At 68.4% G+C, this 901175-nt stretch carries 843 protein-coding genes, 14 tRNA genes, 2 other RNA genes and 9 pseudogenes (2 of these 868 only partly in view); 456 read left to right on the top strand and 412 right to left on the bottom strand.

The features are described from left to right. From BSY19_RS21295 to BSY19_RS21285, 3 genes are all read right to left on the bottom strand, one after another. A protein-coding gene (locus tag BSY19_RS21295; protein ID WP_069055891.1) for a Bug family tripartite tricarboxylate transporter substrate binding protein crosses the window boundary here: on the bottom strand, nt 1-665 show its 5' portion. It extends 298 nt beyond the left edge of the window; the window shows 665 of its 963 coding nt (coding positions 1-665); the start codon lies at nt 663-665; its stop codon lies off the left edge, out of view. Between the two features lie 144 nt (nt 666-809). Further along, nucleotides 810-1364, bottom strand: coding sequence for a hypothetical protein (locus BSY19_RS21290; protein WP_069055890.1), 555 nt, complete (start codon nt 1362-1364; stop codon nt 810-812). 106 nt (nt 1365-1470) lie between these two features. Continuing rightward, a complete protein-coding gene (locus BSY19_RS21285) occupies nt 1471-4743 on the bottom strand; it encodes a P-loop NTPase fold protein (protein ID WP_083247751.1) in 3273 nt (1090 codons plus the stop codon). 206 nt (nt 4744-4949) lie between these two features. On the opposite strand from BSY19_RS21285, the gene ettA reads away from it, so the two are divergent. The 3 genes from ettA (at nt 4950) to BSY19_RS21270 (ending at nt 7328) form a co-directional block, all read left to right on the top strand. Then, nucleotides 4950-6602: an energy-dependent translational throttle protein EttA gene (gene ettA, locus BSY19_RS21280; protein WP_069055888.1), complete on the top strand. Its 1653-nt coding sequence runs from the start codon at nt 4950-4952 to the stop codon at nt 6600-6602. Between the two features lie 61 nt (nt 6603-6663). After that, entirely contained in the window at nt 6664-6954 is a 291-nt protein-coding gene (locus tag BSY19_RS21275) for a type II toxin-antitoxin system Phd/YefM family antitoxin (RefSeq protein ID WP_069055887.1), read from the top strand. Then, the gene (locus BSY19_RS21270) at nt 6951-7328 is read left to right on the top strand and encodes a type II toxin-antitoxin system VapC family toxin (protein WP_069055886.1); all 378 of its coding nucleotides are present in this window, start codon (nt 6951-6953) and stop codon (nt 7326-7328) included. Before BSY19_RS21275 ends, BSY19_RS21270 begins: the two co-directional genes overlap by 4 nt. Before the next feature lie 83 nt (nt 7329-7411). On the opposite strand, the gene BSY19_RS21265 is transcribed toward BSY19_RS21270, so the two are convergent. Then, the gene (locus BSY19_RS21265) at nt 7412-7864 is read right to left on the bottom strand and encodes a MarR family winged helix-turn-helix transcriptional regulator (protein WP_069055885.1); all 453 of its coding nucleotides are present in this window, start codon (nt 7862-7864) and stop codon (nt 7412-7414) included. 166 nt (nt 7865-8030) lie between these two features. On the opposite strand from BSY19_RS21265, the gene BSY19_RS21260 reads away from it, so the two are divergent. Continuing rightward, nucleotides 8031-9038, top strand: coding sequence for an alpha/beta fold hydrolase (locus tag BSY19_RS21260; protein WP_442856701.1), 1008 nt, complete (start codon nt 8031-8033; stop codon nt 9036-9038). 60 nt (nt 9039-9098) lie between these two features. On the opposite strand, the gene BSY19_RS21255 is transcribed toward BSY19_RS21260, so the two are convergent. Further along, nucleotides 9099-10274 (bottom strand): alpha-hydroxy acid oxidase, encoded by a 1176-nt coding sequence (locus BSY19_RS21255; RefSeq protein ID WP_069055883.1) that lies wholly within the window; start codon nt 10272-10274, stop codon nt 9099-9101. Between the two features lie 85 nt (nt 10275-10359). Continuing rightward, nucleotides 10360-10989, bottom strand: a complete 630-nt coding sequence (locus BSY19_RS21250) for a YitT family protein (RefSeq protein WP_069055882.1) — start codon at nt 10987-10989, stop codon at nt 10360-10362. 177 nt (nt 10990-11166) lie between these two features. On the opposite strand from BSY19_RS21250, the gene BSY19_RS21245 reads away from it, so the two are divergent. The 3 genes from BSY19_RS21245 to BSY19_RS21235 all read left to right on the top strand — a co-directional run bounded on the left by BSY19_RS21245 (nt 11167) and on the right by BSY19_RS21235 (nt 14399). Then, nucleotides 11167-13401 (top strand): glycoside hydrolase family 3 N-terminal domain-containing protein, encoded by a 2235-nt coding sequence (locus BSY19_RS21245; RefSeq protein ID WP_171905185.1) that lies wholly within the window; start codon nt 11167-11169, stop codon nt 13399-13401. Nucleotides 13402-13532: 131 nt separating this feature from the next. Beyond that, nucleotides 13533-13736: a cold-shock protein gene (locus tag BSY19_RS21240; RefSeq protein ID WP_069055881.1), complete on the top strand. Its 204-nt coding sequence runs from the start codon at nt 13533-13535 to the stop codon at nt 13734-13736. A 48-nt stretch (nt 13737-13784) separates the two neighbouring features. Continuing rightward, a complete protein-coding gene (locus BSY19_RS21235; protein ID WP_210184390.1) occupies nt 13785-14399 on the top strand; it encodes an MOSC domain-containing protein in 615 nt (204 codons plus the stop codon). Here the strand turns inward: BSY19_RS21235 and BSY19_RS21230 are convergent. After that, on the bottom strand, nt 14396-15262 hold the full coding sequence (locus tag BSY19_RS21230; protein ID WP_069055880.1) for a DMT family transporter: 867 nt from the start codon (nt 15260-15262) through the stop codon (nt 14396-14398). The genes BSY19_RS21235 and BSY19_RS21230 overlap by 4 nt on opposite strands. 164 nt (nt 15263-15426) lie before the next feature. On the opposite strand from BSY19_RS21230, the gene BSY19_RS21225 reads away from it, so the two are divergent. The 7 genes from BSY19_RS21225 (at nt 15427) to BSY19_RS21195 (ending at nt 24213) form a co-directional block, all read left to right on the top strand. Next, nucleotides 15427-16791 carry an aminotransferase-like domain-containing protein gene (locus BSY19_RS21225; RefSeq protein ID WP_150129686.1) on the top strand — a complete coding sequence of 455 codons (1365 nt, stop codon included), beginning with the start codon at nt 15427-15429 and terminating at the stop codon, nt 16789-16791. Nucleotides 16792-16841: 50 nt separating this feature from the next. After that, nucleotides 16842-17876, top strand: coding sequence for an ArsR/SmtB family transcription factor (locus BSY19_RS21220; protein WP_069055878.1), 1035 nt, complete (start codon nt 16842-16844; stop codon nt 17874-17876). Then, nucleotides 17876-18787, top strand: a complete 912-nt coding sequence (gene metF, locus BSY19_RS21215; protein WP_150129685.1) for a methylenetetrahydrofolate reductase [NAD(P)H] — start codon at nt 17876-17878, stop codon at nt 18785-18787. The genes BSY19_RS21220 and metF overlap by 1 nt, the downstream gene beginning before the upstream one ends. Nucleotides 18788-18917: 130 nt before the next feature. After that, nucleotides 18918-22673: a methionine synthase gene (gene metH, locus BSY19_RS21210; protein WP_069055876.1), complete on the top strand. Its 3756-nt coding sequence runs from the start codon at nt 18918-18920 to the stop codon at nt 22671-22673. A gap of 110 nt (nt 22674-22783) precedes the next feature. Next, nucleotides 22784-23086 carry an alkylphosphonate utilization protein gene (locus BSY19_RS21205; protein ID WP_069055875.1) on the top strand — a complete coding sequence of 101 codons (303 nt, stop codon included), beginning with the start codon at nt 22784-22786 and terminating at the stop codon, nt 23084-23086. Beyond that, nucleotides 23083-23517: a GNAT family N-acetyltransferase gene (locus BSY19_RS21200; RefSeq protein WP_069055874.1), complete on the top strand. Its 435-nt coding sequence runs from the start codon at nt 23083-23085 to the stop codon at nt 23515-23517. The genes BSY19_RS21205 and BSY19_RS21200 overlap by 4 nt, the downstream gene beginning before the upstream one ends. Nucleotides 23518-23643: 126 nt before the next feature. After that, nucleotides 23644-24213 carry a flavodoxin family protein gene (locus BSY19_RS21195; protein WP_069055873.1) on the top strand — a complete coding sequence of 190 codons (570 nt, stop codon included), beginning with the start codon at nt 23644-23646 and terminating at the stop codon, nt 24211-24213. On the opposite strand, the gene BSY19_RS21190 is transcribed toward BSY19_RS21195, so the two are convergent. From BSY19_RS21190 to BSY19_RS21155, 8 genes are all read right to left on the bottom strand, one after another. Beyond that, nucleotides 24194-25159 (bottom strand): GGDEF domain-containing protein, encoded by a 966-nt coding sequence (locus BSY19_RS21190; protein WP_069055872.1) that lies wholly within the window; start codon nt 25157-25159, stop codon nt 24194-24196. The genes BSY19_RS21195 and BSY19_RS21190 overlap by 20 nt on opposite strands. Nucleotides 25160-25255: 96 nt before the next feature. Next, a complete protein-coding gene (locus BSY19_RS21185) occupies nt 25256-26488 on the bottom strand; it encodes an ABC transporter permease (RefSeq protein ID WP_069055871.1) in 1233 nt (410 codons plus the stop codon). Continuing rightward, nucleotides 26485-27246 carry an ABC transporter ATP-binding protein gene (locus BSY19_RS21180; protein WP_069055870.1) on the bottom strand — a complete coding sequence of 254 codons (762 nt, stop codon included), beginning with the start codon at nt 27244-27246 and terminating at the stop codon, nt 26485-26487. The genes BSY19_RS21185 and BSY19_RS21180 overlap by 4 nt, the downstream gene beginning before the upstream one ends. 31 nt (nt 27247-27277) lie before the next feature. Next, nucleotides 27278-29014: an efflux RND transporter periplasmic adaptor subunit gene (locus BSY19_RS21175; protein ID WP_069055869.1), complete on the bottom strand. Its 1737-nt coding sequence runs from the start codon at nt 29012-29014 to the stop codon at nt 27278-27280. A gap of 141 nt (nt 29015-29155) precedes the next feature. Then, complete coding sequence (locus BSY19_RS21170; RefSeq protein WP_069055868.1) at nt 29156-29638, bottom strand: type II toxin-antitoxin system YhaV family toxin; 483 nt, start codon at nt 29636-29638, stop codon at nt 29156-29158. Between the two features lie 3 nt (nt 29639-29641). Then, the gene (locus BSY19_RS21165) at nt 29642-29968 is read right to left on the bottom strand and encodes a type II toxin-antitoxin system PrlF family antitoxin (RefSeq protein ID WP_069055867.1); all 327 of its coding nucleotides are present in this window, start codon (nt 29966-29968) and stop codon (nt 29642-29644) included. A gap of 838 nt (nt 29969-30806) precedes the next feature. After that, nucleotides 30807-31619, bottom strand: coding sequence for an N-acetylmuramoyl-L-alanine amidase (locus tag BSY19_RS21160; protein WP_069055866.1), 813 nt, complete (start codon nt 31617-31619; stop codon nt 30807-30809). After that, the gene (locus BSY19_RS21155) at nt 31616-32365 is read right to left on the bottom strand and encodes a J domain-containing protein (RefSeq protein WP_069055865.1); all 750 of its coding nucleotides are present in this window, start codon (nt 32363-32365) and stop codon (nt 31616-31618) included. The genes BSY19_RS21160 and BSY19_RS21155 overlap by 4 nt, the downstream gene beginning before the upstream one ends. A gap of 352 nt (nt 32366-32717) precedes the next feature. Between BSY19_RS21155 and BSY19_RS21150 the strand changes: the two genes are divergently transcribed. Next, nucleotides 32718-33353 (top strand): lytic transglycosylase domain-containing protein, encoded by a 636-nt coding sequence (locus BSY19_RS21150; RefSeq protein ID WP_083247748.1) that lies wholly within the window; start codon nt 32718-32720, stop codon nt 33351-33353. 189 nt (nt 33354-33542) lie between these two features. After that, nucleotides 33543-33948, top strand: an RNA gene (gene rnpB, locus BSY19_RS21145) — RNase P RNA component class A. A gap of 142 nt (nt 33949-34090) precedes the next feature. On the opposite strand, the gene BSY19_RS21140 is transcribed toward rnpB, so the two are convergent. Further along, nucleotides 34091-34513, bottom strand: coding sequence for an organic hydroperoxide resistance protein (locus tag BSY19_RS21140; protein WP_069055864.1), 423 nt, complete (start codon nt 34511-34513; stop codon nt 34091-34093). A gap of 716 nt (nt 34514-35229) precedes the next feature. On the opposite strand from BSY19_RS21140, the gene BSY19_RS28060 reads away from it, so the two are divergent. The 13 genes from BSY19_RS28060 (at nt 35230) to murB (ending at nt 50386) form a co-directional block, all read left to right on the top strand. Next, a complete protein-coding gene (locus BSY19_RS28060; protein WP_069055863.1) occupies nt 35230-35703 on the top strand; it encodes a division/cell wall cluster transcriptional repressor MraZ in 474 nt (157 codons plus the stop codon). Further along, nucleotides 35703-36761: a 16S rRNA (cytosine(1402)-N(4))-methyltransferase RsmH gene (rsmH, locus tag BSY19_RS28055; protein ID WP_069055862.1), complete on the top strand. Its 1059-nt coding sequence runs from the start codon at nt 35703-35705 to the stop codon at nt 36759-36761. Before BSY19_RS28060 ends, rsmH begins: the two co-directional genes overlap by 1 nt. Further along, on the top strand, nt 36758-37144 hold the full coding sequence (gene ftsL / locus BSY19_RS21125) for a cell division protein FtsL (RefSeq protein WP_069055861.1): 387 nt from the start codon (nt 36758-36760) through the stop codon (nt 37142-37144). Before rsmH ends, ftsL begins: the two co-directional genes overlap by 4 nt. Next, nucleotides 37141-38913, top strand: coding sequence for a peptidoglycan D,D-transpeptidase FtsI family protein (locus BSY19_RS21120; RefSeq protein ID WP_069055860.1), 1773 nt, complete (start codon nt 37141-37143; stop codon nt 38911-38913). Before ftsL ends, BSY19_RS21120 begins: the two co-directional genes overlap by 4 nt. Before the next feature lie 38 nt (nt 38914-38951). Beyond that, a complete protein-coding gene (locus tag BSY19_RS21115) occupies nt 38952-40406 on the top strand; it encodes a UDP-N-acetylmuramoyl-L-alanyl-D-glutamate--2,6-diaminopimelate ligase (protein WP_069055859.1) in 1455 nt (484 codons plus the stop codon). Further along, nucleotides 40403-41827 carry a UDP-N-acetylmuramoylalanyl-D-glutamyl-2,6-diaminopimelate--D-alanyl-D-alanine ligase gene (locus BSY19_RS21110; RefSeq protein ID WP_069055858.1) on the top strand — a complete coding sequence of 475 codons (1425 nt, stop codon included), beginning with the start codon at nt 40403-40405 and terminating at the stop codon, nt 41825-41827. The genes BSY19_RS21115 and BSY19_RS21110 overlap by 4 nt, the downstream gene beginning before the upstream one ends. A 20-nt stretch (nt 41828-41847) precedes the next feature. Further along, nucleotides 41848-42930 carry a phospho-N-acetylmuramoyl-pentapeptide-transferase gene (mraY, locus tag BSY19_RS21105; RefSeq protein ID WP_069055857.1) on the top strand — a complete coding sequence of 361 codons (1083 nt, stop codon included), beginning with the start codon at nt 41848-41850 and terminating at the stop codon, nt 42928-42930. Between the two features lies 1 nt (nt 42931). Continuing rightward, on the top strand, nt 42932-44362 hold the full coding sequence (murD, locus tag BSY19_RS21100; RefSeq protein WP_069055856.1) for a UDP-N-acetylmuramoyl-L-alanine--D-glutamate ligase: 1431 nt from the start codon (nt 42932-42934) through the stop codon (nt 44360-44362). Between the two features lie 130 nt (nt 44363-44492). After that, the gene (locus tag BSY19_RS21095) at nt 44493-45680 is read left to right on the top strand and encodes a MalY/PatB family protein (protein ID WP_236840420.1); all 1188 of its coding nucleotides are present in this window, start codon (nt 44493-44495) and stop codon (nt 45678-45680) included. Between the two features lie 106 nt (nt 45681-45786). Then, complete coding sequence (locus tag BSY19_RS21090) at nt 45787-46920, top strand: FtsW/RodA/SpoVE family cell cycle protein (protein ID WP_069055855.1); 1134 nt, start codon at nt 45787-45789, stop codon at nt 46918-46920. 4 nt (nt 46921-46924) lie between these two features. After that, the gene (gene murG, locus BSY19_RS21085; protein WP_069055854.1) at nt 46925-48019 is read left to right on the top strand and encodes an undecaprenyldiphospho-muramoylpentapeptide beta-N-acetylglucosaminyltransferase; all 1095 of its coding nucleotides are present in this window, start codon (nt 46925-46927) and stop codon (nt 48017-48019) included. 22 nt (nt 48020-48041) lie between these two features. After that, the gene (murC, locus tag BSY19_RS21080; protein ID WP_069055853.1) at nt 48042-49463 is read left to right on the top strand and encodes a UDP-N-acetylmuramate--L-alanine ligase; all 1422 of its coding nucleotides are present in this window, start codon (nt 48042-48044) and stop codon (nt 49461-49463) included. After that, entirely contained in the window at nt 49460-50386 is a 927-nt protein-coding gene (murB, locus tag BSY19_RS21075; RefSeq protein ID WP_069055852.1) for a UDP-N-acetylmuramate dehydrogenase, read from the top strand. Before murC ends, murB begins: the two co-directional genes overlap by 4 nt. A 3-nt stretch (nt 50387-50389) precedes the next feature. On the opposite strand, the gene BSY19_RS21070 is transcribed toward murB, so the two are convergent. Next, nucleotides 50390-50686 (bottom strand): BrnA antitoxin family protein, encoded by a 297-nt coding sequence (locus tag BSY19_RS21070; RefSeq protein ID WP_069055851.1) that lies wholly within the window; start codon nt 50684-50686, stop codon nt 50390-50392. Then, entirely contained in the window at nt 50683-50925 is a 243-nt protein-coding gene (locus BSY19_RS21065; protein WP_069055850.1) for a BrnT family toxin, read from the bottom strand. The genes BSY19_RS21070 and BSY19_RS21065 overlap by 4 nt, the downstream gene beginning before the upstream one ends. Before the next feature lie 393 nt (nt 50926-51318). On the opposite strand from BSY19_RS21065, the gene BSY19_RS21060 reads away from it, so the two are divergent. From BSY19_RS21060 to recN, 6 genes are all read left to right on the top strand, one after another. After that, entirely contained in the window at nt 51319-52254 is a 936-nt protein-coding gene (locus BSY19_RS21060; RefSeq protein ID WP_236840419.1) for a cell division protein FtsQ/DivIB, read from the top strand. Then, nucleotides 52251-53579, top strand: coding sequence for a cell division protein FtsA (gene ftsA / locus BSY19_RS21055; RefSeq protein WP_069055848.1), 1329 nt, complete (start codon nt 52251-52253; stop codon nt 53577-53579). The genes BSY19_RS21060 and ftsA overlap by 4 nt, the downstream gene beginning before the upstream one ends. 137 nt (nt 53580-53716) lie before the next feature. Further along, complete coding sequence (gene ftsZ / locus BSY19_RS21050; RefSeq protein ID WP_069055847.1) at nt 53717-55405, top strand: cell division protein FtsZ; 1689 nt, start codon at nt 53717-53719, stop codon at nt 55403-55405. A 311-nt stretch (nt 55406-55716) separates the two neighbouring features. Further along, entirely contained in the window at nt 55717-56664 is a 948-nt protein-coding gene (gene lpxC, locus BSY19_RS21045) for a UDP-3-O-acyl-N-acetylglucosamine deacetylase (protein WP_069055846.1), read from the top strand. A gap of 166 nt (nt 56665-56830) precedes the next feature. Further along, entirely contained in the window at nt 56831-57748 is a 918-nt protein-coding gene (locus tag BSY19_RS21040; protein WP_069055845.1) for an outer membrane protein assembly factor BamD, read from the top strand. A 60-nt stretch (nt 57749-57808) separates the two neighbouring features. Next, complete coding sequence (recN, locus tag BSY19_RS21035) at nt 57809-59494, top strand: DNA repair protein RecN (RefSeq protein WP_069055844.1); 1686 nt, start codon at nt 57809-57811, stop codon at nt 59492-59494. 7 nt (nt 59495-59501) lie between these two features. Here recN and aidB read toward each other — a convergent pair whose 3' ends face one another. Together aidB and BSY19_RS21025 are read right to left on the bottom strand one after the other, a co-directional pair. After that, nucleotides 59502-60329, bottom strand: a complete 828-nt coding sequence (gene aidB, locus BSY19_RS21030) for an AidB family quorum-quenching N-acyl homoserine lactonase (protein ID WP_069055843.1) — start codon at nt 60327-60329, stop codon at nt 59502-59504. 88 nt (nt 60330-60417) lie between these two features. Continuing rightward, nucleotides 60418-60771 carry a hypothetical protein gene (locus tag BSY19_RS21025; protein WP_150129683.1) on the bottom strand — a complete coding sequence of 118 codons (354 nt, stop codon included), beginning with the start codon at nt 60769-60771 and terminating at the stop codon, nt 60418-60420. A 386-nt stretch (nt 60772-61157) separates the two neighbouring features. Between BSY19_RS21025 and BSY19_RS21020 the strand changes: the two genes are divergently transcribed. Next, on the top strand, nt 61158-63368 hold the full coding sequence (locus tag BSY19_RS21020) for a DEAD/DEAH box helicase (RefSeq protein WP_069055841.1): 2211 nt from the start codon (nt 61158-61160) through the stop codon (nt 63366-63368). 261 nt (nt 63369-63629) lie between these two features. Here the strand turns inward: BSY19_RS21020 and BSY19_RS21015 are convergent, their stop codons facing one another. Further along, entirely contained in the window at nt 63630-64433 is an 804-nt protein-coding gene (locus BSY19_RS21015) for a DUF2189 domain-containing protein (protein WP_069055840.1), read from the bottom strand. 211 nt (nt 64434-64644) lie between these two features. Between BSY19_RS21015 and ligA the strand changes: the two genes are divergently transcribed. The 4 genes from ligA to BSY19_RS20995 all read left to right on the top strand — a co-directional run bounded on the left by ligA (nt 64645) and on the right by BSY19_RS20995 (nt 68799). Beyond that, on the top strand, nt 64645-66801 hold the full coding sequence (gene ligA, locus BSY19_RS21010; RefSeq protein WP_069055839.1) for an NAD-dependent DNA ligase LigA: 2157 nt from the start codon (nt 64645-64647) through the stop codon (nt 66799-66801). A 99-nt stretch (nt 66802-66900) separates the two neighbouring features. Beyond that, entirely contained in the window at nt 66901-67764 is an 864-nt protein-coding gene (locus tag BSY19_RS21005) for an AraC family transcriptional regulator (RefSeq protein WP_069055838.1), read from the top strand. Between the two features lie 13 nt (nt 67765-67777). After that, nucleotides 67778-68503, top strand: coding sequence for an AzlC family ABC transporter permease (locus BSY19_RS21000; RefSeq protein WP_069055837.1), 726 nt, complete (start codon nt 67778-67780; stop codon nt 68501-68503). Further along, nucleotides 68500-68799, top strand: a complete 300-nt coding sequence (locus BSY19_RS20995; RefSeq protein ID WP_069055836.1) for an AzlD family protein — start codon at nt 68500-68502, stop codon at nt 68797-68799. The genes BSY19_RS21000 and BSY19_RS20995 overlap by 4 nt, the downstream gene beginning before the upstream one ends. A 321-nt stretch (nt 68800-69120) precedes the next feature. Here the strand turns inward: BSY19_RS20995 and BSY19_RS20990 are convergent, their stop codons facing one another. Together BSY19_RS20990 and BSY19_RS20985 are read right to left on the bottom strand one after the other, a co-directional pair. Then, the gene (locus tag BSY19_RS20990; protein WP_069055835.1) at nt 69121-69684 is read right to left on the bottom strand and encodes a hypothetical protein; all 564 of its coding nucleotides are present in this window, start codon (nt 69682-69684) and stop codon (nt 69121-69123) included. A 182-nt stretch (nt 69685-69866) separates the two neighbouring features. Then, nucleotides 69867-71708: an aminopeptidase P family protein gene (locus BSY19_RS20985; protein WP_069055834.1), complete on the bottom strand. Its 1842-nt coding sequence runs from the start codon at nt 71706-71708 to the stop codon at nt 69867-69869. A gap of 303 nt (nt 71709-72011) precedes the next feature. Between BSY19_RS20985 and BSY19_RS20980 the strand changes: the two genes are divergently transcribed. Beyond that, nucleotides 72012-72254, top strand: coding sequence for a hypothetical protein (locus BSY19_RS20980; RefSeq protein ID WP_069055833.1), 243 nt, complete (start codon nt 72012-72014; stop codon nt 72252-72254). Between the two features lie 83 nt (nt 72255-72337). After that, nucleotides 72338-72466 carry a hypothetical protein gene (locus tag BSY19_RS28525; RefSeq protein WP_257785728.1) on the top strand — a complete coding sequence of 43 codons (129 nt, stop codon included), beginning with the start codon at nt 72338-72340 and terminating at the stop codon, nt 72464-72466. Between the two features lie 172 nt (nt 72467-72638). Here the strand turns inward: BSY19_RS28525 and BSY19_RS20975 are convergent, their stop codons facing one another. The 4 genes from BSY19_RS20975 to BSY19_RS20960 all read right to left on the bottom strand — a co-directional run bounded on the left by BSY19_RS20975 (nt 72639) and on the right by BSY19_RS20960 (nt 76712). Then, nucleotides 72639-73586: a 50S ribosomal protein L11 methyltransferase gene (locus tag BSY19_RS20975; RefSeq protein WP_069057288.1), complete on the bottom strand. Its 948-nt coding sequence runs from the start codon at nt 73584-73586 to the stop codon at nt 72639-72641. 31 nt (nt 73587-73617) lie between these two features. Next, nucleotides 73618-73914, bottom strand: a complete 297-nt coding sequence (locus BSY19_RS20970) for a type II toxin-antitoxin system HicB family antitoxin (RefSeq protein WP_069055832.1) — start codon at nt 73912-73914, stop codon at nt 73618-73620. Between the two features lies 1 nt (nt 73915). Continuing rightward, nucleotides 73916-74110, bottom strand: coding sequence for a type II toxin-antitoxin system HicA family toxin (locus BSY19_RS20965; protein ID WP_069055831.1), 195 nt, complete (start codon nt 74108-74110; stop codon nt 73916-73918). Between the two features lie 235 nt (nt 74111-74345). Further along, nucleotides 74346-76712 carry an ATP-dependent helicase gene (locus tag BSY19_RS20960; RefSeq protein WP_236840418.1) on the bottom strand — a complete coding sequence of 789 codons (2367 nt, stop codon included), beginning with the start codon at nt 76710-76712 and terminating at the stop codon, nt 74346-74348. A gap of 153 nt (nt 76713-76865) precedes the next feature. Here BSY19_RS20960 and BSY19_RS20955 point away from each other — a divergent pair, with 153 nt between their 5' ends. Beyond that, a complete protein-coding gene (locus BSY19_RS20955) occupies nt 76866-77222 on the top strand; it encodes a hypothetical protein (RefSeq protein WP_150129682.1) in 357 nt (118 codons plus the stop codon). A 31-nt stretch (nt 77223-77253) separates the two neighbouring features. Here BSY19_RS20955 and msrB read toward each other — a convergent pair whose 3' ends face one another. Both msrB and BSY19_RS20945 read right to left on the bottom strand, forming a co-directional pair. Further along, complete coding sequence (gene msrB, locus BSY19_RS20950) at nt 77254-77682, bottom strand: peptide-methionine (R)-S-oxide reductase MsrB (protein WP_236840594.1); 429 nt, start codon at nt 77680-77682, stop codon at nt 77254-77256. 123 nt (nt 77683-77805) lie between these two features. Beyond that, nucleotides 77806-78882: a tartrate dehydrogenase gene (locus tag BSY19_RS20945; protein ID WP_069055829.1), complete on the bottom strand. Its 1077-nt coding sequence runs from the start codon at nt 78880-78882 to the stop codon at nt 77806-77808. A 117-nt stretch (nt 78883-78999) separates the two neighbouring features. On the opposite strand from BSY19_RS20945, the gene BSY19_RS20940 reads away from it, so the two are divergent. From BSY19_RS20940 to BSY19_RS20925, 4 genes are all read left to right on the top strand, one after another. Continuing rightward, nucleotides 79000-79704, top strand: coding sequence for a GntR family transcriptional regulator (locus BSY19_RS20940; RefSeq protein ID WP_069055828.1), 705 nt, complete (start codon nt 79000-79002; stop codon nt 79702-79704). Between the two features lie 64 nt (nt 79705-79768). Further along, on the top strand, nt 79769-80737 hold the full coding sequence (locus BSY19_RS20935; protein WP_069055827.1) for a tripartite tricarboxylate transporter substrate-binding protein: 969 nt from the start codon (nt 79769-79771) through the stop codon (nt 80735-80737). Nucleotides 80738-80869: 132 nt separating this feature from the next. Then, nucleotides 80870-82084 carry a BtaA family protein gene (locus BSY19_RS20930; RefSeq protein ID WP_069057285.1) on the top strand — a complete coding sequence of 405 codons (1215 nt, stop codon included), beginning with the start codon at nt 80870-80872 and terminating at the stop codon, nt 82082-82084. A gap of 35 nt (nt 82085-82119) precedes the next feature. Then, entirely contained in the window at nt 82120-82746 is a 627-nt protein-coding gene (locus BSY19_RS20925) for a class I SAM-dependent methyltransferase (RefSeq protein ID WP_069057284.1), read from the top strand. 7 nt (nt 82747-82753) lie between these two features. Here BSY19_RS20925 and BSY19_RS20920 read toward each other — a convergent pair whose 3' ends face one another. Continuing rightward, the gene (locus BSY19_RS20920; RefSeq protein WP_069055826.1) at nt 82754-83035 is read right to left on the bottom strand and encodes a DUF427 domain-containing protein; all 282 of its coding nucleotides are present in this window, start codon (nt 83033-83035) and stop codon (nt 82754-82756) included. Between the two features lie 112 nt (nt 83036-83147). Between BSY19_RS20920 and BSY19_RS20915 the strand changes: the two genes are divergently transcribed. Next, nucleotides 83148-83942 (top strand): ion channel, encoded by a 795-nt coding sequence (locus BSY19_RS20915; RefSeq protein WP_069055825.1) that lies wholly within the window; start codon nt 83148-83150, stop codon nt 83940-83942. Nucleotides 83943-83979: 37 nt separating this feature from the next. Here BSY19_RS20915 and BSY19_RS20910 read toward each other — a convergent pair whose 3' ends face one another. Continuing rightward, nucleotides 83980-84540, bottom strand: coding sequence for a thioesterase family protein (locus BSY19_RS20910; RefSeq protein ID WP_069055824.1), 561 nt, complete (start codon nt 84538-84540; stop codon nt 83980-83982). A gap of 262 nt (nt 84541-84802) precedes the next feature. Between BSY19_RS20910 and BSY19_RS20905 the strand changes: the two genes are divergently transcribed. Both BSY19_RS20905 and BSY19_RS20900 read left to right on the top strand, forming a co-directional pair. Next, entirely contained in the window at nt 84803-86248 is a 1446-nt protein-coding gene (locus BSY19_RS20905) for an FAD-binding oxidoreductase (protein WP_083247746.1), read from the top strand. 135 nt (nt 86249-86383) lie between these two features. After that, entirely contained in the window at nt 86384-89983 is a 3600-nt protein-coding gene (locus tag BSY19_RS20900) for an AsmA family protein (protein ID WP_069055823.1), read from the top strand. A 120-nt stretch (nt 89984-90103) separates the two neighbouring features. On the opposite strand, the gene BSY19_RS20895 is transcribed toward BSY19_RS20900, so the two are convergent. The 6 genes from BSY19_RS20895 to BSY19_RS28050 all read right to left on the bottom strand — a co-directional run bounded on the left by BSY19_RS20895 (nt 90104) and on the right by BSY19_RS28050 (nt 93492). Next, nucleotides 90104-90334, bottom strand: a complete 231-nt coding sequence (locus tag BSY19_RS20895; RefSeq protein WP_069055822.1) for a ribbon-helix-helix domain-containing protein — start codon at nt 90332-90334, stop codon at nt 90104-90106. Then, nucleotides 90331-90528, bottom strand: a complete 198-nt coding sequence (locus tag BSY19_RS20890; RefSeq protein WP_069055821.1) for a DUF4169 family protein — start codon at nt 90526-90528, stop codon at nt 90331-90333. Before BSY19_RS20890 ends, BSY19_RS20895 begins: the two co-directional genes overlap by 4 nt. A 14-nt stretch (nt 90529-90542) precedes the next feature. Beyond that, a complete protein-coding gene (fumC, locus tag BSY19_RS20885) occupies nt 90543-91937 on the bottom strand; it encodes a class II fumarate hydratase (RefSeq protein WP_069055820.1) in 1395 nt (464 codons plus the stop codon). Between the two features lie 88 nt (nt 91938-92025). Then, nucleotides 92026-92664, bottom strand: coding sequence for an SspB family protein (locus BSY19_RS20880; protein ID WP_069055819.1), 639 nt, complete (start codon nt 92662-92664; stop codon nt 92026-92028). A gap of 58 nt (nt 92665-92722) precedes the next feature. Next, nucleotides 92723-93134: a transfer-messenger RNA gene (gene ssrA, locus BSY19_RS20875) on the bottom strand. Nucleotides 93135-93153: 19 nt separating this feature from the next. Then, nucleotides 93154-93492, bottom strand: a complete 339-nt coding sequence (locus BSY19_RS28050; RefSeq protein WP_171905184.1) for a PepSY domain-containing protein — start codon at nt 93490-93492, stop codon at nt 93154-93156. Between the two features lie 244 nt (nt 93493-93736). Between BSY19_RS28050 and BSY19_RS20865 the strand changes: the two genes are divergently transcribed. The 8 genes from BSY19_RS20865 to BSY19_RS20830 all read left to right on the top strand — a co-directional run bounded on the left by BSY19_RS20865 (nt 93737) and on the right by BSY19_RS20830 (nt 100187). Then, nucleotides 93737-94531 carry a thymidylate synthase gene (locus BSY19_RS20865; protein WP_069055817.1) on the top strand — a complete coding sequence of 265 codons (795 nt, stop codon included), beginning with the start codon at nt 93737-93739 and terminating at the stop codon, nt 94529-94531. Continuing rightward, the gene (locus BSY19_RS20860) at nt 94528-95010 is read left to right on the top strand and encodes a GNAT family N-acetyltransferase (protein WP_069055816.1); all 483 of its coding nucleotides are present in this window, start codon (nt 94528-94530) and stop codon (nt 95008-95010) included. Before BSY19_RS20865 ends, BSY19_RS20860 begins: the two co-directional genes overlap by 4 nt. 3 nt (nt 95011-95013) lie before the next feature. After that, nucleotides 95014-95529, top strand: coding sequence for a dihydrofolate reductase (locus BSY19_RS20855; RefSeq protein ID WP_069055815.1), 516 nt, complete (start codon nt 95014-95016; stop codon nt 95527-95529). Between the two features lie 153 nt (nt 95530-95682). Continuing rightward, nucleotides 95683-96855, top strand: a complete 1173-nt coding sequence (hflK, locus tag BSY19_RS20850) for an FtsH protease activity modulator HflK (protein WP_069055814.1) — start codon at nt 95683-95685, stop codon at nt 96853-96855. After that, on the top strand, nt 96852-97781 hold the full coding sequence (gene hflC, locus BSY19_RS20845) for a protease modulator HflC (protein ID WP_069055813.1): 930 nt from the start codon (nt 96852-96854) through the stop codon (nt 97779-97781). The genes hflK and hflC overlap by 4 nt, the downstream gene beginning before the upstream one ends. 18 nt (nt 97782-97799) lie before the next feature. Then, entirely contained in the window at nt 97800-97985 is a 186-nt protein-coding gene (locus tag BSY19_RS20840; protein ID WP_069055812.1) for a DUF2065 domain-containing protein, read from the top strand. A 144-nt stretch (nt 97986-98129) separates the two neighbouring features. Then, entirely contained in the window at nt 98130-99668 is a 1539-nt protein-coding gene (locus BSY19_RS20835) for a Do family serine endopeptidase (protein WP_069055811.1), read from the top strand. 177 nt (nt 99669-99845) lie between these two features. Then, a complete protein-coding gene (locus tag BSY19_RS20830; protein ID WP_069055810.1) occupies nt 99846-100187 on the top strand; it encodes a DHCW motif cupin fold protein in 342 nt (113 codons plus the stop codon). Here BSY19_RS20830 and serB read toward each other — a convergent pair. After that, entirely contained in the window at nt 100184-101068 is an 885-nt protein-coding gene (gene serB / locus BSY19_RS20825) for a phosphoserine phosphatase SerB (protein WP_069055809.1), read from the bottom strand. The two genes, BSY19_RS20830 and serB, sit on opposite strands and share 4 nt — an antisense overlap. Before the next feature lie 17 nt (nt 101069-101085). Between serB and miaA the strand changes: the two genes are divergently transcribed. Then, the gene (gene miaA, locus BSY19_RS20820; RefSeq protein ID WP_069055808.1) at nt 101086-102021 is read left to right on the top strand and encodes a tRNA (adenosine(37)-N6)-dimethylallyltransferase MiaA; all 936 of its coding nucleotides are present in this window, start codon (nt 101086-101088) and stop codon (nt 102019-102021) included. Nucleotides 102022-102025: 4 nt separating this feature from the next. On the opposite strand, the gene BSY19_RS20815 is transcribed toward miaA, so the two are convergent. Further along, nucleotides 102026-103486, bottom strand: a complete 1461-nt coding sequence (locus tag BSY19_RS20815; RefSeq protein WP_069055807.1) for a GGDEF domain-containing protein — start codon at nt 103484-103486, stop codon at nt 102026-102028. 331 nt (nt 103487-103817) lie between these two features. Here BSY19_RS20815 and BSY19_RS20810 point away from each other — a divergent pair, with 331 nt between their 5' ends. The 11 genes from BSY19_RS20810 (at nt 103818) to BSY19_RS20765 (ending at nt 111107) form a co-directional block, all read left to right on the top strand. Beyond that, nucleotides 103818-105581, top strand: a complete 1764-nt coding sequence (locus tag BSY19_RS20810) for an acetolactate synthase 3 large subunit (RefSeq protein WP_069055806.1) — start codon at nt 103818-103820, stop codon at nt 105579-105581. 148 nt (nt 105582-105729) lie between these two features. Next, on the top strand, nt 105730-106437 hold the full coding sequence (locus BSY19_RS20805; protein ID WP_069057282.1) for an aspartate/glutamate racemase family protein: 708 nt from the start codon (nt 105730-105732) through the stop codon (nt 106435-106437). Then, nucleotides 106434-107147: a glutathione S-transferase family protein gene (locus BSY19_RS20800; protein ID WP_069055805.1), complete on the top strand. Its 714-nt coding sequence runs from the start codon at nt 106434-106436 to the stop codon at nt 107145-107147. Before BSY19_RS20805 ends, BSY19_RS20800 begins: the two co-directional genes overlap by 4 nt. Further along, complete coding sequence (gene ilvN, locus BSY19_RS20795) at nt 107144-107683, top strand: acetolactate synthase small subunit (protein ID WP_069055804.1); 540 nt, start codon at nt 107144-107146, stop codon at nt 107681-107683. The genes BSY19_RS20800 and ilvN overlap by 4 nt, the downstream gene beginning before the upstream one ends. Before the next feature lie 54 nt (nt 107684-107737). Next, nucleotides 107738-108067 (top strand): AbrB/MazE/SpoVT family DNA-binding domain-containing protein, encoded by a 330-nt coding sequence (locus tag BSY19_RS20790; RefSeq protein WP_069055803.1) that lies wholly within the window; start codon nt 107738-107740, stop codon nt 108065-108067. Beyond that, nucleotides 108033-108413 carry a type II toxin-antitoxin system PemK/MazF family toxin gene (locus BSY19_RS20785; protein WP_069055802.1) on the top strand — a complete coding sequence of 127 codons (381 nt, stop codon included), beginning with the start codon at nt 108033-108035 and terminating at the stop codon, nt 108411-108413. Before BSY19_RS20790 ends, BSY19_RS20785 begins: the two co-directional genes overlap by 35 nt. Beyond that, nucleotides 108410-108622: a hypothetical protein gene (locus BSY19_RS20780; protein WP_069055801.1), complete on the top strand. Its 213-nt coding sequence runs from the start codon at nt 108410-108412 to the stop codon at nt 108620-108622. Before BSY19_RS20785 ends, BSY19_RS20780 begins: the two co-directional genes overlap by 4 nt. A 100-nt stretch (nt 108623-108722) precedes the next feature. After that, nucleotides 108723-109373, top strand: a complete 651-nt coding sequence (locus BSY19_RS20775) for a TetR/AcrR family transcriptional regulator C-terminal domain-containing protein (RefSeq protein ID WP_069055800.1) — start codon at nt 108723-108725, stop codon at nt 109371-109373. 47 nt (nt 109374-109420) lie between these two features. Continuing rightward, nucleotides 109421-110440, top strand: a complete 1020-nt coding sequence (ilvC, locus tag BSY19_RS20770; protein WP_069055799.1) for a ketol-acid reductoisomerase — start codon at nt 109421-109423, stop codon at nt 110438-110440. A gap of 241 nt (nt 110441-110681) precedes the next feature. After that, nucleotides 110682-110858, top strand: coding sequence for a hypothetical protein (locus BSY19_RS28045; protein ID WP_171905183.1), 177 nt, complete (start codon nt 110682-110684; stop codon nt 110856-110858). A 24-nt stretch (nt 110859-110882) separates the two neighbouring features. After that, entirely contained in the window at nt 110883-111107 is a 225-nt protein-coding gene (locus BSY19_RS20765; protein ID WP_069055798.1) for a hypothetical protein, read from the top strand. A 210-nt stretch (nt 111108-111317) separates the two neighbouring features. On the opposite strand, the gene BSY19_RS20760 is transcribed toward BSY19_RS20765, so the two are convergent. Further along, a complete protein-coding gene (locus BSY19_RS20760) occupies nt 111318-111860 on the bottom strand; it encodes a DedA family protein (RefSeq protein ID WP_069055797.1) in 543 nt (180 codons plus the stop codon). Nucleotides 111861-112072: 212 nt separating this feature from the next. Between BSY19_RS20760 and BSY19_RS20755 the strand changes: the two genes are divergently transcribed. Together BSY19_RS20755 and BSY19_RS20750 are read left to right on the top strand one after the other, a co-directional pair. Then, nucleotides 112073-112957 carry an ABC transporter ATP-binding protein gene (locus BSY19_RS20755; RefSeq protein WP_083247744.1) on the top strand — a complete coding sequence of 295 codons (885 nt, stop codon included), beginning with the start codon at nt 112073-112075 and terminating at the stop codon, nt 112955-112957. After that, nucleotides 112954-113742 (top strand): ABC transporter permease, encoded by a 789-nt coding sequence (locus tag BSY19_RS20750; RefSeq protein WP_069055795.1) that lies wholly within the window; start codon nt 112954-112956, stop codon nt 113740-113742. Before BSY19_RS20755 ends, BSY19_RS20750 begins: the two co-directional genes overlap by 4 nt. A 54-nt stretch (nt 113743-113796) precedes the next feature. Here BSY19_RS20750 and BSY19_RS27670 read toward each other — a convergent pair whose 3' ends face one another. Continuing rightward, nucleotides 113797-114378, bottom strand: a complete 582-nt coding sequence (locus tag BSY19_RS27670; protein WP_150129681.1) for a hypothetical protein — start codon at nt 114376-114378, stop codon at nt 113797-113799. 209 nt (nt 114379-114587) lie between these two features. Here BSY19_RS27670 and BSY19_RS20740 point away from each other — a divergent pair, with 209 nt between their 5' ends. The 7 genes from BSY19_RS20740 to BSY19_RS20710 all read left to right on the top strand — a co-directional run bounded on the left by BSY19_RS20740 (nt 114588) and on the right by BSY19_RS20710 (nt 122017). After that, complete coding sequence (locus BSY19_RS20740) at nt 114588-115613, top strand: ABC transporter substrate-binding protein (protein ID WP_069057281.1); 1026 nt, start codon at nt 114588-114590, stop codon at nt 115611-115613. 128 nt (nt 115614-115741) lie between these two features. After that, nucleotides 115742-116149, top strand: a complete 408-nt coding sequence (locus BSY19_RS20735; protein WP_069055793.1) for a nuclear transport factor 2 family protein — start codon at nt 115742-115744, stop codon at nt 116147-116149. Between the two features lie 92 nt (nt 116150-116241). Then, complete coding sequence (pdxY, locus tag BSY19_RS20730) at nt 116242-117090, top strand: pyridoxal kinase PdxY (RefSeq protein ID WP_069055792.1); 849 nt, start codon at nt 116242-116244, stop codon at nt 117088-117090. A gap of 5 nt (nt 117091-117095) precedes the next feature. Continuing rightward, nucleotides 117096-118217 (top strand): endonuclease/exonuclease/phosphatase family protein, encoded by a 1122-nt coding sequence (locus BSY19_RS20725; RefSeq protein ID WP_069055791.1) that lies wholly within the window; start codon nt 117096-117098, stop codon nt 118215-118217. 16 nt (nt 118218-118233) lie between these two features. After that, nucleotides 118234-119136 (top strand): PhzF family phenazine biosynthesis protein, encoded by a 903-nt coding sequence (locus BSY19_RS20720; protein WP_069055790.1) that lies wholly within the window; start codon nt 118234-118236, stop codon nt 119134-119136. Next, nucleotides 119133-119885, top strand: coding sequence for a hypothetical protein (locus tag BSY19_RS20715; protein ID WP_083247743.1), 753 nt, complete (start codon nt 119133-119135; stop codon nt 119883-119885). The genes BSY19_RS20720 and BSY19_RS20715 overlap by 4 nt, the downstream gene beginning before the upstream one ends. A gap of 44 nt (nt 119886-119929) precedes the next feature. Then, complete coding sequence (locus tag BSY19_RS20710; RefSeq protein WP_083247962.1) at nt 119930-122017, top strand: M3 family metallopeptidase; 2088 nt, start codon at nt 119930-119932, stop codon at nt 122015-122017. 91 nt (nt 122018-122108) lie between these two features. On the opposite strand, the gene BSY19_RS27145 is transcribed toward BSY19_RS20710, so the two are convergent. Both BSY19_RS27145 and BSY19_RS20700 read right to left on the bottom strand, forming a co-directional pair. After that, nucleotides 122109-122318 (bottom strand): hypothetical protein, encoded by a 210-nt coding sequence (locus BSY19_RS27145; RefSeq protein WP_083247742.1) that lies wholly within the window; start codon nt 122316-122318, stop codon nt 122109-122111. 205 nt (nt 122319-122523) lie between these two features. Then, nucleotides 122524-123165, bottom strand: coding sequence for a YoaK family protein (locus BSY19_RS20700; RefSeq protein WP_069055789.1), 642 nt, complete (start codon nt 123163-123165; stop codon nt 122524-122526). Between the two features lie 390 nt (nt 123166-123555). Here BSY19_RS20700 and BSY19_RS20695 point away from each other — a divergent pair, with 390 nt between their 5' ends. The 7 genes from BSY19_RS20695 (at nt 123556) to BSY19_RS28040 (ending at nt 131265) form a co-directional block, all read left to right on the top strand. Beyond that, nucleotides 123556-125139 (top strand): 2-isopropylmalate synthase, encoded by a 1584-nt coding sequence (locus tag BSY19_RS20695; RefSeq protein WP_069055788.1) that lies wholly within the window; start codon nt 123556-123558, stop codon nt 125137-125139. A gap of 73 nt (nt 125140-125212) precedes the next feature. Next, nucleotides 125213-126595 carry a methyl-accepting chemotaxis protein gene (locus BSY19_RS20690; protein WP_069055787.1) on the top strand — a complete coding sequence of 461 codons (1383 nt, stop codon included), beginning with the start codon at nt 125213-125215 and terminating at the stop codon, nt 126593-126595. Nucleotides 126596-126709: 114 nt separating this feature from the next. Then, the gene (locus BSY19_RS20685) at nt 126710-127981 is read left to right on the top strand and encodes a solute carrier family 23 protein (protein ID WP_069055786.1); all 1272 of its coding nucleotides are present in this window, start codon (nt 126710-126712) and stop codon (nt 127979-127981) included. 159 nt (nt 127982-128140) lie between these two features. Continuing rightward, nucleotides 128141-128216 (top strand) — tRNA-Lys (locus tag BSY19_RS20680). A 254-nt stretch (nt 128217-128470) separates the two neighbouring features. Then, nucleotides 128471-129070, top strand: a complete 600-nt coding sequence (locus tag BSY19_RS20675; protein WP_069055785.1) for a TRAP transporter small permease subunit — start codon at nt 128471-128473, stop codon at nt 129068-129070. A 152-nt stretch (nt 129071-129222) separates the two neighbouring features. Further along, a complete protein-coding gene (locus BSY19_RS20670) occupies nt 129223-130881 on the top strand; it encodes a TRAP transporter large permease (RefSeq protein WP_069057278.1) in 1659 nt (552 codons plus the stop codon). A gap of 129 nt (nt 130882-131010) precedes the next feature. Further along, nucleotides 131011-131265, top strand: coding sequence for a hypothetical protein (locus BSY19_RS28040; RefSeq protein WP_069055784.1), 255 nt, complete (start codon nt 131011-131013; stop codon nt 131263-131265). Between the two features lie 3 nt (nt 131266-131268). Here the strand turns inward: BSY19_RS28040 and BSY19_RS20660 are convergent, their stop codons facing one another. Continuing rightward, nucleotides 131269-132657 (bottom strand): M20 family metallopeptidase, encoded by a 1389-nt coding sequence (locus BSY19_RS20660; protein WP_069055783.1) that lies wholly within the window; start codon nt 132655-132657, stop codon nt 131269-131271. 126 nt (nt 132658-132783) lie between these two features. Between BSY19_RS20660 and BSY19_RS20655 the strand changes: the two genes are divergently transcribed. After that, nucleotides 132784-134196: an SNF2-related protein gene (locus BSY19_RS20655; RefSeq protein WP_069055782.1), complete on the top strand. Its 1413-nt coding sequence runs from the start codon at nt 132784-132786 to the stop codon at nt 134194-134196. Nucleotides 134197-134304: 108 nt separating this feature from the next. Here BSY19_RS20655 and malQ read toward each other — a convergent pair whose 3' ends face one another. Together malQ and glgB are read right to left on the bottom strand one after the other, a co-directional pair. Continuing rightward, the gene (gene malQ, locus BSY19_RS20650) at nt 134305-136368 is read right to left on the bottom strand and encodes a 4-alpha-glucanotransferase (RefSeq protein WP_069055781.1); all 2064 of its coding nucleotides are present in this window, start codon (nt 136366-136368) and stop codon (nt 134305-134307) included. Between the two features lie 55 nt (nt 136369-136423). Beyond that, nucleotides 136424-138634 (bottom strand): 1,4-alpha-glucan branching protein GlgB, encoded by a 2211-nt coding sequence (gene glgB / locus BSY19_RS20645; protein ID WP_069055780.1) that lies wholly within the window; start codon nt 138632-138634, stop codon nt 136424-136426. A 212-nt stretch (nt 138635-138846) separates the two neighbouring features. On the opposite strand from glgB, the gene BSY19_RS20640 reads away from it, so the two are divergent. Further along, the gene (locus BSY19_RS20640; RefSeq protein WP_069055779.1) at nt 138847-139146 is read left to right on the top strand and encodes a DUF2934 domain-containing protein; all 300 of its coding nucleotides are present in this window, start codon (nt 138847-138849) and stop codon (nt 139144-139146) included. A 122-nt stretch (nt 139147-139268) separates the two neighbouring features. Here the strand turns inward: BSY19_RS20640 and glgA are convergent, their stop codons facing one another. Beyond that, a complete protein-coding gene (gene glgA / locus BSY19_RS20635; protein ID WP_069055778.1) occupies nt 139269-140792 on the bottom strand; it encodes a glycogen synthase GlgA in 1524 nt (507 codons plus the stop codon). A 220-nt stretch (nt 140793-141012) separates the two neighbouring features. On the opposite strand from glgA, the gene glgX (BSY19_RS20630) reads away from it, so the two are divergent. Continuing rightward, on the top strand, nt 141013-143100 hold the full coding sequence (gene glgX, locus BSY19_RS20630) for a glycogen debranching protein GlgX (RefSeq protein ID WP_069055777.1): 2088 nt from the start codon (nt 141013-141015) through the stop codon (nt 143098-143100). Between the two features lie 9 nt (nt 143101-143109). Here glgX (BSY19_RS20630) and BSY19_RS20625 read toward each other — a convergent pair whose 3' ends face one another. The 4 genes from BSY19_RS20625 to BSY19_RS20610 form a co-directional block, all read right to left on the bottom strand. Further along, a complete protein-coding gene (locus BSY19_RS20625; protein ID WP_069055776.1) occupies nt 143110-143583 on the bottom strand; it encodes a hypothetical protein in 474 nt (157 codons plus the stop codon). Nucleotides 143584-143602: 19 nt separating this feature from the next. Further along, nucleotides 143603-145693 (bottom strand): glycogen debranching protein GlgX, encoded by a 2091-nt coding sequence (gene glgX / locus BSY19_RS20620; RefSeq protein ID WP_335622309.1) that lies wholly within the window; start codon nt 145691-145693, stop codon nt 143603-143605. Then, the gene (locus tag BSY19_RS20615) at nt 145600-148077 is read right to left on the bottom strand and encodes a glycogen/starch/alpha-glucan phosphorylase (protein ID WP_069055775.1); all 2478 of its coding nucleotides are present in this window, start codon (nt 148075-148077) and stop codon (nt 145600-145602) included. The genes glgX (BSY19_RS20620) and BSY19_RS20615 overlap by 94 nt, the downstream gene beginning before the upstream one ends. A 97-nt stretch (nt 148078-148174) precedes the next feature. Beyond that, entirely contained in the window at nt 148175-148354 is a 180-nt protein-coding gene (locus BSY19_RS20610) for a hypothetical protein (protein WP_069055774.1), read from the bottom strand. 164 nt (nt 148355-148518) lie between these two features. Here BSY19_RS20610 and BSY19_RS20605 point away from each other — a divergent pair, with 164 nt between their 5' ends. The 3 genes from BSY19_RS20605 (at nt 148519) to BSY19_RS20595 (ending at nt 152162) form a co-directional block, all read left to right on the top strand. Next, on the top strand, nt 148519-149733 hold the full coding sequence (locus BSY19_RS20605; RefSeq protein WP_069055773.1) for a putative DNA modification/repair radical SAM protein: 1215 nt from the start codon (nt 148519-148521) through the stop codon (nt 149731-149733). 8 nt (nt 149734-149741) lie between these two features. Continuing rightward, nucleotides 149742-151211: a UdgX family uracil-DNA binding protein gene (locus BSY19_RS20600; RefSeq protein WP_069055772.1), complete on the top strand. Its 1470-nt coding sequence runs from the start codon at nt 149742-149744 to the stop codon at nt 151209-151211. Between the two features lie 189 nt (nt 151212-151400). Next, nucleotides 151401-152162 (top strand): SDR family NAD(P)-dependent oxidoreductase, encoded by a 762-nt coding sequence (locus tag BSY19_RS20595; protein ID WP_069055771.1) that lies wholly within the window; start codon nt 151401-151403, stop codon nt 152160-152162. 43 nt (nt 152163-152205) lie between these two features. Here BSY19_RS20595 and puuE read toward each other — a convergent pair whose 3' ends face one another. Both puuE and uraH read right to left on the bottom strand, forming a co-directional pair. Continuing rightward, nucleotides 152206-153624: an allantoinase PuuE gene (puuE, locus tag BSY19_RS20590; RefSeq protein WP_069055770.1), complete on the bottom strand. Its 1419-nt coding sequence runs from the start codon at nt 153622-153624 to the stop codon at nt 152206-152208. A 156-nt stretch (nt 153625-153780) separates the two neighbouring features. Beyond that, nucleotides 153781-154134, bottom strand: a complete 354-nt coding sequence (gene uraH, locus BSY19_RS20585) for a hydroxyisourate hydrolase (protein ID WP_069055769.1) — start codon at nt 154132-154134, stop codon at nt 153781-153783. A gap of 129 nt (nt 154135-154263) precedes the next feature. Here uraH and BSY19_RS20580 point away from each other — a divergent pair, with 129 nt between their 5' ends. Beyond that, nucleotides 154264-155499, top strand: a complete 1236-nt coding sequence (locus tag BSY19_RS20580) for a urate hydroxylase PuuD (RefSeq protein ID WP_069055768.1) — start codon at nt 154264-154266, stop codon at nt 155497-155499. Nucleotides 155500-155735: 236 nt separating this feature from the next. After that, on the top strand, nt 155736-158189 hold the full coding sequence (locus tag BSY19_RS20575; RefSeq protein ID WP_069055767.1) for a YfhO family protein: 2454 nt from the start codon (nt 155736-155738) through the stop codon (nt 158187-158189). Between the two features lie 22 nt (nt 158190-158211). Here the strand turns inward: BSY19_RS20575 and BSY19_RS20570 are convergent, their stop codons facing one another. Next, nucleotides 158212-158640 (bottom strand): GlcG/HbpS family heme-binding protein, encoded by a 429-nt coding sequence (locus BSY19_RS20570; protein WP_069055766.1) that lies wholly within the window; start codon nt 158638-158640, stop codon nt 158212-158214. A 200-nt stretch (nt 158641-158840) separates the two neighbouring features. Here BSY19_RS20570 and lysM point away from each other — a divergent pair, with 200 nt between their 5' ends. From lysM to BSY19_RS20530, 8 genes are all read left to right on the top strand, one after another. Next, the gene (gene lysM, locus BSY19_RS20565; protein WP_069055765.1) at nt 158841-159278 is read left to right on the top strand and encodes a peptidoglycan-binding protein LysM; all 438 of its coding nucleotides are present in this window, start codon (nt 158841-158843) and stop codon (nt 159276-159278) included. 250 nt (nt 159279-159528) lie between these two features. After that, nucleotides 159529-160581, top strand: coding sequence for a TRAP transporter substrate-binding protein (locus tag BSY19_RS20560; protein WP_069055764.1), 1053 nt, complete (start codon nt 159529-159531; stop codon nt 160579-160581). Between the two features lie 56 nt (nt 160582-160637). Beyond that, nucleotides 160638-161093 (top strand): TRAP transporter small permease, encoded by a 456-nt coding sequence (locus BSY19_RS20555; RefSeq protein ID WP_171905182.1) that lies wholly within the window; start codon nt 160638-160640, stop codon nt 161091-161093. Further along, complete coding sequence (locus BSY19_RS20550; protein ID WP_069055763.1) at nt 161090-162409, top strand: TRAP transporter large permease; 1320 nt, start codon at nt 161090-161092, stop codon at nt 162407-162409. Before BSY19_RS20555 ends, BSY19_RS20550 begins: the two co-directional genes overlap by 4 nt. An 18-nt stretch (nt 162410-162427) precedes the next feature. After that, complete coding sequence (locus tag BSY19_RS20545; RefSeq protein ID WP_069055762.1) at nt 162428-162742, top strand: rhodanese-like domain-containing protein; 315 nt, start codon at nt 162428-162430, stop codon at nt 162740-162742. Nucleotides 162743-162861: 119 nt separating this feature from the next. Continuing rightward, complete coding sequence (locus BSY19_RS20540; RefSeq protein ID WP_069055761.1) at nt 162862-165171, top strand: xanthine dehydrogenase family protein molybdopterin-binding subunit; 2310 nt, start codon at nt 162862-162864, stop codon at nt 165169-165171. A gap of 130 nt (nt 165172-165301) precedes the next feature. After that, nucleotides 165302-165733: a c-type cytochrome gene (locus BSY19_RS20535; protein WP_069055760.1), complete on the top strand. Its 432-nt coding sequence runs from the start codon at nt 165302-165304 to the stop codon at nt 165731-165733. Between the two features lie 140 nt (nt 165734-165873). Further along, complete coding sequence (locus BSY19_RS20530) at nt 165874-166815, top strand: c-type cytochrome (RefSeq protein ID WP_069055759.1); 942 nt, start codon at nt 165874-165876, stop codon at nt 166813-166815. Nucleotides 166816-166830: 15 nt separating this feature from the next. Here BSY19_RS20530 and BSY19_RS20525 read toward each other — a convergent pair whose 3' ends face one another. From BSY19_RS20525 to BSY19_RS20505, 5 genes are all read right to left on the bottom strand, one after another. Beyond that, a complete protein-coding gene (locus BSY19_RS20525) occupies nt 166831-167358 on the bottom strand; it encodes an RES family NAD+ phosphorylase (RefSeq protein ID WP_069057275.1) in 528 nt (175 codons plus the stop codon). Beyond that, nucleotides 167351-167719 (bottom strand): MbcA/ParS/Xre antitoxin family protein, encoded by a 369-nt coding sequence (locus BSY19_RS20520; protein ID WP_069055758.1) that lies wholly within the window; start codon nt 167717-167719, stop codon nt 167351-167353. The genes BSY19_RS20525 and BSY19_RS20520 overlap by 8 nt, the downstream gene beginning before the upstream one ends. Nucleotides 167720-167839: 120 nt before the next feature. Next, nucleotides 167840-168460: a helix-turn-helix domain-containing protein gene (locus BSY19_RS20515; protein WP_069055757.1), complete on the bottom strand. Its 621-nt coding sequence runs from the start codon at nt 168458-168460 to the stop codon at nt 167840-167842. Nucleotides 168461-168595: 135 nt separating this feature from the next. Continuing rightward, nucleotides 168596-169525 (bottom strand): DMT family transporter, encoded by a 930-nt coding sequence (locus BSY19_RS20510; protein WP_069055756.1) that lies wholly within the window; start codon nt 169523-169525, stop codon nt 168596-168598. Between the two features lie 292 nt (nt 169526-169817). Beyond that, a complete protein-coding gene (locus BSY19_RS20505) occupies nt 169818-170597 on the bottom strand; it encodes an SDR family oxidoreductase (protein WP_069055755.1) in 780 nt (259 codons plus the stop codon). Between the two features lie 124 nt (nt 170598-170721). Between BSY19_RS20505 and BSY19_RS20500 the strand changes: the two genes are divergently transcribed. After that, on the top strand, nt 170722-171552 hold the full coding sequence (locus tag BSY19_RS20500; RefSeq protein ID WP_069055754.1) for a UDP-2,3-diacylglucosamine diphosphatase: 831 nt from the start codon (nt 170722-170724) through the stop codon (nt 171550-171552). Between the two features lie 2 nt (nt 171553-171554). Next, nucleotides 171555-172634 carry a glycosyltransferase family 4 protein gene (locus BSY19_RS20495; protein WP_083247961.1) on the top strand — a complete coding sequence of 360 codons (1080 nt, stop codon included), beginning with the start codon at nt 171555-171557 and terminating at the stop codon, nt 172632-172634. Here the strand turns inward: BSY19_RS20495 and BSY19_RS20490 are convergent. Then, nucleotides 172573-174363 (bottom strand): cation:proton antiporter domain-containing protein, encoded by a 1791-nt coding sequence (locus BSY19_RS20490; RefSeq protein WP_069055752.1) that lies wholly within the window; start codon nt 174361-174363, stop codon nt 172573-172575. The genes BSY19_RS20495 and BSY19_RS20490 overlap by 62 nt on opposite strands. 213 nt (nt 174364-174576) lie before the next feature. Between BSY19_RS20490 and BSY19_RS20485 the strand changes: the two genes are divergently transcribed. Further along, a complete protein-coding gene (locus tag BSY19_RS20485; RefSeq protein ID WP_069055751.1) occupies nt 174577-175422 on the top strand; it encodes an AAA family ATPase in 846 nt (281 codons plus the stop codon). On the opposite strand, the gene BSY19_RS20480 is transcribed toward BSY19_RS20485, so the two are convergent. Beyond that, the gene (locus BSY19_RS20480) at nt 175403-176029 is read right to left on the bottom strand and encodes a hypothetical protein (protein WP_069055750.1); all 627 of its coding nucleotides are present in this window, start codon (nt 176027-176029) and stop codon (nt 175403-175405) included. The two genes, BSY19_RS20485 and BSY19_RS20480, sit on opposite strands and share 20 nt — an antisense overlap. 126 nt (nt 176030-176155) lie before the next feature. Between BSY19_RS20480 and BSY19_RS20475 the strand changes: the two genes are divergently transcribed. The 3 genes from BSY19_RS20475 (at nt 176156) to BSY19_RS20465 (ending at nt 177963) form a co-directional block, all read left to right on the top strand. Further along, nucleotides 176156-176680, top strand: a complete 525-nt coding sequence (locus BSY19_RS20475; RefSeq protein WP_171905181.1) for a DUF2975 domain-containing protein — start codon at nt 176156-176158, stop codon at nt 176678-176680. Nucleotides 176681-176689: 9 nt separating this feature from the next. Further along, a complete protein-coding gene (locus BSY19_RS20470) occupies nt 176690-176926 on the top strand; it encodes a helix-turn-helix domain-containing protein (protein ID WP_069055748.1) in 237 nt (78 codons plus the stop codon). 149 nt (nt 176927-177075) lie between these two features. Next, complete coding sequence (locus BSY19_RS20465) at nt 177076-177963, top strand: cell wall hydrolase (protein ID WP_069055747.1); 888 nt, start codon at nt 177076-177078, stop codon at nt 177961-177963. Nucleotides 177964-178002: 39 nt separating this feature from the next. Here BSY19_RS20465 and BSY19_RS20460 read toward each other — a convergent pair whose 3' ends face one another. Next, nucleotides 178003-179295, bottom strand: a complete 1293-nt coding sequence (locus tag BSY19_RS20460; protein ID WP_150129679.1) for an ABA4-like family protein — start codon at nt 179293-179295, stop codon at nt 178003-178005. Nucleotides 179296-179368: 73 nt separating this feature from the next. Between BSY19_RS20460 and BSY19_RS20455 the strand changes: the two genes are divergently transcribed. The 7 genes from BSY19_RS20455 to BSY19_RS20425 all read left to right on the top strand — a co-directional run bounded on the left by BSY19_RS20455 (nt 179369) and on the right by BSY19_RS20425 (nt 188127). Further along, nucleotides 179369-180064, top strand: coding sequence for a TetR/AcrR family transcriptional regulator (locus BSY19_RS20455; RefSeq protein WP_069055745.1), 696 nt, complete (start codon nt 179369-179371; stop codon nt 180062-180064). A 9-nt stretch (nt 180065-180073) separates the two neighbouring features. Continuing rightward, complete coding sequence (locus BSY19_RS20450; protein WP_069057274.1) at nt 180074-180601, top strand: SixA phosphatase family protein; 528 nt, start codon at nt 180074-180076, stop codon at nt 180599-180601. Nucleotides 180602-180614: 13 nt separating this feature from the next. Next, nucleotides 180615-182060: a YcjX family GTP-binding protein gene (locus BSY19_RS20445; RefSeq protein ID WP_069055744.1), complete on the top strand. Its 1446-nt coding sequence runs from the start codon at nt 180615-180617 to the stop codon at nt 182058-182060. Further along, on the top strand, nt 182057-183070 hold the full coding sequence (locus tag BSY19_RS20440; RefSeq protein WP_069055743.1) for a YcjF family protein: 1014 nt from the start codon (nt 182057-182059) through the stop codon (nt 183068-183070). Before BSY19_RS20445 ends, BSY19_RS20440 begins: the two co-directional genes overlap by 4 nt. Before the next feature lie 198 nt (nt 183071-183268). Continuing rightward, complete coding sequence (locus BSY19_RS20435; protein ID WP_069055742.1) at nt 183269-184672, top strand: flagellar hook protein FlgE; 1404 nt, start codon at nt 183269-183271, stop codon at nt 184670-184672. A 61-nt stretch (nt 184673-184733) separates the two neighbouring features. Continuing rightward, on the top strand, nt 184734-186602 hold the full coding sequence (flgK, locus tag BSY19_RS20430; RefSeq protein WP_069055741.1) for a flagellar hook-associated protein FlgK: 1869 nt from the start codon (nt 184734-184736) through the stop codon (nt 186600-186602). A gap of 7 nt (nt 186603-186609) precedes the next feature. Next, nucleotides 186610-188127, top strand: coding sequence for a hypothetical protein (locus BSY19_RS20425; protein WP_069055740.1), 1518 nt, complete (start codon nt 186610-186612; stop codon nt 188125-188127). Between the two features lie 79 nt (nt 188128-188206). Here BSY19_RS20425 and flaF read toward each other — a convergent pair whose 3' ends face one another. The 8 genes from flaF to BSY19_RS20385 all read right to left on the bottom strand — a co-directional run bounded on the left by flaF (nt 188207) and on the right by BSY19_RS20385 (nt 194780). Further along, entirely contained in the window at nt 188207-188578 is a 372-nt protein-coding gene (gene flaF / locus BSY19_RS20420; RefSeq protein ID WP_069055739.1) for a flagellar biosynthesis regulator FlaF, read from the bottom strand. After that, the gene (flbT, locus tag BSY19_RS20415; RefSeq protein WP_069055738.1) at nt 188562-188954 is read right to left on the bottom strand and encodes a flagellar biosynthesis repressor FlbT; all 393 of its coding nucleotides are present in this window, start codon (nt 188952-188954) and stop codon (nt 188562-188564) included. Before flbT ends, flaF begins: the two co-directional genes overlap by 17 nt. Before the next feature lie 50 nt (nt 188955-189004). Next, nucleotides 189005-190351: a flagellin N-terminal helical domain-containing protein gene (locus BSY19_RS20410; protein ID WP_069055737.1), complete on the bottom strand. Its 1347-nt coding sequence runs from the start codon at nt 190349-190351 to the stop codon at nt 189005-189007. Nucleotides 190352-190540: 189 nt separating this feature from the next. Beyond that, a complete protein-coding gene (locus BSY19_RS20405) occupies nt 190541-191878 on the bottom strand; it encodes a flagellin N-terminal helical domain-containing protein (protein ID WP_069055736.1) in 1338 nt (445 codons plus the stop codon). 251 nt (nt 191879-192129) lie between these two features. Then, nucleotides 192130-192618 carry a hypothetical protein gene (locus BSY19_RS20400; RefSeq protein ID WP_069055735.1) on the bottom strand — a complete coding sequence of 163 codons (489 nt, stop codon included), beginning with the start codon at nt 192616-192618 and terminating at the stop codon, nt 192130-192132. 180 nt (nt 192619-192798) lie between these two features. Beyond that, a complete protein-coding gene (locus BSY19_RS20395; RefSeq protein WP_069055734.1) occupies nt 192799-193287 on the bottom strand; it encodes a hypothetical protein in 489 nt (162 codons plus the stop codon). Between the two features lie 3 nt (nt 193288-193290). Next, nucleotides 193291-193647, bottom strand: a complete 357-nt coding sequence (locus BSY19_RS20390) for a rod-binding protein (RefSeq protein WP_069055733.1) — start codon at nt 193645-193647, stop codon at nt 193291-193293. Beyond that, nucleotides 193647-194780, bottom strand: a complete 1134-nt coding sequence (locus BSY19_RS20385) for a flagellar basal body P-ring protein FlgI (protein WP_069055732.1) — start codon at nt 194778-194780, stop codon at nt 193647-193649. The genes BSY19_RS20390 and BSY19_RS20385 overlap by 1 nt, the downstream gene beginning before the upstream one ends. A 230-nt stretch (nt 194781-195010) precedes the next feature. Between BSY19_RS20385 and BSY19_RS20380 the strand changes: the two genes are divergently transcribed. Beyond that, nucleotides 195011-195418 carry a flagellar assembly protein FliX gene (locus BSY19_RS20380; RefSeq protein WP_083247733.1) on the top strand — a complete coding sequence of 136 codons (408 nt, stop codon included), beginning with the start codon at nt 195011-195013 and terminating at the stop codon, nt 195416-195418. A 113-nt stretch (nt 195419-195531) separates the two neighbouring features. Here the strand turns inward: BSY19_RS20380 and BSY19_RS20375 are convergent, their stop codons facing one another. The 3 genes from BSY19_RS20375 to BSY19_RS20365 form a co-directional block, all read right to left on the bottom strand. Then, entirely contained in the window at nt 195532-196077 is a 546-nt protein-coding gene (locus BSY19_RS20375) for a 2,4'-dihydroxyacetophenone dioxygenase family protein (protein ID WP_069055731.1), read from the bottom strand. Between the two features lie 98 nt (nt 196078-196175). Continuing rightward, nucleotides 196176-196907: an SDR family NAD(P)-dependent oxidoreductase gene (locus BSY19_RS20370; RefSeq protein ID WP_069055730.1), complete on the bottom strand. Its 732-nt coding sequence runs from the start codon at nt 196905-196907 to the stop codon at nt 196176-196178. Between the two features lie 54 nt (nt 196908-196961). Then, nucleotides 196962-197786 (bottom strand): hypothetical protein, encoded by an 825-nt coding sequence (locus tag BSY19_RS20365; protein WP_069055729.1) that lies wholly within the window; start codon nt 197784-197786, stop codon nt 196962-196964. A gap of 289 nt (nt 197787-198075) precedes the next feature. On the opposite strand from BSY19_RS20365, the gene BSY19_RS20360 reads away from it, so the two are divergent. Then, the gene (locus BSY19_RS20360; protein WP_069055728.1) at nt 198076-199290 is read left to right on the top strand and encodes an NADP-dependent isocitrate dehydrogenase; all 1215 of its coding nucleotides are present in this window, start codon (nt 198076-198078) and stop codon (nt 199288-199290) included. 608 nt (nt 199291-199898) lie between these two features. On the opposite strand, the gene BSY19_RS20355 is transcribed toward BSY19_RS20360, so the two are convergent. The 8 genes from BSY19_RS20355 to recA all read right to left on the bottom strand — a co-directional run bounded on the left by BSY19_RS20355 (nt 199899) and on the right by recA (nt 207506). Continuing rightward, nucleotides 199899-200378 (bottom strand): Imm50 family immunity protein, encoded by a 480-nt coding sequence (locus BSY19_RS20355; protein ID WP_069055727.1) that lies wholly within the window; start codon nt 200376-200378, stop codon nt 199899-199901. A 64-nt stretch (nt 200379-200442) separates the two neighbouring features. After that, on the bottom strand, nt 200443-200799 hold the full coding sequence (locus BSY19_RS20350) for a contact-dependent growth inhibition system immunity protein (protein ID WP_150129678.1): 357 nt from the start codon (nt 200797-200799) through the stop codon (nt 200443-200445). 143 nt (nt 200800-200942) lie between these two features. Continuing rightward, entirely contained in the window at nt 200943-201239 is a 297-nt protein-coding gene (locus BSY19_RS20345; protein ID WP_069055725.1) for a helix-turn-helix domain-containing protein, read from the bottom strand. Then, nucleotides 201236-201559 carry a type II toxin-antitoxin system RelE/ParE family toxin gene (locus tag BSY19_RS20340; RefSeq protein WP_335622308.1) on the bottom strand — a complete coding sequence of 108 codons (324 nt, stop codon included), beginning with the start codon at nt 201557-201559 and terminating at the stop codon, nt 201236-201238. Before BSY19_RS20340 ends, BSY19_RS20345 begins: the two co-directional genes overlap by 4 nt. Before the next feature lie 74 nt (nt 201560-201633). Continuing rightward, nucleotides 201634-202299, bottom strand: coding sequence for a hypothetical protein (locus BSY19_RS20335; RefSeq protein WP_069055724.1), 666 nt, complete (start codon nt 202297-202299; stop codon nt 201634-201636). Further along, complete coding sequence (locus BSY19_RS20330) at nt 202296-203465, bottom strand: cyclic nucleotide-gated ion channel (protein ID WP_069055723.1); 1170 nt, start codon at nt 203463-203465, stop codon at nt 202296-202298. Before BSY19_RS20330 ends, BSY19_RS20335 begins: the two co-directional genes overlap by 4 nt. A gap of 2 nt (nt 203466-203467) precedes the next feature. Continuing rightward, nucleotides 203468-206110 (bottom strand): alanine--tRNA ligase, encoded by a 2643-nt coding sequence (alaS, locus tag BSY19_RS20325; RefSeq protein WP_069055722.1) that lies wholly within the window; start codon nt 206108-206110, stop codon nt 203468-203470. 310 nt (nt 206111-206420) lie between these two features. Beyond that, complete coding sequence (gene recA / locus BSY19_RS20320) at nt 206421-207506, bottom strand: recombinase RecA (RefSeq protein WP_069055721.1); 1086 nt, start codon at nt 207504-207506, stop codon at nt 206421-206423. Nucleotides 207507-207704: 198 nt separating this feature from the next. On the opposite strand from recA, the gene BSY19_RS20315 reads away from it, so the two are divergent. Continuing rightward, nucleotides 207705-208733, top strand: a complete 1029-nt coding sequence (locus BSY19_RS20315) for a DmpA family aminopeptidase (RefSeq protein ID WP_069055720.1) — start codon at nt 207705-207707, stop codon at nt 208731-208733. Between the two features lie 4 nt (nt 208734-208737). Here BSY19_RS20315 and cckA read toward each other — a convergent pair whose 3' ends face one another. The 7 genes from cckA to flgB all read right to left on the bottom strand — a co-directional run bounded on the left by cckA (nt 208738) and on the right by flgB (nt 214725). Continuing rightward, nucleotides 208738-211236 (bottom strand): cell cycle histidine kinase CckA, encoded by a 2499-nt coding sequence (cckA, locus tag BSY19_RS20310; RefSeq protein ID WP_069055719.1) that lies wholly within the window; start codon nt 211234-211236, stop codon nt 208738-208740. Nucleotides 211237-211303: 67 nt separating this feature from the next. After that, entirely contained in the window at nt 211304-212371 is a 1068-nt protein-coding gene (flhB, locus tag BSY19_RS20305) for a flagellar biosynthesis protein FlhB (RefSeq protein ID WP_069055718.1), read from the bottom strand. A 6-nt stretch (nt 212372-212377) separates the two neighbouring features. Then, nucleotides 212378-213136 carry a flagellar biosynthetic protein FliR gene (gene fliR, locus BSY19_RS20300; RefSeq protein WP_069055717.1) on the bottom strand — a complete coding sequence of 253 codons (759 nt, stop codon included), beginning with the start codon at nt 213134-213136 and terminating at the stop codon, nt 212378-212380. A gap of 80 nt (nt 213137-213216) precedes the next feature. Then, on the bottom strand, nt 213217-213483 hold the full coding sequence (fliQ, locus tag BSY19_RS20295) for a flagellar biosynthesis protein FliQ (protein ID WP_066718687.1): 267 nt from the start codon (nt 213481-213483) through the stop codon (nt 213217-213219). 25 nt (nt 213484-213508) lie between these two features. After that, nucleotides 213509-213832 (bottom strand): flagellar hook-basal body complex protein FliE, encoded by a 324-nt coding sequence (fliE, locus tag BSY19_RS20290; protein WP_069055716.1) that lies wholly within the window; start codon nt 213830-213832, stop codon nt 213509-213511. Between the two features lie 14 nt (nt 213833-213846). Beyond that, the gene (gene flgC, locus BSY19_RS20285) at nt 213847-214257 is read right to left on the bottom strand and encodes a flagellar basal body rod protein FlgC (RefSeq protein ID WP_069055715.1); all 411 of its coding nucleotides are present in this window, start codon (nt 214255-214257) and stop codon (nt 213847-213849) included. A 54-nt stretch (nt 214258-214311) separates the two neighbouring features. Then, complete coding sequence (flgB, locus tag BSY19_RS20280; protein WP_069055714.1) at nt 214312-214725, bottom strand: flagellar basal body rod protein FlgB; 414 nt, start codon at nt 214723-214725, stop codon at nt 214312-214314. Nucleotides 214726-214948: 223 nt separating this feature from the next. Between flgB and BSY19_RS28035 the strand changes: the two genes are divergently transcribed. Next, nucleotides 214949-216355 (top strand): flagellar biosynthetic protein FliO, encoded by a 1407-nt coding sequence (locus BSY19_RS28035; RefSeq protein ID WP_171905180.1) that lies wholly within the window; start codon nt 214949-214951, stop codon nt 216353-216355. 136 nt (nt 216356-216491) lie between these two features. Further along, nucleotides 216492-217271: a flagellar type III secretion system pore protein FliP gene (gene fliP / locus BSY19_RS20270; protein ID WP_069055712.1), complete on the top strand. Its 780-nt coding sequence runs from the start codon at nt 216492-216494 to the stop codon at nt 217269-217271. A gap of 15 nt (nt 217272-217286) precedes the next feature. On the opposite strand, the gene BSY19_RS20265 is transcribed toward fliP, so the two are convergent. The 5 genes from BSY19_RS20265 to fliL form a co-directional block, all read right to left on the bottom strand. Next, nucleotides 217287-219785, bottom strand: coding sequence for a tetratricopeptide repeat protein (locus BSY19_RS20265; protein WP_069055711.1), 2499 nt, complete (start codon nt 219783-219785; stop codon nt 217287-217289). Nucleotides 219786-220871: 1086 nt separating this feature from the next. Further along, on the bottom strand, nt 220872-221735 hold the full coding sequence (locus tag BSY19_RS20260; RefSeq protein WP_069055710.1) for a MotE family protein: 864 nt from the start codon (nt 221733-221735) through the stop codon (nt 220872-220874). After that, on the bottom strand, nt 221732-222187 hold the full coding sequence (locus tag BSY19_RS20255; RefSeq protein ID WP_069055709.1) for a DUF6468 domain-containing protein: 456 nt from the start codon (nt 222185-222187) through the stop codon (nt 221732-221734). The genes BSY19_RS20260 and BSY19_RS20255 overlap by 4 nt, the downstream gene beginning before the upstream one ends. 13 nt (nt 222188-222200) lie before the next feature. Continuing rightward, complete coding sequence (fliM, locus tag BSY19_RS20250; RefSeq protein WP_069055708.1) at nt 222201-223331, bottom strand: flagellar motor switch protein FliM; 1131 nt, start codon at nt 223329-223331, stop codon at nt 222201-222203. A 48-nt stretch (nt 223332-223379) separates the two neighbouring features. Further along, the gene (gene fliL / locus BSY19_RS20245) at nt 223380-223898 is read right to left on the bottom strand and encodes a flagellar basal body-associated protein FliL (protein WP_069055707.1); all 519 of its coding nucleotides are present in this window, start codon (nt 223896-223898) and stop codon (nt 223380-223382) included. 289 nt (nt 223899-224187) lie between these two features. On the opposite strand from fliL, the gene flgF reads away from it, so the two are divergent. From flgF to flgH, 4 genes are read left to right on the top strand one after another with little or no spacing between them, the layout of a single operon-like run. Beyond that, nucleotides 224188-224931, top strand: a complete 744-nt coding sequence (gene flgF / locus BSY19_RS20240; protein ID WP_069055706.1) for a flagellar basal-body rod protein FlgF — start codon at nt 224188-224190, stop codon at nt 224929-224931. 22 nt (nt 224932-224953) lie between these two features. After that, nucleotides 224954-225745: a flagellar basal-body rod protein FlgG gene (gene flgG, locus BSY19_RS20235; RefSeq protein ID WP_069055705.1), complete on the top strand. Its 792-nt coding sequence runs from the start codon at nt 224954-224956 to the stop codon at nt 225743-225745. Between the two features lie 17 nt (nt 225746-225762). Next, on the top strand, nt 225763-226833 hold the full coding sequence (gene flgA, locus BSY19_RS20230) for a flagellar basal body P-ring formation chaperone FlgA (RefSeq protein ID WP_083247732.1): 1071 nt from the start codon (nt 225763-225765) through the stop codon (nt 226831-226833). Nucleotides 226834-226859: 26 nt separating this feature from the next. Next, nucleotides 226860-227642 carry a flagellar basal body L-ring protein FlgH gene (gene flgH, locus BSY19_RS20225; protein ID WP_069055704.1) on the top strand — a complete coding sequence of 261 codons (783 nt, stop codon included), beginning with the start codon at nt 226860-226862 and terminating at the stop codon, nt 227640-227642. A gap of 528 nt (nt 227643-228170) precedes the next feature. Here flgH and BSY19_RS20220 read toward each other — a convergent pair. From BSY19_RS20220 to BSY19_RS20205, 4 genes and pseudogenes are all read right to left on the bottom strand, one after another. Next, nucleotides 228171-230516, bottom strand: a complete 2346-nt coding sequence (locus tag BSY19_RS20220; RefSeq protein WP_069055703.1) for a DGQHR domain-containing protein — start codon at nt 230514-230516, stop codon at nt 228171-228173. A 30-nt stretch (nt 230517-230546) separates the two neighbouring features. Continuing rightward, complete coding sequence (locus tag BSY19_RS20215; RefSeq protein WP_069055702.1) at nt 230547-231338, bottom strand: DNA adenine methylase; 792 nt, start codon at nt 231336-231338, stop codon at nt 230547-230549. 969 nt (nt 231339-232307) lie between these two features. Continuing rightward, entirely contained in the window at nt 232308-233555 is a 1248-nt protein-coding gene (locus tag BSY19_RS20210; RefSeq protein ID WP_083247729.1) for an alpha/beta hydrolase, read from the bottom strand. Nucleotides 233556-233660: 105 nt separating this feature from the next. Beyond that, nucleotides 233661-234059: pseudogene (locus tag BSY19_RS20205) on the bottom strand (pyridoxamine 5'-phosphate oxidase family protein); the annotation flags it as partial. Here BSY19_RS20205 and BSY19_RS28600 point away from each other — a divergent pair. Then, nucleotides 234054-234328 (top strand): annotated as a pseudogene (locus tag BSY19_RS28600) (LysR substrate-binding domain-containing protein); the annotation flags it as partial. The pseudogenes BSY19_RS20205 and BSY19_RS28600 sit on opposite strands and share 6 nt — an antisense overlap. 37 nt (nt 234329-234365) lie before the next feature. Here the strand turns inward: BSY19_RS28600 and dksA are convergent. From dksA to BSY19_RS20170, 7 genes are all read right to left on the bottom strand, one after another. Beyond that, a complete protein-coding gene (gene dksA / locus BSY19_RS20200; RefSeq protein WP_069055700.1) occupies nt 234366-234788 on the bottom strand; it encodes an RNA polymerase-binding protein DksA in 423 nt (140 codons plus the stop codon). A gap of 209 nt (nt 234789-234997) precedes the next feature. Next, entirely contained in the window at nt 234998-236035 is a 1038-nt protein-coding gene (locus BSY19_RS20195) for a hypothetical protein (protein ID WP_069055699.1), read from the bottom strand. Further along, a complete protein-coding gene (locus tag BSY19_RS20190; protein WP_069055698.1) occupies nt 236010-237383 on the bottom strand; it encodes an MBOAT family O-acyltransferase in 1374 nt (457 codons plus the stop codon). The genes BSY19_RS20195 and BSY19_RS20190 overlap by 26 nt, the downstream gene beginning before the upstream one ends. 121 nt (nt 237384-237504) lie before the next feature. Next, entirely contained in the window at nt 237505-239034 is a 1530-nt protein-coding gene (locus tag BSY19_RS20185; RefSeq protein ID WP_069055697.1) for an acyl-CoA carboxylase subunit beta, read from the bottom strand. Nucleotides 239035-239148: 114 nt separating this feature from the next. Further along, nucleotides 239149-239523 carry a RidA family protein gene (locus BSY19_RS20180; protein ID WP_069057269.1) on the bottom strand — a complete coding sequence of 125 codons (375 nt, stop codon included), beginning with the start codon at nt 239521-239523 and terminating at the stop codon, nt 239149-239151. A gap of 101 nt (nt 239524-239624) precedes the next feature. Then, a complete protein-coding gene (locus BSY19_RS20175) occupies nt 239625-240413 on the bottom strand; it encodes an ATP12 family chaperone protein (RefSeq protein ID WP_069055696.1) in 789 nt (262 codons plus the stop codon). 32 nt (nt 240414-240445) lie between these two features. Next, nucleotides 240446-241444: a P1 family peptidase gene (locus BSY19_RS20170; RefSeq protein ID WP_069055695.1), complete on the bottom strand. Its 999-nt coding sequence runs from the start codon at nt 241442-241444 to the stop codon at nt 240446-240448. Nucleotides 241445-241628: 184 nt separating this feature from the next. Here BSY19_RS20170 and BSY19_RS20165 point away from each other — a divergent pair, with 184 nt between their 5' ends. Continuing rightward, the gene (locus tag BSY19_RS20165; RefSeq protein ID WP_069055694.1) at nt 241629-242288 is read left to right on the top strand and encodes a Spy/CpxP family protein refolding chaperone; all 660 of its coding nucleotides are present in this window, start codon (nt 241629-241631) and stop codon (nt 242286-242288) included. Between the two features lie 87 nt (nt 242289-242375). Here the strand turns inward: BSY19_RS20165 and BSY19_RS20160 are convergent, their stop codons facing one another. Beyond that, nucleotides 242376-242618: a hypothetical protein gene (locus BSY19_RS20160; RefSeq protein ID WP_069055693.1), complete on the bottom strand. Its 243-nt coding sequence runs from the start codon at nt 242616-242618 to the stop codon at nt 242376-242378. A gap of 209 nt (nt 242619-242827) precedes the next feature. Between BSY19_RS20160 and BSY19_RS28030 the strand changes: the two genes are divergently transcribed. Together BSY19_RS28030 and BSY19_RS20155 are read left to right on the top strand one after the other, a co-directional pair. Further along, a complete protein-coding gene (locus BSY19_RS28030) occupies nt 242828-242980 on the top strand; it encodes a hypothetical protein (protein ID WP_171905179.1) in 153 nt (50 codons plus the stop codon). A gap of 76 nt (nt 242981-243056) precedes the next feature. Then, complete coding sequence (locus BSY19_RS20155; protein WP_069055692.1) at nt 243057-243656, top strand: hypothetical protein; 600 nt, start codon at nt 243057-243059, stop codon at nt 243654-243656. 28 nt (nt 243657-243684) lie between these two features. Here the strand turns inward: BSY19_RS20155 and BSY19_RS20150 are convergent, their stop codons facing one another. The 3 genes from BSY19_RS20150 to rpsD all read right to left on the bottom strand — a co-directional run bounded on the left by BSY19_RS20150 (nt 243685) and on the right by rpsD (nt 246672). Continuing rightward, nucleotides 243685-244272 carry an NnrU family protein gene (locus BSY19_RS20150; RefSeq protein ID WP_069055691.1) on the bottom strand — a complete coding sequence of 196 codons (588 nt, stop codon included), beginning with the start codon at nt 244270-244272 and terminating at the stop codon, nt 243685-243687. A gap of 158 nt (nt 244273-244430) precedes the next feature. Next, nucleotides 244431-245798: an FRG domain-containing protein gene (locus BSY19_RS27130; protein ID WP_083247726.1), complete on the bottom strand. Its 1368-nt coding sequence runs from the start codon at nt 245796-245798 to the stop codon at nt 244431-244433. Between the two features lie 256 nt (nt 245799-246054). After that, nucleotides 246055-246672, bottom strand: a complete 618-nt coding sequence (gene rpsD, locus BSY19_RS20145) for a 30S ribosomal protein S4 (protein WP_069055690.1) — start codon at nt 246670-246672, stop codon at nt 246055-246057. 449 nt (nt 246673-247121) lie between these two features. On the opposite strand from rpsD, the gene BSY19_RS20140 reads away from it, so the two are divergent. The 4 genes from BSY19_RS20140 to BSY19_RS20130 all read left to right on the top strand — a co-directional run bounded on the left by BSY19_RS20140 (nt 247122) and on the right by BSY19_RS20130 (nt 251830). Continuing rightward, the gene (locus tag BSY19_RS20140; protein WP_069055689.1) at nt 247122-248261 is read left to right on the top strand and encodes a dipeptidase; all 1140 of its coding nucleotides are present in this window, start codon (nt 247122-247124) and stop codon (nt 248259-248261) included. A 188-nt stretch (nt 248262-248449) separates the two neighbouring features. Continuing rightward, nucleotides 248450-249259: an RNA methyltransferase gene (locus BSY19_RS20135; RefSeq protein WP_069055688.1), complete on the top strand. Its 810-nt coding sequence runs from the start codon at nt 248450-248452 to the stop codon at nt 249257-249259. 56 nt (nt 249260-249315) lie between these two features. Further along, nucleotides 249316-250506 (top strand): hypothetical protein, encoded by a 1191-nt coding sequence (locus BSY19_RS28205; protein ID WP_210184389.1) that lies wholly within the window; start codon nt 249316-249318, stop codon nt 250504-250506. A 331-nt stretch (nt 250507-250837) separates the two neighbouring features. After that, a complete protein-coding gene (locus BSY19_RS20130; protein ID WP_069055687.1) occupies nt 250838-251830 on the top strand; it encodes a hypothetical protein in 993 nt (330 codons plus the stop codon). Between the two features lie 121 nt (nt 251831-251951). On the opposite strand, the gene BSY19_RS20125 is transcribed toward BSY19_RS20130, so the two are convergent. After that, entirely contained in the window at nt 251952-254246 is a 2295-nt protein-coding gene (locus tag BSY19_RS20125) for a TonB-dependent hemoglobin/transferrin/lactoferrin family receptor (protein ID WP_083247725.1), read from the bottom strand. A gap of 400 nt (nt 254247-254646) precedes the next feature. Here BSY19_RS20125 and BSY19_RS20120 point away from each other — a divergent pair, with 400 nt between their 5' ends. Next, entirely contained in the window at nt 254647-255924 is a 1278-nt protein-coding gene (locus tag BSY19_RS20120; protein ID WP_236840416.1) for a flavin monoamine oxidase family protein, read from the top strand. Between the two features lie 7 nt (nt 255925-255931). Here the strand turns inward: BSY19_RS20120 and BSY19_RS20115 are convergent, their stop codons facing one another. Further along, nucleotides 255932-256858, bottom strand: coding sequence for a bifunctional helix-turn-helix transcriptional regulator/GNAT family N-acetyltransferase (locus tag BSY19_RS20115; protein WP_069055685.1), 927 nt, complete (start codon nt 256856-256858; stop codon nt 255932-255934). 145 nt (nt 256859-257003) lie between these two features. On the opposite strand from BSY19_RS20115, the gene murI reads away from it, so the two are divergent. Continuing rightward, entirely contained in the window at nt 257004-257873 is an 870-nt protein-coding gene (murI, locus tag BSY19_RS20110; RefSeq protein WP_069055684.1) for a glutamate racemase, read from the top strand. A 9-nt stretch (nt 257874-257882) separates the two neighbouring features. Here murI and BSY19_RS20105 read toward each other — a convergent pair whose 3' ends face one another. Further along, on the bottom strand, nt 257883-259133 hold the full coding sequence (locus BSY19_RS20105) for an NAD(P)/FAD-dependent oxidoreductase (protein WP_069055683.1): 1251 nt from the start codon (nt 259131-259133) through the stop codon (nt 257883-257885). Nucleotides 259134-259400: 267 nt separating this feature from the next. Between BSY19_RS20105 and BSY19_RS20100 the strand changes: the two genes are divergently transcribed. From BSY19_RS20100 to BSY19_RS20075, 6 genes are all read left to right on the top strand, one after another. Next, the gene (locus BSY19_RS20100; RefSeq protein ID WP_069055682.1) at nt 259401-260381 is read left to right on the top strand and encodes a hypothetical protein; all 981 of its coding nucleotides are present in this window, start codon (nt 259401-259403) and stop codon (nt 260379-260381) included. A gap of 44 nt (nt 260382-260425) precedes the next feature. Continuing rightward, on the top strand, nt 260426-261103 hold the full coding sequence (locus BSY19_RS20095) for a glutathione S-transferase family protein (RefSeq protein ID WP_069055681.1): 678 nt from the start codon (nt 260426-260428) through the stop codon (nt 261101-261103). A 75-nt stretch (nt 261104-261178) separates the two neighbouring features. Then, nucleotides 261179-261862 (top strand): ribulose-phosphate 3-epimerase, encoded by a 684-nt coding sequence (gene rpe / locus BSY19_RS20090; protein ID WP_069055680.1) that lies wholly within the window; start codon nt 261179-261181, stop codon nt 261860-261862. 146 nt (nt 261863-262008) lie between these two features. After that, the gene (gene purB / locus BSY19_RS20085; protein ID WP_069055679.1) at nt 262009-263316 is read left to right on the top strand and encodes an adenylosuccinate lyase; all 1308 of its coding nucleotides are present in this window, start codon (nt 262009-262011) and stop codon (nt 263314-263316) included. 6 nt (nt 263317-263322) lie between these two features. After that, nucleotides 263323-264069 carry a metallophosphoesterase family protein gene (locus BSY19_RS20080; protein WP_069055678.1) on the top strand — a complete coding sequence of 249 codons (747 nt, stop codon included), beginning with the start codon at nt 263323-263325 and terminating at the stop codon, nt 264067-264069. 7 nt (nt 264070-264076) lie between these two features. Further along, complete coding sequence (locus BSY19_RS20075) at nt 264077-264655, top strand: RBBP9/YdeN family alpha/beta hydrolase (protein WP_069055677.1); 579 nt, start codon at nt 264077-264079, stop codon at nt 264653-264655. A 206-nt stretch (nt 264656-264861) separates the two neighbouring features. Here the strand turns inward: BSY19_RS20075 and BSY19_RS20070 are convergent, their stop codons facing one another. The 9 genes and pseudogenes from BSY19_RS20070 to BSY19_RS20030 form a co-directional block, all read right to left on the bottom strand. After that, a complete protein-coding gene (locus tag BSY19_RS20070; RefSeq protein ID WP_069055676.1) occupies nt 264862-265977 on the bottom strand; it encodes a branched-chain amino acid ABC transporter substrate-binding protein in 1116 nt (371 codons plus the stop codon). A gap of 131 nt (nt 265978-266108) precedes the next feature. Continuing rightward, nucleotides 266109-266483: a DUF6867 family protein gene (locus tag BSY19_RS20065; RefSeq protein ID WP_069055675.1), complete on the bottom strand. Its 375-nt coding sequence runs from the start codon at nt 266481-266483 to the stop codon at nt 266109-266111. 1 nt (nt 266484) lies between these two features. Further along, complete coding sequence (locus BSY19_RS20060) at nt 266485-267252, bottom strand: ABC transporter ATP-binding protein (protein ID WP_069057267.1); 768 nt, start codon at nt 267250-267252, stop codon at nt 266485-266487. A 41-nt stretch (nt 267253-267293) separates the two neighbouring features. Continuing rightward, nucleotides 267294-268118 (bottom strand): annotated as a pseudogene (locus BSY19_RS20055) (ABC transporter ATP-binding protein); the annotation flags it as partial. After that, nucleotides 268118-269512, bottom strand: coding sequence for a high-affinity branched-chain amino acid ABC transporter permease LivM (gene livM / locus BSY19_RS20050; protein WP_069055673.1), 1395 nt, complete (start codon nt 269510-269512; stop codon nt 268118-268120). The pseudogene BSY19_RS20055 and the gene livM, both read right to left, overlap by 1 nt. Nucleotides 269513-269517: 5 nt before the next feature. Continuing rightward, nucleotides 269518-270435, bottom strand: a complete 918-nt coding sequence (locus BSY19_RS20045; RefSeq protein ID WP_069057266.1) for a branched-chain amino acid ABC transporter permease — start codon at nt 270433-270435, stop codon at nt 269518-269520. A 281-nt stretch (nt 270436-270716) separates the two neighbouring features. Further along, nucleotides 270717-271727, bottom strand: a complete 1011-nt coding sequence (locus BSY19_RS20040) for a 4-hydroxyproline epimerase (RefSeq protein ID WP_069055672.1) — start codon at nt 271725-271727, stop codon at nt 270717-270719. A gap of 30 nt (nt 271728-271757) precedes the next feature. Continuing rightward, nucleotides 271758-272990 carry an NAD(P)/FAD-dependent oxidoreductase gene (locus BSY19_RS20035; RefSeq protein ID WP_069055671.1) on the bottom strand — a complete coding sequence of 411 codons (1233 nt, stop codon included), beginning with the start codon at nt 272988-272990 and terminating at the stop codon, nt 271758-271760. A gap of 10 nt (nt 272991-273000) precedes the next feature. After that, nucleotides 273001-273327, bottom strand: coding sequence for a cupin domain-containing protein (locus BSY19_RS20030; RefSeq protein WP_069057265.1), 327 nt, complete (start codon nt 273325-273327; stop codon nt 273001-273003). A gap of 255 nt (nt 273328-273582) precedes the next feature. Here BSY19_RS20030 and BSY19_RS27120 point away from each other — a divergent pair. Next, a pseudogene (locus BSY19_RS27120) lies at nt 273583-274281 on the top strand (GntR family transcriptional regulator). 157 nt (nt 274282-274438) lie between these two features. Then, nucleotides 274439-274957, top strand: coding sequence for a flavin reductase family protein (locus BSY19_RS20020; protein WP_069055670.1), 519 nt, complete (start codon nt 274439-274441; stop codon nt 274955-274957). A 148-nt stretch (nt 274958-275105) separates the two neighbouring features. Here BSY19_RS20020 and pcaC read toward each other — a convergent pair whose 3' ends face one another. The 5 genes from pcaC to pcaB are packed head-to-tail and all read right to left on the bottom strand — an operon-like array spanning nt 275106 to nt 279420. Then, nucleotides 275106-275501 carry a 4-carboxymuconolactone decarboxylase gene (pcaC, locus tag BSY19_RS20015; RefSeq protein ID WP_069055669.1) on the bottom strand — a complete coding sequence of 132 codons (396 nt, stop codon included), beginning with the start codon at nt 275499-275501 and terminating at the stop codon, nt 275106-275108. 36 nt (nt 275502-275537) lie between these two features. After that, complete coding sequence (gene pcaD, locus BSY19_RS20010) at nt 275538-276317, bottom strand: 3-oxoadipate enol-lactonase (RefSeq protein ID WP_069055668.1); 780 nt, start codon at nt 276315-276317, stop codon at nt 275538-275540. A gap of 31 nt (nt 276318-276348) precedes the next feature. Beyond that, nucleotides 276349-276759 (bottom strand): aconitase X swivel domain-containing protein, encoded by a 411-nt coding sequence (locus BSY19_RS20005; protein WP_069055667.1) that lies wholly within the window; start codon nt 276757-276759, stop codon nt 276349-276351. After that, nucleotides 276750-278003: an aconitase X gene (locus tag BSY19_RS20000; protein WP_083247722.1), complete on the bottom strand. Its 1254-nt coding sequence runs from the start codon at nt 278001-278003 to the stop codon at nt 276750-276752. Before BSY19_RS20000 ends, BSY19_RS20005 begins: the two co-directional genes overlap by 10 nt. Next, nucleotides 277996-279420: a 3-carboxy-cis,cis-muconate cycloisomerase gene (gene pcaB, locus BSY19_RS19995; protein ID WP_236840415.1), complete on the bottom strand. Its 1425-nt coding sequence runs from the start codon at nt 279418-279420 to the stop codon at nt 277996-277998. Before pcaB ends, BSY19_RS20000 begins: the two co-directional genes overlap by 8 nt. Nucleotides 279421-279557: 137 nt before the next feature. Between pcaB and BSY19_RS19990 the strand changes: the two genes are divergently transcribed. Further along, the gene (locus tag BSY19_RS19990) at nt 279558-280010 is read left to right on the top strand and encodes a CoxG family protein (RefSeq protein ID WP_069055666.1); all 453 of its coding nucleotides are present in this window, start codon (nt 279558-279560) and stop codon (nt 280008-280010) included. A 27-nt stretch (nt 280011-280037) separates the two neighbouring features. Here BSY19_RS19990 and BSY19_RS28200 read toward each other — a convergent pair whose 3' ends face one another. Next, nucleotides 280038-281396 (bottom strand): methyl-accepting chemotaxis protein, encoded by a 1359-nt coding sequence (locus tag BSY19_RS28200; RefSeq protein WP_069055665.1) that lies wholly within the window; start codon nt 281394-281396, stop codon nt 280038-280040. A gap of 314 nt (nt 281397-281710) precedes the next feature. On the opposite strand from BSY19_RS28200, the gene BSY19_RS19980 reads away from it, so the two are divergent. The 3 genes from BSY19_RS19980 (at nt 281711) to BSY19_RS19970 (ending at nt 285568) form a co-directional block, all read left to right on the top strand. Further along, on the top strand, nt 281711-282223 hold the full coding sequence (locus BSY19_RS19980; RefSeq protein ID WP_069055664.1) for a (2Fe-2S)-binding protein: 513 nt from the start codon (nt 281711-281713) through the stop codon (nt 282221-282223). A 100-nt stretch (nt 282224-282323) separates the two neighbouring features. Then, nucleotides 282324-284687: a xanthine dehydrogenase family protein molybdopterin-binding subunit gene (locus tag BSY19_RS19975; protein ID WP_069055663.1), complete on the top strand. Its 2364-nt coding sequence runs from the start codon at nt 282324-282326 to the stop codon at nt 284685-284687. 77 nt (nt 284688-284764) lie between these two features. Then, nucleotides 284765-285568: an FAD binding domain-containing protein gene (locus BSY19_RS19970; protein WP_069055662.1), complete on the top strand. Its 804-nt coding sequence runs from the start codon at nt 284765-284767 to the stop codon at nt 285566-285568. 7 nt (nt 285569-285575) lie between these two features. On the opposite strand, the gene BSY19_RS19965 is transcribed toward BSY19_RS19970, so the two are convergent. Next, nucleotides 285576-285929 carry a nuclear transport factor 2 family protein gene (locus tag BSY19_RS19965; protein WP_069055661.1) on the bottom strand — a complete coding sequence of 118 codons (354 nt, stop codon included), beginning with the start codon at nt 285927-285929 and terminating at the stop codon, nt 285576-285578. A 96-nt stretch (nt 285930-286025) separates the two neighbouring features. Between BSY19_RS19965 and BSY19_RS19960 the strand changes: the two genes are divergently transcribed. From BSY19_RS19960 to BSY19_RS19950, 3 genes are all read left to right on the top strand, one after another. After that, on the top strand, nt 286026-286952 hold the full coding sequence (locus BSY19_RS19960) for an AAA family ATPase (protein WP_069055660.1): 927 nt from the start codon (nt 286026-286028) through the stop codon (nt 286950-286952). 90 nt (nt 286953-287042) lie between these two features. Continuing rightward, entirely contained in the window at nt 287043-287420 is a 378-nt protein-coding gene (locus BSY19_RS19955; protein WP_069055659.1) for a nuclear transport factor 2 family protein, read from the top strand. 19 nt (nt 287421-287439) lie between these two features. Then, the gene (locus BSY19_RS19950) at nt 287440-288642 is read left to right on the top strand and encodes a vWA domain-containing protein (protein WP_069055658.1); all 1203 of its coding nucleotides are present in this window, start codon (nt 287440-287442) and stop codon (nt 288640-288642) included. Here BSY19_RS19950 and BSY19_RS19945 read toward each other — a convergent pair. Next, nucleotides 288639-289295, bottom strand: coding sequence for an alpha/beta fold hydrolase (locus tag BSY19_RS19945; protein ID WP_236840414.1), 657 nt, complete (start codon nt 289293-289295; stop codon nt 288639-288641). The two genes, BSY19_RS19950 and BSY19_RS19945, sit on opposite strands and share 4 nt — an antisense overlap. Before the next feature lie 197 nt (nt 289296-289492). Between BSY19_RS19945 and BSY19_RS19940 the strand changes: the two genes are divergently transcribed. The 4 genes from BSY19_RS19940 to BSY19_RS19925 are packed head-to-tail and all read left to right on the top strand — an operon-like array spanning nt 289493 to nt 292761. After that, nucleotides 289493-289831, top strand: coding sequence for an XdhC family protein (locus tag BSY19_RS19940; RefSeq protein WP_069055657.1), 339 nt, complete (start codon nt 289493-289495; stop codon nt 289829-289831). Continuing rightward, the gene (locus tag BSY19_RS19935; protein ID WP_069055656.1) at nt 289831-290460 is read left to right on the top strand and encodes a LysE family translocator; all 630 of its coding nucleotides are present in this window, start codon (nt 289831-289833) and stop codon (nt 290458-290460) included. Before BSY19_RS19940 ends, BSY19_RS19935 begins: the two co-directional genes overlap by 1 nt. A 4-nt stretch (nt 290461-290464) precedes the next feature. Next, nucleotides 290465-291157 (top strand): XdhC family protein, encoded by a 693-nt coding sequence (locus BSY19_RS19930; RefSeq protein ID WP_069055655.1) that lies wholly within the window; start codon nt 290465-290467, stop codon nt 291155-291157. Then, nucleotides 291154-292761, top strand: a complete 1608-nt coding sequence (locus tag BSY19_RS19925) for an NTP transferase domain-containing protein (RefSeq protein ID WP_069055654.1) — start codon at nt 291154-291156, stop codon at nt 292759-292761. The genes BSY19_RS19930 and BSY19_RS19925 overlap by 4 nt, the downstream gene beginning before the upstream one ends. Nucleotides 292762-292856: 95 nt before the next feature. Here the strand turns inward: BSY19_RS19925 and BSY19_RS19920 are convergent, their stop codons facing one another. Beyond that, nucleotides 292857-293042 carry a DUF2256 domain-containing protein gene (locus BSY19_RS19920; protein ID WP_069055653.1) on the bottom strand — a complete coding sequence of 62 codons (186 nt, stop codon included), beginning with the start codon at nt 293040-293042 and terminating at the stop codon, nt 292857-292859. Nucleotides 293043-293121: 79 nt separating this feature from the next. On the opposite strand from BSY19_RS19920, the gene BSY19_RS19915 reads away from it, so the two are divergent. After that, nucleotides 293122-293856, top strand: coding sequence for an SDR family NAD(P)-dependent oxidoreductase (locus tag BSY19_RS19915; protein WP_069055652.1), 735 nt, complete (start codon nt 293122-293124; stop codon nt 293854-293856). Between the two features lie 22 nt (nt 293857-293878). On the opposite strand, the gene bcsS is transcribed toward BSY19_RS19915, so the two are convergent. Further along, nucleotides 293879-294604, bottom strand: a complete 726-nt coding sequence (gene bcsS, locus BSY19_RS19910; protein ID WP_069055651.1) for a cellulose biosynthesis protein BcsS — start codon at nt 294602-294604, stop codon at nt 293879-293881. Between the two features lie 189 nt (nt 294605-294793). Between bcsS and BSY19_RS19905 the strand changes: the two genes are divergently transcribed. Continuing rightward, complete coding sequence (locus BSY19_RS19905) at nt 294794-295063, top strand: usg protein (RefSeq protein WP_069055650.1); 270 nt, start codon at nt 294794-294796, stop codon at nt 295061-295063. Between the two features lie 79 nt (nt 295064-295142). Then, nucleotides 295143-295742, top strand: coding sequence for an exopolysaccharide biosynthesis protein (locus tag BSY19_RS19900; protein WP_069055649.1), 600 nt, complete (start codon nt 295143-295145; stop codon nt 295740-295742). A 33-nt stretch (nt 295743-295775) separates the two neighbouring features. On the opposite strand, the gene BSY19_RS19895 is transcribed toward BSY19_RS19900, so the two are convergent. From BSY19_RS19895 to radC, 6 genes are all read right to left on the bottom strand, one after another. Next, nucleotides 295776-298001 carry a putative bifunctional diguanylate cyclase/phosphodiesterase gene (locus BSY19_RS19895; protein ID WP_083247721.1) on the bottom strand — a complete coding sequence of 742 codons (2226 nt, stop codon included), beginning with the start codon at nt 297999-298001 and terminating at the stop codon, nt 295776-295778. Nucleotides 298002-298103: 102 nt separating this feature from the next. Next, complete coding sequence (locus BSY19_RS19890) at nt 298104-298853, bottom strand: proteasome-type protease (RefSeq protein WP_069057261.1); 750 nt, start codon at nt 298851-298853, stop codon at nt 298104-298106. A 110-nt stretch (nt 298854-298963) separates the two neighbouring features. Continuing rightward, nucleotides 298964-299791, bottom strand: a complete 828-nt coding sequence (locus BSY19_RS19885; RefSeq protein WP_069055647.1) for a transglutaminase family protein — start codon at nt 299789-299791, stop codon at nt 298964-298966. Between the two features lie 319 nt (nt 299792-300110). Next, on the bottom strand, nt 300111-301052 hold the full coding sequence (locus BSY19_RS19880) for an alpha-E domain-containing protein (protein WP_069057260.1): 942 nt from the start codon (nt 301050-301052) through the stop codon (nt 300111-300113). 73 nt (nt 301053-301125) lie between these two features. Beyond that, the gene (locus BSY19_RS19875; RefSeq protein WP_069055646.1) at nt 301126-302541 is read right to left on the bottom strand and encodes a circularly permuted type 2 ATP-grasp protein; all 1416 of its coding nucleotides are present in this window, start codon (nt 302539-302541) and stop codon (nt 301126-301128) included. Between the two features lie 121 nt (nt 302542-302662). Continuing rightward, the gene (gene radC, locus BSY19_RS19870; protein ID WP_236840413.1) at nt 302663-303373 is read right to left on the bottom strand and encodes a RadC family protein; all 711 of its coding nucleotides are present in this window, start codon (nt 303371-303373) and stop codon (nt 302663-302665) included. A gap of 52 nt (nt 303374-303425) precedes the next feature. Here radC and BSY19_RS19865 point away from each other — a divergent pair, with 52 nt between their 5' ends. Next, nucleotides 303426-304418 carry a hypothetical protein gene (locus BSY19_RS19865; protein WP_150129676.1) on the top strand — a complete coding sequence of 331 codons (993 nt, stop codon included), beginning with the start codon at nt 303426-303428 and terminating at the stop codon, nt 304416-304418. Between the two features lie 12 nt (nt 304419-304430). On the opposite strand, the gene map is transcribed toward BSY19_RS19865, so the two are convergent. Next, a complete protein-coding gene (gene map, locus BSY19_RS19860) occupies nt 304431-305255 on the bottom strand; it encodes a type I methionyl aminopeptidase (RefSeq protein WP_069055643.1) in 825 nt (274 codons plus the stop codon). A gap of 155 nt (nt 305256-305410) precedes the next feature. Between map and BSY19_RS19855 the strand changes: the two genes are divergently transcribed. The 4 genes and pseudogenes from BSY19_RS19855 to BSY19_RS19840 all read left to right on the top strand — a co-directional run bounded on the left by BSY19_RS19855 (nt 305411) and on the right by BSY19_RS19840 (nt 308325). Beyond that, complete coding sequence (locus BSY19_RS19855) at nt 305411-306289, top strand: FkbM family methyltransferase (RefSeq protein WP_069055642.1); 879 nt, start codon at nt 305411-305413, stop codon at nt 306287-306289. 105 nt (nt 306290-306394) lie between these two features. Continuing rightward, on the top strand, nt 306395-307153 hold the full coding sequence (locus tag BSY19_RS19850; protein WP_069055641.1) for a competence/damage-inducible protein A: 759 nt from the start codon (nt 306395-306397) through the stop codon (nt 307151-307153). Nucleotides 307154-307269: 116 nt separating this feature from the next. Further along, nucleotides 307270-307778 (top strand): annotated as a pseudogene (gene gpt, locus BSY19_RS19845) (xanthine phosphoribosyltransferase). Nucleotides 307779-307830: 52 nt separating this feature from the next. Then, a complete protein-coding gene (locus tag BSY19_RS19840) occupies nt 307831-308325 on the top strand; it encodes a methyltransferase family protein (RefSeq protein ID WP_069055640.1) in 495 nt (164 codons plus the stop codon). A 10-nt stretch (nt 308326-308335) separates the two neighbouring features. Here the strand turns inward: BSY19_RS19840 and BSY19_RS19835 are convergent, their stop codons facing one another. The 3 genes from BSY19_RS19835 to rutB all read right to left on the bottom strand — a co-directional run bounded on the left by BSY19_RS19835 (nt 308336) and on the right by rutB (nt 311358). Then, nucleotides 308336-309253 carry a DMT family transporter gene (locus BSY19_RS19835; protein ID WP_069055639.1) on the bottom strand — a complete coding sequence of 306 codons (918 nt, stop codon included), beginning with the start codon at nt 309251-309253 and terminating at the stop codon, nt 308336-308338. Nucleotides 309254-309373: 120 nt separating this feature from the next. Then, nucleotides 309374-310576 (bottom strand): Zn-dependent hydrolase, encoded by a 1203-nt coding sequence (locus BSY19_RS19830; RefSeq protein ID WP_069055638.1) that lies wholly within the window; start codon nt 310574-310576, stop codon nt 309374-309376. A gap of 47 nt (nt 310577-310623) precedes the next feature. Continuing rightward, nucleotides 310624-311358, bottom strand: a complete 735-nt coding sequence (gene rutB, locus BSY19_RS19825) for a pyrimidine utilization protein B (protein ID WP_069055637.1) — start codon at nt 311356-311358, stop codon at nt 310624-310626. A 179-nt stretch (nt 311359-311537) separates the two neighbouring features. On the opposite strand from rutB, the gene BSY19_RS19820 reads away from it, so the two are divergent. The 4 genes from BSY19_RS19820 to BSY19_RS19805 all read left to right on the top strand — a co-directional run bounded on the left by BSY19_RS19820 (nt 311538) and on the right by BSY19_RS19805 (nt 317002). Then, nucleotides 311538-314363: a phosphoenolpyruvate carboxylase gene (locus BSY19_RS19820; protein WP_069055636.1), complete on the top strand. Its 2826-nt coding sequence runs from the start codon at nt 311538-311540 to the stop codon at nt 314361-314363. 199 nt (nt 314364-314562) lie between these two features. Then, nucleotides 314563-316143 carry an AMP-binding protein gene (locus BSY19_RS19815; RefSeq protein WP_069055635.1) on the top strand — a complete coding sequence of 527 codons (1581 nt, stop codon included), beginning with the start codon at nt 314563-314565 and terminating at the stop codon, nt 316141-316143. Between the two features lie 28 nt (nt 316144-316171). Beyond that, complete coding sequence (locus BSY19_RS19810; RefSeq protein WP_069055634.1) at nt 316172-316834, top strand: DUF1190 domain-containing protein; 663 nt, start codon at nt 316172-316174, stop codon at nt 316832-316834. 81 nt (nt 316835-316915) lie between these two features. After that, nucleotides 316916-317002 (top strand) — tRNA-Leu (locus tag BSY19_RS19805). 17 nt (nt 317003-317019) lie between these two features. Here BSY19_RS19805 and BSY19_RS19800 read toward each other — a convergent pair. Beyond that, on the bottom strand, nt 317020-317694 hold the full coding sequence (locus BSY19_RS19800) for a DUF938 domain-containing protein (RefSeq protein WP_069055633.1): 675 nt from the start codon (nt 317692-317694) through the stop codon (nt 317020-317022). A gap of 129 nt (nt 317695-317823) precedes the next feature. Here BSY19_RS19800 and BSY19_RS19795 point away from each other — a divergent pair, with 129 nt between their 5' ends. After that, nucleotides 317824-319086, top strand: a complete 1263-nt coding sequence (locus BSY19_RS19795; protein WP_069057259.1) for a hemolysin family protein — start codon at nt 317824-317826, stop codon at nt 319084-319086. Continuing rightward, the gene (chrA, locus tag BSY19_RS19790) at nt 319086-320492 is read left to right on the top strand and encodes a chromate efflux transporter (RefSeq protein WP_069055632.1); all 1407 of its coding nucleotides are present in this window, start codon (nt 319086-319088) and stop codon (nt 320490-320492) included. Before BSY19_RS19795 ends, chrA begins: the two co-directional genes overlap by 1 nt. A 10-nt stretch (nt 320493-320502) precedes the next feature. Here the strand turns inward: chrA and BSY19_RS19785 are convergent, their stop codons facing one another. The 4 genes from BSY19_RS19785 to BSY19_RS19770 form a co-directional block, all read right to left on the bottom strand. Beyond that, the gene (locus BSY19_RS19785; RefSeq protein WP_069055631.1) at nt 320503-320820 is read right to left on the bottom strand and encodes a hypothetical protein; all 318 of its coding nucleotides are present in this window, start codon (nt 320818-320820) and stop codon (nt 320503-320505) included. Between the two features lie 75 nt (nt 320821-320895). Continuing rightward, a complete protein-coding gene (locus tag BSY19_RS19780) occupies nt 320896-322089 on the bottom strand; it encodes an FAD-dependent monooxygenase (RefSeq protein WP_069055630.1) in 1194 nt (397 codons plus the stop codon). 96 nt (nt 322090-322185) lie between these two features. Beyond that, nucleotides 322186-322437 carry a zinc-finger domain-containing protein gene (locus BSY19_RS19775; RefSeq protein ID WP_069055629.1) on the bottom strand — a complete coding sequence of 84 codons (252 nt, stop codon included), beginning with the start codon at nt 322435-322437 and terminating at the stop codon, nt 322186-322188. Between the two features lie 73 nt (nt 322438-322510). Beyond that, nucleotides 322511-323494 (bottom strand): acetyltransferase domain-containing protein, encoded by a 984-nt coding sequence (locus tag BSY19_RS19770; RefSeq protein WP_069055628.1) that lies wholly within the window; start codon nt 323492-323494, stop codon nt 322511-322513. A 96-nt stretch (nt 323495-323590) separates the two neighbouring features. Here BSY19_RS19770 and BSY19_RS19765 point away from each other — a divergent pair, with 96 nt between their 5' ends. Beyond that, complete coding sequence (locus tag BSY19_RS19765; protein ID WP_069055627.1) at nt 323591-324358, top strand: alpha/beta fold hydrolase; 768 nt, start codon at nt 323591-323593, stop codon at nt 324356-324358. 177 nt (nt 324359-324535) lie between these two features. Next, nucleotides 324536-325384 carry a serine O-acetyltransferase gene (gene cysE, locus BSY19_RS19760; RefSeq protein ID WP_069055626.1) on the top strand — a complete coding sequence of 283 codons (849 nt, stop codon included), beginning with the start codon at nt 324536-324538 and terminating at the stop codon, nt 325382-325384. An 18-nt stretch (nt 325385-325402) separates the two neighbouring features. Here the strand turns inward: cysE and BSY19_RS19755 are convergent, their stop codons facing one another. Then, on the bottom strand, nt 325403-326293 hold the full coding sequence (locus BSY19_RS19755; protein WP_069055625.1) for a LysR family transcriptional regulator: 891 nt from the start codon (nt 326291-326293) through the stop codon (nt 325403-325405). A 128-nt stretch (nt 326294-326421) separates the two neighbouring features. Here BSY19_RS19755 and BSY19_RS19750 point away from each other — a divergent pair, with 128 nt between their 5' ends. Together BSY19_RS19750 and BSY19_RS27110 are read left to right on the top strand one after the other, a co-directional pair. After that, nucleotides 326422-327744: a serine hydroxymethyltransferase gene (locus BSY19_RS19750; protein WP_069055624.1), complete on the top strand. Its 1323-nt coding sequence runs from the start codon at nt 326422-326424 to the stop codon at nt 327742-327744. A gap of 366 nt (nt 327745-328110) precedes the next feature. Next, nucleotides 328111-330486 (top strand): SIR2 family protein, encoded by a 2376-nt coding sequence (locus tag BSY19_RS27110; RefSeq protein WP_150129674.1) that lies wholly within the window; start codon nt 328111-328113, stop codon nt 330484-330486. A 1012-nt stretch (nt 330487-331498) separates the two neighbouring features. On the opposite strand, the gene BSY19_RS19745 is transcribed toward BSY19_RS27110, so the two are convergent. Together BSY19_RS19745 and BSY19_RS19740 are read right to left on the bottom strand one after the other, a co-directional pair. Continuing rightward, the gene (locus tag BSY19_RS19745; protein ID WP_150129673.1) at nt 331499-331834 is read right to left on the bottom strand and encodes a hypothetical protein; all 336 of its coding nucleotides are present in this window, start codon (nt 331832-331834) and stop codon (nt 331499-331501) included. A gap of 143 nt (nt 331835-331977) precedes the next feature. Further along, complete coding sequence (locus BSY19_RS19740; RefSeq protein WP_069055622.1) at nt 331978-333774, bottom strand: methyl-accepting chemotaxis protein; 1797 nt, start codon at nt 333772-333774, stop codon at nt 331978-331980. A 514-nt stretch (nt 333775-334288) separates the two neighbouring features. Here BSY19_RS19740 and BSY19_RS19735 point away from each other — a divergent pair. Continuing rightward, nucleotides 334289-335068, top strand: a complete 780-nt coding sequence (locus tag BSY19_RS19735) for a helix-turn-helix domain-containing protein (RefSeq protein ID WP_069055621.1) — start codon at nt 334289-334291, stop codon at nt 335066-335068. A gap of 221 nt (nt 335069-335289) precedes the next feature. Then, nucleotides 335290-335502, top strand: a complete 213-nt coding sequence (locus BSY19_RS19730; RefSeq protein WP_054141925.1) for a DUF3126 family protein — start codon at nt 335290-335292, stop codon at nt 335500-335502. A gap of 76 nt (nt 335503-335578) precedes the next feature. Here BSY19_RS19730 and BSY19_RS19725 read toward each other — a convergent pair whose 3' ends face one another. Then, on the bottom strand, nt 335579-336355 hold the full coding sequence (locus BSY19_RS19725) for a hypothetical protein (protein ID WP_069055620.1): 777 nt from the start codon (nt 336353-336355) through the stop codon (nt 335579-335581). 170 nt (nt 336356-336525) lie between these two features. Here BSY19_RS19725 and BSY19_RS19720 point away from each other — a divergent pair, with 170 nt between their 5' ends. Further along, nucleotides 336526-336852, top strand: a complete 327-nt coding sequence (locus BSY19_RS19720) for a DUF6949 family protein (RefSeq protein WP_069055619.1) — start codon at nt 336526-336528, stop codon at nt 336850-336852. 59 nt (nt 336853-336911) lie between these two features. Continuing rightward, nucleotides 336912-337442: a gamma carbonic anhydrase family protein gene (locus tag BSY19_RS19715; protein ID WP_069055618.1), complete on the top strand. Its 531-nt coding sequence runs from the start codon at nt 336912-336914 to the stop codon at nt 337440-337442. Nucleotides 337443-337617: 175 nt separating this feature from the next. Here BSY19_RS19715 and BSY19_RS19710 read toward each other — a convergent pair whose 3' ends face one another. The 4 genes from BSY19_RS19710 to BSY19_RS19695 all read right to left on the bottom strand — a co-directional run bounded on the left by BSY19_RS19710 (nt 337618) and on the right by BSY19_RS19695 (nt 340509). Beyond that, nucleotides 337618-338247, bottom strand: a complete 630-nt coding sequence (locus BSY19_RS19710; protein WP_069055617.1) for a transglutaminase-like cysteine peptidase — start codon at nt 338245-338247, stop codon at nt 337618-337620. A gap of 175 nt (nt 338248-338422) precedes the next feature. After that, nucleotides 338423-339145 (bottom strand): HAD hydrolase-like protein, encoded by a 723-nt coding sequence (locus BSY19_RS19705; protein ID WP_069055616.1) that lies wholly within the window; start codon nt 339143-339145, stop codon nt 338423-338425. A 113-nt stretch (nt 339146-339258) separates the two neighbouring features. Next, complete coding sequence (locus tag BSY19_RS19700; RefSeq protein WP_069055615.1) at nt 339259-339873, bottom strand: PilZ domain-containing protein; 615 nt, start codon at nt 339871-339873, stop codon at nt 339259-339261. Between the two features lie 63 nt (nt 339874-339936). Further along, nucleotides 339937-340509, bottom strand: a complete 573-nt coding sequence (locus BSY19_RS19695) for a PAS domain-containing protein (protein ID WP_069055614.1) — start codon at nt 340507-340509, stop codon at nt 339937-339939. Nucleotides 340510-340916: 407 nt separating this feature from the next. Between BSY19_RS19695 and BSY19_RS19690 the strand changes: the two genes are divergently transcribed. Next, the gene (locus tag BSY19_RS19690) at nt 340917-341738 is read left to right on the top strand and encodes a rhomboid family intramembrane serine protease (protein WP_069055613.1); all 822 of its coding nucleotides are present in this window, start codon (nt 340917-340919) and stop codon (nt 341736-341738) included. 162 nt (nt 341739-341900) lie between these two features. Continuing rightward, the gene (locus BSY19_RS19685; protein ID WP_069055612.1) at nt 341901-342332 is read left to right on the top strand and encodes a CBS domain-containing protein; all 432 of its coding nucleotides are present in this window, start codon (nt 341901-341903) and stop codon (nt 342330-342332) included. A gap of 13 nt (nt 342333-342345) precedes the next feature. Here BSY19_RS19685 and BSY19_RS19680 read toward each other — a convergent pair whose 3' ends face one another. From BSY19_RS19680 to folE, 3 genes are all read right to left on the bottom strand, one after another. Further along, complete coding sequence (locus BSY19_RS19680; RefSeq protein ID WP_083247714.1) at nt 342346-343317, bottom strand: patatin-like phospholipase family protein; 972 nt, start codon at nt 343315-343317, stop codon at nt 342346-342348. Nucleotides 343318-343467: 150 nt separating this feature from the next. Next, nucleotides 343468-343872, bottom strand: coding sequence for a phosphoribosyl-AMP cyclohydrolase (gene hisI, locus BSY19_RS19675; protein ID WP_069055611.1), 405 nt, complete (start codon nt 343870-343872; stop codon nt 343468-343470). A 90-nt stretch (nt 343873-343962) separates the two neighbouring features. Then, entirely contained in the window at nt 343963-344604 is a 642-nt protein-coding gene (gene folE, locus BSY19_RS19670) for a GTP cyclohydrolase I FolE (RefSeq protein WP_069055610.1), read from the bottom strand. A gap of 185 nt (nt 344605-344789) precedes the next feature. Here folE and BSY19_RS19665 point away from each other — a divergent pair, with 185 nt between their 5' ends. Next, nucleotides 344790-345239, top strand: a complete 450-nt coding sequence (locus tag BSY19_RS19665) for an iron-sulfur cluster assembly scaffold protein (RefSeq protein WP_069055609.1) — start codon at nt 344790-344792, stop codon at nt 345237-345239. Between the two features lie 16 nt (nt 345240-345255). On the opposite strand, the gene BSY19_RS19660 is transcribed toward BSY19_RS19665, so the two are convergent. Further along, entirely contained in the window at nt 345256-345951 is a 696-nt protein-coding gene (locus BSY19_RS19660; RefSeq protein ID WP_069055608.1) for a phosphatase PAP2 family protein, read from the bottom strand. A gap of 85 nt (nt 345952-346036) precedes the next feature. Here BSY19_RS19660 and yidD point away from each other — a divergent pair, with 85 nt between their 5' ends. Continuing rightward, nucleotides 346037-346489: a membrane protein insertion efficiency factor YidD gene (gene yidD / locus BSY19_RS27105; protein ID WP_083247957.1), complete on the top strand. Its 453-nt coding sequence runs from the start codon at nt 346037-346039 to the stop codon at nt 346487-346489. On the opposite strand, the gene BSY19_RS19650 is transcribed toward yidD, so the two are convergent. Further along, nucleotides 346419-346661, bottom strand: a complete 243-nt coding sequence (locus tag BSY19_RS19650) for a cysteine rich repeat-containing protein (RefSeq protein ID WP_069055607.1) — start codon at nt 346659-346661, stop codon at nt 346419-346421. The two genes, yidD and BSY19_RS19650, sit on opposite strands and share 71 nt — an antisense overlap. 297 nt (nt 346662-346958) lie before the next feature. On the opposite strand from BSY19_RS19650, the gene thrS reads away from it, so the two are divergent. The 5 genes from thrS (at nt 346959) to BSY19_RS19625 (ending at nt 353208) form a co-directional block, all read left to right on the top strand. Beyond that, nucleotides 346959-348968, top strand: a complete 2010-nt coding sequence (gene thrS / locus BSY19_RS19645; protein ID WP_083247712.1) for a threonine--tRNA ligase — start codon at nt 346959-346961, stop codon at nt 348966-348968. Nucleotides 348969-349104: 136 nt separating this feature from the next. After that, nucleotides 349105-350394: a DUF2157 domain-containing protein gene (locus tag BSY19_RS19640; protein WP_069055606.1), complete on the top strand. Its 1290-nt coding sequence runs from the start codon at nt 349105-349107 to the stop codon at nt 350392-350394. Next, nucleotides 350391-351023 (top strand): GDYXXLXY domain-containing protein, encoded by a 633-nt coding sequence (locus tag BSY19_RS19635; protein WP_083247711.1) that lies wholly within the window; start codon nt 350391-350393, stop codon nt 351021-351023. The genes BSY19_RS19640 and BSY19_RS19635 overlap by 4 nt, the downstream gene beginning before the upstream one ends. A gap of 197 nt (nt 351024-351220) precedes the next feature. Beyond that, entirely contained in the window at nt 351221-352441 is a 1221-nt protein-coding gene (locus tag BSY19_RS19630; protein WP_171905178.1) for an OpgC family protein, read from the top strand. A gap of 38 nt (nt 352442-352479) precedes the next feature. After that, nucleotides 352480-353208: an SGNH/GDSL hydrolase family protein gene (locus tag BSY19_RS19625; RefSeq protein ID WP_069055604.1), complete on the top strand. Its 729-nt coding sequence runs from the start codon at nt 352480-352482 to the stop codon at nt 353206-353208. Between the two features lie 34 nt (nt 353209-353242). On the opposite strand, the gene BSY19_RS19620 is transcribed toward BSY19_RS19625, so the two are convergent. Next, on the bottom strand, nt 353243-354193 hold the full coding sequence (locus tag BSY19_RS19620) for a hypothetical protein (RefSeq protein WP_069055603.1): 951 nt from the start codon (nt 354191-354193) through the stop codon (nt 353243-353245). A 104-nt stretch (nt 354194-354297) separates the two neighbouring features. Between BSY19_RS19620 and BSY19_RS19615 the strand changes: the two genes are divergently transcribed. Both BSY19_RS19615 and BSY19_RS19610 read left to right on the top strand, forming a co-directional pair. Continuing rightward, nucleotides 354298-354867 carry a nitroreductase family protein gene (locus tag BSY19_RS19615; RefSeq protein ID WP_069055602.1) on the top strand — a complete coding sequence of 190 codons (570 nt, stop codon included), beginning with the start codon at nt 354298-354300 and terminating at the stop codon, nt 354865-354867. 4 nt (nt 354868-354871) lie between these two features. Then, nucleotides 354872-355477 carry a flavin reductase family protein gene (locus tag BSY19_RS19610; protein ID WP_069055601.1) on the top strand — a complete coding sequence of 202 codons (606 nt, stop codon included), beginning with the start codon at nt 354872-354874 and terminating at the stop codon, nt 355475-355477. A gap of 43 nt (nt 355478-355520) precedes the next feature. Here BSY19_RS19610 and BSY19_RS19605 read toward each other — a convergent pair whose 3' ends face one another. The 3 genes from BSY19_RS19605 to BSY19_RS19595 are packed head-to-tail and all read right to left on the bottom strand — an operon-like array spanning nt 355521 to nt 357128. Then, nucleotides 355521-355727: a hypothetical protein gene (locus tag BSY19_RS19605; protein WP_069055600.1), complete on the bottom strand. Its 207-nt coding sequence runs from the start codon at nt 355725-355727 to the stop codon at nt 355521-355523. 19 nt (nt 355728-355746) lie between these two features. Then, nucleotides 355747-356625: an HpcH/HpaI aldolase/citrate lyase family protein gene (locus BSY19_RS19600; RefSeq protein ID WP_069055599.1), complete on the bottom strand. Its 879-nt coding sequence runs from the start codon at nt 356623-356625 to the stop codon at nt 355747-355749. A 5-nt stretch (nt 356626-356630) separates the two neighbouring features. Then, nucleotides 356631-357128, bottom strand: coding sequence for a MaoC family dehydratase (locus tag BSY19_RS19595; RefSeq protein ID WP_066725808.1), 498 nt, complete (start codon nt 357126-357128; stop codon nt 356631-356633). A gap of 196 nt (nt 357129-357324) precedes the next feature. On the opposite strand from BSY19_RS19595, the gene BSY19_RS19590 reads away from it, so the two are divergent. Both BSY19_RS19590 and BSY19_RS19585 read left to right on the top strand, forming a co-directional pair. After that, on the top strand, nt 357325-358407 hold the full coding sequence (locus tag BSY19_RS19590; protein ID WP_069055598.1) for a hypothetical protein: 1083 nt from the start codon (nt 357325-357327) through the stop codon (nt 358405-358407). Continuing rightward, nucleotides 358404-359618 (top strand): DUF2336 domain-containing protein, encoded by a 1215-nt coding sequence (locus tag BSY19_RS19585; RefSeq protein WP_069055597.1) that lies wholly within the window; start codon nt 358404-358406, stop codon nt 359616-359618. Before BSY19_RS19590 ends, BSY19_RS19585 begins: the two co-directional genes overlap by 4 nt. 48 nt (nt 359619-359666) lie before the next feature. Here the strand turns inward: BSY19_RS19585 and BSY19_RS19580 are convergent, their stop codons facing one another. The 8 genes from BSY19_RS19580 to BSY19_RS19545 all read right to left on the bottom strand — a co-directional run bounded on the left by BSY19_RS19580 (nt 359667) and on the right by BSY19_RS19545 (nt 365406). Beyond that, nucleotides 359667-359993, bottom strand: a complete 327-nt coding sequence (locus BSY19_RS19580) for a type II toxin-antitoxin system PemK/MazF family toxin (protein WP_069055596.1) — start codon at nt 359991-359993, stop codon at nt 359667-359669. Beyond that, on the bottom strand, nt 359990-360247 hold the full coding sequence (locus tag BSY19_RS19575) for an AbrB/MazE/SpoVT family DNA-binding domain-containing protein (protein ID WP_069055595.1): 258 nt from the start codon (nt 360245-360247) through the stop codon (nt 359990-359992). The genes BSY19_RS19580 and BSY19_RS19575 overlap by 4 nt, the downstream gene beginning before the upstream one ends. A gap of 90 nt (nt 360248-360337) precedes the next feature. After that, on the bottom strand, nt 360338-360760 hold the full coding sequence (locus BSY19_RS19570; RefSeq protein WP_069055594.1) for a carboxymuconolactone decarboxylase family protein: 423 nt from the start codon (nt 360758-360760) through the stop codon (nt 360338-360340). An 86-nt stretch (nt 360761-360846) separates the two neighbouring features. After that, nucleotides 360847-361620, bottom strand: a complete 774-nt coding sequence (locus tag BSY19_RS19565) for an NAD kinase (protein ID WP_069055593.1) — start codon at nt 361618-361620, stop codon at nt 360847-360849. 150 nt (nt 361621-361770) lie between these two features. Then, nucleotides 361771-362754: an MBL fold metallo-hydrolase gene (locus tag BSY19_RS19560; protein ID WP_069055592.1), complete on the bottom strand. Its 984-nt coding sequence runs from the start codon at nt 362752-362754 to the stop codon at nt 361771-361773. A gap of 130 nt (nt 362755-362884) precedes the next feature. Continuing rightward, a complete protein-coding gene (locus BSY19_RS19555; protein ID WP_069055591.1) occupies nt 362885-363325 on the bottom strand; it encodes a hypothetical protein in 441 nt (146 codons plus the stop codon). Between the two features lie 165 nt (nt 363326-363490). Continuing rightward, nucleotides 363491-363565, bottom strand: a tRNA-Thr gene (locus BSY19_RS19550). Between the two features lie 167 nt (nt 363566-363732). Next, nucleotides 363733-365406 carry an MFS transporter gene (locus tag BSY19_RS19545; RefSeq protein ID WP_069055590.1) on the bottom strand — a complete coding sequence of 558 codons (1674 nt, stop codon included), beginning with the start codon at nt 365404-365406 and terminating at the stop codon, nt 363733-363735. 292 nt (nt 365407-365698) lie between these two features. Between BSY19_RS19545 and BSY19_RS19540 the strand changes: the two genes are divergently transcribed. Continuing rightward, on the top strand, nt 365699-366223 hold the full coding sequence (locus tag BSY19_RS19540) for a hypothetical protein (RefSeq protein ID WP_069055589.1): 525 nt from the start codon (nt 365699-365701) through the stop codon (nt 366221-366223). A gap of 12 nt (nt 366224-366235) precedes the next feature. On the opposite strand, the gene rlmB is transcribed toward BSY19_RS19540, so the two are convergent. After that, the gene (rlmB, locus tag BSY19_RS19535) at nt 366236-367081 is read right to left on the bottom strand and encodes a 23S rRNA (guanosine(2251)-2'-O)-methyltransferase RlmB (RefSeq protein ID WP_083247709.1); all 846 of its coding nucleotides are present in this window, start codon (nt 367079-367081) and stop codon (nt 366236-366238) included. Nucleotides 367082-367295: 214 nt separating this feature from the next. Here rlmB and BSY19_RS19530 point away from each other — a divergent pair. The 4 genes from BSY19_RS19530 to BSY19_RS19515 all read left to right on the top strand — a co-directional run bounded on the left by BSY19_RS19530 (nt 367296) and on the right by BSY19_RS19515 (nt 369855). Then, nucleotides 367296-367380: transfer RNA gene (locus BSY19_RS19530), tRNA-Tyr, on the top strand. Between the two features lie 238 nt (nt 367381-367618). Beyond that, entirely contained in the window at nt 367619-368125 is a 507-nt protein-coding gene (locus tag BSY19_RS19525; protein ID WP_069055588.1) for a hypothetical protein, read from the top strand. Nucleotides 368126-368141: 16 nt separating this feature from the next. After that, on the top strand, nt 368142-368777 hold the full coding sequence (locus tag BSY19_RS19520) for a L,D-transpeptidase (protein WP_069055587.1): 636 nt from the start codon (nt 368142-368144) through the stop codon (nt 368775-368777). 40 nt (nt 368778-368817) lie between these two features. After that, nucleotides 368818-369855 (top strand): amino acid ABC transporter substrate-binding protein, encoded by a 1038-nt coding sequence (locus BSY19_RS19515; protein ID WP_069055586.1) that lies wholly within the window; start codon nt 368818-368820, stop codon nt 369853-369855. Nucleotides 369856-369898: 43 nt separating this feature from the next. On the opposite strand, the gene nanR is transcribed toward BSY19_RS19515, so the two are convergent. Next, nucleotides 369899-370654 carry a transcriptional regulator NanR gene (gene nanR / locus BSY19_RS19510; RefSeq protein ID WP_236840411.1) on the bottom strand — a complete coding sequence of 252 codons (756 nt, stop codon included), beginning with the start codon at nt 370652-370654 and terminating at the stop codon, nt 369899-369901. A gap of 77 nt (nt 370655-370731) precedes the next feature. On the opposite strand from nanR, the gene BSY19_RS19505 reads away from it, so the two are divergent. From BSY19_RS19505 to BSY19_RS19485, 5 genes are all read left to right on the top strand, one after another. After that, nucleotides 370732-371559, top strand: a complete 828-nt coding sequence (locus tag BSY19_RS19505; protein ID WP_069055585.1) for a phosphogluconate dehydrogenase C-terminal domain-containing protein — start codon at nt 370732-370734, stop codon at nt 371557-371559. A gap of 84 nt (nt 371560-371643) precedes the next feature. Next, the gene (locus BSY19_RS19500) at nt 371644-374157 is read left to right on the top strand and encodes a heavy metal translocating P-type ATPase (RefSeq protein ID WP_069055584.1); all 2514 of its coding nucleotides are present in this window, start codon (nt 371644-371646) and stop codon (nt 374155-374157) included. A gap of 85 nt (nt 374158-374242) precedes the next feature. Continuing rightward, the gene (locus BSY19_RS19495) at nt 374243-376642 is read left to right on the top strand and encodes a heavy metal translocating P-type ATPase (RefSeq protein ID WP_236840410.1); all 2400 of its coding nucleotides are present in this window, start codon (nt 374243-374245) and stop codon (nt 376640-376642) included. 34 nt (nt 376643-376676) lie between these two features. After that, nucleotides 376677-376750 (top strand) — tRNA-Gly (locus BSY19_RS19490). Between the two features lie 99 nt (nt 376751-376849). Further along, the gene (locus BSY19_RS19485; RefSeq protein WP_069055583.1) at nt 376850-377254 is read left to right on the top strand and encodes a hypothetical protein; all 405 of its coding nucleotides are present in this window, start codon (nt 376850-376852) and stop codon (nt 377252-377254) included. Here BSY19_RS19485 and BSY19_RS19480 read toward each other — a convergent pair. The 4 genes from BSY19_RS19480 to BSY19_RS28195 are packed head-to-tail and all read right to left on the bottom strand — an operon-like array spanning nt 377241 to nt 380796. After that, complete coding sequence (locus BSY19_RS19480) at nt 377241-377888, bottom strand: formylglycine-generating enzyme family protein (RefSeq protein WP_083247955.1); 648 nt, start codon at nt 377886-377888, stop codon at nt 377241-377243. The genes BSY19_RS19485 and BSY19_RS19480 overlap by 14 nt on opposite strands. Beyond that, entirely contained in the window at nt 377840-379015 is a 1176-nt protein-coding gene (locus tag BSY19_RS19475; RefSeq protein ID WP_069055581.1) for a caspase family protein, read from the bottom strand. Before BSY19_RS19475 ends, BSY19_RS19480 begins: the two co-directional genes overlap by 49 nt. A 48-nt stretch (nt 379016-379063) precedes the next feature. Next, the gene (locus BSY19_RS19470) at nt 379064-379531 is read right to left on the bottom strand and encodes a DUF4399 domain-containing protein (protein WP_069055580.1); all 468 of its coding nucleotides are present in this window, start codon (nt 379529-379531) and stop codon (nt 379064-379066) included. Continuing rightward, nucleotides 379528-380796: a DUF4399 domain-containing protein gene (locus BSY19_RS28195; protein ID WP_210184388.1), complete on the bottom strand. Its 1269-nt coding sequence runs from the start codon at nt 380794-380796 to the stop codon at nt 379528-379530. Before BSY19_RS28195 ends, BSY19_RS19470 begins: the two co-directional genes overlap by 4 nt. A gap of 177 nt (nt 380797-380973) precedes the next feature. Between BSY19_RS28195 and BSY19_RS19460 the strand changes: the two genes are divergently transcribed. From BSY19_RS19460 to BSY19_RS19440, 5 genes are all read left to right on the top strand, one after another. Then, complete coding sequence (locus BSY19_RS19460; RefSeq protein ID WP_069055578.1) at nt 380974-382500, top strand: caspase family protein; 1527 nt, start codon at nt 380974-380976, stop codon at nt 382498-382500. After that, complete coding sequence (locus BSY19_RS19455; RefSeq protein WP_236840409.1) at nt 382491-383705, top strand: OmpA family protein; 1215 nt, start codon at nt 382491-382493, stop codon at nt 383703-383705. Before BSY19_RS19460 ends, BSY19_RS19455 begins: the two co-directional genes overlap by 10 nt. 157 nt (nt 383706-383862) lie before the next feature. Beyond that, nucleotides 383863-385419, top strand: coding sequence for a class I SAM-dependent methyltransferase (locus BSY19_RS19450; protein WP_069055577.1), 1557 nt, complete (start codon nt 383863-383865; stop codon nt 385417-385419). 120 nt (nt 385420-385539) lie between these two features. Next, entirely contained in the window at nt 385540-387159 is a 1620-nt protein-coding gene (locus BSY19_RS19445) for a transglycosylase SLT domain-containing protein (RefSeq protein ID WP_069055576.1), read from the top strand. Nucleotides 387160-387206: 47 nt separating this feature from the next. Beyond that, on the top strand, nt 387207-387488 hold the full coding sequence (locus BSY19_RS19440; RefSeq protein ID WP_069055575.1) for a hypothetical protein: 282 nt from the start codon (nt 387207-387209) through the stop codon (nt 387486-387488). Nucleotides 387489-387508: 20 nt separating this feature from the next. Here the strand turns inward: BSY19_RS19440 and BSY19_RS28190 are convergent, their stop codons facing one another. From BSY19_RS28190 to tssK, 6 genes are read right to left on the bottom strand one after another with little or no spacing between them, the layout of a single operon-like run. After that, the gene (locus BSY19_RS28190) at nt 387509-389596 is read right to left on the bottom strand and encodes a serine/threonine-protein kinase (protein WP_069055574.1); all 2088 of its coding nucleotides are present in this window, start codon (nt 389594-389596) and stop codon (nt 387509-387511) included. Further along, entirely contained in the window at nt 389593-390402 is an 810-nt protein-coding gene (locus tag BSY19_RS19430; protein ID WP_069055573.1) for a PP2C family protein-serine/threonine phosphatase, read from the bottom strand. Before BSY19_RS19430 ends, BSY19_RS28190 begins: the two co-directional genes overlap by 4 nt. Next, nucleotides 390399-391106 (bottom strand): type VI secretion system-associated protein TagF, encoded by a 708-nt coding sequence (gene tagF / locus BSY19_RS19425; RefSeq protein WP_069055572.1) that lies wholly within the window; start codon nt 391104-391106, stop codon nt 390399-390401. The genes BSY19_RS19430 and tagF overlap by 4 nt, the downstream gene beginning before the upstream one ends. A gap of 4 nt (nt 391107-391110) precedes the next feature. Further along, nucleotides 391111-394722, bottom strand: coding sequence for a type VI secretion system membrane subunit TssM (gene tssM / locus BSY19_RS19420; RefSeq protein ID WP_069055571.1), 3612 nt, complete (start codon nt 394720-394722; stop codon nt 391111-391113). A gap of 15 nt (nt 394723-394737) precedes the next feature. Then, a complete protein-coding gene (gene tssL / locus BSY19_RS19415) occupies nt 394738-396171 on the bottom strand; it encodes a type VI secretion system protein TssL, long form (protein WP_069055570.1) in 1434 nt (477 codons plus the stop codon). After that, nucleotides 396168-397505: a type VI secretion system baseplate subunit TssK gene (tssK, locus tag BSY19_RS19410; RefSeq protein ID WP_069055569.1), complete on the bottom strand. Its 1338-nt coding sequence runs from the start codon at nt 397503-397505 to the stop codon at nt 396168-396170. The genes tssL and tssK overlap by 4 nt, the downstream gene beginning before the upstream one ends. Nucleotides 397506-397683: 178 nt before the next feature. On the opposite strand from tssK, the gene BSY19_RS27090 reads away from it, so the two are divergent. Both BSY19_RS27090 and BSY19_RS19400 read left to right on the top strand, forming a co-directional pair. Beyond that, nucleotides 397684-398184 carry a PAAR domain-containing protein gene (locus tag BSY19_RS27090; protein ID WP_083247707.1) on the top strand — a complete coding sequence of 167 codons (501 nt, stop codon included), beginning with the start codon at nt 397684-397686 and terminating at the stop codon, nt 398182-398184. Between the two features lie 74 nt (nt 398185-398258). Continuing rightward, nucleotides 398259-398618: a RidA family protein gene (locus BSY19_RS19400; RefSeq protein WP_069055568.1), complete on the top strand. Its 360-nt coding sequence runs from the start codon at nt 398259-398261 to the stop codon at nt 398616-398618. A gap of 115 nt (nt 398619-398733) precedes the next feature. Here BSY19_RS19400 and tagH read toward each other — a convergent pair whose 3' ends face one another. From tagH to BSY19_RS19385, 3 genes are read right to left on the bottom strand one after another with little or no spacing between them, the layout of a single operon-like run. Further along, on the bottom strand, nt 398734-400116 hold the full coding sequence (tagH, locus tag BSY19_RS19395; RefSeq protein ID WP_069055567.1) for a type VI secretion system-associated FHA domain protein TagH: 1383 nt from the start codon (nt 400114-400116) through the stop codon (nt 398734-398736). Between the two features lie 54 nt (nt 400117-400170). After that, complete coding sequence (locus BSY19_RS19390) at nt 400171-400725, bottom strand: DUF6931 family protein (protein ID WP_069055566.1); 555 nt, start codon at nt 400723-400725, stop codon at nt 400171-400173. Between the two features lie 6 nt (nt 400726-400731). Beyond that, the gene (locus BSY19_RS19385) at nt 400732-402585 is read right to left on the bottom strand and encodes a type VI secretion system Vgr family protein (protein ID WP_069055565.1); all 1854 of its coding nucleotides are present in this window, start codon (nt 402583-402585) and stop codon (nt 400732-400734) included. A gap of 116 nt (nt 402586-402701) precedes the next feature. Between BSY19_RS19385 and BSY19_RS19380 the strand changes: the two genes are divergently transcribed. The 11 genes from BSY19_RS19380 to BSY19_RS19330 all read left to right on the top strand — a co-directional run bounded on the left by BSY19_RS19380 (nt 402702) and on the right by BSY19_RS19330 (nt 416296). Beyond that, on the top strand, nt 402702-403253 hold the full coding sequence (locus BSY19_RS19380) for an OmpA family protein (RefSeq protein ID WP_069055564.1): 552 nt from the start codon (nt 402702-402704) through the stop codon (nt 403251-403253). A gap of 70 nt (nt 403254-403323) precedes the next feature. Then, nucleotides 403324-404727, top strand: coding sequence for a type VI secretion system protein TssA (locus tag BSY19_RS19375; RefSeq protein ID WP_083247706.1), 1404 nt, complete (start codon nt 403324-403326; stop codon nt 404725-404727). A 121-nt stretch (nt 404728-404848) separates the two neighbouring features. Next, nucleotides 404849-405382: a type VI secretion system contractile sheath small subunit gene (gene tssB / locus BSY19_RS19370; protein WP_069055562.1), complete on the top strand. Its 534-nt coding sequence runs from the start codon at nt 404849-404851 to the stop codon at nt 405380-405382. Nucleotides 405383-405393: 11 nt separating this feature from the next. Then, a complete protein-coding gene (gene tssC / locus BSY19_RS19365) occupies nt 405394-406896 on the top strand; it encodes a type VI secretion system contractile sheath large subunit (protein ID WP_069055561.1) in 1503 nt (500 codons plus the stop codon). A gap of 142 nt (nt 406897-407038) precedes the next feature. Further along, nucleotides 407039-407521 carry an Hcp family type VI secretion system effector gene (locus BSY19_RS19360; protein WP_069055560.1) on the top strand — a complete coding sequence of 161 codons (483 nt, stop codon included), beginning with the start codon at nt 407039-407041 and terminating at the stop codon, nt 407519-407521. A gap of 127 nt (nt 407522-407648) precedes the next feature. Continuing rightward, nucleotides 407649-408197, top strand: a complete 549-nt coding sequence (locus BSY19_RS19355; protein WP_236840408.1) for a GPW/gp25 family protein — start codon at nt 407649-407651, stop codon at nt 408195-408197. Nucleotides 408198-408201: 4 nt separating this feature from the next. Beyond that, the gene (gene tssF / locus BSY19_RS19350; RefSeq protein WP_069055559.1) at nt 408202-410163 is read left to right on the top strand and encodes a type VI secretion system baseplate subunit TssF; all 1962 of its coding nucleotides are present in this window, start codon (nt 408202-408204) and stop codon (nt 410161-410163) included. After that, on the top strand, nt 410160-411230 hold the full coding sequence (gene tssG, locus BSY19_RS19345; protein ID WP_069055558.1) for a type VI secretion system baseplate subunit TssG: 1071 nt from the start codon (nt 410160-410162) through the stop codon (nt 411228-411230). Before tssF ends, tssG begins: the two co-directional genes overlap by 4 nt. 17 nt (nt 411231-411247) lie before the next feature. Then, nucleotides 411248-413971, top strand: coding sequence for a type VI secretion system ATPase TssH (tssH, locus tag BSY19_RS19340; RefSeq protein WP_069055557.1), 2724 nt, complete (start codon nt 411248-411250; stop codon nt 413969-413971). 80 nt (nt 413972-414051) lie between these two features. Further along, nucleotides 414052-414939: a peptidoglycan-binding domain-containing protein gene (locus BSY19_RS19335; protein WP_069055556.1), complete on the top strand. Its 888-nt coding sequence runs from the start codon at nt 414052-414054 to the stop codon at nt 414937-414939. A 139-nt stretch (nt 414940-415078) separates the two neighbouring features. Next, nucleotides 415079-416296 (top strand): M23 family metallopeptidase, encoded by a 1218-nt coding sequence (locus tag BSY19_RS19330; protein WP_069055555.1) that lies wholly within the window; start codon nt 415079-415081, stop codon nt 416294-416296. Between the two features lie 97 nt (nt 416297-416393). On the opposite strand, the gene glpD is transcribed toward BSY19_RS19330, so the two are convergent. Further along, nucleotides 416394-417920 carry a glycerol-3-phosphate dehydrogenase gene (glpD, locus tag BSY19_RS19325; RefSeq protein ID WP_236840407.1) on the bottom strand — a complete coding sequence of 509 codons (1527 nt, stop codon included), beginning with the start codon at nt 417918-417920 and terminating at the stop codon, nt 416394-416396. Between the two features lie 7 nt (nt 417921-417927). Further along, entirely contained in the window at nt 417928-419274 is a 1347-nt protein-coding gene (locus BSY19_RS19320) for a nucleotide sugar dehydrogenase (protein WP_150129671.1), read from the bottom strand. A gap of 213 nt (nt 419275-419487) precedes the next feature. On the opposite strand from BSY19_RS19320, the gene pncB reads away from it, so the two are divergent. From pncB to tuf (BSY19_RS19295), 5 genes are all read left to right on the top strand, one after another. Then, nucleotides 419488-420765 carry a nicotinate phosphoribosyltransferase gene (pncB, locus tag BSY19_RS19315; protein WP_069055553.1) on the top strand — a complete coding sequence of 426 codons (1278 nt, stop codon included), beginning with the start codon at nt 419488-419490 and terminating at the stop codon, nt 420763-420765. A gap of 187 nt (nt 420766-420952) precedes the next feature. Further along, on the top strand, nt 420953-422089 hold the full coding sequence (locus BSY19_RS19310; protein WP_069055552.1) for a TRAP transporter substrate-binding protein: 1137 nt from the start codon (nt 420953-420955) through the stop codon (nt 422087-422089). Between the two features lie 69 nt (nt 422090-422158). Further along, a complete protein-coding gene (locus BSY19_RS19305; protein ID WP_069055551.1) occupies nt 422159-422827 on the top strand; it encodes a TRAP transporter small permease subunit in 669 nt (222 codons plus the stop codon). Beyond that, nucleotides 422824-424572, top strand: coding sequence for a TRAP transporter large permease (locus tag BSY19_RS19300; protein ID WP_069055550.1), 1749 nt, complete (start codon nt 422824-422826; stop codon nt 424570-424572). Before BSY19_RS19305 ends, BSY19_RS19300 begins: the two co-directional genes overlap by 4 nt. Before the next feature lie 105 nt (nt 424573-424677). Next, on the top strand, nt 424678-425868 hold the full coding sequence (tuf, locus tag BSY19_RS19295; protein WP_069055549.1) for an elongation factor Tu: 1191 nt from the start codon (nt 424678-424680) through the stop codon (nt 425866-425868). 93 nt (nt 425869-425961) lie between these two features. Here the strand turns inward: tuf (BSY19_RS19295) and BSY19_RS19290 are convergent, their stop codons facing one another. Then, complete coding sequence (locus BSY19_RS19290; protein ID WP_069055548.1) at nt 425962-426486, bottom strand: hypothetical protein; 525 nt, start codon at nt 426484-426486, stop codon at nt 425962-425964. 204 nt (nt 426487-426690) lie between these two features. On the opposite strand from BSY19_RS19290, the gene BSY19_RS19285 reads away from it, so the two are divergent. The 46 genes from BSY19_RS19285 to BSY19_RS19060 all read left to right on the top strand — a co-directional run bounded on the left by BSY19_RS19285 (nt 426691) and on the right by BSY19_RS19060 (nt 465893). Then, nucleotides 426691-426766, top strand: a tRNA-Trp gene (locus tag BSY19_RS19285). Nucleotides 426767-427064: 298 nt separating this feature from the next. Beyond that, the gene (gene secE / locus BSY19_RS19280; protein WP_069055547.1) at nt 427065-427259 is read left to right on the top strand and encodes a preprotein translocase subunit SecE; all 195 of its coding nucleotides are present in this window, start codon (nt 427065-427067) and stop codon (nt 427257-427259) included. Nucleotides 427260-427273: 14 nt separating this feature from the next. Continuing rightward, entirely contained in the window at nt 427274-427807 is a 534-nt protein-coding gene (gene nusG, locus BSY19_RS19275; RefSeq protein WP_069055546.1) for a transcription termination/antitermination protein NusG, read from the top strand. Between the two features lie 101 nt (nt 427808-427908). Beyond that, nucleotides 427909-429513: a methyl-accepting chemotaxis protein gene (locus BSY19_RS19270; protein WP_083247704.1), complete on the top strand. Its 1605-nt coding sequence runs from the start codon at nt 427909-427911 to the stop codon at nt 429511-429513. A 217-nt stretch (nt 429514-429730) separates the two neighbouring features. Beyond that, complete coding sequence (gene rplK, locus BSY19_RS19265) at nt 429731-430162, top strand: 50S ribosomal protein L11 (protein WP_067987269.1); 432 nt, start codon at nt 429731-429733, stop codon at nt 430160-430162. Nucleotides 430163-430172: 10 nt separating this feature from the next. Continuing rightward, the gene (gene rplA / locus BSY19_RS19260) at nt 430173-430871 is read left to right on the top strand and encodes a 50S ribosomal protein L1 (RefSeq protein WP_067987273.1); all 699 of its coding nucleotides are present in this window, start codon (nt 430173-430175) and stop codon (nt 430869-430871) included. 542 nt (nt 430872-431413) lie between these two features. Continuing rightward, nucleotides 431414-431929 carry a 50S ribosomal protein L10 gene (rplJ, locus tag BSY19_RS19255; RefSeq protein ID WP_069055544.1) on the top strand — a complete coding sequence of 172 codons (516 nt, stop codon included), beginning with the start codon at nt 431414-431416 and terminating at the stop codon, nt 431927-431929. 56 nt (nt 431930-431985) lie between these two features. Further along, nucleotides 431986-432363, top strand: a complete 378-nt coding sequence (gene rplL / locus BSY19_RS19250) for a 50S ribosomal protein L7/L12 (RefSeq protein WP_069055543.1) — start codon at nt 431986-431988, stop codon at nt 432361-432363. Nucleotides 432364-432619: 256 nt separating this feature from the next. After that, the gene (gene rpoB, locus BSY19_RS19245) at nt 432620-436771 is read left to right on the top strand and encodes a DNA-directed RNA polymerase subunit beta (protein WP_069055542.1); all 4152 of its coding nucleotides are present in this window, start codon (nt 432620-432622) and stop codon (nt 436769-436771) included. Nucleotides 436772-436899: 128 nt separating this feature from the next. Beyond that, a complete protein-coding gene (gene rpoC, locus BSY19_RS19240; RefSeq protein WP_069055541.1) occupies nt 436900-441096 on the top strand; it encodes a DNA-directed RNA polymerase subunit beta' in 4197 nt (1398 codons plus the stop codon). Between the two features lie 528 nt (nt 441097-441624). Next, entirely contained in the window at nt 441625-441996 is a 372-nt protein-coding gene (gene rpsL / locus BSY19_RS19235) for a 30S ribosomal protein S12 (RefSeq protein WP_038358286.1), read from the top strand. 70 nt (nt 441997-442066) lie between these two features. Further along, nucleotides 442067-442537: a 30S ribosomal protein S7 gene (gene rpsG, locus BSY19_RS19230; protein ID WP_069055540.1), complete on the top strand. Its 471-nt coding sequence runs from the start codon at nt 442067-442069 to the stop codon at nt 442535-442537. 36 nt (nt 442538-442573) lie between these two features. Next, the gene (gene fusA, locus BSY19_RS19225) at nt 442574-444649 is read left to right on the top strand and encodes an elongation factor G (protein WP_069055539.1); all 2076 of its coding nucleotides are present in this window, start codon (nt 442574-442576) and stop codon (nt 444647-444649) included. Between the two features lie 53 nt (nt 444650-444702). Beyond that, the gene (gene tuf, locus BSY19_RS19220) at nt 444703-445893 is read left to right on the top strand and encodes an elongation factor Tu (RefSeq protein ID WP_069055538.1); all 1191 of its coding nucleotides are present in this window, start codon (nt 444703-444705) and stop codon (nt 445891-445893) included. 67 nt (nt 445894-445960) lie between these two features. Continuing rightward, nucleotides 445961-446269, top strand: a complete 309-nt coding sequence (gene rpsJ / locus BSY19_RS19215; protein WP_043237115.1) for a 30S ribosomal protein S10 — start codon at nt 445961-445963, stop codon at nt 446267-446269. 74 nt (nt 446270-446343) lie between these two features. Then, complete coding sequence (gene rplC / locus BSY19_RS19210) at nt 446344-447069, top strand: 50S ribosomal protein L3 (RefSeq protein WP_069055537.1); 726 nt, start codon at nt 446344-446346, stop codon at nt 447067-447069. Further along, the gene (rplD, locus tag BSY19_RS19205) at nt 447069-447689 is read left to right on the top strand and encodes a 50S ribosomal protein L4 (protein ID WP_069055536.1); all 621 of its coding nucleotides are present in this window, start codon (nt 447069-447071) and stop codon (nt 447687-447689) included. Before rplC ends, rplD begins: the two co-directional genes overlap by 1 nt. After that, nucleotides 447686-447997 carry a 50S ribosomal protein L23 gene (locus BSY19_RS19200; protein ID WP_066722409.1) on the top strand — a complete coding sequence of 104 codons (312 nt, stop codon included), beginning with the start codon at nt 447686-447688 and terminating at the stop codon, nt 447995-447997. The genes rplD and BSY19_RS19200 overlap by 4 nt, the downstream gene beginning before the upstream one ends. Before the next feature lie 16 nt (nt 447998-448013). Continuing rightward, complete coding sequence (rplB, locus tag BSY19_RS19195) at nt 448014-448856, top strand: 50S ribosomal protein L2 (protein WP_069055535.1); 843 nt, start codon at nt 448014-448016, stop codon at nt 448854-448856. Between the two features lie 8 nt (nt 448857-448864). After that, the gene (gene rpsS, locus BSY19_RS19190) at nt 448865-449143 is read left to right on the top strand and encodes a 30S ribosomal protein S19 (RefSeq protein WP_054144265.1); all 279 of its coding nucleotides are present in this window, start codon (nt 448865-448867) and stop codon (nt 449141-449143) included. 3 nt (nt 449144-449146) lie between these two features. After that, nucleotides 449147-449530, top strand: a complete 384-nt coding sequence (rplV, locus tag BSY19_RS19185) for a 50S ribosomal protein L22 (RefSeq protein WP_069055534.1) — start codon at nt 449147-449149, stop codon at nt 449528-449530. Nucleotides 449531-449540: 10 nt separating this feature from the next. Next, nucleotides 449541-450248 (top strand): 30S ribosomal protein S3, encoded by a 708-nt coding sequence (gene rpsC, locus BSY19_RS19180; RefSeq protein WP_067987309.1) that lies wholly within the window; start codon nt 449541-449543, stop codon nt 450246-450248. Between the two features lie 18 nt (nt 450249-450266). Further along, entirely contained in the window at nt 450267-450680 is a 414-nt protein-coding gene (gene rplP, locus BSY19_RS19175) for a 50S ribosomal protein L16 (protein ID WP_069055533.1), read from the top strand. A 14-nt stretch (nt 450681-450694) separates the two neighbouring features. Further along, nucleotides 450695-450907 (top strand): 50S ribosomal protein L29, encoded by a 213-nt coding sequence (gene rpmC, locus BSY19_RS19170; protein ID WP_069055532.1) that lies wholly within the window; start codon nt 450695-450697, stop codon nt 450905-450907. An 11-nt stretch (nt 450908-450918) separates the two neighbouring features. Continuing rightward, nucleotides 450919-451161, top strand: a complete 243-nt coding sequence (gene rpsQ / locus BSY19_RS19165; protein ID WP_066722393.1) for a 30S ribosomal protein S17 — start codon at nt 450919-450921, stop codon at nt 451159-451161. Nucleotides 451162-451370: 209 nt separating this feature from the next. Then, entirely contained in the window at nt 451371-451739 is a 369-nt protein-coding gene (gene rplN, locus BSY19_RS19160; RefSeq protein ID WP_066480057.1) for a 50S ribosomal protein L14, read from the top strand. Further along, nucleotides 451739-452056, top strand: coding sequence for a 50S ribosomal protein L24 (gene rplX, locus BSY19_RS19155; protein ID WP_069055531.1), 318 nt, complete (start codon nt 451739-451741; stop codon nt 452054-452056). Before rplN ends, rplX begins: the two co-directional genes overlap by 1 nt. Continuing rightward, entirely contained in the window at nt 452049-452615 is a 567-nt protein-coding gene (gene rplE / locus BSY19_RS19150) for a 50S ribosomal protein L5 (protein WP_056799015.1), read from the top strand. Before rplX ends, rplE begins: the two co-directional genes overlap by 8 nt. A 36-nt stretch (nt 452616-452651) precedes the next feature. Next, nucleotides 452652-452957 carry a 30S ribosomal protein S14 gene (gene rpsN, locus BSY19_RS19145; RefSeq protein ID WP_069055530.1) on the top strand — a complete coding sequence of 102 codons (306 nt, stop codon included), beginning with the start codon at nt 452652-452654 and terminating at the stop codon, nt 452955-452957. A 12-nt stretch (nt 452958-452969) separates the two neighbouring features. Continuing rightward, nucleotides 452970-453368 (top strand): 30S ribosomal protein S8, encoded by a 399-nt coding sequence (rpsH, locus tag BSY19_RS19140; protein WP_066480047.1) that lies wholly within the window; start codon nt 452970-452972, stop codon nt 453366-453368. A gap of 33 nt (nt 453369-453401) precedes the next feature. After that, the gene (gene rplF, locus BSY19_RS19135) at nt 453402-453935 is read left to right on the top strand and encodes a 50S ribosomal protein L6 (RefSeq protein ID WP_069055529.1); all 534 of its coding nucleotides are present in this window, start codon (nt 453402-453404) and stop codon (nt 453933-453935) included. Between the two features lie 5 nt (nt 453936-453940). Continuing rightward, complete coding sequence (rplR, locus tag BSY19_RS19130; protein WP_069055528.1) at nt 453941-454303, top strand: 50S ribosomal protein L18; 363 nt, start codon at nt 453941-453943, stop codon at nt 454301-454303. Nucleotides 454304-454451: 148 nt separating this feature from the next. Beyond that, nucleotides 454452-455012, top strand: coding sequence for a 30S ribosomal protein S5 (gene rpsE, locus BSY19_RS19125; protein WP_066722386.1), 561 nt, complete (start codon nt 454452-454454; stop codon nt 455010-455012). Between the two features lie 10 nt (nt 455013-455022). After that, nucleotides 455023-455220, top strand: a complete 198-nt coding sequence (gene rpmD, locus BSY19_RS19120) for a 50S ribosomal protein L30 (RefSeq protein ID WP_066722419.1) — start codon at nt 455023-455025, stop codon at nt 455218-455220. A gap of 13 nt (nt 455221-455233) precedes the next feature. Then, a complete protein-coding gene (gene rplO / locus BSY19_RS19115; protein WP_069055527.1) occupies nt 455234-455710 on the top strand; it encodes a 50S ribosomal protein L15 in 477 nt (158 codons plus the stop codon). A 121-nt stretch (nt 455711-455831) separates the two neighbouring features. Beyond that, nucleotides 455832-457169 carry a preprotein translocase subunit SecY gene (gene secY, locus BSY19_RS19110; RefSeq protein ID WP_069055526.1) on the top strand — a complete coding sequence of 446 codons (1338 nt, stop codon included), beginning with the start codon at nt 455832-455834 and terminating at the stop codon, nt 457167-457169. Then, nucleotides 457169-457750 carry an adenylate kinase gene (locus BSY19_RS19105; RefSeq protein WP_069055525.1) on the top strand — a complete coding sequence of 194 codons (582 nt, stop codon included), beginning with the start codon at nt 457169-457171 and terminating at the stop codon, nt 457748-457750. Before secY ends, BSY19_RS19105 begins: the two co-directional genes overlap by 1 nt. A gap of 270 nt (nt 457751-458020) precedes the next feature. Next, the gene (locus BSY19_RS19100; RefSeq protein ID WP_236840406.1) at nt 458021-458905 is read left to right on the top strand and encodes a bile acid:sodium symporter family protein; all 885 of its coding nucleotides are present in this window, start codon (nt 458021-458023) and stop codon (nt 458903-458905) included. Nucleotides 458906-459138: 233 nt separating this feature from the next. After that, nucleotides 459139-459507 (top strand): 30S ribosomal protein S13, encoded by a 369-nt coding sequence (gene rpsM / locus BSY19_RS19095; protein WP_066722374.1) that lies wholly within the window; start codon nt 459139-459141, stop codon nt 459505-459507. Between the two features lie 114 nt (nt 459508-459621). Continuing rightward, the gene (gene rpsK, locus BSY19_RS19090; protein WP_043237079.1) at nt 459622-460011 is read left to right on the top strand and encodes a 30S ribosomal protein S11; all 390 of its coding nucleotides are present in this window, start codon (nt 459622-459624) and stop codon (nt 460009-460011) included. An 88-nt stretch (nt 460012-460099) separates the two neighbouring features. Then, nucleotides 460100-461116 carry a DNA-directed RNA polymerase subunit alpha gene (locus BSY19_RS19085; protein ID WP_066722372.1) on the top strand — a complete coding sequence of 339 codons (1017 nt, stop codon included), beginning with the start codon at nt 460100-460102 and terminating at the stop codon, nt 461114-461116. A 114-nt stretch (nt 461117-461230) separates the two neighbouring features. Further along, nucleotides 461231-461647, top strand: a complete 417-nt coding sequence (rplQ, locus tag BSY19_RS19080; RefSeq protein WP_069055524.1) for a 50S ribosomal protein L17 — start codon at nt 461231-461233, stop codon at nt 461645-461647. Between the two features lie 167 nt (nt 461648-461814). After that, nucleotides 461815-462780 carry a tripartite tricarboxylate transporter substrate-binding protein gene (locus BSY19_RS19075; protein ID WP_069055523.1) on the top strand — a complete coding sequence of 322 codons (966 nt, stop codon included), beginning with the start codon at nt 461815-461817 and terminating at the stop codon, nt 462778-462780. A gap of 93 nt (nt 462781-462873) precedes the next feature. Then, complete coding sequence (locus BSY19_RS19070; RefSeq protein WP_083247703.1) at nt 462874-464304, top strand: Do family serine endopeptidase; 1431 nt, start codon at nt 462874-462876, stop codon at nt 464302-464304. Beyond that, nucleotides 464301-465611: a replication-associated recombination protein A gene (locus tag BSY19_RS19065; RefSeq protein ID WP_069055522.1), complete on the top strand. Its 1311-nt coding sequence runs from the start codon at nt 464301-464303 to the stop codon at nt 465609-465611. Before BSY19_RS19070 ends, BSY19_RS19065 begins: the two co-directional genes overlap by 4 nt. Nucleotides 465612-465710: 99 nt before the next feature. Further along, nucleotides 465711-465893, top strand: coding sequence for a hypothetical protein (locus tag BSY19_RS19060; protein WP_069055521.1), 183 nt, complete (start codon nt 465711-465713; stop codon nt 465891-465893). Nucleotides 465894-466067: 174 nt separating this feature from the next. Here BSY19_RS19060 and BSY19_RS28185 read toward each other — a convergent pair whose 3' ends face one another. Then, nucleotides 466068-467354 (bottom strand): hypothetical protein, encoded by a 1287-nt coding sequence (locus BSY19_RS28185; protein WP_069055520.1) that lies wholly within the window; start codon nt 467352-467354, stop codon nt 466068-466070. Nucleotides 467355-467534: 180 nt separating this feature from the next. Here BSY19_RS28185 and crcB point away from each other — a divergent pair, with 180 nt between their 5' ends. The 9 genes from crcB to BSY19_RS19010 all read left to right on the top strand — a co-directional run bounded on the left by crcB (nt 467535) and on the right by BSY19_RS19010 (nt 475889). Then, a complete protein-coding gene (gene crcB, locus BSY19_RS19050) occupies nt 467535-467918 on the top strand; it encodes a fluoride efflux transporter CrcB (protein ID WP_069055519.1) in 384 nt (127 codons plus the stop codon). After that, nucleotides 467915-469279 (top strand): RluA family pseudouridine synthase, encoded by a 1365-nt coding sequence (locus BSY19_RS19045; protein WP_069055518.1) that lies wholly within the window; start codon nt 467915-467917, stop codon nt 469277-469279. The genes crcB and BSY19_RS19045 overlap by 4 nt, the downstream gene beginning before the upstream one ends. Nucleotides 469280-469465: 186 nt before the next feature. Continuing rightward, nucleotides 469466-469966, top strand: coding sequence for a hypothetical protein (locus BSY19_RS19040; protein WP_069055517.1), 501 nt, complete (start codon nt 469466-469468; stop codon nt 469964-469966). 34 nt (nt 469967-470000) lie between these two features. Next, nucleotides 470001-470726, top strand: a complete 726-nt coding sequence (locus BSY19_RS19035) for an HAD-IA family hydrolase (RefSeq protein WP_236840405.1) — start codon at nt 470001-470003, stop codon at nt 470724-470726. Nucleotides 470727-471017: 291 nt separating this feature from the next. Further along, the gene (locus BSY19_RS19030; RefSeq protein WP_069055516.1) at nt 471018-471455 is read left to right on the top strand and encodes a hypothetical protein; all 438 of its coding nucleotides are present in this window, start codon (nt 471018-471020) and stop codon (nt 471453-471455) included. Nucleotides 471456-471702: 247 nt separating this feature from the next. Next, complete coding sequence (locus tag BSY19_RS19025; RefSeq protein ID WP_069055515.1) at nt 471703-473703, top strand: acetyl-CoA carboxylase biotin carboxylase subunit; 2001 nt, start codon at nt 471703-471705, stop codon at nt 473701-473703. A 145-nt stretch (nt 473704-473848) separates the two neighbouring features. After that, nucleotides 473849-474469, top strand: coding sequence for a glutathione S-transferase family protein (locus BSY19_RS19020; protein WP_069055514.1), 621 nt, complete (start codon nt 473849-473851; stop codon nt 474467-474469). Between the two features lie 53 nt (nt 474470-474522). Continuing rightward, a complete protein-coding gene (locus tag BSY19_RS19015; RefSeq protein ID WP_171905177.1) occupies nt 474523-475032 on the top strand; it encodes a lysozyme inhibitor LprI family protein in 510 nt (169 codons plus the stop codon). A gap of 68 nt (nt 475033-475100) precedes the next feature. After that, nucleotides 475101-475889: a YdcF family protein gene (locus tag BSY19_RS19010; RefSeq protein ID WP_069055512.1), complete on the top strand. Its 789-nt coding sequence runs from the start codon at nt 475101-475103 to the stop codon at nt 475887-475889. Nucleotides 475890-475893: 4 nt separating this feature from the next. Here BSY19_RS19010 and BSY19_RS19005 read toward each other — a convergent pair whose 3' ends face one another. Both BSY19_RS19005 and BSY19_RS19000 read right to left on the bottom strand, forming a co-directional pair. Continuing rightward, nucleotides 475894-476163 carry a DUF3253 domain-containing protein gene (locus tag BSY19_RS19005; protein ID WP_069055511.1) on the bottom strand — a complete coding sequence of 90 codons (270 nt, stop codon included), beginning with the start codon at nt 476161-476163 and terminating at the stop codon, nt 475894-475896. A 13-nt stretch (nt 476164-476176) separates the two neighbouring features. Beyond that, the gene (locus tag BSY19_RS19000; RefSeq protein ID WP_069055510.1) at nt 476177-476887 is read right to left on the bottom strand and encodes a DUF599 domain-containing protein; all 711 of its coding nucleotides are present in this window, start codon (nt 476885-476887) and stop codon (nt 476177-476179) included. 111 nt (nt 476888-476998) lie between these two features. Between BSY19_RS19000 and BSY19_RS18995 the strand changes: the two genes are divergently transcribed. Then, nucleotides 476999-477427, top strand: coding sequence for a rhodanese-like domain-containing protein (locus BSY19_RS18995; RefSeq protein ID WP_069055509.1), 429 nt, complete (start codon nt 476999-477001; stop codon nt 477425-477427). After that, entirely contained in the window at nt 477424-477606 is a 183-nt protein-coding gene (locus tag BSY19_RS18990; RefSeq protein WP_069055508.1) for a hypothetical protein, read from the top strand. Before BSY19_RS18995 ends, BSY19_RS18990 begins: the two co-directional genes overlap by 4 nt. 9 nt (nt 477607-477615) lie before the next feature. Here the strand turns inward: BSY19_RS18990 and BSY19_RS18985 are convergent, their stop codons facing one another. The 9 genes and pseudogenes from BSY19_RS18985 to BSY19_RS18945 all read right to left on the bottom strand — a co-directional run bounded on the left by BSY19_RS18985 (nt 477616) and on the right by BSY19_RS18945 (nt 484840). Then, nucleotides 477616-478131 (bottom strand): gamma-glutamylcyclotransferase family protein, encoded by a 516-nt coding sequence (locus BSY19_RS18985; RefSeq protein WP_069055507.1) that lies wholly within the window; start codon nt 478129-478131, stop codon nt 477616-477618. Between the two features lie 206 nt (nt 478132-478337). Next, nucleotides 478338-479510: an isovaleryl-CoA dehydrogenase gene (locus BSY19_RS18980; RefSeq protein ID WP_069055506.1), complete on the bottom strand. Its 1173-nt coding sequence runs from the start codon at nt 479508-479510 to the stop codon at nt 478338-478340. Between the two features lie 137 nt (nt 479511-479647). After that, the gene (locus tag BSY19_RS28480) at nt 479648-480064 is read right to left on the bottom strand and encodes a CorA family divalent cation transporter (RefSeq protein ID WP_083247702.1); all 417 of its coding nucleotides are present in this window, start codon (nt 480062-480064) and stop codon (nt 479648-479650) included. A 44-nt stretch (nt 480065-480108) separates the two neighbouring features. Then, nucleotides 480109-480657, bottom strand: a pseudogene (locus tag BSY19_RS28475) (CorA family divalent cation transporter); the annotation flags it as partial. Between the two features lie 91 nt (nt 480658-480748). Beyond that, nucleotides 480749-481675 (bottom strand): glycoside hydrolase family 25 protein, encoded by a 927-nt coding sequence (locus tag BSY19_RS18965; RefSeq protein WP_069055503.1) that lies wholly within the window; start codon nt 481673-481675, stop codon nt 480749-480751. A 117-nt stretch (nt 481676-481792) separates the two neighbouring features. Then, entirely contained in the window at nt 481793-482722 is a 930-nt protein-coding gene (locus BSY19_RS18960; RefSeq protein WP_069055502.1) for a glycoside hydrolase family 25 protein, read from the bottom strand. Nucleotides 482723-482797: 75 nt separating this feature from the next. Next, a complete protein-coding gene (gene mgtE, locus BSY19_RS18955) occupies nt 482798-484204 on the bottom strand; it encodes a magnesium transporter (RefSeq protein WP_069055501.1) in 1407 nt (468 codons plus the stop codon). A 187-nt stretch (nt 484205-484391) separates the two neighbouring features. Beyond that, nucleotides 484392-484476, bottom strand: a tRNA-Leu gene (locus BSY19_RS18950). Nucleotides 484477-484573: 97 nt separating this feature from the next. After that, nucleotides 484574-484840, bottom strand: a complete 267-nt coding sequence (locus BSY19_RS18945) for a FliM/FliN family flagellar motor switch protein (protein WP_069055500.1) — start codon at nt 484838-484840, stop codon at nt 484574-484576. A 148-nt stretch (nt 484841-484988) separates the two neighbouring features. Between BSY19_RS18945 and lipB the strand changes: the two genes are divergently transcribed. From lipB to BSY19_RS18925, 4 genes are all read left to right on the top strand, one after another. Continuing rightward, nucleotides 484989-485663: a lipoyl(octanoyl) transferase LipB gene (lipB, locus tag BSY19_RS18940; RefSeq protein ID WP_069057245.1), complete on the top strand. Its 675-nt coding sequence runs from the start codon at nt 484989-484991 to the stop codon at nt 485661-485663. A gap of 92 nt (nt 485664-485755) precedes the next feature. Continuing rightward, nucleotides 485756-485956: a hypothetical protein gene (locus BSY19_RS18935; RefSeq protein WP_069055499.1), complete on the top strand. Its 201-nt coding sequence runs from the start codon at nt 485756-485758 to the stop codon at nt 485954-485956. 115 nt (nt 485957-486071) lie between these two features. Continuing rightward, a complete protein-coding gene (locus tag BSY19_RS18930; protein WP_069055498.1) occupies nt 486072-487679 on the top strand; it encodes a carboxyl transferase domain-containing protein in 1608 nt (535 codons plus the stop codon). A 77-nt stretch (nt 487680-487756) separates the two neighbouring features. After that, nucleotides 487757-488374 (top strand): hypothetical protein, encoded by a 618-nt coding sequence (locus BSY19_RS18925; RefSeq protein WP_069055497.1) that lies wholly within the window; start codon nt 487757-487759, stop codon nt 488372-488374. Here the strand turns inward: BSY19_RS18925 and BSY19_RS18920 are convergent. Next, nucleotides 488336-488737, bottom strand: a complete 402-nt coding sequence (locus tag BSY19_RS18920; RefSeq protein ID WP_069055496.1) for a DUF2177 family protein — start codon at nt 488735-488737, stop codon at nt 488336-488338. The genes BSY19_RS18925 and BSY19_RS18920 overlap by 39 nt on opposite strands. Nucleotides 488738-488865: 128 nt before the next feature. Here BSY19_RS18920 and BSY19_RS18915 point away from each other — a divergent pair, with 128 nt between their 5' ends. The 5 genes from BSY19_RS18915 to BSY19_RS18895 all read left to right on the top strand — a co-directional run bounded on the left by BSY19_RS18915 (nt 488866) and on the right by BSY19_RS18895 (nt 494976). Next, nucleotides 488866-489243, top strand: a complete 378-nt coding sequence (locus BSY19_RS18915) for a DUF2147 domain-containing protein (protein WP_069055495.1) — start codon at nt 488866-488868, stop codon at nt 489241-489243. Between the two features lie 104 nt (nt 489244-489347). Continuing rightward, nucleotides 489348-491306: a putative bifunctional diguanylate cyclase/phosphodiesterase gene (locus tag BSY19_RS18910; protein WP_069055494.1), complete on the top strand. Its 1959-nt coding sequence runs from the start codon at nt 489348-489350 to the stop codon at nt 491304-491306. Nucleotides 491307-491438: 132 nt separating this feature from the next. Continuing rightward, nucleotides 491439-492215 carry an SDR family oxidoreductase gene (locus tag BSY19_RS18905; RefSeq protein ID WP_069055493.1) on the top strand — a complete coding sequence of 259 codons (777 nt, stop codon included), beginning with the start codon at nt 491439-491441 and terminating at the stop codon, nt 492213-492215. A gap of 98 nt (nt 492216-492313) precedes the next feature. Then, nucleotides 492314-492961: a cation efflux transmembrane domain-containing protein gene (locus BSY19_RS18900; protein ID WP_069055492.1), complete on the top strand. Its 648-nt coding sequence runs from the start codon at nt 492314-492316 to the stop codon at nt 492959-492961. Between the two features lie 29 nt (nt 492962-492990). Further along, on the top strand, nt 492991-494976 hold the full coding sequence (locus tag BSY19_RS18895; protein ID WP_069055491.1) for an acetyl-CoA carboxylase biotin carboxylase subunit: 1986 nt from the start codon (nt 492991-492993) through the stop codon (nt 494974-494976). Between the two features lie 147 nt (nt 494977-495123). Here the strand turns inward: BSY19_RS18895 and BSY19_RS18890 are convergent, their stop codons facing one another. Continuing rightward, entirely contained in the window at nt 495124-495894 is a 771-nt protein-coding gene (locus BSY19_RS18890; protein ID WP_069055490.1) for an SDR family NAD(P)-dependent oxidoreductase, read from the bottom strand. A 128-nt stretch (nt 495895-496022) separates the two neighbouring features. Between BSY19_RS18890 and BSY19_RS18885 the strand changes: the two genes are divergently transcribed. Then, nucleotides 496023-496460, top strand: a complete 438-nt coding sequence (locus BSY19_RS18885; RefSeq protein WP_069055489.1) for a DUF1489 family protein — start codon at nt 496023-496025, stop codon at nt 496458-496460. Between the two features lie 56 nt (nt 496461-496516). Here BSY19_RS18885 and BSY19_RS27655 read toward each other — a convergent pair whose 3' ends face one another. Further along, the gene (locus BSY19_RS27655) at nt 496517-498262 is read right to left on the bottom strand and encodes a VWA domain-containing protein (RefSeq protein ID WP_069055488.1); all 1746 of its coding nucleotides are present in this window, start codon (nt 498260-498262) and stop codon (nt 496517-496519) included. Nucleotides 498263-498404: 142 nt separating this feature from the next. Beyond that, the gene (panC, locus tag BSY19_RS18875) at nt 498405-499253 is read right to left on the bottom strand and encodes a pantoate--beta-alanine ligase (RefSeq protein ID WP_069055487.1); all 849 of its coding nucleotides are present in this window, start codon (nt 499251-499253) and stop codon (nt 498405-498407) included. 90 nt (nt 499254-499343) lie between these two features. Here panC and BSY19_RS18870 point away from each other — a divergent pair, with 90 nt between their 5' ends. Both BSY19_RS18870 and BSY19_RS18865 read left to right on the top strand, forming a co-directional pair. Continuing rightward, the gene (locus BSY19_RS18870) at nt 499344-500087 is read left to right on the top strand and encodes a VWA domain-containing protein (protein ID WP_236840404.1); all 744 of its coding nucleotides are present in this window, start codon (nt 499344-499346) and stop codon (nt 500085-500087) included. Continuing rightward, nucleotides 500084-500797 (top strand): DnaJ domain-containing protein, encoded by a 714-nt coding sequence (locus BSY19_RS18865; protein ID WP_069055486.1) that lies wholly within the window; start codon nt 500084-500086, stop codon nt 500795-500797. Before BSY19_RS18870 ends, BSY19_RS18865 begins: the two co-directional genes overlap by 4 nt. Nucleotides 500798-500866: 69 nt before the next feature. Here the strand turns inward: BSY19_RS18865 and BSY19_RS18860 are convergent, their stop codons facing one another. Beyond that, a complete protein-coding gene (locus BSY19_RS18860; protein ID WP_442856659.1) occupies nt 500867-502528 on the bottom strand; it encodes an SPOR domain-containing protein in 1662 nt (553 codons plus the stop codon). Between the two features lie 337 nt (nt 502529-502865). On the opposite strand from BSY19_RS18860, the gene BSY19_RS18855 reads away from it, so the two are divergent. The 4 genes from BSY19_RS18855 (at nt 502866) to BSY19_RS18840 (ending at nt 505677) form a co-directional block, all read left to right on the top strand. Further along, the gene (locus BSY19_RS18855; protein ID WP_069055484.1) at nt 502866-503207 is read left to right on the top strand and encodes a phasin family protein; all 342 of its coding nucleotides are present in this window, start codon (nt 502866-502868) and stop codon (nt 503205-503207) included. A gap of 189 nt (nt 503208-503396) precedes the next feature. Next, on the top strand, nt 503397-503609 hold the full coding sequence (locus tag BSY19_RS18850) for an AbrB/MazE/SpoVT family DNA-binding domain-containing protein (RefSeq protein ID WP_069055483.1): 213 nt from the start codon (nt 503397-503399) through the stop codon (nt 503607-503609). Then, on the top strand, nt 503609-503992 hold the full coding sequence (locus BSY19_RS18845; protein ID WP_069055482.1) for a type II toxin-antitoxin system VapC family toxin: 384 nt from the start codon (nt 503609-503611) through the stop codon (nt 503990-503992). Before BSY19_RS18850 ends, BSY19_RS18845 begins: the two co-directional genes overlap by 1 nt. Before the next feature lie 155 nt (nt 503993-504147). Further along, nucleotides 504148-505677, top strand: coding sequence for a UxaA family hydrolase (locus tag BSY19_RS18840; RefSeq protein WP_069057243.1), 1530 nt, complete (start codon nt 504148-504150; stop codon nt 505675-505677). A gap of 14 nt (nt 505678-505691) precedes the next feature. Here BSY19_RS18840 and BSY19_RS18835 read toward each other — a convergent pair whose 3' ends face one another. Further along, entirely contained in the window at nt 505692-506666 is a 975-nt protein-coding gene (locus BSY19_RS18835; RefSeq protein ID WP_069055481.1) for a VOC family protein, read from the bottom strand. A gap of 171 nt (nt 506667-506837) precedes the next feature. Between BSY19_RS18835 and BSY19_RS18830 the strand changes: the two genes are divergently transcribed. Beyond that, nucleotides 506838-507230 carry a hypothetical protein gene (locus BSY19_RS18830; RefSeq protein WP_069055480.1) on the top strand — a complete coding sequence of 131 codons (393 nt, stop codon included), beginning with the start codon at nt 506838-506840 and terminating at the stop codon, nt 507228-507230. Between the two features lie 114 nt (nt 507231-507344). Here the strand turns inward: BSY19_RS18830 and BSY19_RS18825 are convergent, their stop codons facing one another. After that, a complete protein-coding gene (locus tag BSY19_RS18825) occupies nt 507345-508529 on the bottom strand; it encodes an aminotransferase (protein ID WP_069057242.1) in 1185 nt (394 codons plus the stop codon). Nucleotides 508530-508645: 116 nt separating this feature from the next. Between BSY19_RS18825 and BSY19_RS18820 the strand changes: the two genes are divergently transcribed. Both BSY19_RS18820 and BSY19_RS18815 read left to right on the top strand, forming a co-directional pair. Further along, complete coding sequence (locus BSY19_RS18820) at nt 508646-509401, top strand: SIR2 family NAD-dependent protein deacylase (protein WP_069055479.1); 756 nt, start codon at nt 508646-508648, stop codon at nt 509399-509401. A 103-nt stretch (nt 509402-509504) separates the two neighbouring features. Then, entirely contained in the window at nt 509505-509960 is a 456-nt protein-coding gene (locus BSY19_RS18815) for a DUF3429 domain-containing protein (RefSeq protein WP_069055478.1), read from the top strand. Nucleotides 509961-509963: 3 nt separating this feature from the next. Here BSY19_RS18815 and BSY19_RS18810 read toward each other — a convergent pair whose 3' ends face one another. Further along, nucleotides 509964-510596 carry a LysE family translocator gene (locus BSY19_RS18810; RefSeq protein ID WP_069055477.1) on the bottom strand — a complete coding sequence of 211 codons (633 nt, stop codon included), beginning with the start codon at nt 510594-510596 and terminating at the stop codon, nt 509964-509966. Nucleotides 510597-510777: 181 nt separating this feature from the next. Between BSY19_RS18810 and BSY19_RS18805 the strand changes: the two genes are divergently transcribed. Next, on the top strand, nt 510778-511392 hold the full coding sequence (locus tag BSY19_RS18805) for a cold-shock protein (RefSeq protein ID WP_069055476.1): 615 nt from the start codon (nt 510778-510780) through the stop codon (nt 511390-511392). A gap of 119 nt (nt 511393-511511) precedes the next feature. On the opposite strand, the gene BSY19_RS18800 is transcribed toward BSY19_RS18805, so the two are convergent. Next, nucleotides 511512-511862: a HesB/IscA family protein gene (locus tag BSY19_RS18800; RefSeq protein WP_442856658.1), complete on the bottom strand. Its 351-nt coding sequence runs from the start codon at nt 511860-511862 to the stop codon at nt 511512-511514. Between the two features lie 98 nt (nt 511863-511960). On the opposite strand from BSY19_RS18800, the gene BSY19_RS18795 reads away from it, so the two are divergent. The 15 genes from BSY19_RS18795 to BSY19_RS18725 all read left to right on the top strand — a co-directional run bounded on the left by BSY19_RS18795 (nt 511961) and on the right by BSY19_RS18725 (nt 528622). After that, a complete protein-coding gene (locus BSY19_RS18795) occupies nt 511961-513208 on the top strand; it encodes a deoxyguanosinetriphosphate triphosphohydrolase (protein ID WP_069055475.1) in 1248 nt (415 codons plus the stop codon). A gap of 35 nt (nt 513209-513243) precedes the next feature. Further along, nucleotides 513244-515004, top strand: coding sequence for an arginine--tRNA ligase (gene argS / locus BSY19_RS18790; protein ID WP_069055474.1), 1761 nt, complete (start codon nt 513244-513246; stop codon nt 515002-515004). Between the two features lie 99 nt (nt 515005-515103). Next, nucleotides 515104-516801 carry an SPOR domain-containing protein gene (locus tag BSY19_RS18785; RefSeq protein ID WP_069055473.1) on the top strand — a complete coding sequence of 566 codons (1698 nt, stop codon included), beginning with the start codon at nt 515104-515106 and terminating at the stop codon, nt 516799-516801. A 226-nt stretch (nt 516802-517027) separates the two neighbouring features. Beyond that, nucleotides 517028-518122, top strand: a complete 1095-nt coding sequence (locus tag BSY19_RS18780) for a TRAP transporter substrate-binding protein (protein WP_069055472.1) — start codon at nt 517028-517030, stop codon at nt 518120-518122. Between the two features lie 168 nt (nt 518123-518290). Next, nucleotides 518291-519301 (top strand): beta-N-acetylhexosaminidase, encoded by a 1011-nt coding sequence (nagZ, locus tag BSY19_RS18775; protein WP_069055471.1) that lies wholly within the window; start codon nt 518291-518293, stop codon nt 519299-519301. Nucleotides 519302-519360: 59 nt separating this feature from the next. After that, a complete protein-coding gene (locus tag BSY19_RS18770; RefSeq protein WP_069055470.1) occupies nt 519361-520191 on the top strand; it encodes a segregation and condensation protein A in 831 nt (276 codons plus the stop codon). Between the two features lie 65 nt (nt 520192-520256). Continuing rightward, complete coding sequence (gene scpB / locus BSY19_RS18765) at nt 520257-520868, top strand: SMC-Scp complex subunit ScpB (protein ID WP_083247950.1); 612 nt, start codon at nt 520257-520259, stop codon at nt 520866-520868. A gap of 232 nt (nt 520869-521100) precedes the next feature. After that, nucleotides 521101-522144, top strand: coding sequence for an ABC transporter ATP-binding protein (locus BSY19_RS18760; protein ID WP_069057240.1), 1044 nt, complete (start codon nt 521101-521103; stop codon nt 522142-522144). 67 nt (nt 522145-522211) lie between these two features. Beyond that, on the top strand, nt 522212-522454 hold the full coding sequence (locus BSY19_RS18755) for a twin-arginine translocase TatA/TatE family subunit (RefSeq protein ID WP_069055468.1): 243 nt from the start codon (nt 522212-522214) through the stop codon (nt 522452-522454). 44 nt (nt 522455-522498) lie between these two features. Beyond that, nucleotides 522499-523020 carry a Sec-independent protein translocase protein TatB gene (tatB, locus tag BSY19_RS18750; RefSeq protein WP_069055467.1) on the top strand — a complete coding sequence of 174 codons (522 nt, stop codon included), beginning with the start codon at nt 522499-522501 and terminating at the stop codon, nt 523018-523020. Further along, complete coding sequence (gene tatC / locus BSY19_RS18745) at nt 523017-523841, top strand: twin-arginine translocase subunit TatC (RefSeq protein ID WP_069055466.1); 825 nt, start codon at nt 523017-523019, stop codon at nt 523839-523841. Before tatB ends, tatC begins: the two co-directional genes overlap by 4 nt. 224 nt (nt 523842-524065) lie before the next feature. Further along, the gene (gene serS, locus BSY19_RS18740) at nt 524066-525370 is read left to right on the top strand and encodes a serine--tRNA ligase (protein ID WP_069055465.1); all 1305 of its coding nucleotides are present in this window, start codon (nt 524066-524068) and stop codon (nt 525368-525370) included. A 214-nt stretch (nt 525371-525584) separates the two neighbouring features. Continuing rightward, entirely contained in the window at nt 525585-526346 is a 762-nt protein-coding gene (gene surE / locus BSY19_RS18735) for a 5'/3'-nucleotidase SurE (RefSeq protein ID WP_069057239.1), read from the top strand. Between the two features lie 60 nt (nt 526347-526406). Continuing rightward, nucleotides 526407-527069 (top strand): protein-L-isoaspartate O-methyltransferase family protein, encoded by a 663-nt coding sequence (locus BSY19_RS18730; protein WP_069057238.1) that lies wholly within the window; start codon nt 526407-526409, stop codon nt 527067-527069. A 116-nt stretch (nt 527070-527185) separates the two neighbouring features. Beyond that, on the top strand, nt 527186-528622 hold the full coding sequence (locus BSY19_RS18725; RefSeq protein WP_083247698.1) for a LysM peptidoglycan-binding domain-containing M23 family metallopeptidase: 1437 nt from the start codon (nt 527186-527188) through the stop codon (nt 528620-528622). A gap of 114 nt (nt 528623-528736) precedes the next feature. Here the strand turns inward: BSY19_RS18725 and BSY19_RS18720 are convergent, their stop codons facing one another. Next, nucleotides 528737-529624 carry an ATP-binding protein gene (locus BSY19_RS18720; protein ID WP_069055463.1) on the bottom strand — a complete coding sequence of 296 codons (888 nt, stop codon included), beginning with the start codon at nt 529622-529624 and terminating at the stop codon, nt 528737-528739. A gap of 317 nt (nt 529625-529941) precedes the next feature. Here BSY19_RS18720 and yajC point away from each other — a divergent pair, with 317 nt between their 5' ends. From yajC to BSY19_RS18695, 5 genes are all read left to right on the top strand, one after another. After that, nucleotides 529942-530217: a preprotein translocase subunit YajC gene (gene yajC / locus BSY19_RS18715; RefSeq protein ID WP_069055462.1), complete on the top strand. Its 276-nt coding sequence runs from the start codon at nt 529942-529944 to the stop codon at nt 530215-530217. Nucleotides 530218-530290: 73 nt separating this feature from the next. Continuing rightward, complete coding sequence (gene secD / locus BSY19_RS18710) at nt 530291-531901, top strand: protein translocase subunit SecD (protein WP_069055461.1); 1611 nt, start codon at nt 530291-530293, stop codon at nt 531899-531901. A gap of 30 nt (nt 531902-531931) precedes the next feature. Next, nucleotides 531932-532879, top strand: coding sequence for a protein translocase subunit SecF (secF, locus tag BSY19_RS18705; protein WP_069055460.1), 948 nt, complete (start codon nt 531932-531934; stop codon nt 532877-532879). 19 nt (nt 532880-532898) lie between these two features. Continuing rightward, nucleotides 532899-533276 carry an Mth938-like domain-containing protein gene (locus BSY19_RS18700; protein ID WP_069055459.1) on the top strand — a complete coding sequence of 126 codons (378 nt, stop codon included), beginning with the start codon at nt 532899-532901 and terminating at the stop codon, nt 533274-533276. Between the two features lie 145 nt (nt 533277-533421). Further along, nucleotides 533422-534315 carry a phytoene/squalene synthase family protein gene (locus tag BSY19_RS18695; RefSeq protein WP_171905233.1) on the top strand — a complete coding sequence of 298 codons (894 nt, stop codon included), beginning with the start codon at nt 533422-533424 and terminating at the stop codon, nt 534313-534315. Between the two features lie 7 nt (nt 534316-534322). Here BSY19_RS18695 and trmFO read toward each other — a convergent pair whose 3' ends face one another. From trmFO to BSY19_RS18685, 3 genes are all read right to left on the bottom strand, one after another. Beyond that, the gene (gene trmFO, locus BSY19_RS18690; protein ID WP_069055457.1) at nt 534323-535729 is read right to left on the bottom strand and encodes a methylenetetrahydrofolate--tRNA-(uracil(54)-C(5))-methyltransferase (FADH(2)-oxidizing) TrmFO; all 1407 of its coding nucleotides are present in this window, start codon (nt 535727-535729) and stop codon (nt 534323-534325) included. Nucleotides 535730-535898: 169 nt separating this feature from the next. Beyond that, nucleotides 535899-536054 carry a DUF1127 domain-containing protein gene (locus BSY19_RS27075; RefSeq protein ID WP_082358930.1) on the bottom strand — a complete coding sequence of 52 codons (156 nt, stop codon included), beginning with the start codon at nt 536052-536054 and terminating at the stop codon, nt 535899-535901. Nucleotides 536055-536590: 536 nt separating this feature from the next. After that, nucleotides 536591-536917: a hypothetical protein gene (locus tag BSY19_RS18685; protein ID WP_069055456.1), complete on the bottom strand. Its 327-nt coding sequence runs from the start codon at nt 536915-536917 to the stop codon at nt 536591-536593. Nucleotides 536918-537612: 695 nt separating this feature from the next. On the opposite strand from BSY19_RS18685, the gene BSY19_RS18680 reads away from it, so the two are divergent. Next, nucleotides 537613-537906 (top strand): GIY-YIG nuclease family protein, encoded by a 294-nt coding sequence (locus tag BSY19_RS18680; protein ID WP_069055455.1) that lies wholly within the window; start codon nt 537613-537615, stop codon nt 537904-537906. 177 nt (nt 537907-538083) lie between these two features. Here the strand turns inward: BSY19_RS18680 and BSY19_RS28180 are convergent, their stop codons facing one another. The 4 genes from BSY19_RS28180 to BSY19_RS18665 all read right to left on the bottom strand — a co-directional run bounded on the left by BSY19_RS28180 (nt 538084) and on the right by BSY19_RS18665 (nt 544596). Then, on the bottom strand, nt 538084-538230 hold the full coding sequence (locus tag BSY19_RS28180) for an SEC-C metal-binding domain-containing protein (protein ID WP_236840402.1): 147 nt from the start codon (nt 538228-538230) through the stop codon (nt 538084-538086). 278 nt (nt 538231-538508) lie between these two features. After that, complete coding sequence (locus tag BSY19_RS27650) at nt 538509-540038, bottom strand: hypothetical protein (RefSeq protein ID WP_150129669.1); 1530 nt, start codon at nt 540036-540038, stop codon at nt 538509-538511. Between the two features lie 42 nt (nt 540039-540080). Further along, nucleotides 540081-542996: an excinuclease ABC subunit UvrA gene (gene uvrA, locus BSY19_RS18670; protein WP_069057237.1), complete on the bottom strand. Its 2916-nt coding sequence runs from the start codon at nt 542994-542996 to the stop codon at nt 540081-540083. Between the two features lie 418 nt (nt 542997-543414). Then, nucleotides 543415-544596, bottom strand: a complete 1182-nt coding sequence (locus BSY19_RS18665; RefSeq protein WP_069055454.1) for a pyridoxal-phosphate-dependent aminotransferase family protein — start codon at nt 544594-544596, stop codon at nt 543415-543417. A gap of 221 nt (nt 544597-544817) precedes the next feature. Here BSY19_RS18665 and BSY19_RS18660 point away from each other — a divergent pair, with 221 nt between their 5' ends. From BSY19_RS18660 to ssb, 4 genes are all read left to right on the top strand, one after another. Beyond that, nucleotides 544818-546050, top strand: a complete 1233-nt coding sequence (locus BSY19_RS18660) for an MFS transporter (protein WP_069055453.1) — start codon at nt 544818-544820, stop codon at nt 546048-546050. A gap of 109 nt (nt 546051-546159) precedes the next feature. Continuing rightward, nucleotides 546160-546963, top strand: coding sequence for a DUF2189 domain-containing protein (locus tag BSY19_RS18655; RefSeq protein ID WP_069055452.1), 804 nt, complete (start codon nt 546160-546162; stop codon nt 546961-546963). Nucleotides 546964-547030: 67 nt separating this feature from the next. Then, nucleotides 547031-547609, top strand: a complete 579-nt coding sequence (locus BSY19_RS18650; protein ID WP_069055451.1) for a DinB family protein — start codon at nt 547031-547033, stop codon at nt 547607-547609. 181 nt (nt 547610-547790) lie between these two features. Beyond that, a complete protein-coding gene (ssb, locus tag BSY19_RS18645) occupies nt 547791-548333 on the top strand; it encodes a single-stranded DNA-binding protein (protein ID WP_069055450.1) in 543 nt (180 codons plus the stop codon). A gap of 88 nt (nt 548334-548421) precedes the next feature. Here ssb and BSY19_RS18640 read toward each other — a convergent pair whose 3' ends face one another. From BSY19_RS18640 to BSY19_RS18600, 9 genes are all read right to left on the bottom strand, one after another. Further along, nucleotides 548422-548943, bottom strand: coding sequence for a hypothetical protein (locus BSY19_RS18640; protein WP_069055449.1), 522 nt, complete (start codon nt 548941-548943; stop codon nt 548422-548424). Nucleotides 548944-548962: 19 nt separating this feature from the next. After that, on the bottom strand, nt 548963-549898 hold the full coding sequence (locus BSY19_RS18635) for a nucleoside hydrolase (RefSeq protein WP_069055448.1): 936 nt from the start codon (nt 549896-549898) through the stop codon (nt 548963-548965). A gap of 4 nt (nt 549899-549902) precedes the next feature. Continuing rightward, complete coding sequence (locus tag BSY19_RS18630) at nt 549903-550667, bottom strand: ATP-binding cassette domain-containing protein (protein ID WP_069055447.1); 765 nt, start codon at nt 550665-550667, stop codon at nt 549903-549905. A 135-nt stretch (nt 550668-550802) separates the two neighbouring features. Beyond that, the gene (locus BSY19_RS18625; protein ID WP_069055446.1) at nt 550803-551744 is read right to left on the bottom strand and encodes a sugar ABC transporter substrate-binding protein; all 942 of its coding nucleotides are present in this window, start codon (nt 551742-551744) and stop codon (nt 550803-550805) included. A 31-nt stretch (nt 551745-551775) separates the two neighbouring features. Then, nucleotides 551776-552732, bottom strand: coding sequence for an ABC transporter permease (locus BSY19_RS18620; RefSeq protein WP_069055445.1), 957 nt, complete (start codon nt 552730-552732; stop codon nt 551776-551778). 4 nt (nt 552733-552736) lie between these two features. Beyond that, nucleotides 552737-553516: an SDR family NAD(P)-dependent oxidoreductase gene (locus tag BSY19_RS18615; RefSeq protein ID WP_171905175.1), complete on the bottom strand. Its 780-nt coding sequence runs from the start codon at nt 553514-553516 to the stop codon at nt 552737-552739. Nucleotides 553517-553520: 4 nt separating this feature from the next. Further along, complete coding sequence (locus BSY19_RS18610) at nt 553521-554333, bottom strand: BtpA/SgcQ family protein (protein WP_069055443.1); 813 nt, start codon at nt 554331-554333, stop codon at nt 553521-553523. A gap of 6 nt (nt 554334-554339) precedes the next feature. Beyond that, a complete protein-coding gene (locus tag BSY19_RS18605; RefSeq protein ID WP_069055442.1) occupies nt 554340-555878 on the bottom strand; it encodes a xylulokinase in 1539 nt (512 codons plus the stop codon). Next, nucleotides 555875-556603 carry a GntR family transcriptional regulator gene (locus BSY19_RS18600; RefSeq protein WP_069055441.1) on the bottom strand — a complete coding sequence of 243 codons (729 nt, stop codon included), beginning with the start codon at nt 556601-556603 and terminating at the stop codon, nt 555875-555877. The genes BSY19_RS18605 and BSY19_RS18600 overlap by 4 nt, the downstream gene beginning before the upstream one ends. Before the next feature lie 152 nt (nt 556604-556755). Here BSY19_RS18600 and BSY19_RS18595 point away from each other — a divergent pair, with 152 nt between their 5' ends. Then, nucleotides 556756-557868 carry a M20 family metallopeptidase gene (locus BSY19_RS18595; RefSeq protein ID WP_069057236.1) on the top strand — a complete coding sequence of 371 codons (1113 nt, stop codon included), beginning with the start codon at nt 556756-556758 and terminating at the stop codon, nt 557866-557868. 252 nt (nt 557869-558120) lie between these two features. Here the strand turns inward: BSY19_RS18595 and gyrA are convergent, their stop codons facing one another. Further along, on the bottom strand, nt 558121-560913 hold the full coding sequence (gene gyrA, locus BSY19_RS18590; RefSeq protein WP_069055440.1) for a DNA gyrase subunit A: 2793 nt from the start codon (nt 560911-560913) through the stop codon (nt 558121-558123). Between the two features lie 417 nt (nt 560914-561330). On the opposite strand from gyrA, the gene BSY19_RS18585 reads away from it, so the two are divergent. Continuing rightward, entirely contained in the window at nt 561331-561963 is a 633-nt protein-coding gene (locus tag BSY19_RS18585) for a MarC family protein (protein ID WP_069055439.1), read from the top strand. Nucleotides 561964-561984: 21 nt separating this feature from the next. On the opposite strand, the gene BSY19_RS18580 is transcribed toward BSY19_RS18585, so the two are convergent. The 10 genes from BSY19_RS18580 to BSY19_RS18535 all read right to left on the bottom strand — a co-directional run bounded on the left by BSY19_RS18580 (nt 561985) and on the right by BSY19_RS18535 (nt 572696). Continuing rightward, the gene (locus BSY19_RS18580) at nt 561985-562272 is read right to left on the bottom strand and encodes a type II toxin-antitoxin system RelE/ParE family toxin (protein ID WP_083247697.1); all 288 of its coding nucleotides are present in this window, start codon (nt 562270-562272) and stop codon (nt 561985-561987) included. Further along, nucleotides 562259-562558 carry a type II toxin-antitoxin system RelB family antitoxin gene (relB, locus tag BSY19_RS18575; RefSeq protein WP_069057235.1) on the bottom strand — a complete coding sequence of 100 codons (300 nt, stop codon included), beginning with the start codon at nt 562556-562558 and terminating at the stop codon, nt 562259-562261. The genes BSY19_RS18580 and relB overlap by 14 nt, the downstream gene beginning before the upstream one ends. 91 nt (nt 562559-562649) lie before the next feature. Further along, nucleotides 562650-563798: an E22 family MetX-like putative esterase gene (locus BSY19_RS18570; protein ID WP_069055437.1), complete on the bottom strand. Its 1149-nt coding sequence runs from the start codon at nt 563796-563798 to the stop codon at nt 562650-562652. A gap of 143 nt (nt 563799-563941) precedes the next feature. Continuing rightward, nucleotides 563942-565699 carry an AsmA family protein gene (locus tag BSY19_RS18565; RefSeq protein WP_069055436.1) on the bottom strand — a complete coding sequence of 586 codons (1758 nt, stop codon included), beginning with the start codon at nt 565697-565699 and terminating at the stop codon, nt 563942-563944. 286 nt (nt 565700-565985) lie between these two features. Then, complete coding sequence (locus tag BSY19_RS18560; protein WP_069055435.1) at nt 565986-567665, bottom strand: ABC transporter permease; 1680 nt, start codon at nt 567663-567665, stop codon at nt 565986-565988. Then, complete coding sequence (locus tag BSY19_RS18555) at nt 567662-568675, bottom strand: extracellular solute-binding protein (protein WP_069055434.1); 1014 nt, start codon at nt 568673-568675, stop codon at nt 567662-567664. Before BSY19_RS18555 ends, BSY19_RS18560 begins: the two co-directional genes overlap by 4 nt. A 195-nt stretch (nt 568676-568870) precedes the next feature. Continuing rightward, on the bottom strand, nt 568871-569905 hold the full coding sequence (locus BSY19_RS18550; RefSeq protein WP_069055433.1) for a DUF2865 domain-containing protein: 1035 nt from the start codon (nt 569903-569905) through the stop codon (nt 568871-568873). 225 nt (nt 569906-570130) lie between these two features. After that, a complete protein-coding gene (locus BSY19_RS18545; protein ID WP_171905174.1) occupies nt 570131-570541 on the bottom strand; it encodes an MAPEG family protein in 411 nt (136 codons plus the stop codon). Nucleotides 570542-570689: 148 nt separating this feature from the next. Next, nucleotides 570690-572183: an IMP dehydrogenase gene (gene guaB / locus BSY19_RS18540; RefSeq protein ID WP_069055432.1), complete on the bottom strand. Its 1494-nt coding sequence runs from the start codon at nt 572181-572183 to the stop codon at nt 570690-570692. A 168-nt stretch (nt 572184-572351) separates the two neighbouring features. Next, nucleotides 572352-572696: a hypothetical protein gene (locus BSY19_RS18535; RefSeq protein WP_069055431.1), complete on the bottom strand. Its 345-nt coding sequence runs from the start codon at nt 572694-572696 to the stop codon at nt 572352-572354. Nucleotides 572697-572934: 238 nt separating this feature from the next. On the opposite strand from BSY19_RS18535, the gene BSY19_RS18530 reads away from it, so the two are divergent. Together BSY19_RS18530 and BSY19_RS18525 are read left to right on the top strand one after the other, a co-directional pair. Next, nucleotides 572935-574386, top strand: coding sequence for an MFS transporter (locus BSY19_RS18530; protein WP_069055430.1), 1452 nt, complete (start codon nt 572935-572937; stop codon nt 574384-574386). A gap of 52 nt (nt 574387-574438) precedes the next feature. Further along, nucleotides 574439-575062, top strand: coding sequence for a hypothetical protein (locus tag BSY19_RS18525; RefSeq protein ID WP_069055429.1), 624 nt, complete (start codon nt 574439-574441; stop codon nt 575060-575062). Between the two features lie 28 nt (nt 575063-575090). On the opposite strand, the gene BSY19_RS18520 is transcribed toward BSY19_RS18525, so the two are convergent. Both BSY19_RS18520 and BSY19_RS18515 read right to left on the bottom strand, forming a co-directional pair. Next, nucleotides 575091-575927, bottom strand: a complete 837-nt coding sequence (locus tag BSY19_RS18520; RefSeq protein ID WP_083247694.1) for an RlmE family RNA methyltransferase — start codon at nt 575925-575927, stop codon at nt 575091-575093. Between the two features lie 45 nt (nt 575928-575972). Next, nucleotides 575973-577130, bottom strand: a complete 1158-nt coding sequence (locus BSY19_RS18515) for a Ppx/GppA phosphatase family protein (protein ID WP_236840400.1) — start codon at nt 577128-577130, stop codon at nt 575973-575975. A 251-nt stretch (nt 577131-577381) separates the two neighbouring features. Between BSY19_RS18515 and glpK the strand changes: the two genes are divergently transcribed. Beyond that, nucleotides 577382-578899: a glycerol kinase GlpK gene (gene glpK / locus BSY19_RS18510; RefSeq protein ID WP_069055428.1), complete on the top strand. Its 1518-nt coding sequence runs from the start codon at nt 577382-577384 to the stop codon at nt 578897-578899. A gap of 55 nt (nt 578900-578954) precedes the next feature. Here the strand turns inward: glpK and BSY19_RS18505 are convergent, their stop codons facing one another. From BSY19_RS18505 to BSY19_RS18485, 5 genes are all read right to left on the bottom strand, one after another. Next, nucleotides 578955-580577 carry an ABC transporter ATP-binding protein gene (locus tag BSY19_RS18505; RefSeq protein WP_069055427.1) on the bottom strand — a complete coding sequence of 541 codons (1623 nt, stop codon included), beginning with the start codon at nt 580575-580577 and terminating at the stop codon, nt 578955-578957. Beyond that, nucleotides 580574-581404, bottom strand: a complete 831-nt coding sequence (locus BSY19_RS18500; RefSeq protein ID WP_069055426.1) for an ABC transporter permease — start codon at nt 581402-581404, stop codon at nt 580574-580576. Before BSY19_RS18500 ends, BSY19_RS18505 begins: the two co-directional genes overlap by 4 nt. 4 nt (nt 581405-581408) lie before the next feature. Continuing rightward, nucleotides 581409-582386: an ABC transporter permease gene (locus tag BSY19_RS18495; RefSeq protein WP_069055425.1), complete on the bottom strand. Its 978-nt coding sequence runs from the start codon at nt 582384-582386 to the stop codon at nt 581409-581411. Nucleotides 582387-582417: 31 nt separating this feature from the next. Beyond that, nucleotides 582418-584025: an ABC transporter substrate-binding protein gene (locus tag BSY19_RS18490; RefSeq protein WP_069055424.1), complete on the bottom strand. Its 1608-nt coding sequence runs from the start codon at nt 584023-584025 to the stop codon at nt 582418-582420. 89 nt (nt 584026-584114) lie between these two features. After that, on the bottom strand, nt 584115-584966 hold the full coding sequence (locus tag BSY19_RS18485) for a VOC family protein (RefSeq protein ID WP_069055423.1): 852 nt from the start codon (nt 584964-584966) through the stop codon (nt 584115-584117). Between the two features lie 316 nt (nt 584967-585282). On the opposite strand from BSY19_RS18485, the gene BSY19_RS18480 reads away from it, so the two are divergent. The 3 genes from BSY19_RS18480 to BSY19_RS27645 all read left to right on the top strand — a co-directional run bounded on the left by BSY19_RS18480 (nt 585283) and on the right by BSY19_RS27645 (nt 589350). Further along, nucleotides 585283-586611, top strand: coding sequence for an NAD(P)/FAD-dependent oxidoreductase (locus tag BSY19_RS18480; RefSeq protein ID WP_069057231.1), 1329 nt, complete (start codon nt 585283-585285; stop codon nt 586609-586611). A 339-nt stretch (nt 586612-586950) separates the two neighbouring features. Further along, nucleotides 586951-588354 (top strand): tyrosine-type recombinase/integrase, encoded by a 1404-nt coding sequence (locus BSY19_RS18475; protein WP_069055422.1) that lies wholly within the window; start codon nt 586951-586953, stop codon nt 588352-588354. Between the two features lie 321 nt (nt 588355-588675). Next, nucleotides 588676-589350, top strand: a complete 675-nt coding sequence (locus BSY19_RS27645) for a hypothetical protein (protein ID WP_150129666.1) — start codon at nt 588676-588678, stop codon at nt 589348-589350. Nucleotides 589351-589617: 267 nt separating this feature from the next. On the opposite strand, the gene BSY19_RS27070 is transcribed toward BSY19_RS27645, so the two are convergent. Then, the gene (locus BSY19_RS27070) at nt 589618-590700 is read right to left on the bottom strand and encodes a HEPN-associated N-terminal domain-containing protein (protein WP_171905173.1); all 1083 of its coding nucleotides are present in this window, start codon (nt 590698-590700) and stop codon (nt 589618-589620) included. A gap of 547 nt (nt 590701-591247) precedes the next feature. Between BSY19_RS27070 and BSY19_RS18470 the strand changes: the two genes are divergently transcribed. From BSY19_RS18470 to BSY19_RS18410, 13 genes are all read left to right on the top strand, one after another. Continuing rightward, nucleotides 591248-591817 carry a recombinase family protein gene (locus BSY19_RS18470; protein ID WP_069055421.1) on the top strand — a complete coding sequence of 190 codons (570 nt, stop codon included), beginning with the start codon at nt 591248-591250 and terminating at the stop codon, nt 591815-591817. 141 nt (nt 591818-591958) lie between these two features. Then, entirely contained in the window at nt 591959-592282 is a 324-nt protein-coding gene (locus tag BSY19_RS18465; protein WP_069055420.1) for a hypothetical protein, read from the top strand. Between the two features lie 65 nt (nt 592283-592347). Then, nucleotides 592348-592659 carry a helix-turn-helix domain-containing protein gene (locus tag BSY19_RS18460; RefSeq protein ID WP_069055419.1) on the top strand — a complete coding sequence of 104 codons (312 nt, stop codon included), beginning with the start codon at nt 592348-592350 and terminating at the stop codon, nt 592657-592659. 258 nt (nt 592660-592917) lie between these two features. Continuing rightward, entirely contained in the window at nt 592918-593238 is a 321-nt protein-coding gene (locus BSY19_RS18455) for a hypothetical protein (protein WP_150129665.1), read from the top strand. Between the two features lie 106 nt (nt 593239-593344). Further along, nucleotides 593345-594697 (top strand): hypothetical protein, encoded by a 1353-nt coding sequence (locus BSY19_RS18450; protein WP_069055417.1) that lies wholly within the window; start codon nt 593345-593347, stop codon nt 594695-594697. An 84-nt stretch (nt 594698-594781) separates the two neighbouring features. Beyond that, the gene (locus BSY19_RS18445) at nt 594782-595273 is read left to right on the top strand and encodes a hypothetical protein (RefSeq protein WP_069055416.1); all 492 of its coding nucleotides are present in this window, start codon (nt 594782-594784) and stop codon (nt 595271-595273) included. 484 nt (nt 595274-595757) lie between these two features. Next, nucleotides 595758-596063 (top strand): hypothetical protein, encoded by a 306-nt coding sequence (locus tag BSY19_RS18440; RefSeq protein WP_069055415.1) that lies wholly within the window; start codon nt 595758-595760, stop codon nt 596061-596063. A gap of 330 nt (nt 596064-596393) precedes the next feature. Further along, nucleotides 596394-598859, top strand: a complete 2466-nt coding sequence (locus tag BSY19_RS18435; protein WP_069055414.1) for a type I restriction-modification system subunit M — start codon at nt 596394-596396, stop codon at nt 598857-598859. Further along, complete coding sequence (locus tag BSY19_RS28175; protein ID WP_083247692.1) at nt 598856-600022, top strand: restriction endonuclease subunit S; 1167 nt, start codon at nt 598856-598858, stop codon at nt 600020-600022. The genes BSY19_RS18435 and BSY19_RS28175 overlap by 4 nt, the downstream gene beginning before the upstream one ends. Then, on the top strand, nt 600019-600948 hold the full coding sequence (locus BSY19_RS18425; protein ID WP_069055413.1) for an endonuclease NucS domain-containing protein: 930 nt from the start codon (nt 600019-600021) through the stop codon (nt 600946-600948). Before BSY19_RS28175 ends, BSY19_RS18425 begins: the two co-directional genes overlap by 4 nt. Then, entirely contained in the window at nt 600945-601682 is a 738-nt protein-coding gene (locus BSY19_RS18420; RefSeq protein WP_069055412.1) for a DUF429 domain-containing protein, read from the top strand. The genes BSY19_RS18425 and BSY19_RS18420 overlap by 4 nt, the downstream gene beginning before the upstream one ends. Further along, nucleotides 601679-604723: a type I restriction endonuclease subunit R gene (locus BSY19_RS18415; protein WP_069055411.1), complete on the top strand. Its 3045-nt coding sequence runs from the start codon at nt 601679-601681 to the stop codon at nt 604721-604723. The genes BSY19_RS18420 and BSY19_RS18415 overlap by 4 nt, the downstream gene beginning before the upstream one ends. Nucleotides 604724-604725: 2 nt before the next feature. Further along, a complete protein-coding gene (locus tag BSY19_RS18410; protein WP_210184387.1) occupies nt 604726-605427 on the top strand; it encodes a M48 family metallopeptidase in 702 nt (233 codons plus the stop codon). Nucleotides 605428-605789: 362 nt separating this feature from the next. Here BSY19_RS18410 and BSY19_RS18405 read toward each other — a convergent pair. Continuing rightward, nucleotides 605790-605863 (bottom strand) — tRNA-Gln (locus BSY19_RS18405). Between the two features lie 529 nt (nt 605864-606392). Between BSY19_RS18405 and BSY19_RS28010 the strand changes: the two genes are divergently transcribed. The 4 genes from BSY19_RS28010 to BSY19_RS18385 are packed head-to-tail and all read left to right on the top strand — an operon-like array spanning nt 606393 to nt 609940. After that, a complete protein-coding gene (locus tag BSY19_RS28010) occupies nt 606393-606938 on the top strand; it encodes a TRAP transporter small permease (protein WP_069055410.1) in 546 nt (181 codons plus the stop codon). Next, complete coding sequence (locus tag BSY19_RS18395) at nt 606935-608218, top strand: TRAP transporter large permease subunit (RefSeq protein ID WP_069055409.1); 1284 nt, start codon at nt 606935-606937, stop codon at nt 608216-608218. The genes BSY19_RS28010 and BSY19_RS18395 overlap by 4 nt, the downstream gene beginning before the upstream one ends. Before the next feature lie 58 nt (nt 608219-608276). After that, entirely contained in the window at nt 608277-609272 is a 996-nt protein-coding gene (locus BSY19_RS18390; RefSeq protein WP_069055408.1) for a TRAP transporter substrate-binding protein, read from the top strand. Further along, nucleotides 609272-609940, top strand: coding sequence for a cyclase family protein (locus tag BSY19_RS18385; RefSeq protein WP_069055407.1), 669 nt, complete (start codon nt 609272-609274; stop codon nt 609938-609940). Before BSY19_RS18390 ends, BSY19_RS18385 begins: the two co-directional genes overlap by 1 nt. Before the next feature lie 13 nt (nt 609941-609953). On the opposite strand, the gene BSY19_RS18380 is transcribed toward BSY19_RS18385, so the two are convergent. From BSY19_RS18380 to BSY19_RS18350, 7 genes are all read right to left on the bottom strand, one after another. Beyond that, nucleotides 609954-610745 (bottom strand): sulfite exporter TauE/SafE family protein, encoded by a 792-nt coding sequence (locus BSY19_RS18380; protein ID WP_069055406.1) that lies wholly within the window; start codon nt 610743-610745, stop codon nt 609954-609956. A 188-nt stretch (nt 610746-610933) separates the two neighbouring features. After that, nucleotides 610934-611371, bottom strand: coding sequence for a DsrE family protein (locus BSY19_RS18375; RefSeq protein ID WP_069057228.1), 438 nt, complete (start codon nt 611369-611371; stop codon nt 610934-610936). A gap of 66 nt (nt 611372-611437) precedes the next feature. Next, complete coding sequence (locus BSY19_RS18370; RefSeq protein WP_210184386.1) at nt 611438-612100, bottom strand: rhodanese-like domain-containing protein; 663 nt, start codon at nt 612098-612100, stop codon at nt 611438-611440. A gap of 99 nt (nt 612101-612199) precedes the next feature. After that, nucleotides 612200-613093: an MBL fold metallo-hydrolase gene (locus BSY19_RS18365; RefSeq protein ID WP_069055404.1), complete on the bottom strand. Its 894-nt coding sequence runs from the start codon at nt 613091-613093 to the stop codon at nt 612200-612202. Nucleotides 613094-613112: 19 nt separating this feature from the next. Beyond that, on the bottom strand, nt 613113-613562 hold the full coding sequence (locus BSY19_RS18360; RefSeq protein WP_069055403.1) for a DUF6691 family protein: 450 nt from the start codon (nt 613560-613562) through the stop codon (nt 613113-613115). Nucleotides 613563-613570: 8 nt separating this feature from the next. Beyond that, complete coding sequence (locus tag BSY19_RS18355; protein ID WP_069055402.1) at nt 613571-614002, bottom strand: YeeE/YedE family protein; 432 nt, start codon at nt 614000-614002, stop codon at nt 613571-613573. Further along, nucleotides 613999-614223 carry a YgaP family membrane protein gene (locus tag BSY19_RS18350; protein WP_069055401.1) on the bottom strand — a complete coding sequence of 75 codons (225 nt, stop codon included), beginning with the start codon at nt 614221-614223 and terminating at the stop codon, nt 613999-614001. The genes BSY19_RS18355 and BSY19_RS18350 overlap by 4 nt, the downstream gene beginning before the upstream one ends. Before the next feature lie 54 nt (nt 614224-614277). Here BSY19_RS18350 and BSY19_RS18345 point away from each other — a divergent pair, with 54 nt between their 5' ends. Continuing rightward, on the top strand, nt 614278-614628 hold the full coding sequence (locus BSY19_RS18345; protein WP_069055400.1) for an ArsR/SmtB family transcription factor: 351 nt from the start codon (nt 614278-614280) through the stop codon (nt 614626-614628). A 38-nt stretch (nt 614629-614666) separates the two neighbouring features. Here BSY19_RS18345 and BSY19_RS18340 read toward each other — a convergent pair whose 3' ends face one another. Further along, nucleotides 614667-615416, bottom strand: a complete 750-nt coding sequence (locus BSY19_RS18340; RefSeq protein WP_069055399.1) for an SDR family NAD(P)-dependent oxidoreductase — start codon at nt 615414-615416, stop codon at nt 614667-614669. 184 nt (nt 615417-615600) lie between these two features. Between BSY19_RS18340 and BSY19_RS18335 the strand changes: the two genes are divergently transcribed. From BSY19_RS18335 to BSY19_RS18325, 3 genes are all read left to right on the top strand, one after another. Then, nucleotides 615601-617136 (top strand): bifunctional aminoglycoside phosphotransferase/ATP-binding protein, encoded by a 1536-nt coding sequence (locus BSY19_RS18335; RefSeq protein WP_069057227.1) that lies wholly within the window; start codon nt 615601-615603, stop codon nt 617134-617136. A gap of 62 nt (nt 617137-617198) precedes the next feature. Further along, on the top strand, nt 617199-618272 hold the full coding sequence (gene adhP, locus BSY19_RS18330; RefSeq protein ID WP_069057226.1) for an alcohol dehydrogenase AdhP: 1074 nt from the start codon (nt 617199-617201) through the stop codon (nt 618270-618272). A 38-nt stretch (nt 618273-618310) separates the two neighbouring features. Beyond that, the gene (locus tag BSY19_RS18325; protein ID WP_069055398.1) at nt 618311-618799 is read left to right on the top strand and encodes a hypothetical protein; all 489 of its coding nucleotides are present in this window, start codon (nt 618311-618313) and stop codon (nt 618797-618799) included. On the opposite strand, the gene BSY19_RS18320 is transcribed toward BSY19_RS18325, so the two are convergent. Beyond that, complete coding sequence (locus BSY19_RS18320) at nt 618777-619505, bottom strand: response regulator (RefSeq protein WP_069055397.1); 729 nt, start codon at nt 619503-619505, stop codon at nt 618777-618779. The genes BSY19_RS18325 and BSY19_RS18320 overlap by 23 nt on opposite strands. Nucleotides 619506-619643: 138 nt before the next feature. Here BSY19_RS18320 and BSY19_RS18315 point away from each other — a divergent pair, with 138 nt between their 5' ends. Further along, entirely contained in the window at nt 619644-620399 is a 756-nt protein-coding gene (locus BSY19_RS18315) for a helix-turn-helix domain-containing protein (protein ID WP_069055396.1), read from the top strand. 22 nt (nt 620400-620421) lie between these two features. Then, on the top strand, nt 620422-622335 hold the full coding sequence (locus tag BSY19_RS18310) for a hybrid sensor histidine kinase/response regulator (RefSeq protein WP_069055395.1): 1914 nt from the start codon (nt 620422-620424) through the stop codon (nt 622333-622335). Here BSY19_RS18310 and BSY19_RS18305 read toward each other — a convergent pair. Then, entirely contained in the window at nt 622332-622940 is a 609-nt protein-coding gene (locus BSY19_RS18305) for a phosphoribosyltransferase family protein (RefSeq protein ID WP_069055394.1), read from the bottom strand. The genes BSY19_RS18310 and BSY19_RS18305 overlap by 4 nt on opposite strands. A 284-nt stretch (nt 622941-623224) precedes the next feature. Here BSY19_RS18305 and exbB point away from each other — a divergent pair, with 284 nt between their 5' ends. From exbB to BSY19_RS18270, 7 genes are all read left to right on the top strand, one after another. Beyond that, a complete protein-coding gene (gene exbB, locus BSY19_RS18300; protein ID WP_069057225.1) occupies nt 623225-624223 on the top strand; it encodes a tonB-system energizer ExbB in 999 nt (332 codons plus the stop codon). A gap of 4 nt (nt 624224-624227) precedes the next feature. Next, nucleotides 624228-624686, top strand: coding sequence for a TonB system transport protein ExbD (exbD, locus tag BSY19_RS18295; protein ID WP_069055393.1), 459 nt, complete (start codon nt 624228-624230; stop codon nt 624684-624686). Continuing rightward, nucleotides 624683-625603: an energy transducer TonB family protein gene (locus tag BSY19_RS18290; protein WP_069055392.1), complete on the top strand. Its 921-nt coding sequence runs from the start codon at nt 624683-624685 to the stop codon at nt 625601-625603. The genes exbD and BSY19_RS18290 overlap by 4 nt, the downstream gene beginning before the upstream one ends. A gap of 481 nt (nt 625604-626084) precedes the next feature. Next, a complete protein-coding gene (locus BSY19_RS18285; protein ID WP_069055391.1) occupies nt 626085-627302 on the top strand; it encodes an ABC transporter substrate-binding protein in 1218 nt (405 codons plus the stop codon). Nucleotides 627303-627489: 187 nt separating this feature from the next. Next, on the top strand, nt 627490-629379 hold the full coding sequence (locus tag BSY19_RS18280; RefSeq protein WP_069055390.1) for an ABC transporter permease: 1890 nt from the start codon (nt 627490-627492) through the stop codon (nt 629377-629379). Then, nucleotides 629376-630182: an ABC transporter ATP-binding protein gene (locus BSY19_RS18275; protein WP_069055389.1), complete on the top strand. Its 807-nt coding sequence runs from the start codon at nt 629376-629378 to the stop codon at nt 630180-630182. Before BSY19_RS18280 ends, BSY19_RS18275 begins: the two co-directional genes overlap by 4 nt. Before the next feature lies 1 nt (nt 630183). Continuing rightward, nucleotides 630184-630894 (top strand): ABC transporter ATP-binding protein, encoded by a 711-nt coding sequence (locus BSY19_RS18270; RefSeq protein WP_067988912.1) that lies wholly within the window; start codon nt 630184-630186, stop codon nt 630892-630894. A gap of 71 nt (nt 630895-630965) precedes the next feature. On the opposite strand, the gene BSY19_RS18265 is transcribed toward BSY19_RS18270, so the two are convergent. The 5 genes from BSY19_RS18265 to BSY19_RS18245 form a co-directional block, all read right to left on the bottom strand. Further along, nucleotides 630966-631838 carry a UPF0280 family protein gene (locus BSY19_RS18265; RefSeq protein ID WP_069055388.1) on the bottom strand — a complete coding sequence of 291 codons (873 nt, stop codon included), beginning with the start codon at nt 631836-631838 and terminating at the stop codon, nt 630966-630968. A 103-nt stretch (nt 631839-631941) separates the two neighbouring features. Then, nucleotides 631942-633450, bottom strand: a complete 1509-nt coding sequence (locus BSY19_RS18260) for a 6-hydroxynicotinate reductase (protein ID WP_069057224.1) — start codon at nt 633448-633450, stop codon at nt 631942-631944. 14 nt (nt 633451-633464) lie between these two features. After that, entirely contained in the window at nt 633465-636254 is a 2790-nt protein-coding gene (locus BSY19_RS18255) for a molybdopterin-dependent oxidoreductase (protein WP_236840397.1), read from the bottom strand. Next, entirely contained in the window at nt 636251-637132 is an 882-nt protein-coding gene (locus BSY19_RS18250; protein WP_069055387.1) for an FAD binding domain-containing protein, read from the bottom strand. The genes BSY19_RS18255 and BSY19_RS18250 overlap by 4 nt, the downstream gene beginning before the upstream one ends. A 97-nt stretch (nt 637133-637229) precedes the next feature. Next, nucleotides 637230-637724 (bottom strand): MarR family winged helix-turn-helix transcriptional regulator, encoded by a 495-nt coding sequence (locus BSY19_RS18245; protein ID WP_069055386.1) that lies wholly within the window; start codon nt 637722-637724, stop codon nt 637230-637232. A gap of 192 nt (nt 637725-637916) precedes the next feature. Here BSY19_RS18245 and BSY19_RS18240 point away from each other — a divergent pair, with 192 nt between their 5' ends. Genes BSY19_RS18240 through BSY19_RS18230 form a run of 3 tightly spaced genes read left to right on the top strand, consistent with a single transcriptional unit; the run spans nt 637917 to nt 640335 of the window. Continuing rightward, complete coding sequence (locus BSY19_RS18240; RefSeq protein WP_069055385.1) at nt 637917-639107, top strand: amidohydrolase family protein; 1191 nt, start codon at nt 637917-637919, stop codon at nt 639105-639107. A gap of 11 nt (nt 639108-639118) precedes the next feature. Then, nucleotides 639119-639706, top strand: a complete 588-nt coding sequence (locus tag BSY19_RS18235) for an amino acid synthesis family protein (protein ID WP_069055384.1) — start codon at nt 639119-639121, stop codon at nt 639704-639706. A gap of 44 nt (nt 639707-639750) precedes the next feature. Beyond that, on the top strand, nt 639751-640335 hold the full coding sequence (locus BSY19_RS18230; protein ID WP_069055383.1) for an amino acid synthesis family protein: 585 nt from the start codon (nt 639751-639753) through the stop codon (nt 640333-640335). 155 nt (nt 640336-640490) lie between these two features. Here BSY19_RS18230 and BSY19_RS18225 read toward each other — a convergent pair whose 3' ends face one another. The 3 genes from BSY19_RS18225 to BSY19_RS18215 all read right to left on the bottom strand — a co-directional run bounded on the left by BSY19_RS18225 (nt 640491) and on the right by BSY19_RS18215 (nt 642851). Continuing rightward, nucleotides 640491-641912, bottom strand: coding sequence for a M20 family metallopeptidase (locus BSY19_RS18225; protein WP_069055382.1), 1422 nt, complete (start codon nt 641910-641912; stop codon nt 640491-640493). A 119-nt stretch (nt 641913-642031) separates the two neighbouring features. After that, nucleotides 642032-642439: a Cu(I)-responsive transcriptional regulator gene (gene cueR / locus BSY19_RS18220; RefSeq protein ID WP_069055381.1), complete on the bottom strand. Its 408-nt coding sequence runs from the start codon at nt 642437-642439 to the stop codon at nt 642032-642034. Between the two features lie 4 nt (nt 642440-642443). Continuing rightward, on the bottom strand, nt 642444-642851 hold the full coding sequence (locus tag BSY19_RS18215) for a winged helix-turn-helix domain-containing protein (RefSeq protein WP_069057222.1): 408 nt from the start codon (nt 642849-642851) through the stop codon (nt 642444-642446). Nucleotides 642852-643021: 170 nt separating this feature from the next. On the opposite strand from BSY19_RS18215, the gene modA reads away from it, so the two are divergent. Genes modA through BSY19_RS18200 form a run of 3 tightly spaced genes read left to right on the top strand, consistent with a single transcriptional unit; the run spans nt 643022 to nt 645637 of the window. Next, nucleotides 643022-643843: a molybdate ABC transporter substrate-binding protein gene (modA, locus tag BSY19_RS18210; RefSeq protein WP_236840396.1), complete on the top strand. Its 822-nt coding sequence runs from the start codon at nt 643022-643024 to the stop codon at nt 643841-643843. Nucleotides 643844-643851: 8 nt separating this feature from the next. Continuing rightward, on the top strand, nt 643852-644520 hold the full coding sequence (gene modB / locus BSY19_RS18205; protein WP_069055380.1) for a molybdate ABC transporter permease subunit: 669 nt from the start codon (nt 643852-643854) through the stop codon (nt 644518-644520). Beyond that, nucleotides 644513-645637 (top strand): ABC transporter ATP-binding protein, encoded by a 1125-nt coding sequence (locus BSY19_RS18200; RefSeq protein ID WP_069055379.1) that lies wholly within the window; start codon nt 644513-644515, stop codon nt 645635-645637. Before modB ends, BSY19_RS18200 begins: the two co-directional genes overlap by 8 nt. On the opposite strand, the gene BSY19_RS18195 is transcribed toward BSY19_RS18200, so the two are convergent. The 4 genes from BSY19_RS18195 to BSY19_RS18180 form a co-directional block, all read right to left on the bottom strand. After that, complete coding sequence (locus BSY19_RS18195) at nt 645597-646169, bottom strand: cupin domain-containing protein (RefSeq protein ID WP_069055378.1); 573 nt, start codon at nt 646167-646169, stop codon at nt 645597-645599. The two genes, BSY19_RS18200 and BSY19_RS18195, sit on opposite strands and share 41 nt — an antisense overlap. A 60-nt stretch (nt 646170-646229) precedes the next feature. Continuing rightward, nucleotides 646230-647777, bottom strand: a complete 1548-nt coding sequence (locus BSY19_RS18190; RefSeq protein ID WP_069055377.1) for an MFS transporter — start codon at nt 647775-647777, stop codon at nt 646230-646232. A gap of 184 nt (nt 647778-647961) precedes the next feature. Further along, nucleotides 647962-648819, bottom strand: a complete 858-nt coding sequence (gene sseA, locus BSY19_RS18185) for a 3-mercaptopyruvate sulfurtransferase (RefSeq protein WP_069055376.1) — start codon at nt 648817-648819, stop codon at nt 647962-647964. A gap of 58 nt (nt 648820-648877) precedes the next feature. After that, nucleotides 648878-649594, bottom strand: a complete 717-nt coding sequence (locus BSY19_RS18180; protein WP_069055375.1) for an alanyl-tRNA editing protein — start codon at nt 649592-649594, stop codon at nt 648878-648880. Between the two features lie 194 nt (nt 649595-649788). On the opposite strand from BSY19_RS18180, the gene BSY19_RS18175 reads away from it, so the two are divergent. Next, nucleotides 649789-650583, top strand: a complete 795-nt coding sequence (locus tag BSY19_RS18175; RefSeq protein WP_069055374.1) for an SDR family NAD(P)-dependent oxidoreductase — start codon at nt 649789-649791, stop codon at nt 650581-650583. Nucleotides 650584-650593: 10 nt separating this feature from the next. On the opposite strand, the gene BSY19_RS18170 is transcribed toward BSY19_RS18175, so the two are convergent. The 3 genes from BSY19_RS18170 to BSY19_RS18160 all read right to left on the bottom strand — a co-directional run bounded on the left by BSY19_RS18170 (nt 650594) and on the right by BSY19_RS18160 (nt 652786). Then, a complete protein-coding gene (locus tag BSY19_RS18170) occupies nt 650594-652045 on the bottom strand; it encodes a cryptochrome/photolyase family protein (protein ID WP_069055373.1) in 1452 nt (483 codons plus the stop codon). A gap of 107 nt (nt 652046-652152) precedes the next feature. Continuing rightward, nucleotides 652153-652473: a hypothetical protein gene (locus BSY19_RS18165; protein ID WP_069055372.1), complete on the bottom strand. Its 321-nt coding sequence runs from the start codon at nt 652471-652473 to the stop codon at nt 652153-652155. A 238-nt stretch (nt 652474-652711) separates the two neighbouring features. After that, nucleotides 652712-652786, bottom strand: a tRNA-Asn gene (locus tag BSY19_RS18160). A gap of 170 nt (nt 652787-652956) precedes the next feature. Here BSY19_RS18160 and BSY19_RS18155 point away from each other — a divergent pair. After that, nucleotides 652957-653030, top strand: a tRNA-Cys gene (locus BSY19_RS18155). Between the two features lie 69 nt (nt 653031-653099). Here the strand turns inward: BSY19_RS18155 and BSY19_RS18150 are convergent. Then, nucleotides 653100-653900 (bottom strand): hypothetical protein, encoded by an 801-nt coding sequence (locus tag BSY19_RS18150; protein ID WP_069055371.1) that lies wholly within the window; start codon nt 653898-653900, stop codon nt 653100-653102. Between the two features lie 283 nt (nt 653901-654183). Here BSY19_RS18150 and BSY19_RS18145 point away from each other — a divergent pair, with 283 nt between their 5' ends. The 3 genes from BSY19_RS18145 to BSY19_RS18135 all read left to right on the top strand — a co-directional run bounded on the left by BSY19_RS18145 (nt 654184) and on the right by BSY19_RS18135 (nt 657167). After that, nucleotides 654184-654822: a protein-L-isoaspartate O-methyltransferase family protein gene (locus BSY19_RS18145; protein WP_069055370.1), complete on the top strand. Its 639-nt coding sequence runs from the start codon at nt 654184-654186 to the stop codon at nt 654820-654822. A gap of 150 nt (nt 654823-654972) precedes the next feature. After that, nucleotides 654973-656382 carry a TolC family outer membrane protein gene (locus BSY19_RS18140; protein WP_069055369.1) on the top strand — a complete coding sequence of 470 codons (1410 nt, stop codon included), beginning with the start codon at nt 654973-654975 and terminating at the stop codon, nt 656380-656382. Nucleotides 656383-656573: 191 nt separating this feature from the next. Further along, nucleotides 656574-657167 carry a PopZ family protein gene (locus BSY19_RS18135; RefSeq protein WP_150129663.1) on the top strand — a complete coding sequence of 198 codons (594 nt, stop codon included), beginning with the start codon at nt 656574-656576 and terminating at the stop codon, nt 657165-657167. Between the two features lie 18 nt (nt 657168-657185). Here the strand turns inward: BSY19_RS18135 and BSY19_RS18130 are convergent, their stop codons facing one another. After that, entirely contained in the window at nt 657186-657416 is a 231-nt protein-coding gene (locus tag BSY19_RS18130; RefSeq protein ID WP_069055367.1) for a hypothetical protein, read from the bottom strand. Next, on the bottom strand, nt 657416-657901 hold the full coding sequence (locus BSY19_RS18125; protein WP_069055366.1) for a pyridoxamine 5'-phosphate oxidase family protein: 486 nt from the start codon (nt 657899-657901) through the stop codon (nt 657416-657418). The genes BSY19_RS18130 and BSY19_RS18125 overlap by 1 nt, the downstream gene beginning before the upstream one ends. A gap of 217 nt (nt 657902-658118) precedes the next feature. On the opposite strand from BSY19_RS18125, the gene BSY19_RS18120 reads away from it, so the two are divergent. The 5 genes from BSY19_RS18120 to BSY19_RS18100 all read left to right on the top strand — a co-directional run bounded on the left by BSY19_RS18120 (nt 658119) and on the right by BSY19_RS18100 (nt 665076). After that, a complete protein-coding gene (locus BSY19_RS18120) occupies nt 658119-660938 on the top strand; it encodes a valine--tRNA ligase (RefSeq protein ID WP_069055365.1) in 2820 nt (939 codons plus the stop codon). A 155-nt stretch (nt 660939-661093) separates the two neighbouring features. Continuing rightward, complete coding sequence (locus BSY19_RS18115) at nt 661094-661675, top strand: YqaA family protein (RefSeq protein ID WP_069055364.1); 582 nt, start codon at nt 661094-661096, stop codon at nt 661673-661675. Between the two features lie 293 nt (nt 661676-661968). Beyond that, nucleotides 661969-663699, top strand: a complete 1731-nt coding sequence (gene ilvD / locus BSY19_RS18110; protein ID WP_069055363.1) for a dihydroxy-acid dehydratase — start codon at nt 661969-661971, stop codon at nt 663697-663699. A 16-nt stretch (nt 663700-663715) separates the two neighbouring features. Next, nucleotides 663716-664633, top strand: a complete 918-nt coding sequence (locus BSY19_RS18105; protein ID WP_236840395.1) for a tetratricopeptide repeat protein — start codon at nt 663716-663718, stop codon at nt 664631-664633. 80 nt (nt 664634-664713) lie between these two features. Continuing rightward, nucleotides 664714-665076, top strand: coding sequence for a hypothetical protein (locus BSY19_RS18100; RefSeq protein WP_069055362.1), 363 nt, complete (start codon nt 664714-664716; stop codon nt 665074-665076). Nucleotides 665077-665175: 99 nt separating this feature from the next. On the opposite strand, the gene xth is transcribed toward BSY19_RS18100, so the two are convergent. The 4 genes from xth to BSY19_RS18080 form a co-directional block, all read right to left on the bottom strand. Further along, nucleotides 665176-665967: an exodeoxyribonuclease III gene (xth, locus tag BSY19_RS18095; protein WP_083247686.1), complete on the bottom strand. Its 792-nt coding sequence runs from the start codon at nt 665965-665967 to the stop codon at nt 665176-665178. Between the two features lie 8 nt (nt 665968-665975). After that, nucleotides 665976-666689: an LrgB family protein gene (locus tag BSY19_RS18090; RefSeq protein WP_069057219.1), complete on the bottom strand. Its 714-nt coding sequence runs from the start codon at nt 666687-666689 to the stop codon at nt 665976-665978. 11 nt (nt 666690-666700) lie between these two features. Continuing rightward, entirely contained in the window at nt 666701-667072 is a 372-nt protein-coding gene (locus tag BSY19_RS18085) for a CidA/LrgA family protein (RefSeq protein ID WP_069055360.1), read from the bottom strand. 107 nt (nt 667073-667179) lie between these two features. Then, nucleotides 667180-667680, bottom strand: coding sequence for a BA14K family protein (locus tag BSY19_RS18080; RefSeq protein WP_069055359.1), 501 nt, complete (start codon nt 667678-667680; stop codon nt 667180-667182). Nucleotides 667681-667923: 243 nt separating this feature from the next. Between BSY19_RS18080 and BSY19_RS18075 the strand changes: the two genes are divergently transcribed. Beyond that, nucleotides 667924-668508 carry a TIGR00645 family protein gene (locus BSY19_RS18075; RefSeq protein ID WP_069055358.1) on the top strand — a complete coding sequence of 195 codons (585 nt, stop codon included), beginning with the start codon at nt 667924-667926 and terminating at the stop codon, nt 668506-668508. A 48-nt stretch (nt 668509-668556) separates the two neighbouring features. Here the strand turns inward: BSY19_RS18075 and trpE are convergent, their stop codons facing one another. Then, entirely contained in the window at nt 668557-670086 is a 1530-nt protein-coding gene (trpE, locus tag BSY19_RS18070; RefSeq protein WP_069055357.1) for an anthranilate synthase component I, read from the bottom strand. A gap of 2 nt (nt 670087-670088) precedes the next feature. After that, the gene (locus tag BSY19_RS18065) at nt 670089-672002 is read right to left on the bottom strand and encodes a peptidylprolyl isomerase (protein ID WP_171905171.1); all 1914 of its coding nucleotides are present in this window, start codon (nt 672000-672002) and stop codon (nt 670089-670091) included. A gap of 201 nt (nt 672003-672203) precedes the next feature. Between BSY19_RS18065 and tpiA the strand changes: the two genes are divergently transcribed. From tpiA to BSY19_RS18020, 9 genes are all read left to right on the top strand, one after another. Continuing rightward, nucleotides 672204-672965: a triose-phosphate isomerase gene (tpiA, locus tag BSY19_RS18060; protein WP_069055356.1), complete on the top strand. Its 762-nt coding sequence runs from the start codon at nt 672204-672206 to the stop codon at nt 672963-672965. A gap of 165 nt (nt 672966-673130) precedes the next feature. After that, nucleotides 673131-673532: a preprotein translocase subunit SecG gene (gene secG / locus BSY19_RS18055; RefSeq protein WP_069055355.1), complete on the top strand. Its 402-nt coding sequence runs from the start codon at nt 673131-673133 to the stop codon at nt 673530-673532. Between the two features lie 211 nt (nt 673533-673743). After that, nucleotides 673744-675372 carry a CTP synthase gene (locus BSY19_RS18050; RefSeq protein WP_069055354.1) on the top strand — a complete coding sequence of 543 codons (1629 nt, stop codon included), beginning with the start codon at nt 673744-673746 and terminating at the stop codon, nt 675370-675372. A 325-nt stretch (nt 675373-675697) separates the two neighbouring features. Further along, the gene (argC, locus tag BSY19_RS18045; RefSeq protein WP_069055353.1) at nt 675698-676672 is read left to right on the top strand and encodes an N-acetyl-gamma-glutamyl-phosphate reductase; all 975 of its coding nucleotides are present in this window, start codon (nt 675698-675700) and stop codon (nt 676670-676672) included. Between the two features lie 144 nt (nt 676673-676816). Continuing rightward, nucleotides 676817-677218 carry a DUF350 domain-containing protein gene (locus BSY19_RS18040; protein WP_069055352.1) on the top strand — a complete coding sequence of 134 codons (402 nt, stop codon included), beginning with the start codon at nt 676817-676819 and terminating at the stop codon, nt 677216-677218. Nucleotides 677219-677228: 10 nt separating this feature from the next. Further along, the gene (locus BSY19_RS18035) at nt 677229-677852 is read left to right on the top strand and encodes a DUF1190 domain-containing protein (RefSeq protein ID WP_069055351.1); all 624 of its coding nucleotides are present in this window, start codon (nt 677229-677231) and stop codon (nt 677850-677852) included. Nucleotide 677853: 1 nt separating this feature from the next. After that, nucleotides 677854-679023, top strand: coding sequence for a glutathionylspermidine synthase family protein (locus BSY19_RS18030; protein WP_069055350.1), 1170 nt, complete (start codon nt 677854-677856; stop codon nt 679021-679023). 99 nt (nt 679024-679122) lie between these two features. Then, nucleotides 679123-680007, top strand: coding sequence for a VOC family protein (locus tag BSY19_RS18025; protein ID WP_069055349.1), 885 nt, complete (start codon nt 679123-679125; stop codon nt 680005-680007). A 42-nt stretch (nt 680008-680049) separates the two neighbouring features. Next, entirely contained in the window at nt 680050-680454 is a 405-nt protein-coding gene (locus BSY19_RS18020; RefSeq protein WP_069055348.1) for a DUF350 domain-containing protein, read from the top strand. A gap of 19 nt (nt 680455-680473) precedes the next feature. Here BSY19_RS18020 and mdoH read toward each other — a convergent pair whose 3' ends face one another. Further along, complete coding sequence (gene mdoH, locus BSY19_RS18015) at nt 680474-682606, bottom strand: glucans biosynthesis glucosyltransferase MdoH (protein WP_083247945.1); 2133 nt, start codon at nt 682604-682606, stop codon at nt 680474-680476. A gap of 38 nt (nt 682607-682644) precedes the next feature. Next, entirely contained in the window at nt 682645-684195 is a 1551-nt protein-coding gene (locus BSY19_RS18010) for an OpgD/OpgG family glucan biosynthesis protein (protein ID WP_236840394.1), read from the bottom strand. A gap of 350 nt (nt 684196-684545) precedes the next feature. Here BSY19_RS18010 and glmU point away from each other — a divergent pair, with 350 nt between their 5' ends. Further along, nucleotides 684546-685853, top strand: a complete 1308-nt coding sequence (gene glmU, locus BSY19_RS18005) for a bifunctional UDP-N-acetylglucosamine diphosphorylase/glucosamine-1-phosphate N-acetyltransferase GlmU (RefSeq protein ID WP_442856655.1) — start codon at nt 684546-684548, stop codon at nt 685851-685853. Nucleotides 685854-685967: 114 nt separating this feature from the next. Continuing rightward, nucleotides 685968-687794: a glutamine--fructose-6-phosphate transaminase (isomerizing) gene (glmS, locus tag BSY19_RS18000; RefSeq protein ID WP_069055345.1), complete on the top strand. Its 1827-nt coding sequence runs from the start codon at nt 685968-685970 to the stop codon at nt 687792-687794. Nucleotides 687795-687813: 19 nt separating this feature from the next. Here the strand turns inward: glmS and BSY19_RS17995 are convergent, their stop codons facing one another. After that, nucleotides 687814-688191, bottom strand: a complete 378-nt coding sequence (locus BSY19_RS17995; RefSeq protein WP_069055344.1) for a YbaN family protein — start codon at nt 688189-688191, stop codon at nt 687814-687816. 166 nt (nt 688192-688357) lie between these two features. Between BSY19_RS17995 and BSY19_RS17990 the strand changes: the two genes are divergently transcribed. Beyond that, the gene (locus BSY19_RS17990; RefSeq protein ID WP_069055343.1) at nt 688358-689080 is read left to right on the top strand and encodes a DUF502 domain-containing protein; all 723 of its coding nucleotides are present in this window, start codon (nt 688358-688360) and stop codon (nt 689078-689080) included. On the opposite strand, the gene recG is transcribed toward BSY19_RS17990, so the two are convergent. After that, nucleotides 689058-691160 carry an ATP-dependent DNA helicase RecG gene (recG, locus tag BSY19_RS17985; protein WP_069055342.1) on the bottom strand — a complete coding sequence of 701 codons (2103 nt, stop codon included), beginning with the start codon at nt 691158-691160 and terminating at the stop codon, nt 689058-689060. The two genes, BSY19_RS17990 and recG, sit on opposite strands and share 23 nt — an antisense overlap. Nucleotides 691161-691322: 162 nt before the next feature. Between recG and BSY19_RS17980 the strand changes: the two genes are divergently transcribed. After that, on the top strand, nt 691323-691619 hold the full coding sequence (locus BSY19_RS17980) for an FAD assembly factor SdhE (RefSeq protein WP_069055341.1): 297 nt from the start codon (nt 691323-691325) through the stop codon (nt 691617-691619). Between the two features lie 117 nt (nt 691620-691736). Then, nucleotides 691737-695285, top strand: coding sequence for a transcription-repair coupling factor (gene mfd / locus BSY19_RS17975; RefSeq protein ID WP_069055340.1), 3549 nt, complete (start codon nt 691737-691739; stop codon nt 695283-695285). Between the two features lie 109 nt (nt 695286-695394). Here the strand turns inward: mfd and BSY19_RS17970 are convergent, their stop codons facing one another. Both BSY19_RS17970 and BSY19_RS17965 read right to left on the bottom strand, forming a co-directional pair. Next, nucleotides 695395-696414: an AMP-binding protein gene (locus tag BSY19_RS17970; protein ID WP_069055339.1), complete on the bottom strand. Its 1020-nt coding sequence runs from the start codon at nt 696412-696414 to the stop codon at nt 695395-695397. A 12-nt stretch (nt 696415-696426) separates the two neighbouring features. Next, nucleotides 696427-698238, bottom strand: coding sequence for an extracellular solute-binding protein (locus BSY19_RS17965; protein ID WP_150129661.1), 1812 nt, complete (start codon nt 698236-698238; stop codon nt 696427-696429). 281 nt (nt 698239-698519) lie between these two features. Here BSY19_RS17965 and BSY19_RS17960 point away from each other — a divergent pair, with 281 nt between their 5' ends. After that, nucleotides 698520-699263 carry an invasion associated locus B family protein gene (locus BSY19_RS17960; protein WP_069055337.1) on the top strand — a complete coding sequence of 248 codons (744 nt, stop codon included), beginning with the start codon at nt 698520-698522 and terminating at the stop codon, nt 699261-699263. A gap of 85 nt (nt 699264-699348) precedes the next feature. Here BSY19_RS17960 and hspQ read toward each other — a convergent pair whose 3' ends face one another. The 3 genes from hspQ to BSY19_RS17945 form a co-directional block, all read right to left on the bottom strand. Then, nucleotides 699349-699678, bottom strand: a complete 330-nt coding sequence (hspQ, locus tag BSY19_RS17955) for a heat shock protein HspQ (protein ID WP_069055336.1) — start codon at nt 699676-699678, stop codon at nt 699349-699351. Nucleotides 699679-699815: 137 nt separating this feature from the next. Beyond that, nucleotides 699816-700865, bottom strand: a complete 1050-nt coding sequence (locus tag BSY19_RS17950; protein ID WP_069055335.1) for an HpcH/HpaI aldolase/citrate lyase family protein — start codon at nt 700863-700865, stop codon at nt 699816-699818. A gap of 235 nt (nt 700866-701100) precedes the next feature. Beyond that, nucleotides 701101-701664 (bottom strand): hypothetical protein, encoded by a 564-nt coding sequence (locus BSY19_RS17945; protein ID WP_069055334.1) that lies wholly within the window; start codon nt 701662-701664, stop codon nt 701101-701103. On the opposite strand from BSY19_RS17945, the gene BSY19_RS28005 reads away from it, so the two are divergent. Next, entirely contained in the window at nt 701664-701813 is a 150-nt protein-coding gene (locus BSY19_RS28005) for a hypothetical protein (RefSeq protein WP_171905170.1), read from the top strand. The genes BSY19_RS17945 and BSY19_RS28005 overlap by 1 nt on opposite strands. 31 nt (nt 701814-701844) lie before the next feature. On the opposite strand, the gene BSY19_RS17940 is transcribed toward BSY19_RS28005, so the two are convergent. Then, nucleotides 701845-701932, bottom strand: a tRNA-Thr gene (locus BSY19_RS17940). A gap of 178 nt (nt 701933-702110) precedes the next feature. Then, complete coding sequence (locus BSY19_RS17935) at nt 702111-703055, bottom strand: IS1595 family transposase (RefSeq protein ID WP_069055333.1); 945 nt, start codon at nt 703053-703055, stop codon at nt 702111-702113. Between the two features lie 237 nt (nt 703056-703292). On the opposite strand from BSY19_RS17935, the gene BSY19_RS17930 reads away from it, so the two are divergent. Together BSY19_RS17930 and BSY19_RS17925 are read left to right on the top strand one after the other, a co-directional pair. Further along, nucleotides 703293-704264, top strand: coding sequence for an AEC family transporter (locus BSY19_RS17930; protein ID WP_069055332.1), 972 nt, complete (start codon nt 703293-703295; stop codon nt 704262-704264). 206 nt (nt 704265-704470) lie between these two features. Continuing rightward, nucleotides 704471-705586, top strand: coding sequence for a CaiB/BaiF CoA transferase family protein (locus tag BSY19_RS17925; RefSeq protein ID WP_069057216.1), 1116 nt, complete (start codon nt 704471-704473; stop codon nt 705584-705586). Nucleotides 705587-705592: 6 nt separating this feature from the next. Here the strand turns inward: BSY19_RS17925 and BSY19_RS17920 are convergent, their stop codons facing one another. Continuing rightward, nucleotides 705593-706765, bottom strand: coding sequence for a UbiH/UbiF family hydroxylase (locus BSY19_RS17920; protein WP_069055331.1), 1173 nt, complete (start codon nt 706763-706765; stop codon nt 705593-705595). A 151-nt stretch (nt 706766-706916) separates the two neighbouring features. On the opposite strand from BSY19_RS17920, the gene BSY19_RS17915 reads away from it, so the two are divergent. The 4 genes from BSY19_RS17915 (at nt 706917) to BSY19_RS17900 (ending at nt 711120) form a co-directional block, all read left to right on the top strand. Beyond that, on the top strand, nt 706917-707891 hold the full coding sequence (locus BSY19_RS17915; RefSeq protein WP_069055330.1) for a quinone oxidoreductase family protein: 975 nt from the start codon (nt 706917-706919) through the stop codon (nt 707889-707891). A 9-nt stretch (nt 707892-707900) separates the two neighbouring features. Next, nucleotides 707901-709400: a pentapeptide repeat-containing protein gene (locus BSY19_RS27635; protein ID WP_335622343.1), complete on the top strand. Its 1500-nt coding sequence runs from the start codon at nt 707901-707903 to the stop codon at nt 709398-709400. Between the two features lie 246 nt (nt 709401-709646). Continuing rightward, nucleotides 709647-710717 carry a hypothetical protein gene (locus BSY19_RS17905; RefSeq protein ID WP_150129659.1) on the top strand — a complete coding sequence of 357 codons (1071 nt, stop codon included), beginning with the start codon at nt 709647-709649 and terminating at the stop codon, nt 710715-710717. 67 nt (nt 710718-710784) lie between these two features. After that, entirely contained in the window at nt 710785-711120 is a 336-nt protein-coding gene (locus BSY19_RS17900) for a hypothetical protein (RefSeq protein ID WP_150129658.1), read from the top strand. Between the two features lie 3 nt (nt 711121-711123). Here BSY19_RS17900 and rimO read toward each other — a convergent pair whose 3' ends face one another. The 5 genes from rimO to mazG all read right to left on the bottom strand — a co-directional run bounded on the left by rimO (nt 711124) and on the right by mazG (nt 716346). Next, nucleotides 711124-712443 carry a 30S ribosomal protein S12 methylthiotransferase RimO gene (gene rimO / locus BSY19_RS17895; protein ID WP_069055327.1) on the bottom strand — a complete coding sequence of 440 codons (1320 nt, stop codon included), beginning with the start codon at nt 712441-712443 and terminating at the stop codon, nt 711124-711126. A 109-nt stretch (nt 712444-712552) separates the two neighbouring features. Continuing rightward, the gene (locus BSY19_RS17890) at nt 712553-713419 is read right to left on the bottom strand and encodes a sulfurtransferase (protein WP_069055326.1); all 867 of its coding nucleotides are present in this window, start codon (nt 713417-713419) and stop codon (nt 712553-712555) included. Continuing rightward, the gene (locus BSY19_RS17885) at nt 713416-713850 is read right to left on the bottom strand and encodes an OsmC family protein (protein WP_069055325.1); all 435 of its coding nucleotides are present in this window, start codon (nt 713848-713850) and stop codon (nt 713416-713418) included. Before BSY19_RS17885 ends, BSY19_RS17890 begins: the two co-directional genes overlap by 4 nt. An 87-nt stretch (nt 713851-713937) precedes the next feature. After that, nucleotides 713938-715395, bottom strand: a complete 1458-nt coding sequence (cysG, locus tag BSY19_RS17880) for a siroheme synthase CysG (protein ID WP_069055324.1) — start codon at nt 715393-715395, stop codon at nt 713938-713940. Between the two features lie 114 nt (nt 715396-715509). Then, a complete protein-coding gene (gene mazG, locus BSY19_RS17875; RefSeq protein WP_069055323.1) occupies nt 715510-716346 on the bottom strand; it encodes a nucleoside triphosphate pyrophosphohydrolase in 837 nt (278 codons plus the stop codon). 39 nt (nt 716347-716385) lie between these two features. Between mazG and arfB the strand changes: the two genes are divergently transcribed. Next, complete coding sequence (gene arfB, locus BSY19_RS17870) at nt 716386-716805, top strand: alternative ribosome rescue aminoacyl-tRNA hydrolase ArfB (RefSeq protein WP_069055322.1); 420 nt, start codon at nt 716386-716388, stop codon at nt 716803-716805. Further along, complete coding sequence (locus BSY19_RS17865) at nt 716805-717368, top strand: regulatory protein RecX (protein WP_069055321.1); 564 nt, start codon at nt 716805-716807, stop codon at nt 717366-717368. The genes arfB and BSY19_RS17865 overlap by 1 nt, the downstream gene beginning before the upstream one ends. 48 nt (nt 717369-717416) lie before the next feature. Here the strand turns inward: BSY19_RS17865 and BSY19_RS17860 are convergent, their stop codons facing one another. Further along, nucleotides 717417-718394: a Bug family tripartite tricarboxylate transporter substrate binding protein gene (locus BSY19_RS17860; RefSeq protein WP_069055320.1), complete on the bottom strand. Its 978-nt coding sequence runs from the start codon at nt 718392-718394 to the stop codon at nt 717417-717419. 211 nt (nt 718395-718605) lie between these two features. Here BSY19_RS17860 and BSY19_RS17855 point away from each other — a divergent pair, with 211 nt between their 5' ends. From BSY19_RS17855 to BSY19_RS17800, 11 genes and pseudogenes are all read left to right on the top strand, one after another. Beyond that, entirely contained in the window at nt 718606-719097 is a 492-nt protein-coding gene (locus BSY19_RS17855) for a class I SAM-dependent methyltransferase (protein WP_069055319.1), read from the top strand. Between the two features lie 35 nt (nt 719098-719132). Further along, nucleotides 719133-719947, top strand: a pseudogene (locus tag BSY19_RS27630) (IS5 family transposase). A 307-nt stretch (nt 719948-720254) separates the two neighbouring features. Next, on the top strand, nt 720255-722555 hold the full coding sequence (mbhE, locus tag BSY19_RS17840) for a hydrogen gas-evolving membrane-bound hydrogenase subunit E (RefSeq protein ID WP_069055316.1): 2301 nt from the start codon (nt 720255-720257) through the stop codon (nt 722553-722555). Continuing rightward, nucleotides 722552-722950: an MnhB domain-containing protein gene (locus tag BSY19_RS17835; RefSeq protein ID WP_069055315.1), complete on the top strand. Its 399-nt coding sequence runs from the start codon at nt 722552-722554 to the stop codon at nt 722948-722950. The genes mbhE and BSY19_RS17835 overlap by 4 nt, the downstream gene beginning before the upstream one ends. 2 nt (nt 722951-722952) lie before the next feature. After that, nucleotides 722953-723372, top strand: coding sequence for an NADH-quinone oxidoreductase subunit K (locus BSY19_RS17830; RefSeq protein ID WP_069055314.1), 420 nt, complete (start codon nt 722953-722955; stop codon nt 723370-723372). After that, nucleotides 723369-724907 (top strand): Na+/H+ antiporter subunit D, encoded by a 1539-nt coding sequence (locus BSY19_RS17825; RefSeq protein WP_069055313.1) that lies wholly within the window; start codon nt 723369-723371, stop codon nt 724905-724907. Before BSY19_RS17830 ends, BSY19_RS17825 begins: the two co-directional genes overlap by 4 nt. Further along, complete coding sequence (locus BSY19_RS17820; RefSeq protein ID WP_069055312.1) at nt 724904-725236, top strand: Na+/H+ antiporter subunit E; 333 nt, start codon at nt 724904-724906, stop codon at nt 725234-725236. The genes BSY19_RS17825 and BSY19_RS17820 overlap by 4 nt, the downstream gene beginning before the upstream one ends. Continuing rightward, nucleotides 725233-725526, top strand: coding sequence for an MrpF/PhaF family protein (locus tag BSY19_RS17815; RefSeq protein ID WP_069055311.1), 294 nt, complete (start codon nt 725233-725235; stop codon nt 725524-725526). The genes BSY19_RS17820 and BSY19_RS17815 overlap by 4 nt, the downstream gene beginning before the upstream one ends. Before the next feature lie 2 nt (nt 725527-725528). After that, nucleotides 725529-726695: a monovalent cation/H(+) antiporter subunit G gene (mnhG, locus tag BSY19_RS17810; RefSeq protein ID WP_069055310.1), complete on the top strand. Its 1167-nt coding sequence runs from the start codon at nt 725529-725531 to the stop codon at nt 726693-726695. Beyond that, complete coding sequence (locus tag BSY19_RS17805; protein WP_171905169.1) at nt 726661-728154, top strand: sensor histidine kinase; 1494 nt, start codon at nt 726661-726663, stop codon at nt 728152-728154. The genes mnhG and BSY19_RS17805 overlap by 35 nt, the downstream gene beginning before the upstream one ends. Further along, nucleotides 728151-729455, top strand: a complete 1305-nt coding sequence (locus BSY19_RS17800) for a sigma-54-dependent transcriptional regulator (RefSeq protein ID WP_069055308.1) — start codon at nt 728151-728153, stop codon at nt 729453-729455. The genes BSY19_RS17805 and BSY19_RS17800 overlap by 4 nt, the downstream gene beginning before the upstream one ends. Before the next feature lie 478 nt (nt 729456-729933). Here the strand turns inward: BSY19_RS17800 and BSY19_RS17795 are convergent, their stop codons facing one another. From BSY19_RS17795 to BSY19_RS17750, 10 genes are all read right to left on the bottom strand, one after another. Continuing rightward, nucleotides 729934-730833 (bottom strand): ribokinase, encoded by a 900-nt coding sequence (locus BSY19_RS17795; protein WP_069055307.1) that lies wholly within the window; start codon nt 730831-730833, stop codon nt 729934-729936. Beyond that, nucleotides 730830-731672 (bottom strand): BtpA/SgcQ family protein, encoded by an 843-nt coding sequence (locus BSY19_RS17790; RefSeq protein WP_069055306.1) that lies wholly within the window; start codon nt 731670-731672, stop codon nt 730830-730832. Before BSY19_RS17790 ends, BSY19_RS17795 begins: the two co-directional genes overlap by 4 nt. Continuing rightward, complete coding sequence (locus BSY19_RS17785; RefSeq protein WP_083247682.1) at nt 731669-732967, bottom strand: PfkB family carbohydrate kinase; 1299 nt, start codon at nt 732965-732967, stop codon at nt 731669-731671. Before BSY19_RS17785 ends, BSY19_RS17790 begins: the two co-directional genes overlap by 4 nt. After that, entirely contained in the window at nt 732936-733340 is a 405-nt protein-coding gene (gene hpxZ, locus BSY19_RS28410; protein ID WP_069055304.1) for an oxalurate catabolism protein HpxZ, read from the bottom strand. Before hpxZ ends, BSY19_RS17785 begins: the two co-directional genes overlap by 32 nt. A 7-nt stretch (nt 733341-733347) precedes the next feature. Further along, nucleotides 733348-734118 (bottom strand): glutamine amidotransferase, encoded by a 771-nt coding sequence (locus BSY19_RS17775; RefSeq protein WP_069055303.1) that lies wholly within the window; start codon nt 734116-734118, stop codon nt 733348-733350. A gap of 67 nt (nt 734119-734185) precedes the next feature. Continuing rightward, on the bottom strand, nt 734186-735694 hold the full coding sequence (locus tag BSY19_RS17770; protein WP_069055302.1) for an ABC transporter substrate-binding protein: 1509 nt from the start codon (nt 735692-735694) through the stop codon (nt 734186-734188). Nucleotides 735695-735721: 27 nt separating this feature from the next. Next, entirely contained in the window at nt 735722-736552 is an 831-nt protein-coding gene (locus tag BSY19_RS17765; RefSeq protein ID WP_150129656.1) for an ABC transporter permease, read from the bottom strand. A 35-nt stretch (nt 736553-736587) separates the two neighbouring features. Continuing rightward, on the bottom strand, nt 736588-737556 hold the full coding sequence (locus tag BSY19_RS17760; protein ID WP_210184385.1) for an ABC transporter permease: 969 nt from the start codon (nt 737554-737556) through the stop codon (nt 736588-736590). 103 nt (nt 737557-737659) lie between these two features. Then, the gene (gene ggt, locus BSY19_RS17755; protein WP_069055299.1) at nt 737660-739264 is read right to left on the bottom strand and encodes a gamma-glutamyltransferase; all 1605 of its coding nucleotides are present in this window, start codon (nt 739262-739264) and stop codon (nt 737660-737662) included. A gap of 250 nt (nt 739265-739514) precedes the next feature. Further along, a complete protein-coding gene (locus BSY19_RS17750; protein WP_069055298.1) occupies nt 739515-740291 on the bottom strand; it encodes a DeoR/GlpR family DNA-binding transcription regulator in 777 nt (258 codons plus the stop codon). A 118-nt stretch (nt 740292-740409) separates the two neighbouring features. Here BSY19_RS17750 and BSY19_RS17745 point away from each other — a divergent pair, with 118 nt between their 5' ends. The 4 genes from BSY19_RS17745 (at nt 740410) to BSY19_RS17730 (ending at nt 745043) form a co-directional block, all read left to right on the top strand. Next, nucleotides 740410-741216, top strand: a complete 807-nt coding sequence (locus BSY19_RS17745; RefSeq protein WP_069055297.1) for an inositol monophosphatase family protein — start codon at nt 740410-740412, stop codon at nt 741214-741216. Nucleotides 741217-741257: 41 nt separating this feature from the next. Beyond that, nucleotides 741258-742316 carry an ABC transporter ATP-binding protein gene (locus tag BSY19_RS17740; protein WP_069055296.1) on the top strand — a complete coding sequence of 353 codons (1059 nt, stop codon included), beginning with the start codon at nt 741258-741260 and terminating at the stop codon, nt 742314-742316. Beyond that, on the top strand, nt 742313-743956 hold the full coding sequence (locus BSY19_RS17735) for an ABC transporter permease (protein ID WP_171905168.1): 1644 nt from the start codon (nt 742313-742315) through the stop codon (nt 743954-743956). Before BSY19_RS17740 ends, BSY19_RS17735 begins: the two co-directional genes overlap by 4 nt. Before the next feature lie 64 nt (nt 743957-744020). After that, nucleotides 744021-745043, top strand: a complete 1023-nt coding sequence (locus tag BSY19_RS17730; protein ID WP_210184384.1) for an extracellular solute-binding protein — start codon at nt 744021-744023, stop codon at nt 745041-745043. 39 nt (nt 745044-745082) lie between these two features. Here BSY19_RS17730 and phnE read toward each other — a convergent pair whose 3' ends face one another. From phnE to phnD, 3 genes are read right to left on the bottom strand one after another with little or no spacing between them, the layout of a single operon-like run. After that, nucleotides 745083-746711, bottom strand: coding sequence for a phosphonate ABC transporter, permease protein PhnE (gene phnE / locus BSY19_RS28595; RefSeq protein WP_083247680.1), 1629 nt, complete (start codon nt 746709-746711; stop codon nt 745083-745085). Continuing rightward, entirely contained in the window at nt 746708-747493 is a 786-nt protein-coding gene (gene phnC / locus BSY19_RS17720; RefSeq protein WP_069055295.1) for a phosphonate ABC transporter ATP-binding protein, read from the bottom strand. The genes phnE and phnC overlap by 4 nt, the downstream gene beginning before the upstream one ends. A gap of 36 nt (nt 747494-747529) precedes the next feature. Further along, nucleotides 747530-748567, bottom strand: coding sequence for a phosphate/phosphite/phosphonate ABC transporter substrate-binding protein (gene phnD / locus BSY19_RS17715; RefSeq protein ID WP_069057212.1), 1038 nt, complete (start codon nt 748565-748567; stop codon nt 747530-747532). Between the two features lie 309 nt (nt 748568-748876). Between phnD and BSY19_RS17710 the strand changes: the two genes are divergently transcribed. The 3 genes from BSY19_RS17710 (at nt 748877) to BSY19_RS17700 (ending at nt 753162) form a co-directional block, all read left to right on the top strand. Next, nucleotides 748877-750193, top strand: a complete 1317-nt coding sequence (locus BSY19_RS17710; protein ID WP_069055294.1) for an ABC transporter substrate-binding protein — start codon at nt 748877-748879, stop codon at nt 750191-750193. Between the two features lie 151 nt (nt 750194-750344). Next, nucleotides 750345-752063, top strand: coding sequence for an ABC transporter permease (locus tag BSY19_RS17705; RefSeq protein ID WP_069055293.1), 1719 nt, complete (start codon nt 750345-750347; stop codon nt 752061-752063). 1 nt (nt 752064) lies between these two features. Then, nucleotides 752065-753162: an ABC transporter ATP-binding protein gene (locus BSY19_RS17700; protein WP_069055292.1), complete on the top strand. Its 1098-nt coding sequence runs from the start codon at nt 752065-752067 to the stop codon at nt 753160-753162. A 595-nt stretch (nt 753163-753757) separates the two neighbouring features. On the opposite strand, the gene BSY19_RS17695 is transcribed toward BSY19_RS17700, so the two are convergent. From BSY19_RS17695 to BSY19_RS28160, 7 genes are all read right to left on the bottom strand, one after another. After that, a complete protein-coding gene (locus BSY19_RS17695) occupies nt 753758-754564 on the bottom strand; it encodes an MBL fold metallo-hydrolase (protein ID WP_069055291.1) in 807 nt (268 codons plus the stop codon). A 10-nt stretch (nt 754565-754574) separates the two neighbouring features. Next, on the bottom strand, nt 754575-755375 hold the full coding sequence (locus BSY19_RS17690) for a TatD family hydrolase (RefSeq protein WP_069055290.1): 801 nt from the start codon (nt 755373-755375) through the stop codon (nt 754575-754577). Next, nucleotides 755375-756934: a methionine--tRNA ligase gene (metG, locus tag BSY19_RS17685; protein ID WP_069055289.1), complete on the bottom strand. Its 1560-nt coding sequence runs from the start codon at nt 756932-756934 to the stop codon at nt 755375-755377. Before metG ends, BSY19_RS17690 begins: the two co-directional genes overlap by 1 nt. Nucleotides 756935-756954: 20 nt before the next feature. Then, nucleotides 756955-758025, bottom strand: coding sequence for a DNA polymerase III subunit delta' (locus BSY19_RS17680; RefSeq protein ID WP_069055288.1), 1071 nt, complete (start codon nt 758023-758025; stop codon nt 756955-756957). A 66-nt stretch (nt 758026-758091) separates the two neighbouring features. Beyond that, nucleotides 758092-758742 carry a dTMP kinase gene (gene tmk, locus BSY19_RS28405; RefSeq protein ID WP_236840392.1) on the bottom strand — a complete coding sequence of 217 codons (651 nt, stop codon included), beginning with the start codon at nt 758740-758742 and terminating at the stop codon, nt 758092-758094. Between the two features lie 8 nt (nt 758743-758750). Next, complete coding sequence (locus BSY19_RS28400) at nt 758751-759914, bottom strand: D-alanyl-D-alanine carboxypeptidase family protein (protein WP_069057211.1); 1164 nt, start codon at nt 759912-759914, stop codon at nt 758751-758753. A gap of 98 nt (nt 759915-760012) precedes the next feature. Further along, nucleotides 760013-761209, bottom strand: coding sequence for a septal ring lytic transglycosylase RlpA family protein (locus BSY19_RS28160; RefSeq protein ID WP_236840391.1), 1197 nt, complete (start codon nt 761207-761209; stop codon nt 760013-760015). Nucleotides 761210-761581: 372 nt separating this feature from the next. Between BSY19_RS28160 and BSY19_RS17655 the strand changes: the two genes are divergently transcribed. After that, nucleotides 761582-761671, top strand: a tRNA-Ser gene (locus BSY19_RS17655). Between the two features lie 104 nt (nt 761672-761775). Here the strand turns inward: BSY19_RS17655 and BSY19_RS17650 are convergent. Genes BSY19_RS17650 through gstA form a run of 3 tightly spaced genes read right to left on the bottom strand, consistent with a single transcriptional unit; the run spans nt 761776 to nt 762995 of the window. Beyond that, complete coding sequence (locus BSY19_RS17650) at nt 761776-761994, bottom strand: tautomerase family protein (RefSeq protein WP_069055284.1); 219 nt, start codon at nt 761992-761994, stop codon at nt 761776-761778. Nucleotides 761995-761997: 3 nt separating this feature from the next. Beyond that, nucleotides 761998-762387 carry a nuclear transport factor 2 family protein gene (locus tag BSY19_RS17645; protein ID WP_069055283.1) on the bottom strand — a complete coding sequence of 130 codons (390 nt, stop codon included), beginning with the start codon at nt 762385-762387 and terminating at the stop codon, nt 761998-762000. Continuing rightward, nucleotides 762384-762995, bottom strand: a complete 612-nt coding sequence (gene gstA / locus BSY19_RS17640) for a glutathione transferase GstA (protein WP_069055282.1) — start codon at nt 762993-762995, stop codon at nt 762384-762386. Before gstA ends, BSY19_RS17645 begins: the two co-directional genes overlap by 4 nt. A gap of 100 nt (nt 762996-763095) precedes the next feature. Between gstA and BSY19_RS17635 the strand changes: the two genes are divergently transcribed. Further along, entirely contained in the window at nt 763096-763980 is an 885-nt protein-coding gene (locus BSY19_RS17635) for a LysR family transcriptional regulator (protein WP_069055281.1), read from the top strand. A gap of 11 nt (nt 763981-763991) precedes the next feature. Here BSY19_RS17635 and BSY19_RS17630 read toward each other — a convergent pair whose 3' ends face one another. The 4 genes and pseudogenes from BSY19_RS17630 to BSY19_RS17620 all read right to left on the bottom strand — a co-directional run bounded on the left by BSY19_RS17630 (nt 763992) and on the right by BSY19_RS17620 (nt 767688). Next, on the bottom strand, nt 763992-764558 hold the full coding sequence (locus BSY19_RS17630; protein WP_069055280.1) for a disulfide bond formation protein B: 567 nt from the start codon (nt 764556-764558) through the stop codon (nt 763992-763994). A gap of 10 nt (nt 764559-764568) precedes the next feature. Then, nucleotides 764569-764724, bottom strand: a complete 156-nt coding sequence (locus BSY19_RS28000) for a DUF5993 family protein (RefSeq protein WP_171905167.1) — start codon at nt 764722-764724, stop codon at nt 764569-764571. Nucleotides 764725-764770: 46 nt separating this feature from the next. Continuing rightward, a complete protein-coding gene (gene guaA, locus BSY19_RS17625) occupies nt 764771-766339 on the bottom strand; it encodes a glutamine-hydrolyzing GMP synthase (RefSeq protein WP_069055279.1) in 1569 nt (522 codons plus the stop codon). A 51-nt stretch (nt 766340-766390) separates the two neighbouring features. Further along, nucleotides 766391-767688, bottom strand: a pseudogene (locus BSY19_RS17620) (RsmB/NOP family class I SAM-dependent RNA methyltransferase). Between the two features lie 169 nt (nt 767689-767857). On the opposite strand from BSY19_RS17620, the gene BSY19_RS27995 reads away from it, so the two are divergent. Further along, a complete protein-coding gene (locus BSY19_RS27995) occupies nt 767858-767998 on the top strand; it encodes a hypothetical protein (RefSeq protein ID WP_171905166.1) in 141 nt (46 codons plus the stop codon). Between the two features lie 130 nt (nt 767999-768128). Beyond that, the gene (locus BSY19_RS17615) at nt 768129-769295 is read left to right on the top strand and encodes a glycerophosphodiester phosphodiesterase (RefSeq protein WP_083247677.1); all 1167 of its coding nucleotides are present in this window, start codon (nt 768129-768131) and stop codon (nt 769293-769295) included. Nucleotides 769296-769385: 90 nt separating this feature from the next. Here the strand turns inward: BSY19_RS17615 and BSY19_RS17610 are convergent, their stop codons facing one another. The 6 genes from BSY19_RS17610 to BSY19_RS17585 all read right to left on the bottom strand — a co-directional run bounded on the left by BSY19_RS17610 (nt 769386) and on the right by BSY19_RS17585 (nt 775471). Beyond that, complete coding sequence (locus BSY19_RS17610) at nt 769386-769655, bottom strand: hypothetical protein (protein ID WP_069055278.1); 270 nt, start codon at nt 769653-769655, stop codon at nt 769386-769388. Between the two features lie 100 nt (nt 769656-769755). Next, complete coding sequence (locus tag BSY19_RS17605) at nt 769756-770544, bottom strand: amino acid ABC transporter ATP-binding protein (RefSeq protein ID WP_069057209.1); 789 nt, start codon at nt 770542-770544, stop codon at nt 769756-769758. Between the two features lie 20 nt (nt 770545-770564). Then, the gene (locus BSY19_RS17600) at nt 770565-771944 is read right to left on the bottom strand and encodes an amino acid ABC transporter permease (RefSeq protein WP_069055277.1); all 1380 of its coding nucleotides are present in this window, start codon (nt 771942-771944) and stop codon (nt 770565-770567) included. A gap of 10 nt (nt 771945-771954) precedes the next feature. Further along, complete coding sequence (locus BSY19_RS17595) at nt 771955-773139, bottom strand: amino acid ABC transporter permease (protein WP_069057208.1); 1185 nt, start codon at nt 773137-773139, stop codon at nt 771955-771957. 107 nt (nt 773140-773246) lie between these two features. Continuing rightward, nucleotides 773247-774269 carry an amino acid ABC transporter substrate-binding protein gene (locus BSY19_RS17590; protein ID WP_069055276.1) on the bottom strand — a complete coding sequence of 341 codons (1023 nt, stop codon included), beginning with the start codon at nt 774267-774269 and terminating at the stop codon, nt 773247-773249. 176 nt (nt 774270-774445) lie between these two features. Then, entirely contained in the window at nt 774446-775471 is a 1026-nt protein-coding gene (locus tag BSY19_RS17585; RefSeq protein ID WP_069055275.1) for an amino acid ABC transporter substrate-binding protein, read from the bottom strand. 260 nt (nt 775472-775731) lie between these two features. Between BSY19_RS17585 and metC the strand changes: the two genes are divergently transcribed. Further along, nucleotides 775732-776922 (top strand): cystathionine beta-lyase, encoded by a 1191-nt coding sequence (metC, locus tag BSY19_RS17580; protein ID WP_069055274.1) that lies wholly within the window; start codon nt 775732-775734, stop codon nt 776920-776922. Between the two features lie 19 nt (nt 776923-776941). Here the strand turns inward: metC and BSY19_RS17575 are convergent, their stop codons facing one another. From BSY19_RS17575 to BSY19_RS17565, 3 genes are all read right to left on the bottom strand, one after another. Beyond that, nucleotides 776942-777277: a lipid-A-disaccharide synthase N-terminal domain-containing protein gene (locus BSY19_RS17575; protein ID WP_069055273.1), complete on the bottom strand. Its 336-nt coding sequence runs from the start codon at nt 777275-777277 to the stop codon at nt 776942-776944. Beyond that, entirely contained in the window at nt 777274-778041 is a 768-nt protein-coding gene (locus tag BSY19_RS17570) for a glycosyltransferase family 2 protein (RefSeq protein ID WP_069055272.1), read from the bottom strand. Before BSY19_RS17570 ends, BSY19_RS17575 begins: the two co-directional genes overlap by 4 nt. A gap of 90 nt (nt 778042-778131) precedes the next feature. Further along, nucleotides 778132-779820 (bottom strand): ArnT family glycosyltransferase, encoded by a 1689-nt coding sequence (locus BSY19_RS17565; protein WP_236840389.1) that lies wholly within the window; start codon nt 779818-779820, stop codon nt 778132-778134. A 238-nt stretch (nt 779821-780058) separates the two neighbouring features. Here BSY19_RS17565 and BSY19_RS17560 point away from each other — a divergent pair, with 238 nt between their 5' ends. Then, complete coding sequence (locus tag BSY19_RS17560) at nt 780059-780346, top strand: hypothetical protein (protein ID WP_069055270.1); 288 nt, start codon at nt 780059-780061, stop codon at nt 780344-780346. Nucleotides 780347-780407: 61 nt separating this feature from the next. On the opposite strand, the gene BSY19_RS17555 is transcribed toward BSY19_RS17560, so the two are convergent. The 4 genes from BSY19_RS17555 to BSY19_RS17540 all read right to left on the bottom strand — a co-directional run bounded on the left by BSY19_RS17555 (nt 780408) and on the right by BSY19_RS17540 (nt 781615). Beyond that, nucleotides 780408-780484 (bottom strand) — tRNA-Arg (locus tag BSY19_RS17555). Nucleotides 780485-780554: 70 nt separating this feature from the next. Next, nucleotides 780555-780860, bottom strand: a complete 306-nt coding sequence (locus BSY19_RS17550; protein WP_066735117.1) for an ETC complex I subunit — start codon at nt 780858-780860, stop codon at nt 780555-780557. Nucleotides 780861-780944: 84 nt separating this feature from the next. Next, nucleotides 780945-781021, bottom strand: a tRNA-Pro gene (locus BSY19_RS17545). A 69-nt stretch (nt 781022-781090) separates the two neighbouring features. After that, the gene (locus BSY19_RS17540) at nt 781091-781615 is read right to left on the bottom strand and encodes a DUF192 domain-containing protein (RefSeq protein ID WP_069055269.1); all 525 of its coding nucleotides are present in this window, start codon (nt 781613-781615) and stop codon (nt 781091-781093) included. 199 nt (nt 781616-781814) lie between these two features. Between BSY19_RS17540 and BSY19_RS17535 the strand changes: the two genes are divergently transcribed. The 3 genes from BSY19_RS17535 to BSY19_RS17525 all read left to right on the top strand — a co-directional run bounded on the left by BSY19_RS17535 (nt 781815) and on the right by BSY19_RS17525 (nt 785307). Next, nucleotides 781815-783653: a hypothetical protein gene (locus BSY19_RS17535; RefSeq protein WP_069055268.1), complete on the top strand. Its 1839-nt coding sequence runs from the start codon at nt 781815-781817 to the stop codon at nt 783651-783653. Between the two features lie 104 nt (nt 783654-783757). After that, nucleotides 783758-784357 carry a CatB-related O-acetyltransferase gene (locus BSY19_RS17530; RefSeq protein WP_069057207.1) on the top strand — a complete coding sequence of 200 codons (600 nt, stop codon included), beginning with the start codon at nt 783758-783760 and terminating at the stop codon, nt 784355-784357. 197 nt (nt 784358-784554) lie between these two features. Next, nucleotides 784555-785307, top strand: coding sequence for a class I SAM-dependent methyltransferase (locus BSY19_RS17525; RefSeq protein WP_236840584.1), 753 nt, complete (start codon nt 784555-784557; stop codon nt 785305-785307). Between the two features lie 28 nt (nt 785308-785335). On the opposite strand, the gene BSY19_RS17520 is transcribed toward BSY19_RS17525, so the two are convergent. From BSY19_RS17520 to aspS, 5 genes are read right to left on the bottom strand one after another with little or no spacing between them, the layout of a single operon-like run. Beyond that, nucleotides 785336-786391 (bottom strand): acyltransferase family protein, encoded by a 1056-nt coding sequence (locus BSY19_RS17520; RefSeq protein WP_069055266.1) that lies wholly within the window; start codon nt 786389-786391, stop codon nt 785336-785338. Further along, nucleotides 786388-787272 (bottom strand): glycosyltransferase family 2 protein, encoded by an 885-nt coding sequence (locus tag BSY19_RS17515; RefSeq protein ID WP_069057206.1) that lies wholly within the window; start codon nt 787270-787272, stop codon nt 786388-786390. Before BSY19_RS17515 ends, BSY19_RS17520 begins: the two co-directional genes overlap by 4 nt. 42 nt (nt 787273-787314) lie before the next feature. Continuing rightward, nucleotides 787315-787614 (bottom strand): hypothetical protein, encoded by a 300-nt coding sequence (locus BSY19_RS17510; protein ID WP_150129654.1) that lies wholly within the window; start codon nt 787612-787614, stop codon nt 787315-787317. A gap of 17 nt (nt 787615-787631) precedes the next feature. After that, the gene (locus BSY19_RS17505) at nt 787632-788003 is read right to left on the bottom strand and encodes a hypothetical protein (RefSeq protein WP_069055264.1); all 372 of its coding nucleotides are present in this window, start codon (nt 788001-788003) and stop codon (nt 787632-787634) included. Nucleotides 788004-788008: 5 nt separating this feature from the next. Beyond that, the gene (aspS, locus tag BSY19_RS17500; RefSeq protein ID WP_069057205.1) at nt 788009-789787 is read right to left on the bottom strand and encodes an aspartate--tRNA ligase; all 1779 of its coding nucleotides are present in this window, start codon (nt 789785-789787) and stop codon (nt 788009-788011) included. Between the two features lie 161 nt (nt 789788-789948). On the opposite strand from aspS, the gene rnd reads away from it, so the two are divergent. Next, nucleotides 789949-791088 (top strand): ribonuclease D, encoded by a 1140-nt coding sequence (gene rnd, locus BSY19_RS17495; RefSeq protein WP_069055263.1) that lies wholly within the window; start codon nt 789949-789951, stop codon nt 791086-791088. 10 nt (nt 791089-791098) lie between these two features. Here rnd and ppx read toward each other — a convergent pair whose 3' ends face one another. Further along, on the bottom strand, nt 791099-792676 hold the full coding sequence (ppx, locus tag BSY19_RS17490) for an exopolyphosphatase (protein ID WP_083247675.1): 1578 nt from the start codon (nt 792674-792676) through the stop codon (nt 791099-791101). Next, entirely contained in the window at nt 792612-794807 is a 2196-nt protein-coding gene (locus BSY19_RS17485; protein ID WP_069055262.1) for an RNA degradosome polyphosphate kinase, read from the bottom strand. The genes ppx and BSY19_RS17485 overlap by 65 nt, the downstream gene beginning before the upstream one ends. A gap of 237 nt (nt 794808-795044) precedes the next feature. On the opposite strand from BSY19_RS17485, the gene BSY19_RS17480 reads away from it, so the two are divergent. Next, nucleotides 795045-796298, top strand: coding sequence for an acyl-CoA desaturase (locus tag BSY19_RS17480; protein ID WP_069055261.1), 1254 nt, complete (start codon nt 795045-795047; stop codon nt 796296-796298). A 7-nt stretch (nt 796299-796305) separates the two neighbouring features. Here the strand turns inward: BSY19_RS17480 and BSY19_RS17475 are convergent, their stop codons facing one another. From BSY19_RS17475 to BSY19_RS17450, 6 genes are all read right to left on the bottom strand, one after another. Further along, nucleotides 796306-796998, bottom strand: a complete 693-nt coding sequence (locus BSY19_RS17475) for a P-loop NTPase family protein (RefSeq protein ID WP_069055260.1) — start codon at nt 796996-796998, stop codon at nt 796306-796308. Next, on the bottom strand, nt 796991-798100 hold the full coding sequence (locus tag BSY19_RS17470) for an AI-2E family transporter (protein WP_069055259.1): 1110 nt from the start codon (nt 798098-798100) through the stop codon (nt 796991-796993). The genes BSY19_RS17475 and BSY19_RS17470 overlap by 8 nt, the downstream gene beginning before the upstream one ends. 109 nt (nt 798101-798209) lie before the next feature. After that, a complete protein-coding gene (locus BSY19_RS17465) occupies nt 798210-798740 on the bottom strand; it encodes a CDP-alcohol phosphatidyltransferase family protein (protein WP_069055258.1) in 531 nt (176 codons plus the stop codon). A 115-nt stretch (nt 798741-798855) separates the two neighbouring features. Further along, nucleotides 798856-799984, bottom strand: a protein-coding gene (prfB, locus tag BSY19_RS17460; RefSeq protein ID WP_150129653.1) for a peptide chain release factor 2 whose coding sequence is annotated in 2 segments (ribosomal slippage) — nt 798856-799914 and nt 799916-799984 — 1128 coding nt in all. Because the reading frame shifts where the segments join, the coding sequence is not laid out codon by codon here. Nucleotides 799985-800101: 117 nt separating this feature from the next. Continuing rightward, on the bottom strand, nt 800102-802549 hold the full coding sequence (locus BSY19_RS17455; RefSeq protein ID WP_069055256.1) for a penicillin-binding protein 1A: 2448 nt from the start codon (nt 802547-802549) through the stop codon (nt 800102-800104). Nucleotides 802550-802697: 148 nt separating this feature from the next. Further along, nucleotides 802698-803978 (bottom strand): N-acetylmuramoyl-L-alanine amidase, encoded by a 1281-nt coding sequence (locus tag BSY19_RS17450; protein ID WP_236840388.1) that lies wholly within the window; start codon nt 803976-803978, stop codon nt 802698-802700. A 638-nt stretch (nt 803979-804616) separates the two neighbouring features. Between BSY19_RS17450 and BSY19_RS17445 the strand changes: the two genes are divergently transcribed. Beyond that, nucleotides 804617-807376 (top strand): Rne/Rng family ribonuclease, encoded by a 2760-nt coding sequence (locus BSY19_RS17445; protein WP_069055255.1) that lies wholly within the window; start codon nt 804617-804619, stop codon nt 807374-807376. Nucleotides 807377-807433: 57 nt separating this feature from the next. Here the strand turns inward: BSY19_RS17445 and BSY19_RS17440 are convergent, their stop codons facing one another. Together BSY19_RS17440 and BSY19_RS17435 are read right to left on the bottom strand one after the other, a co-directional pair. Further along, the gene (locus BSY19_RS17440; protein WP_083247673.1) at nt 807434-809680 is read right to left on the bottom strand and encodes a mechanosensitive ion channel family protein; all 2247 of its coding nucleotides are present in this window, start codon (nt 809678-809680) and stop codon (nt 807434-807436) included. 63 nt (nt 809681-809743) lie between these two features. Beyond that, the gene (locus BSY19_RS17435) at nt 809744-810949 is read right to left on the bottom strand and encodes a pyridoxal phosphate-dependent aminotransferase (RefSeq protein WP_069055253.1); all 1206 of its coding nucleotides are present in this window, start codon (nt 810947-810949) and stop codon (nt 809744-809746) included. Nucleotides 810950-811108: 159 nt separating this feature from the next. Between BSY19_RS17435 and BSY19_RS17430 the strand changes: the two genes are divergently transcribed. The 5 genes from BSY19_RS17430 to aat all read left to right on the top strand — a co-directional run bounded on the left by BSY19_RS17430 (nt 811109) and on the right by aat (nt 815273). Next, on the top strand, nt 811109-811921 hold the full coding sequence (locus BSY19_RS17430) for a DsbA family protein (RefSeq protein ID WP_069055252.1): 813 nt from the start codon (nt 811109-811111) through the stop codon (nt 811919-811921). Between the two features lie 102 nt (nt 811922-812023). Then, nucleotides 812024-812482 (top strand): type II 3-dehydroquinate dehydratase, encoded by a 459-nt coding sequence (aroQ, locus tag BSY19_RS17425; RefSeq protein ID WP_069055251.1) that lies wholly within the window; start codon nt 812024-812026, stop codon nt 812480-812482. A gap of 68 nt (nt 812483-812550) precedes the next feature. After that, on the top strand, nt 812551-813012 hold the full coding sequence (accB, locus tag BSY19_RS17420; RefSeq protein ID WP_069055250.1) for an acetyl-CoA carboxylase biotin carboxyl carrier protein: 462 nt from the start codon (nt 812551-812553) through the stop codon (nt 813010-813012). A 26-nt stretch (nt 813013-813038) separates the two neighbouring features. Next, the gene (accC, locus tag BSY19_RS17415; RefSeq protein ID WP_069057202.1) at nt 813039-814403 is read left to right on the top strand and encodes an acetyl-CoA carboxylase biotin carboxylase subunit; all 1365 of its coding nucleotides are present in this window, start codon (nt 813039-813041) and stop codon (nt 814401-814403) included. Between the two features lie 189 nt (nt 814404-814592). Then, a complete protein-coding gene (aat, locus tag BSY19_RS17410; protein ID WP_069055249.1) occupies nt 814593-815273 on the top strand; it encodes a leucyl/phenylalanyl-tRNA--protein transferase in 681 nt (226 codons plus the stop codon). A gap of 7 nt (nt 815274-815280) precedes the next feature. On the opposite strand, the gene BSY19_RS17405 is transcribed toward aat, so the two are convergent. Together BSY19_RS17405 and BSY19_RS17400 are read right to left on the bottom strand one after the other, a co-directional pair. After that, on the bottom strand, nt 815281-815928 hold the full coding sequence (locus BSY19_RS17405; protein ID WP_069055248.1) for a DUF2155 domain-containing protein: 648 nt from the start codon (nt 815926-815928) through the stop codon (nt 815281-815283). A 104-nt stretch (nt 815929-816032) separates the two neighbouring features. Next, nucleotides 816033-816443, bottom strand: a complete 411-nt coding sequence (locus BSY19_RS17400; protein ID WP_069055247.1) for an NADH:ubiquinone oxidoreductase subunit NDUFA12 — start codon at nt 816441-816443, stop codon at nt 816033-816035. A 775-nt stretch (nt 816444-817218) separates the two neighbouring features. On the opposite strand from BSY19_RS17400, the gene BSY19_RS17395 reads away from it, so the two are divergent. Further along, nucleotides 817219-820941, top strand: coding sequence for a vitamin B12-dependent ribonucleotide reductase (locus BSY19_RS17395; protein ID WP_069055246.1), 3723 nt, complete (start codon nt 817219-817221; stop codon nt 820939-820941). Nucleotides 820942-821341: 400 nt separating this feature from the next. On the opposite strand, the gene BSY19_RS17390 is transcribed toward BSY19_RS17395, so the two are convergent. After that, a complete protein-coding gene (locus BSY19_RS17390) occupies nt 821342-821794 on the bottom strand; it encodes a DUF302 domain-containing protein (protein WP_069055245.1) in 453 nt (150 codons plus the stop codon). Between the two features lie 31 nt (nt 821795-821825). Further along, nucleotides 821826-822773, bottom strand: a complete 948-nt coding sequence (locus BSY19_RS17385) for a radical SAM protein (protein WP_236840387.1) — start codon at nt 822771-822773, stop codon at nt 821826-821828. Between the two features lie 217 nt (nt 822774-822990). Here BSY19_RS17385 and BSY19_RS17380 point away from each other — a divergent pair, with 217 nt between their 5' ends. Both BSY19_RS17380 and BSY19_RS17375 read left to right on the top strand, forming a co-directional pair. Beyond that, a complete protein-coding gene (locus tag BSY19_RS17380) occupies nt 822991-823575 on the top strand; it encodes a sigma-70 family RNA polymerase sigma factor (RefSeq protein WP_069055243.1) in 585 nt (194 codons plus the stop codon). Further along, on the top strand, nt 823562-824197 hold the full coding sequence (locus tag BSY19_RS17375; RefSeq protein WP_069055242.1) for an NrsF family protein: 636 nt from the start codon (nt 823562-823564) through the stop codon (nt 824195-824197). The genes BSY19_RS17380 and BSY19_RS17375 overlap by 14 nt, the downstream gene beginning before the upstream one ends. A 76-nt stretch (nt 824198-824273) precedes the next feature. Here BSY19_RS17375 and BSY19_RS17370 read toward each other — a convergent pair whose 3' ends face one another. From BSY19_RS17370 to BSY19_RS17335, 8 genes are read right to left on the bottom strand one after another with little or no spacing between them, the layout of a single operon-like run. Then, nucleotides 824274-825407 (bottom strand): FAD-dependent oxidoreductase, encoded by a 1134-nt coding sequence (locus tag BSY19_RS17370; protein ID WP_069055241.1) that lies wholly within the window; start codon nt 825405-825407, stop codon nt 824274-824276. Continuing rightward, nucleotides 825404-826108, bottom strand: a complete 705-nt coding sequence (locus tag BSY19_RS17365; RefSeq protein WP_069055240.1) for a TIGR04282 family arsenosugar biosynthesis glycosyltransferase — start codon at nt 826106-826108, stop codon at nt 825404-825406. Before BSY19_RS17365 ends, BSY19_RS17370 begins: the two co-directional genes overlap by 4 nt. Continuing rightward, nucleotides 826108-826818, bottom strand: a complete 711-nt coding sequence (locus tag BSY19_RS17360; protein ID WP_069055239.1) for a glycosyltransferase family 2 protein — start codon at nt 826816-826818, stop codon at nt 826108-826110. Before BSY19_RS17360 ends, BSY19_RS17365 begins: the two co-directional genes overlap by 1 nt. After that, nucleotides 826815-828206 (bottom strand): glycosyltransferase 87 family protein, encoded by a 1392-nt coding sequence (locus BSY19_RS17355; protein WP_171905164.1) that lies wholly within the window; start codon nt 828204-828206, stop codon nt 826815-826817. The genes BSY19_RS17360 and BSY19_RS17355 overlap by 4 nt, the downstream gene beginning before the upstream one ends. 26 nt (nt 828207-828232) lie before the next feature. Further along, complete coding sequence (locus BSY19_RS17350) at nt 828233-828820, bottom strand: rhodanese-like domain-containing protein (protein WP_171905163.1); 588 nt, start codon at nt 828818-828820, stop codon at nt 828233-828235. A 23-nt stretch (nt 828821-828843) separates the two neighbouring features. Continuing rightward, complete coding sequence (locus BSY19_RS17345) at nt 828844-829680, bottom strand: DUF547 domain-containing protein (protein WP_069055236.1); 837 nt, start codon at nt 829678-829680, stop codon at nt 828844-828846. A gap of 31 nt (nt 829681-829711) precedes the next feature. Then, nucleotides 829712-830437 carry a TVP38/TMEM64 family protein gene (locus BSY19_RS17340; protein WP_069055235.1) on the bottom strand — a complete coding sequence of 242 codons (726 nt, stop codon included), beginning with the start codon at nt 830435-830437 and terminating at the stop codon, nt 829712-829714. Between the two features lie 16 nt (nt 830438-830453). Beyond that, complete coding sequence (locus BSY19_RS17335; protein WP_069055234.1) at nt 830454-831932, bottom strand: dihydrolipoyl dehydrogenase family protein; 1479 nt, start codon at nt 831930-831932, stop codon at nt 830454-830456. Between the two features lie 210 nt (nt 831933-832142). On the opposite strand from BSY19_RS17335, the gene BSY19_RS17330 reads away from it, so the two are divergent. After that, the gene (locus tag BSY19_RS17330; protein ID WP_150129652.1) at nt 832143-833084 is read left to right on the top strand and encodes a hypothetical protein; all 942 of its coding nucleotides are present in this window, start codon (nt 832143-832145) and stop codon (nt 833082-833084) included. Between the two features lie 178 nt (nt 833085-833262). Further along, the gene (locus BSY19_RS17325; protein WP_150129651.1) at nt 833263-833895 is read left to right on the top strand and encodes a glycosyl transferase family 2; all 633 of its coding nucleotides are present in this window, start codon (nt 833263-833265) and stop codon (nt 833893-833895) included. Nucleotides 833896-833901: 6 nt separating this feature from the next. Here the strand turns inward: BSY19_RS17325 and BSY19_RS17320 are convergent, their stop codons facing one another. Then, nucleotides 833902-834756: a metallophosphoesterase family protein gene (locus BSY19_RS17320; RefSeq protein WP_069055232.1), complete on the bottom strand. Its 855-nt coding sequence runs from the start codon at nt 834754-834756 to the stop codon at nt 833902-833904. A 149-nt stretch (nt 834757-834905) separates the two neighbouring features. Here BSY19_RS17320 and BSY19_RS17315 point away from each other — a divergent pair, with 149 nt between their 5' ends. Together BSY19_RS17315 and BSY19_RS17310 are read left to right on the top strand one after the other, a co-directional pair. Continuing rightward, complete coding sequence (locus tag BSY19_RS17315) at nt 834906-835292, top strand: PhnD/SsuA/transferrin family substrate-binding protein (protein ID WP_069055231.1); 387 nt, start codon at nt 834906-834908, stop codon at nt 835290-835292. Between the two features lies 1 nt (nt 835293). After that, nucleotides 835294-836124: a hypothetical protein gene (locus BSY19_RS17310; protein WP_069055230.1), complete on the top strand. Its 831-nt coding sequence runs from the start codon at nt 835294-835296 to the stop codon at nt 836122-836124. Between the two features lie 114 nt (nt 836125-836238). Here the strand turns inward: BSY19_RS17310 and BSY19_RS17305 are convergent, their stop codons facing one another. The 13 genes from BSY19_RS17305 to BSY19_RS17245 all read right to left on the bottom strand — a co-directional run bounded on the left by BSY19_RS17305 (nt 836239) and on the right by BSY19_RS17245 (nt 848905). Next, on the bottom strand, nt 836239-836820 hold the full coding sequence (locus BSY19_RS17305; protein ID WP_083247670.1) for a TlpA disulfide reductase family protein: 582 nt from the start codon (nt 836818-836820) through the stop codon (nt 836239-836241). Further along, nucleotides 836820-837392: a peroxiredoxin-like family protein gene (locus BSY19_RS17300; protein WP_069055228.1), complete on the bottom strand. Its 573-nt coding sequence runs from the start codon at nt 837390-837392 to the stop codon at nt 836820-836822. Before BSY19_RS17300 ends, BSY19_RS17305 begins: the two co-directional genes overlap by 1 nt. A 265-nt stretch (nt 837393-837657) precedes the next feature. Next, entirely contained in the window at nt 837658-838650 is a 993-nt protein-coding gene (locus BSY19_RS17295; RefSeq protein WP_171905162.1) for a catalase, read from the bottom strand. A gap of 465 nt (nt 838651-839115) precedes the next feature. Next, nucleotides 839116-840222, bottom strand: coding sequence for a 5-methyltetrahydropteroyltriglutamate--homocysteine S-methyltransferase (locus BSY19_RS17290; RefSeq protein WP_069055227.1), 1107 nt, complete (start codon nt 840220-840222; stop codon nt 839116-839118). Between the two features lie 32 nt (nt 840223-840254). Further along, a complete protein-coding gene (locus BSY19_RS17285) occupies nt 840255-841004 on the bottom strand; it encodes an ABC transporter ATP-binding protein (protein ID WP_069055226.1) in 750 nt (249 codons plus the stop codon). Then, nucleotides 840997-841749, bottom strand: coding sequence for an ABC transporter ATP-binding protein (locus BSY19_RS17280; protein WP_069055225.1), 753 nt, complete (start codon nt 841747-841749; stop codon nt 840997-840999). Before BSY19_RS17280 ends, BSY19_RS17285 begins: the two co-directional genes overlap by 8 nt. Continuing rightward, nucleotides 841746-842669 (bottom strand): branched-chain amino acid ABC transporter permease, encoded by a 924-nt coding sequence (locus tag BSY19_RS17275; protein WP_236840582.1) that lies wholly within the window; start codon nt 842667-842669, stop codon nt 841746-841748. The genes BSY19_RS17280 and BSY19_RS17275 overlap by 4 nt, the downstream gene beginning before the upstream one ends. A 127-nt stretch (nt 842670-842796) precedes the next feature. Then, nucleotides 842797-843651, bottom strand: coding sequence for a branched-chain amino acid ABC transporter permease (locus BSY19_RS17270; protein ID WP_069055224.1), 855 nt, complete (start codon nt 843649-843651; stop codon nt 842797-842799). A gap of 156 nt (nt 843652-843807) precedes the next feature. After that, a complete protein-coding gene (locus tag BSY19_RS17265; protein WP_083247667.1) occupies nt 843808-845013 on the bottom strand; it encodes an ABC transporter substrate-binding protein in 1206 nt (401 codons plus the stop codon). A 77-nt stretch (nt 845014-845090) separates the two neighbouring features. Further along, the gene (locus BSY19_RS17260) at nt 845091-846065 is read right to left on the bottom strand and encodes a PDR/VanB family oxidoreductase (RefSeq protein ID WP_069055223.1); all 975 of its coding nucleotides are present in this window, start codon (nt 846063-846065) and stop codon (nt 845091-845093) included. Between the two features lie 11 nt (nt 846066-846076). Continuing rightward, nucleotides 846077-846841, bottom strand: coding sequence for a GntR family transcriptional regulator (locus BSY19_RS17255; RefSeq protein WP_069055222.1), 765 nt, complete (start codon nt 846839-846841; stop codon nt 846077-846079). Between the two features lie 4 nt (nt 846842-846845). Continuing rightward, nucleotides 846846-847901, bottom strand: a complete 1056-nt coding sequence (locus tag BSY19_RS17250) for an aromatic ring-hydroxylating dioxygenase subunit alpha (RefSeq protein WP_069055221.1) — start codon at nt 847899-847901, stop codon at nt 846846-846848. A 368-nt stretch (nt 847902-848269) separates the two neighbouring features. Further along, nucleotides 848270-848905, bottom strand: coding sequence for a hypothetical protein (locus BSY19_RS17245; protein WP_069055220.1), 636 nt, complete (start codon nt 848903-848905; stop codon nt 848270-848272). 254 nt (nt 848906-849159) lie between these two features. Between BSY19_RS17245 and BSY19_RS17240 the strand changes: the two genes are divergently transcribed. Further along, nucleotides 849160-850650 (top strand): alpha/beta hydrolase, encoded by a 1491-nt coding sequence (locus tag BSY19_RS17240; RefSeq protein ID WP_069055219.1) that lies wholly within the window; start codon nt 849160-849162, stop codon nt 850648-850650. Nucleotides 850651-850801: 151 nt separating this feature from the next. On the opposite strand, the gene BSY19_RS17235 is transcribed toward BSY19_RS17240, so the two are convergent. The 8 genes from BSY19_RS17235 to BSY19_RS17200 form a co-directional block, all read right to left on the bottom strand. Further along, nucleotides 850802-852616, bottom strand: a complete 1815-nt coding sequence (locus BSY19_RS17235; RefSeq protein ID WP_069055218.1) for an SLC13 family permease — start codon at nt 852614-852616, stop codon at nt 850802-850804. Nucleotides 852617-852678: 62 nt separating this feature from the next. Continuing rightward, nucleotides 852679-854310: a complex I subunit 5 family protein gene (locus tag BSY19_RS17230; protein WP_069055217.1), complete on the bottom strand. Its 1632-nt coding sequence runs from the start codon at nt 854308-854310 to the stop codon at nt 852679-852681. Beyond that, a complete protein-coding gene (locus BSY19_RS17225; RefSeq protein WP_069055216.1) occupies nt 854307-855827 on the bottom strand; it encodes a complex I subunit 5 family protein in 1521 nt (506 codons plus the stop codon). The genes BSY19_RS17230 and BSY19_RS17225 overlap by 4 nt, the downstream gene beginning before the upstream one ends. Then, nucleotides 855824-856174, bottom strand: coding sequence for an NADH-quinone oxidoreductase subunit K (locus BSY19_RS17220; RefSeq protein WP_069055215.1), 351 nt, complete (start codon nt 856172-856174; stop codon nt 855824-855826). The genes BSY19_RS17225 and BSY19_RS17220 overlap by 4 nt, the downstream gene beginning before the upstream one ends. Next, the gene (locus BSY19_RS17215) at nt 856171-857109 is read right to left on the bottom strand and encodes a hydrogenase subunit MbhD domain-containing protein (RefSeq protein WP_069055214.1); all 939 of its coding nucleotides are present in this window, start codon (nt 857107-857109) and stop codon (nt 856171-856173) included. The genes BSY19_RS17220 and BSY19_RS17215 overlap by 4 nt, the downstream gene beginning before the upstream one ends. Beyond that, nucleotides 857106-857396 carry a cation:proton antiporter gene (locus tag BSY19_RS17210; protein WP_069055213.1) on the bottom strand — a complete coding sequence of 97 codons (291 nt, stop codon included), beginning with the start codon at nt 857394-857396 and terminating at the stop codon, nt 857106-857108. Before BSY19_RS17210 ends, BSY19_RS17215 begins: the two co-directional genes overlap by 4 nt. Beyond that, nucleotides 857396-857683, bottom strand: a complete 288-nt coding sequence (locus tag BSY19_RS17205) for a monovalent cation/H+ antiporter complex subunit F (RefSeq protein WP_069055212.1) — start codon at nt 857681-857683, stop codon at nt 857396-857398. The genes BSY19_RS17210 and BSY19_RS17205 overlap by 1 nt, the downstream gene beginning before the upstream one ends. Then, nucleotides 857676-858128, bottom strand: a complete 453-nt coding sequence (locus BSY19_RS17200; RefSeq protein ID WP_210184383.1) for a Na+/H+ antiporter subunit E — start codon at nt 858126-858128, stop codon at nt 857676-857678. Before BSY19_RS17200 ends, BSY19_RS17205 begins: the two co-directional genes overlap by 8 nt. Nucleotides 858129-858561: 433 nt before the next feature. Between BSY19_RS17200 and BSY19_RS17195 the strand changes: the two genes are divergently transcribed. Further along, a complete protein-coding gene (locus BSY19_RS17195; RefSeq protein WP_069057197.1) occupies nt 858562-860295 on the top strand; it encodes a metallophosphoesterase family protein in 1734 nt (577 codons plus the stop codon). Between the two features lie 113 nt (nt 860296-860408). On the opposite strand, the gene BSY19_RS17190 is transcribed toward BSY19_RS17195, so the two are convergent. From BSY19_RS17190 to BSY19_RS17150, 9 genes and pseudogenes are all read right to left on the bottom strand, one after another. Then, nucleotides 860409-861464, bottom strand: coding sequence for an AI-2E family transporter (locus tag BSY19_RS17190; protein ID WP_069055210.1), 1056 nt, complete (start codon nt 861462-861464; stop codon nt 860409-860411). A gap of 5 nt (nt 861465-861469) precedes the next feature. After that, nucleotides 861470-862507: a patatin-like phospholipase family protein gene (locus BSY19_RS17185; RefSeq protein WP_069057196.1), complete on the bottom strand. Its 1038-nt coding sequence runs from the start codon at nt 862505-862507 to the stop codon at nt 861470-861472. Nucleotides 862508-862580: 73 nt separating this feature from the next. Beyond that, complete coding sequence (locus tag BSY19_RS17180) at nt 862581-864305, bottom strand: hypothetical protein (RefSeq protein WP_236840385.1); 1725 nt, start codon at nt 864303-864305, stop codon at nt 862581-862583. 52 nt (nt 864306-864357) lie between these two features. Then, nucleotides 864358-864834: pseudogene (locus BSY19_RS28395) on the bottom strand (DUF1269 domain-containing protein); the annotation flags it as partial. 63 nt (nt 864835-864897) lie between these two features. Beyond that, nucleotides 864898-866019, bottom strand: coding sequence for an efflux RND transporter periplasmic adaptor subunit (locus BSY19_RS17170; RefSeq protein ID WP_236840384.1), 1122 nt, complete (start codon nt 866017-866019; stop codon nt 864898-864900). A gap of 26 nt (nt 866020-866045) precedes the next feature. Then, a complete protein-coding gene (locus BSY19_RS17165; protein ID WP_069055208.1) occupies nt 866046-869135 on the bottom strand; it encodes an efflux RND transporter permease subunit in 3090 nt (1029 codons plus the stop codon). Then, nucleotides 869132-870265: an efflux RND transporter periplasmic adaptor subunit gene (locus tag BSY19_RS17160; protein WP_069055207.1), complete on the bottom strand. Its 1134-nt coding sequence runs from the start codon at nt 870263-870265 to the stop codon at nt 869132-869134. The genes BSY19_RS17165 and BSY19_RS17160 overlap by 4 nt, the downstream gene beginning before the upstream one ends. A gap of 139 nt (nt 870266-870404) precedes the next feature. Continuing rightward, a complete protein-coding gene (locus BSY19_RS17155) occupies nt 870405-871493 on the bottom strand; it encodes a helix-turn-helix transcriptional regulator (protein WP_069055206.1) in 1089 nt (362 codons plus the stop codon). A 139-nt stretch (nt 871494-871632) separates the two neighbouring features. Next, a complete protein-coding gene (locus BSY19_RS17150) occupies nt 871633-872778 on the bottom strand; it encodes an alpha/beta hydrolase (RefSeq protein WP_069055205.1) in 1146 nt (381 codons plus the stop codon). 430 nt (nt 872779-873208) lie between these two features. Here BSY19_RS17150 and BSY19_RS17145 point away from each other — a divergent pair, with 430 nt between their 5' ends. The 5 genes from BSY19_RS17145 (at nt 873209) to BSY19_RS17125 (ending at nt 879385) form a co-directional block, all read left to right on the top strand. Beyond that, entirely contained in the window at nt 873209-874759 is a 1551-nt protein-coding gene (locus BSY19_RS17145) for an AbgT family transporter (RefSeq protein ID WP_069055204.1), read from the top strand. A 62-nt stretch (nt 874760-874821) separates the two neighbouring features. Next, a complete protein-coding gene (locus BSY19_RS17140; protein ID WP_069055203.1) occupies nt 874822-876033 on the top strand; it encodes a M20/M25/M40 family metallo-hydrolase in 1212 nt (403 codons plus the stop codon). Between the two features lie 53 nt (nt 876034-876086). Then, on the top strand, nt 876087-877925 hold the full coding sequence (locus BSY19_RS17135) for an SLC13 family permease (RefSeq protein WP_069055202.1): 1839 nt from the start codon (nt 876087-876089) through the stop codon (nt 877923-877925). Nucleotides 877926-877969: 44 nt separating this feature from the next. Next, nucleotides 877970-878194, top strand: a complete 225-nt coding sequence (locus BSY19_RS17130; protein ID WP_069055201.1) for a hypothetical protein — start codon at nt 877970-877972, stop codon at nt 878192-878194. Nucleotides 878195-878371: 177 nt separating this feature from the next. Next, entirely contained in the window at nt 878372-879385 is a 1014-nt protein-coding gene (locus BSY19_RS17125; RefSeq protein WP_171905161.1) for a helix-turn-helix domain-containing protein, read from the top strand. Between the two features lie 42 nt (nt 879386-879427). On the opposite strand, the gene BSY19_RS17120 is transcribed toward BSY19_RS17125, so the two are convergent. After that, the gene (locus BSY19_RS17120; RefSeq protein WP_069055199.1) at nt 879428-880396 is read right to left on the bottom strand and encodes a tripartite tricarboxylate transporter substrate-binding protein; all 969 of its coding nucleotides are present in this window, start codon (nt 880394-880396) and stop codon (nt 879428-879430) included. A 111-nt stretch (nt 880397-880507) separates the two neighbouring features. Between BSY19_RS17120 and BSY19_RS17115 the strand changes: the two genes are divergently transcribed. The 3 genes from BSY19_RS17115 (at nt 880508) to BSY19_RS17105 (ending at nt 883397) form a co-directional block, all read left to right on the top strand. Beyond that, a complete protein-coding gene (locus tag BSY19_RS17115) occupies nt 880508-881191 on the top strand; it encodes a GntR family transcriptional regulator (protein ID WP_069057194.1) in 684 nt (227 codons plus the stop codon). Between the two features lie 86 nt (nt 881192-881277). Continuing rightward, a complete protein-coding gene (locus BSY19_RS17110; protein WP_069055198.1) occupies nt 881278-882183 on the top strand; it encodes an NAD(P)-dependent oxidoreductase in 906 nt (301 codons plus the stop codon). Further along, nucleotides 882183-883397, top strand: a complete 1215-nt coding sequence (locus BSY19_RS17105; protein WP_069055197.1) for an alpha/beta fold hydrolase — start codon at nt 882183-882185, stop codon at nt 883395-883397. Before BSY19_RS17110 ends, BSY19_RS17105 begins: the two co-directional genes overlap by 1 nt. Here BSY19_RS17105 and BSY19_RS17100 read toward each other — a convergent pair whose 3' ends face one another. The 13 genes from BSY19_RS17100 to BSY19_RS17040 all read right to left on the bottom strand — a co-directional run bounded on the left by BSY19_RS17100 (nt 883398) and on the right by BSY19_RS17040 (nt 895380). Beyond that, entirely contained in the window at nt 883398-884189 is a 792-nt protein-coding gene (locus BSY19_RS17100; protein WP_069055196.1) for an N-acyl homoserine lactonase family protein, read from the bottom strand. It abuts the gene before it with no gap. 8 nt (nt 884190-884197) lie between these two features. Next, the gene (locus BSY19_RS17095) at nt 884198-884593 is read right to left on the bottom strand and encodes a carboxymuconolactone decarboxylase family protein (RefSeq protein ID WP_069055195.1); all 396 of its coding nucleotides are present in this window, start codon (nt 884591-884593) and stop codon (nt 884198-884200) included. Nucleotides 884594-884629: 36 nt separating this feature from the next. Then, nucleotides 884630-885349, bottom strand: a complete 720-nt coding sequence (locus BSY19_RS17090) for an ABC transporter ATP-binding protein (protein ID WP_069055194.1) — start codon at nt 885347-885349, stop codon at nt 884630-884632. A 10-nt stretch (nt 885350-885359) separates the two neighbouring features. Next, nucleotides 885360-886082 carry an ABC transporter ATP-binding protein gene (locus tag BSY19_RS17085; RefSeq protein WP_069055193.1) on the bottom strand — a complete coding sequence of 241 codons (723 nt, stop codon included), beginning with the start codon at nt 886080-886082 and terminating at the stop codon, nt 885360-885362. Continuing rightward, nucleotides 886082-887065 carry a branched-chain amino acid ABC transporter permease gene (locus tag BSY19_RS17080; protein WP_069055192.1) on the bottom strand — a complete coding sequence of 328 codons (984 nt, stop codon included), beginning with the start codon at nt 887063-887065 and terminating at the stop codon, nt 886082-886084. The genes BSY19_RS17085 and BSY19_RS17080 overlap by 1 nt, the downstream gene beginning before the upstream one ends. After that, the gene (locus BSY19_RS17075; protein WP_069055191.1) at nt 887062-887922 is read right to left on the bottom strand and encodes a branched-chain amino acid ABC transporter permease; all 861 of its coding nucleotides are present in this window, start codon (nt 887920-887922) and stop codon (nt 887062-887064) included. Before BSY19_RS17075 ends, BSY19_RS17080 begins: the two co-directional genes overlap by 4 nt. 41 nt (nt 887923-887963) lie before the next feature. Next, the gene (locus BSY19_RS17070) at nt 887964-889184 is read right to left on the bottom strand and encodes an ABC transporter substrate-binding protein (RefSeq protein ID WP_069057193.1); all 1221 of its coding nucleotides are present in this window, start codon (nt 889182-889184) and stop codon (nt 887964-887966) included. A 175-nt stretch (nt 889185-889359) separates the two neighbouring features. Next, complete coding sequence (locus BSY19_RS17065) at nt 889360-890148, bottom strand: ABC transporter permease (protein ID WP_069055190.1); 789 nt, start codon at nt 890146-890148, stop codon at nt 889360-889362. Then, nucleotides 890148-891011 carry an ABC transporter permease gene (locus BSY19_RS17060; protein ID WP_236840383.1) on the bottom strand — a complete coding sequence of 288 codons (864 nt, stop codon included), beginning with the start codon at nt 891009-891011 and terminating at the stop codon, nt 890148-890150. The genes BSY19_RS17065 and BSY19_RS17060 overlap by 1 nt, the downstream gene beginning before the upstream one ends. A gap of 102 nt (nt 891012-891113) precedes the next feature. Continuing rightward, nucleotides 891114-892181 carry an ABC transporter substrate-binding protein gene (locus BSY19_RS17055; RefSeq protein WP_069055189.1) on the bottom strand — a complete coding sequence of 356 codons (1068 nt, stop codon included), beginning with the start codon at nt 892179-892181 and terminating at the stop codon, nt 891114-891116. Between the two features lie 38 nt (nt 892182-892219). Continuing rightward, complete coding sequence (locus BSY19_RS17050; RefSeq protein ID WP_069055188.1) at nt 892220-893533, bottom strand: NAD(P)/FAD-dependent oxidoreductase; 1314 nt, start codon at nt 893531-893533, stop codon at nt 892220-892222. A gap of 5 nt (nt 893534-893538) precedes the next feature. Next, a complete protein-coding gene (locus BSY19_RS17045; RefSeq protein ID WP_069055187.1) occupies nt 893539-894240 on the bottom strand; it encodes an HAD-IA family hydrolase in 702 nt (233 codons plus the stop codon). Between the two features lie 54 nt (nt 894241-894294). Then, nucleotides 894295-895380, bottom strand: coding sequence for an ABC transporter ATP-binding protein (locus tag BSY19_RS17040; protein WP_069055186.1), 1086 nt, complete (start codon nt 895378-895380; stop codon nt 894295-894297). A gap of 235 nt (nt 895381-895615) precedes the next feature. Between BSY19_RS17040 and BSY19_RS17035 the strand changes: the two genes are divergently transcribed. Then, nucleotides 895616-896566 (top strand): LysR family transcriptional regulator, encoded by a 951-nt coding sequence (locus BSY19_RS17035; protein ID WP_069055185.1) that lies wholly within the window; start codon nt 895616-895618, stop codon nt 896564-896566. A 4-nt stretch (nt 896567-896570) separates the two neighbouring features. Here BSY19_RS17035 and rsgA read toward each other — a convergent pair whose 3' ends face one another. Further along, on the bottom strand, nt 896571-897578 hold the full coding sequence (gene rsgA, locus BSY19_RS17030; RefSeq protein WP_069055184.1) for a ribosome small subunit-dependent GTPase A: 1008 nt from the start codon (nt 897576-897578) through the stop codon (nt 896571-896573). Nucleotides 897579-897799: 221 nt separating this feature from the next. On the opposite strand from rsgA, the gene hydA reads away from it, so the two are divergent. Continuing rightward, nucleotides 897800-899278 carry a dihydropyrimidinase gene (hydA, locus tag BSY19_RS17025; protein ID WP_069055183.1) on the top strand — a complete coding sequence of 493 codons (1479 nt, stop codon included), beginning with the start codon at nt 897800-897802 and terminating at the stop codon, nt 899276-899278. Between the two features lie 167 nt (nt 899279-899445). Here hydA and BSY19_RS17020 read toward each other — a convergent pair whose 3' ends face one another. Beyond that, nucleotides 899446-901175, bottom strand: partial view of an AAA family ATPase gene (locus tag BSY19_RS17020; protein WP_069055182.1) — the 3' portion only. It continues 901 nt past the right edge of the window; 1730 of the gene's 2631 nt are visible here — the last part of the coding sequence; the start codon falls outside the window, past its right edge; its stop codon occupies nt 899446-899448.

Genomic DNA, 901175 nt, shown 5'->3' with positions numbered 1-901175 from the left:
AGCAGGATGGTGCGCACGCGGCCGGCGTCGAGCATCGCCTTGGCTTCGATCGGCGAGCCGGTGAAGACGCTGATGCCGCCGGAAGCGAGGTCCTGCAGGGCCGGCGCGCCGCCGTTGCTCGGCACCCAGCGCACGGCGTCGGGGGCGATGCCGGCCGCCTTGAGCAGGCCGCCGGAGGCGATGTGCCAGGAGCCGCCGACGCCCGTGCCCGAGGCCATGAAGGTGCCCTTGGGGTTGTCCTTGACCGCCTTGATATAGTCGGCCGCCGTCTTGATCGGGCTGTCGGCCTTGACCGTCACGCCGGCCGGAATGAGCGAGACGCGCGAGAAGGAATCGACGCTGTCGATGGTGATGTCGCCGAGCCCAAGCGTCTTGAAGAAGGAGATCTCGGGGCTGATGCCGCCGATGGTGTAGCCGTCGGGCGTGGCGGTGGCGATCGCGGTGTGGCCGGTTAGGCCGCCGCCGCCGGTGCGGTTGACGACATTGACCGGCTGCTTCAGCTCGGCCTCGTAGCCGGCGGCGAAGATGCGCATGACGGCGTCCATGCCGCCACCGGCGGCCCAGGGCACGATGAGCTGCACCGGACGATCCGGGAAGGCCCAGCTCGGGCCGGCGGACAGAAGCAAGGCGGCCGCGCCGAGCGCAGCCTTGAGAACAGTCTTCATGGTCCCTCCCCAGGGATGGCCGCCGGCTTTGTCCGGCTGGTCCTCGGGCGAGCTTAGACCGGTTTCCTTCGGCCCATCAAGATATGCTGCATACAGTGTTCGGTGTTCAGGCGGCGATCGACGTCCGGCCGCTCCCGGGGAACGTCAGGGGCTTCCCGGCGTCACCGTCTTCACCGTGACGCGCGCCTCCGCCAGGCGCCGGTAGAGCCGCTGGCGGCGCAGCAGCGGCAGCCAGTCGTAGAGGAACATCTCGGCCGGGCGCCAGATCACCACCCAGCCGATGATGACGAGGCTCTCCTGCACGATGCGGGCGAAGGGCCCGTCGAAGGCCTTGGTCAGCGCAAAGCTGATGGCGAGGCAGAAAGCGAGCCCGGCGAAGCCGATCAGGAAGGCGCGCCGCCCATCGCGGAAATGCTCGCGCAGGGCGTGGCCCTCGGACCGGGTCTTGGCGGCAAACCAGCCGGTCAGCGCGGTGGCGAGGTCAGGGCCGGGCGGGCCCGCGGTCTCCGGCGCCGCCAGGTGGATGGTGATGGCGATGGGGGCGTCCTTCGGCAGATCCTGCGCCCATTCGACGATGTAGCGCTCGGCATCGGCCGAGATGTCGCCTTCGCTGAAGGGGAAGGGGTCGAGCGTGTTGAAGAGCTGGGCGCCGTTGGCGAGGCGCAGCTCGATGGTGGCGTCGCCTGGGTTTCGCGTCATGTCCGATCAGCCTCGCCCGCATGTCCGAGGGAGCATTATCCAGCGGAGGCGCGAGGGCGCAATCGCGGCTGCCCTGGACACGGTGCGATCCGCTCCCGATCGAGACTCAGTGATAGCGATTGAAGGAGTAGCGGCGGACGATGCGGGCTATGGCGAGAACGAGGGACACTTTGGCCCAGCCGGAGCCGTGCTCGGGATATCCTCTGGCCGAATTGGCTGCGTGGATCGCGATGCCCAAGACACCGCCAGTCAAGTCATCCGCTGACATCAGCATGACCTCCGCCAGTTCATCGGCGCCCGGCTTGCCCTTCTCGGCGATGGCCTTTTTGGACGCGGTATCGAACAGGTCCTCTCCATCCATCTGCTTGAGGGCCCCGTAGACAGCGTCCGCCACCTCGACGGGCTGCCCACATTCCACTGCCGCCAGCAGGGCCGCGATCGGCCAGTTCGGCGGCTGATCGCCGGCGCCGAGGAATGCGGCCAACTCGACCTCATCCAGCCGCGCGCGCACGATCCGGTAGACATTGACCATCCGCTTGACGGCTCGCGGGCTCTTAGCGGCGAGCGCGCCGATCTCCGGGCTGGCGAGGAAGTCGATTTCGGCCTGGGTCAGCTTCACGGTCGCGAGCGCCAGGTCGAGCGTGTCCGTGTCGCTGTCGGCATCGAAGCCCTGCATGTCCGCGTGCGGATCGGCTGCCGGTTCCGCTCCCTTTTCGCCTTTCGGCTCGGCCCCGCGCTCCTGCCGCCTGTTTTCGCCGCCGGCTGCGTCGGGCGGGACGTCGGACTCCTCGCGGTTGGCCGCCAGCAGGCCGCGCACATAGGTTGCGTAGCTCGCATTCTCGCCCTCTGTCGCGAGGGGACGGAGCCAGAACGGCAACTGGAAGATCTTCTCGAGGTAGTCGATCGCCCGCTTGCGGCGGGCCATCTCGGCGCGCTGCCGCGCCTTGTCCCGCTCGTCGGGTGTGGCGCTGTCTGGAAGATCCTCAACCGGTATGACGAACTGGCGGGCGACCGCCTCCTCGACCCAGCGGACATCGACACCGACGATCACGACGAAGAGCTGGAAGGCGAGCAGCAGGTGGATCGCCTGCAGCACGTCGTAGACCTGCGCATGGGTGCAGCGGTCTAGATCGTCGATATAGAGCACGATGCGATCGGGAACGGCGCCATCGTTCGCCTCTCCAGCGAGGCGTTTTCGGCGTTCTTCCTTGACCACCTCCTCGACCGACTGGAACAGACGTCTCGCCCGGCTGATCAGGCCGATCTGCGCGCCCACCGCCTTGGTCTCGGGGTCGTCCTCGATGATGTAGTGCAAGAGGCGTGGCGGGCTGGTGGCCCCATCGGCATCGACGTAGCGGGTCAGGGCCTGCTGCGCGCGCTCCATGGCGTCGCGCCGGGCCCTGGCCTCCGCCGCGGCCTGCTTCAGTTCCGTTTCCCGCGCGAGCACCTCCTTCAATCTGTCCTTCGTCAGGGTGTCGAGTTTTCCGGCGAAGTCCGCGGTGCTCTTCGCGATCCCCGCGACGATGCGGATCGCCGGCAGGATCGCGCCCGATGCCGACGCGACGGCGCCGACCCAGCCCCAGAAACCCAACTGGGACAGCCAACGCGTCGCTTCGGTCTTGTCCGTTAGCGCCAGGCCTGTGATCGCGGACAGGACAAATGCCAGCGCCATCAGCACAAGTGCCGAACGCCAGCCTCGCGCCATGACGATCGCGCCGATCGACTTCAACTGGCCGCCGATGGTCTGCACGTCCCGGGCGACGGCGACAAAATCGTCGATGCCCTTCGAGGGATCGTCCTGATAGGCGCGCCGGCCAAGCTCGACCAGATCGGATTTGTGCTTGTCGTAGGCGGTTCCGACCGCGTCGATCAGCGTCTGCGAGAGAGCGTCGCGCTGTCCGGCCGGCACGGCCGCGACAGCCTTGTCGCGGGCCTTTTGCGCATCGATGAGCGTGCGCTCGCTTTCGTTCAGCGCTTCGCGCGTGGCGGTCAGGGTGCTCGCCAGATTGTGGACGTGCGCGTTGACGCGCTCGACCAGCCGCGCGTGGAGATGGCGCCCCTGACGCTCCGAGCCCCCTGCGCGCAGTTGGTCGAAGAACTCCGCCGTCAGGCTGGCCCAGAGATTGGCGTCGGCATAGTGCCAGGCGTTGAAGCGGATCTGGACGACGTTCTCGACGAAGCGCGTCCCTGCTTCCGACTCCGCATCCGAATGGGCCGGGTTGGCCGCCCGTCTGAGCCGTGCCGCGCGCTCGTTGGCGGTCAGATGGCCGATCTCGCGCTGCAGCCGCTCCATGAAGCTCGATTTGCCCGAGCCCCACTCGCCGAAAAGGCCGATCGAGAGGGGCGTTGTCGCCTCCTCGACACAAATCAGGCGGGCGAAGGCGGACACGTCGGAGGCGATGCCGAGGGGGTCTGCGTCGCTGGCCGATGCGCGATCCGCATCGAAGCCGGGAAAGGCGCCAGATCGTGGCTGTTCGGGGACAGGAGCGCCGAGCGCCGCCCAGGCGCTGCCGGGCGTTTCCAGGAAACGCAACCAGATCTCACCATTCTCCCCGGCTTCGGGCGTTTCGAGAATGCGCTCGATCAGGCTCTTGCGCAGGGCCGACAGATCGAGGCCGATGGCCAGAGCGTCCCTGCGCATCTGTCGGGCAGCGGCCCGATCCGGAGAGTCGAGGACGGCCACGATCAGGTGGCGCGCATCGAACCGCGACCGGCCGACCGTGGCTTTCGCCAGTTCCACCGCCATTCTGATCGCGAGTGAGGCCGCCTCGCGGAGCATGATCCCGCGACGGGGCGAGGCCAGCCTCGTGGTGGCGCCATAGGACGCGATCGTGTCGGCAGGAACACCTTGCGCCTCCGCGAAATCGACCAGCCAGCGCGGTGTCGACGACGTGCCTCGCGGCTGCGTCACGCCGACCGCCACGGCCGCCTGCAGGATCAGCATCACGCCGATGGTGGCCGCCTCGTCGCCATCCCGGCGGATGGCCCGATCGCCCGCCGCACGTAGAATCTCGCGGGCGGCGTCGGAACGGGCGAGGCGCATCGCTTCGGTGAGAGAGATAGCGGCGGCGACGTCCGGGTCCGGCGTCGGGGCTAAAGTCTCGCGAGCCGGCCGGTCTCTCGACACGCGGGGGGGGGCAGGTTGGCCACCGTCGCTCGAAGCAGGTGAGGATGATGCCTTCGGAGATGGTGTCGAAGATGACTCGTCCCGAGATGGCCGGCGGCCGGCTCCGGCATCGGGTGGAGGAGTTTCGTTGAACAAGGCCGAGGCCGTGCTCGACGCGGGAGAGTGCGGGGCGGAGGCCGGAGGCGTCGGCCGGGAAGCGCTTTTGCGGGACGGTTTGCGCCTCGATGCCTTGGGCCGACCCGTGGAATCCATCGCCTGCTCCTGCGGCAACCGGCGGCCATCCCTTGGTGATCACATTCTCCGCCAAGCACATCCTGATAGGCGATTCCGGATTATGCAAGCAAAGGTTGTAGGCGCCCGCCTTTCGCCGCCCGTTGCCATCGCAGGCCCTGTCGCCTATCTAGCGGCCAGATTCCCGAAAGCCTGAAGCCCACGCCCGCAGCGGAGCCCGCACGCCCATGTCCCGCCAGTTCATCTACCATATGCGCGGCCTGTCGAAGACCTATCCGGGCGGCAAGCAGGTTCTCAAGGACATCCACCTGTCCTTCTATCCGGACGCCAAGATCGGCGTGCTCGGCGTCAACGGCGCGGGCAAGTCGACGCTGCTCAAGATCATGGCCGGCTTCGACAAGGAGTGGACCGGCGAGGCCTGGGTCGCCGAGGGCGCGCGCGTCGGCTACCTGCCGCAGGAGCCCAAGCTCGACGAGACGCTGAACGTCCGCGACAACGTCATGCTCGGCGTCGCACCGCAGAAGGCCGTGCTCGACCGCTACAACGAGCTCGCCATGAACTACTCGGACGAGACCGCCGACGAGATGACGGCGCTGCAGGACGAGATCGAGGCCAAGGGGCTGTGGGATCTCGATTCCAAGGTCGACCAGGCGATGGACGCGCTGCGCTGCCCGCCCGACGACTGGGAGGTCGCCAAGCTCTCGGGCGGCGAGCGCCGCCGCGTCGCGCTCTGCAAGCTCCTGCTGGAGCAGCCGGAACTGCTGCTGCTCGACGAGCCGACCAACCATCTGGACGCCGAGACGACCGCCTGGCTTGAAGGCCATCTGCGGACCTATCCGGGCGCGATCCTGATCGTGACCCACGATCGCTACTTCCTCGACAACGTCACCAGCTGGATCCTCGAGCTCGATCGCGGCCAGGGCATCCCCTATGAGGGCAACTACTCGGCCTGGTCGGTGCAGAAGCAGAAGCGCCTCGCCCAGGAGAACCGCGAGGACGTCTCCCGCCAGAAGACGCTGGAGCGCGAGCAGGAGTGGATCTCGGCCTCGCCCAAGGCCCGCCAGGCCAAGAGCAAGGCGCGCATCCAGCGCTATGACGAACTCGTCCAGAAGGCCAACAACAAGGGCCCCGACACCGCACAGATCATCATCCCGATCGCCGAGCGGCTGGGCAACAACGTCGTCGATTTCGAGAACATCTCGAAGGGCTTCCAGGACAAGCTGCTGATCGACGGGCTGACCTTCAAGCTGCCGCCGGGCGGCATCGTCGGTGTGATCGGCCCCAACGGCGCCGGCAAGACGACGCTGTTCCGGATGATCACGGGCCAGGACAAGCCCGATGCCGGCACGATCAAGATCGGCGAGAGCGTGACACTCGGCTATGTCGACCAGAGCCGCGACTCGCTCGATGACAAGAAGAACGTCTGGGAGGAGATCTCGGGCGGCAACGACATCCTCTATCTCGGCAAGCGCGAGATCAATTCGCGTGCCTATTGCTCGACCTTCAACTTCAAGGGCGGCGACCAGCAGAAGAAGGTAGGCTCGCTCTCGGGCGGCGAGCGCAACCGCGTCCATCTCGCGAAGATGCTGAAGGCCGGCTCCAACGTCCTGCTGCTCGACGAGCCGACCAACGACCTCGACGTCGACACGCTGCGGGCGCTGGAGGAGGCGCTGGAGGATTACGCCGGCTGCGCCGTGATCATCAGCCACGATCGCTGGTTCCTCGACCGCATCGCGACCCATATCCTCGCCTTCGAGGGCGACAGCCATGTCGAGTGGTTCGAGGGCAACTTCGCCGATTACGAGGAAGACAAGAAGCGTCGCCTCGGCATCGACTCCACGATCCCCAAGCGCATCCAGTACAAGAAGTTCTCGCGCTGAGACGAGCTGTTCGATCGTGTCCATCCGTGTTAGCTAGGCATGGCTAACCCGGAGGGTCGCGATGACCGTCGTCAACGTCCATGAGGCCAAGACGCAGCTGTCTCGCCTGATCGAACAGGCGTTGCGGGGCGAAGAGGTCGTGATCGCGCGCAACGGCGTGCCTGCGGTCAAGCTGGTGCAGATCGATCAGGCCGCAGCACGCAAGCCCTGGCGTGAGCCTGGCCAACTGGCGGGATTGTTCGTCGAGGTCGACCCCGACTGGTGGAAGCCGGACGATGACCTGGCGGATCTGTTCGAGGGAAGCGACAGCTTCGAGAACCGCGTGCTGGCCAAGCGCGACGGCTCGCCATGAAGCTGCTTCTGGACAGTCATGTTCTGCTCTGGTGGTCGGGGCTTCACAGCGGTCGTCTGCCGGAGGCTATCGTGCGGGCGATCGGCGAAGCTGAGCAACTCTTCGTCAGCGTCGCGACGATCTGGGAACTCGAGATCAAGCGCAACACGGGAAAGATCGCCTTTCCTGCCGAGGCCTGGACGAGGGTCGAGTCGATCGGCCTTTCCTGGCTTCCGATCGAGCGCGACGATGCGGTGGCAGCAGGTCGCCTGCCGCTGCTTCATCGTGATCCGTTCGATCGAATGCTGATTGCGCAGGCCATGCAGAGAGGCCTGACACTGGCGACAGCCGACCGTACCCTGGCGGACTACGGGGTCGCGATCCTCGCCGTTTAGCCCGGACCATCGCACCAGCCGTTAGGGTGCAAAGCGCCATCGTCTCGAAGCGGGCAGGCTCTCGGGCCGGAGCCGCGGCTTCCTCACCGCGACAGCGTCGTCCGCAGGGCGCCGATCTGGTCCGTGAGTTCACGGGCCTGTTGGGCGGTCAGCCCCGTCGCCTCGAGCACGCAGGGCGGGACGCTGCGGGCCTTGTCGAGCAGGGCGCGCCCTTCGCCGGTCAGTCGCAGCCGGACCTGGCGCTCGTCGGCCGGGTCGCGGCTGCGTGAGACCAGCCCCGCCGCCTCCATCCGCTTCAGCAGCGGCGTCAGCGTGTTCGACTCGAGGAAGAGCTGCTCGCCGATCTCGCCGACGGTGCGGTCGTCGCGCTCCCAGAGCGTCACCATCACCAGATATTGCGGGTAGGTCAGGCCGAGTTCGTCGAGAAGCGGCTTGTAGAGCCGGTTGAAGGCGTGGCTGGCGGAATAAAGCGCGAAGCAGAGGAATTCGCTGAGCTTCGGCCCGGAGGGCGGGAGAGGGGGCTGGGCGGCGGGCATCGGATCTCCTGGGTTTCGCCGGTCAAAATAATCGCACGCGATGCAATCGCAAGGGATTGACAGCGTGCGGGATCGACCTTATTAAATCGCTCACGATCTAATCGTAAACGATTCAAAGATCGGCCGACGGTTCTCCGCCGGGCCCCCCGAACCAGAAGGAGACGAGATCATGTCGAACCGCACCGAAGCCGCCGCCAACGGACCCGCCCGCCGCGACCTGCTGACCGGGATCGCGCTCGCCGCCGCAACCGCGACCGCCGCGTCCCTGCCCGCGGGCGAAGCCGCTGCCCAATCGACGGCGGCGAAGGAGGCGCCTGGGCGCCGGGCCAGGCCGATCGTCGATGGCGACCACATCCTCACCCGCGAAGGTGTCCGGCTCTACTTCAAGGACTGGGGTCCGAAGGACGGCCCGGTCGTGACGCTGAGCCATGGCTGGCCGCTCTCCTCCGACAGCTGGGAGAACCAGGCGTTCTTTCTCGCCAGCAACGGCTTCCGGGTCATCAGCCATGACCGGCGCGGCCATGGCCGGTCCAGCCAGGTCTGGGACGGCAACGATATGGACCATTACGCCGACGATCTGGCGGAGGTGATCGAGGCGCTCGATCTGAAGAACGTTTCAGCCTTCGGCTTCTCGACCGGCGGCGGCGAGGTGGCGCGCTATGTCGGCCGCCACGGCACCAAGCGGCTCGCCAGGGTCGGCTTCATCGCCGCGGTGACGCCGATCATGCTGCGCAAGCCCAGCAATCCCGACGGTGTGCCGCTGGAGGTCTTCGACGGCATCCGCAAGGGCTTCCTCGCCGATCGTGGCCAGCTCTTCCGCGATATCGCGGCAGGCCCCTTCTTCGGCTACAACCGCCCCGGCGCCAAGGCGAGCGCGGGTGCGATCGAGGCCTGGTATGCGCAGGGCATGCAGGCGGGCTTCAAGAACACCTATGACTCGATCAAGGCGTTCTCGGAGACCGACTTCGTCGCGGATCTGAAGAAGGTCGACCGGCCGACGCTGATCGTCCATGGTGACGACGACCAGATCGTCCCGATCGAGACGACCGCGCGCGCCGTGAAGCGGCTGCTGCCGAGCGCGATCCTGAAGGTCTATGAGGGCGCCCCGCACGGCCTCTCCGAGACCCACAAGGACCGCCTTAACCAGGACATGCTCGCCTTCCTCAAGGCCTGAGCAGCCGGAAGGCAAACGGCGGAGGCGGGGGCGCTCTGCGCCCCCGCAGTCGTCTCCGGGTCAGTTCGGCGCCGCCAGCCGCTGCATCGCGCCCTCGCGGCCGCCGACGAGGATCTTCTCGTCGACCGCCTTGATGTCGCGCAGGCCGCAGAGCGCCATGGTGACGTCGAGTTCCTTGCGGATGATCTCGAGGCAGCGCGTGACGCCGGCCTCGCCCATCGCGCCGAGCCCATAGAGGAAGGCACGGCCGATATAGGTGCTGTGCGCGCCGAGCGCGATCGCCTTGATGATGTCCTGGCCCGAGCGGATGCCGCCGTCGAAATGCACCTCGATGCGGTTGCCGACCTGGTCGACGATGGCCGGGAGCGACTCGATCGAGGAGAGCGCACCGTCGAGCTGGCGACCACCATGGTTGGAGACGATCAGCGCGTCGGCGCCGCTCTGGGCGGCCATCTCAGCGTCTTCGGGATCGAGGATGCCCTTGATGATGAGCTTGCCGCCCCACTGGTCCTTGATCCGCTTGACGTCGTCCCAGTCGAGGCGGGGATCGAATTGGTCGGCCGTCCATGAGGACAGCGAGGACATGTCGGCGACGCCCGAGACATGGCCTACGATGTTGCCGAAGCTGCGCCGCGGCGTGTCGAGCATCTTTAGGCACCAGCGCGGCTTGGTCGCGAGGTTGATCAGATTGGCGAGCGTCGGCTTGGGCGGGGCGGAGAGGCCGTTGCGGATATCCTTGTGGCGCTGGCCGAGGATCTGCAGGTCGAGCGTCAGGACGAGCGCCGAGACGCCGGCGCGCTTGGCCCGCTCGATCAGCCGCGCGCTGAAGTCGCGGTCCTTCATGACGTAGAGCTGGAACCAGAACGGGTTTCCGGTGTGGTTGGCGATGTCCTCGATCGAGCAGATGCTCATGGTCGAGAGGGTGAAGGGCACGCCGGCCTTGGCCGCGGCCTTCGCGGCGAGGATCTCGCCATCGGCATGCTGCATCCCGGTCATGCCAGTGGGGGCGAGCGCGACGGGCATCGCGACCTTTTCGCCGATCATGGTCGATTCCAGCGTGCGGTTGGTCATGTCGACCGCGACGCGCTGGCGCAGCTTGATCTTGGCGAAGTCGGTCTCGTTGGCGCGGTAGGTGCCCTCCGTCCAGGCGCCGGAATCGGCGTAGTCGTAGAACATGCGCGGCACCCGGCGCTTCGCCAGCAGGCGCAGATCTTCGATGGTCAGGGGCTGGGCCATGGTGTCGAGCCTCGTCGCGTTTTGGGCACCGCCGGCGTGACTCGCATGAGCCGCGACGGCGCGCAAGACCGGCGCTCTGCCGCGGTCAGGAGACGCCCATATAGCGGCCCGGCTTGTGGTTCATGCCGAGCACCGCGTTGAGGACGAGCGTGCCGACCAGCGAGATCGCCAGCCGGTCTGGCGGCAGCACGAAGGCCGCCCCGAGGAAGATGCCGGCGTCGATGGCCAACTGCACCCAGCCGGCGCGCCAGCCGCGCTTCTCCTGCAGGTAGAGCGCGAGGATGTTGACGCCGCCGATGGCGGTGCGGTGGCGGGCGAGTGCCAGCAGACCCAGCCCCATGATGCTGCCGCCGGCCAGCGCGGCGTAGAGCGGCTGGACGCTGGCGATGTCGATCCAGAGCGGCGTTGCCTGGACCAGCAGCGAGACCAGCCCGACCGCGACGAAGGTACGCAGGGTGAAGGGCAGCCCCATGCGCCGGAAGGCGAGCCAGTAGAAGGGCAGGTTGACCGCCGAGAAGAGCAGGCCGAAATCGAGCCCGGTCGCATATTGCAGCAGCAGGGCAAGCCCCGCGGCACCGCCGGTCATGATCGTCGCCTTGGCGAAGAGGGCGATGCCGATCGAGACCATCAGCGTGCCCAGCAGGATCGCCAGCGCGTCCTCATAGAGCCGGTGCCGCTCCGTCGACGAGGCCAGGGGTGCGGTGGTCTGCGACATGGCGGCGTGTCCGATTCAGGCGGCGTTCAGGCGGTTCTGGCGATGCAATGGGCGAGCCAGCGCGGGCAGGGGTTCGCGCAGTTGAGCCGCCACGGCCATTCCTGTAGGGCGGCGCTCTGGATCCGTCACCTGCCGTTCGTCCCGCCCGCTCCCGTCTCCAGTCGAAAGATGCCCTGCATGATCTCGCGGCTCGCCGCTCCGCTTCTCGCCCTCGGCCTCGTCCTGCCCGTCGCCACGACCACCGCACAGGCCCAGGCCGCGCCGTCGGCCGCGGCCACGCCGGTGGCCTGGAAGACCGGGCGCGAGGCCGCCGCGATCGAGCGGCGCATCGACGCGCTGCTGGCGAAGATGACGCTAGAGGAAAAGGTCGGCCAACTGCACCTGTCGGGGCGCGGTGACGGCTTCGACATCGCTCAGGTCAAGGCCGGGCGCATGGGCGCGGTCATGAACTTCGTCGTGCCGGCCGAGGTGCTGGCGGTCCAGAAGGCGGTGCGCGAGAGCCGGCTGAAGATTCCGCTGATCATCGGGCTCGATGCCGTCCACGGCTTCTCGACCTATTTTCCCCTGCCGCTCGGCCAGGCCGCGAGCTGGAACCCGGCGCTGATCGAGCAGGCCGCCTACTGGACCGGGCGCGAGGCCGCGGCCGCCGGCATCAACTGGACCTTCGCGCCGATGGTCGACATGTCGCGCGACCCGCGCTGGGGCCGCGTGCTGGAAGGCGCGGGCGAAGACGTCCATCTGGCGTCCGTCGTGGCGGCGGCGCGCACGCGCGGCTACCAGCGCGGCGGCGTCGCGACCTCGGTCAAGCACTTCGTCGGCTATGGCGCGGGCGAGGCCGGGCGCGACTACAACTCGACCTGGATCCCGACCAGCCAGCTCTTCGACCTGCATCTGCCGCCCTTCAAGGCCTCCTTCGACGCGGGCTCGATGACCGCGATGGCGGCCTTCAACGCCCTGAACGGCATGCCGGCGACCGCCCACAGGGGCATGCTGACGGACCTGCTGCGCGGGCAATGGGGCTTCCGCGGCTTCGTCACATCGGATTTCGGCTCGATCACGGAGCTGCGCCTGCATGGCATCGCCATGGATGACGCGGAGGCCGCGCGCAAGGCGCTGCTCGCGGGCATCGACATGGACATGATGGGCGACGTCTACCACAAGCACCTCGCCGCCGAGGTGCGGGCCGGGCGCGTGCCGGTGAAGGCGCTGGACGAGGCGGCGCGGCGGGTGCTGCGGGTCAAGTTCCATCTCGGCCTGTTCGACAAGCCCGATGTCGACCCCGCTGCGGCGCCGGCGATGATGCAGACGCAGGGCGCGCGCGACGTGGCGCTGCGGGCGGCGCAGGAAGGCGCGATGCTGCTCAAGAATGCCGGCGACATCCTGCCGATCCGCCCTTCGGTGAAATCCGTCGCGGTGATCGGGGCGATGGCGCGGCCCGAGGACGAGCGCGTCTGGACCGACCCGGCCGGCCTCGGCCGGCGCGTCGTGCAACCCTTGCCCGAGGCGCTGAAGGAGCGCCTGCCGGCGGATGTCGCGGTGACCTATGAGCCGGCATTCACCAAGGCCTGCGGCACCGAGTTCGCCGACAGGGAGGCCGCGATCCGGGCCGCGGCGGCCAGCGACCTGATCATCGCCATGCTCGGCGAGGATTGCGAGTTCATGGGGGAGGGCGCCTCGCGCACCAGGCTCGATCTCCCGGGCGTGCAGCAGCCGCTGCTGGAAGCGCTGGTGGCCACCGGCAAACCGGTCGTGCTGGTTCTGGCCACCGGGCGTCCGCTCGTCCTGACCTGGGCCGATGCCCATGTCGCAGCCATCCTGCAGACCTTCCATGGCGGCACGGAAGGGCGCACGGCCATCGCCGACATCCTGACCGGCAAGGTCAATCCGTCGGGCCGGGTGCCGATGAGCTTTCCGCGCTCCGTCGGGCAGATCCCGGTCTATTACGATCATCTGCCGACGGGGCGGCCGCAGAAGATCCGCCAGCGCTATGAATCGATCTTTATCGACGAGGCCAACGAGCCGCTCTACCCCTTCGGCCACGGCCTGTCCTACACCCGCTTCACCTACGCCAATGCGCGGGTCTCGAAGCCGAGCATGAGGCTGGGCGGGTCCGTCGAGGTCTCGGTCGACGTCACCAATGCCGGCCCGCGCGACGGGCAGGAGGTGGTGCAGCTTTATGTCCGCCAGCCGGTCGCGAGCCGCTCCCGGCCGGTCCGCCAACTCAAGGCCTTCGACAAGCCGATGCTGCGTGCCGGCGAGACGCGCACCGTGACGTTCCGGCTCGAGGGCAGCCGCCTCGGGGCCCATGATGACGCGGGCCGCTACGTCGTCGAGCCCGGTCTGGTCGAGATATATCTAGGCGGCTCCTCGCAAACCTCGGTGATGACGCAGGTGATGTTGACCAAGTCTTGATGCGAGAGGCTTTAGCGCCTCGCGCTTTGCTCTCGACAAGCTAGGTTTTTCGGTCAATTCTCGTGCCTGCGGCTATCGGGGGACGTGCATCTGCTGGCCGCAGCGACGCTTTGGCTTCAAAGGATGCGGCGATGGCGACCGGGACCGTCAAGTGGTTCAATACTGAGAAAGGCTTTGGCTTCATTCAGCCTTCGGACGGCGGCAAGGATGTGTTCGTGCACATCACTGCCGTTAAGGAAGCGGGGCTGATGACGCTGACCGAGGGGCAGAAAGTCTCGTTCGAACTCAAGACCGAACGCGGCAAGACGGCGGCGGGCTCGCTGCAGCTGATGTGACCGGCCGGGCCGGTTGACAGCGCTGGTGGCGGACAGCATGCCGCCGGCGTGAAACAAGCGCGCCCCATCGGCCGCGTCGCTGGCGTCTTCGCCGCGACGGGCTCTCCATCGTCGCCTCATGCGTTCGTGACGCAGGCCGTCGAAGCTCTGGCGTTCGACGCGGCCGGTATTCGCGGTGACCTTCATGCCGGCCTGACCCGTCGTTCCGGGCCGCGCGAGCCCTGGCTGCCGCGTGGCCTGACCCTTCGCAACGACCGACAGGTGTCGGCGCTCTGCCCGGCCGAGCTCGCCGCCATTGCCCGCGGGCTCGATCTGCCCGCGCTTCCGCCCGAATGGCTGGGCGGCAATCTTCTCGTCGAGGGTCTGGTGGCCTTGTCCGCGATCGCGCCGGGCAGCCGGCTCGCTATCGGCGGCGGCTGGGGCGGAACCGGCCGTTTCGACGGCAGCGCGGTGCTGCGGGTCGAGGCCTACAACCTGCCCTGCCGCAGGGCCGGGGGCGCAGTCGCCGCGGCGGCGGGGCGCAGCGACCTCGCAGCCCGCTTCGTGAAGGCGGCGGCCGGGCTGCGCGGGCTCATGCTGAGCGTCGACCTGCCCGGCACCATCGCGGTGGGCGATGCCGTCGTCGTGATCCCGCCCGTGACGGTGAAGGGCGCCACGCGCTAGCGGGCGAAGCGCCGGGCTGCGGCGACGCAGGCCGCCACGGCGGCCGAGGCCGCGAGCATCGGCCAGGTCACCGTCTCGCCGAGCAGCATCCCGGCCAGCGCGAGGCCGAAGAAGGGCTGCAGCAGCTGCAGCTGTCCGACCGCCGCGATCCCGCCCTGGGCGAGCCCGCGATACCAGAAGACGAAGCCGATCAGCATGCTGAAGAGCGAGACATAGGCGAGGCCGAGCCAGGCGGGCGCGCCCGTCGCCGCGAGATCGTCCGGGCGCAGCAGCAATGCGGCGCCCGCTGTCACGGGGAGCGCCAGCAGCAGCGCCCAGGAAATCACCTGCCAGCCGCCGAGGCGGCGCGAGAGCCTCGCACCCTCGGCGTAGCCGAGCCCGCAGACGACGATCGCCGTGAGCATCAGCAGGTCGCCGGCCGGCGCGGCGGCGAAGCCCTGCGTCAGGGCGAAGCCGACGACCAGCGCGCTGCCGAGGCCCGACAGCAGCCAGAAGGCCGGGCGGGGCCGCTCGCCTCCGCGCAGCACGCCGAAAAGCGCGGTGGCCAGCGGCAGCAGCCCGATGAAGACGATCGAATGCGCCGCCGTGACATGCCGGAGCGCCAGCGCGGTCAGGAGCGGGAAGCCGATGACGACGCAGAGCGAGACGACCAGCAGCGGCAGCAGGTCGGCCCGCAGCGGCCGCTTCTCGCGAAACAGGAGCAGCAAGGCGAGGCCGAGCAGGCCTGCGATGGCGGCGCGGGCCAGCGTCAGGAAGACCGGATCGAAATCGGCGACTGCGACCCGCGTCGCCGGCAGCGAGCCGGCGAAGATCACCACCCCGATCAGGCCGTTGATCCAGCCGCTGGTCCTGTCGTCGAGCATGGGCGAACTCCGATCGCGAAGCCGGCAGCAGAGCGCCGGCCCAGAGCCGTTTCGCCAGAGACAGAACAGTACAATTGGGGCAAACTGTCCTGATGACAGGATCAGGACAGGCCGCGAGGGTGCGTGCGCTCGCCGGAGCGGACGGGACCCGGGTGGGGGCGGTAATGGCCGCCATCCGGCAGCGCATCGCCGGCCGGATGCTGGCGCCGGGCGCGCGGCTGCCGTCGATCCGGGCCCTGGCGGGGACGATGGCGGTGTCGAAATCCACGGTCGTGGAGGCCTATGACAGGCTCGCGGCCGAGGGGGTGATCGAGGCCCGCCGCGGCTCGGGGTTCTATGTCGCCGGCCATGCGCCGCCGTTTTCGCCGGCCGATCTCGGGCCGCGGCTGGAGCGTGAGGTCGATCCGTTCTGGGTCTCGCGGCAGTCGCTCGATGCGGGCGAGGCGGTGCTGAAGCCGGGCTGCGGCTGGCTGCCGGCTGACTGGCTGCCGCAGGAGAGCCTGCGCCGGGCGCTGCGCGTGCTCTCCCGCGCTCCTGCCGAGACACTCGCGGATTACGGCACGCCGCTGGGGCTCGCGCCGCTGCGGCAGTTGCTGTCGCGCCGGCTGGCGGCCCATGGCGTCGAGGCGGCGCCCGACCAGATCCTGCTAACCGAATCCGGCACACAGGCGCTCGATCTCGTCTGCGGCCTGCTCGTCGAGCCCGGCGATACCGTGCTGGTCGATGATCCCTGCTATTTCAACTTCCATGCCCTTCTGCGGGCGCATCGCGTGCGCATCGTCGGCGTGCCCTATGGTCCCAACGGCCCTGATCTCGCGGCCTTCGAGCAGGTTCTGGCCGAGCACCAGCCGCGGCTCTACGTCACCAATTCCGGTCTGCACAACCCGACCGGCGCGAGCCTCTCGCCGGTTGTCGCGCACCGCATCCTCAAGCTGTCCGAGGCGTTCGGACTGACCATCGTCGAGGACGACATCTTCGCCGATTTCGAGCCGGAGCCGGCGCCCCGTCTGGCCGCCTTCGACGGGCTGGAGCGCGTCGTCCAGATCGGCAGCTTTTCGAAGTCGCTCTCGGCCTCGGTGCGCTGCGGCTACATCGCCGCCCGGCGGGACTGGATCGAAGGGCTGATCGACCTGAAGATCGCCGCCTCCTTCGGGACGGGGCGGCTGGCCGCGGAGCTCGTGCTGGGCGTGCTGATCGATGGCAGCTATCGCCGGCACATGGACGGGCTGCGGGTGCGTCTGGCGCGGGCGATGGGCGAGACCGCGGCGCGCCTGCGGGCGATCGGCATCGAGCCCTGGCTCGAGCCGCGCGGTGGCATGTTCCTGTGGTGCTTGCTGCCGGAGGGGCTGGATTCGGCGGTCATCGCGCAGCGGCTGCTGGCGCAGGACATCGTTCTGGCGCCCGGCAATGTCTACAGCCTGTCGCAGAGTGCGGCCCGCTTCATGCGCTTCAATGTCGCTCAGTCGGGTGACCCGCGGCTGTTCGAGGCTTTGCGGAGGATGACGATGGCAGCCCCGCGAGCAGAATGATCTTGCGTCCATGCCGAGAGTGACATAAACATATCTTTATATCTTTTTGGATGCCGTTGCGGAGTTCCTGTTTGCGCCTGCCGACCACGCTCGCCTCCGACGTCCTGCTCGCTGCGCTGCGCGCCGCGGGGGAGGAGACGCGGCTGCGCATCCTGGCGCTGCTGTCGGAAGGCGAGTTGTCGGTGTCGGACCTGACCGACATCCTCGGGCAGTCGCAGCCGCGGATTTCGCGCCATCTCAAGCTGCTGGCCGAGGCGGGGCTGGTCAGGCGCTCGCGCGAAGGCGCCTGGGCCTTCTTCCGGCTCGACGAAACCGGCACCGGCGGGGCCTTCGCCGCCTCGCTCGCCGCCTGGCTCGACCGGTCGGACCCGGTGCTGGCCGCCGATCGCGAGCGGCTCGCGGCGGTTCGCGGCACACGAGCTGAGGCTGCGCAATCCTATTTCGCCAGCGTGGCGCGCGACTGGGACCGGCTGCGCTCGCTGCATGTTCCCGACGAGGCGGTCGAGGCCGCCGTCGAGGCCGCGGTGGGGAAGGGCACGCCCGGAAGCATGCTCGACCTCGGCACCGGCACCGGCCGGATGCTCGAGCGCATCGCGCCGAAATTCGGGCGCGCGGTCGGTGTCGACGCCAACCATGCCATGCTCGCCGTGGCGCGAGCCAATCTCGAGAAGGTGGGGCTGGCGCGCGTCGAACTGCGGCAGGGCGACATCTATGCGCTGCCGTTCCCGCGCGGCAGTTTCGATCTCGTGGTGATCCACCAGGTGCTGCACTTCCTCGACGATCCCGGGCGCGCGGTGCGCGAGGCGGCCGCGATGCTGGCTCCCGGCGGACGGCTCATCGTCGTCGATTTCGCGCCGCACGAGATGGAGTTCCTGCGGGCCGAGCATGCCCATCGCCGGCTCGGCTTCTCGCGGGCCCAGATTGCCGGCTGGTTCGCCGAGAGCGGGCTGGCCTGCGATCTCTCCGAGGAAATCAAGCTCGCCGGCGGCGGCTCGGGCCAGTTGCCCGTGATGCTCTGGCGGGGCTGCGACCGGCGCGTGCAGTCCGACCCGATGCCGCGACAGACCAATCTAGAGGTAGCCTGATGAACGCGTTCCGCCCGAGCCGGCATGGCTCCCGCCGCCCGAAGGTCTCCTTCGAGTTCTTCCCGCCCAAGACCGCCGAGATGGAGGTCTCGCTCTGGGAGAGCGTGCGCCGGCTGGAGCCGCTCGCTCCGTCCTTCGTCTCGGTGACCTATGGTGCCGGCGGCTCGACGCGCGAGCGCACCCACGCCACCGTCAAGCGCATGGTCGAGGAGACCGGCCTGAAGCCGGCGGCCCATCTCACCTGCGTCTCCGCGTCCCGCGACGAGGTCGACGAGGTCATCCGCGGCTATTGGGAGGCCGGCGTGCGTCATGTCGTGGCGCTGCGCGGCGATCCCGCCGGCGGGCTCGGCACGGTCTACGAGCCGCATCCGGACGGATACCACCAGACGTCGGATCTGGTGGCGGGCCTGAAGCGCATCGGCGATTTCGAGGTCACGGTCTCGGCCTATCCGGAAAAGCATCCCGAGGCGGCCTCGCTGGAGGCCGACATCGACGCGCTGAAGAAGAAGGTCGACGCCGGGGCGACGCGCGCGATCACCCAGTTCTTCTTCGATAACGACGTCTATTTCCGCTATCTCGACAAGGTCCGTGCGGCCGGGATCGACATCCCGATCCTGCCCGGCATCGTGCCCGTTCAGAACTTCAAGCAGACCGCGAATTTCGCCCGCAAGACGGGAGCGAGCGTGCCGCAATGGCTGGCCGACCGCTTCGAGGGTCTGGAGGAGGACGCTGCGACGCGCCGGCTCGTGGCGGCCGCCGTCTGCGCCGAGCAGGTGCTGGACCTGATCGACCGCGGCGTCGGCGACCTGCATTTCTACACGATGAATAAAGCCGATCTGGTCTATGCCATCTGCCATCTCGCCGGGGTCAAGCCGGAGCGTGGCGAGGCACAGGCTGCCGCGGCGGAGTGAATTCGTCATCGCGAGCGTAGCGGCGCAATCCAGGGCTCACTGGCCATCTGGATCTGCGTCGTCGCTTTGACCCTCGCAATGACGGCAAGGGCGCCACCCGCGCCAGCAAGAACTGAGACGAAAGCGCACCATGTCCGAGTTCACGCCCACCCCCGTCGACGGCGCCGAGATCGAACGCGCGCTGCGCCAATCCGCATCCGAGCGCATCCTGGTGCTCGACGGTGCCATGGGGACGCAGATCCAGAACCAGAAGTTCTCCGAAGCGGATTTCCGCGGCGAGCGCTTCAAGGGCTGGAACCACGATCTCAAGGGCAACAACGACCTGCTGGTGCTGACCCAGCCGGACGCGATCCGCGACATCCACCTCGCCTATTTCACGGCGGGTGCCGACATCGTCGAGACCAACACCTTCTCCTCGACCCAGATCGCCCAGGCCGACTACGGCATGGAGGCGCTGGCCTATGAGCTGAACGTGGTGTCGGCGCGGCTGGCGCGCGAGGCGGCGGCCATCGCCCAGAAGGCGGACGGGCGGCGCCGCTATGTCGCCGGCGCGATCGGCCCGACCAACCGCACGCTGTCGATCTCACCGGACGTCAACAACCCCGGCTTCCGGGCTGTGACCTTCGACCAGGTGCGCGAGTCCTATGCCGAGCAGATCCGCGGGCTGATCGACGGCGGGTCCGAGATCATCCTGGTCGAGACGATCTTCGACACCCTCAACGCCAAGGCGGCGATCGTCGCGATCGAGAACGTCTATCGCGAGCGTGGCATCCGCCTGCCGGTGATGATCTCCGGCACGATCACCGACCTGTCGGGGCGCACCCTCTCGGGCCAGACGACGGAGGCCTTCTGGAACGCGGTGCGCCATGCCGCGCCGCTGACGATCGGCCTCAACTGCGCGCTCGGCGCGCGCGAGATGCGCGCCCACATCAAGGATCTGTCGCGCGTCGCCGACACGCTGATCTGCGCCTATCCGAATGCCGGCCTGCCCAACGAATTCGGGATGTATGACGAGAGCCCCGAGGCGACGGCGGCCATGCTGGCCGAGTTCGCCGATTCGGGCCTCGTCAACGTCGTCGGCGGCTGCTGCGGCACGACGCCGGGGCATATCGCGGCGATCGCGCAGGCGGTGGCCGGCAAGGCGCCGCGCCAGGTGCCGGAGATCAAGCGCTATCTGCGGCTGGCGGGTCTGGAGCCCTTCACGCTCGACGAGACGATCCCCTTCGTCAATGTCGGCGAGCGCACCAACGTCACCGGCTCGGCCAAGTTCCGCAAGCTGATCACCACTGGCGACTATGCCGCCGCGCTCGACGTGGCGCGCGACCAGGTCGCCAATGGCGCGCAGGTGATCGACGTCAACATGGACGAGGGCCTGCTCGATTCCGAGAAGGCGATGACCGAGTTCCTCAACCTGATCGCCTCGGAGCCGGACATCAGCCGCGTGCCGATCATGGTCGATTCCTCCAAGTTCCCGATCATCGAGGCCGGCCTGAAGACGATCCAGGGCAAGCCCATCGTCAATTCGATTTCGATGAAGGAGGGCGAGGAGGCCTTCCTCGAGCAGGCCCGCATCTGCCGCAACTACGGCGCGGCCGTGGTGGTGATGGCCTTCGACGAGACCGGCCAGGCCGACACCTACGCCCGCAAGATCGAGATCTGCACGCGCGCCTACAAGCTCCTGACCGAGCAGATCGGCTTCCCGCCCGAGGACATCATCTTCGACCCCAACGTCTTCGCGGTGGCGACGGGCATCGAGGAGCACGACAACTACGGCAACGACTTCATCGAGGCGACCAAGACGATCCGCGAGACCCTGCCGCACGCCCATATCTCGGGCGGCGTCTCGAACCTGTCCTTCTCGTTCCGCGGCAACGAGAAGGTCCGCGAGGCGATGCACTCGGTCTTCCTATACCACGCCATCAAGGTCGGCATGGATATGGGCATCGTCAATGCGGGCCAGCTCGGCTCCTATGACGATCTCGACCCCGAGCTGCGCGAGCTCTGCGAGGATGTCGTCCTCAACCGCCGCAAGGACTCGACCGAGCGGCTGCTCGACGCGGCGCCGCGCTTCAAGGGCGACGGCTCGGTGTCCTTCTCCGGCAAGGACATGGCCTGGCGCGAGAACCCGGTCGAAAAGCGTCTGGAATACGCGCTGGTCAACGGCATCACCGCCTTCATCGACGTCGATGTCGAGGAGGCGCGCCAGCAGGCGGACAAGCCGCTGCACGTCATCGAGGGGCCGCTGATGGCCGGCATGAACGTCGTCGGCGACCTGTTCGGCGCAGGCAAGATGTTCCTGCCGCAGGTGGTGAAGTCGGCCCGCGTGATGAAGCAGGCGGTCGCCTATCTGATGCCCTTCATGGAGGAGGAGAAGCGCCTCAACGGCGGTTCGCAGCGCTCGGCCGCCGGCAAGGTGCTGATGGCGACGGTGAAGGGCGATGTCCACGACATCGGCAAGAACATCGTCGGCGTCGTGCTCCAGTGCAACAATTACGAGGTCATCGACCTCGGCGTGATGGTGCCGACGCAGAAGATCCTCGACGTCGCCCGCAAGGAGAAGGTCGACATCATCGGGCTGTCCGGCCTGATCACGCCCTCGCTCGACGAGATGGTGACGGTGGCCTCCGAGATGGAGCGCGAGGGCTTCGACATTCCCCTGCTGATCGGCGGGGCGACGACGAGCCGCGTCCATACGGCGGTGAAGATCCACCCGGCCTATGAGAAGGGCCAGACGGTCTATGTCACCGATGCCTCGCGCGCCGTCGGCGTGGTCTCGAGCCTGCTCTCGCAGGACCAGAAGCCGGCCTATGTCGAGGGCATCCGGGCCGAGTACGCCAAGGTCTCGGCGGCGCATCGCCGCTCGGAGGCCGACAAGCAGCGCCTGCCGCTGGCGAAGGCCCGCGCCAACGCCTTCAAGGCCGACTGGAGCGCCTATCAGCCGCCCAAGCCCAGCTTCCTGGGGACGCGCACCTTCCGCACCTATGATCTCGCCGACCTCGTGCCGCTGATCGACTGGACCCCCTTCTTCCAGACCTGGGAGATGAAAGGGCGCTTCCCGGCGATCCTCGAGGACGAGACGCAGGGGCCGGCGGCGCGCGCGCTGTGGGACGATGCGCAGGCGATGCTGAAGCGCATCGTCGACGAGCGCTGGTTCAACCCGAAGGCGGTGATCGGCTTCTGGCCGGCCAATGCGGTCGGCGACGACATCGCGCTCTACACCGGCGAAAGCCGCGCGGAGCGGCTGGCGACGCTGCATGGGCTGCGCCAGCAGCTCTCCAAGCGCGATGGCAAGCCCAACATGTGCATCGCGGATTTCGTCGCGCCGGAAGGCGTCGATCGGCCCGACTATATCGGCGCCTTCGTGGTGACGGCCGGCGCCGAGGAAGAGCGCATCTCCGAACGGTTCGCGCGCGACAACGACGATTATCGCTCGATCATGGTCAAGGCGCTGGCCGACCGCTTCGCCGAGGCCTTCGCCGAGCGCATGCACCAGCTCGTGCGCAGGGAGTACTGGGGCTACGCCGCCGACGAGAGCCTCGCCAACGAGGACCTGATCCGCGAGGAGTATCGCGGCATCCGCCCGGCGCCGGGCTATCCCGCCCAGCCCGACCACACCGAGAAGGCGACCCTGTTCGAGCTGCTGAAGGCGGAAGAGCGCGTCGGCGTGAAGCTGACCGAGAGCTTCGCGATGTGGCCCGGCTCCTCCGTGTCGGGGCTCTATCTCGCTCATCCCGACGCCTATTACTTCGGCGTCGCCAAGGTCGAGCGCGACCAGGTCGAGGATTATGCCGCCCGTAAGGGCATGCCGATCCACGAGGTCGAGCGCTGGCTGGCGCCGATCCTCAACTACGAGCCCGCGAGCTACCGGCTCGAGGCGGCGGAGTAGCGCCTCCGTCCGTGGCGGGTTTCACAGTCTGCCCTTGTTGAATGGGGGTGGGGCGGCGTATAGCCCCGCAGGGCCTGCCGGCCCGACCTCGGACACGGAACGGACCGGACATGGCTGACGACGACTACGTCTATGACGAGGTGACGGGCGAGTGGCGCCCCGCCTCCGAGATGGCCGCGGCGGCCGCGCCGGACGGCATCGTCGTGCGCGATGCCGCCGGCAACACGCTGGCCGACGGCGATTCCGTCGTCCTGATCAAGGACCTCAAGGTCAAGGGCGCCGGCCAGACCCTGAAGCAGGGCACCGTGATCCGCTCGATCCGCCTCACCGATGATCCCGAGGAGATCGACTGCCGGCACGAGACGATCCGCGGCCTCGTGCTGCGCACCGAGTTCGTGCGCAAGCGCGGATGAGCGGAGCCTCGCCCGTGATCCGCAAGGCGACGCCGGCCGACCAGCCGCGCATCCATGCGATCCGCATGGGCGTGCGCGAGAACGTGCTGTCGGATCCCTCGCGGGTGACCGATGCCGAGGTCGCCTGGTATCGCGACCAGGCGATCTTCCTGGTGTCGGAAGCGGGCGGCGACATCGCCGGCTTCACCTGCGCCAATCACCAGACCGGGCTGATCTGGGCGCTGTTCGTCGATCCGGATTGTGAGGGGCAGGGCCACGGCCGGGCGCTGCTGGACGCGGCACTCGCGGGTCTGATGGCGGCCGGCATCGCCCAGGCCCATCTCACCACCGGTGCTGGCACCAGGGCGGAGCGCTTCTATCGCCGGCATGGCTGGCGCGAGACCGGTCGCTCGCTCGACGAGAACGTCGTCTTCGTCCGACCGCTTGGCTGAACCGCAGCCGGCATTGCGCCGGCGCCATCCCGAGCCTGCGCGGCGGCAATCGTTTGGCCGTTGCGGACGTCGTCGCACCGCAACATCTTGAGGCCACCCTACGCACCGATCCTCAGGAGGCTCCCCATGACCCAGATCGCCATCGTCTTCCATTCCGGCTACGGCCACACCGCCAGGGTCGCCGAGCATGTCGCCAGGGGTGCGCGCGGCACGGGCGCCAGCGTCGACCTGCTCGCCATCGATGCCGACGGCAACCTGCCCGAGGCCGCCTGGGCCACGCTGAAGGCGGCGGACGGGATCGTCTTCGGCTCGCCGACCTATATGGGCAGCGTCTCCTGGCAGTTCAAAAAGTTCGCCGACGCCTCCAGCAAGCCTTGGTATACGATGGACTGGAAGGGCAAGATCGCGGCCGGCTTCACCAATTCCGCGACGCTGAACGGCGACAAGGGCTCGACCATCGCCTATCTCGCCGTGCTCGCCGCCCAGCACAAGATGCTCTGGACCGGCACGGGGATGCACCCCTCCAACGCCAAGTCCAGCACCCGCGACGACCTCAACAATCTCGGCGGCTATCAGGGCCTGCTCGTGACCTCGCCTTCCGATGCCGGCGTCGACGAGATGATCCCGGGCGATCTGAAGACCGCCGAGGCGTTCGGCGCCAATGTCGCCGAGGTCGTCAGGAGCGTGAAGGGCTGAGACTGGCCGTGCCGGTCCGCGCGGCCACTGTTGGCCGCGCGATCATGCCGTCGAAAACCCGCACGCAGTTGCTCCCGGCCGCCCGCGCCACGTAAAGCGCGGAATCGGCTTCGGCGAAAAGCCGCTTCGGGTCGTCGCGATGCGAGGGCTTGAGCAGCGCCGCGCCGACCGACAGGCCAATCTCGATCGCCCCGCTGCCATGCGGGACGGGGCGGGTCAGCAGGCGATGGGCACTGCCGAGCGTGGCTCCGAGCGCGCTGGCGCCGCCGATGCGCAGCAGCAGGGCGAATTCGCCGCCGCCGATCCGGGAGACGAGGATCGCATCCGGAAACTGCCGCGCCAGCCGCTCGCCCAGGCAGCGCAGGCAGGCGAGCGCGCCGGCATGGTCGTGGCGCTCGCGCAGCGTCTCGACATCGTCGATCGACAACACGGCGAGCGCAAAGCCCTGCGGCCCGCTCGCTTGGCGGCTGAGTTCGCGCGCGGCCTCCTCGAAGGCGCGTCGGTTTGTCAGCCCGGTCAGCGGGTCCTGGCCTGCGGCCGTGACCAGCCCGTCCCACATCTTCTTTTCGGCCGTGATGTCCTGCTTCGAGCCGAAGATCCGGACCGGGCGGCCCTGATCATAGCCGACGCCGACGCGCAGGCGCATCCAGCGGCTGCGGCCGCCGGAGCGAAGCTGGCAATCGAGCACGAAGCCCGTGCCGCTGCGGATGGCTGCGGCCCGGTGCCGTTCCATCTCGCTGCGACTCTGGCTCTGGTAGACGTCGAGCGACATCGCGCGATGCAGCTTCAGACCGCGCTGGATGCCGAACAGGTCGTACACGCCATCGGTCCAGGTCAGCACTTCGGTCGCGAGATCGCAGGACCACGCGCCGCCCGGTCCCGACAGGGCCTCCTGATAGAGGCTGGCGGGATGGCTGGAGGGCTTGGGCAGGGTCGTGTCGAGCATGGCGAGGAGATCCCCGAAGGGGGCAGGCATCAGTCGCGTTACGTTAGCGGCGACGGGTTAAACGCCCCTTTCGCCAACCTGCGAAAGACAGGCCCTTCACTCCCGGCGCAGCGCCTCGATCGGATCGAGCCGTGCCGCCTGGCGGGCCGGGTAGAAGCCGAAGAACACGCCGATCATGCCGGAGACGCCGACGGCGATCAGGATCGTCTCGATCGAGACGACCGAGGGCCAGCCCGCGATCCGCGCAATCGTGAGCGCCGAGCCGATGCCGAGCGCGATGCCCACCGCCCCGCCGATCGTGGCGAGCGTCGTTGCTTCGATCAGGAATTGGGCCAGCACGTCGCGCTGGCGGGCCCCGACCGCGAGCCGCAGGCCGATCTCGCGCGTCCGCTCGGTGACCGAGACCAGCATGATGTTCATGATGCCGATGCCGCCGACGAGCAGCGAGACGCCGGCCACCGCGGCCAGCAGCCAGGACAGCGTGTTGGCGGCCTGGGTGGCGGTGTTGGCGATCTCGGTGAGGTTGCGGACGATGAAGTCGTCCTCCTGGTCCGCCATCAGCCGGTGGCGCTGGCGCAGCAGCGCGCTGGTCTGCTCGATGCCGGGCGCGATCGCATCCTCGCTGGCGAACTTCACCATGATGGTCTGGACCGAGCGGTCGCGGGCATAGTTGCGGCCGACGATCCGGCGCCGGCCGGTGTCGAGCGGCACGAAAATGACGTCGTCCTGGTCCTGACCCAGCGCCGACTGGCCCTTGGGCGCCATCACGCCGATGACCTTGAAGGGCACGTTGCGGATGCGGAACTGCTGTTCGAGCGGGTTCTGCTCGCCGAAGAGATTGCGCGCCACCGTCTGCCCGATGATGGCGACGATCTCGCCGCGGCGCAGCTCCTCGGGCTCGAACAGGCGCCCTTCGCCGACATCCCATTCGCGGGCGGTGAAGAAATCGAGATCGGTGGCGGTGATCTGCGTCGACCAGTTGGCGCCGCCGAAGACGGCCTGGGCCCGGGTGACGATGACGGGGGCGGCGGCCAGAACGCCGTCGACCTCCCTGGCGATGGCGGTCGCATCCTCGTCGGTCAGCGTCGAGGAGGCGCCGGCGCCGAGCCTGGCGCCGCCCTGCGTGACGTTGCCGGACTGAACGATGGCGAGGTTGGCGCCGAGCGACTTGATCTGCGAGGTCACGCGCTCGCGCGCGCCCGAGCCGATCGCGACCATGGCGATCACGGCGGCGACGCCGATGATGATGCCCAGCATCGTCAGGGCCGAGCGGAGCGCGTTGGCCCCGATGGCCGACAGGGCGGATCGGATCGCTTCGAGAAGGCTCACGGGACGGCCTCCGGCACCGGTTCCGGAGTCGCCGTTTGGGAGTCGAGAGCCATCAGCGCGGCGCGGGCGTCGGCCGCCTCCTGTCGCGTGTCGCTGAGGAGCCGCCCGTCGCGGAAGCGGATGACGCGGCGGGCGTGGCGCGCGACCTCGGCGTCATGGGTGACGAGGACGACGGTGACGCCCTCGCGGTTGAGATCCTGGAACAGCGCGAGGATTTCCAGCGCGGTGCGGCTGTCGAGCGCGCCCGTGGGCTCGTCGGCCAGCAGCAGGCGCGGCTCGTTGACGAGCGCGCGGGCGATCGCCACGCGCTGCTGCTGCCCGCCCGAGAGCTGCATCGGGCGGTGATGGGCACGCTCACCCAGGCCGACGCGGCCGAGTGCGGCGAGCGCGCGCTGGCGCCGCGTCTTGCGGTCGGCCCCGGCATAGACCATCGGCAGTTCGACATTGGCGCAGGCGTCGACGCGCGGCAGCAGGTTGAACTGTTGGAAGACGAAGCCGAGCTTGCGGTTGCGCAGGGTCGCCAGGCCATCGCTGCCGAGCGTCTCGACCGCGACGCCGTCGAGCCGGTAATGCCCGCCGGTCGGCCGGTCGAGGCAGCCGATCAGGTTCATGAAGGTGGATTTGCCCGAGCCGGAGGGGCCCATCACCGCCACGAGTTCGCCGGCCTGGATGTCGAGCGAGACGCGGTCGAGCGCGGTGACGCGGCCGGAATCCAGGTCGTAGACGCGCGAGAGGTCGCGGGCTTCGATCAGCGGCATGGCCACGCCGCGCAGATGGAGGGGGTGGCCATCAGAACATCCGCGGCGGGCCGCCGCGCATGGGCGGGCCGGCGGGGGTGGCGGGCGTGGTGGCCGCAGGCCGCGGCCCGCCGCCGACGATGACCGGCTGGCCCTGCGTCAGCTCGCCGGAGAGGAGTTCGGTATAGGCGCCGTCGGTCGGGCCGAGCATGACCGGCACCGCGCGCGGGCGGCCGTCCTCGCCGAGCACATAGACGCGACCGGGCGTGCCCTGCTGCGGCGCACCGCGGCCCTCCTGCATCATCGCCTCGAACTTGGCCCTGCGCTCGGGGTCGAGCGCGGCGGCGACCTTGGCGATCATGTCGGCGCGCGCCTTGCGGAAGACGGCGCGGCGCTCGTCCTCGCTCATGCCGGCCATGGCCTCGCGAAAGCCGGTGCGGCGCTCCTGCATGATGGCGGCGATGGCCTGCTTCTGCTCGGGCGTCGGCTGCAGCTCGGTCTCGATGCGCTCGCGGAAGGCATTGGCCTGGGCGGCGCCGCGGCCGGCGGGGGTGGCCTCCGCGACGGCGGCGGAGCCTGTGGCGGCGGGCACAGGGGTGAGCGCGGCAGCCCCTGCGGGGCGGAACCGCAAGGCGGCGTTGGCGACGCGCAGCACGTCGCGCCGGTCCTCCGTCACGACCTGGAGATTGGCGGTCATCCCCGGCAGCAGCGCCATGTCCCGGTTCTCGACCCGGATCACGCCGGTATAGGTGACGACGTTCTGGATGGTCTGCGCGCCGAGCCTGACCATCTCGACGCGGCCCTCGAAGGTGCGGTTGGGATAGGCGTTGACGGTGAAGGTGGTCGGCTGGCCTGCCTTGAGGCGGCCGACATCGGCCTCGTCGACATTGGCGTAGATGTCGATGGTGCGCAGGTCCTGCGCGATCTGGAACAGGGTCGGCGTCGAGAGCGAGGCGGCGACGGTCTGGCCGAGATCGACCTGGCGCTGCACGACGACGCCGTCCACGGGCGAGCGGATGTCGGTGCGCTCGAGGTCGATCAGGATGTCCTTCAGCTTGGCGTCGCGCTGCGCGATCAGCGCCTCGCCGGACTTCACCTGTCCCTCGGCGAGGAGGATGTCGGCATCGAGCCCGTTGAGTTCGGCCTTGGCCGAGGCGACCTGTGCCTCGCTGGAGGCGAGAGTCGCGGTTTGCACCTCGAGCTGGGTGCGGGCGGTGTCGAGCGTCTGCTGCGAGCCGGCGCCGCGGCTGAACAGCTCGGTCTGGCGCTCGAAGGTGCGCTTCGCATCGGCGAGCTGCGCGGCGACGCGGTCGCGCTGGGCTTCGAGGTCCTTGACGGTCGAGTTGGCCTTGAGCCGTGTCGAGCGGGCGCGGTCGAGCTGGGCGCGCTTGACCAGAAGGTCGGCGCGCGCCTGCATCACATCCGCCTGGGCGGCGTCGCGGCGGGTCCTGATCTGGTCGCTGTTGAGCCGCGCGACGACCTGTCCGGCCTTCACCTGGGAATTATAGTCGGCGAGGATCTCGACGATCTGGCCGGAGAGCTGCGAGCCGACCAGCACGGTCGTCATCGGTGTCAGCGTGCCGGTGGCGCGCACGGCGGCGGTGATCTGGCCGCGGTCGATCGGGGCCGTCCGGTAGGCCGCCTCGCTGGAGGGACCGCCGGCCGGACGCCACGCCCAGTAGCCGCCGGCCGCGAGCACGGCCACGACACCCGTTCCGATCAACCACTTGCGCAAATTGGTCCCCATCGTCGCGCCGGCGAAGCCGACGTCCTTCAGCCGCCGCAACATGCCAGAATCCCGGTTCGACGGCGAGTTAACTTACCGCAATGTTGGGGAGAGGCAGGTTTCCGGTTGTTTCGGGTCATGCGCGGGCGAGCATTCAGGCCCTGCGAGAGCCTTGGATCGCCGCCCCCAAATCCCGGGCAGGCGCTATCGCGGCTTGGCCCCTTCCAGTCGCGCGACGACCGGCTCCGTGGAGGCCGCCGCGAGCAAATCCTTCCAATCGTCGGGCGGGTTGCCCTTGTCGAGCATGCCCTTGAAGACGCGATAGGCGTCCGTCTTCGCGCCGTAGGTCCGCAAGGTGGTTTCGTCGTTCACCCAGGCGAAGATGATGATTTTCGTCCTGCTGTCGAAGCGGAAGAACAGCCGGAAGCGGCCATTGCCGAACTTGGCCCGGAACCAGTGCTTCCGGGCGGCGCCGAGCGTGTCGCCCTGGCGATACTCAGGTCGGGTCGGATCGGCGGGGATCATCTCGAAGAGGAGCCTGGCGAGCATGGCGAGGAGCTTCGCCTCTGCCGTCCGCTGGAAGCCCGCCGGGTCGGCCGCCTTGGCGGCTTCGACGGCGGACGTCGCCCGCTCGAGCTGATCGAGCAGGAGAGGATGGGCGAAGATCGTCCAGCCGTTGACGATCATGGCTCAGAGCGCGACGTCCCCGTCGATCTCCTCGGCGAGATCGACGCTCATTCCGGCCGTGAGCGCAGTCATCCGTTCCGCGAGAGCGGGAGGGAAGGCGGCAAGATTCGCAGGGTTCCCGGCCATGTCCCGCGCGAGGAACGCCAGGAAGCCGTCGATCACGGGGTCCGTCTCCTCCTGCGCCGCCACCAGGCTGACCCGGCCGCCCTCATCGACGACATAGGCGATCTCGCCGCCATAGCTCACGCCCAGCGCCTGACGCACGGCCTTGGGAACCGTGGTCTGCCCCTTCGCGGTGATCTTGCTGCGCTCGTAAACGAGGGTCGCCATGAGATACTCCGTCGCTGGAAATGTAAGGAATAATCCTTACTTTGTGACGAGGGCGTTGGCAAATGCGCGAGGCTGTTATGGGTCGATAGCAGAAGTGCGACCACGCACCCGCAGCAGGGGTGCTGGCCGCCGCGAGGCGCGTCGGCTATGGTCGGGATCTGACGGCTGAAACTGGTCCAATGCGCAACATCGCTGGTTCGGGCTACCAGCCCAATTTGTTGATGTAATCTTCACGGCTAAAATTTGTCTCGGACAAAGCTTCAGGCCCTGGAAACCGTATCGAACTTAAATGAAGTAAATTGTAACGGTACGAAAAATCGAATCGACAATTAAAATCAAGTAGAACTGAAAACAGTATATCACTGACATCTAGTGTTTGATTTTCATGCACGAATGACTTATCGACTATTTTTAAATTGCGATTGTGCGGGGCAGCTATATTCACAAATCTGTCGAATAGGACGCATTTTTCCCCGAGATTGTTTATCATTTTGGTTCCGCATATATTCTTTGATACGAAGCGAGGACCGATACTAAACGATATAAAACTCACGCCATTCTCGTCGATGTGATAAAAGTTGCTGTTGAAGCGATCTGTGCCTACGCTGTCGAGGGCGCTCACAACAATACTACGGCCCACATCGGGGCGGACGAAATCGGTCAGGTTACACTTCTTTAAAGCCATGATATTGACCGGTCCGATAAAATGATCTTCAGCGCGCCGTATACAGCGCCGAATAGGATCAGCAAATAGCGCAATAATCCCGCAGGTAGATCAAACGTCCGCTATGGGTCGATAGCTGACCCAAACCCAGATATTACAAGACCCACGCCTTTATCACCCCGTCCTTCCCCCCTGCGTCGCCGCCAGCAGATCCCGCAGGGTCGTGATGGTCGAGGCGTCGGCGACGCCGTCGACCTTGTCTTGGCGCCAGTGGCGCTGAAAGGCGGCGACCACCGCTTCCAGCTTCTCGTCATAGACCCCGTCGACCGCGACGCCGTAGCCGAACATCGCGAACATCGCCTGCAGCGCCTCGACCGGCTGGCCTGAGTCGCCGCGGGCGAAGAAGCGGCCGCTGCGGATCGGCGCGGGTTCGCTCCAGAGGCCGACGCCGGCTTCCGCAAAATGGCGCCAGGGGAATTTCTCGCCGGGGTCGATCTTGCGGCCGGGCGCCACGTCGGAATGGGCGAGCACGCGTTCAGGGGGAATGGCCCAGCGCTCGCAGATGTCGCGGCAGAGGTTCAGCGTGGCGGCGATCTGCTCTTCCGGGAAATCGGGCAGGCCGCCGGGATGACCCGGATTGGCGATCTCGATGCCGATCGAGCAGGAGTTGATGTCGGTCTCGCCGGCCCAATGCGAGGCGCCGGCATGCCAGGCGCGGCGGGCTTCCGGCACGAGCTGCAGCGTGTGGCCGTTCTCGAAGACGAAGTAATGCGAGGAGACCTGCGAGACCGGGTTGCAGAGCCATTGCAGGGCTTCGCCGGCGTCGCGCATGCCGGTGTAGTGCAGGATCAGCATGTCCGGCCGGCGCGGCGCGCCCTCGGTCGGGCCGCCTTCCTGTCCGGCGGCGCCGGCCTTGCGTTCGCCATGGTTGGGGGAGGGGAAGACCTTGGCGGCGAAGTGGCTGTCGGGTGTGGCGTCGCGGCTCATGCCGGGGTGCTCGTCAGCCGCGCTCGCAGGCCACGCTCGCGCTCGATCCGGTCCCAGGCGGCATTGATCGCGGCCAGGCGCCGGGTGGCGATGGCGACGGCCTCCTCGGGCAGGCCGCGGGCGATCTCGCGATCGGGGTGGTTCTGGACGACGAGCTGGCGGTAGTGCCGCTTGAGCTCGTCGTCGGTCATCTCGCGCGAGGCTCCGAGCACGAGATAGGGATCGTCGGCGCGGCGGACATGGCGGGCCTCGATGCGCGCGAAGTTGGTATCGTCGATGCCGAAGATCATCGCGACGTCGCGCAGATAGGCGTGCTCGTCCTGGTGGATCGCGCCATCGGCGGCGGCGATCAGGAAGAGCCCGTCGAGCACGTCCTCGAGCAGGGCCGGCTCGTCGCGGAAGCTCTCAGCGATCTGCCCGGCATAGGCTTCGAAACCGGCGCTGGTCTGCTTGGCGAGATCGAACAGCATCTCGATGCGCGCCTGCTGCTCGGGCGGGACAGTGACGATGCGGTGGAAGGCGGCGACCTCGTCGCGCGTCACCACGCCGTCCGAGCGCGCCATCTTGGCGGCGAGCGCGACGAGACCGGTGGTGAAGACGAGTTCGCGCGGCGCCGCGCCGAAAGGCGCGCCTTCGCGATCGACCAGCATATGGCCCGCAAGCGCGCCGAGAAGGGCGCCGAGGGGGCCGCCGAGCACGAGGCCGAGGCCGCCGCCGCCCAGCAGCCCCCAGAAAGACGATACCATGGTGCAGGCGACTCCGGGCCTCGGGATAAGGCGGCGATGATAGCGGGAAGAGGCGGGAGCCGACAGCCCGGCCGCGCGCCGATCGGCGGCCTTATCGACTCGCTAACGGCAATTGTGGCAAAAAAGTGGCAGAAAGTGCTGAGCCGGCTGGAATACACAGGCGAGCCGCGAGGCGGAAGGTCGCCGGCGGGCTGAATACAGCGCCAATACTTGATAGTAAAATAACGAATAGAAGATCGAGTACTGTCGCGTTCGAGCCAATTTCCGAATCGGCGAACAGATTCTCGTCACATTTACTGGTCACTGGACTGCCCCTCCCAGCCAATTGGCGGTAGCAAGGGTTCAGTCAAAGATGCGGTATACCTCCAGCGGCGCCAGTGCCGCGCTCGCCATTTGCCTCGCCTCCCTTCAGCCGGCCCATGCCCAGGTCAATGACGAGACGGACGCCCGTGCGTTCATCGTCCGGGACGCCGAGATCCAGCGCGCCAAAGCCGACGACGGAGCCGGCGAGGACAAGGCGCAGGCCACGGCGGCGGTCCCGGCCGCGGCTGCGGATGCGAAGGACAAGCGGTCTCCCGTCGCCGTCGCCGCGGCCGCTCTGGCTGCTCCCGTCGGTTCGGAGGGGCTGAAGGCGCTGGTCGCGCGCCATGCGGCGGCCAATGGCGTGCCGTTCTCGCTGGCCGACGCGGTGGTTCGGATCGAGAGCCGCTACAATCCCCGCGCCGCGAATGCCGGCAATTACGGCCTCATGCAGATCCGCCACCAGACGGCGCGCGGCATGGGCTATGCGGGCCCGGCCGGCGGCCTGCTCGATCCCGAGACCAACGCCCGCTACGCCATGAAATATCTGGCGCTAGCCTACCGCGCCGCCGGCGGCGACACCTGCCGCACCATCATGAAGTATCAGAGCGGCCACATGGCGACGCGCATGAGCGGGGCCAACCGGACCTATTGCGCCAAGGTCCGCACCATCACCGCCCGCAACTGAACGCTACTCCGACGGCCGTCTGACGCGGCCTTCTGCGCTTCCGGTGCTCACGGACGAAAGTCCGCTCCGCTCCGGTTCTCGAAGGCCACGCCAGCCGACTGGCCGCAGCGCGTTCCGTCATGGTCTAGCCTGCTGCACCTCATCTGCGATGCTTGACGCGGCCGCTCGCAGCGCGCACTAGCCCTCCCGCCAGTCGGCCGGACGGCCGCTCTCGCAAGAACCCAGGTTTGGCGCGAGGGAGGAAAGTCCGGGCTCCACGGAAAAACGGTGCCGGATAACGTCCGGCGGGGGCGACCCCAGGGACAGCGCCACAGAGATCGAACCGCCTCGCGCTTCGGCGCGGGGTAAGGGTGAAAAGGTGCGGTAAGAGCGCACCGCGGACCCGGCAACGGGGACGGCATGGCAAGCCCCACCGGGAGCAAAACCGAATAGGGACGATGCTTCTCGCGCAAGCGGGGAGGGGCCTTTTCCGGGCCTTGTCGTCCGGGTTGGTTGCTCGAGGCGCGCAGCAATGCGCGTCCCAGAGGAATGGCCGTCACGTCGGGGGAGCGATCTCCCGGCCATCCAAAACCCGGCTTACAGGCCGGCTGGCAATTCTACTCCGGCGGCCGGCTGAAGCGATGTCCTGCGCTTCCGGTGCTCGCGGACGAGACGTCCGCTCCGCTCCGGTTCTCGAACATCGCTCCATCCGACTCACCGGAGCGAATTGCGTCAACCCCCTGCGAGCCCCGTCGGCGTCACGCCACCTTGAGGTCGACGTCGATGTTGCCCTTCGTCGCGTGCGAGTAGGGGCAGACGATATGGGCCTTCTGGACGAGGTCCTCGACGACCGCCCTGTCGACGCCGGGCACCGAGACCGTCAGCGCGACGGCGATGCCGAAGCCTGTGCCATCGTCGCGCGCGCCGATGCCGACGGCGGCGCTGACCTTCGCGTCCTCCGGGATCTTCACCTTCTCCTTGCCGGCGACGAACTTGAGCGCGCCGAGGAAGCAGGCGGAATAGCCCATGGCGAAGAGCTGCTCGGGATTGGTGCCCTCGCCGCCGCCGCCGCCGAGCTCCTTCGGGGTATTGAGAACGACGCTGACATTGCCTGAGTCCGTCGCGGCCTTGCCTTCGCGGCCGCCGGTGGCGGAGCCATGTGCGGTGTAGAGGGTCTTCATGGTGAGCTCCTTCGCTGTGGGGCCGCGGGCGGAAGGCGCCCGTGGCCGTGATCTCGTTGTCGCCAATTAGATCGTGCGCAATTAAATTGTCAACGATTAAATCGCCCTCTTTCACGGTGACGTGATCGCGGACGCGGGTTGCCGCCAGGGGCGTGTTCCGGCGGGCCGCGGCGTGGCGTGTGATCTGGGAAGCGATGGGTCGGACAAAGGTTCCGATCCGGCCCGAGCGCGCGCTGGGCCGGGGGGAGCTTCGCCGCCCATCGGGTGGCTGCCGGGATGCACGTCGTCGGTGTCGCGCTCAACCATGGCGGGAGGTTTCCTGTCCGACATCCGCAGGGCGCGAAACGTCTCCTGCGGCCGCCGCGCGGGATCAAGCACAGGACAATTTTTTTGGGTGGCCTCGGCGAGGCGGCGCAAGGCGTCCGACGCCCGGCCGAAACGGAATCGCGCGTGGTTACGGATACTTAACCTTAACGGGCTGTGATGCCGCGACGACTGCGCGGATCACGCTGCGCGGACCCGATTCCGTTGACGCCCATAAAGGCCCATGCTATCCCAAATCATCCCGTCGAAGCCGGCAGGCAGCCGCCAGATCAGGGTCCGTGTGCCGCGCGGAAACTGGTCGAAGGTCGCGCCATGCCTGCTTCGACGGGGGGCTACCGCCCCGCCAAGCGCGTGGGTCGGCGTCCGGTTGAAGAGCAGGCCGGGAGGCGGCGTTGACGGACCGCTTCGTCTCGAATTTCACCAATCGGCTCGATGCGAAGGGCCGCGTCTCGATTCCCTCCAGCTTCCGGGCCGTCCTGGCGAAGGACGGCTACGAGGGGCTTTACGTTCACCCGGCACTCGATCTCGCCGCCTTCGATGCCGGCGGGCATGCCCTGCGCCGGACGATCGACGACATCCTGGCGCGCTTCTCGCCCTTCTCGGAGGAGTGGGAATCGCTGTCGACGGCGCTGAACGGCACCTCGGAGGTGCTGAAGGTCGATCCGGAGGGACGCATCATGCTGAGCGAGGCGCTGCGGGCCCACACCGGGATCTCCGAGACGGTGACCTTCGTCGGGCACGGCCACAAATTCCAGATCTGGGAACCGGAGCGGTTCCGGGCGCATCTCGACGCAGCCAGGGCGAAACTGCGGGACGTCAAGCGGGCGCTGGGGGCCTCGCCGCCTACGCCTGGGGGCGCGGGCTGATGCCGGGTCGCTCGAAAACGCGCGGACATCTGGCCGAAGGGCCTGCCGAGAGCGGCGCGGCGCATGTGCCGGTGCTGCTCGCGGAGGTGCTGAGCGCGCTGACGCCGCGGCCGGGCGGGCGCTATCTCGACGGAACCTTCGGGGCCGGGGGCTATGCCCGCGCAATTCTCGAGGCTGCGCCGGATCTCAGCCTGCTCGCGCTCGACCGGGACCCGACGGCGATCACCGGAGGCGCAGGCCTCGTCGCGGAGATGGACGGCCGGCTGACGCTGGCGCAGGCCTGCTTCGGCGAACTGGCGGAGGAGGCGGAGCGCTTCGGGCGCGTGCCGCTCGACGGCATCGTGCTCGACATCGGTGTCTCCTCGATGCAGATCGACCAGGCCGAGCGCGGCTTCTCGTTTCGCTTCGACGGGCCGCTCGACATGCGCATGGGCCGCGAGGGGCGCAGCGCCGCCGATCTCGTCAACGAGGCGGAGGAGGGCGTCCTCGCCGACATCTTCTACCATTACGGCGAAGAGCGGCGTTCCCGCGCCGTGGCGCGCGCGATCATCGAGGCGCGGCGCAAGGCCCCGCTGACGACGACGAAGCAACTCGCCGATCTCGTCGCCGGCATCGTCTGGACGGAGCCCGGCGGGGCGCATCCGGCGACGCGGGTGTTCCAGTCGCTGCGGATCGCCGTCAACGACGAGCTGGGCGAGCTGGTGCGTGCGCTGCACGCGGCCGAAAGCGTGCTGGCGCCGGGCGGACGGCTCGTGGTCGTGACCTTCCATTCGCTCGAGGACCGCATCGTCAAGCAGTTCCTGGCCGAGCGTTCCGGGCGCGCTCCGGCGGGCTCGCGCCATGCGCCGGTGGTGGCTGCGTCGCAGCCGACCTTCAGCCTCGTCAACCGCGGACCGGTCGGGCCGTCGGAAGCCGAAATGCGGCTCAATCCGCGGGCGCGCTCGGCCAAGCTGCGGGCGGCGGCGCGCAACGAGGCGCCGGCTCGCCCCGCCGATCCCGATCTCGTCGCGCTCGCCGGCCTGCCCGAGCCGCAGCCCCGCCGGAGGCCCCGCGCATGATCAAGCTGCTGCATGTGGTCGCGATCGGTGCGCTCGTCTCCTCGGCCTTCTACGCCTACACGATCAAATACGAGACCACGCTCGAGGCCGAGCAGGTCCAGAAGATCCGCATGAAGATTCACCGCGAGCGTGACGCGATCGCGGTGCTGAAGGCCGAGTGGCAGTTCCTCAACCGCCCCGACCGGCTGCAGGCGCTGGCCGAGCGCCATCTCGATCTGCAGCCCTTCTCGGTGACGCAGGTGGTGCGCATGGCCGACGTGCCCAATCGCGGGCCGAAGGTCGACGCCATCGGCCGCAAGCTCGAGGATCTCGGCCTCGGGCTCCCGACCGAGACCCCGAGGGATCGCAAGCCGAGCGCCACGACGCCGGGAGGCCGCCCATGAGCGAGACCGCGACGAAGGCCGCCGAGGCCGTGGCCGAGAGCGCAACGGACGCCGCGCCCCGGCGCCGCTTCGGTGCGTTGCGCGATGTCTTCCGGATGAGCGGCGAGAAGAGCCAGCCGCGCGTCGGCCTGGTCATCCTCGGCTTCTCGGTGCTGTTCCTGGCGATCACGGGGCGCCTCGTCATGCTCGCGACGCTGCCCAACGAGCAGGTCGGCCTGCGCCGCGCCACCTCGACCGCAATCTCGGCCGCGCGGCCCGATATCGTCGATCGCAACGGCGAGGTGATGGCGACCGACATCCGCACCGTCTCCGTCTTCGCCGAACCGCGGAAGATCCTCGACAAGGACGAGGCCACGGAACTGCTGACCGCCGTCCTGCCCGATCTCGACGCCAAGGATCTGCGCGACAAGCTCGGCACCAAGAAGGGCTTCGTCTGGATCAAGCGCGAGATCACCCCGCGCCAGCAGGCCGAGGTCCATCGGCTGGGCATTCCCGGCGTCGGCTTCGTGCCCGAGAACAAGCGCGTCTATCCCAACGGGACGGCGGCCGCCCATGTGCTCGGCTTCGCCAATGTCGACAATGTCGGCATCGCGGGAATCGAGAAGTACATCGACTCGCAGGGGTTGCAGGATCTCAACGGCGCCGGCCTCGCGACGGAGGCCTCTGATCTGAAGCCGATGACGCTGTCGATCGACCTGCGTGCCCAGCACGCGCTGCGCGACGAACTCACGAAGGGCATCGAGAAGTACCGGGCGATCGCGGCCGCAGGCGCGATCATGGACGTCAACACCGGCGAGATGATCGCGCTGGTGTCGCTGCCGGATTTCGACCCCGGCAACCCGGTCGATGCGCTGGAGAAGGACCGGATCAACCGCATGAATGTCGGCGTCTACGAGATGGGCTCGACCTTCAAGGCGCTGACCATCGCGATGGCGCTGGATTCCGGCAAGGCCAACATCAATTCGAGCTACTCGACCGCCGGCGGCATGATGCGGTTCGGCCGCCAGGTCATCAAGGAGTACCACGGCACGGGCCGGACCCTGACCGTGCCGGAGGTCTTCCTGCACTCGTCGAACATGGGCTCGATCAAGATGGCGCTGGCCGTCGGCGTCGAGGGCCACAAGGCGTTCCTGCGCAAGATGATGCAGCTAGACCGGATGACGACCGAACTGCCCGAAAGCGCTGCGCCGATCGTTCCGCAGCGCTGGGGCGAGATCAACACCGCCACGATCGCCTTCGGGCATGGTCTCGCGGTCGCGCCGCTGCAGGCGATGGCGGCCGTGGCCGCGCTGGTCAATGGCGGCACGCTGATCACGCCGACCTTCCTGAAGCGGACAGAAGCCGAGGCGAAGAAGACCGGCATTCGGGTGATCAAGCCCGAGACCTCGGAAGCGATGCGCTTCATCATGCGGCTCAACGGCGAGAAGGGCTCGGCGCGGAAGGCGGATGTGGCGGGCTACTTCGTCGGCGGCAAGACCGGAACGGCCGAAAAGGTCATCAACGGCCGCTATGCGAAGAACAAGAATTTCACGACCTTCACGGCGATCGCGCCGTCGGACAAGCCGAAATACCTGTTCCTGGCCATCTATGACGAGCCCAAGGGCTATGCCGAGAGCGGCGGCTATTCGACCGCCGCCTGGAACGCGGGCATCACCACCGGCAAGGTGATCGAGCGCACCGCGCCGATCCTCGGTCTGCCGCCGCGCTTCGAGCCGCCGACCGCGCCCTTCCCGCTGATGGCGCGGCTGGGAGCCTGGGGCACGCGCTGACGCTTGCCGCGGGTCGGGCGCCACGCTAGCGAGCGATCATGACAGAAGCTTTCAGCCTCGGCCGCCTGTTTCCGGGCGCCTTCGCCTCCGACGCCGGGCGCACCGTCGCTGGCGTCGCCTTCGACAGCCGCAAGGTCTCGCCGGGCGACGTCTTCGTCGCGCTCGCCGGTGCCAAGGCGGACGGCGCGCGCTTCATTCAGGATGCCGTCGGCAAGGGGGCCATCGCTGTGGTCTCGGGCGGGCCGCGCCCGGACGGGCTCGACCCGGCCGTCGCCTTCGCCGAGGTCGCCGAGCCGCGTCTCGCGCTGTCGCTGGCCGCCGCGCAGATCCATCCGCGCCAGCCCGGGACCATCGTCGCGGTCACCGGCACCAGCGGCAAATCCTCGGTTGCCGATTTCACCCGCCAGATCTTCCAGACGCTCGGCCATGAGGCGGCGAGCCTCGGCACCATCGGCATCGTCACCGCAAGGGGCGCCGATTACGGCTCGCTCACGACGCCGGACCCGCTGTCGCTGCACGCCTCGCTCGACCGCCTGGCCGGGGAGGGCGTGACCCATCTCGCCATGGAGGCCTCCTCGCACGGGCTCGACCAGCACCGGCTCGACGGCGTCCGGCTGGCGGCGGGCGCTTTCCTCAATCTCGGGCGCGACCATCTCGACTATCATCCGACGGTGGCCGACTACCTCGCCGCCAAGCTGCGGCTCTGGACGCTGCTGCCCAGGGGGGCGCCGGTCGTGATCAACCGCGACGAGCCCTATGCGGAGGAGGCGGCGCAGGCGGCCCTTGCCGCCGGACACCGGTTGATCGGCATCGGCCGCAAGGGCGAGACGATCCGGCTCGTCGCGAGCGTCCGCGACGGCTTTTCGCAACAGCTGGCCGTGGCGGTCGACGGCCGCGAACACCGCGTGACGCTGCCGCTCGTTGGCGACTTCATGGCCGGCAACGCGCTGGTCGCCGCCGCGCTGGCGATCGCGACCGGTGATGCCCCGGACCGCGCGCTGCAGGCGATCGCGGGGCTGACCGGCGTGGCGGGGCGGCTCGAGCGCGTCGGCGAGGCGAAGGGCGGCCTCGTCGTGGTCGACTACGCGCACAAGCCCGATGCGCTGGCCGCCGTGCTCTCGACGCTGCGGGGCTATGCGACCGGCCGGCTGATCTGCGTCTTCGGCTGCGGCGGCGATCGCGACACCGGCAAGCGCCCGGTGATGGGGGCGATCGCGGCGGAGAAGGCCGACATCGCGATCGTCACCGACGACAATCCGCGCAGCGAGGACCCCGCCGCGATCCGGGCGCAGGTGATGGCGGCGTCGCCGAAGCTGCGCGAGATCGGCGACCGGGCGGAGGCGATCCGGGCCGCCGTCGCCATGCTGATGCCGGGCGATGTTCTGGTCGTGGCCGGAAAAGGCCATGAAACCGGCCAGATCATCGGCGACCGGACCTATCCCTTCTCCGACCAGGACGTGGTGCGGACGGCTATCGCGGAGATCGCAGGATGAGCGCCCCTCTCTGGAGCGGAGACGAACTGGTCGCGGCGCTGGGTGCGCGGGCCGATGGCGCGGTCCCGACCGCCGTCACGGGCATCTCGATCGATACCCGCACGCTGGAGCCGGGCGACGCCTTCTTCGCCATAACCGGCGAGGCCCGCAACGGGCATGACTTCGTCGCGGCGGCCCTGGAGAAGGGTGCTGCGCTCGCCGTGGTCGACGAGGCTCATGCGGCCCAGTTCGCCGGCCGGGGCGCGCTCGCCATCGTGCCCGACGTGCTCAAGGCGATGGAGCGCGCCGGCACGGTCCGCCGGGCGGAGCTGAAGGCCGGCGTGATCGCGGTCACGGGCTCCGTCGGCAAGACCGGCACCAAGGAGGCGCTCCGGCTGGTGCTCTCGCGCCAGGGCAAGACCCATGCGCCGGTCGCCTCCTACAACAACCATTGGGGCGTGCCGCTGACGCTGTGTCGGACGCCCCGCGACGTGGACTACGCCGTCTACGAGATCGGCATGAACCACCCCGGCGAGATCCTGCCGCTGGCGAAGCTGGTGCGGCCGCAGGTCTCGATCATCACGACGATCCAGCCTGTCCATCTCGCGGCCTTTTCCTCGCTGGAGGGGATCGCCGAGGAGAAGGCCGGCGTCTTCTGGGAACTGGAGCCCGGCGGCACCGCCATTCTCAATGCCGACATCCCCCAGGCCGACCTGCTGGAGCGCATCGCCAGGTCCGGCCCGGCCGGGCGCGTGATCCGCTTCGGCGAGAGCCTCGAAGCCGATGTCAGGCTGATCTCCTGCGCGCTGCGCTCCGACGTTTCGACCGTCGATGCGGTGGTGATGGGGCAGCCGATCACCTACCGGCTCGGCAGCCCGGGCAAGCACATCGTGATCAATTCGCTCGCCGTGCTGGCGGCCGCGAAGGCGATCGGTGCCGATCTGGCGCTGGCGGCGCTGGCGCTGGGTGATCTGCGTCCGCCTGCCGGGCGCGGGGCGCAGCAGCGGCTCGAGGCGGCCGGCGGCCCGTTCACGCTGATCGACGAGAGCTACAACGGCAATCCGGCCTCGGTGAAGGCGGCGATCGAGAATCTCGGCCGCATCCCGGTGGGTGGCCGCGGGCGGCGCATCGCCGTGCTCGGCGACATGCTGGAACTCGGGCCGACGGGCCCCGAACTGCACAAGGGGCTCGGGCCGGCGATCACCGCCAACGGCATCGACAGCGTCTTCGCCTGCGGCCCGCTGATGCGCGGCCTCTATGACAGCTTGCCTTCGACCCTGCGGGGGGCTTATGCCGCGCAGGCGAGCGGGCTCGAGCCGCTCGTGCTGGACACCGTGCGGGCCGGCGACGTCATCATGATCAAGGGGTCGCTCGGTTCGCGCATGGGGCCGATCGTCAAGGCGCTGACGGCCCGCTTTCCCGCCTCGTCGGCAGAAGACTAGAACAAGAGACCCGAACACCAATGCTCGTCTGGCTCGCCGACTTCTCGGGCACGTTCCCCATCCTGAACGTCTTCCGGTACATCACCTTCCGGGCCGGCGGCGCGACCGCGACGGCGCTGCTCGTGGTCTTCTTCTTCGGACCGGCGGCGATCTCCTGGCTGCGGATCAAGCAGGGCAAGGGCCAGCCGATCCGAACCGACGGGCCGGAATCCCACCTCGCCAAGCGCGGAACGCCGACCATGGGCGGCCTGATGATCCTCGGCGGGTTGCTGGTGGCGACCTTGCTCTGGGGCAATCTGCGCAACCCTTATGTCTGGGTCGTGCTCGGCGTGACGATCGGCTACGGCGCGATCGGCTTCTATGACGACTATCTCAAGGTCACCAAGCAGTCCCACAAGGGCTTCTCCGGCAAGGCGCGGCTCGGCCTCGAAATGGCGATCGCGCTCGTCGCCTGCTGGGCGGTGATGGAACTCGGCCCGCCCGCGATCGCATCGGGTTTCGCCATGCCCTTCCTGAAGGAGTTGATCATCCCGCTCGGGATCTTCTTCCCGCTCGTCACAGCCTTCGTGGTGGTCGGTGCCGGCAACGCGGTGAACCTCACCGACGGCCTCGACGGCCTCGCCATCGTCCCGGTGATGATCGCGGCGGCGACCTTCGGCTTCATCTCCTACCTGACCGGCAACGCGATCTTCGCCAATTACCTGCAGATCCATCACGTGCCCGGCGCGGGCGAACTCGCCGTTGTCTGCGGCGCGGTGATCGGCGCCGGCATCGGCTTTCTCTGGTTCAACGCGCCGCCGGCCCAGATCTTCATGGGCGATACCGGCTCGCTCGGCCTGGGCGGCCTGCTCGGCGTCATCGCAGTCGCGACCAAGCACGAGATCGTGCTGGCGATCGTCGGCGGGCTCTTCGTCATCGAGGCGCTCTCGGTGATCATCCAGGTCTTCGTCTACAAGCGCACGGGCAAGCGCGTCTTCCTGATGGCGCCGATCCACCACCATTTCGAGAAGCTGGGCTGGACCGAGCCGCAGGTCGTGATCCGCTTCTGGATCATCTCCGTGGTGCTGGCGCTGATCGGCCTGTCGACGCTGAAGCTGCGCTGAGATGACGCCGGTCACCTGTTTTGCCGGCAAGCGCGTCGCGCTGTTCGGGCTCGGCGGCTCGGGCCTCGCCACCGCGCTGGCGCTGATCGCCGGCGGGGCGCAGGTTGAGGCCTTCGACGACAATCCCGCGAGCCGCGAGAAGGCGGCGGGCCGGGGCATCCCGGTCGTCGATCTCGCAACGGCCGACTGGGCGGGCTTCGACAGCCTGATCCTGGCGCCGGGCGTGCCGCTGACCCATCCGGTTCCGCACTGGACGGTGGAGAAGGCGAAGGCCGCCGGCGTCGAGGTCATCGGCGACATCGATCTGTTCTTCCGGCAGCGGGCTGCGATCGCGCCGGCCGCGCCGGTCGTCTGCATCACCGGCACGAACGGCAAGTCGACGACGACGGCCCTGATCGCCCATGTGCTGCGGGCCGCCGGACGCGACGTCCAGATGGGCGGCAATATCGGCACCGCCGTGCTGGCGCTGGAGCCACCGGATGCCGGCCGCATCCATGTCGTCGAATGCTCGAGCTACCAGATCGATCTCGCACCCTCGATGGCGCCGAGCGTCGGCATCCAGATGAACCTGACGCCGGATCATCTCGACCGGCACGGGACCTTCGAGCAGTACGGGGCGATCAAGGAGCGGCTGGTCACTGCGGCCGACATCGCGGTGATCGGCGTCGACGACGAGCTGTCCAAGCAGATGGCCCGGCGGCGCGCGGCGTCCGGCCGCAAGCTGGTCAAGATCAGCGGCGAGCAGCCGCTCGACGACGGCGTCTTTGCCGGCGTGACCGCCAATGCCGGCACGCTGGAGACACGGATCGTCCAGGTGCTCGACGGCAAGCCGCGCATCGTCGCCAATCTCGCCGGGATCGGATCTCTGCGGGGCTCTCACAACGCGCAGAACGCGGCGGCCGCCTTCGCCGCCTGCTTCGCGCTGGGGCTCACGGCCGAGCAGATCGCGGCGGGCTTCGCCAGCTATCCCGGGCTGGCGCATCGCATGGAGGAGATCGGCCGCATCGGCCGGGTCGTCTTCATCAACGATTCCAAGGCGACCAATGCGGATTCGACCGAGAAGGCGCTGACCTCCTTCCGCGACATCTTCTGGATCCTCGGCGGCAAGGCCAAGGAGGGCGGCATCGAGTCCCTGCGCCGCTATTTCCCCAACATCGCCCGGGCCTATCTGATCGGCGCGGCGAGCGACCTCTTCGCGGCGACCTTCGACGCGGATGGCCGCGTGGCCTATCTGCGCAGCGGCACGCTCGACGCTGCCGTCGCGCAGGCCACGCAGGACGCGCTGGCGCATGGCGGGCAGGGTGAGATCGCGGTGCTGCTGTCGCCGGCCTGCGCCTCCTTCGACCAGTTCCCCAATTTCGAGGTGCGCGGCGATGCCTTCCGGGCCCTCGTGAAGGCGTTGCCGGGCTTCGAGCCGTTCGGCGCGCGCTAGGCTTCCGGAGGCGGCGGCGCGCCGCTGGGGCATGGCGGCCATCTGCTGCGCAACTGGCCCGCAGGCGACGAACGCGACATGTCTGACGGGCAGGGCCGGCCGGCCGGTCCCGCCGAGCGATTGAGGACCGATGATGAGCAGCGCCCCGAATTTCGACGAGCGGATCGACCGCCGCGGCACCCATTCCTCGAAATGGGACATGATGCAGCCGCTCTATGGCGTCCCGGCGTCGGACGGCATCGCCATGTGGGTCGCCGACATGGATTTCCGGCCCCCGGCCTGCGTCCAGGCGGCGCTCGAGGGCATGGCGGCCCATGGGCTCTACGGCTATTTCGGCGACAGCAAGGCCAATCACGACGCGATCTGCTGGTGGATGCAGAGCCGCCATGGCTGGGCGGTCGAGCCGGCCTCGATCTTCACGGTGAACGGGCTCGTCAACGGCACGGCGCTCTGCGTCGCCGCCTATACGAAGCCGGGTGACGGCGTCGTGCTGATGACGCCGGTCTATCACGCCTTCGCCCGCGTGATCGCCGCGGCGGGCCGACAGGTGGTCGAGTGCCAGCTCGCGATCGAGGATGACCGCTATGTCCTCGACATCGCCGCCTGGGACGCGATGATGACCGGCACGGAGCGCATGTTCGTGCTCTGCTCGCCCCATAATCCCGGTGGTCGCGTCTGGACCCGCGACGAGTTGCGCGCGATCGCGGATTTCTGCGTCCGCCACGACCTGATCCTGGTCTCGGACGAGATCCACCACGATCTCGTCATGCCCGGCCACACGCATCAGGTGATGGCGCTGGCGGCGCCGGAGATCATGGACCGGCTGGTGATGATGACCGCCACCACCAAGACCTTCAACATCGCCGGCTGCCATGTCGGGAACATCATCGTCCCGGACAAGGCGCTGCGGGCGGCTCTGGCGGCGGCGATCAACGCCGCGGGCGTCTCGCCGAACTCCTTCGGCATGATGATGGCGACCGCCGCCTACAGCCCGGACGGGGCGGAATGGGTCGATGCGCTGGTGGCGTATCTCGACGGCAATCGCCGGCTGTTCGAGGAGGGGGTGAGCGCCATTCCCGGCGTGCGGGCGATGCCGCTGGAGGCGACCTATCTCGCCTGGATCGACTTCGCGGGCACCGGCATGTCGACCTCCGAATTCACTGCCCGCGTCGAGAAGCAGGCGCTGATCGCCGCCAATCACGGCCCGAGCTTCGGCAAGGGCGGGGCGTCTTTCCTGCGCTTCAACCTGGCGACGCCGCGCGCCGTCGTGGCCGAGTCGGTGGAGCGCCTGAAGCAGGCTTTCGTCGATCTGCAATGACAGCGGCGAGGGCTTCGGAATCATTCCGTTAACCCTTTGTTGACAGAGTGATTCGGATTGGGAGCGGGCCTTTGCGTCCGCTCCGCGCCTGCTCTGGAGCCCCGTCATGGTCTCGCGCGCCGAACCTTCTCTCAGCGGCCGCTGGTGGTGGTCGATCGACCGCGTCATCCTGAGCGCGCTCGTCGCACTGATGGTGTCCGGCGTCGTGCTGCTGATGGCCGGCGGCCCGCCCGTGGCGGAACGTCTCGGCCTGTCGACCTTCCACTTCGTCAACCGCCAGGCGGTCTATCTCGTCGCCGCGATGACCGTCTTCGTCGGCGTCTCCTTCCTGACGCCGCGCCAGGTCCGGCGTCTGGCCCTGCTGATCTTCACCGTCTCGCTCGCCATGGTGGTGGCGACGCTCTATCTCGGCGTCGAGGTCAAGGGGGCGCGGCGCTGGCTCACGCTGGGGCCGATCGGCTCGGTCCAGCCCTCCGAGTTCCTCAAGCCGGCCTTCGTCGTGCTCGCCGCCTGGGCCTTCTCCGAAGGCAGCCGCCGGCCGGACCTGCCGGGGACCTGGATCGCCTTCCTGCTGCTGCCGGCGACGATCGCGCCGCTGGTGCTGCAGCCGGATTTCGGCCAGACCATGCTCGTCACCCTCGTCTGGGCGGGGCTGTTCTTCGTCGCCGGCCTGCACTGGTTCTGGGTTCTGGGGCTCGGCGGAGCCGGGGCCGTCGGCATCCTGATCGCCTACCAGCTCGTGCCGCATGTGCGCGCCCGCATCGAGCGCTTCATGGACAAGGGCTCCGGCGACACCTTCCAGATCGACACCGCACTCGAAAGCTTCGCGCAGGGCGGCTGGCTCGGGAAAGGCCCGGGCGAGGGGACGGTGAAGCGCATCCTGCCCGACGCGCACACCGACTTCATCTTCGCCGTGACGGCCGAGGAATTCGGCATCGCGGTCTGCATCCTGCTGGTGATGCTGTTCGCGCTGATCGTGCTGCGGGCCCTGTTCGTCGCGCAGAAGGCCGAGGACCCGTTCATCCGGCTGGCGGTCACCGGCCTCGCCTTGCTCTTCGGCATCCAGGCCGCGATCAACATGATGGTGAACCTGCACATGATGCCGGCCAAGGGCATGACGCTGCCCTTCATCTCCTATGGCGGCTCGTCGCTGATCTCGCTGGCGATCGGGACGGGATTCCTGCTGGCCTTGACTCGCAAGCGGCCGCGGGCCGTCGATTTCGGCCGTTTCAGGAGCTGACGCGATGGGAAAGGCCAAGCTCGTCATTCTCGCCGCCGGCGGCACGGGCGGCCATCTCTTCCCGGCCGAGGCCCTGAGCCACGCCCTGCGGGCCAGGGGCATCCGGATCGTGCTGATGACCGATCCGCGCGGTGCCGAGTTCGCCGGCGACTTTCCGGCCGATGCGGTCATCCCCGTGCCGTCGGCGACACCGTCCGGCCTGCCGCTGTCGGGCAAGATCCGTGTCGCCATGGAGGTCGCCAAGGGCGTGTTCGCGGCGCGCCGGATCGTCAGGGACCTCAAGCCGGGGCTGGTCGTCGGCTTCGGCGGTTACCCCACCGTGCCGCCCGTTCTGGGCGCGGCGCTGGGCGGGGTGAAGACGCTCGTCCATGAGCAGAACGCCGTGATCGGGCGGGCCAACCGCTTCCTCTCGGGCTGGGTCGACGCGATCGCGACGGGATTCGCGGAGGTGGGCGGCCTCAGCGCCAAGGCCAGCGCGAAATGCCGCCATGTCGGCAATCCGGTGCGCCCGGCCGTGGTGGCGGCGGCCTCGCCCTATTCCGGGCCGGGCGTAGGAGCGTTCAACCTCCTGGTCTTCGGCGGCAGCCAGGGCGCGCGCGTCATGGCCGATATCCTGCCGCCCGCGATCCAGCTGCTGGCTCCCGCCGAGCGGGCGCGGCTGGTCATCACCCAGCAGGCCCGTGCCGAGGACGATGGCCGCGTCAGCGGGATCTATGAGAGCCTCGGTGTCAGGGCCGAGATCGCGCCCTTCTTCAAGGACCTTCCGGCCCGGATGGCGAAGGCCCATCTGGTGATCGGCCGCTCCGGCGCCTCGACGGTCGCAGAACTCACCGTGATCGGTCGTCCCGCCATCCTCGTGCCGCTGCCGGGCTCGCTCGACCAGGACCAGGCGGCCAATGCCGCCTTCCTGGAGAAGCGCGGTGCCGCCATCCGTGTGCTGCAGCCTGATTTCACGCCGCGCTGGCTGGCGGGCGAGCTCTCCAGGCTGATGCAGCAGCCGTCGGACTTGACGGTCATGGCCGAGAGCGCGAAGAGCGCCGGAATCGCCGACGCCGCGGATCGACTCGCCGCTGTCGTCACGGACGTCGCCGGCTTCTAACCTCACCAAGGATCGCCGCATCATGAAGCTGCCGCCGAAGCTCGGCTCCATTCACTTCGTCGGGATCGGCGGCATCGGCATGTCCGGCATCGCCGAGGTGCTGCACAATCTCGGCTACAAGGTGCAGGGCTCCGACGCCTCGGACGGCGCCAACGTCAGGCGTCTCGCCGAGAAGGGCATCACCACCTTCGTCGGGCACAAGGCGGAGAATCTGGGCGAGGCCGAGGTCGTCGTGGTCTCGACCGCGATCAAGCGCGACAATCCCGAGCTCGTCGCCGCGCGCGAGAAGCGGCTGCCGGTGGTGCGCCGGGCCGAGATGCTGGCCGAGCTGATGCGGCTGAAGAGCTGCATCGCGATCGCCGGCACCCATGGCAAGACGACGACGACCTCGCTCGTCGCGACGCTCCTGGAAAAGGGCGGGCTCGACCCGACCGTGATCAATGGCGGCATCATCAATGCCTACGGCACCAATGCCCGCATGGGCGAGAGCGACTGGATGGTGGTCGAGGCCGACGAATCGGACGGCACCTTCCTGAAGCTGCCCGTGGACGTCGCCATCGTCACCAATATCGACCCCGAGCATCTCGACCATTTCGGCACCTTCGACGCGATCAAGGCGGCGTTCCGCTCCTTCGTCGAGAACCTGCCCTTCTACGGCTTTGCGGTGATGTGCATCGACCATCCCACCGTGCAGGGCCTCGTCGGGCAGATCGAGGACCGCCGCGTCGTCACCTATGGCGAAAATCCCCAGGCCGATTTCCGGCTGATCGACATCGATCTCTCGGGCGGGCAGGCGAAGTTCACGCTCCTGATCCGCGACCGCAAGCGCGGCCGCGACGAGGTCGTCCGAGACCTGATCATGCCGATGCCCGGCCATCACAACGCGCTCAACGCCACCGCGGCGATCGCGGTCGCCTATGATCTCGGCATCCCCGTCGAGCGCATCCGCGCCGCGCTTGCCGGCTTCGGTGGCGTGAAGCGCCGCTTCACCAAGACCGGGGAGTGGAACGGGGCGCTGATCTTCGACGATTACGGCCATCACCCGGTCGAAATCGCAGCCGTGCTCAAGGCGGCGCGCGCCTCGACCAAGGGCAAGGTCGTCGCGATCGTGCAGCCGCATCGCTATACGCGGCTGGCCAGCCTGTTCGACGATTTCGCCGCCTGCTTCAACGACGCCGACACGGTGATCGTCGCCGACACCTATGCGGCGGGCGAGGCCCCGATCGCGGGAGCGGACCGCGATTCGCTGGTTTCGGGCATCAAGGCGCGCGGCCACCGCCATGCGCTGCCGCTGGAAGGGCCGGAGCAGCTCCCCGGCATGATCGCGGAACTGGCCGGCCCGGGCGACTATGTCGTCTTCCTCGGCGCCGGCAACATCACGCAATGGGCCTATGCCCTGCCGGGAGAGCTGGCGGCGTTGCCGCCGCCGAAGCCCGCGGCATGAGCTTTCCGGACATCACCCCGGCCCTCCGCGCCGCCGCGCCCGAACTCCGTGGCCGTCTGCTGTCCAACGCCGAGATGGCGCCGCTGACCTGGTTTCGGGTCGGCGGGCCGGCCCAGGCGCTGTTCACGCCCGCCGACGAGGCCGATCTCGCGCATCTCCTGTCGGGCCTGCCGCAGGAGATCCCGCTCACGGTCGTCGGGCTGGGCTCGAACCTGATCGTCCGCGACGGCGGCATTCCGGGGCTGGTGATCCGGCTCGGCGGCAAGGCCTTCGGCGAGATCGCGCTCGAACCCGGCGACCGGCTGCGGGCCGGGGCTGCGGTGCCCGACGTCAAGCTGGCGCGGGCGGCGGCCGATGCGGCGCTCGACGGGCTCGCCTTCTACCGCGGCATCCCCGGCTGTATCGGCGGGGCGCTGCGGATGAATGCCGGCGCCCATGGCGGCGAGACGACCGACGTGCTGGTCGAGGCCCGCGGCGTGACGCGTGCCGGCGCGCTCGTGACGCTCTCCCATGCCGAGATGGGCTTCTCCTATCGCAGCAGCGGTGCCGACACGCAGGACATCGTCTTCACCTCGGCGCTGTTCCAGGGCCGGCCGGGCGACCGGGACGCGATCCAGGCGGAGATGGACCGCGTCACCGCGGCGCGCGAGGCGGCGCAGCCGATCCGGGAGCGCACCGGCGGCTCGACCTTCAAGAACCCGCCAGGCGGCAAGGCCTGGCAGCTGATCGACGCCGCCGGCTGCCGGGGCCTGCGGCTCGGCGGTGCGCAGGTGTCGGAGATGCACTGCAACTTCCTGATCAATACGGGCGGTGCCACGGCGGCCGATGTCGAGGGCCTGGGCGAAGAGGTCCGGCGCCGGGTGAAGGACCATTCCGGCTTCGAGCTGCACTGGGAGATCAAGCGGATCGGGGTGGCCGCCTGAACGTCAGGCGGCCGTTCGCTGCAGCCACTCGCGCAGCGCGTCGTTGACCCGCGACTGCCAGCCCGGGCCGGACGCCCGCAGTCGTTCCACGAGGTCGATATCGAGCCGGATCGAAACGGCCTCCTTGGTCCTGGCGGGGCCGCGCTTGCGCAGGCCTTCCTGAAGTGCCGCGTGGATGGCAGGCATGGCCTCCTGCATCGGTCGCAGACCCGCGAGTTCCGCATCCGTCAGCTCGGGACTGTCGACGGCATCCCAATCCGCCTTCTCGTAACCCCGCCCGGGAACGAATGGCTTTGTCATAGGCTGCTCCTCTCGCGGCTTGAGGCTGGTCGCATGCTGATGACGGACAAGGCCTCGGTCCCCAGCGTCACAAAGACCACCGTCACGACGCCGTCCAACTGTCCCACCGCCATCAACCGGCCATCCCGGGCGGGCCCGACGCGGGCCTCTGCGAAGAAGCGCTCATCGAGCGCAGCGAAATCCATCCCGTGTTTGTCGAGATTCGCCAGTCTCTTAGGCTCATCCCACAGGATCTTCATAATCCCGTATATACAAGATTGCGGGGCTGGCGGCAATGACTGGCATGTCGCTCGGTCGCCGGGCGTGCCCTCGATCCTGCAGCCCGAGGCCAAATCCGACCTTGGAAGAAACGCGGGAATCCGCTCCCGATCCCCATCTCCCGAGCGCATCCTTTACCAAAAATTTACCAGCAGATCGAAGAGTGGGCGTTAACGGCGCATCAAGCAATCGGGTGCCGGGACGTCTGCAGAACCGATCTCCGTCAGGGCTTCGAAACAGCGTGTTTCGCCCCTGCGGAAAGGCTCCCGATGGCCCGGCGTGACCGAATCGGCTCAGCGCCGCCCTGGCTGCCCATGCGGGCTCAACTTCGGTGAACGCGTCACATGGATGGTGGAGGACGCCTCCCTCGATCGGTGAAGACAACGGCGGCGGTTTCCGCTGCGCGTCTGCCGGTCCCGGCTCCCGGGCCGCAGCTGCTCGTCGGCGAGCGGCAGGGGCGCTGGCTGCGCCGATCGCGCCGCAGTGCGGTCTCCGTGCCCCTGGCCCAGCGCATGCCGCGCCGGTTGGGCACCTGGATGGCGCTCGGTTTCCTCGGCCTGAGCATCGGGACCGGGACGCTGCTGGGCGGCCATTTCGAGACACTGCGGGCCAATTACGGCGAGCCGCATCACATGCTGGCCCGCTTCGTCGGCTTCGGCATCGATCGCGTCACGATCTCGGGCATCGCCGAGCTCTCCGAGGTCGAGGTTCTCGTCGCGGCCGGGATCGATCCCAAGACCTCGCTGGCCTTCTTCGATGCCGACCAGGCGCGCAAGCGCCTCGAATCCGCACCGCTGATCCGCGAGGCCACGGTCCGTAAGCTCTATCCGGGCGAGGTCGCGATCACGCTGGTCGAGCGCGAGCCCTTCGCGCTGTGGCAGGTGAAGGGCGAGCTGTTCGTGATCGCCGCCGACGGGACGGTGATCGACAAGATGGATGACGGGCGCTTCGCCCATCTGCCGCTGGTCGTCGGTGTCGACGCCAACAACCGCGCCCGCGAATACATCGCCCTGCGCCGCGAAGCCGGCCCGATCGCCGCGCAGATCCGCGCGGCGACGCTGGTGGCCGGCCGGCGCTGGAACCTGAAGCTCGACAACGGCATGGATGTGCGCCTCCCCGAGGCGGAGCCGGCCGCGGCGGTGAAGCGGCTGGCGGCCCTCCAGGCCGACTTCCGGATCTTCGACAAGGATTTGCTGGCAATCGACCTGCGCCAGCCAGACCGGGTCGTCATGCGGCTCACGGAGGAGGGCGCCGCCGCCCGCGCCGAGCAGCTCAAGAGCAAGACCAAGAAGAAGGGAGGCGAAGCATGAACCACGTCACCTCCCAGGGCCTGACGCCGCGGATGCGTCCGCTCTCGTCGCGCAAGCGCGCGACCTTGTCGATTCTCGACATCGGCACGAGCAAGGTCGTCTGCCTGATCGCCGAGCTGAACCCGGCCGAGGCCAATGAGCGGCTGCGCGGCCGCACCCATGTCGCGCGCATCATCGGCATCGGCCACCAGCGCTCGCTCGGCCTCAAGGGCGGCGCGATCATCGATCTCGAAAGCGCCGAGAAGGCGATCCGCGCCGCGGTCGACGCCGCCGAGCGCATGGCCAAGGTCGAGGTCCAGTCGGTCATCGTCAACCTGACCGGCGGGCGCCTCGCCTCGCAGCACTACGCGGCCAGCGTCGATCTGCGCGCCGGCTCGGTCGGCGACGGCGACGTCAAGCGCGTGCTCGCCCATGCCGCCACCCATGCGCTGCGGCCCGGCAAGGCCGTGCTTCATGCCCTGCCGACCGGCTATGCGCTGGACGGCGTGCCGGGCGTGCTCGATCCGCGCGGGCTGATCGGCAGCAAGCTCTCGGTCGACATGCATGTCGTCGCCAGCGAGGCCTCGGCCGCGCGCAACGTCATGCTGGCGGTCGAACGCTGCCATCTCGAGGTCGAGGCGGTGGTCGCGACCCCCTATGCCTCTGGTCTGTCCGTGCTCGTCGACGACGAGGCCGAGATGGGCGTCGTCGTGGTCGACATGGGCGGCGGCACCACCAGCCTCGGCGTGTTTTCCGGCGGCCACCTGATGCATGCCGACGCGATCGCGGTCGGCGGCAACCACATCACCATGGACGTGGCGCGCGGGCTCTCGACCCGTGTCGCGGCCGCGGAGCGGCTGAAGACGCTGCACGGCTCCTGCATTTCCAGCGCCTCCGACGAGCGCGACATGATCTCCGTGCCGCAGGTCGATGACGACGAGCGCGACACGCCCAACCACCTGCCGAAGTCGCAGCTGGTGCGGATCATCAAGCCGCGCGTCGAGGAAATCCTCGAACTGGTGCGCGACCGCCTGACCCAGGCCGGCTTCTCCGCCCAGGCCGGCCGTCGCGTCGTGCTGACGGGCGGGGCCTGCCAGCTCACCGGCCTGCCCGAGGTGGCGCGGCGGATTCTCGGCGGCCAGGTCCGCACGGGCCGGCCGCTCGGCATCAAGGGCCTGCCCGAAGCCGGCAAGGGGCCGGCCTTCGCGGCGGCCGTCGGCCTGCTGGTCTACCCGCAGGTGGCCTATGTCGAGCATTTCGAGCCCCGCGCGGGCGCGGCCTATTTCGCCACCGGAACCGACGGGTATTTCTCCCGCGTCGGGCGGTGGCTGAAAGAGAGTTTCTGAGCGGACGGCCGTCAGGCCCTCCGTTCGAAAGCAGAGTGAGTACCGGCGAGCCCGCGCGGCGGGGAAGCCACGGCGTCGAATGTAGCAATCGGGACGGCTCCCGCCAGGCGCCGGACAAGGGATCAAAAGAGGCAACCATGGCGATGAATCTGCAAGCCCCGGACATCCGGGAACTCAAGCCCCGGATCACGGTGTTCGGCGTCGGTGGCGCCGGGGGCAATGCGGTCAACAACATGATCGAGGCCGGTCTCGACGGCGTCGATTTCGTGGTTGCCAACACGGATGCCCAGGCGCTCGCGCTGTCACGGGCCTCGCGCATCATCCAGATGGGCCTGCAGGTGACCGAGGGTCTCGGCGCCGGCTCCCAGCCCGAGGTTGGCCGCGCGGCTGCCGAGGAGGTGATCGACGAGATCCGCGACCATCTCGCCGGCGCCCACATGGTCTTCATCACCGCCGGCATGGGCGGTGGCACCGGCACGGGCGCGGCCCCGGCGATCGCCCGCGTCGCCCGCGACATGGGTATCCTGACGGTCGGCGTCGTCACCAAGCCGTTCCAGTTCGAGGGCCATCGCCGCATGCGCATGGCCGAGGCCGGCATCAGCGAGCTGAATGAGGCGGTCGACACGCTGATCGTCATCCCCAACCAGAACCTGTTCCGTGTCGCCAACGAGACCACCGGCTTCGCCGACGCCTTCGGCATGGCCGACCAGGTGCTCTACTCCGGCGTCGCCTGCATCACCGACCTGATGGTCCGCCCCGGCCTGATCAATCTCGACTTTGCCGACGTGCGCGCCGTGATGCGCGGCATGGGCAAGGCGATGATGGGCACCGGCGAGGCGCAGGGCGACAAGCGCGCGCTGAACGCGGCCCAGGCCGCGATCAACAACCCGCTGCTCGACGACGTCTCGATGAAGGGCGCGCGCGGCCTGCTGATCTCGATCACCGGCGGGCGCGACATGAAGCTCTACGAGGTCGACGAGGCCGCCACCCGTATCCGCGAGGAGGTCGACTCCGAGGCCAACATCATCGTCGGCGCCACCTTCGACGAGGCGCTGGAAGGCATCGTGCGTGTCTCGGTCGTTGCGACGGGCATCGACAAGCCGGTCACGACGCAGGCCGAGATGGACGAGACCGAGGCGCGCATCGCCCAGGTCGCCGAGCGCCTGAAGGCCGAGGCCCGCCTGCGCACCGCCACCCCGGCCCGCCAGGCCGCTCCGGCGCCGGCGCCGGTCGCTCCCGAGGCGCCGCTCGAGCTGCGGATGCCGCACGCAATCGACAGCGCCCCGCGCGGCCTGCCGGAGGACATCCGCATCGCTCCGGCGCAGCCGCGCCCGGTGATGGCCGCCGCGGCTCCCGAGCCCGTGCATCAGCCCGAGCCCGCCCCGATGCTCGAAGAGAGCTTCATCCCGCCGATGCCGGAGCGTTCGGTGGTGCGTCCGACCCGCATGCCCCGCGTCGAGGATCTGCCGATTCCGGCGCAGGCCCAGATCGCCGCCCATCGCGGCGCCCAGGCTGCGCCGCCGCCGCCCAGCGTCGCCGACCAGAAGCGCATGTCGCTGATGCAGCGCCTCGCTTCGGTCGGGTTCGGCCGCAAGGAAGAGGAGGCGGTCGAGGCCCAGCCGGCTGCGGTGCGCCAGGCTCCCCAGCCTCCGGCCATGCCGCAGGCTCCGAGCGCGGCCCATGCCGAGTACATGCGCCGCCCGGCGGCGCCGGTCGCCCGCCCGGCCCAGGGTCAGCTCGACCCGCATGGCCGCGCCGCACCGAATCGGACCAGCGAGGAGGATCATCTCGAGATCCCGGCCTTCCTGCGTCGGCAGGCCAACTGAGCGCCCGCCCGGCTCTCACGGGCTGTTACACCGTCCCGGCGCGCCTCCTGCGCGCCGGGATTTGCCTTGTCGAAAACGATAACGATTCCAATCTGATAGAGTCCCTCTGCGCGTTGCGGTGTCCTGTAACAGAGCGAAAGAAAGCGTGATTTTGTGACCATGCTCGGAAAGCTTATGTTGCGGCTGCACCACGACAGACGGGAGCCGGGCCGCGCCCTCTCCTGGACTCAGGACGCATCGCAGACGAACTGCCCCGTCGGGGAAATGCCCCGATGAAACGGCGTCGTTCGCGATCAGGATTGGATACCGGAATGAGCTTCGATCGGCAGACGACCCTGCGGGCCCCCGTTACCCTGACCGGGATCGGTGTCCATTCCGGAGCTCCCGCAACGATCTGCCTCAAGCCCTCCAGCGCCAATTCCGGGATCGTGTTCCTGCGGCAGGGCCTCGAGAATGCGCCCGCCCAGCTGATCCACGCCAAGCACACCAAGGTCAGCGCGACCGAGCTGTGCACCGTCATCGGGGATCGCGCCTCCGCCTCCGTCGCCACGATCGAGCATCTGATGTCGGCCTGCGCCGGTCTCGGCCTCGACAACGTGCTGGTCGAGATCGACGGGCCGGAAATGCCGATCATGGACGGCAGCGCCGCCGAATTCGTCGCCGCGATCGAGACGACCGGCCTGGTCGGGCTTGCGGCGCCGCGCCGCTATCTGCGCATCCTGCAGCCGGTGCGTGTCGAGCATGGCCGCGCCTTCGCCGAGCTGCTGCCGGCCAAGAGCGGGTTCCGCCTCGATGTCGAGATCGATTTCGACACCACGGTGATCGGCCGTCAGCGCAAGGTCTTCGACCTCGAGGCCTCGGCCTATGCGCAGGAGATCGCCCGCGCCCGCACGTTCGGCTTCATGCGCGATGTCGAGCAGCTCTGGAAGGCGGGCTTCGCGCTCGGCGCCTCGCTCGACAACACCGTCGCCGTCGGCGACGACAAGGTCATCAATCCCGAGGGGCTGCGCTACGGCGACGAGTTCGTTCGCCACAAGGTCCTGGATGCGATCGGCGACCTCGCGCTGGCGGGCTATCCGATCGTCGGCGAGTTCCGCTCCTATTGCGGCGGGCATCGCATGAATGTGCGGATTCTGGAGGCGCTCTTCGCCGACCGCGCCAATTACGCCATCGTCGAGGCCGAGCCGGTCTATGCCGCGCCGCGGGCCGTGCAGATGGCTGCCGCCGCGCCTGCGGCCTTCGCGCCGGACGTGCACTGAGCGCTTCGCGCTCGCGCGCCTTCCTGTTGCCGGTTTTCTGTCGAATAGACGTCCCTGCCGCCGTGGGCTCCTGCTTTCGGCAGTGGCGCGCCATCGGCGTCTGAGGTAAGGCATGCATCCCCACCGATGCGGGGACGATGACAAGAGGACGGACGACGTGAGCGTCATGCGGCTGAAGAACCCGACATCCAAGCGCGCCGGATCGATGGCGAAGGGCCCGGCCCTCGCGCTCGGCGCCGCCCTGCTGCTCGGCGGCTGCGACACCGTCTCGTCGCTCAATCCCTTTGATCGGCCCGAGGTCTACAAGCCCGAGGTCAAGGAGATCGTCCCGGCCGACCGGCTCTACAATGAAGGGCTCGCGCGCCTGCAGAACGGCGACAGCGAGGGCGCCTCGAAGAAGTTCGACGAGATCGACAAGAGCGCGCCGTTCTCACCCTTTGCGCGCAAGGGGCTGATTCTCGCCGCCTACACCAATTACCAGGCGGCGAAGTGGGAGGAGACGATCACCGCCTCCAAGCGCTTCATCGCGCAGAACCCGGCGAGCCCGGATGCGGCCTATGCGCAGTATCTGATGGCGATGTCCTATTTCAACCAGATCCCCGATGCGACGCGCGACCAGGAGCGGACCCAGCTCGCCATCGCCGCCTTCGAGCAGCTGATCGAGCGATATCCGAAGTCCGAATATGTGCTCGACGCGAAGGAGAAGCTCCTCGTCGCGCGCGACCAGCTCGCGGGCAAGGAGATGAATGTCGGGCGCTTCTATCTCGAGAAGCGCAACTATACGGGTGCGGTGAACCGCTTCCGCGACGTCATCATCAAGTACCAGACCACGCGTCACGTCGAAGAGGCGCTGATGCGCCTGACGGAAGCCTATATGGCGCTCGGCATCACCAACGAGGCGCAGACCGCCGCAGCGGTGCTGGGCCACAACTTCCCGGACAGCCCGTGGTACAAGGACGCCTATGTCCTGCTCGAGAGCGGCGGCCTGCAGCCGCGTGAGGACCGTGGTTCCTATATCAGCCGCGCCTTCCAGGGCTTCTCGCGCGCGGTCACCGGCATCGTCGGGTTCGGCGGGCGGAGCTAGTTTCGCCGGCCATGAGGGTCGTCTGCGCATGCCCCGCTTCCTGAGCCTGCGCTGAGTGCCATGCTGGTCCAACTGTCGATACGCGACATCGTCCTGATCGACCGTCTCGACCTGACGTTTCGTGACGGCCTGAGTGTGCTCACCGGCGAGACCGGCGCCGGCAAGTCGATCCTGCTCGACGGGTTCGCGCTGGCGCTGGGTGGGCGCGGCGATGGCGGCCTCGTGCGCCATGGCGAGACGCAGGGCCAGGTCAGCGCCGTATTCGACCTGCCGCATGAGCATGGCGCCCGCAAGCTGGCTCAGGCCCAGGAAATCGACACCGACGGCGATTTGATCCTGCGCCGCGTGCAATATGCCGACGGGCGCACGCGCGCCTTTGTCAACGACCAGCCCGTCAGCGTGCAGATTCTCAGGATGATCGGCGCCGCGATCGTCGAGATCCATGGTCAGCATGACGACCGCGCGCTGACTGACCCGGCGCAGCATCGCCTGATTCTGGATGGTTTCGCCGGGCTGGAGGCGCAGGCGGAGTCCGTCATCGCCGCCAGCGAGACGCTGAAGCGCGCGCGCCAGGCCCTGCAGGCGCAGCGCATGCGCGTCGAGGCGGCGCGCAAGGAGGCGGATTTCCTGCGCCATGCCGTCGCCGAGCTCGGCAAGCTCGCGCCCAAGCCGGGCGAGGAGGAGGCGCTCGCCGCGCAGCGCCAGGGCATGATGCAGGCCGAGAAGGTCGCCCGTGACCTGATAGATGCGCATGAGGCGGTGGCCGGGCAGGGCTCGCCGATTTCCGCGCTCTCGGCCGTTCTGCGTCGCCTCGAGCGCCGGGCCGGACAGGCGCCGGCGCTGATCGATCCCTCGCTGGCTGCGCTCAACACCGCGATCGTCGCGCTGGAGGAGGCGGGCGAGACCCTGTCGGCCGGGATGCGTGCCGCCGAATACGATCCGCGCGAGCAGGAGCGCGTCGAGGAGCGGCTCTTCGCGCTGCGTGGCGCGGCGCGCAAATACGACGTGCCGGTCGAGGGGCTGGTGCCGCTGGCGCAGAGCATGGCGGCCGATCTCAGTGCACTCGACGACAGCGAGATTTCGCTCCGACGGCTGGAAGAGGACCTCGTCCGGGCCGAGGCCGCCTATGTCGGGCTGGCGGGCAAGCTGTCCGCCGCCCGCCAGAAGGCGGCGGCGAAGCTCGACGCGGCCGTCAAGGCCGAATTGCCGCCGCTCAAGCTGGAACGGGCCCGCTTCATCACCCGGATCGACAGCGACGAGACGGCTCGGGGGCCGGAGGGCTTCGACCGAGTCGAGTTCTGGGTCGAGACCAATCCGGGGACACGGCCCGGCCCGATGATGAAGGTGGCATCGGGCGGCGAACTCTCGCGCTTCATGCTGGCGCTGAAGGTCGTTCTGGCCGAGCGCGGCTCGGCCCCGACATTGGTCTTTGACGAGATCGACACCGGGGTCGGCGGCGCGGTCGCGGACGCCATCGGCGAGCGGCTGGCGCGGCTCGCCGGCAAGGTCCAGGTGATCTCGGTGACGCATGCGCCGCAGGTCGCCGCCAAGGCCGCCCAGCATTTCCTGATCGCCAAATCGGCGCTGCCGGGCGACGCCGCCTCGCGCACGGTGACGCGCGTGACCGGACTGGAAGACGAGGCGCGGCGCGAGGAGATCGCCCGCATGCTGGCCGGCGCGAGCATCACCGAAGAGGCGAGGGCGGCCGCCGGGCGGCTTCTGGAGGCGGCCGGGGTGCGGGGGTAGTTCTCGCTCAGGCGGCGGGCACCAGTTCGAAGGCGTTCCCGACGCGCCTGACGGTCTTGAAGCCCTCGACATGACCGCCGGACACGATCCAGCCCTGATCGCTCGCCCGCCCGAGGATGTCGCGACGCGTCGCGACCGCGACCGCGCCGTCGAAATCGAAGACGAGCCCGACATCGGGATCGGCCGCCTGCAGCGTTTCGAGATGGACCGCATCGCCCCAGAGCAGCAGGTCGCGCCCGCCATTCTCGATCAGATAGCCGCCCTGGCCATGGGTATGGCCGGGCAGCGGGATCAGCGTCACGCCCGGGAGGATGTCACCGGAGGGGGCGATGGTGTCGACGCGCTCGGGGTAGAGGCGCAGCAGCGTCTCGGTGATGGCGAAGCCGCCGCGACGGTTTTCGGGCGTGCTCAGGCGCTTGTCCGCGTCGGTGAAGAAGCTGAGCTCGGTGGCCGGCACGAGGACGCGCGCATTGGGGAAGTAGGGCGTCTCGCCAGCGAACAGGCCGAGTGCATGGTCGCCGTGGAGATGGGTGATCAGAATGCGGTCGATGCTCTCGCGTGTCACGCCGAGCGTATCGAGGGCGGTGCGGGCATGGCCATAGGCCTCGCCCCAGGACGTGCCTGTCCCCGCATCGACGAGGGTGATGCCGCCGGGCCCGCGCAGGACGAAGCAGTTGACGACGATGCGCAGTGTCGGCCGGCCCCATGTCGCGATGGCGCCGTCGCGCGCGGCCGGGCCGGAGGCATGCGTCAGCACGTCGATGGGCGCCTCGTAGAAGCCGTCATGCAGGATCGAGACGTCGTAACGGCCGAAGCGGCGTGTCTGATGATCCATGAAAACCGTCCCTGCTCCGCAGAAACCCGATCACAGCGCAGGGCGTCGCGCCTTGGCAAGGCGGTGCGCCGGGCGGTCGCCATGTGCCTCAGTTCTGCGGAATGAACTGCGCGTCGCTGATGGTGAAGGCGCCCTGCGCCGAGGCGACCGTGAACTCCAGCGCGCCGCGGCAGCCGGCCGGGGCGGCTGCGCCGGGCTTCGCGCCGCCACTGGCGCAATGGCGTTCGAGATAGGTGATGGTGTCCTGTGGCATGCCGGCATCGTCGAGGCGCACCGTGCCGCTGGCGTCGTGGGCGAGGCCGCCGCGGGCCATGGTGAAGCCGGAGACGGTGACGTTCTCGACGCGGACGAAGAGCCCGGCGAGTTCGGCCCGGCGCTGCTTGACCTCCGCCAGCGTCATCATCTGCGCGCCGTCCTGGGCGTGAGCCTGCGCGCTTGCCATCAAGATCCCCGCCACAATCGCCCACCGCATCCGCATCGCTCTCCCTGCAAGCGGCGGCGGGATCGCGCGACGGGCCTGAGTCGTCAAGGGCAAGCCGATCAACCCCGCTCCGTCATTCCGGGCGAGCGAAGCGAAGGCCCGGAATCCATCGTCGGGCACTGCGCTCTATGATGGATTCCGGAGCGGCGCCGCTGGCGCGGCTTGTCCGGAATGACGGCGCATTTGGATCGTGGAGCGTATCCTTTAAGGGTGCGATTGCCATCCCGGTTTCTTTCTGTCGCCATTTGCGCTATGAGCCCCACAATCGATGGCTGCGCCCTGCGCCCGTCGCCGACATCCTGCGCCGTCATTCCGATTCCGCGCCGTAACCCTAGGCCCTCTGTCCCATGTCCTTCCTGACCTCGAGTGCGCCGCTCGCGCGCGCGCTCGCCGAACGCAATTATTCCGAACCGACGCCGGTGCAGAGCGCCGTGCTGGAGCCGTCCGCCGCCGGGCGCGACCTACTCGTCTCGTCGCAGACCGGCTCGGGCAAGACCGTCGCCTATGGGCTCGCCATCGGCGCGACGCTGCTCGGCGAGGCCGAGGCCTTCGGCCGTGCGGCCAAGCCGCTCGCCCTGATCATCGCGCCGACGCGCGAACTGGCGCTGCAGGTCCAGCGCGAGCTCGCCTGGCTCTACAAGCACGCCAATGCCCGCATCATCGCCTGCGTCGGCGGCATGGACCCGCGCCGCGAGGCCGCCCTGCTCGACGAGGGCGCCCATGTCGTCGTCGGCACCCCCGGCCGCCTGCGCGACCATATCGAGCGCCATCGCCTCGATGTCTCGGCGCTGAAGGCCGTCGTGCTCGACGAGGCCGACGAGATGCTCGACCTCGGCTTCCGCGACGATCTCGAATTCATCCTGAAGACCACGCCGGCCGAGCGCCAGAGCCTGCTGTTCTCGGCGACGCTGCCCAAGGCGATCATCCAGCTCGCCAAGAGCTACCAGAACGATGCGCTGCGCATCGAGGTCGCCGCCACGCCCGGCGGCCATGCCGACATCGAGTATCGCGCGATCCGGGTCTATCCGAAGGAAGCCGAGCTCGCGGTCGTCAACCTGCTGCGCTTCCATGATTCGCCGTGCTCGCTGGTGTTCTGCAACACCCGCAACGCGGTGCGCCATCTCGAGGCGATCCTGCTGGAGCGCGGCTTCTCGGCCGTGGCGCTCTCGGGCGAACTCTCGCAGAGCGAGCGCAATTCGGCGCTGCAGGCGCTGCGCGACGGCCGGGCGCGCGTCTGCGTCGCCACCGACGTCGCCGCCCGTGGCATCGACCTGCCGGGGCTGACGCTGGTGATCCATGCCGAACTGCCCAACGATCCCGAGGTGATGCAGCATCGCTCCGGCCGCACCGGCCGTGCCGGCAACAAGGGCACGAGCGTGCTGCTGGTGCCGCCGTCGCGCCGCCGCAAGGCCGAGATGCTGCTGGCCGAGGCCAAGGTCGAGGCCGTCTGGGCCGGCCCGCCGACGCAGGACGAGATCCGCGCGCTCGACAAGGAGCGGCTGCTGAACGACCCGATCCTGACTGGCGAGCCCGGTGAGGTCGACGCCGCGATGGTCGAGGCGCTGATCGCCGGCCGCTCGGTCAACGAGATTGCGGCCGCGCTGGTGCGGATCTACCGCGCCCGCCTGCCGGCCTCCGAGGAGGTCGGCGACCCGAACTTCGCCCGCGACGAGCGCCGCCCGGCCCGGGCGCGTGAGGATTATGCGCCGCGCGAGGGCGCGCGGTTCGGCGAGAACCGCGACGACAGCCCGCGTTCCGACGCGCCGCGCCACAAATCGGGCCCGCGTGGCGACACCGTCTGGTTCCGCCTCAGCGTCGGCCGCAAGGACGGCGCCGATCCGCGCCAGCTGCTGCCGATGATCTGCCGCCGCGGCAAGATCACCCGCGACGAGGTCGGCGCGATCCGCATCTTCGACAAGGAGACCAAGGTCGAGATCGACGCCGATGTCGCTGAGCGCTTCTACGAGCTGGCCAAGGCCGTCGACCGCGACAAGATCGTGATCGAGCCGGTGACCGGCGAGGACGAGCGCCGCCCGGCCAAGCCCTTCGCCGAGAAGGCGAGCCATGCGCCCGCGCCCTATGCCAAGCCCGAGCGCGACGGCGATGCGCGCCCCGCCCGGGCCTACGAGAAGAAGCCCTACGAAAAGAAGCCGTACGAGAAGAAGCCCTATGAGGGCGGGGACCGGAAGCCCTACGCCAAGAAGGCCTATGAGCCCAAACCCTACGAGGCCAGGCCCGAGGCCAAGCCTTACGAGGGCGGCGAGAAGAAGCCCTATGAGGGCAAGAAGAAGGCCTATGAGGGCAAGTCCAAGCCCTTCGGCGCGGCCAAGGCCTATGACCCGGTGCGCAGTGACCGCGAGGCGCTGTCGGACCCCAATGTCTCGTTCCGCTCAGGGCCAAAGCCTCGCTTCGACAAGCCTGGCTTCGACAAGCCGGCCGGCGACAAGCCCTATGGCGAGAAGAAGCCCTATGCGCCGAAGCCCTTCGGCGCCGGCAAGTCGGGCGCCGGCAAGTCCTTTGCGGGCAAGGCGCCCTTCAAGGGCAAGAAGCCGCGCTGAAGCGCGGCTCGCCCGATCGTCGGCCCGATCGCCGGGCGGTGTCCGCCTTCCTCAGCGCAGGCCGAGGAAGGACAGGATGGCCAGGACGACGACGATCAGGCCGATGATGTAGATGATGCTGTTCACGGAACTGCCCCCGGTTCGGCGGCAGGGCCTTGCGCCCTCCGCCAGGTCGATGATGGGGAGTGAACCGCGTCTTCGTGCGAATGTTCCCGCTTTCGCGTGAAGCCTCGCGATCGCAGCGTCAGGCGAGGCCGGCTGTCAGCCGTCCACGACCTTGCGGTAGAGATGCCAGCTCGCATGGCCGAGCACGGGCATGACCACGATCAGGCCGACGAGCAGCGGCAGACAGCCGAGCACGAGCAGCCCGCTCACCATCAGCCCCCAAATCATCATCACGCGCGGGTTGCGCTCGACCGCGGCGATCGAGGTGCGCACTGCGGTCGCGACGTCGATCCGCCGGTCGATGATGTGCGGGAAGGACACCACCGAGATCGAGAAGGCGACGATCGCGAAGAGCAGCCCGACCGCGTTGCCGACGACGATCATCGTCCAACCGTCGCCGGTGGTGAAGACGGCGCGCAGGAAGTCCAGCGTCGAGACATCCGCAGGCAGGCCGAGCAGGCCCTGGTAGATGAACCAGGCACAGGCCAGCCAGGCGAGAAAGAGCCCGGTCAGCATCGCGCCCAGAAGCAGGATCTGGCCGATCGCCGGTGAGCGCAGCAGCGCGAAGGCGTGTTCCCAGCCCGAATCGAGCTGGCGCTCGCGCCGCCGGCTGATCTCGTAGAGTGCGATCGCCGCGAAGGGCCCGAGCAGGGCGAAGCCGCCGAGCAGCGGGAAGAGCAGCGGAAAGACGTTGAAGCTCACCGTCGCCTGCGCCAGCAGCACGCCGATGATGGGATACATCAGGGCGACGAAGGCGAGGTGGCTCGGTTGCGCCTTGAAATCCTCCCAGCCCAGCCTCAGCGCGTCGCGCAGGTCGGCGGTGGTGATGGTGTTGACGCGCGGCAGGGCGGGCGCATCCTCGCGCGGAACGCTGTGCAGATGGACGTCGAGATTGGCCATGGCGTGTCTCCCGGTTGCGGCCCGGTTCGCCTTGCAGCCCTTTGACGCGATCCTTGGGTCAACGGCCTGAAGGCGTCGAGCTTCCAATTCCCAGCGATGGCAGGATAGCCGAAATGGTCAGCCCTGTCGCAGGCGGTGCGAACACGAATGCGGGATGAAGGACAGCCCTCCTGACTTCCCACGACGCCGGATTCTCGCCTAATGAGGGCGCATGAGTGAGCCCGAAGACATCCCCGTCGAGCAACTGACCTCCCGCCAGGCCCGGGCCGAGCATAAACGGCTGGCCGAGGCGGTGGAGGCGGCCGACATCGCCTATCACCAGAACGACGCGCCGGAGATGGACGACGCGGCCTATGACGCGCTGCGGCGCCGGCTGGTGGCGATCGAGGCGGCGTTTCCGGCGCTGAAGGCGGCCTCGTCGGCCAGCACCACAGTCGGCGCCAAGGCGTCGGGCAAATTCGCCAAGATCCGCCACCGCGTGCCGATGCTCTCGCTCGACAACGCCTTCACCGACGAGGCGGTGGCCGAGTTTGTCCAGCGGGTGCACCGCTTCCTCGGCCGCAAGGACGAGGACCCCATCGCCTTCACCGCCGAGCCCAAGATCGACGGGCTGTCGCTCTCGCTGCGCTATGAGAAGGGCGCGCTCGTCCATGCCGCGACGCGCGGCGATGGCGAGGAGGGCGAGGACGTCACGGTCAACGCCCGTACCATCGCCGAGATCCCGCAGACGCTCGCCGGTCCCGGTGTGCCGGATATCGCCGAGGTGCGCGGCGAGGTCTATCTGGGCCATGCCGATTTCGCGGGGATCAACGAGCGCCAGCGCGAGAAGGGGCTTCCCGAATTCGCCAATCCGCGCAATGCGGCGGCGGGCTCGCTGCGCCAGCTCGACGCCACGATCACCGCCTCGCGGCCGCTGCGCTTCTTCGCTTATGCCTGGGGCGAGATGCCGGAGCTGCCGGCGCCCACCCAATCGGGCGTCGTCGAGGCGTTCGGCCGCTGGGGCTTCCGCACCAATCCGCTGATGGCGCGCTGCGAGACCGTCGAGGCGCTGATCGCGCATTACCGGCTGATCGAGAGCCAGCGCGCCACGCTCGGCTACGACATCGACGGCGTCGTCTACAAGGTCGACGAACTCGCGCTTCAGGCGCGGCTCGGCTTCGTCTCGCGGGCGCCGCGCTGGGCGATCGCGCATAAATTCCCGGCGGAACTCGCGACCACGGTGCTGGAGGCGATCGAGATTCAGGTCGGGCGCACCGGTGCGCTCTCGCCCGTGGCGCGCCTGCGCCCGGTGACGGTCGGCGGCGTCGTCGTCACCAATGCGACGCTGCACAATGAGGATTACATCCGCGGCTACGATTCCAAGGGCGAGCGCATCCGCGATGGCGAGCCGCCCGACATCCGCGTCGGCGACACTGTCACGGTCAAGCGCGCCGGCGACGTCATCCCGCGGGTGGCGGCGGTCGATCTGTCGAAGCGGCCGGCGGATGCAGCTCCTTACGCCTTTCCGACGCTCTGCCCCGCCTGCGGCAGCCATGCGACGCGGGAGATCAATCCGCGATCTGGCAAGGAGGATGCGGTGCGCCGCTGCACCGGCGGGCTGATCTGCCCGGCCCAGGCGGTCGAGCGGCTGAAGCATTTCGTCGCGCGCGATGCACTCGACATCGACGGGCTCGGCGACAAGCAGATCGAGTTCTTCCATGGCGATCCCGACCTGCCGGTGAAGGAGCCGGCCGACATCTTCACGCTCGCCGCGCGCGACGCCGCCAATCTCAAGAAGCTGAAGGACAAGGAAGGTTTCGGCGCGCAGAGCGTCGCCAAGCTCTTCGCCGCGATCGAGGAGCGCCGGACGCCCCCGCTCAACCGCTTCATCTTCGGGCTCGGCATCCGCCATATCGGCGAAACCAATGCCCGCCTGCTGGCGCGCCATTACGGCTCCTTCGAGGCCCTGCGGGCGGCGGGGCTGGCGGCGGCCGACCCGGCCTCGCCCGAGCGGCAGGAACTCGACGCGATCGATGGCGTCGGGCCGACCGTGGTCGAGGCGCTGACCGACTTCTTCGGCGAGCCGCACAACGAGGAACTGCTCGACCGGCTGCTCGCGCAGGTGACGCCGCAGCCGCTGGAGGCGGTGGCGTCGGCCAGCCCCGTCGCCGGCAAGATCGTGGTCTTCACCGGCGCGCTCGAGCGCATGACCCGCGACGAGGCCAAGGCGATGGCGGAACGCCTCGGGGCCAAGGTGGCGGGCTCGGTGTCCTCCAAGACCGACCTGCTGGTGGCGGGACCCGGCGCGGGCTCGAAGCTGAAGGATGCGCAGAAGCACGGCGTCGAGGTGATCGACGAGGCCGGCTGGTTCGATCTCGTCGGGGGCTGAGGCCTTCGCCATCGGCCCGTCCGGCCAATCGCCCAGGCTGATGCGCCCGATCACTTTTCTTCAAGACGCTCCCGGCGCGATCGGGTTTAACCTCGCGCCATGGATCTGATCACGCAGGAACAGGCGCTGGCCGAGACGCCGCTGAGGGCGGGAGAGCGCGCGCATCTCTTCGCCGCCCGCCGCTTCGACGGGCTGGAGTTCCTGGCGGCGACCTTCCGTACCCATGCCTATGCGCCCCATGCCCATGACACCTATGCGATCGGGACGATCCTGAGCGGCTGCGAAATCTGGCATGCGCGCGGCCGGAGGCTCTATGCCGGGCCCGGCGATCTCGTGATGAACCAGCCGCTCGATGTCCATGACGGGGCGCCGAGCGAGGGCGGCTATCGCTACCGGATGAGCTATCCCGGCCTAGACCTGATGCGCGAATTGGCCCTGTCGCTGACCGGGCGCGAGAGCCCCGGGACGCCCTTCTTCCGCGAGCCGGTCGTGCATGATCCCGACGGCGCGGCGCTGTTTGCCGCCGCCCATCGCCTGCTGGAGGAGGGCCCGGATGCGCTTGCGGGCGAGGAGGCGTTGCTGCGGGCCTTTGCCGCGATGCTGGTGCGCCATGCCGATCTCGGCCCGCGCTCCGTCGGGCGCGAGCCCGGCCCGGTCGACCGGGCGCGAGCGCTGATAGAGGCCCGGCATGACGAGGACCTCTCGCTCGCCGAGATCGGCGCCGCGGTCGGCCTGCCGCGTCACCATCTGATCCGCGCCTTCCGGGCTGAGACCGGGCTGACGCCGCATGCCTTCCTGGTCGATGTGCGGGTGCGACGCGCGCGGGACCGCCTGCGTCGCGGGGAGGCACCGGTTGCGGTGGCCGCCGCCACGGGGTTCAGCGACCAGGCGCATCTCACCCGCGCCTTCAAGGCACGGCTCGGCGTGACGCCGGGCGCCTTCCGCGCCGCCCATCTCTCCTGAAGGCACCATCACGATGTCCACCTTGCGCGACGATGCCCGGCGGGGCCTCAGTGACATCTGGCCGGCCATGCTGGCGGCCGTGCCGATCGGCCTTCTGCTCGGCGCGCTGGCCGCCGGGAAGGGCCTGTCTCCGCTGGAGACGCTGGTGATGGGCGCATTGGTCTTCGCCGGCGGGGCGCAGTTCGCGGCGGTCGAACTCTGGGCGACGCCGGCGCCCATCGGCGCGATCGTGTTCTCGACGCTGCTGATCAATGCCCGCCATGTGCTGATGAGCGCCTCGCTGGTGCCGAAGCTCGCGGGCTTCTCGCGCGGGCAGACGGCGCTCGGGCTCTATTTCATGGCCGACGAGAACTGGGCGCTGGCCGAGAAGCGGGCGCGCACCCACGCTCTGACGCCGGCCTACTGGTTCGGGATGGTGGTGCCTTTCGTGACCTGCTGGGTCGCGACCTCGACGCTCGGCGCGGTGATCGGCGCCGCGCTGGGCGATCCGCGCCGCTTCGGGGCCGATTTCGCCTTCACCGCGCTGTTCATCGCGCTGGTCGCCGCCTTCTGGAAGGGGCGGGTGACGTTCTGGACGGTTGCCGCCGCGGGGCTCGCCTCGGCGCTGACCTACCGGCTGTTCGGGCCGCCCTGGCATGTGCTGGCGGGTTCGCTCTGCGGGCTCGCCGCCGCCTGGTTCGCGGCGGGTTCGGCCGGCTCGGCCGGGGAGGCCGAGCCCGCACCCGAGGCTCGCCCATGACCCTCGACCCGCACAATCTGCTCGCCATCCTGGGCATGGCGATCGCGACCTATGCGACGCGCCTCGCCGGGCTCGCGCTCGCCGGACGGCTCCAGCTCTCGCCGCGCGCCCAGGCGGCTTTCGATGCAATCCCGCCGGCCGTGCTCGTCGCCGTCATCGCGCCGAGCGCGCTTGCCACCGGCTGGCCGGAGACGGTCGCCGCGCTGCTGGCCGCGCTCGCCGCCACGCGCCTGCCGCTGCTCGGCGTCGTGGCGGTCGGCGTCTCGGCGGTGGTGGCGTTGCGGGCGCTGGCCTGACGCGGCCTGCGTCAGATCATGCCGCCGAGCCAGCACCACAGGGATGTCGCCCCAACGGCGAATGCGACGAGAAAGATGCGAGCGTCGTGTGGCAGGTCTTGCATCCGGCACCTCCTGTTGGGCGCCGATGCATAGTCTTTGCCATGTGACAGGAGCGCGACCATCGCCTGATGCGGGATCGTCCATTCATTTTTTGCATGGCGCCATCGAGCCGACGCGGCTGCCCTCATCGCCAGCGCCCAACCCATCCTGAGCGATCGAACGCATCAGGGATCGCGACGGACGGGAAGCAATGGCCAGACCCCATCCTGTTCGGCTGACCTACTCGCGGATGATCGGGTTGACCGCGATCACCATGCCCTGGCCACTCACCGCCAGGTTGTAGCTGCGCGAGAGGGCGGCCTTGAGCTGAGGCTCCGCGACGGCGATCTTGGCCTTGATGTCGGCGGAGACGCCGGTTTCCGTCTTCTGCCGCAGCACGATGTCGCCGGTCTTGATCGACAGGATCTGGTAGCGGGCCCAGTTCTCGCGCGAGATATTTTTGCGCCAATGGCTGCAATCGCGTTTGAAGGCCCGGTCGTCGAAGAGAGTCTGGGCCTCCTGATAGCTGATGCTGCGGTCGACGACATTGGTCAGCTTGTATTCGAAATGATCGCTGAAATCGCCGCTGAGGCCGAGATTGACGAAGATGTTCTTGATGCCGCTGACAGCGCCGCTGGCCTCGAGCTTGAAACTCAGATCGACGTCCGACTGTCTGGCATCGACCGGCAGCACCGCATAGCGCTCCAGACTGACCTCGCAGAGACGCTCCAGGTTGACCGGGCGGGACCGGTCCTCGGTCGCCCTCTCGCGGGCGAAATAGAGCGAGCCGACATTGATGCCCACGCGGGCGGGTCGAAGTTCGCGCCCGCCTGTTCCTCCTGGGAGATCCGGTTGCGGCGAAGTCGCGCAGCCGGCCGCCAGAAGTCCGCATGCGATCGATAGGAAATGCCTGGTCATGGTCGCCCCCGCTCGAGAATGGCAGGGACGATAATGCTACCTAAGGTTGTGTCAATATCGACATTCTCTCATAACGGAAGGCAGGCCTTCTCCAGCCATGCCTTCGCCTCGCCCTCGACCAGCCCCGCCAGCTGGCTCCAGACCTGCGCGTGATAGGCGTCGAGCCAGGCGATCTCGCCGGCGTCCAGCAAGGCGCGGTCGATCAGCGCGCGCTCATAGGGGCACCAGGTGATGGTCTCGAAGCCGTAGATGGTGCGCTCGCCGCCCGGGATGACGCGCTCCTCGACCACGATCAGGTTCTCGATACGGATGCCGTAATGGCCCTCCTTGTAGTAGCCGGGCTCGTTGGAGAGGATCATGCCGGGCTCCAGCGGCGTGGTGCCGAGCTTGGAAATCCGCTGCGGCCCCTCATGCACCGAGAGATAGCTGCCGACGCCATGGCCGGTGCCATGGTCGAAATCGAACCCTGCCTGCCAGAGCGGCAGCCGCGCCAGCGCATCGAGCTGGGCGCCCGAGGTGCCCTTGACGAAAAGCGCGCGCGAGATCGCGATATGGCCCTTGAGCACGCGGGTGTAGCGGTCGCGCATCTCGGCGCTGGGCTCGCCGATCGCCATGGTGCGGGTAATGTCGGTGGTGCCGTCCTCGTACTGGCCGCCGGAATCGACCAGCAGGATGCCGGGCTCGATGAGCCGGTTGCTCGCCTCCGTGACGCGGTAATGCGGTAGCGCCGCATTGGGGCCGGCGCCGGCGATGGTGGTGAAGGAGACGTCCCTGAGCAGGCCGGTCTTCAGCCGCTCGGCCTCGAGCGCCGCGACCGCGTCGATCTCGGTCAGCCCGCCCTTGGGCGCCTCGCGCGCCAGCCAGGAGAGGAAGCGCACCATGGCCGCGCCATCGCGCAGATGGGCGGCGCGGGCACCGGCGAGCTCCGCCTCGTTCTTGCGGGCCTTCATCAGCGCGATCGGGTCCGTGCCCGCATCCGGCGTGCCGCCGGATTCGCGGATCAGGCTGGCGAGAGCCGAGGCGGCCGTCGTCGCGTCGAGCCTGACTTTTGCTCTGGCTGCGCCCAGCGCCTTGAGTTGCGTCGTCAGGGCGGCCGGCGGCGCGATCTCGCCGACCGCGCCGATCGCGTCTCCGGCCTCGTTTGTGATCTTCTCCGGCGCCAGGAAGACGGTGGGACGGCCCTCGCGCGGCACGATGGCATAGCCCAGCGGCAGCGGCGTGTGCTCGACATCGCCGCCACGGATGTTGAAGGTCCAGGCGAGCGCGTGCGGGTCCGAGACGACGAGCGCATCGACCTTCGCCTTGGTCAGCGCCTCCTGGATGCGGGCGAGCTTGCTGGCTGCGTCCTCTCCGGCGAAGTCGCCGCGATGGGCCTTCACGGGCGCGGCGGGGGGCGCCGGCCTGTCGCGCCAGATCGCATCGACCGGGTTCTGCGCCACCGCGACAAGCGTACCGCCGGCTGAGGCCGCCGCCTTTTCCAGTTTGGCGACGCCGTCGACCGTGTGCAGCCAGGGATCGTAGCCGAGCCGCCCACCGGCCGGCAGGTTCTGCTCGATCCAGCGGTCGAGCGGCGTTTCCTCCATCCGCGTCGGCGTGACGATGGCGGCGTCGGTCTGCTCCTGGGACTGAATGGTGTAGCGGCCGTCGACGATCAGCGCCGCCCGGTCGGCGAGGATGACGGCGTTGCCGGCAGAGCCGGTGAAACCGGTCAGCCAGGCGAGGCGGGCCATATGGGCGGGGACGTATTCGCCCTGGTGCTCGTCGGCACGCGGCACGATGAAGCCGGCGAGCCCCTGCCTGGCGAGTTCCTGCCGCAGCGCCGCGATGCGCGGCGCGACCTGGGCGGGATCGGTCGGCTCGGAGAAGCTCTGGAAACGGCAGGCGGGGAGGGCGGCAGGCGATTCGGGCATCGGGCGGGTCCGGTTGGGCTGTGCGCCATCGTCGCGGCTGCCGGTCGCGATGGCGAGTCGAAATGCCGGGTTGCGGCCCGCGTCTGTGCTTGAACGAAGGCGCCGCAAAAGCAGGCGTCTGCCACTTCGTTATGCGAATTCGTCAATCGTTAATGAAAACCTGCGGCGCGCATGCGCTGCGTGCATATCTCGCATCTGCGAAATCCCCTTTTCGCAAGTGCGAAGACGTACCACTTTGGTCGCATAAGAGAACGAGGAAGCGACCGGGACTGTCCTTCGTTTCGATTGAGGAGATGGATCCCTATGACCTATGTGCTGAACAACACCGCCGTCCTGCCCGCCACCGAGGTCAAGAAGACCGCGGCGGCCTCGGAAGGTCCCGGCTTCTGGCAGCGTTTCTACGCCGCGATGATCGAGAGCCGCCGCCGCTCCGCCCTGCGCGAACTGCGTGCCCACAGCTTCCGCATCAACGAGGCCGGCCTGATGCTCGGCGGCGTGTCCGCCACCTCGCTGGCGACCGACGAGGCCCTGCCGTTCAACCGGTGAGCCGCGCCCCGTCCGGCGCCTGACGCGCCGGAGCCTTCCCGATTTCTGCGCCGGTCACCCGGCGCCTTTCAAGGACGCAAACCATGATCGCCATCATCAAGCATGTCTACGAGAGCATCGTCGACGCCGTGAAGTTCGCCTCCGCCGTCTGGCACGACGCCCGCTCCATGCAGGCGGAGGCGGAAGCCAAGTACGGCCATATCGGCTTCTGAGCGGGACGGACGCTCCTTCTACTAGGCCGGGCGCCTGACGCACCGCGCTGCGCTTCCGGTGCTCACGGACTTCATGTCCGCTCCGCTCCGGTTCTCGCGCGGCGCGCCATTCGCCTCGGCCTAGCGAAGGATCACGCCGTCCCTTGCGGCGGCGCCTGAATAGCTTTCCGGATTATCGAAGGTGGCGTGGCCTCGGGGCTGCGCCACCTTTTTTCATGACCAGCGTCGCCCAGCCTTCGCGCAGCGACTGGCGGGCGAGATAGAGCCCCTGGTGGCGGTAGGTCGAGACGACGCCGGCGACGTCCATCGCGAGCAGGCCCGAGAGGATGACCGTGCCGTCATCCGACAGCACCCGCGCGATCGAGGGCGCGAGGCGCTTCAGCGGGCCGGCCAGGATATTGGCGAAGACGAGGTCGAAATGGCGCGGCCGGTTCGCCTTGGCGTGGCGCAGGCCCGGCGCGACATAGAGATCGAGCGCGTGCGGGGCGTGGTTGACGCGGGCGTTATGGGCGGCGACCTCGACCGCGATGGCGTCGATATCGCCGGCGACGACCTTGCGCTTGATCTGCTTGGCGAGCGCCAGCGCCAGAATGCCGGTGCCGGTGCCGACATCGATGGCGTGTCGCGGGCGGCGGCGCTTCAGTTCGGCGTCGAGCGCGAGCAGGCAGCCGGCCGTGGTGCCGTGATGGCCCGTGCCGAAGGCGAGCGCTGCGGGGATCTCGATGCCGACATCGTTGATCCGCACGGCGTCGCGGTCATGCGCGCCATGGACGAGGATGCGACCGGCGCGGACGGGTTTCAGCCCGTCGAGGCTCGCGGCGACCCAGTCCTGCTGGTTCACGGTTTCAAAGGCCGTGGTGTCGATGACGTCGCCGACGATCGGTCGCAGCATGTCGCGCACGGCCTCCTCGTCGGGATGAACCGCGAAATAGATCTCGACCTTCCAGGGCGCGTTGAGCGACAGCGTGGTGACGCCGGTCTCGATCTCGAAGGCCGAGATCGCGGTTTCGGTGGGGTCGAAAACCTCGCCGAGCAGCTCGGTCAGCGCGCGCGCCTTCTCGCCGCTGGTCGAGAGTTCGAGGACGGTCGCGACCGTCGATGGCAGAAGACCTTCACGCATGGGCGCGGGATAGCAGGCGCGGGCTGGCTTGTCATTCCGCGGCGGGTTGCAGCGCCACATCCGGAGCCGGGATCAGGGCGATCACGTATTTCGCCATCTCAGCCGCGATCTCGGGATCGGCCTTGAGTTCGCTCGGGGTGCGGGCGCGCGGAACGCTACGGCCTTCTTCCTCGATATCATCAAACCAGAGCGCGACGGCTTCGGGCGCGTTGGCCAGGGCCTCGTCGAGCGTGTCTCCAGCCGAGAAGCAGCCGGGAAGATCAGGAAACCAGACGCCGACGGCGAAATCGGGGCCCGCGTCCTCGATGATGGCGACGTAGTGGGTCATGTCAGTCGCGGGGCCAGCCTGCCTGCTTGTAGATCGTCAACACGAGGCCGGGACCGAAATTCTTCTTCGGATGCGGCACAGTGATGATGTCACGGACGCCCGGCTTTTTAAAGACGTGGTGCGAGCCCGTAGTGCGCACGCACCGCCAGCCTTCGCGTTCGAGGCGGCGAATGATGTCGCTGCTATTGTTGAGCATGGGTGCCTCGGGTTAACGGAGAAGCACCCAACTATTTATATGCATTTGTATTGCTTCGCTCAAAACGAGCGGGCGTGTCCACGGAATTCTTCTAACGTGCTGTAAATACATGCTTTTTTAAATCGTTGATATTGGTCGTTCTTGAATTGATTCGCTGTTTCGCGTTCCTTTGGACGCTAACCGACTGAAAATTATAGACATTCGCTGCGCGGTATAAAAAACTGATCCAGAAGCTTCAGGATGTTGATTGTACGAACGAGTCAAGCACCATCTTCCGCCCGGCCTTGTCGAAATCGACCGTCAGTTTGTTGCCGTCGACCGATGCCACCGAGCCGGGGCCGAATTTGACGTGGAAGACGCGGGCGCCTTCGCCATAGGCCGAGGAGCCTGAGGATTTGGCGGTGAGTTCGCCCTCGATCAGGAGGGGGCCGCGCTGGCGGGTGTTGCCGAAGCCGCTCTGGCCGAAATTGGCGCCGTTTTCGGAGAAGCCGCTTCCCCTGGTCTTGTTCTCCTGGGCGCGCTGCCAGCCGGGCGTGTTGTAGGAGGAGCCGAAGCTTTCCATCCGGTCGAAGCGCGAGGCGCCATAGCCGCCCTGCGAGTAGTTCGACGCCGCCTGGACGACCTCGACATGCTCCTCGGGCAGTTCGTCGATGAAGCGCGAGGGCAGGCTCGACTGCCAGAGCCCGTGGATGCGGCGGTTCGAGGCGAAGTAGAGCTTAAGCCGCTTGCGGGCGCGGGTCAGGCCGACATGGGCGAGGCGGCGCTCCTCCTCCAGCCCGGCGCGGCCGCTCTCGTCGAGCGCGCGCTGGTTGGGGAACAGCCCTTCCTCCCAGCCGGGTAGGAAGACGGTGTCGAATTCCAGCCCCTTGGCGCCGTGCAGCGTCATGATCGAGACGCGCTCGGTGACGTCGCCATTGTCGGCGTCCATCACCAGGGAGACGTGTTCGAGGAAGGCCGGCAGGTCGGGGAACTCGTCGAGCGAGCGCACCAGCTCCTTCAGGTTTTCGAGCCGGCCGGCGGCGTCGGCCGAGCGGTCCTTCTGCCACATCTCGGTGTAGCCGCTCTCCTCCAGCACGAGCTCGGCGAGTTCGCCCTGGGGCATGTGCTCGGCGCGCTTCGACCAGCGGCCGAAGGCCTCGACCAACTCGCGCAGGCTCGTGCGCGCCTTGGGCTTCAGCTCGTCGCTCTCGACGATGGCGCGGGCCGATTGCAGCAGCGAGAAGCCGGTGGCGCGGGCGTGGTTGTGCAGGATCTGGATCGTGGCGTCGCCCAGGCCGCGCTTGGGCTGGTTGACGATGCGCTCGAAGGCGAGGTCGTCGGTGGGCGAGACGACGCAGCGTAGATAGGCCATGGCGTCCCGGATCTCGGCGCGCTCGTAGAAGCGCGGGCCGCCGATGACGCGATAGGGCACGCCGGTCTGGACGAAGCGCTCCTCCAGCTCGCGCATCTGCGCGGAGATGCGCACCAGCACGGCGATCTCGGCGAGATTGTCGCCCTTGAGCTGCATCGCCTCGATCTCGTCGGTGATCAGCCGCGCCTCTTCCTGGCTGTCCCAGGCGCCTGTGATGGTGACCTTCTCGCCGAGTTCGTCCTCGGTGCGCAGGGTCTTGCCCAGCCGCGTCTCGTTGCGGGCGATCAGCTTCGAGGCGGTGGCGAGGATATGCCCGGTCGAGCGGTAGTTGCGCTCCAGCCGGATCACGGTGGCGCCCGGAAAATCGTGCTCGAAGCGCAGGATGTTGTCGACCTCGGCGCCGCGCCAGCCATAGATCGACTGGTCGTCGTCACCGACGCAGGCGATGTTGCGGCGGCCCTGGGCCAGCAGGCGCAGCCAGAGATACTGCGCCGTGTTGGTGTCCTGATACTCGTCGACGAGGATGTAGCGGAAGCGCTCGTGGTAAGTGGCGAGCACGTCGGCATGCTCACGAAACAGCGTCAGGCAGTGCAGCAGCAGATCGCCAAAATCGACCGCGTTCAGGCTCTTCAAGCGGTCCTGATAGGCGGCATAGAGCTTGCCGCCCTTGCCGTTGGCGAAGACGGCAGCCTCGCCCGGCGCGACGTCCTTGGGCGCGAGCCCCCGGTTCTTCCAGGAATCGATGAAGCCGGAAAGCATGCGCGCCGGCCAGCGCTTCTCGTCGATGCCCTCGGCCTGGATCACCTGCTTCATCAGCCGGATCTGGTCGTCGGTGTCGAGGATGGTGAAGTCGCTGCGCAGATCGAGCAGTTCGGCATGGCGGCGCAGGATCTTGGCGGAGATCGAGTGGAAGGTGCCCAGCCACGGCATGCCCTCGGCGACCGCGCCGACGAGATGGCCGATGCGCTCCTTCATCTCGCGCGCGGCCTTGTTGGTGAAGGTCACCGAGAGGATCTGCGAGGGAAAGGCGCGGTTGGTTGCGATCAGATGGGCGATGCGGGTGGTGAGCACGCGGGTCTTGCCGGTGCCGGCGCCGGCCAGCACCAACACGGGGCCGTCGGTGGCCTCGACCGCCTGGCGCTGCTCCGGGTTCAGCCCGGCGAGATAGCCGGCCGCGGGCGCGGCCTGGGCGCGCGCGGCGAGGCCGCCGGGGCGGGGCAGGGGGGCGGAGGTGATGCTGTGGTCTGACAAGATCGGCGCTGCTCGTGCGTGATTCGTTCACGGTCAATATAGGGGCAGGTGGTCGTGATTGCGCCCTCGGAACGCGACTTTCAGCCGTTGCGACGTGGCTTGGCGATGGGGCCCCTCTGGGGCATCGTCGGCATGAGCCCAGACGAGGATTCCATGAGCCGTCCCAAGACCCCCCTGCTGCGCCTCGCCGCCCTTGTCCTGCTCGCCGCGCCGCTGGCAGCCGGTGCCCAGACGCGCACGGCCCCCGACCCGCTGGCCGATTGCGAGCGCTTCGCGCTGGCCGAGTCGAAGCGCGACGGCGGCACGCTGAAATCGGTGCGGATCGAGCGGGGCGACAGCCTGATCGAGAACCGCTTCGACAAGAAGATCGGCGGGCAGCAGGTCGCGACCGAATACATCGCCTTCGCCGCCGTCGAGGATGCCGGGGGCAAGCGCCGCGCGCGGGTGGTCTGCCTGCATGCGGGCACGCCCGCCAACCGGGCGGTCTACTTCGTCGAAATCCCGAAATAGGGCGCGGTTTAGGCCGCGCCCCGTTGGGCCGTCACGCCGCGGGCTCGAAGTTCATCGCGACGCCGTTGATGCAGTAGCGCAGGCCCGTCGGGGGCGGGCCGTCCGGGAAGACATGGCCGAGATGGCCGCCGCAGTTGGCGCAATGGACCTCGGTGCGGACCATGCCGAACTTGCGATCCTCCGTGGTCCCGACGGCGCCCTCCAGCGGCTCGTTGAAGCTCGGCCAGCCGGTCCCGCTCTCGAACTTGGTGAGGTTGCGGAAGAGCGGCTGGTCGCAGCCGGCGCAGGAGAAGGTGCCGGGGCGCTTCTCGTAATTCAGGGCGCAGGAGCCGGGCCGCTCCGTGCCATGGCCGCGCAGCACGTGGTACTGCTCCGGCGTCAGCTTGGCGCGCCATTCGGCGTCGCTGAGTTCGTAGGGGAAGGGCTCCCGGGGCGCCTGGCTGCCGCCGAACATGCTCATCAGTCCCATTCCCGCTCTCCCTTTCGCGCGTTCCGGGTTCATCCGTTCGCGCAGGATATGGGGAGCGGGAGCCCGGTTGTCAGCAGCGCCGGGCGCCCGGCAGGGTCACGATGCCGTTGGCGCTCAGGCGTTGTCGCCGGCGATCGCGGCGATGACCGCGTCCGTCACCGCCCGCGTCGTCGCCTTGCCGCCGAGATCGGGCGTGTGGAAGGCCGGGTCGGCCGTCACCCGCTCGATCGCCCGCATCAGCCGGGCCGAAGCTCCGGCCTCGCCGAGATGGTCGAGCATCATCGTCGCCGTCCAGAAGGTGCCGATCGGGTTGGCGATGCCCTTGCCCGCGATGTCGAAGGCTGAGCCATGGATCGGCTCGAACATCGAGGGGAAGGCGCGTTCGGGGTTGAGATTGGCGGTCGGCGCGATGCCGAGCGAGCCGGCGAGCGCGGCGGCGAGATCCGACAGGATGTCGGCATGAAGATTGGTCGCGACGATGGTGTCGAGGCTACCGGGCTTGATCACCATGCGCATGGTCATGGCGTCGACCAGCATCTTGTCCCAGGTCACGTTCGGGAACTCTGTGGCGACCTCCGCGGCGATCTCGTCCCACATCACCATGGCGTGGCGCTGGGCGTTCGACTTGGTGACGACGGTGAGCAGCTTGCGCGGCCGCCCCTGCGCCAGTTTGAAGGCGTAGCGGATGATGCGGGCGACGCCGGTGCGCGTCATCATCGAGACGTCGGTCGCGACCTCCTCGGGGAAGCCTTTGTGGACGCGGCCGCCGACGCCGGCATATTCGCCTTCCGAGTTCTCGCGCACGATCACCCAGTCGAGTTCTGGCCCGGAGACGTGGCGCAGCGGCGAGGTGATGCCGGGCAGGACCCGCGTCGGGCGGACATTGGCGTATTGGTCGAAGGGCTGGCAGATCGCCAGGCGCAGGCCCCAGAGCGTGACATGGTCGGGCACGTCGGGCGCTCCGACCGCGCCGAAGAAGATCGCGTCATGGTCCTTGATCTGCTCGCGCCCGTCGGTCGGCATCATCAGCCCGGTGCGCTTGTAGTAGTCCGAGCCCCAGTCGAAATGATCGAAGGCGAAGCCGAACGAGCCGTCGCGGCGCGCCAGGGCTTCCAGCACCTCGATGCCGGCGGCGATGACCTCGACGCCGATGCCGTCCCCCGGGATAGCGGCGATGCGATGGGTCTTCATGACGCGTCTCTCCTCGGAACCTGTCGTCCGCACCGTCTTTGCGAGCGAAGTCGCTGCGAGTCAACATTGCATTGCAGCTTCCATGGAAGCTGCTAGTGTAACCCTCGGAGGTACAGGATGGTGCTGCGCGGCAAACCGGTCGAGCCAGCGGGGGAACGGGGCGCGAGCCTCGTCGATGCCGCCTATGGCGCGCTGAAGCATGCGATCCGCGAGAGCGTGTTTCCGCCCGGCTACCAGGCCTCGGCCGGCGAGCTGGCGCTGCGGCTCGGCATGAGCCGCACGCCCGTGCACGAGGCTTCGCTGCGCCTGCAGGAGGAGGGGCTGGTCCGCATCCTGCCCAAGCGCGGCATCCTGATCTGCGCGCTCGCTCCCCATGACATTGCCGAGATCTACGAGGTGCTGATCGCGATCGAGGCCGGCGCGGCCGAGCTTTCGGCGCGGCTGCCGGACGCGGCGCGCCTCGCGCTGGCCGATGATCTCGACCGGGCCACCAGCGAGATGGGGCAGGCTCTCGCTGCCGGCGACCTGGCCGCCTGGGGGCATGCCGACGAGGCGTTCCACAGGCTGCTCGTCGAGGGCTGCGGCAATGGCCGCTTCGCGCGGATCATCCAGACGGTCAACGACCAGTCGCACCGCGCCCGCATGCTGACGCTCCGGCTGCGGCCGCGTCTGCCGGCCTCCGAGGCCGAGCATCGCGACACCAGCGACGCGATCCGGCGCGGCCTTCCGGGTCTCGCTCGCGAGGCTGCGCGGCGGCACCGCATCCGCGCGCGCGACGAACTGCTGCCGCTGATCGAGAGCGTGGGCCTGCGGCACATGTGAGCCGTCGGCCCGTCCCAACCATCCCAGACCGCGGCCAACGCGGCATCAACCCACGGAGGAAACAATGCGTCGCCTGATCCTGGCCCTCGGGGCCGCTTTCGCCATGGCCGCGGCACCCGCAGCCGCCCAAACCTATCCCGCACGGTCGATCACGCTGATCGTGCCCTTCGCCGCGGGCGGGCCGACCGACGTGATCGCGCGGATCGTCTCCGACCATATGAGCCGCACGCTCGGCCAGTCGATCGTGGTCGAGAACGTCGCCGGCGCGGGCGGCACCACCGGCTCGCTGCGCGTCGCCCGCGCCACGCCGGACGGCTACACGATCATGATGGGCAATCTCGGCACCCACTCGGCCTCGGTCGGGCTCTATCCGAACCTCGCCTATGATCCGCGCACCGATTTCGCCCCCGTCATCAACACCGCGGGCACGCCGATGCTGATCTCGGCGCACAAGGACTTCCCGGCCAACACGCTGCAGGAGTTCGTCGCGCTGCTGAAGGCCAATCCGTCCAAATACAATTACGGCCATGGCGGCATCGGCTCGACCTCGCACCTGACCTGCGTGTTCTTCCACCATTTGATCAAGGCGCCGGTGCAGCAGGTGCCGTTCCGCGGCTCCGGCCCCGCGATGAACGCGCTGCTGGCCAAGCAACTCGACTATGTCTGCGACCAGACGGTGGGCATCGTGCCCCAGCTCACCCAGCTGAAGACCTATGTCGTGGCGACGCCGAACCGCCTCGATGTCGCCAAGGATGTGCCGACCAGCACCGAGGGCGGGCTGCCCGAGTTCCAGGCCGTCGGCTGGAACGCGATCTTCGCGCCCAAGGACACGCCGAAGGAGATCGTCGACCGCCTCAACGCGGCCGGCCGCGCCGCGCTTGCGGATGCCGGCGTGCGGACGCGGCTGCTGGAACTCGGCTGCATCATCCCCGACGATGCCGGCCAGAGCTCGGCGGCGCTCGGCGCCCATGTCCGCGCCGAGGTCGACAAATGGACGCCGGTGATCAAGGCGGCCGGCGTCACGGCGCAATAACGCCGCGTCTGGCGGCGTCACCCAAGCGTCATGCGACTCCACTAGTCGGCTCGCCATCGAGGGATGGCGAGCGAGGGGCCGGTGACGGATCAGGCGACACAGACGGCCCGTGCGGTGCGGCGCACGACCAGCATGGGGCTGACGACGGCGGTCCACCGCAACAAGCCCCTCTCCAAGGCGGGCCTGCTGGAGCGGATGTTCACGCTCGCCTTCTCGGGTCTGGTCTATCCCCAGATCTGGGAAGATCCGGTCGTCGACATGGAGGCGCTGGCGCTGAAGCCCGACGACCACGTCGTCGCGATCGCGTCGGGTTCCTGCAACGTGCTGTCCTATCTGACGGCGGACCCGGCGAAGATCAGCGCGATCGACCTCAACGGGGCCCATATCGCGCTCGGCCGGCTCAAGATCGCGGCGCTGGCGCGGATGACGCGTCATGACGAATTCCTGCGCTTCTTCGGGCAGGCGCAGTCCTCCGCCAACATCGCCTTCTACGAGCGCGAGATCGCGCCGCATCTCGATGCGACCTCGCGCAGCTACTGGGAGGGCCGGGGGCTCGACGGGCGCCGCCGCATCGGCATGTTCGCCCGCAACGTCTATCGCTTCGGGCTGCTCGGCCGCTTCATCGGGGCCGGCCATCTGCTCGGGCGGGCGCTCGGCTGCGATCCGCGCAAGATGCTGGAGGCGCGCGATCTCGCCGAGCAGCGCGTCCTGTTCGAGCGCCATCTGGCGCCGGTCTTCGACAAGTCCTTCGTGCGCTGGCTGATCCGCCAGCCGGCTTCGCTCTACGGGCTCGGCATTCCGCCGGCCCAGTACAAGGCGCTCGCCGCCGACGGTGCCGACGGCATCCGCGGGGCGCTGCGCGACCGGCTCGAGCGGCTGGCCTGCGGCTTCGACCTGAAGACCAATTATTTCGCCCGCCAGGCCTTTGGGCGCGGCTACGAGCCCGCGGAGGACGCGGCGCTGCCGCCCTATCTGCAGCGTATGCATTTCGAGCGCGTCAGGGCGCGGGCGAGCCGCGTCTCCTACCACCAGAGCGCGATCACGGCCTTCCTCGAAGCGCAGCCCGCCAAAAGCTGCGACGCCTATGTGCTGCTCGACGCGCAGGACTGGATGAGCGACGCCGATCTGACGGCGCTGTGGACGCAGATCACCCGGACCGCCAAGCCCGGCGCGCGGGTGATCTTCCGCACCGCCGCCGACGAACGGCTGCTGCCGGGACGCGTGCCCGCCGAGATCCTCGAGCAATGGCGCTACGAGGAGGACAAGAGCCGGGCGCTGTGTGCCCGCGACCGCTCGGCGATCTATGGCGGCTTCCACCTCTATGTGCGGCCGGAGGCGGTGGCGTGAGCACGCTCGCGCCCGCCGGCGATGCAGCCGGGCTGATGGACGCGATCTATCGCCATCAGCGGCACATCTACGACGCCAGCCGCAAGTTCTACCTGCTCGGGCGCGACCGGCTGATCGACGACCTCGCGCCGCCGGAGGGCGGCAGCGTGCTGGAGATCGGCTGCGGCACCGGCCGCAACCTTGTGCGGATCGCGCGGTCTTATCCCGGGCGGGCCTGCTTTGGCCTCGATGTCTCCTCGGCGATGCTGGAGACGGCGCGGCGCTCGGTCGCCCGGGCCGGCCTCACGGACCGGATCGGGCTCGCCCAGGCTGACGCCACGGATTTCGATCCTCAGGCGCTGTTCGGCCGGGCCGGCTTCGACCGCATCGTGATTTCCTACGCGCTGTCGATGATCCCGCCCTGGCAGGGCGTGATCGAGGAGGCGCTGCGGCGTCTCGCGCCGGGCGGCGAACTGCACATCGTCGATTTCGGTGACCAGCGCGAGCTGCCGCGCCCGTTCAGCGCGGTGCTGAACCGCTGGCTGGCGCTGTTCCACGTCACGCCGCGGCGGGAGCTGGCGCAGATGCTCGCGACCGCCGCGTCCGATGCCGGTGCGACGTTGCGCGCGACCTCGCTCCATGGCGGCTACGCCGCGCTGGCGGTGCTCAGGCGAGCCGCCTGAGGTGAGCTCAGGCGACCTGAACGCCCTTCCAGAAGGCGACGCGGCCGCGGATTTCCGCGGCGGCGGGCTTGGGATCGGCGTAGTACCAGGCGGCGTCGCGGTTCTCCTTCCCGTCCACCACGAGCGAGTGGTAGTTCGCCGTCCCCTTCCAGCCGCAGACGCTGGTCGTGTCGCTCGGCTTGATGAAGTCCTCGCGCAGCGAGAAATCCGGGAAGTAGTGGTTGCCCTCGATGATGATGGTGTCGTCCGACTCGGCGATGACCGTGTCGTTCCAGATCGCTTTGACCATGGCGCTTGCTCCCATATTTTCTTGTCCTTGCCGGCAAACTAGACCGGACGGCGCGCTTTCGCCAATCACGCCTGCGCTGGACGCCCTGATGGGCGCGTGATAGCGCCGGCCGATGACCGGAATGCCTCCCTGCGATGCGCCCGACGCCCCCGGCAGCCTGCGCGACCGTCTCCGGCAGCTCTATCACGGGCGCTCGCCGGCCGCCTTGCGGTTCCAGCTCGCGACGACGGTCATCGACATCGTCATCATCGCCTTCTTCATCGCGACACCGCTGATCCGCGATCGGCCGGCCTTTCTCTGGATCGACTATTCCGTCGCGGCGATCCTCGCTGCGGAAATCGTGACGCGGATGCTGGCGGCCTCGAACATCCCGCGGCTGCTGCGTCAGCCGACCATGCTGCTCGATCTCGTCATTCTGGCGACGCTGCTGGCGCCGGGCTGGCTCGACAATTTCGGCTTTCTGCGGATCCTGCGGCTCTGGACGCTGTCGAAGCGCGGCGTGATCTGGCAGCAATGGCGGCGCACCCGCTTTCGGGACCGGGAGGACGCGGCGCGGGCGGTGATCAATCTGACGACGTTCCTGTTCGTCGTCACGGGCTTCATCTACAGCTTCTTCTTCACCGGGCGGCCGGGGATCGAGGGCTATGTCGACGCCTTCTATTTCACCGTGACCACGATGACGACGACCGGCTTCGGCGACATCACCCTGCCGGGGACCGCCGGCAAGCTCACCTCGGTGGCGGTGATGATCATCGGCATCTCGCTGTTCGTGCGTCTGGCACAGGCGATCTTCCGGCCCGCGAAGGTGACCTATCCCTGCCCGCGCTGCGGCCTGCAACGCCATGAGCCGGATGCGGTGCATTGCAAGGCCTGCGGGCAGATCCTGTGCATTCCCGATCCGGATTGAGGGCTGGCGCGCCAACGCTCGCGGCGGCTGTCGCGCTTCAGTGCCGCGTCTCGGTCTCGCGTTCGCCGGTCATGCCCTCGACCGTGATGGCGGTCTTTTCGGGCATGCCGATGATGCGGCCGATCGTGGCCGGCAGGGGCATCATGCTGTGGGCTGCCTTCATCAAGGCGATGTTGGCGAGGATGTCGGGCGGGAAGGGACAGACCTTGCGGCTCGTCAGGTCGACATGGAGCGAGAGGTTCTCGCTGGTGGCGGCGAGCCAGCCTTCGGTCGCGTGCCGCATCTCGAGATAGTAATGCAGCCGCTTGTCGTCGAAGGCGATGAGCTGGGCGGTGACGCGGACCTGGTCGCTCTCGGTCAGCTCGCGCTTGTAGAGGATGTGGCACTCGGCGGTGAAGGTCGAGGCCTGGCGGCTGTCGACATAATCGCGGGTGAGGCCGACGAGCGAGAAGACCTCGTCCACCGCGCGGTCGAAGAGGACGTGATAATAGGCCATGTTGAGATGGCCGTTATAGTCGATCCATTGCGGCTCGACCCGCATCGCCGAGGAGACGAAGGGCGCGAAGAACAGCGCCGGAGCGCGGATGTCGTGCTTCATGGCCGCCTCCCTTCCTTCAAATCCGCCTCTCCCGCGCGCATGGCTGGCCGTCGTGATCCCGCGGCGGGCGCATGGTGGCCGCACCGGCAGCGCAGGATCGGGGCAGCCCGTTGCCTGCGGCGATCGTCTATCCTACTGCATCAGGACCTGTCCGCCGTCCCGGTTCGGGAGTGCGGATGATCGGCCCGGATGCCTGACGGCATCGCAACGAGCTGCGATGCCGACTTGTTTCAAATGTAAACTCCAGAGTTGGATGTTGACAATGAGCTTTCCCGCCACCGCCCTGCAAGAAGCATCCGCACGCGCACGAGCGGCGACACTGCCGCCGTCGGCGGACGCCATTACGGCCGTGACGCAGGCCCTGGCGGCGTCCTTCGGCAACCGGCTGGTGACCAGCCTCGCCGTGCGCCAGCAGCACGGGCACACGCTGACCTGGATCCCCAACCAGCCGCCGGATGCGGTGGTGTATCCCCACGACACGCAGGAGGTCTCCGAGATCGTGACGCTGTGCGCCCAGCACGGCGTGCCGGTCATCGCCTTCGGCACGGGCACCTCGCTGGAGGGCCATGTCAACGCGCCCTATGGCGGCGTCTGCGTCGATCTCAGCCAGATGAAGCGCATCGTCGCGGTGCATGCCGAGGATCTCGACTGCGTCGTCGAGGCGGGCGTCACCCGCAAGGAGCTGAACGAGCATCTGCGCGACATGGGGCTGATGTTCCCGATCGATCCCGGCGCCGACGCCTCGATCGGCGGCATGGCGGCGACGCGGGCCTCGGGCACCAATGCGGTGCGCTACGGCACGATGAAGGACAATGTCCTGGCGCTGACGGCGGTGATGGCGGACGGCTCGATCGTCAAGACCTCGACGCGGGCCCGCAAGACCTCGGCCGGCTATGACCTGACCCGCCTGCTGGTCGGTTCCGAAGGCACGCTCGGCATCATCACCGAGATCACGCTGAAGCTGCACGGCATCCCCGAGGCGATCGCCGCGGGCGTCTGCCCGTTCCCGTCGATCAAGGCGGCCTGCGACACCGCCATCATGACGATCCAGACCGGCATTCCGGTGGCGCGCATCGAGCTGCTCGACGAGGTCATGATCAAGGGGTTCAACCTGCATTCCAAGCTCGGCCTGCCGGAGACGCCGATGCTCTTCGTCGAGTTCCACGGCACCGAGGCCTGGGTGAAGGAGCAGTCGGAACGCTTCGGCGAGATCGCGACGGACTTCTGCGGCGGCCCCTTCGACTGGGCGACCAAGGCCGAGGACCGGACCCGGCTCTGGGAAGCCCGTCACAACGGCTACTGGGCCGGCCGGGCGCTGCGGCCGGGTGCCGACACGCTGGCGACCGATGTCTGCGTGCCGATCTCGCAGCTCGCGGACTGCGTCGAGGAGACCAAGCGCGACATCGAGGCGACCGGGCTGATCGCGCCGATCGCCGGGCATGTCGGCGACGGCAACTTCCACACGCAGCCGCTGCTCGACCTGGCCGATCCCGACGAGGTCGCGCGGGTCCAGGGCTTCCTCGACCGGCTGGTCAAGCGCGCGCTGGCCATGGGCGGCACCTGCACCGGCGAGCATGGCGTTGGCCAGAAGAAGATCAAGTATCTCGAGGCCGAGCACGGCGCGCCCGCGCTGGAGGTCATGCGTTCGCTCAAGCGCGCGCTCGATCCCCGCAACATCCTCAACCCCGGCAAGATCGTCCTGATGTGAGGTCCCGCCATGGGGCGGGGCTGCGAGAAACGCAGGGGATCAGTCGAATTGTCGTGATCTCGCCGCGACTTGCCTGCATGATCCCCGCCTGCATGATCGCTGTGCTTTTCCCCACGACGAGGACAATGCCGGACGTTGCGTGAGACCCTGACAGTTCTGGCCGGCCTGCTGGTGCTGGCGCTGCTCGCCGCGCTGGTGGGGCCTGGCTTCGTCGACTGGCGTGGCTACCGGCCGCATTTCGAGGAGCGGCTGGCGAGCGCGCTCGGCGTCGAAACGCGGATCGGCGGCGCCATCGGCCTGCAACTGCTGCCCTCGCCGCGGCTGACGCTCCAGGACGTCCGTTTCGGGGACGACGACGCGCAGGCGAGCCGCGCGGCGGTCGAGACGCTGACTGTCGAGCTCGCCCTGTCGGCGCTGATGCGCGGCGAGTTCCGCATCGCGGATGCGCGGGCCGAGGGCGCGACGGTGGTCGTGGCGCTCGACGAGGGCGGCGCGCTGCGCCTGCCGGCCCGCACCGGTTCGGGCCTGCCGACACAGACCAGTCTCGATCGCCTCTCCGTCGGCCGTTCGGTGCTGATCTGGCGCGAGGCGGGCCGCGAGCCCCTGAGCATCGGGCCGATCGCCGCGGACATCTCGGCGGTGACGCTGGCGGGCCCCTGGCGGATCGAAGGTGAGGCGGCTGGAGCGTCCGTGCGCCTCACCACCGGCGCGATGGAGCCCGACGGCAGGTTGCGGGCCAAGGCCTTCGTGACGGGGCAGGACATCCAGCTGACCTTCGACGGCAGCTTCATCCTGCCGGCGTCCGGGACGACTCCGGGTCTTGACGGGGCCTTCACGCTGTCCCCGGGGGGCGCCTTGGCGCTGTCCGGCAGGGTCACGGGCGGCGCTCGCCAGCTCGATGTCGCCGGCCTGGCCATCGATATCGCCGGTGGTGCGGCGCGGCTGGAAGGCGAGGGGCAGTTCCTCCCGGCGACAGGGACGGGCTCGCTCGCCCTGCGGGCGCGGCGGCTGGATGCGGATGCCCTGGCGGAGGCGCTGGCTGCACGGCCGGGCTTCGAGCGCGTGCTGCAGACGCTGCCGGGACGTCTCGACCTGTCGCTCGACCTCGACCAGCTGATCTGGCGGGGTGAGGATTTCTCCGCCCTCGGCCTGCGCGGCCGGCTGGACGGCAATGGCCTGTCGGAGGCGACCGCTTCGGTCCGCGTCGCGGGCGCCCTGCTGGGGGCGAGCGGGGCGGCCGATCTCGACGGCGTGGCCGGGCGGCTCAACCTCAAGGCCGATGATTCGCGACGGATCGCGCTCGTCCTCGCCCGGGCCGGGCTCGACCCGGCGCTGGCCGATCTCGTCGCGGCGCTCGGCCAGATCGACGCCGAGGCGATCGGTGCCTGGGATGGCGGGCGCGTCGGCCTGCAGCGGCTCATGGTGACGGGCTCCTCCGGCGTCCGGCTCGACCTCTCGGGCGACGTCACGCCCCAACGGCTGGCCGCGAAGGCGGTGCTGAACGGGTTCGACCTCAACACGCTGCCACCGGGGACGAGCTTCGCCGGGCTGATCGGCACGCGCGATCTCGCGCTCGACCTCAGCCTGACGCAGGCTCGCTTCCGCAACGCGCCGCCGGGCTCGGCCAGTCTCGACCTGCGCCGGGAGGGCGCCGTCTGGCGCCTCAGCCGCCTGGCGATCGACGGATTCGGCGGCGTCAATGTCGCGGGGTCTGGCGCGCTGCTGGCGGAGGGGGGCGAGATTGCGGGCCGCATCCGGGCGCCGCGCTTCGAGACGCTCGCGGCCCTGGCCGGTCCGCTTGTCCCCGAGGCGGCACGGCCGGTGCTCGGCCGTGTCGGCGACGGGCTGTCGCGGCTCGATGCGGGCTTTCGCCTGACCCGGGCGCCGAGCGGCGAGACCGGCCTCGTCCTCGACGGTGCGGCGCAGGCCGGGCGGCTCTCCCTGACCGGGCGGCTCGACGCAGGCGGCCGCTGGACCGGCGCCCGGCTGCGCTTCGATCTCGCCGACCGCCGCCAGGCCTTCCAGGCGTTCGGGCTGCCGGCGCCGCGCCAGACCGGCCCGGGCGAACTGGTGCTGGAGCAGGATGCCGCCCGCCTCGTCGCGACGCTCGCCGGTCCCGGTCTGTCGATCGTCCTGGAGCAGGACGGTTCGGCCGCCTCGCGGCTGACGCTCCAGGCCGAGGGGCCGGGCCAGATCCTGCCCGAGGGAGCCGCGCGCTTCCTGCCCGACGGGCTCGTGGACGCCCATGCCCGCCTCGCCTTCAGGCCGGACGCGGTCACGCTCGACGCGGCGGTGTTCAACCTGGCCGGCGCGACGGCGAGGGGCACGCTCGCGCTGGCGCGCGAGGGCGGTCGGCTGACCGGCCGTCTCGCCCTGCCTTCGATCGATCTGCGCGGGCTGCTGGGGGCGGCGCTGGGGGCTGCTCCGTCGGGCGCTTCGACCTGGTCGACGGTGCGCTTCGGCCCACCGGCGAGCCTGCCCGAGTTCGACCTCGCGATCGAGGCTGGCGCGGTGACGGCCGCCGACGGCATCATCCTGCGCGACGCGCGGTTTGCCCTGCGCGCCGATCAGGATGGATTGCGGCTGGACGATCTGACCGCGCCCTTTGGCGGCGGCCGGGTCGGCGGCCGCTTCGCCACTCGGCGCGAGGGCGGGCTTGCGCAGCTTTCGGGCCGTGTGACGCTCGACGGCGTCGATCTCGCGCCGCTGACGGGCGGTGGGCTCGGCGGCAAAGTGTCCGGCCAGGTCGAGGCGGGCGGCTCGGGCGAGAGCCCGGCGCGGCTGATCGCCGGGCTGGGCGGCGCGGGCGCCCTGACCTTTGCGGAGGCGCGCCTCGGCCGCTTCGACCCCGCGGCCTATGCGCGCATCATCGCGACGACGGGGGAGGATGCGTCGGAGAGCGATGCGGCCCGGCTGCAGCAGCGCCTGTCGGAGGCGCTCGACCGCGATGGCTGGTCGCTCGGCAGCGTCACCGTACCGTTCACGCTCGCGGGCGGGCTGGTGCGGTTGCAGCCGCTGACCTTCGAGCGCAGCGGCCTGCGGACGGAGGCGAGCGGCATCGTCGATCTGCGGGCGCTGATGCTCGATCTGCGCCTCGGCCTCAAGCCGCTGGGCGCGCTGCCCAAGGGCTGGCCGGCCGATGCGCCGCAGGTCGGCGTCGCCTGGCGCGGGCCGCTCGCCGCGCCGCGGCGCGAGACGGATGTGAACGCGCTCTCCAACATGGTGGCGGCGCGGGCGCTGGCGCGCGAGATCGAGCGCGTCGAGGCCTTCGAGGCCGATGCCCGAGAGCGGGCGGCCCATTCCCGGCGCCTGCGGGCGGAGCGCGAGATGCGCGAGAATGCGCGCAAGCTCGCCGAGTTCCTGAAGGCGGAGGAGGAGCGCCGCCTGGCCGAGGAGAAGCGCGCCGAGGAGGAACGCCGGGCCGAGGAGGCCCGTCGCCTCGCCGAGGAGCGGCGTGCGGAAGAGCAGCGGCGGGCCGAGCAGGCCCGGATGGAGCAGGAGATGCGCCGCCGCATCGAGGCGGAGGAGCGGGCCGAGCGGGCGCGTGCGGCTGCCGAGCGCGCGGCTGCCGAACGAGCCGCGACACCGCAGCCACAGCCCGGGCCGCTGATCCTGCCCGGTGCGCCGCGGGCCAGTTTCCCGGATCCGGTGCTGCAGCCCGCGCCGCCGCTGGCGCCGCCGGTGGACATCCAGTCGGTGCCGCGCCCGCTCTCGCGTGGCACGCAACCCAACTGAGCGGCGGCCTCGCACGGTGATTCAGGCCGTTGCTTGGTTGATTCAGGCGTCGCCTGCAATCCGCTGCGCCAAAAAGACTTTCGGGGAATGGGGCAGCGGCTCGGCGCCGGCCTCGTGCCGTCAGGCTTCGGGACCTGCCGCCAGCCGCCGGTAATGCGCCAGCACGTGCAGGCGCAGCGCCGAGGAGAGGTTAACGCCCTCGCGGCTGCCGTCGATCGCGGCGATCAGGGCGGCCACGGTCAACCCCTGCGCGACGGCGATCTCCTTCAGCGCCTCCCAGAAGGGCTCTTCCAGCGAGACGCTGGTGCGGTGGCCGGCGACGGTCAGCGAGCGCTTGCGCTCGGCGCTCACGGCGCGGGCTCTTCGTCGGGCGGAGCGAGGTGGTGCCCGTCCAGCGTGCGTGCGGCCTTGTCGCGCTCGGCCTGCGTCAGGCTTCGCTCGGCCTTGGTCCGGCCGAAGGCGATGCGGTTCTGCTGCGCCTGCTTGTCAGCGTCCTGTCGCGCGCGCTGCTTGCGGGCCCGGCGCAGATTGACGATCTCGGCCATGGCGGGGCGCCCGCTCAGGCCGGGCCGAGCATCAGCTCGGGCCTGACGGTGGCGTCAAACAGATCGGCGGCGACGCCGGCGCGCAGCGCTTCCTCGCGCAGGGTCGTGCCATTGTGATGGGCCGCCTTGGCGATGCCGGCGGCGCCGTCATAGCCGATGGCCGGCGCCAGCGCCGTCACCAGCATCAGCGAGCGCGACAGCAGCTCCCGCAACTGGTCCTCATTGGCGACGATGCCCTCGACGCAGTGGACGCGGAAGCTGTCGGCCGCGTCGGTCAAGAGCCTCACCGACTGCAGGAAGGCGGCGGCGATCACCGGCTTGAAGACGTTCAGTTCGAAATGGCCCTGGCTCGCGGCGAAGCCGATCGTGGTCTGGTTGCCCATGACCTGGGCCGCGACCATGGTCAGCGCCTCGGCCTGGGTCGGGTTGACCTTGCCGGGCATGATCGAGGAGCCAGGCTCGTTCTCGGGGAGGCTGATCTCGCCGAGGCCCGAGCGCGGGCCCGAGCCCATCAGGCGGATGTCGTTGGCGATCTTGAACAGGTCGGCGGCCAGCGCCGCGAGCGCACCATGGGCGGCGGCAAGCGCGCCATGGCTCGCCAGCGCCTCGAACTTGTTCTCGGCGCTGCGGAAGGGCACGCCGGTCAGGGCCGCGACCTCGCGGGCGAAGAGGGCGGCGAAGTCGGGATGCGTGTTGAGGCCGGTGCCGACGGCGGTGCCGCCCTGGGCCAGCGCATAGAGCCCGCCGAGCGACGCCTCGATCCGACTGACGCCGAGATGGAGCTGCATCGCATAGCCGGAGAATTCCTGGCCGAGCGTGACGGGCGTCGCATCCTGGAGATGGGTGCGCCCGATCTTGACCAGATCTTTGAAGGCCGCCGACTTGTCGGCCAGCGCCTTTTCGAGGGCGCGCAGCGCCGGCAGCAGCGAGCGCGCGATCTCGAGGGCGGCGGCGATGTGCATCGCGGTCGGGAAGCAGTCGTTCGAGGACTGGCCGCGGTTGACGTGGTCGTTGGGATGCACCGGGCTCTTGGCGCCGCGCCCCACGCCGAGAAGCTCGTTGGCGCGGTTCGCCAGCACCTCGTTGACGTTCATGTTGGTCTGCGTGCCCGAGCCGGTCTGCCAGATCACCAGCGGGAAATGGTCGTCGAACTGGCCCGACAGCGCCTCGTCGGCCGCCTGGCCGATGGCGCCGGCGATGCGCGGGTCGATCAGCCCGAGGCGGGCATTGACATGGGCGGCGGTCTTCTTGACCAGCACCAGGGCATGGACGAGCGGCAGGGGCATGCGCTCGCGCTCGCCGCCGATGCGGAAGTTCTCGAGCGAGCGTTGCGTCTGCGCGCCCCAGTAGCGGTCCGCGGGGACGGCGATGGGGCCGAAGGAATCGGTCTCGGTGCGGGTGTCGGACATGGGCAGCCTGCTCTGCGAGGGCTGCCGGGGGCGGCGATGCGCCGGAGGACGAGCCCGTTGCGGTGGTCGGGGTGGGCTCGCGGGCCGATCAGGTTTTCTTGCGGAAGGCGTCGAGGCTCACGACCTGGGCGCCGCCGCCGTCATCGGGCGCGGGTTCGGTCGCTTCGGCGGCGGGCTCCTGGGCCTGCGGCTTGGCGGGCTTGGATCCGCCCTTGGCCGGGGTCTCGGTGCGCGCCTTGATCGCGGGCACGCCCGCCGGGGTTGCCTTGGCGGGGAGGGCGAGGGGCGCGGCCGGCGCTTCGCTCGGCTCCGAGCCCGCCCCGCGGGGCCGCGGCGTGGCCGCCGCATCGTTGGCGGAGGCGCCCTCGGTATCCTGGGTCTCGAACTTCAGGCCGAACTGGACCGAGGGATCGAAGAAGGTGGTGATCGCGTCGAAGGGGATCAGCAGCCGCTCGGGCACGTTCGAGAAGGACAGGCCGACCTCGAAGGCATGCTCGCTGACGCTCAGATCCCAGAACTGGTGCTGGAGGACGATCGTCATCTCGTCGGGGTGCTTGTCGCGCAGGCGCTGCGAGACGCGCACGCCCGGCGCGCCGGTGCGGAAGGTCACGTAGAAATGGTGGTCGCCGGGCAGACCGTCCCGACCCGCCTCCGCGAGAATCTTGCGCACCACGCCCTTGAGCGCGTCCTGCACCATCAGATCGTAGCGAAGAACGTCCTTGGACATCGGGTCGAGGTTTCCGCTTCCAGCATCCCGCGGCAGCAGCCGGCCAGGCATCGAATGAAGTGGAGGCTTCTGTTGCCAGGCGCCTCCGGGCCCCGCCTTACGTCGCTAAACGGAAGGACTTAGGTTTGGGAACCAGCACCGCTTACGCGGCGACAGCGACCCGAGCATTGTTGTCGTTGGCAACTATGCGTTAGCCCTATAACGGCGGAACCATACCGGGCAAAAGAACGGCCTTTACACTCTCGTCGATCCTATTTCGCCCCCGCCGCAACCCTGCCACTCGGTGGCCTGGCAAGCCCGCGGTCCAAGATCCCGCAGGCCGCCCCATGGCTCGCGCCGCAGGGCTGTGGTGGAGGCGCCGGGTACCGCCCCCGGGTCCGAAAAGCTTATTCCGACGCTCGTTTATCGCCATAGCCGGTCTTGCGATCGGCAAGGTCAATATAGGGGCTGCGGAGGGCGGGGGAAAGAGCCGATGGGGCCCCAGCCGGCTTAATTTGCGAGAAGCCCGGTCTGGCCGAGCACGCGGCCGTCGCGGGCATGGATGTCGACGGTGATTTCGGTGCCGCTGCGGTCGCGGCCCGCGACCTGCCAGCGCCCATCGGCCAGCACGATGTCCTCGATATGGTCGATGCCCGAGCCCCAGGCGATCCGCCGGGCCGCGGCCTCCGAGATCTTCGAGGAAGCCTGTGCGGCGGCCGCGACTGTACCGGCCGGGGCGGTGCCGGTCCCGGCGGGCAGGGCGCCGGCGCCATCAGGCAGGCATGACAGCGAGACGCCGACACAGGCCAGAAGAACCAGAGCCGGCCAGGCACGGTGCGATCGTGTCATCATCATCTCCTCGTTTCTGCTCTCGGGCAGGAGATGGTGGCCGGCGGCGCACGGCAAAGGGCTGCGCCGCTCAACTCCCCTCGCAATCGCGTGAGCGGGCTCGGCACGGTTGCAGCCACTGCCATCGGCTGGCACGGACGGCTGAGACGATCGGATGCGAGAAAACAGGGGAAGGCGGCCGTGCCGCCCGCGCCAGCGCCGCGGCCTGCGGCTATGGTGTCGCCGTTTCGATCGAGATTCGCTCATGCACCAGTATCACGACCTGCTCCGACGCGTCCTGGACGAGGGTGTCCGCAAGGATGACCGCACCGGCACCGGCACGCTGGCCGTGTTCGGCCACCAGATGCGCTTCGATCTGAGCGAGGGCTTCCCGCTCGTCACGACCAAGAAGCTGCATCTGAAGTCGATCATCCACGAGCTGATCTGGTTCCTGCGCGGCGACACCAATGTCCGCTACCTGCAGGAGAACGGCGTCACGATCTGGGACGAATGGGCCGACGAGAAGGGCGATCTCGGCCCGGTCTATGGGCGGCAGTGGCGCTCCTGGCCCGCGCCCGATGGCAGCACGATCGACCAGATCGCCTGGTTGGTGGGCGAGATCCGGCGCAATCCGGATTCGCGCCGGCTGATCGTCTCGGCCTGGAACCCCGCCGACATCCCGAAGATGGCGCTGGCGCCGTGCCACTGCCTGTTCCAGTTCTTCGTGGCCGATGGAAAACTGTCCTGCCAGCTCTACCAGCGCTCGGCCGACGTCTTCCTCGGCGTGCCCTTCAACATCGCCAGCTATGCCCTGCTGACGCATATGGTGGCGCAGGTGACGGGGCTGCGCGTCGGCGACTTCGTGCATTCCTTCGGCGACACGCATCTCTATGTGAATCATCTCGACCAGGCGAAGCTGCAGCTGACGCGCGAGTTCAGGCCGCTGCCGAAGCTCGCGCTCAACCCGGCGGTGACGAAGCTCGAGGATTTCAGCTTCGCCGACGTGACGATCGAGGGCTACGACCCGCATCCGGCGATCAAGGCTCCGATCGCGGTATGACGCTCACCATCCGTCCCGCCCGGCCGCACGAGGCCGGCCTCGTGCTCGATTTCATCAGGGCGCTCGCCGAGTATGAGAGGCTCGCCGACCATGTCGTTGCGACGGAGGCCGAGATCGCGGCCGCGCTCTTCGGCGACAACCCCAGGGCCTTCTGCGACATCGCCGAGTGGAATGGCGAGCCGGCGGGTTTTTCGGTCTGGTTCTACACCTACTCGACCTTCTCCGGCCGCCACGGCATCTGGCTCGAGGATCTCTTCGTCCACCCGCCCTTCCGCGGCCACGGCATCGGCAAGGCGCTGATGGCGGGGCTGGCGAAGCGCTGCATCGACGAAGGCCTGCCCCGGCTCGCCTGGTGGGTGCTGAACTGGAACGAGCCCTCGCGCGTGTTCTACCGGTCGCTGGGTGCCAAGGCGCAGGACGAATGGACGGTGAAGCGCCTCGACGGCGAGGCGCTGGCGCGGCTGGCAGGGCAGGGCTGACCGATGGCTTCGCTTCCGATCGTTCTCGTCGCGGCCGTGGCCGACAATGGCGTCATCGGTGACGACAACCGCCTGATCTGGCGGCTGAAGACCGATCTGCGCCGGTTCCGCAGCCTGACGCTGGGCCGACCCGTGCTGATGGGGCGCAAGACCTTCCTCTCCATCGGCAAGCCGCTGCCGGGACGCGAGACGATCGTCCTGACGCGAGATCCCGCCTTCCGCCCTGAGGGCGTCCGCACCGCAGCCGATCTCGACGCCGCGCTGGCTCTGGCCCAGCAGCTGGGGGCGCAGATGGGGGCCGACAGCGTCACGGTCGCCGGCGGGGTGGAGGTCTACAGGCAGGTGCTGCCGCTGGCTGACCGGCTCGAGCTCACCTTCGTCCACACGGCTCCGGCGGGTGACGCCGTGTTTCCCGAGTGGGACCGCTCCGCCTTCGCCGCGGATGGACGCGAAAGCCATCCGGCCAGCCCCGATGACGAGCACCCCTTCACTTTCGCGACCTTTCGCCGCCGGGCCTGAGCCGCTTTCCGTTCACGATGAAGACCTTGCGTCGTTGACGAATCCATGGCCCATGCCCAAGTCAGCGCAGACCGCTCCGGCTGGGGAGCGCTGACAAGTGACCGCCGATCGCCTAAGGCGATGAGAGCGGCATAGGAAGGGAACGGCGCGAGTATGCCTTGGAGCAACCAGAGCGGCGGTGGCAATAACGGGGGCGGACCCTGGGGCCAGCGCGGGGGAAGCGGCGGCGGCGGTGGCGGCGGCGGCCCCTGGGGCGGCGGCTCCGGTGGCGGCGGCAACAGCGGCCCGCCCGATCTCGAGGACATCCTGCGTCGCAGCCAGGACCGCCTGCGCAACATGATGCCGGGCGGCAATCTCGGCGGGCGCGGCCTGATTTTCGGGCTGCTCGCGCTGTTGGTGATCTGGCTTCTGACGGGCTGGTACATCGTTCGCCCGAACGAGGTCGGCCTGAATCTCCGCTTCGGCCAGTTCATCGGCAAGACCGGCGAAGGCCTGAACTACAATTGGCCCTATCCGATCGGCAGCGTGATCAAGCCTCAGGTGACCAATGTCGTCACCACCGAGGTCGGCTTCCGCACCGTCGAGTCCGTGCGCGCCTCGCGCCAGTCGGACGTGATCGAAGAGAGCCTGATGCTCACCGGCGACGAGAACATCGTCGACATCGACGTGATCGTGCAGTGGCAGATCGATCCGGCCGCTCCGGAGAACTACGTCTTCAACATCCAGGACCCGCCGGGCACCGTGAAGGCCGTCGCCGAGAGCGCGATGCGCGAGATCATCGGCCGGCGCAACATCCAGCCCGTGCTGACCACCGATCGCGCCGCGATCGAGACCGAGGTGCGCCAGCTGATGCAGGAGACCCTGAACGGCTACAATGCTGGCGTGCAGATCCGCCTCGTGCAGCTGCAGAAGGTCGATCCGCCGCAGCAGGTCATCGATGCGTTCCGTGACGTCCAGGCGGCGCGCGCCGACCAGGAGCGCCTGCGCAACGAGGCCGAGACCTATGCCAACCGGGTCGTCCCGGAATCGCGCGGTCGTGCGGCCCAGTTGCTCCAGTCGGCGGAAGCCTTCAGGGAGCAGACCGTGGCCGAGGCGCTCGGTCAGGCCAGCCGCTTCAACGCGGTCTACGAGCAGTACAAGCTGGCGCCCGCGGTGACCCGCGAACGCCTCTTCCTCGAAACGATGGAGCGCGTGCTCGGCGGCACCGACAAGATCATTCTCGACAGCAGGGGCAACAGCCAGGGCGTCGTGCCCTATCTGCCGCTCGACCAGTTGCAGCAGAGGCGCCCCGCTCCGGGCGCCCCCCAGACGGGAGCTGTCCGATGAACGGCACCATCATCCGCATCGGCCTGCTCGTTGTCCTCGGCATCGCGGCGGTCGTCTTCTACGCGATGACCTTCGTGGTCCAGCAGACGCAGTCGGCCCTCGTGCTGCGCTTCGGCGCGGTCCGCAGCGTCGTCACGGCGCCGGGCCTCTACTTCAAGCTGCCGGCTCCGTTCGAGCAGGTCACCCTGCTCGACAACCGCATCCTCGACCTCGACCTGCCGGCGCAGGAAATCATTGCCTCGGACCAGAAGCGTCTCGTGGTCGATGCCTTCACGCGCTACCGCATCTCCGATCCGCTGCGCTTCTACCAGGCGGTCAACAACATCCCGCGCGCCAACTCGCAGCTCGCCTCGATCGTCAACGGTAACGTGCGCTCGGTGCTGGCGGAGGCGAGCTTCACCTCGATGGTCCGCAACGACCGGGCGCGGCTGATGAACCGCATCCGCGACGAGGTGAACCGCGAGGCCGCGCGCTTCGGCATGACCGTGGTCGACGTCCGCCTGCGGCGCGTCGATCTGCCGGCGGCCAACTCGGCGGCCGTGTTCCAGCGGATGCAGACGGAGCGTCAGCGCGAGGCGGCCGAGGCGCGTGCGCTCGGTGCCCAGCAGGCCCAGGAGATCCGGGCCCGTGCGGACAGGGATTCGACCGTGATCGTGGCCGAAGCCCAGCGCCGTTCCGATGAAGTCCGCGGCCAGGGCGAAGGCGAACGCAACCGCGTCTTCGCCGAGGCGTTCGGCAAGGATCAGGAGTTCTTCGCGTTCTACCGCTCGATGCAGGCCTATGAAGCCAGCATCAAGGCGGGCGACACGCGCATGGTCCTATCGCCGGATTCGCCGTTCTTCCGGTTCTTCAACGGTCCGAACGCGCCCCGCACCGACGCCCAGCCGACGCTGCCGCAAGCGACGCCGGCCCCGGCCCGTCCCTGACCCCGTCTGGCGCCGCGCATGTGGGATTTCGTTGCGGCGCTGGGCCTCGTTTTCGCGATCGAGGGCATCCTGTTCGCAGCGGTCCCCCATCTCGCCAAGGAGGCGCTGCGAAGCGCCTCCGAAACGCCTCCGGAGACCATGCGGCTGATCGGCATCGGTTCGGCCGCGCTCGGCGTCCTGCTCGTCTGGTTTGTCCGCGGTTGACTGGCATACAACCTGTGGGCGGCCGGCAGAATGGCCGCCCGGTCGCATGATCGTGTGTCGACCTTCCGCCGCATTTCGCGGTTCAATTGAAGATACGGCTTCCGCGCCGTGCGACTCGGCCGGATTTTCTTCACGAGGACACTGATGGCAACCAAACCCGTCTCGGCTACCGCAACCCTGGCGCCCGCTTCGCGGCGCATCGCGCTCGCCGCCGGTGTGGGCGTGCTCTCGCTGCTGATGTCGCCCGTCATCGCGTCCGCGCAGACGGCCTCGGCGCCGATCCTGCAGGGCCAGATGTCGCTGGCGGATCTCGCCGAACGCGTCATGCCGGCGGTGGTCAACATCGCCGCGGTGACGACCAACGACACCCGCGGGCGCACCCTGCCGCAGATCCCGCAGCTCGGCCCCGACACGCCCTTCGGCGATCTGTTCGAGGAATTCTTCAACCGCCGCGGCCAGGGCCAGCAGGGCCAGGGCCAGGGTCAGGCGCCGCAGCAGCGCCGTTCGCAATCGGCCGGCTCGGGCTTCGTGATCGATTCGTCGGGCCTGGTCGTGACCAACAATCACGTCATCGGCGACGCCAACGAGATCACCGTGATCTTCAACAGCGGCCTGCGGCTCAAGGCCGAGGTCGTCGGCAAGGACGCCAAGGTCGACCTCGCGGTCCTGCGCGTGAAGCACGACAAGCCGCTGCCGGCGGTGAAGTTCGGCGATTCCGACAAGATGCGCATCGGCGATCCGGTGATGGCGATCGGCAACCCGTTCGGGCTCGGCGGCTCGGTGTCGTCGGGCATCGTCTCGGCCCGCAACCGCGACATCCAGCAGGGCCCCTACGACACCTACCTCCAGACCGATGCGGCCATCAACAAGGGCAATTCGGGCGGTCCGCTGTTCAACATGGCCGGCGAGGTCATCGGCATCAACACGGCGATCCTGTCGCCCACGGGCGGCTCGGTCGGCATCGGCTTCGCCGTGCCGTCCTCGCTGGCGACCTCGATCGTCGACCAGCTCAAGGAGTTCGGCGAGACCCGCCGCGGCTGGCTGGGCGTGCGCATCCAGAGCGTCGATGACGCCACCGCCGAGGCGCTGGGCCTCGGCACGGCGCGCGGCGCGCTGGTCGCCGGCGTCGACGAGAAGGGCCCCGGCAAGCCGGCCGGCCTCGATGTCGGCGACGTGATCACCAAGTTCGACGGCAAGGAGGTCAAGGATTCGCGCGACCTGCCGCGCATCGTCGCCGCGACCCCGGTCGGCAAGGACGTGCCGGTCACGATCATGCGCAAGGGCAAGGAAGAGGTGAAGACGGTCAAGCTCGGCCGCCTCGAGGATGGCGAGAAGGTGCAGCCGGCCTCGGCGCGCACGCCAGCCGAGCCGGCCAAGCCCGCCGTCACCACAGCGCTCGGGCTCGAGTTCTCGCCGCAGACCGAGGAGCTGCGCAAGCGCTACTCGATCAAGGAGGGCGTCAAGGGCGTCGTGGTCACCAAGGTCGACCCGAACTCCAACGCCGCCGACAAGCGCGTGCAGGTTGGCGAGCTGATCGTCGAGATCGGCCAGGAGCCGGTGAACTCGCCCGACGACGTGACCAAGCGCCTCGACGCGCTGAAGAAGGAGGGCAAGAAGTCGGCCCTGCTGCTGGTCTCGAACGCCCAGGGCGAGGTCCGCTTCGTCGCCGTCGCGATGAACTGAGCGATCCCGGCCATTTCGGTTTCGAGGGCGGCCGCGAGGCCGCCCTTTTTCGTGGGCCGGCTTTCATGGGCCGGTTTTCCTGGGCCGGCGTCGCCGTGATGGTGGGGATGAGCGATCGGCATTGGTGCCGGCCCGCGCACGCTGGCAGGGTGACGGCACGCTTCCGGAGAGCCTGCGATGAAACTGAGCGACATTCCCTTCGTCACGACCGACTGGTCGACGGTGCCGACCGAGCGCCATGCCGGCGATGTCGGCGAGGCGCTCTGGCGCGTGCAGTTCTTCGGCCCGGCCGAGAACCGGATCCGGGTGCGGATGGTCGAGTACAGCCCCGGCTACGAGGCCGACCACTGGTGCTCCAAGGGCCACATCATCCTGTGCCTCGAGGGCTCGATGGAGACGACGCTGGAGGATGGGCGGGTGATGCCGCTCAGGGCCGGCATGAGCTACCAGGTCGCCGATGGCGCCGAGGCGCATCGCTCGCGGACCGTGACCGGCGCGAAGCTGTTCATCGTCGACTAGCTGCGGATGATCTCCGCACCGGTATAACCCTGCGCATAGAGCAGCGCGGTCAGATCGGCATGATCGAGCCGCGCATGGGCGGCGGCCGCGACCGCCGGCTTGGCGCGGAAGGCGACGCCGAGGCCGGCCTCGCCGAGCATGGCGAGGTCGTTTGCGCCGTCGCCCACGGCCAGCGTCTGCGCAGGAGACAGCGCGTGCCGCGCGCGCAGCTCGACCAGCGCGTCGAGCTTGGCCTGCTTGCCGAGGATCGGATCGGCGACCTCGCCGATCAGGACATCGTCCTGCGCGAGCAGGGTGTTGGAGCGGTGCTCGTCGAAGCCGATGGTCGTGCTGATCGGGCCGGTGAAGACGGTGAAACCGCCCGAGACCAGCGCGGTGTAGCCGCCCTGGCGGCGCATCGTCATGACGAGCTCGCGCCCGCCCGGCGTCAGCGTGATGCGCTCGCGGATGATCTCAGCCACGACCGAGAGCGGCACGCCCTTCAGCAGGGCGACGCGTTCGCGCAGCGCCGGCTCGAAGGCGATCTCGCCGCGCATGGCGCGCTCGGTGATGCCGGAGACCTTCTCCTTCAGCCCGACATAGGCGGCGAGCTCGTCGATGCATTCCTGGCCGATCATGGTCGAATCCATGTCGGCGAGGAACAGCGCCTTGCGGCGCGTCGCGGCCGGCTGGACGACGATGTCGATGGCGGCATCGCCGAGCAGTGGCCGCAGCGCGGCTTCGAGCTTGCGCGCGTCGCCGGGTTCCGCGAAGAGGTCGGCCGCGATCTCGCCGTCGAGGCGCTGCGTGCGCAGCGCGCCAGGCAGGGCGGCGATGCGCTTCAGCAGGGCGTCGTCGAGCAGTGCCTGTCCATGGGCGGAAACCAGTGTCGCGACGAGCATGTGAAGGGCCGGATCAGGTGAACGGAGCAGCGGAGGGGATCAGGGCCGTGCTCATCGCAGGTCCGACCGCGAGCGGCAAGTCGGCGCTGGCGATCGCGATCGCGCGCCGGTTCGGCGGCGCCGTCGTCAACGCCGATTCGATGCAGGTCTATGCCGATCTGCGGACGCTCACCGCCCGCCCCACGGTGGAAGAGGAAGCGGTGGTGCCGCACCGGCTCTACGGCCATGTCGACGGCGCCGTGAATCATTCGGCGATGCGCTATGCCGCCGACGTCGCCACGGTGCTGGCCGAACTGGCGCAGAGCGGCTCACTGCCGGTCATCGTCGGTGGCACGGGGCTCTACTTCAAGGCGCTGACCGAGGGCTTCTCCGCCATTCCCCCGGTTCCCGAGGCGGTCCGCACCGCCTTCCGCGAACGGGTGGCCGACGAGGAGACCGGCTCCCTGCACGCCGAGCTCTGCGGGCTCGACCCCGTCATGGGCGAGCGGCTGCGCCCCAGCGACCGGATGCGGATCATGCGGGCGCTGGAGGTGAAGATCGCGACCGGGCGCTCGCTGGCGAGCTTCCAGGGCGAGCGCCGGCCCGGCCCGCTCGACGGCCTGCCGCTTTTGAAGCTCTTCGTCAGCCCCGAGCGCGAGGAGGTGCGCCGCCGGATCGATGCGCGCTTCGAGGCGATGATGGCGCTGGGCGCGCTGGCGGAGGTGGCGGCGCTGCGGGACCGCCGGCTCGACCCGCTGCTGCCGGTCATGCGAGCCCATGGCGTGCCCGGGCTGATCGCCCATCTTGACGGGGCGATGGGGTTGGACGAGGCGATCGCGCGCGGCCAGGCCGATACGCGCGCCTATGCCAAGCGGCAGATGACGTGGTTCCGCCACCAGATGCCGGACTGGCAGGCGGTGGCGCCGGAGGCGGCGCTGGAAGGGGCGCTGCGCGCGCTCGCGCCCGCCGGCTGAGGGCTCAGGCGGCGATGACGAGATCGGGGTCGGCGAGGCGGATACAGCTGCGTCCGTCATGCTTGGCGCGGTAGAGCGCCTTGTCGGCGCGGGCGATCAGGTCCGGCAGGGTCTCGCCGCGCTGGCGGCAGGCGACGCCGAGGCTGGCGGTGATCGGCAGCGCCAGCGTTTCCGAGACGGGGAGAAGGCGGGAGGCCAGTGCCTCCTGAATGCGCAGCGCAACCCGCAGCGCCGCTTCGAGATTGGCGGTGGGCAGCAGCATGGCGAACTCCTCGCCACCGAAGCGCCCCACCAGATCGCGCTCCATCCGGACCTGGCCGAGCAGCAGGTCGGCGAAGGCGCGGATCACCGCATCGCCCGCGAGATGGCCGTGGCAATCGTTGACTGCCTTGAAGTGATCGATGTCGATGATGATCAGCGAGACGTCGGAGCCGCTGTCGTCGCTGGCCTGGATGGCGCGATGGGCTTTTTCGGTGAAGGAGCGGCGGTTGAGCAGGGCCGTCAGCGGATCGGTCTCGGCCAGGCGGCGCAGCTCCTGCTCGCGCTCGTCGCGGTAGCCCATCTCTTCCGACAGGGCACGGCGCGTCGCACGTTCGCGGCTGACCTCGAGCGCGAGCGTCGCGGCGCGGCTTTGCAGCGTCTGGTTGGCGACGACGAGTTCCGAAATGTCGCTGATGGTCATCACCAGACCGTCGCCCAGGGGCGCGACGGCGATCTGCAGCCAGACGGTCCGGCCATCGGCGCTCCACGACGTCTCGATCCGGTCGGGCCGTCGCAGATCGAGCGCGAAGAGGCAGCGCTGCCAGACCTGCGGGTCCGCCAGGAAGGGCAGGGCGAGCCTTGCGTCGAGATCGAGCAGATCGGCGTCCGCTCGCCCCGCCATCGCAGCCGCCTGGCGATTGGCGGTGATGACGACGAGGCGGTCGAGCTGGCCCGCCGAGTCACGGAAGGCCCGCAGGGCGACGATGCCCGAGGGCGAGGTGTCGAGCACGGCCACGAGCAACTCCTCGTGGAACTGCAGCGGACGGCTGAAGACGATGAGGTGACGGCTGCCATCCGCGGCGGTCGTCGGCATCAGCAGCCGCTCCCAGAGGCACACGCGCACGCTCGCGAGCGACCGGTGCACGGTGTAGGTGGCGCGGCCCTCGGCGAGGGTGCGGTCGCAGCAGGTGATGGTGAAGGCCGCGACCTGCCCGGTCATCGCCGAGACGCGCTCGCGCAGGCGGCTCGCGCCGACATAGCGGATGATCTCGCGCCCGTAATGGCTGAAGGCGTAGTCGCCGTCTCCGGTCGGCGTCAGCACCATCAGGTCGTCGCCGAAGCGCGGCATGACCTCGTCGCGGAAGTGCTCGAAGGAGACGCCCGAAGGGCCGCGCGCGCAGGCTTCGAAGCGCTGCAGCAGCTGGCTGATCTCGGGCGCATTCGCTCTCGCGGCGATATGGTCGGTATGGACTTCTTGGTACATGGCCTCTCTCGGACCGCCTGACCGAACGCTACCAACCGCGGGTTGAGAAAGTGTTCCGGCATGCCATCGTCTTTTTCGCAGCGCCGAGGCCTGCCGATACGGCACCGCAGGACGCTTGACCCGGCGGCCCGCCTCGTCTAGCGTCCCGCAACATCTGCAAAGGGTCGAAGCGCCATGCGCAAGCTTATTATCGTAGGGGTGCGCTGGTAGGGGCCGGTTCTCGCAAGAGCCGCGTCTTCCCGACGCCAGCGCACGTCCAGGCCCCTCGCGGGCCTTTTTTATTGCCCGCTTTCCGACCTCGTTGTCCACCGAACTGCCGCAGGAGACCGTTATGAGCGAGATGATGACCGGTGCCGAAATGGTCGTCCGCGCGCTTCAGGATCAGGGTGTCGAACATCTGTTCGGCTATCCCGGAGGCGCCGTGCTGCCGATCTATGACGCGCTGTTCCAGCAGGACAAGGTCAAGCATGTCCTCGTCCGCCACGAGCAGGGCGCCGTCCACGCGGCCGAGGGCTATGCGCGCTCGACGGCCGGCAAGGTCGGCTGCGTCCTCGTCACCTCCGGCCCCGGCGCGACCAATGCGGTCACCGGGCTGACCGACGCGCTGCTGGATTCGATCCCGCTCGTCGTTATCACCGGCCAGGTGCCGACGCATCTGATCGGGTCGGACGCGTTCCAGGAATGCGACACGGTCGGCATCACGCGCTCCTGCACCAAGCACAACTACCTGGTGAAGAGCATTACGGATCTGCCGCGGATCCTGCACGAGGCCTTCTATGTCGCGGCGAATGGCCGCCCAGGCCCCGTCGTCATCGACATTCCCAAGGACATCCAGTTCGCGAGCGGCCTCTACAGCCGCCCGCGCGACAACCAGCACAAGACCTACCGTCCGACCGTCAAGGGTGACCTGAACAAGATCAAGGCGGCGGTCGCGCTGATGGCGAGTGCCAAGAAGCCGGTCTTCTACACCGGCGGCGGCGTCATCAATGCCGGCCCGCACGCCTCCGCCCTGCTGCGGGAACTCGTGCGGCTGACCGGTTTCCCGGTGACCTCGACCCTGATGGGGCTCGGTGCCTTCCCGGCCGCCGACAAGCAGTGGCTCGGCATGCTCGGCATGCACGGCACCTACGAGGCCAATCTCGCGATGCATGACTGCGACGTCATGATCAACATCGGCGCGCGCTTCGACGACCGGATCACCGGGCGGCTCGACGGCTTCTCGCCGCGCTCGCGGAAGATCCATATCGACATCGACCCGTCCTCGATCAACAAGACGGTCAAGGTCGACATCGGCATCGTCGGCGACTGCGCCCATGTGCTCGAGGACATGGTCCGCGTCTGGCGCGAGACTTCGCCCCAGATCGACAAGACCGCGCTGACCGCCTGGTGGACGCAGATCGACGGCTGGCGGGCCCGCCAGAGCCTCGCCTACAAGCAGTCCGGATCGGTCATCAAGCCGCAATATGCGATCGAGCGGCTCTATGAGCTGACCAAGAACCGCGACACCTACATCACGACCGAGGTCGGCCAGCACCAGATGTGGGCGGCGCAGTATTACCGCTTCGAGGAGCCCAACCGCTGGATGACCTCGGGCGGCCTGGGGACGATGGGCTACGGCCTGCCGGCCGCCATCGGCGTGCAGATGAAGCATCCCAAGGCGCTCGTCATCGACATCGCCGGCGAGGCCTCGATCCTGATGAACATGCAGGAGATGTCGACGGCGGTGCAGTACCGGCTGCCGGTCAAGATCTTCATCCTGAACAACGAGTACATGGGCATGGTGCGCCAGTGGCAGGAACTCCTGCATGGTGGCCGCTATTCCGAGAGCTATTCGGAATCGCTGCCCGATTTCGTGAAGCTGGCCGAGGCCTATGGCGGCCACGGCATCCGCTGCTCGGACCCGGCCTTGCTCGACGACGCGATCATGGAGATGATCGAGACGCCAAAGCCGGTCATCTTCGACTGCCTCGTCGCCAAGCAGGAGAACTGCTTCCCGATGATCCCGTCGGGCAAGGCCCATAACGAGATGATCCTGCCCGATTTCGAGGGCGATACCGGCGAGATCATCGACGCCAAGGGCAAGCAGCTGGTGTGACGGGCTGGGTTCTCTCGAGCCCTCATCCTGAGGAGCGCCGCAGGCGCGTCTCGAAGGATGCTCCAGGAGGCTCGGGAGACATCTGGATCATCCTTCGAGACGCGGGCTTGCGCCCGCTCCTCAGGATGAGGGCTGAGGGGATATGACCATGACGACCATCGGCCTGATCGGCGGCATGAGCTGGGAATCGACGGCGGTCTATTACCGGCTGCTGAACGAGGGCGTGCGGGCGCGGCGGGGCGGGCTGCGCTCGGCCGATATCCTGCTCCACTCGCTCGATTTCGCGCCGGTCGCCGAGATGCAGGCGCAGGGCGACTGGGACGGGGCCGGTGCCCTGCTGGCGGAGAGCGCGCTGCGGCTGGAGCGGGCCGGAGCCGGGTGCCTCCTGCTCTGCACCAACACCATGCACAAGGTGGCCGACCGCATCACCGCCGCGACGCGCGTTCCCTTCCTGCATCTGGCCGACGTCACCGCCAAGGCGGTGAAGCGCCGGGGCGTCCGCCGGCCGCTGCTGCTGGCGACGCGCTTCACGATGGAGCAGCGCTTCTATCTCGGCCGGCTCGCCGCCTTCGGAATCGAGGCGATGGTGCCCGACGAGGCGCAACGGGCCGAGATCCACCGCGTCATCTACGAGGAACTCTGCCGGGGGCGCATCGCGCCGGCCTCGAAGGCGCGCTATCTCGCGATCATCGAGGAGGCCGCGGCACAGGGTGCCGACGGCGTGATCCTCGGCTGCACCGAGATCGGGATGCTGATCGGGCAGGACGATCTCGACCTGCCGGTGTTCGACACCACCGCGCTCCATGTCGAGGCGGCGCTCGACTTCGCCCTGGCGGCAGAAAGCCAGGCGGCATGAAACTCGTCATCGCCAACAGGAACTACTCGTCCTGGTCGCTGCGGCCCTGGCTGCTGCTCACGCAGTTCGGAATCCCGTTCGAGGAGGTCGTGGTCCCCTTCGGCCCGACCTTCGACGACCCCGCCTGGAAGCAGGTCATCGCGCAGTACTCGCCCGCAGGGAAGGTGCCTGTGTTGATCGACGGCGCGATCCACATCTGGGAATCGCTGGCGATCCTGGAATATGTCGCCGACACGCGGCCTGACCTGCCGATCTGGCCGCGCGATCCCGCGGCGCGGGCGATGGCGCGCTCGGTTTCCAGCGAGATGCATGCCGGCTTCTCGGCCCTGCGTGGCGCCTGCCCGATGAACCTGGCCTGGATTCATCCGGCGCGCGACCGCGGCCCGAAGGTCGCGGCCGATGTCGCCCGGATCACGGCGATCTGGCGACAGGCGCGCGAGAGCTTCGGTGCCGAGGGGCCATTCCTGTTTGGAGCCTTCAGCGCTGCGGACGCGATGTATGCGCCGGTCGTGGCGCGGTTCGCAGGCTACTCGATCCCGCTCGACCCGGTCTGCGCTGACTACGTCGCCGCAATCACGACGACCAGAGGCTACCAGGCCTGGCGCGCCGCCGCCTTCGCCGAACCCTGGATCGTCTCCGAAGACGAAGTCGACGAGCCCGTCCTAACCGATTTCCGCCCCCATCTGACCGCAAGCCGAGCCTCCTCATGAACACGTCGTCGCATTATCCCAACGCCCCCGTCGCCCAGCCGGTCGCCCGGCACACACTGGCCGTGATCGTCGACAACGAGCCGGGCGTGCTGGCGCGCATCGCCGGCCTGTTTTCCGGCCGCGGCTACAACATCGAGAGCCTGACCGTCTCGGAGACCGAGCACGAGAAGCATCTCTCGCGGATCACCGTCGTGACCTCCGGGACCGCGGCCGTGATCGACCAGATCAAGGCCCATCTCGACCGGCTCGTGCCCGTCCATCGCGTCGTCGACCTGACGCTGCAGGGCGAGGCGCTGGAGCGCGAACTCGCGCTGGTCAAGGTCGTCGGCAAGGGCGATCACCGCGTCGAGGCGATGCGGCTGGCGGCGGCCTTCGGCGCGCGCACGCTCGACGCCTCGCTGACCTCCTTCGTGTTCGAGCTGACCGGCACGACCGAGGAGATCGAGCGCTTCATCAAGCTGATGACGGCTGTGGGGCTGACCGAGGTTTCCCGCACCGGCATCGCCGCGATGAGCCGCGGCCCCGAGGCGATGTAGCCTTTGCGGATATCCGGGCACGGTGTTACGGATATCCGGTCAGGGAGGCGCGCCATGAAGGTCCAGGTCGCCAAATGGGGCAACAGCACCGCCGTGCGGTTGCCGAAGGCCGTGGTGGAGCAACTCGGCCTCAAGCCGGGCATGACGGTCGACGTGTCGGTGGAGGATGGAAAGCTCCGGCTTGTGCCTCTTGAGGGCATGGACGAGACAGCGTGTCCGCCGGGTCGGCCCGAACCTTTTCCGGTGACGCTGGAATGGATGATCGAGGAAGCACGGCGTCTGGGCGGCCTAGAGAACGCACCTCGCGACGATGTGGATTGGGGGCCCGATGTGGGCTCCGAGGTGATCTATGACGACTACAATCCGCGCAAGCGGGCATCCTGAGCCTGGCGAGGTCTACTGGGTCGATCTCGACCCTGTCCTCGGTTCGGAGCAGGCTGGTCGGCGACCTGTCATCGTCTTGTCCGACGACTCGCTTCACCAGTTCTCCTCACGCATCCTGATCTGCCCCATTACATCGAACCCTCAGCCTTGGCCGACGAAAGTCGAAATCCCTGCGGGCTGCGTCGTGCGCGGCTTCGTGCTGACCGATCAGGTCCGCATGATCGATCGTGACTTTCGCAAGCTGCGCCTCATCGGCAGGCTACCCGAAGCGGTGACTCTGCGTGTCAGACACCGCGTCGCAGCGTATATGAACATCATCCCCATGACCGAAACATCGCAATCATGACCCTCGAACAGATCGCGCTCGGCCTCGGCGTCGCCGGCTTCGGCTGTTTCGGCTGGCCGATCCTGCAGCGCCTGCGGGGAGCCGCGCCGGCGGAGGCTCCGGGCAGCGGCGCGAGCCTGCGCTCGCCGCTGTGGTGGGCTGGCTTCGTGCTGACGGCTGCGGCCATCTTCCTGCAGCGCATGGCCAGCCAGCAGGGTGGCGCTCCCTGATCGCGCAGGCCGACCGAAACAGGCTTGCGCGCGCCCGTATGCTGCGCTAGAGAGCCGAACCGTAACGTACGGTACGGTTACCTCCGGTGTTCGAGCGAGCATGACCAGCACGCCTCCCATGGCAGAGACGGACGAGCCGACGGCACGGCAGCAGGCCGTGCTCGACGCCGTGCTGTCGCTGATGGTGGAGGAGGGCGACCAGCTTACCATGACGGCGGTGGCGCGCCGGGCGAGCTGCTCGAAGGAGACGCTCTACAAATGGTTCGGCGACCGCGACGGGCTGCTGACAGCGACGGTTCGTTGGCAGGCGGCGCGGGTTCGGGCCGGCCGTTATGACAGGCCGACACTCGACATCGCGACGCTGCGCGACAGCCTGAAGGGCTTTGCCGAAACCTGGCTCACTGTCATTTCGAGCCCGACCTCGATCGCACTCAACCGGCTGGCGATCGGCCATGCGGCCTCGCGCAAGAGCAATCTCGGCAGCATCGTCCTGGCGAATGGCCGTTTCGCCATCGGCGAGCGGCTGCGGCCGGTGCTCGAGGCCGGGCGCGAGGCGGGGCTCCTGGCCTTCGAGGATTCCGAGACGGCGTTTCGCACTTTCTTCGGCCTCGTGGGCCGCGACGTGCAGATCCGCCTGCTGCTCGGCGATGGCCTGACCTTCGCCCCGGACGAGATCGCGCGCGACGCCGCCCGGGCCACCGACCAGTTCCTCACCCTTTACGGACGGCCGACAACCGCCCGGCGAGCCTGAAGAAACCACCCGATCCTGAAAAACCACCCCAAGGAAGGACCACTCACATGCGCGTCTATTACGATCGTGATGCCGACATCAACCTGATCAAGGGCAAGAAGGTCTGCATCGTCGGCTACGGCTCCCAGGGCCATGCCCATGCGCTCAACCTGCGCGATTCCGGCGTCAAGGACGTCGTCATCGCGCTGAAGGCCGGCTCGCCGACCCGCAAGAAGGCCGAAGAGGCCGGCTTCAAGGTGATGACCCCGACCGAGGCCGCCAAGGTCTCCGACATCATGATGATGCTGACCCCCGACGAGCTGCAGGGCGACATCTATCGCGACGAGCTGCACGGCAACATGAAGCAGGGCGCCGCGCTGCTGTTCGCGCACGGCCTCAATGTGCATTTCAACCTGATCGAGCCGCGCAAGGACCTCGACGTGCTGATGGTCGCCCCCAAGGGCCCCGGCCACACCGTGCGCTCCGAGTATCAGCGCGGCGGCGGCGTGCCGACCCTGATCGCGATCCACCAGGATGCCACCGGCAACGCCCATGACCTCGGCCTGTCCTATGCGTCGGCCAATGGCGGCGGCCGCGCCGGCATCATCGAGACCACCTTCAAGGAAGAGTGCGAGACCGATCTCTTCGGCGAGCAGGTCGTGCTCTGCGGCGGCCTCGTCGAGCTGATCAAGGCCGGCTACGAGACGCTGACGGAAGCGGGCTACGCTCCCGAGATGGCCTATTTCGAGTGCCTCCACGAGGTGAAGCTGATCGTCGACCTGATCTATGAGGGCGGCATCGCGAACATGAACTACTCGATCTCGAACACGGCCGAGTACGGCGAGTACGTCACCGGTCCGCGCATCATCACCGCCGAGACCAAGGCGGAGATGAAGCGCGTGCTGACCGACATCCAGTCGGGCAAGTTCACCCGCGACTGGATGCTGGAGAACAAGGTCAACCAGACCTCGTTCAAGGCGACGCGCGCCCGCTACGCCGCCCACCCGATCGAGGAGGTCGGCGCCAAGCTCCGCGACATGATGCCCTGGATCAAGGCCAAGGCGCTCGTCGACAAGACCAAGAACTGATCCGCTTCGGTGGGCGCCCTCGCGAGAGGGCGCTTCCCGATCTGATTCAGGTGTCTGCGGGATCGATTCAGAGTCTCGCGACAAGTCTTTGACATCACAGCGTTCCGGCTTGCCGGGACAGGAGGCGGGCGCAGCGATGCGCCCGCCTTTTCTCATGCCTCCATCATCGCCCTCGCTGCTGGCCGGAACCGGGGTGGCAGGCGCGCGTTGCCTCTGCGACGGATCAACGGGAGAGGCCGAGATGGGACAGGACAGGAGAGGCGCCGAACGAGGCGCCCATGCGGACCGTGTCCCCCAGCCCGAGGCGCGGGCCGCTCCGCGCGAGCCGGCCGAGAATGGTCTGGTCCTGACGGCCGTGATCGGCGGCGCCGCCCTGGCACTTCTGTTCAACACCTTCATCGCCCTGATCCCGGGCTGAACCGACGGCTTCGAGGAGACCGAGATGACCAGCAATGTCGAACAGCGCGCCAAGGCGCAGGGCGAAGACCTGTCCGGCGGCGATGCCTTGCCGCCGATGCGTGCCGCTGACCACAGCGATGCCCACCCGGCCGTCGAGACGCCGGTCGAGGCGCGGCAGGGTTTCCTCGGCGCGCCGGTCCTGATGGTGCTGATCGGCGGCCTGGTGCTGGCGGTGGTCGCCTGGTTTGCGGTCGAGTGGATCGCCTGAGCCGTCAGGCAGCCCGAGACGGCCAGGGCCGTATCGCGTGGGGCCGCTAAACCCCGAAGCCGGAATGGGAGGTCGTTATGACGATGTCCAAGCTTCTCCACGGCCCGCTCGCCGCCGGCATCGGGCTTCTGCTGTCGATGGCCCTGTTGCTGGCGGTGATCCTGGGCATGGCGTGATGCGGTTTGCGGCGCGCAGGACGGGCAGGGGGCCTCAGCGGACGAACAGCGTGCCCTGCTTGGCCATCTCGGCCAGCGTGCCGCCGCCATAGATCAGGCTGAAGCCCCAGGCCATCGAGGCCAGCCAGTTGGCGATCTGGAACGGCCAGAACGGCATCTTGACGATGCCGGCGACGATGGCGACCACTGCCCGCAGCGGCCCGAAGAAATGGCCGATCAGGATGCTGGCGACGCCCCATTTCTCGAAGAAGGCGTGGCCGCGCTCCAGCATCTGCGGATTGTTGCGGAAGGGCCAGTAATCATCGACGCGCGGTCCCAGGACCTGGCCGGCCCAGTAGGAAATCCAGAAGCCGAAGCCGGCGCCCACCGAGGCGGCCAGGGCCAGTGGCCCGAGATTGAGCCCCGACGCCCCGGCGACGGCGCCGAAGGCGGTGAAGAACACCGTCGCGGGCACCAGCCAGGACAGCAGCGCGACGCATTCGCAGAAGGCGATCAGGAAGACGATCGGGATCGCCCATTCCTGGTTGGCGCGCATGAACTCGACGAGCGTCTGCATCCAGAGTTCGAGTTGGGCCATGTCCGTTCCGGGCTGCGGGTTGAGGGCCCGCGGCTTATCGCTGCCGGGCCGCTGCAGCGCAACCGGTTTCGGGGGCAGCGCGTGACCGCGGCCGGGCTCGCCCGGTCGCGGATTGCCTTCGTCGAGCGATCGCCTAATCTGCGTCCCCAACGATGCAATACGCTGCGACGGCGCCGACAAGAGCGCCGGACGTCGACGAGGAAACGGATTTGATGGCGTTGCCAGACCACCCGCATCAGGCTGCGGGAGCCGCCGCATTGTCTGCGCCGTCCGCGGCGCCGGCCGTCGCCCTGGGCGGGCTCGACATCACCTTCCATCTCGAAGGCGGCAGCCGCTACCAGGCGGTGACGGGGATCGACCTGTCCGTGGCGGCGGGCGAGTTCGTCTCGGTGGTCGGCCCCACCGGCTGCGGGAAGTCGACCCTGCTGAACGCGGCCGCGGGGCTGCTGACGCCCTCGGCCGGCACCGTCACCATCTTCGGCCAGCCGCTGTCGGGCCTGAATCGCCGGGCCGGCTACCTCTTCCAGGCTGATGCGCTGATGCCGTGGAAGACGGCGCTCGACAACGTCAAGGTCGCGCTCGAACCGATGGGCGTGTCCGACGCGGAGGCCGACCGGCGCGCCCGGGAATGGCTGGCGCGGGTGGGCCTGCGCGCCTTCGTCGACCGCTACCCGCACATGCTCTCGGGCGGGCAGCGCAAGCGCGTGGCGCTGGCGCAGGTCCTGATCCGCGATCCCGAAATCCTGCTGATGGACGAGCCCTTCGGGCCGCTCGACGCGCAGACGCGTCAGATCATGGGCAATCTCCTGCTCGATCTCTGGTCGAGGGACAAAAAGGCGCTGATCTTCGTGACGCATGATCTGGAAGAGGCGATCGCGCTGTCGGACCGCGTCGTGGTGATGTCGGCGGGGCCGGCGGCCGGCATCGTCGCCGATTACCGCGTGCCGCTGCCGCGCCCGCGCGACATCGCCGAGATCCGGCTGGAGAAGGCCTTCCACGAGATCCACCGCGACATCTGGGCCTCGCTGCGCGTCGAGGTGCAGAAGGCCTATGCGATGGGCGACGGGCGCGAACTGGTCGAGGGAGCGACGCCATGAAGCGCGCCAAACTCCTGTTTCTCCAGGCGATGGTCATGGTCGTCGCGCTGCTGATCTGGCATGTCGTCACAGCCTATCCGCTGCTGGGCGACGTCAAGACGATCCAGTTCTTCTTCTCGACGCCGGCCGCCGTGATCGCCCGGACCTGGAACCAGCTGACCGGGACGGAGATCTACTGGCATATCGGCATCACGCTGACGGAGACGGTGCTGGCCTTCGTCATCGGCTCGGCGGCCGGCATCTTCTTCGGCTTCGCCTTTGCCCGCCAGCAACTGCTGGCAGCGGTGTTCGACCCCTACATCAAGGCGGCCAACGCGCTGCCGCGCGTCGTGCTGGCGCCGATCTTCGCGCTCTGGTTCGGGCTGGGCATCTGGTCGAAGGTCGCGCTCGGCTTCACGCTGGTGTTCTTCATCGTCTTCTTCAACGTCTACCAGGGCGTGCGCGAGGTCTCGCCGACGGTGCTGGCCAATGCCCGGATGCTCGGCATGAACGAGCGCCAGCTCTTCCGGCACGTCTACTGGCCGTCGGCGCTGACCTGGATGTTCTCGAGCCTGCACACCTCGGTCGGCTTTGCTCTGATCGGGGCGGTGGTGGGCGAGTATCTCGGCTCCTCGGCCGGTCTCGGCTACAAGATCCACGAGGCCGAGAGCGTGTTCGACGTCACCGGCGTGTTCTCCGGCATGGTCATCCTGATGATCTTCGTGATCGCGATCGATTCCGTGGTGACCATGGTCGAGAAGCGGCTGCTCGTGTGGCGGCCGGGGCAGAGTTCGACGACGGTGTGAGTGGACAGGCATTTTGCGCGGAATCTTGTCCTGCGCAGTTGAAGGCTTCCTTGGCTATCTGACCACCCGGCCGCCGTGCCGTTCGACCATCGTCATAATCGCATGGACGAGAATATAGACTTTGCAGTCGAGCAATCGCAGCGGGATCGTGGCTGTGCGCTGTTGTCCCGTCGCCGGTGTCGTCTTTGCCAAAAGGATGATGCCGACGAGTGTGCCCTTCGAATCCTTGTCGATCGTCGCCTGCTCAATCTCGTTCCACTGTAAAATTGTTTTGCTTCTTGTATCCAGCAGAGCCTTTTCTGTAATGACCAGAACCGGAGAGTGTAATAAATTTTGACATGCGCCAATGATTGAGGTCAGTAAGACATATAGACTAAATATCAGCAATGCGGCGTAAATCACAAACAATACAGAAAAAAATAAGACTAAATCTTTCGTGGGAAATGACTTTATCATATTGATGAGATTATTTGTTATTGCTGAAATAATAACCAATATAATAATGATAGACAGGATATTTTTTATATTACTGGAATTCACATAAAACGGAAGTTCGATTTTTTTCGGGGGAATGCCCGTTGTGCGAAATAGCGTCGGTTCTTTCGGCACAAGGATCGTCGTCGATTGGTCGCTCACCTATTGTCCCCGTTCACTTTGGCGGCAAGATGAGGCCTGTTGGCCGACGATGCCACAGATCCCCGGTCGGCGCGAACAGCATGCCCAAGTGCCCGCCAGCCGATGTCCTGCGCCATCCTTGCCCCATTGCCGTCCTCTCGCCTATCCTCCACCCAACGGCGCCATACAAGTGCGCCTTTCGCACGGCACCGGAGGAACATCCCATGACGATCTCACGCCGCGCGGCGCTGGCTGCGCTCGCGCTGTCCACCGCGCTGGGCTTCGCGCCCCATGCCGCCTTCGCGCAGAACGCCGAGAAGCCCAAGCTGACGCTCGGCGTCGGCGGCAAGCAGCTTCTGTATTATCTCCCGCTGACGGTCGCGGAGAAGAAGGGCTTCTTCAAGGAGCAGGGTCTCGACGTCGAGATCAACGATTTCGGCGGTGGCGCCAAGTCGCTGCAGGCCCTGGTCGGCGGCTCGGTCGACGTCGTCGCCGGCGCCTATGAGCACACCATCCGCATGCAGGCCAAGGGGCAGGACGTGCGCGCCGTGGTCGAGCTCGGGCGCTTCCCCGGCATCACCATCGCCGTGCGCAAGGACCTCGTCGACAAGGTCAAGTCGGCGGCCGACTTCAAGGGCCTCAAGATCGGCGTCACCGCGCCGGGCTCCTCGACGGCGCTGACCGCGCAATACGCCATGGTCAAGGCCGGGCTGAAGGCCAGCGACGCGCCGATCATCGGCGTCGGCGCCGGTGCCAGCGCGGTCGCGGCGATGAAGCAGAAGCAGGTCGACATCATCTCGCATCTCGACCCCGTGACCTCGAAGCTCGAGGCCGATGGCGATGTCGTCGCGCTGATCGACACCCGCACCGAGGCCGGCACCAAGGCGCTCTTCGGCGGCTCGAACCCGGCTGCCGTGCTCTATCTCAAGGGCGATTTCGCCGAGAAGAACCCGGTGACGACACAGAAGCTCGTCAACGCCTTCGTCAAGGCGCTGAAATGGCTGGAAACCGCCAAGCCCGACGACGTCGCCGATCTGGTGCCGGCGGAATATCATCTCGGCGACAAGCCGCTCTATCTCCAGGCGGTGAAGAACTCGCTCGAGAGCTATTCGCGGACCGGCATCTCGACGCCCGACGCGATGAAGAGCATGTACGACGCCCTCAAGCTGCTCGATCCGGAGCTGGCGAAGTCGGATGTGGATCTGACCAAGACCTTCATCGACAGCTTCGCGAAGAAGGCGGCCGTCGGAAGCTGATCCGCCGCGCCGGCATCACCTGTTGCCGATCCCGGCCCGCCGTCGCGGGCCGGGATCGGCGTGGTTCCGCGCTGGACTTGCGAGGCCCCCGGCGCGACACTGCTGGTCCTGACGAAGGGAGAGGTGGCATGGCCGACGATAGCGCGAGCAAGGCCCTGATCCGCGACGCCTATGCCGCGCGCCACCGCGGCGATCTCGACGCGCTGATGGGCTTCTTCCACCCGCAGTGCTGCTATCGGCTCGTCGGCGGTCCCGCCGCCGCCGAGGCCTTCCGGCAGCCCGACGGCCTCGAGGCCGTGCGCGAGCAGATGGCCGGCCTGATCGCGGCCTATGTCTTCAGCAATGTCGAGGAACTCGGCCTCACCGTCGATGGCGATCGGGCCATCCTGCACTGGCGGGCCGATGTCGCCTGCAAGCCGAGCGGCCGCAGCGGCCCTTTCGAGATCGTCGACATCTTCACGATCACCGACGGCAAGATCGCCAGCGTCACGCAGTTCACCGACACGGCCGGTGTCGCGAGGCTGAGCGCGGCCTGAGCCTGGGTGATGGCGGCCATGACGGCTTTCGATTTGCCGTCCGGCCGCGCGAGCGGCTAGAGCTTGCGCCCCCAGACTCTGCCGAGACGCCCATGAACATCCTCTCGATCCAGTCGCATGTCGCCTATGGACATGTCGGCAACGCCTCCGCCGTCTTCCCCATGCAGCGCCTGGGCGTCGAGGTCTGGCCGATCCACACCGTGCAGTTCTCGAACCACACCGGCTACGGCGCCTGGAAGGGCCGCGTCTTCGACGGCGGCATGATCGACGAGGTGATGGAGGGCATCGCCGAGCGCGGCGTGCTGCCCTCCTGCACCGGCGTGCTCTCGGGCTATATGGGCTCGGCCGATATCGGCCACGCCATCCTCTCGGCGGTCGAGCGCGTGCGGGCGGCCAACCCGAAGGCGGTCTATTGCTGCGACCCGGTGATGGGCGATGTCGGGCGCGGCGTCTTCGTGCGGCCGGGCATTCCGGAGTTCATGCGCGAGCAGGCGGTGCCGGCGGCCGACATCGTCACGCCCAACCAGTTCGAGCTCGAACTGCTGACCGATATCGAGATCCGCACGATCGCCGATGCGCATCGCGCGGTCGAGGCGCTGCGCGATGCCGGGCCGAAGGTCGTGCTCGTCACCTCGCTCGTCACCGACGAGACGCCCGCCGACTCGATCGACCTGATGGCGGCCGACGCCAGGGGCGCCTTCCGCGTGCGCACGCCCAAGCTCGACGTCAGCGTCAACGGGGCGGGCGACGCGATCGCGGCGCTGTTCTTCGTGCATTACCTGCGCGAGGAGTCCGCCGCCGCGGCGCTGGCCAAGGCCGCAGCCTCGATCTATGGCCTGCTCAAGCGCACCAAGGAGGCTGGCTCCCGCGAGATCCTGACGGTGGCGGCGCAGGACGAATTCGTGACGCCGACGCACCAGTTCGTGCCCGAGAAGCTCTGAGCCGCATGAAACTGCGCGTCGGCACCTTCAACGTCGAGAACCTGCTGACGCGCCATCGCTTCTCCTCGGGCGAGCGCAGCGACACCGCGCCGGCCATGTCGCTGTTCCATTTCCCCCGCGTCGACGAGCGCGACGCGGTCGAGCGTTCGCTGGCGGTCGCGCTGGAGGACGACAAGCGCCAGATGACGGCGCTCGCCCTGGCAGAGGCGAAGGCCGATCTCTGGATGCTGCAGGAGGTCGACTCGCTGGCGAGCCTGCAGGCCTTCTTCGCCAATTACGTCCACCGCATCGCCGATCACCGCTACGGCCATTTCACGCTGCTCGACGGCAACGACCGCCGCAACATCGACATCGGCTTCGCGGCACGGCGCGACCTGCTGGCACCGCAGCGGGTCAGCGTGCGCTCGCACAAGGACCTCAGTTTTGCTGCGGCCGGCGTGCATGACCGCGATCTCGCCGCGCTTGGGATCGGACCCGACGGCAAGGTCTTCGCGCGCGACTGCCTGCAGGTGGAGCTCGACTTCGGCGACCGCAGCCTCGCCCTGTTCGGCTGCCACTTCAAATCGATGAACAATGGCCGCGACGACGGCCGGGTGGCGACGCTGGCGGTGCGCCGGGCCGAGGCGCGGGCCGTGAAGGGGCTGATCCGGCAGCGCTTCGGCGCGGGCTGGCGCGAGGCGAACTGGATCGTGCTGGGCGACCTCAACGCCTATCGCTACGGGCTCGGGCCGCTGGCCGAGGTCGTCGACGAGGGGGAGAGCGGCATCGAGCCGCTGCTGGACAATTTCGCGGTCGACCCGATGGAGGCCATCCCGGCTCACGAGCGCTGGACGCATTTCCGCCGCTACTGGTCCGAGGCGCGCGAGCAGCTGGTCGAGACGCATATGCCGCTCGACCACATCCTGCTCTCGCCGGCGCTGGCGGCGGCCAATCCGCATCCGACGCTGCAGATGATCCGGCGCGGGCTGCCCTATCGCGTGCCGCTGGATCCGCGCGAGCCCGACCGCTCGATGGCGCGGCTGGCGACCTCGGCCGACCGCTATCCGCGCGTCGGCTGGGACCGGCCCAAGGCCTCCGACCACTGCCCGCTGACGATCGACCTCACCCTCCCGAAGGCGATCCGCTAAACCCAAGGAATGCCGCATGGCCCGCCGTTTCGTCACGCTGGACGTCTTCACCGCCACGCCCCATGCCGGTAACCCGCTGGCGGTGGTGCTCGACTCGGACGGGCTCGATACCGCCGCGATGCAGGCGATCACGCGCGAGTTCAACCTCTCCGAGACGGTCTTCGTTCAGCCGGCTGCCGAGGCCGGCCACCGCGCGGCGATCCGCATCTTCACGCCCGGCCGTGAGCTGCCCTTCGCCGGGCACCCCACCGTCGGCACCGCGGTGCTGCTGGCGTTGCAGGATGCGGTCGCCAGTCGAGGATCCGACGTCATCGTGATCGAGGAGCAGGTCGGCGCCGTCACCTGCGCCGTTGGGGTGAGCGGCCCGAAAACCGGCCATGCCGTCTTTACGCTGCCGCGCCTGCCGCAAGAGGCCGAGCCGGCCGCCGCGCTGCCACTGATCGCGGGCGCTCTGGGGCTCGATCGACGAGAGATCGGCTTCGATGGGCATGTGCCGACCGTCTTTTCGGCCGGCGTCGCCTTCAGCTTCGTGCCCGTGGCGAGCCTGGCGGCCCTGGAGCGGGTGCGCCTCGACACGATGCTCTGGTCGCAGGCGATCAGGCCGGCCGACCAGCCCAACGCCTTCGCCTATTGCCGGCAGACACGCGATGCGGGCCACGCCTTCCACGCCCGCATGTTTGCGCCCACCCTGGGCTTTACCGAGGATCCGGCGACCGGCGCGGCCGTTGCGGCCTTCGCCGGCGTCGTCATGCGCTTCGAACGCCCCGGCGACGGCGAGCACCGCTTCATCATCGAGCAGGGCTACGAGATGGGCCGGCCCTCGCAGATCACACTGGAGCTGACGGTGGCGCAGGGCGCGCTGGTCTCGGCGCGGATTGGTGGTTCGGCCGTCGTCATCAGCGAGGGCGTGCTGCTGTGACCCAGGCCGCCAGCCTCGAGACCAACGACATCGAATGCTTTCCCGACGGGCACATCGCCCGCGTCGACCGGGTCGCCGCCCGGATCGAGCCCTATGACTGGGCCTTCGCCCGCGAGAACGAGGCCAAGATCGCAGCCCATTGGGCGCGCCTCAACGCCGAAAAGCCCGCGATGTTCAACGGGCGTATCCTGCTGCAGCACCGCGCCGTGATCACCGACGGCGTCTTCCACGCCCGCTATTTCGAGACCGACTACGCCGCCTTCATGACCTGGCGCGACGCCGGCCATCCGGGTCCGGCGCTGCGCAACGGCTTCGCCATGGGGGCGCTGCGCGCCGCCGACGGGGCCTTCCTGTGCGGGCGCATGAGCGGCCATACCGCCAATGGCGGCATGGTCTATTTCGCCGCCGGCACGCCCGACCGCAGCGATGTGCGCGAGGACGGCACGGTCGATCTCGCCGGCAGCGTGCTGCGCGAACTCGCCGAGGAGACCGGACTGACGGAGGCCGAGCTGCGGGTCGGGGAGGGCTGGCACCCGGTGTTCTCGCCCGGCCGCGTCGCCTTCATGCGCCCGCTCACCATCGACCTGCCGGCGGACGAGGCGCGCGCGCTGATGCTGTCGCGCATGAAAGGCCTCGAGGAGCAGGAGCTCGACGACATCGTGATCCTGCGCAGCGCCGCCGATTGCGACCGGCACCGCATGGCGGTCTTCATGAAGCCCTATCTCAGCCATATCTTCGCGCGGGAATGATCGGCCTTTCGATCCCGCCGCCGCCGCCAGCCGAAAGCCCCGCCATGACCGCGTCCGAAGCCCTTGCTCCCGAAGCCCTGCCCCTGCCGGCCGACAACCCCTTCGCGACGCGCTGGGAGACGCCCTTCGGCCTGCCGCCCTTCGCAGCGATCAAACCGGAGCATATCCAGCCGGCCTTCGAGGCGGCGCTGGCGAAGCACAAGGACGAGATGGCCGCGATCGTGGCCGATCCGGCGGCGCCGGACTTCGCCAACACGATCGAGGCGCTGGAATTGGCCGGCCGGGCGCTCTCGCGCGTCGGCGGCGTGTTCTACAATCTCGCCGGAGCCGACACCAACGAGGCGCTGCAGGCGATCGAGCGGGCGCTCTCGCCGCTGACCTCGCGCCACTGGTCGGCGATCATGATGGATGAGGGCCTGTTCGCGCGGGTCGATGCGGTTTTCGCGAAGCGCGAGGCGCTCGGCCTCGACTCAGAACAGACGCGGCTCTTGGAGCGCACGCATCGCGGCTTCATCCGCTCGGGCGCGCAGCTCGGTGGCGAGGACAAGGCGCGGCTGGCTGCGATCAACGAGCGGCTGGCGGGGCTGGGCACCCAGTTCAGCCAGAACGTGCTCAAGGACGAATCCTCCTATGCGCTGATGATCGAGGACGAGGCGGGGCTGGCTGGACTGCCGCCCTTCCTGCTCGCCGCGATGGCGCGTGCCGCGGCCGATCGCGGCCACCCCGGTCAGCATGCGGTGACGCTGTCGCGCTCGGTGATCGAGCCCTTCCTGACCTTCTCGACACGCCGCGACCTGCGCGAGAAGGCCTTCGCCGCCTGGGGCAAGCGCGGCGAAAACGGCAATGACAGCGACAACCGCGCCATCGTGGCCGAAATGGTCAAGCTGCGCGCCGAGAAGGCGAAGCTTCTGGGCTACGCGACCTTTGCGCATTTCAAGCTCGACGACGCGATGGCCAAGACACCGGAGCATGTCCGCGAGCTGCTCGAGCTGGTCTGGACGCCGGCCAAGGCGCGCGCCGCGCAGGAGGCCGCCGATTTGGCCGCGCTGGCGCAGGCCGAGGGTGAGAACGGCCCGATCCGTCCCTCCGACTGGCGCCACTACGCCGAGAAGGTGCGCCAGAAGACCTATGCGCTCGATGAGGCCGTGCTGAAGCCCTATCTCCAGCTCGACCGGATCATCGCCGCCGCCTTCGACGTCGCCGGCAAGCTGTTTGGCCTGTCCTTCGCGGCGCGGACCGATCTCGCGGGCTATCACCCCGATGTCCGGATCTGGGAGGTGACGGAGAGCGCGACCGGCCGGCATATCGGCCTGTTCATCGGCGACTATTTCGCCCGCGCCTCGAAGCGCTCGGGCGCCTGGATGAGCGCCTATCGCGGCCAGCGCAAGCTCGGCGGCGAGGTTCGCCCGATCATCGTCAATGTTTGCAATTTCGCCAAGCCGGCGGAGGGGAAGCCCGCGCTGCTCTCGATCGACGATGCGCGCACGCTGTTCCACGAATTCGGCCATGCGCTGCACGGGCTGCTGTCAGACGTGACCTATGGCTCGCTCGCCGGCACCTCGGTGTCGCGCGACTTCGTCGAGCTGCCCTCGCAGCTCTACGAGCACTGGTTCCTGACGAAGGAGGTGATGCAGAGCTACTGCCTGCACGCCGAAACGGCTGAGCCGATTCCCGAGGCGCTGATCGAGACGATCAAGCGCGCCCAGACCTTCAACCAGGGCTGTGCCACCGTCGAGTACACCTCCTCGGCGCTGGTCGACCTCGCCTTCCATTCGCTGGAGGAGCCCGGCGAGATCGATGCGCTGGCCTTCGAGAAGGCGGAGCTTTCGCGGCTCGGCATGCCCGAGGGCATGGTGATGCGCCACCGCACGCCGCATTTCACCCATGTCTTCTCGGGCGACGGCTATTCGGCGGGCTATTACAGCTATCTCTGGTCGGAGGTGATGGACGCCGACGCCTTCAACGCCTTCCTGGAGGCAGGCGACGTGTTTGCGCCGGAGCTGGCGGGCAAGCTGAAGCGCTACATCTATTCGGCCGGCGACACGCGCGACGCGGCGGAGGCCTACCGGCTGTTCCGCGGGCGGCTGCCGACGCCGGACGCGCTGCTGCAGAAGCGGGGACTGGCGGCGTAACCACTGGCGTCATTCCCGGGCGCAGCGAAGCGGAGACCCGGGAATCTCCGGCCGGAGATGCTCGGGTCAAGCCCGAGCAAGACGGTGCATCTCACCCCGGATAGCCGAACCGCGCCTTCGTCGCCCGGATCTGGCTGATCGCGCCGCCCTCGTTGCCGGCGGCGCAGGTCGAGCGGGCCGTCGAAATCTCGGCCGAAACCCGCGTGTGCACGCCCTTGGTCGTGTGGCCGGTGGCGAGGTCGTTGTCCATCACCGCCTGGAAACGCTCGACCTCGCCGGAGCAGCCCGAGCCCGTGGGCATGCGGAAGGTGTTGGGCGTGACGCCGGCGCCGGCCTGCTCGGGCGGCGGGGCCGGGGCGTGCTCGGGGCGGGGGTCTGGCAGGCGGCGAGGCCGAAGGCGAGGGCGGCGAGGGGCAGGGCAAAGGCGCGCATGGCGGGCTCCGGCATCGGGTGGGCGCGAGGATGACCGATTCCCGCGGGCGGGCAAAGCGCGCCGCCCAGCCCGCTCAGTCGTCCAGCGGCAGGAAGGGCAAAGCGAGCGCGAAGATCGCGGCCGCCAGCGCCGCCAGCCAGACCGCGCCCTGGCCGACGAGGTAATGCGCGACGGCGCCGTTGATGCAGCCGGTCAGCAGGCCGATCCAGAGCACGAAATGGCGGACCCAGGCGAGTTTCGGCCCGCCGAGCAGGGCACCCGCCATGCGCTGGCCCATCTTCACCAGCGTCCCGGTCATGTAGGTGAGCGCGATGGTGACCTCGCCGTCGCGCTGGAAGACGCCGTTCTCCGCGCCCATGGCGAAGGCCAGCAGCGCCGCGCCGGCGAAGCTCAGCCCGATCAGGTCGAGGCTGGCGGCCAGCGCCAGCGCCAGCGCCACGACGCCGAGCACGGCCGACTTGCGCCGCCGGCCGCCGAAATGGCCGGCGACCGAGCCGCAGATCACGCCGAGGACAAAGAGGGCGAGCACGGTTGCCGCCGTGGCGATGCCGCCGCTGTGCAGCCCGGCGAGCTCGATGCCGAGCCGCGTGGTGTTGCCGCTCATGAAGGAGACGAAGAAGCCGCCGAGGCTGATGAAGCCGATCGTGTCGATGTAGCCGGCGAGCCCCGACAGGCAGAAGGCGAGGCCGATCGCCCAGCGGTTATAGGTCATCATCGCCTGCATCCCCCGCCGCGCCGACTCGCAGGCCCGCGCGCCCGGCCGCCATGATAGGGGCAGCGCCACCCTGGTCCCAACCTCGCCTCCGCCTGCGACATATGCTTGCGCGGCGCTGCCCTTTTCGGCTAGATCGTTCCACGGTCTTCGAGGATCCCGCTTGTTCCAGACGTTCGCCCCCGCTTCGCCTGCCGGCCGCGCCAATGCGCGGATCGAGGGCGTCTGCGCGCGGCCCGTCTCCGGCCTCGGTCTGCTTCTTCTCCTTAGCCGCCCCTGAGGGCCGGCCGGGCATGCATGCCTGGGCGCTCAGGGGAGTGACGAGAACGACCTTCCCGATCTGAGGCGCCTGCATCCGACGAGAGCGGCGCCAGCTCTTTCAGGACCACGACCATGACCGAACCGACCCACAGCAACGGCTCTTCGACCCCCGCGTCCACCAAGGACCGCGTGCTGATCTTCGACACCACCCTGCGTGACGGCGAGCAGTGCCCCGGCGCGACCATGACCTTCGAGGAGAAGCTCGAGGTCGCCGAGATGCTGGACGCGATGGGCGTCGACATCATCGAGGCCGGCTTCCCGATCGCCTCCGAGGGTGATTTCGAGGCGGTCTCCGAGATCGCGCGGCGCAGCAAGCGCTCGACCATCGCCGGGCTCGCCCGCGCCATCTCCGGCGACATCGCGCGGGCCGGCGAGGCGGTGCGCCATGCGGGCAAGCCGCGCATCCACACCTTCGTCTCGACCTCGCCGATCCATCTCGAGCACCAGATGCGCAAGTCGCAGGAGGAGGTGCTGGAGATCATCACCAAGACCGTCGCGCAGGCGCGCAACCTGGTCGAGGATGTCGAGTGGTCGGCGATGGACGCCACCCGCACGCCGATCGACTATCTCTGCCGCGCGACGGAAGCCGCGATCCGCGCCGGCGCGACCACGATCAACCTGCCCGACACGGTCGGCTACGCCACGCCGGACGAATACCGCGCCATGTTCCGGCAGGTGCGTGAGCGCGTGCCCAATGCCGACAAGGCGATCTTCTCGGTGCATTGCCACAATGATCTGGGGCTGGCGGTGGCCAACTCGATCGCCGGCATCGAGGGCGGTGCGCGCCAGGTCGAATGCACGATCAACGGCATCGGCGAGCGCGCCGGCAATGCCGCGCTGGAAGAGCTGGTGATGGCGCTGCGCGTGCGCGGCGACGTGCTGCCCTACGACACCGGCATCGACTCGACGCTGCTGATGAAGGCCTCGCGCGCCGTCTCCAGCGCCTGCGCCTTCCCGGTGCAGTACAACAAAGCGATCGTCGGGCGGAACGCCTTCGCCCATGAGAGCGGCATCCATCAGGACGGGATGCTGAAGAACCAGACCACCTATGAGATCATGACCCCGGCCTCGGTCGGCGTGACCAAGACCTCGCTGGTGATGGGCAAGCATTCCGGCCGCGCCGCCTTCCGCTCGAAGCTGAAGGACATGGGCTACGATCTGGGCGAGAACCAGATGGAAGACGCCTTCACCCGCTTCAAGGCGCTCGCCGACCGCAAGAAGCACGTCTATGACGAGGATATCGAGGCGCTGGTCGATGAGAACCTCGCCTCCGCCCATGACCGGGTGAAGCTGGTCTCGCTGACGGTGATGGCCGGCACGCGCGGGCCGCAGCGCGCGACGATGAAGCTCGACGTCGAGGGCCGCTTCGTCACCGAGGAGGTCGAGGGCAACGGGCCGGTCGACGCGATCTTCAACGCGATCAAGGCGATTGTGCCGCATGAGGCGACGCTGGAGCTCTACGACGTCCATGCCGTCACCGAGGGCACCGACGCGCAGGCCGAGGTGACCGTCCGGCTGACCCATGACGGGTCGTCCGTGACCGGCCGTGGAGCCGATCCCGACACACTGGTCTCCTCGGCCAAGGCCTATCTGGTGGCGCTCAACAAGCTGATGGCCAAGGGCTCGCGCCTGCATGCGCAGGCCGCGGCGGGGTGAGACGCCGCCGCGCCTGCGCCATGGGCTCGCCCTGCTGACGATGCGTTAACCATGGCGGCCTATCGTCCGGGGCATGAGCTCGACCGACAATCAGCAGCCGGATCCGACAGCCGCGTTGCGGTCAGGGACGCCCCAGTCGCGCTTCCCGCTGATGGGGATCGACGAGACGACGCTGCGCCTGATGCGCAGCCTCGGCCCGGTGGTCAAACCGCTGCTGACGCCGGGTGTCGCGTTGCACTTCGACCGTCTCGTTCACCATGAGCGGATGAACGACGCGGCCGTGCGGTATCGCCATGTGCTCGAGCCGGCCCTGGCAGGGCATGGCGCGGCTGTCTTCGACGCGGCCTTCGATGACGCCTATCTGCGGTCTCTCCGCGAGGTGGTGACGGCCGAGGCCAGCACACCGTTCGGGGCCCGCGCGCATGGCGTGATGATCCTTGCAGCCGTGCGCGCGGCCTTCCCCGAGATCGGCCGGCGGCGCCGCTTTTCGGGGCGTGCCGCCGCTGAAGACTGCAGGAGGATGGTCGAACTCCTGATGGTGGACTTCGTCTGCGCGATGGAGGTCGTCTACCTGAAGCAGGAGGCCCAGGCGGTCTCCCGCGGGGCCGAGATCGAGACCCTGACCGAGGGCTTTCGCAACCGGGTCGGAGAGGTGTCGGAGGCCGCGACGCAGGCGTCGAGCACCTTGAGCAAGGTCGCGGCTGACAGCGCCCAGGTCTCGCGCAGCGCCGGCCTCAGCATGACGGAGAGCCGCAAGAGCCTCGGACGCGTGCGCGAGGCCGTGCTGCAGACCGTGGTCGCGACCGAGCAGCTCCGGCAATCGATCGGCGAAATCGACCGCAGCACGCGCGAGGGGGCCGACATCGCGCAGCAGGCCGTGACGTCCGCCGCAGAGGCGCGGCAGACCATCGAGAGCCTGGCCGGCCTCGTCGGCGAGATCGGCTCCGTCGTCAACCTGATCTCCGACATCGCGGCGCAGACCAATCTGCTCGCCCTCAACGCCACGATCGAGGCCGCGCGCGCCGGCGAGGCCGGGCGGGGCTTCGCCATCGTCGCCAGCGAGGTCAAGGACCTCTCGGCCCAGACCACCAGCGCCACCGGCACGATCGCGGCGCGCATCGACGCGATCCGCGAGGCGACGCAGCGCTGCGTCGGCTCGATCGCCCGGATCGACGGTTCGGTGACGGGCATGGCGGATGTCGCCTCCGCCATCGCGCGGTCGCTCGGCGAGCAGCTCGCCGTCACGCAGGCCATGGCGCAGGATGCCCAGAGCACCGCCGGCGAGGTCGAGACGGCGCTGGACATCGTCGCCCAGAGCTTCAGTGCCGTTCAGCGGGTCGGGTCCTCGGTCGAGGAGATGAACACCCGCTCCGCCTCGGTCGGCAATGTCGCCGACGAACTGGCGCGCAGCGTCAACGCGTTCGCCGCTTCGGTGGCCCAGCGGCTCGCCGGCTGACGCCACCTGCGAATCCTGTGGATGCGGCCCAGCGCCCGACTTGGCGGGCGCGATCCTTGCCTGTCATCGCTTCGAGCCGGCGGTGCCGAGCCGCTTCAGCTGGAGACGATCGCCATGGGCTATTTCCCGAACTGGACCCTGAAGACCTCCGGTGCCGTCATGCCCGACGAGCGGATGCCGGTCGGCCAGACCGTCATCGCTGGCTTCCAGCACGTCGTCGCCATGTTCGGCGCGACCGCGCTGGCGCCGATCCTGATGGGGTTCGACCCCAATGTTGCGATCTTCTTCTCGGGCGTGGCGACGCTCCTGTTCTTCATCGTCACGCGCGGCCAGCTGCCGAGCTATCTCGGCTCCTCCTTCGCCTTCATCGGCGTGGTGATCGCGGCCACGGGCTATGCCGGCTCCGGCCCCAATCCGAACATCGGCGTGGCGCTCGGTGGCATCATCGCCTGCGGCGCGCTCTATGCCGCGATCGGCCTGCTGGTCCAGGCGGTCGGCACGGCCTGGATCGAGAAGCTGCTGCCGCCGGTGGTGACGGGAGCGGTGGTGGCCGCGATCGGCCTCAATCTCACCAGCGTGGCGATGAACATGATCTCGGCCAGCGCCTATACGAAGTGGATCGCGCTGTTCACCGTCGTCACCGTCGCGGTCGTATCGGTCTACAGCCGCGGGCTGGCCCAGCGCCTGCCGATCCTGATCGGCGGACTGCTCGCCTATGTCGTCTATGCGCTGACGGCTGCGAGCTTCGGCGCGCCGCCGGTCGATTTCGGCCGCGTCGCGGCGGCCGCCTGGTTCGGCCTGCCGAATTTCGTCGCGCCGGTGTTCGACGCCCGCGCGATCGGGCTGATCGCGCCGGTCGCGATCATCCTGGTTGCGGAGAATCTCGGGCACATCAAGGGCATCGCGGTGATGACCGGGCGCAATCTCGACCCGCTGATCGGCCGCGCCTTCATGGCCGACGGCGTCGCCACGATGATCGCGGGCTCCGGCGGCGGCACGGGCGTGACGACCTATGCCGAGAACATGGGCGTGATGGCGGTGACCCGGGTCTATTCGACGCTGGTCTTTGTCGCGGCGGGCATCATCGCGCTGGTGCTGGGCTTCTCGCCGAAGTTCGGCGCGGTCATCGGGACGATTCCCGTGGCCGTGCTCGGCGGGCTGGCGGTCGTGGTCTTCGGCCTGATCGCGGCCACGGCCGGGCGCATCTGGGTCGAGAGCCAGGTCGATTTCGCGCAGCCCAAGAACCTGCTGACGGTCGCGACCGCGCTGATTCTGGGCGCGGGCGACCTCAAGCTGCCGATCTTCGGCTTCGAGCTCGGCGGCATCGGCACCGCGACCTTCGGGGCGATCGCGCTCTATCACCTGCTGAACCGCAAGGCGGCCTGAGCGGGCACGTTAACCGCGTCGGCAGGCCCCGCGGGGCCGCCGCCGCGGGTCTCACATATTTCTGTCACAGGTGGGTGGACAGGGGCGGGGGGCTTTGCTACATCGCCGGCCTGCCTGACGCGGCCTTGGCCGCGAAACGGCGTGCGCTTCGTGGCGTATGGGTGATTAGCTCAGTTGGTAGAGCAGCTGACTCTTAATCAGCGGGTCGTAGGTTCGAGCCCTACATCACCCACCACGGACCCTTCCTCCAAACATCATCGCTAGGTCTGGGCAGGTCCGCTACGCGCCTGCCTCAGGGGTGTCGCCGCCCTCGAGCGGCCGGTCGGCGCGTCGACACCGCCTGTTGCAGCGTCCTGCCGAAAATCCCGGCACCCGACCTTTTGGATAAGGGTTCCCGGCGCTTGTGCGCGGCATGGCCTTCCTATAACCGAAACGCGGACGGGGCCTGCTTGTAGAACAAGGCGCCGCACGGGAATCGGGAGCACCGACGTGAAGGGATTACTCCAGCTCAGCCGTGTCATCGACACGATCAACGAGCAGATCGGCAAGAAAATCGCCTGGCTGATCCTCCTCGCGGTGATCGTCGCGACCGTGAACGCGATCGTCCGCAAGGTCTTCAACATGTCGTCGAATGCCTGGCTCGAGCTGCAGTGGATGCTGTTCGGCGCGGTCTTTCTGATGTGTGCATCCTGGACGCTGAAGGTGAAGGAGCACATCCGCATCGACATCGTGAACAGCCTGCTGCCCAAGAGCGTGCAGCGCTGGATCGACCTGATCGGCCACACGCTGTTCCTGATGCCGTTCTGCCTGCTGATGATCTACCATTCCTGGCCCTTCTTCGTCCGCTCATACGCCATCAACGAGCAGTCGCTCTCGGCGGGTGGTCTGGCGCAGTGGCCGGCCAAGGGGCTGGTCGTGATCGGCTTCGTGATGCTGGCGGTCCAGGGCGTCTCCGAGATCATCAAGCAGGTCGCGATCATGCGCGGTGAGCTCGAGGACGACGAGACGCTGCGCGGTCATGCCGCCGCGGCCGAAGCCGAGGCTCATCGCCTGCTCGAGCAGGCCAAGCAGCAGGGGGTGGCTTCGTGAGCACCCCGAACGACCGCCGGATCTCCGTCATGACCGTCTCCCGCTTCTCCCGCGCCGCCGGACTGCTGCTGGCGCTGTCCTTCGTCGCCTTCCTCGGCCTCCACACCGGCGAGGCCCATGCCGCCGGCCTCGGCGACTTCCTGCGCGTCAACATGGCGCCGGTGATGTTCGCCGCGCTCGTCGTCTTCCTGCTGCTGGGCTATCCGGTGGCCTTCGCGCTGGCCGCCAACGGCCTGCTCTTCGCGATCGTCGGCATCGAGCTCGGCCTGTTCCAGGAGAACTTCCTGCAGGCGATGCCGGAGCGCATTTACGGCACGATGAACAACGATGTGCTGCTTGCGATCCCGTTCTTCACCTTCATGGGCCTCATCCTCGAGCGCTCGGGCATGGCGGAGGATCTGCTGGACACGATCGGCCAGCTCTTCGGCCCCGTGCGCGGCGGCCTCGCCTATGCCGTGATCTTCGTCGGTGCGCTGCTGGCGGCGACCACCGGCGTCGTCGCGGCGTCCGTCATCTCGATGGGCCTGATCTCGCTGCCGATCATGCTGCGCTACGGCTATGACCGGCGTCTCGCCTCGGGCGTCATCGCGGCGTCGGGCACGCTGGCGCAGATCATCCCGCCCTCGCTCGTCCTGATCGTGCTGGCCGACCAGCTCGGCCGCTCCGTCGGTGACATGTATGAGGGCGCCTTCATCCCGGGCCTTGTGCTGTCGTCGATGTATGCGGGCTATGTCTTCCTGGTCACGATGATCTACCCGAGCCGCGCGCCCGGCCTGCCGCCGGAGGCGCAGACGCTGCGCGATGCCGATGGCCAGACCCGCCGTCGCTCGCTGCTGGTGATCACGATCATCGCCTTCGGCGCGGCCTATGCGATCATGAAGATCTTCACCAAGATCCAGGCGGGCGCCGATTTCGTCATCCTGACCATGTCGATCGCGGTCGCCATCGCCTTCGTTATCGCCATCGTCAACAAGCTGCTGGGGCTGAACCTGCTCTCGCGGATGACCGAGCAGGTTATCTTCGTGATGGTGCCGCCGCTGGCCCTGATCTTCCTGGTGCTGGGCACGATCTTCATCGGCGTCGCGACGCCGACGGAGGGCGGCGCCATGGGCGCGGCCGGCGCGATCCTGCTGGCCTATGGCAAGAAGCGCATGACCTTCGACCTGCTGAAGCAGGCGACGGAATCGACGGCCAAGCTCTCGGCCTTCGTGCTGTTCATCCTGGTCGGCGCGCGCGTGTTCTCGCTGACCTTCTACGGCGTCAACGGCCATCTCTGGGTCGAGCATCTGCTGGTCGGGCTGCCGGGCGGCGCGACGGGCTTCCTGATCGTGGTCAACATCATGGTCTTCCTGCTCGCCTTCTTCCTCGACTTCTTCGAGCTCGCCTTCATCATCGTCCCGCTGCTCGGGCCGGCCGCCGAGAAGCTCGGCATCGACCTGATCTGGTTCGGCGTGATCCTGGGCGTGAACATGCAGACCTCCTTCATGCACCCGCCCTTCGGCTTCGCGCTGTTCTTCCTGCGCTCGGTCGCACCGAAGGACCGCTACCGCGACAAGGTCACGGGCACGATGATGGAGCCGGTGACCACGGGGCAGATTTACTGGGGCGCCGTGCCCTTCGTGGTGATCCAGTGCATCATGGTGGCCTTGGTCGTGTCGTTCCCGCAGATGGTGATGCACTACAAGGCATCGGCGGTTCAGCTCGACCAGAAGGCGATCGACAAGCAGTTCGACTCGATCCAGATCCCGGGCCTGGGGGGACCGGGGGGCCTGCCCGGTCTCGATCTGAACGCGCCGCCTTCGTTCAAGTAGCGGCGCAGGTCTGAAGCCTCTGAAGCGACGCCGGCGCGAGCCGGCGTCGTTTTCATGTCTGCCGGGCGTTCGTCGGGGCGCAACCTTGCCGGTGATGATGCGTTGGTCCTGCGAAGCGAGGACCAACGCATGACCGATTTCCTGGAAGCGCAAGCCGATCCGGGCAGCATGCCCGCCATCCCGACGCCGCCGCCCGAGGCGCCGCCGCTGATGCCGGGCGAGGTGCCGCCGGCGCCGCCGGTCGAGATGCCGCCCGACGAGGCGCCTCAGGGCATTCCGACCGAACCGCCGCCGGAGCTGCCGCCGGACGCGCCGCCCGAGGCTCCCCCGGCCACGCCCTATGACATGCCGCCGGACCGCGGGCCGCGGCAGCCGATGGAATAGGGGTCACACCGGCGGCGCTTCGCCCGAGCCGATGTCCCAATAGAGCCCCGCCATCAGGCCCAGCGCCTCGCGCGCGATCTCGACGGGCAGGTGCTCGTCGGGCGCATGCTGCGAGCAGCCGGGATAGGAATGCGGCACCCAGATCGTCTTCAGCCCGAGCACTTCGGCGAAGATGTCGTTGGGCAGCGAGCCGCCGAGATTGGGCAGCAGCGCCGGCTTCTTGTTGGTGCTGCGGGCGATCGAGGCGATGGTGAAGCGCACCCAGTCATCCTCGGGGTCGAGCCGCGTTGCGCCGAAGCGCTCGGCGCCGGGCATGACGATGTCGACCATCTTGAAGCCATGGCGGTCGAGGTGGCGGCGCAACGCCGGCACGACGTCGGTCGGGTCGATGCCGACGACGAAGCGCAGCGCGCAGCGCGCCCAGGCGCTCGGCGGCACGGCATTGACCGGCGTTTCCGGCACGCCCGACTTCATCGCCAGCACGTCGAAGGAGCACCAGCCGAAGACCTGTTCGGCCGGCGAGAGATCCGGCTCGCCCCAGCCGGGGTCGATCACCGGGCCGTCGGGGCCGCCGTCGATGACGCAATCGGCCACCGCTTCGCGCACGGCGCGCGGCAGTTCCTTCGGCACCCATTCATGGATGCGGATCTGGCCGGTGGGGGAGGTGATCGAGGCGATGGCGTGGGCGAGCTGGATCGCCGGGTCGGAGAGGATGCCGCCCCAGTTGCCGGAGTGATGGCCGCCGTCGCGCGCGACGATCGAGAGGTCGAAGGTGATGACGCCGCGCGCGCCGAGGAAGACGGTCGGCCGCTCGGCATTCAGCCGCGGCCCGTCGGAGGCCACCAGCACATCCGCCCTGAACAGCTGCGCCTCGTCGGCGCAGAGCTCGCGCAGGCCCGGCGAACCGGATTCCTCGCCCATCTCGATCAGGTATTTGGCGTTGAAGCCGAGCTTTCCGCGCGATTCAAGAACGGCGCGCAAGGCATTGATGTTGATGACATGCTGGCCCTTGTTGTCGACGACGCCGCGGCCGTACCAGCGGCCGTCCCGCTCGGTCAGGGTCCAGGGCGAGAGGCCTTCGCTCCACTGCGCGTCGAGCCCGCGGATGACGTCGCCATGTCCGTAGCCGAAGATCGTCGGCAGGCTCTCATCCTCGATGCGCTGGGCGAAGAGGAAGGGGCCCTTGGCCTTGGGATGGTGTAGGATGCGGCATTCGAAGCCGAGCCCCTCGAAGAGCGGGCGCATCTCGCGCTCGAGATACTCCGTCAGGACCGGCGCCCGATCGGGGTTCTGGCTTTCGGTCGGTATCGCGATGAGGCGGCCGAGGTCGCTCTTGAAGGCGCCGGTGTCGAAATAGTCTTGCGCATGCGCGATGGCTTGGGCGCGGGTCATGGAAGCTCGCTGTCTGTAAGGCCGCTGGACAAGGGCGGTCCCGTTGCCGGGGCCGCGACGTGTTGATACTGCCATGCCCATGCAGGAATCGGCCACCGGCGATGGCGCGCGACGGCTGTGCGCCCGATGACGGACGCGGAGCGGCTGATGGTGCCCCATGACCACCAGCGCGTCGCCTGCGCGGCGATCCTCGCAGCGCGCGCAGGCGGAGCGCCCGGTTTCCTGCTCGGCGACCTCACGGGCCTCGGCAAGACGCTCTCGGCCTGGCTCGCACTCTCGGTGATGCCGGAGGACGAGATTCTGGTGATCTGCCCCAAGGGCGCGATCCCGCAATGGCGGCGCACCATGGCGCTGTCGGGCCTGCCGGCGAAGCGCGTCACGCTGATGAACTTCGAGAAGACGAAGTCGCTGCTGGCGCCGCCGCCGGATTCGAAGAAGCGCTCGGTGCGGGCGAAGAACAACGAGCTCGCCAAGCTCGGCGTCCCCAGGCGGATCTGGCCGCTGGTCGTGATCGACGAGGCGCATCGCATCCGCAACCCCAACTCGCAGCAGGGGCTGGTCTGCCGGCAGATGGCGGCCGCCGCCTCCTTCACGATCTATATGAGTGCGACCGCCGGCCAGTCGCCGCACGAGCTGTCCTATCTCGGGCCGCTGCTGGCGCGCGCCGCCGACATGCCGAGCGCCGATCTCGATGGTTTCCGCCAGCTGATGAAGCGGCTGAAGATGGGCAGGGCGAGGGGGCGCTGGAAGAACTGGAGCTGGGAGCCCAACGAGGCCGACCGCGCCCGGATGGCGGGCCTGCTCTATCGCGGCCCGCGCGCGATCGGGCTGCGGCGCCGGCCGGAGGAGATTGCGGGCTGGCCGGAGGTGCAGCGTGAACTCGCCCCCGTCGCCTTGGATGCCGCCGCGCGCAAGCTCTACGAGGCGACCTGGCGGGAGTTCCGCAAAGAGCTCGGCTTGGCCGGCGGGTCGACGCGCAAGCCGCAGGGCTGGGCGGCCGATCTGCGCTTCCGCCAGAAGGCGAGCCTGCTGCGCATCCAAGGCACGGTCGACTTCTGCGATGATTTGCTCGGCAATGACGAGCAGGTGGCAGTCTCCGTCGCCTTCCTCGAGACCAGTGCGATGCTGGCCGATGCGCTGCGGGGGCGCGGCTGGCGCGTGGGCGAGATCAATGGCGAGCGCAGCGGCCTGCAGAACGAGGAGACGCGGCTGTCCTTCCAGACCGGGCAGCTCGACGCCGTCATCTTCACCGTCACCGAGTCGATCTCGCTGCATCGCGGCGAGATGCCGGGCGGCGAGCGCGAACGCTCGCTGGTGATCCACGACATGCGCCACAGCGCGATCCAGCTTCAGCAGATCGAGGGACGCTGCCACCGCGACGGCCAGCACGCGACGATCTTCTACGCCTATGCCGAGGACACGGTGGAGGAGGCGGTGGCGGGCACGGTGATCGCGCGCATGGCGGCGATGGAGGGGCTGGCGGGCGACGACACCCGGCTGCTCGAGGCGATCGCGGAGATCGTGGAGGGGAGGAGCTAACCCCGTCATTGCGAGCGCAGCGAAGCCATCCAGGAGGACCGGGTCGAACGGTCTGCCCAGTCCTTCTGGATTGCTTCGTCGCTGCGCTCCTCGCAATGACGGGGCTGTTCAGCCCTCCGAACGCGGCGGCCCGAGGTCCGCGAGGCGCCGCCTGACGCGCTCGTCGTCGAGCAGCGAGGCGGCGTCGCCATCGAGCCGGTGGCGCCAGTTCGGTTTTTCGGTCGTGGTGCCCGGCACATTCGGCTGGGTGCGGATGCCCAGCGCATCCTCGATCGGCAGCAGCTTCAGCGTGCAGGCCGTGCGGGCGATGAAGCGGATCGCGGCGTCGACGACCGGGTCGGTCTCCTCTGGAGCCGGGCGCTCGCCCTCGACCAGCCCGGCCTGCTGGAAGGCGCCCCAGAGCACGCCGCGATCCCAGGCGCGAATGCCCTGGTGATCGACGCCGTCGTCGCTGGGCTCGAGATCGGCCCCGGCCCACCAGCCGGCGGTGGGGATGAGATCATGCGTCGTGGTGAGGGCGGCGGCGCCGGCATCCCAATGCTCCGGCGCGATATAGCCGTGATCGCTCTTCTCGAAGCGCAGCACGCGCAGCCCGGCCACGCCCTGCCGGCGCAGATCGTCGCGGAAGCCGTCGGGCAGGGTGCCGAGATCCTCGCCGATGACGATGGCGCTGTGGCGCCAGGATTCGAGCGCGACGAGCCGGAACAGGGTCTCGGAGGGAAAGGCGACATAGGCGCCCTCCATCGCGGACGCCCCCTCCGGCACCAGCCAGAGCCGGCTGAGTCCCATGACATGGTCGATGCGGATGCCGCCGACATGGCGAAGGCTCGCCCGCAGGGTCTCGATGAAGGGGGCAAAGCCCGAGGCCGCCAGCCCCCGCGGCGAGAAGGTCGTCAGGCCCCAGCTCTGCCCCTCGGCGGCATAATAGTCGGGCGGGGCGCCGACGCTGAGCCCGCCGAGGACTTCATGCTGCCGGCTCCAGGCATGGCTGCCCGAGGCGTCCATGCCGATGGCGAGATCGGCGATGAGCCCGACCTTCATGCCCGCCTCGCGGCAGGCCCGCTGGGCGGCGCCATAGGAGGAGCCGGTGAGCCATTGCAGGAAGATCTGGTAGTCGACCTCCGCGGCGTGCGCGGCCGCGAAGGCTGCGACCGCCGGCCCGTCGGGGTCGCGGAACGGGGCGTCCCAGTCCCGCCAGCGCCAGGCCTGTGGGTCCCGACGCAACTCGGCAGCGTGCAGCACCTCGAAGACGGCGTGGGAGCGCAGCAGCGGCGACGCCTCCGCCAGCGCCCGGTCCAGCGCCTCGCGGGCCGGGCCGCCGCTGCCGTCGGCTGCGCGCAGCGTCTCGAACAGGGCCCGTAGCAGGCGCTGGCGCAGCCGCGTGGCGGCCGGCCAGTCGATCTGGCGGAGCGTCGAGAGCCGGTCCATCTCCTCGCCCAGGCCCTCGCGCGCGATGATCTCGCGCAGCAGCGTCTCCGGCAGGACGGCGGCCGGGTCGGCGTGCAGCGGGTTGTAGAAGAGGCGTGTCGAGGGCGAATAGGGGCTGAAATGCTCGGGCGAGGCGCCATAGAGCGCATGGACCGGGCTGATCGCCAGTGCATCGGCCCCGCGCGCGGCAGCCGCCCGTCCAAGCGCGGTCACGCCGGCGAAATGGCCGATGCCGCCATCGTCCGGTGACCGCAGCGAATAGAGCTGCGCGGTCAGGCCGAAGCCCGGGGCGCCGCCGTTCAGATCGGCAAAGGTGATGCAGCGTTCGGGTGCGGTCGCGATGGTGAAATCGCCGTCGTCGAGATGGACGGTGTGGTAGCCCGGCCGGTCGAAGGCCGGCAGGGTGAGCGAGCCGTCATAGCCCTCTTCGGAGCGCAGGGTGCGGCGCGTCCCGCCATCGAGGGTGAGCTCGACCGGGCTTCCCGCCTGGGCTGCGATCGGCAGCACGACCGGCTGGCCGGTGCGGGCGGTGGTGAAGCGGGACTGGGCGGAGAGGTTCGCGCCGGCCTCGACGGTCGCCAGCGACTGGCGCAAATCCGCATCGGTCCCGGCCGGCAGGCCGAGCGCCTGCAGGATGACGCGCAGGCTCTGGGCGGAGACCTCGCGCTCCGTCCCGGTCTGCTCGGTCCAGCGCGGCGCGATGCCGGCCTTGACGGCGAGCTGGCGCAGGATGTCGTCGCTCATGCAGGGCTCCGCGGGCGGGTTGGATCGGCCATGATGGCGGTGGACGGCCGGGAGGTCATGCGCCCTCCACGCCGTGAGCGTCATGCTCCAGCACCAGAAGCCCGAGCGGCGGCAGCAGCAGCGACAGGCTCTGCGGGTGGCCATGGGCCGCGACGCCGTGTGTCTCCACTGCGCCGCCATTGCCGAGGTTCGAGCCGCCATAGATCTGGGCGTCGCTGTTCAGCCACTCGCGCCAGAGCCCGGCATGCGGCACGCCGATGCGATAGTCGTGGCGGGGCACCGGCGTCATGTTGGCGACGACGAGGACCTCGGCGGCGCCGGGACGGCTGGCGCGGCTGAAGGCAAAGACGGCGTTGGCCCTGTCGTCGGCGACGATCCAGGCGAAACCCTCGGGCTGGTGGTCGAGCCGGTGCAGGGCCGGCGTCGCGCGGTAGAGCGCGTTGAGGTCGCGCACCAGCTTCGAGGCGCCCTGCCGGCGCTCGTCGAAGGGATGCGGCCAGGGGAAGGGGGCGTCGACGGACCATTCGTCCTGCGCGCCGAACTCGCAGCCCATGAAGAGCAGCTTCTTGCCCGGATGGGTCCACATCATCGCCAGATAGAGCCGCAGATTGGCGAAGCGCTGCCAGTCGTCGCCCGGCATGCGCGCGAGCAGCGAGCCCTTTCCGTGCACGACCTCGTCGTGGGAGATCGGCAGCACGAAGTTTTCCGAGAAGGCGTAGACGAGGCCGAAGGTGACGTCGTCGCCGTGATAGCCGCGATGGACGGGATCATGGGCAATGTAGCGCAGCGTGTCGTGCATCCAGCCCATGTTCCATTTGAAATGGAAGCCCAGCCCGCCATGGTGGACCGGCCGCGTCACGCCCGGCCAGGCCGTCGATTCCTCGGCGATGGTGACGGCGCCCCGGCCGCGCGCGCCGACCAGCGTGTTGAGCTCCTGGAAGAAGCTGACCGCCTCGAGATTCTCGCGGCCGCCGAGATGGTTGGGCACCCATTCGCCCGGCTTGCGGCTGTAGTCACGATAGAGCATCGAGGCGACCGCATCGACGCGCAGGCCGTCGAGGTGGAAGGTCTCGATCCAGAACAGGGCCGACGCGATCAGGAAGCCGCGGACCTCGCTGCGCCCGACATTGTAGATCAGCGTGTTCCAGTCGATGTGGAAGCCCTGGCGCGGATCCTCATGCTCATAGAGCGCCGTGCCGTCGAAGCGGGCGAGCCCGTGCTCGTCGGAGGGGAAATGCGCCGGCACCCAGTCGAGGATCACGCCGATGCCGGCGGCGTGGCAGCGGTCGACGAAGCGGGCGAAGGCCTCGGGGGGCCCGAGCCGCGCGGTCGGCGCGAAGAGGGCGAGCGGCTGGTAGCCCCAGGAGCCGCCGAAGGGATGCTCGGTGATCGGCATCAGCTCGACATGGCTGAAGCCCATATGCTGGAGATAGGGGATCAGGCGCTCGCTGGCCTCGTCCCAGGAGCCCATCTGACCCCATTCCGTGCGCAGCCAGGAGCCGACATGGACCTCGTAGAGGCTCATCGGCGCCGTCATCGGGTCGGCGGTTTCGCGCGCCTTCAGCCAGTCGGAATCGGTCCAGGCGAAGGCGGGCGCTTCGGCGACGACCGAGCCGGTGCGCGGCGGCAGTTCCGTGCGCCGGGCGAGCGGGTCCGCCTTCCAGGGCAGGGCCTCGCCCGTGCCCGAGACCAGCGCATATTTGTAGACGGCGCCCGCCTCGACGCCGGGGATGAACAGCTCCCAGATGCCGGCCTCCAGGCGGCGGCGCATCGGGTGGCGGGAGGCGTTCCAGCCGTTGAAATCGCCGACCACCGCGACATGGGCGGCGTTGGGCGCCCAGAGCGCAAAGAGCACGCCGGCGACGCCGTCGATCTCGCGCAGATTGGCGCCGAGCCGCGTCGCGAGATCGAAATGGCGCCCCTCGGCGGCAAGGTGGAGATCGTCGTCGGAGAGCAGCAGGCCGAAGCTGTAGGGGTCTGCCGTCTCGGTGATGCCGCCCGGCCAGGCGGTGCGGATGCGATAGGGGCCGTCGGTCGGGCAGGGCGCCTCATGGAGGCCGCCGCCCGCGTCGATCATCGGCACGGCGCGCCGCGTCTCGCCCTCGCCGGTCACGAGTTCGACATAGTTCGCGCCCGGGAGAAAGGCGCGCACCAGAGCGACATCCTCGACGATATGGCGGCCGAGGACGGCAAAGGGGTCCGGGTGGCGCCCGGCGACGAGCGCATCGATGTCGCGTGCCGGGAGGCGGGGCAGTCTGAGCGGCATCGGTCGCGTCATTCGGTCGGGCTCCAGCGCGAATGCGACTCCACCTGCGGTGGGGAATCGTCGATGATGCAACGCAGCGAAGCCCGCCCGCGTTCCGCGCCACGGCCTGCATTCTCCGGCGATTCCCGAAGCCCTCCAAGAGGCTCTGGAACCATCGGCATCCGGTCCGGTTGTCGCACAGCAATGCTGGCATGTGAGAGGGAGGATGCCGAATGAGCCGGGAGCAGACCATCCGCGACGTGGCCTATGCGATCTGGGAGGCGGAGGGCAAGCCCCAGGGCCGCGACGCCCAGCACTGGCGGATGGCGGAGGAGCGGGTCGCCGCCAGCGCCGACAAGAACGCGGGCGTCAAGGCGAAGGCGCCAACCCAGCGTGCCGCGAAACCCGCCGCTCCCGCCAAGGGCAAGGCCGTGGCCGAGAAGCCGGCCGAGGTGGCTCCGGCCAAGGCTGCGCCCAAGAGCCCGGCCAAGGCCGCGGCTGCGAAGGCAAAGCCCGCCGCGTCGAAGAGATAGGATCGGCGCCGTCATCATGCAGAGCCGGCCGTCCGTGGACGCGCTGGCTGTCGCCTTTGCGTGAGTCCGCTGGCGGGCCGAACGGCCCGAGCCCGAAGCGAGGCCCTGCTGGCCGACCGCGATCAGCTGGCGAGAGCCCTCGCATAGACATCGGCGTAGCGGTTCGTCGGCCGGCTCCAGTCGAAGCGCTTGGCCATGGCGTGCTGGCGCATCTGCAGGAAGGCCGCCTTGGAGCGGAAGGCGTCGAAGGCGCGGGTCACAGCGGAGGACAGGCCGGCCCCCGTCAGCGAGGAGAACAGGAAGCCCGACTGTCCGTCCTCGATCGTGTCGACCAGCCCGCCGGTGCGGTAGGCGATCGGCAGCGCGCCCGAGCGCTGGGCGTACATCTGGCTCAACCCGCAGGGCTCGAACCGCGAGGGCATCAGCAGGAAGTCGCTGGCGGCGAAGATGCGCCGTGCCTCGGCATCGTCGAAGCCGATGCGCGCGGCGACGGAACGCGGATGCTGACGGGCGAGCCGTTCCACCGCCTCCTCCAGTCGCGGCTCGCCGCGGCCGGTGACGACGAGCTGCCCGCCGCGGGCGATGATCGTCTCGGCCGCCTCGATCGAGAGGTCGATTCCCTTCTGGTGGACCAGGCGCGAGATGATCGAGAAGAGCGGGCCGCGCGAGGGCGGCAGGTCGAAACTCTTGCGGATGTCCTCGGCGCTGCGGCGCTTCCACTGGCGGACGCCGCGCGTGGCGCCGGGGGCGGGCGGAGCCCAGCTGTCGTCGATGCCGTTGACGATCCCGGTCAGCCGCCCCTCCTGCATGCGCTGCCGGAGCAGGCCATCGAGCCCGCAGCCATGCTCGGCCGTGGTGATCTCGTGGGCATAGGTCTCGCTGACCGTGGTGACGTGGGAGCTGTAGTAGATGCCGCTCTTCAGGAAGGAGATCTTGCCGTGGAACTCGGCGCCGTTGACCGAGAAGGCGAGGTCGGGAATCCCGAGCGCCGTCATTCGGCTGGGCTGGTAGAGGCCCTGATAGGCGAGGTTGTGGATGGTCAGGATCGAGGGCGTGGCGAGCCCCTTCCAGCGCATGTAGCCAGGCGCGAGCGCGGAGGGCCAGTCGTTGACGTGGACGACGTCGGGTTTCCAGTTGGGGTCGGCCTCGCCGGCCGCGATCTCGGCCGCCGCCAGCGAAAGCCGGGCGAAGCGGATGTCGTTGTCGACGAAATCGCCGCCCGAGAAGGGGCCGTAGGGCGAGCCCTCGCGATCATAGAGCTCGTCGCAGAGCACCGCGTAGATGGTGAGCCCGTCCGGCGTCCGGAAACGGCCGAGCGACCAGGGCGGCAGGCTCGCCGTGCGCGGCATTTCGCGGACGATGTCCATGGCGGGGCTGGCGGTGCGGACCTGGCGGAAGCCGGGGAGCAGCACGCGGACGTCGCAGAGGGTGCGCAGCTGTCGCGGCAGGGCGGTCGAGACCTCGCCGAGGCCGCCGGCCTTGATGAAATCGCCCATTTCGGAGGTGACGAAGAGCAGGCGCGTGGTGCCGGGGAGCTTGGCGCCAAGGTCGGGAGCACCGTCCTTCACGGCCGGCGCATAGGTCAGCGCGTGACCCGAGGTGGAGGGGCTGCCGTCGATGCCCGTTTCCTTCAGCGACTCGGCCATTCCGCGTTCCCCAGGCAGTTGTAATCCCCAACGCGTTCGGCGGTACGCTGTTCCCGGTGCAGTGCAAAAATTTCATGCAATTTCGGGGCCGTGCTCCGGAACTCGGCACAGCCAGCCCACGTTAGACGGTCTGCGGCAGGCTCGCGACGAGGATGTGACGGGGTGGGAAGCGGCATGATGCCGCCGGCACCCGTCCGGCCTGATCCGTACAGGGGATCCCATGTCCGACCGCAAGGCCACGCATTTCGACGTCCAGGCGGGCGACAGCACCGATCTGGGAGCCGTCCATGACGGCGAGGGCACCAATTTCGCGATTTTCTCCGCCCATGCCGAGCGTGTGGAGCTGTGCCTGTTCGACGAGAGCGGGACCAGCGAGACGGCGCGGATCACGTTGCCGGACTACACCAACGAGATCTGGCACGGCTATCTGCCGGGGGTGAAGCCCGGCCAGCGCTACGGCTACCGCGTCCATGGCCGCTTCGCGCCCGAGGAGGGGCATCGCTTCAACCCCAACAAGCTGCTGCTCGACCCCTATGCCAGGGAGTATTCCGGCTCGGTCGACTGGAACGACGCCCATTACGGCTATGTCGTCGACGGCGAGGGCGAGAAGGATCTGAGCTTCAGCGAGCTCGACAGCGCGCCCTTCATGCCCAAATGCGTGGTCTGCGACTGGCGCGCCGACCCCAACCCGCCGGCGCGTCCGAACATCCCCTGGGACCGGACGATCTTCTACGAGACCCATGTGCGCGGTTTCACCAAGCTGCATCCGGCCGTGCCGGAGGATCGGCGCGGCACCTTCGACGGGCTCGGCGAGAAGGCGATCGTCGACTACATCAAGAGCCTCGGCGTCACCTCGGTCGAGCTTCTGCCGGTCCATGCCTATCTCGACGACCACCACCTCGCCGCCAGGAACCTGACGAACTACTGGGGCTACAACACGATCGGCTTCTTCGCGCCGATGCAGCGCTACGAGGGCAAGGCGCGCCTCGCGTCCTTCCGCGACATGGTGCGCAAGTTCCACGATGCCGGGCTCGAGGTCATCCTCGACGTGGTCTACAACCACACGGCCGAAGGCAACGAGATGGGGCCGACGCTCTCCTTCAAGGGCATCGACAACTTCGCCTATTACCGGACGATGCCGGACGAGCCGCGCTTCTACATCAACGACACCGGCACCGGGAACACGGTCAACACCAGCCATCCGCGCGTGCTGCAGATGATCCTGGATTCGCTGCGCTACTGGGTCGAGGTCATGGAGGTGGACGGCTTCCGCTTCGATCTCGGCACCATTCTGGGGCGCGAGCCACATGGCTTCGACCCGCGCGGCGGCTTCTTCGACGCGATCGGGCAGGACCCGGTGCTGCGCAAGGTCAAGCTCGTCGGCGAGCCCTGGGACATCGGTCCGGGCGGCTATCAGGTCGGCGGTTTTCCGCCCGGCTGGGGCGAGTGGAACGACAAGTACCGCGACACGACGCGCGCCTACTGGAAGGGCGAGCCCGGCATCGTGCGCGACCTCGCCGCGCGGGTCACCGGCTCGGGCGACATCTACGATCTGCGGGGGCGCCGGCCCTGGGCGGGCGTCAACTTCCTGACCGCCCATGACGGGTTCACGCTCGCCGATCTCGTGTCCTACAACGAGAAGCACAACGCCGCGAATGGCGAGGACAACAAGGACGGCCACGGCCACAACCTGTCCTTCAACTTCGGCGCCGAGGGACCGACCGACGACGAGGGCATCCTCGCCGCCCGCGAGCGCCAGAAGCGCAACCTGCTGGCGACGCTGCTGCTCTCCCATGGCACGCCGATGCTGCTGGCCGGGGACGAGCACGGGCATTCCAACCGCGGCAACAACAACGTCTACTGCCAGGACAACGAGATCGCCTGGATGCGCTGGGAGGAGCTGACCGAGCGCGACCATGCGCTGACCCGCTTCGTCCAGCAGGTGACGCAGCTGCGGGCCGAGCACCCGATCTTCCGGCGCGCCTCCTTCCGCGACGGCTGCGTGCTGCGATGGGTCAATCCGGCGGGCGGCGACCAGCAGGAGGAGCACTGGGATGACGAGGGCCTGCGCGCCATCGGCCTGCTGATGCATATGCCGGATGTCGAACAGGGCGGCGAAGAGGCGCTGATCCTGTTCAACGCCTTCGACGGCGACGTTCCCTTCACGCTCCCGCCGCGGGTGAAACAGGGTTCGTGGTCGGTGGTGCTCGACACAGAGACCGGGCCCGGCTCGGACGAGGGCCGCAAGGGGCTCAAGGCCGATATGGAGCTGACGCTGTCGCCGCGGTCACTGATCGTGCTGATGTGAGCGGTTGACCTACATCAGCTTGATCGCGTTCGAGAGACATGTGGAGTACATGCCGATGAACAGGAACTCCCTGACGGTATAGGTCTTTGCGTTCCATGGAGGCTTGAAGCGCTTATCGTCGCGCCAAGGCTTGGGCTCATCGAGATTGGCCGGCCCGCTCGACAGGGTCCCCGGCAGGACGGAGCGGGTGCAGCCGAGCACCATGGCAGTGCTTTGATTTGGAGAGCATGCCGACGATCCGCGCGGCTGCTGGCCGGCGAAGATGCCGGCCATCTCCTTTCGCGCGGTCGCGAGTAGAGATTGCCGCTGCTTGACGGAATAGCCGAGGCGCTGAAGCTCAGAGTCGAGCGCGCGCCATTCCGCCTGCACATCCTTGGGCGTGCCGCACGGCTGCGCCGGTTGAGCGGCCAGGGGAGTGAGGCCCGATGCCATCGCGAGGAGTCCCGCCAAGGCCAGAGCGACCGGTCGTCTGTGTATGATCATGGGCTCTCCGTTCTCTTGGCTATGTCGATCCGGGATCGGGATCGCCGGGCCTTGCCTCGCCGCGCTGCCACAAGGCGGCGCTCCGTTCCGGCAGGCTCGCCTGCGATGTGTCGGTGGGCGGGAGCAGGCGCCTCCAGCTCTGCCCCGGCAGCGTCAGCGGCATCGCCTCGTGTGAGCGATTGACGGCGATCAGCAGGGAGTCCCCGTCGCCGTTGAGTTCCAGGCAAAGCGCCTCCAGCTGGCCCCAGTCCTCGTCCGCGATCGGCGTCCCATCGGGTTTCAGCCAGCGCGCGTCGGGCGGTTCGCCGGTTCCGCTCAGGAAGGTCGCGGCCGACAGGAGCGGGTGCTCCGCGCGCAACGCCGCGAGCCGGGCCACGAAGGTGGCGAGGTCGCTGTCCGCTCCCGCCCAGTCCAGCCAGAACGCTTCATTGTCCTGGCAATAGGCGTTGTTGTTGCCGTGTTGCGTCCGGCCGAACTCGTCGCCGGCGGTCAGCATCGGCACGCCGCGCGACAAGAACAGTGTCGCCAGCAACGCCCGGAGATCGCGGTGGCGGACTTCCGTGATCGCCGGGTCGTCCGTCGGTCCCTCGGCGCCGTTGTTCCAGCTGTGGTTCTCGCTCTCGCCGTCGCGATTGCCCTCGCCATTGGCGTCGTTGTGCTTGCCCGCATGGGAAACGAGATCCGCCAGGGTGAAGCCGTCATGGGCGGCGACGAAGTTGATGCTCGCCAGCGGCCCGCGATGGCGGGCGGCAAAGAGATCGGCGGAGCCGGCCAGCCGCGTCGCCAGCGCGCCGGCCATTCCCGCGTCGCCCCGCCAGAAGCGGCGAATATCGTCGCGGTAGCGGCCGTTCCATTCGGCGAAGGGCGCGGGGAATTCGCCAAGGCGATAGCCCCCGGGCCCGATGTCCCAGGGCTCGGCGATCAGCAGCGCCTGCGACAGATCGGGGTCCTGCCCGATCGCGGCGAGGAGCGGCGCATCCTGTGAGTAGCCCGTATCCGATCGTCCCATCACCGTGCCGAGATCGAAACGAAAGCCGGCAACGCCGAGGCGGCGCCAGTGCCGCAGCGCGTCCATCGCCATACGGACGACTGGCGCGCGGTCGAGGGCGAGGGTGTGGCCGCAGCCGGTGTCGTTGATCAGTTTGCCGGGATCGTCCGCGGCGTGGCGGTAATAGACGGCGTTGTCGAGCCCGCGCAGGCTGATCGTCGCGCCGAATTCGTCGCTCTCGGCGGTGTGGTTCAGGACGATGTCGAGGATGATGCCGATGCCGGCCTGGGCATAGGTCGCGCAGAGACGGGCGAGATCGGCCTCGCCGCCCGGTGCGAGCCGCGGGTCGAGTGCAACGAAATTGACCGGATTGTAGCCCCAGGCATTGGCGAGACCGAGCGGCGGCAGATGGCGCTCGTCCATCCAGGCCGCGACCGGCATCAGCTCGACATGGCTGACGCCGAGCCCCTGAATGTAATCGAGCACGGCGGGTTCGCAGAGGGCCGCCAGCGTTCCCCTGATGCGCTCCGGCACGACGGGGTGTCGCATCGTGAAGGACTTCACCGCGAGTTCGTAGATGAAGGCCGGAGCCCGGTCCGGTGCTCCCGCTGCGACAGGCTGTGCGCCGCCGACGATGCCGCGCGGCACGACATCGGCCGTGTCGACGCCCTGATGTGCCAGCCGCGGGTCCCAGCGGAACGGCCGGTCGATCCGCGTCGCATAGGGGTCGACGAGGAGCTTCGACGCGTCGAAGCGGTGGCCGCGTTGCGGCTGCCAGGGGCCTTCCGCCCGCAATGCATAGCGCAGGCCCGGGCCGGCGCCCGGCAGCAGGGCGTGATGGATATCGCCGCTGCGGCAGGGCAGGGGCAGGCGGGCGATCTCCGCCTCGCCCGCCTCGTCGAAGAGGCAGAGGTCAATGCGCTCGCCGTGGCGGGAGAAGACGGCGAAGGTCACGCCCGCCTCGCCGGCCACCGCGCCGAGGCGGGCGGGCAGCGGGCAGGCGACCAGCGCAGGTGTCGGCACCTGGCTCAGCCCCCGGCCGTGGCGTCCGGCGAGGTCGGCACGTGCCAGATCCGCTGCGCATATTCGCGGATGGCGCGGTCGGCGCTGAACCAGCCGCAATGGGCGGTGTTGGTCACCGACATGCGCCACCACTTGCCCTGGTCGGCCCAGAGCGAGTCGATGCGGCGCTGGGCCTTGCGGTAGCTCTCGAAATCGTTGAGCACCATGAACCAGTCATTGGCGCGCAGGCCCTCGACGAGGCCGAGATAGCGGTCCCGCTCGCGCGGCGAATAGGCGCCCGACGCCACCGCATCGAGCACGCCTTCGAGATGGGGCGTGGCGGCGATGACCTCGCTCGTCGGGCGGGGACTGCGCTTGGCGGCCTCGACCTCCTCGGCCGTCATGCCGAAGATGACGATGTTGTCGGCGCCGACGCGCTCGCCGATCTCGATATTGGCGCCGTCCAGCGTGCCGATGGTGATCGCGCCGTTGAGGGCGAACTTCATGTTGCCGGTGCCGGACGCCTCCATGCCGGCGGTCGAAATCTGCTCGGACACGTCGGCGGCGGGGATGATGACCTCGGCCGCGCTGACATTGTAGTTTGGCAGGAAGACGACCTTGAGCCGGTCGCGGGTGGTGATGTCGTTGTTCACGACGACGGCGACGTCGTTGATCAGGTTGATGATCGCCTTGGCGGTGCCGTAGTTGGAAGCCGCCTTGCCGGCGAAGATCTTCACCCGTGGCGCCCAGTCGCGATAGGGCTCGGAGCGGATCGCGTCATAGAGCGCGATCGTCTCGAGGATGTTCAGCAGCTGGCGCTTGTATTCATGGATGCGCTTGATCTGGACGTCGAAGATAGCGTCGGGATCGACCGTCACGCCGGTGTCCTGCCGGATGATCTTGGCGAGCTTGAGCTTGTTCTCGCGCCGGATGGCGGCGAGGCGCTGGTGCAGCGCGGCGTCGCCGGTATGGGCCGCGAGGCGACGGATCTGGCCGATATGGTCGGTCATGTCCTCGCCGCAGACCTCCTGCAGCAGCTTCGTCAGGCCCGGATTGGCGCCGAAGAGCCAGCGCCGCGGCGTGATGCCGTTGGTGACGTTGGTGATGCGGCCGGGGAAGATCGCATGCAGCGGTGCGAAGACCGTCTGCTCCATCAGCTTGGAATGCAGCGCCGAGACGCCATTGACCGTGTGCGAGCCGACGAAGGCGAGATGGGCCATGCGCACGCGCCGGCCGTGATGCTCGTCGATCAGCGAGATCGTCGAGAGATCGACGGTCTCGCCGCCGCTGGAGCGCCGGACTTCCTCCAGGAAGCGGGCGTTGATGGCGAAGATGATCTGCATGTGGCGCGGCAACAGCCGCTCCATCAGCGCCACCGGCCAGGTCTCCAGCGCCTCCGGCAGGAGGGTGTGGTTGGTGTAGGAAATGGTGGCGTTGGTGATCGTCCACGCCTCTTCCCAGGGCAGGCCGTGCTCGTCCACGAGCAGGCGCATCAGCTCGGCGACGGCCAGCGAGGGATGGGTGTCGTTGAGCTGGATCGCGACCTTGTCGGCGAGATTGTCGAGCGTGCCGAACTGGCGGTAATGCCGGCGCACCAGATCCTGCAGCGAGGCGGAGGTGAAGAAGAACTCCTGCCGCAACCGCAATTCCTGCCCCGCCGGGGTGGAATCATTGGGGTAGAGCACCTTGGAGATCGCCTCGGCGCGGTTGCGCTCGGCCACGGCGCCGACGATGTCGCCCTGGTTGAAGGCGTCGAGCGAGAGCGGGTGCATCGCGCGCGCGCGCCAGAGACGCAGCGTGGTGGCGTCCCGGCCGCGCCAGCCGACGATCGGCGTGTCGTAGGCGACGGCGAACACCGTCTCCTCCGGCTCCCAGAAGACCTCGCCGGGCTTCTGCGTGGCGGTCAGCGAGCCGCCGAACCCGATCTTGTAGGAGGCCTCGCGGCGCTCGAATTCCCAGGGGTTGCGGAAGGAGAGCCAGTCCTCGGGCACCTCGATCTGCTTGCCGCCGTCGATGCGCTGCTTGAACAGGCCGTGGTCGTAACGGATGCCGTAGCCGAGCGCCGGAACGCCGGTCGAGGCCATCGCCTCGAGATAGCAGGCGGCGAGACGGCCCAGGCCGCCATTGCCGAGCGCCGCATCGGGTTCGATCGACTCGATCGCCGAGAGATCGACGCCGAGTTCGGCCATCGCCTGCGCCATCGGCCCGGTGAGGCCGAGATTGTTGAGCGCGTCGCCGAGCGAGCGGCCGATCAGGAACTCGAGCGAGAGATAATAGACGCGCTTGCGGCCGGTCTCGTAGCTCTCGCGGGTCGAGCGATGCCAGACATCGACGACATGGTCGCGCACCGCCAGAATGCCGGCGGTCAGCCAGTCATGCGGCTGCGCGACCGAGGCATTCTTGCCCAGCGAGTAGGTGAGCTTCCTCAGAATCTCTGCCTTGAGGGCCTCGACCCGTCCGTCGGCATCGGCGGGCTGGGTGGCGGCGGAGGCGGACTCGGTCAAGCGCTGATATCCCGGCTGTTGGACTGGGCCGACTTTCGGAGCAAGCCACCCTCAAGTCCAGACGAAACTGTTGCAGCGCATCATGACGCGTTCGCCCTCACGGGCGGATCGGTGCGGGTTCCCCCCGGGTGTCCTGTCCCAGTTGCTTGGCGCTCGTCACCGCCGATTCGGTTAGGCCGACGACGCTGGCCCAGGCGTTGCGGGTGTAGAGGCCCTGATGGGCGATGGCGTCGTACCCAATCAGGATCACGGCGACGAGCAGCAGAATGCGAAACATCGATCCCTCCCATGTCACCCACCCAACGCCGGCCGCGAGGTCAGGTTCCACCGCACGCCCTGGCGAGGCGGGCCGCGACGATCGGTCTCTGGCGCCGCCGCGCGCCCCGCGTTATCGAGAACGAAGAGGGAACAAAGAGGCGCAACGTGGCACAGCTGACGGTGATGGAGAAGCTCGAGATCCTGAGCGATGCGGCGAAATACGACGCCTCCTGCGCCTCCAGCAGCACGACCAGGCGCAACTCGCTGAAGGGCGGCCTCGGCTCGACCACGGGGTCGGGCATCTGCCACTCCTATGCGCCCGATGGCCGCTGCATCTCGCTGCTCAAGATCCTGCTGACCAATTACTGCAGCTATGACTGCATCTTCTGCATCAATCGCTCGTCGAGCAATGTGAAGCGGGCCCGCTTCACGGTGGAGGAGGTCGTCGACCTCACGTTGAGCTTCTACAAGCGCAACTACATCGAGGGGCTTTTCCTCTCCTCGGGCATCATCCGCTCGCCGGACTACACGATGGCGGAGCTGGTGCGGGTGGCGCAGACGCTGCGCGAGATCCACGGCTTTCGCGGCTATATCCACCTCAAGCTCATTCCCAGCGCCAACGCAGACCTCGTGGCGCAGGCCGGGCTCCATGCCGACCGCGTCTCGATCAATGTCGAACTGCCGACCGAGGTCTCGCTGGAGCGCTTCGCCCCGGAGAAGCGGCCGCGCGAGATCAGCGCCGCCATGGGGGGTCTGAAGCTCCGGATCGAGGAGAGCAAGGCCGAACGGGCGAAGACGCGGCGCGCGCCGGTGTTCTCGCCGGCGGGGCAGAGCACGCAGATGATCGTCGGCGCCGACGGGACGAGCGATGCGACGATCCTGCAGCGCAGCGCGCAGCTCTACGGCTCCTTCGGCCTGAAGCGGGTCTATTACTCCGCCTTCAGTCCGATCCCGGATTCCAGTTCGCAGCTGCCGCTCTCGGAACCGCCGCTGATGCGCGAGCACCGGCTCTACCAGGCCGACTGGCTGACGCGGTTCTACGGCTTCGAGGTCGGCGAGATCCTCGACGACGGCGCCGGCGGCATGCTCGACCTCGCCATCGATCCCAAGCTCGCCTGGGCGCTGCGGCATCGCGCGCGGTTTCCGGTCGACGTCAACCGCGCCGACCGCGAGACGCTGCTGCGCGTGCCGGGGCTCGGCACCAAGAGCGTGGCGCGCATCCTGGAGACGCGCCGCTTTCGCCGCTTGAGGCTGGAGGATGTCGGCAAGATCGCGCGCTCGATGACGACCCTGCGCCATTTCATCGTCGCCGAAGGCTGGCGACCGGGCGCGGTTCTCGACAGCGAGCGGCTGAAGCAGCATCTGGCGCCCAAGCCGCAGCAGCTCGCGCTGCTGTGAGGGCCGCCATGGCGCAGCCTGGCATCCTGGCGCGTCTCGACCACCCGGCCGATTTCGACGGCTGGCGGCGCCACGCGCGCGCACTCGCCCTGGCGGAGGTGGCGCCGGGCCGGATCGACTGGCACATCGGGACGGAAGCGTCCGGGCTCTTCGCCGGGTTGGCCGAGCCGCCGCCGGTCCCGGCCAGCGGGGCCGAGCTTCGGGTGCCGCGGGAGTTCGTCGAACTGGCGCAGGCGGTCGTCTGCCATCGCGATGGCGGCCGCTTCGACCTGCTCTACCGCCTGCTGCTGCGGCTCCAGCGCGAGCCGATGCTGCTTCATGTGATCACCGACGACGAGGTCCATCGCGCCCGGGCGATGGCGAAGGCGGTGCGGCGCGACCTGCACAAGATGACCGCCTTCGTCCGCTTCCGCGAGGTCGTCGGTCCCGATGGCGGGGAGGCCTTCGTCGCCTGGTTCGAGCCCGAGCATCACATCGTCGAGCGCGTCTCGCGCTTCTTCGTCGAGCGTTTCGCGGCGATGCGCTGGTCGATCCTGACGCCGCTGCGCTCGCTCCACTGGGACGGGACGACGCTGCATCTGGGGGAGGGCGCCTCGCGCGCTGACGCGCCCGACGACGACGCGATGGAGGGCTACTGGCGGACCTACTACGCCAACATCTTCAATCCGGCGCGGCTGAAGATCAAAGCCATGAAGGCGGAGATGCCAGAGAAGTACTGGCGCAACCTCCCGGAAGCCGAACTGATCGCGCCGCTGATCGCCGCGGCCGGCAAGAGGGCGCAGGAGATGGTGGCGAAGGCGCCGACCCTGCCGCCGGAGCGGCATCTGCGGCAGATGCAACGCCTGCGGGATGCCGAGCCCGGCTCGACCGACGCGCCCACCTCCTGGGAGCAGGCGCGGGCGGTGGCGAAGGATTGTTCGCGCTGCGGGCTGTGCCAGCAGGCGACGCAGACGGTGTTCGGCGAGGGGCCGCTGGCGGCGCCGGTGATGTTCGTCGGCGAGCAGCCGGGCGATCAGGAGGATCTGGCTGGTCGGCCCTTCGTCGGCCCCGCGGGGCAGGTCTTCGACCGGGTGATGGGCGAGGCCGGGCTCGACCGCAGCCGTGCCTATGTCACCAATGCGGTCAAGCATTTCAAATTCACGGTGCGCTGCAAACGGCGTATCCATGAGCGGCCCCATGCCGGCGAGATCGCGGCCTGTCGCTTCTGGCTCGGGCTGGAGCGGGAGTTCGTGCGGCCGAAGCTGGTGGTGGCGCTGGGTGCCACCGCGCTGCACGCCCTGACCGGCTACACAGGATCGCTGGCCTCGATGCGGGAGCGCGATCTCGCGCTGGAGGACGGCACGGCGCTGCTGGCGACGGTCCATCCCTCCTATCTGCTGCGCCTCCCCGACGAAGACGCGCGCGAACGCGAGACGGCCCGCTTCCGCGCCGATCTGGAGCGCGTCGGGCTGCTGGTGCCGGAGATGCTGGCGGCATAGGGGCACGGGCGTCACCAGGCGGTTGGGCGTCATCGCGAGCGCAGCGAAGCGATCCGGTAGGTCTCGCTCTACGTCCCCCTGGATTGCTTCGTCGCTGCGCTCCTCGCAATGACGACAACGGGTCGAGGGACTGCGATTGACCCGCCGCCCGCCGCAGTGTCCCTTCCTGACAATCAAACGAGGATCGGCATGGGCGAGGATCTGAAGGGCAAGCGCGTGCTGGTGACCGGCGCCTCGTCGGGGCTCGGCGCGCACTTTGTGCGGTGTCTGGCCAGGCAGGGCGCGCAGGTCGTCGCCGCCGCGCGCCGGGTCGAACGGCTGGAGGACCTGGCGCAGGCCTGTGCCACGCTGCCGGGCCAGGTGATGCCGCTCATCCTCGACGTCGCCTCGGTGCCCTCGATCCAGGCGGGCGTAGCGGAGGCGGCGCGGCTGCTCGGCGGGCTCGACGTGCTCGTGAACAATGCCGGCATTGGCGCGACGGAGGCCGCGATCTCCGTCACCGAGGCGCAGTGGGACGCGCAGCTCGACGTCAACCTGAAGGGCTGCTTCTTCGCGGCGCAGGCGGCGGCGCAGGTCATGATCGAAGCGAAGCAGGGCGGGGCGATCGTCAACATCGCCTCGATCCTGGGCGAGCGGGTCATGACCCGCGTCGTGCCCTATGCGGTCTCCAAGGCCGGGCTGATCCAGATGACCAAGGGGCTGGCGCTGGAATGGGCGCGCCATGGCATCCGGGTCAACGCGCTGGCGCCGGGCTACATCGTCACCGACATCAACCGCGATTTCTTCGACAGCGAGGCCGGCGAGGCGCTGACCAAGCGCATCCCGAGCCGCCGCATCGGTGACCCCGCCGATCTCGACGGGCCGCTGCTGCTGCTCTGCTCGGATTCCGGGCGCCACATGACCGGGGCGGTGGTCGCCGTCGATGGCGGGCATCTGGTGAGCGGGTTGTGATCAAAGCCGTCATGCTCGGGCGAAGACCCGAGCATGACGGCTCTCAGCGCATGATCTCCTTCAGCCGCAGCAGCGAGATCCGCTCGACCTGTCCCAGCGCGGTCTCGAACTCGACCTCGGGCGTGCTCTGCAGCCGCGTCTCGAAGGCCTGCAGGATGGCATCCTTGCTGGCGCCGGCCACCGCCATGATGAAGGGGATGCCGAAGCGCGCCTTGTAGGAGTCGTTCAGTTGCGTGAAGCGGGCGCGCTCGCTGGGCGCGAGGCGGTCGAGCCCGGCGGAGGCCTGCTCGCCGATCGATTCTTCCGTCATCTCGCCGGCCGCCGCGAGCTTGCCGGCGAGGTCGGGGTGGCCGAGCAGCAGCGCCTTAAGCTTCTCGCGCGGGGCGGCGCGCATCACCGTCGCCATCGCCGCATGAAGGGTTGCGGCATCGTCATGGGCGGGCGTGATCCCGGCGTCGAAGGTGGCCTCGGCGATCCAGGGCGCATTCTCCCAGATCCGCCCGAAGACCTCGACGAAGAGCGCCTTCGGCACGGCGGACGGGCGGTAGCCGCCGGCCGGCGGGTGGTGGCGGACCCAGTGGCGGGCGATGTCGAGCCGCGTCGCGACCCAGACATCGTCATGGCCTTGCACATGATCGAGGAAGCGCGCCAGCGCAGCCGCCCGGCCCGGCCGGCCGACGAGGCGGCAATGCAGGCCGATCGACATCATCTTCGGCGCGGTCTCGCCCTCGGCATAGAGCAGGTCGAACGAGTCCCTGAGATAGGCGAAGAACTGGTCGCCGCTGTTGAAGCCCTGCGGCGTGGCGAAGCGCATGTCGTTGGCGTCGAGCGTGTAGGGCACGGCGAGCTGCGGCCCCTTCGGTCCGCTCAGCCAATAGGGCAGCTCATCGGCATAGCTGTCGGCGGTGTAGAGGAAGCCGCCTTCGTCCATCATCAGCGGCGTCGTGCGCTCCGAGGAGCGGCCCTGATAGAAGCCGAGCGGGCGCTCGCCGGTGACCTCGCGCTGGATGGCGATGGCCTCGAGGATGTCGGCGCGCTCCTTCTCGGCGGGCATATCGCGGTAGTCGATCCATTTCAGGCCATGGGTGGCGATCTCCCAGCCTGCCTCCTGCATCGAGGACGCGATCTCCGGATAGCGTTTGAGCGCGCTGGCGATGGCAAAGACGGTGACCGGCATGTTCCTCTCGGTGAACATCCGCCAGAGCCGCCAGTAGCCGGCGCGCGAGCCGTATTCGTAGATCGACTCCATGTTCATGTGGCGCTGGCCGGGCCAGGGCGCGGCGCCGACGATCTCGGAGAGGAAGGCCTCGGAGGCCGCGTCCCCGTGCAGGATGTTGTTCTCGCCGCCCTCCTCGTAATTGATCACGAACTGCACGGCGATGCGGGCCTTGCCCGGCCAGCGCGGATGCGGCGGGGTGCGGCCATAGCCTTCGAGATCGCGCGGATAGGCAGGGTCGGTCATGGCGGACGGCGCTCGCAAAGTGATTCAGGTCGGGGTCGTAAGCTGTTGGTGGATAAGCAAGTCGCGTACCGTCATGGCGAGCGGAGCGAAGCCATCCAGGGGCCACCCAGGCTGCAGTTCTGGATTGCTTCGCTGCGCTCGCAATGACGACGGGGCTCAGCTCCCGCGATAGGTCGTGTAGCCATAGGGCGAGCAGTTGAGCGGCACATGCCAGTGCCGGCTGGTGTCGGCGATGCCGAAGCGCACCGTGACGGTCTCGAGGAAGGCGGGCTCGGGCAGGGCGACGCCGCGGCCGCGGAAATAAGGGCCAATCGCGAAGTCGATCTCGTACAGCCCGGGCTGCGTCGCCTCGGGCGTCAGCAGCGGCGCGTCGGTGCGGCCGTCGGCATTGGTCACGGTGGTCGCCAGCGTTTCGGCCCGGCCGTCGGTGATCCGGCGCAGGGTGATCGCCACGCCCGCGGCCGGGACGCCGCCATGGGTGTCGAGGATATGTGTGGTCAGTCCCGCCATGCCCGTCCTTCCTGCTGCGCCTTCGCCGCTCGTGCGGCGCCGCGCTTGCATGCTGCCTTGCGCCAAACGTAACTTCGGCGCGGGCGAAGTCCATCGTCCTGCGCGCCAGATGAGGAGACCACCGCGGCGATGCTCGACGCCTATCTGATGGAATGGGGCGGCATGCTGCTGCGCTGGCTGCATGTGATCACGGCGATCGCCTGGATCGGCTCGTCCTTCTTCTTCATCCATCTCGACGCGTCCTTGCGTCCCGCGGCCGACATCCCGCCGGGCGAGGGCGGGCGGGCGTGGCAGGTGCATGGCGGCGGCTTCTACGAGATGCGCAAATACCTGGTCGCGCCCGCCGTAATGCCGGCCGAGCTGACCTGGCACAAATGGCAGGCCTACTGGACCTGGATCTCGGGCTTCTTCCTGCTGGTCTGGGTCTATTACGCGCAGTCCGAGCTCTACCTGATCGACCCGGCGGTGATGCAGCTCTCGCCGCTCGCCGCCGGCGCCCTCGGCATCGCGGCGCTGGTCTTCGGCTGGCTGTTCTACGACTGGCTCTGCCGCTCGCCGCTCGGGCGCAACGACGTCGTGCTCGGCGTGCTCGGTTTTTCCTATGTGGTCGCGGCGAGCTGGGCGTTTGCCTCGGTCTTCTCCGGGCGCGGCGCGCTGATCCATACCGGCGCGCTGATGGCGACGATCATGACCGCCAATGTCTTCTTCAACATCATGCCCGGCCAGCGGAAGGTCATCGCGGCGCTGACCGCCGGCGAGAAGCCGGACCCGAAATACGGCAAGGCGGCCAAGCAGCGCTCGCTGCACAACAACTACATCACCCTGCCGGTGCTGTTCCTGATGCTGTCGAACCACTATCCGGTCACCTATGCCAATTCGGCGGTGATCCCGGTGCTGGTGGCGCTCATCATCGTGGCGGGCGCGCTGATCCGGCATTTCTTCAACATCCGCCATGCCGACCATGCGAAATCGCCGTGGTGGACCTGGGTGGTCGCGCTGGTGGCGCTCTGGCTCGCCTTCTGGGTGGCGATGGCGTCCTCGCCGGGCGGGCGCGAGCGGCTGGGCCTCACGCCACTGCCGGCGGCCAAGCCGGTCATGCTCGCCGGCCTGCAGCCACCGCCCGAGGCCGTCGCCAACATCGTCACCGGGCGCTGCGCGATGTGCCATGCGCCCGAGCCGACCTGGCCCGGCATCCAGATTCCGCCCAAGGGCGTCCTGCTGCACGAGCCGGAGACGATCGCGGCCCATGCCCGCGCGATCCGCGTCCAGGCCGTGATGACCCATGCGATGCCGCCCAACAACCTCTCGGGGATGACGGCCGACGAGCGGCGCGTGCTGGCGCAATGGCTGGCGCAGGGGCGCTGATTCGCACCGAGCCGGCCCACGTCGCCAACCCCGGTCACAAATCCCTTACGCTGCGGAAGATCGTGATCACGGCTGCGTGATTTCATTCAGTTTCAGTTCACCTCGCTGGGGGCATGGTCCGGCCACTGACAGGCTGGACTGTGGTTCCCGATCCGGGTGCCTCCGGCATGAAGATGGGACCGGGGGGTCCGTTGGACGCGCATTCGAGAAGGGTCGCCGGCTACGGGTTGGCGGCCATGGCCTTCATCTGTGTCTGGGCGGTGCTGTGCTGGCCCTGGCTTTCGGGCGCGGTCACCATCCCGTTCGATGCCAAGGCGCATTTTCAGGCGCAGATCCAGTTCCTGGCGCGGGCGCTCCATTCGGGTCAGTCCCCGTTCTGGACGCACAACGTCTTCGGCGGCTCGCCGCAGGTGGCGGACCCGCAGTCGCTGATCTTCTCCCCCGCCATCCTTCTCGCGGCGCTCGTTCCCTCGCCGAGCTTCCGCGCCGTCGACGCCTATGTGCTCGCCCATCTGCTGGCGGGCGGGCTCGCCCTGATGATGTTCTTCCGCGACCGCAACTGGCATCCCGCCGGGGCGGTGCTGGCGGCGATGGTCTTCGCCTTCGGCGCCTCGGCGGCCTGGCGCGTCCAGCATGTCGGCCAGATCGCCAGCCTCGCCTTCTTCGCCATCGCCTTCTGGCTGACGGCGCGGATGCTGCAGCAAAACTCGCTGCTGGCGGGCGCCTTCGCCGGCTTTGCGGCCGGGCTGATGGTGCTGGAGCCCGACCAGGTGGCGCTGCTGGGCGCCTACATCCTCGTTGGCATGGTGGCCGGGCACTGGCTCTCGGGCGGCTTCGGCGCGATCCGCCGCAGCCTCGCGCCGATTGGGCTGGCCTGCCTCGTCGGCGGCGCGACGATCGTGCTGCCGCTGCTCTGGACCTGGCTCTTCGCCGAGGCGACGACGCGCCCCGCGATCGACCTCGTCGAGGCCGGACGCGGCTCGCTGCACCCGGCCTCGCTGCTGACCGCCTTCTTCGGCGATCTCTTCGGCGCGCAGGACCCTTCGGTGGAATTCTGGGGCCCCTACAACAACCCGAACTGGGCCAAGGAGCTCTACCTCTCCCAGAACATGGGGCAGGTCTATTTCGGCGCGCTGCCGCTTCTGCTGCTGATCGCGCCGGGGCTGACGCGCGGCTGGCTGTTCGATCGGGCGGTGCGGCCGCTGACCGTGCTGTTCGGGCTGATGGTGCTGTTCGCGCTCGGCCGCTACACGCCGGTCTTCGACCTCGCCTATGACTATCTGCCGGGCGTGAAGGTGTTCCGCCGCCCGGCGGACGCGACCTTCCTCGTCGGGGCGCTCGGCGCGCTCTTGTCGGGCTATGTGCTGCACCGGATCGTCACCGCCGGGCCGGAGATTTCCTTCCGCCGCGACCTCGCGATCGGCGCAGCCGTCGTGCTGGTCGTGGCCGGTGTCGCGCTGGCCGTCTCGCAGGGTGAGGGGCATCTGCGCGATGCGCTGCGCCCCGTCGCCATCGCGCTCGCCTGGTTCGTCGCCGCAGCCTGCCTCGTCCTGTTCCTGCGGCAGCCGCGCGCGACGCTCGGTCCCGTGCTGGCGACGCTCGTCGTCGCCGGGGTGATGGCGGCCGATCTCGGCGCCAACAACGGCCCCAACGAGTCGACGGCGCTGCCGCCGCGGCTCTACGACGTGCTGCGCCCCGAGACCGGCAACGAGACCATCGCCCTGCTCAAGCGGCTGACCGTGCAGCCGGCCGGCTCGCCGCGGCGCGACCGGGTCGAGTTGCTGGGGCTCGGCTTCGAGTGGCCCAATGCGAGCCTCGTCCACGGGCTCGATCATACGCTCGGCTACAACCCGCTGCGGCTGGCCGATTTTTCGGATGCGGTCGGCACGCGCGATGGCGTCGCCTCGCCCTCGGAGCGCAAGTTCACGCCGCTCTTCCCGTCCTATCGCTGCCGCCTCGCCAATCTGCTGGGCCTTCGCTACATCGCCTCGCCGCTGCCGATCGAGCAGGTCGATCACGCGCTGCGCGACGGCGATCTCCGGCTGATCGCGCGGACCAAGGAAGGCTATATCTACGAGAATCCGCGGGCGCTGCCGCGGGTGCAGTTCGTCGGCGGCTGGGAGCTGGCCGATTTCGACGCGATGAAGCAGAGCGGGCGCTGGCCCGAGGTCGATCCGCAGCAGGCCGTCCTGCTCGAGACCGAGCCGCCGGTCGCCGTGACCGAGGGGCCGGCTCAGGCTCGGGCCGCGGTCACGGTGCGGCGCTACGAGAACACCGAGGTCGAGATCGAGGTCACGAGTTCTGCGGCGGGCTTCGTGGTCTTGAACGACACCTATCACCCCTGGTGGCGGGCTGAGGTCGACGGCGTCGAGACCGAGATCCTGAAGGCCAATGTCCTGTTCCGGGCGGTCCAGGTGCCGGCCGGGACGCACAAGGTGCGCTTCAGCTTCCGGCCGATCGAGGGCGCCTTCGCGGAGCTGCGCGAGCGCGTCAGCCCGGCCCCGGCGGAGGAGGGCGAGGAGTTCCTGCCGCTGCCGCCTTTGAAGGACGAGCCGCTCGTCGCCGATGGCAATTCGCTGCTGCCCTCGCTGCTCTCGGGCCCCTCCCGGCAGGTGCGCGAGTCGCTGGGCCTCGGCCCCGCGGCGCCGGTTGCGGGCCGCGAGGCGGTGTCGTCGGCGCTGGCCCACTGATCCGGGCCGTGTCGGCGCCTGCTCAGGCGCCGGTGTCGCCGACGAGGCCCGCGGCGGCGATGCCCGCGAGCGCCGCGGCCTCGTCATTGTCCGAGGTGTCGCCCGAGATGCCGATCGCGCCCAGCAGCGCCCCGCCTGCATCGCGAATCAAGACGCCGCCGGGAACCGGCACGAGCGAGCCGCCGACGGCGTGGGTCGCCGCCTCGACGAAATAGGGGCGCTCCAGCGCCATCTTGTGCAGGGCGCGCGAGCCGACGCCCATGGCCACCGCGCCATGGGCCTTGCCGATGGCGATCTCGCAGCGCTTCAGGCTGGTGCCATCCTGCGCGGCGACGAGCTTATGCGCGCCGCGGGCATCGAGGATGGCGATGGCCAGCGGTTTGAATCCGGCGCCCTGGGCATGGGCGAGGGCGGTGGCCAGGATCGTCTGGGCCTGGGCGAGGGTCAGCATCGGGAAGCTCCTGTTGGCGGTTCGGCGCGCTTGTGGCAGTCGCGGCCGGCCGGGGAAAGCCCTTTTCTGTCATCCGTCGGCGCGGATGATCTGGCCTCCCGCTACGGCAGCAGGTGGGAAAAGCACAAGCGGGGCCACGGCCGCCTTGAACATGTCATCGCAGTTGGGCTTGATGGGGCCCCAACGGATGGAGGAAACGCATGGGCCTGTTCAGTTTCATCAAGGATGCCGGAGCCAAGATCTTCGGTTCGGCCAAGGCGGCGACGCCGGATACGCTGCAGAAGGAACTCGCCGGCCACGGCCTGCCCTCCGATGTCGCGATCAGCATCGATGGCGACAAGGTGAAGGTCTCGGGCAAGGCGATGTCGACCGAGGAGGCCGAGAAGATCATCCTCGCGCTCGGCAACACCGTCGGCATCGCCACCGTCGAGTCCGACCTCGTGGTGACCAAGGAGGTGCCGGCCGCGGTGTTCTACACGGTGAAGAAGGGCGACACGCTCTGGAAGATCGCCGAGGAGCACTATGGCAAGGGCCAGGGCGCGAAATACAACGACATCGTCAAGGCGAACACGCCGCCGGTGAAGAACCCGGATCTTATCCTGCCCGGCTGGGTGCTGCGGATTCCGCCGCAGGCCTGAGCGGACATCGGCTGCGCGATCCGCGACCGCGCCCCCGTGGGGCGCGGTTTTTCATGCGCGGATCCTGCCGCAAGGCCGATCATGGGGGCTTGACGGATTTGGTTGCGTCGGCAACGATCTCCCTCGATCCAGAAGCGGGCGGGCCCCGAGGCCAGACTCGCCGCCGGTCATGCTAAGTTGACGACACTGTCATGCGTGCGTCCCGCCGGGGCGGCGCAGAGAAGCAGCCGACATCCTTGGGAGGGAAGTCATGACGTTTGATCGCCGCCGATTTCTGCTGGGCGCCGGAACGGCCGTCGCCGCGCCGGCCGTGCTGCGCGCCACTCGTGCGAACGCGCAGGAGGTGACGCTGAAGATGCACCATTTCCTGCCGCCGGTCGCGGTGGGGCATGCCCGCTTCCTCAAGCCCTGGGCCGACAAGGTCGCGGCCGAATCCAACGGGCGCATCAAGATCGACATCTTCCCCTCGATGCAGCTCGGCGGCACCCCGCCGCAGCTCTTCGACCAGGCGCGCGACGGCGTCGCCGACCTCGTCTGGACGCTGCCGGGCTACACGCCGGGCCGTTTCACCGGGCTCGAGGCCTTCGAGCTGCCCTTCGTCGCCAACAAGCGGGCGCTGGTGAACTCGCTGGCGCTGACCGAATACGCGCAGCAGAACCTCGCCGCCGAGCTGAAGGACGTGCACCCGATCTGCCTGTGGACGCATGACCACGGTCTGATCCACGCCAACAAGCAGATCAAGACGATGGAGGACCTCAAGGGCCTCAAGCTGCGCTTCCCGACGCGCCTGGCCGGCGAGGCGCTGAAGGCGCTCGGCGCCAACGCCATCGGCATGCCGGTGCCGCAGGTTCCGGAATCGCTGGCGCAGCGCGTCATCGACGGCGCCGTCATCCCCTGGGAGGTGGTGCCCTCGGTGAAGGTGCAGGAGCTGGTGAAGTTCCACACCGAGATCCCGGGCTCGCCGACCTTCTATGTCGCGACCTTCATCCTCGCCATGAACAAGGCGAAGTACGAGGCGCTGGCGCCGGACCTCAAGGCGATCATCGACCGCAATTCCGGCGCCACGGCCGCCGGCATGGCCGGCAAGGTCTGGGACGAGCAGGCCATCGTCGTCTCCGACATGGTGCGCAAGCGCGGCAACACCATCACCGTCATCGAGGAGGCGGAAGCTGCGCGCTGGCGCAAGACGACCGAGCCGGTGATCGAGGCCTGGCTGAAATCGACCAAGGAGAAGGGCCTCGACGGCGAGAAGCTGCTCGCTAGCGCGCGGGCCGCGCTCGCCAAGCACGAAAAGGCGGCGTGACCGGGCCGATGGCGCACGATCGGGGGGAGACTGCGCCATCGGCGTTCGAGAGGACCGTGCAGGGCATCGCCCTGCTCGGTGGCGTGCTGTTGATCACGCTCTCGGCCACGGTGGTGACCAGCGTGACACTGCGTTCCGACCTCGTCGGAAGCGCCGGCGTTCCGGGCGACTTCGAGCTGGTGCAGATGGCGACCGCGATGGCCGCCTTCTGCTTCCTGCCGTGGTGCCAGCTGCGCCGCGGCAACATCTTCGTCGACACCTTCACGCTGAAGCTGTCCGAGCGCTGGCAGCGTCGCATCGATGCCACCTGGGACATCGTCTACGCGCTGGTGATGGCGCTGATCGCCTGGCGCCTGGCGGTCGGTGCGCGCGCCGCGTTCGGCACGGGCGAGACCAGCATGGTGCTGCTGGTGCCGACCTATCTGCCGATCGGGCTCTGTGCCGGTCTGGCGATGCTGGTGTCCGTCACGGCCGTGGTCAGCGCCCGGCGCCTGCTGAGGACGGCGCCATGAGCGGCTTTGCGATGGCGATCACGGGCTTTTCCGTGCTGCTGGCGCTGATGGCGCTGCGGCTGCCGATCGGGCTGGCGATGATGCTGGTCGGCGGCGTCGGCTACATCCAACTCAACGGGCTCGATCCGTTCCTGAACTACATCCGCACCACGCCCTATCAGATCTTCGCCAACTACACGCTCTCGGTGATCCCGCTCTTCGTGCTGATGGGGGCCTTCGCCGAGCGCTCGGGCCTGGCGGGCGACCTGTTCAAGGCAGCGTCCGCCGTCGTCGGCCACCGGCGCGGGGGTCTGGGCATGGCGGTGATCGGCGCCTGCACCGGCTTCGGGGCGATCTGCGGCTCGGCAGTGGCGACGACTGCGACCTTCTCGCGCGCGGCGCTGCCGGAGCTGCGGCGCTACCGTTACGATCCCGGCTTCTCCTGCGGGGTGATCGCGGTCGGCGGCACGCTCGGCATCCTGATCCCGCCCTCGGTCATTCTGGTCGTCTATGCGATCTCGACCGAGCAGAACATCGCCAAGCTGTTCAAGGCGGCGCTGATCCCCGGCCTCATGGCCGCGGCGTTCTATTGCGTCACGATCGGTCTGATGACGCGCCGCCACCCCGAATGGGGCCCGGCCCAGCCGCGCGTCGCCTGGCGCGACCGCATCGGGCCGCTGCTGGGAATCATCCCGGCGCTGCTGGTCGCGCTCGTGGTCGTCGGCGGCATCTATGGCGGCGTGTTCACGCCGACGGAGGGCGCCTCGGTCGGTGCCTTCGTGATGCTGGTCATCGGCCTGGTGCGTCGCACGCTGACGCCGGTCGAGATCCGCCAGGCGATCCTGCAGACCGCCGAGACCTCGGCGATGATCTTCGCGATCCTGCTGGGCGCGGAGATCTTCAATGCCTTCCTGGCGCTGACGCAGGTACCGACCGCGGCGGCGGAGATGATCGCGGCCTCGGGTTTCGCGCCCTATACGGTGCTGATCGGGCTGCTCCTGTTCTACATCGTGCTCGGCGGCGTCATGGACGAGCTGGCGATGATCCTGCTGACGCTGCCGGTATTCTTCCCGATCGTGACGGCGCTCGATTTCGGCATGCCGGCCGACGATGTCGCGATCTGGTTCGGCATCCTCGTGCTGATCGTGGTCGGCATCGGCATGACCTGCCCGCCGATCGGCCTCAACGTGTTCGTCGTGGCGTCGCTGGCGCGCGACGTGCCGGTGACGAGCATCTATCGCGGCGTGCTGCCCTTCGTGATCTCCGACGTCGTGCGGCTGGGCATCGTGGTGGCATTTCCCGCGCTCACCCTCTATCTGGTGAAGCTGCTGGAGTGACCGCGCCGGAGCCTGCCCGTGACCGTGAACGATCTCGACATCGATGACATCAAGGCCGGCCTCGCCGACGGCTCCATCCTCCTCGTCGACGTCCGCGAGCCGCATGAATTCGCGGCCGGCCATATTCCGGGTTCGGTCTCGCGGCCGCTCTCGCGCTTCGATCCTGCCGACCTGCCCAACGAGCCGGGCAAGCGGCTGGTGCTGTCCTGCGCCGCCGGCGTCCGCTCGCTGCGGGCGCTCGAATTCGCGCAGTCGGCCGGGCTTGACGTCGACAGCCACTATCTCGGCGGCTTCCGCGACTGGGTCATGCGGGGCGAACCGGTCGCCGGCTGATCGGGCTGCGCCGATCGGCCGCGTTGCGCCGCGCGCATCACGGCACGCTTCTGGCCGGGGCTGACGGCGGCTTTCTCCTGAGCCAGTGTTTCATTCGACCAATCTGAGGGACTTCGACCATGCGCCCCATGAAATTCGGATTCGGACAGCCGGTCCGCCGCGTCGAGGACCAGCGCCTGACCACGGGCGCGGGACGCTATACGGACGACACCGCCGTCGAGGGCGCGCTGCATGGCTTCGTCCTGCGCTCGCAATATGCCCATGCCACCTTCCGGATTCGCGACACGGAGACGGCGCGGCGGATGAAGGGCGTGAAGCTCATCCTGACCGGCGAAGACGTCGCCCATCTCGGCGATCTGCCCTGCAAGGGCCTGATCAAGACACTGTCCGGTGAACCCGTGACGCCGCTGCCCGTCCCGGTGCTGCCGACCGACATCGTCCGCCATGTCGGCGAGGCGGTGGCCTTCATCGTCGCCGAGACGCTCGACCAGGCGCGCGACGCCGCCGAGGCGATCGACATCGAATGGACGACGCTGCCGTCGGTCACCGGGATCGAGGAGGCGCTCGCCCCCAAGGCGCCGCAGATCTGGCCGGACCGTCCGGGCAATGTCGCCTTCGAGGCGGAGCAGGGCGACAAGGCAAAGACCGACGCCGCCTTCGCCAAGGCCGATCGCACGATCGCCGTCACCATCGTCAACAACCGGCTGGCCTCCAACTACATGGAGACACGCGCCTGCATCGCCGAATACGACAAGGCGACGAAGCGCTGGACGCTGACGCTCGGGAGCCAGGGCAGCCATGGCACGCGCGACATCCTCGCCAAGAGCATCCTCAAGGTCGATCCGTCGCGCATCCGCGTGGTGACGCCGGATGTCGGCGGCGGCTTCGGCACCAAGATCTTCATGTATCGCGAATACCCGCTGACCATGGTCGCGGCGGAGAAGCTCAAGCGCCCCGTGCGCTGGGTCGCCGACCGCACCGAGCATTTCCTCGCCGACACCCATGGCCGGGCCAATCTCGCCACCGCGACGATGGCGCTCGACAAGCGCGGCAAGTTCATCGCCCTGAAGGTCGATCTCGCCGCCGAGATGGGCGCCTATCTCTCGCAGTATGGGCCCTTCATCCCCTGGGTCGGCACTACGATGACGCCGGGCTGCTACAACATCCCCGCGGTGCATGTGCGCTTCCGTGGCGTGCTGACCAATACGATGGCGGTCGATGCCTATCGCGGCGCGGGGCGCCCCGAGGCCGCCTATCTGATCGAGCGGCTGGTCGATGCCATCGCCCGCGAGACGGGCAAGACCCCGGACGCCGTGCGCGCGCTCAACTTCGTCAAGCCGGGCGAGATGCCCCACAGGACGCAGACCGGGCCGGTCTATGATTCCGGCGAGTTCGAGGGCCATATGCGCCGCGCCATGGAGGTGGCGGACTGGAAGGGCTTCAAGACCCGCCTCAAGGCGGCCAACAAGGCCGGCAAGATCCGCGGCATCGGCATGGCCAGCTATATCGAGGCCTGCGGCGGCGGCGGCCCCGAGAGCTCGACGGTGATCCTCGAGAAGGACGGCATGGTCACCGTGCTGATCGGCACGCAGTCGAACGGGCAGGGGCACGAGACCGCCTATTCGCAGCTCGTCTCGCAGCATCTCGACATCCCCATGGACCGCATCCGCGTGATCCAGGGCGACACCGACAAGGTCGAGACCGGCTCGGGCACGGGCGGCTCGCGCTCGATCCCCGTCGGCGGCGCGGCGCTCGACAAGGCGACCGCGATCCTCTCGGACAACCTCAAGCAGCTCGCCTCCGAGAAGCTTGAGGCCGGCCTCGGCGATCTCGAGATCGTCGACGGCGCCGTGCGCGTCGTCGGCACCGACAAGGCGCTAGACCTTGCCGCCATCGCGGCGCTGCCCGGCGCCACCAGCGAGATGCTGCGGGTGCATCAGAGCTGGCAGCCGCCAGAGGCGACCTATCCGAACGGCACCCATGTCTGCGAGCTGGAGATCGACCCGCAGACCGGCGCGACGGAGATCGTCAACTACGTCGTCGTCGACGATTTCGGCATGACGCTGAACCCGATCATGCTGCAGGGCCAGGTCCATGGCGGCGCGGCGCAGGGCATCGGCCAGGCGCTGATGGAGGAGATCCGCTTCGACTCCTCCGGCCAGATGCTGACGGCGACCTTCATGGACTATGCGCTGCCGCGCGCCGTCGACATCCCCAACTTCCATTTCGAGACGCGCAATGTCCGCTGCGTCACGAATGAGCTGGGCGTGAAGGGGGCGGGCGAGGCCGGTGCCATCGGCGCCTGCCCGGCGGTGATGAACGCGATGGTCGATGCGCTCGACCGTGCCGCGGGCATCAAGGCCATCGACATGCCGGCGACGCCGCTCAAGGTGTTCAACGCGCTGAAGGATGCGGGGTATCGGCTCTGACGCAAGGGCAGTCTTGCGTCAGCGCAAGACTGCTCACGCGAATGGCACTTGGCGGCGGAAGCGCAATAGGTTGATCTGGAACGGTTCCAATCGGCGCCATTCCGGCAGCCGAAGCCTTCAGGGAAGCACCATGATCCGCACCATCGTCGTCGCCGCCGTTCTGGGACTGGGCGTCACTGCCGTCCTCGCCCAGTCCGACCCGATCACCGAGCGCCGCAACGCGATGAAGGCCGTCGGTGCGGCCACCCGCGACGGCGCGGCGATCGCCAAGGGCGAGGCACCCTTCGAGGCGGCCAAGGCGCAGGCGATCGCCAAGGCCTATATCGACTCGGCCAAGAAGATGCCGGGTCTCTATCCCGACAACTCGAAGACCGGCGGCGAGACCACAGCCGCGCCGAAGATCTGGGAAGACCAGGCCGGCTTCAAGGCCGCCTTCGTCAAGTTCGAGGCCGACGCCGCCGCCGTTGGAACGGCGGCCGACGTCGCCGCCTTCCGCACCGCCTTCGGCAATGCCACGAAGAACTGCGGCAGCTGCCACGAGGTCTACCGCATCAAGAAGTGACGCCGGTCCCGGCGGCGGCCGGCCAGCCGCCGCGTCGGGCCGAGCGAGGGAGCCTTCCGGCTTCCGTCACGTTGTGCTGACATGCCCGCGTCGCAGCCTCCGCTGCGGTGCGGGTTCGTCGCTTGCCATGGAGTTCCGATATGCTGCGCCTCCGCCGTCTGCTGGTCACGCTCGTGCTGCTGGCGGCGGTGGGATTGGGCGGCTTCTATCTGCTCACCGATCCGCGCATCGTCTCGCCATCGCCCCAGATCGGTGCGCTGGGCGCCGCGGACCTCGAGAACGGGCGCATCCTGTTCGCGGCCGGGGGCTGTGCCTCCTGCCACGCCACGCCGAACCAGGACGACAAGCTGAGGCTCGGCGGCGGGCTGGCGCTGGAATCGCCCTTCGGCACCTTCCACGCCCCCAACATCTCGCCCCACACCCGCGACGGTATCGGCAATTGGGGCGTTCAGGATTTCGTCGATGCGATGGCGGCCGGCGTCTCGCCGCGCGGCCAGCACTATTATCCGTCTTTCCCCTACACCTCCTACCGGCTGATGCCGCCCAAGGCGCTGGCCGATCTCTTCGCCTATATCCGCACGCTCACCCCGGTCGAGGGCCGCGCGCCGGCGCATGAGCTGCCGTTCCCGTTCAACATCCGGCGCATCGTCGGCGGCTGGAAGCTGCTGTTTTTCGAAGGCGCGGCGTTCCAGCCCGACCCGTCGAAGAGCGAGGAATGGAACCGCGGCGCCTATCTGGTGAACGGGCCGGGCCACTGCGCCGAATGCCACTCCAACCGTAACGTGCTGGGTGCCATCATCACCGCGACGCGCTTCGCCGGTGGGCCGGACCCGGAGGGGAAGGGCTTTGTCCCCAACATCACCCAGACGCCCGAGGCGCTCGGCAAATGGTCGAAGGGCGAGATCGCCGAACTGCTGAAGAGCGGCTTCACGCCGAGCTTCGACAGCGTCGGCGGCACGGTGGCCGCTGTGGTGCGCAACACGGCGCAACTGCCCGAGGCCGACCGCCAGGCGATGGCGGAGTATCTGAAGTCGCTGCCGGCCGTGCAGGGCCCGCCGCGACCGGTGAAGACGGGTGGGTGACGAGGGAGGGCCGCTTCAGGCTTTCTCAGGCCACGAATCGGGTGTTCTCGGAGGTCTCTGCTCGGGATCGACGACCGTCACCCGCGGTGCGTTCGCCTCGTTCCAACGCCAGAGCGCCACACAGTGTCCGCCAGGCGACATGAAGGATGGATAGACGACACCGTCCCAGGTCGCGGCCTGCAGCCGCCCGGCGAGCTGGTGGGTGGGAGGCACTCGTCCGGCGTCGCTTTCAAGACGCCAGGCGGTCGCGTGGATCGCCGTCGTCAGGCCGATGGTCGCGAGGTTGTCCGGCACGGTCAGATCGAAGAGACGGGCGCCGAAAACCTCCAGCATGGCGATCAGGGCCGGATGCTGGGTCAGGCCCTGATTGTACTCCGCCCAGGCGGTCGACATCTCGCAGGCGGCATAGAGGCATGGCTGTCCGACGGCGTTCCAGCGGCCGCCATAGCGCGCGGCTCCGTCTCCCGAGAGCGGCAGATAGGACCAGCGTGGCACATAGGCGCGCCACAGGACCCAATCCGCCGCCGCGCCGGGCTCAGGAATAGACACCCGCGCGGACCGATTCGAGGTAGTCCAGAACGCGGTCGCTCTTGCCCTCGCGAACCAGATCATGCGCCGTCTTCCCGCCCCAGCCGGGGAGGGGTTGGTGCTTGAACCAGATCGCCGCACGATCCTCGTCGCCGGCCATCTCGGCCGCCATGGCAATGATCCGCACCAGCGGGCTCAGGGCGGCATCGACACGGCGCCGGCCCGATTTGGCCGTGAGCGTGGTGCGCGCGACCCCGATCATCGCGGCGATGTCCGTCAGCGGCAGCCCAAGCCTTTCAGAGACGCGGCGTGCCGAGAGGTATGGCTGGCCGGCCTCGCGGAAGCTCGTCGCTCTCAGTTCCAGCGCCGGAGTCATGTCGCAAATCCTGCAGCCATTGATCAGTTGATGATCAATATGCGCTCAGGTTGGGGCGGTAACAAGGTTGCGGTGCGGTGCCACTGGACCAAGGCCTTGATCGCTGACCGAGACCTTTGCCTACTCCATCACCGCCGCCTTGAGGATGCAGACCATCATCGCGGTGCCGGGCTCGGTGCCGACGCAGCGGACGATGTGGCGGCGGTCGCAGCGATAGCGCAGCGTCTCGCCGGCCTTGGCGCGCTGGACGATGTCGCCGACCTCGACCTCGAACTCGCCTGAGGTGACCGAGAGCGACTCGATCGAGCCGCGCTGGTGGCCTTCGGAATCGAGTTCGCCCCCGGGCTCCGACTGGACATCATACCATTGCAGCCATTCGACGGTCTTGATCCAGCCGACGATGGCGAGCTTGAGCTTGCCGTCCTCGGAGACCAGGATCGGGGTGTCGGCACGGGCGGTCTTCTCGATGAAGGGCTCTTCCTCGCCGCTGGAGAGCACCCGCTCGATCGAGATGTCGAGCGCCTGGGAGAGCCGCCAGATCGTCGCCAGCGTCGGGTTGGTCTCGTTGCGCTCGATCTGGCTGATGATCGACTTGGCGACGCCCGACTGCTCGGCGAGCTCCGACAGCGAGAAGTTATAGGCCTTGCGCAGGCGCTGGATCGTCTTGCCGAGCTGCCCCGAGATGACGTGAGCCCCGGATTCGAACTCGCGTCCGCCACGCTCTTTCGTCTCGATGCCCATGAGGATCGGCCTGCCTGGTCTGTCGGATCGTTTGCACGATCGAACGAAAATGTTTGTCTGACCGGACAATGCCCGCTGCGGTGGCGCGGGGCAAGCCGGATGGGCGGCTTCGACCGGCCGGCGGTGCGCGTCGGCTCAGGTCGGGCGCGTCGAGCCGATCTCGCGCTGCTCGCGCTTGAGCAGGCCCAGCCGCTGCTCGCGCAGGATGACGTAGATTCCCGACGCGATGACGATGGTCGCCCCGATCAGGATGGTCCAGACCGGCCATTCGCCGAAGACGAACCAGCCGATCAGCACGGCCCAGATCATGGTCGAGTATTCGAAGGGCGCGATCAGCGAGGCGTCGCCGAAGCGGTAGGCCTGGACGAGCAGGATCTGGCCGAAGCCGCCGAGGATGCCGATCGCCACCAGCATGGCGGCCTCCGTCAGGTCCGGCATGCGCCAGCCGAAGGCGAGCGTGATCAGGCCGAGCGCGCTGGTCAGCAGCATGAAATAGAAGACGATGGCGCCGGTGCTTTCCGTCTTGGTCAGCAGGCGCACCTCGATCGAGGCGAAGGCGGAGCAGAAGGCGCCGGCGAGGCCGAGCGCCGCGCCGAGCGCCGGGCCGGCCTGAAGCCCCTTCGAAAGTGCACCGCCTGAGAGATGCGGCGAGAGCATGATCAGCACGCCGACGAAGCCGACGGTGACCGCGCTCCAGCGATAGATCCGGACGCGCTCCTTCAGCACCAGCGCCGCCAGCACGACGACGCCGAGCGGCGCGGCATAGCCGAGCGCGACCGCATCCGAGAGCGGCAGGAACTGCAGCGCCGCGAAGCCGCAGAACATGCCGGTCGAGCCGATGACGCCACGCTTGAAATGGCCGCGCAGATTGCGGGTCTTCAGCGCGCCCGGCAGTTCGGAGCGCCAGGCCAGCCAGATCAGCAGCGGAATCAGCGCGAAGAAGGAGCGGAAGAAGACCAGTTCCCCGGTCGGGTAGCGCGACGACATGTGCTTGATGGCGGCCGACATCAGCGTGAAGGCCAGCGCCGAGAGCAGTTTCAGGCTGATGCCGAGAAGCGGGGACAAGGGACCGGCGCGGTGGGAGGAGCCAAGCGCGGCACGGGCCGCGAGTCGCTTGTTTAGACCACGTCCAGACCGGGCTTCAAAGCGCCCAGCCTGCAACCCCGCTAGGCGGTCCGCGGCGGGGCGGGGGGCTGGCGCTCGCCGCCTCGGTTTCCCTCGGCCCTCATCCTGAGGAGCGCTCCGCAGGAGCGCGTCTCGAAGGATGGTTCAGCAGGCTCCGGATGCATCTGGAGCATCCTTCGAGACGCCGCTTCGCGGCTCCTCAGGATGAGGGCTGAGCGCAGGGGAGCCGACCTCAGAAACTCCCCCGGAACGCCCCGCCGTCGATCAGGATGTTCTGGCCGGTGATGTAGCCGGCATGGGCGCTGGCGAGGAAGGCGCAGAGCTTCCCGAACTCGTCGGCCTGGCCGAAGCGCCCGGCCGGCACGTCGGCGCGGCGGGCCTGCGCCATCTCCTCGACACTCAGCCCCTTCATCGCGGCCATCTTGGTCAGCCCGCCCTTCAGCCGATCGGTGTCGAACATGCCGGGCAGGATGTTGTTGATCGTGACATTGGCATGGGCGACCTCGCGGGCCACGCCGGAGAGGAAGGCGGTCAGCCCGGCGCGGGCGGCCGAGGAGACGTCGAGCCCGGTCAGCGGCGTCAGCACGCTCGCCGAGGTGATGTTGACGATGCGTCCGAAGCGCCGGGCGATCATGCCGTCGACCACCCGCTGCACGAGCTCCAGCGGGGTCGCCATGTTCTGGACGACGCCCTCGAGAAGTGCCTCGCGCGACACATCGCGAAACGGTTTCGGCGGAGGGCCGCCATTGTTGTTGACCAGGATGTCGGGTTCGGGGGCGGCGGCGAGCAGGGCGTCCTGCCCGGCGCGGGTCGAGACGTCGGCGACGACGGCAATCACGGTCGCGCCGGTGCTGGAGCGGATCTGGCTCGCCGTCGCCTCGAGCGTCGAGCCGTCGCGTCCATTGATGACGACGGTGCAGCCGGCCTCGGCCAGCGCTTGGGCGCAGCCGCGGCCGAGCCCTTTGCTGGAGGCACAGACAATGGCCGTACGGCCTGAAATTCCCAGATCCATCGCATTCCTCCGGAGGCTTTTCTCATCGAGCGGCAGACAGACCACGGATCGCCGGGCCCGTCATCAAAGCGCAACGCAAATCAGACACATGCCGGACGCATCGCAACAGGATGGGCCGGGTGGCATGGGCGACGAGGACGACGCGAAGCAGGTTCGCAGCATCTTCATCTCGGATCTCCACCTGGGCACCCGCGGGGCTCAGGCCGATCTGGTCCTCGAATTCCTGCGCGCCTACGATGCGCCGCAGATCTATCTGGTGGGCGACATCATCGACGGCTGGCGGCTGAAGAGCGGCTGGTATTTCCCGCAGTCGCACAACGACGTCATCCAGAAGCTGCTCCGCAAGGTCCGCAAGGGCTCGAAGCTGACCTATGTCACGGGCAACCACGACGACTTCCTGCGCGACTTCACCGGGCTGCAGTTCGGCGGCATCACGCTGGTCGACGAGGTCATCCACGAGACGGCCGACGGCAAGCGCCTGCTCGTCATCCATGGCGACCTGTTCGACCTCGTGGTGCGCAACGCCAAATGGCTCGCGCTCCTCGGCGACTGGGCCTACACGCTCGCGCTGGCCTCGAACGCGGTGGTCAACCGGGTGCGGCGGCTGCTCAACCTGCCGCACTGGTCGCTCTCGGCCTGGGCCAAGAACAAGGTCAAGAACGCGGTCAACTACATCGGCGAGTTCGAGGTCTGCCTCGCCGCCGAGGCGCGCCGGCACCAGGCCGACGGCGTGGTCTGCGGGCACATCCACCATGCCGCCTTCCGCGAGATCGAGGGGCTGACCTACATCAACACCGGCGACTGGGTCGAAAGCTGCACGGCGGTCGTCGAGCATCACGACGGGCGCTTCGAGATGATCCGCTGGCCGCAAGGGCGCCTCAAGGGACAGGCCGCGGTGCCGGTCGTCGTCCCGGCGCGTCCGCAGACCGTGCCGGCCCTGGTCGAGGCGGCCTGATGATGCGCGTCATGATCGCGACGGACGCCTGGCGCCCGCAGATCAATGGCGTGGTCCGCTCGCTGGAGCGGATGGCGGAGGCGGCGCCCGATTTCGGCGTGACGGCGCGGATGCTGACGCCGGAGGGCTTCCGCCAGATCGGCCTGCCGAGCTACCCCGACATCCGCATCGCGCTGGCGACGCAGCGGGCGATCGCCGAGCGCATCGCCGATTTCGGGCCCGACCATATCCATATCGCGACCGAAGGGCCGATCGGCTGGCTGACGCGGGGCGTCTGCCTCGCCCAGAAGCGGCAGTTCACCACGAGCTATCACACGCGCTTCCCGCAATATGTCGCGGCGCGCTGGCCGATCCCCGAAAGCTGGAGCTATGGCTTCCTGCGGCGCTTCCATGGACCGGCGGCGGCCGTGATGGTCTCGACCGCCACCGTCGAGGCGGAGCTGCGCCAGCATGGTTTCGGTAACATCGTGCGCTGGGGGCGGGGCGTCGATCTCGCGCTGTTCCATCCCCGGCCGCAGAGCGTGCTCGATCTGCCGCGCCCGATCTTCCTCAGCGTCGGCCGGGTCGCGGTCGAGAAGAATCTCGACGCCTTCCTGTCGCTGCGGCTGCCGGGCAGCAAGGTCGTGGTCGGCGACGGGCCGGCGCGGGCGGATCTGCAGCGGGCCTATCCGGACGTGACCTTCCTGGGCACGCGGGAGGGCGAGGATCTGGCCGCGATCTACGCCTCCTCGGACGTGTTCGTGTTCCCGAGCCTGACCGACACCTTCGGCATCGTGCTGCTGGAGGCGGTCGCCAGCGGGCTGCCGGTCGCGGCCTTTCCCGTGCAGGGGCCGATGGACGTCTTCGCCGGCAGCGGCGCGGCGGTGCTCAACGAGGATCTGCGGGCAGCCGCGCTGCAGGCGCTGCGCATCCCGCGCGAGACCTGTCTCGATCTCGCGGCGCGCCATGGCTGGCAGGCGAGCGCGGCGCAGTTCTACGGCCATATCCGCCGGGTCGCGCGGCCCCAGGGCGCCCCCGACCTCACAGCCTTCGCGAGCGCTTGTGCCTTGGAAGGCCGGGAGCCGCGCCGTCTGACGGCTTGAGCTGGATGCGGAAGCCGTCGCGCCGCTCGTGGATCGAGGCGATCACGAACCCCACGGGCACGCCGAGCCCGACGAGCGCCGCCTCCGAGAGCTGAAGGCTGGCCTCGATCGTCTCAGGCACGGCGTCATTGACGCCGAGCTTGTAGAGATGGCGGGCATGATCGGCGTCGCGGGCCCGCGCGACGATGACGATGTCCGGCCGCAGCTCGCGCGCCGCCAGGACGGTGGCGTCGACGGCGCGGGGGGTGTCGATGGTGACGATCAGCGCCGTCGCCTCGCCGATGCCGCACAGGCGCAGGAAATCCGCGCGGGTGGCGTCGCCATAGAAGGCCGGCCGCCCGGCGCGGCGCTGCGCCGCGATCAGGGCCGCGTCCGAATCGATCACGATATAGGGCTTGCCATGCTCCTCCAGCATGCTGCCGACGAGCTGGCCGACGCGCCCGCCACCGACGACGATGGCGCGCGCCGAATGGTCGTCGGGCGGCAGGATCAGGGCCTCCTCCGGCAGGACCACGGGAACGGCGAGCGTCCGCGCCAGGCTGCGGGCCAGGCGGGCGAGCAGCGGCAGGGCGATCATGGTCAGGGAGACACTGGCGAGAACGAGACTCGCGGGCGTCTGGTCCAGCAGCTTGGCCGCGACCGCGCCGTTGAGCAGCACGAAGGCGAACTCGCCGCCGGGGCCGACCATGATCGCGGTTTCGAGCGCGGTGGCCTTCGAGAGGCGCAGCATGCGGGCGAGGCCGAAGACCAGCAGCGATTTCGCGGCGAAGAGGCCCACCGCGATGCCGAGGATGGCGTAGGGATGGGCGGCGAGTTCGGCCGGGTTCACGCCCATGCCGACGGTGAGGAAGAAGACGCCGATCAGCAGCGACTTGAACGGCTCGATCGTGACCTCGATGGCGCGGCGGTACTCGGTCTCGGCGAGCAGCAGCCCGGCGATGAAGGCGCCCAGCCCCATGGAGAGCCCGGCGGCGGCGGCGATCATGCCGGTGCCGAGCGCGATCAGCAGCGTCGCCGCCATGAAGCTCTCGGAGGAATCGGTCGAGGCGACCAGGCGAAACAGCGGCCGCAGCGCCCGCCCGCCGACGAGCACGATCGCGGCGATGGCGGCGAAGGCCTGGAACAGCGCCTGAGCGAGGCCCGCCAGCAGCGAGCCGCCGCCCTCCTGCGCGCCGAGCACGCTGACCAGGAAGAGCAGGGGCACGACCGCGATGTCCTGGCTGATCAGCACGGCGAAGCTGGCGCGGCCGGCCGAGGAGGTCATCCGCTTCTTGGCCGAGAGCAGCTCCACGACCATCGCCGTCGAGGACAAGGCGAGGCCGAAGCCGATGATCAGCGCCGCCGTGGTCGGCTGTCCCAGCGCATAGGCGACGCCCCCGATCGCCGCCGCCGACAGGACGATCTGCCCGAGGCCGAGCCCGAAGACGAGGCGCCGCATGGTCTTGAGACGCTCGAAGGAGAGTTCCAGCCCGATCACGAAGAGCAGAAAGGCGACGCCGAGCTCGGCGGGGCCGGCCAGCGCCTCGGGGCTGGAGACGGTGATAGTGCTCAGCAGCGGGACCGAGGAGACCAGACCGCCCAGGCCGAAGGGGCCGAGCAGGGCGCCGCAGGCCATGAAGGCGACGACCGAGTTGATCTTGAAGCTCTTGGCGAAGGGCACGATGACGCCCGCCGTGGCGAGCACCACGGCAGCATCCTTGTAGACGGAAGGGTCGACGGTCGCGGCCAAGAGGGCGCCTTGCGATTCGCGGGGACAAAAGGGGCTAGGCGACTGTGCGGTTTCGACCACGCCGACACAACCATTGCGGCGCAGCATCGGCGCGATATTCGCTCGTCCGGCCGAGGGCTTAGCCTCGCCGGCTTGCCCGGAGCCGATGCGAGGCGGTTCCCTGACGGACGCTTCCGGGCTAGCGTCCGGCGCTCCCGTTCAGAAGGCTCGCGCATGCGTTTCACCGGCACCGAGAACTATGTCGCCACCGAGGACCTGACGGTGGCGGTCAACGCAGCGATCCGGCTTGAGCGCCCGCTGCTGGTCAAGGGCGAGCCCGGCACCGGCAAGACCGTGCTCGCCGAGGAGATCGCCGCCGCGCTGGGCGCGCCGCTGATCACCTGGCACGTCAAGTCGACGACCAAGGCGCAGCAGGGCCTCTACGAGTACGACGCGGTCAGCCGCCTGCGCGACAGCCAGCTCGGCGACCCCCGTGTCTCGGACATCGCCCACTACATCCGGCGCGGCAAGCTCTGGGAGGCCTTCGTCGCCCCGGTGCGCCCGGTGCTGCTGATCGACGAGATCGACAAGGCCGATATCGAGTTCCCCAACGACCTCCTGCTCGAGCTCGACCGCATGGAGTTCCATGTCTACGAGACCGGCGAGACCATCCGGGCGGTGCAGCGGCCGGTGATCATCATCACCTCCAACAACGAGAAGGAGCTGCCCGACGCTTTCCTGCGCCGCTGCTTCTTCCACTACATCCGCTTTCCCGACGCGCAGACGATGCAGGCCATCGTCGAGGTGCATTTCCCCGGCATCAAGAAGCGGCTGATGGAGGAGGCGCTGAAGCTGTTCTTCGAGGTGCGCGAGGTGCCCGGCCTGAAGAAGAAGCCCTCGACCTCGGAGCTGCTCGACTGGCTGAAGCTGCTGGTGGCCGACGAGATGACGCCGGAGATGCTGCGCGAGCGCGACCCGCGCAAGCTGATCCCGCCGCTGCACGGCGCACTCCTGAAGAACGAGCAGGATGTCTCCCTGTTCGAGAAGCTGGCGTTCATGGTCAGGCGCGAGGGGCGGTGAGGGAGCCGGCTGGCAGTCCTTCGCAGGGCGGGATCGCCGTGGCCAGGTCGATCTTGGGATCGATCGCGCGCGCCGCCGCGCTCAGGTCGAAATCGCGCATCAGCAAGACATAGTCCTGCGTTTCTGACGTTCTGAGATAGCCGGTCATGGTGATCGGTCTGGCGGAGAGTTCTCCGGTTCGGCAGGCCTTGTCGGCACCGAGCGAGAGGCTGCCGCGGTTGCCGTCGTTGTGCGGACCGGCGAACATCTCCTCGCGGAACGCGCCCAGCCGGCCGACATCGGCAGCGCTGAGCTTGAACAGCGTGAAGCGTCGTCCCGGCGTCACGAGAACCGGCAGGGATGCGAGTTCCGCCGCGTCGCGCACCTCTTCCAGCACGGCCTTGCGCTCATGGCGCCCGCCATCCTTCGCCATCGCGACGATGGTCATCGTGACGCCTCCCGGCAGGGGGCGGACGTCGGCCGGCAGGCTGATCCCGGCGCGCAACTGCGACAACTCCGTCGTGCGAATGTCGATCTTCGAGAGCTTCGGCAGGGATGCCAGGGGAACATGGCCGCAGCCGGCTACGAGGCTGGCGAGCAGGAGGCCGGCGAGAGGAGCGAGACGCATCGAGGGGGCTCATCAGATTTGTGATTGACGCGAAATAATTCGTCTCTTACTTTAATTTTGTCAATCGAGGAAATCATTATGGCGATGCCGTTCCAATCCGCTGCGACGTTTCCCCCCGATGCCGCCATGCGCCTGCGAAAGGTCAGTCTCTGGGCTCGTGGTTTCAGCTATGCCGCCGGGGCGCTGATGGTCTTCGGCCTGATCTGGCTCTGGACCGATGCCGATGCGCTCTTCCAGCATGCCCGCAGCACGATCGGGCTGCGGGACGCCCTGATCGCGCCCTCGCCGAGGGGCTACTGGGCCGCGTTCGGTCTCGCCTGGATTCCCGCGCTGCTCTTCGTTCTGGCGATGCTGAGGCTGGGGACGCTGTTTCGCGCCTTCGGCGAGGGCAGGGTCCTCGTCGACGAGAATGCGGCTTCGCTGCTGCGCGTAGGCTGGCTCCTGGTGGCCTGCGGCGCCGCCACCCCCGTGGTGCGGGCCCTGCAGAGCATCGCCATGACCATCGACAACCCGCCGGGGCAGAGGCATCTGGCGATCACGCTCGATCCCGGTGTCTTCGCCGCCATGGCTGCGGGCGCGGCGCTGATCGCCTTCGGCCATGTGCTGCGCGAGGCGATCCGTCTGTCGGACGAGAATCAGAGTTTCGTGTAAGCCGCCGTCATGCCCGTCGTCGTCGAACTCGATATCATGCTCGCGCGCCGCAAGATGCGGTCGAAGGAACTCGCCCAGCGCATCGGGCTGACCGAGCAGCAGGTGTCGCAGCTCAAGTCCGGGAAGGTGCGCGGCATGCGTTTCGACACGCTCTCGCGCATCTGCGCCGTGCTGCAATGCCAGCCGGGAGACCTGCTTCGCTATGAGCCGGGCGAAGAACCCGACGAGGTCGACGACGCGGATTGAGGGCCGACGGAACCGCCTTCCGCTGCCTCGCGTCCTTGCCTCTTCCTCCTGTCCTTCACTTTCTGTTAAGACGTCCGGCGTTCCTTGCCGGTGACGAGGGGCCGCCGGCTGCGGTGGCCCTCCGCCCGAAATCAGGAGGCCGCCGCTCGATGCGCGCCAAAACTGCTGCCGAAGCCGTCCGTTCCGCGGGCTTTCTCCGTCACCGCCGCAAGGCGATCCCGCTGCTGATGGTCCTGGCCGCTCCGGCGCTCGGCGCCTGCAGCGTGTCGCCGGTCGAGACCGCCGCGACCAAGCCGACCCCGACCGCCACCAAGCCTCACGAGAAGCGCAAGCAGGCGATCGAGCTGGCCAAGGCCGATCCGCGCGAGAAGGAGTGTCTCGTCCGCGCGATGTATTTCGAATCGAACCGGTCGAGTGAGTCGGGCCTGCTCGGCGTCGGCACGGTGGTGCTGAACCGGGTCGAATCCGCGCGCCAGCCGGAGACGATCTGCAGCGTCGTCGGCGCGCCGCGGCAATTCGCGCCGGGCGTGCTGACGCGGTCGATGTCGCCGCGCGACCTGCCGAAGGTCGCGGCCGTCGCCGAGGATATCCTGGCCGGCAAGCGCAACGAGGCGGTCGGCAACGCCAAGCACTTCCATATGGCCGGCCTGCGCTTCTCGTATCCGAACATGCATTACGTCACCGTCGCCGGCGGCAATGCCTTCTATGTGAAGGGGGAGCGCCCCGAGCGTCGCCGCATCGAGGAGCCGAGCTACCAACTCGCCGGGACCTCCACGCCGATCGAGACCAGCGCCTCCTCGGTGCCGACCTCCTTCGCCAGCGCGCCGCTCGCCTTCGCGCCCCAGGCGCCGGCCGCCGTCGAGCCGGTTGTTCTGGCGGCGAATGTCCTCGTCACCGCGCCGCTGCCGCCCGGTCGGCCGATGGATCTTGGCCTGACCCGGAAGACGGCGTCGGCCAGCCCGGAGGCGCGCGATCTGCGCTTTGCCGCGCTCATGCCGGAGAGCCGCGGCCTGCGCGGCAGCCTCAGGCAGGACTGACCCTCGGGCCTGCCGCCGTCGCAGGCTCGGGCGCAGGCTTCAGACCCAGCCCAGAAGGGGCCGCCCGCCCAGCGCGGCGGCGAGCGCCGTCAGCGTCACCGCCGCATAGACCGTCGCGAAGGCCGCGACGGCCATCACGCCGGGTCGCGTCGCCGACGTCAGCCGCCAGACCAAGAGCCCGAAGAGCGGGACGAATTGCAGCGCGTGCAGGCCGAGGAAATGCGGCAGGCGCAGATCGCCGACCTCGAGCGACCAGCCGAGGAACGGAACCGTGGCGTGGTTCGGCGGCACGGCCCCGACATAATGCCCGCTGGGGCTGCCGCCCATCGCGAAGCCGCTGACGATGCCGAGCACCGCCGTCAGGGCCAGCCCGCCGACGAGCGACCAGCGCAGCACCGCTGGCATCGCCACCGCGTCGCGGCGGGTCAGCCCATAGGCCAGGACGGCGGGCGCGGCCGTGAACATCACGGCGCCCAGCCCCATCAGGCTGTAGAGCGCGGCGCCCAGCGGGCTGTCGGTGTTGTAATGCGAGGCCTCCACCCGCGAGGCCCGCCAGGCGATGTAGAGCACCTCGCCGATCAGGGGGACGATCACCGGCCAGATCAGGTAGCGCCCGGCCAGGCTGGCGCGAAAGCGCTCGCCGGCGAGCGGGACGAACAGCGCCAGCGTCAGCATGAACAGCGCCGCCGAGAGCGCGAATTTCAGCGGCTTGATCCAGGTGCTGACGCCCTGGAACAGGCGCGGGTCGAGCGCCCAGGCCAGCGCCAGCGGCAGCGCCAGGAGGAGCATGGCGAAGGCGGCGGCGGCCAGGCGCGGCTCGATCTCGAGCGCCCGCAGCCAGGCCGGCAGCCGCGCCTGCAGCCGTGCGATCCGGTCCTCGCGCGCGCTGCGGACGCTCGCCTCCAGCCAGAGATAGGCGAGGTAGCCGAGCGGGCCGAACAGGAAGGTCAGCAGCAGCACCGGCACGATCAGGCCGTGCGCGATGGCCTGGTCTTGCGAGCGCCGCAGCACCCAGGTCCCGACGAGGAGGTCGAAGGCGAGGTAATGCACCCAGCCGGCCAGCAGGAGGGGGCGCGAGCCGAAGAGCGCGGCGACCTGATCGAGCGAGCCGAAGCCGCCGACGGCCCCCTGCCAATGCATGAGGATGAGGACGGCATAGCCGAGCGACAGGATGGCGGGGATGACGAGGCCGGCCAGCCGGACGGAAAGGCCGCGCCAGCGCGGCAGCAGGATCAGGCCCGCCCAGCCCGCCATCGCAAGAGCGCCGGCTGCGGAGAAGGCGGCGTCGAGGTCGAGCGGGCCCATCACCATCCCCCATCTATACAGTGTCAAGTTGTTCCTCTGGCGTAAGGCGCTATCTTGATGCTGTCAAGATGAGCGGCTGCGGCCGCAGGAGACCGACGGCATGGCGGAGAAGCGGGGGGCGGGGCGCGACGGCTATCACCATGGCGATCTTCGCCAGGCGATGATCGACGCGGCGGAGGCCGTGCTCGCCGAGCGGGGCGTCGGTGGCTTCACGCTGCGCGAATGTGCGCGGCGGGCGGGTGTCTCGGCGGCGGCGCCGGCGCATCATTTCGGCAATCTCGCCGGGCTCCTGACGGCGGTCGCGACGCTCGGCTTCGACGGTCTCTCCGATGCGATGGATGCCGCCGCGTCGCGGGCGAGTGCCGCGGGCGGCAGCCGGCTCGCGGCGATCTGCCGGGCCTATCTGGAGACCGCGCTCGCCCGGCCGGGCCGTTTCCGCGTCGTGTTCGGGCGCCGGGAGCTCGACAAGGAGGATCCCGAGATGCAGCGCGCCGGGGCGCGGGCCTTCGGCATCCTGGTTGCTGAGACGCGCGCCCATCGCGCCGGGCTGGCCGCGCCGCCGCCGGGCCCGCTGCCGTCGGAGACCGCCAAGGCGGCGGATTTCGCCGAAATCCTGCTGGCCTGGTCGGTGACCCATGGTTTCACGACGCTGCTGATCGACGGCCAGTTCGATTTTCTCGTGGGCGAGGACGGAGGCGAGGCGATGCTCGACCTGTTCTCGCAGCGCCTGATGCGCCTGCTCGGCGCGGCGCTGGCGCCCGACGCGGCTCTCGCAAATCGCGGCCACGATGGTTAGATGGCGGACATGCGCCGCCTGATGCTCCTCCGCCATGCGAAGTCGAACTGGCCCGAAGGCGTGGCCGATCGCGAGCGGCCGCTCGCCACGCGGGGGCGCGAGGCTGCCCCCGTGATGGGGCGCTATCTCGCCGAGGAATTGCTGCTGCCGGATCTTGTGCTGGTCTCGCCGGCGCGCCGGACGCAGGAGACCTGGCATCTCGTGGCGCCGATGCTGCCGGAGAAGCCGGCGGTGCAGCACGAGCCGCGCATCTACGAGGCCAAGACGCCGCGCCTGCTCGAGGTGGTGCAGGAGACCGGGCCGGTGGTGCGGACGCTGCTGATGATCGGCCACAACCCCGGGTTCGAGGAGCTGGCGGCGCTGCTGACCGGCCATGGTGACCGCTATGCGGCGGCGCGCATGAGCCAGAAATACCCGACCTGCGGGCTCGCGGTGCTCGACTTCGCGGTCGATGACTGGCGCGATGTCGCGGCCCGCAGCGGGCGGCTCGACCGCTTCGTGACACCGGCCTCGCTCGGCGAAGGCCCGGACGAGTGAGCCTGTCCCCGCCGTGAGCGAGCGCTCCTATCTCGACGAGGCGCGCAACGCGGCGCTGGCCTTCGGCGACTCCCTTCTCGGCATGGCCAGGCCGCGGCTGCGGCTCGGCGTCACCGGGCTGTCGCGCTCGGGCAAGACCGTCTTCACCACGGCGCTGATCCAGAACCTGATCGAGGGCGCCGCGCTGCCGGTGCTGAAGGCGGCGGGCGAGGGGCGGATCGCCCGCGTGCGCCTCGTGCCGCAGCCCGACCCGGACATCCCGCGCTTTCCCTATGAGGCGCACCGGGCCGCGCTTTCGGGGCCGGAGCGGCGCTGGCCGGAGTCGACGCGGCGGATCTCGGAGCTGCGCGTCGAGATCGACTATGAGCGCGCCGCCGGCTGGTTCAAGGGGCCTGCGACACTCACCCTCGACATCGTCGATTATCCCGGCGAGTGGTTGCTCGACCTCGCCCTGATCGGTCAGGACTACAAGAGCTGGTCGCGCCAGGCGGTGGGCGATGCGCGCAAGGCGCATCGCCGCGCGGCGGCGGCGGCCTGGCTCGCCGACCTCCCGGCGCGCGATCCGTCTGGCGCGCCCGACGAGATGGCGGCGGAGGCTGCGAGCGACCTGTTCAAGGCCTATCTGGCGCGGCTGCGGGCTGATCCGGAGGCCGTGGCGGTGACGCCGCCGGGCCGCTTCCTGATGCCGGGCGATCTCGAGGGCTCGCCCGCCCTGACCTTCGCGCCGCTTGATCTCGGGGCCGACACGGAGCCCCAGGCCGGCACGCTGGCGGGGCTGATGGCGGAGCGGTTCGAGGCCTATAAGCGCGTCGTGGTGGCGCCGTTCTTCCGCGACCATTTCGCACGGCTCGACCGGCAGATCGTGCTGGTCGACGTGCTCGCCGCGCTCGATGCCGGGGCCCCGGCGCTGGCCGATCTCGAAACCGCGCTCGGCCAGGCGCTCGCCGCCTTCCAGGTCGGGCGCAATTCCTGGCTGTCGAGCCTGTTTGCGCCGCGTATCGAGCGGGTGCTCTTCGCCGCCACCAAGGCCGACCATGTCCACCACAGCAGCCATGACCGGCTGGCGGCGGTGATGTCCCATCTCGTCGCGCGGGCGGCCTCCCGTGCGCAGGGCGCGGGGGCGCGGGTCGAGTCGATGGCGCTTGCCGCCGTGCGGGCGACGCGCGAGGTTCGCATCCGGCAGGGCCGCGAGGAGTTGCCCGCCATCGCCGGCGTGCCGGAGTCGGGCGAGATCGTCGCCGGCGAGATCTTCGACGGTCTGAGCGAGGCCGCGATCTTTCCGGGCGAATTGCCGGAACGGCCCGAGGCTGTGTTCGATCCTGCCGCGAGCTGGCAGATCCGGGCCCCGCGCTTCCGGCCGCCCTTGGTCGCGCCCGATGCCGGCGGGCGCATGAGGCCGCCGCCGCAGATCCGGCTCGACCGCGCCCTGGAGTTCCTGATCGGAGACCGGCTGGCATGAGCAAGGCGCCGCGCGCGATCCGTCTCGATCCGACCGCCCCGGACGGGGGCCTCGGTCCGGCCGTGAGCCGGGGCGACGTCGCGATCCTGCCCGAGAGCGCGCCGATCGATGTCGCCGAGCCGGCTGCCGTGGCGCCCGTGAAGCGGCGCTGGTCCTGGGGCGGGCTCTTCGTCGCGGGGCTGTCGGGCTTCCTGGCGCTCGCCTTCGGCGTCTGGGCCGAGCAGACCATCGCCTGGCTGATGAGCCAGAGCCCCGTTCTGGGCTATGCCGCGCTCGCCTGCGCCGCGGTTGCCGCGCTGGCGCTCGCCGTCATGCTGGGGCGCGTGATCCGCGACATCCTGCGCGAGCGCAAGGTCGAGGCGCTCAGGCTGCGGGCGACCGCAGCGCTGGCGGATGGCAGCGTCGACGCGGCGAAGGCGGTCGCGGCCGAGTTGACCGCGCTCTACGGGACACGCGCGGAGACGGCCAAGGGCCGGGCGCAGCTCGCCGAGAGCCTGCCGCAGCTCTTTGCAGCCCGCGACGTGCTGGCGGTTGCCGAGCGCAGCCTGATGGTGCCGCTCGACGCGCTGGCGCAGGCCCAGATCGCCCAGGCGGCGCGGCGGGTCTCGCTTGTCACGGCGGTGAGCCCGCGCGCGCTGATCGACATCGTCTTCGTGCTCGTCGCCTGCGCGCGCCTGCTGCGGACGATCGCCGGCATCTATGCCGGCCGGCCCGGCACGCTCGGGCTGCTGCGGCTGGCCCGGCAGGTGCTCGGCCATCTCGTCGTCACCGGCGGCATCGCGGCGGGCGACGCCGTGATCCAGCAGGTGGTGGGGCAGGGGCTGGCGGCACGGATCTCGGCGAAGCTGGGCGAGGGCGTGCTCAACGGCCTGCTGACCGCGCGCATCGGGCTGGCGGCGCTGGCGGTGTGCCGGCCGATGCCCTTCGTCGAGGCGGCGCCGCCGACGCTGGGTGACGTCGCTGGCGATCTCGGATCCTGGCGCGACGCCCCGGAGCCCGGCACCGCCTGAGCGCAGGCGTGGCCGGTTCGCCTCGGCAGAATCTGCCGGGCGAGGGCGGATTTGACCCGGCTGAAACGGCTCTGAAACACTCCCGAAACCATCCAAGTCCCTGAGAAATCAGGCGCCACGCCGTGGCACATGGCGTGCAGTGCTCGCCCCGACAGTTGAGGGCCGCCCGATGAGGGCGCCGGTCGAGGTGAGGGTTACATGGGTGTCTTCAGTGCGTTGACCACGGCGGTTTCGGGGATGCAGGCGCAGTCCTATGCGCTGGAAAACATCTCCGGAAACATCGCCAATTCGCGGACGGCCGGCTTCAAGCGGGTCGATACGACCTTCTCCGATCTGGTGCCGGATTCGGCGCTGAACCGCCAGCTCTCCGGCTCGGTGACGGCCTACAGCCAGGCGACGAACTCGATCCAGGGCGACCTGACCTCGACCCGCATCGACACCAACGCCGCGATCAACGGAGACGGCTTCTTCGTCGTCGACCAGCGCCTGAGCGGGCTCGGCAGCAACACCCAGTTCTCCAACAGCAACCTCTACACGCGCCGCGGCGATTTCGACTTCGACGCCAACGGCTATCTCGTCAACGGGGCCGGCTACTATCTCAAGGGCCTGAAGATCGACACGGTCACCGGCCAGCTCGTCGGCACCCAGCCGGAGGTGCTGCGCATCACCAAGGAGCAGTTTCCGGCGAAGGCGACGACCTCGATCGAGTATCGCGCCAACATTCCCGCGAAACCCGGCACCAACAACGCCAATTCCAATCCCACCGTCGCCGGTTCGGAACTGCTGAACCCGGCGGGCTTCACCAGCAACCCGCTCTCGACCACGCAGGGCGGCACCGGCATCGTCATCGGCAGCGAGATCACGAGCTTCCTGAACCAGTCGATCCCGGGCGGTTCGGTGACCGTCTACGACTCGCTCGGCAAGGCGACGAGCGTCGAGCTGCGCTGGGCCAAGACCACGAATGCCGCGGCCGGCCCGCCGGCGACCGTCGACACCTGGAACCTATTCGTCGCCGAGAACACCGGCGCGACGGGCGGCGCGACGGCCTATCGCAACACCAACACCAGCGTCACCTTCGGCCCCACCGGGCAGCTCACCGCGCCGGCGACCGGCAACATCACCCTGCCGACCATGACCATCGCCGGCACGACGATCACCGGTGTCCAGGTCACCACCGGCGGCAACGGCCTGACCCAGAACGGCGACGTCAGCGGCCAGATCGACGCCCGCTCGATCCGGCAGGACGGCTACACCGCCGGCACGCTCGACCGCACCTCGGTCTCGGCCGACGGCCAGGTCATCGGCACCTTCAGCAACGGCCAGGTCGTGGCGCTGGCGCAGCTCTCGGTCGCCCGCTTCAACGCCGACAACGCGCTGAAGCGGCTGGATGGCGGCGCCTTCGAGGAGACGATCGAATCCGGCCCGCCGATCATCGGGCTCGGCACCTCGCAGCTCATCGGCGGCAACATCGAGCAGTCGAACACCGACATCGCCGACGAGTTCTCGAAGATGATCGTCACCCAGCAGGCCTATTCGGCCAACACCAAGGTGATCACCACCGCGCAGGAGATGCTGCGCGACGTCTTCAGCATCATCCGCTGACGGCTTTCAGGACGGATGAGGCGCGGCCCAGGAGGGCCGCGCGCCACGACAGGAGCCGACGATGGGTCTGAGCACCTCCCTCAACACGGCGATCTTGGGGCTGAACGCCACCCAGGTCGGCATCGGCGTCGTTTCGCAGAACGTCGCCAATGCGGGCACGGCCGGCTATGTGCGCCGCGTCGTCACGACCTCGGACAGCCTGAGCGGCCAGACCGTCGGCACCCAGACCACGCAGGTCCAGCGGCTGCTCGACAAGATCGTCCAGCACCAGCTCTGGCAGGAATCGGCGGGCGCCGCCTACACCTCGACGCGCGCCGACATGCTCGCCAGCGTCGACAAGCTCTACGGCGCACCCGGCAGCTCGACGGCGCTCGACACCATCTACAACGGCTTCACCTCGGCGCTGCAGGCCTTCCAGAACGACCCGTCGTCCTACAGCCTGCGGACCTCGGTGCTCGATTCGGCGACGCAGCTCGCCGGCCGCCTGAACACCCTGTCGGACGGGGTGCAGAGCCTGCGCTCGCAAGCGGAAAGCGGCATCGCCGCCGGCGTCAACAAGATCAACGATCTGCTCGGCGCGCTGACGACGGTGAATGCGCGGATCGTCGGTTCGCCGAACGATCCGGCGCTCGCCAATCTCAAGGACCAGCGCGACCTGATCCTCTCGGATCTGTCGCAGTACATGGACATCAAGACGAGCGAGGACGCCCGCGGGTCGACCAGCATCGTCACCAGCGGCGGCACGCAGATCTTCGACGGCCGCCCCTCCGTGGTGTTCAGCTTCGATGCCCGTTCCGGCCTCTCGCCCGACGACCAGTGGAGCAGCAATCCGGCGCAGCGCGGCGTCGGCACGATCACCATGTCGAACACGACGGGCGGTTCGCTCGACGCGATCGCCAACAAGACCTTCCGCTCCGGCGAGATCGCCGCGCTGATCGAGATGCGCGACACGACGCTGGTGCAGGCCCAGACCCAGCTCGACGAGATCGCGGCGCAGCTCGCCAGCGCGCTGTCGGACCGCGAGATCGCCGGCACGGCCGTCACCGCCGGTGCCGTCACCGGCTTCGACGTCGATCTCACCGGTCTCCAGGCCGGCAACAAGGTGACGCTCGACTATGCGGTGACGCCCGGTGGCGCGACGCAGCGCTTCACCTTCGTGCGCGTCGACTCGGCGGCCTCGCTGCCGCTGCCGGCGTCGGCCGGTGGCGATGCCAACAACCGCGTGGTCGGCATCGACTTTTCGGGCGGTCCCGCTTCGGTCGCCGCGCAGATGCAGACGGCGCTCGGCGGCGGCTTCACCGTCTCCAACACCGGCTCGGTGCTGCGCATCGTCGACGACGGAGCCGCCGGCACGCGCGACGTCAAGGCGCTGACCGCGCGCCCGACCGCCACGACGCTGTCGTCCGTCGGCGGCAGCGCGGAACTGCCCTTCTTCGTCGACAGCGGCGCCAGTGGCGGCGTCTTCACCGGCTCCTACGACAATGGTTCGCAGACGCTGGGCTTCGCCGGGCGCATCCAGCTCAACCAGGCGCTGGTCGCCGACCGCTCCAAGCTCGTGGCCTTCGAGCCGACGACCGCCCAGGGCGACACGACGCGGCCGAAGCTGCTGCTCGACCGGCTGACGCAGAGCCAGCGGGCCGTGACCAACCGGCTCGGCATCGACGGCTCGACCGCGACCACGAACGTCACCGTCTCCGGCCTCGTCCAGCGCGTCGTCTCGACGCAAGGACAGGCGGTCGAGGCCGCCAAGCGTCTCGACGAGGGGCAGAAGGTCGCGCTCGCTGCAATACAGAGCCGCTTCCAGGAGACCGCGCAGGTCAGCGTCGACCAGGAAATGGCGACGCTGATCGAGCTGCAGAACGCCTATGCCGCCAACGCCCGCATCATCTCCACGGTCAAGGAGATGATGGACGTGCTGATGAGAGTGTGAGCGCGCCATGACCATTTCGTCCTATGGCTCCGGAGCTTATCGCGCGGCGACGCCGAACCGCCTGGTCTCGACCCGCGCCGACCTCACCGATCTCGAGCGCCAGCTCGCGACGCAGCAGCGCGCCGAAACCTATGGCGATCTCGGCACGGACCGGCTCACCAGCCTCGACCTCAACGCCAAGATCTCCACCCTCGATTCCTGGCTGGAAGGGATCACGCGCGGCAACGTCAACCTCCAGCTTTCCTCGAAGGCGGTCGAGAACTACGCCAAGCTGACGACCGAGACGGTCAACGACACGCGCTCCAACACCTATATCCCGAGCTCGACGGGCCGCTCGGCGCCGCAGGTTCTGGCCGAGGAGAAGTTCAAGCAGACGCTCGACCTGCTCAACACGCAGGTGAACGGCCGCTACCTGTTCTCCGGCAAGACCTCCGACGTGCAGCCGACGCTCGGCTATACCGAGATCATCGAGGGCGATGGCGCCGGCCGGGCCGGCCTGCGCCAGCTGATCGACGAGCGCCGCCAGGCCGATCTCGGCGTCGCCGGGCTCGGACGCCTGACCACGGGCGGGGCCGCGGCAACGGCGACGATCGCCGACGAGGCGCCGGCGCATGGCTACGGCTTCAAGCTCGCCGGAGCCACCAGCTCCTCGGCCGCGATGACCCCGGCCTTCACCGCCGGGCCGCCGGCCAACCTGACCGTCACCGTCGCCAGCCAGCCGGCGGTCGGCGATACGCTGCGCGTCCAGCTCACCCTGCCGGACGGCACGACGGAGGAGATCGTGCTGGCGGCACGCGCCACCGGCACGACCGGCCAGGCCAGCGACAGCTTCGAGATCGGCGTCGACGTCAACGCGACGGCGACCAATCTGCGCGCCTCGATCACCGCCGCGCTTGGCAAGGAGGCCGCGACGACGCTCTCGGCCGCGTCCTCGCAGGTGGCGGCGCGCAATTTCTTCGCGGGCACCGCGAGCAGCCCGCCGCTGCGGGTGCCGGGCCCGCCCTACAACACGGCGACGGCCGCGCCCGCCGCCGGCACGCCGGCCAATACGGTGATCTGGTATCGCGGCGACGACGGCAGCGATCCGGCGCGCAGCACCGCCTCGGTGCAGGTCGACAAGGGCCAGATCGTCGGCACCGGTGCGCGCGCCAACGAGGAGGCCTTCCGGATCGGGCTGGCGCAGTTCGCGATCATGGCGGTGGAGACCTTCCCGGCCAACGACGCCAACTCGCAGTCCCGCTACGAGGCCATGACGGCGCGCGTCAGCGACCGTCTCGCCTTCGGCAACGGCGCCCAGAAGCCGGCCGAGATCATCACCGAGTTCGGCTCGGCGCAGACCGCCCTGGCACGGGCGAAAGAGCGTCACGAGAGCACCAAGAACTATCTGGGCACGACGCTGTCGAGCGTCGAGACGGTTTCCCGAGAGGAGGTGGCGGTGCAGATCCTGTCGCTGCAGACGCAGCTCCAGGCGAGCTACGAGACCACCTCGATCCTCTCCAAGCTGACGCTGACCAACTATCTCTGAGGGTTCGCCGAACGAGAAAGGGCGCCACCGCTCGCGGTGGCGCCCTTGCGGCGTTTCGGGGCGGGGCTGAAGCGCCGCCTCAGCGGCCGCGCAGGCCGGCGGCGATGTCGCGGTTGATGCTGACGAGCACGGGCAGGCCCTCGCGGGTCGGGTTCGCCGCGACCTTGAAGGTCTGGTTGAAGATGAAGTTCGCCAGGCTCAGGATGTTGGTCTTGATGCCGACGGGGAGGGGGTTGTCCTCGGCGATCACGGCCGAGACCAGCAGCGTCCAGAGCTTGCGGTTGTAGGCGAGCGCATCGTCGAGATCGCGATCGGCCAGCGTCCAGTCGTCATGGATCGCCTGGAGGCGGACGGCGGCCTTGATGAGGAGGGAGGCTTCGAGTTCGCGAGGGGAAACGACGGCCTGGTTGGCCCGCGAGGCGGAGGCGTAAGCGCTAAACCCGTGTTGCATTCTCGATGAGTTCCGCTTCGTAAGCGATCAGCTTCTTGGCTGCCTTGAGAGCTTTGTAGAGGTCGCTGCTTAAGATGCGGTTATTGATCTCGTGAATATGCGGCAGAGCGCTCGGCGCGGCCTGGACGAAGTCGCGCACCAGCTCGAAATAGACCTGATGCTGGTACATCGGGTCCTGGGCCAGATACATGAGCTGGATGGCGAGATAGATCTTCTTCGCCGGGCTGTCGGCGGTGGCGGGCGTGAGGATGTCCTTCTCGCGCAGGATCGGCGCGTCGCCCTCGATGAAGAAGCGGGTCCGCTGCTCGTCGTTGCGGATCACCACCTGGCCGATGATGATGCGCTCGCGGGGCTTGAGTTCGACCTTGAGGGCCATGACGATCCTGCCTTCTGGCTGGAGAGGAGGGGGCTTTCGCCCCCGGACGATTAGCTGAAGAGCCGCAGCACGCTCTGGTCGGCCTGCGAGGCGAGCGAGAGCGCGGTCTGCGAGAGCTGCTGGCGGGTGTTGAGGGCGAGCAGCTTGGCGCCTTCCTCATTGGAGTCGGCGAGCACGAGGTTGTCGGCGCCGATGGTCAGGGTGTTGACCATCTCCTTGGTGAAGTCCTGCCGGGTCTGCGCGACCGAGAGGTTCGAACCGAAGGTCGAGGCCAGCGAGCGCAGCGAGGTCAGCGCGTTCGAGAGCGAGCCGGTCGCCTTTTCGAGGTCGAGGTCGTTCTGGAAGTTGAAGAAGCCGGCCAGCTGCGTGTTGATCGCCTGCGGGATGCCGAGGTTCTCGGCGGTCAGGTTGGTGCCCTGGATGTCCAGCTTGGTCTGGTTGGTGCCGGCCTTCTCGTTGAAGGCGATCGAGAGACGGTCGCCGGCCAGCAGGTTGATGCCGTTGAAGCTCGAATCCTTGGCGAGCTGGTCGATCTGCGTGCGCAGGTCGTTGAACTGCTGGATCAGGTTCGAGCGGACCGCCGAGGTGACGCCGGAGGAGGCGATACCGGTGGTGCGGTCGGTGGCGTTGAGGCCGAAGGCGGCGCTCTGGGCACCGGTCGACGAGGCGGTCACCGCCGCGCCGGCGTTGGCGCCCGCGCCGATGCCGACGCCGAGCGTCTCGGAGCCGATGCCCTTGACGTTGAGCAGGCCCTTCTCGTCGACGAAGGCGGTGGCGACGCCCGACGCGTTGATCGCGTTGACGACGTCGCGGACGGTGGTGTTGGCCGTCAGGGTGACGCCGATATTGGTGGTCGAGGTCGGGGCGCCGACCGGGCCGGTGGTGATCTGGATGTTCAGGGCCGGCGTCGCGGTGACGTCGATGCCGAGGTCGCCCGCCGCGCCTGCCGTCGCCGCCGTCACGACCGTGTCGCCGGCGCTGCCGACGCGCTTGTCGAGGGCGATGTCCTTCAGGCTCTTGTTGGTCGCCTGGGTTTCGGCGGCGCTGGCGAGCGCCGTGCCCGTGCCGATGACGGTGGGCCGGTTCTGGGCGGCGTCGGCCTGGGCCTGCTTGACCGTCGACTGCAGCGACTGGACCAGCTTGGAGATGCCGTCGATGCCCTTGGAGGCCGCCTGGATCGTCTGGATGCCGTTCGAGATGCCGTCGAGCAGGCCGCCCAACTGGCTGCCTCGGTCGTTGAGCGACTGGGCGGTGAAGTAGTTGACCGGGTTGTCGATGGCCGAATTGACCTTGCGGCCCGTCGCGAGGCGGTTCTGCAGGACAGCCTGTTCGCTCGTCGTCTTCTGGAGCGTGAGCAGGTTGTTGCGCACGCCACTGGAAAGAATCGTGTTCGCCATCTTCGGTCCCCTGAAGCGCGATTCTGCGCTCGTGCGGTGATGACCGATAATTCCCCGTTAAGGATAACAAACCGTTAATGCGGCGGCGATGGCGTTCACGAATGAAAAAAGGCGGCGGAGCCGTGGCTCCGCCGCCTTCTTGTCTTCGGCCCACATCCTGTGGGCTGCCCGCTTTCTGCGGACGAAGGATCAGAACAGACGCAGGACGGCCTGGTCGGACTGCGAGGAGAGCGACAGAGCGGTCTGGGACAGCTGCTGGCGGGTCTGCAGCGAGAGCAGGTTCGCGGCTTCCTCGTTGGCGTCGGCGTTCACCAGGTTCGCGGCGCCGGTCGAGAGGACGTCGGCCAGGTCCTTGGTGAAATCCTGGCGGGTCTGGGCGACCGACAGGTTGGCACCGAAGGTCGACGACAGCGACTTCAGCGAGGTGAGGGCGCTCGTCAGGGCCGTGGTGGCCTTTTCCAGATCGGAGTCGTTCTGGAAGTTGATCGTCCCCGCCACCTGGGCGTTGCCGGCCTGCTGGATGCCGATGTTGTCGGACGTCAGGCTCGTGCCCTGGATGTCGAGCTTGGTCTGGTTCTTGCCGCCCTTTTCGTTGAAGGCGATCGTCACCTTGTCGCCCTGCAGCAGGTTGACGCCGTTGAAGCCCGCATCCTTGGCCAGCGAGTCGATCTGCGTGCGCAGGGTGTTGTACTGCTCGATCAGGTTCGAACGCGTCGCCGAGGTCACGCCGGAGGAGGCGATACCCGTGGTGCGGTCGGTGGCGTTGAGGCCGAAGGCGGCGTTCGACGTACCGGTCGCCGAAGCCGTGGTGGCGGCAGCGGCATCCGCACCGACACCGATACCGACGCCGAGCGTCTCGGAGCCCGTGCCCTTGACGTTGAGCAGGCCCTTCTCGTCGACGAAGGCGGTGGCGACGCCCGAGGTGTTGATCGCGTTCACGACGTCACGGACGGTCGTGTTGGCGGTCAGCGCGACGGAGATGTTGGTCGTCGAGGTCGCGGCGGCCGGGTTGGTGACGATCTGGATGTTCAGGGCCGGCGTGGCGGTGGTGTCGACACCGAGGTCACCCGCGGCGCTGGCGGTGGCGGTGGCGACGGTCGTGTCGCCGGCGCTGCCGACGCGCTTGTCGAGGGCGATGTCCTTCAGGCTCTTGCTGGTCAGCGCGGCTTCGCCGGCGGTGGCCAGGGTCGTGCCGGTGCCGACGACGGTCGGGCGGTTCTGAGCCGCGTCGGCCTGCGCCTGCTTGACGGTGGACTGGAGCGAGCTGACGAGCTTGGTGATGCCGTCGATGCCCTTGGAGGCGGCCTGCACCGTCTGGATGCCGTTGGAGATGCCGTCGAGCAGGCCCTTGAGCTGGCTCGAGCGATCGTTCAGCGACTGGGCGGTGAAGAAGTTGACCGGATTGTCGACGGCCGTGTTGACCTTCTTGCCGGTGGCGAGACGGTTCTGAACAGCGGCGGCCTGGCTGGTGATGGTCTGGAGCGAGGCGAGCGAGGAACGGACGCCGTTCGAGATAGCGGTGGCCATGGTGATAAACCCTTCTGGTTTGGTGCCTTCTGGCAGTCGCGATCATTCTGGCCGCGACGGGTGGACCATCCCTCCCGAGCTCGTAACAGGAGGTAAATTTCGGTCGTCGAATGCCGCGCGTCCGGACCGGGCTGCGATCGTGGTTAACGGAACGGCAATGCTCGGCAGGGGTGGCCAACAGCAGAACGCCCGCGCGAGGCGGGCGTTGCTGTCTGTGAAAGATGAGATGAAGGGGAGGCGGCCCGGTGCCCTCAGGCGATGCGCTCGACCTGCGGGGCCACCGGCTGCTCCTCCGCATCGCGGGCGCGGTCGGCGAGTTCGCGCGAATAGATCCGCAGTTTCAGCATGGTCTCGTCGGGCAATTGCGAGATCGTCTCCCCGGTGTCGCGGTCGCGCTGCTGCATCACGATGGCGCGCGTGCGCGGCTCGATGACGATGCGCCGCTCGACGGCGGCATCGAGATCCTGCTCGGCCTGGCGCTCCTGCTGCTGCCCCTCCGCGCTGCGGCGCGCGAAGGCGGCGCGGGTCTGGAGGTCGCGCGTGCGGGCATCGATGTCGCGGGCGCTGCGTTCCTGGGCGCGCAGATCGAGCTTCACGGCCTCGCCCACCTGGGCGGACTGGACCGTCTGCTCGGGCGGCAGCTCGACCGAGACGCTGCCTTGCGCGGCGACGACGTCGGCGCGAGGGACGACGGGGATGCCTCCGATGGGCGCCGTGCGGGGCGCATTGCCGAAATCCATGGACCACTCCTTCTGGAGTCACGGCGCAGCGGTGTCGACCGCTGCCAGCCGTCCGTCCGGACGGGTCAGACCTGTCCGAACCTGGCCACGCTGGCAGAGAAACTTGAATCCGACGTCAAGAAATTAGGTAAATATTGAGAGGTTTCGGCGCAGCCGCCTGATTTTGTTTGCGGCGACGGCTCACAGCCGGCGCGAAACCATCAGCGGGCCGGCATTGGGTCGCGCGAAGGCGCCGGCGCCGACGGTCGCGGTCGGGCCGTAGCCCGCCGCGCGGCTCGGGCGGTTCGCATCGGCGGCGAGGTCGCGGATGATCGATTCCGAGACGGCGCGCGCGGTCGCCAGCACGATCTGGTTGGTCTCGATCAGCGTCTGGAAGGCGTGGTGAGAGGCCTTGAGGCGCTGCACCTGGTCGGGCACGAAGCGCGCCAGCGCCACTGCATTGAGCTTCACCTGCTCGACGCCGCGCATATAGATGCCGGCGAGCTCGGTCTTGCGCGGTTCGCGCGTCATCGCCTCGGGCAGCCGCCCGGCGCGGACTAGCTCGGTCTCCTCGCCGACCAGATGCGACAGCGCCGCCAGCGCCTCGAGCACGCTCTCGACCAGCGCCCTGGCTTCCAGCGCCGTCGCGATGCGCGGCCGTTCGTCGAGAACGCGTCTGGCGAACGACATTCATCAGGCTCCGAAGGACTGGGCCGCGCCGGACTGCTCCTGCACGCGCAGGAGATCGCGCAGGATGCTGTCGGAGAGGCCGATGCCGCCGGCCTTCTGGATCTGCTTGGCGTATTCCTGGGTGAGCTGCGACTTGTAGACGTCGCCGCCGATCCCGTTCTCGCCGAGCGGGCCTTCGCTGCCCGAGGGGGCGGCGGTGAGCTGCTGCGTCACCTGCTCGAGGAACATCGTCTCGAAATCGTCGGCCTGCTTCTTGGCCTTGGCGGTGGCCGGGTCGAGGGCGTTGGAGAGCCCGTTGACCAGGCTGCCGGCGAGGTTGAGGCCGATCTTGGCGGCGGGCATCGCAAGGGTAGGGCTCATCACATCACCTCGATTTCGGCCTGGAGGGCGCCGGACGCCTTGATGGCCTGGAGAATGGAGATCAGGTCGCGCGGCCCGATGCCGAGCGCGTTCAGGCCGTCGACGAGTTCGGCCAGCGTCACGCTCTCGCGGACCAGGGCGAGCTTGTTGCCGCCGCCGGTGTCGACCTTCACATTGGTGCGCGGCGTCACCACCGTCTCGCCATTGGCGAGGGGCCCGGGCTGGCTCACCTGGGGCTGCTCGGTGATGGTGACGGTCAGGTTGCCCTGCGCCACCGCCACGGTCGACACCCGCACGTCCCGGCCCATGACGATGATGCCGGAGCGCTCGTCGATGACGATGCGGGCGAGCTGGTCGGGCTCGATGCGCAGCTGCTCGATCTCGGTGAGCATGCGGATCATGTTGCCCTGGAAGCGCGGCGGGATCTGCAGGACGACCGTGGAGGGGTCGGTCGGCTCGGCCGCGTCGCCGCCGAGGAAATCATTGATCGCGGCGGCCATGCGGCGCGCGGTGGTGAAGTCGGGGTTGCGCAGCGACAGCCGCAGCGTCTTGAGCTTGTTCAGCGCGAAGTCGATCTCGCGCTCGACCACGCCGCCATTGGCGATGCGGCCGACGGTGGGCACGCCGCGGGTGATCTTGCTGGCGTCGCCCTCGGCCGAGAAGCCGGCGATCGCGACCGGCCCCTGCGAGACCGCATAGACCTCGCCGTCGGCGCCGAGCAGCGGCGTCACCAGCAGGGTGCCGCCCTGCAGCGACTTGGCATCGCCGAGAGCCGAGACGGTGACGTCGATGCGCGTGCCCTGGGTGGCGAAGGGCGGCAGGTTGGCGGTCACCATCACGGCGGCGACGTTGGCGGTGCGCATGTTGGCGCCGCGCGTGTTGACGCCGAGGCGCTCCAGCATCGCGGTCAGCGACTGCTTGGTGAAGGGGGCGTTGTTGAGCGTGTCGCCGGTGCCGTTGAGGCCGACGACGATGCCGTAGCCGAGGATCTGGTTGGAGCGGACGCCCTCGACCGAGGCGAGATCCTTGATCCGGGAGAGCGCGTGGGCCGGGCCGGCGGCCATGGCGAGGCCGAGCGCCAGCAGCGCGGCGAGCGGCGTCACCAGGGATTTCAGGGCGGCTTTGCGAAACATGGTCTCACCGGCTGGAGAAAAGCGGTCGCCTTCGACCCTGCGATCCCCATGCCAGACCGCGACAAATTGAAAACGCTGATTTATCAGTTGTTTGGAAATGCGGCGCAGGGTGATGCCACGCCGAAGACGCCGGCCGATCCTGCCGGGGCGGCAGTTTCTGCCGGGTGGTTTACCGTCTGTTAACCATGCCGGCGCGAGGGTTTTTTCATGACCGATATCGCGAGGCGACCATGATCCGGATCGACCAGCGCGCACCCATCTCCAACGTCGGCCCGGCCGGGACGGCGCGGCGCTCGGGCGGCGCCGCCTTCACATTGCCGACCAAGGAGGGCGCGGCCAGCAGCCGCAGCGCCGGGATCGCCGCGTCCGGCCCGCTCGACATGCTCCTGGCCGTCCAGGCCTATGAGGAACCGGCGGAGCGCAAGAAGCGCCAGGCCAAGCGCGGCCACGACCTGCTCGACGGGCTCGACCGGCTCAAGGCGGCGCTGCTCTCAGGCCGCGTCAACCTCTCCGAGCTGGAGCAGATCCGGGCCAATCTCGCCCAGCGCCGCGAGGCGACCGACGACCCGCGCCTCGACGACGTGCTGGCGCATATCGAACTGCGCGCCGCGGTGGAACTGGCCAAGCTCGGGCGGTAGGCGAGGGCGTCATGGTCGGGCTTGACCCGACCATCTCGGAAACCAGAGCCCTCTTGTCCTGAGATTCTCGGGTCTGCGCTTCGCTTCGCCCGAGAATGACGTGCGAGCGATGCCTACCTTATGAACTGATCCGCATAGTCGGCGCCGAGCCCGTTGCTGGCGTAATGTGCGCGGCACTTGTCGAGCCGCGTGAAGACGTCGTCATAGCCGAGGCATTTGCCGTCGGGATCGACATAGATCATCGCGCCGTTGACCTGGAACATGGTGATCATCTCCTCGGTGTCGGGATCGACCACCAGCGTATGGGTCTCGCCCGGCGCCTCGTAGACGTAAGCCCCTTCCGTCGCGACCCAGTCATGCTCGAGGTAGCGCCACTTCCCCTTCAGCACATAGCCATGGACCGGCTGGGGGTGGCGATGGCGCGAGAGCACGCCGGAGCGGCGCACGCGCAGCAGGTTCATCCAGTAGCCGCGGGTCACGCTGAGGCAGAGGGGCCGGAACCAGACATTGTCGTCGACCGGGACCCAGACGCGCTCGTCGGTCGGAATGACGTTGGGCACGATCAGCTCGGGCGGGGAATCCTTCGGCTGGGGATGGCGATAGGGCGTCCAGCGCTCGGCCTCGCTGGCGGCGACCGGAATGGGGCTGACCTTGTTCATGGCGTTTCTCCCGTTCGATGTTGGCTGAATCCTCGTTGCCGAACTGATTCAGATGTGCCCGGCATCGTCTTGTGCCGGTTGAGTTTTTGGGCCGGCGTTCAGACCGCCAGATAGCCGCCGTCGACCGGCAGGATCGTGCCGGTGATGAAGGCGGCCGCGTCCGAGAGCAGGAAGGCGATGGCACCGCCGACATCGCCGGGCTGGCCCCAGCGGTTCATCGGCGTGCGCGCCAGGATCGGCGCCGAGCGGGCCGCGTCCTCGACCAGCGGCCTAGTCAGCTCGGTCGCGATCCAGCCCGGGGCGACGGCGTTGACGCGGATGCCGTCGTTCGCCCAGGCGGCGGCCAGCGACTTGGTGAGCTGGCCGATCGCGCCCTTGGACGCCGCATAGCCCGGCGCATAGGCCGAGCCATGGAAGGTCAGCATCGAGGCGATGTTGACGATCGCGCCATTCCCGGCGGCGAGCTTGTCCTTCGCCGCGAGGCACATCCGCATCGTGCCGGTGAGGTTGACCTCGACCGTCAGGCGGAAGGCCTCGATCTCGAATTCCTTGCCGCCGCGCTGGATCATGCCGGCGCAATTCACCAGCGCGTCGAGCCGCGGGCAGGCGGCGACGATGGCCGCGACCTCGGCGTCCTTCGTGACGTCCAGCCTGGCATGGCGGATCGCGGCGTGGGGCGGGGCGCCCGCGACCTCCGCCTCCGTCAGGCCGGTGGCGAGCACCTCGTAGCCGGCCGCTGCCAGCGCCAGCGCGGCGCCCTGGCCGATGCCGCGGGTGCCGCCGGTGACGAGGGCGAAGCGGGGTGTGTGGGGTGGCGCGTCGGTTGTCATGGGAGGGAGACTATCGGGGCGCCGGCGGGACGGGAAGGGCGCCCGCCCTGCATTTCAGGGCGTCGGCAGTTCCAGCTTGAGCAGGGCGGTGCCGCTGGTCTGGATGTCGCGGCCGACCATCGGCACCTGCCGGCCGAGGCTGACGTCGAGCGTGGTGCGCCAGGGCGTCGCCAGCGGCTGCGTCAGGTCGGCGACGACCTTCACGCGCGGAGTCAGGCTGCCGGCGAGGCCGTTCTGCGTGGCGAAGCTGTAGCGGCCGGCGAGCGCGATTTCGGTCGTCAGCGTGACGATGTCGAGCGGCTGGAGCCGGTAGCCGAGCACGGCCTCGCCGGTCTGCTCGGCGGCGCCGGCCGCGGGCAGGTTGCCGCCGGCCGCAGCGCTCCAGACGATCTCGTTGTCGGCATCGGCCCCGCGCGCCAGGTTCCAACCCAGCCGCGTGTCGTTGCGCTGCCAGCCGCCCTGGCCGGTGACGATCTCGGTCGAGAGCGAGAGCTGGTCGGCGCCGAGCTTCATGCCGACGGCGCGCTCGGTCGCGGCCGGGAGCGGGCCTGCAGCCGGCGCCAGCCCGCGGCGGATCGGTGCGGCGGCGATTTCGGGCCTCGCGAGCGGGTTGGTGCCCGCGCCACGGCGGGGCGCGCCCGGCGCCAGATAGCTGGGAACCTCCGGCGCGGGCTCCGGCGTCGTCGCCTCCCGGCGCGGGATCGGCGCAAACAGGCGTATCTCGGCGTCCTCGCCGAAGGCGGCGTCCTGCCTCTGCGCCGGTTCCTCGGCGGGAGATTGCGCGCGGGCTGCGGGCGAGGCCGCCAGCAGCAGGAGCGCGGCGAGGGCAAGGGGGCGCGGGGGCGAGGCGAGAGCCGGTCGTGACGGGAGCAAAGGCATGGGCGAGGCGGTCTTCCGGATCGGGGGTCGGCGAGCGCGCGAGGCTCGGGGCCGATCCGGACGATTTTGCGGCGGGTGTGGGGCGCTCCGCGGTCGGCTCCTCGGCGTTGCGCGAAAGCCGCGCCCGCCACAGAGGCCGGCGCCCGGCGTGGCGCGCTTTTGCGCCGGCTTAGCCGAAAACCGCATTTCCCTTTGCGGGCCGATGTTCTAGGAAGCGGCCAACCGCCTGCGGCGCCCATGCCGCAGTCTGGAAAGCTTCACGTCTGGCCAGCAGCAGGGGTCGTTTCACATGAGCAAGATCAAGGTCGCCAACCCGGTCGTCGACATGGACGGCGACGAGATGACCCGCATCATCTGGCAGAAGATCAAGGACACGCTGATCTTCCCCTATCTCGACCTCGAGCTCGACTATTACGACCTCTCGGTCGAGAACCGCGACGCCACCGACGACCAGGTGACGATCGACGCCGCCAACGCGACCAAGAAGCACGGCGTCGCCGTGAAATGCGCGACGATCACGCCCGATGAAGGCCGCGTGAAGGAATTCAACCTCAAGTCGATGTGGAAGAGCCCCAACGGCACGATCCGCAACATCCTCGGTGGCGTCATCTTCCGCGAGCCGATCATCTGCAAGAACGTGCCGCGCCTCGTTCCCGGCTGGACCCAGCCGATCGTGATCGGCCGCCACGCCTATGGCGACCAGTACCGCGCCACCGACTTCAAGTTCCCCGGCAAGGGCACGCTGTCGATCAAGTTCGTCGGCGAGGACGGTGCGGTGATCGAGAAGGAGGTCTTCAAGGCCCCCGAAGCCGGCGTTGCCATGGCGATGTACAACCTCGACGAGTCGATCCGCGATTTCGCCCGGGCGTCGCTGAACTACGGCCTGATCCGCAAATACCCGGTCTATCTCTCGACCAAGAACACCATCCTCAAGACCTATGACGGCCGCTTCAAGGACATCTTCGAGGAGATCTACCAGGCCGAGTTCAAGGCCGAGTTCGACAAGCTCGGCATCACCTATGAGCACCGCCTGATCGACGACATGGTCGCCTCGGCGATGAAGTGGTCGGGCGGCTATGTCTGGGCCTGCAAGAACTATGATGGCGACGTGCAGTCCGACACGGTGGCGCAGGGCTTCGGCTCGCTCGGCCTGATGACCTCGGTGCTGATGACGCCGGACGGCAAGACCGTCGAGGCCGAGGCCGCCCACGGCACGGTGACGCGCCACTACCGCGAGCACCAGAAGGGCAAGGAGACCTCGACCAACTCGATCGCCTCGATCTTCGCCTGGACCCGTGGTCTCGCCCACCGCGCCAAGCTCGACGGCAATGCCGAGCTCGCCAAGTTCGCGACGCTGCTGGAGAAGGTCACGGTCGACACCGTCGAGGCCGGCGACATGACCAAGGATCTGGCCCTGCTGGTCGGCGCCGAGCAGAAGTGGCTCTCGACCACCGGCTTCCTCGAGAAGGTCAGCGAGAACATGCGCAAGGCCATGGCCGCCTGAGCGGGCCTTAAGCCTTTGCGATGAGACGAGCCCGGCCGGTGACGGCCGGGCTTTTTCGTGGGGGCGGCCGTTTCCTCAGCGCCGTCATCCTGGCCAAGCCGCGGCACGCGGCGCAGGCCGGGATCCATCCTAGGGCTGGACAGCGCCCGATGATGGATCCCGGTCGGCCTGCGGCCGCCCAGGATGACGGGGGTGGTTCCGGGGAATATCATCGACGCTGCGCACCCAAACCCCCGACCGGCCAAAAGCCGCGGGGTTTCGCATCATTGCCCCCGAAAGGGGATGCGCGGAGCCGGGTGGCGCGCGGACCAGAGCCGCGTGCCGATGTCGAGTGTCGATGTCGAGGTGTCGATGCAGCGCCGATCTCGCGCCGCCCGGCTCCGCGCGCAGGTGTTTTGGGCGTCACGGCCGATTGTCCCTGACGAGGGGACTTACTGCCGCTCGACCTCCGGGAGCCCCCGCCCGCGACGGCGACGCCTCCCGAAACCCGCCACCACACCCGGCCGCACGATGCCTCGCGACAGCCCCCTTGGTCGGGTGCAGCGGAGGGAGGATAGGGGCGGGAGGAGGAGGCGGGGATAAGGGGCGGAGGTTATGCCCGTTTCTTCTCAGGGCCGTAAGCGATGGTCCGGATCGCTCGAGGGCTCATCGGGCCCCCCCGGCTCGAACGAGATCGATACGCGCTTGGCCCGGATGAAGCCGTCCAGACCGAAGCAGGGCTCCAATTCGAGGTCGATGTCGTCAGGTGAAGGCGGCAGCGGATAGTAGTCCGCTCGGCCACGTTCAGCTGCCCTCTGCAGTGTCAGTCCCGAGATCACGTTCTGGTGGCTGAAGCCGTCCAGCTGAAGATCCATGATGTCTTCGAGGGTGAATGTCACCACCGCATCCTTGTCGAGAACGGTGTACCCTCTTTCATCGACCTTGTCGGTTCCGACCCAGCCATGGACACGCAGGACGCTCGGGCCATGACGGCGCAGTTCCAAGCCGACGATCTCGGCATCATGGAAACTCGGAACCCCTCCGGACCACCGGAGCAGTTCCGGACCGCCCGGAACTTCATCGTAGATGTGTGGGGTTTGCTCGTTCATCGGGGGGCCATGCGAGGATTCATCCGGAACGTCCGAGATGGGTCGGGGGGCGGCCACACTTGGTCTAGGGTTCGAGGCTTTCCCGGAGCGCCTCGGTCTCATCATCCGGGCGCCTGAGCGCCCGTTCGTAAAGCGCCTTCAGCCGTCTTTTGTAGTTGGGTCTATCCCTCCAAGCGGTATCGTCGGCCCTCATCAGGCTCGAAAGGATGTCGCCTGGATAAAATTCAGCTTCGAGAAGCGGATCGTCTTCCAGCATGGGCCAGACGAGGTCGAGCACATACGGATAACCGTCCTGCTGGCTAATGAGCAGCCTGATCTCCCGGCCCGTCAACTGGTCGAGCGGTGTTTTCCAAGCGCCGATTAAGTCTCCGACCATGTTTGTCGAAGCTTCATCGACGCTGCCCACGTCAGTACCGGTCAACTGTTCGAGTGTTAGGGAGAGATTTGTGGGCCCGATCATCATCGATGCAGTAAAGGCGATTTCGCGCCAGTCCGCAACGGGTCGATAGCCGACTCGGGCCTCGGGCTTATCCTGTCACAGGACCAGTCCTCTGCGCCTGTTCTTCAACTCGCGGCCACCGTCTCCGCCGCCGCGATCTCCAGCGACACGCTTAGGCCTGCCGCTGTCGCGATGCCGATCAGGGCGTCGAGGCTGAACTTGCTGATCTTGCCGCGCAGGAGGTCGTTGAGGCGGGGCTGGGTCAGACCGAGGCGGCGCGCGGCTTCCGCCTGCGACAGGTTCCACGACGAGACGACGGCCTCGATGGCATCCATGAGGTCTGAGCGCATGGCGAGATGGCGCGCCTCGGCCGGCGTGTCGCAGAGCGCCTCAAAAACGTTGTCGAACCTCTCGCCGGTCATCGTCCGATCTCCCTGTATCGCCGGATCGCCAGATCGATGTCTTTCTGCGGCGTCTGCTGCGCCTTTTTCTGGAAGGCATGCAGGACGTAGACGGCATCCGCCGTCTTCACCGTGTAGAACACTCGAAACGTCCCGTCCTCACCCCAGACCCTGAACTCGCGGACAGCAGGGCCGATCTGTGGAAACGGCTTCCAGTCGCTCGGGGAGAGCCCTCGCTGCAGTCTTCGGATGATCCGGCCGCACTCCTCGCGCATCTCCGTGGGGAAATCCCGCAGTCGATCACGGCTGTCACCGAGGAAGGCGACGGGAAGCATCGACATCCATCCATATCTATATCGAATTAGATATAGTCGATGGAGGGCTCAGTGACAAGGACGGGCGACTACGCCCGGCCTCACTCCACGCTCACCGCCCGCGTCGCCAGCACGCGCAGGCCGCTGACGGGGGCGTCCATCACATAGCGCAGCTCATAGGGGCCGGGCTGGTCGGGGCCGTCCAGCGTCGCCTCGACGTTCTCCTGCGGGAAGAAGGACGGGCCTTGCGCCTCGGGGGCGGCGCCGGCCGGGACCAGCACGACGCGGTCGCGCTCGCCATTGGGGCCGATGCCGCGCACCGGCAGGGCCTGGCCGCGGCCGATGCGGGCCGGTGCGGCCAGGGTCGCCTCCGGCGGCGTGGTGACGAGCGACTGGCGCAGCAGGATGACGGGCGCGCCGTTCTGGTCGCGCGTCAGGCGCAGCTCATAGGCGCCGGCCTCGCCCGGCGTGGGCAGGCTGGCCGAGGGGCGGGCGCCGAGCGCCACCACGACGATGGCGGTCGCGGGCGGGTCGGTCGGGCGGGCGATGGCGAGCCTCGCGCCGTCGGGCACCCGGCCGACGAGGACGGCCAGCGGGGACCCGGCCATCACCCGCTGCGAGGCCGAGAGCGAGGGCGCCGTTGCCGTCGGCGCAGGCTTTCGCGGCTGCGGCTGCGCGGGCAGGGGGGCGCAGGCGAGCGCCAGCGCCCCTGCCAGCGCCGCCGCGAGCCTTCTCGCTTCGAACCTTGCCGCTGCGAACCGTCTCACCGGTGCGCCTTCGCCCGGATATGGGCGGCGAGCTTCGGGCTGCGTGCCGTCAGCGCCCGGAAATCGATCTGGTCGAGCACCAGCAGTTTCGTCGGCTCGGTGGCGGTGGCGGCGGTCACGCAGGGCGAATGGCTGACGATGGCGACGTCGTCGAGCGTCAGCGCCCCGAAGAAATGGCCTTCGTCCAGCCGGGCCTTGCCGCTGGCCACCGCGATCTCGACCTCGCCGCTGGCGACGAAATAGAGCGCCTGCAGGGGATCTCCCGCATGGGCGACGACGGCGCCGGCCTTGACCGTGCGCGCGCGCAGGAACTGCATCACCTCGGCGATCTCGACCGCATCGAGCTGGCCGAACAAGGGCACGCTCGCGATCATGCTCCAGGTCACCACGAATTCGCGGCGGTGGATCTCCTGCGCGAAGGCGGTGGCGACGATGCCCACCGGCAGGGCCAGCATGACGAGGCCGAGCACAGCCGTGACGGCCGCGACCGCCTTGCCGGCGGCGGTGATCGGGAAGACATCGCCATAACCCACCGTGGTCAGGGTGATGATCGCCCACCACATCGCATCGGGAATGGTGCCGAGCTTGTCGGGCTGGGCCTCGTGCTCGACGAGATGCATCAGGCTCGCCGCCATCAGCATCACGCCCATCAGCACGACGAAGCAGGCGAAGAGCGCCTTGCGCTCGGCGTGGAGTGCGGCCGCGAGCGAGGCCATGCCCGGCGAATAGCGCCCGAGCTTGAAGAAGCGCAGCAGCCGCAGCAGCAGGAGCGCCCGCAAATCGCTCAGGCCCAGCATGGCGAAGGCGAGCGGCAGCGTCGCGAGCAGGTCGATCACCGCCGGCAGCGAGGTCGCATAGGCCAGCCGCGCGCGCGCCGGCGTCAGCCCGCGATAGCGCGCATGTTCGGGCGCCGACCAGAGCCGCACGCCATATTCCAGCGTGAAGACGACCAGCGACACCGCCTCGAACACCTTGAAGCTCGGTCCGTATCGCAGCGCCAGATCGGGGATGGATTCGAGCACGATCGCGACGACATTGGCGCAGATCAGCAGGACGAGGCCCCTGTGGATCCACGCCGCGACGGCGTCGTTGCCGGCGCCGTGATCGATCCAGAGATGAAACCGGCGCCGCCATCCCGCCAGGACGGATGCGGCGCCCGTGCCCATCGTCAGCCCATCGCCGCGGCGACGGCCTCGAGCGCGGCTTGCGCCTTGTCGCCGTCGGGCCCGCCGGCCTGGGCCATGTCGCGGCGTCCGCCGCCGCCCTTGCCGCCGAGCGCCTCGGAGGCCGCGCGCACCAGCGCGACCGCGTCGAAGCGCTCGGTCAGGTCCGGCGTGACGCCGACGACGACGCCGGCCTTGCCGTCCTCGGCGACGCCTACGATGGCGACGACGCCCGAGCCGATGCGGGTCTTGGCCTCGTCGGCGAGGCTCTTCAGATCCTTCATCTCGACGCCGCTGATGGCGCGCGCCAGGAGCTTGGTGCCGGCGATCTCCTGGACCGGGTCCTGCGCCTCGCCGCCGCCGCCCATGGCGAGCTTCTTGCGGGCGTCGGAGAGCTCGCGGTCGAGCTTGCGGCGCTCCTCGATCAGCGCGGCCAGACGCGGGCCGGCCTCGTGGGCGGGCACCTTGAGCAGGCTGGCGAGCCCATCGAGCAGGCGGGACTCGGTGTTGAGCCGCAGACGCGCGCCGTTGCCGGTCATCGCCTCGAGGCGGCGGACGCCGGCTGCGACCGCGCTCTCGCCGACGATGCTGACGAGGCCGATATCGCCGGTGCGGCTGGCGTGGGTGCCGCCGCAGAGCTCGACCGAATAGGCGCGGCCGGTGGCGTTGGTTCCCATCGCGACGACGCGGACCTCGTCGCCGTATTTCTCGCCGAACAGCGCGCGGGCGCCCGAGGCGATCGCCTCGTCGACGCTCATCAGCCGGGTCGAGACGGGCTCGTTCTTCAGCACGATGGCGTTGGCGATCTCCTCGACCTCGCGCAGCTCCTCGTCCGAAATCGGCTTGGGATGCGAGAAATCGAAGCGCAGCCGATCGGGCGAGACCAGCGAGCCCTTCTGCGCGACATGATCGCCGAGCACGAGCCGCAGCGCCTCGTGCAGCAGATGGGTGGCGGAGTGGTTGGCGCGGATCGCGGTGCGGCGGGCATGGTCGACCGTCAGCTCGACGGCGGCGCCGCGCTTGAGCACGCCATCCTTGACGGTGACGGCATGGGCGAAGACATCGCCGAGCTTCTTCTGGACATCGCCGACGGTGGCGAGGAAGCCGGCGCCGCGGACCGTGCCGGCATCGCCGACCTGACCGCCGGATTCGCCGTAGAACGGGGTCTGGTTGACGATCATCAGCCCGCTCTCGCCGGCATTCAGGCTCTCGACCTCGGCATTGTCCCGGATCAGCGCGGTGACGACGCCCTCGGCGGTCTCGGTGTCGTAGCCGAGGAATTCGGTGGCGCCGAGCTTGTCGCGCAGCGGGAACCAGAGCTTCTCGGTCGCGGCTTCGCCGGTGCCGGCCCAGGCGGCGCGCGCCTTGGCCTTCTGCTGCTGCATGGCGGCATCGAAGCCATCCGTGTCGACGGTGACGCCGCGGGCGCGCAGCGCATCCTGCGTCAGGTCGAGCGGGAAGCCATAGGTGTCATAGAGCGTGAAGGCGACGTCGCCCTTCAGGCTCTGGCCGGCGGTCAGGTCCTTGGCGGCGTCGTCGAGCAGGGTCAGGCCGCGTGCCAGCGTGGTGCGGAAGCGGGTTTCCTCGAGCTGCAGCGTCTCGGTGATCAGCGCCTCGGCGCGCATCAGCTCAGGATAGGCGCGGCCCATCTCGCGGGTCAGCACCGGGACGAGCTTGTGCAGCAGCGGATCCCTGGCGCCGAGCAGCTGCGCATGGCGCATGCCGCGGCGCATGATCCGGCGCAGCACATAGCCGCGGCCCTCGTTGGACGGCAGCACGCCATCGGCGATCAGGAAGGCCGAGCAGCGCAGATGGTCGGCGATGACGCGGTGGCTCGCCTTCATCGGCCCGTCCGAGGGGACGTTGGTGAGGTCGGCGATGGCGGAGATCAGTGCCGCGAACAGGTCGATCGCATAATTGTCATGCGTGCCCTGGAGCACGGCGGCGATGCGCTCGAGGCCCATGCCGGTGTCGATCGAGGGCCGCGGCAGGTTCGTGCGAATGCCGCCCGCCGCCTCCTCATACTGCATGAAGACGAGGTTCCAGATCTCGATGAAGCGGTCGCCATCCTCGTCGGGCGAGCCGGGCGGGCCGCCGGGGATGTGGTCGCCATGGTCGTAGAAGATCTCGGAGCAGGGGCCGCAGGGGCCCGTATCCCCCATGCGCCAGAAATTGTCCGAGGTCGGGATGCGGATGATCTTCGAGTCGGTGAGGCCGGCGATCTTCTTCCAGAGGCCATGCGCCTCGTCGTCCTCGGAATAGACGGTGACCGTCAGCTTCTCCTTGGGCAGGCCATATTCGCGGGTGACCAGGGTCCAGGCGTGCTCGATCGCCTGTTCCTTGAAATAGTCGCCGAAGGAGAAGTTCCCCAGCATCTCGAAGAAGGTGTGGTGGCGGGCGGTGTAGCCGACATTGTCGAGGTCGTTGTGCTTGCCGCCGGCGCGGACGCATTTCTGCGCGGTGGTGGCACGGACGTAAGGCCGCTTCTCCTGGCCTGTGAAGACGTTCTTGAACTGCACCATGCCCGAATTGGCGAACATCAGCGTCGGGTCGTTGCGCGGCACGAGCGGGCTCGACGCCACCACCTCATGGCCCTGGCCCTTGAAATAGTCGAGGAAGGTGGACCGGATTTCGTTGACGCCGCTCATCGCTTTTCGAACTCTTGGCTATCGGGCTGCCGGCCGGGCCGGGCCGGCGGTTTCAAGCGTTCTAGTGAGGCCGCTTGCCGCTGTCGAGAGAGTGAAGAGCGCAAGGCGTTGAGCCCAAACGACAACGGGCGACCCGAGGGCCGCCCGATCGTTTGCGTCAAAAGCAGCGGGCTTCATGTGAGCCTTCATCCTAAGGAGCAGCCATAGGCTGCGTCTCGAAGGATGGTTCAGCTGTCGCCCGAGCCTCCTGGAGCATCCTTCGAAACGCCGCGTGCCGCGGCTCCTCAGGATGAGGGCTCGGTGAGGACGCTCAGGCCTCGCCCTCGTCGAGATCATCCGCCGTCGGGGTCGCCTGGTCGAGGATGCGCTCGGCGACGAGGCCGGAGTTCTGGCGGATCGTGGCCTCGATCTTGGCGGCGATCTCGGGATTGGCCTTGAGGAAGGTCTTGGCGTTCTCGCGGCCCTGGCCGAGGCGCTGGCTGTCGAAGGAGAACCAGGCGCCGGACTTCTCGACCATGCCGGCCTTGACGCCGAGATCGACGAGCTCGCCGACCTTGGAGATGCCCTCGCCGAACATGATGTCGAACTCGACCTGCTTGAAGGGCGGCGCGACCTTGTTCTTGACGACCTTGACGCGGACCTGGTTGCCGGTGGCCTCGTCACGCTCCTTCAGCGTCGAGACGCGGCGGATGTCGAGGCGCACGGAGGCATAGAACTTCAGCGCGTTGCCGCCGGTGGTCGTCTCCGGGGAGCCGTACATCACGCCGATCTTCATGCGGATCTGGTTGATGAAGATGACCATGCAGTTCGAGCGCGAGATCGACGCCGTCAGCTTGCGCAGCGCCTGGCTCATCAGGCGGGCCTGCAGGCCGGGCTGGACGTCGCCCATCTCGCCCTCGATCTCGGCGCGCGGGGTCAGCGCGGCGACCGAGTCGACCACCAGCACATCGATCGCGCCGGAGCGGACGAGCGTGTCGGTGATCTCGAGCGCCTGCTCGCCGGTGTCGGGCTGGGAGATCAGCAGGTCGTCGAGATTGACGCCGAGCTTGCGGGCATAGACCGGATCGAGCGCGTGCTCGGCGTCGACGAAGGCGCAGACGCCGCCCTTCTTCTGGGCCTCGGCGATGGTGTGCAGGGCCAGCGTGGTCTTGCCGGAGGATTCAGGGCCGTAGATCTCGATGACGCGGCCGCGCGGCAGGCCGCCGACGCCGAGCGCGATGTCGAGGCCGAGCGAACCGGTCGAAATCGTCTCGATCTCGATCGCCTGCTGGTTCTTGCCCAGGCGCATGATCGAGCCCTTGCCGAAGGCGCGCTCGATCTGCGAGAGCGCCGCATCCAGCGCCTTGGCCTTGTCCATCGAGGACCCTTCCACCAGTTTCAGATTCGCCTGACTCACGACTCGCGCTCCTTATGGCAGGGGCGCGGGGACATCTCAATCCGCGCCAATGGCGTAGGATGGTCATGGTTTGTTCTGGTTCGCAAGTTCTTTTTCTGTTCTCTTTTCAGGGCTCCTGACAGGAGGTGGCAGGAGGGGGTATGGCTGGCGACGGCGGGGCGCGGATGGCCGCGGTTCCGAGGGCGGAGGAATGTCGGCATGAGCAGGCGCGCACGCGATTATGGGTTGATCTGCGGCACGCTGCCGCCGGGGCCGCTGAATGCGATCACCGACGTCGCCGGCTTGCGCGTCGGCCATCGCAGCCTGCGCGAGGGGAACGTTCGCACGGGCTTCACGGCGGTGCTGCCGCATGAGGGCGATCTTTTCCGTGGGAAGCTGCGGGCCGGCTGCGACGTCCTCAACGGCTTCGGCAAGAGCGCCGGGCTGGTGCAACTCGCCGAGCTCGGCCAGATCGAGACGCCGATCCTGCTGGGCAACACCTTTTCGGTGGGTGTCGGGTTCGACGCGCTGGTCAGCCGGGCGCTGGCTGGCAATCCCGAGATCGGACGCGAGACCGGAACGGTCAATCCGCTCGTGCTGGAGTGCAATGACGGGTTCCTGTCGGATATCCGCGCGCGGGCCCTGACCGAGGCCGATGCCCAGGCCGCGCTCGACGCGGCCGTGGGCGGGCCTGTGGCCGAAGGGGCGGTCGGCGCCGGCTCGGGGATGAGCGCCTTCGGCTTCAAGGGCGGCATCGGCACGGCGTCGCGGCTGATGCGGCTGGACGGCCGGGACTTCACGCTGGGCGTCCTCGTGCTGGCCAATTTCGGCGCGGCCGGCGATCTCGTCCTGCCCGATGGGCGCCGGCCCGTGCCGCCGGTGCCGACGCCTTTCACGCCCGAGCGCGGCTCGGTCATCATCGTGCTCGCGACCGATCTGCCGCTCGAGTCACGGCAACTGACCCGGGTGGCGCGGCGCTGCGGCGCGGGTCTGGCGCGGCTGGGCGCCTTCTGGGGCCATGGCAGCGGCGACATCGCGGTGGCGTTCAGCACGGCGGGCCGCATCGCCCATCACGAGGCGGCGGACATCCTGCCGATGGCGGTGCTCAACGAAAGCCGGATCGACTGGCCGTTCCGCGCCGCCACTGAAGCGACGCAGGAGGCGGTGCTGAACTCGATGCTGGCGGCGCCGGCCGTGACCGGGCGCGACGGCAACAGCCGGCCCTCGCTGGCGGATGCGCTCGGCTGAGCGCTCACCCCATCGCCGCCTTCACCGTCTCGACCAGCTGCTTCATCGTGAAGGGCTTCGGCAGGAACTGGAAATCCTCGCCCTCGGGCAGGTTCTTGCGGAAGGCTTCCTCGGCATAGCCGGAGACGAAGACGACCTTGGTGGCGGGGTTGCGCTGGCGCAGCTCGCCGAGCAGCGTCGGGCCGTCCATCTCCGGCATCACCACGTCGGAGACGACGAGGTCGATCTGGCCGTCATGGGCGAGGAAGATGTCGAGCGCCTCGACGCCCGAGGCCGCCTCGTGGACGGTGTAGCCGCGCGAGACCAGCATGCGGGCGTTGAGCGCGCGGACCGCGTCCTCGTCCTCGACCAGCAGGATGACGCCGGCGCCGGTGTGGTCGGCGGCGACCTTCTTGGGGGCTTCCTTGACCGCGGCCTCGGCGGCGATCTCCTCTTCGCTGGGGACATGGCGGGGCAGGAAGATCCGGAAGATCGTGCCGCGGCCGACGACCGAGTCGCAGAAGACGAAGCCGCCGGTCTGCTTGACGATGCCGTAGACCATGGAGAGGCCCAGGCCCGTGCCCTTGCCGACCTCCTTGGTGGTGAAGAAGGGCTCGAAGATCTTGTCGAGATGCTCGGGCGCGATGCCGGTGCCTGAATCCTCGACCTCGAGCAGGACATAGTCGTCCATGGGGAGGGCGGCGTGGGCGAAGCCCGCGCAGTCGGCGCGCTCGACATTGCGGGTGCGCACGGTGAGCTTGCCGCCGTCGGCCATGGCGTCGCGGGCGTTGACGGCGAGGTTGACGATGACCTGCTCGAGCTGGCCGAGATCGGCCTTGACCGGCCAGAGGTCGCGGCCCTGGCGGACGTCGAGCGTGACCTTGTCGGCGACGACGCGCTTCAGCATCAGCGAGAGGTCCGACAGCACGTCGCCGAGCTCCAGCACCTGCGGGCGCAGCGTCTGGCGGCGCGAGAAGGCGAGCAGCTGCCGCACCAGCGCCGCGGCGCGGTAGGCGTTCTGCTTGATCTGCATGATGTCGGGGAAGGAGGGGTCCGTCGGGCGGTGGCTCGCCAGCAGGAACTCCGAGGCGTTGATGATGACCTGCAGCACGTTGTTGAAATCGTGCGCGATGCCGCCGGCGAGCTGGCCGACGGCCTGCATCTTCTGGGCCTGGTCGATGTTGTCCTTGAGCTTGCGCTCGGCGGTGGTCTCCAGCGCGTAGATGATGGCGCGCTCGCCGTCGCCATCCTCGGTCGCCGCCACGGGCGAGAGATAGAGCCGCGCCGAGCGGGCCTCGTCGGCGGCCAGCGTCAGGTCGAGCGGGGTGATCTCGGAACGGCCCTCCATCGCCTCGGTCAGCGCCCGGTCGAGCCCGCCGCCCGGCGCGACGAGGTCATGGATCGTCGAGGGCTGCGGCCCGGCCGGGGTCAGGCGGGCGAAGGCGGCGTTGGCGCGCAGGATGGCGCCGTTGCGGTCGACGGTGGCGATCGCCATCGGCGTCGAGTGGAAGAAGCGGGCGAAGCGGATCTCGGCCTCGCTGCCGACGTCGGTACCGGCCTCGCCGGGGGCGCGGTTGAGGACGAGCGTGCGCGAGGGGCCGGCGCGGCCGTCGCTGCCGAAGGCGACCTGGTGGTGCAGGCGCACGGGCAAGGGCGCGCCGTTGCGGCGCTTGAGATCGACGTCGAGCACCTCGACGCGCACATCGCCGGCATGGCCGCGAATGGCCTGGACGAGCGCGGCGGCGGCCGGCGTCGCGATGTCGTCGAGATGCAGGCCGCCGGAGCCGAAGCGGGCGAGGTCGAAGTCGAGCCAGCCGGAGAGGGTGGCGTTGAGATAGGAGACCTCGCCATCGGCGTCGATCGAGACGAAGCCGGCGGGCGCATGGTCGAGATAGTCGATCGCGTGCTGGAGCTCCTGGAAGGCGTTCTCCTGGCGCTCGCGCTCCGGCGTGACGTCGGAGACCGACCAGAGCGTCGCGGGCCGCCCGTCGCGGCGCACCGGCGAGACCTTGATGCGGTACCAGCCGACGGCGCCGCGCCCGCCCAGCGCCGGCTCGAGCCGGACCTCCTCGACGAGCTTGCGGCTCTCGCGGGCGGCGGTGGCGAGGCGGTAGATCGCCTCCGAGACCTCGGCGCGGCCGGTGAAGAGGCTGCCGACCGGGCGCAGATCGCTGGCGCCGCGTGCGCCGGCCAGGGCCAGATAGGCCTCGTTGGCATAGACGATCGCGGTCTCGCCCTCGGTGACGACGACGCCCTCGTCGGCGCGGTCGACGATCGCCTTGGTCAGGTCGTTGCGGGCGGCGCGGCCGGAGAACTGCACGAGCCCGATGGCGAAGGCAAAGAGGCCGAAGACGCCGACGACCGAGAGCAAAGCGAGCAGCCCCAGGATCAGCGGCTGCGCCCATTCGTTGGCGATGAAGCCGAGCGCGACGGCGGCGCCGACGAGCAGCCCCGCCACCAGCAGGATGATGCCGATATGGCCCGGCTTGTCGGAGCGATCGATCGCAGTCGTGGTGCCGCCCATTGCGGTGTGGTCCGTCCCTTGTGGCGACGCGCCGGCCCGATGGCGACCGTCGAGGCTTCCCGGCGAGTTAGGCGCGGCGGCGCTTCAGGCGCAAGACGTATCCGATGACTTCCGCCACCGCCTGGTAGTGTTCGACAGGAATTTCTTCGTCGATGTCGACGCTGGCGTAGAGCGCGCGTGCCAGCGGCACGTTCTCGACGATCGGGACCTCGTGCTCGCCGGCGACCTCGCGGATCTTCAGCGCCACCGCATCGACGCCCTTGGCGAGGCAGAGCGGGGCGGCCATGCCGGGCTCGTAGCGCAGAGCGACGGCGTAGTGGGTCGGGTTGGTGATGATCACGGTCGCCTTGGGGACCTGCGCCATCATGCGCTTGCTGACGCGCTGCATCCGGATCTGGCGCAGCTTCGCCTTGATCTCGGGATTGCCTTCCGAGTTCTTGTACTCGTCCTTGAGTTCCTGCCGCGTCATCTTCTGGCGCTGGTACCAGGAGAAGCGCTGCCAGACGAAGTCGCCGAGCGCGACCACGGCGAAGAGCGCGAGTGCCGCCGCCATCAGCTTGATCGCCAGGACGAGGGTGGCCGGCAGCAGCGCCGCGACGCTCATCTGCGCGAAGCCCTCGAGCCGGTCATGCTCGTTCCAGAGCGTGATCCAGAGCACGGCGCCGACGAGAGCGGTCTTGGCCAGGCCCTTGGCGAAGTTGACCCAGGCCTCCTTGCCGAACATGCGCTTGGCGCCGGCCATGGGCGAGATCCGGTTGAGCTTCGGCATCAGCGGGTCGAAGGTCCAGAGCGGCTTGTGCTGGACTAGCGCGCCCGCCAGCGCCGCGACGAGAATGAAGGCGAAGGGCAGGCCGAGCGCGGCGAAGCCGGTCATCACGCCCTGCTTGGCCACATTCGCGAAGGCGGCGCCGTCGGAGGGCACCTGGTGGGCGTTCATCAGGAAGGCGCGCAGCGAGAGCGCGCTGTCGCGGGCGGCCCAGCCGGCGCCGACCAGCAGCGCGAGCGTGAAGCCGCAGAGCACGAAGAAGGTGCCGATCTCCTGCGATCTGGGAATGTCGCCTTTCTCGGCGGCCTGATCCAGCTTTCGCTGGGTCGGCTCCTCTGTTCTGTCCTCGTTGTCGGCCTCCTCTGACATCGGCGCTCAGTTCCCCGTGAACTGGCGCAGGAAGCCGCCGAGATCGCCCAGGAAGACGCTCATCATCACGCCGACGACGGCGAAGAGGACGAGCATGCCGCCGAGGATCGAGGCCGGGACCGCGAGGAAGAAGACCTGGAGCTGCGGCATCATCCGGGCGAGCACGCCGAGCCCGAGATTGAACAGCAGGCCGAAGACGATGAAGGGCGCCGATATCTGCACGGCCAGCGCGAAGCCCTGGGAGGCGGCGCGCACCGCCAGGGCCATCACGTCGCCGAGCTCGGGATTGCCGCCCGGCGGCAGCAGCCGGTAGCTCTCATGGATCGCGACGATGGCGACATGGTGCAGGTCGCTGGTCAGAATCAGCGTGATGCCGAGCATGGTGAGCAGGTTGCCGATCGAGGGGTTCTGCGTGCCGCCGGTGGGATCGACCGTCATCGCGAAGCCGAGACCCATGGTCTGGGCGACGAGCGTGCCGGCCGTCTGCAGGCAGGCCATGACGAAGCGGGCGCAGACGCCGATGACGAGGCCGATCAGCACCTCGCCGAGCAGGAGGGAGACCACGCCGGCCGTGCCGGAGGGCAGCTGCAGCAGCGGGCGCGCCATCGGCACCATCATCAGGGCGATGAAGAAGGCCAGCGACAGCCGGGCGCGCGAGAAGATGAAGCGCTCGCCGATGCCGGGCATGAGCATCACCATCGTGCCCACCCGCGCGAAGACGAGCACGAAGACGGCGCTGATCTCGGGCAGGATCGCGATCTGCATCGTGCCTCCGGGCCCTCGTCGCCAGTCGGGGCGCCGCGGGGCCGGTCCGCCGGGGAGGGCGAGGCACGGCAGCGGCAGGCTCATTCGCCCGTGGCGATTCGGACGGCGACCCGTCCCATATAACCCGCCAGCGCGTCGCCCATGAACGGCAGAAACAGCATCATCGCGGCAAAAACGGCGATGATCTTGGGCACGTAGACGAGCGTCTGCTCCTGGATCTGGGTCAGCGCCTGGATCAGCGAGACGGCGAGGCCGACGATGAGGGCCACCATCATCAGCGGCCCGCCGGCCTTGAGAAAGACCATGATGCCGTCGCGGGCGACGTCGAGAATGGCTCCGGATGTCATTGATGTCGTCCTGATCGGCCGGGCTTTAGACCGGCATCCGCATGATTTCTTCGTAAGCCGCGATGACGCGGTCGCGCACGGCGACCAGCGTCTCGATCGCGGCCTCGCTCTCGGCGACGGCGGTGACGACGTCGACGACGTCGGCGCGGCCGGCGGCGACGGACGCCGCCTGCGCATCGGAGCGCCGGCCGGCATCGGCGGTGGCCTCGAGCGCCTTGCCGATCATGGAGGCGAAGTCGGGGCCTCCGCTGGCGGAGCCGGAGGCGGTCTGCGGCTTGCGGAGCAGGTTGCCCGCGCCCATCCCCTGGATCGAGGCATAGGCGCCGGCGGCGAAGCTGGGCGTGGCCATGACGGTCGTTCCCTTCAGGCGCGCAGGATGTCGATGGTGCGCTGGATCATCCGGCGCGTCGACGAGATCAGGTTGAGATTGGCCTCGTAGCTGCGCTGGGCCTCGCGCATGTCCATCGTCTCGATCAGCGAGTTGACGTTGGGCATCTTGACGTTGCCGGCGGCGTCGGCCGTCGGGTTGCCCGGCTCGTACTTGACCCGGAAGGCGCTCTGGTCGCGCTGGACGCGGCCCATGTCGACCACCTGCGCCTCGAGCTCGCGGTCGAAGCGGCGCTGGAAGGTCGGAATCTTGCGGCGATAGGGGTCGGCCCCGGCGCGCTCCGGCCCCGAATCGGCGTTGGCCACGTTCTCGGCGATGACGCGCATGCGGCCGGACTGGCTGCGCAGCCCCGACGTCGCCACCGCGATGCTCTTGAGAAGATCCATGTCGCCCGTTCTCCCTGGTCCGCGATGCGGGCGCCTCGACGGCGCCCGACGGCGTCAGCGCCCTTTGCCGATCGCGATCTTCATCAGCCCGAGGCCCTTGCTGTAGAGCGAGGCGGCGAGCTGATAGTCGGACTGGTTCTGGGCGACCTTCATCATTTCGTCCTCGAGATTGACGGCGTTGCCGCTGGGCGTCGTCTCGAAGCGGCGGGCGCGGGCACTGTCGAAGCCGTCGCTGCGGCCGCCGATGCCCATGTGCCCCTCGCTGGTGCGCGCCAGCGAGACACCGCCGACGCCGCCGGCGCCACCCGCCCGGATCGTCGGCGCCTTGACGTCCATCGGCCGGAAGCCGGGGCTGTCGGCATTGGCGACGTTCTCGGCCAGCACCTTCTGGCGCGACTGGTGGAAATGCATGCGCGTCTTGAGCGCCTGCATCAGGTTTCCGCCTGTGCCCAGGGCCGAATTCGCCATGACGGTTGCCCTCCCACTGCCGGCACGAAGCCGCTGCACTGGGTAAATCTTGCCGGGTGCATGGTTAACGAGCGGTTAAAGCCGCCGGGTTTCGAGCATCCGGTTAACCACGGATTCACCATGTTTCCTGAAAGCGCGGGCGCTATGCTATAGCCAGCGTGTTCAACATCGGGTGGATTCCGGCAGCCGGGACCCGGCCCCGCCGTCGCTTATGAGGCAGACCTTGCAGAGCTTGTTTGGCTTCGATCTCCCGACCGCGCAGAAGTGGGTCATCGCCTTCGGCGTCATTCTGGTCCTGCTGGTGCTGCTGGGCCTGTTCGCGCGGCAGATCAAGGATGGCCGGCTGCGCATCAAGGGGCAGGGCGGCGGCCGCGCCCGGCAGCCGCGGCTTGGCGTGGTCGACATCCACGATCTCGACCGCCAGCGCCAGCTCGTGCTGATCCGCCGCGACAATGTCGAGCATCTGGTGATGATCGGCGGCGCCTCCGACGTGGTCGTCGAAACCAACATCGTGCGCAGCGGCGGGCGGGCGGCGATGCCCGCCCAGCCGGATTTCGGCCTGCCCGACCGGCCGCTGCCCTTCGACACGCTGATCCCGCCCGAGCCGCGCGAACCGGCCGAGGACCCGCGCCGCGCCGCACCGCCGGCCCCGGTGGCGCCGGTCCCGGCCTTCCCGGAGCCGCCGCCGCGCGTGCCCTCGCGCCTGTCGCCCACGGCGGCGGAGGCTGCTGTCGCGGCCGCGGCGGGCGGCGCCGCCCTGCTGGGCGCGGCCGCGGTGGCGAAGGCGGCGATGCCGCCCGTGCCCGCAACGCCCGCTCCGGCGCCCGTGATCCCCGAGCCCGTGATCGCTCCGCCGCCCGTGCCGGTGGCTCCGGCGCCATCGGTTCAGCCGCCGAATTTCGCGCGCGACCATGCGCCGGCCCCCGTCGCCAGCCCGGTCGAGCTCGACGACATGGCGCGCCAGCTCGACGAGGCGCTGAAGCGTCCGTTCTCCGCGGTGCGCCCGTCGTCTGCGCCAGCGGCCGCTGCGCCGATCCCGTCTCCCGTGCCGGAGCCCGTGGTGAAGCCGGCCGAGCCGGCGCCCGCGCCGGTCAAGAGCGAGGCCCCGCCGGTCTTCGTGCCGGCTCCGGAACCCGTATCCGCTCCCGCTCCCGCGCCGACGCGGATCGTGCCGCTCGATGTCGAGGCGGAGCTGGAGATGGCGCTCGGCCTGAAGCCCGAGCGCATCGTGCCGAAGCCCGCCGCGGCGGTCGTCCCGCCCGAACCGCCCAAGGCGGCGGAGCCCAACAAGCCGGTCGAGCCGCCGAAGCCGCCGCCGGCCCCTGTCGCAGCCGCGCCGCTCCCGCTGCCCCCCGAGCCCGCCGCGCCGGCCGCTCCCGACATCGACCTGCGCCCGCCGGCGATGGCGGCCGAGCCCGCCGCGGCGAGCGAGCCCGTGATCGCGGTCGCCGCGGCGCCCGTCGTGCCGCCGGCGATGCCCGAGCCGGTTGCCGAGCCCGAGCCCAAGCCCGAATCCCCGTCCAAGCCGGAGCCCGAGGCTGATCCCAAGGCGATCGACCCCTTCTCCGTCGATGCGATCGAGGCGGAGTTCGCCCGCCTGCTCGGCCGCGACCCGCAGGCGAAGTCCTGAGCCGCGCGATCAACAGGTTTCGCGCGCACGCGGCACTCTGACGCCGCTGCGCCCGTTGCTGGCGCAGCGAACCCGGCTCTAGCGTGGCGAAGTCCGACGGGTTGATTCGGGCGCAACCACGGCCGTGTGCGGGACCATGATCTGCTTCTCTGCGAGATGGCGCCGCTGCGTGCGGAGCCCGCGCGCCGTGACCGGCAGGCTCGCCCTGTGGGCGATCCTGCTGGCCGTGCCTGCGGGGCCGGCGCTGGCGCAGACGCTTTCGCTCGATCTCGGGCAGGGCGGCGGCGTCGCCGAGCGCGCGCTCCAGCTGATCGCGGTCATCACCGTGCTGTCGCTGGCGCCGTCGATCCTGATCATGGTGACGTCGTTCACGCGCATCGTCGTCGTGCTGTCGCTGCTGCGCTCGGCGCTCGGCACGCAGACGGCGCCGCCCAACGCCGTGATCATCGGGCTGGCGGTGTTCCTCACCGGCTTCGTCATGGCGCCGACCCTGCGCGAGGCCTACACCACCGCCGTCGCGCCGCTGGTGGCGGGGCAGATCCAGCCGGCCGAGGCCTATAACCGCGGCATCATCCCGTTCAAGACCTTCATGCTGCGGCATGTCCGCGAGAAGGATCTGGCGCTGTTCATGGAGATGTCGCGCGAGCCGCCGCCGGCGACGCCGCAGGAGGTCCAGATCCATGTGCTGGTGCCGGCCTTCATGATCTCGGAGCTGCGGCGCGCCTTCGAGATCGGCTTCCTGCTGTTCGTGCCCTTCCTGATCATCGATCTCGTCGTCGCGTCGATCCTGATGTCGGTGGGCATGATGATGCTGCCACCGGTGACGGTGGCGCTGCCGTTCAAGCTGATCTTCTTCGTCCTCGTCGACGGCTGGGGGCTCGTCGCCGGCTCGCTCGTGAAGAGTTACGGCGGCTGAGGGGCGGACTCCGTCTCAGCTTCGCCCGGGGGCGGGCGGCGTGCCCGCGGGCGGGGCGCCGGCGGCGGCCGGCGTCGGCGGCAGGGGCGCATCGGGCGCCGGAGGCTCGGCCGAAGCCTCGGGCTTCTTCTGGCGCGGGGCCGCCGAATAGGCCGGATAGCGCTCGCGATAGGCCTGCATGAAGTCCGACAGGTTGTCGGCACCGGCCGCCGCCGCGGCGCGGGCCATGTCGCGGATGTCGGCCGCCCTGGTGCGGTTGGCCCCGGTGACGAAGGCGAAGGTGCGCGCGTCGGTGCTCTGCGCCATCTTGCTCGCGAACTTGCTGCGCAGCCGGTCGAGGGAGAGCGCCTCGTCGGCCATGACATAGGAGATGGCCGCCCGCATCACGTCGGCGCGCTGGCCGTCGGTCAGGGGCGTCTCGCCGCGCCAGCTCTCGGCCAGGAGGCGCTCATGCGACTCGCCGGCCTCGCGCCAGCGCCGCCCGGTCCAGTAGATGTCGGCCCGCAGACGGTCGATCTCGGGCCCGCGCTCGACCTCGAGCAGGTCGAGCGCCTGGTCGGTGCGCGAGAGATCGGACAGGGCCTTGGCCTCGAGCAGGAGGCGGGCGCGCTTGACGTCGGCGGGCAGCTCGACGAGGCGCGTGCTGTTGAGGGCGCGGATCGCCTCGGCCGGCTTGCCGTTCATCAGGTTGACCATGGCCAGCCGTGCCGCGACGGTGGAGCGGGCCGCGCCGGAGAGCCGCCGCTCGATCTGGTAGCGCAGGATCTCGCTGGCCTGGTCGAGCAGGTCGAGGCCGATGAGGCGGTCGGCGAGGAGCAGCGTGATTTCGTCGCCGCGCCGGCCGATCGGCAGGAAGTCCTTGAAGTCGTAGAACAGCGCCAGCGCCTCGATGCGCGGCAGCTTGTCGAGGCCGGAGCCGGTGAACAGGTCGGCGAAGCGCTGGGCCGTCTCGTCCTGCATGCGCCGCGTCAGCGGGTGCTCGGGGAAGGTCTCGCTCGCCCGCCGCGCGACCATGAAGGCGTCGCGCCAGCGCTGGGCATCGCCATAGAGCCGTCCGAGTTCGGCCAGCGCCTCGATCTCGAGTTCGCCGCCGCGCCAGATGATCGACACCGTCTCCAGACGCGCCAGGATCTCGTCGGGCCCGATATCGGCGCGCTTTTCGGCCTGGACGAGCTTGACCGCGCGAAGCTGCGCCTCCGCCGCAACGGGCCGGCTGCGGGCCTCGAAGAGCGGCCGATAGGCGGCGAGGGCGCTGTCGGGCCTGCCGGCGGCATCGTCCAGCATCGCCCGGAGCAGCTCGAGTTCCTCCTGGTTGACCGCGTCGGGTGGCAGGCCGGCCAAGAGCCCGACCTCGCGCTCGGCGGTCGTCATGTCCTGCGTCGCCAGGGCGGAGCGCGCCTTGGCGAGCCGCAGCTCCGCCTGGAGGTCGACCGGATAGCCATCGAGCATCGCGTCGCCGCGGCGGAAGCCGGCCATGGCGGGGGCATGGCGACCGCGCCGATGGTCGATCAGCGCGCGCCAGAGCCCGGTCTCGGGATCGTCCTTGATCGCCGGCGCCTCGAAGGCGTCGAGGGCCTCCTTGTGGCGGTGCATGCGGGTGGCGATCAGCCCCTTGAGAAACAGGGCCCCGCGGTTGGTGCGCATCGCGGGATCGTCCGCCATCACGGCCGCGAGCGGGCCCTTGGCCTCCGGCAGGAGGCCGTTGGCGGCATAGAAACGGGCCAGCGTCAGGCGCGTGTCGGATTTGCGGGCGCGCGAGGCGCCCACGATCTCGCGCAGCAGGGCGCGCTCCTGCTCGCGGACCGCGCCGACGACGAGGCTGTTCCACTGCTCGGTGTCGATCAGGGGCGTGCGGACGTCTGCCGCCTTGGCCTCGCCGTTCTTCTCCGGGGCGGCCACGTCCATCGAGACGGTCAGGCCGCCGCTGCGGCCGATGCGGACCTGCTCGGTGCCGGCGCGCACGAGGAGGTCGTCGGCCCGCGGCATGACGACGACGCCATGCGCGGTCGGCAGCAGGCCGAATTCGACGAACTGGTAGGGCTTCGCGGTGACCCGGACGGGGCCGGTCGCGGTCGCCACGGCCATCGGCAGCCCGGAGGGGCCGGCCTCCAGCCAGTGAACGCCGGTCATGCCGCGCAGGGGCACGGCGACGACGGTGAGGCCCTGGTCGTCATTCGTCCGGGTCGGCGCCAGCGGTTCGGCCGGCCTGCCGCCCTGTTCGCCAAAGGCGAGCGTCCAGGTCGTGGCGTCGTCGAAGAGGCGGGTGAGCGGCTGTCCGGCCAGCCGCAGCCGGACCAGCACGACCTTGCCCTCGCGGCTCACGCTCACATCCTCGACGATCTGCGGCAGGACGCCCTTGAGATCGGCGGGGTCGATCGTGTCGCGCGTGTCGAAGACCAGTGTCGCCAGGCCGCCCTCGACGAAGCCGGCGGCTCCCGTCCGGCGCGGGAAGCGGAAATCGAGCTTCGTGCCGTTGGCCGTGATCTTGACCGGCTGCGGATCGGGATCGACCACCGGCGGCGCGACGGTGGCTGCGGGCGCGGCGGCCGCCGGCGCAGCCTGGGCCTGGGCCTGGGCAGGGGCGTGTCGGTCGATGGGGCGGCTGCGGGCGGCGGAGCCGCAGCGGCCGTCGCCGCGGCCAGCTCGGGTGCAGGCGCCGGAGGCTGGGGCAGCGCCACGGCCGGGGGCGGGGCGGGCTTCAGCAGGTCGAGCAGCAGCCCGTCCTCGTCGCGGAAGCTGCGGACCTGCCAGTCCTTGGGCACCTTCAGGGCGAGCGTCGTGGCGCCGGCGGTCGTTTCCTGCCCGCGCAGGGCGATGCCGTCGGGGAGGGCATTGCGGACGGCGGCGGGGTCGACGGTCATGGGCCGGTCGAAGGTCAGCGTCAGCTCGCCATTGGCAAGCTCCGGCTTCAGATTGGTTTCCGGCGCGACGTCGAAGATCAGGCGCTCCAGCGTCGGCAGGCTGGCGCTGCGCACGCCGAGCGCCCGGCGCGACTGCAGGGCGGCGCGGGCGGCCTCGCGGGCCTTGGCCTCGGCGACGCGCAGCCGCTCGCTGATGTCTGCGAGCACCTCGGCGGGCGGGCCGGGCACCACGCCCTGCCAGTTCTCGGGCAGCAGATCGATGAAGGCGCGCTCGCCCGCCTCGATCAGATTGGCGCGATAGGGACGCGTCAGCGCGAGCCGCATGCCGCGCCCGTCCGGATCGACCCGGGCGACCGAGACATAGGTCGGCAATTCGCGCGCGATGCGGGCGACATCGACCTTGACGCTCGTGCCGAAGGCCACGACCAGCACGCCGTTGGAGACGCGGATGCGTGTCGGCGTCGGCTCGTCGAAGGTCAGAGACAGGCGGCCGAAGCCGGGCGGCATGACCTCGCCGCGCATGGTCGCGCTCGCCGCGAGCGCCGGCGCAGCGAGGCCGGCGGCGGCGACGAGGGCCGACAGGGCGATGCCGAAGGCGAGGGAACGCGGGAGACGCAAAGCCGGACACTCACGCAACACGACATGGTCGGAGCCGGCCGGACAGACCGCCCCGATCACCGGACGCTAGCCTGTCAAGGATAATGCAGGGTTAAGGGCGCGCGCCGGCCGGTGCGGCGGATCAGCGCCGCCGCGGGGCGGGCGCGATCGCCGGCAGTTCCGTGCCGGGGAGGGCGGAGGCGTCCAGCGCCGGGCCGGCCGCGACCGGGCTGCGCGCCATCGTTGCCAGCGCCACGGTCAGCTTCTCGGCCCGGTCGGGCGCCATCACGGCCAGCACCTCGGACATCTTGCGCGGGTTCATCTGCTGGACGACCGGGACGAGCACGTCGAGGCCGAGTCGGTCGAAGACGCGGGCGGCGTCCTTGGGCTTCATCGCCTCGTACATGATGACGAGGTTCTTGATGGCCTTGGACTCCTCGCCCGCCGGCTTGGGGGCCCCGCCGACACCCGCCTTGGTCTCGAGCTCCTTGAGATCGCCGACACGGCTGTCGAGCTTCTTCTCGGCGGTGTCGAGCAGGCGCTCGCGCATCTCGAGCTCGCGCATCCGCGACTCGATCTCCTCGCGCCGGGCGCCGAGCCGCTCCAGCAGGGCCTTCTCGGCCGGCGAGACCGGTGCGGCGACGCCGTTGATGATACCGGCCTTGTTGAGCGGGTTGGCGGCGCGGGCGGCCTCTTCCTTGGCGGCGGCCTCGGCCTTTTCCGCATCCTTCTTGGGATCGGGCTTGTCGACCGAGCCGGTCGTCTCGGGATCGAAGAAGGGCGGGTCGGGCGTATGGGCATGGGCGATGACCTTGGCCATGGCCCAGACCTCCTTCTCCGGCTTGGCCGGCTTCTCCGGCGCCGGGGCCGGGGCGGCGGCGATCACCGGCGAACTGGCCGGAATCTTTCCGGGATAGGGCTCCGACGTCCAGGCGAGCAGCTTCAGCGCCAGGAGACCCATGGCGCCGAGGATGACGGCTGGAAGCAGGCGGGGCCGCTCGATCACGCAGCGTGGCCCTCCAGCCGGCGCGCGGCGCGGGCCCGGATGGCGGCTGCCGACTGGGCGGCGCTCGCCAGCCGCGCGATCGGGGCCGGCTCGGCTGGCGCGGGGGCCTCGGCCGCCTTCGGCGCGACCAGCGCAGCGGCGCTGACGATCTGGCCGATGCGGTCCATCACGACCTGGCCGGCCTCGATCTGGGCGGCGAGGTCGGCGGCGTAGCGCTCGGCCGTCTGCAGCCGCTCGGCGAGCGTGCGGTCGCAATCGCCGAGCGTGTTCTTGAGCCCGGCGATGGCGCGCTCGGCGGTGTCGGTGGCGGCGATCAGGGCGCCCACGGTCTGGCGCATGCCGGCCTCGTCGGCCTTCAGGCGCTCGATGCGCTTGGTCAGCACGTAGCAGGTGATGATGGTGGCGACGAGGAGGCTGGCGACCAGCACGTCGGCGATGAGGGTGATCGTCATCTGGATACGCCTGTCAGGAGTTCTGGCCGTGCTGGTTGGAGTCGAAGGCGGCGATGGTCGTCTTGGAACGGCGCAGCGGGGTGACCACCTGCACCGCGATCTTGTCGTCGACCCGGCCGATGCGACCGTCGGTCACCACGAAGTCGCCGCAACGCAGCGAGACGAAGGAATCGGGGCGGGCATCGAACATCAGCGTGTCGCCGATCTCGAGCCTCATCATCCGCTTCAGCGGCATCTGCGTCTCGTGCAGCACGCAGGTCACCGGAACCTCGGTCTGCCAGACCTCGGTCGCGAGGTGGTTCTCCCAGATCGGATCGCGCCCGAGCTTCTCACCCATGAAGCTTTCGAGCAGCAGGTCGCGGATCGGCTCGATCGTGGCATAGGGCAGGATGATGTGGAGGGCGCCGCCGCGGCCTTCCATGTCGAACTTCAGCTCGACGCGGATGGCGGCGTTGGCGGGACGCGAGATCGAGACGAAACGCGGGTTCGACTCGATGCGGTCGATGGTGAAGGTCACCGGCGAGAGCGGCTTGAAGGCCGCCTCGGCATCGCCGAGAATCAGCGAGATGACGCGGCGGATCAGCCGGATCTCGATCGAGGTGAAGGGCCGCCCGTCGACACGCGGCGCCGGCTGGCCGCGCTTGCCGCCGAACATCGTGTCCATGATCGAGTACATCAGGGCCGATTCGATCGTGACCAGACCGAAATTGTCCCATTCCTCGGCCTTGAAGACCGAGAGCATCGCCGGCTGCGAGATCGAGTTGACATAGTCGCCGAAGCGCACCGAGCGGATGCTCTCGAGCGTGACCTCGACGTTGTCGGTGAAGAAGTTGCGCAGGCTGGTGGTGAGCAGGCGGACGAGACGCTCGAAGATGATTTCGAGCATCGGCAGGCGTTCATAGGAGACCGAGCCGGAATCGACGATCGCCTGGATGCCGTTGCGCTCGTTCTTGTCGTCGCCGAGCGAGAAACCGAGCATCGTGTCGATTTCGTCTTGGCTCATCAGGCGGTCGGTACCGCCTTCCGGTTCGCCTTCCTCCTCGACGATGTCGGGCATGGTGGCCCATTCGGCCGCCATGCTCTCCGGGCTCAGGGGCTCGTCCTTGGGAGGCGCGCCGGCGTTGTCGCGATCGCTCGTGCTCATGGGACTGTCGTCGCTTCCGTTACTGGACCTCGGCTCGACCCGGCCGGGTCACTGGATCAGCAGTTCCTTGAACAGCACCGCGTCGATCTTGGCCGGGAAGACCGTGACGTTGACGCGGCGCAGCAGCTCTTCCTTCAGGCGGTACATGCCGGCCGAGCCTTCGAGGTCGGAGGGGCGCAGTTCGCGCAGGAAGACCTGGAAGGCGTCCTCGACGCGCGGCAGCAGCGGCTTGATCTCGTCGGAAATCTTGGCGTCCGCGGTCTCCAGCACGACCTTGATCTTGATCATCGGCTGGCGCTCCTGCTGCGGGCCCCCGGCGATGCTGATCATCATGTCCTTCATCTCGATGAAGGCGACCGGCTTCTTGACGTTCTTGGCCGCCTCGGCCGCGGCAATCTGCTCGGGCGAGGGCTTCTTCATGAAGAAGAACCAGCCGCCGCCACCGGCGCCCGCCAGCACCAGGACGCCGGCGACGATGATGATCAGCTTCTTCTTGCTCTTGCCGCCGCCTTCGGCCGCGCCCTCGGCGGGGGCGCCGTCCTCGGCGGGTTTGGGCTTCTTCGCCATCGCTGCATGCCCCGGAATGCCTTGTGGCCCGCCTGCGGCGGACCGTCTGAGCCACCCTGAACAGTCACGGTTAACGCGTCGTTAAGGAGGGCAAAATCTGCCGGGTCGATCTTGCCGCCCGGCCGCACCCTGCAGGGTCCGCACCAACCGATCCGGCCATGATTATCGTTTGAAAACAGTGGCTTGACCGGATTAACCATCCTGGCACGGCGCTTGCGGATCCGGAGATGTGGCCGCTGCGCTGGGGAGCGTCGAAACGGCCACGGAACGACAATCGGGAGACCACGCCGTGGAGAACGCGCTTCTCGTCGGCCTGTCGCGTCAGATGGCTCTGAGGCGAGAGCTGGATGTCATCGCCAACAACATGGCGAATGTCAGCACGAACGGCTTCAAGACGCGCTCGGCGCGTTTCAACGAATTCATCATGCCCAAGGCCAGCGCCGACAGCTTCAAGCCGGCCGACAAGCCGTTGTCCTTCGTCGTCGACAAGGGCACGCCGATCGACCTGTCGCAGGGCGCGGTCGAGCGCACGGGCAACCCGCTCGACGTCGCCCTGCGCGGCGACGTCTTCCTCGTCGTGCAGACCCCGGCCGGCGACCGCTACACCCGCGCCGGCTCGCTCGACATCAACGCCCGGGGCCAGCTCGTGACGCAGTCGGGCCAGCCGGTGCTGGGCGATGGCGGCCCGATCAACTTCGGCGCGTCCGACAGCAATCCGCGGATCGCGCCCGACGGCACGGTCTCCACCGACCAGGGCCAGAGCGGCAAGCTGCGCATGGTGCGTTTCGCCGATGCCCGCCTGCTCAGCAGCGAAGGGGCCAACCTGTTCGCTTCGGCAACGCCACCGCTGCCGGCGGGGCCCGAGGCGCGGCTCGAGCCCGGCGCGGTCGAGCGCTCCAACGTCAAGGCCGTGATCGAGATGACCCGCCTGATGGAGGTCCAGCGCTCCTATCAGAACGTCGCCAACATGCTGTCGAAGGCCGACGAGCTGCGCAGCAAGGCGATTTCGCGCCTGGCCGACCAGCAGGCCTGATCCAGGACAGGAACCTTAAGCCATGCGCGCCCTTCAGACCGCCGCCACCGGCATGATGGCCCAGGAACTCAACGTCCAGGTCATCTCCAACAACATCGCCAACGTCCGCACCACCGGCTACAAGCGCCAGCGCGTCCATTTCCAGGACCTGCTCTACGAGAACTTCCGGCGCGCCGGCTCGGCGACCTCGGACCAGAACACGCAGGTGCCCGCCGGCACCTTCGTCGGCTCGGGCGTCAAGACGGTCTCGACCGGCCGGGTGATGACGCAGGGCAACCTGTCCTCGACCGAGAAGCAGTACGATCTCGCCATCCGGGGCGAGGGCTTCTTCCGCGTCCGCATGCCCGACGGCCGCACGACCTACACCCGCGACGGCTCCTTCGACCTCGACTCCCAGGGCCAGCTCGTCACCCGCGACGGCTACCAGGTCGAGCCGGGCATCACGGTGCCCAACAACGCCACCAGCGTCAGCATCAACACGCAGGGCGCGGTCGAGGTATCGCTGCCCGGCCAGGCGGCGCCGCAGCAGATCGGCCAGATCCAGCTCGTGCGCTTCGTCAACAAGGTCGGCCTGGAATCGATCGGCGACAACCTGTTCATCGAGACGGCGGCCTCGGGCCAGCCGATCGACGGCTTCGGCGGCGGCGAGGGCTTCGGCACGCTGCAGCAGAACTATCTCGAAGAGGGCAACGTCCAGGCGGTCACCGAGCTGTCCTCGCTGATCGCGGCGCAGCGCGCCTACGAGATGAACTCCAAGGTCATCACCGCCGCCGACCAGATGATGTCGGCGACGACCTCGATGTTCCGCGGCTGATCGGGAGGCTGACGCTCATGACCCGCTCCACGCTTTGCCTTTCGCTCGCCGCCGCGCTGCTGCTCGGCGCCCAGGCCGCCGCCGCGCAGGCGCCGTCGCCGACCCGTCCCGCCGTCGCGGTGGCCGCGCTCGCGACGGCCCCGGCGCCGGCGGCCGTGCCGGCCCGGCCGAGCCGCCTGCAGCTGCGCTCAGACATCACCCTGTCGCGCGATCTCGTCTCCTTCGGCGACCTGATCGCCGGGCTCGGCCTCGAGGCGGCCCAGACTCCGGCCTTCCGGGCGCCGGCGCTGGGCGAGACCGGCACGATCCAGGTCGCGCGCATCGTCGAGGCGGCGCGCGGGGCCGGCATCATCACGTCGGCCGCCGAGCTCGAGGGCGCCGGCCAGGCGCAGGTCGTCGTCACCCGCGCGGCGCGCCGCGTCATGGCGTCGGACATCGAGGAGGCCGTGAAGACCGGGCTGCAGGAGCGCTACGGCGTCGATGCCCGCGCCTTCGCCCTGACCATCGACGGCGGCGCGCCGACGATTGCGGTCGAGCCCGAGCTGACCGGCGAGGCCGTGGTGAGCGATCTCGCCTATGACGCCCGCACGCGGCGCCTGCAGGCCCGGGTGACGGTGCCCGGCAGCATGGCGCTGCGCCTGAAGCCGGTCCGCATCGCCGGCCAGCTGGTCGAGACCGTCGAGGTGATCGTGCCCAGGCGCGCGATTGCCCGCGGCGAGACCCTGGGCAAGGCCGATGTCGTGGTCGAGCGCCGCCCGCGCGACGGCCAGGTGACCGATCTGATCGGCGATCCGCGCGTCGCCATCGACAAGGTCGCGACCCGGGCCCTGATGGCCGGGGCGCCGCTGCGGGCCGGCGATCTGCGCCGCGAGGAGATCGTCGCCAAGGGCGACCTGGTTACGCTGGTCTACGAATCCCGCGGCCTGACCATCACCATGCGCGGCCGGGCCGGAGAGGCCGGCGCGATGGGCGATGTCGTCAGCGTCACCAACCCCCAGTCCAAGCGCGTGCTGCACGGCACGGTGAGCGGGCCCGGCCGGATCTCGATCCAGGCGTCCGCCTCCGGCCGCGTCGCCAGCGCGCCCTGATGTCCTCCGGAAACCGGATGAGTGCCATGATCCCTGTCGCGAACCCCACCCCCCGCACCCCCCTCCGCAGCGGGGCCCGCATCGCCGGCCTGCTGCTGCTGGGCGTCTCGCTCAGCGCCTGCGGCGCCGCCGACCGGCTCGCCAATGTCGGCGCCGCCCCCGCGCTCTCGCCGATCGAGGACCCGACCGCGAGCAAGGGCTACAAGCCCGTGCAGATGCCGATGCCGGCGATGGAGCACGCCTCCTACGCGCCGAACTCGCTCTGGCGCACGGGCTCCCGCGCCTTCTTCAAGGACCAGCGCGCCCGGCTCGTCGGCGATCTCGTGACCGTCAAGGTCAAGGTCACCGACAAGGCGCAGCTCAACAACACGACCAAGCGCAGCCGCAAGAACGGCGAGGATGTCGGCGCCGACAACTTCCTCGGCTACGAGAACAAGCTCGACAAATACCTGCCCGACGGCGCCAGCGCCGGCTCGCTGCTCAAGCTCGACTCCGCCGCCTCGAGCGAGGGCGCGGGCTCGGTCAACCGCTCCGAGACGCTGGCGACGAACGTCGCCGCTGTCGTCACCCAGACGCTGCCCAACGGCAACCTCGTGATCGAGGGCAAGCAGGAGATCCGGGTGAATTTCGAGGTGCGCGAGCTGATCGTCGCCGGCGTGATCCGGCCGGAGGACATCGAGAGCGACAACACCATCGAATCGACCAAGATCGCCCAGGCCCGCATCGCCTATGGCGGCCGCGGCCAGATCACCGACGTCCAGCAGCCGCGCTACGGCCAGCAGGTGATGGACATCCTGCTGCCGTTCTAACCCTCACCCGGACACGACGTCAGCCCGGGCGGCCTGCCGTCCCGGGATCCACCGAAGGGCGGGACGCCGCCCGAGGATGGACCAAGGCCGGCGGCTTCCCCAGGCCCCTCACGAAGGATCTCACCGACACGATTTCCCCCATCCCGGCCGGCGCGGAACGCTCCCCGCTTATCCCCGCGCCAGCCGGCCGGCGGTCTCTCCCGAGCCGCCACCCCACCGGCCGCCCCGCCACGCTCCCCAAGCCTTCAGGGCGAGCGGCCGACAGAAAACCCCGCTCTCTCCCGAGGCGGGGTTTTTTGTGGGGGGAGGGGATGCGATGTGCCCAGAAGCGGACCTCGCAAAGTGAGTGTCCGAGCGTCCGGTAACAGGCCGTTCGCGGACTGGCTCCTTACGGCCGCGAATAGATCAAAGTAGTCTGTCGCCGGTCGTTACAGCCGAGGATCGACTGGCTCGATTTTGCGGTTTGTCATTCTCAGGTGATTGCGGAGCCGGCGGCTCTCGTCGGTAAAGAAAGTGGCAACGCTCGCGCTACAAGCCGAGCTTGCGGTGAACTTTTGAAAGAAAATCGACATCACTCTTGTTCAGGCCCTTTTCCTTCGTTCCCTCATGCGCCCAGTTATTGCGTAGCGTATTGAAAAGAGAAATCCACTTTATCTTATCAGATTTGCTGCCGAATCCGTGGCCGACATCAATTGAAAAATGCTGCTCGAACGACTGGGCGTTCGTTTTTAATTCAGGTACTTTCGTCCAGTACTTCTCGATGATTGTTTTGTAGTCCTTGATGAAAAATTGATCGGTCCAAGGTATTTCGAGGCGCCCCAGTCCCTCCTTATAGCTCTTTTCCATTTGCTCTTTCGCACGCGTCTCACAGTCGCGCTGGATCGATCCGATCTCGATGTCCCAATTCTCACCGAACAGGGCCTTCAACTGACCGATAATGAAATGCTTCATGTGGCGCTCAATCCGCGTGCCCAGTTCCCGGCCCTCAGTCTGCAGCGCCTTGTCCTGCCGCTCCTTCCAATCCTGAAGTTCCGGCGGATTGTAGTCGGCAAACTTGGCGTGGATATAGCCCTGAAAAATCCGCAGCCACGTGGTTTCCGCGCCACTACCGAGCTTGCCCGTCAAAGCTTCGGCGTTCTCAGGCGAGATTGTCTGCAACGCTTTGAACAGCACGAGCAGATATTTTTCGAGCGCCGCGATCCGCTCGGCGGTGGTCGATTTGATGGAGATAAAACCACGGTCTGTCTCAAAGGCATGGAGATCACCGATTAAAGAAACAAATGCGAAGCTGCCGCGGTTTGAGAGGATGTAGGTTTGGAATGCTTCCTGATCCGGATTCAAGACCTCCTCGCAGAGCTCGTAGCATGCATTGATGAGACCGACGGTGCGATCGCGCGCCTTCATCATCTCTGCGTTATAGTCGACGTTGGCCGCTTCGTAGAGCGACGTTGCTGTGGTCCCGTCGACGAATCTATTGCCTCTTCCTTCTGGTAGTAATTTACACCTGAGCAGTGCGTCGGCGAACGGCTTTGCCTGGAGCGCAGCCTTGTCCTCGCCAAGCGAAATCTTGTTGTAGAGCGGACCAGATGTGTCGCCGCCCAATGCGCGGATCACTGACGAGCGCAGCGCCTTCAACCTCGAATCCAGGCGACTGGCGTTCCAGTACAGGTCCTCTTCAAGCGTGATCCGCAAAGTCGGGCTCACCGCCTTCTGGTTTTCGTTGATTTGCATAAAAAGTTCGAGTTGATCACCCGGATCAAGATTCTTGAAAGCTACGACCGGGATGGTGTTGCTTCCTTTGAACCTCGAATTTGCGTAACCGTAGATGCGGTGCTGGCCGTCTATGATATAGGCGATCGCAAACGCATTCGGGATTTTTAGCAAGCCAGTACGCGACGCCGAATCCTTGGATCGCGCCTGCCCCTGAAATTCAAGTTTCGCTTCGCGTTCATTGAAATTGAGGATCGCCGAATTGGGAAAATAGCCGCCCCCATCGATAAATTTGGTGATGCCCTTCAGTCGCGACGGCAAAAGCAGCCGCTGATAGGTCGGCATTTCCGATTCGTTCGCGCGGGTCCGGTGCAGTACAAATCCGATCTTAAGCAGGGTCTGGGGTTCGAGCGAGAACATATAATACGTTTTGTTTCCCATGGTGCCTTCGATGGCGGGAACCTCGATCTTGTCTTTGTTGATCTGCTGCCCCTTCATGAGTAGGCCCATGAATTGATAGTGTGCAGCATCGCGGTACGCCTTGATCAGGCTATCGACATATTCAAACGTATTATCGTTGTAATAGAATCCGCCGGCCTCATTCAGCCTGATTACGTCAGCGGAATCGCGCGCCAACCGTAGGTTGCGTGTCGCAAAGAGATATTTTATCCGGCGACCGGGGCCGAATGACTGATCGATCGATTTGCGAAAGCCGTCGAGGCGCAAGCGTAGCGCGTCGAATTCGGTTTTGTAGGATGGAGCCTTCGCTGGTGCTTCGCTGGACTTGCATTCGACGAGCAGCACCGTGTCATCATTGATCGCAACAACGTCGATCTGCTTTTTCTCTGCAGAGCTCTGACCGAATGGCAAGCAGAACGTTTCGTCGACGTTAAGCTGTCGGTAGCCAAGCCTATAAAGCTGACACCAGATGTCATCCTCGAACTGTACGTTGTGGCTTTTAGCCTTGCGCAGCCTAGTTTTGGTCTTGAGCGGCGCGCCGAATTCTTCCCAGCCCGCCTCTAGCAGCCCATCGACCAGACTATGGTCGACGTTCCGGGTTTGAAATTTTGCGGACTTCGCAGCAAAGATTTTGCCCAGCTGCGACTTGTCTGAGCTCATTTTGTTGCGAAGCGAAACCGCTTCGGCGGGATCAATAAACGGCACAGTTTCCTCATTCCTGCACGACGTCCGAAACTAGAAAATGAACAGCGCCTCGGTGGTGCCGCGCCGAGAATTAGCAGAACCAGCGATAACTGACGGTCGCGAAACAACCTGTGGCACACCGAGGTCGACGTACAGCGCATGGATGCTCGGGTGGTCGGCATTGGTCAGCACAACCTTTGCCCCGCGCCGCCTGGCCCCGCTGACTGCGTTCATCAGGCGCTTCTGATCATCCCAACTGAAGATCTTCTGGTTATACTTTACGAAGCCATTGCAATTGTGGGCGGTGGTGTAGGGCGGATCGAGAAACAACAGATCGCCTTCTCGGGCCTCGTCGACAACGGGCTCGAAGTCGCTCGTCCGCAGGTCGGCCCGCGCCAGCAATTCGCTTGCCTTCCGGAAATCATCGTCGACCAGCGTCACCTGTACTTTCGAGCCTAGCGGCACGTTGAACTGCCCCCTGAGGTTCTCGCGGTACAGACCGTTGAAGCACGTGCGATTGAGGTAAAGAAACTGAGCCGCTTGACGATATGGCTCTGCGTGCTGGCGCGCTCTTTCCTCATAATAAAAATCTTTCGAATGCTTCTGATCATATTCGGACAGGCAAGCCTGAACCGGTTGCCACTCATCGCGGATCGAACGATAGGTAGCGATCAAGCGATCATTCACATCAGATAGGATTGCCTGCGCCGGAGCAAGGTGAAAGAATACCGCGCCGCCGCCCAGGAACGGTTCAATGTACCGCCCGTCAAAGCTTGGCAGACCAAAGCTGGGGTCGTTGAGCAGCCAGCGTTTTCCGCCTGCCCACTTTATGAAAGGCTTCAAGTCAACCCGCCCTCTTGATCCGGCTGCACGACATCCGATTAGCGGGATGACGGCAGTCTCTGCAACTAGCTGACAAAAAACAATCACAGCGCTGCCGATTTTAATCACCGATCTGGGAGTTTCCGACGATCGGTTCGATCATGTTCGACGGCCTGTGATTTATCCCCGCCCCGCCAACCACACCCATAATCGCCCCACCTCATCCCCGAGGGGCAGCCATCCGGAGGTGTGCCGTTGGTGGGGGTGGGGGCGGCGCCTGCGGGTGGAGTCACGATCCACTCCCGGGAGGCTTCGGGGCACCGCCCTGGGGACAATACGATCCCTGTGCGAGGAGCTCGCTGGAAAGGTGGCTGGCATCACGCCTTCGTCCCATGCCTGACGGCGCGACAACCCGATGAGGGGAACTGGCGCCCGAGGGCTCGCGGCGATGGATGGCCTTCGACCCGATAAGCGCGGCCCGAGGTCCGAAATCGCCGACAAGCGGAGCGCCACGGGGCGTGCGGATGGTGGCTCAATCCATCCGCGCCGCATCCTGGCTCAACGGATGCGGATTCTCTGCTACGCGCCTCGCGGCGCTCCGCTGCCCCTCATGACATCCGCCGCGTGCGAGCGCGGGCGGGGATTTGGTGTGCGTATTCAAGGTGAGGCGCGAGGAACCCCTCTCCCGCATCGAAGTCGGCTGTTGCCGACTTCGACACTCTGAGAGCTGATCTCGGGCAGGCCCGAGATCCGTGAGAAGGGCAGGGGTGAGGGGATGGCCGCTGGACCAGCGGACGGCCAACCTCACCGCGGCTGCAGTCAGGGTGCGGCTCCCGCGTCAAAGGGCCGACACCTCACCCCTGCCCCTCTCCTTACAGGAGAGGGGTTCCCCGCGGGTCCGGCGCCTCTCCCGCGAGGGGAGAAGGGAAGGGGCGGCGCTGTTCCCGCGCCTCGTCCTGCGACGGGGGCCGACCGCGCCCGCCGGCGCGGTTACTCGCTCGTGGCGTGGTCGCCGACGTCGCGCAGGGACTGGCCGACGGCGTCGGTCTTGTCGGCGAAGTTGCGGCGGGTGTGGGGATCGACGATCGCGACCGGGGCCGAGATCGCCAGCCCGGCGACGGAGCCGACCGCGTGGGCGGTGCCGGCGGTGACCTGCATCACCTTCTCGCCCAGCCCGATGCGGGTGTCGGTGATCGGCTGGCCTTCGATCAGCCGCGAGCCGATCAGCTTCACCACCTCGGGGCTCTCGGCGAATTTGCCGTGGTTGAGCCGGTCGCCCGAGCGCAGCGAGGTCAGGTTCAGGACGGTGATGCCGGCCTTCTCGAGCTCCGACCGGTAGGGCTCGGCATCGGGGTTGATCGCGCCCAGGCGCGCGGTGCTGCCCCAGACCCGCCGCGAGGCCGCCAGCGCCCGGTCGTCCTGCGAGACGAAGAGGGTGAATTTCGGGCGGCGGCCTTCCATGTCGGCGATCTGGCTGCGGAAGACGTCGACGTCGACATCGGGCGCCGCCAGCATGACATTGGCGATCTTGGGCGAGATCGTGCCGTTGCGGATCGACATTTCGCGCAGCGCCTCGAGCGTCACCCAGTTGCCCATCGAGTGGGCGAGCACCGAGACCTCGCCGACGGCGGGGTCGCGCGCCAGCGCCTGGAACAGGTTCTCCAGCGCGCGGCGCGAGTAGTTGCCGCTCTCGCGGTCATAGCCATAGGCGAAGACCGAGCCGCGCGAGGGCCAGGTGAACAGGATCGGCACGACCTCGGCCTTCGAGTCGTGGACGATCTGGGCGAAGCGGTAGACGGCATCCTCGAAGCGGTTGTTGAAGCCGTGGATGAAGACCATGACGCGGCGCTTGGGCACCTTCTGCACCGCCTTGTTGAAGCGGGAGACGGCGGCCTTCTGGTCGAGCTTCTCGACCTTGAGCGTGACGAAATCGGTCTCGGGATTGCCGGGCAGGGCCTTGGGCCACTGCACCTCGCCGATCTTGCGGCGCCCCTCGGCGGGCACGGAGACGGTGATCTCGGCGAAGGTCGGCGCGCCGCGCTCGCCCGAGAACAAAAGCCCGGCATCCGGGTCGGGCGCGCGGGTGGTGGCAACCAGCATGGTGACGCGGCTGGAATCGGGGGCGGGACTGGCCACGGGCACGAGCACGCCGCGGACATCGCCGGCACAGCCGCCGAGCCCCAGCGCCAGGACGGCCAAAAGACCGGCCCGCGATGGCCGCATGATCCGACGCAACATGACGCTTTTCCCCTGCCAGCCGGCCGGGCGGCCGCAGCCTCCGGGTCTCCAGCCTTCCCCTTGCGTCACCATAGACCATCGCGGGCGCCGGGCGCCAGAGCCGGTTCAGGCGAGAGACCGGGGGCCGGCGAGTTCGGCCTCGAGCACGAGGATCCGCCGGTCGCGCTCTGCCAGCACGGCCGCGACGTCCTTCGCGGCGATCAGCTGCGGGATGTGCTGCGGGCAGTTGGCGTCCCCGGCCGCGATCTCGAACAGGATCGCCTGCTCGGGCGTGCCGGCATAGCTCTCCGGCCGCAGGCGCTCGATCAGGGCCGGATCGTCCTCGACGACGCGGGCCGTGCCCCAGATCTTGATGCGCTGCCGGCAAGCACAGTCGATCAGGAAGAGATCAGCCTTGGGGTTCTCGGAGAGATTGCCGAGGCTGACATATTGCCGGTTGCCGCGGAAATCGGCGAAGCCCAGCGTGCGCTCGTCGATCACGCGCAGGAAGCCGGCCGCGCCGCCGAGAGCGCCGTCCAGAATGCCATCGACGGCGGCGGGCTGACGCTGGTGCTGGCCTATCAGGCGGCGGCGGCGATCCGCCGGGGCGCCTGACGATCCTGCTGGCGGAGTATGAGCGGCCGCCGTCGCCGATCCAGATCGTCTATCCGACGCAGCGCCTGCTCTCGGCCAAGGTCCGGGCCTTCATCGACATGGCGGTGGCCGAGACCCGGTGGTCGTTCACCGAACTCGGCTGGCGCGATTCCTCGCCTGCAAAAAAGCCCCGCTCCTGACGGGCGGGGCTCGGCGGTGGTGAGCGGTGCGGCGGCCTCAATCGTCGCGGAAGACGCGCTCGTTGCGCTCGTGGCGCTCCTGGGCTTCGAGCGAGAGCGTCGCGATCGGCCGGGCCTCCAGCCGCTTCAGCGAGATCGGCTCGCCGGTCTCCTCGCAATAGCCATAGGTGTTGTCGTCGATGCGGGCGATGGCGGCGTCGATCTTGGCGATCAGCTTGCGCTGGCGGTCGCGGGCGCGCAGCTCGATGGCGCGGTCGGTTTCGGACGAGGCCCGGTCGGCGATGTCGGGGTGGTTCTCGCTCTCGCTCTGCAGCGTCACCAGGGTCTCGCGGGCTTCCTTCAGGATCTCGTCCTTCCAGGCCATCAGCTTGCCCCGGAAATACTCGCGCTGCCGGTCGTTCATGAACGGTTCGTCGTCGCTGGGCTTGTAGTCCGCGTCGAGGATGATCTGCTTCGACATAGGCGCACTCTCTGGTTGTCGTCCCGCGGCGCCCACCGACATTGCCGTGGGAGGGCCGCCGATTTGGCGCCCTTATAGCGATGCCGGGGGGCGCTCACAATCGGATTGGCAGCCGCTCGCGCGTTCTTCACCGGGGCGTGTCCGGGCCGGCGCGACAGGCCGGTTTCGCCCGCCGGAAGGCCATCGGAGCCGCCGGGGGGCGCCTCGCATCAGCGCATCGCCTTCAGGGCGGCGGCGATCTCGGCCTCGACCAGCCGGGCGATCGGCTGGCGGTAGTGGCTGCGGTCGAAGAACTGATTCGGATCGTGAAGCTCGGACCGGTCGCGGCGCCAGTCGATCAGCGCGGTGAGGGGCCTGCGTGCGGCGAGCGCGGCGAAGGCGCCGCGGCAGCCGGCATCGGCGGCGGCGTCGGCGCTGCCCGGTACCGGCAACAGGCTGCGATAGACCGGCGGGCGCACGAGGATCAGCGGCGTGCCGGGTGCTGCCTGCATCACGGCCTCGAGGGCCTGTACGGCGGGCCAGGGGCCGCTCGCGTTGCCGCCTCCGGAGGGGCCCGGCTGTTCGAGGGCGGCCCGCTTGCCGGGATCGCGGTCGTAGCCCATGCCGATATAGTTGGGCTCGTAGTCCCAGTAGCCGTCCGGCCGGGCCCGCTCGCCGCGCCCGGTCAGGAGATAGACGATGCGGCGCTGAAGCTCCTCCAGCACGTCGAAGCGCAGCAGGCCGACGAGATAGTCGGCACGGTCGCGGCTGTAGAGCCAGAACGGGAAGGGCTTGGCGTTGGGCATCGCCGGGTCGGCCGTGCACCAGAGATCGTCGATGCCGACGACGACGGCGCGCGCCGGCTCGCGACGGTGGCGCAGGAACCAGTCGATCAGGACCAGCCCCTCCTTGGGGCCCGAAGCCGGTGCGATCAGCGAGACGAAGGCGATGCCGGACGCCGCCTGCAACTGCTCGGGCGAGAGCAGCTGGATATGGGAATTGCCGAAGATGGCGGCCTGGAAGGCGGGGTCGCGGCCCCGGCTGGCGGCGGCGGTGCGCGGGCCCTGCGGCCGCACGCCCTCGCGCAGCGAGAGCGGCGTGTTGCCGGTGCCGTAGGGGTCGATCAGCCAGGCGAGGGCCAGCGTACCGAGCAGCACCGTGGCGGCCGTGACGGCGAAGCCGCGCACGAAGCCGGCCCAGCGCGCCTCGTTTGCCTCCCTGGCGCCCGGACGGCCAGCCGCCTCAGAACTGGAAGTAGATGAACTCATAATTGGCGTCTTCGCCGATCTTGAAGAGGATGAGGACGAACAGCACACCCGCCGCGAACGCGAGCCAGCGTGCCGGCGGGAGCCGATGGACCAGCGCCCAGGCGGTCGGGCCGATGATCGCGAAGGCGGCCGCCGGCAGCAGCGCCCGCCATTTGAAGCCGGTGCCGAGCGGGGCGAGGCCGAAGAGCCCCTTGTAGATCGCCAGAGCCGCCTCGAAGCTCGTCGCCCGGAACAGCACCCAGCAGAGCGCGACGAAGACGAAGGTCAGGAGCCAGCCGAGGAGCGGCGGCATCGGCCAGCCGGCGCGGCGCCACAACAGGGCGACGATGAGCGCCAGCCCATGGGCCGCGCCCCAGGCGACGAAGGTGAGGCCGGCGCCGTGCCAGAGCCCGCCGAGCGCCATCGTCGCAAACAGCGCCCAGATCTGGGTGGGCAGCCCGTGCCGCGAGCCGCCGAGCCCAATGTAGAGATAGTCGCGCAGGAAGCGCGACAGCGTCATGTGCCAGCGGCGCCAGAAATCCTGGATGCTCGCCGCGCGATAGGGCGCCTCGAAATTCGGCGGCAGCACGATGCCGAGCAGCAAGGCCAGCCCCAGCGCCATGTCGGTGTAGCCGGAGAAGTCGAAATAGATCTGGAAGGTGAAGGCGAGCGTCGCCTGCCAGGCCTCGGCCACCGTCACGACCTGACCGGCCGCCGCCGCGGCGAAGACCGGGTTGGCGTATTCGGCCAGCGGATCGCCGATCAGCACCTTCTTGGCGAGGCCTGCGGTGAGCAGCAGAAGCCCGCGCCCGAAGCGCTCGGCGGCGTCGGGCCGCTGATAGGGGCGCTCGTCGAACTGGTGCATGATCTCGCGCCAGCGCACCAGCGGCCCCGCCAGAACCTGCGGGAAGAAGGCGATGTAGAGCCCGTAGCGGACCAGATCGTAGCGCGGCGCCTGGCCGCGGCGCAGATCCGTCAGGTACATGACGTGGTGGAAGGTGAAGAACGAGATGCCCAGCGGGAGCGCCAGATCGAGCTTCGGCGCCGGCAAACCCGGAATCATCGCAGCGAGATCGCCGAAGAAGTTGAAGTACTTGAACAGCGCCAGCAGCAGCAGGTTGGCGACGATCGCCGCCGTGATCAGCGCGCCCGAGCGGGTCTTCTGGAAGCCCTCCGCGACCAGCCAGTTGACCAGGATCGAGGCCATCAGCAGCGGCAGGAAGCGCCAGTCCCAATAGGCGTAGAAGGCCAGCGACAGCACCAGCAGCAGTGGCAGCCGCCAGACCGGCGCGAAACGCTCGACCAGCCAGTGCAGACCGAGCGCCAGCGGCAGGAAGGCGAAGAGGAAGGCGAAGGAGTTGAAGAGCATCGGGCCGGGCGCAAGGAGGGACGCGCCCGGTTAACCCATTATGAAAGGGCTGTCATGTCGCGCGGGGCCCGGGCCGGAGCGGAGCGCGCATCCCGCCAGGCCCCGGTTCCGCCCCGTGCCCTCACAGCGGAATGTTGTCGTGCTTGCGCCAGGGCCGCTCGACGCTCTTGGTCCTGAGCATGGCGAGCGCCCGCGCGATTCGCCGCCGTGTCGAATGCGGCATGATGACCTCGTCGACATAGCCGCGCTCGGCCGCGACGAAGGGCGACATGAAGCGGTCCTCATACTCTTTCGTCTTGGCGGCGATGCCATCCGCGTCCATGCCGCGGAAGATGATCTCGACCGCGCCCTTGGCGCCCATCACGGCGATCTGGGCGGTCGGCCAGGCGTAGTTGACGTCGGCGCCGATATGCTTCGAGGCCATCACGTCATAGGCGCCGCCGAAGGCCTTGCGGGTGATCACGGTGACCAGCGGCACGGTGCATTCGGTATAAGCGTAGAGCAGCTTGGCGCCGTGCTTGATCAGGCCGCCATATTCCTGCGCCGTTCCGGGCAGGAAGCCGGGCACGTCGACGAAGGTGACGATCGGGATCTCGAAGGCGTCGCAATAGCGCACGAAGCGCGCGGCCTTGCGGCTGGCGTCGGAGTCGAGCACGCCGGCCAGAACCATCGGCTGGTTGGCGACGACACCGACCGTGCGGCCCTCGATGCGGCCGAAGCCGGTGACGATGTTGCCGGCATAGGCTCCCTGGATCTCGAAGAAATCGCCCTCGTCGAGCGTCTTCAGGATCAGCTCCTTGATGTCGTAGGGCTTGTTGGGGTTGTCCGGCACCAGCGTGTCCAAGCTCATGTCGACGCGGTCGGGTACGTCGAAGCTCGGCCATTCCGGCACGCCCGCCGTGTTGTTGGCGGGTAGGAAATCGAGCAGGCGGCGCACCTGCAGCAGCGCCTCGACATCGTTCTCGAAGGCGCCGTCGGCGACGGAGGACTTAGCGGTGTGGACCTTGGCGCCGCCGAGCTCCTCCGAGGTCACGGTCTCGTTGGTGACGGTCTTCACCACGTCGGGGCCGGTGACGAACATGTAGGAGGTGTCGCGGACCATGAAGATGAAGTCGGTCATGGCGGGCGAGTAGACGTCGCCGCCGGCGCAGGGGCCCATGATCACCGAGATCTGCGGGATGACGCCCGAGGCCGCGACATTGCGCCGGAAGACCTCGCCATAGCCGCCGAGCGCCGCCACGCCCTCCTGGATGCGGGCGCCGCCGGCGTCGAACAGGCCGACGATGGGAGCGCGCATCTTCAGCGCCATGTCCTGGATCTTGACGATCTTCTGGGCGTGGGTCTCCGACAGCGAGCCGCCAAAGACGGTGAAGTCCTTGGAGAAGACGAAGACGGTGCGGCCGTTGACCGTGCCCCAGCCGGTGACGACGCCGTCGCCGGGGATCTTCTCGGCCTTCTCCATGCCGAAATCGACGCAGCGATGTTGCACGAACATGTCGAACTCCTCGAAGGAGTCCTTGTCGAGCAGGAGTTCGATGCGCTCGCGGGCGGTCAGCTTGCCCTTGCCGTGCTGTGCCGCGACGCGCTTGGCGCCGCCGCCCTGGCGAGCGCCCTCGCGTCGGTCTTCGAGCTGTTCGAGAATGTCTTTCATGGCGATATGCGTCCCGCAGCCGACGAACGATGTCGTGCTCAAGGAATTAAGCGCCGGCGCCCCGCGAGTCCATCAGGGCGGGTTGCGGCTTTCGGCCAAGGCGGCGGGCCGGCCTCAGGGCCGCCGCGCGACGAGATCGATCTCGACGAGTGCATGCAGCGCCAGCCCGGAGACGCCGATGCAGGTGCGGGCCGGGCGCTCTCCTTCAGGGAAATACGCGGCATAGGCCGCGTTCATCTCTGCATAATCGCGGTGGAACTCGGTCAGGTAGACGCGCGCCATGGTGACGTTGGCGAGACTCAGGCCGAGCCCTTCGAGCACGATGATCAGATTGTCCATGACGCGGCGGGTCTGCGCCGCAATGCCCTCGGGCAGTGCCGCGTCGGGGGCGGCCGGATCGGTCGGCATCTGCCCGGTGATGAAGACCCAGCCATCGGCCTCGACGGCATGGGAGAAGGGCGCGACCGGACGGGGACCACCCGCGATCATGTGGTGGACTGGCAGCATGGCGAGGGTCTCCGGCGCGCCGGTCGGTCCGGCCGGGCCGGGCGAGCAAGCTTCAGGCCAAGGCCGCGCCCGGCGCGCTGGCGCTAGCCGTGCCGGAGCAGCAGCACCGCCGCATCATACTCAGTCCGGCGGATGGCGCGGCGCTCGGCCGCTTCCTCGTCCTGGCCCCAGATGCCGATCTGGTAGTCCTCGTCGCAATGGGCGGCGGCCCAGATCGCGTCGGCGTCGCGCAGGCCGAAATGGAGCGCCAGCATCAGCAGGGTCGAGCCGGTCAGCGTCATGACGTTGTGGGCGCCCGCCAGCGCGACGGGGGCAGGGATGGCGGCGACATGGCGCGCCACCGCATCGAGCGTGGTCGGCGGCTGCTCTGCGAAGACGATGCCCTGCGCGAGGATGAAGCGGGCGCCGATCCTGGCCTCGACCTCGCGGCGGATCGGCTCCCAGATCTTGTCCTGCAGCGCGACCAACTCCTGCGGTTCGCCGGCGCGGTAGCAGAGCGCGTCGGAGCCGGCATAGCGGACGATCTCGGCGCGCACGGCCTCGTGCTGGTCGGCGACGCCGTCCAGCGCCGAATTGACCAGCCGGGTCAGCGGCATGCGGGCGGGATCGATCCTGTCGCTCGGTGCGTCCCATTCGGCGGCGAGCGCCTCGGCGACGGGGCGGGAGGCCACCGCCAGCGGGTTGCGGGCCGGGGTGCGGGCGACGCGGCCGTCGAGCGCGACATGGAACAGCCCGTCGCGCTCGAGCACGGCGGCGTGCTCGTAGAAGCGGCTCGGCAGGGCGTTGCGCATCGCCTTCTGCGCGGCGGCGACGGGATCGGGCTGGCGCTGGCCGGCAGCGCCGAAGCGGGCGAGGAATTCATCGGTCGACATGGCCGCGCCTCTAGCATGGCGGCGGCGCGCGGTCAGCCTCCGAAACGGTCGCGCCAGGCCGGCAGCGCGCCCGCGAAGGGCAGGGCGGTGGCGGCATGGACGCCGCGCGCGACGGCCCGCGCCAGCACATCGGCGGCGGTGGCGCAGAGTTCGGTCAGCGCGAAGGCGTCGGACGGCGCGCCGCTGTGGCCGGTCGCGGCGGCGAAGACGATGTCGCCGTCGAGCGCGCCATGGGAGGGTCGTAGCGCCCGCGCCAGCCCGTCATGGGCGGCGAGCGCGAGGCGCTTGCACTGCGCCTTGGTCAGCACGGCGTCGGTCGCGACCAAAGCAATCGTGGTGTTCTGGCCCGTGCCGCCCTTGAAGCGCAGGCCGAGATCCTCCGGCCGGATGCCGGCCGGCCAGCCACGCCCGCCGAACTCACGGTCGCGCTCATAGGGCGCCGCCCAGAAATGCGGGCCGTCGCCGATCGTCGCGGTGCCGACCGCATTGACCGCGACGAGCGCGCCGACGATCTGCCCCGTGGCGGCACGCGCGCTGGCGGAGCCGAGCCCGCCCTTGAGGTTGGCGGTGGTGGCGCCGTAGCCGGCGCCGGCCGTGCCCAAAGCGAAGTCGGCGGCGGCGCTGGCGGCGGCCTGGGCGCCGAGCCTTCGATAGGGCGATTCCGGCCCGCCCTTCGCCCAGGGCTTGGCGCCGCCATTGAGCAGGTCGAACAGGATCGCCTGCGGGACGATCGGCACATGCAGCGGGCCGATCGGGAAGCCGCGGCCCAGGCTCGCCAGATGCGCCATCACGCCATCGGCTGCCGCCAGCCCCCAGGCCGAGCCGCCCGAGAGCACGATCGCATCGACATGCTCGACCGTCATCTCCGGCTCGAGGAGAGCGGTCTCACGCACGCCGGGCGCGCCGCCGAGGATGGCGACGGAGGCCACCGTCGGGCGCTCGAACAGGGCGACGGTGACGCCGGTGGCCGCTGCGCTATCATCGGCGTGCCCGACGAGCAGGCCACGGACATCGGTGATGAGGTTGCGCATCGGTGGCTCGGGGCAGGGCAGCAGGATCGGGGAACGACCGAGAGGCCGGTGCGTTACATTACCGAGAGTTCATGATTGCGCCATCGCAAGGACAGCGCCGTCGGCTCATGCTCAGCATCATCGCGACCCGGCTTCGAGACCCGCTCAGCGACCTATCTTCGTCGACCCCTCTGGGAGATTCCGTATGAAACCCTTCGCCCTGATCGCCGCCTCCTCCATCGCCGCCCTGGCCGCGGGCTTCGCCGTCGCGCAGCCGGCGCCGATGCCGCCCGCCGGCGGCGAGCGCGACGGTTCGCGCCACGAGCGCAGCGAGCGCTATGAGGGCCGCGAGCAGCGACGCGAGGACGGCCGCGAGCGCCGCGCCGAGCGCATGCAGGAGCGCCTGAACGAGCGCCTCGCCAAGCTGCGCACCGACATGAAGCTGAAGCCGGAGCAGGTCGCGCTGTTCGACACGGTCGAGGGCGTGATCAAGAAGCGCGCCGAGGAGCGCCGCTCGGGCTGGTCGGCGATGCGCGAGCAGCGCGAGACTTTCCGCCATGCCGACATCATGGAGCGGCTCGACATGATGTCCGGCCGCCAGGCCGAGCGGGCCGCCCGCTCCAAGGAACTGGCCGACGCCGTGCGCCCGCTCTGGGCGACGCTCAGCGACGAGCAGAAGACGGTGGCGCGCCGCGCCGTGCGCGAGGCCATGGCCGAGGGCCGGGGCATGATGCGGGCGATGCATGAGCGCATGCATGGCGGCATGGACCAGCGCATGGAGGACCATCGCGGCGGCCGCGGCCATCATGACGGCGAGCGCGGGCCGCGCTGGGACCGCGGCGATTACGGCGACCGCCGCGGCTGATCACGCTCGCGAGTCAGATAATCGAAGGGCGGCTCGCGAGAGCCGCCCTTTTTCATGGGCCGATGCTCTCGGGCGCGTGGCTCTGGCTCAGGTGCCGACCGAATCGGTGACGCATTTCTTGGTGAAGCTCGTCTTGGCCGCGCCGGCGAGCTTCTTGTCGGCGGCCTGCTTGTCGCAGGCGGCGGTCGCGTCCTTCTCGCATTTGGTCAGGAAGCTGGTCTTGGCGGCGCCGGCCAGTTTCTTGTCGCCGGCCTGGACGGCGCAGCTCTGAGCCTGGGCGAAGGTGGTGACGCAGGTGAGGGCCAGGGCGGCCAGAAGGGTCTTCATCATCGTCGCTGATTCCCGTGGTTGGGGACCCCTAGGGTTACCCCTGCGGCAGACGGCCGCAAGCGGCTTTTCGCAGGGCACCGCCGCAAATCCGCCTTAACCCCTAACACGCTGGGAACAAAGCCAAAACGGCAATTTACCTTAAGTGTTCAACTTCGATTCATGTGTTTCTGTTTACGTTTTTGCAGGGAACGGGAAACAAAGGTTGGGCCATGAAGACACCATGGTTGATCTGGGGGATGCGGGGCTTCATCGGCCTCGTTTTCGTGACGAGCCTCTTCGGCCCGTATGCGCTGTCGATCCTGATCGGCTGCCTGGGGCTGGGCTGCTATTATTTCCGCGACGAGGTCGGCTCGCATCTGTGAGCGCCCGCGGCGCCGCCGCGCGCCGCGATTGATCCAGGCCAAGGCTGCCGGCCGCGCGACGCGCTAACAGCCGGGCATGATCTCCAGCGCCTTCCTTCTCGGGCTCGCCCTGCTCCTGGCCACGCCCGGCCCCACCAACACCCTGCTCGCGCTCGCGGGCGCGACGCAGCCCCGGGACGGGACGGCCCGCTTCCTCCTGCCGCGGCTCCTGCTCGCCGAACTCGCGGGCTATCTGTCCGCCGTGCTCGTGCTGGGGGCGCTGATGCACGCCGTCGGCGCCGGCATCGAGGCGATCCGCCCGGCCTTGCAGGCGGCGGCCGCGCTCTATCTCGCCCTGGCGGCGGTGCGGATGTGGCGGGCGCGCGGCGAGGTCGCCGCCGGCGCCGCGGTTGCGCCCGCGCAGATCCTGGCGACGACGCTGCTCAACCCCAAGACGCTGATCATCGCGCTCGTCCTGATGCCGGCCGGCTGGAGCGGGCAGGGCGCGGTCGCGGCCACCCATCTGGCGGCGATGGCGTTGATGATCCCGCTCGCGGGCGGGGCCTGGTTCCTCGGCGGGCGCGGGCTGGCCCGGGCCGCGGGCTCGCGCCTGCGCCGCGCCATCCCGCGCGCCTCGGCGGTGCTGCTCGGCCTGTTCGCGATGGTGCTGGCCGGGCGGGCGCTGGCGGGTTGGTGAGCGCGCCCGTGCCCGGCGGCCTTGGACCTCAGCGGCCGGTGACCGACACGCCGATCAGCAGCGGGTGGAGCCAGAGCGCGAAGACGACATAGAGCACGAGCCCCGCGGCGATCGCGATGACGTCGCGGCGGCCGAAGGCGACATTCGCCATGGCGGCACTGCGGGCGATCTCCTCGGGGCGACGCTTGACCGAGATGCGCGCCATCACCGCCCAGGCGAGGAAGCCGCCGAACAGCAGCAGGCTGCCGAGATCGCCATTGGCGAGGAGATGGGCGGTGGCCCAGATCTTCACCGCCAGCAGCATCGGGTGCTTGACGCGCGACAGCAGCCAGGAGGGCCGCCGGCCGACGGCGAGCAGGATGAAGATCGGCAGGTTGAGCAGCAGCGCCAGATGCCGCGTCCAGACCGGCGGCTCCCAGACGACCGTGTAGCCCGCCGCGCGCTGCAGCCCGTAGCCATAGATCAGCAGCAAGAAGCCGAGGATCGAAACGGCCGAATACAGCCCCCGGTAGCCGCCCGCGCCGAACCGCTCGATCAGCTGCTCGCGCAAATCGCGCTTCATCGTGACGGCATGCATGCCGAGGAACAGGACGAGGCCGAGGATCAGGACGAGCATGCAGAAGACGCCTCAGGTTGGACTTGTTCCAACCATGGACTGGCGGGGTGGGGTTTGGCTATGGGGTGGTAGTGTCGGCGGTGGTCGAGCGGGCCGATCGGCGCAGACACCCTTCTGCTGATGTTCTCGTTGGTGCAAATTTAAGGCAAGCTATGCCTTCATCTGCCTTGCGAAGCCAAATACCTCGCTCGAAGATGAACCGCCGTTTGGTCGATGCTGGGGTAAACACTCATCGCATTGATGTTTAGGCTGTTCAGTTGTTTGAGAATTTCCCTCTTATTTTGAATGGATACGCGATTTATTTCAATCCCATCCTGTCCGTATTCAGGCAGTGTGGCTTCGTGGCCAAACAACAAGAATGCGCCCGACTGAGATTTTATTCTAGTATTATTGCGTTTGGCCTTTACGCAAATTATCGATCTGAGGTCGTCTGGTGCGATCCTCGCTTCAAAAAAACCTTTTTCAGATTTGATATGGTGAAGCAATTTGAGTGCGGATTGAGTCTGATTAAAAATATCTACTTCGAGATTCAAGTCTAGCGAATTCTTTTGATCGTATGTTAGATTTGAAATATTAGATATACAACTTACTGTATCAGAGTCATAATATTTCATGTTATCTTCTTTTACATGAAAAATAATGACTTCACCATCGACATCGAGTGGTTCGGGATCACTGTGGCACGCAAAAAACAGCGCAACAAGGGGGTTGCTGGATATATCAAGTAGTCGAGTTGGTAGTCTGTAATGCTGCATTCTTACTAGCCTATCGAAACAATATTGATCAGATTGAAAATCGTCATAATGAGCAATAAGAAGTTCTTTGCAGAGTCGATCTTCGCTGGGCAGGAACTGCCATCCTCCATCAGCCCTGCGCCGAAACAGCGAGGGCGTGAGCTCAAATTGCGAATTTTCATGCCCCCGAAAGAATGTTTCGGTATCCTCTTTGGCTGCTAGACTATAAAGTATTTGCAGGAATTGTTCCACGCTGTCAGCCGTGCCAATTATTTTCTTGGTGCGCGGAGGCGGTTCAGTCAATATTGCGGCTGCATTGGGGGCCAGTTGTGCTTGGACTGCTTCTCTGAGTTCTGGCTTGATTTCTCCGAGCCGCGCTAGAATTTGATTTGCATCTCCCACCCTAACGGCCCAATGCGTGCGATAAAGCTGAAAGCCGCTGGCGTCGAAGACTTCACGTGCCGCCTCTATGTCAGAGAACGTCACATCTCCAAAATCGATTATCGTCGTGAACGACGTGGATACTTCCTTTGGGCTTACGGTGGTGTTTTCGATTACCCCATACTTTATCAGCATGGAGGCGGATCCCTTGGCGCGTTCAATTTCCGTACAAAGAAACGTGGGGATGCTTTCAAGGAAGGCGATTGAGCTTGGCTCAAGATTTTCGAGGCGCTTAGCTATATCGCTAGGCGTGTATTCAAACATTCGCCCCCGTGTCATCCCAATTAGGCCAACCGGGTCTTCAACCATTTCGCGTGCGCCAAAGGCGATATAATTGAAATTCTCGGACATCTGCCCTCGTTCCAGCCTGCGCGTAGGGTCATTAGATCTGGGTTAGCAGCATACTGCAACAACTCGCATTAGCGAGGATGACGTCGTGAGAGCGACAAATGTCTGCATGCCAATTATCATTGGTGGCTGCAACAACAGTTGCATCTGAACGGAGCGTGAGCCGCACACCAAGTGTGTAACAAAAAAGGGGACGGCGATTGCTCGCCATCCCCCCAAATGCTTCGGCCAACGGGCCTTGCGGCCCGCGCCCGTCCGATCAGCGCGAGTAGAACTCGATGACCAGGTTCGGTTCCATCTGCACCGCATAGGGCACGTCCGTCAGCGTCGGCGTGCGGGTGAAGGTGGCGGTCGACTTGGTGTGGTCGGTGTCGAGATAATCCGGCACGTCGCGCTCGGCGAGCTGGGCCGACTCGAGCACGATGGCGAGCTGGCGCGAGCTCTCCTTCACCGCGATCACGTCACCCGGCTTGACCTGGTAGGAGGCGATGTTGACGCGCTTGCCGTTGACCGTGATGTGGCCGTGGTTGACGAACTGACGGGCGGCGAAGACCGTCGGCACGAACTTGGCGCGGTAGATCACGGCGTCCAGGCGGCGCTCGAGCAGGCCGATCAGGTTCTCGCCCGAGTCGCCCTTGAGGCGGATCGCCTCGGCGTAGTAGCGGCGGAACTGCTTCTCGGAGATCGAGCCGTAATAGCCCTTCAGCTTCTGCTTGGCGCGCAGCTGCGTGCCGAAGTCCGACGGCTTGCCCTTGCGGCGCTGGCCGTGCTGGCCGGGGCCGTATTCGCGGCGGTTGACCGGGGACTTCGGGCGGCCCCAGATGTTCTGACCGAGGCGGCGGTCAATCTTGTATTTCGCCTCATGGCGCTTCGACATATCGCGTGTCCTCGTGAGTTCGCGAGTTGAGGACCGCGCCCTCCTGCTCTCCCGCATGGGGCGGGAGCGACAGATCCGGCTTCCGAAGAAAGCGGATCACGGGTGCGGAAAAAGCCACGCGGGCCTTTTGGGCCCGCGCGACGCCGGCTTAGAACCATCTACGGGGGCATTTGTCAAACGCGCAGCGGCGGGCGGTGCCTGTCTCCCGCCACCTCCAGCTTCAATCGTGCGTCATCCTGGACTTCGCGCAGCGAAGGCCGGGATCCATCGGAGGGCGCCGAAGCCTCCGATGGATCCCGGTCGACCTGCGGTCGCCCAGGATGACGGGGAGGTGACGGGGAGGAGGAGTGGTTGGCCTGATACATGGCGCCCCTGCGCGCGCTGCCCTCGCGCGGGGGCTTGCGACCTGCCACGATCGCGCCCGCTCGATTCCGACTGAAGGTACCGCCATGGCCCTCGCCACACCGCCCGTCCAGGACAATGCCTATGCCGCCGCGCTCGCGCTGCTCGACCGCGCGCCGCTGATCGACGGGCATAACGACCTTCCTTACGTCATCCGGCTCGACCGCACGGCGAAGGGCGATGTCGGCCTCTACGACCTGACGAAAATCCATGAGAAGGGCGACACCGACATCCCGCGGATGCAGGCCGGCAAGCTCGCGGCGCAGTTCTTCGCGGCCTATGTCCCGCCCAAGCAGCGCAACCCGGCCGGCTTCGCGCTCGCGCAGATCGCGCTGATGCGCGACATCCTCAAGCGCCATGCCGACGTCTTCCGGCCTGGGCTGAGTGCCGCCGATGTGCTGGCGGCGAAGGCCGAGGGGCGCATCGCGCTGTTCATGACGATCGAGAACGGCACGGCGCTCGACGGCGAACTCGACGCGCTCGACGCTTATTTCGACCTCGGCATCCGGCTGATGACGCTGTGCCACAACGACAGCCATGACTGGTGCGATTCCGCCACCGACGCGCCGCGCAACAACGGGCTCAGCGCCTTCGGCAAGCAGGTGATCGGCCGGATGAACACACTCGGCATGGTCGTCGACCTCGCCCATGTCTCGCCCAAGGTGATGCATGACACGCTCGACGTGACGCGGGCGCCCGTCGTCTGGTCCCATTCCAACGCGTTTTCGCTCTGCGACCATCCGCGCAACGTGCCCGACGACGTGCTCGACCGGGTCGCGGGCAATGGCGGGGTGGTGATGGCGACCTTCGTGCCGGACTTCATCAGCCAGGCCTCGCGCGACTGGCACAAGCCCGCCAAGGACCAGTACGGCAAGTCGCCGGACGGGGTCGATCACGTCAAGGTCGAGGCCGATCTCGCCGCCAAGGCCGGCCCGCGCCCGAAGGCGACGCTGGCGCAGTATTGCGACCATCTGGACTATCTGGCCAAGCGCATCGGCCACGACCATGTCGGCATCGGCTCGGATTTCTTCGGCTGGATCAACCCCGACGGGCTGGAGGATACGAGCGTCTTCCCGGCGCTGGTGGCGGAGCTGATCCGGCGCGGCTGGTCGGAAACCGATCTCGAAAAGCTCGCCGGCGGCAACACGCTGCGGGTGCTGCGGGCGGTCGAGGCGGCGGCGGGCTGAGGACGGGCAGAGAGCCGTCATGGTCGGGCTCGTCCCGACCATCCACGTCTTCCTTCGTCGCGAGCGGTGTTCAAGACGTGGATGCTCGCCACAAGGGCGAGCATGACGGTTGAGGCTTGACCCTGTGCCTCCTTGGGGCGATTCCCCGGTCGCTCCCGCGCTCCGCGGGATTGACGAGACCTGAAAACATGACCGGTTCCGGTACCGACCGCACGCGCCCTCCTGCCACGGCTCCGGCGCCGGTCATCATCCTGGTCGAGCCGCAGATGGCCGAGAATATCGGCATGTGCGCACGCGCCATGGCGAATTTCGGCCTCTCCGAGATGCGGCTGGTGGCGCCGCGCGACGGCTGGCCGAGCGGCGGCGGCCTGAAGAAGGGCGCGACCTCGGCCGCCTCGGGCGCGACCTATATCCTCGAGAACGCCCGGCTCTTCCCGACCGCGGCCGAGGCGATCGCCGATCTCAACTTCGTGCTGGCGACGACGGCGCGCGAGCGCGGCCAGATGAAGCGCGTGGTCACCCCGGCCGAGGCGATGGCGCCGCTGGCGCAGCGCATCGCGGGCACCGAGCGCGTCGGCATCCTGTTCGGGCGCGAGCGGATCGGGCTGACGAACGAGGAGATCTCCTTTGCCGACGCGATCCTGACCTTCCCGGTCAATCCGGCCTTCGCCTCGCTCAACCTCGCCCAGGCGGTGCTGCTCGTCGGCTATGAATGGTTCAATGCGACCGGCGGCGAGCCGCCCTTCCGCGAGGCCAATCTTTCGCCGCCGGCGACGCGGGCGACGGTGTTGTCGATGTTCGACTATGTCGAGGCCGAGCTCGACCAGTGCGGCTTTTTCCCGCCGGGCAAGAAGCAGATCATGACCGCCAATCTGCGCGACATCCTGCATCGGCTGGCGATGACCGAGCAGGAGGCGCGGACGCTGCGCGGCGTGTTCAAGTCGCTGACCGAGGGGCCGCGGCGGCGACAGGCGCCGAAGGGCGGCGAGGGGGAGTAGCGGGCAAGAGGGGGTTCATCGTAGCATCCCCCCCCTTGCTCTGCTGGAGAAGCGCCTTGGACCGATCAACGAACGGTTCATTACTAGATGAGCCGGGGCCAGGCATGCTTGCCGGAAACCTCGGTGAACCGATTAAGCTGACGGAGTTGCAGCTCAACGGCGTCGCTGGCGAAACGGGGCGCGGCGGTCAAACGATCAAAGTATTTACGCGTCTCTCTCTGACGTCGGATGATCGATTGTTCCACAGAGTAGTCGAGGGGCTAACTGGACATATTGAAGATCGCGTACGAGCGGTAGAAAAAAATGTCAACTTGACACGTTCAAGTTACGTATTGCTTGTAATTCATCCCGACAATACGGGTGAGTTATGGCTCGATACAGCAGCGGTTTCTCTCAATATCATGGCGAAACGTCCCGTTGTGGTCGGGGCTGCCATTTTCGAGGCGGATGTAGCGGATGTGGTCGCAATGTCGTTCCCGCTCGTGGCGATTGGCAAGGAGGATCGCGTTGTCTGTGTTTTTCGAGAAGGTTGGCGGTTTGCTCTCTTTTTCGACTTCAACCCAGGTGGTGAACTCTCGATCGACAGAATGGAGAGAGACCTCGGGACGCTGTATCGCCGACTCAAATACCGCGATTTATACGACGCCATCGCTGATGAAAGCGTGTTTGGACGGCTTACCGAAGCCGGCTGGTTTCCTTTCGTAGAGATTCTCGGCCGAGAATTTCGCGGACTAGTGAGTCACTGCGAAGCTGGATTCGACCTTGAAGAGGCCGAAACGAATTTGCTCGCTGCGTTCGACACGCAGCGGGTTGAAACGATGTTTGCGCGTTGGATGGCCAAGACCCATTTCGCGGGCAAGGAACGCCTTCTGCGGTCGGCATTAAATAATTTTGTGTCTGGCGATGCGGTTGCGGCACTGAAAATCATTCTCACCGAGATCGAAGGCATTCTGAGTGACGCCTACCGCCAAATTCATGGCAATAGTGCTAAGCTAGAAACGCTTCTCAAATTCGCTGTGAAATCTGCAGAAAATAAAGCTGGTCAGCCCGATACATTGCTTCTTTCAGCAGCGTTTGCCCATTATCTAAAGTCACATACATTCGCGAAATTTGATCCATTAACGCGAACTGGAAAGGCTAGTTCACGTCACGCAGTCGGACATGGCCAAGCCGATGCTGACAGCTACACTCAGGTTCGTGCGCTTCAAGCGCTACTTACGCTAGATCAGATTGCATTCTATACGTAATCTGAACTGAGACGCGATCAAAAAACGACCGGCCCCGAAGGCCCGGCCGGCGACGTGTCCCGGGTCTGACAAACGCAAGGCTCGTCAGAACCGGTACTTCATCGTGGCCTTCACCGTCCGGCCGGTGTCGCTGTCGTCGTTGCGACCCTGCCGCCGGAGGCGCGGGCGATCTGGGCGTGAGCGGGTCCGTGAATCGCGATCTGCAGTGAACCGGGTGCTGCGCCGCTGCGACTGAGCGTTGCGGGCTTGTTGCCCGCGGCCGCAAACGGTGCGCTCGATTGGAGTTCGCCGTGCCCCGTCAGACGGGCGTAACGCTGATCGGACACCGACGATGGCTACGCTCGCAGAAGACGTCGATGCCTATTTCGGCGAGGACACCTATGACTGGGCGGCCGACCTCGCCCGGCGCACGCGGCTGGCCCGCAACACCTATGACACCTTCGTGCGGCGCTTCTTCGGCATCTATGACGATGGCCTGTACCTTCGCCTCGACCTGCTGGAGCAGATCGCGGCCGATGTCGATCTGGCGTTCAGGAAGCTTCGGGCGCGGCAGAAGGTCGACCGCCGTCAGTTCAAGACCGTGATCGAGCTGTTCGAAACCGCCAGCGACTGTGTCGAACTCGAGATCGAGCAATTGCAGGGGATGTTCGGTCACGGGCTGGCCAGCGCGATGACGCCCTTCGTCCGGATGTTCCCCTTCCGGGAACTCGCCCGCGAACTCAAGGCTTACGAGCAGGCGCTGTCACGGCTCGATGGTGCGCTGGCCCAGGCGAACCGTGAACTCACCGAGGCAAAGGTCGACAAGGCCATCGACATCGTCCAGGGCATCCTCACCTTCGCCTTGCCCGAGATCGCCCTGGCGAAGGAGATCGTGCTGGGCGCCGCCGGGCTCTTCGCGGATTCCCGTCTGGGACCGCAGGACCCCGACGCGTCCAAGATCGCGCGCACGACAGCCTCGACGCTGAAGGAGCCCTTGCTGAAGGTGACCAAGCTGACGAAGTCGATGACCAACGTCGCCGGCGTCGCCTCGAAAATGAACGCCGTCTATGACGTCATCAGCTCCGATGAACTCGATGCGGCCCATGCCGCCATCCGGACTGTCAAAGCCGCCATCGACCATGAGAAAGCGGTCCACAAGCGGATCATGGACAACATCTGGTCGAAATGGCGCATCCGCATCGCCGGCTTTCAGGCTTCGCTGGAGCGCGCCAATCGCCAGCTGGAAGAGTCGGCCGCGCGCCTGAACGAGGTCCGCGACGCGCTGCGCGATCAGCGCGAGATCGCCAGGTACAGATCGCCGACCCCCTGGCGCCTCGGCATCTGATGCGTCTTACTTTCTGGCGGTGCCGCTCACCCGTGGGCGTGAAGCCAGTCCCGAACGACAACGGCCGGCCCCGAAGGGCCGGCCGGCGACGTATCCCGGGTCTTACACGAATGCGGGCGCGTCAGAACTGGTACTTCATCGTCGCCTTCACCGTGCGGCCGGGCTCGGTGTAGTAGTCGCGGGCCTGGGCGAGGACGCCGGTGGGAACGTTGACCGCGTCCCAGTACTTGCGGTCGAAGATGTTGTAGACGCCGATCTGCAGTTCGAGGTCGGCGATCTGCGGCATCGGCTTCCACCAGGCGGTGGCGTTGAAGATCGCATAGCCCGGCGCCTTGAAGCCCTGGGTCGCGCCGGTGGTGGCGGCGACGTCGTTGCGGGCGGAGGCGAGCTTGGTCGAGACCTCGGCGCCCCAGCGCTCGGTGCCATAGGCGACGGCAATGATGCCCTGCATCGGCGGGATCGAGTTCAGGAAGGTGTTGTCGTCCTTGTTCTTGCCGCGGGTGTAGGCGAAGGAGCCGCGCACCAGCCAGTTCTGGGCGAAGGCGTATTGCATGTTCGCCTCGAAGCCCTGGATCTCGGCCCGCGTGATGTTGCGGAAGCTCTGGATGCCGCCCTGCGGGTAGAGCCCGCCGACGCCGGGCGCCTGGGTCTGCACCTGCTCGATGAAGTTGCGGTAATTGGTGTGGAAATAGGTCAGCGAGCCGCCGAAGGCCTTGTCGCCGAAGCGGAGGCCGACATCGATGCCGTTGCCGGTCTCGGGGCGCAGATCCGGGTTGCCGGTGCGCAGATAGGTCGTCGGCGAGCCGAAGCGGCCATAGAGCTCGTTGGCGGTCGGTGCGCGGAAGCTCTTGGCCCATTGCGCGAAGACGGTGACGTCCTTGAACCAGGGGGTGTTCTTCAAGACCTCGTATTCGAGCCGGATGCGCGGCGACCAGGCCGAGTCGCTGGAGGCGGCGGGCAGGCCGGTCGGGCGCGAGGCGCTGTTCGAATAGGCCGGCGTGTATTGCGGCTTTTCCTCATACCAGTCGTAGCGCAGGCCGGGGGTGATGCGCAGGCGGTTGTCCAGCAGGCCGATCTCGTCCTGGATGTAGAAGCCGGCGAGGCGCCCATCGACCTTGGGCTGCTCGGCCTGGTTGGTGGGGATGTTGTTGCAGGTCGTGAAGGGGGCCGTGTAGATGCCGCTCGCCGGACGGGCCGGGCAGGCGTCCGAGCCGGCGCTGTACTGCTCCAGGCTCGACATGCGCAGCTCGGTGCCGGCGAGCACCTTGTGCGAGAGCATCCCGGTGTTGAAGTTCTTGATGACGTGGCCGTTGAAGCCGTAGGCCTCTTCCTCGTTCTGGTTGTCGCGGGCGTAGAGGCCGACGATGCTGGTGTAGCGGTAGCCGTTGGTCAGGTCGTTGCGCTTCAGGCGCTGCCAGTAGGCCAGCGCGTGGGCTTCGTCGAAGAAGGAGCCCGGCATCTTGTAGTCGTAGCTCAGCGAGACGCGGTCGCGCTGGACGTCCTCGCCGGTGCGATAGGCGCCGGGACGGTAGTTGCCGGTGAGCGAGACGGCATTGTCGCGGTTGTAGATCCGGTCCGAGCGCTTGAAGGTCTCGGCGGTCAGGCCGAAGCGGTGGGCCTGGTCGTTCGAATACTGGTAGAGCTTGGCGAGGAAGCTGTACTGGTCGAAGTCGCGCGGGTTGGGTTCGGTGCGCGCGGCGCCCACCGTCTTGTCGCTGCCGCGATTGCCGGTCTCGCGACCGTTGCGGAAGCCGCCCTGGACCAGGGCCCAGGTGTTGTTGAAGCGCGCCGCGCCCGCCGCGCTGCCGAAGACGGCGCGGTCGGTGCTGTCGAAGCCGGTCTTGGCCAGCGCGCCATAGCTGCGGCCATTGCGAATGATGTCCTCGGGGTCGAGCGTGCGCACGGCGAGTGCGCCGCCGAGCGAGCCGGCGCCGATGGTGCTGCCGCCGCTCGGGCCGCGCAGCAGGTCGAGCGTCGAGAGCGAGTCGAAGTCGAAGGCGGTGGTGCCGCCGCGGTTCAGGCGCGTGTCGATCAGGAAGGGCTGGCGGATGCCGTCCACCGTCGTCAGCACGCGCGCGCCGTCGAGGCCGCGGATGTTGATGCTGTTGTTCTGGCGGTTGAAGGTGATGCCGGCCTCGACGCGGGTCGAGAGGTCGGTCAGGCTCTGGACCTGCTGGCGGTCGAGCTGCTCGCGCGTCGTGCGCGTCGTGGTCGGGCCGGCGACGAGCGCCTGGCCCGGCGTGCCCTGGCCCTCGACGGTGATCTGGTCGAGCACGACCGGCGCTTCCGCCGCCGGGGCGGCGGGCGCGGTGCGGCTGCGCGTTTGCTGCTGCGCCAGCGCCGGCGTCGCCAGCAGCATCACCACCAGAGTTCCCAGCGCCACGCCCTCGCGCAGCCCGCCTGAATGAATCCCCATCGCCTTGACCCGCCCTTGCTGTCGCGGAAGGCCCGAGCCCACCGCGTCACAGAGTTTAAAATGAATATAAACAAGGCCTTATACGCTCGATAAGGCTCTCATCGGTTATGGGTGGAGTCGAAGACTGTCAATCACTCGTGGCGCGAAGAATACAGTCCGATGCGGCGAAGACACATTCGTGCAATCGCTCCAATGAAATCTTCATTTTACATTGTTCTAAAGAAGCGATGCGTCTCGGCGACCGGCCGCGCGGCGGGCTCCCGATCTCGTGAACGATCCGGGCGCCGGCGCCGACATGTTCCTGTTGCAACGCGGCGGCAGGGTCCCAACATGAGTTCCTGAATCGGAACGCTCTCACACCATGCTCGACCGCCGGACCATGTTGACAGGATCTGCTGCGATGGCGGCGTCGGTGGCGCTGCCGCTGGGGAGCGGCCTCGCGGCCGAGGCCGATGTGATCGTCATCGGGGCCGGGGCGGCCGGGATCGCGGCGGCCCATCAGCTCAAGGCGGCCGGCCGCCGGGCGATCGTGCTGGAGGCGCGCGACCGCGTCGGCGGACGCGCCTTCACCGACGCCTCGCTCGGGCCGGCCTATGACGCCGGCGCGATGTTCATCCACTGGGCCGAGCGCAACCCCTGGGTCCAGATCGCCCGCGATCTCGGCGTCGCGACCTCCGACGAATCCTGGGGCGGCGGATTTCGCGTCTTTGCCGGCGGGCAGCCGATGGCCGATGCCGACCGGCAGCGGCGGCGCGGTGCCTTCGGCCAGATCGACCGGCGGCTCGAGACGGTCGATCTGGCGAAGCGCGACGTCTCGATCCGCGATCTGCTGGGCGATCTTGGCCCCGATCTGGCGCCGATCGCCTCATCGGGGCTGCTGCTCTCGATCGGCGAGGAATCGGAGCGGATTTCGGCGCGCGACTATCAGCGGCTTTGGGCGGGGGAGGACCTCCTCGTGCCCTCGGGCTATGGCAACCTCGTCGTGCGGCACGGGGCCGGGCTCGACATCCGCCTGAACCAGCCCGTCAGCGAGATCCGCTGGGACGGGCCGGGCGTGAGCGTGACGACGCCGGCGGGGACCCTGCGGGCGCAGGCCTGCATCGTGACCGTGCCCGTCGGCGTGCTCAAGGCGGGCGCGATCCGCTTCACGCCCGCGCTGCCGGCCCGCACCCGCGATGCGCTCGACGGGATCGGCATGGGGGCGCTGACCAAGATCGCGCTGAAGGTCGAGGGGGATCGTTTCGGCATTTCGCCGGGCACCAGCTTCCTCGAGGCCGGCTCGCCGAAGCGGCTGATGAATTTCGACCTGTTTCCCGAGGGCAAGGACCTGATCGTCGCCTTCTGCGGCGGCGATCACGCGCGCGAACTCTCCGCCGCGGGGCCCGCCGCGACCCGCGACCATCTGACGACGCTGCTGTCGTCGATGATCGGCTCCGATATCCGCAAGGCGGTGACGGGGATTTCCTTCCCCGCCTGGTGGACCGACCCGTTCTCGCGCGGCTCCTATTCGGTCTGCCTGCCGGGCCGGGAGGCGGCGCGTGAGCAACTGGCCGAGCCGATCGGCGGGCGTCTGTTCATCGCCGGCGAGGCCACGGCCGGCGGCGGCGCCATGACCGTTGGCGGGGCGACGCTGGCGGGCCGCGCAGCGGCCGCGGCCGTGGCGCGGATCAAGGCCTGAGGCGCCGCTAGAGCACCAGCTCCCAGTTCTGGCCGACGAGGTCCTGGCCGAAGGAGTGGTGCTTCTCTTCGGCGATCAGCCGGAAACCCTCGGCGATGTAGATCGCGCGGGCCGCGTGCAGGATGTCGTTGGTCCAGAGCTGAATGCCGCGGTATCCGGCCGTCCGCGCGAAGCGAATAGCCTCGCGCACCAGTGCCTTGCCGAGCCCGAGCCCGCGCCCCGGACGGTCGACGATAACCATGCGCAGCTTCGCGGTCTCGTCGCTCTCCCGCATCACGAAGGCCGAGCCGAGGATCTGCCCGTCGCGCTCGGCGATCAGTCCCTGTTCCAGGCCGGGGCGGAATTCGCGCAGGAAGCCGGCCGCGATCTCGGCGACGAAGGCCTCGAACTCGATGTCCCAGCCATAATCCTCCGCATAGATCCGGCCATGGGCCGCGATCACCCAGCCGATGTCGCCGGGGCGGTGAGGGCGGATGACAGGCGCGGCGGCCTGTGCCGGCGGGGTGCCCGAGAGCAGGGTCTCGGCTTCGGTCAGCGCCGCCACCAGACGGCCGCGCTGTTCCGCGTCGAGCGTCCGCAGCCGCCCGGCGGCTTCGGCCTGCGAGGCCTCGTCGAGGGGTGCGAAGACGGCGCGCCCGGCCGCGCTCAGGTGCAAGCTCAGGGCGCGACCGTCCGAGGCCGAGCGCTCGCGCTGCAGCCAGCCAGCCGCGGCGAAGCGCTTCAGGATGCGCGAGAGATAGGCGGGGTCGAGCCCGAGCGCCTTCGCCAGGTCCCCCGCCAGCCAGCCGTCGCGCCGGGCGAGTTCGTAGAGCACGCGGGCCTCGGTCAGGGTGAAGCCCGAGCCGTGCAGGCTGCCGCTGAGGGCACCGACGAGGCGGGTGTGGAAGCGGTTGAAGCGGCGCAGCGCCGCGACGGCTCTTTCAAGATCGGACATGGCGACACCCTCCGTCGCTCATCTCTGCCAAGATAATGGACTGAGTCAATTAAATTGGTCGGGCGCCGTTCCCGGTTTCTTGACGGTCCCTTAACCGGGCTCTGGCGGAATCGCCGCCTTCGTCACGCTCCCGGGCCGCTCGCGCATGCAGGTCGATCTTCTGGCCGGAACCACGCATCGTCCCGCCGTGCTGGCGCGGCCGGTGCCGACCATCCTCGTCTTCGATTCCGGGCTGGGCGGGCTGACCGTGCTGGCGCGCGTGGGGGAGGCCTGCCGCGGCGCCGACATCGTCTATGCCGCGGATGATGCCGGCTTTCCCTATGGCCGGCTGGAGGAGGGGGCGCTGGTCGCCCGCGTGCTGGCGGTGATGGAGCGACTGGTCGCTCGCCACCATCCCGATCTCGTGGTGATCGCCTGCAACACCGCCTCGACGCTGGTGCTGCCGGCGCTGCGGGCGCGCTTCGCCATTCCCTTCGTCGGCACCGTGCCGGCGATCAAGCCGGCGGCTGCCGCGACGCGCTCGGGGCTGATCTCGGTGCTGGCGACGCCGGGCACGGTGGCGCGCGACTACACGCGCGGGCTGGTTTCGACCTATGCCGGCGGCTGCAATGTCACGCTGGTCGGTGCGACGGGGCTCGCCGCTTTGGCCGAGGCCGCCTTGAAGGGCGAGCGGGTGGAGGATGATGCCATCGCCGCCGAGATCGCGCCCTGCTTCGTCGAGCGGGGCGGGCGGCGCACCGATGTGGTGACGCTGTCCTGCACGCATTACCCGCTGCTGCTGGAGCCGATGCGGCGCGTCGCGCCCTGGCCGGTGGAGTGGATCGACCCGGCGCCGGCGATCGCGCGGCGCGTCGGGCAATTGCTCGGGACTGATGCCGCCGCCGATCGGGCGGGCGGGCATGAGGCGGTCGCGGTTTTCACCTCGGGCGCCGGGATCACCGGCCCGCTGCGGATCGCGCTGGCGGGCCGCGGGTTGGCCGAGGTGCTGATCGAGCCGATGCCGCTCGTCAGCTGAGGCCAGGCCTCAGGCGAAGCGCGCCGGGGCAAACGGCGTCGGATCGACGAAGACCTTCTGCCCCGTGACCATCTCCGCGATCATACGGCCGGTGACGGCGGCCAGCGTCAGCCCGTGATGCGCATGGCCGAAGGAGAACCAGAGGCCCTTGTGCTTGGGCGCCGGACCGATGATCGGCATCATGTCGGGCGTGCAGGGGCGGCGGCCGAGCCAGGGCTCGGGATCGAGCCGCTCGCCGAGCGGAAAGAGGGTGCGGGCGATCGGCTCGGCGCGCTCGAGCTGGACCGGTGTCTTGGGGGCGTCGCGATCGGCGAATTCGGCGCCGGTGGTCAGGCGGATGCCCTGCTGCATCGGTGCGAGGAAATAGCCGCGCTCGGTGTCGAGCACGGGATGATTGAGCACGGCGTTGCCCTGCGCCTTGTAGTGCATGTGGTAGCCGCGCTTGACCGCCAGCGGCAGATTGTAGCCGAGCCTGCGCGACAGCACGTCCGCCCAGGGGCCGAGCGCCACGACGACGTCGCGGGCCTTGGCCGTGGTGCCATCGGCCAGCTTCACCGTCCACTCCGCGCCGTCCTGGGCGAGCGTGCCGGCATCGCCGAGGGCGAGCCTGCCGCCCAGCGCCTCGAAGCGCGCGACATAGGCCTTGGACAGGCCGAGCGGGTCGATCACCGTGACCGGGTCGGTCCAGTGCAGGCCGCCGATCAGGCTGTCATGGTCGAGATGAGGCTCCTCGGCTCTCAGCGTCGCCATGTCGAGCGGCCTGTAGTTCAGGCCGAAATCGCGGTTCCAGCGCGCGGCCTCGGCCAGGCGCTCGTCCTGCTGGGCGGTGGTGCGGAACACCTTCATCCAGCCCTTGCGGCGCAATAGGCCGGTGGCACCGGCTTCTTCCGCGAGCGCGTCGTGCTCGCTGACGCAATGCTCGATCAGGGTGGCGTATTTGTGCGCGATAGCCTCGTGCTGGGAGGCGCGTGAATGCATCCAGTAGGACCAGAGGAAGGGCGCGAGCTTGGGGATCGCGCTCCAGTGGTAATGCGCGTCGATGGTGTTGTTCATCGCGTAGCGGATCAGCGCGCCGAAATCATGCGGGAAGCCGTAGGGGTAGACGCCCTCGCGCTGGATCAGACCGGCATTGCCGTAGCTGGTTTCCTCGCCCGGCGCGCGCTTGTCGACGAGCAGGACCGAGCGGCCCGCCTTCTGCAGGTGCAGCGCCACGGAAATCCCGACGATGCCTGCACCGAGAACGATCGTATCCGTCGCCATCACCCGCTCCTGCCCGCTCAACCCGCTTGAAAATAGCCGTTTGTGACGCGGTGTCAGCGTCGCGGTGGGTTTTTGCGCGGTTGCGCCTCAAGTTTCGCAAGATTTGCGCCATCGCCTGCATCTGTCCCGGCCAAAGCCGGCAAAGCGGGTCGCCTGCGCAATTTTCTGCCGGCGCAGGGCGGGGCTGTCGCGGCGGCGGGTGACGCGGGCGTCCCGATCGGCCAGTGTCGGCGTCCCTCCGGCCGCTTTTCGAGACTCACGCCTCTCATGCTCATGCGCATCGCCGCTTCACTGGCCGCCAGCCTCGCCTGGCTCGGGCGCTACGGCACGCAGGGCTTTGCGCTGTCGATCTTCCTGGGGCTGGCGCTGCCGCAGTTTTCGGCTGCAGCGCGCCCGCTGCTGCCGGTGACGATCTTCTGCTTCACCACCATCGTCTTCATGCGCGCCGATCTGCGGATCATCGCTGGCCTGCTGCGCAGCCCGGGGCGGCTGATCCTGACCTGCCTGTGGATGGTGGCAGCGCCCGTGGTGCTGATCGGCGGAGCCTTCCTGATCGTGGGGCGTGAGGCGATCGACCCCGGGCTGCTGCTGGGGCTCGCCATCCTGGCCGCCGCGCCGCCGATCATGTCCTCGCCGGCCGTGGCGCTGATCTATGGGTTCGAGCCGTCACTGATCATCGCCGGCGTCATCATCACCACGGTGGCGAGCCCGATCGTGGCGCCGATGCTGGTGGAGCTGCTGGCAGGCGCCGCCGTGCCGCTTGACCGCTGGGTGCTGACGCTGCGGCTCTTGCTCTTCGTCGGTGGTGGCATGGCGGCGGCCGCGATCCTGCGCTGGGCGCTCGGGACTGTCCGCATCCGGGCGATGAAGGCCAATCTCGATGGCTTCGGCGTGCTGATGTATTTCACCTTCGCGATTGCGGCGATGGACGGTGTCACGCAAGCCGCGTTCGACACTCCTTGGCGGGTCAGCGGTTTTCTCGCCTGCGCCTTCGCCGTCTCGATCATCGGGCTGGTCGTCAGCTATCTCGCCCTGCGCTTCCTGCGCCGCTCGGAGCGCTTCATGGTCGGCTACGGCGCGGGCCAGCGGAACATGGGCATGATCGTCGCGGCGCTGGGGGCCGGCGTGCCGCCCTCGACCTTCCTGTTCTTCGCGCTGGCGCAGTTCCCGATCTATCTGATGCCCTGGCTGCTGAGCGGTTTTGCGGCGCGCATCCGCCGGGAGGAGGCTGCTGCTGACGGGGCCTGACGGGCGACCTTGCGAGGGTCGCTCGGTTCCATCGGAGTTGTCCCATGATCACCCTCTACAGCGGCCCGCTCAGCCTGTTCGCCCGCAAGGTCGAGATCGCGCTGCACGAGAAGGGGCTGCCCTTCGAGCGGGTGATGGTCCCCTTCAACCAGACGACCGGCTATGATCCGAAGCATCCGGAGGTGCTGGCGCTCAATCCGAAGGGCCAGGTGCCGGTGCTCAGCGATGCCGGGCTCGTGATCTACGACTCGACGGTGATCATCGAATATCTCGACGAGGCCTATCCCGAGAGTCCGCTCTATCCGGGCAGCCCGGCCGAGCGCGCCCGCTGCCGGCTCGACGAGCTCTTCGCCGACGAGATCCTGCTGCAGGCGCTGAGGCCGCTGATGCACCGCACCGGCCCGCGCCCCGCCGACCCGGCGCGGCGGGCGGCGCAGGATGCGGATGCGCTGATCGCGGAGGAGACGCTCGCCGGCCATCACGCCCGGCTGGAAGAGAGGCTGGCGGGGCGGGCGTTCTTCGGGCCAAGGCTGTGCGCCGCCGACATCGCGCTGTTCATGGGGCTGCTCTTCGGCCGGCGGCTGGGCGGGCCGTCCTTCGCCGGGCATCCCGGCCTGTCCGGCTGGTTCTCGAGGCTGCGCGAGCGGCCGGCCTTCGCGCAGGTGGCCGACGAGATCGTGGAAGCCGACCGGCGGCTCTCCGTGCCGGTCGCGATGCGCTGAGCGTTCCGCCGCCGCGGGACCGGGGCTTCGAATCCGCAATTCCCTTCGCCGGGTCCATGCTTTAAACCGCGCGGCATGAGCGCCCCCATCCGCATCGCCCCCTCGATCCTCTCGGCCGACTTCTCGAAGCTCGGCGAGGAGGTGCGCGCGATCGATGCGGCCGGCGCCGACTGGATCCATTGCGACGTGATGGACGGGCATTTCGTGCCCAACATCACCTTCGGGCCCGATGTGCTGAAGGCGATCCGCCCGCACACGACCAAGTTCTTCGACGTGCATCTGATGATCGCGCCGGTCGACCCTTATGTCGAAGCCTTCGCCAAGGCCGGCGCCGACCTGATCTCCTTCCATGTCGAGGCCGGCCCGCACCCGCACCGGACGCTGCAGGCGATCAGGGCGCAGGGGAAACAGGCCGGCATCGTGCTCAATCCCGGCACGCCGGCCTGCCTGGTCGAGCCGCTGCTCGACGATCTCGACCTGATCCTGCTGATGACGGTCAATCCGGGTTTCGGCGGGCAGAGCTTCATTCATTCCGTGCTGCCGAAGATCGCGCAGGTGAGGGCGCTGATCGGCGAGCGGCCGATTTCGCTGGAGATCGACGGCGGGGCGACGGTCGAGACCGCGCCGCTGGCGGCCAAGGCCGGCGCCGACGTCTTCGTCGCTGGCTCGGCCGTGTTCAAGGGCGGGCCTTCCGCCTATGCCGGCAACATCGCCGCGATCCGTGGGGCGGCTGAGGCCGCTCGCGGGGAGTGGGTTTGAGATTGTAGTTCTGCCCTCATCCTGAGGAGCCGCGCAGCGGCATCTCGAAGGATGCTCCAGGGGGCGCCTTCTGGAGCATCCTTCGAGACGCGCTCCTGCGGAGCGCTCCTCAGGATGAGGGCTCGTGTGATGACAAGGACGAGACGATGATCCCGCGCTATTCCCGCCCCGAGATGGTCGCCATCTGGGAGCCGCAGACGCGGTTCCGGATCTGGTTCGAGATCGAGGCGCATGCCACCGACAAGCTGGCCGAGCTCGGCGTGGTGCCGAAGGAGGCCGCCGCGACGATCTGGGCCAAGGCGAAGGACGCCACCTTCGACGTCGCCCGGATCGACGAGATCGAGCGCGTCACCAAGCACGACGTCATCGCCTTCCTGACGCATCTGGCCGAGATCGTCGGCCCCGAGGCGCGCTTCGTCCACCAGGGCATGACGTCGTCGGACATCCTCGACACGACGCTCTCGGTGCAGCTGGCGCGGGCGACGGATATCCTCATCGGCGATGTCGATGCGCTGCTGGCCGCCATCAAGCGCCGCGCCTTCGAGCACAAGTTCACCCCGACGATCGGCCGCTCGCATGGCATCCATGCCGAGCCGGTGACCTTCGGGCTCAAGCTCGCCCAGGCCTATGCCGAGTTCGATCGCTGCCGGGCCCGGCTCGTGGCGGCGCGTGCGGAGATCGCGACCTGCGCGATCTCGGGTGCGGTCGGCACATTTGCCAACATCGACCCGAGCGTGGAGGCCTATGTCGCCGACAAGATGGGCCTCTCCGTCGAGCCCGTCTCGACGCAGGTGATCCCGCGCGACCGGCATGCGATGTATTTCGCCACGCTGGGCGTCGTCGCCTCAAGCGTCGAGCGGCTGGCGACCGAGATCCGGCATCTCCAGCGCACCGAGGTCTATGAGGCCGAGGAGTTCTTCTCGCCGGGCCAGAAGGGCTCGTCGGCGATGCCGCACAAGCGCAATCCCGTGCTGACCGAGAACCTGACGGGCCTCGCCCGCCTCGTACGCGGCATGGTCGTGCCGGCGCTGGAGAATGTCGCGCTCTGGCATGAGCGCGACATCTCGCACTCTTCGGTCGAGCGCATGATCGGCCCCGACGCTACCGTGACGCTCGATTTCGCCCTGGCGCGGCTGACTGGCGTCGTCGACAAGCTGCTGATCTATCCCGCCAACATGCGCCGCAACCTCGACAAGCTCGGCGGCCTGCACAACTCGCAGCGCGTGCTGCTGGCCCTGACCCAGGCCGGCGCCAGCCGCGAGGACAGCTATGCGATGGTCCAGCGCAACGCGATGCGGACCTGGGAGCATGGCGAGGACTTCCTCACCAACCTCAAGGCCGATGCCGACGTCACCGCGCGGCTCTCGGACGCCGAGCTCGAGGCGATGTTCGACGAGGGCTACCATTTCAAGCATGTCGACACGATCTTCGCCCGGGTGTTCGGGGAGGTCTGAGCACCGATGCGGATTGCGGTCATCGCGGATATCCACGGCAACTTCGACGCGCTCGAAGCGGTGGTCGAGGACCTGGAGCGGACGCGGCCCGATCTCGTCGTCAATCTCGGCGACAGTTTGTCGGGCCCGCTGAAGCCGCGCGAGACGGCCGATCTGCTGATGGCGAAGGACTGGCTGACGGTCCGCGGCAATCACGATCGCTACCTGATCGAGCGGCCGCTCGACCAGCTCGGCGCATCGGACAGGGCGGCGGCCGAGGCGATGGCGCCAGAGCATTTCGACTGGCTGCGGTCGCTGCCGTTCTCCCTGCGGGCGGCCGAGGATGTGATGCTGTTCCATGCGACGCCGGGCGACGACAACACCTATCTGATGGAGCAGGTCCGGGGCGGGCGCTCAGAGATGCGTCCCTCCACGGAGGTGGCGGCCGATCTCGCCGGCATCGAAGCCGGGCTTGTCCTGTGCGGGCATTCGCATATCGCGCGTGTGATGGAGCTTCCCCATGGGAGGTGCGTCTTCAATCCCGGCAGCGTCGGCCAGCCGGCCTATGACGATATCGCCCCCGAGCCGCATGTCATGCAGGCCGAAAGCCCGCATGCGCGCTACGGCCTCGCGGAGCGCGGCCGCGCGGGCTGGCGGTTTTCCTGTATCGCCCTCCGCTACGACTGGCACGCTGCCGCTGCTCTCGCCCGCGCGCGCGGGCGAGCCGACTGGGCGCATGCCCTGTCGACCGGTCTCGCCCTGAAGCCGCACTGATCGAACCATGAAAACCTCCGACACCGACATCCTCATCGTTCCCGGCTGGTCCGGCTCGGGGCCCGATCACTGGCAGAGCCGCTGGGTCGCCAAGCTCTCGACCGCGCGGGTGGTCGAGCAGGAGGACTGGCACACGCCGTCGCGGCTCTGGGCGGAGCGCATCGTTGCGGCGGTGCGGGCGGCGACGCGGCCGGTCGTGCTGGTCGGGCATTCCTGCGGCGTCAGCGCGATCGCGCATGCGGCCGAGCATCTCCACCCCGGCGAGGTGACCGGGGCCTTTCTGGTAGCGCCCGCGGCCGAGCGCGCCAAGCGCGAGCTGCCGGGCATGACGCCGGCCTTCGCCGCGCACCGGCGCGAGACGCTGCCCTTCCGCAGCGTGCTGATCGCCAGCAGCAACGATCCCTACTGCACGCCGGAGGAGGCGCGCGAACTGGCGCAGGCCTGGGGCGCGGAGTTCGTCGACGCCGGCGAGAGCGGGCACCTCAACACCGACTCCGGGCATGGACCCTGGCCCGACGGCCTGCTGCGTTTCGCGGGCTTTCTCAGGAGCTTGACGGCGGTTCCGCAGAAACCGATTCAATCATAGGATCCGGGCGCCGTTGATCTGGCGTCATGCTCGGGCTTGACCCGAGCATCTCTCAACGAGAGGGGCTCCAGTGGTTTGCCAGTCCGAGATTCTCGGGTCTGCGCTTCGCTTCGCCCGAGAATGACGTCCTCGCCCCCAAACCAAAACCGCCCCGGCTTTCACCGGGGCGGTCTCGTTTCAGCCCGTCGGGCGATCAGCTGTCGAGATCAATTCTCGATATAGGTGATCTTGCCGTCGGCGCCCTTCTTCCAGGTGTACATGGTGTAGTCGGGGCGGGTGATGTCGCCCTTCTTGTCGAAGGCGAGATCGCCGATGACGGTCTTGACCGGCGCGCCGCCGCGGAGCGCCTCGGCGACCTTCTTGGGATCGAGCGAGTTCGCGCGCTTGGCGCCTTCGGCCATGACCTGAACGGCGGCGTAGCTGTAAAGGGTGTAGGCCTCGGGCTTGAAGTTCTTGGCCGCGAACTTCTGGACCACCGCGGCGGCCTCCGGGCGCTTCTGCGGGTCCGGCGGGAAGGTCATCAGCGTGCCTTCGACGCCGGGGCCGCCGATCGTGGCGAACTCGTCGGTGGTGATGCCGTCGCCGGAGATCATGACCGCCTTGACGCCCTGGTCGCGCATCTGGCGCACGATCAGGCCGCCTTCGGTGTGCAGGCCGCCCCAGTAGATGTAGTCCGCGCCGACCGCCTTGATCTTCGAGATCAGGGCCGAGAAGTCCTTCTCGCCGGCGTTCACGCCTTCATACAGCACGTCCTTGATGCCGGCCTTGGTCAGGCCCTTGCGGGTCTCGTCGGCGAGGCCCTGGCCATAGGTCGTCTTGTCGTGGATGACCGCGATCTTCTTGTCCTTGAAGTTCTTGGCGATGTAGGCCGCCGCGACCTCGCCCTGCTGGTCGTCGCGGCCGCAGGTGCGGAAGACGTTCCAGAGGCCGCGTTCGGTGATCTTCGGATTGGTGGCCGAAGGCGAGATCATCAGGATGCCGTTCTCGGCATAGACTTCCGAGGCCGGCATGACGACGCCGGAGTTGAAGTGCCCGACGACCCACTTGACGCCGTCGCCGACGAACTTGTTGGCGACCGAGACGCCCTGCTTGGGATCGGAGACGTCGTCGCCGACCGAGAGCACGAGCTTCTGGCCGAGGATGCCGCCGGCGGCGTTGATGTCCTCGACGGCCTGCTCCGTCCCGTTCTTGAGCTGGGCGCCGAAGGCGGCGTTCGGGCCGGTGATCGGGCCGGCGACGCCGATCTTGAGCTGGGCATTGGCCACGCCCGAGAAGGCGAGGACCGCGCCGAGCGCGATGCTGCTCAACAGCAGTTTCTTCATGAGATGCGACTCCCCTGTATTGTCACTATGAACGGGCTGGATTGTCCGCCCGTCTCGGCGCGTGGTGCTACCGTGGAACGCAGTCTTGCGTGTTTTCCACCATCTGTCACGCGTCAAGCTCGATGCCCTTTTCAGGCGAGTTTCTGCGGAATTTCGGCGCCAGCGCGCGGTTTCCAGGTGAACGGGCCGGTCCGCTCGAAGAGCCAGCGATACTGCCGCGTCATCTGCCCGGCGCGGTTGTAGCGCCAGCCGGCGAAGCCGAAGCCCATCAGGATGATGGTGTCGACGATGTAGAAATGCAGCGTCAGCAGCGTCGCCTCGAACAGGGCGAAATGGATGAACCGCACCACCATCCCCAGCACCAGGATGTAGAGCACGAGCTGGACGGTCGGCTTCCAGGTCAGCGCCATGGCCCGGCCCGTCATCCAGGCGAGCCAGCCGCCCATCACCACCGTGACCAGCAGGAACAGCCAGACGGTCGGCTCTTCGTAGAGAATGCCCTGCATGTCAGTGCCTCCCGCCTTCGAGATAGGCGGCGCGAACCTGCGGATTGGCGAGCAGGTCCTTGCCCGAGCCGCTCATGGTGATGACGCCGTTGACCATGACATAGCCGCGATGGGCGAGCTTGAGCGCGTGGAAGGCGTTCTGCTCGACGAGGAAGACGGTCAGCCCCTGCGTCCGGTTGAGTTCGCGGATCGCCTCGAAGATCTGCTTGACGATCAGCGGGGCGAGGCCGAGCGAGGGTTCGTCCAGCAGCAGCAGCTTGGGCCGCGCCATCAGCGCGCGGGCGATCGCCACCATCTGCTGCTCGCCGCCCGAGAGCGTGCCGCCGCGCTGCTGCAGGCGCTCGCGGATGCGCGGGAACAGCGTGCAGATCTGCTCGAGATCCTCGTCGAAATGCGAGAGGTCGCGCAGCGCGGCGCCCATCTGGAGGTTCTCGAAGACGGTCATGCGCGGGAAGATGCGGCGCCCCTCCGGCGACTGGGCGATCCCCAGGCGCGCGATCAGGTGGCTCGGCATCTTCGTGATGTCGCGGCCCTCATAGGTGATCGTGCCCTCGCGGGCCTGCGGATTGCCGAAGATCGTCATCATCAGCGTCGACTTGCCGGCGCCGTTGGCGCCGATCAGCGTGACGATCTCGCCCTGGTGGACGTCCATGTCGACGCCCTTGAGGGCGATGATCTTGCCGTAATAGGTCTTGACGCCGCGCACGCTGAGCAGCGGCTGGCCCTGCGGTTGCGTGGCCAAAGGGGCGGGGTTCTCGGTCTGCAGCATGGCTTCGGTCACGCGATTCCGACCTCCGCTTCGGCGGCCTCGACCTCGTCGTCGTCGACGCCGAGATAGGCCGCGATCACCTTGGGATCGGCCTGCACCTCCGCCGGGGTGCCGTCGGCGATCTTGGTGCCGTAGTCGAGCACAACGACATGGTCCGAAATCTCCATCACCACCGACATGTCGTGCTCGATGAGCAGCAGCGCGGTGCCGATGTCCTGGCGGATCGAGAGCAGCAGCGTGTTGAGGTCATGGCTCTCGCGCGGGTTGAGGCCGGCGGCCGGCTCGTCGAGGCAGAGCAGGACGGGGTCGGTGCACATGGCGCGCGCGATCTCGAGGCGGCGCTGGTCGCCATAGGGCAGGTCGGCGGCGGGGTCGTCGGCGCGGTCGATCAGGTTGATCTTCTCGAGCCAGAACTTGGCCTTCTCGATCGCCTCGTTCTCGCGGGCCTTGTAGCCGCCGACGCCGAGCACGCCGAGGAAGGTGTAGCCAGACGCGATCATCAGCGGGTTGTGCTGCGCGACCAGCAGGTTCTCCAGCACGGTCATGCCGCCGAAGAGGCGGATGTTCTGGAAGGTGCGGGCGACCTTGGCCTTCCAGCTGATCTGGAAGTCCGGCATGCGCTCGAGCAGGAAGCTGGCGCCGGAGTCCTGCGTCAGCGTCATCATGCCTTCGGTCGGCTTGTAGAAGCCGGTGATGCAGTTGAAGACCGTGGTCTTGCCGGCGCCGTTGGGGCCGATCAGGGCGGTGATGTCGCCCTTGCGGGCCTCGAAGGAGAGGTCGTTGACGGCGGTGAGGCCGCCGAAGCGCATGGTGACGTGCTCGACCTGGAGCAGGGGGCGGCCGTGGGCGGGAGCGGCGGTCGTCATCAGCCGTGCCCCTCCTGGACCATGTCGGAGGAGATCGCCTTCTTCTCCTTCAGGAAGGCGGTCGGTTCGCGCGTCGAGATCAGGCCGCGCGGCTTCCAGATCATGATCAGCACCATGGCGAGGCCGAAGATCAGCATGCGGTATTTGGTCGGGTCGAAATCATTGCCGAACACCGCCTTCAGCCAGTCGAGCTCGCGCAGCAGCTCCGTGCCGCCGATCATCACGATCGCGGCGATGGCGCAGCCCCAGAGCGAGCCCATGCCGCCGAGCACCACGATCGCCAGGATCACCGCCGATTCCATGAAGACGAAGGATTCCGGCGAGATGAAGCCCTGGCGGGCCGAGAAGAAGGCGCCGGCGAAGCCGCCGAACATGGCGCCGATCGAGAAGGCGGTGAGCTTGGTCGAGGTCGTGTTGATGCCGAGCGAGCGGCAGGCGATCTCGTCCTCGCGCAACGCCTCCCAGGCGCGCCCGACCGGCAGGCGGCGCAGGCGCAGCGTCACAAAGGCCGTCAGCAGGGCGAGGCACAGGATCAGATAGTAGAGGAAGATCGTGCGGTAGAGCGGGGTGAATTCGAGCCCGAACACGGCGGCGAAGCCGGTGTCGCTGGCGTTGAAGGGGATGCCGAAGAAGGTCGGGCGCGGGATGCCGGAGATGCCGGCATAGCCGCCGGAGAAATCGACCCAGTTGATCAGGACGAGGCGGATGATCTCGCCGAAGGCGAGCGTCACGATCGCCAGATAGTCGCCGCGCAGGCGCAGCACGGGGAAGCCGAGCAGCATGCCCCAGAAGGCGGCGAGGATGCCCGACAGCGGCAGCAGGATCCAGAAGGACAGGCCGAAGTTCTTGGCCAGCAGCGCGTAGGAATAGGCGCCGACGGCATAGAAGGCGACGTAGCCGAGATCGAGCAGGCCGGCGAGGCCGACGACGATGTTCAGCCCCCAGCCGAGCATGACGTAGATCAGGATCTGGATGCCGAAATTGTCGATCCACTTCAGCGCGCCGCCCCAGCCCGCCAGATTGATCGCGATGATCGGGAAGGTGACGAGGAAGCCCAGGCCAAAGAGCGAGAACTTGCGCGAATGGCGCTGGAAGAAGGCGGCGGTGCCCTGCGGCAGGAACCGCACCAGCGATTGCCGGCTGGCCTTGGTCTGCTGGCGCAGCGCGATGACGAAGCGGCCGACGAAGACGATGGCGACCGCCCAGGCGACCGCGTCCCAGCGCGGGTCCAGAACCAGGACGTTGTCCATGTTCTGGCGGGTGCCCCAGGCGATGATCGGGATGCAGAGACCGAACGTCACGAGGGCGGCGAAGGCGGCTTCCTTGAAGGCGGCGTGCCAGTCGCGCTGCGAAGCGGCGGCGGGCGCTGCGGATGGGGTCGCGGGCTTGGCCATGGCTTTTAGACCTTCTCGACTTCGGGACGGCCGAGCAGGCCCGAGGGCATGAAGACCAGCACGATCGCCAGGATGCAGAAAGCGGCGACGTCCTTGTAGTCGATGGTGAAATAGGCCGACCACATCACCTCGATCAGCCCTATCAGCAGGCCGCCGATGACGGCGCCGGGCAGCGAGCCGATGCCGCCGAGCACGGCCGCGGTAAAGGCCTTCACCCCCGGCACGAAGCCGTCATGGAAACTCACCACGCCGTAGAGGACGAGATACATCACGCCGGCCACCGCCGCGAGCGCGGCGCCCATGATGAAGGTGATCGAGATCGTGCGGTCGACGTCGATGCCGAGCAGGGCGGCCATCTTGCGGTCCTGCTCGCAGGCGCGCTGGGCGCGGCCGAGCGGCGTCTTCTGCACGATGTACCAGAAGGCGGCCAGCAGCACCGCGGTCGTCACGATGATGACGATCTGCTTGTAGGAAATCTGGACCGAATAGGTCGCGCTCTCGATCAGCGTGATCGACTTGTTGAGCATCGGCGGCGTCGACTTGTTGCGCGGGCCCTGCACGACCTGGACGAAGTTCATCAGGAAGATCGACATGCCGATCGCCGAGATCAGCGGGGCGAGGCGGAAGGAGCCGCGCAGGGGGCGGTAGGCGACGCGCTCGATCGCCCAGTTCCAGAGCGAGGTGAAGAACATCGCCAGCACCAGCACGACGATCAGCGCGACCACGATCAGCCCGGCCCCGAACCAGGAGGCGATCAGCATGAAGAAGATCAGCGCGATGAAGGCCGAGAGCATGAAAATGTCGCCATGGGCGAAGTTCACCATGCCGATGATGCCGAAGACCATCGTGTAGCCGATGGCGATGAGGCCGTAGATCGACCCCAGGGTCAGCCCGTTGATGAGCTGCTGCAGGAACACTTCCATCGTCGACGCAGACCCCTCGAATGCGCTCCCGTTCTTGAGGGCCGGCATGACACCGGCGCATGCGGGATGCGATCACCATGCAGAGCTACCAACGCCTTGCCGTTTGGACAATCGCGCCCGGCCATAAAACTGTCAAAAGCAATCTGCGGCTGAATGCCTCGCAATTGGGCAGCAAGCTGTGCGGTGGCGCGGGGATTTCACGCAAGATGATTGTGCTTGGGGCAGGGCCTTGGCGGCCTCCGCCGCCGACGGCCTGCAGCTGGGTTGGGGCCGTCCGGCGTTCAGGGGCGATCGGTCACAAGGAAACCATGCGCGAGCGGGTCGCGGTCGTCGATGAAGATCGTGTTGTAGCCGGTCATGCGGGCCCAGCCCTCGATCGAGGGGATGATGCCCTCGAAGGGGCCGACCTGGGCCGTGGCCTCGACGCGGCCGCGGAACATCGTGCCGATGATGCTCTCGTGGACGAAATCGTCGCCGACCTGGAGCTTTCCCTGTGCCGCCCACTGCGCCATGCGCGAGGAGGTGCCGGTGCCGCAGGGCGAGCGGTCGATCGCCTTGTCGCCGTAGAACACGGCGTTGCGGGCATGGGCCTCGGGCTTGGTCGGCGCGCCCGTCCAGAGGATGTGCGAGAGCCCGTTGATCGCCGGGTTCTCGGGGTGGATGAACTGGTACTTGGCGTTCAGCGCAGCGCGCAGCTTCGGGCTCCAGCGCTGGATGTCGGATGGGTTGATGTCGGCAATGTCGCGGAAGGCGTCCTGCGGGTCGACGATCGCATAGAAATTGCCGCCATAGGCGACGTCGACCGTGACCTCGCCGAGTTCCTCGATCTCCGCGGTCAGGCCCGTCGCATGGAGATAGGAGGCGATGTTGGTGATGCGGACATTGTCGACATAGTCGCCATTGCGGGTGTAGCGCGCCGTCACCAGCCCGGCGGGCGTGTCGATCTTCAGCACGCCCTCCTCGCGCGGCGTGACGAGGCCGCGCTCCAGCGCCATCGTCACCGTGCCGATGGTGCCGTGGCCGCACATCGGCAGGCAGCCCGAGGTCTCGATGAAGAGGAAGGCGATGTCGGCGTCGTCGCGCGTCGGCGGGTAGAGGATCGAGCCGGACATGACGTCGTGGCCGCGCGGCTCGAACATCAGCCCGGTGCGGATCCAGTCATATTCCGCCAGGAAATGCGCCCGCTTCTCGACCATGTTGGCGCCCTTGAGCGGCGGGGCGCCGCCCGCGACCATGCGCACCGGGTTGCCGCAGGTGTGGCCGTCGACGCAGAAAAAAGTGTGGGTGCTCATCGGCTTGGCTCGGTCGGTTGGCGGATGGATTCAAAAGCGCTGCGGGCTGAAGGGGGCAAGGTCGATCGCCGGTTCGCGGCCTGCGACCAGCGCCGCCACGAGATCGGCCGTCACGGTCGACTGTGTCATGCCGTAATGGCCGTGGCCAAAGGCGTAGACGACATGCGGGTTGCGGGTCGCCTTGCCGATCACCGGCAGCGAGTCGGGCATGGAGGGCCTGAAGCCCATCCAGAGGGTGCCGGTCTCGAAGGCCGGCAGACCCTCCACGAAGCGGGTGGCCTTGTCGTAGAGGATCTTCGTGCGGGCATGGTTGGGGGCGGCCTCCAGCCCGCCGAACTCGACCGCGCCGCCGATGCGCAGCCCGCTCTGCAGCGGCGTCATCACGAAGCCGTGGCCCTCGAATCCGATCGGGCGCGTCGTCAGCCCGGTGATGCCGGGGAAGCTGACATTGTAGCCGCGCTCGGTGTCGAGCGGCACCGTGTCGCCGAGTGCCGTGGCCAGCGGCTTCGACCAGGCTCCGGCGGCGACGACCGCGCGGTCGACGACGCGCTGGAAGCCGTCGGCACCGATCAGGGCCGGGCGATCGCCGGTCGAGATGTTGGTGATCTCGGCTTTCTCGAAGGTGGCGCCGCGCGCCAGAGCCGTCTCGAACAGCGCCATCGTCAGCTGCAGGGGATCGCTGATATGGGCGGTGTCGGGGTGGAAGGCGGCGCCGACGAAGGCGTCCTTCAGCGCTGGCTCGAACTGGCGCAGTTCCTCGGGGCCGACCATCTCGACCCGGATGCCGAACTCCGCCTGACGCTTGGCGATTCCCGCGGCCTCCTCGAAGGCGCCCCGGTCGGTGAAGGCGTAGAGCCCGCCCTTGTGGTGGATGTGGCTCTCGAGGCCGGCCTGCTGGGCGCGGGCTAGCCAGGCGGGCAAAGCGCGCTGCTGCAGCGCGCCGATGCCCTGGATCGACTTCTCATAGGCCTGCGGCCGCGCCGCCAGCACGAAACGCAGCAGCCAGGGCAGGAGTTTTGGGAAATAGGCGGGGCGGATCGCCAGCGGCCCCAGCGGGTCGAGCAGGAATTTCGGCACCTGCCTGAGGATCTTGGGGCTGGCGATCGGCAGGATGTCGGTATGGGCCATCCAGCCGGCATTGCCGCGCGAGGGGCCGAAGCCCGGCCCCTCCTTGTCGAGGATCAGGACCTCGTGGCCCTCGTCGAGCAGGGCGTGGGCGATGGCGCAGCCGACGATGCCGGCCCCGATGATGGCGATCTTCATGGCCGGACCTTCATGGCAGCGACAGCTCCGCGAGCGCGCCCGGCCGCTTCACCTCGATCTCGACGAAGGCGATCGGGTGGTCGGAGCCGTTCATGACGTCATGCTGGATGCCGGCGGGGCGCATATAGGCCTGGCCCTGGGCGAGGGGCACGTCCGTCGTCTTCGTGCCGTCATGGATGCGCAGCGTGCCGGCGACCAGCATCACGACGAAATAGGGCCAGCCATGGCTGTGCCAGCCGGTGACGGCGCCGGGCTCGAAATCCCAGCGGGTGATGCGGAGGGTGTCGTCGTCCTGCTGGACCGTCGGCGAGGCGGGAATCGTGCAGGTGAAGGCCATCCCACTCTCCGCTGCGGCCGGGGCCTCGACGGGCGCGGCCACGCCCTTGACGTTTCCGTTCTGCATCGGTCCGCAGCGCAGGTCGAGGGGCTTTGCGCGCCGCCTGGCCCGCAGGGCGCCTTTCGGCAGAATGCGACTTGCGCGAGAGCCCGTTTCGCCTGCAGATTGCAAGGTGGCACCGATGCGCGACGACCTCCTTGATATATCAAGGGCTCGCGATGCGTCAATCCGGATGGGTGCGCTGGGAGAGGCCGGATGAGCCTGAGGTCCGTCTTGGAAGCCGATGCCTATGACGATCACGGGGCCGCGCCTCAGCCGGCCCTCAGCCTGACCGAGATCGCCTATCGGCGGCTGGAGGAGGCGATCGTGACCCTGTCGCTGCGGCCGGGGGCGGTGCTGACCGAGGCGCAGCTGATCGACATGGTCGGCGTCGGGCGCACGCCGGTGCGCGAGGCCCTGATCCGCCTGGCGCAGCAGGGGCTGGTCGAGGTGCTGCCGCGCAAGGGCGTGGTCGTGGCCGGCATCAACGCCATCGACATCATGGCCGCGCTCGACGCGCGCGAGGTGCTGGAGCGCCTGATCGCCGGGGATGCGGCGCGGCGCGCCAGCCCGCGCGAGCGGATCGGCATCGTCGAGAAGGCGAGGGCGATGCGCGCCGCCGCGCTCGAGGGCGACGCCAACGCCTATATGCGGCTCGACAAGGAACTCGACGCGTAGGTCGCCGCCGCGGCCCGCAGCCCCTATGCGACGCGCGCCGTGGAGCCGCTGCAGGCCCTGATCCGGCGGGCCTGGTACCATTTCGAGCGGCGCGACGATCTGCTGCCGGCGGCGGGCCACCATGTCGCCTTCGCGCAGGCCCTGGCGACGGCCGATCCGGCGGCGGCGATGACGGCGAGCGACGCGCTGATGGCGCATCTGCGCAGCGGGCTGCTCGCGACGATCGACCGCGACTGAGCCGACGCCGGAAGGCCCACCGGGCCGCTTGATATATGTCGGAGGCTAGCCTCCGCCGCGCCTGCGCGCGCGCGTCGCGGGCCACCCAAACTGGCATTCCCGGCCGCGAGGCTCTACATGTCGGGCGTCCCGCCCGTGAAGGGCCCGCCGGATTCCGATGACCGAAGCCCTCCACCCCTTGCCCCGGGCGCTTCCCGAGGCCGCGTCCTTCCGCGATGCGATGGCGCGCGTCGCCAGCGCCGTCCATGTCGTCACGACCCGTGGGCCGGAGGGCCGTGCCGGCCTTACCGCCACGGCGGTCGCCTCCGTCTCGGATTCGCCGCCGACGGTGCTGGTCTGCATCGCCAGGCCGAGCCGGACGCTGGCCGTGATCGAGGCGGCCGGCCTGTTTTGCATCAACACCTTGCCGGGCGATGCGCTCGACCTGGCCGAGATCTTCGCCAGCCGGCGCGGAATCGAGGGCGAGGCGCGCTTCTCCACCCACGACTGGAAGCCGCTCGTCACCGGCGCTCCGGTCCTGTCGGATGCGGTGGCGGCCTTCGACTGCCGGCTCACCGCGATCCACGACGTCGCGACGCACCGCATCCTGATCGGGGAGGTGGTGGGTCTCGGCGGCGCGGCGGCGGCGCCTGGCAGCAGCCTGATCTATCGGCAGCGCAGCTTTCAGGCGGTCTAGCGCCGAGGGAAACGTTGCCGCGAGGGCTCTGGGGTCTGTTTCCCGTCATTGCGAGCGCAGCGAAGCAATCCAGGGGTCATCGCGCACGCGGGTTCTGGATTGCTTCGCTGCGCTCGCAATGACGATAAGGCTCCATGGCCTCAGCCTCTCACCCTTTGGCGGCCTCCGCCTCTATTTCGGCGAAGACGCTCGCAGCTTCCTTGAAGGCGTGGTTGGCGGCCGGCACGCCGGCATAGATCGCCGTCTGCATCAGCACCTCCTTGATGTCGTCGCGGCTCAGGCCATTGTTGAGCGCGCCGCGGACATGGATGCGGAACTCGCCCCAGGCGCCGAGCGAGGCGGCGATCGCCAGCACGATGATCGAGCGCTCGCGCCGGGGCAGGCCCGGCCGGTTCCAGATGTCGTTCCAGGCGGTGCGGGTGATGAACTCCTGCCATTCGCCGTTGAAGTCGGTCAGGCCGGAACTGGCCTTGTCGACATAAGCACCGCCGAGCACGGCGCGGCGTGTGGTCATGCCCTCGGCGTAGCGGGTCTTGTCGTCCATTGGGGGGCTCCTTCAGGCAGGGCTGTCGAAAGGGTGTCAGCCCGTCAGGAAGTCCTGGACGGCCTTTGTGAACGCTTCGGGCTGTTCGAGGTTGGAGAGATGCGCGGCGTCGAGCTCGACCGTGCGGGCGCCTGGGATGGCCTGCGCGATCAGGTGGCCGGCGGCCGGCGGCGTCGCCGGGTCGACCGTGCCGATGACGACGAGGACGGGATTGGTCACGCTGCGGATCGACTCGCGCTGGTCCATGTCGCGGATCGCGGCGCAGCAGGTGGCGTAGCCGATCGCCGGCGTCGTGGTCAGCATCGTGCCGACCCGCGCCACGGTCGCCGGCTCGGCCTCGCGGAAGCGCGGGCTGAACCAGCGTGCGAGCACGCCCTGGACCAGCGCGTCCATGCCCTGGCCGCGCGCCATCGCGATCCGGTCGTCCCAGAGCGAGGGCGGGCCCATATGGGCGGCGGTGTTGGCGAGGACGAGGCGGCCCATGCGCTCGCGGGCATTCGTCGCGAGCCATTGTCCGACCATGCCGCCCTTCGAGACGCCGCACCAATGCGCCTGCGCGATGCCGAAATGGTCGAGGATCGCGAGCGCATCGCGGCCCAGCCGGTCGATCCCGAAGGACGTGTCGGTGGCGACCGAGAGCCCATGCCCGCGCGAATCGTAGCGCAGGACGCGGAAGCGCTTCGACCATTCGGGAATCTGCGGGTCCCACATCGAGAGATTCGTGCCAAGCGAGTTCGACAGCATCAGCACGGGCGCGTCGGCCGGCCCGTCGAAGCGGATGTTGAAGGGCTCGCCCGCTAGGGTTTCGATCGGCATCGGCGTGTCGTTCCTGGTCTCGTGAGCGGGGTTACTGAACGGTGATGGTGCCGTCGGTGGCGATGGTGACGCTGCGGCCCGCCAGCGGGGCCTGGTCGGCTGCGGCCAGGCGCAAGGCCGGCGGCGTCGGCCAGCCCATTTCGCGCGCGACCACAAGCCCCAGCAGCAGGATGGCGTCGGGCGCGTCCATCAGGATCGCAGCGGGCGCCTTGCCGGCGTGGACCAGTTCGAGCAGCACGGCCGAGGCCGAAGACGAGCCGATCGTGCCCGGCAGGGCCAGGATCGTGCCCGCCACGCTAAGCCCGCACTGCGGATGGCGCTGGTCGATGATCCTGCCCGAGCGCGGATCGACGCCGCCCCAGAAGCTGATCGGGGCGGTCAAGGCGAGGCAGGGGCCGGCGGCGGCCGGGCCCGGCAGCAGGATCTGCGTGGTCAGGCCCATGCCCGTTCCTCCCTGACGAGGCGGCCGGCCACCGCGCTCTCGACGCATTCGCCAAGCGAACCATAGGTGACCGCGTAGCCGGTGGTGCCCGGCGCGTAATGGGCGAATTTGCCGGAATTGGTCATCAGCACGGCGCCGGCGATCTCGGGCAGGATCGGCGTAACGACGACGCAGGTGTCGACGACGAAGACCACGCCGGCCTGCTCCAGCGCGGCGCGGCGGCCTTGCGCCTCCAGCGGCTTCAGCACATGGCGGCCGGTGTTGGCGTAGAGCGGTGCGGCGAGCCTGCGGCCGGCGAGCCTGTGCTCGATCTCGTCGATCTCCGGCAGCGACAGATGCGGCGAACCGACCGCCACAGCGTCGATGCGCTCGGTCTGGCCGGCCGTCGAGAGGCCCGCCAGCGCCTTCTGCACGATCGCGGGCGTCAGGATGAGCGTTTCGCGCGGCGGCAGGCCGCCGAGCGCGGTCGCGGCGTCCGGTGCCTCGGGCGTCACGCCCGCGACATGGAACAGGCCGACCCCGCCGGCCGAGGCGGAGGCCGCACCCAGCGCCTTGAGCCGGTCTTCCGTGGTGCAGCCCTGCAGGCCGTCGATGACGGCGATGGACGTGCCGGCGGTGCGGCCGAGCAGGGTGCCGAGCACGGGGTAGAACACGTCCGAGGCGCGTAAATTCCGGCTCAGGCCGGTGGTGTCGATCAGCAGCGTCGCGATGCGGTTCTCCGGGCGGTGGAGCCCGTAATCGGGGGCGACGCCAGCGATGGCGCAGGCGATGTCGAGGAAGTCGCCATAGCGGTTGGTGCGCGCGCCGAGCACCGAATTGCAGAAGACCACCGCATTGGATTCGCCCCAGGCGACGTCCGTGCCCTTGGCCGGCCGGTGCCCGGCCTGATAGGGCGCGCAGGTCCAGGAGGGCTCGCAGCCCATCGCCTCATAGGCGCGCATCATGCGGGCCGCCATGTCGCGCTCATGCGGCGGCAGCCGGATCGCGGCGCAGCCGGCCGGCGCCAGCGCGCCGACATTCAGCGTCGCGCGGACGGCGACGCGGGCGCCGCCCTCGACGAGGCGCTCGGCGAAGAGCGTGCCGGAATCGCCATGGTAAAGCGCGCCGTCGATATGGGCCGACGCCACGGGGATGAGCCGCGGCGCGCCCATCAGCCGGGCGGCCTCCGCGACGATGCGCAGCGCCATGGCGGCGCCGTCCGTACCGCCTGCGACGGCGCGTTGCTGCGGGGTCAGCTCAAGCATGGGGGCTCATGAACTCTCTTTCGGCCTCATAGGCGGCGAGGATGCGGTCGATGATCGCGTCGCTCGCGCCGCGATAGGTCGCGGGATCGAAGAGCGCGTCGAGGTCGGCAGTGGACAGATGCGCGCTGACGGTCGCGTCCTCGGCCAGCAGGTCGCGAAGATGCCGGCCCGAGGCAACGCAGGTGCGGCTGGCCTCTTCGAGCAGATGGTGCGCCGGACCGCGCCCGAGGCTGTCGGCCAGCGCCAGCGAGACGCGCTCGGCCATGACGAGCCCGTTGGTGAGGTCGAGATTGCGGCGCATGGCGTCGGGGAAGACCTGCAGCCCCTCGATCAGCGCCACCGTCTGGCTCAGCGCAGAGCCGGCGGTGAGATGGAGGTCCCGCATCGTCGGCCATTCGGCGTGCCAGCCGCCGAGACCGCGCTCATGCTCTTGCGGCATCGCGGCGAGCATGGTCGCGACGAGGCCCGGCATGCGCTTGGCGGCGGCGAGGATCAGCGTGCAGAGCACCGGATTGCGCTTGTGCGGCATCGCCGAGGAGCCGCCCTTGCCCGGTGCCTCCGGCTCGGCCAGTTCGGCGATCTCGGTCTGCGCCATCAGCGCGACATCCAGCGCGATCTTGCCGAGATGGCCGGTGAGGATGCCGAGCTCGGCCGCGATCCGCACCTGGCGAGCGCGTGCCGTATGCGACGGCGTCATCACCGCCCCGATCGAGGGCATGATCCGTGAGAAGGCCTCTTGAACGGCCGGAGCCCGGTCGCCCAGCGACGCGAGCGTGCCGGCGGCGCCACCGAGTTGATGGGAGGATTGCCCATACAACATGAAGTCGTCGTGCCATGCGACGACGGTATCGAGCCATTGCGCTGCCTTGAGCCCGAAGGGAATCGGCACGGCCTGCTGCAGGAAGGTACGGCCGATCATCGGCGTATGGCGGTGGGCCTTGGCCAGGGCCGCGAGCGCGTGGGCGAGACGCGAGGCACGCTCGAGTAGCACGTCGCCGACGGCACGCTGTTGCTGCGCCGCGCCGGAATCGATCACATCCTGGCTGGTGGCGCCGAAATGCACCCATTTGGCGGACTCGGCGTCGATGGCCGCGACGCGGGCGGTCAGCGCCTTGACCAGGGGAATCGCCGGGTTGCCGGCCAGCGTGGCCGCCTTGCCGATGGCGGCGATGTCGTAGAGCGCGGCATCGCATTGCGCTGCGATGACGGCAACGGCCTGCTGCGGGATCACCCCCACCTCGGCTTCGGCCCGGGCCAGCGCCGCCTCGAAATCCAGCATGCCCTGCAGCGTCGCGCGATCGTCGACGAGCGCCGCCATCTCGCTGTCGACGAAGAGTTCGCCGAAGAGGCCCGCGGGGCTGCCGGTCATGGTGTTGCGGGCGCCATGCGGCGGGCGGATCCGGTCGTCACGCGTCATCCCCTTGTGTCGGCCGCCCTTGTGCCGGTCGGCGCTTTCCGCTCATGGATAGTCGCGGCCGTCTTGGATAGACCCGAGGCGATGCCGGCTGCAACAGGCGCCGGGCGAGCGCCGCACGGATCTGAGGGAGGACCGCCATGGCGATGACGATGAATGGCGAGGTAACGCTGCCGGCCAGCAAGGATGTGGTCTGGGCCAAGCTCAACGATCCCGAGGTGCTGAAGGCCTGCATTCCCGGCTGCGAGCAGCTCAACAAGGACGACGACACGCATTTCTCGGCGGTGGTGAAGGTCAAGCTCGGGCCGGTGAAGGCGAGCTTCAAGGGCAAGGTCGAGCTCGTCGATCTCGACCCGCCCAACGGCTACCGCATCCAGGGCGAGGGCGAGGGCGGTATCGCCGGCTTCGCCAAGGGCGGGGCGAAGGTCGCACTGAGCGACGCCGAGGACGGCCAGACCGTGCTGCGCTACGATGTCGAGGCGCAGGTCGGTGGCAAGCTGATGCAGCTCGGCTCGCGGCTTATCGATTCGGTCTCGAAGAAGCTGGCCGACGAGTTCTTCGCCAATTTCGCCAAGGCGGTCAGCGAGGGCTGAGCGCGCGCCGGCGCGGGCAACCTGCGCTCACGACACCTTGCGCAGCGAGACGAGCGCGGCGCCGACGGTGGCCTCCGCCGCGCCGACCTGCATCGCGATGTCGGCTGCCGCCGCGTTGGCGCGTTCCAGCGCGCGGGCTGTCTCGTCCAGGCTCCGGCTGACGGCGTGGGCCCGCTCGATCGCCCTGTCCGAACTCTGCGCCACGGCGGCAGCGTCCTGCGCGATCGCCGCGGTCACCGCACTCTGCTGCGAGACCGCTTCTGAAATCGCCTGGGAATCCAGCCTGATCTCGCCAATGGTCCCGGCGATCGAGAGGGCGTGAGCGCTGCAGGCCTCGGCGCTCGCGGCCAGTTCCGCGATCTGGCCGGCGATGTCGCCGGTGGCGTTGGCCGTCTGCGTCGCCAGCGACTTCACCTCGGAGGCGACGACGGCGAAGCCGCGGCCGGCTTCCCCGGCGCGGGCCGCCTCGATGGTGGCGTTGAGGGCGAGCAGGTTCGTCTGCGCCGCGATGTCGGCGATCAGGCCGACCACGGTGCCGATGCTCGCGGTCACCTCCTGCAGCCGGGCCACCGCCTGGTTCATCTGCCCGGCATCCGAGACGGCGCGGTGGGCGACGACCAGGCTGGTATGGGCGCGCTTGCCGATCTCGGCGATGTTGGCGGACATTTCCTCGGTCGCGGCGGCCGTCTGCAGCGATTTCTCGCGCACGAGGATCGAGGCGCCGGCGACGTCGCCCAGAACATCCTTGATGAAGCCGGTCGCGCGGGCGGTCTCGCCGGCGGTTGCGACGAACTGATCGACGGCGCCGCCGATGCTGGCCTCGAGCCCGCCCATGCGGTGCCGCAGCGTCTCGGTGGCTTCGTCGACGGCCACCGCCCGGAGGCTGGCCTCGCCGGCGCGTATCTCGTCGCCGATGGTGATGGCGGTGTTGACGTCGAAAACGAGTACGCGCTCGATCACGAACAGGTCCTGCGCGAACAGCCGGGGCCGCAACAGCTGGCGGTACCGCTGCATCCGCCCGAGCTGCTGAAGCAGCGCCATGCCGACCGAGACCCGCGGCTTGGGGCCGATCCCGGCCTGGATCTCGAGGCGGCACAGCGCCTCCGCCGAGGCGACATAGGCCTCGTCGAAACGTCCCTCGAAGAGCAGCCGCAGATGGCGCTTTTCCATCTCGCGCAGTTGCGCATCGACGGGTCCGAGCGTCTTCACCACCTCCGGGCGAATGACCAGAGCACGGTCGAAATCCTGCTCGACGATCGGGCCCGCCAGCTTGGCCGCGGCCGCCGCATAGCGCTGAAGGCGCGCCCGCTCGGGCTTGCCGTAGCCGATGGCGCGCAGGCGGCTGTGAATCTGCTCGGCCGTGGAGAGCGTGGACGCTGTCGGCACCGGCGCGTTTCCCCTTGTTTTGTCGAAACGCTAGTCGCGCATCATTAAAAAACGTGTAATCCGCGGAGTCTGCCACCCCATGGTGTGGTCGGGTTCGCTGCCGTTGCGTGAGCCGGCAAAATGGCGCGAATTCGCGTCGAATCGCAGGCGCCTGCGGCAAGCGCGCCGGCTTGACCGCGCAAAAACGCGGGTCCACACTCGGTTTATAGCTGTTCCAAGGAGAGGCTTGCGGCTGTGCCGCGGGCGGCGATCGCGGCACAGCCACCGGTGATTGTCAGCAGCCGGGCGCCAGACCCGGGCGAAGGAGGAAGACGATGGCGAGCGTATCCATGACGGTGAACGGGAAACCGGTCACCGGGACGATCGATCCGCGCACGCTGCTGGTGCAGTTCCTGCGCGAGAACCTGCGGCTGACCGGCACCCATGTCGGCTGCGACACCAGCCAGTGCGGCGCCTGCGTCGTCCATATCGACGGCAAGGCGGCCAAGGCCTGCACGGTGCTCGCCGTCTCGCTCGAGGGCGCCAGCATCACCACCATCGAGGGGCTGGCCGGCGAGGGCGGGCTGCACCCGATGCAGGAGGCTTTCCGCGAGCATCACGGCCTGCAGTGCGGCTTCTGCACGCCGGGCATGATCATGTCCGCGGTCGACATCGTGAACCGTCGCGGCCACCAGCTCGACGAGAAGACGATCCGCGAGGATCTCGACGGCAACATCTGCCGCTGCACGGGCTACCACAACATCGTCAAGGCCGTCGCGGCCGGCGCCGAGGCCATGGCCGGGCAGGCGATGGACAAGAAGGCGCCGCCGCGCCAGGCCGCCGAGTGAGCCATCGCGCGTGAGAGGACGGGGCTCGCGCCATCCCGCGCGGGCCTTCATCTGAGATCGAGACGTGCCCGTCAGAGGCGCGCTGAGGAGGGACAACACCATGACGGCTACCGGAATCGGCGCCTCGGTGCGGCGCAAGGAAGACCACCGCTTCATCACCGGCCAGGGCCGCTACACCGACGACATCAACCGGCCCGGCCAGGCCCATGCCTATTTCCTGCGCTCGCCACACGCCCATGCCACGATCAAGTCGATCGACGCCAAGGCGGCGGCCGGCATGCCGGGCGTGCTCGGCATCTTCACCGGGGACGACCTCGCCGCCGACAAGGTCGGCGGGCTGATCTGCGGCTGGATGATCCACAACAAGGACGGCTCGCCGATGCGCGCCGGCGCCCATCCCGCGCTTGCCCAGGGCAAGGTCCGCTATGTCGGCGACCATGTCTGCGTGATCGTCGCCGAGACGCTGGCCCAGGCGCGCGACGCCTCGGAAGCGATCGTTGTGGATTACGACGTGCTTCCGGCCGTGGTCGACACCGCCCGCGCGGCGGGCGCCAAGACGGTCGTCCATGCGGAAGCGCCCGACAACACCGTGTTCAACTGGCATCTCGGCAACAAGGACGAGACGGAGGCCGCGTTCCGCGCGGCCAAGCACGTCACCAAGCTCGACATCGTCAACAACCGCCTCGTGCCGAACCCGATGGAGCCGCGCGCGGCGGTGGGCGACTATGAGGCGGGCGAGGGCATCTTCACCCTCTACACCACGAGCCAGAACCCGCATGTGGCGCGGCTCGTGCTGTCGGCCTTTATCGGCATCGCGCCGGAGAACAAGCTGCGGGTGGTGGCGCCGGATGTCGGCGGCGGCTTCGGCTCGAAGATCTTCATCTATGCCGAGGAGACGGTCTGCGTCTGGGCGGCGAAGAAGGTCGGCCGGCCGGTGAAGTGGAACTCCGACCGCACCGAAGCCTTCCTGTCGGACGCGCATGGCCGTGACCACGTCACCCATGCCGAACTCGCCACCGACGCGGACGGGAAGATCACGGCGCTGCGGGTCAAGACCACGGCCAATCTCGGCGCCTACCTCTCGACCTTCTCCTCCTCGGTGCCGACCTATCTCTACGCGCCGCTCCTGTCGGGCTCCTACGACATCCCGGCGATCTATGCCGAGGTCGACGCCGTCTACACCAACACCGCACCCGTCGACGCCTATCGCGGGGCCGGGCGGCCGGAGGCGACCTTCGTGGTCGAACGGCTGGTCGAGGTCGCGGCCCGCGAGCTCGGCAAGGACCCGGCGAAGTTCCGGATGCAGAACTACATCAAGAAGTTCCCGCACCAGACGCCGGTCATCATGATGTATGACGCCGGCAATTACGGCGCGGCGCTGAAGAAGGCGCTCGAGATCATCGACTACAAGGGCATCGGCAAGCGCAAGCGCGAATCCGCCCGCAACGGCAAGCTGCGCGGCATCGGCTTCTCCTCCTATATCGAGGCCTGCGGCATCGCCCCCTCGGCGGCGGTCGGTTCGCTCGGTGCCGGTGTCGGCCTTTGGGAATCGGCCGAGGTTCGGGTCAACCCGGTCGGCACGGTCGAGGTTTTGACCGGCTCGCACAGCCACGGCCAGGGCCATGAGACGACCTTCGCCCAGCTCGTCTCCGGCAAGCTCGGCATCCCGATCGAAAACGTCTCGATCATCCATGGCGACACCGACAAGGTGCAGATGGGCATGGGCACCTATGGCTCGCGCTCGGGTGCGGTCGGCATGTCCGCGATCTTCAAGGCGGTCGACAAGGTCATCGCCAAGGGCAAGAAGGTCGCGGCCTACGTGCTGGAGGCCGACGAGGCCGATATCGACTTCGCGGACGGGCATTTCAGCGTCAAGGGCACCGATCGGAAGCTCGATTTCGGCTCCTGCGCGCTGCAGGCCTATATCGCCCACAAGTTCAACGGGCAGGATCTCGAGCCCGGGCTGAAGGAAGGGGCGTTCTACGACCCGACCAACTTCACCTTCCCGGCGGGCGTCCATATCTGCGAGGTCGAGATCGACCCGCAGACGGGCGTCACCAAGATCGAGCGCTGGGCGGCGGTGGACGATTTCGGCAACGTCATCAACCCGATGATCGTCGAGGGCCAGGTCCATGGCGGCATCGCCCAGGGCGTCGGCCAGGCGCTGCTGGAAGGCGCGAAGTATAACAGCGACGGCCAGCTCGTGACCGCGAGCTTCATGGACTACTGCATGCCGCGCGCCGACGATCTGCCCTCCTTCGAGGTCGGCATGACGGTGACGGCCTGCCCGTCCAACCCGCTCGGCATCAAGGGCTGCGGCGAGGCCGGCGCGATTGCCGCCCCGCCGGCGGTCATCAACGCCATCACCGACGCGCTCGGCCATGAGGACATCGCCATGCCGGCGACGCCCCAGGCGGTCTGGCGCGCGGCGCAGAAGAGCATCACGCGACTGGCTGCCGAGTAACCGATCTTCGTCGTCCCGGTCCTCCGCAGCGATGCGGCCGGGACGACGCCCGCGGATTTCAGCAAGGGATCATACCCATGTACGCCTTCACCTATCACCGCCCCGGCTCGGCCCGTCAGGCCGCCGGCCTGCTCGCCAAGAAGGAGGACGCCAAGATCCTCGCCGGCGGGCACACCCTGCTGCCGACGATGAAGCAGCGGCTGGCCTCGCCCGCCGCGCTCGTCGATCTCGGCGGCTGCGGCGACCTCAAGGGCATCGTCCGCAAGGGCCGCACGCTCCATGTCGGCGCGATGTCGACCCATGCCGAGGTCGCGGCCTCGTCGATCGTGCAGGAGGCGATCCCGGGGCTCGCCTATCTCGCCTCGCATATCGGCGACCCGCATGTGCGCCATCGCGGCACGATCGGCGGCTCCGTCGCCAACAATGATCCCGCCGCCGACTACCCGGCCGCCTGCCTGGCGCTGGGCGCGACGATCGTCACCAACAAGCGCAAGATCGAGGCCGACGACTTCTTCACCGGCCTCTACGAGACGGCGCTGGAAGAGGGCGAGATCATCACCAAGGTGGTGTTCCCGGTCGTCTCCAAGGCGGGCTATGCCAAGTTCCGCAACCCGGCCTCGCGCTATGCGCTGGTCGGCGTCTTCGTCGCCAAGCGCGGCAGCGAGATCCGCGTCGCGGTGACCGGTGCCGGCGAGGGCGGCGTCTTCCGCTGGCCGGAAGCGGAAGCGGCGCTGAAAGCCCGCTTCGCGCCGAAATCGCTCGACGGGCTGAAGGCCTCCGCCGAGGGCATCAATGCCGACATGCATGCCGACGCCGACTACCGCGCCCATCTGATCGGGGTGATGGCGAAGCAGGCGGTCGCGCAGGCGACGGGCAAGTGAGGGCGGTTCAGTAGAAGAACCGCTCCTCGACGATCAGCCCGTCACGCACGGTGTAGAGACCGGCCTCGTCCATCCGGACGCGCTCGCCGGTATCCTTGACCGTCACGTCGATGGAAAAGCGCATGACGAACTGATCGCCGTTGCGATAGGGGCCGAAGGCCTCGGCCGCATGGATTTCGTGAGCGGAATACCACCAGTCGCTCTTGGCCTTGACGGCGGCGCGGCCCTCGACCCGCGCCATGGGGCCGTCCATGGCTTCCAGGCTGACGATGTCGGCGGCGTTGAAGCGCTCGGCGGCGGCCTCGTGCTCGCCGCGCTTGAGCAGGTCGGCAAAGGCGGTGATGGCTTCTGCGTTCGTCATCAATCGTCTCCCTGTCGGGTTTGGGTTATAGGGTCTGGCCATGATGGATCGGCCGCCACGGCGCGGTGATGACAGAGACGCGCGCCAGGATTTGACATGAACGATCGCCGGACTGCCTCGCTTCCGACCTCCATCGACGAGACCCTCGCGCTGCTGCAGGGCGGCGGCTATGTCGCCGACCGGGCGCTGGCGACGGTGCTGTTCCTGGCGCTGCGGATGAAGCGGCCGCTGCTGCTCGAGGGCGAGGCCGGCACCGGCAAGACCGAGATCGCCAAGGTTCTCTCGGCTGCGCTCGGGCGCAAGCTGATCCGGCTGCAATGCTATGAGGGGCTCGACCTCGCCTCGGCCGTCTATGAATGGAACTATGCCGGGCAGATGATGGCGATCCGCCTCGCCGAAGCCGGCGGCGCGAGCGGCGACCGCGAGCGGCTGGAAGGCGACATCTTCTCGGAGCGCTACCTGATCAAGCGGCCGCTGCTGCAGGCGCTCGAGCCGCAGCAGGGCGGGGCGCCGATCCTGCTGATCGACGAACTCGACCGAACCGACGAGGCCTTCGAGGCCTTCCTGCTCGAGGTGCTCGCGGATTCGCAGGTGACGATTCCCGAACTCGGGACCGTGAAGGCGGCCGAGCCACCGATCGTGATCCTGACCTCCAACCGCACGCGCGAGATCCATGACGCGCTGAAGCGGCGCTGCCTCTACCACTGGGTCGGCTATCCCGACGCCGCCCGCGAGCTCGCGATCCTCAAGGCGCGCGCCCCGCACGCGCCGGCCAAGCTGGCGAAGCAGGTCGTCAGCTTCGTGCAGGCGATCCGCAAGGAGGAGCTGTTCAAGGCGCCCGGCGTCGCCGAAACGCTGGACTGGGCGACCGCGCTGGTCGAACTCGACGCGGTCGCGCTCGATCCGGCCCTGGTGTCGGATACGCTGGGGGCCCTGCTCAAGTATCAGGACGATATCCAGGCGATGCAGGGCTCGAAGGTGAAGGAGCTGCTGGACCAGGCGAAAAGCGAGGCCCGTGGCTGAAGCCCTGTCGTCGGCCTGCGGCACATCAAGGACCGCGCAAGGCGCTGCGGATAGACAAGATTGTCCCACAGGGCAGCCAGAGGAGCGACCATGTACAACGATCTCAGGGCCATCGAGGCCGTCACCTGGACCTATCTCAACGGCCTCTACGAGGGCGACGTCGCCAAGCTGGAGCACGCCTTCCATCCGACCTCGGCGCTGACCACGGCGCTGGAGGACGGCACGATCAAGATCGTGCCGCGCGACGAATGGCTGAAGGCGGTGCGCGAGCGGCCCTCGCCGAAGGCGGCGGGCATGGTGCGCGGCGACCATGTCCTGACGATCGACCTCGTCGGGCCGACGCTGGCGCTGGTGAAGGTGAAGTGCCAGATGCCGCCGCGCTATTTCACCGACCTGCTCTCCTTCCTGAAGGTCGATAGCAAGTGGCAGATCGTCCAGAAGGTGTTCATGACCGAGATGGGGCCGTGAGGGAGACCCCACGCCTCTCATGACCGGCAAGCTCCCGGAAAACGTCGCCTATTTCGCCCGCGCCTTGCGGATCGCCGGATTGCGCGTCGGCCCCGGCGCGGTGGTGGAGGCGGTCGAGGCCCTGAGCGAGGGGGCGCTCGGCGGGCGCGAGGACGTCTACTGGGCGCTGCACGCCATCTTCGTGAAGCGTCACGAGGACAGCGCCGTCTACGACCAGGCCTTCCGGCTGTTCTGGCGGCGGCGCAACCTGATCGAGAAGATCATGGCGCAGATGTCGCCGGTCTCGCCCGGTGCCGACTCTGCGCCGCAGAAGGAGGAGGCCGGCGCGCTGCGTGCGGCCGAGGCCTTCGCCCCGCCCAAGCGCGAGGAAGAGGAGGCACCGGTCGAGCTGACCGAGCTGACGGCGCGGCTGACGGTCTCCGACCGCGAGACGCTGAAATCGCGCGACTTCGCCCAGATGAGCGCGGCCGAGATCGCCCGTGCCAAGAAGCTGATCGCCGATCTGCGGCTGCCCGACGACCTCGTCGCGACGCGGCGGTTCGAGGCGGCCGCGCGGGGCGCGCGGATCGACCCGCGCCGGACCTTCCGGCGCTCGCTGCGAGGCGGCGGCGGCAGCATCGAACTCGCCTTCCGGGAGCGGGCGCAGGTGCATCCGCCGATCGTGGCGCTCGTCGACATCTCCGGTTCGATGGCGGAGTACTCGCGCATCTTCCTGCATTTCCTGCATGCGGTGACGGAGAAGCGCCGGCGCGTGCATTCCTTCGTCTTCGGCACGCGGCTGACCAACATCACGCGCTCGCTGCGTGCCCGCGACCCCGACGAGGCACTGGCGCTGGCCGGGAAGGCCGCGCCGGACTGGGAGGGCGGCACGCGCATCTCGACGGCGCTGCACGCCTTCAACCGGGTCTGGTCGCGCCGGGTGCTCGGGGGCGGGGCGATCGTGCTGCTCTTCACCGACGGGCTGGAGCGCCATCTCGACGGGGAGCTGCCCTTCGAGATGGACCGGCTGCACCGCTCGTGCCGGCAGCTGGTCTGGCTCAACCCGCTGCTGCGCTTCGACGGGTTCGAGGCGCGCGCCAGCGGCATCCGCGCGATGCTGCCGTATGTCGATTCCTTCCGGCCGATCCACAATCTCGCGGCCATGGCCGATCTCTGCGCGGCGCTGTCGCCGGAGGCGGAGCGGGCGAGCGATCCGCGGGCCTGGCTCAGGCGAGCGGGCTAGCCGGCGGAGACCGGGTGCTCGAAGCGCCCGTGCTTCAGGAAATGCCGGACCTGCGCGATCGCCTCGGGATTGTTCATGATCAGCGTATGGGTGCCGTGGATGACGATGTGGTCGGCCATGCCGGCGACACGGGTGCGCTCGACCGAGACGCGCCCGTCATTGGCGCCTGGCAGCAGGAGCCAGCCCACCGGATCGAGCGAGCGGTCGCCGGCGATGACGCCGAGCGGATAATCGACTGTGCCCAGGACCTCGCAGAGCGCCTCCGACCGCTTCGTCACCAGCTCCGCCCCGGCCGGGCCGAAGAAGGCGCGATAGAGCACGTTGCCGCCGAGCAGATCGGCGATCTCGCTGCCCTCGTTGGGCGGCGCCAGCATCACGACATGGCCGAGCCGCGCCGGGCGATGGCGCGCGATGAAGGCGCGGGCGACGAGGCCGCCCATCGAATGGGTGACGAAATGGAGCCGGCCGGAGCAGCTCTCCGCAAAGCGCGCGATCTCTGCCTGCAAGGCCTCGACGATCTCGGCGATGCAGCGGCTGCGGGCCGGATAGTCGAGGTTGAGCGTCGCATAGCCATCGGCGCGAAGCGCCTTTTCGAGAACCGCCAGAGAGCTGGCGCTGCGCGCGATGCCGTGCAGAAAGATGATGCCGTCCATGCCGTGCCGATCCCCCGGGCGAGGGATAGCCGCCATGGCGCCCGAGGTCGAGGCGCCATCCCGCTTTTGCGTCTTCGCAGGCTCGCAAGCCGGCGCGCCCATGCTTAAGTTGACGCGCCTGCGGTGACGATGGCGACTGAGATGAGACAGGGCGCGGTCCGGCTGTTGTCGCCGCGCCCGAAGAGGACCCGACGGACATGATCAGCACCGACACCGACATCCTCGCCACCGCCGAGGCCTGGGCACGCGACGGCCGCTCGGTCGCGCTCGCCACCGTAATCGAGACCTGGGGTTCGGCGCCGCGGCCGGTCGGCTCGCATCTCGTCATCGACGCCGACGGGAATTTCCAGGGCTCGGTCTCGGGCGGCTGCGTCGAGGGCGCGGTGGTCGAGGAGGCGGTCGATGTGATCGCACAGGGACAGCCGCGCACGCTCGAATTCGGCGTTGCCGACGAGACGGCCTGGAAGGTCGGGCTCTCCTGCGGCGGACGCATCCGGGTTTATGTCGAGCGGATCTCGACCGAGACGGTGAACTGATGGCCTCCTGGGATACGCTGCTGGCCTTCGCGACGCTGACGATCCTCGTCGCCTATTTCCCCGGACCGGCGCTGCTCTACACGGCGGCGCAGACGATCTCGCATGGCCGCAAGGCCGGCTTCATGGCGATGCTCGGCATCCATCTCGGCTGCTACCTGCATGTCTTCGCCGCCGCCTTCGGCCTCTCGGCGGTGTTCAAGCACGTGCCGGAGCTCTATTTCGCGGTGAAGATGGCCGGCGCCTTCTATCTCGTCTGGCTCGGCATCGGCATGATCCGCTCGCGGCTAGCCGCGCAGGACGCGCCGGCTGTCCCGCCCAAGACCGTCAAGCGCGCCCTGATCGATTCCCTGATCGTCGAGGTGCTGAACCCCAAGGTGGCGCTGTTCTTCATCGCGCTGCTGCCGCAATTCGTCGATCCGGCGGGGTCGCTGCCGGTCTGGGTGCAGTTCCTGATCCTCGGCACCATCGTCAACTTCGCCTTCTCCTCGGCCGATTTCGTCACCGTGCTGGGCGCTTCCGCCGTCATGCGGCGGATGAAGCAGACGAAGGCCGGCTTCGCGCTGGGCCGCTGGATCGGCGGCTCGCTGATGATCGGGCTCGGCCTGAAGCTCGCGACGGACAAGGGCTGAAGCGATGGATCTTGCGACACTGGCGGTGCTGAACACCGAGCGCGCGGCGCGGCGCGCCACCATCCTGGTCACGGATGTCGAGAGCGGGGCGCAGCGCCTCGTCAAGGCCGCCGATCTCGCAGCCGATTCCCTTGCGGACGCGCTGGAGAAGCAGCTGCGCATGGGCAAGAGCGCGCTGGTCGCGGCGGACGGGAAGGCGTTCTTCCTGACCGTGCAGGCGCCGCCGCCGCGCGTCATCGTCACCGGGGCGGTCCACATCTCGCAGGCGATGGCGCCGATGGCCAAGCTGCTCGATCTCGACCTCGTCATCGTCGATCCGCGCACGGCCTTCGCCACGCCGGAGCGCTTTCCCGGCGTGCGGCTGCTGACCGACTGGCCGGATGAGGCGCTGGCGAGCCTGGGGCTCGACGGCTACACGGCCTTCGTCGCGTTGACGCATGATCCCAAGATCGATGATCCGGCGCTGGAGGCGGCGCTGCGCTCGGACTGCTTCTATATCGGCGCGCTCGGCAGCCGGAAGACTCATGGGCGCCGCATCGAGCGCCTCGTGGCTGCGGGTTTCGACGAGACCGCGACGCAGCGCATCCACGCGCCGATCGGGCTCGACATCGGCGCCGTCTCGCCGGCCGAGATCGCGCTCGCGATCCTCGGCGAGATCGTCTCGACGCTGCGCGGACCGCGCCGGGCGCCGGCATGAAATTCGGCCCCGTTCCCGTCACTGATGCGGAAGGCTGCATCGCCGCCCATACGGTCCGCGCCGGCGGCCTCGTCGTGAAGAAGGGGGCGACGCTGACGGCGGCCGATGTCTCCCAGCTCGCCGAGGCGGGGCTCGCCGAACTCGTCGCGGTGCGGCTGGAGGCCGGCGACATCGGCGAGAACGAGGCCGCGACGCGGCTGGCGACCGCACTGGCCGGGCGCGGCATCGTCACCGAGGCTGCCTTCACCGGCCGGGTCAACCTCTTCGCCGCGGCGGCGGGCGTGCTCACCATCGATTTGGCTGCGATCGACGGGCTCAACCGGATCGACGAGGCCATCACGGTGGCGACGCTTCCAGCCATGAAGGCGGTCGTCGCGGGCGAGATGGTCGGCACGGTCAAGATCATTCCCTATGGCCTGCCCGCCATGCAGGTCGAGCAGGCGCTGGCCGCGCTGGAGGGGCTGAGGCCGCTGGCGGTCGCGCCCTACAGGCCGCTGCGCGTGGCCGTGATCTCGACGCTTTTGCCGGGGCTGAAGCCCTCCGTCGTCGACAAGACGCTGCGGGTGATGAGCGAGCGGCTCGCGCCGGCGCAGGCGACGGTCGCGGCCGACCGCCGCGTGCCGCATCAGGAGGCGCCGCTGGCGCAGGAGATCGCGGCGCAGGCCGATGCGGCCGACCTCGTCGTCGTGTTCGGGGCGTCCGCGATCACCGACCGGCGCGACGTCATCCCGCAGGCCCTGCTGGCGGCGGGTGGGCGGATCGAGCATCTGGGCATGCCGGTCGATCCCGGCAATCTGCTGCTGATCGGCGAGATCGGTGGCAAGCCCGTGATCGGCGCGCCGGGCTGCGCGCGCTCGCCGAAGGAAAACGGCTTCGACTGGGTGCTGCAGCGCTGCCTGGCCGGCATTCCCGTCGAGCGCGCCGACATCCAGCGCATGGGCGTCGGCGGGCTGCTGATGGAAATCGTCTCGCGGCCGCAGCCGCGGGCGCCGGCCCTGCTGGAGGCCGCGCCGGTCGCCGGGCTGGTGCTGGCGGCGGGCCGCTCGACCCGGATGGGCGCGCGCAATAAGCTGCTGGAGGCGGTTCGTGGCCAGCCGATGCTGCGCCATGCCGTCGAGGCGCAGCTCGCCTCGGTCGCCAGCCCTGTGATCGTCGTCACCGGGCATCAGCGGGAGGAGGTCGCGGCGGCGCTCGCCGGGCTCGATGTCACGCTCATCCATAATCCCGATTTCGCCAGCGGGCTCGCCAGCTCGGTCCGCGTCGGTCTCGCTGCGCTGCCGGAGGCGGCGGCGGGCGTCGTGGTCTCGCTCGGTGACATGCCGAACGTGACCCCGCAGGTGATCGACCGCCTCGCGCAGGTCTTCGCCGAACAGACCGAGGCGAAGGCCGTCGTGCCGACGCTGCTGGGCCAGCGCGGGAACCCGGTGCTGCTGGCGCGTGCCCTGTTTGCGGAGGTGGCCCAGCTCACCGGAGACCAGGGGGCGCGCCGCCTGCTCGACGCGGCAGGCGAGCAGATCGTCGAGGTGCCGCTCGACGACCCCGCCATCGCGCTCGACATCGACACGCCCGAGGCGCTCGCGGCCATGGGTCGCGTGGAGGCCTGAGGACGCACAGGCTGTGGCTGCCGGGGGAGCGCTGCCGGGAGCCAAAGCCTCGACCGCTGCCTTGCGGGCCCGCGTTTGGAGGACGCGACTTCGCCCTAAGCGAGGTCGCGCCGGCCGTCGCTCTCTGATCCTGCCTGCGGCTTGCGCTCCCGCCGGCAGCGCTCGGAGCAGTATTTCACCTCGTCCCAGACCCGCGCCCATTTCTTGCGCCAGGCGAAGGGGCGGCCGCAGGCCAGACAGGGCTTCTGGGGCAGATCTCCCTTGCGGATCGGCTTGGGCATGGGGCGATGTTCCGGCTGCGCTGGTCCAGAGGGGACTGCACGGACGTATACGCTGCGACGAGTCTTCTGGAGCAGCGGCATGAGCGACACGATCCTGATCTATGGCGGCAGCGGCGGCATCGGCTCCGCCGTGGCGCGCGCCGTCCGGGCCAAGGGGCTCGGCGTGCATCTGGTCGGTCGCGACGCCGCCCGGCTCGAGGCTCTGGCCGGCGAACTCGGCTGCGGTTTCACGGCCGGCGATGTCGGCGAGACCGAGACCTTTGCCCGGGCGACGCAGGAGGCTTCGGGCGGCGGCGCGCTGAAGGGGTTGGTCTATGCCGTCGGCACCATCAACCTGAAGCCGGTCGCGCGCCTGACAGAGGCCGATTTCCTCAAGGATTTCAGCGTCAACGCGCTTGGCGCTGTGAAAGCGATTCAAGCCGCCCTGCCGCATCTCAAGCAGGCGCAGGGGACGGCCGGGATCGTGCTGTTCTCGACGGTGGCGGTCGCCCAGGGCTTCGCGGCGCATGCCTCGGTCGCGATGGCGAAGGGCGCCATCGAGGGGCTGACGCTGGCGCTCGCGGCCGAGCTGGCGCCGCGCATCCGGGTGAACTGCATCGCGCCGTCGCTGACGCGCACCCCGCTCGCCGCCGCGCTCACCGGCAACGAGGCGATGGCGAAGGCGATCGCGGATCTGCACCCGCTGCAGCGGCTCGGCGAGCCGGAGGATATCGCGCCGCTCGCCGCCCTGCTCGTGAGCGACGAGGCGTCCTGGATCACCGGCCAGATCGTCGGGGTGGATGGCGGGCGCTCGACGTTGCGGACGAAGGGCTGACGGCCGCGAGGCGGGGCGTGCCTCAGCGCAGCCAGTGGACGCCGAGCGTGGCATAGGCTTCGGACGGGCGGTCGCTCGTGCGTTGCCAGCCACCCGAGAGGCGCCAGACGACGCCGAAGAGGCGCAAGCCCGTCAGGTGCAGGCCGAGCCTGAGCTTGGTGTAGTCGCCGGCGCGGTAGGCCTCGACCTCCGGCCCGGCATAGACATCCTGCGACAGCCAGCCCCTCGGCAACAGCCAGCCGGGCGCGGCGCGGCCCCAGCGCCTGTGGTCGAGCGTCGAGGCATAGGCGCTGGCGTGCAGCATCATGCCCGGCATCGGCGTCATCCAGAGGTCGCCCTGGAGTCTGGCGCCGTAGCGGTTGCGGTAGAGGATGCCGTTGCGCCATTCGCGGTACTCGCCCTCATGGTCCGAGCCGGCGTAGAGCGACAGGAACGCGTCCCCGATGCGCCATTCATAGCCGATCAGCGCCTGCGACTCGGTCTTGTAGGCAAGGCCGTGCGGGCGCTCGCGCCGCGCCTGCTCCTGGGCGCCGCCGACCTTGAGCAGCGCGCGCACGCCGCTGCCGGCGAGGGCGCCGGTCAGCGCGGTCTTCAGGCCGAGCGAGACGAAGGTCTTGGCCGGGCCGGCCTCGAGCGAGCCGAACAGGACGGTGGCGAGGGCAGCGCGCTCCTCGGCCTCCGCTTCGGTCTCGGCCTCCTGGGCGAAAGCGCTTCCGGCCGGAGCCGCCGTCAGGACGGCGGCCAGCATCGCGCTCCCCGCGATCGACCCTCCATACGCCACGCACGCACATCCCGGTCGGGCGCGCCCCGACGGGCGCCGCCGCGATGATTGCAGCAGCTGCAACCTGGACTTGCAAGTCTTTATTAACCAAGCGCGCGCAGCCTCGGGATCGGATCCGGCTCAGCTTTCACCGTTCACCGACGAGGGGAGAGGCAGATGATCACGACGGACTTCATGCGCCAATTGGCGGGATATGGTCTGACGACGGCGACGATCCTGTACCACATGCCCGATCACCGCCATGTGCTGCAGAGTTATATCTGGCAGAACTACGATCTCGCGCCGCGCTTTCCGGTTCTGCACGACTTTCTCGATTTCTGGGCGCGCGAACTGGAGGGACCGCTGCATTCGGTGACGGTCGCTCATTCGCGGCTGATCCGCCCCGCCGAGATCGTCAACGTCAATGGCGTGCTGACCTTGCATTGAGCGCGCGCGTCGGCGCCGCTTGTTGCCGGCGCGCGCCGCGTGCTAGGCCGCTGGTCCTGCCACGGCCCGGCCCGGTCTCTTGTCATCACCCCTACGCACCTCCGGGATCCTGACGGCGCTGGCGGCGCTGCCGGGAGACCGCATCGCGGTCGGCTCGATCGTCGCGGCGCTAAAGGACCGCGCCTACGCGCTGCTCGTCGTGCTGCTCGGCCTGCCCAACTGCCTGCCGATGCCGCCGCCGATCCCGCTGGTCTGCGGGCTGGTCCTGATCTTCGTCGCCATTCAGATGCTGACCGGCCGCGTCATCCCCTGGCTGCCGCCGGCGCTGCTCTCGCGCAGCATCGGCAAGCCGGTGCTGACCCGGGCGGTGGACCGGGCGGTGCCGCTGCTGGTCCGGCTGGAGCGGATCTCGCGGCCGAGGCTGACGGTGCTGGGCAGCCGCTATGCCATCCCCGTGATCGGCCTCCTGATCCTGGTGCTGGCGCTCGGGCTCGTCGTTGCCGCCCCCTTCATCGGGCAGATCCCGCTCGGCCTCGCGGTCTGTCTGGTCGGGCTCGGCCTGGTCGAGCGCGACGGCCTGCTGATCCTCGCGGGAGCGGCGTTCGGCGCCGTCGGCCTCGTGCTGAGCGCCGGTTTCGCCTACGCGATCTTCAGCGGGATCCACGGGCTGTTCTTCTGACCCCGCTCGCACTGCGGGAGCGGCGCTTTTCCCTCAGGCGGCGGCCAGCACGGTGGCGAAGGGCTTCTCGCGGGTGAGGAGGGCGTCGATCTCGTCGGCCGGCACGCCCTTGGAGAACAGGAAACCCTGCAGCTCGTGGCAGCCGATGGCCTGCAGGAAGCGGTGCTGCTCGGCGGTCTCGACGCCCTCGGCGCAGACCCGCAGGCCGAGCGCGCGGCCGAGATGGGCGATCGAATGGACGAGGATCGCGGATTCGCCCGTCGTTTCCATGTATTCGAGGAAGGAGCGGTCGATCTTGATCTTGTCGAAGGCAAAGCGGCGCAGATAGATCAGGCTCGAATAGCCGGTGCCGAAATCGTCCAGCGCCAGGCAAACCCCATGGGCGCGCAGGTCCATCATCGCGGCCTCGGCGGCATCGGCATCGTCGACGACCACGCCTTCGGTCAGTTCGAGCTCGAGCCGGCTGGGATCGAAGCCCGTCTCGTCGAGCACGCGGATGACGTTGGCGACGAAGTCCTTGTGGCGGAACTGGATCGGCGAGACGTTGACGGCGAGGCGGATGCCGTCCCAGCGCTTCGCCTCCTTGCAGGCCTGACGCAGAACCCATTCGCTCAGCGGCACGATCAGGCCGCGCTCCTCGGCGATGCCGATGAATTCGGAGGGCGGCACCATGCCGTGCTCGGGGTGGTTCCAGCGCACCAGCGCCTCGACGCCGACGATGGTGGCGCCGTCGACGGAAACCTGTGGCTGGTAATGCAGCAGCAGCTCGTCGTTCTCGATGGCGCGGCGCAGATCCTCCTCGACCATGCGCTTGAGCGCCAGCGTGCGGTTCATCTGCGCCTCGAAGAAGGAGTAGCGGTTGCGACCGCCGTTCTTCGACTGGTAGAGCGCGGTGTCGGCCAGCCGCAGCAGGGCTTCGCGGTCCGTGGCGTCCTCGGGGGCGAGTGCGATGCCGATCGAGCAGCCGATCGTCGTCGCCACGCCCATGATGATGAAGGGCTCGGTGAGGGCCTCCAGAATGCGCTCGCCCAGCGCGGCGCAGCCGGCCGGGAAGCTGGCATGCGTCTGGATGATGCCGAATTCGTCGCCGCCGATGCGCGCGACGGTGTCGCCGCTCCTGACCACGCGCGAGAGCCGCTGGGCGACCTGCCGGATCAGCTCGTCGCCGGCGGTGTGGCCATAGGTGTCATTGACCGCCTTGAAGCGATCGAGGTCGATCAGCAGCACCGCCAGGCCCTTGCCGGTCCGGCCGAGATGGGCGAGTTCCTGGTCCAGCCTGAGGTCGAAGGTGCGCCGGTTCGGCAGCAGCGACAGCTCGTCCTGTCCGGCAAGGCGCTGGATCTGGCTTTCGCGGAGCGCGATCTGCTGGGCCGCGCCGCGCAGCCTCTGCACGACGAAGGCGAAGATGCAGCCGAAGAGAAGGCCAACGCCCGCCAGCGCCCAGACGAACTGGCGCAGCATCGCGTCGCCCGGCCGCTCGGGCGTCCAGCTCAGCCAGGCGCGGACGCCGCCGTCGGGCGCGGGGATCGCGCGCCGAGACAGCGGATCGGCCGGCATCTCGCTGACGATGCGGATGTTGGCGACCCGGTAGCGGTGCGACAGTTCGGCGAGCATGGTCGAGGTGACGCGGCGGTAGCCGACGATCTTGAGCGGCCCCAGCAGTTGCACCAGAGAGCCCTGGCGCGCCGGGACATCCATCACCATCACGCTGACGGTGTCGAAGCCGTCATGGGTCATCGACCAGGCCGTCATGCCCGGTCCGCCGCGCATGTCGGGGAGCCTGCGCAGGGCCGGCGCCGTCTTCGAGCCACCCGGCAGAGCGGGGCTGAAATGCTTCAGCCCGTCATAGCCGACCTGGCCCGACGGGCTGTCGCCCTCGATGCCGGCGAAGACGATGCCGGAAGCGGAGACGATATAGGCTCCGTCGAATTCAAGGAAGCGGCTGCCGAGGCGCATCAGCGCGGCCTGCATGGCCGCCAGCGGATCGGGTCCCGCGAAGGGCGTCTGCAGGTCACCGGCGGCGGCGAGGCTCTGGAAGCGCAGCTCGCGCAGGCGAACCTGGCTCTCGATGGCGGCATCGATCCGGTCGCGCTGGCGCTCGGCCTCGAGGCGGTTGGCGTCGCTGGTGATTGCGAGCACGACGGCGACGGCGGCGGCGATCACCATCGCGAAGGCGCAGCCCAGCGTCGCGACCGAACTCTTCAGCATCCGGGCGGATGCGTCGGCGTTGGTCAGTTTCCCCACGGAAGGCGACGACATCAGAGGTCCTGGAGCGGCCAAGTTGAGCCGAACCTTCGCAGGGATATCTTGATATCCCGTTGACGTATCTGAGCATCGTCGAGCTATCTGCGAGGCTCTTTCTCAATCCTTCTTGGGTTCGTAGGGCGGTCTGGGGATCGCGGTGTGCGCCGCGCGCAGGGCCGCCGACCAGCGCTCGCGCAGATCGTGGAAATAGGGCTCGCCGGCCTCGATGCGGCGGGTCAGCTCGGGTTCGTCCGCATCGCGCCGCATGACCATGAGGTCGATCGGCAGGCCGACGCCGAGATTGGAGCGCATCGTCGAGTCCATCGAGATCAACCCGACCTTGAGCGCGTCGTAGAGATGGGTCCTGTAGGTGATGGCGCGGTCGAGGATCGGCTTGCCGTATTTGTGCTCGCCGATCTGCAGGAAGGGCGCATCCATGCCGCATTCGATGAAGTTGCCGGCGCCATAGATCATGAACAGCCGCATCGGCTGTCCCCTGATCTGCCCGCCGAACAGCATCGTGACGTCGAATTTCACGCCGGCTTCCTTCAGCGCCGGGCCGTCCTCGGCCCGGACATGGCGGATGGCGCGGCCGACGAGCTGGGCGGCCCGGAACATCGAGGTCACGCCCTGCAGGGTGTCGCTCTCGCCGGTTTCGGGATTGGGCAGGCCCTCGTGCAGCAGGCTGACCACGGACTGCGTGACCGAGAGGTTGCCGGCGGTCATCAGCCCGAAGGTGCGGTCGCCCGGCCAGGAGAAGACATGCAGCTTGCGGAAGGTCGAGATGTCGTCGAGCCCCGCATTGGTGCGGGTATCGGCGATCATGACGAGCCCGTCCTGAACGAGGATTCCGGCGCAATAGGTCAAGGGATCGATCCTGGTCTGGCGAAAGCGGGTGGCGCTGTCGTCGCACATCGCCGGGCGCCCCGCCAGCCATGCCGCTGCGGCCGGGGGCGCGGTCCCGGGGGGCGGAACGGCTACTGGTTCGCGGCGCGCCCGTCGGCGTTGCGGGCGCTGACGCGCACGGCGAGCGCCTCGCCGTCGCCGCCCTTGCGCGCCCCGCGCACGGGTGCCGCATCCGCGAAATCGAGCCCGGCGGCGACGCGGACATGGGTGTCGATCGGGCACAGGCCGTTGGCGGGGTCGAAGCCGATCCAGCCATAGTCGTCGAGATGGACCTCGGCCCAGGCATGGGCGCCGTTGGCATGGGGCAGGGTGTCGGACTGGGCGACATAGCCGGAGACGTAGCGGGCCGGGACGTCGAGATGGCGCGCGCAGGTCATGAAGACATGGGCCATGTCCTGCGGGATGCTCTCCCCGGCGGCGAAGGCGGCCGCGGCGCCGAGGCCGGTGCGCTGCCCAGTCTCGATGCAGGGCAGGGTCTCGTGCAGCGCCTCCATCAGCGCATGCATCTTCGACAGCGGCGTTTCGGCGGCGCGGGTGACGTCCTCCGCGAAGGCGGTGAGCGCCGCATCGGGCATCGTCAGCAATGTGTCGCGGCGGAAGACCTCGACCGGCACGCGCTCGGTGACGCCGCGGACGATGCCGGCGAGATCGGTGGTCTCGATCAGCCCCTCGACCTGGATCGCCATGTCGGCGATCGGTCCGTCGGCCGAGAAGGTGTGGACGATGTTGCCGAAGGGGTCCTGCGTCGCGCGCAGTCGCCCGTCGATGGTCGGCTCGATGCGCCAGGACATGACGTGCTGGCCGTCATGGTCGCGCGGGGTCAGCCGCAGGATCTGCGTGATATGCCGCGCCGGCTCGGCATAGACGTAGCTGATCGCGTGAGAAATCCTGATCCGCATCGTTCCGCGTTCAATCTAAATATCTGCTGACGTTTGTGATGTATCTCATAGCTGAAGTCAGGCGGCCTAACCATAGGCTGCTATTGACGGAAGCGCCCCTTCTCGCACCAGAATCTTACTTGGGCGCCATTCTGCTGAGCAAATAGGCGCTGTGTCAGCCAGCAGTTTTCTTGATTGTAGGGATTTTTCTCATCTGCATCGAATGTTGCTATGTGAGCGCGCATTGAACTGTCTGCAGGTGAGTTTCTATACAACGTGTAAACGTCGCTGGCTAATGTCGGCGTTGATACCGAGATGAACAGGGACGTAATGTATAGGGTCACTGCAGGTACTGCTCGAAAATGGTGCCGCCGAGCCGGTTGTTCTCGGTGATGAAGTCCTCGATGAACTCGTGCAGCCCGTGCTGGAAGACGTCGTCGATGCTGGTGCTCGAGAGATTGGCGAGCGTCTTGCGCGCCTGCCGCTGGGCCGGGCCCTGGCGGCCATAGGAATCGCCGAGCAGGTCGAGGAAGCGCGAGATGTTCTCGTAGCAGGCGGCCAGCGAGCGCGGCATGCGCCGGTTGAGGATCAGAAGGTCGGCGATCAGCAGCGGCTTCACGGCCTCGCGATAGACCCAGTGATAGGCGGTGAGCGCCGAGACCTCGCGCAGCACGGTGGTCCACTGGAAATAGTCGAGCGACCCGCCGACCTGCTCGTTGGCCGGCAGCAGCACATGGTATTTCACGTCGAGAATGCGGGCGGTGTTGTCGGCCCGCTCGACATAGACGCCGAGCCGCGAGAACCAGTAGCCGTCGTCGCGCAGCATGGTGCGGTAGGCCGAGCCGTCGAAGACGAGCGAGACGTTCTTCACCCAGTCGAGGAAGCGGGCGAACTCCTCGCGGTCCATGCGCTTCTTCTCGAAGCGCTGCAGCTCGAGCCAGGCGCCGTTGAGCGCATCCCACATCTCCGAGGTCAGCGCCGTGCGGACCCCGCGCGCATTGGAGCGGGCGAGCGCCAGGCAGTTGCGGATCGAGGAGGGGTTGTCGGGGTTGAAGGTCAGGAAGTCGCAGACATTGCGCTCATTGGCCTCGCCATAGGCCTTGGCGAAGGCCTCGTCGCAGCCGGCGGTGGCGACCGCGCTCTGCCACTCGCTGCCGGCGCCGCCATAGGAGGAGGGCAGGTTGGACAGCCGCATCGTCGCGTCGAGGATGCGGGCGAGGTATTCCGCCCGCTCGACGTAGCGGGAGACCCAGTAGAGGCTGTCGGCGGTGCGCGAGAGCATAGTCAGATCGGGCCTTTTGGCGACGAGGCGGGAGGGGTCGACAGATCGTTGGAACAGGGAGCCGGTGCCGAGATCAGGCATCGAGCACCCAGGTATCCTTGGTGCCGCCGCCCTGGCTGGAGTTGACGACGAGGGAGCCTTCCTTGAGGGCGACGCGGGTCAGGCCGCCCGGCACGCAGGAGATGCCGTTAGCGCCCGACAGCACATAGGGCCGCAGATCGACATGGCGCGGCGCCACGCCCGACGCCACGAAGGTCGGGCAGGTGGAGAGCGCCAGCGTCGGCTGGGCGATGAAACCCTCCGGCTGGGCCTTGAGCTTGCGGCGGAAGGTTTCGAGCTGAGCCTTGTTGGCGTGGGGGCCGACGAGCATGCCGTAGCCGCCCGAGCCGTTGACCTCCTTGACGACCAGCTGCTCGAGATTGTCGAGCACATAGGCGTTGGCTTCGGGCTCGCGGCAGCGCCAGGTCGGTACGTTCTTCAGGATCGGCTCCTCGCCGGTGAAGAACTTCACGATCTCGGGCATGTAGCTGTAGACCGCCTTGTCGTCGGCGACGCCGGTGCCGACCGCGTTGGCGAGCGTGACGTTGCCGGCCTTGTAGGCGCCGATCAGCCCGGGCACGCCGAGCACCGAGTCGCTGCGGAAGACGAGCGGGTCGATGAATTCGTCGTCGATGCGCCGGTAGATCACGTCGACGCGCTTGGGACCCTGCGTGGTCCGCATATAGACCACGTCGTCCTTGACCAGCAGGTCCGAGCCCTCGACCAGCTCGACGCCGAGCTTGTCGGCGAGGAAGGAGTGCTCGTAGAAGGCCGAGTTGTACTGGCCGGGCGTCAGCAGGCAGATGTTGGGGTCGGCGGAGGAGGAGCGCGGCGCGACCGAGCGCAGCGTCGCCAGCAGCTGGTCGGGATAGTTGTCGACCGGCGCGACGCGATGCGTGGCGAAGAGCTCCGGGAAGAGCCGCAGCATCACCTCGCGGTTCTCCATCATGTAGGAGACGCCGGACGGGGTGCGGGCATTGTCCTCCAGCACGTAGAAGGTGTCGGCATCGACGCGGACGATGTCGATGCCGGCGATGTGGCAGTAGATGCCGTGCGGCACCTGGAAATCGACCATCTCGAGCTGGTAGCAGGCGTTGCGATAGACCAGATCGGCCGGGATGATGCCGGCCTTGATGCATTCCCTGGGGCCGTAGACATCGGCCAGGAACATGTTGAGTGCGGTGACGCGCTGGCGCAGGCCGGCCTCGAGCTTGGTCCATTCCGGCTTGGTCAGCACGCGCGGAATGATGTCGAAGGGAATCAGGCGCTCGGTCGATTCCTCGTCGCCATAGACGGCGAAGGTGATTCCGATGCGTCGGAAGAAGAGTTCGGCCTGGCTGCGCCGCAGCGCCAGCATCTCCGGCGGCGCTTCCTTCAGCCAGCGGTCCAGTGCCGTATAGGCCTGCCGGACATCGCCCTCCGTCCCCGTCATCTCATCGAACGCGACCATGCAGGCGTCTTTCCCCCGTTTGGTCCAGCCTATGCCTATTCACGCGCGTTCGGAAAGGGGGCTGATGCCAAGCCCTTCGGCTGAGCTGCCCATTTCGTAGGCGGCTCCGGACGGGGGCGCTTCAGATCAGCCCCAGCCCGCGGAAGCTCGCATGGCCGTCGCGGCCGACGATGACGTGGTCGTGGATCGCGATGCCCAAGGGCTTTGCGATATCAACGAGTTCGCGGGTCATCTTGACGTCGGCGGCCGAGGGCGTCGGGTCGCCCGAGGGGTGGTTGTGGACCAGGATGATCGCCGAGGCGGAGAGTTCGAGGGCGCGCCTCACGACCTCGCGCGGGTAGACCGGTGTGTGGTCGACCGTGCCGGTCTGCTGCACCTCGTCGGCGATGACGGCGTTCTTCTTGTCGAGGAAGAGCAGACGGAACTGCTCGCGCTCGGCAAAGGCCATGGTCGTGCGGCAGTAGTCGAGCACCGCCGACCAGGAGGACAGCACGGTGCGCCGCGTGACGGCGCCCCTGGCCATGCGCTGCAGGGCCGCCTCGACCACCTTCAGATCGAGCGCGACGCCCTCGCCGATGCCCTTGACCTCGGTCAGCCGCGCCGCCGGCGCGCCGAGCACCTCGGCGAAGGAGCCGAAGCGCGCGATCAGCTCCTTGGCGAGCGGCTTGACGTCGCGCTGCGGGATCGAGCGGAAGAGCAGCAGTTCGAGCAGTTCGTAGTCGGGCAGGGTGTCGGCGCCCGCCTCCTGGAAGCGGGTGCGCAGCCGCTCGCGATGGCCGAGGTAATGCGGCTCCTGGTTGTGTTCTCCGTCGGCATTCTTTCTTTTTGACACGTTTCGCAGCGTCTGATTTGATCGTTGGAAAGCACAATCCGGAGGGATTGAGATGGTCGTGAAGCTCTCACTATCACAGTTGCTTGCCCAAGCCGAAGCCGGGACGCTGACAGCCGAAGCCGCCGGACGCTACTTCCTGCCGGACGTTTCGGCCGGCACGCCGTTCGAGCCGGCGGTCCGGTTTAATCCGAAGACCGTCAATGTGACCGCGCTGCGGGGCTCGGCCAGTGTTCTGGCGTCCGCACTGGCGCGAGACATTGGTCGCAGCTCCGCGGCCCTGCGCCACGCCGTGCCTGGCCCGTTCTTCGCGCGAAAGGCCGTTACGAGCGGCGAGGCGATCGCTGCGGCCGAGGCTGGCGCCACCATTCTCGCCGAGGGCGATTCCTGGTTCGATCTTCCCTTCATCTATCCGCGAACGCTGGTCGATTTCCTGGGAGAGCGGCATGCGGTCGTCACGCTGGCGCAATGGGGCGACACGCTCGAAGGCATGATTGCCGCCAAGCAGTTCGTGAAGCCGTTGCGAACCAAGGCCTTCAAGCATTTCCTGTTTTCGGGCGGTGGCAACGACATCGTCGGCGGCGGCAAACTCGAGCTCTTCCTGAGGCAATTCGATGTCGGCCACGCCCTTCCCAGCGACGCGCCGTGGTACATCAACGACCTGTTCGTGGACGCGCTCGACCGCGTCATGGGGCACTATCGGGCGTTGCTGAAGATCGTCGTGCGCGAGTCGCCGAAGACGAAGTTGGTCATACACGGCTATGACTATGTGATCCCGCAGCAGAACGGACACTGGCTCGGGAATGCGATGACCTTTCGCGGGCTTGATCCGGTCCACAAGGCTCCGCTGTGCAAGGCCGTGATCAAGGTGATGATCGATGCCTTCAACAGTCGGCTGAAGCAGTTTGCCGACGGGTCCAACGGTGCCGTCATCTACGTCGATCTCCGGAAGTCGGCCCATGCCGACGAGTGGTTCGACGAACTGCATGCGCGCGATAACGCGACCAAGCGTTTCGCCGCTGCCTTCGAGCAGGCGATCAGTTCCTGAGGTCGGCCCGGTTTAGCCGGCGGCCAGCGGGTTGTCCCGTCCCGACGGCGAGAGCGTGAAGATCTCGCAGCCGGTCTCGGTCACGCCGATCGTGTGCTCGAACTGGGCCGAGAGCGAGCGGTCCCGCGTCACCGCGGTCCAACCGTCGGAGAGCACCTTCACCCCCGCCTTGCCGAGATTGATCATCGGCTCGATGGTGAAGATCATCCCGGGCTTCAGCTGCGGGCCTTCGCCCGGCGAGCCGTAATGCAGGATGTTGGGGGCGTCGTGGAAATTGCGGCCGACGCCGTGGCCGCAGAAATCCCTGACCACCGAGCAGCGCTCGGCCTCGGCATAGCGCTGGATGGCGAAGCCGATATCGCCGGTGGTGGCGCCGGCGCGCACCGCCTTGATGCCGCGCATGAGGCTCTCATAGGTGATCTCGACCAGGCGCTCGGCCTTCCGCGAGATCGCGCCGACGCCGTACATCCGGCTCGAATCGCCGTGCCAGCCATCGACGATCAGCGTGTAGTCGATGTTCAGGATGTCGCCGTCGCGCAGCGGCTTGTCGTCGGGAATGCCATGGCAGACGACATGGTTGATCGAGGTGCAGATCGACTTGGTGTAGCCGCGGTAGAACAGAGTGGCGGGATAGGCGCCATTGTCGCGCGCGAACTGGAAGGCGAGGTCGTCGAGACGCTGGGTGGTGACGCCGGGCTTGACGTAGGAGCCGAGCATGTCGAGGCCCTCGGCCGTCAGACGGCCGGCCTTGTGCATGGCCGCGAAGGCGTCCGCGCCGTGAATCTTGATGGCCGGCTCGCGGTGCCGCGACCGGCCCAGTGTCTCGTCAAAGGTCATGTTCGCCGGACAACTCCTCGCCGGGCCTATCTATTGCGTTTGGCGGACGGCGCAAGGCGGCTCGGCCCTGCGTGCCGTCGTCTTCACGTCGCTTTGACCCTCGGCGTGTCGCGCCGGCTGGCGTCACAGGCCCCGCGCGTGTATCAGGCGGCAGCATGGCCAGCATCGATCATTCACAGGCGGAGGACAAGCCTTACGGCGCCTTCGCACCGCCGCGCGGCTTGTCGCGCCTCATCGCCTGGACGCGCTGTGCGTCCGACAGCTTCTTCGGCCGCAAGTTCGCCTATGCCCTGCGCCGGCTCGGCCTGCGTTCGCTCGCCGGGCGCCCGGTCGACATCGAGTCGCTGGGCGCGCGCATGCGGCTCTATCCGGACGGCAATGTCTGCGAGAAGCGGGTCCTGTTCACCCCGCAGTATTTCGACCCCGTCGAGCGCGAGATCCTGGCCTCGCGCCTGCGTGACGGTTTCCGCTTCATCGATATCGGCGCCAATATCGGGGCGTATTCGCTCTTCGTGGCGGCCAAGGCCGGGCCGAGCGCCCGCATCGTCGCGGTCGAGCCCCAGCCCGAGGTCTTCGCGCGGCTGGCCTTCAACATCGCGCAGAACCCGTTCGGCACGGTCAAGGCGGTGGCCTGCGCGCTCGCCGACAAGCCGGGCGAGCTGACGCTGTTTATCGACCCGACCAATCGCGGCGAATCGAGCGTGCGCATCCTGCGTTCGAGCGCCGGCAGCACGGTGCGGGTTCCTGCGATGACGCTGCTCGCGCTGGTCCAGAACGAGGGCTATGAGCGTCTCGACGCGATCAAGCTCGATGTCGAGGGCGCGGAGGATCTGATCCTCGAACCCTTCCTGCGCGACGCGCCGCAGAGCCTCTGGCCGGGGCTGATCGTCATCGAGGATTCGCGCCAGCGCTGGCAGAGCGACCTCGCCGCTTTGCTGGAGCGCAGCGGCTATACCCTGCGCGCGCAGACGCGGCTCAATCTCGTCTTCGAGCGCCCGCATACGCCGGCCGAAGAGGCTGTCATCGGCGGCTGAGGGCGCGGCGAAGGCGCCGCTTGAGCCGGCGCCGGCAAAGCCCTAGCAGTAGCGGCGCCAGGAGGCGGAGCGCGCCTCGCGCCGCAGCCAGGAGCTGGAACGACCATGAGCGAGACCACCTCTTCCCCGGCCAGCGTGACGGCCGCGATCCTGGTCATCGGCGACGAGATCCTGTCGGGCCGGACCAAGGACAAGAACATCGGCTACATCGCCGAGTATCTGACCAATATCGGCATCGAGCTGCGCGAGGTCCGGGTTGTGCCGGACGTGCAGGAGGAGATCGTCGCGGCGCTGAACGCGCTGCGCGCGCGCTACACCTACATCTTCACCACCGGCGGCATCGGCCCCACCCATGACGACATCACCGCCGATTCGGTGGCGGCTGCCTTCGGCGTCTCGATCGACCACGACCCGCGCGCCATCGCGATGCTGGCCGAGCGCTTCCCGCCCGACCAGCTCAACGAGGCGCGGCTGCGGATGGCGCGGATTCCCGCCGGGGCCGATCTCATCGCCAATTCGGTGTCGAAGGCGCCAGGCTTCACCATCGGCAATGTCTATGTGATGGCGGGCGTGCCCTCGATCATGCAGGCCATGCTCGACGTCGTCGCGCCGACGCTGAAGACCGGGGTGAAGATCCTGTCCGACACGGTCCGCGCCGGTCTGCGCGAGGGCGATATCGGCACGGCGCTGGCCGAGGTCGCCAAGGCTCATCCGGACGTCTCGATCGGCTCCTATCCGTTCTTCTCGGAGACCGGGCCGGACACCAATGTCGTGGTGCGCTCGCGCGATCCCGTCGCGCTGGCGACCGCCATGGAGGCCGTGAAGGCGATGATCGCAGCCGAGCAGGCGAAGCTGAGCGCCTGACGCAAGGGCTTTTGCGGGGACGAGCGGTGCGTGGCCTCTTGCCAGCGGCGCGCCGATAGGGTTTTGCCACGGGCTGAAGGGCAATTCGCCCCGCACCGATCCGGAGCCTCCGCGCCATGGCCGAGCCGACCTCCAACAAGGCTTTCCCCGTTTCCTGGGACCAGTTCCACCGCGATGCCCGGGCGCTCGCCTGGCGGCTGGCGGAGAAGGGGCCTTTCGAGGCGATCGTCTGCATCACCCGTGGCGGGCTGGTGCCGGCGGCGATCATCTGCCGGGAACTCGGCCTGCGCCTGATCGAGACGGTCTGCGTCGCCAGCTATCACGACTACAAGAACCAGACCGAGCTCAAGGTCCTCAAGGACGTCGCCCCTCGATCAAGGCGATCGGCGACGGCCGGGGCCGGGGCGTGCTCGTCGTCGACGACCTCACCGACACCGGCAAAACCGCCCGCGTCGTGCGGGAGATGCTGCCGAACGCGCATTTCGCCACGGTCTACGCCAAGCCCGCCGGCGTGCCCACCGTCGACACCTTCGTCACCGAGGTCAGCCAGGACACCTGGATCTATTTTCCCTGGGATATGGGGCTGGCTTATGTCGAGCCCATCGCCAAGGATCACAAGGGCTGAGGATCACACGGGCTGAGGGCGGGCCGGCCGCCACCGTCACGAGGAGATCGCGATGAGCGACGCAGCGACGGAGCGGCCCAACCGCATTCCCTGGCCACCCTTGTTCTATGGCGGGGCGATCCTGATCGCGATGGCGCTGCAGAGGCTGCTGCCGCTGCCGTATCCTGCGCCCGACGGCGCGCTTGCGGGCTGGCTCGGCCCCCTGGGCTGGGCGCTGCTGGCGGTCGGCGCCGGCTTCGACCTCTCCGCGATGGCGACGATGGCAAGGGCGCGGGCCAACATCCTGCCGCATCGCGCCGCGACTGCGCTGGTCGAGAGCGGGCCCTTCGCGATCAGCCGCAACCCGATCTATCTCGGCAACACCCTGATGATGGTCGGGGCCGGCCTCGGCTTCGGCAATCTCTGGCTGATCGTGACTGGGTTCGTCGCCGCGGCCCTGGTCCTGAAGCTCGCCATCGCGCGCGAGGAGCGCCATCTCGAGGCGCTGTTCGGCCCGGCCTGGCTGGCCTATCGCGGCCGGGTGCGCCGCTGGATCGGCCGGCACTGACGCGTCTGCCTTATCGCGCCCGCAGCGCCACGCTCATGCCGGCGATCACCAGCACCATGCCGGCGACCTCGATGGGGGAGGGATATTCGCCGAGCAGCAGGATCGCTGCGAGCGCGGTGACGACCGGGTTGAGCGGCAGGAACAGCGTCGCGCGCCCGGCGCCCAGCAGCTCGACCGATTTGGTGTAGAGAAACAGCGCGCCGACGCCGACCAGCGCGCCCTGATAGAGCGCCTGCAGCGCGATCGCCGACCAGGCGACCTCGCCGAGCCGGATCGGCATGGTCGCCGCGAACACCGGCAGGATCAGCAGCGAGAGCAGGCAGGTCGCGATGGTGACGTCGATCGCGTCCGTCCGCCAGCGCAGCGCCAGAAGCCCGAAGACCGACCACATCACCGCGTTGGTGACGAAGAAGAGATCGCCGATCCAGGCGCCGGCCCCCGCGCCCGATTCCCCGAAGGCCTGCCAGCCGAAGGCACCGATGCCGGCCAGCACCAGCGCGAGGCCGAGCAGCCGCAGCGGCCCCGGTCTCTCGCCCAGCACGAGGAAGGCCAGCGCCACCGTCATCACGGGGATCAGGCCGGGGACGATGACCGAGGCGTGCAGCGCCGGGGCGAAGGTCGCGCCGCCGACGAGGACAAGGGCATAGGGTGCGCCGGCCAGCGCGGTCAGGATCAGCGCGCGCCGCCAGCCGAGCGCGCCGACCGGAAAGGGCCGCATCCGCCGCCGCGCGAGCGGCAGAAGGATGAGCGACGCCACGACGAAGCGCAGGATGGTGACGTCGGCCGCGCTCAGCCCATCCGCCACCGACTGGCGCGAGACCACGGACTGCACGCCCCAGATCAGGCTCGTCAGCAGGCCGCAGCCGATGCCGAGCCAGAGGCGTCGGCGCGCCAGGGCGGCCGGAGCGGGAGAGGCGAGGTCTGACACGAGGGGCTTTCGCAAGGCACGGGGCCGGAGAACGGCTCCGGCTGTGCCGGCTCCTATGCGGGCGCGGTCGCCGCCGGGCAAGGGGCGCCAGCAGTGACGCAACCCTGCGCCCGGCGCGGTCTACCCCGCCAGGAAGCGCCCGGCCGCGCCGTGCAGCACCTCGATCCCGAGCGCCAGATCCTCGTCCTTCGTGTCCTCGGTCCAGTGATGCGAGATGCCGCCGATCGAGGGCACGAACAGCATCGAGGCCGGCATGGTGCGGGCGATGACCTGCGCATCATGGCCGGCGCCGGACGGCATGGTCTGCCAGGCGCCGGGCGCGACGGCTTCGGCGGCCTCGGAAAGGGCCTGCATCATGGCGGGGTCGCAGAGCGCCGGCACCGCCTTCGAGACGGAGGAGAGCGTGATCCTGCAGCGCTCGCGACGGTTGGCCTCCTGCACCAGCGACCTGAGCCCCGCCTCCAGCCGCTCCAGCACCGCCACCGAGACGTCGCGGAACTGGAACAGGATTTCGGCGCGGCCGGGGATGATGTTGGGGGCGTCGGGCTCGAGCCGGAAGCGGCCGGTGGTCCAGGTCGTGCGCTCGCCGACGAGACGTGGGAACTCGGCGTCGATCGCCGCGAGCAGCCTGACCGCGCTCAAGCCCGCATCCTTCCGCTCGGCCATGGTGGTGCCGCCGGCATGGTCCTGCTGGCCCTCGACGACGATGCGCCACTGCCAGATCGCGACGATCCCGGTGACGACGCCGAGCCGCAGGCCCGCCTCTTCGAGCTGCGTGCCCTGCTCGATATGCATCTCGTAATAGCCCTTGTAGCGGCCGATCTCGAGCTGCCGGCGCGGCAGGCCCTCGAGTCCGGCGGCGCGCAGGGCCTCGCGCAGCGGCGTGCCGTCGGTGCGATTGCGGGCGCCGTCGATCGCCTCTTCGGTGAGATCGCCGATCATCGAGCGGCTGCCGGGCAGGCTGAGGCTGAAATGACCCTCCTCATCAGCGAAGGCGCAGACATCGACGGGCAGGCCTGCCCGAGCGAGAGCGACGCCGGCGACGACGCCGAGCGCGCCGTCGAGCCAGCCGGCCTCGTTCTGCGATTCGATATGGCTGCCGACGAGCAGATGCGGGCCGGGGCCGGGATGGCGGCCATAGACATTGCCGATGCCGTCGATCGAGGCCTCCAGCCCGCATTCGGTCAGCTTGGCCATCAGCCAGCGGCGGGCTTCCATGTCCTGGGGCGAATAGGTCGGGCGATGGACCCCGGACTTGAAGGTGCCGATGGCGCGCAGCTCGTAGAGATCACGCAGGAAGGCTTCGGTGTCGACGGCAGACATGGCGGGCTCGCTTTCGGGCAGGCGGGGCGGCGAGGGGTGTTTCAGGCTCAGGCGGGCGGTTGCTGGCAGACCGCGCCGGCGAAATCGGCGACGGTCGAGACCCAGCCGAAGAAGGTCTCGATGTTGTAGAGCGCGGCCTTCTGGGCGAAGTCCGGCCCGGCGGCATGGGTGGCATCTTCCAGCACGACGCTGAAATATTCGAGATGGAAGGCGTCGCGCAGCGAGGATTCGACGCAGACATTGGTGGCAATGCCGGTGAAGACCAGATTGCGGATGCCGCGTGCCCGCAGCAGGCTGTCGATGTTGGTGTTGAAGAAGACGCTGTAGCGCGGCTTGGGCACGATGAGATCGCCCGGCTGCGGCGTCAGCGCATCGACGATGGCATAGTCCCAGCCGCCCTTGGCCAGCAGCTTGCCGTCGAGTTCGGGCTTGCGGCGCATCGTCTTCAGCGCGTTCGACTTGTGCCAGTTCGGCGAGCCCGGGCCGCCCGCCTCGCGATACTCAGCGTCCCAGCCGTTCTGCAGGAAGATCACGGGGATGCCGGCGCGGCGGGCCGCGTCCGCCGCCAGCGCGACCTGCCGGACCACGGCGGGCGTGCCGGCGATGTCGAAGCCGGCGAGGTCGATGTAGCCACCCGCCGAGGCATAGGCGTTCTGCATGTCGACGACGATCAGCGCGGTGCGGCCGGGATCGAGACGCAGCGGCTCGGGCCGGGCCGGCAGGACGATCGAGGCGGCAGTCGTGTCAGGCTCGGGCAGACCTGCGGCGGACAAGGCGTGCATCGGCATCTCCGGCAAGGCATGGACGGGGCGCGGGCGAGCATCGCATGCCGGGCGGGACCGGCAAGACGGGCGGGCGTTGCCAGCAAGAGCCATGCCGTGCCGCCTTGCGCGCCCGTGCGGTTCCGGCCTGAAACGGGCCGGTCTGAAATTTGCCTCGGCCGATTCCGGGAGGATGAGCGATGAATGACGGGGTCGAGAGCGCGATCGGGGACGAAGCGGCGCTGGCCGCGCGGCTGCTGGCCGAGATCGCCCAGGCCCGGGGCGATGCGCGCGAGGACCCCTTCGGCAACCCGGTCCTGCGCGTGACGCTGTGGCTGACGCGGCGGATGGACCGTGGCGAGCTCGACGTCGAGGCGGCCTGCGCGCTGGTGCGGCAGCTGGGGCGGGAGGCGCTGCGCCAGCGCGCCGGGCGGCTGGCGGCCTATGTCGGGCTCGACGGCGATGGCGAGGCCGCCTTCGCCGCGCTCGCCGGAATGCTCTCGGGCGCTGCGTGCGGCGCGCCGGATCCGGTGGCCGCCTATCGCGAGGCCGTCGAGCGGCTGCGCTTCGCGGCCGTCTTCACGGCCCATCCGACCTTCGGCATGAGCCGCAGGCTCGCCCATGCGCTCGCCGCGCAGGCCAGCGGGGAGGCGGGCGGCGAGGCGGTGATCGGCGATGCCGCGCTGTCCTTCCGGCCCGATGGGCGGATCACGCTGCAGGACGAGTTCGAGCAGGCGCGCTATGCCGTGCGCCACGCCCGCGACGCGATCGACCGCCTGAACGCCGCGCTGCTGCGGGCTGCGCAGGGGCTCGCGCCCGAGCGCTGGCACGAACTGGCGCCGTGCCCGGTCATCCTCGCCTCCTGGGTCGGCTGCGACACCGACGGGCGCACCGATATCGGCTGGTGGGACACGCTGCGCTACCGGCTGGAATCGAAGCAGGGCCAGTTCGCGCGCATCCTGGAGAAGCTGCCGGCCGTGCCGGCAACCGCCGCCGTGCGCGAGCTGGTCGGCACGGCGCTGGCGGCGGTCGAGCGGCAGCTGGCGCTGGCGCCGCCGATCACGACTCAGCCGGCCCTGCCGGCGCTGCAGACCTTCGCGCTGGCGCTGGTCAACGAGCGCGAGGCGGCGCTGCCCGAAGCATCGCGCCTGATCGCGGCGCTGGACGAGGCCATCGCGCTGTCTGGCGACGACGACACGACGATGGCGCTCTGCCTGGTCAGGGCCGGCTGCGTCGCCCATGGCGTCTCGATCGCGCTGCCGCATTTCCGGCTCAACGCCTCGCAGCTCCACAACGCCATGCGCGGCGTGATCCCGCTCGACGAGGAGCCGACGCAGCCGGCGCAGCGACGCGCCTTTCTCTCGGCGGTGAACGGTTTGTTGGCGAAAGTCGCGCCGATCGCGGTTGATTTCGGCGCGCTGGCGGCCGAGCGCGCCTCGGCGACGCGCATGCTGATGACGATCGCGCAGATCGTGAAGCATGTGGATGGCACGAAGGCGGTGCGGTTTCTCGTGGCCGAGACCGAGACCGGCTACACGCTGCTCTGCGCGCTCTGGCTCGCCAGCCGCTTCGGCATCGCCGACCGCGTCGAGATCTCGCCGCTGTTCGAGACGGAAGACGCGCTGGAGCAGGGGCCGCGCATCATCGACGAGGCGCTGCGCAGCCCGCATTTCCGCGCCTATCTCAAGCGCCATGGCCGCTTCTGCGTGCAGTTCGGCTATTCCGATTCCGGCCGCTATATCGGGCAGGTCGCGGCGACCTTCTGGATCGAGCGGCTGCGCATCCGCATCTGCGAGCTGCTGCGCCGCTACGACCTCGCCGAGGTCGAGCTCGTCATCTTCGACACCCATGGCGAATCCGCCGGGCGCGGCGCCCATCCGGGCAGCCTCGCCGACCGGCTGGCCTATCTCGAACCCGCCTGGGCGCGCGCGGCCTTCGCCAGGGCCGGCCTGCGCTCGGTGCGCGAAACCAGCTTCCAGGGCAGCGACGGCTATCTGATGTTCGGCACGCCGCTGCTGGCGGCGGCGACCGTCGGGCGCATCGCGGAAGCGGTGCTGGTGCCCGTGGCGGAGGAGGTCGCCGATCCGATCTATGACGAGCCCGACTTCGCCAGCGAGTTCTTCCAGACCGTGCGCGAGGAAATGACGGCGCTGGTCGACGACCCCGGCTATGCCGCGCTGATCGGCACCTTCGGCCCCTCGCTGCTCGACAAGACCGGCTCGCGCCCCGCCGCGCGCCAGAGCGATGCCGGCGGGCCGACGCGTATCCGCCATCCGCGCGAGCTGCGCGCGATCCCCAACAACGCGATCCTGCAGCAGCTCGGCTGGCTCGCCAACAGCGTCCACGGCATCGGCCAGGCGGCGGCGCGCGCGCCCGATCTGTTCAACGCGATGCGCGAGCGCTCCGACCGCTTCGACCGGGCCTATCGCCTGGCGGAGCATGCGCTCGCCGCCAGCGACCTCGACGTGCTGCGCGCCTATCTTGACTCGCTCGACCCCGGCAGCTGGTTCGACCGGGCGCGGCGCACCGTGCGCGAGGGCCGGCGAGACGAGCTGCTCGCGGTCGGCGAGGCGCTGTCGCGGCTCGATCTCGCGCCTTCGCTGCGCAGCCTGTTCTGGCGGTTGTCCTCGGACGCGCTGAAGCTGCGGACGGCTGCGACCGATGTGCCGGAGATGCCGGCGCGGCTGGTGGCGCTGCATGCGCTGCGGCTGGCGGCGATGCACGGCATCTGGCTGCGCGCCAGCCATATCCCGGATTTCCGGCCCCATGCCGGCATCACCCGCGAGGTGCTGGTCGAGCGGCTGCTGCGGCTCGACGTGCCGGCCTGCCTGGCGCTGCTCGCCGACATCTTCCCGCTGCGACCCGACCCGACCATCGGGCTCGATTTCGGCGAGCCGCCGGGCCCGCGCGAGACCGGCACCTATGAGGCGCTGCACCGCGACGTGATCGCGCCGATGCAGGGCCTGTTCGAGCTGCTGCGCGAGATCTCCGGCGCGATCCAGCACGAGATCGGCGCCTTCGGATAGGGATTCAGATCTGGCTGCATCCGTCATTGCGAGGAGCGTCGCGACGAAGCAATCCAGGGGGACGTCGAGCGCTGCGGGGGCTGGATTGCTTCGCTTTCGCTCGCAATGACGGCGAGTGCGGTCTTCGATCGTCGTTGCATCCTCAGGATATCGGCTTACCTAGGCTGAGAGGAAACGCCAGCCGGGAGCCGAGCCAAGCATGGCCGACACCGAACGACACCTGCCCGTCTTCGATGCGGCGGGCGCACGGATCACCCTGTTCCAGGCCCTGCTGCAGGCGGTTTCGCGCCATGGCAAGGGCTGCGTCGCAGTCGAGGATGCCGAGCGAAAGCCGCTCAGCTATGGCAACCTCGTGCTCGGCGCGCTCGTGCTCGGGCGCAAGCTCGCGGGCTACACGCAGCCGAAGGAGCATGTCGGCGTGCTGCTGCCGAATGTGCAGGCGCTCGCGGTGACGCTGTTTGGGCTGTCGGCCTTCGGCCGCGTGCCGGCGCTTCTGAACTTCACCGCCGGCGTCAAGAATCTGCGGGCGGCCGGCGAACTCGCCGAGCTGAAGACGATCGTCACCTCGCGGCGCTTCGTCGACCAGGCCAAGCTCGAGGACGAGCTGGAGGCGCTCGGTGAGAACAGGCGGGTCGTCTATCTCGAAGACGTCCGCAAGGAGATCACCAGCCTCGACAAGGCGCTGGGCGCGCTGTCGAGCCTCGTGCCGGGCTTCGTGCATCGCGTTTACGCGGCCGCGCCCGACGAGGCGGCGGTGATCCTGTTCACCTCGGGGACCGAGGGCAAGCCGAAGGGCGTGGTGCTGAGCCACGCCAATCTGGTGTCCAATGCGCGCCAGATCTTCGCGCTGGCCGCGGGCTTCCTGTCCGAGCGCGACATCGTCATGAACCCGCTGCCGGCCTTCCACTCCTTCGGGCTGACGGCGGGCATGCTGATGCCGCTGCTGTCGGGCATGAAGGTCGTGCTCTATCCGAGCCCGCTGCACTACAAGCAGGTGCCGAAGCTGATCGGCGAGACCGGCTGCACCTTCCTGTTCGCGACCGACACGTTTTTGCAGGGTTACGCCCGCGCTGCGGACCCCGACGACCTCAAGAGCGTGCGCTATGTCGTGGCCGGGGCCGAGCGTGTGAAGCCGGAGACGCGGCGGATGTGGGAGCCCTACGGCACCACGATCCTCGAAGGCTATGGCTGCACCGAATGCTCGCCGGTGCTCGCCTGCAACACGCCGGTGGCGATGCGCGAGGGCAGCGTCGGGCGGCTGCTGCCGGGCATCGAGGCGCGGCTGGAGCCGGTCGAAGGCATCCATGAGGGCGGCAAGCTCTGCGTGCGCGGCCCCAACATCATGGCCGGCTATCTCAGCGCCGACCGGCCGGGCGTGCTCGTGCCGCCCGAGGGCGGCTGGCACGACACCGGCGACATCGTCACGCTCGACGACGGCTTCGTCGTCATCAAGGGCCGGGCCAAGCGCTTCGCCAAGCTGGGCGGCGAGATGGTCTCGCTGGCGGCGGTCGAATCGATGGTGTCCGGCCTCTGGCCGGACTGCAACCATGTCGTCGTGGCGCTGCCCGATGCCCGCAAGGGCGAGCAGCTCGTGCTCGTCACCGAGAAGCCCAACGCCGAGCGCAGCGTGCTGCAGGAGACGGCGAAGGCGCAGGGCTTCCCGGAGCTCTGGGTGCCGCGCGCCATCCTGGTGACGAACTCGATTCCCGTGCTCGGCAGCGGCAAGATCGACTATGGCGCCACGCTCGAATTGGCGCGCTCGCGGCGCTCGCTGCTGTAAAGCCACAATCGTGATGATGGTGCGGCGCATGATTCTGATCAGTTCCGCTGCGCCGTTGCTGGCGGCCCTGCGCGCCGCATCCCTCGCGCCGCTGCTGTTTCTCGCGCCGGCCGATCTCGCGGCGCAGGAGCGCGGGGCGGTCTATGAGCGCCGCGACGAGTGCATCGCCGGCGGCATCCTGACGGCAGAGCAATGCGAATTCGCCTATCGCAACGCGCGCGCCGAATTCGAGCAGAAGGCGCCGCGCTACGCCTCGCGGGCGCTGTGCGAGCGCAGCCACAAGCGCTGCGGCGCGCAGATGGTCGCGACCGGCGGCTGGGAGAGCTTCGGCAAGGGCGGCGCGACCTATGTGCCGCGCTTCACCGGGGTGCGGGTCACCGGGGAGGGCGCCGCGCGGCGCGCCTGGCCGGTGATCGAGGGCGGTGGGCGGCCGCCTTTCGCCGGGCGTACCGTCACCGAGCTGCAGGACAAGGTTGCCGGGCGCCAGGGCACGATCGGGCTCGCGGCGTCGCGCGGCCACGGGCCGGGCGGGAGCGGCCAGCACGGCAGCGCGCCTTATGTGAAGCGCGGTGACCGCGACGACACGGTGCGCGTGCCGATGCAGCAGAAGCCGATCGGCTCCAACGTCGCGCCCGGCCTCTATGTCGATCCCGATGGCGTCGAATGGTACAAGCCGGCGCGGCGGAACTGAGCCTCCGGCCCAAGCCGCCTGCCAGGGTTCCTGCCGAGGCGCTTGCGCCCCGCGCCCGCGGCGGCTACCGCTCTGCCTCAGGCGGACGTGGCGAAACTGGTAGACGCAAGAGACTTAAAATCTCTCAGCCGCAAGGCTATGCGGGTTCGATCCCCGCCGTCCGCACCAAGGGTTCCGTCGTCGGGTCAGCGCCCGGCCTGTTTCCCGAACACCACCGTCAGATTGTTCGCGGGCATCTCGATCACCTCCGGCGCGCCGAAACCGGCCGCCACCGCCAGCGCCTTGACCTCGCCGAGGTCGCGCAGGCCCCAGGCCGGGTCGCGCTCGCGCAGGCTTTCGTCGAAGGCGGCGTTGCCGGGCTCGAGCGGGCGGCCGGGGCGGCGGAAGGGGCCGTAGAGGATCAGCTGCGCGCCGGCCGGAAGCAGCGCGCCCGCGCCACGGAAGAGCCCCTGCGTGGCCGCCCAGGGCGCGATGTGGATCATGTTGATGCAGAGGATCGCGGCCGGCGTCTCGCCGGGCGGCAGGGTCGCGGGCCAGACGGGATCGGCGGCGTCGATCCGCAGCGGCGGCAGGACGTTGGTCGCGCCCGCCTGCGCGGTCCAGGCGGCGATGCTGGCCAGCGCCTCTCGCGCCGGGTCGCTCGGCCGGAAGGTGAGGGCCGGCAGGGCCTGCGCGAAATGGACGATGTGCTCGCCCGAGCCGCTGGCGATCTCGAGGACGAGGCCGCTGTCGGGCAGAAGCGGGCGCAGCGTGTCGCGGATCGCGTCGCGGTTGCGCGCCACCGCCGGGGCATGCAGGCGGCGGTCGGCCTCGGCCGGGGCGGCGGCAGGATCCCAGGGACTCGGCCTCGTCTGCGTCATCGCATGCCCTTCTCAAAAAAATCGGTGCGAACCATCGCCAGAGGCGCAACATCCGCTATAAGGGGCGAGGAAGCAGGCCGCCATCGCCGCGGCTCTGCATGATGCGGACTGGTTTTGTTAACCGAAATTCTGATCGTCGTGGCCCTGACCGTCATCAACGGTCTGCTCGCCATGTCCGAACTCGCGGTTGTCTCCTCCCGTCCCGCCCGCCTCAGGGTTCTCAGCGATCAGGGCAGCAAGGGCGCCACGACCGCGTTGCGCCTGGCCGACAATCCCGGCCGCTTCCTCTCGACCGTCCAGATCGGCATCACGCTCGTCGGCGTGCTCTCGGGCGCCTTCTCGGGCGCGACGCTGGGCGCGCGGCTGTCGGAATGGCTGGTCGGGCAGGGTTTCTCGCAGGTCGTCTCGGACGGCTTCGGCGTCGGCCTCGTCGTCGTCGCTATCACCTATCTCTCGCTGATCATCGGCGAGCTCGTGCCCAAGCAGATCGCGCTGCGCGATCCCGAGCGGGTGGCGGCGCGCGTCGCCCCGGCGATGCTGCTGCTCTCCAGGGTCGGCGCGCCGCTGGTCTTCCTGCTCGACATTTCGGGGCGGGCGGTGCTGGCCCTGCTCGGCCAGAAGGGCGAGTCGGAGGAGAAGGTCACCGAAGAAGAGGTCCGCACCATCATCGCCGAGGCCGAGACGGCCGGCGTGCTGGAGCGCGACGAGCGCGAGATGATCTCCGGCGTGATGCGCCTGGCCGACCGCTCGGCGCGGGCGCTGATGACGCCGCGCCGCGAGGTCGAGGTGATCGATCTCGGCGACAGTGCCGACGAGATCCGCGAGCAGCTGCGCGCGACGCGGCGCTCGCGCCTGCCGGTGCAGGATGGCGAGGCGGATTCGATCATCGGCGTCGTCCTGGTCAAGGAGATGATCGACTTTCTCTCGGATGGCGGCACGCATGATCTGCGCGGGCTGGTCGGCGAGGCGCCTGTGGTGATGGACACGGCCGGCGCTCTGCAGGTGCTGCGCGAAATCCGCGCCTCGCGCGTCCATATGGCGCTGGTCTTCGACGAGTACGGGCATTTCGAGGGCATCATCACGCCCGGCGACGTGCTGGAGGCGATCATCGGCGCCTTCCAGGAGGAGGAAGAGGACGAGCCTCCGATCGTGACGCGCGCCGACGGCTCCTGGCTGGTGGCGGGCTGGATGCAGGTCGACGAATTCTCGCACGAGCTCGGCATCCACATTCCGCGCGACGCCGATTTCCAGACGGTCGCCGGCTTCATCCTGGCCGAGCTCAACCATCTGCCGGTCGTCGGCGAGGTCTTCGAGAAGGGGCATTGGCGCTTCGAGGTCGTCGATCTCGACGGTCGCCGCATCGACAAGGTCCTGGTCAGCCGGATCGATTGATGGCCGCCAGGGACGCCGCGCGCGATTCGGCTGCGGAGGCCGCGGCCCCGGCCGAGCTGCCGACGCTGGCGGAGGCGACCCGCGTCTGGGCGCGCATCGGCCTGCTCTCCTTCGGCGGGCCGGCCGGGCAGATCGCGCTGATGCACAAGGAGCTGGTCGAGGAGCGCCGCTGGATCGGCGAAGCGCGGTTCCTGCACGCGCTGAACTACTGCATGCTCTTGCCTGGCCCCGAGGCGCAGCAGCTCTCCGTCTATATCGGCTGGCTGATGCATCGGACGCTCGGCGGGCTGATCGCCGGGCTGCTCTTCATCCTGCCCGGCGCGGCGGTGATGCTGGGCCTGAGCATCCTCTATGTGCTCTATCGCGAGGTGCCGCTCGTCGACGGCCTGTTCTTCGGCATCAAGGCGGCGGTGCTCGCCGTGGTGATCGAGGCCGGCTTAAGGATCAGCCGCCGCGCGCTGAAGAACCGGGCGATGGTGGCGCTGGCAGTCGCCGCCTTTCTCGCGATCTTCCTGTTCAAGGTGCCATTTCCGGCGATCATCCTGGCGGCGGGGTTGATCGGCTGGGCCGGCCACCGGCTGAGCCCGGCGCTCTTCTCGGCACAGGCGGGCCATGGCCGGGCCGGGCCCGATGTCACGGGCGTCGTCGACGCGCTGTTCGCGCGCGGCGAACTCGACCATGTCCGGCCCTCGACCGGCCGCGCCTTGCGGACGCTGGCGATCTGGCTGCCGCTCTGGCTCGCTCCGGTGCTCGTTCTCTGGCTCTGGACGGGTGAGGGCAGCGTCTGGACGCAGCTCGGGCGCTTCTTCAGCACCATGGCGGTCGTCACCTTCGGCGGCGCCTATGCGGTGCTGGCCTATGTCGCGCAGGCGGCGGTCGAGACCTATGGCTGGCTGCGGCCGGGCGAGATGATCGACGGGCTCGGCCTCGCCGAGACGACGCCGGGGCCGCTGATCCTGGTGCTGCAATTCGTCGGGTTTCTCGCCGGCATGCGCGGGGCCGGCGATTTGCCGCCGCTGCTGGCGGGTAGCCTCGGCGCGCTGTTGACGCTCTGGGTGACCTTCGCGCCCTGCTTCCTGTGGATCTTCCTCGGCGGCCCCTATGTCGAGGCGCTGCGCGGCAACAAGGCGCTGTCGGCGGCGCTCGGCGCGATCACGGCCGCCGTGGTCGGCGTGATCATGAACCTCGCGCTCTGGTTCGGCCTGCACGTCCTGTTCAGGGAGGTCCGCCCGGTCGCCCTGTTCGGGCTCTCGCCGGACTGGCCGGTGCTGGCGTCGCTCGACTGGCGCGCGGCGCTGCTCAGTGCCGGCGCGATGGTCGCGATGCTGCGCTTCAAGGTCGGGATGATCCCGACGCTCGCCGTCTGCGGGGCCGCGGGCGTGCTGCTGACCCGCCTGCCGGCCTGAACGGTATCCCTCAGCGGCGCGGGGGCTCGCCGGATTCGATGATCCGGTACTCGGCGTCGATGATTTCGCCGCGTGCGGGCGCGGGCGAGCGCTCGGAGAAGGCGCCGGGCTGCCCGAAGCCCGCAGCCTTCATGCGGCTGCGCAGGCGCCAGACCGCGATCGCGCCGGCCACGGCTGCGACCGGCAGCAGGATCAGCGCCAGGCTGGCGGCCAGCAGGAACAGCACGACGCCGATCACGAGGCTCGCGGCCATCGCCAGCCAGGCGGCCCAGCGCGGCATCGCGGCGGCCCGGCCGCCGATCTGCTCGGAGAAATTGACCCGGATCATCTGCTTTCGTTCCTCGCCTCATCCCCACGCTAGGTACGAATTGCGGCGAAGGCGAGATCACCCGGCACCGCCGGTTCAGCCCGCGTCGCGGGCGCCATCCTGCCAGTCATAGAGCCAGGCATAGCGCCGGCTCAGACCCTCGGCGCCGAGATGGCGGAGCGCGAGGTCGCGGCCGATGGCGAGCGGCCAGCCGAGATGGAAGTTGCGGCCGTTGCCGCGGCTCGCCTCCTGGACACGGGCGGCGCGGGCGGCGCGGGCGGTGGCATAGGCGGACAGGGCGGCGGAAACGGCCATCGGCCCGTCTGTTTCCAGCGCCTGCGCGAGCAGCCGCGCCAGCACAGCCGCATCCTCGATCGCCAGCGAGGCGCCCTGGGCGAGGAAGGGCAGGATGGGATGGGCGGCATCGCCCAGGAGCGCGATGGGGCCCTTCGCCATCGCCGCCGGCCTGCGGTCGAACAGCGACCAGACCTGCCAGCCCGAGGCCGCGGCGACGAGCTCGCGCAGTCCCTGCGAGGCCTGGGCGACGGTGCTGGCCAGCACCCGCGGATCGCCCTCGCGCGACCAGCCCTCGCGCGCCTCCGGGCTGCGGCGGACGATGACGAGATTGGTCTCGCGCCCGGCCGCGACCGGGTAATGCACGGCGTGGCGGCCGTCTCCGAGATGGAGCTGGACCCGCGCCGGGCCGCGCTCGGTGGGCGGCGCGAGCGCCCGCCAGGCCTCGTAGCCGGTGAAGACCGGCGCAGCGGTGTCGCCGACGGCATCGCGCACGCGCGACCAGAGCCCGTCGGCGCCGATCAGGGCGAGGCCCGACAGGCGCTCCGACTGTCCGCTGGCGCCGGTCAGCGTGATCGAGATGCCGTCGGCCTCCGGCGTCACCGTCTCGAGGGCGCGGCCGACGACGAGGCGGATGTTGGGCATGGTGCGGGCGGCGTCGAGCAGCACGGTATGGAGGTCGCTGCGCTTGAGCAGCCGGTAGGGCGTCGCCAGCCGCTCGGGATGGGACGGCATCTCCAGCAGCGCGCGGCCGTCGCGCCAGCGCCGGACCGCCAGGCCATGCGAGGAGACGGCGACGCGCTTGAGCGGCAGGGTCAGGTCGAGCCCGTCGAGCACCCGTCCGGAATTCGGGCTGATCTGCAGCCCGGCGCCGAGTTCGCCGAAGCCGGTGCGCTTCTCGACGACGGTGACGGCGATGCCGCGGCGAGCCAGCGCCAGCGCGGCGGTGAGCCCGCCGATGCCGGCGCCGGCGATCAGGACATGGGGAGCGGGCACGCGGCTCAGGCCTTCGTCGTCGAGGCGGGACGGCCGCAGCCCCAGCGAGGCGCGCCGCAGGGCCGCCGGGGCGGCCGGGTCAGGGGAAGGACGCCGTCAGGCGGCCTGCGCCGTCTCGTGATGGGCGCATTCGGGCGGCGAGCAGGTGCCGGCCTTCAGGCTCGCGTCGAACTTGTAGAGCGTCGAGCAATAGGGGCAGACGATCTCATGGTCGGCGCCCATGTCGAGATAGACATGCGGATGGTCGAACGGCGGCTTGGCACCGATGCACATGAATTCGCGCGCGCCGACATGGATGACGGCGACGCCCTTGTCGTTGTGGAAATGCGGAATGCCGTGATCGGCCATGATCGTCGCTCTTGCTTCGTGATGTGACTGCAAACTATCGCGCCGCGGGGCGGTGCGCCAGTGCGCGATTGCCTCAGGGCTTGCCGCCGGGGCGCAGGCAGGCCTGGGCGAGGGCGGAGACCCGGTCACGCCCGGCCGCGTCGAGCCGGTCTGCGAGCGTCGCCGCCCACAGCCCCTCCCGCTTCAGCGAATCGGCGGTGCAGACGCAGAGCCGCTCGCAGGCCTCGGCGCCGAGCGGGCCGGCGGCGCAACTGCTCTGGCAGGACAGCATGAAGCCGCGCTCCTGCGAGGCGGGCGGCGCCGGGGACAGCTGCAGGGCCAGCATCAGCGCGCCGATGAACACCGGCTGATGGACGAGATAGACCAGCAGGCTGTGCCGTCCGCCCCAGGCGAGGATCCGGGCCGGCAGCGAGGCCGGGCGCCAGGTGGCGAAGCGGCTGCCGGAGAGCCGCGGCAACGCAAGCCGCGCCAGCACCATTCCGCCGAGCACGCAGCCGAACCAGGGGACAACCGGCACGAAATCCGCCGTGACGATCGGCGCGCGCGAGAAGCCGAGCCAGGCGAGGGCGGGCTGGTCGAGCAGCGGATGGGCGACGAGGAACGGCAGCGCGAAAGCCGTGATCGCGGCGGTCGCGACGGCGGCGACCGGCAGGCGCAGGAAGGGCAGGGCCAGTACGCTGCCCAGCGCAACATGATGCAGGATGCCGAAGAAGATGAAGCTGCGCGGCATCGCGAAGAACGTCGCGATCGTCACCAGCGCGGCGGCGCCCGCGACCATGGCGAGTCGCTTCAGGAAGGCGGGCCGGTTCAGTCCGTTTCGGGTGGCCAGGACGAGGCTGATGCCGACCAGCGTCAGGAAGGAGCCGGCGATCGACCTGGCGAACCAGCGCCAGGCCGGATCGGAGGGGACATCGGTCTCGATCAGGCCGAAATAGGAGAGATCATAGGCGAAGTGGAAGACGAACATCGCCAGAAGCGCGAGGCCGCGGGCGCCATCGACGACCCCCAGCCGCAGGCGTGGCGAGGGGGCGGCAGAGAGAGTCGAAACAGCGCTCATGGCGCCCTTCATAGGCAGGCTGCGCTGCGGCCGCTACCCAAGCCGGGGCGTTGATGGCATGGGAGAGCGCACTCCCCGCGACGGTAACGGACCGCCATGCAGACCTTCTCTTCCGACGGCGTCAGCCTCGCCTATGTCGATCTCGCGCCTACAGGTGATGTGGATCGCCATGCGACGGTGGTTCTGGTCCATGGCTTCGGCTCCAGCCACATGGTCAACTGGGTCAACACGCAGTGGACGAAGACGCTGACCCATGCCGGCTACCGCGTGATCGCGCTCGACAATCGCGGCCATGGCCAGAGCCAGAAGCTCTACGAGCCCGCCGCCTACTCCTCCCAGATCATGGCCGAGGATGTCCGCCGGCTGATGGACCATCTCGGCATCCCGCGCGCGGCGGTGATGGGCTATTCGATGGGCGCGCGCATTTCCGCCCATCTGGCGCTGGCGCATCCGCAGCGGCTGACCGCACTCCTGCTCGGCGGGCTCGGCATCCATCTCGTCGAGGGCGTCGGCCTGCCGCTGGGCATTGCGGATGCCATGGAGGCGCCCTCGCTCGATGGGCTGACCGACCCGATGCAGCGGATGTTCCGCGCCTTCGCCGAGGCGACGAAGAGCGATCTCAAGGCGCTCGCCGCCTGCATCCGCGGCTCGCGCCAGACGTTGAGCGAGGCCGAGGTCGGCCGGATCGCTGTCCCTACGCTCGTCAGCGTCGGCACGACGGACGATGTCGCGGGCTCGGGTCCGGCGCTGGCGCGGCTGATTCCGGGGGCGGAGGCCTTCGATATTCAGGGCCGCGACCACAACCTCGCCGTCGGCGACAAGAGCCACAAGCAGGCGGTGCTCGACTTCCTGTCGCGTTTGTGAGGTCGCGGGGAGACGGTTCAAAAACCCCCTTCCGACAAGTGTTTGCGGAACGGTTTTGACAAACTGAATCCGGCGCCCCACATGCGGGTGGCCCATCGCCCTCAAACAGCTTTGGCGTCGATGCCGCCTCGGGTGCTAGGATCGGCCTCGCCGAACGACCCTCTCCGGAGAACAACCATGTCGTCAGGACGCTCCGTCGCAGAAGCCCGCGACCCCGCGAGCGGGCTCGAGCGGCTCGACCCCGTCTGGTCGCGCCTGCGCCGCGAGGCGGAGGCTGCGCTCGCCGCCGAGCCGGCGCTGGGCAGCCTGATCCTCGCCTCCGTGCTGAACCAGCCGAGCTTCGAGGCCGCCGTCAGCCACCGCGTCGCGGCGCGGCTCGGCCACCCGGCAGTGCCCGCCGACCTGATCGAGCAGGCCTTCGCCGAGGCGCTCGCCGCCGACGCCACGGTGGGGCCCGGCATGCGCGCCGACGTCGTCGCCGTGCTCGACCGCGACCCGGCCTGCTACCGCGTGCTCGAGCCGGTGCTGTTCTTCAAGGGCTTCCATGCGCTGCAGTGCCACAGGCTGGCGCATTGGCTCTGGCGACAGGACCGGCGCGATTTCGCGCTGTATCTGCAGAGCCGGGCGTCGGAGGTCTTCCAGACCGACATCAACCCCGCCGCGCGCATCGGCAAGGGCATCTTCCTCGACCATGCCACCGGGCTCGTCGTCGGCGAGACGGCGGTGATCGAGGACGACGTCTCGATGCTGCACAGCGTCACGCTGGGCGGCACCGGCAAGCAGGGCGGCGACCGCCATCCCAAGATCCGCAAGGGCGTGCTGCTCGGCGCCGGCGCCAAGATCCTCGGCAATATCGAGGTCGGCCAGTGCTCGCGCGTCGCGGCGGGCTCGGTCGTGCTGGCGAGCGTGCCGCGCAACAAGACGGTCGCGGGCGTGCCGGCCAAGGTCGTCGGCGAGGCCGGCTGCGCCGAGCCGTCGCGCTCGATGGACCAGATCCTCGGCGGCGATTGCGGCGCCGACATCTGAGCCGCGCGGCCTCCGGCCTCACCCCTGTGCGACCAGCCAGGCGGCGATCTCGGCCTGGCGCGGATGCGGGCGCTCCGATGTTGCCGGCGCCACGGTCAGCCGCTCGCTGAGCGGCAGCGGCGGCTGGAGCGGCGCGACGAGGCGTCCCTGCGCGAGCAGCGGCGCGACCAGCGAGAGCCGGCCCATCAGCACGCCCGAACCCGTCAGCGCCGCGTCCAGCGCCAGGCTGTAGAGCGAGAAGCGCGGGCCCCGCGTCGCATCGAGGTGGCGCGGCGCCCCCGCATGGGCGAGCCAGCGGGCCCAGTCGCTGTTCCAGACGGCATCGTGCAGCAGCGTCTGGCCGGCGAGATCGGCCGTCGAGCCGAGGCGTTCCGCCAGCGCGGGCGCGCAGACCGGCAGGATCGCGTCCTCGCCCGCCAGCATCAGCGCGGGCAGGCCTGAACCCGGCTCGCGGTAGAAGATCGAGAGATCATGCGGCTCGCGGCGCGGATCGGGCGGTGCTTCCATCGCCGATATCGAGACTTGCAGATCCGGCCAGGCGCGCTGCAGGGCCGGCAGACGCGGCGAGAGCCAGAGCTGGGCGATGCAGGGCAATGCAGCGATGGTGAGCGCGCGCTGGCTCTCGCTCTCGCGCAGGCTCTGGGCGGCCTGGGCCAGGATGTCGAAGCCGCGTGTCAACCGGGGCAAAACCTCGCGGGCGGCGACCGTCGGCACCACGCCCTGCGGCAGCCGGCGGAACAGCGAAAGCCCCAGGGCGGCCTCGAGCTGGCGGATCTGCTGGGTGACGGCGCCGGGCGTGACGCCGAGTTCGGCCGCGGCCTCGGTGAAGCTTTCGAGACGCGCCGCCGCCTCGAAAGCGCGCAGCGCCTTGAGCGAGGGCAGGCGGGGGCGGGGCGGCTTGACGGCCATGGAAGCGTCCGGCGTGAGGCTGAGATTTTCTCCGCCTTCCAGCGACGAATACTCGTTTGCGCCGGCCCGCGCAAACCGCTCCTATGTCAAAGGTTTCAGGCAGGCCCCGGCGGGGCGGGAGAACGGCGATGACGGCACTGGGCAGGCGCGACTGGGTTCCCGCCGCGAGCGAGGACTACGTGCTCGGGATCGCCGCCGGCGTCAGCGGCCAGTCGCTCGACGCGATCGAGGCGCGGCTTTCCGCGCTGACGACCGAGAACCGCAACATCCACGAGCGCGACTGCTTCAACCTCAATCCTGCGACCAATGTGATGAACCCGCGCGCCGAAGCGGCGCTGGCGTCCGGGCTCGGCGCGCGGCCCTCGCTCGGTTATCCCGGCGAGAAATACGAGATGGGGCTGGAGGCGATCGAGCAGATCGAGGTCATCGCCGCCGAGCTCGCAGCCGAGGTCTTCGGCGCCAGATATGCCGAGATCCGCGTGCCCTCGGGCGCCATCGCCAATCTCTACGCCTTCATGGTCGCGGCCAGGCCCGGTGACTGCATCATCGCGCCGCCGCCCTCGATCGGCGGGCATGTCACGCATCACGGCGCCGGCGCGGCCGGGCTCTACGGCATCGTCACCCATCCGGCGCCGGTCGACGCGACCCACTACACCGTCGATGTCGCGCAGCTGCGGGCGGATGCGCTGCGGCTGAGGCCGAAGATGATCACCATCGGCGCGAGCCTGAACCTGTTCCCGCATCCGATCCGCGCAATCCGCGCGATTGCCGACGAGGTCGGCGCGCTCGTGCTGTTCGACGCGGCGCATATGTCGGGGATGATCGCCGGCCAGGCCTGGCAGCAGCCGCTGGAGGAGGGCGCCCATCTGATGACGATGAGCACCTATAAGAGCCTCGGCGGCCCGCCCTCGGGGCTGATCGTCACCAATGACGCTGCCATCGCGGAGCGGCTCGACGCCATCGCCTATCCCGGGCTGACGGCGAATTTCGACGCGGCGAAATCAGCCTCGCTCGCGATCACGCTGCTCGACTGGAAGGCTTTTGGCCGCGACTACGCGCAGATGATGGCGGCCACCGCCAAGGCGCTGGGCGAGGCGCTCTGCGAGCGGCAGATCCCGGTCTATGCGCGCGAGCGCGGCATCACCACCTCGCATCAGTTCGCGATCGAGGCCCATGCCTATGGCGGCGGCCAGGCGGCGGCGCAAAAGCTGCGCGCCATCAACATCCTGAGCTGCGGCATCGGCCTGCCGCTGCCGGAGGTGGCGGGAGACGTCAACGGCCTGCGGCTCGGCACCCCCGAGATCGTCCGCTTCGGCATGACCCCGGCCGACATGCCCGAACTCGCGGCCTACATCGCCGAGGGGCTGAACGGCTCGCGCCCGGCGGAGGCGATTGCGCGGGATGTGACGGCGTTCCGGGGGAAGTTCCGGGAGCTGCATTTCATGCGGTGAGGGTGATAGTGTTGGATCTTGCAGTTTCAACCTTTTTAGGCGGAGCCTACAGTATCTGTAATTTCTGAAGTCCGCAGTCGCGCGGCCGGCTGGAATCGCTATAGATTTAGCAGGCGCGTTCGTTTCGGTTGGTAGTGCCGAAAACAACGGCGCGAATTGCATCGTGCCGCCTTACGAACGCATTTAGCTACGCCAACATGGGATGCTGCAAAGAGCATTTAGCCCGGTGGTTCGAAAAAACTTGGCAAAAATCGTTTAGGATGATGTCGATTGCACGGGGTGCCGCCGCGGAGCGCGCCGTTTAGAAAATTGCTGTTGCGGTTCTTAATTGTATAGCGCACCATTCGCATTGAATGGGGGGGCGTCGTGACAAATATTGTCGATGAAATCGGGCCGGTCGATCCAGACACCTCGATACTCCTGCTAGGATCAGGTTTTAGCTTGGGAGCAACCAGTATTGGCGGTGGTAATCCCCCGAATGGAGCTGGTTTACGTCGGCATTTCGTGAATCAGCTTGGGTTGCCATCCGACACGGCCTACGAACTCCAAGTTTTGACGGAAGAATTCGCTGACAACGATCCGCAGAAACTCCGAGATGAACTCTATCATATATTTCGTATTGCAGGCATTGATAATAGCCAACGTATGATTTTAAAAAATAACTGGAGACGAATTTATACAACTAACTATGATGATGTCGTAGAATTTTACAGGCATGAAACGGGATCTCCGCCAAATGCATTCGACGTATCCGAGCGACTCCCCAGTAGAATTCCGCACGGCGCTGTCGTCCATCTTCATGGCAGCGTTAGATTGGTGACGGCAGATAATGTTCTTTCTAGTATTGTTTTGGGAGAGGGCTCTTATGTAAAGCAGTATCTCGAAAAATCTCCGTGGTATGATCAATTTCAGCGTGATTTGACATTCGCAAGCGCATTTTTTGTTGTTGGGTATAGTTTGGCGGATTATCATATTTCCGCATTGTTGATGGAAAATCAAGAAATTTCGCAGAGGACAACTTTTATACAAGGGCCGATCGTTGATAACGTTCTTCTTCGGCGCACTGCAAACTACGGGCGCACGTTTTTCATAGGCGCAAGTGGTTTTGCGGATGCACTTAGTTTTGCATCCAAGCCGCCTCCCGCTACGCTCAATAATCTTAGGTCGTTTCGGTCGCTCGACCCTCAGCGAGACAAGCGTGCGAGCGCGAAGCCGACGGCACCAGAAGTCTATGATCTTCTAGTTTACGGCGATTTCGACCCCGCTAGACTTGCGCGATCTCAACCTGGAGAAAGCTACGCGATCGCTCGGGCAGACGCGGTTCGACATGCTGCCGATGTGGTCGAGCGAAAGGCTTCCCTGATTGTCGATGGGCGTCTTGGCAATGGAAAGACTGTATTTTTACACCTGCTTTCGTCTGAACTGACTGTGCGTAGATGGAACTGTTTTTTGTTCAGGCCAGGACAGGCTGATATTGCGAAAGAAATTGCTGCACTTCGAGATATTGATCGACTTGTTATATTCATAGAGCATTATTCGGCTGCTCAAGATTCTATAAAAGGTCTACGTGCTGCTTTGCCGGAAGCTAAATTTGTTGTAGAAATTAGAACAGGTACGTTCGAGGTTCGCTACCACGAATTGACCGAGTTGCTTCCAGCGCCGTTTGACCGAATTAGCTTGAATGCTTTGACGCGCGCTGAAACGACGGCCTTCGGAGGGCTTTGTCGCGGCGCTGGGCTGCCAGTGCCAAAAGCGGGAGGCGGAACAAGCGATCTACGTGATCTGCTGCTCGCGCTGTTCGAGAACAGGGCAATCCGAACGCGCATTGAGACGGCTTTGGCGCCACTATTTCAGTCACGCGCTATGCGCCGCATCTTGGCAATGACGATGATTATGTCCACCCACCAAAGCACCGTCGGTGCTGGCTTTGTTCGGTCCGTGGTGGGAGAGGATCCATTCGTCGCCCTCAAATCCATGGAGGCCCTTTCCAAAGAGATATTTGATTTATCTGCAGACAGCTTCCGCGCGCGGTCAGCAGTCTTCTCTGATTTCGTTATAAAGACGTTCTTGCGACCCGATGATATTGCTGACGCAGTCGTCGATGTCACTTTGGCGGCAGCATCGCGTAGAGCTGAGCGTTCTTACAGGGTTTTAATGTCAAATATGATGGCGTATACGAGCCTGAGGCGGACACTTAGTGGCAAGGGAGATGTTGATCAGCTTATAATTGATATTTATGAACGATTGAGACATGATGACAGGGTAAACGAAGAGCCTTTATTTTGGCTCCAATACGCTATCGTTATGGCTGAATTGCCTAAGCTTGGGCCTGCAAAAGATTACATTCGTACAGCTTATGATAGAGCTGAATTAATCGAGGGCTTTCAGACCTATCAAATCGACACCCAAGCCTTCCGCATTGCTCTGCTTGTAGCAACAGCCGAAGCTGCGGGGCAGGCAATAGGGAACATCGATGACCTGCTTGAAGGACTTGAACGAATTGACGGGATGCTCACCGAAAGCAGTCATCGATCGTTCGCTGTGCGTGTCTTGGACGGCGTGCAGCCGTTTGTGGCAAAGAGACTGGGAGATATGTCGTCAGGCGAGCGCACTGCGATGCAATTCTGGGTTCTGAAGGTAGCCAAAACACTCGCTGAATTGCCGGACGATTTCAAGGCAACGAGCAATTCGGAGGTTACCCGGAAAAAAATTGATACTGCTGCCACCCTGTTCCTCAGGTGAATAATGTTGCGTAGGCAGTATTTCTATGTCGTAGAGAGTTCGGAACTGCCGCGTGTACACTGTAGAATCCCAGCGTATAGGAGCAGTTGATGACTTTATGCGCTGTGGCCTGGCTGGTTGGTTCTGGGCGGCCAGCTAAGCGAAGCTGAGCCGAACTGGCGGCGAGTGATTTTCGACAGAACGAAGGGATGATCGACTGACCCTTGTGTTTGCGCCGCCGGGCATCCGATTGATTAGCAGCGCTCAACGTCAGGAAGCCCGAAAGTGCCGCTCTCTTTGGCTGCTGTATCGCTCGTTCGGCCTAAGCGCCAAGCGGTGACGCATTTTGTCGCAAAGAGCTAGTCCCCGCCCTCCGCACCGCCCCCATAATCGCCCCACCTCATCCCCGAGGGGCAGCCATCCGGAAGGCAAGCCGTTGGTGGGGATGGGCGCGGCGCCTGCGGCTGGCTTTGCAAGCTGGTCCCGGGAGGCTTCGGGGCACCGCCCTGGGGGTACTACGGCCCCTGTGCGAGGAGCTCGCTGGAAAGGTGGCTGGCATCACGCCTTCGTCCCATGCCTGACGGCGCGACAACCCGATGAGGGGAACTGGCGTCTAGGGCTCGCGGCGGAGGCTGGCCTTCGACCCGATAAGCGCGGCCCGAGGTCCGAAATCGCCGACAAGCGGAGCGCCACGGGGCGTGCGGATGGTGGCTCAATCCATCCGCGCCGCATCCTGGCTCAACGGATGCGGAATTCACGCTACGCGCCTCGCGGCGCTCCGCTGCCCCTCGTTGTTGACGCCGGCGTGCAAGCGCCAGCGGAGATTTCGGCTGCGTGGTTTAGGGGGAGGGCGAGGCGACGCTGGCTCCATCGCCGGGGCTACATTTCATGCGGTGAGCGGCCCCCTCAGTCGGGCCGTTGGCGCGCGAGCCCCGCGACCAACGCTGGTGGCGGTCTCACGCGGCCGGAGGCCGCCCGGAGCCGGCGATTTCGACTCGTTCCACCGGCGGTGACGGGCCTTTTGGAGCAGATCTCAGGCGTGGGCGAAGGGCACAGGGTTGACCTGGACCAGTTCCGCCGGTCGGCAGAGCGGAGAGACCAGGTCGGACAGATCGGACCGCAGGGACGGATCCGACTGGAAGGCGATCAGACGCCAGATGCGGGCCCCGATCTCTTCCGCCAGTTGCACGAGGTGCTCGATGTGACAATCGCCCGGCCGGGTCTCCAACCCGGGGATGGCCCGGGTGATATCCTGCGAACAGAGCCTGACGGGGTGGCCGGAGGGCTGCCTGGCCGCACACAGGGCCACGCCCACGATCATCGCCGAGACGAGACGCACCATGATGGTCAGGCGTTCGGCCGGCGGCATCGCCGCCAGGCCTTCGCTGATCGCCGGCAGGAGCGGGCTTCGCAGCATTGTCGCCGGAGGGGTCGATGAGGCGATGAGGGCAGCCGGGATCATCGCTCAGAACTCGTCCCAGCCGGAGGAGGCGTGGGCGTTGACGGCCTTTTTCATCGGGGGCGGCGCCGGGCGCGCGGCGGGGGCGGTGCCGGCCGGACGGCCCGGGGCTGGGCGAAGGCGGACTGGAGCTGGCGCTGCAGGCCGGTCGCGCTCGCGGCCGCGACGGACCCACCCGCCTCGGTGCGGTAGCCCGCCACGAGGGTGTTGAGCTGGGCGATGCGATCGGACAGGGCATTGGCCGAGGCCGCGCTTTCTTCCGCCAGGGCCGCATTGGACTGGGTCATTTCGTCGAGATGCGCCACGGTCTGGCTCATCTCGTCGATGCCGTTGGCCTGTTCGCCGCCGGCCGAAGAGATATCCGCGATGGTCGAGGCGACCTTCCGCGAGGCGTCGAGGATGACGGTCAGGGATTCGCCGGCCTTGCGCACGAGCTTGACGCCCTCGCCGACCTCCGCATTCGAGGAGGAGATCAGGGCCGAGATGTCCTTGGCGGCCTCGCCGGAGCGCTGGGCGAGGGTGCGGACCTCGCTCGCCACGACCGCGAAGCCCTTTCCGGCGTCGCCGGCGCGGGCTGCCTCGACCGCGGCGTTGAGCGCCAGAAGATTGGTCTGGAAGGCGATGTCGTCGATGACGCGGGTGATCGCCTGGATCTTCTGCGAGGCGTCCTCGATGCGGGCCATCGCCCGGACGGCCTCTCCGGCGATGTCGCCGCCGGACTGGGCGGCTGCGGTCGCCTCCGAGGCGAGGTTGGCCGCCGCGCGGGCGTTGTTGGCGGAGGCCTTGACGCTGGCGGCCAGTTCCTCGGTGGTCGCCGCCGTCTCCTCGAGGCTGGAGGCCTGTTCCTCGGTCCGCTTCGAGAGATCGTCGGCACCCGACGAGATCTCCTTGGCGGCCGTGTCGATGCCCTGGGCCGCGACGGCGACCTGGCCGACGAGGCTCGCCAGCGTGTCCACGAGCTCGTTCACGCCCTCGCAGAGCTCGACATTCTTGGGATTCAGCTTCTGGAGCGCGATCCGCCGCGTCAGGTCACGGTCCTTCGCCGCCTGGACGACCGTGCCGACCTCGGCGATGGCGAACTCCATCTGCTCCTCGTTCTCCTTGCTGGCCGTGATGTCGGTGGCGTATTTCACCACCTTCACGGGGGCCCCCATGGCGTCGAGGATCGGGTTGTAGCTCGCCTGGATCCAGACGGCCTTGCCGCCCTTGCCGATGCGGCGATAACGGCCCTCTTCATAGTCGCCGCGGCGCAGCTTCTCCCAGAACTGCCCGTAGGCGGCGCCGCTGCGCTCCTCCTCGGCCACGAAGATGCGGTGGTGCTGCCCGACGATCTCGCTGAGGGTGTATCCGGTTACAGCCAGGAAGTTGGCGTTGGCGTGCAGGATCTTGCCGGTCAGATCGAACTCGATGACGGCCTGGGCCTTGTCGAGGGCGGCGAGCTGGCCCTCCATGTTGGCGATGGCGGTCTTGTGGGCGGTGATGTCGGTGGCGAACTTCACGACCTTCCTGACCTTGCCGCCCTGATCCAGGATCGGCGTGTAGACGGCCTGCAGCCAGAGGCGCCTGCCGCCCTTGCCGATGCGGAGGAACTGCGCCTGGATCGCCTCGCCCGCCGCCAGGCGTGGCCAAAACGCCTGATACTCCGGGCTGGCCCGCTCGCCGGCGTCGACGAACATCGCGTGATGCTGGCCCTCGATCTCGGCCAGCCCATAGCCGATCGTCTGCAGGAAGAGGTCGTTCGCCCCCAGAATCTTGCCCGAGGGATCGAATTCGATCACCGCCTGGGTGCGCCTGATGGCGGCGGCCTCTGCGGCATGCGCGCCCATCTTCATCAGATCGCGAATCGACATTGTGTTTTCTCCCGGCGGGCGTCAGTCCAAGGCGCCGCAATTTTTGTTATGAGCTCTGAAATGAGGGGGCTCAGTTTCGTCGCCTGCCGCAACGTTAGAATCTCAGCTTTAAATTTGGGTAAATGTGAGCATTTCTATGATAATGCGCTTACGTCATACCGCCCATGCCGCCGATTTTGTTGCCGGACTACATGGATGTATTTGAAATCAACCGCGCGGTGCCACAGTATTCGGGCTGCGCGGGTTGGCTCGAACGGCGGCTCACTCGTGTTTTCGCGGCTGTTTGCCCCGAGCGGCTTGATATATCGCGGTCGCATGCGACGCAGTCTGGTCTCAGATGTGTCATCTTCGCTTGACACCGACAGCGTCACCGCTGAAATCTGATCTCGCAATTGGCCTCTCATTCGCAGGGCGCACTGGGCAATACTGGCGCGTGGCACAACCCAAAATCATCGATCTGACGCTGAAGCGCCGCACCAGGGTTCTGCGGTCACATGCCGAAACCAGCGATTGCATGGTCGAGCATGTCGAGACGCGGAATCCGGTCGACTACGAATTCTCGATGAAGAGCGACCGGCATTACGTCGCGTTCCACGATCTCGTCTTCCACGACGGCCTGATGCGCGTCGAGGGCGAAAAGCCGAGGCGCGGTCGTGATCTCCGGCAGACGCTGACCTTTTTTCCCGCAGGAATCGCGGTCAAGGGCTGGTGCAAGCCGACGGGCCGTCCCCAGGCTTTCACCGCCCTCTATATCGAGCCCGATGCCGTTCCGGAGCCGCTGCTGACAGAGGCGTGCTGGAGCCGGCCGGCGATCTATTTCCAGTCCCCGGCGCTGCTGCGCGTGTTCACGCAGCTCAACGAGGTTCTGCACGGGACGCTGCCGTTCAAGGAGCTTCTCGTCGAATCCCTGGGGCAGGTGGCGGTCGCCACCTTTGCCGGCCTCCAGTCCGCCGGCGAACCGCCCTCCCGCGCGGATCGCAAACTGGAGCCGACAGAGATCCGGCGGGTCGAGGAGTACCTTCGGGAGAATATCGCCCGGGAGATCCGTCTCGAGGAGATGGCCGGTGTCCTGGGCCTGAGCAAATTCCACTTCATCCGGTGTTTCCGCGCGACCAAGGGCCGAACGCCGTATCGCTCCCTGCTGGACCTGCGATGCGAAATCGCGGTCGAATCGCTGAAAGCCGGACATGCCGCCGGCGACGCCGCCGCGGCCGCCGGCTTCGAGACGGCCGCCCAGATGTCGCGCGCGCTGCGGGCCACGCTCGGGATCCTGCCCCGCGACGTTCGCGGGTGATCCTCGACCCCGGCGCCCGTCCGGCCAGGTCATTCCCGTACCCGCATCATCCCCCATATCCCATCACCTCACTCCCCGGGGGTAACCCTTTGGAAGGCGAGCCCCTCGGCGGATGTTCGCGCCGTCTCCGCCGCTCCGGCGAAGGGGACGGCGCGGCTTGCCGGCTTGCCCTCACGGGCGGGCCATGGCATCGGTCCGGCCACTTCGAAAGGACCCGTCCCATGGACAAGACCGAACTCGCCAAGCTCGAGGGCTATCTGCGGCGCACCTTCAACAATCACGGCATCAGCGTGCGCGCGCGGATGAAGAAGAACGATTCGGCCGAGGTCTATCTCGCCGACGAGTTCATCGGCATCATCCATGTCGACGACGAGGATGGCGACCGCTCGTTCAACTTCACGATGGCGATCCTGGACGTCGATCTGGAGGACTGAGGGGATTTCGCGCAGGCGGCCGCCCGACGTGACCGCCTGCGCATGCCGGTAGCGACGGGCAGCCGCCCATCAGGGTTCAGCGGATCAGGCCGTCGATGGTGCGGCGGACGCCGCCGAGCATCAGCTCCCAATCGGCGATGATGGCGCGGGGGAAGCGGATGTTCACGTCCATCCCGCGATGGCGGAAGGTGACGCGGCAGGGCTCGTCGAGATCGGGCCGCGCGGAATCGGATTTCGCCCCGTCGAGGGGGCAGCGTGCCGCGAAGCCGCGCCCGTCGGGCACCGAGACATAGAGCTCGTCGCCCTCATAGGGCGAGCCCTTGCGGAAGCCGCGCACGACCAGCCCGCCGGGGTTGGACCAGACGGTGGGCGTCAGGAAGCGGGCATAGACCGAGAGCTGCGTCTGCGGGTCGTTGACCTTGTCGGGCGGGCTCAGCGTGACCAGCAGGCGCTGGCGGCTCTGCAGCGCGGTCGGGCCGGTCTGGGCCGGGCCGAGGCTCGGCCAGTCCAGCCGGAGCCGGACCATGCCGACGAGGCGGCTGGTGTCGTCGGGCTCGGTGCCGGTGAGGTTCTGCGGCACCACCAGCGAGACGGTGCCGATCCGGGCGGGCTGGATCACCGGCTCGAGCGGGACCTCGCGATGGCCGAGATAGAGCGCCAGCCCCGTCGCCAGCGCGCCGAGCAGCATGATCGCGGCGGCCGCCTTGAGCAGCGCGCCATCGGCGCGCGGCAGCGGCGGCGGCGGGCGCTTCAGCCGGGTGCGCACGGCCTCGGCGAGCGCGGCGGCGGCCTGGGCCGGGTAGGCCGGCGGCGTCTGATCGACGGCGGGATCCTGAGGATGATAGGCGGTCACGTCCGGTTCCGTCTGGCTGTGGCGCCACTCAAGCACCTGCCCGTTAACGTCGCGTAAACCATGCTAGCCGCGGCGCTGGCGGTGGCGTTAACCATTGCTTCAGCCTTTTCTTCACACTTTTTAAACCATGAGGCAGTGTCCGGCCGTCGCGTCCGCCGGAGCAGACTTCCTTGACGATCGAACCCGCTGCCGTGGAAGTGCTCAAGGCGCTGGTCGTCGGCTTCGCCTTTGCAGGCCTGCTGGCCTCGGCCTTCGAACTCTTCACCGCGCAGCGCGCCGATTTCCGCCTGCTCCAGGCCGGCGGGCTGTTTGCGGTGGCGAGCGTGCCGGTGGTGGTGTTCAGCGCGCCCTTCCTGATCCTGCGCAACACGGTGCGCGGCCGGCGCATCGAGGGGCGTCCGATCGTGTTCGTGATGCTCGCCAGCATGATCGCCTCGGTCTGGAGCATCTTCTCCGGCCGGGTCGTGCTCGACCTGCTGCAGGTGCTCGCCCCTTGACGGCAGCGGCGGCCCGCGGCCACTCCTGACGTCGCTCCAGCGCGGAAGGACAACCGGCCATGCCTCTCTATGCCCTCGACGGACAATCGCCCGAGACGCCCGGTGACGGGCAGTGGTGGCTGGCGCCCGATGCCCATGTGATCGGGCGGGTCCGGCTCGGCGTCGATGTCGGGATCTGGTTCGGCGCCGTGCTGCGCGGCGACAACGAATGGATCGAGATCCGGGCCGGCAGCAACATCCAGGAGGGCTGCGTCCTGCACACCGACATGGGCTTTCCGCTCGTCGTCGGCGAGAACTGCACGATCGGCCATCGCGCGATCCTGCATGGCTGCATCATCGGCGAGAACAGCCTGGTCGGCATGGGCGCGACGGTGCTCAACGGCGCAAAGATCGGCCGCAACAGCCTCGTGGGCGCCAATGCGCTGGTCACCGAGGGCAAGGAATTCCCGGACAATTCGCTGATCGTCGGAGCGCCGGCGAAGGCCATCCGCACGCTCGACGAGGCCGCGGCCGCCGGCATCACCGCCTCCGCGCGCGGCTATGCGGCCCGCTGGAAGCAGTTCGCGGCGGGGCTTGAGCGCCTCGACTGAACCAGCCTTGCGGAAACGAAGCGGGCCGGCCCCTGGGGAAGGAGCCGGCCCTTGGCGAAACCCGGCCTTGGGGACGGGTGGGTGGGGACGTGACCAAGTCTCGCCGCCTCAGGGGAACGGGAGGTCCCGTTCCGATCGTCATCGGGCCGCCCGCAGGCAGCCGTCGCGGCTTGCGTCAGCGCACGGCCGCGACCGTGGAGGTCTGCGCGCCGCCCAGCGAGGTCCAGCCCGTCCGCATCTGCGACTCGCGCTTGACGTAGACGTAGCCGGTCTGGCTCCAGGGCAGGACCGCGTTGCGCTTGTTGTCGAGGATGAAGTCGCCGCGGTCGGTGCGGATCATCATCACGGCGTGGCCCGCGTTCTCCTCGTCGATCACCACGGTCATCACCATGGCGCGGCGCGGGACGCCGGCCTCGGCCAGGCGCTTGCGCTTCAGCAGCGCGAAATCCTCGCAGTCGCCCTTGCCGTCATCGGGCATGTCCCAGCGATCGACGACGCCCCAGTGATCCTCGTCGGTCACCGCCTCGATCTCGCGGTTCACCCGGGTGTTCACGGCCACGATCGTCTTCCAGAGCTTCGGCGTCATCTCGACCGTCTCGGGCTCGCGCAGATCGACCCGGCATTCCGCCGGGGTGCGGCGGCAGAGGTCGTTCCAGGCATAGGGCGCCCGGGCATCGCCGGAGGCCGCCGCCGGCAGGCTGGCGACCGGCACGCCGGCCGTCTGGGCTCCGGCGCCCGATGCGAGGCCGGTCATGAGCAGGCAGGCAAAAGCAGCACCGAGGGTGGTTGTGGTCTTTGAAGGCATGTCGTCCCCTTTCTGGTCCCTGGGGAGGACGATGCCGCCGGCTCATGGATTTGACTTGAAATGAAAGCGAACAATTCTAGTGAATTCGCCGATGTCTCCGCGCAATGGAACTTAGTCTAAATCGTGGGGAAAGCAGTCGTGCGCAAATCGGAGCGATCGATTCAGCTGCTGTTAATTATCGATCAGCCTCGGGTGAGGTCTGCTTAACCATGCGCGGCCGGGGCGTGGTCCGGTGGCCGGTGCCTTCGGGGCGATCGGGAAGTCCGGCGTCGACGAAGCGCCGGGCCTCGATCTCGTCGATGCGGGCGAACAGGAAGGCCGGATCGAGGGACTGCAGGGCAGGGCGGCTGGTGAAGCCCCAGGTGACGGCGCCGAAGGCCATCCCGGCGTCGGAGGCGGCCTCGAAGTCGCGGATCTCGTCGCCGATGCAGAGGCAGTGCCTGTGTTCGACGCCCGCGCGCCTGGCGATCTGGCGGAATTTGCCCGCCTTGCCGAACAGGCCGGCGCCGCAGGCATAGTGGCTGAACAGTCCCGCCGTTTCCGGGCCGAGGGCGCGGCGGATGTTGCGCTCGGTGTTGGAGCTGACGATGGCGAGCACGAGGCCGGCCTCGCGTAGGTCGCGCAGCATCGCCTCGCTGCCGGGAAAGATCGGCGCGGGCTCGCCGTCATCCGTGGCGAGGCGGCGCATGTGGCGGGCGATGAAGGGCAGCTTCCAGGCCGGAATGCCCAAATGGACGAGGAGCTGGCGTGCGCTGAGGCCGCGCAGCCGCTCGACCTCGTCCGCCTCGACCCGGCGGAAGCGGTAGCGCGCCGCGACATCGTTCAGAACGCCCGTGAACCACGGGAAGGTGTCCGCCAGCGTTCCGTCGAAGTCGAAGATGATCAGCTTGTAGGGCATGCCCGGCCGGCGCAGCGTTTCGGAAGCCACAGGCTATGGCGGCTGCGGTTAGCCGGCGCAAGCAGGGTTCATGCCGAGGGCGGGGGCGACTGAGGCGGCGCGGTGGGCTTGCGTCAGAGCTCGAGGTTTTCGTCGAGCAGATCGGCCGAGAGGGGGAAGCGGAATTCGGCCGCGTAGCCGCCGTCGAAGCGGCGCACGATCTTGGCAGGCGTCGAACCGATCCGCAGCGGCGTGTTCATCGGCAGGTCGAGATCGCTGGTGAAGGCGGTGCCGGAGAGCGAGATGTCGATGAGGCGCACGACATGCTCGGTGCCGTCCTCGAGCCCCAGCACGGCGCGCGGATTGCGCGGCACGATGCGCTCGTGGCGGCGATCCTCGGGCAGGCCGAGCTCCTCGCGATTGGCGAGCCAGGTCAACTGGGCGGTGAATTTCTCGCGCTTGCGGCTGGTCGCGGTGATCGTCATCGCGAAGCCTTCCATCGTGGTGCGCACACAGGTGCCCTCGATGCGGCCGAGATGTTCGAGATAGACGATGACGCGCTCGCCGGGGTTGGCCCGGGCGGGGGCGGCCAGATGTACGCCGCCCGGCGAGATGTCGATCGACTGACAGGGATATTCCATGCGGTTGGGCAGCATGTAGCGGCCCAAAAGGACCACCTTCATACGATGATGGCGCCTGCGCTCGGCAGTGCGTGCAGCCGTCCGGGGCGGTTGTAGGGCGCTCAACATCAAAGGGTCAGCCTGCTTTCGGGCTGATCCTATAAGCCATCTGGTTAACGCATGGTGTGTCCGTCAGGCGCGACCGCCCGGAAGGACCATGAATTTCGGCGGGCGCCCCCGCGCCGGCACCGGAACCGGCTGGCGCGGCGCGAGGCCGGGCCAGAGCATGCGCAGCGAGATCATCCGCATCGACTCGATGGAATCGAGGCCGAGCCATTCCGGGGTTGCCGCGGCCGACAGGGAGCCCAGCATGCGGGCATGGGTGCGGCCGCGATAGCGCAGCGGCAGCAGGAGCAGCTCGAGATAGACCGGTGCGCCAGTGCGGGTTTCGCCGGTCAGGCCCGCGACCGCGCCGGCAGACTCGTCCATCACGGTCTGGGCGAGGCGGCGCATCTCGGCCTGCGACTCGACGTCGGACCAGAGCGCGGTGAAGGCGCGGCCGCGCAGTTCGTGGCCGAGCAGCGCGCAGAGCCGCGTGCCCGCAAGCCTGAAGACAGGCCCGATCGGTTCATTCTCCAGGACGAAGGTGTCGGCGAGCGCATGGCGCAGGGCGCCCGGTTCGATCTCGCCACGCTCGGGTGCCGAACGCTCTCCACGGAGAGTGTCCCAGTACTCGAAGACGAGGCGCGTGCTTGGGTTCTTCATTCCGGTATCCAGTGCTGCCGGCCGCCGCCACAGCCGACCTGCCGTCCCGCGATGGCGCAGAACCGTCAGGAGGCGGGACGAATCGGCCCTTCGGTCGGCGAAGGACGCAGGCGCCATGCCGTCTTGCCATGCTGGCTGCTCGCTGTTCGGGTAAACGGTGCGTTAGGGTTAACAAGACCTTTCGATTGTGGATAACCCTCTAAAATGATTATCAAATTATCGATTTTTGCGGGGCGGTGCGCCCGCAGACGGAAGGGGCCGGCGGGGACGTGACCGTGGCCCGAGCCGCTCGGCTCGCGCCCGATCAGCCGGAGCGAGGGGAGCGGCGCGAGGCCGCTCCCCTTTTTTCATCGCGGCCTCGCGCCCTCGCTTGCCAGCGGCGGCGGCTTCGGCAAGGGTTGGCGCACATGTCCCATCCTGCTCCCGGCCATCCCGCCCCCGTCCAGCGCGAGCCGATCCTCAATCTCCCGGCCGTCATCGTCTGGCTGACCGCTGTTCTCGCCCTGATCCAGGGCGGGCGGGAACTGCTGTCGGCCTATGACGACTACGTCCTTCTCTCCTGGTTCGCCTTCGTTCCCGCCCGGCTGAGCCTCTGGCTCGCGCCCGAGCGCCTCGAGGAGATGGTCTCGGCCGTGGCGAGTTCGTCGGCGGGGCAGAATGTGGCCGACCGGCTGCAACTGGTGCGGCTGCTGCTGGCCGATGGCGGGCCGAGGCTCTGGAACCTGCTGACCTACGGCCTGCTGCACGGGTCCTGGGTGCATCTGATCACCAATGTCGTCTGGCTCGCGGCCTTCGGCAGCCCGGTGGCGCGCCGGCTCGGGAGCGGCCGCTTCCTCAGCCTGATGGGCCTGTCGACGATCGGCGGCGCGCTGCTGCACTGGTTCGCACGCGATCTCGACGTGCTGCCGCTGGTCGGCGCTTCGGCGGCGGTGTCGGGGGCGACGGCGGCGGCGATCCGCTTCGTCTTCGCGCCGGGCCTGCGCTTCGGTTCTCTGGCCGACGATGCGGTGGTGCGGGCGATACCCGCCGAACCCCTGGGCGAGCTCTGGCGCAATTCGCGCGCGATGCTCTTCATCGTCATCTGGTTCGCGACGAACATCCTGTTCGGGTCGGGCCTGGTGCCGATCCTGGGGGAGGAGACCAGCATCGCCTGGGAGGCCCATATCGGCGGTTTCCTCGTCGGACTCCTGCTGTTTCCCCTGTTCGACCGGGGCGCCACGCGGCGCTGAACCGGCCCCGCGCTCGCCTTGCCTGCGCCTGAGTCTTCGCCCACACTCCCGGTCTTCGCAGCGTTCCCGCGGTCCTGCCGGGTGGTTGGGTTCGGCCCGGATGGCGGGAACAGGACGAATCCGCGCGCCGGGCAACGGCGCCACCGCAAGGAGGACGACGCCATGAATGTCGAGCAGCTTCTGGGGGACAAGGGACGCGAGGTCATCTCGGTCCAGCCGCATCGCACGCTGGGCGAGGCCGTGAAGACACTGAGCGAGAAGCGGATTGGCGCGGTCGTGGTGATGGGCGCGGACGGGGCGCTCGTCGGCATCCTGTCCGAGCGCGACATCATCCGCGCGCTCGGGGAGAGCGGGGCGGCCGCGCTCGACAGCCCGGTGTCGCGGGCGATGACCGCCAAGGTCGTGACCTGCCGGGTCCAGACCAGCGTCGACGAGCTGATGGAGATCATGACCTCGGGCCGTTTCCGGCATGTGCCGGTGGTGGAGGCCGGCCGCGTCGTCGGCCTCGTCTCGATCGGCGACGTGGTCAAGCACCGCGTCGCGGCGATCGAGGCCGAGAGCCGGGCGATGCGCGACTACATCGCCATGGCCTGAGCGGGCCCGCGCCTCAGGGCGAGAGACGGCTGCCGGCGATGGCCGTCTCGATGTCGTCGAGGCAGCGCAGCGTGGCCTGCCGGCCGAGTTCGATCGTCTCCTGCGCGCGGTGGAAATCGAACAGGCCGGTGCGGCCGAGCTTCGGGCCGACCATGACGTCGGGCGGATCGCCCGCCAGGCGCGAGCGCGAGATCCGGTCCTGCGTGATGTTGAAGGCGTCGATCATCACGCCGGCGAGTCCCGGCCGGGCCTCGCTCTGGCGGCCGACGAGCCCGCGCACCCGCCTGGCGGCGCCGGTGATGCCGCCGAGCCAGCGCGAGGTCGGCCGGACGTCGAGTTCGGGCACGATCGCCGGATCCGGATCGGCGCTGTGCTGCTGGATGATCGTGCCACGGCCGGCGAGATCGCTGTTCAGGTTGACGCAGATCACGATGTCGGCGCCGAGCGCGCGGGCGGCCGTCACCGGGACGGGATTGACCAGCGCCCCGTCCATCAGCCAGCGGCCGCCGAGCTTCACCGGATCGAAGACGCCGGGCAGGGCATAGGAGGCCCCGAGCGCGTCGACCAGCGTGCCCTGCGTCAGCCAGATCTCGTGGCCGGTGCCGAGTTCGGTGGCGATCGCGACGAAGCGGGTCGACAGACCCTCGATGCGCAGGCCCGAGAGGTCGCGCTCCAGGAGACGCCTGAGGCGCCCGCCGCCGATCAGCCCGGCGCCACCGATGTGAAAATCCATCAGGCCGACGACCCGGCGCTTGGTCAGGCCCGTGGCGAAGTCGGTGAGTTCGGGCAGCTTGCCGGCGGCGAAGCAGCCGCCGACGACCGCGCCGATCGAGGTGCCGGCGATCACGTCCGGCTGCAGCCCCGCCTCGGTCAGGACCTGCAGCACGCCGATATGGGCCCAGCCGCGCGCGGCGCCGCCCCCGAGCGCGAGGCCGATCTTCGGCCGGCCGTTGGGACCGGCCTTCGGCATGCTGGCATCGTTCATGGGTCGAATCCCTCCACCCTCGCCCCGGCGACGGTGAGGCAAATCGCCTGCCAGTGCTTCGTGTCCGCCGCGTGACGGCGGCGCGATCCCGGCGGCGCAGCACGCGACCGTCACCCGCCGCGGGGCAGGCGCCGGTTCGGGAGCGAGGGCTCAGACGAAGCGCAGCGGGGCGTCGGCCTGTTCGCGCAGCGGCTGCACCCGGTAGAAGCAGGAGCGGCGCCCGGTGTGGCAGCAGCCGCCATCGCCGGCGACCTGGACCTTCAGCCAGAGCGCGTCCTGGTCGCAATCGACCCGCATCTCGACGATGGTCTGGACCTGGCCGGAGGTCGCGCCCTTGTGCCAGAGCTCGCCGCGCGAGCGCGACCAGTACCAGGCCTCGCCGGTCTCGATCGAACGGGCCAGCGCCTGCGCGTTCATATGGGCGACCATGAGCAGCTCGCCGGTGGCCGCATCGGTGGTGACGCAGGTCACGAGCCCATTGGCGTCGAAGCGCGGGGCGAAGGTGGTGCCCTCCTCGAGGGCCTGCTTGTCGGGGGCGGCGGGGAAGGGCGGCATGCCGGGCTCCGGAACGAAAGAGGGCGCATCCATGAGGATGCGCCCTTGTAGAGCCGCCCGCGGCGCGGGCCAATCGCAAAGAGCCCCGCCTCAGAGGCCCGGCGACTTCACCATGGTGAAGAAGCGCACCTGCTCGGACGGTTCGTTGAACAGGCCGGTGTAGCGGGTCGTCATGGTCGAGGAGCCCTGCTTCTGCACGCCGCGCATCGACATGCACATGTGCTCGGCCTCGATCAGGACGGCGACGCCGCGCGGAGCGAGCACGCGGTCGATCACATCCGCGATCTGGGCCGTCATCGTTTCCTGCGTCTGCAGCCGGCGCGCATAGACATCGACGACGCGGGCGAGCTTGGACAGGCCGACGACGCCCTTGGCCGGGTAGTAGCCGATATGGGCCTTGCCGACGAAGGGCACCATGTGGTGCTCGCAATGGGAATAGAAGGGGATGTCGCGCACGAGAACCATGTCGCGATAGCCCTCGACCTCCTCGAAGACCCGGTCGAGAATCTCGGCCGCATCCTCCTCATAGCCCTTGTAGAATTCCTTATAGGCCTTGGCCACGCGCCGCGGCGTGTCCTGGAGACCTTCGCGGGACGGGTCATCCCCGGCCCAGAGAAGGAGGGTCCGCACGGCCTCCTCCGCCTGTTCCTGCGTCGGCTGCTTGATCAGAAACTTGTCCGCGGAGGGCCCCAGAGCCCGCTCGACCGACAAGGACTTAACCACAGGGTTCATGTGGCGCCTCCCGTTTTGGTGGTCCTGATACGTCGCGCGATCCCGGTTGGACCACGCGGCCGGCACGACGACGCGCTTTTTTTCGCGAGGGCGGGGCGCGACCGTGGATGCTCTCCCACTGAGCGAGCATGAACCCTATATTGGGGTCGGGCGCCGGTCACTCCAGAGCCGGTGGAGAGCACGATATGTTGAGCGACGTCTACAACAAGCGCATCCTCGAACTCGCCGCGAACATCCCGCTGCTGGACCGGCTCCCGCAGCCCGACGCGACGGCCAAGGCGCATTCGCGCCTCTGCGGCTCGACCGTGACCGTCGATCTCACCATGGAGGGCGATGTCGTCACCGGCTTCGGGCACGAGGTGAAGGCCTGCGCGCTCGGGCAGGCCTCGTCCTCGATCATGGCGCGGCATGTGATCGGCTCGACGGCCGACGAGTTGCGCCGGGTCCGCGAGCAGGCCCGCGCCATCCTCAAGGACCAGGCCGAGCCGCCCGAGGGAAAATGGGCCGATCTCTCGGTGCTGGTGCCGGTGCGCGACTACAAGGCGCGCCACGCCTCGACGATGCTGACCTTCGATGCGGTGGTCGAGGCGATCGGCCAGATCGAGCAGCGGCGCCAGGCCGCCGCGGTCGCGTGAGCGGCGGCGCGCCGGCTCACTTCAGGCCGAGCGCCAGCCGGGTCTCGGCGCGGGTCTCGTCGAAGCGGGCCCTGAAGGCGCGGTCGGCGAGCAGCGCCTTGGCGACGGCGCGGCCAGCCTTGTCCCCCGCCGCGAGGTCGCTGCGATAATGGAAGCCGCAGACGAGACGGCTCTCGCCGTAATCCTTGACCCGCTCCTCGAGCTTGGCGGCCATTTCCGGCGCCGCCGTGCTCAGGAGTTCGGCATAGAGCGCCGCGGTCGCCGCATGGCCGGCCGGGAAGGAGGTTCCTTCCGGCCGTCCGCCCGGACAGGGCTTGACCCGCACCTTGTTCCAGACCGTGAAGGGCCGCTGCCGGTTCGTCAGGCGGCGCACGCCGAGCAGAACGATGCCGAGCTCGATCTGCGCCTCGCGATAGAGCAGCCGGACCTCGCGGTGCTCGTTGCCGGCGAAGGCGATGTCGGCGCCCTCGAGGAAGCGCGCGAGCGTCTGGTACTGGTCGGCGATCGCCGCCTTCTCGCGCTCGGGCGTGCGGGCGAGGGTGATCTGGAGAACCTCGTCGAATTCCCGCTTCTGCTCGGGCGAGTTCATCGCCGGCGGCAGGCCGATCAGCGTCGCGAGGTCGACCCTGCCGGGTTCGAGCCAGAGCAGGTTGGTGCGCTGCTGGGCGTCGGCCGGCGCCGGTGCCAGCAGAAGCGCCAGCGCGAGCCCCAACGCGGCGGCTCCCAGGCGATTGGAACGGGGTCGCGAAACGGGGCGGTGCATGGCGAATCTCGGCTTGGATGACGAGCGGGATGAAATGGCATCGCAGCAGCGCTTGTCACGTCTTTTCGCGCAGGCCGCTCCGGTCAGGCTGGCGCCGCGGCGCGCCGCGCACTGGGCGATCCGCGGCTACCAGCTCAGCCTGTCGCTGCTGATCGGGCGCCATTGCCGGCACTGGCCGAGCTGCTCGTCCTATACCGACGAGGCGATCCAGCGTTTCGGCCTGTGGCGCGGGGGCTGGGTCGGGGTGGCGCGGATCTGCCGCTGCACCCCGCTCGGCACGAGCGGCATCGACCTCGTCTGCGAGGAGCTGCCGCCCGATGCCGCCTGGTACCGGCCCTGGTCCTATGGCCGCTGGCGCGGCGTGAACGCGCCGCCTGCGGAGCCGGACGCGGAGGCCGGGGCCGAGGCCGGCGCGGTCAGCGCTGGGCCTGGGCCTGCTGCAGGGCGCTCCGGCAGCCCGGCGACAGATCGGCCGCCTTCTCCTTGAAGCAGGCGAGGATGCGGCCGCCGCCCGGCTTCACGCCGGGGCAGAGGCGGGCGGCGTCCGGCCCGCAGGCCTCACGCATCGCGTTGCGGTCCTGCGCCTGCGATGGCGCGGCGGCGGTGGTGAGGACGAGGCTGGCGAGGGCGGCGCAAAGGGCGGCGCGGAGGGGCGGCATGGCGGGATCTCCCTGTGGCGAGGCGGTGGCGCAACCACGGCGATTGTGCGGATCGCGCTTTGCCGGCCGGTGGGCGGATCATGACGAAACGGACAGGTGCCGCTCGCGCGCCCTCGGCGTTTTCGGTGGCCGTCCCGATTGCCTGCCACTGCGCGCTCGTATAGGCGGGGCGTTCCCGGCGCTGTCCTCCCCCGGATACGGACAGCGCCGCGCCGGTCCAGCCCTGGTCCAGCTCTTCCCAGTATCCGGCCTTGTCTTACGGGGTTCGTATCCCCGAGTGAGCAGGAGCGACGATCGATGACGATCTCCCTGACCTTTCCCGATGGCGCAAAGCGCGAATTTCCCTCCGGCATCACCGGCAAGGAGATTGCCGGCGGCATCTCTCCCTCTCTCCTCAAGCGCACTGTCGCCATGGCCATCGACGGCGTCGTCGTCGATCTCGGCGATCCGATCGGCAAGGACTCGAAGATCGAGTTCCTGACGCGCGAGGACCCACGTGCGCTCGAACTGATCCGGCACGACTGCGCGCATGTGCTCGCCGAAGCCGTGCAGGCGCTCTGGCCCGGCACGCAGGTGACGATCGGCCCGGTGATCGAGGGCGGCTTCTTCTACGACTTCGCCCGCAACGAGCCCTTCACGCCCGACGACCTGCCGGTCATCGAGAAGAAGATGCGCGAGATCATCGCCAAGGACGCGCCCTTCACCAAGGACGAGTGGAGCCGCGACAAGGCCAAGGCGTTCTTCGCGGCGAAGGGCGAGGCCTACAAGGTCGAGCTCGTCGATGCGATCCCTGAAGACCAGACGCTGAAGATGTATGCGCAGGGCGAGTGGATCGATCTCTGCCGCGGCCCGCACATGACCTCGGTGGGCAAGGTCGGCACCGCCTTCAAGCTGATGAAGGTGGCCGGCGCCTATTGGCGCGGCGACAGCAACAACGCCATGCTGACCCGCATCTACGGCACGGCCTTCGCCAAGCAGGAACAACTCGACGCCCATCTGCACCAGATCGAGGAGGCGGAGAAGCGCGACCACCGCAAGCTCGGCCGCGAGATGAACCTGTTCCACTTCCAGGAGGAGGGGCCGGGCGTCGTCTTCTGGCACTCCAAGGGCTGGCGGCTGTTCCAGGAGATCCTGACCTATATGCGTCGCCGGCTCGCCGCCGACTACGAGGAGGTCAACGCGCCGCAGATCCTCGACAAGTCGCTCTGGGAGACGTCGGGCCACTGGGGCTGGTACCAGGACAACATGTTCGCGGTGAAGTCGGCCTCGGCCTTCGAGAACCCCAACGACGCGACGAAGGACCAGAAGGTCTTCGCGCTGAAGCCGATGAACTGCCCCGGCCATGTGCAGATCTTCAAGCACGGTCTGAAGAGCTACCGCGATCTGCCGATCCGGCTGGCGGAATTCGGCGCGGTGCATCGCTACGAACCCTCGGGCGCGCTGCACGGGCTGATGCGCGTGCGCGGCTTCACGCAGGACGACGCGCACATCTTCTGCACCGAGGACCAGCTCGCGGCCGAGTGCCTGAAGATCAACGACCTGATCCTGTCGGTCTACGAGGATTTCGGCTTCACCGACGACCTCGTCATCAAGCTCTCGACACGGCCGGAGAAGCGCGTCGGCTCGGACGCGCTCTGGGACCATGCCGAGGATGTGATGAACCGCGTCCTGATCGAGATCGCGGCGCAGTCGGGCGGGCGGATCAAGACCGAGATCAATCCGGGCGAGGGCGCCTTCTACGGGCCGAAGTTCGAGTACGTCCTGCGGGACGCCATCGGCCGCGACTGGCAGTGCGGCACGACGCAGGTCGATTTCAACCTGCCCGAGCGGTTCGGCGCCTTCTATATCGGTGCCGATGGCGAGAAGAAGCAGCCGGTGATGGTCCACCGCGCGATCTGCGGTTCGCTGGAGCGCTTCACCGGCATCCTGATCGAGAACTTCGCCGGGCATTTCCCGCTCTGGCTGGCGCCCGAGCAGATCCTGGTCTGCCCGATCACCTCCGAGGCGGATGCCTATGCCGAGGACGTGACCATGGCCTGCCTCTCGGCCGGCCTGCGGGCCCGCGCCGACCTGCGTAATGAGAAGATCTCCTACAAGGTGCGCGAGCACTCGCTGGCGAAGGTCCCGGTGATCCTGGCCGTCGGCAAGCGCGAGGCGGAGGAGCGCACGGTCACCGTGCGCCGCCTCGGCAGCCAGGCGCAGACGGTGATGAGCCTCGACGCCATGCTGGAGGCGATGCTGGACGAGGCGACGCCGCCGGACCTGAAGCGGGTGAAGGCGGCGCGCGCGGCGAAGGCTGCGGGCTGATCGTCATTGCGAGGAGCGTAGCGACGAAGCAATCCAGAGGCCCGCGCGGCAGGTCGACTGGATTGCTTCGCTGCGCTCGCAATGACGGCCGGCGCCCCCTCGCCAACCGCCAGTCCCCCATGCCAGATTGCCGGCCATGCTGACGGGGTCCTATCGCAAGCGGCTCGAAGCCGATCTGACGCGCTGGGTCGGTGAGGGGCTGCTGACGGCGGAGTCCGCCGGCGCCATCCGCCGCTCGCTCGCCACGGAGGGCGGCTTCCGGCTGCCGGCGCTGCTGGGCCTGTTCGGCGGGCTCTTGATCGCCGCCAGCGTCTCCGCCTTCGTCGCCGCCAACTGGGAGGCGATGCCGCGGCTCCTGAAGCTCGCGATGATCCTGGCCGGTGTCGTCGGTGCGCTGGGCATGGCCGCGCGGCTGGAGCGCCGGGGTTCCGCTGCCGGCGCCGATGCGGCTGCGACCTGCGCCGTGCTGATCTTCGGGGCCGGGATCGCGCTGATCGGGCAGATGTACCATCTGCCGGCCGACTGGCCGGCGGGCGCGTTGATGGTGGCGCTGGGCGGGCTCGCCGTCGCCTTTCTGATGGGGTCCAACGGCGCGCTGGTGGTGACCTTCGTCGCGCTGTGCGCCTGGAGCGGCGGGCGCTGGCATGAGAGCCAGGGCGCCATCCACCTGCCGTTCTTCCTGATCTACCTGCCGGCGCTGTGGCTGGCCTGGGGGCGGCAGAACCGCCTCGTTCATCACCTCGCCGTGCTCGCGCTGGGGTTCTGGCTGGTGATGGTGCCGGGCGACTGGTTCGGCCGCGCCTTCGACTACGGCCTGCTTGCCTATGGTCTGGCAATCTCGGCCGCCTTCGTCGCGCTCGGCGCCATGGCGCTCGACCGCGGCGGACTCGCCCTGCTTGGCTGCTGCCTGCCCTGGGGGCTGCTCGGCTTCGTGGTGATGCTCGATTTCGAACTGATCCGCATCCTCGACCTGCATGGTTCGCGCGCCGGGCGTGCCTCCTGGGCGAACTATGCGGCTTATGCCGCGGCGCTCGCTGCGATCGCTGCCTGTGCCTGGCTTGCGCGCGACCGGCGCTTCGCCTGGCCGCTGGCGCTGGCGCTGATCTTCGGCCTCGTCGTGCCGCTGGTGTTCTGGAGCGGGCTTGCGGTCGGCCTGCCCGGCAAGGTCGTGGTGGCGAGCCTCGTGCTGGCGTCGGCGATCGCGCTCGTCATCGCGGGCGTGTCCGGCGGGGTGCGCCGTCTGACGCTGGCGGGTTCCGGCCTGTTCGGCCTCGCGATCCTGATCCTGCTCTGGCAGACGATCGGCACGCTGCTCGACCAGTCGCTGTTCTTCCTGGTCGCGGGCGCGGTGCTGCTTGGCCTCGCCAGTGGCGCGCGGCGTCTGTTCGCGCGGCTCGCGCGACCGCCGGGAGAGGCTGCGCCATGAACCCGACCGTCACCAAGCTGCCGAGCGCCGATGCGCTGCTGGCGCGGATTCCGCTGATCGGGCGGATGCTCGCCGCCATGCTTCTGCTCTGCGGCGGGCTGCTGGCGCTGGTCGAGAGCCGGGCCTCGATCCTGCGCCATGGCACCGAGGTGCGGCTGCGGACCGTGCCGGTCGATCCACGCGACCTGTTCCGGGGCGACTATGTCGTGCTCGCCTATCCGATCAGCACCGTGACACCGGGTCCTGGCAGCGCGACGGGCGTGCGGCGGGGCGACACCGTCTTCGTGACGCTGACGCGTGACGCGGAGGGCTTCGCTCAGGCGAAGGCCGTGGCGACGACCCGTCCCGCTGCAGGCGAAGGCGAGGTCGTCATCGTCGGGCGTGTTCTCTCCACCGGCGCCTGCGCGCTGAACGAGGCGGGGCAGACCGACTGCTCCGCCGGCGCGGGGCGGATGCGCGTCGCCTATGGGCTGGAGAGCTATTTCGTGCCGCAGGGCCAGGGCCGCGCCATCGAGACGACGCCACGGGCGCGCATCGAGGTCGTCGCCGCCGTCGCGACCGACGGCACGGCCGCGATCAAGCGACTGCTGATCGACGGCAAGCTGGTCTATGCCGAACCGCCCTACTGAGCCTGGTCCGGCCGTTCCGCGCACACCTGCCGGTCACGCCCCGACACGCGGTTGTGATGCGATGTTTAGTGACCCTTAACCCTGCGCGTTTTATGAACGGCGCATGAACGAAGTCCGTGCGCTTGTTCATGTCGGGGGAACCCGCTGCGCCGGCCTCGCGTTCGCCCTGTTCCTTCGTCGATAGTCGGATCTCGCCGGTGCAGCCGTCTTCTGCCCTTTCGCGGTTTCTGCTCCTGGGCCATGGCCCGGGTGGCACGGCCGCGACCGCGGGGCGGGATGCGCGGATCGACGTGATCCGGGGGCTGGCGCTGCTGGTCATCTTCATCAACCACATGCCGGGCAATGTCGTCGCGGCCTGGATGCCGCATAACTTCGGCTTCTCGGACGGGGCGGACGCCTTCGTGCTGCTGGCCGGGATCTCGGCCACGCTGGCCTATGGCAGCCTGATCGAGCGGCGCGGGCTGGCGGTCGGTGCGCTCAAGATCGGCGGGCGGCTGTGGACGCTCTACATCGCGCATATCGCGCTGTTCATCGTCGTCTGCGGCGTCGTGGCGGCGGCGGTGACGCGGACGCAGAACCCGCTCTACATCGAAGCCATCAACATCCAGCCCTTCTTCAGCGACACGCTGGCGGCGCTGATCGATGTGCTGACGCTGCGCTACCAGCCCTCCTATCTCGACATCCTGCCCCTCTACATCGTGCTGCTGGGGCTGTTCCCGCTGCTGTATCTGGCGGTCCGGCTCAGCCCGCTGGGCGCGCTTCTGGTCTCGCTGGCGGTCTGGCAGACGGCGCTCGCGCTCGGCCTGAACTTCCCGAACGTTCATGCGGCGGGCTGGTTCTTCAATCCCTTCGCTTGGCAGGTCACCTTTCTGGTCGGAATCATCGTCGGCCTCGCGATGCTGCGGGGCGTCGCCCTGCCGCCCCTGCGCAGCGTCGATGCGCTCGCCGTCGGCTTTCTCGTCTTCGCCTATCTGGCCAAGACCGCCTCCGGCAACCCGACTGGCATCGCCCTGTTCAACGAATGGTTCGACTCGGTCCAGCTGGGCTCCGACAAGACTCATCTCGCCTGGAGCCGCCTGCTGCATGTCGCGGCCCTGGCCTGGCTGGCGATGCGCTGGCTGCCGGCGGGGGCGGGGCTGCTGCGCTTCGCCGTCGGGCGGACGCTCGCGATCGTCGGCAAACACTCGCTCGACATCTTCTGCGCCGGGACGGTGCTGTCGATCGCCGGGCAGATCGTCATGGCCGAGACGGGCTTCGCGGTCGGCCCGCAGTTGCTGGTCTGCCTGGCCGGCGTTACACTTCTCGTCGGGTTGGGGATGTTCCTGACGTGGTACCAGTCGCTCACGCACTCCGGCAGCGCTTCCGCCGCGCCCGCGCGGCAGGCCTCGCCGCAGTCGCACCAGGCCTCTGCGCGCTAGTCCTCTGCGCGCCGCTCGCGCCGGCCGTGGCAGGGCCCATGGCCCTCGCCCATGCGGCCGACCAGCGCTGCCGCGCCGGGGCGGCCTCGCAACGCTTCCAGCCGATCCTGCCGCGCGCGGTCCAGTCCCTGCGCGAGACCGGGCAGCTCTCCATCGTCACGATCGGCTCCTCGACGACGGCGGGGGCCGGGGCCTCGGCCGAGGACAAGAGCTATCCGGCGATGCTGCAGGACGAGTTGCGCCGGCGCCTGCCGCAGGCCGAGATCCGCGTCATCAACCGGGGGGTCGGCGGGCAGAGCGCCTTCGACATGGTCTCCCGGATGGACACGGACGTGATCGACAAGGCCCCCGGGCTGGTGATCTGGCAGACGGTCGCGGCCGATGTGGTGAACCATATCGGCGAGGAGAAGCTCGCCAAGATCCTCAAGAAGGGGATCCGCAAGGTGCAGGCGGCCGGCATCGATCTCGTGATGATGGATCTGCCCTGGCTGCCGCGCGAGGGCCGCTATCCGCATTACGACGACTATCGTGGCGTGCTGAAGACGGTCGCGGCGGAGTTTTCGGTTCCGGTCTTCCCGCGCTACGGCATGATGCGGGAATGGGCGCAATCGCGCCGCTTCACCGCTGAGGAGCTGATCGGGATGGACGGGACGGAGCTGGTCGAGGCTGGTTATCGCTGCCTCGCCATCCGCATCGCCGACGGCGTGGCGTCTGCCCTGTCCGGCCCGCGCGTCGAGCGCCCGGCGCCGCCGCGGCCGACCAACTGATCGCGGCGGAGCATGCCGCCAGCGCGGCCTGACCTCAGCGCGCCAGTACCTCGATGTCGCGGTCGAGCCCGGACTCGACCTTGAAATCCCGCGAGAAGACCTGGCCCTCCTGCCGCGCGATCAGGACATAGTCGCCCTCGGCCAGGATCACCTGCGGGAAGGCGCCGATCGCCTCGCGGATGACGTCGCCGCCCGGCGTCAGCACGCTGAAGGCGGTGCCGGCGAAGGCCTCCCCGCCCGCCGCCGCGACGAGTTTCAACGTCACGCGCGCAGCCCGGTGGTGCAGCGTGGCGTCGGTGATCTTGCCGGACTCGACCTTCACATCCGCCCGCTGGATCGCGTTGGAATCGCCGTAGGTCGAGACGATGTGATAGGTACCCTCCGGCAGCCGGATCAGCTCGCCGCCGCGGGCATTGGTGACGAGCCGCCCTTCCGAATTACCCTGGAGCGGCACGAAGATCTGGAAGCCGAGCTGGGCGGGGGCGATCGGCGCATCGCCGATCGAGCCCGCGAGCGAGAGGCCGCCGGCGCTGATCGCCACCTGTTCGCGCAGCCCCTGCGGGCCGAGCGTGACCCGCTTGGTGCCGCTGGCGAAGCCATAGGCCGCATGCAGCAGATAGGTGCCGGGATCGAGCGCGAAGCTGGGCTCCGGCTCGGACGAGCGCGCGACGATGCGCGGCGGCGAGCCATCGGCCGACTCGCTGAGGACACGCCAGACCAGCCCCGAGCGGATCGGCCGGCGGTCGCTGGCGAACTGGGCGGCGACCCGCAGGGAGGCCTGCCGGGCGGATGGCGCCGGGCCGGGCTGGACGGGAGTCGGGTCGACCGTCCCGCCGATCGAGGGCGACGGTGCGGGAGCCGGGACGGTCAGAGGGGCGGGCGTCGCCGGGGCCTGCGCATGGACGGCGCCGAGCGGCAGCGTCAGCGCGACCGCGAGCAGGCCACTCGCCAGCCTTCGTCTCTCGAACCTCTCGAATTCAAACATGATCCCAGCCCTCGGTACCCTTGCGTCCATGTCTCAGCAGGCTCGCTTGTCGCGATCATGGCGAGAGACTAGGTCTGGTCGGGTTCCTCGCATCCGGATGCTTCATGACCGATACGCTCTCCCTGCTCAAGCTGCGCCGATCGGTGCCGCCGCAATTCCTCGCCGCGCCCGGCCCCGAGGGCGGGCAGCTCCAGGAGCTGCTCACCATCGCCTCGCGCGTGCCCGACCATGGCAAGCTGGTGCCCTGGCGCTTCATCGTCTTCTCGGGCGCTGCCCGCGAGAAGGCGGCCGAGGTGGTGGCGCAGGCCTTCCAGAACCGCAATCCCGACGCCAAGCCGGAGCAGGTCGCCTTCGAGCGCAACCGTCTGCTGCAGGCGCCGGTGATCGTGGCCGTGGTGTCGCGGGCCGCCCCCCATGTGAAGATCCCGCAATGGGAGCAGGAGCTGACGGCCGGGGCCGTCTGCATGTCGATGCTGGTCGCGGCGCAGGCGATGGGTTTCGCCGGCTGCTGGCTGACCAACTGGTTTTCCTTCGATCGCAGCGTGCTGAGTGCCTTCGGGCTCGAGGCGGAGGAGCGCATCGCCGGCTTCATCCATCTGGGAACCGCGACCTCGGTGCCGGCGGATCGCGAGCGGCCGGTCCTGGCCGACATCGTCAGCCACTACGGAGCGTGAGCCCATGATCTATTCGCCCGCCGCGCAGGATCACGGCCTGCCGCACGACCCGTTCAAGGCGATCGTGACGCCGCGCCCGATCGGCTGGATCACGGCGATGAGCGCGAAGGGCGAGATCAACCTCTCGCCCTACAGCTATTTCAACGCCGTCTCGACGCGGCCCCACATCGTGATGTTCTCGTCCGAGGGCAAGAAGGATGCGGTCGCCTTCATCGAGGAGACGGGCGAGTTCACCTGCTCGATGGTGACGAAGTCGCTGGTCGGCGCGATGAACCTGACCTCGGCGCCGCTGCCGCGCGGCACCAGCGAGTACGGCCATGCCGGGCTGGAGATGGCGCCCTCGCGCTTCGTCAAACCGCCGCGCGTGGCGGGCAGCCCAGCCGCGCTCGAGTGCAAGCTGCTCTCGGTGCAGCAACTGGTCGATCTCGACGGTGTCAGCGTCGAGCGCTGGATGGTGCTGGGGCAGGTCGTCGGCATCTTCATGGACGATGCCTTCATCCGCAACGGCCGCTTCGACACCGCCGCGGCGCATCCGGTGGCGCGCTGCGGCTATGCCGATTATGCCGAGGTCGACCACCTGTTCTCGATCGAGCGCCCGCCGGGCGGCTGAAGGCGGCGAAGCGGTCGCCTTGGCCGTTTCGGCGGCAACCTCCTCAGCCCGCCGGCTTCACGCGGTAGTCGCCGAGCGGGGCCAGCGCCGCGTTGATGGCGGCGGCGTCGAGCGTCGCCGTCTGCGGCAGGGTCAGCCGTGGCGGCTCCAGCGTCACGGTCGTACCCGGTGCAAGCTTCTCCGCCGCGACCTGGACGCGCGACAGGCAACCGCCGCAATGCATGCCCGAAACCTCGAAAACCCGAGTCATTGGAAAAGCCTCCAGCGCTTCATTCAGCCAGTTTGCGAGCGCGCGCGACGAGGCGCTGCGCCCTGATCAGATGGGGACGATCGAGCATTTCGCCATCGAGCCCGATCACGCCGACGCCGGGGTTGGCCGCGAACAGCGCGATGATCGCCTGCGCCCGGGCGAGGGCTTCGGGCGCGGGCGAGAAGACCTCGTTGATCGTCGCGACCTGGTCGGGGTGGATCGCCATCTTGCCGGTGAAGCCGTCGCGCCGCGCCGCCAGGCACTCGGCGCGGAAGCCCTCGGCGTCGCGAAAGGCGGTGAAGACGGTGTCGATCGCGTCGACCTGGGCGGAGGCCGCCGCAAACAGCGTCAGTGAGCGGGCGAGCCGGTAGGGATCGGTGTACTGGCCGTCCGGCAGGCGGTTGGTCTCGGCGCCGAGATCGGCCGACAGGTCCTCCGCGCCCCAGGTCAGGGCGTCGAGCCGGTGGGTGGCGCCGGCATAGCTGCCGAGGCCGAAGATGCCCTTGCCGGTTTCGGTCGCGATCGGGATGATCCGGGTGCCGCCGTCGGGCAGGTCGCACTCGGCCTCGCGCACCGCGATCTTGGCGGCGAGATGCCCGGTATCGCTGCCGCTCTCGGATTTGGGCAGCATGATCGCATCCGGCGCGCCCGGCATGACCGCGTCGAGATCGGCCTCGGTCAGGCCGGTGGCGAGCGCGTTGACGCGCACGATCAGGCGCGGACGGCGGGGCAGGGCGCGGGCGGCCTCCAGAAAGGCGCGGGTGATCTCGCGCGCCTGCGGCTTGGCGTCGAGAGCGACCGAATCCTCGAGGTCGAGGATCAGCGCATCGGCGCCGCTGGCGAGGCCCTTCTGCTGCTTGCGGGGGCTGTCGCCAGGAACGAAGAGGAGCGAGCGCATCGGGGTCAGACGTCCAGAGCGACTGGGGCGGGATGCCGGCGCATGAAGGCCTGGCGGCGGCATTGCGCCACCAGCGTGCCGTCCTGCTTGTAGGCGCGGTGGTGGAACTCGACGATGCCGGCATCCGGCCGCGAGCGCGATTCGCGCTTGGCCACGATCTCGGTCGTGACGTTGATCGTGTCGCCCTCGAAGAGCGGCGCCGGGAAGGTGACGTCGGTCATGCCGAGATTGCCGATGGTGGTGCCGACGGTGGTGTCGTTCACCGAGATGCCGATCATCAGGCCGAGCGTGAACAGGGAGTTCATCAGCGGCTGGCCCCATTCCGTCTCGGTCGCACAGAAATGCGCATCGATGTGAAGGGGTTGCGGGTTCAGCGTCATGTTGGAGAACAGCATGTTGTCCATCTGCGTGACGGTGCGCGTCAGGCCGTGCTCGATGACGGCGCCGACCTCGAAATCCTCGAAATAGATCCCGCCGCGCTTGTGGCGCTTCAGCTCTGGCATCCTGGCCTCTCCATGCCCCGGTCGATTCCGGCACTCTAGCGCATCACGCCGGCGAAAGGGCGCCCCCGATCCCCTGCGACGACGCGGTGACGATGCGTCGTGATTAACGCTTCGCTTACCATAACCGGGCCACTCTCCAGACCGCGCCGCAGCGTCCTGCGGCGGCCGCCGCCGGCGGGTGCGCCCGAGAGTCCCGATGTTCCTGTTCACCACTCCGCAGACGCGCGAGACCCAGCCGGCGAACCCGGTGGTGAGCGCCATCCGCGACGGCGCGGCCAAGACCGGGGCGGGGTTCGATTATCTGCTGAAGACCGCCCAGCGTGAATCCTCGCTCGAGCCCGACGCCAAGGCGAAGACCTCGAGCGCGACCGGCCTGTTCCAGTTCATCGAGCAGACCTGGCTGTCCATGGTGAAGCAGGAGGGGCCCAAGCAGGGGCTCGCCAGCTATGCCGACGCGATCAGCGAGACGGGTGGCGGGCGGCTGACCGTCGCCGATCCGGCGGCGCGCGAGAAGATCCTGGAGCTGCGCAAGGACCCGCAGGTCGCCGCCGTGATGGCGGGTGCCCTGACGCAGAAGAACCGCGAGCAGCTCGCCGGCGCGCTCGGCCGCCAGCCGCATGCGGGCGAGCTCTACATGGCCCATGTTCTGGGGGCGCGCGGGGCCTCCGACCTGATCAAGACCGCGGCAGCCGATCCGACCCGGGCCGCCGTGAAGGATTTCCCCGAGGCGGCCGCCGCCAATCGCAGCATCTTCTTCGACAAGGCCGGCCGGGCGCGCAGCGCGCAGGAGGTCTACGGCGTGCTGGCGGCCAGCCATGCCAACACCCAGCTCGCCGCCACAGCGACCGTCACCCAGACGGCTTCGACCCAGGGCGGCGACAAGCCGGCCGAGATCGCCGCCGCGCTCGCGCCCGGCCGCGCCAAGGGCCTGATCGGCCTGTTCTCGACCGAGGGCTCGCGGGCGCCGGTGTCGCAGGCGGTGGCCACTCTCTGGGCGACGCCGCGCGGTGACGCCAGCCGGACCGCCTCGCTCGATGCCGCCGACCGCTTCTATCCGCGGCAGACGAAATCCGATGCCACCGCGACCGCGCCGACGGCGGCCGACGCCGCCGCCGCCAATGCGGCGGCCTCGACACGGGCCGTGCAGGCGCCGCTGCCGCCCGCTCGCCCGGTGGAGCTGACGCAGCCGACGCCGGCGGTGCAGGAGCGCAGCGCCGCGCGCACGCGCCGGGCGCCGCTCGATCTCTCCGCCTTCATGATCCAGCGGAACGCCCGATGATCGTTCGTCGTTTCCTGCTCTGGGCCCGCACCGCCAATGCCGAGGAGCGCGCCAACGGCGCCGCCGCCCTGGCCGGCGCCTATCTGCGCTCGGGCATGGCCGAGGACGACCGGGCCGAGGCCGAAACCGCGCTGATCTCGCTCATCGACGATCCCTCGCCGCGGGTGCGCCGGGCGATCGCCGAGGAAATGGCCTCGTCGCCGCGGGCACCGCGCAATCTCGTGCTCGGGCTGATCGCCGATCAGAGCGACGTGGCCGCGCTGGTGCTGGCGCATTCGCCGGTGCTGAGCGAGGCCGATCTGGTCGATGCGGCCGCGATCGGCGACGCGCTGGCGCAGAAGGCGATCGCGCTGCGTCCGCAGCTGTCCGCCGGGGTCTGCGCCGCGCTGGCCGAAGTCGGCTGCGAGGAGGCGCTGGTGACGCTCGCCGGCAACCGCACGGCCGACATTCCCGATTTTTCGCTGGAGCGCATGGTCGAGCGCGCCGGCGATTGCGGGCCTCTGCGCGAGGCCCTGCTGGCCCGTGCCGATCTGCCGGCCGGCCTGCGCCAGACCATCGCCGCCAGGGTCTCCGATGCGCTGGCGAGCTTCGTCACCGGCTGCGGCTGGCTGACGCCGGAGCGCAGCGCCCGGCTGGCGCGGGAATCGACCGAGCGCGTCGCGGTTGCGCTCGCGGCTGGCGGCGAAGACAGCGATGCACCGGCCATCGTCGAGGTGCTGCGGGCTCATGGCCGCCTGACGCCGGGTCTGATGCTGCGCTCGCTGCTCTCCGGCGAACCGGCGCTGGCGGAGGCCGCTTTTGTGGCGCTGTCGGGCCTGCCGACGGGCCGTGTCGGCGCCCTGCTGCGCGACCGGCGTGGCGCTGGGCTGAAGGCGCTCTATCGCAAGGCGGGCCTGCCTGACTCCCTGCAACCCGCCTTCACGGCAGCGATCGTGGCGCTGAATGCGCGCGGCTTCGATGCCGGGGGGCGAGGGCAGGGCATCGACCGCCCGCTGCTGCGCGAGGTGCTGATCGCCTGCGAGGCGCTGGAGGGATCGGACGCCCGCGCCCTGATGGGCCTACTGCGCCGCATGGATGCCGAGGCGGCGCGCGAGGAAGCGAGAGCCATGGCGGACTCGCTCGCCGACGACGCCGCCTTCGCCTATCTCGTCGAGGCCGATCCGGCGCTGCTGGTAGAGCTCGAGATCGGGGATATCCGGCAGGCGGCCTGATTCCGCTCGACACCGGCGCGCGGCGGGCCTGTCAGGGCCAAAAGGCTTTCACTCGAAGAGCGTTGCGAGACGCGCCAGCACCTCGTCCATGATCTCCGGTGGGAGGGTCTCGATCCTGCGGCCGTTACGAGCTTTCAGGTCGAGAACACGGGGCTGGTCACAGCGGATCACGCCGCTGGTACTGGTTCCCTCCAACGGGACCGCAAAGCCGATGCGACGCGCGAAGTCGCCGCCATTCGTGATCGGCGCGACGACGGGCAACTGGGTCGCCTGATTGAACGCATCCGGCGAGACGATGACGACCGGCCGATGCCCGCGCTGTTCGCGTCCGTGGGTCGGCTCGAGGTCGACCATGTAGACATCGCCGCGCTTCACAGCAGCTCTTCACCGGCGGCCGGCGCATCGACCCATTCGCGCTCGCTGGACGGCTGCTGTTGGGAATAATCAGACGCCGCGAGCAGTTCGGCCATGGTGTAACGGGGTCTGGCCTGCGGCTCGACGACCAGGCGGCCATTGTCGACGGCCAGTCCGACCTTGGCGCCCGCGGAGAGGCGCAAGACGTCGAGCAGGGCCGGCGGGACGGCGAGCATGATCGAGCCGCCGACCTTGCGCAGATTGGTCGTGTGCATGGCCACTTCCTTCAGTTATATCTGAATATAACATTGCAGTGCGGCCCAGGCAATGCTGGCGCGCTCCGCGGGCCATCTTCTGTGAGTGGATCAGGTCTCGCCGGTTTCCGCCGTCCGCTGAGCCTCCAGCTGGACGCAGTGGCGCATGACGTCGGCGCCGGTCTCGTTCCAGGTGGTGATGCCGCCGGCCATGATGACCTGGACCAGTCCCTCGGCCAGTTCGGGCAGGGTCAGGCCGAGCTTCATCGCGGCGGCCGCGTGGTTCTTCGCGCCGTTCTTCTGGCCGATCAGCGTGTCCAGCAGGGCGAAGACCAGTTCCTTGGTCTTGAGGTCGAGCGCGCCGCCCTCGTCCCGGTCGCGCATGATCGCGGCGCGGATCAGGCCGTAGCCGGCGAAGGCGCCCGGCGCATGCTCCGACAGAAGGCTGAAATTGTCCGGCACGCGGCCGAAAGTCGCCATGAAGCTGGCCTTGCCGAGGTCGGTCGCGGCCTCGGTGATCTCGTCTCGGTTCATGGCGCAAAGGTCCTCGGGGCGGTCTGGGTCGATGCAGGCTAGACCTTCGCGGCCGCCGCGGCCATCGCTTCCCGGGCCGAGACCGCTCAGTACCCGAATTGCTCGCGCAGGATCCGCTCGTCGAGGCTGTGGCCGGGGTCATGGAGCATGACGAGATCGACCGTGCGGTCGATCTCGATCTCGACGCGCAGGACGTTGTCGATCTGGACATGGTCGGCGACCGCGCTGACCGGGCGCTTCTGCGCCTCCAGCACCTCGATCGTGACCTTGGCATGGTCGGGCAGGAGCGCGCCGCGCCAGCGCCGCGGGCGGAAGGCCGAGATCGGGGTCAGGGCCAGCAGGGGCGCGTCGAGCGGCAGGATCGGTCCGTTGGCCGAGAGATTGTAGGCGGTAGAGCCGGCGGGCGTCGCCAGCAGCACCCCGTCTGCGACGAGCTCGTCGAGCCGGACCTGGCCGTCGATCGAGATCCTGAGCTTCGCGGCCTGGTAGGAGCGGCGCAGCAGCGAGACCTCGTTGATCGCCTCGGCCCGCACCTCGGTGCCGTCCTTGTCGACGGCGCGCATCGAGAGCGGGTGGACGACGCTGCGCTGCGCCTCGGTCAGGCGCTTGCGCAGGCCGCGCTCGCGGAACTCGTTCATCAGGAAGCCGACGGAGCCGCGGTTCATGCCGTAGATCGGCGTGCCCGTGCCGATGAAGCGGTGGAGCGTCTGCAGCATCAGGCCGTCGCCACCCAGCGCCACGATCACGTCGGCGGTCGCCGTGTCGGCATTGCCGTAGCGTCCGGTCAGCTTCGCCAGTGCGGCCTGCGCCTCCGGCGTATCGCTGGCGACGAAGGAGATGGCCTGGAAGCGCTCGGTCATCACGGGTCCTGAAGGCAGTGCGCCGTGGCGGCGCAGGCGTGCCTTAGCACAGGCGGCGGCCGGATCGCGAGCGGGCGCGGCCTGAAAACGCGGCCACGAAAAAGGCCGGGGTTTCCCCCGGCCTTGGCAACCTCGCGGAGGGGCGCGATCTCAGATCGCGGTGCTCCACTGCACCGGCACCATCTCGAAGCCGTTGCCGGACTTGGCGATGTGGCCGGTGGCGGGGAAGGGCGCATGGTAGAAGGCGACCTGCATCTTGTCGGCCGCGACCATGTCGAGCAGCTTGCGCCGGGTGGCGGCGGCCTGCGGGCCGTCCATGTCGAATACGGCCGACCAGTCGGGATTGCGCACGAACAGGGCGGGATGGTTGGTGGTGTCGGACATCACCATCAGCGACTTGCCGCCCGAGGCGACAGTGAAGGTGGTGTGGCCCGGCGTATGGCCATAGGCCGCGACGGAGGTGATGCCGGGCACGATTTCCTTGCCGGCCTCGAACTGCTTCACATCCTTGGCGATGGGCGCAAAGACGCGCCGGACATTGCCGAAGGCGCCCTTCATGGCCTCGGGAGCGGCGCCCATCTTGGCGTCGTCCATCCAGAACGCCCATTCGGCGGCCGGGACCATGACCTCGGCATTGGGGAACATCGCCGTGCCGTCCTTGAGGCGGAAGCCGTTGATGTGATCGCCGTGGAAATGGCTGAACACGACGGCCGAGACGTCCTTGGGATCGAAGCCGGCGGCCTTGAAGTTGGCGGCCCAGGCGCCCGAGGTCGGCGCGCCGGAATCGCCATTGCCGGTGTCGATCAGCGTGAGCTTGCCGCCCTGCTGGATCGCCAGCGTCGTGAAGGAGATGTTCAGCGCGTCGGCGGGCAGGAAGGCCTGCTCCATCGCCTTCTTGACGTCGGCGAGTTCGGCGTTGCGGACGAAGCCCTCGAGCGGACGGCGGGCGAAGCCGTCATTGATGGCGGTGAGCGTGATGTCGCCGATCTTGTAGCGATAGAATCCGGGGGCCTGGTTCACGGGAGCTCCTTGGGCATGGGCCGGGCCGAGCCCGGGCAGGTCGAATGTGGCGGCAGCGGCGAGGGCGCCCGCACCGGCGATCACGCCGCGGCGCGACAGATTGAGATCGGTCATCGTTGTTGTCTCCCTCGGCTCGGGCAGAGCCGGTGTCGGACCCTAGCGGGCGGCGCCCAGCGTTCAACGCCGGAGCGCTGTCGCAACGGCACGGACGGGGTCAAGTTTTCGTGAGGGCCGGTGGCCGCCCTCAAACGGGATCGCTCTCGCGTTCGGCGCGTGCGGGTGCAGGTGCTGCGGCGGCAGGGCCGCCGGCGAAGGCGCGCAGCATCGCGGCGCAGAGCGCGAGCGCGCCGATCGTGCCGCTGGCCTGGCACTCGGCCACCAGCGCCTGGAAGGTCGCGGCTTCGTCGACGGCCATGGACTGCAGGCTCCAGCGCCAGTCGGGCGCCTTCTGCCGGAGCAGGCCGACGGCGACGTCGATGTTGGCACTGACGGAGCCGAGCGTCTTCCAGAGCGAGCCTTCCTGGTAGATGCCGCCCGGCGGGGTGCGGCGACCGACCAGATGGCTCGGCTTGCGCCGGACGTTGAAGCCCAGCGCCTCGTAGATGTCCGCGTCGAGCGCGCGATCCGGCTTCTGCGCGGTTTCGCAGCGATCGGCGAGAGCGAGCAGATGTTCGGGGCGGTCCATGCAGGCCTGGTCTCGGACGGGGAAGGCGGAACGATCGTGTTTGTGACTCATGTCTGGCGAGTCACATCTCGTGTGTGACGCAAGATGCAGGCCCTGACAGGGCCTGTCCGGCGCGTCTCATGCATGCCCCGGCTTCGCGGAGCGGGTAGCGGGCGACAGGCCCAATGGTGCCGGCGGAGAGGATCGAACTCCCGACCTTCGGTTTACAAAACCGCTGCACTACCGCTGTGCTACGCCGGCGTCGTCGGCCTGGTCCGGTCCGGCCGGGCTCGACGGACTAGCGGTTAGCAGCCGGGTCCGTCCAGGGCAAGCGGGCCCTTCGGCGCAGGCGCCACCAGAACGATCCCGACAGAAAAGGCCCCGCCTGGTGAGGCGGGGCCCGGGTGTCGCCGAGAGGCGAGCGTCGCTCAGTTCTCGTGGGTGTTGATGTCGCGGTCCTTGGTCTCGGGCACGAGCAGCATGCCGATCACGAAGGTCGCGAGGGCGAAGACGATCGGGTACCAGAGGCCGTAGTAGATGTCGCCGGTGCCGGCCACCATGGCGAAGGCGGTCGCCGGCAGCAGGCCGCCGAACCAGCCGTTGCCGATGTGGTAGGGCAGCGACATGCCGGTGTAGCGGATGCGGGTCGGGAAGAGCTCGACCAGCGCCGCGGCGACCGGGCCGTAGACCATCGTCACATAGATCACGAGGATCGTCAGGATGGCGATGATCGTCAGCGACTGGCCGGTGGTCAGGGCGCTGAAGAAGCCGACCTTGACGATGCGGGCATCGCCCGGGGCCGGATAGCCGGCGGCCACGGCTTCCTTGGCAAGATTGGCCGCGAAGGAGCCGTCGATGGCGAGGTCCTTGCCGTTGACGGTGACCTTGGCCGGGGTGCCGGCGGGCGCCGGCGCCTGGGTGTAGACGATGGCCTGGGTGGCCAGCGTGCGGCGGGCGATGTCGCACGGCGCGGTGAAGGTGCGGATGCCGACCGGATCGAAGACCGAGCCGCAGGAGGCGGGGTCGGCCACGACCTGGACCTTGACGTTCTGATGCGCCGCGGCGAGGCCCGGATTGGCGGCCTTGGTCAGGGCGCCGAACAGCGGGAAGTAGGTCAGCGCCGCGATCAGGCAGCCGGCCAGGATGACCGGCTTGCGGCCGATGCGGTCCGACAGCGAGCCGAAGAAGATGAAGCCGCCGGTGCCGACGATCAGGGCCCAGGCGATCAGCACGTTGGCCGAGTAGAGATCGACCTTCAGGATGCTCTGGAGGAAGAACAGGGCGTAAAACTGGCCGGTGTACCAGACGACCGCCTGGCCCATGGTCAGGCCGAACAGGGCGATCAGCGCGATCCTGGCGTTCTTCCACTGGCCAAAGGCCTCGGTGAGCGGCGCCTTCGAGCCCGTGCCCTCTTCCTTCATCTTCTGGAAGGCCGGGGATTCCTGCATCTGCAGGCGGATCCAGACCGAGATGGCGAGCAGGAAGATCGAGAGCAGGAACGGAATGCGCCAGCCCCAGGCGGCGAACTCGGCCTCACCCATGTTGACGCGGATCACCAGGATGACGAGCAGCGAGAGCAGCAGGCCGAGCGTCGCGGTGGTCTGGATCCAGGAGGTGTAGAAGCCGCGGCGGCCGACCGGAGCGTGCTCGGCGACATAGACGGCGGCGCCGCCATACTCGCCGCCCAGCGCCAGGCCCTGAAGCATGCGCAGCGCAATCAGGATGACCGGAGCCGCCCAGCCGATCGTGGCGTAGCTCGGCAGCAGGCCGACCAGGAAGGTCGAGGCGCCCATGATCACGATGGTGACGAGGAAGGTATACTTGCGGCCGATCAGGTCACCCAGGCGACCGAAGAAGAGCGCGCCGAAGGGGCGGACGAGGAAGCCCGCGGCGAAGGCGAGCAGCGCGAAGATGGCGCGGGTGTTGGGATCGAACGCCGAGAAGAAGTGCGCGCCGATCATCACGGCCAGCGAGCCGTAGAGGTAGAAGTCGTACCATTCGAAGACGGTGCCGAGCGACGATGCGAGAATGACGCGCTTCTCTTCCTTCGTCATGGGGCGTGGCGCGCTCTTCGCCCCCGATACGTTCGCTGCCATGCTCATGGCGATTCTCCCTGCGAGGTCTCCGGCAGCGGGACGATCCGCGCTGCCCGTTTGCCCACCGTCCTTGTTCGACGTGATTGCGGCGGAGGCGGAGGCGAAACCCGGTTCCGCGATCCGTCGGCGACAGGAATGCGCGCGGAAAATTTCAAGTTCAATCAAGCACTTGGTCTTGCATAATTGGTCGTACGACGATGGTCTCAGATGGAACGAGTCCGCGAATCCGCTTCCCAGCCCGGCGTGAGCGCCTATAGTCGACGGCGGAGGCCTGAGGATGCGGAGAAGGAGGAGCGCCATGCTGCGCGCCACGACGATCTGTCTCGGCCTGACGATGACGGGCCTTTGCGTTCCGCTTGACTGGACTGCGGCGCAGGCTGCGGGGCCGGCATCCCGATCCTTCGCGACCGCTGCTCCGACCGTCCAACGGGGTGCGGCGGTTCACCAGCGCCTGACACGCGACCGCTGGGTCCGCACCGATGCCGGACGCTTCCGCGATGGCCATGGCCGCCGCTACGGACGCGGCCCGCTGGCCGCCGTGGGCTATCCGGGTGCCTGGAGCGTCCCGGCCGGCGGCACCTCCTCCCACGCGCTCGATGCCGAGCGCCCGGTGGATCGCCAGTCCTTCGAGCACATGCCGGTGCGGATGGGCATCGCGCGTGCGCCGACGCCCGAGCCGACGCTGTACCGCCTCGAAGGGCGGCGCGACCGCCCGGCGACCCGCGTGATCCGGATCAACGATCCCGAGCCGCGGCAGGGCCGGCGCAGCCGCTTCGCCCATGCCGAGACGGGCGCGCTGCTGCTGGTCGTGCCCGGCCGCTGAGGCCGGGCCGGCTCAGCGGCGCCGGCTGGCGGCGTAGAGCGCGATCGCGGTGGCGTTGGAGACGTTGAGGCTGGTGATCGCGCCCGGCACCTCGAGCCGTGCGACCTGGTCGCAGAGCTCGCGCGAGCGCTGGCGCAGGCCCTTGCCCTCGGCGCCCATCACCATGACCAGCGGGCGCGTCAGGGTCACGTCCTCGAAGGCGACCTCGCCATCCGAATCGAAGCCGATGCGCTGGAAGCCGCGCTTGCCGAGCTCGGCGAGCGCGTCGCCGAGATTGCGCACGGCGATCAGCGGGACATGCTCGAGCGCCCCGGAGGCCGACTTGGCCAGCACGCCCGTTGCGGCCGGGGAGTGGCGGATGGTCACGATCACGGCTGCGGCCCCGAAAGCGGCGGCCGAGCGCAGGATGGCGCCGACATTGTGGGGATCGGTGATCTGGTCGAGCGCCAGCACGATCGCGTCGTCGGGCAGGCTGTCGAGATCGAGCGAGGGCAGGGGATCGCAGACCAGATAGAGCCCCTGATGCACCGAATCGGGGGTGAGCAGCCGGTCGATCTCGGAGGGGCGCACGATTTCCGCCTGCAGCGGCAGCTCGCCAACCTCTTCTTCAAGGCGCTTGAGGCCGTTTTCGGTGGCGAGCAGCCGACGATGGCGACGCTTGGGATTGCGCAGGGCCTCGATCACCGGGTGTACGCCGTAGAGCACGGCCTCGTCGATGTCGCCGGGGCGGTGGTGCAGGGTGCCGTCGGCGCGGCGCGGGCTGGTCTGGCGCGGGCCGTCCCCGCGCGCACCCTCGCGGCGCGGCCGGTCGCGATCCGGCCGATCACGATCCGATTTCGGGCGGAACGGTGCTGGCATGGGGGTTCTCCTGCAGTGCTCGCGCATGCCCTGACATGACATCCCCGGCTTGACCAGCATGGAAATGGCCCGGCGCTTCACCATGCCGGCGAGGCCGGTGGCTTTTTGGCGTTGACAGGGGGCGGCCCGGTCACCATAAGTCCGGCCGCGCCTGTCGCCGTCACACCAGTGACACGAGAGAGACGCCCGCGGCCAAGCCGCTGGCGGCGCAGGCGGGGGAATGTCCCGAGCGGCAAAGGGGGCGGACTGTAAATCCGCTGGCTATGCCTTCGCAGGTTCGAGTCCTGCTTCCCCCACCATCTTTCTCCAAGCCGCCTTCGCCGGGGCGCGCCGCCGCGGCTCAGCCCGGCTCCACCTCAGACCATGGGGCACACCAGCGGGCCCGTATTGTGCGAGCGCCGCGGGCGGCGCGCAGTCCGCCTTTTGCACGGGTCGACCCTGCGGCGGGGCCGGGGCGATTGCCCTCGTGCCGAAACCGTGTCCTATTTCCGTAAAGGCCGGGCCGGCACAGCGCCAGCATCAGAGCGGAGCGGGGGGATGGTGACCAGCAACGTCAAGAACAGGCTGCGGCTTTCGCCCCTGTCCAGCGTCGCAGCCCTGGCGCTTGCCGCGGGGCTCGGCGGGTGCCTCTCGGGCGGGGACGAGCCGCGGGCGCCGCAGGCGCAGGTCGTCGCCTCCGCCGCGGCGCCGAGCACGATCAGCGTCGACACCGTGATCGGGCGATGGGGCATCGCGTCCTTCCACAACGAGAAGGATCGCAAGCGCACGGAGGGGCAGGCGCAGGCGGCCTGCAACCAGCCCTATGTCATCACCAAGGGGCCGCGCGACGGCGTCATGATGCATGTCGCCGATGACGCCAAGCTCTATGAGCTCAGGCTCAAGGCCGGGCCCGGCGGGCGCAACTTCCTCGGTTTCGAGGCCCCGCCCGGTGATCTCCAGGACCGTGAGATCCTGTCCGCGACCGACTCGATGCTGGTGATGCGCTTCGTCGATCCCGACGCCCATCGCCGCTACGGCACCTTCATCTATGTGCGCTGCCGCTGACGGGAGGAGGCTGCTCATGACGATAGCGACGACGTTTTCGCTCCGCCTGCTGCGCGGCGCCGCAGGGCTCGCAGCCCTTTTCGCCCTGTCGCAGCCGGGCGTGGCCCAGCCGCGGCCGCCCGCCGCCGTCCAGCAGACGATGGATATCGGCGACGAGCCAGGCCGGGTCTCGACCGAGGAGGTCAGCATCACGGAGGGCCCCTTCGCGCGCCAGATGGTGCTGTTCCGCTCGAACGAGCCACCGGGCACCGTGATCATCCATTCGGCCGAGCGCTTCCTCTATGTCGTGCAGGGCAATGGCCGTGCGCTGCGCTACGGCATCGGTGTCGGCCGCGAGGGCTTCCAGTGGTCGGGCCTGGTGCAGGTCAGCCGCAAGGCGGAATGGCCGGACTGGCGGCCGCCGCCGGAGATGCTGCAGCGGCAGCCCTATCTGCCGCGCTTCATGGCGGGCGGCCCCGGCAATCCGATGGGCGCACGCGCGCTCTATCTCGGCTCGACGGTGTTCCGCATCCACGGCACCAACCAGCCCGAGACGATCGGCGAGGCGATTTCCTCCGGCTGCTTCCGCCTCGCCAATGGCGACATCGCGGATCTCTACGAGCGGGTGCCGCTCGGGACCAAGGTGATCATCCGTCATCAGGCGACGCTGTAGCGCGCGGGCGCGCCCAGACCACAGGCCCAGGGGGAACGTCATGTCGCAGGTCTCATCGCTTCGCCGGTTCACGCTGGGTCTGCTCGCCGCGGTCGCGTCCGCCGCCGCGCTCGCGCTGCCGGCCGCGGCCAGCACGCTGGCGACGGTCAAGCAGCGCGGCGTCCTCCATTGCGGCGTCAGCGAGGGGCTGAACGGCTTTTCCGCCAAGGACGCGCAAGGGGCGTGGTCGGGCTTCGACGTCGATTTCTGCCGGGCGCTGGCGGCCGCCGTGCTGGGCGATCCACAGAAGGTCAGCTTCACGCCGCTCTCGGCGAGCGAGCGCTTCGACGCGCTCAAGGCGGCGAAGGTCGACCTGCTCTCGCGCAACTCGACCTGGACGCTCGGACGCGAGGCTGAACTCGGCCTCGCCTTCGCCGGCATCACCTATCATGACGGGCAGGGCTTCCTGGCGAAGCGGGCGCTCGGCGTCGACGGGGCGCTGGCGCTCGACAAGGCGAAGATCTGCGTCGAGACGGGCACGACCTCGCAGGCCAACCTCGCCGACTTCTTCCGGGCGAACTCGCTGACCTATGAGGAAAAGCCCTTCGGCAGCGCCGCCGAGGCCTTCAAGGCCTTCGAGGCCGGCACGTGCGACGTCCTCAGCCGCGACCAGTCGGCGCTCTATGGCGAGAGGCTGAGGCTGGCCAAGCCGGGCGAGGCGATCGTCCTGCCGGACGTGATCTCGAAGGAGCCGCTCGGCCCGGTCGTGCGCAGCGACGATTTCGCCTGGTTCACGGTTGTGAAATGGGTGAATTTCGCCCTGGTCAATGCCGAGGAACTGGGCATCTCCACCACCACCATCCCGGCTGCGCTGGCCTCGCAGAAGCCCGATGTGCGCCGCTTCACCGGCGCCGAGGGCGGCTTCGGCAAGGCGCTGGGGCTCGATCCGGACTGGGCGGTCAAGGCCGTGCGGGCGGGCGGCAATTATGCCGAGATCTATGAGCGCAATCTCGGGACCGGCTCGAAGCTCGCCATCCCGCGCGGGCTCAACCAGCTCTGGAGCATGGGCGGTGTGCTCTATGCGCCGCCGCTGCGCTGAAACCCGACGCTGAAAGGGCGGAGGCTGTCGCCCGGGCTGCGCCTCAGCGGCGATCGTCCGCCGCGGTGGGCGCGGCGAGGCTGCGGTAGAGCGCATTGGCCCGGCTCAGATGGTCCGTCATCGCCCGGGCCGCGGCCTCGCCATCGCCCGCCGCGATCGCATCATGGATGCGCTGGTGCTCGGCCAGCGTCAGGCGTTCGGCGCCCGGTGCCCGCACCAGCGTGACATAGGATGCACCGAGCCAGCCCAGCATCGCCTCGACCGCGGCGGGGAAGACCGGGTTGCCGCTCATCACCGCGATCTGACGGTGAAAGGCGATGTCGCGGCTGAGGAAGTCGTCGAGCCCTGCCGCCTGGTGCTCCTCGAGGCACTGGCGCAGCAGGGCGAGGCCGGCCGCATCGGCGCGCTGGGCGGCGAGCCGGGCGACGCCGGCTTCGAGCAGGATGCGCGCCTCCTTGAGGTGCTCCAGCGCATCGGGATCGACGCTCAGCAGATAGCGCGCCGACTCGGCCATCTGCCCGACGATGCCCTGCGCGGTCGGCAGCAACACGCGCGCCCGCTCGCCATGGCTGATCCCGATGATGCCGGCGCGCTCCAACTGCTGCAGCGCCTCGCGGATCGAGGGGCGGCCGACGCCATAGGCGTCCATCAACTCGCGCTCGGAGGGCAATTGCGCACCCGGCGCGAACTCGCCGGCGCGGATGCGGGCCATCAGCCGGTCGAGGACCTCCTGATGCAGCTTGCGGCGGGGGATCGGCTCGGTCGTCACGGGGCGCTCGTCAAAGGCGGGAGACATCATTCATTATGTCATCATACCAGATTGACCGCCAAGCACTGTTGTGGGACGAACTCATCATACCAGTTGGGGAGGTCACGATGACGGTGGTGGCTCTGTTCGGAGCGGGCGGCAAGATGGGCATGCGGCTGGGCCGCAATCTCGCGGCCTCGCGTTTCACGATGCGGCCGGTCGAGGTCAGCCCGGCCGGGCAGGAGCGGGTGCGCGCCGCCTTCGGGCTCGATTGCCTCGAGGCCGAGGAGGCGATCGCAGGGGCGGAGGTGGTCGTGCTGGCCGTTCCGGACACCCATGTCGGCGCGGTGGCGACGATGCTGCTGCCGAAGCTGGCCTCGGGTACGATCGTTGTGATCCTCGACGCTGCCGCGCCCCATGCCGGGCATCTGCCGGAGCGGGCCGACATCACCTATTTCGTCACCCATCCCTGCCACCCGCCGATCTTCAACGACGAGACCAACCCGGCCGCCAAGGCCGACCATTTCGGCGGCATCGCGGCCAAGCAGCACATCGTCAATGCGCTGATGCAGGGGCCTGAAGAGCATTACGCGCTCGGCGAGGAGGTCGCGCGGGCGATCTGGGCGCCGGTGATGCGCTCGCACCGCGTCACGGTCGAGCAGATGGCGATCCTGGAGCCTGGCCTGTCCGAGACCGTCTGCGCCACGCTGCTCGACGCGATGCGCGAGGCGATGGAGGAGGCGATCGCCCGCGGCGTCCCGCGCGAGGCGGCGCGCGACTTCCTGCTCGGCCATATGAACATCCTCGCCGCCGTCACCTTCGAGCAGGTGCAGGGCGTGTTCTCGGACGCCTGCAACAAGGCGATCGTCTTCGGCAAGGACACGATCCTGAAGCCGGACTGGAAGCGGCTGTTCGAGCCGGAGGAGATCGCGGCGAGCGTGCGCCGCATCACCTGACGGATATCTGCCGTCCGCCCCTTGACCTTCCCATGATGGGAAGCCCCATCTCCGGCTCCGATGCGACAGTCGGAGCCTGAGCCGATGACCCTGACCGATCTCCGCAAGCCGGACGGCGCGACGACGCTTGCGATCCCCGTCGAGGGGATGAGCTGCGCCTCCTGCGTCGGGCGCGTCGAGAAGGCGATCCTGGCCGTCCCGGGCGTCCGCGAGGCGTCCGTCAATCTCGCGACGCAGCGGGCGAGCGTCGGGCTCGACGCCGATGCCGGCGTGGCACCCGTCCTCGCCGCGATCCGGGCGGCCGGCTACACGCCGCAGGAGGACGAGACCGATTTTTCCGTCGAGGGGATGAGCTGCGCCTCCTGCGTCGGGCGAGTCGAGCGGGCGCTGCTTTCCGTGCCCGGCGTGGTGGAGGGCAGCGTCAACCTCGCGACGGGCCGCGCCCATGCGTGCCATGTCGGCGGGCAGGGCACGGTGGCGGCGATCGCGGCGGCCCTGGCTGAAGCCGGCTATCCGGCCGAGCCCGTGCGGGAGGCCGGCGTCCAGGCCGATCGCGACAGTGCGCGGCGCGCGGCCGAGCTGGCGGGGCTGCGCCGCGACCTGACCCTGGCCGCACTGGCGACGCTGCCGATCGTCGTGATCGAGATGGGCTCGCATCTCTCCGACACGCTGCATCACGCGCTGGCGGAGAGCTTTGGCGCGGCCAACCTGCGCATCGCGTCCTTCATCCTGGCGAGCCTGGTGCAGTTCGGGCCGGGCCTCCAGTTCTTCCGGAAAGGAGGGCCGGCGCTGCTGCGCGGCGCACCCGACATGAACTCGCTCGTCATGCTCGGCACCACGACGGCCTATCTCTATTCGGTGGTCTCGACCTTTGCGCCCGCGCTGCTGCCGGCCGGGCTCGACCACACCTATTTCGAGGCTGGCGCGGTCATCGTCACGCTGATCCTCTTCGGCCGCTATGCCGAGGCCCGGGCCAAGGGCCAGACCGGTGATGCGATCCGCCGGCTTTTGAAGCTGCAGGCCAAGACGGCTCTCGTGCTGCGCGAGGGCCGCGAGCAGGAGTTAGCCGTCGCACAGGTGCGGCCCGGCGACATCGTGCTGGTGCGCCCCGGCGAGCGGCTGCCGGTTGATGGCGAGGTGGTCGAGGGGGCCTCCTTCGTCGACGAATCCATGCTGACCGGCGAGCCGATTCCCGTGGAGAAGGCGGTCGGCTCCACGGTGATCGGCGGCACGGTCAACGGGACCGGCGCCTTCCGCTTCCGCGCGACGCGCATCGGCGCGGACACGCTTCTGGCGGGAATCGTGCGGACGATGGAGGCAGCCCAGGCCTCGAAGCTGCCGATCCAGGCGCTGGTCGACAAGGTGACGATGTGGTTCGTGCCGGCCGTCATGGCCGCCGCGCTGCTGACCTTCGGGGTTTGGCTCATCTTCGGGCCGAGCCCGGCGTTGTCGCTGGCGATCGTCAATGCGGTGGCGGTGCTGATCATCGCCTGTCCCTGCGCGATGGGGCTGGCGACGCCGACCTCGATCATGGTCGGCACCGGCAAGGCGGCGCAGATGGGCGTGCTGTTCCGGCGCGGCGAGGCGCTGCAGGCCCTGCGCGACGTCACGGTCGTCGCGCTCGACAAGACCGGCACGATCACGCGGGGCAAGCCCGAACTGACGGATGTCGAGGTCATCGAGGGCTTCGCGCGCGATGAGGTCCTGCGGCTGGTGGCGGCGGTCGAGACGCGCTCGGAGCACCCGATCGCGCAGGCCATCGTAACCGCGGCCCGCGATGGCGGCCTTACCCTGGCCGAGCCCGCCGCCTTCGCCGCCGAGCCCGGCTATGGCGTGACGGCCACCGTCCAGGGGCGGGCGCTGCTCGTTGGAGCCGACCGGCTGCTGGTGCGGGCGGGCATCGACCTGTCCCCCTTCGCCGCCACGGCGGCGCGGCTCGGCGGGGAGGGCAAGTCGCCGCTCTATGCGGCCATCGATGGGCGGCTCGCCGCGATCCTCGCCGTCTCCGACCCCGTCAAGGACACCAGCCGCGAGGCGCTCGAGGCCCTGCGGGCGCAGGGCCTGCGGATCGTGATGATCACCGGCGACAACCGGCGCACCGCCGAGGCGATCGCGCGCGGCCTGCCGGTCGACGAGGTCGTGGCCGAGGTGCTGCCCGCCGGCAAGGTCGCGGTGATCGAGCGGCTGCAGGCGCAGGGCGCCCGCGTCGCTTTCGTCGGCGACGGCATCAACGATGCGCCGGCGCTGGCGAAGGCCGATGTCGGGCTCGCCATCGGCACCGGCACCGACATCGCCATCGAGAGCGCCGATGTCGTGTTGATGTCGGGCGATCTGCGCAACGTGGCGAACGCGGTGGCGCTGTCGCGGGCGACGCTGCGCAACATCGCCGAGAACCTGTTCTGGGCCTTCGGCTATAATGCGGTGCTGATCCCGGTCGCGGCCGGGGTGCTCTATCCGACCTTCGGCATCCTGATGTCGCCGATGGTGGCCGGCCTCGCCATGGCGCTCTCCAGCGTCAGCGTCGTCGCCAATGCGCTGCGGCTGCGCGGTTTCCGGCCGCCGCTCGCGGCGCATGGCCGGGCTGCGGCGGCGGCCTGAGCGCAGCTGAAAAAGGCGCTTGAACCTCTAGTGGCTACAGGAAGTAGGGTCTGGCCGGTTCGCGATTCACGACGCCCGGTGCCCCATGTCCCAACCCGATTCCGCTCTCGCCCCGAAGGTCCCTGACGCCGTCGCTGTGGCGCCGGCCTCCTGCGGGTCCGCCTGCTGCGGCGGCCATGATCATGCGCCGCCTCCCGCTGCGGCCGCGAGCGCCCGGCATAGCCACGGCCCGGGCTGCGGCCATGATCACGACCACGACCACGAGCACGCGCATGCGCATGCGGCGCAACCGGCCGAAGCATTGCCGGAGCATGAGCCGGGCGCGCTGCTCTGGCAGGTGCAGGGCATGGATTGCGGCAACTGTGCCCAGACCCTCCGCGCCGCGCTGGAGCGCCTGCCGGGCGTCTCCGACATCCGCATTTCCGTGACCAAGGAGACGTTGGCGCTGCGCCTCGACGAGGGGCTGACCCGGCCCGAGGCGATCGAGAGCCGGATCGCGACGCTGGGCTACAAGCCGAGCCGGCTCGCGGCGACGGAAGTCGCCCCGCTGCGGCGCGAGGCGCCTTCCGCGTGGTGGCGCCAGTCCAAGGGGCGGCTCGCCATCGCCTCGGGCGCGCTGGTCGCGCTGGCCTATCTGGTCGGCGTGTTCGCGCCGGGCTGGCACGACCCGCTCTTCATCACTGCGGGCCTGATCGCGGCGGCTCCGGTGGCGCGCCGGGCGATCGTCTCGGCACGGGCCGGCGCGCCCTTCACCATCGAGATGCTGATGACGATCGCGGTGGCCGGCGCGCTCGTCATCGGCGCGGCGGAGGAGGCGGCCATCGTCGTCTTCCTGTTCTGTGTCGGCGAGGTCCTGGAGGGCGTCGCCGCCGAGAAGGCGCGCTCCGGCATCCGCTCGCTCGCCGCGCTGGTGCCGCAGACCGCCTGGCTGGAGGAGGGCGGCTCCGTCCGCGAGGTCGCCGCGGAGACCCTGCGCATCGGCCAGAGCGTGCTGGTGCGCCCGGGCGACCGCATCCCGGCCGACGGCACGGTGCTGACCGGCGCCTCCAGCGTCGACGAGGCGCCGATCACCGGTGAATCGATGCCCAAGGCCAAGGAGCCCGGTTCGGAGGTTTTCGCCGGCACGGTCAATCACGAGGCCGCATTGACGATCCGTGTCGGCCGCGCGGCGCAGGACACGATGATCGCGCGCATCGTCGCGCTCGTCGCCGAGGCGCAGGACGCCAAGGCGCCGACGGAGCGCTTCATCGACCGCTTCTCGCGGATCTACATGCCCTTCATCGTTGGGCTGTCGCTGCTGGTGGCGGTGCTGCCGCCGCTGCTCGCGGGCGGCGTCTGGGGCGAGTGGATCTATCGCGGGCTCGCTCTGCTGCTGATCGGCTGCCCCTGCGCGCTGGTGATCTCGGTTCCCGCCGCCATCGCGTCCAGCCTGGCCACGGCGGCGCGGCGCGGGCTCCTGATCAAGGGCGGGGCCGTGATCGAGGCGCTGGCGGGCGTCGACACCGTCGCCTTCGACAAGACGGGCACGCTGACGATCGGCCGCCCCGTCGTCACCGATGTCGTGGCGCTGGAGGGCGGTGCGCCGCAGGTTCTTGCGCTGGCGGCGGCGGTCGAGCGGCGCTCCAGCCATCCGCTCGCGGCGGCCATCGTCGCGCGGGCTGAAGCCGAGGCGGTGGCCCTCGTCGCGGCGGAGGATGTCGCGGCCGTGCCGGGCAAGGGCATGGCGGGCACGATCGGGGAGGCAGCCGTCTTCGTCGGCGCGCCGCGCCACGCCGCCGCCTGGGCTCCCCTGCCGGAGGCGGCCCTGGCGGCGATCGACCGGCTCGAAGGGGAGGGCAAGACCGTCGTCGTCGTGGTCAGTGCGGCGCGCGCCGTGGGGCTGCTGGCGCTGCGGGACGAGCCGCGGCCGGATGCGGCGGCGGCGATTGGCCGGCTCAATGCCATGGGTATCCGCCCGCTGATGCTGACCGGCGACAACCCGCGCGCAGCAGGGGCGGTCGGCGAGGCGCTCGGCGTCGCGGTCACCGCCGGGATGCTGCCCGCCGACAAGGCGAAGGCGGTGGCCGAGCTCGCCCGCGGCGGCCGCGTCGCCATGGTCGGCGACGGCATCAACGACGCGCCGGCGCTGGCCAGCGCGCAGGTCGGCATCGCCATGGGCTCGGGCACGCGCGTCGCGATCGAGGCGGCCGATGCGGCGCTGCTGCATGACCGCGTCGGCGACGTGCCGGCGCTGATCGGGCTGGCGCGGGCGACGATGGCCAATGTCCGCCAGAACATCGCGCTGGCGCTCGGCCTGAAGGCGCTGTTCCTCGTCACCACCGTCATCGGCGCGACGGGGCTGTGGGTCGCGATCCTCGCCGACACCGGCGGGACCGTGCTGGTCACGCTCAACGCGCTGCGGCTGCTCGGCTATTTCCGCAGCGAGGCCGCGACGGCGCGCACTGCGACGCCGGAAACGGCGCGGCCCGTGCTCGGAACGGGTTGACTTCCTGCCGCCGCTGGGGAATTTCGGAGGCAGCGCGGGTGTAGCTCAATGGTAGAGCAGCAGCCTTCCAAGCTGAATACCCGGGTTCGATTCCCGGTACCCGCTCCAGCCCCTTTCCCCATTGTCCGTCCGATGCCGCCGCTGCCTCGCGCAAGCCTTGCTGCATTGCGTCGCCATGCTAGATTCTATCCGGAGTAGAGGAGCGTGATGCGCTTGATCCGGGGTTGTCTGGCGGTGCTGTGCCTGATCGGTTGCGGGGGTGAGGCCCCGGCGCGCGACCTCGTCGGCAAGTTCGGCTATCTCGGCGAATGGGACGTGAGCGCGACGCTCTCCGAGGAGCGGGCGGGGCGTTCGGGCGCAGCCTCCCTGTCGGGCCCGCTGCTGATGAAGCACAATGCCGTCTGCGGGCCCGGCGAGACGCCGGAGAAGAGCGGCCAGATCCGCCTGACCCTGCGCGGCGAGCGCTACAGTGCCGAGATGACGCTGGCGGGCGCCTCCTGCCGCTTCTCCGGCACGCTCTCGCCGGAGCGCCACAGCTTCGTCGCCTGCGGCGGCGAGCAGCAAATTCCGCTGCGCCTGTGGTTCCGGGACGCCGGCTCTAGGGCTCCCTGACGACCCGGAAGCCGTTGGTGAAGAAGCGCACATCGGCCTCGTATTTGAAGCGGGCGGCCGAGCGCAGATAGCGCGGATCGTTGTTGAAGGAGCCGCCGCGCAGAACGCGCTCGCGGCAGCCCGGCGCGGTGAAGGCGCTGCCGTCGCGTGGGGTTGCGCGGTAGCTGTCGCTCCAGCAATCGGCGACCCATTCGGCGGCGTTGCCGGCCATGTCGAAGAGCCCGAAGCCGTTGGGCGGGAACAGCCCGGTCTCGACCGCCTGCCGGCGCGTCGGCTCGTTGCAGCCGACGCAGTTAGCGCGCTCCTTCACCAGCGTCGCACCCCAGGGATAGGTCGTGGTCGTGCCGCCGCGCGCGGCATACTCCCACTCCGCCTCGCTCGGTAGGCGGTAGCGCTTGCCGGTGCGGGTCGAGAGCCAGGCCAGATAGGCGTTGGCGTCGTTCCAGTGGATGTCGGTCACCGGGCGCTTGCCGCGGCCCAGCCCCCGGTCGTTGGGGCGATGGCTGCAGCCGCCCTGGTCGACGCAGGCGTCCCATTCGTCGAAGGTGACCTCGCGCACGCCGATGTGGAAGCCGTCGCGGATCGTCACCGTATGGACCGGCTTCTCGAACTCATAGAGCTCGTTGGCGCCCATCTCGAAGCTGCCGGGGCGGATCGCGACGAGCTCCGGGCAGTCGTCGCAGTCGCGCACCGTGCGGGCCGTGGCCGCGGCCGGCGGCGGGCCGGCGCGCGCGGCGGCTCGCGCAGCGAGGCGACAGGCGGCGCAGGCGCGGCGGGCGGGGCGGCGCCGTTCTGCCGCGCCAAGAATTGCTGTTCGCGCGTGCGGGCGAGGGCCGCGAAGCGCCCGTCGGGATAGGCGTTGAGATAGGCGCGGTACTCGGCCGGGTTCTCGCTGGAGCGGATCGACTCCCAGAAGGCGAGCTCATAGGCGTCCTGCCGCGCGGCGGGCGATTCCGGCGGCGGCAGCGGGATGACGGCGCGGTTGGTCTGCGCGATCTGCGCCGGGCGGGCGACCGGTGTGACGATGAGGCCCGCCGGCGGCTCGGAGGAGGTCCAGATCTGCTGGGCGCGGCGGGTCTGTCTCGCCACGGCGTCGCGGGTGCGGGCCAGCGCGGCCTGCATGTCGAGCCCCGGCGTGCGGATCGCCTTGACCCACTCGTCCACGGCCGGATTGCCGCGATCGGCCTGGGTGCGGCCCGGCGCGGCGGTGAACATCACGCTGATCGCCTCCATCCGGTCGATGGCGAGCAGGCCCCTGGACGGGCCGGCGAGGTCGGCCTGCCAGGGATTGTCGCGGCTGGCATCGAGGACGACGAGGGCGCTGGCCGGCCGCGCCACGATCAGCGCGTCGAGGAGCAGGTCGAGATCAACAGCCGCCTGGCCGATTTCGGCCGGGGAGCGCAGCCGTGCATCGACCGGAACGAGGAAGTTGCGCCCGCGCTGCTGCACCGCATGGCCGGCATAGAACACGACCGCCTGGGCGCCGCGGCGCAGCCTGGCGGAAAAGGCGGCGATCGCGTCCTGCAGGGCGGGGCCGCTCGCGTCCTCGGCGGTGACGACGTCGAAGCCGCCCTCGCGCAGGGCCTGGGCCACGGCGCGGGCATCGGCGGTGGCGCCGGCCACGGGCGAAAGCGGATAGGCGCCGTTGCCGATGACGAGGCCGACGCGCGCGGCCTCCGGCTCGCCCGACTGGGCCAAGCCCGGCGCGGCCGACAGCAGCGAGACGCAGACCGCCAGAGCCAGGCCGCGCAACCAGGACATGCCGTTCCTCATTTCCCTCCCAAATCCTCCCAACCGCATCGCGCCGCCTCAGCGCACATAGACCGTGATCTTGCGCGACATCACGGGAGGATCATGCGGGACGTGGTTATGGTCTCCCAGCAGGAGCTGCAAGGTGTGGCGGCCCTTGGGCAGGGTCACCACCACTTCGCTCTGGCCGTTGCCGAGATGGATGTTGTTGTAGTCGGCGGGAATGGGCTGGTCGGGCGGACCGGGCTCCGTGTTGATCAAGAGATGGTGATGGCCGGTGTTGGGCCATTCCGTGCCCGCGGGGGCGAGGCCCATCTCCTTGAGACCCATCCGGACGGTGAAGCGCTCGGGCACGCGCAGCCCGTCCAGGGGATAGTGGAAATAGACCTCCGCCCCCTTGGGCGCGGGATGCCGGCCCGAGGCCGACTGCGCGAGGGCGGGGTTTGCGCCAGCGGCCAGCGCCGCCAGCAGCGTGGCGGCAGCCAGCAGGGCGGCGAGGCCGCGGCGGGATCGGCGACAGGCGGTCATCGCCGCTTCTCCGGCCGTTTGCCGCCGGGCGCCACCGTCACCCGGATGCGCTCCGACAGGATCGGCGGATCATGCGGCACATGGTTCTCGTCGGTGAAGATCAGCTGCAGCGTGTGTTCGCCGCGGGGCAGGGTGATGCGCCGCTCGGTCTGCCCGCCGCCGAGATGGATGTGGTTGAGATCGGCGGGGATCGCCTCGTCGAGCGGCGGCGTCGGCGCGTTGATGATCAGGTGGTGGTGCCCGGTGTTGGGCTTGGCGACGCCGGCGGGCGCGACGCCCATGTTGCGCAGCCCGAAGCGGACGGTGCTGTTGGGGAAGATCACGTCGCCGTCGCGCGGGTAGATGAAATAGACGGCCGCGTCCGGCGGGGCGGGCGTCAAGGCGGGCTTGCCGTCCGGGCGGGTTGCCGGCTGTGCCGCCGAGGCCAGCTGCTCGCCCTCGACGACGCGCACCCGGATGCGCGGTGACATGAGCGGCGGATCATGCGGGACATGGTCGTGGTCGCCCAGCAGCAGCTGCAGCGTATGCTCGCCCGGTGGCAGCGTGATCTCGGCCTCGGTCTGGCCGCGCCCGAAATGGACATGGTTGAAGTCGCTGGGAATCTCGTGGTCGAGCGGCGGCAGCGCGGTGTTGATCAGCAGGTGGTGATGGCCGCCATTGGGATGCTTGGTGCCGGCCGGCGACAGCGCCACGCCCTCCGCGCCGAAGCGGATGATCGAGCGGGTCGGGATCGTCGCCCCATCGACCAGGTCGACGAAGAAGACCCGCGCGCCGGGGGCTGCCGCGACACGCGCCTGCTCCTGCGGCTCCTCGCCGACCTCGACGGTGATGCGGCGCGACATCACCGGTGGGTCGTGGGGCACGTGATCGTGATCGGCGAAGAGCAGTTGTAGCGTGTGGCGGCCGGCCGGCAGCACGACCTCGATCTCGGTCTGGCCGCTGCCGAGATGGAGGTGGTTGAAATCGCTCGGGATCGGCTGGTCGAGCGGCGGCAGCTCGGTGTCGATCAGGATATGGTGGTGGCCGGCATTGGGTTGCGGCAGGCCGGCGGGAGCGACCTCCATGCCCGAAAGCGCGAATCGAACGACGAATTTGCCCGGAAGGCGCGCGCCGTCGGCGATATCGACGAAATCGAGCCGGGCATCGGCCGGGGCCTTGCTGCGCGGCCGGGCCGCCTCCTGGGCGAAAGCCGGGGGAACGAACGCCGTCGCGGCGACGGCCAGCGTCAGGAGCACCGACATGACGCCGAGCCGAACCCTGTGCACCGGCCCTGTTCTCCCTTGCGCGCCCCAGCGCTTGAAAAGCTACCAGCGGCCGCCTCGCCCGGCAAGCCAAATAGCCTTTTCCTCAACGGTTTGCGTGTCATTGATGATGGCGTGGCACGGTGTCGCCGTCTGGATTTCCGGCGGCCGCTCCGCTAGATTGCATCGAGGAAGGACCGCATGATCCCGATCGCCCGGCTGCCTCTGCTGATGGGTCTCGCATTGCTGCTGCTGGCGTTGCCGGCGGCGGCGACGGAGCGCCGCGTCGCGCTGGTGATCGGCAACTCGACCTATGCCAACGCGCCCGTGCTGCCCAACACGGTGAACGATGCGCGCGACATGGTCGCCGCGCTGCGCAAGGTCGGCTTCGAGGTGGTCGACGGCGTCGACCTCGACAAGCGCGGCATGGACCAGGCGGTGACCCGGTTCGCGCGCCTGGCGCAGGATGCCGATGCCGCGATGTTCTACTATGCGGGGCATGGGCTGCAGTTCAACGGCGAGAACTATCTCGTGCCGGTGGAGGCGCGGGTCGAGGACGAGATCGGCGTCCAGTACGAGACGACGCGGCTCAACGACGTGGTGACGGCGCTGAACTTCTCGCGCGGCGTCAAGATCATGGTGCTCGACGCCTGCCGCAACAATCCGTTCGTGACCCATCTCGCCAGGCGCCAGGGCACGCGCAGCTTCGCCGTCGGCACCGGGCTCGCCCCCGTCGCGCGGGCGCAGGGCATGGTGATCGCCTATGCCACGCAGGCCAACGACGTCGCAGCCGACGGCGCCGGCCGCAACAGCCCCTTCACCGCCGCGCTGGTGCGCGAGATCGACCAGCCCGGCGTCGAGGTCGCGACCCTGTTCCGGCGCGTCCAGAAGAGCGTCTACGAGGCCACCAACGGCCGCCAGACCCCGGAACTCTCACTGTCGCTGCTCGGCGACTTCTACCTGAACCGCTCCGAGACCGACAGCGACGTCTGGGGGCGGATCCGGACGAGCGAGGACCCGGCCGTCTATCACGACTTCATCCGCCGCTATCCGACCAGCTTCTTCACCATCGATGCGCGCACGCGGCTCGACCTGCTCGAGCGCCGCGCCGACGAGACGAGGGAGCGCGACCAGCTTGCCCGCGACTTCGCGGCGCGCGAGCGCGCCCTGCTGGAGCGCGTCGAGCGGGCCGAGCGGGTGCGCCAGCAGGCGGCGACCGACCTCGCCAAGCGCCAGACCGAAGCCTCGCTGACGATCGCGCCGCCGCCCGGCGCCGCGGCGCGGACACCCCCGGCGCCCTCTTCGGGCACGGTGCGGCCGGTCGCGATCCCGCCGGCGCGCGAGCAGGCCGAGCGCGACCGCCTCGCCGAGGAGGTTTCGCGGCGGGACCGCGAGCTGGCCTCGCTCGAGACCGAGAAGAAGCGGCTCGCCGATGAGCGGCTGCTGATGGAGCAGGCGATGGCGGCGCGGATGGGCACGCTGACCATGTCGGTCCCGGCGCAGCCGAGCCTCTCGCTGGGGGCGACGGCCACGGGGCCGGAGCGTTCGCTGAACGGGCGCCCCGCGGCCGAGCCGGCCACCAGCACGGTCGCGCCGGGCGCGCGGCCGCAGGCGGCCCGGGCCCCGGCGACGCGGCCGAGTGCCGCGACCTGCAGCGAGATCCTGCTGCGGGCGCAGCTCGGCGAACTGACGGCGCAGGCCAAGGAGCAGCTGCAGCTGTGCCGGTGACATCATTCGTCCGCACCCGCTCTCGCGGTGGAGCCGCCCTGCTGCGGCTGGCGCGGATCGTCCTGGCGATCGCGCCCCTGGCCGTCCTTCCGGCTCCGGCCGGGGCCCAGCCTGCGGCGCCGACGCCCGTGCCGTTCCCCGAGGCGCTGCAGCGGGCGGCGACCGAGCTCTTCGGCAGGGCTGCGATCACGGGCGACCGCGTCGAACTGGTGATCGATCCGCTGATCGACGCCGCGTCGGGGGCGCAATCGGCCGCGACGCGCGCGATGCAGCAGAGGCTCGTCGAGATCGTCCGGACCTCGTATCCGCGCTTCGTCGTGCAGCCGTTCACGCCCGAGGTTCTGGCGCGCAATCCGGTCGTGCTCGTCGGGACCTTCACGGCGATCAGTCAGGCCGGCAACGAGGCCCCGCCCGACGCGTTCCGGATCTGCCTGAGCCTGGCTGATCTCGCCTCGCGCACCGTGGTCGCCAAGGGCGTGGCCCGTGCCACGCCCGAGGATGTCGACGTCACGCCGACACCCTATTTCCGCGACGTCCCGGTCTGGGCGAAGGACCAGGCGACCGACGCCTATGTGAAGACCTGCCAGGGCACGCCGATGGGCGGGCGGCTGGATCCGGCCTATGTCGACCGGCTGCCGGCGAATGCGCTGATCCAGGACGGCATCGCCGAATACGAGGCGCAGCGCTTTCGCGAGGCGCTCGCCTTCTACCGCACGGCGCGCAAGCTGCCGGGCGGCGACCAGCACCGCGTGCGCGTCGGCACCTACCTCGCCAATGCGAAGCTGGGCCGCCGCGACGACGCGGTCGATGCCTTCGGCGATCTCGTCGACTACGGGCTGAGCACCGAACAGCTGTCGGTCCGGCTGCTGTTCCGGCCGGGCTCCACGCAGTTCATCGACAATCCGCAGACGACCGAGCCCTATCCGATGTGGCTGAGCCAGATCGCGACGCGCGTGCGCCAGAAGAACGCCTGCCTCGAGATCGTCGGCCACACCTCGCGCACGGGGCCGCCATCCCTGAACGAACGGCTCTCGGTGCTGCGGGCGCAGTTCATCATGGACCTGCTGCTGACCGGAATGCCCGATGGCCGCAGCCGGATGATCGCGAGCGGGCGCGGCTTCCGCGACAATCTGGTCGGCACCGGCAAGGACGATGCGAGCGACGCGCTCGACCGGCGGGTGGAGTTCAAGGTCATCGGCTGCTGAGCGCACGGATCCAGGCCCGCCGGCGCCATCCATCCGGCGCCGCGGTCTTTCCAGGTCCGGGCGGGCGTCGGCTCCTTCGAATGGATGAGGCGCTTCGCCGCTGTCCGGGGTCCGATGCGGCTCCAGGCAAGGCGGCGTCCGGGAACAGGCGGCGGGCATGAACGACATGGCGACCAATCCCTATGACGCGGTCGCCTATCCAGGCCACGCCTTCGAGCAGACGCATCCGGCCAGGCTGGCGACGATTGCGCATTTCCACGGCATGCAGGCGGCGCCGTCGCATGCGATGCGGGTTCTGGAGCTGGGCTGCGGCCGCGGCGGCAACCTGATCCCGATGGCCGCGCAGCACCGCGAGAGCCGCTTCGTCGGCATCGATCTCAGCGGCAGCGCGATCGCGGAGGCGAAGCGGGCGACGGCGGAGCTCGGCCTGGAGAATGTCGTCTTCCACCATCGTGACATCCTCGCGGTCGGGCCGGAGCTCGGCAGCTTCGACTACATCCTCGTCCATGGGGTCTACTCCTGGGTGCCGGATGCGGTCCGCGAGGCGATCATGGCCCTCATCGGCGGATTGCTGGCGCCGCAGGGCATCGCCTATGTCAGCTACAACGCGCTGCCGGGCTGCCGCCTGCGTGATCTCGCCCGCGACGTGATGCTCTACGCCACGCGCGACGTCACCGAGCCGACCGAGCGGGTGCGCGTGGCGCGTGCCGCGCTCGCGGCCTTCGCCGCGGCGAGCGACGGCGAGACCTTCCACGGGGCGGCTCTGCGGCAGCGCCTGACCCAGTTGGCGGATACGCCCGACAACGTCCTCTACCACGACGATCTCAACCCGATTGCGCGGCCCTTCGCGCTGCATGAGGTGCTCGACGCGGCGCAACGGCACGGGCTGCAGTTCCTGGCCGAAGCCTCCTTTCCCAACATGTTCGCGGCGGCGAAGGGCCCGGCCCAGGCGATGCTCGCGACCATTCCCGCCGAGCAGGGGGTCTTGAGGGAACAGACGGTCGACCTGCTGATCGGCCGCGCCTTCCGCGAGACGCTGCTCTGCCGCGACGGAATCCCGCTGCGGCGCGTCATCGGCCCGGGTTCGCTCGCGCCCTACCATGTTGCCGCGCATGCGACGCTGGTCGAGCCGGGCGAGGGCGAGGAGGGCAGGCCGGGCATCGACCGGTTCGAATTCGAGGGGGGCGTGCGGCTCTCCGTCGACCTCCATATGTGCAAGGCGGCGCTGCGGCGCCTGAGCCAGGCCTGGCCCGGCAGCATCGCCTTCGACACGCTCGTCAGCCAGGCGGTGGCCGATGTCGGCGCGGCGCTCGAGCCGGATCGGGCCGGGCAGGTCGCCCGTCTCGAGGAGGCGCTGATCGCCATCTTCAAGGCCGGGCTGCTCGACATCAAGCTGGAGCCGCCGCCGCTGACGACGGCGGTGGCCGAGCGGCCGTGCGCCAGCATGGTGGCGCGCTGGCAGGCGCAGACCTCGCGGGAGGTCGCCAATCTGCGCCATCGCACGGTGGGGCTGGACGGGATCGTCGGGCGAAAATTCGTCACTCTGCTCGATGGTTCGCGGACGCCTGAGATGCTGCTGGCCGATCTCAACGCGTTCCTCGACGAGATCCATGCCTCGGGAGCCGATGTCGCGGATGTGCCGCGGCGTGCGACGGCGGAGCAGGTGGCCATGCATCTGAAGGATGTGGCGCGGCTCGGCCTGCTCTATCCTTGAGCGGCGCGACGGCGATTGTCGCCGCCAGCACCGGTGCCTATGCTGACGCAGCGGCAGACTGGGTCGGCAACCGTTCGCCGGCGCTGCGGCCGAGGCGGAGGGCCGGCCGGGTGAGGGCCGATGGGTGAACGCTTCAAGCAGTTCCAGGCCGTGTTTCCCGAGGAGGCCTGCCTCGACGCGCTGATGCGCGCGCGTCATGGCGGCACGCAGCTGACCTGCGCCGCCTGCGGCCGTCCGAGCCATTTTCAGCCCCGGGTCAAGCTGCGCGCCTTCGCCTGCGAGCATTGCAACTACCTGGTCCAGCCCGGAGCCGGCACCGCGCTCGACAGCCGCCGCACGCCGCTGCAGCTCTGGTTCTTCACGCTGCGGGTCAGCGCCGAGCAGGGCCCGAAGGCGGCGGCGGGCGCCGTCGAGCGCGAGGCGGGTGTGCCGGCGCTGACCGCGCGGCGGCTGGTGAGCGACCTCGCGGCGCTGGAGGCCCAGGGGGCCGACTGGTTCGTGGTGCTGCGCCGGCGCGTGGCCGGCGAGGCGGCGCCGACGGCCCCGGTTTCGCCCGGGCCGGCTTCGACCGCTGCCGGGGCGGAGGGTGCGGCGCCGTCCCGTGCCGCGATGGCGCCTGTGTCCGGCGCGGGAGGCTCCGGCCGGGCGACGATGATCGCGCTGACGGCCGGCATCGCCTGCCTCGCGGTGGCCGTGCTCGGCGTCGCGCTCGTCAAGCTGCGGCAGCCGGAGGCGCCGCGCGATCCCGAGACGGTCGCGGTCGCCAGCGCGCCCGCGCTGCAGACGGCGGCGCGTCCCTCGCTGATCCTGTCCTCGGTCGAGAGCGATCTGGAGGCGGCGCGCGAGGCGACCGAGTTCGCGCTCAGGGCCGATCCCAGCCTGGCGGCGATCAAGGAGCAGGCGGACGGCCCGCCGGAGATCCCGGTCGTGCCACTGACGCAGCCGCCGTCCAACATCCTGCTGGTGCCGCCGAAGCTGCCCCCGGGCCAGGCGGCGCCGGGCCCGCGCTCGCGGATTCCGCAGGCGCCGATCACGACCGGCGGCGACCCCGAGCAGTTGCTGACCTTCGGGCCGATCCGGATCCGGCGGCATCTCGTCGAGACGATCGTGCGTGCCGGCAAGGTGGTGGGTGCGGATCCGACGCTGCTGATGGCGGTGGCGGACAAGGAATCGTCGTTCTCGACCTCGGTTCAGGCCAAGACATCCTCGGCCACCGGCCTCTACCAGTTCATCGAGCAGACCTGGCTCGGCGTCGTCAGCGAATTCGGAACGAAGCACGGTCTGGCGGCGGAGGCGAAGCTGATCGGGCGCAATGGCCGCCAGTTCGTCGTCGCCGATGCGGCCGAACGCCAGCGCATCCTCGATCTCAGGCGCGAGCCCTATCTCTCGGCGCTGCTGGCCGGCGAGATGCTGAAGCGCGACACGCTGCGGCTGGAGAAGGCCATGGGCCGCCATCTCACCGGCGGCGAGATCTACCTGATCCATTTCCTCGGGCCCGACGCCGCCCAGACCTTCATCGAGACGATGGAGGAAACCCCCGACGTCAAGGCGGCGGAGCTGCTGCCGCGGCCGGCCCAGGCGAACCGGCCGATCTTCTATGCGGATGCCGGCGGCGAGACCAAGACGCTGTCGGTCTCCGAGGTCCACCGCAAGTTCAACGAGATGATCAAGGTCAGGCTCGACCGCTACAAGACGGTGCGCCCCGCCGCGCCCCAGCAGGCCGAGCGCGCGAAGAAGTAGACGGGCGTGGCATGCCGCCCGCCCGGACCGCAGAGGAGACCAGGATCATGGCGGCCAACCGTTTCGAGCAGGTGGACGAACCGCAGCCGGACGCGATCACGCTCAGTCTGAGCGCCGGCGACGGCGAGACCCATGGCCAGATCGCCTGCCCGGCCGAACTGGCGGGCGGGCATCTCGTCAACGACTTCCTGAGCGACCCGATGCCGCCGGTCGAGGCTTTCCGCGCCGCGGTGCGGCTCGCCAACGAGATCCGGGCGCCGATCGTCGTCGCGGATCCGCAGGGGCTCTGGCAGGACGATTGGGGCGTGCTCTACCGCGAGGCCGACTGAGCGGGCGGATCGGCGATCGCTCAGTCGATCCGGAAATAGCGCACGCCCAGCCCGAGCGGTTCGCCCTGGCGCAGGACGTCCTGCTTCAGGCTGGCGAAGAAGTCCGTCGACGGGGTGGGGTTGGGGCCCGAGAGCGCCGGCAACGGCGCCGTGCTGACGAAGGTCAGGACGGTCTGGGGCCGCGGTCCGCCTCCCGCCGATTCCAGCTTGAGGTTGAAGGTGGCGCGCCGTCCGTCGCGGCGCAGATAGCTACCGAGATTGTAGACCAGCCCGTCGTCGCCGATCAGCACGACCGCGACGTTGCGGCCGCCGTCATTGTCGATGGTCCCGCTCAGCACCTCGCCGCTCTTCATGTTGAAGGCGTTGATCTGGAGCCGCGGGGTGCGGTCGATGTTGTCCCCGAGCGCGCGCAGGAAGTCCGCCATCGGGCATTGCGCCGCCGTGATCGGCCGCAGATGGATCTGCGCCTCGAAGCCCTGCGCCGCCTTGAAGGCGCTGTCGAAGGCGACGAAGGGCTCGGTGCGGTTGCCGAAACCCTCCAGCACCGCGCGCGTCGCGGTCAGCTCGGTCGGCCAGAGGAAGAAGCAAGGGCCGCCGTCATAGGTCGCGATGTAGCGCTGCACGCGTTCGATCGGCGGGCGGGGCGGCTGAGCGACCGCGACCTGGGCTGGGTCGCTGCGCCCCGGCGCTGCGGGCGGTGTCTCCGGGCGCGGTTGCGCGGAAGGCGGCACGGCCGGCGTCGCCGGCGGGCGCGCCGGCTCGGCCACGGTCGGCTGCGGCATGCGCGGATCGGGCCGGGTCGGGGCCGCGACCGGCGGCGGGGCGACGACGGCGGTCTGCGGCTCGGGTCGCGGCGGGGAGGGCTGCGTCGGCTGCGGTTGCGGTTGTGGCTGGGGCTGTGGCGGTGCGGCCGCGGCGGCCGGCGGCTCGGGCAGCGCCGGCGCGGCGATGGCGGGAGGCTGGGTCGCCGGCGGCTGGGCCACCACGGCGGGTGTCGGTACGGCGGGTGGCTCGACCAGTTCCGGCACGCGGTTCTGGGCCTGCGCCGGGTTGGGTGTCTGGGCCGGGGTCTGGGCCTGGGCCGGCGGGTCGCTGCGGGTCTCGTTGAGAGCCGGAGGCGGGGCGCTGCCGCGCGGCGGCTCGTCGTTCAGCAGGGTCCAGCCATAGAAGCCGCCGCCCGCGAGCAGGGCGAGCGCGGCGATGCCGGCGACGGCGCGCAGCGGCGACTTGCCTGCCGCCGCCGCGGCGGCCGGCGCCTGCGGCTGCCAGGCGGCGACCTCCGACATGTCGGCGAAGCGCTCGGCCGGGTCGGCGGCGAGCATGCGGGCCAGGAGCGGGCGGATGCGGGCGTCGATGCCCGAGAGGTCGGGCAGGCGACGGCGCTTCTCGAGGATCTGGACCTGGCTGCCGCCCATGTCGAGCGGCTTGCCGGTCATCGCTTCGGCGAGGACGAGGCCGAAGCTGTACATGTCGGAGCGGCCGGTGACGTCGCCGCCATAGAGCCCGAGCTGCTCGGGCGAGACGTAGTTGTACTTGCCGGCGAAGCCCGAGCCGATGACCGTGCCTTCGCCCAGGATGCTGGAGCGGGCGATGCCGAAATCGATGATCTTGGCGCGCGCGATGCTGCCGCCGGGCAGGATGATGTTGTCCGGCGAGACGTCGCGGTGGACGATGCCCAGCAGATGGGCGGCGTGGAGGCCCGGTCCGATGCGCCGGCGCAGCACATCGACCTCGTCGAGGCTCAGCGGCGCCTGCTTGATGCGCTCCGAGAGCGGCTGGCCGTCGACGAACTCCATCGCCAGATAGGGCGACTGCGTGCCCGGATCGATGGTGAAGACGTAATAGCGGACGATGGCTTCGTTGTAGAGGTTGTGCAGCGCGGCGGCCTCGCGCCGGAACAGGGCGAGCGCCGCCTCGTCGCGCGCGAGTTCCGGGCGGATCATCTTGATCGCCACCGCATCGCCGGTCTGGATGGCGCGGCCCTTGTAGACCTCGCCCATGCCGCCGACCCCGATCAGCCGCTCGACCTCGTAGATGCCGTTCAGGGTGGTCCCGACGGAGACGGCGCCGGCGCGGGGCGCGAAGACGGTGCGCTCGGAGTCGCTCATGGCGTGTCGGTCTCCTGCATGCGCCTGTTCGGCATCCACCGGGTCGTCCGGTCGTCCCTGCGGCTATAGCGCATGATGATCACCGTAACGTTGTCGCGCGCTCCGCGCTGCAGGGTGAGCTGCAGCAGGGCGTTGCAGGCCTGCTGCGCGCCCCTCTCCTCGGCCGCTTCCAGGATCTCGGCCTCCGCGACATGCTCGGTCAGGCCGTCGGAGCAGAGCACGAAGACGTCGCCATCCTCGATCTCGCCGCTGTCGAGGTCGAGTTCGGGCACGTCGTGGACGCCGATCGCGCGGGTGATGACATGGCGTCGCGGCGAGAGCCTGGCTTCCGCGGCGGTCATCACGCCGCGCTCGACCAGTTCCTGGACCTCGGTGTGGTCGCGCGAGATCTGCAGGATCTGGCCGGCGCGGATGAGGTAGATCCGGCTGTCGCCACACCAGACGCAGGCGAAGTGACGCTCGTGGACGAGCAGGACCGCCAGCGTCGAGCCCATTGCCGCGCCGTTGCCCTCCGCGATGTGGCGGCGCAGCGTCGCATTGGCGTCCAGCACGCCATTCTCCAGCCGGGCCAGCAGGTCGGGCGCCGACTGGGTCTTGCCGATGCTCTCGATCGCGGCGGCCACCGTGGCGCTGGCGAGCGCGCCGTTCTCATGACCGCCCATGCCGTCGGCGACCGCCCAGATGCCGAATTCGGGCCGGACGACGAGATTGTCCTCGTTGGCGCTGCGGATCCGGCCGACATGGCTGACGGCGCCGGTCTCGAAGGCCGATGCGGTCTGGCTCGGATTCTGGCTGAGATCGCTCATGACACGGCCCGCCCCGGTTCGAGGAACGCATCGAAATGGCCGGTCAGCAGGCCGGCGAAGAGATAGGGGTCGGGCAGCCCGTGTCCGACCAAAGCGAGCGGCTCGAAATTCTCGCCGCCGACGGTCCAGAAGCAGGTCGAATGGGCATAGGCGCGGGCGTGATCCTCGACCCGCAGGGCGGCGAGCCGGGCGGGAAAGCCGGCCGCATCGAGCGCGGTGACGATGGTGCCGTCCGAGAGGCGCACCATGTCCTGCGGCGGCGGCGCGAGCAGCGCGTCATTGGGTGCGGAAAGCCGCGCCAGCTGCTCCGAGACGGCCTCGAAGCTCGCCCCCGGATCGAGGGCCTGCAGCAGGAAGTCCTCGATCCCGGCATACCAGGCGTCCTGCGGGTCGAGCTCCGGATGCGGGATCGCGCCGCCGGGCTGCGCCAGGGCGAAGACGGTCAGCGGAAAGTAGCGGCCGACACCGTCGACCGAGGGCATGAAGGCCCCCGCGACGGCCTGCCCGCACAGGCCCTGGCCGATCCAGAAGCGCCAGATCGGCGCGTTCAGGAAGGCCTCCTGCCAGCGTCCGGCCAGCGCGAGGCGGCTCGCGGTCAGCCCGCCCTGGAGCCAGGCCTCGTAGACCTTGAGGAAGGCCGCCGGCGCGTTCAGCGCGATGAAGTCGCGCTTGGCCGGCAGCTTCCCGAACAGGCCGCAGCTCATCGCCTCAGATCCCCGACGGGCAGCGGATCTCCCGCAGGGCGGGCAGGATCAGCGGGTTCTTCAGCGAGCCGACGCCGAACTGGTAGCCGACCTGGCGCCCGCCCGCCGCCAGCGTCAGCCCGACATTGTCGCCCTGGCGCAGCACAGAGCCGGTGTCGAGCAGGCGGAAGAAGGACCAGACGCCGTCGCGCTCGAACAGCTTGATTTCGCCGGATGGCGCGCTCGGCCCCGAGGAGAAGAAGCCGCCGCCGAAGACGCCGCCGCTCGCCCCGCCCAGCGTCAGCGTGATCGCGGTGCGGCCGATGCCGGCGCCCGGCCACATCACCGGGGCGGGCGTGTTGACGCCCTGCTGGCTCGTGACGGTGAAGCCGTTGATCTCGAGCTTGGCATTGGCGGCATCCGCCGAGAGCGCGGTCGGCACCACGATCATCTGGAAGGAGGGCAGGTTGCCGCCGGTCGGGAAGAAGGCTTCCCGGATCTCGCTGGCGCGCTGGAACTCGCGCAGCGTCGTCGCGGAGAGCGAGCGGGCGACGCGGCTGTCGGCGCGCCAGCTCCACTGCGCCTTGGAGCTGTCGACATAGGGTTCGAGCCGATCCTTGTAGAACTTGTCCATGATGCCGCCGGGCGCGAACAGGCGGGCGAAGTCGGCCAGCGGCACGTCGCGCGCGCTGCCCTTCACGAAGGGATAGCGGTTGGTCAGGATTTCCGTGCAGACGCGGCTGACCTGGTCGCCCAGCGCCTGGCGCAGCAGGGCGACGGTGGCGCCGGTCGCATCGCCCTCGAAGTCGTTGACGGCCGAGACGACCATGGCGCCGAAGGGTGCGGGGTAGCGCGAGGAATTGGCGCGCAGCGTCGCGATCAGCGGCACCAGCGCGGCGTTGGCCGCCGCCGCCTGGGCCGGGTTGGTCGCGGCGGTGGCGAGGTTCTGGTTGATCTCGGAGAGGACCTGCAGGAGCTGGTCGACCGGGCGGCGGCCGAGTTCGCCCTCGACCAGGACATGGAAGGGCTTGAACTGGGCCTCGATATCGGCGCCGAGCGCCTCGTTGCCGCCGCCGCCGAGCACGCGCTCGACGCCGGGCGCGCTGAGCGGGAGGTTGGCGCCCAGCCGGCTCAGCGCCTCGCTGGCGCGCTTCTCCAGAACATCGGTCGCGGCCGCTGCGGCCGCCTTGCGCGGCGAGGCGCGCTCCTTGGTGAGCTGCGTCTCGTCGCGGACGGATTCGAGGATCTGCTTGAAGGGTGAGGTCGGCGCCGCCATGGCGCTGAGCGCGACATATTGCGGCTTGTCGGCGTTGAGCGGGCGCAGCTTGAGCCGGGCCAGGGTGCGCTGCCAGGAGGCGACGAAATCGCGGCTGTAGAGCTTGAGCAGGTCCTGGAAGAGCGTGGCGTATTGCGAGATGATCGCCTGCTGGTCGACATTCTCGCCCAGCACCCAGCGCTCCTTCTCGATGCGGTCGCCGATGTCGCCGAGGCGGTCGACGAAGGCGTTCTGGAAGCCGTCATAGGTGTAGAAATAGGGCACGCGGACCGCGTCGAGGTCTTCGCCGCCGACGCCTTCGAAAGCCAGGCGGACATCCGAGCCGCCGCGACGGGCCGCGACCCAGTCCTTCTGGCTCTGCGAGCGGGCCTGGGTGCGCAAGAGCTCATAGGCGCGTTCCGCGATGCTGAGGCGGCGCAGCGTGCGCTGGCTGTTCTCGATCAGCGACTGGTTGAGCTTGACCAGCGGCTCGGCCTCGCCGTCGTCGAGATCGAGCATCGCGACCAGATGCTCCTCCAGCGCCTCGCGACCCTTGGCGTTGGCGGCGCCGGGGAAGAGGTTCTCGGCCCAGTCCAGCCGCATCCAGGCGATGACGAGGTCGCGGTCGAGCTTCGCCTGGCCGCCGACCATCATGTAGACCTTGAGCGCCTCGTAGACGAAGCCGGGATTGGTCTGGTTGGCCTCGAGCTGCTCCTCCAGCCGGAAGATGATGCGCGAGCGCAGCATCCGCTCGAGCGCCTGCTGGTAGGTCAGTTCGGCCGCGTTCTGCAGGCGGGCACGCTGGCTGAGCCCGAAGGTGGCGGCGGTCGGCGTCGGCTCCTCGCGGGTGGCGTAGCCCGCCGGCAGGTGCCGCAGCTTGTGCAGCAGCGGCAGGACGCGGCTGAAATTGCGCTCGGAGATCGTCGTCTCCTGCAGGACCGGGGCGGCGCTGGCGCGGTAATCCGACAGGCCGTAATTGGTCGCGGTGATCAGGTCGCTGTTGCGCGAGAAGCTCGTCCACCACAGGCCGAGCGCGGCGAGCGAGACGAGCGCCACGGTGGCGAAGCCGGCGGCCCGCAGCAGGGTGGCGCGGCGGGCCGCGCCGAGATCGGTCGAGACCCAGCCGGCCTCGCCGATGATGACCTTCTGGATCAGGTCGGTCAGGAAATAGCTCTTGCCGCGGCCGGAATAGGCGCCGGCGCTGGCGTGGCTGCTGCCGAAATTGCGCGAGAGCGCGCCGATCAGCTGGTCGATCGGCGTGCCCTCCTGCGTTCCGGAGGTGAAATAGAAGCCGCGCAGCGTCGCATTGGCGTGGTAGCGCGTCGGTTCGAAGACGCGGCCGAGAAAATCCGTGATCGAGCGCTTCAGCGTCGCCATCTGGCTTGGGAAGCCGAAGATCTGGGCGCGCGCGGTCGGGTTGGCCTCGTCCTGCAGCCGGTCGGGGAGGCGCTCGTTCAGCCGCTCGATCAGCGCGTCGTATTCGGGCGCGACGTCGCCGATCATGTTGCGGGTCTTGTCGCCGGTCTGGAAGGTGTGGCCCCAGACCATCCGGCGCTGCGGCTCGGAAAGGCCGCCGAAATACTCGTTGAAGCCGGCGATCAGGTCGGCCTTGGTGAAGACGGCATAGACCGGGAAATCGACCTTGAGCCGCTCGTTCAGCTCCAGCAGCCGGTTGCGGATCGCGTCAGCATGGGCGGCGATTTCCTCGGGGCTCGACGTCAGCAGATCCTCGACGCTGATCGCCACCATGACGCCATTGATCGGCTGGCGCGGGCGATGGGTCTTGAGCAGGTCGAGGAAGGCAAGCCAGCTGGCCTTCTCGGCCTTCGCGTCGGTGTCCTGCGTGGTGTAGCGGCCGGCCGTGTCGATCAGCACGGCCTCCTCGGAAAACCACCAGTCGCAATAGCGGGTGCCGCCGACGCCGGCGATCGCGGCCGGCGCCGCGCCACCGCGGGCGAGGGGGAATTTCAGCCCGGAATTGACCAGCGCGGTGGTCTTGCCGGCGCCGGGCGGGCCGATGATGACGTACCAGGGCAGGTCGTAGAGATAGTCGCCGCCATCCTTGCCGCGGGCGCGCCGCAGCGTCGCCAGCGCGTCGCGCATCGAGGCCGACAGCGCGGCGCCGTCGCCGGTAGCCTCCTGCTGCTGTTCCAGCGCCTCGGTGAGCGCGGCGGTGGCGCGGCGCCGGCGGATCACGATCAGCGCGATCCAGGCCAGCGCGCCGAGCGCCATCAGCAGGACGATCGGCAGCCGCACCCAGACGGAGTCGAACGGGCGGACCTCGCCGATGGCGACGAAGGGCGCGCCGAACCAGACGAGCAGGCCGAGCGCCAGCGTCCCGACGGTAATGGCGGCGATCCGGAGCCAGGTGGCGAGGTTCATGCGCTGGCGCCCTCCTCAGCCCTGCCGCTGGATCACGATTTCGACGCGCCGGTTCTTGGCACGCCCCTCGCGGCTGGCATTGTCGGCGATCGGGGCATCGGCGCCCTTGCCCTCGACGGTGATGCGGTCGGGCTTGCTCAGCTTGGTCTGCAGCAGGTCGCCGACGGCCTTGGCGCGGGCCTGGGAGAGCTGCAGGTTGGAGGCGAAGCGGGCGGTGCGGATCGGCACGTTATCGGTATGGCCGAGCACCTTGACAGCGCCTCCCTCTGTCTCCAGCACGCTGGCAATCCGCTCGATCAGGGGCTTGAACTCGTCGCGCACGGCCGCCTGGCCGGGCTCGAACAGGGTGATGTCGACGAGCCGGACGATGATGACGTTGGGCGTGACCTGGCAGACGATCGGCGGCTGGACCGCGCCGCAGACCTTGGGCGGCACGGGCGGCGGCGGCACCGGCGGCGGCGGGGCCGAGAACACCTTGCGCACGATGCCGAGCTCGCCCTTGGGATGGACCGAGAGCATGGCGGTGGCGGCCGCCTCCGCATTCCCCGAGAGCAGGAAGCGGAACACGAAATAGAGGCCGAGCACCGCGACGCCGGCGAGCGCCGCGACCGACCAGACCGGAACCTTGAAGCGCGCCACCTGCGAGGCGACGGCCTGCCCGCGCCAGCGCGGCGAGAGTTCGGGGTCGGGCTGCTTCACCCGGCGCAGCGTCTCGAACAGGTTGCGCTGGATCATCTGGAGATTGGCGGCCCCGCCGGCGGAGGTGCGGTGGATGCCCTGGAAGCCCAGCGCCAGGCAGGCATGCATCAGTTCGAGCAGGTCGTAATTGACGGATGGGTCGGCCTTGGCGCGGTCGAGTTCCTCGAAGAAGCGCACGCCGCCGACCCGCTCGCCAAAGAACTTCGAGAGCATGCTGTACTGGGTCCAGACATGCCGGTCCTCGCCGGGGATGTTCTGGACGATGTCGTCGGCGGCCGCGCAGAGGACGTATTTGGCGGTGCGCGTCTGCTCGGCCGAGGCGCCCGCGGCGCGCACCTCGTGCTCGAAGGCCTCGATCGTCTCCGTGACCTGGCCGAGCAGCTGTGCGGGAGGCGCGCTGCTGAGCTGCGAGCGCAGCCGGCCGAGCAGCAGGAGGAGGGGCGACGCGGCGCGCAGCAGCGGGTTGGCGTTGGGCGTCAGGAGCTGGCCGCGGCCCGGCAGCGGCCCGGCGGCGGGGCCGGGCGGCGGCGCCGGCCGCGGCGGGGCCGGCTGGGCGGCCGAAATCCAGTCGTCGCTGCCGCCGGGAACGCCGGGCGAGGCGGTCGCGGGCGGGGCATAGGGGCTGGGCGCCGCCGGCGTGGCTTGCGCCGGGCGGGAGGGCAGGGGGGCGCGGCGTCCGGCCGGGTTCGGCCTGATGATGGTCCGGTCGGAACGGCCGAACGGATCGGACGGCGAACCGGGATCGCTCATCGCCGTCCCTCGAGCACGGCCCAGAGCTCCAGTTCGAGATCGGGCCAGTCACCGGAGAAATGCATCCCGATCGAGCTCGCGGTCGAGAATTCCGGCCAGAGCGGCGAGGTCCGGTCGAGATAGAAATAGACGTGGTCGGTCAGCGCGCGGATCTGCGGCGGCGGCGTCGGCAGATGGACGAGGCTGATGCCCGGCAGATGGGCATGGACGATCTCGTTCATCTTGGTGTTGGGGCCGACCTTGAAGAGCTGCGGGAACTGGGCCTGGATCTCGGTGAGGGGGCGGCGTGCCGCGACCTCCAGAACCAGCGTCGCGTTGCGGACCAGGCTGCGGTCGCGGATCGTCGACATGAAGGCGTTGGGCGCGCGCTCGGTGATCTCGAGCCGGATGGCGCGGCGGCCGAGATTGGCGGAAAGGAAGTCCTGGATGTCGCGCACCAGTGGCGTGAAACAGGCCTCCAGATCGTCATGATCGTAGGCCGGATAATCGCGGGCGCGGCGCTCGGCGGTGGTGAAGGTCGCGAGTTCGCCCGCCAGCCCCAGGAAGGTCTCGAACAGCCGCTCGGGATGGACGTAGCGCGACTGGCGCAGATGGCGCAGCTGCGGGATCTGCCGGTTCAGCAGCTGCAGCATGAAATAGTCGGCGCTCTGCAGGCCGCCGCCGGCCGTCGGGTCTGCGGCGTAGCGGGCGAGTTCCTCGAGCTTGTTGTCGATCCAGCCGATCACCCGGTCGAGCCAGCCCTCGATCACTGGATAGGCTGAGCAAATCAGGACGGGCGGGGCGAATTTCTCGTCGAACAGGATGGCGCGATCGCGCACCTCGAGGACGCGACCGAGCGCCAGCCCGACATAGCCGGCCTTCGCCGTCTTGCGCAGCTCCAGGCTCAGGCGCGGATGGGCGACGTCGATCTCCTCCTCGATGCGCAGCGAGGCGGTGGAATCGATCAGCATCTCGGTGGCCGGGACATAGCGGCTGGCGCTGCCGCTCAGCGCGTCCTCGACCTCGCGGGTATTGGGGGAGGCCAGCGGCAGGGAGAGCCAGACGATCTGGCCGGCGGCATTCTCCGGCACCTCGATGGCGGCGGGCAGGGGGCTGTTGTCGGGCATCGCGAAGGGCGTGCCGTCCGGCATCACGCCGACGGCGCGGCGCAGGCCGATGCGGCTCTGCTGGGCGAGGTCGCGGTCGATCTCCAGCACCGAGAATCCCCACGGGTAAGGGGTGACGTGCCGGACGCGGTTTTCCAGCAGATTCTCAAGATACCGGTCGCTCTGCTGGAAGTGGTGCGGCCTGAGGAACAGCCCTTCCGACCAGACGACCTTGCTGTACCACGACATCCGGCTCTCGCTCACTCAAGGGCATGCCGGGGACCTTATACAGGTCGCCGACAAGCGTCACCAAGCGAATGCTAGGGCGGCGCGAAGGCCCTGCCGTCATTGACTTGAAGGATGCGCGGTTGCGCGTTTCCCGGCAGTCCAGCAGAGTCGCTGACATGAAGGCCGAGAGGAGCCCCCGATGCCGAAAGGTCCCGCTGCCCGCGTTCTCGATATGGTGGCCCATCCCCTGCCGGGCGTGCTCCAGCCGGGGCCGGGAAGCCCCAATGTCCTGATCGGCGGAATGCCGGCCTGGCGCGGTGTTTCCGCAGCGGCGGCCGCCGCGATTCAAGCGGCGCGAAAGATATCCGACGCCGCCATTGCAACCGCGGAAGCGGCCGCGACCGCCGCCTCGGGGACACCCGGCGCGCCGGCCGCGAAGACGGCCGAGGAAACCGCCAAGGCGACGGCTGCGGCCGGCATGGGCTCGATGATCACGGGGGCTGCGGCCGGGGCCGACATCCACAACTGCCTGACGCTGCTGCCGGCACCGCCGCATGGTCCCGGCGTTGTGGTCGACGGGTCGAAGACCGTGCTGATCAACGCGCTCGCGGCCTGCCGGGTGGGCGATACGATCATCGAGGCGGTCGGGCCGCCCAACAAGATCACGATGGGGATGACGACGGTGATCATCGGCGGCTGACGGGCGGCTGCGCCTCGGCTAGGAGGGGCGGCGCGCGGCTTATCGCGCCCCACTCCAGTCCGAGGATACCGACCATGACCATCGACCGCATCGGAGTGACGCAGCGCTGGTGCGATGCCGCGATCTTCAACGGCATCGTCTTCCTCGCCGGCCATGTCGCCGAAAAGACCGAAGGCCGATCGCTCGGCGAGCAGACCACCGAGGTCCTGGCGCTGCTGGAGGAGACGCTGGAGGCCGCCGGCAGCGACAAAAGCCGCATCCTGAGCGTCCAGATCTTCCTCACCGACATCGCGAAGATCGCCGAGATGAACGAGGTCTGGGACGCCTGGGTGCCGAAGGGCACCGCGCCGGCGCGCGCCACCGTCGAGGCGAAGCTCGCCTCGCCCGGCCACGACATCGAGATCACGGCGGTGGCGGCGAAGAAAGCCGCCTGATTCGTGTTTGCTCTGCCGTCATTGCGAGGAGCGGAGCGACAGCCACCCAGGAGCTGTCGAGTTCGACGTCCTCTGGATTGCTTCGCTTCGCTCGTAATGACGAGAGAGGCCGCAGCTACTTCCCGCCGCGGTCGTAGCACTCGGCGAAATAGAGCATGAAGGCGTCGACCAGTCCGTCCTCATAAGGCGCGGTCTTGGCGTCCCAGCGGGCGACATAGGCGTCCCACATCTTGGCCTTGCGCGAACCGAGCAGGGAATCGAGGCCGCGCTCCTGAGCCGTGCTCTCGGCGATCGCCTGGGGATCGAGATCCTCGACCAGCATGCGCAGCGCGTGCTGCATGGCCGAGTAGGTCTTGATCTGGTGGGCCTTCAGGTCCTTGAAGCTCTCGTCGAAGGCCTTCTGCGCGCTGAGATAGCCGCTCTTGGGCCGGCCGAAGATGAGCTGCAGCGCATCGTCCACCGTCGGCGAGAATTTCAGCGGGTTGTTGTCCTGCGCCTGGATCATGGTCTGGTTGGCGCTGCGCGCGATGCGCTTGCTCTCGGCGCGGGCCGCGAGCAGCTGCTTCAGCTCGACTGCGACGAGGCGCATCAGCCCGCCGAGCTGCTCGGCGAAGGCGCCGGGGTCCTGCCAGGCGAGGTCGCCGGTCGACAGGCCCGCCCCCTTGGCGAAGCGCTGGACGAATTCGGCCGCCGAGATCGCGGGCATGCCGGCCGGTGCCATGGCGGGAGACGGCGGTGCGGCCGCTGCGAAGGGCGCGGCAGCGGGAGGCGGCGGCTCGAGCGGCGGCAGGGGCGAAATCGGCGGGGTGGGCTGGGCGGCCGCGTCGCTCCAGGGATCGCCCGGCGGCAGGTCGGCGGTCAGGGGGCGCCGCGGCGTCGGGATCGGGGCCTGCGGCAGCTCGGACGCGGCCGGCGGCGCCTGATAGGGCGCCCAGGCAAAATCGTCTCCCGACGGCAGGGGCGCGACCGGGGGCGGCGGAGCAGGTGCGGGCGCGGCGGCGGGTGCCGGAATGTCCGCCGCCCAGTCGATGAAGCCGTCATGGACGGGGCGGTGCCGGCTCGGCGGCAGCAGGTCCCGGCGCGGGATCGGCGGCGCGACGTCGCCGCTGGCCGACCAGAGCGAATCCGGATCGGGAGCGGGCGCCTGCACCGGGGTGTCCTCGGGTTCGGCGCGGGTGCCCTCGTCGATGGCGACGGCGATGACGTAATGGCCGATCTCGAGCCGGTCGCCATGCTGCAGGCGATAGGGCGACTGCACGCGCTGGCTGGAGCCGTTGGCATAGGTGCCGTTGGTCGAGACGTCGCGCAGCCAGTAGTCACCATCGCGGAAGCGCACCTCGCAGTGGCGGCCCGAAATGGCGCGGGTCGGGTCCGGCAGGCACCAGTCGAGATGCTGGTCGCGCCCGATGTCGAGCCCCCGGCTGCCGGTGAGGGTGACAGTCAGCGGGCCGCCATCAGGCAGGGCGGTCTCGTTCTCGATCGTCAGCGTCAGGGGCATGGCGGGGAATCCGGGCGCGGCGCGGAGGCGGCCGCCGTCTCGCGCGGGCGGTGCTCAGGAGGCGGGCTTGCCGTCGTCATCGGCCAATCGAATGCATGCTTCGACACAATTGCGCAATGCGGCCTTGTGATCGCGGCCGCTCCTTTGGCCGAGCGCGGTAAGGACGGCGATGCGCGCCATCTTGGCGGTGAGGTCCGGCGGGCAGGGCACGGCGTGCCCCTCGACCATGCTGCCGCCGGAGTAGCCGGCCGCGAAGGCGACCCAGGTGCCGGCTTGCGCCGGATCGGCGGTATCGGCCACGGCGAGAGCCGCGCGCCGGGTCTCGTCGCGCGGATCGCGGACCCAGGCCTCGGCCGCCGCGAGCCCGTCATCGGGTGCGGCGCCGGGCGGGAGCATCGCGCGCAGGGACTGTGCCGCCCACCAGACGGCCTCGCGGCGGGGCAGCACATAGGCACAGTAGGAGATCGCCTCGGCCGGGGCCGGCCCCTGCGCGAGGCGCCTGAGAAAAGCCAGCGGATGCTCGGCCGCCGGCTTCGTCGCGATGACCTTGCCGGCGGAGGGGAAGGTCTCGAACACCTCCCGGGCGGTGCTGAAGCGCAGACGCGTCATCGATGCTCAGTTGATCTTCACGAGGGCGCCGTTGACGATCACCGTGGCGTCGCTCAGCACCTCGGTCTTGGCCACGCTCTTGATCGTGATCGTCGGCGAGGAGATCTCGATGCTCGTGGGCAGCATCTTGATCGTGCTCTGGCCGACCTTGAGGTTGATCTCGGTCTGGGCCTCGATGTCGAGCTTGCCCTGCTCGATGGTGAGCTTGTCGTCGCCGCTCTTGAGCGTGGTTTCGCGCGAGTAGCCACCGTCGCTGTAAGCGGGCCCGATCTCGCGCGTCTCCTTGCTCTTGATCAGGGCCTTGAAGTCCTTTTCCGCCTGGATGCTGAAAACCTCCTCACGGAAGCGGTCCTCGAACTTGATCTCGTTGTAGCAGTCGGCGAAGCCGGCGCCGTCGGTCGATTCCGATTTCAGCCCGGACTGGGTCTTGTTGTCAGGCAGGTTGTAGGGCGGCTTGTGCTGGTCGTTGACGACCGTCCCGGTCACCAGCGGCAGGTCCGGATTGCCCTCAAGGAATTCGACGACGACCTCCTGGCCGATGCGCGGGATGACCTGTCCGCCCCAGTTCTTGCCCGACCACATCTGCGCCACGCGGGTGCGGCAGGAGGTCGAGCCGTCCTCGCGGTCCCAGTGGAAGCGCAGATAGATCCGGCCGAACTCGTCGACGTCGATGTCGCCTTCCTCGCCTTGGTTGCGCTCGCCGACCACCTTGGCGGTGTGCGGTCCGTACACGGTGGGCCGCGGCGTCAGGAGCGGGGCGCGGAAGCGGCGGTCGCTCTTCTGGAGCTCGTAGGAGCCGCTGTAGTGGGTGTCGTCGCCGCCGCCCGAGCGGTAGCTCTGGCCGCTGAAGGCGTGACGGCAGCGCACGACGAGGTACTCGGTGTTCTCCGACGCCGTGGCATGGGCCGAGAGCGTCATCAGGGCGCCGGGGAACAGGCTCGGCGCATCGCCGGCGGCGTGGCGCCGGTCGTCGGGCGCCTGCTCGGCCTGGGCCCTGACGCGGGCGAAATGCTCGCCCTCGTCGCGCTTGATGTAGCTGCGGGGGTAGTCATAGGCCTCGTAGGCCTTGGCCTTGTCGAAGCCGGCCTCGGCCTGCGCCGTGAGGTCGGAGCCCGATTGCTGGAAGTCATAGTCCCTCAGCTCGATCTTGCCGGTGCGCAGCCGCCGCATCGTCGACCAGTGCGTCACGTGTTCGATGTGGCGCGGCATCCGGCTGCTCGGCGGCATCACCGGATAGGCTGTGCCGGCACCTGCGAAGGTCGGCTGGGCCGCCGCCTGAACGGGGTCGTGCGAGGAGCGTGCATCCGAGAGCACCAGCTTGTGGTCGCCGTCGACATGCTTGAAATAGTAGTAGATTCCGTACTGTTCCATCAGCCGCAGGACGAAATCGAGATCGGTTTCGCGATACTGCACGCAGTAGTCGATCGGGTTGAGCCGGTCGCTGGTGCGGTCCTCGAAACTCGCACTCTCTTCCTTTGCGAAGATCTGCTTGATGATCTCGATGGCGGTCTTGTTCTTGAAGATGCGGCAGTCAGCCCGCTGGGACAGGAGCCAGAGCCAGGGGCGCAGCGTGAACCGGTACTGATGCAGGTCCTGCTCCTTGCCGACCCACTGCGCATCGACCAGCGTTCCGTTGAAGATCCGCTCGCTGCCATCCTTGAGCGTCATCGTGATGGAGCATTTCTGGCTCATGATGCTCTGCAGATCGGCGTTTTCAGTTGTGCTTCTGGCCTCAACCTGAAAAGTAAAGAGTTCGCTCAAGCCCTCAGAGGCTTCGAACTGTGTCAGTGTAAAGACATCTTGACCCAAAGGCGTCGTAAACGACGCGGTTCTTTTCAGCTGTCGAAGATCGGCGTTCATCAACGAAACCCCGTGGTTCTAGATGCTATTTTATTATTGACGTGGCGGATGGCGCGAGTCATGGTGTGCGCCGTCAATCTTCGACCGCACGCGCGAAGCTAAACGGGAGGGGGACCATGCGCAAGCAACCCGCGATTACAGCCATCGCCGTCCTCGCCGCCTGTCTTTACGGGGCCCATTCGCTGGTCGCGCAGGCGCAGACCTACAAGGCGGACGACATCGTCAAGCATTTCAACCCGGCGCCGCCGCCCGTCAGCGCGACCCGCGGGCTGTGCATCGGAACCGAGGCCGACTGCAACAAGGCGGGCCATGCGGTGAAGCCCGCTGCGGCGGCGGCCTTCGATCTCGTGGTGCGCTTCAAGTACAATTCCGACGTTCTGGAGCCCGATGCGCGGGTCAATCTCGACGAATTCGCCAAGGCGCTGAAGACGCCGCAGCTCGGCGCCAGCCGCTTCGTCGTCGAGGGCCATACGGATGCGACCGGCACGCCCTCGTACAATCTCGACCTCTCGGAGCGACGGGCCCAGGCGGTGGTGCGCTATCTGCGCGAGCGCGGCGTCGACACGGCCAAGCTCGAGGCGCGCGGTTACGGCCAGACCAAGCCGGTCGTGGCCGACCCCTTCGCCGGCGAGAACCGCCGGGTCGAGACCCGGCTTCGGACGGAATGAGCGGGGCTGGGGAGCCCCTCCCGCAAGCCACCCGGCGGCCGAGCCGCCACCTGCGTAACCGGTGAGGGCGATGGCGTCTTTGAATTTCGCTGAGTTCGCGAAGGCGATCTCCGACGACGATCCCTGCGGGCCGGACCTCGAGGACGATACCGACTTCATGAACGTCACGGCGCGGCTCGAGGTCGCGCTGCCGGCGCAGTATTTCCGCCGCGACGATGACGGGAGGCAGGTTGCGTTCGACCGCAGCAGCATCGAGTTTCCCGCCGCCTTTTCCGATCTCGGCAAGCTGCTGAACCGCTCGCGCGACCTCAGGGCGCTGGTGCTGGGCGGCAAGCTCGCGATCCTCAACCGCGACGTGCCGGGCTTCGCGGATTGCCTAACGACCATCGCAACGCTCCTCGCGCAGCAGTGGGAGGCGGTGCATCCGCGCGCCATGGACGGCGATTTCGTCATGCGCGAGGTCGCGCTGCAGAGCCTCGACGAACTGCCGACCGTGGTTCTGCCGCTGCAGCATGCGCCGCTTTTCACAAGCCGGCGGCTCGGCCCCTTCGCCTTCCGCAGCCAGCTCGTCGCCACGGGCGAGACCAAGCTGGTCGAGGGCGAGCAGCATCCCGACCAGGGCATGATCCAGGCGGCGCTGGGCGATCTCGACATCGACGACCTGACCGCCGCGCTCGCGCGGGTTGGCGCGATCAAGGAAGCGCTCGCGGGCATCCGTGCGATCTGGCTGGAAAAGGTGGGTGCCGATCATGCGCTTAGCTTTCCGCGCCTCTCTGCGCTCGTCGATCAGATCGTCGCCTTTCTCGATGCGGCGGTGGCGCGGCGCGTTCCCGGCCACCAGGCGGTGGCGGGTCCGGCGCCGGGGGAGGCCGCTCCGGCAGGCCATTCCACTGTCGCGCCAGGGGCCTGCGGCAACATCCTTCAAGTGAAGGATACGCTGGCGGCCTGCCTCGGCTACTTTCGCCGCATGGAACCTTCCAGCCCGGCGGTCCTCCTGATCGGCCAGGCGCAGCAACTGATCGGCAAGTCCTTGATCGAGGTCATTCAGATCATGTTTCCGGAGCATGTCGGCCAGGCCGTGCTCGAGATCGGCGACCGGACCCGGTTCCGGCTGCCGCTCGAACGCCTGGGGGCCCCGGAGGGGCCTGCGGACGACGGTGGTTATGAAGAGACCTCCTACGACACGTCGGAGGAGGAGACCTTCGAGGAAGCCGAGGCGCTCGGCGACGGCGAGGACGACGGAGAGGTGGCCGGAGCGGCCTCGCCGGCCGAGCCGCCGCCCCTGTATGTCGCCAGCCGCGCCGACGCGGTGGCGGGGATGCGGGCGGTGGCGGCCTTCTACCGCCAGGTCGAGCCGTCACATCCGACGCCCCTGCTGATGGACAAGGCCTGCGCGCTGGCGCAGCAGGATTTCCTGGCGTTGCTCGGCAGCATCCTGCCGGAGGTGGCGGCGATGCCTGAGGCGGAGAACTAGCGCTTTCTGTTTTATTCGCTTGAACCGGTTGCGGGGCTCGCGCGACTATATCGATAGACGGCAAGAACGGTTACGGTGTCGCGTTACATCGGCGTGACGCAACTGCAGAGGGGCTGGCAACATGGCCGGAGATTCAGGTCAGAAGTTCATTCGCCGCAACAGGCCGCCGCGGGTCCACATTACCTATGAGGATCCCTACAATGCGGAGCAGAAGGTCGAGCTGCCCTTCGTCATGGGGGTGATGGCCGATCTCTCGGGCAATGCGGCCGGCGTCGAGAAGGCGGAGATCTCGCAGCGCAAGTTCCTCGACTTCGACATGGACAATTTCGACCAGCGCATGGCTGCGATCGAGCCGGGTGTCGCCTTCGCGGTTCCCAACAAGCTCGGTGACGGCGGCGACAAGCTCTCGGTCGCGCTGAAGTTCTCCAAGTTCGACGATTTCAACCCGGCCTCCGTCGCCCGGCAGATTCCGGCGATGGCCAAGCTGCTGGAGGCGCGCGAACAGCTCGCCAACCTGGTGCGCTTCATGGACGGCAAGATGGCCGCGAGCGACCAGATCAAGGCGCTGCTGGCCGATCCGCAGCTGATGGCCGCGCTGAAGGACAAGCTTGGCGACAAGCCTGCCGACGGCACCCCGGCCGAAGAGACCAAGTGAGCGAGGCGGCAATGGCAGCGGAAACACAATCCCAGCAGCCCGGCGCAGCTGCCGAGACGCGCGACGTCGAGGACTTCGCCTCGGTCCTGAAGCAGAGCTTCAAGCCGAAGACCGAACGCGCCGCGACCGAGGTCGAGGCCGGCATCGCGACCCTGGTCAACCAGGCGCTGGCGGACTCGACGCTGATCAAGAACGACGTGCTCGACACGATCGAGGAGATGATCGCGCGGCTCGACGCCAAGCTGACCGAGCAGATGAACGAGGTGCTGCACGCACCGGAGTTCCAGAAGATCGAGAGCGCCTGGCGCGGACTGAACTATCTGGTCTTCAACTCGGAGACCGACGCGCAGCTCAAGATCAAGGTGATGAACGTCTCGAAGAACGAGCTGTATCGGAACCTGAAGACCTATCCCGGCGCGCGCTGGGACCAGAGCCCGCTGTTCAAGCAGGTCTATGAGCAGGAGTTCGGCCAGCTCGGCGGCCAGCCCTTCGGCTGCCTGATCGGCGACTACCACTTCAGCCATGTGGCCACGGACGTGCAGCTGCTGCGCGACCTGTCCAAGGTGGCGGCGGCGGCCCATGCCCCCTTCTTCGCCGGGGCGGACCCGACGCTGATGGGCATGGATACCTGGACGGAACTGTCGAACCCGCGCGATCTCAGCAAGGTCTTCGACACGCCCGACTACGCGGCCTGGAAGGGCCTGCGCGACGCGGCCGACTCCCGCTATGTCGGCCTGTGCCTGCCGCGGGTGCTGTCGCGGGTTCCCTACGGCGCCAAGTCGGAGCCGGTCGAGGAGTTCGCCTTCGAGGAGGAGACCGACGGTCACACGGGCGAGAAGTACGCCTGGATGAACGCGGCCTATGCGATGGCCGTCAACATCAACCGGGCCTACAAGGAATATGGCTGGTGCACGCGCATCCGGGGCGTCCAGTCCGGCGGCGAGGTGATCAACCTGCCGACCCATACCTTCCCAACCGATGACGGCGGCGTCGACCTGAAGTGCCCGACCGAGATCGCCATCAGCGACCGCCGCGAGGCGGAACTGGCCAAGTCCGGCCTGATCCCGCTGATCCACCGCAAGAACACCGACAAGGCCGCCTTCATCGGCGCCCAGTCGCTGTACAAGCCCAAGGCGTTCTCGGGCCCCGACGGGGTGGCGGCGACGGCGTCCGACAACCTGTCGGCCCGGCTGCCCTACATGTTCGCAGTCTCGCGGTTCGCGCACTACCTGAAGTGCATGGTCCGCGACAAGGTTGGCTCCTACAAGGAAAAGGAGCCGCTGCGGCGCTGGTTGCAGGAGTGGATCACCGACTATGTCGACGGCGATCCGGTCAATTCCAGCGAAGAGACGAAGGCGCGGCGCCCGCTCTCCGATGCGCGCATCGATGTCTTCGAGGACGAGGAGAACCCCGGCTACTACTCGGCCAAGTTCTATCTCCGGCCGCATTTCCAGCTCGAGGGCATGGATATCGGCCTGAGCCTGGTCTCGCGACTGCCAGCTCCCAAGACCTGACCGTCACCTGACCAGCCGGTGACGTCAGCCAAGAAAGATCCCAGGCGCCCGTGTCGTTCGCGACCGGGCGCAGAGGAGAATTGCGTCCAGTATCCGGGTTTTTCGACCGAGTGTCCCCCAATCCCAACCAGAGGAGATCACCATGGCTAGCGACTTCATTCTCGAGCTCGACGGCATCAAGGGCGAAAGCCAGGACAAGAAGCTCGAGAACAACATCGACATCGACTCCTTCTCCTGGGGCATCAGCAATGCCGGCTCCCATGCGGTCGGCCAGGGCGGCGGCGCCGCCAAGGCCAGCTTCCAGGACATCCACTTCACCGCGCCCGTCAGCAAGGCCTCGCCGAACCTCGCGCTCTCCTGCGCCAACGGCAAGCACATCAAGAAGGCGGTGCTGCATGTCCGCAAGCAGGGCGAATCGCAGCAGGAATACTACACCATCACCCTCGAGGACCTGCTGGTGTCGAGCTATCAGTCCGGTGATGCGGCCGGCGGCTCCGGCGTGCCGACGGATCAGTTCTCGCTGAACTTCGCCAAGGTCAAGTACGAGTACAAGCCGCAGAAGAAGGACGGCACGCTCGACGCTCCGGTCACCATGACCTGGAACCTGAAGCTGAACGCCCCGTGAGAACGGCGGCGGACCGGGCTCCCGGTCTGCTGTGTCGCGATGGCCGTTGCGGGCGTGTTCCGCAACGGCCATCGTGCGTGTCCAGGGCATCGACAGGGTGTGCGGGCGTCATGCTGCACGGGTTACCATGAACGGCACGCTGACGAAAAAGCGGCTGCGTCCGCCCCTGATGTTCGCCTTCCGCGAGGCGCATCTGGAAAAGGATGCGAAGGTGTCGCTCGATCTGCGCGATGCCGGCGGCGAGCGGGTGATCGCCCAGCGTCGGGCCGCGCCCCGCGCCGCGATCACCGAGCCGAAGCTGCGCCGAGAGATCGCCATTGATCTCGACGCCCTCGTCAACACGATCAATCTGGGTTCCTCGGTCGATCTGTCGCGCCACGAGCATGTCCGCAAGTCGATCCTGAACCATGGCTTCCCCGACCTGACGAGCCGCTCGATCGACGAGCACCGGGTCGACCTGATCGCGGAGGACATGGTGGCGGCGCTGCTCGGCTATGAGCCGCGGTTGATCCGCAACTCGATCGCGGTCGAACGCGATCATTCGCTCGACCACGCCGAGCTCAAGGTCCGCTTCCTCGTCCAGGCCGATCTCAACTGCGAGCCGCTCAACGTGCCCGTCGAGTTCGTCGCCGATCTCGAGCTCGACACGGGCAAGATGGCGATCAGGAGCCGATAGGGCGATGCACCAGGAGTTTCTCGATCTCTACAATCAAGAGCTCCGCCTCTTCATGGAGCACTCGAAGGAGTTCGCGGAAGAGTATCCGGGCATTGCCGAAAGGCTGGGCGGGCTCGTCGGCGACCGGATGGACCCGATGGTGGGGGGCCTGCTGGAGGGCGCGGCCTTCCTGGCGGCGCGTGTCCAGCTCAAGCTGAAGCACGAGTTTCCCGAGTTCACCAACAATCTGATCGAGCAGCTGCTGCCGAACTATCTCGCGCCGACGCCGTCGGCGCTGCTCGCCGGCATCCGCCCGCCCTTTTCGGATCCGGGCCTGCGCGAGGGGATGACGATCCCGCGCGGTGCCTATCTCGACGCGACCTATCTCGAACGCGAGCGCCGTGTCGCCTGCCGTTACCGGCTCGGCGCGGAGGTGACGCTCTGGCCGTTCGACATCGCTGCGGCCGAGTACATCCCCGCGCCGGGGCCGCTGCAGGCGCTGGGGCTCTCGACGGACCGTCGCGCGCTGTCGGGGCTGCGGCTGTCGCTGGTTCACCGCACCATGAGCGATCCCGATCAGGAGCCGACGGCGGCGCAGGCGCTGAAGATGCCGACGAGCTGGTTCTCGGGCTGCCGCTGCAAGGATCTGACCGTCCATCTGCTCGGGGCCGAGGCCGATGCGGTGGCGCTCTACGAGCAGCTCTTCTCCGATTGCGTCGGCATCTATTTCCGCCACCTCGACGAATTCGGCGATCCGGTGATCACACCGGCCGACGGCGTTTCGCTGGAGCAGCTCGGCTTCGGCGAGGACGAAGCGCTGCTGCCCGGCGACACGCGCGTCTTCCGCGGCTTCGACCTGCTGCGCGAGATGTTCTGGTTCCCGCGCAAGTTCCTCGGGTTCCGGCTCGACGGGCTGGCGCGGATCATGCCGAAGCTGACGGCGAAGGCGGTCGACGTGATCTTCGTCTTCGACGAGGTCAATGCACGGCTGGCCGCGGCCGTGCAGAGGTCGATGTTCGCGCTCTACGCCGCGCCCGCGATCAACCTGTTCGAAAAGACGCTCGACCGCATGCCGGTCAGGACCAACCAGCACGAGTTCCACGTCGTGCCCGACCGCAGCCGGCAGCTCGACTACGAGCCGCACAGCATCCTCTCCGTCCACGCCCATTATGTCGGCGGGCGGGAGAAGCAGCCGGTGCATCCGCTCTATTCCTCGCCGGAGGGCGCTTCGCCGACGCAGGGGCTGCTCTACACCCAGCGCCGGCTGCCACGGCGCCGCTCCGCCGCCGAGCGGCGGCTCGGCCGGGCATCGGACTATACCGGCACGGACATGTTCATCTCGCTGGTCGAGCCGGCGGGCGTGACCGACGCGACCTCGGTGGCGGAACTCAGCGTGCGGGCGCTCTGCTCGAACCGGCATCTGCCGGAACATCTGCCCACCGGCGAGGGCGGCGCCGATTTCCGGCTGATCGACAATGTCGCGCTCGACGTCGCCTGCCTGTCGGGGCCGACGCCGCCGCGCGAGCCGATCGTCTCGCAATTGCGGCTGCGTTCGGAGACGGCGAGCACGGGCGTCGTCACCTGGCGGCTGATCAACCTGCTCAGCCTCAACCATCTCGGCCTCGTCCAGCGCGGGGCCGGCGAGAATGCGGAGGCGCTGCGCGAGTTGCTCTCGCTCTTCGCCGATCTCGCCGACAGCGCCACCGAGCGGCGCATCCGCGGCATCAAGAGCGTCGACAGCCGACCAGTCGTGCGGCGCTTTCCGCAGCGCGCGGGCACGGGCGCGGCGCGCGGGCTCGAGATCACCGTCGTGCTCGACGAGAAGGCCTTCGAGGGCTCGGGTGTCTTCCTGCTCGGGGCGGTGCTCGACCGCTTCTTCGCCGAATATGCGGCGATGAACCATTTCACCCAGACGGTGATCCGCACCGTCGAGCGCGGCGAGGTGATGCGCTGGCCGCCGCGCGCCGGATCGAGGCGGATCCTGTGACCGACAGCGCCCCCCTGCAGCGCGAGCCGAGCTATGCCGAGCAGCTCCAGGACGAGCCCTGGCGCTTCGATTTCTATGCGGTGATGCGCCGGCTGGAGCGCAGCTTTCCGGATCGTGGGCGGATCGGCGCGGTCGCAGCGCGGCGGGACGAGTATGTCGCGCTCGGCGAGCCGGCCTATCTCGATTTCGCGGCCTCAAGCATCGCCCAGGCCGACCGGGACGGGCAGGGGCGCCTGCGCCTCCTCGTCAAGTTCCTCGGCCTGCTCGGGCCGCAGGGCGCGCTGCCGCTGGCCACGACCGAGGAGAGCTATCACTGGCAGCTCGCGCGCGACGATGCCTTTCCGCGCTTCCTCGACATCTTCAACCACCGCTTCCTGCAGCTCTTCTTCCGGGCCTGGGCGGATTCGCGGCCGGTGGCGCAGCACGACCGGCCGGAGCGGGACCGTTTTGCGGCCTATGTCGGGAGCCAGATCGGGCTGGGCTCGGCGCCCTATCTCAACCGCGACAGCGTGCCCGACGCGGAGAAGCTCGCCCATGCCGGGCTGATCGGCGCTCAGGCGAAGTCGGCCTCGCGGCTGCGCGGGCTGCTGGCGGGGCTGTTCAAGGCCGAGGTCGAGATCGAGCAGTTCGTCGGCATGCGGCTGGTCTTCGATCCGGCCGACCGGACGCGGCTCGGCAGCCGGCATTGCACGCTGGGCGGCGACGCGCTGCTCGGCGCCAGCGTCTACAGCGTCGAGGACAAGTTCCGGGTCTGCATCGTGGCGCGAGATCTCGAGGAGTTCTCGCGCTTCCTGCCGAGCGGCGACCGCTGCGAGAAGCTGGCGGACGCCGTCTTTTTCCATCTCGGCGAGCAGTTCGAGTGGGATGTCGAGCTGGCGCTCCCGGTCGGGCAGGTCAAGCCGGCACGGCTGGGGCAGTTCGGCCAGCTCGGCTGGACGAGCTGGATGTCGCCGAACTGGGATGCCCCGCCCGGCGCCCTGCGGCGCGATGCCCGTTTCCACCCCGCCGAGCGCCTGCGCGAGCAACGCAGCCGGGCGCGTTCAAAACCCAACACCCGAACATCCTGACGTCCGAGGAGACCATTATGGCCGACATCAGTCTCGAAGCCGTCACAGGCAAGCTCAACCGGGTCGGTTATGAGGCCTTCATCCAGGCGTTGCGGCGGGCCAAGAGCGCCGGCAACCGCAATGTCGAGCTGGCGCATTGGCTGGCGCAGATCCTGCTCCGGCCCGCCACCGATATCGGCCTGACGGCGCAGCATTACGGCCTCGACATGGGCCGGCTGGCCACCGACATCGGCGGTGTCATGGAGGGTTTCCGCAAGAACGAGACGGAGATGCCGGGCGTTGCCAACAGCATCGTCGACGGTCTCGACCGCGGCTGGCACTACGCGACGCTGTTCTTCGGGGAGACGCAGATCCGCACCGGCCACGTCCTGGTCGCGATCCTGAAGTCGAACGATCTGCGCCGTGTCCTGACGGGCATCTCGAAGGAATTCGGCAAGATCCCGGTCGACGAGCTCGCCGCAGGCCACGCCAAGATCTGGGAGGCCTCGGAGGAGGAGAACCTGCGGCCGATGGACGGCTCGGGCCTTCGGGCGGCCGGCACGCCCGGCGCCGAACAGGCTGAAGGCGCCAAGGGGACGACCGCGCTCGACCGCTTCTCGCAGGACCTCACGGCCAAGGCGCGCACGGGCACGATGGACCCGATCCTCGGCCGCGACGACGAGATCCGCCAGGTCATCGACGTGCTGATGCGCAGGCGCCAGAACAACCCGATCCTCACCGGCGAGGCCGGCGTCGGCAAGACCGCGATCGCCGAGGGCTTCGCCCAGCGTGTGGCGTCCGGCGATGTGCCGCCGCCGCTCAAGGGCGTGCGCGTCTGCGCGCTCGACATCGGCCTGATGCAGGCCGGCGCCTCGATGAAGGGCGAGTTCGAGCAGCGGCTGCGCTCCGTCATCGACGAGGTGCAGTCCTCGCCGACGCCGGTGATCCTGTTCATCGACGAGGCGCATACGCTGATCGGCGCGGGCGGAGCGGCCGGCACGGGCGACGCCGCCAATCTGCTCAAGCCTGCGCTGGCGCGCGGCACGCTGCGGACCATCGCGGCGACGACCTGGTCGGAGTACCGGCAGTATTTCGAGAAGGACCCGGCGCTGACCCGGCGTTTCCAGCCGGTCAATGTCGACGAGCCGGATGTGGCGCGCTGCTGCACCATGCTGCGCGGGCTCATCGCTCCCATGGAAAAGCACCACAAGGTGCGCATCTCGGACGCGGCCATCGTCGCCGCGGTGACGCTGTCGCATCGCTACATCCCGGCCCGCCAGCTGCCCGACAAGGCGGTCAGCCTGCTCGACACGGCCTGCGCCCGCGTCGCGATCAGCCAGAGCGCGACCCCGGCCGCGATCGAGGATGCGCGCGTCGCCATCGCCGCGCTGGCGCAGGAGAAGGCGGCGCTGACGGCCGACCAGGATCTCGGCGGCGACACCGCCAAGCGGCTGGCCGAGATCGAGGTCGAGACCGCCGAAGGCCAGGGCAAGCTCGCCACGCTGGAGGCCGCGTGGGCGAGCGAGCTCGCCATCGTCGAGGAGATCAAGGCGCTGCGGGCGAAGCTCGCCGAGACGGCTGCCGCGGCCGCCGATCCCAAGGCCGATGTCGCCCAGCAGGTCGCGGCCGAGGCGTCGGGCGCGGAAGCACTACCCCCTGCCGAGACGCCGGACCCGGCCGCGGCGCGCGCGGCGCTGGCCGAGAAGTTCGCGGCGCTGTCGGAGATCGATCCGGCGCAGCGCATGATCTACGCCCATGTCGACGAGCAGTCGGTCGCCTCGGTCGTCTCCGACTGGACCGGGATTCCCGTCGGCCGCATGGTCGCCGACGAGATCGAGACGGTGCTGAAGCTGGCGGAGACGCTCAACAAGCGCGTCGTCGGCCAGGATCACGGACTGGCGATGATCGCGCGGCGCATCGAGACCAACCGCGCCAAGCTCGACAACCCCAACAAGCCGATCGGCGTCTTCATGCTCTGCGGCCCGTCGGGCGTCGGCAAGACCGAGACGGCGCTGGCGCTGGCCGAGCAGCTCTATGGCGGCGAGCAGAACGTCATCACCATCAACATGTCCGAGTTCCAGGAGGCGCACACCGTCTCGACGCTGAAGGGCGCGCCTCCCGGCTATGTCGGCTATGGCGAGGGCGGGCGGCTGACGGAGGCCGTGCGGCGCAAGCCCTATTCGGTCGTCCTGCTCGACGAGGTCGAGAAGGCGCATCCGGACGTCCACGAGCTGTTCTTCCAGGTCTTCGACAAGGGCGTGATGGAGGACGGCACCGGCCGGCGCATCGACTTCAAGAACACGCTGATCATCCTGACCTCGAATGTCGGTACCGACGAGATCATGGCGATGGCCTCCGACCCGGCGCAGCGCGCCGACCCGGAGTCGATCGCGGTGGCGCTGCGGCCGGCGCTGCTCAAGGTGTTCCCGCCGGCCCTGATCGGGCGCCTGGTGACGATCCCCTATTACCCGCTCTCGCCCGAGATGCTCGGCGGCATTGTGCGGCTGCAGCTCGGCCGCATCGGCAAGCGGATCCGCGACAATCACGAGGCCGCCTTCGTCTATGACGACGCGGTGGTCGCCCACATCGTCGCCCAGTGCAATGACCCCGATTCCGGCGGGCGTATGATCGACAACATCGTCACCAATTCGATGCTGCCGGCGCTTTCGCGCGCGATCCTCGGCCTCCAGCTTGAGAAGAAGCCGCTGACGGAGGCGAAGGTTTCGGTCGAGAACGGCGCCTTCGCCTACGCCGTGTCGTGAACCGCCGCAGCGCAGTCAGCCTGCATGGAGATGCCCCGATCGCTTCCACCTCGCAACCGACTGGATGAAGGATGCCGGCCATGGCCCTGAGATCGACGCGATTTGCCGCCCAGCCGCGACTGCAGCAGGCGGCGAAGAATGCCCCGCCGATCCGGCGGGGCTCCAGCGGCCAACATGTCTCCATCGTCCAGCAGGCCCTCATCGATCTCGGCCTGGGCATGGCGATCAGCACCAAGAAGAGCGGCAAGGCGGACGGCGTCTTCGGGGGCGAGACCGAGAGCCGGGTCTGGCAGTTTCAGGCGCGCACGGGGCTGTCGCGCGACGGTGTGATCGGGCGCGAGACACTCGAGACGCTGGACGCGCTGCTTCCGACGAACGGGCCGCCGCCGAAGCCGCTGCCGCCGGCGAAGATGACGCACAGGATCAACGTCCATATGCGGTCGATCGACAACCCGAAGGTCCCGGAGTTTACTCAGCTCAAGGTCATGCAGGAGGTTTTCGGCCAGTACCTGATCAATGTGGTGATGATGTCGGGCGAAAGCGTCGGCCTGAAGCCGGGCGAGCGGCTGACGCTCAAGGTCGTCGACGGCGACTGCCAATGGGACCAGGTCTCGGACGAGCAGAAGCTGCTGCAGAACTCCGGCAGCAACCAGATCGTCGGGATCAACGACGTCACGGTCTATTTCGCGACGGAGCTGCGGGAAACCAGCGGCAACACCCTTCAGGGCTGTGCCGGTCACGCGCCGACGCGTCCGGCGGTGATGATCGCCGCCAGCGCCATCGACAAGACCACGATGGCCCACGAGGTCTGCCATGTCCTGCTGGGCTCCAGTTTCGCGCCCGTTCATGTCGACGAGGACGCCAATCTGATGTGCAATGCGCCTGTCTGCACCGGCAAACCGGCCTATCTGAGCGTCGCGCAGCTGAACCGCGTCTTTGCCAGCAAGCTGGTCCAGAAGCTCCCCTAGGGAGGACGAGTCGGCAGGGAGAGGGCGGCGGATGTTGCAACCAGCGCGGCTGAAGAGCCGGTCGGGCTCCGAAGGCAGGGCCGAGCGGCAGCACGATGCGTCGGATGGCTCGGCGCCCCGGCGCCGTAGACCCTCGCGCGTGGGGCGGTTCGGCCGCATCCTGGTGCTGCTGGCGGCCATCCTCGGCATCGCCTGGGGTGGCGTCGCGACCTGGCTGCTCCATCAGGAGAAGGCGGTGGTGGCGGCGCTCCAGCAGGAGCAGCAGATCCTGCAGGCGAGCCATGACGAGCGCATGCGGGTCCTGACCCGCCGCCTCGTGAGTTCGATCGCGACGCAGCGCGCCCCCGGCGCCGCACCACGCGAGGGTGGCGGCGACGATCAGCTCGCCGATCTGATCGCGCGGCAGATCGAGCTCGAGGCGCGGCAGAACCTGCTGGGCACGCTGACGGGCCAGGCGGTCGCGCCCGTGCTGCCCAATAGCGGCGCGCAGGCGCCGGGCGGGGCCGGGGGGCTGGCGGCCGTCGATCCGTTCCAGGGCAACATCCTGGAGCATATCAACCCGGCCGTCGTCGCCCCGCAGAAGCGCCTGGCGGCCGTCGCGCTGCGGGCCGAGGAGGCGATGCCGCTCCCCGAGCGCGTGGCGCTGCTGCAGCAATCGCTCGACCGCATCGACCAGGCGCAGGGCCAGCAGGTCTCGGCGCTGGGCCTGCGCCTCGCCGGGCGGGTGCAGGAGGTGAGGGCGGCGCTGGCCGATCTCGGGCTCGATGTCGGTAAGGTCCGGCTGCCCCCGGCCCGGCAGGCGATGGGCGGGCCGCTGATCCCGCTCTCGGTGACGATGCGCGCCGGCAGCTTCGAGCATCGCGTGCTGCAGCTCGGCGAGGCGCAGGCGACTTTCGGGCGCTGGCGCGAGCTGGCGCAGATCGTGCCGCTGCGCCGTCCGCTGGACGGCGACGACAGCACGACGAGCAATTTCGGCATGCGCACCGACCCCTTCACCGGCGCGGCGGCGATGCATTCCGGCATGGATTTCCGCGGCGAGACCGGCACGCCGATCCGCGCCACCGGCGCCGGCAAGGTGCTGCGGGCCGAGGTCGCGGGCGGCTATGGCAATCTGGTCGAGCTCGACCATGGCAATGGGCTGACCACCCGCTACGCGCATCTCAGCGCCTTCGACGTGAAGCCGGACCAGATCGTTCCGCCCGGCGCCATTATCGGCCGGCTCGGCTCGACCGGGCGCTCGACCGGCCCGCATCTGCATTACGAGACGCGGTTGGCCGGCGAAGCGACCAACCCGCTGAAGTTCATCGAAGTCGGCACCCGCCTGTCGCAGCCCTCGCTGCCGCCGGGGGTGAGGTAGCCGGGGAATTCGTCGTTGCGAGCGTAGCGAAGCAATCCAGAAGGGCTCGCTCGACGTCCCCTGGATTGCTTCGCTACGCTCGCAATGACGGGAGGCGTCAGCCGTTTGCCGCCGCCTCCGCCATGAAGGCCTCCAGCGCCTCCTGCTCGTCCGCCGAGAGGCGCAAGCCCAGCTTGCTGCGGCGCCAGAGCACGTCGGCGGCCCGCGTCGCCCACTCCGCCCGCATGAGGTAGCGGACCTCGCGCTCGTACAGATCGGCGCCGAAATGGCGGCCGAAATCGGCCTCCTGGCCAGCGCCCTGCAGGATCTCGCGCGCTTTGGTGCCATAGGCCCGCACCAGCCGCGCGATCGTTGTGCGGGCCAGCCAGGGATGGGCGGATGCGAGCGCGTCGACCTGCGCGTCATAGCCCTCGACGGGGAAATCGCCGCCCGGCAGCGTGCCGGTGATGGTCCAGGTCGGGCGCGCGGCCCAGGCGGCATGGGGCCCGAGCTTTTCCAGCGCGGATTCGGCGAGGCGGCGATAGGTCGTGATCTTGCCGCCGAAGACCGAGAGCAGCGGCGCCTGGCCCTGCGGCGCGTCGAGCGTCAGGACATAGTCGCGCGTCGCCTCCTGCGCCTTGCTGGCGCCGTCGTCATAGAGCGGGCGCACGCCGGAATAGGTCCAGACCACGGAGGCCGGCGTCACCGGCTCGCGGAAATACTCGCTCGCGGCGGCGCAGAGATAGTCGATCTCCTCGGGCGTCGCCTTGGCGTCGGCGGGATTGCCGCGATAATCGCGGTCGGTCGTGCCGATCAGGGTGAAGTCGCGCTCATAGGGGATGGCGAAGATGATGCGCCCGTCGGCGTTCTGGAAGATGTAGCAACGGTCGTGATCGTAGAGCCGGGGCACGACGATATGGCTGCCCTGGACCATGCGGACGGCGGCCTTGGTATTGGAGCGGACGACGCCGCCGAGCACGTCGCCGACCCAGGGCCCGGCCGCATTAACCAGCGCCTTCGCCCGGATGCTGCGGCTCGTGCCGTTCGTCTCCGCGGTGATGCGCCAGACGCCGCCCTCGCGATCGGCCGAGACGACGCGGGCGCGGGTGTGGATCGCGGCGCCCTTCGCGGCGGCGTCCATGGCGTTGAGCACGACGAGGCGCGAATCCTCGACCCAGCAGTCGGAGTATTCGAAGGCGGTGGCGCCATTGTCCTTGAGCGGCCGGCCGGCGGCGTCCTGCGAGAGGTCGACGGTGCGCGTCGCCGGCAGTTTTTTGCGGCCGCCGATATGGTCGTAGAGGAACAGGCCGAGCCGCAGCAGCCAGGCCGGGCGGAGGCCCTTGTGATGCGGCAGCACGAAGCGCAGCGGCCAGATGATGTGCGGGGCCATCGCCCAGAGCCGTTCGCGCTCCATCAGCGCCTCCCGCACGAGCCGGAACTCGTAATGCTCGAGATAGCGCAGCCCGCCATGGATGAGCTTGGTCGAGGCGGAGGAGGTGGCGCCGGCGAGGTCGTCCTTCTCGAAGAGGACAACGGAGGCGCCGCGCCCCGCCGCGTCGCGGGCGATGCCGCAGCCATTGATGCCGCCGCCAATGACGGCGAGGTCGTAGGTGGTTTCCGTCTGCGTCATTCCGGTCTCGGTCATTCCGGTCTCAGGCCTTGAAGATGGTCGCACCCGTCAACCCGTGGCGGGCGCAGGCGTTGCGCGTGTCGACGACGAGTTTCGCATGGGCGGCGACCAGCGCGTAGTCGACGTCGTCATGGTCGGTGGCGATCAGCACCGCGTCGAAGCCGGCGATCGCCTCTGCCGTCAGCGGCGTGCTCGGGCGGGCGGCGAGTGCACCATGCTTCCGGCTCTTGCGGATCGCCGGGATGTGGGGGTCGTGATAGGCGGCCTGCGCGCCGCGGGCTTCGATCAGCTCGATCAGCTTGAGGGCCGGGCTCTCGCGCATGTCCTCGACATTCTTCTTGTAGGCGAGGCCGAGCACGAGGATGCGCGCGCCGCTGAAGCTGCGGCCGAGCTGGCGGTCGACGAGTTCGGCGAGACGATCGACGACGCGATAGGGCATCTCGGTGTTGATCTGCCCGGCGAGTTCGATGAAGCGCGTTGCGATGTCGAATTCGCGCGCCTTCCACGTCAAATAGAAGGGATCGATCGGGATGCAGTGCCCGCCGAGGCCCGGGCCCGGATAGAACGGCATGAAGCCGAAGGGCTTGGTCTTGGCGGCGTCGATCACCTCCCAGATGTCGATGCCCATGGCGGCATAGACCTGCTTGAGCTCGTTGACGAGGGCGATGTTGACGGCGCGGAAGATGTTCTCGGTCAGCTTCACCGCCTCGGCCGTGGCGGTCGAGGAGACCGGGACGGTTCTGACGACGAGGGCGCCATACAGCGCGTCCGCCATGGCGAGCGCCGAGGCGCCGTCGCCGCCGACGACTTTCGGAATATCGGAGGTGCCGAACTGGGCGTTGCCGGGGTCCTCGCGCTCCGGCGAATAGGCGAGGAAGAAATCCTTGCCGCTGCTCAGGCCCGCGGCGTCCTCCAGGATCGGCCGCATCAGCTCGTCGGTCGTGCCCGGATAGGTCGTCGATTCCAGCACGATGAGCTGGCCGGGACGCAGGCGCCGGCCGATCGCCCGCGTGGTCTGCTCGACATAGGAGAGATCGGGCTCGCGCTGGCGCGAGAGCGGAGTCGGCACGCAGATCAGCAGCGCGTCGGGCTCCGACAGCCGGTCGAAATCGGTCGTCGCCTCGAAGCGGCCTGCCGCGAGGCCGGCGACGATCAGCTCCATCGGGATGTGCTTGATGGTCTCGCGGCCGGCATTGATCTGGTCGACGCGGGCCTGATCGATGTCGAAGCCGATGACGCGGATGCCCTGGCGGAGCGCAGCCAGCGCCAGCGGGATGCCGACATAGCCGAGCCCGATGACGCCGATCACCACCGAGCGGTCGCGGACCTTCCCGACGAAATCCTGCGCGACATCAGCCAATTCCTGCACTCTCGCCTCCGGTTCGCGCGGAGCCGGCGCCCGTTCGAAACGGCGGGCCGGCCAGCCCGCGGTCCTTGCCGAGATCACCCTGTCTGTCAACGCGACCGAGCGCCCGGCGACGGTTACACCCGGCTTGCGCCGCAGACGCCGCAGCGCTCAGATGCGCGCGAAGCGCCCGACGCCCACACGCCGTCGCGGCGAACCACCGGATTCCGAACCGCCATGACCGTCACCGATATTGCGACGCGGACCTACAACCATGGCTGGCGGCTCGATCCGATCATCCGCAGCCTGCTCGACACGGATTTCTACAAGCTGCTGATGCTGCAGATGATCCGCGCCTTCCATCCGCAGGTGGAGGTCACCTTCTCGCTGATCAACCGCTCGAAGCACATCCGCCTCGCGGACATCGTCGACGAGGCGGAGCTGCGCGCGCAGCTCGACCATGCCCGCTCGGTGCGCTTCACCAAGAAGGAACTGATCTGGCTGGCGGGCAACTCGTTCTACGGCAAGAGGCAGATGTTCTCACCGGAGTTCCTGGCCTGGCTCGCCGATTTCCAGTTGCCCGACTACGAGCTGCGCCAGGTCGACGGGCAGTACGAGCTGCATTTCGAGGGGCCCTGGACCCATACGACGATGTGGGAGGTGCCGGCGCTGGCGATCATCAACGAGCTGCGGGCGCGGCGCGTCATGGTCGGGCAGAAGCGGTTTGCGCTCGATGTGCTCTATGCCCGTGCCAAGGCGAAGATGTGGGACAAGGTCGAGCGGCTGCAGAGGCTGCCGAACCTCAAACTCTCCGATTTCGGCACGCGCCGGCGCCATGGCCATCTCTGGCAGCGCTGGTGCGTCGAGGCGCTGAAGGAGGGGCTGGGGCCGAAATTCAGCGGCACCTCGAACGTGCTTTTGGCGATGGACGCCGATCTCGAGGCGATCGGCACCAACGCCCATGAGCTGCCGATGGTGCTCGCCGCGCTGGCCGACAGCGACGCCGAGCTGCTGCGGGCGCCCTACCGCGTGCTCGACGAGTGGCGTCAGGTCTATGGCGGCAATCTGCTGATCGCCCTGCCGGACGCCTTCGGAACGAGCGGCTTCCTGCGTCATGCGCCGGACTGGGTGGCGGACTGGACGGGCTTTCGCCCGGATTCGGCGCCGCCGATCGAGGCAGGCGAGGCGATCATGGCCTGGTGGCGCGAGCGCGGGCGCGATCCCAAGGAGAAGCTGCTGGTCTTCTCCGACGGGCTCGACGTGGATGCGATCGAGCGGGTCTACCGGCATTTCGACGGCAAGGTCCGCATGGCCTTCGGCTGGGGTACCGACCTGACCAATGATCTCGTCGGCTGCCTGCCCGACGGCTCGCGCGCGCTCGACCCGATGTCGCTGGTCTGCAAGGTCACCAGGGCGAACGGGCGCCCCGCGGTGAAGCTCTCCGACAATCCCGAAAAGGTCTCGGGTGAGGGCGAGGCGGTGGCGCGCTATCGGCGCGTGTTCGGGAGCGGCTGAACCCAAACACGGCCTTCGGCCCGCGAGCGATCCGCCCAAGAACAGTCCGCTCGCGAAAGCGTTATAGTTCGTTCGTCTGATGACTAGTGCACGCGACGCCACGGCCCTTGCGTCACACAAGCCTTCCTGCTCTCCTGCGATCAAGACGCCACAGCCAAAAAGTGGTGCTTGAACAGGGGAGAGAGACATGACGTCTGCGAACACCAAGGGACAATCGCGTCGGAAATTCCTGAAGACCTCGCTGGTCGCCTCGGCCGCGACAGTCGCTGCGCCGGCGATCGCGCAGCAGGCCGGGCCGATCGCGATGCGCTGGCAGAGCACCTGGCCGGCGAAGGACATCTTCCACGAATACGCGCTCGATTTCGCCAAGAAGGTCAACGACATGACCGGCGGCGACCTGAAGATCGAGGTGCTGCCCGCCGGCGCGGTCGTGCCGGCCTTCGGCCTGCTGGAGGCGGTGTCGAAGGGCACTCTGGACGGCGGCCATGGCGTGCTCGTCTACCACTACGGCAAGCAGACTGCGCTGGCGCTGTGGGGCTCGGGCCCGGCCTATGCCATGGACGCCAACATGCTGCTCGCCTGGCACAAATACGGCGGCGGCAAGGAGCTTCTGGCCAAGCTCTATGCCTCGATCGGCGCCAATGTGCAGTCCTTCCCCTATGGGCCGATGCCGACGCAGCCGCTCGGCTGGTTCAAGAAGCCGGTGACCAAGCTCGAGGACATGAAGGGGCTGAAATACCGCACCGTCGGCATCTCGATCGACATCTTCACGGGGATGGGCCTGGCCGTGAACGCGCTGCCGGGCGGCGAGATCGTCTCGGCGATGGATCGCGGCCTGCTCGATGCGGCCGAGTTCAACAACGCCAGCTCCGACCGCGTGCTCGGATTCCCCGACGTCTCGAAGGTCTGCATGCTGCAGAGCTACCATCAGAACGCCGAGCAGTTCGAGATCATGTTCAACAAGACGAAGTTCGACGCCCTGCCCGACAAGATGAAGGCGATCATCTCGAACGCCGTCGAGGCCGGCTCGGCGGAGATGTCCTGGAAGGCGATCGACCGCTATTCGCAGGACTATGTCGAGCTGCAGTCGAAGGACAAGGTGCGCTTCTACAAGACGCCGGACGCGATCCTGAAGCGCCAGCTCGAGCTCTATGACGAGGTGGCGAAGAAGAAGGCGGCCGAGAACCCGCTCTTCGCCGAGATCCTCAAGTCGCAGCTCGCCTTCGCCAAGCGCGCGACGCGCTGGGAGCAGGACACGGTGGTCAACCGCAAGATGGCGTTCGACCACTACTGGGGTCCCAACGGCGTCGCCACCAAGCTCTGAGCCTCTCCCGATATCGGCCATGGCCGGCACCCCGTGTGCCGGCCATGGCGCCTGCCTGCGAGGCCTCGAATGAGCGTCGAGAAAGTCCTTCTCGCCTGTGATCGCGTCAGCACCTTCTTCGGCAAGATGGCGGCCTGGCTGATCATCGGCCTGATGCTTCTGGTCTGTGCCGAGGTCTTCAAGCGCTACATCCTGAACGCGCCGACGGCGTGGATCTTCGACGCCAGCAACATGCTCTACGGCTCGCTGTTCATGCTCTGCGGCGCCTACACGCTCGCCCAGAACGGCCATGTCCGCGGCGATTTCCTGTACAGCTCGATGAAGCCGCGCACCCAGGCGGGCCTCGATCTCGCGCTCTACATCCTGTTCTTCCTGCCGGGCATCTGCGCGCTGGTCTATGCGGGCTACAGCTATGCCGGCGATTCCTGGCGCATCGGCGAGCATTCCAACGTCACCGCCGACGGGCCGCCGGTCTATCATTTCAAGACGGTGATCCCGGTCGCCGGCGCGCTCGTCCTGCTCCAGGGCATGGCGGAGATCATCCGCTGCCTCGTCTGCCTGAAGACCGGTGCCTGGCCGGCGCGGCTCAAGGACGTCGCCGAGATCGACGTCGTCGAGGAGCAACTGGCCGCCAGCGAGCATATCGACGAGGCGACGCGGCGGGCCGCGATCGAACGCACGCACAGCATCGACGAGACGGCCCGCCAGCGCGGGCTGGGCGGAGACCGGCATCCATGAGCGACCCCGCCCTCGGCCTGAGCATGCTCGGGCTCATCGTCGTCGTCATCATCCTCGGCTTCCCCACCGCCTTCACGCTGATGGGGCTGGGGATGATCTTCGGCTACGTCGCCTTCTACGACCCGACCCAGGCCTGGTACGCGAACCGGATCTTCGACCTGATGGTCCAGCGCACCTATGGCGCGATGACCAACGACGTCCTGATCTCGATCCCGCTCTTCGTTCTGATGGGCTATGTGATGGAGCGGGGCGCGCTGGTCGACAAGATGTTCTACGCCGTCCAGCTCGCCTTCCGGAACGTGCCGGCGGCGCTGGCGGTGGCGACGCTGCTGGTCTGCACCTTCTGGGGCATCGCCAGCGGCCTGGTCGGTGCCGTCGTCGTCCTGATGGGCGTCATCGCCTTCAACCCGATGCTCAAGGCCGGCTACGACGTGAAGCTCGCTGCCGGCGTGATCACGGCCGGCGGCACGCTCGGCATCCTGATCCCGCCCTCGGTGATGATCATCGTCTATGCGGCGGTGGCCGGGCAGTCGGTGGTCAAGCTCTATGCCGCCGCGATGTTTCCCGGCTTCTTCCTCGCCTTCCTCTATCTGGTCTACATCGTCGGCTGGGCGCTGCTGAATCCGCGCGTGGCGCCGAAGCTGCCGCCGGAGCAGAGGCAGGTTCCCGTTCCCGACTGGACGAGGACCCTCGCCGAGCCGCATCGCGGCCGGGTGTTCCCGGCGCTGAGCCGCGCCCTGCTGTCGCCGGCGCGCGCGCGCGGGATCGAGCGTGACGGACAGCCCGTGACCCGTGGCGCGCTGCTGCAGGCCTGGGGTTATGCGCTGGTGCCGCTCACCCTGGTCACGCTGACGCTGGCCGTGGTGTGGTGGTACGTCGTCATCCACCAGCAAGCCGGTGCGGTCGAGGCGGTGACGGCGGTCGAGCAATTGGGCACGCCCGATCTCGTGCCCGATGACGCGGGCCAGGGCAGCAAGGGGCCGCCGACCGCCTTCTATGTCTGGTTCGGCGCCATCGCCTTCGGCTTTGCGGCGCTGATGGCGCGCTACTATGCGAGGATGACGGCGGAGCGGCTCGAGGTCATCCGCATGCTGACCGACGCCGTCCTGCCGCTCGGCCTGCTGACGGCGGTGGTGCTGGCGGTGATCCTGTTCGGCATCACCACCGCCACCGAATCCGCGGCCGTCGGGGCGGCGGGCGCCTTCCTGCTCGCCTTCCACGCCCGCAGCCTGAACTGGAAGAAGATCAAGGAAGCGGTGTTCCTCACCGCCAAGACGACCTCGATGGTGTGCTGGCTGTTCGTCGGCTCGGCGATCTTCTCGGCGGTGTTCGCGCTGCTCGGCGGGCAGGCCCTGCTGGAGAGCTGGGTTCTGTCGCTGAACCTGTCGCCGCTGCAGTTCATGATCCTCTCCCAGGCGATCATCTTCGTCCTGGGCTGGCCGCTGGAATGGACCGAGATCATCGTGATCTTCGTGCCGATCTTCCTGCCGATGCTGAAGCATTTCGGCATCGACCCGATCCTCTGGGGCGTGCTGGTCTTCGTCAATCTGCAGGCGGCCTTCCTGTCGCCGCCCGTGGCCATGTCGGCCTTCTACCTCAAGGGCGTCGCTCCGTCGCATGTGACGATCAACCAGATCTTCGCGGGGATGATGCCCTATATGCTGATCGTCATTCTCTGCATGGTGCTGATGTATATCTGGCCGGGCCTGACACTGTGGCTGCCCGAGTATCTCTATGGCGGCTGAGCCGGCGGCCTTGGCCGCCTGCGCCTTGCAATCGCGGCCAAAACCCCCTAATGCGACCGCGCTTTCGGAAGGCCTCGCAGGGCCGGTGTCAGGAAACAGGGTGTCATGGCCAAAGAGAAATTCGCTCGCACGAAGCCGCATTGCAACATTGGAACGATTGGTCACGTTGACCATGGCAAGACGTCTCTGACGGCTGCGATCACGAAGGTTCTGGCTGAGTCGGGTGGCGCGTCGTTCACGGCGTATGACCAGATCGACAAGGCTCCGGAGGAGAAGGCCCGCGGCATCACGATCTCGACCGCTCACGTCGAGTACGAGACGGCTGCGCGTCACTATGCTCACGTCGACTGCCCCGGCCACGCCGACTATGTGAAGAACATGATCACGGGCGCGGCGCAGATGGACGGCGCGATCCTGGTTGTGTCGGCGGCCGACGGCCCGATGCCGCAGACCCGCGAGCACATCCTGCTGGCGCGCCAGGTCGGCGTTCCCGCGCTGGTGGTGTTCATGAACAAGGTCGATCTCGTCGACGACGCCGAGCTGCTCGAGCTGGTCGAGATGGAGATCCGCGAGCTTCTGTCGAAGTACGACTTCCCCGGCGACGACATCCCGATCACCAAGGGTTCGGCGAAGGTTGCGCTGGACAATGGCGACAAGGCGATCGGCCATGACGCGATCATCGCGCTGATGAAGACGGTCGACGACTACATCCCGCAGCCGGCGCGTCCGCTGGACCTGCCGTTCCTGATGCCGGTCGAGGACGTGTTCTCGATCTCGGGCCGCGGCACGGTGGTGACGGGTCGCGTCGAGCGCGGCATCGTGAAGGTCGGTGAGGAAATCGAGATCGTCGGCCTGAAGGACACGGTCAAGACGACGGTGACGGGCGTCGAGATGTTCCGCAAGCTGCTGGACCAGGGCCAGGCGGGTGACAACATCGGCGCGCTGCTGCGCGGCACGAAGCGTGAGGACGTCGAGCGCGGGCAGATCCTGTGCAAGCCGGGCTCGGTGAAGCCGCACACGAAGTTCAAGGCCGAGGCCTACATCCTGACGAAGGAGGAGGGCGGTCGCCACACCCCGTTCTTCACCAACTATCGCCCGCAGTTCTACTTCCGCACGACGGACGTGACGGGCGTGGTGCACCTGCCCGAGGGCACGGAGATGGTGATGCCGGGCGACAACATCGCCATGGAAGTGCACCTGATCGTGCCGATCGCGATGGAGGAGAAGCTGCGCTTCGCCATCCGCGAAGGCGGCCGCACCGTCGGTGCCGGCGTCGTCGCCAGCATCATCGCTTGATTCAAGCGATCGCTGCAAAGCTCTGAAGGGGCGGCGGAAACGCCGCCCTTTTTTTGTCAGCGCGGATAGGGCTCCAAATCCGGTGGTCCCTGCTCACGGGCGCTTGCCGAATGTCCTCGTGGCCTCGGGAGGCTGCGCCGATGGTGCGCGCTGTCTTGTCTGTGCGAGCGGCGGAGAGGAGAGCGCCGTTTCGGCATCGGATGGATCGCTTTCGGGATCCTTGATGATCGCCAGCGCCGCTATCATGCCCAGCGCCATCAAACTCCACTGCGGAGCCAGGAAGCTCGGCATGAGATAGGCCTGGAAACCGAGTGTCGCGAACTTGACCGCATCCAGCGCATATAATCCCGACAGCAGGACGGAGAACCACGGGTTGGATCCGAGAAAGCGTAGCCGTTTCGCGATCACGCCCAGCATATAGGCTGCGAAGATCAGCGTGATCCCGCTCTTCAACAGCACGAAGAGGATGAGTTGGACGGCACCTCGCGCGTCGTGGGCGATCGAATTGCGAAGCTGCACCCACCCGATCGAGAACAAATACGGAAAGCCCAGGACGAGAGCGACAGCGATTCCGGCGCGCAGAATATAGCCGCGTCGATTCAGATAGCCGGACCACATGGTTTGCCCCACGATGATGTCGGAGGCACCATAACGGCGTCCCGTTAACATCGGATTGGGATGCCTCCAGAGGCACTCGCGATGCTGTTTTCACCCGCGCGGCGGTGTCGCGATCGGCCAAGGGCGTTCCGGAACTGGACGCGAGGCGCCATACACTTTCGACTTGAAAAGCCCAGCCGCTTGGGGCAAAGGAACCGCGACTACAGGGGTGTAGCTCAGTTGGTAGAGTACCGGTCTCCAAAACCGGGTGTCGCAGGTTCGAGCCCTGCCGCCCCTGCCAGTTCCCGCCCATCGACCGGGGTGTGAACGGTTCGGCGCCCAGCGCGTCCTCGGTCGGTTTCCTTGCGTTGGATAAAACAGGTCGGGGCGTCCGGGCGCTGCGTCTGTCTGGGCTCCGGCTCAGGGCCTCGCGCCCTCCGGACGCCAGCCGGCAAAACCTCTTGGCGAACGCCTCGGGGCGTTGTAGAAGCCTTCTCACGACGGCGCGCGGCTCCCTGAGCCCCGCGCCGCGAATGTTTCAGGACGGCCGAATCGGCGCCGGCGAGAGCCGGGTGCCGGCCCGGAACCCGAGGTGACCCATGGCCAAGAGCAGCCCCTTCAGCTTCCTGCAGGACGTGCGCAACGAGGCGTCCAAGGTGACGTGGCCGTCGCGGCGCGAGACGCTGATCACCACCGGCCTCGTGCTGCTGATGGTGGTCGTGTCCAGCCTGTTCTTCTTCTTCACCGACACCATCATCCGCTGGTCGCTCGGCCTCATCCTCGGCGCCCGTTGAACGGAATCAGACACGTGAGCACCCGCTGGTACATCGTCCACGCCTATTCGAACTTCGAGAACAAGGTCGCGCAGTCGATCCGCGACCAGGCGGCGCAGCGCAATCTCGCCGACAAGTTCGACGAGGTGCTGGTGCCGACCGAGAAGGTCGTCGAGGTTCGCCGCGGCCGCAAGGTCGATGCCGAGCGCAAGTTCTTCCCCGGCTATGTGCTGGTGAAGTGCGAGATGACCGACGAGGTCTATCACCTGATCAAGAACACGCCGAAGGTCACCGGCTTCCTCGGCGCCGACAAGGCCAAGCCGATGCCGATTCCCGAGACCGAGGCGCTGCGGATCAAGGGCCAGGTCGCCGAGGGCATCGAGCGGCCGAAGCCGACGATCGTCTTCGAGGTCGGCGAGCAGGTGAAGGTGGCCGACGGCCCGTTCGCCTCGTTCAACGGCGTCGTCGAGGATGTCGACCATGGTCGCGCCCGCCTGAAGGTCGCGGTCTCGATCTTCGGCCGCGCCACCCCGGTCGAGCTGGAATACGGCCAGGTCGAGAAGCTCTGAGCGGCCGCCGGGCCGCGCTGGGGCGCCAATTGTGACGCAACGTTAAGTTGCTCTTAAGACGGCTATCCTTACCGTCTTGAGGCACAAACAAGCGCGGTCACATGGTTTTCAAGCGTTTCAGGGCGACTGTCGGTCAGCGTATGGCGCTGTGGAGCGTCGCGCTCGGATTCGTCGTGTCTCTCTTCGTCGCCAACGAGTTCGTCGCTTCGGACCGGATGGACCGTCTCGCGGCCGAGATGTCGGTCAATGGCGAGGCGCTGTTGCGGACCGAGGAGGCGTCGGCGCTCTTCGAGAAGATCCACTCGCTCGCCGACGAGTCGCTCACCCGGGCCGAAGACTGGGCCCTCGTCGACGACATGGCGAAGGCCATGAGCGCGATCGCCGCTGCCGCACAGGGCGAGGTCCGCGAGCGCGCCGTGCAGGCGGAGGCGCTGCTGAACGAGGTCCGCGGACAGGCCGGCACGCCCGATGGCCAGAAGCTGATGCGGCAATGGCCGACGGTGCATGAGGACATGCACCTCGCCCTCAACAAGGCGCTGGTCGACATCACCCGCAGGCTCAAGGCCCAGAAGGCGGGGGCGGATCGGTTCGAGGGCCTGCTCGGCGCCGTCTGCCTGCTGCTGGTCGTGCTGGTGGTCGCGCTCGAATACCGCTGGCTGGTCAGGCCGATCATCGAGATGTCTCGGGCGCTGCGCGAGGGGCAGGGCGGAACCTCCTGGCTGGCCGGCCTCGCCGTGCGCAGCGACGAGATCGGTGCGCTCGCGCGGGCCCTGAAGGCGCATCTGCGCGAACAGAAGGCCGGGCAGGAGGCCGCGGTCCAGCGCATGGCCGCGATGTCGGAAGAGATCCAGCAGCGCGAACAGGCGCAGGCGCAGAGCATCGCCTTCCAGGACCGCATCGCGGCGATCGCGACCGCGCTCGAGACCCATTCGAGCCGCATGTCCGAGGCGGCACGGGAACTCGGCGGCTATTCCGGCGAGGTCGACCGTCGTGCCAGCGCAGCCGCGCAATCGACCCAGCGTGTCGCGGCCCATGTCGGCGACGTCGCCGTGACCATCGGCGAGGTCACGTCGCTGGTGCGGGACGCGGCCCGCGAGGCGCAGCGAAGTGCCGAGGTGAGCGTCGGCGCCAAGGCGCTCGTCGGCGAGGCGAGGGCGGATACGGAGGCGCTCCACGACGCCGTGGCGCGGATTTCCGGCATCATCGACATCATCTCCTCGGTCGCCAGCCAGACCAATCTGCTGGCGCTGAATGCGACGATCGAGGCGGCGCGGGCCGGCGAGGCGGGGCGGGGCTTCGCGGTCGTCGCCTCCGAGGTCAAGCAACTCTCGCAGCGGACGGCCCAGGCGACCTCGGAGGTTCAGGGCGGGCTCGATCTGATCCGGGTGGCCGCAGACCGGCTCACCGGCCGCGTCGGTGCGCTGGTGCATTCGATCGACGATGTCGAGGCCGCCGCCGATTCGATCGCCGAGCTGACCGGGCGGCAGGACGCCAATTCCTCCGCCATCGCCGAGAGCACGGGCAAGACCGCCGGGGATGTGCGTCTCGTGGCCGAGCAGGTCGAGCAGGTGGCCGCCATGACCGAGAAGTGGCGCCAGACGGCGGAGGCGGCGATGCTGGCCTCGACCGACCTCGACCGCCAGGCGGCCGGACTGCGCGACGTCGTGGAAGGCTTCATCGGGCAGAGGCGACGCGCCGAGGCCTGAGGCGGGCTTACGGGCGCCGCACTGCGAACGGGGCTTCCCCTTCGCCGCCTTCTGTGCCATAGGCCCCACCTCACTTGCGTGGGAGGCATGCCGGTCGCCAGCCGGAGCTTCATGCCGCACCACGCTCTGCAACCATCCCGACCCCGGGCGGATCTGATCCGCGGGCGGGACGTCGTCGTTCCGATCGGCATCGGGGCAGGCGGCAGGAGCAGCCATCATGGCGAAGAAGATCACGGGTTACGTGAAGCTTCAGGTTCCGGCGGGCGCGGCCAATCCGTCGCCGCCGATCGGTCCGGCGCTGGGTCAGCGCGGCCTCAACATCATGGAATTCTGCAAGGCCTTCAACGCGAAGACCGCGCAGATGGAGAAGGGCATGCCGATCCCGGTGATCATCACCGCGTATCAGGACCGCTCCTTCACCTTCGAGATGAAGCAGCCGCCGGTCTCGTACTGGCTGAAGAAGGCCGCCGGCCTGACCTCGGGTTCCAAGACTCCGGGCCGCGGCGGCAATGTCGGCAAGGTCACCGCCGCGCAGATCAACGAGATCGCCGAGAAGAAGATGGCCGATCTCAACTGCGACAGCGTCGAATCCGCAGCGTCCATGATCAAGGGCTCCGCCCGGTCGATGGGCCTGGAAGTCGTGGGCTGAGGGGGCGAAGATGGCACATATCGGAAAGCGCGTGGTCAAGGGCCGTGAAGGCATCGACCGCACCAAGCTGTACCCCCTGACCGAGGCCGTCGGCCTGGTGAAGGAGCGGGCGACCGCCAAGTTCGACGAGACCGTCGAGGTCTCGATGAATCTCGGCGTCGATCCGCGTCACGCCGACCAGATGGTCCGCGGCGTCTGCAACCTGCCGAACGGCTCGGGCCGCGTCCTGCGCGTCGCCGTGTTCGCCCGCGGCGCCAAGGCGGAAGAGGCCAAGAAGGCCGGTGCCGACATCGTCGGTGCGGAGGACCTGGTCGAGATCGTCCAGAAGGGCACGATCGACTTCGATCGCTGCATCGCCACGCCGGACATGATGCCGCTCGTCGGCCGTCTCGGTAAGGTGCTGGGCCCGCGCGGCCTGATGCCGAACCCGAAGGTCGGCACCGTCACCATGGACCTGACCAATGCGGTCGCGGCGTCCAAGGGCGGTTCGGTCGAGTTCCGCGTCGAGAAGGCCGGCATCGTGCATGCCGCCGTCGGCAAGGTCTCGTTCTCGGCCGAGAAGCTGGCCGAGAACATCAAGGCCTTCGCCGACTCCGTCGCCAAGGCGAAGCCGGCCGGCGCCAAGGGCACCTATATCCAGCGCGTCGCGATCTCCTCGACGATGGGTCCGGGCGTCAAGATCGAGCCGAATACGGTTCTCGGCGGCTGATGCCGCCGCGCGCTTCGGCCGGCCCTGCGCCGTCCGAAGCGTCCCGGCCCCGGCGACGGAGGCCGGCCGCGGAGGCTCCGTCCCGGAGATCCGCAGGATGCCACTTGGCAGAGACAGACGAAGGCGCTATGACGCCCGCCTGTTTCCATAAGTGATGTGGGCTCCGGCGTGCTCGTCGCGCAGGGGTCTGTTTCGCGTTTTTTGGCGGTTCGCCGCCGAAAGATGGGTGTTTGGGGTGCGGCGAGCGATCGTTGGACCCGAATCGCCCAGTCCTGTCTGAGACTGCAGGTGCGTCGAGGGCTTCGGCCCGAGGGCATAATTTCGCCAAGAGGCCTGCATAGACGGTGCAAGAGCTCGAAGGGGGTCGCGAGACCCCGAAGACGGTTCGAACCATCTCGCCCGATCACGGCCTCGCGCCGGAGAGGGGACAGGGCACTGAGCGTCGCTCCGCCGATGCACCGGTGTCAACCGGGGTTTCGAAGGAGCGGCAGTGCAACCGGCGGCGAGCCCTTACAGGCCTGCCGCCTACCGGAGAGAGCCCAGTGGATAAAGCGGCAAAGACAGATGCCGTCGCGACGCTGAACGCGGTGTTTGCGAACACCTCGGTCGTCGTCGTGGCCCACTATGCGGGTTTGACGGTGGCCCAGTTCCAGAAGCTTCGTCGCGAGATGAAGGCCAATGGCGCCACCGTGAAGGTCGCAAAGAACCGGCTGGCCAAGATCGCTCTTGAAGGCACCGACGTCGCGTCCATCAGCAAGCTGCTGACGGGTCCCACCCTGATCGCCTATTCCAGCGATCCGGTCGCGGCGCCGAAGGTCGCCACCGCCTTCGCCAAGGAGAACGACAAGCTCGTCATCCTCGGCGGCGCGATGGGCAAGACCGCCCTGAACCCCGATGGCGTCAAGGCCCTGGCCACGATGCCCTCGCTCGACGAACTGCGCGCCAAGCTGCTCGGCCTCCTGCAGGCCCCGGCAACGAAGATCGCCCAGCTCTCGACCGCACCGGCTGCCAAGCTGGCGCGCGTGTTCCAGGCATATGCCGACAAGGATGCGGCCTGATCCAGGCCAGTTACCCCTGAAATCGTTCGAACCTCTTACCTATATAGGAGCCTACAATGGCTGATCTGACCAAGCTCGTCGACGAGCTCTCCTCGCTGACCGTCCTCGAGGCGGCCGACCTCGCCAAGATGCTCGAAGAGAAGTGGGGCGTCTCCGCCGCTGCCGCCGTCGCCGTGGCCGCTGGCCCCGCCGGCGCCGCTCCGGCTGCCGCTGCCGAAGAGCAGACCGAGTTCACCGTCGTTCTTGCCGCCGCCGGCGACAAGAAGATCGAGGTGATCAAGGAAGTCCGCGCCATCACCGGCCTGGGCCTCAAGGAGGCCAAGGACCTGGTCGAGGCCGCGCCGAAGCCCGTCAAGGAGTCGGTCGGCAAGGACGAGGCCGAGAAGCTCAAGAAGCAGCTCGAGGCCGTCGGCGCCAAGGTCGAGCTCAAGTGAGCAGGGCCGGCGTGATGCCGGTCCGACCCTAGTCAACACCAGACAGTCCCGGGGCGGGCATCCGCCTCCGGGGCTGTCGCGTCGTTTCCGCAGATCGATGCGAAAACGATGGTTCAGGCGCCTTCGGCAACCAAGGGTTGCGATCGGCGTGTTTCGGATGATGTCGGCGCGATGATGCGCCGAACGGCTCACCCGGCGGCCCGGCCGCCACCCCGGACCTCCGGGTGAGCCGTCCGTAGAGATTGCGAGGAACAAGATGGTCAATTCGCTCCAGGGCCGCAGGCGCGTCCGCAAGTTCTTCGGGAAACTCAAGGAAGTGGCGCAGATGCCGAACCTCATCGAGGTTCAGAAGGCGTCCTACGACCAGTTCCTGATGATCGACGAGCCGAAGGGCGGTCGTGGCGACGAGGGCCTGCAGTCGGTCTTCAAGTCGGTCTTCCCGATCGGCGATTTCTCGGGCGCCTCGCTGCTCGAATTCGTCAAGTACACCTTCGAGCCGCCGAAGTACGACGTCGACGAGTGCCGCCAGCGCGGCATGACCTTCTCAGCGCCGCTGAAGGTGACGCTGCGCCTGATCGTGTTCGATATCGATCCCGACACCCAGGCGAAGTCGGTCAAGGACATCAAGGAGCAGGATGTCTACATGGGCGACATGCCGCTCATGACCGACAACGGCACCTTCATCGTCAACGGCACCGAGCGCGTCATCGTCTCGCAGATGCACCGTTCGCCGGGCGTGTTCTTCGACCACGACAAGGGCAAGACCCATTCCTCGGGCAAGCTGCTCTTCGCCGCGCGCATCATCCCCTATCGCGGGTCCTGGCTCGACATCGAGTTCGACGCCAAGGACATCGTCTATGCGCGCATCGACCGGAAGCGGAAGATCCCCGTCACGTCGCTGCTGTTTGCGCTCGGCATGGACGGCGAGGAGATCCTCAACCGCTTCTACAACACGATCACCTACACCCGTGACGCCAAGGGCTGGCGCGTTCCCTACGACGCGGAGCGCATGAAGGGCTTCAAGGCCACCGTCGACCTGATCGACGCCGACACCGGCGAGGTCGTGGTCGAGGCCGGCAAGAAGCTCGTCGCCCGCACCGCCCGCCAGCTCGCCGAGAAGGGGCTGAAGTTCCTGCGCGCGACCGACGAGGATCTCGTCGGCCAGTACATCGCCGAGGACCTGGTCGATCTCCAGACCGGCGAAGTCCATGCCGAGGCCGGCGAAGAGCTGACCATGTCGGTCGAGGCCAAGACGGGCGAGACCAAGGGCAACCTGATCGAGCTCATCAACAAGGGCTACACCGAGATCCCGGTGCTCGACATCGACCACATCACGGTCGGCCCCTACATCCGCAACACGCTCGCCGTGGACAAGAACTCGCGCCGCGAGGAAGCGCTGTTCGACATCTACCGCGTGATGCGCCCGGGCGAGCCGCCGACGCTCGAGACCGCCGAGAACATGTTCCAGTCGCTGTTCTTCGACTCCGAGCGCTACGACCTCTCGGCCGTCGGCCGCGTCAAGATGAACATGCGCCTCGATCTCGACGCCGAGGACACCGTGCGCATCCTGCGCAAGGAAGACATCTTCGCGGTCGTCAAGGCGCTGGTCGACCTGCGCGACGGCAAGGGCGAGATCGACGACATCGACCATCTCGGCAACCGCCGGGTGCGCTCGGTCGGCGAGCTCATGGAGAACCAGTACCGCCTCGGCCTGCTGCGGATGGAGCGCGCCATCAAGGAGCGCATGTCCTCGGTCGACATCGACACGGTGATGCCGCAGGACCTGATCAACGCCAAGCCGGCGGCGGCCGCCGTGCGCGAGTTCTTCGGCTCGTCGCAGCTGTCGCAGTTCATGGACCAGACGAACCCGCTCTCGGAAGTCACGCATAAGCGTCGTCTTTCGGCGCTTGGCCCGGGTGGTCTGACCCGCGAGCGCGCCGGCTTCGAGGTGCGCGACGTGCACCCGACCCATTACGGCCGCATCTGCCCGATCGAAACGCCGGAAGGCCCGAATATCGGCCTGATCAATTCGCTCGCCACCTTCGCGCGGGTGAACAAGTACGGCTTCATCGAGAGCCCCTACCGCCGCATCCGCGACGGCCGCCAGACTGACGAGATCATCTATCTCTCGGCGATGGAGGAGGCGAAGTACAACGTCGCCCAGGCCAATGCCGCCGTCGACAAGGACGGCCGTCTGACCGACGACCTGATCGTCTGCCGCCGTGCCGGTGAAGTCATCGTCACGCCGGTCGACAAGGTCGACTTCCAGGACGTGTCGCCCAAGCAGCTCGTCTCGGTCGCCGCGGCGCTGATCCCGTTCCTCGAGAACGACGACGCCAACCGCGCGCTGATGGGCTCGAACATGCAGCGCCAGGCGGTGCCGCTGGTTCGCGCCGACGCGCCCTTCGTCGGCACCGGCATGGAAGCCGTCGTCGCCCGTGACTCGGGTGCCGCGATCGCGGCCCGCCGCGCCGGCATCGTCGACCAGGTCGATGCGACGCGTATCGTCATCCGCGCTTCGGACGAGATGGATCCGACGAAGCCCGGCGTCGACATCTACCGGCTGCAGAAGTTCCAGCGCTCCAACCAGTCGACCTGCATCACGCAGCGGCCGCTGGTGCGTGTCGGCGACGTCATCAAGAAGGGTGACATCGTCGCGGACGGCCCGTCGACCGAGTTCGGCGAGCTCGCGCTCGGCCGCAACGTGCTCGTCGCGTTCATGCCGTGGAACGGCTACAACTTCGAGGACTCGATCCTGCTCTCGGAGAAGATCGTCTCGGACGACGTCTTCACCTCGATCCATATCGAGGAGTTCGAGGTCATGGCCCGCGACACCAAGCTGGGCCCGGAGGAGATCACGCGCGACATTCCCAACGTCTCGGAAGAGGCGCTGAAGAATCTCGACGAAGCCGGCATCGTCTACATCGGCGCGGAAGTGGCGGCGGGCGACATCCTCGTCGGCAAGATCACGCCGAAGGGCGAAAGCCCGATGACGCCGGAAGAGAAGCTGCTGCGCGCCATCTTCGGCGAAAAGGCGTCCGACGTCCGCGACACCTCGCTGCGGGTGCCGCCGGGCGTTCAGGGCACGATCGTCGAGGTGCGCGTGTTCAACCGCCACGGCGTCGACAAGGACGAGCGCGCCCAGGCGATCGAGCGCGAGGAGATCGAGCGTCTCGCCAAGGACCGCGACGACGAGCAGGCGATCCTGGACCGCAACACCTTCGCGCGTCTGGCCGACATCCTGACCGGCAAGGTCGGTCTCGCCGGTCCGAAGGGCTTCAAGAAGGACACGGTCATCACCCGCGAGGGCATGTCCGAGTTCCCGCGCTCGCAGTGGTGGCTGTTCGCCACCGGCGACGACGCCCTGATGACCGAAATCGAGGCGATGCGGAAGCAGTACGACGAGTCGAAGAAGCGCCTCGAGCAGCGCTTCCTCGACAAGGTCGAGAAGCTGCAGCGCGGCGACGAGCTGCCGCCCGGCGTGATGAAGATGGTCAAGGTCTTCGTCGCGGTGAAGCGCAAGATCCAGCCGGGCGACAAGATGGCCGGCCGCCACGGCAACAAGGGCGTGGTCTCGCGCATCGTGCCGGTGGAGGATATGCCGTTCCTCGAGGACGGCACCCATGCCGACATCGTGCTCAACCCGCTCGGCGTGCCCTCGCGCATGAATGTCGGGCAGATCCTGGAGACGCATCTGGGCTGGGCTGCTGCCGGTCTCGGCAAGCAGATCGGCGCCGCGCTCGACGCCTATCGCAAGGGCCATGACGTCAAGGCGCTGCGGGCTTCGTTCGACGCCGTCTACGAGGACAACGAGATCATCGCCTCGATGGACGAGAACGAGCTGGTCGAAATGGGCCAGAACCTGCGCCGCGGCGTTCCGATCGCGACGCCGGTGTTCAACGGCGCCAAGGAGGCCGATATCGAGCGGCTGCTGGAGCAGGCGGGGCTGCACTCCTCGGGTCAGTCGACGCTCTATGACGGGCGCACCGGCGAGCCCTTCGACCGTAAGGTCACCGTCGGCTACATCTACATGCTGAAGCTGCACCACCTGGTCGACGACAAGATCCATGCGCGTTCGATCGGCCCGTACTCGCTCGTCACCCAGCAGCCGCTGGGCGGCAAGGCGCAGTTCGGCGGCCAGCGCTTCGGCGAGATGGAGGTCTGGGCGCTGGAAGCCTATGGCGCCGCCTACACGCTGCAGGAGATGCTGACCGTGAAGTCGGACGACGTCGCGGGCCGCACCAAGGTCTACGAGTCGATCGTGCGCGGCGAGGACAACTTCGAGGCGGGCATCCCCGAGAGCTTCAACGTTCTCGTCAAGGAAATGCGCTCGCTCGGCCTCAACGTCGAGCTGGTCAGCAACAAGGTGAAGCCGGGCGAGTTGCCGCCGGCCGAAGCGGCCGAGTGAGCCGCGCGGCACGGCCCGTCGCCGTGCCGACCAGATAAGACAAGGCCTGCGGCACTCACGCCGCAGGCGGATGATGATCAAGGCCGGGCAGGGCGGTTCTCACCCCCGCCGGCGGCAGGAGATGGGCGATGAAGCAAGAGGTCATGAACCTTTTCGGCCAGCAGCCGGTGCAGCAGGCGTTCGACGCGATCAAGATCTCGATCGCGTCGCCCGAAAAGATCCTGTCCTGGTCGTATGGCGAGATCAAAAAGCCGGAGACCATCAACTACCGGACGTTCAAGCCCGAGCGCGACGGCCTGTTCTGCGCCCGCATCTTCGGGCCGATCAAGGACTACGAGTGCCTGTGCGGCAAGTACAAGCGCATGAAGTTCAAGGGCGTCATCTGCGAGAAGTGCGGCGTCGAAGTCACGCTCGCCCGCGTCCGGCGCGAGCGCATGGGCCATATCGAGCTCGCCGCCCCGGTCGCGCATATCTGGTTCCTGAAGTCGCTGCCCTCGCGCATCGGCCTGCTCATGGACATGCCGCTCAAGGACCTCGAGCGCATCCTGTATTTCGAGTCGTATGTGGTCATCGAGCCGGGCCTGACCCCGCTCAAGGACCGTCAGCTGCTCTCGGAAGAAGAGTATGTCCGCTGCCAGGAAGAGTATGGCGCCGACACCTTCACCGCCATGATCGGCGCGGAAGCCATCCGCGAGATGCTGCGCGCGCTCGACCTCGACCAGATCAACGCCGATCTCAAGCATGAGATCGCGACGACGACGTCGGAGCTGAAGCCCAAGAAGCTGATGAAGCGCCTCAAGATCATCGAGGCGTTCCAGCAGTCGGGCAACAAGCCGGAATGGATGGTGATGACCATCATCCCGGTGATCCCGCCCGATCTGCGCCCGCTGGTGCCGCTCGACGGCGGCCGCTTCGCGACCTCGGACCTGAACGATCTCTATCGCCGCGTCATCAACCGCAACAACCGCCTGAAGCGCCTGATCGAGCTGCGCGCGCCCGACATCATCATCCGTAACGAGAAGCGGATGCTGCAGGAATCGGTCGATGCGCTGTTCGACAACGGCCGTCGCGGCCGCGTCATCACGGGTGCCAACAAGCGCCCGCTGAAGTCGCTCGCCGACATGCTGAAGGGCAAGCAGGGCCGCTTCCGCCAGAACCTGCTCGGCAAGCGCGTCGACTATTCGGGCCGCTCGGTCATCGTCGTCGGTCCCGAGCTGAAGCTGCACCAGTGCGGCCTGCCGAAGAAGATGGCGCTCGAGCTGTTCAAGCCGTTCATCTATGCGCGCCTCGACGCCAAGGGCTACTCGACCACGGTCAAGCAGGCCAAGAAGCTCGTCGAGAAGGAGAAGCCGGAGGTCTGGGACATCCTGGACGAGGTCATCCGCGAGCATCCGGTGATGCTGAACCGCGCGCCGACGCTGCACCGCCTGGGCATCCAGGCCTTCGAGCCGACGCTGATCGAGGGCAAGGCGATCCAGCTGCACCCGCTGGTCTGCGCCGCCTTCAACGCCGACTTCGACGGCGACCAGATGGCCGTGCACGTCCCGCTGTCGCTGGAAGCGCAGCTGGAAGCGCGCGTCCTGATGATGTCGACCAACAACATCCTGCACCCGGCGAACGGCCTGCCGATCATCGTGCCGTCGCAGGACATCGTGCTCGGCCTGTACTACCTCTCGATCGTCTCGGACGGCGAGCCGGGCCAGGGCAAGATCTTCGGTGACTTCGGCGAACTCGAATACGCGCTGCACGAGAAGGTCGTGACGCTGCATTCGAAGATCAAATACCGCTGGACCGGCGTCGGCGCCGACGGCAAGGACTACACCAAGATCTACGACACCACGCCGGGCCGCGTGATCCTCTCGACCGCCCTGCCCAAGCACCCGGCCATGACCTTCGACGTCAGCAACCGCCTGATGACGAAGAAGGAGATTTCCGGGATGATCGACGCCGTCTATCGCGGCTGCGGTCAGAAGGAATCGGTGATCTTCTGCGACCGCATCATGTCGCTGGGCTTCACCCACGCCTTCAAGGCCGGCATCTCCTTCGGCAAGGACGACATGGTCGTGCCGGAGAACAAGTGGGAGATCGTCGACACGACCCGTGCGCTCGCCAAGGATTACGAGCAGCAGTACCAGGACGGCCTGATCACCCAGGGCGAAAAGTACAACAAGGTCGTCGATGCCTGGGCCAAGTGCTCCGACAAGCTCGCCCAGGAGATGATGCTGCGCATCTCGACCGTGAAGAAGGACGAGCACGGCCGCGACAAGCCGATCAACTCGATCTACATGATGAGCCACTCGGGGGCGCGCGGTTCGCCGGCGCAGATGAAGCAGCTCGCGGCGATGCGCGGCCTGATGGCCAAGCCCTCGGGCGAGATCATCGAGAGCCCGATCATCTCGAACTTCAAGGAAGGCCTCGACGTTCTCGAGTACTTCAACTCGACCCACGGCGCCCGCAAGGGCCTCGCCGATACGGCGCTGAAGACGGCCAACTCTGGCTATCTGACCCGCCGTCTCGTCGACGTGGCGCAGGACGCCATCATCTCCGAGACCGATTGCGGTTCGGAGAGCGGCATCAAGATGCGCGCCATCATCGACGCCGGCCAGGTCGTGGCTTCGCTCGGCATCCGCATTCTGGGTCGCTCCGCGGCCGAGGACGTCACGGATATCGACGGCAACATCCTCGTGCCGAAGGGCACGATGATCGAGGAAAGCCATATCGAGAAGATCAACGCCGCCGGGGTCCAGGAGGTGAAGATCCGCTCGGTGCTGACCTGCGCCACCAAGAACGGCGTCTGCGCGACCTGCTATGGCCGCGATCTGGCCCGTGGCACGCCCGTCAACATGGGCGAGGCCGTCGGCGTCATCGCGGCGCAGTCGATCGGCGAGCCGGGTACGCAGCTCACCATGCGCACCTTCCACATCGGCGGCGCGGCAACGATCGCCGACCAGTCCTTCACGGAGTCGAACTTCGAAGGCACGGTCAAGATCCGCAACCGAAACCTCGCCCGCAACTCGGATGGCGACCTGATCGCGATGGCGCGCAACATCGCCATCGTCATCGTCGGGCCCGACGGCGCCGAGCGGGCGGTCCATCGCGTCCAGTTCGGCTCGAAGCTGCGGGTCGACGAGGGCGACAAGGTCAAGCGCGGCCAGCGCCTGATCGAGTGGGATCCCTATTCCCGCCCGATCCTGGCCGAGGTCGACGGCACCGTCGGTTACGAGGATCTGGTCGACGGCATGTCGATCACCGAGACGACCGACGAGGCGACCGGCATCTCCAAGCGCGTCGTCATCGACTGGCGCGGTTCGGCGCGGACCTCGGACCTGCGCCCGGCGCTGACCGTGCACGGGCCGGACGGCAAGGTGGCGAAGCTCGCCCGCGGTGGCGAAGCCCGCTACATCCTGCCGGTGGAGGGCATCATCTCGATGGAGCCCGGCGCCTCGATCAAGGCCGGCGACGTGCTGGCGCGTGTCTCGACCGACTCGGCCAAGACCCGCGACATCACCGGCGGTCTGCCGCGGGTGGCCGAGCTGTTCGAGGCCCGTCGTCCCAAGGACGCCGCGATCATCGCCGAGAAGTCGGGCGTGATCGGCTTCGGGAAGGACTACAAGAACAAGCGGCGCGTCACGCTCACCCCGCATGACGGCTCCGAGGTGCTCGAGTACCTGATCCCGAAGGGCAAGCACATCCATCTCCAGGACGGCGACGTCGTGGAGACGGGCGACTACATCCTCGACGGCAACCCGGCCCCGCACGACATCCTGGCGATCAAGGGCGTCGAGGAGCTGGCGGCTTATCTGGTGAACGAGATCCAGGAGGTCTATCGCCTCCAGGGCGTCGGCATCAACGACAAGCACATCGAGGTCATCGTCCGGCAGATGCTTCAGAAGGTCGAGATCACGGATGGCGGCGACACCGACATCCTGACCGGCGACCAGGTCGACCGGATCGAGCTGCAGGAGATCAACGCGAAGATGGCGGAGGAGGGCAAGAAGCCCGCATCCGGCGTCCCCGTGCTGCTGGGCATCACCAAGGCGAGCCTGCAGACCCGCTCCTTCATCTCGGCGGCGTCGTTCCAGGAGACCACCCGCGTCCTCACCGAGGCGGCGGTCAACGGCAAGTACGACACGCTGGAAGGCCTCAAGGAGAACGTCATCGTCGGCTCGCTGATCCCGGCCGGCACCGGCGCCCAGGTCGCCCGCATCAAGCAGGTGGCCACGCGTCGCGACGATCTCATCGTCGGCCAGAAGGCGGATGCGGCGGCCAAGGCCGCGGCCACCGCCGCCAAGGCTGTCGAGGCGGCGCTGCCCGCCGCCGAGTAAGCCGGCCGACCCACGGTCATCGGATCAGGGCCGCCCTTCGGGGCGGCCCTTTTTCGTGGGTGGTCCCTCTGCGCCGGTGTGGACACAGCCCGCCTGCGGGCTTGCCGGGCCCGCACCGGAGGGATTAGCCTCTGTGGTGGCGCCGGATGTCGGCGCCGGGCCGTGCGCAGGCGCGGTGACGGGCCGCGAATGCCGCCCGCGCGGCGGCTTTCGCGATATTCGGGCTTGACGCGAATCTGTCCCCGAGTCATAAGCGCGCCACTGTCGGTGGTTGTCGGACACGTATGTCGCCTTAAGCCTCTGTTGCTGGCGAATTTCGCGACCGAAACTCCACCGGAATTCCAGCGTCGATTGACGACATGGCAGGATGCATGAACGCGGTGAGAACCGTGTTCCTCTGCTGGCGAACGCGCCTGAGGCCTCCTTAACCGGGAGCCGATGGCGCGGCTTCGTTTGTGTCATGGCAACAGTCGGACTGGGCCACGGATTTAGCGATTTCCAAACGCTCAGTGGGAGCGAGAGGCCAGAATGCCGACAATCAGCCAGCTCATTCGCAAGCCGCGTTCGCCGGTCAAGGCGCGCAACACCGCTCCGGCGCTGGAGTCCTGCCCGCAGAAGCGTGGCGTGTGCACCCGCGTCTATACGACGACCCCGAAGAAGCCGAACTCGGCGCTCCGCAAGGTTGCCAAGGTGCGCCTGACCAACGGCTTCGAAGTGATCGGCTACATCCCGGGTGAGGGGCACAACCTCCAGGAGCACTCGGTGGTCATGATCCGCGGAGGCCGCGTGAAGGACCTTCCGGGCGTGCGCTACCACATCCTGCGCGGCGTGCTCGACACCCAGGGCGTCAAGAACCGCAAGCAGCGCCGTTCGAAGTACGGCGCCAAGCGTCCGAAGTGAGTTCTGCCCGACCGGCGGGGCGAAAGCCCAGCCGGTTCGCAGCGTTGAAGATTTGACCGGAGACTAGACGATGTCCCGCCGCCATAGCGCCGAAAAGCGCGAGATCATTCCCGATCCGAAGTTCCACGACGTGATCGTGACCAAGTTCATGAACTCGGTCATGTACGAGGGCAAGAAGTCGACCGCCGAGCGGATCGTCTACGGTGCCTTCGACATCATCGAGGCCAAGATGAAGAGCGACCCGCTCGCCGTCTTCAAGAGCGCGCTCGAGAACGTCGCTCCGGCGATCGAGGTGCGTTCGCGTCGCGTCGGCGGCGCCACCTACCAGGTTCCGGTCGAGGTTCGCACCGAGCGCCGCCAGGCGCTGGCGATCCGCTGGCTGATCACGGCCGCTCGCGGCCGCAACGACAAGACGATGGTCGAGCGTCTCTCCTCGGAGCTGATGGATGCGGCCAGCAACCGTGGCAACGCGGTCAAGAAGCGTGAAGACACGCACCGGATGGCGGAAGCCAACCGCGCCTTCTCGCATTATCGCTGGTAATCGTCCGCGACCCTCTGGAAAGACGAGAGCATTCCCATGGCCCGCTCCCATCCCATCGACCGTTATCGCAATTTCGGCATCATGGCCCACATCGATGCCGGCAAGACGACGACGACCGAGCGAATCCTGTTCTACACGGGCAAGTCGCACAAGATCGGCGAAGTCCATGACGGCGCTGCGACCATGGACTGGATGACGCAGGAGCAGGAGCGTGGCATCACGATCACCTCCGCCGCGACGACCTGCTTCTGGCGCGACATGCGCCTGAACATCATCGACACCCCCGGCCACGTCGACTTCACCATTGAGGTGGAGCGTTCGCTGCGCGTGCTCGACGGCGCCGTCTGCGTGCTCGACGGCAACCAGGGCGTCGAGCCCCAGACCGAGACCGTCTGGCGCCAGGCCGACAAGTACGACGTGCCGCGCATCGTGTTCGTCAACAAGATGGACAAGATCGGCGCCGATTTCTATCGCTGCGTCCAGGACATCATCGACCGCGTCGCCGGCAAGCCGGTCTGCCTGCAGATCCCGATCGGGTCCGAGTCGGACTTCGCCGGCGTGATCGACCTGATCAAGATGAAGGCGATCGTCTGGAACGGCGAAGCGCTGGGCGCCTCCTTCGAGGAGCAGGACATTCCTGCCAACCTCCAGGACAAGGCCACCGAGTATCGCTCGAAGCTCATCGAGGCCGCCGTCGAGATGGACGACGTCGCGATGGAAGCCTATCTCGAAGGCACCGAGCCCGACGCCGACACCCTGCGCCGCCTGGTCCGCACCGCCGTGCAGCGCCGCGCCTTCCACCCCGTTCTCTGCGGCTCGGCCTTCAAGAACAAGGGCGTGCAGCCGCTGCTCGACGCGGTCGTCGACTTCCTGCCGTCGCCGGTCGATCGCGGCGCGGTTGAAGGCCTCGACTTCAAGACCGAGGAGCCGGTCACCCGCGAGCCGACGGACGAGGCTCCGTTTTCCATGCTCGCCTTCAAGATCATGGACGACCCCTTCGTCGGCACGATCACCTTCTGCCGCGTCTATTCGGGCAAGGTCGACGCCGGTCAGGGCGTGATCAACTCGACGCGCGACAAGAAAGAGCGCGTCGGCCGCATGCTGCTGATGCACGCGAACAACCGCGAGGACATCAAGGAGGCTTTTGCCGGTGACATCGTCGCCCTGGCCGGTCTCAAGGACGTCCGCACCGGCGACACGCTGTGCGATCCGGCCCAGGCCGTGATCCTCGAGCGCATGGAGTTCCCCGAGCCGGTCATCACGATCGCGATCGAGCCGAAGTCCAAGGCCGACCAGGAGAAGCTGGGTCTCGCCCTGTCGAAGCTCGCCAACGAGGATCCCTCGTTCCGCGTCTCGACGGACCAGGAGAGCGGCCAGACCATCCTGAAGGGCATGGGCGAGCTGCATCTCGACATCAAGGTCGACATCCTGCGCCGGACCTACAAGGTGGACGCCAACATCGGCGCGCCGCAGGTGGCCTATCGCGAGACGCTGACGAAGCGTGTCGAGATCGACTACACCCACAAGAAGCAGACCGGCGGTACGGGCCAGTTCGCCCGCGTCAAGCTGGTCGTCGAGCCGAACGAGACCGGCAAGGGCTTCGAGTTCGAGTCGAAGATCATCGGCGGCGCTGTCCCGAAGGAGTACATCCCGGGCGTCGAGAAGGGCCTGAACTCGGTCATCTCGTCGGGCGTGCTCGCCGGCTTCCCGGTCGTGGACGTCAAGGTCTCGCTGATCGACGGCGCCTTCCACGAGGTCGACTCCTCGGCTCTGGCCTTCGAAATCGCCTCGCGTGCCGGCCTTCGCGAAGGTCTGCAGAAGGGCGGCTCCGTGCTGCTCGAGCCGATCATGAAGGTCGAGGTCGTGACCCCGGAAGACTATACCGGCTCGGTCATCGGCGACCTGAACTCGCGTCGCGGCCAGATCCAGGGCCAGGACATGCGCGGCAACGCGGTCGTCATCAACGCGATGGTGCCGCTGGCCAACATGTTCGGCTACGTCAACCAGCTGCGCTCCTTCAGCCAGGGCCGCGCCAACTACACCATGCAGTTCGACCACTACGAGCAGGTTCCGTCGGCGGTCGCCGCCGAGGTTCAGGCCAAGTACGCCTGATCACCCGCCCGACCTGCTTTAACGCAACAACGATTTGACTGACGGAGGCTACGATGGCCAAAGAGAAATTCGCTCGCACGAAGCCGCATTGCAACATTGGAACGATTGGTCACGTCGACCATGGCAAGACGTCTCTGACGGCTGCGATCACGAAGGTTCTGGCTGAGTCGGGTGGCGCGTCGTTCACGGCGTATGACCAGATCGACAAGGCTCCGGAGGAGAAGGCCCGCGGCATCACGATCTCGACCGCTCACGTCGAGTACGAGACGGCTGCGCGTCACTATGCTCACGTCGACTGCCCCGGCCACGCCGACTATGTGAAGAACATGATCACGGGCGCGGCGCAGATGGACGGCGCGATCCTGGTTGTGTCGGCGGCCGACGGCCCGATGCCGCAGACCCGCGAGCACATCCTGCTGGCGCGCCAGGTCGGCGTTCCCGCGCTGGTGGTGTTCATGAACAAGGTCGATCTCGTCGACGACGCCGAGCTTCTCGAGCTGGTCGAGATGGAGATCCGCGAGCTCCTGTCGAAGTACGACTTCCCCGGCGACGACATCCCGATCACCAAGGGTTCGGCGAAGGTTGCGCTGGACAATGGCGACAAGGCGATCGGCCATGACGCGATCGTCGCGCTGATGAAGACGGTCGACGACTACATCCCGCAGCCGGCGCGTCCGCTGGACCTGCCGTTCCTGATGCCGGTCGAGGACGTGTTCTCGATCTCGGGCCGCGGCACGGTTGTGACGGGTCGCGTCGAGCGCGGCATCGTGAAGGTGGGCGAGGAAATCGAGATCGTCGGCCTGAAGGACACGGTCAAGACGACGGTCACGGGCGTCGAGATGTTCCGCAAGCTGCTGGACCAGGGCCAGGCGGGTGACAACATCGGCGCGCTGCTGCGCGGCACGAAGCGTGAGGACGTCGAGCGCGGGCAGATCCTGTGCAAGCCGGGCTCGGTGAAGCCGCACACGAAGTTCAAGGCCGAGGCCTACATCCTGACGAAGGAGGAGGGCGGTCGCCACACCCCGTTCTTCACCAACTATCGCCCGCAGTTCTACTTCCGCACGACGGACGTGACGGGCGTGGTGCACCTGCCCGAGGGCACGGAGATGGTGATGCCGGGCGACAACATCGCCATGGAAGTGCACCTGATCGTGCCGATCGCGATGGAGGAGAAGCTGCGCTTCGCCATCCGCGAAGGCGGCCGCACCGTGGGCGCCGGCGTCGTCGCCAGCATCATCGCGTAACGCGTTTTCGTGAGGGCGCAGGCCCTGCCGGGCCTTCGCCCTTTCACGTCACGAGGAAGATAAGACCATGAACGGTCAGAACATCCGGATCCGCCTCAAGGCGTTCGACCACCGCATTCTCGACGCTTCGACGCGCGAGATCGTGTCGACCGCGAAGAGGACGGGCGCCCAGGTCCGCGGCCCCATCCCGCTGCCCACGCTCATCGAGAAGTTCACGGTCAACCGCTCGCCGCACATCGACAAGAAGTCGCGCGAGCAGTTTGAAATGCGGACCCACAAGCGGGTTCTCGACATCGTCGACCCGACCCCGCAGACGGTCGACGCCCTCATGAAGCTCGATCTCGCCGCCGGCGTCGACGTCGAAATCAAGCTCTGATCCGATTTTAGCCGGGTCCTCTGCCTCCAACATCTCGGTTGGATGAGTATGACCCCAAGGGAAGGTATGCACCGATGCGTTCCGGTGTGATTGCACAGAAAGTCGGGATGACCCGCATCTTCACCGATGCCGGCGAACATATCCCGGTCACCGTGCTGAAGCTCGATAACTGCCAGGTCGTCGCTCACCGCACGATCGAGAAGAACGGCTACGTCGCCGTCCAGCTCGGCACGGGTACAGCCAAGGTCAAGAATGTCTCGAAGGCTGAGCGCGGCCATTTCGCCGTCGCCAAGGTCGAGCCCAAGCGCAAGGTCGTCGAATTTCGCGTCAGCGACGATGCGCTGATCCCGGTGGGCGCCGAGCTGACGGCCGACCACTTCGTCGTCGGCCAGTTCGTCGATGTCAGCGGCACGACGCTCGGCAAGGGCTTTGCCGGCGGCATGAAGCGCTGGAACTTCGGCGGTCTGCGCGCCACCCACGGCGTCTCGGTCTCGCACCGCTCGATCGGTTCGACCGGCGGCCGTCAGGACCCCGGCAAGACCTTCAAGAACAAGAAGATGCCCGGCCATCTCGGCGCCGAGCGCGTGACCACGCAGAACCTGCGCGTCGTCCAGACGGATGTCGAGCGTGGCCTGATCCTGGTCGAGGGCGCCGTCCCCGGTCATGCCGGCGGCTGGATCCATGTTCGCGACGCGATCAAGCGCGCTCTGCCCAAGGATGCTCCGCTTCCGGGCAAGTTCAAGCTGAATGGCGGCGATGCGCCGGCTCCCGCAGCCGAGACGGTTGAGGAGAACGCGTGATGAAGCTCGATATCACCACCCTCGAAGGTGGCTCGGCCGGTTCGGTCGAGCTCTCGGATGCGATCTTCGGCCTCGAGCCGCGCGCCGACATCCTGGCCCGCATGGTGCGCTACCAGCTCGCCAAGCGCCGCGCCGGCACGCACAAGTCGAAGGGCCGGTCGGAAGTCGACCGCACCCGGAAGAAGATCTACAAGCAGAAGGGCACCGGTGGCGCCCGTCACGGCGCGGCGTCCGCTCCGCAGTTCCGCGGCGGCGGCAAGGCCTTCGGTCCGATCGTTCGCGACCACGCCCATGATCTGCCCAAGAAGGTCCGTGCGCTGGCTCTGCGTCATGCGCTCTCGGCCAAGGCCAAGGACGGCGGCATCATCATTCTCGACGACGCCAAGCTGGCCGAGCCGAAGACCAAGGTGCTGCTCGGGCATTTCGGCAAGCTGGAGCTCTCCAGCGCGCTGGTGATCGGCGGCGCCGAGATCGACACGAATTTCGGCCTGGCGGCCCGTTCGATCCCGAATGTCGACGTCCTGCCGATCCAGGGCATCAACGTTTATGACATCCTGCGTCGCGACAAGCTCGTCCTGACGCGCGCGGCTGTCGATGCGCTGGAGGCGCGCTTCTCATGAGCCAGTCCGCCAAGAACCTGGACCCGCGTCATTACGACGTGATCCGCGGGCCTGTGATCACCGAGAAGGCGACGATGCTCTCCGAGCACAACAAGGTCGTCTTCAAGGTTGCCAAGACCGCGACCAAGCCGCAGATCAAGGCCGCGATCGAGAAGCTGTTCGACGTCAAGGTGAAGAGCGTCAACACGCTCGTCACCGAGGGCAAGATGAAGGTCTTCCGCGGCCGTCTCGGCCAGCGCGCCGACGTCAAGAAGGCGGTCGTGACCCTCGAGGAAGGTCACTCCATCGACGTGACCACGGGCCTGTAAGGAAGGATCGCAAACCATGGCTTTGAAGAATTTCAAGCCGGTCACGCCGAGCCTTCGCCAGCTCGTGATCGTCGACCGCAGCGAGCTCTACAAGGGCAAGCCGCTGAAGGTGCTGACGGAGGGCAAGTCGTCCTCCGGCGGCCGCAACAATCTCGGCCGCATCACCGTCCGCTTCCGCGGCGGTGGACACAAGCGGACGCTGCGCCTGATCGACTTCAAGCGCCGCGGCAAGGATGGCATTCCGGCCGTCGTCGAGCGGCTGGAGTATGATCCCAACCGCACGGCGTTCATCGCGCTGATCAAGTACAGCGACGGCGAGCAGGCCTATATCCTGGCTCCGCAGCGCCTCGCCGTCGGCGACAGCGTCGTGTCCGGCCCGTCGGTCGACGTGAAGCCCGGCAACGCCGCCCCGATGGGCTCGCTGCCGATCGGCACGATCGTCCACAATGTCGAGCTGAAGATCGGCAAGGGTGGCCAGCTGGCTCGTTCGGCCGGCAACTACGCCCAGATCGTCGGTCGCGACCAGGGCTACGTCATCGTCCGCCTGAACTCGGGCGAGCAGCGCCTGATCAGCGGCCTGTGCTATGCCACCGTGGGCGCGGTCTCGAACCCCGACCACATGAACCGGAACGACGGCAAGGCGGGTCGCTCGCGCTGGCTCGGCCGTCGCCCGCATAACCGCGGTGTCTCGATGAACCCGGTCGACCATCCCCATGGCGGCGGCGAAGGCCGCACCTCGGGTGGCCGTCATCCGGTCACGCCCTGGGGTCTCCCGACCAAGGGCAAGAAGACCCGCTCGAACAAGCGGACCGATACGTTCATCGTGTCGAGCCGTCACGCCCGCAAGAAGAAGAACTGAGGTCCGTCATGGCGCGTTCGCTTTGGAAAGGTCCGTTTGTCGACGGATACCTTCTGAAAAAGGCCGAGGTCGCCCGTTCGGCGGCCCGGTCCGAGGTCATCAAGATCTGGAGCCGTCGCTCCACGATCCTCCCGCAGTTCGTCGGTCTGACGTTCGGCGTCTACAACGGCCACAAGCATGTGCCGGTGAACGTGTCCGAGGAAATGGTGGGCCACAAGTTCGGCGAGTTTTCGCCGACGCGCACCTTCCACGGCCACGCCGCCGACAAGAAGGCGAAGAGGAAGTAAGCCATGGGTAAAGCATCAGCCCCCCGTGCGCTGCCCGAGAACGAAGCCGTCGCGGTCGCCCGCAACCTTCGCGTCTCGCCGCAGAAGCTCAACCTCGTCGCCCAGCTGATCCGGGGGAAGAAGGTCTCGACGGCGCTCGCCGACCTCGAGTTCTCGCGCAAGCGGATCTCGCTGGACGTGCGCAAGTGCCTGCAGAGCGCGATCGCCAACGCCGAGAACAATCATGATCTCGACGTCGACGATCTCGTCGTGGCCCAGGCCTTCGTCGGCAAGGCGCTCGTGATGAAGCGCTTCCATGCCCGCGCCCGCGGTCGTGGCGCCCGCATCCTGAAGCCGTTCGCGAACATCACGATCATCGTGCGCGAAGTCGCCGCGGCCAAGGCCTGAGGAGAGAACGATGGGTCAGAAAATCAATCCGATCGGGCTTCGCCTCGGCATCAACCGGACCTGGGATTCCCGCTGGTTCGCGCAGAAGGGCGAGTACGGCAAGCTGCTGCATGAGGACATGGCCATCCGCGCCGCCCTCATGAAGCTGCTGAAGCAGGCCGCGGTCTCCAAGATCATCATCGAGCGCCCGCACAAGAAGTGCCGCGTCACCATCCACTCGGCGCGTCCGGGCGTGGTGATCGGCAAGAAGGGCGCCGACATCGAGAAGCTGCGCAAGTCGGTGATGAAGCTCACCAAGGCCGACGTGACGATCAACATCGTCGAGGTGCGCAAGCCCGAGATCGACGCCACGCTGGTCGCCGACTCGATCGCGCAGCAGCTCGAGCGCCGCGTCGCCTTCCGTCGCGCCATGAAGCGCGCCGTGCAGTCGGCCATGCGCCTGGGCGCCGAGGGCATCCGCATCAACTGCTCGGGCCGTCTCGGCGGCGCCGAAATCGCGCGCCTCGAGTGGTATCGCGAGGGGCGGGTGCCGCTGCACACGCTGCGCGCCGATGTGGATTATGGTGTCGGCACCGCCTTCACCACCTACGGCACGTGCGGCATCAAGGTCTGGATCTTCAAGGGCGAGATCCTCGAACACGACCCGATGGCCCAGGACAAGCGCATGGCAGACGAGGGCGGCCGTTCCGGCGGTGGCCATCGTCGCGAGCATGCATAAGGCTGATCGAGAAGAGCCATGTTGCAACCTAAGAAGACGAAATTCCGCAAGCAGTTCAAGGGGCGCATTTCCGGCGTCGCCAAGGGCGGCACGGATTTGAACTTCGGCCAGTTCGGCCTCAAGGCGCAGGAGCCGGAGCGGGTTACCGCCCGGCAGATCGAGGCGGCCCGCCGCGCGATCACCCGCGCCATGAAGCGCGCCGGCCGGGTCTGGATCCGGATCTTCCCGGACGTGCCGGTGTCGAAGAAGCCGACCGAAGTCCGCATGGGCAAGGGCAAGGGCGCGCCTGAATTCTGGGCAGCCAAGGTCAAGCCGGGCCGGATCATGTTCGAGATCGACGGCGTGCCGGAAGAGACGGCCCGCGAGGCCATGCGCCTCGGCGCCGCCAAGCTGCCGATCAAGACGCGCTTCATCCAGCGCATCGCCGAGTAAGAAGGGAGGACGAGATGAAAGCTTCGCAACGCCTGTCCGACCTGAAGGCCATGAGCACCGACCTGCTCCAGGACGAGCTGCTCAAGCTGAAGAAGGAGCAGTTCAACCTGCGCTTCCAGAAGGCCACCGGCCAGCTCGAGAACACCGCCCGGGTGACCGAGGTCCGCAAGGACATCGCCCGCATCAAGACGCTGCAGCGGTCGAAGACCGTGGCGGCGAGCGCCTGAGGAGTTAGACAATGCCGAAGCGCGTGCTGCAGGGCGTCGTCGTCAGCGACAAGCAGAACAAAACTGTTGTGGTGAAGGTCGAGCGGCGCTATACGCACCCTCTCCTGAAGAAGACGGTTCGCCGCACCAAAAACTATCACGCCCATGACGAGGCGGAGGTGGCCAAGGTCGGGGATCAGGTCTGGATCGAGGAGTCCAAGCCGATTTCCAAGCTGAAAAGCTGGGTTGTGCTCGACAACGCTCCCAAGGCGTAAGTCAACGCGGCTGCCGCTGCCCGAATCACATCGGGAGGCGGCGCGGCGGAATAGGTAGTCGGGCATGTTTCGCCGCAAAGGTGGGCTCCACTTTTGCGGATCATGCTTTGTTTTGAGGCCAGGGGGCGATCGACCCCCGTCAGTCGTAGTCCCGGGGGCGCTGGTGCGCTCGGGAAACCGCGCTGATACACACTGGAAGGATCAAGGCCATGATCCAGGTGCAGACCAATCTCGAGGTCGCGGATAATTCCGGCGCCCGTCGCGTGATGTGCATCAAGGTTCTCGGCGGGTCGAAGCGTCGCTATGCGCGCATCGGCGACATCATCGTTGTTTCGATCAAGGAAGCCATCCCGCGCGGTCGCGTGAAGAAGGGCGACGTCATGAAGGCGGTCGTCGTTCGCACCGCCAAGGACGTCAAGCGCCCCGACGGCTCCGTGATCCGGTTCGACCGCAATGCGGCCGTTCTGATCAACAACCAGAAAGAGCCCGTCGGCACCCGCATCTTCGGACCGGTCCCGCGCGAGCTGCGCGCGAAGAACCACATGAAGATCATCTCGCTTGCGCCTGAGGTGCTGTGATGGCTGCGAAGATCAAGAAGGGCGACAAGGTCGTCGTGCTGGCCGGCCGTGACAAGGGCAAGGCCGGCGAAGTGCTCCAGGTCATGCCGAAGGATGCCCGCGCCGTGGTGCGTGGCGTCAACCTCGTCAAGAAGCACACCAAGGCATCGGCTCAGTCCGAGGGCGGCATCATCTCCAAGGAGGCCACCATCGACCTGTCGAATCTCGCCGTGGCCGATCCCAAGGACGGCAAGCCGACCCGCGTCGGCTTCAAGGTTCTGGACGATGGCCGCAAGGTCCGTTTCGCCAAGCGTTCGGGGGATCTGATCGATGGCTGAGAACCAGCAGGCGGCTCTCACGCCGCGCATGAAGAAGCATTACGAGGACGTCGTCCGTCCGGCGATGATCGCCGAGTTCGGCTACAAGAACGCCATGGAAGTGCCGACCATCGAGAAGGTCGTCATCAACATGGGCGTGGGCGAAGCGACTGCCGACCGCAAGAAGGTCGACAACGCCGCCGGCGACCTCGCCCTGATCGCCGGCCAGAAGCCGGTCATCACCAAGTCCCGCCTCGCGATCGCCGGCTTCAAGCTGCGTGAGAACATGGCGGTGGGCTGCAAGGTCACGCTGCGCAAGACCAAGATGTTCGAGTTCGTTGACCGGCTCGTCACCATCGCCCTCCCGCGCGTGCGTGACTTCCGCGGTCTGAACCCGAAGTCGTTCGACGGGCGCGGCAATTTCGCGCTCGGGATCAAGGAGCACATCGTGTTCCCCGAGATCAATTACGACAAGGTCGACCAGGTCTGGGGCATGGACGTGATCGTCTGCACGACTGCGAAGTCGGACGACGAGGCACGCGCTCTGCTCAAGCACTTCAACTTCCCGTTCCGGCAGTGAACTCAAGCGTTCATACGCGGAAACCAGGAGAGATCGATGGCTAAGAAGAGCTCCGTCGAGAACAACAACCGCCGCAAGGCGCTGGTGAAGAAGTTCGCCGGCCGCCGCGCCCGGTTGCTTGAGATCGCCAACGACGAAGGCCAGTCCATGGACGAGCGTTTCCTCGCTCGCCTGAAGCTGGCCGAACTGCCGCGCAACTCGGCTCCGAACCGGGTGCGCAACCGCTGCGAGGTGACGGGCCGTCCGCGCGCCTTCTACCGCAAGCTGAAGATGTCGCGCGTTGCGCTGCGCGAGCTCGGCAACAAGGGGCTGGTTCCCGGCCTCGTCAAGTCGAGCTGGTGAGGAGGACGCATCATGGCGATCATTGATCCGCTCGGCGATATGCTGACCCGCATCCGCAATGCGCAGATGCGGCGCAAGTCCCGCGTTTCGACGCCGGGCTCGAAGCTGCGGGCCCGCGTGCTCGACGTGCTTCAGGCCGAGGGCTACATCCGCGGCTACACCCAGACCGAGTTCGGCAACGGCCGGACCGAATTCGACATCGAGCTGAAGTACCACGAGGGGCAGCCGGTTATCCGGTCGATCTCGCGTGTGTCGAAGCCCGGCCGCCGCGTCTATTCTTCGGTGGAGACGATGCCCCGCGTGGCCGACGGCCTTGGCGTGACCATCATCTCGACCCCGAAGGGTGTGATGCCCGATCATCTTGCCCGCGAGCAGAACGTGGGCGGCGAAGTGCTTTGCAAGGTCTTCTGACCTTTCGCGCCGCTCGTTTTCAGGAGAAATCCAATGTCTCGTATCGGTAAGAAGCCTGTTCCGGTTCCCGCTGGCGTCACCGCCAACGTCGCCGGCCAGCTCGTCAAGATCAAGGGCGTGAAGGGGGAACTCTCCTTCACGGTTCCCGACGACGTTTCGGTCGCCATGGAGAACGGCGCGATCGCGGTTCAGCCGCGTTCGCAGAGCAAGCGCGCGCGCTCGCTCTGGGGCACCTCGCGCGCCCGCATCGCCAATCTCGTGACGGGCACGACCGCGGGCTTCGAGAAGAAGCTCGAGATCAACGGCGTCGGCTACAAGGCCGCCGTCACCGGCAAGGTGCTCAAGCTGTCGCTCGGCTACAGCCACGACATCGACTATCCGATCCCGGAAGGGGTCGCGATCGTCACGCCGAAGCCGACCGAAATCGTCATCACCGGCATCGACAAGCAGGTCGTCGGCCAGACCGCCGCCGAGATCCGCGATTATCGCGGCCCCGAGCCCTATAAGGGCAAGGGCGTGAAGTACGCCGGCGAATTCATCTTCCGCAAGGAAGGGAAGAAGAAGTAAGGGCCATGAGCAAGCAGACAGAGAACACTGCGCGCCGCAAGGCCCGCGTCCGCCGCGCGATCAAGGCCGTCGCCAATGGCCGCGCCCGCCTGTCGGTGCATCGCACCGGCAAGCAGATCTATGCCCAGGTCATCGACGACGCGAAGGGGGTCACCCTCGCTTCTGCCTCGAGCCTGGACAAGGACATCCGCAGCGACCTCAAGTCGGGCGCGAATGTCGAGGCCGCCGCCACGATCGGCAAGCTGATCGCCGAGCGTGCCGTCAAGGCCGGCGTGAAGGACGTGGTCTTCGACCGCGGCTCCTACATGTATCATGGCCGCGTCAAGGCGCTGGCCGAGGCGGCCCGCGAGGGCGGCCTGAACTTCTGATATCGTCGGTCCCGGCCGTTCTGCAGTGGCGCCTCACGGCGCCGGGCAGGGGGCCGGGATCGGGCATTCTGGGAAACGTCGTCCCACACGGGACGCTCGAGCGAGCGGTGCGGCCTGTTCCGTCACCGCGCAAGTAAGAGGAAAGACAATGGCGAGAGAGCCTCGTGACCGCGATCGCGAAGAGCGCGATTCGGAATTCGTGGACCGGCTGGTCCATATCAACCGCGTCGCCAAGGTGGTGAAGGGCGGGCGTCGCTTCGGCTTCGCCGCGCTCGTCGTCGTCGGTGACCAGAAGGGCCGCGTCGGCTTCGGCCACGGCAAGGCCCGCGAAGTGCCGGAAGCCATCCGCAAGGCGACGGAAGCCGCCAAGCGCGGCCTGGTCCGCATCCCGCTGCGCGAGGGTCGCACCCTTCATCACGACGTCCAGGGCCGTCACGGCGCCGGCAAGGTCGTGCTGCGTGCTGCCCCGGCCGGTACCGGCATCATCGCCGGCGGTCCGATGCGCGCCGTCTTCGAGGCGGTCGGCATGCAGGACGTGGTGTCGAAGTCGCTCGGCTCCTCGAACCCGTACAACCTCGTCCGCGCGACCTTCGACGCGCTGAAGAACGAGGACAGCCCGCGTGGCGTCGCCGCGCGTCGCAACCTCAAGGTCTCCGCCCTGCAGACGCGTCGTCGCGATGCGGGTGCCGATGCCGCCGCTGAAGCGTGAGGGGGCGACCATGGCAAAGTCCGACACCAAGACCGTCGTCGTCGAGCAGATCGGTAGCCCGATCCGCCGCGAGGCGTCGCAGCGCCAGACCCTGATCGGTCTCGGCCTCAACAAGATCCGCCGTCAGTCGACCCTGGTCGACACGCCGGCCGTGCGGGGCATGATCGACAAGGTCAGGCACCTCGTGCGCGTCGTCGATGCGAAGTGAGGGAGATCGTTCGATGAAACTCAACGAGATCCGTGACAACGAAGGCGCGCACAAGTCGCGCATCCGCGTCGGCCGTGGCATCGGCTCGGGCAAGGGCAAGACCGGTGGTCGTGGCGTGAAGGGTCAGAAGGCCCGCGCCGGCGTCGCCGTGAAGGGCTTCGAGGGCGGCCAGATGCCGCTCTACCGTCGCCTGCCCAAGCGCGGCTTCAACAACCTGTTCGCCAAGGAGCTGAACGAGGTCAATCTCGGCCGCGTCCAGCAGGCGCTGGAAGCCGGCAAGCTCGACGCCAACGGCGCGATCACCATCGAGGCGCTGGTCGCCGCGGGCGTGATCACGCATCAGGCCAAGGACGGCGTGAAGATCCTCGGCGTGGGCGAACTGAAGGCGAAGCTCGCCTTCGAGGTCGCCGGCGCGTCGAAGTCGGCCGTCGCTGCGATCGAGAAGGCCGGCGGTTCGGTCAAGATCCTGGCTGCCGCTTCACAGGCGTGAGCCGAGCGCTTACATGACGACTCGCGAACGGCGGCCGGGCCAGAAGCCCTGGCCGCCGTTCGACTGTTTGACCGGGCGCAGTCCATCGTGCCCATGGATCTGAAGACCAAGGACCGAACGCATGGCATCGGCAGCTGAACAGCTGGCTTCAAACCTGAACTTCGGGGCGTTCGCCAAGGCGGACGAGCTGAAGAAGCGGATCTGGTTCACGCTCGGTGCGCTGATCATCTATCGGCTGGGTACCTATATCCCGCTGCCGGGGATGAACCCCGACGCGGTCGCGGATCTGTTCAAGCAGACCCAGACCGGCGTGCTCGGCCTGTTCAACATGTTTTCGGGCGGCGCGGTCGGCCGTCTCGCGATCTTCGCGCTGGCGATCATGCCGTACATCTCGGCCTCGATCATCATCCAGCTGCTCTCCAGCGTCGTCCCGACCTTCGAGGCGCTGAAGAAAGAGGGCGAGCAGGGTCGCAAGATCCTGAACCAGTATACGCGTTACCTCACCCTCGTGCTGGCCGTGTTCCAGGCCTATGGCATCGGCGTCGGCCTGCAGGGCTCGGGCAATCTCGTGCTGGAGCCGGGGCCTTTCTTCCTGCTCTCGACCACGATCACGCTCGTCGGCGGCACGATGTTCCTGCTCTGGCTGGGTGAGCAGATCACCAGCCGTGGCATCGGCAACGGCACCTCGATGATCATCTTCGCGGGCATCATTGCGGAGTTCCCCTCGCAGCTCGCGCAGACGCTGGAGCTCGGCCGCCAGGGCGCGATCTCGACGGGCCTGCTGCTGCTGATCCTGCTGATGGCGATCTGCGTCATCGCCTTCTGCGTGTTCATGGAGCGCGCCCAGCGCCGCCTGCTGATCAACTATCCCAAGCGCCAGGTCGGCAACCGGATGTATGAGGGCCAGACCTCGTTCCTGCCGCTCAAGCTGAACACCGCCGGCGTTATTCCGCCGATCTTCGCCTCCTCGCTGCTGCTGCTGCCGACGACGATCGCCAGCTTCTCGCAGGCGGCCGGCGGGACCGGCTTCATGGCGACGATGGCGACCTATCTCGCCCATGGCCGGCCGCTGTTCATGATCCTCTACGCGGCGCTGATCATCTTCTTCTGCTTCTTCTACACCGCGATCGTGTTCAACCCGGTCGAGACGGCCGACAACCTCAAGAAGCATGGCGGCTTCATGCCTGGCATCCGGCCGGGCGAGCGCACGGCCGAGCATATCGACCGCGTGCTGACGCGCATCACCGTGCTGGGCGCCGGCTATTTGACTATCGTCTGCCTTATCCCCGAGTTCATGATCACCTATGCCCAGATACCGATCATCCTGCTGGGCGGCACCTCGCTGCTCATCGTGGTGACGACGACGATGGATACCGTGGCGCAAGTTCACGGGCACCTGCTGGCCCATCAATATGAGGGGCTGGTCAAGAAGGCCAAGCTGCGAGGAGCGAAACGCTGATGCGACTGATCTTCCTGGGGCCGCCGGGGGCGGGGAAGGGCACTCAGGCTGCGCGCATCGTCGCGAAGCACGGTATTCCACAGCTCTCGACGGGCGACATGCTGCGCGCGGCTGTCGCCGCCCAGACGCCGGTCGGGGTCAAGGCGAAGGCGGTGATGGACGCCGGGGGCCTCGTCTCGGACGAGATCGTCATCGGCATCGTCGCAGACCGGATCGAGGAGCCCGATTGCAAGAAGGGCTTCATCCTCGACGGCTTTCCACGCACGCTGGCGCAGGCCGAGGCGCTCGACGTCATGCTCGCGTCCAAGCATCTGGAACTCGACACGGTGCTGGAGCTCAAGGTCGACCAGAGCAAGCTCGTTGACCGCATCGTCAAGCGCGCCGAAGAGGCGAAGGCGGCGGGGCAGCCCGTCCGCAAGGACGACGATCCGGAGGTCTTCAAGACCCGGCTCGAGGCCTATAACCGCGACACGGCGGTGGTCTCGCCCTATTACGCCGCGCGCGGCCAGGTGATCGAGATCGACGGCATGCAGTCTGTCGATGACGTCACGGCCGCGATCGAGAAGGCGCTGGCGGGCTGATCGCCATCGCAGCATGCCGACGGTGATTGGTCGGATGTGTCGTCTCGCAAGAGCCGATCGGCGTGCGTGGTTGCCTGGGTGCAGCGGGGCGGGTGACGAGGCCCGCTGACTTCTGCAGTTGCAGGTAGCCGTCGTCACCGGAAGGTGCTTTGAACCTCTTCCCGTTTTGTGGTGCCATACGGAACGAGGGACGGGCGGCGCTTCTGGGCGATTCGCCAGGCAGCCGGCCCCCGCGTCAGGCCCAGTGCGGCGGCGGGGAGTGCGATCGCGGTGACCTTTCTGGATGTTCTGCCGACGATGCTGCTGATCGCGCTCGCGCTGGTCATGCTGGGTCTCGGACTGTCGTTACGCATCGACGATTTCACGCGCGTGCTCGGACAGCCCGCCGCGCTGGCACTGGCGCTTTTGCTCCAACTGGTCGTGCTGCCAGCTGTCTGCTTCGGGATCGTCGTTCTGTTTGGCCTGTCTCCGGCTTATGCCATTGGGCTGCTGATCCTCGCCGCCTCGCCCGGCGGTGTGTCGGCGAACCTGTTCAGCCATCTGTTTGGCGGCAATGTCGCGATGAACATCTCGCTGACCGCCATCACGACCGTTTTGTCGATCATCAGCATGCCTTTGGTGGCCAATCTCGCGATAGGCCAGTTCGCTCCGGCAGGGCCGGGCGCCTTGCCCGTGGTCCCGCTGCAATTCGGCAAGGTGCTGCAGGTCGTCGCGGTCGTGCTGATCCCGGCGGGCATCGGCATGCTGGTGGCGGCGCGCCGGGCGGATTTCGCTGCGCGGGCGGAGAGGCCGTTCAAGCTCTTCAGCATCGCGGTTCTGGCGGCGTTCGTGCTTGTCGCCATTGTGCAGGAACGCCATTTGCTGATCGCGAGCCTGGCATCGCTCGGGCCGGCTGTGGCTCTGTTCAACCTGGTCAGTTTGGCCTCGGGCTTTTTTCTGGCGCGGGCAGTCGGACTCGACCGCTCGATCGCAATCGCGATCGGCTACGAGATCGGCATTCACAACGCGACCCTCGCGATGTACATCGCCCTGTCGGTGCTTGGCAGCGTCGCGATCGGCTTGCCGGCGGCGCTCTACTCAATCTCGATGTACATCACCGGCGCGCTCTTCGGCATGCTGGTGCTGCGGCGCCGTGGTTCTCTCCGCGGAACCTGATCATGCTCGCCATTGTGGGCGAACGCGGGGTTGACTCGGCGCGGCCGAGCGACTAACGACCCGACTTCCGGTTTCATGACAGCGATGCCGTTACCTTCGAGAGAAGGGGCGACGTCGCATTCCCGCATGGAACGGGTTCAACGCTTCGCAGAGGCCGGCCTCCACCGGCGCGAGGCATCTTTAAACCGCTGGCGCGCCACCGGGCGTCTGCCGGCCGACATGGAGAGATCGTCATGGCACGTATTGCCGGCGTCAACATTCCGACCAACAAGCGCGTCGTCATCGGCCTGCAGTACATCCATGGCATTGGCGCGGCCAAGGCCCAGGAGATCTGCGACAAGGTCGGCATCGTCGCCGAGCGTCGCGTCAACCAGCTCACCGACGCCGAGGTTCTCCAGATCCGCGAGACGATCGACCGCGACTATCTCGTCGAGGGCGACCTGCGCCGCGAAGTCTCGATGAACATCAAGCGCCTGATGGATCTCGGCTGCTATCGCGGCCTGCGCCATCGCCGCTCGCTGCCGGTCCGCGGCCAGCGCACCCACACCAACGCCCGCACCCGCAAGGGCAAGGCGAAGCCGATCGCCGGCAAGAAGAAGTGATTTCGGCGGGCCGGTTCTCCGGCCCGCTGCTTTGCGCCGCCTGACCCCCTCGGGGCGGGCGGCATCCCCAGCGCCTGGCATCACGGGCGCGCCTGAAGGACAAGAGAAAAGACTATGGCCAAGGAAGCCCAGCGCGTTCGCCGCCGCGAACGCAAGAACATCGTCTCCGGCGTCGCCCATGTGAACGCCTCGTTCAACAACACCATGATCACCATCACCGACGCGCAGGGCAACACGATCTCGTGGTCGTCGGCCGGCACGATGGGCTTCAAGGGCTCGCGCAAGTCGACCCCCTACGCCGCGCAGGTCGCCGCCGAGGACGCCGCCCGCAAGGCCGCCGAGCATGGCATGCGCACCCTCGAGGTCGAGGTCACCGGCCCGGGTTCGGGTCGTGAGTCGGCCCTTCGCGCGCTGCAGGCCGCGGGCTTCACCGTGACCTCGATCCGCGACGTGACGCCGATCCCGCATAACGGCTGCCGTCCGCGCAAGCGCCGTCGCGTCTGACGCGCGTGCTTCGAGGCGCCCGCACCGGCGGGCGCCTGTCCGGGGCGGCCCGCCGCCGCCATTGAATTCAAGCACCAGGAGTGCGGTCGTGATCAGCAAGAACTGGCAGGATCTGTCAAAGCCCAACAAGCTCGAAATCAAGGTCGGCGACGATCCGAAGCGTCAGGCCACCGTCATCGCGCGTCCGCTGGAGCGCGGCTTCGGCATGACCCTCGGCAACGCGCTGCGTCGCGTGCTGCTCTCCTCACTGCAGGGCGCGGCCGTCACCGCCGTCCAGATCGACGGCGTGCTGCACGAGTTCTCCTCGATCCCCGGCGTGCGTGAGGACGTCACCGACATCGTCCTCAACATCAAGGCGATCGCGGTCAAGATGCAGGGCGAAGGCCCCAAGCGCATGACCCTGCGCAAGACCGGCCCGGGCATCGTCACGGCCGGCGACATCAACACCGTCGGCGACGTCTCGATCCTGAACCCCGACCTCGTGCTCTGCACGCTGGACGAGGGCTCCGAGATCCGCATGGAGTTCACCGTCAACACCGGCAAGGGCTACGTCCCCTCCGAGCAGAACCGCCCCGAGGACGCGCCGATCGGCCTGATCCCGGTCGACAGCCTGTACTCGCCGGTCAAGAAGGTCTCCTATCGCGTCGAGAACACCCGCGAGGGCCAGAACCTCGATCGCGACATGCTGACCCTGAACATCGAGACCAACGGCTCGGTGACGCCCGAGGACGCGCTGGCGCTGGCCGCCCGCATCCTGCAGGACCAGCTCGCCGTCTTCATCACCTTCGAGGAGCCGCGCAAGGAAGAGGCCGTCTCGACCGCGCCGCAGCTGCCCTTCAACCCGGCGCTGCTCAAGAAGGTCGACGAGCTCGAGCTTTCGGTGCGTTCGGCGAACTGCCTGAAGAACGACAACATCGTCTATATCGGCGACCTCATCCAGAAGTCGGAGGGCGAGATGCTGCGCACCCCGAACTTCGGCCGCAAGTCGCTGAACGAGATCAAGGAGGTCCTCGCCACCATGGGCCTGCATCTCGGCATGGACGTCACCGGCTGGCCGCCGGAGAACATCGAAGAGCTCGCGAAGCGCTTCGAGGAGCACTACTGATCCCACCGGCGCGGGCTCGTTCCCGCGCCGTTTCCCCGCCCGGCGCCTGAGCGCCGGAGCACAAAGAACGGCCGTACCGTGGCACGGCGGCCGTAAATCACGAAGGAGCCACCCATGCGTCACGGTTTCCGCGGTCGTCGTTTCAACCGCTCGGTCGAGCACCGCAAGGCGATGTTCGCCAACATGTCCCAGGCCCTGATCAAGCACGAGCAGATCACCACCACGCTGCCGAAGGCCAAGGACCTGCGTCCGGTCGTCGAGAAGCTGATCACGCTCGCCAAGCGCGGCGACCTGCATGCCCGCCGCCAGGCGATCGCGCAGATCAAGGACGTCGCCCTGGTCGGCAAGCTCTTCGCGGTTCTCGGCCCGCGCTACAAGGAGCGCAATGGCGGCTATCTGCGCATCATGAAGGCGGGCTTCCGCTTCGGCGACAACGCCCCGCTGGCCGTGATCGAGTTCGTCGATCGCGACGTCGAGGCCAAGGGCAAGGATTCCGGCCCGGTCTTCACGGCGGACGACGAGGCGGCCTGAGGGTTTCCCTGGTCCGGCAGTTTCGAAGGGCGGCCCTCGGGCCGCCCTTTTTCGTTGGCGGGCGGTGAGGACGACGCGGTGCGCTCCCTTGGCGGCCTGCGGCTTCGCGACTACGCTTTCCGCCAATGAATCAAGACGGCGTCTCTCGCCGTCAGGGGGAAACGAACATGACGATGAAAAAGACGGCCGGTTTGATCCTGGGTGCGATGCTGGCCCTGGGCTCTCAGTCCGCCTCCGCGCAGGACTACCCCGCCAAGACGATCACCATGATCGTGCCGTTCGCGGCCGGCGGCTCGTCGGATGTGATCGCGCGGCTCGTCGGCGACGAGATGGGGCGCGTGCTCGGGCAGCGCATCGTGATGGAGAACATGGGCGGGGCGGGCGGGGCGACCGCCCTGTCGCGGGCCTCGCGGGCCGAGCCCGACGGCTACACCATCGTCATCGGCAACAGCGGCACCAACGCCGCCTCCTACACGATCTATCCCGACCTGAAATACACCAACGCGGATTTCGCGCCGGTCGGCCTCGTCGCCAAGACCTCGCCGATGATCGCGCTGAAGCTCGATTTCCCGGCCAAGACGCTGGCCGAGTTCGTCGCCTATGCGAAGGCCAACCCCGGCAAGATCAGCCTCGGCCATGCCGGCGTCGGCTCGTCGAACTATCTGATCTGCCGGACCTTCATCAAGGCGTCGGGCGTCGACGTCGCGCTCGTGAGCTATCGCGGCGCGGGGCCGGCGCTCAACGATCTGATGGGCGGCCAGATCGACGGTGTCTGCGATGCCGCGACCTCGCTGTCGGGGGCGGTGCAGGGCGAGAAGGTGAGGGCGCTCGTCGTCGCGACGCCGGACCGGCTGGCGAGCCTGCCTCAGGTGCCGACCTCGGTCGAGGCCGGGCTGCCCGCCTTCCAGGCCCAGGGCTGGAACGCGATCTTCGTGCCGAAGAACACGCCCGAGCCCGTCATCGCCAAGCTGAATGCGGCGCTGCGCACGGCGCTGGCGAGCCCCAACCTGCAGGAGCGGTTCAAGACCCTGTCCTCGGTCGTTCCGACGGCGGAGGAAATGTCGCCGGCCTTCGTGGCGAAGATGGTCCCGGCCGAGATCGAGAAGTACCGCCTGCTGCTGCAGGACAAGTAGCGCCGGGGCGTGGCGGCGGCTCCACGCTGGAAATCGCCCTGCCATCGGCCTATCTCTCGCGATGAGTCGCGCCGGTCGCAGAGGAGACGCCAGATGCAGCGCAAGGCCACCTTTTCCCGCGGGGCCCTCCTCGCGGCGGCGCTGATGGTGTCGTCGCTGGCCGCAGGGCCCGTGGCGGCGCAGACGCCGCTCCGGCAGGTGCCGGAGTCGCGCCAGGAGATCTCGCTGTCGTTCTCCGGCGTCGTCAAGAAGAGCGCCGGCGCGGTCGTCAACGTCTATGGCGCGCGCGTCGAGAAGCAGCCGCGCAACCCCTTCATGGACGATCCCTTCTTCCGGCGCTTCTTCGGCGACCGGGGCTTCGGCGTGCCGCAGGAGCGGGTGCAGCGCTCGCTCGGCTCGGGCGTGGTGGTCGATGCGAGCGGGCTCGTCGTCACCAACAACCACGTCATCGAGGGCATGAGCGAGGTCAAGGTCGCCTTCGCCGACAAGCGCGAGGTCGAGGCGACGATCCTGCTGCGCGATCCGCGCACCGATCTCGCCGTGCTCAAGCTCAAGACCGCCAAGGACCTCGTGGCGATCGAGCTCGCCGATTCCGACAAGGTCGAGATCGGCGACATCGTGCTGGCGATCGGCAACCCGTTCGGCGTCGGCCAGACCGTGACGCAGGGCATCGTCTCGGCACTGGCGCGCACGCAGATCGGCGTCGGCGACGCGCAGTCCTTCATCCAGACAGACGCCGCCATCAACCCCGGTAACTCCGGCGGCGCGCTGGTCGACATGCAGGGGCGCGTCATCGGCATCAACACGGCGATCTTCTCGCGCTCTGGCGGCAGCCACGGCATCGGCTTCGCCATTCCCGCCGCCATGGTGCGGGTGGTCGTCGAGAGCGCCCGGACGGGCGCCACGACGGTGCGGCGGCCCTGGTTCGGCGCAAGGCTGCAGGCGCTGACGCCCGATGTCGCCGACGGGCTCGGCCTCGACCGGCCGGCCGGCTCCGTGGTGGCGGGCGTGGTCGAGAAGGGCCCGGCGGCGGAGGGGGGGCTGCGCCGCTCCGACGTCATCTTGGCGGTCGACGGGTTCGCCGTCGACGATCCCGAATCCTTCGGCTACCGCTTCGCGACGCGCCCACTCGGCGGCGTGGCGACGCTGACCGTGCTGCGCTCCGGCAAGCGCGTCGTGCTGCCGGTGAAGCTGGTGCCGGCGCCCGAACTGCGGCCGCGCGAGCCGGTGACGCTGGCGGGGCGCACGCCGCTGTCGGGCATCACCGTGATGAACCTGTCGCCGGCGCTGGCCGAGGAACTCGCCATCGACGCCGGCACCGAGGGCGTCGTCGTCGCTGCGATCGAGGAGGGCAGCACGGCCGCCCGCGTCGGCTTCCAGAAGGGCGACATCATCCAGGCGCTGAACGGCGAGGCGATGACGCGCTCGCGCGACGTCGAGGCGGCGCTGAGGGAGCGCAAGCGCTCCTGGGAGGTGACGATCTCGCGCGGCGGCCAGAGCGTGACCTCGGTCTTCCCGGGGTGAGCGACCTTTTCGCCGCCTCGGGGCTGGACAAGTCCGGGCCACGCCCGCTCGCCGACCGGATGCGGCCGACGACATTGGGCGAGGTCGCGGGCCAGGAGCATCTGACTGGGCCGGACGGCGCGCTGACACGGCTGGTGCAATCCGGCTCGCTCGGCAGCCTGATCTTCTGGGGCCCGCCCGGCACCGGCAAGACCACCGTGGCGCGGCTGCTGGCGGGGCAGGTCGATCTCGGCTTCGAGCAGATCAGCGCGATCTTCTCCGGCATCGCCGATCTCAAGAAGGTGTTCGAGCAGGCGCGCGGGCGCCGCCTCGGCGGCAAGGGCACGCTGCTCTTCGTCGACGAGATCCACCGCTTCAACCGGGCCCAGCTCGACGCCTTCCTGCCCGTGATGGAGGACGGCACGATCACGCTGGTCGGCGCCACCACCGAAAACCCCTCCTTCGCGCTCAATGCCGCGCTGTTGTCGCGGGCGCGGGTGCTGACCTTCAAGTCGCTCGACGAGGGCGCGCTGCTCTTCCTGCTCGGCCGGGCGGAGCTTTTGGAGAACCGCCAGCTGCCTTTGACGCCGGAGGCGAGGCTGGCGCTCGCGCGCTTCGCCGATGGCGACGGGCGCGCCGTGCTGACGCTGGCCGAGGAATTGTGGCGCGCCGCCAAGCCGGGCGAGATCTTCGACGAGGCGGGTTTGGGCGAGGTGATCCAGCGCCGCGCACCGATCTACGACAAGGCGCAGGACGGCCACTACAACCTGATCTCGGCCCTGCACAAGACGATCCGCGGCTCGGATCCGGATGCGGCGCTCTACTATTTCGCCCGCATGCTCGATGCCGGCGAGGACCCGCGCTTCCTGGCGCGGCGGCTGGTGCGGATGGCGGTCGAGGATATCGGGCTCGCCGACCCGCAGGCGCTGGTCCATGCCCGCGCCGCGGCCGAGACCTATGAGCAGCTCGGCTCGCCGGAGGGGGAACTCGCGCTCGCCAACACGGTGATCTACCTCGCCACCGCGCCCAAATCGAACGCCGCCTACAAGGCCTACAAGGCCGCCCGCCGGGTCGCGGCCGAGCGCGGCTCGCTGATGCCGCCCAAGACGATCCTGAACGCGCCGACCAAGCTGATGAAGCAGGAGGGCTATGGCGCGGACTACGCCTACGACCACGATGCGCCCGACGCCTTCTCCGGCCAGGACTACTGGCCCGACGCGCTGGGCCGCCAGCGCTTCTACGACCCGCCCGAACGCGGCTTCGAGCGCGAGATCCGCAAGCGGCTGGAGTATTGGGAGAAGCTGCGGAGCGAGCGGGGGGAGGGCTGACGTTCCTCCGGTCCACGTTGATCGAAAACAAAGCCGTCCACCCGCACCGGCCTATCCTCATCCTCGCGGCCGCCCCTTGGCCGTGCCGGTGCCTCGTCCATGATCTCGCTCATCGCCCGTGTCCTCCTGATCGTCCCCTCGCTGATCGCGGGCTGGTTCGTCTCGGAGGATGATGTCGCCTATTGGGTCGTCGCCTTCGCGATCGGGCTCGTCTTCATCCTGCTGACCATCGCCTTCGAGCTCTATGTGCATCCGCTGCTGCGGCGCGGGCGGGAGGGGTAGGGGCGGGTGCAAGCCAGCCTCAGCCCTCATCCTGAGGGGCGCTCGGAGAGCGCGTCTCGAAGGAGGGTCCAGCGGGTTCCGGAGCCTCCTGGAGCCTCCTTCGAGACGCCGCTTCGCGGCTCCTCAGGATGAGGGCTGGTGTCTCCGGGCGCTGAGACCCGGATTTCTCTTCCCTCAGAACGAGCGCTCGATGAAGAGCTGGGCCGAGAGCTGGCGGCCGCCCAGGGAGGCCGGAACGGCGCGGTTGGCGATGGCGACGCGGGACCAGGCGACCGAGCCCTCGATCCCGGCCTTGAGGCCGTCCACCGGCGTCCAGACCAGATTGGCGCTGGCGCGGTCGATCTTGAGCTTGCCGGTGGCCTGGTTGGCCAGCGGCAGGGTGAGCTGGTAGCGGCTGACATAGAGGTTGCTGGCGAGCTCGTCGGTCCATTCGCGCCGCGCGGCCAGCACGCCCGAGAAGCCGCGGCTGGAATCGGCGCTCGTCAGGACCTGGCTGACGATGGTCGCGTCGAGCGAGGAGCCGATATAGGCGGGGGCGTCGACCGCGCCGGCGAGCTGCGCCGTGATCTCGCCGGGCCGGCCGAGGATCGGCAGCTCATAGGTCGCACCGACGATGCCGGCGCGGCCGAGCTTGGGCACCGAGCCCGGCACGTCGCGCAGTGCGCCGGCCATGTGCAGCGTCAGCTCGCCCTGGGTGTAGGTCAGGCGCGCGACGCCGTCGGGCACGCGCCCCTTGACCACGGGGATGGTCGAGGTCGTCCCCAGCGTCGTGTCCTCGGCCGAGAGCGCCAGGTTCCAGCGCTCGGTCAGATCGCGCTCCCAGCCGATCAGCCCGACATTGCGGCCGGGCAGGCGGGCGCTGAAGGCGAACTCCTCGCCGGTCCAGAAGCTGAAGAACGTGCCGGTCAACCCGAAGGTCATCGTCCCCACCGTGACGGTGGCCTCGTCGACCGTCATGCTTTCGGGCTGGTCGGTGGTCGGCCGCAGCGACATCTCGAAAGCAGAGCCGATGCGCAGGCCCGAGGCGAGGTCATGGGCGGTCTCGATCCGCAGCGAGGTGTTGGTCGGCCAGGAATAGGTGGGCTTGGGCGCGGCGTCGCCGGCCTTGGGAATGCGGTAGCTGTCGAATTGCAGGCCGGCGGTGACGCTGCCGGAGACGGCGAGGCAGGTGCTCGAGCCCGGCAGGATCAGCCCCGGGACGTTGTCGTCATCGTCCCCGTCATCGTCGTCGTCATCATCATCGTCCGCGTCGTCATCGGTGTCGTCGTCGTCGTCCGTCGCGGCCGCCGCGCTCGCCTCCTCGGCGGCGGGGAAGAGCGGGGCGATGTCGGCCGGTTTGATGATGCAGCTGCGGGCGAATTGCGGGGCGCTGGCCGGGAGCGGGCGGGGCGCGGCGGCCTGCGCGGCCCGAGAGCGACACAGGAGGCACCGAGCGCCAGCAGGAACGCGCGTCCCGCCCAAGACAGGGCAGCGCCAGCCGTGGTGTCGGCCCCCGTCCGCATCTTGCCTCTGCGCCTCCCCCAGGCCCTTACGTCAGGCCGTTACGTCAAGCCCCTGCCGCTACACCTCTCAGCTTGGCGCTCCCGCGGCAAGGGGCCGATTTCGTTTGTGTGGGGGCGACGGGCTGGCTATTGCAGGGCGATGACCTCCACGCTCCTCGTTTTTTTCGGCGCCGGCCTCGGCGGCGTGCTGCGGCACGGCATCAACCTCGTCTCGCCGCGCTGGTTCGGCACCGGCTTTCCCGGCGGCACGATGCTGATCAACATTCTCGGCTCGGCGCTGATGGGGCTGATCGCCGGCTGGCTCGCCTTCAGGACCGAGGCCGGCTGGTCGCAGCATGCCAGGCTGTTCCTGACGACGGGCATCCTCGGCGGCTTCACCACCTTCTCCGCCTTCTCGCTCGACGCCGTGCTGCTCTGGGAGCGCGGCGAGACCGGGCTGGCAGTGGCCTATGTGCTCGGCTCCGTCATCCTCTCGCTGGCGGCCCTGCTCGCCGGCCTCGCACTCGTCCGGAGCCTGTCATGAGAACCGGTGGCAAGGGAACGGGCGGCAAGGGAACGGGAGCCGGCCCCCGGCGTGGCGGCCGTCCGTCAGCCGCGGGTGCTCCCCGCGGGCCTGGGGCCAAGGCCAAGCGCCCGAGCCATGACGCCCGCCGCTCGGCGCAGGCCTCGGCCCGCGCCCGGCCCGAGCGCGAGGAGGCGGAGGTCAACACCACGCCGACGCGCAACCCCAAGCCGCATCATCCGGCGCCGCGCGCGGCCGGGCCGCGGCCGCCGGCCGCCAAACCCGCGCCCAGGCCGGCCGGCAAGCCCGCCGCCACCCGCCGCGCGCCGGTGAGCGACACGCCGACCCGCGCCGAGGTGAAGGCGGAAACGGCGCAGGTGCTTGCGACCGGCGTTCAGCAGCTCGTCGTCACCGCCGACGAGAACGAGATGCGGATCGACCGCTTTCTCGAGAGCCGATTCCCGCAGCTCTCCTTCAGCCACATCCAGCGCATCGTCCGGAAGGGCGAGCTGCGCGTCAACGGCAAGCGCGCCGACAGCAAGGACCGGCTGGAAGAGGGGCAGACGGTGCGCATCCCGCCGCTCAAGCTCGAGCCGCAGGAGAGCCGCCCGCGCTCGGCCAAGGCCGATGGCGACACGCTGGAGTTCCTGCGCTCGATCACGCTCTACGAGGACGAGGACGTCATGGTCCTCAACAAGCCGGCGGGTCTGGCCGTCCAGGGCGGCTCGGGCACGACACGCCATGTCGACCAGATGCTCGACGTGCTGACGGACAAAAGCGGGCAGAAGCCGCGCCTGGTCCACCGGCTCGACAAGGACACGGCCGGCTGCCTCGTCATCGCCAAGTCGCGCTTCGCGGCTGCGACGCTGGCCAAGACCTTTCGCTCGCGCTCGGCCCGCAAGGTTTACTGGGCGCTCGTGGCCGGCGTGCCGCGCGTGCGGCAGGGCCGGATCTCGACCTATCTCGCCCGCGAGGAGGCCTATGACGGCGACCAGCGCATGGCGGTGGCCAAGCATGGCGAGGACGGCGCGATGCACGCCGTGACCTACTATGCCGTGGTGGAGACGGCGGCGCAGAAGCTCGGCTGGCTCTCGCTCAAGCCGGTGACCGGGCGCACCCACCAGCTGCGCGCGCACGCCGCCCATATCGGCCACCCGATCGTGGGCGACCCGAAATATTTCAACATCCAGAACTGGGAGCTGCCCGGCGGCATCCAGAACAAGCTGCATCTGCTGGCGCGGCGCATCGTCGTGCCGCATCCGCGCGGCAAGGGCACGATCGACGTCAGCGCGCCGCTGCCGCCGCATATGCGCCAGTCCTGGAACCTGCTCGGCTTCGATGACGCGCCTTACGACCCGATCGTGGACGCGCCGGACGAGTGAGGTTCGTCAGGCTCGGGCTCGACCCGAGCATCTCCCGCTGGCGATACTCGGGTCTGCGCGGAGTTGATTGGGCCGATCGAAGCTCGGACCCTACGGCTTCGCCCGAGACGGGCGAAAGAGAACGATTGCGGAACAAAACGAAATGTGTTTTTGTTTTGTTCCCATCCCTCTGACGCTGGTGCTCCGATGATCCGTTGCGCTTTCCTGCTGGCTGGCCTCGTTCTCACCGCTTCCGTTTCCGGTCCTGCCCTGGCGCAGAGCCCGGGCCCCGTGCCGGCGCGCGTCGCCGCCGCCCCCGCCGACGAGCCGGTTCCGCGGGCCGAGCGCGCCAAGGCCCGCCAGGATTGCGTGGCCGAACATGTCGCGCTCTCGGGCGACGATCTGCGGGTGGCGATGCGCGACTGCATCCAGGCGAAGTTCCCCGGCGTGCAGCTCTATGCGCGCGACGGCGTCACCCGCGACGGCAAGCCCACCGCGGTGGCGGCGCGGGCCGCCTGCAAGGCGGATGTCGATGCGCGCGGGCTGACCGGCTCGATGCGGACCGCCGCGCTCGTCGCCTGCTTCAACGAGAAGCGCCCGGACCTCGCCCAGCGCGCCGAATGTCGCAAGGACGCGCGCGGCAAGGGGCTCGACGGCGAGGAGCTGCGCAAGGCGGTGGACAGCTGCGCGCGCGAGGCGCGCTCCTGAGCGGCCGCCGCGGGGCAGGGCGGCGTCGCAGCCGGTGGATCGGGCCGGCGATCCGCGCTACAGCGCCGCCATGGACCTCATTCTCTTCGACCTCGACGGCACGCTGATCAACTCCGAGGCGATCCTGCTCGCCGCGCAGCACGAGACCTTCGCGCGGCATGGGCTCGCCCATCCCGGCCGTGAGGCGGGGCTTGGCGTCGTCGGGCTGACGCTCGACATCGCGCTGATGCGGCTCGGCGGGCTGCCCGCCCCCGATGCGGCGCTGGCGGCGACCTACAAGGAGGTCTTCGGGGCGATGCGGCTTCAGGCGCAGGCCGATGCCGCGCTCGACGAGCCGCTCTTCCCCGGGGTCTCCGAGACGCTGGCGGCCCTGGCGGAAATGCCGGGCGTCCAGCTCGGCATCGCCACCGGGAAATCCCGGCGCGGGGCCGACTACATCGTCGAGCGGCATGGCTGGCAGGGCCTGTTCGCCACGATCCAGACCGCCGACGATGCGCCCTCCAAGCCGCATCCGGGCATGATCCTGCGGGCGATGTTGGAGACGGGCGCGCAGCCTTCGCGGACCGCGATGGTCGGCGACGCCTCCTTCGACATCGAGATGGCGGTGGCTGCCGGCGTCATCCCCGTCGCGGTCTCCTGGGGATTCCAGCCGGTGGAAACACTGGTGGCGCTCGGTGCGCGGCATGTGCTGGCGCGCTCGACCGATCTGCCGGGCGTGCTGGGGCTGCCGGAGGCCGTCGTGGTCGACGCGCCGGTGTAACCTGGAGCGTCATGCTCGGGCTTGTCCCGAGCCTCTCGGCAACCAGCGTTCTTCCGTGGCGAGATTCTCGGGTCTGCGCTTCGCTTCGCCAGAGAATGACGGCGCGATAGGGCGGTCAGTGCCGCATGCGCCGCCCCCAGTAACATCCTCGCAACCACATCCGCTCAGGGCCGTTTAACCTGAACACGCGTTCAGCTTTGCGCGTTAACCACCTGCTGGCGGGTGTCGATCCATGGTGTTCCTACAACAGGAACGGACCGGCAAAAAACAACGCCGGACAGGGGTCGAACAATGATGGGTCATGAGCTTCGCGAATTCGTCGACCAGGTGATGGATCGTCTGACGATCACTGATGAGGACGTCGCTGTTCTTCAGCGCGACATCCTCGCGGACTGCATCCTGACCCGCGACGTCATCGATGTCCTCGTGGCGCTGGACCGGGCGGTGCCCCAGCGCTGCGAGGCCTTCGGCGACGTGCTCGTCGCGGTCGTCGTCGACTTCGCGGTCTGGCAGAACCGTCCGACCGGCGTGATCGACCGCGACAAGGCGCATTGGCTGGTGACGACGCTCTCGGCCGGCGAGGGGCCGACCGCGACCGCCCGCCGGATCGCCTTCGAGATCGTGCGGGAAGCCGAGCGCTGCGACGAGGCGCTGATCGGCTTCGCCCTCGACAAGGGCCATGCCAAGACGATGCCGGCCTGGCCCGAGCGCGTCCTGCTGGCGAGCTGAGCAGCCAGGCCTTCCCGCCGACCACCGACTTTCGCATCGGTGGACGGCGGCCACGCCCTCCCATACACCCGGACCCGGATCGCGGCGCCGAGCGGCGTCACGGTCCGGGTTTCGCCATCGGGGCTGTGCGAAAAACCGGTAGCCGGTTTCCTGCGACATGCTCTAACTGGCGTGAGGGCAGGTCGCACGAGCCGCGCGGTTCGAGCCGGCATGCCCCGCTCGTCGACGGCCGGGGGAGGCGCCACGCATGTTCTCGAAGATCCTGATCGCGAACCGCGGCGAGATCGCCTGCCGGGTCATCAAGACGGCGCGGCGCATGGGCATCAAGACCGTCGCGGTCTATTCGGATGCGGACCGTGACGCGCTGCATGTCGAGATGGCCGACGAAGCGGTCCATATCGGTGCAGCGCCCGCCGCCCAGTCCTATCTCGTGATCGAGAAGATCATCGCGGCCTGCCAGCAGACCGGGGCGCAGGCCGTGCATCCCGGCTACGGTTTCCTCTCCGAGCGCGAGGCCTTCGCCCAGGCGCTCAAGGACAACGGCATCGTCTTCATCGGCCCCAATCCCGGCGCGATCGCGGCGATGGGCGACAAGATCGAATCCAAGAAGGCGGCGGCCGCGGCGAACGTCTCGACCGTGCCGGGCTTCCTCGGCATCATCGAGAGCCCCGAGCACGCCGTCACCATCGCCGACGAGATCGGCTATCCCGTGATGATCAAGGCCTCCGCCGGCGGCGGCGGCAAGGGCATGCGCATCGCCCATTCGGCCGGAGAGGTGGCGGAGGGCTTCGCCCGCGCCAAGTCGGAGGCCGCGTCCTCCTTCGGCGACGACCGCGTCTTCGTCGAGAAGTTCATCGTCGATCCCCGCCATATCGAGATCCAGGTGCTGGGCGACAAGCACGGCAACGTCATCTATCTCGGCGAACGCGAATGCTCGATCCAGCGGCGCAACCAGAAGGTCGTCGAGGAGGCGCCGTCGCCGCTGCTCGACGAGGCGACGCGCCGCAAGATGGGCGAGCAGGCCGTCGCGCTGGCCAAGGCCGTGAACTACGATTCCGCCGGCACGGTCGAGTTCGTCGCCGGCCAGGACAAGTCCTTCTTCTTTCTGGAGATGAACACCCGCCTCCAGGTCGAGCATCCGGTGACCGAGATGATCACCGGGATCGACCTCGTCGAGGAGATGATCCGCGTCGCCTATGGCGAAAAGCTGCGGCTCAGCCAGGCCGAGGTGAAGCTGAACGGCTGGGCGGTGGAGAGCCGCGTCTATGCCGAGGATCCAACCCGCAACTTCCTGCCATCGACGGGGCGGCTGGTGACCTATCGCCCGCCGGTCGAGGGGCCCGACGGCGACGCGGTCGTGCGCAACGACACCGGCGTCTTCGAGGGCGGCGAGATCTCGATCTATTACGACCCGATGATCGCCAAGCTCGTCACCCATGCGCCGACGCGCGAGGCGGCGATCGAGGCGCAGGGGCGCGCGCTCGACGCCTTCGCGATCGACGGCATCCGCCACAACATCCCCTTCGTCTCGGCGCTGATGCACCATCCGCGCTGGATCGCTGGCCATCTCTCGACCGGCTTCATCGCCGAAGAGTTTCCCGAAGGCTTCTCCCTGCCGGTGCCCGAGGGCGAGATCGCGCTGCGCCTGGCGGCGATCGCGATCGCCTGCGACCACAAGCTCAACCAGCGCAAGCGCGCGGTCAGCGCGCAGATGGAGGGCTGGCGCCGCGTCGCCTTCGACCGGACTCGGGTCGTGCTGATCGGCGGAGAGCGCTTCGAGGGGCAGGTCGGGGAGCAGGGCGGGGCGGTCATCATCGACTTCGGCGCCCGCAGCATCACCGTTTCGAGCGAGTGGCGGCCGGGCCAGCCGGTCTGGCAGGGAACGCTCGACGGCGTCGTCATCGCCGCGCAGATCCGCCCGATCGCGAACGGCTTCGCGCTCGGCCATGCCGGCGCCTATGCCGATGCGATCGTGCGCACGCCGCGCGAGGCGGAACTCGCCGCGCTGATGCCGGAGAAGGTCGCGGCCGACACCGGCAAGGTGCTGCTCTGCCCGATGCCGGGCGTGGTCAAAGCGATCTCGGTCGCGGTCGGCCAGGAGGTCAAGGCCGGCGAGGCTTTGTGCATGGTCGAGGCCATGAAGATGGAAAACGTGCTGCGCGCCGAGAAGGACGCCACCGTCGCCAAGATCCTGGCGAAGGAGGGCGAATCGCTCGCGGTCGACGCGGTGATCATGGAATTCGCCTGAGAGAGGGCGGGCCAGGTCCGACTCTGCGCGGGTTCGTCATGGTCGGGCTTGTCCCGACCATCCACGTCGTCCTTGATCGAGGGCGGTGCTTGAAGACGTGGATGCTCGCCACACGGGCGAGCACGACGCGATTGTGGAGGTTCACATGCTGACGATCTGGGGGCGGATCAGCTCCATCAATGTCCAGAAGGTCGTCTGGGCGGCCGGCGAGGTCGGCCAGAGCTTCGAGCGCATCGATTGCGGCGGGCCGTTCGGCGGCCTGCGCGAGCCGATGTTCCTGGCGAAGAACCCCAATGCCCAGATCCCGGTGCTCGAGGACGGCGACGTCTGCATCTGGGAGTCCAACAGCATCGTGCGCTATCTCGCCGCCCGCTATGGCGCCGGCTGGATCTGGGAGGAGGACCCGGCGCGCCGGGCCGATGCCGATCGCTGGCTCGACTGGATGCAATCCTCCCTGCAGCCGGCGCTGATGCCGGTGCTGTGGGGGCTGGTGCGCAAGGTGCCCGAATACACGGCTCCCGAGATCGTCGCGGCTGGTGTCGCCAAGGCCGAGGCGCTGATGGCGATCCTCGACCAGCATCTGTCGGAGCGCAGCTTCCTCGGCGGCGAGCGCTTCGGCATGGCCGACATCGTCGTCGGCTGCGGGGCGCATCGCTGGCTGAACATGCCGGTCGAGCGCGTTGCGCGGCCGCATGTCGCGCGCTGGTATGCGACCATCGTCGCGCGCCCGGCGGCCGCCCCTGCGCTGCCGCTGCCGGTCGCATGAAGGTGACCGGCGGGTGGCTTGATCGCGGCGCGGTGGCTGGCACAATGGCCGCCATGCGCTCGATTTGTCTCGCCCTCGGCCTCACCCTCTGGGCTGCCGCGCCCGCCGCCGCCCAGACCAGCCCCACCCTGGCGGCCGACCGGGCCCAGCTCGCCTCCTGCCTGCAGACCAACAGCGGGGCGGCGCCGTCCTGCATCGGCTCGATCGCGGTGGCCTGCGTCGTCGCGGCAGGAACCAACCGCAACGCGGCCGAGGCCGGCTGCGCGCGGCGGGAGGAGGCGGTCTGGCGCGAGCGGCTGGTCCTGGCCGTGCAGCAGAGCGGGCGGCCGCTCGATGCCGGCCAGCGCAGCCGCCTCGTCGCGCTGCAGATGTCCTGGGAAGGCTATGTCGCGCAGAAATGCGCCTTCTATGCCGCAAGCCAGCGCGAAGCCCTCCAGCCCGGCCGGCAGGCCGGCTGCGAGCTGCGCGAGGTGGCGGCGCGGGTGCTGGAGCTCGAGCGGGCTGCCCGGCCGCAGGCGCCGGCACGCCGCCCGTCCCAGCAGCCGCCGCAGATCATCCGCTGAGCGGCGTTCACGCGCCGTCAGCTTTCCCCGGCTAGAAGCGCGCCGTTGCCGCAGCCCGAAAGCCGCCCATGTTCTTCGTTCTCTCCAAGGTGGTCTGGTTCGTCCTGTCGCCGGTGAACCTCGCCATCCTGCTGGCGTTGCTGGCGGCACTGCTCGCCTTCACGCGCTTCGCGCGGGCGGCGCGCTGGCTCGGCGTGGCGTCGCTGGGCTTTCTGGCGCTGATGGCCTTCAGCCCGCTGCCGCGGCTGGTGATGTGGCCGCTGGAGAACCGCTTTCCGCAGCAGCCGGCCGAGAAGGGGCCCGTCACCGGGATCATCATCCTGGGCGGGGCGATCGGCGTCGCCCGCGGCGACGTGGTGCTGACGAGCGCTGCCGCGCGCATGACCAAGGCGGTCGAACTCGCCCGCCTGCACCCGCAGGCGAAGATCGTCTTCACCGGCGGCGCCGCCAATCTGATCTCGCCGGTGACCAAGACCGAATCGGACGGCGCGAGCGTGCTGTTCGAGGGGCTCGGCCTGCCGCGCGAGCGAATCCTGCTCGAGGACAAGTCCCGTAACACCCGCGAGAATGCGCTCTTCACCAAGCAGCTGGTCGACCCGAAGCCCGGCGAACGCTGGCTGCTGGTGACCTCGGCCTGGCACATGCCGCGCTCGATGGGCGTGTTCCGGAAGGCGGGCTTCGCGGTGGAGGCCTTCCCGGTCGACTACCTGACCGAGGAGAAGGCGTCCGAGTTCGTGCGCGTCTCGGGGCGCGCGCCACGCGGGCTGATGATCGCCGATGACGGCTTCAAGGAGTGGGTCGGGCTCGTCGCCTATCGCCTGGCCGGCTATACCGACGCGCTGTTTCCGGGGCCGTGAGGGGCTATTCGCCTTCCGGCAGCCGAAGCCTGTAGACGCCGCGGAAATCATCCGGGTCGACCGGGCGGCCCTTGCGGGTGATGACGACCTTCCCTTCCTTCATCAGCCGGACCGCGACGCGGCGGATCGGCTGCATCAGCGGCCCCCAGCCATCGGGATGGTCGCCGCCGAGCGCGCGTGCCGCTTCCGAAGGGCAGATCGTGCGGCCTTCGCCGCGCTGCGCCGTCAGCGCCAGGATCGTGGCTTCCAGCTCGGTCTCGTCGGGTTTCGTCATGGCTCGGACTTCTTCAGGGCTCGGACTTGGCCTGCGTCGTGTCGGGATAGCGGAAGACGCGGGCGGCATCGGAGGCGAACTGGCGCCGGTACATCGCGATCAGCACGGCGCCGGTGAAGAGGATGAAGGTCGTCGGACCCAGGAACCAGCCCATATAGGCGAGCGCGAAGAAGAAGGCGCGCTGGCCGCGGTTGAAGTGGCGCCCGCCGGCGACGTTCATCTCGATCGCCTCGTGGACGGCGCGCTGCGCATCCGCCGGATCATGGTTCTTGGCCGGCGGCAGCGAGCCCAGCAGGATGACGCAGTAGTTGAACAGCCGGTAGCTCCAGGCGAATTTGAAGAAGGCGTAGCCGAAGATCAGGGCGAGCCCGATCACCTTCAGCTCCCAGACGGCCCGCGTCGGCACGGTACCGAAAGGCAGGTCCGAGAACAGGGCGACGACGCGATCGGTCGATTGCAGCAGCGTCAGCGTGCCGCCGATGGCGATCAGCGAGGTCGAGGCGAAGAAGGCCGTGCCGTTCTGCAGGCCGTTCATGATCTGCGTGTCGACGATGCGGTTGTCGCGCCCCATCGATTCGCGAATCCAGCGGGCGCGGCGCAGGTTCATCCGCATGTTCAGGCTCTTGCCGGCATGCGGGCCCATCTCCACGGCGAAATGGTAGCCGATCCAGGCCGCCGCGAAGAAGGCGGCGCCGATGATGTCGAGCGTTCCGAATCCGATCATTCCCATCTCCGGCGCGCACAGTGCGGCGCGGGCGCGGGCGCGGCAAGGCGCGATTGACGCAGGCTGCGGCAATGGCCACGGTGCCGCCCGTTTCAGGGAGGGAGGCCGGCCGTGCCGCAGACCATCACCAAGGGCTACAAGGCGTTGCTGGCGGAAGCCGAGGCCGTCGTCGAGACGCTGAGCGTCGACCAGGCACAGGCGCTGCTGGGACGCGACGACGTCGTCTTCGTCGATCTGCGCGATCCGCGCGAGCTGGAGCGGGAAGGGCGGATGCCCGAGGCTTTCCACTGCCCGCGCGGCATGCTCGAGTTCTGGATCGATCCCGAGAGCCCCTACGCCAAGCCGGTCTTCCAGCAGGACAAGCGCTTCGTCTTTTTCTGCGCGGGCGGCTGGCGCTCGGCGCTGGCGGCGAAGGCCGCCCAGGAGATGGGGCTGAAGCCCGTGGCGCACATGGCCGGCGGCTTCGGCGCCTGGAAGAAGGCCGGCGCGCCCTTTGATGCGGCCGAGCCCCGTGATCCGGCGTCGAAGGCGACCGCGTGAGCCCGGTCAACGTCGTCGTCATCCTGCTGGTCGTCGCCTTCCTGTTCCGCAAGCCGCTGGGCCGCCTGTTCAACCGCCAGTTTCCCGACCGGGCGAAGCGTCACCGCATCGTCGGCACGATCATCCTGGGCTTTGCGCTGGTGATTGCGGTGCGGCTCGTGGCGCTGTTCTGGAAGTAGGGCTGGGCCCTATTTCGGCGCCAGCGCGCGCGGCCTGACCCCTGCGACCGGGCCGGGCGGCAGCTCGCTCGCATCCTGAGCCATCGTCTTCAGATCCAGAGTCGGCTTGCTCAGAAAGCGATTCAAGCCGGCTACATAACTCTCTGGCAAGGCCCAGTGTTTCGCCGCGGCAATGACGGTTTCCATATAGCCGGGCTTGGGCCGGCCGGGATCGCCCGAGCGGCCGATATAGACGAGTGCGCGCTTGGCGCCGCCGGGCACGATGACCGGCTGGCTGATCTTGACGTAGAGCCCGCTGGCGAGGTCCTCGAACTTGTCGAGCGTGCGGATGTCTCCGAGCGAACAATCCCAGAGCACGCCATGGACCTCCTCGCGCGGGTCGCGAACGACGGAGGCGTAGCCGTCGGTGGTGACGAGGAAGCGGTGACGCGGCAGGCGCGCGAGCCCGAGCGGCTTGGAGCGCGGGCAGCGCTGCGCCATGCCGGCGGGGTCCATATTGAGGCCATAGGCGAAATAGAGGGGCATTCAGACGCGCTCCGGAACCGCGACGCGGAACCCTCTCCTGTAAGGAGAGGGCAGGGTGAGGTGTCGGCCTTAGGACGAGTTGGGCGCGGGTCTGGCCGCGGTGAGGTCACGGCAGCAGTGATCAGGGGCCGACACCTCACCCCTGTCCCTCTCCTTACAGGAGAGGGGTTCCCCCCGCCTTTCGCCTTGCCTTGGAGCGCCTCCCCTTACTTCGTCTTCTGAAACAATTCCCGCCCGATCAGCATGCGCCGGATCTCGCTGGTGCCGGCGCCGATCTCGTAGAGCTTGGCGTCGCGCAGCAGGCGCCCGGTCGGATAGTCGTTGATGTAGCCATTGCCGCCGAGCAGCTGGATGGCGTCGAGCGCGATCTGGGTCGCCTTCTCGGCCGCGATCAGGATCGCGCCGGCGGCGTCCTCGCGGGTGGTCTCGCCGCGATCGCAGGCCTTGGCGACGGCGTACACATAGGCCTTGCAGGCGTTCATCATCACATACATGTCGGCGATCTTGCCCTGGACGAGCTGGAACTCGCCGATCGCCTGGCCGAACTGCTTGCGCTCATGGACATAGGGCATGACCACGTCGAGCGCCGCCTGCATGATGCCGAGCGGGCCGGCCGCCAGCACGACGCGCTCATAGTCGAGGCCCGACATCAGCACGTTGACGCCGCGCCCGACGCTGCCCAGCACATTCTCCTCGGGCACCTCGCAGTCCTCGAAGACCAGTTCGCAGGTGTCGGAGCCGCGCATGCCGAGCTTGTCGAGCTTCTGGTGGGTCGAGAAGCCCTTCATGCCCTTCTCGATCAGGAAGGCGGTGATGCCCTTCGAGCCGGCCTCGGGATCGGTCTTGGCGTAGACCACCAGCGTCTCGGCGATGGGGCCGTTGGTGATCCACATCTTGTTGCCGGTGAGGACGTAACGGTCGCCCTTTTTCAGCGCCTTCGTCTTCATCGAGACGACGTCGGAGCCGGCCCCGGGCTCGGACATGGCGAGCGCGCCGACATGCTCGCCCGAGATCAGCTTGGGCAGGTATTTCGCCTTCTGGGCGGCGTTGCCGTTGCGGGCGATCTGGTTGACGCAGAGGTTCGAGTGGGCGCCGTAGGAGAGGCCGACCGAGGCCGAGGCGCGGCTGACCTCCTCGATCGCCACGACATGCTCGAGATAGCCGAGCCCGGCGCCGCCATCCTCCCCCTTGACCGTGATGCCGTGCAGGCCGAGCGCGCCCATCTGCGGCCAGAGATCGCGCGGGAACTGGTTGGTCGCGTCGATCTCCTGGGCGCGCGGCGCGATTGTCTCCTGCGCGAAGGCATGGACGGTGTCGCGGATCGCGTCGGCGGTCTCGCCGAGATCGAAATTGAAGGGGCGGGGCGCATTGGCGAGCATGGTGGACCTCCCGAGGGGCCGGCGCGGCGTGGGCGTCCGGCGTTTCCCCGACTTATAGCGCGGCTGGCGCCCAAGTCAGCGCGCGGGCGCGCGCAGCGGGTTGGGCATCGGTGCGGAAGGGCTGCGGACGCCGCCCCTCAGCCGCCGATCACCCCGCGACGGCGCAGCATCACGAGCGTCAGCAGCGCGGCACCCAGGCAGGTCACCGCGACGAAGAGCGCGCCGAGATCGTGCTCCATCCAGGGCAGGCCCTTCACATTGATGCCGAACATGCCGGTGATGAAGGTCGCCGGCATGAACAGCGCCGTCAGGATCGAGAGGACGTAGAGCTGGCGGTTGGTCTGGCTCGCCGTGCGGGCGGACATCTCGTCCTGCAGCAGGCGGGCGCGGTCCTGCACCGACTGGACGTCGTGATGCAGGCCGTCGATGCGCTGGAGCAGGCGCGCCGCGGCGGCCTTGACCTCGTCGGGCGATTTGCGCCCCGAATTGGTTTCCGAGAAGCGTCGAAACAGCAGATGCAGGCCGCCGAGCTGGCGGTGCAGCCTGACCGCCATGCGCCTGACCGCACCGACGCGGGCGGGGCGTCGTCGAAGCTGTCGGCCAGCACCTGGTCCTCGACATCGTCGGTCTCGTCCATCAGCCGCACGACCGCCCGGGCGACGTCGTCGATGATGTATTCGATGATCAGCTCGAAGAGCAGGACCGGGCTCTCCACCGTCTCGCCGCGGCTGAGCGCATCGGCGGCGAGGCGGATCGACTGCAGGGCCTCGCGCCGGCCGGTCAGCAGCAGGCGCTCGCCGACGATCCAGTAGAGCGGCCCGACCATGTCGGAATCGGCGGCGACGTCGCGGACGAGGTCGTGCGAGACGCCCCAGACCAGGCCGGAGGAGTGGTCCAGCCGTTGATGACTCTCGGGCGAGACGAACATGTCCTCGGCCGCCGCCGGCAGCCAGGGCTGCTGTGTGATCCAGTCCTTGGCGCGGCTGTGGACGAGATCGAGATGGATCCAGACGAAGCCGGTGTCCGGGGTGACCTCCGGGACGGTGCTCCGCTCGATCAGGGTCGGGACGCCCTCGGGATCGAAGCGGTAGGCCCAGATGATGCCGAGTCTGGACTGGGCGTCGGATCGGGTGGCGTTGAGGCTCATCATCGAGGCGGGACATCGTGTGCGAGGGGCAGGACGAGGCCTGCGCCCGCTCGATGACGCTTCGATGACGGTGCGACGCCGGGCTGCCGGATCAGTCGGCGCTGGCCGTGTGCTGCGGGATGCGGGCGGGCGGCGGCCGCAGCGGCGTGCCGCCGGCGGCCTGCGGGGTGCGCGCGCCGGCCGCGGTCGCGGGCGGCTTCCCGCCGGCGACCTTCGGCTCGCCGCTGCGCCAGCGCCGGGTCCCGATGTCGAAGCGGCCTTCGCGCCAGGCGGCGAATTCGCGCTCGCTGCCGAAGAAGGCGTTGCGGTCGACGTCGCCGGTGATGCCGGGGACGCGGCCGGTGGTGGTGAACTGCCAGAACTCCCACTTCTCACGCTTGTAGCGATGCTTCAGCGGGGCGGCGGTCGAGCGCAGCCAATAGGGATAGTCGTTGAACTCGCCTTCGAGGATGTCCTCGTGGAAGTTGATGTCGGTGTAGATGATCGGCTTCTTGCCGGTGTGCTCCTGCAGGGCGGCGAGCATGATGCGCATCTTCTCGAGCACCTGCGTGCGCGAGACCTTGCGGTTGCACTGTGAGCCGTGCTGCCACTCGACGTCGAGGACGGGGGGCAGGGCGTCGGGATCGCGCGGGATGTGGCGCTTGAACCAGCGCACCTGCTCGTGCGCCGGGCGGCACCACCAGACGAAGTGATAGGCGCCGCGCGCGATGCCGGCCCGCTTGGCGCCGGCCCAGTTCTGCCGGAAGTTCGGATCGAGATGGTCGCCGCCTTCGGTCGCCTTCATGAAGACGAAGCGGGTTCCGGCGTCCTTGACCTTCTCCCAGTCGATCTCGCCCTGCCAGCGCGACACGTCGATTCCCTGGATCGCCTGGCGGCGGGCATCGCGGACGCCGTGATGCGGCGAGGAATCGCTCTTCTTGGGATAGAGCGCCTCGGCGGGGCCGGTGAGGACGGCGAGCAGGCCGGCAAGGACGGCCGGGAGGGCCACCCGCTTCCACATCGTCGATCGCACCGGCATCTCCTTCTCCTGACCTGCCTTCCGAGATGGCGAGGCCGTGGTTAAGGGCCGGTTAGAATTGGATCGAATGCGCCGCGCTTGTTTCAGCTTTGGTTAACCGGCCCGGGCGCCGACGGGTCACTCGTCGTCGGCGACCGCGTCGGCTGCCGGCGCGAAGGCCGACGAGACGGGGGCGACGCTGCCGGGGATCGCGGCGATGGTGGGCGAGGGGGCCGCAGGCCGCTCGGGCCCGGGGCTCGGCTGCGGCGGGACCGGCCGCTGCCGATTCCACTGCCGCGTGCCGATGTCGAATTCGCCGGTGCGCCAGCCGATGAACTCGCCCTCGTTGCCGAAGAAGGCGTTGCGGTCGACGTCGCCCTTGATGCCGGGCACGCGGCCCGTCGTGGTGAACTGCCAGAACTCCCAGGGCCGGTTGGCGTAGCGCGTCTCGGGCAGGCCGGCGGTCGAGCGGATCCAGTAGGGGTAGTCGTTGAACTCGCCCTCGAGCACGTCCTTGTGGAAGGTGATGTCGGTGTAGATGACCGGCTTCTTGCCGGTGAGCTGCTCGAGCTCGGTCAACATCAGCCGGATCTTCTCCAGCGCGAGGTCGCGCGCGATCTTCTTCGGGCAGCTTCTCGAATGCCCGTTCCACTCGACGTCGAGCACCGGGGGCAGCGCGTCGGGATCGTTGGGGATGTGCTGCTTGAACCAGAGCGCCTGTTCATGGGCCGGGCGACACCAGTAGACGAAATGGTAGGCGCCACGGGGAATGCCGGCGCGCCGCGCGCCCTCCCAGTTGCGCTGGAAGGCGGGGTCGAGGTGGTCGCCGCCTTCGGTCGCCTTCATGAAGACGAAGCGGGTGCCGGCGCCCTTCACGGCGGTCCAGTCGATCTCGCCCTGCCAGCGCGAGATGTCGATGCCCTGGATCGGATAGCGAAGGGCTTCCGCGACGCCCGGATGCGGGCGCGCATCGCCCTTGGCCGGGTAGTGGCCCTCCATGGCGACGCAGCCGCCGAGCACGACCAGCGCGGCAGCGGCGAGAAGGGTTGCGGGCTTGAATGGGGTCATGCGGCGAGGAGTCATGTGCCGCAAGATTGAGGAGAAAGCTTGACGGGCCGTTTACGCTGACGCGATCCGTCCGTTTCAGGCCTGGGCGAGCCAGATCGCCGCGACGCCGAGGAACGAGAAGAAGCCGACCACGTCGGTCACCGTGGTGACGAAGGTGCCCGAGGCGACGGCGGGGTCGATCCCGAATCGGTCGAGCAGCACGGGGATCAGCACCCCGGCCATGGCCGCCGCCAGCAGGTTGACCACCATGGCGATGGCAATGACGACGCCCAGCCCCTGGCTGCCGAACCAGAGCGCGGCGACGAGGCCGGTGATCAGCGCGAAGCCGACGCCGTTGATCAGCCCCACGATCATCTCGCGGGTGAAGAAGCGGCGCAGGTTCCAGCCGCCGAGCTCCTGCGTCGCCAGCGCCCGCACCGCCACCGTCATGGTCTGTGTCGCGGCATTGCCGCCCTGGCTCGCCACCACCGGCGCCAGGATCGCCAGCGCCACGACCTGGGAGAGCTGCGCCTCGAACAGGCTCATCACCGCGGCGGCGAGAAAGGAGGTGAAGAGGTTGACGAAGAGCCAGCTGAAGCGGCTGCGCGCGATCTGGCGCACCGGGTCGGAGAGCTCCTCGTCGGCGTTGACGCCGCCGAGCTGCTTGACGTCGTCGTCGGCCGCTTCCTCGATCACGTCGACGATGTCGTCGACGGTGATGACGCCGACCAGCCGCGAGGCCTCGTCGATGACCGGGACGGCGATCAGGTTGTAGCGCTGGAACAGGCGCGCGACGTCCTCGATGTCGTCGGTCGCCTTCACAGCCCGGCTGTCCTCCTCGACCAGGGTGGCGATCTCGACCGGGCGCCGCGTCCGCAGCAGCCGGTCGAGCGGCACCGAGCCGACGAAGTGGTGCGCGGGGTCTGCGACGAGGATCTCGAAGAAGCGCTCGGGCAGGTCCTCGGTCTGGCGCAGATGGTCGATCGTCTGGCCGACCGTCCAGAAGGCGGGAACGGCGAGGATCTCGCTCTGCATGCGCCGGCCGGCGCTGCCCTCGGGATAATCGAGGCCCTGCTGCAGGACGATGCGCTCGGCCGGCGTCAGCCGGTCGAGCACGTCCTGCTTGTCGGCCTCGTCGAGGTCCTCGAGGATGTAGACCGCGTCGTCGGTGTCGAGGTCGCGCACGCCTTCGGCGACCGTCTCGGCCGAGAGCGTCTCGAGGATCTCCTCGCGGACCGAATCGTCGACCTCGGTCAGCGCGGTGAAGTCGAAGTCGCGGCCGAGCAGCGAGATCAGCCGCGTCCGCTCCTCGGCGTCGAGCGCCTCGAGCAGCGCGCCGAGATCGGCCTCGTGCATGTCGGCGACGACGGCGCGCAGCGTCGTCAGGTCGGAGAGCTGCAGCGCCTGCGAGACCTGCTCGACGAGGCGGGAATCGATCGCGCCGTCCTCGTCGCGGATCGGGCGCTCGGACGATTCGACGGCAGCGTTCTCGGTGTCCGTCATGGGCCGCTCCGTGCTGCGAGAAACAGGTTCGGCCCAACCGGATCCGGCGCGGCGCCTGCCGCCCTTGTGTCAGCGGCCCGGCGTCGTTGCAATGCAACACGGCGCGATTGCGGCGAAAAGCGCGCGGGGCCCGAAACGCGAACGGCGATCCTCGCGGATCGCCGTTCGCCGGGCCTGGGCCCCAATCTGGTGCGGTCAAGAGGACTCGAACCTCCACGGGTCTCCCCGCTACCACCTCAAGGTAGTGCGTCTACCAATTCCGCCATGACCGCGGCGTCGAAGCATCCCGCCGTGGCGGTGAACTCCGGAGCGGCGCGGGTCTAGCAAATCGAATCCGTCGCCACAAGGGCCATGCGCAGGAAAAGGCGATCAGGCAGCCGCCACGGTCTGAAGCGTGTAGACCGTCGGGCGCTTCAGCATCTGGGTGATCTCGACGGAAATCTTCTGGCCGCTGACCACCACGATGCCCTTGGCGAAGGGGTGGTTGTTGGCGAGGATCTGGACCTCGTCGGTCTCGCTGGCGTTGAGCTCGATGATGGCGCCGCGGCCCATGCGCAGCAGTTTGTAGATCGGCATCCGCGCGGAACCCAGCACGACCGTCAGTTCGACGGGGACGAGATCGAGATCGGCCTTCAAGTCGTGCCTCCGGAACCCTACTTCAGAATACGAACAACCAAACTTGCCTGTTGCTCCGGCAGGGAGCATGAGGCTCGCCGCCGCTTCCTTCCGAAGTTGGTCGCAACAGGGTTAATGCGCAGTGAAGACGCGCGAGGCGCTCTCCGAAATGTTCTGGCCCGCCGCCGGCTCGCCGGCGGTGGAATGGGTCGTGGCGGAGGGGCTCGTCGGCTATGACGAGGCGGTGGCCGAGATGGAACACCGCGCCGGGCTGATCGCCGACGGTCTTGCCCCCGAGCGGGTCTGGCTGCTGGAGCACCCGCCGCTCTACACCGCCGGCACCTCGGCCAAGGACGAGGACCTGATCGCGCCGGAGCGATTCCCGGTGCATCGCAGCGGGCGCGGCGGGCAGTACACCTATCATGGCCCCGGCCAGCGCGTGGCCTATGTCATGCTCGACCTGAAGCGGCGCGAGCCGGACCTCCGGCGTTTCGTGGCGGCGCTGGAGGCCTGGCTGATCGGCACGCTCGACGCCTTCAACGTCCGGGCCGAGCGCCGGGAGGACAGGGTCGGCGTCTGGGTCCGGCGACCCGAGAAGGCGCCCGACGCCGAGGACAAGATCGCCGCCATCGGCATTCGCGTGCGGCGCTGGGTCTCGTTCCACGGCATCTCGCTCAATGTCGAGCCGGAACTCGCCCATTTCGACGGGATCGTGCCCTGCGGCGTCACCCGGCACGGCGTCACCTCGCTGGTCGATCTCGGGCTGCCGGTCGCCATGGCCGATGTCGACGTCGCGCTGCGTGTCGCGTTCGAGCGGATCTTCGGGCCGAGCGTCGCGGCCTGAGGCGGGCGCTGGCGGCCGGAGGCGTTTACGCCGCGTTGACCATCCCCGGCGATCCTGCCCCTTCCGAAACGGACGACAGGAGACGGACGGCCATGACGCGTTTCATGCTCGCGGCTGCGCTCGCGGCCAGCCTTGCGGCCTGTACCACTACCGACAAGCGCATTGCCGGTGCCGCCGCCGGCGCCGGAGCCGGCGCCATCGTTCTGGGGCCGATCGGTGCCGTGGCCGGCGGCGCGATCGGCGCCGTCGCCGGCCCGACGGTGACGGGCTCGATCAACCGCAGCGCCGACTAGGGCGCGGCCGGGCATGGGGGATTCCGACCATCCCCTGTGAGCATCCCGGCGGTTGGCGTTTGCGGCGGTCCGCGCCATAACCCGGCGAGGATATCTTCTGCTGGGAGAGCGCGTCGTGCCGGTCATCGAGAGCAAGGTCGATCTGGCTTCGGCCGATGCGCAGTCCCATGCGCAGGCCTGGGCCGGTCTGCGCGGCGAATTGCTGGAGCGGCGCGCCACCGCTGCGCTCGGCGGCAACGAGCGCTCGCGCGAGCGCCATGTCGCGCGCGGCAAGCTTTTGCCGCGGGAGCGCGTGTTGCGCCTGCTCGATCCCGGCTCGCCCTTCCTCGAGATCGGCTCGCTCGCCGCCTACGGCATGTATGAGGGCGACGTGCATGGCGCCGGCATGATCGCCGGCATCGGCCGCGTCGCCGGGCGCGAATGCGTCATCGTCTGCAACGATGCCACCATCAAGGGCGGCACCTACTACCCGATGACGGTGAAGAAGCACCTCCGCGCGCAGGAGATCGCACGCGAGAACCGGCTGCCCTGCCTCTACCTGGTCGATTCGGGGGGGGCGAACCTGCCGCACCAGACCGAGGTCTTCCCGGATCGCGAGCATTTCGGCCGGATCTTCTACAATCAGGCGACGCTCTCGGCGGAAGGCATTCCGCAGATCGCGGTGGTGATGGGCTCCTGCACGGCCGGCGGCGCCTATGTGCCGGCCATGTCGGACGAGACCGTGATCGTGAAGAATCAGGGCACGATCTTCCTGGGTGGCCCGCCGCTGGTGAAGGCGGCGACGGGCGAGGTCGTGAGCGCCGAGGATCTCGGCGGCGCCGACGTCCATGCCCGGCTCTCGGGCGTCGCCGACCATTATGCCGGCGACGACACCCATGCGCTCGCCATCGCGCGGCGCATCGCCGGCAACCTCAACAGCGTGAAGCGGCCCGACATCGACATCGCGGAGCCGGTCGAGCCGCTCTACGATCCGGCCGAGCTCGAGGCTGTCGTCCCGACCGATCTCAAAAAGCAGTACGACATCCGCGAGGTCATCGCCCGGCTTGTCGACGGCTCGGAGTTCGACGAGTTCAAGAAGCTCTACGGCACGACCCTGGTCACCGGCTTCGCGCGCATCCACGGCATCCCCGTCGGCATCATCGGCAACAACGGCATCCTGTTCTCGGAAAGCGCGCTGAAGGGGGCGCATTTCATCGAGCTGTGCTGCCAGCGGCGCATCCCGCTGCTGTTCCTGCAGAACATCACCGGCTTCATGGTCGGCCGCGATGTCGAGACCCGCGGCATCGCCAAGGACGGGGCCAAGCTCGTCACGGCGGTTGCCTCGGCGCGGGTGCCCAAGATCACCGTGCTGGTCGGCGGCTCCTTCGGTGCGGGCAATTACGGCATGTGCGGGCGGGCCTATTCGCCGCGCTTCCTGTTTTCCTGGCCCAATTCCCGCGTCTCGGTGATGGGCCATGAGCAGGCCTCCAGCGTGCTGGCGACAGTACGCCGCGACAACATCGAGGCGGACGGGAAGAGTTGGTCCGCGGAGGAGGAGGAGGCCTTCAAGAAGCCGATCCGCGACAAGATCGAGTCCGAGGGCTCGCCCTATTTCGCCACGGCGCGGCTCTGGGACGATGGCATCATCCTGCCCTCCGAGACCCGACGGGTGCTGGCGCTGGCTTTCTCGGCCTGCCTCAACGCGCCGGTGCCGGAGACGAAGTTCGGCGTCTTCCGGATGTAGGCAACGCCCGAGGCTGTGACCCAAGCCGCGGCGGGGGGCGTAGATGCGGCATCGTCCCCCGCACGAGGATGCCCGTCATGTCCCTCATCGCCCGGTTCCAGGACGGCCTGGCCGCGCTCAAGGCCTATGCGGATCATCCCGATCCCCGCGTCGCCACGGCGAATTTCTTCGCGCTGCTGGTCGCCTCAAACCAGCCCTTCTACCCGCTGTACTTCTACTGGACGGTCGGTCCCGACATCGGCCCCACGGCCTGGACCTTCCTGTCGACGCCGTTCTTCCTGGCGGTGCCCGCCCTGTCGCGCTGGAACACGCTGATCGGGCGGGCGATGCTGCCTGTCGCCGGCATCGCCAACACGCTGCTCTCGGCCAAGGTGTTCGGCGTCGCCTCGGGCGTCGAGATCTTCCTCGTGCCCTGCGCGGTGCTGGCGCTGCTGATTTTCCGGCCCCATGAGCGCTGGATCGCGGCCTTCCCGCTCGCCGGCTTCTGCTTCCTGGCCTACGCCCTGTTTCACGGCGCCTATGGCGCGCCGTTCCATCTCTACAGCGAGGCGGAATATGCCGCCCTGCTGCGCCTCAACATGATGAGCGCGGGAGGGCTGACCGCCTTCACCGCGCTCTCCTTCTCGACCCTGCTGGCGGAGGCGGAGACCGCCGCCTCAGGCAAAGCGCCGGGCGGCGGCATAGCCCGCGACTGAGGCGCTTGCCGTCAGCACCGTGCCCCAGATCATGTCGGCGACGGTGATGATGGCCGGCCAGTCGCGCAGCGTCGCATGGTTGGTCAGGTCATAGGTGCCGTAGGCGACGAAACCCAGCGCCGCGCCGTGCAGCGCCGCCGTCGCCAGCCGGCCGGTCGCGAGGGCGGGGCGGATCGCGAAGAAGACGATGCCGGCGATGTAGATCACATAAAACAGGATGGCGGGCGCGAGCCGGAAGCTCGGGGCCAGAAGATCGCCCAGCAGCGGGCGGTACATCAGATCGGCCATGGTCGAGAGCCAGACCGCATCGACCGCGAGAAAGGCGAGGGCGGCGGCGACATAGGCCGTCAGGAGGGTTTTCAAGGGGGCTCTCCGGGTTGCTGTGTGATGGTTACGCCCCCAGATGCCGGCGGGATCACATTGCGCGTGATCGTGAAACCGGCGGCGCTCCTGCCGCGTATTCAGGGACCGAAACGATTGGAGAGGACGCCATGATGCTGAAGACGATGCTGATCGCCCTTGGCCTGTCGATCGCCCCGGTGCTGCCGGCGCTGGCCAACAGTGCCGATCCGAGCGGCGTCTGGTTGCGCGACGACGGCAATGCGCGCGTGCGCATCGCGCCCTGCGGCAGCAACATCTGCGCGACCAATGTCTGGATCAAGGACACGAGCGGCGGCGAGGAGGTCGGCGACCGGCTGGTGCTGACGCTGAAGCCCGAGGGCGGCGACAGCCTGAAGGGCGAAGCCTTCGATCCCAAGCGCAACCGCCGCTTCGCGATGACGCTGACGGTCAAGCCTGACGGTCTCTCGACGCGCGGCTGCATCATCGGCGTGCTCTGCAAGACCGTGAACTGGACCCCGGCGCAGTAGGATCGGAACGCCCGCGCCATTCTTTGTGCGATGTTTACGTTTGGATGCCGATTGTCGTGTATGTGTGACACACACGTGTGAGTCTCTCAGACTGGACGAGCCGGTTGACTTCGTATCCTCCCGCGCCCTCGCAACCGTCGGGTCAGGTCGCCGCCGCGCTTCTCCCGATCGTGCGCCGCAACTATCTGCCGGCGCTGTTCGTCAATTTCGCGGCGTCGCTTGCGGTCACCCTGCTCGCCTGGTCCGCCGGGATCGTGTGGGTGTGGTGGTGGCTGGCCTTGGTGGCGGCGGTGTCGCTGCTGCGAATCGTCGCCCACCATGCACTCGGTGGCGCGATGCGGGCCACCGTCACGCCCGAGCGCCAGATCCTGATCGCGGGCCTCGGCATGCTGGCGGCGGCGGGCTGCTGGGCCGTGCTGGCCTGGCTGCTGCTCACCACGCCCGACCCTCTGGTTCGCTACAGCGCCAGCATCGTCTTTGCCGGCATGGCGGCCGGGGCCATCGGCATCCTGGCGCCCTTCAGCTGGATCGGGCCGTTCTACATCACGCTTCTGATGGTGCCCGGTTGCGTTCGCCTGATGACGCTGCCGGGGCAGGAATCGGTGATCGGCGTCCTCGGGCTGATCTTCGCGGGCGTGATGATCGTCGGGCATCGCGCCAATCGGATGCTGCTGCTGCAATCGGTCCAGCTCGGGCAGCGCAACAACGAGTTGATGGCGGAGATCCTGGACGCCAACCAGACTCTCGAGAACAAGGTGCGCGAACGCACCGAGACTCTCGAGCATCAGGCCTCGCATGATCTGCTGACGGGCCTGTTCAACCGCCGCGGCCTGACCGAACAGTTCGAGCGGATTGCCGAGGACGAGCCCATGCGGGCCTATTTCCTCGATCTGAATCGCTTCAAGCGCATCAACGACACGCTCGGCCACGAGGCCGGCGATTATGTGCTGCGGGAGGTCGCGACGCGCCTCATGACCCGCCTGCCCAAGGAGGCGATGATCGCGCGCTGGGGCGGCGACGAACTCGTGGTGGTGATGCCGGCCTCGCTCAGCGAGGCCCCGGTCATCGACGGGCTGGAGAGCCTGTTCCGCACGGCTTTCGTCTTCTACGGGCAGACGCTCGACGTCGGTGCCAGCATCGGCGTCGCCAGCAGCCCGGCCGACGGGCAGAGCCTCGAGGAGCTGATCTGGGCGGCCGATCTCGCGGCGGCCGAGGCCAAGCGGCAGAACTCGGCCTCGCCGCTGCGCTACGATCACTCGCTCGCGGTCGCCCTGCAGCGCCGCGAGCGCATCGCCGACGACATCGCGCCGGGGCTCCGGCAGGATCAGTTCTGGCTGGCCTTCCAGCCCATCGTCGCGGCCGCGACCGGAGACCTGCATGGGTTCGAGGCGCTGCTGCGCTGGAACCACCCGACGCTGGGCACCCTGGCGCCCGACGAGTTCATCCCGATCGCGGAGGAGAGCAACCAGATCGCCATGGTCGGGGCCTGGGTTCTGGACCGGGCCTGTGCCGCGGCGGCGCGCTGGCAGGGGGGCGGCGTTCGCGCCGCCGTCGCGGTCAATTGCTCGGTGCGCCAGCTCTCGCAGCCCGAATTCGTCGACATCGTCCGCCATGCGCTCGATCGTCATCAGCTCGCGGCCAAGTGGCTGCATCTCGAGGTCACCGAATCGGTGTTCCTGCCCGCCGACGACGCGCAGATCCTCGCGGTGCTGACGCAGCTCGACGCGCTCGGGATCTGCCTCGCCGTCGATGATTTCGGCACGGGCTATTCGTCTCTGGCGCGGCTGCGCGATTTCCCGATGCGGCAGATCAAGATCGACAAGTCCTTCATCGCCGACATCAACGGCCGGTCGCGCTCGGTGATCGAGGGCGCCGCGCTGATCGCCCGGCGCTTCGACCTGCAGATCGTGGCCGAGGGGGTGGAAACCGAGGAGCAGGCGGCGGCGCTTTTGTCGCTCGGCATCGATTCCTTCCAGGGTTATCTCGTCGGCCGCCCCGTCGAGCAGCCGCAGACCGCCGTGAATTGCCCCTGGCTCGACCCCAAGCAGGCGATCGCGGGATAGGCTGAAGCGGCCCCCGCGCCCTGGCCGCGCAAGGCGCCTGCGCGAATCGCAGTTCCCTGTATGCAGCACGCTGCTATGCTGGCGTCACCGGATTTGAAACGGTTGAACCGGCAAGAAACCAGAGGATTCGCCATGCCCGCCGCCAGCACGCCCGCCCATGACAAGGTCGCCATCATCACCGGAGCCGGCTCGGGCGTCGGGCGGGCGGTGGCGCTCGCCTTCCTGAAGGACGGCTACCGCACCGTGCTGGCCGGGCGCCGTGCGGATGCGCTCGAGGAGACGATCGCGCTGTCGGGCGTCGCCGCCGGGCGGGCCCTGGCGGTGCCGACCGACGTCACCGACAAGGCCTCGGTGCAGGCGCTCTTTGCCAGGACGACCGCCGCCTTCGGCCGCGTCGACGTGCTGTTCAACAATGCCGGCGTCAACGCGCCGGGCGGCATCATGCTGGAAGACCTCTCGCTGGAGGACTGGCAGAAGGTGGTCGACACCAACCTGACCGGCCCGTTCCTGTGCACGCAGGAGGCGTTCAAGGCGATGCGCGACCAGGTTCCCCAGGGCGGCCGCATCATCAACAACGGCTCGATCTCGGCCCATGCGCCGCGGCCGAACTCGGTCGCCTACACGGCGACCAAGCACGCCATCACCGGCCTGACCAAGACCGCTTCGCTAGACGGGCGCAAATACGGCATCGCCGTCGGCCAGGTCGACATCGGCAACGCGCTGACCGAGATGGCCCGCAAGATGACCACGGGCGTGCCGCAGGCGGATGGCTCGATCAAGGTCGAGGCCGTCATGGACGTCGACAACGTCGCGACGACCGTGCTGCACATGGCGAGCCTGCCGCCGGAGGCGAATGTGCTCTTCGTCACGGTGATGGCGACGACCGCGCCTTTCGTCGGGCGGGGTTGATTGCAGCGTCATGCCCGGGCTTGACCCGGGCATCTCCGGCAGGGGATTCTCGGGTCTTCGCTTCGCTGCGCCCGAGAATGACGGCCTGGTAGCCCCAAATGAGTGAGCCTTTTCCGGTCGAGGCGAAAACCGCCCGCGCCTACACCCTGACCATCTGGGGAATCGCGCTGGGCATCCTCGTCTTCGCCAGCGGCGTCGTCGCCTGGGCGCTGGCGGTCGGCAATGCCCAGTTGTTCAAGGACGGCGTCGACTGGGTCTACGACGTCGCGCTCTACGGCATCGCCGCCATCGTCTTCGGGCGCGATGCCCGGGCCGAGCGGCTGGCGGCCATGGCGATCGGCGCGGTGATGGCGATGGCCGGCCTGCACACGCTCTACGACCTCGCCGCCAAGATCATCACGCCACGGCCGATCGAGGTCTGGGCGCTGGGCTTCTCGGCCGGCAGCGCGGTCGTCATCGCGGTTCTGATCGTCGGCGTCCTCTGGCGTTTCCGGGGCGAAGCCAACCCGGTGATCAAGGCGACCTGGCTGTCGTCGCGCAACGACGTGATTTCGACGACCGGCTTCGCCCTGCTCGGGCTGGCGGCCCGCGTCGCCCCGGTGCGCTGGCCGGAATATCTCTTCGATCTCTTCGTCGCGGGCCTGTGCTTCCAGGCGAGCTGGGCGATCTGGCGGTCGCTCCGCCCGAAGCCTGCCGAGGTGCCTGTGCAGAACAAGGCGGCGACAGCCCCCGCAGCCGGGCTATAAAGGCGGCCTGCCTTCCCGGGAAAGCCGCCATGTCGATCGCCGAGAAACTGCCCTCCATCCTCATCGCCAATCGCGGCGAGATCGCCTGCCGGGTCATCCGTACGGCCAGGCGCCTGGGCCTGCGCACCATCGCCGTCTACTCCGATGCCGATGCGGAAGCGCTGTTCGTGCAGATGGCCGATGAGGCCTACCGGATCGGCCCGGCGCCGGCGCGCGAGAGCTATCTCGACGCGGCCAAGATCCTGGCGGTGGCGAAGGAAGCCGGCGCCGCCTGCATCCATCCCGGCTACGGCTTCCTGTCGGAGAACGCCGACTTTGCCGAGGCCTGCGCGCAGGCCGGCATCGTCTTCGTCGGGCCCCCGGCCTCCGCGATCCGGGCCATGGGGCTGAAGGATGCCGCCAAGGCTCTGGTCGAGAAGGCCAGCGTGCCGGTGGTGCCGGGCTATCACGGGGCCGAGCAGGGCGTCGATTTCCTGGCGAAGGATGCACAGCGGATCGGCTATCCCGTGCTGATCAAGGCGGTCGCCGGCGGCGGCGGCAAGGGCATGAAGAAGGTCGATCGGCCGGAGGATTTCGCGGATGCGCTGACGAGCGCCCAGCGCGAGGGCCAGAGCGCCTTCGGCGACGGGCGCGTGCTGGTCGAGAAATATGTGCTCGCGCCGCGCCATGTCGAAATCCAGGTCTTCGGCGACAGCCATGGCAACGTCGTCCATCTCTTCGAGCGCGACTGCTCGCTGCAGCGCCGCCACCAGAAGGTCATCGAGGAGGCGCCGGCGCCGGGCATGACCGCGGAGGTCCGCGCCGCCATGGGCAAGGCCGCCACCGAAGCGGCGAAAGCGGTCGGCTATGTCGGGGCCGGCACCGTCGAGTTCATCGCCGACGGGCGCGACGGCCTGCGCGCCGACCGCTTCTATTTCATGGAAATGAACACGCGGCTTCAGGTCGAGCATCCGGTGACGGAAGCGATCACGGGGCTCGATCTGGTCGAGCTGCAATTGAAGGTCGCCGCCGGCGAGCCGCTCGGCTTCTCCCAGGCCGAGGTTACAGCGACCGGCCATGCCGTCGAGGCGCGGCTTTATGCCGAGGATCCGGAGAAGGGCTTCCTGCCGTCCACCGGCAAGCTCTGGGCGCTGCAGTTCCCGGAGGCCGAGGGCATCCGCATCGACACCGGCGTCGAGGCCGGCGACACGGTGACGCCCTTCTATGATCCGATGATTGCCAAGGTGATCGCCCATGGCGCGACGCGAGACGAGGCACTGGACCGTCTGGGCGCGGCGCTGGGCGAGACGGCCGTTGCCGGGCCGCGGACCAATCTGGCCTTCCTGAAGGCGCTGACGGAGGCTCCGGGCTTTCGCGAGGGGCCCTTCGACACCGGCTTCATCGAGCGCAACATCTCGGCGCTCGGGGCCGAGCCGCAGCCGCTCGATGCCGCGGCGGTCGCAGCGGCGGCGCTCCAGCTCGAGGAGGAGCGGGAGGTCGCGGTCGTGATGCAGGCGGCCGAGCGGGCCGATGGCGAGGCGCGCTCGCCCTGGCTCGTGGCGGACGCCTTCTCGCTGATGCCGCGTCCGGCGCTCGGACTGCCGCTGCTGGTCGATGGCGAGCGGGTCGAGGCGCGGATCGAGTGGCACGAGGCCGGTGCCCGCGTCAGTCTCCCCGGCCACGACATCGACGAGGGCGAGCACGAGATCGCGCTGGCGCAAGGCGAGCGCGGCACCTGGCTGGCGCTGCATCGCGGCCGGCAGACCTCCGTTGCGCTGTTCGACCCCTTCGCCGTCGATCTCGACGCTGCGGCGGGGTCCGGCGGCGTCATCAAGGCGCCGATGCACGGCAAGCTGATCGCGCTCTTCGTGGCCGCCGGGGATGCGGTCGTGAAGGGTCAGCGGCTCGCCATCGTCGAGGCGATGAAGATGGAGCATGTCCTGACCGCCCCGCGCGACGGCACGGTCAGCGAGATCGGCGCCGCGCCTGGCGCGCAGGTGGCGGAAGGCGCGAAGGTCGTGGTGCTGGAAGAATAGGCGAATCGCGGGCGTCACTTGCCGGCGTTTGCTTGCTTGCTTTGCGAGGACCACGCGTCATTGCGAGCGGAGCGAAGCCATCCAGCAGACACCCAGCGCGCAGGCCGAATTGCTTCGCTGCGCTCGCAATTCCGGGTGGAGGCGCCGCTACCCCAGCCGCCCGACGACCGGGAACTGCTCGACCTCGTAGATCTGGCCGGAAACCGGTGCGCTCTCCTCCGACAGCCAGAAGGCCGTATGGGCGGCGATCTCGGCGGGCTGCATGATGCGGCCGGTCGGCGCGTGGCGGAGCGGGACTTGCGTTTCCCAGCCCGGCTTGCGGCCCTCGCGCTGCTGGGTCGCGTCCTCGTTGGCGGTGAAGGTCCAGCCGACATTGAGCTGGTTGACGCGGATGCGCTCGGGCCCCAGCGCGTCGGCGAGGTTGCGCGTCATCGTCATCAGCGCGCCCTTGGACATGGAATAGACGGTGAGGTTGGACAGGCCGCACCAGGCGTTGAGCGAGCCGACGGTGACGATCGCGCCGGCCGAGCCTTGCGCGCGGAAGGCGCGGATCGCCGCCTCGGCGCAGAGCAGCGGGGCGCGCGTGTTGACCGCGAACATATGGTCGAAGAACGCGGCCGTGGTCTCGCCGATCACGCCGCGCGGATAGATGCCGGCATTGTTGACGAGCCCGTCGATGCGGCCGAAGGCCGCCACGGTCGCATCGACCAGGGCCTGCGCCGTCGCGGGATCGGCGAGGTCGCCCGAAGCACCTCGCGTGGCCGGTCCGAGTTCGCGGCAGGTGGCGTCGACCTCGGCCTGGTCGAGGCCGTGAACCAGGACCTTGGCGCCCTCGGCGATGAGCCGCTCCGCCATGGCGCGTCCGATTCCGTGCGAGGAGCCGGTGACGAGAAAGACCTTGCCCGACAACCCACGCATGACATGCTCCGTTCGATTCCATTTGCCCTGCGGCCCGAGGTCGCTTCGGCAGTCTGGCCCAGCGCAGCTGTGGAGAGCAACGCCGACCGCGCTGGTCCGGTTGTCCCTCCCGCACTAGATTGTCGGCCATGGCTCTCCATCTGCTCAAGCTCTGCGTCGGCGCCGATTCGATCGGCGATCTCGAAGACTGGATCGAGGAGCGCCTGACACTGGAGCGGCGGCTGGGCCGCACGGCCGAGCAGATCCACACCACCCGCATGGTGCCCAAGCGTCTCGACGAACTGCTCGACGGCGGCTCGCTCTACTGGGTGATCAAGGGCCAGATCTGCGCGCGGCAGAAGCTTCTGGCGGTCCGTCCCTTCACCGATGGCGACGGCATCGGCCGCTGCCATCTCGTGCTGGAGCCGGTCGTCGTGCCGCTGGAGCCGCGCCCGTGCCGGCCGTTCCAGGGTTGGCGCTACCTCACCGACAAGGATGCGCCGCGTGACATCGACGGCCGCAGCGGCGATCTCGGCGCGATGCCGGAGGCGCTGCGGCGGGAACTGGCGGAGCTGGGGCTGCTTTAAACGCCATCTGTCGCTCGCGATGCGGTGCAGAACGGGACAGGGGCGGGCCCCGCCGCTCAGCGGACCTCGATGCTCCGCCTCGCCAGCACGCTGAGGCCGTCGCCCGCCTTGAGGATGTAGCGGATGTCGTAGCGTCCCGGCTTGTCGGGCGCTGCGAGCCGTCCGTCCGAGGCAGCCTGCGTATAGACATAGCTCAGCTCGCCGCTGGTCTCGCGGGAGCCGGCCGGGACGAGGTCGACATAGTCGCCCTCGCCATTGGGCCCTTGCCATGACACGGCAAAGTCCTCGCCCGGCCGGACGCTGGCGGGGGCTTCGAGGCTGGCCGTGGCGGCCCGGACGGTCAGCGGCACCTCGGCGAGAATCGTGTGTCCTCCGGCCGCCGCGAGGACATAGCGGATGCGGTAGGCGCCGGGAGCGCCGGGCGCCCGGAGCGCCACGGTTTCCTGGTCCTCCGACTGCTCGACATAGGCATAGGCGAGCTCGCCTGAGGCGTCGCGATGCCCCTGTCGTACCAGATCAATATAGTCTCCCGCCGCGCCGGGACCGCGCCAGTGGACCGAGATATTGGAGCCGGCCACCGCATCGGGCGGGAAGGCGAGCGTCGCCACGGAGGGCGTGACCTCCAGCGGGATGGCGACCAGCGTCTTGCGGCCGTCCGGGGCGGCGAGGATGTAGCGCAGCTGATAGGGACCGGCCTCGCCGGGAGCCTTCAACCGGACCGGGTTGCCGCTGTCGAGATAGGCATAGGCGATCTCGCCATCGGGCGCCGTATGCCCACGGCGGACGAGATCGACATAATCGCCCGGTTGGCCGGGCCCCTTCCAGGACACGTCGAAGCTCGTGCCGGCCGCGATGCGGGCCGGGGCCTCGAGCGCATGGGGGGCGTCTGCCACCTCGATGCGCGTCGTCGCCAGCGCATGCCGGCCGTCGGGACCCATCCAGACATAGCGCAGCTCATAGCTGCCGGGCCGGCCGGGCGCGCGCAGCGTCGCGCCCTTGCCGCCCTCGACATAGACGTAGGACAGCTCCGCGTCGAAGCCCTTGCTCCCGGCCGGGACGATGTCGAGATAGTCGCCGGCGGCGCCGGGGCCGGTCCAGTCCGCGGCGAAGCTCTGGCCGATGCTCGGCTTTGCGCTGGTTCGGACCGTCGCTGCCGGCCGCTTGACGGCGGTCGCTGCCGCGGGGCGGACCGTGCCGCTGACGGTGGTCTTGAGCGCATCCTGCAGCTGTGCGGCATTGGCGGCGGCGATGTAGCGGCCCCCGGTCTTCTCGGCCAGGCAGGCGACCTTGCGGCCGTCCTCGCGCGACAGGTCGAAACCGACGACATGTGCCGTGAAGCCAACCCCCGCCTTGGCGAGTTCGGCCCCCAGCGCGCAGGGGTCGGCCTGGCAGGTCTCGATGCCGTCGGTGATCAGGATGACGGTGGCCTTCTCTTCGGTATAGCGCAGCGCGATGGCGGCCTGCCTGACCGCCTCCGTCAGCGGCGTCTTGCCGAGGAAGCGCAGTTTCCCGGCTGCCTCGTTGATCGCGCCGGCCTTGTTGCGGCCCGGCGCCACCACCAGCTCGATGTCGGAGCAATTGCCCCTTTCGCGATGGCCATAGGCGAGCAGGCCGATCTCATTCTCCGGTGCCATCCCGCCCAGGACGGTTCTCAGCGCCTCGCGGGCGATCTCGAGCTTGGGCTTGCCGTCGATCCGGCCCCACATGGAGCCCGAGGCGTCGAGCACGATCAGGGATTGCTCGGCCCTTGCCGGGGTGGCCACCGCCAGCAACACGCCCAGGGCCATCATCCAGATCCGCATCAACACCTCCGTGCCGAGCCACTTCAGGGGGAGGCCGCGTCCAGACGAGCCTTCGCCAGAGATAACGGCCATGCTGCCGCGCGGGAAGGGGATCGGCGGGAAACAGCGCCTGGCGGCTCGAGCCTGCGTCCTCGCCCGCCTCTCACACCGCGATATTGTCGATCAGCCGCGTCGCGCCGAGCCGGGCGGCGACCAGCAGGCGAATCGGTCCGTCGGCGAGCGAGGTCACCGGGGCCAGCGTGTCGGCATGGCGGGCTTCGAGATAGTCGAGCTCGAAGCCGGCCGAGATGATCTCGCCCTGAGCCTCGCCGACGGCGCGAAAGAGGTCCTCGCGGTTGCGGATGCGGACCGCCAGCGCCTGCATCACCGTATGCAGCAGCGGCGCCAGCGCGCGATCCTGCGGCGCGAGGTAGCGGTTGCGCGAGGACATGGCGAGGCCGTCGGCCTCGCGGAAGGTCGGCAGCGGCACGATCTCGATTCCGAGGTCGAGATCGGCGGCCATGCGGGTCACGACCTTGAGCTGCTGGTAGTCCTTCTCGCCGAAGACCGCGAGATCGGCGCGCGACTGGGTGAACAGCTTGCAGCAGATTGTCGCGACGCCCTCGAAATGGGTCGGCCGGAAGCGGTCGTCGAGCCCGACCGCGGCCGGCCCCAGCAGCAGCACGCGGGTGGCGAAGCCGGCCGGGTACATCTCCTCGACGGGCGGGAAGAACACCGCATCGGCGCCGGCGGCAACCAGCTTGGCGCAGTCGTCGTCGAAGGTGCGCGGATACTTCTTGAAGTCCTCATGCGGTGCGAACTGCGTCGGATTGACGAAGATCGTGACGATGACGCGCTGTGCGCGCCGCTGCGCTTCCTTGACGAGCGCGATATGGCCTTCATGGAGCGCGCCCATCGTCGGCACGAGGCCGACCTTCTTGCCCGCGGCATGCCAGCCCGCGACGGCCTGCCGCATCGCGGCGACGGTCTCGAAGATCGCGATCCCGGTCATGGCGCTTCTTTCGTCAATGGGCTGTGCAGTCGGTCATGTCGCGTCGGGGGACGGGTAGCAAATGTCCGGCAAACCGCCAATATCAAGGCCATGACGGACAAGAGCGACAAGGCACTGGACAAGCGGGCCGGCACGGGCGTGGCGGCGGGCCGTTCGGCGCCCGGCGAGATCGACCGCTTCCTGGGGGCGGCGAAGCAACTCGCGCCATTGGCGACGGGGCAGGCGGGACGGCTCGTCTTCGCGCTCGACGCCACGATGAGCCGCCAGCCGACCTGGGACCTCGCCTGCTCGCTGCAGGCGCGGATGTTCGAGGTCGCGGCGACGAGCGGCGGGCTCGCCGTGCAGCTCGTCTATTTCCGCGGGCTGGCCGAATGCCGCGCCTCGGGCTGGGTCGGCGAGCCGCGCCGGCTGAACGGGCTGATGTCGGGCATTGCCTGCCAGGGCGGCCAGACGCAGATCGCCCGCGTGCTGAAGCATGTCCGCGACGAGGCGCGCAGCGTGCCGATCCGCGCCTTCGTCTTCGTCGGCGATGCGATGGAGGAGGAGGTCGATGCGCTGGCCGGTCTGGCGGGCGAGCTCGGCCTGCGCGGCATCCGCGGCTTCCTGTTCCAGGAGGGGCATGATCCCGCCGCAAGCGCGGCCTTCGCCACCATGGCCCGGCTGACCGGCGGCGCCCATGCCCGCTTCGACGCGGCCGCGCCGGATTCGCTGCTCGATCTGCTGCGCGCCGCCGCCGCCTATGCGGCGGGCGGGCGCGAGGCGATGCTGAAGCTCGCCGCCGGCAGCCCGGCCGTGCGCGGGCTGCTGGGATCGATGGACGGAGGTCGGCGGTGACGCTGCTTTACGGGATCGCCGCCGTTCTGCTGATCTGGTGGCTGTCGAAGCTGTTCGCGAGCACCAATCCGAAGGTGCTCGCCAAGGCGCTCAAGGGCGGAGGCGGTGTGCTGTCGCTGGGCGTCGCCGCCCTGCTGATGATGCGCGGCCGCGCCGACATGGCGATCTTCGTCGGCGGCATCGGCGCCTGGCTGCTCGGCTGGAGCGCGACCGGGCCCGGCGGCATCCGCTTTCCCTGGGGGGCGTCCTCGACCGAGACGCCTGGGGCGCGCTCGCGCGTCGCCTCGCAGCTGCTGGCGATGGAACTCGATCATGACAGCGGCGGCATGACCGGGACGGTCAGCGCCGGCCGCTTCGCCGGCCGCAGCCTCGATGATCTGACGCTGGCGGAGATTGCCGATCTGATGCGCGAATGCCTCGCGCAGGATCCCGAGGGCGCCCGCCTGCTAGAGGCTTATCTCGACCGCCGGTCGCCCGGCTGGCGTGAAGACGCTGATCGTCACCGCGACGCGGGGCAGGGCCGCGCGCCGGGCGCGGGCGCGATGTCGGATCAGGAGGCCTACGAGATCCTGGGGCTTCAGCCGGGGGCGGGTGAGGAGGCGATTCGCCAGGCTCATCGAACCCTGATGAAGCGCATCCACCCGGATGCCGGGGGCACCAGCGGTCTTGCCGCCCGCGTCAACCAGGCCAAGGACGTCCTTCTGAAGTGAGCTGCCCGCCGGGAAGAGGGAGGAAGTCGGGTACGACATGCCAGCGTTCCTTGTCCTTGTCCTTGACCGTCAGCCGCGGGTGGCGAAGCAGGCGAAGCCGTCGCGCTTCAGCCGGGCGCAGGCGTTCTGGGCGTCCTTGGAGTCGTCGAAGCCGGCGAAGCGGGCGCGGAAGAGCGTCGAGCCGCCCTTCTCGACCTTCTCGGTCACGGCGGTGACCTCGGCGAGCGGGCCGGCGGCCTTGGCGCGGGCGCGGGCGAGGATGTCCTTCGCCTTGGCCTCGTCATCGGTCGCGCCGAGCTGGATGATCCATTTGCCGGTCGTGGTGGCGGGGCGGACCTCGGCCTTCCGGGCGGGTTCGGGCGCCTTGTCGACGGCTTTGGCGACGGTGGTCACCCCCGCCTCGTGAGCCTTCTCCGCGGCAGCGGGGGCGGCTGCGAGCTTCGGGGCCGGCGCTTCCGCGGGTTCGGCGACCTTGGCGATCGAGGAGGTGACGTCGACATTCGCGGGCGGACGCAGGACCTTGCCGTCGGCGGCGGGGGCGCCGATCGACCAGCGCATCGCCGGCGGGGTCGTGGTGGCGGTGACCGGACGCATGCCGGAGACCTGCAGGGGCGGCTGGACGCTGGCGCTGACGGGGCGCGGCGGGGCGACCGGCGTCGTCGTCGGCACGGGCGCATAGGCACGGGCGGCGGCGGGCAGCGGCGCCGGGGCTTCCGCCTCGATGCGGGGACGCGGCACCGGGAGAGGGCTGGATTCGAGCGCGGCGGCGGCGACGACCGGCGCGGCCGGGCGCTGACGCTCCGGGGCGCGCTCCTGAACGCGCTCCTGCGGACGCTCCTCGGGCTCGGGGGCCTCTGCGACCATGGTCGAGGCGCGACCGCTGGTCGCGGCCCTGGGCAGCGTGGCGACGACGAGGTCGGCCATGATCTTGTCGCGCGAGGCGCCGGAGCGCCCGCCGAGGACGACCGAGACGACGTGGCGGCCATCGGCCTTGGCCGAGGTCATCAGGTTGAAGCCGGAGAGGCGGGTGTAGCCGGTCTTGATGCCGTCGACGCCCTCGATGCGGCCGAGCAGCTTGTTGTGGTTGCGATAGGCGCCGCCGGCATAGTTGAACACCCGCGTCGAGAACATCGGGTAGTAGCGCGGGAAGCGCTCCTGGATGGCGCGGGCGAGAATGGTGAGGTCGCGCGCCGTGGTCATGTTCGGCGGGCTGTGGGGCAGGCCGTGCGGGTTGTAGAAGGTGGTCCGGGCCATGCCGAGCGAGCGCGCGCGTGCCGTCATGATGCGGGCGAACTCATCCTCGGAGCCGCCGACATTCTCGGCCACCGCCATCGCCACGTCGTTGGCCGATTTGGTGATCAGGGCGAGGATCGCGTCGCGCACGGAGATCGTCTCGCCTGGGGCAAAGCCGATCTTGGAGGGCTCCTGACGGGCGGCATGGGCCGAAACCGTCAGCTCCGAATTCATGGTGAAGCGGCCGCGCTCCATCTGCTCGAACAGCACATAGAGCGTCATGACCTTGGTGATCGAGGCGGGGATGCGGGGCGCATCCTCGTTGACCGCGTGCAGCGTGCGGCCGGTGCGCGCATCGACGACCATCGCCGCATAGGGGGGCGCATAGCCGCCGCCGGCAGGGCGCTTCTTCTTGCGCGCCGCCTCGGCGGGAGAGGCGACGGCCGCGACCGCGATCGCGACGATGCCGATCATTGCCACCAGCGCACGCGAACGCACACGTCGGGACCCAACGCAACTGAAAGCCATGCAACCCGCCTCAACCGGAACTCTCGTTCCCCACAGCCGGCGTCACGCGACGTGGCATATGGGATACAGTCGAGGAGGTTAGGAGCGTGCGGTTACGGGTCCGTTAAAATGCCGGCTATTTCGCCAGCGCGGCGAGCGGCGTCGTGATGCAGCCCGTGCAATGCAGCACGACCTTGACATTCATGTTGCGGTGCACAATATGGATGCGGTCCCGGTGGTGAACCCTTTTTCATCTGACCCAGGGGCGACAGACCCGGGCCTTGAAGGCTCGTCAGCAAGAGGCGGCATGCGTGCCGAGGGAAGAAACATGATCCAGCAGTTCGAAACCATCCAGAAGGCCTCCAAAGAGAACGTCGACGCCGCCCTGAAGGCTTTCGGCGCCACCTCGAAGGGCGTGCAGACGCTCGCCGTCGAGGCGACCGACTACGCCAAGAAGTCCTTCGAGACCGGCACCGCCACGCTCGAGAAGCTGGCCGGCGTCAAGACCCTGGACAAGGCCATCGAGATCCAGACCGACTACGTCAAGACCGCCTTCGAGGGCGCCGTCGCCCAGATGACCAAGATGGGCGAGCTCTACGCCTCGATCGCCAAGGACGCCTACAAGCCGTTCGAGGGCATCGTCGCCAAGGCCGTTCCGGCCACCAAGTGAGCTGACCGGCGCCGCCCGCTCGCGGCGCCAGGCCTCACCGCTGAATCAAAGCCCGGCCGCGAGGCCGGGTTTTTTCGTCTTTGGGCGCCGAGCAAGCCCGCGGATGCCTGCGCGCGCGGCGTCATGCTTTCGGCGAACGGGGTTTCCTGTTACCTCTGGCTTCCCATCGATCGATGAGGGAATGCGATCATGTCCGACACCGCAACCCTTTCCGCGACGTTCCAGATCTCGATCCCGAAGGCTGTCCGACAGGCGCGCCATTGGAAAGCGGGCCAGGAGTTCGCCTTTGTGCCGAAGGGCACGGGCGTCCTGCTGGTCCCCGTGCCGTCGCCGGGAGATTTGAAGGGGCTGGCCAAAGGGGCCAACCCGGCTGATTTTCGTGATCGCAGCGATCGGGCCTGATGCGGCTGGTCGACACGTCGGCCTGGATCGAGTGGCTGATCGCATCGCCGACGGGCCAAACCCTGGAATCCTGGCTGCTGCCGCGCGAGGATTGGCTGGTCCCGACCATCGTTCAACTCGAGCTCGGCAAATGGCTCGTCCGCGAGGTCGGTGAGGACAAGGCTGATCAAGTCATCGCCTTCAGCCAGATGTGCGTCGTCGTCGCGCTCGATACCCGACTGGCCTTGCTGGCGGCGGAACTCTGCGCCCGGCACCGGCTGTCGACCGCCGATGCGATCGTCTACGTAACGGCCTTGGACCGCGGCGCCGATCTCTTGACCTGCGACGCGCATTTCGAGGGGCTCGGCAGTGTGACCTACTTCGCCAAGCTCAGCGGTGCCTAGCCCGGTCTCGGTGATGCCGAGCCGAGCCGTACATCCGCCGCGACGGGTCGCGCCGTGGCGATGGTTGTTTTGAACCGATTGAAAACTGTCGCGAGGAAGCGCATGTCTTGCCCGTCGCCGCGCGCGCCGCGGCCTGCAAGCCAGTGGTTCCTCCGATGCTCGACAAAGCCATACCGCCGCGTACCCTCAGGCTGAACGCCAGCGACAATGTCGCGGTCGCCGTGGACCCGATCGACATCGGCGTGAGTGCGGCGGGCGTGACGGCGCAAAAGCGCATTCCGCGCGGCCACAAGCTGGCACTCAGCCCGATCGCGACCGGCGAGCCGATCCGCAAGTTCGGCCAGATCATCGGCTTCGCCACCGTCGACATTCCGCCCGGCGAATGGGTTCACGAGCACAACACCGGCTTCCACGCCTTCGAGCGGGATTATGATTTCTGTGCCGAGGCCAAGCCCGAATTCGTGCTGCCGATCGAGAGCCAAGCGACCTTCGAGGGCTTCCGCCGCGCCAATGGCAAGGCCGGCACGCGCAATTATGTGGGCATCCTGACCTCGGTGAACTGCTCGGCCTCGGCCGCGCGCTTCATGGCCGAGGAGGTCAAGCGCTCCGGGCTGCTCGCCGATTATCCGAATGTCGACGGCGTCATCGCGCTGACCCACGGCACGGGCTGCGGCATCGACTACAATGGCGAGAGCTTCGAGGTGCTGAAGCGCACCACCTGGGGCTATGCCTGCAACCCCAACATGGCCGCGGTCCTTGTCGTCGGGCTCGGCTGCGAGGGCTTCCAGATCAAGCGGATGAAGGAGGCCTATGGCGTCGAGGAGAGCGACGTCTTCCGCACGCTGACGATTCAGGAGACCGGCGGCACCCGCAAGGCGGTGGCCGCGGGAATCGAGGCGCTGAAGGTGATGCTGCCGATTGCCAACCGCGCGCGGCGCGAGACCGTGCCGGCCTCGGAACTGATGCTCGCCCTGCAATGCGGCGGCTCGGACGGTTATTCCGGCATCACCGCCAACCCGGCGCTGGGCAAGGCGGTCGACATCCTGGTCGAGCATGGCGGCACGGCCATCCTCTCGGAGACGCCGGAGATCTACGGCGCCGAGCATCTGCTCACCCGCCGCGCCGCCAACCGCGAGACCGGCGAGAAGCTCGTCGGCATCATCAAGTGGTGGGAGGACTACACGGCGCGCGCCCGCATGGACATGAACAACAACCCGTCTCCGGGCAACAAGGCGGGCGGGCTGACCACCATCCTCGAGAAGTCGCTGGGCGCTGCCGCCAAGGGCGGCACCAAGACGCTGGCCGCCGTCTATCACTACGCCGAGCCGGTGCGCTCCAAGGGCTTCGTCTACATGGACACGCCCGGCTACGACCCTGTCTCGGCGACGGGTCAGGTCGCGGGCGGGGCGAACATCCTGGCCTTCACCACCGGGCGCGGCTCGGCCTATGGCTGCAAGCCGACGCCCTCGATCAAGCTCGCCACCAACACGCCGATGTATCTCAAGCAGACCGACGACATGGACATCAATTGCGGCGATGTCCTCGACGGCGTGACGCTGGAGGAGAAGGGCCAGGAGATCTTCGACTATCTGCTGAAGGTCGCCTCGGGCGAGAAGTCCAAGTCCGAGGAGATGGGCTATGGCGACGCCGAGTTCGTGCCCTGGCAGATCGGCGCAACGATGTGAGGCGAGGGGGCCTTTCAGCCCTGCAGCAGCCTGACGCGCGTCCCCCAGGGATCGGTGCTCTCAAATCCGCCGGCGACCGGCCGGGCCGCCTGGCCCGCCGTGAGCAGGCGCTGATGCGTGCCCGCCAGCAGATCCGCCTTCGCCGAGAGCAGTGAAAACCAGTCGAGGCCGGTCGCGCCGGCGTCGCGCGGTCCGGCACCTGCGCTGTTCCAGCTGTTGAGCGCGAGATGGTGGTGATAGCGGCCCGATGACAGGAAGCTCGCCGCGTCGCGCCGGAGCGTCGGTTCGAGGCCGAGGAGGTCGCGGTAGAAACGGTCTCCCGCCGCGGCGTCGCCGACGCGCAGATGGACATGGCCGATGCGCAGGCCATCGGGCGCTTTCGCGTAGTCGCTGGCGCGGGTGTCGGTCAGGGCGAGGATGTCGTCGACGTCGAGCCGGTGGGTGCCCATCACGACGCTGCCGCCCTCCCAGCGCCAGCGCTCCGGCGAACGGTCGGCATAGACCTCGATGCCATTGCCTTCGGGGTCGTTGAGATAGACCGCCTCGCTGACGCTGTGGTCGGCGAATCCGGTCAGCGGCGTGCGGTTGCGGGCGACATGGACCAGCCAGCGGGCGAGGTCGCGGCGCGTCGGCATCAGGAAGGCGGTGTGGAAGAGCCCGGCCTGGGTCGGCGGCTCGAGAGCGGCGCCTGGGCGCGGCGACAGCAGGAGCAGCCCGCCCTCGGCCGTGCCCAGCGTGACGCCGGCCTCGCCGCGCGCCAGCACCGCGAGCCCGAGCACGTCGCGATAGAAGGTACTCATGCGCTCGACGTCGCGCACCCGCAGTGCCGCCTGGCCAATACGCAGCGGCGTGGCATTGGCGAAGCCGGGTCCTGCGGGAGGGGAAGTGACGGGCCCGCCCTCGGCGCGGACGGCACCGGCCAGCGCGCCCGAGAGGGAGGCGCAGCCGGCAAGTTGCAGGAGAAGGCGGCGGGTCAGGGCAGGGGTCATCGGGACGGCTCGCAAGGCAAAACGATCGGGCGATGGCAGGCCATGAAATGCGGCCCGGCGCATCTCACAAGCGCGTGGGGTCGCGCATGGTGAACCGGAACGGGCCTCACCGCGACAAAGGCGGGACACCCGCCGCCGCTTGCGGCGGGCCTTTGCGATTCAAGGACCCTCATGAAGACCCTGCTTCTCGTCACGGTCCCGCGCGTGCTGCTCGGGCTGCTCTTCCTCGTCTCAGCCGTCGACGGCTTCTGGTGGTTGGCCACCGGCACGCATCTGATCCATCCGCCGACCAGCACCCGCGGTGTCGCCTTCGAGGAGGCGCTGCAGGCCTCCGGCTTCCTCTGGCCGCTGCTGAAGACCATCAACCTCGTCGGCGCGCTCAGCCTGCTCGGCAATATCGCGCCGGCACTCGGGCTTGCGCTGATCGCGCCGGTGATGACGGTGATCGTGCTCTTCCACCTCGTCATCAACCCGCAGGGCATTCCCGTGGCGGTGATCCTGGTGGTGCTGGGCTCGCTGCTGGTCGTCGCCTATCGCGATCGCTACGCGGCGCTGCTGCGGTGATGCTCAGCGAGAGGCCGCTCCCCCGTCATTGCGAGCGAAGCGAAGCAATCCAGAGCCGCGCGCTCGACGTCTCCCCGGATTGCTTCGTCGCTGCGCTCCTCGCAATGACGGGCGCTAGAGCGTAAACCCGCGCAGCCGCTCGCTCAGCGCGCCGATCCGGTCGGCCGCGACATTGGCGATGGCGATGCGCAGATGCCGCTCCTGGCCCGGGCCAAAATAGGGGCCGGGCAAGGCCAGCACGCCGCGCTCCTGCACCAGGGCGCGCACCACATCCGCCGCCGGCACGCCGGGGAACGGATGCGCGACATAGGCGAAATAGGCGCCCGCCGCGAGCACGCGCCAGTCGTTGAGCGGGGCCATCGCCTCGCGGAAGAGCGCGGCGCGGGCGTTGATCTGCGCGCGGTTGGCCTCGCGCCAGTCGCGGATGCCCTCGATGCCCCAGGTCACGGCCGCCTGGCCGGCCCGCACGGGGCTGATCTGGACGCAGTCGAGCACCTTGGCGATCTCGGCCATCACCGCTTCGCCCGCCGTAATCGCGCCCAGGCGCCAGCCCGGCACGGCGTAGGCCTTGGAGAAGCTGTAGAGGCCGATGACGGAGTCCTGCCAGGGCGTTGTCGCGAAGACCTCATGCGGCGTGGCAGCGCCGGCAGGCAGGAAATCGCGATAGGTCTCGTCGAGCACCAGCCAGAGACCGCGCCGCGCGCACAGCTCCGCGAAGGCGGCGATGGTGGCGGGCGGATAGATCGCGCCTGTCGGATTGTTGGGTGTCACCAGCACGATGGCGCGCGTGCCGGCGTCGATCAGCGCCTCGGCCGTCGCGACATCGGGCACGAAGCCGGCGGCCGGATCGCAGGGCAGCGGGCGCGCCTCGATGCCGAGCATGCGCAGCGTCATCTCGTGGTTGAAGTACCAGGGCGTCGGCAGCAGCACGTTCTGACCGGCCCGCGCCACCGCCATCATCGTCATGACGAAGGCCTGGTTGCAGCCCGAGGTGATGGCGACCTCGCCCGGCTTGAAGGGCGCGCCATAGACCCTGGCGAGTTCGGCCGCATAGGCCTCGCGCAGGGGCATGTCGCCGGTGATCGGGCCGTAGCGCGTGGCGTCGGGCGAGGCAGCCGCCTGCGCCAGCCGCTCCAGCAGCGCGGCCGGCGGCGGCGAGCCCGGCACCGCCTGCGAGAGGTCGACCAGCGGGCCGCTGCGCCCGTCATAGGCGCGCGCCCAGCCCTGCGCCTGCGGGATTGGCGGCGTGGCGGTGTCGAGGAGGTCGGGGTTCAAGGCGGGGAGCGTCATGTCGGCCATGGCCGGCAGCATTGGGACGCAGCCGGGCCTGCGTCAATCGGCCCTCGCGCCGAGCCGGGCTGCGCTTGGCTACGGGCCTCGCGGCGCCGTATCCTCCCTCGGGCCAGGGAGCACGCATGCCGGACGGGACGCAGGACGCCATCGAGACGCTGCACGCGATGCTGGACGCCGCCGGCAGCATCGTCGCCTTCACCGGCGCGGGCATCTCGACCGAATCGGGTGTCCCGGATTTCCGCTCGGCCGGCTCGCCCTGGATGGTCAACAAGCCGATCCCCTTCCAGGCCTTCGTCAAGAGCCGCGAGGCGCGGGCCGAGGCCTGGCGGCGCAAATTCGCGATGGATGACCACTATGCCGGTGCCGCGCCCAATGCCGGGCACCGCGCGCTGGCCCGGCTGGTCGGGCAGGGCCGGTCGCCCGCGATCATCACCCAGAACATCGACGGGCTGCACCAGGCCTCGGGCGTGCCCGACGCGCAGGTGATCGAGCTGCATGGCAACGGCACCTATGCGACCTGCCTCGGCTGCGGCCGCCGCCACGAACTGGCCGAGATCCGCCCCGCCTTCGAGGCGACGGGCGAGCCGCCGGACTGTGGCGCCTGCGGCGGGCCGGTGAAATCCGCGACGATCTCCTTCGGCCAGGCGATGCCGCAGGACAAGATGATCCGGGCCCAGCAACTGGCTCTGGAGGCTGAGCTTTTCCTCGTCCTCGGCTCGTCGCTCGTGGTCTATCCGGCGGCGACGCTGCCGGTCATCGCCAAGCGCCGGGAGGCGACTCTGGTCATCGTCAACCGCGAGCCGACGGAGCTCGACGCCATCGCCGATCTGGTGGTGCGGGCGGAGATCGGCGCGGCGCTCGGCCCGCTGGCGGGCTGACGCCCCTGCGACCTTTCGGCCCCGCGCGGGCGCCGGGGCTTGAGGCGGCGGCAAAAACAGCTATGCGAGCGGGGAGTTCCCGTCCGCAGTCGCAAGGCGATCCATGTCCAGCGAGAAGACCATCCCCTCCGCCGCCCTCGCGCTCGGCGCGGCCGGGGTCATCCCGTTCCTGGCCTGCACCGCCGGGCTCGCGGCCGGTTTCGCCGTGCCGGGCATCGGCGGCGGCGAGCGCCTGTCCCAGGCGCTGATCGTCTACGGGGTCGCGATCCTCTCATTCCTCGGCGGCGTGCGCTGGGGCATCGCGATCGGCTATGAGAGCGAGACGACGCAGCGGCGGGATTTCATCATCGCGGTGGTGCCGGCGCTGATCGGCTGGGCGGCGGCGCTGCTGGCGCCGGGCGCGGCGCTCTGGACGCTGTGCGTCTCCTTCATCCTGCTCGGGCTGATGGATTACGGCCTGTACTGCCGAGATGTCGTGCCAGAATGGTATGGCCGGCTGCGTCTCGGCCTGTCGGCTGCGGTGGCGGTGCTGCTCGGTGTGGCGGCGGCCGCGGCCTGAGCCTCAATCGCGCGAGGCCAGCGCCAGCCGCAGCGCCAGCGCCCCGAAGACCGCGCCCATCAGCCGCTGCGGCCAGGCCGCCAGATGCGGGCGGGCGGCGAGCGCCCGGCCGAGCCTTCCCGCCGTCAGGATGACCAGCCCGTTGACGATCAGCCCCACCAGGTTGAGGATCGTCGCCAGCACCATCACCTGCAGGGCGATCGCGCCGGCTTCTGGCTTCAGGAACTGCGGCAGCAGCGCCAGCATGAACAGCGCCATCTTGGGGTTGAGCAGGTTGGTCAGCATCCCCTGCAGGAAGATTGCCCGCAGCCGGAGCGGGGGCTGGTCGGCGCGCGGCGCGAACAGGGCGGCGGGCGCGCGCAGCGTCGTCCAGGCCAACCAGGCGAGATAGGCCGCGCCAAGGAAGCGCAGCGCGTCATAGGCCGCCGGAACCAGCAGGAAGAGCTGCGACAGGCCAAAGGCTGCCGCAAAGGCCTGGAGATAGCTCCCCGTGGCGATGCCGGCATAGGTCAGGAAGCCGGCGGCGCGGCCCTGACCGAGGCTGCGCGAGGCGATCAGCAGCATGTCGGGGCCGGGCGTGGCCGTCAGCACCGCGCAGGCGGCGGTGAAGAGTGCGAGGGTGGCGAAATCGGGCATGGCGATCCTCGTCGCTGCAGGGTCGACTCGGGAGCCCTCTATCGCATGGGACGGCCCCGCCTCGCATGGTGTTTTGGCCGATCGCGGATGTGGATGACGCGAAGCCGGCTGTATCGCGACTCCCCGGGAATGGTATCGTGACGGAGCGAATCAAGCCATTTCGCGCGGGGGTGGGTAGTCAATGTCCGACGAGTTCGGTGAGGGCGGGCGGCGGCCGGTGGGACCGATCCAGTCGCTCAATCGCGTGATGCGGCTCGACGGGCCCGAGGGCCTCGCTGCGGATGTCGGCGTCGAACTCAGCGGCTATGTGAAGTGGTTCGACGTCAGCAAGGGCTATGGCTTCGTCGTGCCCGAGGATGGCGGGGCCGACGTCCTCGTCCATGTCACGATCCTGAAGCGCGATGGTTTCAACGCGATCGCCGAAGGCGCTCACATCGTGCTCGAAGCGGTGGAGAAGCCGCGCGGCCGCCAGGCCATCCGCGTTCTGTCGATCGACACCACCGCCGCGCGCCATCCCGCCGAGATGCCACTGGCGCGCACCAACGTCCAGGTCACGCCGACCAGCGGGCTCGAGCGGATGACGGTGAAGTGGTTCAACCGGCTGCGCGGCTTCGGCTTCGTCTCGGCCGGCGAGAACGCGCCCGACGTCTTCGTCCATATGGAGACGATGCGCCGCTACGGGCTCGTCGAGCTGATTCCTGGTCAGGTCGTGCTGGTGCGCTACGGACCCGGGCCGAAGGGCCTGATGGCCGCCGAGATCCGGCTGGAGCAGGGCGGGGCGCCGAGCTCGCACTGAGCTGACGTCCGTCGCGGTTTACGCGTCGTCATTGCGAGCGCAGCGAAGCAATCCAGAAGGGCCCGTTCGACGGCTCCTGGATTGCTTCGCTGCGCTCGCAATGACGGTAGACGCCTGTCCTACAGCGCGAACGACGTCCCGCAGCCGCAGGAACTCGTCGCGTTCGGGTTGGTGATCTTGAAGGACTGCCCGATCAGGTCGTCGACGAAGTCGATCGTGCTGCCGGCCAGCAGGTCGAGCGAGGTCTCGTCGATCAGCACGGTGGCGCCGTCGCGCTCGATGACGAAGTCGCCCGGGGCCTTCTCGCGGTCGACGTCGAAGACATACTGGAAGCCCGAGCAGCCGCCGCCGGCGACGCTGACGCGCAGCATGGAACCGGGCGGCTCCGTCGCCATCACGGCGAGGATGCGGCTGGCCGCCTTCTGGGTCACGGCGACGCGGCTCAGGGGGGCTTCGAGAGAAGTGGTCATGGCGATCTCCCGGAGCAGAAGCTCCTTGCACCTTGGTTGCCCGCAAAGGTAATTGCGCGCCAGCCCCTCTACAAGCCGGGGGCGGCGACGGACCCGCCATGCCGCATCCACAGATCCCCGCCTTCGGCGAGCCTCACGGGCGCGAACCCGGCGATCGCTGGCGCGCGCCTTATGCCTGCCGGGCGGCGACGAGCCGGGGCCGGCTGATCGCGGAGCCGGCCTCGCCGACGCGCAACCCGTTCCAGCGCGACCGCGACCGCATCATCCATTCGACGGCCTTCCGCCGGCTGAAGCACAAGACGCAGGTCTTCGTCTCGCATGAGGGCGACCATTTCCGCACAAGGCTGACCCATACGATCGAGGTGGCGCAGATCGCGCGGGCCCTGGCGCGGGCGCTGGGGCTCGACGAGGACCTCGCCGAGGCGCTGGCGCTGGCCCACGATCTCGGCCACACGCCCTTCGGCCATACCGGGGAGGATGCGCTGGCCGACTGCATGGCCGCGGTCGGCGGCTTCGACCACAACGCCCAGACGCTGCGGATCGTGACGCGGCTGGAGCGCCGCTATGCCGGGTTCGACGGGCTGAACCTGACCTGGGAAACGCTGGAGGGGCTGGTCAAGCACAATGGCCCCCTGCTCACCGGCGATGGTTCGCCCACCGAGCGCTATGCGCGGGGCGGAATCCCCGCCGCGATCGTCGAATACCAGGACCGGCAGGATCTCTGGCTCGACACCTACGCCTCGGCGGAAGCGCAGGCGGCGGCGCTCGCCGACGACATCGCCTACAACGCCCATGACATCGACGATGGCCTGCGGGCCGGGCTCTTCGGCCATGGCGAACTCCGGGCGGTGCCCTTCCTGGCCGGGCTGCTCGACGAGATCGAGGCCCTGCATCCGGGGCTGGAGACCGCGCGCGCGACGAACGAACTGGTTCGGCGGGTGATCACCCGCTTCGTCGAGGGCGTGATCACGGAGTCGCAAAGCCTGCTGGCGGCGCTGGCCCCGGCCGACGCCGATGCGGTGCGCCGGGCCGGGCGGCCGGTCATCGCCTTTCCGGATGCGATCACGAGGGCCGATGCCGAGATCAAGGCCTTCCTCTATCCCAACATGTACCGCCACGCCCGCATCGCGCCGATCCGCCGCGACGCGGCGCAGGTGGTGCGCGACCTCTTCGCGCGCTTCCGGGCCGATCCCGGCCTGATGCCGGCCGACTGGGCCGCGGGCTGCGACGGCCTCGACGTGCCCCGCCTGGCGCGGCGGGTGGCCGACTACATCGCCGGCATGACCGACTGGTACGCGCTCGACGAGCATCGGCGCCTGTTTGACGCAACCCCCACGCTGCGATAGGGCCGGGCGCTCCCTTTCAGCAGATCCTGGCCGCAATGAACCTGTTCGAGACCTATTCCGCCCGTGTCGCCGCCGCGCTCGCGGCGCTCGCCGAACGCGGGGCGCTGCCCGCCGGGCTCGATCTCGGTCGCGTCGTGGTGGAGCCGACGAAGGATCCGGCTCATGGCGATCTCGCCACCAATGCCGCGATGGTGCTCGCCAAGGAGGCCGGCACCAACCCGCGCGCGCTGGCGGCGCTGCTGGTCGAGCAGCTCGGCAAGGACTCCGAGATCGTCAATGCGGAGATCGCGGGGCCGGGCTTCATCAATCTGACGCTGCAGCCCTCCGTCTTCACCGCGATCCTCAAGGATGCCGTCGAGCGCGGGCTCGATTACGGGCGCGGCGCGCCGAAGCCCCATCCCCGGGTCAATGTCGAATATGTCTCGGCCAACCCGACCGGGCCGATGCATGTCGGCCATGGCCGCGGCGCCGTCTTCGGCGATGCGCTCGCCAATATCCTCGCCTTCGCCGGCCATGACGTGACGCGCGAATACTACATCAACGATGCCGGGGCGCAGGTCGACGTGCTCGCCCGCTCTGCCTTCCTGCGCTATCGCGAGGCGCTCGGCGAGACGATCACGATCCCCGAGGGGCTCTATCCCGGCGACTATCTGGTTTCGGTCGGCAACACGCTGGCGAAGGCCCATGGCGAGGCGCTGCTGGCGAAGCCGGAGTCTGAATGGCTGCCGTTGGTGCGGGCGGCTGCCATCGACGGCATGATGGCGATGATCCGGGACGATCTCGCCGCGCTCGGCGTCGTCCATCAGGTCTTCTTCTCCGAGCGCTCGCTGCAGAACGATGGCGGCGTCGACGCCGTCGCCGAGACGATCGCGGATCTGCGCGCCCGGGACCTGATCTATCAGGGCCGGCTGCCGCCGCCCAAGGGCCAGAAGGACGAGGATTGGGAGGACCGGGAGCAGGCACTGTTCCGCGCCACCCAGTTCGGCGACGATGTCGACCGGCCGCTGCTGAAGTCCGACGGCAGCTATACCTATTTCGCCAACGACATCGCCTATCACCGCTCGAAGTTCACCCGCGGCTTTCCCCAGATGATCGACGTCTGGGGCGCCGACCATGGTGGCTACGTCAAGCGCATGCAGGCGGCGGTGAAGGCCGTGACGGCGGGGCAGGGCGCGCTCGACGTCAAGCTGTGCCAGCTCGTCAAGCTGCTGCGCAACGGCGAGCCCGTGAAGATGTCGAAGCGTTCGGGCGATTTCGTCACGCTGCGCGAGGTCATCGACGAGGTCGGCCGCGACGCGGTGCGCTTCATGATGATCTTCCGCAAGAACGACGCGACGCTCGACTTCGACCTCGCCAAGGTGGTCGAGCAGTCGAAGGACAATCCGGTCTTCTACGTCCAGTATGCGCATGCGCGCTGCGCCTCGATCTTCCGGCAGGCGCGCGAGGCGTATCCCGATCTCGATGTGTCGCCGGCCGCCCTCGCGCAGGCGGATCTCGCGCGCCTCACCGACGAGGCCGAGGTGGGTATCGTCAAGTTGATCGCCGCCTATCCGCGAATCATCGAAGGCGCCGCGACGGCGCATGAGCCACATCGCGTGGCCTTCTTCGTGCATGAGTTGGCCAGCGCGTTCCATTCCTTATGGAACAAGGGCAAAGACTCGCCGCAATTACGGTTCGTTAATCAAACTGATCGAGAGTCGACTGTGGCGAGGTTGGCGTTTGTGCATGCCGTGCGCAGCGTCCTTGCTTCCGGTCTGGCTGTCGCCGGAGTTGCGGCGCCGGAAGAGATGCGTTGACGGCCGCAGGGCTCTCGGCGCGCACAAGGTCAGGTTGACCGCGCGGCGGAGAGGGCGTTCCCTTTCGCGCTGGCGGCCTGCGCTGGAATGGATCGTGCCATGAGTGAGCCAGCTAGAAACCGTTTCGCCCTCGACCTCGAGGATCTCGAGCGCCAGCTGCGCAGTGCCGGCCAGGCGCCGCGCTCCGGCCAGCCGGCCGATCCGCTGGCGGAACTGACGCGCATCGTCGACCAGGGCGATCCGCTGAAGGATATCTTCGGTCAGCGCGGCCCGTCCGCCAGCCAGCAGCGGGCCGCTGCCTCCTGGCAGGCGCCGGGGTCTGCCCCCGAGCCTTCGCCTTCGCCTTTGAGCGCGACCCGCGAGGCCGTACGCCCGGCTGCGCCAGCGGGCGATGTTCCGCTCGACGCCGTCAGCCATTTCCAGGCCGTTGCCGCGCAGTCGCCGCCGCCGGCCGAGTTGCGCGGTGCGCTCGACGAGTTCGAGGCGCTGCTGCGCCGCAACGAGCCCGTCCGGTCCGAGCCGGCTGTCGCCCCGGTTCGCGCGGAGCCGCGCTTCGACGATGTCAACCAGGGCTTCGAGCGTTCCGAGCCGCAACCTTATCTCCGGGCCGCGGTGCCGGAGTCCGTGCCGACGGCGCGCGATCTCGACGAGATGCGCGACGTCCATGCCGCCTATGCGCCACCGCCTCCCGAGGACATGCAGGCCTATCAGGGCGGGGTTCCCGCCGACGAGGACATGCCGGATCTCGAGCCGCGCCGTTCGCGCAAGGGGCTCTATGCGGCGGCGGCGCTGATCGTCGTCGGCGTGGTTGGTGCCGGTGCGATGATGTCGATGCGCGGCACGCCCAAGACCAGCGATGGCCTGCCGCCGACGATCACGGCGGCGACCGGACCGACGAAGGTCGAGCCGGTCAATCCGGGCGGCGCCGAAATCCCCAACCAGAACAAGCAGATCTATGAGCGGCCCGGCGACCAGCAGTCCGGCCAGACCAAGGTGGTCAGCCGCGAGGAGCAGCCGGTCGACGTGCAGCAGGCGGCCCGCTCGCTGCCGACGCGCGTGGTCCTGCCGGGTCCGGGCACGGCGACCGCCACCCCCGCTGCGCCCCCGGCGGCCAGCAATGCGCTGGCCCAGGCGCCCGCCTCGGCCGTTCCCGTGGCCGCACCCGCCGAGCCGGCCCTGACGCCGGTCCCGCCGGTTCCGGGCCTCGGCGAGCCGCGCCGCGTCCGCACCGTCTCGATCCGCCCGGACGGCACGCCCGCCCCGCCGGCCAATGGCACGGCCGGCTACACCAACGGCGCCGTTCCGCTCGCCACGGGCTCCGCGCCGCCGGCGCGTCCGGCCGGCATCGTCCCGGCCTCTCCGACGTCCGCCCCGGCTGCCGCCACCACGCCATCGCGCCCGTCGGCCACGCCGGCCGCCGAAGCGCCCAAGGTCCAGGAGCGTGCCGCGGCACCGGCTGCGACGCCCTCCGCGCCCGTGCGGGTCGCCAGCGCGCCGCAGGCCGCGCCGGCTCCGGCCGCTCCCGCGACCGCCGCCGTGCGCAGCGGCACCGGCGATTTCGTGGTCCAGCTCGGCGCGCCGGGCAGCGAATCCGAGGCGCGCGCCACATTTGCCGCGCTCCAGCGCAAATATCCGGGCCAGCTCGGCGGCCAGGCCCCGATCATCCGCAAGACGGAGCTCGCCGGTGGCAAGACCGTCTATCGCCTGCGCGTCGGTCCCTATTCCCGCGACGATGCGACATCGATGTGCACGGCGCTTCAGGCCGCCGGCGGACAGTGCTTCATCGCGAAGAACTGATCCCGCAGCATCGGCTGCCACCGCATCGGTGGCGGCGAGGAAACGAGCCGGTGGCACAGGGTGCCGCCGGCTTTTTTCGTCGCGTCGGGCGCAGGGCGGCCCCGGCGGGACCGCCGTGGTTTCGCCACGGCTTTCATGTCATCACCCCGCCGATGGGCCGCCGCGATCGTCCGCCACCGGCGCGCGGTGCCCGAGCCAAGACCCAATATGCCTTCCGGAGGACACCATGGATCGTCGTCGTTTCGTCAAGACCGCCGCGGGCGGCGCGGCCGGCAGCGCGCTCATCGCCGCGCCCGCCATCGCCCAGTCGCAGCCCAAGATCAGCTGGCGGCTGACCTCGAGCTATCCCAAGAGCCTCGACACGCTGTTCGGGCTCTCGACCCAGGTCGCCAGGCGCGTGGCCGAGGCGACGGACGGCAACTTCCAGATCCAGGTCTTCGCACCCGGCGAGATCGTGCCCGGCCTGCAGGCGCTCGACGCGGTGCAGAACGGCACGGTCGAATGCAGCCATACCCTGTCGAGCTTCTACATCGGCAAGGACCCGGCCTTCGCCTTCGAGACCTCGCTGCCCTTCGGTTTCAACACCCGCCAGCAGAACGCCTGGCTCTATGCAGGCGGCGGGCTCGAGCTGTGCCGGGCCTTCATGCAGAAGCAGGGCCTCTACACGATTCCCTCGGGCAACACCGGCGCGCAGATGGGCGGCTGGTTCCGCAAGGAGATCAAGTCGCTGGAGGACCTCAAGGGCCTGAAGATGCGCATCGCCGGGCTCGGCGGGCAGATCATGGCCAAGCTCGGCGTCGTGCCGCAGCAGATCGCCGGCGGCGACATCTATCCCGCGCTGGAGCGCGGCACGCTCGACGCGGTCGAGTTCTCCGGGCCCTATGACGACGAGAAGCTCGGCTTCCAGCGGGTCGCGAAGTACTACTACTATCCCGGCTTCTGGGAGGGGAACGCCAATGTCAGCTTCCTGGTGAACCTGGAGAAGTGGAACGCCCTGCCGACGGCCTACAAGGCGATCGTCGAGGCGGCCTGCGCCGAGGCGAACGCGCTCTGCGTGGCGAAGTACGACCACGGCAACCCCGACGCGCTGATTCGCCTCGCCGGTGCCGGCGCCGAGCTGCGGCCCTTCCCGCAGGAGGTGATGGCGGCGGCCTTCAAGGAGGCCTTCGCGATGTATGCCGACCTTGCCTCCAAGAACGCCGAGTTCAAGACGTTCTATGACTCCTTCCTGCCGTACTGGAAGAAGGAGAACCTCTGGTTCCGCGTCGCCGAACTGCCCTTCGACGCCTTCAACGCCCAGATGGCGCAGCAGATGCGTTGAGGCGTTTCGTCCAAACCTCAACCGTCATCCTGGGCGACCGCAGGTCGTCCGGGATCCATCCTGGGGCTCCGATGCCCTCCGATGGATCCCGGGCCGCGCCGCTTCGCGGCGGGCCCAGGATGACGGCAGAGGGTTGACCGCGCTCGCAGTGCTTCCTACCCCTCGATCATGACCTCGCGCGCCTTCATCGCCGGCTGCCTCGGCACGAGCCTGACCCCGGACGAGCGGGCGTTCTTTCGCGACGCTCGCCCCTGGGGCTTCATCCTGTTCCGGCGCAACTCGCAGGACCCGGCCCAGGTCGCGGCGCTGACGGCCCAGATGCGCGAGACGGTGGGCTGGCACGCGCCGATCCTGATCGACCAGGAGGGGGGGCGGGTCCAGCGCATGGCGCCGCCGCACTGGCCGAAATATCCGGCCGCCCGCGCCTTCCTCGGTATCAACGACCCGCTGCAGCAGCGCGAGATCGTGCGCCTCTCCGCCCGGCTGATGGCGCATGACCTCAAGGCGGTGGGCATCGATGTCGACTGCCTGCCGGTGCTCGACGTTCCCGTGGCCGGCAGCCACGACGTCATCGGGGACCGCGCCTATGCCCATGAGCCCGATCGCGTCGCCCAGCTCGGACGCGCGGCGGCGGAGGGGCTCCTGGCCGGCGGCGTGCTGCCGGTGATCAAGCACATGCCCGGCCATGGAAGGGCGCGGGCCGACAGCCATCACGACCTGCCCGTCGTCGAGGCCTCGCTCGAGGCGCTGCGGGCGCATGATTTCCGGCCCTTCCGCCATCTCGCCGACATGCCGCTGGCGATGACGGCGCATGTCGTCTTCACCGCGATCGATGCGAAAAACCCGGCGACGATCTCCCGCAAGGTCGTGCGCGAGATCATGCGCGGCGAGCTGCGCTATGACGGGCTGATCATGACCGACGACATCTCGATGAAGGCGCTCTCGGGCGGCTTCGCCCAGAAGGCGAGGGCGGCGATCCGGGCCGGGGTCGATGTCGTGCTGCATTGCCACGGCATCATGGAGGAGATGGTCGCCATCGCCGGGGCCGTGCCGGAGATGCGGGGCGACCGCGCCCGCCGCGCCGCGATGGCGCTCGCCCGCATCCGCCACGCGCCCGAGCCGCTCGATGTCGAGGCTGCGCGCGCGCAGCTCGCGAGCGCGCTTGCCTTGGGCGGCTGAACCGTCGAACCTGCGGCGCCCCCGCGTGTGTCGCAGGGGCGGGAGGGGGATGGCCGGCCATGGCGGCACAACTGCCATTCGAGGAGGACGGCCCACAGCGCGACGGCGAGCCGGCGCTGCGGGTCGATGTCGACGGCTATGAGGGCCCGCTCGACCTGCTGCTCGATCTCGCACGCCGGCAGAAGGTCGATCTCCACCGCATTTCGATCCTGGCTTTGGCCGAGCAGTATCTCGTCTTCGTCGAGCAGGCGCGGGCGCTGCGCCTGGAACTCGCGGCCGATTATCTCGTGATGGCGGCCTGGCTGGCCTATCTCAAATCCCGGCTGCTGCTGCCCGAACCGCCCAGGGGCGAGGAGCCGAGCGCGGCCGATCTCGCGACCTCGCTGGCGCTGCGGCTGCGCCGGCTCGAGGCGATCCGCGCCGCCGCCCGCAGGCTCGCCTCGCGCGAGCGGCTCGGGCAGGACGTGTTCGCGCGCGGCGCACCCGAGGCGGTCGTCGCCGGCGCCCGGCCGGTCTGGGAGGCGGAGCTCTATGATTTGCTCTCGGCCTATGCCCAGCAGCGGATGAAGCGGGTGCAGGGCCATATCTCGGTCGGCCAGCGCGTCGTCTGGTCGCTGGTCGAGGCGCGCGAGGCGCTGCAGCGGCTGGTCGGCGAGGCCGGCGACTGGACGCAGATCGACCCCTATCTCGCGCGCTACATGGCCTCGCACGGGCTACCCGCCCGCGAGATGGCGGCGACCGTGCGGGCGTCCGCGCTCTCGGCCATGCTGGAGATGGTCAAGGAGGGCGTGCTCGACCTGCGCCAGGACGACGCCTTCGCGCCGCTCTATCTGCGCCGCCGCTCGGCGGCCCCGCCGGTCCTGCCGCTGACGCGCGGGGACGGCCCGTGACGGAGGTCGCCGCGCAGGCTCCCGAGGCGAGCGACGACGGCGCGGCCGAGGCCTTCGCGCAGGCGATGCGGGTCGTCGAGGCGCTGCTCTTCGCCTCCGCCCAGCCGCTGTCGGCCGAGGAGCTGGCGCGCTCGGTGCCGGCGGGCGTCGCGATCGAGGAGGTCCTGGCGCGGCTCACCGCGTTCTACGACGCGCGCGGCGTCAATCTGCGCCCCGTCGCCGGTGGCTATGCCTTCCGCACCGCCGCCGACCTCGGCTATCTGCTGGCCGCGGAGGCCGAGCCGCCGCGCAAATTGTCGCGGGCGGCGCTCGAGGTGCTGGCGATCATCGCCTATCACCAGCCGGTGACGCGGGCCGAGATCGAGGAGATCCGTGGCGTCGCCACCGCCAAGGGCACGCTCGACATCCTGCTCGAGGCCGGCTGGGTGCGGCTGCGCGGGCGGCGCCGCTCCCCCGGGCGGCCGGTGACCTTCGGCACGACGCCCGGTTTCCTCGATCATTTCGGGCTCGACCGGATCGACGACCTGCCCGGGCTCGAGGAGCTGAAGGGCTCCGGCTTCATCGAGGGGCGGCTGACGCGCGACCTCAGCGTGCCGGTTCCCGACGACGATCCGGAGCTGCGCGCCGACGAGGACCCACTCGGTGACCTGTTCACGCCGCTTGACGAGAACGGCTGAGCGCCGCACAGGGCGGCTGTCACATCATCCGCCGCGTCGTCCCGGGCGACCGAAGGGAGACCCGGGACCCATTCCTGAACCGTTCCGGCATGGGTCCCGGGTCTGCGCTTCGCTCCGCCCGGGACGACGTCGCGTTCCAAGAGACGAGGCGGAGCATCCGTTGGTCGCCAACGAGACGAAATCGCGCTGGCTGAGCTGGGGGCGCCGGGGCACGGCCGGGGCCGCCATCCCGATGGCGCTCGCCTTCGACGGCGTGACGCAGCGCTTCGGCGCAGTCACGGCGCTCAAGGACGTGTCGCTCTCGGTCGAGCCCGGCGAGATCGTGGCGCTGCTCGGCCAGTCGGGCTGCGGCAAGACGACACTTCTGCGCCTGGCCGCCGGCGTCGAGCGGCCGAGCGCGGGCCGTGTGCTGCTGGAGGGGCGGGACGTCTCCTCGCCCGAGAGCTTCGTCGAGCCCGAGCGTCGCGGCGTCGGCCTCGTCTTCCAGGATTATGCGCTGTTCCCGCATCTGACCGTGCTGGAGAACGTGCGCTTCGGGCTCGCGCGGCGGGGCGAGGGCGGGGCGGTCGACGCCACGGCGCGCCGCGCGATCGCGCGCGTCGGTCTCGCCGATCTGGCGGAGTCCTATCCGCACATGCTCTCGGGCGGCGAGCAGCAGCGCGTCGCGCTGGCCCGCGCCGTGGCGCCGCGGCCGGGCGTCCTGCTGATGGACGAGCCCTTCTCCAATCTCGACCGGCGCCTGCGCGACGTGGTGCGCGACGAGACGGCGGCGCTGCTGCACGAGACGGGCGCGACCTCGATCATCGTCACGCACGACCCCGAGGATGCGATGCGCATCGCCGACCGGATCGTGCTGATGCGCTCGGGCGCGATCGTGCAGATCGGCACCGGGGAGGACCTCTATCGCCGGCCGGGCAGTCTCTTTGCCGCCCGATTCTTCTGCGACTTTACCGAAGTCGCCGGCCCTGTCGTGCGCGGGGCGGTCGACACGCCGTTTGGCCGCTTCCCGGCGCGGGGCCTGGCGGAGGGCAGCGAGGCCGTGGCCTGCATCCGCCCGCATGCGGTGCGGATCGTGCCCAAGGGCTTCTGCCTGCCGGGCCGGGTGGTGACGCGGCGCTTCCTCGGCGAGGTCGACCATCTGCTGATCGCGGTCGACGGCTTCGACCGGCTGCTCTCGGTGCGGGCATCGCTGGCGGGCGCGATGGCCGAGGGCGACGATGTCGGCCTCGACATTCAGACCGACGAAGTTCTTGTGTTCCCCGCGGGGGACACATAGGTTCCGCCGCAACAGCTTGATCCGGGGTCGCAATCCCCCGGCAACATTCGAATTGAGGGAGTCCGCCATGGGTGGCGTCAGCATCTGGCACTGGATCGTCGTCGGCGTCATCGTGATGCTGCTGTTCGGGCGCGGCAAGGTTTCCGAGCTCATGGGCGACGTGGCCAAGGGCATCAAGTCGTTCAAGAAGGGCATGGCCGAGGACGAGACGCCTCCGCCGGCGCCCACCGCCGCGACCCCTGCCGATCCCAAGATCATCGACGCGCAGGCCACCCCTTCCGCGCCCGCGAAGGCCGAGACCAAGGCCTGAGGCCTGGCCTTCCGTTCGCGGGAGGCTGAGAGGACGAACTGTCGATGTTCGACATCGCCTGGAGCGAATTCATGCTGATCGGGGCGGTCGCGCTCGTCGTGATCGGCCCCAAGGACCTGCCGAAGGCGATGCGGACCGTCGGTCAGGCGGTCGGCAAGATTCGGCGCATGGCGTCCGAGTTCCAGGGCCAGTTCAACGACGCCATGCGCGAAGCCGAGCTCCACGACCTGAAGAAGCAGGTCGAGGACGTCGGCGGCACGGTCTCGAGTGCGATGAACACCGACTTCAAGCCGATCGAGATGCCGGCTTCGACCGGGCTCGACGATGCGGCGCTGAAGGAGGCCGAGGCCAAGCTCGCCGCGCTGCCGCCGCCCGATCCGCTGCCGCCGGTCGAGATCGCGCCTGCCCAGATCGCATCTGCCGAGATCGCACCTGCCGAGGCCGCGCCCGTGGCCCAGGCCGCGGCGCCGGAGCCCGCTGCAGAGCCCTCCGAGCCCGCGCCGGTCAAGACCCCGCGCAAGCGCAAGACCGCGGCCGCCGAGCCCGGTGAAGGGAGCGCGGCATGAGCGTCGCCAATCCGCGCGAGGGCGAGGACGAGATCGAGGCCTCCCGGGCGCCGCTGATCGACCATCTGATCGAGCTCCGCTCGCGGCTGATCAAGTCGCTGGTCGCCTTCCTGGTGATGTTCTTCATCTGCTTCGCCTTCGCGACGCAGATCTACAACATCCTGGTCCAGCCCTATGTCTGGGCGGCCGGGCCGGGCGCGAACGTCCAGCTGATCTACACCGCGCCGCTCGAATATCTCTTCACCCAGATCAAGATCGCGGCCTTCGGGGCGGGCTTCTTCGCCTTCCCGGTGATCGCGACGCAGATCTACAAATTCGTGGCCCCGGGGCTCTACAAGAACGAACGCCAGGCCTTCGCGCCCTATCTGGCGGCGACGCCGATCTTCTTCGTCGCGGGCGCGGCGATGGTGTTCTTCTTCGCCATGCCGGTGCTGATGAAGTTCTCCATCGGCATGCAGCAGGCCGCCACCGACGGGCAGGCCGGCATCGCGCTCCTGCCCAAGGTCAGCGAATATCTCTCGCTGATCATGACGCTGATCTTCGCCTTCGGCATCTCCTTCCAGTTGCCGGTGATCCTGACCCTGCTCGGCCAGGCCGGGATCCTCGACACGGTGTTCCTGAAGGAAAAGCGCCGCTACGCGATCGTCTTCGTCTTCGTCGTCGCCGCGGTCCTGACCCCGCCCGACGTGATCTCGCAGCTGATGCTCGCCGTGCCGATGCTGCTGCTCTACGAGCTCTCGATCTTCTCGGTCGGCTATGTCGAGAAGAAGCGCGCCGCCAAGCAGGCGGCTGACGATGCCGCGGACGCGCCGAGCGCGTAGCGATCAGCCCTCGAGTGCGTTGCACGTCATGCTCGGCCTTGTGCCGAGTATCCACGTCTTGAACTCAGGTCTCGCCCAGCGAAGACGTGGATGGTCGGGACAAGCCCGACCATGACGGGGCAGGGTGCCGCCGTGCGAGCGCAATGTAGGTGGTTCCCTCCGCGCCCGTCCCGGTCTAGAGCATCGGCCTGTTTTCCGACCTCTGACGGCGTGGCCTGACGACGATGTACGACATCAAATGGATTCGCGAGAACGCCGCGGCGTTCGACACCGGGCTGAAGCGGCGGGGGCTCGCGCCGCTCTCGGACTCGCTGCTGGCGCTCGACGACACGCGCCGCGCGGCGATCGCGAAGGCCCAGGCCTCGCAGGAGCGCCGCAACGCGCTGTCGAAGGAGATCGGCAAGGCGATGGGCGCGAAGGATGTGGCCCTCGCCGAGCAGCTCAAGGCCGAGGTCGCGAGCCTGAAGGAACTGCAGCCGCAGCTCGAGGCGCAGGAGAAGGCGGCCAAGGCCGAACTCGACGACACGCTCGCCGCGATCCCCAACACGCCCAAGGACGAGGTGCCCGAGGGCGCCGACGAGCACGGCAATGTCGTCAAGTCGGTGCATGGCGAGGCGCCCGAGAAGACCGGCGGGCGGCTGTTTGGCCAGAACTTCGCGCCCAAGGAGCATTTCGAGCTCGGCGAGGCGCTCGGCCAGATGGATTTCGAGACGGCGGCGAAGCTCTCGGGCTCGCGCTTCGTCGTGCTGGAGCGCCAGATCGCGCGGCTCTCCCGCGCGATCGGGCAGTTCATGCTCGACGTTCACACCGAGGAGCACGGCTACACTGAGGTGATGCCGCCGCTGATGGTGCGCGACGACGCGATGTTCGGTACGGCGCAGCTGCCGAAGTTCCGCGATGATCAGTTTCGTGCCGGGGACGATCACTGGCTCATCCCCACGGCCGAAGTCCCGCTGACCAATCTCGTGCGCGAATCGATCCTCTCCGAGGAGGAACTGCCGCGCCGCTACACCGCGCTCACCCCCTGCTTCCGGGCCGAGGCCGGCTCGGCCGGGCGCGATACGCGCGGCATGCTGCGGCAGCACCAGTTCGAGAAGGTCGAGCTGGTCTCGATCACCACGCCGGAAAAATCAGCCGAGGAGCATGAGCGCATGCTCGCCTGCGCGGAAGCCGTGCTCAGGAAGCTCGACCTGCATTATCGGGTGATGACGCTGTGCACCGGCGACATGGGCTTCGCCTCGCAGAAGACCTACGACATCGAGGTCTGGCTGCCCGGCCAGAAGACCTATCGCGAGATCTCGTCCTGCTCGGTCTGCGGCGATTTCCAGGCGCGGCGGATGGATGCGCGCTACCGCCCGAAGGAGGGCGGCGCGCCGCGCTTCGTCCACACGCTCAACGGCTCGGGCACGGCGGTCGGCCGGGCGCTGATCGCAGTGATGGAGAACTACCAGAACGCCGACGGCTCGATCACGGTGCCCGACGTGCTGGTGCCCTATATGCGCGGCGTGACGCGCATCGAGAAGGCGTGAGCCGCCACCTGTCCGAAACAGGCGCGGGGAACCCCTCTCCTGTAAGGAGAGGGGCAGGGGTGAGGTGTAGGCCCGCTATCGTTGGCCTGCGCCGGCTGAGATCAGACCGTCACAAAGCTGGTCCAGGGGCCGACCCCTCACCCCTGCCCCTCTCCCTCCGGGAGAGGGGTTCCCCGCGCCTTTCTCTTGCTGCCGATTGCTGAAGGTTCTCGCCATGCGCATTCTCGTGACCAATGACGACGGCATCCATGCCGAGGGGCTGGCGGTTCTGGAGCGCATCGCGGCGCAGCTCTCCGACGATGTCTGGGTCGTCGCGCCCGAGACCGACCAGTCGGGCGTGGCGCATTCGCTGTCGCTGTCGAACCCGCTGCGGCTGCGCCAGGTCGGCGAGAAGCGCTTCGCGGTCGCGGGCACGCCGACCGATTGCGTGATCATGGCGGTGCGCTCGATCATGATCGAGAACCGGCCCGATCTCGTGCTGTCGGGCGTCAATCGCGGCCAGAACGTCGCCGAGGACGTGACCTATTCCGGCACGATCGCCGCCGCGATGGAGGGCACGCTGCTCGGCATCCCCTCGATCGCGGTGAGCCAGGGTTACGGCCCGGGCGGACGCGAGAACATCCATTGGGACTGCGCCGAGCATCATGCGCCGGGAATCATCCGCCGGATTCTCGACGAGGGCATCCCGAAGGAGATCCTGTTCAACCTGAACTTCCCCAATGTCGCGCCCGACGAGGTCGCCGGCGTGGCGGTGACGGTGCAGGGCCGGCGCGACCAGGAGCTGATGCAGCTCCAGCCGCGGCAGGACGGGCGCGGCAATCCGTATTTCTGGATCGCCTTTGCGCGGGGCAGGAGCGAGCCGGCCAACGGCACCGATCTGCGCGCGCTGGCCGAGAAGAAGATCTCGGTGACGCCGCTGGAACTCGACCTGACCCATGAGCCGACGCTGACGCGGTTTGCGCGGGTGTTTGCGTGAGCGCCGGCGCATGACACCCTCAGCCCTCATCCTGACATGACGCGAGGCGAGGGCGACGCCATGACCGAGGAGCGGCCGGCGAGCGAGGGCGAGCGCACCGTCGCCTTCCTCCTGTCGCTGCGGGCGCAGGGGGTGCGCGATCTGTCCGTGCTCAGGGCGATGGAGAAGGTCGCGCGCGAGCGCTTCGCGCCCGCCCGCTTCGCCGATCTGGCCCGGCAGGACGTCTCGGTGCCGCTGCCCTGCGGCCAGACGATGACGGCGCCGCATACGGTCGCCGCGCTCCTGACCGCGCTCGACCTGCAGGCCGGGGCGCGGGTGCTCGAGGTCGGCACCGGCTCGGGCTATGTCACGGCGTTGCTGGCGGCGATGGGCGGGGCGGTGGTCTCGCTCGAGCGCTACCGGACGCTGGCGCTCGCCGCGCAGGAGCGCGTCGCCGGCAGCGGCTTTGCGGGCGCGATCGAGCTGCGCCATGCCGACGGTCTCCAGCCCGACCGGACGCTGGGGCGCTTCGACCGCATCCTCGTCAACGGCGTCACGCCGGTCATTCCCGAGATGCTGCTGGCGCGGCTGGCGCCGGGCGGGCGCCTGGTCGGCGCGATGCGGGTGGCGGGCGCGGCGCGGCGCGTCGTGGTCACGCGGCTCGCCGATGGCAGCTTCGACCATGCGCCGGGGCCGGCGGTCCGACTGCCGCCGCTGGTGTCGGGGCTGGCCCGGGCGCTCTGAGGCGGCGCCGGTTGCATCGAAAAGCAAACGCGGAGTCGCGCAGCGAAACGCTTTCGTAACCTGAACACGGTTTTAATGCTGGCAATCGAGTTGCGTCGTTTGCGAGTGCCAGTTCCATGCGTAGCCCTGCCGGATCGGTCAAGTTCAGTCTCGTCCTGCGCGCTTCGACGGCGTGCCTCCTGGCGCTGGGTGTGAGCGCCTGCTCGTCGGATACCTTGCGCTTCACCGACACGCCCTTCGACAGCCCGTTCAAGACGGCGCAGGCCCCGGCCCGCGATCCGGCCACGACCGGCTCGATCAGCCGCTCGGCCAACACGCCCGTCTACGCGACGCCGGCTCCGGCGACCGCGGCGGTGCGCTCGCAGCCCCTGCCGCCGCCGCAATCGGCCGTCGCCCTGCGCAGCGCGGCGCCGCAGCCGATGGCCGGGAGCGCTGCCGGCTGGTCGGCCCAGGGCGGCAGCCCGATCGTCCTCGCCCAGGGCGAGACGCTCGACACGATTTCCTCGCGCTACGGCGTGCCGCGGGCGGCGCTGATGTCGGCCAACGGCCTGTCCAGCCCGAATGTCGCGCCCGGCACGCGGCTGACGATCCCCGTCTACAACGCCGCGGCGTCGGCTCCAGCCGCGGCGGCGGCCATGCCGGCCGTCCCGCGCCAGCAGCTCGCCCAGGCTCCGGCCGAGACGCGCTCGGATGCGTCGCGCTTCGTCACGGGCCCCGCGCCGGCGGCCTCCGTCGCCGCGGCGCGTCCCGCCGCGCCGGTGCCGGACGCCCGCGCCAGGGCCCAGGCCGCTGCGGACGCGAAGGCGCAGGCGGCCGCCGAAGCCAAGGCGAAGGCCGAGGCCGACGCGCTGGCGATGCGCGAATCGCGCGCCCGTTTCGCCGCGGAGGCCAAGGCGAAGGCCGCGGCCAAGGCCGGCACGCCCACCGCGGCTGCGCCGGCCGCCGTCGCCAAGCCGGCGGTTGCCGCCAAGGTCGAAAAGCCCGCCGCCACTGTGGCTGCCGCTCCCGCCGCCAAGCCGGCCGTCGCCCAGGCCCAGCCCGCCCGCCCGGCCGCGGCCGAGAAGGCCAAGCCGGTCGTCGTCGCCAGCGCGCCGGCCGCCGAGCCCAAGGCCACGGCCGTGCCGAAGGCCGAGGCGGAGCCGACCACGACCGCCAGCCTGCCCAAGGCCGAGGAGGGCGGCGAGAAGGCCGATTTCCGCTGGCCGGCCCGCGGCCGCGTCATCGCCGGCTTCTCCGGTCGCGGTGGCAACGAGGGCATCAACATCGCCGTGCCGGAAGGCACGCCGGTCAAGGCCGCCGAGAGCGGCACCGTGGCCTATGCCGGCAGCGAGCTGAAGGGCTACGGCAATCTCGTGCTGATCCGCCACCCCAACGGCTATGTCTCGGCCTACGCCCACAATGGCGAGCTCAAGGTCAAGCGCGGCGACACGGTCAAGCGCGGCCAGGTCGTGGCCAGCTCCGGCCAGACCGGCAACGTCTCCTCGCCGCAGCTGCATTTCGAGCTGCGCAAGGGTTCGGCGCCGGTCGATCCGACGCCTTATCTCAACAACTGATCACGGGTTTATCTTCGACCGGTCTCCGCGAGACCCCACCGGTCGGAACAAGGCGGGGTGGTCCCAGGAAAGGCCGCCCCGCCGCTTTTTTGTCTGGCGCCCGCCCGGCGGCGGTCACCCCTCGAGCGGCTTGCCCAGGCGCCCGGCGAGGTCCTGGATGAACTGCCAGGCCGTGCGGCCGGAGCGCGAGCCGCGCGTCGTCGCCCATTCCAGCGCCTCGTGGCGCAGCGTCTCGGGGTCGAGCGCGAGCCCGAAATGGCCGACATAGCCGTCGATCATCGCGAGATATTCGTCCTGGCTGCATTTGTGGAAGCCGAGCCAGAGGCCGAAGCGGTCCGAGAGCGAGACCTTCTCCTCGATCGCCTCGCCCGGGTTGATCGCGGTTGCGCGCTCATTGTCCATCATGTCGCGCGGCATCAGATGGCGGCGGTTCGAGGTGGCGTAGAACACGACATTGCCGGGCCGGCCCTCGACGCCGCCGTCCAGCGCCGCCTTGAGCGACTTGTAGGAGGTGTCGTCGCCGTCGAAGGAGAGGTCGTCGCAGAAGACGATGCTGCGATGGGCATCCGGGCGCAGCAGGCCCATCAGCACGGGCAGGCTCTCGATGTCCTCGCGGTGGATCTCGATCAGCTTGAGCGGCAGGGCCTGGCCGGCGAGCCGCGTGTTGGTGTCGGCATGGACCGACTTGACCAGCGAGGACTTGCCCATGCCGCGCGCGCCCCAGAGCAGGACGTTGTTGGCCGGCAGGCCGCGGGCGAAGCGCTCGGTGTTCTCGGCCAGCGTGTCGCGCACGCGATCGACGCCGCGCAGCAGCGAGAGCGCGACGCGGTTGACGCGCGCGACGGGCGCCAGCTCTGCGCCGGCGGGATGCCAGACGAAGGCGTCGGCGAGTGTCAGGTCCGCGGGCTTGCGGGCGGGCGGGGCGAGGCGTTCCAGCGCGTCGGCGATGCGCAGCAGGGCGGCCAGCGTCGGGTCGGCGGCGGTCGGCGAGGAGGCGTTCATGGCGGGCCTTCGAGCGGGTCGGCACGGAGCCGTACCGGGCGGTACGGCGATCGCAACGGTTAACGGCTTGTCGGCGCGGAGCGCAAGGCCATTGCGCGAACTGCAGCGAGCCCATAGGTGATGAGCGGCTCGTGCGAGCCGGGCGCGTCCGATTGATTTAACGGCGCCTCTGGCTATAGTCCGCGCGATTTTTTGAGGCCTGTGACCAATTCTGCCGCGCCCTGCGGCCGGGGGCGCCCGCGCCGCCGCGATGAAGGAGCCGTTTCGTGATCACCCCTGCTTTCGCTCAAGCCGCTGGTGGCGGTGGCTCCACCGACATGCTGATTTCGCTGGTGCCGTTCGTCCTGATCTTCGTGATCATGTGGTTCCTGATCATCCGTCCGCAGCAGAAGCGGGTGAAGGCGCATCAGGAGATGGTCAAGAACGTTCGCCGCGGCGATACGGTGGTCACCTCGGGCGGCATCGTCGCCAAGGTGTCCAAGGTGATCGACGATGGCGAGATCGAGGCCGAGATCGCCGAGGGCGTCCGCGTCCGCCTGGTCAAGGGCATGATCACCGACGTCCGCGCCAAGGGCGAGCCGGTCAAGAGCTGACCAGCCCCGGGCGGGTTCCATCAGGCCCGGCCCCGCGAGGGGCCGGTGCGCGACAACAAGGCGCTACACGCAGATGCTCCGTTTCCAGACCCGCAAGGTCATCGTCGTCCTGCTCGTGCTGCTCTTCGGCTGCGGCTTCGCGCTGCCGAACCTGTTTTCGCCCGAGACCCGCAAGGCGATCGAGCAGGGCGCCCCGTCCTGGATCCCACGCATTCTGCTGCCGATCCACGCCGTCGTGCTCGGGCTCGACCTGCAGGGCGGCTCGCATGTGCTGCTCGAGATCGACCGGGCCGATCTGGTGCGCAGCCAGGTGACGCAGCTGCGCGACGACGTCCGCCGCATCCTGCGCGAGGAGCGCGTGAGCTTCTCGGGCGGCATCGGCATGACGGCGCGCGGCGTCAGCGTGCGCGTTCCGGATGCCGCCGACCGCGCCAAGCTTCTGCCGAAGCTGCGCGAGCTGGCACAGCCGATCGGAACGCTCGGCGCCTTCGGGCCGTCGGGCAACAGCTCTATCGAGGTCAGCGAGCAGCCCGACGGGCTGATCCAGCTTGCGGTGACCGAGGCCGGCGCCAATGAGCGCGTCCGCCGCGCCGTCGAGCAGGCGATGGAGGTTCTGCGCCGCCGCGTCGACGCGCTCGGCACGACCGAGCCGAACATCCAGCGCCAGGGGCTCGACCGAATCCTCGTCCAGGTGCCGGGCCTGCAGGATCCGCAGCGCCTGAAGGACATCCTGGGGCAGACCGCCAAGCTGCAGTTCCGCATGGTCGCCGACAGCCAGGGTGGCGATGTCGACATGCTGCCCTCGCAGGATGCCGGCGGATCGCTGGTCCCGGTCGAGCGGCGCGTCATCGTCGAGGGCGAGGACCTGATCGACGCGCAGCCCGCCTTCGATTCTCGCACCTCGCAGCCGATCGTCAATTTCCGCTTCAACATCCGCGGCGCCCAGCGCTTCGGCCAGGCGACGACGGAGAACCTCGGCCGTCCGCTGGCGATCGTGCTCGACAACAAGGTGATTTCGTCGCCGGTCATCCAGTCGCCGATCACCGGCGGATCCGGCCAGATTTCCGGCAATTTCACCGTCGAGTCGGTCAACAACCTCGCGATCCTGCTGCGCGCCGGCGCGCTGCCGGCGAAGATGACGATCGTCGAGGAGCGGACCGTCGGCCCCGGCCTCGGCCAGGATTCGATCCAGGCCGGCAAGATGGCGACGCTGATCGCAACCGTGCTGGTGATCCTCTACATGATCGGGACCTATGGCGTGTTTGGCCTGATCGCCTCGATCGCGCTGCTCGTCCATGTCTGCCTGATCTTCGGGCTGATGTCGGTGCTGGGGGCGACGATGACGCTGCCCGGCATCGCCGGCATCGTGCTGACGATCGGCACGGCGGTGGACTCCAACGTGCTGATCTACGAGCGCATGCGCGAGGAATCGCATCAGGGCCGCTCGCTCGTCTCGGCGCTCGAGGCGGGCTTCCAGCGCGCCTTCGCGACGATCATCGACTCCAACGTGACCATGCTGATCGCTGCGCTGGCGCTGTTTGCGCTGGGCTCCGGCCCGGTGCGCGGCTTCGCCGTGGTGTTCATCCTGGGCATCCTGACCACGGTCATCACGGCGGTGACGCTGACGCGCATGCTGATCGCGCTCTGGTATCGCTGGGCTAAGCCCAAGACCCTTCCGTTCTGACGCAAGCCAACTGTTCAAGGAGATCAGCGCATGCGTCTGCTTCGCATCGTTCCCGACGGCACCCGTTTCAAGATCGTCCGCTTCCGGCGGTTCAGCTACCCGTTCTCGGCGGCCTATTCGCTGCTGGTGCTGGCTCTGTTCCTGACGGTGGGCCTCAATTTCGGCATCGACTTCCGCGGCGGCACGCTGATCGAGATGCAGGCGAAATCCGGCAAGCCCGAGATCGCCTCGGTGCGCCAGACCGCCAATGCGCTCGGCTTCGGCGAGGCAGAGGTGCAGGAATTCGGCTCCGGCGGCGAGATCTCGATGCGCTTCGCGCTGCAGCCAGGCGGCGAGCCCGCGCAGCAGCAGGTCGTCGTCAAGGCACGCGAGGCGTTCTCCGCGACCTATGATTTCCGCCGGGTCGAGACGGTCGGTCCGCGCGTCTCCGGAGAGCTGGTCCAGGCCGGTACGCTCGGCGTCGTGCTCGCGATCGTCGGCGTGCTGATCTATCTCTGGTTCCGCTTCGAGATGCAGCTTGCGATCGGCGCGATCCTGGGCACGCTTCACGACATCGTTCTGACGATGGGCTTCTTCCTGATCACGCAGCTCGAGTTCAACCTGACCTCGATCGCGGCGATCCTGACCATCGTCGGCTACTCGCTCAACGAGACCGTGGTCGTCTTCGACCGCACGCGCGAACTGCTGCGGCGCTACAAGACCATGTCGATTCCCGATCTGCTCGACCTCTCGGTCAACTCGACGCTGTCGCGCACCGCGATCACCTCGACCACGACGGTGCTCGCGCTGGTCGCGCTCGTGCTGTTCGGCGGCACGGCGATCGAGGGCTTCGCGCTCGTGATGCTGTTCGGCGTGGTGGTCTGCACCTATTCGGCGATGTTCATCTCGACGCCGGTCCTGCTCTATCTCGACGTGCGCTCGGGCGTCAGCCGCGGCGAGGCCACGGACGAGAAGGTCGCCGCCGGCGCGAAGAGCTGAGCGGCGCGGCGCCGTCGCGATGAGCCGCTTCGACGGATTCGTTCCTGGGCGCCACCAGCTCGACGCCTTCGGCGCGGGCGGCTTCCGCTTCGCCGGGATGAGCCATCGTGGCTCGGTCCTGGCGCTGCCCGGCGGCATCCGGATCTGGCCGGTGGCGCGTTTCTCCGAGATCACGCCGGCCACGCTCCAGCCTGTGCTGGACGAGGCGGAGAGCATCGACTTCCTGCTGATCGGCACCGGCGCCGACATCGCCTTCATCCCGCATGACTGGCGGGCGCTGCTGAAGGAGCGCGGGATCACCGTCGAGGGCATGGCGTCCGGCGCCGCGGCGCGGACCTACAACGTTCTGGTGGCCGAGGAGCGGCGCGTGGCCGCAGCCCTGATCGCGGTGGACTGACACGCCGGCTCTCCGGGCGCCCGCCCGAAGCGGCATCGCCGCAAATCGCGCCGCCCATGTCGTGAAGGCGTAGCCATCGACCTGCGCCTCGTCCTACACTGCCGATGTCGTGGCCAAGGGGCAGGCACCGGATCGAGGCCAGATGATGCCGCAGGCAACCGAGACCGACCGTCGCAGCCAGGCCGCGCTTTCAGCCCTGCCCGAGGCCTATGCCCATTGCGCCACGCTGGTGCGCGAGCAGGACCAGGACCGCTACATCACCTGCCTCTATGCGCCCGAATCGCAGCGCCCGTCGCTGTTTGCGCTCTATGCCTTCAGCCTCGAGATCGCCCGCATCCGCGCCCTCGTCAGCGAGCCGCTGCCGGGCGAAGTCCGGATGCAGTGGTGGCGCGACCTGCTCGAGGGGCAGGCGAGCGGCGAGACGCAAGGGCACCCCGTCGCCGCCGCGCTGCTCGACACGATCGCGCGCTATCGCCTGCCGATCGCGCCGCTGACGGGGCTGATCGAGGCGCGCATCTTCGACCTCTATGACGACCCGATGCCGTCGCTGCGCGATCTCGAGGGCTATGCCGGCGAGACCGCGAGCGCGCTGGTGCGGCTGGCCTCGATCATCCTCGCCAATGGCCGCGATCCCGGCGGGGCGGCGGCTGCGGGCTATGCCGGCGTCGCTTATGCGCTGACGGGGCTGATGCGCGCCTTCCCCTGGCATGCGGCCGAGGGGCAGGTCTATCTGCCCGGCGACATCCTCGCCCGCAACGGCGTCACCCGCGACGACATCGTGCGCGGGCGCGGCGGGCCGGGCGTTCTCTATACGCTGAAGGAGCTGCGCGGCATCGCGCGCGGGCATCTGGCGAAGCTGCGGGAACTCCGCAGCACGGTACCCTCCGCGGTGATGCCGGCCTTCCTGCCGGTCGCGCTGGTCGAGCCCTATCTCGCTCGCATGGAGCGCTCGGGCTACGACCCCTACCGCACGATCATCACGCTGCCGGCCTGGCGCCGGCAATGGGCGATCTGGCGGATGGCCCGGACGGCAGGCTGAAAGCGCGCTACTCCGCCGCCTGAGCCTGCTCGCCGCCGGCCCAGGCCTCCATCTCGACCTTGGCGCGGGCGGTCAGGGCGTGCTTGCGGGCGACGCTCTTGGCCGGGCCTTTCAGCTTCTTGCCGTCGGGGCCATGCGTGGCCTGGCCCTCGATATGCGGGAAGAGGCCGAAATTGATGTTCATCGGCTGGAAGGAGCGCGGGCCCTCGTCGATGGTGACGATGTGGCCGCCGGTGATGTGGTTGACCAGCGCGCCCAGCGCCGTCGTCGCCGGCGGGATCTCGATCTCCTGGCCGAGCCGCTCGGCCGCGGCGAGCCGGCCCGCGAGCAGGCCGATGGCGGCGCTCTCGACATAGCCCTCGCAGCCGGTGATCTGGCCGGCGAAGCGCAGGCGCGGATCGGCCTTCAGCCGCAGCCGCGCGTCGAGCAGCTTCGGCGAGTTCAGATAGGTGTTGCGGTGGATGCCGCCGAGCCGCGCGAACTCGGCGTTCTGGAGGCCCGGGATCATCCGGAAGATCGCGGCCTGCTCGCCATATTTCAGCTTGGTCTGGAAGCCCGTCATGTTGAACAGGGTGCCGAGCGCATTGTCCTGGCGCAGCTGCACCACCGCATAGGCCTTGACCGTCGGATTGTGCTTGTTGGTGAGCCCCACGGGCTTCATCGGGCCCCAGCGCAGGGTCTCGCGGCCGCGCTGCGCCATGACCTCGATCGGCAGGCAGCCGTCGAAATAGGGCGTGCCCTCCCACTCCTTGAACTCGGTCGTCTCGGCGGCCAGCAGCGCGTCGATGAAGGCCTCGTACTGGTCGCGGTCGAGGGGGCAGTTGATGTAGTCGGCGCCCGTGCCGCCGGGACCGGCCTTGTCGTAGCGCGACTGGAACCAGGCCTGGTCCATGTCGACCGAGTCGAAATGCACGATCGGGGCGATGGCGTCGAAGAAGGCGAGCGCGTCCTCGCCCGTCAGCGACTGGATGCCGGCGGCGAGCGCGGGCGAGGTCAGCGGGCCGGTGGCGATGATCACGCTGTCCCACGCCCCGGGCGGGAGGCCCGCGATCTCGGCGCGGTCGATCGTGACCAGCGGATGGGCCTCGAGCGCGGCGGTGACGGCTTGCGAGAAGCCGTCGCGGTCGACCGCCAGCGCGCCGCCGGCCGGGACCTGATGCGCGTCGCCCTTGGCCATGATCAGCGAGCCCAGCCGGCGCATCTCCCAGTGCAGCTGGCCGACCGCATTGGAGAGCGCATCGTCCGAGCGGAAGGAGTTGGAGCAGACCAGCTCCGCCAGCCCTTCCGTCTTGTGCGCCTCGGTGCCGCGGACGGGCCGCATCTCGTGCAGGATGACGGGGACGCCGGCCTGGGCGATCTGCCAGGCGGCTTCGGAGCCGGCGAGACCGCCGCCGATGATGTGAACGGGTTCCATCGCCTCGATGTGTCGCCCGCCGCCGCCGCCGTCAAGGGAAGCCGGGGCCGCACATGCAAAATGCCCGCCTTGCGGCGGGCATTCGCTCTTCAACCGGTCTTCGCGAGGGAGGGTCGCTCAGTCCGGGAGACACTACACGGCGCCCCGCCTGCGCGGGGCGAAAGCGTCTTCAGACGGCGGCGTGGGTGCGCGCGACGAAGGCGATCTCCGAGCGCGACAGGCCGAGGTCGTCGAGCTCGCGGTCGGTCAGGCGGGAGAGCTCGCGAACGGTCTCGCGATAGCGCAGGTAAGAGCGGATCTTGGCGGCGATCATGGTGACGAACATAACGGGTTTCCTACTGGTTTCCGGAGCGGGTCGGTGCCCACAGCGACAAATTCGTTGTGCAGTGCATATAAGTGAGCCAGCCCGCCCCAAACAGAGGCATGATGTCAGTTCCGTCATGCGTTTGGAGCATGAACCATTCTCGAAACCTTCACTTTTGCCTCCTCGCCCGCGTCCAGCGGTTAACGGTTCGGTCAGATTCGACGGAATTCTGCCTAATGTCTGCTCATCGGGCCGGCGACACCTCACCGGTCAGGCCAATTTGCCGCCGGTTTGGGCAGGATCGGGGCCTTAACGATGTTGCGCTGCAGCTAAGCGCTGATTCACCCTTTCCGCTGCGAATCGGCGCGCTGCGGGGCGGAAAGCGGGCCGGGCGGGCCGTTGTGGTCAAATAGTCCCCCGCGATGCCGTCATCCCGGACAAGCTGCGCAGCAGCGCCGCTCCGGGATCCATCCTGGGGCGCCGGAGCCCTCCGATGGATTCCGGCGCTGCGGCGCGTTGCGCCTTGGCCGGAATGACGGGGAGGGGTGCGGCGCCACTCACCCGCCATCCTGCGCGATTTCGGCGGCGACACGCTCCTGCGCCTTGGCCAGCGCCGCGTCGGGCTTCATCCCGGCGGCGCCGTTCTGGATCATGTAGCCGGCGAGGCGGCGGTCCTGGTCGGGCAGGGCGCCCATGAAGCCGCGCAGGCAGGCGGCGTCGCTGCGCTTGCAGCTGCGGCCGCGCTGGCAGGCCTTGTCGGTGCAGTCGCGCCAGACCTCGAGGATGTCGCCCATCTTCCTGAGAAGGTCGCGGCGGATCTGCTGCGTGCGGTGGAAATTGGCGATGTGCTCGGGCGAGAAGCCGGAGGGTTTGTTGCGGGTCATGGGTCGTCTCCCTGCGGGGAGGGGGGCGCGCGCCAGCCCCCGCCCGCTGTTGCAGCGTCGGTGGTCGAACGGGGCTGGCGGAGCGCCGCGGGGCGCGAGGGTAGAGGTCCGCAACCGTTGAGCCAGGTCGCGGCGCGGCGGGATTGAGCCACCCGTCGCACGCCCCCCGGCGCTCCGCCTTCGGCGATTTTGGGCTCCGGGCCGCGCTTATCGGGTCGAAGGCCAGCCCCCGCCGCGAGCCCTAGACGCCAGTTCCCCTCATCGGGTTGTCGCGCCGTCAGGCATGGGACGAAGGCGTGATGCGATGCGACCGTTCCAGCGAGCTCCTCGCACAGGGGCCGTAGTACCCCCAGGGCGGTGCCCCGAAGCCTCCCGGGAGTGGATCGTGACTCCACCCGCAGGCGCCGACCCGTCACCCAGCCACTGGCACACCTCCGGATGGCCGCCCCGTTTGGGTGATGGGCGAGGGGAGTATGGGGGCGGTTGGGAGGGCGGGGATAAGGTTGCTTCCGGTCTCCACCGTCATGGTCGCCCTTGTGGCGACCATCCACGTCTTCGCTTGGGTTGCACCGGGTTCGCGCTTGGTCGCTGGCCTCGCGCCTGAACACAGCGGCGCAAGGCGTGGATGGTCGGGACAAGCCCGACCATGACGGGGAGGCCTTGTCGCACCTGTGGCGCGAAGACATCCTGACGCCATGAAACAAAAGGGCGGCTGGGTCTACATCATGACGAACCGGCCCAACGGCACGCTCTACATCGGCGTGACGAGCGATCTCGGCCGGCGCGTCCATGAGCATCGTGAGGGCCTGTTGCCCGGCTTCACCCGGAAACATGGCCTCAAACGCCTCGTCTGGTACGAATGGCATGACGACATCGAGGCCGCGATCCAGCGCGAAACCTCGATGAAGCGCTGGTATCGCGCCTACAAGACCCGCACGATCATGATCCGGAATCCCGATTGGGACGATCTTTGCGGCGAACTTGCATGACTTGGCGCCCGAAGGCCCCGCCGTCATGGTCGCCCTTGTGGCGACCATCCACGCCTTTGCGCGGGAAGGACCGGGTTCGCGCTTCGTCGCTGGCGTCGCGCCCGCCCCCATTGGCGCAAGGCGTGGATGGTCGGGACAAGCCCGACCATGACGGGACGCATCACTCCCTGAAAGTAGTCATCCCGGTCGGAGCCGTCGAAGCGGCCGCTGGGCATGCAGCACTTCTTGAAATCTGCGCCCGGAGCCGCAGACGCAGAGGTCGTTGCGGCCGAGCTTTTCCTGCAGTTCGACATCGCCATGGACGATGCGGACGCCGCGCTTCACGCGGGTTTCGGACGGGTAAGACTTCCGACGCTTGCTCGTGACCTCAAAAGGACGGCTGGTCGAAGATGTTGCGCGTGGTCCTGGTCATGGCACCCTCCTTCAGGTTGTGGGCCGCGGCGTCCTACCGCAAAGGCGGGATGCGGCCAAGGCGGAAGGCGAGGGCGCCGCGACGTCCCTTCCTTCTCTCGGATAGTGCAGGAGAAGCAGAGCGCTGGGCGAGGGGGCGCCGCTCATGAGACTCCGCGCCGAAAGGCTTCACTTGGGCAACGTAGCTCAACTCAAATATCAAACACGAATTCCGATGCGAGAGGGTAATCGCGCCACTTGGCCGGCTTTTCGTAAAATTCAGCTGCGAGTGAATTCGGCGCATGCTCTCGAAACTGCGGTTGCCGATTTTTTGCAAATAGTTCGCGAAGTCGACCGAGAGGGAGGCGGGTCACAAACAAATCTAGGTCTCCTGCTGTGCAAAATGTAATTTCTCTCAAATCAAAATTTATGTTAATACGCTGCCGATCAAGCATTTCAGCAGCTTTCAAAAAGGCTGCGTCTTTTGTAATCGGTCCCACGAAATTCCATTCATCGAGAGTTAGGATCACATATTGTGAATGTTCAGTTTCTTGCATGCCTTCGACGATGCCGCTTCTTAAGTCATGTCGAAAACGCGCTAGCTGAAATACTCCTTTGGCAATCTCGCTAACGGCAATCGAATTGGCAAGATCGTGTTCAATTGAAATTTTATCAACGAGCGGAATTTTCTTAGCCTTACATTCAAATGCGATCTCTAGGTTATTGTCTTGTGTGATAGTTACATCTGGCGAGCGCCTATTGAGGCGAATAGGGCCATATGAAATGTCGCCTGAAACATTATAATCTTTGTAAGCAGTAGAAATTAATCTTCGCTGGAAAATCTCAAACCCCGATCCGATTAAATTGCGGGATGCGGGTATGCTGACGACATCGTAGTACATGCCTTCCGTAATTCGCCAGAACAAGGGTTGTCTAAGGGGGCTAATCAATCGAGTTGGATTGTCGGAGATCTTTATTAACGGAAAGCGTCTCAGCGGACTTTCGCGATGAGCAAGCTCTGATCTCATAACTACTGAATGACAGTCTTCCCTAATTTGGGTAATGGTTCTTGATGCCATTTTGATGAATGTTCTTATTTCATCTGAGCGAAATTGTTTTGACTCATATTCGTATGAAATGGTGGTTTCTTGAGATTCATCAAGAATTGAACTAAGGCCTAATCCGATCATTTGGAATTTGAGCGGACACATTCCATTTTTTGTAACATATAAATCTGAAAGACTCGGATCGGAAAAGATCGATTTCCACCTGACAAAATCTGCTAAATTCTGCTGGCGAGCCTGCCATTGAACCTGACGATATAAAATACGGTTTAAGTGGCGGAGGATTGGGCCGCGTGGCCTGTTACCGCCCTCTGCGTTCTCGGCGCTACGCAACGCAGAGACAATTTCGGCCCAAAAACTCCAAGCCCGAGGATTGGCGCTGCGATTACCTGGATTTTTGGGCGTTCCAAGGGCTTCTATGAGTAGTGTTTCCAACTCCCATGGCCATATCCGACCGGGCTCGTCGATCCCGGCTCGGAGATACTTTTCTGGATAGTCGTAGCCGATCGGTATTTTAAACGAAGGGTCGACTGCGCGATCCAGAACCCACGACGCGCGCATCAATTCTACGTCATCCGCCATAGAGAGCATTTTGCGAAAGCGCTGACGCCTTAGCTTGAATATTAGCTGGGCGCTTCGGTGCGAGGAAAACTGCTGATGCTGTCTATAGCGCGCCATCTAAAACTCGCGACTAGATCGTCAAATCAGTTCGTTGCAAACTCACTCCGCCGCCTCCCGCGCCACCGCCTTGCCCTTCGCGATCGGCCGGCGCTCCAGCACCTCCTTGAGGAAGCGGGCGGTGTGGCCCTTGCCGGCCTTGACGATGGCCTCGGGCGTGCCCTCGGCCACCACGACGCCGCCGCCGTCGCCGCCCTCGGGGCCCATGTCGATCACCCAGTCGGCCGTCTTCACCACTTCGAGGTTGTGCTCGATGACGACGACGGAATTGCCCTGCTCGACCAGCTCGTGCAGCACCTCCATCAGCTTGGCGACGTCGTGGAAATGCAGGCCGGTGGTCGGCTCGTCGAGGATGTAGAGGGTGCGGCCGGTGGCGCGCTTGGAGAGCTCTTTTGAGAGTTTCACGCGCTGGGCCTCGCCGCCCGAGAGCGTCGTCGCCTGCTGGCCGACCTTGACATAGTCGAGCCCGACGCGGGCGAGCGTCTCCATCTTGTCGCGGATCGAGGGCACGGCCTTGAACAAATCCTTGGCCTCCTCCACGGACATGTCGAGCACATCGGCGATGGAGTGGTCGCGGTATTTCACCTCGAGCGTCTCGCGGTCGTAGCGCTTGCCCTTGCAGACGTCGCAGGTGACGTAGACATCCGGCAGGAAGTGCATCTCGATCTTGATGACGCCGTCGCCCTGGCAGGCCTCGCAGCGGCCGCCCTTGACGTTGAACGAGAAGCGGCCCGGCTGGTAGCCGCGCGCCTTGGCCTCGGGCAGGCCGGAGAACCAGTCCCGGATCGGCGTGAAGGCGCCGGTATAGGTCGCGGGGTTGGAGCGCGGGGTGCGGCCGATCGGCGACTGGTCGATGTCGATGACCTTGTCGAGATGCTCGATGCCCTCGATGCGGTCATGCGGGGCGGGGTGGTCGATCGCGCCGTTGAGCTTGCGCGCCACCGCCTTGTAGAGCGTGTCGATGACCAGCGTCGACTTGCCGCCGCCGGAGACGCCGGTGATGCAGGTGAACAGCCCGAGCGGGATCTCGACCGTGACATCCTTGAGGTTGTTGCCGCGGGCGCCGACGATTTTGAGCGAGCGGCCCTTTTGCGCCTTGCGCCGGCGCACGGGCACCGCGACCGACATCTCGCCGGTGAGGTATTTGCCGGTGAGCGAGTCGGGGTTGTCGAGGATCTGCTGCGGCGTGCCCTGGGCGACGATGCGCCCGCCATGGATGCCGGCGCCGGGGCCGACATCGACGACGTAATCGGCGGTAAGGATCGCGTCCTCGTCATGCTCGACGACGATGACGGTGTTGCCGAGGTCTCTCAATCTCCGCAAGGTGCCGAGCAGCCGCTCATTGTCGCGCTGGTGCAGGCCGATCGAGGGCTCGTCCAGCACATAGAGCACGCCGGTGAGGCCCGACCCGATCTGGCTGGCGAGCCGGATGCGCTGGCTCTCGCCGCCCGAGAGCGTGCCCGAGGCGCGGGCCAGCGTCAGGTATTCGAGACCGACATCGAGCAGGAAGGTCAGCCGGTCGCGGATCTCCTTGAGGATGCGCGGGGCGATCTCGTTCTGCTTCTGGGAGAGCCGCAAGGGCAGGCGCGAGACCCAGTCGAGCGCGTCCTTGACCGAGAGCCGCGAGATCTCGCCGATATGGCAGCCGTCGATCTTGACCGCGAGCGCCTCGGGCTTGAGGCGGAAGCCCTGGCAGGCCTTGCAGGGCGTCTCGGACATGAAGCGGCCGATCTCCTCGCGGGCCCAGTCCGACTCCGTCTCCTTCCAGCGCCGCTCCATATTGGTGATGACGCCCTCGAAGGGCTTCCTCACCTCATAGGCGCGCAGCCCGTCGTTGTAGGCCATGCGGACGGGCTCGGCGCCGGTGCCGTAGAGGATCGAGATCTTGGCGCTGTCGGGAAGCTCGGCCCAGGGCTTGGTCATCGAGAAGCCGAGATGGCGCGACAGCGCCTCCAGCGTCTGGCCGTAATAGGGCGAGGTCGATTTGGCCCAGGGGGCGATGGCGCCCTTCTTCAGGCTGAGGGATGAGTCCGGGACGATCATGTCCGGGTCGATGCGCATCTCGTGGCCGAGACCATCGCAGGCCGGGCAGGCGCCGAAGGGGTTGTTGAAGGAGAACAGGCGCGGCTCGATCTCGGGAATCGTGAAGCCGGAGACCGGGCAGGCGAATTTCGAGGAGAAGACGATGCGGCGCGGCGAGCCGTCCTCCTCCTTCTCGTCGGCATATTCGAAGACGGCGATGCCGTCGGTGAGGTCGAGCGCCTGCTCCAGCGAGTCGGCGAGCCGGGCGCCGAGATCGGGCCTGATCACAAGGCGATCGACGACGACGTCGATGTCGTGCTTGAACTTCTTGTCGAGCGCGGGCGCATCGGGAATCTCGACGAACTCGCCATTGATCTTGACGCGCTGGAAGCCGCGCTTGAGCCACTCCGCCATCTCCTTGCGGAACTCGCCCTTGCGGCCGCGCACCACGGGGGCGAGCAGATAGCCGCGGGTCTTCTCCGGCAGCTCGGTGAGCCGGTCGACCATCTGCTGCACGGTTTGGCTCTCGATCGGCAGGCCGGTCGCGGGCGAATAGGGCACGCCGGCGCGCGCCCAGAGCAGGCGCATATAGTCGTGGATCTCGGTGACGGTGCCGACGGTGGAGCGCGGGTTCTTCGAGGTCGTCTTCTGCTCGATCGAGATCGCCGGCGAGAGCCCGTCGATCTGGTCGACATCGGGCTTGCTCATCATCTCCAGGAACTGGCGGGCATAGGCCGAGAGGCTCTCGACATAGCGGCGTTGGCCTTCCGCATAGATCGTGTCGAAGGCGAGCGAGGATTTGCCGGAGCCCGACAGGCCGGTGAAGACGACGAGCTTGTCGCGCGGAATCGCGAGGTCGACGTTCTTGAGATTGTGCTCGCGGGCGCCGCGCACGGTGATCATGCGCGAGTCGGTGCGGCGGGCCTCGTCGAACATCGCCTCCAGCGACGCGGCCTGGTCGGCGAGCGAGGTCTTGTTGCCGACGGGGGCGGTACGGGAGCCGGACGCGGATGTGCCGCCGGTGGAAGGTTTGCGAGCCATGGGGGCGTCCGGTCAGGGATGAAGCGTAGAGATAGGGCAAAAGCCGCGCCACACCAGCCCATGGGGCGGGCGGCGGCGTTGTCTATCACGCAAGCCGCCAGCGGCGCGTCGTCGCGGCGCGGCGATGCTGACAGGGTATGGCAGGAGCGGGGAGGGTCGACGAGGAGCGCAGGCCTCATCCTGAGGCGCCGCGGAACGCGGCATCTCGACGGATGCTCCAGATGTCTGCGGAGCCTCCTGGAGCCTCCTTCGAGACGCGCTCCTGCGGAGCGCTCCTCAGGATGAGGGCCCGGAGCGGGACGCGCGAAGCGCTTCAGGCCGTCGCCGCGCCGAGATAGGCCACCGCCGCATCGACGCCGCCCGAGCCATGGGGGATGCCCTTGGCCTGCAGCGCCATCTCGACGACGCCGAGCGTGCCCAGCACCATCGGCGCGTTGACATGGCCCATATGGGCGATGCGGAAGGCCTTGCCGCTGAGTTCGCCGATGCCGAGGCCGAGCGAGACGCCGCCGATGTCGCGGGCGAAGTCGGTGATCACGCTCGACTCGACGCCCTGGACCAGGATCGGCGTCACCGAGGGGGCGCGCTGGAGCGGATCGGTGATGTTGAAGGTCACGGCCTGGCCCTCGGCCCAGCGCGAGACGGCGGCATGGGTCGCGCCGGCGAGCAGGCGGTGGCGCTCCCAGACGGCCTCGAGCCCTTCCTCGAAGATCATGTCGAGCGCCGCGCGCAGCCCGAAGAGCAGATGCTCCGGCGCCGTGCCGCAGTGCTTCATATAGGCGAGCGTGTTCATCCGGAACGACCAGTCCCAGTAGAGCGTCTTCATCGTCGCGGTCTGGTGCGCGGCGATCGCCTTGGCGTTGGCGGCGACGAAGGCCAGCCCCGGCGAGGTCATCAGCCCCTTCTGCGAGGCCGACATGGCGATGTCGACGCCCCAGGCGTCCATCTCGAAGGGCATGCAGCCGACGGAGGCCACGCCATCGACCATGAACAGGGCCGGGTGGCCGGCTGCATCGATGGCGCGGCGCACGGCCGGGACGTCGTTGACGACGCCGGAAGCGGTGTCGATCTGCACCATCAGCACGGCCTTGATGGCGTGCCCGTCATCGGCGCGCAGTCTGGCCTCGACGGCGGCGGGGTCGATCGCGGCGCGCCAGCTCCCCGGCAGCACCTCGACATCGGCGCCCATGAAGGCCGCCATCTCGCCCCAGCCGATGGCGAAGCGCCCGCTCGCCAGCACCAGCACCTTGTCGCCGCGCGACAGCACGTTGGTCAGCGCCGCCTCCCAGCCGCCATGGCCATTGGCGGCGTAGACGAAGGTTTCGCCCGTCGTCCGGAAGACGCGCTTGAGATCGGCGAGGATGGACTCGGTGAGATCGATGATCGTCCGCGAGGCGAGTTCCTCGGCCGGGCGCATCATCGCCTGCAGCACGCGGTCGGGAATATTGGTCGGCCCCGGCATCGCGAGGATGTGCCGGCCGTTGGCGACGCTCATCTGACGGGAATCCTGTGTGGAGGCGGGGTGCCGAAGGGTGAAGACGCTGTCGCATAGCGACAGTGCCGGGTCACAAGCAAGAGCCGTGCACGCCGCAGGGTCATGCTGTTGCCGCCGATGGGCACGCATGGCGCCCCTGTCAATATTTCGCTGGCTTGGGAGCCGGCGCCGGTTCAATGGCTCGATGCTCTGGCCTGGATCGAACCGGATACCCCTCGGACATGACCGCCACCACGCCCCCCGCCCGCATCGCCCAGGCTGCCGCCATGCCGGTGCTGATCGCGCTCAGCGCGACGCATCTGCTCAACGACATGATGCAGTCGCTGATCCCGGCGATCTACCCGATCATCAAGGTGGCCTATGGCCTCGATTTCGGGCAGATCGGCCTGATCACCCTGACCTTCCAGATCACGGCCTCGCTGTTCCAGCCCCTGGTCGGCGCCTATACCGACAAGAACCCGATGCCCTATTCGATGGTCGTCGGCATGGGTTTCACCCTGTTCGGGCTCATAGGCCTCGCCTATGCCGGCAGCTACCCGCTGCTGCTGTTGTCGGCGGGGTGCGTCGGGCTCGGCTCGTCGATCTTCCATCCCGAGGCGACGCGCATGGCGCGCAATGCGTCGGGCGGGCGGCACGGGCTGGCGCAGGGCATCTTCCAGGTTGGCGGCCAGACGGGCGGGGCGCTGGGGCCGCTGCTCGCCGCCTTCATCGTCGTGCCGCGCGGCCAGGCCAGCCTGGCCTGGTTCTCGGCCACGGCGCTGCTGGCGATGGTCCTGATGACCTGGACGGCGGGGCGCTATGCCCAGCTGCGGCGCCAGCAGCAGGCGGCCGCGCCCTCGGCCAAGGCGAAAGCCGCCGCGGCGCCCCCCGTGCGCTCGGCGGCGACGGTCGCCGTCGCGGTGACGATCTTGGTGATCCTGCTGTTCTCGAAGAACGCCTATTCGCAGAGCTTCAGCTCGTTCTACACCTTCTACCTGATCGGCAAGTTCGGGGTCAGCGTGCAGACCTCGCAGATCATGCTGTTCCTGTTCCTCGGCTCCTCGGCGGCCGGCGCGATCTTCGGCGGCATCCTCGGCGACCGGATCGGCCGCAACAAGATCATCTGGTTCTCGATCCTTGGGGCGCTGCCGTTCACGCTGATCCTGCCCTTCGCGGACCTGTTCTGGACCGGCGTGCTGACGATCATGATCAACCTGATCATGTCGAGCGCTTTCGCCGCGATCCTGGTCTACGCGATGGAGCTGATGCCGGGCCGGATCGGCCTCGTCGGCGGGCTGTTCTACGGTCTGTCCTTCGGGCTGGGCGGGATCGCGGCGGCGCTGCTCGGCGAACTGGCGGACCGCATCGGCATCGCCTCGGTCTATGCGATCTGCTCCTTCCTCCCGGCGATCGGCCTGCTCGCCTGGTTCCTGCCCCGTCTCGACTCCGACGGAGCGCCGGCCCCCGGGCACTGAAGCGGGTGCGGATTGATCTGCCCCAATGCGCGCGGCGGCGGCCTCGCTAGGCTGACCCCCAAAAGCCAAGCCCCGGCCGCGTGCCGGAGGCGCGAGCGGGGGAGAGGCCATGGACGAGATCCAGAGCGAGACCAGAGCGGCGGAGCCGCGCCGGCCCGACCCGGTGGTGCGCCGCATCGGCGTGCATGAAGTGGTCGAGGCCTTTGTCGCCGGTCTCAGGGATTTCCAGGCGGCGCCGCTGTTCGGGCTGTTCTTCGGCGGAATCTATGCGCTGGGCGGGCTGTCGATCCTGCTGTCGCTGACGCGCTTCGGCATGCCCTATCTCGCCTATCCGCTCGCGGCGGGCTTCGTGCTGATCGGCCCCTTCGTGGCGGTGGGGCTCTACGAGGTGTCGCGGCGGCGCGAGGCGGGCGAGACGCTCGCCTGGGGCCAGGTGCTCGGCGTCGTCTTCGCGCAGGGCCAGCGGGAGATGGGCTGGATGGCCTTCGTCACGCTCTTCGTGATGATGATGTGGCTCTACCAGGTGCGGCTGCTGCTGGCGCTGTTCCTCGGCTTCCAGTCCTTCGCCAGCTTCGCCGGCTTCCTGACCGTGATCACCACGACGCCGGAGGGGCTGATGTTCCTGGCGGTGGGCAACCTCGTCGGCGCCGTGCTGGCGGCGACCCTGTTCTCGCTGACGGTGATCTCCTTTCCGCTGCTGCTCGACCGCGAGGTCGATTTCATCACGGCCATGATCACCAGCGTGCGGGCCGTGGCGACCAATCCGCTGCCGATGCTGGGCTTTGCGGCGGCGATCGCGGCTCTGTCCTTCGTGGCGATGCTGCCGCTCTTCCTCGGGCTCGTCGTGCTCCTGCCGGTGCTCGGCCATGCGACCTGGCATCTCTATCGGCGGGTGGTCGAGCCGGCGGCCTGAGCCGGGCGCCTGCTGTCATGACGCGTCGCAGGCTTCCTGTCAGTCTCCTCGCCAAGGAGGACCGATCATGGACGAACTGCGACCCTATCGCGCGATGGCTTTCAACAACCTCTGGGCCAATCACCGGCTGCTGACCGCCTGTGCGGCGCTCTCGCGGGCCGAGTGGGTGGCGCCGCGCACCGGGTTCTTCCCGAGCCTGCGGGCGACGCTGAACCACATCCTGATCATCGACCATTTCTATGTCGACGCGATGGAGGGCGGCACGCTCGGCCCCGCCGCCTGGGCGAACCGCGAGCCCTGTGCGACCCTGCCCGAGCTTCAGGCTGCGCAGGAGGCGATGGACCGGCGGCTGATCGCGGTGGTCGAGGCGGCGGTGGGTGAGGAGCCGGACAAGGGCGGGCTGGCGCGGATCGTCAGCGTGCATCGCGGCGCCCGCATCCAGCGCGAGCGGCTCGACCGGTTGCTGCTGCATCTGTTCCAGCACCAGATCCATCATCGCGGCCAGGCCCATGCCATGCTCAGCGGCGCATCGGTGGCGCCGCCGCAGCTCGACGAGTTCTTCTCGGTGGGCGAGGCCGATCTGCGGGCTGGCGAGTTCGCGGCGCTGGGGCTGAGCGAGGCGCGGGTGTGGGGCGAGGGCGGCTGAAGTCCCTGACTGATCCTGCGGGGTGACGGCCCGGCGAAGAGGTGCCCGCCGAAATCAGGGGACAACCCCGCGAGGGGCCCTTGAACAAAACGGGAACATCGTTGATAGTGCGGCGGTCGGCCGGTAAGGTCCGGCTCCGGTCGTGGGCCGGTTTCGATGTGCGCAGGAAATGGAGCCTCTCATGGCTGGTAGCGTCAACAAGGTCATTCTGGTCGGCAATCTCGGGCGCGACCCGGAGGTCCGCCGCCTCGGCTCGGGCGAGCCGGTCGTCAATCTGCGCATCGCCACCTCGGAAACCTGGCGCGACAAGCAGTCGGGCGAGAAGAAGGAGCGCACCGAGTGGCACTCGGTCGTGATCTTCAACGAGAACCTCGCCAAGGTCGCCGAGCAGTATCTGAAGAAGGGCTCGAAGATCTATATCGAGGGCCAGCTCCAGACTCGCAAATGGCAGGACCAGTCGGGCGTCGAGAAATACACCACCGAAATCGTGCTGCAGCGCTATCGCGGCGAACTGACCATTCTCGACAGCCGCGGCCAGGGCGGCTCGGACGAGTATGGCGAGGGCGGCGGCATGATGGAGGATCGCTCCTCCGGCTCGTCCTTCGGCCGCTCGGGCCCGATGGGCGGCGGTGGCGGCGGTTCGCGCCAGCCGGCGATGGCCGGTGGTGGCGGCGGCGCCTCGCGCTCCTCCTCGAGCCATCTCGACGACGACATCCCGTTCTAGGACCTCGCGCGGTCCCGACCCTGCGCGACCTCCGGGCCCGGGCCTCACGGCCCGCCCGGATGGCGTCTGGTGGCGTCGGGACGTCGGCTCAGCGGCAGAAATCGGCGCAGCCGGCCTCCCAGAAGGGGGCGTCGGGGCGCCGCTCCGGCATCGAGGGGCGCGGCTTGGCGCCGGGCAGATCGGCCGGCGTTGGCGCGACCAGCTCCCACCAGCGATGGGCGCATTGCGAGCGGAAGGCCATCTGCTCCGCAATCGAGGTGTCCTGCTTCGCCAGTGCCGCATCGAGGGCGGCGCAGGCTTGGCGCAGCCTCGCGTCATGGCTGTCTGAGGGCTCGTTGGCATAGTCGTGGAAGGCGGCGGTGAAGGCCTCCATCTCCTGCGCGAGCTGCGGCCAGTCGTGCCGGTCGAGATTCCAGGCGTCCATCCATTCGCGCACCACGGTCTCGACGGCCTCCGCCTTCGGCCTGTCCTTCACCTTGCGCGCCGTCGTCAGCATGTGGCGCATCAGCTCGGCCCGCGCATGCACCTGCCGGGCGGCCAGGGCCGCTGCGCGCATCGCGGCGATGGCGGCGTCCGCCTCGGCGCGCAATTCCTCGACCAGATGGGGCATGGCGGATCCTCGACGGCGGTCAGGGCAGGGTGGCGAGGCGTTCGATCATCCGCTCGAACAGCGCTGTCGCCTCGACGGTGGCGACGACATGGGCGTTAGGTTCGCGCTTCAGCCGCCCGTTCCAGTCGATCGTCGTGCGTCCGCGCAGGGAGCCTGCGCCGGTCTCGATCTCGACGTGACAGTCGCGCCCCGCAAACAGCTCCGGCCAGAGCAGGAAGGCGATGACGCAGGGGTCGTGCATCGGATGCCCGGCCGTGCCGAGCCCGCCCGGGCGCGGGCGCGTCAGCATGCCATGGACGGCCCGGCCGCTGGCCGTGCCGAGCGCGCCGATCCGCGCGACCTGCTCAGGACTCGCTATCGCCTGCAGCGTGACGCCGAGCCCCATCATCACGATCGGCCGGCCACAACCGAAGACGATCGCCGCCGCATGGGGATCGACATGAACGTTGAACTCGGCCGCCGGCGTCATGTTGCCGAGCCCCAATGCCCCGCCCATCAGCACGATGCGCCTGATCCTGGGCAGGATGTCGGGCGCCAGGCGGAAGGCCAGCGCCAGATTGGTCAGAGGTCCCAGCGGGCACAGCGTGACGCCGTCTGCGGGCGCGGCGCGGCAGAGCGCGATGATCGCCTCGACCGCATGGCCGGCCGTGACGGTGCTCGCGGGCGGGGGCAGGTCGGCCCCGGCGAGCCCGTCGGGGCCGCAGACGAATTCGGCCGTCTCCAGCGGGAACAGCAGCGGCCCCTCGGCGCCGGCATGGACGGGGACGGCCGCCGCCGCGGCCCCGACGAGATCGCGGATGCGCAGGGCGTTGGCGGTGGTCTGCGCCACCGGGACATTGCCGGCGACGGTGGTGATGGCGCGCAGGTCGAGCCGCGCGCGCGACGCGAAGGCGAGCAGCAGCGCGACGGCATCGTCCTGGCCGGGGTCGGTGTCGATGAGGATGGCTTCGCGCATCGGCTCAGGCCGCCCTGGCGTTGCCGGCCATGATCAGATGGGCGATGTCGTCGGCCTTGAGATCGCCGATCGGCCGGTCGACATATTTGCGGCCCGCGCCCATGATCACGACGCGGTCGGCCAGTGCCACCACGTCGCGCATGTTGTGGCTGATCAGGATGACGGTGCGCCCGTCGGCCTTGAGCTTGCGGATCAGGTCGAGCACCAGCGCGCTTTCCTTGACGCCGAGCGCCGCCGTCGGCTCGTCCATGATAATGATCTCGGCATTCCAGCGCAGGGCGCGCGAGATCGCCACCGCCTGGCGCTGCCCGCCCGAGAGCCGCTCGACCGGGCGGGTCATGTCGGTGACGGCGGCCGAGAGCTGCGAGAGATAGCGCTGCGATTCCGCGATCATGCGCTTCTTGTCGAGCACGCGCAGGAAGGGCAGCAGCAGGGGCCTGGTCAGCTCCGAGCCCATGAACACGTTCTGGGCGACGGAGAGCCGCGGCGCAAGCGCCAGATCCTGGTAGATCGTGGCGACGCCATGCTCCAGCGCGTCATGCGGCGAGCCGAAGGCCACCGGCTGGCCGCGCATGCTGATCGACCCCGAGGTCGGCTCCTCGGCGCCCGAGATCACCTTGATCAGGCTCGACTTGCCGGCGCCGTTGTCGCCGCAGATCGCGACGACCTCGCCGGCGAAGATGTCGAGATCGACCTCGCGCACGGCGACGACGGGGCCGTAGGCCTTGCCGATGCCGCGCAGGGAGAGGAGGGGGGTGGGGTCGGTCATGATCTGTCCGTCCGGCTACGGTGCAACGCGGCGCCATTCTCGGGCGGAGCGCAGCTCCGACCCGAGAATCTCATGCCGAGAAGGCACTGGTTTCCGAAAAGCTCGGGTCTTCGCCCGAGCCTGACGCGCATGGGTTCACTTCAGGAACTGCTGGACGTTCGTCTTGTCGACCAGCACGGCCTCCGTGAAGAGATAGGGCCCGCTGGTGACGGTTTCCTTCGGCTTCTTCTCGACGACGATGGTCTGGATCGCGTCGACCGCCTGCTTGCCCATCGCCTCGAAGGGGATGGCCACGGTCGCCAGGAAGGTCGAGGCGGGGTCGGCGATGCGGGCATAGGTTTCCTTGCCGCCATCGACCGAGACGAGCGGGATCTGGCCCTTCTTGACGCCTTGGGCCTGCAGCAGATCGTCGATGATGTAAGCCTGGCCGTCGAACGAGGCCCAGATGCCGTTGATCTTGCCCTGGTTCTGCAGCAGCAGCGCCTGCATGCCGGCCCGGACGTCGTCGCGCCAGCTCTGGGTGCGCGCCATCGAGAACTTGCCGACCTCCTTCACCGCCTGGTTCTCGGCCAGCACCGCATCGAGGATGCGGCCGCGGATGCGCGAGGCGACGTTGAGGTCGAAGCGGGCGGTGACGATGTTGCCCTGGTAGCCGAGCTGGCCGAGCAGATAGAGCGCGGCATCCGCGCCGACCTTGTATTCATTGGTCTGGATGTCGAAGAGCGCATGCGGGCTCGACCCCGACTGCACGGTGATGACGGGGATCTTGGCGTCCTTGGCGGCCTTGAACTGGGCGTCGGCCTCGACCGGCTTGCCCATGGCGATGATGATGGCGTCGACCTTCTTGGCGATCAGCGCGTCGAACTGCTCGGCATGCTTGGGCAGTGCGCCCTCCGAGTTCAGCAGCGTCACGCCCCAGCCCTTGGCCTTGGCGGCGGCGGCGGCGGCGTTGGCGACGCGGGCATGCGTCTCCGACGAGAACTGGAAGCCGATGATCCCGACCTCGAAGGCCTGCGCCTGCGAACCCAGCGCGACCATCGCGACCGCGGCCAGCAGCATCTTCCTCAATCCGAACATGTGACCTCTCCCCTCGTTCTTGTGGTGGTTCTCAGACCTTGAAGGCCGCCTTCTTCATCGCGCTGGCCGAGAAGGCGACCGAGCCGATGATGATGACGCCGAGCACGATGTCCTGGATGTAATAGGGCGCGCCGAGCAGGACCAAGCCGTTGCCGAGCACCTTCAGCACCAGCGCCGCGAACACCGTCCCGGCGATGTTGGGCTTGCCGGGCTCGAACATGGTCATGCCCAGCAGCACGGCGGCGATGGCATAGAGCAGGTAGTCGCCCGCCATGTTGGGCGCCGCCGAGGACAGGTTGGCGGCGAGCAGCGCCGCCATCAGCCCGGCGAAGACGCCCGCCAGCAGCAGGCCGATGCGCTTCATCCGGGCGGTGGCGATGCCGGCGAGCCGCGCCGCCTCGTCCGCCTCGCCGGTGGCGACCATATGCGCGCCGGTGCGGGTCCATTTCACCAGGATCCAGGCGAAGAGCGTCGCGCCGGTCATCCAGAGCACGAGATTGGGAATGCCGAAGCTGTAGCCGCGCGCCAGCCCGGTGAAGCTCACCGGCCAGCGCCCGGTGAAGGCGACGCCCTGGGTGATCATGAAGGCCAGCCCCTTGGCGATGGCCGCCGTGCCCAGCGTCATGATCAGCGAGGGGATGCGCAGCACCGTGACGCCGTAGCCGTTCAGGCTGCCGAGCACGATGCCGACCGCGATGGCGGCCCCGAAGGCGACGGCGGGCGGGTATTGCGAATGCACCATCCAGCCGCAGACGACCGCCGCCAGGCTCGCCATCTCGGCGATCGAGAGATCGAGCTCGGCGACCGTGAAGGCGAGCGCGAAGCCCAGCGCCAGGATGGCGAGGAAGCTCGTGTCCTTCAGCACGTTGATGATGTTCATCGTGCTGGCGAAATTCGGCGCGAAGAGCAGGAAGAACAGGACCAGCGCGAGCCCGGCGATGGCCGTGCCGTAGCGCCCGATCACCTCGCGAACATCGAGCCCGCTCATCGCCTCAGGCCCCCTTCGCGATGGTCGAGATCGGGGAGAGGATCTCGATGCCGCCGGTGATCGGGATCAGCGCCCCGGTCACGAAGGCAGCCGAGGGCGAAAGCAGGAAGGCGATCACGGCAGCGACATCCTCAGGTCGTCCCAAACGTCCGAGCGGCGTGCGCAGGGCCGCACCGGCGACCAGCGCATCGAACTGCTGCGCGAAGCCGCCGCGTACCATAGGCGTATCGATGATGCCGGGCGCAACCGCATTCACGCGAATCCCATGCGGGCCGAGCTGCTGGGCCATGCCGTAGGTGAGGGTCGCGACGCCGCCCTTGGCCGAGCCATAGGCGAGATTGGCCCCGCCATTGGCATGGGCGATCGAGGAGATGTGGACGATGGCGCCGCCTTCGCCCTGGCCGATCATCCGGCGCGCGGCCGCCTTCGAGATGCGGAACACGGCAGAGAGGTTGATGTCGACGAGCCGGTCCCACTCGTCATCTTCCATCTCGACCATCGGGACGGGGCGCGAGGCGCCAGCCCCGGTCACGAGATGGTCGAGCCGGCCGAAGCGCTCGACCGCGAGATCGACGCAGGCCTGGGCGAGATCGCGCTCGCGGACATCGCCGGCCAGCGTCGCGACGCCAGTACCCTGTGCAGCAAGGTCGTTAGCCAGCGCATCGAGCCCGCTCTGGTCGAGCCCCGACAGCACCAGACGGTGGCCCTGTTGCGCCAGCAGCGCGGCGAGCGCGCCGCCGATGCCGCCCGAGGCGCCCGTGACGAGCGTGACCGGTCCCGCCATGGCTTCAGGCCGCCTTCCGGTTTTCATAGGCGCGCACCAGCGCCTGGGCGCGGCGCGGTTCGACCGGGTTCAGCGTCTGGCGGTCGTATTTGATCGAGGTGCCGACGATGAAGAGCTCGGCGACCTCCGCCAGCCGCGCGATGTTCTCCTCGGCCACGCCTGTGCCGACCGCGACGGGCGTGTCGGGCACCTGCCGGGCGACGCTCTCGATTACCGCGATGTCGGCCTGCTTGCCGGCGGCCGGGCCGCCGACGCAGACGATGTCGGCGAGCCCGATGAAGACCGCGCCCGAGGCCTTCTGCTCGACGGGGCGGGTGTCGAGGTTGATCGAGAAGCCCGGCGTGACGTTGCAGATGATCCGGATGTGCTCGGCGCCGAGATTGGCGCGCAGCCGTAGCGCCCTCGCGCCGTCCGGCGTCATCATGCCGATGTCGCCGACGAGTCCGCCGGTCAGGAAGGCGCGGACGAAGCGCCCGCCCGTGGCATGGGCCACCGCGATCGAGGCGGGCGGATCGATCAGCATGTTGACGCCATGCGGCAAGGTGGTCTGCGCCTGGCATTCGGCGATCACCTCGGTCATCGCGGCGACGACCTCGATCGGCATGTTCGCCTCATAGGGCATGTCGGATTCATTGGTGTAGAGCAGCGCATGGAAGCCGGCTTCCTCGAGAATCTTCGCCTCCTCCTTGGCCTGCCTGACGATCTTCCGCATGCCGCCGGCGCGGTCGTAGAGCGGGGTGCCGGGCAGGGCGAGGGTGTGGACGCAGCCGATGAGGAGATGGTCGCGGCCGAAATCGGTCTGGACGAGGGTCTTCATGGGCGGTCAGTCCTTGCTGGCGATCAGGGGCGCGGCGTGGATGCCGGGCAGGGCGCCGGCGCTGCGCGAGAGCGTGGCGAGGTCGGCGGAGAGGGGGGCGAGCGCCGCCTCGCTGCGCCGGTAGAGCGCATACAGCGCCTCATAGGCGGCCCGGCGCGAGGGCGCCGGGGTGAAACGCCGCGCCGGCCGCACCAGCGCCTCCTGGGCCTGCGCCAGCGAGGCGAAGCGGCCGAGCCCGGTCCAGGCGACGATCGCGGCGCCGAGCAGGCCTGGCTCCCCGGAGGCGCCGACGACCACGGGCCGCCCGCAGATATCCGCCTTGATCTGGCTCCAGACCGGATTGGCCGCTGCGCCGCCGCCGAAGCGGATCTCGCCGACGGCTGAGCCGAGTGCGGCTTCGGCCCGCTCCAGCACGATCCGGTTCAGGAAGGCGACGCCCTCCAGCACGGCATAGGCCAGGTCGGTCGCGCCATGCTGGCGGCCGAGCCCGAGGATCGCCCCGCGCAGGGCGGGATTCCAGTAGGGCACGCGCTCGCCCTGGAGATAGGGCAGGAACAGCAGCGGCTGCGGATGCCGGCGTCCGGCCAAGAGCGCGTCGATGCGCTGGCCGGTCGATCCCCGGTCCTGAGCATCCCGCGCCAGCAGCGAAAGCAGCCAGGAGACGGTGTCGGCGCCGTTCTGGCTCGGCCCGCCGATCTGCCAGAGGCCACGCCAGTCGACCGTCAGCAGGCCCTCGGCCTCGACCGGCTCCAGACCGACGGCGCCCAGCACCTCCGTGGTGCCGGAGATGTTGTAGGCATAGCCCGGCCGCAGCGCGCCGAGGCCCGCCACCGCGACCCAGGTGTCGCTGGACGAGCAGAACACGGGCAGGCCGGCCAGCCGGTCGAGCGGCGCGGGCAGGCCGGGCTGCACGGGCCCGACCGGGTCGCAGGGCTCCAGCATGGGCGGCAGGAGGCCGGCGGCAAGCCCGATCGCGGCGAAGGGATCGACGCCACCGACCACCTCGCGGGAGGCCAGCAGCCGCGCCATCGAGACGGGGTCGCCGGCCTGGCGGCTGGTCAGGCGGGCGTTGAGGTAGTCCTTGGGCTCGAGCACGCAGGCGAGCGCCCGGAAGCAGGCCTCCTCCTCCTCCCGCAGCCAGGCGAGCCGCGCCAGCGGGTGAAAGGCGTTGATGCGCTGCGCCTCGGGATGGTCGCCCAGCCGCTCGCGCAGCCGCCCTGCGGCAGCCTCCGAGCGCGTGTCCTTCCAGGTCATGGCCGGGCGCAGCTGGCGCCCGTCGCGACCGAGGAAAACCTGCGTGCGGGTGACGCCGCAGATCGCGATGGCCTCGGTCTGGCCAAACAGGTCCGGCTCGGCCTGCGCGAGCTGTCCGGCCGCCTCGACGAGGATGCGCCACCAGGCGGTCGCGTCGATCTCCGACCAGCCCATACGGTCGATCGCGGTCGGGCCGAGGATCATGGCCTGTGCGCGGGTCGTGCCGGTTTCGTCGATCAGCGCGGCACGGAAACTGGTGCCGCCGAGATCGCAGGCGAGGACGACGCTCATGCGGTGGCTCCCGGGGCCGCGTCCGTGACGTCGCGATGGATGGTGAAGCGGTAGATGTCGCCGCGGATCAGGTTGTCGCTGACCTCGACCACCGCGCCATCCGCGTCCCGCGCCACGCGCTGGGACCGAAACACCGCCGTGCCCGGCGCGATCGCCAGCGGGCCGGCCTCCTCGGCGCTGACGGACCAGGGCTCCAGCGTCTCCTCGACCGTGGCGACCTGCACCCCGCGGCACTCGGCGAGATAGCGATAGAGCGAGGCGTTCTCGAGATCGGCGTCGCGCGTCTCGCCCAGCGTCGCGAGCCCGAGGCGCGAGCGCTGCAGCACGGCGGGCTGATCGTCGAGGCCGCGCAGGCGAGTGAGGTCGACGAGGCCGGCGGCGGCAGCCGGCCCAAACAGCGCCGCCTCGTCGGCGGTGGCCGGGCGGGCGCGGAGCGACAGCACGCGCGTGGTCGGCACGCGGCCGGCCATGCGCGCCTCGGTGTGGAAATCGACGAGGCTGCCGAGATGCTTGGCGATGTGGCGGGGACGGTAGAAGGTGCCCTGGCCCTGGCGGCGCTCGATCAGCCCGCGCTCCTGGAGCTGCTTCAGCGCGGCGCGGATGGTGGTACGGCTGGCGCCGTAGCGCTCGCAGAGGTCATGCTCGGAGGGCACCGCACGGGCGCCGCCGCCGCCGGCCGCGAGGCCGCGTTCGAGGCTTTCGGCGATTTCCTGGTAGCGGATCACGCGCGCATCCCGGATGAGGAGGCCTCATGAAAGATACAAATCCAATACAAGTCAAGCCGGGTTCGACACGCATGCCATGCGAACAGGGCAGGGCGCCGATGCCCGTCTCCGCGCTTGCCGGCGCGGGCGCTCGCGGCCAAGGTTCGCGCATCATGAGAACGCCCGATCCCGTCTCCGCCCTCTCCGTCTGGCTCGCTTTGGAGAGCCCCACCCATCACGCCCCCGGCGTCAACGGCATGATGGATCTCGTCGCCGCCGAGGTCGCAGGCCTGCCGATCGCGGTCGAGCGGATTCCCGGCCGCGACGGGCTCGGCGACAGCCTGATCCTGCGGGCGGGCCGCGCCACGGGCGAGGCCGGCCTCGCCGTGATGTCGCATCTCGACACCGTCCATCCCGTCGGCACGAGTACGCGCGACCTGCCCGTGCGGGTCGAGGGCGACCGGCTCTATGGGCCCGGGGTCTACGACATGAAGGGCGGGGCTTATCTCGCGCTGCAGGCCTTCAAGCAGGTCGCGCTGGCGGGCAGCGCGAAGCGGCCCCTGGTGTTCCTGTTCACGCCCGACGAGGAGATCGGCTCGCCGACCACGCGCGGGCTGATCGAGGAGATCGGCCGGGCCTCGGCCGCCGTCCTCGTCACCGAGCCGGCGCGCGAGGGCGGCAAGATCGTCACGGCGCGGAAAGGTGTGGGGCGCTTCGAGGTCAAGCTCGAGGGGCGCCCGGCGCATTCCGGCGCGCGCCACGCGGATGGCCGCAGCGCGATCCGCGAAGCCGCCCACCAGATCCTCGCCATCGAGGGGCTGACCGATTACGCCCGCGGCGTCACCACCACGGTGGCGCTGATGGGCGGCGGCACGGCGGCCAATGTCATTCCGCAGCATGCCTGGTTCAGCGTCGATCTGCGCGTCGCCACGGCCGCCGATGGCGCCGCGCTGGAGAGCCAGATCCTCGGCCTCGTGCCCAAGGACCCGGACGTCCGCATCAGCGTGACCGGCGGGATGAACCGGCCGCCCTATGAGAAATCCCCCGAAGGCGCGGCGCTGTTCGAGACGGCGCGGGCCATCGCGGCCGGCATCGGATTCGATCTGCAGGACTGCCCGATGACGGGCGGTGGCTCCGACGGCAACTTCACCGCCGCGCTCGGCGTGCCGACCCTGGACGGGCTCGGCATCGACGGCGAGGGCGCCCATACGCTGTCGGAATACGCGCTGATCTCGTCGATCGCGCCCCGGCAGGCGCTGATCAAGGGGCTGCTGGAGACGGTGTGAGCGCGGTAGCGCCGCAAGCCGGGCCGTCCCGCAGGCGTCACATCGGCCGTCATTCCTGACAAGCGGCGAAGCCGCGCTGATCCGGAATCCATCGTAGAACCAAGACCTTGGTTCGTTTTGCTCCACGATGGATCCCGGCGCTCTGTTTCGCTGCGGCCGGGATGACACGCGTCCCCGGAACAACTCGAACCTCAATGAAAAAGGGGCTGCATCGCTGCAGCCCCTTTCGTGTTTTCGCTGGCAGCGAAGCGCTTACGCTTCGCTCGCGCCCTCCGGCGCCGGGCCAGCCTCGGCCTCGCCATCCTCGCTGTCGCCCTCGTCGCCGATGCGCTCGACCGAGACGACCTTCTCGCTGGCGTCGGTGTTGAACACCGTCACGCCCTGCGTCGAACGGCCGGCAATGCGGATGCGGTTGCCCGGGCCGGCATCGACGGGGACGCGGATGACCTGGCCGCCATCGGTGACCAGCATGATCTGGTCGCGGTCCTCGACCGGGAAGGAGGCGATCAGCTTGCCGTTGCGGTCGTTGACGACCATGGCGACGATGCCCTTGCCGCCGCGGCCGGTGACCCGGTACTCGAAGGAGGAGCTGCGCTTGCCGTAGCCCTTCTCCGACACCGTCAGGATGAACTGCTCGGCGAGCTGCATCTCCAGCCGCTTGGCGCCGAGCTCGACCTCGCCGGCCGCCTCCTCGCCATCGCCATTGGCCGGTGCCTCCGCCGCATCCTCGGCCTCGCCATTGAGGGCGCGGCGTTGGGCGGCGGCGTCCTTGAGATAGGTGGCGCGCTCCTCCGGCGTGGCGTCGAGATGCTTCAGGATGGCGAGCGAGATCACCTCGTCACCCTTGCCGAGCGTGATGCCGCGCACTCCGGTGGAATCGCGGCCCTTGAACACGCGGACCTCGGTGACCTCGAAGCGGATGCACTGGCCGGCCGAGGTGGTCAGCAGCACGTCGTCGTTCTCGGTGCAGATCTGCACGTCGACGATGTGGTCGCCCTCGTCGAGCTTCATCGCGATCTTGCCGGCGCGGTTGACGTTGACGAAGTCCGACAGCTTGTTGCGCCGGACGCCGCCGGACGCGGTGGCGAACATCACGTCGAGCGTGTCCCAGCTCGCCTCGTCCTCCGGCAGCGGCATGATCGTGGTGATGCGCTCGTTTTTATCGAGCGGCAGCATGTTGACCAGCGCCTTGCCCTTGGCGTTCGGCGCCGCCAGCGGCAGGCGCCAGACCTTTTCCTTGTAGACCTGGCCCTCGGAGGAGAAGAACAGCACCGGCGTGTGGGTGTTGGCGACGAAGAGGCGGGCGACGAAATCCTCGTCGCGGGTCGCCATGCCGGAGCGACCCTTGCCGCCGCGCTTCTGCGCCCGGTAGGTCGAGAGCGGCACGCGCTTGATGTAGCCGGCATGGGACACGGTGACGACCATGTCCTCGCGGGCGATCAGGTCCTCGTCGTCGAGGTCGGAGCCCCAGTCCTGGATCACGGTGCGGCGCGGCGTGGCGAAGGCGGCCTTCACCTCGGCGAGCTCGCCCTTGATGATGTCCTGGATGCGGGCGCGCGAGCGCAGGATGTCGAGATAATCGGCGATCTCGGTGGCGAGCTTCTGCAGCTCGTCGCCGATCTCGTCGCGGCCCAGAGCCGTCAGGCGGGCGAGGCGCAGCTCGAGGATCGCCTTGGCCTGGGCGTCCGACAGGCGGTAGGTGCCGTCGGCGTTGATCGGGTGGCGCGGATCGTCGACCAGCGCGATCAGCGGGGCGATGTCCTCGGCCGGCCAGTCGCGGTCCATCAGCGAGGCATGGGCGACGGCGGGCGTCGGCGCGGTGCGGATCAGGCGGATGACCTCGTCGATGTTGGCCACGGCCGTCGCCAGGCCGCACAGCACATGGGCGCGCTCGCGGGCCTTGTTGAGCAGGAAGCGCGTGCGCCGGGAGACGACCTCCTCGCGGAACTCGACGAAGGCGACGATGAAGTCGCGCAGGTTGAGCACCTCGGGCCGGCCGCCATTGAGCGCGACGAAGTTGCAGCCGAAGGAGGTCTGCAGCTGGGTGAAGCGGTAGAGCTGGTTCAGCACGACATCGGCCAGCGCGTCGCGCTTGATCTCGATGACGACGCGCACGCCCTCGCGGCTGGATTCGTCGCGCAGGTCGGAGATGCCCTCGATGCGCTTCTCGCGCACCATGTCGGCGATCTTCTCGACCATCGAGGCCTTGTTCACCTGGTAGGGCACCTCGGTGACGATGATCGCCTCGCGCTCCTTGCGCAGCTCCTCGATATGCGTCTTCGAGCGCATCACGATCGAGCCGCGGCCGGTGTGGTAGGCGGCGTGGATGCCGCTGCGGCCCATGATCGAGGCGCCGGTCGGGAAGTCGGGGCCGGGCACGATCTCGATCAGCTCGTCGATCGTGATCTCGGGGTTGTCGATCAGCGCGACGCAGGCGTCGATGACCTCGCCGAGATTGTGCGGCGGGATGTTGGTGGCCATGCCGACAGCGATGCCGCCGGCGCCGTTGACGAGGAGGTTCGGATAGCGCGCCGGCAGGACGGTCGGCTCATGCTCCTTGCCGTCATAGTTCGGCTGGAAGTTGACCGTGTCGAGGTCGAGATCCTCGAGCAGCGGCATCGCCGCCTTGTCGAGCCTGGCTTCGGTGTAGCGATCGGCCGCCGGGCTATCGCCGTCCATCGAGCCGAAATTGCCCTGGCCGTCGATCAGCGGCAGGCGCAGCGAGAAATCCTGCGCCATGCGGACCAGCGCGTCATAGACCGCGAGATTGCCGTGCGGATGGTACTTACCCATCGTGTCGCCGACGATGCGGGCGCATTTGGTGTAGGGCCGGTCGGGCAGGTTCTTGTTCTCGTGCATCGAGAACAAGATGCGCCGGTGCACCGGCTTGAGGCCGTCGCGGACGTCGGGCAGAGCGCGGCTCACGATCACGCTCATGGCGTAATCGAGATAGCTCTTCTTCATCTCGTCGGTGATGGCGATCGGCTTGATCTCGCCGCCGAACTGCGGCTCGCCCGGGCGCTTGTCGTCTGTGTCGTCGCTCAAGGGATGGGGTCCCGATTCCGGTTGTTTTTCAAGCTTCTGGCTAGCCGATTCCGCCGGTTTAGGCCAGCCGCGCCGCCGGCTTTTCGGTGGAAAATTAAGTCAATGAAATCAGTTGCTTGAGTGTCATTTCGGAATCCCCTACCGATGCCCTCCACATTGCCGCCTTGATTGAGCGTCGGCGCGGCTCGATTTGGCCTCCGTCCGATGTGCCGGAGACTTGTCAGTTGCTCCAACCCTCATCCTGAGGAGGGCGCTTCAGCGACCGTCTCGAAGGATGGTTCAGGGGTCTCTGAGCCTCCGGGAGCATCCTTCGAGACGCGGCTGCGCAGTTCCTCAGGATGAGGGCCGAGCGCGGGCCGCCGCTCATCCGCCCCCCGGCTCTTCCTGTGCCGCGCGCGGCGTGGTCAAATCACCGCCATGCAACTGGACTTCCTCACCTCTGCGCTCGTCACCCTGCTCGTGACGCTCGACCCGCCGGGTCTGGCGCCGATCTTCCTGTCGCTGACGCAGGGCATGTCGGTGGCCGAGCGCCGGCAGGTGGCGATCCGCGCCTGCATCATCGCCTTCGGCATCCTCGCTTTCTTCGGGGTCGCGGGAGATATCGTGCTGAAGGCGCTGGGCGTTTCGCTGCCGGCCTTCCGCATCGCCGGCGGTCTGCTGCTGTTCTGGATCGCCTTCGAGATGGTGTTCGAGCGGCGCACCGAGCGCAAGCAGCAGACCGCGACCACCGCGATCACCCAGGATCACATCCGCAACGTCGCCGCCTTCCCGCTGGCGATCCCGCTGATGGCGGGGCCGGGCGCGCTGACCGCGATCATCCTGCTCGCGGGGCGGGCGGAGGGAGACCCGTTGCGGCTGGCGGCGCTGGCGATCATCTGCGGGCTGGTGATCCTCTCCTGCCTCGTCGTCTTCCTGCTGGCGACGCCGCTCGCCCGCCTGCTCGGCATCACCGGCAACATCGTCCTGACCCGCCTGCTCGGCGTCATCCTCGCGGCGCTGGCGGTGCAGTTCGTGATCGACGGGGTGCGGGCGGTGGTCCGGGCGGGGTAGGGGGCCTGAGAAAGGCGGGAGCTAGTCGCTGTCCGGGGGCCATTGCCGGGCGGCGTGCAACCCCCTCAGGATGCGGATGGTGGCGCCACCGGTAGCATAGACGACGACGTAGTTCGGCCCGACGCTCATTTCGCGGGTGCCTTCAACGCGCCCGGGGCGAAATCGGTCGGGGAATGCGATCAGCTTCGCCACTCTCGCTTCGATCTCGTCCTTCAGCCGCTGAGCAGCATCCGGGTTGTCGTCGGCGATGTAACCGACGATCGACATCAGGTCATCGCGCGCAACGGGAAGCCATTCAGGCCCTGGCAAGACGCTTCCTGTCGATCAGCGCTTGAACATCGTCCATGACCTGATCATGCGACAGGCCAGGCGCCGGGTCGGCCAGGGCCTCGCGAACCTTGGCCCGAAACCAGAGGTCATGCGCCTCCGGATCGACGGCCAGCCCTGCCGGCAGGCCGCCTTCCTTCACCACGCGGGTCAGCAGGATCCGGACTGCATCAGAAACGGACAGACCGAAACCTGCGAGCGTTTCCGTGGCCTCGGCCTTGAGCTGATCGTCGATTCGGACATGCAACATCGAGGTTCGTGCGGCCACCGTCTGTGCTCCCATCAGGACCCCACCAAGCATGTCTCTCAATTGAGAGACATGCAAGTTGTGCTGAAGAGTGCTGTGGTCGGGAGTGAGGCTACTTCTCCAGGAACGCCCGGATCGCGCCCTCCGCCTGCTTCATCGAGATGACGCCGTCGAGATGGCCGCGCGAGCCCTGGATGTGGACATGGCTGAGGTCGACGCCGCCCTTCTTCAGCGTGTCGGCGGTGCGGTCGACCATGTCGGCGGTGAAGACGAGGTCCCTGGGCTGGGTGATCAGCAGGACCGGCGCCTTGATCTTCGTGGCGGCGTCGGCGATCGAGGTGCCGCCGGCCGCGAAGAGCTGGTTGGCCTTGACCAGATAGAGGAAATGGTTGGCGTCGGAGACCTTGGCGCGGGCCTCGCCGGCATTGTCGAGGATGCTCTGGACCTGGAATTTGCTGCCGAGCGACTTCGCCGGGTCCTCGCCCTCCCTGGCCGGGCGGCGGCCGAAGGTGGCGTTGGCCCAGTCGGCATGGTTGGCCTGCAGGGTCACCACGGTCAGGGCCTTGGCGAGGCCGGCATGGGGCGGCGTCCTGCCGTAATAGTCGCCCTTGTTCCAGTTGGGGTCGACCAGGATCGGCGCGGCCCAGACGTCGAGCCAGGCGATCAGCTGCGCATCGGCCTCGCCGGCGCCGATCACCGGCATCGCCTTGGCGACCATCTCGGGGTAGCGCGCCGCCCATTCGAAGGTCTGGAGCGAGCCCATCGAGGGGCCGGCGACCAACGCCAGGCGCTTGATGCCGAGGCTCTCGACCAGGGCCTTCTGGACAGCGACGAAGTCGGCGATGGTCACGACCGGAAAGTCGAGCGCATAGGGCTTGCCGGTGTCGGGGTCGATCGAGGCCGGGCCGGTGGTGGTGGTCTTCGGATCGCCGGTGTTGAGGTTCACCAGCGTGTCGGACGAGAGGACGAAATACTTGTTGGTGTCGATCGCCTTGCCCGGGCCGATGATCGCGTCCCAATAGCCGGGCGCGGCATCCGTGGCCGCGTATTTGCCGGCGGCGTGCGAGTTGCCCGAGAAGAAGTGGCAGATCAGCACGGCGTTCGACCTGTCGGCGTTGAGCGTGCCGTAGCTCTCCCAGCCGACCTTGACGTCCTTGAGGGTGCGCCCGCTTTGCGTGGTGTAGCTTGGCAGGGTGAAGACCTTCTTCTCGGTCATCAGCTCCTGGGCCGCCGCCGGGGCGCCGCCGTTCAAGAGATCCATCGCCACCCATCCCAAAAGGCCTGCCGTGGCCGCGATCCAGTGTTTCATCGTCCGCTCTCCCGTCGCCGTCCCGGTCGGCCGTCACGCGGCCTTGCCGCATCCAAGCGCAAGGCGGCCGGCGACGGAAGGGCAAATGCGAGGCGTCAGCGCGAGGGCGCTGGCTCGGCCTCGCCGGCTGCCGCGGGCCGCAGCAGCGACTCGGCCTGGAGGTCGAAGGCGGGCGCCGCGAGCGGGCCCTTCAGGCGGAAGGGCAGCCGCAGCGGGCCGGTGGCGGGCTGCAGCAGCGCCGCCATGTCGAGCTGCGCATCGGCGAGGCCGGCCGTGCCGACGAGGGTCAGGCGGTAGCCCTGGCCGCTCATCTGCGCGTCGGCGAGGGTGAGCACGCCGTTGGCGATGGTGGCGGTGGCACCGGCGCTCTCGAACGCCGTCTTGCCCTGGCGCCAGTCGCGCAGGGCGAGCCCGGGATTGCGCTCGGCGCGGCGCATCAGCTCCGCGAAGGCGAAGCCCGACAGCTCGCCCTGGCGCAGGCTCAGGCTGCCCTTGCCGCTCAGCGAGGCGACGAGATCCGGCAGGGTGTGGCCGAGCCCGTCGAGGGCGAACTGGAGCGCGGCGGTGCCGCTCAGCCGCGCCAGCGGCGGCAGATCGGCGCCGGCGCGGCCGAGATTGAGCCGGTCGAGCCCGCCGGTGAGCTTGACGTCGACGCCGGCCGGGGTCGTGGTCGCCAGCAGGCGCCCCTTGAGGCTGCCGCCATAGGCGCTGGCGCGGCCGATCCCGGCCTCGAAGCGCCCCTTCTTGACCAGCAGATAGGTCGCGACATCGGTGAGCCTGGCGCCGTCCAGCCGCGCGGTCTCGACCGAGATGCGCAGATCGAGATCCTGCGCGGTCCAGGCTTCGAAGGGCAGGGGGGCGGCATCGGGCGCGAGCGAGGCGGAGGGCCAGGCGACCCGCCCGAGCAGACGCCCGACATCCAGCGTCGCACCCGCCAGTGTGCCCGAGAGCGCGGTCCGCCCCGCCGCCGTCGCGAGGTTGAGCGCCCCGTCGAGGCGGTCGCCGTCGAGGCGCAGGACGACATTGCTGAGGGCGGTGTCGTGGGGCCGCACGCGCAGATCGGCGCTGAGCGAGAGCGGCCCGATCGCGCTCGCCAGGCGCGGCGCCTCGCCGAACCAGCCGAGCAGGTCCGGCAGGGAGCGGGTCGCCAGCGTGAGCTGGCCGGTGGTGATCGTCTCCGGCGCGCTGCTGCGCTGGCCGTCGAACTGCAGCTTCAGGAGCGGCGCATCGACGCTCAGCAGGGTGCGACCGCGCGCCGTCGCGACCGGCCAGAGCAGGCTGATCTCGGCCGGCACGCCGCGCCAGGTGACGGTGCCCGTCACGGCCAGCGGCGCCAGCGCCTCGCGCTCGGCCAGGACCAGGTTGACGTCGCGCAGGATGCTGCGGATCGCGCCCTCCGAACGCAGGAAGACCGAGCCGGCCGTGATCACGATGCGGCTCTGGCCGCGCAGCCGCTGGAGGTCGTCGAGCGGGCCGGCCAGCCAGTCGGCCGGGCTGTCGCCGGCCTGGGCGACCGCCACGTCGAGCTGCGGCCCGACGAGGTCGATCCGGTCGAAATCGATCCGGCCGGCCAAGAGCGGCAGGAGCCGGGCCTGGGCCCGCAGCCGCAGCGCGCGGCCGGCGAGCGAGCCGTCCCGCTGGGCGAAGGCGACCTGCGACAGGCTGATCCGCGGCAGCGGCAGGAAGGCGATCTCGGCGCGCTCGAGCGCGGTCACCGTCAGGCCGGTGCGCGCCTCGATCGCCCCGATCACATGCCGCTCGACCCGCGCGACCGCGATTCCCCAGGACTGAAGGCCGAGGAGACCGAGCACGAGGATCAGGCTGTAGGCGAGGATCGAGGCGCGTCGCGTCATGAAGCTTGGGGGCGGGTATCCGTGTGGCGAGAGAGGGGGCAACGGCACGGGAGGCGCTGCGAACGCCGGCGGGCCGCCGTTCGGGAGATCGTCAGCGGCGAAAGACCCCTGCCGGCAGGCCTGCGAACCCTCGCCAGAGCGGAAGGCGGCGCCGGCCGGCGCAGCCTCGGTCCGGGCAGCAGCCCCGCGTCACGTCCAGCCGGCGGGCGAGGTGTCGGGCACCGCCCGGCTCCCCGTTCCGCTCATATCCCGGTTTAGGACGATGGCCGGGGCTTGTCGAGCCGGCTCAGGCCTGCCGCCCGCCGGCGCGGGCCAGCCGCACCGCCGGGTAGAGGCCGGCGAGTACGATCAGCAGCCCGGCGAGCGCCCCGTCCTCGAAGGCGCCGCGGGAGGCATGGCCATAGACGGTGGTGGCGAGCGTCTCGACATTGAGCGGACGCAGCAGCAGCGTCGCCGGCAGCTCCTTGAGGCAATCGACGAAGACGAGCAGGGCGGCGGCCGCGACGGCGGGGCGGGCCAGCGGCCAGTGCATCTTGCGCATCACCTCGGGCGCGCTGGCGCCGAGCGTGCGGGCGGCGTCGTCGATCCGCGGCGAGATGCGCGACAGGCCGCTCTCGACGCCCGAGACGGCGATGGCGAGGAAGCGGACGACATAGGCGAGGACGAGCGCCGCCCCCGAGCCGATCAGCAGCAGGCCGCTGTTCACTCCGAACCAGCGGCGCAGCGCGTCCGCCACGACATTGTCGAGCGCCGCCAGCGGCACCAGCAGGCCGAGCGCGAGCACGGTGCCGGGCACGGCGTAGCCGAGGGACGCCAGGCGCGACAGGGCCGGGAGCCAGGGCTCGCGCCCCTGGCGCCGGGCGGCGGCGATGCCGACGCCGAGCAGGATGACGATGCCGGAGGCGAGGGCCGAAAAGGCGAGCGCATTGAACAGGGCGCGCAGCATGGCGCCGTCGAGCTGCTGCCAGAGACCGCGGCGCAGCACCTCCGTCGCGAGGAAGCCGATCGGCAGCAGGGCGCCGAAGAGGACGGGCAGGGCACAGGCGAGCGTGGCGGCGGCGGCCCGCCCGCCTTGCAGCGGCACGCGCCCCACGGCCCGCGGCTGGCGCACCGGCAGGGCGAAGCGCCGCTGGCCGCGCAGCCTGGCCTCGATCCCCATCAGCAGCACGACCAGCAGCAGCATGACGCAGGCGATCTGGGCGGCGCCGGCGAGCGAGTTGCGGTTCACCCAGGTGGTGTAGATCGACAGCGTCAGCGAGCGGACGCCGAGATATTCGCTGGCGCCGATGTCGTTGAGCGTCTCCAGCAGCACCAGCGTCAGCCCCGCCGCCAGGGCCGGCCGCGCCATCGGCAGCCCGATGCGCCAGAACAGACGGCCCGGCGCGGCCCCCAGCGTGCGGGCGGATTCGACGATCGCGGCGGCCTGCAGCCCGAACAGGGCGCGGACGCTGAGATAGACGTAAGGATAGAGCACGATCGCCATGATGCAGATCGCGCCCGGCAGGTTGCGCGGATCGGGAAACCAGTAGTCGCGCAGCGAGCGCCAGCCGGTCAGGGCGCGCAGGGCGTTCTGGAACGGGCCCTGGAAGCCGAGGACTTCGACATAGACATAGGCCGTGATGTAGGTCGGCAGGGCGAGCGGCAGCACCAGCAGCCACTCCAGGCTGCGCCGGCCCGGAAACTCGAATTGCGTCACCAGCCAGGCGGTGCCGACGCCGATCAGGCCGCAGAGCAGGCCGACGCCGAGCAGCAGCAGGCCGGTGTCGCGCAGCGCCGCCGGCAGGACATTGGCCGCCAGATGCGGCCAGATCGACGCCGCCTGCGAGGACAGGGCCGTCAGCGCGAGCGCCAGGACCGGCAGCAGGACGAGGCCCGCCCCCAGCAGCGCGACATAGACCAGACGAGTCGACGGCCGCCCCAGAAGGGGCGGCCGCCGGATCTCGGAGCGGGAGACGCTCAGGCTCAATTGTCGAAGCCGACCTTGTCGACCAGATCGGCCGCGGCCTTGCGGTTCTTCGCGACGTCGCCGAGCGGCGTGGTGTCGGGGGTGATCGTGCCGAGGAGCTTGACCGCGGCGCTCTCCTTGACGTCCGGGTTCACCGGGAACTCGAAATTGCCGTCGGCATAGAGGGTCTGCGCCTTGTCGCCGAGCATGTACTCGATCAGCTTGACGGCATTGTCCTTGTTCGGCGCGTTCCTGGCGATGGCCGCGGCCGAGACGTTCACATGGGTGCCGCCATTGGCGAAGGTCGACTTCAGCGGCCTGATCGCCTCGTACCAGCCCTTCTGCTCGTTCTTCGCCTCGCTCATCAGCCCGATGTAATAGGTGTTCATCACGGCGATGTCGCACTGGCCGGACAGGATGTCGCGCGCCACGTCGCGGTCGCCGCCGCCGGGCTTGCGGGCGAGGTTGGCCTTCAGGCCTTTCAGATAGCTTTCCGTCTTCTCGGCGCCGTTGCGGGCAAGGTAGGCGGCGAAGAAGGCGTTGTTGTAGGGGTGCTGGCCCGAGCGGATGCAGACCTTGCCCTTCCACTTGGGATCGGCGAGCTCCTCATAGGTGATCGCATCCTGCTTCACGCGATCCTTGGAGACGACGACGATGCGGGCGCGCTGGGTCAGCGTGACCCAGTTGTCGGCCGGGCCGCGCAGCGCGGCCGGGACCGTCCTGTCGACGAGCGCGGACTTGATCGGCTGGGTGATGCCAGCATCGACGAGGGCGTTGATCTGGCCGACATCGACCATCAGCATGACGTCGGCGGGGCTGTTGGCGCCCTCGGCCGCGACGCGCTCCTGCAGGCCGTCCTTCAGGAAGACGGCGTTGACCTTGATGCCGGTGTCCTTGGTGAAAGCGTCGATGACCGGATTGAGCAGAGCCGGCTCGCGCGTCGTGTAGAGGTTGACGGTCTGGGCCAGGGCCGGGGCGGCCAGCAGGCAGGAGGCGAGCGCCAGAGCCGACAGACGGGTCGCGTGGATCATGTTCTTGCTCCTTCGGGTTCAAGGCCCGTTCTTCGCATTGCGTCAGGAGCGGTAGTGACGGGCAACGCGGTCGTCAACTAAAAAGCCTGTTAGAACAGAGGCTTAGATCGCTTCAAAACTGCATCTTGTTTTGACGGTTTCTAAACAATGCGGGCAGCACGTCCTCGGCCGGTGACCCGGCCTCCCGGCCCGGCCTCAATCCCGCACGACCAGCGAGATCACCCGGACGGGGCCGCGGCGCACCGGATCGAGCGAGCCACGCAGGATGAAGCGGTCGGCGTCGCTGGCGACGCTGTCGTCCCGCAGGCTGGCCTCGCGCAGCAGCATCTGCCGGCGGACGCCGCGCGCCTGGGCCTCCAGGCGGGAGATGCCGACCCGTTCGTCGATCTCGCGGCGCTGGCTCTTGGAGAGCTCGCCGGCGCTGCGGAAATCGCGGAAGTCGCGCGGGCTGTAGGGCCAGCCCGAGCCACCGACGAAGGTGCGGACCTTGCCGTCGAGGACGACGCTGTCGCCGGGGCGCAACGTGAAGTCGCGCAGCAGGGAGACGCGGCGCTCGCCGGCCTGGACGATGGCCGGCCGGCAGGCGGCGGCGTCGCGCGTGGTCTCGTGGCTGTAGGCCATGGGAAGCGCGCGGTAGCGCTGGCCGTCGGCCGACTGGGCCTCGCCGATGTCGGCGACGCCGGAGGCGAGGCGGAAGACCTTGACCGGGATGCCCGGGTTGTTGGCCTTGCAGAGGGCTTCATGGGCCTTCAGGTCGGAGCCCGCCCGGAGATGGCCGAGGGGCGCGTGGAACCCGTCGCAGAGGCGCACGCAGAAGGTCCGCGCCACATCGGTCGCTCCCGAAACGGCGTCGATGCGGGCCTGCTGATTGCGTTTGGCGGGCTTGCGGGCTGCGTCGGCGGCACCCTGGCGGAAGGGGTTCAGATCGACCGGCGGGTGGGCGATGCGGCCGTCCGGCTGCATCTGCAGCAGCGGGACCTGCCAGCCCGAGCGGGCCGGGGCATAGGCGGCCGCCTGCGGCTGCGGCCGGCCGGTGGCGCCATAGGTGCCATAGCCTCCCTGCCGGGAGGCCTGCCGGTTGGCCGCTTCCTGGAGGTGGAAGGCGCGGATTCCGGCATCGTCCTCCGCCTGGACGATCGACACGGTGAGCACGGTGCCGGCCGCGCCGAGCGCGATCCCGGCCGCGGCGAGGGCCGCGAGGCGAAGGGGGCGTCCATGGGGTGACGGCATCGCCTCGGGAGAGGGCGCGACCGAAGCGCCGCCAGCGCAGGACGAGCCCTGCGTTATAATCTCCCGGACACGCAACATCGCGTCGACTCCACTCTACGCTCGATGACCCGTCCGCCGCCCGAAGGGTGTAGTTTACTTTCCGTTAAGCTTCAACGCCGGGCCGACCCGCTCCCCGCAAAACGGGCCGGATGCTTAACGCGATGGGCTGGCGCGGGACTGGCGTCGTCAGAGGACCGCGAGAACCACGCCGATCCACATGCAGAAGAGCACGACGACGCCGAGCCCGAAGGCCGGCGCACGCAGGCGCAGATCGTTCGAACCGACATGGATCAGCGTGTGGGCGACCCGGCTGGCGACGAAGAGCCAGGCCAGCACCGCCATGGCATAACCGGTGGCACCGACCTCCATTGCCAGCATGATCAGGGCGAAGAAGATGACCGGCGTCTCGAACTGGTTGGCGAAATTGGCGGCCGCCAGGCGGGCGGGCTGCGGATAGGCCTCGGTCGAGACCGCGACGTCGGCCATGCGGACGTGCTTGCCGGCGAAGGCGGCCTTGCGCCGCAGGAAGAGGATGCCGAGGACGACGAACATCCAGAAGATCAGGGCCAGCGCGGGATAGACGAGCTTCAGCGACATCTGCGTCTCCGACCGGCCGGGCGCGCGGCCACGGGCCGGACCTCGCATGCCCGGCAGGGAAGCGAAGATGGGGCCCGAATGCAAGCACGGCGGCCCCGCGAAGGGCCGCCGTGCCGCAGAAGACGGTGGATAGACGCGCTGCCCGTTGTCAGGAGCGCGTCGGGTAGTTCGGGCTCTCGCGCACGATCGTCACGTCATGGACATGGCTCTCGCGCAGGCCGGCGCTGGTGATGCGGATGAAGCGCGCCTTGGACTGGTAGTCCGCGAGGTCCTTGCCGCCGACATAGCCCATCGCGGCGCGCAGGCCGCCGGCGAGCTGGTGCAGCACGCTGGAGACCGGGCCCTTATAGGCGACCTGGCCCTCGATGCCCTCGGGCACGAGCTTGAGCGCGTCCTTGATGTCCTGCTGGAAGTAGCGGTCGGCCGAGCCGCGCGCCATCGCGCCGACCGAGCCCATGCCGCGGTAGGATTTGTAGGAGCGGCCCTGGTAGAGGAAGGTCTCGCCCGGCGTCTCGTCGGTGCCGGCCAGCAGCGAGCCGACCATGGCGCAGGACGCGCCGGCGGCGAGCGCCTTGGCGAGGTCGCCGGAATATTTGATGCCGCCATCGGCGATGACCGGGATGCCGTGCTTGCTGGCGGCGTTGGCCGCGTCCATCACCGCGGTGAGCTGGGGCACGCCGACGCCCGCGACGATGCGGGTGGTGCAGATCGAGCCCGGGCCGATGCCGACCTTGATCGCATCTGCGCCGGCATCGATCAGCGCCTGGGCGCCGCCGGCGGTGGCGACGTTGCCGGCGATGACCTGGACGGCGTTGGAGAGCCGCTTCACCCGCGTCACCGCCTCCAGCACCTTGGCGGAATGGCCATGGGCGGTGTCGACGACGATGATGTCGACGCCGGCGTCGATCAGCATTTCCGAGCGCTCGAAGCCGAGATCGCCGGTCGTGGTCGCCGCCGCCACCAGCAGGCGGCCCTTGGCGTCCTTGGCGGCGCTGGGGTGGGCGACCTGCTTCTCCATGTCCTTGACGGTGATCAGGCCGATGCAGCGGTGATGGTCGTCGACGACGAGCAGCTTTTCGATGCGGAACTGGTGCAGGAGGCGGCGCGCCTCCTCCTGGGTGACGCCCTCGCGCACCGTGATCAGCCGGTCCTTGGTCATGATCTCCGAGACGGGCTGCTCGGGATTGGCGGCGAAGCGGACGTCGCGGTTGGTGAGGATGCCGACGAGCTTGCCCTTGTGGCCCTGCGGGCCGCGCTCGACCACCGGGATGCCCGAGATCGAGTTGTGCTTCATGATGGCGAGCGCATCGCCCAGCGTCTCGTCGGGGAAGATCGTGATCGGGTTGGCGACCATGCCCGATTCGAACTTCTTGACCAGGCGGACCTGGGCGGCCTGCTGGTCGGCCTCGAGATTGCGGTGGACCACGCCGAGGCCGCCGGCCTGCGCCATGGCGATTGCCATCCTGGCCTCCGTCACCGTGTCCATGGCGGAGGCGATGATCGGCAGGTTCAGCGAGATGGTCTTGGTGAGCTGGGTGCGGATGTCGACATCCGCCGGCATGACCTCGGAGGGGCCGGGCTCGAGCAGCACGTCGTCGAAGGTGAGACCGTCGCGAATCAGGCCATCGAGCATAAGCGTCATCGTCAACTCCGACACCGGCCCGGGGCCGGTTCTGCTGCGGTCTTGCGGGAGGCGCCCGCGACCGGGTTGACGAGGCCCGTTAGCATGGGCTCCCCGCCGCCGCTAGAGCGCCGCGCCACAAAATTTGCTGCGGCGCGGCGAAGGTTGGCGGTCGGGAGAGGGACGGGGCTAACCCTGGCGCTGCGGGTTCGAGCGCACGGCGCCGGCGGGCACGCGTGCCGGGCTCGGGGAGACGCCGAAGCAGCCGGCAGCGAAAACGCTGTGGCCCTCGCGGTTGGCCATCTCCTGGCAGTCCTTCTGGCGCATGCAGTTCATGACGCGAAGGGCGTCGCCGTAGCCGGGGGAGACCACGCTCTGGGCGCAGCCGATTTCCCAGCTGGTCGAAGGGCCCGGGGCCGGCTGGGCCTGGGCGGCGCGCCCGCTCGCACCGGCGAGGCCGAGCCCGGCGAGGATGCACAGCCCGGTGAAGCGAAGGCCCTGGCGCAGCGCGGGGAAAGGAAGACGGTCGAACATCGGAGACCTCCGGAAGCGTGACGGTTTGCGCCCCTGCATCCTTCAGATGGGGGTCCGTTTCGCTGGATGTCACGGCGCAAAACGCATGGCAGCGCTGCTCCGGAGCCTGGGTCTGGAATGAAACGCATGGCGGCCTTGCGCGTCGCGCCCGGTCTGGAGCCGATTCTGCGCCGATCCTGCCCTCGTCTTGCCCGGCTGCGGGCGTTAAGGCTGCCATCTCCCCGCGAGGACATCCGTCTTGCAGCGCGCCAAGCTCCTGCCCCTGATCGTCGCCTGTGCGCTGTTCATGGAGAACACCGATTCGACGGTGATCGCGACCTCGCTGCCGGTGATCGCGCAGTCGCTCGGCGAGGATCCGATCGCGCTGAAGCTGGCGCTGACCTCCTATCTCGTCAGCCTCGCGGTCTTCATCCCGATCTCCGGCTGGATGGCGGACCGCTATGGCGCGCGCACGATCTTCCGGGCGGCGCTGGCGGTGTTCATGCTGGGCTCGGTGCTGTGCGCGCTGTCGAATTCGCTCGGCGCCTTCGTCGGCGCGCGCTTCGTGCAGGGCATGGGCGGGGCGATGATGGTCCCGGTCGGCCGCCTCGTGATCCTGCGCAGCGTCAGCAAGGCCGAGCTCGTCGGCGCGCTCGCCTATCTGACCGTTCCGGCGCTGGTCGGCCCCGTCGTCGGGCCACCGCTGGGCGGCTTCATCACCACCTATTTCGACTGGCGCTGGATCTTCTTCATCAACATCCCGATCGGCATCGTCGGCATCGTGCTGGCGAGCCTGTTCTTCGAGGATGTGCGCGAGGAGGACGTCGCCCCGCTCGACATTCGCGGCTTCCTGCTCTCGGCCTTCGGCTTCGCCAGCCTGATGCTAGGGCTGGCGACGGGCGGGCGCCATCTCGTGCCCGAAGCGGTCTCCTATGGCTGCGTCGCCGCGGGCATCGCGTCGCTCGTCGCCTACTGGTTCCATTCGCGACGCGTCGCCCATCCCGTGCTGAACCTGTCGCTTTTGAAGATCCCGACCTACCGGATCGGGGTCGTCGGCGGCTCGATCTTCCGGACCGGCATCGGCGCGATTCCCTTCCTACTGCCGCTGATGCTGCAGCTCGGGTTCGGGCTCGACGCGCTGCAGTCGGGGCTGATCACCTTCGTCTCGGCGGCGGGCGCGTTGCTGATGAAGACGGCGGCCAAGACCATCCTCGCCCGCTACGGCTTCCGGCGCGTGCTGACCGTCAATGCCGTGGTCGGCGCGGCCTTCCTCGCGGCGTCCGGGCTGTTCACGCCGTCGACGCCGCACTGGATCATGCTCTGCGTGCTGCTGGTCGGCGGCTGCTTCCGCTCGCTGCAGTTCACCGGCATCAATGCGCTGAGCTATGCCGATGTCTCCAACCGGGACATGTCGGGCGCGACCAGCCTGTCGAGCGTGGCGCAGCAGCTTTCGCTCAGCATGGGCGTCACCATCGGCGCCTTCGCGCTGGAGGCCGCCAATCTCGTCCATGGCGGGGGCGCGCTGGGTGCGGCCGATTTCTGGCCCGCCTTCGTGCTGGTCGGACTGATCTCGGCCTCCTCCGTGCTGATGATGGCGCGGCTCGCCCCCGATGCCGGGGCCGAGGTGTCCGGGCATATCCTGACCGAGCCGCCAACCAGTGCGCCGAAGGCGACGGCGCAGGCGATTTCGGACCAGAAGCCGCTGGAGTAGCGGCCGTCGCGCGCGTCTTGTCATCGGCCGGCTCGGCAGGGCAGGATGCGGCATGGACCCGGTGGAACCTCGCGCCCCGGCTGATTACGACCTCGCGATCGGCGATGGCTCGATGCGCCTCAAGCGCGCGGAGGCGCGGCTGACGCTGAGCGACGAGGGCGTCCGCTATGCGCTCGACGGCCGGGACGGGCTGCGCCCCTTCTCGCAACTGCGCTCGGTGCGGATCCAGGCAGTCCAGGGCGGCAAGAGCAGCCCCTGGGAGACGATGATCGAACTCGTCTTCGATCGCGGCAACCCGCTGCAGGTGCATTCCGGCAGCCAATGGGGCGCCGACGATCCCGAGCGCGATCCCGTCTTCATCGCCTTTGTCGAGGATCTGCACCGGCGCATTCCGCTGGAGGAAGCCGCGCGCATCCGCTTCCTGCGCGGCGTGCCGGAGGGCCGGCACCGCGTCCTGCAGATCGCGCTCGTCATCTTCCTGATCGTCTTCGGTGGCGCGGGCGGCTTCATCCTGCTGAAGACGGCGGACGGCACCATCCCTGTTGCGGAGATACTGTTCCCGATGCTCGCGCTGGCCGGCTTCGGGATATGGGTCTGGCACTCGGTGGAGAAGAGCAAGCCGGGGACCTACCGGCCCGATCGGCTGCCGCGCGATCTGTTTCCGGAGCGGGACTGAACGGCGGCCTCCTGGCGCCCAACCAACACTACGCGGCGTCCTCGCCCGGCTCTTCCGCCCTGCGCCGGAACCCCGTCGCCAGGACATAGAGTTCCGAGGAATCCGAGCGGCTCGAGGCCGGCTTGATGTTGCGCACCGTGGTGAAGTCGCGCTTCAGCCCGCCCAGCAGGGTGGCGCTGTCGCCGCCCTGGAACAGCTTGGCGAGGAAGAAGCCGCCCGGGGCCAGCACCGAATGGGCGAAGTCGAGCGCCGCCTCGGCGAGCGCGATGATCTTGATGTGGTCGGTCTTCTTGTGGCCGGTGGTGTTGGCGGCCATGTCGGACATGACCCCGTCGGCGCGACCGCCCAGGCGCTGGGTGAGGAGGGCGGGGGCCTCCTCGTCCATGAAGTCCATCTCGACCAGGTCGACGCCGGGGATGGGGTCGACCGGCAGCAGGTCGATGCCGACGATGCGGCCCTTGCCCTTGTCGAGGCCGATCCGCGCCGCCGCGATCTGGCACCAGCCGCCCGGCGCGCAGCCGAGATCGATCAGCTTCTGGCCCGGCTTCAGGAAATGGTACTTGTCGTCCATCTCCTCGAGCTTGAAGGCGGCGCGGGAGCGGTAGCCCAGCTCGCGGGCGCGCTTCACATAGGGGTCGTTGAGCTGGCGCTCGAGCCAGAGCTGCGAGGAATGCTTGAGCTTGCCGGCCTTCTTGACCTTGACGCGCATGTCTCGCGCGCCGCCGCCGCCGGCCACGGTCTTGGGAGCCTGCTTGCCGGGCACGCGCGCGCCGCCGGCCCCGCCGGCCTTGGTCGCGCCCGTCTTCGACGAACCGGTGCCCTTGCCCCCGGCCTTGCCGCCTCCTGTCTTGCCGCCGCCGCTCATGCCGGGGGCCGGATCGCGAAGGCGGGTCGTGGGGACAGCGTCATCTCATCTCCGGCGCCAGGCGCGGTCTTCATGCATCATCCTGAGCAGGATGCCCTCGCGCAGGCCACGATCGGCGATGCGGACGCGCTCGCTGGGGAAGGCGCGGCGGATCGCTTCGAAGATGGCGCAGCCGGCCAGCACGAGATCGGCCCGCTCGCGGCCGATGCAGGCATTGGCCGCCCGGGCTGCGTAGTCCATTTCGACGAGCCGGTCGATGACGGCGAGGATGTCGTCCTGCCGCATCCACAAGCCGTCGACCTCGCGCCGGTCATAGCGGGCGAGGCCGAGATGGATCCCGGCGACCGTCGTCACCGTGCCGGAGGTGCCGAGCAGGTGGAAATTCCGGGCGCCGCTGGCGGCGGCGGCCTTTGCGGCGAAGGCCTTCAATTCGCGCGCACAATCCTCGACCATCGTCTCGAACAGCGCGCGGCTGACGTCGACGCCGCCGTAGCGCTCGGCCACGGTGACGACGCCGATCGGCAGCGAGGCCCATTCGCGGATGCGTGCGGCCGGGTCGCGCGCCTCGTTGCGGCCGCCCATCCAGATGATCTCGGTCGAGCCGCCACCGATGTCGAAGACGATGACGCCCTCGGCGGCGGGGTCGGCCAGCGCGGCGCAGCCGGAGACGGCCAGCGCGGCTTCCGTGCGCTGGTCGATGATCTCGAGCTCGAGCTGCGCCTCGGCCGCGACGCGGCGGACGAAATCGGAGCCGTTGATCGCCGCACGGCAGGCTTCCGTCGTCACCAGCCTGGCGCGGCTGACATTGCGGTGGAGCATCTTGCCGCGGCAGATCTTGAGCGCCTCGACGGCGCGGTCCATCGCCGCGTCGCAGAGGCGGCTGCTGGCGGCGAGCCCTTCGCCCAGCCGCACGATGCGCGAGAAGGCGTCGACGACGCGAAAGCCGTGCTGCGCCGGCCGGGCGATCAGCAGGCGGCAATTGTTGGTGCCGAGGTCGAGCGCGGCATAGGTCGCGGGCGGATTGCGTGGCGTGGCTTGCGGGCCGGCGGCGGGGCGGGTGCCGCCGAGGGGGGCTCCGGGTCCGGCGATGTGCTGGCCGAAAGCCGCGCCGAGCAAGGCGCTGGCCGGTGGCGGGCTGGCGCCGTGGCCATGCGGCAGCGCCGCCGCCGCCATCATCCGCTCCTGCCGGTCCTCGACCTCCACGCCGCCGTTCCCCTGACCTGCCGCCGGGCTCGCCTCGCGACGGATGTCCCTGCGGACGCATCGGGCGAAAGCCCTGACGCGCCTTGGATTCGAAGCGTAACAACAGCGGGACCGCAGTGCCAAGCGGAACCTTCTGTCGCGGTCCGTTCGGCGGTGGAGGCTCAGGCCTTGCCCTGGCGGGGAGGCTTGCGCCAGTCTCCGGCGCCATGGCCCGGGCAAGACGGGCCGCAGCTGCAGAAAGGGAGGCCGACATGGCCGCCGCACGCCATCTCCTCGCGATCGACCAGGGCACGACCTCGTCGCGTGCGCTCGTCTTCGATTCGGGCCTCGGGCTCGTCGCCAGCGCGCAGCGCGAGTTCGCCCAGCACTTTCCGGCCTCCGGCTGGGTCGAGCACGAGCCGGAGGACATCTGGGAAAGCGTGCTGGCGACCTGCCGCGAGGCGATCGCGAAGGCCGGGCTGGCCGCCGCCGACATCGCTGCGATCGGCATCACCAACCAGCGCGAGACGACGCTGGTCTGGGACCGAAAGACCGGCCGTGCCATCCACCGCGCCATCGTCTGGCAGGACCGCCGCACGGCGCCGGCCTGCGCGGCGCTCGTCGCGGCCGGCCATGAGGGGCTGGTCGCGGCCCGCACGGGCCTGCGCATCGACCCTTATTTCTCGGCGACCAAGATCGCCTGGCTGCTCGACAATGTGCCGGGCGCCCGGCGCCGGGCGGAAGCCGGCGAACTCGCCTTCGGCACGGTCGACAGCTTCCTGCTCTGGCGCCTGACCGGCGGAGCCGTGCATGCGACGGACGCGACCAACGCCTCGCGCAGCCTGATCTTCGACATCCATCGCGGCGTCTGGGACGAGGAGCTGCTGGCGCTGTTCGATATCCCGGCCTCGCTGCTGCCGCAGGTGAGGGACTGCGCCGGGCTGTTTGGGCAGACCGACCCGGCGCTGCTGGGCGCCGCCATCCCCGTGCGCGGCATCGCCGGCGACCAGCAGGCGGCGACGATCGGCCAGGCCTGTTTCGCGCCGGGCATGGTGAAGTCGACCTATGGCACGGGCTGCTTCGCGCTGCTCAACACCGGCGAGGCGCCGGTCGCCTCGCAGCACCGGCTGCTCAGCACGGTCGCCTATCAGCTGGAGGGCCGGCGGACCTATGCGCTGGAGGGCTCGATCTTCATCGCGGGCGCGGCGGTGCAATGGCTGCGCGACGGGCTCGGCCTGATCAAGGAGGCGAGCGAAACCGGCCCGCTGGCGCGCGCCGCCGATCCGGCGCAGGAGGTCTATTTGGTGCCGGCCTTCGTCGGGCTCGGCGCGCCGCATTGGGACGCCGAGGCGCGCGGCGCGATCTTCGGGCTGACCCGCAACAGCGGTCCGCGCGAATTCGCCAAGGCGGCGCTGGAGGCCGTCTGCTACCAGACGCTCGACCTGATCGAAGCGATGCATGCCGACTGGGGACAGAGCGCGGGCGGCGCCGGGGAAGGGACCCGCTCGGTGCTGCGCGTCGATGGCGGCATGGCGGCCTCGGACTGGACGATGCAGCGCCTGGCCGACCTGCTCGACCTGCCGGTCGACCGGCCGAGCCTGCGCGAGACGACGGCGCTGGGGGCGGCCTATCTCGCCGGGCTCGACGCGGGGCTGCTGCCCGAGCCGGACCGCTTCGCCGATCTCTGGCGCCTGGAACGCCGCTTCACGCCCGGCATGGCCGACAGCGAGCGCCGCCGCAAGATCGCGGGCTGGCGCGACGCGGTGCGGCGGACGCTGAGCGACCCTTGAGGCAGCCGCCTCGCGCGAGGCGGCGCGGGATCACCCTGCACGTCCGCGGCGCGTTCTACCCGGCTGCGGCGTGCGACCTGACGCCGAAGTCGCGGCCGGGGATCGCAGCGAGGAGGGCCTGGGTATAGGCGTGCTGCGGCGCGCCGAAGACCTGCCCGATCGGGCCGGCTTCGACAACCTCGCCGTTCTTCATCACCGCCACGAGATCGCAGACCTGGGCCGCGACGCGCAGGTCATGGGTGATGAAGACGATCGAGAGGCCGAGGCGCTGGCGCAGGTCGGCCAGCAGCTTCAGCACCTGCGCCTGCACGGAGACGTCGAGCGCCGAGACGGGCTCGTCGGCGACCAGCACGCGCGGCTCCAGGGCGAGCGCGCGCGCCAGGCCGATGCGCTGGCGCTGGCCGCCGGAGAACTCATGCGGGTAGCGCTCGGTCGCCGCCGGGTCGAGCCCGACCAGCGCGAAGAGTTCGCGCGCCCGCGCCCGCGCCTCGGCGCGGGGTGTACCGTGGACGATCAGGCCCTGGGCGACCGCATCGCCCGCCTTGCGGCGCGGGTTGAGCGAGGCGAAGGGGTCCTGGAAGACCATCTGGATATGGCGCGTCTCGGCGCGCAGCTCTGACTTGGAGAGGCTGGCGATATCGGTGCCGCCGATGCGGATGGCGCCGCTCTCGGGGTCGATCAGGCGCACCAGGCAGCGCGCCAGCGTCGACTTGCCCGAGCCGGATTCGCCGACGATGCCCAGCGTCGCGCCCTTGGGCAGGACGAGCGACACATCCTTGACCGCATGGGTGACGCGCTGGCCGCGGCCGAGGAAGCCGCCGCTGCGATAGGTCTTGGAGACGTGCTCGACCGCGAGAATCGTCTCGGTCGCGAGTTCGCGGGGTGCAGGGGCTTTCAGCGGCGGGACGGCCGCGATGAGCTGCTTCGTATAGGGGTGCTGGGGATTGCCGAGCACCTCTGCCGCCGTGCCCTGCTCGACGACGCGGCCCTGGCTCATCACCGCGACGCGGTCGGCGATCTCGGCGACGACGCCGAAATCATGGGTGATGAACAGGACGGCGGTGCCCTTGCGCTTCTGGAGGTCGCGGATCAGTTCGAGGATCTGGGCCTGGGTGGTGACGTCGAGCGCCGTCGTCGGCTCGTCGGCGATCAGCACCCTCGGATCGAGCGCCAGCGCCATGGCGATCATGGCGCGCTGGCGCTGGCCGCCGGAGAGCTCGTGCGGATAGGCTTTTGCGGCCGCGACGGGATCGGGGATCCGCACCTCGTCGAGCAGGGCCTGGACCTTGTCCCGGATCTGCGCCTTGCCGAGATCGGTGTGGAGCTGGAACATCTCGCCGATCTGGTCGCCGATGGAGCGCAGCGGGTTCAGCGCCGTCATCGGCTCCTGGAAGATCATCGCGATGCCGGCGCCGCGGACCTTGCGCATCTGCGGCTCGGTGAGGCCCGCGAGATCGCGCCCCTCGAACAGGATGCGCCCGCCATCGAGGGCGACGCCGGGCGGCAGGAGACGCATCACGGCATTGGCCGTCATCGACTTGCCGGAGCCGGATTCGCCGACGACGCAGAGAATCTCGTTGGCGGAGAGCGACAGCGAGACCTCGCTCATCGCATGGGGGCGGTCGGCATTCCGGGGCAGGCTGACGCTGACCGCGTCGAGGGTGAGGATGGCGCTCATCGGCCCTTCAGCCTCGGGTTCAGCGCGTCGTTCAGGCCCTGCCCGACGAGCGAGACGGCCAGCACCGTGACCAGGATGGCGATGCCGGGAATGGCGGAGACGTACCACTGCACCCGCAGCACGTCGCGGCCGGCGCCGATCAGATTGCCCCAGGAGGCGACGTTGGGGTCCGACAGCTTGAGGAAGGCGAGCGCGCTTTCGAGCAGGATCGCGATCGCCATGACGACGCTGGCGTAGACGATGACCGGGGGCAGGGCGTTGGGCAGGATCTCGCCGAAGATCAGCCTGGCGTCGCGCAGGCCCAGCGTCCGGCCGGCCTGGACGAATTCGCGGTTGCGCAGGGACAGGAACTCGGCCCGCGTCAGCCGCGCCGAGGCCGGCCAGGAGACGATGCCGATCGCGACCGTGACCGTGGTGATGGTGGAGCCGAAGACGGCGACGAGGACCAGCAGCAGGATGAAGTTCGGCAGGGTCTGGAACGCCTCGGTGACGCGCATCAGGACGGTGTCGACCCAGTCGCCGTAATAGCCGGCGACGGCGCCGATGGTGATTCCGATCACCACCGAGATCAGCGTCGCGACGAGGCCGATCAGCAACGAGATGCGCGCGCCATGGAAGATCTGGGCGGCGATGTCGCGGCCGGAATTGTCGGTGCCGAGCAGGAAGCGGGGATTGGCGAATGGCCAGATCAGCGGCCGCCCCGCCAACGCCAGGGGATCGCGCGGATAGAGCCAGTCGGCGCTGACCGCCATGGCGAGCACGAGCATCAGGAGCAGGAGGCCGATCACCGCCGGCGGGCTGCGGAAATAGAGCTTCAGGAAGGACATCGCGTCAGCTCCCCGTCGTGATGCGCGGGTCGAGCCGGGCGTAGAGCAGGTCGACGATGAAATTGACGGTGATGACGAGCAGCGCCGAGACGAAGACGATGCCGAGCAGCGTGTTGAGATCGCGCTGGATCACCGATTCATAGGCGAGGCGGCCGAGCCCCGGCAGGGAGAAGACGCTCTCGACCACGACCGAGCCGCCCAGCATCGTGCCGGCCTGCAGGCCGATCAGCGTCACCATTGGCAGCAGCGCGTTGCGCAGGACGTGGCGGACGACGACGCGGGTCTCGTCCATGCCCTTGGCGCGGGCGGTGCGGACGAAGTCGAGCGTCAGCACCTCCAGCATCGAGCCGCGCATGATGCGCAGATAGATCGCCATGTAGAACAGCGCGAGCGTCAGCGTCGGCAGGACGAGATGGCTGGCGATGTCGAGCGTGCGCGCGAAGCCGGTTCGGGCCACCGTGATGTCCTCGAAGCCGCCGGCCGGCAGCCATTGCAGGTAGATCGAGAAGACGACGATCGCCATCAGCCCGAACCAGAAAGTCGGCATGGCGTAAAAGACGAGGCCGAGCGTTGAGATCAGCGTGTCGGGCCAGCGGTTGACGCCGCGCGCGGCGATGACGCCGAAGATCAGGCCGAAGAAGAAGGCGAGCGAGAGCGACGCCGTCATCAGCAGGATCGTCGCCGGCAGGCGCTCGGCAATGACGGTCGCGACCGGCTTGCCGTAGATCGCCGAGAAGCCGAGGTCGAGCCGCACCAGCCGCCAGAGGTAGTTGCCGAGCTGGGCCCAGGCCGAGACGTCGAGCCCGTAGTACTGGCGCAGCTGCTTGGCGGTCTCGGCGTCGCCGCCGCCCATCTGCGCCATCAGCGCATCGACCGTGTCGCCCGGCGCGAACTGCAGCAGGACGAAGACCCCGATCAGGATCAGGAACAGCGTCGGGATCGAGGCGGCCAGACGCCGCCCCGCGAGGGTCAGGATGCGCATCAGCTCAGCAGTTCAGCGAGATCGAGGTCGTTCACTCGGCCAACCACAGATCGTGCCAGGAGCTCGAGCCCCAGCGCGGCGTGTTGGAGTGGTTGCGCGCCTTGGCGCTGATCGCGGTCAGGAAGATCTGCTCGATCGGCGTCCAGATCGGCAGCTCGGTGTTGGCGCGGCGGACGAAATCGCCATAGAGCGCCTTGCGCTTGGCGACGTCGACCTCGGTCGCCGCGTCGTCGATGATCTTGTCCATCGTCTCGTCGGTCCAGCCCCACTGGTTGGTCCAGGGCGCGCCCTTGGGCTGGCCCGAGCGGTACCAGACCGTGGTCGAGACGGCGGGGTCGTTGCGGTACTGGTGCCAGCCGGTGGCGAGGTCGAAGGCGTGCTCGTCATAGACCTGCTTCAGGAAGCCGCCGCCATCGGTCCTGACGACCTCGACCCTGATGCCGACATCGGCCAGCGACTGCTGGATGAAGGTGGCAAACAGCGTGATGTCCTCGCCCCAGGGCGCCGGCAGCAGGCGCAGGGAGAAGCGGGTGCCACCCGCGCCGGCCTTAAAGCCGGCCTCGTCGAGGAGGGCGGCGGCGCGCTTCTTGTCGAAGGGGTACTGCGGGCCATTGTCGGCCGGGTAGAAGTCGGTCGAGACCGAGGGCACGGGGCCGGTGCCGCGCTTGGCGAAGTCGCCGAGGAAGTTCTCGATGAAGAAGGGGATGTCGAGCGCATGGGCGATGGCGCGGCGGACGCGGATGTCGGCCAGCTCCTTGCGGCGGAAGTTGAACTCGATCGTGTTGGTGCGGGCGTTGCCCTCGTTACCCTTGGTCGAGACGATGAAGCGCTTGTCCTTGCCGAGCCGGGCGGCGTCCGAGATCGTCAGGCCCGAGAAGGGGCTGTAGTGAATCTGGCCGGCTTCCATCTGGGCGGCCGCGGCCGAGCGGTCGGTGACGACGCGCCAGACGATGCGGTCGAGATGGGGCGCATTGGGCCGCCAGTAGTCGGCATTGCGGTCGGCGATGACGTGCTGGCCGCGCTCATAGGTGACGAACTTGAACGGGCCGGTGCCGATCGGCGCGAGATTGGCCGGGTTCTGGCGGATGTCGCCCTTGCCCTCGTAGATGTGGCGCGGCGAGATGTAGCCGAGATCCGGCAAAGCGCGCAGCAGCAGGTTCAGCGGCATCGGCCGCTCGTAGCGGAAGACCGCGGTCAGCGGGTCGGGCGTGTCAACGGCGGTGAGGAAGAGCTGCAGCGTGGTGCCGTAGTTGAGGATCTTCTTCCACATCTCCATCGCGGTGAACTGCACGTCCGCCGAGGTGAAGGGGCGGCCGTCATGCCATTTCACGCCGTCGCGCAGCTTGAAGGTGATGGTCTTGCCATCGGGCGCGGCTTCCCAGCTGGTCGCCAGCACACCGACGGGCTTGCCGGCCTCGTCGAGATCGACCAGCTGTTCCTGGATCTTGCCGCCGATGATGTAGACGCCGGTCGAGGCCTGGAGGCTCGGGTTCAGCTGGCGCTGCTCGGCACCGTAATGGACGGTGAAGACCCCGCCCTTGCGCGGCGTCTCCTGGGCGAAGAGCGAACGCATCGGGAAGGCGACGCTGGAGGCGATGGCGGCGCTGGTCAGAAGCGCGGCGCGGCGGGTCATATCCATGAGAAGATCCTCGGTCCTGCGGTCACGTAAGGGAAACGATGGGCGCGGGGGGAGCGGGCGTCAACGACGCCGCTCCCGGAACCGGCGGGCTAGTGCGGGTGGAAGCTGACGATGATGCCGTTGGCCGCGCTCGCGGCGACGCTGAGCGCGCCGTCATGGGCCGTGGCGGCGCCGCCGAGGCTGGCCCGCGCGGCAGCGATGTCGGCCGTCGCCAGAACCAGCGCCACGGCGCCTTCCGGTGCGGCACCGTCGCGTACGGCCGGCGGATAGCGACGGGCGAAGGCGGCCGCATCATAGAACAGGATGTCGGCCCGCCGGCCGCCGCTCGGCACCAGCCAGGCATCGCCCTCGGCCCGGGCCGGCTCGTCGATCAGCCGGCCGAGATGGGCGGCGGCCGCTGCCGGGTCGGCCGCGAGCACCTCGAGCCGCAGGATGCGGCTGGCGCCATTGGCGTGGCTCAGGAGCTCGGGAATCCAGACCGTCTCGCGGGTCAGATGCTGGCAGGCGAAGATGCGCAGCCCCCCCGGCTGCTCGCCGAGCGGCCAGCGAAAGACGTTGAAGCGCGCCTCGCCGGTGCCGCCGCCGGGCAGCTCGACCGGCCGGCCGAAATGGATCGGCCCCAGCGCCTCGATGCCGCGGCTCTTCAGCTCCTCGGCGCCGGCGGCGGCGTCGTCCGTGGTGAAGGCGGCGCGCTCGAGGCCCTCGCGCTTGGCGAGATAATCGCGCGTCGGCTTGTTCTGCTCGGTCTCGGTGAGGATGCCGAGCAGCTCGACATAGTCGTCGCCGAACATGATCGTGTAGTTGCCGGTGCCCAGGATCGGCGAATGCGTGCCGCGCGGCGAGACGGTGAAGCCGAGGGCACGCCACTGCGCGGCGGCGGCGTCGAGATCGCGGACGGTGACCACGACATGGTCGAGGCCGAGGATGTGCTGGAGCGACATGGGGAGCCCTTGTGTCGAAAGCCGACAGGGGTGCGAGTTCAGCCGAAGCGGGGCCAGGGCGCAATCGCCCGGTCGCTCCATTCCGACAGCCCCCTGCTGCATCGCAAACATAACGGGACGTGGATGAATATTCCAAGAGCGGAATGATATATCGACAATTTTGGAAGAAGTTGTTCGCCTTCAATGTTTCGGGGAGAAAATCTGCCCCCGGCCCGCTCTGGTGCGAGAAGGGGGGCTCTTGCGTCCGCGCCGTGAGGTCGCGAGGATGCTCGCCAGCGCGCCGCCGCTCTTCGCCTTGCCTCGGGAAGATCCGCCCATGTCCAGCTCCGCCTCCGTCACCTGGCCGCCCTCGCTCTGGGCCGCGACCGCTCCGGCCGGTCCGGTCCTGCCCGCGCTGGAGGGCGAGGTGCAGGCGGATGTGGTGGTGATCGGCGCCGGCTTCACCGGCCTGTCGACGGCGATCCATCTGCGCGAGGCCGGCGTCGAGGTCACGGTGGTCGAGGCGGCCGAGCCGGGCTGGGGGGCGTCTGGCCGCAACAACGGCCAGGTCATCCCGACGCTGGCGGGGCACGATCCGTCCGCCATGGTGGCGCGCCATGGCGAGGCCGGCGAGCGCTTCAACGCAGTGCTGCGCGACAGCGCGCAGTATCTCTTCGACACGGTCCGCAAATACGACATTGCCGCCGAGGCCGAGCAGGCGGGCTGGGTCCAGCCGGTGCATTCGCCCGGCCGCTTCAGGCTGGCGGAGCAGCGGGTGCGCGAATGGTCGACGATCGATGCGCCGGTCGAGTTGCTCGACCGGGCGGCGACGGCCCAGATGACCGGCTCCGAGGCCTGGTATGGCGGCTTCTGGAACCGGAGCGGCGGCCACATCAATCCGCTGGCGCTGGCGCGGGGGCTGGCCGAGGTCGCGTTGAAGCGCGGGGCGGTGATCTTTGCCCGCTCGCCCGTCGCCAGCATGACGCGCCAGGGCGACCGCTGGCTGGTGAAGACCGCGCGCGGCTCGGTCACCGCTCGGGCGCTGGTGCTGGCGACGAATGCCTATACGGACGAATTCGAAAGCGGGCTCGCTCCCGAGATCGCCGCCGAGGTTGTCCCCGTGCTGTCCTGGCAGATGGCGACCCAGCCGATCAGCGACAACATCGCCAAGACGATCATTCCCGGCCGCCAGGCCATGTCCGATACCCATCGCGAGCTGTATTTCGCCCGCTGGGACGCGCGCAACCGGCTCGTGACGGGCGGGGCCGCGGTGTTTCCCGGTGCCGGCGGCACCAATCTGCGCGGGCCCGTCGCCGAGCGGCTGAAGCGGCTCTGGCCGCAACTGGGCGAGGTCTCCTTCGATTATGTCTGGTCCGGCTATGTCGGCATGACGCCCGACGATGTGCTGAAGCCCCAGGTGCCGGGCTATCCGCGCATCCACCAGCTCGGACCCAACGGCTTCGGCTGGGTCGGCTGCAACGGCCGGGCGGTGGCGCTCTCGATCTCGCTGGGGCGCGAACTGGCGCTGGCGACGCAGGGCGTGCCTCTCAGGACGCTCGGCCTGCCGCTGTCGCAGCTCAAGGCACAGCCGATGCGCGGCCTGATCCGCAGGATCGCGCCGCTGGCCCTGCCGCTCTACCGGTCGCTGGACGCCAGGGAGATCTAGGGCGCGCGCGGCGGAGCGCCAGGCCACGCCGTCCTGCGCGCGGGTCGGCCGACCCGGTCCTCTTGCCGTCATGGGCATCTGCGGGTCGGGCGCCGCGAAGCCCGCTGCGGCTGACGGAAAGGCGGTCGGACGCGCACCGCCGGCGGGGGGCGCGTAATCGTTCCGCTTCGCGATGTCATCGAGAGATTGAAAAGAGCCACCGGAGTGGCTGGGGGACTAGGAGCCCCATTTTCGGTTTTCGACATCGCCTTACTGCCTTGTAAAATCGATACATTTATCCCTTGTGCTGGGCTACCGAGTTGGGCTACCGCTGAGCTACCAAACTGAATAGAAGTACCTATGGCCTTTGATCGACGCTACCTTAAGAAGCATGGCAACCAGTGGCTTGTCGTCATTAAGGTCCCCGAGCGGCTCCGCAAAGCCATTGGGAAGGCGCACCTTAAGCACCCGCTGCACACTGATAGCCTCGCCGTGGCGAACCGGGAGAAGTTCCGCGTCGTTGCCACCCTCAAGGAGCAGTTGGAGAAGTCCGAGGCAGAGCTGCGCCGCAAATCCAAGGAGGCTCCCGACCTGCTGGCTGATGAGGCCTTGCGGTGGCGGGAAGCTGTGGAGCGGTCAGAAGACGACCCTAGTTTCTACGCCTATGAGGACGAGGAAGGGAACGTGATCGAAGACGGTCACGATATCACCCTCGCGCTTGTCCGCGACCGCGCGGAAGAGATTGCCGTGAAGGAAGGAGTGACGAGGGCCAAGGACTTCCACGCCGTCGCTATCGGGCAGGCGTCGCCCATCACCAAGCTCATCAACAAGTGGCTAGCCGAGCGTCCCATGAAGCCCCGGCAACAGGTGGACTATCGCCGCGCCGTGGAGAAGTTCGCGGGCTGGCTGGCGGCGACCAAGCTGCCGGTCTCGATTGAGGCTGTCACCCGGAAGATTGCCGGTCGGTACGTCACGGATGTTTTCGTGGAAGGCGGTACACACCCCAAGACGGCCAACAAGGACATTTCCTGCCTTTCCAGCCTATGGAAATGGGCAGAGCTGAAAGGGCACGCCGAGGAGAACATCTGGCGGGGACAGGCTCTAGCCAAGCGGGAGGTGCCCAAAGACGAGCAGAAACGTCCCTACACCGACGCCGAGATGAAGAAGTTGTTCAGCGGCGAGCCGGGCGAATTGCTCTCCGACTTCATGCACATTGCTGCGCTGTCCGGCATGCGTGTGGACGAGATTGCCCGCTTGAAAGCTGAGAACATCGTCGAAGACTGCTTCGACATCACCATTGCGAAGACCAAGGCGGGCATCCGCATGGTGCCAATACACCCCGCGCTGAAACCCATTGTCGCTCGCCGCATCGACGGCAAGAAGGCCGAAGACCCGCTCTTTCCCGAGCTGCCAGTCCCTAAGAAGGGTTCCGCTGTGGAGCGGTCGCAGAAGGTCGTGAAGGCGTTCACCGCCTATCGCCGCAAGATGGAAGTTGATGACGTGCCAGAAAGTGCGCGCCAGTCCCGCGTGGACTTCCACAGCTTTCGCCGCTTTTTCATCACTAAAGCCGAGCAGGCGGAGAAACTGCCTCACTTCATCGAGGCCGTTGTCGGTCACAAACGCCTCGGTATGAGCCTTGGCGGATATTCGGCGGGGCCGTTGCGGGAGCAATTCAGGGCCGTTGTAGAAGCCGTGAAGCTGCCGCAGGACAGGAATAAGACGGACCCGGCGCCCTCGGTGCAGGACCCAGCCGCAGCCTCTTGAGAGGGGACGAGAGGTGCGTCCCGGAACTGTGGTGTAGACCTCCGGCAGCCCCTCGTCACCGCCCGTCGGCCCACAGGCGCCCTAGCAGCGTCTGGGCAGCCAGTCCGTGGCATCTCACTTCGGCTCATAGACACGCCAGAACGTAGCCGCTAGGCCAATCAAGGCCCGCCATAAGTGTCAGAGAGCTGGAGGTCCAACGGCCTTCCGTGCTGGACAAGAGACGTAAGCGATGAGATTGAGAACCAGCCAACTTCCTGGTTTGACGCTCGGAACCTCGCATCTTCTGGCGTCTACCCACTATCAGCAAACAGTACGAACCACATGAACGACAACCATCGCGCTCTGTTTGCACATGTTCCCAAGGCAATGAACACTTGGTACTCATGGCTCGGCGTGCTTGTCGCCGGAATAGCGATCACAAATTTCATGTTCTCTGTAACGCAATTACCGCTCTCGACAGTGGTCGCAACACTACTCAAAACCTATCAGGCTATTGTTCACGGTTCCATCGATTGGGCGCTCTATTTATTCGGATGGAAGCTGCCCGGATGGATCAAAGATCTCATATTCATCTATTTTATAATAGGCGGCGCATTCATGCGCGCGAGACAAGCGGAGGGCATCTACTCTACCCATGACACTAGCTTTCTGTATGCGTTTAAAGGGCTCTATTCTAGACATAACCGGGATGGATCTACCAGTATACAAGGCGCAGGGCTGAGTGTGATGTACCAGCGCTCGCCCATATGGCTGAAGCGCGCCATGGACTTATTGCTCTGGCCACGCGTTGCACGTCAGTATATTAAAATACCGATGGTTTATTTCCATGAATACTCAGGAACATATCAGACTTTTAAGGCGAACTATACACCCGGGCCTCGAAAGGTATTTCTACATGACCGGCGGAAACTATTTTTCGTGCATCTTTTCTCAGCCGCTCTCGTGATGATATTCATAGTCATAATCAATGGCTTTCTTACAATCCCCATCGAGTAGAATTCGCGGGCGAACGTACAGGAACTGACAGAAGGCGACGCAAAGCGCTTATATCTCCTCCGTCCTGCGATAGGGATCGAGGGCCAGGCGTCGCACTCCGACAGATGCTCCCTAAGGGCGGAAGCGGACAGGTATCGTATGGGTGGCCTTCGTAAACCCGCCGAGGCTCGGCAGACAAGGCGATGCCGTGCAAATCTCAAATGACATCGATCCGATCGAGAGTGTGAGTTATGCAGGCTTATCGGGCAATCACTGATACATCGCGCGTTACAGGCGGACGTGCATAACCCTGACAAGCTCTAGCCACGGCGTTCGGTTGCAAAATGGTTCCGGAGATGTTGCATTAACAACATCCTGCTGACCTGCAAAGAGTACGTAGTTTGTCCCCTTCTCGCCTGTCGCACTTCGATAGCGAAGCCCATCGATCCTGCCATTCTCAAATCGGAAATCTCGCATAAATTCGGTCAAAACTTGGGTGGGAATGTAATCGACATTGACGCGGTCGCTCCGATCAACGGGTTGGATAATTAGGTCAGCAAATTCAGTTAGAAAGCTGAGTATATGCCGCTCCATGCGATATGCGGTCGAAAAGAAACCAGGAACTGTGGGCAAATTCGCCAAGTCAAGAACGCGGATGAGGCGATTGGTCTTGAAAGTGCCAACGGACGCCATTGAATTCCTAATTTCGGCAACTGCCAATTTGCGCCTGTCTGCCCCGTAGAACATCGAAATGCCGGGCGGATTCATACGATTTGATTGAGTTGCCAACTCGTCGGGCGGCGGTCCGAGTGCTGCAGCGCTGGCGATTGGCCGACGCGGTTTGCGCGCCCGTGCCCGATAGAGGGCCTTTCCAGCCGGCACTTCGACGACCAAGCCTGCTCTCTCGGCATGCTGACAGACGGTTTCTAGGAACTGAACAGGAGAACGGGAATCAGGGTCGCGTCCGTCCGATTCGCCAATATTCTGAAAGAAAAATCGGCGACGATGTTTGACGGTTTCGCAAAATTGATCCCACGATAACTTGAGGCTTTCATTCGGCTCGAGTATTAGACAGTCATACTCGCACCAAATGTCGTCTCCAATACCGTCGACAATTGCATGGAAAAGCCTCCGACCGTCGTCTCGGGGCAGACTGAGGCCTACCTCGTCGTTAATCATGTCGTAGCTATCGATATGCCAGCCTTGGTATCCGCCTTCTCTAGACTCATAGGGGAGTTGGTCGCCCGCTTTTCCGTAGAATGTCTCAATGCGTTCTAAAATAAAGTCGACAACCTCTTGGAAGGGCATCGTTGCGGCATCTTTGCGGTTGCAAAAGAAGCATCCCCTGGGACCGCCGTGACCCCGGATCATTACGCGGAGATCTTGATCATCAAAGCATCGGTAACACACATTTCTTTTTATCATCGCTTGCGTCTGATCCAGATCTAACGGCGTCGGCCTTGTCCGATTATGCTATCTCGGGGAGAGGTTTATTACAAAAATGCGAGCGCGGTCCCCACCCTGACCGCGCCGCGACTACCCCCGTGGACTACGTCACCGTGCGCCCGTGGAAGATGATGGAGCGAGAACCAAGCTACAGTCGCCGCTCTCTACGCGGGCCGCATTAACTTTGGTTTCACCGGAAAAATCTGAGAGCCTTCGATAAAAAGGCAGCGCGCGACTTCCCCCCGTGCCACCTCTCTGCCGCATCGTTCTGGGCCGCTCTAGCCCCGCCCAGCGCTGCCACCCCGCGTTCCCGCCGCAGCGCGCTGTCCTGCATTCGCGGGCCTCCCGTTCCACAGGGCAAGCCCTAGCTGACCGTTCCAACTCGCGCTCATGTCGTCCCACAGAAGTAGGGGATTGACTTATGGAACGGCGGGACTCATTCCTCTAGGACCTTTTGGAACGGAGACCCGCCATGTTGATCGGCTACGCGCGCACCTCGACCCTTGAACAGGAGGCCGGCTTGGCTGCTCAGGTTCGCGACCTTGAAGCCCTCGGCTGTGAGAAGGTCGTGGCCGAACAGACCAGCGCTGTTGGCGTGCGGCCGAAGCTGGACGACCTCATCTCGTTCGCCCGCGATGGGGACACGCTGGTCGTTACGAAGCTCGACCGCCTCGCTCGCTCAGTCTCTCACCTATGGGAAATCGTCGGGCGCCTCCAGACAAGGGGCGTCGCGCTCCGCATCGTGGCCATGGGTATCGACACCGCGACCCCTACCGGGAAGCTGATGCTCAACGTGCTGGGCAGCGTTGCCGAGTTCGAACGCGACATGATGCTGGAACGGCAGCGCGAGGGCATCGCGAAGGCGAAGGCGGAGGGGCGGTACAAGGGACGTGCGCCGACCGCCAGGGCTAAAGCTGACGTGGTCCGCGAGCTTGCCGCCTCGGGTGCCAGTATGGGCGACATCGCCAAACGGTTGGGGATCGGCAAGGGGTCAGTGCATCGCATCTTGAAAGCCGACAACGCGGCCACCGCAGCGACATAAGTTTTGGAGCCACCCTACAGCAACTGCCAAGTGGTACGAAAAATCGTTTTTTAACAATGGCTTGGAGAGGTCGACATGGGAATGCCCCCCACACTAGGAAAAGGCAGGCTCCCTCTGTCTCCATCACCGTGAGGACCAACCATGACGACCCACATCGAGCTTATCTCCGACGAAGCGCTCGCAGTGGCAATCGCAGCACGCGATAGCTGGCGCGACCTCGCCACCGAGCTTCTTCAGGCAAGCGCGACGCATGCCGACGTGGCGCCCGAAGGCAACGAGTTGCTCCATGACGCCCTCATTGCTGACAGCGATTTGGCGGACATTCTCTGGGACGTGGAGCACTCGCAGGAGGCCAGCGAGACCGAGGCCTCGGCTACAATTCAGAACGCCAACGAGGCTGGCAACAATCGGGCACCAATCATCACGGAAGTGAATCGGTCGAAGTTCATCGATTCCGATTACTGATTGGACCTAAGGGGCGGGTTTTTCCCACAAGCGGACGAGCCCGCCCCCGATCCCAGGACAGCGCCTTGCCGACACCCGCACTCTCCCGAGCCATCCAATTCCTTGAAGCGCTGACGGAAGTCGAGGAGGGGATGCAGATCAACGTCGCGCTGGTCCTCCTGCGGATCGCCAGCAAGCCCAGCATCTATCAGCGGGAACTGCCGCAGTACGTGCCCCTGTCGCAGTCCACTGCCGCTCGCATCGTGGACCGTCTGTCGGATCGTGGGGGGCTGGGGCTCGTTACGGCGCGTGAAGACTTCGAGGACCGCAGAACCAACATATTGGCGCTGACGACGCGGGGACAGGAAACCGTGAAGAGGCTGCTCGCAAAGCTCTGATTTGTCGAGGCTATTTTCCCTCACACGAGGAATTGTCGTGCTCGCAATGAGCTAGGAACTGTGGCCATATGTGGCCTCTGCGCGGCCGCTGGCGCCGATTGCCACCCACTTATGGGCCAACGATTACTACCCACTATCGGATACATGAACGCTCGTCAGCGAGCTGGTGCATCCATTGTTTGGCGCATGTGGAGTTTGCGCCTTTTCGCCCCGCCCGGCACCCTTCTCCACATCGCTGCTGGCCTCAGACTTGAGCCCATGAGCCCCATCGAACTCGCTGAGGACAACTGCGGGCGCCCCATCGTGCGCGTTCAACTCGCCAAGGCGTCCGCCGAAGCCGTCCTCTATTCCCCCGATTACGAGCGCGTGCTCGCCCCCCTTGGCACCGCCTCGTGGTTCCTCGACACCAACGGCAAAGGCAACAGGTACGTCCGGGCGCTTCACCCGGCCTTGGCCCGCAACGTCATGATTGCGCGGCTCATTCTTGGGGTGGATCGAGGCGCCGTCCGATACCGCGATGGCGACAGCCTGAACCTTCGTTCCGACAACCTCATCCGCCCACTGCAGCGGCACCGCTAAGGCGGCCCGAGAGTCCGCCCAGAGCGGCAGCGCCGGCCGGCTGCACACGCCCACCAGCCGCGCCCTAACCGGCCTCCTGCTCACGTCTAGACTCCAGGAAACAGCCATGGCTGCCGACCGCGCACTCACGTCCATCATCCATCATTCAGCAGGTGTCCCCGCCCGACGCGCCGCACCGCAGCGGCTCCCTTGGTTCGATCAGTGGGCTTTCCCGAAGGGAGACGCCTTGCATGATTTGGCGTCGGCCATAGCCGCACGTCTCGACCGCGACGAGGAAGAACGCGGACTACGCACCCGCAGACGGCGTGGTCATGTCGAGAGAGCACGGGAGCAGGCTATCGGCGTCGTCGTCAGCAATCTCGCCCACACGGTGCTCGACCAAGCCGGTGCCGGGAGGCTGGCCGTTGTGCTTGGCAAGCCCGTACAGGCCGCGTCAATTCCCAAGCGCTACCTCAGCCCGGCCGATGGTCGCATGCTAGTGGCGTTGCTGGAGCAGCTTGAGGCACTGGATCTCGTCGCGATAGAGCGTTCCCGCCGCCGTGGTGAGGCCTCCAGTCTGGCCCCGACGACCGCCCTGGCCGCTCTTTGCCAGCACCATCAGGTCAGCCTGCCGGACTTCGGACGATTGCCCGAGGAGGAGACGATTATTGCCCGAAGTCGCCGCGACCAAATCGCGGGGGCAGCGCCTGTCGTGCTGCTCGACTATGCCGAAACCGGCGAGACTGAAGGGATGAGGTCCATGGTCGCCGCCTTGAATGCCCACGTTGCGGGGGCCGACATCGTGTTTCTCGACGACGGCAGAGGGGCCGTGAATGCCCACGACCGCCATCAGCGAAGGCTGTTCAATGGTCCGCCCCAGGAACCGCTCCAAGGCAACGGGCGGCTCTACGGCGGCTTTTGGCAGAACCTGAAGCGGGACCGCAGGAGCAGCCTGCGGATCAACGGAGAGGAAACCGCTGTCGTGGATTTCTCGTCGATGTTCGTCCGTCTCGCCTATGCCAAGATCGGCGTCGTGCCACCGCCGGGAGACCTTTATGCCCTGCCGGGTCTGGAGGGCCACCGGGAGGCTGTGAAGGTCTTGACCAGCACGCTCTTCTTCGACCAGCGGCAGCGGCACTCGTGGCCACAGGATGATGGGCTGGTCATCCCCAAGGGGTGGTCGCTGGCGAAGACGCGGGCAGCCATCCTTGACCGCCATCCTGCCCTGCGTGCCAGCTTCGGCCATGGTCTCGGTCATGAACTCATGCGGCGGGAGAGCGACATCATGCTGGCCATCCTTGATTGCCTGATGACGATGGGCATCGTCGCCCTCAACCTGCACGACGGCCTTATCGTCTCCATCGCGGATGCCTCTTCAGTGCGGACGATGATGATGGAGGTCGGACACCGGCAGACGGGAGCCATCCTGCCCGTCACCATCACGCCCAGCTCCGGGGCAGCTCGCACCAACGCAACCTGACGCCTAACACTCCCTCCCTTCCACCCATAAGGCACTTAACGGCAGCGTCGCCGAAAGCGCCCCCTGACCCCCAAGGACATCATCATGTTTCCCATAACAGCCGCCCCGGCTGCGCATTCGCTCGCCTTGAGCGAGCCGGCGATTCAAGACCTCGACCTCGCAAAAGCCCTCGGCTACGAGCGGCCAACGAACATCCGCAATCTCATCAAGCGTCACGAGGCCTCGCTGGAAGCGATGGGATCACTGCTTCACCATGAAGCGATGATCGTTGCAGGTAAGGGCGCTCAGAGATCCGTAACGGAATACCGCCTGACGAAAGCACAAGCCGCGTTCATCATTGCAAAGGCCGGAACGAAGCGGGCCGACAGCCTAGCCGTGTCCATCGCCGAAATCTTTGCCATGGCGGCCGATGGTCGGCTAGCTCCGGTGGACACCACCGGTGCGGCAGAGCTGCGGGCGGTAGGCCAGCGATTTGAGACACGCTTAGCGGCTATCGTAGCCGAGGAGCAGGAAGCGCGCTCCGGCGCCTTCGCCCTCCTTGCTCGTGGCTGCAGCCGGCGGCGGCGCAGGCGTTGAACACCACTTCGCTGCTCACCCGAAGGGCCTGCCCAGTAGTGGGATTAACTTAGGATAGGGTAGCTATTTCAATATCTTACAAAGATGTCTGGTTCGGGGGAAGAGGTCGTTTGGCCGCATTGGCGCCCACTTTGACCGAAGCTACTCGAAGCCTGTCAAACCGAAACCGCCGTAGGCTCATCTCCGCTGAGGACCACCCCGCCATGGACTTTGCTCTCCACCTCGGTCGCCTTTTCATCGCCTACGACGCAGGCGGCTTCGTAGCCGGCTTAAGGGGGCTCGCTCAAGTCGTGTGGACGCCCATGTTCGGGTGGCAGGCTGACGGGCCCTCGGGGCTCGCCCTGGAGCGCACCCCGCCTAGTCCGCCGCAGTAGCTCTTTCCAGCTGGCATCCCTCCAACGCGTTCCATCACAGCCTCGTTCGGCCTCCGCCGGGCGGGGCTTTTCTTGCTTTCAACCACGCGCTTTGCGCTGAAAGGTCACAGATGATTTCGACCCTTGAATTCAATGAGCAGGGCCATTGCGAGGACATCGTCTTGGCACAGTGGCTCGGCTTCTCGTGCCCAACCAACGTCAGAAAGACGATCATCAAACATCGCGACGAGCTAGAAAGCTACGGCGACCTTTTGGAGATGCCGACGACAATTGAATGTTCAGCGGATCACTTCAACTTCTGGCTCAACCTCGATCACGTGCTCATTCTCGCATCGCTTTCGCGCGCGCCTCGCGCACGTATGGTTCGCGCCGAGTTGATCGCGCGCTCAACTGTCGAGCCTAGCTGGGCGAACTGAATTCCAGCCCTACATCTCAAGCCGCCAGCACCACTCGCATCAGCCTTCGCCATCTGCGATTGCACCGCTCGGATCATCTCCGGGCGGGGCTCATTGTCGGGCTTACATTGCGCCAGTCGTGAGGGTGAGGGGGGCCGGGAGAGATAGAGGTGGCGACGCCCTGCGAGATTGGCTTGTGCGGGGGCGCTGCGGCAGAAAACTCTCTGCCAGAGTAGCTTTAGGTGCAGCGCCGCAGCGCGGCAGCCGTTCTTTGTCGGACCTCGCTTGGCGCGAGAGCTTCGCGACGGCTACTGATGGGGTCCCATCCTCAACCGAATCGCACAGGGCGTCGTGGCAGTCAAAAAATCCGAAATCTACAACCGCATCTGGCAGGGATGCGACGTGTTGCGCGGCGGAATGGATGCTTCGCAGTACAAGGATTATGTGCTGTCGATCCTGTTCATCAAATATGTGTCTGATAAATATGCTGGCCAGCCCTATGGCTTGATCAAGGTTCCGGAGGGAGCCAGTTTCGCGGATTTGGTGGGCCTTAAGGGCAAGGATGACATCGGCGACCAGATCAATAAAAAGATCGTGGCCCCGCTTGCCAATGCGAACAAGCTGGGCGGCTTCCCCGACTTCGCAGACGCGGGGAAGCTTGGCTCCGGAAGGCAGATGATCGACACGCTCACGGGGCTCATCGCCACGTTCGAGCATCCTGATCTCGACTTCTCGAAGAACCGCGCCGACGGTGATGACATCCTCGGCGATGCGTATGAGTTCCTCATGCGCCACTTCGCTACCGAGAGCGGCAAGTCGAAGGGCCAGTTCTATACCCCCGCCGAGGTCAGCCGCGTGATGGCGCAGATCATCGGCATTCGGAACCCCACGACCACGCCGCAGACAACCATCTATGATCCGACCTGCGGCTCGGGCTCGTTGCTCATCAAGGTGGCCGACGAGGCGGGCGTGAAGGTCACGCTCTACGGGCAGGAGAAGGATGGCAGCACCGCTGGCCTCGCGCAGATGAACCTTATCCTGCACGACTATGCTGGCGCTGTGATCCATCCCGGCCAGAGCACGCTCGCTGCGCCCTTCTTCCGTGACGGTGACAGTCTCAAGACCTTCGACTACGTGGTCGCCAATCCGCCCTTCAGTGACAAGCGCTGGCAGCAGGGTATAGACCCCAACGAGTTGAAGCCGGGGCTGGCGATTAAGGACGACAGCCCTGATACGGTGGACTTCCGCCGCTTCGATGGCTTCGGCGTCCCGCCACCCAAGCAGGGCGACTACGCCTATCTCTTGCACATCATCAAGTCGCTGAAATCGACCGGTAAGGCATGCTGCATCCTGCCCCATGGCGTGCTGTTCCGGGGCAATGCCGAGGCTGAGATCCGCAAGAACCTGATCCGGCGCGGCTACATAAAGGCGATCATCGGCCTACCCGCCAACCTGTTCTACGGCACGGGCATCCCCGCCTGCATCGTCGTCATCGACAAGGAAAACGCAGCCGCCCGACGCGGCATCTTCATGATCGACGCCAGCCGTGGCTTCATGAAGGACGGGCCGAAGAACCGCCTGCGCGAGATGGACATCCACCGCATCGTCGATGTGTTCCGGCGTGGGCAGGACGTACCGAATTATGCCCGCATGGTCAGTCGTGACGAAATCGAAAAGAATGACTGTAACCTCAACCTGCCGCGCTACATCGACAGCCAGCCGCCGGAGGACCGGCATGACATTGCCGGGCACCTGCAAGGCGGCATTCCGGAGCGCGACGTCGAGGCGCTGGGCGACTACTGGGCGATTTGCCCCGGTCTCAAGGCTGCACTCTTCCGCCCGAACCGTGCGGGCTATGTCGATCTGGCAGTCGAGCCCGCCAACATCCGCGCCGCGATCCATGAGCACCCGGAGTTCCGCACCTTCACCGAGGGGCTCGCGCAGCATTTCGCGGCATGGCGCGAGGGCGAGACGGCGCGGCTCAAGGCACTCGAACCCGGCTTCCACCCCAAGGGATTGATTGGCGAGCTAGGCGAGCGGCTGCTCGAGCATTACGAGGCCCGCAAGCTGATCGACGCCTACGCGGTCTATCAGCACCTCATGAGCTACTGGGCCGAGATGATGCAGGATGACGCCTACATGATCGCCCAGGACGGCTGGGTGGCGAAAACCGCCCGCATCATCGAGACCAAGAAGGGCAAGGACGGCAAGGAGAAGACCTCCGATAAAGGCTGGGCCTGCGATCTCGTGCCGAAGGAGGTGCTTGTCGCGCGCTACTTCGCCAAGGAGGCAGCGGCGATTGTGGAAGCTGAGGCTGAGCGCGAGCGCCTCGCCGCCGAAGTGTTAGCGTTGGAGGAGGAGCACGGCAACGAAGACGGGCTGTTCTCCGAGCTGATCGAGGAGGGCGAAGTCGTCGTCACCGTGGCCAGCGCCAAGGCGCGGTTGAAGGAGATCAAAGGCGACAGGACGGCAGCGGACGAGGCCAGGGCTTTGGGCGAGTGGCTAGGGCTCGCAGAGCGCGAGAAGGACCTCAAGAAGGCGATCAGGGACGCCGACGCCGCGCTCGATGATCTCGCTTACGGGCGCTACCCCAAGCTTACCGAGGACGAGGTGAAGGCCCTCGTCGTCGATGACAAATGGATGGGCAACCTTGAGGCGCGCATTGCGGACGAAACGGCGCGGGTGGCGCAGGGGCTGACCAAGCGGGTGAAGGAACTGGGCGAGCGCTACACCGCGCCGCTGCCGCGCTTTGCGGAGCGTGTGGAGGAGCTTGAGGGAAAGGTCGCGGCGCATCTCAAGCGGATGGGCTTCGCATGAGCACCCTGCGGTCTTGGGCAGTAACCGAGCTTGGCAAGGTCATGACGCTTCAAAGGGGCTATGACCTCCCTAGTCGTCTGCGCCGAGGGGGAGCAATCCCGATTGTTTCCTCGTCTGGCGTTTCCGATTTCCACGCTGAAGCAGCGTCAATTGGGCCCGGAGTCGTAACCGGGCGATACGGCACAATCGGCCAGACATTCTATGTCGAGGGGGACTACTGGCCGCTGAACACCACGCTGTTCGTCAGTGATTTTCACGGAAACCATCCTAAATTCTGCTACTATATCCTCAAGACGGTAGATTTTGCGTCGCATAGTGGCAAAAGCGGCGTTCCGGGAATTAACCGGAATGACATCCACGAACTCGCGCTCTGCTACCCAACATTTACAGAAGAACAACAGGCCATTGTCGAGGCGCTGGGCGATGCGGATGCGCTGATCGAGGCGCTGGAGGCGCTGATCGCCAAGAAGCGCGACATCAAGCAGGGCGCGATGCAGGACCTCCTCACCGGCCAACGCCGCTTGCCGGGATTTCGGGGGGAGTGGGCGAAGGCAGCCATCGGCAATCTGTTTGATTTCGGGCGATCCGTGCCGCTGTCCCGCGCGCAGTTGAGCGAAGAGGGCGACGTCAGTTATGTCCACTATGGCGACATCCACACACGTCTTCACACGCACCTCGACTTCCAACGCACCCCGACGCCGGGGGCCGACAAGGCGCTTTGCGGCGCTGCGACGCCGCTTAGGGTTGGCGATTGGGTCTTCGCGGACGCCTCGGAAGACTATGACGGGGTCGCGAAGGCTGTCGAAGTAATCCAGTTGCCAGTCGACAGGAGCGCTGTTGCAGGTTTGCATACATTCATCCTCCGGGAACGCGTTGAGACGTTTGCGCCGAGGTTCAAAGGCTATTTGGCCTATGCTTCATCGTTCAGGTCGCAAGTGATGCGAAGCGCGACAGGCATGAAAGTTTTCGGAATATCAAAATCGCAGATGAAAGAGGTCGAATTGCACTTTCCGCTTACCCTCGACGAACAGCGCGCCATCGCCACCGTGCTCTCTGACATGGATGCCGAGATCGCCGCGCTGGAGGATAAGCTCGCCAAGGCGCGCGAGGTTAAGCAGGGCATGATGCAGGTGCTGCTGACCGGGGAGATCAGGCTCGTATGAAGGGGTATTACCGCGTCATCCTCGGCAAGAAACATGTGCACGCCGCCGCCGGTTTAGCGGGCGGCTTCATCGGCGTGAACGATGACGGTACGGGCGACATCTCCCGCCACATCCCCGACGAGCTTCGCGCCTTCAACCACCATTATGCGCCGCTGATGCGCCAGCATAACCCCGGCTGGTCGAAGATCGCGACGGGCCTCGCCTGCGGCGTGCTCTGGCGCATCGCCAGGGGCATGCAGCCGGGTGACATCGTGCTTTGTCCCGATGGCTCCGGCAACTACCGCGTCGGCGAGATCACCGGCGGCTATCACTTCATCGCCGCCGGGCCGCTGCCGCACCGGCGCAAGGTGAACTGGCTCGACATGCTCGTGCCGCGCGCCGCCATGAGCGAGGCTTTGCAGAACTCCACCGGCTCGATCGGCACGATCAGCACCATCAGCGACCACCGCGCCGAGATCGAGCGCTTCCTAGCCGTCGCGCCCGTGCCGCTCACCATTATCGGCTCTGACGCCACCATCGAGGACCCGGCAGCATTCGCCATGGAGGCGCATCTCGAAGCTTTCCTCGTCGGCAACTGGGACCAGACCGAACTCGCCAAGTCCTTCGCCATCTACGAGGAGAACGGCGAGCGCGTCGGCCAGCAATACGAGACCGACGCCGGTCCCATCGACATCCTCGCCATCTCGAAGGACCGCAAGCGGCTGCTGGTGGTGGAGCTGAAGCGAGGCCGCGCCAACGATGTCGTAGTCGGCCAGGTGCTCCGCTACATGGGCTATGTGAAGAGCGAGATCGCCGAGGCAGATCAGACGGTCGAGGGCGCGATCATCGCGCTCCATGACGACCAGAAACTGCGCTGGGCCTTGGCGGCGGTGCCGAACGTCTCGTTCTACCGCTACGAAATCAAGTTCAAGCTGGTGAAGGCATGACCGGCGGCGGGGGCGTGAAGATAGCCATAGGCTGGGATGTCGGCGGCTGGAACTGCGACAGGAACGGCAAGAGCCGCGATGCGCTCGTTGTTCTGAATGCAAATGGCCTCCTCATGGGCAAACCATGGCGCGGCAATCTGCGTGCCCTGCTGAACGAAGCCATCAGTGCAGGCGACTTCGTGCGCGGCATGCTGGACCGCTGCAAGGTGCCCCCGCATCCGGTACATGACGAGGTGGTCATCGCGATTGACGCGCCGCTCGCCTTCCCAAATGCCTTGCTGTCCCTGCTGGCAGGGCACACCTATCAGCGCCAGATCGGCAACAGCGCAGCCAACCCATACCTCTACCGGTTCACCGAACGGCGACTGGCTGAGCCGTCGTCGACGCCCCTCTCGGTCGTCAAGGACATGATCGGCAGCCAGAGCACCAAGGCCATTCATGCGCTGCGCCGGTTCACGCCGATCCAGCAGGCGACTGGCGTCTGGCACGACGGGGGCGCATTGCGCATTATCGAGACCTATCCGGCGGCCTGTCGTCGGCGCTTCATGGACGGGGGCAATTCATCGGTCGATGGCGTCGCCGGGCATGATGACATCGTCGACGCGGGTCTATGCGCCTGGGTGGCATCAACCTTCATGCATTCGCCAGCTGAGCTGGAGGGACCGACAGACGACGCACCGCCTGATGAGGGCTGGATTTGGCTGCCGCACGACACGCGGGCGGGGGCGGCATGATCGGCGAACCGGAACGTTCAACACAAAACCGCGTGGTGGTGCTGTTCCGCGACCGCCTGAAGTGGCGCTATCTCGGCGATTGGTCAGAGCGGGCGAACACCAACATCGAGGCCGATCTCTTCACCGCCAACCTCAAGGCTCGGGGCTATACCGACGCACAGGTTGCCGCAGCGCTTGAGCGCCTGCGCCGCGAAGCGACGAACCACAGCCGCAGCCTCTATCAGAACAACAAGGCCGTGCATGAGCTGCTGCGCTATGGGCACGACGCCAAGACCGAGGCGGGCGGGCTGACCGATAAGATCAACCTGATTGACTGGGCGATACCGGAGCGGAACGACTTCGCCATTGCCGAAGAGGTGACGCTCTTGGGCGGCAACACGCGCCGCCCTGACATCGTGCTGTATGTGAACGGTATCGCCATCGGCGTGCTGGAGCTGAAGAACAGCCGCGTTACTATCGGCCACGGCATCCGGCAATCAATTTCAAACCAGTCGACCGAGTTCAACGCGTGGTTCTATCCGACCGTGCAATTCATCTTAGCGGGAAACGACAGCGAGGGCCTGCGCTATGGCGCTATCGGCACTCCCGAGAAACTGTTTTTGACGTGGAAGGAAGACGAGGACGACGATACCGAGAACAAGCTCGATAAGTACCTCCTGAAGATGTGCGATAAGCGCCGCTGCCTCGAACTCATGCACGATTTCGTGCTGTTCGATGGCGGGGTGAAAAAGCTGCCCCGTGTCCACCAGTATTTTGGCATCAAGGCCGCGCAAGAGCGCATCGCCAAGCGCGAGGGCGGGATCATCTGGCATACGCAAGGGTCGGGCAAGAGCATCGTCATGGTGCTCCTCGCCCGATGGATTCTCAAAACAAACCCGCGTGCCCGTGTGATCGTCGTCACCGACCGCGACGAACTCGACGATCAGATTGAGGGTAACTTCGCGGCAGCAGGCGAGCCCATGCGCCGAACGACCAGCGGCGCGGACCTGATGGGCCTACTCTCCGGCGCACCGACGCCGCGCCTGATCTGCTCGCTCGTCCAGAAGTTCGGGCGCAAGGATGTCGAGAACTTCGACCGCTTCATCCGCGAGCTGGAGGCGAACCCGATGCGCCCCGTGGGCGAGCTATTTGTTTTCGTCGATGAATGCCATCGGACGCAAAGCGGCAAGCTCAACCGCATCATGAAGGCGATGTTGCCCGGCGCGGTCTTCATCGGCTTTACCGGCACGCCACTCCTAAAGGAGGACAAGCAATCCAGTCTTGAGGTGTTTGGCAGTTATATCCACACCTACAAATACAGCGAGGCCGTGGCCGACAATGTCGTGCTCGATCTTGTGTATGAGGCTCGTGACGTCGATCAGGAACTCGGATCGCAGGAGAAGATCGACCAGTGGTTCGACGCCAAGACCAAGGGGCTGAACGACTGGCAGAAGGACGAGCTGCGCAAGCAGTGGGGCACCATGCAGCGCGTGCTGTCGTCCCGCTCACGGATGGAGCGCATCGTCGCCGACATCGTCTTCGATTTCAGCGTGAAGCCGCGTCTCAGCAGCGAGCGAGGAACAGCGATGCTGGTCGCCCGCAGCATCTATGAGGCCAGCAAATACTACGATCTGTTCCAGAAAACCGTCTTCAAGGGCCACTGCGCGGTCATCACGTCCTACAATCCGCAGGCTGCCGATGTGACTCTGGAGGATACGGGCGCAGCCAGCGAGACCGACAAGCAGTTCATCTACAACCTCTATCAGGCGATCCTGAAGGACGTGCCGACACAGCCTGGCATGACGAAAACAGAGGTCTACGAGGAACGGGCAAAGCAGCTCTTCAAGAAAGAGCCCGCGACCATGAAACTGCTGATCGTGGTCGACAAACTTCTCACCGGCTTCGACGCGCCGAGTTGCACCTACCTCTTCATCGACAAGTCGATGCAGGACCATGGGCTGTTCCAGGCGATCTGCCGGACAAACCGGCTCGACGGCGAGGACAAGCAGTTCGGCTACATCATCGATTACATGGACCTGTTCAAGAAGGTCGAGGGCGCCATCAAGGTCTACTCGTCCGAGCTGGACCATAGCGTAGGTGGCGTCGATCCAGAGGTCATCCTACAGGATCGCCTCACCAAGGGCCGCACACGGCTCAAGGAGGCGCTGGAGGCGATCTTCCTCATCTGTGAGCCTGTGCCGCCACCGCGCGGCGACGACGCCTTCAGGCGCTATTTCTGCGGCAACACAGAGGTCGCCACTGATCTGGCCGACCGGGAGCCCTTGCGGGCCAGCTTTTACAAGGCATGCGCAGCTCTTGTCCGGGCCTTCGCCAACATCGCTGATGATCTGGACATGGCTGGCTTCTCCGCCGCTGAGGTCGACGAGATCAAGCGGTTGATCACCGACTACGTGAAGCTGCGCGATATGGTGCGCAACGCAGCGGGTGAGACGCTCGACTTGAAGGCCTACGAGGCCGATATGCGCCACCTGATCGACACCTACATCGAGGCGAAAGAGCCACGGAAAATCTCGCCATTCGACGATATGCCGCTGCTCGACATCATCGCGACGCTCGGGATCGGCGGTGCCATTGGTACGCTACCCGGTGGACTCAGGGGCAGCCGGGACGCCGTCGCCGAGACCATCGAGAACAACGTCCGGGCGAAGATCATCAAGGAGCGCCTTACGGACCCGGTTTTCTACGACAAGATGTCCAAGCTGCTCGACGAAATCATCGCCGCGCGGAAAGCCAAGGCCATCGAGTATGAGCTGTACCTGAAGGAGATCGCCAAACTCATCGGCACTGTGAACGCCGGGCAGGAGGGCGACCGACCGTCCAACATCAAGACGGAAGGCCAGCGGGCGCTCTACAACAACCTAGGCAAGGATGCCGACCTTGCGATGCGGATCGACGAGAAGATCAAGCAGGTCCGGCCAGCGGACTGGAGGGGTGTGCAGGCGCGGGAACAGGAAATCAAGGCTGCGATCTACGGCATCGTGCGCGACGAGAAACAGACCGAGGCGATCTTCGCGATCATATTCCATCAACGGGAGTATTGATCGTGCAGGTCCTTACCCTCGGCGACCTCACGGTGGAGGTCGTTCACAAAGATATCAAAAACCTCCATCTGAGCGTTCACCCGCCTACCGGCCGTGTTCGGATCGCCGCACCTCTTTCGCTGGAGATTGACGCGATTCGTGCGTTCGCTGTCTCGCGCATGGGGTGGATCAGAAAGAACCAGCGGAAGCTCTTCACGCAGCCAAGAGAGGCTGTCCGCGACTTCGTCGATCGAGAGAGTCATTTCGTTTGGGGCGAGCGCGTTCTGCTCAAGCTCGTCCACCGCGCTGCCCCTCCATCTGTTGATCTAGTTCACCGCACACTGGTGCTGACGACGCGTGCAAATGCCACCCGCGATGAGCGCCACGACATTGTGGAAAAATGGTACCGGGACGAACTGCGACGAGTTGCCCAACCAACGGTGGCCCGGTGGGAGGAACGGCTCGGCGTGAAAGTGAAGGGTATTTTCATCCAGCGGATGAAAACGAAGTGGGGAAGTTGTCACCCTGAGAGCGGCAACATCCGCCTGAATACCGACCTAGCCAAGAAGCCGCCAGAATGCCTAGACTACCTGGTGCTGCACGAGCTAACGCATCTCCTGGAGAGAACTCATTCGGAAGCGTTCTTCTCGGTGCTCGATCACAACCTGCCACATTGGCGCGAAGTTCGGAACCTTCTCAACAGCTTGCCGATAGGCGCCGAGTGATGACCGCGTGACTCCACCTTGGCCCGAGGCAGCCAGACAGCGCCGCCATGTGAAGCAGTGGTTCAGCTAGGGTCGGCGCGAGCTCAAAGTGCCTCCGCAGATACTCGGCGCAATCATCGCACCGCGCCTGCTTCGAGCCAATTGTCAGGCGGGCGGTCTCCGCTGCTAGGGCGCGTCGCGCGAGAAGCGGCCGATTCCCATCGCGAAAAGCGATGGATCACTGAGAGCGTATCGCGCCAAGTGACACATTAAGTTGCAGTTCGCCTCTGGGATACCAGAATGGGCTACCGCTGGGCTACCACGGCAGTTTCTGAGCCCAGCAAGCCCTTGATTTCATTGATTTTAGCAGAGCCACTAAAGAGTGGCTGGGGGACTAGGATTCGAACCTAGACAACCAGAGTCAGAGTCTGGGGTCCTACCGTTAGACGATCCCCCAATGGCGGTCGGCGTTGGCGCGCTCGCCTTGGTGTCGCGGGGTCTAATCAATGCTTCGCCGAATGGCAAGCCCCGAATGTGCCGGTCGCCGCGAGGGGGCCTGCGCGTCGGGGCGAGCGGTTGCGCGGCGTCTCTGGGCGGCACCGAGGGGCGGCCGGGGCGTGCCGGCGGCCGCGGCGCCAGGGGCGGAGATCGGGTCCGCGACGCCTTGCGGGCGCGCCTTTCCGCCGCCCGCCGCCATCCCCCGCCGGGATCGCGCCGTCGTGGTGGCGCAGGGGAAGGGCGCGATTGACAGTGCCTGCCGCCGGCGCGCAGTATGCAGCATACAAGAATGCAGCCGGGGCGAACCGGCTGCCGTCCCGGGCCTGGAAACCTCCGGAGTCGCGTCATGCGCTCTCGCCGATCACGCGTTCGATTCGTGCCGGACAGCCGTCCCGGGCGGGTGCCGGCGGCCTTTTGGCCGTGCCGCCGGCCGTGGCGCTGACCCCGCCGGCCCCCGCACCGCGACGAAGCCTGAAAGCCCCTTGCCGATGAACCTGCCGAAAACGCTGCTGCGCCTGCTCGAAAATGCGCTCATCCTCGCCTTCGTCGCGATGATCGTGATGGTCTTCGGCAATGTCGTGCTGCGCTACGGCTTCAACTCCGGCATCACGATGTCGGACGAAGCCTCGCGCATGATCTTCGTCTGGCTGACCTTCGGCGGCGCCTTCCTGGTCGCGCTCGAGGGCGGGCATCTCGGCATGACGACGGTGGTGCAGATGCTCGGCCTGCGCGGCCGGCGGATCGCGCGGCTCGTGGCCGAGAGCCTGTCGCTGTTCTGCATGGGCCTGCTGGTCTGGGGCTGCTGGCAGCAGAGCAGCCTCAACATGGCCAATCTCTCGCCGGTGATGGGCGTGCCGACCGCGATCTTCTATATCGCCGGGCTCGCCTGCGGGCTCGGGATCGGGGCGATCAACCTCGCGACCCTGGTCAGGATCGCAACCGGGCGCATGCCGCCCGACCAGCTCATCATCGGGGCGGAGTCGGAGGAACTCGCCGCCTTCGAGGCGCAGCAGCGGGAGCGCCCGCGCTCATGACCGTCCTCGTCTTCCTCGTCTCGCTGCTCGGCGCGATGGCGCTGGGGATGCCGATCGCGATCTCGCTCATGGTCTGCGGCGTCGCGCTGATGCTGCATCTGGGCATGTTCGACGCGCAGATCCTGGCGCAGAACCTGATCGGCGGCGCCGACAGCTTCCCGCTGATGGCGGTGCCCTTCTTCATGCTGGCCGGCGAGCTGATGAATGCCGGCGGTCTCTCCAAGCGCATCATCGCCTTCGCGATGGCGCTGGTCGGCCATGTCCGTGGCGGGCTCGGCTATGTCGCCGTGGTCGCTGCGATCGTGATGGCCAGCATCTCCGGCTCGGCGGTCGCCGACACCGCGGCGCTGGCCGCCCTGCTGATCCCGATGATGCGGCAGGCCGGCTACCGGCTCGATCGCAGCTGCGGGCTGATCGCGGCCGGGGGAATCATCGCGCCTGTCATCCCGCCCTCGATCGGCTTCGTGGTGTTCGGTGTCGCGGCCGGCGTCTCGATCACCCGGCTGTTCCTGGCCGGCATCGTGCCCGGCCTGCTGATGGGGCTGGCCCTCGTCATCACCTGGTATTTCCTCGCCAAGGACGAGCCGGTCTCGACCCTGCCGCGGCCGAGCGTGCGCAGCATCACCAAGGCGGCGCTCGACGGGCTGTGGGCGCTGCTTCTGCCCTTCGTCATCATCGGGGGCATGAAGCTCGGCGTGTTCACGCCGACGGAGGCCGCGGTGGTGGCGGCGGTCTACGCCTTCTTCATCGGGATGTTCGTCTATGGCGAGCTGAAGATCGCGCATCTGCGGCCGGCGCTGCTGGCGGCGCTGAAGATGTCGGCCTCGGTGATGTTCCTGGTCGCGGCGGCGCTGGTCTCGGCCTGGCTGATCACGATCGCCAACATTCCCGCCGAGGTCGGTGCGCTGCTGGGCCCGCTGATCGAGCACAAGACGCTGCTGATGGCAGCGATGATGCTGCTCGTGATCGTCGTCGGCACGGCGCTCGACTTCATCCCGACCGTGCTGATCCTGACGCCGGTGCTGATGCCGATCGTCAAGCAGGCGGGAATCGACCCGGTCTATTTCGGCGTCCTCTTCATCATGAACAACGCGATCGGCCTGCTGACGCCGCCCGTCGGCACCGTGCTCAACGTGGTCTGCGCGGTCGGCCGCGTGCCCGTCGACAAGGTGGTGCGCGGCGTCATGCCGTTCCTGCTGGCGCAGCTCGCGGTGCTCGCCCTGCTGGTTCTGGTCCCGGAGATCGTGACCGTGCCGGCGAAATGGTTCTACGGGCGCTGAGGAGGCGCCGCGTCGAAGACGAGAAGCAACAAGAACGACACCCCAGGAGGAAGACAAGATGACCATCACCAGGCGCCACGCTCTGATCACCGCCGGCTCCGGCCTCGCCCTCTTCGCGATCGGCCGCCCGGCGCTCGCCCAGGCGGCGAAGCTGCGCTTCGCGCATCCCCATCCGGAATCGGACAGCTGGCACAAGGCCGCGCTGCAGTTCGCCGAGAAGGTCAAGGCCAAGAGCGGTGGCCAGCTCGAGGTCCAGATCTTCCCGAACGGCGCGCTCGGCTCCGATCCGCAGACGATCAGCGCCGTGCGGGGCGGCTCGCTCGACATCTGCCTGACCGGCAACCCGTTCTTCACCGGCCTTGCGCCGAAGCTCAACGTGCTCGACCTGCCCTTCCTGTTCCAGAGCCGCAAGCATGCGGCCGCGGTGATGGACGGCCCGATCGGCGACGGCCTGCGCAAGGAGCTCGAGGGCTCGAACCTCAAGGCGCTGGCGACCTGGGAGATCGGCTGGCGCAACCTGACCAACAGCCGCCGCGCGGTGGCGACGGCGGCCGACATCAAGGGGCTGAAGATCCGCACCACGCCGAACCCGGCCCATATCCGCGCCTTCCAGCTGCTGGGCGCCGTGCCGACACCGATGGCCTTCACCGAGCTGTTCTCGGCGCTCGAGACCGGCGCGGTCGACGGGCAGGAGAACCCGGTGACGCTGATCCTCAACGCCAAGTTCGCCGAGGTGCAGAAGCATCTCTCGCTGACGCGCCACGCCTTCACCACCGGCCCGGTGGTGATGAACAAGACCAAGTTCGACGCGATGGCGCCCGATCTCCAGAAGGTCCTCACCGAGACCGCGATCGAACTCGCCGGCGTGCAGCGCCAGATGAACGAGGACACGGAGGGCTCCAGCCTCGCCGCGCTGAAGAAGGCCGGCATGCAGGCGGTCGAGAACCCCGACCGCGAGTCCTTCTCGAAGATCGTCACGGCGGAAGTCGAGAAGGAGTTCGTCACCAAATTCGGCGGCGAGACGCTCGAGGCGATCAAGAAAGCGGCGGTGTGATGGAGATCATCGACCTCTCCATGCCGATCGAGCCGCATTTCCGCTGGCCGGTCGACCTGGCGATCAAGGGCGACATCGCGGCGGGGGACCCGTTCCGGGTCTCCCGCATCAGCATGACCTGCCACGGCTTCTCGCATGTCGATGCGCAGGCGCATGTCATCGCCCACAGCCCGACGATCGAGGCGACCGCGCTCTCCCGCGTCGTCGGCCCCTGCCGGGTGCTCGACCTGCGCGACGTCGCGCCCAACCAGGCGATCGACGCCGACAGGCTGGCGGCGGCCGACCCCGGCGGGCCCGAGGGCGAGATCCTGCTGCTCTCCAGCGGCTGGGACACGAAGCGCGACTACCGCACGCGCGAATTCTGGCTCGACGCACCGTACCTCACGCGCGAGGCGGCGCTCTGGCTGAGGGACCGCAAGCCCACCGCGCTCGCCTTCGACTTCCCGCAGGATTATCCGATCCGCCTGCTGCTCGACGACAAGCACGTGCCGTTCGAGCAACATGTCACGCATGACATCTGCCTGCGGGCCGGCATCACGCTGATCGAATATGTCGTCAACACCCGCGCGCTGACCAGGCCGCGGACCTTCCTCTGCGCGGCGCCGCTGAAGCTGCCGAATGCCGACGGCTCGCCCGCCCGAATCTTCGCCATCGAGGGGATGGTCTGAGAAGGGGTCCTGCTCAGGCGAGGGCGCCGAGGCCGCGCCCGATCACATAGAGCCCGACGACGGCGACGAGGCCGGCGAAGAGCCGCGTCAGCAGCGTCCTGTGGCCGGACAGCCGGCGCGCCAGCAGCGTGCCGGCGATGCCGCCGACGAGTCCGCCGGCGACGAAGAGGGCGGCGACAGGCCAGTCGACCAGCCCCGACAGCGCATAGGACGTGGCGGTCGTCAGGCCGAAGGCGGTCACCGCCACGAGCGAGGAGCCGATCGCGACGATCATCGGCAGGTTCGCGGCGGTCATCAGCCCCGGGACAATCAGAAAGCCGCCGCCGATCCCGAAGAAGCCGGAGAGGCCGCCGACCAGGCCGCCCATGCCGAGAAGCCGCGGCAGGAGCCTCGCCGCGGTCTTGCGCCCGAGCGGCTCGAAGCCGACGCCGCTCTCGCTGCGGCGCAGCAGCATGGCTGCGGCGATGACGAGCATCAGAACGCCGAAGACCAGCAGCAGCTTCTGCCCGTCGAGCCGCTTGCCGAGTGCCGAGCCCAGTGCGGCGCCGGCGATGCCCGCGGCGGAGAACACCAGCGCACAGGGCCAGCGGACATGGCCGGCGCGGGCATGGCCGAGCAGATTGCCGAAGGCGCTGAGCGCGACCGCGACCGCGCTCGTGCCGATCGCGACATGCGGGGAGGCGACGCCGACGACATAGACCAGCAGCGGCACGGCGAGAATCGAGCCGCCGCCGCCGACGAGACCGAGGGTGAAGCCGACGAGCGAACCGGAGCCGAGCGAGGCGATGTCAGCTGTGGCGATCATGATGCGGCTGGCCCTGCGACGGAAGGCGTGTCGGCCGTCCCGAGGGACATCACCGGTCGGCGAAGCTGGCGGTCATGCCGGTCGGTCGGTCCTTGTGGAGCCGCGAGCTGCTCGGTCATCGTCTTGGCGTTCACGGCTCTAACGTCATTCAACAGATTGCTGCTGCACGCTTGTTGGCTCAGACGGCGTCACTGGCCCATGATCTTGATCGCGGGATCCGCGATCATGGCGGCGACATCCTGGGGACGAGCCGCGCTGACGCCCTCCATGAGCGCGTCGGCCTGGAGTTTGCGGTTGGGCAGATAGATCGCGCAGACCTGGACCGTACCCCCCTTCTTCAGGAGCCCCTCGAGAAGCGAACGGACCGTCATGCCCTGCGGCGTGACGGCTTTGGTCGCTGCGTCCGGAACGGCCTTCAGGGCCACGTCGCCGGCTTCGCCGCAGAGGACGACGTGGACGCCGTGTCCGCTCGCCTGCAACTGGTTGGCGAGTACCAGATTGAAGGCCTGAGCCTCCGCAGCCGGCGCGCTCAGCAGCATCAGCATCTTCTGGCCGGCGACGGCGGGGGATGCCATCAGTCCAGTGGCCAGCAGGGCGGTCGAGAGGGTCTTCAAAACAGGTTTCATCCGCTTGTCCTGGAAGGTCACGAGGGGAGTCATCGCCAAGATCACCATGCGTGCTCGCTGCGACGCTCAATCGCTGCCGATCGGGAACTTCGACCGGTCGAGCGTGTAACCCCACGGGAGGCCGGAGTTCTTCCAGCCGTCGACACGCCGCCAGTTCTTCTGCGGACCGTCCTTGATCGTATCGCCTTCAAATCCGTCCACGACGATGTAAACGCTGGCGAACCCCTTTCCCCACAGATCCTTGGCCGAGGGTGCGCCGCGCTCGCCGCCCGAGCGGCACATCAGAAGGATGGGCGTGTCCTTGCCGAGGCCGCGATCGGCCAGCGCCTTGGCGATCTTGTCGGCGAAAGCCGGATCGCGCTCGACCAGATACACGGAGCGCTTGTCATTCCACTTCGACCGATTGGCGGACATGAACGGCACGACGACGTCGACGGCCGGAGCAAAGCCGGTGAACATGATCTCGATGGGGTCGCGCACATCGACCAGCAGCACCTTGTTGCCTTGCGCCTGCTTCATCGCGAAGGCTTCCCTGGAATCCACATAGAGCTTCCAGGGCGTCTGCCGCTCGGGATCGGCGGGTTCCGGCGCGGCCAGGGCTGGGGCCGCGGCCAGAAGACTGAGCATGACGAGCCAGTTGGCGAGTTTGGACATGACCGATCCCTTTGCGTGTCGGTTTGACGTTTTTTGCGTGGTCGCGCGGCCAACGCGCCCGTTGACGCAGGCCATCTGTTCTTCGCTGCGCAAGGTCGAGGGCAAGACCGCTGAGGCCAGCTCAGGCCCTGCTGGCCCGGCGAGGCTGTGATGGCCCGCCAGGCCCGGCGCTCATCACAGGGCGTTCACCGGCACCTTGAGGAAGACCTTGCCGCGCTCGTCGGGGGGAGGCAGCGCACCGGCGCGCATGTTCACCTGCAACGAGGGAATGATCAGCTTGGGCATGTCGAGCGTCTTGTCCCTGGCTTCGCGGGTGCGGACGAACTCGTCCTCCGTGATCCCGTCGCGGGCATGGATGTTGTGCGCGCGCTGCTCGGCGACGGTGGTCTCCCAGCGGATGTCGCGGCCGTTGGGGCCGTAGTCATGGCACATGAACAGCCGGGTCTGCGGCGGCAGCGCCAGTACGCGCTGGATCGAGCGATACAGCGTCCGGGCGTCGCCACCGGGAAAATCCGCCCGGGCCGAGCCGCCATCCGGCATGAACAGCGTGTCGCCGACAAAGGCGGCATCGCCGATGACATGGGTCATGCAGGCCGGGGTGTGGCCGGGCGTGTGCATGGCGAAGGCGGTCATGCCGCCGATCGTGTAGGTGTCGCCCTCGGCGAAGAGACGGTCGAACTGGCTGCCGTCGCGCTGGAATTCGGTGCCTTCGTTGAAGACCTTGCCGAAGGTCTCCTGCACGATCGTAATGCGGTCGCCGATGCCGATCTTGCCGCCGAGCAGCCCCTGGAGATAGGGCGCGGCGGAGAGGTGGTCGGCATGGACATGGGTCTCGATCAGCCACTCGACCTCGAGGCCGTGCTCGCGGACGAAGGCGACGATCTCGTCGGCCGAGTGATAGGCGATCCGGCCCGCCGCATAGTCGATGTCCATCACTGAATCGACGATGGCGCAGGCGCGGGAGCCGGGGTCCTTGACGACATAGCTGACGGTGTTGGTCTGCGCGTCGAAGAAGGCGGTGACCTCGGGCCTGGTCGCGAGGTCGACGGGGTGCGGAATGGCGGTCATGGGGAACCTCCTCGGTTCGTCAGGCGGTCTTCGACCGCAGGGGCGTCGTGGCGGACGACAGGAGCCGCGCCATCGCCATGCCGGCGAGCATCGCGGCGATGAAGATGATGGCGGGCTGGCCGCCGGTGAGGGTCGAGACGAGCGCGGGGCCGGGGCAGAGGCCGGCGAGGCCCCAGCCGATGCCGAACAGGGCGGCGCCCGTCAGCAGCCGACCATCGACCGGGCCGGGTTCGGGCAGCAGGAAGCGCTCGGCCATGACGGGGCGCTCGCGGGCCAGGATCAGCCGGTAGGCGGTGAAGGTGACGGCGATGCCGCCCGCCATGACAAAGATCAGGCTCGGGTCCCAGGCGCCGGCCGGGATCGCGGCGAGATCGAGGAAGGCGAGCACCTTGGTCGGGTCGGCCATGCCCGCCAGGATCAGCCCGAGCCCGAAGGCGAGGCCGGTCAGGAACTGCAGGATCACGGACATCGAGGCTCTCACAGCACGTGTCGGACGAGGAAGACGGTCGCGATCGCCGTCGTCATGAAGGTGGCGACGGCGACGGCGGAGCGCAGCGAGAGGCGCGACAGACCGCAGATGCCATGGCCGGAGGTGCAGCCATTGCCCCAGACGGCGCCGAAGCCGACGAGACCGCCCGCCACCACCAGCAGAAAGGGCCCGGTCTCGATGTTGGGCTGCGGCGCGATCCCGGTCAGCGCCCCGTAGACGAGCGGGGCCAGGACGAGGCCCGCGACAAAGGCGAGCCGGCCCCAGGACTGGCCGTCGCCGGCCGGCAGGAGCAGCCGCGAGACGATGCCGCTGATCCCGGCGATGCGGCCCTGGAACAGCATCAGCATCGCCGCCGCCAGCCCGATCAGGGCACCGCCCGCCAGCGAGGCGAGCGGCGTGAAGCTCGACGCGACCGTCACGGCTGGCGCGTCCCGCAGGTGTTGAGGCCGAGCAGCGTATAGGCCGGGCAGAAGCGCATCGCGGCTGTCCCGATCATGACCGCGCCCCAGGCCGTCAGCGCATATTTCCAGGCGCCGAGCGGGGCGACCCAGCCGGCGAGGGGCGGCACGAAGACGGCGACGAGGAGGACGGCGCCGACGACGAAGCGAAGCGTCCGATCCAGCGAACCGACATTGACCATGATCACGATCTCCCGTTAAGAACTAATATCCTCCATATATATGGATTATCGAATATGTCAACGGCCTTGCTGACGCGCGACGAAGCCGGCATCGCGGCACCGATCGAGGCGGCGGCAGCGCTGCTCGCCGCCATGGCGAGCCCGCGCCGCCTCGCCATCCTGTGCCGGCTGGTCGAGGGCGAGGAGGGGGCGGGCGAACTCGCGCGGATCACGGGCCTGAGCCCGGCCGGCGTCGCGGCCCATCTGGCGCAGCTGCGGCGGCAGGGGTTGATCGCGGCGCGCCGTCGCGGCGTCGCGGTGACCTTCTCGCTCGCCAGCGCGGAGGCGAGGGCGGTGCTGGAGACGCTGCACGCACTCTATTGCGAGCCGGGCGCCGCGCAGGGCGGCGCTCCGGCTGAGGCCTGAGCGGGGCGTCCGCCCAGGCCGGTCGTCCGTCGGTGTCGTCAGGGGCCGATGAGCTGGCCGCCATCGACAACGAGGCTCTGGCCGGTGACCCAGCTCGCCCGCTCGGAGGCGAGGAAGAGCACGACCTCGGCGATCTCCTCGGGGCGGCCCATGCGTCCGAAGGGGATGGTGGCCAGGGTCGAGTTGTAGAGATCGGGGTTGGAGGTCCTCCGGTCCTCCCAGGTGCCGCCGGGGAACTCGACCGAGCCGGGCGCGACGCAGTTCACGCGGATGCCCTGCCGCGCCAGCATCTTCGCCTGGCTCGCAGTGTAGTGCATCACCGCCGCCTTGATCGCGCCATAGGGCGCCGAGCGGGAGGTGGCGCGCAGCCCGGAGATCGAGGAGATGTTCACGATCGCGCCGCCGGCGGTCATGTGCGGGATGGCGGCGTGACTGCCGCGCACGACCGCCATCATGTCGACGTCGAAGGAGGCGCCCCAGCCGGCCTCGTCATCGGAATGGCCGAAGCCCGAGGCGTTGTTGACGAGAATGTCGAGGCCGCCGAGCGCCTTGACCGCCTCGGGAAGATAGGCGTCGATCGCGGCCGCGTCCGCGAGGTCGACGGAGGCGGCATGGGCGCTCACACCGAGATCCGCGATCTCCTGCCGCGTCGCGGCGAGCGGACCCGGGGTGCGCGCGCAGATCGACACCGCGGCCCCGCGCCGGGCGAAGGCGAGCGCGGTCGAGCGGCCGATGCCGCGGCTACCGCCCATGACGATGACATGTTTGCCGGCAAAGTCCTTCATCATGACGCGCGTTGCTTTCTGCAGAGGGAGGGCAGGGCTGGCGCGGCGAGATCGCGCCGGCCATCCTCTCCGGTGTAGTCCAAGCCGCGGCCGCGGTCGAACCGCCTGCCGTCACTTCGCGTTGATCGAACGCAACGATGCGGCCGGCCCGCACCGCGATGATGCGGGCCGCAACCGGGAGAGCACGATGGCGGCCGAGGATTTCGAGGAGGCGCTGGAGCTGCTGGCGGCCGAGGCGGGCGTGGCGCCCGCGCAGGCGCGGGTGATCACCACCCATATCTCGGTCGTGCTGCTGGGCGGAGAGCGGGCCTTCAAGCTGAAGCGGCCGGTCGCGCTGCCCTATCTGGATTTCTCGACGCCGCAGAAGCGGCTCGTCGCCTGCGAGCGCGAGCTGCGGCTGAACCGGCGGACGGCGCCGTCGCTCTACCGGGCCGTGCGCCGGCTGACGCGCGAGCGCGACGGGCGGCTGGCGCTGGATGGCGGCGGCGTCCTGGTCGATGCCGCGGTCGAGATGGCGCGCTTCGACGAGGACGGGCTGTTCGACCGGATGGCGCAGCAGGGACGGCTGACGTCCGCTCTGGTGACGACGCTGGCGCGCGCCATCGCGCGCTTCCATGCGGGGGCCGAGATCGCGCGCGGCCGCGGCGGCGCCGAGGCGATGGCCTCCGTCCTCGCGATCAACGCCAACGGCTTCGCCCTGACCGATCTCCTGCCGGCCGGCGAGGTCGCGGCGCTGGAAGCGGCCTGCCGGGAGGCGCTCGACCGCCACCGGTCGCTCTTGGATGCGCGCGGCCGGGAGGGGCGGATCCGCCGCTGCCATGGCGACCTTCACCTGCGCAACATCTGCCTCGTCGCGGGCGAGCCGACGCTGTTCGACGCGCTCGAATTCGACGAGGCGCTGGCGACGACGGATGTGCTCTACGATCTCGCCTTCGTGCTGATGGATCTCTGGCATCGCGACCTCGCCGGACACGCGAACACGCTGCTGAACCGTTATCTCGACATCACCGACGACGAGGCCGGGCTGCCGCTGCTGCCCTTCTTCATGGCGGTGCGCGCCGCCGTGCGGGCCCATGTCGTCGCCGTCCAGGCGCGGGACGGCGGGGACGCGCGCGTGCTGGACGAGGCGCGCTCCTATCTGGCGCTGGCCTTGCGCTGCCTGGCGCCGAAGGCCGCGCGCCTCGTCGCGGTGGGCGGCCTGTCGGGCGCGGGCAAGTCGACCGTCGCGGCGGCGGTGGCGCCGGGCCTCGGGCCGGTTCCCGGCGCGCGGATCCTCGCCTCCGACCGGCTGCGCAAGCGGCGCCACGGGGTCGAGCCGCAGATGCGGCTGCCGCCGGAGGCCTATCGGCCGGCCGTTTCCGAGGCGGTCTTTGCGGAACAGGCGCAGCGTGCGGGCGCGATCCTGCGGCTGGGGCACGGCGTCGTCGCCGATGCCGTGTTCGACCGCGCGCCCGATCGCGAGCGCATCGCGCGGGCCGCGCATGAGGCAGGCGTGGCCTTCCAGGGGTTGTGGCTCGAGGCGCCGGCGCCGACCCTGATCGCGCGGGTCGAGGCGCGCCGGGGTGATCCCTCGGACGCGACGGGCGAGATCGTGCGCCAGCAGCTTGGCCGCGCCACACCGGTGGAAGACTGGAGGCGGCTCTCCACCGAGGCGGGCCCCGAGGCCGTCTGCCGCGAGGCCCGCGCGATGGTTGAAGGGACGGACCTCTCCGGCGCCGCTTGATCTCCCTCAAGGTCCGATCCGCGCGACGCCGTACCATGGCGGTGACGGAGGGAGAGCGGATCATGGCGACGATGATGAAGGCTGCGGTCGTGCGGGCGTTCGGCCAGCCCCTCGTGATCGAGGACGTGCCGGTGCCGGTTCCGGGACCGGGCGAGCTGCTCGTCAAGGTGCGAGCCTGCGGCGTCTGCCACACCGATCTCCACGCCGCCGACGGCGACTGGCCGGTCAGGCCGGTGCCGCCCTTCATTCCCGGCCACGAGGTCGCCGGAACCGTCGCGGCGCTCGGGCCCGGCGTCAGCGATTTCAAGCTGGGGGACGCGGTCGGCATCGCCTGGCTGCATGATTCCTGCCTGCGCTGCGAATATTGCGAGACCGGCTGGGAGACGCTCTGCGAGCACCAGCACAACACCGGCTACAGCTGCAATGGCGGCTTCGCCGAATATGCGATCGCCTCGGCGGCCTTCGCGGCGCGGCTGCCGGACGGCATCGATTTCGCGGCGATGGCGCCGATCCTCTGCGCCGGCGTCACCACCTACAAGGGCCTGAAGGAGACCGAGGCGCGGCCGGGCGAATGGGTCGTGATCTCCGGCATCGGTGGGCTCGGCCAGGTCGCGATCCAGTATGCGCGGGCGATGGGGCTCAAGGTCGTGGCGGTCGACATCGCCGAGGACAAGCTGGCCCTGGCCCGCGCGACGGGGGCCGACGTCACCGTCGATGCGCGTTCGCCGACGGCCGTCGAGGATGTCATCGCCGCCACGGGCGGCGGGGCGCATGGCGTGCTGGTCACCGCGGTCTCGCCGCCGGCCTTCGCCCAGGCGGTGCGGATGGCGCGGCGCCGAGGCACGGTCGCGCTGGTCGGGCTGCCGCCGGGCGAATTCCCGACGCCGATCTTCGAGGTGGTGCTGAAGCGGGTGACGCTGCGCGGCTCGATCGTGGGAACGCGACGGGATCTGGACGAGGCCATCGCCTTTGCGGCGGAGGGCAAGGTCACGGCCCGGATCGCGACGGTGCCGCTGAGCGACATCAACGCGGTGTTCGCGCGGCTCAAGCGCGGCGCGGTCGAGGGGCGGATCGTGCTCGATCTGTCGCTGCCGATCGCCGCGTCCGGGCCGGAGACCGACCGGGCGGCCGCCTGATGGCGCGGCGGACGGATCGCGGGGAGAGGAGCCTCGCCATGCAGGGAGCCTATACCATCGCGGGGATGACCCCCGATCAGGTCGATGCCGCCGACCTTCTGGTGGGCACGATGAAGCCGCCGCCGGATCTCGCGGGCTGGCGCCGGGACGGCGGCGATGCGGCGGTCTCCGCCGGGCGGTGCCAGGACGTGCGGGTGGCGACCAACCCGCGCGGCTATGTCCAGGGCCTGTGCCTGTGCCGACAGGCGCGCCATGTGGTGCATGGCGCCATCCTCGACGTGCCGCTGTTCGTCGTCGCCAGCGCCGCGGACGGGCCGGGCGTCGCCTCCGCGCTGGTCGCCGATCTCTGCGCCATCGCCGGCCGGCTGGACTGTGCCGCCGTGCGCATCCGCACCGGGCATTCGCCGCGGGCGCTCCAAGGCATGGACCGCGCCAGGCGCAGTGGCGGCGCGGGCATCGCGGTGATTCTCGATTCCTCGCCGATGGGCGAGCCCCCCTGGGGCGTCAGGGCGCCGGCTTGCCCGTGAAGACATAGCCGACGCCGCGGACCGATTTGATCAGCGTCGGCTGGCGCGGGTTGGGCTCGATCTTCTTGCGCAGCCGCGCGATCTGCGCGTCGATCGTGCGGTCGAAGGCCTCGAGGCTGCGGCCATGGGTGAGGTCCATCAGGACGTCGCGGGACAGGACGCGGCCGGGCGCGCGTGCCAGGGCCGCCAACATGTCGAACTCGCCGGTCGTCAGCTGGATCTCGACACCTTCGGCGGTGACGAGCTGGCGGCGGGCGAGATCGAGCCGCCAGCCGTCGAAATGGATCGTCTCGCCGGCCTCAGCGCGGGTGGGCGCGGCGGGCTGGCGCCGGCGCAGCACCGTGCGCAGCCGGGCGAGAACCTCGCGCAGATGGAAGGGCTTGGCGATGTAGTCGTCGGCGCCGACCTCGAGCCCGACGATGCGGTCGACCACGTCGTCGCGGCCGGTCAGCATGATGATCGGCGTCTCGCAGCGGGAGCGCAGCTCGCGCGCCAGCATCAGCCCGTCCTCGCCGCCGGGCAGGACCAGATCGAGAAGAATGATGTCGACCGGATGCCGCTGCAGGGCGTCGCGCATGGCGGCGCCGTCGCCGACAGCGGTCACGCGGTATCCCTCGTCCTCGAAATAGGTGATCAGCATCTGCCGGATTCGAACATCGTCATCCACCACCAGGATGTGTTCGTTGCGGGCGTTCGGCTCGGTCATGGCAGGCAGTGGGTTTCCCTCGCGATCCCGGCTGTTACAAACCGTCACATCTTTGCACGGTTCGTCACCGTGGCGGCGTTCGCCCGTTACCGGGATCGGTTCAAGTCGGCTCGTCGATCACAGAGGGATGACAAGCCGATGCTTTCGCAAGCCACCATGTCACAGCCGCACGGAGCTGTCAGGCGATTCGCGACGGTCCCGTCTTGCCCGGCCAGCCTCAACAGCCTCTTCGGCGGGCAGCCGGTCGAGACCTTCGAGCCCGGGACGGCGGTGTTCTGGGAGGGCGACGAGGCCCGCCATGTCTTCGAGGTCGTGGAGGGCGTGCTGCGCGTCTTCCGCATCCTCAGCGACGGCCGCCGCGTCATCACCGGTTTCCTCTATCCCGGTGACCTGCTCGGCGTCTCGCTGAAGGACCAGTATCTCTACACCGCCGAGGCGGTGAACCGGACGAAGCTGCGCCGCTACGAGCATGGCCGCTTCCAGGAGGAGATCAACCGCTCGCCGGAGCTGCGCCCGCAGCTCTTCGCCTGCCTCTGCGACGAGATGGCGGCGGCGCAGGACCAGATGGTGCTGCTCGCCCGCAAGAGCGCGGAGGAGCGCGTCGCCAGCTTCCTGCTGCTGATCGCGCGCCGGCTCGGCGGCGACGAGCGCCAGCCGGTGATCGAGATCCCGATGACGCGCCTCGACATGGCCGACTATCTCGGCCTCACCATCGAGACCGTCTCGCGCACGATGACGCGGCTGACCAATTGCGGCGTGATCGCGCCCAGCAGCCGCCACGCCCTGGTGGTGCGCAAACTCGGCAAGCTGGCGATGCTTGCAGGCGAGACCGAGGCCGACGATAAAGACGGCGCCGGAGGCCGGGCGATCCAGCAGGCCGTCTGGCCGAACTGAGCGCGCAGCACCGAGAGAGACCATGGGGGCGACCGTCACCAACGAGTCCAGTCTGGACGAGATCGCCCGCATCCTCGACAGCGCCAACGTCATCGTCCACGGCTTCGACGGCGTGGTCACGCGCTGGACCAGCGGGTCCGAGGGCCTCTATGGCTGGAGCCGTGCCGAAGCGCGCGGCCGCGCCGCGCATGACCTGCTGGAGACGGTGTTTCCCCAGCCCTTCGCCGAGATCGTCGCGCATCTGAAGGCGCATGGCGTCTGGACCGGCGAACTCAGCCAGCGCCGCAAGGACGGGACGCCCGTTTCGGTCGCCAGCCGCTGGGTCGTCGCCGAGACCGAGGGCGAGGCGGGGACGGCGATCATCGAGACCAATGTCGACGTCAGCGACCTGCGCACGATGCAGGCGCATCTGGTGGCGCGCGAGGCGCATCTGCGCTCGATTCTCGACACCGTGCCCGAGGCGATGGTCGTGATCGACGAGAGCGGCACGATCACCTCCTTCAGCGCGGCGGCGGAGAAGCTCTTCGGCTTCGCCACCTCGGAGGTGCTCGGCCGCAATGTCCGGATGCTGATGCCGCAACCGGATCGCGACGCGCATGACGGCTACATGGATCGCTATCTGGAGACCGGGCAGCGCCGCATCATCGGCTATGGGCGCGTCGTCACCGGGCAGAAGAAGGACGGCACCGAGTTTCCGATGGAGCTCGCGATCGGCGAGGCGCGCGCCGCCGGCCGGCGCATCTTCACCGGCTTCATCCGCGATCTCACCAGCCGTCACCGGATCGAGGAAGAGCTGCGCCAGGCGCACAAGATGGAGGCGGTGGGGCAGCTCACCGGCGGCATCGCCCATGATTTCAACAATCTGCTGACGGTGATCAGCGGCAACCTCGAGATGATCGAGCGGCGGCTGACCGACGACCGCGCCCGGGCGCTGCTGCGGGAGGCGCAGAGCGCAGCCGAGGACGGCGCCAAGCTCACCGCCCAGCTCCTCGCCTTCGGGCGTAAGCAGCCGCTCAACGCCAAGCGCGCCGATATCGGCCAGCTCGTCTCGCGCTTCTCCGACCTGTTGCGCCGGGCGCTCGGCGAGACGATCGAGCTGCGCATGATCGTGTCGGGATCGCCGGGGCCGGCGCTGGTCGATGCGTCGCAGCTGCAGAACGCGCTGCTCAACCTCGCGCTGAACGCCCGCGATGCGATGCCGCGCGGCGGGCGGCTGACCGTCGAGATCTCGGCGGCGAAGCTCGATTCCGACTATGCCAGCATGTACCCTGAGGTGCGCACCGGCAGCTATGTCCTGATCTCGATCACCGATACCGGCGTCGGCATGTCGTCCGAGGTGCGCAAGCGGGCCTTCGAGCCCTTCTTCACCACCAAGGGCGTCGGGGCCGGCACGGGGCTCGGGCTCAGCATGGTCTACGGCTTCACCAAGCAGTCGGGCGGCCATGTCCAGCTCTACAGCGAGGTCGGGCAGGGCACGAGCGTGCGGCTGTTCCTGCCGGTCGTAGAGGCGGCCCCGGCGGAGACCTCCACGGGGCCGGCCGCCGCGCATGAGCCGCCACCGAGCCTGCCCGGCGGATCGGAGACGATCCTCGTGGTCGAGGATGACGCGCGGGTGCGGCGTGTCGCGGTCGCCCGGCTCGAGGACATGAACTATCGCGTGCTGCAGGCGGAGAACGCCGCCGCGGCGCTGCGGATGCTGGCCGCGCATCCTGAGGTCGCGCTGCTCTTCACCGACATCGTCATGCCCGGCGGCATGTCCGGCGACGAACTCGCGCGCGAGGCGCGGCGCCTGATGCCGGACCTGAAGATCATCCTGACCTCCGGTTTCGCCGAGCCCAGCGTCGCGGTCCGCGAACTCGCCGCCGAGGCGAGCTGGCTGAAGAAGCCCTACAGCGCGATGGAACTCGCGGTGCGGATCCGAGAGCTGCTCGACTAGGACGGCGGCGAAGCGACGGCCTCGCCAACCGTCGCCCCGTCGGGATCGGCCTGCGGCAGGCGTTGCAGGCTGTGGACGGCGATGCCGGCCTCCTCCAGCAGGGCACGGCCCGGCATCCCCTCGATCTCGAAGACGAACATCGCCGTGTCGCAGTGGCCGCCGAGGCGGCGCAGGAGCCTGACCGCGGCGAGCGCCGTCTGGCCGCTCATCAGGCAATCGTCGACGACCGCGACCGTGCGTCCCGCGATCCGGTGGGCCTGCGAGATCGCGACGCCGTCGCCGAGCTCGTAATTCGCCATGATGCTGCGGATGACCTCGACCCGGATCGCCCCGACCTTGCGGATGTCGAGCAGGCCGAGGCCGTTGCGATAGGCCAGCGCCCCGGCGAGGCCGAGGCCGCCGACATCGATCCCGGCGACGACGCCGATCTCGTCCGAGAGCCGGCGCCCGATGGCATCGATCACGTGCCGCGTCGCCTGGGCGTCGGTCGCCAGCGGCGAGATGTCCGGAAAGTCGACGCCCGGCACCGGGTGGTTCTTCCAGCGCCGGTAGCGAACGGGGATCGCGGTTCCGTCGGGGCCTGCGATGGTGGTGATCCGTTCCATGATGCCGATCCCCCTGAGGGCGCCCCGCCCGACGTCGCATGGGGCAGATGGACGCGGCGCGCGCGCGGCGCAAGCCGGCATCGCCGACACCGGCCCCGCGAGGCACAGCCTTGACAGGACGGATGGCTTGGGAGAGGCGTATCGCCATGCGCATCCCATTGAATGCACAGGCTTTTTTTAATTATTCCAAGGAGAAGGCGGTGTCGTCCTTCACGCTCCCGCTCCCGGCTGTGACCGGTCTGAGGGCTCTTCCGCGCCGGCTCGGCGTGGTCCTGCTCTGCCTGATGGCGAGCCTGACGCCGCTGTGGGCGCAGCAGGGCGAGCCGGCTCCTGCAGCGCCGCAGGCGACCGTCGCACCGGTTCAACCCGGCGGGGCTGCGACCGTCCCGACGATGGCGCTGCCGCCGGCGCTGCCGCAGCTCGGGATCGCGCCGCCGACGACGGCGCATCCGGTCGCGCCGGCCGTCCAGCCGGCCTCGGCCCTTCCCGCCGCGGCGCCCGTGGCCGCGGCTGCGGCGATGCCGCATGATCTGTCGCCCTGGGGCATGTTCATGGCGGCCGACATCGTCGTGAAGGCGGTGATGGTCGGGCTCGCCTTCGCCTCGGTCGTGACCTGGACGATCTGGCTCGCCAAGGCGCTCGAACTGGCCACCGCCAAGGCGGCGGCGGGGCGCGCGCTGCGGCGGCTCGAGGGCGCCGACAGCCTCTCGGGCGCAGCCGAGGGCATGACCGGCCGCACGGGACGCCCGCGCGGTGATGTCGGGCTGCTGTTCGGCGCGGCGCTCGACGAGACTCGGCGGTCCGTCGATCTCGGCGAGGAGGGAACCAAGGAGCGCGTCGCGATCGCGCTGTCGCGGATCGAGGCCCGCGCCGGGCGGGCGATGACCCGCGGCACCGGCCTGCTCGCGACCATCGGCTCGACGGCCCCCTTCGTCGGCCTGTTCGGCACGGTCTGGGGCATCATGAATTCCTTCATCGGCATCAGCCAGGCGAAGACCACCAATCTCGCCGTGGTCGCGCCCGGTATCGCCGAGGCGCTGCTGGCGACCGCGATCGGCCTCGTGGCCGCCATTCCCGCCGTGATCGTCTACAACGTCTTTGCGCGCTCGATCGCAGGCTACCGCGCCCTGCTGTCGGATGCCTCGGCCGAAATCCTGCGCCATCTCTCGCGCGATCTCGAGCGCCGGCAGCGCCAGCCGGTGCCGGCTGCGACCCCGCGCGCCTCGCTGCATGCGGTGCCGGGGGCGGCCCAACCCGCGCTGCCGCGCGTGCCGGCGGAGTGAGCCAATGGGCGTTTCACTGAAAGATGCGCAGGACGGCGACCTCGGCGAGGTCAGCGACATCAATGTCACGCCGTTCATCGACGTGATCCTGGTGCTGCTGATCATCTTCATGGTCGCGGCCCCGCTCTCGACGGTGGATGTCGCGGTCGACCTGCCGGTCTCCAACGCGCAGCCGCAGCCGAGGCCCGACACGCCGGTGTTCCTGACGGTGAAGAGCGACCTGTCGCTGGCGCTCGGCAATGACGGCGTGCCGCGCGCGGCGTTGGGCGCGACGCTCGACCGGCAGACCCAGAACGATCGCGAGAAGCGTGTCTTCCTGCGGGCCGACGGGGCCGTCGCCTATCGCGAGCTGATGGAAGTGATGAACCTGCTGCGCCAGGCTGGCTATCTCAAGATCGCCCTGGTCGGTCTCGAGGATACGGGGCAGGGCGCCGCCGCCCCGGCGGAAGGGCCCCGGCCATGAGCGGGCTCGCGAGCCTGAGCGGTCGCCAGACCGGGCTTTGGGCGCGGCTCTGGCCCGCGCTGCTGCGCTGGGCGCTCGCCGCGGTCGTCGTCGCCGGCGCTCATGGCGTCGCCGGCTGGATGATCGTGACCTGGCAGCGGGCCGAAGCCGCGATGGGCGCCCCGCCGGCCGCGGTGATGATCGAACTCGCGCCGCTTCCGGTGGCCCCCGAGGCGCCGCCACAGGAGGTCGCGCCCGGTCCCGAGATGGTCGAGGCCCAGCCGGAACCGCAGCCCGAGCCCGTCGTGGAGACGCCGCCGGAGCCCGTGCCGCCGGAGCCCGTCGTCGAACCGCCGCCCCCGGTCGAGCCGCCGCCCGAGCCGGAGCCGCAGCGCGTGGTCCAACCCGAACCCGAGATCAGGATCCCCGAGCTGCCGCCGCTGCCTGACGCCGCGGCCGTGCTGGCGCCGCCGCCGCCCCCTCCGCCGCCGGTGCGGCCGCGTATCGTCGAGCGCAAGCAGCCGCCCAAGAAGGTGGTCGCGCGCGCCAAGCCGATCCAGCCGGACAAGCCCCAGGCCGAGCGCACGAGCGCGCCGATGGCGCAGGCGCAGGCCGCGCCGACGGCGGCCGCGCCGAACCAGGGGGCCGCCACCGATTCCGCCGCCTCGCGTGCGAGCTGGCGCGGCACGTTGCTGGCGCATCTCAACCGCTACAAGCGGTTCCCCGGTGGCGCCAATCCGGGCACGGTCCAGGTGTCGTTCAGCATCGACCGGTCGGGGCGGGTTGTCTCGGCCCGCCTCGTCGGCGGCTCGGGCGATGCGATGCTGGACGAGGAGGCGGTCGCGATGATCCGGCGGGCGAGCCCTGTTCCGGCGCCGCCCGAAGGGCTGGGCGGCGGCACGATCGCCCTCTCCGTGCCGGTGAAATTCTCGCGCTGAGGGCGGAAGGCCGGGTGTGGCCCGCTGTTTCCGCCCGTCTCGTTGCGACGAGGCGGGCGCTGCCACCCACCGGACAGAAAAAAGGGCCGCGCGTGAGCGCAGCCCAAGTCTAGGGAGGAAACGCCCAAGGAGGGCGACGCAACATCGCTGCTGCGGTGCGTCATATATAAGGAGGCCGTGCCGGCCTCACAAGCGCAAAAGGGCAGCATCGTTGTCCTATTTTTTCGGCAGATCCCGTGGGCTGTGCCCCGCATCATGCCTCTGCCGGGCCCACTGCCACGGCAAACCGAGCCTGGGCCCGCTGCGTCACTGCCGCCGCCCTGCGCAGTTCATGCTGATTTTTCGGCGTTGACAGGCAGTTTGGGCCTCTTCAAATTCGTAGGCATACAAATGAATTCGCGGCTGACGCGGTTTCGTCGGCATGCGACATCTTCCAAGAGCACCGGGGCCTCCGCCACCGGGCCAGACATGGGGAACAGGCATGACGATCGACCGTCGCAGTCTTCTGGCCGGCGCCTCCGCCGGAGCCGCCATCCTCGCCGCGCCGTCCCTGGTGCGGGCCCAGGCGGCGGGGCCCATCAAGGTGGGCGAAATCAACAGCTACACGGCCCAGCCGGCCTTCCTGAAGCCCTATCGTCAGGGCTGGGAACTGGCGCTGGAGCAGATCAATGCCAATGGCGGTGCGCTCGGCCGCAAGATCGAAACGATCTTCCGCGACGACGGCGGCAAGCCTGAGGATGCGGTGCGCCATGCCGGCGACCTGATCAACGCCGAGAAGGTCGACCTGCTCTCGGGCGGCTTCCTCTCGAATGTCGGTCTCGCGATCGCCGACTTCGCCAACCAGAACAAGCGGCTCTATGTCGCCTCCGAGCCGCTCTCCGACGCGCTCGTCTGGGCCAAGGGCAACCGCTACACCTTCCGGCTGCGGCCCTCGACCTACATGCAGGCGGCGATGCTGGTCGAGGAAGCCGCGAAGCTCCCGGCCAAGAAATGGGCCGTCGTGGCGCCGAACTACGAATATGGCCAGTCGGCCGTGAAGTGGTTCAAGGAACTGCTGAAGAAGGCCAAGCCCGATGTCGAGTTCGTCGCCGAGCAGTTCCCGGCGCTCGGCCGCATCGATGCCGGCGCCACCGTGCAGGCGCTGGAAGCCTCGAAGCCCGACGCGATCTTCAACGTCACCTTCGGCGGCGACCTGACCAACTTCGTCCGGCAGGGCAACACCCGCGGCCTGTTCGAGGGCCGCACCGTGGTCTCGATGCTGACCGGCGAGCCGGAATATCTCGATCCGCTCGGCGCCGAGGCGCCCGTCGGCTGGATCGTCACCGGTTATCCGCAGGCCGACATCAAGACGCCGGAACACCTCAAGTTCCGCGAGGCTTACGTCAAGAAGTTCAACGATTATCCGCGGCTCGGCTCGGTGGTCGGCTTCGACACGATGAACTCGATCGCCGCCGCCCTGACCAAGGCGGGCTCGACCGACACCGAGAAGCTCGTCGACGCCCTCAAAGGGCTGAAGTTCCCCTCCGCTTTCGGGGCGGCCGAGTACCGCGCCATCGACCATCAGTCGACGCTCGGGGCCTTCGTCGGCAAGACCGCGCTGAAGGACGGCAAGGGCACGATGGTCGACTGGCGCTATGCCGACGGCGCCAAGTACCTGCCCAGCGACGAGGTGGTGAAGACGCTGCGCCCGGCCGGGTGAGGGTTCCTTTGCCGGTCTAACCACATCGTTGCGAACACCCGCAGCGTCATCCCGGACAAGCCGCGCAGCGGCGCCGATCCGGGATCCATCGTAGAGCGCAACGCCCTATGATGGATCCCGGGACGGCGCTTCGCTCCGCCCGGGATGACGGGGGTGTCGTCGCGCCTGCCATTTGCACGGGGCCCGCATGATCGACCTCATCCTCACCCAGACGCTGAACGGCCTGGCCTCGGCCTCGTCGCTGTTCCTCGTGGCGTCGGGGCTGTCGATCATCTTCGGCGTCACGCGGATCGTGAACTTCGCCCATGGCTCGCTCTACATGCTCGGCGCCTATCTGGCCTGGACGCTGGTCGGGCGCTTCGGGCCGGCGGACGCGCTCGGCTTCTGGGGCGGCGTGCTGGTGGCGGCGGCCCTGACGGGGCTGATCGGCGTCGTCATCGAGGTGCTGATCCTCAGACGGATCTACCAGGCGCCGGAGCTGTTCCAGCTGCTGGCGACCTTCGGTGTCGTGCTGATGCTGCAGGACGTGGCGCTGGCGATCTGGGGGGCTGAGGACAAGATCGGGCCCCGCGCACCGGGCTTCAAGAGCTTCGTCGTGATCTTCGGCAACCGCTTCCCGACCTATGAGCTCTTCCTGATCGCGGTCGGGCCGGTGGTGCTGCTGATCCTGTGGCTTTTGTTCCAGAAGACGCGCTGGGGCACGCTGGTGCGGGCGGCGACGCAGGACCGCGAGATGGTCGGCGCGCTTGGCGTCAACCAGCGCCTGCTCTTCACCTCGGTCTTCGCCTTCGGCTCGATCCTGGCGGGGCTGGGTGGCGCGCTGCAGCTGCCGCGCGAGGCGGTGACGCTGCATATGGACCTGGCGATGATCTCGGAGGCGTTCGTCGTCGTCGTGGTCGGCGGACTCGGCAGCGTCACCGGCGCCTATCTCGCCGCCGTGCTGATCGGCATCCTGCACGCCTTCGGCATCCTGATCTTCCCCAAGATCACGCTGGTGCTGGTCTTCCTGGTCATGGCGGTGGTGCTGGTGGTCAAGCCTTACGGGCTGATGGGCAAGGCGCCCGTCGGCCATCAGAGAGCCCATGGTCCGGCCGAGCCGCTGCTGCGCCCGGCCGACGGCACGACCAAGCTCGCCGGGCTGATCGGTCTCCTGATCCTGGCCCTGGCGCCGCTGGTCACGCCCGACCACATGCTGGTGACGCTGACGGAGCTGGTGATCTTCGCGCTGTTTGCCGCCTCGCTGCACTTCATGATGGGGCCGGGCGGGATGGCCTCCTTCGGCCACGCCGCCTATTTCGGGCTCGGCGCCTATGGCGCAGCGCTCGCCGTGAAATGGCTGGGCGCGCCGATGGAGCCGGCGCTGCTGCTGGCGCCCTTCCTGGCGGGGATCGCCGGCGTCGTCTTCGGCTGGTTCTGCGTGCGGCTGTCGGGGGTCTATCTGGCCATGCTGACGCTCGCCTTCGCGCAGATCGCCTGGGCGACGGCCTTCCAGTCGGTCGATCTCACCGGCGGCGACAACGGTATCCTCGGCGTCTGGCCCTCGGCCTGGGCGGCCTCCAAGACGGTCTATTATTATCTGACGCTGGTGATCTGCGCGGCGGCGGTGCTGGCGCTGCGGCTGACCATCTTCTCGCCCTTCGGCTACGGCCTGCGGGCGGGGCGCGACAACGCGCTCAGGGCGGAGGCGATCGGCCTCGACGTGGTGCGCATCCAATGGGTCGCGTTTGCGGTCGCCGCCTTCTGCGCCGGGATTGCGGGCGCGCTCTTCGCCTTCTTCAAGGGCTCGGTCTTTCCGACCTATATGGCGATCCCGCGCTCGGTCGATGCGCTGCTGATGGTGCTGCTCGGCGGCGTGCAGACGGTGTCCGGGCCGATCATCGGCGCCTTCGCCTATGCCGGGCTGCACGAGCAGCTGATGAAGGCGACGATGTACTGGCGCTTCGCGCTGGGGCTGTCGATCGTGCTGCTCGTCGTGCTCTTCCCGCGCGGGCTCGTCGGCACGATCCTGGCGTTGCGGGAGCGCCGTGCCAGGCCTGAGGCGGCCCCGGCGACCCGGTTGGCGGAGGCGGCGCGATGACCGCTCTCGCCCCCGCCGCTGTGGCGACCGCCGTCGCCGCCAGCGAACCCGTCCTCGTCGTGCGCGATCTCGCCAAATCCTTCGGCGGCGTCCGCGCGGTCGATGGCGTGTCCTTTTCAGTCATGCCGGGCACGATGCTGGCGCTGATCGGCCCCAACGGTGCCGGCAAGACGACCTGCTTCAACATGCTCAACGGCCAGCTGCGCCCCGATGGCGGGGAGGTGCTGCTGGCGGGACGGCCGATCACCGGCCTGAAGCCGCGCCATGTCTGGCGCATGGGGGTCGGCCGCACCTTCCAGATCACCGCGACCTTCACCTCGATGACGGTGCGCGAGAACGTGCAGATGGCGCTGATCTCGCATGGGGGCGGGATCTGGAGCCCCTTCGGTCGAGCCCGGGACCGCCATCGCGACGAGGCGGACGGCCTGCTCGCGCAGGTCGGCATGCTCGAGCAGGCCGAGCGCGCCTGCGGCGTGCTGGCCTATGGCGACCTCAAGCGCGTCGAGCTCGCGGTCGCGCTCGCCAACCGGCCGCGGCTGCTGCTGATGGACGAGCCGACCGCGGGCATGGCCCCGCGCGAGCGCATCGAACTGATGGCGCTGACGGCGGGCATCGCCACCGCTACGGGCATCGCCGTGCTCTTCACCGAGCACGACATGGATGTCGTCTTCACCCATTCCGACAGCGTCATCGTGCTCGATCGCGGCCGGCTGATCGCCCATGGTACGGCGCAGGAGGTGCGGCAGGATCCGAATGTCCGCGCCGTCTATCTCGGCTCCGGCGCGACCTCGGGAGGGCATTGAGATGAGCGCAATGCTCGAGATCACCGGGCTCGACGCCTTTTACGGCCGCGCCCATATCCTGCAGGGCGTCAGCTTTTCGATGCAGCGCGGCGAGGTTCTGGCCCTGATGGGCCGCAACGGCGCCGGCAAGTCGACGACGATGAAGGCGGTGATGGGCCTGGTCCCGCCCGCTGGCGGCAGCGTCAGCTTCGAGGGCCAGCGCGTCGACGGGCGCGAGCCCTTCGAAATCGCCCGCATGGGCATCGGCTATGTGCCCGAAGACCGGCGCGTCTTTTCCGAACTCACCGTGATGGAGAACCTCTCGGTGGCGCAGCGCCCGGCGCGTCCCGACGCGCCGCACTGGACGCCGGAGCGGCTGTTTGCCCTGTTTCCCAATCTCGGGCGCATGCGCGACCGGCCGGGCGGGGCGATGTCGGGCGGCGAGCAGCAGATGCTGACGATCGCGCGCACGCTGATGGGCAATCCCCGGCTCGTCCTGCTCGACGAGCCGTCGGAGGGGCTGGCCCCGGTCATCGTCGAGGAGATGGCCAAGACCATTCTGGCGCTGAAGAGCGAGGGGCTGACCGTGCTGATCTCGGAGCAGAACCTGCATTTCGCCGGCAATGTCGCCGACCGCGCCGCGATCATCGAGAAGGGCATCATCCGCTTCACCGGCACGATGGACGAGCTGAAGGCCGATGAGGCGGTCAGGGCGCAGTATCTGTCGGTGTAGGGCGCGGCGTCATCGTGAGCGTAGCGAAGCAATCCAGGGACCGTCGGGTGAACCTCGGCTCGATTGCTTCGCTACGCTCGCAATGACGGGAGAGCCTCGAGCCCCCCGACACTGCGCCATTCGTCCGCCAGCGCCAGCAGCGCGCCCTCGATCAGCCCGTCGCGCCGCAGCGCCTCCGCCATCCTCACGCCCGATGCGAGCGCCGCGGCGATGGCCTCGGGCGAGAGCGGCCCGACATCGACGGTGACAAGCAGGTTGCGCAGGTCGCTGTCGGGGTCGAGGTCGCGCGCCGGCCGCCGGATGACGGAGACATCCTGCAAATCCGTCGCATTTGCAATAACGGTCGCGGCCGCATCGGCCTCGGCGGCGCTGCGGGCGAGCACGGTGACGGCATCGGCGATGCCGCGCGAGAACGATCGGCCGCGCCAGCCGCTCGTCGCGATGCCGCAAAAATGCTGCGCAGCATGAGGTGCAGCATGAAGCCGGATGAAGCCCTCCGGCCGGGCGCGGGCGAGCGAGGGCACCACGCCGATGTCGAGCGGATTCTCCGGCGTGACCAGCACGGCGATGTCGCCGCCATTGTTGACGTAGGCGCGCTCGAGACCGGGGACGGCCTGCGCCATCGCGCCCAGAACGGTGTCGGCGACGGCCCCGGCGACGGCGGCCATCGGGGTGATGAACTGCTCGCGAAAGAACCAGCAGGCGCGGGCCATGCGCCTTGCCGTCGCGCCGGCCAGTGGCGGCGGCTGCGGCCCGAGCGGCTGGCGCAGGACCGCCAGTTCGCCGGCGAGCTCGGCCAGCAGGCCGTCGAAGGCGGCCTCGGCGGCGCCATAGGCGCGCTCGATCTCGGCGGGAGCGCCGAAGGCCGCGATGACAAGATCGCTCGGGCCCTCCTGCAGATGCAGGCGGTTGCCGGGGAGGCGGGCGACGCGGTGGGATGTCATCCGACGTCCTTACCCGTCATTGCGAGCGCAGCGAAGCAATCCAGGGGGTCGTAGAGCCCGACGAAATTGGATTGCTTCGCTGCGCTCGCAATGACGGGGCATGTCAGCCCCGCCGCAGCGGCCAGGGGTTCTCCGCAGCGCCACCCTCGATCCGGGCCTGGCCGCCATGGGCGCGCAGGACCTCCTCGACCGGAACGATCTCCTCGGCATGGCCGCCGCAGGCGAGATAGAGCTCGCGCGGCAAGGTGAACTCGATCGGTGCGACGATGGCGGGCGTCGGGACATAGCCGAAGGCGTTCCGGGGCATCCGCAGCACATCGACCATGACGGTGATGCCGCCGCCGGGCCAGACATAGACCGGCGCGCCGCCCATGGTGACGCGCGTCGTGCCACCCTGCACGGATCGGGTGAGCAGGATCGGGTTCTCGGTGACGCCGGCCCGCAGCGAGCCGCCGGCGCCGGCGACGAACAGCACGCTGCAGAGCGACGGCTCGCAGTTCTCGCCGATGCGCTCGACGACCTGGCGCACGGCGGCCGGCATCTCCGCCTCCACCGGCATGAGGTTCTCGTCGAGGATGCAGTAGAGCGAGTCCTCGCCGGTGGTCGAGGTCATCAGCAGCCGCATGCCCGGCCAGGCGGTCCCCGGGTCGATCTTCTGGATGATCGAGAGCGGGTCGGTGATGTCGGTGCCGCCCCAGCCCAGCCCGGGCTGCGCGACCTGGAAATAGCGGCCGGGCGTGGATTTGCGGCCGCGGACGCGGATGCCGGTCGGCTTCATGTCGAGCACGCGCCCGGCCTGATGCTCGGTCAGCACGCCGGTGATGTGGTCGTCGACGACGATGACCTCGTCGACATGGCCCTGCCACTGCTTGGCGAAGATGCCGATCGTGGCCGAGCCGCAGCCGACGCGCATGCGCGTCTCGGGCTTGCCGTCGACGATCGGCGCCTGGCCGGCCTGGACGACGACGCCATGGCCGCCATCGATGGTGAGTTCGACCGCCTCGCCGTTGCCGAGCTTCAGCATCGTCTCGCAGGTGGTGTTGCCCTCCTTCTTGGAGCCACCGGTGAGATGGCGCACGCCGCCGATGGAGAGCATCTGCGAGCCGTATTCGGCGGTGGTGACATGGCCGACCTGTTCGCCGTTGACGCGGATCGCCGCGGTCTCCGGGCCGAGATGGCGATCGGTGTCGATCTTCACCTTGAGGCCGCAATAGGAGAAGATGCCCTCGGTCACCACGGTCACCGTGTCGACGCCCTCATGCTGCGACGAGACGATGAAGGGCGCGGGCTTGTAGTCGGGATAGGTGGTGCCCGAGCCGATGCCGGTGACGAAGACGCGCTCGGCGGGCAGGATCGAGCCGTTCCAGTCCTGTGCGTTTTCGGCAAAGGCGACGAGCGGCTGGCCGCCCTCCACCGCTTCCGCCAGCAGCACGACCGGATCGGTGCGGATCAAGAGCCCGTTCTCGTTGGCATAGCGCGAGCAGGCACCGGCGCGGCCCGGCCTGATCCGGCAGAGCACCGGGCAGGCGTCGCAGCGGACGATGCCCTCATCGCCCTCGGCGACGCCGAATTTGCGCGAGCGCTCGGCGAGCACGCTATCCTGCGTCGTCATCGGGTTGATCTCGTTCACGAGCGACCCTCCTTGGCGCGCAGCAACTCCCAGAGTCGGTGCGGCAGCACGGGCACCTGGCGCGGGGTGACGCCGGTGGCATGGCGGATCGCGCCGAGGATCGCGGGCGCCGTCGGCACCAGCGCCGGTTCGCCGATGCCCTTGGCGCCGGAGGGGCCGAGCGGCTCGGGGTCCTCGACCAGGATGATGTCGATCGGCGGCACGTCGCCGGCGGTCGGGATCAGGTAGTCGTGCAGGTTCTCGGTGCGGCCGGGAAGGTATTCCTCCATCAGCGCCAGCCCGATGCCCTGGGCGATGCCGCCATGGATCTGGCCTTCGACCAGCATCGGGTTGATCGCGCGGCCGACGTCATGGGCGGCGACGATGCGGTTCAGCCTGATCGTGCCGAGATCGAGATCGACATCGAGCGAGGCGATCTGCGCGGCGAAGCCATAGGTGGCGTAAGGCACGCCCTGGCCCATCGCGTCGAGCGGGACGGTCGGCGGATCGAAGGATCCGATTCCCTCCAGCACCGTGCCGTCGGCCTGGGCGGGCAGGGCGGCGAGGTCGATCCGCGCGACGACGCCGTTCTCCTCGACGGTGACGCTCGTCCCCTCCAGGGCCAGCCGCGCCATTGGGCCGGCATTGGTCAGGCGCAGGATCTCGGCGCGCAGCGCGGCGGCGGCGGCCTCGGCGGCCCGGCCGGAGACGAAGGTCTGGCGCGAGGCGGAGGTCTTGCCGGCGTCGAAGGTCAGGGCGGTGTCACCGAGCACCAGGTCGAAGCGCTCGACCGGCAGCCCGAGCGCGTCCGCCGCGATCTGCGTCAGGACGGTGGTCGAGCCCTGGCCGATATCGACCGCGCCGTTCCAGAAGGTCAGGCGGCCGTCCTGCGACAGCGTCACCCGCATGGTCGAGGGGTTCGACATGCCGGTGTTGCCGATGCCGTACCACATGCAGCCGATGCCGACGCCGCGGCGGGTGCGACCCTCACTCGCATTGAAGGCGGCCGCGTCCGCCAGCAACCGCTGCCAGTGCGGCTTCAGCGCCTCCAGGCATTCGGCCAGCCCGGCGCTGGCTTCGAGACGCTGGCCTGATGGCGTCGTGTCGCCGGCGCGGATCGCGTTGATCAGCCGGAATTCAAGGCGGTCGAGGCCGGCGGCCGTGGCGAGATCGTCGAACAGGCTCTCCTGGGCGAGCGCCGCCTGCGGCACGCCGAAGCCGCGGAAGGCGCCCGAGGGCGGGCCGTTGGTGTAGATCGCCCGCGAGAGATTGCGGACATGGGGCACCTTGTAGGGCCCCGTCGCATGCACCGGCACGCGGCCGGCGACAGTCGGCCCCCAGGAGGCGTAGGCGCCGGTGTCGAAATCGCCCTCCATCGCATAGGCGACGAGCCGGCCTTGCGCATCGCAAGCGGCCTTCGCCTGGATCGAGGAGGGATGGCGCTTGGTCGAGGAGATCATCGATTCGATGCGCGAGAAGACGCAGCGCACCGGCCGTTCCAGCACCCAGGCCGCGACCGCCAGCATCGGCTGCAGCGAGACGTCGAGCTTGCCGCCGAAGCCGCCGCCGCAGGCGGAGGGCAGGATGCGGACGCTCTCCAGCGGCAGACCGAGCACGCGGGCGACCTCGTCTCGATCCATATAGGGCGCCTGGGTGCAGGCGAAGATCTCGATCGTATCGCCGATGCGTTTTGCATAGCCGGCTTCGGGTTCGATATAGGCGTGCTCGACGAAGCCGGTCTCGAAGGCGCCCTGGGCGACATGGGCGGCCTGCGCGAAGCCCGCCTCGACATCGCCGCGCTCGACGCGGCCGCGCGTCAGCACATTGTCGGGCACGAAGTCGTGCAGGGTGAAGGCGCCCTCGGCCAGCGCCGCGGCGCTGCCGACCATCGCCGGCAGCGGCTCCCAGGCGATCGGCATGTCGTCGATGCTCAGCGCCTCGACCGCCTCCTTCTCGCCGACCACGGCCAGCACGCATTCGCCGCGATAGCGCGTCTCTCCGGTTGAGAAGACGGGCTGGTCCTTGAGATGCGGATAGATGCCGAAGGAGTTCTCGCCCGGCACGTCCTGCGCGGTGAAGACCCGCACCAGCCCCGGCCGCGCGGCGACGAAGGCCTCGAGATCGCCCAGCGTGAAGCGCGCGCGCGGATGCGGGCAGCGGATCGCGCGCAGCCAGAGGGCATCGTCGGGCGCACTGTCGGCGCCGTAGCGTTCGGTGCCGGCGACCTTGGGCGCGCCGTCGAGACGGGCCAGACGCGTGCCGATCGAAGGACCTTCGACCTGGGTGACGATCGTCCCGCTACCGATGAAGCGATGGGCGTCGCGCACCGCCTCGACGATCTTGAGATAGCCGGTGCAGCGGCAAAGCACGCCGCCGAGCGCGTCCAGCGTCTCGCGCTCGCCGGGCTGCGGGGTGCGCCGGAGCAGATCATAGGCCGCCATCAGCATGCCCGGCGTGCAGATGCCGCACTGGGCCGCGCCATGCAGCTGGAAGGCCTGCTGGAGCGCCGCGCCGATCGCCGTCTCCGCCAGCCCCTCGACGGTGAGCACGTCGCGGCCGGCGATCTGGCCGACCGGAACGAGGCAGGCACAGGCCTGGGCCTCGTCGATCAGGACGGTGCAGGCGCCGCAATCGCCGGCGTCGCAGCCGACCTTGGTCCCGGTGGCGCCGAGGCTCGCGCGCAGGACTTCGCTGAGGCGGCTGTCGGGCGCGTCGCCCAGCGCGACATCGGCGCCGTTGAGCCGGAAGGCGATGGCGTCCGCGGCATGAGCGGTGGCGGCGAGAGCCGAGCGGTCATGGATGGTCACGCTGCGGCCTCCATCGGCTTGCCGGCGAGTTGGGTCAGAGCCCGGCGCACCAGCACGAGTGCCGCATCGCGGCGATAGGCGGCGCTGGCGCGGACATCATCGATCGGCGCCAGAGCGGCGAGGTCGTCGGACTGGACGAGGGCAGCGAGATCGGCGCTCGCCGGCTGGCCCACGAGCCGGGCCTCCAGCGTGGCGAGACGCTGCGGCGCCGCCGAGCAGGCGCCGACGGCGATGCGGGCGGCAGTAACCAGTCCCGATGCGTCGGTCGCGATCACGGCGGCGACGGAGGCGATGGAGATGACGAGATAGGCCCGTGCGCCGAGCTTGAGGAAGGTCGCGCGGGCGCCCTCGGGCTGCGCGGGGATGTGGATTGCGACCAGGATCTCGTCGGGCGCCAATGCGGTGCGGCGGTTGCCCAGCACGAAGTCTGCGAGCGGCAGTTGGCGTCGGCCGCGCAGGCTCGCCAGTTCGACCTGCGCGTCGAGCGCCAGCAGGGGCGGCACGCCGTCGGCGGCCGGCGACGCGTTGCAGAGGTTGCCGCCGATCGTGCCGCGATTCTGGATCTGCACGCCGCCGACCTGCCGGCTGGCCTGCTTCAGGGCGTCGAAACAGGGCGGGAGCGCGGCCTCGGCGACGGCGCTCCAGGTCGCGGTCGCGCCGATGCGGGTTCCCGCGGCGTCATGCTGGATGGCGGAGAGTTCGGGCACGGCGCCGAGGTCGAGCACATCACGGCTGAAGGGCTGGAACCAGGCGCTCTTATGCGTACGGACCGGATAGACATCGGTGCCGCCGGCGAGGAGCGCCAGGGGCGTCTCGCCGGCCTGCGCGCGCAGCGCCAGCGCCTCCTCCAGCGTGGTGGGCCGCAGATAGCGCGCCATGGCCAGCTCCCCTAGACTGTGACGATCCGGAACCCGTGCTGATTATTGTTAGTATACAAACAAGGTGGCGCAAGCAGATTTTGCGGGCAGCCGGTGCTCAATCGAGACGCGCCAACAGAGCGAGCAGGCGCTCGGCCTCCTCGCGGGAGAGCGGCGACAGCGTCGCGGCCGTGATGGCGCGCGCCTTCTCGGTCAGGCCCGGCATCGCCTCCAGTCCGGCCGGCGTCAGGCGGACGCGGACGCGGCGCTGGTCGTCCGGGTCCGGGCGACGCTCGACCAGCCCCCGCTCGGCGAGGCGCGCGATGACGCCTTTGATCGTGGCCGGGTCCATGGCGGTCATCCGACCGAGCTGATTCTGGGAGATATCCTCGCCGCCGCTAAGTTTCGCCATCGCGGCGAACTGGGTCGGCGTCGGCCCGTCCTCGCCCATGATGCGCTGGAAGATCGCGATGTGGCGCTGCTGCGCGCGCCGCATCAGGAAGCCGACCTGCTCCTCGAGCACATAGCTCTCGGCGGGCTTGCGCCCGCGCCTGATAGCGTCGGCAGGCGTCTCGCCATCCACCTCGACGATGGGGGACTCGATGCGCGTCATGGCGGTCTTCTAGCCTCCTCGGCGGTGGGCGCTCAGGCGCAAGCGGGCGCCCTCGCCAGCAGCGCGCCAGACCCTTGTCAGGCCCTTGGCCAGCCCCTTGCCAGCAGCGGCGGGCCTCTCCATGATTGTTATTACACATTCAATCGCCGCCTGTCCCATCGAGGTGCCGGCGGCAGGGCTGCGGAGATCCAGATGGCTCACGACGTCGCGGCGGGACCCGCCAAGGGCAAGCTGGTGGTGCGCAACATCGGCCTGCTGCTCTCGGGCGATCTGAACAAGCCGATCCTCGATGCGGACACGATCGTCGTCGTCGACGGGCGCATCGCCGCGATCGGCAAGGTGGCCGATCTCGATGGCTCCGGCGCCGACACCGTGATCGACGCAAAGGGCTCAGGCCTGTCGCCGGGGCTGATCGATTCCCATTGCCACCCTGTCTTCGGCGACTGGACGCCGCGCCAGAACCAGTTGGGCTGGATCGAGATGGGGGTGAATGGCGGCGTCACCACGCTGGTTTCGGCCGGCGAGGTGCATCTGCCGGGCCGGCCGAAGGATGCGATCGGCGTCAAGGCGCTGGCGGTCACGGCGCAGCGCTGCTTCCAGAATTTCCGGCCGGCGGGCGCCAAGGTGATCGCGGGTGCGCCGGTCGCGGAGCTCGATTTCGGCCGCGAGGTCTTCGAGGAGCTGAAGGCGCTCGGCATCCGGCATATCGGCGAGATCGGGCTCGGCACCGTCGCCAAGGGGCCCGACGCCAAGCGCGTCGCCGACTGGTGCCGCGAGATCGGGCTCGAATCGATCATGCACACCGGCGGCCCCTCGATCGCCGGCTCGCATTTCGTCAACAAGGACGACGTGCTGGAGGCTCAGCCCGACGTCGTCAGCCACATCAATGGCGGGCCGACCTCGATCGCCCATGCCGACATCCGCATCCTCTGCGAGAAGGCCAAGGGCGCGCTCGAGGTCGTCCACAACGGCAACGAGAAATCGGCGCTGGTGGCGCTGGAGGCGGCGCGCGAGGCCGGGCGGCTGGCGGATGTGCTGATCGGCACCGATGCGCCTGCCGGCTCCGGCGTCCAGCCCAACGGCATGCTGCGGATGATCACGCTGTTGTCGAGCCTCGGCGGACTGCCGGCCGAGCAGGCCTTCTGCCTCGCCACCGGCAATGTCGCGCGCCGGCGCTCGCTCGATGCCGGGCTGATCGCCGTGGGCTATCCGGCCGATTTCGTGTTCCTCGACAAGCCCCAGCATTCCTCGGGCAAGGGCCTGCTGGAGGCGGTGTCGCTCGGCGACATCCCCGGCATCGGCATGGTCGTCATCGACGGGCTGGTGCGGACCGGGCGCTCGCGCTCGACGCCGCCGTCGCACAGCGCGCCTGCGGTCGTTTGAGAGGTCGTCCCATGAGCGTGCTCGTCGAGATCCGCCGCATCCAGACCACGGTCGAGGAGATCTTCCACGAATTCGGCCCGCTGCCCGGCCGCACCGAGCGCATCGCCTCCGTCTGCGCCGTGCTGACCAACCCCTATGCCGGCCGCTACGAGCCCGACATCATGCCGATGATGGAGGCGCTCAAGCCCGCGGGGCTGGAGATGGCGACGCGCTGCCTCAACGCGCTCGGCGGCGATCCCGCGACCGTCGAGGGCTATGGCAAGGGCGCCGTCGTCGGCGCGGCCGGCGAACTGGAGCATGGCGCGCTGTGGCATGTGCCGGGCGGCTACGCGATGCGCGAGATCCTCGGCAACGCCAAGGCGATCGTGCCCTCGACCAAGAAGGTCGCCGGGCCGGGCGCACGAATCGACATTCCCGTCACCCATATCAACGCCTGCTATGTGCGCAGCCATTTCGGCGCGGTTGAGGTCGGCGTGCCCGGCTCGCCCCAGGCCGACGAGATGGTGCTCATCCTCGTCATGACCACAGGCGCGCGCATCCATGAGCGCGTCGGCGGCCTGCGCGCCGACCAGATCAGCGTCTGGGACGGGCAGCGCTGAGCGCGCGCCCCGCCCCGACATCCTTCTTTCCGCCGGAGCCCATCATGCCCGCGACCATCCGCAAGATCCTCACCCAGGTCGACGAAACCCTGATCGAAGGGGGCCGATCCGTCTCGCCGCCGACGCGGCGCGCGGTCTCGGTCGCCGTGATCGCCAACCCCTTCGCCGGAGGCTACCGCGACGATCTCGGGGAGCTGACCGAGATCGGCGTCGAACTCGGCGATCTCCTGACCAAGCGCTGCCTCGCGGCGCTGGGCATCGAGCCCGGCCAGGCCGAGAGCTTCGGCAAGGCGGCGATCGTCGGCGAGGGCGGCGAGCTGGAACATGCCGCGGCGATCCTGCATCCGAAGATGGGCACGCCGGTGCGCGCCGCGCTCGGCAAGGGCCCGGCGCTGATTCCCTCCGCCAAGAAGCGCGGCGGGCTGGGCACGCCGATCGACGTGCCGCTCGGCCACAAGGACGCGGCCTTTGTCCGCTCGCATTTCGACGCCGTCGAGGTGCGGGTGACGGACGCCCCGCGCGCCGGCGAAATCCTGGTCGCGATCGCGGTGACCGATTCCGGCCGGCCGCTGCCGCGCATCGGCGGGCTGACCAAGGACCAGATCAAGGGCGAGGACGGGCTGCGGTAGCACCTTCGCATCCGCTTCCGCCGTCATCCTGGGGCGACCGCAGGTCGTCCCGGGATCCATCCTAGGGCGCCAACGGAGCCCTAGGATGGATCCCGGCCTGCGCCGCTACGCGGCTTGTCCAGGATGACGGAGCTTCCTGGACAAGCCTCAGCAACTCACCCGCCCAGCGACATCGTCAGCGGCGGCTTGACCTCGGGCGGGAGCGGCGAGGTGTAGCCCTCCGCGCCGAGGCGCTTCTTGTGGTCGGCCTTGGCGGCGGCCATCAGCGCCGGATCGAGCAGGACGGCGGCGCCGGTCGCGGCCATCGCCTTGGCGACATGGACCATCGCCTTGTGGGCGGCCGGGGTCTTGCCCTGGGCGACGACCTGCCAGGTGTGGAAAGGCGTGCCGATCGCCACCGTCGGCGCATGGGCCTGCACGGTCGGCACCGCCCAGCTGACATCGCCGATATCGGTCGAGCCGATCGCCGGGTTGCGCTTGGCGTCCATCGGCACGAGGAAATCGGCCAGCGGCGCGCCGGTGTCCTCCATGCCGATCGTGCGCCAGATCGAGGCGATCTCCTGCGGCTGCAGGGTCTTGCGGATCTCCTGGGCGAAGGCGCGGTCGGCGTCGTCGAAATGCGGCGGGCCGAGCTCTTCCATGACGCCATGCATCGCCTGCTCCAGCGGGGTGTTGCCGAGCAGGTCGGAGACGGCGCTGACGATGCGCATTTCCATCTTGGTTTCCGTCATCAGCGCGGCGCCTTCGGCGATCTTCTTCACGCGCTGGACGAGTTCGAGCATGCCGCGCAGGTCGCGGGCCCGGATCGAATAGCGGACGCGGGCATGGGCCTGGACGACGTTGGGCGCGATGCCGCCGGTGTCGAGCACGGCGTAGTGGACGCGGGCGTCGCTGGGCATGTGCTCGCGCATGTAGTTGACGCCGACATTCATCAGTTCGACGGCATCGAGTGCGCTGCGGCCGAGATGGGGCGCGGCGGCGGCGTGCGCGGTGCGGCCGGTGAAGGTGAAGTCGGCCCGGGTGTTGGCGAGCGCGAGCGGCGGCGCCACCTCCCACCAGCTCGACGGGTGCCAGGAGATCGCGACGTCGGCGTCGTCGAAGGCGCCGGCGCGGACCATGAAGGCCTTGGCGGCGCCGCCTTCCTCGGCCGGGCAGCCATAATAGCGCACGCGGCCGGGCAGCTTGTGCTCGGCGAGCCAGTCCTTCATCGCCACGGCGGCGAGCAGCGCGGCGGAGCCCAGCAGGTTGTGGCCGCAGCCATGGCCGTGGCCGCCGGTCTCGACCGGAGAGTGGCTGGCGACGCCGGCCTCCTGCGACAGGCCGGGCAGGGCATCATATTCGCCCATGAAGGCGATCACGGGTCCGCCTTCGCCGGCCTCGCCGATCACGGAGGTCGGGATGTCGGCGATGCCCTTGGTGACGCGGAAGCCCTGATGCACCAGCTCGGCTTCATGCTCGGCGCAGGAGCGCGTCTCGGTGTAGCAGACCTCGGGCATGCCCCAGACCCGCTCGCTCAGCGCGATCAGGCGCTCCTTGTTGGCATCGACGTGGCGCCAGAGATCGTTTCGGTTGTCCATGATGGTCCTGCCTTGGTCAGGCCGGCATATGACCAATCGCGCCCCGTCCCGTCCAGCCGGCAGACGCATGGCCGGGCCGATTTCAGGGCAGTTTCATGCATGGCCGGCAGGCTGCCCTGTCAGCAGCAGGTGGCGGAGGGTGGCGCGGCGAGATCGCTGAGGATCGGGCAGTCGGGCCGGCCGTCGCCCTGGCAGGTCTCGGCGAGATGGCGCAGCGTACCGGCCATGGCCTGGAGCTCGGCCGCCTTGGCTTCGAGATCGCGGACATGGCTCATCGCAAGCTGCTTCACATCGGAACTGGCGCGGCTCTTGTCGCGCCAGAGCGCGAGCAAGGCGCGCGTCTCGTCGAGCGAGAAGCCGAGATGGCGGGCGCGGCGGATGAAGCGCAGCGTGTGCAGATCATCCCCGGCATAGACGCGGTACTGCGCCTGCGTCCGCTGCGGCGCCGTGATCAGCCCGATGCTCTCATAATAGCGGATCATCTTGGCGCTGACGCCCGATTGCCGCGCAGCCTCGCCGATGTTCATCGTTTCACTCCTGCGCTTCTGCCGGCTGTGCCTTGGCCGGGCGTGGGGTCGGATCGATGGCGCCACGCAGCGCCTCGATCGGCGCGGCCGCCGCTTCCAGAACCGTGCGCTCGACCGCCCGGTAATGGGCGAGGACCTCGTGTCCGAGCGGCGTCAGCCGCGCGCCGCCACCCTGAGCGCCGCCGGGCTGCGCCTCGACCAGAGGCTGGCGGAACATGCGGTTGAGATCGTCGACGAGCAGCCAGGCCCGGCGATAGGACATCGTCATCGCCCGGCCCGCGCCCGAGATCGAGCCGGTGCTGGCGATCGCCTCGAGCAGATCGGCTTTGCCCGGACCGAGCCGGCCGCCGGGCGTGAAATCGAGCCGCAGACCGAGCCTGAGCGCGGGGCGGGTCTCGGGCGGTGCGTGCATGGTTGCGTCCTCGGGCATGGCGGCATGGTAGAGCATCGCCCGCGCCTTGCCCAAGGCGGCGATGGGCCTGCGGGATGCCTGCGAAACACGCCACAGGCTTGCCGGCAGATTGTTGTGGCGAGCGGGCGCTCCATCGTTATAGTTCTTGGGATATAACGATGGAGGGGGCCATGCTGTCGCATGTTGCACACGCGCTGCGCCGGGGTATGCGTCTGACCCTGGTCGGCCTGGCGCTGGTTGGCCTGGCGCTGGCCTTCGGAGCCGTGGCGCCAGCAGCCGCGCAGACCCCTGCGCCACGGATCGCGGCTGCATCGGACCTCAAGTTCGCCCTCGACGAGGTGATCGCCGCCTTCGCCAGGGAGACCGGGCGGAGCGTCGTGCCGACCTATGGCTCGTCTGGCAATTTCAAGACGCAGATCCTGCAAGGGGCGCCGTTCCAGCTGTTCCTGTCGGCCGATGAGGGCTTCGTCTTCGAACTGGACGAGAGGAGGCTGACAGTCGATCGCGGCACCCTCTACGGGGTCGGTCGCATCGTCCTGTTCGCGCCGAAAGGAGCGACCTGGAGCCCCGATCCGCTGCTGGCGGATTTGAAGGCGGCGCTGGCCGATGGCCGGATCACGCGCTTCGCCATCGCCAATCCCGAGCATGCGCCGTACGGCCGCGCCGCCCAGGAGGCGCTGACGACGGCGGGGCTCTGGGACACGGTGCGCCCGCGGCTGGTGTTCGGCGAGAATGTCAGCCAGGCGGCTCAGTTCGCCGCATCGGGCTCGACGCAGGGCGGCATCTTCGCCCTGTCGCTGGCCCTGGCGCCGCAGGTGGCGCAGCTTGGGACCTACGCGCTCATCCCGGCCGAGCAGCACCAGCCGCTGCGTCAGCGCATGGTGCTGCTGAAGGGAGCCGATGCGGTGTCGCGGGCGTTTTATGACTATATCCAGTCATCTGCCGCGCGCGCCGTGCTGAAGCGCTACGGCTTTCTGTTGCCCGGCGAATAGGGGCGCTCGTGGACTGGGTCGCGTTCTCGCTCTCGATCAAGCTGGGTCTCGTGACCGTGGCGGTGCTGTTGCCGGTCGGCGTGTTCGTCGGACGCTGGCTCGCCTATGCCCGCTTCTCCGGAAAGGGCTTCGTCGAGGCGGCGCTGGCCTTGCCGCTGGTGCTGCCGCCGACGGTCGTCGGCTACTACCTGCTGGTCAGCGTCGGCGGGGCGACCCCGATCGGCCAGGTCTGGGCCGCGACCTTCGGGCACAACCTCGTCTTTTCCTTCGAGGGGCTGGTGCTGGCCTCGGTGATCGTCAATCTGCCCTTCGCGATCCAGCCGGCGCAGCGGGCTTTTGAGGCGATCGCGCCCGAAATCCGCGAGGCGGCCGCCGTGTCGGGCCTGTCGCCCTGGTCCGTCCTGCGGCGGATCGAGCTTCCGCTGGCCTGGCAGGGGATCCTGATGGGGCTGGTGCTGACCTTCGCCCACACCCTGGGCGAGTTCGGCGTCGTCCTGATGGTCGGCGGATCGATCCCGGGGGAAACGAAGACCGTCGCGATCGCGATCTATGACCGGGTTCAGGCCTTCGACACGGCCAGCGCCGGGATCATGGCCGCGACGCTGCTGGTGATGTCGCTGGCGACGCTGGGACTGATCTACCGCCTCTCCTCGCAGGTCGGACGCCGGCATGGCTGACGATGCGCTCACGGTCACGTTGCAGCAGAAGGGACCGATCCCGCTGGATCTGACCCTGTCCTGCGCGGCCGGCGATGTCCTGGCCCTGGTGGGGCCTTCCGGCAGCGGCAAGTCGACGATCCTGCGCAGCATCGCCGGCCTGTATCGTCCCGAGGTCGGACAGGTTTCGGTGGGAGCGGCGACCTGGCTGGACACGTCGCGCCGGATCGATTGGCCGCCCTATCGCCGGCGGGTCGGCCTCGTCTTCCAGAACTACGCGCTGTTTCCCCATATGACGGCGCTGGCGAATGTGGCGGCGGCGCTCGGCCATCTGCCCCGTCAGGAGCGGTCGCGCCGGGCCAGCGAACTGCTCGAACTCGTCCATCTGGGTGATCTCCACGGGCGCAGGCCGGCGGAACTCTCAGGCGGCCAGCAGCAGCGCGTCGCCGTCGCGCGGGCGCTGGCGCGCGATCCCGACGTTCTTTTGCTCGACGAGCCGTTTTCCGCCGTCGATCGGGTGACGCGCCAGCGGCTCTACGGCGAACTGCGGGAGCTGAGTCGCGCCTTCCCGATCCCGATCCTCGTCGTGACGCATGATTTCGACGAAGCGGCGCGCGTCGCCAACCGGATGTGCCTGCTGGACCGGGGGAGGATCCTCCAGACCGGGACGCCGCGCGATGTCCTGGCCCGGCCGGCGAGCGTGCAGGCGGCCCGGCTGGTCGATCTGCGGAACGTCTTCGAGGCCCGCATCCTGTCGCAGGCCGGGCCGCTGACGATCCTCGACTGGAACGGCCGGATCCTGCAGGCCGCGCGCAGCGAGGCCCAGCAGGCCGGGGCGAAGGTGGCCTGGGCGATCGCGGGAACGCAGGTGCTGCTCAGCCGCACCGACCTCGACCAGGCCGACAGCCAGCCCAACCGCTTTTCGGCGACGATCCGCGATCTTGTCCATCTCAGCGAGAGCCTGGCCGTCACCGTCGTCCTCGACGGGCCCGACGCGCCCGTGCTGTCGATGACCCTGCCTGCGCATTATGCCCGCAGGACGGGGCTGGGGCCCGGCTCGGTGGTCACCGTCGCCCTCATGCCGGAAGGCATTCACGTCATGACGGCCGAGGGCGAGGGCCCGTCGGACCGCGGCTGACCGGCCTGCAGCCCGGCGGATGCTTGTGGATCGGGTCGACCCAGTAGACCGATTCCGGGGCCTCGACCGGGTCGACATCGGTGATGTTGACCACCACCGCCTCGTTGTCCGAGCGGACCAGCACGCATTCGAGCGGGTTGTCGGGGTCGGCGTTGATCTCCTGATGCGGCACGAAGGGCGGCACATAGATGAAGTCGCCCGGGCCGGCTTCTGCAACGAACTCCAGCCGCTCGCCCCAGCGCATCCGCGCCTTGCCGCGGACCACGTAGATCACGCTCTCCAGCTCGCCATGGTGGTGCACGCCAGTCTTGGCATTGGGCTGGATCGAAACCGTGCCGGCCCAGATCTTCTGCGCGCCGACGCGGGCATGGTTGATCGCCGCCTGCCGGAACATGCCCGGCGTCTGGGCGGTGTTGGGATCGAGCCTGTCGCCGGTGATGACGCGCACGCCATCATGCTTCCAGCGCGGCTCGTCGTCCTGGCCGTGGTCGTGCGCATGATCGTGCGGATGGTCGTGGTCGTGATCGCTCATCGGGCGGCTCCTCCGCGGCGAGGGTAGGGCAGATGCGGCGCCCGGGGAACCACCTCTCCGTCAGGCCGGGTGGGCGGCTGCGGCCGGGACCTTCCGCAGCAGGACCACGGCGATCACGGCGGTGACGATCAGGCCGACCGTCGCGACCAGCGCCGAGAGCTGCATGCCCGCGACGAAGGCGGCCCGCGCGGCCGCCAGCAGGCTCGCGGCGAGGTCGGCCGGCAGCCGGGCCGCCTCCGCGACGGCGCCGCCGAGCGTGGCCGCAGCGCTGCGGGCGGCGTCGGGGGCCAGACCGCCCGGCTGGGTCAGGGCCATCTGGCTGCGATAAACGGCGGTGACGATGCTGCCGAGGACCGCAATGCCGACGGCGCCGCCGAACTCCAGGCTGGTTTCGGAGATCGCCGCGGCCGAGCCGGCGCGCTCGGGCGGGGCGCTGCCGACGACGAGCTCCGTCGTCAGCGCGACGACCGGGGTGAAGCCGAGCGAGAAGATCACCGAGGCGACGACGACCAGGCCGACGCTCGAGTCGATGTCGATGCGCGAGAGCAGGGCGAAGCCCAGCGCCGCCATGGTCAGACCCATCGCCATGATCTGGGCCGGCCGGAAGCGGTGGGCGAGCACGGGCACGATCGGCGTGCCCAGGATGAAGGCCAGCGCGGACGGCAGGCTCCAGAGCCCGGCCTCGAGCGGGGAGAAGCCCTTCACCAGCTGCAGATACTGGCCGATGAAGAGAAAGCTCCCGAACAGGAAGAGGAAGCCGAGCACATTGATTGCCAGCGCTGCGCTGATCACCGGATTGCGGAACAGGCGCAGGTCGAGGAACGGATCGGCGAGACGGCGCTGCCGGCGCAGGAAGAGGCTGCCGATGGCGACGCCGGCGAGGATGGGCAGCGCGGCCTGCCAGCCGGCGCCATGCTCCGCCATGTGCTTGATGCCGTAGATCACCGCCAGCACCGCCGCCAGCGAGAGCGCCGCGCTGGCGAGATCGACCCGCCCCGCCTGCGGGTCCTTGAACTCCGGCAGCAGGATCGGGCCGAGGATCAGCAGCAGGATCATCACGGGTACGCCGACGAGGAAGACCGAGCCCCACCAGTAATGCTCCAGCAGGAGCCCGCCGACGAGCGGGCCGATCGCGCCGCCGGCCGAGAAGCTGGCGATCCAGATGCCGATCGCGAAGCTGCGCTCCTTGGGATCGAGGAACATGTTGCGGATCAGCGACAGCGTCGAGGGCGCCAGCGTCGCGCCGGCGATGCCGAGCAAAGCGCGGGTCGCGATCAGCATCTCGGCGCTGGTCGAGAAGGCGGCGAGGATCGAGGCCAGACCGAAGGCGGCGGCGCCGATCAGCAGGAGCCTGCGCCGCCCGATCCTGTCGCCGAGCGTGCCCATGGTGATCAGCGAGCCGGCGACCATGAAGCCGTAGATGTCGACGATCCAGAGCAGTTGCGCCGCGCTCGGCTTGAGATCGACGCTGAGCTGCGGGATCGCGAGGTTCAGGACGGTGAGGTCCATCGAATAGAGCAGGCAGGGCAGGGCGATCACGGCCAGCCCGAGCCAGTCCCGGCGCGTCGCCTTGGCCGGGGTTGCCGTCATGTCAGGGGCGGGCGTCATCGTCGCTGTCCGTGCTGCTGTCCGCGACGGTCGCAGCCGCCTCTCGGTTTGTGTGGGTGAGGAGCCTTATGACGGGCACCACGACCCGCCTGTGACAGCAGGCCGTGTCGCCTGCCGTCCAGAATGGTTATCCCGGTGGTTGAGTATCGTCCGGCGACGTGCCGGTCAACGGGAGGCGGCGCGGCTAGCCGCGCTTCGCCGGCCCCGTCGCGAGGGGCCGGTCGCTGGCGCCCCATTCGGCCCAGGAGCCGTCATAGAGGGCGCGGGCCGGTTTGCCGATCGTCTCCAGCGCCGTCGACAGGATCGCCGCCGAGACGCCCGAGCCGCAGCTCGTGATCAGCGGCCGGTCGAGATCGACGCCGGCCTCGGCAAAGGCGGCGGCGATGGCCTCCGGCGACCGGAGCTGCCCGTTCTCGACGATGGCCGGGAAGGGCAGGTTGAGCGAGCCGGGCATGTGGCCGGAGCGGACGCCGGCGCGCGGCTCCGGCGCCTCGCCGCGGAAGCGGTCGCCCGGGCGAGCATCGACGACCTGCGCAGTGCCCTCGGCCAGGGCGCGGGCAATATCGCCGGCATCGGCCACGGCGGAATGGTCGAGGCGGGCGGTGAAGCTGCGCGCGGCGCGGCTGCGCGGCGGGCCATGCTCGATCGGGCGGTTTTCGGCCTGCCATTTCGGGAAGCCGCCTTCGAGGATCACGACGTCCTTGGCGCCGAAGGTGCGGAAGGTCCAGCGGACGCGCGGCGCCGAGAACAGGCCGAGCCCGTCATAGACGACGATGCGCATGCCGTCGCCGATGCCCATGGCGCCGACCGCGGCGGCGAAGGCCTCCGGGCGCGGCAGCATGTGCGGCAGGTCGGAGCCGGTGTCCTTGACCGCGTCGATGTCGAAGCGAAGGGCGCCGGGAATGCGCCGCTCGGCATAGTCCGCATGGGGATCGCGGGCATGGACCGGCAGATACCAGGAGCCGTCGACCACGACGATGTCGGGCGCGTCCAGGCGCTCGGCGAGCCACTCGGTCGAGACGAAAACGGTGTCGCGGGGCATGGCGGAGGTTTCCTCGTCGGCTTCTTGTGTGGATGGGTCCTGGTATCCGGCGTCGCCCTCAGGCGAGCGCGATCCGGACGCGCCGGTTCTGCTTGCCCTTCTTCTCGATATCCGTGACCGCGACAAGGCCGATCTCGGCGGTGTTGCGGACATGGGTGCCGCCGCAGGGCTGCAGATCGATGTCGCCGATCGCGACGAGCCGGATGCGGCCCGAGCCACGCGGCGGCTGGACCGACATCGTCTTGACGAGGCCGGGATTGGCGTCGAGTTCGGCATCGGTGATCCAGCGCTCGGTCACGGCGGCGTTGCGTGCGACCAGCGCGTTCAGCTTTTCGGCGATCTCGGCCTTGTCGAGCCCGCCGTCGGGAATGTCGAAATCCAGCCGGCCATCGCCGTCGCCGATCGCGCCGCCGGTGACGGGAAAGGGCAGGACGACGCTGAGCAGATGCAGCGCGGTGTGAATGCGCATGCGCTTGAGCCGGCGCTCCCAGTCGAGGACGGCGCTCACCGCCTCGCCGGGCTGCGGCGCGGGCTGGCCGTCCACCGGCACATGCAGGATGCGGCTGCGGTCCTGCGGATCATAGATTGCGCTGCCGATCGCGATCGTGGTGCCGTCGGCCCGGCGCAGCAGGCCGGCATCGCCGGGCTGGCCGCCGCCGGTGGCGTAGAAGACCGTCCGGTCCAGTTCGATGCCGCCGCGCTCGTTCACCGCCAGCACGGTGGCCGGGGTCTCGGCGAGATAGGCGTCGTCGCGGAAGAGCAGGGCGGTGGTCATCGGTCTCGCACTCTTGAGAATCGTCCCGGCGGTCGCGCCGGGGGCATCGGCATGGCCTGGCGAGACTGCACCGATCCCGGCGCCCGCGCTACAGCGCGCTGATGTGGGCGGTCCGCCTCGGTGACGACGGAGGAGGGCTTCCGTCCGCCCGGCGCAAGTCCTACATAAGCGATCTCCCCCTTCAGCGAGGTCCCATGTCCCTGCCGCGCATGCAGCCGAGCGACGGCATCGCCTGGATCACCGGCGCGAGCACGGGAATCGGCGAGGCGCTGGCGCTCGAACTGGCGCGGCGCGGCTGGAGCGTCGCGATCACGGCGCGCCGGCTCGACCTGCTCGAGGATGTGGCGCGGCGGGCGGACGGGTTGCCCGGCCGCATCGTCGCCCATGCCGGCGACGTCACCGATGCCGCCGCGATGCAGGCGGTGGTCGACGGCATCGAGAGCGTTCATGGTCCGATCGCGCTCGCCGTGCTGAATGCCGGCATCGCGCCCGAGTCGGACGGCCTTCTCGACATGGAGGCCTTCGAGCGAATCATCGCGGTCAATCTGGTCGGCGTCGCCCGCGGCGTCTCGGCGGTCCGGGAGCGCATGGGCGCGCGTGGCCGCGGGCAGATCGCGGTCACCGCTTCCGTCGCCGGCTATGGCGGCCTGCCCGGCGCCTCCGCCTATGGCGTCTCCAAGGCGGCCGTGATCCATCTCTGCGAGACGCTGAAATTCGACTGCGACCGGGCGGGGATCACGCTCCAGCTGGTCAATCCGGGCTGGGTCGACACGCCGATGACGCGCCCCAAGACGGTGCCGATGCCGCTGATCATCACCCCGGAGGCGGCGGCGCGGCGCATCGCCGACGGTCTGGCTTCGGGTGGCTTCGAGATCACCTTCCCGCGCCGCCTGTCCTGGCTGCTCAAGGCAGTGAACCTGCTGCCCTATCCGGCCTATTTCTGGCTGCTGCGGCAGGCGTCCCGGCGTAAAGGCGCCAGGACGCTCTGAGCCACGGGCGTCAGTCCCGGGTCGCGGCCAGGGCCGCCAGCGCCCGCTCGCGGCCGGCGTCGAGATCGACGATCGGCCGCGGATAGCTCTCGCCGAGCCCGATCCCGGCGCTGCGCAGGGTGCCGGCATCGGCCTTCCAGGGCTCGTGGATCAGCGCGTCCGGCAAGGCCGCGATCTCGGGGACCCAGCGACGGACATAAAGGCCGTCGGGATCGAACTTCAGCCCCTGCGTGACCGGGTTGAAGATCCGGAAATAGGGCGCGGCGTCGGCGCCCGAGCCCGCGACCCACTGCCAGCTCGCGGCGTTGTTGGCCGGATCGGCGTCGACCAGCGTGTCCCAGAACCAGGCCTCGCCCTCGCGCCAGTCGATCAGCAGATGCTTGATCAGGAAGGAGGCGACGATCATCCGGACGCGGTTGTGCATCCAGCCGGTGGTCCAGAGCTCGCGCAGGCCGGCATCGATGATGGGATAGCCTGTCGCTCCGCGCTGCCAGGCCTTCAGCGCGGCCTCGTCGCGGCGCCAGGGGAAGGCGTCGAAGCGGGCGTTGAAGTTCCGTGTCGCCAGCTCGGGATTGTAGAACAGCAGGTGGTAGGAGAATTCGCGCCAGCCGATCTCCGACAGGAACTTCTCGGCATCGGAGGTGGAGGCCTTCGCCTCGCCGCTTTCGACGGCACTGCGCGTCGCATGCCAGATCTGGCGGGGGCCGATCTCGCCGAAGCGCAGATGCGGCGACAGCCGCGAGGTCGAGACATAATCGGGCCGGTTGCGGCCCTCGCCATAGCCGTCGAGCGGGCCGCGGAGAAAATCGGTCAGCGCCGTAGCCGCGCCGGCCTCGCCGGGCGTCCAGGCCTCGCGGAGGCCGCCGGCCCAGTCCGGTGTGGTCGGCTCGAGGGCGAGATTCTCAGGTCGAGCGGCCATCGTCGACAGCCCGGCCGGCAGCGGCAGCGGGACGATCCGGGCCGGCGCCGGGCCGGGTGCGGATGGCTCCCCGAGTGCCCGCGCGGCGCGCCAATAGGGCGAAAACACCTTCACCGGGTCGCCGGTCTTGGTGGTGACCTGCCAGGGTTCGTTCAGCAGCGCGGCGTTGAAGGTGGCGACGCGATGGCCGGCCGCCGTCAGTGCGGTCTTGAGGTCCGTGTCGAGGGCAATCGTCTCGCGCTCATAGCGCCGGTTCCAGGTGACGAGATCGACCTTCGCCTGCGCCGCGACGCGCGGCAGGATTGCGGCCGGATCGCCCCGCATGATCACGAGTTCGCCGCCGCGCTGCGCGAGCGAGGCGCCGAGCGACGCCAGCGACCGCGACAGCCACCAGCGGCTCGCGCCACCGGGAGCACGGCGCGCGCCGCCCTCGTCAAGGATGTAGAGGCACAGGGTCGGGCCGTTTTCGACGGCCGCCGCCAGGGCCGGATTGTCGGCGAGGCGCAGGTCGTCGCGAAACCAGTGAAGGGATGTGGCTGCCATTCGCGAGAGCTAACGCCTGGCTGCCCGCGGCGCCAGCCGGCCGAATGCGGCAGGAGGAAGCAGGCGGGCCGCCAACGCGCGGCCCGCCGGTCAACCGCCCCGGCGGGTCACCAGGTGCGGTCCCACTGGCGGTCGCGGCGATAGTAGCCGCGTCCGTAGACGCGCGGCGGCGGGCCGTAGGAGCGGCGATAGCCATAGCCCCGACCGCGATAGCGGTTGCGCGGCCCGTAATACCCGCTTCGCGGTCCGTAATAGCCGCCTCCCGGGCCAGCATTGCCGCGGGTCTGGGCAAGCTCGATGTCCGGCATGGTCTGCTCGGCCATGGCCGTCAGCGGGACCGGCAGCGAGGCGGCGGGCGCCGCTGCCAGGGAGCCGGGGACCAGGCCCAGGCCCAGCGTCATCGCGGCCGCGAGAATCAGGTTGCGCATGTGTCGTGTCCCCGGGTGAGATTCCTGGCCCTGCGGCCTCTCACACCCCAACGTCTCACGGGCCGGATGGTTGCACCAGTGCAGGGCGCGGCATCGATCATCCCGTGCGGGGCTTTGCGTCCCCGTCTGGACCGAGGCTTGGCCGGTGCAGGAGCTGCCGGCACGGGGTCCGGCGCGGCGGCGCGACCAGGCTCGAAAAGCGAAAGGCCCGTGCCTTGGCACGGGCCTTTCGAAACACTGGCTCCCGGAGCAGGATTCGAACCTGCGACCAATCGATTAACAGTCGATTGCTCTACCGCTGAGCTATCCGGGATCGGTGGCCGCGTATAGCCACGCCGTTCCGACGACGCAACCCCTTTTCCGACCGTCCGCCGGGAATGGCGCTCATCTGCGCCGTTCCCCTCGCATGGCAGTTGCGGCGCGGCCCCGCATATGGTTATAGCGGGCCATCGGGTTGGCGCTGCGGCGTTTCGGCCCGCGGAAGGCCTCGTGGCGGAGTGGTTACGCAGAGGACTGCAAATCCTTGCACCCCGGTTCGATTCCGGGCGAGGCCTCCAATCTTTTCCCGACCGACCGATCGCTCAATCAGGCAGCAGCCGTGTTCTGCCGTTGCGCGTCTGCGCATGTCATGAGCCGGTTTCGCCGACCACCAGGGACGCCGGCCGCGTGTAGGGCGCGACGAGCCTCTCCAGCAGGCGGGCGGCGTCCGCGTCCTTCGCGAAATGGATCAGGCTCCAGATGTCTCCGGCCATGTCGAGCAGATGTCGCTCGGCGGCGGCGGCATCGAGCGCCGAGAAGTCCAGCTTGGTCCCGGCCCCACCTCGTTCGGCTGACAGATAGGGCGCCAACCGATTCCGCAACACTTCGGAAAAGCGGATGATCGACGGATTCGGGGCGACCTTGGCGACCAGCAGCCCGCCCTCGGCCACGGCGGTCAGCATCCGCCGCATCAGAATGGTCCGGTCGAAGCCCGAGAGCATCTGCAGACTGGCCTGCAGTTCCGGCCGAAAGCAGGCGCGAGGAAGCGGCAGTGCGTCGTGATCGCTCGCCTCCACCGGGTCCGCGGGAGGACAAAGGGGCCTGAAGAACTCGAGGTCGCAGGCGAGACCGCTGCACCAGATGCGCTGGGCACTGATCTCGACGGCGACGCGGCGGCCCGATGCCGTGCCGATCACGGCCTGCTCGCAATCGTAGAAGCCCTGCCGGTCGAGCAGCCCGAGCCTTCGCTCGCGTGCGGCATCGTCGATCGCGCTGCCCTTGCCGATGAGCGACTGGCCGTCGAGCTCGTCCCAGATCCGCTCGATCAGGGTCAGATAGGTCCCGTTGGCGGCGAGATAGCGCGCATCGACCTGGCCGCTGGTCGAGAGGGCCGTCGCCACATCCGAGCGCTCGATGAGATTCAGGCACAGAGACTTCGTGTCGAACATGCGGCCACCCACGCGAATCATTGATAATGTTACGTCATGTCGTTTGGGCCGGACACGTGATGGCGCTTGCTCCGGCCCGGACGTTTCGCGCCATGCGGGCAGGGCGGCATCGGCTGCGCGCTCCGGGGCAGGCGGCGAGCCGGCGTCTTGCCTTTTGCAGCGCACTCGAACAGAAAGCAGGCATGGCCGCCGCGGGCGACGTTGCGGGGCACAGGCCTCGGCGCAAACGCCGCCTGTACGCGCGGCCGGCCTCGTTTTTTGGGGTGCACGGAGAATTCGGGACATGGACAGTTTCGCCGCCTTGCGCCGCATGATGGTCGACTGCCAGCTGCGCACCTATGACGTGACGGACCGCGCCGTGCTGGCCGCGGCCGACACGGTGCCGCGCGAGGCCTTCCTGCCGGCGTCGCTGTCGCATCTGGCCTATCTCGACCAGGCGGTGGCGCTGCCGGGTACCGGGCGGGCGCTGATGACGCCGATGGTGCTGGTCCGCATGATCCAGGTGCTCGACCTGCAGGCCGGGGAGCGGGCGCTCGATTATGGCGGCGGCACCGGATACGGCGCCGCCCTGATGGCGCAGATGGGCGCCGAGACGACCCTGTGGGAGCCGGATGCGCCCGCGCTCGAACAGGCCAAGGCGGCTCTCACCCAGGCGGGTGCGACGGTCACGGCTGCGGCGGCCAAGCCGGCGGATGCCAGCTTCGACGCGATTCTCGTATCGGGCGCCTGCGAGACGACACCGGAGACGCTGTTTGCGCTGCTGCGCGACGGTGGCCGGCTCGTCGTGGTCGAGGGCAGCGGTCGCGCGGCCCGCGTGAAGCTCTACCAGAAGAGCGGCGGCAAATCGTCGGGACGCGCCGTGTTCGACGCGGCGGCGCCGGCGCTCGAAGAGTTCCGCAGGAAGCCGGAATTCGTGTTCTGAGGACAGGCAGTGTCGCATTTTTGCGGCACAGCCACAGGCAAAGTCGGCGAAGCCGCTTCTGCGCGTTGGCGGACGGCGCGCGGCGGGCTATGTATCCTTTGTTAGTATGCCGAGGCTGGGGCGATGCCTGGGCGCGACTTGAGTCCGCACATGAGGCGTCCTGTGGTGAAGTGGTTCGACGGTAGGAAGATCGGCGTATCGGGGCTGGCGGTTGCGCTGGGCCTCATGATCGCTTCAGGGGCGTCGCCGGCTCTGGCCCAGACCATGGAGGCGGCGCTGGCGCGCGCCTATGCCGGCAACCCGACGCTGAATGCCCAGCGCGCCTCGCTGCGGGCGACCAACGAGAACGTTCCCCAGGCACTCTCGGGCTACCGGCCCCGCATCACGGCCTCGGCCGACATCGGCGCCAGCATCACGGATGCCAATATTCCGGGGGCAGGAACCTCGACGACGCGGCTCGCTCCTCGCGGCGGTGGCGTCCAGGTCGACCAGAACATCTTCGATGGCGGCAAGACCCGCAACTCGGTCGGCCAGGCCGAATCGCAGGTGCTGGGCGCCCGCGCCACGCTGCGCAACACCGAGCAGAACGTTCTGCTCGATGCCGCGACGTCCTACATGAACGTGCTGCGGGACACGGCGATCCTGACCCTCAACCGCAACAACGTCGAGGTGCTCGAGGAGCAGCTGCGCCAGACGCGCGACCGTTTCCAGGTCGGCGAAGTCACGCGCACCGACGTCGCTCAGGCCGAGGCGCGGCTGTCGCAGTCGCAGTCCCAGGCCATTCTCGCCGAATCCAATCTGAAGACCTCGATCGCGCGCTATCGCCAGAATGTCGGCGCCGAGCCCAAGCAGCTGGCGCCGGGCAAGCCGGTCGAGAACCTGCTGCCCAAGTCGCTGCCGGCGGCGCTGGACACCGCGCTCTCAGGTCACCCCGCGATCATCGCCTCCCTGCACGGCGTCGATGCGGCGGAGCTCCAGGTCAAGGTGACGGAGGCCGATCTCTATCCGGTGCTCGGCGTCCGCGGTCTCGTGCAGCAGCGCTATGACAGCAGCGTCTTCGGCGACAACCGCACCTCCGCCAGCGTCGTCGGCACGCTCACCATCCCGATCTACGAGGGCGGGCAGGTCTATTCGCGGACCCGGCAGGCCAAGGAAACCGCCGGCCAGCGCCGCATCGAGGTCGACACCCAGCGCGACACCGTCCGCGCCGCCGTCGTCTCGGCCTGGGGCGGGCTCGAGGCGTCCAAGGCGCAGATCGTCGCCGCGCAGGCCCAGGTCCAGGCGGCGGAAACGGCGCTGTCGGGCGTGCGCGAGGAGGCCAAGGTCGGCCAGCGCACCACGCTCGACGTGCTCAACGCCCAGCAGGAACTGGTCAGCGCGCGCTCGACGCTGGTGACGGCGCAGCGCGACCGCGTCGTCGCGTCCTATTCGGTGCTGTCGGCGATCGGCCGTCTCTCGGCCAACACGCTGAAGCTCCGGGCGGAAGCCTATGACGAGCGCAAGCATTACGACCAGGTCAAGGGCCTGCTCTGGGGCACGCAGACGCCGGACGGCCGCTGAGTCCGGCTGGCGCCGTCGGCGGGGCGCCCGAGCCTGATCGGGCTTCCAGCGCGGGGTATTCGCGCAACAGGCGCGCTTTCCCTGTGGGCGACCCTGCGACGTGCCTTGCCTGACATCACCTGCGTGAAATACTCGATCACTGGGCGGCTTTGATTCTGTCGGTGCGCCCGGAGTCGAGTGGTCCGGATCCAATGAGCGCGCAACCGAAGCCCAACGAACCGTCGATGGAGGAGATCCTCGCCTCCATCCGGCGGATCATCTCGGACGACGAGAAGCCGGCCGAAGAGGCCGCGCCCATCGAGCCTGCGCCGATTGCGCTGGAAGAGGAAGCGCCGCCACCGCCGCCGCCACCGCCTGTCGAGGATGACGACGTCCTCGATCTCGGCGCCGAAGCGGCGCGGATCATGCCGGCCGACGAGCCGGCCGAACTGACCGAGGGCGATGTCGATTTTCTGGAGCCGCCGCCGGCTCCCGAACCCGTCCTGCCGCCCCCGGCACCGGAGCCGGAGCCTGTCGCCGCGCCGATCTTCGCGGCTGCGCCCGCTCCCCAGCCGGCGCTCGACATGGCGCAGCTGCTGTCCGATCAGACCAGCTCAGCCGTGACCAGTGCCTTCGGCCAGCTGGCCCATACCGTGCTCACGAACAATGCGCGGACGCTGGAGGATCTGGTCAAGGACATGCTGAAGCCGATGCTCAAGACCTGGCTCGACGACAATCTGCCGACCATGGTCGAGCGTCTGGTGCGCGCCGAGATCGAGCGGGTGGCGCGCGGCGGCCGAAACTGACCGCGGCGCGCCGGTCGCTCAGCGGTCGGCGAGGCGACGGCTCTTGTTCGCCGGTGCCGGCTTCAGCCTTCCGAAGGCACCGGCCTGATCGAGGCGCTTGAAGGCGAAGGCGGCGAGCGTCATCATCGCGGTCGGCGCGCCGAGCCGCGAGACCAGCATCGCGAGGCCGATGGCGACCGGACGGGGATAGCGGCCCGACGCGGCTTCCGCCGCGACCCAGGCGCCGACGGCGTGGACGAGCAGGTTCATCACAGCACCACCTTCCGGTTGACGCCGAGATCGGGCTTGGTGCCGGTCAGGGCGGCGGCCGCCATCTTCACCGTCGTCACGATCTTGCCGGGGCTCGCCCAGAACTCCGCCACCGAGGGGCGGACCCGCAGGACGCGGATGTTGGGATCGTCCTCGCTGTCCCAGAAGGCCTTGTTGCTGGGCTCCCAGAGCTGCTTCACCTTGGCGCGGTCGTCGACGACCGTCGCCGTGCCGGTGACGGAGACGTAGCGCATGCCGCTGTTGTCGGCGAAGGCGAGGCAGACATTGTCGTTGATGCGGATCTCGTCGTCCTTGAGATGGCGACGGTCGGTCAGGAAGTAGACCGTGTCCTCGTCACGCATGCCATGGGCGTGCATCGGGCGGGCGCGCAGATCGTCGCCGTCGCCGTCATGGGTCACGAGCATCGCGAATTTGATGTCGTCGATCAGGTCCCAGACCTGGGTCTGGTCGGTGTGATGGGTCATGTCGGAGCTCCTGCTGGCTTGCTGCTTCAACCGTCGGCGGGCGCGGTGGTTCCGCCGCAAGGGGCTCGCAGACGCTGCGTTCGGCCGGGTGTGGCGCCGTCGCAGGCGCCGGGACGGTTGACGCGAGGGGGCCGCTTGCGCTCTTAAGTCCGGCAACCTTTCGGGCCCAGTTTCTCCGGCCGGGCCATGTCCCGGTCGTTTTCGTTCGAGCGAAGCGATGATGGACAAGACATTCGAGCCGGCCGCCGTCGAGGCACGGATCAGCAAGGCCTGGGAGGAGGCGAACGCCTTTGCCGCGGGACGCGGCGCGGCGCCGGGTGCCGAGCCCTATTGCATCGTAATCCCGCCGCCCAACGTCACCGGCTCGCTGCATATGGGCCACGCGCTCAACAACACGTTGCAGGACGTGCTCTGCCGCTTCGAGCGGATGCGCGGCAAGGACGTGCTCTGGCAGCCCGGCACCGACCATGCCGGCATTGCGACGCAGATGGTCGTCGAACGCCGGCTCGCCGCCGAGAACAAGACCGATCGCCGCGCGATGGGCCGCGAGGCCTTCCTGGCCGAGGTCTGGAAGTGGAAGGAGGAGTCCGGCGGGACGATCGTCAACCAGCTCAAGCGGCTGGGGGCCTCCTGCGACTGGTCGCGCGAGCGCTTCACGATGGACGAGGGCCTGAGCCAGGCCGTCCTCAAGGTCTTCGTCGCCCTGCACAAGCAGGGCCTGATCTACCGCGCCAAGCGGCTGGTGAACTGGGACCCGAAGTTCCAGACCGCGATCTCGGACCTCGAGGTCGTCCAGGTCGAGAAGACCGGCTCGTTCAAATGGCAGCGCGGCGGCGAGGATGAGTTCGACTCAGCCAAGCTCGACAAGGTCCTGAGCAAGGACCCGGGCGGGCATCTCTACTATTTCAACTACCCGCTCGAAGGCGTGACCTACGACGCCGACGACGCCTCGACCTATATCCAGGTCGCGACGACGCGGCCGGAGACGATGCTGGGCGACACCGGCGTCGCGGTGCATCCGGAGAACGAGCGCATCGGCAGCCTGATCGGCCGCAACGCCGTGCTGCCGCTGGTTAGCCGCGTCATCCCGATCGTCGGCGACGATTATGCCGATCCCGAGAAGGGCACCGGCGCAGTCAAGATCACGCCGGCGCATGACTTCAACGATTTCGAGGTCGGCAAGCGCCATAAGCTCGCGGTCATCAACATCCTCGACGGCGAGGCGTGCATCCTGCTGGCGGAGAACGAGGCGTTCCTCGGCGGCAGCGCGCCCGAGAGCGAAACGCTGGCGCTGCACGGGCTCGACCGTTTCGCGGCGCGCAAGGCGGTCGTCGCGCTGATGGCGCAGCGCGGTTATCTCGCCAAGATCGAGCCCAACACCAACACCGTCCCGCATGGCGACCGCTCGGACGTCGTGATCGAGCCCTGGCTGACGGACCAGTGGTATGTCGACGTCAAGCCGCTGGCGAACCGCGCGCTCAAGGCGGTGCAGGACGGCCGCACCAAGTTCACGCCCGAGAACTGGACCAAGGTCTATTACGACTGGCTGGAAAACATCGAGCCCTGGTGCGTCTCGCGCCAGCTCTGGTGGGGCCACCAGATTCCGGCCTGGTACGGGCCCGATGGCGAATGCTTCGTGGCGGAATCGGAGGCCGCCGCCCAGGCGCTGGCGCTCGGCCATTACGGCGGGGCGGTCCAGCTCACGCGCGACGAGGACGTGCTCGACACCTGGTTCTCCTCGGCGCTCTGGCCGTTCTCGACGCTGGGCTGGCCCGACGAGACTTCGGAGCTGAAGCGCTACTATCCGACGGCGACGCTGGTCACCGCCTTCGACATCATCTTCTTCTGGGTCGCCCGGATGATGATGATGGGCCTGAACTTCATGGACGAGGTGCCGTTCAGGGACGTCTACATCCACGCCATCGTTCGCGACGAGAAGGGCGCGAAGATGTCGAAGTCGAAGGGCAACGTCATCGACCCGCTGGTGCTGGTCGACCAGTATGGGGCCGATGCGCTGCGCTTCACGCTGGCCGCGATGGCCGCCCAGGGCCGCGACATCAAGCTCGCGACCAACCGCGTCGAGGGCTATCGCAACTTCGCGACCAAGATCTGGAACGCGGCGCGCTTCGCCGAGATGAATGGCTGCGCCCGCGTCGCCGGATTCGACCCGGCGCAGGTGAAGCTGCCGCTCAACCGCTGGATCCTGAGCGAGGCGGCCACCGCGGCCGAGGGCATCGCGGCGGGCATCCCGAGCTTCAAGTTCAACGAGGCGGCGGGCGCGGCCTATCGCTTCGTCTGGAACCAGTTCTGCGACTGGTATCTGGAACTGGCGAAGCCGGTGCTGCAGGGCGAGGGCGTCGACGCGGCCGACAAGGCCGAGACGCAGGCGACGGTTGCTCATGTCATCGACCTGATCTGCCAGCTGCTGCACCCCTTCATGCCCTTCCTCACCGAGGAGCTCTGGGCCCAGAAGGCGGGCGAGGGCGCTGCGCGCGTCCTGTCGGCGGGCGATGCGTCGCTGGTCTGCCTGACCCGCTGGCCGGATCTCGCCGCGCTGAAGGACGAGGCGGCCGAGGCCGAGATCGGCTTCGTCGTCGACCTGATCTCCGACATCCGCTCGGTCCGCTCCGAGGTCAATGTTCCTGCCGGCACGCAGGCGCCGCTGGTGCTGGTCAATGCCTCGGCGGCGACCCGCGCGACCGTCGAGGCCTGGGCGCCGATGATCGAGCGCCTGGCGCGGGTCTCCGCCATCACCTTCGAGGCGGCGTCTCCGGCCCAGTCGGCCCAGATCATCGTGCGCGGCGAGGTCGCGGCGCTGCCGCTGGCCGGGATCATCGATCTCGAGGTCGAGCGCACGCGCCTGACCAAGGAACTGGCGAAGCTCGACCAGGACATCGCGACGGTCGACAGGAAGCTCGGCAATCCCGATTTCATGGCGCGGGCGCCCGAGGAGATCGTCGAGGAGAACCGCGAGCGCAAGGCGGCGGCGGAAGCCCGCAAGCTCAAGATCGCGGAGGCTCTGGCGCGCCTGTCCTGAGGGGCGCGCCCGGGTCCGGCCGCGGCGGTGTCGTCAAATTGACGTTACCGCAAGACATTGCTGGCATTCTTCCCGCGACACGGTTAGATGCGCGTCGGGCGCAAATCCGCCATGCGTCTCGACGCCGATAACCCAGGAACGGTTGTTCTTCCGCCATGTTGAAGCGCGCCTATGACGGGCTGGTTGCCTATTCCTCGCATCCAGCCGCCCCCTGGCTGCTGTTCTTCCTGACCTTCGTCGAGAGCTCGGTCAGCCCGCTGCCGCCGATCCCGCTCCTGATTCCGATGTGCATCGCCCGTCCGGACCGCGCCTGGTTCTATGCCGGCGTCTGCTCGCTCGGCGCCGTGCTCGGCGGCTATCTCGGCTACGCCATCGGGGCGCTGCTCTACGACTCGCTGGGCTCCTGGCTGATCAGCATCTACGGGCTGCAGGACAAGGCGGCCGAGCTGATCGCGACCTCGCAGGATTTCTGGTTCTGGGTGCTCGTGACCAAGGGCCTGACGCCGATCCCGTTCAAGATCGTGACGATCATGTCGGGCTTCCTGCATTTCGACCTGTGGAAGTTCACGATCGGGATGATCATCTCGCGCGTCACCTTCTTCGCCATGATCGCCATCGCGCTGCGCTACTACGGCGACGACATCCGCATCTTCATCGAGAAGCACCTGCCGATGACGGCGCTGGCGCTCGTGGTCATCATCGTCGGCGGTTTCTTCGTCCTTCCGATGGTGCTCTGAGCGCCGCCGGGCGAGGGGTCCGCCGGGCCGGTTTGTGACATCGCGGCAACAGTTTGCCGGATTGCGCCGGGGCGCCTGCGCCGCGATGGAACCGCCGCGATCCCGCCACAAAGCGCCCTCAGCAAAGGAGGGCGATAAGTCTCTGAGATATAGACGAATTAAAGTCTGTCTCCGGAACCGCGATCGCTGATCTGCGGCATCGGGGAGGGCGGGAGCGACGTTGCGCCCGGCTCGGCCTGCGTGGCACATCTGCCGCGCGCGTCACAGCGCAGGGTGGAACGAGGAAAAAGACGATGGATGCGCGTGTTTTCGACAAGTCCAGGCTTCCCAGCCGGCATGTGAGCGTGGGCCCGGCCCGCGCCCCGCACCGCTCCTACTATTACGCCATGGGCATGACCGCCCGGCAGATTTCCCAGCCCTTCGTCGGCGTCGCCTCCTGCTGGAACGAGGCCGCGCCCTGCAACATCTCGCTGATGCGCCAGGCCCATGCCGTGAAGAAGGGCGTGGCCTCGGCGCAGGGGACGCCGCGCGAGTTCTGCACGATCACCGTCACCGACGGCATCGCCATGGGCCACCAGGGCATGAAGTCGTCGCTCGCCTCGCGCGAATGCATCGCCGACTCGGTCGAGCTGACCATGCGCGGCCATTGCTATGACGCGCTGGTCGGCCTCGCCGGCTGCGACAAGTCGCTGCCGGGCATGATGATGGCGATGGTGCGCCTGAACGTGCCTTCGATCTTCATCTATGGCGGCTCGATCCTGCCCGGCACCTTCAAGGGCAAGCCGGTCACGGTCCAGGACGTGTTCGAGGCGGTCGGCAAGCACTCCGTCGGCGCGATGTCCGACGAGGACCTGCAGGAACTGGAAGAGGCTGCCTGCCCCTCGGCCGGCTCCTGCGGCGCGCAGTTCACCGCCAACACCATGGCCACGGTCGCCGAGGCGATCGGCCTGGCGCTGCCCTATAGCTGCGGCGCGCCGGCGCCCTACGACGTGCGCGACACCTTCTGCTACACCGCCGGCGAGATGGTGATGGAGCTGATCGCCCGCAACATCCGCCCGCGCGACATCGTCACCCGCAAGGCGCTGGAAAACGCGGCGATGGTCGTCGCCGCCTCGGGCGGCTCGACCAATGGCGCGCTGCACCTGCCGGCGATCGCGCATGAGTGCGGCATCGACTTCGATCTCTTCGCCGTCGCCGAGATCTTCAAGAAGACGCCCTACATCGCCGACCTGAAGCCGGGCGGAAAATACGTCGCCAAGGACATGTTCGAGGTCGGCGGCATCCCGCTGCTGATGAAGACGCTGCTCGACCACGGCTTCCTGCATGGCGACTGCATGACGGTCACCGGCCGCACCATCGCCGAGAACCTCGCCAAGGTGAAGTGGAACGACGAGCAGGACGTGATCCGTCCCGCCAACAAGCCGATTTCCGACAATGGCGGCGTCGTCGGCCTGAGCGGCAACCTCGCCCCCGAGGGCGCGATCGTGAAGATCGCCGGCATGACCACCGAGCAGCTGACCTTCACCGGTCCGGCGCGCTGCTTCGACTGCGAGGAGGATGCCTTCGCCTGCGTCAGGAATCGCGAATACAAGGTCGGCGAGGTGCTGGTGATCCGCTACGAGGGTCCCAAGGGCGGGCCGGGCATGCGCGAGATGCTGTCGACCACGGCCGCCCTCTACGGCCAGGGCATGGGCGACAAGGTCGCCCTGATCACGGACGGGCGCTTTTCGGGCGCCACCCGCGGTTTCTGCGTCGGCCATGTCGGGCCTGAGGCCGCCGTGGGCGGGCCGATCGGCCTGATCCGCGACGGCGACATCATCGAGCTCGACGCCATCACAGGAAAGCTCGCAGTCCGCCTTTCTGATGCCGAACTTGAGGAGCGTCGTAAGAGCTGGGTGCCGCGCAAGACCGACTACAACTCCGGCGCCCTCTGGAAATACGCGCAGACCGTCGGCTCCGCCAAGGGAGGGGCCGTGACCCATCCGGGCGGCGCCGCCGAGACCCATTGTTATGCGGATATCTGAGACCACGATCGCAGCCTTGTTCCTCGTCCTGGGTGGCCAGCCGGCCGCCTGGGCGCAGGATGTCATGGGCGGTCGTGGTCCGGTCCCGCCCCGGCCGATCCCCGGGGTGGCGCTGCCCGAGCCGAGAACGCTCGACGCGCCCTCCGCCGGTGCGGCGACCATCGCGCCGGCTCCCAACGCGCCGGCTGCCCATACGGCGCTGCCGCTCGTGCCCTTCAGCAGCGCACGCGACGCGATCCGGGCCTGGATGCGGGATTCGACCGCCGGCGACCAGGCGGGCGCGGTGCGCGCGCTCGAATACGCCGCCGCCCAGGGCCATCTCACGGCGCAGTTCAAGCTGGGCCGGATGTATGCCGGCGGCGAGGGCGTACCGGCGAACGATCTCAAGGCCTTCGAGTATTTTTCGAAGATCGCCGACGAGAATGCCGATGCGATCCCCGGCACGGCCAATGGCCGGATCGTCGGCAGCGCCTTCGTCGCGCTCGGCGGCTATTTCATGGACGGGATCAAGGGCAGCTATGTCCGCCCGAATCTCGACCGCGCCTTCGACATGTTCCACTACGCCGCCTCCTATTTCGGCGACCCCGAAGGCCAGTACAATCTCGGCCGGCTCTACATGAACGGGCAGGGCACGCGCCGCGACGCGCGGCAGGCGGCCCGCTGGATGAAGCTCTCGGCCGAAAAGGGTTATGCGCCCGCGCGCGCCGTCTTCGGCGACATGCTGCTGCGCGGGGCCGAGGGCGTGCCGCGCCAGCCGGTGCTCGGGCTGATGTGGCTGTCGCTGGCGCGCGAAAGCGCCGATCCCGACCGCGACAGCTGGATCATCGAACGCCACGAGACGGCGTTCTCGACCGCCTCGGCCAGCGACCGCACGGCGGCGCTCGCCCTGATCGAGCGCCAGCAGGTCGCCGGCGCACGCGCCCCGCAGCGCTGAACCAACCCTCTTTTCCGACGCCGGTCGCATCCGGCTGCGTGCACGCCGCGTAACGGCTCCATCAACCGGAGCTTCGTTCCATGCGCATCGCCGCCGCCATCCTCGCAACACTTCTCGCCCTGCCGAGCGCGCCCAGCCTGGGGCAGGTCGCCTATGACAGCTGGCCCGTCCTGACCGATCCGTTTGCGAGCACCGGCGGCGGCGGCATCATGATCCACGACTACGATCCCATTGTCGCGGGCGGCCAGTGCACCACGAACTTCCGCGCGATCGAGCCCAACGGCACCGTCTATCGCAATGCGATCGTCTTCGATGCGGTCGAGGCGCAGGGCGGCGTGCTCTGCACGAACGGCCGCTGGCGCTCGCTTGACAGCGATGCCACGGGAACGACGCCGTTCCGCGTCTTCCTCAAGAACGGCGTGAAGCGCGGCTCGGGCGAGTAAGCCGCTCGTCGTCATTGCGAGCGCAGCGAAGCTATCGAGGGGCCGCGGGCTCGACGTCCTGCTGGATTGCTTCACTGCGCTCGCAATGACGGGACGGCTTTACGCGGCTCTCAACTCCACCATCACCGGCACATGGTCCGACGGCTTCTCCCAGCCGCGGACATGCTTGGCGATCTGCACGCCCGCGAGCCGGTCGGCGGCCTGGGGCGAGAGCAGGAGATGGTCGATGCGGATGCCGTTGTTCCGCTGCCAGGCGCCGGCCTGATAGTCCCAGAAGGTGTAGAGGCCGGCGTCGTCCGTGGTGGCGCGCAGGGCCTCGGTCAGGCCGAGAGCGAGCAGGCCGCGGAAGGCGGTGCGCGTCTGCGGCAGGAAGAGCGCGTCCGAGACCCAGGCGGCGGGATCGCGCGCGTCGCGCGGCTCGGGGATGACGTTGTAGTCGCCGGCCAGCACCAGCGGCTCCTCATGGGCCAGCAGCATCCGCGTATGGGCGGTGAGGCGCTTCATCCAGCCGAGCTTGTAGGGATATTTCTCGGTGTTGGGCGGGTTGCCGTTGGGCAGGTAGATCGAGGCCAGCCGGACGACGCCGCTGCCCATCGGCAGCACGCCCTCGAGATAGCGCGCCTGTTCGTCGGCCTCGTCGCCGGGCAGGCCGCGGCGGACATCCTCGAGCTTCGCCCGCGACAGGATCGCGACGCCGTTGAAGGTCTTCTGGCCGTGCGTCTCGACCTGCCAGCCGGCCTCCTCGATCTCGCGGCGCGGAAAGTCGGCGTCCATGCATTTGATCTCCTGCAGGCAGAGCGCGTCGGGCTGCGCCTCCTTCAGGAAATCCAGCAGGTGGCCGAGCCGCTGGCGGACCGAATTGACGTTCCAGGTGGCGATGCGCACGGGCAGGCTCCGGTTCAGAAGAAGCGCAGGATAAGCGGCACCAGCGCCGCCGTGACAAGCCCGTTGAGGCCCATCGCGATGCCGGCGAAGGCGCCGGCCACAGGATTGACCTGGAAGGCGCGCGCCGTGCCGATGCCATGCGCGGCGAGCCCGGCGGCGAAGCCGCGGGCCCGCCAGTCGGTGAAGCCGAGCACGACCATCAGGGGCGTCACCATCACCGCGCCGAGAATGCCGGTGGCGATCACCAGCGTGGCGGTGAGCGAGGGCTCGCCGCCGATCTCGCGGGCGATGCCCATGGCGATCGCCGCCGTGACCGATTTCGGCGCGAGCGAGGCCAGGATCGGATGCGGGACGCCGAAGGCGGCCGCGATGCCGACGGCGCTGACCACGGCGGTCACGGCGCCGGCGAAGAGCGCCGCCAGGATCGGCAGCACCGCCTTGCGCACCAGCGGCCAGTGCCGGTGCAGCGGCAGGGCGAGCGCGACGGTCGCTGGGCCGAGCAGGAAATGCACGAACTGCGCGCCCTGGAAATAGGTCTCGAAGGGCGTGCGCGTCGCCGTCAGGATCGCGGCCAGCAGGGCGACGGCGATCAGCACGGGGTTGGCGAGCGGGTGGCGCCCGAAGCGGGCGGAGATCCGGTCCGCGACGACATAGGCGATGAGCGTCACGGTCAGCCAGAGCAGCGGATCGGTGGCGAGATAGACCCAGAGCGTCTCGACGCGGGCCAGATCGGGCGCGATCACGACTCCGGCTCCGCCCGGCTGCCGACCAGTGCCGCGACCTTGACGAAGACGAAGGCGGTGACGGCGAGCGTCAGCGCCGTGGAGAGGGTGAGCGCCACGATCAGCCCGGGTCCATGGGCCGCCAGCGACGCCGCGTGGCGCACGATGCCGGTGCCGGCCGGCACGAAGAGCAGCGACAGATGGGCCAGGAGGACGCCTGCCACGGCCGCCAGCGGGGTGCCGTCCAGCGCCGCCGCCGGGCGCAGCCGCAGGCCGAGGAACAGCAGCGCCATGCCGATGACGGGGCCCGGAACCGGCAGGGCGAAGAGGCGGGCCAGGGCCTCGCCGACGAGCTGGCAGGCGAGAAGCAGGGTGAGGGCTGGGATCATGCGGGGCGGCTCCGATGCCGCTCCACCCTAGCCTCGTCGATCCGCACAAACAAAAGCCTCCCCGCAGCGCTGCGGGGAGGCTTGGGAGGTCCGCGCGTCAGGCGGCGTCAGGGGCAGGCGCGCACCACGCCGCCCTTGGCGATGTAGGTGCCGGTCTCGGGATCGTAGGAGCGGAAGCGGCGCGAGCAATAGGCGACGGCGTCGACATCGCTCGGGCTGTAGCCATAGGCGCGCAAGGGCGCCCCGTAGACCGGCGCCGGCTCGACATAGACTGAAGGCGGCGCGACATAAACCGGGGCCGGCGCCACATAGCGCGGGGCGGCCAGCGCCCCGGCCGCCAGGGCACCGCCGATCACGCCCGCGGCGATGCCGGCGCCGACGGCCGCTCCGCGACCGCCGCGGTAATAGCCGCCGCGATAGCCATAGCGCGGGCCGTAGCCGTAGCGCGGCCCATAGCCGTAGCCGCGATACTGGACGGTCTCGACGAGATCGGTCGTCGCGCCCGCGGTGGCGAGGCCGGCCGCCGCACCGACCGGGGCGGCGGAGGCCGGGGCCGCGAGCAGGGCCGTGCCGACAAGGGCGGCTGCGAGGGTGAAGGTCTTGATCATGGGCGGATCCTCTCTTCCGGAGCGAGAGGAAGCTTTCGCGTCCTCCGAAGGTCAATGAGCGTAACGGCGACACTCTTTCCTTGAAAGCGTGACACGGGATCGCGTCAAAATTTCGTCGTGGGTCGCCCTGTAGAGCGATGATCGTGACAGTACGGACGACGCTTGCACGCCCCGGCATTGCGTTCCATATCGCAGCGCTCGATTTTGCACTGCATCATCCGTTCCCAGGATCCGAGGCCGACCATGGCGCACGCTGGCGAAACCCCTCCTCAGAAGACGGCCCTCGCGCCTGCACCGCTCAGCCTGATGTCGCGGATCATCTTCGGTTCGCGCTGGCTGCAGCTGCCGCTCTATCTCGGGCTGATCGTGGCGCAGTGCGTCTACGTGTTCAAGTTCCTGAAGGAGCTGGTGCATCTGGTCCAGCATGCGACCTCGTTCAGCGAGCAGCAGATCATGCTCGTGGTGCTGGGGCTGATCGACGTGGTGATGATCTCGAACCTGCTGGTGATGGTCATCGTCGGCGGCTACGAGACCTTCGTCTCGCGGCTCAATCTCCAGGGCCATCCCGACCAGCCGGAATGGCTCAGCCACGTCAATGCCAGCGTGCTCAAGATCAAGCTCGCCATGGCGATCATCGGCATCTCGTCGATCCATCTGCTGCGGACCTTCATCGAGGCCGGCAACATCGGCAGCGCCAACCGGTCCACCGAATACACCGAGACCGGCATCATCCTGCAGACGGCGATCCACACGATCTTCATCCTGTCGGCGATCGGCATCGCCTGGGTCGACCGGATGACGGTGTCGACGACCGGCAAGGCGCACTGACCGGCGCGGCCCCGCTTCGGCGGTGCGTGCGGGGCGTCGCCCGCGTGCCTACTGGCCCCGCCCGGCCCGCGCGGCGAAGCGGATCGCCTCCTCGGCGGCCCGGAACAGCGCCTTGGCCTTGTTGACGCATTCGGCCTGCTCGGAGGCGGGGTTCGAATCGTAGACGATGCCGGCGCCGGCCTGGACATGCATGCGGCCGTCCTTGACCACGGCCGTGCGCAGCACGATGCAGGTGTCCATCTCGCCATTGGCGCCGAAATAGCCGATGCAGCCGCCATAGGCGCCGCGCGCATCGCGCTCGAGCTCGTCGATGACCTCCATGGCGCGCACCTTCGGGGCCCCCGAGACGGTGCCGGCGGGGAAGCCCGCCGCGAGCGCCGAGAGCGCGTCATGGCGCGGGTCGATCGTCCCCTCGACATTGGAGACGATGTGCATGACCTGGCTGTAGCGCTCGATGAAGAAGGAATCGGTGACCTTCACCGAGCCGATCTGCGCGACGCGCCCGACATCGTTGCGCCCGAGATCGAGCAGCATCAGGTGCTCGGCCCGTTCCTTCGGGTCGGCCAGCAGCTCCTGGGCGAGGGCCTCGTCCTCGGCCGGGGTGGCGCCGCGGCGGCGCGTGCCGGCGATCGGCCGGATCGTGACCGTGTCGTCGCGCAGCCGCACCAGGATCTCGGGGCTCGAGCAGACGATCTGGAAATCGGCGAAGTCGAGATAGCACAGGAACGGTGCCGGATTGACGCGGCGCAGCGCCCGGTAGAGCGCAAACGGCGGCAGCTGGAACGGCGCCTCGAAGCGCTGCGAGAGCACGACCTGGAAGATGTCGCCGGCGCGGATGTAGTCCTGCGCGGTCGCGACCATCGCGTGGAACTGCGCCTCGGTGGTGTTGGAGACGATCGCCGGCTCCGGCAGGGCGGCGATGTCGATCGCCGCATCCGGGGGCAGGGGGCCCTCCAATGCGCGCACCACGGCATACAGCCGCTCCAGCGCCCGCTCATGGGCGGCGCGGGCCGAGACGCCGGGCTGGTGGCGCACCGGCGTCACGACATGGATCTCGTCGCGCACCGAATCGAACACGACCATCAGTGTCGGCCGGGTCAGGATGGCGTCGGGCACGCCGGTTCCGGTGTCCTTGGGCTCCGGCAGGCGCTCCATCAGCCGGACCATGTCGTAGCCGAGATAGCCGAAGACGCCGGCCGCCATCGGCGGCAGGTCGCCGCCGGCCAGAGCCTCTGTCTGCGGGATCGCGCTTTCGTCGAGCAGCGCCCGCAGGCTCTCGAAGGCCGGGCGGGGATCGGGAAGGAAGGCCTCGCCGAGCGCCGGGCGGCAGAGCGCGGCCTCGCCACGGTGGCAGCGCCAGATCAGGTCGGGCTCGAGGCCGATCATCGAGTAGCGGCCGCGCACCGCGCCGCCCTCCACCGATTCGAGCAGGAAGGCCGGCCCCCTCGTGGCGTGGCGCAGCTTCAGGAAGGCGGCGACGGGCGTCTCGCAATCGCCGACCAGCACCTGCCGCAGGACCTGCGGGGTGCCGGCCTCATAGGCGGCGGCGAACGCGTCGGGACCCTGCGCCTCGGCCATGGTCAGTTCTGGTTGCCGCCGGTGGCGTTGCGGAACGCCGCCTCGTTGATCGAAACGCCGAGTTCGGCCTGCCGCTGCGCCACATACTGCGCGAGGATGTCCTCGCTGACGCTGGCGCCGAGGGTGCGGGCGAAATTCTCCGCCTCCTGCGTCGTGCGGGCATAGCTCGGCACGGTGGCGGCATCGACCTTGAACAGGATGCGACCGCCATTGGCGACGGATGCCGAGGCGCTCTTGCCGGCCGGCGTACCGAAGATCAGGCTGACGACGTTGGTCGGCAGGTCGGGGCGCTGCTCCTGGCGGCCGAGGCCGGCCGCCTGCTCGATCGTAAGGCCGGCCGAGGATGCGACGACATCGAAGGCCTCGCCCTTATCGAGGCGCTCGACCAGCTCGCGCGCCTTGGCGGAGAGGCGGGTGGCGACCTCCTCGGTGCGCCATTGCGTCTCGACCTGGGCCTTGACCTCGTCGAAGCCCTGCTCGCGCGAGGGATCGATCTTCTTCACGTCGAACCAGACATAGCCGCTGTCGCGGGGCAGGCGGATCGCCTCGTTGTCGACCCCCGGCTCGGAGCGGAAGATGCCCTGGATCGTGGCGTCGCCGCCCGCCAGGGGGGCCTCGGCGCTGCCGTCCGGGCGGCGGAGCGCGGCATCGACCGGCCCGACGCTGCGCAGCGCCAGGTTGAACTCCCTCGCGATCTCGGCCAGCGGCTTGGCGGCGGCGCGCTGGTCCTCGATCTTGTCATGGATCTCGGTGATGCGGCTCGCGGCGCGGCGCGTGGCGACGTCGCTGCGCATCTCCGCCGCGACCTGCTCGAAGGCGCGCACCGCCTCGGGAGCGATCGCGGTCACGCGCAGCAGCACCGGGCCGAAGGCGCTGGCGACGGGCGCGCTGACCGTGCCCTCCGGCAGCGCGAAGGCGGCGTCGCGGACGGCCGGGTCGAAGACCTGGGTGCGGGTGAAGCTGCCAAGCGTCAGCTCGGCCGGGGCGATGTTGCGCGCGGCCGCGACGGCATCGAAGCTCTCGCCGGCCTCGATGCGGGCGCGGGCGGCCTGCGCCTCCTCGGCGTTGGGGAAGACGATCTGCTGGATGGTGCGCGTCTCGGGTGTGGTGAAGCGCTGGGCCTTCACCTCCTCGTAGCGCGCGCGCGCCTCGGCCTCGCTGACGGCGGCGGCGTCGGCCAGTGTCTCGGCCGAGAGGGCGAGGATGTCGGCGGTGCGCCGCTCGGGCGCCCGGAACGCGCCCTTGCGCTCGTCGAAGAAGGTCTTGAGCTGCGCCTCGGTCGGGGCCGGGATCTCGCCGGCCAGGCCGGGCGCCAGGCGCGCGAAGGTGACGTCGCGCCGCTCGTTGCGCAGGCGGTGGCCGAGTTCCTGCAGCGCCACCGGCGCGCCGACGGCGCCCACGACCATCTCGCCGATCTGCTGGCGCAGGATGGTCTCGCGCTGCTCGCGCACATAGCTCTGCTCGGTGAAGCCGTTCGAGCGCAGCAAGTCGTTGAAGCGCGGTGCCGAGAAATTGCCGGAGGCGTCGCGGAAGTTCGGGTCCTCGAAGATCAGCGTGCGGATCGTGTCGTCGGACACCGCCAGGCGCATCGAGCGCGCCGTCTGGTCGAGCACCGAGGCCGTGACCAGGCGCGACAGCGCCTGCCGGTCGAGGCCGAGCGCGCGGGCCATCTCCGGGGTGATCTGGCGGCGCTGCTGGCGTGTCAGCTGCTGGATGTCGTTCTGGAAGGCCGTGCGCATCTGCTCCAGGCCGATCTCGGCCTTGCCGACGCGGGCGACGGAGTTGCGGCCATAGCCCTGGAAGATGTCGCCGATGCCCCAGATCGCAAAGGAGAAGATCAGGAAGCCGAACAGGACGAAGATCACGAGCTTGCCGAGGAAGCTCTGGCCCGCCTTGCGGATGCCCTGCATCATCATGGAGATCTGTCTTTCCTGGCCCTGGCGGGGCGCTGCGGGCGCCCCGGCCGGTTTTCGTCGGCGCTGCTTATAGGAACCGCAGCGCCATGCCGCAATCGCCAGCGCGGATTCGTGTTGCTCTTGCCGAAAGCGCGAGGCCCGCCACCGTTGCAGGCCGTCTCCGGCATTGCTAGAGCCGCAGCAGCATTCGGGAGAACGCATGTGACGCGCAGCATCAGGCCCCTGGTGGCCGGCAACTGGAAGATGAACGGGCTGAAGGCGGACCTCGCCATCGCCGCCGAGGTCGCCAAGGGCTACGACATCGGCCTCAAGAGCGCCGTGGATCTCGCGATCTGCCCGCCCGCCAGCCTGCTCTATCTGGCGAGCGCCGCGCTGGTCGGCTCGCGGATCGCGACGGGCGGCCAGGATTGCAGCTTGCAGGAGGCCGGTGCCTTCACGGGCGAGGTTTCGGCCGCGATGCTGGCCGATGCCGGGGCGGCGTTCGTCATCGTCGGCCATTCCGAGCGGCGCACGCTCCATGGCGAGACCAGCGCGACGGTGAGGGCGAAGGCGCAGGCCGCGCAGAAGGCGCTGCTGGTGCCGATCGTCTGCGTCGGCGAGACGAAGGCCGAGCGCGAGGCCGGAAAGGCGGTCGCGATCGTCCGCAGGCAGCTGCGCGGCTCGATTCCCGACAACGCGACGGCGGCGACGCTGGTCGTGGCCTATGAGCCGGTCTGGGCGATCGGCACCGGGCTGACCCCGACGGCGGCCGATGTCGCGGAGATGCACGAGGCGATCCGGGCCGAGCTCGGCCGCATGCTCGGCAAGGCGGCCGCGGCGGGCGTGCGCCTGCTCTATGGCGGCTCGGTGAAGCCGTCCAATGCGGCCGAGCTGATGAGTGTCGCCCATGTCGACGGGGCGCTGGTCGGCGGGGCGAGCCTCAAGGCCGAGGACTTCCTGGCGATCGCCCGCGCCTGCGGCTGACATCAGCGACGCAAAACCGCGTCGCAGGGTCACAGCCGGGGTGGTGCCGCCCGCGGCTGCATGCTATGTGCCGCGCCGACCCCGCCTGCCGGCTCCCGGCCGGCGGTGGCATGAGGTGCGGGCGGTCCTTGGCGACAGCCTGCGCCATACCCATTTCGTGAGCCCATGCAGAACGTCATCATCGTCATCCATCTGATCATCGTGGTCGCGCTCGTCGGCGTGGTCCTGCTGCAGCGCTCCGAAGGCGGCGGGCTCGGCATGGGTTCGGGCGGCGGCGGAGCGGGCGGCTTCATGACCGGTCGCGGCCAGGCCAATGCACTGACGCGGACGACGGCGATCCTGGCGGCGGCCTTCTTCCTGACCTCGATCGTGCTGGCGGTGATGGCCAATCGCGGCCGCGTCCAGCGCTCGATCATCGACGGCGCGCCGACCCAGAGCGCGCCCGTGACCCCGACCGGGCCGAGCGCCCCCAATGCCGGCGGCGTGCTCGACCAGCTGCGCCAGATGCAGGCGCCGAGCGGCGCGCCGCAGCCGCCCACGCCGGCGCCCCCGGCGCCGCAGCAGTGAGGCAGGCACGTCCTGCAAAAGTGGTTTCCACTTTTGTGACAGGGACTTGCCCAAGCAAGTCTTGGCAGGGGCCGGGCAACCGGCCCTTCTCTTTTGTGTGGGGTGCGTTCGCCGCCGGGCGGCGCTCTCCTGTGGACAAGCGTGCAGGGCAGGACGGGGCTGCACGGCTGGACTTAGCGAATCGCGCCCGTCGCTTTAGAGGTGTCCACCCATGACGCGGTATGTTTTCATCACCGGCGGCGTGGTGTCTTCGCTGGGCAAGGGCCTGGCGGCGGCGGCGCTGGCCGCCCTCCTGCAGGCGCGCGGCCACACGGTCCGCCTGCGCAAGCTCGATCCCTATCTCAACGTCGATCCGGGCACGATGAGCCCGTATCAGCACGGCGAGGTCTTCGTCACCGATGACGGGGCCGAGACCGATCTCGATCTCGGCCATTACGAGCGCTTCACCGGCCGGCCCTGCAACAAGGGCGACAACATCACCACCGGCCGCATCTACATGGACATCCTGACCAAGGAGCGCCGGGGCGACTATCTCGGCGCGACCATCCAGGTCGTCCCGCATGTCACCAACGCCATCAAGGAGTTCATCCTTGACGGCAACGAGGGCTACGACTTCACGCTGGTCGAGATCGGCGGCACGGTCGGCGACATCGAGAGCCTGCCCTTCCTCGAGGCGATCCGGCAGGTGAACCAGCAGCTGCCGCGCGGGCAGTGCATCTTCATCCACCTGACGCTGCTGCCCTACATCCCGACGGCCGGCGAGCTGAAGACCAAGCCGACGCAGCACTCGGTCGCCGAGCTGCGCTCGATCGGTATCCAGCCCGACATCCTGCTCTGCCGCACCGACCGCGAGATCCCGCGCGAGGAGCGCCGCAAGCTGGCGCTGTTCTGCAATGTCCGCGAGACCGCGGTGATCGAGGCCCGCGACGTCGCCTCGATCTACGACGTGCCGCTGTCCTACCACGCCGAGGGGCTCGACAACGAGGTTCTGGCCGCCTTCGGGATGGATGCGAGCCAGGAGCCCGACGTCTCCAACTGGCGGCGCATCTCCGAGCGCGTGAAGAACCCCGAGGGCGAGGTCACCATCGCCATCGTCGGCAAATATACGGGGATGAAGGACGCCTATAAGTCCCTCATCGAGGCGCTGATGCATGGCGGCATCGCCAACCGCGTCAAGGTCAATCTCGACTGGATCGAGTCGGAGGTCTTCGAGAAGGAGGACCCGGCGCCCTTCCTCGAGCATGTCCACGGCATCCTGGTGCCGGGCGGCTTCGGCCATCGCGGCGCCGAGGGCAAGATCAAGGCGGCGACCTTCGCCAGGCAGCGCAAGGTGCCCTATTTCGGCATCTGCTTCGGCATGCAGATGGCGGTGATCGAGGCGGCGCGTTCGCTCGCCGGCATCACCGACGCCAACTCGACCGAGTTCGGCCCGACGACCGAGCCCGTCGTCGGCCTGATGACCGAGTGGATGCGCGGCAACGAGATCGAGCAGCGCGCGGCCGACGGCAATCTCGGCGGCACGATGCGGCTGGGCGCCTATGCCTCGACGCTGGCGGCGGGTTCCAAGATCGCGCAGATCTACGGCACCACCGAGATCTCCGAGCGGCATCGCCACCGCTACGAGGTCAATATGGGCTATCGCGACCGGCTCGAGGCGCAGGGCATGAGCTTCTGCGGCCTCTCGCCGGACGGGCTCCTGCCCGAGACGATCGAATACCCCGACCATCCCTGGTTCATCGGCGTGCAGTATCATCCCGAGCTGAAATCGCGCCCCTTCGAGCCGCATCCGCTGTTTGCGAGCTTCGTCCAGGCCGCGATGGTGCAGAGCCGGCTGGTCTGAGGCGGGTGGGGACGGCCGTCGCAGCCTGATGCGGCGCCGGTCAGCCGTTCCTCCCGGTGGACAACGGACATTCGGCTTGACGACCGATGTGCCTTGCGGCACGCGTCGCCGGACATGCTGCCGATCACGACCTTTGTCGACCGACGCCGACGCTGCTGCACCCAAGCGGCGGCTCGCGGAGCTGCGCGTCGATCAGCATCCTTTGGCGTGATGACGGCCTCTGCGTAGGCTCAATCTCCGAAGCGGCCTTCGGCCCGCAGTCCCGAACCCCCGCAGCCCCCGGCTCCGGGGGTTTTCTTTTGCCCAGGACCAGAAGGACATCACCATGAGCATTCGCGTCGGCATTGTCGGAATCAGCGGATTTGGCGGCGGCGAAGCGCTGCGCCTGATCGCCAGCCATCCGGTCTTCGAACTCGTTTACGCCGCGGGCGAGAGCAGCGCGGGCAGCCGCCTGGTGGATCGCTTCCCGGGCGTGCCGGCCAGGCTGGCCGAACTGGTGATCGCGAAGTGGGATCCTGAGACTCTGCCGCCTCTCGACGTGCTGTTCGCGTCGCTGCCCACGGGCGCCTCGGCCGCGGCTTTGGCCCGCGTCCCCAAGGCGGTGAAGATCGTCGATCTCGGCGGTGACCATCGCTCTGCCGAGGGCTGGGCCTATGGGCTGGCCGACATCTGGCCAAACCGGATCGAGGGGCAGACCCGCGTGGCCAACCCCGGTTGCTTCCCCGCCGCGACGCTGACGGCGCTGGCGCCGCTGCTGGCCGACAAGCTGATCGAGCCCGGCAACATCGTCATCGATGTCAAGACGGGCATCTCCGGTGCCGGGCGGGGTGGCGACAGCACATTCGGCTATGCCGAGAGCAACGAGAACCTCGTGCCCTATGGGCTGCTCAGGCATGTCCACATGCCCGAGATCGCCAGGACGATCGAGACGCTGAGCGGCGGCAGCGCGGCCGGGCTGGTGTTCACGCCGCATCTGGTGCCGATGACGCGTGGCATCCTCGCCACGATCTATTGTCGCGGGAGCGCCACCACGGGCCAGTGCCTGGAGGCGGCCCGGCGCTTCTATGCCGGGCGTTCGTTCATCCGCGTGACCGACAAGCCGCCGCAGACGAAATGGGCGACCGGCTCCAACCTCGCCTTCGTCAGCTATGCGGCCGATCCCGAGCGCAATCTGGTGATCGCGATGGGCGTGGTCGACAATCTCGGCAAGGGTGCGGCCGGTCAGGCGGTGCAGAACGCCAACCTGATCTGCGGCCTGCCGGAGACGGCCGGGCTGGATGGCATGCCTGTCTGGCCCTGACGAGGGTGGGAGTCCTGGCGGGGCGGATGCGCGGTCTTGTCCGCCCCCGCGCTCGGGTGCGGAACGCCGACGCGTACCACTGGCGCGGGCCGGCCACTGACGTATAGTGAGACCGGACGATCCCGATCCGCTGGGGGCGACGGCATGGTGATCTCGATGGCGGGGCTGCCCGCGTTCCTTCTCTACTTCGTCCTCGGCGCCGCGCTGATCGCCTGTTTCGTCGCGATCTATCTGCGTCTTACCGCCCATGACGAGATCGCGCTGATCCGCGGTGGCAATCTCTCGGCGGCGATCGCGCTCGGCGGCAATGTCGCCGGCTTCTCGGTGCCGCTCGAAAAGGCGATCGCGCAGGCGAGCAGCATCCCCGACCTCGTGATCTGGGCGGTGGCCGCGATGATCATCCAGTTCGGGGCCTATGGGCTGGCGCGGATCCTGATTCCCGAGCTGTCGCGCAAGATCGAGGAGGATCGCCTGCCCTCGGCGGTGATGCTCGCCGTGATCGCGGTGATCTCAGGCACGCTCGCCGCCGCCAGCATGACGGCCTGAGGAGGTAGCGATGAAACGCTCGACCCAGATCGGCCTGGCGGCGGCGGGTATTCTGCTCGTGGCGACCTATTGGGGCCGGTCGGGCTCGCAGCAGCAGAGCGAGGAGAGCCTCGTCTACGCCAATCTCGCCGAGTGCCGTGCCGGCGGGCAGCTGACCTCGACCCAATGCGAGCAGCGTTTCAACGAAGCGACCGCCAACCACCTGCGCGACGCCAAGAAATTCACCAGCACCAGCGCCTGCGAGACCGAATACGGCTCGGGCTCCTGCCGAAGCGCGGTCTGGAACGGGGCGCAGGTGGTGGTTCCAGCCTTGGCCGGGTTCATGCTGGCGCGCAGCCTCGCCCAAGGCGGCGGCGCGGCGCAGCCGCTGCTGCCGCCGACGCAGCAGGCCTGTCCGCCCGGCAGCCAGGCGCCCGAATGCCAGCAGGCGCGCTCATCCTCCTCCGGCAGCAGCGGGGGCGGCTATGGCGGCCGCGGCTCGTCCTCGTCGGCACGCGCCTATTCGACGACCTCGGGCGCCGCTCTGGTGGCGCGCTCCGGCTCGTCGCCCGGCGTCGCGACGACGACCACCACGACATCGCGCGGCGGCTTCGGCTCGACGGCGCGGTCCTATTCCTCCTCCTCGTCCTCCTGAGATGCGCCGGGTTCCCCTCGCGCCGCGCCCCGACTGGCAGACCGAGGTCGAGCGGCTGGGCTTCGCCTTCCACACCATCGACGGCCAGACCTACTGGGACGAAAGCGTCGCCTATGCCTTCACGCTCGAGCAGATCGAGCGTGACATCGAGGCGCCGACGGATGCGATCGAGCAGCTCTGCTTCGCCTTCATCGAGAAAGCCATCGATGATGATGAAATCCTGAGCCGGCTCTCGATCCCCGGCGGACAGTGGGATTTCATCCGCGAGAGCTGGCGGCGCGGCGACCGCAACCTCTATGGCCGGCTCGACCTCGCCTATGACGGGAAGGGGCCGGCCAAGCTGCTGGAATACAACGCCGATACGCCCACCGCGCTGTTCGAATCGGCTGTGGTGCAGTGGGACTGGCTCGAGCAGGCGATGGCGCGCGGCGTGCTACGCCCGGAATGCGACCAGTTCAACTCGCTGCATGAGCGGCTGATCGCGGCGTTCGGACAACTCCGCCAGCCCTCGCCCTACCGGCTGCATCTCGCCTGCGTCCAGTCGAGCGCCGAGGACAGGGGCACCGTCGACTACCTGATGGACTGCGCCGTCCAGGCCGGGCTCGATGCGCGCTTCACCTATGTCGAGGAGATCGGCCTGCTCTCGGACGGGCGCTTCTGCGACGGCGCCAACCAGCCGATCGAGACGCTGTTCAAGCTCTATCCCTGGGAGTGGCTGTTCCGCGAGGGCTATGCCGCCAACCTCGCCACGTCGCGCTGCCAGTTCGTCGAGCCGCCCTGGAAGGCGCTGCTCTCGAACAAGGGCCTGCTGGCCTGTCTTTGGGAGATGGAGCCTGGCCATCCCAACCTGCTGCCGGCCTTCTTCGAGGGCGACCCGCGCTGCGCCGGGCTTTCGGCGCGCCATGTCCGCAAGCCGCTCTATTCGCGCGAGGGCGCCAACATCGCCCTGATCGAGCGCGGCACCGTGATCGACAGCGACGACGGCCCCTACGGCGCCGAAGGCTTCATCCTGCAGGACGCGGCGCCGAACCTGTTCGCGCAGGACGGGCGCTATGCCGTCCTCGGCTCCTGGCTGGTCGCCTCGCAGGCCTGCGGCCTGTGCGTGCGCGAGGATGTCTCGCCGATCACCAAGAACAGCTCGCGCTTCGTGCCGCACTACATCGAGGGGTGAGGGGGCCTCACCGGCACGCCGTGGCGGCGCATGACCGGCGGGCACCGAACTGCTAGGGATGGTCCAGCCACCCCTGCCGCCGTTGCGAGAGCCATGCCCATGTCCGATTCGACCGCTGCCCTGTCGCCCCGCGGCCTCGACCATCTCGTCATCGGCGTGCGCGATCTCGATGCCGCTGGGGCCTTCTACGAGACGCTCGGCTTCACCGTCGGGACCCGCAACCGCCATCCCTGGGGCACGGAAAACCGGATCGTGCAGTTTCCGGGTGCGTTCCTGGAGTTGATCACGATCGGCGATGCGGGGGCGATTCCGGCGCCGGCGCCGCGGCAGTTTTCCTTCGGCCAGTTCGTGCGCGAGGCCCTGGAGCGGGGCGAGGGCCTGTCCATGCTGGTCCTCGAAAGCCGCGACGCCAAGGCGGATGCGACCGCGTTCAACGCGGCCGGCATCGGCGATTTCGAGCCGTTCTTCTTCGAGCGCCAGGCGAAGCGGCCCGATGGCTCAACCGTGCGCGTCGCGTTTTCGCTGGCCTTCGCCGCCGATCCGCTGGCCCCGGAATGCGGCTTCTTCGTCTGCCAGCAGCACGAGCCGCAGAATTTCTGGAACCCGGCCTTCCAGCAGCACGCCAATGGCGCCAGCGCGCTCTCGGCCGCCATCCTCGTCACCGACGATCCTGGTCAGCACCGCGGCTTCCTGCAGAGCTTCGCCGGTTTCCCCGAGGTGCTGGAGGGCAATGCGGACTATGTCCTGACCCTGCCGCGCGGGCGCATCGACCTGCTCGACCCCGAGGCCGCGCAGGCAATCTACCATGCCGAGCCGGATCCCACGCCGGCCCGCTTCCTCGGATTCTGCGTCACGGTTCCCGATCTCGACGTCGTGGCGGCGAGGCTGGAAACGGCCGACATCGCCTTCGGCCAGGGCGAGGAGCGGATCGTGGTGCCGGCCGAGGCGGCGATGGGCTGCCTCATTGCCTTCGAGCAGGGTTGAGGGGCAGGCTCCGCGGCAACGGCTCACAGGATTCGCACCATCATGATCGCGCAGGCGCTGCTGAAACTCCCCGATTTCGCGCTGTTCTTCTCGGTGTCGCTCGCACTCGTGGGCGTCTACCTCGCGGTCTACACGGTCGCGACCTCGCATAACGAGTTCGGCCTGATCCGCCAGAACAACATCGCCGCGGCGCTCTCGCTGGGCCTCAGCCTGACCGGCTTCGCCCTGCCGCTGTCGAGCGCGGTCGTGCATTCGACCACGATTGCCGACCTGCTGATCTGGGGCGTGGTCGCGATCATCGTGCAGCTGATCGTCTATGTGCTGGTGCGGATCGTGCTGCCGAATCTCTCGGCGCGGATCGCGGCCGGCGAACTCGCGGCGGCGCTGTTTCTCGGCGCAGCCTCTTTGGCGGCCGGCGTGATCAATGCGGCGGCGATGAGCTTCTGACGGCGACCCGCCGGCGGCGTCAGCCCGCCGGCCGCCCGGCGGGCAGCGAGGCCAGCAGCGCCACCAGCGCGCGGTCGTGGAGCACGACCATGCGCTCCTTCGGCTTCAGCCAGATCGCGGCATCGTCGATCGTCTCGGCATCGACGAGCTTGGCCTGGGCGACGGCGCGCTCGGGCTCGATCTCGCCACGCCGCCGCGGCGCGGCCTCGGGCAGCATGGCTTCATGCGCGTCCCGCAGGGCCGGATCCGCATGCAGGGCGCGCAGCCCGTCGGCGTCGTCATAGCCCGCTGCCGCGAATTCGGCCTGCAGCGCGTTGGCCCGCTGCGCGACGGCCGGCGGCTCGCTCTCCTCGGGGGTGAAGAGCAGCTTGCGGCGCTTGAGCCAGAGCCCGATGGCGAGCTGGCCCGAGGCCCAGGAGAGCGGGATCGCCAGCACGAGGCCGACGATGGTCGGCGACATCCAGGCGAAGAGCGAGGTCGCGATCAGGAAGGCCGAGATGCCGGTGACGAGCCCCAGCAAGGTGTGCATCCGGTGGCGGCGGACGATGTCCTTGAGCGGGATCGAGCCGTCGTCGCGGCGCTGCGGGTTCCAGCCCGTGTCGCGGCCGAGCAGGATCTGGAAGACCGAGCCGGACTGGATCAGCATCATGATCGGCGCGAAGAAGGCCGAGAAGAGCACCTCGATCACCGCCGAGATCACCAGCCGGATCGCGCCGCCGCCGGCCCGCCTGAGCTTGGAATCGAACAGGGTCAGCAAGAGCCCGAACAGCTTGGGCGCCAGCAGGATCGCCATGGTCAGGGCGAAGAGGTTCAAGGCGCGCTCGGGGTCGAAGCGCGGCCAGACCGGGAAGAGCGTGAACTCCGAGGTGAAGTATTCCGGCCTCGCATAGCTGACCTGGAGCACGATCAGGATGCCGACGACGAGTTGCAGCAGCCAGAAGGGCGAGGCGAGGTAGCCCATGATGCCGGTGGCGAAGTGCTGCCGCGTCGGCGCGACGAAGCCCTTGGCGCCGATGATGCGCGAATGCTGCAGATTGCCCTGGCACCAGCGCCGGTCACGCACGGAGACGTCGATCAGGGAGGGCGGGCTCTCCTCATAGGAGCCCGTCAGGTCCGGCAGCATGTAGACAGCCCAGCCGGCGCGGCGGATCAGGGCGGCCTCGACGAAATCGTGGCTGAGCACATGGCCGCCGAAGGGCGGCTTGCCCTTGAGGTCGGGCAGGCCGCAATGGTCGGCGAAGGCCCGGGTGCGGATGATCGCGTTGTGGCCCCAGTAATTGCCGTCGCGGCCCGACCACATGGCAAGCCCGGTCGCGATGACGGGGCCGTAGACGCGGGCCGCGAATTGCTGGAGCCGCGCGAAGAAGGTGTTGCGGTTGATGATCAGCGGCAGCGACTGGATGATGCCGGCGTCGGGGTCGGCCTCCATCGCGGCGGCGAGGCGCACGATGCAGGTCCCGGTCATCAGGCTGTCGGCGTCGAGCACGACCATGTGCTCGTAATGGCCGCCCCAGCGGGTGACGAAGTCGGCGATGTTGCCGGCCTTGCGGTGGTGGTTCTTCGGCCGATGCCGATAATACACCCGCGCATCCGGGCCCAGGCGCTCGCGCAGCGCCAGGAAGGCCCGCTCCTCGGCGACCCAGACGTCGGGGTTGGTCGTGTCCGAGACGATGAAATAGTCGAAATGGCTGCCGAGCCCGGTCGCCTCGACGGATTCGCGGATCGCCGCCAGCGCCGCGAAGGTCCGGGCGGTCGATTCGTTGTAGATCGGCATCACCACGACCGTGCGATGCTGCAGCGTGTCAGCATAGGCGGTCCGCGAGCGGGCGAAGATCAACCCGAGGAAGCCGAGGACGGCGCTGGTGAAGGCGAGCGCGATCCAGGAGAAATTGATCGTGAACAGCACGAGCAGGACGTACTGCAGCGAGGTCGTGCGGCTGACCGACACGACGTTGTACATCTCCCAGGCGCCATAGCCGGTCAGCGCGAGGCCGCCGCCGAAGACGAAGAGCCGCTTCAACCACGGCGTCTTCCAGGCGCGCGGCGCGGCCGGCTTGCGGCGATCCTCGTCCTTCCAGCTGCGGAAGGACTGGACCGGCATGATCAGCCGGTTCTCGGGGGGCGTCGCCGGCTCCTGGCTCGGAGCGATCATCTGCGCGGGCGTCGAGACCTCGCCCGGGCGGGGCGCCGTCACCACGTCCATCGGTTCAACCAGGTTTCCGAGACGGGCTGCCCGCCGGACTGCAGGACGAGGCGCAATTCGCAGAGGCTGTCCGTACCGGGATCGACCTCGAAGCCGACGCGCATCAGCTTGCGCTCCGGGAAGGGCCAGAGCCGGATATTGTGGATCTGGCCTGGCGTGGTGCTGATGTTGGCGCGGGTCGAGGCGACCATGGCGGCATCGGCCAGCCTGTCGCCGGTGAAGTCGACGAGGAAGCGCCGCCGCCGCCCCTGGCTGCCACGGCCCTGCCGAACGCGGGTGGCGAGCGCGAGGCCCGGCCGCTCCGGCGGCTGCCAGCACCAGGCCTGCCGATAGGCGATCGAGGTTTCGCTGCCGGCGGCCAGCGGCTGGCGCGGGCGCCAATAGGTGATGACGTTGTCGTTGACGTCCGACTCGCTGGGGATCTCGATGAGCTGGACCGAACCGGCGCCCCAGTCACCCAGCGGCTCCATCCAGACGCTGGGGCGCAGCTCGAAGCGCTGGTCATCGTCCATGAAGGCCGCCGGGTCGCGCTCGCGCTGGACCAGGCCGAAGCCCTTGGGGTTGGCGTCCATGAAGGACGAGACCTGGAGCGTCGCGGGGTTGCTGACCGGCCGGTAGATCCATTCGCCGGTGCCCGAGCGCATCTGCACGCCCGAGATCTCATGAACGGCCGGGCGGATGTCGTCGAAGCCGCGACGGCTCTGCGGGCCCGAGAGGAAGGTCCCCATGGTGCAGCCGAAGCCGATGTGATCGAGCGCCTGGCGGGCGAACAGCGTCATCTCGACATCCATCAAGGTGACGTCTCCGGGCCGCAGCGTCATCCGCAGCGCGCCGGTGAGGCTTTCGGAATCGAGCAGCGCGTGGATGACGAGCAGCCCCGAGGCCGGGCTCGGCCGCTCGATCCAGAAGGCGCGGAAGAACGGGATCTCCTCGCCGCGGGTCTCGCCCGGGCGCAGGATCAGGGCGCGGGCGAGCGCGCCGAAGTTCTGCCCCCGCGCCAGGGCCCGGAAGAAGGTCGCGCCCTGGAAGATCGCCACCTCGAAGGGCCGCTCGAGACCGGTCGCGATGCGCATCCCGGAGAACTGGAGATCGGCATTGCCCGCCGGTGGCGTGACCCGGCCATAGTCGAACCTGGAGCGATCGAAGGCGATCCGGCGGACCGCGCCGTCCTCGATCGTGAACAGGCTCACCGGATTGGAGAAGACATAGCCGCGATGGAGCGGCTCGATCGTGAAGCCGCGATTCTCGCCGGCCCAGATCAGGGCGCCAGGCTGCGCCCGGATGCCGGAATACTGGTCGAAGGAGAGGGAGGCGTAGCCCTCCGGCAGGTCGGTCGCCACCAGCGGCACGACCGGTCGCTGCGCGAGGATGCGCGCGGTGTCGATGACGAGCGACGGATCGAACGGCTTGCCGTCGAACAGGAAGGACTGGTTGATCGCCGCGAGCGCCGTGGGCGCCTGGGCACGGGCAGCGCCAGCGGCGATCAGCGTGGCAGCCGCGGCTCCGCCGGAACCTTCGAGAAACTGCCGACGATTCAAAGGTTTCGACATCATACCCAACATGCGCGGACGACGCCCTCGTCCTTGCGCGCTTCTAGAGCATTTCCCGGTGACATGAAAAGCGGCCGGGGCGGTAATTTCTGGCGGATGGGTCGTCTCCTCGCGTCGCGGCTCGCGGCTCGACGCGCAAACAGCCACGCCAACTTTGGCAAATGCCGAAGGGATCGGCTATCCACCACCTCTGCAACACCACCATGCGCCGACGCGACCCCGAAGCGGCCGAGCCGGCAGGGGCGCCGTGGCCGGCAAAGGAAACGACAATCATGACCGAAATGCAGTCCCCCCGGTCCTGCCTGGCGATTCTCCTCGCGGCCGGAGAAGGCACGCGGATGCGCTCTCAGCGCCCCAAGGTGCTGCACGAGGTCGGCGGGCGCTCGCTGCTGGGCCATGCCCTGTCGGCGCTATCGACGGCCGGAGCCGACAGGATCGTCGTGGTCGTCGGGCCCGACCGGCCGGAGGTCGGGATCGCGGCCCAGGCGCTGCTGCCCTCGGTCGAGATCGCGATTCAGGCCGAGCGGAAAGGCACAGCCCATGCGGTCCTGGCGGCCCGGGAGGCGCTGGCGGCCGGCTATGACGATGTCGTCGTCGCCTTCGCCGATACGCCGCTCGTCCGGCCCGAGACCTTCACCGCGCTGCGCGGCGCGCTGGCGGGCGGCGCGAAGGTCGTGGCGCTGGGCTTCGAGGCGCGCGACCCGACCGGCTATGGCCGCCTCGTCGTCCGCGAGTCCGGGCTGGAGGCGATCGTCGAGCACAAGGACGCGACGGAGGCGCAGCGGGCGATCACGCTCTGCAATGCGGGGCTGATGGCGCTCGACGGGCACGAGGCGCTGGCTCTGCTCGGCGCGATCGGGAACAGCAACGCGCAGGGGGAATTCTACCTGCCCGACGCGGTCGCCATCGCGCGGGCCCGGAGTCTGGCGACCGCCACCGTCCTGGCGCCCGAAAGCGAGGTGCAGGGCGTCAACGACCGCATCCAGCTGGCGGCGGCCGAGGCCGAGTTCCAGCGCGGCAAGCGGCGCGCCGTCATGGCCGCCGGGGCGACGCTGACGGCGCCCGACACCGTGTTCTTCAGCCACGACACGCAGGTCGGCCGCGACGTGACGATCGAGCCGCATGTCGTGTTCGGCCCCGGCGTGAGCCTCGCCGATGGCGCCGTGATCCACGCCTTCTCGCATCTGGAGGGGGCCGAGGTCGGGCCCGGCGCCAGCGTGGGGCCCTTCGGGCGCCTGCGGCCGGGCGCCAAGCTCGCCGAGAAGGCCAAGGTCGGGAATTTCGTGGAGATCAAGGCCGCCGAGATCGGGGCGGGCGCCAAGGTCAGCCACCTGACCTATATCGGCGATGCCACGGTCGGCGCCGACGCCAATATCGGGGCGGGAACGATCACCTGCAATTACGACGGTTTCTTCAAGTATCGCACCACCATCGGCGCGGGGGCCTTCGTGGGCTCGAATTCCTCGCTGGTCGCCCCCGTCACGATCGGTGCGGGCGCGATCGTCGGTTCCGGCTCGGTCGTCACGGAGGATGTCGCCGCCGATGCCCTGGCGCTCGGCCGGGGGCGCCAGATCGCCAAGGAGGGTTGGGCGAAGAGCTTCCGCGACGCTGCGCAGGCGCGCAAGGCAGCCGCCAAAAAGCCCTGAAATACGGCCATCTCCGCAAGCCCGCATTCATAGTTCGACATTTAGAGTGATTTTGCGTGGGTGTGCCGGACCGCTATGCGGTTGGCCAACGGCAACGTCTGAAGAGGTCTTCGCATGTGCGGCATCGTCGGGATTCTGGGCAAGGAAGCGGTCGCGACCCAGGTGGTCGAGGCGCTCAGGCGGCTCGAATATCGAGGCTATGATTCAGCGGGCGTCGCCACGCTGGAGCATGGCCTGCTGACCCGCCGCCGCGCCGAGGGCAAGCTCCGGAATCTCGAGATCCGCCTGTCCAGCGAGCCGCTCGAAGGGCTGATCGGCATCGGCCACACCCGCTGGGCGACGCATGGCAAGCCCAACGAGACCAATGCCCATCCGCACGCCACCGCCAAGCTCGCGGTCGTCCACAACGGCATCATCGAGAATTTCCGCGAACTGCGGGCGGAACTGCAGGCCGACGGCTACGTCTTCGAGACCGAAACCGACACCGAGATCGTCGCCCATCTCGTCACCCGTGAACTCGACCGGGGGCTGACGCCGGTCGACGCCGTGGCGGCGAGCCTGCCGCGGCTGCGCGGCGCGTTTGCGCTCGCCTTCCTGTTCGAGGGGCAGGAAGACCTGCTGATCGGCGCCCGCAAGGGCTCGCCGCTCGCGGTCGGCATCGGTGACGGCGAGATGTATCTCGGCTCGGACGCGCTGGCGCTGGCGCCTTTCACCAACCTCATCGCCTATCTGGAGGAGGGCGACTGGGTCGTGCTCAACCGCAAGGGCGCGAGCTTCTACGACAAGGCGAACCAGCCCGTGCAGCGCCGCGCCCAGCGCGTCGCCGCCGGCGCCTTCCTCGTCGAGAAGGGCAATCATCGCCATTTCATGGCGAAGGAGATCTACGAGCAGCCGGAGGTCGTCGGCCACACGCTGACGCAGTATCTCGACATGGCGGCGGGCCGGGTGCGCCTGCCCTTCGAAGGCAAGATCGACTGGGCGTCGCTGTCGCGGCTGTCGGTCTCGGCCTGCGGCACGGCCTATTATGCCGGGCTGACGGCGAAGTACTGGTTCGAGAAGCTCGCCCGCCTGCCGGTCGAGATCGATGTCGCCTCGGAGTTCCGCTACCGCGAGGCTCCCTTGCCGGAGAAGGGGCTGGCGCTGTTCGTCTCGCAATCGGGCGAGACCGCCGACACGCTGGCCTGCCTGCGCTATGCCCGCCAGGAGCAGCAGACGGTGTTATCCGTCGTCAACGTGCCGACCTCGACGATCGCGCGCGAGAGCGATGCGGTGGCCCCGACGATGGCGGGGCCGGAGATCGGCGTGGCCTCGACCAAGGCCTTCACCTGCCAGCTGACGGCGCTGGCCTGCCTGGCGCTCGCCGCCGCGCGCGGCCGGGGCACGCTCTCGGCCGAGGAGGAGGCGCGCCATGTCCAGAGCCTGATCGCCCTGCCGGGCCTGATGGCGAAGGCGCTGGAGCTCGAGCCGGAGATCGAGAAGCTCGCGCGCGAGCTCTCGAAGGCCCGCGACGTGCTCTATCTCGGCCGCGGCACGAGCTACCCGCTGGCCCTCGAAGGCGCGCTGAAACTCAAGGAAATCAGCTACATCCACGCTGAAGGCTATCCGGCAGGCGAACTCAAGCACGGCCCGATCGCGCTGATCGACGAGCAGATGCCGGTCATCGTGGTGGCTCCGCATGACGGCCTGTTCGAGAAGACCGCCTCAAACATGCAGGAGGTCGCCGCGCGCGGCGGGCGGATCATCCTGATCACCGACGCCAAGGGCGCCGCCGAATGCGGCATCGAGCCCGAGACGACGATCATCATGCCGGACATGGACCCGGCCTTCGCAGCCATCGTCTATGCGCTGCCGATCCAGATGATCGCCTACCAGACGGCGGTTTTCATGGGCAAGGACGTCGACCAGCCGCGCAACCTGGCGAAATCCGTCACGGTCGAGTGAGGCTGGACCCGACCGGGCTTCAGGGTTCCGGCCGGCTCGCGACATAAAGGCCGGCGGCGAGGAGGCACAGCCCCGCCGTCCACAAAGCGATCGGCGGCGCGCTCGTTCGAGTCAGGATCGCGAAGCTGATCAGCATCGAGCCGCAGGCGACCAGCTTCACCCTGCGGTCGATCGTGCCTGCCTCGCGCCAGCGCCGCACCTGCGGCCCCAGCCGCGGATGGCCGAGGAGCCAGGCCTCGAACCGCGGCGAGGATTGCGAGAAGCACCAGGCGGCCATGATCAGGAAGATCGTGCCCGGCATCAGCGGCAGGATCATGCCGATGGCCCCCAGCGCCGTCAGGATCCAGCCGGCCGCGAACAGCAGCGGACGGCGGAAGCGGTGGATGCGGCGCGTCATCGCCCGGGAAGCTCCGCTGATTCCGTTTCCAGTGGCCACGAAAGCACCGTCCGGGCGCCGCTCGCAAGCACGGGACGCGGCGATCCTTGAATTCGGGCGGTGCCGCTGGCACGTCTGTCGCATCGCGTCCCGACGCTCGCGCCCTTCAACCCATCGGACCCGCCGCATGACGCCCACACCGCCGGACCCACGCCTCGTCGCGCAGGCCGACCTGCTGAACCCGAGCTTCGGCACGCGCCTGCGGCGCTATTTCCTGACCGGCCTCGTGATCGCGGCGCCGCTCGCCATCACCGCCTCGGTGACGTGGTGGTTCGTCAATTTTGTCGACGGGCTGGTCAAGCCGCTGATTCCGGCCGCCTATTGGCCCGACACGCATCTGCCCTATCCGATCCCGGGCTTCGGGCTGATCATCGGGCTGCTCGGGCTGACGCTGCTCGGCTTCATGACCGCCAATCTCGTCGGCCGCACGCTGATCGACGCGGGCGAGGCGATCCTCAACCGGATGCCCGTGGTCCGCGGGCTCTACAAGGGCGTGAAGCAGGTCTTCGAGACGATCTTCTCGCAGTCGGGAACCTCGTTCCGGAAGGTCGGCATGGTGCAGTTCCCCCAGCCCGGCATGTGGTCGATCGTCTTCATCGCGCAGGAGGCGGCCCCCGAGATCGCCGGGCGCCTGCCGGATGGGGACGAGCAGATCGGCGTCTTCCTGCCCTGCACGCCCAATCCGACGACGGGCTTCTTCTTCTACCTGCCGCGTCGCGAGGTGGTGGAGCTCACGATCTCGGTCGAGGACGGGGCCAAGCTGATCATGTCGGCGGGGCTGATCCAGCCCGGCGCCGTCGCCGCCAAGGGCCTCCCGCGCCCGCCGGCTAACCCGCCCGCAGCAGCCTGATCGCGACATCGCGCTCGAACAGATAGAGCAGGCTGCGCACCGCCTGGCCGCGCTCGCTCTCGAGCTGCGGGTCGCGCTCGATCAGGAGGCGCGCATCGTCGCGCGCCGCCGCCAGCAGGTCGCCGTCGATCTCGGGGCGGGCGATGCGCCAGTCGGGCGAGCCGGACTGCTTGGTGCCGAGCACCTCGCCCTCGCCGCGCAGGCGCAGGTCTTCCTCGGCGATGCGGAAACCGTCCTCGGTCTCGCGCATGATCGTCAGCCGCGCCTCGGCGACGGGGCCGAGCGGGCCCTTGTAGAGCAAAAGGCAGGTCGAGGCGGCCGAGCCACGGCCGATGCGGCCGCGCAGCTGGTGGAGCTGGGCCAGCCCGAAGCGCTCGGCATGCTCGATCACCATGACGCTGGCATTGGGCACGTCGACGCCGACCTCGATCACCGTGGTCGAGACCAGGATGCGGGTCTCGCCGGCGACGAAGGCGGCCATCGCGGCATCCTTGTCGCGGCCGGGCATCTGGCCATGGAGGAGACCGACCTTGTCGCCGAAGACCTCGCGCAGGGTGTCGTAGCGTTCCTGCGCCGCGGCGACGTCGAGCGTGTCGGATTCCTGCACCAGCGGGCAGACCCAGTAGACCTGCGCGCCCTTGTCGACCGCGCGGCCGACGGCGCCGACGACCTCGTCATGGCGCTCGGAGGAGATCGCCTTGGTGACGATCGGCTGCCGGCCGGCGGGTTTCTCGGCGAGGATCGAGATGTCCATGTCGCCGAACCAGGTCAGCGACAGCGTGCGCGGGATCGGCGTCGCGGTCATGACGAGGATGTCGACCGCCTCGCCCTTGGAGCCGAGCAGCAGGCGCTGATGGACGCCGAAGCGGTGCTGCTCGTCGACGATGGCGAGCGCGAGGTCGCGGAAGCCGACGCCTTCCTGGAAGAGCGCGTGGGTGCCGACGGCAATGTCGATCTCGCCGTTCGCGAGCCCTTCGAGCACGCGCGCCCGGCCCGGTCCCTTCTCGCGGCCCGTGAGCAGAGCGAGCTTCAGCCCGGCCTTCTGGGCGAGCGGGGCCAATCTCTCGGCATGCTGGCGCGCCAGGATTTCGGTCGGCGCCATCAGCACGGATTGGCGGCCCGCTTCGGCGGCGGCCGCCATCGCCATCAGCGCGACCACGGTCTTGCCGGAGCCGACATCGCCCTGGAGGAGCCGCAGCATGCGCTCGGGCTTTTCCATGTCGGCATGGATGTCGGCGAGCGCCTGGCGCTGGCCGTCGGTGAGCGTGAAGGGCAGGGCGCTGGCGATGGCATGGCGCAGGCGGCCGTCGCCCGCCGTGGCGCGCCCGGCGCTCTTCTTCTGCTGGCGGCGCACCAGCGCCAGCGCGACCTGGCTCGCCAGCAATTCGTCATAGGCGACGCGGCGGCGGGCGATCGTGTCACCCTCGACGGCCTTGAGATCGGGAGGATGATGAAGCGCCTGAACGGCTTCGAGGAACGGCGCAAAGCCGCTGCGGGCGAGGAAGGCGGGGTCCTGCCACTCCGGCAGAGCCGGGCATGCCTCGGCGGCCGCGGCCGCGATGCGGGCCATCACGCGCGGGCCGACGCCTTCGGTCAGGCCGTAGACCGGCTCGATCGCCGGCAGGGCCGCCGCTTGGGCAGGGTCGAGCAGCCGGTCGGGATGCACCATCTGGCGCATGCCCTCCCAGAGCTCGAGCTTGCCGGAGACGATGCGATAGGCGCCGATCGGCAGGGTCTGCAGCAGATGGCGGACATCGGCATGGAAGAAGACCAGCGTGACGTCCCCGGTCTCGTCCTCGACGAGGATGCGGTAGGGCGCCTTGCCCTTGCCGGGAGGTGGCGGGCGGTGCTCGGTGACGCGCGCCGAGAAGGTGGCGATGCCGCCGATCGGGGCATCGACGATGGTCGGGCTCGGGCGGCGGTCGACCCCGCCCACCGGCAGGTGGAACAGGAGATCGACGACGCGGGCGCCCCGCATCTCGTCGCCCATGAGCTTGTCGAGCGCCTTGGCCGTCTTGGGGCCGACGCCTGGCAGCGTCGTCACCGGGGCAAACAGCGGATCGAGCAGGGAGGGGCGCACGCAGCAACTCGGCTTGTGTCAGGAGTGCGAAGATTTGCCGCCCTTCGGCCGCTGACTTCGCGGGATGCGGAGGCTATATAGCCCGCATCGGCAGGCTCCGCGACGGGGCCGGCCCGATCGTCATTGCACCATCCCGTGGTTTCCCATCCAACCGAGGCTCCCATGAGTGGCTCGACCCGCACCAGCGCCGACCTCGATCCCCGCCGCCGCAAGATCCTCTTCCGCTCCTGGCATCGCGGCATGCGCGAGAACGACCTGATCATGGGCGGCTTTGCGGACGCCCATATCGGCGAGCTCTCCGAGGCCGAGCTGGACGAGTTCGAGCGGCTGATCGAGGTGCTCGACCGCGATCTTCTGAGCTGGATCACGGGCGAGGCCGAGGTGCCGGAGAACTACGACACCCCCGTGTTCCGCCGGCTGAAGGCCTTCCACCACCACGAACGGCCGATCCACGTCTGACGTGACGGGGCGAAAGCCGGCGCAAGCGTCATGGTCGGGCTTGACCCGACCATCTCTGAATTCATTGCCCTCTCGTCCCGAGATTCTCGGGTCAAGCCCGAGAATGACGCATTCCTCATGAGCATTCCGCCTCCCGCCCAGATCGCCAAGCTGCAGAGCGACCGCATCCTCGATGCGCTCCATCGTGGCGACAAGCCGACGCTGGCCAGCGTGCCGGACGGGTTCGACGCCGTCGTTCTCGCGGATCTGACGCGGGCCCGCGCGAAGAAGGCGGAGGGGCCGGCGATGCTGGTCTTCGTCGCCCGCGACGGCCAGCGCCTGCAGGTGCTGGAGACCGCGCTGCAGTTCGTCGCGCCCGATCTCGAGGTGATGTCCTTCCCGGCCTGGGACTGCCAGCCCTATGACCGCGTGTCGCCGGCGCCCTCGATCGTCGCGCACCGGATGACGACGCTGTCGCGGCTCGCCAAGACCAAGTCCGGCGACAAGCCGCGCCTGCTGCTGACGACCGTCAATGCGGCGCTGCAGCGGGTGCCGGCCTTCTCGAAGGTGGCCTCCGAGAGCTTTTCGGCGGCGCCGGGCAACATGGTCGATACCGAGCAGCTCGCGCGCTGGCTCGACATGAACGGGTACTTGCGCACCTCGACCGTGCGCGAGACCGGCGAATTCGCGGTGCGCGGCGGCATCGTCGATCTCTTCCCGCCGGGCATGCCGGCGCCGATCCGGCTCGATTTCTTCGGCGATACGCTAGAATCGATCCGCACCTTCGATCCGGAGACGCAGCGCACCACCGGGCAGATGCGCGGGCTCGACCTCGTGCCGATGTCCGAAGCGCAGATGACCAGCGACAGCATCCGGCGCTTCCGCCAGAGCTACATCACCACCTTCGGCACGCCGGGCCGCGACGACACCCTCTATGAAGCCGTCAGCGAGGGCCGCCGTCCGGCCGGGCTGGAGCATTGGCTGCCGCTGCTGGCCGAGCGGCTCGACACGCTGTTCACCTATCTGCCCGACGTGCCGCTGATCCTCGACCACCAGGTCGAGGACGCGGTCGGCGAGCGCATCAGCCTGATCAAGGACTATTACGACGCCCGCAAGGCGGCGATGGACCAGCCGAGTGCCGGCGGCGTGCCCTACAAGCCGCTGAAGCCCGATGCGCTCTATCTCTCGCCGGCCGACTGGCGCGGCATCGTCGACCAGTCGGGCGTGGCCACGCTGACGCCGTTCCAGCTGCCCGACAGCGACGGCAAGCTGATCGTCGATCTCGGCGCGCGCCAGGGTCGCAGCTTCGCCGCCGAGCGCGCCGACAATGCCGGCAGCGTGTTCGATGCCGCGGTCGCGCATGTGAAGGCGCTCGAGAAGGATGGCCGGCGCGTCATCCTCTCGGCCTGGTCGGAGGGCTCGCGCGAGCGCCTCGCCCATGTGCTGGCCGATCACGGGCTCAAGACCGTGCAGATGACCGGCAGCTTGCGCGCCGCCTTCGACCTGAAGCCGGGTACCACGGCGCTCGCGGTCTGGGGCTTCGAGACCGGCTTCGAGGCCGGCAAGCTCGCCGTCATCGGCGAGCAGGACATCCTCGGCGACCGGCTGGTGCGCCCGCGCAAGAAGACGCGCCGGCCGCAGGATTTCATCGCCGAGCTGTCCTCGCTGTCGCCGGGCGACCTCGTCGTCCATGTCGATCACGGCATCGGCCGCTTCGTCGGGCTGCGCTCGATCACCGCGGTCGGCGCGCCGCATGACTGCCTCGAGATCCATTACGCGGCCGATTCCAAGCTGTTCCTGCCGGTCGAGAACATCGAGCTGCTCTCGCGCTACGGCTCGGAGGACACCGAGGTCGCGCTCGACCGGCTCGGCGGCGGCGGCTGGCAGGCCCGCAAGGCCAAGCTGAAGCAGCGCATCCGCGAGATGGCGGGCAAGCTCATCGCCATCGCCGCGGCGCGCGCGCTCAAGGAGGCGCCGCGCCTGATCCCGCAGGAGGGGATCTACGACGAATTCTGTGCCCGCTTCCCTTATGAGGAAACCGAGGACCAGCAGAACACGATCGACGCCGTGCTCGACGACATGGCTGCGGGCCGCCCGATGGACCGGCTCGTCTGCGGCGATGTCGGCTTCGGCAAGACCGAGGTGGCGCTGCGCGCCGCCTTCGCCTGCGCGCTCGCGGGCAAGCAGGTCGCGGTGGTCGTGCCGACGACGCTGCTGGCGCGGCAGCACTACCGCAACTTCGCCGAGCGCTTCAAAGGGCTGCCGGTGAATGTCGGCCAGGCCTCGCGCTTCGTCTCGGCGCAGGACCTCAAGGCGGTAAAGGCCGGCATCAAGGACGGCACGATGGACATCGTCGTCGGCACCCATGCGCTGCTGGCCAAGGGCATCGAGTTCAAGGATCTCGGCCTCGTCATCGTCGACGAGGAGCAGCATTTCGGCGTCAACCACAAGGAGCGGCTGAAGGAGTTCCGCGCCGAGGTCCATATGCTGACGCTGACCGCGACGCCGATCCCGCGCACGCTCCAACTCGCCATGACCGGGGTGCGCGAACTCTCGATCATCGCGACGCCGCCGGTCGACCGTCTCGCGGTGCGCACCTTCGTGACGCCGTTCGATCCGCTGATCGTGCGCGAGGCGCTGCTGCGCGAGCGCTATCGCGGCGGGCGCTCCTTCTACGTGGTCCCGCGCATCGAGGACATCGCCGAGGTCAAGGATTTCCTCGACAAGCAGGTGCCGGAGGCCAAGGTCGGCATCGCGCATGGCCAGATGGCGGCGGGCCAGCTCGAGGACGTGATGACGGCGTTCTACGAGGGCCAGTACGACGTGCTGCTTTCGACCACGATCGTCGAATCCGGGCTCGACATCCCGACCGCCAACACGCTGATCATCCACCGCGCCGATATGTTTGGCCTGGCCCAGCTCTACCAGCTGCGCGGCCGCGTCGGCCGCTCCAAGGTGCGCGCCTATGCGCTGTTCACGGTGCCGGCGACGCGCAGGCTGACCGACCAGGCCGAGAAGCGGCTCAAGGTGCTGCAGTCGCTCGATACGCTCGGCGCCGGCTTCCAGCTCGCCAGCCACGATCTCGACATCCGCGGCGCCGGCAACCTGCTCGGCGACGAGCAGTCCGGCCATATCAAGGAGGTCGGCTACGAGCTCTACCAGCAGATGCTGGAAGAGGCGGTGGCGGCGCTGAAATCGGGCGTCGAGTTCGAGAGCGAGGCGCAGTGGTCGCCGACGATCCAGATCGGCGCGCCGGTGATGATCCCAGAGCATTACGTCACCGACCTGACGCTGCGGCTGACCCTCTACAAGCGGCTCTCGACGCTGGACGACGACGGCGACCTGCAGTCCTTCGGCGCCGAGCTCGTCGACCGGTTCGGGCCGCTGCCGGAAGAGGTCCAGCAGCTGCTCGAGATCGTCGCGATCAAGGCTTTGTGCAAGCGCGCCAACGTCGAGAAGGTCGAGGCCGGCCCCAAGGGCATCATCGTCGCCTTCCGCGACAACGAGTTCGCCAACCCGGAAGGGCTCGTCTCCTATGTCGCGAAAATCGGCACGCTGGCGAAGGTGCGCCCCGACATGCGCGTCGTCTTCATCGACGATTTCGAGACGGCGGAAGCGCGGCTGAAGGGCACGCGGCGCCTGCTGACCGATCTGGCGCGGATTGCGGAGCGCAAGAAGGCGGCCTGAGCCTCCACCGTCATTGCGAGCGCAGCGAAGCAATCCAGCCGGCCCGCTCGCCGTCCCCTCGGATTGCTTCGTCGCTCTGCTCCTCGCAATGACGACGCCGTCTCGGCGGTTACGACCGCCGGCTCACCGTGATCTCGGCGGCGGTCGTCACGTCGATGTCGACGATGGCGATGTCGGCCCGGTCGACCGCCGGCAGGCTGCGCTGCCCGGCCGGGCGCTGCACGAAGACGAGGCTCGCCAGCGCCGGGTGACTCGCCAGGCGCGAATGGGCGAGCGCCGCTTCCATCGTCCCCGGCAGCACGAGATGGACATTGCGCCCCCCGGCGAGGCAGGCTTGGAGGTCGCCGAGGCTGAACAGGCCGAGCGTCAGCAATTCGACGCCGGTCAGCATCGCCATGGCCGGGCCGCTGGCCAGCGCTGCGAGATCGCCGCCAACCAGCGTCGTCACGATCCGCGAGGAGTCCATCGGCTTGAGCAGGCGCGAGATCTCGAGCGCGCGGGCGAGCACGTCGCGCTCGGTGACGGGAAGGGGGCCGGCCAGCGTCATGGCGTCGACCACCAGAAGGGGCGCGCGCTGGTCGAACTCCGGCAGCGGGTGCAGGGTGGCGCTGTCCATCAGCCGGTCGAGCGGCGCGATGCCGTCGGGGATGTCGGCCCCGAAGCCGCCGACGAAGCGCGTCCCGAAGGCGCGCACCGCGAGCTCGCGCAGCATCAGCAGCGGCCGCAGCGGGCCGACCCGGGAGACGCCGAGCGCCATGACGGCATCGGCGGCCTCGATCAGCCGCAGCAGTTCCAGCTCGTTGCCATGCATCGGCAGCAGCATGGGCGAGAGACCCGCGCGCAGGCAGGCGAGCACGGAGACGATCGCCTCCGGCCCGAGCGGCGCCAGGATCGCGACGCGCGCACCGGGCTGGGCGCGGTTGACCGCCAGCAGCCTCGCCAGCCTGTCGGCGCTGCCATGGAGCTGTCCGAAGCTCTGGGAGCTGGGGATCGCGTCGCTCCAGCCCTGACGACCCGGCGGATCGCGCAGCGCCGGCTCGTAGCCGCGGCCGGCCGCCAGGGCCTGGAGCAGGGTGTCGAAATGCAGGCCGTCCAGGAGGGCAGCGGCTTCGTCCGGTCCGGCCCGCATCGGCGAGGTCTCTCAGTTCGCGGGCGCGGGCGCCGCGGGGCGGCGGGCCAGCACTTCGGTGGACAGGAAATAGCGCGGCTTGCGGGCCGGCAGCACGATGTCGCGCCCATGGGCGATCCAGGTGTCCGGCAGGTAGTAGAGCGGCACGACGTAGAAGCCCGACAGCAGCAGCCGGTCGAGCGTGCGCGCGGCGGCGACGAAATCCTCGCGCTCGCGGGCGGCGAGCAGGGCCTGCAGCGTCGCGTCGATCGCCGGCGCGGTGACGCCGGCATAGTTCAGCGAGCCCTTGCGGCCAGCATTGGCCGAGCCCCAGCGGCCGATCTGCTCGTTGCCCGGCGAGGCAGAGACGGGCCAGGTCCACTGGATCATGTCGAAATCGAAGGCGGAGAGCCGGCGCCAGTACTGCACGTCGTCGATCAGCCGGACCTCGACGCGGATCCCGAGCCTGGCCAGGGATTGCGCATAGTTCAGGGCCAGCCGCTCCTGCGGCCGGTTGGTGACGGTGATCTCGAAGGCGAGCGCATCGCCCCCCTTCATGCTCCGCAGCACGCCGTCGACCATGCCGAAGCCGGCCTTGTTGAGCAGATCGAGCGCGCGGCGCGCCTGCTCGCGGTCGCGTCCCGACCCGTCCGTCGCCGCCGGCGTCCAGGTTCCCGCGAGGATGTCGGGCCGGACCGCGCCGGGGAAGGCGGCGAGCAGCGCCTGCTCGCGCGCATTGGCGGGGACGCCGAGGGCCGACAGCGTCGAATCCGAGAAGAAGCTGCCCGCCCGGCGGTAGACGCCGTGGAAGAGGTTGCGGTTGACCCATTCGAAATCGAACATCATGGCCAGCGCCTCGCGCACCCGCACATCGCCGAAGAAGGGCCGGCGGGTGTTGAAGACCAGGCCGGTCATGCCCTTGGGCGCGTCGAAATGCAGCGTCTCGCGCAGGATGCGGCCGTCGCGCACGGCCGGCACGTCGTAGCCGGTCATCCAGCGCGTCGGGTCCGGCTCGATGCGGACGTCGTAGAGCCCGGCCTTGAAAGCCTCGAAGAGCGCGTTGGAATCCCGGTAGAAATCGTAGCGGATCTCATCGGCGTTATAGAGCCCGCGCGTCAGCGGGTGGTCCTCGGCCCAGAAGTCGCTGCGCCGCTTCAGGGTGATGGTGGCGCCCGGCACGAGGTCGGCGACGACATAGGGGCCCGAGCCCAGCGCCGGCTTGAAGCTGGTTTCGCCGAAGGTCTCGGCATTGGTGGCGTGTTTGGCGAAGATCGGCATGGCGCCGATGACCAGCGGCAGTTCGCGGTTGCTGCCGTCGCCGAGCTCGAACTCGACCCGGCGCGGCGAGGGGGCCGTGGCCTTGGTGACACGGCCGAGGCTCGAGCGATGAAACGGCTTTCCCTTCGTCTTCAGCATCTCGAAGGTAAAGAGAACGTCCTGCGCCGTCACCGGCGTGCCGTCGGAGAAGCGGGCGCGCTCGTCGATCTCGAAGGCGAGGCGGGTGCGCGCCTCGTTCAGCTCGACCCGCGCGGCGAGCAGGCCATAGGCGGTGAAGGGCTCGTCGGCCGAGCGAAACAGCAGGCTCTGCTGGACATAGCGCGGCACCGCGTCGGGCGCGACGCCGAGCACGACCAGCGGATTGAGGCTGTCGAAGGTGCCCTGCTGGCCAAGCACGATGCGTCCGCCCTTCGGCGCGCTCGGATCGGCGTAGGGCAGATGCGCGAAGCCGCGCGGCAGGGCCGGCTCGCCATGCATCGCGATCGCGTGGTCGAACGGCGGCTGCGATTCGGCGCGAGCCGTCGTGGCCGATGCGACGAGCAGGGCCAGCAGGGCGAGGAGGGCCATGGCGGCGGCCCTGGATGCCGTCTCGGCCGCGTGAAGCAAATGCATCGTCCAACCTGATTCTGGCGCACAGGATAGCATGGCGGGCCGCCTCGCCGTCAGCTATTCGGGCTGGAATCCCGCAACGGAACTGGCTAAAGCCGAAGGGAGACGTCATGCTCACGCCGCATTCGCCCCTGATGCACCGCTTGCGATGGCCGGCAGGGATATGCGATGGGGCTGCCGGTGGTGACGTGCGCGGCTTGCGAAGTCGTGATCCCGAATTCGCTGATAAGGAAAACTACATGTCCGCTTCGTTTCGCCTGTCCGTCCGCGCCCTGAGCATCGCTCTCAGCACGGCGATCGGCCTCGCCCCGATGGCCTCCTTCGCGCAGCAGGCGCAGCCGCGTCCCGCCAATCCGCGTCCGGCCCAGCCGGCTCAGCCCGCCCAGCCGCCTGCCGGCGCCGGCCCGACCGTGGTGCAGGTCAAGCCCGAGCCCTCGCAGACCGCCTGGACCAAGGTCTGCGGCAAGGACGAGACCGCCAACAAGGAAATCTGCTACACGACCCGCGACTTCGTCTCGGACCAGGGGCAGCCTGTGCTCGCCGTCGCGGTCTATGACGTGAAGGGCGATCCGAACAAGATCGTGCGCTTCCTGATGCCGCTGGGCCTCCTGCTGCAGCCGGGCATCCGCTTCGGCGTGGACACCGCCCAGCCGACGCCGGGCCGCTTCGCCATCTGCTTCCCGAACGGCTGCTTCGCCGAGGCGCAGGTGAAGGACGACTTCATCAATTCGATGAAGAAGGGCAACACGCTGAGCGTCAGCGTCCAGAACCAGGGCGCCCGCGAGGTCTCCTTCGCGATCCCGCTGACCGATTTCGCCAAGGGCTTCGACGGCGCGGCGATCGACCCCAAGGTGCTGGAAGAGCAGCAGAAGCAGCTTCAGGACGAGCTGGCCAAGCGCCAGGAGGAGCTGCGCCAGCGGCTCGGCGGCGGCGGCGCCAATGCGGCCCCGGGCGCCGCGCCGGCGATCCCGCCCAAGCCCTGAGCGGTCGCGCGACCCCACTAGCAAACAGGCCGCCCGAGAGGGCGGCCTGTTTCGTTTCCGGTGAGGGTGAGCCGCGACGTGCGCGTCAGTTCAGCCCGGCGCGGTCGATCTGGTAGCGGCCCTTGCGGTCGCGGCGGAAGAATTCCTTCGCCTGCGGATGGCGCACCGGGCGGCCGGTCTCGTCGATGACGAGGTTCTGCTCCGAGACATAGGCGACGTACTCCGTCTCGTCGTTCTCGGCGAAGAGATGGTAGAAGGGCTGGTCCTTGGACGGGCGCAGATGCTCGGGGATCGCCAGCCACCATTCCTCGGTGTTGGAGAAGACCGGGTCGACGTCGAAGATCACGCCCCGGAACGGGTAGACCCGGTGCTTGACGACCTGGCCGATCCGGAACTTGGCGGAACGTGCTTCCATGGGTGAGCGATCCATCCTGTCGTGGCGCACCGTCTCCGTGGTGCACCGTCTTGGCGCGAGCGAGCCTGAACTTGCGCGCTTGCGTGAGAATTGCGTCGCAAATGCGTCAAAATCAACCGTTTTGACGCATCCGTCGATCACATCCCGTAGCGGGCCGCCAGATCGGGGTCGCGGGCTGCGACCTGCCGGGCGAGATCGACGATGACCTTGGCCTGTTTCCAGGTGGCGTCGTCCTGCATCTTGCCGTCGATCATCACCGCGCCCGAGCCGTCGGGCATGGCCTCGAGGATGCGCATCGCGAAGGCGACCTCGGCGGGGTCGGGGCTGAAGACGCGCTTGGCGATGGCGATCTGCGAGGGGTGCAGGGTCCAGGCGCCGGCGCAGCCGAGCAGGAAGGCGTTGCGGAACTGGGCCTCGCAGGCCGCCTCGTCGGCAAAATCGCCGAAGGGGCCGTAGAAGGGCTTGATGCCGGCTGCCGCGCAGGCATCGACCATCTTCGCCAGCGTGTAGTGCCAGAGATCCTGCTGCGCGACGGCGCGCGGGCCGCCATCGGATGTGGGATCGGCGATGACCTTGTATTCGGGATGGCCGCCGCCGACGCGCGTCGTCTTCATCGCCCGGGAGGCGGCGAGATCGGCCGGGCCGAGGCTCATGCCGTGCATCCGCGGCGAGGCGGTGGCGATGGTGTCGACGTTCTTGACGCCCTCGGCCGTCTCCAGGATCGCGTGGATCAGGATTGGCTTGGGCAGACAATGCTTCGCCTCGAACTGGGCGAGCAGCTGGTCGACATAATGGATGTCCCAGGGGCCCTCGACCTTGGGCACCATCACGACGTCAAGCTTGCCGCCGATCGCCGCCATGATCGCGGTGATGTCGTCGAGAAACCAGGGCGAGTTCAGCGCGTTGACCCGCGTCCACAGCCCGGTCTTGCCGAAGTCGACCGCCTGGCCCATGGCGATGAATCCGTCGCGCGCCGCCTGCTTGGCCTCGACGGGGATGGCGTCCTCGAGATTGCCTAGCACGATGTCGACCTGGCCCGCGAGGTCGCCGACCTTGGCGCGGACCTTCTCCAGATGCGGCGGCACGAAGTGGATCATCCGCTCGAGCCGCAGCGGCAGCTCCCGAAAGGGCTCGGGCGCGCCGATCGCGAGAGGCCGGAAGAACTGGCGCGGCGTCTTGGTGGTCATCGGGCGCTCCCTGCTGCGGTGCAGCGAATGTGGCCGAGCGGAAGGGGCGCGTCCATCCTCCCTTGGGCGAGAGAGGGGAGTGGGGAGACAGAATGGACGATTATATACTTGACAAAGCAGCCATGACGAATCACCCTGAAACACGACAGGCCGGCACTGAAATCGAGGTCACGCCCGAGATGATCGAGGCGGGGCGTTCTGAGTTTGTGAATTGGTTCCTGCGTGACGAGCACGCTCAATCGTTGGTCGAGCTGCCGTCAGACGATTCGGTTGCGGAGCTTCTGGCGGCATGCTTCCGATCCATGCGGTCAATGATGCCGCTGGATTGCATGTAGCGAACGATGGATGCGTTGAGCTTGCGCGCTCGGTCGCCTTCGGCTGCAAGTTCTGCGGCTGTCCAATCTTTCTCAGTGTCGCTTTGGCCTTTTAAGAGCGCCGAGCCGGATCTGATGTCGAGGTGAAATGGCCTGATCGACCCGGGCCTTGCCCCTTTTGTCCAGCGCTGATGAGCAATTGCGTTCCTTAGCGGTCCGAATGTACCAAGCTCGCCTATCAGTTGGATGAACTGGTCGGCCTCCTTCCCAGGGCCCAGGCGCTCTTTCACGATGCTTTTTGCGACAGTCCTTAGGTTCATCGACGAATATGGCTCAGAGAGGATGAGCATCTCCCTCAGGTCCATGTCTAACAGGCCGGCCAATGTGATCTTTATCCCGCTCTCGGCGTACGCGTAGTAATGTATGATGGAGCCGAAAGCGGCGATGTGTTCCTCGGTGACGATCTGCGGGCTGGAGATGGACATTGAGTGCTGATCCCGATTTTGACGAGAAGCGCCGCGACGAGGTGCTAAAGCGGATGCTGGCGACGCCGCCGAAACCGCATGACGATTCCAAGCGGGCTGAAAAGCCCGTCAAGGACATTAAGACCCAATCCAACGGAAAGAAGGATTGACGCGCTTCCAGCCTCGTAGTGAGGATGGCGGCGGGCACGGTTGGACTCGAACCAACATTCTCCGGATTACGAATCCGGTGCTGTGCGCCTGCGGAGGCTTCCAGTTCAGCTACGTGCCCTCGATACGGGCCGGGTGCCGCAAGCGCCCGGCCTTTCTCGATTCGCCGCCCACGACGGGAACACGCCCAGAACGAAAGGTGGAGTCCGCGAGCATGCCCGGCGCCACGCCCGCGCCGGTTGTCCACGCGATTTTACCGTTTGGAGCGTCGCTTACGCAGGATGCGCTTGGCTTGCTGCTTACGCGAGCGCGGCTTCACCAGCCCGCCGATAGGTGAGGCGCTTGCCCTCAATGCCCTTCAAGGCGTTGTCGCGGCGCATCACGTCGGAGACGCCGAGCTTCGTGCGGTTGTTGTAGCGGAAGTCGAACTCCGCGAGGTAGCGGAACAGGTGCTTCTCGGCGCAGTGCTGATAGATGCCTTTCATGCCGCGCTTGAAGACAGAGAAGAAGCCTTCGATGGTGTTGGTGTGCACGATGCCGCGCACATACTCGCCAGCGGTGTGCTTGACGGTTTCGTGGCCGTCGAACTCCGTGCCGGTCTTCGTGTAGAGCTTGCTCTCGTCGGTGTGCAGAACCGAGGTGCGGTGAACGTTGGTGACGACGATCTCGCGGATCGTGGTCGCGTCGGCGCTTTTGACATGGAAGGAACGAACCGAGCCGCCGCGCTCGACCAGCGCGACGACGGCACGCTTGCCGCCGATGCGGGTCTTGCCGCGCTTGGTGCGCTGGGCAACGACTTCCTTGTCGCCAAAGTAGGTTTCGTCGGCCTCAACGATATGGCCGTCGCCACCCATCGGAGGCGGGTTGTCGTCGCGCATGGCTTCGCGGATGCGATGGCACATGAACCACGCCGTCTTGTAGGTCACGCCGAGCATGCGGTGGATTTGATGGGCGCTGATGCCCTTCTTGCTGGAGGTCATGAGGTGGACGGCCAGCATCCACTTGTTGAGCGGGATTTTGGAGCGCTCGAAGACGGTGCCAACGGTCACGGTGAACTGCTCGCGGCACTCGGCGCACTGGTACACGCCGGGGCGATGAGCCTTGCCCTTGAGGCCGTGAATCTTCGACGGGTCGGCATTGCCGCACTGAGCGCAGACGACGCCGTTGGGCCAACGCTGGGCTTCAAGATGCTCGCGGGCCTTGTCGGCGTCGGTGAAAATCGGGTTGTCGAGTGCGGCGGCCATGGCTGTCTCCTGTGATTAGGAAGATAGCCCCATGGCCTGCTTTGTCAAGTATATAATTGCGACAGAATGCCTAGGACGATAATCCGTCCATTTATTCCTAGGTTCTCAGTCCTGCCCGCATCTCCTGCCACCCGCCCCGGCGCCGTTGCCGCTTGCGTGCGGGCCGGCACCGGCTAAACAGCGCCGGGCAGGTCGATCCCTCTCGCGGTCGGCGCCTCCGCTGGGACTGTCGACCGCATGGCCGATCTCGCCACCATCGCCAATCTCGTCGCGCCCTTCTTCGGGCTGATTCTGCTTGGCTTCGTCATCGGCCGGTGGAAGCGCCTGCCGGAGGCGGGGCTGGTCTGGCTGCAGTTCTTCCTGATCTATGTTGCGCTGCCGCCGCTGTTCTACCGGCTGATCGCCGACAAGCCGGTGACGGAGCTCGCCAATGGCCGCTTCATCCTGGCGACGACGCTCTCGACCTTCCTGGTCTTCATGCTGTCGCTGGCGGTGGGCCTGCGGGCGACGCGGGGCGACCTGCCGCAGGCGGTGATGCAGGGCGTCGCCGGCTCCTATTCCAACATCGGCTATATGGGGCCGCCTCTGCTGCTGGCGGCGCTGGGCCCGGGCGCGAGCGCGCCGCTCGTGCTGATCTTCGTCTTCGACAGCCTGCTGCTGTTCTCGATCATCCCGTTCCTGATGGCGCTGGCCGGGGTCGAGAAGAAGAGCCCGCTCGACACCGCCCGGCAGGTCGCCTGGCAGGTCGCGACGCATCCCTTCAACGTCGCGACGCTGCTCGGCATCCTCGCGAGCGCGACCCATTTCGAGCTGCCCTCGGTGCTCGACAAGATGACGCTGTGGCTGGCGCAGGCGGCCGCGCCGTGTGCGCTCTTCCTGCTCGGCGTCACCGTGGCGCTGCGGCCGATGAAGACGCTGCCGGCCGAAGTGCCGGTGCTGGTCGCGATCAAGCTCGTGCTGCACCCGCTGCTGATCTGGGTGCTGCTCTCGGCGATCGGCAATTTCCCCGACATCTGGATCTTCACCGGCGTGATCATGGCGGCGCTGCCGCCGGCGCTGAACATCTTCATGATCTCGACGCAGTACCGCGTCGGCATCGACCGCGCCTCGGCCTGCATCCTGATCGGTACCGTCGTCTCGATGGTGTCGCTGACGGGCTTCCTGTGGCTGGTGAAGACGGGCAGGATGGCGGCCGACCTCTTCCCCTGATCGCCCGGGGAGACGGCTCGCCGATCGACAGCCCTCACCCTGAGGAGCAAGCCGCAGGGCTTGCGTCTCGAAGGATGCTCCAGATGGTTCGGGAGCCTCCGGGACCATCCTTCGAGACGCCATTCCCTTCGGAATGGCTCCTCAGGATGAGGGCTTGAGGACCCGCGAGACGTTTCCGACCGGGCATCGCGATGCGCAGGACGCCGATGCTGCCGCTGGACGACCTCACGGTCCTGGATTTCTCCACCCTGCTGCCTGGGCCGATGGCGAGCCTGTTCCTGGCCGAGGCGGGGGCCCGAATCATCCGCATCGAGCGGCCGGGCGGGGAGGAGATGCGCCGCTTTCCGCCGCGCTTCGGCGAGACCTCGGCGCCCTATGCCGTGCTCAACCGCGGCAAGGCGAGCGTCGAGATCGATCTGAAGGCGCCGGATGCGCTGGCGCGGCTGACGCCGCTGATCGCGCAGGCGGACATCCTGATCGAGCAGTTCCGGCCCGGCGTGATGGAGCGGCTCGGCTTCGGTCATGAGGCCCTGTCGGCGATCAATCCGCGGCTGATCTATTGCTCGATCAGCGGCTATGGCCAGTTCGGTCCGCGCGCGCAGGAGGCCGGGCACGACATCAACTACCAGGCGGTCGGCGGGCTGCTCGGCCAGTCGCTGCGGGCCGGCGCGGCGCCGCCGCTGCCGCCGCCGCTGGTCGCCGACATCGCCGGCGGCACGATGCCGGCCGTGCTCAACATCCTGCTGGCGCTGCGCCAGCGCGAGCGCAGTGGACAGGGCTGCCATCTCGACATCGCCATGACGGACGCCATGCCGGCCTTCGCCTGGTACGGGCTGGCGCAGGGCCAGGTCACGGGGCGTTATCCCGAAGGCGGTGAGGCGCTGCTGACGGGGGGAAGCCCGCGCTACGGCCTCTATGCGACGCAGGACGGCTGGTTCCTGGCCGTGGGCGCGCTGGAGCCGAAGTTTTGGGACGTGCTCTGCGAGGAGATCGGGCTTTCGCCTGCATTGCGCGACGACCGCATCGATCCCGACGCCACGCGTGCGGCGATCGCGGCGATCATCGCCGGCCGGCCCGCCGCTCACTGGCGCGAGACGCTGGAGCCGCGCGACTGCTGCTGCACGGTGGTGCGCACGCTCGAGGAGGCGGTGGCCGATCCGCATGCGACGGCGCGGGGGCTGTTCGACACGCAGGCGCAGGAGCCCGGCGGTCGCCGGCTGGTCTCGACGCCGCTGCCGCTGGCGCCGGTGTTCCGCGAGCAGGCTGTGGCCTTGCGCGAGGTCGCGGCCAGCGGCGCGGATACGCAAGCGTTGCTGGGGTAGGGCGCGCTACCGCGGCATCCCGCCCGCGAGCCCCTGCCGCATCACCAGCCGCCGCAACGGGCCGATGCGGGAAAGCGCCAACAATCCGGCGCCGCGCAGCAGATCGGCCGGCATCAGATCGGTCAGCAGGGTGCGGTTGAGCGTGTCGACCGCACCGGTGCGCAGGCGGACATCGGCCTGCCGCGCCCGGTCATAGGCTGCAACCGCCGCCGGCGCGCCGGGATCGGAGGTTTCGTCCACCGCATCGCGCAGAGCCATCACGTCGCGCAGGCCGAGATTGAGCCCCTGCGCGCCGATCGGCGGGAAGACATGGGCGGCCTCGCCGACGAGGACCATGCGATCGGCGCCGAAGCGCTCGACCGAGAGCCCGCCCATCGGCACGCGGCCGCGCGGCCCGTCGAGCCGCATCGCGCCCAGCAGGGAATGCGCCTGCCGCTCGACGCGGCGGGCGAAGGCGGCGTCGTCCAGCGCCGCGACCTCGTCGGCCTCGGCGGGATCGAGCAGCCAGACCAGCGAGGAGCGGCGGCCGGGCAGGGGGACCAGGGTGAAGGGGCCCTTGCGGGTGTGGAACTCGGTCGAGACGTCGCGATGGTCGCGGGCATGGGCGAAGATCGCTGTCAGCGCGCTCTGCGGATAATCCCAGTCGCGGGCGGCGATGCCGGCCGCCTCGCGCACCCGCGAGCGGCGCCCGTCCGCACCGACGACGAGGCTCGCCCGCAGCGAAAAGCCCTCGCCCGAGAGCAGGACGCCGTCCTCGTCGGTCGCGATGCCGGAAACCAGGCCGGGTTCGTGGCGGACCCCGGCTGTGGTGGCGAGCCGGGCCGCCAACGCTGCGACCAGCTCGGCATTCTCGACATTCCAGCCGAAGGCGGGCAGCCCGACCTCGGAGGCGCGGAACTCGACCGGGGGCTGGCGGAACAGGCTGCCGGTGTCGTCGACGAGCCGCATCACCGCCAGCGGCGCGGCCTTGTCGGCCAGCGCGTCGTGCAGGCCGAACTCACCGAGCAGCCGCCAGGAGCCGTCCAGCAGCGCGACGGTGCGGCCGTCGCGATGGGTCGGAACAGGGCCGAGCAGGGCGATGCGGCGCCCGCCCTCGGCCAGCGCGAGCGCGGCCGCGAGCCCGACGGCGCCGGCCCCGACGATGGCGATGTCGACCTGATCCCTGCGCGGTGTCGTCATGCCGCTCTGGTTACGCCAGACGGGCGGGATTGGCCACGGGGCGGGGCGTCGCAGGATCGCAGGGACGTGATGCGCCGGCTGCACCGCGGCCCCGTTGCGCAGCCGCGCCAAGCCCTTATGGTCCTGTCCCAACGTTCAGGGAGATGACGACATGGTCAAGGCGATCCGCATCCACAAGACCGGCGGGCCCGAGGTGCTGCAGCTCGAGGACATCACGCTGCCGGCGCCGGGGCCGGGCGAGCTTCTGGTGCGCAACCGGGCCATCGGCCTCAACTTCATCGACACCTATTTCCGCACCGGGCTCTACCCCGCCCCGCATCTGCCCTTCGTGCCCGGCAATGAGGCGGCCGGCGAGGTCGTGTCCGTCGGGCCGGGCGTCACCGAGTTCAAGCCGGGCGACCGCGTGGCCTATGTCGCGACGCTCGGCTCCTATGCCGAGGAGCGCATCGTCGCGGTCAACTCCACCGTCGCGCTGCCGGAGGCGGTCTCCTTCGAGGCCGCCGCCAGCATGATGCTGAAGGGCATGACGGCGGAGTATCTGCTGCACCGGACCTACAAGGTGAAGCCGGGCGACACGATCCTGGTCCATGCCGCGGCCGGCGGCACAGGCCTGATCCTCTGCCAATGGGGCAAGGCACTGGGCGCGACCGTGATCGGCACTGTCGGCTCGAAGGAAAAGGGCGAGCTCGCCAAGGCGCATGGCGCCGACCATGTCATCCTCTATCGCGAGGAGGATTTCGTCGCGCGGGTGAAGGAGATCACCGGCGGCAAGCTCTGCGCCGTGGTCTATGACGGCGTCGGCAAGGACACCTTCCTGCCCTCGCTCGACTGCCTTCAGCCTTTCGGCGTGCTGGCGAGTTTCGGCAATGCGTCCGGCACGGTCGAGCCGTTCAATCTCGGCCTGCTCGGCCCCAAGGGCTCGCTCTATGTGACGCGACCGACGCTCTTCACCCATATCGCCAAGCGCGCGACCATGGTCGAGATGGCGGCGAACCTGTTCGGCGCGGTCGCGTCCGGCCAGGTCGTGGTGCCCGTCAACGCCCGCTTCGCGCTGGCGGACGCTGCAAACGCGCATCGCGCGCTGGAGAGCCGCGGCACGACGGGTTCGACCGTGCTGATCCCCTGAGGGTTGGCCGTGGTCGATGCGCCTGCACCCGACGCTGCGCCCGAGCCGGCGCAGGCGCTGACCCCGGCGAACCAGAACCCGTGGTATGTGCTGGCGACTCTGCATGGCGAGCAACCGGAGGGGGCTACACACGGAGCATTCGACAAAGAAATCCACGCCAAGAACAGGCTGACGTGGAACAAGTGGGCAGCCGGCGCTCTCAGTCAGAAGCAGCGCGACATTTTACGCGAGCGCCATGAGGACTCAGGTCAGCCCGTCTTTTCGGAGCAAGAGCTCACACCGTACACCGCTAAGGAAATGGTGGCGCTGAAGCGGCGCTGGCGACGTCAATGGACGGATCGTAATCCCTCCCAACCGGTCGTCCCATTACCTGATCCAAGCCAATTCGTTGACTATAGTAGCGTCCATTTTGATCGACCCATCATCTGGGAGGGCATTTTTAGTACTAGAATTATTCATTTTACCGGTGCGAAATTCTCTCGTGACGCTATCCTAAGCAATTCGCTTTTTTTTGAATTCGCGGATTTTAGAGGCGTAGAGTTCTACGGATACACGTCGTTTTGCGATATAAAATTCTGTCGAAATGCATGGTTCGAGAAACGTAATTTCTTTAAGCATGCGCATTTTACAGATTCAATATTCCAGTCTGTTTGGTTTGAAAGTACTATATTTCATCGCAGTGTAGATTTTCGGCGATCTAGTTTCTCTGATATTGCATGTTATACAGACGTTACGTTTCTTAACTATGCTCAGTTTTCAGAGGTCGATTTTTTTGGCGATGTATGGTTTAGTCGATCGACGTTCTCCAACGATGCGTGGTTCGCGAGCGCGACCTTTACCGGCGAAGCATGGTTCGGAAACGCCAAGCTGCAATCCTCGACCAGCTTCGCCGACGCTCGGTTTATCCTGAACCCGCCGCTTTTTCATGGCGCGACGCTGCATGAGGGGACCCAGTGGCATGGCGCTCGTTGGCCGGTGCCGCCGGACGATGCTGCGCAGGCCCAGGAACACATCTATGCCTATGAGCGGCTCAAGCAGGAGATGGAGCGGCTCAAGAAGCATGATGACGAACTGCAGTTCTTCGAGCGCGAGATGCGCTGCCGTCGCGTCGTCGAGGGATGGAGCACGCCGGCCGGGCTGCTGAATCGCGCCTATGATCTCTTCAGCGGCTATGGCCGCTCGATCTTTCGGCCGATGCTCGGCCTCCTTGCGACTTTCGTCTTAGGCATCGCGGCGATGGTGCAGGCGGCCTGCTGGCCGGGAAGGGCGGGGTCGTGCCCGGCCATCCTCACCCTCGACAGCCCGTTCATCGCGTTCAAGCAGGCCACCCTGCTCAGCTTCGCCAACATGCTCGCACCGCTGAACGTCCGAAAGGACTTTTTCGATGCGGACATGTTGGCCGGACTTTCCGGCTGGCTGAAGATCGTCGGCGGTCTCCAGACCCTGCTGGCGCTCGCCTTCGCCTTCCTCATCGGTCTCGCCCTGCGCAACCGCTTCAGGCTGCGTTGAGTTCTCACGGAACCACCGCCGTCATCCCGGACAAGCTGCGCAGCAGCGCCGCTCCGGGATCCATCATCAGGCTCCGGAGCCCTCCGATGGATCCCGGGGCAAGCCCGGGGTGACGATGAGTTTCCGAGACAACTCGGGCACGCTCTCGTGCGCGCTCTTCGGCGGCAATCTCGCCCAAATCGCTTGCTACATAACTTCCCCCGGCCGGTGCCGGGCGGAATGCATCGGGCAAAGGTCGCAGGCGGAATGAAACGGGTGGTGCTCGGCTTCGGGCTTGGGCTGTCGCTGGCGGCGGCCGGGTCGCTCGTGCTGCCGCAGGGCGTGCAGCACTGGCGCGAGGTCGCGGCAGCGGAGGATCCCGCTGCGCTGGCCGACCTGCGCCTTGCGGGCGCGCTGAGCGCTGCCCGGCTCGACGCCGAGATCGACGCGGCGCTGGCCGCGCGCGACACGGACCTCGCCGAGAGCTTTCTCGCGCTGGCGGCCGAGCGCGGCCTGCCGGTCTCGGCAGAGCGGCGGCAAAGGCTGCAGGCACTGAAGGACGGCGCCATCATCCAGGCTGTCAGCGATTTCGGCCAGGGCTTCCTCGCCGGCGACCGCGAGAGCGGCGCGGCCTTTGCCGGCGCGCTCGTCGGCGACGTCACCGGCTATGGCGATCTGCGCGACCTCGCCGTCGAGGGCCGCAAATGGCTCGGCGGGGAGGGGGCGGACGGCACCGTGCTCGCCATCGCCGCGGCGGGGCTCGCCATCAGCGCCGCGACCTGGGTCAGCCTCGGTGGTTCGCTGCCGGCCCGCAACGGCCTGAGCGCGGTCAAGGCGGCGAGCAAGGCGAAGATCCTCTCGCCCGCTCTGACCGCGAACCTGACGCGCACGGCGGTCGATGCAATCGACCGTCCGGCCCTGAACGCGAGCCTGGCGGCGGCGTCCCGCCTCGACCTCGCGGCCGCGCGGGTCGCGGCCGGCGGCATCGTCAAGCCGGCGGCGATGGCGCGCTTCGCCACGCTCGGCCAGGATGCCGGTGCCGTCTACACCCGGACGGGCCAGCGCGGGCTGCGCCAGGTGCTCGCCGTCGCGGAGGACGCGGGCGACATCGGCAAGGCGGCCAGGCTCGGCGCGGCCAAGGGAACGACGACGCGGGCAATCCTCAAGGTGCTGGGGCGCGGGGCGCTGGTGCTGGGCGCGTTTAGCCTGAGCGCGGTCGGCTGGATGCTGGCGCTGATCGGCTATGCGATCGCGCTCGCCATGCTGGCGCAGCGTTTCGGCTGGTGGCTTGGACGAAGGGTGATGCCGCGGCGCGCTGCCGTGTCACCGGCCATGTGAACCTGCTGGCGTGCCGCCGCGACGAAGGAGGGTCAGCAGAACGCTGATGCTCATTCGGGTGACGCCCATGTCCCGCGCCCTTCGCCTCTGCGGTTTCTTCCTCGCCTCGCTCACCATCGCGACGGTTGCGCTCGCGCAGCAGAACGGCCGCCAGGGCCGCGTCACGCTGCCGGCCGGGGCGCCCGGCCTGACGCTGGCGATCGCCGCCGAGGACAAGGCGCGCCTGACGCGTCCCTCCGAGCCGCGGCGGGCGCGAACGGACTGCCCGAGCGAGAGCTGCGACACGCCGCCGAAGACGGGTGGCGCCGATGCCGGAGCGACGTCGGTGGACGGCTGCGGGGCGGCGCCGGCGGCTCTGGACCGCAACGGCCGCGTCATCCGCCGGATCTGCCGGCCGTCCTGAGCCTCAGACCGCGACGCCGTGCAGGTCGTAGGCGTCGGCGCGCTCGATCTTGACCGAGACGATGTCGCCCGGGCGCAGCGGACGGCGACTGGCGACATAGACGTTGCCGTCGATCTCCGGCGCATCCCATTTCGAGCGGCCCTTGGCCACGGTCGGGCCGGCCTCGTCGATGATCACCTGGATGCGCTTGCCGACGCGATTCCTGACGATGCGCGTCGAGATTTCGGCCTGCGCCTTCATGAAGCGGTGCCAGCGCGCCTCCTTCTCCTCCTCGGGGACGAGGGTGAGGCCGAGGTCGTTGGCGGGCGCCCCCTTGACCGGCTCGTATTTGAAGGCGCCGACGCGCTCGAGCTTGGCCTCCTTCAGCCAGTCGAGCAGGAACTGGACATCCTCTTCCGTCTCGCCGGGGAAGCCGACGATGAAGGTCGAGCGGATGGCGAGGTCGGGGCAGATCTCGCGCCATTTCCGCAGGCGGTCGAGCGTCTTGTCCTGATGAGCCGGACGCTTCATCGCCTTGAGAACATTGGGAGAGGCGTGCTGGAAGGGGATGTCGAGATAGGGCAGGATCAGCCCCTCCTGCATCAGCGGGATGACCTCGTCGACATGCGGATAGGGGTAGACATAGTGCATCCGCACCCAGACCCCCATCTGGCCGAGCTCGCGGGCGAGCTCGAAGAAGCGGGTGCGGACCTCGCGGTCCTGCCACATTGAGGGCTGGTACTTGATGTCGAGGCCGTAGGCGCTGGTGTCCTGCGAGATCACCAGCAGTTCCTTGACGCCGGCCTTGACCAGCTTCTCGGCCTCGCGCAGCACCTCGCCGATCGGCCGCGAGACGAGATCGCCGCGCAGCTTCGGGATGATGCAGAAGCTGCAGCGGTTGTTGCAGCCCTCGGAAATCTTCAGATAGGCGTAGTGGCGCGGCGTCAGCTTGATGCCCTGGTCGGGCACGAGATCGACGAAGGGGTCGTGGCGCGGCGGCAGGGCCTGGTGCACGGCCGAGACGACGCTCTCATAGGCCTGCGGGCCGGTGATCGCGAGCAGGTTGGGGAAGCGGTCGCGGATCTGCTCGGGCTCGGCGCCCATGCAGCCGGTGACAATGACCTTGCCGTTCTCCGCCATGGCGGTGCCGATCGCCTCGAGCGATTCCGCCTTGGCCGAGTCGAGGAAGCCGCAGGTGTTGACGATGACGAGGTCGGAGCCCGCATGGCTCTTGGAGAGCTCATAGCCTTCCGAGCGCAGCGAGGTGATGATCCGCTCGGAATCCACCAGCGCCTTGGGGCAACCCAGCGAAACGAAAGAAATCTTCGGCGCGACGGCGTTCATCGGCGGCAAACTCGACAGCTCTGAATGGAGGCGGCGCGGCCCGAGGCTCGCGCGCGCTTCCTTTGAACGCTTTCAGGCTGTTTGGCAAATCCGAGCCGGTCGTTGCGACTCATCCGGCGCCGGTCGCCACCGGGCGTTCGGGATCCTGCGTCCAGTCGGTCATCGAGCCATCATAGAGCGCGACCTCCTCGCGGCCGAGCAGTTCCGACATGACGAACCAGTTGAGCGCGGCGGTGTGGCCGGTGTTGCAGTAGGAGATCGCCGGGCCCTTGGGGATGCTGCCGTAGAGCGCTGCCAGCGCGTCACGCGGCTTGAGTTTGCCGGTGGCGGGATCGAAAGCCTCGGCATAGTCGCGCGACACGGCGCCGGGGATATGGCCGGCACGGGCCGCCTCCGGCGCCTTCTCGCGGCCTTCGAAGTAGCTGGTCGAGCGGGCGTCGACGAGGGTCGCGAGTTTGCTGCGCGACGCCACCAGCGTGGCGTCGGCCGTGCTGCGCAGGCGCTGCTGCATCACGACCGGGTAGGGCGGAGCTGTGCGCTGCGGCGAGGGGCCGGTCTCGACCGGGCGGGCCGGATCGGCCGTCCAGGCGCGGAAGCCGCCGTCGAGGATGGCCTGCTGGCCATGGCCGATGGTCTTCAGCGTCCAGTAGATGCGCGCCGCTGCGGCAAAATCGGTGGCGCTGACGCCGGCGGGGACGATGACCACGTCGTCATGCGGCGTGATTCCGAGCCGGCCGACGAGCGCGGCGACGTGATCGAGCGACGGCAGCAGACCGGGCGCCTGGCCGACCTTGGCGCGCCAGCCATCGGCAACATAGTCGGTATGGACGGCGCCGGGGATGTGGCCGGCCTCATAGGCGGCCTTGCCGCCGCCGTCGATCGAGGAGCGGATGTCGAGGATGACGAGGCGGGGATCGCCCAGCCGTGCCAGCACGTCTTCGGGCGCGATCAGCCCGGCGAATGGGGTCTCGCTCATGCGACGGCCTCCTGGAGCTCGTCGACGATGTCGATCGCGTAGGTGAAGCTCGCGGTCGCGCCGAGCATGATCGAAGCCGAACAGTATTTTTCCTTCGACAGGGTGACGGCCCGCTCGGCCTTGGCGCGCGACAGGCCGCGCCCGCTGATGCGGTAGGCGAGATGGATCTGGGTGAAGACCTTGGGGTCCTCCGTGGCGCGCTGCGCCTCGACCTCGACCTCGCAGCCGGTGATCGGCTCACGGCCCTTCTTGAGGATCTGCACGACGTCGAAGCCGGTGCAGCCGGCCAGGCCGATCAGCAGCATCTCCATCGGCCGGATGCCGAGATTGCGGCCGCCATATTCAGGCGCGCCATCCATGACGACGGCATGGCCGCTGCCGGACTCGCCCATGAAGGCCATGCCTTCGACCCAACGCGCGCGCGCCTTCATGATTCGTCTCCCAGCCTCGACCCTTTCGACTCTGGCATAGCCGTCCGGACAGAATGAGGCGAGACGGCGGGGCGCATGGCCGCCGCCTCAGGCGCGGCGTCTCTCGGCCGAGACGGCGGCTTCGGAGAGCGCCTCGCCCAGGGCCTGCCCGAGCATCACCAGAACCGGGCCGCCTTTCGGGAGCTCCGCCAGCCGTTCCGGCAGGGTCGCGATGGTCGCCCGGACGCGCGCCTCGTCGGGCCGTGTCGCCGACTGGACGGCGATGGCTGGCGTGGCGGGGTCGAGGCCCGCCGCGATGGCGCGGTCGCGGAATCCCGCAAGCGTGGCGCGCGCCATGTAGATCACCGTCGTGGCCCGGGGATCGGCCATGGCCTGCCAGTCGAGATCCTCCGGCAGCTCGCCGCTGCGGGCGTGGCCGGTGACGAATTGCAGGCGCCTGGCATGGTCGCGATGGGTCAGCGAGACGCCGAGCGCCGCCGCTGCGCCCTGGGCCGCCGAGATGCCCGGCACGATGGTCACCGGCAGGCCCGCGGCCTGGCAGGCCTCGATCTCCTCGCCGGCGCGGCCGAAGATGCCGGGGTCGCCGCCCTTCAGCCGCACGACATGCTTGCCCTGGCCGGCGAGCGAGACGATCAGCGCGTTGATGTCGCTCTGCTTGACCGAGGGGCCGTAGCCGGTCTTGCCGACCATCATGCGCTTGGCCTCGCGCCGCGCCAGTTCGAGCACGCCGGGCGAGACGAGATCGTCATAGAGGATGATGTCGGCGCTCTGCAGGGCACGGATCGCCTTCAGCGTCAGGAGCTCCGGGTCGCCGGGCCCGGCTCCGACCAGCGAGACCCGGCCGCGACCGGGCGCCGCCTCGATGCGCTCCAGCGCGGCGAAGAGTTCGGCCCGGTCGCCATCCGCGGGCAGGCGGCCGGATTCGCCCATCGCCTTGTCGGTGAACAGCTCCCAGAAGGCGCGGCGGATGGCGAAGGGCAGTTCGCGCGCCTGCACGGCCGGGCGCCAGTCCTTGGCGGCCTGGGCCCAGGCCTTCAGCGTCTCCGGCAGCAGGGTCTCGATGCGGGTGCGGATCGCCTGGCCGAAGACCGGGGCGGCGCCGTCGGTCGAGATCGCCACGATCAGCGGCGAGCGGTTGACCAGCGTGCCGAAGGAGAAGTCGCAGAAATCGGGCTTGTCGACGATGTTGACCGGCGCGCCGGCGAGGCGGGCCGCCGCGACGAAGGCCTCGATCTCGTTGGCGTCCTCGATGTCGCCGATCGCCAGCGCCGCGCCGGCGAGATCGCCTGGCTCCCAGGGGCGGGCATGGACCACGACCCGGCCCGCGGGCGGGGCTGCGGCAAGCGCGGTGAAATGGGCGGCGCCCTCGGCGGCGAAGACCGCCACCTCGGCGCCGGTCGCCGCCAGGAGCTCGGCCTTCCACAGGGCGCCCTCGCTGTCGCCGACGAGCACGACCTTGCGCCCCGCCAGCTTGTGGAACAGCGGCAGGGTGGCGAGGGGTTCGATGCGGCGGCCGCTGGTGGCCTCGGGACGTCTCTGTCTCATCGTCTTCGTCTCTGGCGCATCGCGCCCGTCCTGTCACGCCGTCCCTTCGTCGCTTCCGGCCGGCGCCACCGGCACGGCAAGCAAGGACCGAACCATGACGGACCGGCGGCGCGGTCAGCCCGCCGCCTTCTCGTCCCGCTTGACCTGCTGCCAGAGCGCCTCGAGCTCGGCGAGATCCGCCTGCGCGGCTGTGCGCCCCTGCGCCTCCAGCCTTTGCTCGATGCCCTTGAAGCGGCGCTCGAACTTGGCGTTGGCGGCCTGGAGGCAGCCTTCCGGATCGGCGTCGACATGGCGGGCGAGGTTGGCGACGACGAAGAGCAGGTCGCCAATCTCCTCGGCGATCGCGGCCTTGTCGCCCGAGGCCAGCGCCTCGTCGATCTCGGCCGTCTCCTCGCGGATCTTGTCGAGCACGAGCCGGGCGTCGTTCCAGTCGAAGCCGACGGTGGAGGCGCGCGCCTGCAGCTTCCAGGCCCGGGTGAGGGCGGGCAGGCCCTGGGTGACGCCAGCCAGCAGCCCCTTGTCCTCGGATTTTTCGGGCAAGCCAGCGGCCCGGCGGGCGGCCGCCTTGTCGAGCTTCTCCTGCGCCTTGATGCGGTGCCAGAGCGCCTTGACCTGCTCGGGCGCGAGATCGCGCGCCTCGCCGAAGACATGCGGGTGGCGGCGGATCAACTTGGCGGTAATCGCCTCGACCACGTCCGGAAAGGCGAAGGCGCCTTCCTCTTCCGCCATGCGGGCATGGAACACGACCTGGAGCAGGAGATCGCCGAGTTCGTCCTTGAGGTCGAGCTTGTCGCCGCGGGCGATCGCATCGGCGACCTCATAGGCCTCCTCGACCGTGTAGGGCGCGATCGAGGCGAAGTCCTGCTCGAGATCCCAAGGGCAGCCGGAGCCCGGCGTGCGCAGGGCCGCCATGATCTCGATCAGGCGGGCGATATCGGGGGAGGGCTGCAAAGGCTGAAACTCGCGCTGAAATCCTCTAGGGTTCCTCCCATGATTCAAGTCACCCCGTCCATTGCGATCGACGAGAGCGAGATCGAGGAAAGCTTCGTGCGCGCCTCCGGTCCGGGCGGGCAGAACGTCAACAAGGTGTCGAGCGCGGTGCAGCTGCGCTTCGACGCGCGCCGCTCGCCGTCGCTGCCCAACGAAGTCGCGATCCGGCTGATGAAGCTTGCCGGCAGCCGGCTGACTCAGGACGGCGTCATCGTGATCGTCGCGCAGGCCCAGCGCAGCCAGAAGCGCAACCGCGAGGAGGCGCTGGAGCGCCTGCTCGAGATGATCCGCGAGGCGGCGGTGCGGCCCCAGACGCGCCGCCCGACCAAGCCGACCAAGGCCTCGAAGGAGCGCAGGTTGGTCTCCAAGGACAAGCGCTCGACGATCAAGGCCGGGCGCTCCCGGCCCGGCACCGACTGATGGCCTTCGGAGGAGGGCGCTCCGACGGGGGACGGCCCGAGCGACGCGCGCCACGCAAGATCACGCCCGATTATCTCCAGCGCGCGGCGATGCATTATCTCGAGCGCTATGCCGCGCCGGCCGCGCAGCTGCGCCGCGTGCTGGCGCGCAAGGTCGCGGTGAGCTGCCGGCATCATGAGCAGGATCCGTCCACCTTCGAGGCGATGCTGGATGAGGTGGTGGCGCGCTGCGTGTCCTCCGGTCTCGTCGACGACCAGCGCTTCGCCCAGGCCCGCGCGGCGACCCTGAAACGCAAGGGGCGCTCGGCTCGGGCCGTGGCGGCGAGCCTGTCGGCGAAGGGCGTTGGCCGGGAACTGGCGCAGGCGGCGAGCGCGACCAGTGAGGACGATGAGCTCGCGGCCGCTCGCAAGGCGGCCCGGCGCAAGCGGCTGGGACCCTGGAGCCGCGGTGACCGGGCCGCCACCCGCCAGAAGGATCTGGCGGCCCTGGCGCGTGCGGGCTTCAGTATGACGATCGCCCGCGCGGTGGTCGACGGCGCGGGCGACGAGGAGGCGGAGTGCTGATTCAGCAGGCGCGGGCAGGGCGGTCGGTTGCCGCTGCCGGCGCCCGGCTCACTCCAGCTTGACCTGCGCGTCGGCGACGACCTTGCCCCAGCGAGTGACCTCGGTCGCGACGAACTTGCCGAAATCATCGCCGGCCAGGGTCGGAATGGGCGAGCCGTTCTTCTTCCAGGCTTCCGTGATCATTGGCGATTGCAGCGCCTTGGCGACCTCGGCGCGCATGCGGGTGACGATCTCCGGCGGCGTGCCCTTGGGCGCCCAGAGCGCATACCAGGTCGCGACCTCGTAATTCTCCAGCCCCGCCTCCTTGGCGGTCGGCACGTCGGGGATCGCCTCCGAACGCGTCGGGGCGGCGACCGCGAGCCCGCGCAGGCGCCCGCTCTGGATCTGCGGCGCCGACGAGCCCAGCCCGTCGAACAGCACGTCGACCTGCCCGGCGACGATGTCCTGCAGCGCCGGCCCGGCACCGCGATAGGGCACATGCGTCAGGTTCGTCTTGGTCTGCAGCTTGAACAATTCGCCGGCGAGATGATGCGTCGTGCCGTTGCCGGCCGAGGCGTAGTTCAGCTTGTCGGGGTTGGCCTTGGCGAAGGCGATCAGTTCCGCCACTGTCTTGGCCTCGACCTTCGGGTGGACGACGATGACCTGCGGCGGCTGCGCGATCACCGCGATCGGGATGAAGTCGGTCTGGATGTTGTAGTCGAGCTTCGGATAGAGCGCCGGGGCGATGGCGTGGTGCGCGGCGCCGACGAAGAAGCCGTAGCCGTCGGGCGCCATCTTGGACGCCGCCGAGGCGCCGACGGTGCCGCCGGCCCCGCCGCGATTCTCGATGATGATGCGCTGGCCGAGCTGCTGGTCCAGCTGCGCGGCGAGCGGCCGGGCGAAGGCATCGGTGCCGCCGCCGGCCGGGAAGGGCACGATGAAGGTGATCGGTCGCTGCGGCCAGGCCTGGGCGCTGGCGGTGCCGGCCGCCGCGAGGCCAAGCCCGGCCGCGGCGGCGAGAGTCACGAAAGCACGTGATCGGATCATGAAGACGGTTACCTCCCTGGAGACATGACGACGGCTCTTGGCGGCCGCTGGCCGCCCGCAAGGCGGGACGACGGTTGGATCAACACCGATAAGGCCACCGGGCGGGGGCGCTGACAAGCCCGCCGATGGCCGGGCTATCGGCCTGCGACGCTGCGCTGCTATCCGGGGTTTCGCGGACGGGTGCGCCTGCCGTCCGGATCGGAGCCCGTGCATGAGCCGCCTCGACAGCTTCATCCGCCGCCTCGAGGCGCAGCGCCGCATGCTCGACTGGGCGGCGGCGGCGATCGCCGGGCGCGACGGGCTCGTGCTGGAACTCGGCCTCGGCAATGGCCGCACCTATGATCATCTGCGCGAGCGGCTGCCGGGGCGGGCGATCCATGTCTTCGAGCGTGACGTCAGCCCCAATCCCGACTCGATGCCGCCAGCTGACAGGCTGGTGGAGGGCGACATGGCGCAGACGCTGCCGGCCTTCGTCGCGCGCCATGGCCGCTGCGCCGCGCTGATCCATGTCGATGTGACGACCGGCGTGCCCGAGCGGGACCGCATCCTGTTCGCCTGGCTGCCACAACATGTGGTCGCGCTGGCGGCGCCCGCGGCGCTGGTCGTCAGCGGCTGGGCGATCGAGCATCCGGGGCTCGAAGCGCTCGCATTGCCCGAGGGCGTCCCGGAGGGGCGCTACTTCGCCTACAGGCGGCGCGGCTAGGCCTCGTGGACAAAGCTTGACCTGAGATTAGCGGATTGATTCAAGGCTTCTCTTTGGAGAAAGCCTTGGGCGAGCGGATCGGTTTGACGGACGAGGAATGGGCGTTGATTGGGCCTTTGCTGCCGGCCGAACACGGGCGCAGTTGCAGACCGGCGCAGGACGACCGCCGCTACTTTGAGGGCATGATGTGGTTGGCGCGGACGGGCGCGCAGTGGCGGCCTCTCCCCGACGATGACGGCAAATGGAACAGCGTCTTCCGCCGCTACCGGCGCTGGCTGGAGGTCGGTGTCTTCGACGCCATGCTGGAAAGCCTGGCGGAAATGGTCGAGCGAGACCCCTCCGCCGACATGATCGACTCAACCGTCGTCCGGGCGCATCACTGCGCAGTCGGCATAAAAAGGGGACTCAGCAAACAGAGGCGGTTGGTCGATCGCGTGGCGGCTTCACCACCAAACTCCATGCCCGCTGCGATACCAAAGGCCGCCCGCTCGGCTTCGTCCTGACGGGCGGAGAGACATACGACGTCAAGGGCTTCGCGCCGCTGCTGTGGATGGTCGCCGACAAGATCGAAGCGCTGCTGGCCGACAAGGGCTATGATGCCGACGCCATTCGCGAGGAGTTGGCGAAAGCCGAGATCGAGGCCGGCATACCGGCCAAGCGCAACCGCAAGAACCCTGCGCCGCACGATGCCGAGAAAGACAAGTGGCGCAATCTGATCCAGCGACTGTTCCGCAAGCTCAAGAACTGGCGGCGCGTCACAACACGCTACGACAAGAGCAAGAAATCTTACCTCGGATTCGTCGCCATCGCCGCAGTCAAACTCTGGCTACCCTTTGTCCACGAAGCCTAGCCGGCTGACTCACTGGTCTGTAACCATCAGGAAGGTTCGCGCCAGTTCCTGACGTTGAGCGTCTGCCCAATACCGGACATCGCGACATCGGGTGAACGACATGGGTGAACCTGCCTCCGGCGCGCGCAGACGACATGGCGTTCGCTTATCTCAACCAAGTACCGGCACCGTGTTCAGTCTGGTGAACGCCGCTGGCGACTGCGCTCGCTTGCCATGTGTGCAAGCCGTTGTATTTTCAGCTCTTTCAGTCGAATGAGTCATTGGCACGCTTCTTCCAGTTCCCGAACCCGAAACGGATCGGGCAGGAATGGATCTCGCACTCGTCGTCTTCATCGCTTTCGCCTCGGCGCCGCTCGCAGCTTGGCTCGGCGGCCGCTCGTCGGCGTTCGTCGCCTGCGTGCCTCTTTTGCTGGCCATTTGCTTTCTGAACCTTGTGCCGCTGGTCGGGGCAGAACAGGCCGTTTCGGCCACTCGCGACTGGATTCCGTCGCTGGGCATTACCGCAGCCTTCCGGCTCGATGGGCTCTCGCTCGTCTTCGCGTTGCTGATTACCGGCGTCGGGACGGCCGTTTTCCTTTACGCCTCGCTCTACCTGAAGACCTACCCGCGCCTGCCGCGCTTCTATGCCGTTCTGACACTGTTCATGGCTGCGATGCTCGGCGCCGTTCTAGCGGACGACTTGCTGCTGCTCGTCGTCTTCTGGGAATTGACCAGCCTGACCTCCTTCCTGCTGATCGGTTTCTCGCCGGAGAAGGCGGCCTCGCGCCGTTCGGCGCAGCAGGGGTTGCTCGTTACGGTGGGCGGCGGGCTCGCCATGCTTGCGGGTGCGATCCTGCTCGGCCAGATCACCGGAAGCTATTCCATCTCCGGCCTGATTGCGCGCAAGGCCGAGATTGCCCAGCACCCCTTGGCGCCGACAATCATTTGCCTGCTGGCGGCCGGCGCCTTCGCCAAGTCGGCGCAGGCGCCGCTGCACCCCTGGCTTGCCAACGCCATGGTCGCGCCGACCCCCGTGTCGGCGTTCCTGCATTCCGCTACCATGGTCAAGCTCGGAATCTATCTGCTGGCGCGGCTGAGCCCGGTCTTTGAGGGGCACCAGACCTGGGTGCTGCTGCTAACCGGATTCGGCGGCCTGACCATGCTCGTCGGCGCGGTGCTTGCGCTTCGCGAGACCGATCTCAAGCGCGTACTGGCCTATTCGACGATCATCTCGCTGGGAACGCTGGTGCTGATGATCGGCATCCCGGGCGATCTCTCGGCCATAGCGGTCGTAACCTTCCTGGTTGTCCACGCGCTCTACAAGGCCTGCCTCTTCCTCGTCGCGGGCATCGTCGACCACCAGACCGGCACGCGGGATTCGTCTGCGCTGGGCGGCCTGCGCCATGCGATGCCGCTGACAGCGCTCGTAGCTTGCGCCGGCAGCCTCTCCATGGCCGGCCTGCCGCCCTTCATCGGTTTCGCCGCCAAGGAACTGGTCTACGAAACGGGCCTTGCCGCCTCCGCCTCTTGGCTGGTGGTCTCTGTCGCGCTCGTCGCCAACGCGGTGATGGTGGTGATCGCCTGCATCGTTTCTTGGCGCTGTTTCGCCGGCAGCAGAAGGGCCACGCCGACAGAGCCGCATGACCCCGGCATCGCCATGCTGGCGGGCCCATCAGTACTCGCCTCGCTCGGCCTGGTCTTCGGGCTCGCGCCCTGGCTCGTCAGCGACGCCCTGATCTTGCCGGCTGCTGCCGCGGTCGCGGGACATCCGATCGACTACGAGCTCGCCCTCTGGCACGGATTTACGCCGATGCTGATGCTCAGTCTCCTGACGCTCGCGCTCGGCATCGCGGCTTTCGGGAGCTGGACGCGCATCCGGACGCGTTTGAGCGGCATCGAAAAGATCGCTTTGTGGGGCCCAGATCGCGTCTACGACCAGGCCATGGAAGGCCTGCAGAACGTGGCGCGTTGGCAGACGAGCGCCATCCAGTCCGGTAGCCTTCGCAGCTACACCGGCTACACCGTCGCGGTGGCCGCGTTTGCCGGCTTTGCCACTCTGATCACGCAAGGCGGCTTCGCATTGCCGAGCTTTGCTGGAATTTGGCAGCCCGAACTCGTCATAGCGGTGCTTCTCGTAGCGGCAACCTTCGCCTTGCTTCGGGCGCGCAATTTCGTCGCGGGCATCACCGCGGCCGGTCTCGTCGGCTTCGCAGTTGCGCTGCTGTTTTTGTTCCAGGGAGCGCCGGACCTCGCCTTCACCCAGTTCTCGGTCGAGGCGTTAGCGATCGTGATCCTGCTGGCGATCGTCGGACGCCTGCCATTCCGCGACAGCGACTATCGGCGGCGCGACGAGAAGCTGCGCGACGGCGCGATCGCGCTAGCAGCGGGGCTTACGGCGACGTTAGTCATGCTGTCGGTGCTAGCGCAGCCGTTCGACGCGCGCCTGTCAGACTTCTTCCGGGCGGAGAGCGTGCCACAAGCTCATGGCCGCAACCTCGTCAATGTCATCATCGTCGACTTCCGTGCTCTGGATACGCTCGGTGAGATCGCCGTGCTCGGGCTGGCGGCCATCGCGGCCGCGGCCGTCATCGCCGGTCTGAGGCGCGCCACCTCCGGAGACGCCCAATGAATTCGCTGATCCTGCTCACAAGCAGCCGCATTGTCCTGCCGGTCGCCCTGCTGTTCTCGGTCTATGTGCTGCTGCGTGGCCACAACGAGCCCGGTGGCGGCTTCATCGGCGGGCTGATTGCGGCTGCCGGAATCGCTGTTCACAGCCTGCCACGCGGCCGCGACGCCCTGGTGAGCCTGCTCAGGATCTCGCCGAAGGCCCTGATCGGCATAGGGCTGACACTCGCTTTGCTGTCGGGGCTGCCGGGCCTCGTCCTCGCCGAGCCGTTTCTGCAGCATCAATGGGCATTCCCGGGTGGCCTACCGCTTGGCACGACGCTCGTCTTCGACGTGGGGGTCTATCTGTGCGTCATCGGCGCGGTCCTGACCTTTCTCGCCAATTACTTGGAGGAGTGACCATGGAGCCCGTTTTCGCGCTGGCGTTTGGCGTCCTCGTCGCAGCCTCGGCCTATCTCGTCATGTCGCGAAACGTGCTGCGGATCGTGCTCGGCCTGCTCGTGCTCGGCAATGCGGCCAATCTCTCAATCTTCCTGGCCGGCCGAATGGGGTCGCGCACCCCCCCGTTGGTTCCGGGAGGCGCCGAGGCTCTCGTGGGCGGCGCCAATCCACTGCCGCAGGCGCTGATCCTGACCGCAATCGTGATCTCCTTTGCGTTGATAGCCTTCACGGTGATCCTGTTTGAGAGCGCACATCGCCGCTTCCACACGCTCGACACCGAGGAACTAAGAGACGCGGAACCAAAGGCGCCCACAGGGCTACCGCCATTACCCGCGGAGCGCCCGTCCCCCGCTCATCGCGCCACGGAGCCGGCCCGATGAGCACCCATCTCCTTCTATCGATGCCGATCCTCTGGCCCCTTTTGGGCGTCGCGCTCTGCTGCATCTTGTGGCGGAGGCCGCGCGCTCAGCGAATCGTCAGCCTCGCCGCGAGCGCCGGGCTCCTGCTGTCGTCCGTCGCACTGCTCGCGGCGACTGGGGACGGCACCGTGCTGGCGAAGCAGTTCGGAGGCTGGGCAGCGCCGTTCGGCATCAGTTTCGTTGGTGACATGCTATCCGCCGCCATGGTGGTCATCACCGGGCTGATGGCGGTCGCTGTCGGCATCTATGGTCTGGTCGATGACGCCGACTCGCGCGAGGCCGCACTCTACCATCCGCTTTATCAGGGCCTGCTGCTGGGAGTTACCGGCGCTTTCCTGACCGGCGACATCTTCAACCTCTATGTCTGGTTCGAGGTCATGCTGATCTCGTCGTTCGGCCTGCTGGCGCTCGGCGGCACGCGCGAGCAGCTCGACGCGGGGGTCAAATACGTCACCCTCAACCTCGTCGCGACAACGCTCTTCCTGATCTGCGTAGCCTTCCTCTACGGGCTGACTGGCAGCCTCAATATGGCCGACATCGCGCGACTGTTGCCCAATGTGGAGAACCAAGGGCTGGTCACCACCATCGCGGTGCTATTCCTCGTTGCTTTCGGTTCGAAGGCGGCGGTGTTCCCGCTGTTCTTCTGGCTGCCTGCCTCTTATCACACCGCCTCGGCGCCGATTGTGGCGATCTTCGCCGCGCTGCTGACCAAGGTCGGCGTCTACGCCATCATCCGGAGCTTCACGCTCCTCTTCGATCTCTCGCAGGGCTTCACGGCGCCGATCATCGGCATCATCGCCGTGTTGACGATGGTCAGCGGCGTCCTGGGAGCGGCGGCGCATTTCGACGTGCGAAAGATCCTGTCGTTCCATATCATCAGCCAGATCGGCTACATGCTGCTCGGCATTGCCGTCGCCACTCCGCTCGCGATCGGCGGCGCGATCCTCTACATCATCCACCACATCGTGGTGAAGGCGAACCTGTTCCTACTGGCGGGCGTCATCAACCGCGCCGGCGGCTCCTTCGAGCTTAAGCGGGTCGGGGGGCTTTACAGCACGCTGCCCTGGCTTGGCGTCTTGTTCCTGATACCGGCGCTCTCGCTGGCGGGACTGCCTCCGCTCTCCGGCTTCTGGTCGAAATTCGTGGTGGTGAAGGCGAGCATCGACGCCGGCCATGCTCTGTTGGCGGCGACTGCGCTCGCGGTCGGCGTGCTGACACTCTATTCGATGCTGAAGATCTGGAACGAAGCCTTCTGGAAAGCCGCTCCGGCCGAGAGCACCGCCGCGATGCAGCGCTGGCTCACCGATGCCGGCACGCGCCGCACGATGCTGACGCCCATCGTTCTGCTCGCCACAATCACCCTGACGATCGGTCTGATGGCCGAACCCTTCGTCGCCTTCTCGCTCCGTGCGGGCGAGCAGCTACTCGACAAGAGTTCCTACATCGAGGCGGTGCTCGGGCCTGGCGCGCAGCGCACGGCGGAGGCCCGGCCATGAAGGCTTTCGCGAACGCCGCGCTCGCCTGGGGGCGGCTGGCTGGCCTCTTCCTGAAGGAACTGGCGCTCTCGGTGAAGGAGGTGACGCTCACCGTCCTAGACCCGCAGCGAGCCAGTCGATCAGCCATCCTCGCCGTCCCGCTCGATGTCAAAAGCGACGCCGGCATCACCCTGCTCGCCAACATGATCACGCTGACGCCGGGCACGGTGAGTCTGCACGTCAGCGAGGACCGCGCGACCCTCTACGTCCATGTGATGAACGTATCGGACCTCAGCGTCCGGCAAATCAAGGATGGCTTCGAGCGCAGAGTGAAGGAGGTTCTGCCATGAGCGCCGAATCCATCCACCAGGTCGCGGTCGTGCTTGCGGCGCTGCTCGTGCTGGCTGCGCTGGTCTGCGCCGGGGTGCGCATCGTGCGAGGCCCGGGAGGGCCGGACCGCGTGGTCGCCCTCGACATGCTGAGTCTGCTTGGTGTCGCGGCCACGGGGATCGCCGTCGTGGCGTCGGGGTCCGCCGCCTTTCTCGACATCGCTCTGGGCGTGGCACTGGTCGGCTTTCTGACGACGGTGGCCTTCGCCGGTTTCATCGAACGCGGATCGATCAACGAAGAGGAGCGCTAACGATGCTCTGGCTGTCGTCACTTTTTCTCGTCGTCGGCGCCACAATCTGCCTCATCGCGGCGGCGGGCGTGCTGCGCCTACCCGATTTTTTCATGCGCATGCATGCTGCGACCGAGGCCGGCGTGGCCGGCTGCGGCCTGGTCCTGATCGGCGTCGCCTTCGCCTATCCTTCACTCGACGTCTGGGTAAAGGTCGTGCTGGGCGTCGGCTTCCTGCTGGTGACCACGCCGATCGCAGGCCATTTGCTCGCGCGTGCCGGCTATGTCGGCGGCGTGCCTCTCTGGACCGGCACGAGCGGCGACGAGCTGGCTGGAGCGCTGAAGCGCGGCTCCTTCGACCGACCTTCGGTGAGCCACGTGCCCGCTCCTGGACGGTCGGGAGTCGAGCCAGAGCGGTTTCGCGTCGTCGTCGCGCTGTCGTCGAGCCCACTCGGCGATGAAATCGTGGCACGGGCGATCGATCTGGCGAAGGCTCATAACGGCGAGATCAGGGCCATGGCCATCATCGATACGAAAATGTTGGCCCATGTCGGCCCGGTTCCGCTCGGCGGCAATCACTATGCGTCGCGTCTGCGGACGAAACGCATCGAACAGGCCAGGCACAGGCTCGCCGCGAGCGTCGAACGGTTCGAGGCGGCGGTCACGCAGACCGGCATTCCCTATGACATAAAGCTCGACGAGGGCGATCCCGCGAGGTTCCTGCGCTCACACTTGCCGCCGCGAGGCCTCGTGCTGATCGACGCTCATCATTGGTTCGACCACGGCGCCGGCGATGGCGTCACGGACCCGCTAGCCCATCTCGTCATGCGCGGCATCTTTCCGCTGGCGGCGGTCGGAGCATCGACGAGTTCGATCGAGCGCATCGTCTTTCTGCATGACGGCACACCCCACAGCGACCGGACGCTCGCTTGGTTTCTCGCCACCGATCCGTGGCCGGATGCTCGGCTGGCAATCCGCGCCGCGGAAGGCGTCGACACAGCCGCCGTAACGGATTTTGTACTGCCAGTGTTCGCAGCCGAAAGAAGAGATCCGCCATGCATCGAAAGCCGACAGCAACCGCTCGCCGCCGATGTCATCATACATGGCAATCAGGGGCATCCCGGCTGGATCAACTCGTCGCGGCGTGCAAAGTCCGATGAGCGCGCCTCCCCGATTGTCATCTTCGGCTAAGACGACCTCGGGTCCGCGTTCAACCCACCCGGTTCGGGAGCGAACCCTGAAATTCTCGATCGCCGAGCTGCCGGTCGCGATCCGGCTGCCGCTCGCCGCGGCAGCTATGATTTTTCTCGCGGCCGTAGCCTCGACCCAGGCCGCGCTGTTTGTGATGACGCGTCATAGCGAGCGGCAGACCGAACTGCTGGGGCAAGTCTATCTGGACGGCCTGTCTGCCGCCGTGCTTCCCTATGCACGGACTGGAGACGCTGCGGCGATCGAGGACGCATTGCGCCGGGCTCTTTCGTTCCACGAGGGCATCATCGAGCGGCAGGTCGGCTTCGTCGATTCCCGCGAGACCGTTATCACCCTGGCGCGAGACGAGACCGGCACTCCGCAACCGCTGCCGGGCGCGATCACGGCACAGCCGGCCGGGGTTCTCCGGCGCGACGACGGAAGCGTCTGGTTCTGGCGATCCCTGCAGATCGGCGACCGGTCCTACGGGAAGGTGGCTGCCCATCTCGACGCGTCTGGGTTCCAAGGTGACCGCGAATGGCTGCGCTGGCTCCTGTTTTTTGCTGACCTTGTCTTTTCGGGGCTTTGTGCGATCGCCGGTTTCTTCATGATGCGCCGGATCCAGCAGCCAGTGACGATCATCGCGCAACGCCTCTATCAGGCAGCCTTGGGCACCCCCAAGCCGATCGAGGCTGCCTCTATGCCGGATGAGAACTCGTCGAGGATGATGTTCCACGCCTTCAATGCCATGGTCCACGCCAGTCGCGAGCGGGAGAGCATGCTTGCGCATATGGCAGAACAGCAGCGTAAGGCCGATCTCGGTCAGCTCGCGGCCGTGATCGCGCACGAGGTCCGCAATCCGCTGGCGGGCATGCGCACCGCAATATCGACGCTTCGCCGTTTCGGCGACCAGGCGCCGACGCGCGATGAGACGCTCGGCTTCCTGGATCGTGGGGTCGATGCGCTGGGGCAGGTCGTCGACGCGACGCTCGCGAGCTACCGTCCTCAGGCGGATTGGCGTCCGCTGACGCGCCGGGATTTTGACGATCTTCGCCTGCTGGTCGAGGCGGACAGCCGGGCGCGGAAGGTAACGCTGCTTTTTGATGTGGCCCTGCCGGAGAGCCTTCCCGTTCCGGCGCTGGAGGTCCGGCAGGTGCTGCTGAATCTCCTGCTCAACGCGATGCGAGCGACGCCTCAGGGCGGCCGCGTCGGCCTTTCGGCCCGTATCGGACAGGCCTCGCTGCTGCTCGCTGTATCTGATACCGGCGAAGGCATCCCGCCCTCGCTCGCTCGCGTCTACGAGCAAGGTCCAGATGGCCTCGAGGGTCCCGGTCTTGGGATTGGCATCGTGATCCGTCTCGTTGAACGGCTGAGCGGGCGGATCGGGATCGACGCCTCGCCGCAGACCGGCACAACGGTCACGCTGACGCTGCCGCTGGGATCTGAGGAACGGCAGTCATGATCCGCGGTCCCGTCATCCTCGTCGTCGAGGACGATCAGGTCTTGGGGGGCGCGATCACGCAGCGCCTGAAGCTCGAAGGGTTCGAGCCGATCTGGGCGCAGGACTTGCGCTCGGCGCTCGCGGCGATGCGGCGACGCAGCCCGGCCTTCGTGCTGTGCGACATCCGCCTGCCTGACGGGTCGGGCGAGGAGTTCTATCGCCGGGCACAAAGCTTTCTCGGGCTCACCCCAATCGTCTTCGCGACCGCCTATGGCGAGGTCGAGCAGGCGGTACGTCTCGTGAAGGCTGGTGCCGACGACTATCTGACCAAGCCTTATGATGTCGACGATCTCGTCGGGCGCATTCGCGCGAGGCTGCGTTCATCCGCCGAGAGCCCGCAAGCCGAGGTAACAGAGGTTCCATCGGGCGCAATGGCGGTGCTCGGTAAACAGCTAGAGCGCGCGGCCGGCTCCAGGCTGCCGGTTTTGATGACGGGTGAGACCGGCGTCGGCAAGGAGGTGGCGGCCAGGCGTCTCCACGAGGCCTCGCCATGGTCGGCCGAGCCGTTCGTCGCCGTAAATTGCGGAGCGATCCCCAAGGATCTGCTCGAAAGCCAGTTCTTCGGCCATCGGCGCGGAGCCTTCACCGGAGCCGTGGAGGCGCATGTCGGACATTTCGAGGAGGTCGGAGCTGGCACTCTCTTTCTTGACGAGATCGGCGAGCTCGACCTGCGGCTGCAGGCCGCGCTGCTGCGAGTACTTCAGGACGGACGGTTCCGTCCTGTCGGCGCGACGCGGGATGGCGAGTTTCGGGGACGGATCGTCGCTGCCACGAATGCCGACCTCAATCGGATGCGCCGGGACGGGCGATTCCGCGACGACTTATTCTTCCGCCTCTCGGTGCTGACCTTCGCGATCCCGCCGCTGCGCGAACGAGTCAATGAGATCCTGCCGCTCGCCCGGCGTTTTCTCGACGAATCGAAGCAGCAAGGCGCGGAGGCGAAGCAATTCGCCGAGGAGGCGCGCCTCGCCTTGGTGAACCATGACTGGCCGGGCAATGTGCGCGAACTGCGGAACCGGATTGCCCGCGCGGGCGTCATGGTTGATGGACCCCTGATCGGCCCCGCCGACCTCTTTCCCGAACAACGGCTCGCTGATCTGCCGAAAACCGACCTCTCGCGCGCGCGAGCTGCCGCAGACGCCGCCGTCATCGAGAAGGCCCTCGTGCAGACGGGCGGGAATGTTGGAGAGGCCGCCAAGCTACTTGGCGTATCTCGGACGACGCTCTGGAAGCGGCGCTCCTCGGCGGTCGCTGACAGATAGCGCGCCTTCCGGACGTCGCGGTTTTGCCATGAAGCGGACGTTCGAGCGAAGTGCGAGGCCAGCAGGCTTCAAACAGTGGCGGATGTCGACGATTTCCGGTCCACAGTGGCGCGAATGGCGCGGTGGAAGTCGCAACGCTGATGGCGGCGGCGAGCCATGGTCTGTGATCGCTTCGCTTGTCGAAACCTGCAAGCTCATCGGCGTCGACCCGCAAAGCCAGATCGACCTGCTGCCGTGCGCACAGGCACCGCAGCAGCTCAAGGCCCTGGCCTGCTCCACCACTGACGGACGGTCCTGCGTCAAGACAACATGCAGTCGGCCGATGGGGTCGTCGGTCCGCCTCACGGGATCCTCGATGACGCTTATCTGCCTTGGCCCAGCACCAGGACCACCTTTCCGCCGCCAAGCGCCTTGAGATCTGGAACAGCACAGGGCGAGAGCGCCTGTCACCGTGACGTTTCTCAACCAACGGGCGACGTCAATGCCGGAAAGGGCTCAGGCGCGTGACCTCCTCGCGCGAGGGAAATGACGTGGACGTACCCTTCCTCGTGACGGTGAACGAGGCCAGCGTGATAGCTCTCTCCAAGGCCTGAGGCAGCGGCTGCTTGTTGGCAAGACTGGCGGCCAGGCTGCCAACGAACATGTCTCCAGCCCCCGCAGTATCGACAGCGACGACGTGCGGTGCAGGCAGGTCGATTGCGACATCGCGGCTGCGCCAGCTCGCGCCCGTCGAGCCTCGCGTCACAACGACGTGCTCGGCACCGAGTTCAAGCAAGGCCGCGACGGCTGGCTCGGCGTCAAGGCCCGTCATCTGGCTGCTTTCAACGGTGTTGGCGACGAGAACATCGACCAGAGGAACGACATCCCGCATCCAGCCCTGCATAGGCGCCGTGTTGAGCAGAACCCGTGCGCCAGCCCGCTGGGCCATGCCAATGGCGGCCCTGGTGGCATCAAGCGTGAGGTTGCCCTGGAGCACCAACCAATCCTCTGAGTGCAGAGTCGCGAGCTCGCGCTCCGCGTCCGCTGCGGTCACCGAGTGTGCGCAGAAGTTCGAACTTGAGATCATGTTCTCGCCCGTGCCGTCGAGCCAGATCGACGACATGTCGGTGGCGAGGCTGCGAAAGAGCCAGCGCGTGGACAGGCCCTGTTCTGTCGCCAACGCCGCCTGTATCAGGGTTGCTGCGTTGTCATGTCCGATCGCGGCGGCGAAATGAACGGGATGACCGAACCGCGCGGCGGCCAGCGCCTGGTTGAGGCCCTTGCCGCCCGCGCAGGTGAGGACTTCGCGCGCCAGCACCGTTTCTCCAGCGCTCGGGAACGCCTCCAGCGTCAGGATGATGTCAAGCGAAGCGTTGCCGAAGACGACGACGCGGCTCATGCCCGTGCTTGCTCGACGACGGCCATGAAGGCCCGAAGGCGGACAGGGTCAACGGCGTTCCACCAGCTCCCGCCATGTTTGAGCGCGCTGGCGACGATCACCGCGTTGGCGTGGTCCAAGATGGCGGTGACGTTGTCTGGAGTCACGCCGCTGCCGACCAAAACCGGAAGCGACGTCGCGCCACGGACCGTGGCGAGATCCTGGAGATTGGCACCATCGCCCGTGCGCTGGCCTGTTACGATCACCGCGTCGGCATCGAAGAACTCGGAGTCGCGCGTCAGCTCTTGCAAGCTGCGGTCGGCGACGATCGCATGGGCCCCGTGCTTGACGTGGACGTCGGAGAAGATCGCGATGTCGCTGCCTCTGAGCCACGATCGATAACGCGCGGCTGCACCCGCTTTGCCCTCCATGAAACCCTCATTGGCGACATAGGCGTTGGCCCACTGATTGACGCGGACAAAGCCGGCGCCGGCAGCCTTGGCGACAGCGATCCCGGAGATTGCACCATTGGCAAGCACATTGATCCCGATCGGCAGGCCGCTCGCACGCCGGACGCGGTCGGCCATCACGGCCATACAGGCGGCCGTTTCGGGGCCGAGTTCGTCGGGCTTGGCGAACGGAATGTCGCCGTGGTTCTCGACGATCAGTCCATCGACCCCGCCATCGCGGTAGCGCTCGGCCTCATCGCAGGCGAAGGCATAGATGTCCTCGACATTGGCGCCATCATAATGGGGGGACCCAGGCAGCGGCAGCGAATGGATGACACCGATCACGGCCTTGTCGCGACCGAAGAGACGCTGCACGGCTGACGTTTTTGCGCGAAAGATCGACGTGTTCACGAGATCGGTTCCGGTCCGTTTGTGAGGGCCGCGAATGCCGCTGTCGGCATTCCGGCGAGATGGGAGAGAGCCGCTGCACCAGGGAGAACCTCCTGGGCGCCATAGCGGGTGGTTTGCAGGCTGCCGGCGGCGCAGGCGAGGCGCAAAGCCATATCGGTCGGGGCGTCGTTGAGCACGGCCGCGAGGAGCGCACCGACGAAGGCGTCGCCCGCCCCGGTGAGATCGACAACCTCCACAGCAGGCGCGGCTGCGTAGCTCAAGGCGCCGTCCCCTGCGACAGCGACAGCGCCTCTTTCGCCCAGCGTCACCACGACGAGGCGCGGCCAAACCGGTGTGCGGCAAGCGAGGGCGGCAAGGGCCTCGATACCGGCTTCGACGGTGGCCGCCGCGGGCTCGATCTGGGTCAGGGATTCGCGATGCAGAACCATGATGTCGAAGGCGCCAAACGCTGTCGCATGATGCGCGGCCAGCCAATCGGGCGGCATGCCAGTCGCCTGCATCGACACGACGAAGCCGGCCTTGCGGGCGGCGGCCACAGCCGCCATCCGGCTTGGCACCTGATAGCCCTCGAAATGGAGGCACCAGGTCAGTGGCTTGGCGTCGGTCGTGGCGAGGAAATGCTCGACATCGACCTCGGCCAGCAGCGAAGGCTCGTTGACGATGGTGCGCCGGCCATCCGCCTCGACCAAGACCAGCGCCCGGTTCACGCGGCCACTGCGCCGCTCGGGGGGCGTGATGACGTCCACGCGGCGCCCCCAGAGCTCGGCGGTGGCCCAGTCGCTGTCCTGATCGACGCCGATGGCGGTGAGGATCGAGGCCGATATGGGAAAGGGCGGACCGATGCCGGCGGCAACGGCGGCGACATTCGCGGCAGGCCCGCCGATCGTCTTGCCAATGGCGCGCGACAGCCGCCGTTCCTCGCGGCGGGGCAGGCGGTCCAGCTGGGCCGTAAAGTCGACCGACACGTAGCCGACGGTCGTCAGGCGCGGGACATGGGCCGGAGCATGGCGCTCACCATCGGCCAGCCGCTTTCGCGCGGTCAACGAGCGGGCCGCTTCAGCAGGCTGGAACGCGAGGTCGCGGATCGCGCCCTCGACCCGCGCGCGCGTTTGCGGCGAAACCCGGATTTTGCCGCTCAGCACATGCGACACCGTCCCCTTCGAGACGCCCGCATGTCGCGCAACGTCATCGATGGTTGGTTCTCCCGAGCGGCGGATCTCAGGCCTGTCTACCACCCGAACATGTCCCTCCCTCACCAGATCGTCAGCGTTCGACGTCTTCTTGGAACGAGACATGCGCTGCGACGACGCGCCAGCCTTCCGGCATACGGGCCCAGGTCTGGCTCTGTCGTCCGATCCGAGGATCGCCGGGATAGCGGAACTCGGTACTGACGGCCGCCGCATCGCGACCGATCGCGATGATGCGCGTATTGGACAGCACGCGCTGCGGGACGGAGGTGCGGGTACGCCGATAGGCCGCGATGGCCGCATGGCCATAGAGGTTTTCGGCAATGCCGAAACGGACTGCGCGGTCATCGCTCCAGAAGAAGCCGTCCAGTGCCGCCGGATCGTAGCCCATCAGCGCCTGCTCATAGCCGGCGAAGGCGTCCGCCACCTCCGCCACAACCGCCTCCTGGTCGATCGTCATCGCAGGCGTCTTCTCGCTCATTACGGCGTCACCCCTTGCGGACGACCCAGTCGAGCAGTTGCATCCACAGCGGCCTGAAGCCCTGCCAGGCCAGAAACTCGTTCGGCAGCCAGTGCGGGCCGATGTCGGTCGTCCAGGCGGCGGTGCGGCCGCGGCCGGCCTCGCCGATGGCCAGCAGCGGGTGCCCGCCCTCTTCGGGCGGCAAGGTCAGAAGGGCCTTGGCGCCGGGCTTCAACACGGTCTCGTTGACGCCGAGCAGATAGGGCAGTTCCGTCGGCAGGCCGGCGAGGACGTCATGATCCGCTGCGCCTTGGGCAACGACGGGATGAATGCCCTCGGGCAGCTCAAGGCGGTCATCATAGGGATGGATCGAGACGGGCAGCACGGCTTCGACGGCCGTGTTCCGGTATCGGGCCGCGCCGTTAATCCCCTGGAAGCTGTAATAGCCGCCGACCATGATGAGACCGCCGCCGCGCTCGACATAGTCGCGCAGCAGCTTCAGGCGGTTGGGCGCACGCTGCGAATGGATCCAGACCTGCGGTGGCAGGAGGAGCGTGTTGGCTCCGATATCGCTGAGAATGATCGCATCATAGGCGTCGAGCGCGGCTGGAGTCGATGGAAACCCCTCCGCCGCCTCATGGCAGAGCATGTAGTCGAAGACATAGTCTCCTCCCGACAATGCGGCGATGAAAGCGTCGGCCCCGCGGTGATGCGTGACCGATGGAAACTGGTCCCAGCCCTTGATGTGGGTTGCGGTCGAGGTCCAGCTCTCGCCGGCCAGGAGAATGCGCTTGGCCATGGTGTCGTGATCTCGTCGATAAAGAGGGAGGTCGGCGCGCGTATCACGCGCGCCGACGGGGATCAGCTCAGCCGAGCTTCGCGAACTGCAGGCGGAAGGCGCCGTCCGGATACTGCAGCCATTCGAGAGCCTTCGTCGAAGCCTGAAGCGTCGCGGGGAACGTCAGGAACAGCATGGGAGCATCGGCCGCGATCTGCGCCTCAGCCTCGCGGTAGAGCTTCGCGCGATCGGCCTGAACCGGGGCGCTGCGGGCCTTCTCCAGAAGGTCGGTGACCTTGTCGCTCTGGTAGCCCATGAAGTTGTTGGGGCCTGTCTTGGTGAAATAGTTAAACAGGTTGCCGTCAGGGTCGGTCCGGCCCGACCACGGGGACATGCAGAGATCGAAGTCCTTCTGCCTGAGCACCGTGATCAGGCTCGTGGCGTCGATCTGCTTGATTTCTACCTTGAACCCGGCCGCGTTGGCCTGTGCCTGCAGGACCTCTGCCGTGCGGACTTGGACGGGCGAGTTCGTGACGGTGATGGTCACCGGCACCGGAGCCGTGACGCCTGCCTCGGCGAGCAGCTTCTTCGCGCCATCCACGCTCGGCTTGTAGGGCGCGAAGGCGGCATCGTGGGCCCAAGCCATGGACGGTGGGATGCCGCCGGACGCGATGGCGCCTGTGCCGAAGTAGACAGCGCGCAGGATCGCCTGCTTGTCGATCGCCGTCGTAAACGCCTGGCGGATCTTGATGTTGTCGAAGGGCGCCCGCGTCGTGTTGAAGGAGAAGGCGTTGAAACCGAGGCCCGGCGCCTGCTTGAGCGTCACGCTGGCTTCGCGCGCGAGCTGACTCACAGACTGGGCCGGCACGGCGTCGACGAGCTGAACGGTGCCCGAGCGCAGGTTGGCGAGCCGGACGGTCTCATCGGCGATCGGCCGGAACACGACACGCTCGATAGGCGCCGGACCGCGCCAATAGCCTGGGAACGCCTCGAGCACGAGCTCGGCGTTCTTCGTCCAGCTGACGAGCTTGTAGGGCCCGGCCCCGACCGCCTTGGTCGCGAAGTCGGCGCCCAGCGCCTTGACGGCCGTTGGCGAGACCAGCATCCCCGCGCGGTTCGACAGAACCTGCAGCAGCGGCGCGTAGGGCGCCTTGAGCTTGATGGTGAACGTCAACGGGCCAGTGACCGTGACGGTATCGACCGGGGCCAATTCGCTGCGGCGAGGAGAGCCGAGCGCCGGGTCGAGGACACGGTCGAAATTCGCTTTGGCCGCAGCCGCGTCGATCGGCGTGCCGTCATGGAAAGTCAGATTGGGCTTGAGCGCAAAATTGTAGGTCAGCGGGTCCGGCGTCTCGACACTGGCGAGACCGGGCTCGATCGTCAGGTCCGGCCTGACATGGACCAAAGGCTCGAACAGGTTGTACTGCACCGAGATCTCAAAGAACGACCCCATCATGGCCGGATCCAGCGTCACCGGGTCCGAGACGATACCGACCGTCAGGGTCTTTGCGGCCTGCGCCCAGGCTGGGAGGGCAGAAGCGGCGATGGGGGCCGAAGCCAGAAGGGCCAGCAGGCGGCGCCGGGTCGTCATCGACATCGTGTTCTCCTCTTGCATGGTGGGGGGTCAGTCGCGGGGATCGAAACGGTCGCGCAGGCCGTCGCCGAGCAGATTGCAGCCGAGCACGGTGAGGAAGATGGCTCCGCCCGGAAACCAGGCCAGCCAAGGCGCCAGCTCCATGAAGCCGATGGCGTTGCGCAGCATGTTGCCCCAGGTCGGCGTCGGCGGCTGAACGCCAAGACCGAGGAACGAGAGGTAGGACTCTGTGATGATCGCGGACGCGAACAGCAACGAGCCTTGCACGATGACGGGAGCGAGAATATTCGGCAGCACCGTGCGAAGCAGGATCCGACTGTGGCTGCTGCCCAGCGACCGTGCGGCCTCGACATAGTCGAGCCGGGCCACCACGAGGGTCTGCGCACGGGCCAGCCTGGCGAAGATCGGCAGATTCACGACCGCGATGGCCAGCACAGCATTGGTCAGGCTCGGTCCGAGCACTGCCGTGATCGCGAGAGCCAGCAGAATGCTCGGAAAGGCGAAGATGACGTCCATCACGCGCATGATCAGCGTGTCGGGGAGCCCCCCCGCATAGCCCGCGATCAAGCCGAGCACCGTGCCGATCGCCGCGGCCGCCACGACGCTGAGCACGCCGACGAACAGCGACGCGCGCGCGCCGTAGATGATGCGCGAGAGAACGTCCCGCCCGAGGTCATCGGTGCCCAACCAGTGGGCCGAGCCGGGTGGCGACAGCGTGTTGATGAAGTCCGGCGCTTCGGGATCGAAGGGGGCAAGCCAGCCTGCGAAGACAGCGGCCACGACAGCGAGCAGAACCAAACCCAGCCCCGCTGCCGAGCGCGGGTCGCGAAGCAAGCCTCGCACGACGCGGGCGAAGCCCATCGGCGGCAGAGGCGACAGGGCTTCGACCGGAGCGCTCATGCGAGCCGGATCCGGGGATCGAGGAGGGTGTAGAGCAGATCCGTGAGCAGGTTGATCGTGACGAACAGCGTCGCGGTGAGCAGCACGGCGCCCTGAACCACCGGGTAGTCTCGCGCGAAGATGGCATCCACGGTCAGTTTGCCGATCCCGGGCCAGGAAAACACCGTCTCGGTAATGACGACGCCGCCTAGGAGTTGGCCCAGCTGGATGCCGAGCAGCGTGACGATCGGGATGCGAGCGTTGGCCAGCGCGTGCCCCCACACCACCGCGCGTGGGCCGAGCCCCTTGGCTCGGGCCGTCCGCACGAAATCCGAGCGCAGGATCTCCAGCATCGTCGCCCGCGTCATGCGCATCGTGGCCGCGGCGAGAGCAGCGCCCAGCGTCAGTGCCGGCAGGGTCAGATGTCGCAAGTGAGCGAGCGGGTCGACGAGGGGTGAGACGTACCCTGAGGCTGGGAAGATCGGATAGGCGATGGACAGCGACAGGATCAGAAGAATGCCGAGCCAGAAGCTCGGCATCGATAAGCCGAACAGCGCGATGAGCGAGGCGCCGTAATCGGCGGCGCTGTTGCGCCTGGTCGCGGCGACGATGCCGGCGGGGATCGCGATCAACAGCGAGATGATCAACGCCGCGGTCGCCAGGAGCGCCGTCGGGCCAAGCGCTCCCAGGAGGAGCGGCAGGACCTCGCGCCCGCCCTGGACCGACCGGCCGAAATCTCCCGTGATGACGCGTGATATCCAGTGGAGGTATTGCAGGGGCAGCGGGTCGTCGAGCGCCAGGCGCAGCCGCATGGCCGAAATCGCCGCCTGGTCGGCCTCAAGGCCGAGCATGGCGATGACAGGGTCGCCCGGGACCAGCCTCATCAGCAGAAAGGTCACGACCGAAACCCCGAACAGGATCGGGAGCAGGCTCAGGAGGCGTGAAGCGACATATCGAGCCATGAAACCTAATTTGAACCGGTTCAAAGCCGAATGAACAATGTTGCCCCCGATGCGTCAACGTCACCGCGGTCGCGTCAGGGGGGGCGTGCAACCAGAAGAGCGTAGTCGCACCAGTCTGCTGTCGCGATCAGACGGCCAGCGCCACCCCATCCTTGCGGTGATCGGTGGCCCCGAACATCACGCCGCGCTCGTGATCGACATAGATCGCCTGGCAGCCCCCCAGGGGTTCGTCGACGATCATGGTCCGATGGCCGCGGGAGATCAGGATATCGATGGCTTCCTGCGAGACGGTCGGCTCCAACTGAAGCGTCCCGTCGAAGGCAAAGCTGCGTGGCAGATCGGACGCAGCCTGGATGTCGAGCCCCCGATCCACCACGGCCGAGAGGATATGGGCATGTCCTGTCGCCTGGTACTGGCCGCCCATGACGCCCACGGCCAGGGTTGGTTTGCCCGCCTTGAGGGCAAGGCCTGGGATAATCGTATGGAAGGGGCGCTTGCGGGGGGCAATCGCGTTTGGATGGCCTTCGATCAGGCGAAAGCCGGCGCCACGGTTCTGCAACAGCACGCCGCTGTCGGGGGCATAAATGCCGCTGCCGAACGCGAAGAACAGCGAATTGATGAATGAGACGAGATTCCCGTCGCGGTCGGCGACGCAGATATAAGCGGTGTCACGATGCACGGGCATGTCGAAGGTTGAGGCCTCCGAAGCGCGTCGTGGATCGATCAGGCCGGACAAGTGCGCGACGGTGGTGTCCGACAGAAGCGCGTCGACATCGACCGGGCGGCTGTCAGGATCGCAGATCAGGGCATCGCGCTGCCGATAGGCGGCCTTGGTCGCCTCCGCCAGCAGATGGATGCGGTCCGCCTCCGAGAGCGTATCCGACGAGAGATCGTGGCGCGCCAGCAGCCTCAGGATCAGCAAAGCGGCGACGCCCTGGCCCGCCGGCGGGCATTCGAGCATGTGATGGTCGCGATAATCGGCGCCCACCGGCGCACGATATGTCGCCTCGTAGCCGGCCAGGTCGTCCAGTGTCATCAAGCCACCGCGCGATTGCAGAGCCCGCACGATGCTGTCTGCGACGGTGCCCCGGTAGAACGCGTCGGCGCCACGCGAGGCGATCGCGCGCAGTGTCGTGGCCAGGGCCGGATGAACAAGGCGCGCGCCGATGGCGGGCGGCTTTCCGCCCGGCAGGTAGACCGCGGATCCATCGCCGTGGCGTGAAAGACGGTCGCCGTACCGGGCCCAGTCGAGTCCCGCACGCGGGGTCACGACAAATCCGTCTTCAGCGGCTCGGATGGCGGGCTCCAGCACCCGATCGAGCGGCAGCCGGCCGTGATCGCCATGAAGCCGGCACCAGGCCGAGATCGCGCCCGGCACCGTGACGGCATGGACGGAGTCATCCGCGATCGCGCTCATCCCACGTTCGAGGAACCAGCCGAGTTCGGCTGCCGCGGGAGCGCGCCCGGACCCATCGATCGCCACAGGTGTCCCGCTGGCGGGCGCATAAAGAGCGAAGCAGTCGCCGCCGATGCCTGTCATGTGGGGATCGACCACGCTTTGGAGCGCTATTGCCGCGATGGCTGCATCGACCGCGTTGCCACCGGTGCGCAAAACATCGATTGCCGTCAGCGTTGCGAGCGGATGGGACGTCGCCGCTATGCCGCGGTCGCCCACCGCGAGCGAGCGTCCCTGGCGCATGAAGTCGCGTTCACCCCAACTCGCTGTAAGCATGACAAGGCCGTCCTTTCGTGGCGGTTTCTATCAAGGCCACCACTCAAGGGCATCCCCATGTTGAGCAGGGCAGTGTTGTGCCGACGCCGGGCCGAATGGGCGGCTATGTCCCCCGGAGCGAAACGCCATTTCCTGACGCTGGGCTGATGCCCGCTGGCGGACCTTCATCGCAGGCGTCGCCATCCTGGCATCGGGTTGTTAGCCCCAACGCGCGAAGGACGAGGGGCAGGGACGTCTCGATGGCGACGGCCTAGGCATTCGCGACGACGATCCGTCCGATCACCTTCGACAGGGCTGCCAGCGCGGGCGACGCTTCCGCCTTGCGGTCGGTGACCAGCGTCGACACCTCGGCTGTCTCGCAGAAGCGGACGCGACTGGTGACACCGACCTTCGAATGATCGGCAATCAGCACGACAGAGGCTGAATTTCGGACCATGGCCCGGGCGATTTCGGCCGTATGTTCGAAGAAGTTGGTCGCCGCCCCTTCGATGTCGATGCCGAAGGGGGATAGCAGAGCCATGTCCGCCTTGAAGCGGTGGATGTCGTTGATGGTCGACGCGCCGCCGGTCTCGGGAGGTTCATGCACGATCTCGCCGCCGAGCAGGAAGACTCGGGTTCCCGTCGTCTTCTGGGTCGAGGCCATGATCGTGGCCACCTGAAGCGAGTTGGTCAGGATGTTCAGCCCGGAGATCAGCTTGAGTTCCTCGGCGAGGGCCGCCGTCGTCGTTCCGCCATCGAGGAACAGCGTCTGCCCGCTCCGCACCAGCCGTGCGGCTGCGTGCGCGATCGCCCGCTTTTCCTTCAGCCGAACCGTCGAACGGGCCTCGTAAGACGGGTCCTGCTGCTCGGGCAGCCTCACCGCTCCGCCATGGACCCGCCGCAGGCTGCCTTGCCGTTCCATCGCGAGCAGGTCACGGCGGATGGTCTCGGTGGAAACGCCGAACTCCTGAACGAGCCGATCGACCGAGACGCTGTCGAAGGTCTGGAGCAGCGTGCGAATGCGCTGCTTTCGCTCTTCCTGCCACATGCACTTGCCTTTCCGGCGGCCGCCATCACGGCATGATTCAACTCAAACGCTATAAAACCCACATTGCCACAATTTCCCACAAATGCTAGATCGTCCCCGGGGTCAGGGAGGGGAGCTGATGCGCGCCGGGAACGATGTGTCGGGATGGCTCGACATGGCCGACCGGCTGGCTGCGGAAAGCGGCGCCATCCTGAGGGAGGCGGCAGCGTCGCGGCCCGAGGTCGAGGTCAAGCCGGACCGGAGTTTCGTGACAGCGCTCGATGCCCGGATCGAGCATCGCCTGCGCGAGCTGCTGGCCGACGCGTATCCCGGGCATGGCGTTCTCGGGGAAGAGCAGGGCGGCCAGGATCTCGATGCCGAGCATGTCTGGGTGCTCGACCCGATCGACGGTACGGCCGCCTTCATCGCCGGCATGCCGGTCTACGGCACGCTGATTGCCCTGATGCAGGCGGGCGAGCCGATCATCGGCATCATCGACCATCCGATCACTGGCGAGCGCTGGCTGGGCGTGAAGGGGAGGGCGACCCTCTACAACGGCGCGCCCTGCCGCACCCGGTCCTGCGACAGGCTGGCCGACGCCATCATGTCGGCGAGCAATCCCGACTTCTTCGACGACGAGGAGCGGCCCGCGCTCGACGCGCTGCGCGACGCCACGGCCTGGCGCATCTGGGGCGGGGCCTGCATGAGCTATGGGCGGATCGCGTCGGGCCGCATCGACGTGGCGCTGGATACCCGGCTCAAGCTCTGGGACATCGCCCCCTTCCGCCCGATCATCGAAGGCGCCGGGGGCGTCATCACCGATTGGGAGGGGGCCCCGATCACGCAGGCGACCGGCCCGCGCATTCTGGTAGCCGGGGACCCGGCCCGGCACCGCGAAGCGCTCATCGCCGTCGAGCGGGCCATGACGGGCCGGCCGGCGACATAGCGCGCAACGATCCAGCGGAGCGACAATCTCGAGGGGATGGCATGGGAATCGCAATCGAGGATCTGGCCGTCGCCTATGGCGGGACCCGCGTCATCGACGGGCTCGCGCTGACGATCGAGCCCGGCTCGTTCTTTACGCTGCTGGGGCCGAGCGGGTGCGGCAAGACGACTCTGCTGCGGACGATCGCCGGGTTCGTGCCGGCCGAGCGCGGACGCCTGCGTTTCGGCGGTCAGGAGGTGACGCATCTGCCGCCGCACCGGCGCGACATCGGCATGGTCTTCCAGGACTATGCGCTGTTTCCCGACAAGACCGTCTTCGACAACGTCGCCTACGGCCTGCGCGCCCGCAAGCAAGCCGACAATCTGGTCAGGGCCAGGGTCGGAGCGGCGCTGGAACGGGTCGGTCTCGGCCATCTCGGGGAGCGCCATCCGGCCGCGCTCTCGGGCGGACAGCGGCAGCGCGTGGCGCTTGCGCGCGCGCTGGTCATCCAGCCGCGGGTGCTGCTGATGGACGAGCCACTCTCCAACCTCGATGCCAAGCTGCGCCTCCAGGTCCGTGAAACCATCGTCGAACTCCAGCGCGAAGCGAAGATCACCACAGTCTTCGTCACCCATGATCGCGAGGAGGCGCTGGCGATGTCGGACCGGATCGGCGTGATGAACAAGGGCCGGCTGGAACAGGTCGGGACACCCGCCACGATCTATCGCGAGCCGGCAACCGGCTACGTCGCCGACTTCGTCGGCGGCGCCAATCTGGTCGAGGTCGAGACCGGGAGGCGGCAGGCAGGGGAGGTCGGTCCGGTGGCTTTTGACGGGATGAGCCTGGCTGCGCGCGCACCCGCGGCGCTGCCGGCCGGCCGCGCCATCCTCGTCGCGCGGCCGGAAGACATCGTCATGGTCGGAGGGGAGGCGCTGGACGCCCTCCCGGCGACCATCGCCCATCGCCAGTATCTCGGCGGCAAGACGAGCTACAAGGTGGCGTTCGCCGGTGGCCGGGTGCTGGCGGTCGATCTGCAGAACGGCGCGCATGACCGCTTCGAACCCGGCGCCCGCGTGGGGCTCGTCCTCGACCCGGGCAAGACCCTGGTGCTGGCGTCATGAGCGCGCAGCTGCGCTCGGTCTGGTTCTGGCTGTCCGCGCTGGCGCTGGCGATCCTCGCGGTCTTCCTGCTCTATCCGCTACTGAACGTGCTCACCGGCAGCTTCGGTGGCAGCAGCGGCCGCTCGGGCTGGGCGATGCTGGCAGCCGATCCGAAATACGCCACCGCCATCGTCAACACCATCGCGCTCGGCCTGGCCGTGACCCTGACCACGACGCTGATCGGCGTGCCGCTGGCCTATTTCACGGCGCGGTTCTCGTTCCCCGGCAAGGGCATCGTCGCCGTGCTGCCGCTGGTCACGCTCGTGATCCCGGAGGTCATCGCCGCCCAGACCTGGCTGATGATGCTCGGCAACAACGGCTTCATCACCCGCTGGCTCGGCGCGAGGGGCATCGACATCCCGAGCTTCTACGGTTGGCCCGGCCTGATCACGGTGATGACCTTCACCTACTACACCTATGTCTACATCGGCACGCTGGCCGCAATCCGCGGCTTCGACGTGCAGCTCGAGGAGGCCGCGCAGAGTCTGGGCACCTCGCCCGCACGTTCGCGGCTCAACGTCATGCTGCCCGTGGTGCTGCCGTCGGTGCTGGCGAGTGCGCTTCTGGTATTCACCCTCGTCGTCGGGAATTTCGCGACAGCGACGATCCTCGGCAGCCGGGTCCCGCTGTTGTCGGTGCTGACCTATCAGGCGGCCGTCGCCGAGGGCGGCTCCGATCCGGTGATGCAGTCGACGCTGGCCAGCGTGTCGATCGCGCTCGTCATGATCGTGCTCTTCGTCCAGCGCTGGATCGTCTCGCGCGGGCGTCACGAGGTCACCCAGGGCCGCGGCGCGCGGGCGCAATCGCTGCGCGGCCTGCCCGGGCTCGTCACGGGGCTGCTGGCCGGTTTGCTCGTCATCGTCTCGCTGCTGCCGCTCGGCTCGATCGTGATCGGCGCCTTCACGGTGTCGCGCGGCCCGGTGATGCGCTGGGGTGAGTGGACGACCGTCCATGTCGAGCGGCTCTTCCGCATCGCGCCCGATCCCGTGCTGAACACGCTGACCTATGCGGCGGTGGCAACCCTCATCGGCATCACCTTCAGCGCCATCGTCAGCTACCTGATCGTCAAGAAACGCACGATCCTGACCCCGGCGCTCGACTACCTGACGGCGCTTCCTCTCGCCCTGTCGGGGACCATCATCGGCATCGGCCTTCTGATGTCGTTCAACACCGGCTTCCTGCCCCTGACGGGGACGGCGAGCATCATCGTGCTGGCCTACATCGTCCGCCGGCTGCCGTTCGGGATCCGCAACGCGTCCTCGACGCTCTACAACATTCCCAACTCGATCGAGGAGGCGTCGATCAGCCTCGGTGTGCCGCCGGTGGCGACCTTCTTCAAGGTGGTGCTGCCACTGATGCTGCCGGCCATCGCGGCCGCCGCCGTGCTGACCTGGACGACCACCGTCGCCGAGCTCTCGGCCTCGATCATCGTCTATTCCGGCGGCCGCGAGACCATGCCGATCCAGATCTTCAAGCTGATCGATTCCAATCTGATGGCCTCGGCCTCGGCCTACGGGTTGGTCCTCGTCGCGGTGATCCTGATCCCGATCCTCGTCGCCACCCGCATCTTCAGGGTCGACCTGTTCTCGTCCAAGAGCTGAGCCGACGCGTCACGAAACAACCGGCGCGGGGACAGTGACCCGCGACCATCAGGAGGGAACTACCATGAAGGGATCGACCATGACCAAGACCATCGACCGCCGCACACTGCTCGCCGGGCTTGCGGGCCTGTCCGCCATACCCGCCTTCGGCCCGGCCATGGCGCAGGCCGCTGCGGGCAATGTGGTGCTCTACACCTCCAACAACGCCCAGTCGGTCGACGCCATCCTCGGCGTCGCCAAGGACAAGCTGCCCAATGTGAAGATCAGCACGATCACCGGCGGCTCGGGCCAGCTGCTGCGCCGGCTGGAGGCAGAGGCCGGCAAGCCGCAGGGCGACCTGTTCTGGAGTTCCAGCGCCAACACGCTCGGCGCCTTCACGCAGCTGTTCGAGCCCTATGCCTCGCCGGAGGCCGCGAGCATCCCGGCCGCCCTGCGCCATCCGCAGAGCCTGTGGACGGCGTCGAACGTCCATCTCGTCGTGGCGATGATCAACAAGAACCAACTCGGCGGGACGCCTGCGCCCAAGAGCTGGAAGGACCTGCTCGCCCCGGCCTTCAAGGGCAAGATCATCATCGCAGACCCGGCCAACAGTTCGACCGCCTATACGATCCTCTGGGGCATCGACAAGCTGCTCGGGCCCGACGCGCTCAAGACCCTGGCCGGCAACCTGACGGTATCGAGCGCGGCCTCGACCGTCCTGCGCAGTGTCGCTCAGGGCGAATATGCCGTCGGGCTGACCTTCGAATCCAATGCCTATGCCTATGTCGCCGGTGGGCAGCGCGAAATCTCGCTGCTCTATCCTGCGGAGGGGACGTTCTCGACGCCGGAGTTCCAGGTGCTGGTGAAGGGCGCGCCTGCCGGCGCCACAGCGAAAGCGGCCTATGATCTGCTGCTCTCGAAGGAGGTGCAGATCGCCCTGCTCGAGGCCGCCTTCCGGCGTCCGAGCCGGTCTGACATCGATGTCGCCAAGCATGCCGACCTGCCCGCCATGGCCAGCATCAAGATCTTCGACACAGATGAGACCGAGGCGGCGGCAAAGCGCGAGGAGTTTCTGAAGCGCTGGCAGTCTTATCTCGCCCCGAAGTAAGGCTCCGCTTCCCCGCGCATCGGATCGTCCGATCCCCCGCTAGATGACCCGCGACCTGATGGTCGCGGTGACGATCTCGGTCACGACGACGACCGCGAAGATCACCAGGAGCACGAGGCCGACCTGGTCCCAGTAGAGGTTGTCCATCGAGGCTTGCAGCGCGACGCCCAGCCCCCCCGCGCCGACCAGCCCGAGGACCGCGCTCTCGCGGACATTGATGTCCCAGCGGAACAGGCTCACCGCCAGGAAGGCCGGCTTTACCTGGGGCCAGAAGCCCTTCAGCAGGATGGCGCGGCGCGAGGCGCCTGCGGCACGCAGCGCTTCGATCGGGCCCGCTTTCGCTTCCTCGATCGCCTCGGACAGGAACTTGCCGGTGAAGCCGATCGAGTGGATCGCCACCGCCATCACACCCGCCAGCGCGCCCGGCCCGAAGACGGCGACGAACAGCAGCGCCCAGACCAGCGTATGCACCGAGCGCGTCGCGACGAGGATGAAGCGGCCGAGCGCATTGACCCAGGGCGACGGCGCGACATTGCGGGCGCACATCAGGGCGACCGGGGTCGCGAGCAGGACGGCGAGGATCGTGCCCAGCGTTGCGGTATGCAGCGTCTCGACCAGGGCGGTGCCGACGGTCTTGCCGAAATAACTCCAGTCGATCGGCCACATCCGCCCGAACAGGTCCGCGGTCTGCTGCGGCGCGTCGTAGAGAAATTCCGGGATGACCTCGATGGTCTGGACCGACCAGCCGAGCGCCAGCGCCGCCAGCCCCCAGAACGCCAGCCTCAGGCCGCGTTCCAGCGGCGTGAACCGGCGCCACAGCCGGCCCTGCGGGCTCTCGACCACGAGGCCGGACGGGGCCTCGTCCTGGTAGATCCGCCGCATGAAGGCGGAGAGCACCTCGCCCGCCATCACGGTGACGATGATCGCGATGATGATGGTCAGGACGAAATCATAGTCGAAGCGCTGGAAGGCGGTGAACAGCGTCGCCCCGATGCCGCCGCCGCCGACGAGGCCGACCAGCGCGGAATTGCGCAGGTTGGAGTCGAGCTGGTAGGCGGCAAAGCCGATGAAGCGCGGCAGCACCTGGGGCACTACGCCCATCGTCACCACCGAGAGGAACGGCGCGCCGGCGGCGCGCAGCGCCTCGATAGGCTTCATCGACATCTCTTCGATGGCTTCGGCGATCAGCTTGGCGATGAAGCCGAGCGTCGCGACCACCAGCGCCATCACGCCGGCCAGCGCACCGAAGCCCACCGCCTTGACGAACAGGATGGCGACGATGACCGGATGGAAGGTGCGGCACAGCGCGATGACGCCGCGCGCCGCGACGGTCACCGGCAGGGGCATCAGGTTGCGCGCGGCAAACAGTCCGAGCGGCAGGGCCAGCAGCACGCCCGCCGCCGTCGCGATGATCGCGATCTGCAGCGATTCCAGCATCCCCGACCACAAGAGCTGCATCTTGTCGGCGGCGGTGTTGGGCGGAAACATCCGGCCGATGAAGCGGGCGCCATTGTCGAGCCCCAGGACGAAACGCTCCCAGCGGATGTCGAGGATCTGCGCGGCATAGGCGACATAGACGAGAAACAGCGCCGCGCCGATGCGCAGGGGCCAGTTTGGCGGAAAGGCGCGGGCGCGCAGGCTTCCCGAGGCGAGCGGAGGTGCGCTCATTCCATCCAGCCTTCGCCGCCGTAGATCTCCGCCAGATGGCTGTCCTGCAGTCCGGCCGGTGGCCCGTCATAGACCACCATGCCCTTCGACATGCCGATGATGCGCAGGGCGTAGCGCTTCGCCAGCGCGACGTTATGGATGTTGACCAGCACCGGAATGTCGCGCTCGCGCCCGACCTGCGCCAGCAGTTCCATGATCTCGACGGAGGTCTTGGGGTCGAGCGAGGAGGTCGGCTCGTCGGCGAGGACCAGATCGGGGTCCTGCATCACCGCGCGCGCGATGCCGACGCGCTGGCGCTGACCGCCCGAGAGCTGGTCGGCACGCCGGGTGGCGAATTCGCCCAGCCCCACTGAATCGAGCAGCGAGAAGGCGCGGGCGATGTCGGCCTCCGGGAAGCGCCGTGTCCAGGCGCGCCAGACCGGCACATAGCCGAGCCGGCCGCAGAGCACGTTCTCGATCACCGTCAGCCGCTCGACGAGGTTGTACTCCTGGAAGACCATGCCGAGACGGCGCCGCGCCTGGCGCAGGGCCTCGCCCTGGAGCTTCGCCAGGTCCGTGCCGCCGAGCAGGATCGAGCCCGATGTCGGATCGACCAGCCGGTTGATGCAGCGGATCAGCGTCGATTTGCCGGTGCCCGACGGGCCGATGATCGCGACGATGCCCGGCTCGGAGACCGTCAGCGAGATGTCGCGCAGCACCGGCTGTCCGGGCCGGTACTCCTTGACGAGGTTGCGGATGACGAGCGCCCGGCCCTGGCCGGACGCCACAGGCAGGGCGCTCATGATGGGAAAACCTCGTTCGACGACGGCGTCTTGTGATCAGGGCGCCTTGGCCGGCGCCGCGTTCTTCTTGGCGAGCGCGTCCGCCTCGCGCTTGGCCTCGGCGTCATAGGCCGACTTGTTGTAGGGCGTTCCCGACTTCTCGGCGACATCGCGCACCACCGCCCAGTCTTTCTGGTAGGTGATCGGCAGGAAGCGGTCGTCGCCGTTGAACTCCTTGGTCATCTCGGGCGTGAAGCGGAAGGAGTAGAAGCAGTCGGTCAGCTTCTTGGCGAGTTCGGGCTTGAGGTCGTGGGCATAGGCGAATGACGAGGTCGGGAAGATCGCGCTGCGGTAGATCTCGCGCACATCCTCCTTCTTGATCGTGCCGCGCACGATCATGCGCTCGTAGACGTCGCCGGCGACCGCGCCCATGTCGTAGTCACCCGAGACGACGCCGAGGATCGACTTGTCGTGCCCGCCCGACATCAGCGGCTTGTAGTCGGTCTCCGCCGTCAAGCCGTGCTCGGGGAAGAGGACGCGGGGTGCGAGATTGCCCGAATTGGACGAGGGCGAGGTGTGAGCGACCTTCTTGCCCTTCAGGTCGGAGAGCTTCTGATAGGGGCTCGAGGCCTTGACCACGGCGACGAGGTTGTAGCCGCGAACGCCCTCGGACGAGCCTTTCGCGGCGAAGGGCACGGCGCCGGCGAGGTTGACCGCAAAGCCGGTGGGGCCCGTCGAGAATCCGGCGAAATGCAGCCGTCCCGAGCGCATCGCCTCGATCTCGGCCGAATTGGACTGGACCGGGTAGTAGACGATCCGCTTGCCGGTGCAGGTGGCGAGATGGTCGCTCAGCGGCTTGAAGATGTTGGCGTAGACGGCCGGATCCTCGACCGGCGTATAAGCCCAGACCAGCGCGGAGGGGTCCTTCCACCTCTTCGGGTCGGTGGGGGCGTCGGCGACGAGGTCGCGATCCGCGTCGCAATACATCGTGTCGAGCTGGCCCCGGTTGGGGCAGGTGTCCTGGGCCGCGGCCTGGCTGCTCCAGCCGCCCAGACTCAGGACCAGCAGCGACGCCGTCGCCGCGAGATGGGTCATTTTGAGGCTCATCGAACATTTCTCCCGCGCTGCCGGTTCGTCCGGCTTGCTGCAGGTATGTGACACAAAACCGTCATATTCAACCCGCGAGCCGGCCCTCCCGCTCGGACCATCGCCCAGCCATGGCCGTCGGCCCGGTCACGGATTGCCTGGGCATGTGGCAGCATGGGGCCCGGTGCAGTAGGGCAGGGTGACAAGCCGAGGGTGGATATGACAGTTTCATGACGCGCATGGCGGCGAGCCGCCGAGCTACGCATGTCCGGCCTCGATGCCGGGCGCGGTCAATCAGTCCGGGAGGTCACGGTTGCGATGAAGACACTGGTTCTGGCGATGGCTCTCGCCGTCACATCCTCGCTGGCCCTGGCCCAGGCCCCGGCGGGCAAGGTCACGGTCGTCACCTCCTTCTCGAAGGACGTCACGGACCCGATCAAGAAGGCGTTCGAAAAGGCGACGCCCGGCGTCACGCTCGAGGTCCAGAACCGCAACACCAATGCCGGCGTGAAGTATCTTGAGGAGACCAAGGCGAACAACCAGGTCGATCTGTTCTGGGCCTCGGCGCCGGACGCCTTCGAGGTGCTCAAGGGCAAGCAGTTGCTCAGCCCCTACAAGCCCAAGGCGACCGGCATCCCCGAGAAGATCGGCTCCTACCCGATCAACGACCCCGCCGGCTTCTATGCGGGCTTCGCGGCCTCCGGTTACGGCATCATGTGGAACGAGCGCTATGCCCGCGCCAACAAGCTGCCCGAACCGAAGGAGTGGCAGGACCTGGCCAAGCCCGTCTTCTTCGACCATGTCGCGATCGCGGCGCCCTCGCGCTCGGGCACGACCCATCTGACGATCGAGACGATTCTGCAGGGGGAGGGCTGGGACAAGGGCTGGCGCACCATCAAGGAGATGGCGGGTAATTTTCGCGCGATCAACGAGCGCTCCTTCGGCGTTCCCGAGCAGGTCAATTCCGGCCAGGTCGGCGTCGGCATCGTGATCGACTTCTTCGCCTTCTCGGCGCAGGCCTCGGGCTTTCCGGTCAAGTTCGTGTATCCGAGCGTGACCACGGTCGTGCCCGCCAATGTCGGCATCGTCGCCAACGGGCCCAACCGGGCTGCCGCCGAGGCCTTCGTCGAGTTCCTGCTCTCGCCCGCGGGGCAGGAGGTCCTCCTCGAGCCCGGCATCCGCCGTCTGCCGGTCAATCCGGCCGTCTATGCCAAGGCCGGCGCCGACTATCCGAACCCCTTCACCGATGCGCGCTTCCAGAAGATGATCGGCTTCGACGTCGACAAATCGGAAGCCCGCACCGCCGTCGTCGACACGCTGTTCGACCAGCTGATCTCGTTCCAGCTCGATGCGCTCAAGGGCGTCACCAAGACGCTGCACGAGGTGGAGGCGGCACTGGCGAAGAAGCCGAACCCGCAGGCCAAGGCCCTGCTGGAAGAGGCCCGCACCCTCATCGTCGCCATGCCGGTCAGCGAGACCCAGGCCTCCAGCGCCGAACTGCGCGGCGCCTTCACCGGCGGCAAGGAGAAGGGCGCCCGCCAGGCCGAGGTCGAGGCGCAATGGGCGAGCTTCGCCCGCGACAGCTACGCCAAGGCGAAGGCCAAGGCCGAAGAGGCGCTCAAGGCGGCGAAGTAAGCCGTCCGCACCTCAACCGTCATCCCGGACAAGCGGCGAGGCCGCGTCGATCCGGGATCCATCGTCGAGCGCAACGCCCTGCGATGGATCCCGGCACTCCGATTCGCTGCGGCCGGGATGACGCCGCGCATGATCTCCCTGCCGAGTGCCCATGACCGCCATTCCCAGCGCCACTCTTCCCCGCGCCCGCCGCCTCTCCGCCACGCCAGGCCAGATCGCGCTGGCGCTGGCGATCGCGGCCTTCCTGCTGCTGTTTCTGGGGCTGCCGGTCGGGACCGTGCTCTACGTCGCCTTCACCGAGAAGGGCACGTCTAACTTCACGCTGGTGAACTTCTACGATTTCGTCCGCACCGAGCTGTTCATGCGCTCGCTGTGGAACTCCTTCTACGTCTCGGCGATGTCGGTGGTCTGGGCCTCGGTCTTCGCCCTGCCGCTCGCCTATCTGACGACGCGCTTCGTTTTCCGCGGCGCGATGCTGGTGCAGACCCTCGGCTTCCTGCCGCTGATCATGCCGCCCTTCGTCGGTGCGGTCGCGATGCAGCTCTTTTTCGGCCGCAACGGCTCGATCAACCTGCTGCTGGACGACTGGTTCGGCTTCAAGATCGGCTTCATGGAGGGGCTGAACGGCGTCATCTTCGTCCAGTCCGTCCACTACTTCCCCTTCATCCTGATCAATCTCTCGGCGGCGCTGCGCAACATCGACCGGGCGATGGAGGAGGCGGCGCAGAATCTCGGCTCCTCGGGCTTTCGCCTGTTCCGCCGCATCGTCTTTCCGCTCGCGCTGCCGGGCTATCTGGCCGGCGCCTCGCTCGTCTTCGTCAAGGTCTTCGACGACTTGGCGACGCCGCTGCTGCTCAACGTCAAGGACATGCTCGCGCCGCAGGCCTATCTGCGGGTGACCTCGATCGGCATCGCCGACCCGATGGGCTACGTCATTTCCGTGGTGCTGATCGTCGCCTCCGTGATCGCCATGTGGCTGTCGGCGCTGGCGCTGAAGGGACGCGACTACGCCACGACCCAGCGTGGCGGCGGCGGTTTGGCACGGCGCGTCATGACGCCCTGGGAAGCCGTGCTCGGCTATGGCGTCGTCATCCTCATCCTGGCGCTGGTGCTGGCGCCGCATCTCGGGCTGCTGCTGCTGTCCTTCGCGACGATCTGGTCGTTCTCGCCGCTGCCGGACGCCTTCACCACGGCGCATTACGCCCGCGTTTTCGGCGAAAGCTCGGTCTACATCAAGAACACGCTGATCTATGCGACGCTGGCCGGCGGTATCGACATCGTGCTCGGCGTCGCGATCGCCTATCTCGTCCTGCGCACCAAGCTGATCGGCCGCGAATGGCTGGACTGGGCGGCCTCCGCCGCGCTCGCCATTCCCGGCGTGGTGCTCGGCATCGGCTACCTCAGAACCTTCTATGGCGTCACCCTGCCGGACGGCACGCCGCTGGCGTCGCTGTGGATCACCATCGTGCTCGCGCTCGCGATCCGGCGTCTGCCCTATGCGCTGCGGGCCTGTTATGCCGCGCTCCAGCAGATCTCAGTCTCGCTGGAGGAGGCGGCGGAAAACCTTGGCGCCACCAAGGCCCGCACCGTCAGGCGGGTCGTCGTGCCGCTGATGGCGGGCGGCATTCTCGCCGGCTTCGTGACCAGCTTCTCGACGGCGGCGGTCGAGCTCTCGGCGACGCTGATGCTGGTCCAGTCGAACTCCGACGCTCCGCTCGCCTTCGGCCTCTACGTCTTCATGCAGTCGGCCGCCGGCCGGGGTCCCGGCGCTGCGCTCGGCGTCGTCGCGGTTCTGCTCGTCGCACTCTGCACCTTCATCTCGCATCTGATCATCGAACGCAGCCAGAAGGCCAAAGGAATGGGCCACTGACATGAATGCCATCGCCCCGCTGACGACCCCGGCCGTCTCGGTCGACATCGAGGGGGTCAACCTCTCCTATGGCGACAACCACGTCCTGAAGACCGTCGATCTGTCGATCAAGCCCGGCGAGTTCTTCGCCTTCCTCGGCCCGTCGGGCTGCGGCAAGACCACGCTGCTGCGCCTGATCGCCGGCTTCAACCAGGCCGATACCGGCCGCGTGCTGATCGGCGGCAAGGACATTTCCGGCCTGCCACCCTGGAAGCGCGATGTCGGCATGGTCTTCCAGTCCTATGCGCTGTGGCCGCATATGACGGTGGCGCGCAATGTCGCCTTCGGACTGGAAGAGCGTGGCGTCGGCCGTGCCGAGGTCGACCGGCGGGTCGCCGTCGCGCTTGATCTCGTCGGCCTCGGACATCTCGCCGGACGCCGCCCCTCGCAGCTCTCGGGCGGCCAGCAGCAGCGGGTCGCCGTCGCCCGCACGGTCGCCGTCGAGCCGAAGGTGCTGCTGCTGGACGAGCCCTTGTCCAATCTCGATGCCAAGATGCGTGTCCAGGTCCGCCGCGAACTGCGCGACCTGCAGCAGCGGCTCGGGCTCACGACGATCTTCGTCACCCATGACCAGGAGGAGGCGAACACGATCTGCGACCGCATCGCGGTGATGAATGATGGCGTGGTGCAGCAGGTCGGTACGCCGATGGAGCTCTATGAGCGCCCCGCCAATCTTTTCGTCGCGAACTTCCTCGGCACCGCCAATATCCTCGACGGCCGCGTCGTCGGCACGGGTACAGAGCGCCATTTCGCCATCGAGGGCGGGATCAAGCTCCCGATCAGCGCTGACATCACCATCCCTGACGGCGCCAAGCTCGTCTTCCGCCCCCAGCACGCCGCCCTGACGGGGGCCACAGACCAGGCCGGCGACGGGCTGGCTCTGCCCTGTATCGTGGCGCATCGCGAGTTCCTCGGCGCGAGCGTGCGCTACGGCGTGCGCGTCGGCGCCACCGAGGTCGCGGTCGACACGCCGTTCCTGTCGGGGCGCGAGCTGCACGAGGTCGGGGCTGCAGCGACCGTCACGCTCTCGCCCCATGCCCTGATCTGGCTGACGGACTGACGTGTCGCCGCAAATCGATATCGACCCGTCGGCCAGATTAGCCGGCCAAGACCGCAGGGGGCTGATCGAACCCCTGTGTTGAACCCGCCTGTTCAACAATCGCAGACTCCCGATGGACGGATTGGTGCGCGCTGTCATGCGACGAGACGAGAGGCCTGACAGCGTCATTCCCAACGTCGGCGATAGAAGCCAGGGCTCCGGCCATTCGTCAGACGGTTGCCGCGCAGATCAGAGCTTCCGGACAGGCCGCGGGATTTCCGCTCGTGAATCTGAGGAAACTGAGAACTTCATACGTCAGCAGGATGGAGCGAACAGGGCAAGACTATGAGGCCGTCCGGCGCCGGGCCCGGCTTTCGCACGTTGATCAGGTCGTCAGGTCGATTCACGACGATGTGAGGGCACAGGGCTGATCTGCACTTGGCGGGCGACTACGCCCCAAGTCTAGCCTGATTTTTTGACCGTCTCAGACTCAACTAAAGGGGATCCGACTCCGATAGAAGGGATGACTCCACGATCCGTCCCGGCGCCTCATCTGCGATTCGCATAAGACATATTATGGAACCAAATGTCCTGTATAGCCAGGCTGGCCGGGCTCTCATGCGGCCGTTGTCGTGACCTTCATGCCGTCGAACGCGACATCAATCTCCGGCGGCAAGCGATTGCGAAGACGCGTGTAATCCAGATCGGAATGGAGATCGGTCAGGATCGCGCGGCGCGGTCGCAGCTCCGCGATGGTGGCGAGCGACTGGTCGATGTTGAAGTGGCTGATATGCGGGGCTTCGCGCAGGCAGTCCAGGATCAGGACGTCGAGATCCTGCAAGGCCGCCTTGGCCTGCGGCGGGATCAGACTGACATCGGGCACGTAGCCGATGCCGTCGAAGCGGAAACCCAGCGCCTCGTAGTCCGGGCCATGCTCGACGGCGATGGGCAGCGCCGTGATGGCGCCGCCAGCGCCCTGAAGGGTCAGCGGCGCACCCGCGCGCAAGGCCCGCTTCTCGAGGACCGGCGGATACATGCTGCTGGGCGGCGTCTGAAACAGGTAGCCGAAGCGCGACAGCAGCGAGTCGGTGGTGCGCTCGTCGGCGTGGATGACGAGCCGGCGCCGGTTGTGCAGCACGAGCGAACGCAGATCGTCGATGCCGTGGATATGATCGGCGTGATCATGGCTGAACAACACGGCATCGAGATCGGGCACGGCGGCATCGACCAGTTGCTCGCGCAGATCCGGCGAGGTGTCGACGAGCACCCGTGTCGTGCCAGTGGGGCCGGCGCGCTCGACCAGAATCGAACAGCGCCGCCGCCGGTTCTTCGGCTCGAGCGGATCGCAGGCGCCCCAGCCGGTTCCCGGCTTGGGCACGCCGCCGGACGAGCCGCAGCCGAGGATCGTCACCGTCAGGCTCATCGCGGCGTCCTCAGGCGACCTGCGCGAGCGGCGCGGCGTGGTCCATCTTCCAGTAGCAGCGGCGGGCGTTGGCCGTGGTCAGCGCCGCGACCTCCGCAAAGGACAGACCCAGCACATCGCCGAGAACCTTAGCCGTCTCAACGACATAAGCCGGCTCGTTGCGCTTGCCCCTGAACGGGACGGGGGCGAGGTAGGGCGCGTCGGTCTCGACGAGCAGGCGCTCGCGCGGGACCATCCGGGCGATGCGGCGCAGATCCTCGGAGGTCTTGAAGGTCAGGATCCCCGAGAAGGAGACGTAGAGGCCGAGTTCGACGCCCGTCATCGCCAGAGCTTCGCCTGCCGTGAAGCAGTGCAGGATGGCAGGGAAGGCACCCTTCCCCATTTCCTCGCGCAGGATCGCGATCATGTCGTCATCGGCCTGGCGGGCATGGATGACGAGCGGCAGCTGGGTCATCCGAGCCGCGGCGATGTGGACGCGCAAGCCCTGCGCCTGAGCCTCGCGCGGGCTCTTGTCGTAGTGATAGTCGAGCCCCGCCTCGCCGATGGCGACGCAGCGCGGATGCGCCGAGAGCGCCACGAGCTGCTCCGCGGTGACGTCCAGTTCCTCATGCGCGCCATGGGGATGCGTGCCGACGCTGCACCAGACGGAGGCAAAGCGCTCGGCGATCGCCGCATAGGTCGGAAAGCGCGCGACCCGGGTCGAGATCGTCACCATGCGGCCGACGCCGGCCGCTTCGGCGCGGGCGACGTAGGCCTCGAGCTCCTCGGCGAAATCGGGGAAATCGAGATGGCAGTGGGTGTCGATCAGCATCAGGCGGTCTCGCCGCCTTCGGGCTCGACATAGCGCGGGAAGATGCCGCTCGGCGCCGGCAGGGCCGTGCCGGCCGCTAGGCGGCCGCCCTCGCCCAGCGCGGCGAAATCGCGCTTTTCACCGGGGATACCGAGCAGATCGAGCAGCTTGGCCATCGAGGACGGCATCACCGGCTGGACCAGGATCGCGACCTGCCGGATCACCTCGGCGGTGACATAGAGCACGGTGTCGCGCCGCTCGGGGTCGGTCTTGGACAGGCGCCAGGGCTCGTTGGCGGCGAAATAGCGGTTCGCCTCCGCCACCACGGCCCAGATCTCGGACAGCACGACATGCAGCGCGAAGTCGGTCATGGCCTCGCGCGCCTTGCCCAGCGCGGCGTCGGCCAGCGCCAGCATCGCCTGGTCGCCCTCGTTCAGAGCGCCGCAGGGCGGCACCCTGCCCTCGCAGTTCTTGGCGATCATCGACAGCGAGCGCTGGGCGAGATTGCCGAGGTCGTTGGCGAGGTCGGCATTGATGCGGCCGACGATGGCGTCATGGCTGTAGTTGCCGTCCTGGCCGAAGGAGACCTCGCGCAGGAAGAAATAGCGCAGCTGATCGACGCCATAGGCATCCGCCAGCCCGAAGGGGTCGACGACATTGCCGAGCGACTTCGACATCTTCTCGCCCTTGGAGAGCAGGAAGCCATGGCCGAAGACGCGCCTGGGCAAGGGCAGCCCGGCCGACATCAGGAAGGCCGGCCAGTAGACAGTGTGGAAGCGCACGATGTCCTTGCCGATGATGTGGACATCGGCCGGCCAGTAATGCGCGCGCGGGTTATGCGGATCGGGGAAGCCCGTGCCGGTGACGTAGTTGTTGAGCGCGTCGACCCAGACATACATCACATGCTTCGGATCGCCCGGGACCGGCAGGCCCCAGTCGAAGGTGGTTCGGCTGATCGAGAGGTCCTCGAGCCCGCTTTTGACGAAGGACACGATCTCGTTGCGGCGCGTCGGCGGCGAGACGAAGTCCGGCACGTCCTCGTAGAGCTTGAGCAGCCGCTCCTGATAGGCCTTCAGGCGGAAGAAATAGCTCTCCTCCTCGACCCATTCGACCGGCGTCCCCTGCCCGCCCAGCCGCGTGCCGTCGGCGAGCAGCGTGGTCTCCTCCTCGGCATAGAAGGCCTCGTCGCGGATCGAGTACCAGCCGGCATATTTCGACAGGTAGATGTCGCCATTGGCCTCCATCCGGCGCCACAGCTCCTGCGTCGACGGCAGGTGGTCGGCGTCGGTGGTGCGGATGAAGCGATCGAAGGAGCAGTTCAGACGCTGCTCCATCTCCTGGAAGCGGGCGGCGATCCCGTCGACGAAGGCCTTCGGCGACTGGCCGTTCTGCTCCGCCGTGCGCTGCACCTTCTGGCCGTGCTCGTCGGTGCCGGTCATGGCGAAGACGTCGTAGCCGTCGAGCCGCTTGAAGCGCGCGATCGCGTCGGACGCCACCATCTCATAGGCGTGGCCGATATGCGGCGGCCCGTTGGTGTAGTGGATCGCGGTCGTCAGATAGAATTTCGGGGCGGTCGCCATCGTCGATCCGGAGGTTCGCTTCACGCTGCGCGCGAGCGGGCAACCGCATCCGACAGATCATGAAACAGGGTCATCACCAGCGGGCGGCGGTCGAGATTGTAGGTTTCGACGTCGCGGGCCGCATGTCCCAGCTTGTCCCATACCTCCGCCAGCGGTGCAAGACGTGCCGGTTGCGCTGCAGCATGCGCGTGGAGATGGTCGGAGATCCAGCTCTGCACGGTTTCGACCATGATGGCGAAGTCGCTCTCCCCGGACTTGCCGGCGACATCCTCGGCCAGCGCCATCAGCGCCGGCAGGTCGAGACGCGGCAGCGCGTCGAGCCGCGCCCGCACCGCCTCGACGAGAGCCAGGGTCTCGGGATCGACATAGGTCAAGGCGCGTCGCACCGAGCCGTCGGCGAGGCGGGCGGCCCGGCCGATCGCCGCCTCGTCGAAGGGCCCGCCCATCCGCCGCAGCGCGGCTGCGCCGGCTTCGGCAACCTGCCCCTCGTCCAGCGCCGCGAAGCCCATCAGCCGGCAGCGCGAGCGGATCGTCGGCAGCATCCGCCCCGGGGCATGGGCGACGATCAGGAAGAGCGCGCGGGGCGGCGGCTCCTCGAGCAGCTTGAGCAGGGCATTGGCGGCGGAGCGGTCCATGTCCTCGGCCGAATCGACGATGCAGACGCGCCAGCCGCCCTCGGCGGCGCTCGAGCCGAAGCGGTCGAGCACGCGCCGGACGGCATCGACCGGGATGTTGCTGGTGTAGCCCTTGCCATCGGGCTTCGGGATGCGGCGCAGCAGGTGAAGGTCGGGATGCGACTGCGCCATGATCCGGCGCGTCGCCGGGTCGGTCTCCGGCATCGCCAATGACGTGGCCGACGCGGCGCGCGTCGTCGGATCTCCCGCCGCCAGGACAAAGCGGGCGGCGCGATAGGCGAAGCTCGCCTTGCCGATGCCCTCCGGCCCGGCCAGCAGCCAGCCGTGATGCATGCGGCCCGAGGCCAGCGCCGCCAGGAAGGCGCGCTCCTGCGCCGCGTGCCCGATCAGCGCCAGCGTCTCGCGCGGATGGGGCGCGCTGGGAAGGCGGTCGGGTTCGTCGCTGGTGGAGAGCATGGTTTGTCCTTCGTCGCACCTGTCCCGTCTTTGGGCCGCGGCCGGCGGCGGGGCAAGCCCCGATCGTCAGGCCGGCTGCGGGGTCGGCAGGCGCTCGCGAATCGCCTGCCACGCCGCCTCGGCGAGAGCCGCCGGCGGCTGCGCCGCATCGAGCACCACGCAGCGTGCAGGCTCTGCTTCGGCAATCGCGAGATAAGCCTGTCGCAGCTTGCGGTGGAAGGCCAGCGCTTCTCCCTCGAAGCGATCCGCCCCTTCGCCGGGTGTGCGGCGGCGCGCGGCGCGGGCGAGGCCGACCGTCGGATCGAGATCGAGGATCAGGGTGAGGTGCGGCAGCAGGCCGTCGACCGTCACGGCCTCGAGTTCGGCGAGCAGCCCCGGCGCGATCTGCCCGAGCGCGCCCTGGTAGACGCGGGTGGAATCGATGAAGCGGTCGCAGATCACCCAGTCGCCCCGCGTCAAGGCCGGGCGGATCAGGCGGTCGATGTGGTCGATGCGGGCGGCCGAGAACATCAGCGCCTCGACGAAGGGGCCGTGCCGCTTGACCTGCCCGGACAGGATGACTTCGCGGATGGCCTCGGCCTTGGGCGACCCTCCCGGTTCGCGCGTCAGCGTCGCGTGAAGGCCGAGCGCCTCGATGCGCTCCTTCAGCGCGCGCGCCAGGGTCGACTTGCCCGCCCCCTCCCCGCCCTCGAGCGTGATGAAGCGCCCTGCTGCCACGCCCGGGCTCAACTGCGGCTCAGGGCCTTGCGGACCCAACCGGTCGCGGCCTCCATCAGCGCGTCGAACGCCCGGCTCTGCAGGGTTCCGGCCTGGACCGTCTCGGCCGCGTAGAGCGGAATGTCGAGCGTCTTGACGTCGCCGCGTGTCACCAGCAGGCGCGCCACCTCGGCGCCCTCCTGCACCGGCACGCTCAGCGGCCCGCGATAGACGATGCGCGCGCTCAGGCGGTCGGCGCTGCCGCGCGGCAGCAGCAGGCTGACGGGACCCTTGGCCTTCAGCCCGACACGGCCCTTCTCGCCCCCGAAGACGCTGGCCTCGCCGACGATCTCGCCGGCCTCGAAGATGCGGCGCGGCTCGAAGGCGCGAAAGCCCCATTCGAGCAGCTTGCGCGCCTCGGTGGAGCGGTCGCGCGCCGTCTTAAGGCCGTTCACCACCACGATCAGGCGCTGGCCGTTCTGCACGGCGGAGCCGACCAGCCCGAAGCCGGATTCGTCTATGTTGCCGGTCTTGAGCCCGTCGGCGCCGATGTCCATCGTCAGCAGCGGGTTGCGGTTCTGCTGCTTGATCCGGTTCCAGGTGAACTCGCGCTCGCCGAAGATCCGGTAATGCTCGGGATAGGTCTTGATGATGTGGTCCGACAGCAGCGCCATCTCGCGGGCGGTGACCTTCTGCAGCGGATCGCCCATGCCGGTGGCGTTGCGGAAGACGGACTTCGTCAGGCCAAGGCCGCGCATGCGCTCGGTCATGATCCGGGCGAAGGTCGCCTCGTCGCCCGCCACCGCCTCCGCCAGCGCGATCGAGGCGTCGTTGCCCGACTGGACGATGATCCCGTGCAGCAGGTCGGAGAGTTTCACCCGGCTGTTGAGCTGCGCGAACATGGTCGAGCCGCCGGAGACGCCGCCGCCCTTGCGCCAGGCGTTCTCGGAGATGACGATCTCGCTGTCGAGGGTCAGCCGGCCCTGGGCGATTTCCTGGAAGGCGACGAGCGCGGTCGCGACCTTGGCGATGCTCGCCGGCGCCATCAGCTCGTCGGCGGCCTTCTCGTAGAGCACCGTGCCGCTGGCGGAATCGAGCAGGACGGCATAGGGCGCGGCGGACTGGAAGCTCTGGGCCCGAGCGGCGAAGGGGCCCGTCAGCGCCGCGGTGACGCCCAGCAGGCAAGCTGTCATGGCCCGGGCCAGCCGGCCCCGGAACGGACGCACAAGGCTATCAGCAATGGACCCGAAGCGGCTCATGCCCGATCTCAAGCAGAGCCGGGTGCGCCCGGTCAAGGCGCAAACGCGTCAGCGGCTGGAGAGCGGCTGCAGGGTCTGCGGCACGAGCGCCTTGTTGAGCGGATGAGAGGCCGAGAAGCGCTCGGTCGGGGTGCGCTCGGGCGCCGCGAACAGGCTGGCGACGGAGGCGCGGCTCGGCGGCAGCGTCTGCCGCAGCACGGCCGGCATCGTGACCGGGGTGGCGGCATTGGCGATGGTGTCGAGATCGAAGGGGCGGCTGGGCGGCAGCGGTGCGCCGCGGACCGGAACGCCAGCGGTCGAGACCAGGCTGGCGGCCACCGGCGTGGCCGGCGAAATCGTGCGAACGGGCTCGGCGGAGGCCGTGGTGAAGCCCTGCGGCGCATAGGCCTGGGCGACGGCCGGAGCGGGCTGCGGGGCGCGCGGGCCGGCTCCGGTGCCAGTTCGGCCGGCTGGTCGTCGAGATCGGCGCTCTGCGAGCGCGCGGTCGCGACCGGGGTGGAACTCGCGACCATGGTGCGGGCGCTCGTGCCGGGGATCGCGGCGGGCTGGCCGTCGGTGCGCAGGGTCGCCAGCAGCAGCCTGTCGTCCGAACCGGCGAGCGAGGCCTGGCCGAGATATTCGAGCTTGATCCGGGCCGTGCCGAGATGGCGAAAGGCGAGCGCCTCGGCGGTCTTCTGCGAGACGTCCATCACCCGGCCGCCATGATAGGGGCCGCGGTCGTTGACGCGCACGATGATCGAGCGGTTGTTGAGCATGTTGGTGACGCGGGCATAGGCCGGCAGCGGCATCGTCGGATGCGCGGCGCTGATGCCGTGGCGGTCATAGACCTCGCCATTGGCCGTCTTGCGGCCGTGGAAGGCCTCGCCATACCAGGAGGCCGTGCCGACCACGGAGTACCCCACCGGCTTGTCGTAGGGGGTGTAGCGCTTGCCGGCGACGGAATAGGTCTTGCCGATCATCTGGCGGCCGCCACCCTTCGGCACCTCCTGCCCCTCGGCGACGACGCGGGGGCTGGCGGGGCCGTATTTGGCCTGCGGGAAGGCGCCGATCTCCTTCGACTTGCCACGACGCGCGACCTGGTCGTTGGCGCAATTGGCGAGGAAGAGGCCGGCGAGCGCGACGCAGCCGAGGCGCAGCGCGCGGGAGGCGGGGCTGTGAGACGGGGAGGAGCCCGGATCGGTCGCGGCGGAAAGGGTGTCCGGTGCCGAAGGGCGAGCGCCTCGCATCATGCCGTCGTTCCGCTTTCTGCGCCAAAAACTCGTCAGGCCGGCCAAACCGCGACAGCGGCGAAGCCAGAGTTTTCGGTCAATCACGTTAAGGGATCGTTAGCGCCAGGCGACGAGTCGCGTCAGCGTTAACGGGCTCGATCCCGCCCTCCCTTGAGCGGGCACAAAGGTGTCGGAAATGCGGCATCTGTCAACCCGCTCCACAGCGCCGCCATCTTTGGCGGGCGGCGTGCCCGGCCGGCCACGCCCGGGAACGCCCGCGGGACGGGTGTCATCTGCAGGCCGTCGCGCCGCCCTCGCCGGCCCATCCGATCGCTTTTCGGTCGCGGAACCCGCTTGCCAAAGCGCCCGGTGCCCGGCAATGACTGCGGCGACGGAAGGGTGGCCGAGTGGTTTAAGGCAGCGGTCTTGAAAACCGCCGTGGGTGCAAGCCCACCGTGGGTTCGAATCCCACCCCTTCCGCCATTGGCCATCGCGCGAGAGCATCATGGCAATGGCGCCGCCGGCGAAGACCGCCATCGGATCAAGCCTTGCAGGCTCCGATGGCCCCCTCGCGCCCAGTGCAGCGCCTACCGTCGGGCGCGATAGTCGGGCACGGCCAGGCCAGCGATGCCCCAGTCTTCCAGGGCCACCTCGTCGATGACGACAAAGGTGGTCGCGGGATCCTTGTCGAGAACCTCGCGCAGAAGCTCCGTCACGCCGGCGATCAGCCTGGCCTTCTGCTGGGGAGACGGCCCGGTTCCGTCGGGGCCGCCTTCGCGCGTGACCTTGATGTTGACGTAGGGCATGGCTCACTCCTCCCGTGGCATCCAGGTGAAGACCTTGGTCACGATGCGCCAGCGCGGCCCCTCGCGCACCAGGGTCAGGTGGTCGAGATAGTCACGCCCCATCATGCTCATCCGCGCGGTGACGCGGGCCAGGCGGGGCGAGCCGAAGGCGATCTCGAGGATCGCCTCGTCGCGCCGATCGCCGCGTTTCGCAGGCGGCTCGCGTGCGTCGATCCGGGCCATGTAGGTCTCGAGGTCGAGGTAAAGCTCATCCCCTTCGGTCGCGCAGACATAGGCGAGACGCGGATGGAAGACCTGGCGCAGGGTGGCGCTGGAGGCGTGGTGCAGGCCGTCCAGATAGGTCTGGATCAGCGTCACCACTTCGGCATGGTCGGCCGGTGTCCCGGTCGTCACGGGATCAGCCCTTCGGCCCGCATCGCCTTCTGCGCTGCGGGGCGGGCGGCGACGCGGCCGACGAGCGCCGCCAGGTGCGGCCAGCTCCGAAGCTCGATGCCGGTGACATGGGCCCAGTTGGCGACGGCGAAGAGATAGGCATCGGCCACCGAGAAGCGCTCGCCGACCAGCCAGTCGCGACCATCCGCCAGATCCGCCTCGACCAGATCGAACTTGGCGCCGACGGCCTTGCGCGCATCCTCCCGGCCGGTTGCTGTGGTGGCGGGGTGGAACAGCGGGCCGAAGGCCTTGTGCAATTCGGTCGCGATCCAGTTGAGCGCTTCCTGCAGGCGGGCCCGCTCGAAGGTTCCCGCGGCTGGAGCCAGCGCGGCGGCGGGATGGCGATCGGCGATGAACTGCAGCACCGCGGCGCCCTCGGTCAGGACCACGCCGTCATCGAGACGCAGCGCCGGAACGTAGCCCTTCGGATTGATGGTCCGGTAGTCGTCACCGTCGGCGGTGCGGCCCGAGGCCGTGTCGACGGTTTCGATGTCGAAGGGCTGGCCGGTTTCGCAGAGCGCGATATGGCTGGCGAGGGAGCAGGCGCCGGGCTTGAGGTAGAGCTTCATGGGGGATCTCCGTGTCGATGCCTCCTCCCTAGCCGCGACGGTCATGAAGAGATAATATCGATTTTTCCGCATAACGATCGATCAGATAGATCAGCTTCGCATGACCCACGACCAGCTCGTCGCCTTTGAGGCGATCGTCGCCAACGGCACCTTCCGCGGTGCGGCCGAGCGGCTGAACAAATCGCAGAGCGCCGTCAGTCACGCCATCGCCGCGCTGGAAGCGGAGCTGGGGATCACCTTGCTGTCGCGCGAAGGCTACAGGCCGCGGCTGACGCCGGAGGGCGAGGTTTTCTTTCGCGAGACGTCGCGGGTCCTGCACCAGTTCCGCGCGCTCAGGGCGACGGCCGTGCGATTGGCCGCTGCCGAGGAGCCCGAGATTCGCCTCGCCATCACCGCGACCCTGCCGATGACGCGGTTGCTGCCGGTCCTGGCCGAGATCGGGCAGCGCTTTCCCGCCACGAGCCTACGACTGGCAACGGAGACGATGGGCGGTCCCTATGGGAGGCTGACCGAGGGGCGTGCGGATCTGGCGTTGGCGACGCTCGACGGCGTCGCGGTCGACGCGGTGGAGGCACGCGCCATTGCCGACGTCACCATCCTGCCGGTGGCGGCACCGCGCCTGGCGGCCAACCTGGCTGATGGCGTCCTGTCGGTCGCCGGGCTGCAGGGGTATCCGCAGATCGTCGTCGCGGGCACCGGCGGGCCGCGCCATGAGCAGAGCCGGGACCTTCTGGCAGGGGCCCAGCGCTGGACCGTCTCGGATTTCGCGGCCAAGCGCGAGGTCATTCTGGCCGGTCTCGGCTGGGGCGGCCTGCCCGACCATCTGATCGCCGAGGACCTGGCCGCCGGGCGGCTCGTGGCGCTGGAGATCGATGGCTTTCCGCCGCGGCGCTCGCTCATTCACGCGATCCGCCGGCGGGACGCGCCGCCGGGCCCGGTCGCGTCGGAGCTTTGGACGCTGCTGACGTCAGTGCCGCCAGGTTGACGGGCTGGCGCTCAGGGCCTCGGCGGGTTCAGCCCCTGCAGCCATTCGTAGACGACCGGGTTGTCGGGGCAGAGGCCGGCGCCGCATTCCAGGACCGTCGAGACGCCGTTCGCGAGAGCCAGCGCGGCAGCCAGCACGATCATCGCGATCCCGAAGGTCGTGGCGCGCGCGGGCGTAACTTCGGGTTCTGCGAACTGGCGTTCGAAGAACAGCAGCGCCGTGCAGCCCAGCACGATCGCGCCGAAGACCAGCAGCGCCCAGCTGTAGTAGTGCAGGCCGAGGATGGCGCTGCCATAGGTGCCGGTGCCGGGCACGATATGGCCGAGGATCTGGCGGATCGAGACCATGCCGCCGAAGCAGGCGGAGAGGATCGTCACGGCGTAGTGCGACGGGCGCGGGCCGAATTTGACGTTCAAGGCCAGCCCCAGCGCCGCCCCCATGAAGCCGACGCGCTGCAGCAGGCAGAGCGGGCACGGCAGTTCGCCGAGCAGGACCTGGTCGAGGAAGGCCGCGATCAGCACGAGGCCGACGGCGAGCAGTCCGAGGGCGTTGAGCGTACGGGCGATGGCTGGGGTCATGGTCGCGGCCTCACAGCACGATCGTCAGCGCATCGGTGACGTGCAGCCGAAACAGCACGAGCATCACCACCATCGAGACCACCCAGAGCAGCAGGGCGGTGCCACGCTGACCCGCCAGGACGCAGCCGAAGCCGGCGAGCAGGCCGAAGAAGGGAAGGCTCATCATCGCGACGGTCCTTTGACGCCGCCGGCCGCAGCGGCCGCGGGGCGGATCACTCCCACTCGATCGTGCCGGGCGGCTTGCTGGTGATGTCGTAGACGACCCGGTTGATGCCCTTGACCTCGTTGATGATGCGCGTCGCCGTGCGGCCGAGGAAGGCCATGTCATAGGGGTAGAAGTCCGCGGTCATGCCGTCGACCGAGGTCACGGCGCGCAGCGCGCAGACATGGTCATAGGTGCGGTGGTCGCCCATCACGCCGACGGTGCGCACCGGCAGCAGCACGGCGAAGGCCTGCCAGATCACGTCATAGAGGCCGGCCTTGCGGATCTCGTCGAGATAGATCGCATCGGCCTTGCGCAGGATGTCGAGCTTCTCGCGGGTGATCTCGCCGGGGCAGCGGATGGCCAGACCCGGTCCCGGGAAGGGGTGGCGGCCGACAAAAGCCTCGGGCAGGCCGAGCTCGCGGCCGAGCACGCGGACCTCGTCCTTGAACAGCTCGCGCAGCGGCTCGACGAGCTTCATCTTCATGCGCTCGGGCAGGCCGCCGACATTGTGGTGGCTCTTGATCGTGACGGAGGGGCCGCCCGAGAAGGAGACGCTCTCGATGACATCGGGATAGAGCGTGCCCTGGGCGAGGAAATCGGCGCCGCCGATCTTGGCGGCTTCCGCATCGAAGACGTCGATGAAGAGCCGGCCGATGGTCTTGCGCTTGGCTTCGGGATCGGCGCCGCATTTCGCGAGCTCCGACAGGAAGAGCTCTTCCGCCTCAACATGAACGAGCGGGATGTTGTAGTGGTCGCGGAACAGGCGCACGACCTCCTCCGCCTCGTTCATCCGCATCAGCCCGTGATCGACGAAGACGCAGGTGAGCTGGTCGCCGATCGCCTCGTGGATCAGCACGGCCGCCACCGCGGAATCGACGCCGCCCGACAGCCCGCAGATGACGCGGCCGCTGCCGACCTGCTCGCGGATCTTCTTCTGCATCTCGGCGCGATAGGCCGACATGCTCCAGTCCGGCGTGCAGCCGCAGATGGTGACGACGAAGTTGCGCAGCAGCTTGCCGCCATCGGGCGTGTGCACGACCTCGGGGTGGAACATGGTCGAGTAGAAGCGCCGGGCCTCGTCGCTCGCCACCGCATAGGGCGCGTTCTCGGAGGTCGCCTTGACGGTGAAGCCGGCGGGCAGCTGCGTGACGCGGTCGCCATGGCTCATCCAGACGGGGTAGCGACCGCCCTCCTCCCAGATGCCCTCGAACAGTGCCGACGGCGTGACGATCTCGACATCGGCGCGGCCGAATTCGGCGGCATGGCCGCTCTCGACGGTGCCGCCGAGCTGATGCGCCATGGTCTGCTGGCCATAGCAGATGCCGAGCACCGGAAGCCCGGTGGAGAACACCTCCTGCGGGGCGCGCGGCGAGCCTTCGTCGGGCACGGAGGCTGGTCCGCCGGAGAAGATCACGCCCTTGGGCTTCAGGCGCTGGAACGCCTCGGAGGCCGACTGGAACGGCGCGATCTCGCAGTAGACGCCGATCTCGCGGATGCGCCGCGCGATCAGCTGCGTCACCTGCGAGCCGAAGTCGATGATCAGGATGGAGTCGTGATGGGGCTGAGCGCTCGTCATCGCGCCCGGTTAAGCCATCGCGCGATGGCACGCAACGGCTGTCGCGCGCCGTCAGTCCCCTCGCCGGACGCAGGCGAGATAGAAGCCGTCGGTGCCGGTGCGGCGGGGCGAGAGCTGGAGGCCGCGGCCCGTTGCGAAACGGGCGAGCAGGCTGAAATCGCCGTGTTCCGACGCCAGCATCCCGGCGGGCGCCAGGGCGGCGAAGCCCGGGTTGCGGGCGAGGAAGGCTTCGATCGCCGCATCGTTCTCCTCGGGCAGGACCGAGCAGGTGATGTAGGCGATGCGCCCGCCCGGCTTCACCAGCCTTGCGGCCCGCGCCAGCACCTCGGCCTGGTCCTTGACGCGCTCGGCCAGCGCGCCGGGGCGGACGCGCCATTTCGCATCCGGATTGCGCCGCCAGGTGCCCGAGCCGGTGCAGGGAGCGTCGACCAGGACGAGGTCGGCCTGGCCCTCGATCTCGGCCAGCGGCTCGTGGCCGCGCGAGCGCGGGATGCGGATCTCGACGATGGAGGCGCCGGAGCGGGCGAGGCGTTCATGCAGCGGGGCGAGCCGGCGCGCATCGAGATCGGTCGCGAACAGGCGGCCGCGATTGGCCATCAGGGCGGCCAGAGCCAGCGTCTTGCCGCCGGCGCCGGCGCAGAGGTCGACCACCGTCTGGCCGGGCTTGCCCCCGCGAGCAGGGTGACCAGCTGCGAGCCCTCGTCCTGGATCTCGAAGCCTCCGGCGAAGAAGGTCGGTTCGGCCTGGAGCGAGGGCCCTCGCCCGTCCACGCCGGGCTGGAAGCGCAGCGCATCGGGCGACCAGGCGCCGGTCTCGGGAGCCGCATGGGCCAGCTGGCCCGCCAGAGCGTCGCGCGTCGTCTTCAGCCGGTTGGCGCGGATGTCGATCGGCGCGCGCCCGGCCAGGGCCTCGCCTTCCGCAACAGCCTCGGCCCCGAAGGCGCTGGAAAAGCCGGGCCAGAGCCATTCGGGCACGTCGGCACGCACCCAGTCCGGCGCGCCCGACAGCGACAGGGCCACCAGCCGGTCGACCTCCTCGCTCTCGAGCGGCGCGGGCGCGTGGTGCTCGCCGGTGCAGAGCGCGGCGATCTCCTCCAGATCCAGCCCGCGCTGGCGCGCCAGCATGCCGAGCATCAAAGCGCGCGGCGTGTCCGACCCCATCACATGCGTGCTGGAGGCCTTCCGGCGCAGCGCGTCATAGACCAGCGAGGCGATCGCGGCGCGGTCCTTCGAGCCGGCGAAGCGGCGCGACAGGCCCCAGTCCTTGAGCGCGTCGGCCGCCGGCCGGCGCCGCTGGATGATGTCGTCCAGGACCTCGATGGCGGCGCTGATGCGGGCGGCGGGCGTCATGGCGTGAGCGATTCCGAAAACAGAGGCGGCGAAGCGCCGGCACAGGGCAAGACTGGACCCATTCCATCATGACGCCCAGTCATGGCGCGCCCGACGAGATCCCCTTGACGCGCTCCTTCCACAGGCGGAAAGACGAGGCAACTGCCTCTCTCAACAAAAGGTGACCTTCATGCTGCGCGCCGGCCAGATCATCCTCGCCTCCGTCCTCGCCCTGTCGCTGGCGGCCTGCGCCACGCAGCCCGCGCCGGACCTGACGCCGCCGGCCAAGCGCCTGGACGCGAAGACGACCCTGGAGAGCGGGCGCCGCTGAGCCGGCTTTCGCCTGCCTGCCCCCCGTCCCGCCAGGCCCGCCGCCCGGGCGGCGAGGACCGGGTTCAACGGCCTGTCACATCGCCCGATCATGGATGGCGTTCCCACCGAACGCGACGAGGATCGGCGCCATGACGACGAAGCTGCTGATGACCGCGGGGTTGGCGATCGGCCTGGCCGTCGCCGCCCCCGCAACCGTGCGCGCGCAGGCAGCCGCGCCGGCGCCGGTCAGCCAGAAGCCGCTGATCGTCGGCCATCGCGGCGCCAGCGGCTATCTGCCCGAGCACACGCTCGAAGCCTACCGGCTCGCCATCGCGCAGGGGGCCGACTTCATCGAGCCGGATCTGGTCGCGACGAAGGACGGCGTCCTGATCGCCCGCCACGAGCCGATGCTGGGCGGCACGACGGATGTCGCCGGCCGGCCCGAATTCGCCAGCCGCAAGACCACGCGCCGCGTCGACGGCGTCGAGACGACCGACTGGTTCTCCGGGGACTTCACCCTGGCCGAGATCAGGACGCTGCGCGCCAAGCAGGCCTTCGCCGATCGCGATCCGTCGCATAACGGCCAATATCAGATCCCGACCTTCCAGGAGGTCATCGATCTCGCCAAGGCCGAGAGCGCGCGGCTCGGCCGCAGCGTCGGCGTCTATCCCGAGACCAAGCACCCGATTTTCCACGCCGCGATCGGGTTGCCGCTGGAAGACCGGCTGCTCGATGCGCTGAAGGCTGCGGGCTGGACCGAGAAGAGCTCGCCGGTGATCATCCAGAGCTTCGAGACCGCCAACCTCAAATATCTGCGCGGCAAGACGCAGGTGCGGCTGTTCCAGCTGGTCGACGCCGACGATGTCGACAAGGATGGCGGCATCGTCCTCGCCGCCCCGTTCGACAAGCCTTATGATTTCGTCGTCACCGGCGACAAGCGGACCTTCAAGGACCTCGTCACCGCCGAGGGGCTGAAGGAGATCGCGACCTATGCCGACGGCGTCGCCCCCTGGAAGCCCTATCTGATGGCGGGCAGGCAGGTGATCGGCGCCGACGGCAAGCCGCAGGACCTCAACAAGGACGGGGTGATCGACGAGCGCGACCGCGTCCTGCTGCCGCCAAGCGATGTGGTGAAGAACGCCAAGGCGGCAGGCCTGCAGGTCCACAGCTGGACGTTCCGCAACGAGGCCAAACGGCTGGCCTCGGATTTCAAGGGCGATCCGGCGGCGGAATACAAGGCATTCTTCGCGCTCGGGATCGACGGCCTCTTCTCCGACTTCCCCGACACGGCGGTCGCGGCGCGCGACGGCAAATAGGCGACCGCGGCATCGCTGCGTGCTGCCATGAAAAAAAAGCCCGCCGTGCGGATCGCGCGGCGGGCTTTTTCATGGGCACGAGGGATGGGATCAGTCGCAGACGCGCTCGGTGCTGCGGACCTCGCCCCGCCGTGTCTCGCGAATGGTCGTGACGGTCCGGCAATTGTCGCGCTCGCGGACCCGCTCGTAACGCGCCCGCTCGCGGGCCCGCTCCTCGCGCCGGATGTCGCGTTCGACGGCGCGGTCGCGCGGTGAGCGCGGATCGACCTCGATGCCGCCCGGGCCGATGTTGATCGACTGGGCGTAGGCTCCGCCCGTGGCGACCAGGGCGGCCAGCAGAACAGGAATGAAGCGTTTCATGGTTGTCCTCCGATGTGGGAGGACAACCTCGGTCCGCGGTCCTTGTTCCCCTGCGTCGCCGCCGCGACGGGCGCGGCAGCGACGGGGACAGGCGTTCGCCTCAGTGCAGGATCTGGCTCAGGAAGAGCTTGGTGCGCTCGTGCTGCGGGTTCTTGAAGAAGGCCTCGGGCTTGTTCATCTCGACGATCTGGCCGGCATCCATGAAGATGACGCGGTCGGCGACCTGCCGGGCGAAGCCCATCTCGTGGGTGACGCAGAGCATGGTCATGCCCTCTTCCGCCAGCGAGACCATGGTGTCGAGCACCTCCTTGACCATTTCGGGGTCGAGCGCCGAGGTCGGCTCGTCGAACAGCATGATCTTGGGGCTCATGCAGAGCGAGCGGGCGATGGCGACGCGCTGCTGCTGGCCGCCGGAGAGCTGGCCCGGATATTTCGCGGCCTGCTCCGGAATCTTGACGCGCTTGAGATAGTGCATCGCGATCTCCTCGGCGTCCTTCTTGGGCAGCTTCTTCACCCAGATCGGTGCCAGCGTCAGGTTCTCGAGGATCGTCAGATGCGGGAACAGGTTGAAGTGCTGGAAGACCATGCCGACGTCGCGGCGGATCTCGTCGATCTTCTTGAGGTCGTTGGTCAGCTCGGTGCCGTCCACGATGATCGAGCCCTTCTGGTGTTCCTCCAGCCGGTTGATGCAGCGGATCATCGTCGACTTGCCGGAGCCCGAGGGGCCGCAGATGACGAGCTTCTCGCCGCGCTCGACCTTGAGGTTGATGTCGCGCAGCACGTGGAACTCGCCATACCACTTGTTGACGCCGACCATCTCGACGGCCGTCGGGGTGTTGAGCGAGGTGGGCTTGAGAGCCGCCGGACGGGTGCTGGTGGTTTCTGCCATGGCCATGAGGGCTGGTCCTTTCAACGCTTCTGACCGGCGGCGAGCCGCTTCTCGACCGCAATCGAGTAGCGGGACATGCCCCAGCAACACAGGAAATAGAAAACCGCGGCAAAGGCGTAGCCCGTCGCGCGGGTGGTCGGCGTGGCCCAGGTCGGATCGACCAGGGTCGCCTCGATGGTGCGCAGGAAGTCGAAGATGCCGACGACGGTGACCAGCGTCGTGTCCTTGAACAGCCCGATGAAGGTGTTGACGATTCCAGGGATCACGATCCGCAGGGCCTGCGGCAGGATGATCAGGCGCATCATCTGCCAGTAACCGAGGCCGAGCGACATCGCGCCCTCGTACTGGCCCTTCGGGATCGCCTGCAGGCCGCCGCGGATGACCTCCGCCATATAGGCGGCGGCGAAGAGGGCGACGCCGATCAGCGGGCGCAGCAGGCGGTCGGGCGACCACTCCTGCGGCACGAAGAGCGGCAGCATGGTGTTGGCCATGAACAGCACGGTGATCAACGGCACGCCGCGCACGAACTCGATGAAGATCACCGAGAGGAGCTGGATGATCGGCAGCCGCGAGCGGCGCCCGAGCGCGAGCATGACGCCGAGCGGCAGCGAGAAGACGATGCCGACCGCCGCGATCAGGAAGGTCACCATGATGCCGCCCCAGAGCCCGGTATCGGCCCGCGGCAGGCCCGCCGTGTCCGCCAAGACCGCAATCAGGCCGAAGACGACGAGCGAGAGCAGGATCAGACGCTTGGGGCTCTGGAAGCGCTGCAGGGGCGTCGCTGCCAGCTCGACCTCGAGCAGCGGTGCCGGCGTCCAGAAGCGGGCGAGCCCGGGAACGAAGGACAGGACGAGATAGAGCGCCGCCAGCGCCAGCGTGATCATGATCACGGTGCGCAGGACGCCCTCGGCGCCCGCGCCGCCCACCAGCAGCACATAGGCGCCGAGCGGCATGACGACGAAGAAGAAGAAGGCGCCGAGCTTCTTCAGCGGAGCCCGGTCCCAGAGCATCCAGACGACAGACAGCGCGAACATCAGGAAGACGATGTTGACGCGCCAGCGCTGCGACACCGGATAGGAGCCGTAGATGAAGTACTGGAAGCGGTCGGCGACATAGGCCCAGCAGGCGCCGACCGGACGGCCGACCTTGTCGGCGAGGCAGGCGTCGCGGTTGGTGCCGCTCCAGACCGCGTCGGTGAAGTAGAAGCGCACCAGATCCGGCACGCTGGCCACGACCACATAGAGGCAGATCAGCGTCAGCGCCGTATTCAGCGGGCTCGAGAACAGGTTGTTGCGCACCCAGGCGACAGGCCCGGCCACGGACAGTGGCGCGGCCTGCTGCTGCAGCGTCTCCGTGCGGACGAAGGCGTGCGGGGCGTTGTTGATCGTCGCATCGGTCATCGGGGCGCCCTCACCGTTCCACCAGCGCCATGCGCTGGTTGTAGATGTTCATGAACAGCGAGGTGACGAGCGAGATCGTCAGATAGACCGCCATGGTGATGGCGACGACCTCGACCGCCTGCCCCGTCTGGTTCAGGACGGTGCCGGTGAAGACCTGGACCAGGTCGGGATAGCCGATCGCGACCGCGAGCGACGAGTTCTTGGTCAGGTTGAGATAGTTCGAGGTCAGCGGCGGGATGATGACCCGCATCGCCTGCGGGATCACGACCAGCTTCAGCGTCGGCCCCGGGCGCAGGCCCAGCGCATGGGCGGCCTCGGTCTGGCCCTTGGAGACGGCGAGAATGCCGGCGCGGACGACCTCGGCGATGAAGCCCGCGGTATAGGTGGTCAGGCCGATCAGCAGGGCGACGAATTCGGGAAAGATCTGCAGGCCGCCGGTCAGGTTGAAGCGGCCCTGCTGCGGCAGTTCGAAGGAGAGCGGGCTGCCGGCGAAGAAGAACACCAGCAGCGGCACGCCGAGGATCAGCGCGAGGGTGATCAGGCCGTTGGGATACTGGGTACCGGTACGGGCCTGCTGCGTCTTGGACCAGCGATAGAACACGAACGCCACCACGACGGCGACGAAGAAGGCGATCACCACCGCCTGGAAGGCCGGTCCGAATTGCGGATTCGGCAGGATCAGGCCGCGGTTGTTGAGGAAGATCGAGCCGGGCAGCGCGATCGAATTGCGCGCGTCGGGCAGCGGCTTGAGCACCGCATTGTACCAGAAGAACAACTGCAGCAGCAGCGGCAGGTTGCGGATGACCTCGACATAGATCATCGCCAGCTTCGCCAGCACCCAATTGCTCGAGAGCCGCGCCACACCGACGAAAAACCCGAGAAAGGTCGACAGGACGATGCCGATCGAGGCGACCAGCAGCGTGTTGAGCAGGCCGACCCAGAAGGCCTGGCCATAGGTCGAGGCGGCGGCGCTGAAGGGGATCAGCTTCTGGTTGACGTCGAAGCCGGCGGCGTTGTGCCAGAAGCCGAAGCCGGATGCGATCTTCTGTGCGCGGAGGTTCTCGATCGCGTTCGACGCGGCGGACCAGATCAGGAAGGCCACCACCGCCAGCAGGACGATCTGATAGACATAGCCGCGGATCTTCGGATCGTAGAACAGCGAGGCCCTGCCGGGTTTGACCGCATCGGTCGGAATGCTCGACACCTGTTACGCCCTTTTTTGGTTTTTTGGTTGCGACGGTCCGGTGGCGGCGTTGACGCCACCGGACCGTCTAGCCGGTTTGGACTAGGCCTCGCGGCGTATCAGCGGATCGGCGGGGCGTACTGCAGCCCACCCTTGGTCCAGAGCGCGTTCTGGCCGCGGGCGATCTTCAGCAGCGAGCCGGCGCCGACGTTCTTCTCGAACACCTCGCCGTAATTGCCGACGAGCTTCACGATGCGATAGGCCCAGTCGTTGGTCAGGCCGATGGCCTCGCCGTACTTGCCCTCGGTGCCGAGCAGCCGCTTGATCTCTGGGTTGGGCGACTTCAGCATCTCATCGACATTGGCCTTGCTGACGCCCAGCTCTTCGGCGTTCAGCATCGCGAAGTGCGTCCACTTGACGATGTCGAGCCAGAGATCGTCGCCGTGGCGCACGACGGGGCCGAGCGGCTCCTTCGAGATGATCTCGGGGAGGACGATGTGATCGGCCGGAGCCGACAGCGTCAGGCGCTCCGCATAGAGGCCCGAGGCGTCCGTGGTGAACGCATCGCAGCGGCCCGATTCATAGGCCTTGACCGTCTCGGTGTTGGAGGCGAAGGCGACGACCTCGTACTTCAGGTTGTTGGCCCGGAAATAGTCGGCGAGGTTGAGCTCCGTCGTGGTGCCCTGCTGGGTGCAGATCGAGGCGCCCGCCAGCTTGAGCACGGAATCGACGCCGAGCTTCTTGCGGACCATGAAGCCCTGGCCGTCATAGTAATTGACGCCGGCGAAGTTGAGCCCCAGCGACGTGTCGCGCGACATCGTCCAGGTCGTGGTGCGCGAGAGCAGATCGACCTCGCCCGACTGCAGCGACGTGAACCGGTCCTTCGCCGACAGCGGGATGAACTTGACCTTGTTCGGATCGTTGAAGATGGCGGCGGCGACCGCACGGCACAGATCGACGTCGAGGCCGGTCCAGTTGCCCTGAGCATCGGGGAGGCCGAACCCGGCGAGGCCGGTGCCGGAGCCGCAGTGCAGGATGCCGCGGTTCTTGACCTGCGCGAGGGTGTTGGTCTGGGCCTGGACGGAGCTTGCCGCGCAAACCGAGATCGCCGCAGCGATGGCTGCAGTGACGAATGACTTCATTGAACTTCCCCTGTTGGCGGAACGGGTTTGTCCCGCTCTCGACGATCCGATGAGTATCGTTGGTTTAGCAAGTCCCGGACCAAAGCCGGCGACAGCGTGGTTTTTGGCGAGTCCGCCTGGAAGCGGCGTTGGAAAACTGGCGGGCGCCAGCTCACGCTGGCGCCCGCCAAAAGCCCTTAGCGGATCGGCGGAGCGTACTGCAGGCCGCCCTTGGTCCAGAGCGCGTTCTGGCCGCGCGCGATCTTCAGCAGCGAGCCGGCGCCGACATTACGCTCGAAGGATTCGCCGTAATTGCCGACATGCTTGATGATCCGGTAGGCCCAGTCCGTGGTCAGGCCCAGGCCATCGCCGAACTTGCCCTCGGTGCCGAGCAGACGCTTGATCTCGGGATTGGGCGACTTCAGCATCTCGTCGACATTGGCCTTGGTCACGCCGAGTTCCTCGGCATTGATCATGGCGTAATGCGTCCACTTGACGATGTTGAACCAGACCGTGTCGTTGTTGCGGGTCGAAGGGCCGAGCGGCTCCTTGGAGATGATCTCCGGCAAGACCATGTGGTCGGCCGGGGCGGTCAGCTTCAGGCGCTCGGCATAGAGGCCGGAGGCGTCGGTGGTGAAGGCGTCGCAGCGGCCGGCGTCGTAGGCCTTGATCGTCTCGTCGGAGGAGGCGAAGGCGACGACCTCGTATTTCAGGTTGTTGGAGCGGAAGAAGTCCGCGAGGTTCAGCTCCGTCGTGGTGCCCTGCTGGGTGCAGATCGAGGCGCCCGACAGCTGCAGGGCGGAGGTCACGCCGAGCTTCTTGCGGACCATGAAGCCCTGGCCGTCATAGTAGTTCACGCCAGCGAACATGATGCCGAGCTGGGTGTCGCGCGACATCGTCCAGGTCGAATTGCGGACGAGCAGATCGACCTCGCCCGACTGCAGCGCGGTGAAGCGGTCCTTCGAAGACAGCGGGATGAACTTGACCTTCTCCGGGTCGTTGAAGATGGCGGCCGACACGGCGCGGCAGAGGTCGACGTCGAGGCCGCTCCACTTGCCCTGCCCGTCGGGAACGCCGAAGCCGGCCAGCCCGGTGTTGGAACCACAGATCACCTGGTTGCGCTGCTTGACCTGAGCCAGCGTCGCGGGCGCCTGCGCCGACACCGTCGTCGCCACAAGCGCCAATCCGAGACCGCCGATGGCGGCTGTCATCATCTTCTTCATCGAACTCTCTCCCATTGAAATCTCCTGCCCGGACTCGGCCGGCGGGCGCCGTAGGTCCTGTCGCTGGCGGTGTGAACTCCGCTCGTTTGCTCAGAATTTAAGCGACTTCCCGTGCGTCGATTGCCAGAGCCCCGTATGAGCGTCAAGCCGAGGCATCTTGCGACGCCGCCCCTTGTCCACTGCATACATCACATGCGAGTTTGTGGGGGCGGTCAAGCCTGCCCGCCTCCTTCCCGACCGCTGCTCCGGCTATCGATTCGATGAAAAAGCTGTCCGAATCCGATTTCGCGCGCCTGCGCGAACGAACCCGCCTGGTGATGGCCGGGCGCGATCCCGACGACAGCTACGGCTTCGTCAACCCGCCGATCCAGCGCGGTTCCACCGTCGTCTACCCCAATACCGAAGACTTCCTGGCGCGGCGCGCCCGCTACACCTACGGCACCCAGGGTAACCCGACGATCGACGCGCTGGTTGCGGCCTGCAACACGATCGAGGGCGGCGCGGGCACGGTGGTGACGCCGTCCGGCCTGCTTGCGTGCACCCTGCCCTTCCTCGCCTTCCTGTCGGCCGGAGATCACGTCCTGGTGACCGACAGCGTCTACCGGCCGACGCGGAATTTCTGCGCGACGATGCTGAAGCGGATGGGCATCGAGGCGACCTACTACGATCCGGCGATCGGTGCGGGCATCGAGGCGCTGTTCAAGCCGAACACGCGCGCGGTCTGGACCGAGGCCCCGGGCTCCCAGACCTTCGAGATGCAGGACGTCCCGGCGATCGTGGCGGCAGCCCATGCCCGCGACATCCTGGTGATGATGGACAACACCTGGGCGACGCCCCTGTTCTTCGACAGCCACAAGGCCGGGGTCGACATCACCATCCAGGCCGGGACGAAGTACTACGCCGGCCATTCGGACGTGCTGATCGGGACGATCTCGGCGCGCACGCCGGAGCTCTACCGTCAGCTGCGCGCGAGCTGGGAACAGCTCGGCGTGATCATCGCGCCGGAAGACGCCTTCCTGACGCTGCGCGGCATGCGCACCATGGCGATCCGGCTGAAGGAGCAGATGCCCGCCGGCATCGCCATGGCGCAGTGGCTGGCGGCGCGGCCCGAGGTCGCGCGGGTGATGCACCCGGCGCTCCCGGAGGACCCCGGCCACGGGCTCTGGCAGCGCGATTTCACCGGCGCCTCCTCGCTGTTTGGCTTCGAGCTCGCGCCGGTCTCGATGACGGCGGTCGCGGCGATGCTGGACGGGCTGACCCTGTTCGGGATGGGCGCGTCCTGGGGCGGCTATGAAAGCCTCGTGCTGCCCTTCGACTGCCGGGCCTACCGCACGGCGACGACGCCCGCCTTCAAGGGCCCGACCATCCGCATCCATATCGGGCTTGAGGACCTCGACGACCTCAAGGCCGATCTCGACGCCGGCTTTGCCCGGCTGCGCGCGGTGGCGTGAGGGCGTCCGCCGGGCCGGTTCAATCCGCGGAACGGCGCTCGCGGCGCTTGTTGCGGAAGATCAGCACGAGGTTGCGGGTGTAGATCACCATCGCCAGCGCCTGGCCCATGATGATGATCGGCTCGCGCCGAACGATGCCGTAGATCAGGGTCATCAGGCCGCCGGCCATCGAGAAGTACCAGAAGGAGAGCGGCATCACGGATTGGCCCTCCCGCTCGCTCGCCAGCCATTGCACGAGGAAGCGCGCCGTGAAGAGCAACTGCGCGACGATGCCGAAGGCGAGCCAGAAGTCGAACTTCAGCACGAAGACGTCGTAGAGATAGTCCGAGACGGCATGGCCGATCGAGATGATCATGGCTGCGCCTCCGGCACGATCTGGGGCACGCGGCGGCGGCGCCGGATCAGCCACCAGACGCCGACCAGGTCGAGGATGCCGACCCAGAGCCGGTCGAAGAAGCCGTAATTCGACACGCCCGTCAGCCGCGGCCGGTCGCGCACGTCGAGATGCACGACCGTGTAGCCCTCCCGCACCATCAGCGCCGGCATGAAGCGGTGCAGCGCATCGAAATAGGGCAGCGCCAGATAGGCCTCGCGCCGGAAGCATTTCAGCCCGCAGCCGGCGTCGCGCGTGCCGTCCTTCAGCAGGCGTCCGCGGACGCCGTTGGCGATGCGCGACTGCAGCTTCTTGAAGCCGGTGTCCTTGCGGCCGACGCGCTGGCCCTGGACGAGCCCGGCCTGCAATCCGGCCTGCTGGAGCGCCGCCAGCATCGCCGGCAGGAAGGCGGGATCGTTCTGGCCGTCGCCGTCCAGCGTCGCGACGATGGGCGCGCGGGCATGGCGCACGCCGCTCCTCACCGCCGCGCTCTGGCCGCAGGATTGGGCGTGGCTCACGATCCGCAGCCAGGGCCGCTGCGCCGCCAGAGCGGCGAGCGCCGCCGCCGTCCCGTCGGTCGAGCCGTCATTGACGTAGATCACCTCGAACGCCGCGATGCCGCGGCAGGCGGCCTCGATGTCGGCGACCAGCGGCCCGACATTGCCGACCTCGTTGCGGACGGGCACGACGACGCTGAGCAGCGGCGCGGGCGAAGCGGTTTCAGGCGGCGGGAGCGGGTCGGTCAACAGACGATCATCCGGAAAAACGGCCCGCAACCTGCGTCAGGGCGGCCGACAGGGCAAGGAACTTTCAGGCGCGGCGCAACTGCAGGGTGGTCATGGCCGTGCCAGAACCGCGATCTCGAGGCGGCGGCCGCCATTGAGGTTGAAGCCGCGCAGCGTCGTCACCAGCCGGGGCGTGACGCCGGTGGCCGGCAGCGCGGCCTGGAAGCTGGGGGCGTGGCGGGCTTCCACAAGCGCGACGCGGCAGCCTGGCTGGGCCAGGAAGACGGCGGCGGCGGCGCCGTCCGGGCCCATGGCGAGATCGGTGCCGACGAGGAAGACGAGGCTCGGCTCGCGGTAGCCAACCGTGATCACCGCCGGATCGGAACAGCCGACCGAACGCACCGCCTCGGCCAGGCGTGGCGAGAGCTTGAAGGCGCGCAGGCTCTCGACCGCGAAGCCGTAGACCCCCAGGCCGAGCAGCAGGCTCGCCACGACCCCGCGCCAGAGTGCGCCTTCGAAGTCGCTGCGGCGGAAGGCGGCCACCACCGTGGCGGCGACGAGGAGCGCCAGCAGCAGGAACGGCAAGGCGAGAGCGGGAATGGTGCCGTCCAGCGACCAGGTGGCCGCGACGATGACGCCGGTCAGGGCCAGCGGCACGATCACCACGAGCAGCGCCGTGGCGACGGAGCCGCGCCGGAACCGGTCGATCCCGCCATTGACGAGCGCGAGCACCAGCAGCCCGGTCACGGCCGGATAGAGCGGCAGCACGTAATGCGGCAGCTTGGTCGGCACGGCCTCGAAGACGAGCCAGGACGGCACGATCCAGGCCAGCAGGAACAGCACCTGCGGCTCGCGCCGGCGCGCCCAGGCGAAGGGCACGGCCATGGCGGCGAAGGCGGCGGCCGGCCAGTAGGTACCGAAGAAGATCAGCATGTAGAGACCCGGCGGCCCCCAGTGCTTCTCCTGCCCCTCGGCGACCTTGCCGAGCATGTCCTGCCCGACGCTCTCGGCGAAGAAGCTGCCGCCGGTCTTCCAGGCGATCGCCAGGAACCAGGGCAGGACGACGACGAGGCACAGCAGCAGGCCGCGGCCGAAGCGCAGCGGTGCCAGCCAGCGGAAGCTGCGCTCCCTGGCGCTGAGGACGAGGATGGCGAGGCCCCAGACCATGGGCACGATCGGCCCCTTGAGCAGCAGCCCCAGCGCCGTGGCGCCCCAGAACACCAGCCAGTTGCGCGAACTCGGGACGAAGGCGAGCGAGCGCGTCCAGTCGAGCCAGACCCGCGCCAGCGCGCCCATGCTCGCGACCGCGCAGGCCGCCAGCAGCGCGTCGGTCTTGGCGATGCGGGCCTCGACGCCGAGCAGGACGCAGGCCGCCATCAGCGCAGCGCCGAGCAGCGCCATGCGCGCGCTGACGAAGGCGAGCAGGGCCCAGTAGGTCAGCAGCACGGTGGCGATGGCGCCGACGAGCGAGGGAATGCGGTAGAGCCAGATCTGCGTGCGCGCTTCCGTCACGCCCAGCGCCTCGGCGGCGGCGACGGTCGCGCTCTGCAGCCAGTAGATGCCGACCGGCTTCTTGTGGCGCGCCTCCTCCTGGAAGCGGATGTCGACGAAATCGCGCGTCTCGAGCATCTGCTTGCTCGCCTGGGCGAAGCGGGGTTCGTCCCGATCGAGCGGCTGCAGTGTCTGGAAGCCGGGAAGGAAGGCGCCAAGCGACAGCAGCACGAGGAACGCGCAGGCGCGGGCGTGGCTGGCACTGGCCAGCGTCGCGAGACGGTCGAGCGCGGAGGTGAGCGACGGCATGGACATCCTCGCGACCGCAGCGATCGCAACTGGCTTGGGGCCGGAAAGGCCGGGCGGCCTCACCCGCGGGGCGGCGCGGCGATGACCGGTCTTTCGGGCATGATCAAGGCGAAGGCCGCCAGCGACGGCCGGCGCGGTTTACGCCGCATGCTGCGTCGCGGCAAGCGCATGGACCTCGAGCCCGCCCCGTGACAGCATCGCATGGCCGCGCCAGCCAGGCGTCGTCGGGAGAAGCGACATGGGCCGGCTGTTCCTCAAGGCGCTTCGAACCGGCCTCTGGGGCCTGCTGATCGGCCCGCTCGCGGCCATCATCCTCGTCTTCGGCGCGATGATCTTCGATCCCAAATGCGGCGCCGGCGATTCCGGTGGTTGCGCCATGGGCGTCGTTACGGCACCGATCGCGGTGGCACTGCCGAGCTTTGGCCTGTTCTTCCTCGGCGGGCTGCTGCACGGGCTGTGGCAGCGACGCCCGGCGGACCCCGCTGCTGCGATCCGGCGGCTCCGCAACTGGGGCCGGGAGGAGTGAGGCGGCTTCTGCGGACGGTCGGTGCGCCCGCGACGACGACGCGGTGAAACAGGAAAAAGAATGGCGAGCCCGGCTGGATTCGAACCAGCGACCAGCAGCTTAGAAGGCTGCTGCTCTATCCATCTGAGCTACGGGCCCGAAGACGAGGGCCGAGGCCTTCGTCTGTCTCTTGGGGAGCGAAGGCGGATGCCCTCACTCCGTCAAACCGTCAATGCGTCCACTGTCCGCGGCGCGAGAACTTGAAATTGTCGGAATAGGCCACCGTCCGGCGCAGCGGCTCCTGCGGCTGCTCGACACGGAAGGGAATGCCGTTGCGCGTGGCGTAGGTCACGGCCTCGGCCTCGCTGTCGAACCAGAGCTTCACCTGGCTCTTCATGTCGCCCGACGAGGTCCAGCCCATCAGCGGCTCGATCTGGCGCGGCTGCTCGGGCTCGTATTCGAGGAGCCAGCGCTCGGTCTTGGCGGTGCCGGACTGCATGGCCGTCCGGGCGGGGCGATAGATGCGTGCGGTCATGGCTCTCGCTCGGCGCTCACCTGAAATCCTGGCCGTCTGTCACGGCTCGCCACCGGAACCGGCCCGGCTGCGAGACGCCCGGAATGGTCGGGGCACCAGGATTCGAACCTGGGACCCTCTGCTCCCAAAGCAGATGCGCTACCGGGCTGCGCTATACCCCGACTTGGCCATTCCACGCGTGGCGGTTGGCTATCACGTCCCTTGCCTGCGCCGCAAGCGCGGCGGACCGCTCAGCGCTTGAACAGGGTGTGTTCGACCCGGTCGCCCGGCTTGAGACCGAGCGTGCGGCTGACCCCGCCATTGACCTCGAGCACCGAGAGCACCGGCTCGCCGGAGGGAATCGTGCGCTGCGACAGGGGCTCGGTGTTCTCGGCGATGCGCGCGATCGTGCCGTCAGCCCGGATGAAGAGCATATCGAGGGGGATGTAGGTGTTCTCCATCCACATCGCGACCGGCTCGGTGCGGCCGAAATCGAACAGCATGCCGCGGTCGGCCGGCATGTAGCGGCGATGCATCAGCCCCCTCGCCCGCTGCTCGGGCGTGCGCATCACCTCGACCTGGAAGGCATGGCGCTTGTCGCCGCTGACGATCGCGAGCGTCTCGAGCGCCGTCGCCTGGCCGGCCGGGGCGGCCTGGGCGAGTCGCAGGAGCGGTGCCGTGCTCGCCGGCTGCGCCAGACCAAGGGCAGCCGTCAGCGCGAGGCCGGCGGCGGCGAGACCGGCGAGAGACGAACGGGTTCGGGCCTGGATCGGCATGGTGTCTCCGTTAGCGCCGGCTGCGGGGCGGTTCGGGGTGCGCGTCCTGCAAAGCTATGACGGCGCAGATGGCGAATCTGCGACAGATGGCAGCCAAGCTCCCCATGCGGTCAAGCCTTTCGTCAGCATGTCGACCGGGCTCGGCTTTTCTTCAACGCCGGCTTGGGGCAGGGTCGCCGCCACAGAACAGGAGACCGTCATGATCGCTCCGCGCCTGCGCCGCCCTCTTCGCGCCGCCCTCGCTTTCGCCACGCTGGCGATGTCGCAGCCGCTCGCCGCGGCCGATTTCCAGCTCGACAATGTCCGTATGGAGTTCGGCCTCTTCACCCTGTCGGCCCCGAAGCTCGAGGTGAAGGGCTCACCTCTGGAGCGTGAAGCCTTTCGCAGCCTCCTCGACATCAAGAGTGGCGAGACAGCCCTGGCCCGCATCGACCGCCTGAGCGCGGCCGAGATTCGCGCACCGGAACTCGTCGTCGAGGTCGCGCAGGGCAAGCAGAAGCAGGTCACGACCTATCGCGACGTGCGCTTCTCGGACATCCGCGACGGCCAGATCGCGCGCGGCGAGTCGGCCGGCGGAACGCTCGCCGGCCAGAGCCCCGACGGCGCCAAGCTCACCGGCACGCTGCTGGCGATGCGCTTCGAGGGCTTCGACATCCGGCAGACCGCGCGGGTCCTCGTCGACCGCGTCGCCGCTGGCCAGACCGAGCCGGTACGCCCCCTGCTGCGCCGCGCCGAGCAGGATGGCTACAGCATCGACATGGGGCCGGCCGGCAAGATGAGCTTCGGCCGCGCGACCAGCCGCGACGTGGCGGCGGGCGTCGGCCCCGAGCCGCTCGGCGATCTGCTGACCCGGGCGATGGCGCTCTCCGAGCAGACCGCAGCCGGGGGCGCGGCCAAGGACGATCCGGTCCGGCGCGAGGCGGAGAAGCGCATGGGCATCGCCCTGCTCGGCTTCTACGACCGCGTCGAGATCGGCAGCGGCGAGATCCGCGACATGGTGATGACCGTGGTCGAGCCCGAGGCCGCAAAGCCAGGGGCCAAGCCTGGCGGCAAGTCTGCGGCGAACCCCGGGCCGGTCGACATCAAGATCGCGCGCATCGCCTATGGCGAGGATGCGCCGGCGAAGTCCGGTTTCGTGCTGGAGGGCCTGCAGTTTGCCGGCGGCGGCGCCAAGGGCCTGGTCGACACGATCAGCTATTCCGGCTTCTCCTACGGCCCGGTGATCAAGGCGCTGCGCGAGGATCTGGCGAAGTCCGCCAGCGCCGACGCCGCCATCGACTGGCGTCGCTACATTCCCACGATCGGCACGATCCGCATGACCGGCCTGTCGGTCGATGCGCCGCCGATGGCGCCCGGGGGGCAGCCGGTCCGCATCGGCCTCGGCGTGTTCGAGGTGAAGGCCGGCGAGCAGCTCAACGGCATCCCGACCAGCCTCGCCCTGACGCTCGACAAGCTGGTCGCGCCGATCACCGAGGGGGCCGGCAATCCCGCCGCGCGCGATCTGATCGCGATGGGGATCCGCTCGCTCGACCTGAATGCGCGGATCGATCTCGCCTGGGAGGCGGCGCGCAGCGAACTCGCCATCCGGCAGATCGCGCTCGGCGGCGAAGGGCTGGCGCGGCTCAACCTGTCCGGCACGCTCGGCAACGTCACCAAGGACCTGTTCTCGAGCGACGTCGCGCTGGCTCAGGTCGCGGCGCTGGGCGCCACGGCCCGGGGCCTGACTGCGAAGCTGGAGAATTTCGGCCTCGTCGAGAAGCTGATCGCCAATGAGGCGCGCAAGGCCGGCCGCAAGCCCGATGAAATGCGCCAGCAGTTCGCGATGATCGCGAGCCTGGGCCTGGCCTCGATCCTCGGGCCCTCCGACGCCGCCAAGGCGCTGACGGCGGCGGTGTCGCGCTTCGTCGCCCAGCCCGGGACGCTGACCCTCGACGCCCGCGCCCGTTCGGCTGGCGGCATCGGCCTCGCCGACGTCATCACCCTCACCGATCCGACCGAGATCCTCGCCAAGATCGACCTCAAGGCCGAAGCGCGGTGACGGCTTCGGGCGGTCCGGACGGCCTGCTGCCGCCGGAGGATGCGCAGTGGCGGCCCGGGCCGCTCGTCGCCTGGTGGGCAGGGCTCGCGCCCGCGGCCAGGGGGCTGCTGGGCAAGCGCGTCAATCCGCACAACCAGACGCGCCTGCACCTCGCCGCGCTGATCGCGAGGCGACCTGGCCAGATCGCGGTGGGCGCCTGGACCTATGGCCGCCCCAAGGTGCGCTTTTCCGAGAGCGGGGCCCGGCTGACGATCGGCCGCTACGGCTCGATCGCCGACGGCGTCGAGATCCTGCTCGGTGGCAACCACCGCACCGACTGGGCGACGACCTATCCGTTTCCGGCCCTGCCGGGGCTCTGGCCGGAGGCCGCCGGGATCGCCGGCAGCCATACGAGCCGGGGCGACGTCACGATCGGCCACGATGTCTGGCTCGGCTCGCAGAGCATGGTGCTGTCGGGCGTGACCATCGGGACCGGCGCCGTCGTGGCGGCGCGGGCCGTGGTGACGCGGGACGTGCCGCCCTACGCGATCGTCGGCGGCAACCCGGCCCGTGTCCTGCGGATGCGCTTCGACGAGGCGCAGATCGCCTCGCTGCTGGCGAGCCGGTGGTGGCTGCTGCCGCGAGAGGACGTCGTGCAGCTCTTGCCTGTTCTGATGTCGAACCGGGTTTCTGTTCTTTCTGCGCCGGCTCAAGAAGAAGAATGACGAATTTCCGTGCGTTCACCATCACGAGCTGACGCAACGAAATTTCGGTTGTACATTTAGAAACAATTGTCCATCTGGTCTGGCGCTTCGCGAAGGCGTTCTGACAGTGGCGTTGGTTCATGCACTTTTCTGCCTACGACAAGGCCTGTGTCTTTAGGGCTGCCTATCTCGCGGACTGTGAGAATATCCCTTTGACCGTGCTGGATGTCGGTTCCGCCATGGTCGATGGCCAGAACCTCGCCAACCGCGCCGCGATGGCCAATGACGCCTGGCGGATGATCGGGCTCGATATCGAGCCGGGGCTGAATGTCGATGTCGTGGTCGCCGACCCCTATGACTGGAGCGAGATCGCCAGCGGTTCGGTCGATGTCGTCACCTGCTCGGAGGTCTTCGAGCACGCGGAATATTTCTGGATCACGATCCTCGAAATCGCGCGGGTGCTGAAGCCCAACGGCCTCGCCTTCATCACCTCGCCCGGTGGCGGGCCGCGCCACCGCTTTCCGGTCGATTGCTGGCGCTTCTACGACGACGCCTTCCCCGCGCTGGCGCGCTATGCCGGGCTCAACCTTCTCGAGGCACAGGTCCAGTGGGTTCCCGCCTATCGCAAGGGCATCCAGTGGCGGGATTCGAGCGCCGTGATGCAGAAGCCGCTGCGGGATGCCGCCGAGGGCTTCGATGAGGTTCTGCGCCAGACGATCGGCAAGAGCCTGCGGGGCGGAAAGCCGGCGATCGAGGAGATCCTGGTCGTGGCGGGCCGCAACAGCGCTCCCGACGAGATCGGCGACATCAGCCCCCTGAAGGCGCAGCCGGGCCGCAACGCCTTCGCGGCGCGGGAGGCGGCGTTGCTCGCGTCCGGCAACACGCTGCTGATGAAGACGCGTCTGGTGATGCGGCAGATGCGCGAGATCAAGCGCATCATCGCGACGCCCCTGAAGGATCTGCATCTCTGACGCGCGACCGCGGCCAGGCCGGCCGCAGCTAGCCTGCGGCGATCAGCCGGCGCTTGAGGCCGAGTGCGGGCTTCTCGACCAGATGCCAGGACAGCCAGGCGACGGCGAGCGTGACGATCAGGCCCGGCCAGAACAGCGTCATCGCGCCGGCTGCGGGGAACAGGGCGTGGCTCGCCTGCTGGATCGGCCAGCCATAGAGATAGACCCCGTAGGACAGATCGGAGGGCGGCTCGCTGCGCCGCCGGGTCAGGGCGGGGGCGAGCGCGAGGACCAGCACGCCCCAGGCCGTGACCAGATAGAGGGCGCTCTTGTAGAGCGGCGTCGGCGAGAGCAGGACGAGCGCGGCGAGCCCCAGCGCCAGACCCGGCAGGGAGAGGCGCACGCGGTCCCGGAACAAATAGATCAGCCCGCCGGCGAGAAAGATCAGCGGCAGTCGCAGTGCCGTCTCGACGCCCTTGGGACCGTCGGGGTCGATGATCTCGCGCAGCAGCGTGGCGGCCAGCAGCAGGCCGCCCATCGCCAGGGCCAGCTTCGGCCGGGCCAGCAGGCCCAGCAGCCCGCCGACGAGCACGCCGAGATAGCAGATCGTCTCGTATTTCAGCGTCCAGACCGTCCCCATCGGGAAGGGCAGCGGGTTTGTGTCGAAGACGCCGGGCAGGGCCGATGCGCTCTTGAAGGTGGTGAGCGTGCCGGTGATGAAACGGCGCAGCTGCGGATCGGAGAGATAGGCGCCGAGATCGAGGCGGGTCATCGCCGCCCCGAGGCCGAGCGCGACGACCAGCGTCGCGGCAATGAGGCCCGGCGCGATGCGCAGCGTGCGGGCGACCAGGTAGTCGCGCCAGCCGCGCCGGTCGTAGCTCATTGTCACCAGAAACCCGGAGATCGCGAAGAAGCCATTCACCGCGTGCTCGCCGAGCGTGAAGCCCGTCGTCTGCGCCCACGGCTCGTCCTCGACGCGCCCGGTCGCGACGCTGAAGGCGTGCGAGACGACGACGGCGAGCGCCAGCACGAGCCGCAGCAGGCCGAAATTATTGTGCGGACCGGCCAGGGCCTGCGTGACGCTGACGCCGAGCAGCCTCCTCATGGCGAACCCTCCAGCCCTTCTCGGGCGAGCGCCGATCGCCCGCGGATCCAGGCGAGCGCCCCGGCCGCGGAGCCGGCATGGGCGGACATCTTGTCGCGCTGCAGGATCAGGCCGTAACCCACGGCCTTGGCGAGGCTTTCGACGATCCGGCCCGGCGATGGCGGCGGCAAGCCGTATTTGCGGGCGACATAGCCCTCAGACCAGGCGAGGTGCCAGCGCGCCTTGAACCGGCGCGCGGCCGAGGGGGCACTCGAGCGCCCTCGCCCATGGCCGGCTTCGGCGGCATGGACATGGACCAGCGCATGGCCGGCGTCGCGCAGGCGGCGGCAGAGGTCGTCATCCTCGTAGAAGAGGAAGATCGCCGGGTCGAAGCCGCCGAGCGCGACGAAGATCTCGCGGCGGACGAGCAGGCAGGCGCCCGAGAGGAAAGGCAGGCAGGTGTCGCCCTCGGGGATCACCATGGCTCCGCTGCGGTTGAGATGAGCCGGCGAGAGCAGCGAGCGCGGCTGCAGGAAGACGCGGCCCGAGGGCTCGACGAGGCGCGGGGCGAAGAGGGCCGCATCGGGATAGCGCTGCGCGGCTTCGAGCAGGGCTGCAACCGCGCCTGCCCTCATCTCGACGTCCGGGTTGACGATCAGCACGAAGGGCGTGGTGCTGGCGGCGACGCCGCGATTGTTGGCGCGGCCATAGCCCTCGTTGCGCGGGCTCGCGATGACGGTGGCGCCCCGTTCGCGCGCGACTGAGGCGCTGGCGTCGCCGCTGGCGTTGTCGACGACGATCGCCGGCACCCCCTCGGCAGCCAGCGCCGACAGGCAGGCCGGCAGGACCTCGGCACTGTCATGGCTGACGACGATGGCGGTGATCAGGGTCGCGGCGGGCATCGGCGCCTTGTGGCCGCGATGGCCGATCGGAGGCAAGCGAATTCAGCGACGGGCCAGCGCCGTCACATCGCGCTGCACCGAGGCGCGCTCGGCCGCGTCGCAGGCCCGCGGCGCCTTGTAGGATTTCACCGCATAGGCGGCGTTCGCCATGGCGAAGCGCTGCCGCTCCTCCTGCTGCATCCGGCGGACGACCCGGCTGCGATCGACCCGCAGCCCGCAGTCATAGGCGCGCGACACCTGCGCCGCGGCGAATTCCGGCGTACCGGGCAGAGGCCCCGCCGTGGTGCAGGCGGAAAGCCCGAGCGTCAGCGACAGGGCAGCGAGCCGTGGTGGAAGCCTCATGACGCGGTCGCGGGACGTCATAGGGCGCTGAAGTCGCCCGCGCGGATGCGCGTCATCTTCTCGCGGACCTCCGCCCGCTCGCCGGCATCGCAGGCGCGCGGCTTGACGCTCTGGTTGATCGTCTCCGCCTCCGAGACGGTGACGTAGGTCGAGCGCGCAGAGGCGAGTTGCTCGGGCGTGGCGCCACGGGCCTTCTCGGCTGCGATGAAGCCATCGAGCGTGCTGCGGCTCGGCGCCCCGGCGCGGCAGGCGACCGAGCGCGAGACGAGGCTGGCAAGCTCCGAGGCGCGGGACGCGCTCGGATTGGCCGGGCCGGAGACGCAGGCCGAGAGCGGCAGCGCCGCGAGGCAAACGAGCGCGAGCGCGCGCGCCGGAGCGGAATCGGTCATGTCGATCAGCCGTTCTTCTCGGGCGCGTTGATGCGCAGATGCGCCTCGCGCAGCTGCTTGGGAGAGGCCTCGGCCGGTGCGCCCATCAGCAGGTCGACCGCCTGCTGGTTCATCGGGAACAGCGCGACCTCGCGCAGGTTGGTGGCGCCGGCCAGCAGCATGATGATGCGGTCGACTCCGGCCGCCATGCCGCCATGGGGCGGCGCGCCATACTGGAAGGCGCGGTACATGCCGCCAAAACGCTCGATCACCGTCTCCTCGCCATAGCCGGCGATCTCGAAGGCCTTCACCATCGCTTCGGGCTTGTGGTTGCGGATGCCGCCGGAGGCGAGCTCGAAGCCGTTGCAGGCGATGTCGTACTGGAACGCCTTGAGCGAGAGCGGATCCTCGCTCTTCAGCGCCTCCAGGCCGCCCTGCGGCATCGAGAAGGGGTTGTGCGAGAAATCGACCTTCTTCTCGTCCTCATTGTACTCGAACATCGGGAAATCGACGATCCAGGCGAAAGCGAAGGCGTTCTCGTCGATCAGCCCGAGTTCCTGGCCGACCTTGTTTCGGGCGGCTCCGGCGAATTTGTAGAACTTGTCGGGGTTGCCGGCGGCGAAGAAGCAGGCGTCGCCGGGCTGCAGGCCCATCTGGGCGATGATCGCGGCGACGCGCTCGGGCCCGATGTTGTTGGCGATCGGCCCCTGCCCCTCGCCGTCTTCCTTGATCATCAGGTAGCCGAGGCCCGGCTGGCCTTCCCCTTGAGCCCAGGAGTTCATGCGGTCGCAGAAGGCTCTGGAGCCGCCCTTGGGCCCGGGAATGGCCCAGACGCGGTTCTTCTCGTCCTCGAGGATGCGCGCGAAGACCTTGAAGCCCGAACCGCGGAAATGCTCCGAGACGTCCTGCATCACCAGCGGGTTGCGCAGGTCCGGCTTGTCGGAACCGTATTTCGCGATCGCCTCGGCATAGGGGATGCGCGGCCAGTTCTTGGTCACCGACTTGCCGTTGCCGAACTCCTCGAAGATGCCGCCGATCACCGGCTCCATCGTCGCGAAGACGTCCTCCTGCTCGACGAAGCTCATCTCGACGTCGAGCTGGTAGAACTCGCCCGGCAGGCGGTCGGCGCGCGGGTCCTCGTCGCGGAAGCAGGGCGCGATCTGGAAGTAGCGGTCGAAGCCCGCCATCATCAGCAGCTGCTTGTACTGCTGCGGCGCCTGCGGCAGCGCGTAGAACTTGCCCGGATGCAGGCGGCTCGGAACGAGGAAATCGCGCGCGCCCTCCGGCGAGGAGGCGGTCAGGATCGGCGTCTGGAATTCCGAGAAGCCCGAATCCTTCATGCGCCGGCGCATCGAGTCGATGACCTTGGTGCGCAGCATGATGTTGTTGTGCAGCTTCTCGCGGCGCAGATCGAGGAAGCGGTACTTCAGCCGCGTGTCCTCGGGGTATTCGAGATCGCCGAAGACCGGCAGCGGCAGTTCGCCGGCCGCGCCCAGCACCTCGATGTCGGTGGCGAAGACCTCGACGGCGCCGGTCGGGAGGTTGGCGTTCTCGGTGCCGGCGAGGCGCGCCTTGACCTTGCCGTCGATGCGCACGACCCATTCCGAGCGCAACGTCTCGGCGGTGGCGAAGGCCGGCGAATCCGGGTCGATTACGACCTGCGTCATGCCGTAATGGTCGCGTAGGTCGATGAAGAGCACGCCGCCATGGTCGCGGATGCGGTGGCACCAGCCGGAGAGACGGGCCTGCGAGCCGATGTCGCTCTCGCGAAGGGCGCCGCAGGTGTGGGAACGGTAGCGATGCAGGGTCACGGGGATGATCTCTTTCGGGGTCGCCCTGGGGCGAGCCGCGGGCGGTCGATTCTGCCGGCGTAAGCACACGCGGGCGCAGGGCTTGTCAAGGATTCAGGTGGGATTGTCGGCCTGCGGACTCGACGGGGCGCCCCCTGCTCCGGTAAGCCCGGAGCATGAAGCTGATCACGACCACGGCCGACCTCGCCGACGCCTGCGCGCGCCTCGCCAGCCACCCCTTCGTCACGGTCGATACCGAGTTCCTGCGGGAGACGACCTACTACCCCAAACTCTGCCTGATCCAGCTCGCCTCGCCCGACGAGGCGGTGCTGGTCGATCCGCTGGCGCCCGAGCTCGATCTCGCCCCGTTCTTCGGGCTGATGGTCGATGAGGCCGTGGTCAAGGTCTTCCACGCGGCACGGCAGGATCTCGAGATCGTCTGGATGCTCGGCCGGGTGCTGCCGAGCCCGCTCTTCGACACGCAGGTCGCGGCCATGGTCTGCGGCTATGGCGACTCGGTCGGCTACGAGCAACTCGCCAACGATCTCGCCAAGGCGCGCATCGACAAGTCCTCGCGCTTCACCGACTGGTCGCGGCGTCCGCTGAACGAGGCGCAACTCGTCTATGCCGAGGCCGACGTCACCCATCTCAGAGACATCTATCTGGCGCTGAAGGCCGATCTGGAGACGACCGGGCGCGAGGGCTGGGTCGCCGAGGAGATGGCGGTCCTCAATTCGCCCGCGACCTACGAGGTCAAGCCCGAGAATGCCTGGCAGCGCCTGAAGGGCCGCATCCGCAAGCCCAAGGAGCTCGCCGTGCTGATCGAGCTGGCGGCCTGGCGCGAGCGCGAGGCGCAGCACCGCGACGTGCCGCGCCAGCGCGTGCTCAAGGACGACGCGCTGATGGACATCGTCCAGCGCGCGCCGCGGTCCGTCGAGGCGCTGGCCGAGCTGCGCTCCGTGCCCAACGGCTTCGAGCGCTCCCGCTCGGGCGGCGAGGTGCTGGCGGCGATCGAGCGCGGGCTGGCTCTCGATCCCAAGACCCTGCCCCGGCTGGAGCGCGAACGCGGCCGCGGCGGCAACGGCGCCGTGCTCGACCTGCTCAAGGTGCTGCTCAAGGCGGTGGCCGAGGCGGAGCGGGTCGCGCCCAAGATCATCGCGTCCTCGGACGATCTCGAGGCGATCGCCTCGGATGACGAGGCCGACGTTCCCGCGCTTCAGGGCTGGCGGCGCGAGGTCTTCGGCGACAAGGCGCTGGCGCTGAAGAGCGGTTCGCTCGGCCTGCGGGTCCTGCGCGGTCGCGTCATCGTCGGGTGAGGCGGCCGACTCAGAGGCGCGCGATCTCGTAGTCGCGGCCCAGCAGCTTCGCGAGCTGCTTGAGGCGGCCGATGACGCGTTCGCTGGCGAGTGGGCCGAGATCCTCGGGCAGCCGCAGGATCAGGCGGCCATCGACGCAGGTCGCCGGCATGCGCGGCAGCAGACCCGCCATGCCGGCCGACAACAGATAGGCGACGCGGAAGATCGCCGCCAGCAGCAGGGCCCGGTCGAGGATCGGCGTCGGCAGCAGTGCCCTCAGGGCGTTGGCGGCCGGCGAGTCCGCCTTCAACCCGGCATAGCGATGGAAGATCGCGAGCGCCAGGAAGGCCCGGCCGACATGGTCGATCCCGGTGAAATAGGCATGGGCGATGACGTTCATGCTCTGCTCGCCCCGGTAGTCCGGATGGGCGCGCCAGCCGATATCCGAGAGCAGGCAGACCGATTCGATCAGCCGCGGCGAGGGTTCGTCTCCCGCAAGCCCCGCCGTCTCGAGGATGGCGCGGCTCCAGGCGATGAGTTCGGCGGCGTGGCGCGGGTCGCGTGCGCGCAGGTGGTTGTAATCGCGGGCCGCGCGCAGCAGCGGATCGGCGGCGCGCTCCTCCTCCGAGAGCTGCTCGTGCAGCAGGCCCTCGCGGACGCCCTGGGCCGAGATGATGACGGCGCGGGGCTTGCCGCGCTTGATCAGTTCGTCGAGCACGAGCGCGCCATAGGCGAGCAGCGGACGCCGTGCCGACGAGACCGCGTCGATGGCCGGGAGCCCGGTCAGATCGGCCCGCTCGACCAGCTTGACGAAATCGGCGACGTCCTTGGCCGGCAGCGTATAGCCATGCATGACGTTGAGAGGATAGCGCACCTGGTGCTGATGCAGGGTCGCCAGCGCACGCCAGGTGCCGCCGACGGCGTAGAAGTCACGCCCCTTCATCGCGTCGATCTGCGGCAGCCTGTCGAGCTCGTCCTTGACGATCTTCTCGGCGAGCCTGAGCGAGTTCTTCGAGCGGTCGAGCAAGGCGAGGCCGCCGAGCGGGACGCTCGCGCCCTCCCCGACCCGGCCGCGGCCCACCGGGATCAGCTCGAGGCTGCCGCCGCCGAGATCGCCGACGACGCCGTCGGGATTGTCGAAGCCGGAGATCACGCCGAGGCCTGACAGTTCCGCCTCGCGGTCGCCCGAGATCAGCTCGATCGGCTGGCCGATCGCCGCCTCGGCCCGGGCGATGAACTCGGGCCCGTTGCTGGCATAGCGAGCGGCGGCGGTGGCGATGACCCGGATCTCGCCGACATTCATCGCCTCGCAGAGGATGCGGAAGCGCACCAGCGCGCCGATCGCCTTCTCGATCGCGTCGGGCGCGAGGCGTCCCGTGGTCGCGACCTGCCGGCCGAGACCGGCCATCTCCTTCTCGTTGAAGACCTGGGCCGGGGCCCGCGCCACCATCTCGTAGACGACGAGGCGGACCGAGTTCGACCCGATGTCGACGATGGCGAGCGTGCCGGCTCCCAGCCCGAGGCGGCCGGGCGCGGTCCTGGCGTCAGACCTTGCGTCCCCCGCGGCGCGAGAGGGAGCGAGGGCTGGAATTGGAGAGAGATTTGCCACGTCCTGAGAGACTCGGGTTCGTCATGAAATACTTGTGCGCGTTGAACGACTCTTCGTTCGGCGCCGGGACAATGCGTCGGGAGCCGCCATCGGGCAAGATCGTCCAGCTCTGTTCGTTGTCGAGGAAGTTCGCCAGCATGATCTGCTCCAGCAACTGCTGGTGGACCGTCGGGTTCAATATCGGTGTCAGCGCCTCGACGCGGCGGTCGAGATTGCGCGGCATCAGGTCGGCCGAGGAGATGTAGAGCTTGGCCTTGGGCGATGGCAGGCCGTGGCCGCCGCCGAAGGCGTAGACGCGGGTGTGCTCGAGGAAGCGGCCGATGATCGACTTGACGCGGATGTTCTCCGACAGGCCGGGCACGCCCGGCCGCAGGCAGCAGATGCCGCGCACGACGAAGTCGATCTCCACCCCGGCCTGGCTGGCATCGTAGAGCGCATCGATGATGACGGGGTCGACCAGCGAGTTGCACTTGCCCCAGATCGCGCCCTTGCGGCCCGCCTTCACATGCGCGACCTCCTCGGCGATGTCGTCGAGCAGGCGCTGCTTGAGGCCCACGGGCGAGACCGACATCTTCTCCAGCTCGGCCGGCTCGGCATAGCCGGTGATGAAGTTGAAGACGCGCGCCACGTCCTGCGACATCACCGGATCGGCGGTGAAGAAGGAGACGTCGGTGTAGATGCGCGCCGTGATCGGATGGTAGTTGCCGGTCGCAATATGGCAGTAGGTGACGAGCTGGCCGGCCTCGCGCCGCACGACCAGGGACAGCTTGGCGTGGGTCTTCAGCTCGATGAAGCCGTAGACCACCTGCACGCCGGCCCGCTCCATCTCCTTGGCCCAGCGGATGTTGGCCTCCTCGTCGAAGCGCGCCTTGAGCTCGACCAGCGCCGTGACCGACTTGCCGGCCTCGGCGGCTTCCGTCAGCGCCTTGACGATCGGCGAGTTCGACGAGGTGCGGTAGAGCGTCTGCTTGATCGCGACGACATTGGGATCGCGGGCCGCCTGCTGCAGGAACTGCACGACGACGTCGAAGCTCTCATAGGGGTGGTGGACGAGCAGGTCCTTCTGCCGGATGGCGGCGAAGCAATCGCCGCCATGCTCGCGGATGCGCTCGGGGAACCGGGCATTGTAGGGCTTGAACTTCAGGTCCGGCCGGTCGACGCCGACGAGCTGCGCCAGTTCGCTGAGCCCGATCATGCCCTCGACCTCGACGACCTCGTCCTCGTCGACCTTGAGCTCGCGGATGATCAGCCGGCGCAGATGCGGCGGCATCCCCGTGCTGATCTCGAGGCGGATGACGACGCCCAGCCGGCGCAGCTTCAGCATCGTCTCGAAGACGCGGACCAGGTCCTCCGCCTCCTCCTCGACGTCGAGATCGGTGTCGCGGATGACCCGGAACGAACCGGTCCCCTTGACGTCGTAGCCGGGGAACAGCTTGCCGATGAACAGCGAGACCGCATCCTCGAGCGTGATGAAGCGCCGCAGTTCCTCGCGGGCGAGGTCCGGCAGCTCGATGAAGCGGTCCATCTTGATCGGCACGCGGATCAGCGCATCGAGCTGGCGCCCGTCGCTGATCCGCTCCAGCGCCAGCGCCAGCGTGAAGCCGAGATTGGGAATGAACGGGAAGGGATGGGCCGGGTCGATCGCCAGCGGCGTCAGCACCGGGAAGACGTAGTTGAGGAAGTAATCCTCGAGCCAGACCCGCTCGGCCGGGCCGATGTCGCCGGGACCAAGCAGATGGATGCGGTTCTCGTGCAGGTCACGCTTCAGCTCGACCCAGCGCGCCTGCTGGTCACCGGTCAGCGCGGCGACGGCCTTGCCGAGCTCGGCGAGCTGCGCGGCCGGGGTCAGCCCGTCCTGGCTCGGCGTGACGACGCCGGCCTTGAGCTGCTCGCGCAGGCCGGAGACGCGGACCATGAAGAACTCGTCGAGATTGGCGGCCGAGATCGACAGGAAGCGCAGCTGCTCGAGCAGCGGGTGGTTTCGGTTGGAAGCCTCCTCCATGACCCGCCGGTTGAACTGCAGCCAGGACAATTCGCGGTTCATGAAGCGGGCCGGCGATTCGCGCAGCGGCGCCTGCTCCTCGGCGGGAACGGGATGCGCAGCCTCGATGACGCTCGGTTGCGTGTTCATGCGCTTGGCTCTCGTTCCGGTCGCTGCTCTGGCCACGGTCGTCTCCCTGAGCGTCTTCAGCCACCGTAGCGTGACGGTTCGATGACAACCATGTCATTTCCGGCTGCAGGGGCCGGCGAATGTGCCTGCGTCGCCAGGCCCCCTTGCGTGGCGCCGCCCGCTCCTGTTTCGTGCCGCCGCGGGGACCCCATCCCCGGGCGGCCGAACCTGCGCCGTCTGGATTCGACAGAGGCCGTTTTGAGCAGCTCTTCCCATCGTGACGATGGCGACATCGTCTACCCGTCCGCCATTCCCTTCATTCTCGCGCATCTGGCCTGTTTCGGTGCCCTCTGGAGCGGGGTCACCGCGACCTCGGTCTGGCTCGCCATCGGCCTCTACTGGCTGCGGATGTTCGCCGTGACGGGCGGCTACCACCGCTATTTCTCGCATCGCACCTACAGGACCAGCCGAATCGGCCAGTTCGTGCTGGCGGTGCTGGCGCAGTCGACGGCGCAGAAGAGCGTGTTCTGGTGGGCGTCCAAGCATCGCCATCACCACCGCTATGCCGACACCGAGCACGACGTGCACTCGCCGGTGCAGACCTCCTTCGCCTATTCGCATGTCGGCTGGATCTTCAGCCGCGACCACCACGTCTTCGACGATTCGACGATTCAGGATCTGACGAAGTTCCCGGAGCTGCGCTGGCTGCACCGTTTCGAGCTGACTCCGGCCGTGCTGCTGGCGGTGCTCTGCTACGTCATCGACGGCTGGGCGGGGCTCTTCGTCGGCTTCTTCTGGTCGACGGTGGCCGTCTACCACGCCACCTTCTGCATCAACTCGCTCGCCCATGTGCATGGCGACAAGGACTATGTGACCGGCGACGAAAGCCGCAACAACTGGTGGCTCGCCATCATCACCATGGGCGAGGGCTGGCACAACAACCACCATGCCTACCAGTACAGCGTCCGCCAGGGCTTCCGCTGGTGGCAGATCGACCCGACCTACTACATCATCCTCGGGCTCTCGAAGCTGCGCCTCGTCTGGGACCTGAAGCAGCCGCCGCAGGCGGTGATCGAGCGCTCGCAGGCGCTGCCCCCGCGCGTGATCGAGCGCTCCGCCGAGCGGCTGGCGGCGTCCGTCCCGGTCGATCGGGTCGTCAGCGCCTTCCGCGAGGCCTATGCGGCGACACCCGCTCTGCCCGAGCTGCACTGGCCGAGCCTGACGCTGGCCGAGCTGCGGGCGGCGCTGGCCGATCTGCAGGAACGCGCCGGCGACCGCTTCGCGGAGATCCAGAGCCAGGCCGCCGAGGCCTGGGCGCAGTGGGATGCCTCGAGCTGGCAGCTGCCCGTCCTGCCCAGCCGCGAGCAGCTCAACGCCAAGGCCGCCGCGATGTTCGTCAAGACGCCGTCGCTCGACGCCATCGCCAACAGGGCCCATGAGCTGCTGGTCGAGGCGATGCATGCGCGGCTCGTCGCGCTTCCCGTCGAGGCGGCCCCGCGCCGTCTGGGCTGAGGCGGCTTCAGTCCTCGGCGTAGAGGCGCTCCAGCGCCTCGGCCGCGAGGGGCCGCGTGACGCGGCGCCCGCGCTCGAGCGACAGCTTGTCGAGCAGGTCGACCAGAGCGCGCGCCGCCGCGAAAGAGCGCTCCATCCGCAGGGCGAGCATCTCGATGATCATGGTGTCGACCACGAGCTGGCGGTCGATGAAGAGCTTGACCAGGACGGCGCGCAGGAGCGCGTCGTCGGGCGGCTCGATCCGGGCCTCCGGCGCCAGCCGCAGCCGCGACAGCAGATCCGGCACGCGCAGCCCCCATTGATCGGGCGCGGCCCGGGCGGTCAGCAGGAGGTGCCCGCCCCTCGCCTTGACCGCGTTCATCAGGTGGAACAGCGCCGCTTCGTCCTCGAGCCCACGGTCGCAATCCTCGACAACCAGTGCCCCGCCGGAGACCAGATGGGGCACCTTCGCATCCACCACCTCCGCCGCCGGCACGGTCCAGGCATGGGCACGCTTGGCCCAGATGGCGGCGAGATGGGTCTTGCCGGCGCCTTCCGGCCCGGTCAGGCGCAGCCAGGCCTCGGGCCAGTGCGGCCAGGCTTCAACCAGCCCGTAGGCGGCCTCGTTGGACGGCCCGATCAGGAAGTCCTCGACACCATGGCGGCTGTCGACCGGCAGGTCGAAGGCGAGCTGGCGCGGACGGGTGGGCTGCTCAGGCATCGGTCTCGAGGCGCGCCTGAACGGCTGCGGCCTTGGTCGCATCACCGCCATGGTAGATGTTGCTGGCGAGGTATTGCCGCAGGGCGAAGCGGCAGAGCACGCCGATGACCGCCGCGAGCGGCACGGCCAGCAGCAGCCCGACGAAGCCGAAAAGCGAGCCGAAGGCGAGCAGCGCGAACATCAGCCAGACCGGGTGGACGCCGATCGAGTCGCCGACGAATTTCGGCTGGAAGATATTGCCCTCGAGGAACTGCCCGGCGGCGAAGACGGCCAGCGTCGCCAGCGGCCAGGTCCAGTCCGGCCAGAACTGGACGATGGCGACGCCGACCGACAGCACGAGCCCCGTCAGCGAGCCGACATAGGGAATGAAGGACAACAGCCCCGAGATGATGCCGATCAGGGCGCCGAAATTGACGCCGAGCAAGGTCAGGCCCACCGCATAGAAGATGCCGAGCAGCAGGCAGACCAGGGCCTGTCCGCGCAGGAAGCCGGCGATGGCGACGTCCATCTCCTGCAGCAGGCCGCGGATCGTCTCGCGGTGCTCGAGCGGCAGCCAGCCATCGACCGTCGTCATCATCCGGTCCCAGTCGACCAGCAGGTAGAAGGCGATCACGGGCGTCAGCACGAGCAGCGAGAACACCCCGACGATGGCGGTGCCGCCGGTCCAGAGCGACTGGAGCACGCTGCCGACCCATTTGGTCGCCTCGCCGACGAGGTTGCCGAGCGAGTTCTGGGCCTCCTCGGTGAGCTTCGTGCCGCCGAAGCGCTCGAGCCAGGGGCCGCCCTGCTCCAGCACCAGAGTCTGCAGGCGCTGCGCATCCGCCGGCAGCCGCGCCACCAGCCCCGCCAGCTGCTGGCCGAGCAGCGGCACCAGCAGCACCAGCGCGAGCACGAAGATGATGAGGAAGACCACGAGGATGACGATCGTGGCGGCGAGCCGGCTCATCCCGATCCGCTCCAGGCGGTCGGCGAGCGGATCGAGCAGATAGGCCAGCGCCAGGGCCGCGATGAAGGGCAGCAGGACGTCGCGGAACACGACGAGGAACAGCACGAGCACCGCCAAGGACAGCAGCCAGAACCCGATTTGGCGTTGCAGTGTCATCGTCTGGCCTTTCGCGGATCCGGTGGTGCCGTCGAGACATGGAACGGCGGGGTGAAGGTTCCAAGACCTCGCGGAGAAACGCCGTGCCGGGGACGGCACCGTGGCGCGGTCACGCCGCCATGTGGCGCAGCCAGAAGGCGAGATAGGCCGCCATCGAGGCGAGCGTCAACAGCGCCACCACCCCCGAGCCGATCCCGATCGCGAGCCCGGGCTCGAAGCCGAAGGCGCGCGAGCCGAGCAGCAGTGCGGCAAAGAGGAGCTGGGCCAGGGTGTTGAGCTTGCTGACCAGGAACGGCGCGATCGGCAGCGGCTTGCTCATCATCCACGACAGGATCACCGCCGCCACGATCATGACGTCGCGCGAGACCACGAGCACCACGAGCCAGGGCGGAACCGCGCCGACGAGCGCGAGCGTGACGTAAATCGAGACGATCAGCGCCTTGTCGGCAATCGGATCGAGATAGGCGCCGAGATCGCTCGCCATGGCGAAGCGGCGGGCGAGATAGCCGTCGACCGCATCGGACAGCCCAGCCAGGGCGAAGACGAGGAAGGCCGGCATCCAGCGCCCGTCGAGGATCATCATGATCGCGAGCGGCACCATCAGCAGCCGGGCGACGGTGATGAGGTTGGGCAGCGTCATGGGGCGGCTCCGCGACGGATGCGGCAGGACGCTAGTCGATCGGGCCGGAGAGCGGAAATCGCCAGGCGGCGCGTCGCGCTGCGGGGAAGCCCGCGCAGGACGCGCCCGCCTTGGCTCAGTCGATGTCCTCGACCTCGACTTCGGTCCCGTAGACGCGCTGCGCCAGCGAGGCCTCCATGAAGGGATCGAGCGCGCCGTCGAGAACCTCGGACGGAGCGGTCGAAGCCACGCCGGTCCGCAGGTCCTTCACCAGCTGATAGGGCTGGAGCACATAGGAGCGAATCTGGTGACCCCAGCCGATGTCGGTCTTGGACGCCTGCTCGGCATTGGCCTTGTCCTCGCGCTTCTTCAGCTCGACCTCGTAGAGTCGCGCGCGCAGCATGTCCCAGGCCTTGGCCTTGTTCTTATGCTGGGAGCGCTCCTGCTGGCAGGACACCGCGATGCCAGACGGGATGTGCGTGATGCGCACGGCCGAATCAGTGGTGTTGATGTGCTGCCCGCCCGCTCCCTGGGCGCGGTAGGTGTCGATCCGGCAATCCGATTCGTTGATCTCGATGACAATGCGGTCGTCGACGACGGGATAGACCCAGACCGAGGCGAAGGAGGTCTGGCGCCGCGCATTGGAGTCGAAGGGCGAGATCCGCACCAGCCGGTGCACGCCGCTCTCCGTCTTCAGCCAGCCATAGGCATTGTGGCCCTTGAACTGCAGCGTCGCGGACTTGATGCCGGCGGTGTCGCCGTCCTGGTATTCGAGCGTCTCGACCTTGAACTTCCGCCGCTCGCCCCAGCGCCGATACATGCGCAGCAGCATCTCGGCCCAGTCCTGGCTCTCGGTTCCACCGGCGCCGGGATGGATTTCGAGATAGGTGTCGAGCATGTCGGCCTCGCCCGAGAGCAGAGTCTCGACCTGCAGCCGCGCGGATTCGACCTCGACGGCCTTGATGCCGGCCTCACCCTCGGCGATCGAGGCGGCGTCGTCCTCCATCTCGCCGAGCTCGATGAAGGTCAGGGCGTCGTCGAGGTCGCGCTCGAGCTTGAGGATTCCCTCGATCTGGGTTTCGAGCGAGGTTCGCTCGCGCATCAGCTTCTGCGCGGCGTCGGCGTCGTTCCAGAAGTCGGGGCCCTCCGAGAGGGCGTTCAGTTCAGCGAGGCGGCGCTGGGCTTGATCCCAGTCAAAGATGCCTCCTCAGCAGTCCGATCGACTGCTTGGCGTTGTCGAGTTGCGTCTGGATTTCTGGGCGCATGCGATAGGCCTTGATGAATCTGGCGTCGGGATAAGCGGGAACGGGCCCGGTGTAAACGGCATGACGGGCGAGCCCGTCATGCTCGCCCTCATGGCAGGCCCGTCGCTGGAGCGGACGTCAGTAGAGCCCGCCGGTGCCGGAGCCGACGGCGCGACCGCCGCCGGGGGCGACGCTGAAGGGCGTCAGGCCGTCGCCGGCCGCGCCGATGACCGAATAGCTGTCGGGCGGCGCCGTGCCCGGCTTGAAGGCCTCGAGGATTCCGCCCTCGCCGCCCGAGCGCATGCCGGTCTTGGGGTCGACGCGGATCAGCTTGATGCCGGCGGGAACGCGGAACGGCGTCGCCGGCTTGTCCTTGAGCGCCGCCATCATGAAGTCCCGGAAGATCGGCGCGGCATACTGGCCGGCGGTGGCCGAGGTGCCGAGCGACTTCGGCTTGTCGAAGCCCATGTAGACGCCGACCGCGAGGTCAGGCGAGAAGCCGACGAACCAGACGTCCTTGGCGTCGTTGGTCGTGCCGGTCTTGCCCGCGAGCGGCTTGCCGACCGACTTGACCACGGTCGCGGTGCCGGCGTTGACGACGCTCTCCATAATCGAGACCATCTGGTAGGCGGTCAGCGGGTCGAGCACCTGGTCGCGGTTGTCGATCAGGCGCGGCTCGCGCTGGTCGGCCCATTTGTCGGCGCTGCAGCCTTCGCAGACGCGCTGGTCGTGGCGGAAGATGGTCGCGCCCCAGCGGTCCTGGATGCGGTCGATCAGCGTCGGCCGGATCTTCTTGCCGCCGTTGACGAGCATGGCGTAGCCGGCGGTCATGCGCATGACCGTGGTCTCGCCGGCGCCCAGCGACATCGAGAGCACCGGGAGCATGTCGTCATAGACGCCGAAGCGGCGGGCATATTCCGCGATCAGCGGCATGCCGACATCCTTGGCGAGGCGCACCGTCATCAGGTTCTTCGAGAACTGGATGCCGTAGCGCAGCGTGCGCGGGCCGGTCGACTTGCCGTCGTAATTGTCCGGCCGCCACATGCCCAGCCCGCCGCCCTGGTCGATCTCGACGGGCGCGTCGAGGACGATCGAGGACGGCGTGTAGCCGTTGTCCAGGGCCGTGGCGTAGACGAAGGGCTTGAACGAGGAGCCGGGCTGGCGCATCGCCTGCGTGGCGCGGTTGAACTCCGACTGGTCGTGGCTGAAGCCGCCGACCATCGCCAGAACGCGGCCCGAGAACGGGTCCATCACGGTGATCGCGCCGTTGACCTCCGGCAGCTGGCGCAGGCGCACCTGGCCGGGGCGATTCTCCATCGGCTCGACATAGACGACGTCGCCGACCGCGACGGCCTGCGAGACGCGGGCGCGGCGCGTCCACTTGATGCCTTCGGCGCCGAGGGTGACCGTCTCGCGGTCGTTCTTGAGGTGGCCCGAGGTTTCGCGCAGCGGGTGCAGGCCGAGGCGGGCGCTGTCGCCGGCGACGTCGAGGACGACGGCCAGCCGCCAGGGCGCGACATCGCCCAGCACCGGAAGCTCGCCGATGGCGAGGCCCCAGTCGCGGGCGGAGAGCTCGAGCTTCTGGATCGCGCCGCGCCAGCCGCGCGCCTCGTCGAAACGCACGAGGCCGTCGACGAGCGCCTTGCGCGCCATCAGCTGCATCTTGGGGTCGACGGTGGCGCGCACCGAGAGGCCGCCCTCGAGCAGCTTCTTCTCGCCATAGCGGTCCTGCAGCTCGCGGCGGATCTCCTCGGCGAAATAGCCGGCGGCGATGTTGTTGGGCGAGACGGTCCGCGGGTTGACGCCGAGCGGCTGCTTCTTCGCGGTCTCGCCGATCTCGCGCTTGACGAACCCGTTCTCGACCATGCGGTCGATGACGTAGTTGCGGCGCTCGATGGCGCGCTCGCGGTTGCGGAACGGGTGCAGGTCGGTCGGCGCCTTCGGCAGGGCCGCGAGATAGGCGGCCTCGTGCAGGTTCAGCTCGTGGACCGACTTGCCGAAATAGTTCAGCGCGGCGGCGGCGATGCCGTAGCTGCCCTGCCCCGGCGCCGGCGCACCGAGATAGATCTCGTTCAGGTAGAGCTCGAGGATCTTGTCCTTGGAATAGGTCGACTCGATTCGCAGCGCGACCAGCGCCTCGCGAATCTTGCGCTCGATGTTCTGCTCGGAGCCGACGAGGAAGTTCTTCGCCACCTGCTGGGTGATGGTCGAGGCACCCTGCGGCCGCCGGCCGGCGGCGCGGTTGCGGAAGTTGGTGATCGCAGCGCGCACCAGGCCTTCCGGGTCGACGCCGACATGCTTGTAGAAGTTCTTGTCCTCGGCCGAGAGATAGGCGTCGATGACGAGCTTCGGAACCGCCTGGATCGGCAGATAGAGGCGCCGCTCGCGCGCGAATTCGGCGATCAGCGAGCCGTCGCCGGCATGGACGCGGGTCATCACCGGCGGCTCGTAGTTCCGCAGCTGCGCCGAATCGGGCAGGTCCTTGGAGTAGTGCCAGAGCAGGCCGCCCGCGACGGCGGCGCCAATCACGAAGACGATGGCGCCGGCGGCGAACAACCAACCGAAAAGTCGCAGGATAAACCGCATCTCAGGCCCTGGCCCTTGCTTCGCGGACCGCCGGTATCGCAGCCGGCCGGCCCGCTTCAAATCAGCTCTATAACATGACCCACATGGCCAAACCGTGGCCTCGCAACCACATGACGCTTCGTCGCGACGCGCGCTGCCGGCGCCGCGCTCACCGGCGGTTGTCGGCCGCCTTGCCGGCCGGCGCCCGCGCGTTGAGGAAATAGCCATCGACCGCGGCCGCGACTGCGGTCACCGCCTTGATGCGCCATTCGGCGGAATTGAGCAGCTCGGCGTCCTTCGGGCTCGACATGTAGCCGAGCTCGATCAGCACCGAGGGCACGTCGGGCGCGCTCAGGACGCGAAACCCGGCCGACCGCAGCGGGACCTTGTGCATCTTCACCGAGCCGCCGAGCGTCTCGACCAGATTGCGCGCGAATACCGAGGAGAAGGTCCGCGTTTCGCGTTTGGCGAGGTCCATCAGGATCCCGGCGACGTCCTGCGTGTCTTCGCTGGCATCCAGCCCCGCCACCGCGTCCGACTGGTTCTCCTTGGCGGCGAGGCGCGCGGCCTCGGCGTCGGTCGCGCGTTCCGAGCCGGTGTAGACCGTCGCGCCGCGGACCTCTTGGGCCTGCGTCAGCGAATCGGCATGGATCGAGATGAAGAGATCGGCGCCGGCCGCCCGGGCGATGCCGACGCGCTCCGCCAGCGGGACGAAGCGGTCGTCCTCGCGGGTCATCAGCACGCGGTAGCGGCCACTGGCCTCGAGCTGCTCCTTGAGCTTCGCGCCGAAGGCGAGCACGACGTTCTTCTCGGCGATCGCGGCGACGACGGCGCCGGGGTCGATTCCGCCATGGCCAGGGTCGATCACGACCGTCTGGCGCGTCTCGCCCGTGGGCTTGGGCGGCACCGGGGCGGCGGTCGCGGGGGCGGCCTCGGGGATCGGCGCCTGCGCGACGGCCGCCGCGAACTCGGCGCGGCTGGTGCGTCGCAATTCGATGACCAGCTCACCGAAGCCGCCGCGCACCGGGCGTGACTCCGCCTTGGCGACCACGGCTGGCTGGGTGAGCTCGATGATGATGCGGGCACGGTCGGTGGTGAACAGCCCGAATCGGAAGGCGCCGACGACGCCCACGCTCTTGCGGGCGACGGCCGGCTGTACCTGGAAATTGGTCGAGGGCAGATCGATCACGACACGGTCGGGGCCCGAGAGCACCCAGGCCTTCACGTCGAGCGGGCGCGACAGCGCCATGGTCAGGCGAACGGTTTCGCCGATCTGCTCCAGCTTGGCGTCGGTCGCGACCGGAAAGTCGTTCTGCGGGCGATTGTTGGAGACGGCCGGTGCCAGCGCGGCAATGCCCGCGAGAATGCCGAGCCCAAGGCACGCAGGGCGCAGGACCCGACGGATCCGCGCCGCAATTCCGGCCATGAGCGAAGGAGGCGTCAGGTCCATCTTCCCGAGCTGTCGTCACCAAGGCTTAACCATAGCGACGCGACTTCCTAACAGGCCGTTACCACGGGGCGCCCCCGCGGTGAACCGGGCTGCGCAGACCGCACAGCGGCTCCGACGCGATGTGACTTGCAAATCACGGTCACCTGTCTGTAATGGGGACGGTTGCATTGCAAGGCCGCCCATGGTGCGCATCCGGGTCCGTTGACCCGTCGGCGTCCGGGGTCAGACTGCAAGAGGGCAGCCACAATGGATCGTCCGCAGACGGCCGGCGCCCGGTGCCCGTGTTCCACAGCATCAGGCCAGCGTCTCGCGAGCGTGCAAACGCGGTGCGCCTCGCCTTCCGAGGCAGGTGGGCCGCAGGTCAGGACAGATGTCGGGGCATACGACGCCGCATAATTCAACGGTGAATCGTCAATACCTGCGGGACTGCGCCGGGGCTTTCGCCCGGCCGGCTTTCCCGAGCCGCTCTTCTGTCTCGATCGAACACTTCCCCGTCTCAGATGCCGGCATTCGCCGGCTTTTGCTCCTGCAACACGCCGGCGCTCGCCGGCTTCAGCGCGGCGCCCCTGCCCGCGGCCACGGACCTCTGTCCGCAGCCCGGCGGGTATCGCTGGCGGCCGCGCCCATGGAACGTACCTATGGCCAACAAGATGCTCATCGACGCCACCCACCCGGAAGAGACCCGGGTCGTGGTGGTCCGCGGATCGCGGATCGAGGAATTTGATTTCGAGGCTGCCAGCCGCAAGCCCCTCCGGGGCAACATCTATCTCGCCAAGGTGACGCGTGTGGAGCCCTCGCTCCAGGCGGCCTTCGTCGAGTATGGCGGCAACCGTCACGGCTTCCTCGCCTTCTCCGAGATCCATCCCGATTACTACCAGATTCCGGTCGCCGACCGGCAGGCCCTGCTGGCCGACGAGGCCCGCGCCGACCGCGAGGACGAGCGCGACGAGGAGAAGCGCGAGAAGCGCGGCCGCCGCGACCGTGGTCGCCGGGGCGACCGTGACGGGCGCGCCAAGAAGGCCGCGACCGACGAGACCGTCAGCGCCGAGGCCGTCGAGACCGATGGCAAGGAAGCCGCGATGGTCAGCGAGGGCGCTCCGGCCTTCGGCGAGCAGTTCGCTCCCGCCATCGCCGAATCGGCGTCCGAGGATTCGGTCGAGAACGCCGCGCCGCTGACCTTTGAGACCACCGGTGGCGAGGATGCTTCCGCAGCCGAGGCCCGCGACCGGGACGATGACAACGGCCAAGACGACGGCGAGTCGGACGATTCGGGCGACGAGAACGGCCAGGACGACGGCGATCACGAGGAGCCCGAGCAGCTCGGCGGCGGCGACGCCCTCGACGACATGCCGGAGCGCCCGCAGCGCAGCTCGCGCCGCCAGTACAAGATCCAGGAGGTGATCAAGCGCCGCCAGATCATCCTGGTGCAGGTCGTCAAGGAAGAGCGCGGCAACAAGGGCGCGGCGCTGACCACCTATCTGTCGCTCGCCGGCCGCTATTCGGTGCTGATGCCGAACACCGGCAAGGGCGGCGGCATCTCGCGCAAGATCACCAATGCCGAGGATCGCAAGCGGCTCAAGGAAATCGCCCAGGAGCTCGAGGTTCCCGAGGGGATGGGCCTGATCCTGCGGACCGCGGGCGCCTCGCGCACCAAGGTCGAGATCCGGCGCGACTACGAATATCTGATGCGGATGTGGGAAAGCGTGCGCGAGCTGACGCTCGCCTCCGTCGCGCCCGCGCTGGTCTATGAGGAGGGCAACCTCGTCAAGCGCTCGATCCGCGACCTCTACAACAAGGACATCGACGAGGTTCACGTCGCCGGCGACGAGGCCTATCGCGAGGCCAAGGACTTCATGCGCATGCTCATGCCGAGCCATGCCAAGAGCGTGAAGGCCTATCGCGAGCAGACGCCGCTCTTCGCCTCCTTCGGGATCGAGAGCCAGCTCGACGCGATGTTCTCCAACACCGTGACGCTGAAGTCCGGCGGCTACATCGTCATCAACCAGACGGAAGCGCTGGTCGCCATCGACATCAACTCCGGGCGCTCGACCCGCGAGCACAACATCGAGGACACGGCGCTCAAGACCAATCTCGAAGCGGCGGAGGAGATCTCCCGCCAGCTGCGCCTGCGCGACCTCGCCGGTCTCATCGTGATCGATTTCATCGACATGGAGGAGAACCGCAACAACCGCGCGGTCGAGAAGAAGCTCAAGGAGTGCCTGAAGGACGATCGCGCCCGCATTCAGGTCGGCCGCATCTCGGCCTTCGGCCTGCTCGAGATGTCGCGCCAGCGCATCCGCACCGGCGTGCTCGAGAGCTCCTCCGTGCCCTGCCCGCATTGCGCCGGCGCCGGCATGATGCGCTCGGCCTCCTCGGTGTCGCTGCAGATCCTGCGCGCGCTGGAGGAGACCTTGATCAAGAGCGCCTCGCACAACCTCAATGTCCGGACGCGGCCGGAGGTGGCGCTCTACGTGCTCAACCAGAAGCGCGCGCATCTCGCCGATCTGGAGGCGCGCTTCAACATCGCCGTGACCATCAACACCGATGCGACGCTGCTCGGCACCCGCTACTTCGAGGTTGAGCGCGGCGAGTTCGTCGGCAATGAGGGCCGCATCGTTCCGTCCGCGATCAAGGCGGAAGCGGTGCTGTCCGATCTCGACGAGGACGCGCTCGACGCAGCCGCCGAAGCCGAGGCGCAGGACGCCGAAAACGATGTCGGCCCGACCGAGGCCGTGGCCACCGCCGGCCGCGAGGACAAGGCCGAGGGCGAGCGCGGCGAAGGCGGGCGCAAGCGCCGTCGTCGCCGGCGGCGCCGGCGTGGCGGCGAGCGTGACGCCAATGGCGTGCGTCTCGACGGCGGCAGCGACGAGGCCGATGGCGGCGACGACGAGGGTGACGAGGACGGCGGGGAATCGTCTGCGGATGGCGTCGCCGAGGATCGCGTGACCGCATCCGAGCCGGTTGCCGTCAACGCCGAACCGGAAGCCGCTGCTGCTGAGCCGATCGCCGAGGAGAAGCCCAAGCGCGCCCGCCGCGGTCGCAAGCCGAAGGGCGAGGCGGAGCAGCCGCTCGAGGCCGCCGCGGAGACGGTCATCGCCGAGGCTCCTGCAGCCGAGGTCGAGCCCGCGCCCGTCGAGGCCGAGAAGCCCAAGCGCAGCCGCTCGCGCAAGAAGGTCGTGCCGATCACCGAAGCTGGCGAGGCTTCCGAGCCGGTCGCGGCTGTTGCCGCGCCCGAAGCGCCGGCGCCGGTGGAAGCCGCTCCCGTCGCGGAGCCCGAGCCTGCTCCGGCCCCCGCGCCGCGGGTGATCGAGGAGCCGGTCGCGGTGGTGCTGACCCCGCCCGATCCGGACCGCCCGAAGCGCGGCGGCTGGTGGAACAAGCTGGCCGGCCGAGGCTGACGAACCAAGGGCCGCTGCGGGACACCGCAGCGGCCTTTTTCTTGAGCGGAGCAGCGATCAGCCGGCCGCCGGCGCCAGCGGGCTCGGCGGCGGGACGGCGGCGATCGCGGCGGCGCCCGAGGTCGAGCTACCCTCCCCGCCGCGCACGGTCACCGCATTCGAGGCGAAGGGCACCTTGGCCTCGTTCAGGGCGCGATAGACCCGCTTCAGGGCCTCGCGCTGCAGCGTCGAGGCCTGTGCCGGCTTGGCGGTGAATTTCAGCCGGATCACGACGGCGCTGTCGGTGATGTCGGCAACGCCCTGCATCTTGAGCTGGGCGATGAAGTGTGGCCCGAATTCGGGGTCTTCGAGCAGGGCCAGCCCCACCTTCTTGATCGTCTTGCGGGCCTGCTCGATGTCGGCCGAGTGATCGAGCCGGACGTTGAACTTGATCGTCGCCCAGTCGCGGCTGGCATTGGTCAGCTGCTGGATCTGGCCGAAGGGGATGGTGTGGATCTGCCCGCTCTGGTGGCGCAGCTGCATCGAACGCAGCGAGATCTTCTCGACCGTGCCCTTCAGCCGGCCGGTGTCGACATATTCGCCGACGCGGAAGGCGTCCTCCAGCATGAAGAAGACGCCGGAGACGATGTCGCGCACGAGGGCCTGCGAGCCGAAGGAGAGGGCCAGGCCCAGGATGCCGAAGCCAGCGAGCAGCGGGCCGATATCGACGCCCAGGCGCGACAGCACGATCAGGATGGTGAGGCCGAGCACCGCGCCCAGCACCACGCCCCGCAGCACCGGCAGCACCGTGGCGAGGCGGGACGGGACGCTGTCGGCGTGCCCCTCCTCTTCTTCCTCCATCGGCCCCGAGGCGCGGCGCTTCGGGGCGCAGGCGTCGAAGAAGACGCGCAGGAAGACCAGCGCCACCCAGCCGGCGAAGGCGAAGACGGCCACGCCCGCAGCCTGTCGCGAGACCGTGCCGAACTGGGCCGTGCTCATTCCCACGAGCAGCCCCGCCCAGAGCCTGGCCACGACATAGAAGCCGGCGGCCCAGAGCACGCCGACCGCCGCCGCCCGGAACGCGGCGCCGGCCGCCTTCGAGAGCGGCGTCGCCCCGGTGGTCACGGCCCGGCGCGCGGCGCGACAGTCGACGAAACTGCCGATTCCGACGGCGATGATGGGAATGATGACGATCGCCGTCTGGGTGATCGCCGCGGCTTCCGCCCAGCGCCCGCCATCGGACATCATCGCCGCCGCGCGGCCGACGGCCCAGAGGACGACCGCGGTCGCCATGTAGAACCAGGGCGCGGCCAGCGCGATCAGCCTGCGCCAGGGGCCCGGCGAGTCCGAGCCGCCGAGTATCAGCGCGGCGAGGTCGCGGCGCATGTCGTGGAACCACCAGAGCTTGAACAGCAGCGCCACCAGCCCCGACAGCAGCAGCAGGCCGGCCAAGGGATGGGGCCCGGAGCCGACGCGCCCGGCCAGCAGCAGCACGACGATGATGACGGGGGTCACCACCGCATAGACCATAAGCAGCCTGAAATGCCGCTCGGCCCGCGGCATCGGCATCAGCCGCCGCTGGTCGGCGCCGGGCGCGAGCAGGAAGCGCCCGACCGCGGCATAGACCGCGCCGATCGCCGCGCCGTTTGCAAGCGTCGTCAGCGCGATCGAGGCGAGGTCCGCCTCGGGCAGCCAGAGGTTGCGGCAGAGCCTGGCCAGCATCAGCGCCAGCAGGATCGTCGCTCCATCCTGCAGGAGCCCCCAGGAGGATGCGACGAGCCGCGCCGTGAACGTCTCTGACGCCGGCTGCATCCTGCGGCGGAACCAGCTGGCGCTGGCCAGACGGAACGCGCCCGCGACCGCCAGGGCCAGGAGGATGATCAGGCCGATGCGCGCGGAGGCCGAGGGGCCGGTCGTTCCGTTGCGATTTGCCAGCCAGGCCCGCTCCCAGTCCTGCCCCAGTTCGCCGATGCGCGGAACGGAGGCCGTGCCGTAGTCGATGCCCTCGACAATGTGGTCGACCAGCGCGTCGATCGTCGTCTCCGCGGTCTCCGCCGCGGCGATCGCCTTGGGCTCCGGCTTCGATGCAGCGGTGCCGGCCTTGGCCGGTGCGGTGCCTGAGATCCGGATTTCGACCTGGCGCCCCTCGCGCGACAGGGCCTCGACCATGCGGCGGACAGTGTCGGGGGCCTCTTCGCCGGTGAGCGTCAGGATGACCGGCGGCTGTGCTGGCGCTTGCGCCCGGCCCGAAGGCGCCATCGCCAGGACGAGGCCGATAGCCCCCAGCGCCGCGATCAATCCGCGACTCACCAATCCCGAAGCCATGCCGTCACACTCCCCAGCGTCAGCGCGATTTGGCGCTGTGATGGGGGCCTTGGCAAGCGCTGGCTAGATGCTCCGCTGCAGCCAGGTGCCCATCCGCGCCACCGCCTCCTCGCACTCTCCCAGCGAACCGGCGAAGGATAGCCGGACCGTGCGGGCGCCGCGGCCTTCGTCGAAATCCAGTCCGGGCGTGATCGCGACGCCGGCGCCATTCAGAACATCGCGGCAGAAGCTCATGGAATCATTGGAATATCGGCCGATGTCGCAATAGATGTAGAAGGCGCCGTCGACGGGCAGGAAATCGCCGAGCCCGATCTTTGGCAGCGCCTCCAGCAGATAGGCGCGGTTTTCCGCATAACCGGCCTTGATCGCCTCGCATTCGGCGGTCGCCTCGAACGCGGCCTCGCCCGCGACCTGGCTCAGATAGGGCACCGAGATCGAGAGGTTCTGCTGCAGCCGCTCAATGGTGCGCACGAGCCGCTGCGGCACGACCAGCCAGCCGACGCGCCAACCGGTCATGCAGTAGTACTTCGAGAAGGAGTTGACGATGATCGCGTCGGGGTCGGCCGACAGCGCCGTCGTCGCCGGCTGGTCGTAGGTCAGCCCGTGGTAGATTTCGTCCGAGATATACCAGAGGCCGAGCCGGCGGCACTCCGCGGCCACGGCGGCGATGGCGTCGGGCGCCATCACGACGCCGGTCGGATTGGCCGGGCTCATCGTCAGCACGCCCGCCAGTGGCTTCTCGCGATGGGCGCGGGCGATGAGGTCCGGCGTCAGGGCAAAGCGCGTCTCGGGGCCGACCTCGATCGCCACCGGCTCGAGGCCCAGTGCGATCAGGATGTTGCGATAGGCCGGATAGCCAGGGGCGGTGATGGCGATGCGCGCGCCGGGCTGGAAGCAGGCGAGGAAGGCGAGGATGAAGCCGCCCGAGGAGCCGGTCGTGACCACGACGCGCTCGGCCGCCACATCGACGCCATAGGCTTCGCCGTAATGTCGGGCGATGCGAGCCCTCAGCGAATCCGTGCCCAGCGCCTGGGTGTATCCGATGCGGCCATGCTCGAGCGCGCGCGCCGCGGCGGCGCGGATCGAGGCCGGCGTCGGCGCCGAGGGCTGGCCGACCTCCATGTGGACGACCGAGCCGCCGCCCCGCTCGATCGCAGCCGCCTGGTTCATCACGTCCATGACGATGAAGGGCTGGACGCGCGCGGCGCGTGCCGCGGGCTGCCGCGTTTCCTGCGGGCCAGGAGCGGATGGCGTGGCGGTGTCTGGCATCGTCTCGTCCCGAGCAGGTTGGCGTCCCGGCGGGCGTAGCCGAGGCGTCCCGGCCCCGCAACCGGTGGCAAAGCTGTGAATTGACGCCCGCGCCGGGAGCGCCGAGAAGCGACCCAGCATCAGAACCGGTCACGCGCCGGAACCGAGAAGGAACACCCGATGGCCCTTTCCACCCTGCCCCGGCGGCTCGCCCGCCTGCTGCCGGCCCTCGTGCTCGGCCTGGGCCTCGCCGCGGCTGCCGCGCCCGTGCTGGCGCAGGGCACGACGCCCGCGCCGGGCCTCAGCGCGGATCAGCGCAAGGCGGTCGTCGAGCTGATTCGCGAGACGCTGCTGCAGAACCCGGAACTGATCCAGGAAGCGCTGATCGAACTCGAGCGGCGCAATGCCGTGGCGCAGGCCGATGCGCAGCGCGGCGCGGTGACCGCGGAGAAGGCCCGCCTGACCGATCCGGCCACGTCGGCGATCGTCGGCAACCCGCAGGGCGACGTCACCATCATCGAGTTCATGGATTACAACTGCGGCTTCTGCAAAAGGGCGGTCGAGGACGTCCGCATCCTCGTGAAGGAGGATCCGAAGCTCAGGGTGGTGATCAAGGACTTCCCGATCCTCGGGCCCGATTCGGTCGAGGCGAGCCGCGTCGCGGTGGCGGCGATGACCCAGCTCCAGGGGCAGAAGTACTTCGATTTCCACAACAAGCTGATGGCTACGAAAGGCCGCATCAATGCCGCCAAGGCGCTCGAGGTCGCCAAGGAAGCCGGCGCCGACATCGAGCGGCTGAAGAAGGAGATGGAGTCGGCCCAGACCAAGGGCGTGATCGAGGACACGATCGCGCTGGGCGACCGGCTCGGCCTCACCGGCACGCCGGCCTTCATCCTCGGTGACGAGGTCGTGTTCGGGGCCATCGGTGCCCCGGCCCTCAAGCAGAAGATCGAGGCCGTCCGCAAATGCGGCAAGACGAACTGCAGCGGCTGACGGCCCTGTGCGCCTGACGCTCCGGCAGGCTTCCCCTGCCGGCCCGCAGCGTCTATGAGGGCGGCGTCCGCCGCCTTGGGCGGCGCCGGAAACAACCGCGCCATGGTCGCCGTCCACGTCCTCAACGGTCCCAATCTCAACCTGCTCGGCACCCGCGAACCCGCCACCTATGGCGCGGTGACGCTGGCGGGCGTCGAGGAGCGGCTGAAGGCCAGGGCACAGGCCGCCGGCGTCGAGCTCGTGTTCCGGCAGACCAATTACGAGGGCGAGCTCGTCACCTTCATCCAGCAGGCCGGCCTGGCCGGCGCGGGCGTCATCATCAATGCCGGCGCCTACACGCACACCTCGGTCGCGCTGCGCGATGCGATCAAGGGCACCGATGCGCTGGCGATCGAAGTCCATGTCTCGAACGTCCACGCCCGCGAAGAGTTTCGGCACCATTCCTATATGGCGCCGGTCTGCGTCGGCGTGATCTGCGGCTTCGGCGTGGCCAGCTACGACCTTGCTTTCGACGCGATCGTGCCGCTTCTGCAGAAGCGGGCGGCGAAGCCGGCGGCCTGATCCCCGCACCCCTCATCCCCTGCGGGCGCCCGCGCCCGATCCAAGACCACGAAGACGGTGAAACCGCCATGGCGACCAAGAGCCCGATCGACCCCGAACTGGTCCGCGAACTCGCGCAGCTTCTGAACGAGACCGATCTCACCGAGATCGAGGTCGAAAAGGGCGATCTGCGCGTACGCGTCGCCCGCACCATCACGGCCACCGTCCAGGTGCCCGCGGCCGCCGCTCCGGTGCTCGCTGCGGCGCCGGCCGCCGCCGCCCCGGCTGTGCCCACCGATGCGAAGGCCGCCGCGCATCCCGGCACCGTGCCCTCCCCGATGGTCGGCACCGCCTATCGCCGGCCTTCGCCGGACGCCAAGCCCTTCGTCGAGATCGGCTCCGTCGTGAAGGCGGGCGAGCGCGTGCTGCTGGTCGAGGCGATGAAGACCTTCAACGACATCGTCGCGCCCCGCGCCGGGACGGTCGTGGCCATCATGGTCGAGGATGGGCAGCCCGTCGAATATGGCGAGCCGCTTCTGGTGATCGAGTGAGCGGCCCGGCAAACGGCGAGCGCAAGATGTTCGACAAGATCCTGATCGCCAACCGCGGAGAGATCGCGCTGCGCGTGCTGCGCGCGGCCAAGGAACTCGGCATCGCCACGGTCGCGGTCCATTCCACGGCCGACGCCAACGCCATGCATGTGCGCCTCGCCGACGAGAGCGTCTGCATCGGCCCGCCGAGCGCCCGCGAGAGCTATCTCAACATTCCCGCCCTGATCGCGGCCTGCGAGATCACCGGCGCCGACGCCGTGCATCCCGGCTATGGCTTTCTCTCCGAGAATGCCCGCTTCGCCGAGATCCTCGAGCGCCACAACATCACCTTCATCGGCCCCAAGGCCGAGCATATCCGGTCGATGGGCGACAAGATCGAGGCCAAGCGCACGGCCAAGGCGCTCGGCATCCCCTGCGTGCCGGGCTCGGAAGGCGGCGTCACCGATGACGGCGAGGCGCTGAAGATCGCGGCCGAGATCGGCTTTCCGATCATCATCAAGGCGGCGTCCGGCGGCGGCGGCAAGGGCATGAAGGTCGTGCGCAGCGAGGACGAGATGTCCGTCGCGCTCTCGACCGCGCGCACCGAGGCCAAGGCCAATTTCGGCGATGATGCGGTCTACATCGAGAAGTATCTCGAAAAGCCGCGCCATATCGAGATCCAGGTGCTGGGCGACGGCCAGGGTCATGCGATCCATCTCGGCGAGCGCGACTGCTCGCTGCAGCGACGCCATCAGAAGGTCTGGGAGGAAGGCCCCTCGCCCGCGCTCAATGCCGGCGAGCGCGACCGGATCGGCGCGATCTGCGCGGCCGCGATGTCCAAGCTGCAGTACCGCGGCGCCGGAACGATCGAGTTCCTCTACGAGGATGGCGAGTTCTATTTCATCGAGATGAACACCCGGATCCAGGTCGAGCATCCGGTGACCGAGATGATCACCGGGATCGACCTCGTCAACGAGCAGATCCGGATCGCTGCGGGCCTGCCGCTCTCGATCCAGCAGAAGGACGTCGTCATCGAGGGCCATGCCATCGAATGCCGCGTCAATGCCGAGCATCACGCGACCTTCCGGCCCTCGCCGGGCAAGATCGTCTCCTTCCACACGCCGGGCGGTCTCGGCGTGCGCGTCGATTCGGCGGCCTATCAGGGCTATGTCATCCCGCCGCATTACGACTCGCTCGTCGGCAAGCTGATCGTGCATGGCCGCAACCGGGCCGAATGCCTGATGCGGCTGCGCCGTTCGCTGGACGAGTTCGTCGTCGACGGCGTCGACACGACGCTGCCGCTGTTCCGCACGCTTGTGCGCAACCCGGACATCCTGAACGGCGACTACAACATCCACTGGCTCGAGAAGTTTCTCGCCGCCGGCGGGATGGACGAGACGGGCGGCGCCTGAACGGTCGAATCTCTCGGGACCTCATCCTCAGGAGCCGCGAAGCGGCGTCTCGAAGGATGCTCCAGATGTCTCAGGATCCTCCTGGACCATCCTTCGAGACGCGCTCCTGCGGAGCGCTCCTCAGGATGAGGGCTGACGATCGTTGGACAGCCGTTTGACTCCCGCGCCCGCCCGCGCTCCCCTGCGCCCATGAAGGCACGCTCCATCCCCGTGCGCACGCCCGACATCACGCCCGAGATCATGCTGCGCGCCTATGCGGCCGGCATTTTCCCGATGGCGGAGACCGCTGACGACCCCAACCTGTTCTGGGTCGAGCCGGATCTGCGCGGCGTCATTCCGCTCGACGGCTTCCACCTGTCGTCACGGCTGGCGCGAACCGTCCGCTCTGAGCGGTTCGAGGTCCGTGTCGACAGCGATTTCGAGGCGGTGATCGCGGCCTGCGCCGAGCCGCGGCCCGACCGCCCGGACACCTGGATCAACCGCCGCATCCGCGACATCTTCGGCGCGCTGTTCCGCATCGGCCATGTCCATACGGTCGAGTGCTGGCGCGAGAGGCGGCTGGTCGGCGGTCTCTACGGGCTGGCGCTGGGCGGGGCCTTCTTCGGCGAGAGCATGTTCCACCGCGAGACCGATGCCTCGAAGGTCGCGCTGGTGCATCTCGTGGCGCGGTTGCGTCTGGGCGGCTACAGGCTGCTCGACGCGCAGTTCCAGACCGCCCATCTGGCGCAGTTCGGCACGCAGGAGGTACCGCGCGCGGCCTATCAGCTGCTGCTCGAGCGGGCGCTGGCGGCGCCGGGCGACGCGGCCGTCTGGTCGCCGGGCCAGCACGTCTCGGGCGCGCAGGCCGTGGCGAACGTCACGGCCGCCTGAAGGGCGATCAGTTGCCGCCGGCCGGGTCGCGGCCGGGATTGGTCGGGAAGAAGCGCTGGGTCGGCGCCTGGCGCGGCGCGACCGGGACGCCCTGCGGCGGGGCCACGTCGATGCGCTGACCGGGCGGCGGCAGGATGTCGCCCCGTCCGCCCGGAGGCGGCAGGCCGGGCTGCTGGTTGACGTCGCGGGCGGGGTTGCGCGGCCGGCGCGGCTCTTCGGGAATCGGAGCCTCGGGCTCCTTGGGATCGACCACGAGCTCGGTTCCGCCTTTGCAGTCGGTCAGCCAGACGTCGTAGATCGCATGCTCGACGCCATGCAGGCCCGGGCTGGCGGCATACATCCACCCGGTGAAGATGCGCCGGTACTCGTTCTTGAAGGTGACCTCGTCGACCTCGGTGAAGCTCGTCGTCTGCGGCGCCTCGGTGGGAGGCCGCGTCCAGCAGACCCGCGGCGTCAGCTGCAAGGCGCCGAACTGCACGGTCTCGTCGACCGCGACCTCGAAGGAGATGATGCGGCCGGTGATCTTGTCGAGCCCGGCGAAGACGGCGGTCGGGTTGCGGATGCGGTCGGCCGCGGCCGGGCCGGTCAGCGCGAGCGACAGAAGCGCGGTCGAAACCAGGCCGGCCAGGGCCGGAAAGCGGGAGGGCGACGGCATGGCTGTGTGGCGAATCTCTGCAACGGCGCGGGCAAGCCGCGTCGGCGCGCAGTAACACGCCAAACGCAGCGGAAAAAGGGCGATCGCCCGCGCGGCGCGGGGCTTCAGCGCCCCGGTGTCCAGGGCTCGTAGTCGCCGGTCGCGGCGGGGCGCTCGCCCTCGCCCAGGATCGAGCCCTTGGGACGGTAGGCCAGTGCCGTGCCGGTCCAGTTCTGCTGATGCGGCTGCTGCCAGTCGCGCGGCTCGTAGCGCTCCTCGGAGGGGGCGACGTCGACCGTATGCTGCAGCCAGCCCTTCCAGCCCGGCGGAACCTTCGACGCCTCGGCCTCGCCATTGTAGATCACCCAGCGACGCTGATAGCCCAGCGCCCCGTCCTTCACGCCGCCCTTGGTCCGGTAATAGACGTTGCCGAATTCGTCCTCGCCGACGCGCTCGCCGAAGCGCCAGGTGTGGAAGCGCGTGCCGATGGTCTGGCCGTTCCACCAGGTGAAGATCTGCAGCAGCCAGTCTTTCATCGTGCTCGTCCCGCGAAAGGGGGCAGCGGCCGCGCGCGGCGCGAACCGTCGTTGCGGCGACTTATGGCGTCGGTGCGAGGCCCTGTCCAGTGTCCACAGGTTTCGGGCAGCGGCACGGCCGCCCCCGTGAGGCTGTGTCGATTCGCCTGGGCGGCCGGATCGCAGGCCGTCGCGGTGTCGGGCCGATTCGCAGCGGCGCGGTCGCCAAAAGGCCTTTGGGCGCTGGCGGTTTGGCCCGGATGCGGAGAGCGGCCGCGAAGGCGCCCGGCCGGTCATGGCAGGAAAGCAACAGGTAACCATGTTCTCGCGCATTTGAGCGGTCGGGACGGGTCTGACGGTCGTCGGCGGGGCGCCGGGCGCTTGCGATTCTGCGTGGAATTTCCGAGGCTTGTCGGGCGGCTTGCAACTTATCCCCTGAGTTCACAGATAGGCACTAGATGTCGTGTCTGGCGGTGAGGCGGCGCACTAATCCTTGACGGAACGGTCCATCCGGGACTAGGTTTTGACAGTCGCGTGACGGCCGGCGGAGACGCCTTTCGATACCCGCGCCAAGAGTTTCCAGAGGGGTCGAGGCGGTTTTCGCGGCACACCGGCATGGTGGCGCCGAGGCGGCGCGCGCGGCCTGTCTGGCCGCAACCGGACGAAGCAGGGCGGGACAGAACGCCTGCGCGTCCACGGGGCATCAAAACCGAGTTGGGCTGACATCAGGAGCCGGTGATCAACCGGCCGCGCGAGGCGTGACCCGCCCGCGGCAAGCATCAGGGAATGACGGATCATGCGCATCGAGCGCCGCTACACCTCCGCCGGACAGTCGCCTTACGCCGCCATTCCCTTCCGATCCGCCGTCAGCGAGATTCGCAATCCTGACGGCTCGATCGTGTTCCGGCTGGAAGGCATCGAGGTGCCCGAGTCCTGGTCGCAGGTCGCCAGCGACGTGCTCGCGCAGAAGTATTTCCGCAAGGCCGGCGTGCCGGCGCGGCTGAAGAAGGTCGAGGAGAACGACGTCCCCTCCTTCCTCTGGCGCTCGGTCGCCGACGAGACGGCGCTGGCCGCCCTGCCCGAGGGCGAGCGCAACGGCTCGGAGATCTCGTCGAAGCAGGTGTTCGACCGCCTCGCCGGCTGCTGGACCTATTGGGGCTGGAAGGGCGGCTATTTCACCTCCGAGGAGGATGCCGCCGCCTTCCATGACGAACTGCGCTTCATGCTCGCGACGCAGCGCGTCGCGCCGAACTCGCCGCAATGGTTCAACACCGGACTGCACTGGGCCTATGGGATCGACGGGCCGAGCCAGGGCCATTTCTACGTCGACTACAAGACCGGCAAGCTGACCAAGTCGAAGTCGAGCTACGAGCATCCCCAGCCGCATGCCTGCTTCATCCAGGGCGTGCAGGACGACCTCGTCAACGAGGGCGGCATCATGGACCTCTGGGTCCGCGAAGCCCGCCTGTTCAAATACGGCTCGGGCACCGGCTCGAACTTCTCGATGCTGCGCGGCGAAGGCGAGAAGCTCGCCGGCGGTGGCCGCTCCTCGGGCCTGATGTCCTTCCTCAAGATCGGCGACCGCGCGGCCGGCGCGATCAAGTCGGGCGGCACGACGCGCCGCGCCGCCAAGATGGTCGTGGTCGACGTCGACCACCCCGACATCGAGACCTATATCGACTGGAAGGTGAAGGAGGAGCAGAAGGTCGCCGCCCTCGTCACCGGCTCCAAGACCGTCCAGAAGCACATGAAGGCCGTGCTCAAGGCCTGCGTGAACTGCGAGGGCGAAGGCGATTCCTGCTTCGACCCCGAGAAGAACCCGGCCCTGAAGCGCGAGATCAAGCTCGCCCGCAAGGCGATGGTGCCGGACAACTACATCAAGCGCGTCATCCAGTTCGCCAAGCAGGGCTACAAGGACATCCAGTTCGACATCTACGACACGGACTGGGATTCCGAGGCCTATCTCACCGTCTCCGGCCAGAACTCGAACAACTCGGTCTCGCTGACCGACGACTTCCTGCGCGCGGTCGAGAACGACGGCGACTGGAACCTGACGGGGCGCACCACCGGCAAGGTGACGAAGACGCTCAAGGCCCGCGACCTCTGGGAGAAGATCGGCTACGCCGCCTGGGCGAGCGCCGATCCCGGCCTGCACTTCAACACGACGATGAACGACTGGCACACCTGCAAGGCATCGGGCCGCATCCGCGCGTCCAATCCCTGCTCGGAGTACATGTTCCTCGACGACACCGCCTGCAACCTCGCCTCCGCCAACCTGCTGCAGTTCTACGACCGGCAGAGCAAGGAGTTCGACGTCGCGGCCTATGAGCATCTCTGCCGGCTCTGGACCGTCGTGCTCGAGATCTCGGTGACGATGGCGCAGTTCCCGTCGAAGGAGATCGCGGAGCTCTCCTACGAGTACCGGACGCTCGGCCTCGGCTACGCCAATATCGGCGGCCTGCTGATGACCATGGGCCTCGGCTATGATTCCGACGAGGGCCGTGCTCTGGCCGGCGCGCTGACCGCGATCATGACCGGCGTCTCCTATGCGACCTCGGCCGAGATGGCCCGCGAGCTCGGGCCCTTCCCGGGCTACAAGAAGAACGCCCAGCACATGCTGCGCGTCATCCGCAACCACCGCACCGCGGCCCATGGCATGGCGAGCGGCTATGAAGGCCTCGAGGTCACGCCGGTGCCTCTCGACCACGGCACGCTGGCCCGCCTCGGCGGCTCCTCGACGCTGATGTCGGAGCGCGCCCGCATCGCCTGGGACAACGCGCTGGCGCTCGGCGAGAAGCATGGCTACCGCAACGCCCAGGCGACCGTGATCGCGCCGACCGGTACGATCGGCCTCGTCATGGATTGCGACACCACCGGCATCGAGCCCGATTTCGCCCTGGTGAAGTTCAAGAAGCTGGCCGGCGGCGGCTATTTCAAGATCATCAACGCGGCAGCGCCCGATGCGCTGCGGGCGCTGGGCTATCGCGAGAGCGAGATCGCCGAGATCGAGGCCTATGCGGTCGGCCATGGCTCGCTGGCGCAGGCGCCGGGCGTGAACCACGGCTCGCTGCGGGCCAAGGGCTTCAGCCAGGACAAGATCGACGCGATCGAGAAGGACCTGAAGGCCGCCTTCGACATCAAGTTCGTCTTCAACAAGTGGACGCTGGGCGAGGATTTCCTGACCCAGACGCTGAAGGTCCCGGCCGAGAAGCTCAATGACATGAGCTTCGAGCTGCTGCCCTTCCTCGGCTTCTCCAAGGCCGAGATCGAGGCCGCCAACGTCCATGTCTGCGGGGCGATGACGCTGGAGGGCGCGCCGCATCTCAAGCTCGAGCACTACCCGGTCTTCGACTGCGCCAATCCCTGCGGCCGCGTCGGCAAGCGCTATCTCTCGGTCGAGAGCCATATCCGCATGATGGCGGCGGCCCAGCCCTTCATCTCGGGCGCCATCTCCAAGACCATCAACATGCCCAACGACGCCACCGTCGAGGACTGCAAGAACGCCTATATGCTGTCCTGGAAGCTGGCGCTGAAGGCCAACGCCCTCTACCGCGACGGCTCCAAGCTCTCGCAGCCGCTCAACTCGGCGCTGATCAGCGACGAGGAGGACGAGGACGACGCAGTCGAGGCGCATTACCAGCAGCCGATGACGGCCCGCGCCACGCAGGTCGCGGAGAAGATCGTCGAGCGCATCGTCGAGAAGGTGGTGCGCGAGCGCGAGAAGATGCCCGCCCGCCGCACCGGCTACATCCAGAAGGCGGTCGTCGGCGGCCACAAGGTCTATGTCCACACCGGCGAATATGCCGATGGGCGCCTCGGCGAGATCTTCATCGACATGCACAAGGAGGGCGCTGCCTTCCGGGCGATGATGAACAACTTCGCCATCGCGGTCTCGCTCGGCCTGCAATACGGCGTGCCGCTGGAGGAGTATGTCGAGGCCTTCACCTTCACGCGCTTCGAGCCGTCGGGCTTCGTGCAGGGCAACCAGTCGATCAAGAACGCGACCTCGATCCTCGACTACGTCTTCCGCGAGCTGGCGATCTCCTATCTCGGCCGGCACGACCTCGCCCATATCGATCCGAGCGAGATCGGCCATGACGTGATCGGCGGCGGCGTCGGCCAGGACAAGGCGCCGCAGACGACGACGCCGATCACCTCGAGCCCGCTCGCCTCGACCGGCTTCCGCCGCGGCAAGCCGATCAACTTCCACGCCATCCAGGGCGGCGCCGGCCTCGCGACCGGCACCGAGACGACGGCGCGCGGCGGCGCGACCGTCACCGCCTTCACCACCGTCGGCGCCACCGCGCTGAAGGAGGAGGAGAGCTTCGGCGAGGCGGAGATGGCCAAGCTCGGCTTCTCGGCCCCCGCCGCCCAGCCGAGCGCCTCCGAGCGCCGCGCCGAGGCGATCATGAAGGGCTATGTCGGGGACTCGTGTGGCGAGTGTGGGAACTTCACGCTGGTGCGGAACGGGACCTGCCTGAAGTGCAACACGTGTGGCTCGACGACCGGTTGTTCGTGACGCTCACGGGCCTCTCTTGTTGAAAAAAGAGAGGCATCGTGTTGCCGCGATTGTCGGTCGAGTTCCGCAGTCTGCTTCTGGACGTCCGGCTTTAGCCGGGCGTCCAATCTCATTTGAGGTCGTCCCGATCGCTGCGAGCGGCCAAGGCCGGGTGCTCCGATCGACAGCGTCGCGGCCGCGATTGGGCCTTGGATCATTGATGCCCAGCTCCCTGCCCCAGTGGGATTCGGCAAGCGGCTGCGCCTGAGCAAGGCTGCCTCGGTCGCGACGTCCTTAAGGCGCAAAGTCGGACCTCCATGGTGACGATCACCGATGGTCGGCTATTGGCGCTTCGTGGAGACGAGCGCCCGCGTTTGTGGCCTTAAGCTGACTTGTTGAGTGTCCGGTGTCCGGCTGCCGGTCACTGACCGCCAGCGGCTTTGGCCAGACCGGCGAGCGCGCCGGCCATCGCGGTCAGTGGCTCGTCCTGTCCGGTGATCTGATGACGCTCCTTGAGCGCCGACGGGGGCGTGTAGCCGATCGTGACCTTCCCGGTTGCGTCCTGCCAGACCAGCATCTTCATCGGCAGCTCGATCGCGACCGATGGCTGGGCCAGCATCAACGGCGTGCCGAGGCGCGGGTTGCCGAACAGGATCACCTCGGTCGCCAGCATCTCGAGCCCGACCGCCTTGGCCGCGGCGGCGTGGTCGATCCGCGCGGCGATGCGGATGCCGCGCTTCTCGAGTTCGGCCGCCAACCGGTCCGACGTCTCTTTCACGGCGAAGCGGCTTTCGACCGTGGTGAGGGGCTGGGACAGCGCCGTCGCGCTCGTCAGCAGCAGGGCGGCCAGACTCATGGCCAGTGCGCGTGTCATCTGGGGAACTCCGCCTGCGAGGTTTTGGGGATCAGGACTTCTTCACGCCGCAGGCCGCGCCGCCCAGGACACAGAAGGTCGCGCAATGGCGATGGTTCAGCGGCACCGGGACCGCCGCCTGCTTCAGCGTGCGGCCGAGCTCGAAGCGCTCGTCATAGGCAATCAGGGTGCAGGCGACGACTGCCGGCGCCTCGGCGCCCTTGCGCCGCACGACCATTCGCGAGGTCGCGCACATGACGTCGTCAGGGCTCTTGTCAAGAATGCCCCAGCACGCCTCGGTGATCTCCGGCGGGTTGCCGTCGGGAGTCATCTCCGGAAAGATCACCAGCTGGACCGGGTCGTCGCAGTCGACCGCGATCGCCTCGCGATCGAAGAGCGCGCGATAGCCCGCGCGTGCGACCGTCTCCGGCTCGGCGTCCAGATGCCGACCGGCGATCTCGACCTGGAAGCCTTCCCGCGAGAGGAAGCGCAGGCCCTCCATCGCCTTGGCGAAGGAGCCCGCACCCCGCTCCGCGTCGTGGACGGTGGCATGATGGCTGTCGAGAGACACGCGAAAGCGCAGCAACCCGCCATGGGCCTCGCGCAGCCGCCTGAGCTGCTCCTGGCGCCGCATCATCGGCCGCATCGCATTGGTGAGCACGAGCGTCTCGAACCCGCGCTCCAGCGTCTCCGTCAGGATCGCGATCATGTCGCGGTTCATGAACGGTTCGCCGCCCGTGAAGCCGATCATCCGGACCGGCAGCCGCTCGACCCGCACTTCATCGAGATAGGTCGTGACATCCGCCTGCGAGAGATAGACCAGCCGGTCGTTGCTGGGGGAACTCTCAATGTAGCAGTTCTGGCAGGTGATGTTGCACAGCGTGCCCGTATTGAACCAGAGCGTCTCCAGCCCCTTGAGAGCGACGCTCGCGCGGCGCTCGCCCCGGGCGGTCAGCACGGGATCGACGAACTTGGCCGGCATGAGGGTTGGCGCGTTCACATCTGGTCTCCGACGCTGGTCACGGGAAGATACGCGTCCGGCGACCGCTTCGTTACCTCAGCCCCCCACTTTTTTGTCGTGACGCTCGGTGCGCCGCGCAGCGCCGGGGCGGAATGCGGCCCCTCCCCCGGCTCGCCCGGCCCCCTATGCCGGCCTCACGCAAAGCTGCTTTGCGCAGCCGCGCCGCCGCTTGTAACAAAACGGCAGTCCGGCCCGAATGAATGGAAGCGGCGTGCACGAACGCAAGCCAGACCACGAAGACGAATGGAGCCGCCTAATGCGACTGGCGCTCGATGGCGATCAGGTCGCCTACAAGACGCTGTTGGCCGCCCTCGTTCCGCATGTGCGTGGGCGGGTGCGGCATGTTCTGGCGCGCTCGGGCCGCGGACAGGCGGAGGTTGAGGACATCGTTCAGGAAACGCTGCTCGCCGTCCATCTGAAGCGCGCGACCTGGGACCGGTCGATGCCGCTGACGCCCTGGCTGAACGCCGTGACGCGTCACAAGACGATCGACCTCCTGCGCCGCGTGGGCGCGCGCGGCGAGGTCGATCTCGACGACGCCGTCGAGACCCTCGCCGCGCCCGAGGAGGGAGGCGAGCGTCAGCTTGACGTCCACCGCATGCTGTCGGCGCTCGACGGCCGCCAGCGCCAGATCGTGGAACAGGTCTCGCTCGCCGGGCGCAGCGCCGCGGAGGTCGGCGGTCAACTCGGCATGAGCGAGGGCGCGGTGCGGGTCGCGCTGCATCGGGCCCTGAAGAAGCTGGCCCGGACCTTCAAGGGGAGAACCGATGCGGACCGATGACATGCTGGAGCTGTTGGTTCAGGATCTTCCCAATCAGCCGAAACCCGTCAGTGCGATCCTGCTGCGCTGGTGGCCGGCGGCGGCGACGCTCGCCGGTGCTGGCTTCCTTGGGATCATGGGCGTGCGCCCCGATCTCACCGCGGCGGGTCTGGCGCCGACGCTGGTGAAGCTGATGCTCGGCGCGCTGATCGCCCTGACGGCCATCGCGGGCGCGCTCGATCTCTCACGACCGGAGGTCCAGGCTCCGGCGGCCTCGAAATGGCTCTTCGCCGTCGTCGGGTTTCTCGGCCTCGTCGTGGCGACCGATCTCCTGCGCCACGGTCTCGACGGCTGGTGGGCGAGGCTCTTCGGCAAGGGCATCGTGACCTGCCTCACGCTCGTTCCGGCCCTGGCGGCCCTGCCGCTGATCGCCTGCCTCACGATCCTCCGGCGCGGAGCCACGTCCGAGCCCATGGCCGCCGGCGCGCTGGCCGGCCTCGCCTCCGCGGGCCTCGCGATCCTCGCCTACGGCCTGTTCTGCAATGAGGACAGCCCGCTCTTCATCGCGACCTGGTACAGCCTGGCCGCCCTGATCGTCGGCCTGGCGGGGGCCGCACTCGGCCGCGCCATGCTGCGGTGGTGACGCGCCGTCCTGCTTGTCGCGCCCCTCTTCACGGAACCGGACTGAGGGCGCGGCGGGAGCGATGCTGCGGCGAGGGTTAGCTTCGGAACGCTGAAAAGCGCCGCATGAAGCGTCTGTCGATCCAGTCCTTCCAGCGCCAGACCCACCGGCCCTCGACCGCGAACCAGCCGCCACGGCCGGCGATGGCGGACCCGTCGCCGGTCATCAGGATCGTCAGATAGTTCCGGTCCGGCCGATGCGGCGCCAGCGCCTCGCCGCGCGCCCTGCGGCGCAGGTTGGCGGTGAGCGCCGCACCCTGCCGGACGGCGAAGACACCGGCTTTCGGCGTCGGATCCTCCACCACGGTCGCGCAGTCACCGACGGCGAAGACCGCGGGATCGTCGATGCAGGTCAGGCACCGCGTCGTCTGCACGAAACCATGGCGATCCGTGGGAAGCCCGGTCGTGGCCAGCCAGGAGGGAGCGCGCGCGGCGGTGGATACGAGCACCGCATCGGCTGTGACGAAGCGCTTGTCCTGCGCGCGCAGGCCTTGCGCGTTGATCTCGACGACACGGAAGTCGTCCAGCAGGGTCACGCCATGACGGGCCAGCGCGGCTCTCGCCCGCCGGCGCACGCCGTCATTGAGCGTGGCGACGAGCCCGTTGCTCGCGGCGAGACCGATCCAGAACGGCCGGCCCTTCGGATCGAGCCCCGTCAGCCGCGCCTTCAAGGCCAGCGCAAGCTCCACCCCGGCCGCGCCCCCGCCGACCAGGACGATGCGGCGCGGGCCATCGGGTTGGGCGGCCGCCGCCAGAAGCGCGTCCAGACGCGCGATGAAGCTGCTGATGGGCTTGACCGGGATGCCGTGCTCCTCGGCGCCGGCGATGCCCGACAGATCCGGCGTGATGCCGACATTGAGGGAGAGCGTGTCGTAGGGAACACTGGCACCGTCCTCCGTCGTCACCGTCCGCCGATCGCGGTCGATGGCGGCGGCCGCGGAGCGGACCAGCGTCACGCCGCAGACCTCGGCCAGCCGGCCGAGGTCGATATGCATCTCGGCATGGCTGTAGAGCCCGGCGACATGGCCGGGCAGCATGCCCGAATAGGGCGTCAGCAACCGGTCGGTGACCAGCGTGATCGTCATGCCGGGCTCGGGCTGCTGCGCCAGCGCGCGGATCACCTGCACATGGGCGTGGCCCCCGCCGACGAGAACGAGCCGGTGCCCGGTCATGGCCGTGCCTCCGCCATGCCCGCCAGAGCGGCGCGGGTGAAGGCCGCCGCTTCGCCGCCGCCCGCCAGGCTGGCGCGCAGCCAGCCGAGATCGGCGGCCTCGTCGATGTCGCGTTGCGGCGGCAGCATCTGCACGGTCAGCCCCGCGGCGTCGGCGCGGCTCAGCGTCTCGCGCAGCACGCCCGACGTGCTCCATGGCATCGGTGCGAAGAGGGAGGCCGCCGCCTGCAGCGAGCGCAGGCCGATCAGGCAATAGCCGCCATCGACGCTCGGGATGAGCACGATCCGGCGGTCATCGCCCTCGCGAAGGCTGCGCGCGGCGGCGGCGATGACCTCGCCGGTGATCAGCGGAACATCCGCGCCCATGATGATCGCGCCGCCCGGGCAGCGCTGCAGCAGCCGGGCGAGGACGTCGCGCATCGTCGCACCGAGGTCGCCGGCATCCGCAAACTCCAGGGGCCATCCCGGCCCGAGGATCGCACCGATCTCGGTCGCGGCATCGGCCGGGCGAAAAAACGCCGCGCGGTCGAGCCACTGCAGGCGGGCCGCCGCGACGGCGGCGGCGGCGCAATCCTCGAGGAAGGCGCGCGCCAGGCGCGCCGCCCTGTCGGGACCAATGGCCGCTGCCAGCCGGGTCTTGGCCGTGCCCGGCCGCGGCGGCTTGCACATCAGGCCGAACCCGATCGGCGCCTCGCTCAGCATCACGGCGCCCCCTGACGCGTCGGGCGCAGGGCCTCGCGGCCGATGACCCAGAGAATCTTGACCCCTGCCCTGACCGCACCGCCGAGCGTTCCCGAGACCTTGGAGACCCCGATGCGGCGCTTGTAGTCGACAGGGATCTCGATCGTCCTGAGCCGCTTGCGCGCCGCCTTGATCTGCATCTCGACCGTCCAGCCGAAATTGAGGTCGGCCATCCCCAGCCGCTCGAACTCGCACCACGAGACAGCGCGGAACGGCCCGAGATCGGTGAAGCGCTCGCCCCAGACCAGCCGGATCAGCGAACAGGCGAGCCAGTTGCCGAAGACCTGCTGGGGCGTCAGCGCGCCGCTTTCGCGCCGCCCCAAGACGCGCGAACCCAGCGTGAAGTCGGCCCGTCCGTCGACGATGGGCTCGACGAGGCGGAACATGGCGGAGAGATCGTCGGCGGCATCGCCGTCGATGAACACGATGACATCGACGGGCGGCAACGCCGCGATCGCGGCCAGGCAGGCCCGGCCATAACCGGGGCCGTCGACCTCGACCACGATGGCGCCGTGATCGCGCCCGATCTGGGCCGTCCCGTCGGTCGAGCGGTGGTCGCCGATCGCGACCGCGTCGACGAAAGCGGGCATGGCCCGCAGCACCACGGGCAAGGCCTGCGCTTCGTTGCGGGTCGGTATGACCACGCCGATCCGTGCGCCATTGACGCTCATGCCGACGCTCCGGCGGCCGACGACCGGCGGATCAGGAGAGCAACCAGCAGAACCGGTACGAGATGCAGGAAGGCGAGCCCGTAGCCGTGCAGGTCACGCAGGCCGGCCGCCGCCAGCGGAAAGAACAGGTAATAGACCGGCAGCCCGATCGACGCGGCGACAAATGGCCATGCTCCGCTGGCCGATGCCAGAGGCAGGAACCAGGCGGCATACCAGGGGAACTGGGCTGGCGAGAGGTAGAACAGGGCGGCCGCGAGAATCGCAGCGCGGGCGATCAGGGGCTCCAGGCCTGCGGGTCGGCGCGCCGCGACCGCGAGGCTCGCCGCCCCCGCCGTCAGGACGACCAGAGCGCGCAGCAAAACCTCGCCCGTGCCCGGCCCGACAAGCTGGAGGAAGAGATAGGAGGCCCAGGCGTAAGGCGCATTGTTGACGGACCAGCCGCCGGCATAGGCCGTCAGCCCGGCATGGGCGGAGAGGCTGGCCCAGAACAGCGGTGCGCAGAGGGCCAGGGTCGTCGCTCCGAGAGCCAGCGTGAAGACCGCCAGCGCCCTACGGTCGGGCCACAGCGCCCGCGCGACCAGCGGCGCGAGCAGGATCGGCCACAGCTTGACGCCCGCCGCGATCCCGAGGCCGAGGCCCGCCATTGCGGCCGCGCGGCGATGGGCGGCGATCAGCGCGGCGAGGATCGGGAGCGCAATCACGGCGTCGGCATGGGCCTGCCCGGTCAGGCAGAAGGCCATCAGCGGATTGCACCAGACGAGCGCGACCAGCAGCGGCGAGCGCCCGGTCGAAACCAGCAGCCGCCAGATCAACACCGCCGCCAGCGCCTCCGCGCCGAAGAACACGACGCGCAGCCCGTCGAGGCTCCAGGGTGCGACGAGGTGGGCCAGCGCGAACGCTGCTTGCGCCCCGCCCGGATACATCGAGCGCAACTCGGGGAAATTGATCGACGTGATCGCAGCCCGCCCCGCCCCGACCAGTGGCGCCAGGGCTCCGTCCGCACCCTGCAGCAGCGCCTCGGGAGCATGGGCATAGGGGCTCAGGCCGTGCGCCACCATGGCTCCGTCGAGCAGGTAGCGGAAATGATCGTCCTCCAGCATCGGCCCCGCGCCGAAATAGGGCACGCGCATGAGGACGCCGGCTGCCGCGATGGCAAGGCCGAGTACCAGGCCGGTTGGCATGTCGCGCGCCCGCCAGACCGCCCAGAGCAGCCCCGCGGACGACAGGGACAGCATGAGGCCAAGCGATAGCGCGACCGGCCAGGCGTCACGCCGTGAGCCGGGTGCCGCGCCCCAGACCACCGCGATGACCGTCTGCACCATGATGCCGACGCCGACCATGGCGAGCAGCGTCGATCCGCGGCGATCCCACGCGGATCGACCGGCCACGGAGGCGTCCGGACCCATTGCGGCCCTCAACGGCGCGTCGTCCTGGCCAGCAACTGGCCCCAGTTTTCGTCAAAGTGATGCGCCTTGCCGGGCCCCTCGCCCTTCACCAAGGCGCGGCCGTCCGCCGTCCAACGAAAAATCCCGCCGCGCAGATTGTAGACGCCGGCGCTGGCGTGGGGGGCGATCTGCTTCAGCGTTGCCGTCATCATCTGCGAGGATCGTACGCCGACGGCGCAATAGAACACGACCGGCCCATCGTCGAGCCGATCGCGGTGAAGGCTGAGGATCTCGGCGGCCGAGCTGCCGGGTTCGATCCGGATCGCGCCCGGCAGGTGGCCGGCGTCGAACTCCTCCTGCGTGCGCACGTCGAACAGCGTGGCCTCGCCGCGCCCCAGCATGGCGGCCAGGCCCGCGGGCGCGACGTCCGGAACGGGATGGCGTCGGGCCACCTCCCGCTCGACATCCTCAAGCGATACGCGCGGATCGGTCGGATCGAGCGTCCAGGGCGCCAGCCGAGGCTGGGTCGTCACGACAAAGATGGCTGCGCCTGCCACCAGGACCGCAGCCGTCGCCGCTCCGGCCAGCAGCCGTCGCGGGTTCAGGCGTGGCGTCATCGACCGGTCCGTCATCTGCGGGCTCATCCGCGCGGCGCCGCGACGGGGCGGAGCCCATTCAACGACCAGTCATAGTCGTCGTCGGCGATCCGCGGCGAGCCGGTGAGGCGCTGGGCCAGCGCCGGCTCGGCATATTGGCGGAAATGCGCGATCAGCCCGGCGTCATTGCCGCCGAAATCCGCGATGAACCATTTGTAGATCGACGAGACCCGGAGCGCGCCATCGGCCAGCACCGTGACGCCCCGCGGATGGTTGACGAAGGCGCGCGCCGCTGCGTCCAGATCGGCCTCCAGCGTCGCGGCCCGCCAGACCCGGTTCATCAGGTTCGGGCAGCCATAGGAGGCGCAGTTGACGATGTAATGCACCCGCGGGTCCTTGAAGGTCGGACGCATAATGTCGTGCTCGATGTCGTCGAGCGACAGCCGCCGGCCCTCCACGGTCACGCGCGGCTGGCGCCAGGGACCCGTATAGGCTTTCGGATCGAGCCAGTTGTCGCTCTTGATGTCGCGGATCGAGGCGACCGGGTAGCGGTCGAGGATGACCTTCAGCGTCACCGCATTGTAGAGGTTGCCCCAGAAGGAGAAGGCGTCGGCCCGGGCCATGGCCGAGGGCTTCAGCCGCGAAAGCTCCGTGATGTAGCCGTCCAGTGCGGTGCGGTCGGCCGAATTGGCCCGCCAGCCGGCATAATCGACGCGGTTGATCCCGTCAGGGCTGGCGCTGACATAGCGCTTCAGGAGCCGGTCATAGGCAGCGTCGGCATCCCCTGCCTGGGCCCATGCCGGGCCTGCGAGGACCATGAGGCCGAGGCTGAGCGTGGCGCGCCGGGTCAGCCCGTGAGATCGGATATCGACGGTCATCATGGCTCTCCTTACGGATGGACGCTGGCGGACGTTACGCCCCGGTCTGGTTTTCCCGGGCCGCGAGGCGCTTCCTGATTGGGATCGCGGCCAGCGACAGCGCAGCGAGCCCCACGAGGCCGCCGATGATCTGCGGCGTGAGGATCGAGCCGGGCGAGACCGCGCCGCCCTGGTCGAGAACCGAGCCGAGCCCCGCGCCCGCCAGCGAGAACACCGCCGTCCCCGGCATGATCCCGAAGAAGGTGGTCAGCACATAGGTCGCGAGCGGCACGCCGACGAAGGCCGGCACCAGATTGACCAGAAAGAACGGGAACAGCGGCACCAGCCTCAGCACGAGCAGATAGGAGGCGGCGTTCTGGCGGATGCCCTCCGCCAGCCTGGCGGCCGGCGCACCGAACCGGTCGAGCGCATTCTCGCCGAAGAGGGTCTTGGCGAACAGGAAGATCAGCGTCGCCCCGATCGTGGCACCGATCACGGTCAGCAGTGTGCCGAACACCGCTCCGAACAGAAACCCTCCCGACAGCGTCAGGAAGATCGCGCCGGGCATCGAGAAGGCGACAGCGGCGACATAGACGCCGATATAGGCGAGCGCGGCGACCAGGTGGTTCGCCTCGACCCAGCTCGTCAGCGTCACGCGATGGGTCCTGAGCGTGTCCAGCGAGAGATAGCTCGCAACCCCCGTCTGCCGGACGATGAGGATCAGGGCGAGCGCGGCCAGGGCGAGCCAGAGGCGTCGATCGGTGAGAAGGCGGGTCATCATGGGCTGCTTCTCCGGATCAGCGCAGGAAACGCTGGACGAAACCGACGACGCGGCGCGTCGTGGAGCCGAAGAGCTTCGGCGTGTAGTAACAGCCGGCGGCGCGCTTCGAGATCTCCGACAGCGTCGGATAAGGCAGCACGGCGCTCGCCACGGCCCCGATGCGGAGGCGGGACGAGATGGCCAGGGCCCAGGTGCCGATCAGTTCTCCCGCGCGCGGCCCCACGATCGTGGCGCCGAGGATCCGGCCCTTGCGACCCAGCACGACCTTGGCCAGCCCCTCGGTGGCACGCTCCGCCTGGGCCCGGTCGTTGAGCGCGAAGGACCAGGTCAGGATCTGCACGTCATGGCCGCCCTTGCGCGCCTCCGCCTCGGTGAGGCCGGTATGGGCGAGTTCCGGATCGGCGTAGGTCACCCAGGGCAAGGCCGTGTAGTCGACCTTGGCGGGCAAGCCGAACAGGGCGTTCCGGATGACGATACCGGCATGATAGCCCGCGATATGAGTGAATTGCGGGCCTCCCGAGACGTCGCCGATGGCGAAGATCCGGCGGTTGCTGGTCAGAAGGCGCGCGTCGATCGTGATCCCCTTCGGCGTGAAGGCGACACCGGCCGCGTCGAGGCCGAGGTTTTCGACGTTCGGGCGCCGGCCCGCCGCGACGAGCAGGTGGCTGCCCGCGACGCTCCGTCCAACCGCGCTGTCGCCATCGAGCGTGACCGTCACGACCGCGCCGTCGCGCCGGACTTCGCTGATGCCGACCTGCTCGAGCAGCGTCACGCCGTCCCGGAGGAGCGCGGCGCGGACGACCTCGACGGCCTCCGGCTCATCCCTGGCGAGGATGCCGAACTTCTCGATCGCCGTCACCCGCGAACCCAGGCGACGGAAGGACTGCGCCATCTCGATCCCGATGGGTCCGCCACCGACGACGATGAGATGCTCGGGACGCGCCCGCATCTCGAAGACGCTCTCATTGGTGAGATAGCCGGCATCCGCCAGGCCGGGGATCGGCGGAACGGCGGCACGCGAGCCGGTTGCGATCACGAAGCGGCGCGCCGCGATCGTCTCCCCGCCGGCTTCGACCGTATCCCGGTCGAGGAAGCGCGCTGCCGCCTTGATGACATGGACGCCGAGCTGTTCGAACCGCTCGACGCTGTCATGCGGTGCGATCGCGCCGATCACGCCATGCACATGGGCGTGAACCTCATCGAAGCGAATCTCGGGCTCGGCGGCATGAACGCCGAAGCGCTGGCCGTCACGCACGGCATGGGCGGCATGGGCCGCGGCGATCAGCGCCTTGGAGGGCACGCAGCCGGTGTTGAGGCAATCGCCGCCCATCTCGCCCTTTTCGATGAGGACGACAGAGGCACCCATCTGCACGGCGCCGGCCGCGACCGACAGCCCGCCGGAACCCGCACCGATGATGCAGAGGTCGGCTTTCAGGACTCCGTCCTGCCGCAAGGGGCGCTTCGGCGGGAGCGAGGCAGGTGCAGGATCAGCCATGGGGGTCGCTTCGGGACGGAGGCTTCGGGTTCGACAGCGTGTTCGCGCCGGAGCCGCGCAACGTTACGCGGTTCACGGTTTCGTGTGGCGCCCGCCATGGTTTCAGCCCTGAGCGGCAGATCGCTCGGCAGATTTTCTCACGTCAACAAGATGTGAATTGCGCGAGGCCGTCTTCCGGCAATGGTCTGGTGATCATCAGGACCATAGCCCATGGACCACCCGTCACCAGGCCTCAATCGCCGACAACTCATGGCCGCCGGTGCGAGCGTTGCGGCAGCATGGCCTTTGCCTACCCGCGCGGACGAGATCAGGCGATACCATTCCGACTATTTTTCCTTCGTCGGCGCGGATGCGCAGGGTGCGGTCTACCTGGCGCACGATAACAACCGTGGCCAGACGGGGGACCGGTTCTTCGCGGATCATTGGATCATGATGTATGCGCAAGGCGAAGGCGTCGTGCCCATCGTCGGCAGCGCGCATTATCCCAATCCGGGCAAGATCCTGGAGACCATCCCCGACTCCGCGCATTTCCAGTTTCGCGGCACGATCGACGGCGGCCTGCGGATGGTCAGCGCGGTCAACGACATCGACATGGCCGTGGAGGGGCTGACGCCGATCCTCCGACGCCAGACACCAGGCGACGACTACTGGATCGGTGCCGCGCCGGCGACGCTGCGCTGGAAGGGCCGCCAACTCGTCGGCCGGGTCATCTTCGAATTCATCGCGCGTACCGGATATAATCGCTTCACCAGCGATTTCGGGGCGAACTGGAGCAATTTCAACGGCCTTTACCTCCTGACGGAGGATGGCCGCGATCTGTATCTGCGCTATCACGAGCGCGTTCAGGCCGGCACGCCACGGGAGAGCGGCATGGCCACCTTCGACGGCGAGGGCACGCTTTCGGACATCGCCTTCGCCATTGACGAGAGCCGCCCGACACCGGACCGAACCTATCGCTGGCCGACGCGCTGGCAGGCCGGGTTCAGCCATCGCGGCACACGCTGGACGCTTCACGCCAAGACGGATGCGCTCGAGGAGGTGGCCGACTGGAAGAGCGGCGGTTTCGCCATGTCGGTGGTCAGCGGCGAGGTGGTGCGGGCCGACGGTGCCGGCCGCCGCCGCTTCAAGGGCTGGGCCGAGCTGCTGATCTGAAGGGCTCGCCTGCTTGTTTCGTGAGGTTGACCTGACCCCTGTGCTTGCCGGATCAGGGGGCGCGGCAGGTGCAGGGCGCGCGCCCATCACTCTGCGAGCGTTGTAACGAGATGATGTGCGGCATCGAATCAAAGGGCCCTCGTCGGGCGTCGCGGACATCGACATTGGGTGCTGGTCTATGATGCACGATACCGTGACGCTGGATGTCCGTCCGCCCGAACCGCGCACCGAGGGCGCGCTCGTCTCCGTGATCATCCCGTTGGCCGCGCACGAGGCCGTTCCCGAAGCGCTGCTCGCGATGCTTCCCAAAACCTTCGAGGTCGTTCTCGCACGCGGCGGAACCCGCGCCTCCAGCATGAACCATGCGGCCTCGGTCGCACGAGGTCGCCATCTCTGGTTCGTGCATGCCGACACGACTCTCGGCGCCGATGCCGTGCCGCAACTGCTGCTTCGACTGCAGGAGCCGCGCGCCGCCGTGCGCTATTTCGACCTGCGCTTTGATGGCGGCGCCTTGATGCGTCTGACCGAAGGCGGCGTCAGTTTCCGCTCACGGGTGATCGGCCTGCCTTTCGGCGATCAGGCGCTATGCCTGCCTGCCGCGACGTTCCATGCCCTTGGCGGTTATGACGAGACCAAGGCGCATGGCGAGGACCACCAGCTGGTCCGCGACGCGCGGCGCGCAGGCCTGGCGATTCAGCCGGTCGGCGCGACGATCACGACCAGCGCCCGGAAGTATCGCGACAATGGCTGGTTCCGGACCACCTTCCTGCATTTGAGACTCACCCTGCTGCAGAGCCTGCGGGCGTCCTGAAACCGGTCAGACCGCCTGGAGCGCCCGGGCGGGCTGGCGCGCCGGCCAGAGCGTCGACGTCTCCGTGATCGGACGTCCCGTCTCGGCGCGTTCGCGCTCGGGCAGGACGTCGAGACTGGGCCAGAGTCCGGTCGCAAGCGCCTTGCGGTAGCTTTCGGGCAGGCCGGCGCGGCGCATGGCCGCCTGTGCGCCTTCATGGTCATAGGACAGCGCCCGGTGCTCGATGGCGAGCCCGGCCTCGGTCTCCCGGACGGTGCTGAACCAGACACGCGGCGTGCCGTCATTGGCCGGCATCCCGATGACGCCCGGGTTGTGCCAAAGTCGCCCTCCGAGCAATTGGGTAAAAGGCAGGCCCGAATGGCCGCCGACGGCGCCATCGCCGCCGAGGGCCTCGAGGCTGCGGCGCTTCTCGCCCTCGGGCGTGCCCGCGAAAATGAAGCTGTTGATGGAGTGCGCCGATCCGTGGATCGCCGCGAGGCTCCGCCCGCCGATCTGCAGGTCGACGCGGCCCGGCAATGAGGCCAGCCATCGACGCTGGTCGGGCCTGACGACACTGTCGGCGAAGGCATACCATGAGGCCGACAATCTGGCGCAGGCGCTGTCAGGCTCGAACCCGCAGCCACAGTCGCTCGCGCTCGCCCCCAGCTGCTCGTCGCAGTTGCCTCCGACGACGGCGATGCCGCTGACGCGGATCAGATCGATCGTCTCGACGGGATTGCCGCAATAGGCCACGAGATCGCCCGTGCAGAGCATCCTGTCCGGAGAGACGCCCAGCCGCCTCGCCTCCGCCAGCAGAGCCTGCGTGGCATGCAGGTTCCCATAGGGGCCGCCGAAGAGCAGCCATGTCCGATCGCGCGTCATCTCATCCCCGTCCGTCACGACCCGATATTCGCGCCGTCGCCGCGTAACGTTACAGGCCCCGCGCCCGTAACGTCTCTGTGCCCGCCAGGCCGGCCGCAGACGGCCCTCCAGGGCCGCCGGTCTGGTCCGGCGCCATCTGAGGATGATCGATGTTGAACCGCCGCTCCTTGATTCTGGCCGGCTCGGCCGCCATCGGCACCGTTAGATATGGCGGGCTCCCCTCGTCCCACGACATCGTCCTGGCGCGGCCGGGCCTCGCGATCGGCTCATGGCCGGAGGGAGCCAGGGGGCTGCGGATCTCCTTCGCCGATGTGGGCTCCACCTCCGGCTGGCTGATCCCGACGCATTACTTCCAGAGCCGCGGCATCGACCCGAAGACCTTCTTCCGTTACCGCGACGGGGCGTCGCATCCGGCGAACGTCATCGCCGTCGCCAACGGCCAGGTCGATCTCTCAACCGATTTCGACCGGAACTTCAACGGCATAGCGGAGCGCAGCCTGGACCCAAGTGGCGACTTGGCGCCAGGGAGAGTCTGACATGCTGCGACACCGGGTGGGCCGCCTGATCATGGCAATGGCTTTCGCCATCGGCTGTGGCCGCGGCGCGCAGGCTCAGGACCTCTTGCGTCTGCCGGATGGCGAGGTCACCCGGAGCGGCGGGATGGTCGCCTATCTCGTCGATCCGACGACCCGCTATGGCCATGGCGTTCTGGGGGATGCGATCGAGGCCGGCGGGTTCGTCGTCGAGCGGGACGGCCACCGCCTGCTGTTTCGCCTCGGCGCTGACGCCGTCTTCGAGGACCGCCGTGTCCGCCTGGCCGATCTCGACGGCGACGGGCAGCCGGAGGCGATCGTGGTCAAGGCCCATCTCGATCGCGGCGCTTCCCTCGCAGTCTACCGGATCGGCCGGCATGCGATCGAGCCCCTCGCCGAGAGCCCGGCCATCGGCCAGCGCAACCGCTGGCTCAACCCGGTCGGCGTCGCGGATTTCGGCGGATCGGGGCAGGCCATGCTCGCGGCCGTGGTCACGCCGCATCTGGCGGGCTCGCTGCGTCTCTATCGTCTGTCGGGCACGGCGCTCGTCGAGGTTTCGCGGATCGACGGCTTCACCAATCATCGCCTGGGCGAGCGCGACCTCGATCTCGCGCAGATCGGGGACCTCGACGAGGATGGTACGCCCGACATCGTGATCCCGTCGCTGTCGCGGCAGGACCTCGCAGCGATCAGCTTCAAGGGTGGGCGCGCCGTGGTCCTCGGCAAGGCTCCGGTCAAGCAGCGCGTCGCGCGGTTCCTCGCCTTGCGGGGACCGCGCGCCACGATCGAGACCGATACCGGCGCGCGCCTCGACGTGATGATCGGCAGGGATTGAGGCCGAGTCGGCCGCGCCACTCCGCGCTTGAGGATAATGGGACCATTCCCGCGACGGCCTCTTTCAAGGGTGATGAATGAGCGTTGGCGACAGGGGATCTCCCGCCGCCGACGCCTAGGACCGGGCGTAGAAGCGGAGCAGAGCCAGTGCATCCGATGCGCTCCAATCGGCCTCGCCGGTCAGATAGCCTCCGCTGCGCCCCTTCGCGTCGATGACGTAGCTCATCGGCATGCCGTAGAGCGGAAAGGGTGTCGCGACCTTCGACTTCGGCCCGGAGGCGACCTCGCCCCCGGTGTCGATGAAGCTCGAAAATCCGTCCAGGCCCAGTCGCCGGATATAGGCGGCGGCGGTTCCAGCGTCGCGATCCAGCGACACCGGCACGACCACAAAGGGCTCGCTCTTCGCCTGGTTCTGAAGCCGGTGCAGGATCGGCAGCTCGCGTCGGCAGGGCGGGCACCAACTCGCCCAGAATGCGAGCAGCACGGCCTTGCCGCGATAGGCCGCGAGCGTCCGTCGCCGCCCCTCCAGATCGCGCAGCGCGATGTGGCCGGCCTCCTCGCGCGGATCGAGTACGGTGAACTGGGCGTGAGGCGTGCTGAACGGCGGCGGATAGGGATCCGCTGCTTCGGCCGGCGGCAGGCCGCCGAATGCGCCGGCTGCCGAGCCGAGCATGAGAGTTCTGCGCGTCACCGTCATCAGAACGCGGCCAATCCGTCCTCGAGCGTCGCCACCTCGCCGCGTGCCGGATAGTCCTTGGCGACGACGAAGTCGATCGCGCTGAGGATGTCGGCGAAGGACGGCCGCGCGAAGGGCATGGTCTGGACGCTGGAGAAGTAGAGCGTGCCGTCGGGCCGGACGAGGAAGAGCCCCGGCTCCGCAAAGAGCGCGGGCTCCTCGACGCCGATCGAGGTCGTGCCGCGGCCGGCCGACAGGAACAGCCCCCATTCGCGCGCCGCGTTGAGCGAGAAGCCATAACCCAGGCGCAGCCTTGGAAGGCCCCAGTCGGTCTTGGCGCGGGCGGCGCGTTCCTCGGTGTCCGTCGAAAGTGCGATGACGCCGACGCCCTTCTCGGCGAAGGCGTCGAGCCTGTTCTCGAGATCGCGCAGCTGGACCCTGCAGATCGGGCAATGCAGCCCGCGATAGACGACCACCAGCGTGAAGTGCCGGGGGCGCTCGGCATCGAGGTTGAAGGCGGCGCCATCGGGGGCGAGCTGAAGTTCGAGGCTCGGCACCGCCGTCCGGGGCAGCACGGGCTTGATGTCGGTCATGATGATCCTTTCAGACACTGGGATGGTCTCTTGTCATGATGACCGTTTCGCGGAACCCGACCCGTTTGTTACAGCCTCACGCGGTGGCGATCGGCACAGCGCCCGATCTTGCTCGTGGCACAGCAGGCCCCGCCAGGCGCATCAGCGCCCGGCGGGGTCCGAGGTATCCTCGGCGCCAATTCGCGCACCGTCTTCAGAGCGCAGGCGGCCAACACGCCGATGGAGGCGCGAACCCTGGCCGTCGCCGATACTCTGCCGCTGCCGTTCAATGCCGCTGGGTGATGGAGAGCGCGTAGGCGGTGGGTCGTTCCGTGAACAGCGGGTCGTCGGCGGGACCGCTCACGCCGTCGGCCAGGCGGCTCGGATCGAAGATCTCGCGATCGCAGATGTCGTTCTCCGCCAGCCCGGTGACCGTCAGTTCCGCCAGTTTGACGCTGCGTCGCGTCTCCTCGTCCGGCCAGGTCTGTGTCGCCGGGAGGGCGGCATCGGCGGCCGAGCCGAGGATCGCGAGGACATCGAACCCGGCTGGCTTCTTCTCGGCCAGGCGCGCCTTGACCTCGTCGACCAGAAAGTCGGCCGGCTTGCCCTTGGCATCCTCGTCGCTCAAGCCGACTTCGCCGCCCTTGGGCGAGAGCTTGAACTTGACGATCTGCGTCGCGCCCCTGGCGTTGGTCAGCGTGTAGGGGTGGATCGCCCAGTAGCTGACGCCGACCCAGGAGGCCGGGACCGGCTGGCCCGCCAGGAACCGGCCCTGGTTGGTGGTCTCCGGGTTGGCGTCGGTGAAGGCCTTGATCTTCGCCGCGTCGGGCTTGCCGTCGGCGCCCGGCAGTCTCGCCTGGAGGAAGGCCAGCATCTGCTCCGGAGACTTCACGAAGTTCACGGGCGCATTGACCATCACGAACTCGCTCTGGCCGGGGCCGTTCGGATCGATCCGCAGAGCCAGGCCGCGATTCACGGTCTTGGTCGCATCCGGGACCTTGGCATTGCCGCTGCCGACCGAGAACCGCAGCACGGCGGCGCGCTCGCCTGAAAATGCGGGTGACTTTGACAGTTCGACGGCTTCGGCTGTGGGCGTGAAGCGGGCGGCAAAGCACTGGCCCTTGGCGCCGCTGGGGCGCGTCGACTGCTTGCCGGACAGGGTGCGCATGGTGTCGACGATGGTTTCCGTCGTCGAGCTCTGGGCGAACGCCGGGGTGGCTTGAGCGAACGCGCAGATGGCACCGACGCAGGTGGTGCGGAGCAGGATGGCCAAGGTCATGTCGTCCTCACAGGGGTCGCGGGGGCGGGGCATCTCGTCGGCCAGCCGCTCGGTCAGGGCAGATCGGCATGGTGCGAGGCTCCACGGGGCGCGCCGAAAGCCAGCGCTGACATGAAGTTCGGAGCCTCGCGATCAACCGCTGATCAACTCGCTTCACGGCTGCGTGTTCGTGGCCCTGCCGCTGCTGGCCGTCACGACCCCGCTGCTGCCCGATGACGCGACATCCCGATGCGGTGAAACGGCGTGCAGGGCTCGCCTGGGAGGATCGCCCGCCATCCCGTCGGCGCGGTCGGGAGGCGTCGATCGCCGACAGGCGAAGTGCGGGCGGTCTGCGGCTCGCGGCGCTCCGCCGCGCCTCTTCAGGACAGCTGCGTCGAAACGCAAGCGGGGAATTCGGCTGTCTGGATCCGGGGCGACGGTCGGGCGCCCCGGGTGACGGCGTGATCGATCAGGCGCGCAGGCCGATCAGCCCCAGACCTCCCGCGCCGTCTCGACGATCAGTTCCAGCTTCCGCCACTGCTCGTCCTCGGCCAGCGTGTTGCCTTCCTCGGTCGAGGCGAAGCCGCATTGCGGCGACAGGCAGAGCTGGTCGAGCGCGACGAATTTCGAGGCCTCGTCGATGCGGCGCTTGAGATCGTCCTTGCTCTCGATCGTGCCGGTCTTGGAGGTCACGAGGCCGAGCACGACATGCTTGCCCTTGGGCAGGAAGCGCAGCGGCTCGAAGCCGCCGGAGCGGTCATTGTCCCATTCCATGAAATAGCCGTCGACCGGCATCGCATTGAACAGCCCCTCGGCGACCGGCTCGTAGCCGCCCGACGCGATGAAGGTCGAGCGGAAATTGCCGCGGCAGAGATGCATGGTGATGGCGAGGTCGGCCGGCTTGTCCTTCAGTGCCTCGCGCACCATGCCGGCATAGATCTCCGGCTGGCGGGCGGGGTCGTCGCCGCGCGCCCGCAGCATCTCGCGCTGCTCGGGATCGCAGAGATAGGCAAACGAGATGTCGTCGAGTTGGAGATAGCGGCAGCCGGCATCGTAGAAGGCGTGGACCGCCTTGTTATAGGCGCTGCCGACATCGGCGTAGAACGCCTCCATCTCCGGATAGACGCCCATGTTGATCATCTTCCGGCCACCGCGATAGTGCAGCATGCTCGGGCCGGGGATCGTCATCTTCGCGGTCGAGCCCGGCGAGACGTTGTCGCGCAGGAAGGTGAAGTGCTCCAGCATCGGGTGGCCGGAGAAGCCGACCTTGCCGGTGATGCGCAGCGACTTGGCGATGCCGACGCCGCCCTTGAAGTTCATGCCGGAATCGGCGGTGATCGCCTCGATTCCGTCGAGCTTCTCCATGAAGTCGAAATGCCAGTAGGCGCGGCGGAACTCGCCGTCGGTGATGCCCTTGAGGCCGATCGCTTCCTGCTTGCCGATCAGCGTGCGGATTTCGGCGTCCTCGACCGCCTTCAGGGCGGCCGCGTCGATCTCGCCCTTGGCGAGCCTGGCGCGCGCATCGGAGAGCGGCTTCGAGCGCAGCAGGCTGCCGACCATGTCGGCGCGGAACGGGGGACGGGTCGTCATCATCGGGGCTGTCCTCGTGTCGGGTCTTGGTGTGATCAGGCGTCGGATGGCGTGGCTGCGCCGCGGCGCGGGCGGGCCGGGCGCTGGGCGACGGCGAGATGGGCAGCCATCGCCGCATCGTCCGCCAGCAGAGCGTCGGAGCGTGCGGCATGGACGATCGCGCCGCGGTCGAGGATGATCGCCTCATCGGTGAAGGGCAGGATCTTGCGGGCCTTCTGCTCGACCAGGATGGTCGTCAGACCGTTCTCCCGGTTGAGCCGCGCGATCGCCGCCAGGAGCTCGTCGACGATGATGGGGGCGAGGCCCTCGAGCGGCTCGTCGAGCAGCAGGAGTTTCGGGTCGAGCATCAGCGCCCGCGCGACCGCCAGCATCTGCTGCTCGCCGCCGGAGAGCTGGCTGCCGAGATTGCGCTTCCGTTCGGCCAGGCGCGGGAACAGGGCATAGGCCCGGGTCAGGCTCCAGGCCTCGCCGCGCTGGACGGCGGTGAGGTTCTCCTCGACCGTCAGCGAGCGGAAGATGTTGCGTTCCTGCGGCACCCAGCCGATGCCGGCCATGGCGCGGCGCTCGGGCGGCAGCCGGCTGATGTCCTGCCCGCCGAACCGGATCGTGCCGGCGACATGGCGGGTCAGGCCCATGATCGTATCGATCAGCGTCGTCTTGCCGACGCCGTTGCGGCCGAGCAGCGCGAGCGCCCTGCCCTCGCCGAGGGTCAGAGACAGCCCGTTGATGACGACGGCGTCGCGATAGCCCGCGACGAGGCCCTCGATCTGGAGAAGCTCAGGCAAGGGCGTCCTCCCCGAGATAGACGGCCTTGACGCGCGGATCGCCCGCGATCTCGTCGACCGAGCCCTCGGCGAAGAGCGCGCCCTGGACCAGCACCGAGATCCGGTCGGCGAAGGAGAAGACCAGTTCCATGTCGTGCTCGATCAGCAGCACGGTGACGTCGTCGGGGAGCGCCGCGACGCTGTCGAGGACGTCGTGCCGCTCATCCTCTGGTACGCCGGCCGCCGGCTCGTCGAGCAGCAGGAGCCGTGGCTTGCAGGCCATGCCGAGCGCCAGCTCCAGCAGCCGCTGCTTGCCATAGGGCAAGGTGTCGGTCCGCCGCGTCATCGACCCGCCGAGCTTCATCGCCTTGAGCAGCGCCTCGGCCTCGTCGATCACGGCCGAATCGGTGCCGACCCGGCCCCACCAGCGCGCACCCGATCCCTGTCGCTCGGCGATGGCGAGGCTGAGCGCCTCGATCGGCGTCAGCGTCGCGAAGAGCTGGTTGATCTGGTAGGTCCGGGCCATGCCGCGCCGGACCCGGCCCTGCTGGCTGACGCCGGTGACGTCCTCGCCATGCAGCGCGATGGTGCCCGAGGTGACCGGCAGCACGCCGGTCAGGAGGTTGATGAAGGTGGTCTTGCCGGCGCCGTTGGGGCCGATCAGGGCATGACGCGCGCCCGGTGCGACGCTCAGCCCGATATCGGTATTGGCCTTGAAGCCGCCGAAGGACTTGCTCAGCCCCTTGGTCTGAAGGGCGGGGATCATGGTTCGCCTCCCCGGCTCCGGCGCGCGCGGACCCAGTGCAGCAGCGCCGTGAAGGGCCTCGCGACCTGCGCCATCAGCCGGTCGCGGCCGATCATCACCAGCGTGACCAGGATCGCGCCCATCCAGAAGGTCCAGTAGGCCGGCGTCATCGCCGACAGCGTGTCCTTCATCAGCTTGAAGGCGATCGCGCCGATCAGCCCGCCATAGAGATAGCCCGAGCCGCCGATCACCAGCACCAGCAGGGCGTCGGCCGAGCGGGCGAAGTCGAGCACCTCGAGCGAGACGAACTGCGTCGTCTGGGTCAGGAGCGCCCCGGCCATGCCGGCATAGACTGCCGCCATGGTGTAGATCGCGATGATCCGCCGGTTGGGCGCGATGCCGATGGTCGCCGCGCGCAGCCGGTTTTCCTTCAGCGCCCTGACCGAGAGCCCGAACGGCGACTGGACCACCCGCCGCGCCAGCAGGAACAGCAGGAAGGTGACGCTGAGGCTGTAGACGAAGGCGGTCGTCCCGGCGAAGTCGAAGGCAAAACGGCCCAGGATCGGTCCGACCGAGACGCCGAGCAGCCCGTCGGCGCCGCCGGTGATCCAGTCGAGCTGGTTGGCGAGTTCATACAGGACGAGGGCGACGCCGAGCGTCACCATCAGCCGCGTCAGGTCGGTGCCGCGCAGGATCATGAAGCTGGCCAGGAAACCGGTCAGGCCGGCCGCCAGGCCCGAGATCAGCAGCCCGGTGACCGGCTCCGCCAGTCCATGCTTGGCCAGCAGACCGGCGACATAGGCGCCGACCCCGAAGAAGGCGGCGTGCCCGAGCGAGACGATGCCGGCATAACCGAGCACCAGATCGAGCGAGAGCGCGAACAGGCCGAGGATCGCGATCTCGTTGAGCAGGAGATGGCGGTTCGGCATGAGAAGGATCATCCCGAAGGCGCTGATCCAGAACAGGATTTCCGGCCAGCGCCAGGCTGTCTTCGCCTTCAGGTAGGCCGCCGGGGAGGATGCCGGATCGAGGCCGGCCGCAGGCTGGGTTGGGAGGTCGCGCATCCGCTCAACGCCCCCGTTCGAACAGGCCGTTGGGCCTGATCATCAAGACCGTCAGCATCATCGCGTAGATGATGAAGGCGCCGAGCTGCGGCACCAGGTATTTGCCCATGACATCGGCGACGCCCAGCAGCAGCGCCGCCAGCAGCGGACCCGTCAGGCTCGAGGTGCCGCCGACCGTGACCACGATCAGGAAGTAGAGCATGAACTTCAGCGGGAAGGTCGGGTCGAGGCCGACGATCTCGGCCCCGAGCGCGCCGCCCAGCCCGGCCAGTCCGGAGCCGAAGGCGAAGGTGATGGCGAAGACGCTCACCACGGGGATGCCGAGGCCGCGCGCCACGCGGCGGTCGTCGACGGCTGCGCGGAGCTGGCTGCCGAAGCGCGTGCTCGCCAGCACCCATTGCAGCCCCAGCGCCAGCAGACCGCAGATCACGACGATGAACAGCCGGTAGACGCCGACCCCCACCCCCATCACCTCGAAGCGGCCCTGCAGCCAGGCGGGCAGGCGAAAGCTCTGCTGCTGCGATCCCATCAGGAAGTCCGTCGCGGCGATCGCCATGAAGACCAGCCCGATCGAGAACAGCACCTGGTCGAGATGGCTGCGCTCATACATGTGGCGGTAGAGCAGCCGCTCGAAGAGCAGGCCGAGCCCGGCGCTGAACAGGAAGGCCAGCGGCAGGCAGGCGAGGAACGGTACGCCGTACCGGTTCATCAGAATGACGGTGGCGTAGCCGCCGGCCATCGCGAAGGCGCCATGAGCCAGATTGACGAAGTTCATCAGGCCGAGCGTCACCGACAGGCCCGCCGCCAGCACGAACAGCAGCATGCCGTAGGCGATCCCGTCGAACACGATGGTCAGCAACGTCTTGGCTCCGGAACGGATGAGGGAGGCACCCTGCCACCGCCGCGATGGCGAGGCGCAGCGACGATGCAATCCAGCAGGCGCAGCGCCCGAGGGGCTGGATTGCTTCGCTTCGCTCGCTTTGGGCGGTCAGGGCAAAGGCGTGTCGTCAGGCGGTCATTTCGCCGCCTTGACCGGATCGGGCACCGCCTCGAAGGTCGAGAACTCGACATTATAGAGCTGCCCGTCGACCTTCTCGACCTTGCGGACATAGACGTTCTGAACGATGTCGCGGGTCTTGGCGTCGATCGAGATCGGGCCGCGCGGGCTCGTCCAGGCCATGCCCTTCATCGCCTCGACCAGGGCGGTGCCGTCGGTCGCGCCATTGGTCTTCTTCAGCGCCTCGTAGATCAGATGCATGCCGTCCCAGCCGCCGACGGCCATGAAGTTCGGGCGCGTGTTGGCCGCCTTGCGGAAGGCCTCGACGAAGGCCTTGTTCTCGGGCGACGGGTGCGCCGCCGAGTAATGGTGCGTCGTCACGGTGCCGAGCGCGACATCGCCCATGCTGTCGAGGATATCGTCATCGGTGACATCGCCGGTCGCGATCAGGCGCACGCCGGACTTGTCGAGGCCGCGCTCGACGAACTGCTTCATGAACTGCGCCCCGACTCCCGACGGCACGAAGACGAACAGCGCATCGGGCTTGGTCTCCGAGACACGCTGCAGGAACGGCGAGAAATCGGGATTGCGCAGCGGCACGCGGATGTCGCCCACGACCTCGCCGCCGGCCGCCGTCAGCCGCTCCTTGAAGGCCTTTTCGGCGTCGATGCCGGGGCCGTAGTCGGTGACCAGCGTCATCGCCTTCTTGATGCCGTTCTTGGCGGCCCAGTCGGCGATGCCGATGGTGACCTGCGGCAGCGTGAAGGAGGTGCGCAGAATGAAGGGCGACTGCTCGGTGATCGCCGAGGTCGCCGCCGCCATCACGATGGTGGGCGTCTTCGACTGCGTCGCCAGCGGCGCGACCGCGAAGGCCAGCGGCGTCAGGCCGAACCCGGCGAGGAACGAGACCTTGTCGTTGACCAGGAGTTCCTGCGCGATGCGGCGCGTCACGTCGGGCGTGCCGGTGTCGTCCTTGACGATCAGCTCGATGGTCTTGCCGGCGACGCTGGCGCCCTTCTGGGCCACGTAGAGCCTGGCGGCGGCCTCGATCTGGCGACCCGTCGAGGCAAAGGGGCCGGTCATCGGCAGGATCAGCCCGACCTTGACGGTCTGCTGCGCCTGGGCCGGGCTCAGGCCGAGGCCCAATGCGAGCGCCAGGCCGCCGATGGCCAGGGTGGAGCGACGCGACAGCGCGCGCACCGGAACAGTCTTCTCAACGGTCATCTTCAACCTCCCAAAATGTGCGATTATCGCACTCTTATTCTGAATTCGCACAATATTTCTGTTCGCGCGGATCGCTGTCAATCGGGACGAAAGGCGGTGTCGATCGTCAGCGTGCCCTGTGCCCGTGAGACGCAGGCGCAGAGCTTGCGGCCCTCCTGTTTCTGATGGGCGCTGAAGAAGACGTCGCGGTGATCGACCTCGCCGTCGCAGCCGAGCACGTCGATCGCACAGAGCCCGCACTCGCCGCGCCGGCAATCCGATATCACCTCGATCCCGGCCTCCTCGAGCGCCTCCAGCAGGCTTCGCGACGCGGGCACCAGGATCTCCCGGCCCAGGCGCGGCAGGCGGACGTTGAACGCGTCTGTCGGGAGATGACCGCTCGATCCGAACGTCTCCCAGCGCAGGTCGGTCTGCGCCCGTCCCAGGGCCGCCCAGGCGCGCTTGGCGCCTTCCAGCATGGATATCGGCCCGCAGACCGCGACGACGCCGAGCTCGGGGACCGATGCCATCAAGCCGGCGAGATCGAGCCGCCCATCCCGGGCCGACCGATGCAAGCGGTAGCGCTCCCCGAGGCAGGCGCGCAGATGCTCGCCATAGGCGGCCTCGGTCTCGTCGCGCACCGCATGGACGAGCCGGACATCGGCCCCGGCCTGCCCCAGTTCCTCGGCCATGCCAACGAGCGGCGTCACCCCGATTCCGCCGGCGACCAGCAGGTAGGCGGCGCGACCGGGCTCGAGCGAAAACCCGTCGATGGGCTCGCTGATGCTGAGGCGGGCGCCCGGTGTGAGCCGCCACATGGTCTGCGATCCACCTCGGCTGTCGGGGCGACGCTTCACGGCGATGCGATAGCCGTCGCCCTGTGGCCGCCCGATCAGCGAATAGGAGCGGGTGTCGGGCCGTTCGCCGATGACGAGGGCGATGTCGAGATGGGCGCCGGGCCGGAAGCGCGCGACCGGACGCCCGACGGGCGCGATGGCGATCTCCCGGATATCCGTCGCGATCTCGCGGATCCCGCTGACGACCGCCTCCCCCCAGATTGTCGCGAAGCGCATCGTCCGCCCCCTCAGCGATCGGTCATGGGCAGGATCAGCGCCGCGCCCGGCACCATGGCCAGCGCCTCGCGATGCCGCAGGGCGCGCGAGAGATTGCGGCCGGCGAGGCGTGAATGCTCCCGCATCACCTGCTCGGCCCGCGCCCCCTCGCGCGCCGCGATCGCCTCCAGGATGCAGCGGTGCTGGTCCTGCGCCACGATCAGCACGGTATCGGCGCCGGGCATGTCGGCCTGGGCCATGACGAAGGCGCTGGGCGAGGCGAAGGGCAGCGTGACGACGCGCCCGATCTGCCGTTCGAGCGTGCGGCTGCCCGCCAGCGCGATCACCTGACGGTGGAAGGCCGCGTTGAGATCGACATAGGCGGAGAAGGCCGACAGCGAGGTCAGCGCCTCCTCGACAACGCCGTCGATCTGGTCGAGGCCATGACGGATCGCGTCGAGCGCATGCGGGCTTGCGCCGCGTTCCGCCGCGAACCGGGCGGCCAGCCCCTCCAGCGTGCCGCGCATCTCGATCGAATCCAGCACCTCGCGCTCGCTGAAGGCGCGCGCCGTGTAGCCGCCATTCGGCATCGGCTCGAGCAGGCCCTCTTCGGCGAGCAGCATCAGCGCGGCGCGGATCGGCGTGCGCGAGACGCCCAGCCGCTCGACCATGCCCTGTTCGGTCAGCCGCTCGCCGGCCGCCACGGCGCCACTCAGCACGAGCTCGCGCAGCGCGAGCTGGGCCTTGACGGTCTGCGAGCCGCCCCTGTCGAGATCCCGGTCGAGCGCGAGCTCCACGGCGCTACTCCGCCGCCTGGAGCCGCGAGGGCGCGGTCTCGGCCGCGATCGCCTTGTCGATCAGGCGGCGCGCCCACATCGATCCGGAATCGATGTTGAGATTGTAGAAGACGCGGTCGGGGTTGGCCGCCATCGCGCGCTGCTGCTGCTCCAGGATCTCCTCGTCCTCCTTGAAGATGCTGGAGACGCCCTCGCGGAGCTGGGTCGTCAGGGCCTGGTCGTCGCGACGGTAGTTGCGGGCGAAGGCCCAGAAGTAGTGGCAGGTGCCGTCGGTCTCGGGCGTAATCGTGTTCAGCACATAGCCGTTGACGCCCTGCGAGCGATCGCCCTCGGGCGCACCCGTGCCGGCAGGCGCAACCCCGACATCGATGGCGATGGTGCAGGGCTGTTCGAAACGGATGATCTGCCAGCGATCGACCGGGCCGGGCTTGCCGAGCTGGGCAGCCCAGAACGGCGGCGGCTCGATATTGGTCATCCAGCGGGTCACCGTGACCGTGCGCTCGCCATGGGTCGTCTCGAACGGCGCCTCCGCCACGGCGCGGTTGCCGATGCTTGAGCCGTGGACATAGGTCTCGTGCGTCAGGTCCATCAGATTATCGAGCACCAGACGGTAGTCGCATTTTACATGGATGGTGCCGCCATCGCCGGCCCATTCGGCGTCCTTGTTCCAGTGCAGGTCCGGGATCAGGGCGGGGTCGGCCAGCGCCGGGTCGCCCGGCCAGACCCAGACGAAGCGGTGCCTCTCGGCGACGGGATAGGCGCGGACGCAGGCCGACGGATTGATCGTCTCCTGCGACGGCATGAAGGTGCAGCGGCCCTGGGCGTTGTAGGCCAGGCCGTGATAGCCGCAGACGACCTCGTCGCCGTCGAGCCGGCCGCGCGAGAGCGGGACCAGCCGGTGCCAGCAGGCGTCCTCCAGCGCGGCGACCGCGCCGTCTGCCTTGCGGTAGAACACGATATGGCGGCCGGCGATGGTGCGCGGGAACAGCGCCCGCTTGATGTCGACATCCCAGGCCGCGGCATACCAGGCATTCAACGGAAAGCGGGGCGCATTGGTCATGCCGCATCCTCCAGTTCTGTATACCAGAAATGTTGAAAACTGGATTTTCGTCAAATCAATTCGTCGTTGCGGTGCAGCATATCCCTATTTCGGTATACAGGAAGCCAGGGCGGTCGCTGCGAACCGTCGCCAGCGGTGCTGGGGGCAACGCCGGCGCAGGGACCGGTTCGTCGCCTCCTTCGACAGGGCGCGGCCTTTGCTGGGGTCGTCCCACTGCCAGACGAGCCGGAAGGCACCGCGGTGGCCTCGACCTCTGCCTTCAGCGCCGGTGCGGTGGGAGAGTGGCGGAGCTGCTCGATGGCCAGCCACCGGGTACGAGCCGCACCGCGGCCGACGCCGAAGCGCGCCTTGCGGGCGCCGCGCCGGGTTCAGTCCCGGCCAGTGCCGGTTTCGAGCCGCTCGAACAGCCACACCGCCACCGCGCCGTAGATGACGTGGCCGACGAAGCTCATATAGGAGAGCTCACCCCCCTCCCCGAGCAGGTAGAAGGACAGCCCGCCGACCGGTGCCATCAGGCCGAGCGCGTTGAACCAGGTGAAATTGCCCCAGGTGATCGCATCCGCGATCAGCGGGCTGCGGTTGATCGCCCGCGTCGCGATCAGCCCGACCGCAGCCGTCCAGAAGATGAAGTGGATCGGGGCGAAGCTGCCCGCCGCGATCAGCCCGGCGATGCCGGCGCTGAAGGTCACGAGGACGATGGCGTCGAGTACGACCGGCCAGCGCGGCACGAAGCGCGAGATCACGAAATAGGCGACCGGATAGCCGACGATTCCGACGCCGTAATGCAGCGCCTCGCGGATCAGATAGGGCACCGACAGGCCGAGCCTGTGCTGGGCGATCGCGTCGATCAGCCCGGCGGGCTCGAGCGGATAGCCCAGCACGGCCTTGGTCAGCACGCGGGCCCAGACCTCCCAGATCAGCAGGCCCGCCAGGCCGCCGGCGAAGAGGTGAAGGGCCGTCCGCCCCTGGAGGGTCGCAGGTTTCGCTTCGGCTGCCATGGTCATCGTCGGTCTCCACCCATCGGGTCTGCTGGGACATGCGCTGACGCTGAATTCGGTCGGCGCAGCAGCTTGGTTACCGACGGGTCGTCGGCCTTGTGGCGCCGCCTCACCGCCAGCACCTGGCGCAGGCCCGCGGCGTCGCCGGCATGGGACCGCTCGCATTCGAGGCTGAGGCGGGCCGTCCGGCGGACCATGGCGCGCCGCCGCGAGGTCGTGCATGGTGGCCGCTCGTCTGGCCGAAGAGGGATTGCGCCGCGATGAGGGTTCACCGGATCGGCCGCATCCTGAAACGGACCGCCGCCATTCTCGGCATCGTGGTCGTCGCGCTGCTGGGCCTGCGGATCTATGATTCCGAGCGCGGCGCCCCGCTCGAGCCCTGGCACACCTACATCCCCACCGAGCTCTCTGTCGCCGAGCTCAACCGCGGCGACTGGCGCGCCTATCTCGCGGCCGAGGAGGCGGCCTTCGCCGCGATCCGCCGCGAGGTGACGCAGAAGCTCGAGCCCGACGCGCGCGTGCCGGTGAACCGCTATTTCGACGGCAGCCCGATCTACCCCGCCCGCTTCGCGCAGGACTGGAACCGCTCCTATGTGCTGCAGCCGGACGGGCCACCGAAAGGCGCCGCCGTCTTCCTGCACGGGCTGACGGATGCGCCCTACAGCCTGCGCCATGTCGCGCGGCAGTATCGCGAGCGCGGCTTCGTCACTGTCGCCCCTCGCCTGCCTGGCCACGGCACGGTGCCGGCGGGGCTGACCGAAATCGAGTGGCAGGACTGGCTGGCGGCGACCCGGCTGGCTGTGCGCGAGGCCAGACGCCTCGCTGGGCCGACCGCGCCGCTGCATCTGGTCGGCTTTTCGAATGGCGGCGCGCTCGCCCTGATGCATGCGCTCGAGGCGCTGGAGGATCCGAAGCTGCCGCGGGCGGACCGGCTGGTGCTGATCTCGCCGATGGTCGGCATCACCGCCTTTGCCCGCTTTGCGGGGCTGGCCGCCCTGCCCGCGATCCTGCCCGCCTTCGCCAAGGCCGCCTGGCTCAGCGTGCTGCCCGAGTTCAACCCGTTCAAGTACAACTCGTTTCCGGTCAACGGCGCGCGGCAGTCGCATCTGCTGACGGCGGCGCTGCAGCAGAAGATCCTCCGGCAATCGCGCGAGGGCCGGCTGAAGGACCTGCCGCCGCTGATCACCTTCCAGTCGGTGATGGACTTCACCGTCTCGACGCGCGCGATCATCACCTCGCTCTATGCCCATCTGCCGGCCAATGGCAGCGAGCTCGTGCTGTTCGACCTCAACCGCAGCGCCAAGTTCGGGCCCCTGCTGAGCAGCTCGGCCGATACGCTGCTCGGCCGCATGCTGCCGCCGGTGCCGCGAAACTTCCGGCTCTCGGTCATCACCAATGCGAGCCCGGATGCGAGCGAAGTCGTCGAGTGGGTGACCGAGGCTGGTGCCAGCGAGGAGACGGAACGGCCGCTGGGCCTTTCCTTCCCGCGCGACGTGTTCTCGCTCTCGCATGTCGCCCTGCCATTCCCGCTGACCGACGGGCTCTACGGCATGACGCCTGATCCGGCTGACGATTTCGGCATCCAGCTCGGCTCGGTGGCGGCGCGCGGCGAGCGCGGCACGCTGATCGTCAATCTCGACGCGCTGCTGCGGATGTCGTCGAACCCGTTCTACCCCTATCTGCTCGGCCGGATCGACGAGCGGCTGGGAGGGCCGGTTGGGGCTGCGGCGGCGGAAAAGAAGGGACAGTAAGGGAGGTTGGGTCCCCTCAGCCCTCATCCTGAGGAGCGGCCGCAGGCCGCGTCTCGAAGGATACTTCAGCGGATCCCGGAACCTAATGGATCATCCTTCGAGACGCCGCTTCGCGGCTCCTCAGGATGAGGGCTGGTGGGAACCCTGCCCCTCAGAACCGCCAGATCAGCGGCACGTAGAACACCGCCATGACGAAGAACCAGATCATCAGTGGCAGGCCGAGCTTCCAGTAGTCGCCGAAGGCGTAGCCGCCCGGGCCCATCACCATCAGGTTGGTCGAGGTCGCGATCGGCGTCATGAAGGAAGCCGAGCCCGCGATGCACAGGCTCATCAGGATCGGGCGGGGCGAGACCCCCATGCTGGTGGCGGCGGCCATCGCGATCGGGATCACCAGCATGGTGGTGGCGGTGTTGCTCATGATCTGGCCGAGGCAGGCGGTGAGCAGGAACAGGCCGGCGAGGAAGACCGTCGGCCCGCCGCCTCCGGTCAGCGCCACGAGCTGGCGCGCGACGAGATCGGCGGCGCCCGACTGCACCATCGCGATCGAGAGCGGCATCATCGCGCCGATCAGGATGATCGTAGTCCAGTGGATGGCGCGATAGGCCTCCTCGACCGAGAGGATACCGGCGCCGATCAGCGCCAGCGCGCAGAGCATCGCCGCGACCGCAGGCGGCACGAGGCCGGTCGCCAGCAGCAGCACCAGCGCGCCGAGCGCAGCCAGCGCGACGCCGGCGCCCGCCCCCATTGGCACGGCCTGGCGGCGGACGAGATCGGGCGAATCGACGACAAGCACGTCGGCATCCGCCAGCCGCAGGTCGAGCGCCTTCCAGCTGCCCTTGAGCAGCACCGTGTCGCCGGCCTGTAAGGTTGGATCGGCCGGATCGAGATCGACGCCGCCGCGCTGGACCGCGAGCACGATCAGATCGCCGCCCTCGGTGGTCATGCCCGGATGCACCGCCTTGCCGATGAAGGCCGAGCGCGGCGGGATCACCACCTCGGCCAGCCCCGTTCTGCGGTTGAGCAGGGCGCCGGCCGCATCGCCGTCGTCGCTGTCGTCGCGCGGCGCGAGATGCGAGGCGGCGCAGAGGCGCGCCACCGCCCCCGCCTCGCCCTTGACCAGAAGGTAGTCGCCCTCGCGGATCGGCTGATCTCCGCGCGCGATGCCGGATGGTCCGGCCTGAACGCTGACGAGATCGATCGCGCCCTCCTGCTGGGACAGGGCCAGCGCAGCGGGGAGCTTGCCGATCAGATCCGAACTCGCCCGCACCCGCAGATGGAAGAAGCCGTCGGTGAGGCCGTAGTGCTCGACCAGGGTCTGCGCGTGCTGGCTGAAATCGGCGGGCAGGCGCGCATTGCCCTGCGCTGGCAGCAGTCGCTTGCCCAGGAGCAGGATGATCAGCATCGTGCCCGCCAGCAGCGGCAGGCCGACGAGCGCGAATTCGGCGAAGCCGAATCCGATGAGGCCATTATCCTCAAGCGCCTCGGAGACGAGGATATTCTTGGGCGCGCCGGTCAACAGGATGTTGGCGCCGGCATGGGCCGAGAAGGCCAGCGGCATCAAGAGCAGCGTCGGCGATTGCCGCAGCCGGATCGCGGCGAGCACCACGACCGGCATCAGTGCCGCGACCGCGCCGCCGCCGCTGATCAGCGCGGTGAGCGCGCCGGCCGCGGCCATGATGATGACGAGCAGGCGGTTCTTGCTCTCACCGGCCTTCGCGATCAGGAACTGCCCGGCCCAGGCAGTGACGCCGGTCTTGTCCAGCGCGGCGCTGACGATGAACAGGCTGGCGACGAACATCACCGCGCGGTCGCCGAAGCCGGCCATCGCCTGTTCCAGCGTAACGACCCCCAGCGCCCAGAGCGACAGCGCCGCCCCGATCGCCACCACGACCACCGGCAGCCGGTTCCAGGCGAAGAACGCGATCGTCACCGCGACGACGAGGGCTGTGCTTTCGATGGCGTTCACGAGGGCGCGTCCAGGGCTTTGCAGCGGGGGGGCCGGTCGGCCGATGATGACTTATGCGGCCATCAGGAAGCCGCCGCCAAGCCAGATGACGAGTCCCAGCAACACGAGCCCGGCCGCTGGCCAGAGCCGCAGCCGCCCGTCGAGCCGCTCGATCGCGGCCGGCAGGCGGGCGAAGCGGGGGCCTGCCGCTCCGCCAGCACCAGAATGTCGCCCTCCGGGACGCGGCCGGCCAGTCCCGCGAAGCGTTTCGCGGCCATGAAGACCACCACACCCAACATCATCGGCCAGACGAGCTTCCAGAGCGAAGGGACGCTCCAGGCGCTGGCGAGCGTGCCGCCCGAAAGGGTCGGGTAAAGCCACCAGGGGATGAGGAACGACGCAGCGGCGATGGCGAGCCACGGCAGGGCTTCGCCCGGCGGGGTGCTCGATGGCGGGTTGTCGGCCGTCTCGCTGACCATGACGGCGATGAAGTGCAGCATCAGCAGCGTGCTGCCGGCCGCCGCGAGCGAGACCGCGATGCTGAGCACGCCGTAACCCAGCATCGGCTTGACCGCGAGCTTGGCGAGCGCGCCGCTGGTCAGGGGCAGGCCGGCGAGGCTGAGCGCCAGCAGCCCGGTCAGCAGCAGCACGGGAAGCCGGCGCGCTCCACCGGTCGCGAACGCGACGCCGACGGCGAGGAACAGCCCGCCCTTCACCAGCGTGTGATGCACGCCGTAATAGGCCGCCAGACCCGGCGCAGACGCATCGCCCGCCGCCAGCCCGGCGCCGAGGATGGCCGCGACGAGGCCCATCTGGCTGACGGTCGAATAGGCCAGGATCGTCTTGGGGCGCCGCTGCGCCACGCCGAGCGCTGCGCCGCCATAGGCCGTCAGGATGCCGGCGGTGGCGAGCACTGCGCCCCAGGCCGGCAGCGGGGCCTCGAACGGCAGGAAGCGGATCAGTCCGATCACGCCGGCCTTGACCAGCACGCCGCTGAGCACCGCCGAGGCCGGCATCGGCGCGGCCGGATGGGCGAGCGGCAGCCAGACATGCAGCGGGATCAGCCCCATCTTGAGCGCGAAGCCCAGCATCAGCAGCGCGATGATTCCGTCGCGCATCGGCGAGCCCGGCAGCGCCGCCACCGCATCGCGGATCAGCGGATTGGGATCGGGCTGTCCGGCCGCCAGCATGACGAAGGCGAAGAGCAGGAAGGCTTCGCCGAGCAGCGCCAGCACCATGTAGACGAGGCCGGCCCGCCTGGCCGCAGCGGTCTGCTCATGCGCGACCAGCCCATAGGCCGAGAGGCTCGCCAGCGTGAACAGCAGGTAGAATCCGGCGATGTCGGCGACGATGAGGACGCCGAGGCTGCCCGCCAGCGTCAGCAGCCACCAGATGCTGAAGGCCGTCAGCCCGGGCTTGCCGCGCAGATAGGAGGCGGCATAGCACCCCGCCGCGCTCCAGAGCAGCGCCGCGCCGCCGAGCAGGATCGCGCCGGGCGGGTCGAGCGCCAGCGCCATCCGGAACGGCACCGGGAAGGCGATGGCCGTGCCGGCCGGCAGGAGCCCGGCCGCCAGCAGGGCGGGTATGGGCGCGAGCCAGAGCAGCCCCGGCATGCGTGTCCGGACGGCGCGCGACAGGCAGGCGGCCGCCAGCGCCAGCGGCGCGAGGAGCGCGGTGGCCAGCAGCAGGCCGGCGGCACCTGCTGCCGCACTCATGGCGACACCGCCAGCGCAACGTCGGGCCGCCCGATCTGCAGCAATCCGAACGGTTCGAGCGGCAGGAAGCCGAGCGCCACGGCCAGGATCGCCAGGACCAGCGGGATGAGCTCGAGCCGCAGCGGGATCGGCTTGCGCAGCAACAGCGGTTCGGCCGGCGTCGCGAGAGCCCGGTCCATGACGCGGAAGACATAACCGCCGGCAAGCAGCCCGCCGGCCAGAATCGTCAGGGCGAGCCAGAGATGCCCGCCGATGGCGGCGGCCGTCAGGAGCAGGCATTTCGCGATGAAGCCGCCGCTCGGCGGGATGCCCATCAGCGACAGCCCCGCCAACCCGAAGGTCGTGGCTGTCAGCGGCAGGACACGGCCGAAGCCGCCGAGATCGCGGATGCGGTCATGGCCGATCGCTTCCGCGACGATGCCCGCCGCCATGAACATCGCCGCCTTGGCGAGCGCATGCGAGGTGAGCTGCAGCGCCCCGCCGGTCCAGGCGATAGTGCCCCAGGGCGCGGTTCCGTCGCCGACGCCGGCCAGCGGAAAGACGATGAAGAGATAGCCGATCTGCGCCACGGTCGAATAGGCGATCATCAGCTTCAGCCGCTCCTGCCGCAGCGCCATGACGCTGCAGAACAGGATCGAGGCCGCGCCGAGCACCGCCAGGACCTGTCCCGCGACGGCGGCCGACCCCGGCGGGGCGATGTCGACGACGAGCCGCAGGATCAGGAAGACCGGCGCCTTGATCACCAGCGCCGAGAGAACCGCGCTGGCGGCGGCGGGTGCCCCGGCATGGGCGGGCGGCAGCCACAGGTGCAGCGGAAACAGCGCCGCCTTGGCGAGCAGGCCGGGGATCATCAGCGCCAGCGCGATCGCCATCGCCGGGCCGTGATGGCTCGCGCTCGCGATCAGCCGGATGTCGAGCGTGCCATAGGCGCCGTAGAGCAGGCCGGCGCCGAGCAGATAGAGCATCGAGCCGAGCAGCGCGAACATCAGGTAGCGCAGGGCTGCGGCCATGGTCTCGCCGCGCCCGTCGAGGCAGACCAGCGGCACGGCGGCGAAGGTCAGGAGTTCGAGCGCGACATAGAGGTTGAACAGATCCTGCGAGACGAAGACGAGGTTGAGCCCGCTCCACAGCCCCATCAGCAAAATCCAGAAGCTCGTCGCCAGGCGGCCGTCGGCGGTTGCGAGGTCGAGCCCGAACAGCTCGCGCGCGAACAGACCCGTCGCCGCCATGACGACGGCGGTGACCGCCAGCATCATCACCGACAGCCCATCGGCGCGCAGCGCAATGCCGAGCGGCGGCTGCCAGTTGCCGAGCACATAGATCAGGGCGGCCTGGCTGCGGACGAGTTGGAGGCCCGTGGCAAGCGCCACAACGAGGCCGAGCGCCAGCGCGATCAGCGCCACCAGGCGGGTGTGGCGCGGGCCCAGCACCAGCATCACGAGTGCGGCGGCCGCCGGCAGCATGACGGCCAGCACCAGCAGCAGGCCGCCGGGTGTCGCCGCATAGGCCGGCGTCATGCGTCGCTCCGCGGCGGCGTCGCCGGCGTCGTGGCGTCGAGCGATGCGCTCCCGGTCAGCGACGCCAGGCGCCGCAGCAGCGCGACCGCCAGGGCGGTCGCGGCGAAGGCGACGACGATGCCGGTGATCACCATGGCCTGCGGCACCGGATCGCCGCCGAGCCCCATCGCCGCCCCGCGGCGCGCGACCGCCCCGAAGACGAGGAAGATGCCCGCGCCGAGGATGTTGAAGCCGATGATCCGGCGCAGCAGATCGGGATGGCTGACGATGCCAAACAGGCCGATGCCGACGAGCGCGGCGCCGCACAGGCCAAACAGCGACGCCGATGTCAGGGCCAGCGCGCTCATGATGCGGGCGCTTTGTCCGGCGGGCCGGCCACGAGCAGGGCGAGCGTGCCCGCGATCGACAGCGTCAGCGCCGCCTCGATGCCGACGATCAGCGGCTTGGCGATGGCCTCGGGATAGGACAGGAACCCTTGCGCGGCCGCGACGCCGAGGAAGCCGACCAGCACGAACAGCGCCGGCCCGCCCGCCAGCATCACCCGCAGCACTCTCGCCTGCGTCGGTGGCGCCGGGCGCAGGCCGGCCAGCATCACGAGCAGCGCCATCGCGGCCAGGATCGTGCCGGCCTGGAAGGTGCCGCCGGGCAGATCCGCGCCGACCCAGACCTGGTAGACCGCGATCAGCACACCGAAGGGCGGCAGCACCCGCGCCAGAAAGACCAGCGGCTCCGGGATGATCGCCGGGCGCAGCTGCGAGGCCCCGCCCCAGGCGGCGTCGCGGCTCAGCGACCAGACACCGACCAAAGCGAGGATCAGCACGATCTTCTCCAGCAGCGTGTCGATGGCGCGGTAGGCCAGCAGCACGGCGGTGACGGGATTGCCGAGCCCCGTCGTCTCCAGCGACGCGACGGCCTGATGCGCGAGGCTCGGCGCCGGCCGGGGAAAGGCGAGCACGACCGCGCCCAGCGCCAGGGTGACGAGGCTGCAGGCGATCGCCGGGGCGAGCCAGCGCCGCGGTTCGGCCCGGGCCATCGCCTCGGGAGGGATTTCGCGCGCGAGATGGGCGTGGGCGCGCAGCAGGAGCATGCCGGTCAGGCCGCCGCCGATCGCGGCCTCGGTCAGCGCGACATCGACCGCGGCCAGCCGCGCCCAGCCGATGCCGAGCAGCAGGCCGAAGGCGATGAAGGCGAGGATCGCGCCGCGGCCGTCACGGGTCACGACGACATGCAGCGCCAGCGCGATCAATCCTGCGACCAGCGCGATGTCGAAGACGAGGCTCATGCCTGCGGCTTCCTTCGGGCGGCGATGCCGGCGATCAGCTGGCTCGCGGTCGCGGCCGAGAGCTGCGCCAGAAGCCAGATGCAGACGAGCTTGACCCCGCCCATCAGGCTTGTCTGCAGCGGCAGCAGTCCGAGCACGATCAGGCCGAGGCCGAGATTATCGGCCTTGCTCAGCGCGTGCAGGCGGCTGAGCGTATCGGGAAAGCGCAGCAGCCCCAGCGTTCCCGCCAGGAACAGAAGGGCGCCGGCGACGACGCAGACCAGCGTGAAGGCGTCAGAGAGCCCCATCACGCGGGCTCGTCGGGTTTCGCGGCGTCTCCGGGGCGCTCGCCCTCCCCCAGCGTGAAGGCCGCGCAGGAGAAGGCCGACAGCAGGACCAGCAGCAAGGCGACATCGGCCAGCGCCGGCTGCGCCGTGGCCGCACCGAGCAGGAGCAGCGTGGCGGCGCCGCCGGTGCCCAGCAACTGCACCGCCATCAGCTTCTCGATCGCGATCGCGGAGCGCAGCACGATCACCAGCCCGGCGGCGCTCGCCAGCAGGACGAAGAGGGCGATGAGGGTCAGGCTCTCAGGCACGGGAGCGATCTCCCGGCAGGATGCGCAGGAAGGCCGCCTCGTCGGCGGCGAGTTCGGCCGCGACGGGTGCGTCGCTGTCCAGGCAATGCACGCGCATCTCGCCGCTCGCCGCGCAGGACACAGGCAGCTTGCCCGGCTGGAGGCTCATCACCGCGCAGAGCGCGCCCTGCGCCATTCCTGATCGCAGGCCGGCGCGGTAGGTCACGATGCCCGGCGTCATCGCGATGCGCCGGGCGAAGGCGCGCCTGGCGACGTCGAGCCCCGCCACAACCGCCTGCGGCAGGAAGCGCAGGACGAAACGCAGCAGTCCCGTCGGCGACAGCCGGCTCTCCGGCGGCCAGAGCGGGATGCTGGCCCAGGTCGCCGCCGCTGCCGCGATGAGGCCGACCGGCCAATCCTTGGGGGCCGCGCCGATCAGGACGAGCCAGAGCGCAAAGAAGAGCAAACCTCGTCCCAGAAGGCTGGGCCAGGCGAGGGCTTGGCGCGGTGATGCCGGCGCGGTCATGACAAGGAGAACCTGTCAGCAGGCGCACAGTGCTGCGATTCAGGCCTCCGCGAGCGGCGAGCCGAAGACGAGGCGCGAAAACAATTGGGCGCTCCACTGTACGAAGACGATTTTTGTCTTTGCGTCTTCATGGAAAAACGCGATCTCTTGCCTGATTGCGCAGTATCATCTTGCATTTCGTTCTGCCGTCAGGCTAGCATCCGGGGTTCGGGCGAGCATCTGCCGCCTGTCTCAGTTCTGTGCCCGCCGTCCCATTTTCGGGTGGGCCTTTTCGGGTCGCATCGATGGTTGCTGAGTGTCGTCTGGAAGCGCCCGCCCTCTTGCCGGGCAGCGGCACGGATCGTGCCAGGCCTTGCGCCGCGGCGCCCGGCCGATGCTGATCGAACCGCGCGGCGGCGACGCCGAGGACGACGCCAGCAGCACCAAGACGCATTCGCTGCTCGCCATCGCCGGCACGCTGCTGGGCGAGATCAACCTGCCCAAGCTCGCCCTGGCCTGGATCATCCTGGCGCTGGTGCCCGGCCTCCTGCTCGGCGTCGCCCCGCTGGTGGTGACCGCCTGGTATGACGACGTTGCCGACCGCATCCTGGCGCTGGCCGGCATCGGGCCGGTGCTGGTGCTGGCTGGCCTGACGGCAATCGGCTGGTTCGGCCTGCGGCCGCTGCTGCGCGCCGTCGAACGCAGCTTCTGGTCGCTGATCTCGCTGGCCGTCCAGCCCGGCTATGTGCTCGCCCGCGAGGGCCTGCGTCATCTCGCCGAGCGCTTCCTGGCGGCCGGCGCGAGCGAAGCCAGCCGCGCGCGGCTGCGGGGGCTGACGGCCGTCGCGGCGGGCCTCGGCGCTGCGCTGATCGCGCTGGCGATCACGGCGGCCGTCTGGCCGGCGACGCGCTGGTCCGGCGAGGTCGCCGATCTGGCCTACCCGTTGCGGCTGGTGCGGCCGGCGCTCGCCAACACCATCGCCGTGATGAGCGCTTATTTCGCCGGGGCCGCGCTGCTCTGGGGCATCGCCGACGGGACGATGGACCAGCCGCGCGACCTCGAGCGTTTCGACGAGGCCGCCTCATCCGACAGGGTGTGGCGGGTGGCGCATCTCTCGGACATCCATGTCGTCGGCGAGCGCTATGGCTTTCGCATCGAGAGCGGCCGGGCCGGCCCGCGCGGCAATGACCGCTTGGCCCTGGTGCTGGCGCGGCTCGCAGCGATTCATGCCACCGCGCCGCTCGATCTCGTGCTGATCAGCGGCGACATGACCGATGCCGGCCGCTCGGCCGAATGGGGCGAATTCCTCGACGCGCTCGCCCGCTATCCCGAACTGGCGGCGCTGACCCTCGTCCTGCCCGGCAACCACGACGTCAACATCGTCGACCGGGCCAATCCGGCGCGACTCGAACTCCCCGGCAGCCCGGGCAAGCGCCTGCGCCAGATGCGGACCCTTTCGGTGACGGAGGCCGTGCAGGGCGGGCGCGTCCATGTCGTCGACAAGACGGCGGGCCGGATCGGGCCGACGCTCTCGCAGCGGCTCGCACCGCATCGCGCTGCGATCGCGGCCTTCGCCGATGCGGGTGGCCTGCGCCTGTCACGGGGGCTGTCGGCGATCTGGGAAGCGTCCTTCCCGATGGTGCTGCCCCCAGCGCAGCCCGATGGCCTCGGCGTGGTGCTGCTGAACTCGAATGCGGAGACGCATTTCTCCTTCACCAATGCGCTCGGCCTCGTGGCGGAGGAGGACATGCAGGCGATGCTGGCGGCGCTGGCGCAGTATCCCCGCGCGCGCTTCGTCGTGGCGCTGCATCATCACCCGGTCGAGTATCCGCAGCAGGCCAAGGCCTTCTCGGAGCGGATCGGCACGGCGCTGATCAATGGCAGCCGCTTCGTGCGCCTGCTGAAGCCACAGGCCCACCGGCTCGTGGCGATGCATGGTCACCGCCATATCGACTGGATCGGCCGCTGTGGCCCTCTGCGCATCGTCTCGGCGCCCTCCCCGGTGATGGAGGCCACGCATGACGAGCCGACCGCCTTCTACATCCACCGGCTCGGCGCGCGCGTCGATGGCGGGCTGGCGCTGATGGCGCCGGAGCGGATCGAGATTGGGCCGGCCGCTGGCGCTTGAAGCGATCCCTTCGTCATTGCGAGCGTAGCGAAGCAATCCAGAAGGGCTCGCTCGACGTCCTCTGGATTGCTTCGCTGCGCTCGCAATGACCGAACCGTGACAGGCTCGCGCCCTCAGACCTTGACGACGTCGTTGGCCGGAACCGGCTCGGGGGCGCCCGAGCCGAACAGTTCGGCCACCCAGAGGCTCGCGGGATGCTGAGCGCAGAAGGTCAGCAGCGCGATGGTGACGGGCACGCCGATGAAGGCGCCGAACACGCCCCAGAGATAGGCCCAGAAGAACACCGAGAACAGAACCAGCGTCGGTGACATTGACAGCGCGCTGCCTGCGACACGCGGTTCGATATAGCTGCCGACGACGAACTGGATCAGGTTCAGGCAGGCGAAGACCGCGACCACCGCCTGCCAGGAGCCGAACTGCGTCATGGCGAACAGCGTCGGGAAGACGGTCGCCACCAGCGGCCCGAGGAAGGGGATGTAGTTCAGCGAGAAGGCGATGAAGCCCCACTCTGCCGCCAGCGGCAGGCCCACGGCCGTGGCGAAGCCCCAGACCAGCACGCCGGTGATCAGGCTCATCACGGTCCGCACCGCCATGTAGCGATGCAGCTTGGCGGCGGTCTGCAGGCTGCCGCGCAGGAGCACATCGCCGACGAGGCGGTTGCGCATGCCCTTCAGCTTGCGCCCGAAATCCTCGACCTCGAGCAGGCCGAGGATGACGTAGACCAGCACCACCAGCCAGAAGCTCATCGTGGTGTTGAGCCGGCCGCTGATCGTCTGCGCCATGCGCAGCATCCAGGCGACGTTGAAGTTCTCCGCCCAGAGCCCGGTCACGGCGATGCCATGGCCTTCGAGCCAGAGCGTCGCCTGGTCGTAGAGCTGCTGGAACCGCGTGGCATCGGCCGCGATCCAGCGCCCGACCCGGCCGAAGGCCCAGACGATCAGCGAGCCGAAGGCGACGAAGGCCAGCACCATGACGACGATGCTGATCGCCAGCGCCAGCATGCGCGGCAGGAAACCCTGGAGGCTGCGCTGCAGCGGCCAGACCAGCGCGATGATGAACAGCGCGAACGCGACGGGGGCGAAGACGGAACTGGCGACCGACAGGGCCGCGACGACGAGGATGACCGCGACCAGAACCTGCGCGCCTTGATGAATCCTGCCGCTGGTCATTCCGTTCACACGCCCTGCGTCAGTTCATCGAGGTCGAGCGTCGAGCGCTGGCCGAGATCGTCCCTGTGCGCGCGGTAGAAGGCTTCCGCCGACTGCCGCCCCTCGGCCCGCAGCATGGTCAGGAACTCCCATTCCGCGTTGAGCTTCGAGGAATAGCCGAGCTCGGCCATCCTGTCGCTGGTGACCCGGTGGATCCGCATCCCGGCCCAGCGCGCGCCCTCGCGGTCCTTCGGATTGGCGCTGTTGCGCAGCAGCGCCATCATCCGGAGTTCCTTCAGGAGGACGCTGTTGAAGGAGACCTCGTTGAGGCGGTTGAGGATGTCGCGGGCGGTGGTCGGCGTGCCCGGCCTCTCGACCGGGTTGATCTGGACCAGGATGGTGTCGAGTGCATCGCTCTCCTGGATCAGCGGTGTCATCGTCGGGTTGCCGGAATAGCCGCCGTCCCAGTAGCCGTCGCCGTCGATCTCGATCGCCTGGAACAGGGTCGGCAGGCAGGCCGAGGCGAGCAGCACCTGCGGCGTGATCTCGGCGTTGCGGAAGACCCGGCCGCGGCCGGTGCGGACATTGGTGGCGGTGACGAAGAGCTTGATCGGGCCAGCCGCCAGCGCCTCGAAGTCGATCACCTCGGCCAGGATGTCTGCCAGCGGGTTCGCTCCGCCGGGATTGAGGCTGTAGGGCGAGACGACGCGGGACATCATGTCCATCGCGACGAAGAGCGGCGAGTTGTCGAGCGTCCAGCGCCCGAGCAGGACATCGAGCGGGCTGCGCTGGAACGGGCTGAAGCGCGCCGCCTCCGAGGTCTTGCGCCAGAACGCCTCCAGCGCCTGCCGCGCGCCCTCGCGGCCGCCCGTGGCGAAGCCCGAGGCCAGGACGGCGGCGTTCATCGCACCGGCCGACGTGCCCGAGATCGCGCTGATCGTCAGCCAGTCCTCCTCGAGGACGCGGTCGAGCACGCCCCAGGTGAAGGCGCCATGCGCGCCGCCACCCTGGAGCGCCAGATCGATCACCAGCGGCTGTCGCGCCGCCCGGGTTCCCTCGGTCACTGCCGCCGTCTTGGCTGCCGTCTTCGCCGTCCTGCTCACCCGTATCCCCTCGCCGCCTTGCGTCCCGGCCCGATCATGGCGATTTCACCAGGCCGGAGAAGCCCGCCACCGCCAGCAGGCTCAGCGCCCAGCCGACGATCGCCTGAAGATAGAAATAGCTGATCGCTACCCGCCCGTGACGGCCCACCGGGTTGGGCCGCCAGAAGGCCTTCTGCCCGAGATCGAGCACGGGCAACAGCGTGTCGAGCGAATAGAACCACGGGTTGAATTCGGGGTAGCTCGAGGCCTCGCCCTGCTCGCGATAGCAGGCGAGTTGCGTCTGACCCGGCGCGGCGCGCCCTTGCGCAGCCTGGGGCGCGGCGCCGAGGAGCCTTTGCTGGGTGCGCTCGACGCCGCAGAGCGTCCATTCCGGCGCGCGCAGCACGACGGCGCTGTTGGGCTTGAAGGCGCCGGCCCGCTCCGCCATCGCGAAGATGCCGACGCCCATGAGCCAGAACAGGATCAGCCAGACGAAGGCGAGCAGGGGCTGGCGGCCATAGACGAGAGTGGCCGCGAGGAAGCCGTCCGTCACGGTCAGCGCCGCACGCCAGAGCGGGTTCTTCGCCCGCGCCCGTCGCGCCCGTCGCTGCAGCCGCTCCTTGACGATCAGGACGGCGCGCGCATCCTCGCCATGGCCCATCTCGCGGAAGACCGCGGCGAGCTGCTCATAGGGCTGCGGCCAGAAATCCTCGCCCCAGCGTTCGGGCGCCTGTCGCGAGAGCCAGTCGAGCCGGCTCGCCGCATCGACGGGCGCCGCGATGAAGGCGCCGTAGCGGCAGCGGTTGAGCAGCAGGTCCCCGGACGCGGGCCAGGATGCGATCTCGTCATGGATGGTGCCGATCGAGGCGCCGGTCATCGACAGCGCGCCCGCGATGGAAGCCTCGCCGCGCAGGAAGAAGGCGCCCTTGATCGCGCAGCGGCTGATGTCGAGCGCCATCGCGCCGGCGTGGGTCAGCGTCGCGCCGCTGGCATCGAGATCGCCGCCGATCACCGAGGCCACGAGCCTGACCTCGCCTGCGGCTGCAGCCTTGCGCAGCACGACGCTGCCGCCGATCTCGACCTCCGTGCCATCGATGGCGAGGCTGTCGGCACTGTCGATGCGGGCGCCGGCGGCGTCGAGATCGGCCGAGATCCGCGCGCCCGATATGGCGAGGCCGCCGCGCAGCGTTGCCCCTCTCAGCAGAAGGTTGCGCAGTTCGATCGCGTTGGCGTCGATCGCATGGCCGCTGGCGACGCGGATCGTCGCGCCGTCGCATTCGAGGTTGCCGCCGAGATGCGACTGCGAGACGTTGATCTCGCCCGTCACCTGGGCGCCGCGCAGATAGACGCCGCCGCGCGCCTCGAGCCGTTCGGCCTCGAGACCGGGCAGCGATGAGCCGTCGAGAAAGAGGCGGTTGATGATCGCGGCGCGCAGGATCGGCGTCGCCTCGAAATGGCAGTCGATCAGGCCGATGTCGCGGAAGACATGACAGGCCTCGAGGTCGAGCGTGTCGACGATCCAGGCTCCGGTGATGCGGATGCCCTTCTCGTGCGGCCGGCAGCCGGGTTCGCCGCCGAGCATCAGGAACCGCAGGAAGGCGGCCCTGACGACGCGGCTTGGGTCGGGTGCGGTCGGGCGGCTGCCGTCGCCGAGGCGGTCATAATTGCCGCTGAGCAGGCGGGCGACGACCTCCTCCTCGGCCGGCAGGAGCGGCTGGAAGTCGGCGAGCCGGGCGGTCGCGAGCGTCCATTGCGCTAGCTCCGCCAGGGGGCCGCCCAACCCGGGCGCGATCATGTGGCGGCCGGCGCAACCGTCTCGCCGGGGCCGCGGCGGCGAGCGCCTCGCGCAGTGCCGCTTCCTTGGTCTCGTCGAAGGAGGTGCTCATCAGCGTGCCGCCGCTGCCGCGCAGGTCGGCCAGGACCTTGTCGGTCGTCATCTTGCGGATCAGCAGGAACAGTCCCGCCGTGTTCGGCTGCAGCGCGGCGGCCGCATCCTTCATGAACTGGTCGTTGATGCCGACATCGGTCAGCTTGCCGCCGAGCGCACCCGACGCCGCGCCCAGAGCCGTGCCCAGCAGCGGCGCCATGAAGATGAAGCCGATCAGCGTGCCCCAGAGCGCGCCCGAGGCCGCGCCGGTCGTCGTCAGGTTGATCAGCTGGTTGAGCTTGATCTGGCCGGCCTGGTCCTTGACCACGACGACGGCGTCGCCGAGCTCGATCAGATATTCGCGCTGCATCGCCAGGATCTTCTGGCGGACCTCCTCGGCCTTCTGCTCGGTCGGGAAGGCGATGAAGACCAGATCGCTCATGGGAGATGTCCTTCGGTTGAAAAGGGTGGTCGCCGCAGCGGCGGCGATCGCGTGACGGTCGCGTCAGCCCGGCGCCCTGGCGGCAGCGGTCGCCGCGCTGCGCGCAGGCGGCAGCGGCTTAACGCGCTGGCCGGGATGGAGCGCCTGAACGCCGGTCGCGACGATGGTTTCGCCCGGGACGAGCCCCTGCGAGACGACGACGTGGTCGGGATCGAAGCGCAGAATGTCGATCGGCCGCAGGCTGACCGTCGAGGTCTTGGGATCGACGATCCAGACCGCAGCCCCGCGGCCTGAGGTCGTGAGGGCCTTGGCGGGGATCGACATGATCCGCGCCGAGGTCGTCTCGACCGAGCCGACCACCGTCGAACCCAGCCGCATGGCCTCTGGGGGATCCTGCAGCCCGACGCGGACCTGGAAGGTGCGGGTGACGGGATCGGCCTGCGGCGCGATTTCGCGGATGCGCCCGCTGGCGCTGACACCCGGCGCCTCGGCGAGCACGACGCGGACGACCGGGTCGCCCGTCTTGCCCTCGAGCACCCGCGCCGGCACGGCGAAGACCGCATCGCGGCCATCCTCGCGGGCGATCTGGAGGATCGGCTGCCCGGGCTGGACGACCTCGCCGGGCTCGGCGCTGCGCACGGTTACGACGCCGGCGACATCAGCGCGCAGATCGGTGAAGCCGAGCCGGTCGCGGGCCTGTTCGAGCTGGGCCTCGGCATTCTCGAGCGCGGCCTGGGCGGTCTCCTGCGCCTTCTGCGCGGCATCGAAGCGCGGGCGCGTGGTGAAGCCCTGCCCCATCAGCCGCTCCTGCCGCTCGAAGGTGCTGCGCGCGGTGACGACCTCGCCGCGCGCGGCCTCCAGCGCCGCTTCGGCGGCGGCGACGGCGTTGGTCTCGATCGTCCGGTCGAGCTTGGCGACGATCTGCCCGGGCGCGACGCGGTCCCCGACATTGACCGGCCGCTCGGCGATCCGCCCGGCGATCCGGAAGGCGAGCGACACCGTCTTCTCGGCCTGGATCTCGCCGGAGAGCTCGACCCCCGCGGTGAGCAGGCTGGCCTCGACCTTGACGACCTGAACGGGTCGGCCGGCCTGGGGCGGCGCCTTCTCGGCGCGGTCGCAGCCAGCGAGTGCGAGCAGCAGCGGCAGGCCGCAGAGCGGCAGGAGCGGCCGCGTGCGACGGAACAAGGCGCGTCTCGGTGACGGAGGACGGGTCATCGCGCAGCCGCTCCCACTGTGTCGGGCGCAGCGCCCTGCGCCGGTTCGGCGCCGGGCGAATGCCCCCCGAAAACGGTGACGTAGAGCACCGGCAGCAGGACGAGCGTCAGCACCGTCGCAACCAGGAGCCCGCCCATGATCGCGAAGGCCATTGGCCCCCAGAACACGGTGGGCGCGATCGGGATCATGCCCAGCACGGTCGAGACCGCGGTCAGCATGATCGGGCGGAAGCGCGTCGAGGCGGCGTCGAGCGCGGCCTGGGTGATGCTCTTGCCGGCCGCGCGCTCGGATTCGATCTGGCTGATCAGGATGACCGCGTTCTTGGTGATGATGCCGATCAGGGCGAGCACGCCGAGCAGGGCGACGAAGCCGAGCGGCTTGCCGGACAGCAGCAGCGCGCCGACCACACCGATCATGCCCAGCGGCGCGATGCTGATCACGATGGCGAAGAGCTTGAAGCTGCGCAGCTCCGCCATCAGCACGGTGAACATGATCAGCAGCATCACCGGCACCACGGCGATGACCGAGGCCTGCGATTTCGCGCTCTCCTCGACCGTACCGCCCGTGGCGATGTCGTAGGCGGGCGGCAGCGTCTTTCTGAGCGCCTCGATCCCGGGTGCCAGCGCGCTGACGACCGTCTCGGGCAGAACGCCGGGCTTGATGTCGGCGGCCACCGTCAGCGTCGGCACGCGGTCGCGACGCCAGATCAGCGGCGCGTCGAGATCGTAGCTGAAGGTGACGAACTGCGAGAGCGGCACGGAACGCCCGCCGGGCAGCGCCACCTGCATCGTGCGCAGCGTGTCGAGCGAGATGCGGTCTGACCCTTGAGCCCGCACGACGACGTCGACGAGGTAGATGTCGTCGCGCAGCTGCGTCACCACGGTTCCCGAGACGACCGTGTTCACGATCGCGGCGAGGGCCTGCGAGCTGAGGCCGAGGCGGCGCGCCTCGTCCTGATCGACCCGCAACCGCAATTCGCGCGAAGGCTCGATCCAGTCGAAATTGACCTGGTCGGTGTGGGGATTGCCCGCCACGACCTGCGCCAGCTTCATCGCGATGCCGCGGACCTCGGCGATGTCGGGGCCCGTCACGCGGTACTGCACTGGCCAGCCGACCGGGGGACCGAGTTCGAGCGGATAGACCCGCGCGATCAGGTTCGGGAATTCGGTGGCCAGCCGCGCCTCGAGCTTCTTCTGCAGCCGGTCGCGGGCGGCGACGTCCTTGGCGACGATCACCGCCTGGTTGAAGAAGTCGTTCGGCAGCTGCGCGTTCAGCGGCAGGTAGAAGCGGATCGCGCCGCGCCCGACATAGGTGCTCCAGCGGGCGACGTCGGGATCGTCCTTCAGCGCCGCGTCGAAGCGCTTCACCAGGGCCTCGCTGGCATAGATCGAGGCGTTCTGCGGCAGCGTCATGTCGACCAGCAGCTCGGTCCGGTCGGAAGCCGGGAAGAATTGCCGCGGCACCAGCGGCAGCGCCAGCATCGACGCCGCGAACAGGCCGATGGTGACGGCGATCGTCAGCCAGCGCACCCGGATCGCCCCCGACAGCATCGCCCGGAAGCCCTGCTCGATCCGCCCGGGACCCGTCGCCTGCCCGGAGGATTTCGGCGCGACGAGCAGCGCCATGCCGAGAACGGGCGCGAAGATCACCGCGACGAACCAGGAGACGACGAGCGCGATGCTCACCACCGCGAAGAGCGAGAAGGTGTATTCGCCGGCCGAGCTGGCGGCGAAGCCGATCGGCACGAAGCCGGCGATCGTCACCAGCGTGCCCGCAAACATCGCGACCGCATATTTCTCGAAGGCGAAGGTCGCGGCCTTGGCCTTCTCGTCGCCGGCGGCGAGGCGCGTCACCATCGCATCGGTCGTCGTCATGGCGTCGTCGACGAGGAGCGCGAGCGCGATGATCAGCGCGCCCAGCGAGATGCGCTGCATGTCGATGCCGATGACGTTCATCACCGCGAAGACGACGGCCAGTGTCAGCGGGATCGAGAGCGCCACCACCAGACCCGGGCGCACGCCGAGGCTGATGAAGCTGATCACGAGGATGATCCCCACCGCCTGCCAGAGCGAGCTCATGAAGTCGGCGATCGCCTCGTCGACCGTCACCGACTGGTCCGCGACCAGCCGCGGCTCGATGCCGACGGGGAGGTCGGCGGTGATGCGGGCCATGGCCTTCTTGATGTTGGCGCCCAGCGCCAGGATGTCGCCGCCCTCGCGCATGGCGATGCCGAGGCCGATCGAAGCCTGGCCGTTGACGCGGAACATCGGCTGCGGCGGGTCGGCGAAGCCGCGCTTGACGGTGGCGATGTCGGCCAGGCGCACCATGCGATCGCCGACCGGGAAGTTGATCTCGAGCAGGTCGGCCTCAGACTGGAAGGCGCCGGAGACGCGGATCGAAAACTTCTCGTCCTGCGTCTGGACCACGCCGGACGGGCGCACGACGTTCTGGGCCTGCAGGGCGCCGAGCAGCGCCGAGCGCTCGATGCCGAGATTGGCGAGCTCGCGCACGGAGAACTCGATGAAGATGCGCTCGTCCTGCGCGCCGATGACCTCGATCTTCGAGACGTCGGGGACGAGCAGCAGCCGCGAGCGGGCGGCCTCGACATGGTCGCGCAGTTCGCGCCCGGTGAAACCATCGGCGGTGAAGCCGTAGATGATGCCGAAGGTGTCGCCGAAACGGTCGTTGAAGAAGGGTCCGATCGTGCCGGCCGGCAAGGTCTGGCGGATGTCGGCGACGAGGTTGCGGACCTTGAACCAGGTTTCCTGGACCGCATGGGCCGGGACGTCCTGCTTCAGGTTGACGAAGATCGTCGTGCGGCCCGGCGTGGTGAAGCTGCGGACGAAATCGAGCCCCGGCGTCTCCTCGATCTGGCGCTCGAGACGTTCGGTGACCTGGCTGAGCGTGTCCTCCATGGTCGCACCCGGCCAGGCGGCGACAACCACCATCGACTTGATGACGAAGGCCGGATCCTCGTTGCGGCCGAGCTTGACGAAGGCGAAGACGCCGGCGGCCACCGCCACGATCATGAGGTAGATCACGACCGAGCGGCTCTTCAGGGCCCATTCGGAAAGATTGAAGCTCATCGTGCCTCGGTCCCGGACAGGCGCACGCGCTGCCCTTCCTTGAGGAGGTTGGCGCCCGCGGTGACGACGATGTCGCCGATCGCCAGCCCCTTGGCGACGATCGCGGTGGCAGGGTCGCGCGAGACGAGTTCGAGCCGGCGCAGCGAGACGGTCAGCGCCGTCGGATCGACGACCCAGACCCCGGTGGCCGGCCCGCGCTTGGTCAGCGCCGTCGCGGGGATGGCGATGCCGGAGGCCTCGCCGCCGCGGATCGAGCCCGACACCGTGGTCCCGAGCCGGAAGGCGGCCGGCGGATCGGCCAGGCCGACGCGGACACGGAAGGTCCGCGTGACCGGATCGGCCTGGGGCGCCACCTCGCGGACATGGCCGCGCACGCTGACGGCGGGGTCGCTGGCGAGCGCGACATGGATCGTGGCGTCGGCGGGAATGGCGCGGATCGATTCGGCCGGCAGCGCGAACACGGCGTCCCGTCCGTCGCGCCGGGCGAGCTGGACGATCATGCGGCCGGCCGCGACCACCTCGGCCGGCTCGGCGCCGACCCGGGTGACGACGCCCGGCGCATCGGCCTTGAGGGTGGTGAAGGCGACGATGTCCTCGGCGGTGCGCACGCGGGCGCGTGCCGCCTCGACCTGGGCACGCGCGGCGGTGCGCCCCTGTTCGGCGGCCTCGAAGTCAGCCTGGGTGGTGATGCCGCGCGCCAGGAGATGCTCCTGCCGCTGATGCTGGTTCTCCGCCTTGCGCAGCGCGCCCTCGGCAGCCGTCAGCGCCGCTCGGGCCGCGCGCAGGTCGTTGAGCTCGTTCTCCGGATCGAGGCGGGCGACGACCTGCCCCTCGGCCACCGTCGCCCCGACGCCGACGAGGCGCTCCGCCAGGCGCCCGCCGATGCGGAAGGAGAGCGAAGCCTGATCCTGCGCCTCGACATGGCCAGTGAAGCCGAGATCGGCCAGCTTGCGCGGCGCCTCGACCGTGGTGGTGCGCACCGTCCGGATCACCGGCGCGGGCGCGGTCTCGCTCTCGCGCTGGCAGCCCGCGACCCCGAGGAGCAGAAGAGCGAGCACCACCGCGCTGCCGCCAGGGCGGTAGCGGCTGTCGTGACGTCCCGAGCCGTCTTGCCGATTGGGCTTTCGCATCAGTCGTTCACTCGCATCGCGACTGTCCGTTGCACGCAGGAGACGAGAACCGCCTCCGAGGCACCCGGCGAGCGCCATCGCGCCCCGTTTCCGAGCGTTGGTCGGAAAGCTAGCAACACCGTCACCGGGCCGGATCAGCTCAGAATCCCAAATTTGGGCTGTTCATCCCATTCTCCCCGCGGCTCTCGCAATGGATGCAGACAGGACGCTCGGCCTGCCGTGCGTCCCGCAGCCCATGGCCGGGGCTGGCCGCTTCCTGGTGAGACGGTTGCATGCGTTCGCGCAAGTGGCTGGGGCTGCAGCCATATTCCCGCCGGAAGGCGCGGCTGAAGGTGGAGTGGTCGCGAAAGCCGACGCGGCTGGCGATGGCGTGAACCGAGAGCGGTTCGCCGGGCGCGGTGAGATCGCGCCTCGCCTGCAGCAGCCGCTCGCGGTTGATGAAATGGGCGACCCCGCCATCCGCATCGAGCAGCCGGTAGAGCTTCGAACGCGACATCGCCAGAAGCCGGCCGAGCTGGGGCGGGCCGAAATCGGGCGAGCTCATGTGACGCTGGACGATCTGGCGCGCGCGTTCCACCGTGCTCGACGACGGCGCTGGCGCGACCGCCGCGACGGGCTCGCCGGCGGGTGCAAGACAGGCTTCGAGAAGTGCGCGCAGCGCGGCGGCCACGCTTCGCGCCTGGCCGTCGCTGAAATGGCGCGACTGGGTGGCGAGCTGGCGCATGAAGCCGGCCAGCAGCGCCCCTGGGCCGGCTTCGGTCTCGAGCCGCTGCACCGGCCCCGCGGCGCCCGCGCCCTCCAGCCAACCTCCGGGTACCAGCAGCAGGAGCCGTTCTTCGGCGCTGCCGAACCGGCGGGCCGACTGCTCCAGTGCGGCCAGGGCGAGACCGGCACGGGGCGAAACGAACAGTGTCGGGGAGACGTCGCCCGCCGCGCTGCCCAGCAGGGCGACGCAACCCTGGTGCTTGAGCCGCGGACCGCGCTGCGCGCCGGCCGAGGATGGGCCCATGGAGCGGACGTCGCGGATCAGGGTGACATCGCCGAACCGCCATTCGGTCGCGGCGCGTGGCTCCGGGGACAACCAGGATACCGGCTGCGCGGGAAGCGCGCCGGTGGCCGCCAGGATCCACGTCCGCTGCTGCGGCGCGGCATCGTCCTGCGCAACCGTGATCGGCGAAAGGACGGGTCCCGCCGTGAAGGGGGGTCGAGGGCTTTTCGACAGGGCCATGGTCGCCTCCGTGAGTGCGGATTGTTGCGTGCGGCTTGTCTTCCGAGCGTCCCGTTCAAACTCTAGTCCGGGGTGTCCTCCGTGTTTTGATGTCGCTCAATTGTCTCGGCACGATTGGCCATGGTCAAGAAACCCTGCGTCACTCGCGGCGTGTCGTGGCGGCGTCGAAGACGCGGATCGGCGCGGTGATCAGCAGACCGGCGGCCGAGCCCACCGTCTCCAGCGCCGTTCCGGTGCCGGTGACGTCCGAATCCGTGATCACCTGGCCTTCGATCAGGCGGTTGCCGATCAGCCGGACGATTTCGGGGCTCGAGGCGTAGGTGTCGTGGTTGACCCGGTCTCCGGCCTTGATTGCGCTGATGTCGACGACGGTGATGCCCTTGAGGTCGCCGAGCTGCGCCAGGTAGTCTTCGCGGGACAGGTCGATCGCTCCCAGCCGGGTCGCGCCGCGCGCCAGGAACTGCGAGAGCTGCAGCGCGCGGTCGTTCTGCGAGGCGAAGATCGTGATCTGCGGCCGGCGCGGACCCATATCCTCGATCTGACGCCGGAAGACCCCGACATCGAGATCGGGCGACGCCAGGATGACGTTGTTGATCTTGGCCGGGATACCGCCGTTCTTCAGCGCGACCTGCTTGAGCGCCTCGACGGCGAGCCAGGCTCCCATCGAATGGGCCAGCACGACGACCTCGCCGACAGCGGGGCTCTTCGTCGCCATCATCAGGACCTCGGCGAGATCGGAGCGCGAGTAGGACGCGTTGTCGAGGTCGAGACGGTAGTCGAGCAGGCGCCCGCGCGACGGCCAGGAGAACAGGATCGGCGCGGCATTGGCGTCCGAATCGTGGGCGAGCTGCGCGAAGCGGAAGACGGCCCGGTCGAAGGGCGTGTTGAATCCGTGCACGAAGATGAAGGCGCGCCGCTTGCGACCGCCGGCCGAGGCGAACCAGCGCGGCAGATCGGATTTCTGCAGCGACGTCGACGCGCTGACGGTGAAGTCCGTCTCCGGATTGCCGGGCACCGAGCGTGGGACCTGGATCGTGCCGGGCTCCCGGTTCCGCGGGATCGAGACGACGATGTTGCTGAAGGAGACGCCCCTGCCCCGCTCGCCATCATAGAGCACGCCGGGCTCGTCCGAGACCGCCCGCGTCGTCGCAGTGAGCATGTCGAGCTTGTCGGTGTTCGGGATGGGAGCGACGGTCTGGAGCAGGCCGCGTGGTGCGGAGGCACAGCCCGCCAGCAGCAGACCGGTGGCGAGGATCGCGGCGATGCGTGCCGGAGCCGGGTTCATGGCCGCCCCCTGTCGCCGGCCTGTCCCGGGACGCAGCGTCGCGTCGTCGGTTGCTGTTCCGGCATGAGGCAAGACTCCGAACTCTTCATCGACCGGGCGGAACGTCCCGCCGGACACGTCGCGTGCGTCCGGAACGGTTCCGGCCGGGCTGACCGGGCTCGCAACCCGTTCGTGACGCTGCGGTATTGAAGCGACGTAACGGTTGGAAGACAAGCCTCGCCGCCCTGCTTTCGTCACAAAGCGGTCGGCCGGCCACAGTCTCGCCCGCTTCCCGCCATTTTGGGACAGCCGGCCCAAGCTTTGGGATTCTGTGCCGATGCCCTAGCGGCTCATCCCACTAAGTTCGCCCTCTAGCCTTCGCGCGGGACTGCGTCCCGCCGAACGGGTCGTTGTCGCCGGGGCCACGCTCCGGCCCGGGAGGAAAGCCAAGATGGCGATCGAGAGCACCGCACCCAAGACCACGATGCAGCGCTTCCTCGACGGCGTCGAGAAGGTCGGCAACATGGTGCCGCACCCGGTGGTGATCTTCCTGATCCTGATCGGCATCGTCATCGTGCTCTCGGCCGTGTTCAGCCTGTTCGGCGCGCAGGTGTCCTACGAGCGCATCAATCCCGAGACGCACAAGATCGAAGTCGCGTCGACGGCGATCCGGAGCCTTCTCAATGCGGAAGGCATCCGGTTCATCTACTCCTCGCTGGTTCCGAACTTCATGGCCTTCACCGCCGTGGGCCTGATGATCGCCGCCATGATCGGCGCCGGCGTCGCGGAAGAATCGGGGCTGGTCACCGCGCTCATCCGCAAGCTGGTGATCATCTCGCCGCCGGCCGCGCTGACCTACATCCTGGCCTTCGTCGCGATCACCGCCAGCATCGCGGCCGATGCGGGCTATCTGGTGCTGATCCCGCTCGCCGGCATCGCCTATCTGGCCGTCGGTCGCAACCCGATGGCGGGTCTCGCGCTCGGCTTTGCCGGCGTGGCCGGCGCGTTCACCGTCAACATGCTGATCAAGCCGCTCGACGCCGTGCTCGTCGAGTTCACCAATGACGCCGCCCGCCTCGTCGACCCCGCCCGCAGCATCGGCCTGGCCTCGAACGTCTGGTTCTCGGTCGCGTCGGTGATCGTTCTGACGATGACCATCGCCTTCATCACCGACAAGGTCGTCGGCCCGAGGCTCGGACCTTATGACCCGACGAAGGCGGCCGAGGGCACGACGACGGATCAGGCGGCGCTGTTGTCCGAGTCGGAATCCCGCGGCCTGCGCTTTGCCGGCTTCGGGCTACTCGGGCTGATCGCCGTGTTCCTGCTGTTGACCGTTCCCGCCGGTGCGCCGCTGCGCAATCCGACGACGGGCGAGCTGATCGGCAATTCACCGTTCATGAACGGGCTGATCGCCCTGATCATGCTGATCTTCCTGACCAGCGGCTGGTGCTACGGCATCGGGGCCGGGACGGTGCGCACACTGACGGACGTCATCGCGGCCATCGAAAAATCGATCAAGGGCCTCGGGGGCACGATCTTTCTGTTCTTCATCCTGAGCCAGTTCGTCGCCTACTTCACCTACACCAACATGGGCACGGTGATGGCGCTCAGCCTCGCCGGCGTGCTGCAGTCGGCCAATATCGGCGCACTGCCGCTGCTGCTCGGCTTCATCGTCGTCGTCGCCATCATCGATCTGCTGCTGACCGGGGCCATCGCCAAATGGGCGATCTTCGCGCCCGTCTTCGTGCCGCTGCTGATGAAGCTCGGTGTCGAGCCGGAAGCCGTGCTCGCCGCCTACCGCATCGGCGACAGCCCGATGAACATGATCACGCCGCTCAACGCCTATTTCGCCATGGTCGTCGGCCTGATGCAGCGATACGACCGCAACGCCGGTGTCGGCACTGTCGTGGCGCTGATGCTGCCCTATCTGGCCGGAATGTTCCTGGTGTGGACGGCCCTCTTCGTGGTCTGGAAAACGCTGGGATTGCCCTGGGGCCTGTGAGCCGTCGTGCCCAACCCTGAAAACAAGCCAGGCCCGCTTACCAAAACGGGCCCTCAACTTGGATGGATGTCATGAGCACTGCCAATATCCCCCTCGACGTCGAGGCGGCGATCGCCCACCTGATGAACTTCCTCTCGGTCGAGGGCGTCACCGGCCAGGAGGCCGCCATCGCGGCCGCCGTCAGCGATGCGCTGATCAAGATCGGCGTGCCGGCCTCGGCGATCCGCTACGACGACGTCAACAGCCGCATCCCGCTGCCGACGCAGACCGGCAACCTGATCGTCGAACTGCCCGGCACCAAGCCGGGCCCGCGCCTGCTGTTCTCGACCCATCTCGACACCGTGCCGCTCTGCGCCGGCGCCAAGCCGCGGCGCGAGGGCGACCGGATCGTCTCCGACGGCACGACGGCGCTGGGCGGCGACGCGCGCACCGGCGTGGCGCTGCTGGTCGTGGTGGCCGAGACGCTGATCAAGAACAAGCTGCCCCATCCGCCGATCACGCTGCTGTTCACGGTGCGCGAGGAGAGCGGCCTTCATGGCGCCCGCGAGCTGAACCCGGCCGATCTCAAGAGCCCGGCCATGTGCATCAACGTCGACGGCCAACTCGCCTCCGAGCTGATCATCGGCGCGGTCGGCCAGGAGAACTGGGAGGTCGAGATCACCGGCCGCGCCTCGCATGCGGGTGTCGCGCCCGACAAGGGCATTTCGGCGACCATGGTCGGCGCCATCGGCCTGACGGAAGCCCGCGCCGCCGGCTGGTTCGGCAAGGTGGTCAAGGGCGAGGCCTTCGGCAGCAGCAACATCGGCATCTTCGGTGGCCGGGACGGCAAGCCGGCCGGCGACGCTACGAACGTCGTCACGGATTATGCCTTCCTGAAGGGCGAGGCGCGCAGCCCCGAGCTGAGCTTCGCCACCCAGATCGTCGACGGGTTCGAGGCGGCCTTCGCCAAGGCCAAGGCCGCCGTCACCGACCATGAGGGCGCGACCGCCGAGGTCGTCTTCAAGCGCGCCGCGGCCTATCCGCCCTTCCGGCTGGACCAGGACGCGCCGGTCGTGAAGCGCGCCACCCGCGCGCTCGGAATCCTCGGCATCGAGCCGACCTACATCTTCTCCAATGGCGGACTCGATGCGAACTGGCTCGACCGGGCGGGCGTTCCGACGATCACGATCGGGGCCGGCCAGGCCGAGATCCACACGATCAAGGAATTCGTGAAGCTCGACGAATACGAGAAGGGCTGCCGGCTCGGCATCCTGATGGCGACGCTCGAAGACTAAAAGACCGTTCCGGCGGCCGAATCCGTCGACGAGGCCCAACGAGGAGCTGACGCGTGAGCCCCATTGCCTATACCGCTCTGATCATCGCCGCGGCGGTCGTCCTGTTCGTCACGAACAGGGTTCCGGTCGTGCTGGTGGCGATGGGTACGGCGCTTTCGCTCTGGGCGACCGGCGTCCTGACCCTGCCGCAGGCGCTGGGCGGGCTCGGCGACCCGGCGGTGATCTTCATCGCCGCGCTATTCGTCGTGTCGTCCGGCCTCGAGGTCACGGGTGTCACCGCCTGGGCCGGGCAGCTCCTGATCAAGGGCGCGGGCGAGGAAAGCCGCACCCGCCTGCTGCTGCTGACGATGGGCCTCGTGGCCCTGCTGACGGCGCTGATCAGCGTCAACGGCGCGGTCGCGGCGCTTCTGCCGGTCGTCGTGGTCATCGCGGTCCGGCTCAAGCGCAACTCCTCGCAGCTCCTGATGCCGCTGGTCTTCGCCGCCCATGCCGGCTCGATGCTGGCGCTGACCGGCACGCCGGTGAACGTCCTCGTCTCCGAGGCGGCGTCGGATGCCGGCGTCGGCGGCTTCGGCTTCTTCGAATTCGCGCTGGCCGGCATTCCGCTGCTCGCCGGCTCGATGGCGATCATGATCCTGTTCGGGCAGAAGCTTTTGCCCGAGCGCAACGGCGCGACGATGCCGGCCGATTTCAGCCGCCACGCCAAGACGCTGGTCGAGCAGTACGGGCTCGCCAGCGGCGTCTACCAGCTGCGCGTGCGCGCCAGCTGCCCCTATATCGGGCAGGCGGCGACTGCGATCGACCTTGCCGCCTTCCCGGGACTCCAGTTCGTCGCGATCCAGGAGGGCGACAGCGCCGGACCGCTGCGCCGGAACGCGATCGCCGAGGGCGACCATGTCCTGCTGCGCGGCGATGCCGAGGCGGCGGCCACCTTCGCCGCGACGATGCATCTGGCCTTCCGCGACGAGAGCGCGGCCAGCGGCGGCGGCGAGGAGACGCTGTTCAACAAGCGCTCCGGGCTCGCCGAGGTGGTGATCCCGCCCCGCTCGGGCCTGATCGGGCAGAGCGTCTTTCCGGGCATGGTGACCGAGAGCGGCGACCTGATCATCCTCGCCGTGCAGCGCTCGGGCAACGAGATCGCCGCCGGCAACGCGACGAGCGAGGCCGGAGGCGTGGTGCTGCAGGCGGGCGACACGATGCTGCTGCAGGGCACCTGGAAGGCGCTCGACACCCATCTCGACGACCCCGACGTGCTGGTCGTCAGCTCGCCGGAGCTCGTGCGGCGCCAGGCGGTGCCAATGGGACCGGGCGCCAAGCAGGCCGTCGTGATCCTGTTCGGCATGGTCCTGCTGCTGGCCACCGGCATCGTGCCGCCGGCCGTGGCCGGCCTGCTCGCCGCCGGCGCCATCATCCTGACCGGCATCATGACGGTCGAGCAGTCCTACCGCGCGATCAGCTGGACCACCGTGATCCTCGTCGGCGCGATGATGCCGCTCTCGACGGCGATGGTCGAGACGGGCGCGGCCAAGCTCTTGGCCGAGCGGCTCGTGCTGATGGTCGGGGACGCCGGGCCGATGGCGCTGCTGGCGGGCCTCTTCATCCTGACCGCGGTGATGGGCCAGCTCATCAGCAACACCGCCACCGCGCTGATCGTGATCCCGATCGGCGTCGCCGCCGCCGCCAGCATGGGCATCTCGCCGAAGCCCGTGCTGATGAGCACGGCGGTCGCGGCGGCCGGCGCCTTCCTGACCCCCATCGCCACCCCGACCAATCTCATGGTCATGGGCCCCGGCGGCTACGCCTTCAGTGACTACTGGAAGCTCGGCCTGCCCCTGCTGATCTGGTTCTTCATCGTGGCGGTCTTCATCGTGCCGCTGATCTGGCGCTTCTGAGAGCCCTGGATACCTCGCCACCTCATGCAGGGAAGGACATGACGATGTGGGTTCGAGCGATCATTCTGGCTTCCGGACTGGGCCTTGCAGCCCTGGCGGCTCCGGCTGCCACCGCTGCGCCGGTCGCCTCGGCGCCCGGCATCACCGCCGAGGGCGGCGTCGAACAGGCCAACTGGCATCGCCGTCGCTGCTGGTGGGAAACGCGTCGGTTCCGTGACTCGCGCGGTCGCTGGCAGACGCGCCGGGTCCAGGTCTGCCGCCGCTGGTGATCGGTCACCCAAGAGCGCTGGTGACAGGGGGGCAGCCGCCCGGGAGCAGGAGCCCGCTGCCGTAGAGGTCGCGGAATTCTCGCACCTCCCGGATGCTGCGTCCGCGGGACAACGTAGCGCGTGTTGCTTCCGTGCCCGCCATGTTACCCTTCGGCATTGACTATGCCGGGGGGCTTCATGATTCCAGTCCGATTCACGACCAGCGGCCTGCCGATCCGGGAGCAGTTCGATGCGTGGCGGGGCTGGTTCGACGGCGTCTTCAACATCGCCCTGAACGAGAGCGAGGCCGGCTTCGCCGCCAGCAGTGTGGTCTGGACGCTGGACGAGTTCGGCCTCAGCCACGTCAAGGCCCCTGCCCTGACCGCGGTGCGCGACACCGCCCTGCTGCGCGCGAACCCGATCGACCATTGGGTGATCACGCTCGGCCATCGCCGGACAGTGGGATCGGGCGGCGGCGGCCTCATCCTCGATGTGCCGGGGTCGGTGCCCTATGTCGCCTCGCTCGGCCGCGAACTCGTCAGTCAGCGCTCGAGCGACGAGCGGCTGCAGCTCTATCTGCCGCGAGACAGCTTCCGCGAACTCGCGCCGCTGCTCGACGCGGCCCAGGCACAGGCCCTCGACACGCCGCTCGGCCGACTCCTGGGCGACTATATCGGCCTTCTCCAGCGCAGTTTCAGCGAGCTCGAGGCCGCGGACATGCCGCGCCTGACCAATGCGGTCCGGGCCATGGTGATGGCCTGCACAGGCCCCTCGTCCGATCGTCTCGACCTCGCCTCCAGCCAGATCAATGTCACCCGCCGCGAAAAGGTCCGGCAGTTCATCGACCAGAACCTGCGCGAGCCGAGGCTCGATGCCACGATGCTGTGCCGCGAGGTCGGCATGTCGCGCACGCAGCTCTATCGCCTGTTCCAGGACGATGGCGGCGTCGCGCGCTACATCCGGCACCGGCGCCTCCTGCGCGGTTATGCCGATCTCTCCGATACCGCCAACGGCGCCAGCATCAACGCCATCGCCGATGCGCTGTGCTTCGAGGACGCTTCCAGCTTCAGCCGTGCCTTCAAGCAGGAATTCGGCCTGAACCCGCGCGATGTCCGTGCCGCGGCCGCCGCGGGCCTGCTGCTCCGGGCCCGGCGGCAGGACGCCGGCGCGGAGCAGCCGCGCACCCTGCGCGAGTGCCTGCTGCAGTTCTGAGCGCGAAGACCCGCGGTCAGGCCGCGCGCACCGCGCGTGGCGTCACTCCTTCGGGACGTCCTTCAGCACGGCCTCCCAGCGCTCGACCTCGGTCTTCACCAGCTGGCCGAGATGCTTGGGACCGCGAATGGCGGCCGGCGGAACCGGCACGGCGAGGCCCTCGAAGCGCGTGCGGACGAAATCCGAGGAGAGGCTCTTGTCCAGCGCGGCGACCAGCCGCTCGACGATCGCGGGGCTGGTGTCCTTGTGGACGGCAAGCGCATTCCAGACCTTCATGCCGAACTCGGGCAGCCCGGCCTCCGCGAAGGTCGGCACGTCCGGCGCCTGCGGCAGGCGGCTGTCGCCGGTCACCGCCAGTGCCGTCACGGAGCCTGCGGCATGCAGCGGCAGGAGCGTCGCCGTCTGGTCGATGACGCCGTCGACGAAGCCGCCGATCAGGTCCTGGATCGCTGGCCCGGCACCCTTGTAGGGCACGATCGTCGCCTTCAGACCCGACAGGTTCAGCAGGAGCCGCGGCGCCAGATCGGAGGTCGCGCCGAATCCGGCCGTGCCGAACGTCACCTTGTCGCCCTGCGCCTTGACCCGGGTGACGAAGGCCCGGAGGTCCGTGACTCCGCTCTTCTTGCTCACGGCCATCACCATCGGCACGTCGGCGACGAGGCCGATGGGGGCGAGATCGGTGCGGGGATCGTAGCGCTGGTCCTTGAACAGCGCCCGGCTGGCCGCCATCGGCCCCATATTGCCGAACAGGACCACGTAGCCGTCCGGCTCGCCGCGGGTGACGCGCTCCGTCCCGGACCGGCCGCCGGCCCCGCCGACATTCTCGACGACGACGTTCTGGCCGAGCGCCTTGCCCATCTCCTCGGCGAGAATGCGGGCCAGCACGTCGGTGGTGCCGCCCGGCGCGAAGGGCACGAGCATCGTCACGGGTCGGTTCGGATAACCCTGCGCCGCGACGGGCGCGATCGCCAGCGTGGCTGCGGCCGCCAGGCCGAGCAGAAGCGTTTTCATGGATCCTCCCGAGATCACTTTTTGCTGAATTGCCTGCCATCAGACAATCTGACATTCCTGAGGTCAAGAGCGGAGATTGACGGCGTGCCCGCGCCCGGCAATGTGTTCCCCATGAACGAGATGAATCTTCGCATCCCGCGGCAGGCGGCCACGCTGCGTCTCCTGGTGGAGGACCGGATCCGGGAGGCCATCGCCTCCGGGCATTTCCGGCCGGGCCAGCGCCTCGTCGAGCGCGAACTCTGCGAGCAGATCGGCGTCGGCCGGACCTCAGTGCGCGAGGCGCTGCGCCAGCTCGAGGCCGAGGGCCTCGTCGTCACGGTGCCCCATCGCGGGCCCGAGGTCTCCTCAATCAATTTCGACGAGGCCCGCCAGCTCTATGACGTCCGGGCGCTGCTGGAAGGCTTCGCCGGGCGCGCTTTCGCCGAACAGGGCAGCGAGGAGGCCCTCGCCGAGCTGAAGCAGGCCGTGGCGGGGTTCCGGCAGGCGGCCCGCAACAGCGACCGCGCGCAACTCGTCGCGGCCAAGACGCGTTTCTACAGCGTGCTGATGGAGGGCGCCGGCAACATCTTCGTCAAGCAGTCGCTGACGATGCTGCACAACCGCATCACCCTGCTGCGCTTCACCTCGATGACCCAGCAGGGTCGGCTCGACGACAGCGTCGCCGAGATCGAGGCGATCTACGAGGCCATCGCGGCCCGCGACGGCGCGCGGGCCGAACAGGCCTGCCGGCACCATATCGCAATGGCGGCGAAGGTCGCGCTGGCGGTGCTAGAGCGAGAGCCTCGCAGCGGCTAGCTCCGCGAATTGACAGATTGTCTGATAGCGCCCAGAAATCCGACCGACGCCGCGCCGCCCTTGGCGTGACGCCGGAGGATCGTTCCATGCCTGACAGCGCCAGCGCACCTGCCCCCATCGCCTTCATCGGCCTCGGCCAGATGGGCCTGCCGATGGCGCGCCGGCTGATCGGTGCGGGTTTCAGCCTGCGCGGCGCGGACCCGGCCGAGGCGCCCCGGCAGGCGCTGGTCGAGGCGGGCGGTACGGCCTTCGCCGATGCGAAAGAGGCCGCCGAAGGCGCCGGCATCCTGATCACCATGTTGCCGAATGGCCGGATCGTGCGTGACGTGCTGCTCGCCTCGGGCGCCGCACGCGCATTGGCCAAGGGTGCGCTCGTCATCGACATGAGCTCCTCGGCACCGACGGAGACGGTTGGCCTCGCGGCGGATCTCGCGCCGCTGGGCCTGCACCTGATCGACGCGCCCGTCTCGGGTGGTGTGAAGCGCGCCATCGACGGCTCGCTCGCGATCATGGCCGGCGGAGCGGCCGAGGCGGTCGAACGCGCCCGGCCCGTGCTGGCGGCGATGGGCAAGTCGATCTTTGCGACGGGGCCGATCGGCTCCGGCCATGCGATGAAGGCGCTGAACAACTATGTCTCGGCGGCCGGGCTGGTCGCGGCCTGCGAAGCTCTCCTCGTCGGCGGCCGCTTCGGCCTGGCGCCGGAGACGATCGTCGACGTGCTCAACGCCTCGACGGGTCGAAACAACTCGACCGAGGTGAAGATGAAGCCCTTCGTCATCTCCGAGGCCTTCAACTCGGGCTTCTCGCTGGCGCTGATGGCGAAGGATCTGCGCATCGCCGCCGATCTCGCCGATCATCTCGAGCTTCCGCTGCCGCAGATCCAGTCTGTGGCCGCATTGTGGGAGGCGGCCAAAAGCGGGCTCCGCGCGCAGGCCGACCACACCGAGATCCACCGCCATCTCCAGGCGCTCGCCGCCGGCTCGCGCAGCTGATGGGCCTGCGAGCGCGCATCGCCGCGGCGGCCCACGACGCCGAACTGCGCCGCCTCGGCGCCGGCCTCGCCGCGGTGCTGCGGATCGAAGGCGCGGGCGACGACATCCTGCTGCGGCTCGATGACGGCGTCGTGGTCTTCGAGGGCACGGCGGCGCCCGACATCGTGCTGTCGGCGGCGGACGCGGACTGGGCGAGGCTCCTGACCCTGCCCCCGCCGCCGCGCTTCCAGGCCTTCACGGCGCTGGCGATCGCCAATCCCGCCTTCACCCTCTCCGGCGACCCACTCGTGATCGCGCAGGCCCGTGCCGTGATCGAGCGGCTGATCGAGCTCGTCGTGCTCTCGCCCGCCGCTCCGGCGCCCTCCGTCACCCGGCGGATGGGCCAGATCGAGGGGCGCTATCACCGGGTCGTCCTGCCGGAGGGCGCAGCCGAGATTTATGTCGAGCGCGCCGGAAGCGGGCGGCCGGTGCTGTTCCTGCACACGGCCGGCGCCGATTCCCGCCAGTTCCACGGACAGCTCGCCGATGTCGCGCTGGCCGCAGAGTGGCGCCTGATCGCGCCCGACATGCCCTTCCACGGCCGCTCGATGCCACCGGAGGGCTGGCAGGGCGAGCCCTACCGGCTCTCGGGCGCGCGCTATCTCGGCTGGTGCGCGGCGATCATCGAGCAGGTCATCGGCGAGAAGGCAATCGTCGCCGGCGGCTCGATGGGCGCGGCGCTCGCTCTGCTGCTGGCCGCCGAGCGGCCCGATCTCGTCGCCGGCGTCATCGCGATCGAGCCCCCCTTCCGCTCAAAGGGGCGGCGCAACCTGTACCAGCACCACGTCGGCGTCCATGCCGGGCTGCACAACGCCGCCTTCGTCCGCGGGCTGATGAGCCCGACGAGCCCGCTCGACAGCCGCCGCCGGGCCGCCTGGATCTATTCGCAGGGCGCGCCCGAGATCTATGCCGGCGACCTCGCCTTCTATTCCGACGAGTTCGACGGCGCGGAGGTGGCGCCACGCATCGACGCCGCGCGGACGCCGGTCTCGCTGCTCTGCGGCACCTATGACTACTCGGCGACGCCGGAGGACGGCGCGAAGCTTGCCGCGCTGATCCCCGGCGCCGATCTGTGCGTCATGGAGGGGCTCGGCCATTTCCCGATGTGCGAGCACGCGGACCTGTTCCGCCCGCATCTGCTGGCGGCGCTGGCCCATATCGGAGGGCCGCGCTGACTAGCGCAGCGGCGGGAGATGCAGGGCGACCGTCTCGCCCTCCGAGCCCTCGACCGCGGGATAGAGCTCCCGCACCAGCGGATCGTGACCGGCGATGATCCGCTCCTCAGCCCCGGCGAGGCGGCGCGCGGCGCGCCAGCCCTGCGCCAGCGCGCCGAGATCGAAGAAGATCGGGAACGGGTTCTGCCGTTCGATATTGGCCATGAAATGCGCGGCGTCGCTGGCGAGCACGATCGGGCCGCGCGCGGTCTCGACACGAACCATCTGCAGGCCCGCGCTATGGCCGCCGACCTTGTGCAGGGTCAGCCCCGCGTCGATCTCGGCATCGCCGTCATGGAAGACGACACGCTCGGCATAGACCGCGCGCACCATCCGCACGACATCCTCGACGTCGAAGGGGTAGCGGATGCAGGCCTGGCACATGTGCCGGCCGGTCGCGAAGCCCATCTCCGCCTCCTGAAGGTGGAAGCGGGCCTTCGGGAAGAGATCGAGATTGCCGGCATGGTCATAGTGGAGATGCGTGATGACCACGTCCTCCACCGTGTCGGGCGCGATGCCGAGCTGGCGCAGCGCCGCCTCGACGGGGCGGATCAGGGTGCGGCCGCGCTTGGCTCCACCCTCGGGGGTGAAGCCGGTGTCGACCACGACGACCCGCCCGCCGCGCCGCACGACCCAGACGAAATAGTCCATGGGCATGGGCGCGTCGTGCGGATCGGGCGCGCGGATGAAGTTCTCGAAGGCCCGGCGCTCATGCACGGCATAGCGCAGGGCGAAGACCTCCCAGCCGGCCATCGCCGGTCTCACTTGTCGGCCGGAACGGCTCCCTCGGCCTTCAGCACCTCATGGGCCGCCTTGAAGGCGTCGAGGCCGGCCGGGATGCCGCAATAGACGGTGGCGTGGAGCAGAATTTCCTTGATCTCGTCGACGGTGACGCCGTTGGCGAGCGCGCCCTTGACGTGGAGCTTGAGCTCGGCGGGCTTGCCGAGCGCCGTCAGCATGGCGAGGTTGAGCATCGAGCGCGTCTTGTGCTCGAGGCCGGGCCGCGTCCAGGCATAGCCCCAGCACCATTCGGTGGTGATGTTCTGGAAGGCCATCATGAAGTCGTCGGCCTTGGCCAGGCTGCCATCGACATAGTCGCTGCCCAGCACCTTGCGGCGGACTTCGAGACCCTTGTTGAACTGATCGCTGTGCGACATCGGCCTTGACCCTTTCATGGTGGTGTTCGGTGGTCCTCAGAGCCCGAGATAGGCGCTTCGGACGGCATCGTTTCCGGACAGTTCTGCGCTCGTACCCGACAGCACGACCCGGCCGCTCTCGAGCACATAGCCCCGCCCGGCGACGGAGAGCGCCAGCGTGGTGTTCTGCTCGACCAGCAGGATCGACGTTCCCGTCCGGCTCACGGCCAGGAAGGTGTCGTGGAGTTCGTCGACGATCTTCGGCGCGAGGCCGTGGCTCGGCTCGTCGAGCAGGAGAAGCCTCGGCTGGAGCATCAGGGCCCGGCCGATCGCGACCATCTGCTGCTCGCCGCCCGAGAGCGTGCCGGCGAGCTGTCCGAGCCGCTCGCGCAGCCGGGGAAACATCGTCAGCACCCGGTCGCGACGCACCGGGAGATCGCTGGCGGAGCGCACCGCATAGGCGCCGAGCATGACGTTCTCCTCGACCGTCATCTCGGGGAAGACGTGGCGACCTTCCGGCACATGGGCGATGCCGAGCGTCGGGATCGCATGGGAGGGCCGGCCGACGAGTTCGGTGCCGTCGAAACGAATGCTGCCGCGCGCGGAGACGAGCCCCGAGATCGTGCGCAGCAGCGTGCTCTTGCCCGCCGTGTTGGCGCCGATCACGCAGACGAACTCGCCCGCGCCGACCGCGATCGAAACGTCGTGCAGCACGTCGAGGCCGCCATAGCCGGCGTTCAGCCCGGCGATCGACAGAAGCGGAGGCTGGCTCGTCATCGCACCCTCCTCACGCCGCCGACCGGCCGAGATAGGCTTCGATCACGGCCGGATCGCGCGCGATCTCGGCCGGCGTGCCGGTGGCGATCCTCTGGCCGAAATTCAGCACGACCAGCCGGTCGCAGAGCGCCATGATCGCGCGCATGTGGTGCTCGACCACGACCAGCGTCAGCCCCTCCGCGCGCAGCTGGCGCAGCAGCGCCATGAAGGCGTCCATCTCGGCATGGTTGAGCGCCGCCATCGCCTCGTCGAGCAGCAGGACCCGCGGCTCGGTGCAGAGCGCGCGCGCCACCTCGACCCGGGCCCGCTCCGGAAAGGAGAGATCGCGCGCGATCTTGCCGGCGATCGCGCCGATGCCGACGCGCTCGAGGCAGCGCATCGCCAGTTCCCGGGCCTGAGGAATCGCGTGGCGCATCAGCCCGCCGGTCAGGACATTGTCGAGGACCGAGGAGTCGAGGAAGAGCGCGACGTTCTGGAAGGTCTTGACCATGCCCGCAGCGGCGATCCTGTGCGGCTTCAGGCCGACGAGGTCGCGGCCGTCGAGCCGGATCGTGCCGGAATCGGGGCGGTGCAGGCCGACCAGCGTCGAGAACAGCGTCGTCTTGCCGGCGCCGTTGGGGCCGATCAGCCCGAGGATCTCGCCCGGCGCCACGGACAGCGACACATCCGACAAGGCCTGCAGCCCGCCGAAGCGCTTGCCGAGGCCGGTAACCTCAAGCAGAGGGGCGACCATCAGCGTTCCTCCCGGCGAAGCAGGCGTCTGATCCGCGGGCCGATGGCCATGAAGCCGCGCGGCTCGACCAGGATCACGAGGATCAGCAGCACACCGAAGACCAGTTGCGAGAGCCCGGCCGCCTGGGCGGAGAAGACCTGATTGGCGATCTCCTCGAGCGGGATGACGAAGAAGGCGCCGAGGATCGGGCCCGCCGCCGTGCCGATGCCGCCGACGATGGCGATCATCGCCATCCGCACCGAGATCGAGGCGACGCCGAAAACGGTGTCGGGATCGAAGAAAAACTGGAACTGGGCGTAGAGCGTGCCGAGCGCCGCCGTCAGCGCACCGGAGATCACCGCCGCGACGATCTTGGTGCGGGTGGTGTCGACGCCGATGACCTCGGCCGCGTCGGCATTCTCCTTGATCGCCCGCAGGCGATAGCCGAGGCGGCTGCGCTTGATCGCGACGAAGATCACGGTCACCACGACGAGCGCCCCCAGCATCACCCAGTAGGAGGCGCGGGTCTCGGCAAACTGCATCAGGCCGAGGCTCGGCTTGGCGAAGGGCACGGAGATGCCGACCGGCCCGCCGGTCAGACCGCCCCAGCTGTTGGCGACGACGCGCATCACCTCGCCGAAGGCGAGCGTCGCCAGGGCGAAATAGTGCCCGCGCAGCCGCATCGTCGGCAGGCTGATCAGGAGCGCGGCAAGCCCGCCCAGCACCGCCGCCGCGACCATGCCGAGCCAGGGCGTGATGCCGAAATGGATCAGCAGCAGCGTCGAGGTGTAGGCGCCGATGCCGAAGAAGGCGGCGTGGCCGAGCGAAATCTGGTTGGCGAGGCCCGCGACGATGTTCCAGGCCTGCGCCATGGCGGCGAAGAGCAGCGCCAGGCAGAGGATGCGGATGCCGTAGCCGCGCGGCTCGAAGGCGAAAGGCAGGGCGATGGCCAGTGCTGCCAGCAGCGCGAGCCCGGCCCATTGCCGGGGTGAGACGCCGCTCATCGGGCCGCCCCCAGCAGGCCCTTCGGCCGGAAGGCCAGCACCGCGATGAAGACGACGAAGAGGACGAGGTTCTGCAGCTGGATCGGGAAGACCAGCGCCGAGAGCGACTGGATGATGCCGACGGCGAGGCCGCCGACGACCGCGCCCGCGACCGAGCCGAGCCCACCCAGCACCACCACCGTGAACATCAGCACGGCGAATTGCGTGCCGACCGTCGGCGAGGCGGTCAGATAGGGCAGGATCACCGCGCCGCCGAAGGCGGTGAGCCCGACGCCGAGCGCGAAGGCGAGCATGTGCATGCGGTCGGCGTCGATGCCCATCAGCCGTGCGGCCATCGGGTCCTGCGCGGTGGCGCGCATGGCGCGGCCAAACCAGCTCGACTTGAGGAAGAGCCAGAGCGCCAGCCCCGAGGCCACCGACATGGCGAAGGCGGCGAGATAGGGCACCGAGATGAAGAGCGGCCCGAGCTGCAGCGACGAGGTCTGATAGGGCGTCGAGACCGAGCGGAAGCCCGATCCGAACATGAGGAGCGCGGCGTTCTCCAGCACGATCAGCAGGCCGACGGTGAGGAAGATCTGCGCCACCTCGGGCGCCTTGAGCACGCGCTTGATCAGCACGTGCTGGATCGCGGCGCCGAGCAGGAACACCACGGCGAAGGCGAGCGGCGCCGCCAGCAGCGGATCGAGCCCGAGCCAGGCCCAGGCGTAATAGGCGACGAACATGCCGAGCATCAGGAACTCCGCCTGCGCGAAGTTCACGATCCCCATCACGCCGAAGACCAGTGTCAGGCCGATCGAGATGACGGCATAGACACCGCCGATCATCAAGCCGTCCAGGATGGCCTGAACCACCGCCATAGCCGTCTCTCTCCCCTGCCCGGCCGCGACCGCCTGTCGGCTCAGCCGGTCCAGACGGCCTTGGCCTTGGCGACGTCGGCGGGCCAGACGGTGACGAGTTCCTTGTTGCGCCACTGGACCATGACGGGCACGGAGAGCGTGTTGAGGCCGGTCTTGTCGAACTGGACGGCGCCGCCCGTCATGGCCTTGTTCCAGCCGCCCTCGAAGCGGGCGCCCTGGAGGGCCTTGCGCAAATCCTCGGGCTTGGCCGACTTGGCCTTCTCCATCGCCTGCGCCAGCACATCCATGCAGACGGCGTGCTCCAGCGCCTCATGGACCATGAAGTAGCCGAAGCGCTTGCGGAAACGCTCGGTCAGTTCCGGCGCGAGGTCGTAATTGGCCGGCGAGATCGAGAGGACACCCTCGGCGAATTCGCCCAGCCCCTTCTCGAAATCGGGAATGACGTAGCCGGCCGCGCCGCCGATGGCGGGGATGGTGATGCGCTGCTGGCGCATCGCGCGGATGATCTGCAGGGAATCGTTGAGATAGGAGACCGGGAACACCGCCTGGGCGCCGGAGGCGCGCAGCTTGTTGATCAGCGGCGTGACGTCGGTGATGCCCAGCGGATAGGCGTCGTCCATGACGATCTGGACGCCGGCTGCCTTGGCGCCCTCGCGCAGGCCGCCCGCCTGCGAGGTGCCATAGGCGGTGTCCTCGTACATGATGGCAACGCGCTCGAGCTTCTGGCCGGCGCTGGCGGCGATGGCGGCCGTGCCGTCGAACTGCGCCTTGCCGATCACCGAGGCCTTGGCGACGACCTGGAAGATGTTCTCGAAGCCGCGCCCGGTGATCTGGTCCGAGAAGGACATGGTCAGCAGCGGCACGCCCCGACGCTCGGTGACCTCCGAGATCGCGATGGTGAGCGACGAGGCGAAGGCTCCGAGGATCGCCACGACGTCGTTCTGGGTCAGCAGGCGCTGGGCGACATTGGCGGCGGTGGTCGGCGTCGAGGTCGAGTCGGCGATGACCAGATTGATGCGGGCCCCGCCGAGCGCCTTGATGCCGCCGGCGGCATTGATCTCGTCGGCGACCAGTTCGATGCCGTTGCGCGAATTGATCCCGAACTGGGCGTTGGCGCCCGACAGCGGCACGATCACGCCGACATTGACGGCCTTGCCCTGGGCGACGGCGTCCCGGATGACATGGGGCGCGGTGATGGCGCCGGCGGCACCGAGCATGAGGCCCCGGCGGCTGACGCCGCGAGCGAACGACTTATGCGACATCGATTCCTCCATCGTGCAGGCGCCTTCTCTGGGCCCTTCACGCCGAAAGATGTCGTACAGAACAGCAGGGCTGTCAACCGATTGACAGATTGTCTGATAGCTATTCGGGCCGAAGGTGATGGCCCTGACAGAGTCGTCAGGCTTGCCCGCTCCGGTGGCCCTCCTCCGTGCCGTCTCAGCCGGCCGCGCGTTTCTGGCTGCTCGTCGCCAGCAGCACCAGAATGAAGGATGCTGCCGTCAGCAGGGTCGAGATCGAGGCGATGGTCGGGTCGATCTCGTCGCGCAGCGCGGTGAACATGCGCTTGGTCAGGGTCTGGTGCTGCCCGCCGGAGACGAAGAGCGCGATGATCGTCTCGTCGATCGCCGAGATGAAGGCGAAGATGCCGCCGGCGAAGACACTGGCCTTGATCTGGGGCAGCGTCACGGTGAGGAAGGCGCGGAAGCGGTTCATGCCGAGGCTGCGGGCGACCATCTCCTGCGTCTTGTCGAAGCTCTGCAGCCCGGCCACGACCGAGGTGATGACATAGGGCAGGCCGAGCATGACATTGGCCAGGACGAGCCCGGTCAGGGTCTGGATCAGCCCGATCTTGGCGTAGATGAAGAAGATCCCGATCGCGATGATGATGATCGGCACGATCAGCGGCAGCATCAGCATCATGTGCAGCGAGCGCATCAGCTTCGTCTGCGAGTGGCTGATCGCATAGGCGGCGGCCGTCCCCAGTGGCGTCGCGACGATCACCGTGAGGACACCGATCAGCAGGCTCATCCGCGTCGCCTGCATCCAGGCGGGATTGCCGAAATACTCGGCATACCAGCGCAGCGAGAAGGCCGGCGGCGGGAAGGTCAGGAAGCGCGTCGCCGAGAACGACATCGGCACGATGATCAGCAGCGGCAGGATCAGATAGAGCAGGACGAGGCCGACGAAGGCGCCGAAGACGAGGCGTGGCAGGAGCGGCTGTTTCATCACTTCTGCCCCAGCATCTTGTCGAGCGGGATGATGCGGCCGACCGCCATGAAGATCGCGAGCACGCAGACCAGCAGCACCACCCCGACCGCGCTGGCCGCGCCCCATTCGTTGTAGAGCTCGACGTTCCGGCTCACGACCATCGAGATCATGATGGTGCGGCCACCGCCGAGCAGCTCCGGCGTGATGTAGAAGCCCAGCGTCAGCACGAAGACCAGCGTCAGCCCGGCGACGACGCCCGGCAGCGACAGCGGCAGGAAGATGCGCAGGAAGCTGTGCAGCGGCCCGCCGCCGAGGCTGGCGCCGGCCAGCATCAGCTCGCGCGGGATCTTCTGCATGGTCGAATAGAGCGGCAGCACCATGAAGGGCAGCAGGATGTGGACGGTGGCGATGATCGTACCGAGCTCGTTGTGGACGAGCGCCAGCGGTTCGCTGATCAGGCCGAGGCCCTCGAGCATCTGGTTGGTGACGCCGGTGCGCTGGAGCAGGACGAGCCAGGCATAGGCGCGCACGAGAACGCTGGTCCAGAACGGCAGGATCACGAAGGAGAGGATCAGCACGTCCCAGGGCCGCTTCACATGGGCGGCGGCATAGGCGACGGGGTAGCCCAGGATCAGGGTCATCACGGTCACGATCAGCGCAATGCGGAAGGTGAGCGTGAAGCTGCGCCAGTAGATGTCCTCGCTGAAGATGCGGCGGTAATGCTCCAGCGTGAAGCCGTTGTCGTAAAACGACTGCGTCATCAGCCAGCCGACGGGGATGACCACCAGCGCGAGGATGACGATCACCGCCGGCGAGGCGAGCAGGAGCATGAGCCCCTGCTCGCGGCGCCTGTAGCGGGCGGATGGGTCGATGGCGGTCATGAGAGCATCCTCGTCATGCCCGGGCTCGCCCCGGGCATCTCCTGCAAGAGGTTCTCGGGTCCGCGCCAGGCGCGGCCCGAGAATGACGTCACGCGACGTGGCTCACTTCTTCTGCGAGAAGGAGAGCCAGCGCTTTTCGGCCGCTTCGCCGGCAGCGGAGGTCCACCAGGAGTAGGACATCAGCGCCTGCACCTTGGCATTGTTGGGCGAGCTCGGCAGTTCCAGGACGCGGGCGGCCGGGATGACGCCGGTGTCATAGGCCTTGGGGTTGGCCGGGCCGTAGTCGATATGCAGCGGCAGATTGGCCTGGTGGACCGGATCGACCGCCTCGTTGAGGAACTTGATCGCGGTGGAGAGGTTCGGCGCACCCTTGAGCACGCAGAGCGAGGTGCTCTGCAGGATGCCCTGGTTGTAGGTGTAGGCAACCTTGGCGCCCTCCTTGGCCAGCGCCGAGATGCGGCCGTTCCAGGCCATCACCATGTCGACCTCGCCGTCGTTGAGGAGCTGGGCGGATTGCGCGCCCGACGTCCACCAGACGGTGATGTGCGGCTTGATTTCCTCGAGCTTCCTGAAGGCGCGATCGACGTCGAGCGGGTAGAGCTTGTCGTGCGGCACGCCATCGGCCATCAGCGCAGCTTCGAGCGTGGCGAGCGGATTGTTGCGCAGCGCGCGCCGGCCGGGAAACTTCTTCACGTCCCAGAAGTCTGCCCAGGTCTTGGGGGCGGTCGCGGCGTCCGGGAACTTCTTCAGGCTGTAGCCGAGCACGCTGGAATAGAACTCGTAGGCGACCGACCAGTCGCTGCGATACTCCGCCGGCATCGCGGCCGCGTTGGGAATCTTGCTGAAGTCGAGCTTCTCGACGATGCCCTGCTCGCCGCCGCGCAGGCAGAAATTGGTGGCGACGTCGACGACGTCCCAGGTCGGTTTTCCCGAGGCGACCTGGGAGCGCATGATCGGCCAGGCGTCGGGCACGCTGTCCTGGTTGATGGTGATGCCGAGCTTCTTGGCCGATGGATCGAGGATCGCGATGGTCTGCGCCTTCTGGTAGGCGCCGCCCTGCGAGACGAACATGATCTGTTCGGCCGCCTGGGCGGGGAGCGGGCTCATCAGAGCCAGGGACAGGCCTGCGGCAGCGCAGGCGGTCGCAAAGGTCAGGCGTCGTGGCTGCATGGTCTTTATCCCCTGTTGTTGGATCGGATCTTCGAAAACTACCGTCCGATCGCGTCTAGAAACTGGTACCAGCCGGCCACCATGCGGACGGCCGGCTCTCGAAGCGGGTAAAACGGAACACGGCGCATGCGGCCGGCATCGAGCAGCCCGACATCGGGCGTCTCGCCCCGGGCAAAGGCCGCGAGATAGCGGCCCATCAGGCTCGACATCGCGACGCCGGCGCCGTTGTAGCCCATGGCGAGCATGACGCGGTCGTCGACGCGCCCGACATGGGGCACGGAATCGAGCGTCATCGCGACGAGGCCGGACCAGCGATAGGCCAGCGGCACGTCGGAAACCTGCGGGAAGATGCCGATCATCGCCTTGTGCAGCGCGCGGAAGGCGGCCGGCGAATCCGTCTTGCCGAAGGCGCCCCGGCCGCCGAAGACGATCCGGTCGTCGACCATGCGGAACCAGCGCATCATCCGCTTGGTCTCGGTATAGGTGCGCCGCGTCGGCATCACCGTGGCGGCGAGATTGGGCGAGAGCCTTTCCGTCGCGATGATCGCGCTGCGGAACGGGATCAGGGTCTGCTGATAGGCTTGGGTCGCCGGGGTGAGATCCGAGTAGCTGTTGGTGGCGATGATCGCCTGTTTCGCCCGGACCACGCCGTCCGGCGTCTCGACCAGCACGCCGTCGCCTTCGCGGCGCAGGCGCAGGGCCGGCGTCCCGGCATGGATCGGAATGCCCCGCGCCGCGACGCCCTCGGCCAGGCCGTGCAGATAATTGAGCGGGTGGATGCCGCCCGAGCCGGCATTGAGGACGCCGCCGACGAAGCCGTTTGAACCGGTCTCCTCGCGAACCTGCCCAGCATCCAGCACCGACATGGTGGTGTCGCCGAGCTCGGCGCGCAGCCACGCGGCCTCCTTCACCGCATAGGCCAGCGTCTCGTGGTTATGCGCGGCCTTGACCTGGCCGGAGCGTGTCAGGTTTGCGGCGTCAATGCCGTAGGCCTCGACCAGCTGCGTGACGATATCGGTCGCCTCCAGCGCGATCTCGTACATGCGCTTGGCCATCGGCTTGCCGTGGGCGGCGGCGATGGCCGGGAAGGACAGGCGAAACTTGGCGGTGATGACGCCGCCATTGCGGCCGCTGGCGCCCCAGCCCGGGCGGTTGGCCTCCAGCACGATCGAGGACAGCCCGCTCTGCGCGAGATGATGCGCGGCCGAGAGCCCGGTATAGCCGGCGCCGATGATGACGACATCCGCCTGCGCATCGTCCTGCAGCGCCGGAAACGCGCGCAACGGCGTTGCCGTCGCGCCCCAGAGTGAGGGCGCGGCCTCCAGCGACGACCAGGCGGAGGCGCCGGCCAAGGGCGTCAGACCCCCGCCTCGACGGCGTCGGCCAGCGCCGCCAGTGTCGGGAAGTGATAATCCGGCTTGGTCAGTTCGGGCACGGCCGGGGTGCCGCCGAAGCCCGCCTGGCCCTGCCTGCGCTCGATCCAGCAGGTGGTGTAGCCCAGCGACTTGGCGACGCCGATGTCGTGATACTGGCTCTGGGCGACGTGCAGGATTTCCTCCTGCTTGAAGCCATGAGCCGACTGCCGGCCGCGGTTGAAGGCGAAGAACAACGGATCGGGCTTGGGAGCAATCGCCTCGTCGGCGGTGACGCTGTCGTGGAAGGGGTTGCCGAGCGTGTGCGAATAGAAGGCGAAGGTCGAACGGTCGGCGTTGGTCATGGCGACCAGCCGGAAATGCTTGCGCAGCCTGGCCAGCGCCTCGACCGAGTCGGGGAAGGCCGGATGCTGCAGGATGGCGTACTGGAAGGAATCCGCCGAGGCCTCGTCGGCCGGCAGGCCGAGTTCCTTGGCGAGGTGGATGTAGACCCGCTTCATCGCCTCGCTGGAGCGGTCGTAGTTCAGCTCGCGGCCCTTGAGATAGGGCCCGAAGATGGCGTCGTCGCTGAGCTTCGTGGCCGCCGGCCCGCCGATGCGACGCACCGCGTTCAGGACGCCGGTCTCGAAGTCGATCAGCGTGCCGACGACGTCGAATGTGAGAACCTTGAAATCGCGGAGGGCCATGGCTGTCGACTTCTCTTGGGTGATGGTGTGGGTCTGTGGGGATGGATCGGGCGTTCAGCCGTCCGCTTTCGAGACGACGATCGTGTCCTGCGGGTGGAGGCTGATCGCGACGCGCTCGCCGACGGGCGGGATGCGGCGGGCGGCCTCGTAGTGACTCGGCTGGCGCAGGCTGAGCGGCGTGCCGTCGTCGAGCACGAGGAAGACGCGCAGGCTCTCGCCCTGGAAGACGCTATCGGTGACCCGGGCGGAGAAGCGGTTGCGCTCGGGCGCACCGGCCCCATCCTCGATCAGGAGCTTTTCGGTCTGGACGGCAAGCACGAGCTCGCCGGTCGGCGGCAGGGTGCGGGCGGTGCGGATCAGCGTGCCGGCGAGGGAGACGGCGTCGCTGCCGGCGCGCGCGACCGGCAGCAGCGTCGCCTCGCCGATGAAGCTCGCGACGAAGGCGTTGGCCGGGTGGTCGTGCAGGCGGGAGGGCTTGTCGATCTGGACGAGCTTGCCGTCCTTCAGGATGGCGACGCGGTCGCTCATCGTCAGCGCCTCGCGCTGGTCGTGCGTGACATAGATGATCGTCGCGCCCAGCCGTTTGTGGAGCTGGCGCAGCTCGATCTGCATGGTCTCGCGCAGCTGCTTGTCGAGCGCCGAGAGGGGCTCGTCCATCAGGATCAACCGCGGCTCGAAGATCATGGCGCGGGCGAGCGCGACGCGCTGGCGCTGGCCGCCGGAGAGCTGGCCGATGCCGCGCTCCTCGTAGCCGGAGAGATCGACCATCGCCAGGGCCGCCCGCACCCGCTCAGCATAGGTCGATTTCGGCAGGCGCCGGGCCCGCAGCGGGAAGGCGACGTTCTCGCCGACATTCATGTGCGGGAACAGCGCGTAGTTCTGGAAGACGATGCCGATGTCGCGCTTGTGCGGCGGGGTGAAGGTGACGTCGCGGCCGCCGAACAGGATGGTGCCGGCCGAGGGCTGGACGAATCCGCCGAGGATGCCCAGCAGCGTCGTCTTGCCGGAGCCGGAGGGGCCGAGCAGCGAGACGAATTCCTGCGGCGCGATGTCGAGCGAGACGTCGTCCAGCGCCCGCACCGATCCGTAGATCTTGCTGGCCGACCGGATCTCGACGCGCTCGCCGCCACTCTTCGCCATGACCTGCTCCCGTTGCGATTACAGCGCCACCGCGCCAGCGCGTGGGCAAAGACCGAATTCCGGGCAGGCCATAAGACCATCTTATGTGGCGTCGGCGCGGATCCGGTCGGCTCGCCCGGCGGCGCGGGCCTCTGCCGGGCCCGTCGCCGCAAGCTGCAATCGACAGGGCCATGAAAGGGGATTCAGAGGCTCGTTCGCAATTGCCAAATAATCAGGAGTTTCATAACCTCATGTTATGTCAGACCTGCGCCGCATGGTGTCCTCGAGCAATGCGCTCTTCGTCTTCGAGGCGGCGGCGCGCAGCGGCAGTTTCACGCGCGCGGCCGAGGAGCTGAACGTGACCCAGCCGGCGGTGAGCCGAATGCTCTCGCGCTTCGAGAGCCATCTCGGCTTGCGGCTGTTCGAGCGTGGCGGCAGGGGGGCTGTGCTGACGCCCGAGGGCGAAATTCTGTATCGCCGCGTCGCCGATGGCTTCCGCAGCATCGAGGCCGGCCTGCGCGAGGTCGAGCGGCTGCGCGGCGGCAAGGAGACGGTGACGATCTCGGTCTCCTCGGCGTTCACCACGCACTGGCTGATGCCGCGCATGGACCGGTTCCAGAGCCGCTTCCCGCAGGTCGATCTGCGCTTCCAGATGATCGCCGGTTCGCTGCGCGGTGTGGTCGAGAATGTCGATCTCGGCATGCGCTTCGTCGGAGCGGATGAACCCGTTCCCGCGGACGCTCTGGTGGTGCGCGAGGTCATGCTGCCGGTCTGCAGCCCGGGCTATCGCTGCGAGCCCGGCGCCGCCGAGCCCGCCACGAGCGGCAACACGGTGATCCAGCTCACCGATGCGCCGTCCGACTGGGCCGAGCACTACGCCCCCTTCGCGACGGGACGGGCCGGGCCGGCCAAGACGCTGAATTTCTCGGATTATGCCGTGGTGGTGCAGGCGGCGCTGCTGGGCCAGGGCATCGCCTTCGGCTGGATCACCGTCGTCTCCCATGCCCTGATGTCGGGAGCGCTGGTGCCGGCGGCGCAGCGCCTGACGGTGGGCGACCGGCTCTGCGTGCTGCTGACGCCGCGCAACCGCCCGGCGCGTCCACTCATCCGCGAGATCCGCGACTGGATCATCGCCGAGCTGCGCGCCGAGATCGCGGCGATCGATCGGCTGCATCCGGGCCTGGGGCTGGCCGAGGCCGCCGGCTAGACCGCTACCGCCGCCGGCCCTTCGGCCCGCGGGCCTCGGGCGTCTTCGCCTTGTTCTCGGCGTCGAGCTTGCGCCAGCGGGCGAGCCGGGCGGGGTCGACCGCGCCGCTCGCCACCGCCGCCTGCACCGCACAGCCGGGCTCGTGCTCATGGGTGCAGTCGCGGAAGCGGCAGAGATGGGTGAGTTCGGTGATCTCGGCGAAGAGCGTCTCCAGCCCCGAGGCGGCATCGCTGACATGGAGCGTGCGCATGCCCGGCGTGTCGATCACCCAGCCGCCGCCGGCAATGGCGTGGAGCGAGCGCGATGTGGTGGTATGGCGGCCCTTGTCGTCGCGGGCGCGGATGCCGCCGGTCTCCTGCGCCTCCTCGGGCTCCAGCCCCGCCAGCGCGTTCACCAGCGTCGACTTGCCGACACCCGACGAGCCGACGAGGGCCACCGTCCGCCCCTCCCCGCACCAGGGCGCCAGCACTGCCGTGGCGCCGGTTTCCTTCGGATTGATGACGACCACCGCCAGCCCGCGCTGCAGCGCGGCCGCCTGGGCACGATAGGTTTCGGCCGCGTCGGTGAGATCGGCCTTGGTCAGGATGATGACCGGCTCGGCGCCGCTCTCATTGGCCAGTGCCAGATAGCGCTCCAGCCGCGCGACGTTGAAATCGGCATTGCAGGAGGTGACGATGAAGAGCGTGTCGATATTGGCGCCGGCGAGCTGGGGCGTCTTGCTGCCCTCGACACGGCGCGCCAGCACGGTGCGCCGGTCGAGCAGGCGCCCGATCGCATGGGTCCCCGGCTCGACCAGCACCCAGTCGCCGACCGTGTAGGCGCCGGTGTCGGTATGAACCGGGAGAGCGAGCCGGATCGGCCCCTCCTGCCCGATCGCGCTCATCCGGGCGCGATGGACGGTGGCGATGCGGGCCGGCAGCAGGCCAACGTCCTCCGGGCCGCATTGCTCGGCGAAGAAGGCGTTCCAGCCCAGCGCGGGAAGCGTCCAGGCGGCGGGCTCGGGCGCGGTCATCGGCGGGCTGTCCTGAGACGGGCGATCCTCATCCTGCCGGTAGAGCGGGCTTCGGGCCGGCTGGCAAGCGCCGTCGGCTCGGCTGCCCTATAAGCGCGACGAATAGCGGCGGCGAAGACATCATAGCCCTGCGCCGGGCAGCGCTCGCGGGTGGCCGCGGCTTTGCTATGGTCGAAGGCAGCGGCCCGACTCCACACCGCCCAGCCTGCCGGGAGAACAGCATGACGACGCAACCCTTCGACCTGGTCATTCGCGGCGGGACCGTAGGCACATCGACCGCGCATTTCGTTGCCGATGTCGCCGTGAAGGACGGCAAGATCGCGGCGATTGGCACCGGGCTCGGCAAGGGCGCATGCGAGATCGACGCGACCGGCAAGTTCGTCCTGCCGGGTGGAATCGATACGCACGCCCATGTCGAGCAGGTCTCGGCCGGCGGGCTGATGAACGCCGACACTTTCGAGAGCGCCACGACCTCGGCGGCCTTCGGCGGCAATACCACGCTGGTCTCCTTCGCCGCCCAGCATCGCGGGCTCGATCTGCGCAAGGTCGTCGACGACTATGCGGCGCTCGCGAAGCGCGGCGCGCTGATCGACTACGCCTTCCACATGATCGTCGCGAACCCCGACGAGAAGACGATCAAGCAGGACCTCCCGGCGCTGATCAAAGAGGGGCACGCCTCGATCAAGGTCTTCATGACCTACGATCTGATCAAGGTCGATGACGAGCCCCTGCTCGACCTAATGCTGACGGGGCGCCAGCACCGCGCCCTGATCTGCGTCCATGCCGAGAACCACGGCATGATCTCCTGGATGGGCAAGAAGCTGGTCGAGCGCGGCTACACCGCGCCGAAATTCCATTCGATCAGCCATCCGCGCGGCTCGGAATCGGAGGCCTTCACCCGGCTGATCACGCAGGCCGCGCTGATCGACCAGCCGATCATGATCTTCCACGTCTCCACCGCCGAGGGCGCCGCCGTGATCCGTCAGGCGCGCGGCCAGGGCCTCAAGGTCTTCGCCGAGACCTGCCCGCAATATCTGTTCATGACCAAGGCCGATCTCGACAAGCCCGGCCTGGAAGGTGCGAAATGGATGTGCTCGCCGCCGCCGCGCGAGACCGCCGACCAGGACGCGCTCTGGCAGGCGCTGGCGCTGGGCGATCTCCAGACGGTCTCCTCCGACCACGCGCCCTACCGCTTCGACGAGACCGGCAAGCTCTCCGCCGGGCCGACCCCCAACTTCAAGCAGATCGCCAACGGCCTGCCGGGACTGGAGACCCGTCTGCCGCTGATGTTCGACGCACTGGTCTCGAAGGGCCGGCCCGAATTCGCCGGGCGCGGGCTTGAGGCCTTCGTCGACCTGACCGCGACCGCGCCGGCAAAAATCTACAACTTGCCGGGCAAGGGCGCGATCCAGCCGGGCTATGACGCCGACATCGCGATCTGGGACCCGACGCGAGAGGTGACGATCACGGATGAGGCTATGCACGACCTGACCGGCTTCACACCCTTTGCCGGCTATCGAGTGACCGGCTGGCCCGAGACGGTGATCCGCCGCGGCGAGGTCGTCGTCAGCGATGGCACGCTCCACGCCAAGCCCGGCTCCGGCCGCTGGCTGTCGCGGACCGGTGGCCCAGCCGCCGAGCCGACCGGCAAACTCGTCCTGGAGATGGACCCCGAGCGGAATTTCGGCGCGACGATCTAGTGAGCGTCTCGGCTTCCCCTCGGAAACGCCCCGTCATCCTGGACAAGCTGCGAAGCAGCGCAGCTCCGGGATCCATCATAGGGTACAACGTCGCCCTTTGATGGATCCCGGTCGTCGCTTCGCTCCGCCCAGGATGACGGTGAGGTTCAGACGCTGACGATCGAAGCTCAGCCCTCCGGCGCCCACGGCACCATCCGCAAAATCGTCCCGCCGAGCTGGGCGAAGGCGCGCTGGCGGCAGGAGAAGACGATGATCTGCTGACCGCTGGCCTGGCGGTGCAGCGCGTCGAACATGCGCTCGATCCGGTCGTCGTCGGAATAGACCAGCGCATCGTCGAGGATGACCGGGGCCGGCTGGCCGTCCTTGGCCAGAAGCCGCGCGAAGGCGAGCCGCGTCAGCACCGCGAGCTGCTCGCGCATGCCGCCGCTGAGCACGCCAACCGGCTCCTCCAGCCCGTTGCGGCTCACGGTGCGCGGCAGCAGCGTCTCCTCGTCGAAGGTGACGGTCGCATCCTCGAACAGCAGGCCGAGCAGCGGGCGCAGCTCCGTCATTACCGGTGCGAAATAATGGTCGCGCGCTTCCGTGCGGGCTGCCTCCAGCGCGTTGCGCAGGCGGGTCAGCAGCGCCACCTCGCGCTCCAGCGCCGCCACGCGCCGCTGGGCCGCGCCGAGCTTCTCCGCCGCCTCCTGCCAGGCCTCCTCGACGGCCGCGTCGGCGCGGGCGCGGATGCGGCCGTTCAACTCGGCCGCCTCCTCCCGCAGTGACGCGATCTCGGCCGAGGCGCCATCGAGGACCGAGCGCATGCGGCGCAACTTCGCTTCGGCACCGGGAATGTCGACCGCGCCGGCCTGGAGCGCATCGCGCTGCGCCTGCGCCGCCGACCAGCCCTGCTCGGCCTTCGCCAGCGCAGCGGTTCGCTGCGCCTCCAGCCCGGCGCGCGCCGGCTCGGGGCCGAGCGCTGCCGCCAGCCCCGCCTGCTCGGAGGCGACGCCCGCGAGGGCGCGTTCGGTCTCGACGACGGCCGCATTGGCGGCGTCGCGGGCGGCCTGCGCCTCGCGCTGGGCCCGGCGCGCGGCGACGACACGCGCCTCAGTCTCGACCAGGCTCGCGCGCACGGTTTCGGGATCACCTTCAGCCTCTTCGGCGCCAGACCCTTGCGCCTCCAGTCGCGCGATCTGCTCCTGCAGCGCGGGCAGACCGTCCGGCGCCAGCAGCCGCAGGCGCTGCCGTGCCAGATCGAGCCGGCCGTTCAGCTCGCGGGCTGCGCTGTCGCGCCGTCGCGCCTCGGCGAGATCGGCCACCGCGAGCTCCGCCAGCAGCGTGGTCCGCCTCGCCTCGGCCCGGGCCAGATCCGCCTCGCCGTCGCCACCCTGCGGCAGGGTGATGGCGAGCCGGCCGATGCCCTCGATGGTCAAGGTCGCGGCGCCGGACAGGGTGCGCTCCTCGCCGCCTTCCAGCGTCACGCCGTCGAGCTGGATGGCGGCGGCGATCCCGGGATCATAGGCGACGCGCAGCAGCGGGCGGCGCGCCGCCGCCGTCGCGCGCAAGCCGACGAGCTCGCTTTCCAGCGCGTCCAGCCGCGCCAGCGCCCCCGCTGGCAGACGCAGCGCCTTCAGCTCGGCCTCGATCGTCTCGATCTCGGCACGTCCCTCGGCCGCGCGCTCATGCTCCTGCCGCAGGCGAGCCAGCTTTTCGCCGGCCTCCCGAGCGCGCATCGCCTTGTCCAGCCGGGCGAGCAGGTCGCGCGCCTCACGCTCCCCGGCTTCAGCCCGCTCGACCGCGGTCGCGGCGCCCACCCCGGCCTCGTTGGCGGCGCGCTGGCGCGCCAGCGCCTCGTCGCGACGGCCGCGACTCACCGCCTCGCGTTCGCGCAGCAGCGCCAGCCGCGCGAGATCGC

This window comes from Bosea sp. RAC05 (assembly GCF_001713455.1).
GTDB lineage: Bacteria > Pseudomonadota > Alphaproteobacteria > Rhizobiales > Beijerinckiaceae > Allobosea.
The sequence above is the reverse complement of the archived record's forward strand: the minus strand, read 5'-3'. Positions and strand labels throughout refer to the sequence as shown.

Bases quoted from the DNA above. Each gene is read 5' to 3' on its own strand.
- BSY19_RS18170 (WP_069055373.1), bottom strand. From the start codon at position 652,045: ATGGCAGCCACATCCCTTCACTGGTTTCGCGACGACCTGCGCCTCGCC.
- fliP (WP_069055712.1), top strand. From the start codon at position 216,492: ATGATCTGCTTCTCTGCGAGATGGCGCCGCTGCGTGCGGAGCCCGCGC.
- BSY19_RS17960 (WP_069055337.1), top strand. From the start codon at position 698,520: ATGTCCGCTTCGTTTCGCCTGTCCGTCCGCGCCCTGAGCATCGCTCTC.
- BSY19_RS21015 (WP_069055840.1), bottom strand. From the start codon at position 64,433: ATGGCCAATCTCGACGTCCATCTGCACAGCGTTCCGCGCGAGGATGCG.
- uraH (WP_069055769.1), bottom strand. From the start codon at position 154,134: ATGGCGGGACTGACCACACATATCCTCGACACCCATGGCGGCGTCCCG.
- BSY19_RS20910 (WP_069055824.1), bottom strand. From the start codon at position 84,540: ATGAAGCACGACATCCGCGCTCCGGCGCTGTTCTTCGCGCCCTTCGTC.
- BSY19_RS17130 (WP_069055201.1), top strand. From the start codon at position 877,970: ATGTGGGTTCGAGCGATCATTCTGGCTTCCGGACTGGGCCTTGCAGCC.
- BSY19_RS19010 (WP_069055512.1), top strand. From the start codon at position 475,101: ATGTTCTTCGTTCTCTCCAAGGTGGTCTGGTTCGTCCTGTCGCCGGTG.
- BSY19_RS20580 (WP_069055768.1), top strand. From the start codon at position 154,264: ATGCTCGACGCCTATCTGATGGAATGGGGCGGCATGCTGCTGCGCTGG.
- BSY19_RS19695 (WP_069055614.1), bottom strand. From the start codon at position 340,509: ATGAAGAACCCAAGCACGCGCCTCGTCTTCGAGTACTGGGACACTCTC.
- BSY19_RS18140 (WP_069055369.1), top strand. From the start codon at position 654,973: ATGAGGCGTCCTGTGGTGAAGTGGTTCGACGGTAGGAAGATCGGCGTA.
- BSY19_RS20095 (WP_069055681.1), top strand. From the start codon at position 260,426: ATGATCACCCTCTACAGCGGCCCGCTCAGCCTGTTCGCCCGCAAGGTC.
- BSY19_RS18470 (WP_069055421.1), top strand. From the start codon at position 591,248: ATGTTGATCGGCTACGCGCGCACCTCGACCCTTGAACAGGAGGCCGGC.
- BSY19_RS17240 (WP_069055219.1), top strand. From the start codon at position 849,160: ATGAGGGTTCACCGGATCGGCCGCATCCTGAAACGGACCGCCGCCATT.
- tssC (WP_069055561.1), top strand. From the start codon at position 405,394: ATGGCAGCGGAAACACAATCCCAGCAGCCCGGCGCAGCTGCCGAGACG.
- BSY19_RS17925 (WP_069057216.1), top strand. From the start codon at position 704,471: ATGCTGCCGCTGGACGACCTCACGGTCCTGGATTTCTCCACCCTGCTG.
- BSY19_RS21230 (WP_069055880.1), bottom strand. From the start codon at position 15,262: ATGCTCGACGACAGGACCAGCGGCTGGATCAACGGCCTGATCGGGGTG.
- serS (WP_069055465.1), top strand. From the start codon at position 524,066: ATGTACGACATCAAATGGATTCGCGAGAACGCCGCGGCGTTCGACACC.
- glpK (WP_069055428.1), top strand. From the start codon at position 577,382: ATGGCCGCCGCACGCCATCTCCTCGCGATCGACCAGGGCACGACCTCG.
- BSY19_RS19815 (WP_069055635.1), top strand. From the start codon at position 314,563: ATGGCCGACACCGAACGACACCTGCCCGTCTTCGATGCGGCGGGCGCA.
- BSY19_RS21175 (WP_069055869.1), bottom strand. From the start codon at position 29,014: ATGTTGCGGCGGCTGAAGGACGTCGGCTTCGCCGGCGCGACGATGGGG.
- BSY19_RS20790 (WP_069055803.1), top strand. From the start codon at position 107,738: ATGAAGGTCCAGGTCGCCAAATGGGGCAACAGCACCGCCGTGCGGTTG.
- BSY19_RS17055 (WP_069055189.1), bottom strand. From the start codon at position 892,181: ATGCAGCCACGACGCCTGACCTTTGCGACCGCCTGCGCTGCCGCAGGC.
- BSY19_RS17885 (WP_069055325.1), bottom strand. From the start codon at position 713,850: ATGAAGGCGCGCGCGCGTTGGGTCGAAGGCATGGCCTTCATGGGCGAG.
- BSY19_RS17830 (WP_069055314.1), top strand. From the start codon at position 722,953: ATGGAGCCCGTTTTCGCGCTGGCGTTTGGCGTCCTCGTCGCAGCCTCG.
- malQ (WP_069055781.1), bottom strand. From the start codon at position 136,368: ATGAGCGACGACATCCTGCGCCAGCTCGCCGTCAAGGCCGGCATCGCG.
- BSY19_RS20005 (WP_069055667.1), bottom strand. From the start codon at position 276,759: ATGGGCCTGACCACGCAGATCCTGCTGCCGGGCCCGGCCGCCGCCGGC.
- BSY19_RS18695 (WP_171905233.1), top strand. From the start codon at position 533,422: ATGCCGCAGGCAACCGAGACCGACCGTCGCAGCCAGGCCGCGCTTTCA.
- BSY19_RS18455 (WP_150129665.1), top strand. From the start codon at position 592,918: ATGAGCCCCATCGAACTCGCTGAGGACAACTGCGGGCGCCCCATCGTG.
- BSY19_RS20370 (WP_069055730.1), bottom strand. From the start codon at position 196,907: ATGACAACCGACGCGCCACCCCACACACCCCGCTTCGCCCTCGTCACC.
- BSY19_RS17835 (WP_069055315.1), top strand. From the start codon at position 722,552: ATGAATTCGCTGATCCTGCTCACAAGCAGCCGCATTGTCCTGCCGGTC.
- fumC (WP_069055820.1), bottom strand. From the start codon at position 91,937: ATGTCCGACACCCGCACCGAGACCGATTCCTTCGGCCCCATCGCCGTC.
- BSY19_RS19430 (WP_069055573.1), bottom strand. From the start codon at position 390,402: ATGAGCGATCTCAGCCAGAATCCGAGCCAGACCGCATCGGCCTTCGAG.
- BSY19_RS17085 (WP_069055193.1), bottom strand. From the start codon at position 886,082: ATGGTCGCCCCTCTGCTTGAGGTTACCGGCCTCGGCAAGCGCTTCGGC.
- rpmD (WP_066722419.1), top strand. From the start codon at position 455,023: ATGGCAAAGTCCGACACCAAGACCGTCGTCGTCGAGCAGATCGGTAGC.
- BSY19_RS20750 (WP_069055795.1), top strand. From the start codon at position 112,954: ATGAAGCGCGCCAAACTCCTGTTTCTCCAGGCGATGGTCATGGTCGTC.
- BSY19_RS17930 (WP_069055332.1), top strand. From the start codon at position 703,293: ATGGCCGATCTCGCCACCATCGCCAATCTCGTCGCGCCCTTCTTCGGG.
- BSY19_RS19925 (WP_069055654.1), top strand. From the start codon at position 291,154: ATGAAATTCGGCCCCGTTCCCGTCACTGATGCGGAAGGCTGCATCGCC.
- BSY19_RS17435 (WP_069055253.1), bottom strand. From the start codon at position 810,949: ATGCCAGACACCGCCACGCCATCCGCTCCTGGCCCGCAGGAAACGCGG.
- BSY19_RS20805 (WP_069057282.1), top strand. From the start codon at position 105,730: ATGACGACCATCGGCCTGATCGGCGGCATGAGCTGGGAATCGACGGCG.
- tssM (WP_069055571.1), bottom strand. From the start codon at position 394,722: ATGAACCTCGCCACCTGGCTCCGGATCGCCGCCATTACCGTCGGGACG.
- BSY19_RS21160 (WP_069055866.1), bottom strand. From the start codon at position 31,619: ATGAGCCGCGACGCCACACCCGACAGCCACTTCGCCGCCAAGGTCTTC.
- BSY19_RS27075 (WP_082358930.1), bottom strand. From the start codon at position 536,054: ATGTTCGTCACCATGATCGCCGCCAAGATCCGCTCTTACCTGCGCTAT.
- BSY19_RS18960 (WP_069055502.1), bottom strand. From the start codon at position 482,722: ATGACCCCATTCAAGCCCGCAACCCTTCTCGCCGCTGCCGCGCTGGTC.
- BSY19_RS18840 (WP_069057243.1), top strand. From the start codon at position 504,148: ATGCTCGACAAAGCCATACCGCCGCGTACCCTCAGGCTGAACGCCAGC.
- BSY19_RS18805 (WP_069055476.1), top strand. From the start codon at position 510,778: ATGTCCGACGAGTTCGGTGAGGGCGGGCGGCGGCCGGTGGGACCGATC.
- BSY19_RS20020 (WP_069055670.1), top strand. From the start codon at position 274,439: ATGACCGAAGCCCTCCACCCCTTGCCCCGGGCGCTTCCCGAGGCCGCG.
- BSY19_RS19020 (WP_069055514.1), top strand. From the start codon at position 473,849: ATGCTGACGATCTGGGGGCGGATCAGCTCCATCAATGTCCAGAAGGTC.
- BSY19_RS17795 (WP_069055307.1), bottom strand. From the start codon at position 730,833: ATGAGCCGCGTCGTCGTCTTCGGCAACGCTTCGCTTGACATCATCCTG.
- rpsS (WP_054144265.1), top strand. From the start codon at position 448,865: ATGGCGCGTTCGCTTTGGAAAGGTCCGTTTGTCGACGGATACCTTCTG.
- rplD (WP_069055536.1), top strand. From the start codon at position 447,069: ATGAAGCTCGATATCACCACCCTCGAAGGTGGCTCGGCCGGTTCGGTC.
- BSY19_RS20890 (WP_069055821.1), bottom strand. From the start codon at position 90,528: ATGGCCGAGATCGTCAATCTGCGCCGGGCCCGCAAGCAGCGCGCGCGA.
- rplL (WP_069055543.1), top strand. From the start codon at position 431,986: ATGGCTGATCTGACCAAGCTCGTCGACGAGCTCTCCTCGCTGACCGTC.
- BSY19_RS20155 (WP_069055692.1), top strand. From the start codon at position 243,057: ATGATCTCCAGCGCCTTCCTTCTCGGGCTCGCCCTGCTCCTGGCCACG.
- BSY19_RS17360 (WP_069055239.1), bottom strand. From the start codon at position 826,818: ATGAGCGTCAATGGCGCACGGATCGGCGTGGTCATACCGACCCGCAAC.
- BSY19_RS19895 (WP_083247721.1), bottom strand. From the start codon at position 298,001: ATGTCGTCGCCTTCCGTGGGGAAACTGACCAACGCCGACGCATCCGCC.
- BSY19_RS17455 (WP_069055256.1), bottom strand. From the start codon at position 802,549: ATGCGGTTTATCCTGCGACTTTTCGGTTGGTTGTTCGCCGCCGGCGCC.
- BSY19_RS19470 (WP_069055580.1), bottom strand. From the start codon at position 379,531: ATGACCGCCTGTCGCCGATCCCGCCGCGGCCTCGCCGCCCTGCTGGCT.
- BSY19_RS19775 (WP_069055629.1), bottom strand. From the start codon at position 322,437: ATGGCCGATCACGGCATTCCGCATTTCCACAACGACAAGGGCGTCGCC.
- BSY19_RS17260 (WP_069055223.1), bottom strand. From the start codon at position 846,065: ATGCGCTTCGCGACAATCTGGGGGGAGGCGGTCGTCAGCGGGATCCGC.
- BSY19_RS20360 (WP_069055728.1), top strand. From the start codon at position 198,076: ATGAGCAAGATCAAGGTCGCCAACCCGGTCGTCGACATGGACGGCGAC.
- BSY19_RS18440 (WP_069055415.1), top strand. From the start codon at position 595,758: ATGATTTCGACCCTTGAATTCAATGAGCAGGGCCATTGCGAGGACATC.
- BSY19_RS19440 (WP_069055575.1), top strand. From the start codon at position 387,207: ATGGCGGCCAACCGTTTCGAGCAGGTGGACGAACCGCAGCCGGACGCG.
- BSY19_RS19200 (WP_066722409.1), top strand. From the start codon at position 447,686: ATGAGCCAGTCCGCCAAGAACCTGGACCCGCGTCATTACGACGTGATC.
- BSY19_RS18385 (WP_069055407.1), top strand. From the start codon at position 609,272: ATGGAGATCATCGACCTCTCCATGCCGATCGAGCCGCATTTCCGCTGG.
- BSY19_RS20625 (WP_069055776.1), bottom strand. From the start codon at position 143,583: ATGATCATACACAGACGACCGGTCGCTCTGGCCTTGGCGGGACTCCTC.
- rplA (WP_067987273.1), top strand. From the start codon at position 430,173: ATGGCACATATCGGAAAGCGCGTGGTCAAGGGCCGTGAAGGCATCGAC.
- BSY19_RS18520 (WP_083247694.1), bottom strand. From the start codon at position 575,927: ATGAGCGGCGGCGGCAAGACAGGAGGCGGCAAGGCCGGGGGCAAGGGC.
- BSY19_RS17290 (WP_069055227.1), bottom strand. From the start codon at position 840,222: ATGATGACGACCCGTCCCCCGTTCCGCGCCGACATGGTCGGCAGCCTG.
- BSY19_RS20485 (WP_069055751.1), top strand. From the start codon at position 174,577: ATGCGTTTCACCGGCACCGAGAACTATGTCGCCACCGAGGACCTGACG.
- BSY19_RS28175 (WP_083247692.1), top strand. From the start codon at position 598,856: ATGAGCACCCTGCGGTCTTGGGCAGTAACCGAGCTTGGCAAGGTCATG.
- BSY19_RS17970 (WP_069055339.1), bottom strand. From the start codon at position 696,414: ATGCGGGCCGGACCGGACGAAGCCGCTGCCCTCCTGGACGGCCTGCAT.
- BSY19_RS18390 (WP_069055408.1), top strand. From the start codon at position 608,277: ATGACCATCACCAGGCGCCACGCTCTGATCACCGCCGGCTCCGGCCTC.
- rpsH (WP_066480047.1), top strand. From the start codon at position 452,970: ATGGCGATCATTGATCCGCTCGGCGATATGCTGACCCGCATCCGCAAT.
- BSY19_RS17095 (WP_069055195.1), bottom strand. From the start codon at position 884,593: ATGTCGCACAGCGATCAGTTCAACAAGGGTCTCGAAGTCCGCCGCAAG.
- BSY19_RS18810 (WP_069055477.1), bottom strand. From the start codon at position 510,596: ATGCCCGATTTCGCCACCCTCGCACTCTTCACCGCCGCCTGCGCGGTG.
- BSY19_RS19375 (WP_083247706.1), top strand. From the start codon at position 403,324: ATGGCGTCTTTGAATTTCGCTGAGTTCGCGAAGGCGATCTCCGACGAC.
- BSY19_RS20700 (WP_069055789.1), bottom strand. From the start codon at position 123,165: ATGATGACCTATAACCGCTGGGCGATCGGCCTCGCCTTCTGCCTGTCG.
- rpmC (WP_069055532.1), top strand. From the start codon at position 450,695: ATGAAAGCTTCGCAACGCCTGTCCGACCTGAAGGCCATGAGCACCGAC.
- BSY19_RS17080 (WP_069055192.1), bottom strand. From the start codon at position 887,065: ATGAGCGGCGTCTCACCCCGGCAATGGGCCGGGCTCGCGCTGCTGGCA.
- BSY19_RS17160 (WP_069055207.1), bottom strand. From the start codon at position 870,265: ATGCGAAAGCCCAATCGGCAAGACGGCTCGGGACGTCACGACAGCCGC.
- BSY19_RS18085 (WP_069055360.1), bottom strand. From the start codon at position 667,072: ATGATCCCAGCCCTCACCCTGCTTCTCGCCTGCCAGCTCGTCGGCGAG.
- BSY19_RS18485 (WP_069055423.1), bottom strand. From the start codon at position 584,966: ATGTCGCTCCAGCACATCCTCGGCCTCGACCATGTCGTGGTCACCGTC.
- BSY19_RS19955 (WP_069055659.1), top strand. From the start codon at position 287,043: ATGTACAACGATCTCAGGGCCATCGAGGCCGTCACCTGGACCTATCTC.
- rpsQ (WP_066722393.1), top strand. From the start codon at position 450,919: ATGCCGAAGCGCGTGCTGCAGGGCGTCGTCGTCAGCGACAAGCAGAAC.
- BSY19_RS19690 (WP_069055613.1), top strand. From the start codon at position 340,917: ATGTCCCATCCTGCTCCCGGCCATCCCGCCCCCGTCCAGCGCGAGCCG.
- flgK (WP_069055741.1), top strand. From the start codon at position 184,734: ATGGGTCTGAGCACCTCCCTCAACACGGCGATCTTGGGGCTGAACGCC.
- pcaC (WP_069055669.1), bottom strand. From the start codon at position 275,501: ATGGACGACAAGACCCGCTACGCCGAGGGCATGACCACACGCCGCGCC.
- crcB (WP_069055519.1), top strand. From the start codon at position 467,535: ATGACCTCCACGCTCCTCGTTTTTTTCGGCGCCGGCCTCGGCGGCGTG.
- BSY19_RS20965 (WP_069055831.1), bottom strand. From the start codon at position 74,110: ATGCTCAACAATAGCAGCGACATCATTCGCCGCCTCGAACGCGAAGGC.
- BSY19_RS19380 (WP_069055564.1), top strand. From the start codon at position 402,702: ATGCGCAAGCAACCCGCGATTACAGCCATCGCCGTCCTCGCCGCCTGT.
- BSY19_RS19600 (WP_069055599.1), bottom strand. From the start codon at position 356,625: ATGCGCTCGCTCCTCTTCGTTCCTGGCGACAGCCCCCGCAAGCAGCAG.
- BSY19_RS18395 (WP_069055409.1), top strand. From the start codon at position 606,935: ATGACCGTCCTCGTCTTCCTCGTCTCGCTGCTCGGCGCGATGGCGCTG.
- BSY19_RS19820 (WP_069055636.1), top strand. From the start codon at position 311,538: ATGAATGACGGGGTCGAGAGCGCGATCGGGGACGAAGCGGCGCTGGCC.
- BSY19_RS17865 (WP_069055321.1), top strand. From the start codon at position 716,805: ATGGCCTTCGGAGGAGGGCGCTCCGACGGGGGACGGCCCGAGCGACGC.
- BSY19_RS20785 (WP_069055802.1), top strand. From the start codon at position 108,033: ATGACGACTACAATCCGCGCAAGCGGGCATCCTGAGCCTGGCGAGGTC.
- BSY19_RS18315 (WP_069055396.1), top strand. From the start codon at position 619,644: ATGCTTTCGCAAGCCACCATGTCACAGCCGCACGGAGCTGTCAGGCGA.
- BSY19_RS21270 (WP_069055886.1), top strand. From the start codon at position 6,951: ATGAAGCTGCTTCTGGACAGTCATGTTCTGCTCTGGTGGTCGGGGCTT.
- BSY19_RS18270 (WP_067988912.1), top strand. From the start codon at position 630,184: ATGAGCGCAATGCTCGAGATCACCGGGCTCGACGCCTTTTACGGCCGC.
- BSY19_RS18475 (WP_069055422.1), top strand. From the start codon at position 586,951: ATGGCCTTTGATCGACGCTACCTTAAGAAGCATGGCAACCAGTGGCTT.
- BSY19_RS18680 (WP_069055455.1), top strand. From the start codon at position 537,613: ATGAAACAAAAGGGCGGCTGGGTCTACATCATGACGAACCGGCCCAAC.
- uvrA (WP_069057237.1), bottom strand. From the start codon at position 542,996: ATGTTCGACGAGGCCCGCCGCACCGACTCGCGCATGATCACCGTGCGC.
- tuf (WP_069055538.1), top strand. From the start codon at position 444,703: ATGGCCAAAGAGAAATTCGCTCGCACGAAGCCGCATTGCAACATTGGA.
- BSY19_RS20455 (WP_069055745.1), top strand. From the start codon at position 179,369: ATGGCGGAGAAGCGGGGGGCGGGGCGCGACGGCTATCACCATGGCGAT.
- rpsD (WP_069055690.1), bottom strand. From the start codon at position 246,672: ATGTCGAAGCGCCATGAGGCGAAATACAAGATTGACCGCCGCCTCGGT.
- murG (WP_069055854.1), top strand. From the start codon at position 46,925: ATGGGAAAGGCCAAGCTCGTCATTCTCGCCGCCGGCGGCACGGGCGGC.
- BSY19_RS17575 (WP_069055273.1), bottom strand. From the start codon at position 777,277: ATGATCATCTCGATCGGCCATGCCGTCTCGGACTATCTCTACGACGTC.
- BSY19_RS19685 (WP_069055612.1), top strand. From the start codon at position 341,901: ATGAATGTCGAGCAGCTTCTGGGGGACAAGGGACGCGAGGTCATCTCG.
- BSY19_RS21225 (WP_150129686.1), top strand. From the start codon at position 15,427: ATGGCCGCCATCCGGCAGCGCATCGCCGGCCGGATGCTGGCGCCGGGC.
- BSY19_RS18025 (WP_069055349.1), top strand. From the start codon at position 679,123: ATGTCCGATTCGACCGCTGCCCTGTCGCCCCGCGGCCTCGACCATCTC.
- BSY19_RS18720 (WP_069055463.1), bottom strand. From the start codon at position 529,624: ATGAACGCCTCCTCGCCGACCGCCGCCGACCCGACGCTGGCCGCCCTG.
- BSY19_RS27995 (WP_171905166.1), top strand. From the start codon at position 767,858: ATGCTGCGCGCCGGCCAGATCATCCTCGCCTCCGTCCTCGCCCTGTCG.
- BSY19_RS18350 (WP_069055401.1), bottom strand. From the start codon at position 614,223: ATGGTCAATGTCGGTTCGCTGGATCGGACGCTTCGCTTCGTCGTCGGC.
- BSY19_RS17100 (WP_069055196.1), bottom strand. From the start codon at position 884,189: ATGGCCGGCTGGGAGGTCTTCGCCCTGCGCTATGCCGTGCATGAGCGC.
- BSY19_RS20670 (WP_069057278.1), top strand. From the start codon at position 129,223: ATGGCGCCGGTGATGTTCGCCGCGCTCGTCGTCTTCCTGCTGCTGGGC.
- rpsE (WP_066722386.1), top strand. From the start codon at position 454,452: ATGGCGAGAGAGCCTCGTGACCGCGATCGCGAAGAGCGCGATTCGGAA.
- adhP (WP_069057226.1), top strand. From the start codon at position 617,199: ATGGCGACGATGATGAAGGCTGCGGTCGTGCGGGCGTTCGGCCAGCCC.
- BSY19_RS18305 (WP_069055394.1), bottom strand. From the start codon at position 622,940: ATGGAACGGATCACCACCATCGCAGGCCCCGACGGAACCGCGATCCCC.
- BSY19_RS19335 (WP_069055556.1), top strand. From the start codon at position 414,052: ATGGCCCTGAGATCGACGCGATTTGCCGCCCAGCCGCGACTGCAGCAG.
- BSY19_RS19005 (WP_069055511.1), bottom strand. From the start codon at position 476,163: ATGACGAAACCCGACGAGACCGAGCTGGAAGCCACGATCCTGGCGCTG.
- BSY19_RS19785 (WP_069055631.1), bottom strand. From the start codon at position 320,820: ATGATCCGGGTCAATTTCTCCGAGCAGATCGGCGGCCGGGCCGCCGCG.
- BSY19_RS18225 (WP_069055382.1), bottom strand. From the start codon at position 641,912: ATGGACAACCGAAACGATCTCTGGCGCCACGTCGATGCCAACAAGGAG.
- BSY19_RS17690 (WP_069055290.1), bottom strand. From the start codon at position 755,375: ATGCTGATCGACACCCACTGCCATCTCGATTTCCCCGATTTCGCCGAG.
- BSY19_RS19745 (WP_150129673.1), bottom strand. From the start codon at position 331,834: ATGCCGCCGGCCGAACGCCTGACCATCATGGTGCGTCTCGTCTCGGCG.
- ftsA (WP_069055848.1), top strand. From the start codon at position 52,251: ATGAACCACGTCACCTCCCAGGGCCTGACGCCGCGGATGCGTCCGCTC.
- BSY19_RS20355 (WP_069055727.1), bottom strand. From the start codon at position 200,378: ATGAACGAGCAAACCCCACACATCTACGATGAAGTTCCGGGCGGTCCG.
- BSY19_RS20345 (WP_069055725.1), bottom strand. From the start codon at position 201,239: ATGACCGGCGAGAGGTTCGACAACGTTTTTGAGGCGCTCTGCGACACG.
- hydA (WP_069055183.1), top strand. From the start codon at position 897,800: ATGACGACGCAACCCTTCGACCTGGTCATTCGCGGCGGGACCGTAGGC.
- BSY19_RS19015 (WP_171905177.1), top strand. From the start codon at position 474,523: ATGCGCTCGATTTGTCTCGCCCTCGGCCTCACCCTCTGGGCTGCCGCG.
- BSY19_RS20940 (WP_069055828.1), top strand. From the start codon at position 79,000: ATGGTGCTGCGCGGCAAACCGGTCGAGCCAGCGGGGGAACGGGGCGCG.
- BSY19_RS20075 (WP_069055677.1), top strand. From the start codon at position 264,077: ATGAAAACCTCCGACACCGACATCCTCATCGTTCCCGGCTGGTCCGGC.
- BSY19_RS19515 (WP_069055586.1), top strand. From the start codon at position 368,818: ATGTCGCAGGTCTCATCGCTTCGCCGGTTCACGCTGGGTCTGCTCGCC.
- BSY19_RS17585 (WP_069055275.1), bottom strand. From the start codon at position 775,471: ATGAAGAAGATGATGACAGCCGCCATCGGCGGTCTCGGATTGGCGCTT.
- BSY19_RS19935 (WP_069055656.1), top strand. From the start codon at position 289,831: ATGGCCTCCTGGGATACGCTGCTGGCCTTCGCGACGCTGACGATCCTC.
- BSY19_RS19930 (WP_069055655.1), top strand. From the start codon at position 290,465: ATGGATCTTGCGACACTGGCGGTGCTGAACACCGAGCGCGCGGCGCGG.
- cueR (WP_069055381.1), bottom strand. From the start codon at position 642,439: ATGAACATCGGCGAGGCTGCGCGGCAATCGGGCGTCAGCGCCAAGATG.
- panC (WP_069055487.1), bottom strand. From the start codon at position 499,253: ATGACCGGGATCGCGATCTTCGAGACCGTCGCCGCGATGCGGCAGGCC.
- pcaD (WP_069055668.1), bottom strand. From the start codon at position 276,317: ATGCCGATCGAAACCCTAGCGGGCGAGCCCTTCAACATCCGCTTCGAC.
- hisI (WP_069055611.1), bottom strand. From the start codon at position 343,872: ATGCCGCCCTTCCCCGCCGCCCCCGACAAGCAGGCCCTCGAGGAGGGC.
- BSY19_RS20410 (WP_069055737.1), bottom strand. From the start codon at position 190,351: ATGGCGAACACGATTCTTTCCAGTGGCGTGCGCAACAACCTGCTCACG.
- BSY19_RS19905 (WP_069055650.1), top strand. From the start codon at position 294,794: ATGATCACGACGGACTTCATGCGCCAATTGGCGGGATATGGTCTGACG.
- flgC (WP_069055715.1), bottom strand. From the start codon at position 214,257: ATGGATCTTCTCAAGAGCATCGCGGTGGCGACGTCGGGGCTGCGCAGC.
- BSY19_RS17445 (WP_069055255.1), top strand. From the start codon at position 804,617: ATGGCCAACAAGATGCTCATCGACGCCACCCACCCGGAAGAGACCCGG.
- bcsS (WP_069055651.1), bottom strand. From the start codon at position 294,604: ATGCTGGCCGCCGTCCTGACGGCGGCTCCGGCCGGAAGCGCTTTCGCC.
- BSY19_RS20390 (WP_069055733.1), bottom strand. From the start codon at position 193,647: ATGAGCCCTACCCTTGCGATGCCCGCCGCCAAGATCGGCCTCAACCTC.
- BSY19_RS20065 (WP_069055675.1), bottom strand. From the start codon at position 266,483: ATGCAGGGCATTCTCTACGAAGAGCCGACCGTCTGGCTGTTCCTGCTG.
- BSY19_RS18820 (WP_069055479.1), top strand. From the start codon at position 508,646: ATGCCGGACGGGACGCAGGACGCCATCGAGACGCTGCACGCGATGCTG.
- BSY19_RS17860 (WP_069055320.1), bottom strand. From the start codon at position 718,394: ATGATCCGATCACGTGCTTTCGTGACTCTCGCCGCCGCGGCCGGGCTT.
- BSY19_RS18545 (WP_171905174.1), bottom strand. From the start codon at position 570,541: ATGTCGCTGAAGCTCGTCTATCCCGCGCTGGCCCTGATCTTCTGGATG.
- rplB (WP_069055535.1), top strand. From the start codon at position 448,014: ATGGCTTTGAAGAATTTCAAGCCGGTCACGCCGAGCCTTCGCCAGCTC.
- tatB (WP_069055467.1), top strand. From the start codon at position 522,499: ATGTTCGACATCGCCTGGAGCGAATTCATGCTGATCGGGGCGGTCGCG.
- fliE (WP_069055716.1), bottom strand. From the start codon at position 213,832: ATGGCCACGCCCAGCTTCGCCGCCGGCGCCTATGCCTCGATCCAGGGG.
- BSY19_RS18830 (WP_069055480.1), top strand. From the start codon at position 506,838: ATGAAGACCCTGCTTCTCGTCACGGTCCCGCGCGTGCTGCTCGGGCTG.
- BSY19_RS19310 (WP_069055552.1), top strand. From the start codon at position 420,953: ATGACGTCTGCGAACACCAAGGGACAATCGCGTCGGAAATTCCTGAAG.
- BSY19_RS18725 (WP_083247698.1), top strand. From the start codon at position 527,186: ATGCGTAGCCCTGCCGGATCGGTCAAGTTCAGTCTCGTCCTGCGCGCT.
- BSY19_RS17635 (WP_069055281.1), top strand. From the start codon at position 763,096: ATGACCCACGACCAGCTCGTCGCCTTTGAGGCGATCGTCGCCAACGGC.
- phnE (WP_083247680.1), bottom strand. From the start codon at position 746,711: ATGAGCGCACCTCCGCTCGCCTCGGGAAGCCTGCGCGCCCGCGCCTTT.
- BSY19_RS19385 (WP_069055565.1), bottom strand. From the start codon at position 402,585: ATGAACGCCGATCTTCGACAGCTGAAAAGAACCGCGTCGTTTACGACG.
- BSY19_RS20760 (WP_069055797.1), bottom strand. From the start codon at position 111,860: ATGGCCCAACTCGAACTCTGGATGCAGACGCTCGTCGAGTTCATGCGC.
- BSY19_RS19570 (WP_069055594.1), bottom strand. From the start codon at position 360,760: ATGAACCGAGACGAGATCACCGAGGCCGCGACCGACCTCGGCAAGGCC.
- BSY19_RS20970 (WP_069055832.1), bottom strand. From the start codon at position 73,914: ATGACCCACTACGTCGCCATCATCGAGGACGCGGGCCCCGATTTCGCC.
- BSY19_RS18615 (WP_171905175.1), bottom strand. From the start codon at position 553,516: ATGGCGGGACCGGTCACGCTCGTCACGGGCGCCTCGGGCGGCATCGGC.
- livM (WP_069055673.1), bottom strand. From the start codon at position 269,512: ATGGCCAAGCCCGCGACCCCATCCGCAGCGCCCGCCGCCGCTTCGCAG.
- BSY19_RS20315 (WP_069055720.1), top strand. From the start codon at position 207,705: ATGAGCAGGCGCGCACGCGATTATGGGTTGATCTGCGGCACGCTGCCG.
- BSY19_RS17450 (WP_236840388.1), bottom strand. From the start codon at position 803,978: ATGGACCTGACGCCTCCTTCGCTCATGGCCGGAATTGCGGCGCGGATC.
- BSY19_RS17340 (WP_069055235.1), bottom strand. From the start codon at position 830,437: ATGATGACCCGCCTTCTCACCGATCGACGCCTCTGGCTCGCCCTGGCC.
- BSY19_RS18310 (WP_069055395.1), top strand. From the start codon at position 620,422: ATGGGGGCGACCGTCACCAACGAGTCCAGTCTGGACGAGATCGCCCGC.
- BSY19_RS18245 (WP_069055386.1), bottom strand. From the start codon at position 637,724: ATGACGCGCATCGAGTCCCCCATCGTCGAGGTGGATGGCGAGACGCCT.
- rutB (WP_069055637.1), bottom strand. From the start codon at position 311,358: ATGCACGCCTTGTCCGCCGCAGGTCTGCCCGAGCCTGACACGACTGCC.
- BSY19_RS28050 (WP_171905184.1), bottom strand. From the start codon at position 93,492: ATGACACGATCGCACCGTGCCTGGCCGGCTCTGGTTCTTCTGGCCTGT.
- ssb (WP_069055450.1), top strand. From the start codon at position 547,791: ATGGCTGGTAGCGTCAACAAGGTCATTCTGGTCGGCAATCTCGGGCGC.
- rsmH (WP_069055862.1), top strand. From the start codon at position 35,703: ATGCCGGGTCGCTCGAAAACGCGCGGACATCTGGCCGAAGGGCCTGCC.
- ilvN (WP_069055804.1), top strand. From the start codon at position 107,144: ATGAACACGTCGTCGCATTATCCCAACGCCCCCGTCGCCCAGCCGGTC.
- BSY19_RS18240 (WP_069055385.1), top strand. From the start codon at position 637,917: ATGGCTCACGACGTCGCGGCGGGACCCGCCAAGGGCAAGCTGGTGGTG.
- BSY19_RS18900 (WP_069055492.1), top strand. From the start codon at position 492,314: ATGAGTGAGCCTTTTCCGGTCGAGGCGAAAACCGCCCGCGCCTACACC.
- BSY19_RS18925 (WP_069055497.1), top strand. From the start codon at position 487,757: ATGTCCCTCATCGCCCGGTTCCAGGACGGCCTGGCCGCGCTCAAGGCC.
- BSY19_RS19040 (WP_069055517.1), top strand. From the start codon at position 469,466: ATGATCCGTTGCGCTTTCCTGCTGGCTGGCCTCGTTCTCACCGCTTCC.
- BSY19_RS20755 (WP_083247744.1), top strand. From the start codon at position 112,073: ATGGCGTTGCCAGACCACCCGCATCAGGCTGCGGGAGCCGCCGCATTG.
- BSY19_RS19700 (WP_069055615.1), bottom strand. From the start codon at position 339,873: ATGTTGAGCGCCCTACAACCGCCCCGGACGGCTGCACGCACTGCCGAG.
- BSY19_RS19875 (WP_069055646.1), bottom strand. From the start codon at position 302,541: ATGGTCGCGTTCGATGAGATGACGGGGACGGAGGGCGATGTCCGGCAG.
- BSY19_RS17920 (WP_069055331.1), bottom strand. From the start codon at position 706,765: ATGACGACACCGCGCAGGGATCAGGTCGACATCGCCATCGTCGGGGCC.
- mraY (WP_069055857.1), top strand. From the start codon at position 41,848: ATGCTCGTCTGGCTCGCCGACTTCTCGGGCACGTTCCCCATCCTGAAC.
- BSY19_RS18650 (WP_069055451.1), top strand. From the start codon at position 547,031: ATGGACGAACTGCGACCCTATCGCGCGATGGCTTTCAACAACCTCTGG.
- BSY19_RS28480 (WP_083247702.1), bottom strand. From the start codon at position 480,064: ATGGCGGTCAGGCTGCACCGCCAGCTCGGCGGCCTGCATCTGCTGTTT.
- rpoC (WP_069055541.1), top strand. From the start codon at position 436,900: ATGAAGCAAGAGGTCATGAACCTTTTCGGCCAGCAGCCGGTGCAGCAG.
- BSY19_RS19060 (WP_069055521.1), top strand. From the start codon at position 465,711: ATGATCTCGCTCATCGCCCGTGTCCTCCTGATCGTCCCCTCGCTGATC.
- BSY19_RS19495 (WP_236840410.1), top strand. From the start codon at position 374,243: ATGTCCCAACCCGATTCCGCTCTCGCCCCGAAGGTCCCTGACGCCGTC.
- lysM (WP_069055765.1), top strand. From the start codon at position 158,841: ATGGGCCTGTTCAGTTTCATCAAGGATGCCGGAGCCAAGATCTTCGGT.
- BSY19_RS19000 (WP_069055510.1), bottom strand. From the start codon at position 476,887: ATGATCGGATTCGGAACGCTCGACATCATCGGCGCCGCCTTCTTCGCG.
- BSY19_RS19665 (WP_069055609.1), top strand. From the start codon at position 344,790: ATGTTGAGCGACGTCTACAACAAGCGCATCCTCGAACTCGCCGCGAAC.
- BSY19_RS18565 (WP_069055436.1), bottom strand. From the start codon at position 565,699: ATGACGCGACGCGCCTCGATCCTCGCCTACAGCCTGATCCTCGTGCTC.
- BSY19_RS20385 (WP_069055732.1), bottom strand. From the start codon at position 194,780: ATGTTTCGCAAAGCCGCCCTGAAATCCCTGGTGACGCCGCTCGCCGCG.
- fliQ (WP_066718687.1), bottom strand. From the start codon at position 213,483: ATGACATCCGGAGCCATTCTCGACGTCGCCCGCGACGGCATCATGGTC.
- murB (WP_069055852.1), top strand. From the start codon at position 49,460: ATGAGCTTTCCGGACATCACCCCGGCCCTCCGCGCCGCCGCGCCCGAA.
- BSY19_RS17965 (WP_150129661.1), bottom strand. From the start codon at position 698,238: ATGGCCCTCCTCGCCCTGCTGGCCCTGCTCGTCGCATCGGCCACGACG.
- BSY19_RS17745 (WP_069055297.1), top strand. From the start codon at position 740,410: ATGCGCGCCGGGAACGATGTGTCGGGATGGCTCGACATGGCCGACCGG.
- BSY19_RS18585 (WP_069055439.1), top strand. From the start codon at position 561,331: ATGCAACTGGACTTCCTCACCTCTGCGCTCGTCACCCTGCTCGTGACG.
- purB (WP_069055679.1), top strand. From the start codon at position 262,009: ATGATCCCGCGCTATTCCCGCCCCGAGATGGTCGCCATCTGGGAGCCG.
- BSY19_RS20605 (WP_069055773.1), top strand. From the start codon at position 148,519: ATGGAGAAGCTCGAGATCCTGAGCGATGCGGCGAAATACGACGCCTCC.
- surE (WP_069057239.1), top strand. From the start codon at position 525,585: ATGCGCATTCTCGTGACCAATGACGACGGCATCCATGCCGAGGGGCTG.
- BSY19_RS19950 (WP_069055658.1), top strand. From the start codon at position 287,440: ATGACCGGCAAGCTCCCGGAAAACGTCGCCTATTTCGCCCGCGCCTTG.
- BSY19_RS17650 (WP_069055284.1), bottom strand. From the start codon at position 761,994: ATGCCCTACGTCAACATCAAGGTCACGCGCGAAGGCGGCCCCGACGGA.
- BSY19_RS20775 (WP_069055800.1), top strand. From the start codon at position 108,723: ATGACCAGCACGCCTCCCATGGCAGAGACGGACGAGCCGACGGCACGG.
- BSY19_RS20380 (WP_083247733.1), top strand. From the start codon at position 195,011: ATGATCCGGATCGACCAGCGCGCACCCATCTCCAACGTCGGCCCGGCC.
- BSY19_RS28160 (WP_236840391.1), bottom strand. From the start codon at position 761,209: ATGATGCGAGGCGCTCGCCCTTCGGCACCGGACACCCTTTCCGCCGCG.
- BSY19_RS20035 (WP_069055671.1), bottom strand. From the start codon at position 272,990: ATGAAGATCGCCATCATCGGGGCCGGCATCGTCGGCTGCGCCATCGCC.
- BSY19_RS18555 (WP_069055434.1), bottom strand. From the start codon at position 568,675: ATGATCCACGCGACCCGTCTGTCGGCTCTGGCGCTCGCCTCCTGCCTG.
- BSY19_RS19650 (WP_069055607.1), bottom strand. From the start codon at position 346,661: ATGCCGCCCCTCCGCGCCGCCCTTTGCGCCGCCCTCGCCAGCCTCGTC.
- BSY19_RS17855 (WP_069055319.1), top strand. From the start codon at position 718,606: ATGAGCCGCCTCGACAGCTTCATCCGCCGCCTCGAGGCGCAGCGCCGC.
- BSY19_RS20080 (WP_069055678.1), top strand. From the start codon at position 263,323: ATGCGGATTGCGGTCATCGCGGATATCCACGGCAACTTCGACGCGCTC.
- BSY19_RS19565 (WP_069055593.1), bottom strand. From the start codon at position 361,620: ATGACCGAGCGCTTCCAGGCCATCTCCTTCGTCGCCAGCGATACGCCG.
- rpoB (WP_069055542.1), top strand. From the start codon at position 432,620: ATGGTCAATTCGCTCCAGGGCCGCAGGCGCGTCCGCAAGTTCTTCGGG.
- BSY19_RS20575 (WP_069055767.1), top strand. From the start codon at position 155,736: ATGGCCTTCATCTGTGTCTGGGCGGTGCTGTGCTGGCCCTGGCTTTCG.
- BSY19_RS19735 (WP_069055621.1), top strand. From the start codon at position 334,289: ATGGTCGAGCATGTCGAGACGCGGAATCCGGTCGACTACGAATTCTCG.
- BSY19_RS19400 (WP_069055568.1), top strand. From the start codon at position 398,259: ATGACCATCGACCGCATCGGAGTGACGCAGCGCTGGTGCGATGCCGCG.
- pcaB (WP_236840415.1), bottom strand. From the start codon at position 279,420: ATGACGCGTGACGACCGGATCCGCCCGCCGCATGGCGCCCGCAACACC.
- BSY19_RS19865 (WP_150129676.1), top strand. From the start codon at position 303,426: ATGGTCGTGAAGCTCTCACTATCACAGTTGCTTGCCCAAGCCGAAGCC.
- BSY19_RS18415 (WP_069055411.1), top strand. From the start codon at position 601,679: ATGATCGGCGAACCGGAACGTTCAACACAAAACCGCGTGGTGGTGCTG.
- BSY19_RS17475 (WP_069055260.1), bottom strand. From the start codon at position 796,998: ATGCCTGAGCAGCCCACCCGTCCGCGCCAGCTCGCCTTCGACCTGCCG.
- BSY19_RS19850 (WP_069055641.1), top strand. From the start codon at position 306,395: ATGAGCGAGACCACCTCTTCCCCGGCCAGCGTGACGGCCGCGATCCTG.
- BSY19_RS17210 (WP_069055213.1), bottom strand. From the start codon at position 857,396: ATGGGGCTCTCTGACGCCTTCACGCTGGTCTGCGTCGTCGCCGGCGCC.
- rimO (WP_069055327.1), bottom strand. From the start codon at position 712,443: ATGAACGCCGTCGCGCCGAAGATTTCTTTCGTTTCGCTGGGTTGCCCC.
- BSY19_RS17405 (WP_069055248.1), bottom strand. From the start codon at position 815,928: ATGCCGTCGCCCTCCCGCTTTCCGGCCCTGGCCGGCCTGGTTTCGACC.
- BSY19_RS21190 (WP_069055872.1), bottom strand. From the start codon at position 25,159: ATGCTCGACACGACCCTGCCCAAGCCCTCCAGCCATCCCGCCAGCCTC.
- BSY19_RS20465 (WP_069055747.1), top strand. From the start codon at position 177,076: ATGCGCGCCAAAACTGCTGCCGAAGCCGTCCGTTCCGCGGGCTTTCTC.
- BSY19_RS18935 (WP_069055499.1), top strand. From the start codon at position 485,756: ATGACGCGTTTCATGCTCGCGGCTGCGCTCGCGGCCAGCCTTGCGGCC.
- BSY19_RS18770 (WP_069055470.1), top strand. From the start codon at position 519,361: ATGGCGGCACAACTGCCATTCGAGGAGGACGGCCCACAGCGCGACGGC.
- BSY19_RS20140 (WP_069055689.1), top strand. From the start codon at position 247,122: ATGGCCCTCGCCACACCGCCCGTCCAGGACAATGCCTATGCCGCCGCG.
- BSY19_RS20855 (WP_069055815.1), top strand. From the start codon at position 95,014: ATGGCTTCGCTTCCGATCGTTCTCGTCGCGGCCGTGGCCGACAATGGC.
- rsgA (WP_069055184.1), bottom strand. From the start codon at position 897,578: ATGACCGCGCCCGAGCCCGCCGCCTGGACGCTTCCCGCGCTGGGCTGG.
- BSY19_RS21200 (WP_069055874.1), top strand. From the start codon at position 23,083: ATGAGCGGAGCCTCGCCCGTGATCCGCAAGGCGACGCCGGCCGACCAG.
- argS (WP_069055474.1), top strand. From the start codon at position 513,244: ATGAACCTGTTCGAGACCTATTCCGCCCGTGTCGCCGCCGCGCTCGCG.
- secY (WP_069055526.1), top strand. From the start codon at position 455,832: ATGGCATCGGCAGCTGAACAGCTGGCTTCAAACCTGAACTTCGGGGCG.
- BSY19_RS18800 (WP_442856658.1), bottom strand. From the start codon at position 511,862: ATGACCACTTCTCTCGAAGCCCCCCTGAGCCGCGTCGCCGTGACCCAG.
- murC (WP_069055853.1), top strand. From the start codon at position 48,042: ATGAAGCTGCCGCCGAAGCTCGGCTCCATTCACTTCGTCGGGATCGGC.
- BSY19_RS28000 (WP_171905167.1), bottom strand. From the start codon at position 764,724: ATGATGAGCCTTCCCTTCTTCGGCCTGCTCGCCGGCTTCGGCTGCGTC.
- BSY19_RS21255 (WP_069055883.1), bottom strand. From the start codon at position 10,274: ATGGCCCAGCCCCTGACCATCGAAGATCTGCGCCTGCTGGCGAAGCGC.
- serB (WP_069055809.1), bottom strand. From the start codon at position 101,068: ATGCTCGTCGCGACACTGGTTTCCGCCCATGGACAGGCACTGCTCGAC.
- BSY19_RS18465 (WP_069055420.1), top strand. From the start codon at position 591,959: ATGACGACCCACATCGAGCTTATCTCCGACGAAGCGCTCGCAGTGGCA.
- BSY19_RS20810 (WP_069055806.1), top strand. From the start codon at position 103,818: ATGAGCGAGATGATGACCGGTGCCGAAATGGTCGTCCGCGCGCTTCAG.
- BSY19_RS20800 (WP_069055805.1), top strand. From the start codon at position 106,434: ATGAAACTCGTCATCGCCAACAGGAACTACTCGTCCTGGTCGCTGCGG.
- BSY19_RS17825 (WP_069055313.1), top strand. From the start codon at position 723,369: ATGAGCACCCATCTCCTTCTATCGATGCCGATCCTCTGGCCCCTTTTG.
- BSY19_RS19560 (WP_069055592.1), bottom strand. From the start codon at position 362,754: ATGACCGATCTCAATCTGTCGCGCCGCGGCGTGATCGCCGGTGCGGGC.
- BSY19_RS19460 (WP_069055578.1), top strand. From the start codon at position 380,974: ATGATCCCGATCGCCCGGCTGCCTCTGCTGATGGGTCTCGCATTGCTG.
- BSY19_RS17040 (WP_069055186.1), bottom strand. From the start codon at position 895,380: ATGGCGAAGAGTGGCGGCGAGCGCGTCGAGATCCGGTCGGCCAGCAAG.
- BSY19_RS17815 (WP_069055311.1), top strand. From the start codon at position 725,233: ATGAGCGCCGAATCCATCCACCAGGTCGCGGTCGTGCTTGCGGCGCTG.
- fliL (WP_069055707.1), bottom strand. From the start codon at position 223,898: ATGGCGAAGAAGCCCAAACCCGCCGAGGACGGCGCCCCCGCCGAGGGC.
- rpe (WP_069055680.1), top strand. From the start codon at position 261,179: ATGAGCGCCCCCATCCGCATCGCCCCCTCGATCCTCTCGGCCGACTTC.
- BSY19_RS17400 (WP_069055247.1), bottom strand. From the start codon at position 816,443: ATGAAAGACTGGCTGCTGCAGATCTTCACCTGGTGGAACGGCCAGACC.
- BSY19_RS17070 (WP_069057193.1), bottom strand. From the start codon at position 889,184: ATGTCGCATAAGTCGTTCGCTCGCGGCGTCAGCCGCCGGGGCCTCATG.
- BSY19_RS19730 (WP_054141925.1), top strand. From the start codon at position 335,290: ATGGACAAGACCGAACTCGCCAAGCTCGAGGGCTATCTGCGGCGCACC.
- BSY19_RS27655 (WP_069055488.1), bottom strand. From the start codon at position 498,262: ATGCGGATCTGGATGATGGCCCTGGGCGTGTTGCTGGCGGTGGCCACC.
- BSY19_RS20570 (WP_069055766.1), bottom strand. From the start codon at position 158,640: ATGCTGACCCTCGCCCAGGCCCAGACGATCCTGGCCACCGCCCTCGCC.
- argC (WP_069055353.1), top strand. From the start codon at position 675,698: ATGAGCATTCGCGTCGGCATTGTCGGAATCAGCGGATTTGGCGGCGGC.
- BSY19_RS18550 (WP_069055433.1), bottom strand. From the start codon at position 569,905: ATGCCGTCACCCCATGGACGCCCCCTTCGCCTCGCGGCCCTCGCCGCG.
- BSY19_RS19640 (WP_069055606.1), top strand. From the start codon at position 349,105: ATGCTGACGGGGTCCTATCGCAAGCGGCTCGAAGCCGATCTGACGCGC.
- BSY19_RS20640 (WP_069055779.1), top strand. From the start codon at position 138,847: ATGAGCCGGGAGCAGACCATCCGCGACGTGGCCTATGCGATCTGGGAG.
- BSY19_RS18760 (WP_069057240.1), top strand. From the start codon at position 521,101: ATGGCGCTCGCCTTCGACGGCGTGACGCAGCGCTTCGGCGCAGTCACG.
- BSY19_RS17785 (WP_083247682.1), bottom strand. From the start codon at position 732,967: ATGTCTCGTTCCAAGAAGACGTCGAACGCTGACGATCTGGTGAGGGAG.
- rpsJ (WP_043237115.1), top strand. From the start codon at position 445,961: ATGAACGGTCAGAACATCCGGATCCGCCTCAAGGCGTTCGACCACCGC.
- BSY19_RS21065 (WP_069055850.1), bottom strand. From the start codon at position 50,925: ATGAAGATCCTGTGGGATGAGCCTAAGAGACTGGCGAATCTCGACAAA.
- tssF (WP_069055559.1), top strand. From the start codon at position 408,202: ATGCACCAGGAGTTTCTCGATCTCTACAATCAAGAGCTCCGCCTCTTC.
- guaA (WP_069055279.1), bottom strand. From the start codon at position 766,339: ATGACGAGCGCTCAGCCCCATCACGACTCCATCCTGATCATCGACTTC.
- BSY19_RS18285 (WP_069055391.1), top strand. From the start codon at position 626,085: ATGACGATCGACCGTCGCAGTCTTCTGGCCGGCGCCTCCGCCGGAGCC.
- rplQ (WP_069055524.1), top strand. From the start codon at position 461,231: ATGCGTCACGGTTTCCGCGGTCGTCGTTTCAACCGCTCGGTCGAGCAC.
- BSY19_RS21170 (WP_069055868.1), bottom strand. From the start codon at position 29,638: ATGATCGTCAACGGCTGGACGATCTTCGCCCATCCTCTCCTGCTCGAT.
- BSY19_RS20170 (WP_069055695.1), bottom strand. From the start codon at position 241,444: ATGCGCAACCTCATCACCGATGTCCGTGGCCTGCTCGTCGGGCACGCC.
- yajC (WP_069055462.1), top strand. From the start codon at position 529,942: ATGCTGATTTCGCTGGTGCCGTTCGTCCTGATCTTCGTGATCATGTGG.
- hspQ (WP_069055336.1), bottom strand. From the start codon at position 699,678: ATGGAAGCACGTTCCGCCAAGTTCCGGATCGGCCAGGTCGTCAAGCAC.
- BSY19_RS20160 (WP_069055693.1), bottom strand. From the start codon at position 242,618: ATGATGAAGACCCTTCTGGCCGCCCTGGCCCTCACCTGCGTCACCACC.
- BSY19_RS18145 (WP_069055370.1), top strand. From the start codon at position 654,184: ATGGACAGTTTCGCCGCCTTGCGCCGCATGATGGTCGACTGCCAGCTG.
- nagZ (WP_069055471.1), top strand. From the start codon at position 518,291: ATGACCTCGCGCGCCTTCATCGCCGGCTGCCTCGGCACGAGCCTGACC.
- BSY19_RS20840 (WP_069055812.1), top strand. From the start codon at position 97,800: ATGTGGGATTTCGTTGCGGCGCTGGGCCTCGTTTTCGCGATCGAGGGC.
- BSY19_RS20185 (WP_069055697.1), bottom strand. From the start codon at position 239,034: ATGAAAGACATTCTCGAACAGCTCGAAGACCGACGCGAGGGCGCTCGC.
- BSY19_RS19355 (WP_236840408.1), top strand. From the start codon at position 407,649: ATGAACGGCACGCTGACGAAAAAGCGGCTGCGTCCGCCCCTGATGTTC.
- BSY19_RS17515 (WP_069057206.1), bottom strand. From the start codon at position 787,272: ATGCCCGCCGCGACCCTGATCACCGCCATCGTCGTCAGCCATGACAGT.
- BSY19_RS17315 (WP_069055231.1), top strand. From the start codon at position 834,906: ATGTTGAACCGCCGCTCCTTGATTCTGGCCGGCTCGGCCGCCATCGGC.
- BSY19_RS18620 (WP_069055445.1), bottom strand. From the start codon at position 552,732: ATGAGCGGGCTCGATGTTCGCGAGGTGATCGGGCGCTACGGCACGGCC.
- BSY19_RS20720 (WP_069055790.1), top strand. From the start codon at position 118,234: ATGGCCCGCCGTTTCGTCACGCTGGACGTCTTCACCGCCACGCCCCAT.
- BSY19_RS19800 (WP_069055633.1), bottom strand. From the start codon at position 317,694: ATGACGCAGACGAGGCCGAGTCCCTGGGATCCTGCCGCCGCCCCGGCC.
- BSY19_RS21040 (WP_069055845.1), top strand. From the start codon at position 56,831: ATGCGGCTGAAGAACCCGACATCCAAGCGCGCCGGATCGATGGCGAAG.
- BSY19_RS21000 (WP_069055837.1), top strand. From the start codon at position 67,778: ATGTCCACCTTGCGCGACGATGCCCGGCGGGGCCTCAGTGACATCTGG.
- BSY19_RS19075 (WP_069055523.1), top strand. From the start codon at position 461,815: ATGACGATGAAAAAGACGGCCGGTTTGATCCTGGGTGCGATGCTGGCC.
- mnhG (WP_069055310.1), top strand. From the start codon at position 725,529: ATGCTCTGGCTGTCGTCACTTTTTCTCGTCGTCGGCGCCACAATCTGC.
- BSY19_RS21240 (WP_069055881.1), top strand. From the start codon at position 13,533: ATGGCGACCGGGACCGTCAAGTGGTTCAATACTGAGAAAGGCTTTGGC.
- BSY19_RS18985 (WP_069055507.1), bottom strand. From the start codon at position 478,131: ATGCCCCTCTATTTCGCCTATGGCCTCAATATGGACCCCGCCGGCATG.
- BSY19_RS18200 (WP_069055379.1), top strand. From the start codon at position 644,513: ATGGCTGACGATGCGCTCACGGTCACGTTGCAGCAGAAGGGACCGATC.
- BSY19_RS19030 (WP_069055516.1), top strand. From the start codon at position 471,018: ATGATGGGTCATGAGCTTCGCGAATTCGTCGACCAGGTGATGGATCGT.
- flbT (WP_069055738.1), bottom strand. From the start codon at position 188,954: ATGGCCCTCAAGGTCGAACTCAAGCCCCGCGAGCGCATCATCATCGGC.
- BSY19_RS19025 (WP_069055515.1), top strand. From the start codon at position 471,703: ATGTTCTCGAAGATCCTGATCGCGAACCGCGGCGAGATCGCCTGCCGG.
- BSY19_RS19975 (WP_069055663.1), top strand. From the start codon at position 282,324: ATGACGGCTACCGGAATCGGCGCCTCGGTGCGGCGCAAGGAAGACCAC.
- BSY19_RS17375 (WP_069055242.1), top strand. From the start codon at position 823,562: ATGCGGACCGATGACATGCTGGAGCTGTTGGTTCAGGATCTTCCCAAT.
- ggt (WP_069055299.1), bottom strand. From the start codon at position 739,264: ATGCTTACAGCGAGTTGGGGTGAACGCGACTTCATGCGCCAGGGACGC.
- BSY19_RS20195 (WP_069055699.1), bottom strand. From the start codon at position 236,035: ATGAGTTCATCTACTTCCAGTTCTGAGGCGGCTGGCCGTCCGGGCGCC.
- rplK (WP_067987269.1), top strand. From the start codon at position 429,731: ATGGCGAAGAAGATCACGGGTTACGTGAAGCTTCAGGTTCCGGCGGGC.
- tagH (WP_069055567.1), bottom strand. From the start codon at position 400,116: ATGCCCCTGACGCTGACGATCGAGAACGAGACCGCCCTGCCTGATGGC.
- BSY19_RS17155 (WP_069055206.1), bottom strand. From the start codon at position 871,493: ATGGCCCTGTCGAAAAGCCCTCGACCCCCCTTCACGGCGGGACCCGTC.
- BSY19_RS20045 (WP_069057266.1), bottom strand. From the start codon at position 270,435: ATGGAAGTGTTCCTGCAGCAGCTCATCAACGGGCTGACCCTGGGGTCG.
- rplF (WP_069055529.1), top strand. From the start codon at position 453,402: ATGTCTCGTATCGGTAAGAAGCCTGTTCCGGTTCCCGCTGGCGTCACC.
- tatC (WP_069055466.1), top strand. From the start codon at position 523,017: ATGAGCGTCGCCAATCCGCGCGAGGGCGAGGACGAGATCGAGGCCTCC.
- rplP (WP_069055533.1), top strand. From the start codon at position 450,267: ATGTTGCAACCTAAGAAGACGAAATTCCGCAAGCAGTTCAAGGGGCGC.
- rlmB (WP_083247709.1), bottom strand. From the start codon at position 367,081: ATGCCAGCACCGTTCCGCCCGAAATCGGATCGTGATCGGCCGGATCGC.
- BSY19_RS19445 (WP_069055576.1), top strand. From the start codon at position 385,540: ATGGGTGAACGCTTCAAGCAGTTCCAGGCCGTGTTTCCCGAGGAGGCC.
- BSY19_RS18625 (WP_069055446.1), bottom strand. From the start codon at position 551,744: ATGTTCGGATTGAGGAAGATGCTGCTGGCCGCGGTCGCGATGGTCGCG.
- trpE (WP_069055357.1), bottom strand. From the start codon at position 670,086: ATGGCCGAGGCGCAGGGTCCCGACGCGTTCGCCGCCGCCTATGAGGCC.
- alaS (WP_069055722.1), bottom strand. From the start codon at position 206,110: ATGAGCGGCGTCAACGAAATCCGGTCCACCTTCCTCGACTATTTCAAG.
- BSY19_RS18785 (WP_069055473.1), top strand. From the start codon at position 515,104: ATGAGTGAGCCAGCTAGAAACCGTTTCGCCCTCGACCTCGAGGATCTC.
- BSY19_RS20520 (WP_069055758.1), bottom strand. From the start codon at position 167,719: ATGACTCCGGCGCTGGAACTGAGAGCGACGAGCTTCCGCGAGGCCGGC.
- BSY19_RS19980 (WP_069055664.1), top strand. From the start codon at position 281,711: ATGGCGAGCGTATCCATGACGGTGAACGGGAAACCGGTCACCGGGACG.
- map (WP_069055643.1), bottom strand. From the start codon at position 305,255: ATGACCTTTGACGAGACACTGGGCCGGTCGCGGCACCGCGAGCCGGCC.
- rplX (WP_069055531.1), top strand. From the start codon at position 451,739: ATGGCTGCGAAGATCAAGAAGGGCGACAAGGTCGTCGTGCTGGCCGGC.
- flhB (WP_069055718.1), bottom strand. From the start codon at position 212,371: ATGTCAGAGGAGGCCGACAACGAGGACAGAACAGAGGAGCCGACCCAG.
- BSY19_RS19855 (WP_069055642.1), top strand. From the start codon at position 305,411: ATGGCCAGCATCGATCATTCACAGGCGGAGGACAAGCCTTACGGCGCC.
- BSY19_RS21165 (WP_069055867.1), bottom strand. From the start codon at position 29,968: ATGGCGACCCTCGTTTACGAGCGCAGCAAGATCACCGCGAAGGGGCAG.
- BSY19_RS20450 (WP_069057274.1), top strand. From the start codon at position 180,074: ATGCGCCGCCTGATGCTCCTCCGCCATGCGAAGTCGAACTGGCCCGAA.
- BSY19_RS19615 (WP_069055602.1), top strand. From the start codon at position 354,298: ATGACCGATACGCTCTCCCTGCTCAAGCTGCGCCGATCGGTGCCGCCG.
- BSY19_RS18490 (WP_069055424.1), bottom strand. From the start codon at position 584,025: ATGGATATGACCCGCCGCGCCGCGCTTCTGACCAGCGCCGCCATCGCC.
- BSY19_RS17310 (WP_069055230.1), top strand. From the start codon at position 835,294: ATGCTGCGACACCGGGTGGGCCGCCTGATCATGGCAATGGCTTTCGCC.
- accC (WP_069057202.1), top strand. From the start codon at position 813,039: ATGTTCGACAAGATCCTGATCGCCAACCGCGGAGAGATCGCGCTGCGC.
- BSY19_RS17535 (WP_069055268.1), top strand. From the start codon at position 781,815: ATGATCGCTCCGCGCCTGCGCCGCCCTCTTCGCGCCGCCCTCGCTTTC.
- BSY19_RS21115 (WP_069055859.1), top strand. From the start codon at position 38,952: ATGACAGAAGCTTTCAGCCTCGGCCGCCTGTTTCCGGGCGCCTTCGCC.
- BSY19_RS18505 (WP_069055427.1), bottom strand. From the start codon at position 580,577: ATGAGCGCCATCCTCACCCTCGACGCGGTCAGCGTCAGCCTGCCCCGG.
- glmU (WP_442856655.1), top strand. From the start codon at position 684,546: ATGCGCTCTCAGCGCCCCAAGGTGCTGCACGAGGTCGGCGGGCGCTCG.
- metH (WP_069055876.1), top strand. From the start codon at position 18,918: ATGTCCGAGTTCACGCCCACCCCCGTCGACGGCGCCGAGATCGAACGC.
- BSY19_RS27070 (WP_171905173.1), bottom strand. From the start codon at position 590,700: ATGATCCGGGGTCACGGCGGTCCCAGGGGATGCTTCTTTTGCAACCGC.
- BSY19_RS21265 (WP_069055885.1), bottom strand. From the start codon at position 7,864: ATGCCCGCCGCCCAGCCCCCTCTCCCGCCCTCCGGGCCGAAGCTCAGC.
- BSY19_RS17350 (WP_171905163.1), bottom strand. From the start codon at position 828,820: ATGACGCCACGCCTGAACCCGCGACGGCTGCTGGCCGGAGCGGCGACG.
- BSY19_RS19940 (WP_069055657.1), top strand. From the start codon at position 289,493: ATGATCAGCACCGACACCGACATCCTCGCCACCGCCGAGGCCTGGGCA.
- BSY19_RS19770 (WP_069055628.1), bottom strand. From the start codon at position 323,494: ATGAGCGCTGTTTCGACTCTCTCTGCCGCCCCCTCGCCACGCCTGCGG.
- rplC (WP_069055537.1), top strand. From the start codon at position 446,344: ATGCGTTCCGGTGTGATTGCACAGAAAGTCGGGATGACCCGCATCTTC.
- BSY19_RS17560 (WP_069055270.1), top strand. From the start codon at position 780,059: ATGGGCCGGCTGTTCCTCAAGGCGCTTCGAACCGGCCTCTGGGGCCTG.
- BSY19_RS17770 (WP_069055302.1), bottom strand. From the start codon at position 735,694: ATGTCGATGACGACCCGGCGCCGCCTGCTGGCCCTTCTGGCTTCGGCC.
- tagF (WP_069055572.1), bottom strand. From the start codon at position 391,106: ATGAGCTGCGGCCTGTTCGGGAAGCTGCCGGCCAAGCGCGACTTCATC.
- secE (WP_069055547.1), top strand. From the start codon at position 427,065: ATGGCCAAGAGCAGCCCCTTCAGCTTCCTGCAGGACGTGCGCAACGAG.
- BSY19_RS19990 (WP_069055666.1), top strand. From the start codon at position 279,558: ATGGCGATGACGATGAATGGCGAGGTAACGCTGCCGGCCAGCAAGGAT.
- BSY19_RS19610 (WP_069055601.1), top strand. From the start codon at position 354,872: ATGATCTATTCGCCCGCCGCGCAGGATCACGGCCTGCCGCACGACCCG.
- BSY19_RS19525 (WP_069055588.1), top strand. From the start codon at position 367,619: ATGGTGACCAGCAACGTCAAGAACAGGCTGCGGCTTTCGCCCCTGTCC.
- BSY19_RS18230 (WP_069055383.1), top strand. From the start codon at position 639,751: ATGCCCGCGACCATCCGCAAGATCCTCACCCAGGTCGACGAAACCCTG.
- BSY19_RS20925 (WP_069057284.1), top strand. From the start codon at position 82,120: ATGGACGCGATCTATCGCCATCAGCGGCACATCTACGACGCCAGCCGC.
- BSY19_RS17740 (WP_069055296.1), top strand. From the start codon at position 741,258: ATGGGAATCGCAATCGAGGATCTGGCCGTCGCCTATGGCGGGACCCGC.
- BSY19_RS18845 (WP_069055482.1), top strand. From the start codon at position 503,609: ATGCGGCTGGTCGACACGTCGGCCTGGATCGAGTGGCTGATCGCATCG.
- BSY19_RS18190 (WP_069055377.1), bottom strand. From the start codon at position 647,777: ATGACGCCCGCCCCTGACATGACGGCAACCCCGGCCAAGGCGACGCGC.
- BSY19_RS18885 (WP_069055489.1), top strand. From the start codon at position 496,023: ATGGCTCTCCATCTGCTCAAGCTCTGCGTCGGCGCCGATTCGATCGGC.
- BSY19_RS20905 (WP_083247746.1), top strand. From the start codon at position 84,803: ATGAGCTTTCCCGCCACCGCCCTGCAAGAAGCATCCGCACGCGCACGA.
- rplE (WP_056799015.1), top strand. From the start codon at position 452,049: ATGGCTGAGAACCAGCAGGCGGCTCTCACGCCGCGCATGAAGAAGCAT.
- BSY19_RS28030 (WP_171905179.1), top strand. From the start codon at position 242,828: ATGAAGACACCATGGTTGATCTGGGGGATGCGGGGCTTCATCGGCCTC.
- BSY19_RS17365 (WP_069055240.1), bottom strand. From the start codon at position 826,108: ATGCTGAGCGAGGCGCCGATCGGGTTCGGCCTGATGTGCAAGCCGCCG.
- BSY19_RS19810 (WP_069055634.1), top strand. From the start codon at position 316,172: ATGATTCTGATCAGTTCCGCTGCGCCGTTGCTGGCGGCCCTGCGCGCC.
- BSY19_RS19555 (WP_069055591.1), bottom strand. From the start codon at position 363,325: ATGGACCGCCCCGAACATCTGCTCGCTCTCGCCGATCGCTGCGAAACC.
- ilvC (WP_069055799.1), top strand. From the start codon at position 109,421: ATGCGCGTCTATTACGATCGTGATGCCGACATCAACCTGATCAAGGGC.
- BSY19_RS21150 (WP_083247748.1), top strand. From the start codon at position 32,718: ATGCGGTATACCTCCAGCGGCGCCAGTGCCGCGCTCGCCATTTGCCTC.
- rpsK (WP_043237079.1), top strand. From the start codon at position 459,622: ATGGCCAAGGAAGCCCAGCGCGTTCGCCGCCGCGAACGCAAGAACATC.
- BSY19_RS18100 (WP_069055362.1), top strand. From the start codon at position 664,714: ATGCGCATCGCCGCCGCCATCCTCGCAACACTTCTCGCCCTGCCGAGC.
- BSY19_RS19480 (WP_083247955.1), bottom strand. From the start codon at position 377,888: ATGGGCGCCAACGAGCTCTATGAGTTCGAGAAGCCGGTCCATACGGTG.
- BSY19_RS17120 (WP_069055199.1), bottom strand. From the start codon at position 880,396: ATGAAAACGCTTCTGCTCGGCCTGGCGGCCGCAGCCACGCTGGCGATC.
- BSY19_RS19885 (WP_069055647.1), bottom strand. From the start codon at position 299,791: ATGCGGATCAGGATTTCTCACGCGATCAGCTACGTCTATGCCGAGCCG.
- BSY19_RS17045 (WP_069055187.1), bottom strand. From the start codon at position 894,240: ATGGCCCTCCGCGATTTCAAGGTTCTCACATTCGACGTCGTCGGCACG.
- BSY19_RS18965 (WP_069055503.1), bottom strand. From the start codon at position 481,675: ATGCCGGTGCGATCGACGATGTGGAAGCGGGTGGCCCTCCCGGCCGTC.
- BSY19_RS18780 (WP_069055472.1), top strand. From the start codon at position 517,028: ATGGATCGTCGTCGTTTCGTCAAGACCGCCGCGGGCGGCGCGGCCGGC.
- BSY19_RS18180 (WP_069055375.1), bottom strand. From the start codon at position 649,594: ATGACCACCGCCCTGCTCTTCCGCGACGACGCCTATCTCGCCGAGACC.
- BSY19_RS18535 (WP_069055431.1), bottom strand. From the start codon at position 572,696: ATGTTCGACCGTCTTCCTTTCCCCGCGCTGCGCCAGGGCCTTCGCTTC.
- chrA (WP_069055632.1), top strand. From the start codon at position 319,086: ATGGCCGCCAGGGACGCCGCGCGCGATTCGGCTGCGGAGGCCGCGGCC.
- BSY19_RS19680 (WP_083247714.1), bottom strand. From the start codon at position 343,317: ATGAACGATGCCAGCATGCCGAAGGCCGGTCCCAACGGCCGGCCGAAG.
- BSY19_RS20120 (WP_236840416.1), top strand. From the start codon at position 254,647: ATGGCGGCGTCGGTGGCGCTGCCGCTGGGGAGCGGCCTCGCGGCCGAG.
- BSY19_RS17750 (WP_069055298.1), bottom strand. From the start codon at position 740,291: ATGTGGCAGGAAGAGCGAAAGCAGCGCATTCGCACGCTGCTCCAGACC.
- BSY19_RS19740 (WP_069055622.1), bottom strand. From the start codon at position 333,774: ATGTCGATTCGCGATCTGATGAAGATGGGCGCGCATGCCGCAGAGGCC.
- BSY19_RS20865 (WP_069055817.1), top strand. From the start codon at position 93,737: ATGCACCAGTATCACGACCTGCTCCGACGCGTCCTGGACGAGGGTGTC.
- BSY19_RS17710 (WP_069055294.1), top strand. From the start codon at position 748,877: ATGAAGACACTGGTTCTGGCGATGGCTCTCGCCGTCACATCCTCGCTG.
- BSY19_RS18345 (WP_069055400.1), top strand. From the start codon at position 614,278: ATGTCAACGGCCTTGCTGACGCGCGACGAAGCCGGCATCGCGGCACCG.
- BSY19_RS20780 (WP_069055801.1), top strand. From the start codon at position 108,410: ATGACCCTCGAACAGATCGCGCTCGGCCTCGGCGTCGCCGGCTTCGGC.
- BSY19_RS21120 (WP_069055860.1), top strand. From the start codon at position 37,141: ATGAGCGAGACCGCGACGAAGGCCGCCGAGGCCGTGGCCGAGAGCGCA.
- BSY19_RS20000 (WP_083247722.1), bottom strand. From the start codon at position 278,003: ATGCTTGAGCTGACCCCGCAGCAACGCGCCGTCGCAGGCGGTACGGAC.
- BSY19_RS21095 (WP_236840420.1), top strand. From the start codon at position 44,493: ATGATGAGCAGCGCCCCGAATTTCGACGAGCGGATCGACCGCCGCGGC.
- BSY19_RS27145 (WP_083247742.1), bottom strand. From the start codon at position 122,318: ATGCCCACGGGCTCGGGCTGCTCCGGCGAGGTCGAGCGTTTCCAGGCG.
- ettA (WP_069055888.1), top strand. From the start codon at position 4,950: ATGTCCCGCCAGTTCATCTACCATATGCGCGGCCTGTCGAAGACCTAT.
- BSY19_RS17320 (WP_069055232.1), bottom strand. From the start codon at position 834,756: ATGACGCGCGATCGGACATGGCTGCTCTTCGGCGGCCCCTATGGGAAC.
- BSY19_RS17890 (WP_069055326.1), bottom strand. From the start codon at position 713,419: ATGAGCGAGACCCCATTCGCCGGGCTGATCGCGCCCGAAGACGTGCTG.
- cysE (WP_069055626.1), top strand. From the start codon at position 324,536: ATGTCGTCAGGACGCTCCGTCGCAGAAGCCCGCGACCCCGCGAGCGGG.
- BSY19_RS18320 (WP_069055397.1), bottom strand. From the start codon at position 619,505: ATGACCGAGCCGAACGCCCGCAACGAACACATCCTGGTGGTGGATGAC.
- BSY19_RS17190 (WP_069055210.1), bottom strand. From the start codon at position 861,464: ATGACCAGCGGCAGGATTCATCAAGGCGCGCAGGTTCTGGTCGCGGTC.
- trmFO (WP_069055457.1), bottom strand. From the start codon at position 535,729: ATGGAACCCGTTCACATCATCGGCGGCGGTCTCGCCGGCTCCGAAGCC.
- BSY19_RS20440 (WP_069055743.1), top strand. From the start codon at position 182,057: ATGAGCAAGGCGCCGCGCGCGATCCGTCTCGATCCGACCGCCCCGGAC.
- BSY19_RS18420 (WP_069055412.1), top strand. From the start codon at position 600,945: ATGACCGGCGGCGGGGGCGTGAAGATAGCCATAGGCTGGGATGTCGGC.
- BSY19_RS28190 (WP_069055574.1), bottom strand. From the start codon at position 389,596: ATGAGCGACTCCGAGCGCACCGTCTTCGCGCCCCGCGCCGGCGCCGTC.
- BSY19_RS17905 (WP_150129659.1), top strand. From the start codon at position 709,647: ATGAAACGGGTGGTGCTCGGCTTCGGGCTTGGGCTGTCGCTGGCGGCG.
- BSY19_RS20400 (WP_069055735.1), bottom strand. From the start codon at position 192,618: ATGGATTTCGGCAATGCGCCCCGCACGGCGCCCATCGGAGGCATCCCC.
- BSY19_RS20135 (WP_069055688.1), top strand. From the start codon at position 248,450: ATGACCGGTTCCGGTACCGACCGCACGCGCCCTCCTGCCACGGCTCCG.
- BSY19_RS19590 (WP_069055598.1), top strand. From the start codon at position 357,325: ATGTTCCTGTTCACCACTCCGCAGACGCGCGAGACCCAGCCGGCGAAC.
- BSY19_RS17820 (WP_069055312.1), top strand. From the start codon at position 724,904: ATGAAGGCTTTCGCGAACGCCGCGCTCGCCTGGGGGCGGCTGGCTGGC.
- BSY19_RS19575 (WP_069055595.1), bottom strand. From the start codon at position 360,247: ATGCACACGACCAATCTGCGCAAGGTCGGCGGCTCGATCATGCTCGCC.
- BSY19_RS20480 (WP_069055750.1), bottom strand. From the start codon at position 176,029: ATGCGTCTCGCTCCTCTCGCCGGCCTCCTGCTCGCCAGCCTCGTAGCC.
- BSY19_RS20835 (WP_069055811.1), top strand. From the start codon at position 98,130: ATGGCAACCAAACCCGTCTCGGCTACCGCAACCCTGGCGCCCGCTTCG.
- BSY19_RS21285 (WP_083247751.1), bottom strand. From the start codon at position 4,743: ATGGATTCCACGGGTCGGCCCAAGGCATCGAGGCGCAAACCGTCCCGC.
- phnC (WP_069055295.1), bottom strand. From the start codon at position 747,493: ATGAGCGCCCTGCCTGTGGCGTCCGGCCAGGGCCGGGCGCTCGTCATC.
- BSY19_RS20830 (WP_069055810.1), top strand. From the start codon at position 99,846: ATGAAACTGAGCGACATTCCCTTCGTCACGACCGACTGGTCGACGGTG.
- BSY19_RS17600 (WP_069055277.1), bottom strand. From the start codon at position 771,944: ATGACCGATGCGACGATCAACAACGCCCCGCACGCCTTCGTCCGCACG.
- BSY19_RS17265 (WP_083247667.1), bottom strand. From the start codon at position 845,013: ATGACCGTTGAGAAGACTGTTCCGGTGCGCGCGCTGTCGCGTCGCTCC.
- BSY19_RS17035 (WP_069055185.1), top strand. From the start codon at position 895,616: ATGTCAGACCTGCGCCGCATGGTGTCCTCGAGCAATGCGCTCTTCGTC.
- BSY19_RS18360 (WP_069055403.1), bottom strand. From the start codon at position 613,562: ATGTCCGTGATCCTGCAGTTCCTGACCGGCCTCGCCTTCGGGCTCGGG.
- BSY19_RS17765 (WP_150129656.1), bottom strand. From the start codon at position 736,552: ATGGGCTTCGCCCGCGTCGTGCGAGGCTTGCTTCGCGACCCGCGCTCG.
- exbB (WP_069057225.1), top strand. From the start codon at position 623,225: ATGGCGAGCCTGACGCCGCTGTGGGCGCAGCAGGGCGAGCCGGCTCCT.
- BSY19_RS21025 (WP_150129683.1), bottom strand. From the start codon at position 60,771: ATGGCAAGCGCGCAGGCTCACGCCCAGGACGGCGCGCAGATGATGACG.
- BSY19_RS19585 (WP_069055597.1), top strand. From the start codon at position 358,404: ATGATCGTTCGTCGTTTCCTGCTCTGGGCCCGCACCGCCAATGCCGAG.
- mfd (WP_069055340.1), top strand. From the start codon at position 691,737: ATGAGCATTCCGCCTCCCGCCCAGATCGCCAAGCTGCAGAGCGACCGC.
- BSY19_RS17950 (WP_069055335.1), bottom strand. From the start codon at position 700,865: ATGACCACCAAGACGCCGCGCCAGTTCTTCCGGCCTCTCGCGATCGGC.
- BSY19_RS20070 (WP_069055676.1), bottom strand. From the start codon at position 265,977: ATGAAGAAACTGCTGTTGAGCAGCATCGCGCTCGGCGCGGTCCTCGCC.
- BSY19_RS20915 (WP_069055825.1), top strand. From the start codon at position 83,148: ATGACCGGAATGCCTCCCTGCGATGCGCCCGACGCCCCCGGCAGCCTG.
- BSY19_RS17995 (WP_069055344.1), bottom strand. From the start codon at position 688,191: ATGACGCGCCGCATCCACCGCTTCCGCCGTCCGCTGCTGTTCGCGGCC.
- BSY19_RS18635 (WP_069055448.1), bottom strand. From the start codon at position 549,898: ATGCGCGAAGCCATCCTCATCGACACCGACCCCGGCCAGGACGATGCC.
- BSY19_RS17300 (WP_069055228.1), bottom strand. From the start codon at position 837,392: ATGACCGACATCAAGCCCGTGCTGCCCCGGACGGCGGTGCCGAGCCTC.
- BSY19_RS20100 (WP_069055682.1), top strand. From the start codon at position 259,401: ATGCTCATGCGCATCGCCGCTTCACTGGCCGCCAGCCTCGCCTGGCTC.
- cckA (WP_069055719.1), bottom strand. From the start codon at position 211,236: ATGGGCGGCACCACGACTGCGATCGATCGCTCCGACAAGCCGGGCCAT.
- tssK (WP_069055569.1), bottom strand. From the start codon at position 397,505: ATGTCGTGGTACAGCAAGGTCGTCTGGTCGGAAGGGCTGTTCCTCAGG.
- secD (WP_069055461.1), top strand. From the start codon at position 530,291: ATGCTCCGTTTCCAGACCCGCAAGGTCATCGTCGTCCTGCTCGTGCTG.
- BSY19_RS17680 (WP_069055288.1), bottom strand. From the start codon at position 758,025: ATGCTCTCCACCAGCGACGAACCCGACCGCCTTCCCAGCGCGCCCCAT.
- BSY19_RS20540 (WP_069055761.1), top strand. From the start codon at position 162,862: ATGCGCCCCATGAAATTCGGATTCGGACAGCCGGTCCGCCGCGTCGAG.
- BSY19_RS21090 (WP_069055855.1), top strand. From the start codon at position 45,787: ATGGTCTCGCGCGCCGAACCTTCTCTCAGCGGCCGCTGGTGGTGGTCG.
- BSY19_RS18195 (WP_069055378.1), bottom strand. From the start codon at position 646,169: ATGAGCGATCACGACCACGACCATCCGCACGATCATGCGCACGACCAC.
- BSY19_RS17430 (WP_069055252.1), top strand. From the start codon at position 811,109: ATGGCCCTTTCCACCCTGCCCCGGCGGCTCGCCCGCCTGCTGCCGGCC.
- BSY19_RS20115 (WP_069055685.1), bottom strand. From the start codon at position 256,858: ATGTCCGATCTTGAAAGAGCCGTCGCGGCGCTGCGCCGCTTCAACCGC.
- glgX (WP_069055777.1), top strand. From the start codon at position 141,013: ATGTCCGACCGCAAGGCCACGCATTTCGACGTCCAGGCGGGCGACAGC.
- BSY19_RS17730 (WP_210184384.1), top strand. From the start codon at position 744,021: ATGAAGGGATCGACCATGACCAAGACCATCGACCGCCGCACACTGCTC.
- BSY19_RS18610 (WP_069055443.1), bottom strand. From the start codon at position 554,333: ATGAAGACCCTCGTCCAGACCGATTTCGGCCGCGACCATCTCCTCATC.
- BSY19_RS20175 (WP_069055696.1), bottom strand. From the start codon at position 240,413: ATGTCGACCGATGAATTCCTCGCCCGCTTCGGCGCTGCCGGCCAGCGC.
- BSY19_RS20980 (WP_069055833.1), top strand. From the start codon at position 72,012: ATGACCTATGTGCTGAACAACACCGCCGTCCTGCCCGCCACCGAGGTC.
- BSY19_RS18425 (WP_069055413.1), top strand. From the start codon at position 600,019: ATGAAGGGGTATTACCGCGTCATCCTCGGCAAGAAACATGTGCACGCC.
- BSY19_RS20815 (WP_069055807.1), bottom strand. From the start codon at position 103,486: ATGTACCAAGAAGTCCATACCGACCATATCGCCGCGAGAGCGAATGCG.
- BSY19_RS18035 (WP_069055351.1), top strand. From the start codon at position 677,229: ATGAAACGCTCGACCCAGATCGGCCTGGCGGCGGCGGGTATTCTGCTC.
- BSY19_RS21140 (WP_069055864.1), bottom strand. From the start codon at position 34,513: ATGAAGACCCTCTACACCGCACATGGCTCCGCCACCGGCGGCCGCGAA.
- metF (WP_150129685.1), top strand. From the start codon at position 17,876: ATGAACGCGTTCCGCCCGAGCCGGCATGGCTCCCGCCGCCCGAAGGTC.
- BSY19_RS20660 (WP_069055783.1), bottom strand. From the start codon at position 132,657: ATGACCCGCGCCCAAGCCATCGCGCATGCGCAAGACTATTTCGACACC.
- BSY19_RS18335 (WP_069057227.1), top strand. From the start codon at position 615,601: ATGGCGGCCGAGGATTTCGAGGAGGCGCTGGAGCTGCTGGCGGCCGAG.
- BSY19_RS17900 (WP_150129658.1), top strand. From the start codon at position 710,785: ATGTCCCGCGCCCTTCGCCTCTGCGGTTTCTTCCTCGCCTCGCTCACC.
- BSY19_RS18365 (WP_069055404.1), bottom strand. From the start codon at position 613,093: ATGACCGCCATTCCGCACCCCGTCGACCTCGCGACCAGGCCCGAGGTC.
- BSY19_RS18905 (WP_069055493.1), top strand. From the start codon at position 491,439: ATGCCCGCCGCCAGCACGCCCGCCCATGACAAGGTCGCCATCATCACC.
- BSY19_RS28010 (WP_069055410.1), top strand. From the start codon at position 606,393: ATGAACCTGCCGAAAACGCTGCTGCGCCTGCTCGAAAATGCGCTCATC.
- fliR (WP_069055717.1), bottom strand. From the start codon at position 213,136: ATGCAGATCGCGATCCTGCCCGAGATCAGCGCCGTCTTCGTGCTCGTC.
- tssB (WP_069055562.1), top strand. From the start codon at position 404,849: ATGGCCGGAGATTCAGGTCAGAAGTTCATTCGCCGCAACAGGCCGCCG.
- BSY19_RS17145 (WP_069055204.1), top strand. From the start codon at position 873,209: ATGGCGATCGAGAGCACCGCACCCAAGACCACGATGCAGCGCTTCCTC.
- BSY19_RS19765 (WP_069055627.1), top strand. From the start codon at position 323,591: ATGCAGACCTTCTCTTCCGACGGCGTCAGCCTCGCCTATGTCGATCTC.
- BSY19_RS20530 (WP_069055759.1), top strand. From the start codon at position 165,874: ATGCTGCGCCTCCGCCGTCTGCTGGTCACGCTCGTGCTGCTGGCGGCG.
- BSY19_RS17505 (WP_069055264.1), bottom strand. From the start codon at position 788,003: ATGACCGATTCCGCTCCGGCGCGCGCGCTCGCGCTCGTTTGCCTCGCG.
- BSY19_RS18730 (WP_069057238.1), top strand. From the start codon at position 526,407: ATGACCGAGGAGCGGCCGGCGAGCGAGGGCGAGCGCACCGTCGCCTTC.
- BSY19_RS18275 (WP_069055389.1), top strand. From the start codon at position 629,376: ATGACCGCTCTCGCCCCCGCCGCTGTGGCGACCGCCGTCGCCGCCAGC.
- tssL (WP_069055570.1), bottom strand. From the start codon at position 396,171: ATGAGCGATCCCGGTTCGCCGTCCGATCCGTTCGGCCGTTCCGACCGG.
- BSY19_RS18685 (WP_069055456.1), bottom strand. From the start codon at position 536,917: ATGACCCGCAACAAACCCTCCGGCTTCTCGCCCGAGCACATCGCCAAT.
- mgtE (WP_069055501.1), bottom strand. From the start codon at position 484,204: ATGACGGACACCGAGAACGCTGCCGTCGAATCGTCCGAGCGCCCGATC.
- BSY19_RS19920 (WP_069055653.1), bottom strand. From the start codon at position 293,042: ATGCCCAAGCCGATCCGCAAGGGAGATCTGCCCCAGAAGCCCTGTCTG.
- BSY19_RS19300 (WP_069055550.1), top strand. From the start codon at position 422,824: ATGAGCGACCCCGCCCTCGGCCTGAGCATGCTCGGGCTCATCGTCGTC.
- flgG (WP_069055705.1), top strand. From the start codon at position 224,954: ATGCGCGCCCTTCAGACCGCCGCCACCGGCATGATGGCCCAGGAACTC.
- BSY19_RS18660 (WP_069055453.1), top strand. From the start codon at position 544,818: ATGACCGCCACCACGCCCCCCGCCCGCATCGCCCAGGCTGCCGCCATG.
- rpsN (WP_069055530.1), top strand. From the start codon at position 452,652: ATGGCTAAGAAGAGCTCCGTCGAGAACAACAACCGCCGCAAGGCGCTG.
- BSY19_RS18525 (WP_069055429.1), top strand. From the start codon at position 574,439: ATGGACCCGGTGGAACCTCGCGCCCCGGCTGATTACGACCTCGCGATC.
- BSY19_RS18175 (WP_069055374.1), top strand. From the start codon at position 649,789: ATGTCCCTGCCGCGCATGCAGCCGAGCGACGGCATCGCCTGGATCACC.
- BSY19_RS17550 (WP_066735117.1), bottom strand. From the start codon at position 780,860: ATGACCGCACGCATCTATCGCCCCGCCCGGACGGCCATGCAGTCCGGC.
- BSY19_RS19830 (WP_069055638.1), bottom strand. From the start codon at position 310,576: ATGTCTGCCGTCGACACCGAAGCCTTCCTGCGTGATCTCTACGAGCTG.
- tuf (WP_069055549.1), top strand. From the start codon at position 424,678: ATGGCCAAAGAGAAATTCGCTCGCACGAAGCCGCATTGCAACATTGGA.
- metC (WP_069055274.1), top strand. From the start codon at position 775,732: ATGAAAAAGCTGTCCGAATCCGATTTCGCGCGCCTGCGCGAACGAACC.
- BSY19_RS20920 (WP_069055826.1), bottom strand. From the start codon at position 83,035: ATGGTCAAAGCGATCTGGAACGACACGGTCATCGCCGAGTCGGACGAC.
- fliM (WP_069055708.1), bottom strand. From the start codon at position 223,331: ATGAGCACGAGCGATCGCGACAACGCCGGCGCGCCTCCCAAGGACGAG.
- BSY19_RS20600 (WP_069055772.1), top strand. From the start codon at position 149,742: ATGGCGCAGCCTGGCATCCTGGCGCGTCTCGACCACCCGGCCGATTTC.
- BSY19_RS19070 (WP_083247703.1), top strand. From the start codon at position 462,874: ATGCAGCGCAAGGCCACCTTTTCCCGCGGGGCCCTCCTCGCGGCGGCG.
- BSY19_RS27130 (WP_083247726.1), bottom strand. From the start codon at position 245,798: ATGTCCGAGAATTTCAATTATATCGCCTTTGGCGCACGCGAAATGGTT.
- aat (WP_069055249.1), top strand. From the start codon at position 814,593: ATGAAGGCACGCTCCATCCCCGTGCGCACGCCCGACATCACGCCCGAG.
- BSY19_RS19620 (WP_069055603.1), bottom strand. From the start codon at position 354,193: ATGTTTGAATTCGAGAGGTTCGAGAGACGAAGGCTGGCGAGTGGCCTG.
- BSY19_RS19715 (WP_069055618.1), top strand. From the start codon at position 336,912: ATGCCTCTCTATGCCCTCGACGGACAATCGCCCGAGACGCCCGGTGAC.
- BSY19_RS17980 (WP_069055341.1), top strand. From the start codon at position 691,323: ATGAGTGGCTCGACCCGCACCAGCGCCGACCTCGATCCCCGCCGCCGC.
- rnd (WP_069055263.1), top strand. From the start codon at position 789,949: ATGAAGCTGATCACGACCACGGCCGACCTCGCCGACGCCTGCGCGCGC.
- phnD (WP_069057212.1), bottom strand. From the start codon at position 748,567: ATGACCCATCTCGCGGCGACGGCGTCGCTGCTGGTCCTGAGTCTGGGC.
- hpxZ (WP_069055304.1), bottom strand. From the start codon at position 733,340: ATGAGCGAGAAGACGCCTGCGATGACGATCGACCAGGAGGCGGTTGTG.
- BSY19_RS17510 (WP_150129654.1), bottom strand. From the start codon at position 787,614: ATGAGGCTTCCACCACGGCTCGCTGCCCTGTCGCTGACGCTCGGGCTT.
- BSY19_RS20505 (WP_069055755.1), bottom strand. From the start codon at position 170,597: ATGGATCTGGGAATTTCAGGCCGTACGGCCATTGTCTGTGCCTCCAGC.
- BSY19_RS17330 (WP_150129652.1), top strand. From the start codon at position 832,143: ATGGACCACCCGTCACCAGGCCTCAATCGCCGACAACTCATGGCCGCC.
- exbD (WP_069055393.1), top strand. From the start codon at position 624,228: ATGGGCGTTTCACTGAAAGATGCGCAGGACGGCGACCTCGGCGAGGTC.
- BSY19_RS20860 (WP_069055816.1), top strand. From the start codon at position 94,528: ATGACGCTCACCATCCGTCCCGCCCGGCCGCACGAGGCCGGCCTCGTG.
- BSY19_RS20560 (WP_069055764.1), top strand. From the start codon at position 159,529: ATGACGTTTGATCGCCGCCGATTTCTGCTGGGCGCCGGAACGGCCGTC.
- BSY19_RS21020 (WP_069055841.1), top strand. From the start codon at position 61,158: ATGTCCTTCCTGACCTCGAGTGCGCCGCTCGCGCGCGCGCTCGCCGAA.
- murI (WP_069055684.1), top strand. From the start codon at position 257,004: ATGCAGGTCGATCTTCTGGCCGGAACCACGCATCGTCCCGCCGTGCTG.
- BSY19_RS18265 (WP_069055388.1), bottom strand. From the start codon at position 631,838: ATGACATCCCACCGCGTCGCCCGCCTCCCCGGCAACCGCCTGCATCTG.
- BSY19_RS18380 (WP_069055406.1), bottom strand. From the start codon at position 610,745: ATGATCGCCACAGCTGACATCGCCTCGCTCGGCTCCGGTTCGCTCGTC.
- BSY19_RS18980 (WP_069055506.1), bottom strand. From the start codon at position 479,510: ATGCTCGCCAATGCGCCCCGCCCCTTCAATTTCGATCTCGGCGAGACC.
- BSY19_RS20210 (WP_083247729.1), bottom strand. From the start codon at position 233,555: ATGTTGCGTCGGATCATGCGGCCATCGCGGGCCGGTCTTTTGGCCGTC.
- BSY19_RS18120 (WP_069055365.1), top strand. From the start codon at position 658,119: ATGATGGACAAGACATTCGAGCCGGCCGCCGTCGAGGCACGGATCAGC.
- glgA (WP_069055778.1), bottom strand. From the start codon at position 140,792: ATGGCCGAGTCGCTGAAGGAAACGGGCATCGACGGCAGCCCCTCCACC.
- BSY19_RS20165 (WP_069055694.1), top strand. From the start codon at position 241,629: ATGAAACCCTTCGCCCTGATCGCCGCCTCCTCCATCGCCGCCCTGGCC.
- rpsG (WP_069055540.1), top strand. From the start codon at position 442,067: ATGTCCCGCCGCCATAGCGCCGAAAAGCGCGAGATCATTCCCGATCCG.
- BSY19_RS17800 (WP_069055308.1), top strand. From the start codon at position 728,151: ATGATCCGCGGTCCCGTCATCCTCGTCGTCGAGGACGATCAGGTCTTG.
- rpsC (WP_067987309.1), top strand. From the start codon at position 449,541: ATGGGTCAGAAAATCAATCCGATCGGGCTTCGCCTCGGCATCAACCGG.
- pncB (WP_069055553.1), top strand. From the start codon at position 419,488: ATGACCGTCACCGATATTGCGACGCGGACCTACAACCATGGCTGGCGG.
- BSY19_RS20995 (WP_069055836.1), top strand. From the start codon at position 68,500: ATGACCCTCGACCCGCACAATCTGCTCGCCATCCTGGGCATGGCGATC.
- flgH (WP_069055704.1), top strand. From the start codon at position 226,860: ATGATCCCTGTCGCGAACCCCACCCCCCGCACCCCCCTCCGCAGCGGG.
- BSY19_RS18655 (WP_069055452.1), top strand. From the start codon at position 546,160: ATGGACGAGATCCAGAGCGAGACCAGAGCGGCGGAGCCGCGCCGGCCC.
- BSY19_RS18260 (WP_069057224.1), bottom strand. From the start codon at position 633,450: ATGACGACGCAGGATAGCGTGCTCGCCGAGCGCTCGCGCAAATTCGGC.
- BSY19_RS21155 (WP_069055865.1), bottom strand. From the start codon at position 32,365: ATGGTATCGTCTTTCTGGGGGCTGCTGGGCGGCGGCGGCCTCGGCCTC.
- rpsM (WP_066722374.1), top strand. From the start codon at position 459,139: ATGGCACGTATTGCCGGCGTCAACATTCCGACCAACAAGCGCGTCGTC.
- BSY19_RS18855 (WP_069055484.1), top strand. From the start codon at position 502,866: ATGATCCAGCAGTTCGAAACCATCCAGAAGGCCTCCAAAGAGAACGTC.
- BSY19_RS20125 (WP_083247725.1), bottom strand. From the start codon at position 254,246: ATGGGGATTCATTCAGGCGGGCTGCGCGAGGGCGTGGCGCTGGGAACT.
- BSY19_RS21245 (WP_171905185.1), top strand. From the start codon at position 11,167: ATGATCTCGCGGCTCGCCGCTCCGCTTCTCGCCCTCGGCCTCGTCCTG.
- accB (WP_069055250.1), top strand. From the start codon at position 812,551: ATGGCGACCAAGAGCCCGATCGACCCCGAACTGGTCCGCGAACTCGCG.
- BSY19_RS20375 (WP_069055731.1), bottom strand. From the start codon at position 196,077: ATGAACAAGGTCAGCCCCATTCCGGTCGCCGCCAGCGAGGCCGAGCGC.
- BSY19_RS20190 (WP_069055698.1), bottom strand. From the start codon at position 237,383: ATGCTCTTCAACTCCTTCGCCTTCCTCTTCGCCTTCCTGCCGCTGGCG.
- BSY19_RS19290 (WP_069055548.1), bottom strand. From the start codon at position 426,486: ATGTGGTCCGGCTATCTGAATCGACGCGGCTATATTCTGCGCGCCGGA.
- BSY19_RS19105 (WP_069055525.1), top strand. From the start codon at position 457,169: ATGCGACTGATCTTCCTGGGGCCGCCGGGGGCGGGGAAGGGCACTCAG.
- BSY19_RS19755 (WP_069055625.1), bottom strand. From the start codon at position 326,293: ATGGCCGTCAAGCCGCCCCGCCCCCGCCTGCCCTCGCTCAAGGCGCTG.
- fusA (WP_069055539.1), top strand. From the start codon at position 442,574: ATGGCCCGCTCCCATCCCATCGACCGTTATCGCAATTTCGGCATCATG.
- BSY19_RS18030 (WP_069055350.1), top strand. From the start codon at position 677,854: ATGCGCCGGGTTCCCCTCGCGCCGCGCCCCGACTGGCAGACCGAGGTC.
- BSY19_RS19915 (WP_069055652.1), top strand. From the start codon at position 293,122: ATGAGCGACACGATCCTGATCTATGGCGGCAGCGGCGGCATCGGCTCC.
- BSY19_RS17605 (WP_069057209.1), bottom strand. From the start codon at position 770,544: ATGGCAGAAACCACCAGCACCCGTCCGGCGGCTCTCAAGCCCACCTCG.
- ilvD (WP_069055363.1), top strand. From the start codon at position 661,969: ATGGATGCGCGTGTTTTCGACAAGTCCAGGCTTCCCAGCCGGCATGTG.
- BSY19_RS17140 (WP_069055203.1), top strand. From the start codon at position 874,822: ATGGATGTCATGAGCACTGCCAATATCCCCCTCGACGTCGAGGCGGCG.
- BSY19_RS17945 (WP_069055334.1), bottom strand. From the start codon at position 701,664: ATGTCCATCTCCAGCCCGCAGATCGTCACCGAGGAACACATCGCCGCT.
- BSY19_RS18895 (WP_069055491.1), top strand. From the start codon at position 492,991: ATGTCGATCGCCGAGAAACTGCCCTCCATCCTCATCGCCAATCGCGGC.
- BSY19_RS19710 (WP_069055617.1), bottom strand. From the start codon at position 338,247: ATGCCTTCAAAGACCACAACCACCCTCGGTGCTGCTTTTGCCTGCCTG.
- BSY19_RS17165 (WP_069055208.1), bottom strand. From the start codon at position 869,135: ATGAGCTTCAATCTTTCCGAATGGGCCCTGAAGAGCCGCTCGGTCGTG.
- puuE (WP_069055770.1), bottom strand. From the start codon at position 153,624: ATGACCGACCCTGCCTATCCGCGCGATCTCGAAGGCTATGGCCGCACC.
- BSY19_RS27650 (WP_150129669.1), bottom strand. From the start codon at position 540,038: ATGGCGCGCTATAGACAGCATCAGCAGTTTTCCTCGCACCGAAGCGCC.
- BSY19_RS20695 (WP_069055788.1), top strand. From the start codon at position 123,556: ATGACCGAACCGACCCACAGCAACGGCTCTTCGACCCCCGCGTCCACC.
- BSY19_RS18480 (WP_069057231.1), top strand. From the start codon at position 585,283: ATGTCCAGCTCCGCCTCCGTCACCTGGCCGCCCTCGCTCTGGGCCGCG.
- BSY19_RS28040 (WP_069055784.1), top strand. From the start codon at position 131,011: ATGACCGATTTCCTGGAAGCGCAAGCCGATCCGGGCAGCATGCCCGCC.
- ftsZ (WP_069055847.1), top strand. From the start codon at position 53,717: ATGGCGATGAATCTGCAAGCCCCGGACATCCGGGAACTCAAGCCCCGG.
- folE (WP_069055610.1), bottom strand. From the start codon at position 344,604: ATGAACCCTGTGGTTAAGTCCTTGTCGGTCGAGCGGGCTCTGGGGCCC.
- BSY19_RS19305 (WP_069055551.1), top strand. From the start codon at position 422,159: ATGAGCGTCGAGAAAGTCCTTCTCGCCTGTGATCGCGTCAGCACCTTC.
- BSY19_RS18915 (WP_069055495.1), top strand. From the start codon at position 488,866: ATGATGCTGAAGACGATGCTGATCGCCCTTGGCCTGTCGATCGCCCCG.
- BSY19_RS18700 (WP_069055459.1), top strand. From the start codon at position 532,899: ATGAGCCGCTTCGACGGATTCGTTCCTGGGCGCCACCAGCTCGACGCC.
- BSY19_RS18325 (WP_069055398.1), top strand. From the start codon at position 618,311: ATGCAGGGAGCCTATACCATCGCGGGGATGACCCCCGATCAGGTCGAT.
- BSY19_RS19750 (WP_069055624.1), top strand. From the start codon at position 326,422: ATGACGGCACTGGGCAGGCGCGACTGGGTTCCCGCCGCGAGCGAGGAC.
- BSY19_RS19965 (WP_069055661.1), bottom strand. From the start codon at position 285,929: ATGACGAACGCAGAAGCCATCACCGCCTTTGCCGACCTGCTCAAGCGC.
- BSY19_RS27090 (WP_083247707.1), top strand. From the start codon at position 397,684: ATGCCGAAAGGTCCCGCTGCCCGCGTTCTCGATATGGTGGCCCATCCC.
- BSY19_RS18115 (WP_069055364.1), top strand. From the start codon at position 661,094: ATGTTGAAGCGCGCCTATGACGGGCTGGTTGCCTATTCCTCGCATCCA.
- BSY19_RS17325 (WP_150129651.1), top strand. From the start codon at position 833,263: ATGATGCACGATACCGTGACGCTGGATGTCCGTCCGCCCGAACCGCGC.
- arfB (WP_069055322.1), top strand. From the start codon at position 716,386: ATGATTCAAGTCACCCCGTCCATTGCGATCGACGAGAGCGAGATCGAG.
- BSY19_RS18065 (WP_171905171.1), bottom strand. From the start codon at position 672,002: ATGATGATGCAGGGCATCCGCAAGGCGGGCCAGAGCTTCCTCGGCAAG.
- guaB (WP_069055432.1), bottom strand. From the start codon at position 572,183: ATGACGCTTATGCTCGATGGCCTGATTCGCGACGGTCTCACCTTCGAC.
- BSY19_RS20595 (WP_069055771.1), top strand. From the start codon at position 151,401: ATGGGCGAGGATCTGAAGGGCAAGCGCGTGCTGGTGACCGGCGCCTCG.
- BSY19_RS21195 (WP_069055873.1), top strand. From the start codon at position 23,644: ATGACCCAGATCGCCATCGTCTTCCATTCCGGCTACGGCCACACCGCC.
- BSY19_RS21220 (WP_069055878.1), top strand. From the start codon at position 16,842: ATGCCGTTGCGGAGTTCCTGTTTGCGCCTGCCGACCACGCTCGCCTCC.
- BSY19_RS17395 (WP_069055246.1), top strand. From the start codon at position 817,219: ATGCGCATCGAGCGCCGCTACACCTCCGCCGGACAGTCGCCTTACGCC.
- BSY19_RS27645 (WP_150129666.1), top strand. From the start codon at position 588,676: ATGAACGACAACCATCGCGCTCTGTTTGCACATGTTCCCAAGGCAATG.
- BSY19_RS18825 (WP_069057242.1), bottom strand. From the start codon at position 508,529: ATGGCCGACATGACGCTCCCCGCCTTGAACCCCGACCTCCTCGACACC.
- BSY19_RS17075 (WP_069055191.1), bottom strand. From the start codon at position 887,922: ATGGCGGTGGTTCAGGCCATCCTGGACGGCTTGATGATCGGCGGTGTC.
- yidD (WP_083247957.1), top strand. From the start codon at position 346,037: ATGGCATCGCAGCAGCGCTTGTCACGTCTTTTCGCGCAGGCCGCTCCG.
- BSY19_RS18130 (WP_069055367.1), bottom strand. From the start codon at position 657,416: ATGAACCTGCTCGTCCACGCCGTCGGCGCCTGGGTCGCGGCGGAAGCC.
- BSY19_RS18020 (WP_069055348.1), top strand. From the start codon at position 680,050: ATGATCGCGCAGGCGCTGCTGAAACTCCCCGATTTCGCGCTGTTCTTC.
- BSY19_RS17465 (WP_069055258.1), bottom strand. From the start codon at position 798,740: ATGACGCTGCCCAACCTCATCACCGTCGCCCGGCTGCTGATGGTGCCG.
- BSY19_RS21250 (WP_069055882.1), bottom strand. From the start codon at position 10,989: ATGTCGCAGACCACCGCACCCCTGGCCTCGTCGACGGAGCGGCACCGG.
- BSY19_RS17705 (WP_069055293.1), top strand. From the start codon at position 750,345: ATGACCGCCATTCCCAGCGCCACTCTTCCCCGCGCCCGCCGCCTCTCC.
- BSY19_RS20340 (WP_335622308.1), bottom strand. From the start codon at position 201,559: ATGTCGATGCTTCCCGTCGCCTTCCTCGGTGACAGCCGTGATCGACTG.
- BSY19_RS17540 (WP_069055269.1), bottom strand. From the start codon at position 781,615: ATGCCGATCCAGGCCCGAACCCGTTCGTCTCTCGCCGGTCTCGCCGCC.
- BSY19_RS18150 (WP_069055371.1), bottom strand. From the start codon at position 653,900: ATGTTCGACACGAAGTCTCTGTGCCTGAATCTCATCGAGCGCTCGGAT.
- BSY19_RS20610 (WP_069055774.1), bottom strand. From the start codon at position 148,354: ATGTTTCGCATTCTGCTGCTCGTCGCCGTGATCCTGATTGGGTACGAC.
- BSY19_RS20955 (WP_150129682.1), top strand. From the start codon at position 76,866: ATGAGCCGTCCCAAGACCCCCCTGCTGCGCCTCGCCGCCCTTGTCCTG.
- BSY19_RS17775 (WP_069055303.1), bottom strand. From the start codon at position 734,118: ATGGCCAAGCGCATTCTCCTGGCCGGCGAGAGCTGGACCTCGACCGCA.
- BSY19_RS17280 (WP_069055225.1), bottom strand. From the start codon at position 841,749: ATGATCCCCGCCCTTCAGACCAAGGGGCTGAGCAAGTCCTTCGGCGGC.
- BSY19_RS18870 (WP_236840404.1), top strand. From the start codon at position 499,344: ATGACGGACAAGAGCGACAAGGCACTGGACAAGCGGGCCGGCACGGGC.
- BSY19_RS20030 (WP_069057265.1), bottom strand. From the start codon at position 273,327: ATGGCCTTCACCTGCACGATTCCCGCCTCGCCGACGGTCCAGCAGGAC.
- BSY19_RS20105 (WP_069055683.1), bottom strand. From the start codon at position 259,133: ATGGCGACGGATACGATCGTTCTCGGTGCAGGCATCGTCGGGATTTCC.
- BSY19_RS21110 (WP_069055858.1), top strand. From the start codon at position 40,403: ATGAGCGCCCCTCTCTGGAGCGGAGACGAACTGGTCGCGGCGCTGGGT.
- BSY19_RS19595 (WP_066725808.1), bottom strand. From the start codon at position 357,128: ATGCCAGAGCTGAAGCGCCACAAGCGCGGCGGGATCTATTTCGAGGAT.
- BSY19_RS18640 (WP_069055449.1), bottom strand. From the start codon at position 548,943: ATGCCCCATCTGGTCGAGGAATTGCGCGCCGAGGCGGACGCCGCCATC.
- glgB (WP_069055780.1), bottom strand. From the start codon at position 138,634: ATGCCGCTCAGACTGCCCCGCCTCCCGGCACGCGACATCGATGCGCTC.
- BSY19_RS20470 (WP_069055748.1), top strand. From the start codon at position 176,690: ATGCCCGTCGTCGTCGAACTCGATATCATGCTCGCGCGCCGCAAGATG.
- BSY19_RS17590 (WP_069055276.1), bottom strand. From the start codon at position 774,269: ATGAAGTCATTCGTCACTGCAGCCATCGCTGCGGCGATCTCGGTTTGC.
- BSY19_RS19635 (WP_083247711.1), top strand. From the start codon at position 350,391: ATGAACCCGACCGTCACCAAGCTGCCGAGCGCCGATGCGCTGCTGGCG.
- BSY19_RS19450 (WP_069055577.1), top strand. From the start codon at position 383,863: ATGAACGACATGGCGACCAATCCCTATGACGCGGTCGCCTATCCAGGC.
- hflC (WP_069055813.1), top strand. From the start codon at position 96,852: ATGAACGGCACCATCATCCGCATCGGCCTGCTCGTTGTCCTCGGCATC.
- BSY19_RS20930 (WP_069057285.1), top strand. From the start codon at position 80,870: ATGGGGCTGACGACGGCGGTCCACCGCAACAAGCCCCTCTCCAAGGCG.
- BSY19_RS17735 (WP_171905168.1), top strand. From the start codon at position 742,313: ATGAGCGCGCAGCTGCGCTCGGTCTGGTTCTGGCTGTCCGCGCTGGCG.
- BSY19_RS20735 (WP_069055793.1), top strand. From the start codon at position 115,742: ATGGCCGACGATAGCGCGAGCAAGGCCCTGATCCGCGACGCCTATGCC.
- BSY19_RS17380 (WP_069055243.1), top strand. From the start codon at position 822,991: ATGAATGGAAGCGGCGTGCACGAACGCAAGCCAGACCACGAAGACGAA.
- BSY19_RS17440 (WP_083247673.1), bottom strand. From the start codon at position 809,680: ATGGCTTCGGGATTGGTGAGTCGCGGATTGATCGCGGCGCTGGGGGCT.
- mbhE (WP_069055316.1), top strand. From the start codon at position 720,255: ATGGATCTCGCACTCGTCGTCTTCATCGCTTTCGCCTCGGCGCCGCTC.
- BSY19_RS18075 (WP_069055358.1), top strand. From the start codon at position 667,924: ATGGCGCACGCTGGCGAAACCCCTCCTCAGAAGACGGCCCTCGCGCCT.
- BSY19_RS17105 (WP_069055197.1), top strand. From the start codon at position 882,183: ATGGGCCTGCGAGCGCGCATCGCCGCGGCGGCCCACGACGCCGAACTG.
- BSY19_RS17335 (WP_069055234.1), bottom strand. From the start codon at position 831,932: ATGGCTGATCCTGCACCTGCCTCGCTCCCGCCGAAGCGCCCCTTGCGG.
- BSY19_RS28525 (WP_257785728.1), top strand. From the start codon at position 72,338: ATGATCGCCATCATCAAGCATGTCTACGAGAGCATCGTCGACGCCGTG.
- BSY19_RS18605 (WP_069055442.1), bottom strand. From the start codon at position 555,878: ATGAGCGTCGTCCTCGCCTGCGATCTCGGCGGCACCAGTTTCCGTGCC.
- BSY19_RS17615 (WP_083247677.1), top strand. From the start codon at position 768,129: ATGACGACGAAGCTGCTGATGACCGCGGGGTTGGCGATCGGCCTGGCC.
- BSY19_RS20130 (WP_069055687.1), top strand. From the start codon at position 250,838: ATGGCTACGCTCGCAGAAGACGTCGATGCCTATTTCGGCGAGGACACC.
- aroQ (WP_069055251.1), top strand. From the start codon at position 812,024: ATGGTCGCCGTCCACGTCCTCAACGGTCCCAATCTCAACCTGCTCGGC.
- BSY19_RS18250 (WP_069055387.1), bottom strand. From the start codon at position 637,132: ATGGCGCGCTATCTGCGGCCCACCACGCTGGAGGAGGCGCTGGCGCTG.
- BSY19_RS17250 (WP_069055221.1), bottom strand. From the start codon at position 847,901: ATGACCAATGCGCCCCGCTTTCCGTTGAATGCCTGGTATGCCGCGGCC.
- pdxY (WP_069055792.1), top strand. From the start codon at position 116,242: ATGAACATCCTCTCGATCCAGTCGCATGTCGCCTATGGACATGTCGGC.
- msrB (WP_236840594.1), bottom strand. From the start codon at position 77,682: ATGAGCATGTTCGGCGGCAGCCAGGCGCCCCGGGAGCCCTTCCCCTAC.
- BSY19_RS20710 (WP_083247962.1), top strand. From the start codon at position 119,930: ATGACCGCGTCCGAAGCCCTTGCTCCCGAAGCCCTGCCCCTGCCGGCC.
- BSY19_RS21205 (WP_069055875.1), top strand. From the start codon at position 22,784: ATGGCTGACGACGACTACGTCTATGACGAGGTGACGGGCGAGTGGCGC.
- BSY19_RS17935 (WP_069055333.1), bottom strand. From the start codon at position 703,055: ATGGCCGCCGCACTCGACAACCCGATTTTCACCGACGCCGACAAGGCC.
- BSY19_RS19360 (WP_069055560.1), top strand. From the start codon at position 407,039: ATGGCTAGCGACTTCATTCTCGAGCTCGACGGCATCAAGGGCGAAAGC.
- rplN (WP_066480057.1), top strand. From the start codon at position 451,371: ATGATCCAGGTGCAGACCAATCTCGAGGTCGCGGATAATTCCGGCGCC.
- BSY19_RS17695 (WP_069055291.1), bottom strand. From the start codon at position 754,564: ATGAGCCTGACGGTGACGATCCTCGGCTGCGGCTCGTCCGGCGGCGTG.
- lpxC (WP_069055846.1), top strand. From the start codon at position 55,717: ATGAGCTTCGATCGGCAGACGACCCTGCGGGCCCCCGTTACCCTGACC.
- BSY19_RS17110 (WP_069055198.1), top strand. From the start codon at position 881,278: ATGCCTGACAGCGCCAGCGCACCTGCCCCCATCGCCTTCATCGGCCTC.
- BSY19_RS17305 (WP_083247670.1), bottom strand. From the start codon at position 836,820: ATGACGGTGACGCGCAGAACTCTCATGCTCGGCTCGGCAGCCGGCGCA.
- BSY19_RS18290 (WP_069055392.1), top strand. From the start codon at position 624,683: ATGAGCGGGCTCGCGAGCCTGAGCGGTCGCCAGACCGGGCTTTGGGCG.
- BSY19_RS19880 (WP_069057260.1), bottom strand. From the start codon at position 301,052: ATGCTCTCGCGCACCGCCGACAGCCTCTACTGGGTCTCCCGCTACGTC.
- BSY19_RS19540 (WP_069055589.1), top strand. From the start codon at position 365,699: ATGCTGCGCGCCACGACGATCTGTCTCGGCCTGACGATGACGGGCCTT.
- BSY19_RS20040 (WP_069055672.1), bottom strand. From the start codon at position 271,727: ATGAGCACCCACACTTTTTTCTGCGTCGACGGCCACACCTGCGGCAAC.
- BSY19_RS18165 (WP_069055372.1), bottom strand. From the start codon at position 652,473: ATGCGCAACCTGATTCTCGCGGCCGCGATGACGCTGGGCCTGGGCCTG.
- BSY19_RS17485 (WP_069055262.1), bottom strand. From the start codon at position 794,807: ATGAACACGCAACCGAGCGTCATCGAGGCTGCGCATCCCGTTCCCGCC.
- BSY19_RS17215 (WP_069055214.1), bottom strand. From the start codon at position 857,109: ATGAGCCTCGTCTTCGACATCGCGCTGGTCGCAGGATTGATCGCGCTG.
- BSY19_RS17275 (WP_236840582.1), bottom strand. From the start codon at position 842,669: ATGATCCTTCTCATGCCGAACCGCCATCTCCTGCTCAACGAGATCGCG.
- BSY19_RS17090 (WP_069055194.1), bottom strand. From the start codon at position 885,349: ATGACGAGCCAGCCTCCGCTTCTGTCGATCGCCGGGCTGAACGCCGGC.
- BSY19_RS18235 (WP_069055384.1), top strand. From the start codon at position 639,119: ATGAGCGTGCTCGTCGAGATCCGCCGCATCCAGACCACGGTCGAGGAG.
- mdoH (WP_083247945.1), bottom strand. From the start codon at position 682,606: ATGATCGCTCCGAGCCAGGAGCCGGCGACGCCCCCCGAGAACCGGCTG.
- BSY19_RS18835 (WP_069055481.1), bottom strand. From the start codon at position 506,666: ATGACCCCTGCCCTGACCCGCCGCCTTCTCCTGCAACTTGCCGGCTGC.
- BSY19_RS17700 (WP_069055292.1), top strand. From the start codon at position 752,065: ATGAATGCCATCGCCCCGCTGACGACCCCGGCCGTCTCGGTCGACATC.
- BSY19_RS19960 (WP_069055660.1), top strand. From the start codon at position 286,026: ATGAACGATCGCCGGACTGCCTCGCTTCCGACCTCCATCGACGAGACC.
- murD (WP_069055856.1), top strand. From the start codon at position 42,932: ATGACGCCGGTCACCTGTTTTGCCGGCAAGCGCGTCGCGCTGTTCGGG.
- BSY19_RS20330 (WP_069055723.1), bottom strand. From the start codon at position 203,465: ATGGGCACGGGCGCCGCATCCGTCCTGGCGGGATGGCGGCGCCGGTTT.
- rpsL (WP_038358286.1), top strand. From the start codon at position 441,625: ATGCCGACAATCAGCCAGCTCATTCGCAAGCCGCGTTCGCCGGTCAAG.
- BSY19_RS18450 (WP_069055417.1), top strand. From the start codon at position 593,345: ATGGCTGCCGACCGCGCACTCACGTCCATCATCCATCATTCAGCAGGT.
- BSY19_RS19505 (WP_069055585.1), top strand. From the start codon at position 370,732: ATGACGGTGGTGGCTCTGTTCGGAGCGGGCGGCAAGATGGGCATGCGG.
- BSY19_RS20945 (WP_069055829.1), bottom strand. From the start codon at position 78,882: ATGAAGACCCATCGCATCGCCGCTATCCCGGGGGACGGCATCGGCGTC.
- BSY19_RS20935 (WP_069055827.1), top strand. From the start codon at position 79,769: ATGCGTCGCCTGATCCTGGCCCTCGGGGCCGCTTTCGCCATGGCCGCG.
- BSY19_RS28045 (WP_171905183.1), top strand. From the start codon at position 110,682: ATGGGACAGGACAGGAGAGGCGCCGAACGAGGCGCCCATGCGGACCGT.
- dksA (WP_069055700.1), bottom strand. From the start codon at position 234,788: ATGTCGAAGCAGATCATCCTCGACGCGGACTACAAGCCCAGCGACGAC.
- BSY19_RS18890 (WP_069055490.1), bottom strand. From the start codon at position 495,894: ATGCGTGGGTTGTCGGGCAAGGTCTTTCTCGTCACCGGCTCCTCGCAC.
- BSY19_RS21180 (WP_069055870.1), bottom strand. From the start codon at position 27,246: ATGCCGCTGATCGAAGCCCGCGACCTCTCGCGCGTCTACGACCTGGAT.
- BSY19_RS20255 (WP_069055709.1), bottom strand. From the start codon at position 222,187: ATGACGATCACCCTCATCGCCGACGTGCTGGTCGCCAGCCTCCTCGTC.
- ftsL (WP_069055861.1), top strand. From the start codon at position 36,758: ATGATCAAGCTGCTGCATGTGGTCGCGATCGGTGCGCTCGTCTCCTCG.
- BSY19_RS18050 (WP_069055354.1), top strand. From the start codon at position 673,744: ATGACGCGGTATGTTTTCATCACCGGCGGCGTGGTGTCTTCGCTGGGC.
- BSY19_RS17220 (WP_069055215.1), bottom strand. From the start codon at position 856,174: ATGAGCGCGCTGGCCCTGACATCGGCGTCGCTGTTTGGCCTGTGCGGC.
- BSY19_RS19520 (WP_069055587.1), top strand. From the start codon at position 368,142: ATGACGATAGCGACGACGTTTTCGCTCCGCCTGCTGCGCGGCGCCGCA.
- BSY19_RS18080 (WP_069055359.1), bottom strand. From the start codon at position 667,680: ATGATCAAGACCTTCACCCTCGCAGCCGCCCTTGTCGGCACGGCCCTG.
- recN (WP_069055844.1), top strand. From the start codon at position 57,809: ATGCTGGTCCAACTGTCGATACGCGACATCGTCCTGATCGACCGTCTC.
- BSY19_RS18815 (WP_069055478.1), top strand. From the start codon at position 509,505: ATGTCCAGCGAGAAGACCATCCCCTCCGCCGCCCTCGCGCTCGGCGCG.
- BSY19_RS17295 (WP_171905162.1), bottom strand. From the start codon at position 838,650: ATGACCTTGGCCATCCTGCTCCGCACCACCTGCGTCGGTGCCATCTGC.
- BSY19_RS20975 (WP_069057288.1), bottom strand. From the start codon at position 73,586: ATGCGTGAAGGTCTTCTGCCATCGACGGTCGCGACCGTCCTCGAACTC.
- BSY19_RS17990 (WP_069055343.1), top strand. From the start codon at position 688,358: ATGACGCCCACACCGCCGGACCCACGCCTCGTCGCGCAGGCCGACCTG.
- thrS (WP_083247712.1), top strand. From the start codon at position 346,959: ATGACGATCTCCCTGACCTTTCCCGATGGCGCAAAGCGCGAATTTCCC.
- BSY19_RS19045 (WP_069055518.1), top strand. From the start codon at position 467,915: ATGAGAACCGGTGGCAAGGGAACGGGCGGCAAGGGAACGGGAGCCGGC.
- BSY19_RS21275 (WP_069055887.1), top strand. From the start codon at position 6,664: ATGACCGTCGTCAACGTCCATGAGGCCAAGACGCAGCTGTCTCGCCTG.
- BSY19_RS19545 (WP_069055590.1), bottom strand. From the start codon at position 365,406: ATGAGCATGGCAGCGAACGTATCGGGGGCGAAGAGCGCGCCACGCCCC.
- BSY19_RS18280 (WP_069055390.1), top strand. From the start codon at position 627,490: ATGATCGACCTCATCCTCACCCAGACGCTGAACGGCCTGGCCTCGGCC.
- BSY19_RS17150 (WP_069055205.1), bottom strand. From the start codon at position 872,778: ATGAACCCGGCTCCGGCACGCATCGCCGCGATCCTCGCCACCGGTCTG.
- secG (WP_069055355.1), top strand. From the start codon at position 673,131: ATGCAGAACGTCATCATCGTCATCCATCTGATCATCGTGGTCGCGCTC.
- BSY19_RS18375 (WP_069057228.1), bottom strand. From the start codon at position 611,371: ATGAAACCTGTTTTGAAGACCCTCTCGACCGCCCTGCTGGCCACTGGA.
- BSY19_RS20435 (WP_069055742.1), top strand. From the start codon at position 183,269: ATGGGTGTCTTCAGTGCGTTGACCACGGCGGTTTCGGGGATGCAGGCG.
- BSY19_RS17630 (WP_069055280.1), bottom strand. From the start codon at position 764,558: ATGACCCCAGCCATCGCCCGTACGCTCAACGCCCTCGGACTGCTCGCC.
- BSY19_RS19840 (WP_069055640.1), top strand. From the start codon at position 307,831: ATGAGCGACGCAGCGACGGAGCGGCCCAACCGCATTCCCTGGCCACCC.
- BSY19_RS20880 (WP_069055819.1), bottom strand. From the start codon at position 92,664: ATGTCCAAGGACGTTCTTCGCTACGATCTGATGGTGCAGGACGCGCTC.
- cysG (WP_069055324.1), bottom strand. From the start codon at position 715,395: ATGAGACAGAGACGTCCCGAGGCCACCAGCGGCCGCCGCATCGAACCC.
- BSY19_RS18135 (WP_150129663.1), top strand. From the start codon at position 656,574: ATGAGCGCGCAACCGAAGCCCAACGAACCGTCGATGGAGGAGATCCTC.
- BSY19_RS19625 (WP_069055604.1), top strand. From the start codon at position 352,480: ATGGCCCTCGCCCATGCGGCCGACCAGCGCTGCCGCGCCGGGGCGGCC.
- BSY19_RS20690 (WP_069055787.1), top strand. From the start codon at position 125,213: ATGAGCTCGACCGACAATCAGCAGCCGGATCCGACAGCCGCGTTGCGG.
- BSY19_RS17225 (WP_069055216.1), bottom strand. From the start codon at position 855,827: ATGACGCCGGCCTATGCGGCGACACCCGGCGGCCTGCTGCTGGTGCTG.
- BSY19_RS19705 (WP_069055616.1), bottom strand. From the start codon at position 339,145: ATGCCCTACAAGCTGATCATCTTCGACTTCGACGGAACGCTGGCGGAC.
- BSY19_RS20150 (WP_069055691.1), bottom strand. From the start codon at position 244,272: ATGCTCGTCCTGATCCTCGGCCTCGTCCTGTTCCTCGGCATGCATGCC.
- BSY19_RS20535 (WP_069055760.1), top strand. From the start codon at position 165,302: ATGATCCGCACCATCGTCGTCGCCGCCGTTCTGGGACTGGGCGTCACT.
- secF (WP_069055460.1), top strand. From the start codon at position 531,932: ATGCGTCTGCTTCGCATCGTTCCCGACGGCACCCGTTTCAAGATCGTC.
- BSY19_RS20550 (WP_069055763.1), top strand. From the start codon at position 161,090: ATGAGCGGCTTTGCGATGGCGATCACGGGCTTTTCCGTGCTGCTGGCG.
- BSY19_RS17115 (WP_069057194.1), top strand. From the start codon at position 880,508: ATGAACGAGATGAATCTTCGCATCCCGCGGCAGGCGGCCACGCTGCGT.
- BSY19_RS18850 (WP_069055483.1), top strand. From the start codon at position 503,397: ATGTCCGACACCGCAACCCTTTCCGCGACGTTCCAGATCTCGATCCCG.
- BSY19_RS19390 (WP_069055566.1), bottom strand. From the start codon at position 400,725: ATGACGCGTCTGCGCTTCAGCACCGCCCGGGAGGTGTTCGAGACCTTC.
- BSY19_RS18445 (WP_069055416.1), top strand. From the start codon at position 594,782: ATGTTTCCCATAACAGCCGCCCCGGCTGCGCATTCGCTCGCCTTGAGC.
- BSY19_RS21290 (WP_069055890.1), bottom strand. From the start codon at position 1,364: ATGACGCGAAACCCAGGCGACGCCACCATCGAGCTGCGCCTCGCCAAC.
- BSY19_RS17060 (WP_236840383.1), bottom strand. From the start codon at position 891,011: ATGACCGCCATCGACCCATCCGCCCGCTACAGGCGCCGCGAGCAGGGG.
- BSY19_RS17370 (WP_069055241.1), bottom strand. From the start codon at position 825,407: ATGACCGGGCACCGGCTCGTTCTCGTCGGCGGGGGCCACGCCCATGTG.
- BSY19_RS17915 (WP_069055330.1), top strand. From the start codon at position 706,917: ATGGTCAAGGCGATCCGCATCCACAAGACCGGCGGGCCCGAGGTGCTG.
- BSY19_RS18340 (WP_069055399.1), bottom strand. From the start codon at position 615,416: ATGATGAAGGACTTTGCCGGCAAACATGTCATCGTCATGGGCGGTAGC.
- BSY19_RS20425 (WP_069055740.1), top strand. From the start codon at position 186,610: ATGACCATTTCGTCCTATGGCTCCGGAGCTTATCGCGCGGCGACGCCG.
- BSY19_RS17390 (WP_069055245.1), bottom strand. From the start codon at position 821,794: ATGACACGCGCACTGGCCATGAGTCTGGCCGCCCTGCTGCTGACGAGC.
- BSY19_RS19475 (WP_069055581.1), bottom strand. From the start codon at position 379,015: ATGTCCTGGTTGCGCGGCCTGGCTCTGGCGGTCTGCGTCTCGCTGCTG.
- BSY19_RS18500 (WP_069055426.1), bottom strand. From the start codon at position 581,404: ATGTCCTTCCTGAAGCTCTATTTCCGCAGCCCGCCGGCGGTGATCGGC.
- BSY19_RS18630 (WP_069055447.1), bottom strand. From the start codon at position 550,667: ATGACCGACCCCACCCCCCTCCTCTCCCTGCGCGGCATCGGCAAGGCC.
- BSY19_RS17610 (WP_069055278.1), bottom strand. From the start codon at position 769,655: ATGAAACGCTTCATTCCTGTTCTGCTGGCCGCCCTGGTCGCCACGGGC.
- BSY19_RS18795 (WP_069055475.1), top strand. From the start codon at position 511,961: ATGCCGCATCCACAGATCCCCGCCTTCGGCGAGCCTCACGGGCGCGAA.
- BSY19_RS20685 (WP_069055786.1), top strand. From the start codon at position 126,710: ATGGGCTATTTCCCGAACTGGACCCTGAAGACCTCCGGTGCCGTCATG.
- BSY19_RS17345 (WP_069055236.1), bottom strand. From the start codon at position 829,680: ATGATGACCGTCGATATCCGATCTCACGGGCTGACCCGGCGCGCCACG.
- BSY19_RS20365 (WP_069055729.1), bottom strand. From the start codon at position 197,786: ATGCCTTTGCTCCCGTCACGACCGGCTCTCGCCTCGCCCCCGCGCCCC.
- lipB (WP_069057245.1), top strand. From the start codon at position 484,989: ATGTTCTGGCCCGCCGCCGGCTCGCCGGCGGTGGAATGGGTCGTGGCG.
- BSY19_RS20500 (WP_069055754.1), top strand. From the start codon at position 170,722: ATGGGCGACGAGGACGACGCGAAGCAGGTTCGCAGCATCTTCATCTCG.
- BSY19_RS18215 (WP_069057222.1), bottom strand. From the start codon at position 642,851: ATGCACGCACCGCCCGAGACCCGCCCCGCGCTCAGGCTCGGTCTGCGG.
- BSY19_RS19500 (WP_069055584.1), top strand. From the start codon at position 371,644: ATGACCCTGACCGATCTCCGCAAGCCGGACGGCGCGACGACGCTTGCG.
- BSY19_RS20475 (WP_171905181.1), top strand. From the start codon at position 176,156: ATGCGCCTGCGAAAGGTCAGTCTCTGGGCTCGTGGTTTCAGCTATGCC.
- BSY19_RS18125 (WP_069055366.1), bottom strand. From the start codon at position 657,901: ATGACCCATCACACCGACCAGACCCAGGTCTGGGACCTGATCGACGAC.
- BSY19_RS20395 (WP_069055734.1), bottom strand. From the start codon at position 193,287: ATGTCGTTCGCCAGACGCGTTCTCGACGAACGGCCGCGCATCGCGACG.
- sseA (WP_069055376.1), bottom strand. From the start codon at position 648,819: ATGCCCCGCGACACCGTTTTCGTCTCGACCGAGTGGCTCGCCGAGCGC.
- rplV (WP_069055534.1), top strand. From the start codon at position 449,147: ATGGGTAAAGCATCAGCCCCCCGTGCGCTGCCCGAGAACGAAGCCGTC.
- BSY19_RS17520 (WP_069055266.1), bottom strand. From the start codon at position 786,391: ATGAGGAGGCTGCTCGGCGTCAGCGTCACGCAGGCCCTGGCCGGTCCG.
- metG (WP_069055289.1), bottom strand. From the start codon at position 756,934: ATGGCGACCGCCCCGAAATTCTATCTGACGACCGCGATCCACTACACC.
- BSY19_RS17805 (WP_171905169.1), top strand. From the start codon at position 726,661: ATGAGCGCGCCTCCCCGATTGTCATCTTCGGCTAAGACGACCTCGGGT.
- BSY19_RS17245 (WP_069055220.1), bottom strand. From the start codon at position 848,905: ATGACCATGGCAGCCGAAGCGAAACCTGCGACCCTCCAGGGGCGGACG.
- aidB (WP_069055843.1), bottom strand. From the start codon at position 60,329: ATGGATCATCAGACACGCCGCTTCGGCCGTTACGACGTCTCGATCCTG.
- BSY19_RS20180 (WP_069057269.1), bottom strand. From the start codon at position 239,523: ATGATCGCGGGTGGTCCCCGTCCGGTCGCGCCCTTCTCCCATGCCGTC.
- BSY19_RS17125 (WP_171905161.1), top strand. From the start codon at position 878,372: ATGATTCCAGTCCGATTCACGACCAGCGGCCTGCCGATCCGGGAGCAG.
- BSY19_RS20405 (WP_069055736.1), bottom strand. From the start codon at position 191,878: ATGGCCACCGCTATCTCGAACGGCGTCCGTTCCTCGCTCGCCTCGCTC.
- nanR (WP_236840411.1), bottom strand. From the start codon at position 370,654: ATGATGTCTCCCGCCTTTGACGAGCGCCCCGTGACGACCGAGCCGATC.
- BSY19_RS20985 (WP_069055834.1), bottom strand. From the start codon at position 71,708: ATGCCCGAATCGCCTGCCGCCCTCCCCGCCTGCCGTTTCCAGAGCTTC.
- hflK (WP_069055814.1), top strand. From the start codon at position 95,683: ATGCCTTGGAGCAACCAGAGCGGCGGTGGCAATAACGGGGGCGGACCC.
- tssH (WP_069055557.1), top strand. From the start codon at position 411,248: ATGGCCGACATCAGTCTCGAAGCCGTCACAGGCAAGCTCAACCGGGTC.
- BSY19_RS18370 (WP_210184386.1), bottom strand. From the start codon at position 612,100: ATGGCCTGCGTCAACGGGCGCGTTGGCCGCGCGACCACGCAAAAAACG.
- BSY19_RS20765 (WP_069055798.1), top strand. From the start codon at position 110,883: ATGACCAGCAATGTCGAACAGCGCGCCAAGGCGCAGGGCGAAGACCTG.
- BSY19_RS17470 (WP_069055259.1), bottom strand. From the start codon at position 798,100: ATGACACTGCAACGCCAAATCGGGTTCTGGCTGCTGTCCTTGGCGGTG.
- BSY19_RS17565 (WP_236840389.1), bottom strand. From the start codon at position 779,820: ATGCCGTCGCTCACCTCCGCGCTCGACCGTCTCGCGACGCTGGCCAGT.
- BSY19_RS21070 (WP_069055851.1), bottom strand. From the start codon at position 50,686: ATGACAAAGCCATTCGTTCCCGGGCGGGGTTACGAGAAGGCGGATTGG.
- BSY19_RS20725 (WP_069055791.1), top strand. From the start codon at position 117,096: ATGAAACTGCGCGTCGGCACCTTCAACGTCGAGAACCTGCTGACGCGC.
- BSY19_RS28400 (WP_069057211.1), bottom strand. From the start codon at position 759,914: ATGACAGCTTGCCTGCTGGGCGTCACCGCGGCGCTGACGGGCCCCTTC.
- BSY19_RS17230 (WP_069055217.1), bottom strand. From the start codon at position 854,310: ATGAGTGCGGCAGCAGGTGCCGCCGGCCTGCTGCTGGCCACCGCGCTC.
- BSY19_RS18665 (WP_069055454.1), bottom strand. From the start codon at position 544,596: ATGAGCGTCGCCAACGGCCGGCACATCCTCGCGATGCCGGGGCCGACC.
- BSY19_RS19605 (WP_069055600.1), bottom strand. From the start codon at position 355,727: ATGACTCGGGTTTTCGAGGTTTCGGGCATGCATTGCGGCGGTTGCCTG.
- BSY19_RS20495 (WP_083247961.1), top strand. From the start codon at position 171,555: ATGCGCGTCATGATCGCGACGGACGCCTGGCGCCCGCAGATCAATGGC.
- BSY19_RS17065 (WP_069055190.1), bottom strand. From the start codon at position 890,148: ATGAAACAGCCGCTCCTGCCACGCCTCGTCTTCGGCGCCTTCGTCGGC.
- BSY19_RS18495 (WP_069055425.1), bottom strand. From the start codon at position 582,386: ATGCGCATCCTGACCCTCGCGGGGCGGCGTCTGGCCGCCTCGATCCCG.
- rplO (WP_069055527.1), top strand. From the start codon at position 455,234: ATGAAACTCAACGAGATCCGTGACAACGAAGGCGCGCACAAGTCGCGC.
- BSY19_RS20515 (WP_069055757.1), bottom strand. From the start codon at position 168,460: ATGGGCATCGAGACGAAAGAGCGTGGCGGACGCGAGTTCGAATCCGGG.
- rplR (WP_069055528.1), top strand. From the start codon at position 453,941: ATGAGCAAGCAGACAGAGAACACTGCGCGCCGCAAGGCCCGCGTCCGC.
- BSY19_RS21005 (WP_069055838.1), top strand. From the start codon at position 66,901: ATGGATCTGATCACGCAGGAACAGGCGCTGGCCGAGACGCCGCTGAGG.
- flgA (WP_083247732.1), top strand. From the start codon at position 225,763: ATGACCCGCTCCACGCTTTGCCTTTCGCTCGCCGCCGCGCTGCTGCTC.
- BSY19_RS18595 (WP_069057236.1), top strand. From the start codon at position 556,756: ATGAGAACGCCCGATCCCGTCTCCGCCCTCTCCGTCTGGCTCGCTTTG.
- BSY19_RS20060 (WP_069057267.1), bottom strand. From the start codon at position 267,252: ATGCTGCAGACCGAGAACCCCGCCCCTTTGGCCACGCAACCGCAGGGC.
- BSY19_RS17195 (WP_069057197.1), top strand. From the start codon at position 858,562: ATGCTGATCGAACCGCGCGGCGGCGACGCCGAGGACGACGCCAGCAGC.
- BSY19_RS19485 (WP_069055583.1), top strand. From the start codon at position 376,850: ATGCGCTTGATCCGGGGTTGTCTGGCGGTGCTGTGCCTGATCGGTTGC.
- BSY19_RS19945 (WP_236840414.1), bottom strand. From the start codon at position 289,295: ATGGACGGCATCATCTTTCTGCACGGCATCGCGCGCAGCGCCAGCTCT.
- BSY19_RS19970 (WP_069055662.1), top strand. From the start codon at position 284,765: ATGTACGCCTTCACCTATCACCGCCCCGGCTCGGCCCGTCAGGCCGCC.
- gstA (WP_069055282.1), bottom strand. From the start codon at position 762,995: ATGAAGCTCTACCTCAAGCCCGGCGCCTGCTCCCTCGCCAGCCATATC.
- flaF (WP_069055739.1), bottom strand. From the start codon at position 188,578: ATGCAACACGGGTTTAGCGCTTACGCCTCCGCCTCGCGGGCCAACCAG.
- glmS (WP_069055345.1), top strand. From the start codon at position 685,968: ATGTGCGGCATCGTCGGGATTCTGGGCAAGGAAGCGGTCGCGACCCAG.
- BSY19_RS20655 (WP_069055782.1), top strand. From the start codon at position 132,784: ATGACGGACGCGGAGCGGCTGATGGTGCCCCATGACCACCAGCGCGTC.
- BSY19_RS18570 (WP_069055437.1), bottom strand. From the start codon at position 563,798: ATGGATCTCTTGAACGGCGGCGCCCCGGCGGCGGCCCAGGAGCTGATG.
- glpD (WP_236840407.1), bottom strand. From the start codon at position 417,920: ATGACCGAGACCGGAATGACGCAGACGGAAACCACCTACGACCTCGCC.
- modA (WP_236840396.1), top strand. From the start codon at position 643,022: ATGCTGTCGCATGTTGCACACGCGCTGCGCCGGGGTATGCGTCTGACC.
- ligA (WP_069055839.1), top strand. From the start codon at position 64,645: ATGAGTGAGCCCGAAGACATCCCCGTCGAGCAACTGACCTCCCGCCAG.
- BSY19_RS18755 (WP_069055468.1), top strand. From the start codon at position 522,212: ATGGGTGGCGTCAGCATCTGGCACTGGATCGTCGTCGGCGTCATCGTG.
- flgB (WP_069055714.1), bottom strand. From the start codon at position 214,725: ATGGCGAATTCGGCCCTGGGCACAGGCGGAAACCTGATGCAGGCGCTC.
- scpB (WP_083247950.1), top strand. From the start codon at position 520,257: ATGCGGGTCGTCGAGGCGCTGCTCTTCGCCTCCGCCCAGCCGCTGTCG.
- BSY19_RS19270 (WP_083247704.1), top strand. From the start codon at position 427,909: ATGGTTTTCAAGCGTTTCAGGGCGACTGTCGGTCAGCGTATGGCGCTG.
- BSY19_RS18040 (WP_069055352.1), top strand. From the start codon at position 676,817: ATGGTGATCTCGATGGCGGGGCTGCCCGCGTTCCTTCTCTACTTCGTC.